Source organism: Cellvibrio sp. QJXJ, assembly GCF_024452345.1.
In the GTDB taxonomy this organism is placed as follows: domain Bacteria; phylum Pseudomonadota; class Gammaproteobacteria; order Pseudomonadales; family Cellvibrionaceae; genus Cellvibrio.
Genome location: NZ_CP101662.1, coordinates 980,418 through 1,903,163, shown reverse-complemented (window position 1 = coordinate 1,903,163; position 922,746 = coordinate 980,418). Strand labels below are relative to the sequence as shown.

Below are 922,746 nucleotides of genomic sequence, written 5' to 3'. Positions count from 1 at the left end.
GCTAACCCGCTCACCCCCGCATTTGAGCACTGGCTGCAGGCTTATCACTGGCCGGGCAATGTGCGTGAGCTGGAAAATGTAATTACCCGCTGGGTGTTTGGACAAAAGCCTGCCTCCATGACCAGCGCCAGCGACCTAGGTGTTGATTATTTGCAACCCTATTATGGGTCGGCTGCCGGTACCTTGGCGCTGACCTTCAGTCAGGCGAAAGAGCTGGTAATCAGCCAATTTGAAAAACACTACATAGCATCCATCCTCGCCATTACCAAAGGCAATATCACCCAGGCTGCCCTCAAGGCGGGCAAAGAGCGCCGCGCTTTTGGCCGCCTCGCGCGCAAACACAATCTGGTTTAATTCCTCTCTGCGTTTTGTTCTGCTCGCGCGCTTGTTACTGGCGCGCGCTGTTTTTTATGTGCGCAAAAAACCACGCTCCCCTCTGCTTGTTCGGGTGGGTCAGAGCTGTCCCGAGTGGGGTATAGATTACCCGCCAGATTTGGAAAATTTACGCGTCAATTGGCGCCGTAATTTTTGTTATGGCGGATAAATAAAAAATAATCCGGGTAAAAAATTACCCGCCGTCGCCTCGGTATTTTTTTATGGATTGCGCTGCAACACGCGCCAGCCGTGATCTTGAGTCACCTATTGAAAACGCTGGTATGGGCATTGCAATGTCGTTTTCCATGACGCGCAAAGCGGGTGTCGATTGCTGTTGCACAACTAAAAAAATATTCAGGGAATGCTATGAAAGATCATGTCCGTATCAAATTGCGCGCGGCCTTGCCAATAGAGCAATTGCCTCACTGGCAAATGTTGCTGGCCGATCGCCGTTTGGAACGCGAGACCTTCCACCCTGATATCGATCGCCTGTTTCGTGAATTTAATCTTCCCTTTCTTGCCACCCGCGAATACGCCGCCGCTCAGGGCGAATGGTCGGCCGATGAAATTGCTGCAGGTTTGAATCGCATTTATCGCCTGGTATTAACCCGCTCCGGGCGTGTGCCTCAAGCGTTAATCCAGCGCTTGCGTTTGTTGCCTGCGGTGGAACAGGCCAGCGCTACTGATGTCGGCGAAATGGAATTGAATCCACCCACGGCGGCGCTGAGTGTTAATACCGATAAAACCTCGCGCGAATTAATTTATTTGGATGAAGCACACCGCTACTCGCGCGGCCACGGGCAAATAAAAATTGCGGTGTTGGATACCGGTGTGGACTTGCAACACCCCGAGCTGGTGGAGCGCCTGCAACCCGGGTTTGATTTTGTGAATATTCTCGATGGTGCTGCCGAATTTATTGGCGATTTTCTTGAAGCCGATGAAGTGGCCACCGACGAAGTGGGGCACGGCACTCATGTGGCCGGAATTATCGCGGGCAAGGGGCGCGCTATGCCGGTGGGGGTTGCGCCTGAATGCCAAATTATTCCCGTGCGGGTGCTCGCGGCGATGGAAAAGAACGGCAAAAAAATGGGCGCGGGTCTGCTGGAGAATATTAATGCCGGAGTGAAATTCGCTGTGGATCAGGGCGCCGATGTGATCAATATGTCGCTCGGGGTAAAACACAGTGGTGGCGGTTTGCCCCACCAGGAAGTCATTGATTATGCCCGGCGCAAGGGCGTCACTATTGTTGCCGCTTCGGGCAATGACGGTCAGCAGGAGATGTATTACCCCGGTGCCTTTGACTCGGTAATTGCCGTGGGCGCCATGGATGCACAGCGCGAGGTGGCCGACTTTTCCACTTACGGCGAGCAGGTATCGCTAATTGCCCCCGGGGTGGATGTGTACAGCAGTTATTTGGATAAGGGCTACGCCTTTTCCACTGGCACCTCACACGCTGCCCCCTTTGTGGCGGGTGCGGTGGCGCTATTGAAATCTTACGCGCGCGGGCGCGGCAAAAGACTTAGTGACAATCAAGTTAAACATCTGCTCAAACACACCAGCGATAAGCTGGATCGCTCGTTCAAACATCGCAAAGCGGGTTATGGCTGTTTAAATCTCGCCGATGCAATGCGTTACCTCGATTTTAAGCTCAGTGAAGGGAGACTGCGTCATGACTACCGCTAATGAAAAGAAAGAAACCGAAGTTGTAATTGAAAAAGAGGCCGTGGCCGAACCGCGTAAAACTGCCAAAACGGTGGCTATTAAAAATTTGGATTTTGGCGATTTAAAACCGGTGTGGAACAAGATGCTCGACAGCAATCGCCCGGATGCCGAAACCGGTTTGTTAAAGGTGACCGCGCGGGTGGGTTCGCTGGATCCATTAGCGCAGCAAGCGCTGGCAAAAATGCGCAAAAAATTTCCCTACACCAGCAGTAATGTGCGCAAGATTATTGCAAACCGCGGTATTACCACAGAGTTGGATCGCGTGTTGAAACGCCTGAATGGTTTGCGTATTAGCGAGAATAAACGCCTGGTATTAGCGGCAGTTTACCCCGCGTTGCTGGCCAGATTATTGGAAGGCGATGACATGAGTGTGGAGGAGATCAAGGACGATAAAGGCTTTGTGAATGCGATTTTATTTGAGCTGGAACGCAAAGATGGGCCGCTGGATATTTTCTCCCAGGAGTTAGTGAAATTGGTGGGCGCAAAACATCGCATCAATATCACTGAAGACAATGTGCTGCGCGATTTAATTGCGCATCAGGTGCGTGTCAGTTTGTAACTGGCGGCAGTTAATTTTCACATTCTCGCCAACCATGCCGTTGCGAAAGGAAGTCAAATCATGCCTAACAACGTAAAAATTAATTTGGCGCCGGGTGCGCTTGAACCGGTCATATTAAAGCTGATCAGTCAGGTCAATGAAAAAGGCCAGCTACCGGCGCTATTGGAAATTTATATCGACCAGAGCGAGATTGAAAAATCCCGTTTCACTGACGCGGTAAAGATGGCGATGATCGATTATTTACTCGATCGCGGCATTCAAATTGATGATATTGAAAAGCTCAAGGACGGTGGTTACGACGAGCATTTTGCCTTGGCGTACAACCATGCAATTGAAATCGCTAGCGGTGAAGATGACCCGCTCGATGCCGCCTGGCGGAAAGGTGGTGCACAAAATACTAGCCAGTGGGATTTTTCAGTTGACGATTTTGAAGGCATTGAAGAGCAGGGCATAGTTAAAGACAACATCCTTGCGGCCGGGGCACTGGATTACATTTACGAATTGGGCGAGCGGTTGGGAATATTTAAATTGGTGGATGCGCTGGTGCTCAATTGGGCCGCAGGCTCCATTGATGTGGTGGATGGCCCGGTAGCCGCGCGCTTGTATCGCTATTGGAAACGCCGCGATGATCGCGCTTCGGAAGAGGAGCGCGGCATGGTTTATCGCCGGGTGTTGAATAAAAGCGAAACCGAAGTGCTGGCGCGCATGGTGGTGAATGAACACTTTCCCAATTTGTGGCACAACCTGATGGCGGAAGTGGCCGAGTACATAGATAAAACCGAGCGGGTGGATGATGGTTTTAGCGAGACCTCACCGGTATCGCGCTCGCGTTTGTATCAGGCGACCCGTGAGCTGCAATACAACCTCACAGAATTTTGTACCGGCATGGCCCATGTGCAAACCCGTGAATTTTATGCGCAGCTGCAAGAGTGCATGGAGATTTTAAAAGACCCGGATATCACCGCCTATTTTGGTGGCAACCGCCGCAAAAGTTTGTGGACGGTGATCGAGCGTTTATCCAAAGAGGAATTTGGCGCGGCGCCGAATATTGGCGCCCATCGTTCACTGGCGGTGGATGGCAACAAAATTTTCCAATGGGTCGCCAATTTTAATGAGGCCTCGGTGCGCCATGAAGATTTTCTGGCATTTGTGCAAGCGGCCGAAGCTTATATTTTGAATTTCACCAGCGTGGGTGACGAGGCGGGAATGGACGCCAGCGGCGACGAGGAAGAGTTGGAATTTGCCGATGATGACAGCGACGATTTTTAATCGTCGCCACACACAAAATTGCTAACCCAAAATGCCTGTAACCGAGAAAGGAGTTCAGTCGCATGAGTGAACAAGCCATCAAAGATCTTGCCCGCGAATACACCCGTCGCACACTCGCCCAATCGGCGACATTTCATCAATTGGGGGTGGAGGATCAAAAGTCCCTCTACCTGGATGTGTATCGCCAAAATTACCAAAACCTCGCGCACAACACGGCTGATTATGTGCAGGCCAAAAACTTGCCAGTGGCAATGGCCGACCCCAAAGCGGGCGACATGATCAATGATAAACGCCACACCAACCAGCGCATTGACCAGGCGGGGGATCTGGCGGGCGGTTTTATCGATGAGGTGGATTTCCCCGGCTTTGTAAAAGACCTGCTCAAAGGGGTGTTCGACGCCAACCTGGAAGTGACTCTGGCGCAAATGGAGTCCTATCAAAAGTTACTGAAAGCGGCCACCCAATCCATATCCAAATTTATTAATTCCATTGATGACGCCGCCTCCTTTGGCTACCTCGCGGAAAATAATAGCGATGAATTCGGGCTGGCATTTAGCGATGAGGAAAATGAAGACGGCTCGCGCAAATTGCAGTTGACCGATGCCAGTGGCCAGCCCATGGATTTGGGGGACAACCAGGTTAAAGCCAAAATCATGGATGCCAAAATCCAAATGGCCAAAGAGCAGCGCGCCATGTTGCGCGAAACCATTTTGATGGGCATCACCCGCTTGGTGGTGGAAAAAGGCAACGTCAAGGCTTCGGTGTTATTCGACATTAAAGCCTCGGAACAGGTGCAAAAATCCGACAAGGCGGCAATCCAGGATCTGAAATCATCGAGCAACAGTGTCAGCGCCAGTGGCGGTTTGATCGGCTCCATTTTTGGCGGCCCCAAAGGTGGTCACACTTCCAGTCGGCGCACCAGCAAAATTTCGGTGTCGAGCGCCAAGAGTGTCGCCAGTACCGAATTGGCAGCTAAGGTCACGGGCTCGGTGGATATCACCTTCAAGTCGGATTATTTCAAACTGGACAACTTTGCAACCCTCTACCAAAACGGCGCCGATGGCGGTGCCCAGTTGGGACCAGGTCAGCAGGTAGTGCAACCTGCGCCCGCTGCAGCACCTGCCGCCGCGCCCGCCCTTGCCGGTAGGTAAGGCTTATGGCGCTGGCATTGGTTCTGGCTATAACACCCGAGCCAGAGGGGCTGCGCGTGAGTTTCGATATAGGTAAAAACCGCTATTGGCGCTGGCAGTTAGGTGCCGAACCGGTTACCACCGGCAGTGGCTTGGCCAGTGTCGGTAGTGCGGGCGATAGCGGGGTGTTACGCGCGTCGCTGCAGGGGCCACTGCCACCGCAGAACTTTGGGCGCGGGGAATTCCTGCTGCCGTCGGCGCAACTCGGGCGCGAGCGACGTTTTATGCAGCTGCTGAGTTATCGCACCGAAGAGGGCATGGGGCCGGCGTTGTCGGCGGTGGTAGAGCTGCCGCTCAGCCGGTCGTCTGGGCAAATCGATCGCTCAGATGAACCGGGTGAGGATCTACCGCCACCGCTTTTGCCGTTGTCTTCACCCGTACAGCGATTGCCTCTTGCCGCTATGAGCCAGCTTGTTAAAAAGGATTCAACCATGACTGCTTCAGCCTTTTCTGCTTCTGCATTTTCGCCGGCCCTGAGCCAGGTAGATTCAGTACCTTTTAGCCTGCGCGAGCGTCCCTTGAGCGGCGCACTGTTTTCCGGCGCGGACATAGTGCGTGTGCTTATGCCCATGCTGCCCTCCCTGGCTCCGGCGATTAACAGCTTGATTAGCGGTGTGGCCCCAGCGGTAGGGCAGGTCACCAGCCAGTTGCTTACACCGGACAATATTCGCCAGTTGATGCAATTAATTACTGCCGCCACCGGCGGGGCTGCCACCACGGGGGCCGCGCCTGCGGTTGCTGCAAGTGGTGCGCGCGCGGCGAGTTTATCTTATGCCCGTGCCAGTTCCCGCTACAGCGAAGCTAAGGTGGCACCAGCTTTGCTGGCGGCACTGCCAGCCCTTATGCCACTGCTGCAACAGGTGCTCTCGCCGCAAACCGTGCAGAGTATTGTCGAGGCGCCCCAGCGTATGACCGGGCAGATTATTAACGGCATTACCGATTTTGCCCGGCTCGGGCTGCAGGCCGACCAGCAGTTGAATGACCACCTGCGGGCACTGAACCCGGGGGTGGACGACCCCGCTTTGCATCAGCTGCTGGCGGGTATGAGCCTGGGGCTGAGTAGCGCGCGCCAGCGCAATTACAAACGGGTGGCCAGTGTGCGCTTGAGTTTGGCCAGTGCACCCACCCAAGTACTGGTGGGGCGCACCCAGGTGCTCTATCAACAGGGCCGCGATTGGCTCTTCCCCACCCAGCTGGAAACACCGGAAACCCTGAATGAGGCGGAACTGCTAGTGCAGGTCAAACAGGCGGATAACCTGCGGGTGGTGCATGAAACTTCGGAGCGGATTGCCAGCGCTGGCAGCGGCCCACTGGAGCTAACCCCGCAGATCAGCGCCGCCGAGGGCGCCAAATTGCAGGCGGGCAAGGAACACATAGTGGTTGTCAGCCTGCTGTGGCGCAATCGCAAAGGCCAGCTGCGCGGCACCTCGGTGCAGCAGAGCATCGTGGTGATGGGCACCTGCCAGTTTGATCGCATTGAAGAGTCCAGCGAACTTATCCCACTGGCTGACCGCGAGTTATTCCGCGACTACTGGCACGAAGTCTGGAACCATGATTTTACCGGCGACAGCCGCCGCGTAGATCTGCACAGCCGCTATTACCTCAAGCTCAGCCCCGAGCGTCAGCGCAATGCCCGCACCGATACCCAGCTCAAACGCCGCCAGGAGGGCACACGCCAGACAATTAACCTGCGCGCTGGTTATGAATTCAGTGTATTTGCCTTGAACCACCTGCTGGTGCGCTTGGCGCCGGACCAGCCGCCACTCAATGACGAGTATCTGACCGCTATCGCTAGCAGCGAATTTGGCGAGCGCTTTAATCAGGCTGCGCAACATCAAGCCCAGCTGCGCGGTCGGCCGGGTGAGCGGGCATCGCTCTGGGTATTTCCGGTGATGAAACTGCAAACCCTGATTCTGGTGCGCGCCGGAGCAGTTGACGAAAACGGTGCAGTGGAGACTTTGAATGAGGAGTCAGTGGTATTTCCTATTCCCGCCATGCTGCATTTTGTCGGAGTGAAGCAGTCATGAACCCAACAGCAGAGATACTCGCCCGCGCTTTGAGCGACGTGGACATAAGCGCCCAATTTGAGGGTTTGGAAATAGTGTTTAGCGACAAGCAGGCATTCTTTCCGGTGGCGTTGGAAAACGCTGAACCCGCGCGGCGCGCAGGGGCATTGCGACTGGTGCAGCCCGAAACTTGCCGCTGCCATCCCGCAGGGAAAGCCCGATGAGCGCGCCAGATCCCTCAGCTACCACCCTCGCTCCACTTGGCGGGGATGAGATTCATCCGGAGGATTACTTCCCCGGTCTGGCCGGTATGTTGGAGGATTTTTTGTCGCCTCAAATTGAGCTGGTGCCCGACCCCTTCCAGCCGGATAGCTACTTGGGGCTGGTAGTGGAGCGGTTACACATTGAGCTGCCGATTGAACTGCAGCTGCTGCGTGCCAGCAGTGGTGAAGCGTTTATTGGCGCCACGCCGCCGAGTCAGTGGATCGCGACCTCGGTGGAGCCGGTGCTGCACCGTTTGGCACTTACCTTTGAGTTAGATCCGGAGCCGGGCGATGACCATTCGCGAGACCAAACCGTGGAATCTTGAGCAGTTTCTGGATTCGCTCATCCTGGAGCTGGATAAGGCGCAAGACACCCTCGCGCTCAAGGGGCTGACGCGCAAATTGACTTATACAGTCAAGGATGTGGCGCTGGACCTGAATGTTTTTCCGGTGATGGCCGATGGCAAGGTGCAATTTCAAATGGTGAAACCGGGTGAAGCCGGTGGTTCGCGCATCTCCTTCCAACTGGGTTCTATCACCGACCGGCAAATTCGCGAAAACGCTAATGAACCGCCCAACAAGGATGACCTGGAGCTGGACTTGCTGGAGGGCATGGACGAGGAGGTGAAAGCCAGTTTGCGCAAGGTGGGGGTGAGTTCAACCCGCGACCTGGAGCAGATGGACAAACGCAATGTGAATCTGGAAAAGGTGATCAAGGAAAAAACCGGTGGCGAAAAGAACCTGAATTATCAGGATCTGGCCAACATGATTAACAAAGTCCGGCGCAAAAAACTCTCACCCCAGCTGGCGCAAATGAGTGCCAGGGAGGAGGGCGATAGTGTGGAACTGACCCTGCGCGGGCGCAATTTTGTGGTGCAGCAAAGCGCCGATTTTCCGCGGGCGCTGGTCAACAACCAGCTGGCGGAAATAGTGCATGCCGATGCGGCAGAGCTGCGTTTGAAAGTGCCGCGTGCACAGTTGCAGGCGGGTAATAACGCCCTGGCAATCGCACTCGACCCCTATGCGCTGGTGCAGCTGAATTTACAGTCCTGAGGTTTGAGAAGGATCAACAGACAGGTGGCCTAGATGACAAGAGCAGGAATACCAAAACCAGGAACAACCCGCCCGGGAGCTACAGGATCAGGTTTGCGTTCGCTGGAGCAATCCCTGCAAAGCAGTCGTAGCGGCACAGGTAAAACCAGGGGGGGCGGTTTGGCGGTGGGACTATCGAGCGAAATTGCATTGGTGCGCGGCCAGCAGTATCACCGGCCAAGCAGCCAATTGCGGGCGCTAGAGGAGCGGGTACTGGGTGCCACGCCCGCGCGCACCGCACCTGAGCCTTTAGCCCCTCCGGTTATTGAGCAGCATCGCCTTGCCCAGGAGCAAGTTAATCCGCTGTGGCTGACACCGTCACTGGTCCCACCGGCGCAGGGTTTTATGTTTTCGACCTTTGCCGCCCAGGAGTGGGTAGATGGCAGCTACAGCCCGGAATTATCGGCCCCCGATACTGGCCGCTTTCAGGTCGAGGCCTTTACCCATGCAGATCAATGGTCACCAGAGGCGCAAATTTCAGCGGCCTACAGCGCTGCGCCTGCGGGCGTCAGTTTGGCACCGGCGCCTGCCATTGCTCGCCCATCGAGTCCCCCCCAGTTTGGTCATCCCCAGCCCAGTCTTCCTCCAGTGCATGGGCGAGAGTCGTCCAGTCCATCGATTGTCCTGCCCGCTGAGGAGAATTGGTTGGCCGAGGCGGAGCGGCCAACCACTATCACCGCCGCCAGCCAGCAGTCGCTCAACCCCGGTTTGGCGCTGGCGAAAGACGATTTTGAGAAAGAGCTGGCCGCTATTCTGGGGCAAAACCAAGCGCCCGCTGACGCCAATCAGCCGGTTGCACCGGGCAGTACCCCAACGAGTACCCCGGCGGGTGTGGGTGGCAGTGCAGCGGCAGTGCCCACCCCGGCCACTGCTCATCCCAACCACAATATCTTTGACCAGATGGGGTTGGGCATGAGTTACGCCAACAGTTTTGACCTGGGCAATGTCTCCATCGCCAAACGCCTGGATCAACTGGAGCGGGAGCTGGCTGTGGCCAGCCCGACACCTGTTCCAGCGCAGCCAATCACCCCGCCGGAAACCACCCATTCACCCGGCATCAGGGAGCTGGAGTCGCCGTTTGTGGACCCGATGAGTCTGGATGAATTTGATCTGGTGGCGGAGCTGGCTGAAATTGGCGCGGAAGCGCCAGCAAAGCCCGCGACAGATCAACAGGGCAACAATTCCGGTACTAACAATTCCGATATTAGCAATTCCGATATTAGCAATTCCGATATTAGCAATTCCGATATTAGCAATTCCGGCACTAGCACTTCGGTTGGTGACCTTACTGACAGTTCAACCCTTCCCAATCCCATCAATCGCATGGAACTAGCAGGTGACAAGCATGAGTAATCGATTTTCAGAGCTGGAAAATACCCTGGTTCGGCGCCCTGCACGGCAGTCGACAACGGCACCTAAAAAGGCTGCCAAAACCATTCACCCGCGCCGTGCGCCACTAACGCCGCCAGGTGCTGCACCTGTGGCGCAGGGCTTGAGCGCCAAAGTCTCCTCCTGGTCGCGTAGCAGCGCCCAGTCCTACAGCGCACGTGCCTTTGAGGCGGTCAACTATTCGGTGCCGGGCAATTTCTGGGTACTGGCCCAGCCCTCGGGCATGGCGTGTTGGGCAACGGTATTTACCATGCTCAAAAGCTGGCGGGTGCAGCAGCAAAAAAATATTGAGCAGGCGCTAGCCACGGTCGGCCAGCGCTGGGTGGACATTTACAAGGCGGACACCGGTTTGCTGGGCGATGACAAACCCGAATTTCTGGCCGCTGCCGGTCTGCACCCGCAGCCACCGCAGAGTTACAGCGTGCAGGGCTGGGAAAACCTGCTGCGCAATTACGGCCCTATTTGGGTTACCACCGATGAAGACCCAGGGCAACGTGCGGCAATTCATGCGCGCATCATCACCGGTATTCACGGCGACGGCACCCCGGAAAACACTAAATTCAAGATAGTCGATCCGGCGGGCGGGCGCCGCTACGAGGAATCCATTGCGGTATTTGTTCCCAAGTACGAAGAAGAAGTACGCCGCACCGGGTATATGCGGGTGCAAGTAGTGCATTGGCGCGCTGACGCGGTGAGTGAACAGCGCTCCCTAGCGCATAGCTATCGCAACCGTGCCTCGGCCAGTGATGCTCCAGTTGCCAAAAGTTTGGCTCTAGGCCGGGCGCTCAGCACGGCCCCCGATTTTACCGCCAAGCTGCAGGAGCTGCGTACCCAAGGGGTTCCCGAAGCCGAAATACAAGCCTTCCTCGGCCAGCTTAATTTAACCCGTGCCCAAGCCTACCCTGGTGCCATGAGTGGTGGACGCACCGAGGTTCACCTGCCCGGCGGTTATAGCCTGTCGGGGTGGAAAGGTGAGTTACTGGTGGCCGCGATCATGGTGGGGCTTGCCTCAGTGCCCGTCGCTGGTACCGCGTTGGCAGCGCTTATCCCGTTGCTGCGTGCTGCTGCCAACCGCTACAACGTCACTATAGGTTTAGGGCCAGCAGTGACTGGTGGTGTGGCTGTGGGTGCTGGCTTTGGCTACGGCATCATGTTTGCGCCCGGTAATCAGGTGGGCTTTTACGGCACCCTGTCCGGTGTGGTTGGTGCGATTGTTTCCATTAGCGCCACTATGCAGGTGACCATTATTCACGGCGGCCCCAGCCTGTTTAGCGGTGCTGCAGTCGCCGTGGGAATGACTGCCGGGGTGGATGCACCGGTTGGCCCTACCGGTGGTGTGCACGCTTTGATGAGTGGCGGCCGTTTTATTGGGGTGACGTTCGAGCTGGGTGTTTCTGCTGGCCTATCGCCCATTGAGGCCTACGCCCAATTTCAGTACACCGCGACCAGTATGGCGCTGGCGCGGCAGGCCTATGCCTTTGCCGAGGAAATCCCACTCTCGCCTGCCAATGGGGGCCAGTCTATTGATGCCAGTGCCTTACGGATTGGCGATATTTTGTTGTCGCGGGCCAGTGGCGTGGTCTCGCGTGCTATCCGCACAGTAAGCGATGCACCGGTCAGCCATGCCTCGGTTTATATTGGCGGTGGGCAGGTGGTAGAAGCGCTGGCGAATGGTGTGGTGCTCAACCAGTTGGAAGATTCTGTTGGTTCCAACGAAGTTGTGGTGGCCTTCCGCTACCCCAACCTCACCAGCGAGCAAGAGTTGCGCATTCGCGATTTTGTCGGCCAGCATTTGGGTACTGGCTATAACTACTGGGGCATAGTCCGTCAGGCGCCATTCAGTGTTGATCGCCGTATTTGTGAGCGGCTGCCTGATGGTATGCGCCAGCGCTGCACCAGCGGTATGGCACGCATCTTTCTCGGGCGCGGGGATACAGATCGCTTCTTCTGTTCACAGTTAGTGGTCGCGGCCTACCAACATGCCGGTGTGCCCCTGACTTCTGCCGACCCGCGTTGGGTGAGCCCCGGCGACTTGGCTCGTATGAGGGAGGATGCAGTACCCGCCTTTACCATCACCCATCCGCTGCAGTATGTGGGGCATTTAAAAGCCTGATACTGGTGCGACTTTTGGTTAAATCACAACAAGCCCGATGCCTGCCTTCGGGCTTTTTTGTTTTAACGGGAGAAAATCTTGTACTCGGCAGGCTTTTTGGCAATGATGCCGCCATGTTTTCTATCATTCCCGCCTGAGAAGTATTCATGACCCCACGCAATTACCTCTATCTGTTAAAAAAGTACGACGAATACCAAGCGCAAATTGAGCGGCTGTTGGAGTCGATTGTGACTTCACTGGCTCCAGCCAAAATGGATACCTCCCATGAACATCTCAACACCGTGGTAAAACGGTTGCATGAGTCTTATCCATTTGTTGAGTTGCTTTATTGTATTAACGATAAGGGCGCGCAAATTACCGAATCCGCCGCGTCACCCACCGTGCCGGACCCCAAACGACGTGAGCCCGGTTTGGGGTCGGATCGCAGCAATCGTGTGTATTACACCCGCGCCAGTGAAAATGTTGCGGCGGCAACGGTTACCCAACCCTATCTTTCCAGCGCCACTCATCAGCTCGCCATTTCGGCGGTACAACGGTTTATCGATAACAATGGCAATACCTGTTATTTGGTGATTAATTTTAATTTGGAAAAACTCATCACCTTTTTGAATGGCGATAGTTTGCGCCGCGTTGTGCACCCTTTCTTTCAGGTGGTTTACGGCATTATCGGTGTGATGTTGGTAATCGTTTCCTCTCTACTGCTCTATTCAGCGGGCACATCGTTATTTGATATGGTTTATGAACACACCAATACCGCCACCCAAGCATTCCAATCGGTAATTCTGGTGACCTTGGGCTTGGCGATTTTTGATTTGGGTAAAACGATTCTGGAAGAGGAAGTGCTGCTGCACAAAGACATTCATCACACCGGATCAACACGCCGCACCATCAGTCGGTTTATGTCGGCGATTGTCATTGCGGTGTCCATTGAATCGCTGTTGTTGATGTTTAAATCCCTGCTGGGCGATGCCACACATCTCAATTCCGCGGTATTTATGTTGATCGCCGCGGTAGCGCTGCTGGTGGGTTTAGGTGCTTACCTCCGGCTCACCAAAGATCAGGAATAAGGAACGCTCGTGAGTACAAAAACCAAAAGCGCGTTTGTCTGCAACGAATGTGGTGCGGATTATAAAAAGTGGCAAGGGCAGTGCACGGAGTGCGGTGCCTGGAATAGTTTGAGTGAAGTGCGCTTGGGGCCAACACCCACCAATCGCGCAGCGAAATTTGAAGGTTACGCCGGTGGTGCCACGGGGAATAAAATCCAAACCCTTGCTGAAATATCGCTCAATGATGTGCCGCGTTTTAGCAGTGGTGCAGGTGAGTTTGACCGGGTGCTCGGCGGTGGTTTTGTACCGGGTTCGGTAGTGTTAATTGGCGGTAACCCGGGCGCGGGTAAATCCACCTTGCTATTGCAAACCCTGTGCAATTTAGCGCGCACTATGCCTGCGCTGTACATCACCGGTGAGGAGTCACTGCAGCAAGTGGCTATGCGCGCCCAGCGTTTAGGGTTGCCGACCGATCAATTACAAATGCTGAGCGAAACCAGCGTGGAAGCCATTTGTGCGATTGCGCAAAAAGTTGCGCCCAAGGTGATGGTGATCGACTCGATTCAAGTGATGCACATGGAGGATATTGCCTCCGCCCCCGGTTCGGTATCGCAAGTGCGCGAGAGTGCGGCTTATCTCACGCGGTTTGCGAAACAGACTGGCACAGTATTAATTTTGGTGGGCCACGTCACCAAAGACGGCTCACTCGCCGGCCCCAAAGTGCTGGAGCATATGATCGATTGTTCGATTTTGTTAGAGGGCGATAACGACTCGCGCTTCCGCACGTTACGCGGCAATAAAAACCGTTTTGGTGCGGTAAACGAATTGGGGGTGTTTGCCATGACCGAGCAGGGCATGCGCGAAGTGAGCAACCCCTCGGCGATTTTTTTGCAGCGCGCAGAGGATGCATCATCCGGTTCGGTAGTGATGGTGATGTGGGAGGGGACGCGCCCGCTATTGATAGAAATCCAAGCACTGGTAGATGACAGTCACCTCGGCAACCCGCGCCGTGTTGCGGTAGGTATGGATCAAAATCGCCTCGCCATGCTGTTGGCCGTGTTGCATCGTCACGGCGGCATTATGGTGGGCGATCAGGATGTATTTGTGAACGTGGTAGGTGGCGTGAAGGTAATGGAGACCAGTGCAGATTTAGCGCTGTTGCTCGCGGTAGTCTCCAGCTTTCGCGACCGGGTATTGCCGCAGGATTTAATTGTGTTTGGCGAAGTGGGTTTATCGGGAGAGATTCGCCCGGTACCCAGTGGTCACGAGCGTTTGCGCGAGGCGGCCAAACACGGTTTCAAACGCGCCATAGTCCCGTTTGCAAACGCCCCGCGCGATAAACAGTTGGGGATAGAGGTGGTGGCGGTAAAAAATTTGCAGGAAGCTTTAGCGGCGCTTTAAGGCTACAGCGCGCGCCTTATTACTCGTGGCCGTTTTCAATTAAGGTGATGAGTTCGTATAACAATGTCTTATCGGCCGGCGTATCCGGCTGAAATTCAAAGCCGAGAATATGTTCGCGCACATGTACTATGCGGCCATGCAAATCCAATCGCTTTTTATTTGACGTAACCAGATTCAAATTTTCCAAATCAATATGTACACGCAGTGCATCGCCTTTTTGCAAAAGGTGTTCATCCAGCAGCGCAAGGCGTGCTCCGCTTTCGGATAAGTCCAACACATGGGCTTCCCAGGTTTTGGTGGAGTACTGCAAGTCAGCATAGGCACGCAAGGGAAAGCGCGGGAATCGGCGTTTGTCCTCGTCAGTTAAATCGCTGGTTTCCAGGTCATTAGGCATCATGGTTATGATTTCCTTCAGTCATAGTTAACGGGGCGCAGAATTAATAATCGCTGATTAATTCAGACAGCTCGCGCTCGGCAGCTGTTGCGTCACCCAAATTCAGTTCGATCAGGCGGCGCAAGTGGCTTACGCTGTCGATGTCAATCGAACTGCAGACCAACCCTGTCTGCTGGTGATGTTGATGCGCTACAGTGACCGACATAGCAATGGTTGTATTGTCGGACAGCAATATTTTTACCAGCGCCGGTTCACTGATGGATACTTCCTTGGGGAGTGGTTGCTGCAGCAATAATCCTTTGAGTGAAATATCCAGCAAGGTGGCGCGCCAGTGGAAATCGCCTTGCGCTAATTCGACATGGGCATCAAATAGAATACGACTGAATTTTCGGCGTTCACTGGCAGAGGTGGGTGTTGATTGTATGTTAGAGCTTGGTTGATCGTTCATAAATAATTAATCGGCAGGGCATGGATATGCACTAGAGTCTAGCTCCCGTTCGCCAAATCGCCATTTTTTTGTCGCTGCTAATTGTTAATTTCTGTACTCAATTGCTTCGCTTGCCAAGCGCCACCTATAATTTCGCAGCAATAACCAACAAATAGATAACGGATTGATTTTTATGACTGAATTTCGCATTGGTATCGACTTGGGCGGGACTAAAACAGAAGTGATCCTGCTCAATGGGGATAGTCAGGAGCTGTTTCGTACACGCATCCCCACAGTGCGCGATGATTACCCCGCGACCCTGCGCGATATAGCCGGTTTAGTGGCGCAAGCTGAAGCAGCCGCAGGTCAGAACCATTTGCCGGTGGGCATTGGTATTCCCGGCACTGTTTCGCGTAAAACCGGTTTTGTCAAAAATGCCAACTCCACCTGGCTCAATGGTAAGCCGTTCCAAAAAGACCTGTCTGCTTTTTTACAGCGCGATGTCAAAGTCACTAACGATGCAAACTGTCTTGCAGTATCCGAGGCGACTGACGGCGCCGGGCGTGGTTACGATCTGGTATTTGCCGGTATTCTCGGCACGGGTTGTGGTGCCGGTCTCGCCTTTAAGGGGGCTCCGATTGTCGGCCCCAACGGCGTTGCTGGTGAGTGGGGGCACAACCCCTTGTCCTGGACTAGCGAGGCCGAATTAAATGCACGCTCCTGTTATTGCGGTAAGGCGGGTTGTATGGAGACGTTTTTATCCGGCACCGGTTTATGTCGCTCTTATCATGTTGCGGGTGGAGAAAAAATCAAAGGCCATGAAATTGTCGAGCGCGCGGCGCAAGGTGAAACCATGGCGCAGCAGGTATTGGCAAATTATTACGATCAACTTGCACGCGGCTTGGCAACCATTATCAATACGCTTGATCCGGATGTGATTGTGCTCGGTGGCGGGGCATCCAATATCGCAGCAATTTATACCGAAGTACCCAAGCGATTGCCGAAATACGTATTTGGCGGTGAATGCGATACACCTTTAGTAGCTGCAATCCACGGTGATTCTAGCGGTGTGCGCGGTGCTGCTTGGTTGAATCCACTTTAAGATGAAACTATTTGCAGTGTTTCAACTGATTGATTTTCCTCTTGCCGGTTTTAAAAGCGCGCTGTGCGAAAAAGTTGCGTCTAAAAAGCCCATCCAGTTTGCGATGGGCTTTTTGTTGTCGATTTTATCGAGCCTGGTTTATTCACAAACAACGCTCACCGCACTCACAACCCCAATAGCACCGCAGCGAATTGCTTCACTCAACATTTGCATCGATCAATTACTCTGGGAGCTGGTACCCCGTGAACGATTGGTATCGATCAGCTATCTCACGGCCGACCCCATCTGGTCGCCCATTGCCGAACAAGTTAAAGGCATGCCAGTGAATCACGGTTTGGCTGAAGAAATTGTCCCGCTTAAACCTGATGTTATTTTTGCTGGCGAGTTTGATCAGCGCAGCCCTATTGAACTGCTACAAAAACTCGGAAAACGAGTAGAGCGTTTACCATTACCGCGCACGCTGAAAGATATTAACGACCAAATTTTACAATTGGCTGATATGGTAGGTGAACGCGAAAAAGCTGAGTTGATGGTAAAAGAAATCAGTACGCAGATTGCCGAGCTACAAGCAGCTAATCAAGATAAAACACCACTCACGGCTTTTTGGTATTCGGCTAATGGTGTTGTGATTGGCGACGGCACTTTGGAGCACGAATTAATGCAACTCGCCGGTTTGCGTAACCTGGCCGCAGAGCGCGGCATGTTTGGTTTTAATCAGCTTGATCTGGAATTACTGCTCAGTGCCAAACCGCAAATTTTAATTGTGGAACGCGGCAGTGACGATGCTTATTCACTTGCGCGTGAATATCTTTCACACCCTGCATTGCAGCATGCTGATTTTAACGTGGTCACCTTGCCGGCAGGGTTATCGGGGTGCGCGGCCACGGTGATCAGTGATGTGGCCGCCCAATTAAAAAATTCTCTGGCGAAATAAATTACTTAACAGGTATTCACCTTTGCAGACCAAAATCTCATTTACAACCTTAACCTGCTTGCTGGTACTGGCTATTGCAATTGCATCGGTAATGGCGCTCAACACGGGCCTTGCCGATATTGAAGTCATCAAAGGCTTGCAGGATTTTTTAAACGGCGAACAAACCCTCGCGGCGAACGTGATTGGTCAAATTCGCTTGCCGCGTCTAATTCTCGCGTTGGTGATTGGTGCAACGCTAGGAATGTCGGGCGCTGCTATGCAGGGTTTGTTGCGCAACCCACTGGCTGACCCTGGCGTATTGGGGGTGAGCAGTGGCGCTGCTTTTGGTGCTATTTGCACCTTGTATTTTGGTGTAGCGGCCAGTGCGTGGTATTGGTTGCCGGGCGCGGCGATTGTCGGTGCGTTATTTACCTTATTTATGGTGTATGTGCTCGCCGGTTTGCACAGCAGTATGCTCGCGTTAATTCTGGCGGGCACGGCGATGAGTTCGATTATGGTGGCTTTAATTGCGGTGACTTTAAATTTTGCGCCCAGTTTGTACGCCATGCAGGAAATTGTATTTTGGTTGTTGGGTTCGCTTGCGAATCGCCATTTTGATCACGTGAGTATCGCCTTGCCACTCGCGCTGATTGGTTGGGTGATGATGCTCAGCCGTAGCCGTTTTTTAGATGCGCTTAGTTTGGGTGAAGACAGCGCGCGTTCGCTCGGTTTTAATAATCATCGCGAGCGGGGCATTTTATTGTTGGGTATTTCTATCGCGGTCGGAGCCTGTGTAGCAGTGAGTGGCGCGATTGGTTTTATTGGCTTGGTGATTCCGCACTTGTTGCGACCCTTTGTAGGTTATCGCCCCGGCCGCTTAATGCTGGCCAGTGCTCTCGGTGGTGCTTTGTTATTAGTGCTGGCCGATATTCTGGTGCGTCAGTTTGACAGTGCACGCGAATTAAAAATTGGGGTGGTTACGTCGCTAATTGGTGCACCATTTTTCCTGATTTTAATTTTAAAAACCCGTTCACGGTGGGCCTGATATGAGCACTAGTTCCAACATGCAGCCCGCGGCACAACTCGGTACACAACAGGTCTGCCTCAAACGCGATGGCAATTCAATTTTGGTGGATTCCAGTGTGCAACTTCATGCGGGTGAATTTGTCGGTTTAATTGGCCCCAATGGCGCCGGTAAAAGCTCACTGCTGCGGGTAATGGCTGGTTTGCAGCCGCCAGACACCGGTACAGTGAGTTTGGCTGTAACTGCTGAAACCGCACTACAACTGCTCGCGAAAATTCCCGCGCGTGAGCGCGCACAAATTCTTGCCTATTTGCCGCAACAGGAAACACCAGCTTGGCCACTGCAGGTAGAGCATTTGGTAGGGCTCGGGCGCGCGCCCTGGCATAAACCTATGAGTGGTAAATCGGCGCGCGATAAAAGCGCCATTGAGCATGCGTTGCATATAACAGAATTGACGGATTTTCGTCAGCGTATCGTCACCACATTGTCTGGTGGTGAATTGCAGCGCACGTTGCTTGCGCGTGTATTTGCCGGTGAGCCAAAAATTATTTTGGCCGATGAACCTATCGCGGCGCTCGACCCTTATCACCAGTTGCATATGATGGAATTACTGGCCGAGCATTCACAGCAGGGCGGTACGGTGTTTGCCGCACTCCATGACTTAAGTTTAGCGGCACGTTTTTGCTCGCGCCTGGTGCTCATGCACCACGGAAAAATTGTTGCGGACGGCGAACCGATTCAAGTGCTTACCACAGAAAATTTGCAACAGGTGTATGGCATTAGCGCCTATGTGGATTGCCGTGAAGATGGTGTAGTGATTATTCCGCGTAAACGGGTGATTTAAATGAAAGCAAACCTGTTCAGATGGATGGTAAATGCTTGGCCGCCATTATTTTTTGCCGGCATTAAAGTCACCTACCTCGCGGCTGATTACCGCGAAGCTCACGTCACGTTAAAATTGCGCTGGTACAACCGCAATTATGTGGGCGTGCAATATGGCGGTAGCTTAATGTCCATGACTGATCCCTGGTATATGTTGCTGTTGATGCACAATCTGGGTAGCGATTATTTTGTGTGGGACAAACACGCGGAAATAGATTACGTCGCCCCGGGTAAAACCCATGTGCACGCCCATTTTAAAATCAGCGACGAAACTCTGGCGGAGATTCGTGAAAAAACGGCCAATGGTGAAAAATATATTCCTGAGTTCAGTGTGGATATTCTCGACGATCACGACAAACTCGTCGCCCGTGTTAAACGCCGCGTCTACATAAAGTTAAAACCGCGTGCGCGCGCGAATTAAAACCCTGTTCACACGCCCAGCAAACGATCCCGTTCATTTCCCTTTTATGTGGTAATTCTTATGCTCAATGTCGCACTTTGTTCTTATGGTATGTCAGGCAAGGTTTTCCACGCGCCGCTTATCGCCGCCGAACCAGGCTTGAACCTGCACACGATTTTGCAGCGCAGTGAACCTACCGCACTGGCAGACTACCCACAGGTTCATGTCGCCAAAACCTTTGAAGAAATAATCGCCAATCCCGTTATTGATTTAGTAGTAGTGAATACTCCCAATGAATTGCACTACCCAATGACCAAAGCCGCGCTGCTTGCCGGTAAACATGTAGTGGTGGAAAAACCCTTTACCCTGAGTTTGGATGAAGGCAATGAATTAATTGCATTGGCACAGCAACAGCAAAAAATTCTCTCGGTGTTTCAAAATAAACGTTTGGAAAGCGATCACCTGGATGCGCAGAAAATTGTCGCGTCGGGTGTGCTGGGCCGCATTGTGGAAGTGGAATGGCATTACGATCGCTACCGCACCAACATCACCCACAAAAAATGGAAAGAAGACAAACTGCCAGGTTCCGGTACCTGGTTCGATTTAGGTATCCACATGGTAGATTCCATGCTTTGCTTGTTTGGCAAGCCAGGCGCCGTGTATGCGGACATGCGCAGCTTGCGCCGCGCGGAAGGTTCTACCGATTATTTTAATGTGTGTTTTCACTACGACGACATGCGTGTACTGCTGCGCTCCAATACTTTTGTTAGCGAAAAAGGCGCAACCGTTTCCATTCATGGCGATAAAGGTTCATTCCTGAAGTTCGGGCAGGATGTGCAAGAAGGTCAGCTCATGCAGGGTGTTATTCCCGGAAAGTCTGGTTGGGCACAACCCGGTGATGATAACTACAGTGTGCAACATACCCATCACCACGGCGAAACAAAACGCCAGGTTGTAGCGGGTGAGCGCGGCTGTTATGAAAAATATTATAGAAATATTGTGGAGGCGATTTTAGATAAGGCGCCGCTGCTGTTTTTACCGGAGCAATCATTGCTCGGTGTGGAGCTGTTGTTGGCGGGGGAGGAAAGCGCGCGCAACGGGGTGCTTATTTATTTGACCAGCGACTCTCAGCAGAGAAAAAGTTATGACCCAAGATATCTCCCGTAACGCCAATCGGTTTGTTATTTTCAGTGTCTTTTTTTCGGCGCGTGCCTATTACCCGGTATTGGCGATTTTATTTATCGACCTGGGTTTAACGCTCGATCAATTTGTAATGCTCAATTTAATTTGGGCGCTGACGATTTTTTTATTTGAAGTTCCCTCTGGCGCATTGGCAGATACGATTGGGCGGCGCAGGTTATTAATTGCCGCTTCAGTGTTAATGATTGTGGAGATGCTTTGTTTGTTGTTCGCGCCGCGCGATGCAGGGCTGCTGCTATTGGTGTTTTGCATTATCAATCGCATTTGCTCCGGGTTGTCGGAAGCTTGCGCGAGCGGGGCAGATGAGGCGCTGGCTTACGATTCGTTACCGGCAGAAAATCGTGCTCATGCCTGGGATTACTTATTGGCTAAAGTAATGCGCTGGCGTTCGCTGGGTTTTGTGGTAGCGATGATTGTGGGTGGTTTGCTCTACGATGCCCAAGCAGTAAATTTACTGCTACCAGCGGCATGGCATATAGATTCAACCATCGCGCACCGCCTGCCGGTTATTTTGGTGTTGTTACAGGCGCTGGTATGTTTGGTTATTACCCTGCGCATGGTGGAACCTCACCACTCTGCGGCGGGTTCACCGCTCGCTCATGCGTTTAAACTCACGGTAGATACCGCGCGTTGGGTTTTTACTAATCCCAAAACTCTGGTGGTGATTTTAGTGGGCGTAGCGCTTGATTCCATTGTGCGCAATTTTGCGACCATCAACAGCAGCTACTATCGTCTGATTGAATTACCTGAATGGACCTACGGTTTTTTTGGTGCAGCTTTAGGTGTGCTGGGTTGGTTTGTACCGGGCATTGCCAAGCGGTTAAATGCGCGTTTTTCCCTGCTCACCAATTTGGGGCTTATTGCACTGCTGACGCTAATTGGTTTGCTGGCATTGGTGCCTGCATGGCGTATTTATGGGGTGGTTCCGGCGCTGTTGCTGATGACCACAATGGGCTTGCATGGGTTTACTGTCAGCCGTGTATTGCATCAGGAGGCTGACTCTGCGCGCCGTGCAACAGTACTGTCGGTAAAAGGGCTGATTTTTAACCTGGGGTATGGTTTGTTTAGCCTGGGTTTTTCATTGCTGCTTGCCAGTTTCCCTGCTACACCTGAGGGAATGGCACTGCGCAATGCGCTGTTATGGCAGGCGCCACTCTTTGCGCTGCTCATTGGAGCCCTGTTGATTTGGGCCTTTTATCGCCTACGCGCCAAGCCAGGTTTACGGGGTGATGATCGTTAATCCCCGAAACTTTTGGCGTAAAAATCATTAAGGTGTCGGATAAATTTACATTTATGATGATTTGCGTGCCAAGTTAAAACTGAAATTCTTTAAGAATCATTGTGTTGTGTTTGATATTTATTTTGGCATATTTCATGCTTTGGTTGTAACAAGTGTGGATCGTGTCACATTTTAAAATCAAATTTTAAGGAGACCGCCGTGTTGCAGTCATTGATCAAGTCTGGAGTTGTTGTTGCAGTAGCAAGTTTGTGGAGCCTGGTAGCTTCAGCGGGAAGCATTACCTGCGGTAATCAATATCGTACCGCTACCCTGACCTCGGCCGAATTGTGCGAAGTGGGTTCCGGCAATACCAAAGAATCTGATATTGAGAGTTATTTTGGCGGTGACTGGGATCACTTGGGTGGTGTTGCCGGTGCAAACGGTACTGGCGGCAGCTTGAATTCTGGTTTTTTAACGGTGACCCTGCTGTCAGGTACTTGGGGCAGTGGTGGCCCAATCTCTGGTACTTGGGCTATCGATGAAGATTTCTGGACTGTGTACGGCAAAGCGGCGCTGTCTATTCATGTCGGTAATGGTAAATACGATCCAGACCATTTTGCCTGGTCAATCAGTGAAGGTAATACCTCCGGTACCTGGTCTTATGAAAAGCTCAGTGGTAATGGCGGTGGTTTGTCGAATATGCATTTGTGGGGTTCAGGCGAGCCTGCGATACAAGTATCAGAAGCAAACATCGGCGTATTGTTGATGTTGGGTTTACTGTCTATGTTTGTTGCACGTCGTCGCGTGTAATTAAACCGGAAGTAAAAAAACCGCAGTTACCGCTGCGGTTTTTTTTTGCGCTGAATTTAGTGATTTCAGATTAGCGGCGGGATTGCAGCAGTTTGTTCAACCCGTAAACACTTGCACTCCACAGTGTAATCAGCAGGGCTACCAACAGCAGGGCGATAAAAGCAAAAATATCCGGTGCTTTCATCAAGGTAGTCATCAGCGATTCTTCATAATAAAAAAACCACTGGTGGCCTTCGGGAAAAACTTGCACATGCAGCCAATAGAACACGGCGGTGGGGCCGATCAGCACTATTGCCAGTGCAATTACCAAGGTGGCCGCTAAAAAACCTAACAGGATATGTTTGCTGGCAGGTGGCACCAGTCTCTGCCAATAGGTCAGTGCGATTAACCCCAGCCACATAAACAGACAGCTCACGCCGGTTGCATAAAACACATCAATTAAATTGGCGACATCTTGCAGGTGCACAATTTCTGCCTCGTGCATCAGTGGCGTTGTTTGCCCGCTCGGCAATGGGTAGCGAATATCTCCCAAGCCTTTACCGCTGTTTTGCACTGCATCAGTAATTTCACCAAACAGGCGCCAGTGGTCTGCGGGCGTGGTGAATTCAAACTGCTGTTTGTAGCGATTCTGCGGAGCATATTCGGCAATATGTTGATCCAGATTTAATAACTTGTAGCCCGTCGGGTAAGCAAAATGAAACTGCGCCAGCAGGTGCCAACTGACTAGCGCCAGCACGATTAACTGGCAGGTAAAAAATAGCGGCCACAATAAAAAGTGTTGTAGGTGTTTCATCTATTTACGCATCCGGTTTTTGTAAAACACAGGGACTATTTTTTGTAAAACACAGAGACTATTTTTGTAAAACACAGGTGCTATCAGGTCAACAATTTTTCCAGTGTGCGCTCATAAATCCCGGTAAGTTTATTTAAATCATCGGCGCTAATACATTCGTTCACTTTGTGGATAGTGGCGTTGATTGGCCCCAGCTCCACTACTTGCGCGCCGGTAGGGGCGATAAAACGGCCATCGGAGGTGCCACCGGAGGTTGAGAGTTCTGCATCCAAACCGGTTTCGATTTTGATCGCATCCACAACCGCATTTACCAAATCACCGCGCGGTGTCAGGAACGGCTGGCCGCTCAGTATCCATTGCAGGTCATAGGTAAGCTGGTGTTTATTTAAAATCATCTCCGTGCGCTCGCGCAGTATTTGATCGGTGAGTTCGGTAGAAAAACGGAAATTGAATACCACTTCCACTTCACCGGGAATCACATTGGTAGCGCCAGTGCCGCCATTTATATTGGAAACTTGAAAACTGGTGGCGGGGAAAAATTCGTTGCCGTTATCCCAGTGGGCTGCAGCTAATTCTGCCAGTGCAGGGGCAAGTTTATGAATCGGGTTATCGGCCAGGTGCGGGTAGGCCACATGCCCCTGAATGCCTCTCACTTTTAAGATCGCGCCGAGCGAACCGCGTCGGCCATTTTTAATCACGTCACCAACTTGTGCGGTACTTGAGGGCTCGCCCACAATGCACCAGGTCATTTTGGTATTGCGCGCTTCCAGCCACTCCACCACTTTTACCGTGCCGTTAATGGAGGGACCTTCTTCGTCGCTGGTAATTAAAAAGGCGATACGGCCTTTGTGATCGGGGTATTTGGCGATGAAGTTTTCGCAGGCGACCACCATACAGGCGAGTGAACCTTTCATATCTGCCGCGCCGCGCCCGTGCAGCATGCCGTCGATAATTTGTGGTTCAAAGGGTGGATTATTCCAGTTTGTTTCGGGGCCGGTAGGCACTACATCGGTATGGCCTGCAAACGCCAAAATCGGGCCGTTCGCGTCGTCGCTGCCCTCGCGAATACTCCAAAAATTATCCACCTCACCAAAACGCAAACGCTCGGTTTTAAAGCCAATCGCTTCAAGGCGTTGAATCATCATTTCCTGGCAGCCATCGTCCTCTGGTGTTACCGAGCGGCAGCGAATTAAATCAGTAGCAAGTTGCAATGTGGGTGTTAAGGCAGAAGTCATGGCGATATCCAGAAAGAAGAGGCCGCAAAATAAGATGCGATTAAAGATGGCGCCGATTCTACAGGTTTGCGACGGGTGGCTCTAGCAAGGCAGGTTTGATTGCGGGCAGAAAAAAGCCCTCCGGCGGAGGGCTGTGCGGGTTTAACTGGCTTTGTTATTGATGCTGATGCGTTTGCTTTCACTTGGTGGTAACGCTTTGCGCGGAATAGTGATCTCCAGCAAACCGTGATTCATGGACGCGCTTATCTCGTCCTGGTTGCAATCCTCTGGCAGGGTGAGTACACGCTGAAAACTGCCAAAAGAACGCTCCATCCGGTAGTAGTGTTTATCGCTGGATTCTTTTTCCTCTTTTTTCTCACCGCGAATAGTAAGTACACCTTTGTTGATTTCCAGATTGATGTCCTTCTCGGTCAAGCCGGGTGCCTCCAGGCTGATCTGGTAACTCTTGTCATCGCTTGCAACATTTAATTTGGCCTGAAAACCGGTGATGTTGAATAGCCCGTCTTTTGGCCAGCGGTTGTTGAGCGATGGCATATTGAAATCGCGAAAGGTTGCATCAAATAACCGATCAATATCCCGCTGCAAACGCAGCATGGGGTGACTGCCGGTGGTGTTGTCTTTTTCTTCCTTGCTGGCACTGGTTGTAGTGGGCGCTTGTTGCCCGGCATCTTCATGTTTAAACCAGTTCCAGGGGTTGAGTTGCAATCTGTTCATAAGCACCTCCTGTTGTGGTGAATCATCGGTAGTTAAGTGTGGCTGACATAACTGTCAATAACAGCCTAGCGCCAATGACCCGCTGCACATTTGTGTTGGATCAAATAGCGCGGTTAATTATTAACTAAGGCTGGAATTGCCTGACTTCAAGCCATGTTGCTAGATGCTTTTTCTATAAAAACAAATGCCAACATAAATTTGTTTTATTAATCTGTGCCTATCCTTTTTCACGGGTTTTTCATGGTCATTAAATTTTTTTATCTGGTGCCTTGAACTTTATTTATGGTGTCCTTATCTAAGGCCGCAGCTTCGTTAGCTACGATTGTTTTGTGGGAATAATCCCGTTACTGAGGAAAAAACAATGTATAACGCGAACCTTATTCATAACGCGGTTATCCAATTCTCGCTCTTGTTTTTTGCGCGCTTCTGGCGCCCCCCGCCCATATTTCTTGCGGTTTAACGCACTGTATTTCTAACTGAATTCTTGTTGTTATCTTTCGTCCATTAATCTGGAGGCTTTTATGCTGGCAGTGTCAAAACTCAAGCGAGCCTACGGCGATTTTGTGGCGGCCGATGAGGTCAGTTTTATTATCGCCAAAGGTGAAATCGTAGGTTTGCTTGGCCACAATGGGGCAGGCAAAACTACCGTCATGAAAATGTTAAGCGGTTATTTGGAGCCCAGTGCAGGAACCATTCAGTTTCAGGGGCTGGCTCTGGCGGATAATCTCAAAACCTTGCAGCGTAAAATTGGTTATTTGCCAGAAAATTTACCGATTTACCCTGAAATGTCGGTGGCCGCTTATTTGGATTACGCGGCCGAGCTTAAAGGTTTGCAGGGCGCGGAAAAACAGCGCGACATAAAGCGTGTGATTGACGCGACTGACATAAAAAATAAATTGCTGGCGCCCATTGCCAGTTTGTCGCGCGGTTACAAACAGCGCGTGGGGGTAGCACAAGCATTGCTCGGTCGCCCCGCACTGTTAATTCTGGATGAACCCACCAACGGCCTGGACCCACAGCAAACCCTGCAAATGCGTGAGTTAATTCGCACTATTGCGCAGGAGGCGACAGTTATTTTATCCACCCACATTATGCAAGAAGTGGATGCCTTGTGTGACCGCGTATTGATGATGCGCGCGGGGCGCTTGGTATTGGATGAAAAATTGTCGGAGTTGCGCCGCGCCCACTCCTTGTTACTCACCACCAATCAATCCCATGCTGAACTGGAGCCAGTGCTGCGCTGTGTAACTGGCGTAAAAACAATTGAAACTCTCGGTAAAAATGCACATGGCGAGCAACTGCGTATTCACTTGGGCGATGCCGCTGACGTGCAAGCCACTACGGCTGCGCTGGCGCGTTTAGTGTTGGAAAACAACGCGGAGTTATACCAGCTGCAACCCGAAACCCGCGACCTGGAAAGCCTGTTCCGCGATATCAACAATGCCACGCTGAGCGCGAAAGAAACGCTGGAGGTTGATCGTGCTGCCTAACACTACGATTACAAAAATTGCCAAAAAAGAAATCGGTTTATTTTTTTCCTCGCCGATCGCCTATTTATTTTTAGCCGCTTTTGCGGCTGTCAGTTTATTTGCGTTTTTTTGGGGAGAAGCTTTTTTTGCCCGCAATATTGCCGATGTACGCCCGCTGTTCGAATGGATGCCGCTGCTGCTGATTTTTTTGTGCAGCACTATCACCATGCGTTTATGGAGTGAGGAACGCCGCAGCGGCACGCTTGAGCATGTACTTACCCAACCCGTGCCGCTGTGGCATTTTGTGGTGGGTAAATTTTTGGGCTGCATGGTGTTGTTGGTGATTGCACTGGCGATCACTTTGCCGCTCCCCATTACTGTTGCAGTGCTGGGCGATTTGGATTGGGGGCCGGTAGCAGCGGGTTATGTGGCAACCTTATTGTTGGGTGCTGCTTACTTGAGTATGGGGTTGTTTGTATCTGCGCGCAGCGATAATCAAATAGTCAGTTTGATTAGTGCCGTGGCACTCTGCGGGGTTTTTTATTTGTTGGGCAGCAGTGCAATTACCAATTTGATGGGCAATAGCGCCGCCGAATATTTACGTTTGCTGGCTACCGGTGCGCGTTTTGATTCTATCGCCCGTGGGGTGATTGATCTGCGCGATTTGTATTTTTATATCAGCCTGGTGTTGGTGTTTCTCGCCTTAAATACCTACGCTTTGGAGCGCGAACGCTGGGCAGCCACCGGCAACAAAACCCATCATGGTCGCTGGCGTTCTGTTACCGCGCTGTTGTTGATTAATGCCTTGGCAGCCAATCTCTGGCTCGGCCAAATTAATAGCCTGCGTATTGACACCACTCGAGGCAATCAATATTCCATTTCTACTGCAACCGAACACTATTTGCAGCAACTGCAAGAACCCTTGTTACTGCGCGGATATTTCAGCGGCAAAACCCATCCGCTGTTATCACCGCTGGTGCCGCAGCTGCGCGACTTGATGAAAGAATATGAAGTGGAAGGCAAGGGTTTAGTGCGCGTGGAATTTGTGGATCCGGTAACTGACCCGGAGTTGGAGCAAGAGGCAAATCAGAAATATGCCATTCAACCCGTGCCCTTCCAAATTTCGGATCGCTACCAAGCTTCGCTGGTGAATTCCTATTTCAACGTGTTGGTTCAGTATGGCGATGAATATCAAGTGCTGGGCTTTCGCGATTTAATTGAAGTAAAAAGTGCCGGCGAAACCGATTTGGATGTGCAACTGCGCAACCCCGAACACGATTTAACCCGCGCGATTAAAAAAGTGCTGCATTCTTATCAAGCGGGCGGCAATTTGTTTGACACAGTAAAAGGCGAGCTGCGTTTTACTGCCTATGTGTCAGCGGATAATCGCCTGCCTGAGGCGCTTAAAAACTTTAAGGATCTGGTTAGTGCTGAGGTGAATAAACAACGCGAAAAATCGGGCGAGCGTTTGCAGTTGGAGTTTCTCGACCCGGATGCTAATGGCGGTGAATTGGGGCAGCGCATCGCTCAGGATTATGGTTTTAATCCTCTGGCGACCAGTTTGCTCAGCAATGAACGTTTTTATTTTTACATGACCTTGGCGCAGGGTGAGCAGTTGGTGCAGATCCCGCTGGATGATATGAGTGCGGCAAGTTTTGAGCGCAACTTTAACGCCGCCCTGAAACGATTCGCTTCAGGTTTCACCAAAACGGTAGCGCTGGTGACTCCAGCGGCGGATATGGGCGGCTACTATGGTGCTCCGGCGGGGCCGCAATTTAATCAGCTGCAGGAATTTCTCGGTGCAGAATTAAATGTGCAACGCGAGGATTTGTCCGACGGCAGTGTGAGCGGTGAGGCGGATGTATTATTGCTCGCAGCCCCCAAAGAATTGGGCGAAAAAGAATTGTTCGCGGTGGATCAATTCCTTATGCAAGGTGGCACGGTAATTATGGCCAGCTCGCCCTACAGCGCCTCGGTCAGCCAGCGCAGTTTGAGTTTGCAAAAACACAACAGTGGTGTGCAGCAATGGCTTGCCCATCACGGTATTCGCATGGAAGAAAAGTTGGTGATGGATAAACAAAACTTGCCTTTCCCAATTCCCGTGAGCCGCAATCTGGGTGGTTTCAGTGTGCAGGAAATGCGCATGGTGGATTACCCTTATTTTGTGGATGTGCGTGGGCAAGGTTTGAATGCGGAGAACCCTATCACCAGCGGTTTGCCACAGGCGAGTCTTGCATGGGCTTCACCTATCGCGCTGGATGCTGACAAAAATCAGCAGCGCCGAATTACCGAATTGCTACGCAGTTCGGACAGCGCATGGCTGAGTGGCGATATGAATATAGTGCCGCAAGTCAACAGCGATGGTTTGTCACGCTTTATTCCTGTGGGCGAACAAAAATCCCATTTGTTGGGTGTGATTAGTCAGGGCCGTTTTGATTCTTTTTTTGCCGGAAAAAATTCGCCCTTGCTGGTCAATACAAACGCAAACACAAACGCCGATACAACCGCGGCAGGAGCTTCCGAGGCTGAGGCAGATAATGGCGATGCGGCTTTATCTACTACACAAACAGTGAGCAGTGTTATTCAACACTCTCCGGAATCTGCACGCATTATTTTATTCAGCTCCAACGATTTCCTGAGCGATGCCGTCATCAATATGACCGGTATGGCCACCGGTGGGCAGTATCTTAATTCGGTGCAATTGCTTGCCAACACGGTGGATTGGGCGCTAGAGGATGAAGGGCTGGTAAGTATTCGCGCGCGCGGCAATTTCAACCGCACTCTGCCCGCTATGGAACAAACAAGCCAAGTTTTTTGGGAGTATTTAAATTACGCATTAGCGCTGGGTGCGCTGTTGTTGGTGGGGCTGGTGCAGCGTCAGTTTAAACGTCGTCGCGAACAACAGTACCAGCAGTGGCTGGCGAACTAATCACACTCACTATTGACCAGAAAGAGGTGAATAATGAACCAAGCAGTAACCATTAATGTTGCCCGGAGTAATAGGGTAGAAACCATGCGGGATATGGGGCGCTGGCAACAACGCCTGTGGCTCTTGTTGGTGATTCAAGTGTTATTGGTGGTGGGAGTTTATGCCTATCAACAGAACTCCCGTGCAACACCAACGGCGGTACCCTTGTTGCCAGTGTCCACCAACGTGATTGATCGCATTGAAATCGCTGATGCGACAACTAGTGTGCACCTGAATAAACAAGCGAATCGCTGGCAACTCACGCAGTCGTCCTTACCGGTAGATAATGAAAAAATCACCGCATTGTTGGAGAAGTTAAACGGATTGCGGTTGACTTGGCCGGTTGCCAATACCGCATCCAGCCACGAGCGGTTTGAAGTAGGCGAACAAAAATTCCAGCGCAAATTGCGCCTTTATGAAGGTGATAAATTGCAGGCGGAATTTTATTTAGGCAGTTCACCTGGTTTCAAAAAAGTGCATTTGCGCCGTGCGGGTGATAATCAGGTCTACAGCGTTGCACTCAGCACTATGGATGCAGCCACCAGCGGTGATGATTGGTTGAATAAACAACTGCTCACTACTAACAATCCAGTCAACATCAAAGGGCGCGATTACGAGCTGCAAAGGCAAGGTGAAAACTGGCAATTAGTTGATGAAACCGGTGCGTCATTAAACACCGAAAATGTGACAGCCTTGGTGAAGGCGCTGGCTAGTTTGCAGGTGCAGTCTGTGGTGCAAGAAGCACCGAAGGGCGAGCCCATTACTCTTGCGGTAAAAAGTGCAGAAGGCAATTGGCAGTATGAATTTATCAAGACCGACGCTGGGCATGTTGTCAAACGCAGTGATCGCGAACAGTACTTTTCACTGAGTCAGTATGAGTATGAACGTATCGCTCAGGTCGTGCGTGAAAATCTATTGGCGCCGGCGACTACGCAGACAAGTCCGACAACATCAAACTCTGCGGCGACCAACCCGGTAGAGGCTGTTGTGCAAGAAGCTACCAAAGGTTTGTTAGGAAATTGACCTAACTAAAAACAAACAGCCCGGCATATGCCGGGCTGTTGTTATTTGTATCTATATTTCTAGCTATCGCTATTTGCTTTTTGTTCAGCGGTGCTTAACCCGCCAAACCAACATAAACTTCATGCACATCGTCGTCGTTATCAATCGCGGCGAGGAATGCTTCAACTTCTGCCAAGGCTTCATCGCTCAAGCTGACGGGGTTTTTAGGTTTGTAACCCAGCTTGGCAGATACCACCGTAAAACCGTGGTCGGGCAGCGCTTTTTGCACTAAATCCAAATCGGTTAAATCGGTGTAAAAAGTGACTGTGCCGTCATCATCCAATTCAAAATCCTGTGCGCCTGCTTCAATCGCCGCCATTTCTGCGTCGGCATCGGCGTTGGCAGCTGTGGCTTCGATAATGCCCAGGTGATCAAAATCCCAGGACACAGAACCGGAAGTACCCAACTGGCCTTTGCGGAATAAACCGCGAATATTGGAGATGGTGCGGTTGACGTTGTCGGTAAGGCATTCAACGATCACGGGAACCTGATGCGGTGCGTAACCTTCATAGGTGACTTTTTCGTAGCTGGCGGCGCCGTCGAGTTGCCCCGAGCCTTTTTTAATGGCGCGCTCCAATGTCTCGCGTGTCATTGAGGCTTTTTTGGCTTGAACGATAGCGAGGCGTAGGCGCGGGTTCATATCCGGGTCTGCACCCGAGCGTGCTGCGATCATAATTTCTTTGGTGAGTTTGGTAAAAATTTTACCTTTTGCGCTCGCAGCTTCTTCTTTATGTTTTGCTTTCCATTGTGCGCCCATGATTATCGCCTCGTTGTTTGCACAAACCCATTGTGCCTGGTTTATCGGTAGGGGCAGCTGCTTGCTGCGCCCGTTGTATGTAAATTATTTTGTATTCATCAGGGCACAATAAATTGCGCCCGAACAAATCAAATTAATTCGCGTGCAATGCAGTATTTAATTGCAGTGCACTTTTATTGGTAACCACTTCCACGCGGCCCGTGATGGAATTGCGACGGAATACCAAATCACTCACACCGGCAAGTTCACGCGCTTTGATAGTTTTTACTTCGTTGCCCGCATCGTCCAATACCACCACTTTAGTTCCAGCGGTAATATAAAGGCCAGATTCTACTTTGCAGCGGTCGCCCAGTGGAATACCAATACCGGCGTTAGCGCCAATCAATGACTCTTTACCAACAGAAATGACAATGTTCCCGCCGCCCGACAAGGTGCCCATGGTGGAGCTACCGCCGCCCAAATCCGAACCGGCACCGACAAATACACCGGCAGAAATACGGCCTTCAATCATCGCCGGGCCTTCAGTGCCCGCATTAAAGTTAACGAAACCTTCGTGCATGATGGTGGTGCCTTCGCCCAAGTATGCGCCTAAACGTACCCGCGCCGTGTGCGCAACACGTACACCTTTAGGCACTACGTAGTTGGTCATTTTGGGGAATTTATCCACGCAGGATACTTCCAGTTCTTCGCCATTTAAACGCGCCTGTAATTGACGTGCAGGTAATTCGTTTACATCGATCGCACCTTGATTAGTCCAGGCAACATTGGGCAGTACGCCAAAAATTCCGGCGAGTACGGTGTTGTGTGGTTTCACCAATCGGTGCGACAACAAATGCAATTTCAAATAGCCTTCAGGAATCGATGTGGGGTTGGTATCGGTTGCGAGCAGTGTGGCGACCAATGGACGTTTGCTTGTCGCCAGTGATTTTGCCAACTCGGCTTGCGCGCTGTCGCCAGCAATGGTGAGTGCTTGGGCGATTTCATTGGCTTGATTGGTGGACAGTGCAATCGCTTGATTGCCATCGGTATAACCCACAATGGTGGCAATCGCGCGCGCAACTGCTTCTGACGGTGCGAGTACTGGCTGTGCATAAAACACTTCCAGCCATTCACCTTTTGCGTTCTGTGTGCCTATACCTAAACCGAGTGCGTAGAGTTGAGTCATGTTTTTTTCCTGACAATAGTGCAAATAATTAATTAAAAATGGCGCTGTATTCGGTGTCTTTAAAACCGACGTGTTTTTGTTTGCCGGTATCGAGCAATGGGCGTTTTATCAATGTCGGGTTGGCACTGATCACCTTTGCTGCAGTGGCTTCACTAAAATTATTTTTGATTGCATCGTCTAATTCTTTCCACGTAGTACTGCGTTTATTCACCAGTGCATCCAAACCGATTTCAGCAATCCAGGTTTCTACTTGTGCGCTGGTTAAACCATCGGCACGGAAGTCGTGAAAGCGGTAATCTACTTTATGTTGTTCAAGCCAGCTACGGGCTTTTTTGACGGTGTCGCAGTTTTTAATGCCGTATAAGGTGGTCATATTCTTTCGTCGTGTGAAGAAGGTTATGGTTTCAAAACAATTTTTGGTTTCTTGCGTTGCGGATAACAGGTTCTGCAAATATCGCATACTGTGCCATCACAACCGCGTGCGGAGCAAAACTCGCGCCCGTAATAAATGATTTGTAAATGCAATGCGTTCCAGCTGCTTTGGGGAAAAAGACGTTTTAAATCTTTTTCGGTTTGCACCACATTTTTACCGTTGGTTAAACCCCAACGCTGCGCGAGGCGGTGAATGTGGGTATCTACCGCAAATGCGGGTACACCAAATGCCTGGCTCATCACTACGCTCGCCGTTTTATGGCCTACACCTGGCAAGCGCTCCAGTGCCGCCCAATCCTGTGGCACCTGACCATTATGTTCTTCCACCAGCATTTTGGATAACACCGAAATCGCTTTGGATTTTTGTGGTGATAATCCACAGGGGCGAATAATTTCCTGAATTTTTTCAACGGGCACTTTGGCCATATCGAAAGGATTGTCTGCCAACTCAAACAAGGCGGGCGTAACGGTATTAACTCGTTCGTCTGTGCACTGGGCGGACAGAAGAACTGCGATGAGCAATGTATAGGCATCTTTGTGATGCAAAGGTATTGGCGGGTTAGGATAAAGGCTTTGCAATCGCTGCAAAATAAACTCAACCCGCGCGCTTTTGCTTAAGTTTTTTAACGCTTCACTCATAGCGATTTTACAAAAGCTTTGATTCGTTCGGCCGCTTCAATGCATTCCGCTAAAGGCGCAACCAATGCGAGGCGCACATAATATTCGCCGGGGTTCATGCCATCGGTTTCACGCGCTAAATAACTGCCGGGCAAGGTAGTTACCTTTTGTTGGGCATACAATTGTTGTGCAAACAATTCACCTTTAATGGGCGTTTTTGGCCAGAGGTAAAAACTTGCATCCGGTTTTTGTACTTCCAGGCAACCATCAAGCACTTTTAATACCGCATCAAATTTTGCGCGGTATGCATCCCGGTTGGCGATCACGTGTTGCTCATCCTGCCATGCGGCCACACTGGCAAGTTGTGTTGGCACTGGCATAGCGCAACCGTGGTAGGTGCGATAGAGCAAAAACTTTTCCAGAATTTTGGCATCGCCACCCACAAAACCAGAGCGCAACCCCGGCAGGTTAGAGCGTTTGGATAGGCTGTGAAAAACCACGCAACGGGCAAAATCATCGCGGCCTAGCTCTGCACAGGCTTGCAGTAATCCAACGGGTGGATTCTGTTCATCAAAATACAATTCTGAGTAACATTCGTCGGAGGCGATTACAAAATCATACTGGTCGGCAAGTGCAATCAATTCTTTGAATTGCGCAGCGCTCATTACCGCGCCCGTCGGGTTACCCGGTGAACAAATAAATAATAATTGGCAGCGCTCCCATATCGATGCGGGGACTGCAGAAAAATCCGGAATAAAGTTATTGTCTGGCGTGCAGTTTAAAAAATAAGGTTCTGCACCGGAGAGAATCGCTGCACCTTCGTAAATTTGATAGAAAGGGTTGGGCGATACTATTAACGGATTGGTTTTGCTGCGATCAATAATCGCTTGTGCAAAGGCAAATAACGCTTCCCGTGTACCGTTTACCGGCAATACATGGTTCTCTGCAGTAAAACTACCAGCGTTAAGTTGAAAACGTTTGGTCGCCCAAGTGGCGATTGCCGTGCGTAGTTCTGGCAAGCCTTTGGTGGTTGGGTAATTCGATAATTTATGTAAATTATTAACGAGAGTATCCAATACAAACACTGGTGGTTCGTGTTTGGGCTCACCGATGGACAGCATAATGTCGGTTAACCCGGGCGGAGCAGAAACGGCTGCTTTGAGCGCGGCCAGTTTTTCAAAAGGGTATGGATGAAGCTGGTTTAAATCCGGGTTCATAGTTAGATCAACAATAATTAGTGTTTATCAACGCGCTTATCGAGTTGCTCGCGAATTTCTTGCTGCAGTTTTTCGCACAGTGCAACATCGCCCAAGGGTTTTCCATCGTTATCAGCAATGAAAAAAATGTCCTCTACTCGCTCACCCAGGGTGGCGATTTTGGCATTGAGCAGTTGAATGTCGTAATCCATAAAGATTCGCCCTATGCACGCAAGCAAGCCCGGTCTGTCGGGGCTTATAACTTCCAATACGCTGCAATTGCGAATGGTATCGGTACTGAGTGAAGTGCGGGTGGGTGATGCAAAGTATTTCAGGCGGCGCGGTGTGCGGCGGCCAATAACATCGCGGTAGTTATCCACCAAACTCAATTCTTCCATCAACCCCTGCTGGATTTTTTTAAGTAGGGTTTGATTGTTACCGAGTGGTTCGCCGTTTTCATTGAGCACAAAAAAGGTATCTATGGTGTAGCCGGATTTTGAGCTGTAAATCTTGGCGTCTTGAATGCTGAGGTTTAATAAGCTCAGCGCCGTTGCAGCTGCGACAAATACATTTTTCTGGTTTTTGCTGTACACAAAAATTTGTGTGGCACCAGCCAACTCTTTGCTGGTGGTTTTTTTAATCAAAATTAAAGGCTTGTCATCGGTGCGTGCCGCAATCGCCTCGGTATGCCAGGCAATATCGGTAAAGTTTTCGCGTAGAAAATAGTCCTCATCCATATCGCCCCACAGGGCAATGACTTGTTCTTTGCTTAAGCCCTTGCGCGCCAGTTTACGAATCGCGGCCTGCTGGGTTTCCTCAATCAAATCGTGTTTATCGACAGTGTTTTCCAAACCGCGACGCAAGGCGCGGCGGGTATCCAGATACAAATTGCGCATTAAACTCGCGCGCCAGGTATTCCACAATTCTTTGTTGGTGCCGTTAATGTCAGCCACAGTGAGGCAATAAAGGTAATCAAGGTGTAACTGATCGCCTACGGTGAGGGCAAAATTATGAATAATATCCGGGTCTGAAATGTCCTGCTTTTGTGACACTTGCGACATCAGCAAATGTTTTTCTACCAGCCAGCAGATCAAGCGGGTTTCGCGCGGTGAAATACCGTGGCGGGTACAGAACTCTTCTGCATCCACCGCACCCAGTGTGGAGTGATCGCCACCGCGGCCTTTGCCAATATCGTGATACAAGCCTGCAATATACAGCAGCTCCAATTTTGGCAGGCGCGTCATAATCGTTGCGGCAACCGGAAAATCTTCTTTCGCGGATGGCAATAAAAAGTTACACATGTTTTGCACTACTTTTAGCGTGTGTGCATCCACTGTGTAGATATGAAATAAATCGTGCTGCATTTGACCGGTTACTTGACCAAACTCCGGTAAATACAAACCGAGAATGCCGTAGCGCGACATCCGCTTTAGTTGTTCAACCAAACCTGCAGGGTGTTGCAATAGTTTGATAAATAATTGGGTGTTTTTGGGGTTGCTGCGGAATTGGTCATCAATAAGATAGCGACTCTCGCGAATCCAGCGAATAGTAGAGGCGCGCACCCCCTGAATCTGTGGGTTTTGTGCCATGAGCACAAATATTTCTAATAAGGCAGACGGGTTTTCTTCAAATACGTAGGTGTGCGTTGCCTCGATGAAATTATCGCGCAATTGAAAGCGTTCATTGATAGAAACAACATTTTTGGTTTTGCCTTTTTGTAGAATCGCTTCCGACAAAAATTGCAGCACTACGTCATTTAATTCGCGCAGGGCAAGTACAGTGCGATAGTACTTGTGCATGAACTGTTCTACTGCCAGCCCTTCGTGGTTGTCGGTGTAGCCAAACAGTTTGGCAATTTCCCGTTGGTAATCAAATAGCAGTCGCTCTTCCGGGCGTTTCGCTACCATATGCAATGCATAACGCACGCGCCATAAATATTCTTCGCCGGAATTGATAAGTGAAAATTCTTCGTCGGTAAAAAAACCTTTACCTTCCAGTTGTTTGATGGTGCGTACACCAAAGTAACGTTTGGTCACCCAATTAATAGTTTGGATGTCGCGCAGCCCACCGGGCGCATTTTTGATATTGGGTTCCAGGTTGTATTCGGTGTCGTTATATTTCTTGTGGCGATCCAGTTGTTCTTGATATTTTGCACTGAAAAAATCTTCAATCGGCCAGATTTTATCGGGCGCGGCTTCTTTCATTAATTCGTGACGCAGTGATGCATCTCCCACCAGCGTACGCGACTCCATGATGTTGGTGGCGACGGTAATGTCGGTGCGAGCTATATCAATCGTTTGTTTGACAGTGCGCACGCTGCTGCCAATTTCCAAGCCTATATCCCACAGCAGTGTGAGAAATTTTTCGATATTTTCTTTGCAGCTTTCAAATACATCCGGGTGATGCAAAATCAATAGATCGATATCGGAACCTGGGTGCAGTTCACCACGGCCATAACCGCCAACTGCTTCCAGGCTGATACGCGCGGGCCAGCGGAATTGGTGCCAGGCGTAGTGCAATACGCAATCAATAAACAGTGCGCGTTCATACACCAAACTGCGAATATCTTCGCCCTCAATAAAACGGCGGTTGGCTTGGGTGCTTGCTGCATTAATTGCGTCCTTGAAGACGCCAATGATAGGTTTTTCTGTTAACGCGCGGCGAAAGCGGCTCTGGTCAAAAAAGAATAGCGGCCGCTCGAAGTAGGGGACTTCCTCCATGGATACCGGGGTATCCATCGGGATGGATTCTGCACTATCGCTGCCAGAGGTATCCGTTTGGGGAGATTTGTTAAAAACGCGCGCGATAAAATCAGAAATGCTCATAAATTAAAATACTTCGCCGGTACGTGCGGTAAAAACCTCGACACCATTGCTGGTGACTACCATGGTGTGTTCCCACTGCGCCGAGAGTCGGCCGTCTTTTGTTTCCACTGTCCAGCCATCGCTTTTTAATTTGGTGTGGGGTTTGCCCGCGTTAATCATGGGTTCGATGGTGAAGCACATGCCTTCTTTTAATTCCATACCGGTATCAGGGCGACCATAGTGCAGGATTTGCGGATCTTCATGAAAAACCTTGCCTATGCCATGGCCACAGTATTCGCGTACTACGGAATAATAATTCGCTTCAGCATGCTGTTGGATAACGTGCCCAATATCGCCCAAACGGCAGCCAGGCTTAACCAGTTTAATGGCTTTGTACATGCATTCCTGGGTGACTTGTACCAACCGCTCCGCGTGGGGGGCGGGAGTGCCCACAAAATACATGGCACTGGTATCGCCGTGATAGCCCTCGTGGATCACTGTCACATCGATATTGATGATATCGCCTGACTTGAGCACTTTTTTCTCAGAGGGAATGCCGTGGCAAATCACCTGATTGACAGAGGTGCAAATGGATTTGGGAAAGCCGCGGTAGCCAAGGCAAGCGGGAATAGCTTTTTGTACATTCACTATGTGGTCGTGACAGATCTTGTCCAGCTCGGCGGTAGTTACGCCGGGTTGTACGTACTGGCCAATCATTTCCAATACTTCGGCGGCCATGCGACCAGCAATGCGCATTTTGGCGATTTCTTCGGGGGTTTTGATAGTAACTGACATGAATTCAGGGTATCCCGGCGGGTGAATAAAAGTTGCGGCATTCTAAACGATTCTGAACCGCTTTGACCAAGATCAATCCTTTATTGGCTCTATAGCTGCTGCTTCTATTATGCGCGTACCGGGTATAGCAACTGAAAAGTAAAGTTGGGCGGTGTAAAACCGCCCTGCAGAGGTGGGCTATTTGGTGAGGTGATGGAGGCTGCGAGCGCGAACCTGGGTCAGTGCGTGAATGACACCGCGCAACTCTGCCAAGCCTTTCATTCGCCCGGCGTAAGAGTAACCGGGATTGATACCAGGCTTGCCAATTTCATCGCCCATTAGATGGCCGTGGTCTGGGCGCATGGCGATTGCAGGGAGTTTGCTACCTTGCTGTTGGCGACGGCTTTCCTCTTCTAAGAGAGCATCTATCAGGCCGACCATATCGTTATCGCCATCCAAATGATCAGACTCATAGAAGGAGCCATCGTCTTCACGTTTAATGTTGCGCAAGTGTACAAAGTAGATGCGCTCGCCAAACTCCTGCGCCATGGAGACCAGATCATTATCGCAGCGTGCACCATAAGAGCCGGCGCAGAGTGTTAAGCCATTCGATGGGCTGGGCACGGCCTTGAGCAAGGCGCGAGCGTCATCGGCGGTAGAGACAACCCGGGGTAATCCGAACAGCGAAAATGGTGGGTCATCCGGGTGGATGCACATACGCACGCCCGCTTCTTCAGCGACGGGGATAATCTCGCGCAGGAAGGCAAACAGGTTGGCGCGCATACCTTCATCGCCCATCTTGATGAAGAGATCGATAGCGGCGCGAATCCCATCTCGATCATAAGAGCCTTCACCACCCGGCAAGCCGGCAATGATATTTTTTTCCAGCAGTGCTTGCTCTTCGCTGCTCATGGCATCAAGGCGAGCTTTGGCTTTGGTGAGTACCTCGGGCTGATAGTCCTGTTCGGCACCGGGGCGCTGTAGGATATAAACATCATAGGCTGCGAAATCGCTCATCTCAAAACGCAGTGCGCGGGCGTTGTTGGGCAGGGTGTAGTTGAGGTTGGTGCGGGTCCAATCGACGACCGGCATAAAGTTGTAGCAAACATCGTAAACACCGGCTGCACCCACATTGCGAATGGACTGCTTGTAGTTGTCGATGTATTGCTGGTAGTTACCAGTGCGGGTCTTGATATCGTTGTGGAGGGGGATGCTTTCGATAACAGCCCATTCAAGCCCTTGATCCTCAATGATTTTTTTGCGTTCTAAAACTTCCTCAAGGGGCCATGCGGCACCTGTGGGGATGTGGTGTAAGGAGGTGACAATGCCGGTTGCGCCTGCTTGTGCAATGCTTTGCAGGCTTACGGTATCTTTGGGGCCGAACCAGCGCCAAGTCTCTTTCATGGTGGTCTCGCTACTAGAGTGGGTTCATCTAAGATTAATGCGACTAGTATACAAGTTGGATAATGCTTGGCCTAGTGGATTTGCCAGATTTTCTCGACAGGGTGCGCTCTGAAGTTCGATTTACTTTCTGGTTTATTATGTCTGTTGTTTGTGATATAAAGCGCGCCTCTTTTTGCTGGGAATAGTCTCAAGCACAAAGAAAATCCGTTTTTAAATGTAATTTACCAACGTCACATATATACCGACACGCAAAACCTGGGTGCCCAATGTTCGTTTTATAGCGTTCATGATGGTTGGTTAGCGGGGTATATAGAGGCCTAACCCAGTAGGAATACTAAAATGCCACAAGTAAGCATGCGCGATATGTTATCTGCAGGTGTCCACTTCGGTCACCAAACCCGTTACTGGAACCCAAAGATGGGCAAATACATCTTCGGTGCGCGTAACAAGATTCACATTATTAACCTTGAGCACACTGTGCCTGCGTTCAACGAAGCTTTGGCTTTGATTCAACAAATGGCCTCTCAAAAGAAAAAGATTCTGTTTGTTGGTACCAAGCGCGCGGCGCAAAAGACCATCAAAGAAGAAGCAATCCGTGCTGGCCAGCCGTTTGTTAGTCATCGCTGGTTGGGTGGTATGCTCACCAACTACAAAACCATCCGCGCATCTATCCGTCGCTTGCAAGAGCTGACTACCCAGAGCGAAGACGGTACTTTTGCCAAATTGACCAAAAAAGAAGCTCTGATGCGCACCCGTGACATGGAGAAGCTTGAGCGTTCAATTGGCGGTATTAAAAACATCGCTGGTTTGCCTGATGCCATGTTTGTAATCGATGTGGATCACGAGCGTATTGCAATTCAGGAAGCCAACAAGTTGGGCATCCCTGTTATCGGTATCGTGGATACCAACAGCAACCCTGAAGGTGTTGACTACGTAATTCCAGGTAACGACGACGCCATTCGCGCGATCAAGTTGTATGTATCTGCAATTGCTGACGCTTGTTTGGATGGTGCTAAATCTGCTTCTGCAGTGCCAAACAAAGATGAATACGTAGCTGCCGAAGGTGCTGCTGAGTAATCTCGCGAAGTAATCAAACGACCATAAAACTCTGTTAGCTTGCATTCAAGCGCAGAGTTGTCGGAAGAGGGGGCTTTGCCCCCTTTTTTCAAATTTGAATTCGAACATTTATTGAGGACACATCCATGACAGCTGTTACTCCTGCTTTGGTAAAAGAACTGCGCGACCGCACTGGTTTGGGCATGATGGAATGTAAAAAAGCGTTGGGCGAAGCCAATGGTGATATTGAGTTGGCCATTGAAAACCTGCGTAAGGTTTCTGGTTTGAAGGCGGCCAAAAAAGAAGGTCGCACGGCGGCAGATGGCGTTGTTGCTGTGAAAGTGGCTCCGGATAACAGCTACGGTGTTGTTATTGAAGTTAACTCTGAGACTGACTTTGTGGCGCGTGATGCTGGCTTCCTGGCTTTCGTGAATAGCGTATTGGATAAGGCATTCACCACCAAGCAAACCGATGTAGCGGTTGTTATGGCGGGTGAGTTGGAGTCTGCGCGTGAAGCTTTGGTGCAAAAAATCGGCGAAAAAATCAGCGTTCGTCGCATTAGTTTGGTTGAAGGTGGTGTTGTTGGTGGTTACCTGCACTTGAACAACCGTATTGCGGTGTTGGTTCAGTTGGAAGGTGGCAATGAAGAGACCGCTAAAGACGTTGCTATGCACGTGGCTGCTGTTAATCCGCAAGTGGTTAGCTCTGACCAAATGCCAGCTGACGTGGTGGAGAAAGAAAAAGAAATCATCCGCGCTCAGCCAGATATGGCTGGCAAGCCAGCTGAAATCGTTGAGAAAATGATTGTTGGTCGTATCAGCAAGTTCCTGAAAGAAGCTAGCTTGGTTGATCAGGCTTTTGTTAAGAATCCTGAGCAAACTATTGCTCAGTTCGCTAAGGCAGCTGGTGCAACTGTTAAGAGCTTTGTGCGTCTGGAAGTGGGCGAGGGTATCGAAGTTGCTGTTGTAGACTTTGCTGCTGAAGTTGCTGCTCAAGTAGCTGCTAGCAAGGCGTAATTCATCGCCTGATAAGGTGCTGGGTGACACGAAAAAGAGGCCGGGTGGCAACACCCGGCCTCTTTTTTTCTGTTACACTGCACCAATTTTTCGGCCCTCCGACAGGTGTGGGCATTCGCGGCTAACTCATTGTTTTGGAGAGCATTTATGTCCAGCCCCAGAGATAAAAAGTACAAGCGTATTTTATTGAAGCTCAGCGGTGAAGAGCTGATGGGTACAGAAGGGTTTGGTATCGATCCTAAAGTGCTCGACAAGATGGCCCTGGAAATTGGCCAGCTGGTCGGCATAGGTGTACAGGTAGGCTTAGTGATTGGTGGTGGCAATCTGTTTCGCGGCGCTGCCTTAAGTGCTGCCGGTCTCGATCGAGTAACGGGCGATCACATGGGTATGCTGGCTACAGTGATGAATGCATTAGCCATGCGCGATGCGCTTGAGCGTTCAAATATATCTTCCCGCGTTATGTCAGCGATTCCAATGAGTGGAGTAGTTGAACACTATGACCGCCGTCGCGCAGTTCGTTTCTTGAATTCGGGCGAAGTCGTTATTTTCTCTGCCGGTACTGGCAATCCCTTTTTTACTACTGATTCTGCTGCCTGTTTGCGCGGTATTGAAGTTGATGCAGATATAGTGCTCAAGGCAACCAAAGTTGATGGCGTCTACTCTGCAGATCCTAAAAAAGATCCGACCGCGACCAAGTATGACCGTCTCTCTTATGACGAGGTGCTCGACAAAAAATTGGGTGTAATGGATTTGACGGCGATTTGTTTGTGCCGCGAGCACGACATGCCGGTGCGCGTATTCCGTATGAATAAAGCAGGTGCGTTGTTGAATATTGTGGTTGGCAGCAACGAAGGTACTTTGATTGAAGAGGATAAATCATGATTAATGATATTAAAAAAGACGCCGAAGCGCGTATGAAAAAAGCGGTTGAAGCATTGTCGAACAACTTCAACAAGATTCGCACTGGCCGTGCACACCCAAGCTTGTTGGATGGTATTACTGTGGATTATTACGGTACGCCTACCCCTTTGAGCCAAGTAGCAAATATCAATATTGACGATGCGCGCACCTTGTCGGTGAGTCCGTGGGAGCGCAATTTAGTCCCTGCCATTGAAAAAGCGATTATGAAATCGGATTTAGGTTTGAATCCATCGACGAACAATGGCCTGATTCGTATTCCTTTGCCGATGTTGACTGAAGAAACACGCAAAAACTTTATCAAGCAGGCGCGTGCCGAGGCCGAGAATGGCCGCGTTGCTGTGCGCAATGTGCGCCGCGATGTATTGGGTGATGTGAAAGCTTTGCTGAAAGACAAGGCGATTGGTGAGGATGATGATCGTCGCGCACAGGATGAAATTCAGAAAATTACCGACAAATACATCGCTGAAGTTGATAAAGCGCTGGCAGCCAAAGAAGTTGATTTGATGGCTGTGTAATCTGCATCATCCGGCAAGTCACTTTCGCAAGGGAGTGGCTTTGCCTCCCGCACTACTACTAGATAATTTCATTAAAAAAACTAAAAACGGGTTGTCGGTGAGAATCCGATGCTGGCCTGTCGCTGGGAGAGTACGCGTGACTGATAATAGTCTTCGCCACGTGGCGATTATTATGGATGGCAATAACCGCTGGGCAAAACAGCGCGGTATGGCGGGAGTTTCTGGCCATAAAGTGGGAGTTGAGCGTATTCGCGATGTTATGGCCGCCTGTCAGGATCAGGGCGTTGAAGTGCTCACCGTATTTGCATTTAGCAGTGAAAATTGGCGCCGCCCACCGCTGGAAGTAGAGGCGCTTATGTCGCTCTTCCATCTCTATTTAAAAAATGAAGCCAAAGCACTTAAGAAAAAAGGGGTTGCCTTGCGTGTCATTGGCAATCGGGAGCGCTTTAGTCCTGCCATTCAAAAAGCTATCGCTGCCGCTGAGGAGCTTACTGCTGGTGGTAAAACAACACTGGTTATCGCCGCTGACTATGGTGGTCGTTGGGATATCGCCCAGGCAGCGCAAAAACTGGCGCAACAGGCAGTTAATGGACAGTTGGATGTGGCATCTATCGATGAGTCGGCATTAGGTGCCCAAACCTGTCTTGCCGAGTTGCCGCCCTTGGATTTGTTGATTCGCACAGGAGGGGAGGTGCGTATTAGCAATTTCCTTCTGTGGCAATGTGCCTATGCAGAACTTTATTTCAGCGACAAGCTTTGGCCTGATTTTGACGGCGATGAGTTAAAGAAAGCGATTGCAAATTTCTACGAACGTCAGCGTCGTTTTGGTATGACCGGCGATCAGATTGAGGCGGGTGCACTTAATGCTTAAGCAGCGGGTAATCACAGCGTTAGTTTTGGCGATAATTTTTATAGTCGCCTTGTTTGGTTTGCCTGCTGGTTATTTTTACTTTTTTGTTGGCGCTATTGTATTGATTGGTGCTTGGGAATGGGCCTGTCTCGCTGGGTTCCCCGCGCGCTGGCAGCGCGCGTTGTACGCACTCTTTATTTTAGTCGTTCTGTTGCTAGCTTCTTTTTATCTGGGGTTTGAGGGCGAGGCTAGTCCCAACCTGAATGCAGATGCCATCCGTGAATTACTGATTGCTGGTTGTATTTGGTGGGCAATCGCACTTTTGCTGGTGCAGGGTTATCCCTCCAGTGCTTTGTTATGGGGGCACAAAATTTTACGCCTGTTGATGGGGTTATTGGTGCTTATTCCCACTTGGGTGGCTTTGGTATATGTACGCCAACAAGAGGCTGGTGCCTGGCTGGTCTTGTTGTTAATGCTCATTGTCGCCATGGCTGATAGTGGCGGTTATTTTGCTGGAAAGCGTTTTGGTAAGCATAAGTTGGCCTCTGCCGTTAGCCCCGGCAAAACCTGGGAAGGCTTTGCCGGGGGATTTATCGCTAATTGTGTTTTGGCTCTGATACTGAGTTTAACTCTGGAGCTAAGCCTGTTGTTGATGTTGGTGATTGTGGTTCCTACCAGTCTGGTTTCTGTGTTGGGCGATCTTTTGGAGAGCATGTTAAAGCGCCATGCCGGCATCAAAGACAGCGGCACCATTTTGCCTGGACACGGTGGCATTCTTGATCGCGTAGATGGTGTCACGGCAGCTGCTCCGGTATTTGCTCTGGCACTGCTTGCAAGCGGCGCTTTTTCTGCGACGGCGGGGCTCTAGGTTATGCAGTTGGCGGTTCAACAGATTACTGTTTTGGGCGCGACCGGCTCTATTGGTGTTAGCACCTTGGATGTTATTGCACGCCACCCGGAGCGCTATAAAGTTTTTGCATTAACGGCAGATCGACGTTGGCAGTTACTCGCTACCCAATGTTTGCAGCATCAGCCGCGTTATGCCGTATTAAATGATGTAGATGCTGCCGCTGAGCTGGCTCGTGAACTGCGTCATCAGGGCTGCAAGACAGAAGTCTTACAGGGGTTGGCAGCGTTGGAGGCGGTTGCTGCCCATGAACAGGTTGATGCAGTTATGGCGGCTATTGTTGGTGCGGCAGGTTTGTTACCAACATTGGCGGCCGTGAAAGCAGGCAAAAAAGTGTTGCTTGCCAATAAAGAAGCATTAGTAATGGCTGGCGGTTTGTTTACCCAAGCCGTTAGTAAAAGTGGGGCGGTATTGTTGCCCATTGATAGTGAGCATAATGCGATCTTTCAGTGCTTGCCAAATCATCGCAGCGATTATCTTGCTGGCGGTCTGGCTTCCAGTGGTGTTCGTAAAATTCTGCTCACCGCCTCTGGTGGCCCCTTCCGTAATACCCCGCTTGGCGATCTACCAAAAGTAACTCCAGAACAGGCCTGCGCTCATCCAAATTGGAGCATGGGGCAAAAAATTTCGGTGGATTCAGCCAGTATGATGAATAAAGGGCTTGAGCTGATTGAGGCCTGTTGGCTTTTCAATGCTCGCCCTCAACAGGTGCAAGTGGTTATCCATCCACAGAGTGTGATTCACTCGATGGTTGAGTATATTGATGGTTCCGTGCTCGCCCAATTGGGCAATCCGGATATGCGTACCCCTATAGCTCATGCCTTGGCTTGGCCGGAGCGTATAGAGTCCGGCGTGACAAGTCTCGATATTATCGCAACGGCGCGCCTTGATTTTAGTGCGCCTGACCTTCAGCGTTTTCCTTGTTTGCGTTTGGCGCAGGATGCTGCCGATGTTTCGGGTACGGCACCTGCACTGTTAAATGCTGCGAATGAAATTGCTGTAGCGGCATTTCTTGCCCGCCAAATTCGCTTTGATCAAATCGCTCAAGTTATAGATCATGTGCTTGCGCGCCTCGCAGTGGTTGAACCAACCAGCTTGGAACAGGTTCAAAATGCAGATGCCGAGGCTCGCGCTTTGGCTAATCAATTGATCAAGAGCTGGTAATGATTAATCCGGGGCAGTGCTTATGTCGTTGATTCAGACAATAATTTCATTCGTTGTCGCCTTGTTGATTCTGGTTTCTATCCATGAGTTTGGGCACTTTTATGTGGCTCGTCGTTGCGGTGTGAAAGTTCTGCGTTTTTCCATTGGTTTTGGCAAAGTACTTTGGTCATGGCGCGATAAGCAGGGCGCAGAGTATGCGTTGGCCGCATTGCCTCTGGGTGGATACGTAAAAATGCTCGATGAGCGCGAAGCGCCAGTATCGGCGGAAGAGCGTTCCATGGCGTTTAATAATAAAAGTGTCTGGCAGCGCATCGCTATTGTTGCGGCAGGCCCTGGGGCTAACTTTCTGTTGGCCATACTCTTGTTTTGGGTGCTTTTGCTGCAAGGTCAGCGCGATTTAATTCCCCAAATTGGGGCTGTAGAGCGCGGTTCAATCGCCGAGCAGGCAGGGCTTGAAGCAGGCCAGGAGATTATTGCTATCGATAATATTCCCACGCCCACGTGGCAGGCTCTCAACAAGGCGCTGCTCAATCGGTTGGGGGAAACAGGATCTATTCGTTTCAAGGTGGCTTACCCTGACTCGCACTTTACTTATGAGTCCGAAGGGCGTTTGGTTGATTGGCTGAGGGATTCAGCGGATCCCGATCCGGTTGCAGGTTTGGGAATTACGCTGTATCTGCCCAAAATTACTCCAATTGTTGGCGAAGTAGTGGCTGGGGGGGTAGCTGAGGCTGCGGGTTTTCTGCCGGGTGATAAGCTGATTTCTGCCGATGATATTGTTATTGATGATTGGCAGTTATGGGTGGATTACGTCCGGCGTCATCCTGGTAAGACAATTTCCGTCGTGATTGAGCGCGATACCAGAGAGCTGGCGCTTCAGCTTGTTCCTGAATCAATCAATGAGTCAGGTGCAGTTGTTGGGCGGGTCGGGCTGGGTGCTCGGGCGGGCTCAATTCCTGAGTCGATGATTCGCTCTTATGAGTATTCCGTGTTCGGTGCATTTGTTGCCGGAGTGAATAAAACCTGGGAAACCTCAGGCTTTGTACTTTTATCAGTCAAAAAATTGATTCTTGGCGAAATTTCCACGAAAAACTTGAGTGGACCGATAACCATTGCTAAGGTGGCGGGCTCTTCAGCCGAGAGCGGTTTGAGGAGTTTTATTGGTTTTGTCGCTCTGCTGAGTGTATTCCTCGCGGTATTTAACCTTTTACCTATCCCAGTATTGGATGGCGGCCACTTATTTTATTACTTTATTGAAGTAATTAAGGGAAAACCGGTGTCCGACAGAGTGCAGATGCTGGGGTATCAGGTTGGACTCTTCTTGGTCATCAGTCTAAGCGTGCTAGCGCTGTATAACGACATCATGCGGCTTTAATCTGGCAGTGTGCCGGGCCGTAACCAACATTCATTTACGATTAGAACAGATTCTATGATGCGAGTTTCAATGCGAGTTTTTGGCTGTTTTCTGGCACTCTTTTTGTCATGCACTGTTTATGCACAGACCTTCCGTGTAAGTGATATCCGTGTGGAGGGGTTGCAGCGTGTGTCTGCAGGCTCTGTCTTCAGTGTACTGCCGATTCGTGTGGGTGATGTACTGACTCAAGCCGATATTCAAAGTGCAACTCGTGAGTTATTCAAGGTTGGCTACTTCTCGGATGTAGAGATCAAGCGCGATGGCGATGTGCTGGTGTTGGTGATTAAAGAGCGTCCCGCAATCAATAAAATTGAGCTTAAAGGTAACAAGGCCATCAAAACTGAAAATTTGATGGATAGCCTTAAGGATAACAACCTCTCCGAAGGACAAATTTTTCAACGCGCTACGCTCGAAGGAATTACACAAGCATTGCAGCGCGAGTATGTGAACCAAGGTCGCTATGGCGCCAGCGTGAACATTGAAATTGAAGATATGCCGCGTAATCAAGTTAAGGTGCTGGTAAATATCGACGAAGGCAGCCCCTCGCGTATCAAACAAATCAATATCGTGGGTAATCATAGTTACAGTGAAGAAGATCTGATTGATCTGTTTGAATTAAAAACCACTGGTATGTGGTCGTGGATATCGGGTAACGATAAATACAATAAAGAAAAATTAAAGGGCGATTTGGAGCGATTGGAGTCGTGGTATTTGGATCGCGGATATCTCAACTTTAAAATTGATTCATCACAAATTTCGTTGAGCACCGACAAGGCCAAAATTTTTATTACTGTAAATATAACCGAAGGCGATATTTACAGAGTGAGCGGTATTGATCTCGCTGGTGATCCTGCTATTGATGAAAACATTATTCGCAGCATGATTCTGGTCAAGAAAGATCAGATATTCTCTCAAATTCTAATGACGACTTCGGAAGAGTATGTAACCAAACGTTTGGGTAATGAGGGCTACACCTTTGCCAAAGTTGAAGGTATGCCGGAGCGAAATGATGCGGATAAAACGGTAAAAATCACGTTTTTTATAGAGCCTGGTAAGCGCGCCTACGTTAATCGTATTAACTTCCGTGGCAACACAAAAACTGTTGATGAAGTATTGCGCCGTGAAATGCGGCAGATGGAAGGTGGCTCCGCAAACTCCGCGCAAATCGAGCACTCAAAAGTGCGTCTGGAGCGGTTGGGCTTCTTTAAAGAGGTAAAGGTAGAGAATAAAGAAGTTCCAGGAACGTCCGACCAGATTGATGTTGAATACACTGTCGAAGAACAGCCGTCCGGTAGTATGGGACTGCAGGTAGGTTATGCTCAATATTCAGGTTTATTGTTCTCCGCCAGTATTCAGCAAAACAACTGGTTCGGTACGGGTAAACAAGTTGGCTTCAGTTTTAGCCATAACCGCTATCAAACTGCGTACAACTTTAATTACAACGACCCTTATTTTACACCTGATGGCGTAAGTCGTGGTTTGAGTTTGTATTACACAAAAAGTGATTACGGTTCATACAACATTACTCCCTACAGCACTAACGTTTATGGCGGTAAGATCAATTTCGGTTACCCCATTTCTGATATCGAGCGCATCGGTTTCGACATAGGTTTGCGTAGCCTGGAAGTGGAGCCTACCAGCTATTCATCGCAAGAAATTATTCGTAGTCCTATTTGGAATCCTAACTTGGGTTATATAACGCAAGATGAAAACTACGAACTTATGGTGCGTGAGCAATTGGGTTTGGATTACCCAACGGGTAGTTTTGAAATTAAGTCAGTTGATGAAAGTATGTTGGGTACACCCGGCTTTCTGGATGTTTATGGCGATACATTTAACGATGCTCAAGTTAGTATGTATTGGCTGAGGTCTACGCTTAACCGAGGTATTCTTGCTAACCGTGGTGCCTCGCAGCAACTGGGCGTGGAAGTCTCTTTACCGGGCGGTGATTTGCAATATTACAAAGTTAATTACACCGGCCAGATATTCCAACCCCTGACTAGATCCCTTACCTTACGTCTGCATACCCGTATTGGTTATGCCGCTGCTTATGGTGATCTGGATGAGTTGCCGTTCTTTGAACATTATTACGCTGGTGGGTTTGGTTCGGTGCGTGGTTTCGAGCGCAATACGCTTGGTCCCCGTAGTACTTTTATCCGCGAGGCTATAGTCGCGAATACTGTATGGGATGATTTAAACGGTGACGGTATAGCTCAAGCTAATGAGCAAGGTGCTCCTGCATATGTTCTTTGCAGCGACCCCGATGCCGGCAACTACGTTGCCAATGTGGCATGTGATGAGGGTATTTTGTTATCAAATGCCAATAATAATAATCTGGTCGGCAGGACTCGTGGAGCTTTCGGTGGCAATGTTTTAATTCAAGGCGGTGCGGAAATACTTTTCCCGCTTCCATTTATTAAAGATCAACGCTCACTGCAAACTACGTTCTTTGTTGATGCAGGAAATGTGTTTGATACTCATTGTGGTGCGACACAACTCAACTGCTATGATGTGGATCTTGACCACATTAATGCCTCCGTAGGTCTTGGTTTAACTTGGATTTCAGGATTTGGCCCAATGACATTCAGTATTGCGGAGCCATTTAAGGAAAATGATTATGATCGTACAGAAGTGTTCCAGTTTTCATTGGGACAAACGTTTTAATAATAATTGTTTGGGCTAATAATCTAGAGGAATAAATTGTGACTGTTACACAGAAAATGTTTGCTGTTATTGCTTTGTCTTTGGTTTCATCCGTTTCATTTGCACAAGGCAAAGTAGTTGTTTTGGATCCAACGGGCGCAGTAATGGGAACCACTGCTGCAAAAGCTAAGTTTGATAAACTGCAAAAAAGTGCTGATTTTGCTGCAGCAAAAGCAAAGCTTGATGGTCTTGCGGCCGATATCAAAGCATTGCAAACCGAGTATCAAAAAGACGGCATGACATGGAGTGCTGAAAAACGCGCTGAAAGTGAAAAGAAATTGCAAAGCTTGGGTCAGGATTATCAATTTCAGGGTAAGAAACTTCAGGGTGAGCAGCAGGCTTTAATGCAGCAAATCATGCAAGAACTGGGTCCGAAAATGGAAGCCGTAGTAAAACAACTTGTTGAGTCTGAAAACATCAGCATGATTGTTGATGCAAAGTCAGTAATGATGGCCAAACCAGAAAATGATTTGACTCCAAAAGTCACTGAACTCTTGAACAAAGCCAAGTAAGTATCACGAGCATATGTTGAAACGCTCTTATCAATTGCTTGAACTTGCACAGCGCTTGGGCGCTGTTTTGGTTGGTGATCCAAAGCATGAGATAAGAGCCTTGGCTACATTACAAAATGCCGATGCACATAGCCTTAGTTTTCTTGCCAATCCAGCTTACAAGAAATATTTGAGCTCGACTAAAGCCGGCGCGGTGTTAATTCACCCTGATTTGCAAGACGAGTTCGCGGGCAATAAGTTAGTTACTGCTAACCCCTACATTGATTATGCTCGCGCGTCGTCACTATTTTCACCTTTGCGTGCTCCTGCCGTGGGAGTGCATCCATCAGCTGTGATTGGCCGGGATTGTGTTATTGCCGCCGATGTTTCAATCGGTGCCAATGCTGTCATTGGTGATGCTGTGACCTTGTCCCAAGGGGCTGTTATCGGTCCTGGGTGCTATGTAGGTGATGACACCTCTATCGGTAAGAATACCCGCCTGGCGGCTAACGTTAGCATTTATCACGGAGTTGTGATTGGTGACGACTGTATTTTGCACAGCGGTTGTGTGATCGGTGCTGATGGTTTCGGTTTCGCACCCCAGTCAGGCGGGTGGCTTAAAATTCACCAGCTGGGTGGCGTAGTTATTGGCAATAATGTCGAGATTGGTGCTTGTACCTGTATTGATCGCGGAGCTTTGGATAATACTTGTATTGGCGATGGAGTGATTATCGATAATCAGGTACAAATTGCTCACAATGTCCGTATTGGCAAAAATACTGCAATTGCAGGTCATTCGGCGATTGCAGGAAGCACTATAATAGGCGCTAATTGCACTATTTCCGGTGCAGTAGCAATTGTCGGGCATATAACTCTGGCCGATAAGGTACATATAACGGCCAGAAGTTTAGTGTCCGCTTCGATCAGTGAAGCTGGTTCTTATTCCTCTGGCACTCCGCTTGCGCAAACTAAAGACTGGCGTAAAAATGCGGCCCGCTTTCGTCAGTTGGATTCATTAGCAACACGCTTAATAAAACTTGAACGCAAATAGCGTACATATAATTTCTATTTATTCCTTGGGGTCTAACCATGATGGATGTTAACGAAATCCGTGAATATCTTCCTCATCGCTATCCATTTTTGCTTGTGGACCGTGTTGTAGAGTTGATTGAAGGTGAATCAATTATTGCCTACAAAAACATTACCGTTAACGAAGAAGTCTTTAATGGTCACTTCCCTCAAAATCCAGTTTTTCCAGGCGTGATGATTCTGGAAGCCATGGCACAAGCATCAGGCATTCTCGGTTTTAAAACCATGAATAAAAAGCCTGAGGATGGATCTATTTATTTGTTTGCTGGCGTTGATGATGTGCGCTTTAAGAGACAGGTTGTTCCGGGTGATCGTTTACAACTTGAATCACGCGTTATTTCCGAAAAGCGTGGTATATGGAAATTTGAATGTAAGGCAAGCGTTGATGGTGTACTGGCTGCATCGGCAACTATTTTGTGCGCAGATCGTAAAGTCTAGAGCGACTACTATTGAATTTAGCGAGAAAGTATTTTGATAGATCCCTCAGCAATCATTCATCCTAATGCCAAGCTTGCACCCGATGTGCAAGTTGGTCCATGGACAATTATTGGCCCCGACGTAGAAATTGATGAAGGTACTGTAATTGCCTCTCACGTTGTTCTAAAAGGGCCAACAAAAATTGGTAAGCATAATCGTATCTACCAATTTTCCTCGATAGGCGAAGATACGCCTGATTTAAAATACAAAGGTGAACCTACGCGTTTAGTAGTTGGCGATCACAATGTGATCCGCGAAGGTGTCACTATTCATCGCGGTACCATTCAGGATCGCGGTGAAACTACCATTGGTAGTCATAATTTGCTCATGGCATACGTTCATGTTGGTCACGACAGTGTGATTGGTAATCATTGTATTTTGGTGAATAATGCGGCGCTTGCCGGTCACGTGCATATTGGTGATTGGGCTATTCTCAGTGGGTTTACCCTGGTTCATCAATTTTGCAAGATTGGTGCACATAGCTTCGCTGGGATGGGAAGTGCAATTGGCAAGGATGTTCCAGCGTATGTCATGGTGAACGGAAGCCCCGCAGAAGCAAAAAATATTAATGTCGAGGGGTTGCGTCGTCGCGGTTTTACCAAAGACGATATTGCACTACTAACCAAGGCATACAAAACTATTTATCGTCGAGGTTTAACGCTTGATGAAGCTTTGGCTGAGCTTAATCCGTTAGCAGTTTCTTCACCTGCATTACAAGTGTTAATCGATTCATTGAATGCTTCAACACGCGGCATAGTTCGCTAGCATTTCCTCTTCGCGATTTCCATCGCATCAAGTTTCTACAAACCGGAGGGCTGGGTGTCTGATCACATACACATAGGTATTGTTGTCGGAGAAGCCTCCGGAGATATTCTTGGCGCGGCTTTGATGCAAGAGTTGCGTAAACATTTCCCCAGTGCAGAGTTTTCTGGCATTGGCGGCCCACGGATGTTGGCGCTGGGTTTTCACTCCTATTTTCCGCAGGATCGCCTGGCGGTGATGGGGCTAATTGAGCCCTTGAAGCGATTGCCCGAACTATTGCGCATACGTAAATTTTTGCGTGAACATTTTATCAAGAATCCGCCGGCCGTATTTATTGGCATAGACTCCCCCGACTTTACGATTCCACTCGAAGCATCGTTAAAAGAAAATGGCATTAAAACAGTTCACTATGTCAGCCCCTCAGTGTGGGCCTGGCGACAAAAGCGGATCTTTAAAATTGCGCGCTCTGTTGACTTAATGTTGACGCTACTGCCTTTTGAGGCCAAGTTTTATCAAGAGCACAATGTCCCGGTAGAATTTGTGGGCCATCATTTGGCTGATGAAATCCCATTTGTGATTGATAAGTTTGCTGCGCGTAAATCGCTTGGTTTGCCTGAGCAGGGGCGTATTGTTGCGCTCTTACCGGGAAGCCGTGCGAGTGAAGTAGAGCGTATGGGCAGTCTATTTATGGAGTCGGCGGTCAAATGTCTGGAGCAGGATCCCGGCTTATTATTTGTAATTCCTTCTGCAAGCCCGGATCGCTATCGTCAATTGCATATAGCGCTGAATGATTTTGTTGATTATCCGATTCAATTAATTAATGGGCATTCACATGAAGTGATGGCCGCTGCGGATGTTCTGTTGTTGGCATCAGGGACTGTTGCACTGGAAGCGTTGTTGCTGAAAAAACCGATGGTGGTTGCCTATCGGTTGGCGCCACTAACTTTTAAGATATTGTCCTGGTTAGTTAAAACACCGTGGATTTCGTTGCCCAATTTGCTAGCACAAAAACTTTTAGTTCCCGAGTTGCTGCAGGATAAAGCAACTCCCGAAACCCTGTCCGCAGCGGTAATGAATTATTTTGACAACCCGGAGCAGGCGATAGCACTTAGCGAAACGTTTGCACAAATGCATATTGAACTCAAACGCGATGCCAGTGCACGAGCTGCTGAGGCGATTGCCAGATTAATTCGCACACCGATAATTTAAAAGGTCTAGCTGTGATTGAGCCATTTATCAGTATTTATAAAGGATATCTTTACGCGGGTTGCGATGAGGTAGGGCGCGGTCCGCTGGCTGGGGATGTCGTTGCCGCTGCTGTTATTCTTGATCCCGCTAAACCGATTGCTGGTTTGGACGATTCTAAAAAGCTGACGGAAAAAAAACGTGAGTTATTGTTTGGGGAAATTCAAGCAAACGCAAAAAGCTGGTGCATTGCGCGCGCGTCAGTTGCAGAGATCGACAGCTTGAATATCCTCCAAGCGAGCTTGCTGGCGATGACTCGTGCTGTGCAAGGGTTACACATAGAGCCGGAGCATGTATTAGTCGATGGAAATAAATTACCTAAATGGAAATATGCGGCAGAAGCTGTTGTTAAGGGGGATAGTCGTGTTGCTGCAATCAGTGCTGCATCGATACTGGCCAAAGTGACACGTGATCGTGAAATGATTGTGCTGGATAAACTTTATCCCGGCTACGGTTTTGCTGACCACAAAGGCTATCCCACCAAAGTTCATATGGATGCGCTGGAGCGTTTGGGGGTTACACCTATTCATCGCGTATCTTATGCTCCGGTCAGAGCCAAGATTGAACAAATAGCGTTATTTTAATTTTCTCTCTTTTACTCGCCTAAGAAAATATTATGCCTGCAGCAAATTTTGTTCACTTGCGTTTACACACAGAGTTTTCGCTAAGCGATAGTTTGGTGCGCATTAAAGCGTTGGTTAAGCGTGTGGCAGAACTAAACATGCCTGCCTGTGCTATTACCGATCAAACCAATTTTTACGGTCTAATCAAGTTTTATAAGGCCGCCCAAAGTGCAGGTGTAAAACCGATTGCCGGTAGCGATTTTTGGATCGCCAGTACTGACAGTGAAGGGAAACCGACATTAATTACTCTGCTCGCCATGAATGATCAGGGTTATAAAAATATTATTGAATTAATTTCACGTGCCTGGCGTCAAGGCCAGCAGCAGGGTGTAGCTTATTTACAGCGCGAATGGCTGAGTGAGTTTAGTGATGGTGTAATTGCATTATCCGGTGGCAAGTTAGGTGATGTGGGCATGGCGCTGCTCGGTGGGCGTGCAGCGCAGGCGCAGGAGTTATTACAGGGATGGATGCAGGATTTTCCCGGGCGTTTTTATTTGGAGTTACAGCGCACAGGTCGTGAGAATGATGAAAATCATTTGCATGCGGCAGTCGCCCTTGCTGCCGAGATGAATTGCCCCGTTGTTGCGACGAATGATGTTCGTTTTTTAAAGGCCAGCGAATTTGAAGTGCATGAGGCGCGAGTGTGCATCAGTGAAGGTCGCACGCTTGATGACCCTCGGCGTGAGCGCCGGTATAGCGATCAGCAGTATTTGCGTTCAGCCGAAGAAATGGCTGAGTTATTCAGTGATATTCCTGAGGCAATCGCCAATACAATTGAAATTGCCAAACGTTGCACCATTACCATCCAAATGGGTAAATACTTTTTACCGGAATACCCAGTGCCGGAAGGCATGACGGAAGCAGAGTTTTTCCGCAAAATTTCCCACGAAGGATTGGATCAGCGGTTGGAGCGCATTCTGGATAAGAGCACCGCAGATTATGCTGAGCGGCGTAAAGTCTATGAAGATCGTTTGAATTTTGAATTGGATATTATTAACCAGATGGGATTCCCTGGTTATTTTCTGATAGTAATGGACTTTATCCAGTGGGCGAAGGATCACGATATCCCGGTTGGACCTGGCCGTGGTTCGGGTGCGGGATCGCTGGTTGCCTACTCATTAAAAATTACTGATCTCGACCCACTTGAATACGATTTGCTGTTCGAGCGGTTTCTAAACCCTGAGCGGGTTTCCATGCCGGACTTCGATATCGATTTTTGCATGGACAATCGCGATAAGGTTATTTCTTACGTGGCCGATAATTACGGTCGCGATGCTGTAAGCCAAATCATTACCTTCGGTACCATGGCTGCAAAAGCGGTAGTGCGCGATGTGGCGCGGGTGCAGGGTAAATCTTACGGCCTTGCCGATAAACTTTCCAAAATGATTCCGCCCACACCGGGTATGACTCTCGCACAGGCATTGGAGGAAGAGCCGCAGCTAAAAGAATTTATTGCGGTTGACGGTGATGCCGGTGAAATTTGGGAGATGGCAGTACAGCTTGAAGGCCTTACGCGCAACGTCGGTAAACATGCCGGTGGTGTAGTTATTGCGCCCACTAAACTCACCGATTTTTCACCGCTTTATTGCGATGAAACCGGCGGTGGTTTGGTAACCCAATTCGACAAAGGTGACGTAGAAGAAGCGGGCTTGGTGAAGTTCGACTTCCTCGGGCTGCGCACGCTCACCATTATCGATTGGGCGCGCATTATGATCGATAAGCAGCGCATCAAAAAAGGCGAAGCGCCACTCGATATCAGCGCTATTCCACTCGATGATCCTAAAACCTTTGGTTTATTAAAACGCGCGGAAACCACAGCGGTGTTCCAGTTGGAATCGCGCGGCATGAAAGATCTGATCAAGCGTTTGCAGCCAGATAATATTGAAGATTTAATTGCACTGGTGGCGCTATTTCGTCCCGGCCCCCTGGAGTCGGGCATGGTAGATGACTTTATCAACCGTAAACACGGTCGCGCGCAAGTGGCCTATCCCGATGCAAAATTCCAGCACCAGAGTTTAAAACCGGTTCTTGAACCAACTTATGGCGTTATTGTTTACCAGGAACAGGTAATGCAAATTGCGCAGGTACTTGCGGGTTATACACTCGGTGGTGCGGACATGTTGCGCCGTGCAATGGGTAAGAAAAAACCGGAAGAAATGGCCAAACAGCGCGAAGTATTTGAAAGTGGTGCAAAAAATCAGGGTGTTGACCCAGAGCTCGCAATTAAAATTTTTGATTTGGTGGAAAAATTTGCGGGTTATGGATTTAACAAATCCCACTCTGCGGCTTACGCGATTGTGTCTTATCAAACTGCGTGGTTAAAAGCTCATTACCCTGCACATTTTATGGCGGCGACTATGTCGTCGGACATGGATAAAACCGATAAGGTCGTTACCTTTATCGAAGAATGTCGCACCATGAAATTAAAATTGTTGCCGCCGGATGTAAACTCCGGTGAGTTTCATTTTACGGTGGATGATGCAGGTCGAATTATTTACGGTTTGGGTGCAATCAAAGGCTTGGGCGAAGGCCCGGTTGAATCCATTATTGCAGCGCGTAATGAAGGTGGTCCGTTTAAAGATTTATTCGATTTTTGTGCGCGTGTTGATCCACGCAAAGTAAACAAGCGTGCCTTGGAAGCCATTATTCGTTCCGGTGCTGCGGATAATCTTGGGCCGACAGCCAATACTCCCCAACATAATATTGATCATGATCGTGCGGTAATGTTTGCGGCAATGAGCGAAGCGGTAAAAACTGCGGAGCAGGCGATGGCCAATACCAATGCTGGCATGATGGATTTATTTGGCGCAGTGATGGCGAGTGATGAAAGTAACTCCGATGTTTATGCGGATTTTCGTCGCGTGCGTACCTGGACTATGAAGGAGCGGTTACACGCAGAAAAAGAAACGCTGGGGTTGTATCTTACTGGTCACCCCATCGATGAATATGAAAGTGAATTAACTCACTTGGTGAGTTCGCGTATTTCTAATCTCAAACCGGAAAAGGGCAGCCAAACTATTTCTGGCTTGGTGATTTCCCAGCGTGTGGTGAAAACCAAGCGCGGCGATAATATGGCGATAGTGACACTCGATGATCGTACCGGGCGTATGGATGTCACCTTATTTGCGGAAGTGTTTAATGCCGCGCGTGATGTATTGTTAAAAGATGGTCTTTTAGTGGTGAGCGGGCAGGTTCGTTACGACGACTTTAGCGGCATGCTAAAAATGAGTGCGGACAATATTCGTTTGTTGTCCGACGTGCGTCAGGAAAAAGTGCGTGAGTTGTGGCTGGAATTGGAATCGGGTCTTCTGCCGGCAAATTTTAGTCGCGACCTAAACGATATTCTCGACCCTTATCGCCAGTCACCCCAGCAGGATGCGCGGTGCGCAATTGTTGTCGATTATATTCGCAGCGATGCGCGAGCCCAGTTGCGTTTTGGCAATGAGTGGAACATACGTCCTGAGGATGAATTGTTACAGCATCTACGCGATGCTTACGGCAGTGCCAAAGTGAAGTTGGTGTATTAATCCCTTAGCTTAGCAAGTTCTTAAAACGAGGCTTGCTAAGTTATTTATGTCTTTCAGCCTGCGATGATCGAACTAGACTAACAACAGAGATAACAAAAAATCTGTGTTAACCAGAGTCTGGAGGGAAATACTATGTCATCAATCCTCGTGAAAGATTACATGCAGTCGAATGCCCAAGCTATACCGGCAGATGCCAGTGTGCGCGACGTTGTTGAGCATTTATTGAAGTGGAACGTAACTGGTGCGCCGGTCGTTGACCAACAGCGGCGGGTTATTGGTTTTGTTTCTGAGCAAGATTGCATTAAGGATATGTTAAATAGTGCTTTCTATGCCGAGGACTCTGACAGCGTGACGCGCATTATGCGGCGCGATGTCCTCAGTGTGACACCGGATGCCAGTATTCTGGAGATCGCGGAAACTATGCTGGGTAATAAACCTAAAAACTACCCGGTTGTAGAGCATGGCAAATTAGTGGGATTAATCAATCGTCGTCAGATCTTGCAGGCATTGACTGATAATAACGGCAGCTATTTTTCTCCCAGACGCGGATCCCCCGAGTTCGCGGTCAATTCCAGCGATATTCAATAAACAGCACGGGCGGGCATTGAACCCGCCCGAGTTGTTTTTATGACGCAGTGAATCCTTTATTAATTTGGTGATGATGCCTTTCAAAAGTGCGCAGTAGTCGTGCCGTTGGTGGCGCGAATATCGCTGCAATTTAGTCTGAAAAGATCGACTAAAGCGCCTATTTCGCGTAAGGTAGCGCCCCAATTGTGCCTGCTTGGGTTATGGTTAAAAAGCCAACAATCTCAGGTAGTTGCACTCCCTCTACACGTCAAAATGGTAGTTTCCTACCCGGAACAAGAGCTTGCTATGAATCTGAATTATCTGGATTTTGAACAGCCCATCGCCGAACTCGAAGGCAAAATTGAAGAGTTACAACTGGTTGGCAATAGTTCTGATGTGAACATCGCCGATGAGATTGCAAAACTGCGCGAGAAGAGCACCAAACTCACCGAGACCATTTATTCCAAGCTAACAGCATGGGATATTGTAAAAGTTGCGCGCCATCCATTGCGCCCCTACACCTCCGATTATATTTCCCGCGTGTTTACCGAGTTTGATGAGCTGCACGGCGATCGTCATTTTGGCGATGACGCGGCTATTATTGGCGGTGTGGCCCGTTTGGACGGCAAGCCGGTTATGGTGATAGGCGAAGAAAAGGGCCGCACCGTACATGAAAAAGTGATGCGCAACTTTGGTATGCCGCGCCCGGAAGGCTACCGCAAAGCCCTGCGTTTGATGGAAATGGCTGAGCGCTTCAAGCTGCCGGTGCTGACCCTGATTGATACTCCCGGCGCCTACCCAGGTATTGACTCGGAAGAGCGTGGTATTTCTGAATCCATCGCGCAAAACCTCGCCGTCATGTCGCGCCTGCGTACGCCCATTATTTGTACCGTGATCGGTGAAGGTTCATCCGGTGGCGCCTTGGCAATTGGTGTGGGTGACCAGCTCAACATGCTGCAATACTCCACTTATTTTGTTATCTCTCCTGAAGGTTGCGCCAATATTATTTGGAAAACTGTTGCCAAGGCACCGGAAGCAGCCCAGGCGATGGGTGTTACCTCTAAAATTTTGCAAGACTTGGGTATTGTGGATGAAACCATCCCTGAGCCATTGGGCGGTGCGCATCGCAATATGGACGAGATGGCCAGAAAGCTGCAGGAGCGTTTGGTTGCGCAGGTGGATCGTTTGAGTAAAGAGCCAATTGATGCACTATTGGAGCGCCGCTACCAACGCTTGATGAGTTACGGCAACTAAAACGCCGATAAAAAACTCGCTGGAAATAAAAAAACCGCTGATGAGAGTCAGCGGTTTTTTTATTGTTAGCCAAACCTTTAAGGCGCTTGAATATTAGCGCGGTTTATTGGGTTTGCCCGGGCGATTGTTGTTGCTGAAAGTTTTACCGGCAGGTTTTGTTTTAGGTGCTGCTGAGGGCGCCTTGGCTGTGCTGCGTCCATCAACCGGCTTGGTTCTAGGTTTGGGTTGTGCTGCTATTTGGCTATTAAATTTTTTCGCACTTTCAAATTTATCGCCAAAGGCTTTTGCCGAGGGTTTCACCTGAGCCTTAGTACTGGTACCCGCACGCGGTTTTTGTTGCTGTGCACGCGCATGGGGGTTATTGCCGCTGCGCGGTTTGTTGCGTGCTTCGGTTTGTTCATCGGGAATCAGGGCTGATGAACTGCTGCCAATCAGGTGCGGCTTGCGCATGGCGCGCAGGGCTTCGCGAATGATCGGCCAGTTGGCCGGATCGTGGTAGCGCAACAAGGCTTTTTGCAGACGACGCTGTTCCAATCCCCGCGGGATATTAATTTTGCCACTCTTATAGGTCAGTTTTTTGAGTGGATTGCGCTCGCTCACATACATGGCTGTCGCCAATGACATGGGCGATGGATAAAAAGTTTGCACCTGATCCACTTCAAAATTATTTTTCTTTAGCCAGAGCGCCAGGTTGAGCATATCTTCATCGCGGGTACCAGGGTGGGCGGCGATAAAGTAGGGAATCAAAAACTGTTCTTTGCCTGCTTCCTTCGAGAATTTATCAAACATACGTTTGAACTCGTAGTAGCTGCTCATCTTCGGTTTCATCATCTGTGCGAGCACACCGTCTTCGGTGTGTTCTGGTGCGATTTTTAAATAACCGCCCACGTGATGTGTCACCAATTCTTTTACATATTCCGGGTCGAGCACCGCCAGGTCATAACGTAAACCAGAAGCGACAGAGACTTTGTTGACGCCGCGAATTTTGCGCGCCTCGCGGTACAAATTCGTAGTGTGTTTATGACTGGTGGTTAAATTTTTACAAATAGTGGGGTACACACAGGACAGGCGACGGCATTTGGAGAGCGTCGGCATATCTTTACAAGTAAGGCGATACATATTTGCGGTGGGGCCACCCAAGTCAGAAATATGGCCGGTAAAACCCGGCACCTTATCGCGGATATCTTCAATTTCTTTGAGGATAGATTCCTGCGAACGGCTCTGGATAATGCGCCCTTCATGTTCGGTGATCGAACAAAAGGTACAGCCACCAAAACAACCGCGCATGATATTGACCGAGGTTTTAATCATGTCGTAAGCGGGGATTTTTTGTTTGCCGTAAACCGGGTGGGGTACGCGCGCATAGGGCAAATCAAATACACCGTCGAGCTCGTCGGTTTCTAGCGGAATTGGTGGGGGGTTAATCCAGACTTCGCGGTTTTCGTGTTTTTGAATCATCGGGCGCGCGTTGTAGGGGTTGGCTTCCTGGTGCAAAACCCGCGAGGCGTGTGCATAGAGGGTTGGATCTTTGCGCACTTTGTCGAAGGAGGGCAGGCGCACGTAGACTTTTTCCGCATCCATCATTTCACTGCGGTTTTGCAGCGGCATGGGAATAATGCGAATCGGTTGTGGTTCATTCGGGTCGAGTGCTTTTTCGCTTTCGATTCCCTGTGCCGGGCAGCCAATCGTTTTCAATTGCTCTGCAGCTTCCGGATTTAACGCGGCAATTTGTTCTGCCATTTTGTCCGGATCGAGCTGGCGTAAACCGACTTGTGAATTGTTGATATCAGTTTGTGCGGCATCCACAACCGACTTGCTGTTGTGTTGATACTCATAGGGGTTGGGCAATTTATCGATATTGCCCGGCCAGTCGATGCGTGTGGAATCAATTTCTGTCCAGCCCGCCGGTGGTTCTTTTTTGATAACCACGGTGCCGCGAATACTATCCAATTCTTTAATGCTTTTGCCTGCCGCGAGCGAGTGGGCAACTTCGGCGAGTGCACGTTCGGCGTTGCCATAGAGCAGAATATCGGCAGTGGCATCAATCAATACCGAGCGGCGCACTTCATTGCTCCAGTAATCATACTGGGCGATACGACGCAAACTGGCCTCTATGCCGCCGAGCACAATCGGCACATCTTTGTAGGCTTCTTTGCAGCGCTGGCTATACACAGTGACGGCGCGGTCGGGGCGTTTGCCACCCATACCACCGGGGGTGTAGGCATCGTCCGAACGCAGGCGTAAATCTGAGGTATAGCGGTTGATCATGGAGTCCATGTTGCCCGCGCTCACACCAAAAAACAGCCTGGGTTTACCCAGCGCTTTAAAGGGTTCGGCGCTTTTCCAATCGGGCTGGGCGATGATGCCCACGCGAAATCCCTGGGATTCCAAAAACCGCCCAATCACCGCCATACCAAAACTGGGGTGATCCACATAAGCATCGCCACACACAATAATAATGTCGCAGCTGTCCCAGCCGAGCTTGTCCATTTCGGCGCGGCTCATCGGCAAAAATGGCGCGGGCTTATAGGTTTTGGCCTGGGCGTGGATATTGGGTTTGGGGTAGGAGAACAGGTGTTTAGCGGTATTCATAGGGATGCAACAAGGGGGGAATTAAACCAGCCGCTATTGTCCCAGAATCGCGGCTGGCGAGACAGCATTAATTTTGATCGTTTATTGAGTGGCGAGTTTTTGCTGTACTTCTTCGTAGCCGCCTTCATTGGTGGCATTGCGAAAGCCCATGGCCTGCAGGGTTTCAAGAGCGATGCCGGAGCGGCGACCGGTGCGACAGTAGAGGCGCAGGGTGGCATCTTTATCGGTAGTCACTTCGCTAATACGCGCCGCAATTTCTTCAAACGGTATATGGGCAGCGCCCTGCACGTGGCCGGAGTGAAACTCCTCTGCGGTGCGCACGTCAATCCAGAAGTCATTGGCAAGAATTTGGTTGGACATAATCAGTAGTAAACCTGTGCTAAATAAACGAAAAAGGTGTTGCAGCATAACAAGCTCTCCGCGCAATCTGCCACTAGTGACTGTTATTAGCCTAGGCCACAAATGATTACGCCCGCACAGCGGGCGCAGGTCATTTGTGGGGTGTGTTCAATAATTTGACGCAAAGTCTAGATTATCAAGCGTTCGCCAATAATCTGTCATATTTTCGGCTGAGCATGTCATAAAACTGTTCGCGCACCTGCACTATAGTGTTTTTGAGAGCGGTGATTTGCTCCAGAGAGATATCCTTGCGGCCCATATAGACTTGTTTACGGTAGACGGCGATCTTGGCACCGTACAAACGCAGGCTGCGCTCCAGATTTTTCTCGCCCAACATCAATAACTTGGCTTCGGCTTCCGCCAGCTTTTTAAATTCATCCACCAATTCGCTATTCACGGCTTCCAACTCGGCGCGACGTGTTTGGGGCCAGCGCTCGCCAAACTGGATGGACTCCACTACCAGTGACGAATATTTGGCGAATATGTGCGTCACCGTGCCCACTTGAGTGGACACTTCTTCCAGAATTTGCAGGCGACGATTGTCGCGTGGGTTATTCATGGTCTGGTGATTGGTTTTGCGCAGCACCACCCAAGCGGTCACCGCGGCAATCAATGCGCCCAAGCCGATTTTTAAGGAAGTATCAGTGATTTGTAAAAACAGTTCATTATCCATAGTGCAGTGCCCCTCTGTCAGAAAATCGACGGTTTTGGTTCGTTAGCAGAGGAATTGCAATATGTAGGCCAGCGCGTTATTGATTTATCGCAGGGGTTTTAGCAGCGGCTCCAGGCCATTGAGGCGGATTTCATACATCAAGCCCAGTAGTTGGCCGAGTTTGCCTTTGGGCATGCCCTCCCGTGCCATCCACATAAGATAGTGTTCCGGGATGTCAGCAATCACATGACCAGCGTATTTGCCGTAGGGCATGGGAGTTGTCACCAGCTCTTTGAGCAGCTGCGGGTCAAAAGGGAATTCATCCATCTCAACCACCGGCCAGCTTCACAGTAAAGCCGCGTTTTTCCAATTCGGCTTTGAGTTTGTCGCGCTGGTCGCCTTGGATTTCAATGACGCCATCTTTTAATGAGCCGCCCACACCACAGGTGACTTTTAAGGCTTTTGCCAAGTCTTTGAGTTTGTTTTCATCCAGCGGAACACCGGTGATGGTGGTAACCCCTTTGCCATTGCGCCCGGCTGTTTCGCGGCGAATACGTACTATGCCGTCACCTTGTGGGATCTTGGCGACAGGTTTTTCTTCTTTGATGCGGCCGGTCTCGGTGGAATAGACGAGGCGGGAGTTTTTGTCTTTAGTCATGGCGATGGTGATTCCTGGACAAGAGTCTGGCAATTCTAACGCCACCGGCTGCTAGAATGCGCGCCATATTGAGCGTACAACCTATTTATAAACAGAGAGTGACTATGCAGATTCAGGGTCAATGGGCTGAACCTTGGCAGCCACTGGTGCATGCTTTTGCCGCCAACTTTACCCGGGGCGAGGAGGGAGCAGGCCTAGCGTTGGTGCACCGCGGCGAGTTAGTGGTAAATATCTGGGCCGGCCAACACAGCAATAAGCTGGCAGGCGTGGTGGCCCAGCCATGGCAAGAGGACACCCTGGTCAATATCTTTTCAGCCGGTAAGGGCTTGGTGGCATTGTGTATTTTGCAGCTGGTCGCCCAGGGTAAATTAGCACTGGATGCCCAGGTGGCAGATTACTGGCCCGAATTTGCCCAGGCTGGTAAAGAGCACATCACCATTCGGCAAGTAATTAGTCATCGCACCGGGCTGTCGGCTTTCCATCAGCATATTGCCAATGAGCAAATTTTTGACTGGGCGCAAATGACCCAAGCCATTGTCGCCGAATCCAGCTGGTGGGAGCCGGGCAGTGCCCAGGGTTACTCGCCGTTTATCTACGGTTGGATTTTGGGTGAGCTGGTGCGCCGGGTGAGTGGTTATGCCAGTTTTAACTCGTATTTTCAGGCGCAGGTGGCTGAACCCTTGGGGATCAGCTGTCATTTTGGTGTGCCCGAAAACCAACTGGATAAGATCGCCGATACCGGCCCGCTCAAGCGCCCATTGGGTTCCCCTGCCACCGCAAGCGGCGCCGATAGCATTATGCTCGGCAAAATCATGAAGGCTGACCCGCGTGGAGTCACCAATCGCGCTTTTTCCAATCCGATCAGTTTGATGACCGCTACCAATTCGCGCGACTGGCGCAGTGCACAAATTCCGGCGGCCGGTGCCCACGCCAATGCCCCTGCGTTGGCGCGTATTTATGGTGCTTTAGCCAATGGCGGTAGCCTGCTTGGTGATACAGCCTTGCCTTTGTGTTGGGCGGAGCAGACCTTTGCGCAGGATCAGGTCCTGGGTTTGCCCCTGCGTTTCAGCCATGGGTTTATGCTGTCGCAGCATGATCGCCCTGACTGTCGCTACGGGCGTGGTTCCCGCGCCTTTGGGCACCCGGGGGCAGGTGGTTGTGTGGGTTTTGCCGACCCGGATTACCAACTGGGTTTTGGCTATGTTACCCATCGTATGGGGCAGAGTTTATTGATCGATGAGCGCGCGGTGTCGTTGATCGATGCCGCCTATCAACTGCTGGAGCACAACAATGTCTGACCTTGAAGAACAATTAATTGACGTTCAAACCCGTGTCGCCTACCAGGAAGATACCTTGGTGCAGTTGAATGAAGTGATTACGCGCCAGGACGCTGAAATAATCCAGCTTAAACAGCAGTTGCGTTTGATTGCACAACGCCTCGATGAGCTGAGCACTAACCCGGCGCAAGGCGATACAGAAATGGCAGATGAGCGACCACCGCATTATTAATCCCAAACAGATTTGATCTTGTGAGTGGTTGCCCGCAGGAAAACTTGATAGAAGTTTGGCGCTAAAATCATCTTAATGTCGCGCAACTTCTCATTATTGTTAATAAGTGTGATTTGACGCTTTGTTTCCTGTACGAGCTAAAAAATAGTTGTCTACACTTTGCTGTCGATAGGTGTTTTTTAGATAACAGGGGCGAATTCATTCACCATGCACCACCATTCCACTCCATCGGGTAATCCGGCGCTTTTTTTGTCGGCGCATCCCGCACTTGATAACGGCCTGGATGTCGCCACAAGTGCTCCCTGGAGTATGAATGTGGCGAGTGGTGAGTTGCGTGTTAGCGCGCAAAAAGTTGATTCGCTCGCCGCTTTTTTTTCACCCCTTCATCGCGTAACTGACCTGTTAAACCACTTTCGCAAAGCCGACCGGTATCTTTTTCTGCAAGCGTTTAATGCCGACCCGCTGGATCAAGACTATGATCGGTTGCGTTCGTGCGATGTGCGTCTTTTCGGTATAAGTGGTGAACCGCTAGTGCGTTTTGTGGGGCGCCTGCGTCAACCTGACTTCGAAGCCCCCGACGCAAAAGAACAGGGGCGGTTTTTTGAGGGCGTAATTGTTGCGGCGCAACACTGGTTGGCCAAACCCAGCGATGAATATGCACTGCAATTTTTATCAAGCTTGTTTGCCGATAGCCCCATTCCCAGTTTTATCACCGATAAGCAGGGTGTGATTGTTAATATCAATGAATCCTGTGAGCGACTGTTTCATCTGTCCCATCGTCAGGCTGAGCAGGCTGCTGGCTTCTATTCAATCCTTCGTGACAAACAATTAAACAGCGACCCTGAACTTGCTGCTGCGGTGCAGGCGGTATACCACCAAGGCAAACCACAAACGTTGGAGATGAGCTACTCTCTGGGGAATATTCATCGCAGCCGTTTTATTTGTGATAAGCAGATTCATTTTCGTGTGAGTTTTGTGCCTATTCCAGATCGCCAAGGCAAGGTTGCCCAAGTGTTAGTGCAACTGCAGGACTTGTCCCGTGAGAAAAGTGCGCGCGATGCTTTGCAGGAGAGTGAAGCGAGTTACAAAGCCTTTATCACCAATAGCTCTGAGGCCATTTGGTGTTACGACATGCAGCCGCCTGTGGCGATTGATACCGAATATGAACAGCAAGTAAAACAAATCGCACACAACGCACGTTTGGTAGAGGCTAATAAGGTATTAGTCAACATGCTCGGTGTGGATTCGCTCGACGATATTCTCGGCACAGGCTTGATTGACAGTGGCTCAACAAACTATGTGTTTGATATTCATTTTTTTGTAAAAAATAATTACGTGATGGTGGATCACGACTTTATTCGCCAGGATACACGCGGTAAAAGTTTTTATTTTCAAATTTGCTGTACTGGCATTGTTGAACGCGGTCAGTTAAAGCGAGTATGGGGAACCACTAAAGATATTACCGCCCGCCGCCGCTATGAAGAAAAACTGCGCTATCAGTCCTACCATGATTCTCTCACTGCATTGCCCAATCGCGAAAAACTTTATGCTGATATGCAAGCCTGTTTTGAGCAGCGCAGTGCTGAACAAATCAGCGCGCTATTATTAATTGATCTGGATCGATTCAAGGAAATTAACGATACCTTGGGCCACAATGTGGGCGATCATTTATTGCAGTTAATTGGTCCGCGCCTGGCCAATGAAATGGCGGAAATTCCCGGCACCGTAGCGCGCCTGGGGGGCGATGAATTTGCGGTGTTTTTGCCCCGTATTCGCAGCACGCATCAAGCGGTGGTGTTTGGGCACAGATTATTGGATGCGCTTTCGCAAGAGTTTGATCTGGAGGGTTTTACCGCGCAGATCTCGGCGAGTATTGGCATCGCAATATCGCCCCAGCAGGCACAAGATCAACATACGCTGATGCGCTATGCCGATATCGCTATGTATTACGCCAAAAGCCAAATGCTCGGCTTGGCAATTTACAGTGCGGAATACGATCCCCATTCAACCAAGCGTCTGTCAATTATCAGCGAATTGGGGCGAGCTATTCGCGAAAATCAACTGTGTTTGTATTATCAACCAAAAATTCTGTTGGATGAAAAACGCTGTTACGGCTTTGAAGCGTTGATTCGTTGGATTCACCCTGAGCTGGGGTTTGTGCCGCCAGCAGATTTTATTCCCATGGCAGAGTTGACCACTTTGATCCATCAGCTCACTGCATGGGTATTAGAAAAGGCAATATCCCAGTGCCGCACTTGGCAGGATCAAGGAATGTCGCTGAGTATTGCAGTGAATCTCTCGGCACGTAATCTAATGGATGACAATATTCCCAAGTTGGTGGAGCGGCTGTTGATTAAATATCAGCTGCCTGCCGCGCGTTTGGAATTGGAAATCACTGAAAGTTCGATCATGACTGATCGATCCTACGCGGGCATTGCGCAATTTGGATGCTTTGCATGCGCTCGGTGTGCATTTAGCTATTGATGATTTTGGTACGGGTTATTCGTCGTTGGCTTATTTGAAACGGCTACCGGTACAGACCCTGAAAATTGATAGTTCGTTTGTGCGCAGCATGCTTGAAGATTTACAAGATGAGTTAATCGTTAATTCAACTATTCACTTGGCCCACAATTTGGGGCTAATGGTTGTGGCTGAGGGAGTTGAGAACGAGGCGCTGTTGAATCGCTTAAGTGAAATGGGGTGCGACGAAGCTCAGGGGTTTTTTATCGGTAAGCCCATGTCAGTCATCAATACAAATGAATGGCTGGTCGAATCGGGTTGGGTTAAGCAGCCGCAATAATTGCGGCTGTTTTGCAATCAACGATAAAAAACCTAAGTGTTAATTTAGAAGCCTTGCTGCTGCATTTGCGCTTCAACATATTTCAGCCGCTCTTCAAGCAGTGCAGTGCGGTAGCCATTTCCTTGCGTTAGTTTTAAGGCATTGCGCAATTGGATTTGGGCTCGATCATAAACTCCATTCAAAATAAAATATTCAGCGCGCGCTTCATGCACACCTAAAATATTGCCTGCTAAACCGTTCACTTCTGCCAACAAATACCACACATAGTCATCGTTGCTGCGCTTGCGCGAATAGCGATCAAGAATGTCGGCACACTGTTGGTAAATTCCCGCTTTCATCAAGGCTTCGGCGTGGCGAATAATCAGTGGATGGCTGTTGGGATGTTTCTGTAGCTGGTTCTCAATGATTTCCAGTCCTGCTTTGTAGCGCTCTGCTGCGACTTCGATATCGGCGCGCATGATTTGATAAGTGATGCGTTCCGGTTCTTTTTGCAGCAGTGGTGCCAGGGCTTCGCGCGCTGCATCAAACTGGCTCGATCTGGTCAGTGCCAGTGCCCAGCCATAACGGCTGGCATCGGGATAAGTTGATTCCCTATCCAATTCACTTTTAAACATCCGCGCGGCAATTTGGGGAGTTTCCTCTGCATCTACACGTACCCGGCTGCGCATAAGTTGGAACTCCAAGTCATCCTCCGCAGGCTTGCGTGCGTATTGCATGGCGCGGTTGCGGGCGTCGGCCACCCGGGTTTCACTCACCGGGTGAGTTAGCAGGTATTCGGGGGGGCGGCGATTAAGACGGTTGGCACGCACCATTTCTTCAAACATATCCGCTGCTGCATGGGGGTCGAGGCCGGCTTGAATCATGGTTTGCATGCCTATGCGGTCTGCCTCTTGCTCATTTTGACGGCTAAATGCGAGCGATGCCTGCTGTGCTGCAGCCTGGGTGCCCATAATCGCGGCTACGCCAGCATCGCTATTACTGTTCGCGGCGAGCACTAAGCCCGCGAGCATGCCTGCCAGCATTGGCATCATCATATTTTTTTGTTGTTCCAGGCGGCGTGCATAGTGGCGCTGGCTTAGGTGTCCCATTTCATGGGCAAGTACCGCCGCTAACTGGTTTTCGGTTTTGGCATAGTTGAGTAGCCCCGTATGTACCCCAATGATGTTACCGGGCACTGCAAATGCATTGAGTGTGTTGTTTTGTGCCACAACCAGATCAATGCGTTTATCATCCAACTGGCTATGTGGGAGGAGGCGAGCAAAAAGTTGCTCAAGGTAATCAATAATCAGCGGGTCCGATGAAGTAGGTACCTGGCTGCGATAAGCTCTGAGCCAGCGTTGACCAAGAATCTTCTCTTGCACCGGTGAGATCATGATTGAACTGGTATCACCCAGATTCGGTAGTTCAATCTCGGCATGGCTCGCAAAAGGATTAATAAGCAGGCTGGAAACCAGTAAGGATGCCACTCCAAGCGGCGCGAGCAAGCGCTTGGCAGTCAAGGTAAGGATGCGTTTTAAAAGCGTGGACACGGTAAATATCGGCTCCCGAAGTCGATGGCATGAGTGTTTGAAGCAGACAAAAAATAGGGCGCAACTCTAGCCTTTTTGGCGCGTAAAGAATAGGTTAGCAACCCTTTGAGACCTTCTTTAGGGCGGCTGGTTCGTTGTTGGGTAGAAATTGTTGTTTGAAACGCCGTTTTTAATGCGACATTCCTGAATTTGTCTTGGCCATCTTTGATGTGTATGGGGATGCTCCGAATATGAGTAACTCACTTTGAATGACTCACTTGATTGTTTTATTCTGCCGGTAAATGTTGAATTGGATGCCAAGGGGCTGCGTTGCCCCATGCCGTTATTAAAAGCCAAGCAGGCACTACGCGACTTGAAACCCGCAGAAGTGTTGAGAGTGTTGGCTACCGATGCTGGCTCAGTGCGCGACTTTCAGGCCTATGCCAATATCAGTGGCATTGAGTTGCTGGGGCATGAGGCGCGCGATGGTGTCTACTGTTATTTGCTGAGAAAACCACTTGTATCACCGCCTTGAAAGCCAAGTGGATGAGTTAATCACATATGATCCGTCCGCATTGTCTTGCTGGAGCGATCATGGTACGGCACCCAGAAATCTGGCTGCCTACGAATGCTGAAGTGAGTTTGTTATGCCGATATTGCCTTATCAAATGAATGCGCGAACGTGCCTGGTGCTGCTAACGGCGCTTGCCTTTGCTTTGGCAAGCTCGTTGCTCCTTGCGCAGCAAGAGGATCTACCCAAAGCTGGCTATAGTCCGCTTGCCATAGTTAAAAGCGAAAATGACAAGCGCGACTATCGTTACCTGATATTGGAAAACCAATTGCGGGTGCTATTGATTTCTGACCCCACCACTGAAAAAGCTGCGGCGGCCCTCGATATTCAAGTGGGAGCCAATCAAAACCCGGTTGACCGCACAGGACTTGCACACTTTCTTGAGCACATGCTGTTTCTGGGGACTGAAAAGTATCCCCAAGCCGGTGAGTACCAAGAGTTTATCTCGCAACATGGTGGCCGCTATAACGCATTTACGGCGGCCGAAAATACCAACTATTTTTTTGAAATCGACAAAGATCAGTTAGCGCCAGCGCTGGATCGATTTTCCCAGTTTTTCGTAGCGCCGTTATTTTCCGTCGAATACGTAGAGCGCGAGCGCAATGCCGTGCATTCGGAATACATGGCCAAGTTGAAAGATGATGCGCGCCGTGAATGGGATGTTTATCGCGAATTGATGAATCCTGCGCACCCAGGTGCGAAGTTTTCGGTAGGTAATTTGACAACATTGGCTGATCGCGAAAATAATCCGGTGCGCGATGACATGATCCGTTTTTACGAGCAACACTATTCGTCGCATTTGATGAGTTTGGTGGTGCTTGGCCCGGAGCCCCTCAATAACCTTGAGGCAATGGTGCGCGATAGATTCAGTAGTGTTGCCAAACGCGATATCAGTATTGAAGCAGCGTATCCACCATTATTTGATCCATCAGGCTTGCCTGCAAGCCTTGAAATCAAACCGGAAAAAGAACTACGCCAACTCACCTTTAATTTTCCTATTCCCAATCCCGACCAGTTTTATCGCAAAAAACCTTATGCCTACATAGCGCATCTGCTTGGCCATGAAGGTCGTGGCAGTTTGTTGTCGTTATTAAAACGCTTGGGCTGGGCAGAGGGTGTGTATGCAGGAACCAGTTTGCATAGCCGCAGCGATGCCGTCTTTCAATTGAGTATTCAATTAACACCACAAGGTGTTCGCGCGCGTGATCAGATAGTGTCACTGGTTTTTCATTCCATCGAACAACTCAAAGTGCGCGGTGCATCCTCCTGGCGCTACGGTGAATTACAACAGCTGGCTGATTTGGATTTCCATTATCAGGAAAAGCGGGCGCCAATGGAGACTGTTAGTGCATTCGCTCAAAAGATGAGTCAGTACGAGCCGCGTGATATTTTGCGTGGCGATTATATCTACGCTGATTTTGATGCAAATTTAATTGAAAAAAGCCTGTCATTTTTAAATAGCCAAAATCTACTATTGGTCTTGGTAGCTCCTGATGTCGAACCCTATCGTGTTTCAAAACTCTATTCAGCGCCATTCTCATTGCGGGCGCAAATCCCCGAAATTCTTGAATTAAAGCCTACCGTACGGCAAGAATTATTCCTGCCGGAAAAAAACCTGTTTATACCCAAGCGCCTTTCAGTAAAAGCGGGCTCAATGCTTGAGCAGCGCGGTGCAGTTCAAGATGTGCGTCCCAAGATTATTTATCGCAATTCCAATATGCGTGTCTGGTTTTCACAGGACCGGGAATTTAAACAGCCGCGCGCGCAAATTAACCTGCGTATTAAGTCACCATTAGTGGCTGCCAATGCAGAGGGGGCGGCACAAGCACAATTGTTTGCAGCATTAATTGTTGATCAATTAAATGAGTTTGCTTATCCCGCTAGTTTGGCGGGTATTGATTTTACGCTCACTGCCAACGGGCGCGGCTATGACTTGGGTATATTCGGTTATTCAGGTCGGCAGGGTATGTTGATGAATAAAATTATAACGGCGATAAATGCAGGGCGATTTAAAGAAGAGCGTTTTCTATTGCTGAAAGAAAATTTGCTACGCAGTTGGCGCAACAAAAATAAAGACATGCCTTATCAAGTTCTTGCGCAGCAAATTGCCGCGCTGCAACTGGAACCATCCTGGTCTAATGCTGAGCTTATTGATGCGTTGGAGCGTAAAAGCTTTGAGCAATTTAATCAATTTGTCGCTCGGCAATTAATTGATGCAACGGCAGATGGATTATTTTATGGCAATTATTTCCGTGCGGAAGCCTTGAAGCTGGCCGTATTGGTTGAGCATGAGTTATTAAACCGTCGCGCTGGGCGAGAAGTGTCGCCAGTGGTTCAGTTGATGCTGCCGGAGGATTCCGCAAAACCATGGCTCTACACTCACTCGCTTGATCACAGCGATCGTGTTGTTGAGTTATTTATTCAAAGTCCTTCTGCCTCAGCGGTGGATGCCGCGCATATGATGTTAATCCGGCAGTTGCTTCAGCCAGCGTTTTATCATCAATTAAGAACTGAAAAACAATTAGGTTATATCGTGGGTGTGCTTCCCGCCCCATTGCTGGATCTTGAAAATAGTTTGTTCGTTGTGCAATCGCCCTCTTCGAATGAAGCGGAGATTATGGCGCAGATAGATCTGTTTTTAGATGAACAGGCTTCTATGCTGGCTGATAATTTTGCGATGAATCAGCAGTCTTTAATTAAAAAGTTGCAAGAGCCTGCGCGTTCACTCAAGGAGCAATCTGAGCGTTACTGGGCTTCGATTACATCCTATGACGAAACTTTTATGCGCCGCGATTTATTGGCAGAAGCTGTCGCTGCAATCACTGTTGATTCGCTTAATGGATTTTACGCAAGAGTCTTTCTGAATAAAAACAGACGCCTCTGGCTCACCTCAATAGCATTTGACCAGCGCGATAATTTTTCTGAAATTCAGAGTCTGCCTGCTTACAAAAAACAAATGAATAGAACAGTGATGCCATAATCGGGAATGTTATTTTTTGGGGCGCTCAATGGCGAATGTGCTGCATTTTTGTGCGTTATTTGTTGTGCTTTTAGCCCTAAAAATTATCATTTTTTTTACTGTTTATTGCTTGGTGAAATACAAACCTTAGGTAATAATGCGTTCCCTGTTTTGAGTGCGTGTTTTTCATGGCTTTGAGTTATGAACAGCGCTCGGTGCAGCGATCTGTGCACTAAAGTTGTGCCCCTCCAGAGTGTTACCGTGTTGGCTAGGGCTGGTAAAAAATTCACACTTATGCAAGAATTCGTGGATTTTTTACACAAGTAAAAGGAATGTTCCTCCTGTAACTCCATGATATTACAGCACTTTTTACTTTGTGCCTGTTTTTGCATGAAGCCCAGATCCAAATTCCTGTATTAGATACTACTGCTACATGATGTGCGTTATTGCGCATAGCTGAGGAGATTTGAATGCAACAAGATATCAATGCCATTGAAACAAAAGAGTGGCTAGACGCCCTTCGGTCAGTTGTTCGTCATGCGGGAAAAGATCGCGCCGCAGAAATATTAAAATCCCTGTCCGAGTCTGCTGTCAGTCATGGCATTGAGCAGCCTTCTTCCATCAAAACCCCCTATATAAATACTATCCCTGTAGAGAAAGAAATTAAGTCTCCGGGTGATTACGCCATGGAGCGTAAAATTCGTTCAATTATTCGCTGGAATGCCATGGCGATGGTGATGAAAGCGAACGATAACGATGAAGGCTTGGGTGGTCACATTGCATCCTTTGCATCCTCTGCAACCTTATATGACGTAGGTTTCAATCATTTTTTCCGCGGTAACGATGGCGATACTCCGGGCGATTTGATTTACTTTCAGGGGCATGTTTCCCCGGGTATGTATGCTCGCTCTTTTGTTGAAGGCCGTTTGAGCGAGAGTCATCTGGATAACTTCCGCCGTGAAGTGAATGGTGGCGGTTTATCTTCTTATCCCCACCCATGGCTGATGCCGGATTACTGGCAGTTCCCTACTGTATCTATGGGCCTTGGCCCAATCAAAGCGATTTATCAAGCTCGCTTTAACCGCTACATGGAAGCGCGCAGTTTAATTCCTGTTACTGATCGCAAGGTATGGGCATTCCTGGGTGATGGCGAATGTGATGAGCCGGAAAGCTTGGGCGCTATCTCACTGGCAACACGTGAGAAACTGGACAATCTGATTTTTGTCATCAACTGTAACCTGCAGCGCTTGGATGGCCCCGTGCGCGGTAACAGTAAAATCGTACAAGAATTGGAAGGTGTTTTCCGCGGCGCTGGCTGGAACGTAATCAAGGTTCTGTGGGGACGTGGTTGGGACGAACTGCTTGCTAAAGACAAAACTGGTTTGTTGCAGAAACGCATGGACGAAGTTGTCGATGGCGAAATGCAAAACTACAAAGCCAACGGCGGCGCTTACACTCGTGAACATTTCTTTGGTAAGTATCCTGAATTGCTGGAGTTGGTCAAAGACATGACCGATGACCAGATTATGGCTTTGGCTCGTGGTGGTCATGATAGTCATAAGGTATACAACGCTTACCATCAAGCAATTAATACCAAAGGCAAACCAACCGTTATTCTGGCTCAAACCGTAAAAGGCTACGGTATGGGTACTTCCGGTGAGGCGATTAATAAAACTCACTCGGTAAAAGCACTTGATATTGAAAGCCTGAAAAAATTCCGTGACCGTTTTGAATTGCCCATTAGCGACGAAGATCTGCCGAAGTTGCCGTACTATCGCCCGGCAGAAGACAGTCCTGAAATGCAATACATGAAGAGCCGCCGCAAAGAACTTAAAGGTTTTGTGCCTTCACGTAATGCCAGTTTTGACCCCTTGCTGGTGCCAGCGTTGGATGCCTTTGCTGCCCAGTTGAAGTCTACTGGCGAGCGTGAAATTTCCACCACCATGAGCTTTGTGCGTATTCTTTCATCGCTGGTGAAAGACAAAAATATTGGCAAACAAATCGTACCTATAGTACCGGACGAAGCGCGTACTTTTGGTATGGAAGGGATGTTTAAAACCATCGGTATTTATTCATCCGAAGGTCAAAAATACACCCCACATGATGCTGGCCAAATGATGTCCTATCACGAATCGGCTACCGGTCAAATTCTGGAAGAGGGCATTAACGAAGCAGGTTCTATGGCTTCCTGGATTGCTGCAGCAACGGCTTACAGTAACTACAAAAAGCCGATGATTCCATTCTATATTTATTACTCCATGTTTGGTTTCCAACGTATTGGTGACTTGGCGTGGGCTGCTGGTGATTCTCAGGCGCGCGGCTTCTTGATGGGCGCTACTGCTGGTCGTACTACTTTGAATGGTGAAGGTTTACAGCATCAGGATGGTCATAGCCATGTATTTGCTAACACCATCCCTAACTGCCGTTCTTATGATCCTACCTACGCTTATGAATTAGCGGTGATCATTCAGGATGGTATGAAACGCATGTATCACGACAATGAAAATGTCTTCTATTACATTTCGTTGATGAATGAAAACTATCAACACCCCGATATGCCCGAAGGTGCGGAAGACGGCATCATTAAAGGTATTTATCAATTGGAGAAGGGCGTTGGTAAAGCCAAAAACCGCGTTCAATTGATGGGTGCTGGTACCATTTTGCGTGAAGTGCGTTTTGCTGCAGAAATCCTGCGTAGCGAATTTGATGTGGAAGCGGATGTGTGGAGTGTAACCAGTGTGAATGAACTGACCCGCGATGGTCAGCGCGCGACTCGCTGGAATATGCTGAACCCAGCAGCTGCACAGCGTAAACCCTATATCACCCAGGTATTGGAAGGCGCTGAAGGCCCATTCATTATCTCTACCGACAACTTGAAAACCTACTCCGAGCAGCTGCGTGCCTACATTCCAGGTCACTACACCGTGCTGGGCACTGAAGGTTTTGGTCGCAGTGATACTCGCACTCAATTACGTCACTTCTTTGAAGTTAACCGTTATTTTGTGGTGATTGCTGCACTCAAGTCCTTGGCTGACCAAGGCAAGATTAAGGCTGATGTTGTTGCTAAAGCCATCAAGAAGTTTGGTATTGATCCAGAAAAAGCGGATCCGATGAGCGTATAAAACCATCGCCCTCTCACAAAGAGGGCGATGTTGTTTGTATTCGTCAAAAACATTTTATCGAATGTAGAAATAACCGATTAGTGAGGAACTACAGTGGCAATTCAAACTATTAAAGTGCCTGATATTGGCGGCGCAGAAGGCGTTGAAGTAATTGAAATCTCCGTAAAGGTGGGTGATGTTATCGCCGAAGGTGATTCAATTGTCGTGCTTGAAACCGACAAGGCTTCAATGGAAATCCCGGCCGATAAAGCAGGCAAGGTTGTCGCTATTAAAGTGAATCTTGGCGATAAAGTATCGCAAGATAGTTTATTGCTCGAAGTAGAAGCGGAAGGTGCCAGTGAAGCGGCGCCAGCTCCGCAAGCTGCTCCTGTTGCCGCTGCAGTAGCGCCAGTATCAGCACCTGTTGCGGCAGCAACCAGCGCCGAAGTGCCAATGGTTGTGCCTGATATCGGTGGTGCCGAAGGCGTGGAAGTTATCGAAATTTCTGTAAAAGTGGGTGATGAGGTTGCTGCAGGCGATTCATTGATCGTGCTTGAGACTGACAAAGCTTCGATGGAAATACCGGCTGAAGCCGCTGGTAAAATTGTGAGTCTTGCCGTCAAGGTTGGCGATAAAGTATCTCAAGGTGCTGTGATTGGTGTGTTGGCTGCTACTGGTGGTGCACCTGCTGTGGCTGCTGCGCCCGTAAAGGCTGAGCCTGCCCCTGTCGCGGCGGCTGCCCCTGCTCCTAAAGCAGAAGTGGCGAAGGCTGTTGCACCGGCTATTGATGTTGAGCAAACCGGTGATGTGTACGCCGGTCCCGCTGTGCGCAAGTTGGCTCGCCAACTGGGTGTCGATATGGGCAAAGTGTCTGGCACTGGTCCTCGTGGTCGTTTATTGAAAGATGACGTTCGCGCTTACGTAAAACCGATTGTTGTTGCCGCTCAATCTGGCGCTCCAATGGGTGGTGGTTCAGGTATTCCGCGTGTTCCAGCGGTTGATTTCTCCAAATTTGGCGAAATCGAAACCATCAAAATGAGTAAAGTGAAAAAAATCACTGCGGACAATATGACCCGCAACTGGTTAAACGTTCCTCATGTTACCCAGTGGGACGATGCGGACATCACTGACTTGGAAGCTTTCCGCAATGGTTTGAAAGCTGAAGCGGAAAAACGCGGCAGCAAACTGACTCCATTGCCTTTCATTATGAAAGCTTGTGCTGCCGCGTTGGTTGCAGAGCCAAGTTTCAATGTATCTTTGCATCACGATGGCGAAAGTATCGTGCAGAAAAAATACGTGCACATTGGTATCGCGGTAGATACCCCTAACGGCCTGATGGTTCCTGTTATCCGTAACGTAGACAAAAAAGGGCTGTGGGAATTAACTGACGAAATCAATGCGATTGCGAAAAAAGCCCGTGATGGCAAGTTGTTGCCCGCTGATATGCAAGGTGGTTGTTTCACTATTTCCAGCCTTGGTGCTGCGGGTGGTAATGGTTTTACCCCGATTGTGAACGCGCCTGAAGTTGCTATTCTTGGTGTGTCTCGCGCGCAAATGAAACCAGTGTGGAATGGTAAAGAGTTTATTCCACGTAATATGCTGCCGCTGTCCCTGTCTTATGACCACCGTGCGATTAATGGTGCAGATGCCGGCCGCTTCTTTACTTATTTGACAGCTGTAATAGCGGATGTAAGACGTTTGTTGTTGTAATCATCAATATAGATGGTTTACAAAAAGGGTCAGCAATTGCTGACCCTTTTTGTTTTAATGTTGTGATTTAAAAAATATAAAAAGTCGGCATTTTTCGGTCATTTAATTTCCTCTTGCGAGCGATAATACGATGAACCAATTCCTGAAAATGATTAGTTGTGCTGTTCTATTTGTGTTTTTAGGCTGTCAAACGATTACTCAAGTTGATGACCCGAGCAATACTTACACCCCTGAAACCACCTATCAAAAGCTCGCCGCTGATTATCCTTTTATCACCATTGCCCGCCGGGATGTGCCTGATTCTGTCGTTGAAATAAAAAACATAACCTATGTTCGCTATGGCAAGCGCGCCTTGCAGCTGGATTTATATTTACCTGAATCTTCTATTACTCATTTAAAACCTGGTGTTGTATTTGTTCATGGTGGTGGCTGGCGCTCAGGCTATCGTACTAATTTCACACCTATGGCAATTGGCCTTGCACAGCGTGGTTATGTGACGGCGACAATAAGTTACCGTTTGGCAGGTGAGGCAAAATATCCTGCCGCAATCCACGATGTAAAAGCTGCCATTCGTTGGTTGCGCAGTAATGCCAAAAAATATGGTGTCAATCCTCAGCAGATTGCGGTGGCCGGCGGTTCTGCTGGTGGGCAAATTGCCAGTTTAACGGGCGTGACCAACGGACTTGAAAAATTTGATCCGCAATTGCATCGCTCGCGCATATCAAGTGATGTTCAGGCAATTATTAATATCGATGGTCTCTCTGACTTTACCTCGGAAGCGGCACGACTGCATGAGGATGATCCGCGTAAAAATCCTTCAGCGGCAGGTTTTTGGTTTGGTGGGCGCTACGCAGAAAAAACAGACTTGTGGCATGAGGCTTCGCCTACATTTTATGTCAACAAAAATACACCACCGATTTTATTTTTAATCAGCGCACAACCACGGTTTAGTGTTGGGCATGAAGAGATGATCGAAAAAATGAAACCGTTTGGAATTGCTTATCAGGTTTCAAAAATTCCAGACTCACCACACTCCTTCTGGTTGTTCGACCCATGGTTACAGCCATCTATAAACATTGCCGAGCAGTTTTTGAATCAGCAGTTCAAAATAAGGCGTAGCGATAGTGCCCGGTAATTGTGTAGTCTAATAACATGTCTTCCAGTTCAGGGCCTGCACCTATGTTGTGGACAATTAGGGGGCGAAGGCCATCGCTGGAATGTTGGTCTGTCACAATGCCAATATGCGGCAAGTTCCCGGGTAGCATCCAGGTAACCAGATCGCCCGCCTGATAATCGAGCGGTTTAAGTGATATAGCTAATTTTTTGCCATGTCGCGTAAAGAAAGTTTGCAGGTTGGGCACGCGGCGATGATCAATATTGGTATCAGTTTTGGTTTGATTCCAATTGCGTCTTGCAGGGTAAAGCGAAAAATTACTGCGCATATCTTCATGCACGAATTGTTGCAGGTCTATGCCGAGCTTTCGATAAGCGCGAATGATTACATCAGTGCAGACCCCAAATTCTGCAGGCACATCGCCCATCGGGTAAGCGATTTTAAAATAGGTGCCATTGTAAGTAACGGCTGTCGCCGTTTGCGCAAGTGCTGCATCGATTAATTTACGGGTGTTGCTCTTTGGATCGATAATGTTTTCTGCGAGGCAATATTCTGCTATGCAAAAAATTACCAAGCTCAGGATTGAGAGTGATAATTTGGTCATGATCTAGTCCTTTATTTTTAACTATTGTTATTACTGGTGTTGCCTCGCGCTTTTATTTTCCAGAAAAGTAAACTGGAAAACCAAGAGCAATATCTTGTCAGTATAAATATTATTGCGAGACCTAAAGCTACACCGGTGGTGTTGGCGATAATGTCTGCAATGCTAAATGTGCGCGGTGGATTAAAATGCTGTGCAATTTCTATGGCGATGGAATAAAGAATTAGTACCACTGCTTGTTGCCACCCTGGCCAGTAAGGGCGGGCAAAATTAATAGAGATTGCTGCAACAGCATAGCCTGCAAAGTGCATCAACAAATCATTGAATACCGGAACGGAATTTTCAGGGTGAGGGGTTAACCCAAGATAGGTATAGATCACCAAAAGAAGATAAAACTGAATAACACATAAAAAACGCCACGCCATCTCTTGCACCATTTATTCGCCGCGGAAGGCCATGAGCATAACAGGTTGTTTTTTATGGAGCGATTGCTCGCGCCAATCGCTGTTTGGTATTACTTAATGAGCGGTACCATGGGTTCGGCAGCGTACAAGTCTTGTGGAGTATTGATATTGAAAAATGGGTCGTAGTCAATCGCACTAAACGAGACTTCTACGGGATTTTGTGCGCTCATCCAATCTTGCAAACGAGGCATTTCATCGCTTTGTAGTTGTTGCTCCATGGGCTTGATTAATGAAGCGTGCCATAGTGCAAAGGTGGGGTGCCTGCGTGCGAGTGAGGAGGCTATTGCTAACTGTGAATGAGACTGATTGACGGCTTCTAATAGCGTTGATACCAAATCGGAGGGGAAAAACGGCGTATCGGAAGCGAAACTGACCAGCCATTCTGCATCGGGATTATCTTTATGCATCCATTGGAGGGCTGCATGAATACCCGCCAGGGGACCGCGATTGTTTGGAAATACGTCCGGCACTACGGGCAGGCGAGTGCGGGCAAAGCGCAAGCTATTGCCGTTGGCATTGAGCAGTAATTTTTTAACTTGTGGTTGTGCTCTTTCAATGGTGCGCTGCAATAGGGTTTTACCTGCCAGAGGGAGCAGGCATTTGTCGCCACCGCCCATACGGCGGGCCAAGCCTCCTGCCAGAATCACACCTACAACCGACTCAATATTACTCATAAGGTTTTTACTGCTTCAGAATCTCTATGTTGGATTAGCTAGGGGCGGAGCGCTTTTGGCGCATTAATCATCATTGTTGCCTATCCCATAGTGTAGCTGCTGCCCCGAGCCATCACCACGATTTTTACAGTAACAGGCATTTTTATGGCAATTCATTTGGTAATTATGCTTGGTTTTATATATTGCTTTTGTTGTGAGTTGTATTTCGAACGCGTGGCTTTACCCAAACTGCCAGCCTGTTCGTACCAAGTAGTTCTGAGCAAAATTGCTTTTCTCGGTGTGCAAAGTAGTATGCACACCCATTATGTTTATAGGGGGCTGTATGGAACTTAAACTCGAAGACTTTCGTCGCGAATATACACAAGGTGGTTTGGACAGGGCTGATTTGACTGACAACCCGCTGGAGCAATTCGGGCGGTGGATGGAGCAAACTATTAAATCCGGTATCCCTGATCCTAACGCCATGACAGTTGCAACAGTTGATGCCAGTGGTCAACCGTCACAGCGCATTGTGTTGCTTAAACATTTGGATGAAAAAGGGTTTGTGTTTTATACCAATCTCAACAGCCGTAAAGCGCAAGAATTGAAACAAAATCCCAAAGTTAGCCTGCATTTCCCTTGGTTCTTTTTGGAGCGACAAGTGAAGGTGTGCGGCACTGCTGAGCCATTATCAACTGCTGAGGTGCTCAAGTATTTTGTCTCGCGCCCGCGCGAAAGCCAGTTAGGGGCTTGGGCATCACAGCAAAGCCGCCCAATTTCATCGCGCGCGTTGTTAATGCAGCAGTTTGAGTCGATGAAGAACAAGTTTGCCAAAGGCGAAATTCCCGTGCCGGATTTCTGGGGTGGGTTCAGAGTCAAGCCACATCAGATCGAATTCTGGCAAGGTGGATCGCATCGGTTACACGACCGATTTCAATACACTTTGCAGGCAGATGGTACTTGGTCGATTGATCGCCTGGAGCCTTAGGTGGAAATGCGCTACGTAGCATTAACAGCATTTGGCGATGCCAGTAATTTGCAATTGACGCAGATGGCTATACCCGAACCGAAACCTGACGAGGTCTTGATAAAGGTTTATGCAGCGGGAGTTAATCGCCCGGATATTTTGCAGCGCCAAGGCTTGTACCCTGCGCCCGAAAACGCGTCACCAATATTAGGGCTGGAAGTGGCTGGCGAAATTGTCGCGTGTGGAGTGAATGTGAAACGTTGGCAGTTAGGCGATAACGTTTGCGCCTTGGTGGATGGTGGCGGTTATGCTGACTACGCGCTCGCACCCGCCGCGCAATGTTTGCCTATGCCCGCAGGTTATTCATACGTTCAGGCAGCGGCTCTACCGGAAACATTTTTTACCGTATGGCATAACCTTTTTCAGCGTGCACATTTGCAAGCGGGCGAAACCTTGTTAATTCATGGCGGTGCCAGCGGTATCGGTGTTGCTGCAATCCAAATCGCGCGTGCGTTTGGAATTAACATCATTGCGACAGCGGGGTCGGCTGCAAAATGTGCGGCAGTTGAGCGGTTAGGCGCACAAGCGATTAATTATCGCGAGCGGGATTTTGTTGCCGAGGTTAAACAGCTCACGCAGGGGTTGGGCGCCAATGTAATTTTGGATATGGTAGGTGGTGATTATATCCAGCGCAATTTTTCAGCGGCTGCTAAGGATGGGCGCATTGTGAACATTGCTTTTTTAAATGGCAGTAAAACAATGGTCGATTTTATGCCGCTTATGCTCAAACGCTTAACGCTCACTGGCTCCACGTTGCGCGCGCAACCTGCTGCAGTAAAAGCAAATATCGCCGCTGAATTGGAATTGAAAGTTTGGCCGCTGTTGGAAGCTAAAACCATCACTCCATTGATTGATTCTGTATTTGGATTGAGTGATGTTGCGGCAGCGCATTGCCATATGGAATCCAATCAGCACATCGGCAAAATTATTTTGGACATGGCACCGATCAATGACTGAATCTATAAATAGCTCAACAATTAACTCCGGAAATAACCCACTCAATAGCACAGCCAATAAAAAACGCCCACTCGATGGCGTGCGCATTATTGAAGTTGGCCAATTAATTGCGGGCCCTTTTGCGGGCTGCATGCTCGGTTATTTTGGTGCGGAAGTTATTAAAATCGAACCGCCGGAGGGCGATGCGATTCGCAATTGGCGTGTGCTGGATAATGGTACGTCGTTTTGGTGGCGCAGTATCGGCCGCAATAAAAAAAGTATCACGCTCGATTTAAAACACGTCGAAGGTCAAAAAATTGCACGCCAATTAATGGATAGTGCCGATGTGGTTATCGAAAATTTTCGCCCGGGGGTGATGGAATCCTGGGGGCTTGGGCCGGAGGTGTTGAAGCAATCCAATCCCCGTTTAATTTACGCGCGTATCTCCGGTTACGGTCAAACCGGACCTTATGCCACAAAACCTGGTTTTGCATCCGTGTGCGAAGGCATGAGTGGCTTTCGTTATGTGAATGGTTTCCCCGATCAAGCGCCAGTACGCCCCAATTTAAGCATTGGCGATACCATTTCTGGTATTCACGCTGCGCTCGGTATTGCACTCGCACTGCTGGAGCGCAATAACAGTGGCGAGGGGCAAGTGGTGGATGTGGCGCTCTATGAATCCATGTTTAATTTGATGGAGGCAGTAGTGCCAGAATTTTCGGGGGCGGGTGTGATTCGCGAACCTTCGGGCACTACAGTTACAGGCATAGTCCCGACCAATACCTATCGCTGCAAAAATGGAAAATATGTGGTGATTGGCGGTAATGGCGATTCTATTTTCCAGCGCTTGATGCAGGTAGCAGGGCATCCGGAAATGGCCAGTGATCCACGTATGGCCAATAATGCCGGGCGCGTGCAACATGAATTGGAAATTGACAATGCGCTTGCCGCTTGGTGTATGAGTAAGGATGCCGATGAGATTTTGCAACTGCTTGAGCAAGCGCGTGTACCGGCGGGCCCGATTTATAATGTGAAAGATATGTTTGCTGATCCACATTTTGTGGCGCGCGGTATGTTCGAACAGGTGGAGATTAATGGTAAACCTTTGCAGTTGCCTGCCATTGCGCCGCGACTTGCGCAAACACCGGGCGCTACCGATTGGCCGGGTGGGGAGATTGGCAGCCACACCCAGGATATTTTGCAAACACTGTTGGGTTTTTCGCCGGAACGAATCGCACAATTAAAATCGACTGGCGTTATTTGAGATTGCCGCAAGGCCAAAGGTAAATTTATGTCACTGCAATCAGGTTTGTATCGCCATTACAAAGGTAAGGATTATTTTGTATTTCAAGTGGCGCATCACAGTGAAACGCGCGAGCCGTTAGTTTTTTATCGCTGTCTCTATGGTGACTATTCGTGGTGGGTTCGTCCCCTTGCGATGTTTACAGAAACAGTTGAGTTGGCGGGTGAGACAATTCCTCGCTTTCGTTTTTTGCGTGTGCTGGGTGAATCTGAAATGGCACATTTTTTAGCCCCGCAAATGGAATATGAGCAATCGTGAATAATCCTGATTCGGTGGAAAGTGCAGCATCCATTTTTTCGGAGCAGGACAAGCATTGGATGGATTATGCTTTTCAACTCGCTGCGCAAGGCGAAAAATTAGGTGAGGTGCCTGTGGGTGCTGTTATCGTGTGTGACGAACAAATATTGGGAGAGGGGTTTAATCAACCTATCACCAGTCACGACCCCACTGCTCATGCGGAAATAATTGCCCTGCGTCAAGCGGCACAACAGGTGCAGAATTACCGTTTGGTTGGTGCGAGTATTTACGTCACCTTGGAGCCGTGCACTATGTGCGTTGGCGCGTTGGTACATGCGCGTATTGCGCGATTGGTGTTTGGTACCACAGAGCCAAAAGCGGGGGCGGTAGTCAGTAAGTCACAATTGCTGGATAACGATTATTTTAACCATCGCGTGAATTATGCTGGCGGGTTAATGGCGCAAGAATGTCAGCATCAATTAAGTGAATTTTTTGCGCTGCGTCGCGAGCAGAAGCGACAAGAAAAATTGAAGCGGCAAGAAGCGCAGGGCGAGCAAGAAAAACACGCGTAGTTGAAAAAGTAGGATTTGGAAATAAACGGTAGGATTGGAAATAAAACGCAAAGTGTAAAAATTTAGTCTGTAAAAATAAGTAGGGGCCGCAAGCGGCCCCGTACAGATACTATCCCTTAGTAGAAGTAGTCAATTTGCTCGACATTCCCTTCGATTCCCTGACCGCCTTTCCTCCTGCGCTAGCGCAATCCTTTGATGTCTCCTGACATCGCGTCCCTAACAGGTGGGCGCATCCATTGACCTTTCCTGGCCAGATCACATCATTGTCTACTTCCTTGATGTGATCATTATGCTTGCGCGCGGGCTGGCAGAATAGTCGCTAAACTCCGTATCTTTTGTGAGACATTGACTACAGGGTATAACTAAAATCGCTGTTGACTCATTACTTAATAACTTTATAGCAGGGAATATAGGCTCTACCGGGTAGTTTCATCCGGCTATCCCGTGCAAAAGAATCTAGTAGCTCATCCACAGGGTGCATAATTTCCGGGTCGCCATGAAGCTCAAAATGGCCGAACTTCTCAATCGCACAAATGCCTTCCTCTTTCACATTGCCCGCTACTATGCCCGAAAACGCCCGGCGTAAGTTTGCAGCCAATTGGTTTACCGGTTGATTTTTGTGAAGTTCCAGATTACGCATGTTCTCGTGAGTGGGAATAAACGGCTGCTGTAAATCGGGGCTTATTTTGAGTTGCCAATTAAAATAGTAGGCATCATCACTTTGCTTGCGGAACTCGCGCACTTTTTTAATACCCTCTTTCATTTCACGTGCGACTGCTTCCGGGTCATTTACGATAATTTTGTAGTGGGATTGCGCTTCAGTGCCCAAGGCGTCACCAATAAAGCGGTCGATATGTGCAAAATAATCTGCCGAGCTTGCCGGGCCGGTAAATACCAGCGGAAAGGGGATATCCTTATTGTCGGGATGCAAAAGAATGCCCAGAATATAGAGGATTTCTTCTGTAGTTCCTGCGCCACCAGGGAACACAATAATGCCATGGCCAAGACGCACAAATGCCTCAAGCCGTTTTTCAATATCCGGCATGATGGTCAGTTGATTAACAATTGGATTGGGCGCTTCAGCGGCGATAATTCCAGGCTCGGTAATACCAATGTAACGACCATTGGGCATGCGTTGTTTGGCGTGACCAATGGTGGCGCCTTTCATCGGGCCTTTCATGGCACCAGGACCGCAGCCGGTGCAAATATCCAGGCTGCGCAAGCCTAGTTGGTATCCGATCTCTTTGGTGTAATCATATTCAATCCGGTTGATGGAGTGGCCGCCCCAGCATACGACTAAATTTGGATCCAAACCGGGTTTTAGTAAATTGGCGTTACGCAGCATATGAAAAACTGCGTCAGTGATACCTTCGGAACTTTCCAAATTGAATTTTGAATTGCCATTAATTTCATCGTTGGTGTAAATCACATCACGCAATACGGTAAACAAGTGTTCGCTAATACCGCGAATCATTTTGTCATCCACAAACGCATTGGCAGGTGCATTTTTAACGGCGAGTTTGATGCCGCGCTCCTGCTGCACAATACTGATTTCAAAGTCTTTGTAGCGCTCTAACAATTCTTTGCCATCATCAAGGTCATTACCGGTATTGAGAACTGCAAGTGAGCAGTTGCGGAATAATTTGTAGAGGCCGCTTTGACTGGAATCTAATAATTTGGCGACTTCCACTTTAGATAGTACGTTCAGTTGATCAATGGGAGATATCAATGCGTCAACAGTTTTATAAACGCCGGGTTCTGTCAAAATAGGTTGATTGGGATTGAGGTTGCTCATAGTGTTCCTTAGCATCGGTGATGCAGTTGCTCGCAGTAATTGAGTACTGTTGTTTTTTGTCATTCGTGTTTTAAGTGTAGTGCTAATTTACGAGGATTGTATTGACTTGGTCTTGTATGCCCAATCAATAATTATTACCACGGCGCTTTGTGTGTATTTTTTGATCTATTTTTTTAATTAAAGAGATGACTATGGATTATTTACCCTGTGTAGAAATCGAAACCGGTACAGCGCCGGTAGTGGCAAGTGTCATTTGGTTGCACGGATTGGGCGCGGATGGTAATGATTTTGCGCCTTTGGTGCCTGAATTGAATTTGCCAGAGAGTCTCTCGATTCGTTTTATCTTTCCTCATGCGCCCGAAATTCCAGTAACCATTAATGGTGGTTATGTCATGCCGGCTTGGTACGATATTCTGGAAATGAATTTGGAGCGCAAAATTGACGAGCAACAGTTATTAATTAGCGCAACGGCTGTGCAGGCATTAATTGCACGCGAGCAGGCACGAGGCATTGAATCAAAGCGCATTGTTCTGGCCGGTTTTTCACAGGGTGGGGCGGTAGTGTATCAGGCGGGGTTAAGTTTTGATCAGCCTCTGGCTGGCCTGTTAGTTATGTCCAGTTACCTTGCTACCCAGGCAAGTTTGCAAATAGCGGCCGCCAACCAAGCGACGCCAATCATGATTCAGCACGGCAGTCGCGATGGTGTCGTGCCAGAGCTATTGGGGCAGCGCGCCTATCGCTTTCTTAGCGATCAGGGTTGCAGAGCGAGTTATGAGTCTTATGCGATGGAGCATACGCTTTGCGCCGAGCAAGTACTCTCCATTTCAAACTGGTTGCAGTTTTTACTTCGCCAATAATTATTCCGTTAAGCAGGCTGGATCAAAGGTATAAACACCATCCAGCCAATCGATAATTTCCTGGGCGAATGGGTTGCGAAGAAATTGGCTATAGCGTTCGCGCAATATCAATCTTTCGTGTTGATCCAAATTTTTTAATCCGCGCTCTTGCAGTGCGGGAACGTCCTGTGTCAGTAGTTGTGCTAACTCAACACCGCAGAGTTGCTCACAAACAACATGGAATGCATTTTGTGCGCAATAGTTTTGTGCTTGTTGATATGCGAGCGGCAGGCTGGCTAACGGAATTTTTGACAGCCAAGCTTGATTCATCGGGTTGACTGCGTGACCGGATAACTTTCCGTCAAGCTGGCTGTGTGATTGGTCGAATGCGCGCAGTTGTAATAAATTGGATTTCACAGCGCCGTCATTCACTGGGTAGTTATCCCATAAAAAGGGTTTGCGACCGATCAGCTCCTCTACTTGCAATAGATGCTCGCGGGTATAGCTGGGCGAGCAAACCTTTTCTCCTGTCCAAAACATATCAATATTGCTATCGAGTTGCCGGGCAAATGTCTGCCAATAATCGGTGGGCATTTTACCAAAGACTTTTTCCAGTACCGGATCAAAACTGTAGTAGGTGGGGCAAAAGATAATGCGCTTGGCGCTACTGAGCGCGGCTGCTTCATGAGCAATATCAATTTGAATTTCCGCTAATCCGGGAATGTCGCCGCGCATATCATCAAATAAAATACAGAGGATATCCGGCTGCAGATCGTTGAGTTGTTGAATGCGTCGTTTGAGGTGCTGTCGTTGATCGCGCGCGTTATCCAGATAAATTTCATGAGGGCTGAGCCCCACACCAAACTTAATCCCTGCATCGCCATAAGTGTTGCGCAGCGCGATTAGTTTTTCTTTTGATTCTACAGGCCAGTCTTGTTGCCATTGCATGCGCAAATGTTTGTCACTTTTTGGTGCATAAATATAAAACTGGTAGTGGTGTTGGGCAAGAAACTCCGCGTAGTTTTTTCGATCTTCCCAGTGCCATTCGCGCCCAAAAAAGCCTTCGATAATACCGAGTGGGGTGGTGTGTTTTTTATTTGTCTGCATCGGTGTTGGCCTGGTTGCTGGTGGTAATCGTGTTGCCGTTGTGAACTTATACAAATCTTTCGTGTAGCGTGACTGTGATTTTTTGCTGCATTTTTATAATGCCAATCGCTGGCGGGGAGCTGTAACTGTTCCTCTCTTTTTTTACTACATAAGTGTATTTTTCGATTGATAGTTGGCGCTGTGCTCACAGTGGCGTCAATTGACACTCAAGGTCCATCTGCCTATCATAGCTGCCTTTTTGCGCTGGGCAATTTTACGGTTTTCCAACGGTAATTAGCGTAATTTCATCGCTATCCTGTTACGAAATATCGGCGAATATTTCTCGCGGACTGTTGCTTTCATATTTGAATTGCTTTTTAGCATACATCTCTAGGATGACCTGCGTGCCGACGGGTGAATAGTAGGAAGCGTATCACTTTAATCCCGCACCTCAACGTCGCACTCGGATAGCAAAATCGGTAATCGCAGTTATGCGGAAGGTTCCTCCGCTATAGAGGTAAAACGGCAAGTTGTCCGTTGCTTCTCACTACTAGAACTGGAACCAGATTAGAAATCAACCACCTGTATTTTTAGGTGCATCACCTATACAACATAGTTTGTGGAGTAGAAATGACCAAGCCTGACGTGCGTCCTACCGAATTGCCTTCCTGGAAAGTGCTTGAAGCCCATGCGGCGCAAATGAAAAGTCGCCACCTGAAAGAATTATTTGCCGTTGATGACCAGCGTTTTGAAAAATTCTCCCTGCAGCTCTCTCCCTTCCTGTTCGATTACTCCAAAAACCTGATTACCGATGAAACCAAAGCGGCACTTCTGGCTTTGGCACAGGAGTCTGACGTTGAAAGTTGGCGCAGCAAGATGTTTGCTGCAGAGCATATCAATGCCACTGAAGATCGCGCCGTTATGCATGTCGCCTTGCGTGATAAGTCGTCGACTCCAATCCTTATTGATGGTGCTGATGCGCGCCCGGCGGTAAATGCGGAATTGGAGCGTATGCGTAAGCTGAGTGAAAAGCTGCGTTCAGGCGGGTGGGTTGGTTATACCGGTAAAACCATTACCGATATCGTGAGTATCGGTATTGGTGGCTCAAACCTCGGTCCGCTGATGGTATGTGAAGCGCTGAAAGCTTATAGCGATAAACAATTCAATATGCACTTCGTGTCCAATATTGATGGTGTTCAGATCGCAGAAGTGTTGGAGGGTTTGAACCCGGAAACCACGTTATTTGTTATCTCCTCCAAGACCTTTACCACCCAGGAGACCATGACTAATGCACGTACTGCCGAGCAATGGTTTATGGCTGCAGCGGGCGACAAAGCGGCGATTGCCAAGCATTTTGTAGCGGTTTCGACCAACCGCAAATTAGTCACCGCCTTCGGTATCGCCGAAGAAAATATTTTTGATATGTGGGATTGGGTTGGCGGACGTTTCTCACTCTGGTCAGCAATCGGTTTACCGATAGTATTGTCCCTTGGTTACGAAGTATTTGATGAGCTGCTGCAAGGCGCTTATGAAATGGATCAGCATTTCCAAAACGCACCTTTGGCAGAAAACGCGCCGGTTATGTTGGCGTTAGTGGGAATCTGGAATCGCAATTTCCTTGGCTATCCTGCGCATGCGCTATTGCCTTACGATCAATGTCTGCATCGCTTCCCTGCCTATATGCAGCAGGCGGAGATGGAAAGTAATGGCAAGTCAGTCAACTGGGCGGGCGAACAAATTACCTACGGCAGTGTGCCACTGGTGTGGGGCGAGGTGGGCATTAATGGTCAGCATGCGTTCTATCAAATGCTTCACCAGGGCACCGATATTATCCCGGCCGACTTTATCGGTTCGATCGCGCCAACCGTTGCGGTTGAAGGTCATCACGATGCATTAATGGCCAACTTCTTCGCCCAAACCCAAGCCTTAATGCTGGGGATTGACGCCGATCAGGTTCGCCGTGAGTTGGCAGCAAAAGGCGTGAGTGCTGAGCGTATTGAAGAAATCGTGGAGCACAAGGTGCATCGCGGTAATCGCCCCAGCAATACCCTGTTATTGAACAAAGTTGATGCTCGCTCACTGGGTGCCTTGATCGCGCTTTATGAGCATAAAATCTTCGTTCAAGGTATTATCTGGCGCATTCACTCCTTTGATCAGTGGGGAGTTGAGCTGGGCAAAGTGTTGGCGGCAGCGATTCAACCGGAGTTGGATCTCAATAAAGCAACCAATGCGGCGCACGATGCCTCTACCCGCAATCTGATTGACTGTTACAAGCGCGCTAAAACAGCTAAATAAGCTGGGTGCGGAAAAAATACAGACACGCCGGGCTATGTACCCGGCGCATCCATAGGCAAACCACAATGTTTGCAATAGGTACGGCCCCATAGAGCAATGGTATTCACATGACTGAAGTGTTAAGCACAGACCCGCGACTTGTCGAAATCACCGAGCGTATCATCGCCAGAAGCCGGGATACCCGCGCCGCCTATCTGGCCCGCGTAAATAAATTCCGCAATAAAGGTCCTGCGCGGCATCACCTGGGTTGTGCGAATCTTGCCCATGGTTTTGCGGCCTGTAATACCGACGATAAAGTTGCCTTGGCGGAAGGGCAGGCGGCGAATATTGGTGTGGTGAATTCCTACAACGAGATGCTCTCTGCCCACGTTCCCTATGGTGAGTACCTTGAGCCGATAAAAGCTGCCGCCAAAGAAATGGGTATGACGGCGCAAATGGCAGGCGGTGTTCCCGCCATGTGCGATGGCGTCACCCAAGGCTTTCCTGGTATGGAGATGTCGCTCTTTAGCCGTGATGTGATCGCAATGAGTACGGCCATTGCCCTATCGCACGACATGTTTGATGCCGCTGTTTGCCTTGGGGTGTGCGATAAAATTGTTCCCGGTTTGATGATTGGCGCACTGTCGTTTGGCCAATTGCCAATTATTTTTATCCCTGCCGGGCCAATGACTCCCGGCTTGTCCAACGCCGAAAAAGCCAAGGCGCGTCAATTGTTTGCTGAGGGCAAGGTTGGCCGTAAAGAGTTGCTGGCCGCCGAGAGCGCCTCTTATCACAGTGCGGGTACCTGTACTTTTTATGGTACTGCCAATACGAATCAAATGTTGATGGAAATTATGGGTATGCATTTACCCGGCAGTACTTTCATCAACCCTTATACGCCATTGCGCGATGCATTGACGCGTGCGTCAGTCCATCAGTTAGCAAGAATTACCCGCGATACCCCAGTAACTTTGGCTGAAATTGTCACCGAAAAATCGATTGTTAATGGCATTGTCGGTCTCATGGCTACTGGCGGCTCCACCAATCATGCGATGCACATAGTTGCCATCGCCCGAGCTGCTGGTGTACAAATTAACTGGCAGGATTTGTCTGACATTTCGGATATAATTCCACTCCTATGTCGGATTTACCCTAATGGTTTGGCTGATGTAAACCGCTTTCAGGCTGTTGGCGGTATGGGTTATTTAATCCGTGAGCTGCGTGCTGCGGGCCTACTGCATGACGATGTTAAAACCATCATGGGTGAGGGCGGCTTAGCGGCCTACACCAAAGAACCATTCCTGGAGAATGGTGAAATTGTGTGGCGTGATGCAGTTTCTGAAAGCCTGGATGATTCGGTTTTGCGCCCGGTTAGCAAGCCTTTTGCTCCTGAGGGTGGCATGAGATTGTTGAAGGGTAATATTGGCCGTTCAGTGATTAAAATCTCAGCGGTTAAGCCGGATCATCGCAAAGTAGTTGCTCCGGCAATTGTGTTTCACAGTCAGGATGAATTGCAGTCGGCTTTCAAACGTGGTGACTTGGAAAAAGATTTTATCGCCGTTGTGCGTTTCCAAGGGCCAAAAGCTTGTGGTATGCCAGAACTTCACAAGCTCACTCCACCGTTAGGTGTGTTGCAGGATCGTGGTTTCAAAGTAGCATTGTTGACCGATGGTCGCATGTCCGGGGCGTCTGGTAAAATTCCGGCTGCGATACACATGACCCCAGAGGCCTTGGATAATGGCCCAATTGCGCTGATTCGCGATGGGGATATGATTGAGTTGGATGCTGAGACAGGCACCTTGCAGTTGCTGGTCAGCGAGGAAGAGTTGAATTCCCGTCAGCCTGCCCAATGTGATTTGTCAGCAGTTCACTATGGTATGGGGCGCGAGTTATTTGCGCCGTTGCGTGCCACAGTGGGCCTCGCTGAAGAAGGAGCTACTGTATTTAACTGGTAAGTAGTTAAATTCCGGACCCCGAACTGTCGTTCGGGGTCTTCGTTTTTAGAAAGTAAATCCACTGTCAAGTTTCACAAACAGGATTACCCCTCATGCTCGAAGCGTTTGATTTTGTTATTTTTGGAGGCGCTGGCGACTTGGCTCTGCGCAAGTTGATCCCTGGGTTGTACCGCGCTCATCGCGAAGGCTCTTTGCCTGCCAATGCGCGCATCATCCCCACTTGCCGCAATACCCAGATGGTTGCTGAGTACAAAGACAAAGTGCGCGCGGCCGCAGAAAAACACTTGAATGCCGATGAGTTTGTCGCTGCCGATTGGGATGATTTCGCACAGCGTCTTTTCCCTGTGTTTGTCGATATTGGTACCAAAGATGAGCATTGGGACGCACTGGCTCAGTTGTTAAACAGCGGCGGTAATGCTGCGCGCGTGTTTTATCTTTCTACCCCGCCATCAGTATTCAGTATTTGCTGCAAGCATTTGCATGAGTCTGGCCTGATCACTGCTAATGCGCGTGTTGTGGTTGAAAAACCCTTGGGCTACGACGCTAAAACAGCTGAAGAAATTAACAGCCAGATCGCAGAATACTTCAGTGAAGATGCTATTTTCCGTATCGATCACTATCTCGGCAAAGAGACAGTTCAAAATCTGTTGGCACTGCGTTTTGCTAACGGAATGTTTGAGCATTTGTGGGATGCAAAATCGATTGATCATGTACAGATCAGTATTTCTGAGACTGTAGGTCTGGAAGGGCGCGCAAGTTTTTACGACGGCGCGGGCGCGCTGCGCGATATGGTGCAAAACCATATCCTTCAATTGCTGTGTTTGGTGGCTATGGAGTCACCTAATAAAATGACTGCTGAGCGTATTCGCGCTGAAAAACTCAAAGTGTTGGAAAGCTTGCGTCCACTTACTGGCAATACCGTTAAATACAATACCGTGCGCGGTCAGTATGTGGCGGGTGAGATGGCCGGCAAGATGGTTCCCGGCTATCTTGAAGAGTTGGGTCAGCCAAGCAATACCGAAACCTTTGTCGCTATTCGTGCTTATATCGATAACTCACGCTGGGCCAACGTACCTTTTTACCTGCGTACTGGTAAACGCATGAAGCAGCGTTTCGCGGAAATTGTCATCCAGTATAAAGATGTCGCTCACCGCGTATACCCAGAGTCTGCCGGTGCGGCAACACCAAACCGCTTGATTATTCGTCTTCAGCCGGAGGAGAGCATCAAGATCATCATGGTGTCCAAAGATCTGGAAAAACATGAGACGCATCTGCGCCCCGTCGTGCTCAACCTGAACTTTGCTGATACCTATAAAGACTTCTATTCAGATGCTTACAAGCGCTTGATGCTTGATGCGGCGGCTGGTGATGCCAGCTTGTTTATTCACCGTGCCGAAGTCGATGCAGCCTGGTCGTGGATTGATCCAATAATTGAAGCCTGGCAGCGCCCTGAGAATAAACCACATGGCTATATGGCTGGCAGCTGGGGACCACAAGCCTCTGCACAGTTAATGGCCAGTGATCGTCGTCGCTGGTTCTCGATAGATGAAGTTCTCTCGGGAGCAGATCAGGAATGGTAAGCGAGCGTTTATTTGACAGTCGCGCAGAGATGATCGCTGCGCTGCAGGCAGAATGTGAAACTGCACTGCGCGACGCGATTGAAGATCGCGGTGAAGCAACTTTTATGGTGTCCGGTGGCAGTACGCCTGAACCGCTGTACAAAGCCTTGAGCAATTCCGATCTGGATTGGGAATCTGTTTACGTCGCCTTGGTTGATGAGCGCTGGGTGGATTTTGCGCACGATAAAAGCAATGAAGCTTTTACCGTAAAACACCTGATCCAGAATAAAGCCGCCGCGGCCAATCTGGTCGGTATGAAAAATTCAGCGGAAACTGCTGCTGAGGGTTTGGATGACTGCGAAAGCGCGTATCAGCAATTGGCGCAACCCTTTGATGTGACTATTTTGGGGATGGGTTCTGACGGCCATACCGCTTCATTGTTCCCGCATGCACAGGGATTGGATGAGGCATTGAATCTGGAATCTGAGCAGCTGTGTGCGGCGATTATCGCCAAGCAAAGCGAAGTAACCGGTGCAATTACCGAGCGCATGACCTTGACGTTGGCTGGGTTGCTGCGCTCCAAAACCTTGGTGTTGTTGCTGACTGGCGATGAAAAATTGGCAGTATTGCGTGCAGCCCAGGCGGGTACCGATATAAAAGAAATGCCGATTCGCGCTGTGTTGCAACAGCAAAAAGTGCCGGTTGTGGTTTATTGGGCGCCTTGATTTTTACCGAATTCCGAACTGATCTGCAGTAGGTTTTTTTAGGGCAGATTATTCTTTCGAACTTTTTTGAACAACGAGGGACATACAGTGGCTTTAACTATCGATCAAATTGTCAGAGTAGCGCCAGTCGTACCCGTTATGGTGGTAGAGCGCATTGAAGATGCTGTGCCCTTGGCCAGAGCGCTTTATAACGGTGGCTTGAAAGTGTTGGAAATTACCCTGCGTACCCCCTGTGCACTGGATGCCATCAGCGCCATGGTGGAAGACTTGCCCGATGACGCGGTAATTGGTGCTGGCACTATTATTACCCCGGCAGACTTAGAAAAAGCGGTAAAAGCCGGTTCAACCTTTTTGGTGAGCCCTGGCACTACACCGGCGCTGATCGAAGCGGCTAAAGCTTGTCCGGTTCCGCTGTTGGCCGGTGTTGCAACACCAACGGAAGCAATGAATCTCTACGTACAAGGTTTTACCCATCAAAAGTTCTTTCCGGCTGAAGCAGCGGGCGGTGTGCCGATGTTGAAGTCAATTGCCGGTCCTTTGCCGCAAATTACTTTCTGCCCAACGGGTGGTATTGATTTGGCTAAAGCACCAAGCTATCTGGCCCTGCCCAACGTGCATTGCGTAGGCGGTACTTGGATGGCGCCTAAAGAATTGATGAAAGCCGGACGCTGGGATGAAATCGAGCGCCTTGCGCGTGAAGCAGCAAGCCTGCCACGTGGTTAAAACCTGGAGGCAGCTGCTTGTGCTTGCTGCGCCTAATGAATACAAGAAACGGGCGTATTAAGCGCCGGAAAAGGGCGCAGCAAACGGCGCCTCTACAGCAAAAATCAATGAACAAATTATTCAGGAGAATGTAATGATTAGAGTGGCAATTAACGGTTACGGTCGTATCGGTCGCAATGTACTGCGTGCCTTGTATGAATCAGGCAAGCGCAGCCAAATCCAGATCGTTGGTATCAACGACTTGGGTGATGCTCACCTCAATGCCCATCTCACCAAATACGATTCTGTTCATGGCGGATTTAACGGCACCGTTAAATTTGAAGGCGATACCATGTTCGTTAACGGCGATGCTATCCGTATTACTTCCGAGCGCGATCCTGCCAAGTTGCCCTGGGGCGAATTGAATGTGGATGTGGTGTACGAATGTACCGGTATTTTCACCAGCAAAGAAAAAGCCGGTTTGCATTTGGCTGCTGGCGCCAAGAAAGTCATCATCTCTGCTCCTGGTACCGATGTTGATGCAACCGTGGTATTCGGTGTAAACGACAAAGTATTAAAAGCCACTGACACCATTATCTCTAACGCCTCTTGCACGACTAACTGCTTGGCACCGGTTGCTAAAGTGTTGAACGATAACTTCACAATCGTGCAAGGCTCTATGACCACCATTCACTCTTATACCAATGATCAGGTGTTGTCTGACGTATTCCACAAAGATATCTATCGTGCGCGTTCAGCTACCCAATCAATGATCCCCACTACCACTGGCGCTGCAAAAGCGGTTGGTTTGGTATTGCCGGAATTGAAAGGCAAAATGGATGGTATTTCAGTGCGCGTTCCTACCATCAACGTATCCTTGGTTGACCTGAACGTATTGGTAGAAAAAGACGTAAGCGTTGAAGCCATTAACGCTGCGATGAAAAAAGCTGCTGAAACAGAAATGCCAGGTGTTTTGGCATTCGTTGATGAGCCGCTGGTTTCAATCGATTTTAACCACAATCCGCACTCTTCCAACTATGACTCACTGCAAACCAAAGTGTATGGCAAGTGGGTGAAAGTATTGGCTTGGTACGATAACGAATGGGGTTTTTCAAACCGCATGTTGGATAACACCATTGCATTGATGAACGCCAAATAAGAGAGTCAGTTATGTTAAGACGTACCAAGATTGTCAGTACCCTCGGCCCGGCCTCTGAATCGCCGGAAGTACTTGAGAAGCTTATTCTGGCGGGTGTGAATGTTGTGCGGTTGAACTTTTCACACGGCTCTCCAGAGGATCATAAGCGTCGCGCGGAAACTGTTCGTGCATTGGCGGCGAAACACAATCGTTTTGTGGCCGTATTGGGTGATCTGCAAGGCCCCAAAATTCGCGTTGCGCGTTTTGCAGAAGGTAAAATTTATCTGAAAGTGGGTGATAAGTTTGTTCTGGATGCAACGCTTGAGCGCGATGCTGGCAATCAGGATCAAGTTGGTATCGACTATAAAGAGTTGCCCAACGACTGTAAGCCTGGTGATGTGCTCTTGTTGGATGATGGTCGTGTAGTGCTGCAGGTCGACAAAATCGAAGGCCCGCGTATTTATACCACCACCAAAGTGGCCGGTCCTTTATCGAACAATAAAGGTATTAACCGTCAAGGTGGTGGTTTAACTGCGCCGGCGCTGACAGAAAAAGACATTGCCGATATCAAGACTGCCGCTGAAATTGATGTGGATTATTTGGCGGTATCTTTTCCACGTTCCGCTGAAGATATGCATTTCGCGCGTAAGCTGATGCTTGAGGCCGGTGGTCGTGCGGGATTGGTTTCCAAAGTTGAGCGTGCAGAAGCAGTTGCCGATGATGAAACCCTCGATGGCATTATCATGGCGAGCGATGCAGTGATGGTCGCGCGTGGCGACTTGGGTGTTGAAATTGGTGATGCTGCCTTGATTGGTGTGCAAAAACGCATCATCGCCCGCTCACGTGCGTTGAATAAAGTGGTAATCACGGCGACTCAGATGATGGAGTCAATGATCAACAGCCCATTGCCTACCCGTGCAGAAGTATTCGACGTTGCCAACGCTGTGCTTGATGGCACTGACGCAGTAATGTTGTCTGCTGAAACTGCTGCTGGTAGTTTTCCAGTGGAAACTGTAGAGGCAATGGTGCGTATCATTCTCGGCGCCGAGAAGCATCCAACGGCGAGTTTTGACAACTATCGTATGGATCAGGCTTTTAGCACTGTTGATGAATCAATTGCCTTGGCTTCAATGTTTACCGCCAACCACCTTGATGGCGTGAAAGCGATTATCTCTTTCACCGAATCAGGTAGTACCCCGCGTTTGATGTCTCGTGTAGGTTCACAGCTGCCAATTTTTGCTTTCTCTCGTCATGTGGGGACTCAGCGTAAAATGGCGTTATATCGTGGTGTTCAACCAATCGCTTTCGATACGGACAGTACCCCTTGTGCGCAAGATTTTGCTCGCGCCATTGGTCTGCTTAAGGCGCAAGGAGAATTGGTGAACGGTGATTTGGTGATAGTCTCCAGCGGTGATACTAACTTGCTGGGCGGTACCAACACGATGAAGATCCTGCGTGTAGAAGACAAGTCTGTCTAAAACAGTGGTCTCTTAAAAACGGCAGCCTGGCTGCCGTTTTTTTTGTCCGTTATTTGTTGTTATGAGTAGTTGCCATGAAGCGCAGGTTTTTTGTGTTTTTGTTGTTTTCCCTGGTGAGCATTCATGCCTTTGGGCTCGAGTTGCGTGGCAGCTGGCAACAGGGTGGGGTTATTGTCGGTAAGGTGCCGGATGGTAGTCAGATTGAATATCGCGGAAAGAAATTGCAACTTTCTTCCCTGCGGGAGTTTGTCATTGGTTTGGGACGGGATGCACCCGATCATGCAACGCTAGTAGTAATTGATGCACAAGGCGGCCGCACTGAGCATAGGTTTGCCGTAAAGCAGCGTAGTTACAACATTCAGAGGGTGACAGGAGTACCGCAACAGACGGTGGAGCCTGATCCCGAACAAGTCGCGCGCGCGCGCCGCGAAGCACAAATGGCTGCTGATGCACGCAAAGGTAATTTGCCATTGCGGTTTTTTGCTCAGGAATTTGTATGGCCTTTGGTTGGCCCCATCACCGGCGTATACGGTAGTCAGCGTGTTTACAATGGCGTCCCCAACACCCCCCATTACGGTGTGGACATCGCGCGTCCAGTCGGGACTGTCGTAAATGCGCCTGCAGGCGGTGTAGTCACACTTGTACATCCGGATATGTTTTTTTCAGGCGGGACTCTGATTATCGATCATGGGCATGGCTTGTCCTCCACCTTTATTCACTTGAGCGAAATTTTGGTAAAAAAGGGTGATGAAATAGTTCAAGGTCAAGCCATCGCCAAGGTAGGTAAAACTGGCCGCGCAACAGGTCCGCATTTGGATTGGCGGATGAATTGGTTTGAGGAGCGTGTTGATCCACAGTTGTTGGTTGGCGCGATGCCGAGCCAGTAGTTGTCTGGTTATTTAAATCCCAAATTCCCGCGATAGCCAAGAGGCTCTAGAGACAGGGCTGCAAAAGGCAGTGTAAGATACCGCCCCCTGCAGTTCTAATCGCGGCCTAAGATCATGATAGATAAAAAATTACTCAGTATTTTGGTGTGTCCTGTGAGTAAAGGCGAGCTTGAGTATAAGCCGGAACAGCAGGAGTTGATTTGTTGGCAGAGCGGGTTGGCATACCCCATTCGCGATGGTATCCCTGTGATGCTGGAGCATGAAGCGCGCAAGTTAGGCGCGGAAGAGATTGAACAGCATCGCGCTTGATTAAGCAGGCGCGATCTTAGAAATTTGAACATCTAGTGGATGCATTATGAAGAGCGCTGAAATTCGCAACGCCTTTTTGAAGTACTTTGAAAGTAAAGGTCACACTATTGTTGCTAGCAGTTCGCTGGTTCCTGAAAACGACCCTACGCTGTTGTTTACCAATGCGGGTATGAATCAATTCAAAGACGTATTCCTTGGGGGCGACAAGCGCTCTTACAATCGCGCTACCAGTTCCCAGCGCTGTGTACGCGCAGGTGGTAAACACAACGACCTGGAAAATGTTGGCTATACCGCACGTCACCACACTTTCTTTGAAATGCTAGGTAATTTCAGCTTTGGCGATTACTTCAAACACGATGCTATTCGCTACGCATGGGAATTCCTCACCGCAAAAGATTGGCTCAATATCCCCGCCGAAAAACTCTGGGTAACTGTCTATGCTTCAGACGATGAAGCTTACGATATTTGGAATAAAGACGTTGGTGTACCCGCAGAGCGCATCATTCGCATTGGTGATAATAAAGGCGCGCCCTACGCATCTGATAACTTCTGGGCGATGGGTGATACCGGTCCTTGTGGTCCTTGCACTGAAATTTTCTACGATCATGGCGCGGATATCTGGGGTGGTCCACCGGGTTCACCTGAGGAGGACGGCGATCGCTACATTGAAATCTGGAACAATGTGTTCATGCAGTTTAACCGCACTGCGGACGGTGTTTTGCATCCGCTGCCAGCGCCATCGGTCGATACCGGTATGGGCTTGGAACGTATTTCAGCGGTGATGCAGCATGTGCATTCCAACTACGAAATCGACCTGTTTCAACATCTGTTACAAGCAGCGGCCGATGTCACCGGCAACCACGACATGGAAAACAAATCCCTGCGTGTAATTGCTGACCATATACGCTCCTGCTCATTCCTGATCAGCGATGGTGTTGTGCCCTCTAATGAAGGCCGCGGTTATGTCCTGCGTCGCATCATTCGCCGTGCTATTCGCCACGGCAACCAACTCGGCCAAAAGCAACCTTTCTTCCATAAGCTGGCCAAGGCATTAGCGGAAGTAATGGGTGATGCATACCCCGAGTTGTATAAAAATCAGGCACAAATCGAGCGTGTGTTGCTGCAAGAAGAAGAACAGTTTGAAAAGACGCTCGATAAAGGAATCGCCGTCCTTGAGGATGCCTTGGGCAAGCTCTCTGGTACTGAAGTCCCCGGCAAAATCGTTTTTACCCTTTATGACACCTATGGTTTTCCAGTTGATTTGACGGCTGACATTGCCCGCGAACGCGGCTTGACCATCGATCAGGAAGGCTATGAGGCCGCTATGGCTGAACAGCGCGCTCGCGCTCGCGCAGCGGGTAGTTTCAAAGTGGATTACAACGCTGCCGGCCTTGATTTACCAGCGAGTGAATTCCTCGGCTACAGCTCTTTGGCAGAGCAAGGCAAGGTGCTCGCACTGGTCAAAGATGGGAAAAAAGTTGAGCGGTTGGTTGAAGGTGACGATGGTGCGGTAGTGCTTGATCGTACACCTTTCTACGCTGAATCTGGTGGTCAAGCAGGTGATTGCGGTTATTTGGAGCTGGGAACTAATCGCCTTGAAGTGCGCGACTGTCAAAAACAGGGTGTATCGCATTTACATCTGGTCCGTGTGCTACAGGGGGCAATATCGGTTGGCGACAGCGTTGTTGCCAAAGTTGATGCCAGTGTGCGCCAAGCGACCGCATTGAATCACTCGGCAACACATCTCATGCATGCTGCTTTACGTAAGGTGTTGGGCGAGCATGTGACGCAAAAAGGTTCATTGGTAGATTCTGAACGCCTACGATTTGACTTTTCACATTTTGAAGCTGTGACTGCTGATCAATTAAAAGCCATTGAAACCTTGGTAAATGATCAAATTCGAGCCAATTCTGTAGTTGCCACTGATCTTTGCGATATGGAAGCTGCCAAAGCCAGAGGCGCTATGGCGCTGTTTGGCGAAAAATACGGCGATACTGTGCGTGTACTGACTATGGGAGATGGTTTCTCTGTTGAGTTGTGCGGCGGTACCCACGTCAATCGCACTGGTGATATAGGTTTGTTTCGCATTACCTCTGAGTCTGGTGTAGCGGCAGGTGTGCGTCGTATTGAAGCGATCACCGGTGCCAAGGCGCTGACGTTGTTTGACCAGGTTGAAGCTCTGGTGGATAGCGCAGGCCGCAGCCTTAAGGCGAATCGCGACTCGTTAATTGAAAAGCTTGAAGCACTGGTTGCGCAAAACCGCAAATTGGAAAAAGACTTAGCAGGTCTTAAAACCAAATTGGCGACCGCTGGCAGTGGTGATGTACTCACGCAAGCGATAGATGTTGCAGGTATTAAAGTACTTGCCTTGAATCTTGATGGTGCTGATGCCAAATCTCTTCGTGACACGGCGGATCAGTTTAAAAATAAGTTGGGCTCTGCGGTGGTGCTTTTAGCTGCTGTTGAGGATGGCAAGGTTTCACTGATTGCCGGTGTAACCCAGGACATAACCGCAAAAGTAAAAGCGGGGGATCTGATGGGCTATGTGGCTGGCCAAATAGGTGGCAAGGGTGGCGGCCGACCGGATATGGCCCAAGGTGGTGGCACTGATGTTGCCGCACTCGATGCTGCATTAGCTTCGGTAGTGCCATGGGTTAGTGGCCGACTTGTTTAATACTTGTACGGTACGGGTGTGGAAAGGCTATTAATCGGTTTTTATCACCCATTTGGGTTAACTTTTGTCGCAATCTGGTGTTTAATTGGCGCCTTTTTCGTGATTTAGTTAGTAAATATTAGCAATCGTCAATTGATAGAAGGATAGGCTGTAATGAGCTTATTGGTTCAGAAATACGGTGGCACCTCTGTTGGCTCCATTGAGCGTATTGAGCAAGTTGCTGACAAAGTAGCTGGTTTCCGTGCGCAGGGGCACGATATGGTAGTGGTGCTGTCTGCAATGAGTGGCGAAACCAATCGTTTGATTGGTTTGGCTCAGCAAGTGCAAGCAACACCCGATCCGCGGGAGTTGGATGTGTTGGTCTCAACCGGGGAGCAGGTGACTATTGCTCTGCTTTGTATGGCACTCAAAAAGCGTGGAGTTGATGCTCGTTCATACACTGGTTCACAGGTTAGAATTCTTACCGACAATGCCCACACCAAGGCGCGAATTCAGTCAATTGATGAAGAAAACATGCGTGCTGACCTCAGTGCTGGTCGTGTAGTGGTAGTTGCTGGATTCCAGGGGGTAGATGAGCAGGGCAATATCACAACCTTGGGTCGTGGAGGCTCAGACACGACTGGCGTAGCTTTGGCTGCAGCACTTAAAGCCGACGAATGTCAAATCTATACCGATGTGGACGGCGTATACACTACCGACCCTCGTGTTTGTGAGCGCGCGCGTCGCTTGGAAAAAATTACCTTTGAAGAAATGCTGGAAATGGCTAGTCAAGGCTCTAAAGTGCTGCAAATCCGCTCTGTAGAGTTTGCTGGTAAATATAAAGTGCCACTGCGCGTGCTGCACAGTTTCAAAGAAGGCCCTGGAACCCTGATTACCCTCGACGAGGAAGATTCAACTATGGAACAACCTATTGTTTCCGGTATCGCATTTAACCGTGATGAAGCTAAAGTAACTGTTGCTGGTGTACCTGATACTCCGGGCGTAGCGGCAAAAATTCTTGCACCAATCGGTGCCGCAAATATAGAAGTTGATGTTATTGTGCAGAATGTGTCTGCGGATGGCACCACTGATTTGACTTTTACTGTCCATAAAAATGACATGAATAAAGCAGTCTCTGTGTTAGAAGCGGTTGCCAAAGATATAGGTGCCCGTGAAGTTCGCAGTGATGATCAGGTTGCTAAAGTGTCAATTGTTGGTGTAGGTATGCGTTCTCATGCTGGCGTTGCATCGAAAATGTTTACGGCTTTAGCGGAAGATCGTATTAATATTCAAATGATCACAACATCTGAAATTAAAATTTCTGTGATCATTGATGAGCGTTACTTGGAGTTGGCTGTGCGTAGTTTGCACACCGCTTTTGGTTTGGATGCCGAACCGTCAGAAGGCCGTGTAAGGGGCTAAGTCTTCTAATTGCGACGGTTTAGTTAAGGTGTGTGCGTTGTGTTTCTGTTTGTGATTGTAGCAAATAGAAAAATGTTAGGGTTTTCTTCCCTTTCGTGAAAAGTAGACGATACTTAGATCCAGGCACTTGGTTGTCAGGACGCGACAGGGGGTGTTCGGGGGGCGATGGTGGCAAGGGGTGCCTAAATCGTACTCTTACAGGATGAGTGAAGGAGATTAAAGATGTTAATTTTAACTCGCCGTATTGGCGAAACCTTGATGGTAGGTGACGAAGTTACCGTTACTGTTTTAGGTGTAAAGGGCAACCAGGTTCGTATTGGTGTCAACGCTCCTAAAGATATTGCAGTTCATCGCGAAGAAATTTATCAGCGTATTCAGCGCGAAAAGCAAAATCAAGAAGAACAAGACGATTAAAATTTTAGTTTCGTTTTGTTGTTTGGCGCTTTTCAATTACGCGGCGGCATGAGATATCATCCGCCGCGTAGCTGTTTATGGTGTTTCGTTTTTTATTCTATGGAATGTTTACGCCGCGTTTGAAGACAAAGAAAACACTATTTTATTTCGTAATTTTTAATTCAAGACTTTGATTTTTAGAGATTTATGGTATTATGCCGCACCTGCTGAGACGGAGCCTGCTTCGCTTCAGTAGATGTGGAGAAGTGGCCGAGTGGCCGAAGGCACTCCCCTGCTAAGGGAGCATACCTCAAAAGGGTATCGGGGGTTCGACTCCCCCCTTCTCCGCCATTGAATTCAAACAAAAAGCCCAATTAAAAGATTGGGCTTTTTGTTTTTCTACGGTTTAAAAATTATTTTGTAGGTTGTTGTTCAATGCAGCGATGCCCAGCGTGACTTAAGACAACACAAAAAAGTTCCAACAAAAAAGCCGATGTTTTTCCATCGGCTTTTTTGTTTGTTTACGCTGGTACTTTTTATAGCGCACTGATTTTTTGGATTTGTTCGCGCAATTTTTCCACCGCAATTTTATGTTCTGCAACACGGTTGCGCTCATTCGCAACCACGTCAGCGGGTGCTTTTGCTACAAACGCCTCATTGTTCAGTTTGATTTCAGTTCGTTCTATATCCTGAATCAACTTGGTACTTTCTTTGGTGAGGCGAGCGATTTCAGCATCTTTATCAATCAGTCCTGCCATGGGCACCAGTATTTCCATTTGCCCTACCAATGTAGTGGCAGACATGGGTTCGGCATCACCCGCATTTAGCCAGGTAACGCTTTCCAGTGATGCCAGTTTTTTGAGGAACTGCTGGTTGTTCTGCAGGCGCTGTTGATCTTCATTGGTGCCATTTTTAAACAGCACAGGCAAATCTTTTGCGGGGGAAATATTCATTTCGCCGCGAATGTTGCGCACACCTAAAATCACGGCTTGCAGCCACTCAACATCATTCAGTGCCTGTTGATCGATTTTGCTGTCATCGGCTTGGGGGTAGGGGGCATGCATAATGAAATCGCCCGTAACACCAGCAAGCGGTTTTATTTTTTGCCAAATTTCTTCGGTGATAAATGGCATAAGCGGATGCGCTAAGCGCAGAATGGTTTCGAGCACACGAATCAAGGTGCGGCGTGTGCCTTTTTTCTGCTCCGCAGAAGCATCCGCGTTCCAGATTACCGGTTTGGATAATTCGAGATACCAATCGCAGTATTCATTCCAGATAAATTCATAAATGGCCTGTGCAGCCAAATCCAGGCGATAGTTATCCAGATGCTCCGCAACGGATTTTTCTGCTAATTGTAATTTGCTAATAATCCAGCGATCGGCAACTGATAATTCGAAATCAGTTGCGCCATCTTGCCCGCAATCTTGTTCATCGCAGTGCATTAGTACATAGCGGGTGGCATTCCATATTTTGTTGCAGAAGTTGCGATAGCCTTCTACACGACCCATATCAAATTTAATATCGCGGCCGGTTGATGCAAGTGAGCAGAAGGTAAAACGCAACGCATCGGTGCCGTAAGCTTGAATACCCTCCGGAAATTCTTTGCGGGTTTGTTTATCGATTTTGGCGGCATCTTTGGGGTTCATCAAACCAGTAGTGCGTTTTTGCACCAGGGTTTCCAAATCAATGCCATCAATAATGTCGAGTGGATCGAGCACGTTGCCCTTGGACTTGGACATTTTTTGGCCTTGGCCATCGCGCACTAAACCGTGCACATAAACGGTTTTGAACGGAATTTGCGGCGTGCCGTCTTCATGTTTCACCAAATGCATGGTGAGCATAATCATGCGCGCAACCCAGAAGAAAATAATATCGAAACCGGTCACCAACAAATCAGTCGGATGGAATTTTTTCAAAAATTCCGTTTGCTCTGGCCAGCCGAGTGTTGAGAAAGTCCATAAGCCTGAACTGAACCAGGTATCCAATACATCTTCGTCCTGATTCAGTGTTACATCAGCACCAAGATTATATTTGCTACGTACTTCAGCTTCATTGCGACCAACGTAAACTTTGCCGCTTGCGTCATACCATGCGGGGATACGGTGGCCCCACCACAATTGCCGACTGATACACCAATCCTGAATATCGCGCATCCAGGAGAAGTACATGTTTTCGTATTGTTTGGGTACAAACTGGATGCGACCATCTTCAACGGCTGCGATTGCAGGTTCTGCCAATGGCTTTGTGCTCACGTACCATTGGTCAGTCAGCCAAGGCTCGATCACCACGCCAGAGCGATCACCGCGTGGTACTTTCAAACCGTGATCGTCAATTTTTTCCAGCAATTCAGCTGCTTCAAATGCAGCGACAATTTGCTTGCGCGCTTCGTAGCGATCAAGCCCGGCGTATTGAGCGGGCAGGATGCTGTTGAGTTGGGTGTTGAGCGTGCCATCTAAATTAAAAATTTGTGCAGTCGCTAAAACGGCAGCATTTTTATCGAGCACATTAATCAATGGCAAATTGTGGCGCTTACCTACTTCATAGTCGTTAAAATCGTGTGCGGGAGTAATTTTTACGCAGCCGGTACCAAATTCGCGGTCAACGTAATCATCGGCCACAATTGGAATCAAACGATTAACTAATGGCAGTAGGACAAATTTGCCGATCAGCGATTTATAGCGCTCATCTTCAGGGTGAACCGCAACAGCGCTGTCGCCCAACATGGTTTCAGGGCGAGTGGTAGCGACGACTAAATAGTTTTTACCATCCGCCGTGGTTGCACCATCGGCTAACGGATAACGCAGATTCCACAACGAACCTTTTTCATCGTGGTTTTCCACTTCCAGATCAGAAATAGCGGTGTGCAGTTTAGGGTCCCAATTGACCAAGCGTTTGCCGCGATAAATTAGGCCGTCTTCAAACAAGCGCACAAAGGCTTCCTGTACTGCGGTCGATAGTCCATCATCCATAGTAAAGCGCTCGCGGCTCCAATCCACTGATGAACCCAAACGGCGAATTTGACGGGTGATAGTGCCGCCAGATTGTTCTTTCCACTCCCAGACTTTTTCCAGAAATTTTTCGCGTCCCAAATCGTGACGGCTTACACCTTGTGCAGCCAGTTGACGCTCAACCACCATTTGGGTGGCAATACCGGCGTGGTCAGTACCCACTTGCCACAGGGTGTCATCGCCCTTCATGCGGCGATAGCGAATCAATGCATCCATCACTGCGTTATTAAAACCATGGCCCATATGCAAGCTACCGGTCACATTTGGCGGTGGGATCATAATGCAGTAGGGGTTGCCTTCGCCGGCTGGTTTGAAACAGCCTTGCTCTTCCCAGGTTTGATACCACTGGCGTTCAATAGCATGGGGTTCGTAGGTCTTTTCCATAGCGATATTGGCTCTCTCGGTCTGTCGCTAACACGTTTATGTCAACGAAAATGGCTAAAAATTTGGCTGCGATTATAGCCTTTTAGCTGCCTGAGTCCCACCAAAACCCGGTTTATTTGGCGGATACCCAGAGCAGTGATGGTGTAATATGGCGCGCACTTTTACAGCTCGATGCGGATAAATTTATGGCAGAAACAATTGTTAATGAAGCAATAGACGCGGTCATTATGTGGGTCGATGGCGCTGATCCAATCCACGCTGAAAAGCTGAATAATTACCTGGCGTCCGTTGGTAGTACCAGACCTGCCGCTGCGAGCAAAACGCGCTTTCACAATGCGGGCGAGATAGATTATTGCGTTACATCGTTACTGAAATTTGCCCCTTGGTTGCAGACTATTTATATAGTCACTGACAATCAGCGGCCAGCGCTTATGGATAAAATTAAAGGGAGTATTTTTGAGCATAAGGTAAAAGTTATCGATCACTCAGTAATATTTGCTGGTCATGAGGACTGTTTGCCGAGCTTCAATAGCATGGCGATTAGCAGTTTGCTGTGGCGCATTCCAGGCTTGGCTGAGCAATTTATTTATTTTAATGATGATTTTGTAATTGTCCGCCCTGTGACTCCTGGTGATTTCTTTAAGAATGGTAAGGTAGTTCTTCGTGGGCGCTGGAAAAGATTAAGTGCTTCTATTCCGGGGAATCAGATCTTCAAAACACTGCGTAATTTGTTGGGCGCGAACCGTAAAAAAAATCGTATTAGTTTTTGGGGGTTACAGCAGCAGTGTGCTGAGCTTATTGGTTTTAAAAAACACTACTTCCGTCTTCCTCATGTACCCCACCCATGGAAAAAGTCGAGTTGGGAACAGTTGTTTTTACAATTTCCCGACGCTATGTTGAAAAATATTAAAGCGCATCTGCGCGTGCCGGATCAGTTTGTTCCGGAGGGATTGTGTTCCCATTTTCATTTGAAAAATAGTCTTGCTGAGGTTAAAAGCTCAGCTGCAAATATGCAACTTAAGCCTTCCGATCAATCCCTGTGGCGAATCAAGATGAAGTTACATGGCGCGGAGCGCAACCAAAATATTGTTTTCGCATGTGTGCAAAGCATTGAAACTGCTTCAGAAGAAAAGCAGCAGTTAATTTTTGATTGGCTGGATAGACGGGTGGGAAAACTAGAGGATTTGTTGTTGTTGTAGTTTTAGTGTTTTGGTTGAAAATTTTTTGGTGTGGTAAGGAAGAGCCCGGCCACACCAGACAAGCATCTCGTCTAATTGCTATCCATCACGGATGTTTTAGGTTTTTGCATAAATAAATTGGTGCGGCAGAAATGGTAGCCGTTGTTAATGGCTTACCATTGCGATCCAATATTTTTTCATAGTCAATGTTGCTCGGGATCTTTGTTGTAGTGTTGTCAGATGTCCAAGCCACAACAATTTTTTTGTCGTCAGCATCAAATTCAAGTGCATATATATTATGGGGGGTCGTTAACTTTCTAGTGAAAGTTGCGTTACCAATAAGTTTCAAAAGTTGTACTAGTGCGTGAAATGCTGGGCGAGGAGTGAAATTGTCGCGATCATCAACCAACCCGTAGCCGTGCGCAGAAAGTCTCCACCAAAACACTTGTTCAACGTGTCCAGAGCATAGAGTAATTAAATAATAACGTAGCATGTAATTTGCGTAGTCATCATCATTCTCCCCCGGTTGTTCGCGCCGCCATTTGGGCGTTTCATAGGGACAGCCAATTGGCGACCAAATTCCAGTATGTTTTACCGGCCAGTTTACTTCCGACACGATTATTTTATCTACGCAGCGGTCTGACCATTGTGCCAATGCCTTGAGTAGTGCTGATTTTTCCAGCGTTGAAAATTTATGTCCCTGTGTACTTTCGGGTGCGCCGCGTCTATCAACATAAAGTAAATGTGAAAGTGCTGCCAGTGGTTGACCTTTCGGATGAGTGCCTAGTGCAGCAATAACCGGTAAATATTCAAAATCGATACACGCTGGCCCTACAAGGTGAATATGTGGAAAACGCTGCTGTAGTTCCAGTGCGGGTTCCATTAATTGTTGATATTCATCACTGCTCCAAATGCCCCATTTCACACGATTACTTGCATGGGTAATTTCAATATGCGCAACCTTATCGCCAACACTTTCAATAATTAGCGTTAAAAATGCTTTCCATGAATCGGGCTGCAATAATGCTTGTCGGTCTTGTAATACCGCGAGCATAACCTCAACACCTTTGCCGTGCAGTTGTTTCACTAAGGCAATGGTGCGGTTCCATTCGATAGTGGTTTCGTGGTGACAAAAGCGAAGTAGCACTGGTGGATTACCCATTTGCTCAAGCAGTGCAAGTTCTGTCTCTATATAGTCAGGGTGCGGATGCAGGGCGATACCAATTCGCCCCTTCATATCAACTGGTGCGTTATAGCTTTCTGCTAATAATTTTTGATATCGCTTATATATGCTTGGTGCGGCGCACAAACCTTGCCACATCATGGAGAACATATAGCGCCAGTTGCGATAGGCATGTTTTTCTTTTCGGCCGGGCACAATCATGGGCTGCGCGGACTTTTCATCCCATAACCAAATGTCTTGCACGGGTGGATAAATGGGGTTGCTCTTGGGTAGTTTTTTACTTTTCCAATGACGAATAGGGTGCCGCCATTTTCCGCTGCGGCGGTGGTTCCAAAAACGATCCCGTGCTTTTTGTTCCAACTTATCAAAATCAGCAGGGAAATCCTGATGATTGTTATAAATGGTTTTAAATATTTTCAGGTAAGCGCCGGGTAGGGCGATACGGGCTAAATCAAATGCGCGTTGTTGAAGTGTTAGCGGTGTATTTGAATATTTAGCTCTATTCAAATCAATAAACTGTGGCTGAAGCCATGCGTCGCACTCACTGCGAGGCAACAAAATATTCTGATTCCCCATATCACCGTGCATAAAACCAGCATCGTGCATAGCGCGAATAGCGGGTGCTACTACATGGAGTAAATCCATCAATGGTGCGTTATTGCGTTGGTTGTAATAAATATCGGAAAGGGCATCGCGGAAACTAATGCCTGGTTCGAATAAACAAACATAATAACTTTCAAGCAAACGCTTGCCATCCCAGCGCTCAAGCCAGGCAATGGGGGCCGGTGTATTTATTCCATTGCTTTGCAAAAAACGCGCTGCATCATAGGAGCGTTTTGCCTTGGAGCCCTTGTGCCAATCATGCCAGTCCTTAAGCCAGTTTTGGCGTTTGAATATTTTGATAGTGATGTCGATGGGTTGTGTATTAACAAACAGCTGGGTTTTTACAACATAATCCGGGCCATTGGAGAGGCGTTGTGTCAGTGGATTATTTAAGAGTGCAGAAATATTGCTGAGCTGTGCAATTACCTCGGGTGACTGAAATGCGGTTGTTAGTTCGCTTTGGTAACTGCCAATAGGTTCTGTCATAAAATTTTATTTTGGTATTGGCTGAAATTATCGGCCTTGAATTTGATAGTGATCGCAAATGGCTTGCCATTGTTCATAGTTACCATTTTCGCGCACATTGGTGTGTTTGAGTGATACTTTTTGCGAGCCAGCAATCGGCGTAGGTTTTTGCCCTGGTTGTTGTGATCGCTGTGTAATAGTGCCGTTTAAATATGACATGGCTTTAAACCACAGATCATCGGCGCGTGGTGCCAAAGCCAAATAGAGATCTGCACGTGTAACATCGGGGTGTAATACTCCGGGTGGGTAGAGCACTCCGCCATAACCAATAGGCATCATCCAGGGCGAGCTTACACCTGGCTCTATCTGGGTTTTCCATTGATCATAATTTAATAGTGCACCCTGATTGTCATAGGCGATCACTCTGCATTCATGCGCAATAATTCGATCAGGGTAGATTAAGTGATCTTTATAGAGTCGCTGCAGCCAACTGGGGTTGTACATCAGGTCATCATCGCAGGTGACAATAATTTTTTCGGGATACAGCGTCAAGCTGTGGACTAATTTGCGATGCGAGCAAGTCATATCCACGTAGTGAATTTCAAAAATATCGCTGACAAGCATAGTTAAACTGGATGGAATTTTTGATTCCAAATCCTTGTGCAGCCACAGCAGAATTTTTTCGGCCAGATGGGTCTGGGCTAACAGACTGCGGATAACGAGGTGAAGAGTATCAAGGCGTGAAGGAATTGACGTTAATGAAACAATTACCGGTATTCTAGGCTGTTGTGGGCTGACCAGCTGTTTTTTTGGCAAACGTTTGAGTTTCCACGCTGTCCAGAGTGAACCTGGCAGTTCCTTGAGCTTCATTTTGTGCTGTTCTCCGTTACCGCTGTTTTCGCTATGCCATTCTCCGCCCAAAACCGCCCCGTACGTTTTACTTCATTACGGATCGCATAATTTTTTTTCCAGGTTTCAGGATTATCGTAAGCACGCGGGTGATCCAGGTGTAGACAGTTCACGCTGTAACGTACTTGTTTGCCTTTGAGGCCATGGTTGTACAAGCGTTCACCCAGTTCGCGATCCAGTCCGCCGTACTGCATATCTTCATTAAAACCATTACAGGCTTTTATATCGGCGGTCCACGTGGAACTGTTCATGCCATTCCAGGTGGCTTTGGTTGGGGTGATGGCATTGAGAATGGCTTTCAGGGTTTTATTTTTTATCAGTTTCCATAGTTTATGACTGCTGGGTTGACCTGCGGTTTTGAGCCAGTCGAGATTAAAAATAACGCCGCTCGCAATGTCTGCTTCGCTAATTTTTTCCGAGACGGGGGTGGTGAGTTTGACGTAGCCACCTGATAAAAAATAACCCGGTTGCGCCAGCGATTCATGCAGGCTGATAAAGTCTGGTTCGGGTATGCAATCGCCATCGGTGAAAATTAAATAATCACATTCGGTTTTTGCTATGGCTTTATTAAGTATTTGGCATTTTTGAAAACCTTTGTCTTCATGCCACACATGCTCAATACGCAATTTGCCGCGCGCTTTAAAAAACTCGATAACATCACGCGTAGGTTGCCCTGATCCATCATCGGCGATAATTACCGTGAAATCACTGTGACGTTGGGCTTCATAGCCAAACAGTACATTTTTAAGCCATTTGGGTTGGTTGTAGGTGGTGATGACTACGCCAATTTTTTTCGGTTTCATTGGATGTTCCGGTGCTTTGATGTATGCGCCTATTTAACTTTCAGAAAGCGCGACATGTGTTCAATCGTACCTGCTAATACTTCCGGCGGTAATTCCCGATCATCGATCGAGTCATAATTTTGATCAACCGCATCTATTCCACCCAGCGGATTAATCAGGAACAGGTGGCCATCATACAGTATTGCTCTATCTGTCCATGACTCCATTAATAATCCACGATCATTGCCGGGTAAGTTAAACAATGAATAACCTGTTGAGTAGTCAGTGGTTGGATTTGCACAGCCAAAAGCTTCCGTTAGCAGCGTCGGTATCAGGTCTTCATGAGAGCTTAACGTATTCGTAGCCATGGGTTCGCGCCCTGGCCAGAGTAGCATCAACGGAACCTTGGTTTGCCACAGGCTAAAGTTACTGTTATGGCCCCAGTAGTTCTTGCCCATTTCATTAAATTCCTGACCGTGGTCACTGGTGATAATGACCAAGGTATTGTCCAGGCGTTGTGTTCGGGCCAGTTCTTCCATGATGCTTTGAATCAGGCTATCAACATAATGCGCCGTTGTTTTATACAGATTCAGGAAGGGAACGGGGTCATAATCGTTATTCAGTTCCAGGTAGTTTACTTGCTCAAGCATTGGCTCAATACGATGTGGATAGTTTTCAGGAATAGAAAAACCATGCGGCGCATCAAAAAATAAAAAACCAAAAAAGGGTTTGTTGGATGGTAGTTGTTGTAAATCCGTGATGAATCGCTGGGTAATATCCAGATCATTCGCCGCGCTGGATTTACTATTTCCCTGCTGTAACTGATTGCGTAGCGATGAAAAAATAGTGCGATCAAATTCGGGGAATGTGAGCGTACTACTTCCATAAATAAAATGCTGATAACCATTTTCAGTGGTCAGGTCGAATAATGCGCTGCCTTTTTCTGCCGCCAGAATGGGCTTCCAATAGCTCCCGGAAATGCCGTACATCATACTGAACAACCCGTAGCGGGTTGCATTGCTCGTGCTGTAATGGTTATCAAATACTTGCGCTTGATTACGCAACTTGAAACTGTTTGGCATTACTTCGGCAGTGAGTTGGTCAGCGCGCAGTGAGTCCACCACCAGCATAAGAATATTCAAGGGCTTTTGCGTATTGCACTGCAGGGGGTTGCGTGGATATTGCAATCCGTCTGCGGTGTCGGGCAGATTGTGGCCTTCCGTACTTTGCACAACTTCAAAACCCATTTTTTCCAAGGATGAGCGCATGGTCGTTGTTGGCATCCAGGGGATATAACGGTTTTGTGCCGTAATCTGATTCCAGCCAAACGCATCCGCGCAGCCACTCAGTAATTGCAGCACAATATAACTTGTTAGAAAAAAACCAACATGGTGACGATTGGTGAACTGATGAAACTGTGAAAGTTTACGGCTCAGTAGTAGTAGCAGTGTTTGTCCAAAAATGAGGCCCAATAGTAGTGCACCTACCGATAACCACATGGACCAGGAGAACGCGATATTTTCCAGCAGTGCGCCGCTGAACAGTAAATTCAGCACCATTCCGTTTAAATGGAAATGATAAAGGCTAAACACCTTTACATTGGTGATGATAATTAACTGTGCAATGGTAAATAGTGTCATTGCAAATGCAGCATAATATTTTTGCGAACGCAGAACATAAGCGAGCGCAATGGTAAGCAGGACAACTAAAAAAGAAAGCACTGAAAATTGAAGTAGCATACCCAGCACAAGGTAAAGTTGGCTGCTCAGGGAATTGGGCCATTGGCTATGGGTCAGGGTGATGCCGGTCATAACCAGTGCATTCAGTATGGCGAATGCTGCTAGCCAGCGACGGGAGTTTCGATAAGTTACAGTGCCCTCAGGGTGAGACAAATACATGGTGTGTTCTCTTAATGCAGAATTAATTAGTGCAGAATTAACAAGGTGGTAATTTTTTTTGCAGTGCTAGCCAGACTTGCCCAGCGTTTATTCCCGCCATACATGCGGGGGTATTGCGGCTATTTTCCGGCAGCCATTTACATTGGCGTTTATGGCAAGGCATGCAGTCCAGAGCTTCGCTTAATTGCAGATTGTGTGTGTGGTCGCCGATTAAGCCCACCTTCGTTGGCGATGTTGCCCCGTAGAGTGCGATGGTGGGGGTTTCCAGTGCGCCCGCTAAATGTGAAAACCCAGTATCCAGACCAATTACGCCGGCAGCCTCCACTAACTTTTCTGCGATAGTCGTAATCGACAAGCGTTGAGGTGGGCGTGTGGCTTTTGGACAGGCGTTAATAATTTCATCGGCGATCGCCTGCTCATCGCTGCTACCCCAAATAATTTCCACCGAAAAACCTGCATCAATGGCGATCTGTGTCAGCGCTTGCCATTCACTGGTGGCCCAAAGTTTAGTAACCCAACTGGTGCCGATAATAAAAATCAATTTACGCGGGTTCTTTTGAATGTGCGTAAAATTTTGGTTAATGCCAAAGTTTAATTGTGGCTCGGGCGTATAACCTAATGCCTTGCCAACCAATTGGCGAGTTCGCTCTACCGCGTGTTGGTTTTTATCGACTACATGAGTTCGTTTATAAAACCAGTGGGTGATGGGCTCGCGCGCCGAATCTTTATCGTAGCCGTCAATACCTTTTCCCAGGGCACATTTGGCGATGACTGCACTTTTTAATAAACCCTGTGCGTCGATGACATAGTCGTAATTTTCGCTGCGCAAGGTTTTGCGCCAGGCTTTAAATTCCTGCCAGCTTTGTTTGTCACGCTGTTTAACCCAGCGGCGTAAATGAATGGGAATAGCCTTGCGTACCTGCGGATGCCATTCCACAATTTCTTTAAAACTGTCTTCCACCACCCAATCAATTTCGGCGTTGGGGAACTGTTTGTTAATGTCGCTGATCGCAGGGAAGGTGTGGAAGATATCGCCCATGGAGGACATTTTGACGAGCAGTATGCGCATGGGCGAATTCTTCATTCAATAATTAAAACAAGGGCAATTTATTGATAGTCTTTGTAGGATTTTTCTTCGACTAATTCCGAACCAAAGGCAAGATTAATATCTTTTTTCACCTTGGCGCGTTTGTCGTTGGTGACATAAACGGCGCGGGCGAGTTGGATAAATTTATCACTGAAGTCTTTTGCATATTCACAATCGCGAATATCGTCTTCAATTACCCAGAGTTCCTGATTGATATCTTTCAGTGCTTGTTTAAGCGGTGCCAGTTTAGCTTGGCCGGCTGCATCGAGCAGTTGGTTCACCTTGGCGTTAAGAATGTTCAACTCATGAGTCACATTTTTCAGTTTGGTGGCATCGCCGATGTTCACGGCTTTGATTTCCAGAATGGTGATTTTGTCGATTAGTTCGCCAAGGGAAATAGGGGCTTCAATCAGCATGGTTGCGTTCTCTGAGGGTAATTTTTTGTGGCGGGGATTCTAGCAAATCACGGCGGCTGTGGCGAATGAACAAATCCCTCCCCAGCCCTTCTTTTAATAAGGGAAGGGGTTTAGTTCCTCCTTTCTTTTAAGAAAGGGAGAGGCAGGGAGGGGGATTAGGGCATTCGGGAGGGGCGTTAGTTCTTTTGGTAGTGATACGCGTAATAAACCACCGGAATTACCACCAGGGTCAGCACAGTCGATACCAGTAAACCGAAAATCAGCGATACCGCCAAACCGCCAAAAATCGGGTCATCCACTATAAAGAAGCCGCCCATCATGGCTGCCAGAGCGGTCAGGCCAATGGGCAGGGCGCGTACAGCAGCGGCACTGATGGTCGCGTCCTCCAGCGATTTACCGCTGCGTATCTCTTGCTGGATAAAGTCCACCAGCAGGATTGAGTTGCGCACAATAATGCCCGCCAGCGCAATCATGCCGATCATACTGGGCGCGGTGAATTGCTGGCCGAGCAGGGCGTGGCCGGGCATGATGCCGATAATGGTGAGCGGAATTGGTGCCATGATGATCAGCGGCACTGAGTAACTTTTGAACATGCCCACCACCAGCAAATAAATCATGATCAGGCCGACAGAGTAGGCGATGCCCATATCGCGAAAAGTATCCAGCGTCACCTGCAGCTCGCCGTCCCATTTCAGGCTCCAATTGACCGGATTGTCTGGCTGTGAATTTAAAAATTGGTCGATAACTTGCCCATCTACTGGTGTCTCTTCGATGCGTTTATAAATCGCGGCTAAACCGTAGAGTGGGCTGTCGGTTTCACCGGCGACATCGCCCAGTACATAAACCACCGGCAACAAATCTTTGTGGTGAATGGTTTGTTGGCGTTGGCTTTCGATGACCTGAGTGACCTCGCTAAGTGCGATTAAATTGCCGTCGCGCGCACGGATTTTTATTGCCAACACGCGTTCGAGACTGTCTTTCTCACCTGCAGGCAATTCGAGCCGAACGGGCAGGGCAACTTTTGCATTAGCAGTGTGTAGGTAAGAAGCATCTTCACCCGCGAGTGCAGTGCTGATGGCATTGGCGATGCTGGTTTGATCCACACCCAAACGCGCGGCGCGGGCGCGATCCACCGCAATTAACCAACGGGTTTGTGGTGCTTCAATCGTATCGTCCACATCGACAACATCGGGCGTTGCTTCAAAGGCGGCGCGCACTTGTTTTGCGACATCAAGCTGGCGTTGGTAATTCATACCGTAGACTTCCGCTACCAGTGGCGATAACACGGGCGGCCCGGGCGGAACTTCAACTACTTTGATATTCGCGTTCATGGTTTTGCCAATATCCGCAATTAATTCGCGCGCGGCGAGGGCAATCTCGTGGCTCTTGCGGTGGCGTAAATGTTTGTCCACTAAATTGACTTGAATCTCACCCATGTGCGGCGCGCGGCGCAAATAATTTTGCCGCACCAAGCCATTAAAATTAATCGGCGCCGAGGTGCCTGCATACAATTGATAGTCAGTGACTTCGGGAATGGTTTCCAGTTTATCCGCGAGTGCTTGTAACACTTTCTGGGTATTTTCCAACGGTGTGCCTTCAGGCATATCCACCACAATCTGGAATTCACTTTTGTTATCAAAGGGCAGCATTTTTAACATCACCGCTTGCACGACCACTAAACCAATCGATGCCGCAATTAATGCGAGAATCCCACCCAGCAACCACAGGCGCGCTTTTTTCCCGGCCTCGCGTTTTAATAGCGGGCTCATAATACGTGTAAAAAATGGCAGGAATTTGTTGCCGTGGGATTCATGCTCATTCGCACTGGCGTTAACACTGCCGTGATCAACATGCGCAAATAAACGGCGATACAACCAGGGCGTAAACATAAAGGCGACGGCAAGGGAAATTAGCATGCCGGTGGACGCGTTAATCGGTATGGGCAACATATAAGGACCCATCAATCCTGTCACAAATGCCATAGGCAGTAGGGCGGCGATAACGGTGAAGGTTGCCAAAATAGTCGGGCCGCCCACTTCATCGACTGCAAGTGGAATGGCTTCATTGAGCGATAATTTCCCCTGGCTCATATGGCGATGAATATTTTCCACCACCACAATCGCGTCATCCACCAAAATGCCGATGGAAAAAATTAAGGCAAAAAGTGATACACGGTTGAGCGTGAAGCCCCAGGCCCATGAAGCAAATAGTGTTATCGCAAGTGTAACTATGACAGCCGCGCCCACAACGACAGCTTCGCGTTTGCCCAAGGCAATCAGCACCAGAATAATCACGGAGAGCGTTGCGAAAATTAATTTTTTAATCAGCGTTTGCGCTTTGTCTTCTGCCGTTGCGCCATAGTTGCGCGTTACATTCACATTGATTGCATCCGGCACACTCACACCGCGTAACTGCTCAACACGTTCAATCACTTGCCCGGCTACATCTACTGCATTTTCGCCGGGCTTTTTGGCAATGGATAAGGTAATTGCCGTATAGCGACCGCTGTTTTTTCCGTCTGCATTAATCGATGCAGAACCAAAACCATGAGTGACATATTGGGTAGGTTGATCAGCATCTAAACTCACCTGTGTCACATCACGCAAAAATACGGGCGCACCTTGGTAAACACCCACCACAAGATCTGCCACTTCTTCTGGAGTTAATAAAAAATCCCCGGCTTGCACCAGCATTTCGCGGTTATCGCTTACCAACGAACCGGCTGCTTGGGATGTGTTAGCGGCGCCGAGTGCATGGCGTAAATCATCCAGCGCTAAACCAAACGTGGCCATACGCTCCGGGTCAAATAATACCCGCACGATTTTATCGGAGCCGCCGAGAATATCGATATCGCGCGTGCCGGGTACACGCTGCAATTGGGTTTGTAATTCGCGTGCAACACTCAGTAAATCGCTATTGGTAGTTGTTTCATTTTGGCTCCATAGGGTCAGCGCGACTATGGGTACATCATCAATGCCTTTGGGTTTAATCAGCGGTTGGCCTACACCCAGGTTGCGCGGCAGCCAATCGCTGTTGGCATAAAACGCATTGTATAAACGCACTATTGCATCGGTGCGCGGCTGGCCGACTTCAAAACGTACGGTGAGGCTCGCCATGCCGAGTGAAGAATTGGAATAAATATGTTCGACGCCTTCAATTTCTGAAACGATTTGCTCGGCGGGATTAGTCACCAGCGCTTCCACTTCTTCCGGTGTCGCGCCAGGGAAGGGGATAAACACATTAGCGAAGGTCACGTTAATTTGCGGCTCTTCTTCGCGCGGTGTTACCAGCACGGCAAAAATGCCGAGCAATAAACCGGTGAGTGCCAATAGCGGGGTAATTTCCGTGGTTAAAAATGCACGTGCAATGCGACCGGAAATTCCGAGTGATTGCTGAGTGCCTTTCTGTTCAATAAATTGGGGCTCCATAAGTTATTGCTCCGCACTGTGCAGATTTTTATAAGCATTCGCAGCAGCGATTGGATCGGCGGCAATTGTTTCACCAGCGTTTGCACCAGCGAGGATGGGATAGTCTTTATTGCTGGTAAGCGATCCCAAGTTGAGTTGACGAAATTCCAGCCCTTTTTCTTTTATCACATAAACGCCGCTCACTTCGCCGCGTTTGCTAATGGCGCTCGCCGGAATTAATAACTGTTCTTGCTCGCCAGTGACAAATCCAATTTTCACAAAGGTGCCAGGGAATAGTTGATGATCGCCTTCGGGTAGATTCACCAATACTTTAAACGAGTGGGTTTGTGGATCAGCACTGGGGGGAATCCGCAGGTCGCTGCTCTCCAGAATATTTCCATCCAGCAAGTAAATACGCGCTTTTTTATATTTGCGTACCGGGCCTATGTGTTGCTGGGGAATATCCACTTGCGCGCGCAATTGCTCCAGCGATAAACCCGTCATCAATGCTTTACCCGGAACAACCGTTTCACCCACATTGACGGCACGGCTTACGACGATTCCTGCATAGGGAGCGTTGATAACTGTGTAAGCGAGGTTTTGTTCTGCTTCACGCAGATTGGCTTCAGCGGATTTAAACGCGGCTTCGCTTTTATCAAAATCTGCTTTTGCGATTAATTTTTTCGCGAGCATTTCCTGCATGCGGGTGAACTGCGCCTGAGCTTCGGTAAATTGTGCTTTGGCGCTGGCGGCACGCGCTTGTTGTTCGGTGTCGGTAAAACGAATAATCAAATCGCCTTTGGCTACATAATCGCCCACATCTACGGGAATCTCGACAATGCGGCCAGAGGTTTGTGCCGACACAGTCGCATGATTGATCGCCTCAATCACACCATCGTATTTCACTTCCTGTGCAGTAGTTTGTAGTTGCAGCTGAATGCTGGCGAGTTCTGGTATTTTTTTCGGCGCGGCAGTTACAGAAGATTCTTTGCTGCAGGCGGATAAAAAGATAACACCAGTTAGTGCAAGTATTAATGCGAAACTCATGCGCGTGCTATTCATAGCGACTCCTTAAAAATCCGTATTAGTTTTTACCGCAGGCGCGATTCGCGGGTACGGCTACGTCCATCATTTTTGGGTTGGGTAATTTCAGGTTGTTCATTAATTCCACGTAAGCGGCTACATCCTTTACTTGCAAGCGTGGGTTGTGCGTTTTTTCTTCGCCGATGGTGCTACGTGTCCAGCCTTTGTAATCATGGCCTGGGTAGACCCAGGTATTTTCCGGCATGACTAATAGTTTTTGAAAAATGCTTTCGTATTGATCCTGTGCATTACCATTTTGAAAATCGGTGCGGCCAGTGCCGCGAATTAAGAGCGTATCGCCGGTAAATAGATATTGCTCTGAACCATCAATGAGATGATAGGTGTAAGAGTCGTCGGTATGACCGGGCGTGTGCAGTGCGGTTAAGGTCAATTCACCGACAGGAACTTTTTCGCCATCGCGCAATGCGTGGGAAACACAGGCTGAGTGCGCCTCTTCGCCGAGCAGGGTAGTGCAGTCGGTTAAATCGCGCAGGGCGCCAGCCGCGGTAATGTGATCGGCGTGGGTATGGGTATCCAGTGCATAAACCAGGGTTAAATCCAATTCCTGCAGCAGCTGCACATATTTTGGCAACTCTTCTTTTACCGTATCAATCAATGCCGCTTTGCGCGTTTTTTCGCAGGCGATGAGATAAGTGTAAGTGCTGGATTCGCGCTCAAACAGTTGACGGAAAATCATAAGTACCTCGCAAGAGTAATCAGTGCAACCACTAACAAACTCACCGCAAATAGCTTTTGCAGCAACACATTCGCAATTTTGTGGCTGACCGCTTGCCCAAGCATCATGCCAACCACGCCCCCAGCCGCTGCCATAATCAACCAGCCCCAGTGTTGTGCTTCACTCATCGCCAAGTGGCTGATAAAACCTGAGCTGCTGATCAGCGCAATAATTAGTAGCGATGTACTCACCGCCTGCGCCATGCTCACCGCACTCAGTGCCAGCAGCAGCGGCACAATTAAAAACCCGCCGCCCACACCAAACAGACCCGATAAAACTCCAACCACTAAACCGCCGATCAGCAAACCACTCACACATCGTGGCCGCAATTCAAATTGGCCGGTGGGATTGAGATTGCACAGGTGATCCGGGCTGGGTGTGTTGGCAAAATTGCCAGCGCGAACGACCAATGCCGCCTGTGGATTTTTTTGCGCATTTATCCACATGCGCAGCGCAATAATGGCAGCGAGTAAGCTGAAGCCGCTAATTAACCATAGCTCACTGAGTTGCAGGCCCAGCCATTTTCCGGCGGGTGCACTGAGTGCGCCGCTAATCGCCAAAATCAGCCCCGGCTGCCAGAGAATGGGGGCTTGGTTGCGCGCCAGTGAATTGCGCAAGCTGGCGTAGAGTGTGCTGACGGCAACCGCACCTAACGAAATACCCGTGGCATCGACCATGGACATGCCGCCCAGCAATAACAGCAGCGGCACGGCAAATACCGAGCCGCCAGCGCCGGTGAGGCCGAGAATTAACCCAATTAATAACCCAATCAGCAGCAACACGTTTTTATTCCTCGCATGAGGTCATAAATAGCTCGCGTTATGTGTTTCCGGTGTTTATTTATTCCAGGGCGCTTTGGCGATCAACATACCCATCGGACAAATATCGGTTACACCGGCAAACACCAGACCCGCGCCGACAAACGCCGACATTCCATAAAACGCCGGGTTAAACCAGGTGCCCAATACCGCGCCGGTGATCACTAATAAACCGGCGGCGATACGCACCTGACGCTCCAGTGGAATCACTTTTTTCCCCTGTGCGGCCAGCGGAATATTGGATTGTTTGACCGCATTCATGCCGCCTTCAATAACCACCAGTTCGGCGTCGAGCTTGCCTTTTAACTGATCCGCCGCCATTTCGGCGCGTTTGCCACCCTGGCAGAGTAGATAGACGACCTTGCCATCTTTACCGCTTTTGGCGATCTCGGCTTGCAGGCGTTCGGGGGTTAAATCATGCAGGGGAATATGCAGGCAGTCGGGCAGGCCAGCCGCTTTTACCTCGGCGGCGGTGCGCACATCCAAAATGCACAGATCGGCGGTTTTGTTGGCCATTAAATCTACCGGGTGAATACGTTTGTGGCTCATGGTCATACCTCGTGGCTGTAATGAATCAAGATGGATCAGTAGGGCAGTAAATGGATTGCAGCACGGCGATAACTTGTGTCGCTTCGTTGCCCTCCAGCCGGTAGTAAACGGTCTGCGCCTCTTTGCGTGTGCTGACCAATCCGGCTTCGCGCAAACTGGCTAAATGTTGCGAGAGGGCAGATTGGCTCAAGGGCACTCTTTCGTTTAATTCGCCGACAGACATTTCACCGCCGATCAATGTGCACATAATCATCAAGCGGTTTTCATTGGCCAGCGCTTTGAGCAGGCCCGCTGCCGCTTGGGCGTGGCTTTGCATATCGGAAAGGCGGCTTAGGTTGATCTGGGGTGTGTTCATGGGAGATCCTCGGTTGTCATGAAAATAGTTTATTAGTATTTATTAAATTAGCAATATCTAATTTAGTTATTTTTAATTTTGCTGCCTGATTTTGCTGCAGGAGGTTGAGTCGCAGCTTTGGGATAACGCATTCGACCAACACATGGGTTTGGCTTGTGCTGGATCAAAAAAGAGAAATGTTGTTTTTGATGACAGCGCAACTGCGCCATTCTGGGCTAGGCTGAGAGTACAAAACTGGGCTTGAACAAAAGTGGGGTAGCTGTGGAGCGGTGGAAAAAAATTCATGGGCTTGGGCGCTTGCGCCATGAGTTCCTTGATCAAATTTGGCGCCACCTCGCTTGGTTGACTCTCATCCTGATCCCCCTGTCGTTATTTCGTATCAAGTTTACTGGCTGGTTACCGCTCTACGGGGTGCACCTTGGGCTTGCCACGGCGGTGGTGTTGATTGCGTTTTATCGCCAGCGCTTACCCATTCGCTACAAAGCTCCTCTGTTGATCGGGGTGTTTTGGATGGTAGGGGTGAGCGGGGTATTCAATTTTGGTTTGGCCTCTGCCGGGCTCTGGTGGTTGATGATGGGCGCGGTGGTGAGTGGTGCGGTCTATTCCCTGCGTCACGGTATTGTGATGGGCATCGCCGTGTTGTTGGTGCTGCTGTTATTTATGCTTGCGTTTGCGACAGGGCTGTTGGAGCCACGGGCCGACCTCAATCGCTACAACGCTCACCCGGCTGCCTGGGTAAATATGGTTGTGGGCACGGCCCTGTGTATTGCGGTGGTGGTGCGCTCAATTGTTCTTTATCACCATTCACTGGTGCGCGAAACGGAGCATCGTTTTCAGCAATGGGTGGAGGACATGCCCACCGCTATGCTGGTGCTGGATAGCGATGCACAGGTGTCTTTTGCCAATAGTCGCGCGCGCGACATCCTGGGTTACTCCAGTAGCTTGAACTACTCAGAACGCATAGTGCTGAACCACTTGGGGCATTTTTATCGCGCGGGCACCGATACGCCTTATCCCCTGGACGAACTGCCACCAATCCGCGCGCTCAAGGGGGAGCCGGCGATGGTTGACGATGTGGATCTGGTGGTTGATGGCCGCCGCACCAGTTTGCAGATATGGGGTAAACCCGGTGTGGATTGGCGCGGCAATACCCGTTTTGCCATTACCACGCTGGAGGATATTACCGAGCGCCGCCGTGCGGAAACCATGAAAAGTGAGTTTGTGGCCACGGTCAGTCACGAATTGCGTACACCGCTTACCTCTATTCGCGGTTCGTTGGGGTTGTTGAAATCCAACGCGCTGGGTGAACTGCCGGAGAAAATGCAGTCGGTAGTGAATATCGCCAGCACCAATACTGACCGTTTACTGCTGTTGATTAATGACATTCTGGATATGCAGAAAATCGCCACAGGGCATATGAGCTTTAGCATAGCGCCCGTCAAAATCATGCCTTTGCTGATGCGTTTAAAGGATGAGTTGAGCGCTTATGCCCATCAGTTTGGCGTTAGCTATTTTATTAGTGAAGGCGTGGCAGAACAGGAAGCGGTGTTGGGGGATGAGAACCGGCTCATTCAGGCACTGGGTAATTTAATGTCCAATGCCGCCAAGTTTTCACCGCCCGGCGCCAGCGTTACCCTGGCGGTGAGGCTGACCGATGATGCGCACCTGTGTATTTCAGTGCGCGATCAGGGGCTGGGTATACCGGAAGATTTCAAAGCCCATATTTTTGAACCTTTTAGTCAGGCCGATACCTCCAGCAAGCGCAATAAAGGGGGCACCGGCTTGGGCTTGGCCATCACCAAAGACCTGATTGAACGGCAGCAGGGCAGTATTCATTTTGTCAGCGAGCCGGGCGAAGGCACCTGCTTTTATGTCACCTTGCCCCGCGCGTTGGGCGGGGTAGCTGAATTGCCTCCATCAACTCCCCTGAAAGAAATGTAAAGCTTGCCGGACGGCGTTGATCCGTGAGTTTCTTTGGCGCGTAGAACCACCTATCTATTACAACAGGTAATGATCATGGCTGGTTCTTATAACGTGGTTTTAGTCTTCGCCTCCTACTGTGTGGCGGTCATCGCCTCTTACACCGCTATTTATTTTGGTACCCGGGTATTCAGCTTGAGCGGTGGTTCGCGCCGTTTCTGGTTGGGCACGGGGGCTCTGTGTTTGGGTAGCGGTATTTGGTCTATGCATTTTGTGGGCATGAGCGCTTACACCATGCCGATGCATATGCACATGACGTTCAGTGCGACTTTAACCCTGCTCTCCTGGATTCCCGCCGTGCTGGCCTCGGCCCTCGCTCTTTATGTTATTACCCTTTCCAAGGTCTCCCTAAAAACTATCGCCTCCAGCGCTTTGATTATGGGCGCGGGTATTTTTGCCATGCATTATGGCGGCATGTACGCCATGCAAATGCACCCCGGTATTGAATACAACACCTTGTTGGTGATCCTTTCGGGAGTGATTGCGGTTGTCGCTTCCGGCGCAGCGCTGGTGATTTGCCGCAAGGTGCGCGATGTTCCCCCGCAGTATGCTCTGCTGACCAAAGTGGTGGCAGCGCTGGTGATGGGCGCGGCAATCTGCGGTATGCACTACACCGGCATGGCGGCGGCGACTTATCCCGAAGGTGCAACGTCACACCCGGATAATTTGCTGCGCGGCGATTGGATGGGCGTTCCCACGGCGATTGCGGCGAGTATTTTGTTGCTGTTGGCGATTTACTCCGCCTACACCGATTTCCGCGCCATGGAGCGCGCCCGCCAGGAGGAGCGCACGCGCAACGAGGCGGCGCGTCAAACCGCCTTTTATGATTCCATCACCGGTTTGGCTAACCGCTCTTTTTTGGAGGCCAAGGTATTGGAAAAACTCACAGTAACCACTGCTGACACCACACCCGCGCCATTCATGTTGGTCTATTTTGAGCTGACCGATTATCGCGAGTTGTGGCAGCGTTACGGTGAACCCTATGCCCAGGCACTTACCCAATACGTAGTGGCCGAGTTACAAGCGCAATTGCCCACTGCTGAACTTATCGCCCGTTACAGTGGCAACAGTTACATGGCGATTCTGCCCTCCAACAACCGGCAGATGATCCAGACATTGTTACAACGTGTATCCAGGCGTTTCAGTGCCACTGTCACCATCAATGGCCAGCCAACTATTTGTAATTGGGGTTTTGGTTACAGTGAGTACCCGGCATCCGGCACCAATAGCCGCAACCTGATCCGCGCTGCCCAGCGTATCCGCAAACTATCGATGGAGGCGGGTGGTGAGTTGCAGCTGGAGCTGATGTGATCGGCTTCGCGTTGTGTGCAGATTTATTTTTCGCAGGTTTATTGGTGCGCCAGGTTCGCCTGGCGATGGTTTAGTCATACGTCCCATTTTTATCCAAACCCTTTTGGCACAAGGGCTTCAAGTGCCGGTATCTATTGAAGGTTTTGCTCGTGGCCACTGTTTAGCGGCGGCCAAAGGTTCGACTTTTCTCTCCCTTTGCAGATTAAAACACCTTCCGCTGTTCACTTTTTAAACCCATCAGAGTGGGACGACAGCCACTTTTACCCCTCGTAAACTCCTTTCCGACTGGCAACTCCACGCCGTTTCGGGCCTGCCAGCCGCTATCTAACAATAACGACAGACAACGAGGAAACATCAGATGCGAATTATGCAATTCGGTCGGCGGATGCTATTGGCGCTAGTCGCGCTCAGCAGCGTCTCCGCCATAGCGCAAACCATCAATATCAACCCCGTATCGGCCACTGGCAGCACCAGCCTGCAACCGGCCAGCTATGCCATCGACAACATCGGCACCACGCGCTGGGAATCCAATCACGGTGTATCACCCAGCTCGCTCACTCTGGATTTAGGCCAGGTCTACAACCTGTCGCAGGTGGTGATTTTGTGGGAGGCCGCCAATGCCGAGCGCTATGAAATTCTCGGCTCCAATAACAACTCTACCTGGACGCAACTGGCCCTGCGTACCGGCGGCACCTTTGGTAACCGCACCGACACAGTGCTGCTTGCGGGCAGTTATCGCTATGTGCGGATGAACGCCATTACCCGTAGCGCTGGCAATAATTGGGGCTACTCGATTTTTGAGATGGATGTATTTGGCGCCGTTCCGGTCGCTTCATCCAGTTCATCTGCCGCGCCCAGCTCATCCGGCAGTTGCGCGCTCGGCTGCGTGACCACCCTGAATAGCACCACCATGCGCGCGACAGTTACCGGCGGCGATGTGGTGGATATCCATTACACCGTCAACGGCGGCGCCCAGCAAAACGTGCGGATGAACCTTGCCAACGGTGTATGGACTTACGACATCGGCGGCTTGCCGGCGGGCGCTGTAGTGCGCGCCAACTTCACCATTATCAAAAATGGTGCGGGGCAGGATACCGAATGGAAGAATTACACCCTGGGCGCCGGTTCTTCCAGCCTACCCAGTTCATCGCGTTCCAGCAGTTCTGTTCCCTCCAGTGTCGCGCCCAGTTCATCGCGCCCCAGCAGCAGTTCTGTCGCCCCGCCCAGTTCCAGTTCGGTAGCCAGCAGTACACCACTGGGCAATATAGTGCCGCTGTATAACAACACCACGGCGCTGGAACCGGTGATCAAGTTTGATCGCGGTGATGCACTGGTCACCCGTATTGCCGACCGCGCGCGCGATCGCCACGCCAAGGAAAACCATTTCCAGGCTTACGATCACTACCTCACCTTTTATTGGGAGCAGCGCACGGCAGCTATTGAGATTGTGGATTACGTCGCCAAAGGCGGTACCACAGTGCGCATGAACGTAGTCACCCAAGGCCGTTTGGATGACCTGCAAGCGGAGAACCGCTGGTTCTACATCGGCATGAATACCCTCGCCGAATACTGTGGCAACGGGGTGATGAACCGGATCAACGACTTCAACTACTGGAAGGAAGCCAGCTGGAACTGCCGCGAGAATCGCCCCATTCAAATTGGCGACCGTTTGGAATTTGAACTCAGCCAATTCCTCGACAAAAACAGCGTGATTCGCGGCCGCGACAACTATTACGGCACCACCTATTTGTACATAGTCGGGCAGGGCATAGTGCCCTGGGATGTGACCGACAAGGTTCCGTTTGTGGGCGGTGTTTATAAGCAACGCGATTCCATGCCCATGCCGGTCAATGCCCGTTTGGGTGGCGATACCAGCCTGCACGTACAAATGACCGCCGAACCCGACGGCCACTTCCAGCAGATGGCAACCAACCTGAGTGCGGTGAATGGTCAGGCGTTTGTGCTCGGTCGTCGTGTACATCACACCTCCTTTATTAATGGTGGTCACGACGAGAATCCGGAAAACGGTGTTTTCAGTGAGATGGTGGGTAAATCCGGCACCCGTTATGTGAGTGATCGCTGCTCGCACTGCCATGAACGCAATGGCCGCGCACCCGTAGCGGCGGTAGGTGAGGCGCTGGATCGCTGGGTATTTAAAGTCGGCAATGCGCAGGGTAATCCGCATCCACAAATGGGCCGTGTATTACAGCCCCAAGCCAATGGCGGCGCGACCAGCGAAGGTACTCCGTCCATCGCTTTCTGGACTGAGTCAGGCGGTTTGCGTTCACCCAACTACCAGTTCACCGGCTTGCGCCCCGAGACTTTCTCCGCCCGTTTGGCGCCACAGTTAGTGGGTATCGGCCTGCTGGAGGCAATTCCCGAATCCACTATTCTCGCCCGTGAAGATATTAACGACGCCAATGGTGATGGTATTTCTGGTCGCGCCCAGCGCATTGCCGATCCGGTCACCGGGCAAACCCGTTTGGGTCGCTTTGGTTACAAAGCCGGCACTACCAGCGTGAAGCATCAAGTGGCATCGGCGTTTAATACCGACATGGGGGTGATGACTAGCGTATTGCCGAACCCCGATTGCGGCAGCAGCCAAACCAACTGTGGCCCGAGCGGTTCGGAACTGGCCAACCAACATTTGGATAATTTGGTCAAATACGTTGCCTTGCTCGGGGTTCGCCCACAGCGCGACTACAACAACGCGCAGGTCATTAATGGTCGCACCGTGTTTAACAATATCGGCTGCGCTGGCTGCCATGTGGAGAGCATGACCACCAGCCAATACCACCCCTTCGCGGAACTGCGCTCGCAAACCATTCGCCCCTATACCGACATGCTGTTGCACGACATGGGCCCCGGCCTTGCCGATAATTTGGGCGAAGGCCAAGCCAGCGGCGCTGAATGGCGTACCGCGCCGCTTTGGGGCTTGGGTGTTTCTGCCTGCGTCACCGGCGGTGTGACTGGTCAACCGGGCGGTGTACCTTTTGGAGTGGATGGCAACGAAGTTTGCGTACCTAAAGCCAGCTACTTGCACGACGGCCGCGCCCGCACGATTGAAGAGGCCATCCTTTGGCACGGCGGTGAAGGTCAAAACGCCAAAAACAATTATTCGGCCTTATCCGCCAGCCAAAAACAGGATCTGCTGCGCTTCCTGCAATCGCTGTAAATTTTCTGCTAGTGATTTTCTCCCTTGTGCCCCGGCTTGCCGGGGCTTTTTTATCTGTCTGATTAGCTTTGTTACATTTATCCGCCGCTATCGGTGATTTCTGTCACTCATGTTTTGCTAGGCTGAGGTGGTAAGTTGTTTTCACCCTAAATCACGGAGAGAGATCATGAGTACTGAGAACCCCAGCATCATTTCGCATCTATCCATAGGCACTAACGATTACGAAAGCGCACGCGCGTTTTACGATGCAGTGCTGCCATCACTCGGCATTCAGGTGATTATGGAGCACCCCGGCGCTGTCGCTTATGGGCGACTCTACCCCGAGTTTTGGGTGCAACTGCCACACGACGGCAAACCCGCCACCGTCGGCAACGGCTTCCATATGGGGTTTATCGCCCAAACCAAACAACAAGTGCACGATTTTTACGATGCAGCCATCGCCGCAGGCGCCACTTGCGATGGCCCACCCGGCCCGCGCCCGCTGTACGGTGAACCCTATTACGGCTGTTTCGTGCGCGACCTGGAAGGCCACAAAATTGAAGCCGCGTTTTGGGGTGAGGCGCTTGCAGAAATACTCGCGGGTAATTAATTTTTTGCAGGTGTGATTTTCCGCGATAAATATTTGCACGCATGATCAATAATGTAGCGAGCCGAGTTACATCACCAAACAAGGCAGCGCCATTCGCATGGATTGGAAACCGCGCGCGCCCGAACACTACGCACTCTATTTCAATTGCAAAACCACACTCGCCGAAACCTTTGAAGCACTTTACGGTAATTTATTTTGCTATGAAGGGAATAGGGCGATCATCTTTGCCCGCCTTGAACTCGTTCCCGTTAAACAGCTAAAACACTGCATCAGTCTCGCCTTGCAGTACCATCGCCTTAAACATTTGCCTCTGCTTGGTTTCAACAGCAATTTGAAACTTTGTTAACCCGAAGCCCCGTACAGTCCCCTATAATGCGCCCCATCAATGGATTACCTAAGGTCGGGTGTAAAAAATGAGATCAATTTATAAATGGGGAGCGGTATGTATGTTGGGCTTTTTAATCAATTCAGTATTGGCAGATCCTGCAGAAGAATATCCCCGGCTTTCGGCAAACGAGTCGACATCACAGGATTATGAGATCGTCAAATTGATTGACGGTCCTATCGATGCGCTTTACCAAATTAATAACCAATCCCTGTTTATTGCGCAGAGTAATCATGACCTATGGAAGATCAATGCCGCTGGAGAGGTGATAGACCATTTCAGTACCAGCGATTTATATTCATCTGGACTGATATTGGAGGAAGAAGGGTTTATAGATTGGGTTTTTACCAGAGACAAACAGCAAAAAAACTACGGAGAAAAGATTGATGCTTCCGGTTATTCCGAGCAGCAATTGCTGGATGCATTTAACGATGCTGAGATAGTGGAATTTCTAGACAAGAATGACCAAGGCTCGGCCTATCTCTATCAAAACGGGAAGGTAAATTTATTAGATATCTCAAACCAGCGCGAGAAAATTACTGATCTGGTTTATATGTCTCACAACATTCGACGTGAATATAATATTCATCAGGATGAAACCGAAATCAACGGCAATCGCTTCGAGAACTATAATAAAAAACCGCCGTTATTTGCATTTATCAAATCGCAGTCATCCTTGCCTCGTTATGCAGCAATCACAGGTTACGAAAAAATTGCCTATCACCGGCCATATAGCATTGCAAATACTTTGCTCGAAAACATTTTAGGTGCAATATTTGTAAGCAATCACCGAACTAGAGAGTTTGGCTATGAAGTTGGTTATAGCCATATGGAACTGAAAATCAAAGACCAAGTTTTAAAGTTTTCGGTTTTAAGCGACGAGCAATATAGCTCGGGGCGAAGCCACGACATAAACTGGTTAGATCCGGATTCGGCTGATCCAACGGGATTAAAATTTATGGCGGTGAATTACCGTCGAAAGAACCTGGCAGAGCTTAACGAAAGAAGTTTGCTCCCCTATTATGAAAATGACATCGGGCTTTATGTGTTGCGGGCGAAAACCCCGCATAATCAATTTGCACAGACGGCGTGGCAATTAAGTTATAGCGGCCTGTATTCCTATAATCCGATTTGGGGTTATTTGAAGTTTGTACAAACCGATTTGGCTCCCGCTTACTATTGGTTTCGCAAAAGCCGGCCTCTCCCGTCCTCCGCAATAATGGGTGATTATGGGCGCCGTGCCGATATCGTAAGTCCTATCTTAAAAGCATTGCCAAAATCATTGACCTTCAATTGGGTGGATTTTAAAGATCGCAGCTTCCGTTTGGTAATCAACAGCCGCGATGCATTGTTTTATAATCCTGAAGATACTCTGGTGGCAGTAAAGCTGGAATTTGATTCTGCTGAAATGGAGCAGGCATTCCAGAAACTTGAGAAAATGCCGGGACTTAGCCAGTTAACTTTGCACATGGTTGAAAAGCCTTACGGGGCCGAACTAAAGGTGTACTTACAAAATTCAAGCACACAAGTTCCCTTGAAAAAGTTTCACTTCGATTATCAAGAGCAAGCCTACACGCCGAAGTCCCCCCATCTAACGCAAAGTGATGGTCAACTTGAGTTGTTTGCTGCATATGAGGATTCATTACTTACGTCTGAACCCAACGATTTTTTAGAGAAAACCCAAGAGTTAATTGAGAAAGGGGAGTTATCGCAGTTCGCCCCTCAGGTGAGTTATTACTTCGCACAGTTGAGTTATCAGTTCAGTATTAATAATGCATTAGATGAAAATACTGTGTTGATGGATTTTTATTTCGAAAAAATACACTCGCTGATTAATTACAATCAACGGGAGGAATTGCAACACAAGAATCTTATAGTGTTTGCATCACAAGTCATCTATACAGGGTCAAATACAAATAACCCTGTGTTAACAGAAAAGGCAATCAATACATTCGTGGAGCAGGATTTTGATTTGGAGAAGGAAACTGATCGTGCCTTTTTATTTAATGTTGCCTGCTACTACGCCCGCAATCATGTCAAGGACCGAATGTTAAAAATTATTAACAGGGCAATAGCCTTGGGGCGAGATCCGCAGACTTTTTTAAAAGACAGCGACTTTTCGCATTATTGGCAAGATACGGATTTCCTTGATGCGCTCAAACCGGTGGCCGTGACTGCTCCCTGATACGGTTGTATTCACGTATAATGCGCGCCTTTTCCCCTTTATCGATTCGCACAAAAGGCCGTTTCATGTCTGAAGTCCGCACCCGTATTGCCCCATCGCCCACCGGCGACCCCCACGTAGGCACCGCCTATATTGCTCTGTTCAACCTGTGTTTTGCCCGTCAACACGGTGGCAAATTCCTGTTGCGCATTGAAGATACCGACCAAACCCGCAGCACCCCTGAATCCGAACAAGCGATTCTGGACAGCCTGCGCTGGCTGGGTTTGGAGTGGGACGAAGGCCCGGACGTGGGCGGCCCGCACGGCCCGTATCGCCAAAGCGAGCGGATGGATATCTACGGTAAATACGCGTTTGAACTGGTCGAGAAAGGCCATGCCTTTTATTGCTTCGCGACTGCGGAAGAGTTGGACGAAATGCGCCGCGAACAACAAGCGCGCGGTGAAACGCCCAAGTACGACGGCCGTGGTTTGCTGCTCTCGCAAGCAGAAGTGCAAGCGAAACTCGATGCAGGCGAGCCTTACGTGATCCGCATGAAAATCCCGGAAGAGGGCGTGTGTGAAATCGACGATATGCTGCGCGGCAAGATCGAAATCGAATGGTCACAAGTGGATATGCAAGTGCTGCTCAAAGGCGACGGCATGCCCACCTATCACCTCGCCAACGTGGTGGACGATCACCTGATGCAAATCACCCACGTGATTCGCGGCGAAGAGTGGATCAACTCCGCGCCCAAGCATTTAAAACTCTACGAATATTTCGGTTGGCAAGCGCCCGTGTTGTGCCATTTGCCGCTGCTGCGCAACCCGGATAAATCCAAACTCAGCAAACGCAAAAACCCCACCAGCATTCTTTATTACAAGCGCATGGGTTATTTGCCAGAAGCCATGCTCAACTACCTCGGCCGCATGGGCTGGTCAATGCCGGACGAGCGCGAGAAATTCACCCTCGCCGAAATGCAGGAACACTTTGATCTGCTGCGCGTGTCCTTAGGCGGCCCGATTTTCGATGTGGAAAAACTCAACTGGCTCAGCAGCCTATGGATTCGCGAGAACTTCACCGTCGAACAACTCGCCGAGCGTTTGCACGGCTGGGCGCTCAACCAAGAAACCTTGCTGCAAGCACTGCCACACGCCCAATCGCGCATGACCACCCTGAGCGATTTCGCCCCACTGGCCGGCTTTTTAGTCAGTGGCATGATGCCGGTGAACGAAGCGAGTTTCGCGGGCAATAAGCTGGATATCGAAAAGCAAAAAGAATATCTGCAATTCGCCCTCTGGCGCTTGGAAGCCCTGCGCACCTGGGAGCGCGACAACCTGTTTGCCGAACTCAAACTGCTTGCGGATCAAATGGGCATCAAGATCAAAGACGCCCTCGCGCCGGTCTTCGTCGCCATCGCAGGCACCACCGCGAGCTTCTCGGTAGTGGACTCCATGCAGATCATCGGCCCCGACATGAGCCGCGCCCGCATCCGCCACGCAATCAACGCCTTGGGTGGCTTCGGTAAAAACAAACAGAAAGACTTGGAGAAAATCTTCGACAAGTTAGGCACAGCCCAAGAGGAGCCAGCGGTTAATAGTTAACCGCTTGATTTCCCAATAAAAAACCGGAGTACAAGCCCAAAACTTTTGCTTGACACTCCGGAACCGGCTGCATAAAATGCGCGCCACTCAGAGACAGGATGTCGAAGATTCTGGGGCTATAGCTCAGCTGGGAGAGCGCAACACTGGCAGTGTTGAGGTCAGCGGTTCGATCCCGCTTAGCTCCACCAATCACTACCGGACTGCTTAGATGCAGTCTCTGTTACAAAATGAAGAGGAAACTTGAGGCAATGCTCTCAGTTTAGCCACGAAACTTAGGGGTTAGTCGCGCAGCAATGCGCGAATAACTCTATGAGTTTCGTGTATTTTTCTTTGTTTTGTCAAGCAATCCGTATTTTCTGGCTTGACCCTTCTTGTTTTCTTCCCAATTTGCTCAATCGATTTACAACCTTCCCAAGGTGATGGACTCGGGGTTGGACATAGATCCTGGTTGTTTTTAAGTCCGTGTGTCCCAGCAATTGTTGCACCGCAAAAACATCTGGCGGAGAGTCATCCTCAGGATTACAAAGCGCAGTGGCAAAGGTGTGCCTAAATCGATGCGCGCCTACGCGGATATCAAACTTTTTGCTTAGTCGCTTGAAATAGCCTGTAATTGACTCAGGTAGCATTCGTCCATGACTATCTTTTTTGAAGCGCGGAAATAGCTCAAATGCCCTAAAAAGATAATCGCGTCGAGCGAGTTTTTTACCTCTGCGTAGTTCGGTTTTTCGAATCAACCGAAGCAAAGTTTCTTTTAGCTCACTATGCATCGGCACAGTCCATTCTCGGCGCGTCTTCGAGCCCTGATAACTCAAGCGAATTGTCTCCCGGTTAAAATCGATATCGTCCAAGCGCAGATTGACTAGTTGTCGTCGTCGCATGCCTGTGTAATAGAGGCATCGAAGAACAGCGGCCCAAAACCACCCCGTTTGGTAAAGGTCTTCTTCCAGCATCAGGGCATAGTCCAATGTGCCAATATCCTCCAGCTCAATTGTTTTAGGAGGGATTGTGCCTACTGGAATTAGCTTTAATTCTTCAAAAGGGTTGGTTGTTAGATAGCCAACTTCTACACCATAGCTGCCAATTAGCCGCAGGTATTTGAGATAGCCGTTGTAGGTGACAGGTTGAACCACTTTTAACGATTCGTTTTTGAATCGCATCAGTGCCAGGCGATTGATATCGGCGGTCTTTAATACCGCAGATCGCTTCGTGAACAGTTTTGCAATGGTCAGCACTTGTTGTTGGGTGTATGAGTTAACCAGCCTCATACCCGCATATTCTGCTGCTAAGTCTAAAAACATCATATTTCTTCACTCCGTGATGCAATAAATCCGTATGCGCTACCGCATACCTAGGTGTTCATTTAGGCGGCGCAATCTTACCCAGTTGCATTCCTAATGCAGCTTTCACCGCCAAATGGTGTGATCTTTGTCTCATAATATTTGGGAATAAGTCATTTATTGGCCATGGTCACCTCCGAGGTTTTTCTTGATGTATTTGTTGGGTTTGGGAATGGGGTAGTCGTTTTCGTAAATGACATTGAACGGCAGTAACCAGCCATTAATCTTCGTGGCTCGGTTTGTAGAACTCACCCAGTAGGGGTGAATATTCAGGTCATTAAAACGGATATTTTTACGAAGATTGGCGAAACGTCTGCTCAAATTTTTATGCTTTTCTTCAGGGATGTCGTGCAATCGTAAAAACGTTTTGAATATGGCTGGAGCCAATAGGAGGATGCCTTCCTCGACAATATGAACCTCTGCTACCGGGTTATTGATGAGGATAGTTTTTTCGAGTAAGCCTCGCTGCAGCCATGACAGGAATTTTTGCGCGGTATCCGGCGCTTCAAATTCCAGATTTTTGATAATACTGACCGAGGTTTTTACCGGCCCTGCATTCTCCTGAGTGTCTGCAACAGTATCCGAAGCGGTGGCAGTTTCCTGAATGACTTCGTCATTCCCCGTCGATGATTCAGTTTCCAAAACGGTGCTATCAGTTGCCTCATTGATCGTGTCTTGCGTTGAAATGGTTGAGGCAGTTTCCTGGTCGCTGCCAGCGTCCTGAATGTATTCCGCAGTTTCTCCGTCTCCCTCAGTAGCCATGCTCTGCAGTGGCTGTCCATTCTCTTGCGGCGCAGATTCGGTAACTGATTTTGCAGGTTCTTGTGATCCAGGTTCCTGAATGCGGATAACACCGTCCAGTGGTTTTAATTCGCGTGAAGAAGGGATGAGTCGGCGCGATTCAAATTTCAGGCAGGTGAATTGGTGATGGTACGTTTCAGTTTCCACAGCGATAGTCCAGATCGCTTTACCGTCGTCCGTTGATAATGCGTATCCATGTTCCTGAAGGATGTCGTAGACACGTACAGGATCCTGAGGCAAATTTTTCAGCCCGAGAGAATTGCACTCCTGGATTAACTTTTCAGCGAGCGATCGGCATACCAAATACAGATGGCCATGTTCATCAACCCAGCCCATCCCGCCATTGGTATTGATACGAATGGCACCGTCCTGTATCCACTGCCGTAACAATTTCAGGTAGCGCTCGATGGCAGGAATAACGTTACTGAAACGATGATCCGGAGGAACCTGGAGATTCTTGGCCGTAGACTCCCGGTCTGCATACTCAATAATTTGTCCAATGGTTCCTGACTCAAATTTGTCTCCCCATAACCATGCGGTCAGCTCTGCCATGATATGCGGTGCTTCAATCAGCCAGGCTCTACCTGAGCGTGGCAGCAGGTTCCAGTGAATTAATGCAAGATGTTCGTGGTATCGATAGGGCGTTTTGCGAAATTCAATTCGATAACCTTGCAGTGGTACGCGCACATTGTCTTTATCGACGAGCGTGGTTAGTGGGCCGCTGCTGGGTGTCCAGGATAATTCCTTGCCCGATTTATGGATGGCGATCAGACGGGTGTTCGCACTGAGTTTTCCAATGTCGTGGAGTAAGCAACCGACAAATACAGCATACGTCCACAACAAGCGTTGCTTGCCTATATCTGTAAGGCTTCCCCCTAATGGCAATTGATACCCTTTGCGTTTTTTAAGGGCAAGCGTGGCAACATCCAGAGTGTGCTTTAGCAATCCGCCTGGCCCACTGTGGTGATGAGCCTCACTGGCAGGTGCCAGTTGGACAAGTTCAGCGTAATCGTTTAGCGGTTCACCAATCAGGACATTGAAAATGGCAGCGTCAAAACCAGCAATGGTTCGAAGCTCGGAAAAGTGACTATCAATTTTGCAAAGTTCAAATAACTTCGCGGCATTCAAAATCGGTAACAGCTGGCTCAACGTAAATTCTCCCGAGCCCAGCGTTTGATAATGTCAGTCGAGGGGTAGGGGGATGTGCTTTGTTGGATAGTGATATCACTTTCAAAATCCGCACTGCTATTGGTCAGCGGATCCAGATAGCGATGATGGCCTGAGATGTTGCGAAAAAAGCGATACGTCCAACAATTGAGGCTGGACAATCGAATGGCCATCATTTGGCTAAGTGGCAGGCTGGCATCGATGCCAATAGCCTGATGTAGTGAATGGAGTATGTTAAGTATGTCGGCGCTGAAACTTGTTTCATCTTCTGGAAGCTGGCGAAATTTTTGCTCCAAACCCTTTAATGGGCTCGCCCATTCCTTTTTGTCTAACAGTTCGAGAATGATTGAAAGGGAAGTTTCAAAAGAAGTGGATTCAGTCATTACATTTTTGGCCTTTTTGCGGTTTGGTTTTTTAACCCTTTACGGCTTTTTCCCTTTCAGCAGTTAACCCTTCTCATCCTTTAGCCCTAGCGCTTTCGCGCCCGCGCCTCCGGACGATTAAACGAGGAGGAGGCGCGGGCTTTTTTCCTTGGGTAAGCCCCTTGACCCTGCTTGCGCGCTTTGTAAAGGTTTTGCCTTTTGGGTGCAGCAATCAAATTGCACGTGGCGAGTTCGAATTGATAACTGACGATGTTGTTTTGATCGTTATGATTCGCGCCCATGAGCACTAAGCACCCTGTTGAAAATTTATTGCGTCCGGCATATGAAACGATGTCGGCCATGGCATACGGACTTGCTGGCACACTTACATTAGTGTCGCCGGCGGTGCTTATGGGTGCGTTGAGCACACCATCACTGACGTATGGAATTGCGGCAGGATTATTTGCGCGTTGTGGCCAGCGCTTTTTGCAAGCGCGAAAATTGTTGAAGTACCAATACGAAATGCACGTACTGCCGGGATTCACCATCGACAGTAATGACATTCCGATTTCAAAAGAAAATTTATATTTAGGTCTGGGATTTGAATGGACAGCGCGGCATACGCAGCGCCGTGTTGATTTTGATCGACAGGAATTTGATTGGCATCGTTACCGTCACCAAACATGGCAATACAAAGCAGCACGCACTTTGGAAAAAGTATTGCGTCGTTCGGCGATCACTGCATGGATGGCATGGGCAAGTTCAACGCAAGCCTGGTATAACCCTGTCGCTCCAATTCCTTACGTCGAAGGCAATCCCGAAATTCACGCTGTAGGTTTATGGGAAGGTGAAGTTCCCATTTATGAGCGTCAAGCGGAACGTGTTGCACACACGTTTGTTGTAGGAACGACCCGCGTCGGAAAAACGAGGCTTGCCGAAGTTCTCATAACACAAGATATTCACAACAATGAAATCGTGATTATCTTTGATCCTAAAGGCGATCCTGACTTACTTAAACGAACTTACATTGAAGCGGTTAAAGCGGGTCGTGCACATCAGTTTTATTGTTTCCATCTGGGATATCCAGAAATTTCTGCGCGCTATAACCCTGTCGGTTCATTCAGTCGTATTACTGAACCTGCATCCCGTATCGCAGGGCAATTACCCGGTGAAGGTAACTCGGCGGCATTCCGCGAATTTGCCTGGCGTTATGTGAATGTTATTTCCAAAGCGATCACAGCACTGGGCAAACCAATTTCCTACGAAACCTTGCTGGCCTATGGTTCCGATATCGATCCATTGTTGCTGGAATATTTGTCATTCGTATTTGCACAACCACAATCCGAGAGTGCATTGCATCGCGCAGGATGCGGTGATTGGAATAAAGCCATTAAAGCCATTGCTGAGTCTGATCGCAAACCTTCCGATAAGGCACAAGCATCACGTGATCGTAAGACATGGGCAGCGGTTGAGATTTACAAAGAAGCCAAAATTGTTGATCCGGTTGCGCATGCGCTAATCAAAACCTTCGAATACGAAAAAACATTCTACGACAAACTGGTTGCGTCACTTTTCCCTCTGTTGGAAAAATTAACCTCAGGCCCCACTGCTGAATTGCTTTCACCGAATTACGACGATTTGAATGATCCGCGCCCAATTTTTGATTGGAGCGAAATTATTCGCACCGGTGGAATTGTTTATTGTGGCTTTGATGCATTGACAGATGCAGAAGTTGCACAAGCGGTCAGTAGCTCCATGTTTGCTGACCTCACATCAACAGCGGGTTCAATTTATAAATTTGGCCAAACACAAGGCTTGTCTGCCGAATTAGCTTCACTTCAAACGAAACGCAAAATTTGTATTCACGCTGATGAGTTTAACGAGCTTGTGGGCAAAGAGTTTGTCCCGATGGCGAACAAAGCCGGTGGTGCCGGATTCCAGCTGACGGTTTACACACAAACCTTATCGGATATCAAAGCGCGCTTTGGTGATGATGCGAAAGCAGGCCAAGTTATCGGTAACTTGGGCAACCTGATTATGTTGCGTGTGAAGGAGCATGCAACGGCGGAGTTGCTGACAAAACTATTACCGAATGTCGAAGTAAATCATCTGACGTTGGTGTCGGGTACCTCGGATGACACGAACCCTGATAGCCCGAATGATTTTACCTCCAATACACAACAACGTATTTCCACCAAGGAAATCCCACTGGTTGCTACCGGTGATTTGACGCGCTTACCGAAAGGTCATGCCTACGCGATGCTCGGTGGAAAACTTTATAAGTTGCGTATCCCTCAATTCAAAGCCACTGGCGAATTGCCGGATGATCTTGATTTCTTGTACACCAAAATGCGTGAGACCTACGACAACGGAAGTGCAAATGATGAATGGTTTAACGTTGCTGACATCAAGGTGGCTGCATGACCGTCCAACGCACTGAACGTCCAGCTCGGCCGAAGCGGCCGGGTGTATGGGCTTGGTTAGCGCAAACCACCATAGGCAATGTGTTTCGTTTGGCTGGCTGGTCGTTGGCCGCTATTTGTGTATCGGTGCTTATTGAATGGGTAGGCATGATTAAATTTTGGGAGCCAGACCATTCCCGAAAAATTCTCGAACTGGAAATAACTTATCTTGGTGCGTACAACCGTAATTTTATTACAGGGCTTTATCCCCAAGATGTTGCTACCACTTTTATGGGTTGGGCAGATAAAGCTGTATCCATTTTGCATTTGCGTGAGATTTCAAACTGGTTTGCCGCCGATGTAAGTAGCTTCATGATGATCATTGCTTATGGGCTTGATGCAATGATTAACACGATTTTTATTTTTGCAGTACGTAGTGCGATTTGTGTCAGCGCGATGTCGGGATTTGTGCTGGTGGGACTGGTGTCCTTTATCGATGGTTTGGTGGAGCGCGATATACGCAAAGCGTGTGGAGGAATTGAATCGGCCATGTTGTACCATCGCGCAAAACGAATACTGATACCGATCTTGTTTTTATCTTTTGGTGGTTATCTCACCGCGCCTATTTCAATTCATCCAACACTGGTATTCCTGCCGGTGATGGCGGTATTTGCGATTGCTGTTTTTGTGACGGCAAGAAGTTTCAAGAAATTTTTGTAAGCAACATTATTTATTCAGAGGATGCCATGAACGAGTTGCCAGATGTTCCCGGATTACATGCAGAGCCAGATCAGCGGTCGAGTGATCGTGATGAACGTAGTGTAAAAAAAGAGCGTACCGGTTCATCGCGTACGGCCATCATTGCCAGTGTCGTATTGTCAGTCCTGTTTTCAGGCGTAGTGACGCTCAGTGGCTTGCTTATCGGCAAGCAAGCCATTCTTGAATTATTTGGTGTGTCAGCGGAATCCAAAAAACCGGATCCCTATCTGGTAGCAATTGACGATGTGAAAGGGATGGTACAAATCCTGGCTGATGATGTGGATGCGCTTAAATCAAAGCAATCGGAGCTGCAGGAGTCCATTAATACCGCCAGCTTTACAGCTGAAAGAGCTTCACAACGTTTAACAACGCTCGAGCGCTTTTCATCGGATTTAGAGAAAAAAATTGCAGAGCAGAAAAAAATCCAACAAGTAGCCGCTGCTAAACCTATCGCCAAACCGGTGCCGAAACCAGCGCCTGTTATTCCGGTGGTATTGGTGTCAATCCGTAATATTGCGGGCACTTCTTATGTGTCGCTACGTGACGGTTTGGATGATTCAGATTTGCTGATGCCGGGTGATAGCTGGCGTGGATGGACATTGGTTGCTGCAGATCCATCCAGCAAAACCGCTAGCTTTACTGTGGCAGGCAAGCCACAGGAGCTCCGCCTGTGAGACCGCTATCGGTTAAGCGTTGTGTGATGGCTAGCATCATTTCAGCGGGTGCAATGTTGTACGCGTTTGCCGTATCAGCTCAGCTGCTACCGCAAACGCCTATCGTCTACACACCCACAACGACAACAGAGTCTTTGCTGTCTCGTTACTCACAAATGCATTCCAAGCCAAATGCGTATTGGCAATTGACGGATGAAGAGTGGGCGAAGTATCAGGCATTGAAAGAAAAATCGCCGTGGTCTGTCTGGGAAAATCATGCAACGCCCTTGTCGATGCTTGCCTACTACGCGCCTTCCATCGAAGAAAAACGACGCTATGCGCGTATTGAAGCAGAGCTGGATGTATGGCGTCAGTTTTCCGTAACGGAATTCCAACTCCTGTATGACAAAGAACGCAAAATTGTGCAGGAGCGTTACGTTGAATACATGGAAAAGCGCATGCCCACGTTGGGCACCTTAAGGCCTTATGACAAGTTGAGATTATTTGTCGAGGCGGGTGAATGTAATACCCACTGCCGATCACTGGTTAGTCGGGTATTGAAAACCCAAGCCAAAGTTGATGTGTTTGTGGTGGGTGCCAATGACGATCAAGTGATTTTTAAATGGGCAGAGAGTGCTGGTATTCCAGTTGAGCGTGTAAAAACAAAAGAAGTCACGCTGAACCACGACAATGGATTGTTCAAAATAATTTCAACCAACGGCGTAATGACCGTTCCAAAGCTGCCTGCACTCTTTAAACAAACGGCGGGTGGCGGTAATCAGGTGGTGGCGATATGACACGTCGTTGCATGGTGATTATGTTTCTAGCGGTGAGTTTTATTTCATCGGCTTGTCATGCAGAAATACCTCGTGCCTATCGCATCATTGCAGATCATTATGGTATGCCTGCTGATGTATTTTTTGCAGTCACGCTACAAGAAAGCAGCAAGGCAGGAAATGGAAAGACTTTACCTTGGCCATGGACACTCAACATTGATGAGAAACCATTTTATTTTGATACACGTGAAGAGGCCGAAGCGGCATTAATCAGCGCAATGACACGCGCAGCGCGTGAAGGTCGTGTGGGAAAAGTGGCTGTGGGTTTGGGGCAAATTTACATGCCCTCACATGCCAACAACTTTAAATCACCGCTGCAAGCGTTAGATCCTACTATCAATTTGAATTATGCCGCACGACTGCTGGTAAAGCACTATGTATGGACAGTTGAGCAAGGTGATCCGGATTGGTGGATTGCCGTCGGAAAATACTACAGCCCGGGCAACGGCCCCAAAGGTAAAGCCCAAGCGAAGTCCTATCGCCAATTAGTTTTTAATCGTTGCTTACGTTTTAGTGAGCGTTGTTATGAATACGGCCAGTCCATGCTGCCTGAGCGTGAAGGCGGTGCAGGATGATTCGATTATTACTTTTGGTATGTCTGTTGACGATTGTTTCTCCCTGGGTAATGGCTCAACCGGAAGTCATTGCCGATTTTGGCGGTCGAGAAACTGAATTTCCAAAAAAGTCACAACTCAAGCAGCAATTGCTGGAACGAAAATCATTGGCGAACAACGTAACACTAGTCAAAGCACCGGATCATTTTCCAGTTAGATCGACTTTGACGGTTGGGATTGTTGAATCGATGAAGCATTCCTATCAAGTGACTCGGCCGATATTTATTGTAGGTGTCGATAGCCTGTCTATTGAATGGCTGATTGCCAATAAAGCACACCTGAAAGCCATTGGTGCACAAGGCATAATCACGAATGTATCGTCACAAGAGCAAATGAATTTTTTGCGTGCACGCGCACCGGACTTAACCCTGAGTGCGGTTCCTGTTGATGACATTGCACGCATTTACGGCGTACAGCATTACCCTGTATTGATTGATAAAGAGGATATCAAGCAATGAAAAATATGTTAGCGGTGTTGATGGGTGTTGCACTCATATTCAGTAACTCGGTATTCGCAGAAGTTGATACCACAACAGAGGCGGAAAAGCGTTATTTGATAAAGGTGGCTCAAGAATTAAAACACCTTGATGAGCTGGCGGCGAAAGCAGCTAGCAATGCGGATCCCGATGCGCGAGTAACGCTGGATTATGTTGCATTGCGAAAAGATTTGCAGGAAATGCGTAGAGCGTTGGAGGTGCATTTGCAAAAGCCTTCGCGCAGTCCGCGTCGCATTGATGAATTAGCTTTTGCAGGTCACACCGCGCAATGAATTCTGATGCGAAGGAAGTATTTTTAAGTTATTTCGGTGCAGTCGATAGATTGCATTTGGGGTTGGCCGTAGCGTTGTTTGTACTGGCCGCGTTGGTGTGGATTTATATAACGATTAAAGCCTTCAAGGATCGAAGCGAAGACAATGATGATGAGTTGAGTGTGTTCGGGGTGGTGTTGAGAGGACTGGTGATGCTGCTGTTTCTGGTAGCCATTTTTATGTCTTCTTAAAATCATCGGAGTTAATTATGTTACAACTAGTTCCGCCCTCACGGATGGTGATGGCTCGCCTGCACGCCCAATTTAAACGTTGGGTATCTCTAAAAAACCTTCCTTTATTAATACTCATTGGTTTGTTCAGTATCAACGCTGTACATGCTCAGGACATCACCATGCCGGAAATTGATATCGATGGCATTGATGAGGATTCTGACGGTGCAGACATTCTGATCATCATTCTTAAATTCCTCGGAAAAATCGCCATTTGGGGAGCAATGCTGTACGCCGGATTCGTTGCGCTCAAGACCATTTTGAAATCCTGGAACGAACAAAAATCGAATGACCAAGGCCGTTGGGGTGCTGTGATTGGCGACTCCCTGGGCAGTGTGGTGATGGTGATTTTCGTGATTGCCGTTGGCACTTGGGTTTTACGTTTTATGAGTTAAGCCGGGAGGCCACTATGTCAGAACATGATGATCCGTTAGCAGATGCGGTTAACCAGGAACCCATTGTTTATTACGACTGCACGCAAACCGAGTTGATGACTTCAATTTTGATTGGTGCGGTGGCTGGATTAATTATCGGTGTGATTCTCGGCATCGCTATCGGAATCATCATGTTCGGCATCGTGATTGGTTTGATTATCGGTCTGGGTATTTCGTGGGGTTTGTTGGAATGGCTGAAATACATTCGCCAGAAATACTACCTCACCTGGTTTAAGGAAAAGGTGTTGTTGATGAAGATCAATTTCGGCTTGGTTAACACCAAGTATATCGGTGATTCAAAACGTTTTGGAAAAGGAGCGCGCCGTGGGTGATGCACGCAACGCGCTTCATTCGCGCGACTCACATATTTGGACGCTTCGTATTGCTTTGGTTTTGGCATTTGCGCTGGCGTTGTTCCAGTCGTATGTAAATTACCAGCGACAAAACGAAATTACGGTACATGTTCCGCCTGATTTGTCGAAGGGGGCCACGTTAAAGCCCGGTGCACTACAGAAGCCTAATGCATATTCCTTTGCTCATTACGTGTGGAGCGGATTGAACGACTGGCCTGAATCGGGAAAAACGGATTACAAAAAAAATATCGAAAAATATAAATGTTTAATTACACCTGAATTTGAAACTTGGCTAAAACGAAATTTGGCACACAAAAATAAAGGTGGCGAGCTTGATCGCACGCGGTCGTTAACCGAGGAATTGTTTTATCAGGAAGGATTTGTCAGTGATGTAGGCGCGAATGTGGTCAGTGTGGCTATGGTTATGAAGCTTCAGGAACGTGTCGGAGCGATGAGGATCAAGAACGTCACCATGAATTACTCACTCCGCATAGTGCCCGATTTGCGACGCTGCAATGAAATGGGCATGGCGGTCGATGGTTTTATGGTAGACCCGACCCGCGCTGAAAATGAGGCCGAAGAAAAGAGTAAAAAAGAGAGGGCGAACAAGTCATGAAGAAATTGCTAACACTGTTTTTCCTGTTCAGTTATTCGTTAGTCGCGCAGGCAGACCGGACGCAAGTTTGGAATAACAATCCCATCACGATCATTCTCCCTGTGGGTGAAGAAGTGAGAATTACGTTTCCAACTGATGTGTCATTGCAAATTCCTGCAGCACTGGTTCAGTCATTGGAATCGCTTGCGCCCAATCAGCAAATTGTTTACTGGAAAGCGAAAGAATCCTTTGATAAAGCACGTGTCATCGCGCCGAGTACAGACAATGAAACGGTTTATCTGATTGACCTGGTGGCGCAGGACAACGCGATTGCCGAATCGATAGTTATCGAAGACCCGAGCAGAGTTGTTGCGCAGCACAACAATGACATTGCATCTGCAGATGGCACCATTGATATTTCTACTGCCGAACTGTCGGATCCACCTGAAATTGTTCTTACGCGCTTCGCATCGCAATCGCTTTATGCACCACGTCGATTAATGCCAGTAAATCCTGATATTGCCGCTATGCCAGTGGTGCAAATGCCATCCAATTTTCCACTGATGCGCAGCCAGCAAGGCGAGCAATACCGTTTTAGTGTGGTGGGTGCCTGGTCAGGATACGGACTGCATATAACGGCCATCTTACTGATCAATGAAAGTCAGTTAACGCTGCCTGTTAATCCTGGCTTGGTACAGGGAAACTTTACTCATATCACCCCTCAGCATTTACAGCTTGGCCCAAAAGGTAGTCTTGAAGATCGGACAACCTTGTATTTGGTGTCTGACGCTCCTTTCAGTGCGGCAATCCAGGAGGATGGTTATGGCTACTAGCATGAGCAGCAACAAACTGGTGTGGCTTGGTGTTGTCGCACTGGCAGCTATTGTGATCGTGGCGGTAGTGAATTCCGACAGTGAGCCTACCGGTAGTAAAACGTCCGGACAGTCTACGGAACAAACGGCGGCTAAAAACGATACATCAAAAGGAAAGCCCAAATCTTCGTCCACCAGTGAGGACGGTGACACTGTGGCTGAAACTATCCGTGAAGTACAAGCGCGCTTTGTGGAGTCCGAATCGAAAGACGACAAAATGGCAAAGGATATTGATGAAATAAAACGTCAATTGAATTTGATGCAAAGTAAAGGCACTGGAGGAACGCAAAGCACTGTCACGGATCCGCGAGTGAATGATGTTCTAAACCAATTTTCGTCGCTACAAGATACGGTGCAAACATTGGCCAAAAATGTGGTGCAACAAAAAGATGACGTGACGGCAGAAAGTAACGGGTATGAAGTGACGTCATATGATTTGGGTTACGGTGATGACGGTAGTGGCGCCGCTGGAAATAAAAAGAACAAAAATAATTATGCCGTAGGCCCGCAAGTAATGCCCGGGTATGTTGTTGTTCGTCCAATGACGAGAACACAGCTGCTCACAACGGATCCTAAACTCGCCGAAAAATTGCTTCGCGAAAAACTGGGTAATGGATTGGCGGGTGCGCAATCCGCTGCAGGTGCGATGACCCAACAAGCCGGTAAAACTGAATTAACGAACACCTTGAAAAAATCCGGTGGGAAAGCACTGGCAGAGGTTACACCCTATTACACGATTCCTGCCCGGGGCACTATTTTTGAAGCCGTGGCCATGACGGCTTTAATTGGTACTGTGCCGCTGGGTGGAAAAGTGAATGACCCATTTCCCGCCAAGTTTATTGTGGGTGAAGAAAACCTTGCGACCAATGGATTACGCATCCCAGGATTAAAAGGCATTGTGTTTGAGGGCATTGTACGCGGCAATTGGAATTTGTCGTGCGCTGCCGTGAGTTTAACCAAAGCAACTTACACGTTCACCGACGGACGTATTCAGCACATGGGGTATGACCAGGAACAAGGTGGCGGAGGATCGAAATCCGGTAAATCCCAATCGCCATTTGCTGAGGGTGAAGCTTCTGCAAGTATTGGTTATGTCACCAACCCTCAAGGCATTCCGTGCATTCCCGGGAAGCGTGTTACTGACGCGCACAAGCAATTATTCACCATGGGTATGTTAGGGGCAGCAAAATCGTATTTCGATGCGAAAGCGGCCGCTGAGACAACCACAACGGACAATCCATTGGGTGGTGGCTCTACCTCTGTCACCGGTGACAAATCCGCGTTTATCAACAATCAAACCTATGCAGATTCCATGACGACGGTTATGGAGTTTTATGACAAACGTATGCGTGATTCTTTCGACGCTATCTACGTCGATCCCTCTGCAAAAGTCTCACTCAACATTACCCAGGATCTGTACATCGACTATCACAGCGATGCACGCAAGCTCGCCTATTCCCAAGGAGGCAATCATGTTAATCGCATGGATTAATCGCATTCTCGTTATCGTCTTTATCGCGCTCTGTACCGGGTGTGCGTCGTCATTGGATGGCGTAACAAACCCGGATGCCCCCAACATGAAACAGGTGTATGAAGATTACACCGGTACTAATACTGAGCAGCTTGATAAGCGTCAGGCTGAATTGCTCCAGCGTCCGGCTTTACATGACGATGATTTGCAATTGGAACTACCACCATACCCGGCGCGGTTGGATCACCTGTATCCGCGACTGCCCAATCCGGATTTATTTATGTATGTGCGCCCACATGCTGTGGGTGCAACGGGTGCTCCAATTCCAGCGTACATCACACGCTTTTCGATGTACGAACGTCAGCCATATGCACTGCCGGGTGAAACCTTGGATGCCGCAAAAATCGTGACTGATTATCGCGTGAAAAAAATAAAAGAGCGCGAAGACGCACAGAAAAAAGAAAAGAATAAATCACAACCACGGGAGTTATTTCACGAATGACTTCAGATCCATTTCAAAAAGTTTCTGAGGGCATTCGCGATTTCCTATTGCGTGGATCGCCCTTGAATGGCAAGCCGGTAACCACGGCGGATATCAAGCGTGCCTACAGCTACCGCTCACCGATTGCAGGGTATTTGCCCTGGTTGGATATCATTGATGACGACAAGCTCTTGTTGGAAGATGGCCGTAGCGTTGCGGCCGTATTTGAGCTGCAACCGGTACCTACAGAGGCGCGCTCGAAAGAGTTTCTATTGCAGCAACGCAACCAGATCCGTGATTTTATTACCGGCGCATTTGAAGAACACACCGCATCACCTTGGGTCGTTTCAACCTATTCCTGGTTGGATACTGCTGCATTTACGTCGCTAGCAGACGCGGTGAAAGCCCATGCCATTAATGTGCACGCGCAGCGTGGTGTTGTGATCGATAAATACACGGATCACTTTATTGAAAATATTCTGCGGCCTCATGTTGAGGATATGTCTCGCAAAGGTGGATTGTTCACAGATCCCCTGGCCAATGATCGTCCTTGGGGTGGATCAAAGCGTAAATCCTATGTGGTGTTCTATCGCCGCCATACGGGAGCCAGCACGCGCCGTAAAGGCATGACACCAGAAAAAGAATTGGACACCCAATGTGAACGTGTTCATCAGATGTTACGCGCAGCGGGTTTGAACGGTCGGCGGTTAAAAGGTAAAGCTATCCGCGATTGGTTGTTTCGTTGGTTTAATCCCAATCCGAAACAAACCCAGGGGGATGTTGAAGCCTGGTTGAACATGAATCCTTATGCCCACACCGAGGATGAAAAAACGGCTGAATACGATTTGTCGAATGACATCATGACCCGCGATGTACGTTCCGACAAATCCACCAACTGTTGGTACTTTGATGGCATGCCGCACACGGTCTTATCCGTTGAACAAATGAGTCAGGTTCCTAAAATTGGACAGCTCTCAGCAGAGCGTTACATCAGCGAAGAGGAGGTGAGCGGCGCTAACGCACGTATCACCTGCTTGATCGATGAGCTTCCGGAAGGCTCCATGGTTATCACCAATTTTGTGGTGAAGCCGCAAAGTGCTGTACGAAAGCATTTGGAAAAATTGGCGAAAAATTCAAAGGGGGATACACCTGAAGCTACTGCAACGCGGGAAGATGTTGCGCATGCCCGGGCACAGATCGCCCGCGGCAATAAACTTTATCCTTACAGCATTGGAATTGCTGTTCGCGCTGCAGATGATGACGAAATGGATAACGTGATTATGCAGGTGGATACCAAACTCAGTGCAAACGGCTTACAACTGATTGATCCGGAATATGATGAGGTACGGCTTGATCGCTACATTCGTTTTATCCCGGGTGCCTATGATCCTGCATTAGCGCAAGTCGAGATTCGCCAGCGCCTGGTGTACGCCCACCACCTGGCGAACTTGCTGCCTGTTTATGGTCGCAGCGTTGGTACTGGTAATCCCGGCATTCTTGGTTTTAATCGTGGTGGCGAAGCCTTTACCTGCGATCCGTTATACCAGGGAGACCGTACCAAGAATGGCCATTTATTTTTGTTTGGCCCTACCGGTGCCGGTAAATCGGCCACATTGGTATGGCTACAAATGTTAATCACCGCTGTACACAATCCTCGATGGGTCGTGATTGAAGCCGGTAACAGTTTTAATTTGCTTTCCGAATTTTTCAAACTCTGGGGTAAAAGTGTTGTTGATGTTGTCCTGCGTCCTGGACAGGCCCCGTCTATTCCTCCGTTTAAGCCCGCACTCGATCTGGTTGACGATAACGGTAATCTGAAACAAAACCACTCTGTCATTGAAGAAGTGATGGATGGATCCGCCGAGCTGGAATCCGCTACCAAAGAGACCGACGAATTAGATAACTCCCAACGCGATATCCTGGGAGAAATGCTCATTATTGCGCGCCTGATGGTTACTGGTGGTGAAACCATGGAAGAGGCTCGCATGAGTCGTTCTGATGTAGGTCTATTGAAAAATGCCATTCTGAATGCCGCAAAAGCAGCAAAAATTGCCAAGAAAAAAGACCTGCTCACAGAGGATGTTATTAACGCACTTGCAGACCTGAAGGCGCATAAGCCTGAACGCGCTGGACGCATCGATGAGATGGTGGAAGCGATGGGTTTATTTATCGATGGTTTTGCGGGCGAACTGTTTAACCGTCCTGGTGATGAATTACCTGATGCTGATTTTATCCGTATTGAAATGGGTACCTTGGCATCCGGTGGTTCCAACAAAGATAAACTTTCTGTTGCCTATATCTCCATTGTCAATCAAATCGTTGCACGGGCGCAGCGCACGCAGCGTGATGGACGGCCAACGATAAATCTCACCGACGAAGCGCACGTAATCACTACTGATAAGTTGTTGGCGGCATACCTGGTTGTGCTTTCCAAATTGCTTGGACGGCGCATGGGATTGTGGCTCTGGCAAGCCACGCAAAATATGAAAGATTATCCCGATGACGCGGAAAAAATGTTGGCCATGTTCGAGTGGTGGATGTGCTTATTTGTGGATCAAGGTGAGCTCGCCAATATCGAACGTTTTAGAGCATTGAATCCGGATCAACGCACCATGCTGCTCTCGACAACCAAAGCACCACGCAAATACACCGAAGGCGTCATCATGAGCGATACAGTACAAGGCTTGTTCCGGATTGTGCCTCCTGGTTTATGTCTGGCCTTAGGGCAGTCGGAGAAAGAGGAAAAAACGGCGCGAGCGAAATTGATGGATGAGCACAATATCACCGAGCTTGAAGCCGCAACGATGATCGGAGAAATGATCGCCAGCGGCCGCCGTAAAGCCGCGTAACCGAGGAGGTTGGTATGAATGAATCGATAACCTATGCATTGAAAGTTATACCCAATGACAAAGAAATTCCGTGCCATCTGAGTGAATTGAAAAAGGATGATCTTTTTTATCTGGTGCAGGCGAGCAAAAAAAGTGAATTGCTTATTGCAACGGATAACGCGTTTCAATCGGATGTGAATGGTCAAACAATATGGAGTGTGCCTCATGAAATTCATGCATAAAGTAAATCATCTATTTTATTTGCCATTGCTTTTAAGCATCTCGATTAGTGTTCACGCGCAAACACTGATTGAAGTGTTTACAGATACGCCAACCCAGTTGGGTAACCTGCCTGGTACTGAAGTCATTCACTATGATCTGAGTGCACCAGAAAAGATAAAGGAAAAATATTTACCGGCACTTCCAGGAGATGTTAATCGCGCTACGCAGATCATGAAGGACTACTTAGCCTCTCCCCAAGGAAAGGAGTTTCAAGTAGCAATTCGCGAAGCTTATCGTGGCCATGAAAAAATGGTGCGTTATCAATTGGAAAAAATTCCAGCGATAGTTTTCGATGAAGGTAAATATGCAGTCTACGGCATCACTGATATTTCAAAGGCAGTAATGTTGTACAAAGCCCACCTTAGCCAAGAGGTTACGCCATGACGCGATGGATACTCTTGGTAATTGTTGCCGTATTGTCCGTATCGGCAACTGCACAAACAGTGAAGACAGGAAAAAAGAACGGCAAGTTTGAGACGATGGATATTGTAGAGTCCGCCGTTGAGTGCACCGACTGTTTTGATTGGGAACTAATTGGCATGTGCTTTTGGTTAAAGTGCAAATTATTTTCATGCAGTGTCGAAACATCAATGCGTGTTCGTCATTTTATTCCTGACCTGGTGGTGTCCAGTTATACCTACCAATCAGAGTGGGAAGACACCAAAGATTGGAATCACAATCCGAGCGGTGCGATTGGGCAAACCGAGAGCATCCAGGATCAAGCGACCGCACTCGATTTCAAAAGTGTCGATGTGATTTCCCATCCGGCGTTACCTATTTATAACAGCTTGGGTGGTGAGGAATATTTCTGCGAATCAATGCTCGATGTTCCAATGATGCCGCATTTTCTCAGTAGTCATGATCCTTCCTGGAATGAGCCTGGCATCGAGCAGCTGTACCCGCAATCAATTCTGGGCTGGCCCCGGTTCAGAACCGGTACCGGCTCCTGGATGGGACTGCTTGAAGGCTCTTGGGCGCCTTTGTATCCCCGTTGTGGATGGGGTGCACATCCTTACGATCCTATTAATGCTGCTGTTGCTGCGCATCGAGCGGCAGAAATTGTGACACGCAATGCACAACCTCATATCTACATGCCATTAACGGGTAATTGTGACAACCGTTGCTGGAAGCCTGGGGCCGTAAACGTCAACAACGGCACCGACAATCGCTTTCAAATGCTGGTGCCTTGGGTGGAAGACTCCACGCGCATTTTGAACGGCTCGGCAGCGTGGGCAAATGGAAAAAACCGTACACGTGAAAGTTATATGTGGACGTTGTGGCGGCGTTACTCCTGCTGCGAGAAAAAAGGCCAAGCATTCCTCTTTAAAATTGACTTTAAGAGTTAATCCTATGAACAAATTCCTATCACCAATTGCAAAAAAACTCGTACTCGGATTTCTCATGTCTATGGCTCCATTGGCGAAGGCTGGAGACATTGTTCGTCCGACGGGTGATGGTTCCTGGTATTACGCGATCGGAGGTGGTGACCCAATGATGTATTACCACCAGTCCAATAAAACCACACTCAATCTGTCTGCAGGTGCAGAGTGGAATATGTTTCGCGGATGCAGCTTTGATCCGAGCTTTGGAATCTCTGAAACATTCTCCGATATGGAACACAACGTGTACGGTCTTACTGAAGATGTGCTGGGTGCTGCGACCGCAGTTTTTAGCGCATGGGGTTTACAAAAGATCCAGGAGAATTGGCCAGGCTTATACGACACCTTGACGAAAGGCCTTAAAGACGCAAAAGAAACTTACACCTTGTCTTTGAAAACCTGTCGTGATGCAAAAGCAGATCTTCGTGCTGGTCGGGATCCTGTCGAGGGATGGATTGCGGTTACGCGTAAAAGCTCATGGGACAAAGCGTCCAAAGCAGGGGAGAACCCGGTGGAGGCGGAAGAAAGCATCGAAGCTTCTGCAGGAAATAGCGGTGTTACTTTTGCGGGTGGCGTTAAAAAAGGTGGCATTGGGCAACCGCCCATTCGGATCGTTGAAGATACTGTCGGCGCTGGTTATGAACACTCGGTAGGTTCACTGACGCCGGAGGATCCGGATAGCGTTACCGGTGATTCAAATATTGCCCGGGTATTTCCAACGGCGACCAGTGCAACAACCTGGGCCACAGCCGTGGTAGGCGAGCGTGAAGTGAGGACATGCAATCCACCCTGTGAAAAATTACGGACAAAGGTGGGGCAAGGCTTACGCTTCCAATATCGCAAAGAGCGCGAAAAAGTGAGTGCTGATTTGGATGCGCTCATGAGTAAACCGCTCAACTACAAAATGTCGGCTGCTGAATTGGATAAATTATCGGTTCCTGCGATGGGGCTCGTGATTAATGATTTGACGATTCAGGATTTAAAGCGTGCACCACTTGATCAACAAGCCATTCTTAGCAACAAACTGGTTGGCGAAATTGCACTAGCGCGTGCAATGGAGAAAGCATTGATTGTGCGTGATCTTTTAAATGCGGGTGCACAAGAACCCAATATTTCATCGGTGGGTGATGCAGCGGCGGTAGAAATTGATTACTCGCGTAAACGTTTGCAATCGGAAATTGACAATATTTTATTTGAAACTGAAGTGCGTCAAAAAGTAATTACCAACGCGGCCGGTAGTATTGCCAGAATGGGAACTCAACGAAATAGAGATGCCGGAGCAACGGAATACATGCGCACCAAGAGCAAAGAACCGCGCATGATGGATGGAGCGATCAGTGATGAATAAACCTTCTCTGGCCAAGCGTAGTTTTAAACATCTTTTGTGGTTCATTTTATCGTTCATCCTGTTATTCGTTTTTGTGAAAATGGGATTGAGTTTGATGGGGACGGAAGCAGAACAAATTGAAACGCTTAATCGTGTGAAACATTCTGCATGGTTGGTGTGGATCCGCTATGCACTTTATGCGTTGTTGTGGTTTGGCTGGAGGCCGTTATTGCTGCAGCTCAATTCGAAATTGCCTGAGGAATTTATCAGTGCCAGTCGGCGGCCGGTAATTGCGCTCATCCTCATGTATGAGATTTTTATCGCAAGGGATGTGATTCGCTTGATTTCAAGCTGGATAGCATAAGGAGAACACTATGCCTGTTGGCAGTACGATTGAGCTCTATACCACCATCTTGGGGTGGATTCTTTACGATGCAATCTGGGGAATATTGGCCTACACCGGGTTAGTCCTGGTGCCGTTCATCATCACTATTGTGAATGTCGTGATCGATACCCGGGACTCTGCCCAGGAGATATCGGCAAAAGGTTTAATTCGCATCCTGGAGACACGGATTTACATTATGATTGGGGTGGTGATGTTTGCAGCACAGCCCCTTATCAATGTGAATCCATCAAAGACTACCTACACGCAATATCGTTGTGGTGTTACGGCATCCAAAAGCCTTACGAAAACCATGACGGAATTAGCGTATGGGGATAGTAAGAGTACTTTGGACAAATCTACGGGCACCTTTGGGGTCATGTTGGATGGGCGTACACCGCGTGCACCGATTTGGTGGTACCTGACTACCAAGTTAAACCATGCTATCGCTCAAACCGCACGGCAGGAGCTTCCATGCCAGGCGGATCTGCGGACGATGGGTGCTGGTTTGTCCAAATTGAACATTGCCGATAAAGCACTCAAGGATGAGTTGAAGGATTTTTATAAGGATTGCTGGCAACCGGCAGCTAACCAGTTTGCCCGGGAGCGTCTTCCGGAGACTGAATTACCCGCGAAATTTAAGGATGGCGCAATCTATGACGACATCACTTGGCCTGGCAGCGAGTTCTTTATAAACCGTGCTGGCTACTACGACACCTTGCGAGCAACAAAGGCGGTACCGGCATTTCCTTACAGCCCGTCACGAGACAGTGTGAAATTCCCTGAGCCACCTTTAGGCGTTGAAATGGGCGGCTTTCCGACCTGTCATGAGTGGTGGCTAGGGTATGCCTCCGATGGGGTTAGTTTTGACAGCGATAAAGGTCTGCGGGAACGCTTACTGACCTACATCAAGAATGACGCCTTACCAGATGATTCCGAAGACAGTACCGGCGCCTGGTGGAAGTTCTGGGCCGAGGATAAGTTTGCAACGACGGCAGATGCTGACGATGCCCTCATCAAAACAACGCTTAATGCGGAAAGCGAAGATATCCAGTTAGAGCTTACCAATGGAGCGACTGACTATGGCGGTATGACAGGGTCAACAGTGGATCAATTTCAACGAGGAATGCGATCCTTGATTGGCGGTGCAGGCTTATTGATCGGGGGAGTCAAGAAAGCTGTAGAGGTTGAAATGGTTCGCCAGGTTGCACCGATGGTGCAGTCGATGGTTCTGCTCATCTTTACCGTTGGATTGCCGCTGTTTTTGGCCATGGGATCATTTTCCCTCAAAACCATGATGGCGCTGACGCTTCTCCAGTTCAGCATCATTTTTTGGGCATTCTTATTTGCATTGGCGGCGTGGCTGGACAACTTCTTATTGTCAGGGCTTTGGTCGGGTGCTGATAAAAATGCAAACATGCTCATGGATACATTAATGCCAAATACCAGCGGTGTTGGTACCCAAATTCTGGCAATTAGTTGGGTGACCTGGATGCTCTACACATTGGCTCCGTTAGCATTCACATATTGTTTGGGGATTGTAGGAGTGAGGGCTGGTGATCAAGTGGCAGCAATAGTAAATAGAGAGTCAGGGAACGTGGGAAATGCTTCAGGTGGGGGAGTTGATCTTGCTAAGAAAGTTATTACAAAGGCTAAAGGATGAAAATAATATCTACCGATTTTTATCGGTAGATATTATCTGGGCCATAACCCAAACGACCATGAGAGTCATAACCAGCTTCGCCATCTTTTGCGTATTCAGTGTTGGTGGCTGCTTTGTCGTCAGGCAAAGAAGCCCACACTGAAACGAGAGCCACAAACACTTTTGCTAAAACGGTCAATACCGTAAGCAGGAGCAAGCCAGCATGTTTGGTTAACCACCAGGTGCCTTTGGCCAAAGCCAACAGCACCACACCAGTAATCTGGGCAGTTTTGTTCCAATCGATGCTGCGGGTGTCTTTGGTGATCATGGCTTAATCCTCAAGGCATGGGTGCTTAAGCAATATATAGCAGGTTCGGGGTGAATGGAAAGTGAACAGCTCACAACTGATGTTCTTTTGGCACATGATGTTGCGTCTATGGATCAATACTGCAGGAATTAACGGTGATGAAACGAGATATCGCTGAAAAGGCCGAAACGTTGCTCAAGTTAATGCGAGAGCATGAATCTCTCGATCAGAAAATACGTGATACTTATAAGTTGGCTAAAACGGGTAATCAGGAGTCATTAGACAAACTGACCAATGTGTGCCTGGAACTTAATGAGCAGGTGAAACGGCACCTCGAAGAAAATTTAGCGGCTTTATAGGGTATAACTCTTTGAGACAACTTATCCAAGGCCGAGCAGCGTAATCAATAATGTTCCAATAACGCCCCTTTTAACACTACCGAAATCTTTGATGATTTTGCCGCATATTGGACATAAACTGTGTGCAGCAGAACCGTGATCAGTTACCAAGCGCGGATAGACGTTATTCTTGCAATGCGGGCATGGAACTTGGCCAGCTTTAGGGGCAGCAGCTTGTTTTGACAAAATGATAACTCTTGTTGCCGCAAGTCCTTTTGAGCCGGTTGTGACATCAAAAACAACTTGATCACCTGATCCTGGTAATTCAACTCCTGAAATTCCTTTTACATTAAAATAATAATCAACCCCTTCACTCGCAATAAAGCCATAGCCTTTTTCATAAGAAAACCACTTCACAGCCCCTTTTTTTGTCATCGGAACTCCTAATTTTCATGCGTTAAATTGCTAATAAATATATATGAGGTCATGATTTTAACCACATATTGAGTATCGTGATTTGATGTAATTATAAAGATCATCAGAAAGATATCCAATGACACATTTATCAATACATCAATGGTAAATTGTGGACTGGTTATAAATTGGGGATGACCAATTATGAATAGGCTGTTGTTTACCCTATAGTACCCTCGGATTATAAATCGAGGGATTACAAATGAATTTGTCCAGGACTCAGCGAGCAGAAGTGCGTGAATGTAAACGACAACCTATGTCGGCCTGCCAGCTCAAGGATCTACAAAAATTAGTCAATAACCCGGCCGGAACAGAAAAACCAGATGTGGTTAATCCATATTACCGTGGCAAAGTTGCGATCCGGGCTGGTGTCATTCACATCAATCTTACCTACGTTCTTACCGGCAACATCAATCGAGCTGATATTGGATTAAAAGATCTTCGATCCTTTTTTAGAGACCATGGGATAGTTGCCAATTTTACTGCCAATCCAATAAAACCTGATTTGCGTATTCATGGAGCATCCCTGACTGATATTGTTATTGGGCTCAAGATTTGTACATGTGAAGAGGGTTTGTATATCGGAGGTTGGGCTCCTAATCCAGACCATCCGACCTGGGGGAATGCATTGTTATTAAGCTCAACCTCGCCACGGTCATCCTGGAAGATTGAAACCGTTCATGAGTTTTTTCATAAGCTTGGTTTGAAGCATCGCAGGCTAGGAGGGATAATGGATTATATTGATCCCAATAAGCCGGATCGGCGCAAATTCTTACCTAGTGAACGTCAGCGAATTATTGACCTCTACAAATAGGCTTTCAAATGAAAGTATTTTTTTTAACTCCATTTGCGCTGCTTTTATTGTCGTGCGCTACTACTCAACGAACTACGCCAGACGGGAACGCGTGGGCCTCTTTTGCTTATGAAGGATTTGGTGCAAAAGTGGAGCGGCTTGCGGGAGTCGATGCAATCGATTGTGGGGTTATCAACCAAGTCAATAAAGCCGATCCGGTAAACAAAGGTAATTCCATTAAGAAGGCTCGCGCATGCGTTGACAAAAGTGTCGTAAGTGGGAGGCCCTTCAAATACGGTACAGTGCGGATCCCACTGGATTCATATTTATTTGAAACGTTGGTCTATACGCCTACAAAGAAATATTGGATCGTTCACTATGACGTGATGTTGGATGGAACAAACAACATGCACGTCATAAAACGGTGCAAGCGAATTGACCTGGCGAGAAGTGACTCAATTTTCGAGGGTGCCGATTGTGTTGAGGTTTCCACTCAGGAATGGCTTTCTGATATTCCAGAGCAGCAACGTTAATATTCAAAAATTATTAACCTGAATTGCTCCAATTCTGCATAAAAAATCTTCTCCAATAATGGTTGGATGATAAGTTATACTATTTCTCAACTCATCAGCATGATCCGCAAGTACATCGAAATAGTGGTCTGGCCTATTGTGCGCCACTGCATATGTGGAAGGCAGGGAGTAATCGATGATCTCCATAGAGGGAAGTGTGAGCCATGTATGAACATGTAATTTTGGCTTTGTCTTGCTGGATTCCAGTAATTTAATAAGATCGTTTTTGTCATGGTAAAAACGCTTATCGAATTGGTTCTCCACATATCCTACTGTGTAATACAATTCAGTTTTGAATAGATCTTCGAGCGGTTTTTTGATTCTGTAATGAATGGCGATGCATTGTCCGGCTACTTCTTCTATTGCTAATCGACCAACCTGTTTTTCTATCCATGATGGAATTTTTTTGCAAAGGTCGTCTGTAATTATTTTTTTTGACTGAAATTGCACAACAGGGGTATCTAATTTCAATTCACGCGTGGTATTTAATGCTTGCAAAAAGTTGTTAGCATAAACACCCTGAGGTTCAATATTGAGAAGTTCTTCTTTTTTTGTTCTGATTCTTAATAGTTTGGTTAGTAGATTCATTCTGGTGAGTCCCCGTGTAATTAGCCCGCTTTGATAAATGTATCCGTTTTTGCAGCTTTTATTTCGCGCATCATACTAAAGCCAAGTTTTTTCAGTAGTTTTCTAATTCCCACGCTATGAGGGCTTTTAAATACTCTTGCATAAATCGCCGTTTTGTCAGGTAGGTGACTTAAGCAAAACTGGCTAAGTTGTTCTGCGATGCCTTCTCGTTGGTAGCCGGGCTGAACTGACAGCATAAAAATCTCCCAAGCATCATGGTCTGATTCCGTGATACTTCTCATCCAGCAGTATGCGACTGGTTCGCTGCCAGCGTAAGCTGCAATCACATACGCCCTGGATACACCGCTAGGAAATCTCATTAGCTGCAGATAAATGGAGTGGGCGAATTGTTCCTTGAGGCTGTCTGATATGCGTACATCTATTTCAATATTGGGCAGGTGGTAGTGTCCCTTGTCGGCATGTAGGGATGCTAATTTTATAAAGCTATCGATGTCATTTTTTGATGGGGTTTTGAAAACCAAATTTTTTTTAATCGATACAGGTTGAATTTTAATTTCTCGATATTTTGAACCGAATATCCATAACTTGAAAATAAACCAATTCCAGGAAAGCCTCTTTCTCATGCGTGTTATCCAGGATAAATAACTTGAACAATAAAATAACTGCTTGGGATCAAGATCAATACCAATACGAACCCCAAGCATCCTGCATTATTTTTATGTCTAAATACAGGCTTGCCTGCGTTGGATTCTAACCATCTTTTGTGGCAGTCATTGCAGTAGGGCTTTTTATTATTGCGCCAAGCCGTCAACGTGCGCTCGGTATGGACTGATTGGCCACCACATCGGGCGCAGTTGAAGAGGGTGGGTTCTTTGTTACGTTTGGCGGGTAACAATTTAAAGAAAAGAGCTACTAATAGAATAACGAGAATACCGATAACAACCCCAAGTTCCATAATGACATCCTGCTCTAAGCGCTATTTTCTGTAACTGCCATCGCCAGCAATTCTATTGGTTTTGTCGCTTATTATTGCCGCATTTGAGTGTGGTATCAATAAACCTTAAACGGAGGATTAAAAGCGTTGAGTGTGATGCCATGTAATATCGTGTAATTGATTTATTTAAAACAATAGAGATCAACAGGTAATTTTTCATAGGTGTACCTCGCATATTTTTGGCGCAGAACACGTCAATAATCGCTTGCAGGAGCTTGACCGGAGCGTAGCTGCTCACCAGAATGCTCATGCTTTTAAAAGATGTTTTTCTAATGATCACTGTTATCTGGGTTTACTTCATGTTTAAGCCTTAATAGTAATATTTAATATGGAAGTTCATAGATGCGAAAACAAATTAAGTTCTTTGCCTGTTTGATATTTATTTTTTTCCCTCACTTAGCTTCTTCACAAGAAGAGGCTACCCCAGCGGCGGTTACAGGAACCTCAGTAAGTGGTGTCGGGTATGTTGATGTGTCGTCAGATGCAACCGGCATTAACGCTACAATCGGTAGGTGGGACACTCCCTACCCCTACGGATTAAATGGCCCGAGAGTTCCTGGCCTTGAGCCAAATGGCCCTAGTATTTTTTATATCGACGTAGATGTAAATGATGGTGGCAGAGCATCCTTTAGCTATTCCTATAAAACGTGGGATAGTGGCGTTTATAATTGGTATGATGTCTATGTCGAAACGCCCACTGGGGTTGTTAACTTGGTAAATAAGTTAGGTCAACCTGGAAGCAATTACGGAACGTTTTTTTCTAGCTCGGAAGTCGCACTGTCTGTAAGTTTAGATGAGTGGAGAGATCAGCAAGTAAGATTTGTCTTTTTAGTTCAGCAAGATGGTTGGGGAGACCAAAGTCAAGGTGCAGTAATTGGCTTTGGATTGCGCTCATGTACCGTTGCGCCATTAACACCCCTAACAGATGCTGCCGCGCTTGCCTTTGAAGGTGGCCAAACAGTTGATACCGCCAACTTAACAGCGGAAATGCAGACAGCTTTGAGCTGTGTTCAAACAGCGGTGGCAGAGGAAGGTGGGACAGTAAGGGTTAACTCGGCTTACCGTCCTCCGGAATACCAAAATCATTTGCGCGCAGTATGGGATAAGTGGAATCTATTGCGAAATATGCGTGAGCCAGAATGCTCTGATTTAAGAGATGAAATTCAAGCTGAGTTTCAACGGCACGGCTTGTTATTAACTCAAAGGCCAGCTACTGGTACAGGGCCTCATACTGAAGGGCGAGCAATTGATATGAGATCCAGTTTAACGACTGCTCGATTCTTAGAAATAACTGGTCAATGTAGTCTTTACAGAAGGCTGCCTGTTACCGATCCTGTCCACTTCGAACACCAGTAAACGGAATTAATTTATGAACAGAAAACTGAAAATATTTTTTTACAGCATTACGACAGTAATTTTCTTTGTGACGTTTATCACTACAAAAAGCTTTGCTCAATTGCCAGCGAATAATGTATCTGTGAATGTTTCAAAAACTTCCTTATCTGGCGGCAAGACCATTTATCAATATACAGTTGTTAACAATAGCTCTCAGCGCATAGTTAGTTTTTCTCTTGGGAGCGATTATGCTCACGGAGTATCTGAATTAACTTCTTATCCTGATAGCTGGTCTGTTGATAATGGTATTAAGCCTGGCTCTATATTATCTCCAACCAAATGGGATGCATTAGTTTTAACAACGGAAGGAAGTGCAGCAGTAGAGATTCAATGGAGCAACAATGATCCTTCGGGAGATATATTGCCGGGTCAGACTGCCACAGGTTTTGCAGTCACTCTCCAAGGACAAAGCAACCAATATTTAAATTCACATTGGACTGTGGTTTTTGGTAATGCTACTGCTGCATCTGGATTATTAACTCAGATAGGTTTGCCGCGTATTGCATTATCTCTAGAGTCGATATTGCCGCAAGGTTCGAACATGTTTAACGTTAAGATTACAGTGGCAAATAATGGCTCTGCCGTTGGAAATGTAACAGTATCCAATATTATCTTGAAAACTCTGGCTGGAAGTGGGGATGTTACTTTGGTATCGCCTTCGCTCCCGTTGACGGTAGGAAATGTTCCTGCTGGCGGTAAAACAACAATTTCGCTTTTAGTAAACGCCCCTCAAGGTATTTCTAAATTTTCAATTGCAGAGCAAGGTAGCGTCAACGCAAATGGAGTTAAACTCGCATTCTCTGGCTCTCAAGTGGCATATACAAAACAATAGGAAATTAGCGTATGAAAAGGGCTTTAAAAAGAACATTTGGAATTTTTGTCGTTTGCATGTCTGTGATTGCTAGTGCTTCGCATGCGGCTCTAATAGAGTTTAGCGTTTTTCCAAATAGTGGTGATGTAGCAGGTGCTCCTGGAACTACTGTTGGGTGGGGATACTCAATTACTAATAATTCGTCGAACTATCTTGTAACAACAGCAATCAATGCTGATTTATTCCAACACGGCATGCCATTGGCGATTTTCGACTTTCCTGTAATCGCTCCTGGAGATACCATTCTGGAAGCATTTGCTGTTGATACATCTGGTTTGTTCCAATTATTGTGGGATATAGATGCTCCTTTAGGGTTTGTAAACTCAGGTCTATTTTTCTTAAGCTCTGACTTTTACACAAATGATCCGTTACTGGGTGGTGTATTTATTTCTTCAGCCGAAGAGGTTGTTGCTGCGTACTCCGCTATAGCTCAAGAGGCTGCTGCTCCAGTACCGGAACCATCAACTTGGTCATTATTACTAATTACTTTATTGGCTCTTGGAATTCATTCATTTAGAGTAAGAGCAGTGAAAGATGGCAGTACTTCGTTAGTTGGGTAGTGTGATACTGCCCAATAAAATGTAAGCGCAAATCAAAATAACCGCGACATTGTTCGCGGTTATTTTTTATGACGAAGAAAAATCCGCATGAAGCGTTTTTTTTCAGTGACATCGCTGTTATTTCTTTTCAAGCAGATATTGAAGTGTTGGACGCATTTCCTCAACAAAAGGATTCACATCAGCTCGATAGTTAAAATACTTTATAGTGACTTGGGTGACATTTTCTTCAAGTTCAACAAGTCCAATCGAAACGCTGCATGAACTAGGGCAATAAGTGAAATGCTCCTTGTCAGGGTAATACGCTCGATAAATCGAATTGCCGAAATTAACAGACTCTTGACCAAAAGGGCCATAACTATCAGGCACCCAATTGCCGGTAGGGCGCACAACTTTACTAGTATTCGGATCTTTTATTGCTGCCCATTTTTTGTATACCGTCGAAATTGGATAAGGAACAGTGAACGTCTCTTTAATAAGGTCTGTCTTTGCGGGTGGCTTTTGTTTGGGTGGAGTGTTTGATGCCAGGTTTGGCAATCCTGAGCATCCCAAGATGGAAAGGATGGTAAGTGAAATTAAAGCTAGCCATAATTTGTTATGCATTTCGAATTGCTCCTTTTGAGATGATTAAAATGAGAACGTAAGCAGTTCGGACTGAATGGGAACTTAACAGTTAAGGTTTATTAACATTGTGCAAACTGGATCGCAAATATGAACGCGGCGGATATTCATGAGTTTTGTAAAGAATTAAATGAGTTCTATCGTGAGCGCTTTAAATATAACCCCAACTATAGAAGGTATCGTTGCCATGTCTGGGCCAATAAAATAGATGTGAAAACTCCTAAATATAGGCTGTGTCTTTCTTGGCAGGACTATGATAATAAAATTGCAATTACTTCTATCTCATTTACACAGACTCATGCTGGCCATGGAACAGCGTTTCTCACTTTGTTAGTTTCGCTTAGTAAAAAATATGGGTATGAGAGAATCGAGTTCATCAGTGTATGCACTGAGCCAATGAAGCAATTTGTTAAGAAATACAATTTTATAAATCATCCTCAGCAAAAATTATTTGATGAGGACGATGGTTGGTCGAAAGACTGGAGTTGCTCAGTAGCAGATTTAGTAAAAATGGGTTTTTCACATTATGATGCAGGGTATTGAAAAGTCGGTAACTGCTTTTCCCATATTCATTAATTTCATACATGGTCGCATTCAGGGTGTGGTTATCCTTTAAGGGGTAAGGCATTCCCTAATGGGAGGTTGACAGTGTTCCATAGGATTGAAAATGTGACCTTGCGAGCATTTTGATAGGGGACGCTTGTATTTGCCTGACCGGAAATAGGAAAATGCCCCATTCACGAATGACACCCCAACCCAAGGAAGCGTTATGCGATACCTGTTGATTGCCTTTTTATTCCCCCTGCACGCATTTGCAACCCCCGCCCCGGAATCATTGCTCCGGGAAGCAAGCGACCTGTACATGGTGGCAAAACTCCCTTACGGCGAAGTGACTGAACCCAATCTCGCTAAGTGCCTTGAAAAAGGCAATGAAGCGCAACAAAAGCTCAACGAGTTATTCAACGCCTATCCAGATCACACCGTAAGTCGTTCTATTGATGCTTTACGCTTAAAAGGAAAAGTCAAAGCTGCGATTTCGCAATGTGAAAAAATAAAAAAAGATTCAAGTAAAAAGCCTTACGAGCCCAAAAATAGAGACCACAGCGCTAATTTTTAGCCGGTCAACAATATATTTCTACAATTACATTGACTGTTGGAATCATCATGAAATCAAACGCTTTCTTTATTATATTAATTTCAATTGTTTTACTTGGATGCTCAGGTGATCCTTACGATAAATATGTCGGTTATTGGCAAAAAAAGGATGTTAAACATTATGAAGTTCTACAGATTAACAAGGATGGCGAAACCTACTTAATGAATGACAATATCTTTCGTGAAACTGATGCATTTGGACGTAAGAAAAATGCAACGGTGTTAAAAAAATCGGAAGGTCAGTTTTCAGTAGAAAATGGATTTGGATCAATTGTATTAGGGCTTTCTGAAGACGGAAATACACTTCATGCTGCAAGCCATACTTTTGTAAAAATATCTGAAGGCGAGATATCGTCTATTCTTGAAAAAATTGCTCGAGAGAAAAAAGACAAAGAAAAAAACAAAACCCTATGTGATGCATTGTCTAGCGAGTACAAAGAAGCCACTGCCATGCTTTCCCAAACTGATATGGGCTATAAAGAAAGGAATGAAAAGCGTAAGGCGCTGAATGAAGCGACCAAGGAAAAATCGAAGGCAATACCTGGCTGCAGACCTGGCTCTTTTTGGTAGATTATGATTCGCAACACACATCAATTTTTAAAACAATAGCGGTAAAAGGAGTTTGTTATGCTTGTGCTGACGCGCCGCCCAGGGGAAATGGTAAGGCTATACACCAGTGATGATGTCATTGAGATTTATCTTAACGATTGTAATCATCATCACGCCAAAATTGGCTTTGTCGCACCAGACAGTGTCGATATTGTTCGAGAGGAAATTGACGATCAGGTTGCTGAGAGTTCAGAAATACGCTCGTGATTCTGATCTGTCTCGTTGTGATGCTAAATATTCGGATGATTGCGGTAAAACCGTCATGACTTGCTTGGTGTTTTTGTCAAATGGAAAAATATAGAAATCATCATGCAAGTACACTGCCCATAACGTCACTCGATGAGACTGTTTGCGTACTACAACACCTAGTTGGTTATTTATCAGTTTGACGACTTCATCAATAGTTGTATCGGTAGGCAAACGCTGCTTCTGACGCTGGTAAAAATGATGGCTTTGTTGTTTTTTCTTCGAGGTCATGCCTAGAGCTCAAGTGCGAATTCTTTATTGTTCCATTGCTCAACCTGATCCGGGCTCAATGAGCCTGATTCAAGGCCTACTTTGCGCAAATAATCCTTGATATCTGTAATGCCCCAATTAATTGGAAGATTGTAAAAGGTCAAAAATAAATTTCGCGCTTCTTGATTGGTTAAAAATGTTTTTCGACGTTTGACCTGCTCATAAGAAAACTGTGACGGATCGCCAAAATAAAGCTCATAGTTGCTGATAACCCCTTGCCGTAGGCCGGGGTATTTTTTGGCAAAACATTCTAATTGATTGCGGATATGGCTTATATCATCGGTGTCTTGAATGATATTTTCTTCAATGTAATATCTAAGAGCTTGTTTTCTATATCGGGCACTATTGAAAAATAAAACACGTAGCCGCTTATGTTTCACATCCAGGAGTGATTCATCACCAAATAACCAAGTGAAAGTGTTTTTTGGAATTTTTTCTGATTTTCCATCGCTGTCGGCTATTGCATTATCCAATGCAATAAAAAAGTCAGTGCCAACGAGTCCTTTGAACTTTTCGGTATCAATACCTTTTGAGGAAAGTCGTTCATGCTCGCTGCTGGTGAAGATATCAAACTCGGGTACATCATCATGCAAGGCTTTGGCTTTGTAGGCCATAAACAAGCTTTCAGCAAAGCCTTCATTCAGGCCGCGAACGTCATAAAGGGTGCGTTGAACAATAGCGTACTCATTGTGGTTCAAAGGTCTGTACGGCATATTTGGTGTCCTCACTCTGCAGTCGTTTGCATTGGTCGCTATTGTCCTGCCTAATTAACTTGATGTAGGCCCACACCATAACAACCCAGATAACGATGATCATTGCCAGAAAAAACAAAAGCGTTATTTCCTGATCGGTAAATACATTTAATACCGGCACTGTTTGCTCCTTCGGATCCATTGGCTTTATTCGGGAGTTGCTGCACCCTGGGAAGCGTTCAGTATGCGATAGATGGTGGTACGCCCTAATTTATGCGTTTTCATCAATTCGCTTATTGGTTTGCCCTGGGCTCGCTCTTGTCGAATAAGTTCCTCTTTAGCATAGTCAGACAGTTTAGGCCTTCCAAATTTCACCTTATTACATTTGGCCTTCTCGATACCCTCCCTTTGCCGCTCTGCACGAAGTTGTGTTTCAAATTCCGCGATGGCGGCCAATAGCGTAAAGGTCAGTTTTCCCGTGGGTGTTGAGGTATCAATATGCTGATCCAGGACGTGTAAGTGAATACCTTCATCCTCAAATCGTTGGGAAATGTTGACCAGTTCATGTACTGACCTGGCCAGACGATCCAAACGGGTAATGACCAATGTATCTCCCTCCCGGAGAAAGCTCATGCAAGCCTTATATTCCGGCCGTGCTTTTTTGGTGCCACTGAGCTTTTCCCGATAAACGCGCTCACAACCGGCGGCGGTCAATTTGTCCAGTTGGATCTCCAGACTCTGGCCAATAGAGCTCACACGCGCATATCCGATTCTTGCCATAGGTTCCAGAAGTCGCTAATAGGTTATGGAAATCATATTATGGCACTACTTTTGGGACGGTCAATAGAGGGTGTCCCAAAAGGTGCACATTATGGTACTTAACAAAATGAACGCTTGTCATGTTTTTAGCGATAAAAACTTGTCAGTTGGGGCTGATTGTCTTACTGTATATCCAAATGAGGGTAGAGCTATGAGCATTAACCAGGCTATTCAAGAACGCATTAAAGACATTCCTGCAGGACAGGTGTTCGGGTATCAAGAGCTTCCGGAATATGGGCAATCCCCGGATGCCGTCGTTAAGGCGGTCAACCGTTTAGTTGCTGATAAAAAAATTCAGCGATTATCTAAGGGGAAGTTTTACATCCCTAAAGTTGGAGTTTTAGGTTTGAGAAAACCTTCTGATAGTGAATTAATCCGCTCCGTGATTTATAAGGATGGCCATGTTCGTGGATACATTACGGGTCTAGCGTTATTCAATAGATTAGGCTTAACAACACAAGTGCCTAGAACCATCACGATCGCAATAAATGGTGGTCGGCAATTGAAGGACTTTGGTTCTATCCGCATAAAAACAGTTATTACTCGTATACCAATCAACGAGGAAAACATAGAGTTCATTCAATATCTGGATGTGCTTAAAGATGTTAAGAAAATTCCAGATGCAGATGTAAATGATGCACTTAAAATTATAAAAAATAAATTAGAAGCATTGCATGCGGAAGAGGTTCAGAGATTAGTAAAATTGGCGGTAGAATTTTATAGTCCGCAAGTGCGGGCGCTTCTCGGATTGCTGTATACGGCGATTAAAGGAAGCAACAATTCAGAGTTAAAGAACACTCTAAATCCAACAACAAAATATAAATTAGACCTAAATTCAAAATTGTGGCCCTCAGCAAGGGATTGGAATATTAATTAAATGAATTTGCATAATAATCAAGCGCTCTTTTCTGATTTGATAGCAGGAGCTGCACAGGAAGTGAAACTACCAGAGGTGTACGTAGAAAAAGATTATTGGGTGACACAAGTTCTCAAAAATCTAGCCTATTCGAACTATGTGGAGTCCGTAGTATTTAAAGGGGGAACATCCCTGTCAAAAGCTTATGGATTAATTCACCGTTTTTCTGAAGATGTTGATTTGGCTGTGTTGAGAGAAGGGCTTTCGAATAATCAGTGTCGTCGTTTGATAGAAAAAGTACAAAGAACTGTAACAAAAGATTTACCGGAAATAGAGTGTGACCCTCGAGCGTCAAAAAATTCATCGTTTAGGAAGACCGTACATCAATACCCTAGGTGTATCGATGGAGATAATTTTGGGCAGGCTTCGCCTGAGTTGATTGTCGAAGTAAATTCCTTTACGAAGCCCGAGCCTTACGCAAAGAAAACTATTCAGTCATTTATTGGAATTGCCTTAGATAAGGCTGATCGTCAAGACCTTATAGATGAATTCGGCTTGGAACCGTTTGACATCAATGTTCTTTCGGTTGAGAGAACACTTGTGGAAAAATTATTGGGTGTTGTAAAAGATAGTTACCATGAAGATCCGGTAAGCCGATTAACAATTCGAATTCGTCACCTTTATGATATTTGTTTGATACTGAGGGTTGGTGATCATGATCAGTTCCTTCAATCAGTGGCGTTTCAGGAGACTTGTACAAAGTGCATTGAGGATGAGATGACAGGTCAATATGAGAATGCTGTATATTTACGTGAACCGTTGATAAAAGCCCCGATTTTTATGGGCTTTCCCGAATGGAAGGGTTCATTAGAGGGTACATATAATGGTGCCTTTTCTGAGTTAGTCTATGGGCAACTTCCTACGATAGATGAAATCGGACAGACACTCGATAGAATAAGGGTTCAAGTAGCACGATTTTAATGTGAATCAGAAAAAGGATTCGAGTGTGGTGATGTGATGAAACGATCCGACAGAAGACGATTTGAAAGTGAATTCAAAACTATACTGAAGAAATTCGGCGACAATTGTTCTATTTGCAAAATGCCCTTGCAGCACAATGTTAAAACTTTCGGTGGTGTGACGATAGAAAATAAAACTGCACTGACGGCAGACTGTTGCAAGGAAAAGCTTGTCAGTATTCTGCGAGAAGGCGTTTACCTGACAAAAAATTTCGATAGCATTCCAAATTTCCCCCCGCAATCTCACAAAGTTTTAGATGTGGAAAATCCCTCAGAAATAGTAAATTCCATACAAGCATATTTCGATAAGCTGGAAGGTGTTGCTGAAAACCTAATGGCTAGGGCAGGAGTAACCTCGTCCAGACATGAAGTTTGCGTATCGGATAACGCTTGGAAATCTGATGACGCTGAATGGTTCAAGAATAATCCATCAAGGTCTCATAGATTGCGAAGAGTATTTGTTGATGAATTGAGCGCACTTCCGAAAGATATTACTCAAAGAGAAATGTCGAATGAATATCGATTAGATATTCTCGTAAGACAGATTAGCCCTGGGCAAAGAGCGCGGCTCCCTATATGGCTGTATTCTGCAATTGATGTGCCCGATGATGAGGCGGTGATACATGCTATATTTGATTTGGCCTCAAAAAAAGGACGGGTATCAGAAATCACACTTGATGAAATTCAAAAGATGGCAAAGGAGTATGGTGTCTCACAAAGGTTGAATTGAAGTAATTCTGATAGCTGATTGGAAGAGGGAAATGTTGGGTATTAGATGTATCGGGCTATCGGGTAAAAATCAAAAAAATCTTGGAGTAAACTAACGTAAATGCGAACTACAGTTAAAAGCTGGTTTTCAGAAAAAGGTTATGGTTTTTTTGAACAATGGCAGCCCAAATGCCCCGGATATTATGGTTCACTCTACCGAGTTACGGAATTGCGAGTATCTAAAGCCTGGGCGTATTGTGGAGTTTGAATGCTATTTTAATGAGAAAGGCTTGATTGCCAAAAATGTAAAACTTGTGCATGAGAGCACTTCTCAACATAACACCACGCAAAGCAGAGCTTACGTTGGTGTTGTTCCTTTTCACCAGCGGTCGCATAATCGATATTAATATTTACAAGTAAATTTTATTAGTATTGGATGAATTGATAATGTTGCACACATCGCCAGAATTGGTGAGCAAAAAAAATTCTATTTATATACTTGAAATTCGTGACAAGAAAGCAGGAATGGATAGTAACCCCTTGGCTTGCTTGTTATTGGATCGATATGAACAGTACCGATATGATGAAGGACGTATTACAGGTGCTCATATTGAAATTAAATATCAGCGGATAAGAAAAAATTCAGATAACTTCAATGGCTCCAGCCCTGATACAGGTAACTTTTGTGCAGGGTACAGTAAAGGCTTTGAAAGGGAATATGTTTCACTAACGTCTAAATCAATTAGTGAGGGAGCGGTGTTCTTGGATTTGCCAGGTTTAGAGGGGCAGAGAATTGGAACATACCTGATGAGCGCATTGGTGGAATGGGCAATGCGGTGGCCAAGTGCTGAGCTTGCACGGTTTACCCTGTCTAGTCTTCAAGCTGATGAGTTCAACAAGGATAGACGAAACAGGTTTTATGATAATTACAATATCAAATTTGACTTTCACACTCCTGAAAACCTTTCAGGAAAGTCCAAAAAAATGTTGGTCCGCGAACTAACCCCAGTGGATACATGGAAAGAAAATATTAGAGAGATTTCTATCTCTAATTATATTGGTCAACTCCTAGATAAAGAAAATTCTGATGGTTGGGAGCTGATACGCAAAGACAATGTTATTAAATCGTTGCGCCAATCTATAAATGATGCAGAGTCTTCACCTGTAAAATGGGTGATGCAACAGCTATGGAGTCGATACGGTGCCTGGTTATTAGAAGGTCTTATTGTCGTTTTGGCAATTCTTGGTATTGTGTTTTTAATCGACTTTTGAATCCCATCTTCTCAAAAACTTAAACGAATACAAAAGAAAGCTGGTGTATATAGAAAGAACGACTGCGGCCGGGAAAAAGCTTCGCCAGCTGTAGAAAAATGATTCATTACGTTTCTTTGCCAGCTCCTCATTAAATGGAATGCTCATAAACCTAATTTTCTCTCTGGAAAACTGACGGATTCCATCTGTTGTATGAAGAGTGAAATCACCATCCCAGCTTCTGGAAAGTGTGCCGATTAATATAGTTGTGTTACTAAGATGTACCTCAACATTTCTATGAGGATGAACGCGCAACTCCCAAATGCCACCATAATTCATTGCAGGTCCGGTTAGTGTCCAAGCTAACAATAAGCTACTTAATAAGAGGGTTAAACCTTTAAATCCGTCACTCATGGTTATTCCTTTGTAAATTTTTATGATGAAATATGAAAAAGCCCCCTACACAGAATGAGGGGGCTTTTCTTTTTACTGACATCGTAGCCTCGGCAATCAAAAAAGTGAATGAATTGAATTCATTGCAAATCCGTGATCGTTATCTTTCAGCCAATCAACCAGTTTGTTGTATTGCGCAAGCATCATGGATTTTGAAAATGTTTTGTCTGAGAGCTTATCGCTCACCTTCACATCACATAATCCAGTGTCACTGTTCAAGGTAAGATTTACTTCATGACGAGCATTAGCTGAGAAGCACATTTGATTGGCCATAATTGTCTCCAGGGGTAGTTAGGGGTTCTCCCGAAGCATCCTGTTGCCAGGCATCTTGGGGAGAACCCCTAACCGGCTAAAGCCAATTAGGGATCGTACTTATCGCTTGAAGCGCTCTTTTGCCATATTCATGGCATAGATGTGCTCATGCTCCTTAAAAAACTCCACAATCTCATTGTAAGTCAGCAAAGGAAATTCACCCTCAAAATCATTATCAGGAACTCGAGAGTCCGTAACATGCATTTTGATGGTTTCGCCAAACGTTGCTTTGATAGTGCGGAATTTACTTACGTTGAACGTGTGTTCCATGATGGACTCCTAAGGTAAAAAAACAGTAGGAGTCAGGCCGACCCTAGAGGGGAGGATTGAACTCCCCGGGTGGGTGGCGGTGATGCAGGTAGAGGGCAAGCTTTCGCTTAGCTGCATGAGGCCCTGTGTGCAGCAAATTAAGGGTCAGCGAAGAATGTCGCTGGGCATTAGCATCTTTACTATAGCCTCTGTTGTGCCCAGGTGCAATCACTGCTCATTTCTACGTCATATATAGGCGTCTTACGCCTGCAGCCACAAGGAAAAGTGGCTTTTTTGGCTATTTTAAATGGCAATTATTGCCAAAATATACCCACAATGCCTATCTGCATGGTCAATGACTCATGCGGTTTATGGCGTCAAAAACATTGAGCCTAGCTTAGGGCTTCTATCAATAGTCTGGTATCGAATAAAAGGGTTGATTTGTGAAAGCATATTTAAAAAAAGTAATCTTATTTTGCGGAATTACAGGACTAGTGGCGGTGCTGATTTGCACTGGTTATCAAGAGTACAAAAAAGAAAAGCTTATTGTAAAAACATTGCATGAAGATATTCACTTACCAAAAGCAGCCATTGCGAAAGCCTGTAATCGTGATGAGACATATTGTCTGGATAACGTCGTGCTTGTAGTGGGGGAAATTTCAGATAGCACAGTATCAGATGTAAATAAATTGCTGGAAACATGGCGCGACAAAGGAATAACTACTGTCTGTTTTGATACTCAGGGAGGAAATATTCATGATGCAAGCTCACTCGGACAGTGGATTTTGAAAAATGGACTTTCTACTTGCATGGCAGAAACATATTTTATTAAAGACAAAAATGATAAGCCTCGGCAGCTAATCAACACAAAATGTGATTCTGCGTGTAATTACTTACTTTTAGCCAGTAATAAGAGAATTGCAATAGGTCAAAGCTATAAAATTGCAACTCATAGTGCCGGAGTAAATGTATCCCTGTGTATTTGTAATGTGCCTTTGAGTTCAGGTTTTATGAATTCTTTTATTTTTAAATCTTTATTGGATCGGGAGGACAATCCCGATAAGGATGCTCATTTGGAGTTTTTGGCATTAAGTAAACGCGTGAGCTTTGCTGACAGCTATAAACTAACGCTATCTGATATTCAAAGGTTTAGGATATTTACAGAAACTATGGGCGATTAACATTGTGCTCTTTAAGAAAGCAGCAATTGCCTTTTATAGTAACTAGGCTTGAAGCGCTCTGAAATAGTGGCTAATATGTAACCCGTTAAGGCATCAACGTCCATACGTTGACTCTTAAAGAGATCCCCACGAACGCTGCAACGGGATCAAGTTATACAGCTGCGTTTTAACCTCTATCCGAAGCGTTAAGCTTCATGACCGCCCGGTGGGAAAACTACTCCCATCGGGGTGTGTTTTCCTCCGGGCTTTTTTATTTTCTAAATCCGGAGAAAACATCATGGCTATTCAATCTAACCAATCCAATCAATCTGTTTTTAACCTGCGCTACAGTGCCTTTTTGGGCATGATGTATCTTTCCAATGATGAGTCTGAGGCCTTAATTAGTGAGGCTAAATCGCTCGTTGGTGTGGAAGAGGCAAAGAAAGGTTTTAAAGGTAGCAAAGGTGATTCAGCGTCTGCAAAGGCCCTGGACTTCCTGCGTCAGAAAGGCGTTACACCGGTCAGTGTGTCAGGCATCCTCAACAGTGCTCGTATTATTGAGCGTGATGTGGAAGGTAGACCAACGCCATACCTTCATATCGGCTTGAGAGAGGGAGATGAGCGCTATTACGTGTCCGTCAATCTCGCACAAGAAGCTGCTCAAATGTTGGTGCGTAAACTGATCAACGCTGAGTTTGGTGTTCACACCGACCTGCGTATGTTTGCTACCTATGGCCAACGCGAAGGTGCTAATCGCGCTTACGCCGACCATGGTGCCAGCTTGCGTCAAGGTGGTAGTGAGATCAAGTCTGTTAGTCCTAAAGAGCATCTTGCTCCCAGGATTGATGCCGACAAAGAAAAGCTACAGGCCGCAGGCATTACCGATAAGGAAACGCTTGCAGCACGTCGCGCTAAAATTGAATTGGAGTTTCATGTTGAGTTGATGAGCGCTGTGGCTGCTAAAGTCGATGCGTATTTTGCTCAAACCGAATTACCCCAGACCGATAATAGCGCTGCAGCCTAAGTACCTGTTAGACCCTTAAAACCCCTGAGCTATTGCTCCGGGGTTTTATTTTTGTGCCTGAAAAAAAGCCCTCATGATTGAGGGCGTTTAATAAAAATAATAATTACGATTTGAGTTTGCGTAGACCATCGGCCAATAACCACAATGCTCGATTTAATTTAATATTTTGATCGATACCTGCTACTGCTCGAGTTCGTTGGCGGTTGCCAGTAGCGGTTCGTCCAGGCAGGCCTCCTTTGATAAGATTTTCTTGTGTGCGATTAAACACGCTCCATAAATCTGAATTCCGATCGTCTCTGCGACGCGGCATTAAAATTTGACTTTCTGTAATCGGCGCAGGCCTTTCCGGATCATCGTATTTTAATGTGAGTGCAGCAGAGGCAAACACTTCGGCTTCACCTGAATCCAGGCTAATTGCTTGCATGGCTTCCTGTGATTCTGCGACGCGTTCAAAACCACCCAGGACTTCATAGGCACCTTCAATTACATGCCCAGTGACGTCACCTTTGTGTGGTATGCGAACGTCCATCAGAGTATCGCCATAGACCAAACCATTCTGACATACAAAGCGAAACATACCCGCTAACATTTGATAGCTGCTGGTACCGTCATGAGAATTTAGCAATATTATTTCGTTTGCCTCTGCCCCGTTAATTTGACTGGCGTGGCGCAAACGAATCATATGCTTGGTGAATTCGCGACGATCATCATTTCTGACTCTTGTCTGACACACCATAAAGGGTTGAAATCCTTCAGTTCGTAACTCATTCAACACAGCACAGGTTGGAATGTAACTGTATCGTTCCGAGCGACTTGTATGTGGCATTTCTGCAAAGATTGATGGTGCTACCCTACGAATTTGATCATCTGACAGTGGATAATCAGATCGTAAAGCGGGTGCGCCTGATTTGAATCGAGATGAAAGTTGCATGATATTTTCCTCTTGGAGTTAGATGATAAAACCCCAACAGAAATACCTTTCCCATCGGGTAGGTAATCCCGATGGGGGTAGGTTCAGGTATAAAAACCGCGCTATCTTGCAGAACCCATGGATAGCTTTTTAAGGACAGCATTTTGCTGGCTTAAATTTTATTCGTGAATATTTTCAGTAACGCGATTAAAAATATTCACGAATAAAACCCAACCGGAAAACCGGCTGGGAGTGTAACGTGAGTTATGTCGATTCAGTTAATGCAGGTGCAACAAGTTGCTCCATAAATTCTTCAACGTTCCATTCGTTAGCATATTCCGTTACTGATTCAACATAGTTTTGATTAACTTCAAACTCGATGTTACCAGTTTGGAAATTAATTGAAAAATGTCCTTGTCCACCGTCATTGTTATACCAGTCAACACCTGTCATTTCGAGATAGCCATATACGATATCTTCAATGGCTTTATCTAGTGGCAAGTCGCGACCGCATTCACGATGAATCCATTGCCCGTCCTGATAGTCCCGGGTTTGATCTAGAATGTGAACCACAGGCATTGTCGCAGGCGGCTGCATCTCGACGTAATCAATATGGCCATCATCACCGGATCCGGAAAAGCCCACATAGATTTCTTGAATGTCCAGTTTTATCAGCACTGGCAAAAGCGCCGTGAGATTAATCTGGTGCAACGCCCGGCTTCCATCAGGTGAGCTGGTTTCAAGTCGAGGGAAATCCAAACCCAGGTAGTTATACACCTGTCTGCGAACGTCATTCGATGCAACAGCGTTTAACCGTGTTTTTATTTGGCCAATGCGAACCGGAGTTTCGCTATGGTTTGTTCGGATTAATTCGACAGTCCATCGGTTGTGATCCAGAAATAGACAGAGAATTGCAGTTTGCTGTGACGCTAACCGCTCGTGATAACTGGCTACACAATGTTGCTGGCGTAAGCCTTCCATTCCCAAGCGACGTGATGATTTGATCAGATATCCGGGATAGCTTGATGCAATGTGTTTTTCAAAAAATGTTACATCATAAGTTACATTTTTTGCTGCCAACATTTTCAGCGTTGCCAAACGTGAGAGCTTGTTGTGCTCATTGCGCCAACGTTGCTCCGACCACTCAAGGCGAATTTTACGTTGGTGTTGTTTGGCCATGGCCACAACATCTCCGACCGGTACGCCTTTACTGCGCAAGAACAAATAGCTGCCGGTAAACCATAAGCTTTTGCTGATATCACCGGCGAGCTGAGCTGCATCAAGTACCGTATGCAAAGTAGGAGCATCAACATGCCCCAGGGAGAATTGCCCCAGGAGTTTTTTCCCTACTTTTGCGGGTAACTCGGATAAACGTTCTACGATTGGATCCACAGTGGCAGCGCTCATGATTGCACCTCCGTTTTAGAGAGGCTGCCCAAAAAGGTGCCGCGAGACATCCACACCTCCGGAACGATTTTAGACAGCCAATCTGCCAGATTGGGAACCCGGCCACCGCAGTCCTCCATTACGTGCTGTTCGCCAATATAGCGAACAGGAACGGGGTTGCCTTCCGAATTGATGATAGTGGTACCGAACAACCGCTCCGCTTCAAAAATCCCCTCGGCGTGATGCCGAAGTGCGCGGTGCCGATAATCACAAAATGATTCCTTGGTTTCATCAAACCATCGATGAATGGCCAGGTAGTCATCAGGGATACCGCCAAACTTACGAGCTGACGATTCAGCATGAAAATAAGGGTGCGTCATAAGATGCTCCTTGATAGTGACGGGGCATCCTCCTGACGGGGAATTCCCGTCAGGGTTTAAGGATAGGCTTTCGCCCATGTTTGAGGTTAGGATCCGGCCTGAGCCGCGTTGCCTTTCAGATCCCGTGGGCAACTTTTTAAGGGTGGTAAATATCGCCACGCTTAAATCTTTATTTCGCAATCCTCTTCACAAAAAGGATTCTGAAATAAGGCCCATTCAAGAGAATGGGCAATCAGTTATTCAGTCTTCACAACTGCAACAATTTGAAACAGGCCATTGATACTGCGACGACAGTTCCTCCGCATATTCCATGGCCATAGCATGTTTTGAAAAATCGCCTACAGACTCAATCCCGCCCTCGGTACAGTGCAAATAAACACTGTAAAGTTCGGGATTTTCATCATCAATCACATAGTAGGTACCTTCAGGGTCATCCTCTTCATTGAGATTAACCACACCATGAACTTCAATGGCGTCGTACCAGGTGGGAACACCTTTAATGATGCTTTCTGCATAATGATCATTCACTAATACAAGCATTGGATCTTCTGAAGCAACACACATATATTCTCCTGAAATAATTATTCCAGTGGGAAAGCACCCATTGGGAAGTGCTTCCCAATGGATAGTTAATTACGGTGTTACCCAATGAAGGTTCGGGTATAAGTTCCGTCCACCATTGCATGGCGAACATTTTTATTGCCCATTTTGACTTCTCCATCTTTCTCAATTTCTTGAAGCATTTCCGCGGGGACAGAAATATTCAGCTCAGTCAATTTTTCGAGATAAGGTGTTAATGAGTCAGGATGTGGGTTCCGTTCCCATAAGTTGGAATAAATTAAACCTTCACCCTCGTCGTCATCTTCTGGCTCTTCCTGATAATCAATTACCATGAAAAAACCATTCAATGGGCGATCAAATCCCATCAGTACTTCAATGGGTTTTCCGGTGTAGGTTGTTTTGAAATAGTGACGAGACATAAAATTTCCTCGGTATGGCTTAGCGAAAGCCGTGATTGATTGTTTGAATGCCTTGATCAGCAAGATGTTTTGTCAGTGCGTCCGCGAATAATTTGGCGTGATTCAATTCCTGAAAATCGGCACACCACATCAGCTCATCTGACTTACCGGTATACACGCCAAATAGATGCGCCTTTTCCACTGCAGAAACAGGTAAGGTCTCGTAGATATCACCTGTATCAGCATTGATAAAACAAGCCCGGACTTCTATTTCCAATATTTCTTCGTTCATCATGTTCTCCAGAGTTGATGAATATTTGGAAATTAACCTGTTACTAAAAATGGTTAATTTCCAGGAGTTTGATAAATTTTTAATCAATCGCTGCGAGGATGAGATTTGCCTCCGGGTGTAGACAGGCAAACTCGCGCAGTGCGTGAAATCCCTCGATCAAATAATCAAGTTCATGTTGATTCGCTAATTGGCAATAGACGAATAGATTTACCACCAGGCTTGCGGCATCTGAAGACATTGATCCCTCAAAACCGTTGCTATCGACCTCCAGGTCGAACGATTTATCGGAGCTCAATGACATATAAAATCCGCCATTGCTAAGCTCGATGTATTCCCAATAGCCTCCGTTATAGGATTTGACAAACTTATCCATGTAATTGAATACGCTCATTTCAAATACCAGGAAGAGCCCGGGGAATCGTGTGGGTAATGTTCGTAAGCGCAAGTGCCCAGGAACAGTAGTTGCGGTGATGGAAGGTGTAATTGCAGTAGCAGTACTCATGATGATTCTCCTAAGTGAATAAATGGGGAAAAATCATCAGCCCCTGGGGAATGATGAAATTCCCGATGGGTGAGAAAAGTAAAGTACCGCGAGTGAACCATTCCCGAAGGAATAGTTTTCCCACGGGAGTAGATAAAAGGTTTTAACCTTTGGCGTCACTTTGCAGTGAGATCATCGCTGATACCAAGGTATCTCCACGCCAATGGATGATCGTTATTAAGGGCAGCTTTCGCTGATCTTAAATTTCAAAAATAATGAATTTGTTTTCGATACGGTATCAAAAATAAATTAATTACTTCTGCATAACAGTGACACATCCATGTGTCTTGGGGTGTTTGTCTTGATGGGTGTGGATCGCAACAAACTACATTCGCGCACAGTCAATTCTGCACAACGATTCACGTCTATTTCTCGCGGACGGGCGCGAATTTGAAGGGATAATGAGCAGTGCTCTGAGAGTGCACCACAGTTGTATACGATGGTGCTTTGTCAGAGTACTGCATATCCGGAACGAAAACGGCCTGGGTACACAGTACCAAGGCCGTTTCTTTGATGGAGCGTGTCGCATCTCATTGCGACGTGATGGCCGAGGTGGCTTGAGTCACCAATTTCTGACGTTGGAGGACACCTAACGGTGTTACAACATTGGTTTCTCGCTCAGCGGGAGGATACAAGGAGGTAGATCGAATACCTACGGACATTTAACCCTGTGTGGTCCGTCAAACCCGTGAGGGCTAAGGGTCGCAGAGACAGCTGCGTCTGGAGAACTGGTGGAGCAATCATACCATAGCACTCGGAATCTTGATCAAGTGCTGTGGTATGACACCTTCAGGAATGGTTAACCCATTCCTAAAAGTATCAAGAATAACCAGCCGATGGCTGATAAAGCGCCGCTCTGCTTGGCTGGTTTCGTTACTGCTGAAACCCGCTTTGCTGACAATTGCCGGTGTTCTGGTAATTGCCCGTTAACGGCTTTGGGACAGATGGCAAGTTCCATACTGCGTTGGCTTTAGAGAAGACATAACCGGCATTTTTCAATGCATGGTATTTCTCATTGAATGCTGGGTCTGATTTTTCCAGTTTGATATTCGCCAAACACCAGGCGATTTTATCATTGTTCCAACGATAACCTTGCTGTTTCAAACGATCCTTTGCTGCACTGAAATTAGGATCATTTTTTTGCAACGTTACCAACAATGGTAATCCGAACAGGTTTTGGCTGTTGGATGATTGAAGTGATGGTGGATTGCTTTGTGCAGCAGCTGGCTGTTGCGCAGGTACACCAAAATCAGTCGTGGTGACTTGTTTCAAGTCAATTGCCATATCACCCACTTTTAACGCTATGAGTGAGATTAAATTGGCTTGCCAATTAACACCTAACTGACCCGCGAGATTGCTGTTATTGCCATAAATAAATGGCTCAACAGTTACATCCGATATACGTGCAGTCACCCATACCTTGGACTGGTCAGTATTGAGCTGATTAGCGTAAGGTTTGAGAATATCGACAAGTTTTAAATTGACGATGTTGACACTGATAAATGTTTTACGTGGTTTTTGTGGATTACCTTCATACATACAGAAGGTGCTCACCCAAAACGGTTTGAAATCCTGTCCAGGCTTAGGGGTAATCTCCTTCAAGCCATTCAGATAACCGCATGCTTCAGTATGAGCGTTAAACCAGCGAACATTATTCACAACTGCAGAATTTACATTAGAGATTGACATGGTATTTCTCCTGGGGCTGAAAAAAGAAAACCCGCTAAGGAGAGACCACGCCCGATGGGAGTGATTATCCCAGCGGGGTGAGGTTGGCAGATGCCGTGTCTGAAAGGTTAGGTAAGCTTGAAAAGCTTGATCACTAAAATACCTGTGGTGATCGGCTAAGGGCTCGATGAAAGTCATCGAAACTTGGCATTAGTATTATTAGCACAAACCGCTTAGGCGTACAACTTAACCCGGTTATTTTGGGCGAGATTTTGGGGGGGTTGCCTCACTCAGGGGGGAGCTAAAGGTCATTTTGCCTGAAAGCGTTGGTGGGCGGCGGCGAAGATCCTTTTCCAAGTCCAACAGGTTCACCAGGTTACCGATAGTGGCGTCCAGAATATAGGGAACGAGGTAAGCTCTATTCTGCTGCAGGGCGACGGATATCAATTCCAGAGTGGAAAGTCGGATGCCAATAAACCGTGAGGCAAAAATGTCCCCTCAATGTTTTTGGTATAAAAGTCCAGATCCGACGTTCGATATTGATTGCCGTTTCCGCGCCAACAAAATTCATCTGAAATATCCATAAGTGAAACTTCAAAAGGTTCTTGTTGATCTTGCGATGCAAAATACTTACTGAATTTATTGATATTGGCATATGACTTCATAAGGGATTTCTCCATATTTTTTAAGATAATAATGCCAATAAAAAAACAATTCCCACCGGGAAATTGTTTTCCCAGTGGCAAATTGAAGAACAACTAAAACCTACTCATTAAGTGGGTTGTGTTTCAGTTGGAAAAGGCCAAGGAGTTACTACAATCTCTCTCCCTGGAAACTCTGCTAGATATGCTTCGGGTGAGGCATACAACACTTCTGCCATAACACCTTCTCGTTTTGCCCAAAAGTAAAGCGAGAGTGAGCCATCAAACGATTTATCGATTCGCGTAATACAACCGGCATAATGATCTGGGAAGCGCGTCATCGGAATATCCTCATGGATGAATACAATCTTTCAGTTTCGAAATAACTGCGTTCAGCAGAGGTAATTCCTCTAGATTCAACACATTCACACCACGATCATATGCTTTAAGTACAGCAGCACATTCATCGCGGGTAAGATCTACTGAGCAAGGTAAATCCCGGGTCAATTCTCGATAATAATCAAGATCCTGGGGCGCGAATAAACCTAAACCGGAAGTAGACAGTTCAGCCATTTGTATTCTCCTTAGCAGGATGGATGATTAGATCTCATAATTGAATTGAGTCCATTGACCTGATTCAAGTGCGTGGCTTGCGTCATTCTCGCGAGTCCAATATTCATTGGATTCACGAGACAGAGGGCCTTGTTGTTCATCGCACGTACCGATGTAAAAACCGCGAGCGGATTTCAAGACTTTTAATGGAATACCATTAACTGATTTCTTGATAACACCGTAGTCAATCGACAGCATCCAGTCGCTCTGTGTCATTAGCTGATCAATCTCTGCTAATCGAGCATCCGTGAGGTCAGTTTCTTCACCTTTGGCAATAGCGAGTTCAAGCGAATAGGCTTCGCGTTCTAATGCCAAAAAGGCTTGTTTTGATAAAAAACACATAGCTAGTCTCCTGGTTAGATAGTAAAACAGGAGATGCATTACCTTGCGGGAATGTTCTCCCGAAGGTGGGTATGAAAAGGCATGAGCCGTGAAGGAATATTAGGCACCGTCTTTCGACGCAACCACTTGATGTGCCTGTGGTGGTTCTGGAAAGGATCTAGCCGTAGGCTAAATGCTTTGTGAGTATAAAATAACCCAGGTATCCGCGCAAATAGCAATCCGCTTACCTGGATAGCTGGGTATGGCTGTCATCGGACAAAAACTGAAAATTGTGTATCACCACCATTGAGTCGTCGTTGTCTGTCGCATCTATCAGCAACTGTCTTTGGGCATTGAATACATATTTTGCTGCCGCATTTAACTGTTCATTTTCCACGGGGTCATCATAATTCGTTTTATGTTGTTGTATGACCAGCTTTAGACTGTCATGGCCACGCCTAACACCTAATTCAAGTGTGCTTCGTTGGCCGTCTTGTGTTCGAAGAGAAAAAATAATCGAACGTCCAAAATAGACTTGTTCGTGGTATGACGCTACACAATGAGTTAATTCCCTTCCTTCGATTATCAGGGCTGCACGACTGGAAAGCAGCGTTGCCGTAACACCTCGATACTGCAGCTCTTTTATCCAGGGAATTTCAAAGGAATATTCCTGATAATAATGTTCATGAATCGTTGTGTTTAATAACTTTGTTAGCGCTTTATGTTCACGCTCAATACGATTGAATGACCAGTGATCGTTGAATGGCTCGTTCAGTCTATTTGCCATGCGACGGCAGTCCTTAATGGTCTGCATAGCGTCTCGAAAAAAATGAGGATCGGTTACTTTTTTGCATTGCTTTGCAGCAACCGCAATAGTAAATGAATATTGAAAAATCTGGGCTTCAGTTAGCCCGGTGTCGATAATTTCAAAATCACCATTATCCAGATAGTCATAATCGTAGTCATTGCCGTCTATTGTGCGAAGAAAAGATGTAGATTGCAGGATGCCCGATGGAATTGCATTGAGTCGTTCCAGGATTGGTTTTGTGACAGAGATTGGGATCGTTTGTAATGCAGGTGATTTTAACTCATTAAATGAGATATTTGTCCTCATAAGCCGATGAAGCGTTGTGGTGAATGACGCAAGCTTAAAGATTAGTTTGTTTCGGGTTACTGAGTTTTTACAAAGTGATTTCCAAAGAGATGCGCCAAGACCAGCTTTAATGGTGTTGATATTAACCCCGAAAAATAAAATAGCAGGAATAAGATGTAACTCTTCGTTCTTGACGGCTTCCATAATCAAATCGCGGAAACGGTGAAACCGATACACAAGTTCATTATCCAAGTGCTTTCCTTTGCGGCAGAACCGATGAATTAATTTGCTATCCTCACCCACCCATAGCGCATAACTGAGCTTTTGATAACGGCGATTAAATTTCCCACCGAGATGGGTGCGATAGAATAATGCATATTGTTCAAACGTACTCTTTTGCGGAAAGCTGACATTGTTATGCCTCAATATGGTGTCTTTGCGCGTCTGTTGATTATCGGAGTAAATATACAGGTCAGGGTAGCAATTATAGAACTTTCCGACCTGAAGACACTTGGGTGATTTATGAATCACTAATTCCAACTGTGTTATTGGCGAAACCAAATCTGTATCTGTGCTTATATGAGATGTGTCTTGCGCAAGCATGTATTTACCTTCGGCTATTGCTATGCCATTTCGGAAATATTTGGAACGAGAGATAACTGTGATTCAACCCGTCGTGCAATTTGCTGGGCAAATGCATCCTCTGAGTGATTGTCCGCCCAATAGATAAGTTGCTGCGCGAAGGTGTTTATAATTTGCTCGGATTCACAGCATTCGACGAATCGCTTCATCAATGAAAACAGATGGCTTCTGGACTTCCTCAGCGCTGTCCGTTTGGCGGCCGTCTGAAAATCTTCGTTGATCCAATTAGGCCCCATAGACGCTTTGTCTTTGGAGGTAACAATGGAATAGTAAGGTTGCTCATCGCTACCGCGCATATGCTCATCGGCAAGAAAAAATAATATCGAAGCAAGTTGTACGGTCGATCCCGTATCGAGACTCCATAACATTCTGCGGCGGTTGCCTTGTTTCCCGGATTCCGTTTTATAAAGATCCCGGAAATCAAAAACCAGGTGATCATGGCCATTGTGAGTGATATCCACACATTCCCCCTCCATGGAGTCGGGACGACGTCGTTCACCGCGAAATTTTATTCCGTCTTTGCTATTAATCCTCTTGAATGGAAAATAGGTTGGAACGAGATTGAGAGAGGTTTCGAGATTTTTAACTTGGGAGTTGTCACGCTTATTCATGTGGTGGTCTCAATTAGCAGGCTTACTCATCCAGTCCAAATAATACCTGGCGGGCTTCACGAATCGCAGTTTCAGCTTCGTGCACCAAGGCATCTTCATCGACTATCTCATGATAAGACTTGAAATAATGTATGAAACGACTGGCGTCTTCCACACAAAGGGCTCTGGAAAATCGATAGGCATTGTTTAATGCGTGATGCAGCCACACTTCATAAATACAAGATTGTTGAACAAGGCTTTCACATAAGTCACGCAACGTGCCCAGACTTACGAATTTCAATTTTCCCACTGATAATCGTAAATAAGGTATTGACGAATTCTTAATAAATACCAAATCGTTATCAGAAGGAGGGTATTGTAAAATCGAAAACTCCATTGAATTTCGGATCCACACCTGAAGTTCATCAAGGTATTTTATGTCCTCATCTGTTAATAAGCTTCGTGCCATTGAAATACCTACTGAATAGTATTGCTTAATCGCTTAAACAGCGCAGGCTGTATGAGATCCATATACAGTTCATTATCGATACTCAACAAATTAAGAGTTTGATACAGTTTAATTTTTGATGACAGTTGTTGAGTAAACCGAGTCAGCTGATCGAGGTTGCCAATATAGCTTTTGATATCCTGCTGCAATTGAGCTTCCGCATGAGCCGCGACAAGCTCTTTTACGATTTCATCAATGTATTCAATAAATACTGTTTGGTTTTCACTCATGGGAAAATTCCTCATTGGCTATTAAATCAATGCAAATGATTTAATCCTGTGCGTCTGTCTCGATTAACAGCTTTATGGAGCTTGGTATTTTGTCCTGCTTCGTATCCAGCATAGGCTGCGTGGAAATCACGTTTGATCACTTTTCGTGTCTCAAGTTCTCTGGTGGGAATAGCAGGAAGGTTTTTATCAAAATACGCCTTGATGACTTTCTCGGCCGTTTCATCTGCCTCAGCAAATCGCATGACAGTACTCCAAACGCCATTCACCCAATTCTCGGAAAAAATTTCACCGCGTCGGCGTTTGGTAGTTAATTTGCAACGGTAAAGAGTTGCTACATATTTTTTTCTTGCAGCAGTTAATTGATTTTGAAGTGCGACAAATGCGTATTCACAAAATTGCGGACTATTGTCCAATCCAATGAATACCACTTTAGAGCCTTGTATGGATGATTCTGTAATGACACGACAATTGAATGCCTTAGCGCAGGTCTGTGCTAATGTGAGCATCCACACGGGTGGGCGCTTGCCCGCTGGGTGCTTTACTGTATTGGCTTCTGAAGCATCGATGTCCTGCATGTCCAGACGGTGTTCTTGCATCAGCTTTTGAGCTTGCCTCCAGGCAATCTCCGCCTCATGAGGATTGGATGAACCTGCCATTGCCAGACACTTTTTGATTCTTTCCAGAATACGCTCATCGCTCATATTTATTTCTCACACTGAATACACTATAGCTACGTTAATTAAACTATCGAATTACAAGGAATTACTTAATTCAAGCGCCAAACTTCATCAATCATGTTCTGCCGAAGCCGCTGCATTAATCGTGTGTGTGCGTGCTTCTCGGCACGTTTCATTTTCCTCAGGTAAACAGATTCATTTCTGCAATGCTTGTGTTGCACGAAAAATCGTCTGCACGCACCGCGAGGCGGCTTATCCTTTAAACCAAGCCGCTTAAACCACTCGCCATAGGCAACTTGGCCATTTACATGAAATAAAAACACTTCACGTAATTTGGGGTCGCCTTTCGGGTCAAAAGGAAAGCTTTTGGTGTTGGTTTCAATCAATCTGACCATGAATAACTCCACCGTTTTTAAGTGAAATTTTATAAATACCGAGCGCAGGCTAAATGCCATTGCGCAACTTCCCAGCAACTACTTCCTGGTGCGGAATAGTTATTAAAAAAACCACCATTTGAAAGTAGATATTTAGCCTTGCGCCTGTGAGCTCTGCGTCTTTTGCGTCGATCAGCTGGCCAACCATGTTCAACCGCATGAGCGGTTCGCATGGGTTTAATTCTGTCTATGGAATGATGTGAAGGTGTCATTATTCCTTACCTGATTGTTTATTCTGGCGATCAATCAAATACGGTTCCTTCTTCGCATCTGGATGATTATTTTGAATGTCCGATAAATAATAATCGCCCCGTGCTTCTGCCAGATTTTCATCAGTTAATGCTTTTCCGAGTTCGGGAAAGTAATGCGCTATTGCATTTGTTTCATCCACCAGCCGTGAAAGATAGTGATCAATATTGTGCAAATGATAGGGAGTAGAAAATTCACAGGTCTGACTTGAAACCAATGTTGTGAGTAAGTGCCTGTATTCCTGCTGAACTTTCCAGTTGGGGTAATTGCCCAGATAGGTGTATATGCGCAGATAAAATTGTCTTAAGGCTTCCAGCTCATTGGTCTGTTGTTTTGATTGATCATCGATGTCGCCAAGCCGCTGTTCTGCAGAGCGGAATTTCTGAGTGTCCAATAATCTTCCAGTTATTATTCCTAGCAATGCAAATCCCGTTGCAAGAAGTGATGTGGCAGGGGCAGTGTCACGCATTCCTTGATTAAGAGGCGAAAAATGCATGACGATTGCAGCTATTAAAAGCAGTACTGAAAATAGGTTTAACGTTGGATGCAGTATTTTAATTGTGTTCTTCATGGGGCCGATGCCTCTGGATCGCTAGCCTTTCTTTTCATCAATAGATTTATTGGGCAATTTGGGGATGGGGTGATGAATTCGCCATTGCGTAACCGAATTCGACGATCCACTATTTCATCCACAGAGTAGATTCTGGGTTGTTCCGGGTAAGCAGATCCAGGTGGTCTGGTATCTCGTGATACGTCTGCAGCGGTAAACTCGCCCCAGATTTCAACATCATCAATACATCCATAATGTTTAAACACACTCCGTAAGCTGGTCGCGACCGACCATTGCTCGCCCTGCAAAAATAAAGCTTTATAAATTGGAAGCGCTTCTTGGATATTCCCATGCCTGATCATTGCATTGGCCTTGAGAAATAAAACTTCAGGCACTTTTCCCGTGTAAAGAGCCATTGCAGAAGATTGATTTATATCCAAGCCATGCTTCAAATCGGATGCTGTAGACAACCCGTGAGAAAACAAAAGATCAATATGGCTGGTTGTAGCAAGTGCTTTAATGAATGCTCGCTCGTTCTCACTGCTGCAAACCCATGTATTAGCCAAGGCATAGCATTCGGCTAGCTTATCCAGTGCAAATTTGGCGTTGTCCATTGTTTGATTGGCAATGTATTGTCGAATGGCCGTGTTGCTGGTTTCTACACTCTCATCCCTCACGCGATCATCATGAATAAATCCGTAATAGACAAAGGCACCAAAAAATGAAACGACGACTACAGCGATGACACCATTAAAGAGGAAATCTATTGTCCGGTTTTTTATAGGTTGACTGATCATAGTTGGTCTTCCTTCTTGCGGCGGAAAACACGATAGAGCGACCAAATAGCGTAAGTGCCAATGAAAAGTGAAAAGAACCAAATTACAAGGCGCTCAATAAATGTTTGGTTTTTGGGTGGCTCTGATATTTCAGGTTCTTTTGCTACCAGTGTGTTATCACCTGTAGTTTTCCTGGATAAATCAATAACCAAAATTTGGTCTACTTCAGCTTCAAACGCTGATAATTCTTGGCGACTTGGGTTCGGTATTTCTTTCAAGAAAATAACTAGTTTGGATTTCACTTCTTCCGATGAAGACTGATTGACTCGTGAAACCAGACTTTCCAATTCGCTACTGGATGCGGGGCTGTTCTGCCAAAACGTTACTGCCACAATCAGAATACACACCAATATCATCACAAAAGAACTGTTCATTGTTGTTCTCCTGCGGTGTCACGGTTATCCTGTTGAGTGCTATTTTTTTTGATATCGGTAGTTGCTGGGGTGATAACTTTATATTTATAGTCGCTTTTAAAAAGATGTTCTTCTTCGGTGGCGTACCACCAATCAGGATTTTCTTTTGGCTGAAAATTAATTTCTTCGCCATTGGCGTAGGCAGTAATAATTGGCAAATTATCTTTCCAAAACTTCCGCGAATATCCTTCATCTTCATTGTCATCACTTGCAATATATCCGGCCACACCTAACACAAATGCAACAGCCAATACTGACCGATACCAAACGGGCCATTCGAGAATGTTCCAGGATAAAAATATAAGATAAGACGCGAAATATACGGAAAGGCCAAGCAACAAAAATTTAATGAGATAGACAAATCGTAGCTTCACAAAAAATCTCCTGATAGTAATGACTCATGTCGATATTGCGGAATTTAAAAAAGCCGCCCCGAAGGACGGCAACGACAGACCGCGCTAGCGCGATTAGAAAAATCCACTCATTGCTGCAGCTGTTTTTGAGTAAATAGGCTCAGCTGCTTCTTCCAGTTTTAAGTTCGCTTTATTGGCCGTGGTGACAATACGTGTGCGGTACTCTTTCATATTGCTGATTTCATCAACGGTTTGTTTTGTGTAGCCGTGATCAGATACTTTGGTGTCAATATCCGTTGCGCGTTTTACGACGGCACCATTCTTGGTGCGCTCCTTGATTTGCACATCGCACACCAACATGTAAGTGACATCTTTTACTAACGCACCACTGACCAAATCGACACCGGCACCAACGACACCACCGGCAACGGCACCTTTCCAATCACCACGCGCTGCGCCTCCAATGGCTGCACCGGCTAAAATGCCGCCTTCATAACCCTGGTTTAGCGCCTGTTCGGATGCACTGGGTGAAGCCTTCTCCAGGTTCAGCACAAACGCAGACAGAATAAATTGCGCTTGCTCCGGATCATCAATAAGACGGTAGTTATTATCATTAATGGCAAAGCTGTCTTTCAGCAGTTTTTTAAATATTGCGCGATCAAATTCCTGCACACTGCTTTTTACGTCCACGTATACCGTGCGTTTTGCCGGTGCAACGGGATCAATAAAAATAGCGGTACTGGTTTTGGTTTGGACATCCAGGTCTTTTTTGGATAGCGCAGTATTGGTAGCGGCGCACCCTGATAAAATAAAGACTCCGGCAGTGATAACAGTTAAGGTCATGCGTTTAACGAACGAGGTCATAGTCAACTCCTGTTGCTAGGTTTGTGGTAGAAAAATTAATGCTTAGTTATCGTGGTTTGTATTGCGTTACACGCTCTCGTTGCTTGCGCTGGTAGATTTCTTCGCGATCAACAGCGACGTCTTCTGGAGCGTTAATTCCCAGGCGCACCTGGTTACCTTTGTTGCCAAGTACAGTGACGGTGACTTCATCACCAATCATGAGCGTTTCACCAATCCGGCGAGTCAGAATCAACATGGCTTACTCCTGCAGCGACAGGAAATGTTGGGCTTCTTTCACGTCGAACCAGATCACTCGATGGAGTGTGTCGCTACGCAATTGCCAGGCTTCGCCCGCAATCGTCTGTAGAGCATCATTCAATGTCACCGGGCCTAATTCCCGGATCACCGACGGTAACGGTAATGTGTTGAGCAGTTGGTCTTGGCCATCCGGGCTCTGCCAGCGATAGCCGGATCCTTTTAATGCTTCTCGCAAGGCATCACCCACCATCAATACATCTTTGCCTAGCGACAAATTCACAATGGATTTGAGAGGTGATTTTTGGTCAGCTCGTGCCTCAGCCGTTACCAGTGTGTAGCGGTCAGTTCGAACCTGGTTCTCACGTTGTTCTGCTTGTACGGCCGTACTGCTGCACAGCAAGGCGAGTAAGACTAATTTGCGGCGGATTTGCATGGTGTAATCTCCTGAGTGAAGGTTTCCTGTGTTGTTGATGAAGCAGAAGATTCAACCAGGATTAGCTCCTGATTGAGGTGTTCTAATTGCTGCTCAATACTGAGCAATTCGAGGCTAAGTGCTGCTGTCTTGCGTTGTAAGGAAATCAGTTTTTTCAATTCACGTTCGCGAATAACTGCGCCTTCAAGAAATTGATTTAAATCAGAATTGAGAACGCCCTGTGATGCACTCATGCGCGCACGGACTTCCTGATGCAGCGAATGGAGTTCTGCAGCAGGATGCAGATAAATAATTCTTCGAATCTCATCTGCTCGCGCTGATAGTTGTTTCATTGCTCGTTCAATGACGTCTCGTGAAATTTGATCATTCATGCATTGCTACCTTGTGCCCAGGAAAAGAAGCGACACGTAGGGAAGCTGGTGCAGCCCTTGAATTCTTTGCCTTGATTTTTTCCACTGTTAATGGTGCGTAACACCATTGTTCCTTTCTGGCACTCCGGGCATTTGTCGCCCACTTTTACGGTGCCTATTGTGGGCGATTTATTACTGGCTGGTTTAGCAGTGGTTTGAGTGGCAGTTTTTTTAGTTGATGTTTTCTCGGGTGTTTTTGATGCGCTTTGGTCGTTTGCGAATTGGGAAATCAGGGCTTTAACCTGATCAGGGATTGCTGCAGCACGGAATTTTTCAATCTCCTGCAGCAATGCATCATGGGCATGACTTATCACAGGTAAGTAGTCTGCTTTTCGTGAGGCAATTTTGTCGAACGACTCTTCAATGTCGGCGGTGTATAGGTATTCCATAAATGAAAAATAATTTTTCAATAAATGGATAACCGCGATGCCTTTGGATGTGGGTGTAAATTTCAGTGTTTTATGCCGTGTCACATAATCCAGCGTGACGATGCGCTCAATAATGGTGGCATAGGTAGATGGTCTACCAATTCCCAGGCGATCCAATTCTTTTACCAGGGATTTTTCGGTGTATACCAACGGTGGTTCTGTGTGTTTGATATCGAGCTTCACGGATTCACAGGCAATACGTTCACCAATTTTTAAATCCGGTAGTGAAACAGGAGGTTCTTCCTCTTCGTCCTCACTGGTGGACAGTGACGTAATGGGTATGCACTTTTCAGCAGCATTTCGCCAGCCTGCAGTCTTCATGCGGGTGGCATTGGTTTTGAAAAAATCCATTGCCTCATTGTGAAATTGCACGGTTGTCAGAATGTCTTCACCCGCGCTCAATTGCGATTCCAGGGTAACTTTCCATATCCAGGAATACACGTCGCGCATGGTCTTATCGTCAATCTCGGGGCCCAATACCAGCAAGTTAATATCAGTGACCCGTATACATTCATGCGCTTGCTGTGCGCTGTCTTTGGCTTTGTGAAACGGTGCCTGTAACGGTAGGGGTAATTGCTTGCCTCGGGCGAATGTCCGTATCTGCTCAATAAAGTCTTTTGATATGTTGGGGCTATCAGTGCGGTGATAGGTAATTAAACCGGCCTCAAACAGCTTCTGCGCGGCCGCCATGGATTGTTTAGTGGTTAGCTTGAGTTTTGTTGCCATCAGCTGCACAAAGGCGCTGGAGGTCAATGGTACGGGTGGTGAGATTTGCTTGGGTTTTTGATTAACCGCATCGACAATTAATGCCTTGGTGCGCTTTTCGATCATTTCTGCCCGCGCACGATCAGTCATCAATTGACCGGGGGGTAATCCGTTCACCCAAGTGGCAGTAAAGCTTATACCCGCATGTTTAAGCGTTGCTGTTACACCAAAGTGCTCAACAGGTTTAAATGCCTGGATAGCGAGATGGCGTTCAACGATCAGCCGCAATACAACGGACTGAACGCGTCCACCGGTAAAAAAATGATTGATACCCAGGGATTTAAATTTGGCATTGAGTTCCCGGGTGATCAGGTACCCAACATAGCGATCCAGCACACGGCGTGCTTCTTGTGCCCTGACCAACGCCCAATTGATTTGGCGTTTGTTGGCAATCGCTATTTCAAGTGCTTTCTTGGAAATCTCATCAAAGGTAATGCGGGATATCTTGGTTTTATGGGTATTGCCCAATTCGTTGACCACGTGTCCTGCAATCGCTTCACCCTCGCGATCAAGGTCAGTGGCTACATAGATAGTGGTGGCTTTTTTGGCGGCATCGGTAATGTCTTTAACAACCTTGCCTTTGCCGTGAATGGTTTGCCATTGCGGTTTGTGATGCGGTGGTTCGACACCCATGGTGTCTACCGGCAAATCCTTGATATGGCCCAGCGTAGCCAGGATTTTAAACGTGGGAAAATACTCCCGCATTTTCTTGGCTTTCGCCGGACTCTCAACGATCAGTAAGGTAGACATCCTGGGCGTCCTTATCCGTGGTTATTCGGGAATTTCGTCTTCGTAGTTATGCGGTATGTTTTGGTTCGCATAATCAAAACTATCGCCGCCAGCATTCCCGTTGGATTGACCTTTACGCTCGGCGTAGATGATTTTCTCAATACCTAATGGAACGATGGCCACTACGTCTGCAGAAATTACATTTGCGGTTTGTTCTTGCCCTGCATGTACACCTTTGGTTGCTGTGTAAGTTTCTTGGCTCATTGAACCGGCCACATATACGCGGCATCCTTTCACCAAGTGGTCATTAAATATTTCGGCGCGCTTGCCCCAAATTTCTACCTTGCCCCAAAAGCCGCCTGAATCTTCATACTCACCTGTGGCTTGATTTAATTTGTCCACGTTGAAGCGTGCTGAAAATTTCAAAACCGCTTTTTGTTCTGTACCGTTTTTTATCGGTACATACGATAGTGTTGGTGCGCTTCCTAAATTACCTTCACCCGCAAAATAATTTCCCATAGGGTATGCCTCGTTGATCAGTGGATTCGTGACTGAAAAGCGGCTGCATCATTCCTTAAATGAAAACAGTAAAACAGTCAGAAAATGTGCTACGCCTGTACAAATAAAAAAGGCGCTCAACGAGCGCCAAAGTATGATGTTTCGTGTGTCGCTTGGGATACGTTGAAGGTTCCAGCAACACGATCATTGTAGGGGGAGACGTCACTGAAAACCGCAATCAAATCGTAAGCGGCTTGTGCAACATGCATGGTGTGTTTTTCTCAAAAATCGTTATAGCTTTTTCCCGGGGCTAACTTTTCAGCGATCACGTCGTACATATTGAGATCTGAATATCGAATCACCCATAGGCCTGCGTTGGGATTATGTTTGTCCGCTTTGATAGTGATATCCAGGCCTGTTACACCTGAGTAATGCTCACTCTGGCGTTCAAGCTCTGCAGTCAGTTTTTGATCGCTACTGCCTTTCAGCTTGTTGCGAAATTTACTTACACTTGTGCACTTGGCAATCGCGTCCCGCGCTGCTTTTTCCTGCTTCTTGGGTGCAAGGGAGGCAATGGCTCTCACCATTGAAAAGGTAATTTTTCCAGCCTGAAATAAACTCATTACTTCCGGTACCAGATTGCGGTATACCCGAAGGTAATGCCGTACCTGATAATCCGGGAGTTTTGATTGTTTGGAAATGACAGCATTTTTGATGCCCGCGTCGGCCAGCTGGCCGATCAGGTTAACTTTTACCCGACAGTCGGTGCTGTGCTTTAGCGTATTTAACCAATCTTGCGTTTCCATTTAATGCACTTTTCGTTGAGTAAAAAAGTGTCCTGCCTTGATGGTGTCAGATGTCAATTTTATATCGCGAATGACCCAAACGGATTCATCCCGTAAGCCAACTGACTTAGCGTAGTCATTGGTAATGATCAGGCATTCCTCAACCATTTTTGATGTGGATTTTCCGCAGTCACGATAGGTGGTCACCAGTGTTTGATGCGCGTACCCTTTGTCCATGAGGGTTTCCCATTGATCCTTCGCGAAGTGCTCATGCTGTATTCGCCTCCATTCATCGAAACAAGTAATGATGAATAAAGCTGAAAATATTGCTATAAATATTTTTTGTACCGGAATCTTATCCACAAAGTGAGTGTATTCGGAATTATTGTGATCATTTCCTGAGCTCATTATCATTCTCCGAGATTAGCTATTCATGAATCAATTTTGATTCGGAGTTTTTTCAGACGCATCTCCAGACTGCTGTACAAACGTCAAATAGCTACCATTTACTTTTGCTTGATTTGCACGATCTACAACAACACCGTGCCAGATGTCGCTTGGCGTTAATTTGCTAACGTCCATGTTGAAATGCTGCAGGAAAAACAGTCGGGCTGAGAGTACTCGCTTGTTATAGAAAGAATATTTCCAAGGCTTCCGTAGATAGACTAAAAAGGAAACAGACAAGGAGAAGATGATGGCCGCAACAACCGTAATCACAATGTTAGTGACTGAAGTAAAAGGTACGTTGTTCGGTGTTGTTTCTGAGAATACTACCAACAAGGTGATCATGGAGATCCACACAAAAATATAAGCCATTCCTAATAATGTTTCATGGCGGCGTTCCAGATCGTTCATGTACTCAAACAATAATTGCTTTCCCCTGTCCGGCAAGTATGTCAGGTCTTTTGCAGTCAATATTTTAATCATCATGGTTCCTCAATAATTTTGGTTATTTGAATGCCGATCCGTTGAGCATTAATCCATCCGCCCAACTCTTGTCGAGCAGGTTTTCCAACAGCGGGATGTCGCGAGTACTGCGTGGGCGGTTTGAATCGACATGGCGATTGCCGCGTTTAATTTTGGCAAACGCAAATTGCTTGGCCCATTTGAATTTTGCATGCTGGATAAACTTGGTATTCCAGGAGGGATAGCAGCGCTGCGTTTCCTTCCAGTACAAAATGAATTCCGGTACCAGCTTATGGATAAAATCATCATCCATGTTTGCGTGACGCAATATTTCAACTGCCTCATTGCATGGCTGCCAATCACTGCTAATTGGAGTGGCGGTTACACCTGATTGGGGCAAGTTGTTAAACCTGCTCCATTGGTTTTTTACGTGCTGTATAAATTTGCCATTCCAGGATGCTTCTATGGTTCCGCGTTCCATCCAGTAAATGACAAATTCTGGCACTGCATCTTCAGCAAAAGCCTGATTGATCCCTAATATGCCGGTGATCAAGGCCATGGTGTCTTCGCTTGGGCGCCATGTGTTGGTCATTCGGGTTGCTTGGGGTAGGGCGGCCGCTGAATATGACTCATCACTTACAGCTGGGTTCGTTGTAGCTGGTCGGCACCGCCAACGAGCCATGACAAACTTTAAAAAAACATCAGGCTGATTTGTTGAAAGTTGTGGTACTTCTTGATTGAAAAGCTGAACCTGTTCTTTGATGTAATGTTCAGGGATTGCGAATGAACAAATGCGTTGAATCAATGCATTGTCTGGTTGCCATTTATCTGAAAAGGTATTCATTCAGAATCACCCGATGATGTGCGCGCTAGATAGGGATTGATTGCCGGGATATCAGGTGCGTATATTTCTTTAAATGGAATTAACCAGCCATTCAATACCTTATGGGGTGCACGCTTGAGGTGGTATTGGTGCAGATTTATGTCGCCTTTACGTTTGTGAATTTGCAAACGGGAAAAATTTCTGGACAGCTTTCTATGCAAACACTCATCCAGCTGGTGCAGATGAAGATATAGCCTGAAGATACGAGGCGCTAATAAAAACACGCCTTGATCTACAATATGGACTGCCGCAGTCGAATGATTAACGGACAGTACTTGATTGTTCAATCGAGTCACTAACCAGCTTAGAAATACCTCGCCTTTCAATAAATACTCCCGCCTTTCAACGGGATCCATTGGTAGCGGGGCATCTCCAGTGCCTAGCCACAAACTCATGATTGTCTTAGGCTCGGTAGCATTTGCAGTTAGTAATGGTGTGGCTGGTTGATGTGCGAGCTGTAGAAGAGCATAGATTTTCGATGCCAAATTGTGCAATGAATATTTTTGAAGATATTTGTTAGTCATGTGTGTGGAGTCCCAATAATTTTTTAGACTTTCGCTGACCAAAAAGATAATGAAACAATGGTGCCGGTGTGTCATAGATAATGACAGTTTCAATCCGTGTCCCGAGACACGATTTTGTTTATAAGAAGAACATACTCCCGTATACCTTCATCCCATACCGCACCCAATTTGTCTGGATGTTCGCAAGGCAGTACTACTGCATCACCAGTGTCTTCATCGATTCTATGGGATACGGTGAATTCTTTTTCTCCTGTCTTAGTACCTTGTCGGTTATAGATATCGAACCAACTCGTAATACAAATAATTCGACTCATGGCGGATATTTCCGATTCAATCACGGCTTACTTGGCCACCACATCAAATCCGGCGCTTCTCAGTAATTGAGCCTCTTGTCCATGCAGGCCATCTTTGAGCGTAATAGCGCCGTTCTCTCTTGCGTGATCGGTTAACGCATCAATTCCATCAAGGGTTTCGATAAGGCCCGGAAAAAGATCATCTACATTGCCAAGAATTTTCATTCTCCACTCATCATCGAATTCAACCTGATACCAGGTTCTGCCACCGTCAAAGGTGCGCAAGTTATAATTGACCATTTCTCCATTCCATAGCGTTGTTCCTCCTACTTTTTGATCCCAGTATTGAAACGCTAATTTGTGGTCTGCTTTCAGCTTATCGATGTAGGATTGTTTGTATTTAACACCTATAAAAATGCCAATCATTAACGCCGCTACGCTAACTGCTAGAAGTTTTAATTCATTCATTTCTTTTGCTGCCTTTAGCTATTTGCATAATTCGTGTTCCGAGACATGAATCGCCGGTTATTTGTCTTCGGGCATCCCATAACTGGAGCGGTATTGTTCATGCTCAGCGCAATCAGCAACCAACCCCATCATGGTGAGTAATTGACGCTCCCATGCTCCAGGGCGGCGACTGCCATCCGCAACTGACGCCAGTACAAAACTCACCAAATCTTCAACCGTAGCCATTGGGTTTGGTGCACTATGTTCTTTGTGTAACGCCACGATGTACTCCAATTCCTTAAGTACTTCCGGATGTATCTCAACAGTCTTTGTCATAACTACCTCGGCGATTAATTCCAATTTGCGTTATCAAATTTCATGCGTACAACTGGTTCAACACATCGGTCAGCTCTTGAAAGCCTGGTAGTGTTTTGAACAACCGACGGGAGAGCTTTTCAGCCTCTTTGGCCACATCGTCTGGGTATCGCGATTCCTCACTCACTGAGTTCAGATCCAGAATGGTTTTGCGAAGAGATTTCACAGAGTTGTTTAATGTCACGCGGACGACATCGTAACCTGCAAGCACTTCGTAATACTCGGGGGATTGTTTGCTCACATACTCCCGCACAGTGCAATAGTGGTCGTGCTGTGGATTAAACGCATGAATGCGTGCTGTGTTGCCGTAACCGTATGCCAGTGCAAATTCCCGTCTGGCTCGCCATTCCAGTGCCATAGGGCGCTTGGTATGCTCAAACGATAATTCAGCGGCCGATAAATGTTTGACGGTATCAATATCGTCATTCAACAGCTGCGTGCGCAGGTTGGTTGCCAGATACAGCTCAATGCATTCCGACCCGGCAGTTTCCCGACTGAGGCGTTGTTGCGTTTCCAGATCTTTCATTGCTTGTTGCACCAGCTGCATTTTGCGCAGCACTGTGCGAATCTTGTCAGAAAGTCCCGCCGCCCCCTTACCCATTAAAAGGCCTTTTAAAGGACGTTCCGCCAATTGAGTATTCACATGTTGCGAAGAAGCCATATTCACACCTTGCTGCGTTTTAAAGTATTCATTGTCATTACAGGCATTCATCAAATCAGCATTTTATTAGTCTAAAAAATGCTCAATTTGTGTGTGTGTTTTCTGATGGTTCTTGTTCTGTGTTCTGCGATCTTTGCGCACGCTCTTCAAGCGCACGTTTGTTTGCCAGATATTTTTCCAATTCCAGACTGCGTGGCGCGATTGAAGCGCGCTTGGTGCCTTCCATCACGTCAGTCTCAATTTCCAAACGGTTATTTTTCTTCTCAAGGTATTGGCCTTGCGCACGTTTGGCGACCTTGGTGTTTTTACGGATATCGTCGCGAGTCACATTGGTGAATATCCAGCGATTCACTTCTTCAAACAGATTCCGCATAGCTCTACCAGAGTCCGTCACAACATCATTCCACTCGGCATCACCGATAAATCCCACATGATGGGCTGTAAGCCCAAGTCTCACGATGCGGTCATATTGCAGAAGGAGTAACACCGAACGGTACGCCCAAGGCGAATGAAAGTTGAGGGGAATTTCTAACGGCTCTGCACAGGCTTGCACACTCACATCGAAGTCTTCCAAGCCTACGATTAAATCCGACAACGATTTTTCACGTTCATCCAGCAACGCTTTGGTGCGCTTATGAGCGGCTTCAATTTCAACCAGACATTGATCCGCATAAGGATCGTCATTCTTTGCCGCTGTCCAAATCAAACCGGCCTGACGGGCAAAGAGGGACATGCCCACAATCTGGCGAATATTTTTATGGCGATCACCACGGCGACCACGAAACAAATTGATCGCAAGATGCGTGTGTAATTTCAGCGTGGCACCCATCTGCATCGATGGTGGTAGGTTCACAGTGCGCTCTGTTGGCTCACCAGAAAGCCCTGGCTGATTACGCCGTGCTGCCCGCCCCTTGGGTGTACTTTTCTGTGTGCCCGCATCGGCTGTGAACATCTTATCGAGCTTACCCATATCCAGGGTGCCCGCGCCTGATGCTTGTGCGGTAGCGCTTGCTCCTTCAACCGCATCTGCAAGATGAGAATCATTGCTTGGCATAAAAACTCCGTTCGTGTTGTGTGAAAAATTTAATAACGATTAAAAACGTGCTGTCTCTTGTACAAAAGCGTGTCTCGGGACACGAATTACCTGCAATCTCTGCGTCACTTCAAATTGTGGTAGGCTCCCACACTTCCAAAGTTCGAAAGCCTTTCGAATTTAATGTATTACCTATGCTTTGATCGCTGCTCGAACTCCAATACATTCCCAAGTTGCTTGAAAGTTCGAAAGCCTTTCGAATTCAATTACGCTATCTTCGTTACTCAAAAAGTTCGAAAGCCTTTCGAACTACCAAATTCGATCCGGGTTATCAGTAAACGCCGGTGGCTGAGAACTGGCTTTGTCGTGATAGCAACGCATCAATTCCAGCGCCCATTCGTCAGGTACAAGCTCGTTAGCCGTTTGCAGTGAAACGAGTTTGTGGGTGTAGGCGATGGGGTCACGAATGTGTTCGCGCCAGCCATGTGATGCAGCGGCTGTGTGCCCGAGCAGTTGCATGAGCACCAGCTCTTGGCCGTGATTCGGCAAGGGTTTAATTTTCCGGTAGATGGCTGGCAAACAGCTGTCACGACCTGCTGTCAGGATCAGCGCATAGCGTTCGAAGGTTGGGTGTTTGAGCCACGGTAAATAGCGAGTTATCCAGGCATCCTCGTGATCAGTATTTGCTCCCCAACGACCTCGACGGGTGATGTCGAGGTAATTCGCCAGACTTTGCTGATCCTGTTCGCTCTCTATCGCGCGCGCAGTAGATATATATTTATTATTTATAAAACTACTACTACTACCGCCGGGGAAAGAATTTTTTTTCTCAGCCAGAGAAAAATTTTTACTCTGGTCATTTTCCGCCAGAGAAAGATTCTTTCTCTGGTCGGTTTCCACCATGGAAGAATTCTTACTCTGGTGATTCGTAAGTCCTGATTCCGCATGGGTTTTGCTATTTTGACCTGTTTCGGCACTCTCATTCACCGGAGAAAGATTCTTTCTCTGGTGGCTATCCGAAGTATTGGATTCAGTGTTGGCTTCACCATCCATGGCAAACATACGATTCAAGCGGTTTAAAAATACGTCACCCTCTGTGGGAGGGGCAGACGTTTCCAACGCGCCGATTTCTTGCAGGGCTTTTGCCGCTGCTAACCGTATGCGTTTATTTTCTGACTGACACTGGTTTTCCAAAAACTGTACATAGGTTGGATCAAAGTCCAGCGTACTGATCAGTGAGAGCGGTTCGTCGTTCAACAGGTAAATATCGCCAACAAAGCGACCTTGCTTACGCACGGTCTTGCACAACGTCATCCAGCGGGAAATCCTCAACATGTTGCGACTGGCGGTCAGCGTCGGTGCCGAGCAGCCGACCATTGCCGCCAGCTCATTGCGTTTCGGTGTTGATCCTGGGCGCGTTGGATCGGTGATCGTCAATCGGATGATCTGCCACGTTACTTTGTCCGTGGCATTCAGCTCGCGATTGAGGACTAAATAGCGCGGAAAGGAATCATGATGGTTGCCGGTGAACAACACCGCCATACCATCATCTTCGTCACCAAAGGCGCGTTGGCTAATCAAGTCTCGTTCCGCCTTATCGATTTGCCGCGCAATAATGTCGAGTTCTTTACTCATGCTCGTTGCCTTATTGCAGTTGCTTTATCGTTATGTAGGCTTGATCCAGGGCGATATCAGTTTCCTCATATAGCGCTATCAGTCTCACCAAGGGGTCTTCAATATCACGCAGCTTTTCCCATACTCGCAGCACTGTGATTTCTTCCTCTTCACTCAATACTTCGATCCGTCCACGACTGTGTTCAGGCAGGCTCATACGCGCCCGTCGCGCTGCAAAATCACGGCGGGTAATCCCTTTAAGTTCTTCGAGCATAGGCTGACGTAAGCCAGCGCGAATTGCGCGATTTACCAAATCGTCTTCGGTAACTTTGCTATCCGCAAAGCCGAGGTACAGGCGCAGGGTGTGTTGATCAATGCGTAGCTGGAACAGGGAGCCTTTAAAATTGGGCAGGCATGCAATACGATCAGCTGATAACGCTTTTAGCTGCGCAGCAACGCCTTGATCCAATGCACCTAACCCCAACTGGTGTAGCAACTGGCTATCGCCATTGCGTAACGCTTCGGCCACTGCGAGTAATGCCTGGTGATTTAAAGAGGTGATGTAGTAGTTCTGCATATCATTCACCTCCCACTTCAACAGTGCTGTTGAGCTTATGAGGTGAATGCGTACGGTAGTCCACTAACAGGCTGACAATGGCTTCCAATTCAGTTAATGCTTGCCATTGAATAGGGTTCGCATCCGGATCACTGATTTGACGCCCCATGAGGCGGCCTTTAAATGCAGAGCCGAGAGCGAGCAGGGTCAATAAATTATCTTTGCTGATGGAGGGGCAAACCTCTAATAACTCATTCATTGCATTAAATAATGAAATGGGTGCTGTTAACGCATGTGATTGCGCCCACAACGTTACCCAATAAAGAATCAGCTCTGAATCAATCTGTGAGGGCGGCAGCATACGATAGCCGGTGTGCCATCCATCCTCCTCAAGGTAATCCACATACTCCGATAATCCCACGGTATCGGCATAATCGACGGCGGCTTGGTAAGCCAGCTCTTTGAGAGAGGATACCTCGTAATCCAATAAGTACTGCAGTGACGACAAGTCGCCGTAGACATGACGAACTACTGCAGGCGAATTATTTACAGGTTCCTGATTTTCTTGCTCATGCTCCGTCTGGAGTGACGAATCAGTTTCCTGACTGCTGCCCGGGTTCGATGGGCTTAACTCAGGGGGGCGCTTGGGTGGTTGGGGTGCCTTAGTTGTATTGGTTCCCGTTTGTTTTTGCAGCTGCTCCTGGGCGTTGGCTTCGGCGATGATATCCCTCGGGCGATTCCCACCTTTGGATATACCTACACCAATGGCTTGCACTTCTGCGCGTAGTTGCAGCACGGGTGAGTCAAGCTTTGCGGACATGGCGGAGCACAGCTCATGCTCCGCTTTGTCTATATCAAACCCGTCACCATCCATTGCAGTGAAAACAGGTTTCCAAATGTCATCAAAGGTTCCTTCATGTTCTTGTGCAACAGATTCCCAAAATGTTTTACAGGTTTCGAGCAGCTTCCGGATTTTTTTAACACGGTCAATTCCGATGCCTGACCAAAATGCTTCTGGGATAATTGGGAATAGGTTTTCATGGGCATACAACATCTGATTGAGGCTGGTGTCCTTAAGAGTCCAGCCTTCAGCAGTGATTAACCTTGCGAGCTCTCTTGTTGAGAGTTCACCTTTTTCTGCTTCCAGTTCAAGCTTCAGGTCATAGGCAGCAAGAGCACGTTCAATGAAAAGAGTATCCCCCTTCATTTCGTTCTCGATCATATGACTGATCAGGTTTTTGAAGTCACTTGTCCATGGTTCAAAATCGCAATCAAACTCATAGTATTTGCGGTCACCAGTTTCCTGCCAAAGTTCACGCAAAATACTTAGGCGAGTGTTCCCACCTTTCTTAATCATGTAAGGATCCGCGGGGGACTCACGAGTAACTACCGGTGGGTGGTCAAGGCCCGCGTTGCGAATAGATTCCTTAATCTCGTCGTATCTCGGGTTTCTGGTTCTTCTCGGGTTGCGACGATAAGCAATGGTGTTATCCAGGTTAACCCTGACACGTGTTTTTACGACTGGATCCGGTGGTAATGGGGACCCATCAGACGGCGAAGCACTCAAATGAGGTTTGTTAAGGCGATCAGCAATAGAGGACTTACTCATTGTTCAGTCCTCCTGTTGCTTCTAATTTTTGACAGCCGTGTGCAGGCATGACCTGCACCTCAGCGAGCCGCGTTTTACCAGTTCGGGTGGAACCGCAAACTAGGCGAGGGGTGCTTAGTTGGTCTACCCAATCCAATTGTTCTTCCTCGGTAGGTCTACCGAGGTTTGCGATAGTTGTGTTTTCCATGACGCAGCCTCACACAGACCATTGAGGCTTGATGCCAAAAAGTTTTGGCTCTAACTCGTAGGCCAGATCAACCATGGTTTCCAAGGCAGAGCGAGTGGGGCCGCTTCGGCTTTTCTCGAAGCGATGAACGGGAATACCTAAGCCAGCCGCTTCTGAATAGGCTTTAAGAGAGGGAATCACCGTGTTCAGCACAGTGACGTGACCATCAGTTTCCTTGTCGAATTCACAGCGTAGATAATTGGAAACCTCGGCCGCCGTTGAGGTGCGATCCCATAGATTTATCAAAACCTTGACTGGTGGCATTGGTCGGCCAGTAATGCTGTAAAAGCCGGGCTTAGGTCGAAATTTATTCACCAGTTCAGTGGTGCCGTATATGAACTCTCTCGAATCCAGCACTTGGGGTTTGATAGGGGACAAAAGCACATCTGCAGCCAGGATGACCGACTCTTGGACGATACCGCTTGCACCTTGGGTGTCGATCAAAATGTAGTCATAATCCAGTTGTTCCAAGGCATGCCTTAGGTGCTGGAAATGGAGGACGGATTCTCGCAAAAAGTTGGGTATTTTCCCCTCGCTACCTTTGTCGTCATTTAAAATGATGTCCAGATTAGCGATGGCAGTCTTCGAGATGCACTCGGCGACACTTGCGGTGCGGTACACATGGCTCAGACCATAAGCGGCTGCTTGGGTGACTGGATAGAAGCGAGACAGTGATTGTTGTGGATCTGCATCTACCAGTAGAACTCGCTGGCCCATATCGGCTAATATGGCGCCAAAGTTCGCGGCTTTAGTGGTTTTACCCACGCCTCCTTTGGTGCAGACAATACCGTAAATCTTTGATTTTGCAGACATTTTGGAACCTCCAACGTCAGATTTCTGATGTTAGAGAACATTGCCAAAAGTTGTCCCCTGCACTGGCAGTGTTGAGGTCAGCGGTTCGATCCCGCTTAGCTCCACCAAATACTAAACCCGCGTTTCTCACGAAACGCGGGTTTTTTATTTGCGCGAAAATAAATGTTCGATGTGGAGCTAAGTGGGTGAGAAGCGTTGATGCTGTTCAAAAAACGGCACGAGTGCATCCAGCGGTGGTGATGGTATAAGCTAAGTCCATGGATTGGCAGGATTCTGGGGCGGAGCACATTTAGCTCCGCCAAATGAAAAACCCGCTTATCGCAAGATAAGCGGGTTTTTGTTTTCTCCCGTTTGTGTTGTTAGTGTGAAATTTGATGTAATTGGAGGGGGTTACAGCAGGTGCTACATTTACTCCGAAGGTCCTAGAATTTTAATCCTAAGAGCATTTAATAAAATGAAAATAAAAGATTGGGATATCTGGCATGTGTATTCAAGTTTCTTAGATGTTACCAATTTGAGTTTGCATAATATTGCATATAAAGCAGTGAAATCTAAGCTGGCAGTTTGTGCTCTTCATCGAGATGGCGAGACGTGGTGGCAAACAAATCAGGGTGTCAAAGTAGGGTTCACTAAAATTGAAATGAACTCACAAAGCACAGGCGCGTGCATTAAGAAAGAAATGCAGTTAAATGAAGGTGAGGAACTTGATGCTTACACCCTCGAAGCTTGGTATCAAGCGAGTTATTTTAGATTCTCCGAGATGAAGCTATGCAATGAGGAGGCTAATTCTCCAGAGTATATTCGTCTTGTTCTAAGTGAGTTTCATTTGACATCTAAAGAATATGAAATAGGTGTTGTCCTTTATCCTGTTATTAAGCTGTATGAGAATGGGATTGTTTTGGTTCAGTTTCGCTCTATTTCTAATGGGAAAAATACATTAATAAATGATTTTATAAACAGATACGTCAATCTTTCTCAAATCCCTTTTGATGATATAAAAGTTGGTCCGGCAATTGCTCAATTAGCTGCCCCTGCTTATCATCATGCACTATATAAATTTAATTTCATTTCGAGAATAAGAATTTTATTTTCTGAAAAATTGCATAACCAAACTGTGTTAAAAATGGTAGAAACAATTAAAAGTGGCGATTTTTCAGCCTCTCTTTGTTCTTTACCAAGACAAGATGGTTTTAAGGAAACCCTTTCCACCGTAGCAAAATCAATTTTTTCAATATTAGCTTTTCTTGCTAGTAATCCAAGAAATGGATTGGCGTATGTTTTGTTCGGGCAGCGAAAGATTATTGGTGTTGGAAATTTCTGGAATGGGCGCCCCCATATCTATTTATTAACCTTCTATGGACAGAAAAATACATCTAGGGAAAATATTAATGCATATGGAGATAAGTTTGGATCAATTATTGGTCGGCATGCGGCTATTGGGGCAGATGCCAGTATAAAATATTTGCCTAAAGATGTAAGGCCTTTTGATGACTATTCCGCCCTGATCGCTAAAACAGGAACTTTATGGGTTTGGTCAAAAAATGGGAAAAAACAGCAAAAAATACAAGCAGATGCAAATCGAGGGCATCTTATTTATGAGCAACAGGTAACCGTGGAAATGCTTGAGTATGGATATATGTTACACCGAGCACTTTTATCAAAGGTTGATAAAATATCGGAAGTTAAAGAAGCTTATGAACTTCGTTGGTCGATAAACAATCTTAAAATATCCATTTACGAACAGACAAATTTCGGCGAGATTCAGGAACTTTTGCGTTTTGGTTGGAATGAGTTTGGTATTAACGACTTACATGGAAATATATCTGAGGCTCTTTCTATTAGGTCGGAACAGGCCTCCTTAAGAGAGGAAACACTGAATGAAAAAAATAATCGATGGCTCACAATACTATTCGGCGTAATAACTGTCCCATCTTTGGCAGAAGATGTGCTTGAACCAGCATGGTCTTTACTTGGTTGGTGGAATCCTGTGAGTGATTCAGGGAAAACTTTATTTTTTATAGGTATTTCATTTGTTGTGGTAGTTCTCGGCTTGGTCGCGATTCCTCGGCTTTGGAGAGCGGGGCATTAATCGTATATGCGTATTCATGACTGTCGCAACTGTTCCGCGACAGTCATGTTCTAAACTTACTTGTCCTGCCTATCAACAATCCCCCTAACCCAAAACAACAAGTCACCCAATCCCGCAATTGCCTGCGCAGGCAATTCAACTTCTTGAGTAATTTTCTCGCAAAGTGATCGCAGCAAAACAATCTTCTCTTGCAGTTGAGTCGCTTGTTCTTCCTGGGTTTGTTTTTAAATTTCGTAACCGATGCTTTCCATGTATTCACTATCAGGTGATTGGATATCTAGGCAGCTTTGCTGGTAGTAGGTGTATGGGATGGGGTTGGCTGTAATAGCTGATGGGGTTGAAGACCCCCAAAAAGGGACTTATCATACCCAAATTGGGACTTTTGAGTTTTGTTGCTATGAATACCCTAAAAACCCTAGGTTTGGGCGACGCCCTTTTCAGTAAAACCCAGCAAAAAGTGCTGGGTTTGTTATTTACCAAACCTGACCAGAGTTTCTTTGCCAATGAGATTGTACGCTGGGCTGGTCTTGGTAAAGGTACGGTAATGCGTGAATTGGAAAAGTTGCATGCCGTAGGCCTTATTAGTCGCGTTCAAATTGGCAACCAAAGCCATTACCAGGCAGATCAGAGCTGCCCTATTTACGCCGATCTAGCGGCCATAGTTCGCAAAACCTTTGGTATTGGCGATACGCTCAAGGTTGCATTGGCGCCGCTGGCATCGCAGATAACACAGGGGTTTATTTATGGTTCTATTGCGAAAGGTGAGGCTACTGCAAGTAGCGACATAGACCTGATGTTAGTAGGCGATGACTTAAGTTATACCAAGGTTATGGAATTGCTTGCGCCAGCAGAAGAAATACTGGGGCGCACCATAAATCCAACGCTTTATACTGTGCAAGATTTTGAGGTCAAACTTAAGGCCGGAAACCATTTCTTGCAGCGAGTGATAGAGCAGGCTCGTATTCCGCTATGGGATGAAAGTGTTGCATAAGGTTTAAATAAAAAATGAAAGGAGGCATGCATGATTGAACAACTGGAAAATTTAGTTCGCACGGGAGGCTTAAAGGCAGAACCACCCGATGCCAATGAATCGGCTGGCTTATTGCGCAGTGCGGTTGACCGTCTGAAAGATGCCCACAATTCCGCATTAAGTTTTGCTAGCCGTTTCGATTTGGCCTACAACTCTGCACATGCACTCGCTTTATATGCATTGCGCCAAATGGGGTATCGATCAGATAAGCGTTATCTGGTGTTTCAGTGCCTGACGTACACTGCGGATGTTAGCAAAACTCAGATAAGAATTTTTGTGCTTTGCCATGAGCGCAGAAACCTGGCTGAATATGAAGGCTATCTGGATGTGGACGAAAAACTTTTAGCAGAATTATTGCAGGCAACGAATGCGTTGTTAGAAAAAATAAGTGAATAAAGCGAGAGCAAAGAGGCGGCCAAAAAGCCGCCTCACTTTTATCTATCCTGCTTTTCAAAAATCCCCCTAACCCGAAACAACAAATCCCCCAATCCCGCAATTGCCTGTGCAGGCAATTCCACTTCTTGAGTAATTTTCTCGCACAGTGATTGCAGCAAAACAATCTGTTCTTGCAGCTGAGTCGTTTGTTCTTCTTGTATTTGTTTTTGGGTGTCATAGCCGATGCTTTCAAGGTGATCGCCATCGGGGGAGTGGATTTCTATGCAGCTTTGTTCATAGTAATTGAATTGGAATGGATCGAGCTTGATAACGCATTGGCAGGTGACGGGCACCAGGTGGGTAATATTATCCATAACACAGCCTCACAGCTTGGGTTATTAAACTGCCGCCACGAGTTGAAAGTCATGGAGGCGACTGAACGGGGTTCTCAACACCGGCCTGAACCAATCCGACCCGCCCGAAGGTGGCCCCGCCCCGCCGCCATAACAGAGGCGTAGCTGTGTGAGGACACAGAGCTGCGCAAAAAACACGCGCCTTGTGCCGATTTGGAGTAGTGGGTTGAGAATCCCTGCAGCGGATTTGCCGCTGCAGGGGCAGGTTCGTGGAAGGGGTGTAGGCTGTGAATGTGGTTTAATTGAACCAAGAATTCGGTCAGTTCTTTCAGCTCAATTAAAGTGAGTTCGGTTTTTTCTAAACCATTCTCTGTTTTATTGTAACGTTCACGGTAGAGTTAATTGTTATTTAAAAGCACAATAACTGGCCAGCTTGGCATTAGTAGGAAAATGCGTATTGCAATAGAAATATAATGAGTAGGCTCGATCATATTTTAATTGTTATCTGGAGATCATATGAGTAAAGAGGGATACGTAGAACAATTCAAAACTGTAGGTGACTTACAGGAGGCAATCGATAGATTGATTGCTGAGCACCGCATTGCTAAAAAAAAAGAACTTGGTGTGATGTTTCGGGTGGTTGTACCGCCGAATACAGCAACTATTTATGAGGAGGGAAGCCAAGGTCCGTATCAATTAATGCATGGGGTGCGCGTTGGCGATTACACCTTCGATACAACTTTGGAATGGGTACTGCCAGATCCATCTGCGGGTCTATCGTTTTCTAAATCATTTAGTCATTTAAAAAGCACATGGAAAATGTTGCGCAATCATGCGAAAGGAAAGAATCAACCTGGCCCGGCAAATATAGCTTCATGGATATTGGAAAGCCGATCCATCCCGGATGGCATGGCTTTCATGAAAGATCCCAAAAATAATAACCATTATTTCCTGACTGTAACAAAGAGAATGCACATTTCAACCTTGGTAACCAATTTAAAATTAATTGGTCATGGGATGACTATTATGAAAGATCTGACTCTTTAAGGAGCCCAACATGTTAGATTTCAGTGGAAAAGACCAAAAAGCCCAGCAAGTTTGCTTGTATTACGCCAAGCAACTTCGAGCCGATAACTTAATTCCGATCATTGAATGCAAAGATTCAATTACATCCAAAGAAGAAGCTGAAGCACTATCGCGTTTCTTTTGGATGATGTTGGAAGCCTCTGCTGGGGATCGTGATAAAGGAATCGAGGTGTTAGGCGAAAGTGACTTGCAACATTGGATGGGGCGCAGCATGAACATAATAAGCGGCTACCTCAGCAGTATTGGTTATGATGGGGTTTGGGATCGGGTTAGCGATGAGTTTTAACAAACCAAAGTTTGAATCTGGGTTGTTATAAAATAGGTAAACGATATTTTTCGCAGGTTATAGAAGCTGAGGATGGATTAATAAGCACCTCAGCTTCTGTATGTCTCTGCTAGAAAGCGGTTTATTTAATCTTAATTGTTTGAACAGGACAAAAATAAATAGATCGGGATATCTGGAAAAATAAGTTGTTTTTGAACGGCAATCGGTAATGCAACGCTTTCTTTGCCTAATATGGAAAACTGACCAGATAATAAGTCAAAGTTGTTTCCGTCTTTCTTTTGATATGCCATGTATTTCATGACTGCTGACTTACAGGGGCAGTCTGTAGTTGCAGTGTTGATATTGATTAAAGCAGTTGCCAGCACAGGTTCCTTGCTTGTATCCAAGGCAATGTTTTGCAAGGTAAAGCAGCCTTCGACCTGACTTTCCACTTTTATGTTTTTTTCCGCTTGTGAATGCGCGCAAGCACATAAGAGCAATGCAGCTAAAACGCTAAATCTTGGTGCCGCCATTTGTTGTTCTCCCTGTTACATATTTAACTTTCAGAATTATCGATTGCTTTTTAGATGAAGAAGAATAATCGCGTAGATGTTTAAAAAGTTTGGTTTCTACCTCTATACATCCGTGACTAAAACCTTTTACTGAGTCATGTAAATAAAAGCCACCACGAGTGATTGGAGCACAATGTTTTTTGGTCTCGTTATCTGCGGGTTCCATACGAGCTCTGTTTTTTCCCCAATTAGCCCAGTATGGCTCGCAGGCTCCGGCCTTAATACCTCTAGGAATTTCCTGAATCCCCCATGAGGGTGCAATTGCACATATTCCACGACCATCATCTTTTGCCATGCCTTGGTCGGTGATAAACACTTTGTATAGACCTTCAGGAACTGGGCCTGCGTCCGGGGTGCATTGCTCGCCAGGCATTTGATGGCCGGGCATGCCAGAAGTTGCTTTAAAGGCTAATCCTTTCTCTGGCCATTTTAAAATCTGTCCATCATAAACAAGTTCAATCTTCATACTTTCTCCATAAAGTGACAGCGTCAAGGTCAATATTGCATTTCAGTTCCTGATAATAGGCGTGCAATAGTACCCATTAAATTTTTTTAATTTATTGTCACACTTTGCACTACAGATTCGTCATGGTTGTGTAGCACCCAAAAACATCAAAATGACAGGTAATTCTTGAGGGTAGGATGGAAAAGAGCGATTGGTTGACAACACAATTTGAAACAACGCGACACCATTTACAGGCGGTGGCTTATCGCATGTTGGGTTCGCGCAGTGAGGCGGAGGATGCGGTGCAGGAGGCGTGGATCAGGTTGAATCGGTCTGATTCGGAAAGTATCGAGAACCTTGGCGGCTGGCTCACTACCGTGGTAGCCAGAGTCTGCTTGGATATGTTGCGTGCGCGCAAGGCGGGGCGTGAGGAATCGCTTGAGGAAATGTTGGTTGATCTGCCGGAGGAAGGTGAGGGCGATTTGGAGGAGAAATTATTGATCGCCGATTCAATTGGGCCTGCGTTGTTGTTGGTGTTGGATAAACTCACGGCCGCGGAGCGTATCGCGTTTGTGCTGCATGATTTATTTGATTTACCGTTTGATGAAATCGCGCCGATTATTGAACGCTCGGAATCGGCAACACGACAATTGGCTAGCCGTGCGCGCCGATGTGTTCGCGGTGCGGCCATGCCGCGCAAAGATGTGCAGCGCCAGCAGCAAGTGGTTGCTGCGTTTATGCAGGCGTCGCGGCAAGGTAATTTTGAGGCGCTGATCCGCCTGTTACACCCTGAGGTTGTGCTGCGTGCTGATGAAACGGCGATTAAAGTTTCTACGGCGAATAAAGCGCGCGGCGCGCCGCAATTTGCAGCGGAGATCGCGGGCGCCAAGGCGGTGGCAGATACCTTGAATGGCAGTGCGCAGGGTGCGCAGTTGGCATTAGTGAATGGGTTTGCTGGCGCGACCTGGGGGATGAATGGAAAAACGGTGGTGGCGTTTTGCTTTGTGGTTAGCGATGGAAAAATCACAGCCATTGATATCGTTATGGACAAACAGGTTCTTGAAAATTTTGATATTCAACTCATCGACAATAACAGTGGGGTTAACGCATGAATATTTTTTTATGGATTTTGCAAATTCTGCTCGCGCTGCATACCGTGATGGGCGCGGTGTGGAAATTCTCCCACAGCGCTGAACAAACCATGCCGTCGCTGAAAGCCATTCCGTCAGGTGTTTGGTGGGCGCTCGCAGGTGTTGAGCTGTTGTGCGCGCTGTGCTTGATTTTGCCTGCGCTCTACAAACCTGCGGCAGTGTTAGTGCCTGTTGCGGCAACCTGTATTGCGGTGATTATGTTGTCCTTCTGCGCGATACATTTTCTCGCGGGAAATACAGGCTTGGGTTCACCGATTTATTGGTTGGTTGTTGCGGCGCTGTGTGCGTTTATTGCTTACGCCAGAGCGGTATTGCAACCCTTGGGGTAAACCCGGGGGAGTTGGTGAGGCGAGTGGTTTGATCTTTTAAATCCAGTAAAACAAAACCCGAGACCTTGCGGCCTCGGGTTTTGTTTTTACGCGTTGGGAATTGTGGTTATTCCTGCGAGCAGGAAATTACAGTCCCCATAGGTCATTCAACAGCTCGGTTTTACGTGGGTCGAAACCAGTCCATTGCCCCCAACTGGTGTTGGCGGAGACAGGGTCCCAAGGGGTTAAGTACCAGCCCATGGTGTCTGCTGACTCGGGGTTGATCGACCAGTAGCAGGCATTGATACCCTTTTTCTTGAAGTAGTTAGCCGCTGTTTGCTGCCATTGTTGATCCACATTGGTGGTGATGTGGCTCCACAGGGCACGGTCTGCCGGGCTGGCTTTTGCAGCTGGCCAATCCATGTTGCCGCCGAACTCACCAATCAAAATGCCGTAACCCAACTCACGCAGGTAACCAAAGTGCTCTTCCCAGCCTTGTTCCAACAGCTCGGGGTTGATCACGATACGGCAGTCGGCGTGGCCCGCTTCATCACCTTCCAAATCTTCACACTCGGTTTGCGTTGGGTCCATGAATTGTTTTTGTACAAACACGGAAGGCCCGTAGGTGTGAGGTGAGAACAAGAGGCGATCTTTAGGAATATTCAGCGGGTTGGTACCAGCTTCGTAGAGGTTTTCACCCCAGTTAGGGTTCAAATCAAGGCTGCCGTGCGGAACAGGAACTTTGGTATCCGGTGTTCCGTCCTGGGTGTTGGCGTTAGCGGAGAGACCTTCAACAATAATGATCATGTTGGGGTTCACTTCGTTAATCGCCTCATAGGCATCCTCAACCAGACCTTTCCACTCGGCCCAAGTGTAATCATAGGGCTCGTTGAATACATCGATACCGATGATGTTATCTACACCCAACTGCTCGGACAGACCTGCAATCTCTCTCAGGTTAGCCAGCCATTTTTCCTTGTCATAGGCATGGATTTTGGTGACTGAACTTGGGTTGCCGGTGGCAGAGCATGAATACTCTTCGCGGGTAAAGTCATAACCTACGCGGGTGGCATCCACATAGGGTGGACGTGCATCCAAACGGCCTGCGCGCCAGCCAACATAGTTAGAGCAGGAGTGGATATCGACGAACAATTGGATGTCATTCTGGTCAGCCAGTTTGATGAAATCCTCCAATGCCTGACGTGCGGTAGTTTGACGTACCGACTGATGGTTTTTCAGGTTGGGGTCCATACCTTGTGGGTTGTTTGCTTCCAATGTCTGGGGTGCAATAGGCAGGCGCAGCATGGTAATACCTTGCTGTTTCAGTTCGGTCATAGTCTGCTGGATGGTACGACCTGAACCCTGGCTGTTGTTGACCCACCACATATTGCCCACATACAACTCCATTGGTGCACCGCTGGGGTTGTTGGCGTCATTCGATGGCTCATGGCGACCTTCAAGGCCGAACCAGTTACCGCAACGCGCTGGCACCAATTCGCCATCTTTTGTCAGGTTACCTTGGGTATTGATGCGGAACACACCGCTACCCGGAGGTGTTACTGATGACGATGAGCTGGATGACATAGAGCTCAGGCTTGAGCTGCTAATAACCGAGCTGGAGCTGACAACAGAACTGGATGAGCTGCTCGGCACTGATGAACTGCTTGGTGCTAATGAGCTGCTAGGTACAGATGAACTGCTGGGCGCAATGCTGGATGAACTGGACGAACCGGGATTGACCGGGCCCCATGGGTCTGGCTGGGCATCGCAGGTTGAGAAAGAGATACAGCTTCTGTTGTTCTCATAACCCCAACCCGAGGCAGTGCTGGTACACATGGGGTAAAGGGTGCCGTACCAGTTACATTGCGCCCCATTGGCAATGGACGACGAACTGACAACGCTGGAGCTGCTGGAAACGGGGGGTACGCTGCTGGATGAAGGCGCCGAGCTAGCAACGCTGGATGAACTGGAAGAAGGCGTGCCACCAGTACAAGCAGCGCCATTTACAGTGGGGCGCTCAACCGCACCGCCATTGGTAACACCCTGGAAACCAAACTCGACGGTTTGGCCCGGCGGTATAGTGCCGTTCCAACCCAGGTTGGTCGCCGCATAGGGATTGCTACCCGACAGGTTGGCATTCCATAAATTCGTCACGCGGTTAGTGTTGTATTGCCAGCTAACATTCCAGCCATTGATGGCGGTCGAACTGGTGTTCGAAATACGGATCGCCGCAGTAAAACCCGAACCCCAGCTGTTGGTCACAACATATTCACAGCCAGCAGCGGCGGCATTCGAAAATGCGGCCAGCGCAATGCTGACGCCGAGAAGGCTTACCGCTCGTTTCACCGGAGCAGGCATGCGAGTGGAAGGAGATACTCTATGTCCCATTATTCAATCCTCAATTTATTATGGTGACTGCCAATGCGTAGCCCGCCAAGCGCAAGCTAGCGTAAAAACAGCCGAGAAAAAGATCGCAATAAATTTGCGGTCTCCAGTATCTGGACTGGGTAGACACCTCGTCACCCCGGCCCAAAACTTCTTCTCACGTTCTCCTTCGTCACCACATTGTTGTATTGATAATGGCTCACCCGATCATAGAATCCGTTGGTTGAAAATATGATAACCGGGGGAGTAGCGGCACCCTTTATTATGCAAGCGCTGAAACGCGCTTTATGACCGCTGTGCAGGACAATTGATATTTATACGGGAAAAATACTAGTACATCTGTTGACTAGGTCTCATTGACCATTTGTTCGCGGAGGAGTGAAGCGCCAAAAAACACAAAACCTTAAAAGCTGTCGTTTAAGTTTGCAATTTCACTTTTGCAGGCAGTTAAAAATTATTTATCGCAGTGTTATTACCAGGCCCACTGCTAAAAATAATCCCCATGACAGCGCAAGCAGCACCCAAGGTAAGCGCGAAGGGTTTTGTACGGCTGCGGTTTCTGTGTGGTTCTCTGGATTTTTTTGTTGTGTTAGTTGAGTTGATAATTGTTTTACTTTTTTAACCCGCTTATCCAATTCTCGCGTTTTCTCACTTTGTTGCCGTAAAAACATTTCCATGCCGCGTTGAATTCCTGTCGCAATCGCTTTGGTTTCCACCGGCGATTGGCCTTCTATTTTTATACTGTTGGCAATTTTTAATGCGTCGGCGCGAATATCGCGCGCGTCTTTTTTCTGTTTGGTTTTTAAGGTGGATGATGCAGGTGATGCGTGTGTCATAGCGTGAATCTCAGCTGGGCGTTGGAAAAATAAATCAAACAAAAATCTGCATTTCGTCGCCAATTTTTTTGCGCATTTCCATCAGTTTGATGGCCGTGGCGTGTTGTTGTTTGTCTGCTTCGGTTTGCGGAATCCATACCGGGACTTTAACTGGCTGGCCGCTTTCGTCCACGGCGACCATGATCACGATGCAGTGGGTGGTAAGGCGACGGTTAAGTGATTTAGGGTCGCAGGCATTTACTTCTATGGCGATGTGCATGGACGTGTTGCCGGTGTAAATAATTTTTGCGCTCACTTCAACCAAATTGCCCACATGAATGGGCGATACAAAACGAATTCCACCGGCATACACGGTGATGCAATAGCGGCTGCTCCAACCGGCGGCGCAGGCGTAGGCGGCGAGGTCGATCCACTTCATTACCGCGCCACCGTGCACCTTGCCACCAAAATTTACGTCTTGTGGTTCGGCCAGAAAACGAAGGGTGATATCGCGTTGGGGGCTGCTCATGATTGGCTCTCGCTTTAAATAAAGAGAAGTCGTTGGGGGCTAGTATTGGTGTGCAGGATAAAGGAGTTCTGCGCTGTTTTGTTGCTGCAGCGCGTGTTTTACCAGGGGTTGTTCACATGCATCGATCTGCTTTTATCTATAAAAACAATTTTGTTTGTGATTCGTTTCGCATAATACAGTTTTTGTCGCCTCAGGCATCTTATCCCACGTAACCCCAAGTCTTATTCAATCCATTACTGGCATAGCATATGGTTCTGCTGACTATTTTGTGAGCGCAGTAGGTAGTTCAAGGCAGATCCTCCCGTGCAGGCGCAGGTATTTCTTGTAGCGGGTCAATAACAAATAACGACAGGAGTACAACTGGATGAATATTTCACGACTTAAATTGTGGGGCGCCGCCGCGCTCCTGGGCATGGGTTTATTCACATCCCAAGTATCGCTAGCGCAGAGCGCCAGCTGTAAATATGTGGTGACCAATAGCTGGGGCAGCGGTGCAACGGCGAATATTGAAATTACCAATACCGGTTCAACAGTGCTCAATGGTTGGAGTGTGAATTGGAGTTATACCAACAACCGTATTAGCAATTTATGGAACGCCAACCTGAGTGGGGCCAACCCCTACAGTGCATCCAACTTGAGTTGGAATAGCACCTTACAACCGGGGCAAACCATCACCTTTGGTATGCAAGTCAATGCAAATGGCGCGATAGAAACGCCGGTAGTAACCGGCGCGATTTGTGGTTCATCTTCTCTATCAAGTGTTAGTTCATCAAGTATTAGTTCATCCAGCGTGAGTTCGTCATCGCGCTCATCCAGCAGTGTGTCACTCTCCAGTTCATCCATGAGTTCCAGAAGCAGTTCATCCTTCAGTTCAGGTCTGAGTTGCCCGCAAGGTAATAGCTGGCCTGATTGCCCGCCACATACCTGGAGCGATGAATACTGTGCGATGCACCCAGGTATTTGTATCAGAAGCTCCTCCAGCCGTTCGATGAGTTCAAGCAGTTCCAGCAGCTCGGTCAGTTCCGGTGTGACCAGTGTTGAACTCACGCAATTAATGGGTATTGGTTGGAATGTGGGAAATACATTAGACGCCGTGGGCGGTGAAACCAATTGGGGTAACCCGCTCATTACCCAGCAATTAATTAATTCGGTAAAAGCCGCCGGCTTTAAAACCATTCGCCTGCCTGTGGCCTGGAGTAAATTTTCTGACCCGCAAAATTTTGTGATTCAAACGGCGTGGATGGATCGTGTTGAGCAAGTAGTGAATTACGCGCTCAATGCCGACATGTATGTGGTGATGAACATTCACTGGGACGGCGGCTGGATGCAACCCACTTATGCGCAGCAAACTTATGTAAACAATCGTCTCAATATTATGTGGACGCAAATCGCCAATCGTTTTAAAAATTACGATGATCGTTTGTTATTTGCCGGTACTAACGAAGTGATGGTGGATGGCGATTACGGCACGCCAACGGTGGAGTACTACACGGTGCAAAATAGTTTCAACCAAACTTTTGTGGATACCGTGCGTGCGACTGGCGGCAAAAATGCAACGCGGCATTTGGTAGTACAGGGCTTTAATACCAACATTGATCACACGGTCAATTTTGCGGTGATTCCAGTGGATACCGTGAATGATCGCCTGATGATGGAAGTGCATTATTACGACCCCTACAACTTCACCTTGAATACCAACAGCAATATTACCCAGTGGGGTTCAATCGCCACCAACCCAAATGTCACCGAAACCTGGGCGAACGAAGCTTATACCGACGCACAATTCCAAAAAATGAAAACCCATTTTGTGGATCAAGGCATCGGCGTGATTTTGGGTGAATACGGTGTAGTGTCGCGGTTGAATGTGTCGGGCCATGCCACCTATCGCAACTACTGGAACGAGTACATCACCCAGTCAGCCTATGACCGTGGTTTGGTGCCAATTTATTGGGACAACGGTTACTCAGGTGATGGCGGTTTTGCCTTGTTTAATCGCAACACCGGTGCGCAACTTGAGCCCGCGTTAATTCAAGCGATTGTAAAAGCCGACGATTAACCATAGTTTCGTAAATAGTTTCGTAAATAGTTTCGTAAATAGTTTCGTAAATAGTTTCGTAAATAGTTTCGTAAATAGTTTCGTAAATTGTGCAGCTAAAACCCCAAGGCGATGTTATTGCCTTGGGGTTTTTAATTTTCAGTGTTATCGCCAATTGTTTGATCGGTCAAATTCAATCAGTTAATATCACATTCAGTCAAATTATCTAATTAACAACCAGCTGAGCGGTATAACAGAATGAAACCTCTTTTTGGCCTGCGGGCACATGATTTTGGCACTTTTCCACCACAAGAACTCGCAGCGCGTATTGCCAGCTCCGGCGCAACTTGTGTGCAACTGGCCTTGGCCAAGGCATTTCCCGGTGGGCATTTAATGCCAGCAGAATTTGGCGATGCCGGCTTGGCGGAAATTCGCACTGCGTTTGCGGCGAATGGCATTAGTGTCGCGGTGATTGGTTGTTACATAGATACAGTCGCGCTGGATGAAAGCGCACGTGAATTTTCGTTCAAACGTTTTGAGGCGCATATCGATGCTGCCGCCGCACTGGGTTGCAATGTCATTGGCACTGAAACCGGTTCACCTATGCCTTATCTTGAACAACCTGACGGGCGCGACATCGCCTTTCGTATTGCGCTACAAGGTTTGCATCGTTTGGTAAAAGCGGCGGAGCAAAAAGGAATTCGCGTGGGGGTGGAGGCGGTAGCGGAATACCACGCGCTATCCACCATCGAACATATCCGCATTATGATTGAAGAATTTAATTCCCCGGCATTGGGTATTATTTTTGATCCAGTGAATTTAATTCCGCTGGTGGGAGTGGCGGATATGGATGCATTTTTGGATGAATGTTTTGCCACCTTTGGTGAGCGTATAGTGGCGATTCACGCGAAAGATTACCAAATGGTTCCCAGCGAAAGGGGTTTGGTGAAACTCGGTGATTTACCCGTAGGCACTACCGGTATGATGGATTGGGTGGGTGTATTTAAACGGCTGATCGCCGCAGGTAAACACCAGGTGCCGATTTTATTGGAAGACACCAGCCCCGCCCACGCGGTGGATTCATTTGCTTATTTACAGCGCGCGTGGGATCAGGCAGTAAAGGAGCTTGAGGTTTAATCACCGGTAAATAATATTAGGAAAACTCTGAAAAAAATAACCCCCGGTGCGAGTCTGTTGTATTACAGGAGCGAACCGGGGGTTAATTGTTTGTGCATAATCGAATGGAAAATAATTGGTAAAAATTATCGCTCCAATTGGCTATTTTCCTATATGGCTATTTGCCCACATTATTCTTGCCCCACAATTTCTCATAAGGCCAGCCGGATAAATCTTCCACTACGGCGCGGCTCTGTGCGCTGGAAGGTTCGGTGGCGCCGGATTTTAAATGGGCGATTTCGTTCATCAATAATTCGTGGGTGTCTTTATTTAATTTAAAACGGCTCGCCACAAAAAATCCGAACAGTAATAACAGAATCGGGCCAATTACCATGACCAGTACGATGGTATTAATCGCCTCGGTAGTCTGGGTTTCACTGCCCGACATAAAGCCACCCCATTCAATCACTATGCCCACAAACATCACCGCCACGGCTTGCGCTGCTTTGCGGATAAAGGTCATCACCCCGGCAAAACTACCTTCGCGGCGTTTGGCAGTAACAATTTGATCCACGTCGGCAATATAGTTGTACACGTTCCAGGGAATATAGTTGAGTGCGCCGCGCCCCAAACCAGCCAGCACTACCGCACCGAGTAATAAATACAGCGGCGGCAATTCAGTAAAGGTTAAAAATAAAATCAGTAGCGCAACAATACCGGCGATATAAAACGATACCGCTAAGCGATAGGTATAGGACGGGCCTATGCGAATGACCAGTGCAATCGCCAACGCAACGGCAAGCAATTGTGCAATGTAAGTATTTGCGATAAGCGATGAAGCAATCGCCACCGAACCACCTAATGCAAACACAATAAAATAAGTGAAGGCCGCGTTAAAAATATCCTGGCTAATATAACCACCCAAATACATGCCCAAATGCAAACGGAAGGCGCGAATCCGTAACGTGGAGGATAGGTTCACAAATACCATTTTGAGTGCATTAAACGCGGAGGTTTTGGGTTTGTCCGGCTCTTCTGCTTCTACTACCGGCGCGCGTTCCCAAGTAAATAAATAGGTCACAGTAATGACCAGCATAAATGCCAGCGCAAAAATAATTCCCATAATCAGGAAGGTATCTGAATTTTCTTTGCCACCTACATAGTTAACAATCCAGTTGGGCAAAATACCGGCGAAAATAGCAGAGACTTGCCCGGTTAAAATTCGCGCGCCGGCAAACTTGGCTTTTTTGGCGTAGTCGTCGGTCATTTCGGCAGCAAGGGTTTCGTAGGGAATTAATACCGAGGCATAAACCAATTCAAAAAATACAAAAGTGAAGAGGTAATACCAATAGTGCTGATCGGCAACCCACATAAGGGCGAAGCTGGGCAATAAAGGAATAGCCGCTAATAAAAAAATGCGGCGACGGCCAAAGCGACGGCCGAGTTTGGTTTTATTTAAATTGTCGGAAATATGGCCAATCAACGGACTGGCAACGGCGTCGATAATACGCGCAATCGCAAAAATAGAGGCAGCTTGTATCGCCGATAAACCACAAAAAGTGGTGTAGAAAAAAATTAACCAGCCACTGATAACCGCCATGGAACCGGCACCCAGTACATCGGTGAGGCCATAAGCCACATAATTTCGGGTTTTTATTTCGCGTATAGTCATGGTGATTATCGCTCTTATTGTTATAGGAAGCTGTTATAAAAAGCCCCGCGCTGCGAGTGGCAACAGCGGGGAAGGAGGTTTGCAATTAAATATAGCGATTCATATATTCCACCAGCGCCAAAATCGCCATGGATTGGCCGTAAGGCATGGAGGTCAAGGGAATATCGCGATAGCCTTGCAGGTCATCAAATACCGGTGTACCAAACGAAACCTGTTGTAATTCGCCGTCGTCGCTAATGTTGGCGAGCACTGCTTTAATCGCTTTAACGGCCATGGCTTCGTATTTGGAATCCAAATAACCTTTGCGCACCGCTTTCAAAATACCGTAGGCAAAACCAGCGGCGGCAGAGGCTTCCAGGTAGGAAGATTTGTCATTAATCAGCGTATGCCACAAGCCGCTTTCATCTTGATAACCCTCCAGCGCTTTTACTTGCGCTTCCAGGGTTTCAATTAAAAATAACCGGGTGCTGTCGTGTGGTGGTAAATCCAGCAGTTCAATAAATTCCGGAATCGCAATAGTTACCCAGCAGTTGCCGCGCGCCCAGAGTGCATCGGCAAAATTGTGGCGACCATCAAAGGTCCAACCGTGAAACCACAAACCGGTTTTGCGATCTGCCAGATATTTGGTGTGCAACATAAACTGACGTTTGGCTTCTTCGACATAGGCCGGGCGATTCATGAGCAAACCGATTTTGGCGAGCGGGAGCACACACATCATTAAGGTGTCATCCCAAATTTGTTGGTAGTTCACCGAGTTAAACACTATGTGTTGCAAACCGCCTTCTTCAGTGCGCGGCATTTCATTCATTACCCACTCAGCCCAGACATCCAAATAGGGCAGGTAGCTGCGGGTGCCCAAACGCTCGGCCAAATAGGCGAGGGTGAGGAAGGGAGAAACGGTATTAACGTTTTTAGTAGGCGTGCCCGCTTCAAAACGATTTTTAAACCAGTCCTGCATGATGTGTAGCGGTTTTTCGTCGCCGGTAATATCCCACAGCTTTAACAAACCGTAGAGGCCCACACCGTGGGTCCACTCCCAGTCATTCCAACCTTTGGTATCAATCACGCGGCCATCATCCAAACGCAGCAGGAATTCACCGCTGGTGTCTTTAATGTTAACCAGATTATCAATCAGCTTATCAATGGTGCGCGTCAACTCGGTGCGCGCAATACCTTCTACTGTAGCAACCATAAAATACTCACAATTTATTGTTGGCAAAAAAATGTTGGCAAAAACCGGATTCAGGGATCTTGAAGTGATCATAACAGCGATCTTTCAATGTGTCGATCATATTCAATCATATGTAGTCAATATGATTCAAGTGTGATACAAATAGGACATGCTTCATGTGCAGCTTAGTATCCAATAAACGATAAAAGAGCGCCCTTCAGGGTGCATGCAGTGAGTAGAGTCCATGAACCGCCGAGAACTTTTCAGATACAGCGCTATGGCCGCCAGCCTGCCGTTAATGGCGGGTACCCGCCTGACAGCAGCGCAATCCAGTACCAGCAACCCGCTACTTACCAAATCCAATCAGCTGGGTTGGTTGGATACCGCCGAACCACGCGCACGCTGCGGTTATACCTGGGGGCAGCCCTGGCCGCAGGGTAGGCTCAAAACAAATGATGCACTGCATTTAGTGGATCAAGCTGGTAAATACCAGCCATTACAAACCTGGGTAATGGCGACCTGGCCAGACGGTTCAGTGAAATGGACGGGGCATGCCACAGCTGCCGGGCAAGCGCTGGGGCAAACTTTCCATATCGAAAAAAGTGAATTAAAAGGCCGCGCGCCTAAGGCCAAACACAGCGTAACAATTGGAGAATCCGGCAAAAAATTGTTGATTGATACCGGCGTGATTCGCTGTGTAGTGAACACCCAAGGCGAGGTGATTATTGATGAAATTACCCGCGCGAAAAAAACATTGCTGCAAAACGCGCAATTTATTGGCCAGCGACAAAATCAAACGGAAGCGGATGGCGAGCAGCCTCTGCAGGTAGAACATTTTTCGGCGCAGATTCAACAGGCCGACATAGAACAGCGCGGGCCCTTGCGCGCGGTGGTGAAATTATCGGGTATGCACCGCACGGCAAATGGTCGCGAGTGGCTGCCGTTTTCATTGCGTTTGTATTTTCATGCTGGTGGCGATGCGGTGCGCATTAGCCACAGCTTTATTTTTGACGGCGATGAACAACAGGATTTTATTCGCGCACTCGGTTTACGTTTTGATGTACTGCAGCGCGATGAAACCTATAACCGTCATGTGCGTTTTGTGGGTGAGGGCAATGGCCTCTGGGCGGAGTCGCCGCAAGGCATTACCGGTTTGCGGCGCGACCCCGGCAAAGCGGTGCGCGAGGCACAAATTAATGGCGTCGCTACTCCTGCACTGAATACCTGGGATAAACGCGTGAGCGAACGCCTGCAATTTATTCCGGTGTGGAATGATTATTCGCTCTCACAAGTAAACGCCAATGGCTTCAGCATTAAAAAGCGCACCAAAGCGGGCCATGCCTGGATCGATGTGGATCAAGGCAAACGCGCGAGCGGTGTTGCTTATGTAGGTGGCGCAAGCGGTGGTGTGTTGTTTGGCATGCGCGATTTTTGGCAATTGCATCCCACACAAATAGATATTCGCAATGCGGGCACACCAACAGCACAAGCGACAATGTGGATCTGGTCGCCCGATGCACCGCCGATGGATTTGCGCTTTTATCACGACGGCATGGGCATGGACACCTACGCCAAACAAATCGAAGGTTTGGAAATCACCTACGAAGATTACGAGCCAGGTTTTGGATCGCCCCAAGGTATTGCGCGCACAACGGACATGATGCTTTACGCATTGGATGCAACTCCATCGCGCGAACAATGCATCGACCTGGCCGATTCCATTCGCACTCCCGCACAAATTATTGCTGCGCCGCAAACCTATTTGGATGCCGGTGTATTTGGTGGTCTGTGGAGCCTGCCGGATCGTTCAACACCGATTAAAAAAATAGTGGAAGACCGGTTGGACTGGTCGATTGATTTTTATCAGCAACAAATCGACCAACGCCATTGGTATGGCTTTTGGAATTACGGCGATGTGATGCACACCTACGATACGGATCGCCATGTGTGGCGCTACGACGTAGGTGGTTTTGCATGGGATAACTCCGAACTCTCGCCGGATTTATGGCTCTGGTATTCCTTCTTGCGCAGTGGCGATGCACGCGCATTTCGTATCGCTGAAGCCATGACCCGTCACACTCGCGATGTGGATATTTATCACCTTGGTCGTTTTGCTGGTTTGGGTACCCGCCACAATGTGCAGCACTGGGGTTGCAGTGCAAAACAATTGCGCATCAGCACTGCCGCTTATCGTCGCTTCCATTATTTTTTAACGGGCGATGAACGCACCGGCGATGTGCTGTGGGAAGTCGCCGAAGCGGATAAACAGCTGGTGAATTTATTGCCCACGCGCAAAGTAAACCCGGAGGCGGCGGCCGATAAAAATACCCATATTGGAATTGGTACGGATTGGGGTTCAGCGGCAGCCAATTGGTTAACTGCCTGGGAGCGCACCGGTGATGCACGCTATAAAACCTGGCTGGAAAATGCGATGCGCACAATTGGCGGTAACGACTTGGGCTTTTTTGCCAAGGGTTACCACTTTGATATAAATAGTAAAGCCATGACCGTTATTCCCGCTGATCCATTAGAATCTGGCCGCCCAAAACGCGTGTCGCACCTCAATGCGGTGTTTGGTTTGATTGAAATCTGTGCCGAGTTAAATCAATTAATTGATGTACTTGAATTCAAAGCGGCGTGGTTACGCTACGGGCGTTTTTATAGTGCACCGGCTGCGCAGCAAGCGGCTGAATTCGGGGTGAGTTTAACGGGCAATAATCTCACCAATGCGCACTCGCGCTTAACTGCCTATGTTGCGCAGCAAACTGGTGATACTGCACTTGCAAAACGGGCGTGGGATGAATTTTTCCGCGAGGCAAATCATGTTCCTGAGGTTAAGCGGGTTGAGGGGCCGCTGGTATTAAACCCGGTTGATGAAGCCGCGTGGGTCTCCACTAACGACAGCGCGCAATGGGGTTTGGCGGCAATCCAGAATTTGGCGTTGATTGGTAGCTCGCTGGCGGGTAGTGCGCTGAAAAAATAATTTAATTAACAATATTTTTACCGAGGTGAATCCTTTGATTGCTGCAAACGTTGAAGACTATCGCTTACTGGCTAAACGTCGCTTACCGAAATTCTTGTTTGAATATATTGATGGTGGTTCTTTTAGTGAAACCACCTTGCGCAACAACTGCGCCGATTTACAAACCATTGGTTTGCGTCAGCGGGTGCTGCGCGATATTTCCACTATCAACACTGAAACCGAATTATTCGGCCAGAATTTAAAATTGCCGATTATTCTCGGTCCGGTGGGTATTGCCGGGTTAAATGCGCGGCGCGGTGAAGTATTGGCTGCACAAGCAGCGCAAGAAAAAGGTGTGCCCTTTTGTTTGTCCACTGTGTCGGCTTGTTCGATTGAAGAGGTGCGTTCACAAACGCAAGACCCCTTGTGGTTCCAGTTGTACATGATTAAAGATCGCGGCTTTTTAAATGCGATGTTGGATCGCGCCGTGGAGGCGGGCACCAAAACATTAATGTTCACCGTGGACATGCCGGTGCCTTCATCGCGCTATCGTGATATCCGCTCCGGCTTGTCAGGCGGCAGTATGTTCCGCCGTCAAAGTGCGCGCATGTTGCAATCCATGATGAGTCCACGCTGGGCGTGGGACGTGGGTATTTGTGGACGCCCGCATTCACTCGGCAACGTCGCTCACGTATTGGGCAAGGGCGCTGGCATCGATGAATTCTGGAGCTGGATGAGCAAAAATTTTGACGCGAGTGTGACCTGGAAAACGCTTGAGCAAATTCGCGATAAATGGAAAGGCGATTTAATTATTAAAGGCATTTTGGACCCGGAAGATGCACTGGAAGCCAAAAAACTCGGCGCCGATGGTTTGATTGTTTCCAACCATGGCGGCCGCCAGTTGGATGGTGCGCTGTCTTCCATTCGTGCGCTGCCACCGATTGCCGATGCAGTGCAGGGTGATATCAAAATTTTGTTGGACAGCGGTATTCGCACCGGGCTGGATATTGTGCGCGCTATGGCATTAGGTGCCGATGCGGTGGTGATTGGTCGCGCCTGGGTTTACGGCTTGGCGGCGCAAAAGAAACAAGGCGTTAGTAATGTGTTGGATATTTTAGGCAACGAATTGCGCGTGGCTATGGCGCTGTCTGGCTGCGCATCGCTCAAAGAAATTACGCCAGATATTTTGGTGAAATAATCCCGCCAATCAAAACGAGGCTAATAATGAAAATAAAAAATCTAACGCGCTGTATTTTACAGCGTGGCTTGTGGTTCTTTTTCTTGTTAATCAGCGCTGGAGCCTGCGCGGATGACAGTGCGCCTAATAAAACGAGTAAAACGAAAATTTTTATCGCCGGTGACTCCACTGCTGCAACCTATAATCAACCCGATCAACAAGGCTGGGGCGCATTGTTGGGTGAGTATGTGGATACCACTAAGGCAGAAGTGATTAATCGCGCGCGCGGCGGCCGTAGCAGTCGTACATTTATCGCGGAAGGTTTGTGGCAAGCCTTAATCGATGACGTTTCTGCCGGCGATGTCGTCATCATCCAGTTTGGCCACAACGATGCCAGCCCGGTAAATGATGCAACCCGTGCACGCGGCACCCTGCCGGGCATAGGCACAGAAGCCATCACCATTAATAACCTGCTCACCCAGCAGCAGGAAACGGTTTATACCTTCGGCCATTACGTTCGCAAGATGGTAAACGATGTGCGCGCTAAAAATGCCACACCGATTTTAATGTCCCTCACCCAGCGCAATGTATGGCAAGCCGGAAAGTTGGAACGCAATGGCAGTTATGGGCGCTGGGCGTATGAATTGGCGCTGGAACTGAATACACATTTTGTGGATTTAAATAATTTGGTGGCCGATAAGCTGGAGGCGCTGGGAACGGAAAAAACTACTGCACTTTATCCAAAAGATCACACTCACTTTAACCCACAAGGTGCGCAGCTTCATGCGGAAACCGCACTCGCTGCATTTAAAGGTTTGCGCCCCTTTTTATCTAATGAACAGTTATTTAATGATCTGCTCAATGAAAAAGGTGCGGCGGTTGCTGCCGACGAAATGACCTGGCTGCGTTTGCCGATTCCTGCTAACCCTAATTTGCGTTCGGTCTTTTTAATTGGCGACTCAACCGTGCGCAATGGTGGCGGTATTGGCGGCAATGGCGAATGGGGCTGGGGCGATTTTTTACAGCCGCATTTAAACCCTAAAAAAATCAATGTCGTAAACCGCGCGGTAGGTGGTTTAAGCAGCCGTACTTTTTATACTGGCGGTTACTGGCAGCGCACCTTAAATATGATGCGCCCCGGCGATGTATTGGTGATGCAATTTGGCCACAACGATAACGCTCCTATCAACGACGACAGTCGTGCACGCGGTACGCTCAAGGGTGTAGCCGACAACTATGAAAAAATCGTAAACCAACTGACTGGCAAGCCGGAAACCGTATACAGCTACGGTGGCTATTTGCGCAAATTCATTGGCGAAGCCCGTGCCCGCGGCATTATTACCGTGGTCTGCTCACCAGTGCCGCGCAAAATATGGGAAGGTAAAAAAATCGCTCGCGCACCAGATTCCTATCCCGATTGGGCACGTCAGGTGGCACTGCAAAGCGGTAGTGCATTTATCGATTTAAACACTGTTATCGCTGCTGAATATGAGCAATTAGGTGCGAAAAAAGTGGATGCATTGTTTGCTGACAAACATACCCATACCAGCAAAGCCGGGGCGGAATTAAATGCAGGGTTTGTCGCCGCAGAATTAAAACCCTTGTTGGGTTTGTGATTATAGATACCCGCGTTCGCGAGTATGACGGCAAGATTATTATTCTGAATATCAATTATAAAAATCAACCAGCGAGGTTTTCCAATGCATTTTTTATCCACTAATACTACTTTCAATAGGCTAAAGCTGGTTTCAGTGCCTATGGTCTTGGCACTGGCTGTAGTTGGCTGCTCAGAGCAAACGGCTGAAACAGTGCAATCTACAGTGATCAGCTCATCTGTTGCTGCTGTAGAGACACAAGTTGGGGCGGCTACAGATTCCCGGCAAGTTGCGCGGCAAATGGAAGCGCTGGATCGCGGTTTGATCGCGGTGCCCGCGGCAGAAGGTATGTTGGTTAGCTGGAGAAAATTGCAGGAGGATGCAGCGGGCTTCGCAGTGGATGTGTATCGCGACGGCAATAAAGTTTCTGCTGTGGCTATCACTGAACGCAGTAATTTTTTGGATACAGAAGGCAAAGCCGGTGCGCGTTACGAATTGCGTGCAGGTGAGCAAGTTATTGCAACTGCGCGTGCTTGGGATCAACCCTACCTAAATATTCCAATCACACCACCGGCAGACGATACAACACCCGATGGCAAAACCTATTCCTACACCGCCAATGATGCCAGTGTTGGGGATGTGGATGGCGATGGCCGCTATGAAATTTTTGTGAAATGGGAGCCCACTAACGCCAAAGATAATTCCCAAGGTGGTTACACCGGCAAGGTATTTATCGATGCTTATACCTTGGAAGGCGAACAACTCTGGCGAATTAATTTAGGCAGTAATATTCGTGCGGGTGCGCATTACACGCAATTTATGGTGTACGACTTTGACGGCGATGGTCGCGCTGAAGTCGCCCTGAAAACCGCAGACGGCACAACCGATGGCGAGGGAACAATCATCGGTGACGCCAAGGCGGACTGGGTGAGTCATGGGGGCGAATTGGAGGTAAATGATCGCACCGGTTCTGTAGTAACACCGGAAGGAAAATATATGGGGCAATTAGTCGGCCGCGTATTAACCGGGCCGGAATATTTTTCTGTGTTTGAGGGCGCAACAGGAAAAGTATTGGATACCGTGCCCTATATTCCCCAGCGTGCACCGGGCAATAACAATCCAACCGCCGAGCAAATGAAAGCTGTATGGGGCGATGGTTACGGCAATCGCTCCGAGCGTTATTTAGCGGGTGTCGCCTATTTGGATGGTGCGCGCCCGAGTGTCATTATGGCGCGTGGTTATTATGCTCGCAGCGTAGTCGCCGCCTACGATTTTCGCGAGGGGAAAATTTCCACGCGTTGGGTTTTTGATTCTGCAGCACATGATGTTCCCGAAGGTTTTAGCGGGCAGGGCAATCATCAATTATCCGTTACTGATATCGACAGCGATGGTAAAGACGAAATTATCTACGGCGCTATGGCTATTGATCACGATGGTTCACCCAAATGGACAACCAGGTTTGGCCACGGCGATGCGCTACATGTGTCAGATTTGAATTTGGAAAATCCCGGTTTGGAGGTGTTTGGTGTGTATGAATCTCCGCGCAGTAATGGCGGCATAGGTTCTGCGCTAATCAATGCCGCAGACGGGAAAGTGTTGTGGAGTAAACCTACTGAAAAAGATAACGGCCGCGGTTTGGCGGCAGATATAGACCCGCGTCACCCAGGTGCAGAAAACTGGGCATTGAATGCACCGGAATTATTTAATGCCAAAGGCGAAGTTGCGGCACCCGCGCGACCAAAACAGGTGAATTTTGCCATCTGGTGGGACGGCGATTTGCTGCGTGAATTATTGGATGGCACAACCATTTATAAATGGGATTGGAAAAATAATACCAGTGTGCCGCTGTTAGTCACCGAAGGTACTAGCTCCAACAACGGCACCAAAGCCAACCCGGCCTTGTCTGCCGATATACTTGGCGATTGGCGTGAGGAATTAATTTTGCGTGCGGAGGACAACAAATCCCTGCGCATTTATTCCACCAACATCCCGACAGACATCGGCCTGACGACACTTATGCAAGACCCGCAATACCGCGTTGCGATTGCCTGGCAAAACACCGCCTACAACCAACCGCCACATCCGCGCTTTTATTTGGGTGAGGATATGAAGTTGCCTGTAAAAACCAGTAAATGAGACTAACGGGAATTTAGGGCATATTGGGACAAAAAAATCCCCATGATTCGAAAATCATGGGGATTTTTTACATTTGGTTATTCAGATAGATAACATAACAACGGTGTTGATAAAAAATATTGTTTACCTCAAAACGACGCCATCAATCGCCCTAAGATTTTCATCGCTTCTTCTATGTGTGGTGTCCAGGTATTGCCATAGTTTAAGCGGATACAGTGGCGGAAGCGGCGGGAGGCGGAGAAGATGGTGCCGGGGGCAATACTGATACCTTGGGCGAGGGCGAGTTTGAAGAGTTGCAGTGAATCTACCTGCGTGGGCAACTCTACCCACAAAAAATATCCACCTTTCGGTTGGGTTACTCGGGTGCCGCTGGGGAAATATTTTTCGATTGCCAGTAACATGTGTTGTTGCTGCGCTTCCAAGGTTTCGCGCAGTTTGCGCAAGTGGCGATCAAAACCGCCGTGCTGTAAATAATCAGCAATCGCCGCTTGTGCAGGCACCGACGGGGAGATGGTGCTCATGAGTTGCAAGCGATAAATTTTTTCGGCGAACTTGCCACCGGCTACCCAACCAACGCGATAACCTGGCGCCAGGCTTTTGGAAAATGAACTGCAATACATAATTAAATGATGCTGATCAAAACTTTTTAAGGCTTTGGCTTGCTGGTGGCCAAAATAGAGTTCAGCGTAAACATCATCCTCAATTGTGGGAATTTGGTGTTGCGCAATTAACTCGCAAAAGGCTTTTTTCTTTTCATCACTCATGCTGGCGCCGAGCGGATTGTGATAACTGCTCATTACCCAAATGGCTTTTATGGGCAGACGGGTGAGGGTGTCGGCTAAAATATCCAGGTCCATGCCTTCACTTGGGTGAACCGGAATTTCTACCGCTTTTAATTTCAAGCGTTCCAGCACTTGCAAACAGGCGTAAAAAGCGGGCGATTCAATTGCCACCATATCGCCAGGGTTAGTGACGGTTTGCAGCGATAAACTCAGCGCTTCCAAGGCGCCGCTGGTAATAATCAATTCATCGGCGGTGTATTTGTTGTTGGCGGTCATGGCACGCAACAAAATTTGGCGACGCAAATTGGCATTGCCGCTGGTCATGTCGGTCACTATGGCTTGCGGCGACATATCGCGCAGCGCTTTGTTCATGGAGCGCGCCAGCCGTGGCAGGGGGAATAAATCCGGGCTGGGAAAGGCGGAACCCAAGGGAATGGTGTGTGGGTCTTTAATGGAATCCAACACAGAAAAAACCAATTCACTGACATCCACCTCGGTAGCCGCAATTTCATGCCGCGCTTGCGCGTTGTCATTTAATTGCGGTTCGGCGAGCAGGCTGCCCGCATTGTTGCGCACCACATAACCGGAGCGGGCGCGGGCTTCAATAAGCCCGCGCCGCTCTAACAAGTAATAGGCCTGAAAAACGGTGGCGGCACTGATGCTATGGGTGCGGCTGGCGGTACGCACCGACGGAATTTTTTCGCCTGGCTTCAAAGTACCGGTGCGAATCAGTTCGGCGATGTTTTCTGCAAATTGTTCATAGAGTTTCATAAGCGAATGATAAGCCAGCCCCCGGTGTTCCGATAGTGTTGCCCAACTGCCTATTTACTCTGGTAGATAAAACTGGCGGATTGATCAATGGTTTGTTCCGGCTGATTTACATTGCTCATCTGGAAATTAAAATCGATATGGCTACCCGTGTTGTGGATCGGATCATGGTTTTTTAGGGCTACCGCGACCGGTAATTCTACGCGTTCACCGGCGGCCAAAGTCAGCTGATAAGTTTTGGTTAAATACAGCGGTTTATCGCTTGCCAAGGTGAGTTGATAGGTCTGTATTTGTTGGGTTTTGTTGGTTAATTTCAGGCGATAAACATTCACTTTTTCACCGAGTGAATTGGTGCGCAATACATTGCGGTCGCGATACGCACTCAGCGCCATTTGCTCGCGCGCGTTTAAGCTCAGCGCAAGAATTGCCAGAAGTGCGGCAATCGCGACTGCATAGGCAATGAGGCTGGTGCGCCAGCGAATGCCGGGTTTTATCACGCTGCGTTGCGTGGGCGGCAGCTCCAATAGGCGTTCACTGGTATAACTCACCAAACCGCGCGCATAACCCATTTTATCCATCACCGAGTCGCAGGCATCCACACAGGCGGCACAACCGATACAGTCCATTTGTAAACCGTTGCGAATATCAATACCGGTTGGACAAACCTGCACGCACATATGGCAGTCGATGCAATCACCCAAATTTTTTGCGTGATGATCTTCATCTTTTCTGCGCGCTCCACGACTCTCACCACGCTGCGCATCGTAACCGATAATTAATGTGTCTTTATCAAACATCACGCTTTGGAATCGCGCGTAAGGGCACATGTGGGTGCAGACTTTTTCGCGCAGCCAGCCGCCATTGAGGTAGGTCATACCGGCGATAAAAAATACCCAAAATGCATAATTGCCTTCCAGTTGCACAGTGACCAAATCACTCACCAAATCGCGTACCGGCATAAAGTAGCCCATAAAGGCGATGCCGGTGGCAAGCGAAGCGAGTAGCCACAAACAATGTTTGCTGCTGCGACGAAAAAATTTATTCAGTGACCAAGGCGCTGCATCCAGTTTCACCCGTTGATAACTGTCGCCCTCGGTGATTTTTTCCATCCACATAAATGCCCAGGTCCAAGTGCTTTGTGGGCAGGCGTAGCCGCACCAGACTCGCCCGGCTATCACCGTGACCGCGAGCAATAAAAATGCACTGATGCTCATTACAAACGCGAGCAGTAAAAAATCCTCGGGTAAAAATGTGGTGCCAAACACATAGAATTTTCGCTCGGTTAAATCCCACAGCACCGCTTGGTGGCCGTCCCAGTTAATCCAGGCAGTACCAAAAAATAATAGTGCCAGTACACCGGCGATACTGATGCGCAGGCGGCGAAAAACCCCGGTAAAACTGCGCGTATGAATTTTTCCGCCGCGTTCAGCGGGTGTGGGTTTGTGAGAGGAGGGCAGCTGTTGTACAGGAATATGTTCGCTCATGACGTGCTTCTCTTCGTTTGGTCAGTCATTGTGCAGTCAGTATGCGATTCCATCTGTACTGGTAACAGATTCAGTTTCAGCGAAAAACACCGTAGCAGATGCAGCCGTTCAGGCTCGTGTAGTGCGTATCTGATCTTTAGTAATTCTGATTATCTGCAACTGTTTTGCAGTACAGAGCAGGGCTAAGGTAAGCGATCAACCTTGGCTGCCAATGTGGTGCTCTGTTATGTGTGTGGTGCTCTGTTATGTATAGCTACGACGATTATGATTACGCGCTGGTGCGTGAACGGGTGGAGCAATTCAGGGATCAAGTTGCGCGCCGTTTGAGTGATGAGCTGACGGAGGAAGAGTTTTTACCGCTGCGCTTGCAAAATGGTTTGTATCTGCAAAAACACGCCTACATGTTGCGTGTGGCGATTCCTTACGGCGTGTTATCCAGTAATCAGTTGCGCACGCTGGCGCACATTGCACGCACTTACGATAAAGGTTACGGCCATTTCACCACGCGTCAGAATATTCAATTTAATTGGATTCAATTAGAGCAAGCGCCGGATATTCTGGATTGCCTGGCCGCTGCGCAAATGCATGCGATTCAGACCTCGGGCAACTGTGTGCGCAATGTCACCACAGAAGCTTTTGCCGGTGTCGCGGCGGATGAAATTATTGACCCGCGGCCATTGGCCGAATTATTGCGCCAGTGGTCAACCATCAATCCGGAATTTTTATTTTTACCGCGCAAATTTAAAATTGCGATTTCCTCTGCCGAACAAGATCGCGCCGCGATAAAAGTGCATGATATTGGCTTGCATCTGTATCGCGCGACTAACGGTGAAATGCTGCTGCGCGTTTACGTAGGCGGCGGCTTGGGGCGCACGCCGATTATCGGTTTGGCGATTAAAGAGGATTTGCCTTGGCGCCATTTGCTCTCCTACGTGGAGGCCATTTTGCGCGTATACAATCGCCATGGTCGGCGCGATAACAAATACAAAGCGCGCATTAAAATTCTAGTAAAGGCCTTGGGTATTGCCGCGTTTGCAGAGGAAGTGCAGCGCGAGTGGCAAGCGATTAATGCTGGCCCGGCGGAAATTACTGATCAGGAATACCAGCGTATTGCCGCCGCGTTTGTTGCACCGGCCTATGAATTTTTACCCGCACAGAATTTTGATTACAACACCCAGTTGTTTAAGCATGCGGAATTTTCCCGCTGGGTTGCGCGCAGTGTAATCGCGCATAAAGTGACGGGTTATGCGGCGGTTATTATTTCCACCAAGCCGGGCATAAGCGCGCCGCCGGGTGATGTTACCGCTGAACAAATGGAGGTGATTGCTTTACTCGCCGAACAATTTGGTTTTGGTGAAGTGCGTGTCGCCCACGAGCAAAATCTAGTGCTGCCTGATGTGCGCAAAGCGGATTTATTTGCTTTGTGGCAAGCGCTGGATTTGATCGGTATGGCAACACCCAACGCCGGGTTGCTCACCGATATTATCGCTTGCCCCGGCGGCGATTACTGCTCGCTTGCCAACGCCAAATCTATTCCCATCGCCCAGGCGATTCAACAGCGTTTTGAGGATCTGGACTATTTGCACGATGCGGGTGACGTTAGTTTAAATATTTCCGGCTGTATGAATGCCTGTGGCCATCACCACATTGGCAATATCGGCATATTGGGTGTGGATAAAAATGGCAGCGAGTTTTATCAAGTCACACTGGGTGGCGCTCAGGGCAATGACAGTCGTTTAGGTAAGGTGATTGGCCCGGCATTTTCTGCTGCAGAAATGCCAGATGTGATTGAAAAAATCATCACCACTTACAAACATTATCGCGAAGTGGATGAACCGTTCATTGATGTGGTGCAGCGAATTGGTATTGACCCCTTTAAAGAAAATCTGTACCAAAACTCAGCATCACCGCAGCAGCCACCAGTGGAGGTTTTGCCATGAATAATATTATTGCACTTATGCAAGACGGTGCGCACATTGTGGAGCAAGACCCCTGGGTGTTTATTAGTTCTGAAACTGAATTGGTTGAGTTTTCTGCGCACCAAAAACTGATTCTGCCCTTTTCCCTGTGGCAGAAGTATCAGCCGGATGCCGTACTGCGCGGCGAACAGCAAAGCGAACAGGGTTTTTGGCTCGCACCCGATGAAGAGGAAGAGCCCGTAAAGCAATGGTTAGCGGTAGTGCCGCTGATTGCGCTGCAATTTCCGAGCTTTCGCGACGGCCGCGCTTACACCCAAGCTTACGTATTGCGCACCCGCTTGGGTTGGCCCGGGGAATTGCGTGCAGTGGGTGATGTATTGCGCGATCAGTTGAGCCATATGCGTCAATGTGGCTTCACCAGTTTTGCTATTCGCACCGACAAATCTGTTACGGATGCGCTCAAAGGGTTGTCGGGTATAAGTGTGCTCTATGGCCGCTCAGTCATTCAGCCGCTGCCATTATTTCGGCGGCGATGATTTTTAAATCATCATTGCGATACCCGCGTTAGCGGGTATCCATTTTCAGCCTCAAGTGAAAAATAAATGGCTGAATATTATGGCTGTGAATAATCCACCCAGGGATCAAACATCAAATCCTTTACCGCTTGTTTTTCAGCATTGCGGCGTTGATCTTCACGCACCTGCTCAGGAGTTGGGTTGGCGGGTAACGGGCTGGGGGGAATATCGCTGGCGTGATATTCCGGTTTGGGCGGTTTGGGTAATGGCAGCGGTAGTTTAGTAATCGGTTGATTTAAATTGGCAATTTCCAAGCCCGCTAAAATAAAGGCGCCCGAGGCATAAAGCGCGGTTGTTTCGCGTTTGGTGGGCACGGGTTGGTCGCCTGCAGATTGCACCTGACCCAATATACCGCTGGGCAAAATATAATTATTTAAACCCGCCCAGCCTTTCAGCACTTGCGGTAAATACTTATCGCGTTCGAGTAAACCGTGATTAATACCAAAGGCCATTGCATAGGTAAAAAATGCAGTGCCGGAGGTTTCCGGTTCCGGGTAGGCTTCCAGATCCAACAAGCTTGCGCGCCAGAGTCCGTCGGGTTGTTGTAGTTTGGCGATACTAGCCATCATCTCCTGAAATAATTTCACATACTGCGGTCGGCTTGGATAATTCTCCGGCATGGCTTCCAGAATACGGGCGAGTCCTGCCACTACCCAACCTTGTCCGCGCGACCAGAATATTTTTTTGCCGTTGGCGGAGCGGCGCTCGATAAAACGTTCATCGCGTGCAAATAAATTAATGTCTTTATCGTAGAGGCGCTCGTATACGCGCCAGAATTGTTTATCCATGGCATCGATATATTTTGCATCGCCGGTAATTGCCGACATGCGTGTTAATACCGGCGGCGCCATAAATAATGAATCGCACCACCACCAAACTAATTTTTTGGGCGCAGGTTCAAGGCTTAAATAGGGCAGTGTGTAATCCAGACGCTGTTGCAGCGGCATAAGCACGCCGGGCAAGCCGGTGCGTAAGTAAATAGCTTGGTATAAATCGCCAATGGCTTGATCGTCGGCGTTAATTAAATGTACCGGTGCGCCGTGGCCTTGGTGGGCGTAGTTAAAACGCTGTGCAGTTTCCATGTTAAACGCGAGCACATCTGGCACATTGGCAACATCCACTAATTTGGCGGTACCGACAAAAAATGTGGCGGAAATCCAGTTGGTGTTAATGTGCCGCCGTTTTAATTCAGGTTTGGTTTCTATTTCTTTTAGTCTTGCCACCTCCGCTGAAGCAAGTTTTTTAACGGTGGTGATAGTTTGTTCTCGCTCAGGGATTTTATTGCTAATGGTTTCTGCCTGAGGTGACGTAAACATCAAGCTACTGCTAATCGTTAGTGCGATGGCGAGTGTTTGTGTGAGCTTCACAATAAATCCTCGTTATGGTTATAAATGATCGGGCAATAAAAAAATGCCGAGCTGTAAAAAACAGTCGGCATTTTTTTGATGCGGAGTTTTAGTATGTAATGCTGGCTTCCGGTATGGTATTTACCGTGGTGCCATCAGTCATAGTGAGTTTGAACATATACCAATAGGTTGTTCCTGCTACTACGCCGGTATCTACTAGCGTTCCCTCTTGCGGAGCGCTGGCGATAACACGGGTTCTACCACTGGCTTGGTTGCGGGTATTACGGTAGATCTCAACTACGCGAATAGATGGGAAGTCTTGCAGCTTCCAGCTCAAATTAATGCCATTGCTAACCTTACTGCTTACGAGATTAGTTTTTGGTTCGAGTATTGTGTCGACGTAAGCAGGCTCTGTGCGCACCAATTCGTTTGTTGTCGCATTATCAAACTCAACCCAGTAGTAATAATTTTTACCGGCAGTGGCGGTAGCATCTTGCCAGCTCAGGCTGTCAGTTGCTGCGTTACCAATTAATTGACTGCTGGAAAAATCCGCCGGTTGTGTATTGTCTGGCGTTTCTGCGCGATAAATATGAATGCTGCGTAATTCCATATTTTCGCTGCGCCAGGTTAGCTGTACTGGTACCATGTTGTTGATAATATTTAATTCCACTTGCGGAATTAAGCTAACTGACAATTGGGTTTTGGATGTTCCAGCATCGAGTTGACGATGTTTTTTACCACCGCGCAGTTCAGCGGAGTAAATATAATTTACATCCGGCACTACATTGGTATCGATCAGTTCACCTTGATCGCCATGAATATAACCAATGCGAATTTTATTGTCTGGTGCGTCCTCAGTGCTGCGGAAAATATGAGCACCGTTAAATTTTGCTTTGTTGCTATACAGGCGCACAGTCACTTTGTTCGTATCGCCTTGTGCGACTAATTTTGCCCAGCGAGTACCTTTAACACTGGTTGTGGCATAGTCGGGCACTGTTTGCATATCGCTACCCAAATAAAAACTCGGGTGAGGTGGTTGGTTATAACCCACGTTTTGCCAGGCAATTGCAGCGCGGTATTGCGGGTTTTGCATGAGTGTGGGAATGCGATGATTGGTGGGAATAGCGCTGGAGAAAATCATCAGCTCGCTGCTATCCGCCTTGGACCAGATAACTTCTTCGCGCCAATCACCAAAAATATCTGCCGATAATGCCGGTGTGGCTTTGGTGCCGTTGGCAGATACTGCGCTATACAAATCACCATTTAGAATGACATTGGACACAGCGTTTTCGTAATCCCATTTGTACACCTTGTTGCCATCCAAAATCTCGCGCAACAAGTCGCCGTCCCACCAGAGTGCAAAATTCATTTGTGGTGGACGCGTTTCAGAAATTAATTGGCCGTCGGCAGCGACCAAACCACCACGTGACGCCCAGTTCTCATTGCCTACAAAACGCGGGTCTATATCCATGCTGACACCACGGCCCACGTCGGCACCATTACTGGGGCGATTCCAAATAATTTGGCCGGTGGCTGCATCGTGCAATTCCACTCCGTATTCCACACCGTCTTTGGTGTAGCAGGAGGGGCACTCATGCACCATAAAAATTTCCTGGCCGGGGCGAGTAGGGTCTATGTCGGAAACATGCAGTGCATCGCCGTGGCCTAAACCTGTGCTGTAAAGTGCATGGCCATTATCGTCGATGGTGGCGGCACCGTAGATTATTTCATCGCGGCCATCGCTATCCACGTCGGCAACCGACACACTGTGTGCACCCTGACCATAGACAATTTCATCGCCATTGGCGTTATTGGTATCAAACACCCAGCGCTCGCTGAATTTTCCATCGACCCAATCAAATGCAGCAACCACGGCGCGGGTGTAATAACCACGGGCCATAAATAAACTGGGTGTTTCGCCATTTAAATAAGCGACGCCCGCCAGAAAACGATCCACGCGGTTGCCATAGGTATCGCCCCAGCTGCAGACATTGCCGCGCTGCGGAACATAAGCAATAGTGTCCAGCGCTTCGCCAGACAAACCATCAAACATGGTTAAATATTCTGGACCATTTAAAATATAACCGCCGCTGTTGCGATAATCGGCACTTGCATCGCCAATCACTGTACCGCGACCATCGACTGTGCCATCTGCAGTTTTCATCGCAATTTCAGCGCGGCCATCGCCATCAAAGTCGTAGGCGATAAATTGGGTGTAGTGCGCACCGGCGCGAATATTTTTGCCCAAATTAATTCGCCAGAGTTGTTCGCCTTCCAGGGTATAAGCGTCGATAAACACATTACCGGTATAACCGCTTTGGGAGTTGTCCTTGGCGTTGCTGGGGTTCCATTTCACAATCACTTCATAGTCGCCATCACCATCCAAATCGGCAACACTTGCATCGTTCGCGCTGTAATCGTGCATCACACCCAAAATGGAATCACTCTTGGGTTTGTTGAGTGGAATACTTAAATAAGCGTTGCTCCATGCCGTTGCGCTATTCGCTTTTTTATCTTGCAGGTGATGTTCACCTTCAATCATCACATGATATTTATCGCCCGCTTTGCCTTGGGTATCCATAAAAAAAGTGGCGGATGCCAGCGGCTTTTTGGTTAATTTTTTACCATTGCGAAATACATGAAAGCCTTTATTGCCCTGATCTTTTTGCAGCAGACGCCAGCTAATGGCATTGCCGTTTTCGGTGGGAATCACGACTAAACCGCGATCCAGATTCTCCACAGATTTTTTAACTTCACAGGTTTGTGATTCACGGCAATCGGGTTTTTTCTTATCCTGCTGTTGATGCGCTTGGCTCAGCGGGACTGATAAAGCGGTGAGTGCACAAACTGAAAAAACTGCCTTGCGCAACCAAGGCTGCTTTAGGCTATTAAGGGATATGTTGATATAAGAGAGTTTCATTATTGGTTATTCTCCTTAAAGGTTGATAATAAAAAACCCCGAGGATTAGTCGGGGTTTAAGATACTTTAGCCTCCTACATAGACTTGAATTTCCATTTCTCTACATACAGGTCTTGGCTCTGTGCGAATCGGATTTCCCAAGTAGGCTTCGCAGAGTGGGCCAGATCCATTGTAGTCTTGATAGTAATGCATTTGCTCTATTGTTTCAGGAACAAATACTTCATCACAATACCATCCCGCATTTCCTGAATCGTAACCACCTATATTTGAACGCTCGCCAATAAACCAATTATTACCATAAATTGGGAATATTTTATTTATACATACTCTTTCTTTTTTAGTAACCCATAATACCTCTCCATCTGTCCATTCGTTATGAACTTTTCTGCAGTGATTCCAATTCTCCAGATCAATATTATATCCATACATAGCAAATTCATAATTGAGAAAACAATCATTTCTTTGTACTGCATCATTTATGTTGTCACAGTATTGTCTAGGTTCATAAGGAGCTGGTCCGCAGTTTGATTCTGAAGCGATAGCAAAGTTACTTAAAAAAAATGATAACTGGAAAATTAAGATTATATATTTTGACATGGTTTAATATCCTTGATTGTTTTTGAAAAATATTCTCAATGTTTGGCGCTGAATGCCTACATTTTATAGGTAATACCTATCGCATATTCTCTTCCGGAGTAGTCGTATTGCGACATACGGCCTGTGCCGGAATTGATGTGCACCACTTCACTCGTCAGGTTGCGACCGTCAATATAGAACTTCAAATTTTCGGTAATGTTGTAATTGAATTTTGCATCCAAATAACCAGCATCATCCACTAACAAGGGGTTGCCTGAACGATCAGAAGCTTTTACCAGATATTCACTACGGAAGTTATAAGCTACACGCATGCCCCAAGCCTCTGTTTCGTAGAAAGCAGAGATGTTATAGCTATCTTCAGATTGAGATGGGAAGGGTAACTCTTCTCCTGTAAGGGCGTTAAACAAACCAACATCTTCTGCTTCCATATAAGTGTAGTTAACTGAACCACCAAAACCGTCGAATGGGGCAGGCAACATGGTAAACATAGTGCTGGCTTGCAGTTCTAAACCAGTTGTTTTAGCTCCACTACTATTATATTTCTGGCGTACATCCCACAAGCGGCCATCATTGAAAAAGTCCACATCACGGGTGGTGTCTGGATCAACGATCCAACTATCCATTTCTTTGTTGAATAAAACCGCAGAAACAATAGAGTCCTCATTGGGATACCAAGTTAATGCCAAATCCATTTGATTAGCAACGTAAGGTTTTAGTGCAGGATTTCCTGCAGTACAGGTATCTGGCAGGTCATCTATTTCTGCTTGCGTGTAATCATTAATAATACAGGTAGCATTGACGTTAATATCTGCAATGCGTGGATGCGCCATTACTTTTGCTAGGCCAAAATACAATTCCAGCTCGTTTGGAATTAAACCTAAAGTCAGGTTCAAACTTGGCAGTGTTTCGGTATAGTCTTCTTTAATAGTTTTGCGACCATTAAATGTATCTGGATGATCCAGATCTTCTACTGGCGCTGCAAACGCACCGGTAACGGGGTTAACTACCGGATTTCCATTTGCATCTAATTGATCCACCATCACGCGGATAGTGACATCACCATTGGCTGCAGTTTTAGTGTCCACGACACGTACACCAAAGTTACCTGTCAAGGGTAAGCTACCGATGGCCATTTCAAAGTTTGCTTGACCGTAGAGTGCATTGGTTGCAACCTCTACATCAAAATTACCGCGATTCACATTAAGGTCGGTGCGCGTAGTATTATCAGCACTAATTGCTCTTAGTTCTTCCAGAATTGCCTTAGAATCTATAGCTTGCCAAGAGCTAGGTGCGTAAGTCGAGAGGCTGAAATTTTTAAAGAAATCGGGCGTGCTTTCTGTGCGACCTTCAATCAACGCAATTTGGTCTGCTACAGTCCACATTTGATCGTTGTAGCTGGCACCGACGTTGCGAATAATGTTATAGGCAAATTTAGCATTCACAAATTCCTGGCTGTTGTATTGGTAACCGGTTTGGAATTTGGTAAAAAAGCCACTATCAGGTGAATAGGCAAAATCCAACTTGGTCATATCTTCCTGAGTTTCATCTTGCTCCGGACGATAATTGTAGGATGCACCGCCAGAGTAACTGGCCGGATCATTCACATTGAATTTATTTGATGTGTCAGTTAAGTCATTGGCGTTTCTAATATAGGCATTGCTTAAATCAATATCGGGTAAGCCTTGGCGGTTTAAGTTAACTTCTAAATCAACAATGCCACCTGCCCACACGGTAGTGCCGCGCGAATCAATATCCTGCTCCGAGGTAGAGCGAGCAATAACACCAGATGCTTGGAATTTGTCTAGGCTATATTCAAAACCGGTTTCCACCATGCTGCTTTCTTGATACCAATCAATATCCAGCACACGATTACTAATGGTGGCATTGGCTGTTTTGAAGCCAACTATATTGTGTCTATCATCCCAAATAACACTTTGCGGGTTGACGCGTGCAGCCGAGTTGGTTTCAAACTGTAAGTTTGTGTCATAAGCAGTCTTGTCTCGTTCGTTGTATGTATAACCCACATAGGCTGAAAGGTTATCGGTAAATGCGTATTGCACCATAGTATTGGCGCTCAGGCGTTTTTCACCGCGCTCCCAAATACCATAGCGTGGCAAACTCGGTGAAAATTCATCCCATTGTGCTAAACAAGTATTTCGGTCAGCAACAACACTAATACCAGCACAACCGGATTTTTCAGTAATGTTTTCGTATTTTGGATTTACTGTAGTTTTTTCTGCCGATTGGTCGTAATCCGCAAAACGCTGCCATTCAGTATTGCGGATGCCGTGCATTACGGTGTCTTTATCAGAAGCGGTTACGTTTACCAACACACCGAGTTTTTCATTAAATTTGTATACACCAATGAAATTGGTTTTTGGCATGGCATCGCCAATAAGATCGTTGTACTGCACTTCGCCATTAGCAGAAAAAAAGTTTTCTTTAAACTCATTCGGCTTGCGGGTGTTCACTTGAATGGTACCGCCAAGACCGCCTTCAGTTAAACGCGCTTCGGAGCCTTTAATAACGTCCAACGATTTAACTAATTCAGAAGCCATATCGCGGAAGTCCACGCCGCGGCTACCGCCCATACCCATAGCGCCAACGCTGTTTAATTCCACGCGCAATAAGTCCGGGTCTACACCACGCACACTTACCGATGAACCTTCACCGTTGTCGCGGCCAATTTGTACACCGGGAATGCGCTGTAACGCTTCAGCGATATTTTTATCCGGGAAGGCGCCAATATCTTCGGCTACCAATGAGTCAGTCATGGTCACTGCCGCTTTTTTGCGGTCCAGTGCGCTGCGTTGACTGAAACGAATACCTGAAACCTCTACCTCTTCAATATCCTTATCCGCTGTGGTTACTGTTGCAGCTTGCTGCGCAAAAGCGCCGGGGCTAAGCACGGCCAAACCGGCACTGGCAACCAACATGGATGCAATACCGCTGGCGAGCAGCTTGCGCGAAAAGGGGATGTTGGTGTTTTCTACTCGTGTTGACTTGATTTGACTGAAGGTGGTCATTTTTCCCTCTCTATTATTGTGTTTAACGATTATTTTGAACGAACCACCGAATACTATTATCATATTAATTCATGGTCAATCATAACCAATCATTTTATCGGTCATTGGTAATCATTTGTGGTCATAGGTAACACTGGCTGTAACCAACGGAAAATTGCGTTCAAAAATGGCGCATTAATCATTAAAAACGGAATGCCTCAAAGCCTGAGGGAGGAGCGAGAGTGCTGACGTTGGAAAAAACAACACAAAAAAGAAGAGGTAATAAAAAGAAAATAAGAAGAGGGAGATGAAAGAGAGAAATAAAAATAAAAAAGCAATAAAAATAAAAGAGTAGTGAAAGAGAAAATAAACATTAACAAGAAAAATACTGGTTTGAACTTTTGCCAAACCAGCAGTACAACAAATACTTAAAGTTCTACGGCGTAGGCGTGGATTGGGCCGTGCATATTGGAGCGGAAGACTAAATATTTTCCATCCGGTGAGAATTGCAAATTGGGTTCTACACGGTAGTCGTGATTGTGCATATCCACTAACTTGGTACTTTTTAATTTGCCCGGGCGAATCAATTGTGCGGCATTGGGTGCACTGACGGCTATGTCTTGAATAATTTCCGGTTCAAACAAATAAATATATTTGCCGTCCTCGGCGCGTGCGACCATTTCGTGGTCGCCACCATCACCCGCTAATAATTTTCCATCGCGCGATATTTGGTAATGCACTGACCACTCGTTGCGTTCAAGGTGATACCAATGGCGCTGTTGGGTTTCCAGATTGTAAGTGGCTAACCAAAAAACTTCGCCGCGCGGGGTTTGCAGATCGTAATACACCGTTTTGCCATCAAACGAAAAAAATTCATGGCCTGCAATTTCCATATTCATGCTGCGCTGGTGAATTTTTTGTTTATTTTTGCCATTGATATCAATCGTCCAGATCCTATCCACCATATGCCAGGGGCCTTCGTGGCAATACATAATTTTGCGCGGGTCCGCAGGGGAGAACTGCACATGGTTTAGCCAATCGCGTGAACGGGTAACCACTTTGCGTTTACCGGTTTTTATGTCGATGGTAAAAATTTCCATGGGAATATTTTTAGCCAGGCGCTCAGCCATGCGCAGTTCTTTAGCTTCAGCGAAGTTCAGTGGTTTGCCGTCTTCCCCCAGGGCGTTATAGCCACCGTCGGTATTGGCGACTTTAGGGCCGGGTTGCAATTCTACAAATTCAGTGGCGTAGGCGCCTGCCATTAAGGTGTCATCGGCATTGATAGAGGTGATAAAACCTTGGGGAAAAATACCAATAAACGTTTGTTTGCCGCTGGGTATATCAATTGCGTAGTATTCGACATTATCAAATAGATTGGCGTTGTCTTTACCTTTGAATTCACCGGTATATTTGCGCGCATAACAAATAGGTTTGGTGTAGGAAACCATAATCACTTCATACTGGCCTTCGGCTAACAGTGAATGGCTATGGGTTGAAAAATCATACAGGCTTATACCCTTAGGGGTATTCATGACCATGTAATGGCTGTCGTGAGTAAACGCGTTGTCGTGAAAGTAAAGGGATTTTGAATTATCAATTTGCGACAGGCGGATAATTTTTTTCTTGCTTACCGGATCAATCCATTCGGTGGGAATAACCCCTTGGGTGTTAGATGCAATAGGTGCAGTAGTAGATTGTGAGGAGGGTAAATCTGCAGCCATTGAATTTTTATTCAGCATCAACAGCGCGCTGCCAATGGCAGAGGAAATTAATAAATCTCTTCGTTTCATAGGTTTGATCCTAACCATTTTTATGGATACCCGCGTTCGCGGGTATGACGAAACTCACAAATGTTAAAGCTGGCAAATGTTAAACCTGGCAAATGACGAACCTGTAGAAGGTAAGTGCTCGCCGATTACACCAAAGAATTGCCGTAGCCGATCACAATGGTGGAACCCACTAAACAACTGAGGCCAAGGAATACATAATTCAGGGTTTTACGACTGGAACCTTTCCATTCTTTTAGTGCAAACCCCCAAAGTGACGAAAAGATAATGATAGAGGCCATATGCAGCGTCCAGGAGGAAAAACCATACTCGCCCATTTGGCTTTCACCCATGACATAAAAGAAAAATTGGAAATACCAGAGCACACCTGCCAATGCGCACCAGAGTAAATTAATACCGCTGGTAGCGGGGCGCTCATTCGCTGAACGCATTTTGGGTTGGAGGATTTCCGCAGCGGTTTTATTCTTTGCAATTAAATAACCGCACCACAAAAAGTTAGTGGTGGCACCGCCAATCAATACAATACAAATAACCGGTAAACCTTTGAAGAGCGGATTGGTTCCTGCGGCGGCTGATAATGCTGCGAGCGGTTCACCAGCGGAAATGCCGAAGGCAAAACAAGAGGACATGAGCCCGCAAAATAACGCGACTAATAAACCTTTTTTTAAATCGAATTCAGTGATATTTTTCTGCCGCTCTTCGGGTGGGCTTTCTTTTTCTTTGCAGATTCCACCTACACCCACAATCGCAATGCCTAGCAAACACATTGCCAATCCGACCAACACAATTTTTCCGTGGGTGGTGGGTAACACCTCCGTAAAAAATATGCCTTTGAGCATAGGTGGAATAATGGTGCCAAAAAATGCACAAAGCCCGAGTGCAACTGCCATACCTAGCGACAAGCCCAGGTAGCGCATAGTCAAACCAAAAGTTAAGCCACCCAGCCCCCACAGCAGACCGTACACAATACATTGAATCAGTGTATTGCTATCGGCAGCGGCAATCACGCCAAATAAATCCTCAGTGCGGAAATAAGCAAAAATCCAGGGAGCGAAAATCCACGAAAAAAATCCGCCCATTAACCAATAGATTTCCCAAGACCAACCGCGCACTTTGCGAAAGGGAACATAAAAGCTGGCAGACGCTAATCCGCCCAGCCAATGAAATAAAACCCCGAGTAGTGGATTCGACATAATTATTGCGCCGCTGTTCTTACGTAAGTGATTTCGCCTTTGGTGTTGGTGACATCATCAAAAATAACGGCATCGGGGTCAGTCGTTTCAATTGTTACATTATCAAAACTAAATCCGCGCCCATGAGTGATTGCACCGGAAGCAGCGGCGGTAATGTGCATATTGCTGAAGTGAACATTTTGCAGCGGCGCTTCTGCATAACCCTGCATCAAAAATGCGGCGTTGGCATCGGCTTTTATGTTGCTGATATGAATGTCACGCAGTTTCGGCATGCCCTTTTCTTTGGGTACCGGGGTCGCAAGAATTTTCCAATGTTCCGGTACGTTTTTAATGCCGGGTGGAATGACCGGGTAGGAATAAACGGGCAACCAATTTAAATCCACGCGCACCGCGGCTTCGGCATTTTGTACTTTCATATCGCGGATGCGAATGTCAGACACAGTGCCACCGCGTACATGGGCAGATTTAAAAAATATGCCGCTGTACACCGGGCCTTGTACATCCAGATTGTAAACATCGATATTGCGAATACTGCCAGAGGTCTCGCTGCCAAAAGTAACACCAGCCTCGGCGTGGCGAATAATGGAATCGCGGATTACGACGTGTTCGGTGGGGCGGTTCACGCGCAAGCCGTCGGCATCGCGCCCGGCTTTTAAACAGAGTGCATCGTCGTTGACATCAATATCGGCTTTTTCTACCAACACATGATGGGATGAATCTATATCGATACCGTCGGTGGAAGGGCCTTTGCCGTCAGAGTTGTTGCGAATAACTACGTTGGATACTTTGACATCGTTGGAATAGACAATTTGTAGCGTCCAAAAACCGGCGCGCTTCATATGCAAGCCGCCACCCAATTCAATGCGTTTTGAATTATAGACTTGAATTAAACGCGGGCGCTCAGCGTCGTAATCGGCCGCCCAGCGCAAGCCCTTACCTTCATACACATTACGTTTATCCCAAAAGGTTTGCCAAAACACCATGCCATTACCGTCGATGGTGCCTTTACCATAAATGTGTACATCAGCTTGTTCGTATACATTCAATAGCGCAGAAGGCCATACAATTTCGATCCCGGCGATGCGGGTTTTTTGACGCGGATAGGATTCAATATTCTGTTTGCCGGTAAGCGTTACGCCTTTATCCAAGCGCAGCGCCATGTTGGATTTTAAGAATAGCGACCCGGTAAGGTAAGTACCTGGTTGTAATACCAGCGTCGCCTTTTTTGCGGCGGTTGCATCAATCGCTTTTTGTAATGCGATGGTATCGTCGGTTGTTCCATCACCTTTTGCGCCGAAGTCGCTGGCGTTAATTTCAAGGGCATTAATATTTTTTGGTACGGCGACTGTTAATTCGGTGCGCTCTAACACTGTGGGATTGGGTTCGGCCTGCGCGGGAAGTGTTATGAAGCTTGCGAGTAAAACGATATAAGCGGGAAGGGTTAAACATTTCATTGCACCATCTCCATTTATTTTTATGGATACCACGCATTTGCGGGTATGACGAAAGTGTATTTTCAGAGTTCCGTGGGAAATAAAAATCAAGCAATAAAAATAGGGAATAGAAATTAGAGAATAAAAAAGGCTGCCGGAAAATTCCGGCAGCCAACAGGCCTTGCTATGGTTTGTTAAAACTTGGCACTAACACCAACAGTGAGGGTGCGGCCAATAACGGTTTCAAACAGTGTGTCCTGACGGTTACTGTCGATATACAAGGTGTTGCGTTCGTCGGTGAGGTTTTGTGCTTCCACAATCAGCTTCACATTGTCGGTCAGGTTGTACGACGCTGATGCATCCACGAAGAAGGTGGATTTGTTGCCCAATACGTCACTGTCGTTGCCGCCAGAGGGAATTGCGCGCAAATAACCTGAGCGATAGCTACCGGTAGTACGGAAACTGAAGGCGTCATTTTCGTAGTAAATAGTGGTACTGGCCGCATCTTTTGACAAACCAATCAAGTCATTGGTCGTGGTCAGCGTGGGTACACCGTTGGCGCTTTGCAACACGTAATCAATATCTGAAGTTACGTGGGTATAGTTTGCCAATAAACCAAAGTCTTGCCAGAAACCTGGCAGGAACGTAAATGGCAATTGCAGATTTAATTCGTAACCTTTGAGTGGGCCACCTTCGGTATTGGTGGAGCGGTTAACCGTAAACAAATCGGTTGCCGTTGCCGCTGAACCTTCTAAGAGTGTGGTAGGTAGACCCAGTTCGGTGTAGGGCACCAAGCTGGAAATAGATTGAATGTAGGTATCTATATCTTTTTCAAAATAAGCGACGGAGGCTAATGCACCTTCATCAAAATACCACTCCAATCCCGCGTCATAGGTTTTGGCGCGAATCGGTTCCAGGAAGGGGTTGCCCACTGATGCTGTGCGTGTGGTTGGGTTCATCGAACCGCTTGGAATTAACAAACCCAATTCCGGACGCGACATTACTTCTGCAAATGAGAAGCGTGCGAGTAATGACGGATTAATTTCCACCACGATGTTGGTGGATGGCAACAAGTCATCGTATTTACGGTCTACAGTGACCGGATTGGCAACGGTGGGGTAAGCCGAGCCTGCAGGTGCTGCAGTGGGAACAAAGCCCAAGCTCTCTTGATCGGTTTCTACGTAGCGCACACCCAAATCACCGCGTATCGGCATGGCAAGTGTGTCGAAGTTGAACTCGGTCATCACAAAGGCGCTATTAATTTTTTCATTCACTTCTGGTGATTGCGCACCGCACTCAGCGCCACACCACACAAAATCGTCAAAGCCTACTGCTTCTTTCCATTTCTCGTGATCGACACCCACGTAATCACCCAGTGTGCCTGAACCTAACACGTCATTTACACCATTAACACTCAATGTGAAGTCCGACACACTCACACCGGCAGGCAAATTGCGGGTTGCAGTGAATGCGGGTGCAACGATTCGGCTGCGGGTTTTGTAGTCACTCTCGCGGCTTTGTGCACCAAACTTGAGTTTGTAGGTTTCGTTTATTTGCCAAGTGAAATTTGCTTCAGCGGTGGTGTTTTCTGTGGTGCGGGTCAGGTTGCGAGTGTTCCAGTTACCCAGTACTGTGCCGTCTGCCAAACCAGCGCCGTATTGGAAAATGGATGGGTCGTTTACATCCACACCGTATTGCAGCAATGGAATATTGCCGCCGTTGCGGAAATCCATCACGTAGTTGTCGGTGTCGATTGCATCCAGGTTAACTGTCAAACGCTCTGGGTTATCAAACTCGGACATAGAATTGCCGAGCAAAATATTCATTTCAAAGTCATCGCTAAAATTGTGTGTCACATTCAAATTAGTTTGACGGAAGGTAGAGGTAAAGCGATCCACCAAACTCTCTGAGCGCAAATCTACACCATCAAATAAACCGTAAACCAATGAACCTTTATCATCGATTTCCAATTCTTTGACTGACACCATTGGTTGGCCATTGTTGTTGGCGTTACGTGCAAAGGAGAGTGCATCAATATAGTTGTCGCGACGCACTACGTCGTATTTTGAGTGCAAGTTATCCAGAGAAATATTGGTGTTTTCGTTCGGTTCCCATTCAAGGGTAATAGAGCCACCGGTGCGTTCGGCATCCTGTTCGGAATTCAAATAGCGCGGAATACGTGGCATAAATACACCGCCGCCAAAACTGCCGGAAACGCCGGTGGTAGTGCGCATTAATTCATAAGCTTCGATGCTGCCAGTACGCGGGTTGCCAGTGCTGCAGTTAAGTGCATCGGCACCTTTAGCGGCGTTAGTCGCGGGAACTTGTGTACCGGTGTAACCCACAGGTGAACAGAAACCACCGTTCACATAGCTAGGTAAAATATTTACGGCGGAGTAACCCACTTCACGAATATTACGTTCGGAGTGAGCGAAGGAAACCAATACGCCAAAAGTGTCATCAGCGAATTTTTTGGCAATCAAACCTGACATGCGTGGGTCAGTCGATTCACTCACTTCATTGTAAACACCGCGCAGTGTACCGGTCATGGTGAGTTCATCGCTAAACGACAGCGGTTTTGGCGCTTTTAAATCAACCGTTGCACCCAATGAACCTTCTTCAATATCGGCACTCGGGGTTTTGCGCACGGTCAATTCAGAGAAAATTTCTGATGGAAATACGTTGAAGTCGAAGCTACGGCCCGCGTTACCTGCGCCATAAATGTCGGAAGAACCTGTCTGCGAGGTGCCTTCCATGCCGTTGATGCGTACACGGGTAAATTCTGCACCCAGGCCACGCACTGAAATGTTTTTACCTTCACCGCCGTCGCCACGAGACAAAGCAACACCGGGAATACGCTGCATGGATTCAGCGAGGTTAGAGTCGGGGAACTTACCAATATCTTCAGAAACAATACTGTCTACAGCGGCAGCGCTTTCGCGTTTTTGCATCAGCGCGGTATTCAATGAGGCTCTAAAACCTGTAACAGTCACTTCTTCGAGTTGGTCGTCGCCATTGCCTTGTGCTTGTACTGCCGTGGCAAGGCTCAGGGTGATAACGGCTGCTGCCAATGGGTTGATTGCAAAGCTGGTGTGTTTCATTTGGTTCTCCATTCTTAGAATTAGCGTTGGACAAAACAAAGCACTAAGGAGTTACCCTGTGTTTTTTGGCATCGTAATACAGGTTTTTTTGCAAAACAATCATATTCAATCAATGTCAATCTAAAGGGGTCATTAAGTTCCAATACCATTCGTTACCGGTGACGTAATTTGAGTATTTAGGTAGCAGTAACAGCGTGGTTTGTTAGTTGCCATCCGGTCTCAGGCTGGAAGCCTGTGGGCTAGGTGCCAAAACAAAGTGTTCGACCGGATCTGGTTGTGCGGGGTGGTAAGCCGGTTGATTGGATAGTTGGGCTGCCAACGCCAGTGATGATTGGCGGATGCTCTCTGTTACACAGCGCGCCAATTGATAGGCACCATAGTTGTTGTGGTGAGTGGCATCTTTGCCATTGTCATTAAATGCGAGCGGTGCCTTATTTACACCGAGTGCTTCATAAAGCTGCACGCTCATTTTATCCAAATCGATTAAGGTGGTATTTTTTTCGCGCGCTACTTCGCGCACGGCTTGCGGATACAAGCCATGGCTATTAACGATTTTTCCCTGGTCATTAAAAGTGCGGCGCTGCATTGAGGTAATTAATACGGGGGTCGCACCGCGCAGGCGTGCTTCAGCAATAAATACGTTTAAATAATCTTTATAAGTGGTAGTGGCCTCGACGTAGGTTTGTGGCCATTTTTTTTTCTGATCGTTGTGGCCGAATTGAATCAATAAATAATCACCGGCTTTCATGCGTTCAAGCACTTTGGCAAAACGCCCGGCAGTGATAAATGATTTCATCGTCTCGCCGGATTCAGCATGGTTGGCGATGGCGATTTCCCCTTTAAATAAAGGCGCTGTGAAGAAGTAGGGCAACATTTGCCCCCAGCTTGCGGCAGGCTCATAGGGTTGATCGGTTACCGTGGAATCACCTACCAAATAAACAGTGGGCACATTGACTTGTTGCAGGCTTATCGAGCGCACCTGCGGTGCTGCGCCATTAAATTCCAGTGTTAATTTATTATCCCAATGTAAACGGTGTTGCTCTAATTCTTTTAAGGTAACCCGAGTAGCACCTGGTGCGTTTAATTCCGGCGCTTGTAATAAACCGTTGCGAATATTGACGATAAAACTACGCTGGATAAATTCACCGGCAGCCGTTGTTAAATCCTTTACATACAAGCGGCGCAATTCAGCGCGCAACGTATTGGTGGAAGCGAGTGTGGCATGGCCAAACTCCACAGTGACCCGGTAATTTCCTTCAGGTACTGCTACCGAAAAATAAAAAGGATCGTTGTTATTGGTGGGGTGGGTTTGCAAATCAAAACCATAACCGCTTTGTTCTGTGTACTGCTGATCGGGGGAAACCTTGTGTTCACCACTGGCTCCTTGGTGATTATCAAACCGGAAAACTTGCGGTTGAGTGAAATCCAATTCTGCTGCGGGAGAGTGGCTCATAGTGTTGTTTGCTGTCGGTTGGGCGTTACACCCCAGGTTGCCGATGGCTGCCAAGAGGATGAAACACAGTGAAACAAGTGGCTGATTAATGATCATTGGAGGTTAACTCTGCTGTTATTTTTAGGGGTGATAATAACCAAGCGCCATGATTGGTCAACAAAAATTCGATACAAAATAGTCATAATCAATCAATAATGCGCATCCATTAGAAGAATACTTGTCGGAAATGACTGATTTTCACGTAATATAGGATAAACCAGATAATTAAAACGAGAGATAACAATGAATACCACTCGACGTGATGCCATGAAATTCATGGCCTCCGCTGCCAGCCTTACTGCAGCGGCTCCCTACCTCAGTGCAACAGCGGCGGCCGGTGCAAATGCTGTAAGCAGTGTTGACTACACCATGAACAAACTTTGGCACGGTGTCTGTTATTACCCCGAGCTTTGGCCGGTGGAGGATATAGCGCGCGATATTGCCGAGATGAAAAAGTTGGGCATTAATGTCATTCGTATCGGTGAATTTACCTGGTCCACACTGGAGCCCCGCGAAGGAAAAATATCGACCCAATTTATGCGTGAGGTGATGGATAAATTTCACGCTGCCGATATCGCCGTGGTGTTTTGTACTCCCACGCCAACACCGCCGGTGTGGTTAACCCACGGTCATCCGGATCGTTTATTTGTGAATGCAGACGGTGAGCGTTTAATTCACGGCGCGCGCCAACATGTTAGTTATGAGCATCCGGCAGTGCGCAAAGCCTGCTTCCGTATAGTGGAGGCGCTGGCCAAGGATTTGGGCGATCACCCGGCGCTCATTGCTTGGCAAATCGATAATGAATTGAAGTGTCATGTCGCAGAGGATTTTAGCCCTGCTGCGATTGCGGCCTGGCACAAATGGTTGCAAAAACGTTATGTCACTATTGAGCGTTTGAATGAAGACTGGGGCACCCATATGTGGAGCACTCACTATCAATCTTTTGAGCAAGTACCTGCGCCGTTAAAAACACCGTTTTTGCACAATGCGTCGTTAAGCACGGCGTATAGATTATTTAATCGCGAAAGTATCGCGGAGTTTTCCGATCTCCAGTGCGACATTATTCGCCAATATTCCAAAGCGCCCATTACTCACAATACTAACCCCGCATTTAATGTCAGCCATGAGCGCCTGTTTAAAAATCTGGATTTCGCCGCATACGATGCTTATCCCTCCAGCAAAGAATGGCAGGCACTGGTATTTCGCAGCGATATGTACCGCGCCGCAAAACCAGGCCGTCCGTTTTGGTTAATGGAAACCAGCGTGAGTCACAACGGTTGGCTTGGCAATCACAGTGCCATGCACCCGGACGGTTTTTTAAAAGCCGAAGCCGTTTTAGTTTATGGTTTGGGCGGGGAGGGCGTTAATTATTGGCTCTGGCGCCAGCAGCGCAGCGGTGCGGAAATTAGCCACAGCGCGGTGATGAGCAGTTGGTTTAAACCCACCACCGGTTACGCACAAGTAAAACAAGTGGAGGCTGCGCGCAAACAGTTAGAGCCGCTAATGATAGCGAGTAAACCGCTGGTGCCAGAGATTGCAGTGACCTGGTCTGACCATGCGCGCGCCATGATTGAAACCGAAGCGATGGATAAAGAGCCTGGTTTTCCGGAAACCTACGGCGGCCTGGTGCAGCTGTGGCATGGTTTGTTATTCGAGCAAGGTTACCACCGCGATGTGCGTTTTGAAGGCGCAACTCTGGAAGGGCTGAAGTTATTAATTACTCCCGTTATGCCTTATGTGAGCGAAGAATTTTTGCAGCGGGTAATCGCTTTTGTAAAAGCGGGGGGCGTGTGGTTGATTGCACCTGGCACTGGTACCCGCACCCGCGAACACACAGTGCATACCGACAGTGGCATGGGGCTTTTGGATGCGGTGGCTGGCGTGGAAACCCAATATGTATTTCCGCTCACAGCAACCGGCATTACCGGTACCGCTGGCGATAAAACCCTTAATTTCACCGGTTGGTGCGCTGCAGTCACGGCGGCAACTAGCGATACCAAAGTGCTGGGCACACTCAACTCACCGCTGGTTCCTGGCACTGCATTTTTAACTGAGCGCCGTTTGGGGAAAGGCAAAGTTGTGTTGCTATCGGCACATCCCACCGGCGATGAAGGCAAAGTATTTATCAAAAATTTAATCCAAGGTTATGCACAAGCATTAAATATCGCCACACCCTTTGTCGCGACGCAGGGGACGGTTGTCTGCCCACGTGTAGACAAACAAGGCAAACATTTATGGGTGATTATTAATATGGATGGTGTAGGTGGCACAGTGAGTATTCCAGCGAATACGCGTGATGCTATTACAGGGCAGATTGCCGCAACTACGCAGTTGCAATTGGGTGCCTATGAGTGGCGGGTAGTTAGTGTGTAAATTCAAAAGACAAGTGAGAAGATACAATGGAAAAAATCGCTTTTGTAATGACCTTAAAACCCGGCTTTGAAGCGGAATATAAAAAACGTCACGACGAACTGTGGCCAGACTTAGCCGTTGAATTAAAAAACGCCGGCATTTCTGATTACTCTATTTATTTGCATCCGCAATCGCTAAAGTTATTTGCAGTATTAAAACGCACAGATAATCACACGATGGATAATTTACCAGCGACGGCGGCGGTAAAAAAATGGTGGGCGTTTATGGCAGATATTATGGAAACCAATCCTGACAACAGCCCGGTAGTGGAATCGCTGGAGCAGGTGTTTCATTTTGAGTAATTTAAATCCCCCTTTTTTCAAAGGGGGGATTCGCTTTTAATCATTTTCCACTGCACAGGCCAATAACAATAATGCGCTATTTAATTATTCTGTTTTCACTCTTTTTGTCTGGCTGTGCGGATGTTGCATCGCTAAACCAGAACCAGCAAATCGGTGCGCTCGCCCTCAAACCGCTTTATCGCGACCCTGTGTTCGATGGTGCTGCAGATCCTTCCATTATTTTTAGTACAGCTGAAAAAAAATGGTTGATGTTTTATACCAATCGTCGTGCGAATGTGCCCGGCCTAACGAACGTTAGCTGGGTACACGGTACCCCGATTGGAATTGCGGAATCTGTTGATGGAGCGAACTGGTCTTATCGCGGCACAGTCAATTTTCCTAAGGATATTCCCGGCACTAGCAACGTTGAAACTGCGACCTACTGGGCACCTGCCGTACTTGAGCATGAAGGTATTTATCACATGTACCTCACCATAGTTCCCGGTGTATTTGAGGATTGGAATCACCCGCGCACTATTGTTCACCTCACCAGCGCTGATTTAAAAAATTGGGCTTATCAAAGCACCTTGCCATTAACCAGTGACAGAGTGATTGATGCCAGTGTACTGCAATTGCCCGATGGCCGCTGGCGCTTGTGGTACAACGATGAACTCGCCGGTAAAAAAACATTTTATGCCGACAGTAAAGATCTTTATCACTGGGAAGATAAAGGTTCTGCCAATTTACCCACTGATCGCGGTGAAGCACCGCTCGCTTTTTATTGGAAAGGACATTACTGGTTGATCAATGATTTGCTCGGCAATATCGGTTTGGGAGTTTATAAATCAAGCGATGCACTCAATTGGCAGCGCCAAAGCAGTAATTTATTGGATATTCCCGGCACAGGTGTTGACGATCAAAATGGCGGCCATCACCCCGAGGTGATTGTGAGTGGCGAGCGCGCATTTCTTTATTATTTTGTGCACCCCGGAGTAAATGCTGAGAGTGTTTATGAGAAAGAGCCGGCATTGGATGTCAAACGCAGTTCAATCCAGGTAGTGGAATTGCAGTATGTTGATGGTTGGTTGGTCGCACAACGCAATAATCCTACTTATGTGTCGCTGCTGCCTGGTAGCACACGACAATAATGTTTCCGTGTTAACAATCAGGTCGCCTCACCATGTTGTATAAAAGACTGTTGCTCTGTATTGGGCTATTGTATTTTCTTCTGGTTGCAATCACCGCGCAGGCACAGACGCAAACAAAATTTAACTGGGTTGATAGCCGTGCGCACAGTGGCGATTTCCCTTTGGTTGCAAAAAAACAACCAGCGCCCATTGTGGTGGCAGCAGAAGATTTTAAGGTGGTGGAGATTGCCGCACAGGATTTGGCGCAAGATATCAACAGGGTTACTGGCCACAAACCGCTCATAGTAAGCACAAACCAAAATGCATTACAGGATTTAAAAACCCCGGTGGTATTTATCGGCACTTTGGGGCGCAGCCCGTTTATCGATAATTTGGCGGCGACTGGCAAGTTGGATGTGAGCGAGTTGCGCGGCAAGTGGGAAAGTTTTCTTATCACTGTTGTTGAGCAGCCTCATGCAGGAATGAAACGCGCACTGGTGATTGTGGGTAGCGATAGGCGTGGCACCGCCTATGGGGTTTATGAGCTTTCACAGGCAATTGGTGTGTCGCCCTGGTATTGGTGGGCAGATGTGGTACCAGAGAAAAAGCCTGCACTTTATGTAAGTGCGGGAATACGTCAGTTCGGGCCGCCTTCCGTAAAATATCGCGGTATTTTTATTAACGATGAAGGTTGGGGTATTCATCAGTGGGCGGCAAAAACCTTTGAACCGGAATACGGTGGTATAGGGCCAAAAACCTATCAAAAAATGTTTGAATTAATGTTGCGCTTGAAAGCGAATACGCTCTGGCCAGCAATGCACCCGGTGACCAAACCCTTCAATGATTTTCCACAACATGCACAGCTCGCTGACGACTATGCGATTGTGATGGGGTCATCCCATGCCGAACCCATGCTGCGCAACAACGTGGGCGAGTGGAAGTTGCCGCACGAACACTACAATTATCTGTCTCATCGCACACAGGTGCAGGGTTATTGGGAAGCGCGGATGCAAACCAATGGCAAGTTTGAAAATATCTACACTATGGGTATGCGCGGTATTCATGACTCCTACATGCAGGGCCCCAGAAACGATGCGGAGCGCATTGAGCTGCTGCAGAAAATATTTACTGATCAGCGAACACTCATAAAAAAATACACGCAGCAACCGGTTGAGCAAGTACCGCAAATGTTTTGCGCCTACAAAGAAGTATTGGGTTTATATCGCCAGGGTTTACAAGTACCGGACGATATTACTATCGTCTGGCCGGACGATAATTTTGGTTACATGCGCAATTTTGCCAATGCAGAAGAGCGTAATCGTGCAGGCGGATTTGGGGTTTATTACCATCTCTCCTATTTGGGGGCGCCTATGGCGCATCTTTGGTTGAACACCACACCACCTGCATTAATTTGGCAGGAAATGCATAAGTCCTATGCCATGGGTGCAGATCGTATCTGGATTGCCAATGTGGGCGATTTAAAACCGGCGGAAATAGGTACCGAATTATTTTTGCAAATGGCGTGGGATATCAATCGTTGGCAATTACATAACCAGCAAGATTTTTTACGCACATGGGCGGCGCGCGAATTTGGCGATAAATACGCAACAGAGATTGCGGGTTTAATGCGCGACTACTATCAACTCAACTACCAGCGCAAACCTGAGCATTTGCAGTGGTGGTTGCCGCGTAGCTCACCGCGGTTGAGCGATTTAAATGCAACAGAGCGCAGTGAGCGTATAGAGGCGTTTCAGCAACTACGTTTGCGCACTGAACAGCTGCGTAAAAAAATAAGCGATGCAAAGCAATATGCGTTTTTTCAATTAGTAAGTTACCCGATCAATGGTTCTGCGCTGGCGAATATTCGCTTTCTGCAAGGCGAACGCGGCAATAAAACGGCCGCTTTGGCGGCGGATGCACAGCTGAATAAAGAAACTGCACTGTGGAATAACTGGTTGGTGGATGGCAAATGGAAACATTTTATGGCGGTGGAACCCGCCAGCAGCGAATGGGATAAATACCGTATCGCCCCGTGGGAAATGCCGAAGGCGCCTCCTCATCACACCGCCAATACCGAATCAGTTACATCAGCAAAAACACAAAAACCGCGTTATTCATTTGCACTGGAAGCTGAAAACTTTAGCCGCAAACTGGATCGCTCTGGTACTGGTTGGCAAGTAGTTGCAGGGCTGGGGCGCACCGGAAAAGGTGCAGTAGCGCTTTACCCGGTGACTGCACCCGCGAGCAATATTGATAAGTTGCCACAGCAAGCGCCGCGTTTGGAATACGACGTCAACTTTCCCAAGACTGGTACAGTGACCCTGCATTTTTATTTAATTCCCACTCATCCATTAAGTGGCAATAAATTACGTTTTGCGGTGGCGCTCAATAATCGCCCTGCGCAATTGGTGGAACTGGATGTAAACGATGGCAGTACTGAATGGGCACAGGGTGTACTTAATGCTACACGTGTAGTGAGCAGCAACATGGAGGTAACAACAGCCTCACAAACCGGCACACAAACCTTACAGGTTTATGCTGTGGATGCCGGTGTAGTGCTGGATAAAATAGTTGTCGATATTGATGGTTTACCAGCAAGTTATTTAGGTTTGCCGGAAGAATAATGCAGTTTTTATTCAGCCATTAATTAACTGGCATCCATGTAGTTTTCGTAGTCCTTGCGTTCGGTGGCGTAATTAAATACCGGTGCCAGTGAAAAAACCTTATTACAAATAGCGCGGAAGTGCTGCAAGTTTGAATTGGCGCAACCAATTAATAGCCCATCTACATCGGGCTGGGCGATGAGGTTTAATGCGTTGTCGTGATTGACACTGCCCCCATAAATAATGGCAATTTTATTGGCCTGTGTTGCACCAAGAATATCGCTCAGCAAACGGCGAATATCGGCATGAACTGCCTGTGCAAACACCGGTGTCAATGCCTGGCTACTGCTAATGGCATAAGCGGGTTCGTAAACAATGTAAAGCGGTGTGTTATCGCCCAGGGTAATACCTGCAAGGGCTTGGGTTATTTGTTGGTGCAGAACCGTGTAAGTTTTACCGGCTAATTTTTCCTCCAACGTTTCACCAATACACAGCGCGGGGGAAACACCTGCGGCCAATAATTGTTTCACTTTAATGTGATAACTGTAGTTGCCTTCGTTGAGCGCCGTGCGCCGCTCGGCATGCCCTACCAGGCAGAGTTTGCAGCCCATTGCTTTGGCTGTGTGTGCGGAGAGTTCGCCAGTAAACGTGTGCGGGTCAGTATTAATATTTTTGCAGCCGATCAATAATTTATTGCTGATTTGCATGGCGAGTTGAATCATTTCCCCCACGTAAATACTGGGCGAACAAATCGCCAGCGTAAAGTTATTTGCAGCATGATGCGGGTTGATGGCTTGCCCCAACTCCACTAGCGTGTCTTGCATAAGTTGCTTGCTGCCATTGAGTTTCCAGTTGCCGATAATAATTTTTTCGCGCTTGTTCATATGACCTGGGTTCCTGTTACGACCATGCCGAAGGTTGACGATGTATGGATAGTTTTTGTTATTGAGTGGCGACCTGGAGTTTTCGGGCGCCGCATTAGAGTCTACATCTGACCACAAAAGATTGAAAGTGATTAATTTTGCTTGCAAAAGATTGTATTGTCGCTATGATTGGTCGCACTTACCCTGATATAGCCTGAATTACAGAATCATCACTATGAAAGCTGTCCTCGATATAGGTAAAACCAACGTTAAACTGCAGCTGGTGGACAGTTCCGATCAGCTTTGTGACAGCTATTCCCGTAGAAATATGCCGATAGAGACTGCGCCATACCCCCATGCCGATGTCGCGGGTATTTGGCACTGGCTGGAACAAACGTTGGTGAATTACCCGCGCGTTCACGAAATTAGTGCCCTGGTTGTGACAACCCACGGCGCTACGGCGGCACTGGTTAACAATAAGCTTTCACTGGCAGATGGCTTGGCTCTTCCGGTATTGGATTATGAATATGCGGGCATTAATGATTGTGATGCGGCCTACCACTCGCTGCGCCCGGATTTTGCCGAAACTCTCTCGCCCGATTTGCCTGCAGGGTTGAATTTGGGGCGGCAGATTTTTTGGCTACAGCAACAATTCCCCGCGCCATTTGCAACAGCGACACACTTATTGATGTACCCACAATATTGGGGCTGGCGCTTAACCGGCCAATTGTCAGGGGAGGTGACATCGCTTGGTTGCCATACGGATTTATGGGCACCGCGCGCGCATCACTATTCGTCGCTGGTAGAAAAATGCCATTGGCAGGGGCTGATGCCGCCGCTGCAATCGGCTTGGGAAACCTTGGGCATCATCAGTCCTCTCGTTGCAGAGAGCATGGGCTTAAGGGCAGATTGCAAGGTCTATGTCGGCCTGCATGACAGTAATGCCAGCTACCTGCGTTATTTGTGTGCCAACCGCACCGAAGCGGCCAGTTTTACCGTGGTATCTACCGGCACCTGGACAATCCTGATGCAAGCTCAGGGCGACCTCAGCAGCTTGCATCGCCGTCGCGACACTCTGGCCAATTGTGATGTCTATGGTGACCCGATTGCCTGCGCCCGTTTTATGGGCGGGCGTGAATACGATGCAATTTGCCAGCGTTTGGGGGGGGATATCAAAACTCCGGTAACGCAGCAGGATATACAAGGTGCACTGGATAATCTGTGGATGGTCTCGCCGGATTTTAGCAGTGGCAATGGCCCTTATGGCGGGCTTGAACCTAAGCTGCAGTGCCCGCAGCCCGCACCCTCTGCCGGTGCTATTGCTACTCTTTACTGCGCATTAATGATTGATCAGCGCCTGAGTGATTTACAGGCCAGTGGTGCGATTTATATTGAAGGTGCGTTTCTGAAAAACCCGCTGCTGTGTCAGTTGGTGGCGCAGTTGCGCAGCGAGCAGCCGGTGTACTTATCTGCCGACGATACCGGTACTGTACAGGGCACATTGTTGCTGACCCGTATTGACGGTTCAGCGGCCGCTAGTCAATCACCCTCCGCTAATCTGGTGTTGGAGGCCTGCGCGCCTGCCCAATTCAACGGCCTGTGGGAATATCGCACCCATTGGTATGCACTAATTACCCAATAATCACCAATTTCCCCCGCAATCAATCAAATACTATGTTATTTGATTGATTATGATTGGTTATCTCAGTATCATCGCTTGACAGCTTATAACACTAGCTACTAAACAAATCGGTTCTGGGTATTCATCATCATTTTTCGGGGCAAGGCATATGCTGGAGAAGCAGCGTCAACAACTTATTTTGGATTTTTTGGAAGAGGCACAATTTGCCAGTGTCCGTGCCCTCTGTGATCAACTCAATTCCTCCGAGGCGACTATTCGTCGCGATTTAAATAAATTGGCCGCATCGGGAAAAATTAAAAAAATTCGCGGTGGCGCAGAAGTTATTCAATCCAAAGTAGTGCCCACGGCAAAAATATCCGGCAAATCCTTTTGGGTTGATAAAGAAAAAAATGTCGATACCAAACGCATGATTGCCAAGCGCGCGGTAGAGCTGTGTGAGGATGGCGAATCGGTCATTATCAATGGTGGTTCTTCTACCTTTATGATGGCGGAATTTTTGCAAGATCGCCGTATGAATATTCTCACTAATTCGTTTGTATTGGCACACGAATTGTTGGAGTCCAGCCAAAATCAAATTACCCTGCCGGGTGGTGAGGTTTATCGCAAGCAGAGTATTATTCTCAGCTCCTTTGAAAATGACACTACGCAAAATTACCACGGTAGCAAGATGTTTATGGGCTGCCCGGGCATTAGCGAAGTAGGGGTAATGGAGACTGATCCGCTGCTGATTTTGGCGGAGCAAAAATTACGTAAGCGTGCAGACAAATTAATTGTGCTTGCGGACAGTACCAAAATTGGTGTTAAAGGCAATTTAATTTTTAGCCCACTTTCGGGTGTGGATGTAGTGATTACCGATAGCAATGCAAACAAGGCTACGCTGGAGCATTTTGAGCGTCAGGGTATTCAGGTTATTGTGGTTGATGCCTGCGATTAATGCGCGACTTGTTGTGCGCTTGGGTTAAATTTTTTACTGCAGTTTTAATATTCTTGTAATGGGTTGTCAGGTTCATTGTGGTCTGACAATTTTTTTTAATTTCATTGCACGCCAATCTTCCCCTCCGCTGTTTGCCTTTTTTCTATCCAGTTTACCCTTCGCTATTTTCTCGCTGCTTTCTTTTTTCTTCCCTCTATACTTTGTTTCTGTGGTTGATGTGCCGTGTTGTTCCGGGTGATTTGCCTAGTATGAGTTGTGCCTATGTTGTGCCGCCGGTTCCGATTTCCCCTGCTGTTATGTCAATGTGATCGAAATCAGACTTTGAGGATTAATTATGATTGAAAATGATTGTAAATGCTTCCGTATGTAGTTATATTGACTGCATTGTTAATTGCATAGCAACAAAGCAATCAGTTGTATCCACTATAAATCATAGGAATCATCCATGTCTTACCAGCCAGATGAATATAAACACGTCAATTACCTCTGGGATGATGCAGTTGCCGACAAGCTGGATCCGGTAGAAAACCTGGTGTATCGCTCCAATAAGTTGGGCGAAGACCAGCGCATCACCAATACCGGTGGTGGTAATACCTCGGCCAAATTGATTGAAAAAGACCCGCTCACCGGCGAGAAAGTGGAAGTGTTGTGGGTGAAGGGTTCCGGTGGCGATTTGCGCACCTCCAAAAAAGAAAATTTCTCTTCGTTGTACAGCGGCAAGCTGCAAGCGCTGGACAAGGTCTACCAAAACTATGCCGACAAGGGTTACAAATCTGCCGGTGAAGACCGCATGGTGGGTATGTTTACCCACTGTAATTTTTGTTTGAATCCTCGTGCGTCATCTATTGATACGCCGTTGCATTCCATGATCGCGGAAAAACACGTTGACCATCTGCACCCCAATGCGGTGATTTCTGTCGCCTCCTGTAAAGACCAGGAAAAACTTACCCGGGAAATTTGGGGGGGCAAGTTGGCCTATGTGCCCTGGATGCGTCCGGGTTGGGAAGCCGCCAAAGTCTGTGAAGAAACCTATGCAAAAAATCCGGACATCTGGGGTATTTTGCTTGGCCAACACGGTCACACCAACTGGGCCTCCGAGAGTAAAACCTGTTACGAAACCTCACTCTGGGTGATTGAAACTGCCGCGCGTTATATCGAACAACACGATAAAGGCGCTAACACTTTTGGTGGTCAAAAGTACCAAAGCCTGAGCGATGCCGCGCGCACTGAATTACTGCGCGAGTTTTTGCCGGTAGCACGCGGTTTGATTTCTGAAAAAGTAAAATTTATCGGCACAGTGCAAACTGATGAAACCACCTTGCGTTTTGTTAACAGTGTGGATGCACCGCGCCTTGCTGAATTAGGCACTTCCTGCCCGGACCATTTCCTGCGCACGAAAATCAAACCGCTTTATGTTGAGTTTGATCCGCAGAACGACAGTTTGGAAACCTTGATCAGCCGCTTCAAAACCGGTTTGGAAAAATATCGCGCGGATTACGCGGCTTATTATGAGGCGTGCAAACGTGCTGATTCTCCGGCGATGCGCGACCCAAGTCCCACCGTCGTATTAATCCCCGGTGTGGGTATGATTGCCTGGGGCAAAAACAAATCCGAATCGCGTGTGACTGCTGAATTTTATAACTGCGCGATTGAAGTGATGCGCGGCGCAGAAGCGATTTCTGAATACACGGCGCTGCCGGTGCAAGAAGCCTTTGATATTGAATACTGGGCGTTGGAAGAAGCGAAATTGCAACGTATGCCCAAAGAGGCAAATCAAGCGCGCAATGTGGTGGTGGTGATTGGCGCGGGCGATGGTATTGGTAAAGCAGTTGCCCATCGTGTTGCCAAAGAGGGGGCACACGTCGTTTGTGCGGATTTACGTTTGGAAGCCGCGGAACAAACTGCCGCAGAACTCACCAAGATTTACGGCCAGGGTATTGGTGTGGCCGGTACAGGTATTTCCAGCTGTGGCCCCGCTATTGCACTCGCGGTGGATATCACCAGACGCGAAACCGTGCGCGATATGTTTACCCAGGTGATTCTTGCCTACGGCGGTATCGATAATGTGATTGTTACTGCCGGTGTGTTTATCGCTGAAGGTGCCGACATGAATCAAAACGACAAGATTTTTGATTTGAGTTTTGGCGTGAATGTGAAAGGCGGTTATGTAGTTGCATCAGAGGCGCAAACTATTTGGGTTAAACAAAAATTGCCCGGCTCATTGGTATTAACCACCAGCGTGAACGCGGCGGTTTCCAAAAAAGGTTCGCTGGCTTATGACACCAGCAAAGCAGCAGCCAATCACTTGGTGCGCGAGTTGGCTGTTACCTTGGCGCCATTGGTCAATGTAAACGCATTAGCTCCGGCAACTGTTGTGCAGGGCAGTAATATGTTCCCGCGCGACCGGGTGATTTCATCGCTCGCCAAATACGATATTCCGTTTGATGAAAGTGAAAGTACTGAAGCACTGCGCAGCAAATTGGCAGAATTTTATGCCCAGCGCACACTCACCAAAAAACCAATCACCCCGGACGATCAAGCCGAAGCTGCTTTCCTGTTAATCTCCGGTCAACTCAGCAAAACCACCGGCCAGGTCATCAGTGTAGATGGTGGTTTGCACGAAGCCTTCTTACGTTAAGAGACAATAATCATGAGACGCATAGATTCAGCTGTATTACACGAGCAAAATGAAAAAGAATTTGCATTTCTGCAAACGGATTTTAATGCACTGGGTGAAAAACTCAGTCGCGATGGCATTGATATAGAAGCCATCACCAAAGCGGCAGAAGCCTTTCAAATCGCAGTACCTTCCTGGGGAACTGGCACCGGCGGCACTCGTTTTGCGCGTTTCCCTGGTCAGGGTGAGCCGCGCAATATTTTTGAAAAAGTGGAAGACTGCGCGGTGATTAACGAATTATCCGGTTGTACCGACAGCATTTCGCCGCATTTTCCCTGGGACAAGGTGGATGACTTTGCGGAATTAAAACAACATGCCGATGCTTACGGTTTGAAATGGGTATCGGTTAATTCCAACACCTTTCAGGATCAACCCGGCCAAGCGGTCTCTTATAAATACGGCAGTCTGAGTAACACTGAAAAAGCCTCGCGCGATTTAGCCATCCAGCACAATCTGGATTGCATCAGCTATGGCCAACAACTCGGCGCTAAAAGTTTAACTGTGTGGGTGGGCGATGGCTCCAACCACCCAGGCCAGCAACATTTCCAGCGCGCCTTTGAGCGCTATCTGGCCAGTGCCGAACAAATTTATAAAGGCCTGCCGGCGGATTGGGAAATGCACCTTGAACACAAAATGTTTGAGCCAGCGTTTTACTCCACCGTGATTCAGGATTGGGGCAGCAGCATTCTGGCTGCCATGCACTTGGGGCCAAAATGTAAATCGCTGGTGGATTTGGGGCACCATGCGCCCAATACCAATATTGAAATGATTGTGGCGCGTTTGATCCAATTTAAAAAATTGGGCGGCTTTCATTTTAACGACAGTAAATACGGCGATGACGATTTGGATTCAGGTTCATTGCAGCCCTACCAACAATTCCTGATTTTTAATGAATTGGTGGACGCTGAGCATCGCAAAGAATCCGAATTTAATCCGGCTTATATGCTCGATCAATCGCATAATGTAACCGACCCAATTGAAAGTTTGGTTACCTCGGCGATTGAAGTGCAACGCTCTTATATCAAAGCATTGTTGGTGAACCGCGAAGCGCTTTACGGCTATCAGGACGCTAACGATGCGATCATGGCCTCGGGCGAATTAAAACGCGCCTTTAACTTTGATGTGGCGCCTATCCTTGCGATGGCGCGCTATCGTAAAGGGGCAGCGATTAATCCACTCAAAACCTACCGTGCGGCTAACTACCGCAATGCGATGGCGCCGGTTCGTCCGCGCGATCCTAAAGCGACTGGCTCGGGTATTATCTAAGCCATTAGCTGATACAAAAAAAAGAGCGCCAATGCGGCGCTCTTTTTGTTTGTGGGTTAGCGTGCTTATTGGCTAAGCAGATCAGGGTTTGCCGATATGCAAAACAATTTTTCCATCGGCGCGGCCGGATTCACTGAGCGCATGGGCTTTTACAATATCTTCCAGTGCAAACTCGGCGGCAATAATCGGGCGAATTTTTCCGGCGTCAACCAGCGCTGCCAATTCTGTTAAAACCGCGGCGTCGGGTTGAATAAATACAAATGCGCCGCGTGCGGAATGTGCTGCTGCCTTTTCTGCTGTGGGCGGGCTCACTACTGAAACTAAAATGCCACCTTCTTTGAGTGAAGCCCAGGATTTTTCCTGCACATCCCCGCCAATAGTGTCAAACACTATGTCCATGCCGTGGACCACATGGTCGAATTCCTGGGTGCGATAATCGATAACCTGATCGGCGCCAAGGGATTTCACTAGCGGAATATTTTTTGTGGAAGTAGTGGCTACCACATGAGCGCCAAATGCCTTGGCCAGTTGCACTGCCAGTGAGCCTACACCGCCGGAACCCGCGTGAATGAGTACGCGGTCGCCAGCTTTGATGGCTGCCGTTTTAACTAATACATCCCATGCGGTAATACCGGCCAGTGGCAGTGAGGCGGCACTTGCATGAGTAATGGTTTTAGGTTTGAGTGCGACTTCATTTTCATCAATCGCAATAAATTCGGCATAACCACCATCGCGTAAAATATTGGGGCGTGAATAAACCGCGTCACCCGGTTTAAATTTTGTAACACCACTACCCACGGCCTCTATCACACCTGAAATATCCCACCCCAAAATAAGCGGAAATGAGTAGGGCAGCATGTCTTTCAAGTAACCTGCGCGAATTTTCCAATCCACCGGATTTATTGCACTGGCTACTACGCGTACCAGTACATCCTTTTCTCCTGGTTGCGGCATGGGCGCATCTTCCAGTGTTAATACTTCTTGCCCGCCATAGGCATGAATTCTGACTGCTTTCATCGCATGTGCCTCTTTAATCCTGATGTTTACTACTGTCTGACCATAGCCGTTCAGTGAGTTATATCAAGGGGAATCATTATTTTGTAGTGGAGAGTTGGTGCGCTGGTCATGTTTCGACTAAGCCCATTCATTTTGTGATCTTATGTGATCGAAAAACGACTTTTTGCTGTTGTTTGTGATTGAAATTAATTGAAAAAGAATTAATATGATCGTATTGCAACAGGAGTAATGAACAAAATCATGATTAGCTTGCGAAAACTTGTCCAACCCGGTGTTGTTACTGGTAGTGATTTACAAACGGTCTATGCCGATGCCAAGACAAATAACTACGCCATACCCGCCGTAAATGTCATTGGTACCAATTCCATCAATGCTGCACTCGAAGCGGCACGCAATGTGGGTTCGCCGGTTATTATTCAGTTGTCTCACGGTGGCGCTACGTTTTTTGCCGGTAAGGGGCTCAAGCTCTCCGGGCAAGATACGGCGGTGTTGGGGGCAGTCGCGGCAGCAAAGTATGTGCATGAGGTGGCGGCTTACTATGAAGTGCCAGTGGTGTTGCATACCGATCATGCAGCCAAAAAATTATTACCCTGGATTGATGGATTGTTAGTCGCGGGTAAACGCCATCTCGAACAGACTGGCAAACCTTTATTCAGCTCACACATGATTGACTTGTCGGAAGAGTCTCTCATTGAAAATATTGCCATTAGTGCACGCTATCTGGAAAAAATGGCGCCCATGGGTATGGGGCTGGAAATTGAATTGGGTTGTACCGGTGGCGAAGAAGATGGTGTTGATAATAGCCACATGGATAAATCGGCGCTTTACACTCAGCCAGCGGATGTGGCTTACGCCTATCAGCAACTGGCATCCATCAGTAAAAAATTTACCATCGCCGCTTCCTTTGGCAATGTACACGGTGTTTATAACCCCGGTAATGTGCAATTAAAGCCAACGATTTTGAAAGATTCACAAGCTTTTGTTAGTAAAGAATTTGGCTTGGCAAAAAATGCACTGGATTTTGTATTTCATGGCGGCTCCGGATCTGCCCCGCGCGATATTGCAGAAGCGATTGACTACGGTGTGGTAAAAATGAATATCGATACCGATACCCAATGGGCTTTTTGGCAGGGCGTGTTGAATTTTTATCGCACCAATGCCAATTGTTTGCACAGTCAATTAGGCAATGACAAAGGCCTGGATGCACCCAACAAAAAATTCTATGACCCGCGCGTATGGTTGCGTAGTGCAGAGCAGGCAATGGTCGCTCGTTTAACCGAGTCTTTTGTGCAATTAAATTGTGTTGGACGCTACAAGGCAAACTAATGATTTCGTTTAAAACATTATTGGCGCAAGAAAATGCGGCTCCGGAATTAATTGATCTGGTTGCGGTAATTTTATCCACCTGTCACCACATTGCTGAACAAGTTGGTCACGGTGCCTTGGGTAATACGCTTGGTGCAACCGACGCGGAAAATGTGCAGGGCGAAGTACAAAAAAAATTGGATGTAATCGCCAATAATTTATTAATTGAAGCACTGACTGCTCAAGGCTCGGTAAGAGCAATCGCCTCCGAAGAGGAAGAACATGCGCGGCTTGCTTGCTCCGGTGCGCCCTATTTGGTTGCATTTGATCCACTTGATGGTAGTAGCAATATCGATGTGAATGGCCAAATCGGTACAATTTTTACTATTTTGAAGGCGCGGGATGATGTGCCTGATCATAGCGACGAGCAATTTTTTCAAACCGGTAGGGATCAGCTTTGTGCGGGTTATGTGCTCTATGGGCCTTACACCACATTGGTAATATCTACAGGAGCGGTGGTGCATGAATTCACGCTCAATAAAAGTAATGGCGAATTTATTTCATCAAAAAAAGATATTGTTTTTCAGCAGGGCACGCGTGAATTTTCCGCCAATATGGCGAATTTGTTTTATTGGCCAAAACCGTTTCAGAATTATATAACCAGCTTGATCGCCCCCCAGCCTGCGAATACCCGTTTTAATATGCGCTGGCAGGGGGCGATGGTGGGGGACGTGCACCGTATTCTCACGCGCGGCGGTGTTTTTATTTACCCAAGTGATACGCGCGATGTTGCACAGCCAGCCAAGTTGCGTTTGTTGTATGAGGCGTTTCCTATGGCGCTATTGGTAGAGGCGGCCGGTGGTTGTGGTTACACCGAGGCAGGGCGAATCCTCGACACACCATTAACCCAGTTACATCAGCGCACTCCGGTTATTTTGGGGGATAAAAACTGGGCAAATGCTTGTTTTACTGCATTGTCGATAATTAATACCGCCGCATAATGTGTCAGCTGGGTTAAGGTTTTTTGCTAGGCCTTGGATGCTACATATCCAAGTTGTCGTCGTCGTTTCGCCGGCTTAATTGCCGGCGTTTTTTATTCTGCAAATTGTTTGAGGTAGTGACCATGTTCACTTCGGGATTGCATCGGCTGTTAGTGATTGTTGGATTGCTCGCGAGTCTTTCAGGCTGCGTATCAGGTATCGTTGAAAATAATACATCAAGCAAAACTGCATACTTGTTCACTTACTTCACCAAAAATGGGGAGGACGGTTTAAATCTCGCGGTGAGTAGGGATGGTTATCATTGGCAAAAAGTTCCGCGTGCGGAAAATCATTGGCGACCAGCTATCGGCAAATCCAGGTTGATGCGTGACCCAAGTGTGGTGCAGGGGCCGGATGGCACTTATCACATGGTGTGGACATCGGGCTGGAATGAAAACAATATTGGTTATGCATCCACCAAAGATTTTGTAAATTGGACAGCGCAAAAAGAAATTCCGGTAATGGCCCATGAACCCAGTGTGCGTAATACTTGGGCGCCAGAAATTATTTATGACGAGGTCAGCAAAAATTTTGTGATTTTTTGGTCATCGACCATTCCGGGTAAATTTCCGGCAACAGAGGGAGCGTCTGAGGATAATTACAATCATCGCCTTTACGTTACTACCACGCAGGATTTTGTAACCTTCACTCCCACCCAATTATTTTACGACCCAGGTTTCAGTGTGATTGATGCGACGTTTTTGCGCTTCAATGGCAAATTGCATTTTATTGTGAAAGATGAAACCCGTTTCCCGCCCAAAAAATATTTGCAGGTCGCCTCCGCTAACAGTTTGCAGGGGCCTTTTGGAACATTGAGTGCTCCTATCACCAAGGAAGGGTTGTGGGTGGAGGGGCCAACAGGGGTACAAATTGGTGACAGTGCGGTGATCTATTACGATGCTTATACCACGCATCGTTACGGCGCCTTGCGCTCAAGCGATATGATCAACTGGGAAGATGTATCAGATCAGATGCACTTCCCCGATGAAGGTACTCCGGTGCGCATGCGTCACGGCACGGTCATTCCCGTGCCGGTAGCACTGGTTGAAAAATTGATTTCACCCTAACCGTTTTTGATGGAATCTTTTTTGGCTAGAGCGTAAATACCCAAACCGGCGATGGACAGTATCAATCCCACCCAGCCGGTAGATGACCAACCAAGGCCCAAGTCGATTGCCCAGCCACCGAGTAGTGCACCAATGGCGTTGGCAAAGTTAAATGCGGAGTGATTAAGTGCTGCTGCCAGGGTTTGTGCCTTGCCAGCAACATCCATCAGGCGAATTTGCAGGGCGGGGCCAATTGCCACCACTGTGCCGACTAAAAATACATTAATGCAGGCAATCCACAGCACATGGGCAGTCAGCACAAAGGCTCCCAGTACCAACGCTGACCAAATTAAGGTTGCGCGTACAGACCCCATCAAATCCTTGTCGGCCATTTTGGAGCCCACAATATTACCTACCACCATGCCTGCGCCGAACAGAGCCAAGATAAATGGCACGCCCGCTTCGGTGAGCCCCGCCAGCGCCATCAAGCTCGGTTTGACGTAGCTGAACACGGCAAACATCCCCCCAAAACCTATGGCGCCGATTCCGAGCGTCAGCCAAACCTGTTTATTGCCCAGGGCTGCCAGTTCGCTCCGTGGGCTTGCCGATTTATCCCGAGGTATGACGGGTAGCCAGTAAAAAATCATCACCGCTGATAACAGAGCTATTAGCGCCACAAATACAAATGCGAAACGCCATCCCAACCATTGGCCCAGTGCGGCAGCTAGCGGTACACCAATTAATGTCGCAAGCGACAGCCCCAGCATCGCCATAGCTACCGCTTGGGCGCGTTTGTGCACTGGAACTAATGAGGCGGCAACCAGCGCAGCGATACCAAAATAAGTGCCGTGTGGTAAACCACTCATGAAGCGCATTGCAATCATCCACTGATAATCGGCAGCGAATGCACTGGCAAGGTTTCCCGCGGTGAAGAGCGCCATCAGAATAATTAGCATCAAACGACGCGACACCCGTGCACCGAGCAGCGCCAGTATGGGAGCGCCTATCACTACACCCAGCGCATAAGCGCTAATAGTATGACCTGCTTGGGGGATGCTAATGGCAAGGTCTGCCGATACTTCCGGCAGGAGCCCCATAATCACAAATTCACTGGTTCCCACCGCAAAACTACCCAAGCCCATCGCCACTAACGGACGAACCACCTCGGCGCGCGACTTAATTGTGAGCGATACATCACTCTGGGTTACATCTAACATCAAAAACATTCTCAGGGGCAGGGTATAAAAAGGAGGTGCATATTATGGAGGGGGCGGTCTGACTGACAATAATTTTTTGGATTTAATTATCAGCCAGAGGATGTTGCGTTTTTATTGCAGAGTTGGGGGGGCGGAATTCAGTAGGGTTTAATCGTAAATGGATTTCTTTTTCCATTTTTCGTTTTCTTCCTCAAACTGTTTCCACTCTTTGCTGCTGGTGCTGTCATCTACCTGCCGTTTGGGAGTGGCAGTTGCTCCATTGGCGGTGGCTGCTTCTCCACTAACATCAGCCTTTTCTTCCAGTTTGGCCATGACAGCATCCAGCTGGGCGATTTGTTTATCAAACAAATGACTGCCGTTACCCGCGGCCAGTGCTTTACGCGCGAGGCCGTAGTGATGGATTGCGAGCCGCACTTTGCCAATTTGTTGTGCTTGGCGGGCGTTAAATACATGACCATCCACAGTAATTTGTAGCGTTAGCCGATTGATTTGATCCGTATAAGCCTCGGTTTGTACCTGATTGATATGGTTTAGCGCGGATTGTTGCAGCACAAACTTGTGCAGCTCTTGCAGTAGGTGATTGGCTTCTTTTATTTGTTGGGGATTGTCCAGCCTGACCTTGTTTTGGCCGCTGGCTTCCTTTTGTGCAGCCAGTAAGTTGGTGTAAAGGCTTAGATTTTCGGCATGGGCAGGGTCATTAGGTTCAAGGCGCGAGAGTTGTTCGCAGCAGTCAATTAATGCGCGATAAAGTAAGCCGGTTAAGTCATTGGAAAGAAAGCCTTGAGGAAATCCTGTGGCCAGGTCGCGAAATGAATTGCGGCGCGCGCGCAAAGCGGTCACCAGTCTTTGTCGCTGTATACGTTTCTTTTCTATTGAGTGGGAGATAAATAGATAGCCTGCCAATAAAATCAGCAAAACAAAAATTCCGGCGATTACATAAGCAGACATGATGGTTTAAGAACCTTATTGATTAAATGCTGGGCAAACTCATGCAACAAGTATAGCACCGATAAAATTGGCGTCAGAATTTGAATAGGCGAACCTGAAGCGATGAGCTAAGTGCTTGTTTCCGCAATGATAAAAAAAGAATTAAAAGTGTTGACACCTGCTGCATCCGACCCTAGAATGCGCCCCACTTCTGACGCAGACGTTAACTTGAAAAAGAAAACAAAAGTGTTGGAAGGTCCGGGGTCCCCTTCGTCTAGTGGCCTAGGACACCGCCCTTTCACGGCGGTAACAGGGGTTCGAGTCCCCTAGGGGACGCCATATAGCGGGAATAGCTCAGTTGGTAGAGCATAACCTTGCCAAGGTTAGGGTCGCGAGTTCGAGTCTCGTTTCCCGCTCCAACTTCCATCTGGAAGTTAAGTTCAATAGAAATTAAGCAAAAGTTTTAAACTGTTAGTGAAGTGTATTTTATTGTTATCGCTCGATAGCAATTGAAATGTCCCCTTCGTCTAGTGGCCTAGGACACCGCCCTTTCACGGCGGTAACAGGGGTTCGAGTCCCCTAGGGGACGCCACATTTAGCGGGAATAGCTCAGTTGGTAGAGCATAACCTTGCCAAGGTTAGGGTCGCGAGTTCGAGTCTCGTTTCCCGCTCCAATTTCTCTAGCAGAAATTCTAAAGTTAAAAATGTGCGTCTTTCTTGCTTGTACCCTCGATCCAGTCTATTCCTTTCCTTGCAAAAAATTTATACGTCTCATGCTCAATAATTAATTATTTGGATTGTCCTTTTATTTGTATTTGTTGATCTATTCCTTTGGTGAAGTAGTTGTTCACGTCCCTGTGTTAAATTTGGTTCGCTTAATTTTTCAGTGCATTCCCATGAGTTTGGCTCGAGCCTCTTTGTAATCAAAGGGTCGCTGCTCACTTTTTGCAATTTCGCGTAACTCATCCAATTGTTGGAATATGCTTATCTCTTCGTCTGGCATGTAATGTAGGCAGTCTCCACCAAAAAACCATAGTAGGTCGCGATAGAGGAGTGGCATCAGGTGAGGGTAAGCGCCCACAATGCGGCACATTAGTAGTTGACCCTTGTCCAGCCAATCAGAGTTATGTGGATTGTTGGCGAGATCATCGAGTGCAGCTAAAAACTCTGCGTCATCTGTAGTAGCTTCTTCAAGGTTAAAGGGGGGAAGCTGTTTAATTTGCGCAGTAAACGCATTAAGTAAGTCCAAATGATATATGTAATACTCTTTATCGTATTGGTTCTCTTCGAAACTTGAAATCGACATACTTAGCCTTAAGTTGAGGTTTGGTTTTTTGATCTTCCACTATTTCCGCGAGGGGTTATGACTCCGGCACTCTCAATCAGAAATCTGCGTAAAGTTTACAACGAAAAGTTCGAAGCACTGAAAGGTATTTCACTGGATGTAATGCCCGGTGATTTTTTCGCGGTGCTCGGCCCCAATGGTGCGGGTAAATCTACCACCATCGGTATTATCAGTTCACTGGTGCGTAAAACAGCCGGTACGGTTGAGGTTTTCGGTAAAAATATCGATACCGATTTCTCCGCTGCTAAAAAATATCTTGGCGTTGTTCCTCAGGAGTTTAATTTTAGTATGTTCGAGAAGGTGCAGGACATTGTTCTGCAGCAGGCTGGTTATTACGGCATGGGACGTAGCCAAGCACTTGAGCAAACAGAGCGTTATTTGAAGCAACTTAGTTTGTGGGATAAGCGCGACACACCTGCGCGCATGTTGTCGGGTGGGATGAAGCGCCGTTTAATGATTGCACGTGCCTTAGTACATGGGCCTCAGCTATTGATACTTGATGAGCCTACTGCAGGGGTTGATATCGAGTTGCGCCGCTCCATGTGGGATTTTTTGCGTGAAATAAATGCGGCAGGGACTACGATTATTTTAACTACTCATTATTTGGAGGAGGCAGAAAGTCTTTGTCGCAATGTAGCGATTATCGATCAAGGGATGATAGTGCAAAACACCAGCGTTAAAAATTTACTACAGCAGCTCAATAAAGAGGTATTTATTTTCGATGTGCAGGGTAGTTTGAACGGTCTGCCAACGATTGATGGTCATAGGGTTGCAAAAATTGACGAGCATTCATTTGAGGTAGATGTTGAAAAGGGGCAGTCACTCAATGCAGTGTTTGAACAATTAACTGCACAACAATTCCGTATAGTGAGTATGCGCAATAAGGCTAACCGCTTGGAGGAGTTATTCGTTTCCATGGTTAATGCCAATAAAGATGCCGCACAATCTGTAGTAAAAGAGGGGTAAGCATGACAGCACATGAGCAGTGGATTGCGTTTATGACAATCCTGCGTAAAGAAGTTAAGCGTTTCACTCGTATTTGGGTGCAAACCTTATTGCCTCCCGCAATAACCATGATTTTATATTTTGTTATTTTTGGAAAATTAATTGGTGGTCGCATTGGCGATATGGCGGGTTTTAGTTATATCGATTTTGTCGCGCCCGGCCTGATTATGATGGCGGTAATTACTAACTCCTATGCAAATGTTTCCTCTTCTTTTTTTAGTGCAAAATTTCAGCGTAGTGTAGAAGAAATTTTGGTATCGCCTACACCCAACTATATTATTTTGTTGGGCTTCGTGATGGGTGGTGTTGCGCGTGGCATGGCAGTGGGCTTGATTGTCACCTTGATGTCGCTTGGCTTTACAGAGCTGCAAGTGCAGCATTGGTTTATCACTTTGTTTATTGTGCTAATGACATCGATATTATTTTCACTAGCAGGTTTTATCAATGCAGTCTATGCCAATACCTTTGATGATATATCCATCGTTCCTACTTTTATCCTAACGCCACTTACTTATTTTGGTGGTGTTTTTTATTCCATCAATTTATTGCCTGAATTTTGGCAGCAAGTGTCGGTATTTAATCCTATCTTGCATATGGTGAATGCGTTTCGCTACGGAATGTTGGGTATTACTGATGTGCATTTGGGAATGGCATTTGCAGGTTTGACACTGTGTGTTATGACATTATTTGCAGTAGCCTTATACTTACTAAAAAATGGCAAACGCTTGCGTGCCTGAACTATTTCCAAGGTGATTTTATGAATCTTAATCCTCTTGGGCAGCAAACTGAGTATGTATCGGTTTACTCGCCGCAGTTGCTGTTTCCTATTCCTCGTGCGGAATCGCGCAAGCTTTTGGGAATAGGGCGCGCGCTGCCTTTTTTTGGTGAAGATATTTGGACTGGTTACGAGCTATCTTGGCTTGACTCTCAAGGTAAGCCAGTTGTCGCGGTCGCGGAGTTTTTTATTCCCTGTGATAGCGAATTTATGATTGAGTCCAAATCATTCAAGTTGTATCTAAATTCGCTCAATCAAACTCGCTATCAAAGTGCGGCGGAAGTAGAAGAGTTGTTGGTTAAGGATTTGTCAGCTGTAGCGGGTTCCATGGTACGTGTGCATTTATTTCCTCTGCTGCCGTCGCAGATTTCCCATTGGCGGGCGCAACCGGCTCATTTATTAAATGCGGTGACGTTAGAGGGGGTTTTACTCGATGAATTATCGATCACTGTGGACGCCTATCACCCCAAGCCTGAACTGCTGGTTACTACCGAGGAGCTGGTGAGTGAGTCGCTGATTAGTAACTTGCTGAAAACGAATTGTCCCGTGACGGGGCAGCCGGATTGGGCCAGTATTGTTGTGCGTTATAGCGGTAAGAAAATCGAGCACGAAAACCTACTGCGTTACATTATTTCTTTTCGTGAACATCAGGATTTTCATGAGCATTGTGTGGAGCGGATTTTTAATGACATCGCAACCTATTGCAAGCCGGAGTTCTTAACCGTCTATGCGCGTTACACACGGCGCGGTGGCTTGGACATTAATCCATTTCGCTCTAGCAGTGCAGAAGAGAAGCCAAACCTGTTGCGTTTAGTTCGTCAGTAGTTGTACTAATTTTGGTGGGTTAATGGTTGGGGAATGACAGGGCATGCGCAAGAATGTCCTGTTTATGAATTAAACAATTACCTTGTCTTTTAGCCTACTGGCTGCCTTTTCCAGTGTCTCAATAACTTTTTGTTTGTCGTAATTGCGCACTTTATCCATATCCAGATACATGGAAAAACCTTCGGCCCGATCTTCGAAGTAGCTTTGGTTTTTGCCCATCTCTTTACGTAAATCAGCAACTTGATAAACCTTAACGGGCATAGAAAAACCTTTCACGGTTATTTCGCCTTTATCGCGACACATTACGGTGTCTTTTACCAGTGACCAGGTTTCGTGTGAGATAAGAATTTCATCGGGTTCTGCTGCCGATTCTAATCGGCTTGCCAAGTTCACTTGGGTGCCGAGTACGGTGTAATCCAGATGATTTGATGTACCAAAGGTGCCCACTGTGCAGTAGCCGGTATTGATGCCCATGCGTACCTGCAGTGGTTTCTTAATCCCCTGATTAAACCATTCCACCTGCATGGCTTTAATGCGCTTTTTCATCGCAATTGCCATGGCGACACAACGTGTTGCATCATCTTTAACACCTTTGCTTGCACTATCACCAAACAAAACCATTATCCCATCACCCATAAATTTATCGATAGTACCGCCGAAATGGGCAACAATTTTGGACATTTCAGTAAGGTAATGATTAAGGAGTTCGGTCAGCGCCTCTGCTTCGATTTCTTCCGAAAGTTGGCTGAAGTCTTTGATATCAGAGAAAAACACACTAATTCGTTTGCGTTCGGCTTGTAGGTGTTTGTCATCACCGCGGTTAATGGCTTGCCATACGGTTGGTGGTAAATAGCGGGATAACTTATAAGCGCGTATTTTGTGCCATTTTTGTTCATTCTCCAGTTGCTTCTGGCTGAGCATTAGTTTGTGGAGTCGTTGATGCATATAAATAGCATAAACCAAAAAATATGTTGCGACGCCAATAAGGCTGGCTGCGCTAATCTGGATATTGCCCGATAAAATTAGCTGTGGGCTGTGTATAAAAAGACTAATGAGTACACCTGCCGCAAAAGCGGTGTTGTCTTCCAGTAGTTTGCGTATGCCGCCGCTGATTAATGCGTTAAATTGAATCATTGTTAAGAACATGACGCAGGGCAGAATACTGAAGTCGGTGAGGCTTAATACAATGCCGATAAGTCCGGCATCAATGTATGAAAGCCAGCGGTTGTTGCGTGCAACAAGTTCTGGAATTTGTTTACGAGTAAAAAAATACGTGCCATAGGCATAGGCCAGTAACAGCACTATAACGCCAATATATACAGGGCTTGGTTTGTTCCAATTAACAAATGAGGCGAGGGTGCCTGAGGCTGCAAAGCAGATAAGTGCGCGAAAGTAGTACTGTTGGATCGGAGTTTCAGTTTGCAGCGATTCGGAGTCGATCTTACTGGTCATTGGATAAAGCCTTATTGTTTTGTGCAGTAAGGTCTTCCCTGCAGAATGATTAACTCCCTAGTGGTGCGGAAGGAATTAAACGGCTTTTCCATCGAAATGTCTACCTGTTGATTTCGATCGGGATTGGTTTTTGTCATATTATTTAAACTTCAGCTCAAGATACTTTGCCTCCAGTTCTGCATATTCTTTACGCAGTTCGACAAGCTCCGTGTGAAAATGGTCGTCAGGCTGTTGGTTGCTTTCCTTATTCTGTTTTTGGGGGCTGTTTTTGAGTTGATCGTTTTCCTTTTCAAGTTCCTCGATATTCTCCAGTAGACTCTTACTTTCATGGGTAAAACTGTGGAGAGTTTCTTTGATGCGCAGGTTTTCTTCTTCCAGCTGATGGTCGTTATCGATCTGGCCTTCCTGCATAGCAATTTTTTCGTTGGCTTTGGTGAGTTCTTCCTCCAATAGCTGGACACAGGTGTCTGATTCTTGGACAAAACGAATTTGCCGCTGAAGTTGTTGTTCCAGTTCTTTAATAACCAGGTCTTTTTCTTCGGCAGTGACTGCTTCTTCCAGTTTGCGTTGCAAGTTGCTGATAACCCGATACTGATCTGCTGCCACATTGCGCAATTTCATTATCTCTTCGGCGGCACGCGGATCCTGACGAACTATATTGATGGTCTTGTTTTCAATGGGGCGACCTGTGATAGCGGCATTGGTTGAGCGTATGTGTTGATTCATGCTGTTATAACTATCGTTATATTGGCCTAATAAATACTCATAGCGCTCTTTATCTGCCATCTCATCTGCCATGGCATAGAGTTCGTTGTAATGCTGTTGTGCATTTGTTTGCGTTTCATCCCAGCGCTTTTCAAGGTCAAAGAACATTTTTTTAAATTTTTCCAGATTTTCAACACGTTTTTTATAGGTGTCCAGCTCCTCATTATTGCTGCCCTCATGCAATTCCTGAGGCCCCTGAAGTAATGGCTCCAGTGTTTGTTGAAATATATCCCAATAGCCTTCACTGCCTTGTACGGCTGTTGTACCTAACTCTTCTGCACGCAAAAAAGCATAGCGTAAGGCTACAATCCGCTGATTCAGTGGTACATCGCTAGGCTGTATGCCTGCGATGTCACTGCGCGGTGCCAACAGGTTAAATCTGTCCTGGGTGAGCTCTACCTGCTCATAAATAAATTGTTTGTAAGGTTTGGCAGGGGTGGGTAGGGGGCCGTTGCTGTTTTGGATGGCATCAATAAACTCGCGCAACTTTTGTTGCTGCAGCCGCATTATTTTTTTCTGCCTGACAACGCTCATCAATAGTGCGATGGAGGCAACAAGTAGCAGTAAAAAAGGGGTGATTATTGCGATAATCAAGTTGGTTTGTTGCATATAAACTGCCGATAGTGGACTTATTGTCTGGTCGCATGATGGAGGTAGTTCCCGTTTATTAATTCTACTGGCGGGAATTACTTGAAAGTATGGTACAAATTTCACCAATATTCGAATAGCGCTCGCGTATTAGGAGCGTGTGGCCGTTATTGTTGCCGGTTTCCCAGTTAATGCTTTATTAAATAGATGAGTTTTATGGACGCAATCACCGTTTTACACCACAGAGTTTCACAATCCAAGCTGGCGTCGCCTGCGCCAGATCGCGAACAGTTAGATATTTTGATACGCGCCGCTACACGAGCGGCGGATCACGGCAATCTCCAGCCATGGCGTTTTTTGGTGATAGAGGGAGTGGGGTTGGAAAAGTTGGGTGAGTTGTTTGCTCGTGTTGCTGCCGAAAAAAAGCCGGATATCAGCCAGGCAGAGTTGGATAGGTTCAAATCAATGCCATTGCGTGCCCCAATGATTATTGTCGCAATTGCTAAATGTCAGGTTCACCCCAAAATACCAAAAGTGGAGCAGCTCATTGCGGCGGGCGCCGCGGCGCAAAATATTCTCACTGCCAGTTTTGCGTTGGGTTTGGGGGCAATCTGGCGAACGGGTGATATGGCTTATGATGGCGCGATAAAACAAGCGCTCGGTTTAGTCAGTAATGAAGCGCTTGATGAACAGATTGTCGGCTTCATTTATATAGGCTCACCTACCGGTAGTACACATCTTCCACGCGCAATAAATCCCTCAGCCTTTTTTACTACATGGACGGGAGAATAAGATTGCGTTTGCAAGCCTGCTTGTGTAAATTAGCGCGCCTTCGCAGGGGTGACGATGGAGAGTCAGTCTGGCGAAGAACCGCATCAATTGTCGGCGGTAAAATACGGTGAGGTGTCCGAGTGGCCGAAGGAGCACGCCTGGAAAGTGTGTATACCGCAAGGTATCGAGGGTTCGACTCCCTCTCTCACCGCCATTTTAAAACGACATAGCGCCTGAACAGGGCGTAGACTTGCAAGTGGTTCGATATACACTCAAGTCGAGCGGTTTTTGTACTTCATTGATTTATAAAGCATTATTTTAAAATTTCACAAAAGAAAAATTAAAAAACGCTTGACGACCTAAAGGTCAATCAATAGAATGCGCGCCAACAAGACGCACTCATAGCTCAGCTGGATAGAGTACTCGGCTACGAACCGAGCGGTCGGAGGTTCGAATCCTCCTGAGTGCACCATATAGAAGTCGCTAAACCCCTGATTATCCAAGAGATTTTCAGGGGTTTTTGCTTTCTAGGGTTTGCAGTGTCGATGAAGTGTCGACGACATTGTTAATCATCGACAGCCGGTCGAAATTTCACTGCTTCCAATAAATGATCAGGCGATAAATGCGAGTAGCGCATGGTCAAATTTATTGAGCTGTGACCGAGAATTCTTTGCAGCGTTAAAATATCCCCGCCATTCATCATGAAGTGACTCGCGTAAGTATGACGCAATGCGTGAGCCGCTTGACCCTTCGGTAATTTAAACGAACATTTTTCGAGCAGCCTACGAAATGCGCTGATCGATGTAGAGAATAATCTGTAATTTCCAGTCGAGTGAGTTCGCAAATCATCTTCCAGTTTTTGGGTGATTGGTACTGTCCGGTTTTTTCCTGATTTGGTATCCAGAAACGTTAAACGCGATTTTCCAATTTGCGATGGCGTTAATTTTTCCGCTTCACTCCAGCGAGCACCAGTCTGTAAACACACTCTTACGATCAAATAAAGGCAGGGGTTTTTGGCTGCTTGAATCACTGACAATAATTCCTGGCACTGTTCAGTGGTCAGGTAGGAGAGTTCACGCTCTTTAACCCTGATTGGTTTTACCTTGATTAGCGGCGACTGGTATTTAATTTGGTCGGTTTGCCATAAGTAGCCGTAAAGTGCGTTTAGATAACCCAGTGTTGATTTGCGTTTAAAACTGACCCACTAAACCCGCATATTTGCGTCGAAAATTGACCCACGTAACCGACTATCCTGCTTGTTTTTTGAGCGGGAGATAGGAGTGATTAACGTGGCCATTTTGAGCAAGATCAGACGTTGGTATTTCCGTGACAAACTCTCGTTACGGGAGATTGCACGACGTACCGGATTTTCCCGCAACACCGTTCGCCGCTACCTGCGCAATGAGATCAGCGAACCGGTTTATCCCAAGCGACAAACACCCAGTAAGCTTGATGCCTTTGCCGATAAGTTGCGGCAGTGGTTGGTCGATGCTGCACGCACCTCCCGCAAGCAGCGTCGTTCACTCAAACAGATGCACGCTGATTTACGTGCGTTGGGGTTTGAAGGCTCCTATGATCGCGTTGCTGTCTTTGCCCGCGATTGGCGCCGCCAGCAGTTGGAATCGAGTAAAGGTGCGAGCAAGCACACCTATATCCCATTGCAATTCAAACCCGGTGAAGCATTCCAGTTTGATTGGAGTGAAGACTGGGCGGTAATTGCGGGCGAACGGGTAAAGCTGCAAGTCGCTCACTTCAAATTGAGTTACAGCCGAGCTTTCTTTGTCCGCGCTTATTTGCTGCAAACCCACGAGATGTTGTTCGATGCGCACCATCATGCCTTTATGGCTTGGGGTGGCATTCCGCAACGCGGGATTTACGACAACATGAAGACGGCTGTCGATAAGGTAAAACGTGGCAAGCAGCGTGATGTGAATGCGCGCTTTGCAGCGATGGTGAGTCACTACTTATTTGATGCAGAGTTCTGCAATCCTGCTGCGGGTTGGGAGAAGGGTCAGGTCGAGAAGAACGTGCAGGATGCGCGAAGAAGGCTTTGGCAACAGGTGCCCGCCCAACCTTCATTGATTGCTTTGAATGACTGGTTACACGAGCGCTGCGTTCAACTCTGGAGTGAATCCACCCATCCCACTGAAGCATTAACCATTCAAGCGGCATTGGATCATGAGCGATCTTTCCTGATGCCGGTGGGGCAACCGTTCGATGGTTTTGTCGAGCAGCCCAAGCGCGTATCGCCCACCTGTTTAATCACCTTCGAACGCACGCGTTACAGCGTACCGTCTTCCTTCGCTAATCGACCGGTGAGTTTGCATACCTATCATGATCACCTGGAGGTGATTGCGGAAGGCAATATCATCGCGGTGCATACCCGCGTGTTTAACCGCAGGCATGAGCAGGTAACGACAGTGTATGACTGGCGACATTACCTCTCGGTGTTGCAGCGCAAACCCGGAGCCATTCGCAACGGTGCTCCCTTCGCAGAATTGCCCAAAGCCTTTCAATCACTGCAAACCATTTTGTTAAAGCGTGTCGGTGGTGACCGCGAGATGGTGGATATTCTTGCACTCGTGCTGCTGCACGATGAGCAAGATGTTCTCACCGCTGTAGAACTTGCATTGGAAACCGGTTCACCCTCCAAACAAATCGTGATCAATATCCTGAGTCGATTAGTAGAGGGAACACCCATCCCACCGATTGAAGTACCGCCTGCATTAGCACTGAGAGTGGAACCACTGGCTAACGTCACTCGCTACGATAACCTGCGCGCTCAAACCATCAGTACTCAAGGAGGACACCATGCACACTAATCCCATGATCCCCGCACTGAAGTCACTCAAACTCTACGGCATGGCCCATGCACTGAACGATCTTGCTGAACAGGATTCACCAGCATTCCAGGCGAGCACCGGCATCCTTGATCATTTACTCAAAGCAGAACTGGCCGAGCGCGAAGTACGTTCGGTGGCTTATCAACTGAAGACTGCCAAATTCCCAGCGTACCGGGATCTGAGTGGCTTTGATTTTACGAGCAGCATGGCCAATGAAGCATTGATCCGGCAATTGTGTGCCGGTGACTTTATGGATAACGCGCAGAATGTCGTGTTTGTCGGTGGCCCTGGAACGGGCAAAACCCACCTTGCCAGTGCCATCGGCATTCAAGCGATTGAGCAACTACATCGCCGCGTTCGTTTCTTCTCGACCATTGAATTGGTGAATGCATTAGAGAAGGAAAAACAGCAAGGCAAAGCCGGACAAATTGCATCACGTTTAATGCATACCGATTTAGTGATTCTGGATGAGATGGGCTATTTACCCCTCAGTCAAACTGGTGGGGCTTTGTTGTTCCACTTAATGAGCAAGTTGTATGAACGCACCAGCATGATCATCACCACCAACCTCAGCTTTGCTGAATGGTCGAATGTATTTGGTGATGCAAAGATGACTACAGCGTTATTGGATCGAGTCACCCATCATTGCCATATTGTTGAAACCGGCAATGATAGCTATCGTTTCAAAGAGAGTTCAGCACAACCGAAAAAGGAGAAAAAGACGACAACTTATCCACAACCCAAACCTGTAAAATAAACCATTAAGGGTGGGTCAAAATTCAACGCAAAAGGTGGGTCAGTTTTAAACGCAAATCAACAGTCTCTCATATAGCCGCGCCCAAAAAACACTCCACAAAGTTGGTTTATGTTAGTTTTCTTTAGATTTGAATTGAGGAAATTAAATATTTTTCCAAGCAGTAAATTAACACCGTTTATTAGGTCGGAGCACTTTTGTAGAACATCTTCAATTATTAGCGAAGATCCATTTCTTTTAAGTCCTGCGTGTGAGTATGAAATTTTTCCTGTTTCTTGGTTTCTATGGCAATTTTCGATATCGGAATGAGTCAATTCATCACGAATAGCTAGAAGCTCTTCAAACCACGGTGCTGATAATATTGCCTCTTTTAATTCACTTGGAAAGTCTTCACCTATTTGGCCATTTTTTATCAAGCTAAAAAATTTTCTCGTAGAATCTTTGAGTCTTCGCGTGCGCTTATAAATATTGGTAATTATTTTTCTTGCACACTCAACAGATGAATATAACTCCGTAAAGACCTCTTCTATCACTGCTGAAAATTCTGTTGAGTTATTCGCAGAAGTATAGCCTTTTTCCCTCAATTCTTGTTCGTCTATAGCTAAATTTGGAAGCATTTTTAAAGCAACGTCTCTTAATGTAATAGCCTTAAGGGAATGATTCTTAACTCCTAGTGCAGCCTTTCTTGCATCGGAACTAAACGTGTAAGTCCCGGAGTAAAAATTTTGGAAGATATCAATCTGCCCCCATAATTCTGGTGCAAATGTTCTAACCGTTGCATTCGCATTCATTGGATAATATCTCCGGGGCTAGTGGATTTTGTCCAGCGCACATAGTGCGCGGGTTGCAGGGCTTTGTTAGCATTACTTAAACGATAAGCTTTTTGTAATAATTATGTCCTTGTAGCTTATTGTAATTCCAATTTCACTAAGCTGATCTTCTATCATTTGTTGATCTGTTATTTCTTTATAGTGCTTCTTGGTCTTTGGTTTTAGGTAAAACTGCATTGAATATCTAAGGCAGCAGGCGGTGTATATAAAATGCTTCTGGTTTTTTATGATTTCATCAATTGTTTCGTCGGAGGACTGTAGCTCTTTTAAATTATTTGAAAAGCTATTTATTGCATTTATTTGTGTAGCTATTGACTTTAGCGTGTTTCGCATTTGAGGGGGGATTTTTGTGTAGTTGGAAATTAATGACTTTTCAAGAAAAAGCATCAGGGTTTCTCGGGGTATATATCTTAAGGCTCCACCACCTTCATATGTCTTTTCCTTTATGTTGTTCAGTGTGTTGAGTGCGGTAGACATTTTTTCTATTCTGCTTTTTATTTCACATATTTCGTCATGAAACTCCTCCTTCATACATCTGATCAGCTTTCTGTCTTGATATATTGATTTTAAATGCTCTACCAGCGGTGCGGAAAGTATGCCAAATATAAACGTAACAAGAGGCATTAGTGTTTTTAAGGTTTCTGCATCCAAGATAATTCTCCGAGAAATTAATGCTAACATTTGTATACCGCGCATGCGCGATATCTACATTAAGGTTTATTTGGGTTTTAATTATTAACTAATTGTTTGAATTGAGGAATGACAGCACATTACGTGGCTACTTTAAAAATAAAGTGTGAGTGCGCGTTATCTCGCTTTTTTGTGCGCAATATCATTCTTTCAAATCCTTTAAGTTATTGAATATATATGCTTTTTTATTGTTTCAGAAGGAGTTTTTGACATGTGTAAACCTGATAATACCTACTGTACTTCAAAGAAAGGAGCAGACCTTCATGGCCGGAGTGTGGAGGCCGAGGTTCTAGCTATATAGGAGAGTGTAATAAGGTCTGAGCCAAGAATCGGTATGGGTGATGCCTTGGTATTGCTAGGGCGCAAAATAGGGTTAAAAAATAATGATCCCGCCGTGTTAAAGCAGATGCCAGCGGAGCCGGTGAAGCTTGACTGAATGTCCGCAGTAACCCGTCATCCAGCCATAAGCTGTCGAAAAAGTGTCGAAATCATTGTGCCGTAAAGCAGTTTTTAGTGGGGATGGAAAAGGACAAAACCCAGTATTTTTGCGGCTTAGCGGGGAGTAGTGGAGCAACGGGAAGCTGGGGGAGGGGGTTCGAATCCTCCTGAGGCACAATATAAAGAAAGGCTTACCAGAAATGGTAAGTCTTTTTTCGTTTGCGTTGTTTGGTTTTTTGAGTGGGATATTTGAGTCGAAAATTCAAATTGTTGATTGTATTGATTGTGGCTCAGTGCATCAGAAGTCCTTTTCTGTGAAGTGTACTTTTTATTGGTGATTGTTAGTCTGTGTGCGCTGCATGCAGTGCCTTGGTAAAACAGGCCTCAATTTCTACTGGTGTGGTTTTACGTTTTATTGCTTCAAAAAATACTTGGGCTTGCGGATATTGCCTACTTAAATACATTAACCATTGTTTTACCCGATTGCCACAGTTGCGCTCGCAGTAGAGTGGGGTGGTGAGTTTGTAGTAGTCATACAGCATTTCACAAATCGCTTGCCAGGTGAGCGGTATGTAATCCTCTCCTTTTACGTGCGCTTTAATTTGTCGTGCGAGGTCGGGGCAGGCGAGTAAGCCGCGCCCGAGCATGACATCGGCGCCTGCCGATTGCTCGCGGCAGCGCAGATAATCTTCCACTGTCCAAATTTCACCATTGCCTACCACCGGAATTTTTAATTCGGCGCGAATATCGGCAATGTAGTGCCAGTAAGCGGGTGGTTTGTAGCCGTCGGCTTTGGAGCGGGCATGCACGGTGAGTTCATTTGCACCGGCGGCTTCTACGGCGCGCGCGTTATCCAAATAGCTGCTGCGATCTTCAAACCCCAAGCGAATTTTTGCAGTGACGGGAATCTCGCGCGGCACAGCATCGCGTACCGCTTCAATGATGGAATAAACGCGATCCGGCGTGCGCAGTAAGCAAGCGCCACCTTCATGGGAGTTGACGGTTTTGGCGGGGCAGCCAAAGTTCAGGTCGATGGCTTTTGCGCCGTAGTTAACCAGCTCCAGTGCATTGATCGCCATGGGTTCCGGTTTGCTGCCTAGCAGCTGCACGCGTACTGGTGTCCCGTTGGGCGTTTTACAGTCGCTCTCCAGTTCCTGCGCGTACTTATAAAAGACTTTATAGGGCAGCTTTTGATCGGTAACGCGGATAAACTCCGTCACACAACCATCCAATCCGCCAATGCGAGTCAGTATGTCGCGTACATGGTGTTCAACAACGCCCTCCATTGGGGCTAACATAATTCGCATGAATCCACTCTGGCCGGTGATAAAGGTCGGCATTTTAGCGGTTTTGGTTGATAATTGGCGCCGCTCTGCGTAGATTGCGCGGCCTTTTGCGGGTAAAACCTGCCTTTATTGAATGAATTTCGAGGTTCTTGATGACTCAGCCCGGTTTCCACGATCTGATTAGTGATACCCAGTTGCGTAAAGCGATTGACGTTTTGGGCTACGAAGCCCCAACGCCAGTCCAGTTGGCGGCGATTCCCGCTGCGACCGCCGGTAAAAATCTGATTGTGAGTTCCAAAACCGGCAGTGGCAAAACAGCCGCCTTTTTATTGCCTGCAATTCAGGCGATGTTAGCGCGCCCGTCCTCCAATCCCAGTTCAACCCGGATGCTGATTCTGACTCCCACGCGTGAGCTGGCACGGCAGATTGTTAAAAACGCAGAGCAGATTCTGAAATTCACCAGCTTTAAAGTTGGCATGGTGTGCGGTGGTGAAGAGCTGAAATATCAAAAGGCGATGTTGCGCAAGAACCCGGAAATTATCGTCGGCACGCCTGGCCGTTTGGGGGAGCATATTTCCCATAAGTCGACCGAATTTTCCGGCTTGGAATTCTTAGTGTTGGATGAAGCAGATCGCATGCTCGATATGGGGTTGAGCGATGATGTATTAAAAATCACCAATACCTGCAGCACCGAACGCCAAACCTTGTTGTTCTCGGCCACCATGGAACAGAAAGGTTTGCGTCATCTTATTAAGCAAGTGATTTTGGGTGAAGCGGAAGAGATTTATATTGACGAAAAGCCCAACGCTATCACCCAGCAGATGTTGATTGCCGATGAATTCAAGCATAAAGAAAAGCTGCTTTTGGCGCTGCTGCAAAAAGCGGATTTTGAAAAGGCGATTATTTTTACCAATACCAAAGCGCGCGCTACCCAATTGGATAATTTTTTACGCTACAACAAATTCCGTGTGGGTGCGTTGCATGGCGATATTACCCAGGATCAGCGCAAAATTACCCTCGACCACTTCCGCCAGGGGCGTACCAGTATTTTAGTGGCGACCGATGTAGCGGCGCGTGGGTTGGATATTCCCGGTGTAGAGCTGGTAGTGAATGTGGATATGGCCTATTCAGGCGATGAGTATCTACATCGCATTGGTCGTACCGGGCGCGCCGAAAAAGAGGGTAGGGCTGTCTCTCTGGTGGACGCCAAAGAGTGGAATCTCACCAAGAGTATTGAGCGTTACCTTGGCGTGACCTTTGAGGTGATTAGCATTCCTGGTTTGAAGGGTAAGTATCAAGGGCCGGATAAAACCAAGTCTTCCGGTAAATCAGTTGGCTCTAAAAAGAAAACCACTAGTAAAGATAAAAAGCCTGAGAGCAAACCTAAAGTCAAGGTGCGTGATCGCGATCAGAAAAATATTGGCAAACGACGTGTGCCAAGTGCGGTTCATAGTGAGCCATTGGTTGATGGTTTTGCTCCACCCAAAAAGAAAGTGACCAAACAAATCGATGATAACGATGAATAAGCTGGGAATTGAGCGCTGATAATAAATTATCATGCGTTCAATTTTATTTTAAAGAAGTGATTGATCTTTTCCATAATAAGATTAATATCAAAGTCACAAGGGTGAAAAAGCAAGTAGCTCTTGTGTGCTTTAGCAAGTTACGCATCAAAAATTCACTGGCTTTGCCAGCGTAGTCTATCTGTCACACGTTTTTGCTTTACTCAGTTTGTTTTATTGTTTTGAAGTAGCGATTTGTAGTCGATCCTGTTTATCTTGATCTTTTTAAGTCGGTATTCGTAAACCAGTAACAAGGGGGTAATAACATCATTCCACAGCAAGTTTTTTATCCGGGGTAAAATCGATCACGAAGCTGTTGACAGTTTTCGTGTTACTCACAGGCTGAAGGGGATTTTTTTATGGCAAAAAAAACGCATGCCAGACGTAGTGCGAACCACCATTCTTATGACGATACCAGCTTCTCCGGCTCGCGGCATAAATCGCGAAGGAATCAACGAAGTGATGACAATATCGTCGAAATAAAGTCCCGCTCCCAGCAAGTCGAAACCGCTTACTCTCCTCCTCGCTCTCCGCAACCACTCCGCGCCAAAACAAAATCCCAGCAGCAATACATCAACGCTATCAACTCACACATGCTGACTTTCGGTATTGGTCCTGCCGGTACCGGTAAAAGTTATTGTGCGGGAGCATTAGCCGCAGAGGCGCTGGAATCGGGCCGGATTGAGCGGATAATTTTAACTCGCCCAGCCGTGGAGTCCGGCGAGAACCTTGGGTTTTTACCGGGCGATCTCGATCAGAAATTCTCGGTTTATATTGATGCCTTCCGCGATATTTTGAATGAGCGCTTGGGTGCGGGTACGGTAGATTATTGCTTGCGCCATGGTCGCATAGTGGCAGCACCGCTAGCGTTTATGCGCGGTAAAACCTTTAACAGCAAAACCTTTGTCATTCTCGATGAAGCACAAAATACCACGCCTGCGCAAATGAAAATGTTTTTAACGCGTATCGGTGAGGATTGTAAGGTGGTTATTAATGGCGATATTTTGCAGAGCGATATTCGCGGCCCCAATGGTTTGGCTGACGCCGTAGAGCGCTTGAAAGGTTTGCCTAATGTGTATCTGCATGAGTTTGAGCGTGAAGATATTGTGCGCAGTGGTTTAGTGCGCGACATTATTGATCGCTACGAAATACCTGACGAAAATTAACTTTGCTGAATACCGCATCTTCTTAAATAGGATGCGGTATTTTTCGTGGTTCTTGCGTGACTTGCTTATTGAAGAGTGAGTCGGCATTCTGCGCGTTTGTATTCCCCTCTATTTATTATCAGATGACTACTCATTTATTGATTGGTCGATGTTTCGATCATCAATACTCATTGAATTTCGCCTATGAATGCTTTGTCCTGTCCGCTTTGCCGTCTATCCTTGGTTGTGAATAGCCAAGGAGTAGGGTGTGAAAAACTTCATCAATTTGATCGTGCTAAAGAAGGTTATTTCAATTTATTGCCGGTACAGCACAAGCATTCGCTGGAGCCGGGTGATGCAAAAATACAATTGCAGGCGCGGCGACAATTTTTGCAGGCAGGATTTTTTGAGCCGCTCAAAACCCATTTGCAAATGCTATTACCCCGGTCTACCAAAAACCTGTTGGATATAGGTTGCGGTGAAGGCTATTTCACCGGCGCTTTTGCCGAGGCATTGCCTGCAGCAAGCATCTATGGTGTGGATATTGCCAAAGCGGGCGTAAGGCTTGCCGCCAAAGCAGCCAAATCGGTTGGGCTGGATTCTCGGCTGGTGTATAGCGTTGCCTCCAGTTTTGACTTGCCGGTGGCAGATGGATCTATGGATGTGGTTACCCGCATTTACGCACCGAGTAAGGATGCAGAGTTATATCGTGTAATGGCATCAAATGGTCTGTTGGTTATAGTGGCGCCCGGTGAACAACATTTGCTTGGGTTGCGCCGCCGTATTTACCGCGAAGTGCGTCCGCATCAGTGCACACCGGTTCCAGAAGGATTTCGACTCATCGATCGACAACAAGTCCAGGCTGGGTTGGTGATAGAGCCGCCGGAATTGCGCTCAGCACTACTGGATATGACGCCCTTTGCGTGGCGCTTATCCCCTGAATTAAAGGCGGATATTGTGCGAGAAGTGTTTACCGATCAATTGGATTTTACTATTTCGATTTATAACAAAATATGATTAGATTTTTGCTATCAATAGCATTACCTTTGGTTTCTGGCTTTTTTGTGATCTAAATCCCATATTTTATACAGTTCTATAAGCATCGCTCTTGCGATAAACGACGGAAATTTTTCATGACGCTCCTTTTTTCCGGACATCTGTCCCGCGTAGTTCAATCATTCTTGTTGATGTCAGTTTCACTGGTTTCTACTCAACTTAACGCGCAGGAAGCTCCAAATACTGTTAAGGATGTGGCACTGCAGGCGCTGGAGACCAACCCGGAAGTACAAGCAGCCTGGCATGAATTTAAAGCGGCAGCGCAGGACGTGAGAGTCGCCCGCGGCGGTTATTTACCGACCGTAGATATAGGCGCATCTGCAGGAAAGAGCAATCGCGATTACGACGGTCGTGGCGTTTACAACACGGCACAGGGGCAAATTACCCTTAGCCAAATGTTATTCGATGGTTTTAGTACCTCGGGGCAGGTTGAACGTTTTGATAATGCGCGCCTCGTGCGCTACTACGAATTGCTTAACGTTGTCGAATTGACAGCGCTGGAAGCCGTACGGGCGTTTGAAGATGTAAAACGCAATCGCGAATTGGTGGAGTTGGCGCGTTCCAACTATGCCAAACACCGCGATGTATTTGCCCAGATTGAAGAGCGCGCCGTTTCTGGTGTTGGTCGTCGTGTGGATTTGGAACAGGTCGCTGGTCGCTTGGCGCTGGCCGAATCCAATTTGTTGACCGAGGCCGCTAACCTGCATGATGTAACCGCCCGTTACCTGCGGGTAGTGGGTCAATTGCCTGCGGAAGACTTAATGCCCACCCAACTGGCCGAGCAAAAACTGCCCGACTCTATTCGCGCGGCGCTGACCATGGCGTATCAAGGCAATCCGGGTTTCCATGCGGCGATTAAAAATATCAGTGTGGCACAGGCAGCGGTCAAAGTGGATCGTGCCGGTTACTACCCCAAAGCGGAACTGCGTGCACGTCAGGTTACTAGTCGCAATCAAAATGGTTTTGATAACCGCGTTGATCCGAACAGTTTCGGCGATGAAAGCGCAGTTGAATTAGCGATTACCTACAACCTTTACAGCGGTGGTTCTAATCGTGCTGCCGTGCGTCGTTCATTGGAATTGGTAAATCAGGCCAAGGATTTACGCGATCAAGCTTGTATCGATTTACGTCAAGACACGCAAATTGCCTATAACGATTCGCTGCGTTTACGTGAGCAATTAATCTCCCTGGAGCAGCATCGTCTTTCCAGTGATAAGGTGCGCAGCGCCTACGCGGAGCAATTTAATATTGGTCAACGCACCTTGTTGGATGTGTTGGATGCCGAGAACGAATATTTCCAGGCCAGCCGTGCCTTGGTCATTGCGCAGGTGGATTTGGAGTTGGCCTATGCGCGCTCACTCGCGGCTATGGGGAGCCTGTTGCCAGCGCTCGGTATAGTGCGTGACGGTTTGGGTATTTTGCATGACACCCGCGTGGAGGATTCACTAAAAATTTCCGAGTCCGCCTGCCCCGCAGAAGCCCCGGTCGCAATGAGCCGTGACGATTTAATCAGTCAGCTGACCCCTTTGAGTGGCGATACGCTGTTTGATCTTGGCAGCTCTGAGCTCAAAGCCGGTTCATCAGTAACTTTGGATCAACTCATTGCCAGTATCAAAGCAACGCCTGGTGTTGTGCAAATTGCGATAGAAGGCCACAGCGATAGTAGTGGTACCGACGAATTAAATATCCCGCTTTCCAAAGCCCGTGCACAACGTGTGCGCGATTATTTTGTGTTGAATGGCTTGGAAACTATTCCTATGTCAGTTGATGGTTATGGCGCGTCGCGCCCGGTAGCAGACAACAATACTGATGCCGGAAAAGCCGCCAACCGTCGTGTTGATATCACCGTGACACGCAAACAATAAAAACGCCTGCTGGTCTATGCAATCATTTGCTAGGCTTGAGCGAATAGGGCGGCTTGTGTAAACAGCCGCTCGCGTTGTTCGATTTTATGTCCCGGAGCCCCAATGACCCTTGATGTTCAACTCCCCCCGGATACTGCGAGCGTACCAGTGGGCCCTTTGGTTGACTGTTTGTTATTGGTGGCGCGCGCGCACCACATCAGCTGTACGCGTGAATCCCTCCTGGCGGGCTTGCCGCTGGATAAGTCCGGTCTGACTCCATCCTTGTTTGCACGCGCCGCCAAACGCGCTGGCTTAACCAGCAAGTTGGTGGCGCGCTCACTCCCTGAGTTAAATAGCGCGTTATTTCCTGCGATTTTACTGCTCAATAATAATCAGGCGTGCTTGTTGCTCGAATTGAGTGAAACGGGTGCGCGGGTGATTTATCCAGAGTTGGGCGAGGCGGTTGTTGAGCTGGGACTCGATGAGTTGGCAGGGAATTACACGGGGCGCGCAATTTACGTGCGCCCGCAAGAGCGCTTTGATGCACGCGCCGCCGATATCAGCAAAACCAGCACACGCAAACATAAAGGGGCGCACTGGTTTTGGAGTGTGATTAGCGAGTACAAATATCTCTACCGCGATGTCTTGCTCACTGCGCTGCTAATCAATTTTTTTGCGCTGGTTTCCCCATTGTTTGTGATGAATGTGTACGACCGTGTGGTGCCCAATCACGCGACGGATACGCTCTGGGTGTTATCGGCCGGCATGTTGATTGCGATTAGCGCTGATTTTGTATTGCGCATGATGCGCGCCTGGTTTGTGGATCTCGCCGCGAGCCGGGTGGATGTTACCTTGTCGGCGACAATTATGGAGCGCGTGCTGGGCATGAAATTGTCCGAGCGCCCGGCATCGGTCGGTTCGTTTGCTGCTGGCTTGCAGTCGTTTGAATCCATCCGCAATTTTATTTCTTCCGCCACTATTTTGGCCTTGGTGGATTTACCTTTCGTTTTGTTATTTTTATTGGTGGTGTTATTAATTTCATGGCCGCTGATATTACCTATTGTGGTGGGTGTATTGCTGGTGATTATTTACACCGCTGCCGTGCAGAAAAAAATGCAAATACTCACCGAAAATTCCATGCAAGCATCGGCGCAACGCAATGCAACTTTGGTGGAAAGTTTGTCGGGTTTGGAAACCATAAAAACCTTGGGCGCAGAAGGGCGCATGCAGGTGATTTGGGAAAAATCCACACTGGTGTTATCGCGCGTGGGGGTGAAAATGCGCTTGCTGTCTGGTTCGGTGGGCAGCAGTACTCTTTGGATTCAACAAGCAGTATCCGTCGTTATTATTATTGTCGGTGTATATCAAATTATCGAAGGTAACCTCTCGCAAGGTGGTTTGATTGCCGCCTATATGCTCGCGTCGCGCATCATGGCGCCGGTGGGGCAAGCGGCCGGTTTGCTGATGCAATATCACAGTGCCGCGACCGCTTTAACGGCCCTCAATGAAATTATGGAAAAACCGGTTGAGCGACCATTGGATACGCAGTGGATCAGTCGCCCGCGGTTACAAGGTGCGATTGAATTTAAAAAAGTGGCATTCAATTACCCGCAAGATGAGCGCGAAGTGCTGCGCGATGTCTCGTTTAGAATTAATGCCGGGGAGCATGTGGCGATTTTGGGGCGCAATGGTTCCGGTAAAACCACACTGGAAAAATTAATTGCCGGATTGTATGCGCCGAGTGCGGGGACTTTGTTGATTGATGGCATCGATATTCGCCAGCTCGACCCCGCCGAATTGCGCCGCAATATTGGTTATGTATCCCAGGATGTAAATTTATTTTTTGGCAATTTGCGTGAAAATATTGCCATGGGTGCACCTCATGCCAGTGATGAAGCTATTTTAGAAGCGGTGCGTTTGAGCGGGTTGACCGACTTTGTCAATCAGCACCCTATGGGCTTGGCCATGCCGGTGGGTGAACACGGTCAGTTATTATCTGGTGGGCAACGTCAGTCGGTGAGCATTGCCCGTGCTTTATTAAACGATGCGCCCATTTTATTAATGGATGAACCCACCGGCGCTATGGATCACACCAGCGAAGAAGAATTTAAGCGCAACCTGCTGCAATTTGCTGCGCACAAAACCTTAATTGTAATTACCCATCGCACCTCGCTGCTGGAATTAGCGAATCGCATTATTGTGATTGATGCGGGAAAAATTGTTGCCGATGGTCCTAAAGAGCAAGTCGTGGAAGCGCTGCGCCAAGGCAGAATCGGGAGGGCGTCGTAATGAGCCAACCGACAACTGTGACGCCGGTTTCGCGCGATAAAATGTTGTTCGAAAAAGTGGGGTGCTGGTTGGATAAATTAGGTTTACCAGCAAGCCGGTTTATCGACAAACTTTATTCGCGTTGGCTCGATCCATTGCACGAGCAGCCGAAAGATTGGGTAACAGATTCCGATTGGGCGCGGCTGCAGCAAGAACCGATAAAAGCGCGCGCATTGTTGCGTGTGATTGCGCTCATTATTTTTCTGTTGTTGCTTTGGGCTGCCTTTGCGCCGCTGGATGAAGTGGCGCGCGGTGAAGGTAAAGTTATTCCCTCGTCGCAACTACAGGTGATTCAATCCTTTGACGGTGGTGTAGTGCAGGAAGTGTTGGTGCGTGAAGGGCAGGTGGTTGAGAAAGGCGATTTATTATTGCGTATTGATCCAACCCGTTTCATTTCAACCTTCCGTGAAAATCGTGCGGAGTTTTTATCGCTACAAGCACGCGCGGCACGTTTGCAATCATTGACCTCCAATACTCCGCTAGTGTTTCCCGATGATTTGTTGACAGATGCACCGGATATTGTGAATCACGAACGCAGTTTGTATGAATCCAATCGCAAGGAGTTGGATGAACAACTTGCAATTGCGCGCAGCCAATTGGATCAGCGCTCGGAAGAATTAAACGAGGTGCGCGCAAAGCTGACGCAAGTGACTCGCGCGTTGGAATTATCCACACAAGAATTGAATGTTACCAAACCGCTGCTGGCGAGCGGTGCGATTTCTGAAGTGGAAATTTTGCGTTTGGAAGGTGAAGTTTCCATGGCGCGCGGCGAACGTGAACAGGCGCTATCGCAAGAGTCCCGTTTATTGCTGGCGGTGGAAGAATCGCGCGGTAAATTGCGTGAAACAGAATTATTAGCCAGTAATAAATGGCGCAACGAATTATCGGAAGTGTTGAGCAAAATTGCTTCCTTATCGGAGTCTAGCACTGGCCTTGCCGATAAAATTAAATACGCGGAAATCCGCTCTCCCGTGCGCGGTACGGTGCAACGGGTATTTACCAATACGGTTGGTGGTGTAGTGCAACCGGGGCGTGAAGTGATCGAGATGGTACCGCTGGATGACCAGCTCATCGTAGAGGCAAAAGTATCACCCAAAGATATTGCTTTTTTGCACCCAGGGCAGGAAGCGATTGTGAAATTCACCGCTTACGATTTTGTTGTTTATGGTGGATTAAAAGGCAAAGTGGAACACATTAGCCCGGATACCATTACCGATGAAAAAGAGCGTACGTTTTATATTGTGCGTGTGCGCACTGAGCGTGCAGGTTTTGACCCTACACTGCCAATCATGCCGGGCATGATGACGCAGGTAGATATTCTCACTGGCAAGAAAACGGTGTTGGCTTATTTGCTCAAACCGGTTTTACGCGCCCAACAAAATGCGATGACGGAACGATAATGCATCAGTTGTTTGTTGCTCCTGCCCACATGCGTTCGCCGCACTGGTTGCAGGCATTTCCCCATGCGCAGATTGTTGATGATTTGGCCGGGGTTGATGCACGCGGTTTGGTGTGGTTACTGTTGGGTGGTATGCAAAGTTTTGCACAGATACACACACTGAATGCGGAGGGTTTTAAAGTGATCGCCATGACCGCGATAGAACAAACGGCTGAAGCGCGCAAAGCGCTGGAAGCGGGTGCCAGTGGTTACGTGCATTATTTAGCTGTGCCTTCGGTGCTGGAGCAAATCGCCCAATCGGTCGCGGTGGGTGGCGTGTGGATGGGTGCTGATTTGATGCGTCAATTGATCTTGGGCGCACAACGTTTAGCGCCTATTGTTGCGCTGCCCAGTGCCGATTTGAATTTACTGACTGGCCGCGAGCGTGCCGTGGCCGAGTTGGTGGCGGCAGGAAAAACCAATAAAGAAGTTGCGCGTGAACTGGATATTACCGAGCGCACCGTAAAAGCACATTTGGGCGCCAGTTTTGAAAAGCTGGGTGTTCGTGACCGCCTGCAATTGGCGTTGGCCTTCTCCAACAACGCTAAAGCCTGATTTAGCCCTCCTTTCCCTTCCTTATTCCAAAGTGGTATCTAAAAAAATACTGTTTATTGTCCTTTAGTCCAATGGCGTTAATTTCAACTGTCGCTAGACTCCGCATATCACCAGTATTTTGTGATCTGGTTCACTTTTATGGATTCGGAGTTAAGTATGAGCAATGCCGTTGCCACTGTAGCCTTTCTTCAAGGACAAGCCTGGGCCAAGTCACCCGATGGTAGCCTCCGCCCCTTAACCGTGGGTGCTGTACTTAACGACAATGAAATTCTGGTAACGGCGGAGGGCGCGCGCGTTGAGTTGGATATTGGCGGTGTAGAAGCGCTGGTAATCAACGGTGGGCAGGAAGTCGCCATGAGCCGCGACATGAACCCGCAAAGCGCGACATCGGCCGATGAAGCTTTACTTGACGACGCCAGCGTGCAACAAGTTTTGGCTGCTTTGGAACAAGAAGGCGACTTGCTTGAGGAGTTGGAAGAAACGGCTGCAGGCGACAACTCTGCCACCGGGGGGGGCTCCAGCAGTTTTGTACGCTTGGATCGAATTGCTGAAGCAACTAATGACCAGGATTTTGATTATGGGATTTCGGGTCAAGCTGAAATAGCTCAGGTCGTTACTGATGGCGAGTATGTTAATCGTGCTCCACAAATTGCAGATCAACTCTTCAGCACAGACGAAGACACGCTACTGACCGGCCAAATTATTGCCACAGACGTAGAAGGTGATCTGTTGACCTATACGCTTGCGACTCCGCCTGCCAATGGCACCCTGCAATTAGATCCTGTCACCGGCCAATTTACCTTTACTCCCAACGCGAATTACAACGGTGCGGATAGCTTTGTCGTCACCGTGACCGACAGTAGTGGCAACAGCAGCACGGCGACTATTTCATTGAATATCGCACCCGTTAACGATGCTCCCGTATCTGCCGATCAGACGCTCACTGTGGATGAAGATACCCAGCTTAGTGGTCAAATCGTCGCCAGTGATATAGAAGGCGACGCATTGTCCTATACGGTTACTACCAACCCGGTGAACGGTACCCTGACCCTGAATCCTGCTACCGGCAGTTTTATCTACACCCCGAATGCGAACTATAACGGCAGCGATTCGTTTGTGGTGACCATCAGTGATGGCAATGGTGGAGCGACGACCAGCACCGTGACTATCGGTGTAACTCCGGTTAACGATGCGCCAACTGCCAGCAACCTGAACCTGACTACCAACGAAGATGTCGCTGTTCCTGGGCAAATCGTGGCGAGCGATCTTGATGGCGATACTTTGGCTTACGCCATTTCCGGCTTGCCCGCCAACGGTTCGGTAACACTGAATCCCGCCACTGGCAGTTTCATCTACACCCCGAATGCCAACTACAACGGCAGCGATTCGTTTGTCGTCACCATCAGTGATGGCAATGGTGGAACGACGACCAGTACTGTGACGATTGGCGTTACTCCACAAAATGATGCGCCAACTGCCAGCAATCTGAACCTGACTACCAACGAAGACGTCGCTGTTCCCGGGCAAATTGTGGCAAACGATCTTGATGGCGATACTTTGGCTTACGCCGTTACCGGTGTGCCGACTAACGGTGTGGTGACGCTGAATCCCGCTACCGGCAGTTTCATCTACACCCCGAATGCGAACTACAACGGCAGCGATTCGTTTGTCGTGACCATCAGTGATGGCAATGGCGGAACGACTACGAGCACCGTGACTATCGGTGTAACTCCGGTTAACGATGCGCCAACTGCCAGCAATCTGAACCTGACTACCAACGAAGATGTCGCGGTTCCCGGCCAAATTGTGGCGAGCGATCTTGATGGCGATACTTTGGCTTACGCCGTTTCCGGTTTGCCCACCAACGGTTCGGTAACACTGAATCCTGCTACCGGCAGTTTCATCTACACCCCGAATGCGAACTACAACGGCAGCGATTCGTTTGTGGTGACCATCAGTGATGGCAATGGTGGAACGACGACCAGCACCGTAACGATTGGTGTAACTCCACAAAATGATGCGCCAACTGCCAGCAACCTGAACCTGACTACCAACGAAGATGTCGCGGTTCCTGGGCAAATCGTGGCGAGCGATCTTGATGGCGATACTTTGGCTTACGCCGTTACCGGTGTGCCGACTAACGGTGTGGTGACGCTGAATCCTGCTACCGGCAGTTTCGTCTACACCCCGAACGCCAACTACAACGGTAGCGATTCGTTTGTCGTCACCATCAGTGATGGCAATGGTGGAACGACGACCAGCACCGTAACGATTGGTGTAACTCCACAAAATGATGCGCCAACTGCCAGCAATCTGAACCTGACTACCAACGAAGACGTCGCTGTTCCCGGGCAAATCATCGCGAGCGATCTTGATGGCGATACTTTGGCTTACGCCGTTACCGGTGTGCCGACTAACGGTGTGGTGACGCTGAATCCCGCTACCGGCAGTTTCATCTACACCCCGAATGCGAACTACAACGGCAGCGATTCGTTTGTCGTGACCATCAGTGATGGTAATGGCGGAACGACTACGAGCACCGTGACTATCGGTGTAACTCCGGTTAACGATGCGCCAGTCACCGTTGCTGACAGTATCACTGTCAATGAAGGCGGTACTGCGACGCTGCTAGAGTCGGGTGCCAGCAGTGTATTGGCTAACGATTCGGATGCTGAAAACAGCCCGCTGTCGGCGATCCTCGTGTCCGGGCCCGCGCACGGCACTCTGATGTTGAACGCGAACGGTACCTTTAGCTACACCCACAACGGCAGCGAAACCACCAGCGACAGCTTTACCTACCGCGCTAACGATGGCACCAGCAATGGCAATATTGTTACGGTACAAATCGCGATTACCCCGGTTAATGATGCCCCTACCGCGGTAAATGACACAGCCAATGTTGACGAAGGTAGCTCGGTCGCCGTGGCCGTGCGTACTAACGATTCCGATCCCGAGGGCGGTATTCTGTCGGTGGTATCTGTCAGTCAGGGCGCCAATGGCTCAGTCGTTATCGACGCGGTTACCGGAAATCCAATCTACACCCCGAGCGCCGGTTTTTCAGGTAATGACAGCTTCACTTATACCGTTCAAGACCCATTGGGTGCGACCGCCACCGCGACAGTCAATGTAGTGGTCAAAGCCAATGCCCCGAGCGTGCTTGTGCAAGACCTCGATTCCGGCCCTGAAGATAACGATGTTACTGGCAATGTGCTCACCAACGACACGGACGCAGATGACACCCTGACAGTTGCAAGCTTTCAGGTCTCCGGATTGGGCAGCTTTACCGCAGGCCAAACGGCGGTCATCGCTGGTGTCGGAAACCTGGTGTTGAATGCCAATGGCTCATATGTGTTCGAGCCAGAGGCTAATTGGCATGGTGCTGTTCCCCAAGTGACCTACACAACCAACACTGGTTCTTCCAGCACCTTGGATATCACCGTTACGCCAGTGAATGATGCTCCCGTTGCTGTGGACGATTTCTATACCATCAATGAAGACGAGGCTTGGAGTATGCCTCTACCGGCTTCGGGTCTGGTCACCAATGACTCCGATCCGGATGGCGATTCATTGCGGGTAGTCATCCTGGAGAATGCTGTTAATGGCACATTGAGTGTTGTTTCAGGAAATCTGGTGTTCACGCCGACCGCTGAGTTTAGCGGCACAGCGAGCTTTGATTACCGCATCACCGACGACAAGGGCGGAGTGGATAAAGGCACTGTGTTCATCAATGTGGTGGCAGTTGATGATCCAACACAGGCGATTGATGACGTCAAAACCGTTGCCGAAGGCAGCAACGCAATTGGAAATGTGTTGACTAATGATGTTGACCCGGACACTACTCCCCAAGTGGCCAGCTTTGTTATCAATGGCACAGCCTACAATGCCAATGAATCGGTGAACCTGACTGGGGTGGGTACTTTCACCCTGTTGGCCAATGGCGACTACACCTTTGTACCTGCCGACATTAATTTCAACGGCGCAGTACCCACAGTAACTTACACCACCGATACCGGTGCAAGTGCAGACCTGAACATCACCCTGACGCCAGTCAATGACGCACCTGTGGCGGTGGACGACACCTTTACGATTACCGTGAACACCACGCTGTCGCTGCCTATGCCCTTGTCGATTCTGGTCGCCAATGACACAGATGTGGACAACGATACATTGCGTGTTACCACAGTGACCTCTGAAGCCAACGGCACTCTCCAGGTCGTTGGTGGAAACCTGGTGTTTACGCCTACACCGGGTTTCACAGGCGTTGCCAGTTTTACCTACATAGTGACGGATGATAAAGGTGGAGTTGACTCAGGCAGGGTCAATATCAACGTGGTGGCCGCGCCTAACCAAGCACCTGAAACCAACACACTCAATGTTTCTGGCGATGAAGACACCTTGATTACCATCAACCTGGCTGGCAGCGATAGCGATGGTTCGGTCGCGGGCTATGTCATTAAATCTCTACCAGCGAATGGGCTACTGTATAGCGACGCCGCTATGACCACCCTGATTGCGGTTGATGATCTGGTAAGTGGGCCGGTCTACTTCAAACCTGATGCTAACTGGAACGGTTCCAGCCAGTTCGACTATTCTGCGCGCGACGACAAGGGCCTGGACGATTCAACCCCAGCCACAGTGAACATTAGCGTCAATCCTGTAGCAGATGCCGCCGTAGTAGGCAGCGGTGCTGGCACAGTAAAAGAGGATACTCCAGCCCAATCCACTGCGGCAGGAACCCTCTCCATCACAGATCCGGATGCAGGCGAAGAAGGCTTTGAGGTGCAATCCAATACGGCTGGCACCTACGGCAGTTTCTCCATTACCAGCACCGGTGATTGGACTTATAACATCGACAACAGCAAGGCAAACGTCCAACAACTTAAAGAGGGCGAGATCAAAACCGAGACATTCACCGTCAAGAGTATCGACGGCACCACCAGCTCAGTGGTGATTACCGTCACGGGTACTAACGATGGCCCAACGGCAGTGGCGGATACTGGCACAACCCCGCGCAATACTGCGTTGACCTTTACCCCTGCCGAATTACTGGGTAATGATACTGATCCGGATGGCGACACCCTGACGATCGATTCAGTGCAAGGTGCAGTCAATGGCAACGTCGATTTTGTTGCTGGCAATGTGGTGTTTACCCCCACCGCGGGCTATAGCGGCCCGGCATCTTTTACTTACACCGTTAATGATGGGCAGGGCGGAACTTCAACGGCGCAGGTTAATATCAATGTGACCGCTGTGAATACACCGCCAGATGCGGTTAACGACAATCCTGTTGGCGGCGGAACGGCTACCGGTTTGCATTCTGAATATTTCGGCTATCGCCAAGGTACCGACGGCTCCAATTTGGCCTCACTGGAACAGGTAAAAGCCTATATTGATGGCCGAGTGCCGAGTGCGACGTTTACCGCCACTACCCTTAATTACAACCCGGGTAATTCATTCGACAGCAACCTGGGGGCTGGCACCAACTTGCAAACCTTCCTGGGTTCCGATGCGGCGAGCTTGAGTGCCGATCCTGCAACAACAAGCGATGCGATTATTCGTATGAGCGGTTTTATCGAATTGGATGCAGGTACATATAATTTTCGGGTCTTGGGCGATGACGGTTATCAAATTAAAATTGATGGCGTCACTGTTGCTGAAGTTGCCGCAAACCAAAGCGCCACTACCCGTGTTCACCCGACATTTACCATTGCGACGGGTGGTATTCACACCATCGAGATCGTCTACTGGGATCAGGGTTACTACGCTCGCTTCACTGCAGAGTTGAGCGATGACGGCGGCATGACTTATCAGCCATTCAACAGTTTTAACAGCTACAAAACCGCCAATTTGGTGGCCACAGAGGACACTCCCTTTACCATCACTGCCGCAACCTTGCTCGCGAATGATTCGGATGCAAATAATGACGGTTTGACCTTGCACAGTGTGCAGGGCGCCGTGAATGGTTCAGTCAAAATAGTTGACGGCAATGCAGTATTTATACCGAACGCTAACTATGTGGGGCCAGCGTCTTTCACCTACACCATTAGCGATGGTCGCGGCGGCTTTGACACCGCCAGCGTCAATCTTGTTGTGTCTCCGGTGAATGATGCGCCGGTCGCCGTTAACGATAATCTCGTTGCCGCGAGTAACTCCACACTCACCATCACCCCAACCAGTTTGCGCGCAAACGACATAGACGTTGATGGTGATATTTTGCAAATTGTCGAGGTTGATAACGCGGTCAATGGCACCGCCATTATCAATGGTGCAGGCAATATCCTATTTACCCCGACTCTCGGCTTTGAAGGCAGTGCGAGTTTTACCTATACCGCGCGCGACAACGGTGGAATTACCACCACAGCTACAGTGAACCTTGCCGTGGGCAGTGCAAGTGCGCCATCGGTAGTGGTGAGTAAATCGCTGGTAGTGGTTGCACAGGGCACTGGCGGAACCAGCGTGAAATTCCCCATTACTACCAAGTTGGTGGATACCGATGGTTCAGAAACGCTTTCCATCAAAGTCAGTGGTGTACCCACAGGTTTAAGCTTTAATGCTGGCACTAACCTGGGCGGCGGTGTGTGGCAGTTTGCGGCGGCTGATCTTCCCAACCTGATGTTAAATTTACCGGGCAGTTACTCCACTAACTCAACCAGCCTGACAGTGCAGGTCACCTCTACAGAAGCAAATGGTGGATTTACGGCTAGCACAACAAGTGTCGTAAATTTGAAAGCGGCTTATACAACGGTTGATGTCACAACGACTGAATCGGGTAACTTTACAGGCTCCTCTGCCAGTGAACATATTCAGGGCGGTGCAGGCAACAATACGATTAACGCAGGCAATGGCAGCAATGTTGTTCGCGGCGGTGCGGGTGATGACAACCTGAGTGCAGGTACCGGCACGGATATCATCTACGGCGGTAGTGGCAACGATGTGATCAATAGCGGTAATGGCAATGATCGTCTTATTGGCGGTGCTGGCAACGACACCATGAGTGGCGGTAATTCGGGCGAAAACTTTGTGGATATATTTGCCTGGAGTTTGGGCGATCAAGGCACTGCAGGTTCACCGGCGGTGGACACTATCCAGAATTTTTCGACCTCTGCGGCGGGTAGTAATGGTACAGGCGGAGATGTATTAGACCTGCGCGATTTATTACAGGGCGAGTCTGTTGGTGCATCAAATAGCGCGGGTAACCTCACGGATTATTTGCATTTTGAAGTAACCGGCGGCAGCACTATTGTGCATATCAGTCACACAGGTGGTTATGCCGGTGGTGGTTTTGATAGCGCACAGACAAGCCAGCAAATTGTATTGAGTGGTGTGGATTTGCAATCGCTTTATAGTGGCGCAACAACTGATCAGCAAATTATTACGCAATTGCTCAACAATAATAAATTGATCACCGACTAAAACCCTGCGCTAAAATCCCGCTAGCGATAGCGGGATTTTTTTGCGGCGCTTCTTTACACCGCCACTTCTTTACACAGCCACTTTTTTAGTGGGTTATTTGTTGCAGGGTTTTTTATAGGATTGCTATGTATATTAAACGCAATAACCAAGGTGAGATTGTCGCGCTGAGTAAAGTAGCAGCACCGGATTTTGCTGAGCAATTACCAGAAGATGATCCGCAAATCATCGCTTTTTTGCACAGTGCAAAATCCGCCGAGCAGTTGGCGCTGGAGCAAACCGATACTGCTATGGCGCGGGTATTGGAAGACGTGGTGGGGCTGCTGGTCGAGCAGGGTGTTATTCGCTTTACGGATTTACCCTCTGCCGCGCAAGATAAACTACTCGCGCGGCGCGAACTGCGCGGCAAACGCCAAGGTATTGATTTGCTGGACGACGGCGATCATTTGCCACTGTAAATTTTTATCGTTTTAATACCTTAACGCACTGGCCGCTATTGCACCTGCGGCCCTGTCACAGCATCAATCCCCAAATTAAACAGCGCTTGCTGTTCTGCATCGGTTTGTACACCCTCTGCGATCATCGTTAACCCAATAGAGTGACCTAATACACACAGGCTTTGTACAAAAGCTTGATTGCTCAGGTGGCTATCAATATTGCGAATAATCGCACTATCAATTTTCAAGAATGCCAAGCCCATTTCTTGTAATTGATCAAAGCGGGTAAATTCAAGGCCCACATGTTCCAAGCCAATATGGCAACCAAATTTACGTAGTTGCGTGGTAAAAATACGTAACTCATCGGCGTGGCGCAGGATACAAGTCTCGGAAAATTCCAACCATAATTGCTGGGAAATGGCGGTGTGTTGTGCAATTAATTCCAGCGCTTGTTCACGGAAGCTCGCACTGCACAATGCCGCTGCCGAGACATTAATTGCCATGGCCTGAGGCGCAGTGCGCGCCATGTTAGTCAACTGTGTCAACGCCATGCGTAATACCGCTAAATCGATATTGGACATAATGCCAAGGCGCACCGCCCAGGGGATAAAATAACCCGCCGGTTTTTGCTCGTTATCCAGTTGTAAGCGCACAGCGGTTTCATCGTGAATTAATTCGCCCTGTGCATTGCGCACTGGAAATTTCACTAATGCGATTTGCTGGCTGGTTAGCGCGTGTTCGATAGAGTCGCGCCACTGGCTTAAATTTTTGGAAACAGAGTTGGGGTGATCGTTATCGCGAATTACCACCGCGCGGTTGCCTTTTACTTCTGCCTGCGCGAGTGCACCGTCTAATTTATGCAGTAGGTCGGCGCGTAGGTCGCCGTGTTGGAAATTGCATAGCGCCATGGGCAAACCAATTTGCGCGTGACCGGTGGCGATTAATTGAAAATTCAATTGTTGGGAAATATCCGCACTTACAATATCAATTGGCGTATCAGTAGGAATTAATAGGCAAAAATCACTGCCATTCAAGCGCCCGGCATAACTGGCTGGATAGCGGCGAGTAATATCGCTAAATACACTGGCAATGGCGCAGAGTAACTGATCCACCTGATGGTGGCCTAATTGACTGTTGAGTTGTTGCAGCCCCATCACTCGTGCAATCACTACTACGCCGTGTTCCTGTGCCTCTTCTTGCGTTAATTGTGCGTCGAACAAATGCAAAAAATGGGTGCGATTGGCAATGCCGGTGAGTGCATCGGTTTGCGATTCGCGGCGCAGCAGCTCCAATTGCCGCGCCTCTTTTTCCAGCATTTGTTTTACGCTGGTAGAGAGGCGGTTCATGGCCCGTACCAAGCGCTGAAATTCTTTGGTTTTTGGCTCTTCCGAGACAATAAAACGGCGCTCACCAATGGCTTCGGCCTGGCTGACGACTACATCCAGCGGGCGCGAAATATATTTCAAAATCAGGCTGCCAATCAGGCCACTGAGCAAGGTAGCAAATAAAAACCACTCCAATAAATCGCGGGTATTTTTCCACAGTGCTTCCAGCGCATAACCGGAATGGCTTTTTACCACCAGCGTACCGGCTTGCTGCCAGCCGTCCTGAATTTGCGCAATGCCGGGTGCTGCGTCAAAATTAATTTGTTTGGCAAACCATGCGGGTACCCGTGGATTCCCGTTATTTTCGGTGGTTGATGAAGTGTTATTGTTTTCAAAACGCCGCGCCACAATCGCCTGTTTGTTGATGTCCTGAAAAATAATGTATTCGTAGTGGCCTGAATCAAATTGCGCAGTGATCAATAGCTCCAGGGTTACCGGATCTTTATCTGGCATTTGCGATATCGACAGCGCGAGCGAGTTGGCATTGTCGATATTTTTCAGTCGCAATTGATCTTGCAAATAAGTTTTTGCGGTGAGGGTGCTAATCACAAAATTTCCGCCCAGTGCTAATAGCAGCAGGGATAAAATCCCGATCCATAATTGTTTAATTAATGACATGCTCATGCCTTTTGTTTTTCAAATACCGTTAGTAAAAGATTCATGTTTGCGTTCATTAAAATCCTTCTTCGCGTACACGCATCAACAGATCGCGCCAGCGCGATAAACGCGCGGTAGGATCCGCTTGGGATTGCACACTATTGCCTACCCATAATCCTTCACTGTTAAAACTAAATACCGGGTTTAAATCCGGCCGTTTGCTGGCCGGTTCAATACGAGTAATTAAATTATCCAAAATCAGCGGTTCTGCATTCGGGCTGCTGTAATAGCCCAGCACCATATGTGCTTGAAAGCGTTTGCTATGCAGCCCACCAATTTGTGCGCGCACATAAATCAGGCGCAATTGTTCGGTGGGGATTCCCAATTCCAACAGGCTCAGGTATTTGGCGATAGTGAAATCTTCACAGTCACCGGCGCGCAGGCCCAGGGTTTCGAGCGGTGTGGCCCAGTAATCGGATTTCTGCCAGAGGGTTACATCGTCGCTGTAGCGAACGTGGCGATTAAAAAAATCATTTACCTGCGCGATTTTTTCCGCATCAGCGAGTGGTTTACTGCTATCCAGCATGCGATTCCAGGCACCGAGTAATGCCACACCATCATCGCCATAACGGCTCTGCATCAGTGTCTGCATTTTTTGTGATTGCAGTTCAGCGACTACCAGTAGTGTGGAGCAGAAGGTAAAAAAAATGACCAAGCAGTAGCGCGCCACCCGTTTAACGGGGTGACCTAAGCGTGTTGCAGAGTGAAGCCAATGGCGGTTAACCCGGAGTACTGGCATGCAGTAGTTCCGCAGGTTGGATGCATATGGAAGTGTTCACTAAAAAATCGGGCATGGTGAGCAGGTATTGGCACAAGTTTCCACCCAGTATAGTCAGCTTTACTGGTTTTATTAAAAAAATCCGGTGCTATGTGTAATCGTTTTCGCGCAAAACACATTGGCGTCGTAAGTTGTTTTGGATGAGTTTTGTGCAAAGGTGCATACGTATTCAGCTAATTTCTTATGCTTGAATACGTATGCAGCAATTTGCCTGTTCAGGCGATATCCCATCAAATGGCCGCTCCAATAATATTAATAACGGATAGGTCACTATGAAACACAAACTCGTTTTACTCTCATTTTTGTTGGCAACCACTGCCAGCGCACAGGCCGAATGGTTTTTGCGCGGCACGCATAATGCGTGGGCAGCAACCCAAATGAACCCTGCGGGCACCAATACGGTGGAACTCACGAATGTGGTTTTTTCCGCAGCAGGCAGTATTAAATTTGATCGCTACGGCAACTGGGCGGAAAGTTATGGAGTGGGCGGCCTTAACGGCAGCAATATTGCCGTAGCCCAAGGCACCTGGAACATCAAGTTTTATACCGACACCAAAAACTGGAATATCAGTGCGGTAACGCCTCCGGCGGCGTATCACTTGCGCGGTACGTTCAATGGTTGGGCAGAAGGCACCTTGTTAACCCGCGTCGGCACTAGCGATGTGTACGAAAGTTGCCAGCAATTTGTAAGTGGCGACGCCACTGGCGGCCCACGTTTTAAGGTGGACCCGAATGGCGGTTGGGGCAGCGATGCAGTGCCCGCAGCGGATTACACAGTTGCCGCTGGTTGGGTAAAAATCACTTTTAATGCGAGTTCAAAGGCAATCACCACCCAGCAAAATCTTGCGGCCAATTGTGGTAGCGCTACCACGTCGAGTTCGACATCCACCTCAAGTTCATCCTCGTCTATTTCCAGTTCATCCAGCGCACCGCTCATCCCGTTCCACTTGCGTGGCACCCACAATGGTTGGGCTGAAGGCGACCTGTTTGTAACACCAGCGGGCACAAACCAGCTGGAAACTTGCCGTAACTTCACTTCTGGCGACGCCAATGGCGGGCCGCGTTTCAAGGTGGATCGCAACGGCGCTTGGGGTGCAGATGCTTTCCCGGCAGCGGATCAAAGCGCGAGCGGTTGGACGCGCATCGTGATCAATACCAACACTAACAGCCTTGTTAGCGTTACCACGAATATGGCCGCTGATTGTGGTGCGGGCAGTTCCAGCTCTGTGTCTTCCTCTTCCTCCAGCAGCTCAAGCAGCAGCGTAGCCGTGGCTGATGATTTCCGTGCACGTACTATGTACTTTGTGTTTGTGGATCGCTTTGCCAACGGCAATACCAACAATGACAACGGCACCAACCCTGTTGCGACTTCTGCCGTGAAGGGTGCGGGTGTTCAAAGCGAGTGGAAAAAGTATTGGGGCGGCGATATTGAAGGCTTGATCTCCAAGCTCGATTACTTGCAAGCATTGGGTGTGACCGCGATCTGGGTAACGCCGCTGGTGGATAACATCAATGTGGGCAACGAAGGTGGCTACCACGGCTACTGGGCGCGGGATTTCTACTCTGTCGATGAGCATCTGGGTGACTGGGCGTTAGTGGATGAGCTGGATGCCCAAATGGAAGCCCGTGGTATGAAGCTGGTATTGGATATCGCCCTCAACCACTCCAACCAGGACGACCAATACGAATTCGGCGCGCTTTATAAAGAAGGTGCATTTATCACCGATTTCGCCAGTGGCAAAAATACCTGGTACAACGGTAACGGCGCGATTTCCGATTGTGGCGATACCAACCCGGCCACTACCTGTAATGGTGAGTGGGATGATCCCTGGTCGTTCCGAAACAAGAGCCTGTTCAACCTGACCGATTTCAAACACGGCACAACCAGCAATTCATTGGCGGATCAGTACTTGATCGACGCGGCGCTCAAGTGGATGGACCACGGTGTGGATGCCTTCCGTATCGATGCGATCAAACATATTGAGCCAAGCTTCATCAACCGTTTCAGTGCCGCTGTGCGCGCGAAAAAAGCCGACACCTATATTTTTGGTGAGTGGTACAACGCCGGTGCGGGCGATGCAGTTTCGATGGGCTTCCTTAATGAGCGTCGCGGTTCTGAACTGCTCGACTTTAAATTGCGCGATGCGATTGAAAATGCAGTGGCTGGCAATAGCACCATGATCAATCTGAGCAGCCACATCAGTTCACGTGCGGGTGCGATGAATGGGTTTGAAGACTTGCAAGCCATTTTCCTCGACAACCACGATGCCACCCGTACCAGTGTGTACCTGCAAACCTCGGGCATTACCAACCGTGGTCAAGGTAAGGGGATGAGTAAAGCCTTTGCCGATGCACGTCAGGATTTGGGCATGGCTTTGGTAATGACCTTACCCGGTATCCCGACTATTTATTACGGCTCTGAGCAAAACGTTACCTGGTTTACTGCAAACGCCGATGGTCAGGTAGGACACGACCCTTACAACCGCGAGCAGATGCCATCCTTCAGCCAGACCACGGCGGCGTTCAATATGATCAGTGCTTTGTCTGAGCTGCGTAAAAATAGCCCCGCTATACAGCGCGGTAGTTATGCCGAGCGTTGGGTGAGTGCCGACGTACTGGTATTCCAACGTCAGGAGGGCAGTGACTGTGCGGTGGTGGCCGTAAACCGTGGTGTATCTACTACTATTACGGTTCCCAACCTCTGTCTGGCAAACGCTGCTTACACCAGTAAAGTGGGTAGCGATGTGGTGAACGTGACCAGTGGTAGCGGTACGTTTAATCTGTCGCAAAATGAGGTGGTTGTGCTTCACTAAGGTGGTTTAAACCCCGTGAACAGAAAAGGGCGCTCCCTGTGGAGCGCCCTTTTTTTATGCTGTCGCCCTTGCTTCTGCTGATCAATCAGTGCCGATGTAAGTTTTGCCTAAGCTGGCACTCTGTGTTTATTTTTTAGTCTGCACCAATTTGAATTTTTGCGTGTTGTTTCTTTAAGGGACGGCAGGTGTTACTGCGCAAGAAAATAAAAAATAATTGTCACCCCCCTTAACAAATTGCGTATCACTTGGTTTTTTTTGTTACCTCAAAAGTGGGATTTTTTTATTGGCAAAGGTTCGATTATTTTTTTAATTTTTTTGCTACGGTTTTTGGTTTTTTTAAGCGACAAGCCCCCGATTGTAATCGCAGCAGCGCTTTATATACTGGTTCTCGCTGCAGCGACTGAAAGTAATTCCCTTCCTAATTCACGAGTAATAATAATCATGAATAACGTAACTCTATTGAAAAAAAGTGCTTGGGTGGCCTTGGCCTGCCTTGGGTTGTCCACCTCGGCGGGTGCCGTAGTATTTCAAGCTGAAAATTACAACGCTTTTTACGACACCACACCGGGCAATACCGGTGGTGCCTATCGCGGTGATGCAGTGGACATTGAGGCCACTAGCGATACCGGTGGCGGTTATAACGTAGGTTGGATCGCCCAGGGCGAGTGGCTTGCCTATAACAACTTAACCATTCCCACCAGTGGCAACTACACAGTGCGTATGCGAGTAGCCTCCGCTTCTGGTGCCACTGCTTCAGTGGATTTGAATGGCGGTACGATTCAATTGGGCAGTTTTGCTATTCCCGCGACTGGTGGTTGGCAAAATTGGACCACCGTTAGCCGCACGGTAAATTTGAATGCCGGCACTTACAGCCTGGGCGTGTTTGCACAAACCGCGAATTGGAATTTCAACTGGATCGAAGTTGTCGCCGAGGGTACCAATAACCCCAATTTACCCACGGCTTATTCTGGCTATACCGGGGTCTACTCGGGTTACACCTTAAAGTTGGATGAACGTTTCAATAGCCTCAATACCGCAATTTGGGCGAAGGGAGATGGCGCTGTAGGTGGTGAATCTATCTGCCGCTTCCAACCTCAAGGTGTGCAAATCGTAAATGGTAATTTGGAGTTGGTGGTGCGCAATGAATACGTGCCCGGCAGTTATTCCTACGATCACAAATCGGAGAAAGGCCCCTACAACTATTCATGCGGAGAATTGCGCACGGTACCTTCCAAACGTATCAAGTACGGCCGCATCGAGGCTCGTATAAAAGCTCCAGCGCGCGCAACCGCGACGGGTTATATCTCCTCCTTATTTACTTATAAACACGAAGGCTCTCCGCGGGAGTGGGAAGAAATTGATGTGGAGCTGGAAGGTGGTCGCCCGGATAAATTCCAGGCCAACCTGATCTATGGGGTGAATGTGGTGGATTGGAACGGTACTCGCCAATGGGGCGCGTGGGAGCACAAAATTGATATAGCACCAGCAGACCAATGGCGCGTTTATGCGATCGATTGGACACCTACAGGTATCAAGTGGTTTGTAGATGGCGTGCTGGTAAAAACCTTGAATCAGGATTGGATCGACTGCAACCCATCCTGCGTGCCGCCCCAGGTTTCTTACACGCCGATTCCCAACGACCTGACCGAACTGATGATGAACTTCTGGATTCCTAACGATGGTATTCAGGATGCGTTTGGCGGTAACAAGTATGGCAACGTTTATCCCATGGTTACCCAGTACGACTGGGTTCGGATTTACCAGTTAAATAGCCATCCACTGACTAACTGGTAATCTGGGTAAAGCGATAAAGATTATTCAATGTATGTAGCGGCACGGGGTATTTACCGCGTGCCGTTTTTTTATGGGTGAAAAAAGTGGGGCAGAGTAGCTATCACTTAGTGTTGTTTGAGTGTTGTTTTGCCGTGGGGAATTCCCACTTAACTGTTTTTGTAGCGATGATTAATAAAAACAACAAAGTGGGACGATTTGTTGTGCAAGCCTAGGTAAGTTTAAGCCTGACTATTTGCTTGTCGCTAACAATAACCTGTAAACCGGATCTCCCTGATGGAAATTACTAACGAATTTACCCCCGAAGAATGCGCCACCATGAGCGATATCCGCACCGAGATTGATGTGCTCGACCGCGGTATTATCAGTTTGATTGGCCAGCGCTCTAAATATTTGGAGGCGGCGGTGAAGTTTAAAACCGCTGATGTAACGGTGCGTTCGCCTGAACAAATCAAAACCATGCTGCAACAGCGGCGCGAGTGGGCGAATGCCGAGGGAGTTAATCCGGATATTATTGAAAAAATCTATACCGATCTGGTTAACCATTTTATCCAGAGCGATTTACAACCTGTGCAGCCGGAGTAACTCCGGCGCTGTGGTGGTAGTGGGGCTTGAGCATGAGGTTTATCGCGAGCTGACCTGAAATTCCCCTGCCAGCTGGTGTAATTTGGTGGCAGTATTTTTCAGGCGATCCGAACTGGTTTGCAGGGCGCGCACCACTTTGCTCATGGTGTTGTTGGCGCTACTCAGTTCACGCACCTGTTCGCCGTGTTGCTGGCTGTTTTGGTCGATATGGTGAATGGTGTTAAACATACGTTCGACAATAGCGTGCAGCGGTGAATTGTCACTCGATGCCTCCTCCGCCAAACGCAAGCTGCGATCTACCCCGGCGACGCTGGTTTCCATATAGGCTGCCGCGCGTTGGGATTCACTGCGAATCGCTTCAATTTTTTCCCCGATTTCTTGCGCTACCCCCGCCGTGCGCGCCGCAAGGCTGCGCACTTCATCGGCCACCACCGAAAAACCGCGCCCGTGCTCACCGGCCCGCGCCGCTTCAATGGCGGCGTTAAGTGCAAGCAAATTGGTTTGGCTGGTAATGTCGCTGATCAGCGAAATCATATTGCCAATTTCAGCGGTGCGTTCATTCAGGGTGTGAATAGTGCGCGCGGAGTTATCCACCACATCGCGAATACTCTGGGTGCCGGTGCGCACCGACTCAAATTGGGTGCGCGCCTGCTGCACCACTTGCTCCATCATCTTTTTCATATCAGTCGCGGTGCCGGATGCATTACTGATTTCCTGCAACTGCTCGCTCACCAATAACAACATTTTATCCATCGCCACCGACACAGAAGTGGATGACTCGTTAGCGTGATTGTTGTGGCTTAACAACCGGTCACTATTTTTCATGACCTCATCAGCCGCGCGAATTACCTCACCGACAATATGATCCAGGTTGTCGATAAAACTGTTGGTCCAGCGCCCTAAGTCTCCGCTCTCATCGTTGGCTAATTTTTTAGTGTCCAGGCGCTGCTGCAAATTGCCACCACCCTCGGCGATGGCGTGAATTACTTCGGTCATTTTCCCCAACCGACGCGCCAGTTTGCGCGGCCCGCGCTGGTAAAAAATAAATCCGCCGATGCTTAATACCAACAGTGTCAGCGCGTTAATAAGGCTGTTGGGCAGGTTGCTGAAATAATCCAGTGCCAAATTAGTGGCGACACCGGCACCCACACAGGCGCTGTAAATACTCATCAATTTAAAACCGAGTGAACGGTGGCGATAAGTCTCTTCCAAATCCGCTTCACACATCATGCCCCAGGTGTCGGGCGAGCCTTGCAAATTAAAGGTCACACCTTTGCCTACCACCGGAATATGGCGATAGTCCGAGTAGCCGGGGTAGGTGACAAACAAATTGCTGCCTTTGCGAATGGTCTCGCGCACACCGGGGTGAAGTTGGTTGGTGGCAGGGTCGGTAAAACGAATTTCAAATTCGGTGTGCTGTTGGATTTTCACCGCACCCCAATTGGTGTGAATACCGGAGCGAAGGTTTTCACCATGGGAAAAGGTATTGTCTTCAAAACGCGAGCGGGAGAGGGCGGTACCACTTTTGATGGTTGGGTCAAACACCGACTTCACCATAAACAAATAGTTATCGCCGGACTCGCTAAAAATATGCCCCGCTTCACGTTGGATTAAATCGCCCAATACATCGTTGGGAATGCGCGCGCACAAACAGCCTTTATTGCCATCGCTCAGGGTGATAGGCAAATAAAACATCAGTGTGACCTGGTCATGAAACGATGAGCTGCGCTTGCCGATGGTCAGTGTTTGCGGGTCTTTGTAGGGGCCGTGTAAAAAAGCCTGTGACAAACCGGCGCTGACGGCGTTGGGCACCAAATCCTGTGCGCCGATCCGCGCGGCATAACTGGATGCGAGAGTTTTGCCCTGCCGGTCAATCACAAATAATTCGATGCAATCGCCCATAGAAGAAAGGCTTTTGCGCAAAATATTGTCGTAACTGTCATCTAACAATTGCAGCTGGCCACTGCAGGATTCCAATTGTGCCCACTGCCGTTTTACCCATTGCTGCAAAAGTTTAATCCGCGTGCTGGCGATGCTCTCAAAGGTCTGTTCCATGATGGGGTAACGGCTGCGGTTCAACCAGCAGGCCCAGCCCATGGCCAGCTTGCCGGTTTTACCAAACCATGGCAGCCAGGCGCGCTCGGCGGCAGAAAGGGGCATTAAAGCGCTTTGTAAAAAAGTCGGTTTGGACATGAATCGCGTCACTCGTCTTTGGGTAGTAGTAGGTTTTATCGCCGCCCATTACTGGCTTTTTCAGCTCTGACTTTCGAGGCGGTCACTGTCCTTGCAGGTTATTCGATGTGGTATTTGGTGCCATATGCAGAATATGCGCCATCTGACTACAAGCGAGTGATTATGCGAACTTGCCGGATAATTAAGGCTCTTTAATGGGGCGGTTATGGATTTATTTTGGTGCGCTTATTATTTATTTGCACCAAAAGTGTGATTTTTTTGGTGGGGGTATTTGGTGGGTAAGTACACAAGCCCACTATTAATAGGGCTTGTGTCACGTGGGCTATTTTTTATCTATGGATAAAAATGCCCGTTTATTGTGCTTTAAGTTTTTCGGCTAATGCTTTTAATGCGGGGTTGCTGTTAATCAATTCAACGCTGAGTTTGGTCATCACCTCGGCGCCATTTTTTTGGAAGTGGGTGCCGTCCGGCAATTGTGGGCTGCCGCCCATGGTTTCGGTGTAATAGGGGTTAACACGCTTATCCACCACCAGCCAATAACTTTTCCAGCCGGGGTCGCCAACCTGATTGGCAAACCGGATGCTTGCTGTACCTAAATCAATCAGCGGCAATTGTTCGGTGCGTGCCAAATCCATAATGGTTTGGCGGTAATCGCCTACAAATGCGTAGTTGCTGCCGGGCTTGTGCTGGGTAACATGGCTATGGACTACGGGAGTAGTTTGTTCACCCTTGGCATTTTTAATGCGCGCCGTAGGGGTGAATAACACCGGAATCGCACCGCGCTCGCGGGTGATGTTCACGTAGCGCTGCAGTGAATGATAAAAAGATAATTCTGGTTTGCCCGCAGGATGCTGGATTTTCCCCGCAGCATTGTTGGGGTAGGTGCACAGGTTTTGCACATCGGCAATGCCTCGCTCGGGGCGGGCGGAATTGCAACTTTGATCATTGTGGCCGTGGTTGATAAATACATAATCGCCTGGTTGGATAAGTTGCTCCATCTGTGCAAACCAGCGGCCGTTATAAAAATCCCGCGAGCTGCGGCCAGCGCGTGAACCTACAATTACTTTCACATTGGCTTCCGTTTTAAATTCCCGCTCCAGCATTTGTGCCCAACCCATGCGCGGGAAACGCAATTGTTCATACACGGCGGAGGTGGAATCACCCACCACAAAAATACGGATTGCAGCATTGCGGATGGCCTGCTGCTCAGCGCGAGCGCGGACAAAATCAAAGGGTTCGTAAGCGCCGCTATTCATCAACCCCACCAGCGGGCGAAAGCCCACATCGCTCAACGTGGTATGCCCGGTTTGACCGCTGTTGTTGTCGTAATTGCGGTTGTGGTTGAGCAAGCTGAGCATTTCCACCAGTTGTGCATTGCGGTGGATAGGGTAAGTGGCCGGGTCAAAGTTGGCGGTCTTGTTTACACCGGCAAGCGCCAGAGCCTGAGCAAAACCCTGCTGCATATTGCTGCGCGCCTGCGCGATAACGGCTGGATCCAGCGCATTAATTTTGGCGCTATCTACCCATTGTTGCGGGCCAATAAAACCTTGTGCGACGGCAACATCCGACGCTATGCGATCAGTCAGTGGGTTAATATTGGCTATTTGAGTTGGTGCCAGTTTTTCAATTACCGCTGCCAGACAAACGGGGCGTAGCTGTGCGTTTTGGTTGCAGTATTTTGCATCGCCGCCACTCACCACTGACACTAATAAGGGCGCTTGCAACGCAGTACGTGAAAACTCATATTCACCCTGCATATCGGTGATGGTGTGTAATTGGGTTCCCCTCGCATCAATCAGGGTGATTTTGGCGTTGGCGAGCGGTGTTTTTTCAAAGGCAATACCGCTAATACGGCTTTCGGGCTGGGTTGATTGGCAGGCAGAAAGGGCGCCGCAAAGGGCGAGCAATACAAAAGGCAATCTCTTCATAATGTTTAAATTCATTTATTTTAAAAACGAAAAAGCACACTCACACAACAAACTCATTTAAAGCCACTGTTGTTGGGGGGTGCTAATGATGAAGGAATTGTTAAATACCAGTGCCGAGCGCAGCGATTATTGTTTAGCTACGAGCTATCAGTGATGAGCTGTTTGTTATCGCTTGGGTATAACTTACCAATAAAATCAAAAAAATCCCACCGATAAAGTGTATAGAAAATTTAACGAACAAAACTACACAACAATATCGATGGGTTTACTCGACGAATGATGAATCGAAAATTATCGCGTTACCGGTTGGCGACCAATTCGTCGCCAAAAAAGCCCCGTTAAGGCTAGTGAAAATAAAACGAAGGGCACAGGTTCAGAAACAGTTTTGGATTCAAATGTCAGGTTGTCGATATAAGGGCCTGTGCGTAAGCTAAAAAGAGAGGAAATGTGCAGGCTTTTTATTCCTTCGGTTGCCGTGAAGGATATTAACTCCCCTGGAATGTAAGGTGTGCTGGTTTCTTCAGTGCCTTGCCATCCCGAACCTACATGAGTAAACAGATAATCATTTTCTCCATAAACTGCAATAAAAATAGCGTCTTCGTTTACGGAAAATGCATTGAAACTAATGAAGTTCGGCAGTGTTCCCACAAAACTCAATGAAATTCCGTTAAATCCCTGCACGCCATTGCGGTTAGTGCCATCGGGTAATACGCCGCCAATTAACCAGCTACTATCACCATTAAAAATTAATCCCTGTGACGCATATTCATTGCTGAGTACATGGCCACAAAGACAACCATCAAATGGTTCTGCTGGGAGCGCAGTAATGTCATCAAAATCGATAAAGACCGCATGTACGTGATGAGAAATTGTACTCATGGAAATGATCAACAGCGCAGATGCGATTGCAGATGATAGCTTGGGGTACAGATACGATTGGGTGAATTGTTTTGCCTTGGATACAAACATAAACGCCTCCTTCAAACTCATCAAAGTTAACAAAAACCAGCGGTTATTCCTGTTCCGGTTTTTGCAAGGTTAAGTACGTCGAAAATACAGCGTGTTCAATTTCTATTTCAGTGGGCGGCAGCTCGTGCCTGTCACAATCTGGCAGATCGTCTTGCCGTTGTATAGCGTTTTGTGTTGAAGGAAATATTTTGGCGGGGAAGTAATCAAAATTTTATTTACTATTGCGATGCAATTGAAATGAAATAATTTTTTTTGAAAATTTAGACGACAACATTACCTTCCTTGGCGTTGTTTTCATGAGCGGTATATTAATAGTTATTCGTTACTGCGCGGGAAATTCTGCGAATTACATGCGCTCCATTACTTCAATGCCCAACAAATCCAAACCTTGCGCAATGGTTTTTGCAACCAAATGGCACAAACGTAAACGGCTGTCGCGCAATTCTGGTGCAATGCCATCTTTCAAAATGGGGCAGGCTTCATAAAAACTCATATACAAACTGGCAATGTCATACAGATAAGTACAGAGCAAATGCGGCATAGCTTCGCGCGCAACTTGATCCAATACTTCGCTGAATTGCAGCAATTTAATCGCCAGGGTTTTTTCTTGCTCGGTGCCAATAATCAGCGCCGCTTGCAGCGACTCCGGGCTCACCCCCGCTTTGCGGAAAATACTTTGCACGCGCGTATAGGCGTATTGCAAATAGGGTGCGGTATTGCCTTCAAAGCTGAGCATGGATTCCCAGCTAAACACATAATCGTTAGTGCGGGTTTTACACAGGTCAGCGTATTTCACTGAGCCAATGCCCACCTTGCGGCCAATCTCGGCCACTTCATCGGCGCTGAGGTCAGTTGTTTTTTCGCTGACCAATGCGGTCGCACGCTCAACGGCTTCGGTTAATAACTCGGCCAGTTTTACTGTGCCGCCGGTGCGGGTTTTAAAGGGTTTGCCGTCGCTACCCATCATGGTGCCGAAGGCTAAATGTTCCAGGCTGACAGAATCATCTACAAATTTTGCTTTGCGTGACAGAGTAAATACTTGCTGCATATGCAGCGATTGGCGCGCATCAATAAAATACATAATGCGCTTTGCTTTTAACGTGTTTACGCGATAACGCAGTGCCGCTAAATCGGTAGTGGCATACAAAAAACCACCGCCTTGTTTTTGAATAATCACCGGCGATGGGTTGCCTTCTTTGTCGGCCAGTTCTTGCAGGAATACGACTTGTGCACCATCGCTTTCTACTGCAAGACCTTGCGTTTGTAATTCATTAACCAGCGGTTCCAAGTCGTTGTTGTAAAAACTTTCACCGCGCACATCGCTGTCTTTTAAGGTGACGTTGAGTTGCTGATAAATCTCGCTGGAGTGATGCAGGGAAATCGTTTTGAATTGTTCCCAGAGTTTTAACATCTGCGCGTCGCCACCCTGCAAACGCACGACATACTCGCGCGCTTTGTTGGCAAAGTTTTCATCGTCATCAAAATGTTTTTTGGCTTGCTGGTAAAACACTTCCAGATCTTTGAGTGCCATGGCTTCATCGCCCTTGGCTCCCAATTGCTCTTCAAGCTCGGCAATCAACATTCCAAATTGGGTGCCCCAATCACCCACGTGATTTTGGCGAATCACATTGTGGCCCTGGAATTCCAGCAGGCGCGCCAGTGAGTCGCCAATAATCGTGGAGCGCAAATGGCCTACGTGCATTTCTTTGGCGAGGTTGGGGCCGGAATAATCGATGACTATGTTCTGTGCATCCGCGACCTGCTCAACCTGCAGGCGCGCGTCGCTTTGCGCTTTGGCGATTTGCTCGCCCAACCACTCTGGGTTGAGGTCGATATTGATAAAACCGGGGCCGGCGATTTCCAGCTTTTCGGCTATGCCGTCTAACTCAAGTGCGGCGACAATTTTAGCGGCCAGCTCACGCGGGTTAGTACCCATCGCTTTGGCGGCGCCCATGGCACAGTTGGCTTGGTAATCGCCAAAACCGGCTTTTTTGCCGGGCGCAATCAGTGCGGGCAGACCAGCGGGAACGCCCACGGCAGTCATCGCAGCAAGGACTTTTTGATTCAGTAATTCGCGGATATTCATAAAGTAGGGGAATCGCTAGAGGCTAAAGAATTAAGGGCGAGAATTGTACCCGCCAGTGCTGGGGCTTGCCATCTTTTATCCGGGGGAGGCATGAGCGGCCCCCTTGGCTATACTCATCCCTGAACTTATTGCCAGTAATGAACCTATTACTATTGCCGAACATGTTTTTCACAGGATCTGATAATGACAGCCAATAACGACCCCCTAAGCTCTTGTTCACAAATTGCGGCCCAGCTTGACCAGCGGGTGCTTACCCTGAGTTTCAATCGCCCTGAACGAAAAAATGCACTGACCCTGGCGATGTATTCCGCGCTGGCGGAGTTAATCACTCATGCACAAAGCAATGCGCAGGTGCGCGTCATTGTGCTTACGGGCAGCGATGAGTTTTTTACCGCCGGTAATGATTTGATGGATTTTATGAATGAGCCGGATATTCACCCCAATCACCCGGTAGTGCGTTTTATCGATGCGTTGCGCTTGTGTAAAAAGCCCGTAGTCGCGGTAGTGCGCGGCCATGCGGTGGGTATTGGCACAACCATGTTGCTGCACTGTGATTTGGTTTATGCCGCTGACGATGCGCGCCTGCAAATGCCATTTGTGAATTTGGGCTTGTGCCCTGAATACGCCAGCAGCTATTTGGTACCGCGTTTGGTCGGCCAGCAAAAAGCGGCGGAGATTTTTTTACTGGGCGAAGCCTTTAGCGGCGCAGAAGCGGAAGCGATGGGCATAGTGACTAAAGCGGTACCTTGGGACGAACTCACCGAATACGCCCGCGAGAAAATCGCGCGCCTCGCGCAACAGCCACCCAGTGCTGTGCAGCGCAGTAAAGCTTTGTTACGTGCCGGTACGCTCGCCGCGGTAGAGGCATCGCTTAGTGCGGAATATGCCGGTTTTGCGGAGGGCTTGGCTTCTGAAGAATGTAAAGAATCGGTCACCGCGTTTTTTGAAAAGCGTGCGCCGGATTTCTCGCGTTTTTAATGCAATTGGTATTTATCACTGGAAATAATTATGGCTATTTCATTCGATTTCAAACATAAAAATGTACTGGTAGTCGGTGGCACCAGCGGCATTAATCGCGGTGTTGCTGAAACCTTTGCCAAAGCGGGCGCACGCGTTGCCGTAGTGAGCCGCTCACAAGAAAAAGTGGATGCGACCATTCAATCGCTAAAAGCCTGCGGCGCAGCTGATGCACGCGGTTTTGCCGCTGACGTGCGCGAAGTTGAGGCTATTAAATCCGGTATCGATGCTATCGCCGCCGACTGGGGCAAGTTGGATGTAGTGGTTTCAGGCGCGGCCGGAAATTTCCCAGCCTTGGCGATGGGGATGTCGCCCAATGGTTTTCGCTCGGTAATTGAAATCGACCTGCTCGGCACTTTCCATGTGATGCAGGCTGTTTATCCGCACCTGCAAAAACCGGGGGCTTCCATTATTAATATCTCCGCACCGCAAGCGGAGATTCCCATGGCAGGGCAGAGCCATGTATGCGCCGCCAAAGCGGGCGTGGACATGATTACCCGCACTTTGTGTCTGGAGTGGGGCGCAGAGGGCATTCGTATTAACTCGGTCATTCCCGGCCCGATCGATAATACCGAGGGCATGAACCGTTTGGCGCCGAACGAAAAAATTCGCGCGGCGGTGGTTAAATCTGTGCCTTTACAGCGTATGGGCAGCACGGATGATATCGCCAACGCCTGTTTATTTCTCGCGTCGGATTTTGCCAGCTATATCAGCGGCGCTGTCATTCCGGTGGATGGCGGTTGGGCACAGGGTGGGGCGGCGATGGTAGGGGCAGGCTTAGCGGAGATGCTAAAAAAATCCCCGGCGTGAACCGGGGATTTTGCGTGTTTTACTTGATGTAATGTTTCATTTCTTTTAGCGCGGGTTCTTGTTTCGTTGGTGTAGCTTGCGTGCTTCCACTTTTGAGACTGCGCCTGGTTGATGCTGTGAGCACTGCTTCTTCTGGGTAGCGGCTGTCAGTAAATTCCTGCACGGCCACTACACTGGTATTGCCCTCAGCATCCACTTTAATATTAAATACATGCCAGAATTCTTTGCTGTGATCACCGCTGGCTTCGCTGGGCGAGAACACAGAAATATTTCCGCGCAGGTTTAGCTCTACCCGAGCTGGTGAGTCGGCGATGGTGCCTGTACCGCCATACAATCTCACCACGTAGCGATAGGTTCCCGCATGGGGAAAGTCGGGTACGGTAACTACTTCCGGACCGAAGCTGGTTACGTCATCTACATCCAAATCAAAGACTACGCCATTGACCTCCTCAGTTTTATTCCCGAAGTAAACCTGATACTCCAAGTCACCTTCAATGTTGGGGATAAACCAGTGAGAGTCCAAATCATACGGATTTTCACCCCATGTAAGGGTAATGGTGGCCGAGCTTTCGGCTAATTGCAAACAGGCTTCGATGACGGTGTCTGTGCCGGTTGAGAAGATATTTACCGTATCGCTTTGCGAGCCGGAGATAGAGGTCAGCAGAATCGATGAGTTCATCCGTACTGGCAATACAAATGCCCCTGTGTCATCGCTATAACCAGTGCTTTGGCCGATGTAGTCGCGGCCACTGGCGACAATGCGCACGTTAGCTAACGGATTGTTATCGGTATCGCGCACGCAGCCACGCAAATTAACGGTTTCGTAAATACGGTCTGCATTCCAGGTGGTGAAGTGAGTGACGGTACCGCGATAGAAGTACTGCCCATCGACTTCCACAAGTGTTGCTTCACCTTCTTCTACCCAATAACCACTGGCTTCATCAAAATAAAACAGCGGAACTGTTTCGGGCGCAGTCCCTTCATTTATGCGGCTGGCCATGGGAATAGAAATAGTGGCGCTGGTGCCCGGTGCTAGTTGTAACAGGTTGCCCGCGGCATCGCGAAAACTGGCATCAAGAGCACCGAAGGATTCCATGAGGTTGATCGCACCGGTTTCGGGATCACGCACTTCATAGTTACCGGGCATAACCCCGGCGTCACCCGAAGGATCGATAATGGTTAACGAGGGGGTAATTGTGCCACTGGCTGGGCTGCCACTGGCCGTTACAAATGCATTTGCAGGCAATTCCACCAATGTTTGTCCATCTACCACAAGGCTTGCGGCGGAGCTGGCAGAAAAGGCAGTGCTGTAATTTGCTTCAAGCACCAAGGCCGAGCGATCTACGTTGGGTTGCTCTGCCGAATTGGAGAATACTTCGCTGCGGGTAGCAAAACCCTCACCCCAGGCATTCAATACAAAACGCTCCGCAATACCCAAACCTTCGATACGAAAGGTGCCGGTTTCGTCGGTTTGCGCGCTGGCAGTCATCAAACTCTCGCCTTCAGCAGTGAGGGCGGTCACGGTAATTTGGGCTTGATTGATGGGGGTGCCAGTATGATAGCTGCTGACATTACCGGTCAGTACGCCCAGTGGAGTGCAGCTAATACTAATGTTGCTGATATCGCTTTCCAGTGTGAATTGGCTAGCGCTTTCAATACTGCAGCGTTGGCGAAAAGGCGTTTCACTCAAATTGAGCGTTACCTGGGTGCCTTCTTGCAGTTGATTGGGAAATCTAAACGTACCATTTTCGTCGATTTCAAGCGTTTGACCGCCAGCTTGCAACGTCAGGTTTCCATCCAGACCAGTTACATTCCCGCCTAGCGAGTAACTGACGGTTGTTGATGATTGTGAGCTGGAGGAGCTGATTAAACTGCTTGAACTGCTCAAGCTGCTGGAATTAACCGAGCTGCTCAGGCTGCTAGAACTTGGCTCGGGGGTTTTGCTTCCGCCGCTGCTACCACCACAGGCTGTTAAAAACAGACCGGTGAAAATTGCGAGGCTCAGGGTTGTTGCTTTCATTAGAGGATTCCTTTTTAAACACAGTTCCAATGGGGGCGCTCTTCAATACCAAATCGGGTACTGAAGACGGGCGCGATTGTCGAGCAGATTGGTTTTTGTCGCAAGGGCTAGGGCTTGGCGATGAAAACAAAAAGCCCGCACAGTGGCGGGCATAATTGGGTGAGGAAGCAAAGCTCTGTTACCTGCTAATCATCATCCCCTAAATCCTCATCTTCCAACTCGATTTGACTGGCGTAAAACTCGCCGCTGATTGTATTGCCGCGGACTTCAATTTGCTGGTTGAGGGCGATCAGGTAGAAAGCGGTTGGCGTGAGCGGCTCGCCGTCACCGCCGGTAATTTGTGTGTCTGCGGTGGTGTAAATTTTGCGGCCAAAGAGAATGAAATAATCCGCCCCTATGCCGCTGATAACACCTTCAAATTCGCGCCCCTCATCGCCATCATCATCCACGTCACGACGTTCAATTTTGGTAGCGATGAACCCATCGGCAGTGGAATAACCTGTAACCTCCACTAGGTCACCAAGGTTTAGGCTGGCCAGATTAAAACGACGCACGTCCAATTGTTTATCCTCATAGCGGGTTTGTTTGTTGGTGCTGATGGCGATGCCGTCCACCTCGAGTAACCCGCTGATAATACCGTTGTTGTTGCCTATGCTGCTGCTCAGGTTGATAGCAGTGACGGTACCGTTAATTTTGTTGTTGCTGTCCTGCTCAAACTCCACGTCACTTGCCACCAGCGCACCGTTGCTATTTACCGTGCCTTCAACTTCTACCTTGGCGCCTAAACGCAGGTCACTGCGGGTGCCGTTTTCAAAGCGGGTTTGATTGGTGGTGGTGGCGCTTATGCCGTCCACATCAAAATCGGTGGCGGATGCAAAACGGGTAATAAAACCTTCTATATCGGCACTATCCAAATCCCGTGACAGGGTTTTGTTCAGGCCGATCACCAGGCTTGCCTGTAATTGGTTGTTGTTCATTACACCAATAACAGTGACCCGTGCGCCATTGATAAAACGGTTGCCTTCCAAATTGATGAGTTGCGCACCGCTGTAAACCACACTGGTGCCGTTCAGGTTAAAACTAGTACCGGTCAAGTTGGCAATTTGCCCAGTGAGCTGCAGTGATTCGCTGCTGGATAACTCAATGCGGCTAGCGCTGATGCTGCCATCGGCAGCCACGGCGCCGCTCACCAGAATGCGTTGCCCCAAGGTGAGGCCAGCGAGTGATGCGGGTTTAATGGCGGCATCAAACAGGGTGTTATTGGTGACCTGAATGGTTTTACCTAACACTACCAGGGTTTTAGCTGCCGGGTTGAGCGCGGTAATTTCACCCACAATGCTGGGGATAAATTCAATTTTGTCAGCGTTGGTTTTGCCGTTACGGGTGGTGCCAGTCACGCTCACGCGATAGCCCACTCGCAGTTCACTTTCCGTTGCGCGCTGGCCATTAATCAGCACCTCGGCATTGTCTGATTCATATTTAACGCCGTTGACAATCACGCTACCAAAACCGTCGATGGTGCCATTGGTATTGCTACTGGCAACCGGGGCGCCGCTACCGTCGATACCGGCGGTTTGTGAGCCGCCTGAACCACCGCAACTCGCCAAGAGTGCGGCAGTGAGCAGGGCAAAAAAGTGTCGGGGTATAAGTTGACGGGATACAAAAATCATTGCTGCTCTCCATCATCGTTTGCATCGCCTTCTGCTGGCGTTTCGGGTTCGATGAGATTGCTAAATAAATAAGCACCTACACCCAGGCGCCAGTGGGGCGCGTCGCTGGGTAGGTCAGTTTGTTCATGCTGGCTGAGCCAGGCGTCGATTCGCTCCAAAAAGGCCTGGCCTTCCTGTTCTACGAATTGCTGGAAATCGACGGCGGTATCCAGTGGCATACGGGTGTTACTGGCGCGCCGTTCAAAGCGCAGCGCCTGTTGCGCGCGCAGTGGGGCTGGCGCGCGCGCCGACAATTTTTCAGTATTGGCTTTGTAAATATTGTGATGCAGGGTGCTGCCAATATCTTGCAATACGCTACCCGCACGCAGCAGCGCACCCGGGTCAGATTGTGCAGGCACAAAATAGCGCTTGGTCGCAATCACCTTGTCATCGGCGAGGGTTTCGACCACGCCCACGCGTTTTAATTCTTTTAGCAGTGCACTGGCGGGAAAGTCGCCACCATAGCGCCGCACCAACAGCGCAAAACTCTGCTCTTCTCCTTCTACCTGAAGCGCTTGCGGTTGGTTCTGTGAAGTACAAAAATCCGGGTCTTGGTGCCAGGCGGATAACAGGCGGGTGAGTCGGTCTTGGTGCTGTTGGCTCTGCTCACTTTGCGTGTTGGATTGCATGGCTTCTTTAATGCGTGCAACTTCTTTGCGATCTATGCCGGTGAGCATAGCGACACGGGAGAGGTTAGTATCGCGCCCGCGAATACCAAATTCGTCGGTGGCGACTTGCACATAAAGTTGTTTGCAGATTAACGCCAGGTCTTTGTGGGTCACACCGTTGCGCAGCAATATTCCAATAATCGGCTCCATGAGTTGCCGACAAGCGGATAGTGCTGTGTCTTTGGGTGTGGTCATAAAGTTTTCGCTGGTAATCGTTGGGAATAGGGCTGCGAAATCTACCAGAATTAAACGGAAAAAACCCCCTGCGCCGCAGGTGCAAACGCAGAGGGAAAGGTGTAGTCGTTACAACTCCAGGTTAATTACGCTGCGCTACTACTGCTTGCGCTACTGGTTGAATCGTCATCATCACTGGAACTGTTGCTTTCACTGCTAGCTTCTTCGCTGCTGGCAGAGCTACTGCTCTCGCTGCTAGCTTCTTCGCTGCTGGCAGAGCTACTGCTCTCGCTGCTAGTTTCTGCGCTGCTACTCTCACTGCTCTCACTGCTCTCACTGCTCTCACTACTGCTGCTGGAACTACTGTCATCATCATCGTCGTTGATGTCATCGTCTTCCACTTCGATTTTGATGGCGGTAGCCACACCGTTTTGTGTTAAGGCTCTTACTTCTACTTCCAGGCCCAGTGCTGCGGCAAGGAACAGGTCAAGGTTGGCAAAGCCTTCAATACGGGTGAGCGGTGAGACTTGAATCTCCTGGCCTTCTACAGTGATGGAATTGATACCTACGGCTTCAACTACGCCTTCAATTTCCAGCTTCCAATCGTCGTTGCCAAAAGCGTGCGGATTGTGGCGCTCAATACGGCTGGCGATATTACGTTCCGCTGTAGTCGCGGTAGCGGCAATGGTGTAACCACGCACGTGCAACGTGTCGCCAGTCATTAAGTCTTCAAGGTCAAAGAAGCGCACTTTTGAACGGCTGCGATCATTAAAGCTGGTGTCCTCATTGATCTCAAAGGTAATGCCGTTCACCACAATGCTGTTGGCGATCAGGTCAACAGATTCCAGCAAACCCTTGTTGCTGATTTTGGCGCGGTAATTCAGTTCAATTTCTTCTGCGACCAGATTTTGGTTTGCATCCAGTTGGCCTTCTACTTCTACCATTACACCGTCAACCAAATCCGCAGGAACACCATCGTCGAATTCGGTATTAGTATTGATGAGCACCAGAATGCCGTTAATAGTGAAACTGACACCGGGAATTAAATCGGCAACTGGCCCACTCAGGGTGATTTCAATATTGTCGTCATCATCAAAATCATCGCTGCGTTTAAAGCCTAGGTGGCTAGGATGCAAATTGCCGCGGGCGATAAATAGGGTGCCGTCAAAGTCGCCTACTACCCGCAGTTTCAAACCATCTTCCAAGACCGCACCGCGCAGTGCAGCGAGGGTTGCATTGCTGTAGTCCACCAGGGTGCCGTTGATCAAAAAGGTTTTGTTCACTGTATCCAATGCGCTGATTACACCGGACAGTTGGAATGCGTCGTCGTCATCTTCCCAATCAATACGCGTTGCCACCATCACTCCCTCGCTATTCAAGTAGCTGCTGACTTCGATAATGTCGCCCACTTTCAATTGGTTGGCAGTCATGTCGTCGTCATAAAAAGTGTCGGCGGTGAGCAGGATGGTTTGGCCAAGTGCTACCAAGACGCCGGCTTCCAGGTCGATGCTGGAAATTGGGCCAACCAGTTGGGTCTCGCCTTCAAGTTTGCTCGCTGTACCGCTTTTGCCATCGGCGTTAACTGTGCCGGTGATGCGCACTATTTGGCCTACTTTCAAGTCGGACTCAACCAGTGTTTTGCCATCCACATCGATATTGGCGCTACCCACATCGTAGTGCACGCCGTTAACAATCACGCTGCCAAACCCGGTCACCATGCCTTGGGTAACTTCAGTTTTAGCCGCTGCAGGAGCGCTACTACTGCCGTTATTGGCGGCGGGTGTGTTGCTACCACCGCTGCCGCCACCGCAGGCAGCAAGCAATAAGCTGATCATCAGGGGGGAGAGTTTGGTGTATTTCATGGTCGTTACCTCGTTTATAGATGCCCGTTGGCTCAGTTAAATTCCATATTTGGTATGTTATTTACCAATTATGGTTTTTGATGTGAGGTAAGTCAAACTTTTATAAATACAGCAGAATTTATCCAAGGCCCAAAATGACAACACCCACCGGGTTAGCGGCGGGTGTTGTGAGTTTTCAGTCTGGAGGGTTGCGAACTGGTGGTGCCTAATCAGTGCTGATGCGCACTAAGAACATTTTGGGCCAGAGTTTGCCGGTAATCCAAAACGCCTGCTGTTTGTCGTCCCAGGCGATACCGTTAAGCACTTGTTCGCCATTAGTTAGCTTGAGTGATTGTTTGAGGGATTGCAGGTTAATTTCGCCCACCACCTTGCCGCTGTCAGGGGCAATTTTCAGGATACGATCCTGATACCAGATGTTGGCCCAGATAAAGCCTTGGGCATATTCCAGTTCATTAAGCTGGTTCACCGGTTTGCCGTTATCAGTCACCTGCAGTTCCCGTGTTACCGCAAAGTCGCCGGGGTTGTGAAAAAAAAGCCGATCGCTGCCATCGCTGCGAATCAGTTGTTTTCCATCGCTCGCCAAGCCCCAGCCTTCTCCGTCATAGCCCAGTTGCTGTTCCAGTGCAAAACTGGTTTTGTTGTATACCAGCAGTGTTTGTTCCTGCCAGGTGAGCAGATAAAGTTTGTTGTCGAGCAGGGTTAAACCCTCGGCAAAATAGTGTGGTGGCAGTGCGAGTTTACGGGTGAAAGGCGCTGAAATTTTTGCCCAAGTGGTTGCCGGTTCTGCAATGGGGTAGGTGACCAACAGGGATTTGCCATAGAGGCCACTGCTTTCATAAAAGTGATCACCATCCACCAACAAGCCTTGGGTAAATAAGCTGGGCTTGTGGCTGCGCTCCCCAATCAATTCAAATTCAAGGGCAGGTGCTGCGTGGGCCAGCGGGGCACTTGTGGCAAGAAGGGTAGTCGCTATGGTCAGCAGGCTGGTGCACAATAGCGCGCAGAAAAATGATTTCACTCGGGTGTCCCGCTCGGTTTATTAGTTAGTCAAAAGTTTGTTTAAAAAGGTTTCAATCATGAAGCGTTTGCGTTCGTTTGTCAGCATCACCCTTATTGGCGGTTTTATGGTCATTCTGCCTATCGCCATTTTTATTTGGCTGGTGGAGTGGCTGCTGGGAATTGTGCGCGAGATCATCAAACCCTTGAGTCATTGGCTTGTAGAACAGACGGCTTTTACCAATTATGTGGCCGATGGTTTGGGCGTTTTATTGCTATTGAGCGGTTGTTTTTTGATTGGGTTGTTTATCAAAACCAACGTGGGTGGTTGGGTGCATGACTTGATTGATGAGTGGTTGACACGTCTGGCGCCGGGTTACAAAACCATTCGTGAAGTGGTGTCTCAGTTGCTGGGTGGGGAGGGAAATACCTCGCTGCTCAAAGGTGAGGTATGCCGCGCCTACATTATGGGGCGTGCGGCGGGGGTGTCGGTTACTGCGATTGTGACTGCCAAACATGCCAATGGCGACCTCACGGTTTACGCACCTACCGCGCCTATCCCCACATCGGGGTTTGTGTATCACCTCTCTGCTGAATGTGTAGATTTCTTGCCTCACGTGAGTGTGGAAGAGGCGATGCGCACAGTCATTGCCTGCGGTAGCGGCTCGCAGGTTATTTCAGAAATACCGGAAGGCACCGCAAAACTGGAATACTCAAAAAATGATAAAGGTCAAAAATAAGACCTAATACTGGCGAGGCCGCCTGTAGGTTGGAAAAGCGCAGCGCCTTCCGACATAAATATGAAAGTAGGTTTTTTTGTGTGTGTCGGAAGGCGCTGCGTTTTTCCAACCTACCAATCATATTGGCGATTGCGATCAGGTCTTTTTCTTTGGTGTTTTAGGTTTGGTTGGTACTTTAGCGGGTTTAGTCGGTTTATCGGTTTTAGTGGCAGCAGCTTTTTGGGGTTTATCACCACGGGTAGATATCAACGAAACCTCTACCGAAGGCAGTTTAATCTCTTCGCCGCGCTCGCGGCTTTCCACATAATGCAAAGCGTCGGTCACGGCCTGCGATACTTTATTGGCAATTTCCACCATGTCCTGCGGCGACATAAAAAAGGTCATGTCCACATCGTGACGAATGTAGCGCGGCGGCAAACGGTTGAGCGCTACACAGGCGACATCGGCCAGAAAATCCCGGTCACCCTGTTGCACCCGCTCGCTCTGGTCGTGCACTTCCTGCACCACCAAACGCTCATAGTAGTTATGCAGAAAATCCACTTCATCAGCCAAAATATAGGGGCGGTTGGTCAGCATGGTTTTACCTCTCTGAATGTAATGTTAGAGAGTATAGACAGGGATTCGGTTGGCGCTCGTTCCCCCTCAGTTCTTTCTTTGGCAGTTCTTCAGCGATTTTTAATCAAGTCACGAATCAAAAACCGCGCGGGGTTGAGCGCGTTAGCTAACTCCCGTGGCAGGGGCAGCACTTCATTATTGATCTGTGCGGCAAGTAATTCGGCGCACAGTGGTGTGTAAGCCAAACCGCGTGAGCCGTGGCCGATATTGATAAATAAACTTTGGTGATAACAACCCGGCAAATGCACCGGTGCGCGGGCATTTTTGCGTAGCGGTGCAAACCGCTCTCTCATTGCTTGGTCGTCGGCAACCGGGCCGACTAGCGGTAAATAGTCCGGCACTGTACAGCGAAAGGCGACGCGGCCTTGCAATTCGTTCAGCGTCAGGTCCTGCCAGTCATCACACACATCTGCCAAAGGCACACGCAAATTATCCAGATTGGTTTGATGATCCACCGCACGCGGCACGCGTTCATCATCATTCAAATTAAACGTCGCGCCAGTGCAGTGCATGCCCTGTTCTGCCGGGGCGATATAACCCTCGCTACAAATCACGGTTTTTAACGCTTGGCTTTTTTTGCCCTGTGGCAAATAAGTCACTTGCCCGCGAATGGCTTTTAGCGGCAGGGCGCTGGTGTAGGAAAATTGTTTTGCATCGCGCGCGTTGGCGATAACGGCAACTGGCGCCTGAGCGATAAGTTCACCCTGTGCATCGCGTGCCTGCCACAAGTTCTCACCGCGCGTGAGATCCATCGCCTCAGACTGATTAAGTATGCGAATCGCGATGTGATCCACCAAACTCTCACACAAGCGGCGTGGGTTAATCCAACCAGCCTGCGGAAAATATAAGCCTGCATGTTGCAGTGGCACACCCGCAATCACACTGGCTTGTTCGGCGCCAACAAACTCAGCCAATGGACTTGCTTGCGCAAATCGCTCGCGCAGTTGCTGCTGCAATTGTTGCTCAGCTTCACTGTGCGCTAATTGCAAGACTCCACACTGCGCGCCGATTTGTGTCCAGCGCGGTTGATAAAACCCCAGCGCAAATTGCAGCGCACTCAAGTTAAATTCTGCCTGCGTTTCTTGCTTGTGCGAAAGCTTGGCGTACAGCACACCTTGCGGATTGCCCGACGCCTCCTGTGCGAGTTGTGCGTGGCGTTCGATAAGCGTCACCTGCCAGCCGCGCTCTGCCAAGGCGCGCGCGCTGGTGCAACCTGCCAAACCGCCGCCAATAATCAGCGCGGTTTTTGGCAAAGGTGTTTGTTCTTCGGTGATAGCCTCGGGGATAGTTTCGGTGAGAGTTTCGACGATAGTCCAGGGCACAGGGAATGGCGAATAACTACGTGCCAAGGCCAAGTCAGATACCGGCAGTACAAACGGCTCGTGTTGTATCGCCTTAACCATTTCGCGTTTGCGCCCAAAACCGGGCACTTTTTGAATGGAAAATCCGGCGAGTTTTAGCCCTTGTTTCACAATGCCTGCCGCACTAAACGTGGCGGCGGTAGTGCCGGGTTTACTCAATTGCCCTATGGCGGTAAATAATTCATCGCTCCACATTTGCGGATTTTTGGAGGGCGCAAAACCATCCAGAAACCAGGCATCTATTTTTGCGCAGCGATTGGCAAACAATGGGTGGCTGGTGGCGAGTAACTGCTGAAAACCCACGGCGGCATCGTTAATGATCAGTGAGAGGGTGATACGACCGTCCATAAAACGCAGGCGATGTATACCTGTGCCAACAAATACCGGATAGGCCGCGAGTAGTTGCGTGGATAATTCCGTCAGTTCTGGCCACAAACTTAGCGCGCGCTGCAAATCGGGTTTGGCGAGGGGGAACTTTTCCACCGTCACAAAATGCAATTGCGCCGTGGTGGGCGCAGTTTGCAACCACAACTCCCAAGCGGCTAAAAAATTTAATCCGGAACCAAAACCGGTTTCAGCGATGGTGAAATGATCGCCTGCTGTTAATTGTTGCCAACGCTCAGTCAGTTGGTTGTGGTGCAGAAAAACATGGCGGGTTTCTTCCAGGCCATTAGCGCGGGAGAAATACACATCGCCAAACGTGCTCGACAGCGGTTGGCCTTCTTCATCCCATTCCAGTTGGGCGTGATGAATGGTGTCGGTCACAGGCCGAACTCGCGCAACACTTGTTCACACCACTGTTGGATGCGCTGTTCGCTCAAGTTAAATTCGTTTTCTTCATCCAATGCTAAACCGACAAAATAGTCGCCGTCGGGTGTAAGCGCTTTGGAACCTTCAAATTCATAACCAGCGCGCGGCCAATAGCCGCAGGGCGTTGCACCGCGATGTACCAGCTTGCTATGCAAATAACCCATGGCGTCCAAAAACCATTCGGGGTAGCCGACTTGATCGCCCAAGCCATAAATGGCGATTTTTTTACCGCTGAAATCCAGCTCGTCCAACTCGTCCCAAATTTCTTCCCAGTGCTCCTGTAGTTCGCCGTAGTCCCAGGTGGGAATACCAAAAATCAGGTAATCGTAAAACTGGGTTTGAACAATGGGGGTGTCGGCGATATTAAAAAAATCCACGCATTCTTCGCCCTGCATCTGGTGAAGCGCTTTGCGGATTTTTTCGCCCGCCATTTCGGTGTAGCAGGTGGAGCTGCCATAAAACAGGCCGATAGTGTTGGTATCGCTCATAACACGTTCTTTAATAAAGAGGGTTTTAATCAAAAACTGAAAGTTGTTAAATCAGGGTCGCCCAGTGTTTTACCCAGGTGCGGGCTTCGGTCGCTGCGTCATCGCCACTGCTGGCATCCAGTACCAGCGGTTCACCAATAGGCTGCGCGCCTAAATCTTCAAACGCGGCCGCGAGCATTACACCGGCTTCATTAAAGGTGGTGTAACTGCTATCCCCCAGGTTGATAACACCAAAACGGCGACCGCTAATACGCGGGTAATCGCGGGTCAGATGCAAATACAGTGGTTGGATATTGTCGGGCAGTTCCCCGGAGCCGGTATTGGAGTGGCACAGCAGGATAATTTCGTTTGCGTCGCGCGCTAAATCCTCGGCGCGCGCATAGGTATTGAGTGTGACCTCGTGGCCGAGTGAACGCAGTTCCTCGGCCACCAGTTCAGCCACTTCTTCGGCGCCGCCATACACACTGCCAATAAAAATCTGGATCTTGCTCATTCATTCCTCACTATGGCTTGCCTTTTCTGGCTCGCTTTTTTTATTTCGCTCTCTTTGTTTGGCTCTTTATGCTTCAGAAAAACAACGAATTTTACAGCGCGCCAGCATACCCCAACTGGCGCCAGGCTTCATAAACCATTACGGCCACTGCGTTGGATAAGTTCATGCTTCTACTATTAGCTGCCATGGGGATGCGCAGGACCTGATCAGCCGGCAGTGATTCGCGAATAGCGGCGGGTAAGCCACGGGTTTCTGGGCCGAACAATAAATAATCGCCCGATTGAAATTGCGCGTCGCTATGGCAGCGCGTGCCTTTGGTGCTTAGGGCAAAAATCCGTGCAGGGTTTTCAGTTGCGAGAAAATCCTCCCAGCTTTTATGGAGCTGCACATCCTGGGTTTCTGCGTAATCCATTCCGGCGCGTGCGACACTTTTTTCGTCCAGCTTGAACCCAAGTGGTTCAATCAGGTGCAGCTTGCAACCCGTATTGGCTGCCAAACGAATGATGTTGCCGGTATTCGGGGGTATCTCTGGCTCAAATAGAACTATGTGCAGCATTTGGCGTTTTTTACCTTTATAGTCTATGTTCTTTGTTAAACGTTATGTTTCTGGCGCTAATTATAAACAAGAGTTATTAGCTGCCATCCCCCTTTTTCGTTTTTGTATCTGTTTGTCCTTGAATAGTGTGTTGCGTAGCCCGTTAAACAGTGTGGTTTCAAAAGGATTTTTTAGCAGTAGTTATCTGGCGGTATAACACCGCTAGCGTGATAAAAATCTGGCATCGAGAACTCCGATTTGAAGTCGATTGTTGAAAAAATAAACAGGCTGTTGCCTGGCTCCAACCGCGTTAACCAAACGATTGGTGTTGAATTTTGCACCGATGGTGTCGCTTTTGCACAGATTCAACGTCATCCATCCCAGCAACCCTTGTTAATTAATTGTGAATTTATCCCTGCCGAACCCGGTCTGGAATTGGCGGAGCTGCTGCGTGCGCGGTTGTTGAAGCTCGGCGTGCAAACTGTGCCGGTCAATGTGGTGATGAGTGCGGGCAGTTATCAATTAATTTTGGGGGAAGCCCCCAAAGTGCCGGCAGATGAATTGGCCGAGGCGCTGCGCTGGCGGGTAAAAGATTTGGTGCAGTTTCCCATCGCCGAGGCGATAGTGGATGGCTTTTTTCTGCCCGAGGATAGCGCTCGTGGCACCAGCCGTATGGCCTACGCCGTAGTGGCTCAACGTAAGGTTATTGAACAGCAAGTGGCCAACGCCAATGCGGCGGGTTTGAGTTTAAAAAATATAGATATCCCCGAGCTGGTATTGCGCAATATTGCCGAAACTTGTTGTGATACCAAACGCGGTATTGCTTTGGTAAAACTGCAGCAGGGCGGTGGTAGTTTGCATATTTTCCGCGATGGTAATTTGTATCTGTCGCGCCAGTTTTCACTCTCCTACAACGCTGGTTTGTTAGATGACTTACCGGCAGAGGCTCTTGTATTAGAGTTGCAACGCTCATTGGATTATTTTGAGCGGCAGATGCGCCAAGTGCCGCCCAGCCATATTTATCTTTGTGGTGAAAATGTCACTGCCGACAAACTCACCCCGGCGATTCAAAATGCCATGGCGGTTTCAATTCACTTGTTGGACTTGGCTGATGGGCTGCAAATCGCCGCTACCATTGCCGAGCACAATCTCGCACTGTGTTTACAGGCGATTGGCGCGGCCTTGCGCCAGGATCAAGTAGGGCAGGGCTGATATGCAACAAATCAATTTATACCTTCCAGAGTTTCAGCCTAATCGCGAACCTATGCGCAGCATACATATGCTGTGGGGTTTAATTGTGTTCGCAATTTTATTGGTACTGTTCAGTTTATTTTCGGTTAACGCAAACAATGAACGCTCGCAGGCTTTGGAGCACAATCGTCAACAACTTGAACAGCGCAAGCAGCAGCTCCTGCAATTGGAGCAGCAACGCCCGTCGCAGAATCTGGCGCAGTTGGATGCAGAGGTTCTTCGGCTGCAACAAGAACTACAGCGGCGCGAACAAATTTTAGTGATTATCGCTAATAAAAAATTGGGCAATAACACGGGTTACTCCGGCCACTTATATGCTTTGGGTAATCAATCACTGGACACCATCAGTTTGCAGGCTTTTTCACTGCAGCAGGGCGGGAGTTATGTTGAATTTGCCGGCCAAACGCGCGCGGCAGATCAGGTTCCCCTCTATATTCAGCGTTTGCGTACCCAGGCAGTTTTTGCGGAATCTGCCTTTGGTGTATTGCAGATTAAACCTGCCGTGGGAGGTGTGTTTGATTTCTCTCTGGCTAAAGACGATCCGCGCAATAGCGCTGTTGCGGAAAAAACGGCCGTACAAATGTTGCTGGAAGTAAATGAAAAAGCAGCGGCTTCCGCTGCGAGAGGGCAAAACTAATGCCAGCTGCACTGCAAAAAATCATGGAACAAATTGATGGCCGTGTGATTCGCGAGCGGGTATTAATTTTTCTCACCTTACTTGCCGTTGTTTTTTTATTGTGGCAATTACTGTTGCAATCGCAGATCGATAAAACAACCAAAGCGTTGGATGCCGAGCACGCAAAAATTAGTAAAGAACAACAAGAGCTGGAAACTAAAATTGCCACTCTCACCTTAGCCATGGCGACTGATCCTGCCATTACCAAACGCAAAGCTATCGAAAATTTACAGGCGAATATCGCGCAAGTGGAAGCACAGCTTTCGGGGTTATCGCAAGGTTTGATCGGCGCCGAACTGCTACCAAAAGTGTTGCAAGACGTACTGGCGCGTACGGCAACTATTCAACTTCTTGCGGTGCGCACTTTACCTGCGCGTGAATTGCAATTGGCGACCCCCATTGTTACTGCACCCGCAAATACTACCGCTACAGGTGCGACACCAGCACCAAGTGGCACGGGTGTTTATAAGCACAGCGTATTTATTCGTGTATCCGGCAGCTATGCAGAGTTGCTAAAACTCTTGCGCGATATTGAAGCCTTGCAATGGAAGTTTTATTGGGAGTCGTTGGACTACACCGTAAAAAACTACCCTAATGCTGAAATTGACATTCAGGTATTTACCCTGAGTTCAGAGGAGGGTTTGTTCGGTGTATAAATCTTTTCTCTTACTATTAAGTATTTTCAACGCTGTTTTTTTTCTCGAGCCTGCATCTTTTGCGCAAACACCGGTTGTCGATGCAGCAAATGCCAGCGACATGGTTCGCGATCCAACCACACCCTTGGGGTATGCCGTCGCGCCTGGTATTGCCGCCACTACGAACTACACCTTGAGTTCGGTGTTGATCAGCGCCCAACGTAAACATGCCGTTATTAATGGCGCCACCCTGCGTGAAGGACAAGTTGTTCCTGGTTCAGATGGGGTAATAGTAAAACGTATTTCGCCGCAAACCGTGGTGTTGCAACAGCACACAAAAACCTGGGCATTACGACTCTCACCCAGTGTTGTGATAAGACATTAATCGATTTAAAAATATTTGAGGCCGTGACATGTTCACCCACCCTAAAACGCCCAAGCGCTTATTCCAGTGCTCGCTCTTATCCCTGGCGATAATCTTGTCGGCTTGTAGTACCAATAAAAATGCGGATAAACGCCTGCTGGGTGAGGACGTACTCGACCAAACAGTTTCTCAGCAAGCGGCGCGCACTAATCAGCCCAATAATGTACCTGCCGAAGTTAACAAAGCTTTGTTGGATAATCAGTCGCTTAATGCGCCGAGTGCAAAAGGTAGCTACGACCGTTTTGATGTATCGGTGAGTAATGTTGCGGCGCGGGATTTTTTCCTGGGGCTGGTAAATGGCACCGGGGTGAATGTGGTGGTGCACCCCGAAGTCACTGGCAGCGTAACCCTGGATCTAAAAAATGTCACGGTGGATGATGTGCTGCGCGTGACTCGGGATATTTATGGTTACGAATACCGCAAAGATCGTGGCATTTACACTATTTATGCCAATGCACTGCGCACCGAAGTATTTCAAATTAACTATTTGGATGTGCAGCGGGTAGGGGTTTCCGATACCAGTGTGATGATTGGCCGCGCGCAAACCTCCGGCAACAACAATTCCAATAACTCTGGCGGTAATTCTGGAGGTTCAAACGATACCGCTAACTTGTTGGGCATGATTGAAAGTGCGCAACAGCAGCGCAGTAATCGCAACTCGTCTGGCCTTACACCGGGTTCCCGTGTGCAAACGATGAACCGCACGGATTTTTGGGCATCGCTGGAAAAAACGGTGACCTCTATTATTGGTGGTGAAACTGAAAGCCGACAAGTTATGGTTACACCGCAAGCGGGAATGGTGGTTGTTACCGCTATGCCGCACGAGCTTAGCGCCGTGCGTGATTTTCTGGAGCGCTCGGAACTCAGTGTTAAACGCCAGGTAATTTTGGAAGCAAAAATTATCGAGGTGCGTTTGAGTGAAGGCTTTGAAGCAGGGGTGAACTGGGGGGCAATTAGTGGGCAGATTACTGCTGCAAAAAACCTTCAGGATGGGTTTGATTTAAATACGGATGGCTCTACAGAAGTTGGTGAATTTAGGGAGTTAATCAGAAACAATATTTATACTGACTCAGACGGAAATCTACAAAATCTTGAAGTGCCAGTACGCGAGCGAGTAGGGGGAACTATTGCTGGTCTTATTCAAGTGGGGGATATCACAAAATTACTTTCATTACTTGAAACCCAAGGCACAGTCCAAGTGCTTTCCAGTCCGCGTGTATCGACTGTGAATAACCAAAAAGCCATGATTCGCGTTGGGTCGGATGAATATTTTGTAACTGGTATTTCTAACAACCAAACTTCTAATGCAGCAACTACTACCTCTACCCCGAGTATTGAGCTGTCCTCTTTTTTTAGTGGTATTTCTTTGGATGTAACGCCACAAATTTCTGAGCGCGGTGAAGTTATTTTGCATATACATCCCGTAGTCAGCGAAGTTACTGATCAACAAAAAGTTTTTACCGTTGGTAATGAGCAATTTTCATTACCGCTGGCACTGCGTGGTGTACGTGAATCAGACAGTATCGTGAAAGCTGCTAATGGACAGGTGATTGTATTGGGGGGGTTGATGACTGAGTCCACTAATAATGTGGATGGTAAGCGCCCGCTACTGGGAGATATTCCGGTACTCAATGCATTATTCAAAACTAAAAACAAAGCCAAAACGAAAACCGAGCTGGTAATCCTGTTGCGCCCGATTGTAGTGGATGACAGAACCTGGGATGAACAGCTGACTGAAGCGCAAAATTCCATGCGCGATATGGGCGATACCTACAGAGGCCAGTAGTAGTTAACAGATCTACCAGGCAACGAGGTTTTACATGTACCGTCAACATTTTGGGTTACGTGAGCATCCGTTTTCGCTCACGCCAGATACCCAATTTTATTTTAATAACCAGAGCCATCGCGAGGTGTTGAGCACTCTTTTGCTTACGCTGCGCCATAGCGAGGGGTTTATTAAAATTGTGGGTGAGGTTGGTACCGGTAAAACATTGCTCAGCAGAAAATTATTGGCCAGTTTGGGCGATACCTTTATCACTGCGTATATTCCCAATCCTTACCTCACGCCCGATGAATTAAAGTGGTTTCTCGCGGAAGAAATTGGCATTGCCTATTCACCGGATGTCCCTTCTTATCAATTGCTCAAGGATATCAATTTACGTTTGGTGGAATTGGCGCAACAAAAGCGGCAGGTGGTATTGGTAGTGGATGAAGCGCAGGCCATGCCCCGCGAAACCATCGAAGCGCTGCGTTTGTTAACCAATCTGGAAACGGAAAAAAGTAAGTTGTTGCAAGTCGTGCTGTTTGGTCAGCCTGAGTTGGATGAACTTTTGGAACGCCCGGATTTGCGCCAGTTAAAACAGCGCATTGTATTTTCTGAATATTTACAAACTATTCCCCAAAAAAGTTTGCCGGATTATCTGGCCTATCGCCTTGCATCCGCAGGCTATAGTCGCGCCTCGCTGTTTTCTAACAGTGCCATCAAATTGTTATACAAAGCATCCGGCGGCGTGCCGCGGTTAATCAATGTTATCGCTCACAAAGCCATGTTGGCTGCTTATGGTCAAGCGGCGGAGCGGGTGAATCGCCAACATATGGTGCGAGCCATTATGGATACCGCCGAAAGCCGCCGTTTTGGACGCTGGTTAGCGCGGCGCGATTATTGGTTGTGGCCAATGCTGGCAGCCGGTGCCGCCGCGGCAATTGCCTTGGCTCCGGGCGTATTGGGCGGTGCAACATGAGTTTGTTAAACGACATGTTGCGCGACCTCTCGCAAGATGTTGCGCGCCCATCATCGCAAAACCTTGAACATAATCTTGCTGCGCATTCTCATGCTCAAGAGGAGCAACGCGAATTATTTTACCAATCCAGCGCTGCCAAACCACTACCACGCAGTCTGCTGCCGAGCATGGTTGTATTTGTGGTGGTATTGGCTGGTATTTTTGGATGGCGATATTTTTCTGATGAAAAACCGGCGGTCTCTACTACCACCGAAATGGTGAGTGTTCCTGAACAGGTTCAGTCTGAGAAAATTGACGCTTTGCCAGAAAATACCGGCGCAGCGGCGACAATAATTGCATCACCCGAGTTGGATGAGCGTTTGGCCGCATTGGAGTCTGCGGTAACTACGCTAACCAATGTGCTGACCAGTTCAGAACAGACCACTGTAGAACAGACCACTGTAGAACAGACCAATGTAGAACAAAAAAAAGAGGTGGGATCCTTACAGTCTGATTCGTCGATGAAAAGTGTCGCCGCTGAAGTTGCTTCTGTTGAAAAGCCATTGGATGAAAAAACAGCCGATCAAAAATCAATTGATCAAGAGTCAGGAGCGGAAACGGCTGAGTCAGTCAGTATTAATGAGCCATTTGCCGTTATTACAGAGAACAATACACCGAGCGAGCCACAGGGTGATCCATCGTTGTTTATTGCGCCTAATCCTGCTTGGAAGGATCAGCAATTAGCGCTGCAGGCCCGTGAATTATTTCAGGCAGGGCAGGAGGAACAAAGCATTGCCCGCCTACAGGATTTTATTGCCAGTCACCCGGCGGCGCAGGAATCGACCCGCTTGCTATTGGATATTTTTTGCGAACAAGAAAATAATACTGCGGTGCAGCAAGTATTAACCCAATCCAGTTTTTTAGCCGTGGCAACAAAAAACTATTACGCAGCAAAAATCAGGTTAATAGAGGGCAATCTCGAAGAAGCTGTTGCACTTCTCGAAGCGACATTAGTGGAAGCGGAAAATGATGAAAATTATCGCGCATTGCTGGCGGGTTTGTATCAGCGCAGTGGTATGAATCAGGAAGCGGCGAGTCATTACCGGCGCCTGCTCAGTGTGTTTGGTGAAAAACCCGCTTATTGGCTGGGGTTTGCATTGGCACAGGATGCACTCAATCAATCGCAGTTGGCTTTACAAGCCTACCAACGTGTCAATCAATATTCCGATTTGCAACCACAAGTGCGCCAGTATGTGGAGCAGCGCTTAGTGGCATTACAGCAGTGAAATGGATTAACCAGTTATGATGAATCTCGCTTCGCAAAAACGTATTCGTATCGGCGATTTACTCGTTGAAAAGAATATTATTTCGGAAACCCAATTGCAGCATGCCCTGCAAGAGCAAAAACTCACCGGCCGGAAATTGGGCGCCACGCTGGTTGAATTGGGTTATGTGGAAGAAAATGCATTGCTTAATCTGCTGTCGGCACAGCTGGATATTCCGTTCGTGGAGCTAAAACAATTTCGTTTTGATCGCACTTTGGTGCAGCGTTTGCCGGAAACCAGTGCGCGCCGTTATCGCGTCATGTTATTGCGCGAGGATTTTGATGGCCTGTTGCTCGGCATGGCCGATCCAACCGATATTTTTTGCCTGGATGAATTGCAGCGCTTGCTGCAAAAAAATATTAAACCGGCAGTAGTGCGTGAATCCGAACTGCTGGATATTCTGGATATCGCTTACACCCGTGCCAGTGAAATCGCCACCCTCGCCGGTGAATTGGACGAGGAACTGCAGGAATCAGCGGTGGATCTAGCGGAATTTGCGGTGGGCGCTGCCGACAGTGAAGCACCGGTGGTGAAACTGCTGCAAAAAATATTTGAAGAAGCCATCAATACCAAAGCGTCTGATATTCATATAGAGCCGGATGAAAAAGTATTGCGTATTCGCACCCGTATCGACGGCGTTTTGTTAGAGCAGGTGATGAACGAAAAGCGTATCGCATCGGCACTGGTGGTGCGCTTGAAATTAATGTCGGGCATGGATATTTCTGAAAAACGTCTACCTCAAGACGGTCGTTTTAACTTAAAGGTTAAACACCACAATATTGATGTGCGTATCTCCACTATGCCGGTACAGTTTGGTGAATCGGTAGTTATGCGTCTGCTCGATCAAACTGATGGGGTTAGGCCGTTAGATGCGGTGGGTATGCCGCCTCATTTAATAGAGCGTTTTCGCAAAATTATTACTCGCCCCCACGGCTTGGTATTAGTGACCGGCCCAACGGGCAGTGGTAAAACCACCACTCTTTATGGCGCCTTGTCAGAATTAAATAAGCCGGAGAAAAAAATCATCACGGTGGAAGATCCGGTGGAATATCGCTTGCCGCGCATTAGCCAGGTACAGCTGCATGAAAAAATTGGTTTAACGTTTGCGAGTGTGCTGCGCGCTACGTTGCGACAAGACCCGGATATTTTATTGGTGGGTGAGATTCGCGATGCAGAATCCGCCGAAATTGCGTTGCGCGCTTCCATGACCGGCCATATGGTGTTATCAACCTTACACACTAATGATGCTGTTACCTCTGCCATGCGCTTAATGGATATGGGAGTCGACGGTTATTTGGTAGCAACTGCGCTCAAGGCGATTGTTGCCCAGCGCTTGGTGCGACGTATTTGCTCCAGTTGTATTCATCCTTATTCACCGGATGCCAATGAACAGCAATTGCTGGCGGCTATAGGTAAAGGGCGCGATTACAGTCATGTGGTTTTCAAAAAAGGGACTGGCTGCCCCCATTGTCACAACACGGGTTATCGCGGGCGTATTGGTATTTTTGAAATGTTGGAATTAAATCAAACCATGGCGGAAGCTCTGCGCGTAAATGACCTCAATGCATTTATGCAGGCCGCTAATGCTGTGCCGGATTTTGTTAACTTAAGCGAGGCCGCATTAGGTTATGCGATAGAAGGGCTAACTACTCTGGATGAAGTGATGTCTATTTCTGCCCAAGTGAGTGAAATTTAAAACCATGAGAAAACTCTAATGGCGGTATATGAATTCAAAGGCCGCAATGCCGAAGGGCGTTTAATTACCGGGCAGGTGGATGCCTCCAGTCAAGATGCTGCTGTAAACCAATTACTTGGGCGCGGCATTACGCCCGTTGATATTAGCGAATTTATTGAACAGCTGAGTTTTTCTGAACGTTTTGTCCGCGCGACTAATCGTGGCCGTGTAGAAAAAGTAGAGCTGATTATGTTTTGCCGACAGATGCATACCATCAGTCGTGCGGGTATTCCGTTAGTAAAAGGGTTGCGTGGTCTGTCGGCATCACTGCGTAACTATGCGTTCCAGCAAGCGTTAAATGATGTGGTCGAGCGTTTGGAGGCGGGTGTAGAGCTGTCTACTGCGATGCGCGCGCACCCCAAAATTTTTGATAATTTATTTGTCAGCTTGGTCAGCGTAGGGGAAAACTCCGGTCGCCTGGATTTGGTATTCAAACAACTTAGCGAATATATGGAGCGTGATCTTGAAACCATCAAGAGCATCAAAACGGCATTGCGTTATCCCAGTTTTGTATTAATCGCCATTTCAATTGCGATAGTGGTTATCAACGTAAAAGTTATTCCGGCGTTTGCCAATTTATTTGCTACCTTTGGCGCTGACTTGCCATTGCCTACCCGTATTTTGATTGGCATTTCCGATTTTTTTGTCGATTTCTGGTTGTATTTGTTGCTGATTATTAGTGCCTTGGTGGCTTGGGTTTATCACTACATAAAAACCCCGGAGGGTAGCCGGGTGTGGGGGCGTAAAAAATTAAAATTGATTGTTGTGGGCGATATTATCGAACGCGCCTCTCTAGCGCGTTATGCGCGCTCATTTGGCTTGATGTTAAATGCGGGGTTGCCCTTATCCAATGCGCTGGAATTAAGTGCGCGCGCTGTGGATAACCCTTACTTGGGCGATAAAATTCGCGGTATTCGTGCAGGGGTGGAACGTGGTGAAGGATTATTTCAAACCCATTTGGTGAGCGGTATGTTTACGCCGCTGGTATTACAGATGATTTCTGTGGGCGAGGAGAGCGGCCAGGTAGATGCGCTACTCGCCGAAGTTGCTGCGTTTTATGAAAGCGAAGTGGAATACGATGTAAAGCAACTCAGCGATAGAATCGAGCCAATCATGATTGTGATCATGGCGGGTTTTGTCACGGTTCTTGCGCTGGGTATTTTCTTGCCCATGTGGGATATGTATAGCATCCAAAAATGAGGCCGCTGTGATCCGAACCTACCATAATGGACGATTTGAATGGTTTGTGATCGCTACTGTGATCGCCCTAATTAGCGTGGTTGCGCTCAGTCGCTATTGGTTTATGGCAGAAGACGCGCGTATTCTGCGCATGGAAATTCTTGCCCATCGTTTTGTGACCGCCGCTGCGAACGCGCGCATTGAGTTTTTGGTCAGCAGTTTGGCGAGCAAGCACAATGCAGATGAGAGGCAAATTACCATTGCCAATCGCGTGGTATATTTTTCGTCACAAGCCTGGCCAGTGGCGGTGAGCGGCCCGGTTGTGGAGGGTTTTAGTTTGACGGAGGAGGATTGTGCGCAACTATGGGAGCTATTATTGCAAAACCCCGCCGCACTGAGCCGTTCTACACAGCTGAATGAGAGTGCTGAATATCAAGTCTACGCTGGCGATTTAGTCTGCCGTTTTGAGTTGGTTAACAGCAATGCATTTTTTGATTATTACCCCATGGATGGCAGAATATTGTTTAGCCCAGGGGGAGAGCGGGATTCACTATAAATTATTAGCTTAATAACTGGATTTGTTGTGTTATTTGGCTATATTTAAACTCAATACTATTGAGTTTAGTACGTAAATCCAACCGGGTTTGCGGCAGCAGGGATGTAGTAATAAATAAGCTATGCTTGTGGATACAAACGCTTTTGTTAACTTATCTTTTTTACTGTCGTGGAGTTTGGTTATGAAACAACAATCCGGTTTTACGTTGATCGAGTTAATCGCTGTTATCGTTATTTTGGGTATATTGGCGGCAACTGCATTACCACGTTTTGTGGATTTATCTGAAGCAGCACGTGAATCCGCTTTACAGGGTGTTGCGGGTGCTTTGGGAAGTGCGGCAGCTTTGAATCACGCTAACAATATTGCTAGCGATGCAGGATTAACTACAACCTCAACCATAAGAAGTGTAGTCAATTGTACTGATGTTGAAGATTTGTTAGAAGGTGGACTGCCTACTGATATGGTTATTGCCGGCGATACAGGGTTAGGTGAAGGTGATGCTGGTGATTGTACTGTTGGCTATTCAGACGATGATATAACTACAGCCCCTGCGAGTTTTACTGCTTATGGTGTAACTCCTCCTGTTACTGCACCAACTCCGTAACTAGCGAGTTCACTTGAGTGTTCATTAAACGTGATCGCTAATTCACGAGGCTTTTCGCTCATTGAATTAATTACCGTAATGATTTTGCTCGGTATTCTTTCGATCACGCTTTTTTCACGCTTAGGCCCCGTTAACACAGCAGCAGTACAATCAGGCCGCGATGACATCATCGCGGCCTTATTTTTTGCGCAACAAACAGCCATGATGCGTAGCAACGGCGGCAATATTCGACTGGTTATCACCAGTAACAGTGTCAGTGTGACGGAAAATAATAATCCCATTGCGGTGACATCTACTTATTACCCGCTGGTTTTACCTCAAGGTGTTACGGCAACTACAACCGATGTGGACGGCGTGTTTATTTTTGACAAGCTGGGCCGTACTACGGCGGCAAGTATCACGCTTACCGGCTCTGGAAACACAGCAGGTACATCGGCAGTTATTCAGGTGGAGGCAAGTGGTTATGCTTACGCCAACTAAAAAAAATCAGTCAGGTGTGAGCCTGATTGAATTGATTGTATTTATTGTGGTGGTCAGTATTGCGCTCTTGGCGTTAGTGGGTATTTATCGCCAGACGACCATTAATAATGCTGATCCCATTATTCGTATGCGTGCGCTGGAATCTGCACAATCCCTGCTCGATGAAATTATTTCCCTTAGATATGACGAAGCAACGCCAACAGGTGGTGTTCCTGCATGCTCAACTGTTGGAGCGATTGCTTGTAATAATTTACCTGATGACAATATGAACGACGTCGATGACTATCATAATTTTAGCGATACACCTTATCCAAATTATGTGCGTTCAGTGAGTGTGACAACTGCCAATAACATCAAATTAATTACCGTCAGTGTGACCACGCCCACTAGCGAAACCTTTTTGTTATCTGCCGAGCGAGCCAATTTTTAATGCGTAACGTGCGGGCTGATCTGCATAACTCCTCTGTGCGTGGTTTTACGCTAGTGGAGTTAATTGCGGTGATGGTGATTTTATCCATTATCGCCACCATTGGTGTGGGTTTTGTCGTGCGTGCAACCGAGTCCTACCAGAGCACGCAAACCCGCGCCTTATTGGTAAATACCGCACGACAATCTATTGAACGCATGACGCGGCAATTGCGCGGCGCCTTGCCTTATTCGGTGCGTTTAACCAACGCTGATCAGTGTCTGCAGTTTATGCCGATCGCGGCGGGTGGTAATTATTTCAATGCAGTGCCTGATCAGCAAAATGGCGCAGCACCATCTGCAACTATTCCCGCCTCACCGGTTACGGTGGATTTTGGTACTGCAAACCATGTTGCGATTGGAGCAATGAGCGCAGCAGAAATTTATGGTTCATCGCCCACTTCGTTGGTGGGATATTCCGGTTATACCAGCAGCGCTTTGCAATTATCCACTGCAAAACAATGGCTGCGTAATTCCATCAATAAGCGTTTTTATTTATTGGATGATGCTCAGGCGTTTTGTTTAGTCGGTAATGAATTGCGGTTTTACAGTGGTATTAATCCACAAGCTTCGAATGTAACCTTAACTGATAGCTCCGATATTCTGGCGCGCGGTATTGCTGGTGCAGAGCCATTTACACTTGCCAATGGCTCGGAGAATCGCAATACCCGTGTGACCATAGCATTGGATTTTACCAGCGGTGGAGAAACTATTAATTACATCCAGCGGGTACTTATTCGCAATGTTCCCTAATTCTCGCTCTTTAAAACAGGTGAATTCCCAGCGCGGATTTTTATTGCCGCTGGCGTTGTTTATTATTGTGGTGATGGGTGTGTTGGCATTAACTATTTCTCGCACTGCTACACAATCCCAAACGGCGGTGGTGCAGGAATTTATTAGCCTGCAAAGTTTTTACGCGGCAGAAAGTGGTGCACAGCGGGGTATGAAAGCATTATTTTTGGATGTGAATGGGCGTCAAGCGGCAGATGCTGCGTGCCTGGCTATGAATTTAAATCCGGATTACAGCGGAATTGAGGGCCTTAGTGCTTGTACTGTGGCTGTTGATTGTACTTGCCGCTATCAAAATGGGAGTGATTGTACGCCTGCAAATGCGACAAACTATTCACCTCTGGCACCGGCTGATGTGCTGAAAAGTTTTTATACAGTTACTAGCGTAGGCACCTGCGGTGAAAGAGAATATCGCGCTGAGCGTAGTATTCAGGTTGGCGCGTTTTTGGAGCAGGAAGATGATTGATCTACTTACTCCGGCCATAAATATTATGAATAAGTTTCGTATTTTTATAGCTTGTCTTTTAGTTATATTTTTCTATTGCTCAAATGTAAGTTATGCCGTTACTTATAATCTGAGTAATGGAGATCGTCCGCCATGCAATACTACATGGAGTGTATCTGGAACTACTTTTACTTGTAATGGTGATGGCCGGGTAACCCTTGCGAATGGAGATGTACTTACCGCAAACACTACAATAACAATTTCTGCAAATAACGGATTTGTGCTGAGTAATAACACCATTGGTTCGGTGGCGAACAATATTAATTTAGTGTCAAGTTATGGTGCTATTCAGTCTGGCAATACCAATACGGTTTATGGTTCTATCACCAGTAGTAGTGGTGCTATCACGTTAATAAATACTACGGTATCGGGTACGATTACAACTGGTGGAAATATTAATTTAACCGGTGGAAATGTTGGAGGAAAGATAACGAGTAGCAGTAATACCATCACTACAAATGGTACTAATTTGTATGGCGGTGCCGAGGCACGTTCAGGGATGAGTTTTACGGGTGGTACCCTCGCTGGCAGTATTGTTATGACGTCCAACAACCCTGTCACTTTTTCAGGAGTGACTATGACCTCGGGCAGTATTTCCGGCGCGAGTACAGTCACTATTCAAAACGGTAGCGTGCTGGGTTCCTCCTCGTCATCAATCACTATTTCTAGTACGAGCGGGGCAATTACCGTTAATAATTCAATTGTCTATGGAAGTCTAACGGCCCCTAATTATTCAACCATAACCGTGACCAATAACGGTACTGTATATGGTTCTTGTTTGCCTAATTCCACGCCCGCCAATGCCTGTAATTTCACACCACCTGTTTGTACTACGGGGCTGATAGGTGGATTGTTGGGGAGCTATTACAAAAATATTAATTTGGCGGGAAACCCTGCGGGTACCCGGCTTGATACCAACATCAATTTTGATTGGGGTGAAGGTTCTCCCGGTGTAAGTAATATTAATAGCAATCAGTTCGGCGTAGTCTGGACCGGTAAGTTGCGCGCACCTACAACGGGTAATTATCGTTTCCAAACAGTGTCTGATGATGGTGTGAGGCTTTGGGTTAATAATCAATTAATTATTAATAATTGGAATGATCATTCAGCCACGACAAATACCAGTGCAACTATCGCTTTAGAAGCTGGATATGCCTACGATGTTCGCCTGGAATATTATGAAAATACGGGTCAGGCGGTAATCAGGTTGTTATGGAGTCCACCGGGCACTGCTACTTTTTCCACCTTGGGTACAGCAGGGGATCCGAACCAAAGCACGGCAAATTATTGCGAGGTACCTGTTGCCAATTGTAATAATGGTTTTATTGGTGCTGCCGTTGGGCAATATTTTAATAACATGAATTTATCCGGCACCGCGGCAGCAACCCGCCAGGACCTGGCTATCGATTTTGACTGGGGAACGGGGGCGCCAGGTGTTCCAGGCGTAAACGCCGATAATTTTTCTGTGCGTTGGAATGCGACCTTAAAAGTTGACACTACCGGAAGTTATCAATTTCAAACATTGTCTGATGATGGTGTACGTCTGTGGGTTAATAACCAGCTCATGATTGATAACTGGACAGTACACGCGGTTACTACAGACACTAGTCCAACGATCAACCTTACGGCGGGTCAGACTTATCCCTTACGTTTGGAATTTTATGAGAACGGTGTCCATGCGGTTATTTCGCTACGCTGGCGCCGCCCGGGTGATTCGAGCTTCCTGCCCATTTCAGGGTGCCCTGCGAAAGTGAGTTATTACGGTATATCTCACAGCGGCACTGGTTTAACTTGTACTGCGGAACCAATAATTATTAGCGCCTACGATGCCAATGGTGCATTGGTTGCACCGGATGCGGGAACACAAGTGACACTTTCTACTGTGCCTGCCACGGGAACCTGGGTTGCAAATAACTATACTTTCTCCGGAACTGAAAACGCATTTCAAGCCTTTCTGCGACAAACAACACCCGCGATGCTTAACATCAATGTCACTGACGGTAGTTTTTCAGAGATTCAGAGTCTCGATCCATCGATTACTTTTTTGGATGCGGGTTTAAAGTTTTACAATGAAACTGGCGCTATACAATCTATTGCAAATCAGCGCGCAGGTGTTACCGCAACAACACCGGTTTTACGTGCTGTAAGAACAAATACAAATACCGGTGTTTGTGAGGCCGCTGTTAGCGGAACTCGCGACGTTAATTTGGGTTATGAATGTACCAATCCAACTACTTGTGTGGCTGGTGAAACCTTTACATTACAAGGCACAGGAATTGCTGCGAACAATTCGTCAACCAGTGCGAATCGCACGTCAGTATCGCTAACATTTAATACTAACGGCGAAGCGCCGATTTCATTTAATTACAGCGATGTGGGGCGTATCCGTCTTCATGCGTCTCTATCACTGCCTGGACCGGATAATTCAACTATTTCGTTGGCGGGTGCTAGCGATGAATTTGTTGTGCGGCCCGAGCGATTGGTTGTTTCAGAGGTTCAAGGATTTGATGGCAAAAGTAACCCCGAAGGAACTACTGCGGAAGGAGTGGCGGCGGGTTTTGTCGCAGCAGGGGAGACATTTAGAGTTGTTGTTCAGGCGCAAAATGCCAACCAGCAGCCCACGCCCAATTTTGGTCGCGAGATACAAAGTGAAAATAATATTTTGCTAAAAGAATATGAAATTATACATCCGGTTGGCGCTACGCTCACAGCCCTTAGCAACGGCACAGCAGGGAGTTTTGCTGCAACCAGTCCCCAAGGTAGTTTTGAAAACACCAACTTGATATGGAATCAAGTTGGTAGCTTAAGCTTGCGCCCCGAATTGGCTGATAATGATTATCTTGGTGCGGGCACTCCTGATTACATTGTCAGTAATACAGTCGGGCGTTTTTATCCTGATAGATTTGTTATTACCGCGCATTCGCTTGAAAATAATTGTGGTGCGTTTTCATACATGTCCCAGCCTGAGTTGCCACTGAGCTATGAATTACAAGCGCAAGCGGTAGGTGGTACTGTAGTTACTAACTATGGCTCGACTTATGGCACATTACCTGACTTGGGCTACGTGGCAGAAAATGCTAATGCTGGTAATGGTGTGCTGCTGAGTCCACGTGTGGTTGAAACCAGTGCAAAAAACTGGTCAGACGGACGCTTGTTGGTCAGTAGCAATGCTGTTTTTAACCGCGTTGTGGCTCCCGATGGACCTTACCCGGAATTGAATTTTGGCTTGACACTTACCGATAGTTTTGACCTCCGTGAATTAACTGCCAGAAACATGAATGCCAATAATGTGGGCGCTTGTTCGGAGGATGATAGCTGCACTGCCTTTCAATTAAACGCAACCCCTCTCGATTTACGCTATGGTCGTCTGCGATTGGATAACGCATTTGGCCCAAGTATTGCTGACTTGCCAGTGAATTTTATTACTGAGTATTGGTTTGGGAATCGTTTCATTAAAAATGATGGGGATAGCTGCACAAAAATTCTACGCAGTGCAATTACCTATCCAGCAGGAAATATTTTAGCGCCAGCCAACCTGACTATAGCGCTAACTGGTGGCTCAACTACAGGTAATTATGCTGATATTGATTCCACACAAATCAGTTTTGGTGCGGGTGATGCAAACCATTTCTTTTCTGCTCCCGGTTCCGGCGTAGAAGAAACCTTTAACGTTAGTGTCAATTTAACTAGTTATCCTTGGCTTCGTTTTGATTGGAATAATACGAATAAAATACCGACGAATGATGAATGCATTGTTGGAATTCCAGAGGAATTAACTGATTGCGGGTTAAAAGCAAATTTTGGTTTTGGTAACCACCATCGCGGTCATGACCGCATTATTTATTGGCGTGAACGTTTTCAATAATTGAGGTTTTACAAACGTATTTTTATGGAAATGACTATTACCACTCCCAGTTTATTGTTTCCTGCCATCTCGTTACTAATGCTGGCTTATACCAATCGTTTTGTGACGCTGGCGAATGTGATTCGGCAGCTGAGTAATTTGGATAATGCCCCTAGCCGAGATATCGTGATTCGCCAAATCGACAACCTGCGTATTCGCATGACAGTGATCCGATTTATGCAGGCGTTTGGGGTTTTATCGTTTGTGTTTTGTACCCTGTCTATGTTTTCGCTGTTGCTGGCATTTCAGGTGGCAGGTATGTATTTATTTGCGGCGAGTTTGATACTGCTAGTGGTGTCTTTGCTTTTTTCATTTTACGAAGTGAACATTTCTACCAAGGCGATCAATATCGAACTGGAAAAGTTTGATGCGGTGATGCAAAAACACAAACACGACTAGCGATTGCTTCTGCAGCAAGGTCTTTAAGGTTAATAAAAATGGCAGCGAATGGCAGCGAATGGCTGCCATTTTTGTCCGCGCAATAAAGCCCATAAGGAGAGCAGGGGCCTAACAGTGTTATCGCTCGGTGGACGATTCCAGGCGTATATCAACTGCCAGTTCATCGGCAATTTTATCCAGGTAGTCATATAGCTCATTCATATCGACCGATTTAGGCACCTCAATCACACCCGTGGCCTCAAACAGCGGTTCGCCGGACCAAGGCATACTTGAACACGCCGTTTCCAGTTCGCCCATGTTAATATGGCGAGCGGCGAAAGCTTGGGCTATTTCGCGTACAATACCGGGCCTATCATTGCCCACGACGCTAAAGCTAAATTCACGGCAATCGGGTTTGCTAATAGTAACGGCGTCTTCGATAACGATTTTCAGCCCTTTTTCGGCCAATTGATTCAGTGCAGTACGCAGCTCCGCCAGATGTGACTCCGCAACGGCAACCTGCAGGATACCCGCGAACTTACCAGCCAAGTGTGCCATACGGCTTTCAAGCCAATTGCCATGGTGTTGGTTAATAGTGTGTGCAAGCAGTTCCACAACACCGGGGCGATCGTCACAAATTACAGTTAAAACAAGTTGTGTATTCACGGCAATTCCTTAATGGTTATTGATTCGGTGTTTTTAGATTATTTATCCATTCGCTAAGCGGTTAATTCGCTGTGTTATCCAGTTTAAGATTACTCTGCTTGTTGTTACTGAACAAGCTGTGAGTGAACCCCTATTGTTAAGTCAGAGATAAGCCGATGATTATTCCCTATGAACAATTATCGAGCGATGCCTTGCAAGGACTGATAGAAGAGTTTATTACCCGTGACGGTACTGATTACGGTGTAGAGGAAGTGTCGCTCGCAACTAAAGTTGAGCAAGTTAAAAAACTGTTAAAGCGTCGCGAAGTAGTGGTGGTGTTTGATTTTTCGACCGAGTCCGCCAGTTTGCTTACTCGTCACGACGCTGAGTTTATCGCGCAGAATAATACTGCTGATTAATTTTTTACTCTTTATGATGAGAATATTGTGAATCATTTATTTTTGCATTGCCGCGCAGGATTTGAAAAAGAATGTGCGGCGGAAATATCCGATCTTGCTGCTGGTTTGGGTATCTATGGTTACAGTAAAACCAAAGACAATAGCGCCTATGTACTTTTTATTACCCACGAACCGGATGGTGCGGACAATCTGATGAAGCTGTTGGGTTTTCGCAAATTGATTTTTGCTCGCCAATGGTTTGTGTGCGCTGGTTTAATTGATGATTTACCGGTTACTGATCGCGTGACTCCCCTCTGTGCGGCTGCGGCGGCTTTGCCAAAAACCTGCGAATTAATCATTGAGACAGTCGATACCAACGAAGGTAAAGAGCTGTCGGGTTTAAGTAAAAAAATCACTGCACCCTTTGAGAAAGCGCTGCGTGCTGCCCAATTGGTTTATGCCAAAAGCCCAATGCGTCTGCATTTGGTATTTATTTCCGGTACTCAGGCTTATGTGGGGTTTAGCCCCATTTACAATTCATCGCAGTGGCCTATGGGGATTGCCCGTTTGCGTTTACCCAAAGAGGCGCCTAGTCGTGCAACCTTAAAGCTTGAAGAAGCTTGGCATCATTTTATTCCCGCCGAAGAGTGGGATACTCGCTTGGCATCGGGCATGCGGGCGGTAGATCTGGGGGCAGCACCCGGTGGCTGGACCTGGCAGCTGGTGCAGCGCGGAATGTATGTAGAGGCCGTAGATAACGGGCCAATGGATAAAAATCTGCTGGAAACCGGGCAGGTATTGCATATTTTGACCGACGGTTTTTTATATGAACCAAAAAAGCCAGTGCACTGGTTGGTCTGCGATATTGTAGATAAACCCGCGCGAGTGACCAGTATGATTATTCGCTGGTTCACTAAAAAACATTGTCGCGAAGCCATTTTTAATTTGAAGCTACCAATGAAGCAGCGTTATGCCGAAGTGAAAAAATGTGAAGAGCGGATTCGCGCTGAGTTGGAAAAGGCAGGGTTTAAATTGGATATTCAATTTAAGCAGCTGTATCACGATCGTGAAGAAGTAACAGGATATTTGCGAGTGTATTAATCCTTGTGTGAGTTGGCGATAAGTTGATCGCCAACTCACTAGCTGGTTTTTTGTTAGATGCTTAAAACTTAATGATAAGAGGTGCGGTCATTTTGATCCGCTGCAGTATTTTGCAAAACCCATTCGGTGAGCTGTACCCAATCTTCAATAAGGGTTCGCAGCAGTGTCATGTGGCCCGGAGGAAGATTTTTATCACGCAACGCGCTCTCGCCAATCTCGGTTAATACCGATACTATTTTGCCAATAGTGTGTGCTTTGAGCGAATCCAGAACCTGGGAATTGAGTAACATTTCGCCGGTATAGGCAGATTGCAGATCTTCGTAGGAAACATTGGGTATTGTATCTATTGCTTGTTTGACTGCGTGAGCCAAAAGAGGGTTGTTATTGCGCAGCAAACGAAACGTAAGTTCCAGTGCTTGGCGGCTAAAAAAGTCTGTCGGCATATAATCTACTGCTGGTTTCCGAGACATCGAACCTGGTTCCTCGGTAGTGAAATTTTCTCCTACACGTTTTTCCATTATTGATAGCATAGCAACTTCACTGTTCTTCGCTTGTGTATTTATAGACGATTTAAAACTATGAATTTAGAAATTGATAAAACTTTAGATACCTGCGGTTTACTCTGCCCTGAGCCGGTAATGATGCTTCATAAAACCATGCGCGAAACTGATTCGGGGCGTGTGATAGAGGTGATTGCCACCGATCCTTCAACGCTGCGCGACATTCCAAAGTTTTGTTTATTTTTGGGTCATGAACTTATCGAACAACAGCAAACGGAAAAAAATTATATTTTTTATATTCGCAAAGCGTAGAAAACTATTTTTTCTACGTGTTTGGTTATAATTGCGCCACATCAAAAACAGGTAGCCATAAAAAAACGCCGCTAATGCGGCGTTTTTTTTAACAGTTACAGCCTTGATGCATTGACTATTTTTTGTCGCAAGCTATCGATCTTTTTATTGCAAACCGTCTACCAGTAAGGAAATAGCGGCCATTGCTTCGGGATCTTCTGCTTTGATCTTGTTTGCTATCTGATGCTGGAAGAAGTAACGGAAATTGTCACTGGCTTGAGCCTCGTAAAGTGAGTCATCGCCTGGTAATACAGGTGTACTGACTACTTTGGTTGGGTCACTGATCATGGCGTATACACTACCGTCGTAATGCAGGCTCCAACTCACCACTTCAACTAGCGTCAAGCGCTTGCTATCCGCAGTTGCCAATACAGCATGAGTACCAATAGTGTCGGGCAATTCCTGAATAACGTCATCGCCACTTTCACACTCTACTTCGTAGTATTCTGCTGCAGTCTCAAGCTCAATCACTTTATGCATTGGTGCTTCAAAGAACAGCTCATCAATACCCGGATCGTAATATCCTTCCCAGTGACCGTTAAGTGGGTCGCACAGATCGGGGCAGGGAACAATATCGTTTAACCAAGGCACAAGCCCAACCACTTCACCATTGGCACGCAGGCCCCAGCAAAGGATTTTAAGGCTGTAGAGTTTGTCGGAGCTGGTATCGTTGGAGTAGAGCATTTCCAGCCCATCCAATTCAGGAGAGAGGCGGATAAAACGCTCGTCGTGCAGCGCGGAGTAAGTCTTCTTCGTGAAGAGATCAACCACATTATCCATGTTGTGGCCTGTGTGCGAGGTCTTCATAATACCACCCCCTAAAGTGAGGCGAGTCACCGCTTTGCAGCGATGCCCAGACGACGGTTTTGAGGTCACCATCACTATATAAGGTATATGCTAAATCCCCAAAGCACAACCGCTATGGGTAAAAATTTTATTCCATCGATTTATGTCAGGCTGATTTTTAAGCATTCTGAATTTATAACCCCCGGTTTCCGATAAGTGAGTTCTTATGAAAATAGTTGCGGATGAAAATATCCCGCTGGTTGATGCGTTTTTTAGTCCCTTGGGCGAGGTGGTTCGTTTGCCGGGGCGCACTATGTGTGCGGCAGACGTTAAAGATGCAGATGCGTTAATAGTTCGCTCTGTAACCAAAGTAAATTCAGCTCTGCTAGCGAGCAGCAAAATTTCATTTGTTGGTACTTGCACTATCGGTGTGGATCATTTGGATCAGCAATATTTTGCTGAGCAATCCATTGCATGGTCGAGTGCACCGGGCTGCAATGCCAACTCGGTAGTTGAGTATGTTTATGCTGCCTTGTGTCATTTAAATATCAATTGGTTGCCCGTGACTTTCGGCATTATTGGCTGCGGTAACGTAGGTGGGTTGCTGTATAAACGCCTTAAAGCGCAGGGCGTTCAGGTGCGTTGTTATGACCCCAACCTCAGCCTTGCGCAAAACCCTGACCTCACCAGCCTGGGTGCGGTGCTGGCATGTGATGTGATTAGTATGCACACACCGTTGGTAACTAGCGGCTCTCATCCGAGTTTTCATTTGTTGGGTCGCACGGAATTGCTGCAACTAAAACCCGGGGCGGTGTTAATTAATTGCGGGCGCGGTCCGGTGATAGATAATCAAGCCTTGTTGGATGTATTAAATGAGCGTGACGATTTAAATGTTGTGCTGGATGTGTGGGAGCCTGAGCCGGATATTTCACTGGAATTACTCGATAAAGTGCTCTTGGGCAGTCCGCATATTGCGGGCTACAGCTACGATGGAAAATTAAACGGCACAGAAATGATTTATCAGGCGTTGTGTCAGCACATCGATAAAAAACCAGATGCTTCGCTCGCGCAATTAGTTCCGCCACTGGAAAATAATGTACTGACAGTTGATGAAACACTGGTGCAACGTGGCGATATTTTTCAAATTGCCCAAGCTCTGATTAAACAGGTTTACGACATAGCGGCCGATGATGCTCGCCTGCGTGATCTTGCCCAACAAGCGCGTTGTGGCGAAGCGAATTTTGCCGAGGGTTTTGATGCTTTGCGTAAGCATTACCCCAAGCGCCGCGAGTTCCACAATTACCAGCTTGCCCTCAGTGGCATCAGTGCTGCCGATAAACAGTGGCTGCAAGTGTTAGGATTTAACTGTGTTTAAACTCGGTGTGATTATTAACCCCTACGCTGGTTTGGGCGGTAGTGTCGGTTTAAAGGGTTCCGATGGTGAGGCAATTCGCTCTGAAGCTTTGGCGCGCGGCGCCGAACAGCGTGCGCCAGCGCGTATGCAGCGCACCCTGGAAAGCATTGGTGAATTAAATCAGCAAATCGAAGTTATTTGTTTTGCGGGCGATATGGGTGAAGTTGCGGCAAAAAATGCCGGTTTTATTCCGCGTATTATCGGCGTCGCAAAAAATAACCCAAGTGAAGCGGAAGATACTTGCGCCGCTGCGCAGGCGCTGATGAATGAACAGGCAGATTTGATTTTGTTTGCCGGTGGCGATGGTACCGCGCGTTTAATTGCCGATGTGGTGGGGATAGCCCAGCCAGTATTAGGGGTTCCCTCCGGGGTAAAAATGCACTCAGGTGTCTATGCAATTTCGCCTGAAGCCGCGGGGGAAATTCTTAAACAATTGTTGACTGGCAAGCTGGTCAATATTGCCGAGCGCGATGTAAAAGATATAGACGAGGAAGCGTTTCGCAACGGCCAGGTGCGCGCGCGTTTTTACGGCACTTTGTTGGTGCCGGAGGATTCACAGAATCTACAGCAAGTAAAAAATGCCGGAACCGAGCGCGATGAATTGGCGCAGCTGGATGTGGCCCAGGAAATGATCGATCAATTGCAGCCAGATACCCTGTATTTGGTTGGCCCAGGTTCAACTACCCATTTATTTTTGCAGGAGCTGGGGCTTGAGGGTAGTTTGCTGGGGGTAGATTTATTGCTTAATAATAAATTAATTGCGCTGGATGTCAGTGCACCACAAATAGTGCAGCAGCTCGACAACTTTACCGGCCAGGTAAAAATAATTATTACCGCGATTGGTGGTCAGGGGCATATTCTCGGACGTGGCAACCAGCAATTTACGCCGGCGATTGTGCGGCGCATCGGCAAAGACAATATTTACATTATTGCCGCGCGTGGAAAAATTCTGGCGCTCGATGGTCGCCCCTTGTTAGTAGATACCAATGATCCGCAGTTGGATAAACAGCTGGTAGGTTATTGGCCCGTGATTACCGGTTATCGCGATACGATTATCTACCCAGTGGGTTATACAACAGAAGGTGCAGGTTAATGCAAATTATTGTGGATCGCCTTGCACTGCTTGCAGAAAAAATTCGCACTGCAACAGATATAGATAGCCATCGCGTATTTCATGGCCGTGGCCGCTGTTATGCCGGGTTGGAATTTGTCACAGTGGATTATTTTCAACCTGTTATTTTAATAACTTTATTTGTAGCGCCGCCTGCCGCCTGGTTGGAGCAATTCATTCTTCAAATACAGCCGCTCTTTAATAGTAAACACACGGTGCTGCTGGTCCAGCATCGCTATTTGCCACAAGCGCCCAGTGAACTTATATCGGGTGAGTTACCCGAGGTGATTTATGCGCGTCGCCGTGGTTCGCTATTTAATTTGCATTTGGCGCAACAACAAAACAGCGGTTTTTTTCTGGATATGGAGCCGGGCAGGTTGTGGCTGGAACAATACGCCAGCAACCGACGTGTACTGAATTTGTTTGCCTATACCTGTGCCTTTTCTGTAGTGGCTATTGCGGCGGGTGCAGAAAAAGTCGTGAATGTGGATATGAGCAGCCCGGCATTAAATTTGGGGCGCGCCAACCACCAGTTAAATGGCTTGGCAAAAAATAAAAGTGAGTTTGTGGCGGAAAATATTCTTAAATCCTGGAGTCGGGTTAAAAAGCCTGGGCCTTATGATTTGGTGATTATTGATCCGCCCTCTTACCAAAAAGGTAGTTTTATAGCGGAAAAAGATTACGCCAAGGTGATTCGCCGCTTGCCGGAATTAATGCCTGAAGGTGGTTTGGTACTGGCTTGTTTAAATGCGCCGGAGTTGAGTGAGGGGTTTTTAAAGCAGCAGTTTAATGAGCAGTGCCCACAGGCGGTATTTATTGAGCGGTTACAGCCCCATGCAGATTTCCCCGATGTTGACCCAGAGCAGCAACTGAAACTACTGATTTATAAAATTCCCACTGCGTAAACTGCAGCCATAAAAAAACCAGCGCGCAGCTGGTTTTTTTATGACTGCGATTTTACTGTCAATTATTGCGAGTAGCGCGACAGGAAATCGCCAAAACGATGGATGGCTTTGGTCAGGTCATCTTCACGCGGCAGGAACACTATGCGGAAGTGATCGCGATTGGGCCAGTTAAAGGCCGTGCCTTGTACGAGTAATACTTTTTCCTGAATCAAAAAGTCCAACACCATCTGTTGGTCGTCTTTGATTTTGTACATATCCAAATCAATTTTTGGAAAGAGGTACATGGCGCCGCGTGGTTTTACGCAAGATACGCCGGGAATATCGGCGAGTGCATTCATTGCTGCATCGCGCTGATCGCGCAAACGACCACCGGGCACAATTAATTCATTGATGCTTTGGTAGCCGCCCAGCGCGGTTTGCACAGCGTACATAGCCGGCACGTTAGCGCACAAGCGCATGGATGCCAGCATTTCCAAGCCTTCAATATAACTGCGCGCACGGTGTTTGGCACCGCTGATCACCATCCAGCCGGAGCGGAATCCGGCCAGGCGATAGGCTTTGGACAGGCCGTTAAAGGTGACGCAGAGTACATCTTGGGCCAATCTGCCCATAGGGATAAACTCGGCGTCATCGTAAAGAATTTTGCTGTAAATTTCGTCGGCAAAAATAATCAGGTTGTGGCGGCGCGCTAGTTCTACAATCGCTTCCAGCACCGCTTGGCTATAGACCGAGCCGGTGGGGTTGTTAGGGTTAATCACCACAATACCGCGGGTTTTATCGGTGATTTTGCTCTCGATATCAGCGAGGTCGGGGAACCAGTCGGATTGTTCATCGCACAAGTAGTGACGTGCTTTGCCGCCCGCAAGATTTACGGCGGCAGTCCAGAGGGGGTAGTCGGGCGCGGGCACCAGAATTTCATCGCCGTTGTTAAGCAATGCCTGCATGGCCATCACAATTAATTCACTTGCGCCATTGCCGAGGAAAATATCTTCAATTTCCACGCCCGGCACTTGAATGCGCTGGCACTCTTGCATAATCGCTTTGCGCGCGGCAAACAGGCCTTTGGAAGCGGTGTAACCCTCGGCGTTGGGCAGGTTGTAAATAACGTCCTGAATAATTTCGTCGGGCGCCGCGAAACCAAAGGGGGCGGGGTTGCCAATATTCAGTTTAAGAATGCGGTGGCCTTCTTCTTCAAGGCGGTAAGCGTGCTCCAGTACGGGGCCGCGAATGTCATAACAAACTCCATTGAGTTTGTCGGATTTCTTAATCGGGTTCATTTGCAGTAAGATGCCTTGGATGCGGTCGTGCGTGATTGCGGTGGAAAAACACCCAAATAATCGACCTTAACTAGTTGATCTGTCAAGGAAATCCTTATGGCTGATAACGAAAAATACAACGACGACCATTGGCGTGAAAAATTAACGCCGGAGCAGTATCGCATTTGCCGTGAAAAGGGCACCGAGCGCCCCTTTACTGGTGAGTATTGGCAGGAATTCAGCGCGGGCGATTATCGCTGCCGCTGCTGCGGTGAATTGCTGTTTGATGCAGGCACCAAGTTTGACGCCGGTTGCGGCTGGCCCAGTTTTTACGCACCGGTCAACAAGGTGGCGATTCGTGAATACTTGGATACCAGTCACGGTATGCATCGCACTGAAGTGGTTTGCCGTCATTGCGATTGTCATTTGGGGCATGTATTTACCGATGGGCCTGCACCTACCGGCTTGCGTTACTGTATTAATTCTGCGTCGATTTTTTTTGTGCCCAGCGCAGCGTAATTTATTGCCAGTGCCGCCCGGCACTGGATTTGTTTTTTCTTCCACACCTTGGATTTTGTTGATTAATCGTCTCTAAGCGTCTGATTTTGTAAACAAATGTTAAATTTGTCTGTTCACCTTGTGCGCTTCACATCCTTTGTTCATCTTGCTACGTATCGGCATGTCACATTGCATTCAAACACTTACTTTACTGGGTGTCGCGACCATACTAATTAAACTTCTGCGATACCTTTCTCCGGGGAGAAATCTATGAGAATCCTTATGCCGTGCAGGACTCGCGGTGCTTTTTTAACTTCACTGTGCATGTCAATGACCTGCGTTGTGTGGAGTGCTTTTGTGCTCACTGCTAACGCCCAACCAGCGGCGAGCGCTGCGACGGAAGTGATTGTGCAAGCAGCAAGTACAGCGCAGCTCACGACTACAATTGAAGCGCTAGGCGATTTGCGTGCGAATGAAACAATTACTCTCACCTCCAATGAAACCAAAAAAATCACCCGTATTAATTTTGATGATGGTCAGCGTGTCGAGAAGGGCCAGATTTTGGTTGAAATGACCAGCCGCGAAGAGTCAGCGCTGCTTGAAGAAGCGCGCTTCAATACCGATGAAGCCAAAAAGCAACTTGATCGTGTGCGCGAATTAGCCAAGCGTGGTGCTGCTTCGCAGTCAGAGCTTGATCAGCGCATCCGCGAATTTGAAGCAGCGCGTGCACGTTACAACGCAACCGAATCGCGCTTAAAAGATCTGGTTTTGCTTGCGCCGTTTTCTGGTGTGGTGGGCTTGCGACAAGTCAGTGTCGGTGCACTGGTATCGCCAGGTAATATTATTACCACCCTGAACGATGACTCTAAAATGAAATTGGATTTCACTGTGCCAGCTATTTACCTGCGCAGTTTGGCCACCGGGCTACCCATTGTGGCGAAGAGTCGTGATTTGGGTAACAAGGAATTTCAAGGTGAGGTAGTCAGTATTGATAACCAGATTGATGAAGTGACTCGCGCCATCAAAGTGCGTGCGCTGTTGGACAATAAAAATCATGAATTGAAACAAGGCATGTTAATGCTGGTGGATTTAAAAGCGGCATCGCGTACAGCATTGATTATTTCTGAATCCGCTTTGGTGCCTTTGGCCAGCAACAATTTTGTATTTGTGTTGCAGGATGCAGAAAATGGCCCGGTGGTGGAGCGTCGCCAAATTACCATTGGTGAACGCTTGCCTGGCTCTGTGGAAGTGTTGAGTGGATTAAATCCGGGCGAAAAAATTGTGACGCATGGTTTACAAAAAATTCGTCCGGGACAGAAAGTGCAAGTTCTTGCCGAAGAAAAACCTTTTGCGGAACAGACGGGTGAGGCATTACACCTGTCTGACTTAATTCAATCCAAAAATAACTGAGGGCCACCATCATGATGCCCTCGGATATTGCTATCAAGCGCCCGGTATTTGCCTCGGTGCTGTCAATTTTATTAATCGCGTTCGGCATAGTTGCCTTTGAGCGGCTGACCTTGCGCGAGTATCCCAATATCGATCCCCCTGTTGTTTCCATTCGCACTAATTACCCCGGTGCTGCTGCCAATATTGTTGAAACCAGAGTAACCAAGGTTATTGAGGATCGTATTTCCGGTGTGGAAGGGATTCGCTACATAGAATCCTCCAGTGAAAATGGTGTTTCGAATATTGTGGTTCAGTTTGATACGGGCCATAACATGGATGCCGCCGCGAATGATATTCGCGATCGTGTAGCCCGTGCGTTGGGTAATTTGCCCGATGAGGCCGACCCACCCGAAGTGCAAAAAGTCAGCTCCGATGAAGACGTTATTCTCTGGTTTAATTTTGCCGGTGAAAATATGACTATGCCGGAGCTTTCTGATTACGCCCAGCGCTATTTGGTCGATCGCTTTTCGGTAATTGATGGTGTGGCGCGTGTGCGTATTGGTGGTGAGCAGCGCTACGCCATGCGCATTTGGTTGGATCGCCGTGAATTGGCGGCGCGCAATCTTACCGTCAATGATGTGGAGGCCGCGCTGCGCGCTGAAAACGTCGAATTGCCGGCGGGTAGTATTGAATCCCTGGAGCGACAATTTACGGTGCGCATGGCACGCTCCTATCGCACCGTCGATGAATTCAGTCGCCTTGTGGTGCGGCGCGGTGAAGATGGTCACCTGACCCGTTTGGGGGATATTGCCAAAGTAGAAAAGGGCACCGAAGAAGATCGCAATTTATTTCGCGGCAACGGTGTAACCCAGGTCGGGATCGGCATTGTTAAACAATCTACTGCAAATACCATTGATGTGGCGCGCGGTGCAAAACTCGAGCGCGACAAGATTAATGCAATTTTACCTAAAGGCATGAGTCTGGAAGACAGTTATGACAGCTCGGTATTTGTAGAGCGCGCTATTCACGAGGTGTACATCACGCTCGCCATTGCGATTGGTTTGGTGGTGTTGGTTATCTATTTATTTTTAGGCAGTGTCCGTGCCATGTTAGTGCCTGCGGTTGCTGTACCTGTATCCATTATTGCTACCTTTACCGTGCTTGCTGCCTTGGATTTTTCAGTCAATATGTTCACGCTGCTTGCGTTGGTTTTAGCAATTGGATTAGTGGTAGATGATGCGATTGTGGTACTGGAAAATATAGTCCGGCATATTGAAGAGAAAGGCAAAACACCTCTGCTCGCAGCGGTTGATGGAACACGTGAGGTGGGTTTTGCGGTAATCGCTACCACACTGGTGTTGATTGCCATTTTTGTGCCTATTATTTTTCTCAAGGGCGATATAGGGCGATTGTTTTCCGAGTTTGCCATCACCATGGCCGCCGCAGTTGCCTTCTCATCGCTGATCGCACTCACCTTATCGCCGATGATGGCGTCCAAGGTACTCACCCGCAATGAAAACAAAAATAATCTGGTTGAGAAAGTTAATCAGGGAATGTTGCGTTTGCGTTTGCGCTATCAGGATTCCATCCGTTTTTGTTTGCGTCATACCAAATCAGTTATTGTTATTTTTGCACTGCTCATTTTGGCGATGTTTTATGTAATTAAAACTTTGCCATCTGAATATGCGCCGCGCGAAGACAGGGGAACTTTTTTTGTCATGGTGAATGGCCCGGAAGGTGCCAGTTATGCCTACATGGAAGAGTACATGACGGAGATTGAGAACCGCATGATGAAATATGTGGAGGCCGGTGAAATCAATCGCTTGATGGTTCGTGCACCACGGGGCTTTGGTGCCGTAGAAAGTTTTAACTCCGGCATGATCATTGCCGTTATGAATGATTGGAGCGAGCGGCGCGGTGCATTTGTGGTAATGGAGGAAATCCGGCAAAAGTTGGCAGATTTACCGGGCGTGACCGCGGCGCCGGTAATGCGACAGGGGTTTGGCTCGCAAGCGCAAAAACCGGTTCAGTTCGTGCTGGGTGGTGGTACTTATACCGAGTTGGCTCAGTGGCGCGATATTTTGCTGGAGAAGTTAGAGGAAAATAACCCCGGCTTAACCGCAATCGATTGGGACTACAAAGAAACCAAACCACAAATAGAAGTATTGATTGATACGAATCGTGCAGCGGATTTGGGAGTTAGTGTCAATAATATCGGGCGTACACTGGAGGCGATGTTGGGCTCGCGCCGAGCGACAACCTACATCGATGATGGCGAAGAGTACGATGTAATTATGCAAGGTGAACGCCATGAGCAGCGCACCACTACCAGTTTGCAAAATATGTATGTGCGCTCTGAACGCAGCGGGGAATTAATTCCCTTGGCAAATTTGGTCACGCTAAAAGAAGTTGCCGATGTCAGCCGTTTGAATCGTTATAACCGCATGCGCTCATTAACAATAGAGGCGAATTTGGCTGACAACCTCGCGTTGGGTGATGCCTTGGCTCATTTGAATGGTTTGGTGCGTGAGCATCTACCGGCAACTGCGGTGGTGGATTACAAAGGTTTATCGCGCGATTTTCAAACTGCAGGCAGCTCGGTAATGTTTATTTTCCTGCTCGGTATTTTAATTACCTTCCTAGTGCTGGCTGCCCAGTTTGAAAGTTATGTGCATCCTTTTGTAATTATGCTGACGGTGCCGTTGGCTATTTTTGGTGGCATGTTGGGGCTGTATGTTACTGGCTCCAGTCTTAATCTCTATTCACAAATCGGATTGTTAATGCTCGTGGGGCTCGCTGCTAAAAACGGTATTTTGATTGTCGAATTTGTTAACCAATTGCGTGATCGTGGTGTGGCATTTCAAGATGCATTGTTAGAAGCATCGTCTGCACGTTTACGCCCAATATTGATGACAAGTTTGACAGCAGTTGCTGGTGCTATCCCTTTGGTTATTTCATCGGGAGCCGGTGCAGAAACGCGTTTTGTGATCGGCACGGTGGTGATCGCGGGGGTAATAGTTGCCACTGTTTTGACTTTGTTTTTGGTGCCTGTGGCTTACAGCTTACTTGCGCGCAAGACCGGGTCACCCGGTGATGTAGCTCGTCAGCTAGTTCAGGATCAGGCGCATTACAGTGGCGAAGACGATTAAATAGTTATTGCGTCAGGCGATAAGGGCGATATTGACTGGTCAGTATCGCCCTTATTCGTTAGTATCCACCTCACTATAAAAATGATTTATTTTCGGCAATTTCGTTAACCCTTTTTGTCAACTCCCTACCATGAGGAGCGGCAATGGTATTGCTGCAGATTGCTATGAAATTTTCTTTATTATTAACAATTCCCTGTGTTGCTTTTTTATTTGCCTGCACAAGTACAGTACCGTCAATCACACCCAATAATAATGTTGCCTTGTGGCAAGTGAATTCGCTAGAAACTATCGCCGGCGCAAAAGTAAGTATTTCTGGTGATCCTGAGTTAGTGAAAAGCAGGCAGGATCAGGTGGTGCGTTTTGATGGCGATGGCGATCGTTTATTGGTGGATGCCAATCCATTAGGTGACGCACAGGAATTTACCATTGAAATTTTCTTTAACCCCGCCGATGCTTATCCCAATAATCTGGAGCCGCGTTTTTTTCACATCGAAGCGGAGGATAATCCGAATCGTCGCATTACCATCGAGTTGCGTTTGAATGATAAAAAACAGTGGTATTTGGATGCCTATATTAAATCTGAAACTTCCCAGTTTACCTTGATAGACCCAAGTAAGGTTCATCCAATAGGGCAGTGGGCTCATGCTGCAGTGACTTATAAAAACGGCGAATTTGTGTCTTACGTAAATGGCGTGCGTGAGCTAACTGGACAGGTGGAATATTTACCCATTGCTGCGCATGCTAAAACCTCTATCGGTGCGCGCATGAATCAAGTGCATTGGTTTAATGGTGATATTGCCTGGGTGAAAATTACATCAGCAGCATTACCGCCAGAGGCATTCACGCTGACCAAATAGAGTTGCGACACCAAAAAAAGCCGCTGGTGCATTGCTGCAGCAGCGGCTTTTTTTAACGGAGAAAGTTCCAGCAAAAAATTACAGTTGGATTTTTGCTTTCAAGAACTCAACAATGTCTGTTGCTGGAATTTCTTGTTTTTCTGCGTCGCGACGGCCTTTGTATTCGATATTGCCCGCTTCCAAACCGCGGTCGCCAATCACAATGCGATGGGGAATACCCATCAAGTCGGTATCTGCCAGCATCCCGCCCAGACGCGCTTTTTCGTCGTCCATTAACAATACATCAAAACCAGCGTTAGTTAATTCAGCGTACAGCGCTTCACTCTTGTTGGCGACTGCTGCGGATTTGCTGATATTGATGGGCACTATGGCAATATGGAAAGGTGCAATTGCATCTGACCAAATGATCCCATTGTCATCGAAGTTTTGTTCGATGGCAGCTGCAACCACACGAGTTACACCAATACCGTAACATCCCATAATCATGGTTTGCTCTTTGCCATTTTCATCCAGTACTTTGGCTTTCATCGCTTCGGAATATTTAGTGCCGAGTTGGAATATGTGGCCCACTTCAATGCCGCGCTTAATTTCCAGTGTGCCCTTGCCGCAAGGGCTCGGGTCACCTGTGACTACGTTGCGAATATCAGCAACCAATGGCGCTTTTTCATCGCGCTCCCAGTTTACGCCGGTGAGGTGGAAACCGTCTTTATTGGCGCCACAAACAAAATCGGCAAGGTGGGCAGCAGCGTGGTCAACAATTACTGGAATTTGTAAACCTACCGGTCCGATCGAGCCAATACCCACACCCAGTTCTTCTTTAATGCGACTTTCCGGTGCCAGCGTTAGTGGGGCCGCGATACCGGTTAATTTCTCTGCTTTGATCTCATTGAGTTCATGGTCACCGCGCAATACCAATGCTACCAATGGCTGGGTTTTATCGGCGCGTATTTCGCCTAATACAATGAGCGTTTTTACGGTTTGCTCGGGGCTGACCTTCAAGAATGCACACACTTCTTCGATGCTGTGTTTGCCGGGAGTCGCAACTTCCTGCAGCAGATGTTGCGGAGCAGGGCGTGTACCGGCTGGCGGCAGTGCTTCCGCTTTTTCAATGTTGGCAGCGTAGTCACTGGCATTGCTGAAGGCGATATCGTCTTCACCGCTGTCAGCCAGTACATGGAATTCGTGGGAAAAAGCACCGCCAATAGAGCCGGTATCGGCTAATACGGGGCGGAATTGCAAACCCAAGCGCGTGAAAATGCTGCAGTAGGTTGCATGCATCACATCGTAGGTTTGTTGCAGTGATTCAAAACTATTATGGAAAGAGTAGGCATCTTTCATAATAAATTCACGCGAGCGCATCACGCCAAAACGCGGGCGAATTTCATCGCGGAATTTGGTTTGAATTTGATAGAAATTAGCAGGCAACTGTTTGTAACTTTTTACTTCATTGCGAATTAAATCAGTGATGACCTCTTCATGGGTCGGGCCGAGGCAAAAGGGGCGGTCGTGACGATCGTTCATGCGCAGCAACTCGGGGCCATACTGCTGCCAACGACCTGATTCTTCCCACAGTTCCGCAGGTTGTACTACTGGCATCAAAACTTCCATAGCGCCGGATTTATTCATTTCTTCGCGGACGATTTTTTCAACCTTGCGCAGCACTCGCAGGCCCATCGGCAACCAGTTGTACAAACCGGATGCGGACTTGCGGATCATACCGGCACGCAACATCAATTTATGGCTGATGACTTCTGCATCTGAAGGGGTTTCTTTAAGAGTGGCAATTAAAAATCGACTGGAACGCATAGTTAAGGCTTCTTGATGGCTATAATGGGTTTCAAAGCTGCCTATTCTACGGTGGTTGATGGCATTGGTATAGCGCCCTGTGGCGCTTCACTACCGCCCACAGTGATGATTGCTTTAGCTTATAAAAGGATAACAACTTATGTTTGAACTTCACCCCCGTCTTGCACAAGATTCCGTTGTGATTGGTGAATTTGATTTGTCTCTGCTGCTCTTGAGTCGCGACGCAAACTACCCTTGGTGTATTTTGGTTCCCAAGCGCGAAGAGGTTTACGAAATTCACCATTTGAGTGAGGAGGAGCAGCTGCAGCTAATCCGCGAATCTTGTCGCCTCTCAGAAGTCATGACGAGTGTGTTTGACGCCGACAAGATGAATGTGGCCGCACTGGGCAATGTGGTGCGCCAGCTGCATATTCACCATATTGCACGCTTTACCGACGATGCAGCCTGGCCGCAGCCTATTTGGGGAAAGCTGCCGGCTAAAGAGTACAGTGAGGTAGATTTTGCCGAGCGAATCAAGCGCTTACAAAATGCGCTGATCGGTGAAGGGTTCACGGTTTGTTAACTGTTAATGGCTAGATTGCAGCCATAAAAAAACCCGCTGAAGCGGGTTTTTTTATAAAAAGTAATCGTGTCTATTAAACAGCGAATTCTTTCAGTTTTTTCAGCGGACGCACTTTTACGGAAATGCTCGCTGGTTTAGCTTTGAAAGTTACTTCTTCTTTCGTGAAGGGGTTGATGCCTTTACGCGCTTTAGTGGCAGGCTTTTTCACGGTAGTAATTTTCAGCAGGCCAGGCAGAACAAATTCGCCTACGCCTTTTTTCTTGATGTGACCTTCAATAACATTGGTCAATTCGTCCAACACTGCCTGTACTTGCTTTTTGCTCAGTTCGGTTGCATCAGCAATTTGTTGCAGCATTTGGGTTTTGTTTTGACGCTCAGCGATTGGCTTAACAACAGCAGGTGCTGCTTTAGCTACTGGCGCTTTTTTAGCTGCTGGTTTGGCAGCAGGCGCTTTCTTGGCAACTGCTTTAGGGGCAGCTTTTGGAGCTGCTTTAGCAGCTGGCGCTTTTTTTGCTGGAGCAGCTTTTGCGGCTGCAGGTTTCTTAACGGCCATATTTTTTTCCTTGTGTAAATGTGATCAACCTTGGGTTGAGTCGATGTTTTTTGATTACGCGTGTAACAAAAACCCCTGTATTTATAGGCTCTATGGCGCCTCAATACGGATTGACGCTATATATATAGGATTGAAAACGAATCGGCAACAAAAAATACTGTGGATTAAGCGCAAAAAGGGCTTTTTTTACGGCGTGTGACTTTTTGCCTTGGTTTTAACGAGTTAATTCATCGCTAAGGAGCGGATACTATTACAAATACAGCTGTTGAAACTCAGGTTCCGGTTCGGCGTATTGCCACAAGTAATTGAATTCCTCGCGCAGTTGTTTCACTTCGCGTGATGCCGCACTGTTATAGAAACCGCGGTAAGTGTTGTCGTCGTTTTTGTAGAGGACTTTTGTGGTATCACCCAACATGAAGCCCATTTCTTTATTGTTAGGCTCCTGCGTCATTTTTCGCACTTCAATTTTAGAAGAGAGTCGTTGCGCAAGGCGAACCAATGGATGGCCCGATTCTATAGCGCGCTTGGTGTCTTTTATCAGTATTTGCACCTGGCAGTGCCGGCTTGAACGTGCAAATTCTGACAGCGCCTGCACATAGTGGTTAGTGCCGTACACTGGCTCATCCAGGTCGCGACTGAGAATAGCAATCTGCCGGTTGCTCTGCTGTAAAAGTTCAAGGCTGTAATGGCGAAAGTCTTCGAGGCCATCAAGTAACCAGAGTTCGGTACTGACAGCGGATTGTTCAGCCATTTTGCAACTCCCCGGCTTCAAACCACATAGTGATATGAGGAATACCTGCATCCATAAATTCACTACCCCTGGCGCAAAACCCTAGCTGTTCGTAGAAACTGCGGCGCGTGGTTTGGGCATGCAAATAAATCTTCCTGTCGGGCGCCGTGCTTAGGCAATAGTTAATAATAAATAGCATGAGCTGATGGCCAATACCTTGAGCGCGGAATTCGCGTAAGACGGCAACTCGGCCAATATGGTAAAGATAACCACCTTGTGGATTGGATTCTGTGAGCAACCGTGCACAACCTATTGCATTAACATTACTCTCCTGCACTAAAAAATGAATGGCGTCACTGTCGTATTCGTCCCATTCATCAGCTTCTGGTACTGCCTGTTCTTCGATAAAAACCCGGGTGCGAATATTACTTAGCTCGGTTTTGTGGGTGCGCCAATCGGTAATTATTGTTGTGCGGCTCATGATTTTTCCGTCGAAAAATAGATGGGTAGTGCGTGGGCTCTACCCATTCCAGGTTTGAAAATTATTCGTCGACTAGCAGCGTTTCCAGATTAATTAGCTGGGTTATGGCGGCGCGGTCTTGCGGATCTTGCACTAAGGTTTTGAGTTCGCGCCAGCTAAGCTCCACTTCTTTGCACACCAGTTCGGCCAGCTCGCGCGAGCAGCAAATCACTTCGCCATCGGCAAATAACATAGTGCCTTTCTCATCGCTGTGGAAGGCGAGGCGCGCAGCGGGATGACGCCAGAGTAATTCGCCGTCGGCGAGTGCAGATTGCCATTCACTGGCGTCTATATCGAGCGGCTCTTCATCGGTCTGTTCAATATATTTGCGTTCAGTCATAAATTTACCGAACCAATGGGCGATATTTTCGTTGGTCAGATGCTGCAAAATAATATTGCGCACTTGTTCGATGGCTTTGTTGTTAATTTCGCCCGGGTTGTCTTGCAAGGCCAAGTCTGGGTCGGAGTAGCGCAAGTCATCGACAATCGAGAGTGCAATTTCTTGCCCAGCCTCGGCGATAATATCGGCATGGCTGGGTGCGCGAAAACCAATCGAGTAGGTCATACAATCATCGCCCTGGGCATTGCCCCAGTGTGCGATGCCCGGTGGGATATAAAGCATGTCGCCCGGCTCCAGCACCCACTCGTCGGTAGTGTGAAATTCACTGAGGATTTTCAAGCGAGTACCTTCAACACGCGGTGAATTGTTGTCGCACATTTGCCCGAGTTTCCAATGGCGTTTGCCCAAGCCCTGCAACAAAAATACATCGTAATAATCAAAGTGCGGGCCAACACCGCCTTGATCCGGCGCGTAGCTGATCATTACATCGTCCAGGCGCCAGCTGGGGATAAAACGGAAATAGTCCAGCAGTTGATTTACTTCTGGTACAAATTGATCAACGGCTTGCACCAATAAAGTCCAGCGTTTTTCTGGCAAGGTTGCAAACGTTTTTTCATCGAATGGGCCATTGCGCAATTCCCAGGGCGTTTCGCCTTGCTCCAGCACAATGCGCGACTCAACTTCTTCTTCCAGCGCGAGACCAGCAAGTTCGTCAGGAGATAACGGTGATTCAAAACCGGGAAATGCGTTGCGAATTAACAGCGGTTTTTTTTGCCAGTAATCGCGTAAAAATTCTTCAATCGGCATATCGCCAAGATGGGTGAGGGGTGTGGTCATCTTTAATACCTGAAAATAAAATGGGAATTAAAATAATAAAGGGCTCCGTAGAGCCCTTTATTTTTTCACGGTTTAGATCGCCTTGGCTTGATCTACCGCATTACCAATGTAATTGGCGGGCGTTAAGTCACGCATGGTCTGTTTGGCGTGTTCGGGAATATCCAGCGTCTCTACAAATGCTGCCAACACTTCGCGGTTGATAGTTTGGCCGCGAGTCAGCGCTTTTAATTTCTCATAGGGTTCGGCGACGTTGTAGCGGCGCATAATGGTTTGGATTGGTTCGGCCAATACTTCCCACGAATTATTTAAGTCTTCTGCGAGGCGTGCGCGATTGATCTCAAGCTTGCCCATACCTTTTAAGGTGGAGGCATAGGCAATCATGCCGTAACCAAAACCAACGCCCATATTGCGCAATACAGTTGAGTCGGTCAGGTCGCGCTGCCAGCGGGAAATAGGCAGTTTTTGTGCGAGGTGGGTAAAAATGGCATTGGCGATTCCCAAGTTGCCTTCGGAGTTTTCAAAGTCAATCGGGTTAACCTTGTGCGGCATGGTGGACGAACCCACTTCACCAGCGATGGTTTTTTGTTTGAAGTAGCCGAGTGAAATATAGCCCCATACATCGCGGTCAAAATCGATAACGATAGTGTTGAAACGGGCGATAGCATCAAACAATTCGGCGATGTAGTCGTGCGGTTCAATTTGAGTAGTGTAGGGGTTCCAGGTCAGGCCTAAACTTTCGACAAATTCTTTGGCGTTGGCTTGCCAGTCAACATCCGGGTAGGCCGACAAATGCGCATTGTAGTTGCCCACGGCGCCATTGATTTTGCCGAGCAATTCTACTTCTTTAACGGTTTTTAGTTGGCGACGCAAACGCGCGGCGACGTTGGCCATTTCTTTACCGACGGTAGTAGGTGATGCCGTTTGGCCGTGCGTGCGTGAGAGCATGGAGTCTTCGGCGTAGTCGTGTGCGAGTTTGGCGATGCCATCAATAATGGCTTCAGCATCCTGCAAAAATACCTTGCGGCCTTCGCGCAGCATCAGCGCATGGGACAGGTTGTTAATATCTTCAGATGTACAAGCAAAGTGTACGAATTCCAGGACGGCTTCTAATTCCGCGTTGCCCGCGAATTTATTCTTGAGAAAATACTCAACGGCTTTTACATCGTGATTAGTGGTGCGTTCTATATCTTTAACGGCTTGGGCATCTTCACTGTTAAAGTTGGTGACAATGCTGTCGAGAAACGCGTTAGTCGCCGCGCTAAAGGCAGGTACCTCGGGCACGCCGGCCATCCGACTCAATTGCTGCAGCCAGCGCACTTCCACTTCTACACGAAAGCGAATCAAGCCGAATTCACTGAAAATATTGCGCAGTGCGATAGTTTTGCTACCGTAACGGCCGTCTACCGGAGACACGGCGTTCAGCGCGGTGAGAGTGTTGAATGTATTGTCCATTGCGTTTCTCGTTTGAAATTAAAAATAAAAAGAAGATAAAGCAGAATTTTTATAAAACTATTCGTTTGGGATAAGGCGAGTTATGGGGCCGTTAAATCCGGCGCAATAAATCATCAACCTGCCGCGCGATATCCTTGCGATTGAGCAGCAGTTGCCAGCGATTGCCACCTACCTGACGCCATAAAATGGCAGATCGCACCGCAGCGAGCAGCAAGGCGCGAATTTGGTTGGCGATGCGTTGTTGTTGCAGATAATTGTAGTCGCCATTTACTTGAATGCGAAAACGGAAGGTGCTCAGGGTTTCGGTATAAAGGGTGCCCAAATTGGCGACCACATTGTCGTGTGTGGATGAAAAATGCTGTGCCTGTTGGCTGGCTTGTTCAATGCGGCTGCCGATGACATTTAACATGTCGCGGCGGCCGGCGAGTTTCTTTTGCAAATGTAATACACCCAAGCCATAGCGCAGCACTTCGCGATGTTGCTGCGAGTTTGGACGCAGTAATTCCCGCATAACCTCAAGGCCGGTACGCAGGTTTTCAATACTGCCGCCGTAGACATCCAGCGTGCTGGCAGGATTCAAGTCGAGAATGGATTCCATGCTGCACTTAAACGCATCGGTAGGTACATGCCCGGTTTTGGCAACTTGATCAACCAGTGCGGTGGCTTGAAATACGCCAGCGAGGGCGAGGGTAATGTCTTGCCAGTTTTTGCTCACGCGAATTCTCTCACTATCAATCGGTTGGAAGGCTATTAATCGCCTGAATGCTGTTACTTGGGTTGAGGTAAAACATTCATTAACGATTGTCGGTTGACTCGATAACGGCACCACCCAGACAGATGTCGTCTTGATAGAAAACCACTGATTGTCCGGGTGTTACCGCGCGTTGCGGTTGATCGAAGTGTACATCGAGCGTGCCGTCGCTCATCACCTTGACCACACAGTCCTGATCGGCTTGGCGGTAGCGGGTTTTGGCACTGCAGCCAAACTCGGCCGCCGGTGGTGTACTGTTGATCCAGTGCGCCTGTTGTGCGATTAAATGATTGGTAAACAATAATGGATGATCTGTGCCCTGAACCACCACCAGCACGTTGCGGGTTAAATCTTTTTGCGCGACGAACCAGGGCTCTTCGTTGGCACCCTTAACACCGCCTATACCCAAGCCCTGACGTTGGCCAATGGTGTGATACATCAAGCCCATGTGCTCGCCAATGACTTTTCCATCCGGGGTTTGAATTTCACCCGGTTGTGCGGGTAAGTATTGTTGTAAGAAGTCTTTAAAGCGGCGCTCGCCGATAAAACAGATGCCGGTGCTGTCCTTTTTGTTGTGAGTGATTAACCCATGCTCTTCGGCGATACGACGTACCTCCGGCTTTTCCAGCTCCCCTACAGGGAAGAGTGAGTGGGCGAATTCGGCTTCGCCAACAGCGTGCAAAAAGTAGCTTTGATCCTTGTTGGGATCTAACCCTTTGAGTAGATAAGTATGGCCATCGCGGTCGGCGCGGCGCACATAGTGGCCGGTGGCGATGAGTTCGCCGCCGAGCATGCGCGCATATTCCATAAAGACTTTGAATTTGATCTCGCGGTTGCAGAGGATGTCCGGGTTGGGCGTGCGGCCCGCTTTGTACTCTTCAAGGAAGTGTTCAAAGACGTTATCCCAGTATTCTGCTGCAAAGTTGGCGGTGTGCAGCTTGATGCCAATACGCTCACAGACGCGCTCTGCATCGGCCAAATCTGCTTTGGCGGTGCAGTATTCGGTGCCGTCATCTTCATCCCAGTTTTTCATAAACAATCCCTCGACTTGATAGCCTTGCTGTTTTAGCAGTAGGGCAGAGACAGACGAGTCGACACCGCCCGACATTCCCACAATAACGCGGGCACCGGGGGCAATAGAGGGCTTGGAAAACTGGGTCATAAGCGGAAATTACAGCGGTTGAAAAAGAGGCGGGCATTTTACCCGCCTTTTGCCCCTCTTAGCCAACAACCTGGAGCGGAAAACGGCGGCCGGCGCGATATTCCTCAATAATTTGCAGGGTCATGGGGCTGCGCAGCTGATCTTTGCGGGCGACCAGCTCTTCGTAGGTCAACCAGACTGCCTCGATTATGCCGGTGTCCAGTGGTCGCTGGGTGTCGTGACTGAGTGCTTTGGCGATAAATGTGGTACGGAAATAAGTAATGCCGTTGCTGGGCGCGGTATAAAGGTTAACGCCAACTACGCCCGTCAATTCAATGCTCCAGCCTGTTTCTTCGAGTGTCTCGCGAATCGCGGCCTCTTTAAGCGTCTCGTTAGGGTCAAGGTGACCAGCAGGTTGGTTGTAAACTTTTTTTCCATCCGCTTCCTCATAAACCATAAGGTAGCGATTGTCTTGCTCGATAATCGTCGCGACAGTTACATGAGGTGCCCAAGTCATAACCAATCCTTAATTGAGAATAATTGAGCGGGAAGAGTAAAGAAGCAATGTCATCCAGGCAATCAGATAACTCATTTTTATGAGTGATCCAGTTGGCTCTTTGGTGCGTTATGGGGTGGGTGATGAATGTCATTAGTTTGTGATAATCATTAACAACGCATTGGAGAATCAGGCAAAAGGGAATATTATTCGCCCACCGACCAGATGGTCGGATGATTCTTTTTGTGACCGGTTTTGGTTGTTGTGCGCTACATTTTTTGACAACTCCCAAGTTTGGTTTTACCGGTGACTGTGTAACAATTCTTCCGCATGAATGCGTGAAGCGATGGTCGGGATGCCGTTAATTTACCTCCCTTCCTATGTTGCTCGTTTCCAAATCGTTTTTCTCCTCTTCTTTTAATGGTTCTTCATCTATGAACAATGCGAAATCAATCGGCATTGCGGCCGCAAGTCTTGTAGGGATTTTCCTCATTGTTGCTGGCGTTAAGTTCGGTCAAATCATGGCAATGGTTTCTGCCGGAGAAAATACACCACCAGTAACGGAAACAGTCAGTACGTTTACCGCAGAGCTGCAGCGCTGGCCCAACAGTTATACCGCCATGGGAACCGTTGAGGCTTCCGAGGGTATCGTAATTGCCGCTGAAGTGGCTGGTAAGGTAAAAGAAATTCGCTTTAATTCGGGCGAGCAAGTTAAAAAAGGAACAGTGCTACTGGTGCAGGAATCCGGCAACGAACAAGCACAATTAAGTGCAGCGGAAGCGCGCTTGCGTTTGGCTAAATCCAACCATGAGCGTTTGCTGGAATTGCGCAAGCGCAATACCGTATCGCAAAGTGAGTTAGATGCTGCCTTGCAGCAAATGGAGTCAGCGCAAGGCGATGTGAACGATTTGAAAACCACCCTTGAGAAAAAAGTAGTGCGTGCTCCTTTTGATGGCCGCCTGGGTATCCGCAAAGTGGATCTCGGTCAGGATTTGCAGGTGGGTGGGGAATTGGTTTCCCTGCAGGCGACTAACACTGTGCGGGTAAATTTCCCGGTACCGCAATTTTGGTTGGTGCAAATGACACGTGGCCTGCCAGTTGAGGTGAATGTTGGCGATGGTTCTGATGCAACTATCAAAGGTGAAATTACCGCAATAGGTGCAGAAATAAGCACGCTTACTCGCAACGCCATAGTGCAGTCTTATTTGCAAAACGAAAACAGCTTGTTGATTCCGGGTATGGCGGTGGAAACCAAAGTGACCTTATCTGACCCACAAGAGGTGCTCGCGGTGCCATCTACAGCAGTTATTTATGCTCCTTTTGGCGACACCGTATTTGTAATTGAGCCAGGCGAAGCGGCGGGCAGTTTTAAAGCGCGGCAACAATTTGTTCGTTTAGGTAAATCCCGAGGCGATTTTGTCGAAATCGTCGACGGTTTGAAACCGGGTGAAGTAGTGGCGAGCGCTGGCGCATTCAAATTGTTGAATGGCCAAGCAGTAACCGTGGGCAATTTACCCACACCGGAATACAAGTTGGAGCCAACGCCGGCAGATAGTTAATCACATCGGTGATTAGATGGTTTATCAACTCCACAAGCCTCAACGCCAATGGGCCTAAGTTATGAAATTTACTGATGTATTTATTAAGCGCCCGGTTCTCGCCATAGTGGTGAGCCTGCTTATTTTAATTTTAGGGATTCAAGCCGGGTCAAATTTGACTGTGCGCCAATATCCTCGCAGTGACATCTCTGTAATTATTATTAATACCGTTTATGTGGGCGCCAATGCTGAATTGGTACGTGGTTTTATTACCACACCTATTGAGCGCGCCATCGCTTCAGCGGGCGGTATTGATTACATTGAGTCGCAAAGTGCAATGGGCATGTCCACCGTGACTGCCCACTTGCGTTTGAATTACGATCCCCTCAAGGCCATGACGGAAATTTCCGCCAAGGTAAATCAGGTGCGTGGCTATTTACCGCCAGAAGCCGAAGTGCCTGCAATTCGTATTGAAGCAGCCGATTCGCAATTTGCTGCTGCCTATTTGAGTTTCAGTTCGGAAATTCTTGAGCAAAACCAAATTACGGATTTCTTAACTCGCTCTATTCAGCCGCGTTTAACTGCGATTAATGGTGTGCAAAAAGCGGATGTATTAGGTGGTAGAACCTTTGCAATGCGTATTTGGCTAAAATCCGAGCGGATGGCGGCGTTAAATGTAACACCGGTTCAGGTTCGCGCTGCGCTTGCCGCCAATAATGTGCAAGCCGCTGTTGGTCAAACTCGCGGTTCTTACACTCAGGTAAACCTGCGGGCAGACACCGACCTGAAAAGTGTTGATGAATTTAAACGATTAATTATTCGTAATTCTGCCGATGGGATTATCCGCTTAAGCGATATTGCCGACGTCGCTTTGGGTGCGGAAAATTATGACACAGTAGTAAATTTCTCAGGCGATACCGCAGTATTCATGGGCGTATGGGTCGCTCCCAACGCTAACGCGCTGGATGTGATGAAGGCTGTTAACAAAGAAATGGAGGCCATTAAATCCGAGTTGCCAACTGGCTTGAGCGGTACTGTGGCTTACGACTCTACCGAATATATTGATGCAGCGATTAATGAGGTTATTAAAACCCTCACGGAAACGCTATTAATTATTGTGGTGGTAATTTTTCTTTTCCTTGGATTTAGCCGCTCGGTAATTATTCCGGTGCTAGCGATTCCGCTCTCGCTTGTCGGCGCCTTATTTATTATGCAGGTGTGCGGCTTCTCGCTTAATTTATTGACCTTGCTGTCCATCGTATTGTGTGTGGGCTTGGTGGTCGATGATGCCATCGTTATGGTGGAAAATATTGAGCGTCATATCCAGGAAGGGATGAAACCTTTTCCTGCAGCTATTACCGCCGCACGTGAATTGGCAGGGCCAATTCTGGCCATGACCGTAACGCTCGCTTCGGTTTATATTCCAATCGGTTTGCAAGGTGGTTTGATAGGCTCATTGTTCCGCGAATTTGCCATCACCCTGGCAGGCGCGGTGACTATCTCGGCGGTTGTTGCAATCACGCTGTCCCCTATGTTGGGTTCGCGTATGCTAAAGCCTCACACGGGTTTAAATGCACCGCTGGAGAAGCCCTTTGAGCGTTTCCGCGCTTGGTATGTAGAAAAACTTAAAGTGAGTCTGGAAAATCGTACCGGTGTCTATATTTTTTGGATTGGTATTACGCTGCTGTGTTTCCCGCTGTACATGATGTCGGCAAAAGAGCTGGCGCCCGTTGAGGATCAAGGTGTTATTTTTGGCATTGTGGATGCGCAAGCCAATTCAACGGTTGACCAATCGTCGCATTATGGGAAGCAAGTGAATGAAGCGTTTATGAGTGTTCCCGAGACAGATTTTACCTTCCAGCTGACCATGCCCACTGGCGGTTTTTCTGGCATGGTGACTAAGCCTTGGGAGGAGCGTGATCGCGATGTATTTCAAATCATGCCGGAAGTGCAAAAAAAGCTGGCAGAAATCTCCGGTGTAAGAATTCTACCTATCACTCCACCTGCATTGCCTGGTGGTGGCCAATTCCCGGTTGAATTTGTATTGGCTTCAACTGCAGATATTAAAGAAATTTATGATTACGCATTAAAAGTGCAGGAAATAATGCAGAAATCTGGCAAGTTTTATTTCCAAACACTGGATGTAAAAGTGGATCAGCCTGATTACAAATTGAATATTGATCGTGAAAAAGTGGCAGATCTTGGTTTGGATCTGCAAACAGTAACTAACGACGTAGGCACTTTGCTGGGCGGAGGTTATGTAAATCGCTTCAATATGGCGGGGCAGAGCTACAAAGTGATTCCACAAGTTAAACGCGCTGAACGTTTGACTCCTGATGATCTGGCAAATCTTTATGTAACCGGGCCAGATGGGAATCTTATTCGTCTGGATCAGGTTGCCACAATTACTCACTCTACCGAGCCACGGACTATCAACCGTATGCAGCAATTAAATGCTGTCAAAATCAGTGGTGTCCCCGGTGTGCCATTGGGTGAGGCACTGGCTTTCCTCGAGACAGAAGTGCGCAAAATTCTGCCCAAGAGTTACACCATTGATTACACCGGTGAGTCGCGTCAGTTAAAGCGTGAGGGCAATACATTTTTGCCTGCATTCTTAATGGCAATTGTGATGATCTTTTTGGTGTTGTCTGCGCAATACAACAGTTTCCGCGATCCATTGGTTATTTTGGCGGGATCAGTACCGCTGGCGATGTTTGGTGCGCTGTTGTTTACGTTTTGGAAGATTCCCATGCCGATTCCATTTTTCACCGACGGTTTTACCACCACGTTGAATATTTACTCTCAAGTGGGTCTGGTGACGCTGATGGGGTTGATTGCACGTAATGGTATTTTGGTTGTGGAATTTGCCAATAAGTTGCAAGAGCAGGGTATGGCCAAGTTGGAGGCGGTTCGTGAGGCCTCGTCACTGCGTTTGCGCCCGGTGATGATGACCAGCGTGGCAACTATTGCGGGGCATACACCGTTGATTTTTGCTTCCGGTGCAGGTGCAGAAGCGCGTAACGCGATTGGTATTGTTCTGGTGCTAGGTATGGCGATAGGTACATTCTTTACGTTATTTGTATTGCCCTCGGTGTATATGCTGCTGGCGAAAGATCACCAGCATGACCACGAGCAATTGGATGAGTTGGTGCAAACCACTTGATTCAAGTGGTAGTTCCCGCTCCAAAAAAGGGTGCCACATGGCACCCTTTTTTGTTAGGGTGTGCCGATTTTTAATGTCGGGCTGTTTATTTTTGGAGGCATTTCATGGCTAGTCACAATCAATCGATTCCCGGTGTAAAAAACATTATTGCCGTAGCGTCTGGCAAAGGCGGGGTAGGCAAGTCGACTACTGCTGTGAACCTTGCATTGGCGCTTGCCGCGGAGGGCGCGCGCGTGGGTATTTTGGATGCTGATATCTATGGCCCGAGTCAACCACAAATGCTTGGAGTGGGTCAGCAGCGCCCAAAAATTATAGGCGAGCAAGGCCAGCAAAAAATGGTGCCGATTGAAGCGCATGGCATTCAATCTATTTCCATGGGTTATCTGGTCACAGAGGAAACCCCTATGTTGTGGCGCGGGCCAATGGCGACCGGTGCTTTGCAGCAGCTACTCATGCAAACCGCATGGGATAACCTCGATTATTTAATAATCGATATGCCGCCAGGCACAGGGGATATTCAAATCACCCTCGCGCAAAAAGTGCCGGTAACTGGTGCTGTTATTGTGACAACACCACAGGATATTGCGTTGCTGGATGCTAAAAAAGGCATAGAGATGTTTCGCAAAGTCAATGTGCCGGTGTTGGGTGTAGTGGAAAATATGGCCGTTCATATTTGTTCCAATTGTGGTCACGCCGAGCATATTTTTGGTGAAGGTGGTGGTGAGCGAATTGCACGTGCCTATCAAACGCAGTTACTGGGTTCACTGCCGCTGGATCTATCTATTTGCACTCAGGCAGATGCGGGAAAACCATCAGTTGCGGCAGATCCAAATTCAGCAATCAGTCATCGCTATCGTGAAATTGCACGCAAACTGTTAGTGATCGTGGCACAGCAGCAGGAAAGTGGTGGTGATTTGCCGCCAATAGAATTGAGTGATGACTAATCGTTATTCATTCAGATCTGTCAGGTAAAAGTAAATGCCCGTTGTTAGCGGGCATTTTTTTGTGGCAGTTATTTATTGTGAGTTACTTTTAAGCGGAATTATTGTTCTGGATTGCAATTAATCCGCGTGATTAAAATCAGGTAATTCATCAAGCGTAATCACATTGTTATGGGTGTAAACCTTGGTTTTGTGCGCGTTGGTGTTGTAATACTCACCGCTCCAGAAATTGTCGGCGTGGGTATCGGATACCAAGGTGGTCTGATTAAAGTTGCCATCGTTCCACGTCATAAACCACAACCACCACGCGCTATCAGCTGTGATGTTATCCGGGTCGGGAATGTAGCTGTTCTCGCTCAGCGCAACCATTTTGGTTTCCACGGGGTATTTGCGCGCTTGGTCATAAGTGGCAATTTGCGATTTATAGGTTTTGTTGTCGCTATTGTCATAAATATCATGGCTGACAATATCGACATAATCATCCCCTGGGTACCAAGCGGCATTCTGGCCATTCCATACCCACAACAGGTTATGAATATCGTGATGGTTTACCAAGCGGTCATACATGTGGCGCCATAATAAAATCTGCGCCAGTGATTGTGGTACCCCATCGGTACGTGTGCGCCCCCACCAAAACCAGCCGTCGCCGTTGTAACCCGATGCTTCGTGCAGTGGGCGCCAAAGCACCGGCACATCCGCGTCAGCGAGTTTTTTTAGCTCTTCGGCTATCAGGTCAATCCCGGCGTTGAGTTGATTGTAGGCAGGGCTGCTGGTGTCAAGTGCGCCGTTAACCACAGGAATGGAGAAATTGGTGTTTTTGCTGGCATCAGATTCGCGCGCATAAAAGTTTGCGCTATTGACGCTGTTAGTATTGAGCAGCGCTGGGTCGCGCCAGTGCCATGAAAAGGTGATCAATCCCCCCTTGTTTGCATAGGCAATAGCTTCTTCAGTTTGCTCCAAGCCCTCTACCCAGTTTGCGGTCATGCCATAGTTCATAAAGTCATAACCCATGAGTGCAGGGTATTTGCCGGTATCGTTGTGCACCCGTTGCGCCATATCAATATCGTCTTTCCAGGTCAGGTCTTGCTGGCCTGCCAGTGTCTTTTCACCCCAAATACTTTTCAGGTAGTTATAGATAGCCTTGGTCTTGGCGGAGGCCGCATCATCAACCGGCGTGTCACGTGCTTCCAAGCTAGGAAAGCTGGTGCGATTGGCTGGGCAGAAACTGTGGGCGATACAATAATTTCCCCCTTCAAAACCCCATTCATTGTTATCGGTTACACAAATATTCCATTGTTTTCCATCGACAGTGCACCTAGCCACAGGCGCTGTGCTTGATGAACTAATTTGTTGTGAAGATGATGAGGGTGGCTGAACTGACGAGCTGCTCGATACGGGCGTAGAGCTGGGCGCGATGGAGCTTGTAGCGATAGAGCTAGGATTTACGCTAGCTGCAGCGGATGAAGGTGTTGATCCGCTACCTCCACCGCCACCACCACAAGCGGTTAATACTAAAGCAATAGATAACAAAACGAGCGATAGAGGGAGTTGGGCTAAGGGCTTCATGGGTTCTCCGGATTCTTATGATTATTTGTAAAAAAGCGGTTTACAGTTGATCTAATGTAACCGGTTACTGTTTGAAGTATACCTAGCTAAAAAAAATACAGGTAGTCATAAATGGGGGATTGCTAAAAAATTACTGGTTTTAGGTCATCAAGGGGGTAGGTAAGTAAACACTCGTTTTTGAACCTGAGCTGTTTTGTTTATTCCATGAAAAAGGAGGGAGTGGAATTTGGCCTGAAGTGGCATCTCATGTAGAATGCGCGCCTCGCTTTTTCTGCCTGTTCAGGCCTAAACCCGGATCAAACTGCGCACTATCATGGAAATTAATCCCTTATTAAATGCCCTTAAAGACCTTACTGAGCGCACCAATGTGCTTAGGGGGTATCTTTGACTATGACCTCAAGAAAGAACGCTTAGCGGAAGTCGAACTTGATCTTGGTGAGCCGAGTGTGTGGGATAACCCCGAACGTGCTCAGGCGTTAGGGCGCGAGCGTTCAGCGCTGGAGATGGTAGTCAAAACCATCGATGACCTTGATGTGGGTGTGCGTGATTCCCGTGAGTTGCTGGATATGGCCGTGGAAGAGGATGACGAATCCATGGTTGCCGAGGTTCAAACGGAGCTGGATCGTTTGGACAAGCAGTTGGCTGAGCTTGAATTTCGCCGCATGTTCTCCGGCGAAACTGACCCCAACAATGCTTACTTGGATATTCAATCCGGCTCTGGCGGTACTGAGGCTCAGGATTGGGCTGAGATAGTACTGCGCATGTATTTGCGCTGGGGCGAAGCCAAAGGGTTTAAGGTCACGTTGGAAGAAGTTTCTGCCGGTGATGTGGCTGGCATTAAAAGTGCGACCATTTATTTTGAAGGTGAGTATGCGTTTGGTTGGCTGCGCACGGAGACGGGTGTTCACCGCCTGGTGCGTAAATCTCCGTTTGATTCGGGCAATCGCCGTCACACTTCATTTTGTTCGGTATTTGTTTCGCCGGAAATTGATGACAATATCGAAATTGAAATCAATCCGGCCGATTTGCGGATCGATACTTACCGCGCCAGCGGTGCCGGCGGTCAGCACATTAACAAAACTGACTCGGCGGTGCGTATCACCCATATACCTACCAATATTGTGGTGCAGTGTCAGAACGAGCGTTCGCAACATGCGAACCGCGACAAGGCCTATAAAATGTTGCGTGCAAAAATGTATGAACAGGAAATGCAAAAGCGCAACGCTGAAAAACAGGCGATGGAAGACAACAAGTCAGACATCGGCTGGGGCAGTCAGATCCGCTCTTATGTGCTGGACGACTCGCGCATTAAAGATTTGCGCACCGGCGCCCAAACCTCCAATACCCAAGCGGTACTGGATGGCGACCTGGATCAATTTATTGTCGAAAGTTTAAAGGCTGGCCTGTAATTTTTTGCAGACCCACTCCACTATTTTTAATTCAACATCAGTGAAGACTATGAGCAACGAAACCCAATCAGCGCAAACCGATGCGCATGCACATGACGAAAACAAACTGATCGCTGAACGCCGCAGTAAGCTTGATGCTATTCGCGAAAAGGGCAATGCATTTCCTAACGATTTCCGTCGTGGCGACAAGAGCATTGATTTGCAAGCACAGTTTGGTGAAAAGACCAAGGAAGAATTGGAAGCGCTGAATCATGTAGTCAGTGTTGCCGGTCGTGTGATGGCCAAACGCGGCCCGTTTATGGTGTTACAAGACGGTGATGGCTCAATCCAATTGTATGCGGATAAAGCTGCGCAAGAAGTGATTAAAGATAAATGGGGTTTGTGGGACATTGGCGATATAGTCGGTGTAAAAGGCGCGCTGCATAAATCGGGCAAAGGCGATTTGTATGTGAATTTGGAAGAGTATCAATTACTCACCAAGTCCTTGCGTCCACTGCCGGATAAATACCATGGCCTGAGCGATCAGGAAATTCGTTACCGTCAACGCTATGTCGATTTGATTGTGAACCCGGAAGTGCGTGACACTTTCCGGTTGCGTTCACAGTGCATTAGTTTTATCCGCAATTACATGAGCGGCTGCGGTTTTATGGAAGTGGAAACACCCATGCTGCATGTGATTCCCGGTGGCGCATCCGCCAAGCCGTTTATTACCCATCACAATGCACTCGACATGGAAATGTTCCTGCGTATTGCACCCGAGTTGTATTTGAAGCGTTTGGTGGTTGGTGGATTTGAGCGCGTATTTGAAATTAACCGCAACTTCCGCAACGAAGGTGTTTCTACTCGTCACAATCCAGAATTCACCATGATGGAATTCTATCAAGCCTATGCGGATTACAAAGACTTGATGGATCTGACCGAAGACTTGCTGCGCAAGCTGTGCATCGAGGTGACTGGCGGAACTACCCTGAAATACCAAACCAGCGAATACGATTTTGGTAAGCCATTTGTGCGTTTGTCTATGTTTGATTCGGTGTTGCACTACAATCCGCAGATCACGGCAGAGCAATTAAGCAGTGTTGAAGGTGCCACCAAAGCGGCAGAAGCCTTGGGGCTAAAAATTAAACCCGGCACTGCGCTCGGCAAAATCCAAACCGAAATTTTTGAAGAAACGGTTGAGCATAAACTGGATCAGCCAACTTTCATTACAGAATATCCGATTGAAATATCACCGCTTGCACGTCGCAGTGATCACAACCCGGCGGTGACCGATCGCTTTGAGTTTTTTATCGGTGGGCGTGAATTGGCCAACGGTTTCTCTGAGTTGAATGATGCGGAAGACCAAGCTGAGCGTTTCATGCAACAAGTGCGTGAAAAAGATGCCGGTGATGATGAAGCCATGCACTACGATGCTGACTTTGTGCGCGCGTTGGAGTACGGTTTGCCACCAACGGCGGGTGAAGGTATTGGTATTGATCGTTTGATTATGCTGTTTGCCAATGCGCCGTCCATTCGCGATGTATTGTTGTTCCCACATATGCGCCCGGAATAATTCATTCGCGTGTAAAAAAATAGCGCCCATTGTGGCGCTATTTTTTTGACTGGAAATTACTACATTAATGTTATTGGCGCTGCTTTATTGGTTCTGTGTTGCCGATTTTTTTATTGCGCCAATTGCTGTTTAGAGTTAATTTTCGGCGGGAACTTTTGTGGGGTCATGATCCACAAAAATTAATTGTTCTGTCGCAAAACCCAAGGCTTTTGCTTTGGCAATTAATTCAGTTTGCAGATCTTTATCAATAACCGGTGTGCGTGCCAGCAGCCAGAAATAACTTTTGTCCGGGCCACTCACCAGTGAGTATTGATAATCTTGTTTGTCCAACTCAAATACCACATAAGAACCATAGAAGGGGCCAAAAAAAGAAACCTTTAAATAGCCTTGGTCTTTTTTATCCACAAAGTACGCTTTACCCTCGGCAGATTGCCATGCCTTTTCCTCTACAGAATATCCTTTGTTAAGTACATTAATGCCGCCGTCTTCACGCAGGCTGTAGGTGGCGCTAATGTGGCTTAATCCGCGTTCAAACGAATGATCAAGGCGAGCGATTTCATACCACTGACCCAAGTAGCGGTTTGCATCAAAGTTATCGACTGGTTTGATGTTCTCGGGCATGCCCGTACATGCTACCAGCAGGCACAACACAAATAATAATCCGTACTTTGGCATGAATCTTTTCCCCTTGTGAAACATCAATTTTGATCGGTTAGGGTGCAACACAATCCAAGCATTGCACATAAATACCTTGCGGATCGTTCATGTTTTTCAAATCTTGCAGTGGTTTTAACGCCGGGCTTATGTCATTCAGAATGCTCAGTGATACAAAATTGTTGACCAGTGATTTCGGGAGTAGTACGCCCGCTTGCCCCTGTGTTAATGAGCGTAAAAATTCTTCTTTTGGTGAAAGTGGGCGCTGTACAAATTCAACTTTGTAAGTATCCAGTTTTGCTTCCTGTGCGATTGCTCTGATCACATCTTTTAGTGTTCCGAGTTCATCCACTAAGCCGATTTCTTTGGCTTTGGTTCCGGTCCAGACATGGCCTTGTGCGATTTCATTGATAGCATCTTTTTCTTGCTCACGCGCATCGGCAACCAAGGTAATAAAACGCTGATAAATATTATCGACACTTTGTTGTACCACTTTGCCCGCTTTTTCTGACAGCGGGCGATCCAGGCGCATGGTGCCTGCCAGTTCAGTGGTGCCTACGCCGTCGGTATATACACCGATTTTTTCCAGCGATTTTTCCAGTGTAGGAAATGCGCCGAATACACCAATAGAGCCGGTGATGGTAGTTGGTTGTGCCCAAATTTTATCGGCGGCGGTGGCAATCCAATAACCGCCGGAGGCGGCAACTGAACCCATGGAAATATAGATGGGAATTTTTTTGTCGCGCAGCGCAATAATTTCACTGCGAATAATTTCGGATGCAAAAGCGCTGCCCCCGCCGGAATCGATACGAATCACCAGTGCTTTGATATTCTTGTCGTCCTGCACTTGGCGCAGTAATTCAAGCATGCTTTCGCTGCCAATGCTGCCATCGGGTTGATGGCCATCAAGGATTGATCCGGCAGCGACTATGACGCCGACTTTATCGGATTCAGTGATCGCTTTTTTGCGCATGTCGCCGAGATAAAAATTAACATCTATACCGTTGTAATTATCGCCTTCTTTATTTTTGCCCGCCTCTGCGATCAGGGTTGAGATTAATTCACGGCGCGGTGCAATTTTATCAACCAAGGCTTTTTCAAGTGCGAGTTTGGCGCTGTCGCCTTCGGTAAGCGCCATATGTGCATCAAGATTGTTGACATAATCATTGATGCTGCCCGGTGGTAAACGACGCAGGCGCTCTACATTACCGGTATAACCAGCCCAGAGTTCATTAATCCACTGGGCGTTGTGTTCGCGCGATTCGGCTGACATGTCGTCGCGCAGATAGGGTTCCAGATAGTCTTTGTATTTTCCGGAACGGAAGGCGTGAATAGTTACACCGAGTTTGTCCAGTGCACTTTTGTAGTAGTTCATGTAGCGGCCATAGCCGGTAATTTCTACCACGCCCATTTCATGCAAATAAATTTCATCGGCAAAGCTGGCAAGATAATATTGGTCTTGGGAGTAGTTATCGCTCACAGCGATAATTTTTTTACCGCTTGCTTTAAAACTTTCCAGCGCTTGGCCGATTTCGTTGAGCTTGCTGATGCCGCCGCCGAGCAAACGGCCTGGCTCCAGCACCAACAAAGTGACACGCTTGTCTTTTTCGGCGTAATTAATCGCAGCAACTATGTCACTGACCAGCGTTTCACTTTCCTGCGGATTTTCATCGGACAGTAACAAACTGGTTGGGTCTATATAGCTGCGCTGATCTACTAAAATACCACTGGGAGCTATGCGCAGTGCAAAGCTATCGGGCAATGGCAGTGTAGCTTTACCGCTGATGGCAGCAATAATCAGCAGCAGGATAATAAGAAAAATAATATTGGCGAGAGTATTGCGCAGGGTGGTGACCGCTGCGCCCATGCCACCAAAAATACGGCGCAAGCGATTCGATGGTTTAGGCTTTGGAGTGTAACCACCATTGCCGGGCGCTTGCGATGTGGGTTGATTCGTGGGTTGTGGCGCTGCCTGCGCTGCAGACTGTGGCGCCGAGGGCGGTTCGTAATAATTCACAGACACAATAATATTCCTTGGGAAAAATGAAATTTAGCGATGAAAATTTGAATGGATAATCATTGTTTGGTCGACAGGTAATAGTTCCAATATTGCAGCCAGCGACTGGTCATCATCGCGGCAACAAAAAGTACCGTCACTAAAATAGTCATTAACCAGTAGGTCAGCGACCAATAGCTCATCAATAGCGGTACCAAAAATAAAAAGTACATTAGCAATACAAAACACAGCCAGCTGTAGGTGCGATGTTGCGGTTTGAGTAGACCTGGAATAAAAATCGCGAGTGGCAGTATGGCTACCAACCAATGAACAAATTTCATGTCATCGCTGAGTAAATAATTAATTGTCAGCATCAATAATAGGGCAACGTAGCTAGCGTTGCAGATGAGCTGGCCGCGGCGTAATTTTTTTTCCAGCACCACCGCATCGGCATCGGTAATCACGAGTATTTTTTTGGGCTTTTCATTGGCTGCTGGCTGCTGGGCTGAATTGTCCGGTGAATCCTGAGTCATGGTTTAACCTTTTAATTGAAGCGCTAAGGTGGCGATGCGTTTCCCCAGTGCCTGGCACAGGGCGATTTCATCACTACTAAGTTTATTGGGGGTATCGCCAGGGGCGAGATGGGATGCGCCGTAGGGAGTGCCGCCGGTGCGGGTAGTTGATAAGCCCGCTTCGCTGTAGGGAATTCCGGCGATAATCATACCTTGATGCAGGAGTGGCAACATCATGGTTAGCAGTGTGGATTCCTGCCCACCGTGTAGGGTAGAGGTTGAGGTAAAAACAGCGGCCGGTTTATTGATTAAATCGCCGTTTAACCATTGGCTGCTGGTGCCATCCAAAAAATATTTCATGGGCGCGGCCATATTGCCAAAACGGGTAGGGCTGCCAAGAATTAATCCGGAGCAGTGTTTTAAGTCGTCTTCGCTGCAATAGACAGCGCCAGTTTCGGGTATTGCGGGTGCGCTGGCTTCAGTAACCGGTGATACAGCGGGGACAGTGCGCAGGCGTGCTTCTATGCCCGCCACTTGTTCAACCCCACGCGCGATGTGTTTGGCCATTTCCAGGGTAGAACCTTGGCGACTGTAGTAAAGCACGAGTACATAAGCGGTCATATATTAGCCTTCAGGGGCGATTAATAATTAGGGGGTCAACAACTGTAAAACGTTTTCTGGTGGTCGGCCGATCACGGCTTTGCCGTCTTTTATAGCAATCGGGCGCTCGATTAATTTGGGGTTTTCAACCATCGCATTAATCAAGGCTGTCTCACTCAGTGTTGGATCGGCCAAACCTAATTCTTTGTAGGCATCTTCACTTTTACGTAACAGTGCGCGTGCACTTATGCCCAATTGTGCAAGCAGTGATTTCAACGTCTTGGCATTGAGTGGCGTTTCCAGGTAAAGAATAACTTCCGGTTCAACACCTTGCTCGCGCAATAAGTTCAATGCCTCGCGCGATTTGGAGCAGCGCGGGTTGTGGTAGAGTGCAATCAGCGTGTTATGTTTCATTAATCAGTCCACAGTAATTTTTTGTTAAACGTCTATCCACCGGGAACAGCCGTGCGGCGATTATAGCGGCTGAGCCCTGACTTGTTTTAAGGATTTAACCTTATGCCGTTGTTGCAAACCCTGCGTCGCCTTGCGATTGAAAATTATCACTGGCTAATGGGATTTTTCGGGTTAATGGTGCACCAGTATCGCATCAAAGCCTGCCAGAAAAGTGCAGCTTCCCTGACTTACGTTACCCTCTTTGCCACCGTGCCTATGCTCACGGTGACTTTCTCGATGTTTTCGTTGATTCCTGCATTTCAGGATTTGGGCGAAGAACTGCAAACCTTGTTGTTCCAGCACTTTTTGCCTAACAGTGAGCAGGATTTAGGCAAATATCTGCAGGAGTTTTCCCAGCAGGCGCGTCAGCTGACGGCATTCGGTTTTGTGTTTTTGTTAGTGTCAGCGTATCTGATGTTGAAAAATATCGAGCAAAACTTTAATGCCATTTGGGGTGTTGCCCGTGGCCGTCGCGGGGTTGCTAATTTTTTACTCTATTGGGCGATATTGAGCCTTGGCCCGTTGCTGCTCGGTGCTGCCTTGGCGATGAGCACTTATTTGGCCTCGTTCCGATTACTGGTTGGCACTTACGATAATTTGGGCCTGGTGGAGTGGGTACTGCAATTTGCGCCCTGGGTGCTCACTTGGGCTGCCTTTACTTTGCTATTTGTGGCGGTACCCAACTGTAAGGTGCCAGTGCGTCATGCCCTGGTGGGCGGTTTTTTCACTACGCTGGGTTTCCAGGGTTTAAAAGCAGCATTTAGTTGGATAGTCAGTCACTCTTCTTTTTCCTTGGTGTATGGCGCATTTGCAGCGCTGCCGTTGTTTTTGTTGTGGGTAAACCTGATTTGGACTGTAGTGCTGGGTGGTGCGGTCTTTGTGCACACTATCAATGCCCATCAAATTGGTTTGCGTCATCGCAAGTATCCCGACCTGATTGCCGCATTACTGGTGCTGTGGCGTTGTTATGATGCCGCCAAAGAGGGTGCCAGTGTGCCCGAGCGGGTTTTGTTACGGCAGGGTTTGGCAGCTGATCAATGGCAGCGCATCTGCGAAGCATTGGTGCGGCATCATGTGATTACGGCTAACTACCAGGGCGATTATTTACTCAGTCAGAACCTTCATTTACTTAGCTTGCAGCAGTTGGCAGATATTCTTGAGTTGCCGCGGCAGCTGCCAGCCGAGAAAGATAGCTTGCGCCAGTTGCCTTGGGGGGAGGCTGGTCTGCAATTACTTACCGAGGCGGAGCAGCAAATAAATTCGCTGTTTGCGATCAAACTGGGTGTGCTTTTTGACAGTCCTGCACCAGCCGAGCAACTCGCTGTGCCTCCAAAACTCAGCCAACACGGAGAGGCTTAATGGTTATTTGTGTGCGATAAACTTGGCTAAAAAAGTGACTGACGTCCAATTCACTGGCTATACTCCTAACAACTTTCCCACTGACAGATACAGCAACTCCATGGCTACACCTCTATTGATTTGTGATGATTCGATGATGGCGCGCAAGCAGGTGGCGCGCTCCCTACCTGCCGATTGGGATGTCGATATTACCTTTGCCACCAACGGCGCTGAGGGGTTGCAGGCTATTCGCGATGGCAAGGGTGAAATGGTCTTTTTAGACCTGACCATGCCGGAAATGGATGGCTATCAAGTGTTGGAGGCCATTAAAGCCGAAGGGTTGGACGCTATGGTAATAGTCATCTCGGGTGATATTCAGCCTAACGCCCAAGCGCGCGTGACGCAGTTAGGTGCTATGGACTTTATTTATAAACCGGTTAACCCTGAAAAGTTGGCTGAAACCTTACGCAAATTTGGTCTTATCTAGTTACGCTTTTCTGCCAGGTTTTCCTGCGGTAGAGTTTTTCTTTGGCACCCGTTAGATTGCCCGCTGGTTTGCGGTATCAATCAACGGGTGTTTGCTTTTCAGGGGGTGTACTCCTGCTGTTATGGGTAGTTATCAATGAGTGTTTCATCGTTAAAACTTTCGCGTTTCGGGCAAAAATTATGTACCGATGCCGGCATAGTCACCTTGATGGATGATTTGGGCGAGGCGCTGCGGGTAAATCCCGAGATGATTTTTATGGGCGGCGGTAATCCGGCGCGAATCCCGTCGATGGAACAAGCGTTTGCCAGCGCGCTGGATGCAACACTCGCCAACCCGCGCGATGCGCATGAGTTGCTTGGCTTATATCAGCCACCACAGGGCGATGCACAATTGCTGGACGCCATTGCCGATTTGCTTAATCACGAATACGGTTGGGCGATAGCGCGCGATAACATTGCGCTTTCCAACGGCAGTCAGGCGGCGTTTTTTGTACTGTTTAATTTATTTGCTGGCGACTATGCCGATGGCAGCAACAAGAAGATCCAGTTGCCGCTCACACCGGAATATTTGGGTTACAGCGACCTGGGCATTAGCGAGGATTTTTTTACCGCGACACGCCCCAGTATTGAATTATTGGACGATGGTTTTTTTAAATACCATGTGGATTTTGATGAGCTGAAAATCACTAGCGAAACGGGCGCGCTCTGTGTATCGCGCCCCACCAATCCCACTGGCAATGTGATTAGCGATGAGGAGCTGACTAAGCTCGATGCGCTTGCACATGCGCATCAAGTTCCTTTTATTGTAGATGGCGCTTACGGCACACCCTTTCCCAATATTTTATTTGTGGATGCGCAACCCCACTGGAATAGCAATACGATTCTGGTATTGAGTCTATCCAAACTTGGTTTGCCCGGTGCGCGCACTGGCATCGTTATCGCCGACCCTGCCATCATTCAAGCTTTTGCCAAAGCCAATACTATTCTCAGTTTAGCGACGGGCAATTTTGGCCCGGCAGTGGCACGACATTTATTGCGCGACGGAAAAATATTGCGATTAAGTCGCGAAGTAGTTGCGCCGTTTTATCGCACACGAATGGAAATGGCGGTGGCGAGGTTTAAATCGGCACTGGGCGATTTACCTTGTTTAATCCACAAGCCTGAAGGCGCGATTTTTTTGTGGTTGTGGTTTAAGGATTTGCCGATCAGTAGTGAGTTGTTATACCAGCGTTTAAAAGCGCGTGGAGTATTGGTGGTATCCGGACATCATTTTTTCCCCGGTTTGGCGGAGGATTGGCCGCATCGCCATGAATGTATCCGCGTGACCTATTGTCAGGAGCCGGAAACCGTTGCGCGCGGTGCGGCGATTATTGCCGATGAAGTGCGCCGTGTTTATCGCGAAGCGGGTTGATTGTTCGAGTAAATAGTTGTGATCTGCGGTGACTATGCTATTTATAAATGGCTACCAACCATACCTACACCGACAATAATAGTGGAGTCCAAGATGCCAATGTCCTCGGAATTAGTTGCTGAACTGCAAGTGCTGCGCCTGTTTGACGCGACAACCAGCCAGACCGGACTCAAAGTTCATTCAGATGCAGCACCTGAGTTGATCGCCGCCACCAAACGCCTGCACGAAAAACAATTAATCACCTTGCCCGATGGTGGTTATTTAACCCCCTTGGGTTATGAATCCACGGTGCATTTACAAAACCTGCTGCAAATCCTGACTTCAAAACCCTTGTTATAAAGCATTTCTTTTTTTGAAATTCCTCTGCGCTTCTTTCTCGCCAGGGAATCCTCTTATCGCAATCTTGCTGTAATAAAAAATCAGGCGACCATTGGCCGCCTGATTTTTAGTGTGGGTTATTCCTTACCCCGCGACGTTTTCCTCAATTACAAACACTGCCGGTCACTCTTGGAACTTGTGCGCTAGTGTTGTTGCCTTTGGTACCTTGGAAACCTATCTCCACCGACTGCCCTGGCGGAATAGTGCCGTTCCAATTCAGGTTGCTCGCACTGTAGGGGTTGTTTCCACTAAACACGGCATTCCAGCTGTTGGTGATACGGCTGCCATCGCTGTAGGACCAATTTACCGTCCAGCCATTGATAGGGCTGCTGCTGGTGTTGGTAATGCGCAGAGTAGCCGTAAAACCATTATTCCACTCGTTGCTCACCAGATACTGGCAGTTACCACCCCCTACACTGGCTACCGAACTGGATGAACTTGCCGGTGGTGTCGAGCTGGCAACGGAAGAGGGCGCCGTGCTGCTTGGGGTACTACTTGCCGGCGTGCTGCTTGCGGGCCTGCTACTGGCTGGAGTGCTACTTGTACCGCCGCCCACTATGCCAAAAGGCGCGGGTTGGGCACTGCAGGTACTGGCTGAAATACAGCTTCTGTTGTTCTCATACCCCCAACCGGAACTGGTAACGGCGCACAGCGGATAAAGCGTGCCATACCAATTACATTGCTGCGCAGTACTGACACTTGACGCGACTGACGACGAGCTGCTCGGTGCGATAGAGGATGAGCTTGAGGTTGTTGCCAAGCTGGAAGAACTGGCTGGAACCGATGAACTGATCGCCTGGCTTGATGAACTGACAGCGAGGCTCGATGAGCTCAGACTGGATGAGCTTTGCCCACCGCCATTGCCCTGTGCGTAGTCGTTGTAAAACGCGAGGTTCCAAGCCAAGGGAGCGTTCCAGTTAATGGTAATTTCATTAACCGCATAGGCATTGATGTTATCAGCCCAACAAGTGGCAGGTCTGGACTTGCAACCACCCAACAATGAAGCTGATGTGCTGTCCTCAAGACCGGCATTGGGGCCGCCAGAGAGTGCGCCGGGTGGTGGGGCAGGGTAGTTGGCATTGATCGCATTTGCCCAGAAACGGTGATGTGGTTGGGTGGTCGTTTTGGTGCCCGCACCCGTCACGAATGAGGTGGACAGGGTGTTTTGACCGAAGAAATAGTTCAGCCCTTTCCCCACCCCCTTGGCGTAGTTTTCATTGCCCGTGAAATCATAGGCAAGCCCCATCAGGATTAGTTTATTCGCCACGGCGCCGTTGGAACCCCAATAGTACTCAAGGGTTGAAAGCGGTGCGGGATAGCCAGATGCATTTTGGGTGGCGATATTATTGTCGGCGATACTGATAATTTTCTGGCGCGCACTCGAACGCAAACTGGCCGTGTGAGTGGTGGGAACCATCGCCAATGAAATCAAGCCCGCCAGTTCGGTATCAGCCCACCCGAAATCGTTGCGGGTAATAGCAAAGTTATTCAATGTGCTTAGGTATCGGCTATTGCCAGTGGTGATGTACAACTCGGCAGCGGCCCAGTAAAACTCATCGCTGACGTTGGCATCGCCATAACCGCCGCCGCCATTGTCGTAATTGCCACTGTAAATATCATTGGGGTTGGCTTGGGCGGCATCCCAGGCGCGGGTTGCAGCACTCAGGCAGGTAGCGGCAAAACCGGAATCGATGTCTTGCCAAATCCGTGCACACTGGGCAGCGGTGGCCGCCAAATTCAGTGTGGCAGCGGTAGACGGTGGAACCAGTGCACGCTGCTGTGGATCTTCATGGGGTGCAAGAGGGAATCCGGTCCAGCCTACATCGTGCATTTTGTGGTGCGCCATACCGGCTTTGGCTTGGCCGACGGGCACTTGCATCGCCAACAAAAACTCCATTTGCCAGCGCGCTTCGTCCAGCACATCAGAAATACCATTGGCACTTTCGGGAATATTCAGTTTGCCGTCGCCCACCAAGCTGCCATTGTCGCTCAGGTACAGGTCGCGCTCGTAAAGGTTTAATAATGTCCAGGCTGAAATGCCGCCATTTACCACGTATTTGCCGTGATCACCGGCGTCATACCAGCCTTTGCTGACATTCAGCGAATAGTTACAGGTGCCACTCCAGCAGGGCACATTGATGTCGCCTTTGTTGGCACCGATGTTCAAGTGACCCGCCGGGCGCGACCATTTGCTATTGCTGGCAAAGGAGCCATTGCCGCCACCGGTGTACTGGGTCTCAATCGCGATGCCACTGCGGTTGTGGTAGAAATATTTAAGCGAGTCGTAGAGTGCGCCTTTGAGGGCGGTATTGGAAATCGCAAAGCTGTAACTGGTGTCGCCACCGACCGTCAGGGTAAAACCGCTTCCGGTTGCACTCACGGCCGACAAATCAATCTGATGCAGGTTGTCGCCGCTGGCCGCATCGGAGCCACTTGGCAGTGTTTGGCCGCTCGCGACCACTGTGCCATTTTGTCGCAGCTGCCAGGTTTGTGCGCTGGTTTGGGTGGTTTTGTAGGTCGCGGTTTTGGCGCCGGTGGGCAGGTAGCCAAGTTGGTTTACCCGTGGGTTGCCTATCTCGGCCTGGGCATTGAATGCCGACAGGGCGAGCAGCCCTGTACCAATCAATTGGTACAGCGGTGTGCGTTTGGCGGATAGTTCGCGCGCAAATTCTTGATCATTATTCTGGACGGATTTTTTCATCGGAAATATCTCGCGTGAAATAAAAGAGGAGCTGTAATCAGCGTTAAAAAAACCGGCCTGCGAAACAGGCCGGTAAATAATTGCATTGATTAAGGGGTTTTATACCGGGGCGGGAGTGATGGCCTTGTCCTGAAATCCACCACCTCCGGTATAAAAGGTACCGGCTCATCCCTAAGCCAAGTCGCAACTCCTGTTTTGACTTGAGTCCACCGGAAATCCGGCTGTACTGATCTGCTTATTGCAGTGGTGGGTAAGCGTTATCCACCAGTTGCTTGAACCCTTCCGAGAACCAGCGGCCAGCAACCGGCGCATTGGGCATAGCGCCAGTGGTGGTGCCTGCAGCATTGGTAAAGGTAGGGTCACAGTTGCGGTCAAAGCCTTTGGCTGGATCTTGTGGGTCGTAAGACAGTTCCAGTGAGGCTGCACCATCTGATTCACCTGGCGGTTTCACCCATACATAAGCATCGATACCTGCAACCGGTGCTACTTGTGGCCGTTCGCCCACGCCACCGCGTTGGTTACACCAGTTACCGCGATGGGCACGACGGTCAATGCGCGATTGGTCAACAAAGGTATCCAGTACCGTGCTGGTTGATTGCGCAGTTGGACGGTTAGCGCCACCCCATCCGTTGCGTGAGGTATCCACCAACATGCCGATGTTGGATGGGAAGCCAGCAGAGATCATGGCATTGCGCCAGGCGGTCACAAAAGAAACTTCACTGAAGTGCGGGTTCCATTCGTAGAACTTGGCTTGACGGGTTTGTGTGCCGCCACCACTGCCCGGGAAGGCGCTGTTAGCCAATGAATCCAGGAAGGGTTCGTACAGTGGGGTGTAACCTGAGGTGTTGGATACAAAGCCGGCTACGGAATTCACCCCGCCAGTCGCCCCTTTGATCGCATCGCCAATCAGGGTAACAGCCTTGCCAAAATTGTCCGTCCAGCCCAACCAGCCTGAGTGGCCGATATCAACGTAAGAATAAACGTTGGTAATCGGGTAGAACTTGCTCAGGGTGTAACGGGTGTTAGGGACATAACCATGGGTCGCATCGGCTGCTTGTTGACACGCCGGTGTGCTCAGGTTGGTGACCAGGTTAGGTAATGAGTCTGGCTCGATGATCGCAATAATGCGCAGTTCGCGGTATTTAGGATCAGCGAAGATGGATGCCAACACATCGATATATTCGGTGCGATAGCGGGTAGTGCCTTCAACGCCTTGGTTCAACTCACCATTGGACGCTAACGCGTGGCAATCGCGGTTAGGTAGGTCATAGACCACCACCTGGATTACATTGGCGTTTTGATCCAGAGCTGCATCCAAATGGTCGCGCAGACCCCAGCTACCATCGGTTGGGGCAATCGCACCGATACGATCCATCCACACCGCGGTGTTGTAATTGGCCACTTTGGAGCCACCGGTTTCTGCCATGGCTTTGGCTGACCAGATTGGATCTACGTACCACTGGGCGCCAACGAAGGGGTTATCCAAACGTGGGCCAGCGCTGGCTGCACTGGAGCTGCTAACACTGACGACTGAACTGCTAGCCACGGAGCTGCTAATCACAGACGAACTGCTAGAGCTGACCGAGCTAGAGCTGGGTGGTACCAAGCTGCTGCTTGACGACACACTGGCTGACGACGGCGTAGTGGCGACAGAACTGGACGACACTACTGACGAAGAAGAGCTGGTAGTTGATGAGCTAGTGGTTGACGAGCTTGAAGTTACACCGCAGCCGGCCACTACTCCAAAAGGTGAAGGTTGGCTGGTACAGGTCGCTGTAGAGATACAACTCTTGCCATTTTCATAACCCCAACCACTGACGGTAGTGGTGCAAGTGGGGTAAAGCGTGCCGTACCAATTGCATTGCGACACTGCCGCGCACTGTGATGCCACACTGCTGGAGGAAATAGAAACGGTGCTGGATGAAGAGCTTGCCGGCGGAGTGCTGCTGGGTGCTGAGCTGCTTGTTGCAGTGCCACAAACATTACCGGTGATAGTCGGGATTTCAGCAGTAGCGCCATTCTTGTTGCCCTGCACCCCGAAGCTCACGGATTGCCCCGGTTGAATTGTGCTGTTCCAGTTCAATCCACTGGCGGTGTAGGGATTGTTGCCACTGAGGGTGGCATTCCAGGAATTGGTGATGCGGTTGTTGGTGTAAGCCCAGCCCACAGTCCAACCGTTAATGGCGGTAGTGCCATTGTTGGTGATACTGACAGTACCTTGAAAGCCGGTATTCCATTCATTGTTGAGTGTGTAAGAGCAGACCGCTGCGTGCGTTTGGCTCGCGACGACCATGCTCAGGCTTAGCAGCGAGGCTATCCCGAGCGTTTTGCGTAGTGATGTTTTCATTATGTTTATCCTTGAACGTGATGTTGAAAGGCGTGGTACGCCTTTTTTGTAACTCACCTCTCATTCCGGTTTGTTTTCCAAAATGAACTGCAGGTGGATTTTTACCTCGTACTTCTACCCTCGGAACTTCTACTTTCTAAACTTCCCGGTGTAGGCCGGTTCACGTGTTGATGAATCGGTGTCAATCCTGACAATTTGTTAACGGCCGAGATTATCTGCCTTGGTTTGAATTATTTTTTCTCTGTAACACTTTGTATTTTCTAAGGTTATTTTTATTTATCGGGCGTTCTACCCAGTATGTGTTAAACATAAATTCAAAAAGGACAGCGCTGTCATTTTTGTGCCGCGAAAAATATCACTTATGAAATAAAAATACTCTGCACAGTGCGGGGCACTATTAAATTCTGCAGGCTGGATCACGATAGTATCCGGCATAAATTCACCTTTCTGTTCAATCAGGCAAGTCGGAGTGGTGGCGCTTAAATTGTCTTTTTGGTTGATAAATTTTTTGTAACTTAAAATTTTCAAGGTGAAAAACGATGTTTTATTTTTATTATTTAATAAATAACCAGGAGGTAATTTTTAGCCACAGTAGTTTAAAAAAAATGAAAAAACAATAATTAAGTTTTTGTGTTTTGTGTTTTGTTTCGGAAAAAAATGGCTTTATTTGTTGTAAAAAAGTGATTTCTAAAATTTATAAAAACTCAAAATATGAGTTAAAACAGATGTTTAATTGATTTTTAAAAAGTTAAAAATCAATTAAAAATTTTTAAATATTTGCTCTTAAAAAATATTATGTTTTGGTGATTTTAATTTGGCGTTTTTGATTTCTTAAAAAGACATTTACAGGTGAAAATATTTGTGTCGCTTAAATCTTTATTTCTACTTGTGTGAGCCCTGTGTTGAGCTACCGGGTTAGGGGTAACCCCTCGTCAAGCGACGAGTGATTGGGGTGGTCGCATGGTCATCAAAGTGGCTTGTCAGGTTGTTGTCGCTATGGGCTGTATTTTGCTGCCAGCTGACGCGTTTACCCCCGGCTTTTTTAGCAGGTTTTTTTTTGAGCAGTTATTGTTCTTTGCTCCAAATCATGAGTGTTGTGTCGGTCTTTTTGTGGGTGCTCAAGTGGCGGCCGCTACTACTAAGGCGTTTAAATCTGCTAGGCTTGCCGCCATCAAGATCAGCCAAATATCAAAGCCTATGGAATTGAACGTGCAATCCGGTCAACCAGACTATTCAGTCTATCGCAGCTTGGTTAGCGAATTACTTGCAGGCAATGAGCAGTTGCCCAGTCTGCCTGCTATTACCTTTGAAATTCGCAATGCGTTGGAGCAATCGGATTTGTCGATGGCTGAGTTAAGTAAGTTGCTCGCTAAAGATCCTTCGCTGTCCGCCATTTTGCTGAAATATGCCTCAAGCCCTCTGGTAGGGAGCCAAAACCCGCCGCAAAGCCTACTGGATGTGGTGCGCCTGTTAGGGATGAATCAGGTAGAGCGAATTACCATGGTGCATTCCATTAAAAGCTTATTTTCTGTGCATTCGGTTAAGCATAAGCGCCTGTTTGTGGAGGCATGGCGGCGCATGGCATTAAAGGCTAGCCTCAGTACTTTCATTGCCAAACATGTAGGTAAGGTTGTACCGGATCAGGTATTAATGGCTGCGCTGTTAAGTGAAGTGGGAACCCTGGCAGTGTTGTCCGCTTTTAAAAAGAGTGAGCAAACACCAGAGTTGGCGGTTTATGTAGGGCTTTGCCGCGAGTATGCAAAATCACTGGGTGTGATTACGCTGAAAAAATGGCAGGTGGATAGCCAATACCTGAAAGTTATCCAGGATATTGGTAATTGGTCAGGGGATAGCCCCGGGCCAATTAATTTGAGCGATATTATCAATTTGGGTTTGTATCACTCAGTGAAATTAAGCCAGGCCAAAAACAATTTGCCTCCCATTACTGAATTAACCGCCTATAAAAAATTGGATGCACCGGAAAACTCTGTTGTAGCGGGCGGCCTGACCTTGGTAATGACCAATGTGCAGGAAATTCGCATGGTGGCAAAAAGCCTGTTCTAAGCAGTTAATTCACGTTTTTCGCGCATAAAAAAAGGGGCCAAGGCCCCTTCGATTTCTTACCTGACTTCCTGTCTGCTTCCCTGCTGTTTCTGTTTCCTTACTCTCTCGGTTTTTATGATATGTGGTCAAGGTGACAGGGTGATGACAGCCCTGACTTAGATCCCGTTCGGGTTGTAAACCCACAGCATGTTGTTGACATGGTTGCTGCTGTCTTCGCCGATTAATACGCGACCATCATCCAATACTTCGATGTTGTCTGGCTGCGCTATGCCGTTAACGTCACATTTGTCGGTAGTGCTGGTGCCGTTATAAGCGCCGCCCACTACAACAGGTTGCATGCGATTTACGTTGTAGCTTTCATCGAAACCAAAACGATACACCGCGCCACAGCGGTTTTCAGTTACCTGGATGTCACCTGTGGTGTCGGCCATGGCGCCGCGCACTTCAGCCATCGCTACGTACATAAAGGGTACGCTGCGGTCTTTGGCTCCGTCGTAATTAATGTTGATCCCTTCCATTTTGTTGAACTCAACCGTGGCACCTTTGGCTTCGGCGGCGCGCAAGGTTTCCAGGAATGCGACGCGATCATCTGCGGCGTTACCTGCAGCCCAATCAGCTACTTCGGCATCAGAAATGTAACTGGTAGCCCCTTCAACGTAATCACTTTCATCAATACCATCGTAAGAGCGCACCCAGCTTTCAATGTCAGCATTGGTGGCATGGGCCAACTCAATCCATTCAATATCAAAACCGGCTTTGGCGGTATCTACTGTGGCGTCTTGCATTACTTTGGCGGCGTAGAGTGTGCCCGCGCTCATGTCACCTGCAACATCGGCAACAAATTTATAAAAGCCTTTGTTAGAGCCGTCATCCGTTAAATACACAGTTTTGTGGTCGGGCATAATCACCGGGTTTTCATGCGCATAACGGCCCATGGTGAAATGTTTTACCGGAACCGGCGCAGCGGTTTTAGGTTGGGTGATTTCAACAATGTAGCCGTAGTCGTAAGGGTTGGGGAAAGTGCCGCCCAGGTAATCCTTAATCTTCAGCACGTCTGCGTAATTGGGGTAGCCAGTGGAGTAGGTGGCATCGTTCCAACGCACGGTGTTTTCGGCTTCGTAGTTTTCTTCCGAGGTGAGTGGCGTGCCCCAGGGTGAAACGGTACCGAAGCAGTTAATCATGGTGCCTTTTACGTTGCCAAAATTTACGTTCATCGCATCGTTCACACGCCAGGTGCCATCGTTTTGTTTCGCGATGCTCAAACGGCTTACACCACCGGGACGATCTTCCCACGCGCTAAACAAGTAACCTTCGCTACCGCTGATATTGTCTGGAATGTAAGCGTTAAAGTCCGGGTTGTTGGATTGTTTGACGCTAACACTGCCATCAGGGGTAGTGATATTGCCAAAACCAAAGGGCAGTGCACCGGCAAAAATATCACCTTCGCGGCCCAGCGCTTGATAGCTGCCCACAGCAACTCGGGTGGTTTGTGATTCAGGAGAGCCTTTTACGGGTACTGCGACGGGTGTAATTTTGGGGTCAAGCATGTCCAGGTCAACACCGTTCCAAACGCCCACCGCCGCTTTGCTTTCATCGCCGGGTAGAGTGTCTGATGGATGTTGAATATTAAAAAATAATTCACCGTTATCGGTTTTAAACATACCGGTTAATTCGGAGCCCATGGGCGTGGTTGCCAAGCGAATTAATTTAGCGGGTGCGGTTGCATCAACACCGTCTTCGCCGTCAGTGCCGTCCTGACCATTGGCACCATTTTGCCCCGGCGCGCCATTGTTTCCTGCTGGGCCAGTTGGGCCTGCAGGGCCAGCAACACCGTCAGAGCCTGCGGGGCCGGTTGCACCGTCTTTACCATCGTCACCACCACAGGCGGTGAGCAACAGGGTGGATGAAATTAAAACGGCTAATAATTTTTTGTTGAACGTTATATTCATGTTAAATCCCAAGGTTGCTTGTAAACAGTACAGAATTAATTGTTAGGAAGGTCTTGCTACGGAGTCTGTAGCCTAAGCAAGTTTTATGAATGTTTCGCAACGGAAATGTGGCAATTCAGTGAAGCTTTTTTTACAAGAAATTCGCGATAGTTTTAAGTCGATACCCGCATGCGCGGGCACGACAAAAAAATATTTTCAGTGATTACGTTACGTGCGGAAGTAAAATATTTTTGAGGGTTATTGATTGTTCTGTGACCAATCCAGGCGGATGTCCCAATTGTAAAAGCGATGTTCGGGTGGGAGTGGTGGCAGCTCGTCATTGATTACATCAAAAACATTTTTTGCGGGTAACCAAGTTGCATCACGGCCGTAAATAAAACTCTGGGTGCGCACAATATGGGCGTAGGCTTTATTTAATTGCAGGGCACGTTGATGCGAAGGTGTAATTAGCTCATAAACGTTTGCAGCGCTCACTTTTTCTTCATCCACCATGCCATTATCTTTGAACCAGCGTGTAAGCATTTCAGGATTTTCACGAAATTCACTACCGCCGCCTGCGCGCTGTAAATAATGCAAAATCTCGCCGCCACTTTCGCTCACACTGGGCGCATCTTTCATGCCTTTGAGGTTAATGTAACCCCAGCCCTCGGCGCCGGTAACCTTACGTGCCAATGCAAAGGTGTGATCTATGGTGGCGCCAACGGCGGCGTGGCAACCCATGCAGAACAATGTCTCTTCATGGGTTTGTGGGCGCAGGGCGCCTGCGTAATCCTCGATAAAACCTTGCAATAACCAGCCAAAACCGTTTTCCATACCCCGCTCGCCGTGATCATTAAAGTTGGGTAGCAGTTCAAGGTTTTTTTCTTTACGTTCGCGCGCATAACGGCTGGCAACGTCATATTGTTCCAACACACGAATTTTTTTCATGTAACGTAATTCTTTCATGCGCTCAGGCACAAAAATATTGCCTTCTGATTTTGTGCCCACATAGCGCACGGTGTGCATTAATTCGCTATCCAGTGGGTATTGTTGTGCGGTGACGGGCATATTGCTGGCATCACCCAGGTAGCTCTCCCGTTTTACCAATTGCTGTGCAATGCCGAGTGTGCCATCGCCATCCAAATCGATACCCAGCAGGTTTTCGTCCTGTGCAGGAATACTGATCGCAGCGAGCTGTTTGATATTCAGTTCCACCAGCGACAAATTCAGTAAATACACCGCGCGATTATATTGCCCATTTAATTCACGCAGGGCGGCTGGCAGGCGAATGATGACATCGTCAGTGGAACCATTGGTTGGCCAAAAAGTACCGGGGAAGGGTTTGTAATTAAACGCTACCCAGTGGCTGCCGTCTTTGGCAAAACCCTGCGCATCAAAGGCAGCCGCCGCGCGCTGATAATTTGCCAAGTCGGGAATAAAGCCTTTCCAATCGCGTGCTTTGAGCGACTCGGCCAGTGCGCTGTAGTTGTCACTATTTACATAGTGTTGAATCGTTTCTTCGCTTACCGCATCTAGCCATTCGCGGCGATCAACAAATAAATTTTTCCAGTGATTACTCAAGCCGTCTTCTGAAAAAATATAAGCGCCTTGCAGGCCGCCATCATCCAACTCATTCATGCGAAACTCGCCCGCGCTACGGTCATACATTTGATGGCAGGTGTAGCAGGGGTTGTGGCGATTTTCAGTTTTGGTATAACACTGCGCAGGAATGGGGGCTTCCAAATTGGTAATGACTTCATTGGATACGGGCGTCCGCGCCGCGAGTTCAATGTTCGGTAAATCTTTTGCTTTGGTGGCGCTAGTGCCTTGTGGAAACTCGCCATCACTTAATAAATCACAACCGACCAAACTGATTGTCAGGCTGAGAGGCAACAACAGGCCAAGTGAAAATAAACGGTTGAAAGGCTGCTTGAATTGCATAGGGGGTATCCGCATAGCGTTGGTTATTCAGTTGCTTTTTAACAGCATAAAGAGGTAGTCAATAAGTCAAGCAAGCCTAACAAGCCTTTGTGACATTATTCTTTCAGTCAAAAAAGCATCCCATGCACCCTCCAAACAACCACGCCTGCTACAATTCACGCTCAATTTTTTATTTTCTTCTGATGTAAAAGTAACCATCATGCTCAGCGAACTACTCGCCATTCTTGCCCCTATTATGATTTCTGTCGGTGCCGGCTTTATTTGGGGAAAAACCGGCACTGATTTCCCCGCGGATTTTATTTCACGCATAGTGATGAACATCGGCACGCCTTGTTTGATTATCAGTGTGATGGCGAAAGTGGATGTGCAACCATCCGTGATGGGGCAGGTCGCGCTTGCCACAGCAATCGTCATGACCGCTATGGGGTTATTCGGCTGGGCATTATTGCGCTGGATGAAACTGGAAATTAGCACTTATCTCCCGCCACTTATCTTCCCCAACAACGGCAACATGGGGTTGCCGCTGTGTTTATTTGCCTATGGGCAAACCGGCCTCGCGCTCGCGTTGGGCTCATTTATGGTGATGATGATTGCGACTTTTACGGTGGGCTTATTACTTGTGACCAGCAGCGAAGGTGGGATCTTTAAACGCCTGGAAGCCATTGCTAAACAACCGGTGATTTATGCCATGGCAATCGCTGTGTTATTGCTGGTGACGGGTACAGAGTTGCCGCGCTGGATCAGCAACACACTCGATCTCCTCGGCGGCATCGCCATCCCGCTAATGACCATCGCACTCGGTGTTTCCCTCGCGACGCTAAAAATTCATTTCTGGAAGCGCAGTTTGTTTTTTAGCCTACTTCGTGTGGGTGGTGGGTTGCTATTTGGTTTTATTGTGTGCGAATTAATGGGGCTGACAGGCATATCGCGTAATGTCGTGTTATTGCAATCTGCCATGCCTGTGGCAGTGTTCAACTATCTATTGGCGTTGCGTTACAACCAAAAACCGGAAGAGATTGCCGCCATGGTGTTGGTGTCAACCTTAATTGCATTTGTCGGCTTGCCGTTTTTGCTTATAGCAATTTTGTAACTATGCTTTGATTTGTCTTTTTATAGCCATTTTCTAACAAAATATGAAAGGGATTTTATTCAGTTAATAAGAGAGCTGCGAATGGAAAATCCTGTTGCTGTTTCTTCACCTGAGGTTTCTTTTGCGCGGCTCGCCTGTGTAATTCGGTTGACTGCTTTACAGGCGGAAGTTGAATCACTACTGCACCTTTCGCAAGTAGCTGAGACCTGGGTTGATCACGTCAATAAAAACGATTATCGCGGTGGTTGGGATGTATTGCCCCTGCGCTGCCAACGCCAACACCTTAGTGCACATCCCATCCTGCAAGGTTTTGCCATAGCCAATGGCGATGACTGGGAAAACTTACCGGTATTGGAGCAGTGCCCGGCAATTGCCGCCATTTTTAATCAGCTGCAATGCCCCATCAAAGCGGCGCGTTTAATGCGTTTAAAAGCCGGCGCAGAAATAAAACCCCATCGCGATCAAGGGTTGAGTATTGCGTATGGCGAGGCGCGGTTACATGTGCCAATTTACACCAGTGCGGATGTAAGTTTTATTGTCGACAATAAAATTGTTCCCATGGACGCGGGTGAGTTGTGGTATTTCAACGCCGATCAAACTCACGAAGTTTACAATTACGGCAGCGAAGACCGGATTAATTTGGTAATCGATTGCGTGGCTAACAACTGGCTATGTAACGCTATTGCGACTGGTGTGCCAAATGCCTGAATTTTATGCGGAATACTGCGCGTTAATTAGCTCCAGCGAGCAGCTTGAACAATGTAAAAGAGCGCATTCGCTGCAGAATTTGTTGGCGATTATCAAAAAACTATGGCATTGCCCCGAGCGTAGCGATAACCAGTTGCTGGATGATATCGCGCAACTCAATCAATTTCCCATAACTGAAAATCAGGCCCAGTTTGCAAAGAATTGGTTGCCTTATCGCTACCGCCCTGGGCAACAGCGCGTGTACTGGCTCTTACCCTTTGGTCATGCCACCGAGCCATTTCAGGATGAAACTATTTCCCGCTACCGTCAGCAATTGATTAATCAAATAATCCAGCCTTGTAGCACTTTGGCGGTTGCGCAACAACAGGCGATAGCGCTTGCCGATGCACAACCTGCGGGTTTTATTTTTCATTTGTCGCGCTGCGGTTCTACGTTAATTTCGGGTTGTTTATCTGAACTGGATTCCACTTGTGTTTTTTCCGAATCGCCTTTGTTGACAGAATTATTGTTGGATAAAAACCTGTCAGTGCAAGAGCAGCAAAATTTACTGCGTGCTTTTATTAACTTGCAAGCGGCAGTGTTTCCCAATCGCCCACAGGTGATTATTAAATGGAACGCCTGGGATATTTTTTGCTGGGATTTAATTCACGCAATTTATCCGCAAGTACCAGTGGTTTTTGTAGTGCGCAACCCGGTAGAGATTTTGGCTTCCCATCAGAAGCTAGCGGGGCGGCATATGGCGGGTGAACCAGGGTTAGCACAATTTAATAGCGTGTTTTCAAGGGCGACTAATCATCTTTCGCTGTTGCAGTATCGCACTGATGTATTGCGGAGCTTGCAGCAGAAAATGCACAGTATTCAGACACAAAATTCTATTTTGTGTATGGATTACAGCCAATTGAAATATTCGGGCATAAATACCATTTTTCGCTATTTTGACTTGACGCTAACAGGGGAAGAACAGACAGCGGTGATGCAGCGACTCGGTATTCACTCAAAAACCCCCGGCGTATTGTTCAAACAGGATTCACTGAGTAAACAATCATTATTTTCTGCCGCGGATAAACAGTATATAGAGCAACAGTTGTTCGTTACTTATGAGCTGCTGCGTGAAGCGGCCACCTGCTTGGCTGAGCCAGAGGGTTATTAAGGAGTTGTAATGGAAAAAAATATCTTTTTGCCTGCCGGGATTTGTGTGCGTTTAGCGGATGCTACAGATGATGCATTTTTATTTTCACTGTTTTGCGAGGCGCGACCTGAATTAGCCTATTTACCGCTCCCCCCTGCACAGGTGGAAACCTTATTGGCTCAGCAATACCAGTTACAGCAGCGCGGTTATGCCAATCAATATCCCACCGCCAGAAATTGGATTATTGAGTGTGAGTCACAAGTCGTTGGCAAGATCATGCTGGCTGAACTGGTAAATTTTATACACATTGTTGATTTTGTTATCGCATTTAGTTGGCGCAGCCGGGGTATAGGTTCAGCGGTATTGAATGCAGCAAAGCACTATGCGAGCGCGCAATCCTTAGGTCTGAGCTTGCAAGTTGAGCGTCAAAATATTGCGGCAAAACGGCTTTACACCCGAATTGGTTTTAATGTTTGTCAATTAACTGCCACGCATGAGGCGATGGAGTGCAAATAACTGTGTTATGGCTCGTAATGTGAATTAGTTCTGCTATACCTTACTCTTCAATTTGGAGTTGGCGTGTCCACGGAGAATGATCTTTTATTCAGGAAAGAATGGCTGTTGTTAGCAGTGTGTTATGGCGCGTGAGTCTGCGCTTAATCATTCAAGGATTACATTTCATAATCAACCCTGACCTTTAAGGACAGGTTTTCTGAATCAAGGAGTTATTGATGTCTGATTTTTTCCTCGGAGAAATTAAGCTTCTCCCTTACAACTGGGCACCCAAGTATTGGACTTTGTGTGCCGGGCAATTACTGCCAATCAATTCCAACCAAGCCCTTTTTTCACTTCTGGGCACTACTTATGGTGGTGATGGAGTCACTACCTTTGCATTGCCTGATTTGCGTGGCCGCGTACCGGTTCACCCAAATGTAAATGCGGGTCTGCCCCAAGGCAGCAAAGCGGGTGTGGAAAATGTAACACTCACTACTGCTAACTTGCCCGCACACAACCACGGCGTGTCTGCTAGTACTAGCCAAGGCGATAACCTGGCTTTTGCCAACAATTATATTGCGGGCGGTAAGGGTAATGCGGGCGACGTTAATTTGTATGAAGCTCCAAACAGCCTGCAACCATTGAATCCGGCATCGGTATCCAATACCGGCGGCAGCCAGCCTCACGAAAATTGCCAGCCTTCGTTGGTACTCAATTATTGCATTGCCACCCAAGGCATTTACCCTTCACGTAACTGACTCACATAAGGAGAATCACAATGGATCCATATCTCGGTGATATCCGCCTTTTTGCGGGTAGTTTTGCACCAGCTGGCTGGGTGCTGTGCGATGGTCGTTTGCTCGCCATCAGCGAAAATGATGCGTTATTTGCAATTGTCGGAACCACCTTTGGCGGCGATGGTGTGAGTACGTTTGGCGTTCCTGATTTGCGCGGTCGGCTTCCAGTTGGCCAAGGAAATGGAGCGGGGTTGACGCCGCGGGTTATCGGCCAACAGTTTGGTGTTGAGTCGGTCACCCTGCTAACCACGCAAATCCCTGCGCACAACCATACGTTTAATGCGAGTACTACCGCACCGTCTACTTCTCCCAGCCCGGCGGGAACGGTATTTGCCCACAGTGATACCGATAAAATTTATGTTTCATCTCCAACTGGGCCAGTGCCAGAGACGTTGAACGCTGCCACTGTGCAAGCTGCTGGAGGCTCCCTGCCGCACAATAACATCATGCCGACCACTGCGATTAACTACATCATGTGTGTCTCTGGCATTTTCCCATCGCGCAATTAAGGAGTGAACTATGGAACCTTTTATCGGTGAAATCCGTTTGTTGCCATTTAGCTTTGCTCCCAAAAATTGGGCGTTATGTAATGGCCAAATACTACCAATCCAATCCAATACGGCGCTGTTCTCCATCATTGGTACCACCTATGGCGGTAACGGCACCACCAATTTCCAGTTGCCTAATTTGCAAGGCCAAGTAGTTGCTGGTGTAGGCCAAGGGCCGGGATTGAGCCCTTGGAGTTGGGGAGAGCAGCAGGGTGAGAATGGGGTGACCTTACTCACGACTGAAATTCCCGCCCATAATCATTTGATCACTGCCATGAACAATCCGGGTAATGCATCAACACCGGCAGCAGATGCTTATCTGGCAAAAGATGTGCGTGGTGGTAGCGGTGGGACAATAAACTACATGCTGACTCCCGGAACAACCAATACGACTATGGCGCCACAAACCATAGGTGTAAATGGTGGTGGGCAGGCCCATGAAAATCGTCAGCCGTTTTTGGCATTAAATTATTGCATTGCGCTGGCTGGTGTTTTTCCTACGCGCAATTGATAAGTGTATTCCCGGCGTAACTGCCGGGATTTTTTCATAAAGTTTTAACCCAATACCTTTTTCACTCAATATTTTTTGAATCAAGTAAAACATCAATGCCAACTAAATTGCATTTTATTTCCGGATTGCCTCGCTCAGGATCAACTCTCCTGGCAGGAATACTACGACAAAATCCGCGCTTCCATGCCGCTATGAGCAGCCCTGTGGCTGGCTTGGTAAATGGCGCGCTTGAGCAGATGGGCGCGGGCAGTGAATCCTATTCGTTTTTTGATGAACAAAAACGCAAGCGTATTTGTAAGGCGCTCCTCGATGCCTATTATGCCGATAAAGACCAACCGGTAATTTTTGATACCAACCGTCATTGGACGGCGCGGCTGCATCAATTAATTGAATTAGTGGATGACTTTAAAGTGATTTGCTGTGTGCGTAATCCCGCGTGGATTATGGACAGTTTTGAAATGATTTACCGAAAAAATCCCTTCGACTATAGCCGCATGTTTAATGCTGGGTCACGTCAGACGGTTTACAGCCGCTGTGAGTCATTAATCAATGCTGGTGGTGCGGTGGGATCTGCATGGACTGCATTAAAAGAAGCTTATTATGGTGAGTTTTCCGAGCGTTTGTTGTTAGTGGACTACGATCTTCTCACCCAGCATCCGGCACGAACTATGGAATTGATTTATCGCTTTATCGATGAACCTCTGTTTGAGCATGATTTTAATAATGTTGATTATTCTGAAAATGAGTTTGATCAAAATATCGGTGTAAAAGGTTTGCACAGTGTGAAGAAAAAGGTGGAGTTCAAAAGTCGGCGCAGTATTTTGCCACCGGATTTATTTGTGAAATATCAGGAAATGGATTTTTGGCAGGATCAGGCGGGAACTTCCGCCAATATTATCGCGAGTAAGAAACCAGCGGCGACAGGTGCGCCTCTAAACGGGAATTTATCATCATGAGAAATCTTTTATTCAGTGGGCTTTCTTCGCTGTTGTTACCCATGGGGGCCTATGCAGGGCCAACAGCCGGGGCGAGCTATCAGCGGACTTATTTAAGTGCATCAATCAATGCATCAACGGCAGATTTGTCGCACGCTAGTGCATTGCCGCGTGACTTGGTTGATTTGTCCGGTGATCAACTGGATATTCAAGTTGCGCACGCTGTGCGTGAATTGGTGATTGTGGATGACGGGGTCGCGGAAACGGATAAAGCCGTGTTGCGTCGCGCGTTAAAGCCAGGTGTGGAAATGGTGCATATCAGTTCTGCCGCAGCGGGTTTGCCGCAAATGATTGCAGCGCTGGAAGGGCATAAAAATCTTGCGGCAATCCATATTATTTCCCACGCCGAAGCCGGCGCTATTTTGCTCGGTAATTCGCGTATTACCGCTGAAAATATCCAGCGCGAAGTTCAGGCTTTCGCTGCTTTGAATGGTGCTGTGCGTGAAGGCGGTGACTTATTATTTTACGGTTGTGACCTCGCGGCTAATAAAGCTGGTGAAGAGTTGCTGGATATCATCAGCAATAAAACCGGTTTGGATGTGGCGGCATCTAATAATTTAACCGGTAATTCCGAGTTGCAAGGCGACTGGGATTTGGAAGTTAAACGCGGGAATGTTGAAGCGGCTTTAGCGTTTTCAGAAAAATCCCTGAAAGATTTTTCCAATGTGTTAGTGGCTTCGAGTGGAACAAAAACATTTCAAACGGGCTGGATTGATAATGATATTAACCTGACATCGACAGACTTTGTTGTTACAGGATTTGATAGTAATGGTAGCCCAATTACAGATCTCAGTATTTATAACGTTAATCCTCACCCGGTAGTTGCCTATTTGCAGTTTGGATATGACACCTCCACGACTGGTACTTATTTCTATGTTGCTGCAGATGGAACCAATACCGGGAGTTTTGAATTAACTGGATTGGAAGCAGGGGAGGTTCTGTCTGGTCAATTTACCAATGTGCAGATTGTGGGAATAAAGCCAGACGGCAGTACCATTACATCCAGCGATTTGGATGGAACAGCGGGAACTGACACATTTACCTTCGGAGCTGGACAGTTGGTAGATTTTTCCGGGGTAAAACTGAAAGCGTTTAAATTGGTGTTTGATACTAATGGTTCAGACGATACCAAACCTTATTTTGAGTTCCGCTCTTTTACGATCCAAGGCGCCCTTGCTCCGCTTCCTAACGTGACTGACGGCCGCATTAGTATTTCCGGAGCTTCAGGTACTGGCGGTGCTTACAAAATTGGTGACACCGTTACTGCAACCTGGAACAACACCGGCGGTGGCGACAACAACACCGGCATTACCGGTGTAACTGTTGATTTTTCCCAGTTTGGCGGTGGTGCTGCTGTAGCTGCTACTAATAATGGTACTGGTACCTGGACAGCCACCTACACCATCACATCGGGTGCGATTGATACAACTAGTCGCAATATCAGTGTGACTGCGACCAATGCTAATGGCAGTACCACAACAGCTGATACGACCAATGCCACCGTCGATAGCATCGCCCCAACGGTGACCAATGCAAACATCAGTATCAGTGGCGCTTCGGGCACCAGCGGTGTCTACAAAATTGGCGATACTGTTACTGCGACCTGGAACAACACTGCCGGGGGCGATAACAACACCGATATCATCAGTTCAGCTACTGTCAACTTCTCACAATTTGGTGGTGGTGCTGCAGTGGCAGCAACCAATAGTGCGGGAACCTGGACTGCAACCTACACCATTTTGGCTGGGGCGATTGATGCTACCAACCTGAATATTTCCTTCAGCGCCACCGATAACGCGGGCAATGCCACAACAACTGCTGATACTACCAATGCGACGGCGGACAATAATCCACCCAGTGTAAGCAGTATTGCAGTCAAGGGCACGCCAGCAACAACCGATACCAGCATGGAATTTACCGTCACTTTCGATGAATCGGTCGGTAATATCTCCACCGATGATTTTGCTTTGGCAACGACGTCGGGAGCTCCTGCGGGGACTATTGCCAGTGTGTCGGCAGCATCGGGTTCCAGTGTTGATGTCACCATCAATAGCATTAGCGGCAACGGCGCCTTCAAGCTGAATTTAAATGGTTCAACCAATATTGCTGACGATGCAGGCAATAGCGTTGCGGCATTTACGGCGGGATCATCCCACACGGTTGACATTCCTACCGCGCCTACTGCCCCTACCATAGGCACAGCTACCGCAGGCGATGGACAAGTATCTGTCACCTTTGCTGCACCAGTTAATAATGGCGGTTCCGCAATAACCACTTACACCGCTACGGCTAACCCCGGCGGCGCATTTGGTACTTGTGCGGGGCCTGCGGCCTGTACTGCGACAGTATCTGGTTTAAACAATGGCACTGCTTACACCTTTACCGTTACCGCGACTAATGCCGTAGGCACCAGTGTTGCGTCAGGTGCATCCAACTCTGCTACCCCCAAAGCCAACCAGACCATCACCTTTACCAATCCAGGCGCGCAAAACTTCGGTACCACACCGACCCTGAGTGCAACAACGACCTCACCTCTAACCGTTACTTTCAGCTCATCCACCACTGGTGTTTGTACCATCACCAGCGGCGGTGCACTGACCTTTGTAACGGCCGGTAGCTGTACCATTGATGCTGATCAGGCGGGTGACTCGGCTACCAATGCAGCACCTACCGTCAGCCGCACCTTTACTGTCAATGCGATAGTGCCGGATGCGCCGACTATTGGTACTGCAACTGCAGGTAACACTCAAGCGACTGTGACATTTACCGCGCCAGCGAGCACTGGCGGTGCTGCGATCACCGGTTATACCGTAACCGCCAACCCCGGTGGTTTTACTGGCACGGGAGCAAACTCACCGATTACCGTGACCGGTCTGACTAATGGTGTTGCCTATACCTTTACGGTAACGGCCACTAACTCGGCGGGTACTGGTGCGGCTTCTGGTGCATCTAACTCGATCACGCCGGCATCACCGCAAACCATTACCTTTGCTAATCCAGGCACTCAGAACTTTGGGACTTCGCCAACATTGTCAGCTACTTCAACTTCAAGTCTGACGGTCAGCTTCACATCATCTACAACAGGTGTTTGTACTGTTAGTGGTACAACTCTGACTTTCCTGTCGGCGGGTATCTGTACGATTAATGCGGACCAAGCGGGCGATTCATCCTTCCTGGCTGCATCGCAAGTGAGCCAGTCTTTTAGTGTTAGTCCCGTAGTTCCCGGTGCACCAACCATAGGGACTGCAATCGCCGGTGATACTCAGGCGAGCGTTGCCTTTGTTGCCCCGGTGAATATCGGCGGCTCGGCGATTACCGGTTATACCGTGACGGTAAACCCAGCGGATGTTGCGCCTGTGATGGGCGCATCTTCACCGATTGTGGTGACCGGGCTGACTAACGGACAGGCCTACACTTTTACCGTGACGGCGGATAACGTTGCTGGTACTGGCCCTGCGTCCAGTGCATCCAACTCGATAACGCCCAAGTCGATCCAGACGGTTACCTTTGCTAACCCTGGGCCGCGAAACTTTGGTACCACGCCAACACTGATTGCAACTACGGATGCGACTGGTTTGACGCCGACCTTTACCTCATCAACTCCCGGTGTTTGTACGATTACGAGCGGCGGTACATTGACTTTCGTCACTGTAGGTACCTGTACGATTAATGCTGATCAGGCGGGTGACGCTAGCTACTTGGCCGCACCCCAGGTGACCAATAGCTTCACCGTAAATGCGGTAGTGCCTGGTGCACCGGTTATTGGCAGTGTCACTGCTGGCGACACCCAGGCTAGCGTTAGTTTCAGTGCACCCGCCTTTACTGGTGGTGCAGCGGTTACCGGTTATACCGTCACCGCTAACCCCGGCGGAGCGACTGCAACCGGTGCTGGTTCACCAATCACCTTTACCGGCCTGACCAACGGCACCAGTTATACCTTTACCGTAACCGCAACCAACAGTGTGGGGACTGGTTCCGCATCGGCGGCGTCTGCTGCGGTTACACCTAACGGTCCGCCATCTATCAACGGCACTCCGGCGCTTACTGTTAATGAGGACAGCGCTTACAGTTTTGTACCCAGTGCAACAGATACCATGGGCGATACTTTGACTTTCAGTATTGCCAACAAGCCTGCTTGGGCCGCATTTGACACTACTACTGGCGCCTTGACGGGTACGCCGATAAACGCGGATGTCGGTATTACTAGCGCTATTGTGATCAGCGTTAGTGATGGCAGCTTGAGTTCAAGTTTGGCCGCATTTGATCTAACTGTGGTGAATACCAATGATGCACCTCTAATCAGCGGTACACCGACGACGTCGGTTGATCAGGATGTTGCCTACAGCTTCACCCCAACCGCAAGTGACGTGGATGTGGGCGATGTGCTGACTTACAGCATCACCAACAAACCGACCTGGGCCGCGTTTGACACTGCAACCGGTGCCTTGACCGGCACACCAACCAATACCGATGTGGGCACTACCACCGGAATCGTCATCACTGTCAGCGACGGCACCTTGAGCGCAAGCCTGGCGGCGTTTGACCTGACTGTGACCAACGTGAACGAAGCGCCTGTGATTAGCGGTACGCCATTGGTATCAGTCGATCAGGACGTTGCTTACAGCTTCACCCCAACCGCAAGTGACGTGGATGTGGGCGATGTGCTGACTTACAGCATCACCAACAAACCGACCTGGGCCGCGTTTGACACTGCAACCGGTGCCTTGACCGGCACACCAACCAATACCGATGTGGGCACTACCACCGGAATCGTCATCACTGTCAGCGACGGCACCTTGAGCGCAAGCCTGGCAGCGTTTGACCTGACCGTGACCAACGTGAACGAGGCGCCCGTGATTAGCGGTACGCCATTGGTATCAGTCGATCAGGACGTTGCCTACAGCTTCACCCCAACCGCAAGTGACGTGGATGTGGGCGATGTGCTGACTTACAGCATCACCAACAAACCGACCTGGGCCGCGTTTGACACTGCAACCGGTGCCTTGACCGGCACACCAACCAATACCGATGTGGGCACTACCATCGGAATCGTCATCACTGTCAGCGACGGCACCTTGAGCGCAAGCCTGGCGGCGTTTGACCTGACTGTGACCAACGTGAACGAAGCGCCTGTGATTAGCGGTACGCCATTGGTATCAGTCGATCAGGACGTTGCTTACAGCTTCACCCCAACCGCAAGTGACGTGGATGTGGGCGATGTGCTGACTTACAGCATCACCAACAAACCGACTTGGGCCGCGTTTGATACCGCCACTGGCGCCTTGACCGGTACACCAACCAATGCGGATGTGGGCACTACCACCGGAATCGTGATCACTGTCAGCGACGGCACCTTGAGCGCAAGCCTGGCGGCGTTTGACCTGACTGTGACCAACGTGAACGAGGCGCCCGTGATTAGCGGTACGCCATTGGTATCAGTTGATCAGGACGTTGCTTACAGCTTCACCCCAACGGCCAGCGATGTGGATGTGGGCGATGTGCTGACTTACAGCATCACCAACAAACCGACCTGGGCCGCGTTTGATACCGCAACCGGTGCCTTAACCGGTACACCGGTTCACGATGATGTAGGTACCACCACCGGTATCGTCATCACCGTCAGCGATGGTGTGCTGAGTGCATCATTACCAGCCTTCAATCTGGAAGTGATTGAAACCATCGACCCATTGCAGCCGGTGGTTACTGCACCGGAAGATATCGCCATCAACGCCACCGGGCTTTACACACCGGTAAGCCTGCGTCAGTTGTTGAGCCTCAATGCCTCGGCGACCCAGGAGCAGGTGGATGCGATTCTCAACAGCATGGCCAGTGATGGGGTGAGTGGTAATACCTGTTGCACCACCAATCCGGAAGGCTTGAACGTCAACAATGTATTGCTCTTGCCACCGGGTCGTCATGAAGTGAGCTGGAGTGCGACCAACGGAGCCGATGTCACGGGTACCGCTACGCAAGTGGTCGATATCCGTCCGCTGGTATCCCTGAGCAAGTCACAAATCGCCATCCGTGGCAGTGCGGTGGAATTCCGTGTGCTGCTTAATGGTAAAGCGCCGGAATACCCTGTCGCGATACCCTACGTGATCGACGCGGCTACTACCGCAGGCACTACCGAACACAATCTGGTCAATGGCGTAGCCAACTTCACCGAAGCAGGGCAGCTGGAAGTGATAGTGCCAGTGCAACTGGCCACCCTCAGTGGCTTGAGCGACAGTGAACTGGTGGTACGTTTGGATGGCGATATCAATGCCGGTGTCGCCAACAGCCACACCATCCGTATCCGCGAAGGCAATATCGCCCCGATGGTGAGCCTGCAGTTGACGCAAGGGGGTGTAAACACCATCCAGATTACCCCTGCCGGTGGCCCGGTTACCCTGACCGTCACCGTCACCGACCTGAACCCCGGCGATACCCACAGCTACAACTGGTCAGCCAGTGACACAGCGCTGGGCGATACCGACGGCAACCCGGTCAACAACACCCTGGTGTTCGACCCGAGCAACTTGAGCGGTCGTCATCAGGCACAAGTGACCGTCACCGACACCGGTGGTGCCACTGCCAACGTACAACTCTACTTCCGTGTCGTACCGAGCCTGCCAGTGCTAGTACCGGATGCCGACACCGACGGCGATGGTGTTACTGACACCAACGAAGGCTTTGGCGACACCAACGGCAACGGTATCCCCGACTATCTGGACAACATGCCCACCAGCAACATCCTGCCGCAGCAGGGCGCGATCACGAACGCCTACCTGATCGAATGTGATCCCGGTGTGCGTTGTGGCCTCGGCCAATTTGCGTTGGTCGGCGAGTCTGGCGGTGTGCAAATCCTTAACGAAGAGCTGGGCACTACCGGTGAATTGATCATCGACCCCACCTTTGAACCGGTGGGAGGCATCTTTGACTTCGTGATCAACGACCTGCCAACCCTGGGTCAAAGTGTGCGCATAGTGATCCCGCAAGTAGCGCCGATTCCCGCCAATGCGGTCTATCGCAAATACCAGGATGGCCGTTGGGTCAACTTCATCAGCAATGCCAACAACAGCATCTTCTCCGCCCCCGGCAACCCCGGTTACTGCCCGCCACCGGGCAACCCGGATTGGACACCCGGCCTGACCGCCGGCAACCTCTGCGTCCAGCTAACCATTGAAGACGGAGGGCCGAACGACGATGACGGCCTGATCAACGCCGCGATTGTGGACCCGGGCGCCGTGAGTGTTGCACTGCCGGTGGAACCACCCCCTCCGCCACCGCCAGCGCCGGATGTAAACCTCAAATCCAAAGGCGGTGGTGCGATAGATGGACTCTGGCTCTTGTTATTAGGAAGCGTATTGATGATGAAATGGATCACGGGAACAAACCGCCGGGGCTTGATCGCCCTGGCCCTGATTGTCACCTCGGCCTCCAGCCAGGCGCTGACCGACGGCAAAGCCTATGTGCGGGTAGATGTTTACAAAGTAGAAGGCGACCAACGCGAAGCGACGTTCACTCAAGCCCTGAGCGCCGCCGGTCACGAGTTCACGGTTGATAAGTACGACATCGACCGTCGCGGCTACCAAATCGCCTTTGGCTACCAATGGCACGACTACACCTACAGCGAACTGGGCTATCTGGAACTGGGCGATGTAACAGTGGATATGACCCTCGACGGCGACACCGACCTGACGGCATTCAAACGCGACTTCGCGAATGCCTACCCGGTCAGCGCCAGCGGCTGGACAGCAGTGCAGGGGTTAACCCTGCTGCGCGACCAGCCGGTGAATATCTCATTGGAAGCGGGCGCCTATTTCTGGCAGGACGAAAAAGAGACCAACCAGCAACCCATCACCCTGCAAAGTGACAGTGGCGTTGCACCGCTGGCGGGTATTCGGTTGGATTTAGGGCTGACCAAAAACCTGTCCTACGGGTTGAGTGTAAGACGTATTTACCTGGCGGATCAGGTAGTGGACATGTATTCGTTATCGGGGCGTTTGCGGTTTTAATTATTAGCTTTTAAGTACAGGTATTCTTGTATTGAAAAAGGGAAAGGTGTTTGGCGCCTTTCCCTTTTTGTTTTTAACGATATTGCTCGTGTTTCGCTAGCGCTAAAAAATTAGCCCAAGGTGTCAGCTATGTAATGTGCTGTCATTGTAATGAGCCGTACCTGTGTCAGTATTTAATTGCTCGCTATCGCGCTGCAAGCTGAGTAGTTGTACTTATTATGAGCAATTTGCGTTTTATTACTTGGCGACTAAGCTCACGAAGCGAATTAATTTTGTGCTCAGTGGCTGAGTGTCAATTAATTGCCTGAGTTTTATTTTCTGATTGTTCTTATTGGTTTTTGTCGGTGTTTTGACTGATTTATCTTGTGTTTTTTATTCATTCCATGTTGTTGCAGCGACATAACGGACTAGTAAAGGCGTTTAATGACTTCCCGATTTCATTTTATTTCTGGTTTGCCTCGTTCTGGCTCAACTCTGTTGGCGGGCATTCTCCGCCAAAACTCGCATTTTCATGCTGCTATGAGTAGCCCAGTTGCGGGGTTGCTCAATGGTGCATTGGAGCAAATGGGCGCTAACAGTGAATCCTACTCATTTTTTGATGAGACCAAGCGCAAGCGTATTTGCAAATCCCTGTTTGAGGCTTACTACGCCGATAAAGAACAACCAGTGATTTTTGATACCAATCGCCAATGGACTGGACGCTTGCATCAACTCGTTGAACTGTTTGACGATTTCAAAGTGATTTGCTGTGTGCGTAACCCGGCGTGGATTATGGACAGCTTTGAAACCATCCATCGCAAAAACCCCTTTGATTACAGCCGCATGTTCAATGCAGCTTCGCGTCAGACGGTATATAGCCGCTGCGAAGCATTAATTAGTGCAGGTGGTTCTGTGGGTAGCGCTTGGACTGCGTTAAAAGAAGCCTACTATGGTGAGTTTTCTGATCGTTTACTGTTGGTGGATTACGACTTACTCACCCAGCACCCGGCGCGCACGATTGAGTTGATTTACCGTTTTATTGGTGAACCCTTATTCGACCACGATTTTAATAATGTCGATTATGCCGAAAGTGAGTTCGATCAAAATCTGGGCGTAAAAGGTTTGCACACTGTTAAAAAGAAAGTGGAATTCAAAACCCGGCGCAGTATTTTGCCGCCGGATTTGTTTGTGAAATATCAAGAGATGGATTTTTGGCAAGACAATACCGGTACTTCAGCCAATATCATCGCCGCTAAGAAAACAGCAACGCTTTCCAACAAAAGTGAAGGAAACTAAATCGCCATGTCTAACAAACTACTAATGGGCTTATCGTCGTTGCTGTTGCCGCTGGGGCTTTATGGAGTGCCTGCGCAATCGTCAACAAGTTATCAGCGCTCTTATCTCAGTGCGAGTATTAACAGCTCGCCCGACCTATCCGCTACTAACATGGCCGCGACACATATCGTGCGCGCGGCTGTTCGTGTTACGGCTGATGAATTGGATATTGTCAGTACATCACCCGTAAAAGAGTTGGTGATTATTGATGCGGCGGTGCCGGATAAAGCGGTGTTTTATCGTGCGGTTAAACCCGGTGTGGATATAGTTGAAATAGATTCTTCCCAGCCTGGATTGGCGCAACTAAAAACAATATTAAAAAATTACCAAGGCTTAAAAGGCCTGCACATTGTGTCGCATGCGGAAGAGGGCGTAATGCTCTTGGGTAACAGCCGTGTAGATTCTGCAGCGCTTACAAATGAAAAGGATACTTTTGCTTCATTAAATGCCGCCTTAATTCATGGAGCTGATTTGGTTCTCTATGGTTGTGATTTGGCGAGTGGCTATAATGGTGGAGAGCTGCTGGATATTATCCGTAGTAACACTCATGTAGATGTAGCTGCATCGAATAATAAAACAGGTAATTCCGAGCTGGACGGTGATTGGGATTTGGAGATCCAGCGCGGTAATATCGAAACTGAATTGGCCTTCTCTGAAAAAGCACTGAGAGATTTTACTGCAATATTAGCCCCAGTCATTTTTCAAATGTCGACATGGGACGTTGTTGATCCCGGTTTTAATAACAAACGATTTACACCTAACGGAAGCAACAATGCAGATTCCGTCAATATCGATGCTCAGGTTAGCTTCGGAGGGAAAACTCTGACGGTTGATGGCGAATATAACAGTATCAGTGTGAGCCCTGGTTATGGAATTGGCTTTGGTTTCTCTGAAAAATCCATCACGCTGAGCTTTACCGACGGCAGCGAATTTAAGCCAAGTTCAATAGAGATTTATTCTACTGCTGGCGATTCGGCGACTATTACGACAAATAATGGTGGCAGTATGAATGTAACTATTAATGATAAGTACGCCACCAATTATACGAATCAGATGATCGACCTAAGTTCATTGCCTGCTGGTGCTACATCTATAACCATTACCAATAACTCATGGGCTCCCTTTGTTGTTAATACCAATAGTGGTTTTATGGGTGCCATCAGAAAAATCACTTTTGATAGCATTGGCAGTACCAACCAAGCTCCAACTATAAACAACCTCAACAGTGATAGCCTTGCTTGGCCGGGCGTTGGCAATACGGTCACGTTGGATTCTGGGGGCAATGCCAATCTGGCCGATACCGAACTAGATGCACTTAACGCCGGTAACGGCAACTGGGCCGATGCGGCGCTAATCATACAACGATCTGGCACCGCAATTACCTCCGATACTTTTGGCTTTAATACTTCTGGTGCTTTATTTACCGTTACCGGAACTACCAGCGGTAATCTGCAATCAGGCGGACAAACCTTCGCTACTTACACCAATATCAATGGCGTGTTGACCATCACCCTTACCAGCAGTGATACAACGGCGACTAGCGCGCTGGTTGATGATGTTGTCCAACGAATTACTTATCAAAATAATACCCCAGCAGGCGATGCCACTATCAGCTATGCACTGACCGATGGCGATGGTGGAACGGCGACCACGGCGACTGTCACAGTCACCACCGATTCAATTTACGTCACCAATACCACCGACACCGCCAGCATCGACATCGCCAATGGCGTGAGTTTTAGTGAGGCGGTGGCGATTGCGGCGGCCGATGCCACCGGCAGCCAGACCATCGTATTCAACGGCACGCTGGCTGCCACCGCGCTCACCATTAATAGCCTAAGCCTAAATGAAAGCCTGACATTTGATATGGACGCTGCCAGCAGCATGTCGCTGACCAGCGGAACCATTACTCTTGGCGCGGCGACTACCCAAACCTTTACCAACGGGACTGGTGATACGGCGACGATTTCCAGTGCTATTGGCGGTAGCGGCGCGCTCACCAAAACAGGTGCGGGTGGATTAACGTTGTCCGCAACCAACAGCTACTCCGGTGTTACTAGTATCTCCGCGGGAACATTGACCGTCAGCAATGGTGATGCAATTTCCACGAATGGCAGTGTCTCTGTTTCCAGTGGCGCGACTCTTGCGCTCTCCAGCAATGAAACTATTGGCAATCTTTCCGGTGCCGGATCAGTCACTCTGGGCAGCAATACCCTAACCAGCTGGATTACTGCCGATACCACCTTCTCCGGCGGCATCAGCGGTACGGGTGGCCTGAGTGTCAACCAGAGTGGGGCGGCGACTTTCGCGCTGACTCTGTCGGGTACCAATACCTACACCGGCAACACGACTGCGATGAATTTCGGCTCGCTGAGGCTGGATGGCGATGCGTCTGTCTCCAGCAGCAGCTATTTGCGCGCCAATGGCAATAGCGTGATAACACTGCTATCGAACCAAACGGTTGGCAGCCTGGGCAGCAACAGTGCCACTGCCACCGTCAACCTCGGCAGCTTCACGCTGAGCGCCGGGGGCGACAACACCACCACGACCGTAGCCGGCGTCGTGTCCGGCACTGGCAACCTAGTGAAGCAGGGCAGCGGCACGATGACGCTGACGGCCACCAATACCTACAGCGGCACGACCACGGTATCGGCCGGCACCCTGGCTGTGGCCAGTGACAGCAATCTTGGCAGCAACACCGTGACGCTGGCATCAGGCGCGACGCTGGACATCTCTGGTGCCACCAACATCGACAACGCCATCGCGCTGAGTGGCGATGCCACCGTCAGCACCTCGGCAAACGCCACCTTGTCCGGCGTCATCAGTGGCGCCCACACCCTGGCCAAGTCGGGCGCGGCGGCACTGATACTGTCGGGCAGCAATACTTACGCAGGCACCACCGTCAGTGCGGGCACTCTGAGCGTTGCCAGCGACGCTAATCTAGGCAGCGGTGGCATCTCGCTGGCGGCTGGCACCATTTTGCAGGTGACGGGTGCCACCACTGTCGACAACAGCATCACGCTGACTGGTAATGCCACCGTCAACAACTCCGCCAATGCCACGCTGTCCGGTGTCATTGGCGGCGGCTTCAACCTCGCCAAGTCCGGCGCATCGACGCTGACACTATCCGGCACCAATACCTATAACAACACGACGGTCAGTGCCGGTACGCTCAGCGCCGCATCCGACAGCAATCTAGGTTCGGGCGGAGTGACGCTGGCAGCAGGCACAACGCTGGCCGTGACGGGTGCGACCACCATCGACAATGCCGTCACGCTGTCTGGCGCGGTGACGGTCAATACCTCTGCCGACGCAACGCTGTCGGGAAACATCGGCGGCGCGGGCAGCCTGGCCAAGACCGGCGCCAATACGCTGACGCTGTCGGGCACAAACAGTTACGCAGGCAGCACCAACGTATCGGCGGGCACGCTGTCCGTGGCGGGCGACGGCAACCTCGGCAGCGGCACCGTCACGCTGGCGACCGGCTCCACCCTGGCAGTCACCGGCGCCACCACCATCGACAATGCCATTGCACTGGCTGGCAACGCCACCGTGCAGACCACCAATGCGGCGACGCTCAGCGGTCCCATCAGCGGCGCGGGTGGGCTCATCAAGGCAGGCGCATCCACGCTGAACCTGAGTGGCACCGACAGTTATACCGGTGCTACCAGCGTCAATGCCGGTAGCCTGCTGGTTAATGGCGCCTTGTCCGCTACCTCGGCTACGGCTGTTGCGTCCGGGGCTACCTTAGGAGGCAGTGGTAGTATTTCCAGCAACATTACCGTCAATAGTGGCGGCACTCTTTCGCCCGGTAATAGCCCAGGTACATTAACTGTTAACGGCAACCTCACTATGGCTCCCGGCAGTATCCTGGCGGTGGAGATCAATGGCACTGCGGTAGGTACCGAGTACGACCAAATCTTGGTGAATGGTTCTGTGGATGTGTCGGGGGCTATCCTGTCTGCCAGCCATGGTTACACAGCCGGGCAGGGCGATAGCTACACGATCATTGTCAACGATGCAGCAGATGCAATCACCGGTACGTTTAGTGGTTTAGCGGAAGGTGCTACTACAACGGCGAGTGGCAATGGCACGGTGCTAACCGCAAGTTATTTGGGTGATGATGGCAATGGCAATGATTTCACCCTGACTGCACCGCTGAATGCCGCGCCAGTTATCGCTAACCTGAATGGCGATAGTGTCAGCTTTATTGAGGACAGCGACCTCATTTTGCTGGATGCAAGCAATGACGCAACCGTCACTGACAGCGATTCAATCGATTTTGATGGCGGCAACGTGACGGTTTCTATCAGTAGTGGTCGTGTCACTACTGAAGATGTACTTTCAATCCGGAATGAAGGCACCGCAGGCGGCCAAATCGGCACTTCTGGCCTGAATATCACCTATGGCGGCACGCTTATTGGTACTCGTACGGCTGATGGCGGCACCGATATTAATGATCTTGTTATCACTCTTAACAGCGCTGCTACCCCCGCAATTATTCAGGCGTTGGTTCGCAACCTGACTTACACCAATACTAATACCACCTCACCGGACACCAGTGCTCGAACTGTGCGGATAACTGTAAATGACGGGGATGGTGGTACCAGCAGTAATGCGGATATTGCCGTTGCTGTTGTCGCGACCAACGATGCCCCGACCTTGACAGCTACTGGCGCTACACCAACCTTTACTGAGGGTGGAGCGGCTGTTGGTTTGTTCAGCGGAACCAGTGTCAGTACTGTGGAATCTGGCCAGTTGATCACCATGCTCACAGTAACAGTCACCAACGTTACTGAGGGTAGTGATGAGGTCATCTATTTTGATGGTAGCGATATTCCGCTGGTCAATGGTTTTACGGGTACTTCATTGATCCATGGCGTGGATATCAGTGTTGCCGTCACAGGTTCAACCGCAACCTTGACGCTTGTTAAGACAACTGGCCTTTCATCTGCACAGACGCTGATAGATGGAATGACCTATGCCAACCAAAGCGTAAACCCGACGGTAGCAAATCGTGTGGTTACGCTTACGTCATTGCAAGATGACGGTGGTGTTACGGATGGCGGCGTGGATACTTCCAGCCCCAATGTGTCAGCGACAGTTACTATCTCGGCGCTTAACAGCGCCCCTGTGGTAACTGCTAGCACCGGTGTGACAGCATTTACCGAGGGTAATAATGTTGCCTCCACGCCAGTTGTTATTGATGGCGATATCACAGTAAGTGATCTGGATAATGCAACGCTTGCCTCTGCAACTGCGAGCATTACTGCTAACTTCCAGACTGCTGAAGATGTGCTGGCCTTTACCAATGATGGCAGCACCATGGGTAATATCAGTGCAAGTTACAACAGCAGTACAGGTGTGCTCACCTTAACCTCCACTGGTGCCACCGCGACCCTTGCTGAATGGGAACTCGCTCTGGCTGCAGTGACTTACACCAACAGCTCCGAAACCCCCTCGGAAGCAACCCGCGAAATCAGTTTCACAGTGAATGATGGCGTGGAAACGAGTGTTGTCACTACCAAATCAGTCAGTGTTACTGCGGTTAACAATACACCGATCATCTCTGGTACTCCTGCGCTATCGATCAATCAAGGCGCTGCTTACAGTTTCACACCTAGCGTAACCGATGCGGACTCGGTTGTATTGCTCTTCAGCATTGCCAACCAACCGGCTTGGGCCACGTTTGATCCTATAACCGGAACCTTGAGCGGCACTCCGGGCAATGCGAATGTTGGTACTACTGCCGGTATTGTGATCACCGTGAGTGATGGCACCACATTAACCAGCTTGCCCGCGTTTAGCCTGACGGTTGTTAACGTTAATGATGTCCCAACCATTAGCTCCACCGCCGTCACAACTGCAACGCAAGATGTCGCTTACAGCTACACCTTTGCGGCAGCCGATGGTGATGTGGGTGATGTGCTGACACTCAGCGCCGTGACTATCCCGAGCTGGTTAAGCTTCAACCCTGCGACTGGCGTATTGAGCGGTACTCCGACCAATGCGGATGTCGGTAGCCATGCGGTTACCCTGCGCGCGACTGATGCAGATGGTTTGACGGTTGATCAGAGCTTCAGCATTACGGTTGCCAACGTCAACGATGCACCAACTATTAGCTCCACCGCCGTCACAACTGCAACGCAGGATGTCGCCTACAGCTACACCTTTGCGGCAGCCGATGGTGATGCGGGTGATGTGCTGACACTCAGCGCCGCGACCTTGCCGAGCTGGTTAAGCTTCAACCCTGCGACTGGCGTATTGAGCGGTACTCCGACCAATGCTGATGTAGGTAGCCATGCGGTTACCCTGCGCGCGACTGATGCAGATGGTTTGACGGTTGATCAGAGCTTCAGCATTACGGTTGCCAACGTCAACGATGCACCAACCATCAGCTCCACTGCTGTCACAACCGCCACGCAAGATGTTGCCTACAGCTACACCTTTGCAGCAGCCGATAGCGATGCAGGCGATGTGTTGACACTCAGCGCAGCGACTTTGCCAAGCTGGTTGAGCTTCAACCCGACCACTGGCCTCTTGAGCGGTACACCGACCAATGCGAATGTCGGTAGCCATGCCGTTATCCTGCGCGCGACTGATGCAGATGGTTTGACGGTTGACCAGAGCTTCAGCATTACGGTTGCCAACGTCAATGACGCTCCCACTATCACTGGTACACCGACGACGTCGGTTGATCAGGATGTTGCCTACAGCTTCACCCCAACCGCAAGTGACGTGGATGTAGGCGATGTACTGACTTACAGCATCACCAACAAACCGACCTGGGCCGCGTTTGATACCGCAACCGGGGCACTGACCGGTACACCAACCAATACGGATGTGGGCACTACCACCGGAATCGTCATCACGGTCAGCGACGGCACCTTGAGCGCAAGCCTGGCGGCGTTTGACCTGACTGTGACCAACGTGAACGAAGCGCCCGTGATTAGCGGTACACCATTGGTATCAGTCGATCAGGACGTTGCTTACAGCTTCACACCAACCGCAAGTGACGTGGATGTAGGCGATGTGCTGACTTACAGCATCACCAACAAACCGACTTGGGCCGCGTTTGATACCGCCACTGGCGCCTTGACCGGTACACCAACCAATGCGGATGTGGGCACTACCACCGGAATCGTGATCACTGTCAGCGACGGCACCTTGAGCGCAAGCCTGGCGGCGTTTGACCTGACTGTGACCAACGTGAACGAGGCGCCCGTGATTAGCGGTACGCCATTGGTATCAGTTGATCAGGACGTTGCTTACAGCTTCACCCCAACGGCCAGCGATGTGGATGTGGGCGATGTGCTGACTTACAGCATCACCAACAAACCGACCTGGGCCGCGTTTGATACCGCAACCGGTGCCTTAACCGGTACACCGGTTCACGATGATGTAGGTACCACCACCGGTATCGTCATCACCGTCAGCGATGGTGTGCTGAGTGCATCATTACCAGCCTTCAATCTGGAAGTGATTGAAACCATCGACCCATTGCAGCCGGTGGTTACTGCACCGGAAGATATCGCCATCAACGCCACCGGGCTTTACACACCGGTAAGCCTGCGTCAGTTGTTGAGCCTCAATGCCTCGGCGACCCAGGAGCAGGTGGATGCGATTCTCAACAGCATGGCCAGTGATGGGGTGAGTGGTAATACCTGTTGCACCACCAATCCGGAAGGCTTGAACGTCAACAATGTATTGCTCTTGCCACCGGGTCGTCATGAAGTGAGCTGGAGTGCGACCAACGGAGCCGATGTCACGGGTACCGCTACGCAAGTGGTCGATATCCGTCCGCTGGTATCCCTGAGCAAGTCACAAATCGCCATCCGTGGCAGTGCGGTGGAATTCCGTGTGCTGCTTAATGGTAAAGCGCCGGAATACCCTGTCGCGATACCCTACGTGATCGACGCGGCTACTACCGCAGGCACTACCGAACACAATCTGGTCAATGGCGTAGCCAACTTCACCGAAGCAGGGCAGCTGGAAGTGATAGTGCCAGTGCAACTGGCCACCCTCAGTGGCTTGAGCGACAGTGAACTGGTGGTACGTTTGGATGGCGATATCAATGCCGGTGTCGCCAACAGCCACACCATCCGTATCCGCGAAGGCAATATCGCCCCGATGGTGAGCCTGCAGTTGACGCAAGGGGGTGTAAACACCATCCAGATTACCCCTGCCGGTGGCCCGGTTACCCTGACCGTCACCGTCACCGACCTGAACCCCGGCGATACCCACAGCTACAACTGGTCAGCCAGTGACACAGCGCTGGGCGATACCGACGGCAACCCGGTCAACAACACCCTGGTGTTCGACCCGAGCAACTTGAGCGGTCGTCATCAGGCACAAGTGACCGTCACCGACACCGGTGGTGCCACTGCCAACGTACAACTCTACTTCCGTGTCGTACCGAGCCTGCCAGTGCTAGTACCGGATGCCGACACCGACGGCGATGGTGTTACTGACACCAACGAAGGCTTTGGCGACACCAACGGCAACGGTATCCCCGACTATCTGGACAACATGCCCACCAGCAACATCCTGCCGCAGCAGGGCGCGATCACGAACGCCTACCTGATCGAATGTGATCCCGGTGTGCGTTGTGGCCTCGGCCAATTTGCGTTGGTCGGCGAGTCTGGCGGTGTGCAAATCCTTAACGAAGAGCTGGGCACTACCGGTGAATTGATCATCGACCCCACCTTTGAACCGGTGGGAGGCATCTTTGACTTCGTGATCAACGACCTGCCAACCCTGGGTCAAAGTGTGCGCATAGTGATCCCGCAAGTAGCGCCGATTCCCGCCAATGCGGTCTATCGCAAATACCAGGATGGCCGTTGGGTCAACTTCATCAGCAATGCCAACAACAGCATCTTCTCCGCCCCCGGCAACCCCGGTTACTGCCCGCCACCGGGCAACCCGGATTGGACACCCGGCCTGACCGCCGGCAACCTCTGCGTCCAGCTAACCATTGAAGACGGAGGGCCGAACGACGATGACGGCCTGATCAACGCCGCGATTGTGGACCCGGGCGCCGTGAGTGTTGCACTGCCGGTGGAACCACCCCCTCCGCCACCGCCAGCGCCGGATGTAAACCTCAAATCCAAAGGCGGTGGTGCGATAGATGGACTCTGGCTCTTGTTATTAGGAAGCGTATTGATGATGAAATGGATCACGGGAACAAACCGCCGGGGCTTGATCGCCCTGGCCCTGATTGTCACCTCGGCCTCCAGCCAGGCGCTGACCGACGGCAAAGCCTATGTGCGGGTAGATGTTTACAAAGTAGAAGGCGACCAACGCGAAGCGACGTTCACTCAAGCCCTGAGCGCCGCCGGTCACGAGTTCACGGTTGATAAGTACGACATCGACCGTCGCGGCTACCAAATCGCCTTTGGCTACCAATGGCACGACTACACCTACAGCGAACTGGGCTATCTGGAACTGGGCGATGTAACAGTGGATATGACCCTCGACGGCGACACCGACCTGACGGCATTCAAACGCGACTTCGCGAATGCCTACCCGGTCAGCGCCAGCGGCTGGACAGCAGTGCAGGGGTTAACCCTGCTGCGCGACCAGCCGGTGAATATCTCATTGGAAGCGGGCGCCTATTTCTGGCAGGACGAAAAAGAGACCAACCAGCAACCCATCACCCTGCAAAGTGACAGTGGCGTTGCACCGCTGGCGGGTATTCGGTTGGATTTAGGGCTGACCAAAAACCTGTCCTACGGGTTGAGTGTAAGACGTATTTACCTGGCGGATCAGGTAGTGGACATGTATTCGTTATCGGGGCGTTTCCGCTTTTAGCTGGTGATAAGCCTGAACTTGCACTAACTATTTCCTTTAAGGGCCCGCGCCAATTCGATTACCGATAAGGGCGCGGAGCCTTCTGCTTTATTGCTGAGTGTGACAAATACATTCTGCCCACCACTTGCTGTTCCGCTAATTACTTTTGCCAGCGCCATGCGTGTTTCTATGTCCGGGTCGATGATTTTGTCGTAAGGCTCATAGGCATCTTTGGCATCTTCATAACCAAATGCGCCATGCACCGGGTTTAAATTCCAGCGACAGACAAATGGCCCGGGCCAGAGCGCACGCAAAATGGGAAGTTGCTCGCTAATACGCGGCATTTTTGCATGTAAACCCATGCAATAAGTCGCGCCGGTATCGCGTAATGCCGCCATAAATTGCGGTGTTAACCACTGCGGGTCGCGCACTTCAACGGCGACAACGCCATCAGGGGCGATGCTTTTTAAATCGGGAATGGATTTTAATAATAGGTGCAAACGGTCTATTAATTTAGGCATCTGTGCGAGCCAGTGAGCGGGCAGGGGGCTGATCTGAAAAACCAGTGCACCTAATTTGTGTTGCAGACCTTGTAGTGCCGGCTCCGCAAATAATTGCACAGCATCTGCGGCGTTTAAGAAATTGGCATTGGCGCGCCTGCCGCGACCGCTTTCATCGCGCACCAACGCATCGGTAACCAAACTTGGGGCTTTCACCACAAAACGAAAATCATTGCCTACTTGTGAGGCATATTGCGCGAACTGGGCAAGGTTAAGTGGGCGATAAAAACTGCGGTCGATACTGACTGTGCGAAACAGCGGATGCTGGCCATAAGCTGCCAGTCCATAACGCGATAAGTTTGATTCGGTGTAATCACCATTCCACACTAGTCCATTCCAGCCGGGATAATTCCAGGATGATGTACCGAGCCGCACCTTCGCGGGCAGCGTATCTGCAAGTGCTATCCATTCTGGATCAGGATTCACCGGCGCAATCGCTTTGGTTGACTTTGTGGTCTGTTTTACGGTGGCGATCTCTGAACCATCAAACAGAGGGTTTTGCATAGATAAATTGCCCAAGTGGAATGACAAGGTGTCACTAAGAAAATCCTTGTCGTTTTTTATGGCTACTTGACCGCTAGATAGTGATTGGTTTGTAAATACTGAACAATTTGTGCAACGCATTGCTCAGGGTTCATTTGGTCGGTGTGCAGATGAATATCCGCATCAGTTGGCCGATCATAGGCGGAATCTATACCGGTAAATTGTGCAATTTTACCTTCACGCACTTTGCGGTATAGCCCTTTAGGGTCGCGCGCCTCACATACACTTAAAGGTGCATCGATAAATACTTCAAGAAAATCACCTGGGGCAAACGCGACCGCAATTCGCGCCGGGTTTTTTCAAACGGGGAAATGGTGGCGCAAATCACCAGCAAACCTGCATCCACCATTAACCGCGCTACCTCACCAATGCGGCGTAAGTTTTCAGCGCGGTCTTCTTCGCTAAAGCCCAAATCTTTGCAAAGCCCCTGACGAAGCAAATCGCCATCTAGCAAATACGTATTGCACCCTAATTCGGTTAGTTGGGTTTGTAGCGCTGCAGCGGTAGTGGATTTTCCGGCGCCACTCAAACCGGTAAACCAAAGTACGCAGGGGCGATAGTGTTTGGCCATAGTTTCATATATCCCTTTCTTTTTAATTAAACGGTAACTGGATCTACAGCAGTGTTCGCCGGTGGCATGGACAATAACTCATGCATCGCGCTGTCTGCGAGTGCTTGGCCTGCGCCATCGTAAACGTAAAAAATGGCGTTGGCTCCCAGGCTGCGCAGTATTTCTACTTCTTCTTCGTATTGCACTATGGCGGCGATTTTGCCCTTGAAGCGGCGGTGTTGCAGTTGTTTCAATGCAAACACGTTACCTTGGTGATAGGGCATGGCCAATACAATCAGCTGGATCTGGGCGGTATTGACCAGCTTGTCCCAAAAGTCCGAGTCAGAGGCATCGCCCTCTGCCAGGCACATGTCGGAAACTTTGTGTAAGTGCTCAATGCGCAATGGATTATTGTCCACGCCCAGCACTCGCAGGTTGTATTTCTCCTGCAGCCGCTGGTAAGCCCCGCGGCCAATACGGCCCATACCAAACACAATCGCCTGGGCATCGCCCAAATACAGTGGGCGATCCTGCGGGCGCAGTTTTTCTGCTGGCAGGTCGGGGCGCTTGGCAACAAAGTACTGATACAGGCGCTCGCTGTAGGCATTGGCGATGGCCGAAAACACAAAACTCAGTGATACCGCAAGGGCAATAATCACCAGCCAATCTATGGCTAACCAACCGGCAGTAACAGCGAGGCTGGCCACAATCAAACTGAACTCCGAGTAATTACCCAAGCCAAGGCTAGTGAGAAAGCTGGTGCGCAACCGCAGGCGAAAGCGCGGCAGTAACAGCATAAATAACACGACTTGCAGCGGTAGCAACAATTGCAACGCAAAGGCCCAGGCAAGGTGATCCCAGCTTGGGTCTGCCATCAGGCCGATGCTGAGAAAAAACGCCACCAGAAACAGCTCTTTGATATTAAAGAGGGATTTAGCCAAACCCGGTGCTGCCCGATGGGTAGAGAGCAGCATGCCTATCAGTAGCGCACCCAAATCACCTTTTACTCCCAGCGCCTCAAACAGCGCATAGCCAATCACTAGCGATAATAAAAAGCCAAACAACACCTGCATTTCGCCATGCCCCAGGCGATCCAGCAGGCGGCGTAAGATCGGTGCCAGTGGAATCAAACCAAGCAGTAAAAATGCCCACACACTGGGAATTTTGCCGGTAGAGGCGCTTAAAAAAATCACCGCGAAAATATCTTGCATCACCAATACACCAATGGCGATACGGCCATAAATGGATTGGCTTTCGCTGCGCTCCTCCAGCATTTTCACTACAAATACGGTACTGGAGAAGGACAGTGCAAACCCAATCAGTACAAAACTGCTCCACTCCATATTGCTGAGGAGTGCGGTTAAACCCAGCATTTTTAGCGTCATAAAAAGTAGCGCAATACCTGCGGTGGTGAGCAGCATATGCAGGGTGGCACCACCCCATATTTCGGCCTTCAACAGCGAGCGGACATCCAGTTTTAACCCGATAGTGAACAGCAGCAGGGTGACTCCCAAATCAGCGATAAATTGAATGTTGTCATTCAATTCATAGCCCATGAAATTCAGGGCAAAACCGGCCACTAAAAAGCCGGTTAATGGCGGCAATCGCAAAAACGACGCTGCCAAGCCGCCGGCAAAAGCGACCAAAATAATAATGGGTTCCATAGGGAGTCTACTGCTTTGATATCGAAGAGGTTTTCAGAGTAACAAATTTACAATAGGCTCGCCAAACTCACCAAGCTGCACTCGGCTTTGTTACTCCATACTCACGCGCAGGAGATTCGCTATGAGTTACCCCATGTATTTAGTTGATGCCTTCGTCGACCAACCCTTTAGCGGCAACCCCGCTGGCGTTTGTATTGTGGATAAAGAGCCGCCCGCCGGTTGGATGCAAAATGTCGCACTGGAAATGAATCAGGCGGAAACGGCATTTGTACATAAGCGTGCCGATGGCAGTTGGGACCTGCGCTGGTTTACGCCGCAGGTAGAGGTAAGCCTGTGCGGCCATGCAACGCTCGCTGCCGCCCATGCGTTATGGCTGCACGCCGGAGAAACCGTCGCAACCTTGGAATTCCACACCCTCAGTGGCCGCCTCGCGGCGACCAGAGTTGGTGATGAAATCCAACTCGATTTTCCGTCCGACTTCCCGCAGTTCATCGCCGAGGTTCCTCCCGTGCTGTTGCAATTATTAGGTGATCAACCGCAGTGGTTTGGGCAGGGGCGGGACGATCTTATCGCCGTGGTGGATTCCGCCGACGCTGTCCGTAATTTTGTACCCAATGCGGAGCAGATTGCCTCGTTTACCTCGCGCGGATTAATCCTCACCGCTCCGGGTGATGCAGGTTCAGGGTTGGATATGGTCTCGCGCTTTTTTGCACCCAAGGTCGGCATTAACGAAGATCCCGTCACTGGTTCTGCACATTGCTTACTCGCTTGTTACTGGGGACATCGCCTAGGGAAAACCCATCTGCGCGCGCAACAAGCATCGCCGCGTGGCGGATTGTTAACTCTCGATTGGCAAGGCGAGCGCGTTCTGTTACGCGGCAAAGCGCGCACTATGCTCAGCGGAGAATTTCAGGGCTAATACGCGCTGCTTTTTCCAGATCAACTATCATAAACAAGATAAGTGAGTTGCTATCGCCAATAGTAAGGGTGCTGGGCATCTATCTTGCTAGCAATTTGGCAAGGGCTAACGAAGGCTCGTTACGCTTTGAAATAATTGGAGTTTTATATGTCGATTGCTAAAAAATTTATGTATGCCCTGACCGCCATTTTGCTGTTGGGTGTGGTGTCTGCCGTTCTTCTGGTATATCACCATCAGCGCGAGTTGGCTCAACAGCGTGCCGTCAATGAAAGCAACAGCATTAGCCGCGAAGCGATACGTCTGCTCACTGTTACCAACAACATAATGATGGAGCGTGTAAAAAGTAGCATGCAGCTGTTGCGTGAGTACGGCGGTGAGCTGGGTGAACCACAGCTGGGTGAACGGGTAGTCGTTAATGAACGCGAAACGAATAATCTTTTGCTCGGCGACACGGCCATTGCCAATCAGTTTGATCTGGTGGATAGAACCACCAAAATTATGGGCGGGACAGCCACAATATTTGCGCGCGACAATAATGAGTACGTAAGAATTTCCACCAATGTAATGACACCAACCGGACGCGCCGTTGGCACTATCCTGGCTCCGCAAGGGGCGGCCATTAAAAATATTCAGCAGGGCACTGCGTTTTATGGTGTGGTTGATATTCTCGGCAGCCCATACCTTACCGGTTATGAACCTATCACTAACCAGAGCGGCGATATTATTGGTGTTTGGTATGTGGGCTACAAAGCGGACTTGAATGATTTATTTTCAGCTATTGCGTCCAGTCGCGTATTGGAAGAGGGGTTTGTGGTCATTCGCGATAATACCGGCGCGACACGAGTCCATTCAGACAATCTATCCAAAGACGCTATCGACAAAATCCTTGCCGATCCCGGTACCGATTGGCATCTGCAAACTACCCGTTTTGATGCCTGGGGCTATGAAATTATTACGGTCTATTCCACCCAGGAAATTCAAGCCATGGTGCGTAAAGTTTCCTATCTCTTGACCGCGTTGATTATTGCAATTGGCTTGGTGTTTTTGGTTATCGTTTATTTGCTTATTCAAAAAGTTGTCGTAACGCCGCTACGTCAAACCACCAAACGGCTACACGATATTGTCGACGGCGAAGGCGATCTGACCCTGCGTTTTAATGTAGTGCGCGATGATGAAATCGGCGAGTTGGCCAAAGGGTTTGATTCACTGCTTGATCGGCTGCAAAACACAATCAAATCAGTCGCCAGTGCAACCCACCAATTATCGCAAGCGGCGCGGCATTTAAAATCAATCGCGGTGCAATCCACTGAAGCAATTAATACCCAAGCGCGCGACATAGACGGTATTGCCGCCGCTATACATGAAATGTCCACCACCGCGCAGGAAGTTGCACGCAATGCAGCCAGCGTCGCAACTGCAACACTAACGACCAATAAAGATGCCGAGCAGGGCTACAAGGTTTTGTCAGATACCATTGCGTCGACCGAAACCCTGGCAGAAAACATTGATAGCGCCGCAAAAGTCATTGCAGAGTTGGCTGATACCAGCAATGAAATTGGCACAGTGTTGAATGTGATTCGCTCAATTGCCGAGCAGACTAATTTACTTGCCTTGAATGCCGCGATTGAAGCTGCCCGGGCTGGGGAGCAAGGCCGTGGTTTTGCCGTGGTTGCCGATGAGGTGCGCTCATTAGCCAGCCGCACACAAGCCTCTACCGCCGAGGTGGATAACATGGTGAAACGTTTTCAAAGCAATTCCGAGCGTGCCATTGAACAAATGCGTTTAGCGGATGAAATGATGCGGTTGAATGTCACTGGTGCGCAAAGTTCGGGTGAATCCATCAAAGCAGTATTGCGCAGTGTGTCTGATCTAAACGACCTGAACAGTGAAATTTCACACGCCGTAGTGCAGCAAAGCCATGTCGCGGAAGATATCAATAAAAATATTACCAACATCAATACTGCTGGCGACCAGAGCCAGACACGAGCGCAAGAGACATTGCGCGCATCGGAAGCCCTATCGCAATTATCCGAGGACATTCAACAGCAATTGGCAGCTTACAAAGTGTAAGCTGCGGCGTGGATTTTGTGATGTAAGAGTCAAAGCAAGTATTGCTTTGACTCTGATTAGGCTTTCAGCATATTCGTGAAATTTCGGTAATGCGAGCAGTACTGGCTGTTGTTGAAAGTGGTAACCGTATATATGACTTGATGATGGAATTAACACGAATCTTTCTTGCTACAACAGAGCCCTCTCTACTTCCTGCATCATTAGTGTTGCCTTCAATGGTGGTAACCATTCTTCCGCTAACACTTTCCGCTATTCCTATGTGCGAAAAAGTGAAAACCACAATATCACCTTTCTGAGGTGTGAAAAACTCTGAGTTTCTTGGGAAAATTAAGCAGTTATTATTTTTCGCCCAGATGTTCAAAAACCGACTCACTGATGCTTCTTTTGGGGGTTGTGTTGTCAAAAAGAAAGGGGAGTTGTTTAGTAGTTTCTGCACGCAAAATGATACAAAAGCGGCGCACCAAGGATAGCCATCTGTAGCACCATTTATCGTCAGTGAGTCTGACTTAAAAATTGCCAGAAGTTCTTGGCTATCTCCGGCTTTATTATTTCCTGTCTCCTTCACACCAATATATTTTGCTGCGATTTCAGCCAGTAATCCCTGTGGCGAAGAAGCGCTAGAGGATGGGGTGCTGACAGTTGCTAATTTGGTTGTTGCATATGGTGCACCTAGGGACAGCGCATGCCATGTTTTTGGGCCAACCACGCCATCAGCCGTTAGTCCGGCATTTTCCTGAAAATGCTTAAGTGCCTTTAATGTTGCTGAACCAAAATCACCATCTACAGTTAAAAAGGTATTCTCATTAAATGCATTGAGCAATTTTTGTAGGTTTTCAACTGATTTTCCTTGTGATCCCTTGCGTAATGTTTTTTGTGTCATAGATAATTTCCTTTTTTAAATTTTTCCCAGTAGTCAGTTTTTTTCCAAATAAATCCACATGTCAGGTGAAATAAATTCGACGTCAGACTTCAGCTCCAACCACAAAATCCCTTTTTCAGTAAAAACACCGCGAACATGTTCACCGTATAGATGCTCTGCATTTATACATAAGTTCTTGTAATTCGAGGTCATATCTTGAAGGTCGGGTTCTTTGTAGAGTCGCGTTATCTGGTACTGATCTGTTAATGTTTGAACGTCAATTTTTATAGTGGAGCCACCCATCTCAGTATGAAAATGTGAACCTGAAATGGTAGAGCTTTTAAAACTGCTAATTTCTACCACATCTGTTCCATCAAGCACCTCAGTGGGTAACTTTTTGAATGCATCCGTGGGTATATTGCATGTTTTGGGCACCAGTATTTTTGCTGTGCTGCCCACCTCATTTTTAATTTCGCTAGCTATATTGTGCTCGTTTATACAGCCGCCTAGTAAAAAGGCTGCCATGTAAAGAAGGTTCTTCTTATTAATATTGCTCAACGTTAATCCTCCATAATTTAAGGGTGGTTGATTTTATACTTCAACCAATCGTTGTGGCCGAATTATTGCTCGCTATTGAGATAATTTGCTCACAGTTTCAGTGTTTCGATTAAGTCTGGCGGGTTTAGATCTTTATCCCATTTGCATGATTTAATTAAAACTCCTGACAATCAGTTCCTATTGCAAGTTGCGTACAGAAATAAGTACAGGTAGCATGAGGTCTTTACAGATCCTATTGGGGAGACGACCTATGGATACTATGAGCTATACCGCGTTTCGCAATGATCTGGCCAGTGTGCTGGACAAGGTGAACGACGATCACAAGCCGGTGCTGATTACCCGTCAGAATGGGAAGCCAGCGGTGGTGATTAGCTTGGAAGATTTTCAGGCCTACGAAGAAACCGCGTATTTGATGGCTAGCCCGAAAAATGCCGCGCGGCTGAATGATGCAATTAACCAGGTGGCCGCAGGGAAGGCGACGCAGCGGGGGTTGATTGAGGAATGATATTGGCGTGGGCGGATAATGCCTGGGAAGATTATCTTTACTGGCAACAAACGGATCAAAAAACACTGAAGCGCATCAATACCCTAATCAAAGAAATTCAACGTCAGCCCTTTATCGGAATAGGTGACCCTGAACCGCTTAAACACCACTGGTCAGGATATTGGTCGCGGCGAATTGATCGCGAACATCGACTGGTTTATCGCGTTGAAAATGAAATGATAATTGTGGTGCAATGCCGTTATCACTATTGATGACTACATTTTTAAATTGAATTTGATAAAGAGAAATCACATGTCTGCTGTTAAGGAAATCGTTTTAACCTTTAGTTGTCAGGATTCCAAAGGCTTGGTGGCCGCTGTGGCCACTTTATTTGCGACCTTGGGTTTTAATATTAAAGAGTCTTCGCAATTTGAAGATGTGCAAAGCAACCGCTTTTTTATGCGCACCGTATTTGAGTGCCCGGTGGGTTACAACCTAGGGCAGATTCGCTCGCTGTTTAAGCCGCTGGGCGAGCAGTTCCAAATGGATTGGAATATTTTTGATAGCCACACCAAGCCGCGTGTGCTAATTGCGGTTTCCCAATGGGGGCACTGTTTGAACGCACTGCTGAACAGTTGGAAAAACGGTTCGCTGCCGATTGATATTGTGGGTGTAGTGTCCAACCACAATGTGATGCGCGATTTAACGGAATGGTATCAATTGCCATTTCATTATTTACCCATCACCGCCGACACCAAAGTGCAGCAAGAGGCACAGCTGTGGCAATTAATGCAGGACTTGCAAGCCGAATTTTTAGTGCTCGCGCGCTACATGCAAATTCTTTCTGACGATTTGTGCCGCAAATTAAATGGCCGCGCGATCAATATCCACCACTCATTTCTGCCCGGTTTTAAAGGCGCAAAACCGTATCACCAAGCGTTTGAGCGTGGGGTAAAACTCATCGGCGCTACCGCGCATTTTGTCACGGCGGATTTGGATGAAGGCCCGATTATCGAGCAGTCGGTAGAGCGTGTGTCCCACGTAAATTCACCGGATGAAATGGCAGAGATCGGGCGCGATATTGAAGCGGTAGTGTTGAACCGCGCGGTGCGCTGGCATGCGGAACATCGCGTGTTGTTGAATGGCACCAAGACGGTGGTGTTTTCAAGATAGGTCAGTGCATAACTTCTTTTGGTGAGCAAGCTGGTGACAAAAACGCGGCGATAACATTATCGCCGCGTTTTTTATTGGATCAGATAATGTCGGTGTAAATTATTTGTGAGTTGCTTTTTTGGCCGACATCGCCAGCGCCAATAAACCAAGCGCTACAATCCCGAATGACACGTTCAAACTGCTTAACTCAGCGATAAAACCAATCACCGCTGGCCCCGCTAATAACCCTGCGTAACCCATGCTGACCACGGCAGCAATCGCCAAACCCATTGGCATGGATGTTTGATTGCCGGCGGCGGTAAATAGCACCGGCACTATGTTGGATGCGCCCACGCCAACCAGCGTGAAGCCGATAAAAGCGGTAGGGGTAAAGGGGGTAAGTACAACTAACAAAAAACCACTCGCAGCGCAGAGTCCACCCCAGAACACAACCCGGGTGCCGCCGAGGGCGTTGACAATTTTATCGCCGGTGAAGCGGCCGATGGTCATGGCGACTGAGAAACATGCGAAACCCAAACCGGCGTAAACCGGGTCGATACCGCGTAATGTATTGAGGAATACAGCGCTCCAATCCAGCACTGCACCTTCGGCGAGGAAGGCGACAAAACACAGGCTGCCGATGAGTAATACTTTGCCGCGCGGGATTACAAAAAAAGGTTCGCGTTCGCCGCTAGTACTTTCATTAATATTTTTTGGTAATAAATCTTTTGCACAGTAGGCCAGCATCAGTAAGAGCACGGCGGTAAGGCAGAGCAGGGCGTGAAAGGGCGATAAACCCAGCCACATCAGTACGCTCATGACCACCGCACCAAAGATCCCGCCCAGACTATAAAAGCCGTGGAAGCCCGACATCATCGCGCGGCCGCTGGCTTTTTCTACCACTACCGCTTGCATGTTCATGGCGACGTCCGTGGCACCGAGCATCATGCCGAAAATTAATAAGTTAATGGCCATGCCGGGAATACCGGGGGAAATGGCGAGGCAGACCAAACTCACACACATTAGTAACAAGGTGGTAGTGATAACCCGACGGCAGCCGTAACGATTAACCAGTGGGCCGGTGACCGGCATCGCCAGCAGTGAGCCAACGCCAAAACACAGAATTAATAAACCGAGTGTGGATTCACCAATCGCCAGTCGTGCTTTCACAAATGGAATCAGCGGCGCCCAAGCCGACATGGCGAGGCCGGTAATTAAAAACGCAAAACGGGTGGAGAGGTATTGGGCTGTACCAATAGGGTGGGTGGCAGACATAAGTAAAAACTTCCAGCGAATAAATCAAGCTGCGCACTATACCTGTCGCCAAAACGCAGGGTTAGTGAGGATTTGTAAATCGGATTTGCCCTATCAACTATGCTTGATACAGCGCAAATGGCGCTTGAGCATTTGGACTAGGATAGCCACATGAGATCACCTTTTATTTTTTGCCGGCGGTCGCGCCAATGACCTGGTTGCAATTATTCACCACGCTAGTACCCATTCTGTCAGTGTTTATCCTGCTGGTTTTACTGCGCTTGCCCGCGACCCGCGCTATGCCGCTCAGCCTGTTAATTACCGCTGCGTTTGCCGCCTGGGTGTGGCAGGTATCTGCAGTGCAATTGGCAGCATCGATACTGGAGGGGTGGATTATCGCCTTCACTATTCTGGTGATTGTGTTTGGGGCCATCTTGCTGCTGAACACCCTGACGGCGCTGGGGGCGATTCGGGTTATTTGCGACTGGTTCGCGCGTATCTCGCCGGATCACCGGGTGCAGGTGATTATCATCGCCTGGTTATTTGGTGCATTTTTGGAGGGGGCCAGCGGGTTCGGAACGCCAGCAGCGATAGGTGCGCCTTTGTTGGTCGCTTTGGGTTTTCCCCCGATGGCAGCCGTGGTAATGGCATTAATTGGGGATAGTGCGCCAGTCTCGTTTGGGGCGGTGGGTACGCCGGTGATTGTAGGCATAGGGCAGGGTTTGGCGAATGCGACGCCTGACCGGCTGCAGCAAATTGCCCTTGGTGCCTTGACGCTGGATGTGTTTATCGCCAGCTTTCTCCCGCTGTTAATGGTGGCCATGCTGACGCGCTTTTTTGGTGCCAATCGCAGCTGGCGCGAGGGCTTGCGACTTTGGCGTTTTGCCCTGTTTTCCGGTCTTGCGTTTACCTTACCTGCCTATGGCGTACTGCGCCTGTTGGGGCCGGAATTCCCCAGTATTCTTGGCGCTCTGGTTGGATTGCTGTTAGTCGTTGGCGCCGCACGGCGTCGCTGGTTACTGCCTACCGAGGTCTGGCGCTTGCCGGTTATGACAGATGAATTGCTGCCCCATGCCACCGGCGTTACACAGCTGCCAACGATGGGTTTATTCAAAGCCTGGTTTCCCTACCTGTTGGTAGCAGGGTTATTGGTGCTGACCCGGGTGGATACGCTGCCGTTTAAGGCGCTGTTGCAGTCAGTCAGCATCGAATTTAACGCGTTGCTAGGGACGCAAATTTCTACGCGGGTCGCGCCGCTCTATTTGCCGGGCAGTATTTTTGTGCTGGTCGCCGTGGTGATTGGTTTGTTATATCGCCTGCCATTGGTTGCTACAGGGCAAGTATGGCGAGCATCACTCGGGCGCCTATTACCCACCAGTATTGCGCTGGCGACCTCGGTACCTATGGTGCGCATTTTCCTCAATTCTGGCGAGAACAGCGCGGGTTTGGCGGCCATGCCCAAAGAATTGGGGGTTTTGGCGGCCGACACCTTTGCCAATCAGTGGCCGCTGGTGGCGCCATTTATTGGTGCTTTGGGTAGTTTTATCGCTGGCTCCTCTACCTTTTCCAACATGATGTTTGCGCGCTTGCAGCAGGACGCCGCCCAAACGGCTGACCTGCCCGAACATTGGATTCTGGCGCTGCAGATGCTTGGCGCCAATGCGGGCAATATGGTGTGTGTGCTTAACGTAGTGGCAGCGGTTTCGGTGGTGAAACTGGTAGGGCGGGAGGGCGATGTGATTCGCTACACCTTGGCACCGGCGCTGCTTTATTGTGCCTGCGCAGGTGCTTTGGGATATTTGGTAGTGGCGTTAGTTGTGTGATTGCTAGCGCTCGGTTTTCCGCAGGCTAGCAGTGGGGTTATAAAAACTGCTGTTATCCACGCGGTCCAGAATCTTGCGGTAACTACCATTCTTTTTCAGTTGTTTGAGGCCCTGGTTGAAGGTATTGATCAATGCCTGCGCGTTGGGGTGAGTTTTGCTTGCCAGCAAATAACCCTCTGGTGAACTTAGCGCGGGCTCTATTACCTTGAGTTTGCGCGGGTCTATACTCAGCTGGGCGGCCATGTAAAACCCTGACATCTCATCGGTGGCAAACAAATCCACCCGGTCGGCCATCAGCAATTTTATATTTTGGATGTCCGAGGGCACCATAATCGGGTTGATAACCTGGGCATCAACCGCGCGATAAAAATCCTCTGTGTAGGTAAAGCCCAAGGTGGCGCTCATCCGATACTGGCTTAAATCCCCAAAATTCTTCCAGCGGATGGCATCGCTATTGGTGCGTTGGAAAAAAACCGTGCGGTTGACTATGAGTGGGTCGCTGAACAGCATGGCCTCGCGCCGTTCGCTGTTTTCATACCAGTAGCTGGTGGCGTCAAATTTGCCCAAGCGTGCCTCTTCAAAAGCGCGTTTCCAGGGTAAGTACACAAACTCGACGGTCACCCCCTGGGTGGCAAACGCGGCTGCGATAATATGGTTCACATGGCCATTATCAGGCAGTTGTTGGCCTGTCCAAGGGGCGAATTCGCCAGTGGCAATACGGATGGTTTGTTGTGCCGGAGCGGCTGATTCCGCCGCGGGGTGTTGGTTACTCTTTGCGTTGTCGCCAGCGGCCAGGCAGCTGAGGCTAAACGCCAGCGAGAACGACAAGGAACGTGAAAGGGTAGATCCAATCAATTTGGCCAGTGACACACATAGCTCCTGTACTGAACTCACAAAAACCGCCTAATCCAATTACGCGGCCTGCTTATCATTTGATCACAACACACTGTTTATAGCTCAGATAACCGGCTTTTGCCTTGTCGCCTCAATCTGCCCAGCAAATAAGCGGGTTTTCTGCCGGTACTTGGGCGTGAGGGTGACAGGCTATAGCGCGCAGGCTCCAATCACTCACTGGTCGGTGTTGCGGAATAACACCTTGGTAGTGATAGGCGTTAATCGCTCCGGTTAGTGGGTAGGCCAATTGCAGGCGGATGCACTCTGCAGGCACTTCGCCCACCGGATCGGCGATCATTTCTATCGCCACCTGTTCCGGTGCTATACCGCCTAAATAAACCTGGGTTTCAGCCAGCCAGTTGCCCGCGCGTTCGGTCATCGTGAGTTTCCCAAGATGAATTTCATGCCAATGGCGTGCCAAATGCTGTTGCCAGTGACGTAATTCCTGTGCGAGCCCGCCTTGTTTGGCCATGCGCTGCTGGTACTGTTGAGCGGCGGGTAGGTAATAGTTATCCAGATAATCCCGCAGCATGCGATTGGTGCTAAAACGGGGAGTGAGCTGCGCCATACTGGTGCGCATTAATTGCAGCCAGCGACGGGGGATATCCTCGGCGTCCCGCTCATAAAAGCAGGGGATGATCTGTTGTTCCAGCAATTGGTAAAGTTCTTCGGCACCGGCGGCGTCCTGTTCCGCACCGTATTCGCCGCCATCACCCAGGGCCCAGCCGTATGCGGGGTCGTAAGCCTCAGCCCACCAACCATCGAGCGATGAAAGATTTAAACCGCCATTGACCAACACCTTCATACCGCTGGTGCCGCAGGCTTCCCAGGGGCGACGGGGGTTGTTGATCCACACATCCACCCCTTGCACCAAATGGCGGGCGAGGGCGATATCGTAATCCTCGATAAAAATCAGGTGTTTAGCCACCTCGTCGCGTTGCACAAATTCCTGCCAACGCTGCAATTTGGCTTTGCCCAGTTTGTCGGCCGGGTGAGCTTTACCCGCCACCAATAGCTGCACCGGGTGGCGGCTGTTGCACAGTATCCGTGTCAGGCGCTCCGGGTCGTGCAACAACAAATCCGGGCGCTTGTACTCGGCAAAACGGCGGGCAAAACCCAAGGTGAGAATATTCGGGTCGAGCGGGTGGAGGTTGGGCAGGCTGCAATCCAGCTGGCTGGATTCGTGGCGCCACTGGCGCTGATAGCGCAGGCGCGCATAACCCACCAAGCGTGCCCGGCTAGTGCTGGCGAGCTGCCACAAGCTCTGGTCACTCAGTTCCTGCCAGCGCGCGGGGTTGAGTTGGGTCTCGTCTTGCTGCCAGGGGTTATCGCCGAAGAGTTGGCGCCACACCGCATCGCTGTCGCTGGCGGCCCAGCTGGGCATATGCACGCCATTAGTCACATAGCCGACTGGTACTTCGCGCTGCGGCCAACGTGGGAAAAGTGGCTGAAAAATTCGCCGGCTAACCTGGCCGTGCAATTCACTGACGCCATTGCTGTGCGCGCAGGTGCGCATGGCGAGGTAGGCCATGTTGAACTCCTCGCGGGCATCTTTGGGGTTGGCTCGCCCTAGTGCGAGTATGTCATCCATAGTGACACCCATCTCCAGCGCCGCCTCACCAGCATAGCGGCGCAAAAGCTCGGGCGGGTAGCGATCGAAGCCCGCCGCGACGGGCGTGTGGGTGGTAAACAAATTGCCGCTGCGTGTGGCCCAAAGTGCCTGCCAAAAATCGACTTGATGTTTGACGCAATGAGCGCGGATTCGCTCCAGCGTGGCAAAAGCGGCGTGGCCCTCATTCAGGTGGCAGATATCGATCTCCAGCCCCAGCCGCTCCAGTAAGCGCCAGCCACCAATGCCCAGCGCGATTTCCTGCACCAGCCGCAGCTCGGTACCACCGCCGTAAAGCTGGCTGGTAATACCCCGGTCGCGGGGTTGATTGCAGGGGTGATTGCTATCCAGCAGGTAAAGTTTGACGCGCCCGACCTGGGCTACCCACACCCGAAACAGCACTTCGCGACACAGAAAGTTGGTAGCGACATCCATCCAGCTGCCGTCCTTATCCAGCAGCGGTGTCAGGGGCAAACTGCCGGGGTCGTTAAACAGATAAGTCTGCTGCTGCCAACCCTGGTTATCAAAGCTCTGGCGAAAGTAACCCTCCTGATACAAGAGCCCTACACCCACCAGCGGCACGCCCAAATCGCTCGCGGTTTTTAAATAGTCGCCCGCCAGAATGCCCAAACCACCTGCATAGAGTGGCAGGGCATCGCATACACCAAATTCCATACTGAAATAGGCGATGCCTTTGAGTGGCACATTGGTGTAGTGCTGCTGATACCAACCCGGTTCGTCCAAATAGCGACGGCGCGCTGCCACGAGTTGGGCGAGGTGGGTGAGGAAATCCGGGTCTTTCGCCAGCTGTTGCAAATGTTGGTCACTGGTGAATTGCAACACACTCACCGGGTTGCCGGTGCTTTCCCACACGGCGGGGTTGAGCCGGTGCCAGAGGGCATCGCCGGAATGGTTCCAGCTCCACTGCAGGTCGGCAGCCAACTCGTGCAATATCGCCAGCGGTGGTGGCAATTGACGTTCAAGGTTCGGCATGGACGGCGCTCCTTTGCGTGTAATGGGCGGCTAAACGGCAGTGTTTCAGTTCACCAAACACACCTGCGTCAGTTCGCCCCGTTCAACATGGGTGATATTGGCCAGGGTCACGCGGGCGATGGCAGTGAGTGCCTCGCGGGTAAAAAAGGCTTGGTGGCCGGTGATGACTACATTGGGGAAGGTGAGCAGGCGTGCAAATACGTCGTCTTGCAACAACTGGTTGGAGTTGTCTTCAAAAAATAAATCGCCTTCCTCCTCGTACACATCCAGCCCGAGGTGGCCAATTTTTTTGCTTTTTAAGCCGTCAATTACCGCTTTGGTATCAATCAAACCGCCGCGCCCGGTATTAATTAACATCACCCCGTTTTTCATTTGCGCAATGCTGTTGTTGGTAATCAGGTGATGGGTATGAGTGTTGAGCGGGCAGTGGAGGGAAATAATATCGGCTTGTGGCCAGAGTTGGTCGAGCGGCAGATAAGCCACACCGGCGGCGACCAGTGCGCTGTTGGGTTCAGGGTCGTAGGCGATCACCCGGCAGCCCAGCCCGCGCACAATCGTCGCCAGTACTGCGCCGATTTTTCCGGTACCAATTACCGCGACGGTTTTATTCACCATATCAAAACCTAACAGGCCGTTGAGCGAGTAGTCGTTCTCGCGTACACGGTGATAGGCGCGATGCAAATTACGGTTGAGCATCAGCATCAAACCCAGCGCATGTTCGGCCACGGCATGGGGTGAATAGTCCGCCACGCGCGCGACCAGCAGGCCCAGTTTTTTCGCGGCAGTTAAATCCACCTGATTAAATCCGGCGCAGCGCAGTGCGATCAGTTTTACGCCTAATTCTGCAAGTTGCGCCAATGTTGTTGCATCCACATGGTCATTCACAAAACAGCAAACCGCTTGGCAATTTTGTGCCAGTAGCGCGGACTGAGTGTTAAGTTGGGTTTCGTGAAAAATTAATTCGTGGGCTTGCGGTAGTGCATTGTTTGCTTGAGTTAAAAACTCGCGGTCATAGGGTTTGGTACTGAATATGGCGACTTTCATAATAGGGTTCCTTCAGGTAGCGAGTCGAAATTACATCATAGCCCCAATTATGCTGTTTCCCCTTGTCGTGGCGGCAGTTGGAATTGTCGCTGCCAGTATGGCGTTGCTGGTAGTGGGGGTGTTTTGCATCATTATATTCTCCACATACCTGCTGCTCACATTGATCGAGGTCAAGGGAGCCAAATACTGATTGCCGGGGATTAAGAAACACTGCCAATAAACAATAAATGTTAATGCCTTTATTGTTTGGGTTTGTTACTCGTCACCAGAAATTCCAGTCCCGCACCCGGGTCTTCTTCGCCGCCAATTGATGTATTGCTTGCGCTGGTTGCTTTACTCGCTTTGTGCTCCAGGGTCATATCTTTATCCAAGGGGTAAATGTGATCTGTAGCGGGCGACGGATGAATATGCGGGTCCATACTTTGCGGCGGTTGTATGGCAGTAATCTGATGTGCAGGAATATTGTGGCCGTTGGATGCTGGGGTAGTGTTTTCATGGGTGGAGACTGCAAAGTCTTCCGGTTGAACGCGTTCACCGCAGTGGTCTGCATATATGCGGGTAAATTCAGCTCCAAACAACAGGATTAACGCGGCGTAAGAAACCCAGAGCATGATTAAAATAACTGTGCCGGCAGCACCATAAGCAGAGGCGGGGTTGCTGTGAGCAAAATAAACGCCCAAGGCAAATTTGGCGAGCACAAATAATAACGCGGTTACAAAAGCCCCGGTCCAAACATCTCGCCAGGGAATTTTTGCATCGGGAAGAAATTTAAAGATCGCCGCAAATAAAAAAGTAATGACCCCCAGTGATAAGGACAGGTCAAGAATACGAAAGACGATATTGAATGTCTCGGAAAAATAAAAAGCTACCCAATTGCTTAATAATGTAAGCAAAGCAGACAAAATTAACGACACCAATAATAAAAAGCCAACGGCGAGAACTAGCCCGAAGGAAAAAATCCGATCCAATACCATTTTGAGTATTTTACGTTTGGGCTGTGCTTTTACCTCCCAAATTTGGTTCAAGGTTTGTTGCAGCTGATAAAAAACCCCGGTAGCACCAAAAATCAAAGTCGCTATGCCAACCACGGAACTAAACGTGAAGTCATGATGGACACTGGCATTTGCGATTATCGCTTCAACATCTTTAGCGGTATTGCTACCAATCATTCCTTCAATTTCTGAACTGATCCGGCGTGTCACCGCGTCCTTTCCGTAAAAATATCCCGCAAGATTAATGATAATGACCAATAACCCCGGCATTGAAAATATAGTGTAGAACGCGATAACAGCTGCGCTTCTGAAGGGTTCTCTTTCGATCCACTGGTTATAGGTGTCACGAAAGATATAAAAAAATTCTTTCAGTTGTACAAAGGGAATCATTTTAATATCCTTTTTTAATAAGGATTCACTGGGCTCATCGCGACTTAGTGTCCCTCTTTGCGCGAAAATCATCTGTGCGTTTGCACACGCTATGGATTATTTGCCCTTGCTGACAAGTGCCTGGTTTATCTCATTGCCCAGCTCTGCCAGCAATATGCTATAGGCTGCTGCAATATCCCGCGCCGTGCTCTCACAAGGGCGTTTATTGATGTGGTGATGTTGCGCCACAGTTTTTTTGGCAAGATTATCCATTAATTTCCAGCTGGCATTGATCACCGCATAACCGTCGATAATTTGTAAATCGTGTATCTGAATCCGAATGCTAATGGCAGGGGTGCTGTCGCTGCGCCAAGGGAATAATTCGACTGCACGAGTGGGTTGGTGGTTCATTAAATTCATCGCCAATACTCTGGTAATGCCTTTGGGTAGCGGTTCGCCCCAATAAGCGTTATCTGACACCTGCAAGCTATTTGCATCGCTGTTAACAATTAATTGCGAGCGCTGTAAATAATCGGCAACGTCTATTGGCCCCAACCCTACCGACTGGGTAACCGCTACTGATTGATCTGCATGGGGCGTTGCGTTTAATAAATAATATTGTTTGCGCGGTGATTGTTGGCAGCCCAGCAATAGGCTGCTGAGTAATGCAATGATAAATAAATGTCGCATCATATTATTCGTCCTCATCCGAAACCTGTTTGCCGCGCAGTAGCGCCTCAGGTTGTTGGTCAATTGTTTCGCTCAGTGTGCGGAATGCCTCGGCAGAGCGGCTTATTTCTTTAAGGGTGTCGTTAAGTTGGTTTACCAGTGGCGCGTCTTCAGAGAAACTTTGGTGCACGCTATTAGAGGCTTTGTCTAACTCCACCAGGCTTCGTTGTAATTGCAGCATACTTGCTCGCAGTTCATCGGCTACGGCTGGTGTCTGTTTGTTGAGTGACGCTAATAAGGTATTGAGCGTACGGCTGGTATCGCTCAGGTTTTTGCTTAGCTGGCTAACATCCTGCCCCATAGTTTGGGATGTTTCGGTGAAACTATCAGCCGCCAATTTTACGCTGCCCAATGTTTCTTCTATTACACCGCTTTTTACAATGTTGTTCAGGCGCAGTGTTAGTTGATCCAAATTTTTAACCAAGCTTTTCAGGTTAATCTCTTGCAGGTTTTTAGTGAGCTCTTCAAAACCGGTTGCGACCGTGGGTAGCTCAAGGTAATTTTTTTTGAAACCGTAGAGGGTGGCAGGTGTGTCCGGGAAAAAGTCCAGTTCCACATAGAGTAGGCCGGTTAAAAAACTTTGGAAGTTGAGCTGCGCGCGCAAGCCATTGGCTATGGCCTCTTCAAAGAATTCCAGCGATACCTCATTCCCCTTACGGCTGATACGTTTTAACGCTAAGTCGCCGGTTACCGTTGTGACAATGTTTTTTGCGGAGTTATTTTTATTGCCGTTATCTTGTGTGTTGCTGTCAAAATTAATTTGAATATCCGTTATTTCGCCCAGAATTACTCCTTTTAGTTTAATGGGGGCGCCGACCTGCAGGCCTTGAACCGAGCCCTCAAAATACATGACGACTCGCTCCTTTTGCGAAAAAAGGTCACCGCCGGAAAAGAATAGCAGAGCTAAAAATACCAGCAGTATTGCACCGACAATAAAAGCGCCGATCCTAAACGAATTGTTCTTTTTCATTGCTTCTCCGCTGCCGCTGTTCCTGCACGGTTCAAAAATTGACGCACTTTTTCGTGCGGGCTGTGATGGAGTAATTCTTTCGGGTCGCCTGAATCCATCATGGTTTTGGCATGTGCATCCAAAATCACACAATGGGTTCCTATGGATAAAATGCTGGGCAGTTCATGTGAGACGATAATTACCGTGGAGCCCAGCGCTTTACAGATTTGCACGATTAATTGATCCAGCCGCAAGGAGCTGATGGGGTCCAGACCTGCGGAAGGTTCGTCAAAAAACAATAATTGCGGGTCCAGTGCGATGGCGCGAGCTAGCCCCGCACGTTTGTGCATGCCGCCACTGATTTCTGACGGATAAAATGTTTCATAACCCGCGAGCCCGACCAGGGATAATTTGTACGCAACTGTTTCGGCGATTTGTTTTTCGGATAAGTCCGTATACAACTGCAAGGGCAGGGCGACGTTTTCAGCAAGCGTCATACTGGAAAACAAAGCGCCCGACTGATAAGTAATGCCCCAGCTCTGCAACAGTTTTAATTGTGTGTCTTCATCGGCTTGATAATAATTGACACCTTCGTATAACACTTGGCCTTTGCTTGGTGCAATCAAACCAATCATATGTTTGAGTAATGTGGTTTTGCCGCAGCCGCTGCCACCGATAATAAAAAAGATATCGTTTTTACCAATATCAAAATTTAAATTCTGCTGCACTACACGGCTGCCATAACCGATGCTGAGATCGCGCACGCTAATAAACGGAGTGGTATTCATCTTAAATACCCAGCTTGTCGTAAAGAATATTAAACGCTGCATCGGCGACCACTAAATAGACAATGGCGCGCACCACGGCATTGGTGGCCGCCATGCCAACCGCATCGGAATTGCGCCCGCACTCTATCCCGGCCTGACAACCGGCGATGGCAATTAAAATGCCGAAAAATACACTTTTAATTAAACCGGCCATGATATCCATAAGGTCCACCGCGCCCTGGGTTTGCAAAATGTATTGGCTAAAATTGACATCCATACTGGTCGCGACTAACGCACCGCCAAACATGCCGATTACATCGGCGTAAATGCACAGCAGCGGCATAATGAAAACCAATGCGAGTAAACGCGGTAGCACTAAAAATTCCATGGCGGAAATGCCCATGGTTTTCAGCGCATCAATTTCTTCATTTACCTGCATAGTGCCCAACTGAGCTGCATAAGCAGCACCGGTGCGCCCCGCCATAATTACTGCGGTCATCAATGCGCCCATTTCGCGCACCATACCAATCGCAACCAAATCGGCCACGTACACCTGGGCGCCCAATTGGCGTAATTGCACTGAACCCAAATACGCGAGAATCATGCCCACGAGCAATGCAATCAAGGTGACAATCGCCAGCGCGCGTGGACCAACCTGATCGATAAAAAAGAAAATATCCTGCCTACGTGTTTTGGCATTGCCACGCAACCAATTGATAAACGCGAGGCTCACATCGCCAATAAACGTCAGGGTGCGCGCTAAACCTTCCCCTTGGGCAGCAATTGTTTTTTGCAATCGGCTGAGCAAACTTACCTTGTTATTGGTGGTGGCGGGTTGGTAGGCGGGAATTGCGGTAGCCAGGTTGAGAAGTTGTTGCAGTGTTTCCGGCGTGGCACTGGTATCCAGCGAAATTTGCTGTTGTTCGCACCAGCGCGCGAGTTGCAGCAGAGTAACGGCGAGGCTGGAGTCCCACTGTTTGAGTTCATCGGTGATGAGTGTGATAGTTTTGCTATCCGCAGGGATAGCGGCGCACAGGCCTTCGCCATCGGGAGTATGGCCAAGTTGCCAGTCCCCGCACAGGTGCAGCTGCACCCTGCCAGACGGTGGATCGGCTGCATCAGGTTGTTCAATGTGAAAGAGCAACGCAGTCATCCTTATCTTCCAAATTGAGTGTTAGGGTTGATCATAGTCGCTCTGGCGAAGAAAATGAAACGCACAACATGGCAAGATAATATAAACCGCACACAGAGAACTGTTATCCTCCGCACTTAACACCGTCAATAACAAGATTAACCGGACATTATGGCCAGATTATTATTCAAACTCGCGCAAGTGCCTGACGATGAAGCTCAGGAAATTCGTATGCTGCTCAACGAGCACCAGATTAACTACTATGAAACCGATGCTGGATTTTTCCGCGTAGGGTTGGATGCAATTTGGCTCGCAGATGGCGCACAAGAACAACGAGCGCGGGAATTGATTCACGCCTATCAAGCTGAGCGCGCGATTCGCCAGCAGCAAAATTATGCGCAGTTGGTGGAGGCGGGGCAGGTGCCCAGTCTGTGGCAACATTTTTGTGCGCAACCGCTGCGTTTTATGGCGTTGGTGATTGCGATTATTTTTGTTGCAGGCTTAACCTTGTTGCCCTTTGTTATGCCTGCATTGCAGTAGGCCTTCGTAGTGGTTTATTGGTATTGCTTTGTTGATATTAAAACTTATCGTTGTTGGCAAAACCCAAATTATTAATTTTGGTTCTGCCCAATAGCTTTAATAATAAATTACGCAATGCGCGCAGAATCGGGTAAAGCGCATGGCTTAATCGTTTGGATTTAAACAGCCAATAGTTCAAACGATTAAACAACCCCGAGCGACTGCTCAGCAGCGACAGCATGTAAATTGCATCGGAACCGTAATAGAGTTGCTGCTCCAGTTTCACCACCATACCCTGATCTATATCCCAACCCAGTGCGGTAATCTCATCCATAATGGGCCCTGGCTCGCGCGCATCCCACAGCACCAATTCACCAATATCCTCACGAATACGCACCATGCGGCAGTAGTTGTCGCAGGCGGGGCATTCTTTGTCGTACACCAGTACTACTTGTTGGGTTGTGGTCACTCATCACCTCGGTTTTTGTGTAATCAAGCTGTCATTTATTTGTTGTTTTTCTGTCATCTGGCTGCCGTAACCTTGGCGCGCCAAAAAACATTTATTTACGACAAATAGCCTTGGTTTTATTAACACATGCCTTATTTGAGAACACATAATATGAAACTCATCCAACAAATACCACGCTGGGCAGCGCTGGCCGCTGTGTCATTTAGCCTGGTGGCCTGCGGCGGTGATGACAATGATTCATCCAGCAGTTCATCGATTAGCTCAACCAGCAGTTCAAGCAGCGTGTCGTCATCCAGCGATGCCTCTTCGGTGGACACTATATCTTCGTCGAGCACTTCTGTTGCAACTACAAGTTCTGCAACCACTTCTTCTGCAACTATTAGCTCTGTTGAAAGTTCTTCTTCGTTAAGTGAAAGCAGCAGCTCATCGTCAGTATCTTCAGCCGCCTTGCCGACGCTGGTGCTCAATGAAATGCGCTCGGACGGCGGTGGTTATGACTACATCGAAATCTACAACCCAGGCAATAGCGATTACACCTTCGTCGAAGGCGAATGGGCGGTCAACGATTTAAAAGGTTTTAGTGAGGACAAAGTTCCCGGCGTGTTAATACCGGCGGGCAGTGTCATTCCGGCTAAAGGATTCTTGTTGGTAGCGGTGGATCAAACTGCCGTACCCTTTGGTGCGCCAGAGGGAACCATTATTGGCGGTGCCGCTGAATTTGGTTTGGGTAAAGGCGATACAGCATTGCTGACCCACAAGGGCGAAATTATTGATGAAAAAGGTTGGGCTGCCGGTAGCCATGTAAACACCATTGGCCGTTTGCCCGATGGTGGCGAGTGGCACGATGAAGCTGAAGCGCTGACCGCAACTCCCGGTGTGATTAACGCTTTACCAGTAGTGAACCCACCCGCATCGCAGAGCGATATTGTGATTAACGAAGTGGTATCCAAAGGCCGCGCCGATTTGGATTTTGATTACGTAGAGCTTTACAACAAATCATCCCAACCCTATGTGTTTGCGGAAGGTGAATGGTCGCTGAGCGACAGCGAAAATACTCTTATGCCCATTCCCGGTGGCACTACTATTCCCGGACATGGTTTTCTGGTGTTGTTGACCGATGTAGCCACCGGTGCAAATTTACCCACCAATGCACCGGCCGGTGCAATCACTAACAGCACGGGTGGTTTTGGTATTGGTAAAAACGAAAATATTATTCTGGCGCGTTTTGAAGCGATTATTGATAACGTAAGCCACGGCGACTTTCACGTAAACGCGTACGGTCGCCTGCCAGACGGCGGTGAATTTATCGACTTGGGCGATGGTAGTGCTCCCCAGCTTTACGCATCGCCCGGCCTGAAAAACTTTATGACCCCCGCGTTGAATTTAACCGTGACTACGCTGAATTTTTCCTCGTTTAATGACGACGAAACCACGTTGGAAAATAGTGGTTTCCGTGTATTTGGTTTGAACGCCGATTTAGCCAAAGATGTTGAACCGGAATACATTGCCGTTGCTGCTGACTCAAAAACAGCCTGGGTAACGTTGCAAGAAAACAACGGTGTTGCACGCATTAATCTGGATGGTACCCCGGCTATCACCAATATTTTTCCCTTGGGTTTTAAAGATTACGGTGCAGTAGGCAATGAGATCGACCCGAGTGACCGGGATGATAAAGTCGAGTTTGCCGCGTATCCAAAAGTGTTTGGTATTTATCAGCCTGACGGCATTGCTGCATTTAATGATGGTGGAATGGATTATGTGATTACCGCCAATGAAGGCGATGTGCGCGATTACTACACGAATTTTGAAGAGGGTGTAAAAGTTGCCGATATCACGCTCGACGAATCGGATTTTCCCAATGCCACTGAGCTAAAACAAAATGCGCAGTTGGGCCGTTTGCTGGTGACGCAATTTGCAAAAACCTCCAGCGCGGAAACTGTATTCAGTGAACTGCTGAGTTTTGGTGCGCGTTCATTCAGTATTTGGAATGGCACTACGGGTGAACAGGTGTATGACAGCGGCAATGATTTGGAAGTCCAAGCTAATAGCGCCGGTGTTTACCCGGATGACCGCAGCGATGCCAAAGGTGTTGAGCCGGAGAATCTGGCGATTGGCATGGTTGGTTCCAAGCGGTTTGTATTTGTCGGTTTGGAACGTGCCGATGCGGTAGCGGTGTATGACATCACTGACCTTGGCAATATCCAATTTAGTCAAATGTTGATCACCGAAGGTGATGATGCACCGGAAGGGATTTTGTTTATCAGTGCGGCTAACAGCCCCAACGGTAATCCCTTGTTAGTGGTGTCCAACGAGGAGAGCGGCAACGTGACGGTTTACCAAGGCAATGTGAATGGTGAATTTAGTTTTGCCTCGCGCTTGATATTGGAAGGTGGTGTGGCTGCAGCAGAAATCAGCGCCTACGATCCAATCACTAAACGTTTATTTGTATTGAATAACGGTGAGCTACTTACAAATTCGCGCATTGAAGTATTGAACCTGGCCGACCCTGCGGCACTGTCATTGCTGACCACTATCGACCTTAGCCCTTACGGTGGTGGTATTAATAGTGTGGCTGTGAGCAACGGTAAAATTGCGGGCGCATTGCAAGCGGTTGATAAAACCCAGACAGGTACCGTGGTGGTTTTTGATACCAGCAGTTATGCATTGCTCGGTATTGCCAAAGTCGGCGCCTTGCCCGATATGCTGACCTTTTCACCGGACGGAAAATTTATCCTGACGGCCGATGAAGGTGAGGCTAAGGACGATTATTCGTATGATCCAATCGGTTCTGTTTCGATTATTACGTTGCCCTAATTGTCGCAAATCGAGCCTCCTGTAAAACAGGGCTTGGCTTGAGAGATAACAGGGGTTTTATAAAGGCTGTGTTCGGTGTTAAACCGGCACAGCCTTTTTTGTTTTTGGTTTCTTTAGAGCGCTTCAGGATTCTTCAGGTTCTTGGTATTTAGCGCTTGGCAAAAATCAGGCAATTCTAAAAGCTAATGAGTGAGCGCAATATTGGCGGCGAAGTTGTTTATTTTTAGCAATTCACTACTATACCTATCGACTGGGAGTTGTCTCTTGCTAATCCTGGCAATCATTTTTGAGATGTTAATAATGGTTGTTAGCCAAAAAATTCCAAATACCCATCAAGGTAAATCAAATGTCCCCCTGTTCTACTAAGAATAAACTAAGCCTTTCAGCGCTCTTGTTGCTGTTTGGTCAAGGATGGGCGCTACCGGCGCTGTCCGAGGATGACATTAATGGGAAGGAAACCTCAGTAACAAAAACCATTGAAGAGGTAATGGTCACTGCCAGAAAGCGCGAAGAAAGCCTGTTGGATGTACCTATAGCGATTACCGCGTTCGGCGCCGGGATACTCTCCAATCCGACCATCAGCGACATTTCCAATTTGGCAGCTTTAGCCCCCAACGTGGAGTTTTCTGCATCGCCACCTATCTCCGGCACCAGCAATGCGGCGGCAGTGTTTATTCGCGGTATCGGCCAAAATGATTTCCTTTCAACCAACGACCCGGGCGTGGGTATTTATCTCGATGGTGTTTATATCGCCCGCTCGGTTGGCGGTGTGCTGAAGGTGAACGACATTGAGCGCGTGGAAATATTACGCGGCCCTCAGGGAACGCTGTTTGGCAAAAATACTATCGGTGGAGCGGTGAATGTTATTTCACGCTTACCCAGCAATGAAGCCAGCGCAACTATCGCCCTTACGGGTGGCAGCAAGGATCGCCAGGATCTTGCTTTAAGTGCAGAAGGCCCATTGGCCGAGAACTTGGCTGGTCGTATTTCCTTACTGGATGAAAACCGCGATGGTTATGTAGAGCGGATTCTGGATGGGAAAGATCAAGGCAACATAAACCGCAGTACCTTGAAAGGCATATTGCATTGGCAGCCTGCTGAGCATGTCGATGTTCGCTTAACCGGCGACTACACCCGCCAACGCCAAAACGGTGCGGCAGAGGTGATGATAGAAATCGCCGAGGGCAGGGATCTGAGCACACTGCCGCCGGGAGAACCCTTAACCAACTGGGAGGCGTTCAATGCACTTATCGCTGGGCCGCTGTTTAATACCCAATGGGACACGCGCTGGTTGCCCACAGGCGATGGGTTTAATACCTTCAGTACTGGTCCATCGCAGGACGATATAGATGTAAAAGGCCTGTCGCTCACGGGTGATATTGAACTATCCCCAACAATGACCCTGACTTCAGTTACAGGATACCGCGCCATGGAGGGCACCTATTCGCGGGACGCGGATGGTTCACCGCTGAATTATGGCAGCGTGGTGAATCTGGATGAGCAATCGCAATTCAGTGAAGAGCTGCGTTTAACCGGCACTAGCGGCAACCATTTATCCTGGACACTAGGGGCTTTTTATCTGAAGGAAGATATTACCAATCACCAGGACGTTGTTTTTTTGGATGGATTGTTTGAGGCGACTGGCGGCGGCGCCGATGCAACTTTTGATGTGAATAATGTAGTGGATGTCGATAGCCGCGCGCTTTTTGGTCAGCTCTCCTGGGAACAGGATGCCTGGGAAGTAACGGGTGGTTTGCGTATGACACGTGAACAAAAAGAATTTTTTATCGATAACTTTACCGTCAATAGTGGAGCCCAGTTGATTGGCCCGGAACAGAAACCCACGGATGTGTGGCGGGAAGTCTCACCCGGGTTAAATATCTCCTACGATATTAACGATCGCACCATGCTTTACTCCAGTTACAGCGAAGGTTTTAAAAGTGGTGGCTACAATGGTCGCTTGGTTAACCCACCAACCGATGCCCAAAACGGCACTCCGGTTATAGATACCTTTGACCCGGAAAATGCCACCACCTATGAGTTGGGATTCAAGCAGCAATACGATTGGCTTTACCTACAGGGCGCGGTGTTTACCACCGAATACACCAACATGCAGGTCTCGGTGCTGACTATCGGTGCGAATAATTTAATTGCTGTCACCATCGATAACGCTGCAAAAGCTACCATTGACGGTGCCGAATTTGAGGCGATAGTTACGGTGGTTGATAACTTTCAGATCCGTACCGGCTTTGGGTATCTTGATGCTCGCTATACCGAGTTAGGCGAGAGCACCCTCTTGAATAAAGACGATGACTTACAAAAAATTCCGCGCTGGAATGCATTTGTAAGAGGTGAATACGATTATCACCTCAGAGACTATGGCAGCCTCACAACCACTTTGGAGTTAAGTTACAAAAGCAAAACCTACAATGACCCGTTAAATGTAGAATCTATCGCGCAACCGGCGTTTACTTTGGTTAATGGTTCGGTAACCTGGGCAAATAATCAGGATACGATCAAGGCCTCGCTATTTTGTAACAACCTTACCGACGAGACCTATTTTTTAAGTGGCACCACTGAACTTTCGTCTGTCGGTATTTCAAGTGCTACCTATGGTAGGCGACGTGAGATTGGGCTCTCGCTGGAATACAGTTTCTAAACAATGGGATTGATAACTATGAACCTGAAACGAATCAAACAAAGCGTGTTTTTTCTGGCGGGCATGCTGTTGGTGGGAACGGCGGCAGCACAAACCAAGGTTGAAGCAGAAGCTCCAATCAGCATTTCTGGTGTGGCATTGGAATATCGCCTACGTGAAAATGGCAATGATCAATACAACAAGCTATTGGAAGCCCTGGCCGATAAAAATCTCAACTTTAAGTTGGTGATTTTTCCATTGACCCGCGCCGTGCGTAACTTAATGGATAGCGAAGACTGTATTTTCCCTTCGTCCCTGAATTCAATACAAACACATTTTTCCGAACAAACAAAAGGCCGTGAATTCATTGCCTCGAATCCCATCGACTATATCAGCATGCGCGTTTTTACACGGCAAGGTGAAAAAACTATCGCCTCTTTTAATGAGCTAAACGATAAAAGAGTCGCCATCTGGCTCGGTTTTGATCGCAATATTTATTTGCAGGGAGTTAATGCGGTGGTTGACGAAGTGGCGAGTGAAGAGGTGCGCGTTAATATGCTGACAAAAAAACGGGTAGACGCAATTGTGGGTTTTACGCCGGATGTTTTTCTGGCCGCCCAAAAACTTGGCGTGCCAATTCCGGAATACAATAAAAAGCTTTCCGTTTTTGAAGGGGAGGGCGCCTCGGTTGTGTGTCACAAGAACGCCAAAAATCTTCAGTTTATAGAACAACTAAATGTGCAATTGGAACTGCTGAGAGAATCGGGTGAATTGGGTAAAATTTTGGGGCCTTACGCTACCCTGGTTCATTGATTCAGTTAAAAAAATCTTTAATCAAGTCATTTGAATAAATAACTGAAGTGGTCAGCGCAAGATCGAGCCTCCGGGGTGATCAGAGGCTCGAATTAAAAATAAAACTAAAAATTAATATTCCCACAACATGGCAATTGAATATCCGCCCGCTGAGGGCGCCATGAATAATATTTTTTCACCTCTTTGCAAATCACCTTTCTTCCGCCAGTAATCCAGTGTTACCGGTATATTGGCTACGGTCATGTTGGCATAAAGCCCTATGGTATGCCGGATTTTGTCCTCAGAAATTTCCAGTTTGTCGGCCCAGACTTGCATCATTTTTAATCCGGACTGATGCATTATCACCTTATCAACTGCAACGCTTGGGTTTCTATCAAGCAGCGTTTTTGCAACGGACATTGGAAACAAAATTAAATCTTTTATGGTGGTTCTTCCTTCCGGGGGGCGCACAGTAAAAAATTCTTTCTTTTGGGTAAATTGTGCATTTTTCATTACCAGCGCGTTAAACACTTCCGGCTTGGTATTGTTTAATTCATGCTTATCAATAAAAGACTCTGAGGAAGCATCCAAAATTACCGCGCCTGCACCATCGCCCGCAAAAGCAAAGTTTGGCTTGGTGGTGTCCAGCATAGTGTGAACCCAATCGGTCGAGGTTACTATGAGTACCACTTTATTTTTGCCGGTGCTGATCAGCGAATCCGCCATATTTAATGCGGTAATAAACGAGGAGCACGCAGTATTGATCGGCAACACCGAGGCATTCCATGCACCTAACTCGTGTTGCATCAAATTCAAATCATCGCCGTAAACATTTCGACTGGGTTGGATAATGCCGATAATTAAATCGATATCCATTGCCGTGTATTTACTGTTAGCCAAGGCATCTTTAGCGGCTTCGACCGCCATCATCAAGGCGGTTTCAACCGCACTGGCATGGCGACGTTCTTCGTAGCCGGAAAAGTATTCATCCATGGATTCAAACAAGGCATTGCCGCCCACAAATTCACTATTGAGGACGATGGTGGATGGTAGATAACTACCTGTTGCTTCTATATGGGACAAAACAAAAACCTCTCATTCATAAAAATAAGTGTGGATAAAAATTCAGGGGGATTATTGGTGGTTGCTATAACGATTAGGTTTGGTCTGTGTTAGCCGCCGGGTGTTGCCGAGCCATTAATCGCCAAGCCTTTGATGCGATCCCCCATAGGAGGCACTTCATCGCGATCAATGCGAACGTCAATCAGGGTCGGGCCATTTTTTGCAAACAGCGCAGGCATATCCAGCTCAACCAATTCCTGGGGCGAGGTAATGACAATACCCTCAACACCCATAGCCTCGGCCATGGCGGCGTAATTGATTTGGTTTAGCTCCCAGCCAATGGACTCCTGGTTGCCCAAGCGTTGGCCGTGTTTCACCATGCCCAGTGCGGCATCGTTTAACACCATAAACACCACCGGCAGTTGGTGCTGGGCGGCTACGGTTATTTCCTGTGCACTCATCAAATAGGAACCATCACCCACCAAGCAAAGCGTAGGGCCAGTTTCTTTTGCAAAGGCGCTGCCAATGGATGCACCAATCGCCCAGGCCATGGAGCCAAAGCCCATCGCAATACGGTAATAACCCTGATTATTCGGTCGCACAAAATAATGTGTTGCCCACGCCCAAGCATTTCCCGCATCGATAAATACGCGAGTGTCTTCGGGCAGTGTTAGCGCCAAATGCGCCATAAGTCGCTGGGGTTTAATGGGGCTTGCGTCGCTCAAACATTTTTCCGGTTCGCGCAAAGTAACGTGTGTACCTAATACATTTTTTTCGGTATTGCCGGGAATGGTTTGCCAGGTGCGGCCCCACTTGCGCGCTGCTGCCACATTTTCAATGAGCCGCGTAAAAATGGTGTGCAAATTTCCAAACACATGCAGGTTGGCCATGGGCGAGCGAGTGAAGTGCTCCACGGAAGAATCAATGTGCACCAGTTTGGTATTTAACAGGTCATCATTCCAACCGCCGGTCCCCATTTCTCCGAGGGCGGCACCCACAGCGATAATCAGATCGATCTTATCCCCTTGAAATAATTCTTTGGCACTCTCGTGTCCGGCAAAACCGTACACGCCTCGGTACTGGGGATGGGTTTCATCAACCCAACTTTTTCCCATCGGGCCGGTGACAAACGCGGCACCCGTCAATTCAATAAATTTAATGATTTCCTTATGCGCACTGCCTGCGCCGTTACCCACATAAACGGCAATAGTGTCAACGCGCCCCAACTTTTCACAGAGGCGATTGATTGCCGATTCGTCGGACACAAAAAAATCATGAATCAATAAATCCGCATGAATGTGCGGTTTTATCTGGGCAGGAGTGCGCAAAACATCAGAAGGTATGCTGATATGGGCCGGCCCCTGCGGGGTGCGATGCGCCGCCATTAAAGCCGATACCAATTTGCTCTCCAGCTGTTCGTGGTGGGATATGAGCGTGTTGTAGCGGGTGCAATGGCGAAATAACCCGACCGTATCAATTGCCGTGCAACTGGATTCCTGCAGTGCGCGCTTGCCAAACTTGGGCAGCGGGGTTTGCGCGGTAATTACTAGCATCGGGACTTCTTCACTGATAGCAGAGCAGATACCGGTGATTAAGTTGGTGGCACCAGGGCCGGTAGTCGCGCAGACCACGCCCATCTTTCCGGTTTCCCGGCTGTAGCCTTCGGCCATAAACGCGGCGCCACACTCGTGCCGCGCCACGACTAATCGCGGGCCGCCGTTGCGTTCAGAGCGAGCCAGAGCATTGAGCAAAGGCTCTATTGCACCGCCCGGCACACCGAACACTTTATCAATGCCCAGGAGCTGCAGATAATTCACGATCATATCTGCATAGGTGGAGGCTTCTCGCGGGATATTGAGTGGAAGTGTGGGAAGTACTTGTTGATCGTTGGGTATATTTAAATCGAGTAACTTGATGTGATTTAACATTTGCAGGATAGATCTCGGTGTTGCGCATCCCTTCGGTAATTTCAAAGTGCGCAAATTATATCCAGATGTGTATTTTGACGACAGTGCCGATATTTACTTGTGCGAGTGTTTTTTTTGCTCAATGACAGCCTCTGGTGGTGGTTGTCACCAATTAGCCGTAGGCCGAAAAACGTTTAGATTGAATAATTCTCTAATGGAGTTTTTCCCCTGTTTTAAGCGGGTTTTAGCTTCAAAGGTGGAATAACTAGGGATATTTAGATAGACCGGATGGGTATAAAAAAGAGGGGGTTATAACTATATTTTAATATTCTTATAGTGAATTATTGTTTGTTTTAATATTCAAAAATAGTATAAAAATAAATATTTTTTGTAGCTTTTGTCACATACTTTTTTGGAAGTGTGCTGATTTTTGATCTTTTTAGAAAGAAAAAGCTTAGACGCTTCCCTTCAAAGGTTCCGTTTCTATTGATTGGGCGGGCATATATTTCAGGCGACAGGCATTCGGGGTCATGGGCTTGTCGATTAAGTATCCCTGAAAACAAATATCGGGATATCGATTTAACCAGTCTGCCTGCACCTGCGTTTCCACTCCTTCGGCAACCACCGCCAATTTCATGGTGCGGGCGATGGCGATAATGGACTCGACCAGTACCTCATCCTCCCCATCTACCATCAGGTCATCGATAAAGGATTTGTCGATTTTGATCTTATTAATGGGGATACGTTTTAAATAACTGAGCGAGCTGTAGCCGGTGCCAAAATCGTCCAGTGAAAAAGTTGCACCACGGCGTTGCAGGGTAACTATTTTTGCCACCACCTCATCAAGGCGGTGCAGTGCCGCTCGTTCAGTAATTTCAAACTCAATATTGCGTTCGGATACCCCGTAACCTTCAACAATAGCAACAATACGCTCAACAAAATCCGCTTGATACAAAGTGTTGGCGCACAGGTTTAAGGTGATACGAAATTGGGGCGGAAGTACGCCTGCGATCATTAACTCTTTTAAAAACGCACAGGCTTTGTCCACCATCACATAGTCAACATCGACGATCATGCCGGAGTTTTCAAGGAAGGGAATGAAATCATTCGGTGAAACCAAGCCCTGGGTTGGATGATTCCAGCGAATTAACGCCTCTGCTGCTACCAGGTTCCCTGAGAGCCCGTTGACGATGGGCTGCAGCACCATAGAGAACTGTTTCTTTTTAATTGCCTCCCGTAGGTCTGACTCCAATTGCACATGTCTATGGACCTCTGCCGCCATGGATTCCTCAAACAGCTGATAGCCATTGCGGCCATGTGCTTTGGCTTTGTACATGGCGGTATCGGCAAAGCGCAAGAGTACTTCGGTGTCACTATCCTCGAAGGGGTACATCACAATCCCGATGCTGCCACTCACCACAAATTCAGCGCCGTTACTCAGGGCCACCGGCGCATTGATTGTTGCGAGCAGGTGTTTGGTTAGGGTTATTGCCTGATTTTTTGCTGCCTCAAGGTCTTTGTCTAAATCCGGCATGCTGATAACAAATTCGTCCCCCCCTAAACGTGCAAGCGTGTCTGATTCTGGCAATAGTTTGCGGATTTTTACCGAGAGCTTTAGTAAGAGTTCATCGCCCAGCGAATGGCCAATGGTGTCGTTAATGCGTTTGAAATCGTCAAAATCGATAAACAAAAGCGCGCCAAAGTTGTGAGTGCGGTTAGCGCGTCTCACATCCTTTTTTAGTTGGTTCTGAAATAAATTGCGATTGGGCAGATCGGTGAGGGTGTCAAAATAGGCAAGGTATTCAACGCGCTCTTCGGCTTTAACCCGTTTGGTGATATCAAGCCCAACGATGAGTACACAGGATTTGCCATCGAGCGTGAAGGCGATAAAGGTCATTTGTATAACCAGTTTGTCGCCGCTTGCGGTGGTGAGTTTGTGCTCCACCGTGAGGCCTTGGGGGTTGTTAAAATCCAACTGTTTTAGGCTAGAGGTCAGGGCTTTTGCTTCTTCCTTATCAACACTCTTGTGCACATCACAATAATCCTGACCAATGAGGTCGGTTTGGTTCTTTTGATAAAACTGTTCTGTGGTGTTATTTGCAAAAATGAACCGGTAGTTTTCATCGACGGCAAATACCAGATTGGGGCTGGTATCCAAAATAAGGCGCAATTGCTGTTCACTTTTGGTCAAGCCGGTTTGCCAGTGTTCAAGTGCGGCAAGGAAACTGTTGGCATCATTAACAATGTAGCCCAGTTCATCAAATCGGTGCCCTTCAACATGGTCGATACGTTTTCGCTCAGTTTGCTCCGGCCGTATCATGGAAAACCGCTGCGCTATAGTGACCAGGGGGCGCGTGAGCATAAAATGGAAAAGTGCAAAAAGTACTAATGCCAGGCTAAGGTTCCGGAGTAAACCCGACACTATGATGGTGAGCACCCGATCATAAAAAGGTGCAAAACCCAAGTCATTGCTTACGCTCACTACCAGTTTTCCCTCATAGGTATTGTCGGTGTAGATGAGATCGAGCTGGTAGGTTTTGATTTCTTCCGCAATGAGTCGTGTTAACCAGAGCGTATCGGACGGAGAGGGGGAGGATGAATAATCAGCGATGACCTGGTCGCGGTCATCCAAAATGGCGGCATAAGTAATGAAGTTATAGTTCTCCAAACCTTTGATAACTTCGTTAGCCAGGTTGGCGTCTAATTGGTGCACTGCACGCTGCGCGGAATTTTGTACTACCCGAAAAATCTCGTCGACGTTGTTATCTATTTGTTGGCGTTGATACCCCAAATCTATAACTACTTGGAACAGTGCAACAATGAGTCCCAATATAAGAGCTATAGCTAAGCTGGATCGCATTAGACGAAAGGCAATGCGCTTATAAAACTCAATTGTCATAAAAGAGCGTTCCCACCGTCATGAAAAGACAAACACCCTGTAAGCCTGTTACATCATTTATTATTATTTAATGATAATGCCATTCCCTGTGCATTAGCCTCTGCGCTCTATAGTATTTCAAGTGTGGTTATAAAAGAAGGCAGATATTCTATCTTTTTCGCACAGCCAAGCCTGATGGCTGTGCGTTGATCATTTACACTGGGTTATTTACAAATAGTAATTCGCATCCATAATTTCACTCAGCTCGACCTTGGCAACTTGCGGTTGTGCCACTAACCACGCGTGCAATTTTGCTTTGTCCGCTTCGGTGGTTGAACCGTAGCGTTTGGCAGAGCCGACAAAACCCGAGAGGCGTTTGCTGGAGAGCCCGCCACCAAATACCAGACCTTCGGCGTTAATGGCATCGATAAAAAAGCTATCGACAAATTCGCTGATGGTTTCGTCGGTTAAGTCGCTTTTAAATTCACATTCCAGTTCAAAACCAAAGGTGGCGAACTCGTCCTGAAATAATTTTTTGCGCAAACGTTTACTGCGCTGTGGTGCTTTTTTGGTGCTTACAACTGTCATGGTTTTACCTTTACTTAATCACAAACAAAAAAATTAGTTTAAATCGTCATTACTAACGCCGTTTAACTCCATCAGCGTCGCAACTTGTTTTTCCAGTAACTCAATACGGCTTTCTAACTGCTGCACTTTTTGTTCAAGTTGCTTTTGATGTTCATGCTGCGCGCTATGTTCATCATTGCTGCTGCGGCTAATGGTGCTGTTTTGCATGGCGGCAATCGCGGCTAAATCCGGTGCACCGCAGAGTAGGTGCATGTAGCGATCTTCACGCTGGCCAGCCAGCCGGGGAATGTGTACCACATGAGGTTTGGTTTTGGCGCAGAGTTGCTGCAGTTTTTCTTCCAGTGCCTGGTGTCCGGCAAATTCCACCATGCGTTGGGTGCGGGTATGAATTTCTGCCACGGTTTGCGGGCCGCGCAGTAGCAGTACCGTCAAAATAGCCTGGGTGGCTTTATCTACACTGAGCACGCGGGTCAGGCGTTGGTCGTAACGTGCGGCGCGGTTGCCGTAATCCACGCTGAGCAATTGACGATCCTGCAATTCACTGACACAGCGTTGTATCTGACCGCTCTCGTAATTGCTAATAGGTTCACGGCTGGTTTTTTGGTTGCAGGCCAATAACAGGCTGTTGAGCGTTAGCGGGTACTGGTCGGGTGTGGTTAGCTGTTTTTCCATCAGGGCGCCTAATACACGGGCCTCAATGGCATTGAGTAAGGCGGGTTCTTCGTGGTGGATGTCTTTGTTGGTGTCGTGGTTGGTATCGTTGCTGCTATCAATACTGTTTTCCATAAGAACTCTCGAAGATCATCGGCGGATGAACACTCTACGCGGATGGCGGCTAAATTTCACCCTTTAGCGCGTTAAGCAGTGGTGATCAGTCAAATATTTCATGATTCCAACAAACCTTGACTATATTTTAAACGCTGCAGCGATTTGCAGCGGTAATGTGATTTTGTCGAGGATGATGTTATGGATGCATTGTGGTTAGTAGGAGACCCCGCCCGGTGTTATCGGGTGCCTGATCAGCACATGATCGTGAATAACACCGGTGCGTTGCTTGATGATGCGGCGCCGTATCGGCAGGAGATACATTCAGCGTCTGATTTTGAAGCGCTTTGTCATGCAGTCGATCTGTTGGTGTTTGCCGAGGGTGCCATTGTGCCGGAGCATAGTTGGCTTGAGTTGATTCCCGTTCATTTACCTAAAATCGTGCTGCTCACCAGAGGGAATGGTCACAGTGATGTAGCAATCCAGTTAACTCATGTAGGGGTGGACGCTTACATAACCAGCGCTATGAGCCAAGCCGATTACGCCTTGGTAATGCGCAAGGTGTACGAGGACAAACAGTCGATCCTCGCGCTGCAACAGGAATTAAAAAACTTTTCCGCCATTGCGTTTACCGCCATGTCATCGGCGTCGGAAATGGGCACCATCGCCGTATTCGCTGAAAAAATACAGGAGGTGATGGAGCTGGAGCGCTTAGCGCATTTGATTCACAGCTGCCTCGGTGACCTCAATTTAAGTGGCGTTGTGCAATTTGTATTTGATGATGAAACCCGCTTGTTTCCCGCCGCTATATCTCCCGCTTATTTGCAGCTGCTTAGCCTCGCGCGTGATACCAGTGCACGCATTATTTCCCAGGGGCGGTTTTTGTTATTCAGCTTTACACACCTGCAGTTATTAGTGACGGATGCGCCGGCCAGTGATGAGGAGCGCTATGGTCGCCTGCGCGATGTGCTGGCGCATTTGGTGTCTATTGCCGAGGCGCGCGCAAAAACCTTGAAGGTGAATTCGCTGTTAAAAATCCAGCAGGACAATACGCGTACCGTGATGATGTTGCTGGAAATGTCCTCGCGCGATAACCGCAACGCGGTTAAAGAAATTATGACGGAGCTATCCGATTCCCTACGCCTGATGGCGACGGGTCTTGATTTGAATATGGAGCAAGAAACGGCGTTGCTCAGTTTGTCGGAAAAGGCGCTAGTGTCGCTGGAGGGGCTGCAAGAAGCGACGGAAGCGGTAGAGGTACATTTCCGCAGCTTGGTACAAGAGTTGGATAATGTAGCGCATTTGCTGGATGCCCCCGAAGGGGCAACAGAGGAGGATGAGCACGATAGCCGGGTTGAATTGTTTTAGCGCGTGCGGTCAGGCATCCGCCGCGGCAAAGGCATTTGCCTCCTGGCAAATTATTTCATCCATCAGGTCTTCAATGTTTTTGCCATCGCAATCAATCACAATGTCCGCATAACGTAAATAAAGCGGGCGCCGCTCGCTATAGACATCGGCAAAACTTTGCCCTGCGGGGCGAGCAATACCACGGTTTTCCATGTTGTGAATGCGTTTTTCCAGCTCACCTACTGTCACGTCCAAAAACACAATCGGACCAAATTGTTTTAAGTGATGCATGGCAACATCGCTGTACACCGCACTGCCGCCGGTAGCAATAACATGGTTGGGGTAGTGAGCATTCAGCAGCACTTTTTCCTCTGCATTGCGCAGTGCCATATACCCGTGATGGTGCAAAATATCCTGCAGGGTTTTACGGTGCTCAAGTTGGATAAGCAGATCGGTATCGACAAAATCCTTCGCCAGATTTTTTGCCAGCAGCAAACCCAGTGTGCTTTTGCCTGCGCCGGGCATGCCAATCAAAATCAAACTTTGATGATAGGGATTCATAGTATTGCTCCGGCAAAAAAATCAGCGAGGGAACGATGAGCCATTCATTATTTCAGCAGCATGGCTGCAACTAACTATAGCTGAGAATCATTGCGCTGCTGCTAGCTCTTTTTATTGCACAAGGCTTATAGCAAGTTATCGCACAAGTCTTATAACAAACTTGTCTCAGCGCGCGAACTGCTATGGAAAATCGCCACCAGTGAGTAGCTGAAAAAAGGACTATAGCTGGCTAAAAAATCACTCAGTAAAAATTTAATCGTCTCTGGAAGCGTTTCGTCCGCCGCCTTGTCTTGCAGGTCTGGCAACTCTGCCTGCACCTTGTAGGCGCCGTCATTGGTTTTGTTTGCATCGGTAACCACAATGACTAATTCCGCACGCGCAGGGTTCCATTCAAACAGTAAGTAGAGTGAATCCTCCTGAATGTTTACATCCAGCAGGCCAACGGCTTTGGCGGCGCAGGTTTCCAGGGCTTGTTTTAGTGCGGGCTGATCGCTGCTGCTAAAACGGCTGAGATAAACGGTGTGGTTGGCGGCAGATTGGCTCTGCCAAGGGTGATTAATCGACATATCAGGCGTTACACAGGTCTTCAAAGGCATCTACTAGAGCTTCTTCATCCGCTTCGGATAATTCGGCCAAATCCATAATGCAGGGTTCATTGATCCCGAGGATCTCTTCGATATCCTCAAACGTCAATTCGGCAGCCAGCGCGCGTTGTACATAATTCTTTACGGCTTGATGAAGCGCTGTTTCGTTGTCGCGTGCGACTTGCAGTTCGGCCACTGTCTGCGCAGTTAACCAGTCGATAAACGCACTGCGGTCGGCATCGGAGGTGTTAGTGCTAGCGTTGTAGGTAGGGGCATTGGTCGGAATTGTGGGGGTGTTCAAGGGAAATACCATCCAGTCAATAAAAAGGGCCACCAGTATAAGGCTTTTCGCCCGTTCAGCAGCCCGTTTTTTGCGCTAGTTTCCGCACCAGCGCTGGATAAATTCCCCATCAGGGTCGTAGGTATCGCGCTGTTTTTGGATATTAAACTCCCGTCGCCCACGCGGGTCTGTACCTACGCCGGCCAGATACTGCCAATTGCCCCAATTTGCCGCGCAGTCATAGTCGATAAGTTGCTGCTCAAACCAAGCCGCGCCGTAGCGCCAATCCACACCCAGTTGATTGATCAGGTAGCTGGCGACGATTTGTCGGCCGCGATTACTCATCCAGCCGGTTGCTGCCAATTGCCGCATAAACGCATCGACAAATTGATTGCCGGTATTTCCCGCACACCAGGCAGCAAATGCCTCGGGGTAGAAACTCAGCAAAGGATTTTTATTTTGTACGCCGCGTAATGCAAACAGTTGTTTACCAAAGCGAAACGCCAGCCACTGGAAATACTCGCGCCAGAGCAATTCAAAATACAGCCAGTAGCTGGATTCATTGGCGCCATGCGTTTGTTCATAGTCTTTAATCGCACGCACTACTTGCCGCGCCGACAGGCAACCCATGGCTAGCCAAGGTGATAGCTTGGAGGAAAAATCCCAGCCATCCAAATCGTTGCGCGTGTTTTTGTAATTGCTAATGAGTTTGTGCTCACCTAAAAAATACTGCAGCTGCGCGAGCCCCGCCGTACTGCCACCGTGAAAGGGCAGGCGACGGTTATCGGCCGGTTGCACTAATTGCTGCGCACGCATGATTCCTAGCCATTGATCCAATTCGCAGGGCGAGTCCTCAAGCACAACTGGCTGGCGCAGGTTGGGTGCGCGCGGTAGGGGCATGCTGCAAGGCCGTGCTTCCACCAGTTTGCGAAATTGCGAAAAAATCAGCGGTAAATCTGCCAGCGCAAACGGCAGCTCAGCGCGATCAAACAGGGTGAAGTTTTCATGGCAGCGCACTGGTATATCAAGCTTATCGCGCAGGCGCTGTACATCCCCTTGTTCATCGCTGCCCGGGTATTCGCCGGTGGCTATGGCGCTAACATCCCAGCGTTCTACTAGGCCTGTTAATGCGGTAGCGGGGTCGCCTACCACTACCATTAAATCGCTACCCTGAGTGCGCAGTTGTTGCCGCAATTGCTGTAGTGATTCCAATAAAAAATGCTGGCGATGAATACCGAGGCTTTTTTGTTGATAGCGCAGTGGGCGCAGCCAGCGGTCAGGTAATACATAAACCCCTATAACCCAATCGTTATTGGCGACCAATTGGCTCCAACCGGGGTTGTCGTGCAGGCGTAAATCGTAACGAAACCAGTAAATTGCTTTGCGCATTGCGTATCTCCGGATATATCCCGTTCATACGCAAACGCGTGGGCTAACAATCAGTGAGGAGTTAATTTTTTTAAATTTCTCAGGCAAAACCACCGCCAGCTTTTAAAAATGGCAGCAAACGCAAGCTGATATGTTTAGGGCGATGTTCCAGCAGGCGCTTGATGCAGGCTTGCGGTGCAAGATACTGATCGTAATAGGTTTGAGCAGCCTGCTTCATCGCCGCTCGCTGTGCATTGTCCATGCTCATGGCTTGTTGTACCGCAATTTGCAGTTCATCGGGCGATGAAAACACCAAGCAGTTTTTGCCATGCTCCAGCGCCGGGAAAAACAATTCAGGATATTGGGTAATGGGAATAGTGCCTACTGCCATGGCTTCAATTAAATTGTGCGACATGGGGTAGCGCACACCCGGGCATGCAAGGAAAAAGTGCGCGCGTGCCATAGTGCCGAGCCACTCCTCACTGGCCACTTTACAGTGGCGCGTGTTCATGGCAATCAATCCCGGGTAGGAGGATTGCTCGGCTTGCTTCAGTTGCTCGGGGTTGTTCAAGCGCCAAAAAAAATCGTTGGGCAAACGCTGGGATAAACGCTCCAGAATTTGTGTGCGACTGAGTTTGGCGTAAATTTCCCGAATCGATTTTTTATTGTATTTGCCGGGTTCCGCATCGCCACCAAAAAATATTTTCCATTGCCTATCTTGTTCCCGGTAGTACGCTAAGCGCAGGTCTTCTTTTGCGGCATAAAGCGGAGGGAAGAGTGGAAAGGGCATAGGGAAGCAGCTGTCGTTTGTGTTGTAATCGGGTTGGTAATTAATGTGGATAATCTTGCCGGCGCGCTCAGCCAGGTTCGAATACCATTTGTCGGTGACCAATACATAACCTGCTGGTAAATCGCGCTCGTGCGTCAGTACACTGAAGTTTTCCTGCAGGCAATAGCGTTTGTGTTTTTCCTGAATGTTGCCCAGTACCAAATAATTATTGCGCAGTACCGGATAAAAGCCTGCGCGCACAAAATAAATAAACAAACTATAAAAACGTCGACCTTGCGGGCCATCAATCCGGCTGTCACGAAAATCAAATACCACAACAGGTTGGTTGTGTGCGAGTTGGTGCAGCTGTTCAGTGCCTACCTGCTGCTGGAGCCAGCGGCGATAATCCCAATAGCGCTGTGGATACACCAGCGCCTTGTAACGCTGCAGAGTGCCATCCAGCTGATGACCAAAGGTGGATAGTTGGGAAAGTCCGTGCATAGTAAGTACCTGCTCGCGAGCGCAAAGATCAGTAGTGTGGTGCAATCCGATTGCTTACAGGCTAGGCGCTGAGTGTGACCATTTAATTGCAAATAAAATTGTTTCGTGCAGCTCAAACTTCCTCACACATTTGACGTCTATTGGCCCGCACCCCATGGCAAGGGCGGGATCTTGTGGTAATGTACGCCGCACTTGGAGCCAGGGGCTCATTGGGTTTGGACATCAAAAGAGGAAGGTCTCTGTGTTTGAAATATTTATGGCAGGTGGTTTTTTAATGTGGCCAATATTGGCCTGTTCGTTGATTGTGATTGCCGTGAGCGCAGAACGTTATTGGACGCTCAACCCCGCCAAAATCGCCCCTAAAACCTTACTGGCGCAAGTCTGGAGCTGGATTAAAAACAACCAGTTGGATGCGACGAAACTGCGCGAACTCAAACAATCCTCACCGCTGGGTCAAATTCTGGCTGCGGGTTTGAGTAACTCCAAACACGGCCGCGAAATCATGAAAGACTCGGTGCAAGAAGCAGCCAGCCAGGTTATTCATGAATTGGAGCGCTACGTAAATATTCTGGGTACCATTGCCAACATCGCGCCGCTGATGGGATTGCTTGGAACCGTATTCGGCATGATTCAAGTATTCAACTCCATCATGATTCAAGGTACGGGTAATACCGGTGTCTTGGCGGGCGGTATTTCAGTTGCGCTTTACACCACTGCGGCAGGTTTGGTAGTGGCGATTCCCGCGATGATTGCACATCGCTTTTTCCAGCGCCGTATCGACACCATCGTTGTCACCATGGAAGAAGAGGCCATCAAGCTGGTTGATGCATTGCACAGCGACCGTCGCGTCGATGTGAAACTGGTTTAAGGGCGCGGGGTCGCAACGTGAAATTTCGTCGCCAACAAGTAGAAGATCAAGGCATTAACCTGACGCCCTTGATCGACGTGGTGTTTTTGCTACTTATCTTTTTTATGGTCTCCACCACCTTCACCAAAGAAACGCACCTGAGTGTGGATCTGCCGGAAGCCGTAGGCGAGCAGAGCAGTGACTTGCCAGAGCAGATCGAAATCCTGATCAACAGCGATGGCAGTTATTCGGTGAATGGACTGGCGCTGGTGAATAATCAGGTGGCGACACTCAGGTCGGCACTGGAAAAAACCTCTGAGGGTAATAATCAAGTACCGCTAGTGATTACTGCGGATGCCAAAACCCCCCATCAAGCGGTAGTGCAGGCGATGGATGTGGCAGGGCAGTTGGGCTTTGCGCGCTTGAGCATCACTACGCGTCAACCGGAACCTGAAAAAGACTGACAACTCAGCTACAATTCGCGCTGGTTTTCTAATGCCAGGCAATCCCGCAGGGCTTTTGTATTCACTATGCAAAAGCCCTTCTTTCTTTCAGCGCTACAGTTTGCGTTATAAATAGCTTGATAGGTTCTTATCGTGCATTCCTCTCCACCCGCTTCTCCACCTTCCAGTCCGCCCGCTAATACCCAGCGTTCAGCTGAAACTGATCGGTGGCAATCGGCATGGTATGGAGCGCGTCGCTGGAGTTTTTGGCTCCTGCCGCTGACCTGGCTATTTATTCTGCTCTCGGCCATTCGCCGCTATGCGTTGCTCCGCTGGCAACAAACAACACTCGCCACACCGGTGATTGTGGTGGGTAATATCACCGTGGGCGGCACGGGCAAAACCCCCTTGTTGATTGCGCTGGTGCAGTGGTTGCAAGCGCATGGATACACCCCCGGTGTAGTCAGTCGCGGTTATGGCGGGCAAGTAGCAACCTATCCTTATTTACTCACCGCAGAGAGCACTGCCGCCCAAGCGGGTGATGAGCCGGTTACTATTTATCAACAAACTGGCTGTGCGGTGTGTGTCGGCCCGGATCGTCTTGCGGCGGCGCGCGCGCTGGAGGATCAGGGCTGCGATCTCATTCTCAGCGACGATGGTTTGCAGCACTATCGCTTGGGGCGCGATATTGAAATTGCTGTGGTTGATGGCCAGCGTGGTGTCGGCAACGGTTGGCGTTTGCCGGTTGGCCCGTTGCGTGAGCCAATCAGTCGCTTAACGACCGTGGATTGGGTCGTCGTGAATTCACCGGCAGCGAATTTTGTGTTGCCGCAACTCGCCGATTTGTATTTTATTCCGATGCAGATTCAGGCCCACTCTCTGGTTAATCTTGCGACCGGCAGTGAGCATCAATTGTCATCAATTGCCGGGAGCCCGGTAAATGCAGTGGCCGGAATTGGCAACCCGCAGCGTTTTATCAATACCTTGGGCGAATCCGGTATCCCTGCGCAGCTGCATGCTTTTCCTGATCACCACGCTTACACGGCGACTGACCTTGTTTTTGATAATGTTTGGCCTGTGGTGATGACTGAAAAAGACGCCGTGAAATGCCAAACCTTTGCGCAACCTAACTGGTATTACCTATCGATTGGTGCAAATTTGCCGGATGCATTTTGGGCGGCATTTGCGCAGCGTATTGAGCGTGTCATGGAACAAAAAAAATCCCGTTTTGGACTTTAATGTTTAATTTTTTTAATTTTCTTTTTAATCCTGTTGTTAATGCTGTTATCAAAACTACAGTGGAATCTTGCTATGAAATTTTATGTTGTCATTCCTGCCCGTTACGCTTCCACCCGCTTGCCTGCCAAACCCTTAAAAGAAATTGCGGGTAAGCCGATGATTCAACACGTGTACGAGCGCGCCTGTGAAAGTGCCGCGACGGAAGTTGTTATTGCAACAGACGATACGCGCATTGAAGCGGTTGCCAAAGCCTTCGGCGCCCGCGTCTGCATGACATCTGCCGCACACAATTCCGGTACTGATCGCCTGCAAGAAGTGGTCGCGCAATTAGGTTTGAGCGATGACGACATAGTGGTGAATGTGCAGGGCGATGAACCCCTCATTCCGCCCGCAGTGATTAATCAGGTCGCAGAAAATATCGCCAACAATCGTTTCGCCAGTATGGCTACGTTGAGTGAACCCATTCACTCGCTCGACGATTTCCGCAATCCGAATATTGTAAAAGTAGTGGCAGATCAAGCGGGCAGGGCACTGTATTTTAGCCGCGCGCCCATTCCATGGGCGCGCGATCATTTTGCGCAAGCTGAGGTGACTAGTTTGCCGGATGATTTCCCGGCGCAGCGGCACATTGGTATTTACGCTTATCGTGTGGCGCTGTTAAATCGTTTTATTACCTGGCCACAGGCGTCGCTTGAAAAAATTGAATCCCTTGAGCAATTGCGAGTGCTTGCTAATGGCGAAGCAATTCATATCGCCGAAGCCTGCGCTGCCGTACCGGGCGGTGTGGATACCGAAGCGGATTTACTGCGTGTAAAAGCATTGCTGGAAAAATAATCGGCGCTGTTAATTAGGTGAATAGCATGACCAACGTTTTATTTGTATGCCTCGGCAATATTTGTCGCTCGCCCACGGCGGATGGCATTTTTCGTGAATTGGTGGCGAATGCAAAGTTAGATCAAAAAATTATGGTCGATTCGGCGGGCACCGGTGCATGGCACATAGGCAAAGCGCCTGATTCACGCACCGTCGCTGCAGCGCGCACGCGTGGCTACGATCTTTCGGTATTGCGTGCACGTCAGGTTACGGCGCGCGATTTTGACGAATTCGATTATGTACTGGCGATGGATGAAGCTAATCTTTCGGATTTACAGCAGCTGAAACCGGCGCATTTTACCGGTCATTTAGGCTTGTTTTTGGAATTTGGTGCGCGTGGTGATTACCGTGAAGTGCCCGACCCTTATTACGGCGGCAGTGACGGCTTTGAGCTGGTATTGGATTTGGTGGAAGATGCAGCACAGGGCTTGTTAAAACATATTCGTCAGCGTTTGTACTAAGCCTGTTTTTTTAAATTTGTATAAAGTCATATTGTTAAGGTGATGTCGCTGTGCCACTTTTTTTACCGCATTTTAATTTACAAAAACTCAACACCCTCGCGGTTCCGGCGGTGGCAAATTTTTATGTCGCCGTGCACGACGATGATGAGTTGCGCGAGGCATTAACTTTTGCGTGCACTGAAAATTTGCCGCTGTTAGTGTTAGGCGGTGGCAGCAATATAGTGTTGCGTGCTGATTTTCCTGGTGTGGTGATTCAGTTGAAATCCCAAGGTAAAGAAGTAGTCGCGGAGGATGAACATTTTGTTTGGCTAAAAGTGGCTGCAGGGGAGAATTGGCATCATCTGGTTGAATACACTTTGGACAACGCACTCTATGGATTGGAAAACCTGTCGCTGATTCCTGGCAGTGTCGGCGCTGCCCCCATTCAAAACATCGGCGCTTATGGTGTGGAAGTAAAAGATCTAATCACTGAATTGAGTGCGCTTGAAATTCGCTCAGGCATCGTCGTGAATTTTACTAATGAAAGTTGCCGGTTTGATTATCGTGACAGCATTTTTAAACAAGCACTCAAAGATCAATATGTTATTACGTCGGTGACCTTTCGCTTGCGCAAAACTGCGCAGCTGAACTTATCCTACCCTGCGCTGCGCGACACCTTGGCCGGTCTTGATAATCCCAGCCCGCAAGCGGTAAGTGAGGCGGTTATTGGTATTCGTCAATCCAAGCTGCCAGACCCGGCCCTTACGCCGAATGTTGGCAGCTTTTTTAAAAACCCTATTATCAATTTGGCGCAATTGCAGGTATTGCGCACAACTTATCCCGACATAGTCAGTTACCCCGTTGATACGGTTCGCGTCAAGCTCGCGGCTGGCTGGTTAATTGATCGCGCTGGCTGGCGCGGTAAGGAAGCGGCTGGTGCAAAGGTTCACGCCCAACAAGCGCTGGTACTTACTAATCCAGATAGAGCTTCTGGAGCAAGGGTATTGGCTTTGGCGGAATTAATTCAGCAGTCGGTTAGGGCACAATTTGGCGTCACCTTGGAGATGGAGCCACGGGTTTACCCATGAGTTTTTGGGTGTAGTGGCTGAACCCTTCATCTAGTTTTCATAACTAAAAGACAAATCAAAAACTGCAAAAATCGATTATTGGTATTTGAGAAGGCGTAAACGGGCGATTAAATAGTGGTAGTTTGCTGAGAGTCTCACTACAATCGTTAAAAATGTGGCAGTAAATCTTCTGGGTATAGTGACCACTTTATAACAACAATGTTTATGAGTCCGGTTTCGGATTGGGGGCTAGTTTGACAAAGATTCTCGTAGTCGATGATCACGATCTAGTTCGCATGGGGATAGTGCGTATGTTAGCCGATGTAGACGGCTATCAGGTGGTTGGGGATGCCAAGAGTGGTGAAGAGGCCGTAACCAAGGCGCGCGTTTTGAAGCCTGACGTTGTACTGATGGATGTAAAAATGCCCGGTATGGGTGGCCTCGAAGCGACCAAAAAACTACTGACCGTGAATCCAACGCTCAAAGTTATCGCGGTTACCGCTTGTGACGATGACCTGTACCCAACCCGTTTGATGCAGGCGGGGGCAGTAGGTTATGTCACCAAAGGGGCAGAATTTACCGAGATTACGGATGCGATTAATAAAGTGATTCGCGGCGATCTCTATATGAGTAACTCAATTGCACAGCAGTTGGCACTGCGAACCTTTTCCGGTTCGAATAGTCAGGAATCGCCATTTGAAAAGCTTTCCCAGCGTGAGCTGCAAACGGCGATGCTGATTGCGAATGGCCAAAAAGTGAACGATATAGCCACTACTTTTTGTGTTAGTCCAAAAACCGTTAACTCTTACCGTTACCGTATTTTTGAAAAGCTTTCTATCAACAGCGATGTGGAATTGACGCTGTTAGCAGTAAAACACAACCTGCTCGATCCAGAAGCAGTCGTATAAACGGCTGCTGTTCCTTTTTCTGCTGCAGCTAACGCCCTGTGGCAGTTAGTTTTGGCAGATAGTATTTCTATGACGCAAGAGCGTGCCGATCTTTTTGATCACTCCCGTTTTTTAGCCAACACCACCCAGCAACCGGGCATTTATCAAATGTTTGGCGTTGATGGCGGTATTCTTTATGTTGGTAAAGCCAAAAACCTCAAATTGCGCCTTGCCAGTTACTTCCGCAAATCGGGTTTAACACCAAAAACCCAGGCGCTGGTTTCGCGTATTGCGCGTATCGAGGTCACGGTTACGGCTAGTGAGACGGAGGCGCTGATCCTTGAGCAGAATCTCATTAAGTCAAATCGTCCGCCATATAATATTTTGCTGCGGGACGATAAATCCTACCCGTATATTTTTATTTCCAGTGGTGAGGATTATCCGCGTATTTCTTTTCATCGCGGTGCAAAGAAAAAGCGCGGCGATTATTACGGCCCTTTTCCCAACGTGGGAGCAGTTAAAGACAGTCTGAACTTTTTGCAAAAAACATTTCGTTCGCGCCAGTGTGAAGACAGTGTATTCAAAAATCGCACACGTCCTTGTTTGCAATATCAAATCAAACGCTGCACTGCGCCCTGTGTGGATTATATTTCGCCCGAGGATTATCAAAAAGATCTGCACCACACCCGGCTTTTTTTAACGGGAAATAGCGATAAATTGCTCAGTGAACTTGCGGATCAAATGGACTTGGCGTCGCAGCAACTGCAGTTTGAAAAGGCGGCAGATTATCGCGATCAAATTACCGCTTTGCGTACCGTGCAATCGCAACAAGTGATTGAAGAGGGCAATGGCGACATCGACATAATCGCGGCAGAAATGCGCGCCGCTGCAATTTGTGTCCACATATTGTTTGTGCGGCAAGGGCGAATATTAGGTAGCCGCAGCTTTTATCCTGCTTCCACTCTCGCAGAAACACCTGCAGAAATTCTTGCTGAATTTATTCCCCAGTTTTATCTGGCCAGTAGCGGGCGTGACATTCCACGCGAAGTGATTGTGAGTCAGCCGCTGGAAGATGTGGAGGTAATTAGCGCTGCGCTGCAGCAGGCAGCGGGGCGTCAGGTATTTATCAATCACCAAGTGCGCAGTCATCGCACCCAGTGGCTGCAAATGGCAGCAACCGCAGCGCAGCAAAACCTTATCGCGCATATCAATAATAAAAAGAGCTCGCTGGATCGTTTTGTCGCTTTGCAGGAGGCGTTAGGATTAGAGGAAACCCCGCAGCGGATGGAGTGTTTCGATATCAGCCATAGCAGCGGTGAATTAACCGTAGCCAGCTGTGTGGTATTTGATACCAATGGCCCACTCAAATCGGATTACCGCCGATTTAATATCGATGGCATAACCCCCGGCGATGACTATGCCGCAATGGAGCAGGCGCTAACTCGCCGTTACACACGCCTGCAAAATGGTGAGGGTAAGCTGCCCGATATCTTGCTGATTGATGGTGGCAAAGGGCAGCTGGGTAAAGCGATTGAAGTGCTCGGTGAATTGGGTGTGCAGGGCGTACAGCTGATTGGCGTGGCTAAAGGCACAACACGCAAGGCGGGTTTTGAAACTTTGTTTGATGGTGAAACGGGTGATGAGATTGTCTTGCAGGGCGATTCACCGGCATTGCATTTGATTCAGCACATCCGCGATGAATCCCACCGTTTTGCCATTACCGGCCACAAACAGCGGCGCGATAAAAAACGTAAAACATCAACCTTGGAGGATATTCCCGGAATAGGCGCTACTCGGCGTCGTGAATTGTTGCGTCATTTTGGTGGGTTACATGAAATCAAAAATGCCAGTATCAGTGATCTTGCGCGGGTAAGCGGCATCAGCCAGAAGTTGGCTGAGGAGATACATGCGTTTTTTCATAATGACTAGCCCTGCGATGCTGTCACAAAAGCGTCACGGGATGTGAAAACCATGGTGCTGGTGTATCATCTGCACCGATTTTACGACATCTAGCGCCACCTGAGACCTCTCTATGAATCTTGCCAACCAGCTGACCTTACTGCGGATATTTATGATTCCGCTATTTGTTGTTGTCTTTTATCTCCCCTTTGGTTGGGCGCATATTGTCACCGCAATTATTTTTAGCGTGGCGGCGATTACTGACTGGGCCGATGGTTATGTCGCCCGCAAATACAATCAAAGCACACCTTTCGGCGCTTTTCTTGACCCGGTTGCTGACAAGCTAATGGTAGCTATTGCGTTATTATTGCTTGTCACCCTTCATCATGATTCAGTCTGGTTTGTAGTTGCAGCTGCCGTAATTGTTGGTCGTGAGATTGTTATTTCAGCGTTGCGCGAGTGGATGGCGGCGGTAGGGCAGCGGGCAAGTGTGGCGGTATCCAGTATCGGAAAAATAAAAACTACCCTGCAAATGACAGCAATTATCGTATTGCTCATGAATGTACCCGTATTAATTCCCTTGGGGTTTGTTGCCTTGGCGGGCGCGGCTGCACTGACCCTTTGGTCAATGATTTTATATCTGCGTGCTGCCTGGCCATTTTTGTTGCCATCATCAGGCGAAAAATAACGGCTTTTTAAACGACTTGACCAGCATTTGAACAATCCGTAAAAAACCTTATAGCAGCTTCTATAAAAGACTAGGATTTTTAAAATGAGTCCGCTAGAATTGCGGCCTCTGTGCGACACGTTTTACGTGTCTCCGGTGTGTGGTAGCTAGCCACCAAAAACAAATAGCATATTAGTTTTATCATTTTAACCCCTGCGGGATGTATCCCGTATGGGCTACCTCTCCCGCATACAAGTGAGAGAGGTATATCAGAATAAGCTCGCTGTCTCTTGACGGTTCTTGCTTACTTCAACATCGGAGACATGTAAATGTGCTCCGTTTCGTATTGCTTGGCTCCATATCTTTGTATGGAGTATCAAGCCTAACGTGTGTCCGTTAGTTCGCTAGATCGACATGCTTTGAGGGCCAACCTTGAGGTGTGAAGCTCGATTAACAATGTCCCTGCTGTTTTGACAGTGCCATGCTTTGGTAACAAGGCAGGTTTAATCCTGAATTGCACGGGATTATTGGGGCTAGCGACAGTATCTGCATGGCTAACATACGTGAATCATCGTCTGAACCTTCGTCACAATTGATGAGCCTACGGCAATTATCGGCTTTAGCCAAAATCGCATTGCAGCTGGTCTGCACAGTAGAGGCATGTGCGGCGACACCTCAAAGCTGCCGGAGGAGAGATGAAGCCTAAACAGTGAAATGATACGAAGCGGGGAACGTGGCAATCCCGACCACTCGCCCACGGCCAGAAGATCGGCACAGGCAGGGGCTTCGCAAGAAGCGCTGATGAGTGTGGGGAATAGGAGGATGTAAAAAGCGAATGGCTTTCTGTAATGGAGGGTATATCGGTTGAAATATTACCGACAGGGGCAACTCTGGCTGACGTACATCTGGTTTACACGCGTGTGAACTTTTGCTGATTTCAATCTATTAATTTCCCCGAAGGGTAGACACTACCCTTCGGGGAGTAGTCCGCCTGAAGGGTATTAAATCCACTCAGGAGGACTGTATGAATCCAACATCGGAAACGATGAACGCTGCGTCCTCTGACGAGGCGACAGGCTGGCACCAGATTGACTGGGAAAAGGCTTATCGCTCCGTTCGGAAGACGCAATTGAAGATCGCGCAGGCGACTAAGGCCGGTGATTGGCGAAGGGTTTTTCGACTTCAACGATTACTCGCTCACTCGTTTTACGGGCGCTGTATGGCCGTAAAGCGGGTAACAGAGAACCGGGGTCGCAAGACACCGGGCGTGGATGGTGAAACATGGAGTACGCCAACCGCCAAATGGAATGCCGTGAAGCGTTTATCACATAAGCGGGGCTATCAACCCAGACCGCTAAAACGGGTATGGATACCCAAACCCGGCAAGCAGGAAAAACGTCCGCTAGGTATCCCGACGATGTTGGATCGGGCAATGCAGGCGCTTTACCTGCAAGGATTGGAGCCTGTTGTAGAAAGTACCAGTGACCCGAAAAGTTATGGCTTCCGGCCTGACCGATCGACCACTGATGCGATGGTGGAACTCTTTCACTTACTGGCGCCCTCTGTGGCACCAGTATGGATTTTGGAAGGGGACATCAAAGGCTTCTTTGACAACATTAACCACGAGTGGCTGCGTCGCAACGTCCCTATGGACAAAGCAATGCTCCACAAATGGTTAAAAGCCGGTGTGATCGACAAGTGCCAGTTTGCAGAAACGAAGGCAGGAACACCGCAGGGCGGGATTATTTCGCCCTGCTTGGCTAACGCCACACTGAACGGATTGGAGTTTCAACTAAAGGCGCATTTCGTGCAAAAAGTTGGAGTCACCAAATCCAAGCGGCTTGGGTTGCAGGTGGTGAGGTATGCGGATGACTTTGTGATTACAGCTTATTCGAAAGAATTGCTGGAAAACGAAGTGAAACCTTGGGTGGAGGAATTCTTGTCGGTACGAGGGGTTCAGCTATCACGGGAGAAAACACGCATTACTCACATCAACACCGGTTTTGATTTTCTGGGGTGGAACTTCAGAAAATATGTACCCAAATCACCGTATCGAAAGGCCAAGCTGTTTATCAAACCATCTAAGAAAAACGCGCAAGCGTTTTATCAGAAAGTGGCAGCGATAATTAACAACAGCGGCGCATTAACGCAGGATGCATTAATTGGCCAATTGAATCCGGTATTGCGAGGATGGGCGGAATACCATTCTCCAGTAGTGGCAAAGCAAACCTTCAGCAAACTGGAGCACCTTATTTTCTGGCGGCTATGGCGGTGGGCAAAACACAGGCATCCAAATAAGTCCATCGAGTGGATTCGGAAGCGATACTTCAAATCCATTAATGGGCAAAAATGGGTGTTTGCTCTAGCGTACAAATTGCAATCGGGAGAAACGAGGTATCGCCGACTCTACGGGTTAGCGAGTACCCCTATCGTGCGCCATAAGCGTCTACCAGCGGATTACAATCCGTATGACGCGGAGCACGAGGAAAAATGGGAGGCACTACGAGTCCAGCGGATGCGGCATAAACTGCGCTACCGCAAAGAAGTTTGGTCGTTATTTGCCAGGCAACTTGGTCTATGTGCTTTCTGTGGTGGCGGAATATCAATGCAAAGTGGCTGGCATGATCATCACATCGTAAGACGTGTTGACGGCGGGTCTGATCGCAAAGATAACCGTGCTTTGCTTCATCCTAACTGCCATGCCTTGGTTCATAGCCAAGGGAGCACAAAAGAGTTGCAATACAGTGGGTTAGGTGTGTAATATTCGCGCCTCTCTGATGTTGCCGGCTGAATTAAATCAGCTTGCAGTAAACTTGAGCCGTGTGCGATGAAAGTCGCACGCACGGTTCTTAGGGGGGAATGGGTCAGTAATGACCTGTTCCTACCCAACCGAAATGGCGCGATAGCAAAGCGGTTATGCGTCGGATTGCAAATCCGTTGAGCCCGGTTCGACTCCGGGTCGCGCCTCCATTTTTCTTTTACTTACCGAAGTAAAAGCACTCTGCCCGAGTGGTGAAATCGGTAGACACAACAGATTTAAAATCTGTCGATCTTTTGGTCGTGCCGGTTCAAGTCCGGCCTCGGGCACCATATGTAATTCCCAACATTTTAGAACGACTGAGAAACCCGCCCTGAAATACAAAGCAGAGCGGGTTTTTTTATGATTTTCTATTTGCACTACGCCAGAGCTTTCGGTGTAGTGTCTACACTAAGGGGGCACAAATCCAAGGGCGGTTTGTTCCCTGGGTTCCTCGCTATTTTTAGTTTTTGTAAGTGTCATTTATGTCCAATATTGCGCTAGTAGTTATTTGTTTGGTTATTGGGTTGTTATTTCAGCGCAGCAAGCGGTTGCCGGAAAATAGTTCGGCTTCACTTAATTTATACGTCATTTATGTAGCTTTGCCGGCATTGGTTCTGCTTGAAATTCCCAAGCTTTCGTTTAGTCATCAGGCAGTTATTACCGTAGTTGCTGCCTGGTTGATTATGCTATTTGCAGCAGTGCTTACCTGGGTGACTGCGCGCATGTTGTCTTGGTCACGCGAGGTGACGGGGGCAATGTTGCTGCTCGTTACATTGGGGAATACGGGGTTCGTGGGGATCCCGTTGATTGAGGCGCATTTGGGTGTACACGCTTTGCCCTATGCCATCCTCTATGATCAGTTGGGTACATTTATCGCACTTAATACGGTCGGTGTCGGGCTTGCGTGCTATTACTCAGCAGGTCACGGGTCGGTACTTGGCATTGTGCGCAACATCTTGTTATTTCCACCGTTTATTACCCTGATAATCGCTTTCATGGTGGCTATGTTTGGTAGCTATCCGGCGTGGTTGGAGGCGGTGCTTGCGCGAATTTCGTCTACACTGGTTCCAGTAGTGATGGTGGCGGTGGGGCTGCAGTGGCGATTTGCGTTAGAGCGCGAGCATTTATCACCGCTATTATTGGGGTTGTTCTACATATTAATTGTGACGCCGGCTTTTGCGTGGGGCGGGCTATGGTTGTTTGATGTGCGCGGTTTGGCCGCTGATGTGATTTTGTTGGAGGCGGCAATGCCTGCAATGATTTCTGCTGGTGTGCTGGCTGCCACTCATAATTTAGCGCCTCGTTTGGCGGCCTCGATGGTGGGTTATAGCCTATTGCTGGGTTTATTGACGGTGTGGGGTTGGCGTTTATTGCTTGGCTAGGATTTTCCAGGCTGCAGGTGTTGCGTTGATTGGTGGGAAAATAAAAAACATGGATGAGGCTTGCCGCGCGTTTTTATAGTGTCGGCGGGGTTAATAAATTGCTTGAATGGAGTCCATCATAATTGGATCCTTATCTTTATTATCTGATTGAATTATCGGCAGCTAATCCGGCAGTGGTGGCTGAAGATATTTACACTGTAAATGGTGAGTTATTGCTTGCGCGGTCAGCGCCGCTTGATGAAAAAACCTGCCTCGCCCTCCAGGGCAAAACTCTCGCTCTCCCGCTCGCCAATTCTATTGAATTAAAGACAGTTATCACCTCAGGCGATTTGCTGCAGCATTTGTTGGGCACGATTCGTTCAACCGAATATTTTCAAGCTCTAGCAGAGCAGAAGCATCCTCTGAGTTCTCTTGAGCCTGTATGTGCCAAGTTGTCGGATCTACCGTTATTGCAGCAGTATTTGACGGTGATGGCAGCGCAAATGAATGATTTATATCAACGCACACTCTGCGTGAGCCTCTGGGCACTTTACATCGCGCAGGAGATGCGCTTGCCTGCGGCGGAGTCTGGTGAAATATTTTGGGCGGCAATTGCCCATGATATTGGTATGTTGCACATCGATCCGCAAATCCTTCATAAATCCGAAAAATTAACCGCTGAAGATTGGCTGCATATACAAAGCCATGTGGAAATTGCGCGTAGTATTTTGATGGATGTTCCCGGTTTATCTGCTGAGATAGTTGCTGCGGTCAGTGAGCATCACGAGCGCTGTGATGGCACGGGTTACCCTTTGGCTAAAGTGGAGAGCGAACTTTCCATTGCCGGGCAAATTCTTGCCGTTGCCGATTCAATTGTGGGTATTTATTTTAATCGCTTTAAGGCGCAGGGGCGGCGTTGGCGTGAGGTGATTCCTATTCTGGAGATGAATCGCGCTGCTTATTTGTATCGCAGTTGCGACATTGTTACTACCATGATTTTGCGCAGCGAATTGCCTTTGCCCAATGTGGTGCATGGTAGTGGTGTTCCTGAATTTGCTGAGCGGATGTTGCAACAAAACTTGCAGCTACAGAATTGGTTTACGCAATTGCGCGATTGTTTGACCTCGGTGGGGTATACCCACGGCGACCGAAAGCTACATGCATTGCAAAACGTTATTTTTCATATTGCTACCACCTTTAAAGGCAGCATGTTGTTCAAAGAAGATTTGCGTGAGTCCCTTGAATCCATGGCGGGTAAAGAGGGTAATAGCATCACTCAAGCAGTTGCGGATGCCTCGCTTAGGCAAGAGGAAATGAAATTTCATTTGCAGCGCTTGAGTCGAATGGTGCAAATGTACATCTCATCGGGTGATGCCAAAGACCCAAAAATTTTACGCAAAATAGAAGAGGGTTTTACAAATATCAGCGGCCGTATTAAGTAAACAAATAGTTCATCACAATACGCCGCCAGTTTCCTGATATTAACGCCCGTTAAAATTACTGTTGATGCCAAAAGGGTTGGCCAATGGTTGGGGTGCTCGGGCTGGCCGTTTGGCGTTTTTGCATCAAGCCTGCTTTAAATGCTTTGCGGCCTGCATCGATTGCATCGGCAAAGGCTTCGGCCATCAGTGGCGGGTTGTGCGCCTTGGCCACTGCCGTATTTAATAAAATCCCATCAAACCCCATTTCCATTGCTTCGGCGGCCTGCGAGGGCGCGCCCAGTCCCGCATCAATAATCATCGGTACGTCTTTAATGCGCTCGCGCAGGGTGCGTAAATTGTAGCGATTTAACAAGCCCTGGCCGGTGCCAATGGGTGAGCCCCAGGGCATCAATACTTCGCAGCCCACATCCAATAGTCGTTTACATAAAATTAAATCATCGGTGCAATAGGGCAGTACTTTAAAACCTTTTTTAATCAAAATATCCGCAGCTTCCAGTAACCCAAAGGGATCGGGTTGCAGGTTGTAATCGTCGCCGACTACTTCCAGTTTGATCCAATCGGTATTAAAAATTTCGCGCGACATTTCAGCCAGCGTCACGGCTTCTTTTACCGATTTACAACCGGCAGTATTGGGCAGCAAACGGCAGCCGCTTTCCTGAATATAGTGCCAAATTGCATCGCCATCGCGATTGGCCGGGTTTTGCCTGCGCAAGCCGAGCGTCACAATTTCACTGCGCGATTGAATAACCGATTCGCGCATTAATTGGGGCGATGCATAAAGGGCGGTGCCCAATAAAAAACGACTGGAAAATGTTTCGCCGTAGAGCGTGAAATCTTTTTCAGGTTTGTTGTAGCTCATATCAACCTCCACCAACCGGTTTGACGATATCGATTTGATCGCCATTGAATAATTCGCGCTCAGGGTAAGTCGAGCGAGGTACAAATTCGCCATTAATTGCCACGGCGATTTTAGTGTCGCCATAACCCCATTGTTGCAGGGCAACGCTGAGCAGCACCTTGTCTGCCAGCGTTTTGATTTCGTTGTTTACACTCAGTTCAATGGTCATAAGCTCGTGCTTTTTAGTGGTGATTTAACAGTGCAGAAAAAATCGGCTCCGGTTTTTTAAAAATATGCGCTAGCACATTTTCAACCACGGCCGGTGCAAGTAAATACCCATGGCGAAATAATCCATTAGCGCTGATCAGGCCATCCTGAATATTTACTTTCGGTAAGTTGTCCATAAACGCCGGGCGCAAATTGGTATCCATTTCGATAATACGTGCCTCAGCAAAGGCGGGCGACAAGGTGTAGAGCGCGCTGCTTAATTCAAGGCTGGATTGCAGCGTAACCGGTGAGCGATCCTCACTTTCAATTTGAGTTGCGCCGATAATAAAACGATTGCCTGGTTTCGGCACCACATAAAGTTGATAGCGCGGGTGCATTAAGCGCACCGGGCGTTGCAGGTGAATTTCGCTGGTTTCTACATGCAGGGTTTCACCGCGTACGCCGCGCAATTGTCGCATTTGGGTTTTGGCGCCCAGCCCGCGGCAGTCAATGACTAAATCAAACTCTTCTGCAGTGCCGTTGGCGATGACTTTTCCCGCTGCGACATCGACAGCGGTGTGTTCTCGCACTTTAATCGCGCTATTAATAATGTCATCGCCCAATAGTCGTAGGAATTCACGATTGTGCAGGTGACCTTCTTCTTGCAGAAATAGTCCTTGCTGAAAATTCGGGCTTAAATCCGGTTCCAAGGTCTGAATCTGTAATTGATTTACTGTTTCATAGCGGCTGCATTCGGGAATCACAAAGTGTAATTCGCGGGTGAATTGTTCCAGCTCGCTGGCGTCTTGCGGATGTGCCACGACCAAGCTGCCGTTGCTAAAAAAGAGCGGGTCTGTTGTGTTGCGATCAGTATTGAGTTGATTGGTCCAGCGCGGCCAGTGGGTGAGCGCAAATTGGCCCATGCGGTAAACGCCTTCATCCGACACCACGGCTTCGCTCAGCGGTGCAACCATGCCTGCCGCCGTAAACGCGGCGGCGCGTTTGCTTTGGGGTTCGCCGGGCGTAAAACTACCGGCTTCAAACAGGGTGACATCAAGCCCGGCTTTGTTTAATTGCCAGGCGAGTAAACGCCCGAGCAAACCGGCACCCGCTATGGCAATAGTTTGTGGGGTGGATGAATGGTGTGCGCTGAGGTTGGCCGCGGATTGTTTGGTCGAAGATTGTGTGGTCATAGTGCCTCTGAGTCGAGGCGGAGAGCGGGCAATAGCCGTGGCTGATGCACCTTGTTCCCTCCGCAGGTATTAGCCTGTTCAGGTTCTACGGATTGGGCCGAACCCATCTCAGCCTTCGTATGGCTCACTCATTAAGTGAGGCACCAAGGCGCTCCGACAAGAAGGTGGCCAATATACTGGCCACCCATTTAGTTCGCAATCTATACGCGAGCTATTTGTGGGTAGATCTATTTTTTAGTCGGGCAAGTTCAGTTCGCGTTGCGAACTTCCTCTACGCGACAAATTAATTCCCCGTGCGCAAGGCGTGTGCTGATTTCACTGCCGGGAATGACTTGATCGCTGTCGGTAATGACTTTGCGGGTTTGGGTATCGGTCACCAGTGCATAGCCGCGCTCAAGTGTACTGAGCGGGCTGAGCGTGTTGAGCATACGCACTGATTCGCCCAAGGCTTGTTTTTTGCGATCAATCAACCGGTGTTGCGCCGTATACAGCCGTGTTTGGGCGTTTTTAATGCGCTCGGATAATTGTGCGAGTCTGATTTGCGGGTGATGCGCTTGCTGGCGTAGTCGTAGTTGTATCAGCTGGTTTTTGTAGTTCGCCAGTAGCTTATGGATGTGATTTTTGAGGCGCAACTCCAGGTTATCCAGCCGCTGCGCCTGCTGTTCCAAGCGTTCACGCGGGTGGCGCAAGCGCTGGCGCAGGTTGTGCAGATGCTTTTGCCATTGCTGCAAGCGGCGCAACATGGCCTCTTCGAGCAGCACTTCAAAGCCGATAAATTTATCCAGCCAATCATCGCCATCGGGCACTAACAGTTCTGCCGCTGCGGATGGTGTGGGTGCACGCAGGTCGGCGACAAAATCGGCGATAGTGAAATCCACTTCGTGGCCGACGCCGCAAACAATAGGCAGCTTGCTGTTGAAAATCGCACGCGCGACACTCTCTTCGTTAAATGACCAGAGATCCTCCATCGAGCCACCACCACGGGTTAGCAGTAGTACATCAAACAAGCCGCAGCGATTGGCTAGATCTATGGCTTTTATGATTTGCGGTGCGGATTCTTTGCCCTGTACCGCAACGGGAATCACGGTGACGGGAATGCCGGGAAAGCGGCGCTCAAGTACGCTGAGGACATCGCGGATCGCGGCGCCAGTGGGCGAAGTGATAACCCCAATGTGTTTGGGCAGCGGAGGCAGGGCTTTTTTGTGTGCCTCGTTAAACAGTCCCTCTTGCGACAGCTTGTGTTTTAGTTCATCAAACGCGCGTTGAAGGGCGCCGCTACCGGCTTCTTCCATGTGTTCGGCAATGATTTGGTAGTCGCCGCGGCCTTCATAAAGGCTGACGCGGGCGCGCAGTAGTACATGTTGCCCCTGCTGTGGTTTAAAGCGCACCAGCATATTGCGGTTGCGGAACATGCAGCAGCGCACTTGGGCTTGCTCGTCTTTCAGGGTGAAATACCAGTGGCCCGAGGAGGGGGTAGATACATTGGAGAGCTCGCCCTCCACCCAGAGCAGCGGTAAGTGGGTTTCCAGCAGTTGACGTGCCTGTCGGTTAAGCTGGCTAACGCTGAAAATCTCGCGTTCAGTGGTTGTTGGGTGCAGGGTATTAGTCATAGGGCGTCATTCTAGGGGAAGGCTTGCGGCGGGTATAGTCTCGATCGTCGCCTTTAAGCTGCCTTACAACACTAGATATTGTGGTTTTTGGTTTACCGGCGGCGCCCAAGTCGCTATACTTCCGCGCTTATTTTTTATCTGCTTGAGGTTGGTTGCTATGTTGCGAATTGCTGAAGAAGCCCTCACCTTTGATGACGTATTATTGGTGCCAGGTTATTCGGATGTCACTCCGAAAGATGTCTCCCTGAAGACTCAGTTGACTCGCAAGATTCAATTAAATATTCCCCTCATCTCCGCCGCCATGGATACCGTGACTGAATCCCGCTTGGCGATTGCCATGGCGCAGGAAGGTGGCATTGGTATTATCCACAAGAACATGTCCATTGAAGCTCAAGCGGCTGAAGTGCGCGCGGTGAAGAAATTCGAAGCCGGTGTGGTGAAAGATCCTATCACTATCGATTCCGCTGCCACTATCCGCGACTTGATCGCGCTGACTCGCAAAAACAATATTTCCGGTGTTCCCGTGCTGCATAACGGCGATTTGGTGGGCATAGTCACCGGTCGCGACGTGCGTTTTGAAACTAATTTGGATGCCAGCGTATCCAGCATCATGACGCCCAAAGAGCAATTGGTTACCGTTAAAGAAGGCTTTACCGCCGAAGAAGTGCGCAATCTGCTGCACAAACATCGCATCGAAAAAGTATTGGTCGTTAACGATAAATTCGAACTGACCGGTTTGATTACCGTTAAAGACATGAACAAAGCCGAAAAATACCCTACCGCCTGTAAAGACCCTGAAGGTCGTTTGCGTGTTGGCGCGAGTGTTGGCACCAGCCGCGATACCGACGAGCGTGTTGCCGCGCTGGTAGAAGCAGGTGTTGACGTACTGGTGGTAGATACCGCCCACGGCCATTCCAAAAATGTATTGGATCGCGTGCGTTCAATCAAAAGCAAATACCCGGAAGTGCAAGTGATTGGCGGTAATATCGCCACTGGCGCAGCGGCATTGGCTTTGGTTGAAGCGGGTGCGGATGCAGTGAAAGTGGGTATCGGCCCAGGTTCGATTTGTACTACCCGTATCGTCAGCGGTGTTGGTGTGCCGCAAATTTCGGCCATCGCCAATGTAGTTGCCGCACTTGAAGGGACTGGCGTACCTGCCATTGCCGATGGTGGTATTCGCTACTCCGGCGACATTGCCAAAGCCGTGGTTGCCGGTGCCCATGCAGTAATGATGGGCTCCATGTTTGCCGGTACTGAAGAGGCGCCGGGCGAAGTGGAGTTGTTCCAAGGCCGTACTTACAAAGCTTACCGTGGTATGGGCTCCTTGGGAGCTATGGCGCAAACCCAAGGCTCCAGTGACCGCTACTTCCAGGATGCCAGTGCAGGTGCAGAAAAGTTGGTTCCCGAAGGTATTGAGGGTCGTGTGGCCTACAAAGGGCCTTTGGCGGCAATCGTGCACCAGTTGATGGGCGGTTTGCGCTCAGCGATGGGTTACACCGGTTGTGCTGACTTGGGTACTATGCGTACCAAGCCCGAATTTGTGCGGGTGACTGCTGCCGGTATGGGCGAGAGCCACGTACACGACGTTCAAATTACTAAAGAAGCGCCTAACTACCCGATTAGCGGTCGTTAATTTATCTCGCTTCAGTGCTATCGCAAAAACTCGGGTTATGCCCGAGTTTTTCATTTAAGCCGAATTCTTTTTGTTGTTATTTTTCTTATTGAGCAGGAATCAATATGTCTCACGATATCCACGCACAGCGAATTCTTATCCTCGATTTTGGTTCGCAATACACCCAGTTGATTGCACGCCGTGTGCGTGAAATTGGTGTCTTCTCTGAAATTCGTGCTTGGGATATGAGCGAAGAAGAAATTCGCGCTTATAACCCCAAGGGTATTATTTTGGCGGGCAGCCCTGAATCCACCACTGAAGCCGGCTCGCCGCGCGCGCCGGAAGTGGTATTCAATTTGGGTGTACCGGTATTTGGTATTTGTTATGGCATGCAAACCATGGCCATGCAAATGGGTGGTTTGGTTGAAGGTTCCAATATTCGTGAATTTGGTTATGCGCAAATTAAAGTGAATGGTGAATCTTCACTGCTGAAGGATATCAAAGACCATGTTGATCACGACGGCAGTGCACTGCTTGATGTGTGGATGAGCCACGGCGACAAGGTCACCAAAATGCCGGAAGGTTTCAGCTTGATGGCATCCACGCCATCCTGCCCGATCGCTGGTATGTACAACGAAGCGAAAAAATTCTACGGCGTGCAGTTCCATCCGGAAGTGACTCATACCTTGCAAGGCAAACGCATATTTGAACATTTTGTATTGCAAGCCTGCGCCTGCGAACCGCTATGGACACCAGCCAATATTGTTGACGATGCGCTGAAAAAAGTGCGCGAACAAGTTGGCAGCGACAAAGTATTACTTGGCCTTTCCGGCGGTGTGGATTCATCTGTTGTAGCAGCGTTATTGCACAAAGCCATTGGTTCGCAATTAACCTGCGTTTTTGTGGACAACGGTTTGCTGCGCAAAAACGAAGGCGACCAAGTGATGGATATGTTCGCCAAAAATATGGGCGTAACGGTTATCCGTGCGGATGCCCAGGATCAATTTTTAAATAAATTGAAAGGCGAAAATGACCCTGAGAAAAAACGCAAAATTATCGGTGGCACTTTTATTGATGTGTTTGATGCAGAAGCCACCAAACTCAAAGATGTTAAATGGTTGGCGCAAGGCACGATTTACCCTGACGTGATTGAATCGGCCGCTGCTAAAACCGGCAAGGCACACGTGATCAAATCACATCACAACGTCGGCGGTTTGCCGGACGATATGGCCTTTAAATTAGTTGAGCCCCTGCGCGAATTATTTAAAGACGAAGTGCGTGCGATTGGTTTGGAATTGGGCTTGCCCTACGACATGGTCTACCGTCATCCATTCCCCGGCCCGGGTTTGGGTGTGCGCATCCTCGGTGAAGTGAAAAAGGAATATGCCGATATCCTGCGCGAAGCGGATGCAATCTTTTTGGAAGAGTTGCACGCCTCTGGCTGGTATCACAAAACCTCGCAGGCGTTTGCGGTTTTCTTGCCGGTAAAATCGGTGGGTGTAGTGGGTGATGGTCGTCGTTACGAGTGGGTGATTTCACTGCGTGCGGTGGAAACGGTCGATTTTATGACTGCGCGCTGGGCGCACTTGCCTTACGATTTGTTGGAAAAAGTCTCCGGTCGCATTATCAATGAAATCTCTGGTGTATCGCGTGTTTGTTACGATGTATCGAGCAAACCGCCCGCGACTATTGAATGGGAATAACGATTGAAGGAGTTTTAAATCGCACAGGGACGTGCCTGTTTTTTTATGAATGATGAGGCGCCCGGTTATGCCACAAACACTGAAAGTAAAGCCCCGACATTTTTCACTATTTTGTTGTTCGGTGTTGATGGTTGTTGCCGCAATTCCAATGCAACTTGGTGCGCAAACTCCCGAAACAGTTGTGGCAGAGGTTAATCCAGCCATTGCCAAGCAACAAACTGACACTACAGAAGCAATAGTTCAAGCGACAGCAGTTGAGCCGAGTGTTGCGCCATCCGTTGAGATTTCCACTGCGGTTGCTGAGCCTGCCACTCTTGCGGTAAACGTCGCTGAAAAAAAACAATCTGCATCATCGGTTGCTGAAGTATCTTCACTAAGTACTGTCTCTTCCGCGCAATCGTCTACTGCTCCTCAGCCGAGTTCTGCAAGTGCTGTTGTCTCGTCGGTTGCATCGGAGACTACATCTTCAATTGCTGTTGCTACCGCCAGTGCTGCTATGGCTCCCACTTCCGATCTTGCCACTGCAAATAATGAGGGTTCATCCGCAATTGACCCAGCTGCAGAGGTTATCAATGAAGCCCCTGCAGAACCCTTATCTCTTTCCAAATTTATTTTGGGGCGCGAAGTAAAACCCAATAGTTCGGTACGTTTGACTTGGAATTCAGAAACCGCTGTGGGTGGTTTCAGTGAGGAAACACCGATTCTGGTAGTGAACGGCGCTACGCCCGGCAAAACACTTTGCCTAACCGGCGCTGTGCATGGCGATGAATTAAATGGAATCGAAATGATTCGTCGGGTGATTTACAGCATAGAGCCAGCTAATTTAACCGGCACGATTATTGGTGTGCCTGTAGCTAACATTATGGGCTTTCGCCGCAACTCCCGCTATTTACCAGATCGCCGCGACTGGAACCGCTATTTTCCTGGCAATACTCATGGCAGCTCCGCATCGCGTTTAGCGCATTCTTTTTTTAGCAACATTATTATGCATTGCGATGCATTGGTAGATATTCACACCGGCTCATTCCATCGTACTAATTTGCCCCAATTGCGCGCTGATCTGGGTGATGAAAATGTTGCAAAGTTGGCGCAAAGTTTTGGTGCTATTGCAGTATTAAATGGTCGCGGCAATCCGAATTCATTGCGTGCTGCTGCGGTGCGCGCTGGCATTCCTGCGGTGACGTTAGAGGCTGGCGAGCCGATGGCCATTCAAAGCCGGGTGGTCGATGAAGGTGTGGCGGCAATTAATACTCTGCTCGCTAAAATGGGGATGTATGGCAAGCAAAAACGCTGGACGCGTATTGCCCCAGTTTATTATCGCTCCGTGTGGGTGCGTGCTAATCAAAGTGGAATTTTATTCAGCAAGGCGACACTCGGTCAGCGTGTGCGTGAAGACGATGTTTTAGGCACAGTTACCGATCCAATCACCAACGCACGTACCACGATCAAATCGCCTTACAACGGTAGAATTATTGGTATGGCGCTGGATCAGGTTGTACTGCCTGGTTTTGCCGCCTATCACATTGGTATTCAAACACCTGAAGCCATTCTTATTGAAGAGAGTCAGCTGAACGATGGATTGCTTGAGGATGAAGAAGATGGCGATGATGCCGGGCCCGATCCCGTTGATGAAATGGATGAGCCGGAAACCGGTGTGAGCAAAGCTCAGGATCGTATGGCGGATGAATAAAATAATTGTGTAGGTTGGAAAAGCGCAGCGCCTTCCGACAGAATAGATTCGCAATAATGTCGGAAGTCGCTGCGCTCTTCCAACCTACGTTATTTTAATAATGTGTGAATAAATTTCCATTCATCGGCTGTGACCGGTTGCGTCGACAGTCGGCTCTGTTTTACCAACACCATATTTTCCAATGCGGACTGCGCTTTGATTTCTGCCAGTGTGATTAAACGTGGAAATATTTTGGTAAGTTGAATATCAACCGAAACCCAGCGTGGATTTTCTGCCGTAGATTTTGGATCGTAATAATCGCTTTCGGGATTAAATTGGGTGGGATCAGGGTAGGCGGTTTTTACAACTTTTGCGGTGCCGACTATGCCGACGTTTTTACAGCTGCTGTGATAAATAAACACTTCATCATTCAGCGCCACCTGGTCGCGTAAAAAGTTACGCGCCTGGTAGTTGCGAATACCATCCCAGCGGCCGATTTTTTCGGGCGCAGCCGCAAGATGATCAATGCCGTAAATATGCGGCTCCGCTTTGAATAACCAATATTTTTTTGCCATGACCAGATCGCTCTTATCCGGTTTCCGTTCCTGTGATTTATTACAGCCAAGCGCTTAAGCGTGAGGCAGTTTCTTCGCTGATTAATTCCAGATTGATTTTACGTTTATCGATATCAACACTGTGGATTAACACGTTCACTTTGTCGTCCAAACGGTAAGTATTGCCTTCAATGGTTAGACTTAAACGACGCGAATCAAATTGCGCTTTAATCTCGCCATCTTTGGGTGCCAGTAGGGCGTAACCATCCAGGCCCCAGTCATCCAGTTTAATACCGATACCGAACGAATTTACCAGTGCAATACTTCCGCTGTGCACGCTACCGACATGTTGGTTGGCGTATTGGCAGCCGAGCCAGCTTTCTACATAGCGGCAAGCTTGGCGTCCGTTGTTTAATTGATTTTGCAATTGTTCGGCAAACTGTTTTTTATCGTTTAATTCCAACGCCGGCAAGCCGCGCAAAATACGTTTAATCGCCAGATGATTGAATAAGTCGTTGTAGCGGCGAATCGGTGAAGTAACCATCGCATAAGCGTTAAAGCCCAAACCAAAATGCCCTACCGGTTCAAAGGTGAGTGAGCCAGCTTGCAGCATGCGTTGTAATAATGAGTGCAGGCGATTATTGACGGGATTGTTGTCAGCGTTCAGGCGCAATTCGCGAAATAATGTGGTGAAATTTTCCAGTTGCGTTAAATCACCCGGTATCAGATCGGGGCGGTCTTCTTGAATTAATGAAAGTGCATCGTTGAGGCGTTCAGGGCGAAAACCCACATGGCTGGAAAAAATGCCGCAGCCAGGGTGCTGCAAAAATAATTCCCCGGCACAGATGTTGGTAACCAACATGGCCTCTTCGATCATGCGGTGCGCAATATTGCGCTCGCGTTTTTCAATGTGATCGATTTTTTTCACATCGTTCAAAATGAATGCGTAATCGGGGCGATCTTCCATCACCAACGCATTGAGTTGGCGATATTGTGCGCGTGCTTGTGCAAACGCTTTAAGTTCGACCAGCATGTCGTGAATATGTGCTGGTGCGCCAAGGGTAGATACTTCAGCGGTGAGCGCATCATAAACACCTTGATAGCTCAATTTGGATTGTGAGCGGATGAGTGCTTCAGCAAATTCAAATTGTGTAATGCTGCCATCCTGTGCAATTTGCATACGGCAAATCAATGCAGGGCGTTTTTGTTCCGGCACCAGTGAGTAGGTATCGTGTGACAGATCGACCGGCAACATAGTTACGGTTTGGCCAAGCAAATAATGGGTGCTGGCGCGCGCGCGCGCCGCTAATTCCAGTGGGCTGCCGAAATCAATGTGTTTGCTTGGGTCGGCAATTGCCGTAATCAATTCCCAACCGCTGTCCACAGTGGTGATATATATTGCATCATCCATATCGCGGGTGTTTTCAGAATCGATAGTGACAAAGGGTAGGTGGGTTAAGTCCAGCTCGCCATTGTCAAAGGTCAAGGGAGACCAATTAATGCCGCCCGCCTGACTTTGCGCGGGTGCTTGCCATTCAAACGGCATATGGAATTTTGCGATGGTATAACGGCTCTCTACCCCCGGTTCATCGAGGGTGCCAATCCGATTCAGTATATGTACCTGGGTTTTGCCTTCGCTGTTGAACGGGTGGCGCGCAATGGTGCAGTGAATTAAATCGCCAACTTTGTAGCCCTTGCGCTCTTGCGGGGGAATAAACAACCAGCGATTAAAGTTAGGCACGTCAGGTTCGACAAAATCGGTAGAACCCTTGTTGACATACTTGCCTACAAACTCACCCAGTCCCGGTTTGATCAGTTGAGTGAGCTTTGCTTCAAATTGACCTTTGCTGTTGGTGTTGATCTCTGCTTCGACCCGGTCATCGGGCAGCACGCGCATCATCTGCTCGGGGTCGATAAAAGCCTCGCGTCCATCGTCTAGAATTAAAAAACCAAAACGCTTGGTGGTAGTGCGAACAATCCCTTGGGTAACGTCTTTGGCGGCGACAATCGTGGACTTTAATTGCGAGAGTTGTTGAAGAGCATCTTTATTGAGCATGAAGGACAACTTAATCAGTGAAAGTAATGGCGCGAATTATAGCTGCATTTTGGGGGGAGGGTTGCGCAAATATGAGGCATTAACCCAGTGTAAAAAATATGGGTACATCACTGGCCAATGCGCTTTCTTTTGACAGTATCTGGCATCGTCAGGTTACAATCGGTTTCACTTAGTGCTTGTTTTTATTGAATTTCCTGGAAAAGGGCTTGTTATTTGGACGCCATATCTATCAACAACATCTTGCTTATTGGTGCACTGCTCGTTGCGGCGAGTATTCTGCTGAGTTCTATCTCGACACGGGTTGGTGTACCAATTCTGGTGATTTTTCTGGCGGTGGGTATGGTGGCCGGTGTTGATGGCCCCGGCGGTATTGTGTTCAACGATTATTCAATCGCCTATCTCGTGAGTAACCTGGCGTTGGCCATTATTTTACTGGATGGCGGTATGCGCACTCGCGCGGCGACTTTCCGCGTTGCGCTATGGCCGGCATTGTCTTTAGCGACGGTTGGGGTGGTTATTACTGCGGGGCTGACCGGGTTGGCGGCGGCCTGGCTATTTGATTTGTCGCTGTTAGAAGGGTTGTTAATTGGAGCTATCGTTGGCTCTACCGATGCCGCTGTCGTGTTTAATTTGTTAAACGGCAAGGGTTTGAATGAGCGGGTTGGTTCAACACTGGAAATTGAATCCGGTAGCAATGACCCTATGGCGATGTTTCTAACGGTTACCTTGATTGCAATGCTGGCGGCGGGAGAAACCAGCTTTAGTTGGTCGGTTCTGGTTAATTTAGTGCAGCAATTTGGGTTGGGTATTGTGCTTGGTGTGGCTGGTGGGTGGCTGTTGTTACAGTTGATCAACCGGTTGTCGATTGCCGGTGGTTTGTATCCACTGTTAGCCGTAAGTGGCGGCATTATGCTTTACGCAATCTCCAGCGCCTTGGGTGGCAGCGGGATTCTCACTGTCTATGTCTGCGGCCTGTTGTTGGGAAATCGCCCCATTCGCAATCGACATGGCATTTTGCATATGTTTGATGGCTTGGCCTGGCTTAGTCAAATAGGCATGTTCCTGGTGCTCGGTTTATTGCTTACCCCCAGCGATTTATTACCTATTGCAGTGCCTGCCTTGTTGTTATCGCTGTGGATGATTTTGTTTGCGCGGCCCCTGTCCATTTTGATTGGCCTCTTGCCATTTCGCGGTTTTCAGTGGCGTGAGCGCACGTTTATTTCCTGGGTTGGTTTGCGCGGTGCGGTGCCGGTTATTTTGGCGGTTTTCCCCTTGATGGCCGGTTTGCCCAACGCACAATTATTTTTTAACGTTGCCTTCTTTATCGTTTTAGTTTCACTGCTAGTACAGGGAACAACACTGGGTTTTGCTGCGCGTAAAGCAAGGGTGGTGGTGCCTTCGGTGCCGTCACCTATGTCGCGTGCGGGGCTGGAAATTCATGTAACGAGTCAGTGGGAGTTGTTCATCTATAAATTAGGTGCAGAGAAGTGGTGTATTGGTGCCGCGTTGCGCGAATTGCATATGCCGGATAACACCCGCATTGCGGCCTTATTTCGCGATCATGAATTACTTCACCCCCACCGGCAGCACTCGCTTAATGGCTGGCGATGTATTGTGTGTCATTGGCCACGACTCTGATTTGCCTGCACTGGGTAAATTATTTAGCCAAGCGCCCAAGCGCAATTTGGATTTAACCTTTTTTGGCGATTTTATTATTCAGGGCGATGCGGAGTTGCGCGATTTAGCCATGCTTTATGCGTTGGACATGAAAGGTTATGAGCAGCACAAAACTTTGAGCGAGCTGATTACTTTTTTGGTGGGCGATAAATTAGTGGTTGGCGATAACGCTGAGTGGAGCGGCATGCTCTGGACAGTTGCGGAAGTGGAGGGCAATCAGGCGCGCAAGATAGGCGTAAAACCCGCCGCTAAAAAACGCCCTAAATCCCAGGACAATACGGATAACTCATGATTCCTTTAATGCATCCGGCGCTAGTGCGAACCCAGGCATTTATTAATGGTGATTGGTACTCTGCCGTATCGCAAAAAACATTTGCCGTGAATAATCCGGCAACCGGTGAGTTGATTGCGCAAGTAGCGGACTTGAGTTCATTGGATGCGCAACATGCCATCGAGTCTGCGGCAATTGCCCAGCCAGTGTGGGCGCAAAAAACGGCGAAAGAACGCAGTATTTTATTGCGCCGTTGGTTTGATCTGGTGATGGAAAATCAAGCTGATCTTGCACAGATTCTTACTGCCGAACAAGGCAAGCCCATAGCGGAGTCCATGGCGGAAATTGCGTATGGTGCAAGTTATATTGAGTGGTTTGCCGAGCAGGCCAAACGTATTAATGGCGATATCATCCCACCATCCAGAAGTAACCAACGTATTTCAGTACTCCAGCAGCCTGTGGGCGTAGTGGCAACAATCACACCGTGGAATTTCCCTAACGCGATGCTCGCACGCAAACTTGCACCGGCATTGGCGGCGGGTTGTACGGTAGTGGCAAAACCCGCTGCAGAAACACCGTTTTCCGCTTTGGCACTCGCGCAACTCGCGCAACAAGCGGGTATTCCTGCGGGTGTTATCAACATAGTGACTAGTAGTGATGCACCCGCTATTGGAGCTGAATTTACCGGGCATCCAGCGGTGCGAAAAATTTCTTTTACCGGTTCAACCGCCGTGGGAAAGTTACTCATTCAACAGTGTGCTGCTGATGTAAAACGCATTACTCTTGAATTGGGTGGCAACGCACCGTTTATTGTATTTGATGATGCAGATATCGACGCAGCTGTCGCTGGCGCTATGGTCGCTAAATTTCGTAACGCTGGGCAAACCTGCGTATGCGCCAATCGTTTTTATGTGCAGCGCTCTATTTATAACGCGTTCAGTGCAAAATTAAGCGCGGCTATGCAGGAATTGTGCGTCGGCAATGGTGTTAATGAACAGGTATCTGTTGGACCATTGATTTCTGCAGCCGCAATCCAAAAAGTGCAGCAGTTAGTGGATGATGCTATCGCCAAGGGCGCTGTTGTTTCCTGTCAAATTCCGGTGAATATCGAAAAGGGGTATTTTTATCCGCCCACACTGTTAACAAATGTTTCTGTGGATAGCGACTTGCTAGAGGCAGAAATTTTTGGGCCTGTCGCCGCCCTGATTCCTTTTGATACTGAGGCAGACGTGATAGCGCAAGCTAATTGTAGCGTTTATGGTCTGGCCGCTTATTGTTACACCCGCGATTACCAGCGTATCCAACGTTTAACTGAAGAATTACAGACAGGAATGCTCGGTATTAATACCGGATTGATCTCGAATGAAATGGCTCCTTTTGGTGGTATCAAGCAGTCGGGCTGGGGGCGTGAGGGGTCAATATACGGTCTGGATGATTATTTAAACATCAAATACATCAATGAGAGTTTTTGATATACATAGATTGTTTAATAATAAAAATAATAAAACGCCAAACTAAACGACAAATCGCTCAAGTGTTACTAAACTTTAATGGTCTCGCTCCAGAGAAGTTGAAAAACAAGAGAGGTTTATCATGTTTGCTTGGTATCAGGGGTTCAGTCTCCGCTGGAAGATCAGACTTCCTTTACTGCTGTTGGTGATTCTGGTGGTTTACATGGGGCTTTATTCCATGGATACCAGTAAAGCACTGGGCTCGAATGCGGCGACGATTGCCAAAGTAAATCTTCCCGAAATTGAATTGCTTATCCAGGCGGATCGCGACTTGTATCAAGCATTGGTCGCTGAGCGCGCACTCTTCCAACTTGATACCTCGGCTGAGGAATTGATTGCAGAGCAAAGTGAAAATGCGCAACAGGCTTATGATCGTATCCACAAATCACTCGATTTATCCAATACGGCAACTTCTCAAGAGCGCGAGGAATTTACGCGGCGCTACAATCGCTGGAAACAATTAGCCGATGAAGTTATTCGTGGTGCACGGGCAAGCGATGAGGCTGGTCGACTCGCGGCGCAACAACAATCATATGGCACAGCATCCGAAGCTTTTGAGCATGTGCGCACCTATATTGATGAGCTGCAAGAAAAGCGTTTAGCTCATGTAGATCAATTTACGCAGAAAATTGATCAGGACCAAGAAAGCTCAACTCAACATTTATTGATGTCAGTGGTGTTTGGTACCTTGGTGAGTTTAGCCGCGGCATTTTTTTTACCGATAGTTGTTGCTAATCAAGTGACTCAGATCAGTCATCGCATTCAAAATATTGCCGAGGGTGATGGCGATTTAACTATTCGTATACCCGTGGACACTAATGACGAGCTGGGTCAATTGGCCTCTCATGTAAATCACTTTATGGAAAAACTGCAGCGCATTATTGCCAGTGTATTAGCCAATGCGAGTGAAGTTTCCAAAACCGCGGAATCGCTCCTTGAAGTGTCCAGCAATAGCCAGCGTGCGGCCGATGATCAGTGTCATGCAATTACCATGGTGGTCACGGCAGTGAATGAGTTGACCATGGCGATTCAAGAAGTTGCACGCAATACCGGCAATACCGCGCAAAATACCCGCGAGGCAACAGCCATTACAGACAGCGGTCAGAACCGAATTCGTATTGCGGTCGAGCGTGTGCAGCAGTTGGCTGTGCGGATCAATGAAACCGCTGATTTTATGTCGCATCTGGAAGGCGAAGCTAAAAATGTGACGTCGGTGATTGATGTTATTCGCGGCGTTGCCGAGCAGACTAACTTACTGGCATTAAACGCAGCGATTGAAGCGGCGCGTGCCGGTGAGCAGGGGCGTGGTTTTGCAGTAGTAGCGGATGAGGTGCGTACTCTGGCGAGTCGTACACAGCAATCCACTGCAGACATTCAAGGTATGTTGGGGCAATTGCAACAGGGTGTTCAACGCGCGGTAGAAGCTATGAGCAGTAGCTCTGCAATGACAGCAGAAGCGGCAACCTCCGCCAATGAGGCAGGACAATCCTTAATGGGAATTGGTACTGCAGTAAAAGAAATTGCAGATATGACACTGCAAATTGCCACTGCTGCGGAAGAGCAAAGCTCAGTAACTGCCGAGATAGATAAAAATCTGGTACAAATTAATTCGTTGGCAATGAATACGCTTGAGGGCGCATCCAAAACTGCAGAAGAGAGTCAGCGGTTAAACGAATTGTCGATTCAATTGCGTCAACTGTTGGGACAATTTCGGGTTTAACTGTTCACTGCAAAAAACTGTGTTTGTGCGCAGTTTTTTGCAGTGTGTTTTTTCCAATGCCAGCGTCAAAAGTTGCTGAATCAAATAGGCAACTGGGTGGTGAACTTCACTTGTTTCAGTGCAAAGGCAGAATTAATAGAGCCGATATTGGGCAAGTGGATCAAGGTCTCTTTCATCAGCCGCTCATAGTGCTCAACACTTTCTACTACCACACGCAACACATAATCTTTCTCGCCACTGGTCGAATAACACTCGACCACTTCCGGAATTACCTGCACCGCTTGTTCAAACGCCTCGAGCGAATTGCCATCGTGGTTTTTGATGGTGATATAAGCATGTACCGTCACGCCTAAATTCAAAAGTTTTGGGTCGAGCAAGGTCACTTTGCCGCGAATGACTCCCTCGGTTTCAAGGCGTTTCAACCGGCGCCAGCAGGGAGTATGGGACAGTCCAATCATGGCGCCTAAATCTGCCATAGAGTAGTCAGCATTTTCCTGGAGGGCGCGCAAAATTTTGCGGTCATATTCATCTAGGTCGATTGAGGGAGGCATAAGGCTATCCTGAAGGCAAGGGCAATAAGCCATCATTCTAGGATGAAAGTCCATAAATAACAATAAAATGAGGATGTTCTTAATCGTGCAATGTCGATCATGGTGGTGGATGGTTAACCCTCGTCAGTCACCTTTTTGTCTCTGTGCCACGTACACAGAGTGCATATTGTGATTGCCGTCATGGGCGTGTATCGTAACGCCTCTTTTGTCGGGCACTTTTGTGCCGCTATTCGTGCACAGCGCTAAATAGCTGTCGCGATAAAAAATAATGCTGAGGAGCAATCCGAGATGAGAGTGATATTGTTGGGCGCGCCTGGTGCGGGTAAAGGTACTCAAGCGCAACTGATTATGGAGAAGTTTGGTATTCCCCAGATCTCCACAGGCGATATGCTGCGCGCAGCAGTAAAAGCGGGTACGCCTCTTGGCTTGCAAGCGAAAGATATTATGGCATCGGGCGGTTTGGTACCGGATGACCTGATTATTGCTCTGGTAAAAGAGCGTATTACGTCCAGCGATTGTGCGAATGGTTTCTTATTTGACGGTTTCCCGCGCACTATTCCACAGGCTGAAGCCATGTTGGATGCTGGCGTAGACATTGACCACGTCATTGAAATTCATGTTCCGGACGAAGAAATTGTGGCCCGTTTGAGCGGTCGCCGCGTACACGAAGCCTCTGGTCGCGTTTATCACGTTATTCACAATGCTCCCAAAGTAGAAGGTCATGATGATTTGACTGGCGAGCCGCTAATCCAACGCCCTGATGATACCGAAGAAACGGTACGCAAGCGTTTGGGCGTTTATCACGATCAAACCGAACCTCTGGTGGGTTTTTATCAAGACCTGGCTGCTTCGGGTAATACCAAAGTGCCAAAGTACACCCGTATTAGCGGTATCGGCAGTGTTGATTCCATTCGTCAGCAGTTGTTGACCGTATTGGGTTAATCGCCGTTTAGCGATCATAATAGGCTCTGCGGAGCCTATTTTTTTGTCCTGCGTTTCTGTTTCCCGCGTGTTTTTTGTTTTTTCAGAGTTGTGTTTGTATGGCTTTAATTCTTGCCCTGGATTCTTCTACCGATGCTTGTTCCGTAGCGCTTTATGCGGATGGTGAGCTGAGTGCCAGTTTTGAGCTGGCAGCCAAAAGCCATACTCAGCGATTGCTGCCTATGGTGGATGAGTTATTAACCGGTCGCGGAATTGGTTTGGCAGACCTGGATGCCATCGCCTTTGGGCGCGGCCCCGGTTCATTTACGGGGTTGCGGATTTGCATGGGCATAGTCCAGGGCTTGGCATTTGGTGCGGATTTACCCGTTATTCCCGTATCGACCTTGGAGGCCATGGCGCTTGGTCATTACCGCGCCAATCCCACGAGTAGTGCTCCGGTATTGGTAGCGCTGGATGCGCGGATGAATGAAGTTTACTGGTGTGCTTATGCACCGACCGCTGAAGGTGTGATTGCGCTAGTAGAAGAGGCGGTTATCAAGCCGGAATTACTCGCGGAAGACAGCAATTTGCCGGTATCACACCACGCGTTTATGGGTGTCGGCCCCGGCTGGCATTATCACGCGATGCTGTCTTTGGCTCCGCAGTCACTGCAGTTGGATGCTCATCCACGTGCAGAGGAAATGGCGTTGATTGCAGCGCGTTTGTGGGCAGAGGACAAGGCCATTAATGTGCTGGAGGCTGAGCCGGTGTATTTGCGCGACACAGTTTCCTGGCAAAAACGTCAACGTATCCGTGCTGTTGACTAGTTTCCCCCGATGAGTCGTTATTGGTGATTTTATGAGTTCTGCTGTCCATACCCAATCCGCGTTTAACGCTGGTCTGCTCGATTTTTTGCGTGCATCGCCAACGCCTTTTCACGCTACACGCGCACTGGCCGAGCGCTTGCTCGCCGCTGGATTTGAGTTATTAAATGAGGGCGACAGCTGGTTGCTGGAGCCGGGCAAGCGCTACCTGATCACACGTAACGATTCCTCACTCATCGCTTTTGTATATGGCCGCTCCAAGCTGTTGGATACCGGTATTCGTATGCTGGGCGCGCATACCGATAGTCCTTGCTTGAAAGTAAAACCGCGCGCTGAACTGAATCGTCGGGGTTACTTTCAACTGGGCGTGGAAGTTTATGGTGGCGCATTATTGGCGCCTTGGTATGACCGCGATTTATCACTCGCGGGGCGGGTAACCTATCGCGATGAGCAGCAGCAAATCGCCAGTGCATTGGTGGATTTCCAGCGTCCGGTAGCGGTGGTACCGAGTCTTGCTATTCATTTGGATCGCGACGCCAATAACAACCGCTCCATCAACGCGCAGAAAGATATAGTGCCATTACTCTTACAGTTGCCCGTGGAAGAGGGCAGTCCGCCGGATTTTCGCAGTTTGCTGCACGCTGAATTGCAAGCCAGCCAACCTGAGCTGGCGGTAAGCCAGGTATTGGATTACGAGATCAGCCTTTATGATACCCAGCCGCCAGCGTTGGTCGGTCTGGAGCAAGATTTTATCGCCAGCGCCCGTTTGGATAATTTACTCAGCTGTTATATCGGCTTACAGGCGTTATTGGAGGCGGATGATCAGGTATCAAGTCTGCTGATTTGCACAGATCACGAAGAGGTGGGCAGTGCCTCCTGTTGTGGTGCCAAGGGCCCCATGCTGGAGCAATTTTTGATGCGTTTGTTGCCCGAAACAGAAACGCGCATTCGGGTGATTGAGCGCTCCATGATGATCTCCGCCGACAACGCCCACGGTATCCATCCCAACTTCATGGAAAAACATGACGAAAACCATGGCCCACTGTTGAATCGCGGCCCGGTAATCAAGGTTAACGCCAATCAGCGCTATGCCACGACCAGTGAAACCAGTGCTTTTTTCCGTATGCTCTGTGAAGTAGCTGAGGTGCCTGTACAAAGTTTTGTGGCGCGTACCGATATGGGTTGCGGTAGTACGATTGGCCCGGTGGTGGCTTCTGAAGTCGGTGTTAAAACGATTGATGTGGGCTGCCCGACTTTTGCCATGCACTCCATTCGCGAGCTGGCAGGTGTGCAGGATGGTTGGAACCTGTACCGTGCCAGTGTTGAGTTTTTCCGTTACACCAAGGCGCCTATGGCATTGGCCAGCGCACTTTAACGCGCAGCTGCTCGCAACCTTGCTGTGATCCAGTACAAAGACTAGGGACAAGTCTGCGCCAAGCCAACCGCCTATGCTTATAATCGCGCCGCTTGTCCCGATGAAATATGCTCCATTACCATCGGGTTTATCTTTTTCATTGCCAGTGTTTAGTGGAGTTTCCCAATGGCGATTAGCCTTGATGTATTAGCGTCTTTTGCGCCTTTCAACACTCTCAACCATGAATACCTGATTCAAGTTGCGGAAAAGGCTGCACTGCGTGATGTTCCGAAAGGCACCATTATTTTCAAGCGTGGCCGCCCCTTTCCCGAAAAGGTTTATTTAGTGGGCGGCACTGTTGATTTGATTGATTCTGCATTTCAGGTCAATACCATCAACCCCGCCAGTGAATCACGGCGCTCGCCGCTCAATATCACCCAGCCTACCCAAGTCTCTGCCGTCGCAAAATCCGATGTAACACTCTTGGCCGTGGACAGTGATTTTCTGGATCTGGTACTCGCCTGGAGTGAATCCAGCGATGAAGAGGCGGATCTCTCCGGTGTCAGCTTGCACGATGACAATGATTGGATGTCATCACTATTGCAGTCGCCCTTATTTAGCCGTTTACCACCTGCCAATATTCGCCAGTTATTCATTCGTTTTACTGCACAAAAAGTGCAAGCCGATGAAGTGGTTATTAAACAGGGTGAGCGCGGTGATTATTTTTATGTGCTGGAGTCAGGCAGTGCGACAGTGATAGACCCAGCCGGAAAAATTCTCGCGGCACTGCGCCCAGGCAACTATTTTGGTGAAGAAGCCTTGGTGGGCGACACTACCCGCAACGCCACCGTAAAAATGCTCACCCCTGGCAAGGTGATGCGCCTAAACAAAGAAGATTTCCGCGAGCTACTGCAAGAGCCGGTATTGCGTTACCTGAGCGCAGAAGAGTTGCGCACCCGACCTGCCGATGCCGCACCTTACCAAATCATTGATGTACGGTTACCGCTGGAGCGACGTATGCAGGCGGTACCGGGTAGTCAAAATATCCCGCTCAATCAATTGCGTAATCATTTAAAGAATCTCGATTTCAATACGGTTTACCTGGTGACAGATGATTCCGGTCGCCGCTGCGATGTAGCCACACATTTGCTCAATCAGGCTGGTTTTGATTGCTACATTCTGCGTGATGCAGAATCCTGCTACGCCGGTATTTAATTTCCCCATTTGTTTCTCTGCAGCTGCCGCGCGCCATAACAATCCGGTGCGCTGGCTGGCAGTTTCGCTAGCCTGTATGATGGCGCCCTGAACTTACCCTGCGAATTAACTATTTCCGCTAATCACTATTTTCATAAATTAAGATAGGGCAGCATGAGCAAGCAACGTGTTTTAACCGGCATTACCACTACGGGCACCCCCCACCTTGGCAATTATGTTGGCGCGATTCGCCCAGCGATTCAGGCCAGTCAACGCGCGGATGTGCAATCATTTTATTTTCTGGCCGATTTTCATGCGTTGATTAAGTGCCAGGAGCCGGATTTGGTTCATCAGTCCACCCGCGAAATTGCTGCCACCTGGTTGGCTTTGGGGCTGGACGTGAACAACGCGATTTTTTATCGCCAATCCGATGTGCCAGAAATTCCAGAGCTCTGCTGGGTATTGACCTGCATGGCAGCCAAAGGGTTGATGAATCGCGCGCATGCCTACAAAGCATCGGTCGATGCGAATGTTGCTAACGGTGATGACCCGGATTTTGGCATCACTATGGGGTTGTATTCCTATCCCATTTTGATGGCAGCCGATATTTTGATGTTTAACGCTAACAAGGTGCCGGTAGGGCGCGACCAGATCCAGCACATTGAAATGGCACGCGATATAGCCGGGCGATTCAACCATCACTACGGCGAACATTTTGTGTTGCCAGAAGCCTTGGTTGAGGAAAGCTCTGCAATATTGCAGGGGCTGGATGGGCGCAAAATGAGCAAGAGTTATGGCAATACCATCCCGCTTTTTTTGCCGGAAAAACAATTAAAAAAATCCATTAATAAAATCCTGACTAACCTGCTTGAACCCGGTCAAGCAAAAGACCCGGATACTTCACCGGTATTTCAAATTTGGCAGGCGTTCGCCACGCCCGCGCAAACTGCGGATATGCGCCAACAATTTGCTGATGGCATAGGTTGGGGTGAAGCTAAGCGGCAATTGTTTGAGTTGGTGAATGGCCAGTTGACCGAAGCGCGCGACAAATACGAAGCATTGCTGGCTAACCCCGCACATATTGAAGAAGTGTTGCAGCAGGGCGCTGAAAAAGCCCGCGCCTATAGCAAGCCCTTGTTAGAAAAAGTGCGCGAGGCCGTGGGTATTCGCAAAATAAAATAATCTTATTGGCTGATATAAAATTCAGTTATGCAAACAAAAACGCCCGCAAAGATATTTGCGGGCGTTTTTGTTGGTGCTGTGAACTTCGGCTTTTTAATAGGTATTTAGCCCAGTAACTTATTCCGCGAGTGTTGCTACCACTTTTAAAACGGCTGACGTAAGGCGGCTCAGTTGTTCGGGAGTAATAATAAACGGCGGCATTAAATAAATAATATTGCCGAATGGGCGCACCCACACACCTTGCTCCACAAATAGCGGAACCAGCTTTGAGCTACTCACAGCGTCTGTTAATTCCACCACCCCGATTGCGCCCAGTGTGCGCACCTCTTTTACGTAGGAGAAATCCTTGCAGGGAGCAAGTTCAGCCTGCATTTGTTGGCCAATGGCGGCTACGCGCTCCTGCCAATTGGAATTAAGCAATAATTCTATACTGGCGTTGGCCACGGCACAGGCGAGTGGGTTACCCATGTAAGTGGGGCCGTGCATAAATGCGGGATTATCGCCACTGGCAATGCCGTTGCTGACCTTATCGTTACAGAGGGTAGCGGCAAGGGTGATGTAGCCACCGCTCAGTGCTTTGCCTAAACACATAATATCGGGGCTGATGCCCGCGTGTTCAGAGGCAAATAATTTACCCGTGCGACCAAAGCCGGTAGCGATCTCATCCACAATTAATAAAATTTCATGTTTGTCGCACAGTTCGCGCACCCGGCGTAAATATTCCGGCGAATAAAAACGCATGCCACCGGCGCCTTGCACAATGGGTTCCACAATCACGGCGGCAATTTTTTGGCGATGTTGTTGAATCAGTTGTGCAAATTTGGCGATGTGCGTTTCCTGAAACGGCTCATCAAAACCGCAGGTGGGTGCTTCGGCAAACAAGTGATGGGCGAGCGTGTGGTGAAACAAATGATGCATACCCGAATGTGGGTCGCATACGGCCATAGCCCCAAAAGTGTCGCCGTGATAACCGCGTTTGAGCGTCAGAAAGGTGGTGCGCTGCGCCTGGCCCTGCGAGTGCCAATATTGCAGTGCCATTTTCAATGCAATTTCAACCGCGACCGAACCTGAGTCGGAAAAAAATACTTTGTTTAAACCGGCAGGCGTGATGCGGGCCAGAGTCGCGGCCAGTTTTACGGCTGGCTCATGGGTAATGCCCGCAAACATCACATGCGCTATTTTGCCCAGCTGATCAATAACGGCTTGGTTCAGAACGGGGTGATTATAACCGTGCACGGCAGCCCACCAGGAGGACATGCCATCAATTAACACCCGGCCATCAGCCAAATGGAGTTCTACACCTTGCGCGTGACTGACAGGGGTAATTAAACCGGGGTTGGTGAAATCGGTGTAGGGGTGCCAGACGTGATCGCGGTCTAGTCGCAGTAAATCCTGAGGGGCAATTTGTTGGTTGTATATCATGAGGGAGTCCAAAACCGGCGCACCGGGTGCGCTAAAAAACGTGACTCCACTTTAACGAAAAACAGGCTAAAAATCTGAATCTATTTCGCCAAAGTGGAGTGCAGCATTAATTAAATCGGACAATCAAATCCAGCTGTTTGTGTGACAGTTTATCCATCTCACTATTGAGTCCATCGGCGATGCTCACTTCCTGTTGTGTCTGGTCTGAAATGTGCGCAATCGTTTGGGTATTGCGTTCGATCTCCAATGCCATGGAAGATTGTTCCTCGGCAGCAGTCGCAATTTGATGCGACATTTGGTCGATGGTGTTCACCGAATGTGAAATAGAATCCAGCGCCGCGCGCACGTTGTTCATTTCAAGCACACTGCGATCCGCCAGATTCAAACAGTTTTTCATATTCACGCTGGCATCTTCAGTCGCTTTGCCAAGGTTGCCGATAATCTGCTGAATATCGCCGGTGGATTCCTGGGTGCGCTGTGCCAGCGACCGCACTTCATCGGCCACCACCGCAAAACCACGCCCCTGTTCACCGGCACGGGCCGCTTCAATTGCCGCATTCAGGGCGAGCAGGTTGGTCTGTTCGGCGATGCCGCGAATTACATCCACTACGCTGGCAATTTTGCTGCTGTCCTCACTCAGTTTGTTTAAGACATTGCCGAGATTGCCCACTGTTTTTGATAGATCATCAATCGCCAGGCGCGCGCCCTCAATCACCTTATTGCCTTTTTCCACTTCACCAATGGCGGTGCCTGTGGCGATAGAAGTTTGGTTGGCGCCGCTCGCCACTTCCTGTACCGCTTGCGCCATCTGCTGCATGGCGGTGGCAACACCTGCCGTTTCACGTTGTTGCGCGGTCATGCCTTCATAGGTTTTGCTGGCGTGATGGTGTGCTGCTCCCGCCTTGTGTTGAAGCTCTTTCGCGGATTCCGCAAAGCGGCCAAGAGCCGTGCGCAGGCGTGATTTAATGGCGTGCTGTGCCAATTCAATTTCACCCATGGCATCGCAGCGGCCGGTGTAAATATAGGCGGCAAAAGGGTCGTTGATGGTAGCTCGCGCCTCTTGCAGTGCCTGGGCAATGCGCCCCTGTTGCATCACTTGCGCGGTTCCACCCACAACAGCGGCCACAATCAAGCTGACGATAGCGTTGGTGGTTGATAAGGAGCTCAGCAGGCCGCTGGTGATGAGTAACAGAATCCAGCTGACAAGAGTGATTGCTACGCTGTTGCCATAAAGACTCCAGTATTTTTCAGCAGCAGAGTAGGGGGCCTTGCCTTGATTGATACGTGCATAAACGGCTTCAGCGCGTTTGATCAAGTGGGGTTCGGCTTTGGCCCGCACCGACTCGTAACCATAAATTTGGCCATTTTGGCGCAGCGGGGTGATGTAGGCATCCACCCAATAGTGGTCGCCATTTTTACAGCGGTTTTTCACTATGCCCATCCAGGGTTTGCCGGCTTTTAGCGTTTCCCAGAGCATGGCAAACGCGGCGGGTGGCATTTGTGGATGACGCAAAATATTATGGGGCTGATTGATAAGTTCGTCGTGGCTGTAGCCAGAAATACGACAGAAGGTGTCGTTACAAAATTCGATATCGCCGCGCAGGTTGGACGAGGAAACTATTTCATCCTTATTGGAAAGGTGTACTTCTCTGCCGGTGGTGTGGCCATTGTTGCGCATGTGTAGATCCTGAGTTACGCCGATGAAAATCCCGAAATGTGATTTAATTCAAATAAATACAATCGGTCATTCAAGCCTAGTTCAAAAATAACGAATCTCTAGTGCGAATATGTTTCGCATTCGTTGCTGTAGTTTTAAATGTCGTTATCAGGCGGCGTAGGCGCGTCCGTTGGCTCTACTGGTTTGCGGGCGATGCTGTTGTAGGGCGCCGAGTTCCAGGCTGGTATTGAATTGTTGCTCGCGCAGAAATCGCCCCAGCGCCGTGCGCTTGTCCTCCTCCAGGTCGATAAACTCAATGCTGATCTGGGTGTGGCGATAAGGGCTGCGGCCCATACGGAAAGCGCAAATCCGGGCACGGCAGCGAATTTGTAACTCTTCACTCAGGTTGACTTCACACAGCGGCATCACCGCCCCATGGCGCAGGTAAGGCAAGAGGTTGCCCGCTACCATCAGGCGCATACCACCCACGGAAATGTCTTGCAGGGTGCCAAAGCTGGGTTCCTGGCCGATTGGGCGAATTTTTACCGACAAGGGTGATTGATGGCCAATGGTGTAGCGCGGAAAGCGGCGGCGCGGTTGATAGTAGGCAAAATTGGGTAATTCGATAGCGATACCCGAGGTGCCATAACTGGAGCCAAGTGCCACAATCGGCGCGCGAATTACCAGTTCTTCAGTGTTGCGATGGTGGCGAATACACAGCTCGTCGCCCGCATCCAATATCAGTTGTTGCGGAAACAGGTCATCCAGCCAGAGCAGGCCGCGCTCCAGGTCGATGGCCATAATCATGCTTTGGTAGCTGCGGCTAGTGCCGGTAATTTTTACTTCCAGCAACTGCCGTTGTTTTTTGAGTTCCCACAATGCTTGATATTCGTCCGGCACTGGCGTGCTGGTTGCGGCTTCACTCTGAACACTGTCGGCAGCGCCTTTGAGTTGACCTTTTTTAAATAATTTATCGAGAAACGACATTCGAAACCCCTCGCGGCAACAAGTCACCCCTGGTTTTGACAGCCGAGGGTGTTTATCTGCCTAGAGCAAGCGCTGTGCCACTCGCTTGGAGGCCAGTCTTGGCGCGGGGTGCTTTTATGGCTGGCGACAAAATAATCAATTGATACCGGCAAAGCTTTGCCTCCGGGCGGTCATTGATTTCAACTTGCGGGTAAAATCCGTACAATGCGCGCCGCTGCCGGGTGAGCTGCCCGGCGCGAGCCGAGCCCTGTCTTAACGCCCTGTTTTTAATGCCCCATGAGTGCTGAGTCCATGAAAGAGTTACACGAACGCAAAGATCGTCTGGAATTTAACAAGCTGCAAAAGCGCCTGCGCCGTTTGACCGGCTCGGCCATTGTTGACTACAGCATGATTGAAGACGGCGATAAGGTGATGGTGTGCCTCTCCGGCGGTAAGGACTCTTACACCATGCTCGATATCTTATTGAGCCTGCAAAAAACCGCGCCCATTTCGTTTGAAATAGTGGCGGTGAATATGGACCAAAAGCAGCCCGGTTTCCCCGAGCATATCCTGCCGCAGTATTTGGCAGAGCTGGGTGTGCCGTATCACATCATCGAGCGCGATACCTACAGCATCGTGAAAGAAGTCGTGCCCGAAGGTAAAACCACCTGCGGTCTTTGCTCCCGTTTGCGCCGCGGTACGCTGTATGGTTTTGCCGATGAAATCGGTGCGACCAAAATCGCTTTGGGCCATCATCGCGACGATATTATCGAAACCCTGTTTTTGAATATGTTCTTCGGCGGCAAGTTAAAAGCCATGCCACCCAAGCTGCTCTCGGACGATAAACGCAACATTGTCATTCGCCCCTTGGCCTATTGTTCGGAAGAGGATATTGCGCACTTTGCGGAGTTGAAGGGCTTCCCGATTATTCCCTGCAACCTCTGCGGTTCGCAGGAAAACCTGCAGCGCCAGGTGGTGAAAGACATGCTGGTGCAGTGGGAGCGTCAATTCCCCGGCCGCACCGAAACCATTTTTACCGCCATCCGCAATGTGCAGCCTTCGCAGCTGGCTGATTTGAACCTGTTTGATTTCATCAATCTGGAAACCAACAAGCACGCTGCCGAGGAAGATGACGACAGCTGCGCCATTAGCGCTCCGCTTGGTCGCATAGAAGATGCGGTGCAATACGTGGATGTGTTGGATATCCGCTAGGTCAGCAGAATGAGATCGTCTGGATTAGGCGACCTGACGGTGTAAATAAGGTGTGATCAACTTGTTATAGGACTGGATAAACCCGTCGGTATTTCTTACGGCACCGGTGCCATTATCAAAATGCGCAGCCCAAAGTTGGGCGAGGGTCGGCAGGTCGGGGAAGTTATTGCAGTCGATATGGGCGCGGCGGTAGATCATCCATGCTATGCCAGTGCTGTAACTCAGGTTGGTAACCAATTCGCGTTCGGGGTCGAGTAAAAACTGCTGCTGGCTGGCTAAACCGCGCTGGCGCGAGGCGAGGTCGGGAAACTGGATGAGATAGCGGTCCCACAACTCGCGGTGTTTATTTCTGGTTATTCGATAGAGCCCCAGCCCTTGATATTGCTCGCTGTAACAGTGCAGCCCCAGTTGTGATTCCTGAGCTGCCGTAGCCAGCAGTAACTGCTCGGCGAAGGGGGAATAATCGCCCAAGGCTTCCAGGCAGGGTTTGATAATCCATTGCTGTAAATCACTGGCACATATGCCCATAACTACCTCGTTACGCCCTATTTTGTCATCACTACGCGCGGCAAAACTGCGCTGATCACAACTTGGCGTCAAAAAACTACTACATTCTAATTGAAGCATAAGTCGAGCCACTTTGCCTGCTGCGCCCTTAGCTATACTCCCATTTATAAATACGGAGGTAGTTATGCAAATAGGTATACCCAAAGAGATTAAATCTGGCGAAAACCGTGTTGCGCTCACCCCCGCCGGAGTTGCTGAATTGGTACGCCGTGGTCATCGGCTAGTAGTCATGACAGGGGCAGGTGCCGCTGCCGGATTTAGTGATGAGCAGTATCGCGCGGCAGGTGCACTGATTGTGGGCACTCTCGCCGAGGTTTATGCCACGGCCACTCTTGTCGTCAAAGTCAAAGAACCGCAGCCAGAAGAGTACGCGTTGCTGCGACCTGCCCATATCCTCTTCACTTATTTACATTTGGCGGCGAGTCGGCCGCTGACCGAGGCTTTGCTCGCCTCGGGTGCCACCTGCCTCGCTTATGAAACCTTGAGTGATCAGCAGGGGCGTTTGCCGCTGCTTGCCCCTATGTCTGAAATTGCCGGACGGGTTGCAGTGCAAGCGGGCGCGCATCATTTACAAATGGCGCAGGGCGGCAAGGGAGTTTTACTCGGCGGTATTCCCGGCGTAGCGCCCGCCAATGTATTGATTCTGGGAGGCGGGGTAGTCGGTGCGAATGCTGCCGCTATGGCGGTGGGGTTAGGCGCGCAGGTGCGTATTATGGACAAATCCATCGCCCGCTTGCGTCAGCTGGATGACTTATGGCGCGGCCGGGTAGTGTGTGAGTATGCAACCCAGGAGCGTATCGATGAGTGTGCGCTCAGTGCAGATCTGGTGATTGGCAGTGTATTGAATACCGGCGCCAGTGCACCGCGCTTGCTTACCCGCATGCAGATTGCGCGAATGGAAAAGGGCAGTGTGTTGGTGGATGTTGCTATCGATCAGGGCGGCTGTTTTGAAACCTCCCGCGCTACCACCCATCAACAGCCAACCTATGTAGAAGAGGGGGTGATTCACTACTGTGTCGCCAACATTCCCAGCGCCGTTGGGCGCACCGCCACCCTGGGTTTAACCAATGCAACGCTCAGCTACATTCTGCGTTTGGCCGATGCGGGCGTGGCGGCGTTAAAAGGCGATGTCGGTTTTACCGCAGCGCTCAACACCTATCGCGGCGAGTTGACCCAGCCAGCGGTGGCAACGAGTTTTTCCATGTTATGGCGCGACCCACAAACCATTCTCTAACGCTGGAAATATGGCGATTAGCTTATGAAAAATAAATTTATTGATTCAGGCGCCAGTGATTAGTTTGTTCTATACTCTCGCGAAGACAAGGATACATCCGGGGTGATGTCGGCGATTACGCCACGAGGTTGCGCTCCCGGATATAACGTAAAAGCCCTCCAGATAAAACAATTCAAATCCCGGAAGTCCAAGGTCAATGAGAGACAAAGCGCCTTCATTTTTTAATGGCATTTCTTTTCAGCTTGCCAAAATCGGTATTATTTTGGCGTTTGTGCTGAGTTTTTTACTGAGTTCCGTGCAGCTGTATCTGGATTTCCTGAATCAGGAAAAAGAACTTAAATCCCTTATTGACCGTGTTATTCAAGTTGCCACGCCACCGGCCGTGCGCTCAGTGTCCACTTTGGATGACGAACTTTCCTACGAAGTGGTTAACGGCTTACTGCGCTACGGTTTCATTTACGAAGTAGTTATTTACGACGATACCGGCAACGTGCTCGCCCAGGGCAGCAGCACCCGCCCGGAAGTCCCCACTCGCTGGCTCACCAGTAAAATTACCGAAAATACCCGCGAATACACCGCCAACCTGTTGCTGCCCGGTTATAGCGATGGCACTTCCGGCAGTATCCGTTTTTCAGTGGATATGGATCTGGCGCTGGAAGGTTTTTACAACCGTTCCAAAACGGCACTCATGACCGGCTTGCTGCGCAACATGTTTTTGGTGCTGTTATTGTTTGTGGTTTTTTATTACACCCTCACCAAACCGCTGGTACGTTTATCCCGCGAGATTAACAACATCAACCCCGATCACCCCGGCGTAAATCGTCTAACGCAATTGCCGCCGCAGCGCAAAGACGAACTCTCGCAACTTATTGCCAGTTCTAATCAATTGCTCGACGTAGTGGAATTGTCGCTCGCCAAACGCCGTGCGGTGGAATTGGCGCTGCGCAAAAGTGAAGAGCATTTGCGCCAAATTATCGATCACCTCCCGGTAATGATTGGTGCGCGCAATATTGCTGGCTATTACTTGTTTGCCAATAAAGCCCTCGCCACTGAACTGGGTTATACCCCTGAACAAATGCGCAATTTGCACGTGCGCCAGTTACTTAAAAATTCAGTATTCGATATAGATACCATGCTGCAAAACGATTACCGCGTGATTCGCGGCAACGAAGAATTGGATGTAATTGAGGAGCGTTTTGTCACCGCCACGGGTAAACAATTATTTTTACAAACCCACATTATGCCGCTCGCGTTTTACGATGAAAAAGTTGCGCTCATCGTGTCGGTCGATATTACCGAGCGCAAAAACGCCCAAGCCAAAATGGAATTTATGGCGCACCACGATGCACTCACCGGCCTGCCGAATCGTTTGCAATTGGTGGAGCGTTTGGAACACGAACTGCGCCGTGCCGAACGTCACGGTTATTATGGTGCGGTATTGTTTATCGACCTGGATCAATTCAAAACTATCAACGATTCTCTCGGTCATCCGGTGGGTGACCGCGTGCTTGAAGTAGTTGCCGAGCGTTTGCAGCAATCGGTGCGCGAGGAAGATTTAGTCGCGCGGTTTAGTGGCGATGAATTTGTCGTCGTGCTCACGGTGCTGGATCAGGACATAGAAACCGCTGCACTGCGCGCCGGTGAAATCAGTGAAAAAATTCGCGCCATCATTTCCCAGCCTTACCTCCACGACAATATGGAATTGCGCGTGACCTGCTCCGTGGGGGTGGTGGTGTATCCGGATAAAAATAATTCGGTGCACGAATTGCTGCGTTACGCCGATACTGCTATGTATCAGGTAAAAGAAAAAGGTCGCGACTCCATCGAATTTTTCAACGAGGAAATGGCTGATAAAGTCAGCCGCCAACTCACCATGGAAGGCGATTTACATCGCGCACTGGATGAAGCGCAATTCAAACTCTATTACCAGCCCAAAATTGATATTCAAACCGGTCATGTGGTTGGCGCTGAAGCACTGCTGCGTTGGAATCACCCGATTAAGGGCATGGTATCGCCAGTGGATTTTATTCCCGTACTGGAAACCTCCGGCATGATTATCGATGTTGGTCAGTGGGTATTGGAAGATGCGTGCAAAACCCTCGTCGCCTGGAAAGAATCCGGCCTGTGGCAAACCGGGATGAAACTCAGCATTAACATCAGCCCGCGCCAGTTCCGGCGCGATGCGTTTGTGGATGACGTGTTGGCAGCACTCGATAAATATGCCATTCCGGAAAATTCGCTGGATATGGAAATTACCGAAGGTATTGTTATCCAGCGGGTGGACGATGCGATTGTCACCATGACCACACTCAGTAATCGCGGCATTAGTTTCTCGCTCGACGATTTTGGCACCGGCTACTCGTCCATCAGTTATCTCAAACGTTTACCGGTGAGTACATTAAAAATTGATCAGGGTTTTGTGCGCGATATTATCGAAGACCGCAACGACCGCGTCTTGGTAGAAACCATTATTACCATGGGCCGTTTGTTGGATATGGAATTGGTGGCCGAAGGTGTGGAAGAGCAAGAGCAGTTGGAAATTTTAAAATCGTTTGGCTGTAATTATTATCAAGGTTATTTGTCCAGCCAAGCGGTGCCTATTGATCAGTTTGAAGTAATTCTCGCGCGCGCCAAATCAGAACAGTCGACCTAATAAATACGGCACGGCTGTTTCCACGCGCATAATGCGTTCACCCAAATGCACCGCTTCAAATCCGCATTTTTCCAGCAGTGCGATTTCATATTCAATAAAACCACCTTCCGGGCCAACTGCGAGCGTGAGTGCGTAATCAATTTGGCTGGGGCAGGTGGTTGCGGTGTAGGGGTGTGCTACCAGCGCGCGGCTACCAACAATTAACCCGGGCAATTCATCCTCCACAAAAGGTTTAAAACGCTTGTGCAAATGCACCTCGGGCAAGCGCGTATCGCACCCCTGTTCCAAACCCAGCAATAATTGCTCGTGAATACTTGCTGCTTCCAAAAACGGTGTTTGCCAATAACTCTTTTCCACGCGGTAAGAATTAATCAGGTGTAATTTTTTTACTCCCAAGGTGGAAATGGTTTGCAAAATACGCCGCAACATTTTCGGGCGCGGCAATGCCAATACCAGTGTTAAATCCAGCGCAGGTGGCGGCGTTTGTGGCAAATCCAACTCCAGCCTAATTCCCGTATCCTCCAGCGCTATAACCTTGCCGGTACCCATATTCCCGCCCAACAACCCCACCTTGAGCGCATCACCCGCCACTGCACCATGAATATTTTTAATATGCGTCACCCGGCGCGCATCGCTAATAAATGCACTGTGGCTGGAGGTTAAATCATCGGGGGAGAGCAAAATTAAATTCATGGTTTTTGGCAGTCGGCTGAGGGAGAAGCGTTAAAACGCCGTGCGATTGTAACAAAAAAGTTCTAACGCGGCTTGTTGACTATCCAGTGGTTTGCTGGACTATACTGTATTTAAATACAGTATAGTGATCGGCATGAATGAAATTTCCCCTGAGACTCCCAGCACTGCTTCTCTTGAGCAATTATTGCTCCGGGATGATATGTGGATGGGGCACTCCCAGCGCTTCACCACGCGTGCGGCGGTGGAGACGGGGTATGAGCAGCTGAATGCGAGTTTGTTGAATCGCGGTTGGCCCTTGGGCAGTTTGGTGGAGGTGTGCCAGCAGGGTATGCAGGGGGAATGGCAATTATTCACTCCGGCACTGCTTGCGCTGCCGGGCTTGGTGGTTTTAGTGAACCCGCCAGCAGCACCCTTTAGTCAGGCATTTATTCAGGCGGGGATCGATCTTGATCGGTTGATTGTGGTGGCCGCTGCGGGTAAAAAACATTTTATATCCTGTTTTATTGAGCTCTGCCGGGCCAGTGTCGGGGCAGTACTTGCTTGGCAACCTCAGGAGACAATGAGCTATACGGAGCTGCGTAAATGCCAGTTAGCCGCAGCGGAAGGTACGGGGTTGTCGGTGGTGTTCCGGCCCGTGGCGATGCAACAACAAAGTTCACCAGCGACTTTACGGCTCTACGCGCGCTTGGCATCAAGCGGTTTGGAAATCACGGTATTTAAACAAAAGGGACACCTGCAAACACAGCAGGCCAAACCCATAGTGTTGCCGTTGCCTGCGCAGTGGAAAGCTGCCACGCCTCACGCTGCACTCATGCAAAAAAGCGCAGGTGCTAAAACGGATTCCAAACCCCAGCCGCTTGCCAGTATTATTCCTTTGCGAGGTAAAACGTGAATGAATCCAACTCACGGTTGTGGCTGGCCATCCGCTTTTTTGATCTTCCCTTAACCGCGCTTTCTTTTACAGGGCAGTCTTTTACAGAGCTGTCTTTAACCTCGCGGCCTTTAACTACACCTGGCCTCGATGGTGATATCGACAAGCCGCAAGTCGTTATCCAAAAAAAGCGCGTTATTTTTGCCAACAGTCTGGCGCAGCAAGCGGGTGTGCAACCGGGTATGGATATCACCACTGCGCAGTTGCTAAGTGGTTGCGAAGTATTGCCGCGCGATGAAACAAAAGAGCAATCGGTGCTGCATGCGCTGTCGGAGCAGTGTTATCAATTTAGCCCTTACATTGAGCGCTACAGCAGTGAGGCACTGGCGCAATCCGGATTGCTGCTGGAAATTTCTACCTGCCTGAAGTTATTCGGCGGCATCCACGCGCTGTGTGAAAAAATAATTACCCAGCTGGCCCAAACACCTTACGGGTTTAATTATGGGCTGGCCCATTCTGCACCAGCAGCTTGGTATCTCTCTTTTGCGGATTACGCCATTAACGGCACTGAAAGCAAAGCACTGTTTATTGAACGATTGAATGCACTGCCTATTGCGTTATTGGGCGATTACCCTAAAGCAGTAGAAGCTTTGCGTAAAACCGGATTTAACACTTTGGGCGATATTGCCACCCAGATTAATGCCAAGTCGATCAGCAGTTTTAAAAAGCGATTGGGTGCGGAATTCACTGATTTGCTGTGCGACATTTACGCCATTGATCAGAATTTTCAGCAGGCTGCGCTGTTTGAAACACCGCGCAATAATTATCGCCCGGTGGAGTGGTTTGCGGCGGAAATACAATTTGAATATCCCGTCACGCTTGTTGCGCAATTAGAACCGGCCATTGAAAGCCTGTTGCAGCAACTCAGCACTTATCTGCGCAAACGCCAGCAGCAATGTCAGTCCATTGAATGGCGTATTGCCGATATTTATCACCACCAGGAATTAATTCAGGTGCATAGCGATGAGCCGCAAAGCCATTGGCAATTGTTGTATGACTTGTCACTAATCCAGTTCAATAACAAAGCGCTGCCATTTGAAGTGGATACTCTCAAACTGGTGTGTGAGCAGGCGATGCCGCTCCAGCAGTCCAGTCAGGTATTGGATTTTGAACAGCGTCGGCGCAAAAGCACCCTGCAGGATTTCACCGTCACCATTGCAAAATTAAAAGCGCGTTTGGGGGATAGCGCCGTGTACAAACTGGGCTATCGCGATAGCCGTGTACCAGAAATTACCAATGCAATTCTTGCGCTCGCGGAAAAATGCAATCAGCAACTGCCAGACGTGCATTTAAAAAGTTTGCGCCCCACATGGTTGTTAACAATGCCGGAATTAATAGAACAGCGGCACGAGCGACTCTATTGGCATGGTTACTTGACGCCACTGGTTGGCCCTGAACGGGTGATTGGCGATTGGTGGCAAAAACCGGTGGCCAGGGATTATTTTTTGGCGCAGCGTCAGGACAATTTACCGGTATGGATTTTTTTTGATCTGTATAACAAGCAGTGGTACGTGCATGGAGTATTTGCCTGATGCGCTACGCCCAACTTCACACCACCACCAATTTCACTTTTCTCACCGGCGCCTCGCACCCCGCTGAGTTTGTGCAGCGCGCTGATGAATTAGGTTATGACGCGCTGGCGATTACCGATGAGTGTTCACTGGCCGGTGTCGTAAAAGCATTTGTTGCGGCAGAGGAGCTGGGGGTTAAATTAATCATTGGCAGCCGTTTTCGTTTATCCAACGGCATGGATTTAATTGCTATTGCGCCTTCGCGAATTGCCTACGCCGAACTTTCCGGTTTTATCACTCTGGCGCGGCGGCGTGCCGACAAAGGCACTTATGAAGCGCACTTTGACGATTTACGTTTTCGTTTGCGTCATTGCCTGATTATTTGGGTCGCAAAACTCAGCGACACCATTGTGGATGCAGTGGCAACTGAATTAACGAATGCGTTTAAAGACCGCTTATGGATTGGCATTAATCATCGGCTACAGGGGGGAGAGCAGCAGGATTTTGCGCGCTGGCAGTTGCTTGGTCGTGAAAAAAATATTCCACTGGTCGCCTGCGGTGAAGCCTTAATGCACAGTGCCGAGCGAAAACCCCTGCAGGATATTGTGACCGCTATTCGTCACAAAACACCCATTCAGGAAATGGGCACCAGACTGGAATTAAATGGTGAGGCTTACCTTAAATCCCTGCATCAGTTAGCGCGCCTCTATCCGCCGGAATTACTTGCTGAAACCGCGGTGATTGCCGACCTGTGCCACTTTTCCATGAGTGAATTGCGCTACCAATATCCGCGTGAGTTGGTGCCCGGTAATGTAACGCCTATTGCGCACCTGCGTTGTTTGGTTGATGCCGGTAAACAGCAGCGCTGGCCACAAGGTGTGCCTGCTGAGGTTGAAAGTTTGTTGGAAAAAGAACTCGCGTTAATTGAAGAGTTGGAATACGAATATTATTTTTTAACTGTGCACGACATTGTGCGCTTTGCGCGCGCGCAGGGAATTTTGTGTCAGGGGCGCGGTTCTGCTGCCAACTCGGTGGTGTGTTATTGCCTGTTTATCACCGAAATTGCACCGGGTTTAATTGGTGTTCTGTTTGAGCGGTTTATTTCCCGTGAACGCGACGAGCCGCCGGATATTGATGTCGATTTTGAACACCAGCGTCGCGAAGAAGTGATTCAATATATTTATCAAAAATATGGGCGTGAGCGTGCGGCTATCGCGGCGGTGGTTATTACTTATCGGGGCAAAAGTGCGGTGCGCGATGTGGGTAAAGCCCTGGGCATGGACGAATCACTGCTCGATCATCTATCAAAAAATATGGCTTGGTGGGAGCGTGGGGCAGATCTGCCAACAACGCTTAGCGGGATCGGCGTAAAAATGGGCGGCGAGCTGCTCACACATTTTTTTAACCTGTTGCAATTAATACAGGGTTTTCCCCGTCACCTGAGCCAACACACCGGCGGCTTTGTTATTTCTGAAACCCGAATCAGTGACCTTGTGCCTTTGGAAAATGCGAGCATGGCCGAGCGCACTATTATTCAATGGGATAAAGAAGACCTTGAATCCATGCGTTTATTAAAAGTGGATGTACTGGCATTGGGCATGTTGTCGGCACTGCGGCGCGCGCTCGAATTAATCCACAGTTATGACTCGCGCATTCGTTCACTGCAAGACATTCCTACTGAAGACGAACACACCTATGCCATGTTGTGTCGCGGTGACAGTGTGGGCGTATTCCAAATTGAATCGCGCGCACAAATGGCCATGCTGCCGCGCCTGCAACCACAATGTTTTTACGATCTGGTGATTGAAATTGCCATTGTCCGGCCTGGGCCAATTCAAGGCGATATGGTGCACCCTTATCTTCGTCGTCGCGCCGGGTTGGAGCCAATCAGTTTTCCCAGCGATGCGATTAAAGATGTGCTCATGCCCACGCTCGGTGTGCCTATTTTTCAAGAGCAGGTGATGAAGCTCAGTATGGTTGCCGCCGGGTTTACCGGTGGTGAGGCAGATGAATTGCGCCGCGCGATTACCAACTGGGGAAAAAATTCAAAACTGTTGTTATTTGAAGATAAATTCAAAAATGGGCTGCTTGCCAACGGCTACACCCAGGAGTTTGCCAATAATTTATTTGAGCAGGTAAAAGGCTTTGGCGGTTATGGTTTTCCCGAGAGCCACTCCGCCAGTTTTGCGATTCTGTGTTATGTGTCTAGCTGGATTAAACGGCATCATCCCGCTGCGTTTTATTGCGCGTTGCTCAATAGTCAGCCCATGGGTTTCTACAGTCCATCACAATTAATTCAAGACGCGCGCCGCCACGGTGTGCAGGTTCTGCCGGTGGATATCAATCACAGCGATTATGAGAACACTCTCGTGCTGAGTGAAACCGGCGTGCGCGGAATTCGCTTGGGGTTTTTATTCGTGAATAAACTCAATACTCGCGATGCACAACAAATTCCTATCGCGCGCGGAAATTCACCGTTTACATCGCTAAAAGATCTTGCACGACGCACCTCGCTCAGCGATGCCGCCTTGGAAAGCCTGGCCTCCGCCGATGTATTGCGCACGCTAGCCGGTGATCGTTTTCAAGCGCGCTGGCAAGCGTCGGCGTTAATGCCGCACTCGCCACTACTGGATGAAAGTGATCCAGCGGGTGATGAATTGCTGATGCCGGGCCCCAGCCTTGAACAAAATGTACTGGATGATTATGCCTCGGTCGGGCTGACCTTACGCACGCACCCCATGGCGATTTTGCGACAGGAATTTCCGTTTAATAAATGCAAACGGTTTGCGGATTTAGTGAGTTTACGCCACAAGGGTTTTGTGCGGATTGCGGGAATAGTGACCGGGCGGCAGCGGCCGGGCACGGCGAGTGGTGTTCTGTTTATGTCCCTGGAGGACGAAACCGGCACCAGTAATGTAGTGATCTGGAATTCAACCCAGCAGCGATTTCGCAGCGAAATACTCACCGGTAAATTGCTCATTGTAAAAGGCACGGTTGAAATTCTCACCGAGGGCGTGAATGTTCCCATTGTTCATGTGATCGCCGGGCACATTCAAAACGTAACTGATCGCCTACACAACCTCGCGTCAAGCTCGCGCGATTTTCATTAGTTTGTAAAAATATATGCTGAAATATTTTCCCATACCCTGTGCGATAGTGGATATAGAAACCACCGGTGGCAATGTGACCTATGATCGCATTATTGAAATCGGCATAGTGGAGGTCACGGAGCAGGGCGTTACGCAATGGTCTACATTAATTAACCCGCGCACGACCATTCCCGAGGGTATTCAGCGGCTAACCGGAATCACTAACGAAATGGCTGCCGCCGCGCCGTACTTTGAGCAAGTCGCCAAAGAAATAATACTGCGCCTGCAAGGTAAGTTATTTGTCGCTCACAACGTGCGTTTTGATTATGGTTTTATTCGCAATGAATTTGCCCGCCTTGCGTATCCCTACAAATCCAAACTCTTATGTACAGTCAGGCTGTCCCGCTTTTTGTATGCGGATTGCGAAGGCCACAGCCTGGAAAAACTTATCATTCGCCACAATATTCGTGTAAGCCACCGCCACCGCGCGCTGGACGACGCCATCGCGGCCTATAAATTTATGGAGATTGCAGAACAGGAAAAAGGCGAGGCGAATATCAAGGCCGCTATTCAACATCAGTACCGCAAAGAGAGTATGCCCGCCGGGTTTGATGCAAGCATTATGGATGGCCTGCCTAACTCACCCGGCATTTATTATTTTTGGGGTGAGAATCAAGAGCTGCTCTATATCGGTAAAAGCATCAGTATTCGCAAACGTGTGCTCTCGCATTTTACTGCCGACCATAAATCCGCCAAAGAGATGAAAATTTGCCAGCAAACGCGCAATGTCACGTTTGAAAAAACCGCGGGCGAATTATCTGCGCTGATTTTGGAGTCCAAAAAAGTAAAAGCACTGCAGCCGCTGTACAACCGCAAACTTCGCCGGGTAAGTAGCTTTCACACCATTCAATTGGAGGAGGGTAGCGGTGGCATACTCACGCCACAAATAGTTCCTGTGTCCCAGATGCCAACCAACGGCAAGAAAATCTACGGCCTTTTCCCTTCCAAAATAAAAGCCAAACAAACCCTTCAAACCCTCTGCGACGAACATCATCTTTGCTATCAAGTCTGCGGTATAGAAAATATCAGCAATAGGGCTTGTACCAGTCATCAACTCAAAAGATGCCAAGGTTATTGCGCAGGCAAACAACACGCCTTGCAACACAACGTCAAATTACTGGAAGGCTTGGCACTCTTGGCGTTAAAAACCTGGCCCTATAAAGGCACCGTCGCATTGGTAGAAAAAAACCAAAGCGACGGCATGGAGCAGCATCTGCTAATAAACAATTGGTGCATCCTGGGCGTTGCAGAAACCGCCGCAGACTACGAAGCGATACTCGCCGACAATCCCTCGCTGGAAATCGATAAAGATATTTACCGTTATCTGGTAACCGCCATCTTCAAGAAACGGCAATCGCTGGCATTGGTGCCCTTGCTCTCAGGAACATAAGAGCGTTTGGATTGTGGGTTGCAGCGTGGTGATTACTTCTTGTTCCACTCTGCCAAAAATGTCTTCCGTTCGAGATCTGCTTTTTTGCGGGCAATGCAATCGTCCACATGGTCATTGATCAACCCCATGGCCTGCATAAAGGCATACACAGTAGTGGGGCCGACAAATTTCCAGCCGCGTTTTTTTAAGGTTTTGGATAGCTCTACCGATTCCGGTGAAGTGGACTGCGATTGTGGTTTTACTTGCGCATTCGCGGGTAACGCATAACGCCACACAAAATTTGCCAGCGATCCCTCGGTGGCAACTAACTCCTGCACGCAGCGGGCGTTATTAATAACTGCCTCAATTTTTCCCCGGTGCCGCACTATGCCTTCATCTTGCAACAGGCGCTCAACATCGGCGGGGGTAAAGCGGGCGATTTTATTGAAATCAAAATTCACAAACGCTTTACGAAAATTCTCCCGCTTCGCAAGAATCGTTCGCCAACTCAAGCCGGACTGAAACCCTTCCAAACTGATTTTCTCAAACAACCTGAAATCATCGGCAACGGGAAAGCCCCATTCACTATCGTGGTACGCGAGGAATTCAGGCGCCGCACTGCACCAACGGCAACGCAATTTTCCATCCTCAAATAACATGGCATCGCTCATTACTTATCTCCTTTCAGCCATACCCGCAAACGCGAGTACCCACAAAATATTCTTCCCGTCATACCCGCGAACGCGGGTATCCATAATATTCGTAACGTGGATTTATTGTGAAGGGCTAGTAATTCCTGTGCTCGCGGGCGAAATAAGCAGCGCAGCACTTCGTTATAGATTTTGTATTGTCATATTCCCGACAGTCTTGCGTAGTGGTTTGGCTTTCTTGTTTGTATCGTCAATATGATGGCAGACTCATGGTTTGCAGAGTATAAAAGCCAATAAGCTATTGATTATAAAAATAATTATTCCCCAAACAGTCGCCGTTTCCGCCTACTTACATCTAATGCGGTAATAAATGTAATGTGATGTTATTCACAAAACACTTTGCATCGCTTATGCTCCAGAAAAACCAATGGGACGACTTGCCAGCAAGGCTCACCCACGGGAACTATTTCATCGGATGATGTAGTTACTCTCTCCGCTGTTTTAATTTCCTCGCTTGTGTCTTTCTGCATTCAAATATTGCAGAGTTAGTGCTTTGTAATTTTTTACTGAAGTAGATTTAAATCGTGAAGAAAATCGAGGAAGGGCAGAAAGGTGCCCAAAGCGGAAGTTGTAATCTCAGATAAGAAAGTAACAAAAAATTGCAATTCTTTAAAAAAAGCTCGTCGTTTTAAAAAACGAAAAAAAGGTGTTAAAGCAACAGCTGTTGACGGGTAAGCGTAGGATGCAAGTTAATTGAATGGGGTTATGAAATGACTAAAATTCTTACCTTTTTAGAGGCACTTGATGACTCCGATCAATATTCAAAACGACACCTATTACTGGGGAACGGCTTTAGCATTTCATGCCAGCCTGATATATTTCACTATGGATCACTTTACGAACAAGCGGATTTTTCAAATATCCCTGGTGCCGAGAAAATTTTTCAAAAATTGGGGACACAAGATTTTGAGGTGGTCATTCAGTCACTGGAAAATGCAGCAACCTTGATTCCAGTTTATATGAAAGGCTCAACTGAGATAGCAGAGCTTATGTGTAGCCATGCCACAACCCTCAAAGATATTCTGGTTGGCACCATCGCCAAGAATCACCCAGACAGACCTCAGGATATTGACGCAACTCGCACTTGGGCATGTAAGGAGTTTTTATACAACTTTATCGGAGCGGACAATAATAAAAACGGGTATGTATTTACTCTCAACTATGATCTATTACTGTACTGGACTCTGATGAATAATGAAAACCCATTCGATAATGATGATTTAAATCTAAAGAAAAACGATAGTTTTGGAAATGACGAAAACAATCCATCGGCAGACTACGTTGTTTGGCAAGGTGAAACAGCAGCGCATTCAGCTAATATATTTTTCCTACATGGAGCATTGCATCTATTTGATGCAGGGTCGGAATTACAAAAATACACTTGGGTTAGGAGTGGTGATCGCTTAGTTGATCAAGCCAGAAATGCAATAAGCCAGAATAAATTCCCACTTTTTGTTGCGGAGGGAACTAGCCAGCAAAAGAAATCGAAAATTAGGCATAATGCATATTTATATCAAGGCTTTAAAGTCTTAACCTCTAATGCGGAAACTAAAAATCATTGTTTTTTTATATTTGGTCATTCTTTGGCAGAAAATGATGATCATATTTTGATTCGAATGGCTCGCGGAAAGTTCCAAAAGCTGTATATAAGCTTGTACGGAGACCCTGCGAGCGAGACCAATAAAAAAATAATCAGTCGCGCGCAGTGGATGCAAGCACAACGTCACGCAAAGCACCCATTAGAAATATCATTTTTTGATTCCGCCTCTGCTAATGTATGGGGAGACTAATAATACATCATTTTTTCATAATCGAAATTAATTGATTGCATACAATGAAAAAACAATAAGCGTGCATCAACATAACTGATTTTTAAAGTTTAGCTTGTAGCAATAGAAGGACTCCACATGGTAGATAAAAAAATTAGTATCGGAATATCGGATTCTGCAGGCTTTAATAGAAACTTTACAAGCCTTAAAGAGCTTCTTGTATTCTGTAAAGATGAGGCTGAATTCTGGAGATCGGAAGATTCTATAAATAGCAACCAATCAAAACGCTCTCATGGCTGTTTTTCGGCAAATAATATTTTTACCTCAATCATTTCCGGAATAGATGATTCTTCTACTTTGAGTGATGATCAACTATCAAATGCAATTAATCATATTCTTTCCTCACAAAGAGCATTTTTAAGCAACCATTGGATATGGAGTGCTCACGGTTTTACCAAGAGCTTTCTCGATGTGCTGGAGAAACATGGAGAGGAATCTGCAAATGCCTTTTTTTCATTAGTTGTTCACCGGTCAGTAAGATCAATAAACAATAGTGAAATCCTCATAGGGTTAATCTCCGGATATGAGTACATTACTCAGAATTCCGAAATATTCCAGCGTCGCAACAGCGAAAAGCAATCCATTAACCAATTGCGAGATCGCCTAGAGAAAGCACAGGAAAAGCTCTTCTCCGAAATTGCAGATTCTCAAGAGGACTTTAGCGAATGGGATGCAGGAAATCGCGAGGAAGCAAAGACCGTTATCCAAAATCATAAAGAAGCTAACGAACAGCAGGCAATAACTCAAGATAAGAATTTTGAGGAAAAGTTGAGAGAGTGGAACACCTCAATTACCGCTTTGGAGAACACTTACGAAGAAAAACTTCGCTTGGATAAGCCAGCACAATACTGGAATAAAGCTGCAGTTCGCTATAACAAACAAGGTTGGACATGGGTTACTGCAATCGTATTACTAGTGTTTTTTGCGCTTATAAATTTCCAAGACTTTTTTGTACATTGGCTCAACGGTAAAGAACTCGAATTAAAACTAAATAGTTTTCAAGGAGTTATTCTTTTCGGGTCAATTGTTGCCACTTATGCATTTGTTCTCCGAATTTTCTCACGACTAGCTTTTAGCTCTTTTCACTTAATGCGTGATGCACAAGAAAGGGAGCAGCTAACGTATCTCTATTTGTCCCTATCAAACGAAGCAGCTATAGACAAAGAATCTCGGGATATTGTGTTACAGGCACTATTCAGCCGAAGTGAAACTGGCTTGCTGGCTCAGGAGCATGGCCCGACCATGCCGGGAATAGATACCTTGAAAAATACCGTAACAAAATAACATCAAGTATTTAAAACCATGGAAAATAGGAAGGTTGATTAATGTCTAACATAGCTTTTGAACGCTGCTTTCAAGGTGAAAAAGGAAGAGATGAATTCCAGCGAGAACCCGTTGCAACCAAAGTCATTTCGTTACTAGTTTCTGATGCACATGTATCACCAATGGTTATTGATGGTGATTGGGGCACAGGGAAAACAGAGTTCTGCCATAAGTTAATTAATAAATTTAAAGCGGAACACGACAGGTACCGGATTGTTTATGTGGATGCTTTCAAGGCAGATCATGCTGATAATCCGTTGATGACTATTCTGGCTGAAGTACTAAAACTTTTACCTGAGGGTGAGCAACGCAAGGGGCTTATTCAAAAAGCATTGCCAGTTATACGCTATGGATTAAAGACAGCATTGAAGGTAGGCGTAGGTCATGTGCTAAGAAAAAATGCAGATGACATAGCTGATGAACTCGAAGACGTTTTTGAGGAAACGACGGAAAAAATTATTGACGCCTCAGTTGAGGCGCTTCTTAAAGAACATGAGAAAGCAGAAGAAAGCCTAAATGCGCTTCAAAAAATCTTGACCCGAATTGCTGAGGAATCACCAATAGTTATATTCATTGATGAGCTAGATCGTTGTCGCCCCGACTTCTCTTTAGAGATGATTGAAGTAATTAAGCACACATTTGATGTTGTGGGAGTTAAATTTGTACTCATAACCAACACCAAACAATTGACTGCAGCCATCAACCATCGATATGGCAGTGAGGTTGAATCGCAACGTTACTTGGACAAATTTTTGAGATTCCGGTTTTCATTACCGAACACCTTAACCCAAAGCAGGCATGATAGGACTCTCGCAACTGCAACACATTTTTACTGCCTTGTTAATCAAAGCTCAAGTTTGCAAAATACTAATCTTGCTCGCTCCGATTACAGAGTAAAAAAATTTATTGAATTGCTCATAGATATCAATGGGCTATCGCTTAGGGAGGTAGAAACTTTTGTACGATACTTAGAGATATATCAAGCACTTACATCAAACAATGGATTGGCTCCTAATTTAATAACTGGATTTCAATTTCTTAGAGTATTTGGCGTTTTTCTATTTTGCTTTGAACCAAAAATTACAGATAGCATCTTCCGAAACACAGTAACTGCGAAAGAGATTTTAAATCTTCTGAATGTCAAAGATCTACCAAAACTAATCCCTAATGAGCACAAATATCCTGAAGATCATGAGGTGATTGCAGTAATGCTTGCAAGGGAAAGCAAGGCTGTAGCTGATAGATTTGTCAATTTGAATGAAGACTGGCAAAGGCTTTTCGTCGATTTTTTTGACCGCAGGCATCATGGTCATGGCAAGTACATAAACATTGTTATTGAAACATTTAATATTCTCTCATTCAGGTTTTAAATTCTATTGATATCAAGTAGAAAATGTTTTTGCAGGAACGGACACCTCTGATTCAAGAATTATAAGAGATTACGCATGACACAACACACCTAAATTTCAGGATGAATACAGAGCAAAACTTCCCGAATTGGCATAGCTAACTTTTTGAATCAAGCGAAATAATTAATAACTGCCTGTTCTTGGTCGAAACATACCCTTGAGCAAATAGTATTTTCAACGGAAACCCATAAAAAATTACGGCATTAGGAAATAAATTCAAGGATTACATTATGTTTAATTTGAGGATCGCGATTTTATTTTGTTTGTGTGCAATGCTGCCGCTACGGGTTTTGGCTGCCGAGTTGAATTCCACAAAAAGTTTTGAGCTACCGCATACTCACAAGGTGGCAATAACGTCGCCATCGGGTATTGCGTATGAGTTAGTTATATCGCTTCCCGCCAGCTATAAAAACTCACCCAATAAACGCTACCCCATACTGTATTACACGGATGCTCAGTGGGACGCGCCATTGTTGAGTTCCATTTACCAGGATCTGGCCTTCGACAAAGCCGTACCGGAATTGGTGATGGTTGGTATTACCTATTCCGGTGTAAAGCCCAACTATACAGCGCTACGCACCAAGGATTTAACGCCAACAAAGGACGAGAATTTTGTTAGTGATTCGGGCGGTGGCGAAGCATTTTTGACATTTATTAAAGAAACGATTATCCCAAAAGTGGAAAGTGAATACCGGATTGATACCCGTCAGCGCACTATTGCAGGCTGGTCATTTGGCGGACTATTTGCACTTTATGCCATGTACAGCGAACCAGAGTTATTTACGCGATGCATTGCAGTTAGCCCTGCAATTCCTTGGGACAATCAATACATCAGTCAACTAGATGATGAATTCTTTAAAGCAAACAGCAAGTTCAGCGCTCGGCTTTTTATCTCCTATGGGTCGAATGAAGCACCAGCCTTTGTAGCATCTGTTTCTAAATTCCAGAATAAAATTAAAAATAGGAAAAGCACGAATCTGCAGCTAATGAACTACGGCGTAGAGAATATGGCTCATGCGGGTGCAAAGGCTTCAGCCTATGCTCAAGGTCTTGTTTGGGTTTGGAAAGATATTCAGCCTTAGAATGTAGTTGGGCATACTGACCAGCCTACATAAAGCGCTGATGTCCACTTCTGGCCGTTTTGAGTCCTTCAGCTTCCGCCCCTATAAATACCCAAGGGTCCCTTGGGTATTTTTTTGCGGTGATGTTTAGTTTTGGAGGAGGCGACGGCCTTTATAGTCTGAATTTTGCTAAATGAAAGTGGCTAATTAAATTTTCAAATACCCTGCGTCCATCATTACTGCTTACATTAAATTTATGAGGTGTTTCATCGGTGACTACGGATTCTGCGCCTCCATCTTTCAGTGCTTTATGCAGTGATTCCATTGGGATTTTTGGGTTTTTAATATTGCTGAATACATGAAAGTTTAAGATGCCTTGAACACCTAATAGCTTTGCTGCTTGAACAATTGCCTTGCAAACGCCTTCATAAAGCTTTTGATTGACGTTAACTATCGCGTCACGGCCAATTTGGTGTTCATTTTCGACATTGAGATTTTTTACATAAATATCGCTAATTAAATCCGATGCCTTAACGTTGTAGCAACGCATGCCGATTTTTACGGCTGCAAAAATATCATCAGGTTTTTGGGCGTCTACGCCAAAAACCCAATAATCCTTGTCTATTTTCGCTGCCCATTTTTGTGGCGATACACTTTTATCTTTGAAACCCGATATGGAAATGCCGTGTTTAGACTTCCATACACTTATATCGTCATAGCAAGTTCTTAATACAAAATCTTTTTTGTCTTTGCCGTTGTTGAAAATAATATCTGCATCAGTCTTGTAGGCTGGGGTTCCTTCAGCAATCGTTAGAGCTCCTTTCTCTTTAGTCATTTTGATTATCTCCCTCTGCGCCTTGCGCTAATGATTCAGACGTTCTGGCAAAAACATAACAGTCGCCTCCTTGCTCGCAAATTAGCCGGTTTGCATTGGTAATTTGTTTGCTTCTATTGGAACTGTCGTTAAATTTACTTTCTTCAAAGTGGCTAACATCAAAAATTTCAATTAATTCCATTTCCTCTTGTTGTAGAAAAGAATCGAATTTCTCTTGGGCTGTTTGGGCTGAGTCAGCAGCAACTAGATAAACCCCAAGAATCCAATCAGATCCATCAATATTCATTGGGGAATAAGCAGTTAATGAGGCTTTGTGGTCAATAACCCAGATTTTATTACCATTCATGGTGTGGTGATCCTTTGTTGTGATGTTTAAGAACGGCATGAATTCTACTATCCAACCCTTTAAAAAGAGTGAGGTGCTTCAAATTTTGTTTGTGCCTTGGAAATTTATCGCGGTTGGGTGTTTTTAAAAAAAAACAATAAAACCCCGTATTCCGCTAGGTTTCATACAGGCCACGTATAACCGAATAAATTAATTTTTAAGCTGTGTTGTTTGGGGTGAAGCAGAAGGGAAATACTACGAAGGAAAAAATGGCGTCCCCGGCGGGAATCGAACCCACATCATACGCTTAGGAGGCATACGTTCTATCCGATTAAACTACAGGGACGTGCGGGCGGGATTATATAAACAACCTCGGCAAAAACCTATAGTTAATATTCGTTACCTTTTATTCGTTCAATAATTGGCCAGTTGTTCTGCTGGAATAACCGGTCGGGTCTGCATCGACTTTGCGTGTGCTCAAGGTTAGTATTTGCGCTGGTTCACACACGCAAACGGAATGTACGATAACAAATGATCATTGTCCCTACTGAAAAGTCCCTCGATTGGCGCCATGCGCCCCTTGTGCTGTGCACCTTGGTGTTTATCAATGTGATGGTGTTTTTCCTGTACCAAAGCAGCGATACCCCCAAAATTGTGGAGGCCATTAGCAGCTATCACGCGCAGGGCTTTATTCAGGATGAATGGCCGATTTTTGAGAAGTACCTGGAGCAGCAGGGCGATGCGCAGTTGGAGGAGTATCGCCGCCAATATGCCAAGGCCGAGTACGACTACATAATTGCCGACTTGCTGATGCGCGAGGATTTTTACCACTACTTGCAAACCAACGTGCGCAGTTACCTCACGCCGGATCGTTTTGAGCAGTGGGTTACGGAGCGGGCGCGCTTGCATGGGCTGATTCAGTCGCTCAGTTATGTCGCCAATGGTTTGCAGGCGAATAAATTATCCATCCCCAGTTTTTTAACCCACCAGTTTTTGCACGGCGACATTATGCATTTGCTGGGCAATATGTTTTTCCTGATTGTGTGCGGTTTTGCGGTAGAGGCGGCGATTGGGCATTGGCGGTTTTTGCTGTTTTATTTGCTGTCGGGTGTGGGCGCAGGTTTTGCGCAGGTGGCGACGGATTGGACGAGTAGCCAGCCGTTGATCGGTGCTTCCGGTGCTATCTCCGGGGTGATGGCCATGTACCTCGCGGTGTTTCGCTTTAAGAAGATCGAGTTCTTTTATTGGTTCTTCTTTTTGGTGGGTTACTTTCGCGCGCCCGCGCTGCTTATTTTGCCGTTTTATATCGGCAAGGAAATTTACCAGTATCAAACCGATACCGACTCCAACGTCGCCTTTATGGCGCACGCCGGTGGGTTTATTGCGGGTGCGCTGTTAATTGGTGCGGCGTGGCTGCTGAATCGCTCGCTGTTTAATGACGATTATATTAATAACGAGCAGGGTGTAGACCCGGCGCAAAAAACCATGGCGGAAATTTATGAAGCCATTGAAAAGTTCCGCTTTGAGCGCGCACTGCAATTAGTGGATGGGCTTATCGCCGCGCAAGGCAATCAATTTGAGTTGGTGATGATTCGCTACAACCTGTTGAAAATTGAACGCGGTGCGGCGCTAAACCCGGCAGTGATCACACTGCTGACCTTGCCCTTACTCACACCGGAGCAGATTAAAAAACTGGAGCGGGTGTGGGTGGATAACCCGGATGTACATGAATCCTTAACGGAAAGTGCCGCGCTAAAATTAGCCATGCAATTTGCGGCGCTGGAAAATCCGCGCGCGGCGGAGCAATTGTTTATCCAACTGACGCAAAAGGGTTGCACTAATCCCGCCATGAGTGTGTTGGCGACTAAATTGGCGGCAGCGTTTTTACGGTTGCGCGATATGACTAAACGCGATCACTACGAACAACTTGCCACACAATTCTCTACAACCACCGGACAGGGAGCCGAGCGTGCAGTACTGTAAATATCATCCGCTGGACGGTGCGACTTATTATTGTGAGCAGTGCAAGGTGCACCAGTGCGATCACTGCGTGGACGACGAGCCAGTGCTCGCGCGTTGTTTTGTGTGCGGTCACAATCTGGAAAGCTTGGGTTCGGGCAACAAAGCCGAACCATTTTGGCGGCGGTTGCCTGAGGCGTTTAAATATCCGCTCAATGCCTCATCCATGAGTTTGATTGTGATTACCTCCATCGCCTCGGTATTAGCCATGCTCATGCCGTTTTTATGGATTTTGTCGCTGCTGCTGTATTTATTCGCCGCCGGTGCGCTGCTCAAATACAGTTTGACCTGCCTTGAGCACACCGCGCTGGGCGAGATGAAAGCGCCGGATGTATTGGATGCTTATCAAGGTGGTATTAGCCTGCTGTTAAAGCTGCTGGTGATCACGGTAGTGTTGGTGTTATTGGTGGGCGCGGCGGCGAATTACCTTGGCCCAGCCGTTGGTGGTTTGCTGGGTTTTATCGTGGTGATTTGTTTCCCGGCAATTCTGATTCGTTTTGCGCAAACGGAAAGTATGCTGGAGGCTATTAACCCTATGGCGGCGCTGGCGTTAATCGGCGCGATTGGTTTGCCCTACGGTTTGTTGATGGTGTTTATCCTGATCATGATGACCTCGGTTGGTTTGCTGCAGGAATGGATCGGCCAATTATTTCCGGCGGTGTCTTACGTGTTTCAATCCATGGTCTCCAGCTATTACACGCTGGTGGTATTTCACTTGATGGGCTACATGCTGTTCCAGTATCAAGACCAACTGGGTTACAGCGCACGCAGCGATGACGAGGAGGAACAACCCAAACGCGAGGCGGCAGATCGTTTAGCGGCGCAAATTCAAGTGCTGTTAAAAGAGGGCGATTACGAGCGGGTGGTGACGCTTTATTATCAAGCCTTTAAACAATTCCCCAACGATGCGCGTTTTTTCGATCAATTTTTTGAGCTGCTGTACACCTGCAAAAAAACTGCGCTGATGGCGGATTTCGGCTCGACCTATTTGCACTTTCTCAATCGCAAAAAACGCACCGACAAACTCACGCCGGTGTTCAAACAAATACGTTTGATTGCGCCCGACTTTCTACCCGACGCACCCGCACTGCGCGTACAACTGGCAAGCTCGTTAAAACAGCAGGGCGATGTTGCACTGGCGGTGAAATTACTTAACGGCATGCATAAGCAGTTCCCGGATTACGCCGAATTGCCCCAGGCGTATTACTTGTTATCCACCATTTTGGAACAGCTGCCCAACATGCAAGCGCAAGCCGACAAGTGCCGGCAAATGGCGCAGCAGTTGGAGAAAATCGCCGAGCGCAAAAAGCTGGCAGCCGCTATGGCGCAGGCAGAGCTTGCGACGAACAAACCGCTCTCGGTAAAAACACCGGGGCGCAGCCCATCCGCCATGGTGACTAAAAGCGGGTTGCACTTGGAATTGGTGCCGATTGAGCCGGTGAACAGTGCGGAGCAGGCAGATTAATCTTTACCTGGATACCTGCGTGCGCAGGTATGACGATTTAATAACCAGTCTCAGGTGTGGCGATTTAATAACTTGGCGCTGGTGGTCGCCTTACCCGTTTTAGCACTGTTTTTTGGGGGTTATTATGCGCAATCAAAGTCGGCTTATTTTTCGCTCCATCTTCCGCGTTAAGGTGAGTAACCCCAAAAGCGGCGCGCTTATTGGTTATGTGGGCGATGTATCGGAATTTGGTTTCAAGCTCTTGAGCGACACGGCGATAGAGCCTGGCTCGCACAGGGATTTACGCCTGCGCATGCGCCTCGCGGAAAATGAATTGCTGCAAATTGATTTGCAGGCAAGTTGTCGTTGGTCCGGTGTGAATGAAAAAACCGGTTATTTTGAAGCGGGTTTTATTCTGGAACAGCCCTCAGCAGAATTCACCGCCCTGGTGGAAAAGTTACGCATCATGCGTAACGCCTTCGACGAAGAATAAGAAGCCTGGCTGCCTCGCCAACGGCTTCTATCCAAGGCTCCCCAAAATATTTACACCCACTTTCTCGGGTATTTCATTTTGCGATAACACATGCAGGCCGGGGCTAAATACCCGTGCATAACGCGCTAGCAGCGGGCGCAATTGTGGCATAACGGCCAGAATGGGCGGGTGGCCTTCGCTGCGCAGTTTTTCTTTGACTACCGGCATAGACGTTTGCAATTGGTTGAGTAGGTTGGGCTCTACCGGAATATTATCCAAACTCACTGGCCCCGCTTGTTTGGCAATGCTAAGCGCGCTGAGCAGGGTGTTTTCCAGGGTGTTATCCAAGACAAATACCGATAACTCACTGCGATCACCCGCAATGCTGGACACAATATTGCGGCGCAGGGCAAAGCGTACATCGGAGGCGAGCAGTACCGGGTCTTTGGTGCTTTCGCTGCCTTCTACCAGCGCGGTGGCGACGCTGACAATATCTTTTAACGACACTTCCTCTTGCAGCAATTGGCGATACACCTTGTGCTGTTGGGTAAAGCTGAGTTGGGTTTTTAAGGCATCCGCTAATTTGGGGGCGAGCTGCGCCAGGCGCTGCATTAAATGTTCTACATCGTCGTGTTTAAAAATTTCCGGTAAGTGTGCGCGAATCACTTTATTTAAATGGGTTGCGATGACACTGGCGCAATCAATGACTTGATAACCCAAATTTAACGCGCGGGTTTTTTCGCTCGGTAAAATCCATACCACTGGCATGCGGTAGGCGGGGTCGATACCTAAAATGCCGTCGGCTTCGCCGTAGAGTTCGGGGGAGGGAATGGCCATCAGGCGATCGGCATGTAGCTCGGCGCCGTCAATTTTTTCGCCGTTAATGTAAATATTGTATTGCGCCGCCTTGAGCCGCAGGCTGTCGCGGATTTGTACTTCGGGCAATAAAAATCCTAAATTTTCCGACAGGGTTTGCCGCACACCGCGCACACGTTGAGCCAGTGGTGCGCCTGCGGCTTGGTTCACTAATCCCACCAGTTTGTAACCGAGTGAAATAGATACGGATTCCACCGCCGGAATATCGTCCCATGCCAAATGTTGCGCTTGCTCCTGACCCATAGCCGCGGTGATAGCCTCGGCTTCATCGAGGCTGGCGTCAGCGGGATTGGGGTTGAGTGACACGCGCCAACCAATAAAGGCAATCAGTGCGGCAAAAGTCATAAACGCCAGTTTGGGCATGCCGGGAATCAGTGCCAGTAAAAATAAAATCCCTGCCACGGTGTACAGCAGCGATGGTGTCGCCAGCATTTGGCGCTGGACTTGTTGGGTAATTTCGGAGGATTCATTAATACGCGTAACAATAATTGCCGCCGCTGTGGAGAGCAGCAGTGCGGGAATTTGTGCGGCCAAACCATCGCCAATGGCGAGTAGCGCATATTGCTGGAAGGCTTCGCCCGCGCTCAGGTTGTGCATAAACACACCGATGGCAAAACCGCCGAATAAATTGATCAGCAGAATTAAAATACCGGCAATCGCATCGCCGCGTACAAATTTGGATGCACCGTCCATTGCACCGTAAAAATCCGCTTCTTTGGATACTTGTTGGCGACGTTGTTTGGCATCTTCCTGGCTGATTAAACCGGCGTTCAAGTCGGCATCAATCGCCATTTGTTTACCGGGCAATGCATCCAGCGTAAAGCGCGCGGTCACTTCAGAAATACGTTCGCCGCCTTTGGTGATTACGATAAAGTTCACGATCATTAAAATCATGAACACCACCATACCCACAATAAAATTTCCGCCAATCACTACCTCACCAAAGGCTTCAATCACCTTACCGGCGGCTTCGGTGCCGGTGTGGCCTTCGAGTAATACCACGCGGGTAGAGGCCACGTTTAAACACAAACGCATCAAGGTGGTGACCAATATCACCGTGGGAAAAAGCGAGAAATCCAGCGGGCTTTTGGTGGACACACTGGTGAGTAATACCAGAATGGATACGGCGATATTGAAGGTAAATAAAATATCCAGCAGCAGCGGTGGCAGCGGCAAAATAATCATTGCCAGTATCGATAAAATCAGCAGCGGAATACCAATGCGGCCACTGCGGAGGTTCGGCATAAGTTGCTGGAGTAAATTCATGGTTAAGTCCTGTTGGCCATGCTGGCCGGAATATTAAGGTTGTTCGCCAATTGCGGTTTATTTCTGCGCCCCTGCCGGTAAGCCCGCAGTTGCAAGATGTAACTCAGCACATGCGCCACGGCGGTATAGAGCGGGGCGGGAATTTGCTGATTAATTTGGGTGGTGAAATAAATCGCGCGCGCCAGCGGTGGAACTTCCACAATTTCCAGTTGGTGTTTGGCGGCGAGTTTTTTAATGTAGAGCGCTATGTCATCCACACCTTTGGCGAGTACATAAGGCGCCTTGGCTTTTTTAAGGTCGTACTTGAGTGCGACGGCGTAATGCTGTGGGTTCACAATCACTACATCGGCATTTTTTATCACGCGATTAATTTGGCGCTGTAGCATTTGTCGCTGCAGTTGTTTGATGCGCGCTTTGACTTCCGGGCGGCCTTCCTGATTTTTGTGTTCTTCTTTGACATCCTGTTTGGTCATGCGCAATTTTTTCAGGAAAAAGAAGCGCTGCAAGGGAATATCAATTACCGAAAAAAGTACAAATACCGCCAGCAAAATCAGCGTGGTATTAAACAGCAGGTCAAACGCCTGGGTGATGGCGCTGGTTAAATCCATGCGTTGGAATTCCAGCAGGCGCGCACTGGCATCTATCACTAGCCACCAGGCGGCGAGCAGCAATACAGTAATTTTTAATAGGGATTTAAGCAGCTCGCTCCAGTTCTGTGCCGACACAATTTTTGCCAAGCCTTTTAATGGATTGAGCCGACTAAATTGTGGCATAAAATTTTTGCTCGCAAATACCCAGCCGCCGGGCACCAGCGACAGGCATATCACCAGCAGTGGTGTAATCAGTAGTGGCAATAACAGCATGCCGAACAATAATAAATTCTGGGTGAGTAGCAGTGGCAGATCGTTTAAATCCATTTCTGCCTGATGAAAGTTGATGTAGGAAATACGAAAACTTTCATGCAGGGTATCGGCATAAAAACCAAAACTGTATTTGAGTACAAACAGGGTTACCAACAGCGAGATAGTGGTGGCTAAATCTTTCGAGCGGGCGACCTGACCTTCGTCGCGGCTCTTTTTAAGTTTCTGCGCGCTGGCCTCTTCGGTTTTTTCCTGGGAACTGTGTTCAGACACGGCTTCCCTCCTGCAAGATGCGCCCTATGGTATCGAGCAATTCGCGGGTTAAATGCAGGTAACTCTGCGGCATATTGGGCAGGGTTAAATAAATGCACAGCAGGCCGACTAAAATCGTAATCGGGAAACCGAGCGAGAAAAGGTTCATGGCCGGTGAAATGCGGTTGAGCAAACCAAAACAAAATTGCACCAGTGCCATACAAAAAACAATCGGCAAACTAATCAGTACGGCAGCAGAAAACATCCAGGCCATGCCACGCAAAAATCCTTCAATACCTAAATAATGCAAACCGCCACCGACCGGCCAATAGAGAAAACTTTGGTAAATAACGCTTACCGTGAGCAGGTGACCATCGATAGAAAAAAAGATAAACACCAGCAAAATAAAATAAAGCTGGTACACAATCGACGATGAAGAAACACCGTTGGTCGGGTCGTTATAGCGCGCCATGCTCATGCCCATTTGGGTGGAGATAACTTCGCCCACCAGCATGAAAATAATAAATACCAGTTGCAGCATTAGCCCGAGCAATACGCCAAATAAAATCTGTTCAATGCTGGTGAAAATACCTTTAAGCGAGAGCGGATTAATATCCGGCGGCACTGGCAAAGCATTGGTGAGTGCGGCGGTAATGCCCAACGCCAGCAGTACACGAATACGAATGGATACCGCTTTGTGATTAAACAGCGGCGCCATGCTGAACAGTGCCAGCAGGCGACAAAACGGCCACCAGTAAGCCTGCATGTCATGCATGAGCTGGCTGGCGTCAAGCAGGGGCGTGGCCGTGACCATGGCGCTAGCCGACCAAACTGCCCGCGAGCTGGAATATTTCCACGAACAAATCGCTCAGGGTTTGCAGAATCCAGGTGCCCGCAAATATCAACATGGCGAGGGTGATTAACAGGCGTGGCAAAAAGCTCAACATCTGTTCGTTAATTTGGGTGGCGGCCTGAAAAATACTCACCAGCAAACCGCCAATCAAACTGGGCACAATGAGTACACACACCACCAAACCGGTGATGTAAATCGCATTGGCGATCAGCGTAGTAGCCGCTTCAGGGGTCATCATAAATGGCGATTCCGTGGGTAGAGGTGGTGCTGTTGAGCGTCGCTAAAAGGGTTGGATGCTGGTAGTGAGTGTGCCGACCAGCAGCGTCCAGCCATCTACCAAAACAAACACCATCAATTTGAATGGCAGTGAGATCATCATGGGCGAGAGCATCATCATGCCCATGGCCATGAGCACGCTGGCGACAATCAGGTCGATTACTAAAAAGGGCACAAAAATCATAAAGCCGATTTGGAAGGCGGTTTTTAATTCGCTTAATACAAAGGCGGGCAGCAGTACAAAAAAGTCCAGCTCGGCCAGATCGTTCGGGCGCTCCTCCTCGGCGAGGGCGAGCATGGTGTCCAGTGAGCTGCTGCTGGTTTGCGCCAACATAAAGCGGCTCAGGGTATGTTTGGCTTCAGTTAAACCCTGTTGCAGGGTGATTTGATCGGCCTCAAAGGGCACGTAAGCCTTGGTGTAAATTTCTTGCCCGACCGGGCGCATCACCAACAGGGTGAGGCAGAGGGCAACGCCGATTAATACCGGGTTGGGCGGGCTTTGTTGCAAGCCAATCGCCTGGCGCAAAATCGCCAGCACGATAATAAAACGGGTAAAGCAGGTCATCATCATCAGCATGGCGGGCAAAAACCCGAGCAGCGACATCAGCACCAGAATTTGCAGCTTTACGCTCATTTCCTGACCGCCGCCTGCGGTGTCGTTGAACTGCAGCAGCGGAATATCGCCACCCGCCGCCCAGGCACCCAAGGGGCTGAGCATTAAGCCGCATAAGAGTGTTACGCCCGCAAGCAGTCGGCGCCTGGCACTCATGCTGTCAACCCGTCCAGTTTGGTACCGCTTAATTCCACGATGCGCAAACCGTAGTTGCCGTTCATTACCACCACTTCCGCTTTGGCGAACAGGGTGCCGTTGACCTTCACGTCCAACGGTTCACCGGCGAGTTTGTCGAGCATGATCACGCTGCTGATATCCACTTCCATCAAGTCCTTGAGCGGGATTTCTGTAGAGGCCACTTCCAGGGTGACATTGACCGGAATCTTGCCGAAGAAACTTAAATCCTGTTGCGCTATGGCGGGGGCTTCGGGGGCGCTGGGTTCGCTGGTGAGCGGCGGCAGGCCCAAGTCGTTGGAACCCATCAAATTGTCAAAGTCACTGTCGCTAAAAGAATTGTTCATGATGTTTTCACGCTCTCCAGTGAAGTTAAAAAGAGGGCGCCATCGTCTTCAAAGAGGGCGCCGCGAAAGAGTTTTTCCTGATTGATTTCCACATCGCAGCGGTCGCGCATACGCATCATCACTATGTCGCCAGTGTTGAGCGCCAGCACCTGGGCGAGCGGCATTTGCAGGGAGGCAATCACACAGTTGAGCCTGACCGGCAGGTGTTTGATTAGCTGGATGGGGCTGACGCCGGTCGTAGGTGGCGGTGGAGGTGCCATGCGGCTGGTCAGTTCATCGACCAGTTGGGTATCCAGATAAATAAAGATGGATGCCTGTTTATTGGTGATATGGCTGTGGTACTGGAACTCGGCGATGTACTCCCATTGGATCTCCTCGTAGGCGTTATCAAACGCCTTGAGATCGCCAAAGGTTTCACCGGCCAGCAGCGCCTGGGCAAAAATTTGCGCGACATCTATACCCAGGCGGCTGCGCATACGCTGCTCGGAAATACTCACCGGCGGCGCGTCCTGGTTGGGCAGGCAAATGCCGCCGTAATAGCACTCCAACACTTCGGTGAGCAGGGTGCGATCCATGGAAAACCCCACCTTGCCCAACGCCGAACGGTAAATACATTCAGCATCGGTAGCGCGTTGCTCATGCACCACCACATTGATCAGCTCCAGATTAATCCGGTAGTTGCGCAAAAAGTAATCGCTAATCACCCGTGGGTACTTGTTGGAAAGCTCCCGAATGTACATGGGAATCTTGTGATAGTGGCGCCCCAGCTTCTGCGGCTTTAACCGAATCAGCTGGTCGCTGGCTACCTTGTGCTGAACTTTCGCATTACCTGTCATGCGCATTTCCTGTACTGGATAGGTGTCGCTGAGATATGTGTGGCTGTGATGCATATCACGGGGAGACTGATAACAAAGTCAGCTCTCGTTGCGGGCGGAGTATAGGAGCGAGTGCGCGGCGAAATTAAATCAATAGATATCAAAAGCTGTTTGTGAGGGGTTTTTAGCTGTTTTGATTTTATTTGATGCCAAATGATTTAGCGCTTGGTGAGGGGCTTGTTATGGTTCGGATGCGTGAAGTGGTTCACAGGTTAAGTGGCGTTGTATCACACAGTTGTTGTGATCTAACAAAGCGACCCGGTGGCGAAAAAACTTTAGCGCTGTGCAAAAAAAACAGCTTCATACCCTGAACCTGACCCGGCGTACCGGGTTAACCCAACAATCGGGATGCAACCCACAAAAGGTGATTGACGGTGATGTCTACAAGCCAATCAATAAACGTTGCTGCTGTGAGCAAGACCAGTGAAAGAGGCAATAGCCGCGCCAGTGACCGCCTGTTCGGCGAGTCGGTTGCGGCGCGCAAGGTCATTATTCTCGGTCACTCGCGCGACGATGGTTACAGCCTGCTTACCAGCGGGTTGGCGCATCGCAATTGCCAAATTATTCACTGCGCCCAGTTTTCCGAACTGAGCGCCAGCCTTATCGCCCAGGCCAGCCTGATATTTGTGTTTGTCAGCAGCTTCACTGGCGGCAGCCTGTTTGCGCGCATTGGCGCGATGATTGGCGATGCCCCTAATATCAGTGTGATTCCGGTGGTGGAATACGCCGATCAACAAAAAGCCGCCGCGCTGCTGGAGTTGGGTTGTGTGGACTATTTATTGGCGCCGTTTAGCGCGCCGCAACTTAACGCCTTGCTGCAACGGCAGGAGTCCGGTTTGGCCGCCGAGGAGAGTTTTGTCTCCTGTTCGCAAGCGGGTCGCCGGTTATTGGCTATGGCCCAGCGGGTGGCGCTGGCACGCGCGCCGATCCTGATTACCGGTGAAACCGGCACTGGCAAGGAGATGATGGCGCGTTATATCCACCGTTTTGCTGCCAGTGACAGCGCTCCTTTTATTGCCGTGAACTGCGCGGCTATCCCCGAGCAAATGCTCGAATCCCTATTGTTTGGCCATGAGCGCGGCGCCTTTACCGGTGCCACTGCCGCCCAGCCCGGCAAGTTTGAATTAGCCAATGGCGGCACCTTGCTGCTGGATGAAATCGGCGAATTACCGCTGGGCTTGCAAGCCAAGTTATTGCGTGTACTGCAAGAGCAGCGGGTAGAGCGCTTGGGCGGGCATAAAGAGATCCCGCTTGATGTACGCATTATCGCCGCCACTAACCGCGACTTGCAGCAGGAGGTGGCCGAAGGCCGTTTCCGCGCCGATTTGATGTTCCGTTTGGATGTATTGCCCCTGCATATTTGCCCGCTGCGCGAGCGCAAAGACGATGTGTTGCCGCTCGCTCGTCGCCTGATTCGCAAACATGCGCCCCATGAACAGCGCGATGACCTGCTTACTCCCGCCGCCTGCGAGGCACTGCTGGCGCACGATTGGCCGGGCAATGTGCGCGAGTTGGAAAATATGCTGCAGCGTGCATTGGTGCTGCGCAATGGTTTGTTTATCCAGCCGCAGGATCTGGGTTTGAGCTTGCCGGCAGTCAATACGGGTGCGCCGATGAAATCCCTTGCGGGCGATATGAGCGCCGATCTCAATGCGGAGATGTGTGGCAAAGCCGCCCTGCGCGCCAGTGGTAAATGGGCGGAATACCAGCACGTAATAGATACCATCCGCCGCTTTGGCGGCCATAAAACCAAGGCGGCCGAGAGTTTGGGCATGACCCCGCGCGCCTTGCGTTATCGCTTGACCGCCATGCGTGAGCAGGGTGTACAGATTACTTTTTAACCCTCGCGCTTATCGTTAATGCAGCACACAACAGTGGATAGAGAACAGTGGCTATGAATTCAATTACACAGGTACAGCAGGATTTGTTAGGGCGCATGGAGCAGATGAAACAAGGCGCCGAAGGCCCGGTGATCGGAGCATCACCGCTGTTTGAAACCATGGAGTTGGCGGGGGAAGCTGCCCCCAAAGACGGCTTTCGCGCAGCCTTTGGTGATGTTTTCAAAGCCATCGATAACCAGCAGCACAAAGCGGGCGCCTTGACTGCTGCGGTAGATTCCGGTGCCAGTGATGATTTGGTGGGCGCCATGGTTGAAAGCCAGAAGGCCAGCGTGTCGTTTTCGGCGCTGATGCAGGTGCGCAACAAAGTGACCAGCGCCTTTGAAGAGATTATGCGCACGCCGCTCTAATCCCCCATTTCCTAACCCCTCCATACCAATGAGATATTCATATGGTGCAGTTTATTAAAGACAGGTTATCCAGCCGGGACGGTGGCGGTTTTAAGCTCGACCCGCGCATCGCGCTGATGATGATGGCCGTGATCGCGGCCATCGCCGCCATCAGCGTGGTGGTGTATTTGTGGCGCGACCAGGGTTCCTTTCGCCCACTTTATGGGGCAGGTGAAGACTATCCCGCCGCCGAAGTGATGCGCGTATTGGATGCCGAAGCGATTGGCTACAACCTGCACCCGCAAAGCGGGCAAATACTGGTGCGCGAGGATCAGTTGGCTCGTGCGCGCATGTTGCTCACCGCCAAGGGCATTCAAGTGGCTATGCCTTCGGGTTATGAATTGTTTGATAAAGAGGAGCCGCTCGGCTCCAGCCAGTTTGTGCAGGACGTGCGCTTAAAACGCAGCCTGGAAGGTGAACTGGCGCGCTCGATTATGACCATGAAAGGCGTGGACATGGCGCGTGTGCATTTGGCCTTGCAGGAGAGCACCTCGTTTGTGGTGAGCAAGCGCGACCCGGCCAAAGCCTCGGTGATGTTGCAGTTGGCGCCGGGTTACAAACTCAAGCCGGAGCAGGTCAGTGCCATTGTTAATCTGGTGGCGAGCAGCGTGCCGCAACTGGCCAGTGGCGATGTGAGTGTGGTCGATCAGCAGGGTGTGCTTTTATCGCGCGGCCTGAATGAAAGCGCGGGCCCCTCGCAAAGCTGGGAGCTGGTGGATGGCTATCAAGCCAAGGCTGTGAGCAATGTGGAGGAGGTGCTGGCGCCGATTTTGGGCGCAGGCAATTACCGCATCAGCGTGGCGGCGGATATCGACTTCAGCCAGCGCGAGGAAACCTTTCAAGCCTATGGCGATAACCCGCGCCTGCGCTCGGAAATTCTGCGCGATGAAAGTGTGCTGGATCAGCTCGCCCTGGGTGTGCCCGGTTCCCTGAGCAACCGCCCGGTACCGCCACCGGAAGAAGTTCCCCCTGCCGATACCGAGGCTGCCCCTGCACCCGCTGAAGGTGAAGCCGTGGCCGAGAGCAGCGTGGAAAATAAAGCGGCGACCTCCCTGCGTAAAGAATCCAATCGCCAGTTGGAGTACGACCAATCCGTTACCCATATCAAACACGCACCCTTTGCCCTGCGGCGCCAGAGTGTGGCGGTAGTGTTGAACGCGAGCAGTGCCCCCGAGGGTGGCTGGACACCGGAAGCCCGCGCCGAGCTGGAAGCGATGGTGAAAAGCGCAGTCGGTTTTGATGAGAAGCGCGGCGACTTGCTGACACTGAGTGTGTTTCCGTTTACCAAACCGGTGGAAATAGTAGAGAACATCCCCTGGTGGGAGAGCGCCCGGGTGTATGAACTGGCCAAAATGGGCTTGTTTGGGCTGGTGAGTTTGCTGCTGTTATTCATGGTAGTACGCCCGGCCATGCGCAACCTTATCCGCTCCAACCAGCAGTTAATGCCGCCCATGGTGGAACCACCCTTGGCGCTGCGCACCGAGCAGAACCCGGCACGCGGCTACGGCAGCGAGGGTGCACCGCATATTCTGGGGGAATTTAATCCGCTCGCGGAAATTCGCCTGCCCGCACCCGGTTCGGGGCTGGAACTGCAAATCGAACATTTGCAGATGTTGGCTAAAAATGATCCTGAACGTGTGTCCGAAGTCATTAAACAATGGATAGGTCGAAATGAAAGAACCCTCAATCCAGCCAGCTGATGAGCGCAGCTCTGCCGCGCTGAAAGACGCTCCGGCGCGCGTGGCCTCACGTGCGCTCAGCCCCGTTGAACAAGCCGCCATTCTGCTCCTGAGCATGGGCGATTCCACCTCGGCAGGTGTATTGCGCCATTTCTCGCGCGAGGAGATTGTCAGCATCAGCCAAGCCATGGCGCGCTTGAGCAATGTGAAGCAGCCGATGGTGTCGGAAGTGATCAGCCGCTTTTTTGAAGACTACAAAGAGCAGAGCAGCATCAAGGGTGCGTCGCGTTCGTATCTGTCCGGCATGCTCGGCAAGGCACTCGGCAGCGATATTACCCGCGGCTTGCTCGACAGCATCTACGGTGAAGAAATCCGCGCCAAGATGGCCAAAATGGAGTGGATCGACCCGCGCCAATTTGCCGCACTCATCGCCAAGGAACACGCGCAAATGCAAGCTGTGTTCCTCGCCTTCCTGCCGCCAGCCATGGCCAGTGAAGTGCTCGAATGTATGCCAGCGGCGAGTCAGGATGAAATGCTCTACCGCATCGCCAACCTGAGCGAAGTGAACAGCGATGTGATCGCGGAATTGGAAGAATTGATTGATCGCAGCTTGTCGGTATTGTCCACCCAGGGCTCGCGTGTGCGCGGTGTGAAGCAGGCGGCGGACATCATGAATCGCTTTAAGGGCGACCGTAACCAGATGTTCGAATTACTGCGCGCCCACAACAAAGATCTGGTGGGCAAGATTGAGGATGAAATGTACGACTTCTTTATCCTCTCGCGCCAAAGTCAGGAAGTATTGCAAGCCCTGCTGGAGGCTATTCCGCTGGATGAGTGGGTGGTGGCGCTCAAAGGTGCTGAACCGGCGCTGGTCAAAGCGATTATGGCGGCCATGCCCAAGCGGCAGGCGCAGCAGATGGAATCCATCAATCGCCGTCAGGGGCCGGTGCCCTTGAGTCGCATTGAGCAAGTCCGCAAAGACATCATGGCGGTGGTGCGCGACATGGCCGCCAACGGCGAAGTGCAATTGCAGTTGTTCCGCGAACAGACCGTTGAATAAGGGGCAGATATGACGGTTAAAGTGCTTAAAGGGGCGGGTAAAGGGTGGCGGCCGTATCGTTTTCCGCCACGCGCCAATGTCAATTCCAGCCTGCAGGCCAGCCAGTGGGGCAGTGACCCGGAAGCGATCCAGCGCGCCATTGCCGATGGTTTTCAGGAGGGCTCGGAAAAAGGCTATCAACAAGGCTTGATTCAAGGGCAGGAAGAAGGGCAGCGCGATGGTTTTACCCAAGGGCATATTGAAGGTGTGGCGCGCGGCCGCGAAGAGGGGCGGCAGCAAGGGCGTGAGGCGTTTGAAACCGCCAGCCAACCTCTCGACCAGATTAGCCAGCAGTTGCAAGCCTTTATGGAGGACTTTGAACGCAAGCGCCGCCGCGAGTTGTTGCAACTGGTGAAAAAAGTCGCTCAGCAGGTAATTCGCTGTGAGCTGACCTTGCACCCCACACAATTATTGAATCTGGCAGAAGAGGCGCTCGCCGCCATGCCCACCGAGCAGAGCGATGTACATGTGCTGCTCAACCCTGAGGAATGCAACCGTATCAAAGACCTGGCACCCGGTCGCGCTGCTGCCTGGCGGTTGGTGCCCGATGACAAATTGGTGCTGGGCGAATGCCGCATAGTCACCGCGCAAACCGAGGTGGATATTGGCTGCCAACAGCGGTTGGATGCCTGTGTGGATACCCTGGCTGAACATATGCATTTGGCCGAGGGCTAACCCGTGAGCAGCCCATCGCCGCTGGAGGATTTTAAGCTCGACGATGCCCTGCGCTCGCTGGATCGCGTACAGCTGGCCAAGGTCAGCGGCCGCTTGGTGCGCGTGTCGGGCATGTTGCTGGAAAGCCACGGTTGCCAGCGCATGACTGGCCAGCGCTGCTACGTGGAGCAGGGCGATGGCAGCATGCTGGAAGCGCAAGTCGTCGGTTTTAACCGCGATATCAGTTACCTCATGCCGTTCAAAAAACCCATCGGTTTAACCGCCGGTTCCCGCGTATTTCCCGCTAAAGACGAAGCCCTATTGCAGATCGATGAATCCTGGCTCGGGCGGGTGCTCAACGGCCTCGGCGAACCGCTGGACGATTTGGGCAAGCTCAGTGGTCGCGATACCTTGCCCACCGAATTACCGCGGGTAAATCCACTTAAACGGCGCCCGGTATCGGCGCCCCTGGATGTAGGTGTGCGGGCGATCAATGCACTGCTTACTCTCGGCAAAGGCCAGCGCGTCGGGCTGTTTGCGGGCAGTGGTGTCGGTAAAAGTGTGCTGCTGGGTATGATCACCCGCCAAACCGCGGCCGACGTGGTAGTGGTTGGTTTGATTGGCGAGCGCGGGCGCGAAGTGCAGGAATTTATCCTCCATTCACTCGGCGAAGAAGGCTTACGCAAAGCCGTCGTGGTGGTCGCACCAGCCAATGAATCGCCTTTGATGCGGATGAAAGCCACGGAGTTGTGCCACACCATCGCCGCCTATTTTCGCGATCAAGGCAAAGACGTACTGCTGTTGGTGGATTCGCTCACGCGCTATGCCATGGCGCAGCGTGAAATTGCGTTGGCACTGGGTGAACCTCCTGCGACCAAAGGCTATCCGCCCTCGGTATTTGGCATGTTGCCGGAGCTGGTGGAAAGCGCCGGTAATGGCGAAAGCGAGCGCGGTAGTTTGAGCGCGCTCTACACCGTATTAGCCGAAGGTGATGACCAGCAAGACCCGATTGTGGATTGCGCCCGCGCCATTCTGGACGGTCACATAGTGTTGTCGCGACGCTTGGCCGATGTGGGGCACTACCCGGCGATTGATATTTCCGCCTCGGTCAGCCGCTGTATGACCCAAGTGACGGAACCGGCACATCAGGGCGCAGCGCGGCAGTTAAAAGAGTTTTACAGCACCTACGAAAAAATCAAAGAACTGATCCCACTGGGCGGTTACACACCGGGTATGGATCTCAAAACCGATCAGTCGGTGCAGTTAGCGCCCGCCATTGAGCGCTTTTTGCGGCAGGAAGTGGGCGCGGGCGCCGATCTGGAACAGAGCCTTGTCGGGCTCAAAACTATTATTCGTTAATGGCAGGGTTCATTAAGGTCAGCAGCAGCCATGAAAGAGCAATTAGCCGTTTTATCCCGTTTGGCGAGCTTGCGCGGCACCAAGGTGCAGCAAATGCTGGGGCGGGTGACATATCAACAAAACCTCTGCCAGCGCTATCGCAACAATATTACCGGCCTTAACCGGCTGTGCAGTTTTACCGTGCCCATGACTACGCCGCTACAGCGCAATAACCAGCAGCAATACAAAGCCACTCTGCACAAAATGGTGGAGCTGCAACAGCGCGAGTTGACGCTGGCGGAAGAAAACCTGGCGCGTATCCAGGTGGAATTAATGGCGGCCATGCGCAGCGAGAAAATCGTCGCCCATGTGATCGACGCCAAGATGGCGCAGTGGCAAGTGCAGCTCAATCAGCAGGAGCAAAAAATACAGGACGGTCTTGCCGCACAATCCTGGTGGCGCGCGCAGGGTTAACCGGCAGGGGGAGTGTTTGTGACTGACGGTAAACCGGCGCATTAAAATTTTTTGCAATGCGATTTAAGTGATCGCCAAAATTGGTCGCTTAGTGTTGGTAACGACGCTAATGAAGCGCAACAATTGATAGCAACACTCTTATTTCAGGATCTCATCATGGAAATCAGCAGGCACATTAAATCTGGCTACAGTGCCCCCACTGAGGCCTCAGCCAGTGGCAAAACCGACGCTGTAGCTCAGGCAAAAGCGGCGGCATCGGCGCAGAGCAGCACGGCCGAACCGCGCCTGGAAGAGTTGCAGGAAGCCATGCGCGCACTGCCGGAAATCGATATGGACCAAGTCACCGCCATCAAACAAGCATTGGCCCGCGGCGAGTTAAGCAGCGATGTAAAAGTGCTCGCCCACAGCATTCTGGCGTATCACCGCAGCAGCGATCTATGACTGGCAGCGGACACATCAGTCGCGCCCAGCAATTAGTCCAGGTGGCGGCGCGCGATATAGAACAGGATTGCACTGACTACCAGTGTTTGCAGGGTTTAATGCAAAGCCTGTACGAACAGCTATTGCTGCGCAACTGCGAGCAAATTGAGCTGCTCAACCAACAGATTCTTGTACTCATTGACTTTATTTCCACCCGCGCCACGCGTCGCCGGAAAATATTGGCTGCCTTTGCTATTCCTGCGGCGGCAGGCAACCAGGGCATAATCAATTTATTGTGCACCTTGCCTGATTCGGCGCAGCTGTTAGCGCGCTGGTCGCAATTGGAAGGTTTTGTCCGCGAGACCAAAGCGCTCAACGAACGCAACGGAAAATTACTCGCCATGCACAATGAAATCATCCAGCAGATTTTAGGCGGGCAGCAGGCGGAGCAGGTTTATTCGCCGCAGTATTATTGATCTCCCGTAATCATCTTCGCCCGCTGTGCATTTGCGCAGCGGGCATTTTTTTATCTGCGTTTTGTCTGTTCTTGTGTATTTATTCCTGCCTGTTTATTCCTACGTGTTTATTTAAGCCCTGCAGTTTTTTTGTCGCCTGTGTAAAGCATTGGGCTCTGTGTGAGTGAATGCGGAAACGGGTTTTCCTCCTGCGCTTCCCTGTGGCCTAAGCGGAAGTAATTTTTCTGCATGTTTTTTCATTAATCCTATATAAAACAATAGGTTATGTATTGGCATTGATATTGCTGAAACCCACGCGAGGAGAACTGCAATGGCGATAGATTCAGATTACGTTAAAAGCATGGCGACCCAGTTGGCGAATTACGAGGTGCAGTCCGCGCTGACGAAAGCGAATCGCAATGAGGCGAATTACAAAGCGAAGTTAACGGCGATTACCTCGCTGGAAACGGCGCTGAAAACCTTCAGTTCCAGTATCAAAAGTTTAAAGGGCACCAACAAAAGTGTGCTGACCAATAGCGCAACTTTCAGCAGTGAAGGTTATGCCAGCGCAACCGTCGGCACTGCGGCGATTGCCGGGAATTACCAGTTTTTTGTGAAGCAGCTTGCCAGCGCCCATCAGGTGTCGATTGAGGGGTTGAGCGATACCGATGTGGATACCAGTGGCACCTTGACCATCGGTCAGGGCAGCAGCAGTTTCAATATCGACCTGAGCAGCATCGACGGCGATGGCAACGGCAGTAACTCCCTCGCGGAAGTGGCGGCGGCAATTAATGGCGCGACCGACAACAGCGGCGTAAAAGCGACCCTGGTGCGCAGTAACGGTACGGTTTCGTTGGTGCTCGCCAGTGAAAAAACCGGTGTGACTAATGCGATTAGTGTGTCTACCTCGGGCACCAGTGGCGGCGCGTTTGATGCGGCGCTGACCAGCCGACGCGAACTGAGTGCGGCCAAAGATGCAGAAGTTTTGCTCGGTGGTGAAACGGGCATGTTGCTGACCAATGCCACCAACAATTTCGACAACATTATCGATGGTGTAAGCCTGAACTTTACCAAGGCTCATAACACGGGTGAGCAGCCGCTGTCGGTTACGGTGGGGCGCGATGACAAAGCCACCAAAGACAATGTGCAGAGTTTTATTACTGCCATCAATACGCTGCTGGGCTCGTTTGATTCACTGACCGCAAGCGGCGGTGAATCCAGTGAGCGCGGTGTATTGGCGGGCGACTCCAGTATCCGCTCGGTGGAGTCCACCTTGAACAAGCTGCTGCGCACCAGCTTTGGCGGCTCTAGTTTGATCGACTTTGGCATCTCCGCCGACCGTAGCGGCAATTTGACCATTGATGCCGCGCGCTTTGAAAAAGCGATTGCTGCCAACCCGGAAGGGCTGGACAAACTGTTTAACAGCAAAGATGCCTTGCTCGATAGCATCGACAAAAATCTCGCGGTTTACACCAGTGGTACCAACAACCTGATGAAGGCGCGCAAGGAGAGTTTGAACTCCATGCTCAGCCGGGTGGATGACCAGTTCGATGGCATCCAAAAACAATACGACAACTACTATGCCCGCTATCTGAAGCAGTACACCAGCATGATGCAGACGATGTCGGCCATGGAACAAACCTTCGGTATGTTTTGATGAACAATCCCTATCTCGCCAATGAAAGTTACGACAGTTATCGCTCTGTGGATTTGGAAGCGAAAGCCGCCACCGCATCGCCTTATGAGCTGGTACTGGTGTTGTTTGATGGGCTGCTGGATGAGTTGGCGCGCACGCGCGGCCACATTGAAGCCAAACGCTATCAGGAGAAAGGGCGCTCGCTGGAGAAGTGCCTGAATATCCTCAACGGTCTGAACAGCGCGCTGGATTACGACAATGGCGGCGAAGTGGTGCAGGGGCTATCGCGCTTGTACGACTACTGCATTTATCGCCTGTCCGATGTCAGCGTGAGCCTGTCGCTGGAAGGGTTGGAGGAGGTGGTTCATCTGCTCGGGGTAATCCGCGAAGGCTGGGACGGTGTCAATGCCCAACGCCGCTGATCGCTACCAGCAACTGCAATTGATTACCTTGGGTGAACAGCTAACGGAAGCCCTACGCGCCAAGGACTGGGAGCGTGTGGGGCAGGTTGATTTGCAGGTTCGCCGCTGTCTGGCGGAGTTGGCGACGGTTGAATCGCCCAGTCCTGAATTGCAAAAACTTAAAACGCAATTGCACGAGTTGTATGCGCGGGTATTGCCTGCCTACGCCAATGCCTGCGAGCAGCTGCGCCAGCTGCTGATAAACCATATGGATTATGCCGAGGGCCGCTCGGCCTACTTGCGTACCGATTTGTTGCAAGGTGAGAGATAAATGTTGTCATCACTGAGTTCTTCTACCGCCGCTGCAGCTGTTAGCGACGCGCCACTCATGGCGTCGGATACCAGCGCAATTACTGCTGACTCGCGCCAACTTACGGGTGACAACCCGGTGTTTGCCGCGCTATTGGCTGGCGGCAGTGCTGAAGAGGGCGCCGAATCATTGCCGGACGCCACCGTGGTGGCAGCCACTGGCGACCCACAAGCTGCGTTGGAAATAGATGCGGAGCAGTGGTTACAACAGGCGCTTGAACAGCAGCAAGTACAACTGCAGGTGCGCGCTATGCCAAGCCCTCTGGGGGATACCCAGGCCACCGTTGCAGCAACTAATTCACCGGCTCTGGTACCACTGCCATTGGCGCCAGCGGAAGTTCTACCCCAGGCATCGGGCGGGATAAGTGAGGCGATGACAGCATCGCCGTCCAGCATCCATTCCAGCGGCGCAACAATAGCCATCAACCCGGCCTTGTGGATGGCTCGAACGGCAACCGGGCCAGTGCCTGCCAGTTTGGCGGGAGCAGCTAGCCTGCAAGGTGCAGCAGCCCATTCGGTAGAGCAGGCGTTAGCGCCATCTGAGCAATCGTTGGGGCAAGCCCAGGTACAGCTGTCATTGCAGCCGTCACAGCAACAGTCACAACAGCAGTCACAACAACAAGCGGCGCCACAATCGCTACAAAAATCGCTACAACAATCACTTCAACAACCCATACCGCCGTCGGTGCCGCACTTGGCGCAGCAGGGCGCTGAAGTACCGCTGGTGGATTCGCCGCTGTTGGCGAGTGCAACAGCGGAATTCTCTAGCCCGGTTGTTGATCGTCCAGCCAGCCCAGCGGGCAACAGTATTTTTACTCTGGGCGATAAAGCGGTGCAGGACAGCAGTATCCAGGCAAGCGCAAAACTGCCTACACCCGAGGCGAAATGGGGCGAGCAGTTGTTACACACCCTGCGCGATCAGGTGCAGGTGCAAATCCAGCAGCGTATCCAGAATGCCACCATCCGGCTGGACCCGCCGGAGCTGGGCAGTTTGGAGATTTTCCTCAGTCATGAGTCCGGTCGCCTCAATGTGCAGATCAACGCCAGTCAGGCCGATGTAGCGCGCCTGTTGCAGCAGACCAGCGACCGTTTGCGCCAGGAATTGGCGGGCGGGCAATTTACCCAGGTGAATGTGCAGACCTCTAGCGAGGGACAATCCGGCCAGCAGCAATCCCGTCACAGCGCATCACGTTTTGTGGCGGAGGAAATAATTCAGGTCAACGGCCAGCCAGCAACCGATAACACACGCGGGCAAAGTGGCCAGGCTCGCGATGTATTGATTACGGTTTAACGCTTCGCGCTGGTGTTCATCAGCGCGGAATTTTTTAACAAATGCTTTTTAGTCAATGGAAAAGGGCAGACGCGGTTATGTTGATGCAGCGAATTATTTTGGCGGTTTTGGTAGTGAATACTCTGGCAGTGGCAGCGACGGCCTATCTCAACTTCCGGTTATTGAATCAACCTGTCGCCAGCGTAACGGAGAGCACTCCGGCCACCGGCGCGTTGCCAGCGCCCAAGACCGGCAAAGCGGAGGAGTACAAGTTTTTTGCGATCCAGAAAATTATTGTGAGCCTGCCGGGGGATGGCCGCGAACACTACTTTGTGCTGGATTTGGTGCTGCAAGCCAATAGCGATACCGACGATAAAAAGTTGCAACAAATTGACCCCATGGTACGCAATTCAGTGGTGGCGCATTTGTCGGCCATGACATTTAACCAGCTGCGCGGCCTACCCATCACCGAGCTGCAGGCGAAGTTGGAAGAAGTCGTTCTGGCGGATTTTGCCAGCCGTCAGGTGGTGCAGCCCTTTGACCACGTACTGGTTAGCAAACTGGTTGTGCAATAGGACTTTGTATGAACGCCACTTGCGCCATCGATTTTGATTACCTCGCCGGTCAGAGCACGGCGCCCACGTTTGCTCCCGAGCTTGAGCAGCAGTTGCTGATTCAATACTTGCCGCTGGTGAAACGCATTGTGCGCCAGCTGTCGCTGCAGGCAAGTCAGGTGCTGGATCGCGACGACATGGAGCAAATCGGCTTGATGGGGTTGCTGGAAAGCCTGCGTCGTTACGGCACACCCGATGAAAACTTTGGCAGCTTTGCCAAGTTGCGTATTCGCGGCGCGATTCTGGATGAACTGCGCCGGCAGGATTGGCGCCCGCGCCAGGTGCGCCAACAGGCCCATAAAATCCGCGATGCCATTCGTCTGTTAGCGCGGCAATTAGGGCGCGCGCCGCAGGATGCGGAAATTATGAAATTTACTGGCCTGAGTGAAAAAGATTACCAAGCCTTTTTACAGGCCGATGCCTGTGAGGCCATCGAAAGTTTGGATGAGCTATTGCTTAACGGCCCGGAAATATTTGCCGATGGCAGTTCGGGGCTGGAGGAGCGGGAAATCACCGAGCGGCTGTTAGCGCAAGCGCTGGCGGAATTAAATGAGCGCGAACGACTGATTTTAATTTTGTATTACCAACAAGAACTGAGTTTGAAAGAAATCGCGCTGGTGTTGGATCTAACCGACGCGCGGGTCTGCCAATTGAGTAAACAAGCCATCACCAAAGCCAGCCGCTTTTTGCGGGAACGCAGCTAACGGGAAACAGAGAGAGGCCATTGTGCAAAAAGTTATAGGTGCATTCATTATTGTGGGCTGTGTGCTCGGCGGTTACTCCATGGCGCACGGCGAATTGGCCATGCTCTGGCAACCGGCTGAAGTGCTTATTATTTTGGGTGCGGGTATCGGCAGTTTGGTGGTCGGTAATCCCAAAGAAGTGCTGGTGGAAATGTGCGCACAAATTAAAGGTGTGTTTGTGTTTGAGCGCCGCGGCGAAGAGTTCCAGCGCCAATTACTTATGTGTCTTTACGAGTTATTGGAAATGGTGGACGTAGGTGGCCTTAAAGCACTGGATGCCCATATCGAGGAACCGGAGGCGAGTGAATTATTTGCCAAGTACCCGCTGATTCTGCAAGAGCGCAACCTCATGGCATTTATTGCCGATAACTTCCGCTTGATGGCCATGGGCAAGATCAGTGCCCATGAACTGGAAGGGTTTTTGGAGCAGGAGTTGGATGCCATGGAGCATGCGCTGCTCCAGCCTTCGCGCTCGCTGCACAAAATCGGCGAAGCTATGCCCGGGTTCGGTATTCTTGCGGCGATCATGGGCATCATCATTACCATGGGCAATATTGGCGGTTCAGTGGCTGAAATTGGCGCTCATGTGGCGGCGGCGCTGGTGGGCACCTTTTTGGGCATTTTCATGTGCTACTGCGTGATGGAGCCCTTGAGTAACTCTATGAGTCAGCGCGTCAAAACCGAACTTTCCGCCCTGGAATGCGTGCGCACCACATTGGTCGCCCACTTGGCGGGCAAGCCAACCCTGCTGGCCGTGGATGCGGGCCGCAAACTGATCGAACAGGACGTTAAGCCCGCTTTCCGCCTGTTGGAAACCTGGGTTAACCGCTATGAGGATGAAAGGGACGCGGCATGAAAAAGCGTAGCGACAAAGATTCTGAAGTAATCGTCAAACGCCGCAAAAAAAGTAATCACGACGAAAACCATAGCGGTGCCTGGAAGGTGGCCTTTGCCGATTTCACTATGGCGATGATGGCGCTATTTATGGTGCTCTGGGTTATCACCCCGCAGAACGTTCAGCAAAGCACGGCGGCGGAAGCACTCACCAATCCCCTGGTGGATGGTGGTGCCGGGGTATTTGATGGCAATAGCCGCACCCCGCTTGAGCTGGAAGGCATTCCGCTCCAGCCCAATAAGCCAGAGGTGCCGGATGCGACATCCCAAAATACCAATCACCAGCCAATTAAATACAGCAGCCCGGCTGAGCTGAAAGAATTGGCGGGTTTGATGCAATCCCTTGCCCTGCAATTGGACGCACAAGCCAATATTGAAATTCAGGTTGTACCCCAGGGTTTGCGCATTTTGATTAAAGACGATCAGCAGCGCTTTATGTTTGCGCGCGGGAGTGATCGTTTGAATCCGCATTTTGCCCTGCTGTTGCAGCGCCTTGCCGGAGTGTTGGCGCAGGTGGGTAATAAACTGATTATCAGTGGTCACACCGACTCCACGCCTTATAAACGCCTAAATGGCTATAACAACTGGAATCTTTCCGGTGACCGCGCCTTGAGCGCACGGCAGGTGATGGTGGAGTCGGGTTTGGCGCCCGGTGCTGTACTGCAAGTCGCGGCGCAGGCAGATGTTATGCCTCTGCACCCGCAGGCACCGGAGGACGGTGCCAATCGGCGGATTGAAATATTGTTGTTAACCGCTAAAGCGGAGGGGCTGTACCGCGAGATTTTTGGTGATCAGCAAACCCGCGTTGATTACTCAAGTCAGCAGGCGGAGTTGATTGTGCCCGCCAAGGCCGACACAGGCACAACGCAATCCCTCTAGTATCAAAGGCAAGGCGCGAGATCGGCTTCCGTCAGTTGCGCCACTCCATCTACCGGTATATGCAAGCTGCGCGCGCCGCTGTCGGTGTGTAGGCATACCAGCGTCAACACATCGTTGTGCAACCCCAGCACCAGCTGCAGTGGCTCATCGGTCAGTTGTTTTACCCGCGTGCCAAGTGTTTCCCCCAAAGGCACTAACTGGACCATCTGCCCCGGCTGCTCCGGTGCATAAGTCAGAGTCAGGTTGCCCGCAAGGCTGGTTGCCGGTGTTTGTTTTTGCACTAACAGCATGCCAAATAAACTCAAGACCCCAATTCCCGCCAGCAAGGACAAACGCGAGCGCCAGAGGTTATTGCCAGTGTTTTGTTGTTCGTTAGCCGGTGGATTCATGCCGGTGAGGCTAACGACAGCATTCGGCAGCGGGGGATTCAGGTCAGGGCGGGCAGCCGCTACCGCGGCTTGATCAGCAATACCAATACTGGTGGTTGCTTCTATGTATTTGGGGTTCAACATATACCCGCGACGGGGAAGTGTTTGGATGATTTCCCGCTCTTTTTCATCCCCCAGAATTTGGCGCAAGGTGTAGATCTGCTGGTTCAGGCTACCTTGACCTACAACCCTGTCTGCCCATGCGTGACTCATTAGCTCTTCGCGTGCAATCACTTCTCCTGGTGTTTGCAACAATCGTTCAAGCAAGCGGCTGCCGGAAAACCCCAGGTCAATTTTTTCTTCAGTGCCGGCTTTAAACAGGCTGAGCTGATAGAGGGAGGGGTAAAAGAACGCAAGGCAATCGGCGTTCCCCGTTTTGATAGTCACGCGGGTCTGACGCTCGGGCGGTGTAGTTGCGCTGGTTTCGCCGCGCGCAGGGATGCTGGTCTCGCTAAGGGTCATTTCCATACAGATGTGAATTCAAAAGGTGGCAGACGGTTTTCTGGCGTCAACAAACGGATGCGCCAATCATAGCGCCGTTTTTACCACAATTTATTCCATTTAGTAGTTTCTACTCAGTAAAACTCGTTAATTTTTATAGGTTTAGCTATAAAAAAGAGCAACAGCAGAACAAATCGCACACATATGTTGATTTTGGCGACAAGCAAAAACGCCCCGACAAGCGGGGCGTTTAAGCGGGAGTACCCAGCTCGCTATTAACCGAGCAGTGACATCACCATACCTGGCATTTGACCAGCTTGTTTCAGCATGGAGATACCGGATTGCATCAACATGGAGTTTTTGCTCATGTTGGCGCTTTCCTTGGCAAAGTCGGCATCCACAATACGACCTTTGGACATGTCGGTATTGTCTTTCATGTTTGCCAGGTTGTTCGCAGTGTGGTTCAAACGGTTGATGTTGGCACCAAACAAGGCGCGCAGTTCACCTACCGAGTTCAGCGCCGTTTCAACCAGAGTGATGTTGCCGTTGGCGTTGGTGTTCACTGCAGTGGTGGCTACCTGGGTAGTGGCCAATTCCACACCGGGAGTACCGGCAGTGGTATAGGTGTCAGACACGGCTGCCAGTGCAGTGCCCAGTGCAGTCAGTTTGGCACTCACGTTCAGGGTCAGTTTTTCTGCGGAGCTGGCACCAATCTGGAAGTCCATTGCCGCCGAGAATTTACCGCCAGCACCCGTTACCAGTGTGCCGTCACTGAACAGGTTGGCGCCAGCAAACTTGGTGTTTTTGATGATGTTGGCCATTTCTTTACCCAACTCATCGTATTCGCCTTGCAGGGCAATCAGATCTGCACCGCTGTTGGTGGCGTTCGATGCCTGGGTGCTAAGGTCTTTCATACGCTGCAATATGTCGGTCATTTCATTGAATGCACCTTCAGCGGTTTGCAGCAGGGAAACTGAGTCACCCGTGTTGCGCATAGCCACTTCCATACCGCGTGATTGGGCATTTAAACGCGTGGCAATTTGCAAACCAGCCGCGTCGTCAGCCGCTGAGTTAATGCGCAGGCCAGTGCCTAAACGCTGTTGGTTGGTACCAAGGCTGTTGTTGGTTTTACTCAGGTTGGTTTGGGTAATCAACGAGGAGTAGTTGGTATGAATTGACAGTGCCATGTGAATATTCCTGTGCTAAGAAAGCGTGAAAATAAAAATCGGTTTTGTTGCTGGTTTATTTGCCTGCTACACCATCAAGGCGACGAAATCGTCCATTAACTTAAGGTGACACACGCAAAATATTTCCAGCATTAGCGCTATTTCTATTGGCCTTTAGCCAAGCAGTGACATCACCATGCCGGGCATTTGGCCAGCTTGTTTCAACATGGAAATACCGGATTGCATCAACATGGAGTTTTTGCTCATGTTGGCGCTTTCTTTGGCAAAGTCGGCATCCAAAATACGGCCCTTGGACATCTCGGTGTTGTCTTTCATGTTGGCCAGGTTGTTGGATGTGTGGTTGAGACGGTTGATGTTGGCACCGAACTGGGCGCGCATGGTGCCTACTGCATTAAGTGCGGTTTCCAACTCATCCATTGCGCTGCCGGAAGTGGTGGCATCGGTCAGTACTTCGGCTTTGATGGTGGTGATCGCATCAGTCACATCAGTCAGTTCGCCGCTGGCATCCAATGACAGGGTTTCCGCGCTGCTGGCACCAATTTGGAAGGTCATTGCAGCAGTGAATTTACCAGCGGCGGCAAACAGCGCTTCGCCAGCGTATTTGGTGTTGGTAATGATGTTGGTTAATTCATTACCCAACTCGTCGTATTCCGCTTGCAGTGCGGTGCGGTCATCCGTGCTGTTGGTATCGTTCGCTGCCTGGGTTGCCAGATCCTTCATGCGCTGCATGATATCGGTCATTTCATTGAACGCACCTTCCGCTGTTTGCAACAGTGAAACCGCGTCGCCGGTATTGCGCATAGCCACTTCCATGCCGCGCGATTGTGCGTTCAAACGGGTAGCAATTTGTAAACCTGCAGCATCGTCAGCAGCAGAGTTGATACGCAAGCCAGTACCAAGACGTTGCTGGTTAGTGCCAAGGGCATTGTTGGTCTTGCTCAGATTGGTCTGAGTGATCAACGACGAATAGTTGGTATGAATCGACAGAGCCATGGGAGTATTCCTGTGCTAAGTAAAACGTGAATGTAAAAACCTGTTTCGAAGCTGGCCATGTTTGCCTGCTGAAAGGTTAGGGCGACCGCCTCAACGCGGGACTTAAATCGAAGGGAAATTTTTTAGGAAGGGAGCAAGCAACCCGGTCGAATCACCGGTTCCTGCAGCGCCGTAATAGCCCGTAATTCAAACTGGCGCCAAACGTTGCGATAGTCTTTAATTGCACCCATCGCCAAGGCGAGTGGTTTAGAAGCAGACGCTTGTCATGGGCAAAATAATGTTTTGCGATGGGTGTTTTGGGAATGCGTTTTTTGGGTGTTTAATAAACGTTAGGAATGTATATGAGCTATATCGAAGTATTTGCAGAGCAAAAGAAAAAGCGAATTATATACACAGCTGTTTTCGCCATTTTTTTCCTGGTGGCAGTTTTATTGCGTCACTTATATGAAGGCTCATATATTTTTACTGTCCGTGCAGATATTGTTGCAGCGGCACTTCAAGTTATTGGTTTGCCTTTTATATTTCTATCAATCAAGTACATAAAGTGCCCATCTTGCAAAGAAAGTGCAGGCAGTGGTTGGAATATTAAAGAGTGTAAAAATTGCGGTGAAAAACTTAAATAGCAAAATAGCTTTTGACATGCTTTACGTGAGAACCCAATGACTATTGAGCTTCAGAATTTTATAAATTTTCATCAGCCATCTCAGAATTTGATGCGAGCGGATGAGTCCAAAATTATGCGCTACAAGGGGTATTTGCCAGATTGCCTTTTGGAGTTGTGGGCAGAGTATGGTTTCGGTCTATACGGTAATGGATTAATACAAATAATTGATCCTGATTTATATCGAGATAATCTCTGGGGTTGGTTAATGCGGGACGAGGAGGATATGGGTCGGTTGCCAATAGCACTGAGTGCATTTGGTGACGTTTTTTATTACAGAAAAGTCAGCGAAGAAGGTGACGAGGATGTTTCCTTTTTAAATCCGCATACTTCTGATGGCGGCGACCTTGTTTGGTCGCTTCATGATTTTTTCAATGAATGGTGCTGTGACGACGAAGTTATATCCGGCTTCCTGAATGCATCCATGTTTAAAGATGCTGTTTTGAAAAGTGGTTGTCTGGAAATGAATCAGATTTATTATTTTGTCCCTGCACTAAGGATGGGGGGTAATAAGTCGGTATCTCATATCGACAGAGGCGATGCGGTTGCTCACCTTGATTTTTTACTGCAATTGGCCCTTGAATAATCACCCTAACCCATCCTGTTCTTCACGCGTGCTTCATTTTGAAGTTGAATTGCAGACTTCTTTTTGAAGTGCGCGTTTGCGTTATTCAGATAACTCTCCCTCAAAAAATACTCGTTACCACCCCAGGCGCTATCACTTTTGCGTCGATGGTTTTTCCGCTGGATAAATTTTTCACTCTAATCACTTCTCCCTCCGCCGCATTGCTAATTGCCTCACCACTCATGGATGCGCTAATGCCGTCCTGGGTTGCCACAATTTTTACTTTGTCGCCGCGTTTTACGGCGAGGGGTAGGGCTATTAAGCCCGGGCTCAGTACCTGATTGGCGCGAATGCGGCGTTTGGCGCTCATACCAGTGACTTGTTTGGCGTGGTGATAAAACCCGCGTGGCGCTTTGCCTATATCGATTTCCTGGCTTTTTACATCTGCTGCGCTAATCACTTGGCCGCGATCAATAACCCGTGTTGCCACTAATACCGGTAGCCATACCTGCATCTCGGTAGCGACCTGCATGCGCCAACCGGGTTGGTCGGGGCAGGTGATGGTCAGGCGCTGGCGATAGTTGTCCGCCGCACCGCCGCTCACTGCGGGTGCTTGGCTGCAAGTGGCGAGGGTGCGTGTGCTGCCCAGTGGGGTGCTGGTGTGGGTGATGCGCATGCCTTGCCAGTTTTCGCGTTGTGCACTGGGGCGCATCAATGCACTCAGGTGCTGGTGAATGGCCTGGTCAACTTGTTGGTTGATTGTTGTGCTGGCCTTGCTGGTTGCCGGTAGCGCCAGCAGGAATAAACAAAAGCCGATCAGCTGCAACCAATGGGGGGAAGTGGTGCTTCCGCCTGTATTTCCCCTTGGGCCTAAATGCGGAAGGTGTCGCGTAATTTGTGCGCCGTTCATTTTCATAAAGTCCAATAAAATCAATCTGATATAGGTTGTTTTCGCTCTGGGCATGGTTCCTGCTAAAGCTGTGCCATCTACACCCCTTTCGAAGTTTTTAGGTGATGAGCAGAGGTTTTGGACGATGAGTATACGGATTGATGAGGCCTTGGGCGTGCATGCCCGCGCATTGGATCTGCGCGTACAGCGCAGTGAAATCCTCGCCGCTAACCTGGCGAATGAGGATACCCCCGGCTTTCAGGCGCGGGATATTGATTTTGCGCGTGAATTGCAGCGCGCTGATTCACCCTTCGATATTGGCGACATTTCACGGGCGGCGGATCAGCCTGCGAGTCCTGCTTTGCAATACCGCATTCCCATGCAGGCGGCGCTGGATGGCAACACGGTGGACTTGAGCCTGGAGCAGACCGCTTTTTCCAAAAACTCCATGGATTTCCAAACCAGCCTGACCTTTCTGACCATGAAATTCAGCGGTCTTAAACAAGCGATTGAGGGGCGATAACCATGGCATTTGAATCGATTTACAAAATTGCCGGTTCCGCCATGGGCGCCCAAACCGTTCGCTTGAACACTATCGCCAGTAACCTGGCTAACGCCGATTCCGCTGCCACCCGCGCAGAAGATGTGTATCAGGCGCGCAAGCCGGTATTTGCGGCGATTTATGAAAACGACCAGCTCACCCGCGGTGTTGGTTTGGGCGGTGCCCATGTGCAGGTGTTGGATGTGATCAGCGCCGGGCGCGAACCCCAGCGTCGCTATGAACCCGATAATCCGCTCGCTGACCGCGATGGCTATGTGTTTTATGCCGACATCAACCAGATTGAAGAGATGACCGACATGATGTCGGCCACACGCAGTTTTGAAACCAGCGTGGAAGTGCTCAATCGCATCAAAGGCATGCAACAGGGCCTGCTCAAATTAGGAGAGTCGTAATGGCGACGGTTACTAACAACACGGTATCCAATCCGTACAGCATCGATCAGGTGACTGCGAACACGGTGAATGTGAGCGATGCCACCCAGATGGAGAACAACTTCATCAGTTTGATGGTGGCACAAATCCAGAATCAGGACCCGACCAAGCCGGTCGACAGTACCGAGTTTCTCAACCAGTTCTCCGCCATGAGTCAGGTGAAGAGCATGGAAAACATGACCGAGCTGAGCAAAAGCAATCTGGTATTGCTGGACAACCTGCAAACCCTGACTGCTTCCGGTTTGGTGGGGCAGGAGGTCAAGGTATCGGTAGATAGCCTTGATGTGGGTTCGTCGCCTATTCGCGGCCAGCTCGATCTAGCGCATGCGGCCGGCGCAACCCTGATCACCCTGACCGATTCCAATGGGGTGAAAAAAGAGCTTCCGTTGGGGGCGCAAAGTGCCGGTTCGGTGCCGTTTGAAATAGACCCGGCCGCGCTGGGTTTGGCTCCCGGCCAGTACAAGGTTGAAGCGACTACTGATTCCGGCGAATTCCCGCGTGTTGAAGTGTCGGGCTTGGTGACCCACGTGCGCGTGAGTGCCGATGGCCCGGTGTTGGATGTGGCCGGTGCGGGTGCCGTGCCGTTTTACCGGATCACTGAATTTGGCCAGACGCCTGTTGCCGGGCTGCTGTAGTTATTAATCGCGTGATTCATTGCGTTTCTAATCGCGCTCCTCATCACCTATTGGATAAAAGGTAACTGCTATGAGCTTTAATATCGCCCTGACTGGCCTGAGCGCCGTCACCGAACAAATGGATACCATCAGCAACAATATCGCCAACGTGGGCACTACGGGTTTTAAATCCTCTCGCACGGAATTCGGCAGCATTTATGCCGACAGTCAGGCGATGGGTGTAGAAGTGCTCGGCCTGACCCAAAGCATCAGCAAAGGCGGTTCGCTAGTGTCTACCGGCCGTGAATTGGATTTGGCGATTGCCGGTGGTGGTTTTTTTATGACCAAAGGCGCAACCGGTGATATGCAATACACCCGTGCCGGGGTATTTGGCACCGACAAAAATAACCTGATTGTGGATACCCTCGGCCAGAACCTGCAGGGTTATCCCGTGGATGCCAATAACAACCTGCAGGTGGGTACCATCAGCAATCTGGCTTTACAAAATGCCAACCTGCCTGCGCGCGCGACCGACTCGCTGGCGTTTGTGATGAACCTGGATGCCAACGAAACCGTGCCGGTGCTGGCGCCGTTTGATCCCGCCAATGCTGACACCTTCAACTCTACTTACACCAGCAAGATGTTTGACTCACAGGGTAAAGAGCACACCCTGACGCAGTACTTTGTGAAAACCGCAGACAATAACTGGAACGCACACTATTACGCCGACGGTGTATCGCTGGGTGCACCCCAAGCGCTGGTATTTAACACCAGCGGTCAACTGACTACACCTGCCGCGGCGACGCCAGTGAATGTCAACTACGCCCCGCCCGGTGTAGAGCCTATGACCATTGCAATTGATTACACCCGCTCCAGCCAATCCGGCTCCAACTTTGTGGTAACCACCAACCGTCCTTCGGGTTATGCGTCGGGTGAGCAGATTGGTATTGCGGTCGAAAAAGACGGAAAAATCTACGCCAACTACAGCAATGGCGAGCGCCTGCTGCAAGGTCAGGTCGCCATGGCAACTTTCGCCAACATGGAAGGTTTGCAAAATGAAAGTGGTACGCGCTGGAGTGAAACCTCTGAATCTGGCTCGCCACTGATTGGTATCCCCGGTATCGGTGCTTTTGGTGAGCTGCGCACTGGCTCGCTGGAAAACTCCAACGTGGATCTCACCCAGCAATTGGTGGGATTAATGGAAAGCCAACGCAACTACCAAGCCAATACCAAGGTGTTGTCGACCAATAAAGAACTGACGCAAGTGCTCTTCGGCGCTATTTAATCTGCCGTTTACCGGGCACCACTCCAGCCACAAAAGGTTTGAACTATGGATCGTTTGGGATACACCGCTATGACCGCCGCCAGTCGCACCCAGCTCTCGCTGCAAGTGCGCGCCAATAACCTCGCCAATGCTAGCACTACCGGTTTTCGCGCGGATCTGGAACAGGCCAAAGCAGTCAGTGTGGATGGCTATGGCTACGACAGCCGCCATATGGCGCTGGCGCAGAACAACGGTGTTGATCTGACGCCCGGCCCGCTGATCACCACCGGGCGCGATCTGGATTTCGCCGTGAAAGGGCAAGGTTTGATCGCCCTGGATGACGGTGGCGCTGAGGTTTACACGCGCAACGGCAATATGCAGGTGGATGCCGAGCTGCGTTTGACCATCAATGGTCGGCCAGTGATGGGCGAGGGCGGCCCTATTGTGCTGCCGGACTACGACAAGGTTCATATCGGTTCTGACGGTGTGGTTTCCGTGCTGCCCAAAGGCGAAACCCTGATGGCAGAAGTGGATCGCATCAAACGTGTGGATGTCGCTGCTGCTGACTTGATGAAAGACGCCAGCGGCATGCTGGTCACCAAAAACGGTGCACCGGCAGAGGTTAGCGATGCCGTGGTGCTGGTGTCTGGTCATCTGGAATCGAGCAACGTCTCAGCGATTGATCAATTGGTCGCGTCCATGAGCCTCAATCGCTTGTTTGAAACACAAGTGAAAATGATGAAAGCCGCGGAGGACATCTCCAACGCGGGCAACCGCATGATTCGCGGCAGCTAATGCCAGCACTTGGCGTTTAAAAAGAGCAAACAAGAGGAATAGTGCAATGAGTTCAGCATTGTGGGTAAGCAAAACCGGCCTGGCCGCGCAAGACAAGGCCATGGCCACTGTGGCCAACAACCTGGCCAACGTGAATACCACCGGTTTTAAAAGTGACCGCGTGGTGTTTGAGGATTTGTTCTACGCCATTGAATTACAGCCGGGCGCCCAGGCCGATCAGGTCAATACTGTGCCCTCCGGTATTCAGCTCGGCAGCGGTGTGCGCGTGGCGGGCACACAAAAAGTCTTTACCGAAGGTAATGTCCAAACCACTGGCCAGCCGATGGATTTAGCGATTATCGGTAGCGGTTTCTTTCAGGTGGAGTCGCCCTCTGGTGAAACCTTTTACACCGAGAGCGGCCAGTTGCAGTTGAATGCCGAAGGGGTAGTGGTGAATGCCCAGGGCTTGCCCTTGATTCCCGCGATTGAAGTGCCCACCGGCGCCAGCCGTTTCACCGTAGGTAGCGACGGCATAGTTACGGCGGTATTGCCGGGCGATACCAATCCGGTCGAACTAGGCCAAATCACCCTCGCTAACTTTGTAAACCCGGCTGGCCTTGAGGCGCTGGGGGGCAACCTCTACAAAGAAACCGTCGCCAGCGGTGAACCGGTAGAAGGTGTGCCGGGTGAAGAGGGTTTGGGTTTGATCAAGCAGGGTGTGTTGGAAGGTTCAAACGTGCAGGTGGTGGAGGCTATGGTATCCATGATCGCCATCCAGCGTGCCTATGAAGCCAACGCCAAGGTGCTGGACGCGTCGTCCAGCATGCAGCAATTCCTCAACCAGACAGTGTGATTCTGACTATGTGTGGATTTTCTGTCGCTGTGACACGGCTGCTGGTGCTGGCTTGCCTGCTCTCTTCATTGGTTGGTTGCCAGCGTTTTAAAGCGGCGATGAATGATGACGATGGGGTGGATTACCAACCGCCCGCATTGGATTACAGCCAACCGGCAGCCACCAGCGGCGGGCTGTTTCGCACGGGGCACACAGGCTCCCTATTGCAGGACAAACGCGCCTTGCGTGTGGGCGATATTCTCACCATCGTGCTCGATGAATCGACCCAATCCAGCAAAAGCGCGGGCACCAGTTACGGTAAATCCTCCGATGTGAGTATGGGCGTGCCAACCGTATTCGGTTCAACAGTGCCGGATCTGGAATCCTCTTTATCCAGCTCGCGTGACTTCAGCGGTTCCGCCGCCAGTTCCCAGCAAAATACCCTGCGCGGCGCCATCGCGGTGACGGTGCATCAGGTTATGCCTAATGGCACTTTGTTGGTCAAAGGCGAGAAGGCATTGAAGTTAAATCAGGGCGATGAATATATCCGCCTGAGTGGTTTGGTGCGCTTGGAAGACATCAACAGCAACAATCAGATTTCATCGCAAAACGTCGCCAATGCGCGCATTTCCTACGCTGGTCGCGGCGCGTTGAACGACAGCAACTCGGCTGGTTGGTTGACCCGTTTCTTCACTCATCCTTTGTTCCCCCTGTAAGTGGAGACTCTGTTCATGCGCTTTTTTTCCTGGTCGTTCCTCATTCTTGTCGCACTGTTGTGTTTGCCTGTGAAGGCAGTGCCGCTGATGGATTTGGTGGACATTGAAGGTATTCGCCCCAACCAGCTAATCGGTTATGGCCTGGTGGTGGGCTTGGACGGTACTGGCGATAAAAATCAGGTCAAGTTCACCAGTCAGTCAGTGGTCAATATGGTCAAGCAGTTTGGCATCAACCTGCCGCCGAATATCGACCCAAAACTCAAGAATGCGGCGGCGGTAATGATCACGGCGTCAATTCCGCCGTCATATGGCCCCGGTCAAACGGTGGATGTCACTGTGTCCTCACTGGGCGATGCCAAAAGCCTGCGTGGCGGCCAATTACTCATGACCCCGCTGGTGGGGGTGGATGGCGAAACCTATGCGCTGGCACAGGGCGCTTTGGTGGTTGGCGGTTTGAATGCACAGGGCAATAGTGGCTCCAGTGTGGCGATTAACTCCGCCAACGCCGGGCGTATTCCCGGTGGTGCCACAGTAGAGCGCGCGATTCCAACAGATTTCGCCGAACGCAAAGAGATCACCCTCAATATCCGTGAGCCCAGTTTCCAAACCGCAACCAAAATCGTCGATGCCATTAACGCCAAATTTGGCACGGGCATCGCGACTGCGCTGAACGGCACGCGCATTGCCCTGCAGGCACCCAGCGCTGCGAATCAGCGCACCAGTTTTGTCGCTATGTTGGAAGGCCTGGAAGTCCAAACTGGCCGCACACGCCCCAAAGTGGTGTTCAACAGCCGCACCGGCACCGTGGTTGTCAGCGAAGGTGTGCGGGTTAAAGCGGCGGCGGTAAGCCACGGTACGCTCACAGTCACCATCAACGAAACAGCGCAAATCAGCCAGCCGGGCGCCTTTGCCCGTGGGCAAACCGCGGTGGTGCCCAATTCTGATGTGAATGTCAGCCAGGAGGCCAATGCCATGTTCAAGTGGCCGGAAGGTGCCAGCCTGGACAGCATTATTAATACCGTCAACAGCCTTGGCGCCACACCCGATGATGTCATGAGCATTCTGCAAGCGCTGGAGCAGGCGGGTGCACTGAACGCCGAGCTGATAGTGATTTAAGGACCCGCCATGAGTATCGTCTCCCTCAACAACTCCGCTAATACTTCGGCAAGCAGCAATGCTATTGCTGCCTCGCCCTCCGCATTGGAAGCGGCCGCCGAGCAGTTCGAAGCTTTATTTTTACAACAAGTGCTCAAGCAAATGCGCAAAGCGGGCGATGTACTCGCCGCCGATAACCCTATGCGCAGCCGCGAGCTGGACACCATGCGCGATTTTTACGATGGCATGCTCGCCGATACCCTTGCCAGCAAGCGTCAAACCGGTATTGCCGATTTATTGGTACAGCAGCTCTCGGGCAAGGCCAATCAATTGGACACTCTTGATGAAGCCAGCGAAACCGCGCGCGCCGCTGCTTTACCCGAGCGCTCCAGTGCAAGCATGGATTCCCTGCGCAGTACCTGGCAGCGCAGTGTGGATAGCCTGGCCAATGTCTGGAATAAAGGTTCAACCGGCTTTAAGGCACTGGTCGACAGTGTGATCAAACAGGAATCGGCCGGGCAGGTGGATGCAGTATCCCCCAAAGGTGCGTTGGGAATTATGCAGTTGATGCCCGATACCGCCCGCCAAATGGCGCAGGAATTAGGTGTGAATTTCAATCTGGGGCGCCTCACTCGCGACGCGGATTACAACAAACAATTGGGCAGCGCCTTTTTGTCGAAACTACTGGAACGTTATGACGGCGAACAAGCGCTGGCCGTAGCTGCTTACAACGCTGGCCCGGCGCGGGTAGATGAGTGGCTGGAGCGCCACGGCGATCCACGCATTGGCGACATCAGTGTTTCGGCTTGGGTCAGGCAGATTCCGTTTAAGGAAACCCGTGAGTACACCAGCAAAATTCTGGCGGATTTAGGGCAGTCAGCAAGCCTCAAGCAAGACCAGGCGGCAGCAAGTGTTTTACCCCTGATTCCGGGGCAGGAACGATTTAAGTCCGCCCCGATTCCGGTCGCCCTAACACAGAGAACTGACAAATAAAGTACAGAAGATTAGAAAGTTAAGAAGATTAGGAAAGTTAGAAAGTACAGAAAATTTAAACGCCAATTCCACATCCCTGCGCAGGTTCACTAAACCAGCCCGGGAATAATGGCAGACAAGGTTAACGATATGAGTTTTCTCAACCAAATCGCCCTCAGTGGTGTGCGCGCCGCCCAGGTTGCCATAGCCACCACCGGGCAGAATATCGCCAACGTCAACACGCCTGGTTTCAGTCGTTTGAATACCGTTACCCAGTCCCTTGCCGGGCCCGGCGGGTTAAACGTTGGGGGCGGGGTAGAGGTAAGCAGTATTCGCCGTATGGCGAGCGAGTTCCAAAATCAACAGCTCTGGCGCGCCACTACCGAGCAAAATTACTACGCCAGTCGGCAGGAGTACCTGACTTCGCTGGAAGGTTTAATGTCCGGCACTGGCTCTAGTATCAGTGTGGGCTTGGATCAGTTTTTTGCCGCCCTGAGCGAAGCCAGCGCCACGCCCAACTCGATTGCGTTACGCCAGCAGGTCGTCGCTGAAGCGGGCAATATGAGCCAGCGTTTTAACGGTTTGAGCAGCAATATCGATGCTCAGGTGCAAGCCCTGCACGAACAGCGCACGGCCATGGTGACGACCATCAATGGCCTGACCGATAACATCGCCAAACTCAATAAAAAAATCATTGAAGCGGAAGCCGTAAAAGGCGATACCACCGCGTTGCGCGACCATCGCGACAGCTTGGTACAAGACCTTAGTCAATATGCATCGCTGCGTGTCAATGAAGTGCCCGATGGCTCACTCAGCGTTACGCTCTCCAATGGCCAGCCGTTGGTGGCAGGTATCTCTGCAGGTCAATTGCAGGTGTCGCTGCTGGCGACGGGCGAACAGCAGGTATCGCTGTCCTTTTTAGGCACCAGTTTTCCGCTTAAACAGGATAATTTCGGCGGCTCGTTTGGCGGTTTGTACGACGCTGAATATGGCGAGCTGCGCCCGAATCAGGAGGCCCTGCATGAAATGGCCGCGCAGTTTGCGCAAAAAGTGAATGATATTTTGGTCACCGGTTTTGATTTGGCGGGTAACCCCGGTCAGCCGCTGCTCAGCTATGACCCCACCAGTTCCACCCAGCTGCTCAAGGTTAATAATCTGACCCCGGAGCAACTGGCGTTTTCCTCGGTGGCGGGCGAGACCGGCAATAACGAAGTGCTACTGGATTTACTCGCTATCAAAAGTCAAAACATCACCTTAAATGGTAGTTCGGTGACTTTAAACGATGCCTACACCAGCTTACTGGGTACGGTTGCCAGCAATAGCCGCCAAAATCAGGCCGATTTGAAATCCACCACCACGGTGACCCAGCAGGCACAAGCCCAGCGTGACAGTGTCAGTGCCGTCAGTCTGGATGAAGAGGCGGTCAACCTCATGACCTACCAGCAGGCCTATCAGGCCAATATGAAAGTGATCAGCACTGCCAACCAATTATTTGATGACATGCTTGCTGCCTTTTAAGGCGCTGCAAGCATCCACTATTTTCAGGATTCAAGGGGCATAACATGCGCATTACCAACGCACAAATCACCGCTACCATGCATAACTCAATGAACGGTAATTCGGCGCAGTTGGGCAAAATCATGCAGCAGTTGGCGACCAATAAGCGCTTGTTACTGCCGTCGGATGATCCCATCGCCAGCGTCAGGGTTATGCGTGTGCAACGCGAAGAGGCCAGCCTGGAGCAATATCGCAAAAACATCGATAACGTGTCCGGCAGCCTGTCGACCCAGGAGGCAAACCTCATCTCCATGTCCGATGCCATGCTCAATGTGCGCGATCGCCTGTTATGGGCCGCCAATGGTTCCAATACCAGTGAAGATCTGGCCGCTATCGCCGGTGAGTTGGAAAACCTCGAAAAAACCCTGTTCAGTGCCATCAATGTACGCGATGAAGAGGGACGCTACCTGTTCTCCGGTACGCTCAGCGATACCCCCGCCGCGACTTACGACACGGCGACCGAAACCTACAGCGTGACTGGCAATGACAAACATCGCCAAGCCGCCGTAGCCAATGGTGTACTGCTGGCCGAGAACGTCACAGCTCATTCAGTCTTTGGCGCGGGTCTGGATATGCTCAATGAACTGCATGGTTTGGTTGCGACACTCAAAGATCCACTGCTCGATGCTTCTGACCCAGCGGTGCGTGCGCAAATTGAAACCACCATCAACCAACTGGATACCACCCATAACAAGTTGCTGGCGACAGTCACTGAGTTGGGTGGTCGTCAAAATACCTTGACGCTGCTCAGCGACAGCAATGATGAGGTGTCACTGGTCAACAAGAAAATTGAAGGTGAGTTGTCCAATTTGGATTACGCCGGTGCAACGATTGATCTCAACAATTATCAATTGGCGCTACAAGCAACACAGAAAACTTATCTGAAAATTAATCAGTTATCGCTCTTTAGTTTGCTGTAATCAGAGGAGCTATAGCGATGAAGATCGACAAGCAAAACCCTGTCGCCAATGCCTTGGATACGCGTGCGCAAGCGCGGCCGCAAGTCGCTACTGCAAGTGCGTCGCGTCAGGCTGCGCAGGAACCGCCAGCGCGCGAAGCCCGCACACCAAAAAGTGCCGGGGGCAGCAAGGGTTTTAATCTTCAACTTAATCAGCAGTTATCCTCCATGCAGGCAGCGGATCGCTATTTGGGCGATTTGTCAGAGCAATTATCGACGTTGAAACTGAGCATTAGTCGCCAGCTCAGCGCACCACAATCGGCTAGTGAGCGCGAGACTATTGCGCATCATTTGCAGCAGGCAAATAGTTTGCTCGCTGAACGCAGCAAACGTTCCGGCCAATCGCTGGACGCCAATTTCAAGTTGCGTCTCAACGAACCCTTGCGTAGCCGTTTTACGATTGACGGGTTGGAATCACTGGAAACCATTCAGCACGCGGGTAAAGAAACACTGTTATTCACTGCCGGTCGCGCGTTGCCGGAGCCGGTCGCGCTGGTGCTCGATGAAGGCATGAGTGAAGAGCAAATACTGCGTCGCTTGAACAGTAGTTTTGGTAGCGTGGGTATTCGCGCCGAGTTAGATCCGGATGGCGCGCTCAAGTTTTCCATGCCGGAAAATGATTGGCAGCTGTTCAAGGAGCAGTTGAAAGTGAAAGGAGAGGGCAAACTATTCCCCGCACTGGGTAACGGTATCGCCCCGACCACTGAAGATGGCTTTTTGGCGTTAAGCGCGGCCCTGACACAGGAGTCATTCCGTGAATTGCGTCAGCTGCTGGACTCGGTGGTTACCGCGCTGGATCGTATCAGCAGTCTGCGTCAACACATCAGCCTGCGGCAGGAGGATGTTCGCGAGTTTTTGGCCCAGCAAGAGAGTCAGGACGAAAAACAATGGGCGTTGAATTTTGCGGGTGCCGTATTTGATATTCAGGGACGTAAAGCGTCCAACTATGCTGTGGTTACACAAACTGTTGTCGCACAGGCGCAGCTCACGCGCTTCGCCGTGGTCAGCCTCTTGTCGTGATTTGTTAAACAGCTCCAAACACGCAAGTCTTCATTTCCCGCCTTGTAGTACGGGCACTTTTTTAGCTTATTGACCCTAAGAGGTTAGCGCTCATGAGCGGCTTTAATTCGCGCTCCCATGAAATTAACCCTGATACAGCCAAACCGCGTAGCAATCCGTCGTCCGGTACCGGCAACCGCAGAGGTATTCTTCGCTTGGGAAACCTTGTAACATCCTTGTTTATTCTTATAACAAAGCGATGGCGGGGAACAGCAATGGTTTATGTACAGCGCGATGCACAAGGCAAATTGCTCAGAGTTGAGCCAGCCCCCTTTGATGGCATGAGCGAACCTATTTCCGTAGAAAGTGAAGAACTGCACAATTGGTTAAAAGTTAAAGAAGAAGTTAAGGCCCGTTTGGAAAGCCTTCATTCTTCTGACCTCGAACTGGTTCGTGTACTCGAAGATGTGGTCAACGTATTGGTGGATCGCGGCGTTATCCAATATACAGATCTCCCTGAGGCAGCACGTACCAAGCTGGATCAGCGCGCTGTTGCTCGCGCCGACATTGAAGGCTTAACCAGTTTGCTAAAAGATTCCGGCGAGTAATACAGATTACTCCTGTTTTTCATTCCAACCCCGCTACCTGCGGGGTTTGTTGTTTTTGGGGTTGTTGATTCTTGTGGAGTATTGAAATGACGACGTTGGTAAAAGAATTGGCGCAAAAACTCGGTGAGCAGTTGGCAGCTAAAGATTGGCGAATCGCCACCGCTGAATCCTGTACTGGCGGTGGTGTAGCGGCGGCAATTACTGCCATCGCCGGTAGCTCCGCGTGGTTTGAATACGGCGTGGTGAGTTATGCGAATGTCGCCAAACAAAAGCTACTGGGCGTTAGCGCGCAAACGCTGGATATAGAAGGTGCAGTAAGCGAAGCCGTTGTTGTGGAAATGGTGCGCGGTGCATTGGCGCTTTCGGGGGCGGATCTCGCAGTGGCCATCAGTGGTATTGCTGGCCCTAGCGGTGCCACACCGGGTAAGCCGGTTGGTACTGTATGGTTTGCCTGGGCGACAGCGGCGGGTGATCTGAAAACGGATATGCAACTTATTGATGGAGATAGGGCGGCCGTCCAACATGGCGCGGTAATTTACGCTCTGGAAGGCGCTCTGGCGATGACCAAAAAAAATACTGTATAAATTACTAGTACTGTTTGCGCATACAGCTTTTTCATGTATGCTATGTTCATAGTCAGTTGCCTAGTGGCTGACCACAAAAAGATTCTATAACCAGTTTTCACTATTGTTACGTTGAGGTGTCAGATGGATGCGAATAAAGAGAAGGCCCTGCAGGCTGCATTAAGTCAAATCGAGCGTCAATTCGGTAAAGGTACCGTAATGCGTATGGGCGACAAAGAACAAGTCGCCATTCCTGCCATTTCAACTGGCTCCTTGGGGCTGGATGTCGCTCTCGGCATTGGCGGTTTACCCAAGGGCCGTATTATTGAAATTTATGGTCCTGAATCATCTGGTAAAACGACCCTGACTCTGCAAGTTATTGCTGAAGCTCAACGTATGGGTGGGACCTGCGCATTCATTGACGCCGAACATGCACTTGACCCTATCTATGCCTCCAAGCTCGGCGTCAATGTTGAAGATTTGATTATTTCCCAGCCAGACACCGGCGAACAAGCTCTGGAAGTGACCGATATGCTGGTACGTTCCGGTGCAGTGGATGTTCTGGTTGTTGACTCAGTTGCTGCATTGACACCACGCGCTGAAATTGAAGGCGAAATGGGTGACCATCACGTGGGTTTGCAAGCGCGTTTAATGTCGCAAGCGCTGCGTAAAATCACTGGTAATATTAAAAACGCTAACTGTCTGGTGATTTTCATCAACCAGATCCGGATGAAAATTGGCGTTATGTTCGGCAACCCCGAAACTACCACCGGTGGTAATGCACTCAAGTTTTATGCTTCAGTACGTTTGGATATTCGCCGTATTGGTGCAGTGAAAGAGGGTGAGGAAGTTGTGGGTTCTGAGACTCGCGTGAAGGTGGTGAAAAACAAAGTTGCACCGCCATTCAAACAAGCTGAATTCCAAATTCTCTATGGTTCTGGCATTAACCGTATGGGTGAAGTGGTCGATTACGGCGTTAAGTTGGGCATGATTGATAAAGCGGGTGCCTGGTATAGCTATCAAGGCAACAAGATTGGTCAGGGTAAAAACAACGTGATGAAATTTTTACAGGAAAATCCGATTATTGCGCAAGAGCTTGAGCAGCGCGTGCGCACCGAACTTCTTGCTACGCCCGCACTATCTCTGAGTGCCGGTGGTGCAGAAGTGACCGATGATGTAGAAATGTAATTTGTAATGATCTGTACAAAACCCCCATCAGCAGGAATGTTATGGGGGTTTTTGTTGTCTATAAGCGCGGTTATTGTGATTTCCCTAAAGCGCTGGCAGATAGCAATTCGCAGAATGTATCGCCAAGGTGTTTGGTTTCCATTAAGCTGCGTATTAGTAAATTGTTAGTGTGAATCTCACAATCGCGCTTGATAAGAGCAAGAGGTAATTTATGAAAATATCACATTGGGTTTTATTGGTAGGTGCCGTGTTTCTTGCCGGTTGCAGTTCCCAGCCTTATGTTGAAACTGATCATCAGGCTGGGTTTGATTTTGCATCATTGAAAACATTCAGTGTTGCAGAAACCAAGCAGGACTCTAAAGAAGATATCCTGATTTCACCTTTTACATTAAGCCATATACATGCGGCGCTTGAATCTGAACTGGGTAAGCGCTACCAGCAGGGTGCTTCTGGTTCAAAGCCAGACTTTATTGTCAGTTATCATGTAGTGGTTGAGGAAAAAATAGATCCTCGCAGTTACAACGATATCTATGGTTTTGGTTATTACGGCGTAGGTTATCGCTATCCACGCCCTTACTTTTTGGGCACCAATACCGGCTTGCGTGTATACAATCAGGGCAGTTTGATTATTGATATTGTGGATGCCAAAACCGATAAGCCTATTTGGCGCGGTGTATCAGAGAAACGTCTGAGTCGCAGTATGGCGCCACAACAGCAGCGTGAAGTATTGAGCAACGCTGTAGTGGAGGTCTTGGCGCAGTTTCCTCCTGTGAATTAATTGTTGTCAGTTAGTCTAATGGCCGCTTTTTGCGGCCATTTTTATTAGGGCTTTTGTTGTTATGGAAGCAGAATCACCGAAACCATCGGATATACGTTTTGCCGCCATGAATTTTTTGGCAATGCGTGAACATTCCGCTAAAGAGTTAAAGGAGAAGCTTGGGCGCAAGTATTCGGCTTGGCCATGCTTACTTGACTCGGTTATTCAAGCATTGATTGAACAAAATCTTCAATCCGATGAGCGTTTTGCTACCGCGTTTATTGCCATGCGTCAGCGGCAGGGTAAAGGCAGCCAGTTGATTCGTCTTGAGTTGCGTGAGCGTGGTATCAGTGCAGAGCTTATTGCAGCTTGTCTGGATGAGTCGGATGCCGAATGGCAATCATTAGCTTGTGATGCCCGTCGCAAGCGTTTTGGCAATCAAGTCCCTCATGATCAGCGCGAGCGCGCACGGCAGATGCGTTTTTTGCAGACCAGAGGTTTTGCCAGTCGCCATATCCAACAGGCGTTTAATGCAGTCGATACGGATTATTGTTAGCGCCAATTTCTTGAATAAACACTAATCAGTTAGTGGCGAGTGCACGCTTGTTACCTGCAATTTATGTCATCCCATCCTTTTTTACTAACGTCGCTTCATACCCCAATCCCAGCTTTTCGTTGAGCCGAAAGGGGCTTTCTGTTACTCTGGCGCCCCGTCCTGAACGATAAATCCCCAAGCCTCGCAAAGAGTGCTGTTGTAGGCATTTATCTCCATATCCGCTCCGCATTTTCACAGTTAATCAGGTTTTACATGACGCGCTATATATTCGTAACAGGTGGTGTTGTTTCTTCATTGGGCAAAGGCATCGCCTCAGCTTCTCTGGCAGCTATTCTTGAGGCGCGTGGCCTTAAAGTAACTATCATGAAGCTGGACCCCTACATTAACGTAGATCCGGGCACCATGAGCCCTTTTCAGCATGGAGAGGTATTTGTCACTGAAGATGGTGCCGAAACCGATCTTGATCTGGGGCACTATGAGCGTTTTATTCGCACCAAGATGACACGCCGCAATAATTTCACCACCGGTCGCGTGTATGAGACTGTATTGCGCAAAGAGCGCCGTGGCGATTATTTGGGCGGAACCGTGCAGGTTATTCCGCATATCACCGATGAAATCAAGCGTCGCATTCTTGAAGGTGGTCGCGATGTCGATGTGGCTTTGGTTGAGATTGGTGGCACGGTAGGCGATATCGAATCGCAGCCCTTCCTGGAGGCTGTGCGTCAACTCAAAGTTGAAATGGGCACGCGCGCATTGCTAATGCACCTCACTTTGGTGCCTTATATCGCCACTGCTGGTGAAACCAAAACCAAGCCGACTCAGCACTCAGTAAAAGAATTACGTTCCATTGGTTTGCAGCCTGATATTCTGTTGTGTCGTTCCGAGCGTTTGGTGGATGAAGATTCGCGCCGCAAAATTTCGCTGTTCACTAATGTTGCCGAACGCGCTGTTGTACCGCTTCCCGATGCAGACACCATTTATTCGATCCCGCGCTTGCTACAAAGCTATGGTTTGGATCAGATAGTTGTTGAATTGCTTGGTTTGCAATGCCGCGAGGCCGATCTGAGCGAGTGGGACAAGGTTGTTGAAGGCAAACTTAATCCCGTCAATTCCATCACCATTTCCATGGTTGGTAAATATATGGAATTGCTGGATGCCTACAAGTCACTCATTGAAGCACTGACTCACGCCGGCATTCATACCCATACTAAAGTTAATATTAATTACATTGACGCCGAGCGTGTTGAAAATGAAGGCGTTGGCATTTTAAAAGATGCAGATGCTATTTTGGTTCCCGGTGGTTTTGGTGAGCGCGGCGTAGAAGGCAAACTCATGGCGGTGCAATACGCACGTGAAAACAAGGTTCCGTATCTTGGCATTTGCTTGGGTATGCAATCTGTTGTTATTGAATTTGCGCGCAATGTGTTGGGTCTGAAAGGGGCTAACTCCACTGAGTTCGATCGCAATTCTCCGCATCCGGTTATCGGTTTGATTACTGAATGGATCACCTCGGAAGGTGAAGTAGAAAAGCGCGATGAGTCATCTGACCTTGGCGGCACTATGCGGTTAGGTGCTCAGGAGTGTCGCTTGGTTAGCGGCTCTAAGGCACGCGATATTTATGGTGCAGATGTGATTGTTGAACGCCATCGTCATCGCTATGAAGTAAACAACAATTATGTTGATCAGTTGCAAAAAGCCGGTCTAAAAATTGGTGGTTGGTCAGCGGATGATACCTTGGTGGAAATGGTTGAAATTCCCGATCACCCCTGGTTTGTCGCCTGTCAATTCCACCCGGAATTTACGTCTACACCACGCGACGGGCATCCACTCTTTACTGCGTTTGTAAAGGCGGCACTGGCTAATAAGAAATAAGCGGTAAGGGCGCAATTTATTGCGCCCTTACTTTTATCTGCAAGAAATATCCTGCGTTAAAAAGGAATAGATGTGTCACAACAAATCGTAAAAATTGGCAATTTACAAGTTGGGAATTCACTCCCTTTTGTTTTGTTTGGCGGAATGAATGTACTTGAATCTCGCGATATGGCTATGCAGGTTGCCGAGGCATATGTAGAGGCAACTGGCAAGTTGGGTATTCCCTATGTATTTAAAGCCTCCTTTGACAAAGCTAACCGCTCTTCTATTCACTCGTACCGTGGTCCGGGTCTGGAAGAGGGCCTCAAAATATTTCAGGAAATCAAACAAACCTTTAATGTTCCGGTGATCACTGACGTTCATGAAATTGATCAGTGTCAGCCAGTGGCGGATGTCTGTGATGTAATTCAGCTGCCGGCCTTTCTCGCGCGTCAGACGGATTTAGTTGTCGCTATGGCGAAAACCGGCGCAGTTATTAATATTAAAAAGCCGCAGTTTTTAAGCCCGGGTCAAATGAAAAATATCGTCGAAAAATTTGGCGAATGTGGCAATGAGCAAATTATTTTGTGTGATCGCGGCACTAACTTCGGTTACGACAATTTGGTGGTTGATATGCTCGGTTTCCGCACCATGCGCGAGGTGAGCGGTAACGCACCGGTTATTTTTGATGTAACCCATTCCCTGCAGTGTCGCGATCCCATGGGCGCAGCCTCCAGTGGTCGTCGTCATCAAGTAGCTGAATTAGCGCGTGCCGGTATGGCGGTGGGGCTGGCAGGTTTGTTCCTTGAGGCGCACCCTGATCCTAACAACGCAAAATGTGACGGCCCTAGTGCGCTACCACTGGATAAACTCATTCCATTTTTGCAGCAAATGAAAGCAATTGACGATTTGGTGAAAAACTTTCCACCACTCGACATTAACTAAATTTTTTGGAAATCTACTCTGGAGAAGATGAATGACTAAAATTGTTGATATTAAAGCCTTTGAAATTTTGGATAGCCGTGGCAACCCCACTGTAATGGCAGAAGTAATTTTGGATGATGGCTCAATTGGTTCTGCAACTGCACCGTCTGGCGCGTCTACCGGTTCACGCGAAGCATTGGAATTGCGCGATGGTGACAAATCACGCTACTTGGGTAAGGGTGTTTTGAAGGCTGTTAACAACATCAATACCACTATTAAAAATCTGGTAGTGGGTATGGATTCATTGGATCAGCGCGCGCTAGATAATGCCATGATCAAAGCTGATGGCACCGACTTTAAAACTGTGTTGGGTGCAAACGCAATCTTGGCAGTGTCCTTGGCAAACGCCAAAGCAGCTGCAATCTCCAAAAAAGTTCCACTCTATGCACATATTGCTGACCTGAACGGTACTCCAGGTAAGTACTCTATGCCTGTGCCTATGATGAATATCATTAACGGCGGTGAGCATGCTGATAATAACGTGGACATTCAGGAATTCATGATTCAGCCCGTTGGTGCAAAAACCTTTGCTGAAGCATTGCGTATGGGCGCGGAAATTTTCCACACCCTGAAAAAAATCCTGCACGATCAAGGCTTGAGCACTTCTGTTGGTGACGAAGGTGGTTTTGCACCAAACCTGCCATCCAATGAAGATGCACTGAAAGTGATTTCTACCGCTGTTGAAAAAGCCGGTTACAAGTTGGGGGACAACGTTACTCTGGCATTGGATTGCGCATCAACTGAATTCTACAAAGACGGTAAGTATGATCTGGCTGGTGAAGGCCGTGTGTTCACTACCAACGAATTCTCTGATTACCTCGCTGATTTGGCCGCTAAATACCCAATCATCTCTATTGAAGATGGTAAAGACGAAAGCGATTGGGCAGGTTGGGCTGACTTGACACAAAAAATTGGTCACAAAATCCAATTGGTGGGTGATGATTTGTTTGTTACTAACACCAAAATTTTGAAAGAAGGTATTGATAAGAAAATCGCTAACTCCATCCTGATTAAGTTCAACCAAATTGGTTCGCTTTCAGAAACACTGGATGCGATCAAAATGGCACAGGACGCAGGATACACTGCGGTAATTTCTCACCGCTCTGGTGAAACTGAAGATACCACTATCGCTGATTTGGCGGTGGCAACTGCTGCTGGGCAGATCAAAACTGGTTCTCTCTGCCGTTCAGACCGCGTATCCAAGTACAACCGTTTGCTGCGTATTGAAGCCGAATTGGGCGCTGCTGCTCCTTACAAGGGCCGCGCAGAATTCAAGTCGTAATCTGTGTGAAAAAACAAAGGCCGAATCATCGGCCTTTGTTTTTAGTGTGATGGTGAATTATTTAATGTCTCAGGCAATATTTGATTGAACTTATGAAGTGGCTGCTGCTGGTGCTGATAATTTTGCTGAGCTATCTGCAATACAGATTGTGGATTGGTGACGGCAGTCTTGCGCATGCACATCGGCTGGAAAATGAGATTAAACTACAGCAAGCTGAAATTGATCGCATGCGTGAGCGCAATCGCATTCTTGATGTTGAAGTGGAAGAGCTAAAAACAGGCTTGGACACTATTGAAGAGCGCGCACGTAATGACATTGGTCTGATTAAAAAAGACGAAACTTTTTTTATTATCCTCGATGACGAAAAATAATTTTTTATCAACCTGGATAAAACCCTCTATACAGATTGCATTCAATGACAGTATCTAATCAGCAAGCCCCTGCTTATTGGGTGGTAGTGCCTGCCGCAGGCATTGGTGCGCGTATGGGTGCTGATTGTCCCAAGCAATATCTTCCGCTGTTAAATAAAACGGTTATAGAGCATACCTTGTCCCGGTTGTTGGCCGTTCATGGCGTTGCTGGTGTCTATGTGGCATTGAGTCCAGATGATACCTATTGGCGGCAGTTGCCTATTGCCGATCATCCCGCCATTTATGATGTTGCGGGTGCAGCAGAGCGTGCTGGTTCAGTCCTGAATGCATTGGTTGCGTTAACCTCTGTGGCGAAGCCATACGACTGGGTTTTGGTGCATGACGCCGCGCGTCCTTGCATTACACCGGTGGATATTGAATTGCTCATTCGCGGTGTGGCGGATCATCCTGTTGGCGGTATTCTTGGGGTACCCGTCAGCGATACCTTAAAAATGGTCAGCGATGGGAATATCCTGTCTACAACGGATCGTCGTGCTTTATGGCAAGCGCAAACTCCGCAAATGTTCCGTTTGGGCTTATTGCATGATTGTTTGCAGCGTGCATTAGTTGAAGGTAAAACTATTACGGATGAGGCATCCGCGCTTGAGGCATTTGGCTATAAGCCGTTGATGGTGAAAGGTCGCAGCAGCAATATAAAAATTACCTATCCTGATGATTTGGCAATTGCCAGTTTTTTATTGCAACAAAATACCTAGTGTTATGTAGTTGTTTTTAGCAGGAATTAAAATATGTCTATGCGTATTGGTCATGGTTACGATGTTCACGCGTTTGGCGATGGCGATAAAATTGTTATAGGTGGTGTTGTTATTCCTCATCAGCGGGGTCTGATCGCCCACTCTGATGGTGACGTGTTGTTGCACGCCTTGTGTGATGCCTTGTTGGGGGCGGCGGCCCTAGGCGATATTGGTAAGCATTTTCCTGACACTGATATGCAATACCGCAATATTGATAGCCGTGCACTGTTACGTATGGTTTATGCAAAGCTCAATCAACTGGGCTGGAAGTTGGCCAATGCAGACATGACCATTGTTGCTCAAGCTCCACGCATGGCAACCTACATTCCCCACATGGTTGAAACCATTGCAGCTGATTTGCACGTGGATTTGTCGCAAATCAATGTCAAAGCCACCACCACCGAGCGTTTGGGTTTTACCGGGCGCGAAGAAGGTATTGCTTGTTATGCGGTTGTTCTGATCGAAAAGAACAATCACTAATCGAGCTATTGTTATAGCCTCACCTATTATTTACGGATTATGTTTTGACAGAATTTTCGTTGGATTTCCCGCGTGCATACGGCGAACTGAATGCATCGGCTATTTTTCGTGATCAACCGGAAGACTTTAAAGTGGATGAAGACTTGGGCTTCGAACCACTGGGGACGGGTGAACATGTTTTTCTGCAAATATTAAAGCGCGGTGAAAACACGGCGTGGGTTGCCGGAAAAATTGCCGAGTTGGCAAAGGTTAATATTAATGATGTTGGATATGCTGGCCGCAAGGATCGCCATGCAGTGACCACCCAATGGTTTAGTGTTTATCTGCCAAAAAGTATTGAGCCTGATTGGATCTTGCTTAACAGCGATACGATTTATGTGATTCGCGTTGCGCGCCATCAGCAGAAGCTGCGTCGAGGTGATCATCGCCAAAATTATTTTGTAATTCGTTTGCGCGATCTTCAAACAGATAGTCGTCCTGTATTGGAACAAAAAATTCATCAGGTGCTAACCTTGGGCGTGCCCAATTATTTTGGCGAGCAGCGTTTTGGTTTTAATGGTAATAATTTGATAGAAGCCGATGCAATTTTGGTGGGCGGTAAACGTTACAAAGACAAACAAAAACGCGGGTTAATGTTATCTACCGGGCGCTCCTATTTGTTTAATCAGGTTCTCGCTGCGCGAGTTGTTGCAGGTAATTGGTGTGATCTTGTATCGGGCGATCCCGAACCTCAATCATCCGGCCCCTTGTGGGGGCGCGGTCGCTCATTGGCAAGCGATGAGTTATTGGCGTTTGAACAAACAGTATTAGCTGATTGGCAACAATGGTGTGATGGGCTGGAGCATGCCGGATTGTCGCAAGAGCGACGGCCTTTGCGTTTGCTTCCTGCAAATGCCCAGTGGCGCTGGATAGAAAACGATTTGGAGCTTTCCTTTTCGTTGGCTGCCGGTGAGTTTGCCACTGCTGTTTTGCGTGAGTTAGCGCAGTTAACTAATCGCTCACAGGACTCACTTATCGAGTTGGAGTAGATGAGCGATCATTGAAACGCCGCTATGGTATAGTTGCCCGCTTTGTTTAAACGATTTTACATTGTGCCCAATGGGTTAGTTGTAGGTGATGGAGGGGATCTGGCGATGACAGACTTATTGATGCAAGGTGTAGGTATGACCTCGCTGCGCACCCGTGAGCGTCTCATTCAGCGTTTACGCGACCAAGGCGTAACGAATATGCGCGTCCTGGATGTAATGTTAAATACCCCGCGCCATATCTTTCTGGATGAAGCTTTGTCTCATCGTGCCTATGAGGATACAGCCTTGCCAATCGGGCACGGGCAAACCATATCCCAGCCTTACATTGTGGCGCGTATGACAGAAGTGTTACTGGGTGCTGCGGGCGGCAATTTACAGAAGGTACTTGAGGTGGGTACGGGGTCCGGTTATCAAACCAGCGTCTTGGCGCAACTTGTTCCACAGGTGTACAGCGTTGAGCGGATAAAACCACTGCAAGACAAAGCCCGCGACCGATTGCGTCAATTAGGTTTGCGCAATGTGCAAATGCGTCATGCCGATGGCGGGTTTGGCTGGCCGGAAGCCGGTCCTTACGATGGTATTATCAGTACTGCTGCGCCTCAGGCAATTCCAGATGAACTGTTAAAGCAATTGGCTCCGGGCGGTGTTCTCGTAATTCCGGTTGGGGGCAGGGAGCAGCAGCTTCATCTTGTTATTCACGATGCGGAATCCGGTAAATTTGTGACCCGGATTCTTGAACCGGTAAAGTTTGTCCCGTTTCTATCGGGGACTGCGCGGTAGTGGATTGCTGAATTGATTCATAAGGTATTCAGAGTGCGGTGGGTATCCTGGATCTTTTTTCGCAGGAAAAGCTTTGGATTTACGTGAACCTTCGCTCTTTTCTCCTGTGTATTTATAAAAATATTAGATAATTTTAAAATAAATTTAATTTATTAACTCCAAAATGGCATAAAAGAGATTGAAAAATAACCATGATTATTGAGTAATTCGATGCCAAAGCTTGCATTTTTTTCCTCAAGATTACTTATAAATTTGTTCGTTATATCGATCAAAATTTGCTTGCTAACTGGTTGCTTAAGCAATCATTCTGCACCTGTTGAAGATAAGTCACGTACCAATATCAAGCGCCCATTGGCACATGTTGTGATTCCCGGTGACACACTGTTTTCTATCGCATGGCGTTATGGCCTAAAATATGAAGCTCTCGCAAAGCACAATGGAATCAATGCTCCCTATCTAATTCGCCCATCTCAAGTCATTCGGTTAGACATTGCTGCCAAGGCGCAGAGCAACCAAGGCTCGCGCACCCAGGCTACTAACTCCAGGAAAATGTCACCTACTAAAAACACCCGGTTCGTTAGTGTCCCCAAGTCAACTAGTAAAATAAAACAAACAGTTGTGACTGCGTCCGATAAGCCAAATAGTCAGCTTTTAGGTGCACCACAGTGGCGTTGGCCCACTCAAGGTGCAATTTTGTCATCCTTTCAAAGTAACAGTGGTTTAAATAAGGGTATTGATATTGGTGGCAAATTGGGAGAGCCTGTGCTTGCAGCAGCTTCAGGAAAGGTTGTTTATTCAGGAAGTGGGCTGCGCGGTTACGGCAAATTGCTAATTATCAAACACAATGAAACCTTCCTGAGCGCGTACGCACACAACAATGTTTTGCGAGTAAGAGAAGGTGATTTTGTTAAAGCTGGGCAAACAATTGCCGAAATGGGTTCTAGTGGTACCGATAGGGTAAAACTCCACTTTGAGATTCGCCGCGATGGAACGCCTGTTGATCCAATGAAGTTTTTACCGCGTCGTTAGAAAAATGTCATGTTCATGAGTTAAAACGGGAATTCATGAATAACTCTTTATCGGGGAGAAATCCTTAAGAGTTACAGCTAGGGCGAGCTGGGTGATTCATAAATACAAGCCAGCCGGTTAAATAAAAATTGATTAAGGGGCTGAAAATGACTTTACATAATAGTGATTCAACGACTTTAGATCGTGATGATACTTTCATAGCACAAGACATTGATATTGAAGATGCAGAGCTTTTGTTGGCGGAAGAAGATGATGTGCCCAAACCTTCAATGTCAAGTGCTAGCGAACGAATTATTGATGACAAGTACAATAAAACCCTCGATGCCACCCAGATCTATTTAAATGAAATTGGATTCTCCCCTTTACTCAGTGCAGAAGAAGAGGTTTATTTTGCCCGCAAAGCGCTTAAAGGCGATGTCGCTGCGCGTAAACGGATGATAGAAAGTAACCTTCGGTTAGTTGTTAAAATTTCCCGTCGTTATGTTAATCGTGGACTTGCCTTGCTGGATTTAATTGAGGAAGGCAATCTTGGGCTTATCCGTGCCGTAGAGAAGTTTGATCCAGAGCGTGGTTTCCGCTTTTCGACTTATGCTACCTGGTGGATTCGCCAAACTATTGAGCGTGCAATCATGAATCAGACGCGCACAATTCGTTTACCCATACATGTTGTAAAAGAGTTAAATATTTATCTGCGCGCAGCGCGTGAGCTTTCTCAAAAGTTGGATCATGAGCCAACACCCGAGGAAATTGCCAATCTTCTGGAAAAGCCAGTGGCAGATGTCGAGCATATGCTAAGCCTTAATGAGCGGGTGACATCTATCGATGCCCCAATAGGGAATTCTTCTGATCGTGCAATTGTTGATACTATTGCAGATACCCACGTCTCTGATCCTGCCGCATTGCTACAAGATAGTGATTTGACTACCAGCTTGGATCATTGGTTAGATGAGCTTACAGAGAAGCAGCGCGAGGTGTTAGCACGCCGTTTCGGATTAAGAGGGTACGAGGTAAGCACCCTTGAGGAAGTGGGTCACGAAATTGGCTTGACTCGCGAGCGCGTACGTCAAATTCAGGTTGAGGCGCTTAAACGTTTGCGCGACATAATGGAGAAGCAAGGACTAGATAGTACTGCGCTTTTTAGTGTGTAAATTACTTCGATGAAGTGCTGTTTTATTTAAAAAAACAAAAAGCGGAACTGATAAGGTTCCGCTTTTTGTTTATGTGGTTCGTAATCTATTTATTTCAGTGCGTCAGTATTATTGATTAACCACGCTGCAGAACCAACCAAGGCGGCTTTATCATTAATAATTAGCTTTATGGATATGTCGCTAACGTAACCAGTCATTGGGCCTTTGTTTTTATAGCGCTCCAGAAAGTGCGATTCGGGCAGTAAGTCAACCAACTTTGGAGTAATGCCCCCGCCAATTACTACGCCGCCTTTGGCTCCCAGCGACAGCGCTTTATCACCTGCGACTTCTCCTAGTACATCACAAAAAGTCAACACCGCTTCGCGGCAGAGTGGATCTTGATTGGCGATGCCTTTCGAGCTCACTTCAGCGGGGGTGTAGGGCATTGCATCGACCCCTTCGTTATGCGCAAGTGCTCTATATAGGGTAACAAGTCCGCCACCAGAAAGAATATTTTCAACTGATACGTGATTTTGCTCTTTCAGGAGGAAGGCTTTGATATCAAGCTCTTTCTCGTTGGTGGGGGCAAAACTGGCGTGACCACCTTCTGTTGGGATAATTCGCCAGTTATTTTGGTCTGGAACAAGCGCTGCCATGCCAAAACCTGTGCCCGGCCCCATAACAACAATTGGAGCATCAGTATTGGATTTATGGGAATCGTATAGCGTGACCAGCTCGTTTTCTTCAAGGAACGGCACTGCATAGGCGAGAGAGGCAAAGTCGTTGATGACGTGCAATGTTTTCATTCCCAATTGATCCCGCAAGCCATCAATAGAGAACTTCCAATTAAGGTTGGTCATGGATGCCTGGCCATTTTCGATAGGACCTGCAATTGCAAGGCACCCATAAGCGGGAATCTCAACGCCAAACTCACTGCAGCAAGCCTTGATCATTGTGGCCATATCTGGATAGTTGGCGCATTTGAGAGTGATTTGGCGTTCTGCCGTATAATTGGTCTTGCCATTGATGCGATTTTTTTCAGCATCAAACTCGACCAGACCGAAACGACCGTTAGTGCCTCCGATATCAGCAACCAGTAACAGGCTCATGCGACTCCTCAGCTTCTTTAATATTAAGAAGACTAGATTGTTATAGATGGTGTGTTAGAACTGTAATATTTCTTGAGCGCGGGAGAATAACATTAAACTTAATTTGCGGAAATTCACTTTTAAATTGTGAGTCGAAAATGGATGTTATCGCGTTTTATTGAGTGGTTTTTTAAGCATATACAGCCCTACTTACATTGCTCTTTACACTATAAATATTACTTAGGCTGTTGTTTTTGGAGTTATAACTGTTGTTTTGTTGACAGCGCTGTCATTAATGGGTAGCGTTCTCATCGGTTTTTTATTACATATATGTTTTTCCGGAGGTTGTAGAAGTGCAGTGGCCAAGCATCACTAGCAAGGTAAAAAAAGATCCTGTTCTCGAAGCAAAAATTGATCACATTCTTGGTGATTTGAGTTTGGAAGAGAAAATAGGGCAAATGATCCAGCCGGAAATCAGGCATTTAACTCCTCAAGATGTGAGGGATTTTCATATCGGCTCAGTGTTGAATGGCGGCGGTTCGGTTCCCAATGGTAATCGCTATTCAAAAGCTGCAGATTGGCTGGCTATTGCTGACGCCTATTACCAGGCATCTATGGATGATAGTGATGGTTATATGGCTATTCCTATCATGTGGGGGACGGATGCAGTACATGGTGTTGGAAACATTGTTGGAGCAACGCTATTTCCTCACAACATTGCATTAGGTGCGACCAGAAATACGGAGTTAATTAAAGAGATTGGCAATATTACCGCGACAGAAATCGCAGTAACCGGATTGGATTGGGATTTTTCCCCAACAGTGGCTGTCGCCCGTGATGATCGCTGGGGGCGTACTTATGAATCTTATTCGGAGCATCCGGAGCTGGTTCGTGATTATGCCGGAGTGATGGTTGAGGGGCTTCAAGGTGAAGCGAGCGGTCAGGGTTTTTTGTCTGCCTATAAAGTCATATCTACAGCCAAGCATTTTATCGCTGATGGAGGGACTCATAATGGAATAGATCGGGGCGATTGCCTGGCTGATGAGGAAACCCTGTTTCGGGTTCATGCTGCAGGTTACTACAGCGCTATAGAGGCTGGTGTTCAATCAGTGATGGCTTCCTTTAATAGTTGGCACGGCGTGCATATGCACGGTCATCAATATTTGTTGACGCGGGTGTTGAAAGAGCAGATGGGGTTTGATGGGCTTGTGGTTGGTGATTGGAACGGCCACGGATTTGTCGCCGGTGCGACAGTTATAAATTGCCCGCAGGCAGTAAACGCTGGATTGGATATCTTTATGGTGCCGGATCCTGAGTGGAAGCAGCTTTATAAAAATACACTCGAGCAAGTCAAAACAGGCGTTATTCCATTGTCCCGTATTGATGATGCTGTGCGACGCATTTTGCGAGTGAAATTGCGTGCAGATCTTTGGCAGAGAGGGCTTCCATCCAAGCGCCCTTTGGCTGGTAAGGATGAATTACTCGGCGCCCCCGAACATCGTGCTGTAGCACGTCAGGCTGTCCGTGAGTCCCTGGTATTACTAAAGAATAAAAACAATATTTTACCGCTTTCCCCCCGCTTAAATGTGCTGGTTGCAGGTGATGGTGCGGATAACATCAGCAAACAAACGGGCGGTTGGTCCGTGAACTGGCAGGGCACCGGCAATACTATGGCTGATTTCCCTGGGGCGACTACGATCTGGATGGGCATCGACGCCGCAGTTTCTGCCGCAGGCGGTAAAGCAATATTGAGTGTGGATGGTGCTTATGATCAGAAGCCTGATGTTGCAATTATTGTTTTTGGTGAAGACCCCTATGCAGAAATGCAGGGCGATATTCAACATCAGTTATTAAAGGCTGGTGATACGCGCGATCTTGAATTACTTAAAAGGTTGCAGTCGCAAGGTATTCCCGTCGTATCCTTATTTGTTACCGGTCGTCCCATGTGGGTTAACCGGGAGTTAAACCTCTCTGATGCATTTATGGTTGTTTGGCAGCCGGGAACTGAGGGAGCTGGTGTAGCCGATGTTATTTTCACTGGTATTAACGGTGAGCTGAATCATCCAGTTAAAGGGAGATTATCGTTTTCGTGGCCCAAGCGTCCTGACCAGGGGCCACTCAACTGGGGTGATGAAAATTATGAACCATTGTTTGCTTATGGTTTCGGCTTGGCTTACGGCGAGCTGGATTTGTTAAAGGATAATTTACCCGAGGAGGGCATTGCTCTTGAGGAAAGTTCCAATGTATTGGAGCTGTTTAACCGGCGCCCTCTGGGTGCTTACCAAGTAATGCTTGAAGGGAAAAATAATGACCGTGTGCTTTTAAACGGGAATATTGCTAATGTTTCAACGCTCAGTGTTAGTTGTGTTGATCGCGATGTACAAGAAGACGCGCGCAGGGTTATTTGGAATGGGGAAGGTGAGGGCTTGGTTGCAATTTCTAACCAAAATCGCCAAGTGTTGAGTAGTTATTACGAGTCTAACTCATCGTTGCTGTTTGATGTGAAAGTTGATTCGGCTCCTGAAGATCAAGCATGGGTTCGGATTGGTTGTGGCCCATCCTGTTATTCTCAGGTTGAAATAACGAGGGAGTTGCGTGAAATTGTTGGTGGAGGTTGGAAAACGCTATCGGTTGATTTGATTTGTTACCCTGATGCAGGTACAGATTTTGGGTTAAAAAGAACGCCTGAAGAGTTGTTCGCACTTATTCTTGAACCTTTTGCATTGGTCGCCAATGGTGCTCTCGACTTGACTTTTTCCCATGTGAGAATAGAAAAGTCACGTGCACAAGGTGGTTGTGTTCGTTTAGTATAGGTTTGTAGTATCACCTCTAAAAGCCGCGCATTTTTGCGCGGCTTTTTTTTGTAAAAAATAAAGTGCTTGGTGAAAAAAATCATTCGTGCTTTGACTGTGTGCGTGCCTTAAAAACGTGGTGCATTATTTTGTTCCATATGGGGGCGTCAATTTTTGGTTTTTTGCTTGGAAATGGCGCCACTTAAAATTACTCGTCACCATTAAAGTGCGCGATAAAAAAGTAATTTCACGGGCAGTAATTTTTTTAAAGTTTCATATCTCTTTGATTAATAGCAATTTATTGATGCTATTTCATCTTTTTTCGGCTGTTGGCACAAGACTTGCGCTAGTGGATATCAGTCAACATTCCTGTTGGTGCATCAGGGTTTCACTGGAAACTTTTTAGTGCACAGCAATGTGTAAGTTGCATTACTAATTTGCTGGGAATGCTACTCATGGCTAACACACATCTACTATGTCTTTGGAGAAGGCTCTATGAAAAAAAATACACTTCATCTTTTGGTTGCTGCGGTAAGTTCGTTGGTTTGCGGTGTTCCAAGTGTTTCGGCAAAAACATTTACAGAGTCAATGCAACAAGGCAGTGTAGTAAAAGTAAATTTTCGCACCCGCTTTGAGGATGTTAGTGAAGATGGGCTGAAAGATTCCGATGCGTTAACTACTCGCTCTCGTCTCTCTTATCAGTCTGGTGCATGGAATGGTTTCGGATTTTCTGCCGAATTTGATGATGTTACCGAGCTTACTAATGATGTTGATTATCGCACTGCTCCATCGGGTGATGCGAATAATCCGGGCACTGCAATTATTGCTGATCCAGAAGGGACAGAAGTGAATCAAGGATTTATCTCATACACCAATTTTAACAATCAAGTTAAGTATGGTCGTCAGCGCTTGATTTTAGATAATGCCCGTTTTGTCGGTAACGTGGGATGGCGTCAGAACGAGCAAACTTATGACGGTGTATCTTGGACAAATAAAACTATTCGTTATACGAATTTCACCTACGCCTATATCAAAAATGTGAATCGTGTATTCGGTGAGGATAATCTCCTTCAGGGCGATCACAATCACAACAGTCATGTGCTTAATCTGAGCTACACCGGCTTTGATGCGGGTAAATTAATTGCTTACGCATATTTGTTGGATGTGGAAAACCCAATTGCTGCAAAAGGTGCAAGTAGTGATACCTTTGGTTTGCGTTGGCAAAGTGCTACTCATGGTATGTTTCAATATAATCTAGAGTATGCAAAGCAATCTGATGCTGGTGCTCTTGGGCTATTCGATGCTAAATATTTACTTGCAGAGGGGACCTTGAGTGTATCTCGTTTTGCATTTACGGGAGGCTATGAATTATTGGGTTCCGATGATGGCTCGTACGGTTTCGCAACTCCCTTGGCAACCCTGCATGCATTTCAGGGGTGGGCAGATAAATTTCTTGCAACTCCTGCTGCAGGTTTGGAAGATAAATATTTGAAAGTTGGATTTACCGCAGTTGGGACCCAATTTTTACTGGGGTATCACAAATTTGATTCAGATACCGGCAGTCTGGATTATGGTGATGAAATTGATTTCAGTGTTAGTAAAAAAATTGGTTCAGTAGTTTGGACCGCAAAATATGCAGACTTTGCCATGGGTGATGTCGCTGCCTACAAGGACACTACAAAGTTTTGGCTAATGGCTGATTGGAATTTTTAATTTCACAGTGCAAATATCACCCAATAAAAAAACCTGCTTTGAGCAGGTTTTTTTATTGGATTTGTAGAATGCAAAAAGCCGCATGGAGCGGCCTTTTGCATTTACAGCATAGCAATTACTTGGTTGGGTAATCGCGCTTTGGACTGCCGGTATATTGTTGGCGTGGGCGACCAATTTTATATGGCCCGCTTACCATTTCATTCCAGTGGGAGTACCAGCCTACTGCACGTCCCAGTGCAAAAATCACGGTGAACATTTCGGTTGGTATACCGATTGCCTTCATGATGATGCCTGAGTAGAAATCAACATTGGGATAGAGTTTCTTGGAGATAAAGTAGGGGTCTTCCAATGCAATCTGCTCAAGGCGCTTGGCGATCGCTAGCAATGGGTCATTTTCCAATCCCAGCTCGGCCAGCACTTCATCGCAAGTTTGTTTCATTACTTTGGCGCGTGGGTCAAAGTTTTTGTAAACGCGATGGCCGAAACCCATCAGCCGGAAGCCGGAGGTTTTATCTTTGGCGCGCGCAACGCAGGCTTCAATATTGTCTACAGTGCCGATCTCTTCCAGCATCTCCAAAACGGCTTCGTTGGCGCCGCCATGAGCGGGTCCCCACAGCGTTGAAATACCTGCAGCTATGGCTGCGAACGGGTTTGTGCCTGAGGAACCTGAGAGGCGAACAGTAGAGGTCGATGCATTTTGCTCATGGTCAGCATGTAATATAAAAATACGATCCATAGCTTTTGCAATAGTCTTACTTACATTCGGAGTTTTGCCTGCAGTGCCGAATGTCATGTTCAAGTAATTTTCGGCGTAGCTCAAGCTGTCATCCGGAGCAATAAACTCTTCACCCTTGCGGTGCTTGTAAACCATTGCGGAAAGGGTTGGCATTTGGCCAATCAGTCGGTAAGCGGTCAGCTTGCGGCTTTCAGCATCGGTAATGTTGATTTCATCGTTGTAGACCGCAGCCAGCGCAGCAACAGCACTGCACAAAATCGCCATGGGATGTGATTCGCGCTTAAAGCTTTTGATGATATTTGCTACAGACTCATCTACTGCTGAGTGTTTTTTGATTTGGGCGGTAAATTCTTCTTTTTGATTCGGGGTTGGCAGTTCGCCGTTCAGTAAGAGGTAGCAGGTTTCAAGATAATCAGAGGATACAGCGAGTTGTTCGATTGGGTAGCCGCGGTGAAGGAGCACGCCTTCATCACCATCAATAAATGTAATACTGGATTCGCATGAGGCGGTGGACATAAAGCCCGGGTCGAATGTGAAGAAGCCATTTTTGGTGATGCTGGTAACGTCAATAACGTCTGGTCCGATAGTACTGGCGTAGATGGGTAACTCAATCGTTTTATCAATGCCATCAATCGTGAGTTGTGCTTTCTTGTCAGTCATTACTGACTCCTGTGCTTACTGATTTGGACTAAAGGCTTGAGTGAAGCATGTTTCGCTTTACTCAACGAATAAAAACCGTAGGTGGCTTTGCTTTCTATATAGCTCTGCTTTTAACAGCTTTTTAGGCCGGCTACTTTTTATGGACTGGTCAGCTGCATCTATTATGAGCTGATGGTGCCGATTGCGAGCGGCATTATAGATGACTTAATTGTTAAGGCGAAAGTTTTTGGTGCGGCTCGGCGGTAAATTTAGCTTCTTTTTTGGGGTTAGCTGATGTTGTACATCTTTGTCTGGTGATTCTTCGTATGGCACTTGCGGGTGGGTTGCATTGTTATGATGCATTAATCATTTTAATGCTTTAAATGCGTGCGTTTTTTGAAAAATTATCTAGATAAATCATGGTGTTGTGTAAAAAAGCCGTTAAAAAATTATCCGCTTTGTGAATGCTGTGTTTGAGGGGCTTAATCAGTGGCTTTTTGTTTGTGTTTCCAGAGGTCAATCTCTATAATGCTGCGCGACTTGCAGGGCGCACTGCACTTTTTTATCTCTTAATAGATACAAGGTGCGATGCTTACTCTTAAACCTGCCCGCGATGGGCAATAAGGTGATCTAGACCGTGAAAAAGAAAAGACCTGTCAATCTACATATTACATTTGCTGCACTTCCTATCACTGCTTACGTTTCTATTCTTCATCGCGTCTCTGGCGTTTTCCTTTTTGCGGGTATTGCACTCCTGTTATGGATGCTCGACTCAAGTACTGGCTCACAAGAAGGTTTTAACGCAGTAGTGGCGCTCACTTCAAATCCTGTATTTAAAGCGATTTTATGGCTTGTTTTGGCTGGATTGGCTTATCACATGGTGCTTGGTATTCGCCATTTGATTATGGACTTTGGTGTGGGTGAGTCGCTCAAAGGCGGCAAGCTAGGGGCTAAAATTGCGCTGGCTATTGCCATCGTGTTGATCGTATTGGTGGGGGTATGGGTATGGTAACTTCAGTAACCAGTTTTGGGCGCAGCGGTCTTTACGATTGGTTGATTCAGCGTATTGGTGGTGCTGTTATGGCGGCCTACACCATTTTCATCGTTGCTTACTTGGCATTAAACCCTGATTTGACCTTTGAGCAGTGGCAATCCCTTTACAATCAGTTGTGGATGCGTGTTTTTACTCTTGTCACTCTTCTTTCTTTTATATCCCATGCCTGGATTGGTTTGTGGGCCGTACTGACTGATTATTTAACCACTCGCATGTTAGGCTCCAAAGCAACTTTCTTGCGTATATTTGCCCAGATGGTCCTGGGTGCTGTTGCAGTGACTTATCTCGTTTGGGGTATTCAAGTAATTTGGGGTATTAACTGATGGCTACTATGCGCACGATTTCGTTTGACGGTATTGTAATTGGCGGTGGCGGCGCTGGTATGCGTGCCGCACTGCAATTGGCTCAATCTGGCTATAAAACAGCTGTAATTACTAAAGTTTTTCCTACTCGCTCACACACTGTATCTGCCCAAGGCGGGATTACCTGTGCGATCGCAAGTGCTGACCCGAATGATGATTGGCGCTGGCACATGTACGACACTATCAAAGGTTCTGACTATATTGGCGATCAGGACGCAATTGAGTATATGTGTTCTGTGGGGCCAGAAGCGGTATTCGAATTAGAGCATATGGGATTGCCGTTCTCTCGTACCGAAGAGGGCCGAATCTATCAGCGTCCTTTCGGTGGTCAATCAAAGAATTTTGGTGAAGGAGGGCAGGCAGCGCGCACTTGTGCCGCAGCAGACCGCACCGGTCATGCTCTTCTGCACACCCTTTATCAAAACAATATCAAAAATCAGACTGTATTTTTAAATGAATGGTTTGCTGTTGATTTGGTAAAAAATCAGGATGGTGCAATCGTCGGTGTTATAGCAATTAATATCGAAGATGGCGAAACCGTTTATGTAAAAGCGAAGGCAACTGTATTGGCAACAGGTGGTGCAGGGCGTATTTATGCATCAACGACCAATGCACATATCAATACTGGTGATGGCGTAGGCATGGCATTGCGTGCTGGTGTCCCGGTACAAGATATTGAAATGTGGCAGTTCCACCCCACTGGTATCGCGGGTGCTGGCACATTGGTAACTGAAGGTTGTCGCGGTGAAGGTGGTTACTTAATTAATAAGCACGGTGAGCGTTTTATGGAGCGCTATGCGCCTAACGCCAAAGACTTGGCTGGCCGCGATGTGGTTGCACGATCAATGATCCTGGAAATCATTGCTGGTAATGGTTGTGGTCCCAATGGCGATCACGTGTTGCTGAAGCTTGATCATCTGGGTGAAGAGGTTCTGGAAAGCAAGTTGCCAGGCATCTGCGAACTCTCGCGCACTTTCGCCCACGTCGATCCGGTTTATGCCCCCATTCCTGTGGTGCCAACTTGCCACTATATGATGGGCGGTATCCCCACGAATGTTAATGGACAAGCGTTAACAGTTGATGCCAACGGTAATGATGTGGTTATTGATGGTTTGTTCGCTTGCGGTGAAGTGGCTTGTGTATCAGTGCACGGTGCTAACCGTTTGGGTGGTAACTCATTACTTGATTTGGTTGTATTTGGTCGTGCGGCTGGACTGTATATCGAGAAAGCATTACGCGAAGGTATCGAGCATCGCGATGCAAGCGAGGCCGATATTGAAAAAGCCATGGCGCGCCTAAACAAAATTAATACATCTACATCAGGCGAGAGTGCATCTGTATTACGTAAAGAATTGCAGACAATCATGCAAAACTACTTTGGCGTTTTCCGCAAAGGTGAGTTTATGCAGAAAGGTATTCAGCAATTGGCTGAGCTGCGTAAGCGTATTGAGAATGTTTCGATTACCGATAAAAGTAATGCATTTAACACGGCGCGTATTGAAGCCTTGGAATTGCAAAACTTGCTGGAAGTGGCTGAAGCGACTGCTATTGCCGCCGAAGAGCGCAAAGAATCCCGTGGTGCTCATGCCCGTGAAGACTTCGAAGATCGTGACGATGCCAATTGGTTGTGTCACTCAATGTATTTCCCCGGCGAAAAGCGGGTTGGCAAGCGTGCGGTGAATTTTAAACCGCGCACTATGGAAGCGTTCCAACCCAAAAAACGTACCTATTAATAACCGCATAGGGTAATCGGGAGAAGAGTTATGTTGAAAGTACAAGTATATCGTTACAACCCAGAGACTGATAACGCCCCTTACATGAAAACCTATGAGGTAGATACTCAGGGTAAAGACTTGATGGTGTTGGATGTTCTTGAATTACTTAAGGCGCAGGATCAGTCATTAGCATATCGCCGCTCATGCCGTGAAGGTGTCTGTGGATCCGATGGTATGAATATCAATGGTAAAAATGGTCTGGCCTGCATCAAACCAATTTCAGAGTGTGTCAAAAACAACACTTTGATCTTGCGTCCATTGCCTGGTTTGCCAGTGATTCGCGATCTGGTTGTGGACATGACCCAGTTCTACGATCAATACAAGAAAATAGAACCTTTCTTGCAAAATGATACACCTGCGCCCGCTATTGAGCGTTTGCAGTCACCTGAAGATCGCGCCAAGCTTGATGGTCTTTATGAGTGTATACTTTGCGCTTGTTGCTCTACCAGTTGTCCTTCATTCTGGTGGAACCCGGATAAGTTTATTGGTCCGGCGGGCTTGCTTCAGGCGTATCGTTTTCTGGCCGACAGTCGCGACTTGGCTACACAAAAACGCCTGTCAAACCTCGATGATCCGTTCAGTGTATTCCGTTGTCATGGCATTCAAAATTGTGTCGCAGTCTGCCCGAAAGGCCTGAACCCGACACGAGCTATCGGCCATATTCGCAATATGCTTTTACAGAGCGCTACCTAGGGTAGCGCTTTTCTGTATTTGAGCTGACCAAAATAGTCAGCGTAAAGCCAAAGTAAAACTGTTTGTTGTAATGGAGAGTTACAGCGACTTAAAAGCGGCGCTTTTAATCAAAAGTTGAGAGCGTTTGGTAGCTAACTGCTAGTTGTTATAGCAGGAGGTTTAAACCTCCGATAATTAAGGTGAGTGGAATGCAAGACAGCATTATGGAGCAATTTTGGAGCACGTCTCACATCTCTGGTGGGAATGCTGCCTACGTCGAAGAGCTCTACGACACGTATTTACATAACCCTAATGCCGTTCCAGAAGAATGGCGCAATTACTTCGATCAGTTACCCCGTGTAAATGGGGTGCTAACCCAAGATACTCCTCACTCGGTTATTCGTGCTCAGTTTGAACAGTTGGGTAAATCCCGTATCCGCACTGTAACTGCTGCAGGTAGTTCGGTCAGTGCAGAGCACGAACAAAAACAAATTAAAGTTTTACAACTCATTAGTTCCTACCGCTTCCGTGGCCATCAAAAAGCACAACTTGATCCGCTAAATTTGATGCAGCGCGAGCCAGTTGCAGATCTCGATTTAAATTTCCATGGTTTGACTAATGCCGATTTGGATACTGTTTTTAACAGTGGCACTTTGTTTATCGGCAAAGAACAGTCTACTTTGCGCGAAATTATTGAAGCGCTCGAAAAAACCTACTGCGGCCATATAGGCGCAGAAATCATGCATATTACTCCGCTAGCTGAAAAACAATGGCTGCAACAGCGCCTTGAAAGTGTTCGCTCCAACCCTGAATTTAGTAAAGAGCAACGCCTTGCTTTGCTGGAGCGTCTGACGGCGGCTGAGGGACTTGAACGTCATTTGGATAGCAAGTATCCCGGCACAAAACGTTTTGGTTTGGAAGGCGGCGAGAGTTTTATTCCGCTGGTTGATGCCTTGGTAAAACGTGCTGGTACCTACGGTGCGAAAGAAATCGTACTGGGTATGGCCCACCGTGGTCGTTTAAATACACTGGTCAACGTATTTGGCAAAAGCCCCGCAGAATTATTTGCCGAATTTGATGGTAAGCGTTCTCTGAAAACTTCCGGCGACGTTAAATATCACTCAGGTTTTTCATCCAATGTGATGACTCCTGGTGGTGAATTACACATGGCGATGGCGTTCAACCCATCGCACCTGGAAATTGTATCGCCTGTAGTTGAAGGCTCGGTACGTGCACGTCAGGATCGTCGTAGCGATAAAACTGGCGCAAAAGTGGTGCCTATTGTTGTGCATGGTGATGCCGCATTTGCTGGGCAGGGTGTAGTTATGGAGACATTCCAAATGTCCCAGACTCGCGCTTACGGCACTGGCGGTACACTGCATATCGTTATTAACAATCAGGTGGGTTTTACCACTAACAAACGTGAAGATGCGCGCTCAACCGAGTATTGCACTGACGTTGCCAAAATGATCGAGTGCCCGATTTTCCATGTGAATGGTGATGATCCTGAGGCGGTACTGTTTGTGGCGCAATTGGCCATGGATTACCGTTACGAATTTAAAAAGGATGTAGTCATCGATTTGGTTTGCTATCGCCGTCGCGGTCACAACGAAACCGATGAGCCATCCGCAACCCAGCCGTTGATGTATCAAATCATCCGCAGTTTGAAAACGACTCGCACTTTATATGCCGATCAGTTGGTTGCACAAAATATATTGACGCAAACCGCTGCCGATGAGATGACAACCAATTATCGCGCAGCACTGGATCGCGGCGAACACGTGGCCAGTGGTTTGGTAAGCGAGCCGGATAGTAGTTTGTTTGTGGACTGGTCGCCCTATATTGGTCACGACTGGGAAACACCAGCCAATACAGGCTGTGACTTAAAAACTTTGCAGGCTGCCGCTAATAAAATGTGCGAAATTCCTGACGGAATTGTGCTGCAAAAGCAAGTCGAAAAAATTTACGAAGACCGCCGCAAAATGGCTGCTGGTGCCTTGGCGCTTAACTGGGGCATGGCTGAAACTCTAGCTTATGCAACTTTAGTGGAGCAAGGTTATCAGGTACGTATGACTGGCCAAGATGTTGGTCGCGGTACTTTCTCCCATCGCCACGCGGTAATCCACAGCCAAAAAGATGGTTCTGCTTACGTTCCATTGGCAAATATGGCGCCTAACCAACCATCTTTTGAACTGTTTGATTCTTATTTGTCGGAAGAGGCAGTGCTTGCGTTTGAATACGGCTATTCAACTACCTCGCCAACCGGCTTGGTGATTTGGGAAGCACAATTTGGCGACTTCGCTAACGGCGCACAAGTAGTAATTGACCAGTTTATTACCAGTGGTGAACACAAATGGGGTCGTTTGTGCGGTCTGACTATGTTGCTGCCACACGGTTATGAAGGTCAGGGCCCGGAGCACTCATCGGCGCGTCTTGAACGTTTTATGCAACTTTGTGCTGAGCACAATATTCAGGTGTGCGTACCTACCACGCCAGCGCAGGTATTCCATATGCTGCGTCGTCAGGCGATTCGCCCAATGCGTCGCCCGTTAGTAGTGATGAGTCCCAAATCGCTGTTGCGCCACAAACTGGCCACTTCAACGCTTGAAGAGCTGGCAAATGGCAGCTTCCAAAACGTGATTACTGATAGCAGTGTTGATCCGACTAAAGTAGAGCGTGTTATTTTGTGTAGTGGCAAGGTGTATTACACCTTGCTGGAAGAGCGTACTGCACGTAAACAGGAAAATGTTGCGCTGATCCGCTTGGAGCAGTTGTATCCTTTCCCTGAGGAAGAATTGAAAGCGGCAATGGCGCCATTTAAAGCAATTAAAGATATCTTCTGGTGCCAGGAAGAGCCCATGAATCAGGGTGCTTGGTATAGCAGTCAGCATCATATGCGCCACGTAGTACATGAGTTGTTTGGCAAGGCGATGTATCTGGATTATGTAGGCCGTGATCCTTCTGCGGCACCTGCAGGCGGTTATATGTCTGTGCATATTGAAGAAGAAAAACGTTTTGTGAATAAAGCGCTCACTGTGTGAGTGCTTTTACTAACTGATTAATTGATCAAATAATCCTAGCGCTACAGAGAGATGGAATAGCATGAGTATCGAAATCAAAGCCCCTACCTTCCCTGAATCCGTTGCCGATGGCACGGTAGCAACCTGGCACAAAAAACCAGGCGAAGCCGTCAAGCGCGATGAGTTGATCGTTGATATTGAAACCGACAAGGTTGTATTAGAAGTGGTTGCGCCCGCTGATGGTAGCATCGCTGAAATTATCAAAGGCGAAGGTGACACCGTACTGAGCAATGAAGTGATTGCTCGTTTTGTGGAAGGTGCTGTTGCCGCCGCCGCACCAGCCGCTGTTGCGCCCATTGAAACAAAGCCTGCCGCCACTGCAGAGAAATTGGTAAACCCCGCTGCACGTAAAATGGCAGAGGAAAACAACGTAAATACTGCCGCTGTTGCTGGTAGCGGTAAAGATGGTCGTGTTACCAAAGAAGATGTTGCCAACCATTTAAAATCTGCTCCAGCGGTTAGCGCAGCTGCTGCGCCTGCACCGGTTGTTGCAATCGAAGCGGTAGGCGATCGTGTTGAGAAGCGTGTACCTATGACACGTTTGCGCAAGCGTATTGCTGAGCGCCTGCTTGAAGCATCTAGCACTACTGCAATGCTCACTACGTTCAATGAAGTGAATATGGCGCCAGTAATGGCACTGCGTGCAAAATACAAAGACCAATTTGAAAAAGCGCATAACGGTTCACGTTTGGGCTTTATGAGTTTCTTTGTAAAAGCCGCTGCTGAAGCGTTGCGTCGTTTCCCTGTGGTAAATGCTTCTATCGACAATAACGATGTTGTATACCACGGTTATCAGGATATTGGTGTTGCTGTATCGACTGAAAAAGGTTTGGTCGTTCCAGTGTTGCGTAACGCTGAGAACATGAGCTTGGCAACTATCGAAAATACTATCCGTGATTTCGGTTTGCGCGCACGTGATGGCAAACTCGGTATTGAAGAGATGTCGGGCGGCACTTTCACTATTACCAACGGTGGTGTGTTTGGTTCGCTGCTGTCTACTCCAATTTTGAATCTGCCTCAGTCTGCAATTTTGGGTATGCACAAAATTCAAGAGCGCCCAATGGCAGTTAATGGCAAGGTAGAAATTTTACCGATGATGTATTTGGCGTTGTCCTACGACCATCGTTTGCTGGATGGTAAAGAGGCTGTGCAATTCCTCGTGACCATTAAGGATTTGTTGGAAGATCCGGCGCGCATTTTGTTGGAAATCTAATCTGCTTTTTTGAAACGCTCTTGGCAACCTAAGAGCGTTTTTTTATGTGAAGGGTTACTGCTCACAAGGTTGTAGCCGACTGTTAATAATTTAGGAACATTGTTATGTCTGAAAAATTTGATGTGATAGTTATCGGTTCTGGCCCCGCGGGCTATGTTGCCGCCATCCGTGCCGCGCAATTGGGTTTGAAAACTGCGTGTGTTGAGAAGTGGAAAAACGAAGAAGGCAAGGGCGTTAACGGCGGTACTTGCTTGAACGTAGGTTGCATCCCGTCTAAAGCATTACTCGATAGCTCTTACAAATACCACGAAGCAAAAGAGGATTTAGGTCTTCATGGTATTACCACTTCAGGCGTAGAGCTGAATGTTTCTTCGATGATTGCACGTAAAAATCAAATCATCAAAAATCTGACCGGCGGTATCGCAGGACTGTTCAAGTCTAACGGTGTTACCAGCTTGTTCGGTACTGGTAAATTGCTTGCTGGCAAAAAAGTTGAAGTGACTGACTTTGATGGCAAAGTAACGATATACGATGCTGAAAACGTGATCTTAGCCTCTGGTTCCAGTCCAATTAATATTCCCCCGGCACCTGTTGATAACGATGTGGTTGTTAACTCTACTGGCGCATTGGAATTTACTGAAGTGCCAAAGCGTTTGGGCGTGATCGGCGCTGGTGTAATTGGTTTGGAACTGGGATCTGTTTGGAATCGTTGTGGCTCCAAAGTTACCGTGCTGGAAGCATTGGACAGTTTCCTCGCAATTATGGATCAACAAATTGCCAAAGAAACTCAAAAGATCCTCACCAAACAAGGTTTGGATATCCGTACCAGTTCACGCGTTACCGGTTCAAAAGTAAACGGCAAAGAAGTGACCGTTACCTATTTGGACAAAGAAGGTAAAGAGCAGCAAGAAACGTTTGATAAGTTAATTGTGTGCGTTGGTCGTCGTCCATTCACTGAGAACCTGTTGGCTGCTGATAGCGGTGTGAATCTGGATGAACGTGGTTTTATTTTTGTAAACGAACAATGCGAAACTAATGCACCGGGCGTTTGGGCAATTGGTGATGTAGTGCGTGGCCCGATGTTGGCACACAAAGGTTCGGAAGAAGGTGTGATGGTTGCCGAGCGCATCGCAGGCCAAAAATCACAAATCAATTACGATATTATTCCTAACGTAATTTATACCCATCCTGAAGTTGCCTCCGTTGGTAAAACGGAAGAGCAAGTTAAAGCGTCAGGCGAGCCATACAATGTAGGTACCTTCCCGTTCGCAGCCTCTGGCCGTGCTATGGCGGCTAATGAAACTCAAGGTTTGGTAAAGATTATTGCTCACGCTGAGACTGATCGTATCCTCGGTTGCCACATTGTTGGCCCAAGCGCTGCAGATTTGGTTCAGCAAGTGGCGATTGCAATGGAGTTCGGTTCCAGTGCGGAAGATTTGGGCATGATGGTGTTTGGTCACCCAACCCTGTCTGAAGCTATCCACGAAGCAGCATTGGCGGTGCATGGTCATGCCATCCACGTAGCCAACAAGAAGAAGCGTTAAGAGAACCATAGAGTCCTCGTTTTTTAGGCGGGGGCGAACTCATAAGGTTCGTCTCCATCGATAACCCAGTTGGCATGTCTATCGATAATTACATGTCCAACCATCGTCAAATGGAACTACACCATGAATTTGCACGAGTATCAGGGTAAGCAACTGTTTGCCCAATATGGTCTGCCTGTTTCTAAAGGCATTGCTGCTGCGACTGTTGAAGAGGCTGTTGCCGCTGCGGATCAAATCGGCGGCGATATGTTCGTCGTTAAAGCTCAGGTTCACGCTGGCGGCCGCGGTAAAGCGGGCGGCGTAAAGCTGGTTAAGAGCAAAGAGGATATCCGCGCTTTCGCTGAAAAGTGGTTGGGCAAAAACCTGGTGACTTATCAAACTGATGAGAAAGGCCAGCCAGTAAGCCGCATTTTGGTTGAAACCTGTACCGACATCGCCAAAGAATTGTACTTGGGCGCTGTAGTTGACCGTTCAAGCCGTCGCATCGTGTTCATGGCCTCTACCGAAGGTGGTGTAGAGATCGAGAAAGTTGCACACGATACTCCAGAAAAAATCCTTAAAGTTGCTGTTGATCCGCTGGTTGGCGCTCAGCCTTTCCAGGGGCGCGATTTGGCTTTCAAACTCGGTTTGGAAGGTAAGCAAATCAACCAATTCGTGAACATCTTCCTTGGCTTGGCCAAGTTGTTCAAAGAGAAAGATTTGGCATTATTGGAAGTGAACCCATTGGTGATCACTCCAGAAGGTAACTTGCACTGCCTGGATGCCAAGTTGGTAATCGACGGCAATGCTCTATACCGTCATCCAGAATTGAAAGCAATGCAAGATCCAACTCAAGAAGATGCGCGTGAAGCTCATGCTGCTGCTTGGGAACTGAACTACGTTGCACTCGGTGGCGATATCGGTTGTATGGTAAACGGTGCTGGTTTGGCGATGGGTACCATGGACATCGTTAAATTGCACGGCGGCCAACCTGCTAACTTCCTTGACGTAGGCGGTGGTGCAACTAAAGAACGCGTAGTTGAAGCGTTCAAAATCATTTTGTCTGATGACGCGGTGAAAGCTGTATTCATCAACATCTTTGGCGGTATCGTACGTTGCGACATGATCGCAGAAGGCGTAATTGGTGCAGTTAAAGAAGTAGGCGTAAAAGTACCTGTTGTTGTTCGTCTGCAAGGTAACAATGCTGAATTGGGTGCAAAAGTGTTGGGCGAAAGCGGCCTGAACATTATTGCCGATACCGACTTGACTGGCGCTGCCAAGAAAGTTGTTGCAGCTGCTGCGAATCAATAAGGGGCAAAGAACATGAGCGTTTTAATTAACAAAGACACCAAAGTAATCTGCCAAGGCTTCACTGGCGCGCAAGGTACTTTCCACTCTGAACAAGCGATTGCTTACGGCACCAAAATGGTTGGTGGTGTAACTCCAGGTAAAGGTGGTCAAACTCACCTCGGCCTGCCAGTGTTCAACACTGTTGCTGAAGCAGTAGAAGCGACTGGTGCAACCGCATCCGTTATCTACGTACCGGCTCCTTTCTGTAAAGACTCAATCCTTGAAGCGGCTAACGGTGGCATCAAGTTGATCGTGTGTATTACCGAAGGTATCCCAACTCTCGACATGCTTGACGCAAAAGTGAAGTGTGACGAGTTGGGTGTACGCTTGATTGGCCCTAACTGCCCAGGTGTTATCACTCCAGGTGAGTGCAAAATCGGCATCATGCCAGGCCATATCCACAAGCCAGGTAAAGTAGGTATCGTATCGCGCTCAGGTACTTTGACTTATGAAGCGGTTAAGCAAACTACCGATTACGGTTTCGGCCAATCTACTTGCGTAGGTATTGGTGGTGACCCAATCCCAGGCTCCAACTTCATCGATATCCTGAAGTTGTTCCAAGCTGACCCACAAACCGAAGCGATCGTAATGATCGGTGAGATCGGTGGTTCTGCAGAAGAAGAGGCGGCTGCTTACATCAAAGCTAACGTGACCAAGCCTGTTGTGTCTTACATCGCTGGTGTAACTGCACCTGCTGGTAAGCGTATGGGGCACGCTGGTGCGATTATTTCTGGCGGTAAAGGTACTGCTGACGAGAAATTTGCTGCACTGGAAGATGCGGGAGTTAAAACCGTTAAGAGCTTGGCCGATATCGGTAAAGCACTGAAAGAAATCACTGGCTGGTAATTTTTCCACGCCAAGTTGTTTCAAAAAGGCGATCTTCGGATCGCCTTTTTTATTGCCATTTTTTCGTCGCTTTATTTTATCTATTTGCTCAGATCCAATCGTCAAGATTTAACGTATGCACAAAACCTTTCTTATTTTGGTTTTTGCATGCTCGCGCTCTGGTGGATAAAACGCGATTTTCGCCTTGATGATAATGCTGCGTTACATGCGGCATTGACTGAATGTGACCATGTTATTCCAGTTTTCTTTCTCGAGCCGGCTGTTTATCTTGCACAAGACGCCTCTGCATTTCATTTGCAGTCGCAGTTGACGGCACTGGCCGATTTGCAATTCTCGCTGCGATCCATCGGCGCTGAGCTACTGATTATCAACACAGATTTACCTGCTGGTTTTGTGCAATTAAAAGAGAGATTGGGTTTTACTCATATCTACTCCCATGAAGAAACAGGTGCAGGTATTACTTATCAGCGCGATAAAGCAGTTGCGCGATGGTGTAAAAAAGAAAACGTTCTCTGGCAAGAACTGCCTCAATCTGGAGTTGTTCGTCGTTTAGGTTCACGCGATAAACGCACCAAAATTATTGCTGAACGTTTATTCGATTCAGAGCCCCTTGAATCACCCTCTACAATCCCTCAGCCAGCTCTTGAGCATTTAAATTTTTTTGCCATTCCTTCATTGCATGAACTTGCACCGCAGCTACTGGATAAACGTATCTCCTGGCCTAGTGTTCAGGTAGTGAGTGAGAGACGTGCGCAGCGTACGTTGGATAGTTTTTTGCGGGAGCGTTCGTTGAGCTATCGCGGTGGAATTTCCTCACCCAATAAAGCCTTTTTTTGTGGCTCACGCTTATCGCCTCACATTGCCTGGGGGACGCTCAGTTTGCGTCGTATTTTTTTCCGCCTTCATCAGCGGTTGTCAGAGTTAGATGAGCAGTTGGATGCAGGCGATGACAACAAACTTGCACTGCGCTGGCAAAAAAGTTTGGAAAGTTTTAGTTCGCGTTTGTTTTGGCGCGATCATTTTGTCCAGCGTTTGGAGTCAGCGAGTTATATGGAGTTTCGCGCATTAAATCCGGCATACGAGGTTTTGGAATACTCGCAGGATACAAGTAGATTGGCGGCCTGGCTTAATGGCGAAACAGGGTTTCCTTTGGTAGATGCTTGTATGCGTTGTTTACAGGCCACCGGTTTTTTGAATTTTCGCATGCGGGCGATGGTGGTCAATTTTGCCTGCTTTGGATTGCATATCCACTGGCGGGATTTGCAGTATCCGCTCGCGCGTTTATTCACGGATTACGAGCCGGGCATTCATTTTTCCCAAGTGCAAATGCAAGCGGCAATTGTTGGCATCAATACTATTCGCGTTTACAGTCCACTGAAGCAATTAATAGATCAAGACCCGGGATGCCAGTTTATCAAGCGTTGGATTCCTGAGTTACGCTGTTACAGCGCTGAGCAAATAGCCTGTCATGAGACTATGCCGCTGCCGGGCTACCCCCGCGCTATTGTGGATGCTGAGCAGAATATCCGCGTGATGAAAGATCGCATTAGCCGTATTCGTAAAAGCGATGAGGGCAGGGAAGCCTCGCAACAAGTGTTGGTAAAACATGGCTCTCGCCTGAAACAAAAAAATGCGAAAACAACACGCCATGCTGAATCCCACAGCGCCTGTGACAACCAAATTGACTTGTTTGGGCATTAGAGGTTGATGCAATTTAATGTTAAATTGACTATTAGTGCGTTCTAATTGCCTTATTATGGCTAAAAAGAATGTAATGGCAGCAAGCTCTTACATCATAAAAATTCTCTGAAACTATCGGCACAAATAGTTCGGTCGCTGTATCAATAACAATTAGAGAGAAACTATGCGACTAATCAACCCCGTTCCCGGGCGAACCCTGGTGTTCGCTATTTCATTTTTATGCATTTTATGGAGTGCATCCCTCTCGGCAAAGCCCAGTGTGACCGAGGTAAAGACCACCATGAAATTGGCCAGTCAGTTTATGCTCGACAAGGTCAGTTATCGCGGCGCGTTTGTGTGGTCTTATCTGCCTGATTTTTCGCGCCAGTGGGGTGAGTTGGAAGCGCGTCGCTCGATGATCTGGATGCAGCCTCCCGGCACCGCGACTGTCGGCCATTTATTTCTTGATGCCTATAACGCGACAGGTGATGAATACTATTACTCTGCCGCAGAGCGGGTAGCCGGTGCGATTATTTTTGCCCAGCACCCCAGTGGGGGCTGGAATTACCTGACTGATTTTGCGGGCGAGGCGGCACTTAAGGACTGGTACGCGACTATCGGTAAACATGCATGGCGTCTTGAAGAATTCCAGCATTATTACGGTAACGCGACTTTCGATGATGCCGGTACGGCAGAGGCCGCGAAATTTTTACTGCGCTTATACAGTGCCAAACTGGATCCCAAATACCGACCAGCGCTGGATAAAGTTATCGACTTTGTGCTTAAAAGCCAGTATCCCGTGGGTGGGTGGCCCCAGCGTTTTCCGCTGATGCACGACCATCCCGGTAAAAATCAGCCTGACTACACCAGCTTTATCACCTTCAATGATGATGTGGCCGCCGAAAATATCGATTTCCTGCTCATGTGTTATCAGGTGCTGGGGGAGTCTCGAGTGCGCGAGCCGGTCATCCGCGCGATGAATGTATTCCTTACTACCCAGATGGGTGCGCCGCAGCCTGGGTGGTCGCTGCAATATACGCCGGAATTACAGCCAGCAGGCGCGCGCTCCTATGAGCCAAAGTCACTGCATGCGCCTACTACCGCGGATAATATCCGTATGTTAATTCAGTTCTATCGCATGACTGGTGAGACCAAATTTCTGGCGCGTATTCCCGAAGCAATTGAGTGGCTGGAAAGTTTAAAGTTACCGGTAAAGCCTGAATATGAGGGGCGCAGCCATGCATCATTTATCGAGTTAGGCACCAATCGTGCGTTATTTACCCATCGGCGCGGATCTAACATCACCAATGGTGAGTATTACGTGGATTATCAAGCCAAACATATGCTGGCTCACTACAAATCAGCCGCGCGGGTGGATACAGACCGTTTGCGCCGTGAGTACGCGCAAGCGCTTGCCCTAAGCCCCGAGCAAGCGGTGGTAGGCTCGCCCTTACATGCGATGGGTGAAATACGTCTGCCAGCGTTTTTTACGCTTGGTAAAGTGAGCGTATCGGATTTGAATTTTCGTGCGCAAAAGCCTGACCAATCTGCCGATATTAGCGCCCAAGCTCGTGCATTGATTGAGGGGTTGAACCCACAGGGATATTGGCCAACACCGCTTTACTACACTACAAATCCCTATCGCGGCCCGGCTCCTGGTGAAAAGAAAAATATTCCACCAACAGAGGCGTTTGCTGCGACTATGGTGGGGGATGAGTGGGATACATCGCCTTACCCGGTAGAGACGCCGGTAATGGGCATCTCAACTGCTGCCTATATCAAAAATATGGGTGTGCTCATTCAGTATTTGCAACAGCAAGCATCGCAATAGAAATTGCTCCATTTATCTCGCATCCGCCCAATTCGGGCGGAGTGCTTTATTTTTCACGAAAAATGTGGACAATTGCGCGCCATTTTGCAGTTTTATGGCGCTGGTCGCTTTGAACCTGCACTCGAGAAGAAATTATTTCCATCCGGCGGGCTTGCCCGTTCCTTAGCAGGGTTGAATCATATTGAATACTTCTGAGCAAGCAGCAGTTTGGTCTTCACGTACTTCCGCCGAACTTTATGGCATAGATGAGTGGAGTAACGGTTATTTTGGTATTTCCCCGGAAGGGGAAGTTATTGTTCGCGCACCCAATGTTGATGGTGAGACTAGTGTTTCACTGATGAGTATTGTGGATGGTCTGCAGCAGCGTGGACTGCAAATGCCCGTATTGTTGCGTGTGGAAAATATCCTTGATTCGCGCATCAGTATCCTTAACGATTCCTTTGCACAAGCTATTGAGGTGAGCGGCTACCAAGGCTGCTATCGCGGCGCGTTTCCTATTAAGGTGAATCAGCAAAGTAATGTGATTGCGGAAATCGCCCGTTTTGGTGAGCGCTACAATCATGGCCTTGAAGCGGGCAGTAAAGCTGAGTTAATGATTGCCCTTGCAACCTTGACGAATCGCGACAGTTTAATTATCTGCAACGGTTACAAAGACTCCGAATTTATTTCACTTGGTTTGCAAGCGCGCAAGCTTGGATTCAAATGTTTTTTTGTGCTGGAAACCTTGAGCGAATTACAATCAGTCATTGAATGCAGTCGTAGTCTTGATGTAGAACCACTGATTGGTGTGCGGTTAAAACTGTCTACCAAAGTCGAAGGGCATTGGAGCGAAGACAGTGGTGATCGCAGTTTATTTGGTCTCAATACCAATGAGCTGGTGAGCGTGATTGACACGCTACGCGATGCAGATTTGCTGCATTGTTTCCAATTATTGCATTTTCATTTGGGTTCACAAATTCCCAATATTCGCAGTATTCGGGCGGGTGTGTTGGAAGCCTGCCGCTATTATATTGAACTGGTAGGCGAGGGCGCGCCGCTGGGGTATTTGGATTTGGGCGGCGGTTTGGCAATTGATTACGATGGTACTTGCAGCACCAATGGTCACAGCCGTAATTATTCGGTACAAGAATATTGTATCGATGTGGTGGAAGCGATTCAGGAAAGTCTGGATCAACACCAAATCCCGCATCCAACGATTGTTACAGAATCCGGGCGTGCCACGGTCGCGCATACATCCGTATTATTATTTAATATTCTTGATGTAACGCATTTTGAACCTACGGCCATGCCTGAGTCATTGCCTGCGGGTTGTCATGAAATGATTGCCAACCTCTGGCATACACTCTCGGTTATTCGGGTTGCAAATTTACAAGAATCCTATAACGACGTTATTTATTATCGCGACAAAATTCGCGATTTATTTCACTCGGGCGACATCAGTTTGCGCCACCGGGTATTGGGTGAAAATATTTATCTCGCCGCGCTGCAAAAAATCGCGGCCTTATTACCGCAAATGAAGCGCATTCCTGCGGAGCTGGAAAGTTTGCCGCAATTGTTGGCCGATATTTATTACGGCAATTTTAGTGTGTTTCAATCTTTGCCAGACTCTTGGGCGATTGGTCAGATTTTTCCGGTGATGCCGATTCACCGGTTAAATGAGGAGCCAACACGTCAAGCGATCATCGCTGACCTCACGTGTGATTGTGATGGAAAGTTACAAAAGTTTGCGACCTCGGCAGGTGAGTCCACCACTTTACCGCTGCATGCCATTAATGCCGGCGACGAATATTACTTGGGTGTTTTTCTGGTGGGTGCTTATCAAGAAACCTTGGGTGATCTCCACAATTTATTTGGCGACACTAACGTGGCCAGTGTGCGTATCAATGCCGATAAGAGCATTGATTTCGTGCATGAATTACACGGCGACAGTATTGCCGATGTGCTGAGTTACGTGGAGTACAAACCCAATTCACTTTATGAACAATTTCGCCAAACTGCTGAGCAAGCTGTGCGCGACGGTGTAATCAGTATTGCTGACCGGCAACAAATGTTATCGGCTTATTCTGAAAGTTTGCGCGGTTATACCTATTTCGAAAAATAATCCTTACGACTCCTCGTGCTTAGTATGCGCTCTAGGCATGTCATTTTTTATTCTAATGGGAGGCCTTAGATGGCAAAAGTATTAATTATTGGTGCAGGTGGTGTTAGCGGAGTAGTAGTGCATAAATGTGCACAGCTGCCAGAGGTGTTTTCCGAGATTGTGCTTGCGAGCCGTACCGAATCAAAATGCAAGGCGATTTCCGCACAATTAACTCGTCCGATTAAAACCGCACAGGTGGACGCCGATAATGTACCGGAATTGGTGGCGCTAATTAATGCTGAAAAACCAGATTTAGTAATCAATGTGGCATTACCTTATCAAGACCTGACTATTATGGATGCCTGTTTGGAAACGGGTGTGGATTATCTGGATACCGCCAATTACGAACCGTTGGATACTGCCAAGTTTGAATATTCATGGCAGTGGGCCTATCAAGACAAATTTAAACATGCCGGTTTAACGGCGTTATTGGGTTCCGGTTTTGATCCGGGTGTAACCAATGTTTACACCGCCTATTTGAAAAAACATTATTTCGATGAAATTCATTACTTGGATATTATTGATTGTAATGCGGGTGACCATGGCTTGCCGTTTGCAACCAATTTCAATCCGGAAATTAATATTCGCGAAGTGACCGCCAATGGTCGCTATTGGGAAAATGGTACCTGGGTTGAAACGCCTCCATTGTCAGTCAATCAGGTGTTTGATTTTCCCGCCGAGATTGGTCCCAAAAAAATCTACATGATGTACCACGAAGAACTTGAATCGCTGGTAAAACATTTTCCTGAAATTAAACGCGCGCGTTTTTGGATGACCTTCTCGGATAATTATTTAAAACATCTGGAAGTGCTCGGCAATGTGGGCATGACGGGAATTGAGCCGGTCATGTTTGAAGGTCGCGAAATAGTGCCCCTGCAATTTTTAAAAGCTCTGCTTCCAGATCCCGCAAGCCTTGGCCCGCTGACCAAAGGAAAAACTTGCATCGGTTGTTTTGCGCAAGGTTTGAAAGATGGTAAGCCGGTCGCCATGTTTGTATACAACGTGTGCGATCATCAGGAGTGCTACCGTGAGGTGAAATCCCAAGCAATTTCTTACACCACCGGTGTGCCTGCGATGATTGGTGCCAAAATGATTTTGGAAGGGAAATGGAAAAAACCGGGTGTATGGAATATGGAACAATACGATCCGGATCCGTTTATGGAAGACTTGAATAAATACGGTCTGCCCTGGCAGGTCGTCGAAGTTGACCCTAAAGCAATTGAAGGTTGATCGATGCAGAAACGCGAATATTTCACCCACTTTAATCCAGCTTTGGTTCCATCGCCTTGTTTTGTCATTGATAAATCGGCGGTGGAAGATAATTTAAAAATCCTTAACCGTGTGCAGCGAGAAAGTGGGGCGAAAGTACTGGCTGCATTAAAAGCGTTTTCTTGTTGGCGCTTGGCACCTTTGTTTCGCAAATATCTTTCCGGTAGTTGTGCGAGTGGTTTGCACGAGGCGCGTTTGGGGCGCGAAGAGTTTGGTGGTGAAGTCCATTGTTATTCGGCGGCTTACAAAGAGGCAGATTTGATCGAGATTTTACAAGTCGCTGATCATGTGCTGTTTAATTCATTTTCACAGTGGTCTCGATTTAAATCGCTTGCCTTGGCGGCGCAACAAGCTCGCCCCGAGTTGCAGTTTGGGATTCGTATTAACCCCGAGCATTCCGAAGGGGAGGTCGAGCTTTACGATCCGTGTGCGCCCTGTTCTAGGATGGGGGTTCCCATTGTGCAATTTGAGCAGGCCGTTGCAGATGATCCGTCATTATTGGATGGAATTAGTGGGCTGCATTTTCACACCCTTTGCCAACAGGATTTACCACCGCTGGTGCGCACCTTAACGGCGGTAGAGGAAAAGTTTGGAAAATATTTTTCGCGAATTCAATGGATTAATTTTGGTGGTGGTCATCATATCAGCCGCGAGGATTATCAGGTTGATGACTTAATCGCCGTGATTAAATCGTTTATGGCGCGTCATAAATTGCAGGTTTATTTGGAGCCTGGCGAGGCGGTCGCCATTCGCAGCGGGGTATTGGTCGCGGAAGTGTTGGATATTACCTGGAACACTATGGCGCAGGCGATTCTCGATACCTCCGCTACTTGCCATATGCCTGATGTATTGGAAATGCCTTACCGTGCCGATGTTATTGGGGCGGGTATGCCGAATGAGTTTGCACATAATTATCGCTTGGGTGGTATGACTTGTTTAGCGGGTGATGTGATTGGGGATTATTCATTTGCGCAGCCGCTGCGAGTCGGTCAGCGTTTAATGTTTGATGATATGGCACATTACACCATGGTAAAGACCACTACATTTAACGGTATTAATTTGCCGGCAATTGCCCTGTGGGATTCGCGCACCAATGAGCTAAATATGGTGCGTGAGTTTGACTATGTCGATTTTAAACACCGTCTCTCGTAATACATTTTTAAATAGAGTTCATCACCATGCAAACACCAACAGCCTTTATCGGTTTGGTTAACCCCAAAAGTCCGGCGAATGTCGGCATGATTATGCGCGCGGCTGGTTGTTATGAGGCTAGCGGTGTTTTTTACACCGGTGAACGTTTTGATCGCGCGCGTAAATTTTCTGCCGATACTAAAAATGCCGCCAGTAAAATTTGTTTGCAGCATGTGGAACAGCTTGAAGATGCTGTGCAAACAGGTGCGTTGGCTGAGGGGGCTGTTTTGGTTGCTATTGAATTGATTGAAGGGGCAACACCCTTAATGGATTTTATTCACCCGGAAAATGCCTATTATATTTTTGGCCCGGAAGATGGTTCACTTAAAAAAGATATTATCGAGCAGTGCCAGCATGTTGTTTATATTCCCACCATTGGCTGTATGAATTTGGCAGCAACTGTCAATGTGCTTCTTTATGATCGCATGGCAAAGTCGGGCAGGGCGGTGGTTGATCAGCGCCCCATCGCCGCTAATCGCGATGTTAATAATAAAATCAGGATTTAACGCTTATTACTTCTTCCTGAATCAAATATTTTTCATCAATTTTATTTGGCTCTTGATGTGGAGGCTGTGCTTCTTGTTGAATTGTGTTGGGGCATTTTCCCTGACTTTCCGCCCAATAAAGTGTATTCCCCACCAGTGCAATAGAGCCTGAGACAATCGCGCTGGTAGTCGTGATCAGCGCCGACGATACTGCTGCGCCCATCAATTCCATTTTGCAGCTATGGGTAATACAGTCCACATCGTTGAATATTTGTACTTGCTCTGTGGTGAGTTCAATTTTTTGGGTGGAAACCATGCATTTTGTATCAAAGCTCGCCACTTTTTTAGGTGTGACCACACACGCACTTACAGACGTTGCGAGTAGTGCTATCACAAGGCGGGCGGATAAGTTCATATCGCTCTTCATGTAAATAAATTTCCTTATGCCAAAGCCAAATGCGTTATGCAGCGAGTTGTTTGTACCAATATTGCCCTAACATGAGCAAACAAATACTAACAATGAGGATTCGTAAAACTTTTGGGTTCACTTTAAATAAGTAGTGTGACCCCATCCAGGCGCCGAGCATTTGCCCGACAATCATCGCCAAACCTGCGAGCCACATAATTTGCCCGGCAAAAATAAATACAATTAACGAGGCGATGTTAGTGGCAAAGTTGAGTGGTTTTGCAATGGCGGTAGCGTTAATTAATTCCAGGCCGCGAAAACTCACACCTGCAACAGCTAAAAAAGAACCAGTGCCGGGGCCAAACATACCGTCGTAAACACCTATCGTAGGCACTACCGTTTTTTGATACAGGCTGGCAGTCATTCTTGGTTCAGACGATTCGAGTTTTAAGTAGGGCGCTGCAATAAAATAAATCGCGATAATAACCAGTACTAGCGGGATCATAAACCCCAATACTCTGGTATCGATAAATTGTACTATTACTGTTCCCAGCACCGAACCCATAAAGGCGGCGATCATCATAGGTCGCAATTCTTGCCAGTGTATTTTTTTGCGTTTGAATAAGAGAAAACTCGACGTTCCTGAGCCAAAACAACTCTGCAATTTATTCGTGCCTAGCGCGGCCAATGGTGGTACGCCAGATACAACCAGCGCGGGAATCGTAATGAGCCCGCCACCACCTGCCAAGGTGTCCATAAAACCGGCAATTGCGGCGGCGATAAATAAAAACATCAATGTTTCTACTGCAAAATCCAAATGCTACTCCTTGGGTAAGTTGAATTCGAATGGTAGCAATTTTAGTCCGCTGATGATCCCGCTTTAATCTGCGCCTTTACTTTTTGCAGAATTTTTTCCGCATCGGCTATGGCTTCAGTATTGGGTGCCTCAGCTACTAAGCCTGCGCTGACCTTACGTGTTATGTCCAGGTGTTTTACAAAGCGACGGCAATTGGCACACATAAGCAAATGCAAACGTATTTGCCATTTTAATGGAGTATTGTTTTCGAGATAGTCGCTGGCCAAACTGGCGACTTGTTTACAACTCAACATGTGCCGGTCTCCTGATAGCGATCAATAACTTGCATGAGAGTGAGGCGGGCGCGATGTACCAGTACCCGCGCGTTGGCAGCGCTTACATTGAGCAGGCTGCAAATATCTTCAAACGATTGCTGCTCTACATCGCGCAGAATAAACGCGGTTTTTTGTGTGTGCGGCAACAGAGTTAAGGTTTTGGCAATACAGCGCTGCAGTTGTTTTTCTTCCAGTAGTGCCTCGGGTGATTCATTGTTCCAACGCGGTGTCGGTTGCGCCCAATGACCATTAGTTTGAAAGTGGCTGCCATCCAAATAACTGCCGGGTGTGTCGCCATCCAGTTGTTCCAGTGAAACCTGACGCGATTCTTTGCGCAAACGCGCTTTGGCTTGATTGCTCACAATTGTCATGAGCCAGGTTTTTAAAGAGGAGCGACGCTCAAAGCCGGCGATATTTTTATACACGGAAACCCAGGCCTCCTGAACTACTTCATCCGCAAACGCATCGCCGATAATAGCGCGGGCAATATTGAGCATCAGCGAATGGTGTTGGGCGATAAGCTGGCGAAATGCACTATCTTCACCTGCAATCAATTGCTTGATGAGCAGGCCTTCATCCATGAGTTTGCGTTCCTGATTCTTGCTTGTGGCATTGCACCATGGTGGATTTTCCGTAGATAAAAGTCGGTTCAAGCTTATCATTCGCTTTTATCTGGGCGCAGTATTTGTTGCCATTTTTTTTAAAAAATAACCCTTTTTTAAAGACCAGTGGTACAGCCAATAATCCAAGCTGTGGTATTTGCCACCACCCATCGCCACTAATGCCAACAACATAAGTAGATAAGTAGTGGCAAATTCAATGCCGTTATTCAGAATGACAAACTTACCACTGGCAGTGAGCCATTCGTAATTGCCATGGGTTTGCAGAATTTGTTGCGCACGTTCCAGTTTTTCTGTTGCAGCAACTACTTGCTCGTTGGCAAAGGGGGCTTGTGCATCGGCAATTGCTTGCCAGCCGTTGTCCCAGTGAACGGCAAAAATAGCAACCAACATGGTGGCTATGAGTGGAATGCTGATTAAGCGAGTACATAAACCAAGCGTTAATAACGCGGCACCTGCCAGTTCTGTTGTGGTAGCGAGTACAGCCATCAGCCAGGGTAAAGGAAGCCCAAGGCCCCAGTCGCTATTGCCAAACCAGGTGACGGTATCTTCAAATGCGCTGAGTTTATTCATCCCTGCCATCCAAAATACCGGCGCGAGATACAGGCGCAAACCGAGTGAAGCAAGACTACTGCTGCCCTGAATCACAGGGGCTAGTGCATAGTCAAAACAAGAATCTATTTTGCTGAGAGATAAAAACATACAAGCACCTATAACTAATCCTGCGTTATAGATGCTTTAGCGTGATATTTGTTACATGCCTGGATGCATTTAATTGGTTGCTGGTTGTTGCGCATCGGGTATTTGTTGGTTGATGGCATCATTAATAGTGCTGTCTATTTTATTTTTTTGTTCTTGTTTTACATTATCAATAGTCGAATCTAGTTTTTTATCCAGCGCTTCCCCCATAGCCTCAGCAGGAGCGTTCAGGGTTTTTTGAATCTCCTGTGCTTTACTGTAGGCATTTTGCAATTCTTGCGGAAACACCGGCGTAATCGCTTCTTTAGCACCAGCGATCTGCTCAGAAAAAATTTCTGATTTGCCATCTTTAATCAGCATTACTGCCATCTGGTTAGTTTGCGAATTCCACACCAGGCCGGCCTTATCCGTGACAGCTTGTACTTGGGAGGGCGCATAGCGCGAGGCAACATAAAATAATGCGCCTTCCTGTTGGATCTCCTGCGCGGTGCGTAGCAATTTCATGGTGGGTTCGTATTTATCACCAAGAATGGCAGTCATGCGGTCCTTGATAATAGGCGCTTCAAAAAAGTTGACTTCATTCGGGTCAAAACCCACTAAGGGTTTTAGAAATGACCACATAAGCTTGCTTTGCAATTGATTACCTATAAGCAATGAAGACACACAGGCTGATAAGCACAAACTAATAAGCAGGGCGGCAATAATTTTGGAGATGCGCATTAAAGTACCTAAATGAAGTTCAAGGAAATAGATAGGGTGCCTGACGGGGGCGATATAAAAGGGTGGCTATTGTGCGCCCGCGTCTATTTTCGGGCAAGTCGTGCCGGTTATCAGCGGTGATAAAGCGGCATTAGCGGCGATTAACGCTAAACTTGGCAGAGGCTTTTCGCTACAATGGCGCCCCTGCGAAATTCCGCTTACTAGACCCGGATTTAACCGATTATGACGCTTGAGCAACTTGAAACCTGGGGTATGTACCTCTGTGGTGGTGGGCTAATCCTGTTTATGTTTTTTATTGTGTGGGATCTGGCCAAAAAATCCAAAGCCGGTAAGTTTGGTACCTTTGTACTCTTTGGGGTGTTGGGTTTTGCCATCATGGTTTTTGTGATTAAAGAAGTGTTTGTTCATATTCTTGGCTAGAGGGTGATTTTCGCTTACCGCCGGAATATCCCCCAGTTCACGCACACCCAGTTGGATACACTATGTTTCATTTTTTTGTTCCCGCCACCAAGGTTCAGAAAGACCGCGCCATCATGCGCGAGACCGATGCGCGGGTGGCCAAATACAGCCGCCGTGGGCTTATCCTTAATTTCATTGTGTTTGTGTTGTGCCTGGCGTTTGGCAACTTTCAAGAAAAAGAACACAACCTGGCGATAGTGCTGGTGACCGGTTTGCTACTGGTGACGCTGGTGCGCAGTTACTACTTGTTCCGCTTTGATAGCCTCTATGCTCGCGCACCCGCACGCTGGCGTAACCAATATTTTTTCGCCTCCTGTCTGGGTGCTGCCTGGTGGAGTTTTATTCTGGTCACCCTGACCTGGGTGCAGGGCATGCGCGGTGAAACATTGGTGATGTGGCTTTATTCAGTGGTGTTCTATTCCAGTGTTGCCAATGTGTTTGCGCCTTACACCCGCTTTTTGAGTATCTACCTCGCCATCGGCCAAGTGCCAGCCGCGATTACCGCGATTATGTTGGGAACGGCGGAAGGTGTGCTTTACGGCTGTATCATGCTGACGTTTTACATCATGTTGGCGCATCAGGGGAAGGTTACATCCCTAGCTTACTGGGAGCGGCTTGAGGCGCACTTTTCATTACGTGAACGCGCCCAGGGCTTGGAAAACGAGAAGCGTAGCTCACAGGCGCAGATTGAATTAAAAAATGAATTTTTGGTAAATCTCGGGCAGGAAATTCGCTCCTCTATTAGCGATGTGATGAGTACCTTGTCTTTAATTGATGACAGCCAGTTATCCGAACATCATCGTGAGTTGTTGATGATGGCCAATAAGGCAACAGGGCGACAAATCGATCTAGTAAATAATGTCGTCGACTTTTCAAAAATCACCACTAAAACTCTGGTGCTCGATGAAGTTGAGTTTGATTTGCGCCGGGTGCTGGAAAAATTTGTGCAGGATTTCGCGCTGGATGCACACCAACAAGGCGTAGAACTCTATTACAGCTTTGACCCAGCCATGCCACTGCGAGTGCGCGGCGATGCCGCACGCTTGAATCAAATTCTGGCGACGCTGCTTAATCACACACTCAAAGCCAGTCGGATTGAACATGTATTTATCGAAGCGCGTTTTCATCAGGATCAGGATGATCTGGGCGAATTACAAGTAGTGATTAGCGATAGCGAAAAGAATGTGAATGCAGATCAGGACGCTGAATCACGGGAAAGTAATTATCGCGGTATTGGTCTGTCCATTTGTAAGGGGTTGGCGGAATGTATGGGCGGCAGTATTCACCTGCGCGAAAATAAAAATCGCGGCAATCGCATTTTTATTAATGTTGCGTTGCAAGTGGTATCCCATGAGGATCGTCGTTTTGGTTCCGAGCAAAAACTGCGTGGCAAACGCGCGCTACTGGTGGATCTACCAGACCATAATGGCAATGTATTAGCCGATGAAATTAACGCGTGGGGCATGACGACAGCGATAGTCGCAGGTCAGGAGCAAGCAATTACCAAGTTGCGCGAGCAGGCTAATGCAGGAGCACCGTTTGATTTGGTGCTGATTTTTACCAAGCTCAATAATATGAATGGTTTGGCGCTCTCCCGTGAAATTACCCATCAACCGGATGTTGCGGGGGTTAAACAAATTATTGCAATGAGTATTTTGCAGAGCGATAGCCCGGAAATGAAACTCCATTTGCGCTCCAACCCGCAAGTGAGTGTGATTGAAAAACCCATTATGCGCCGCCGCTTGCACGATGTTGCTGTGCAAAAACTATTGAACCCGGGCGGTGAAGATGAGCGGAAAACTTCTGCGCAAGAATCCGTTGGTTTAGCGGTAGTGCCCAGAGTATTGCTGGTGGAAGATCACCGCGTTGATCAAATGGTAATTAGTGCGATGCTGAAAAAATTAGGCTGCTACGTGCAAGTTGCCCAGAATGGCCTTGAGGCCGTTGAAATTGTTACCAAAGAGCGATTCGATTTGATCCTTATGGATTACGACATGAAGGAACAGGACAGCATAACTGCCACCGAAAAGATTCGTCAGTATGAGCACAATACCCACAGCATGCATCATTTACCCATTGTGGCCGTAACCTCCACCCAGACTGAAACGGATCAAGAGGTGTATTTGTCGGCGGGTATGGATGATCACATCACCAAACCGATTCGTTACGACGAGTTGGAGGAGCGGTTACAGCGCTGGCTGGAGAAATCTTGAGTGATTCGCTAAGAAGCGTTTACAAGCGTAAACCCCTACGCAATACCTAAAAGTCACTGTTACAATAAGTGGCTTTTTTTTTGCTCCTCAACAACGACACACCCACAAAACAGCCCCGATAAAAACGTATTTCTATAAATAGGCAGGTCTATGATTCGTTTATTTTCATCTATAAAGCATTTTCCATTAGTTGTGGCGCTCGGTTTGGCGTCCGCACTTTTCCTACAAGCCTGTAGCGATCAATCTTCAGCGCCCAATTCTGCGCCCGACAAAAATACTGTGCAGCCACCTGCCGAGGTAACCAGCCTCACGGGCGCTCATGTGTTGGTGTTTAGCAAAACCAATGGCTGGCGCCACGATTCCATTCCCGCCGGCATTGAGGCATTAAAAAAACTGGCCAGTGAAAATAATTTCACTGTGCTTGCAACGGAAGATTCAGCATTGTTTAACGATGCGGAGCTGGCGAAGTTCAACGCGGTGGTATTTTTAAATACCACCAGCGATGTATTGAACGAGCAACAAGAGTTAGCCATGGAGCGCTACATTCAGGCGGGTGGCGGTTTCGTGGGAATCCATGCGGCGACCGATACTGAATCGGGTGGCGATTGGTTTTGGTATCGCAACCTGGTTGGCGCCGTGTTTAAAAATCACCCCAGCGTGCCGAGCAATGTGCAATTGGCGCGTGTTGATATCACCAATAAAAATCATGAATCCACCAAGGCATTACCTGATCACTTTGAGATAAATGACGAGTGGTACAACTTCCGCGACATGTACGAGTTTATTAATGTGCTCGCCAAGGTGGATGAATCTACCTATCAAGGCGGTGAGCATGGCCACGATCATCCCATTTCCTGGTATCACGAATATGACGGTGGTCGCTCGTTTTATACTGGCTTGGGGCATACCGCGGAAACTTTTTCTAATGCGCACTTTATACAGCATTTGTTAGGTGGCATTCGTTATTCGGTAGGGTTGAATTATCGCGAAGGCTCAGCACCGCAATTGGATTACAGTAAGTCGCGCCCGGAAAATAATCGCTTTGTTAAAAAGACCTTAATCGAAAATTTAAACGAGCCGGTCAAGTTTGATTTCTTCCCCAATGGCGATGCGCTTATCGCCTTGCGCCCCGGTATGTTTACCCGTGTTGATTATAAAACGGGTGCCGCACATGACGCGGGAACTATTGCGGTTGAGTACAACAAGATCCAGGAGTGGGGTTTAATCGGTGTAGCCATTGACCCGGATTTTTCGCGCACTAATTGGGTTTATGTCGCTTTTAATGTGAAAGACGAGCAAAACAATTTTTACCAAAAATTATCGCGTTTTGAGTGGCGCAATAATCAGGTAGATACCAGCACCGAAAAGGAAATTTTGCGCTACGGCATAGACAACAACTGCTGTCATACCGGTGGCGATTTGCAGTTTGGCAATAACGGCGAGTTATTCTTTTCTACGGGCGACAATACCAATCCCCATGATCAGGATGGTTATGCGCCGCTGGATTTTCGCCCGGACATGAAAAAGAATGATGGCTTACGCGCTCCCGGTAATACTCAGGATTTGCGCGGTAAAGTTTTGCGCATTAAGCCTAACGCAGACGGCACCTATGACATTCCCGCCGGTAATTTATTTACCGATGCCAACCAAGGTCGCCCGGAAATTTATGTGATGGGCGCGCGCAACCCCTACAGTATTACCTTCGATAAAAAAACTAATACCTTGTTTTACGGCGATGTAGGCCCTGATGCAAACGTTGATTCGGAGGAAAAAGGTCCCCGTGGTTACGATGAAGTTAATCGTGTGACTGCGGCAGGAAATTTTGGCTGGCCGCTGGTGATTGGTCAAAATCGTCCTTACAAAATGTTTGATTACATCAATCAAAAAGGTGGTGAAACGGCTGATGTCAATGCGCCGATGAATGTGTCTGCACTCAATACCGGTGCAAAACAATTGCCACCGGCACAGCCTGCGTTTATTGCTTACCCCTATGCCGCTTCAGAAATATTCCCTGAGTTGGGTGTGGGTGGGCGCACCGCGTTGGTTGCTGATGTTTACCGTGCAAATGATTATCCGGAATCGGTAAATCGCTATCCGGCTTACTACAACAACAAATTATTTATTGCAGATTTTATGCGCGCTTGGGTGAAGGCAGTGACTTTTGATGAGCAGGGGCGTATTCAAAAAATTGAGCCTTTTGCTCCGCAAATTAGTTATGCCTTACCAATTGATACCCGTTTTTCGCCAGACGGTACGCTCTACGTATTGGAGTACGGCATGTCCTGGTTTACCGGTAACCCGGATGCACGCTTGGCGCGCATTGAATATGTGGGTGCTGGTAATCGTCCACCCTTAGCTGTGATTACTTTGAATAAAAACCAGGCTGGTTTACCCGCACAAATTCAAGCATCCGCTGCTGAATCAACTGATTTGGATGGCGATGCAATTCGCTACCAATGGACACTGACCTGCGCCAACGATGCTTGTGCGAGTAAGGATTTAGGTAATGCCCGTGACCTGGAGCTGCCGTTTTCCGAGGCGGGAACTTTTACGCTGAGTTTGCAGATCACTGATATTCATGGCGCGACTGCAACCGCCAGCCAGCAATTGGAAATTGGTAATGAACCGGCCAGTATCGAATTGGTTTCCGCGCAAAATAAATCCTTCTTCTGGGGCGACACCAGTAGTTTTGCTTATCAATTAGCGATTAATGACTTGGAAGATGGTGCTATAAAAACCATCACTAACAATAATCCTAATGTGCAACTCCGTTATAGCGCTGCACAACAAGCGGGTGCACAAGGGCATCAACTGGCTAGCATTAGCGATCAAGCAAAAAATTTACTCGATGCGAATAATTGTTTAAGTTGCCACAAACTGGATGAAAAAGTTGTAGGCCCGGCATTGCGTGAAGTTGCCAAAAAATATCAGGACGATCCTAATGCTATGGCTTATTTGGTGAAAAAAATTGGCAATGGCGGCAGCGGTGTATGGGGTGAGATGAACATGCCTGCGTTCTCTGGCTTGGGCGAAGCAGACCTGAAAGTCTTGGCGACTTATATATTGTCACTCAATAAAGAAGAGGCGGCTGTAGCATCCTTACCCTTGGCAGGAAAGTTGTCGCTCAATGCGCACCAGGCAACTCAGCAGCGCTTATTGGATAACACACCCTTTGTGGCCCAAGGCGAAGCCTATTCATTGGCGGTGAGTTATAGCGATAAACCCGTTAACGGAATGCCGGCTATTGCGGTGAATAAAACCTTTTCACTTATCCCGCATCGGGTTGACCTTGACAGTGTGTTTGATGGCGCGCGCGCGAGTAAAGATGTTAAACGCCATACCTTTCGTGAAATTAAAACAATTCAAATGCCTGCGACCACTGACTGGTCTGGTTTTGCATTGGGCAGTTTTGATTTAACGCAGATTAAGTCGCTACAAGTAGGCGCTTTTTTCTTTAAAGAAGCGGCTGCCTGGCAATTTGAATTGCGTCGTAATAATGCAGAGGGCGAGGTGATTGCTGCTGGTGTTCTTTCATCTGGCGCAGAACTCAAAACCTATCAGCGCAGCACTATTGCAGTAACGCCGACTTCGGGGTTTAGTGAATTGTATTTGCAACTCAAAGTGGAAAATAAAACCTCTGGCGAATTGTCGTTGCAGGATATTAGTTTTGAAAAATAATTCTTAACAAGAATTTATCACTACTCATTTTTTAAAGAGATCGCCCACGGAAGGGCTCCGTAATAGCCTCTGAGACACGCCGTAAACCCATCCATGGGGGCTTGTCGTCGACATCCTGTCTCCCACAGTCTCAGAGGCTATTACGAATCCCTTCCTTTGATTTAACCTTTCGATTACAACCCGCCACGCGTTAATTTTTCGGGGTTTAGCAATTGCTCTAATTGCTCCCGACTTAATCCACTCTGCTCCTGCGCAACATCAATAATCGCACGCCCTTCGGCATAAGCCTGTTTGGCGATAGCCGCTGCTTTCTCATAACCGATTAATGGATTTAAGGCCGTTACCAGAATCGGATTTTGTGCCAGCGCTTTTTCGATGCTAGTGTGATTAACCGTGAAAGTCGCAATCGTTTTATCGGCCAACTCATTGCAAGCGTTACTCAGCAATTCAATCGACTGCAATAGGTTGTAAGCAATCAGCGGCAACATCACATTCAATTGAAAGTTTCCCGATTGTCCGGCAATGCCAATACTCACGTCGTTGCCCATCACTTGTGCGCACACCATACACACGGCTTCAGGAATAACCGGGTTTACTTTGCCGGGCATAATCGATGAGCCAGGTTGCAGCGGTTTTAAATTAATTTCGCCAATGCCCGCGAGTGGGCCGGAGTTCATCCAACGTAAATCGTTGGCGATTTTCATCAGGCTCACGGCGAGGGTTTTTAACTGACCGGAAATTGCTACAGCGGTGTCTTGCGCGCTCATTAAGGCAAAAAAATTATCGCCGGGCATAAAAATTAAACCCGTCGCTTCGGATAAATACTCAGTCACTTTACTGGCAAATTCCGGGTGTGCATTAATGCCAGTACCTACTGCGGTGCCACCTTGTGCCAAGCGCAGCAACTGCGGCAGCGCCATTTGTAAACGCACATAATTGCTTTCAATTTGACTGGCCCAGCCTTCCAATTCCTGGCCAAAGGTCAGGGGCATGGCATCCATTAAATGGGTGCGGCCGGTTTTCACTACCTCGTGTAACGCTTCCGCTTTACCGAGCAGACTGGTGTGCAGTTCTTCCAGCGCAGGGAAAAGTTGCTGTTTAAGGGCGAGGGCGGCGCTGACGTGAATGGCGCTGGGAATCACATCATTACTGCTTTGGCTCATGTTTACCTGGTCATTGGCGTGCACCTTCTGCCCGGCCAAATCGCTGGCGATATGGGCAATCACTTCATTTACATTCATGTTGGTGCTGGTGCCAGAGCCGGTTTGGAATACATCTACCGGGAACTGGTCTACGTAATGCCCCGCAAGGATACTGTCGCACGCTGCCGCAATTGCCCAGGCAATGTCGCTATCGAGCAACCCGAGCTCCTGATTGGCCAGTGCCGCCGCTTTTTTGATGTGCACCACGGCGTGAATAAAGCGCGGGGGCAGTGTGAGGCTGCTAATAGCAAAATTATCCAGTGCGCGTTGGGTTTGGGCGCCATAGAGCGCGGTTTTAGGGACTTGAACCTCACCCATGCTGTCGTGCTCGGTGCGGAACTCGCTCATAGAAACCTCCTTCATTGGATTCATGACATAAATGAATCCTGATCCCGATCAGTTTTAGTTACAATCACTTTTTTAATTCATTATTGAGTTCTTATGTCCAAGCAATTTGTCGTTAATAGTGAATTCGCCCCCGCCGGGGATCAGCCCACCGCCATCGCCGGCTTGGTGCAGGGGATAGAGGCTGGGCTATCGCACCAGACCCTGCTGGGGGTTACCGGTTCCGGCAAAACCTTCACCATCGCCAATGTGATTGCGCAAGTGCAGCGCCCCACGCTGATTATGGCGCACAACAAAACCCTGGCCGCGCAGTTGTATGGGGAGTTCAAAGAATTCTTTCCCAACAATGCGGTGGAATATTTTGTTTCCTATTACGATTATTACCAACCCGAAGCCTATGTGCCGTCCTCCGATACCTTTATTGAAAAGGATTCAGCGGTAAACGAGCATATTGAGCAGATGCGCTTGTCAGCCACCAAAGCGCTGCTGGAGCGGAAGGACGCGATTATTATCGCCTCAGTATCAGCCATTTATGGTTTGGGCGACCCGGACGCTTACATGAAAATGTTGTTGCACGTGGTACGCGGTGACAAAATTGATCAGCGCCAAATTTTGCGCCGCCTTGCTGAATTGCAATACACCCGTAACGATATGGATTTTGCGCGTGCGACTTATCGTGTGCGCGGCGAAGTGATTGATATCTATCCTGCTGATTCTGATATTGAAGCGGTGCGCATTGAGTTATTTGATGATGAAGTCGAGCAAATTTCTATTTTTGATCCGCTCACCGGTGAGGTGCTGCAAAAAGTTCCGCGTTTTACTATTTATCCAAAATCCCACTACGTGACTCCGCGCGAGCAAATTCTGGAAGCGATTGAAAATATCAAAGAAGAATTGCGTACCCGTCTGGAATATCTGCGTGAAAATAATAAATTGGTAGAAGCGCAGCGCTTGGAGCAGCGCACCCGCTACGATTTGGAAATGATGCAAGAGTTAGGTTACTGCAACGGCATCGAAAACTATTCGCGCTACTTATCCGGCCGTAACTCCGGCGAAGCTCCTCCCACCTTGTTTGATTATTTGCCGCAAGACGCGTTGCTTGTTATCGATGAAAGCCATGTGACCATTCCGCAAATTGGTGCTATGTACAAGGGCGACCGCTCGCGTAAAGAAACACTGGTGGAATACGGTTTCCGTTTGCCCTCGGCACTGGATAACCGCCCCATGCGTTTTGATGAGTGGGAGCACATAGCCCCGCAAATGATTATGGTGTCGGCAACACCCGGAAAATACGAAGAAGAGAAGCAAGGGCAGGTCGTTGAACAGGTGGTTCGCCCCACCGGTTTGATCGACCCGGAAATTGAAATTCGCCCGGCCACAACACAAGTGGATGATGTGCTCTCTGAAATTCGCCTGCGCGTGGAAAAAGGGGATCGTGTATTAATTACGGTACTCACCAAGCGCATGGCGGAAGATTTAACTGAATACCTCGCTGAGCACGGCGTACGCATCCGTTATTTACACTCGGATATTGATACCGTCGAACGCGTAGAAATTATTCGCGATCTACGCTTGGGTCAATTTGATGTGTTGGTGGGTATCAACCTGCTGCGTGAAGGTTTGGATATGCCAGAGGTGTCACTGGTTGCGATTTTAGATGCAGATAAAGAAGGCTTTTTGCGTTCAGATCGCTCCCTTATCCAAACCATCGGCCGCGCTGCGCGTAACGTCAATGGTAAGGCGATTCTCTACGCTGATCGGATTACCGGTTCTATGGAGCGAGCGATTGAAGAAACAGATCGCCGTCGCGAAAAACAAGTTGCGCACAACCTTAAACACGGTATCACTCCTAAAGGTATCAACAAAAGTATCGCCGATATTTTGGAAAGCTCAGTCGCCCCCGGTGCTGGCGGCCGCAGCGCGCGCAATAAAGCCATGGCAATTGCCGAGCGTACCGGTAAATACACGGTGGATGTCAATCCAAAGGATATTTGGAAAACCATCGAGCTAATGGAAAAACAAATGTTCCAAGCCGCGAAAGATCTGGAGTTTGAAGTGGCCGCAAAACTGCGCGATGAGATTGAGAAGTTAAAACATAAAGCGGTTTGATTTTTTGTAATTATGCAGTAGAGGGCGCAATTTATTGCGCCCTTTTCATTTGATTGTGTGACCTATAACAATCGAGATTCGGATGATAAAACTTTTATTCCCCATTCTTTTTCCCTCCTGGCGCTTCTTCAGCAGTATCGGCCCGTCGCCGCGTATTGATGTGGCATTTATCGCGGAAAAAAATGCTGAGCCACAAGCATGGTTGCCGTTTAGATCTTTACCTGAGCAAGTGGGGTTTGCTGCGGGTGTGCAGCGCTTATTGCACAACCCGATATGGAATGAACGCTTGTATATCAACACTTGTGCAGAGCATTTGTTTGAAGGCCCTTCTGATTTTTATGCGCAGGAAATTGGTGTGCGTTTGGTTAATGCGGTATTCAATAGGGAAATGAATGTTGATGACGCCTCCCAATATCTGGTGTTTCGTATTCGCGCTATAGAATTTGACGCGGGGCAGGTGCGTGATGAGGTTGTATTTATCTCCCAACCTTTTTTATTGCAAGCGGCAGGCGGTAGGTAATGACACTGGAATTAGCCGTTCGTTTGGCGGAGATTATCTTGGGCTTCGCAATTTTTCAGCAAAGCCTGGAATTTATGCGCGGTTTAGCAGCGGAAAAAACACTTGGGTTAATTCGCGCGTGTTTGGCAATCTTATTGATGTTGGGTTTGCAGCCGTTACTGGTTGAATCGGCATTGCTGGTGACTGCATTAATATTTGTCACGCGCTACCAAGGGCCTTACAACGGTGGCAGCGATACCATGACTTTGTTGGTACTGCTGTGTTTATGGTTGTCACACCTGGCACCGACCCGTTATTGGCAAGAAATCGCACTGGGTTATTTAGCGTTGCAATTAATGCTGTCTTATTTTCAATCTGGTTGGGTCAAAGTTATTAATGCCCAGTGGCGTAGCGGTGTTGCCTTGCAGCAGGTATTTGCGCTGAGTGCTTATCCGGTGAGTGAACGAGTGCGATTGTGGGCGCAGCGGCCGCAAGTGTTATGGGTTATGTCCTGGGGGATAATTATTTTTGAACTGATTTTTCCGCTGGCCTTGCTGAATCAAACGATATTAATTATTGCGCTGGTGATTGCCGCCTTATTTCATTTGGTTAATGCGTGTTTGTTTGGTTTGAATCGTTTTTTTTGGATCTGGCCTGCCGCTTATCCGGTCATTATTTGGTTTCAGGCGCGCGTAGCAGAGGTGTTTTGATTTCAACTGAAAACACACTCCCGCATTAATCACGGGAGTGTGCATTTCGCGTTATAGCACAATGCGTTTGGCTTCTTTTGCTGCTTTAAAAATCGCTTCTACGATAATTATATCTTTCATGCCTTCTTCGCCGGGAACCAATACGGGTGAGTTGTTGATAATGGCGAGCGCGTCGTTATCCATTTGGCGCGCTTGTTGATTCTCAGGTGCAGGCGGCAGGATGATGCCATCGCTGGTGCTGCCTTTTACGCCGCTGTAGGATTGAAACGGTTTTAATTCGTACCAACCCTTTGCGCATTCCGCTCGTAATTGATTCATGCTTTGTGCGTAGCTGGTGGCGCACACAGCGCGTGCACCGCTGGCAAATTCCAATTCAAAGCGCGTTGTTTCATCCACATTTTTATACACTTCGGTGGTGCTGCTCATAGTCGCGGAGGTAACGGCGATGGGTTCTTCACCGGCGGTGTAGCGTGCAGCATTGAGAGGGTATACACCCATGTCATACATGGCACCGCCACCCATTGCCGGGTCGGCGCGCCACGAATGGCTGGCACCTGTGCCGTTGTAACCCGCTTCCGCAATAATGGTTTTAATATCGCCGTAAGGTTTTTGTTTGGCGAGTTGAATAATGCGCTGCGTATTTGGCTCGTGTTGCATGCGATAGCCAATGGTCAACTGCACTTTATTTTTTTTGCAGACAGCAATCATGTCCTGGCATTCTTGTTCATTCATCGCCATGGGCTTTTCACACCACACGTGTTTGCCTGCATTTGCAGCGATTTCAGTAAATTTTTTGTGGGTGCCGGTAGGGGTTACAACGTAGACCACATCGATATCCGGGTTGTTGGCCAGTTGATGCATATTGTCGTAGTTGTAGACGTTGTAATCGGCAATACGATAATTTTTTTGCCACTGTGGAATTTTTCCCGGTGAGCCGGTCACTATGCCAGCGAGATAACAGTGTTTAGTCATTTGCAGGGCTGGTGCGAGTAAATCGCGGCTGTAGTAGCCCAGCCCTACCAGTGCAACACCTATGCGCTTGCGAGCAAGATTGTTGCCAAAAACGTTGGGGGCGCCGGCGATAAGGCCCATCGCACCCAGGCTTTTTAAGAGTTGGCGACGTGAAACCTGATTCATTCTAATTACCTCAATTTTTTACGCACCGGCTCTGGCAGATGAGCCGCTATTCATCATGTAGTTGTAATCGCCATTGCCGCAGGGTGCAAACCGATAAACAAAAAATTACCTGCATTTACTTTGCTGACGGTTTTCAGCGCAGCAGCGCAAGGTCAGTGCAGTCAAAAAGCAGGCTAAATAGGACGTTGGCTGGTAGAATGGCGCTCTTTTTTCGATCTTTCCGATCCTGATCTTATCGCTGGCGCCCTTATGCAAAACCCTACTGAACACAACACCGTTTCCCCCCACAACTCCACCGTCACTGTGCAATACGAAGATTCTCGCCTGGTGCCGCTGTGGCGTGCATGGCTTGAAGTGGCGGGCACAATGCCGCTGGATAAGTGGATAAAAACGAGTGTGCGCCAGTTTGCCCACTCAGGCCCCACCTCAATGCCTGAGTACGATGAGATTAAAAAGCACAACAAATTTAAACCGACAAAAACCCAGGCTGACCATGCAAATGCAGAAGCAATTGATACGGCATCTTTAAGTTTGGCGATGTTTTCGGCGCTGCGTTTTCAACAATTGGCCTCGGGGTTGGAGTTTGCTTATCGTGCAAGTCTGCAAAACCCGGAACATGTGATGGATTGGAGCGAATGGGATGCTGGCTGGCAAGCCCGTGATTTACAGGGCATTGCCCCCGTCGCGTTCTGGTACTGGATTCAGTTGCGTGTAAATGGTGATCAACCGAAAAAAAATCAGGCGCAATTGCGCGATGCCGAAGCGCGCCGCAGTTTTTTCAAGAAGGTAATGGCCGAGGCAACATTTGCCAATTTGCCAGTATTGTTGCTCTGGCAGGGGCTGCGCCCGCAGTGGAGTGAGTTGCTCAAGGCGCGCCAACAGGCAAGTGGTTGGAGCGATAAAACGCTGGAGGATTTTATTGCCCAGCAGATAAGTACTCCACCGCTGTGGTTGCGTGTGCAAAAAAATGCTTCCGCCGAAGCGGTTTATAACAGCCTGCAACAACAAGGTGTGAAGGTGTCGCTAAGTGAGCAGGGCCTAGCCGCACAGGGTGGTGTGGGCATTCATACGACCGACGCCTACAAAAACGGCTTGGTGGAAATTCAGGATTTAGCCAGTCAACAAATTGCTGCTACAGTTGGCGCCAAGCCGGGGCAAAAAGTATGGGATGCTTGTGCGGGCGCCGGAGGAAAAACCCTCGCGATTGCCGCGCAAATGAATAACAAAGGCGCAGTATTTGCGACCGATTTACATGCCTACAAATTGGATGAATTAAAACGTCGCGCCAAACGGGCGGATGTATTTAATGTGCGTGTTTTCACCTGGGAGGGCAGTGAGCCTTTGCGTTTGCCAAAAGAGGCGGCGCAGCAACAGGGTTTTGATTGGGTATTGATTGACGCACCCTGCAGCTCCGCCGGAACCTGGCGCCGCAACCCGGATGCCCGCTGGCGTTTTGATCCCGCCGATACCCGCGAGCTGGTGCATTTGCAGCAGCAATTGCTGACCAATGCGGCACCGGCGGTACGTGTGGGTGGGCGCTTGGTATATGCTACTTGCAGTTGGCAAGTGAGTGAAAATGAACAACAAGTAGAATGGTTTTTAGCGCAGCACCCGCAGTTTGCGCTGGAGTCGCAAAAAATACTGGGCGCACCAGCAATAGATTCCGACACTATGTTTGTGGCGGTATTGATTCGGCAGTCGTAGCCCGGTCTCATCGTTAGCACCACTATCGCTTGTGGCAGTTAAGCTTGAGTAAAAAAGCCCTTGGTGATTTATCACCAAGGGCTTTTTTGTGGAGAGATTTTTACGACGTTATTTTTTAACAGGGTTGGTGATTATTTATAAATCCATCACCACACGAAAGCCAAGGTGGGCATCAAAAATTTCTGCGTGATGATAATCGCGTTTGTGGCTGGCTAATTCATCGGCATTGTCTTTCGCCGAGCCGCCGCGTACTACGCGCGCATCGCAACTTTTTACTAGCAAGGCCTGACCGTTTTTCGGGTGCAGGTTGTAGTTATCCGCAAAACAATCTTCCACCCACTCAGCGACATTACCGGCGGTGTCGTAAATACCAAAACCGTTGGCAGGGTAGGTGCCGACCGGCGCTGTTTTTGCACCAAATAAACCGGAAAATTTACTGTTGCACCCGCGACGACAGTTGGCACGACCAGCGGCATCTTTCGCGTCGTTGCCCCACCAAAATAAAGTGTTGGTTTCGGCGCGGGCAACGTATTCCCATTCAGCTTCGGTAGGCAGGCGATATTTTTTGCCCGTGGTTTCACTGAGCCAGCGTGCATAAGCGCGTGCGTCTTCAAAGCTGACATTAATCACGGGGCGATTGCCGCGCCCCCAGCGATTGTCATTCGGCAGTGCGCGATTGGTGGTCTGCGCAAAAATATCGTAATCGTCAAACGTGATTTCGTATTTGCTCATCGCAATATTTTTGCCGATGGTAACTTTATGTACTGGCATCGCCAGAATATCGTCTTTATGGCCCATCAAAAAACTGCCCGTGGGGATGCGCACCATTTCCGGCCCCTGGCTTTTAATCGCGGCAACCAGCTGGCTGCTCATGGCTTCGCCCGGTTTTAAACTTTCGCTGAGTGTATAGGCGGGCGATAAATCCTGATCGCTAATTTCAACCCAGTTGCGTTGCATGTCATAGCCGGGGTGGCTGACTTCAATGTGATAGGTGCCGGGCGGTAATTGCATGCCGGGTTCGTAACGCTCGGGAATATTCAGCACCCTGACTCGCGCTTGTGCAGGTACGGTTTTCACATGCAGTGCATAGGTGATGATCGGTGCACTGCTTGCCGCTTCACTGGTTGTCGCTGCGTTCATATCGATAGCGGCCATCTGGCTGCCATCCGCAGTGTTTTCACTTACAACTACAGGTGCCGCGTTTGGCGTATTTACCACCGCGCTGTTAGCCGTGTTGTTAACAGGCAATACAGGATTTGTTGCTGCATCTTTTTGCAGCGTAAGCGTTTGTTCAGGGGCTTGTTCCTGCACGGTTTTATCGCCATCAGTAAACCAAAAGCCAAGACCGATAAGCGCAATTATCACCACCGCGATACCGGTGACTTTTTTGTAGGTTTGTTGCTTGCCATCGACAGCAGCATGAACACGGGTAACCACTTGCGTGCGCTGTGAATGTATTGGCGCGTGACCCTCGTTGAAAAAAATCTCGGTAATTTTAGTGGATGGGCGCACATAAAAACCGCGCTCCGGGTTCCAGCGCAAGGCACGCACTTTATTCAAGCGCCAGCGCAACGCATTAAGGGTTGCACTGAGCAACGCGCCAGCCAACGCGATGACGGTAAGATCAGTAGGATGCACATTACTGGTAAGTGGTACGTGGTGATTTTTTTCCAGCTCTTCAATAGCTTGAATTAAATCGCGCCCGCGTTGAAAGCGCTGCTCCGGGTCTTTGGCGAGCAGCTTGTCCAGAATTTTTTGGTAAGCCAAATATTGCAGAGGTAATTTTGGAATTGGCGCGCTGATATGTTTGAGCGCGATGGTGACTGCCTCTTCGCCCTGCTAGGGCAGGCTACCAGTGAGCATTTCGTAAAACACCACGCCGAGGCTGTATAAATCCGAGCGACCATCGACGCTGTTACCTTTGGTTTGTTCCGGGCTCATGTAGTGAGGTGTACCCACCACTGTACCGACATGAGTCATGCGTGAATTTACTGCGAGACCCCGTGCCACACCAAAGTCCGACAATACGGCGGAGTTGTCGGTACGGAATAAAATATTTTCCGGTTTTATATCGCGGTGGACATAACCTTTTTCGTGCGCGTGATCCAGCGCGCTGGCTACTTCGCGGATAATGCGCAGTACTTCCTCGCCATTAAGGCCGGTTGTCATGCGATCGTGTACCGAGCCGTTGGGCAGGTAATCCATGGCGATGTAATTTAAATCTTCATGGCGACCTATATCGTAGATCGCCACGATATTTGGGTGCGACAGCTGACCAACAATAGTGGCTTCGCGCTGGAAGCGCTCGCTGAAGGCTGGGTCGCTATTGAGTTGCGGATTCATCACTTTTAACGCAACAACACGCCCCACGCTGATTTGAATCGCGAGGTAAACAGTGGACATGCCACCCTGATTTATTTTTCTTACCACCCGGTAACCGGGAATTTGCAGCGCCATAACAACAGGTATCTATAGACAAAGGTTGGGTTATCAAACAGTTCAATGGTCGGAATTTCTCTCCACCATTAAGTTAATACAACATAGACCAGTAGCCCCAAGAGTGAGACAAGTGACGCGCCAAAAATCCAGGCATCCCGTTTTAGGTTGCCGGTCAAATGGGGCACAAACTGCCACAGCCCATTGCCCTGGTCAGCGGGCCCCAAGGGCGATTCAATAATTTGCAGGGTGATATTATCGCGCCCGCCGTTGGTGAGTGCTGCGTGCATCAGCTGATCCACCGCAGCAACGCAATCGCTGGCGTCACAGAGAATTTGTGCGATGGTTTTGTCATTTACCTCGTCGGTCAATCCATCGCTGCACAGCAATACCCACTGGTTTTCCTGCCATTGATTTTCAAGGTGATCCACTTTCACCTGCGCTAATTCCTGCATGCCTAAACATTGGGTGATGATATTTTTTTCCGGGTGAAACTCTGCATCTTCGGCGCGAATTGCCCCGCTTTCTACCAGCATTTGCACATAGGAGTGGTCTGTACTTAATTGCTCCAGACGCCCGCCCTCGCGGCTTGGCGTCCAGAGGTAGGCATGGCTATCGCCAACCCAGGCGATTTGATAGCGCTGATCCTGGCTTTTCAGCGCCACTACGGTTGAACCCATGCCCGGCACACCTATGCCTTGTTTGGCCGAATTGATGATACTGAGATGGGCTTGTTGGATGGCATCGAGCAGGGAGAGGTGGGGATTATTGCGCGTGTTGCGCTCAATAGTGTCGCGCACCAGCGCGCTAGCAACTTCACCGGCTTCATGCCCTCCCATGCCATCGGCCACCAGCCATAGGCCCTGTTCCGGCTTGCTGAGAAAGCAGTCTTCGTTGTTGCTGCGCGTTAAGCCCGGGTGGGATGCGGCGCTGTAGTCAAGCGGCTTTATGGTCATAGGTTGGGGTCAGCGTCATGCCAGTTATTGTTCGAATTAGTGTCGACCAATACTAGATGAGTTTGTGCGCCAAGACTATCTGGCCGGGGCAAATCTATGCGCCCCGGCACACTTGGCTATTCCTCCTTGGGAGTGGTTGCCTTAACAGGTTTTGATGCTCAGCCCAAGCTGCTCAACCAGTTCTTTTTGCCCGGCATGAGTCACTACGGCGATACTGGCTTTTTGCGCTTGCAAGTAAATGGTGGCGACCCGTTTGAGGTCATCCGCGGTTACCGCCAGAACACGGTTGCGGAATTGCTCACGTTTTTCGCGCGTGCGCCCAAACAACTCGGCTTGATAGGTGGATTTGGCTTCGCCAGCAGGTGAGCCGGGTTTATCAATACTGCCAATTACACCCAGAATCGCCTCTTCAACCGCTTGCCATTGGTGATCGGTGGTTTGCAGCCATTCCAGTGACGCATCGAAATCGGCCAGAGTTTCAGTTAAACGCGGGTCGCGATAGGAATAAAAACGGAACGCCGCGCTGTTGCTGTCCTGACTTGCACCACCGCCGTAAGCACCGCCTTGTTCGCGAATAGTGCGATGTAAAAAGCCGTTGCGTAAAAAGCCGCCCAACACAGTGAGTGCGGCTGCATCCGGGTGATCGCTCGGTACGGTGGGGTAGGCTTTGGCGCAGAAGTTCACCTGGGTATTGGTGATCCACGCCTCGCGAATCGTTTCCTGAACCGGTGGCAGGGTGAAATGTTTGAAATCCTTAACTTGGGGTTCTATTGGCCAACGCGCTTGCAGATTGTCGCGGTAACTATCCAAGTGCTCTTGCTCGCCCACAATCAAAAATTGCTTGGGTGCTTGTAATACCAGGTTATGGATAGCCTGTAACTGCGCGGCAAACGCGGCGAGGTTTTGTGCATCGTCCAGTGAATTATCCAGCGCTTTTACCGCGGCAATGCCCTCAAGCCCGCCGAGTTGATGTGACACTTTGGCCGCCGGGCTCATGCCCGCACAGGCGGCCGTCATGGCGAGGCTGTGGCCATTACCGGTAATGCTCTGTTCGCGGCGTGCGCGATTTTGGGCGATCAGTTCGCGAATGCGGCTGTGCTCGTCAAAACGCACGTTTAAAAGGGTGGATTGCATCAAGTCATTGAGCGCCGCGCTGTTGCGGCTCAAAGCTTTGGCAGAGAGTGTCAGGTAGGCATCTATTGCCTGTACATCATCACTTGCGCCGCGAATGCTGCTGAACGCGTGAATGGAACCTACTACTTCAGCTTGCCAGCGTTGGGTGGCAAGGTAGTCTTTATCGCCCGCGCCCAATTCGGTTAAACAAATGCAGTAGTAAGGCAGGACTTTAAGCTGTGCCTCGGACAGCACGGGCAACTTGCAGGTGATTTGTTGATACACCAAACCATTGGTTCCTGCGGCATAGCGGCGCAGCCGGTAGTGATTCAACAACTCGTGGCTGCCGGCGGTGTAATGCAGGTTAGCGGGGATATCAGTCAAATCCACTTTAGGCAGGATGCTCTCATCGTCCTGCTGTTGCTGACGTTCTTGCAGCGCATGCGCGCGCGCGATAATTTCCTGTTTCTGGGCATCGCTCAGCTGCGCTTTCATGGCGGCAAGGTGGGCAATTTCGGCGGCTTTAATGCGTTCGCCCATCTGTGCATCCGGGCGCAGGGTCAAGCGCACGCGGTGCGGGTTATCCAGTAACCATTTGCGCACGGCGGTTTGGATAAACGCCGGATCCTGGGTTTTGCGGCGCAAATTTTCCAGTGCGACATCGACATCCAGCAGCGCGATAGGGTCGCCGCGATGGGTGGCTGAAGTTAAGCCGGTCAGAATTAATTGCAAACCGTAAGGGTAGCCATCGCCACCCACTTCGCGCTGCGATAACTCCAACTGGTGCAGCGAAGCGGCGACCTGTTCTTGCGGAATTCCGGCTTCGGCTACGTTGCGCATGGTGTCCAGAATCATCGCTTCTACCTGCGGGGCATCTTCCAGCTTGCAACCTTCAAGGCCGCACACAAACGCCATTTCGCGCGATGAATCGTCCAGCCCACACAGTGGCGAGGGTGCCTGCCCCAGCTCAGTCGTCTCTAACGCTTGTTGCAATGGCGAGGCGCTGTTGTCGAGCAAAATATTGGAAATCAATTGCGCTTCCAGTGATTCATCAAGATCCGTCGTTTTACCCAGTAACCAGGCGATAACGACGTGGTGTTTTTCATCCAGATTTTCCGCATCACTTGCATCAATCGGGTAGGCCTCTTCCACCGCAATCGGTGCGTGGTAGCGCTTTTCATCGCCTACAGCAATGACTTCGTCCAAGGCTTCAAATTGGCTCAGCGCGCGCGTTTCAAATTTCTCTTGATGAACGGCGGCAGGAATGTCGCCGTAGGTCATAAATACCGCGTTACTGGGGTGATAGTGGGTGCGATAAAAATCTTTCAACTGTTGGTAGGTGAGGTTGGGAATATCTTCCGGTTCGCCACCACTGTTGTAGTGATAGGTCGTGGTCGGATAAAGGTATTTACACAAGGTATGCCACAGCTGGGATGAGACCGAACTCATCGCACCTTTCATTTCATTAAATACCACGCCTTTAAACACCAAATCGGAATTGGGATTATCGGTTTCGGCAAACTCTACGCGGTGGCCTTCCTGTGCAAAATCCAGTTCATCCAATCGCGAGAAAAACACCGCATCCAAATACACATCGAGCAAATTATTAAAATCTTTTGGGTTCTGGCTGGCGAAGGGGTAGGCAGTCCAGTCGGAGCTGGTAAAGGCATTCATAAAGGTATTGAGCGAGCGGCGCACCATCATAAAAAATGGATCGCGTACCGGGTATTTTTGGCTGCCGCAGAGTGCGGTGTGCTCCAGAATGTGGGCAACGCCGGTGGAGTCGTGCGGTACGGTGCGCAGTGCTACCAGAAATACGTTTTCGTTATTGTCAGCCGCTAAATGTATGTGCTGGGCGCCGGTGACTTTATGGCGATATTCTTCTACACGAATTTTCAAAGCGTCGATGTTTTGGCTGCGCAATAATTCAAACGTCGGGTAACTCATAAGTCTGCGGTTCTCTTGGTTTTTGGTTCTCGGTTTTTGATTCTTGTTGCTTGATGAAAAGGTAAAAAGTAAAAGCTAAAACGATGCCTATTCTGATGCGCTCACAGCGGGAATATTGGTTGGGCTTTTAATCTGCGGCCTTTAAGTGGATTTAGGAACAAAAGCCGCCAGCTGTACGACAAAATCACTCATCGCCTGCAGCACTGGTTGATAGTCGACACTGTGCTGTTCAAGTTGCTGTAGAGCGTAACAACTTGCCTCCAGTGTGGAAAGCTGATTTTCGCTATGCGCTTTGCGAATGGTGTAGATGGAGGCCGGTGTCTGGGTAAGGCTCAGCAGCGGTAACTGCTGCAATAGCGGGTTTAGGTAGAGCATTTTTCGGCTTTTACGCCAGGTGGCATCAATCACAATCAGGCGCAGTTGTTCGGCGGAATAATCGGCGAGCTCTGGTGTGGCGGGCGGCGGTGTAATGCCCAGTGAGTGGTAATCGGCCAGTGGCGGGTAGAGCAGTAATGGTTGTCGCCCATTGGCATAAATGAGCTGCTGTAATTGCAATTCATCAAATTGTTCACCGGTATAAATCTGGCTGTTTTTTAAACTCAGTTGTAATAAAACTGCAGTATTTTTTGCATTGGGTGTTTCTTCTGGATGCTGCAGTATTAATAACTCGACACGATTATTAACCTGATGAATAAACGCACAAAAACAGGTGCGTGTAGGGCGTTGGCAGTGGCTGCACGTTGTGCGTTGGCTTGGCTCGGAATTCATGGATTGCTCGTGCTGTGCGTGGCAAGGTGCTGCAGCTTGTATTGGGCAATTAACACTGAACACCTGGTTTGTTGTTCATTGATGAGCGTGCGTTTGGCCTTGGCACTAAGCGCTTTTAGCGCGTATTCACGTTTACTCGCACTGGAACGGTCGTGGCCATCCTCCAGAAAACACAGCTGCATGGGCTTGCGCCCGCGAAAATAGCGCGCACCGGCACGGCCGGATTCATGGGCCTGCCAGCGGCGGCGCATATCGGTGGTGATTCCGGTGTAAACTTGATCGTCGCTGGTGAGAATCATATAGACCAACCAGTTATTTGCGGGCGTTATGTCGTGCAAGAGTGCCGCACCAATAAGTGTAATGAGTGAACGGAAAGTATATGGCAAAAGAATCCAGCAGTCAGGACCGTAATTTTGATGATTTGGCCAAGCGTTTTAAGAAGAATATATACGGCGGGTTAAAGGGCGATATTCGCCTTGCGATATTAGAGCGCGATTTTACTGATCATATTCCTGCTGTACCTTTTGGGGCAGACGCTCGCCCCTGTCGTGTGTTGGATGCGGGTGGAGGCCAAGGGCAATTCTCCTTACAACTGGCCAAAGCCGGGCATCAGGTGGTGATTTGCGATATCTCGGCCGAAATGCTGAAACTCGCTGAAGAGCAAGTCAGCGCGGCAGGCTTACAGAGCAATGTCACACTGATTCATTGCGCAATTCAGGATTTACCCGCGCAGCTGGGCGCGCAAGAGTCGCAATTTGACTTGGTGATTTGTCACGCAGTAATGGAGTGGATGCAAGAGCCGCGCGAGTTGTTACCTTATCTACTTCAGCACCTCAAACCACAGGGCTATTTATCCCTCACTTTTTACAACCTGCATTCATTGATCTATAAAAATTTACTGCGCACTAACTTTAAAAAAATTATCAATCAGGATTTTGGCGGCGCGAAAGGCAGTCTCACACCCATCAATCCCCTGGACCCGCACGTGGTTATGGGGTGGATTGATGAGTTACCGCTCAATGTGCTGGTGCACAGTGGTATCAGAGTATTTCACGATTATATTTTTAACGAGGAGCATCGTGCCCGTGAGCCTGAACAGCTACTGGAAATGGAGCTAAGGTTTTCGCGGGAGGAGCCATATCGTTCATTGGGCCGTTACATTCATGTACTGGCGAAGCATGTAAAACAATAATATGGCTCAGTTCTGCGCTTAATTTGCGCTGAGTTTATTGATTAGTAGGTCACGTGCTTGATTAATTTTGGCTGCCAGGTAGTCGTTGCCACCGCGATCCGGATGAAGTTTCTGAATCAAACGGCGGTGTGCATCCTGTACCATTTCCTGCGTAATCTCGCCTTTATTCAGGTCTCCGGTTAGCCCCAGAATTTCCTGAGCTTCCACAAGGTTCATCGCACCGCTTGAGGGCGGTGGTGTTGTTTGCTCCTGGGGTTTTTCCTGTTTGTGTTTTAGCCAGAGCGGTAGGGCCTGCATTAACAGATTAAAACCAACACGCAAAAAGGGTAAAAGCGCGCCGATTGCCGCACCTATCCAATGCATGCGTCCAGTTACCACCAACACGATCAGTAAACCGAGAAAAATTCCTGTCCCCAAGCGCCAGAGGGATTTGCGCTGTTGTGCGCTATCCATTCTCTTATAGCGAGCACTGATAATTACAATAGATGTCACTATCACCGCAAAAATCAGAATATTCAGCATAGGTTTTACAAGCTCAGGTTAATGGTTGCATCAGGTCGTATGGCGTGAGTGGCGAATAATTCAGCATTATCTTGATTGTGGTGCTGTTGCGCTAGTGACTAAATCGCTTAATCAGGGTTTTTGATTATACTTGCTTAGGTTGATCTTAAACTTCATTTGCATTTATACCCAGGTCGCGAGGTAATACATGAGGGGGTTCTATGCGCATACCCTGTTTCATTTAGTCAGGCGCGGTACCGGGTTAGTTGTGTTGCTAACGCTCACGTTGCTCGTCAGTGCCTGTGGGGGAGGCTCATCGGGTGGATCAACTCCAGCGACCAGCAGTGCTCAGGCTATATCCTCAACCGCTACTTCCGCGTCAAATGCAATAATTTCTTCATCGAATCAATCTCGCTCCTCGTCGAGTGCTTCGGTCTCTTCCAGCGCTGCGCTAGTCGTTATATCTGGCAGCCTCACTTACGATTACGTCCCTCATTTCACTGAGCGCAACGGGTTAAATTATGCCGGGACTGTAGAGTTGCCCATCCGCGGCTTGGTAGTTGAGTTGCTGGATGCTGGCAATCAAGTGCTAATGACGGACATAAGTACGCAAACCGGCACCTATTCGTTCACGGTGACACGTGATCAGCCTGTGCGGGTTCGAGTGAAGGCGCAACTGTTGCGCGAACAAAATGACAATAGTGCACGCTGGAATTTTAAAGTAACCGACAACACTGACAACAACAGCCTTTATGCCATGGTGGGTTCATTGTTGGTAGCTAATGACGCTAATGCTGTACGCGATCTTCATGCTGCATCCGGTTGGACGGGAAATGCCTATACCCAGCCACGGGTTGCAGCACCTTTTGCGATACTTGATTCGATTTATATCGGTGTACAACGACTCGTAGCGGTAGATGGATCAGTACAATTACCTGCCTTGGAGTTTCGCTGGAGTCCAAATAACATTACTGCTGATGGTGAATTGGAACTCGGTGAAATTGCGACCAGTTTTTATCGCAACGATTTGAGCGCGATATATTTGTTAGGGGGCGAAGATGATGACACTGATGAATATGATCGCCATGTTGTGTTACATGAATGGGGGCACTATTTAGAGGCAGAGCTTTCCCGTTCCGATAGTATCGGAGGTGATCACAGTGGCGATGATAAATTGGATTTTCGTGTCGCTATGTCCGAAGGTTTTGCGAATGCATTTTCTGCCATGATGCTGGATGATCCCATTTACCGCGATGCAAGCGGCACAGGGCAAGAGGATGGGTTTCAAATTACGGTGAATCGCATCAACAACAATGTGCGCGGCTGGTATTCCGAGGCATCGGTACAGTCGATTCTTTATAATTTTTATGTGAGTGAGAACAATAAAACTGCGCGCGATTTTGCCGATATATTTACTGTTATCACTCGCGATAATTACAGTACTAGTGATGCTTTCGTTTCCATTTATTTGTTTGCCGAACAGTTGCGCGAAGCATTGCCGGGTGTTACTGCAGGCTTTAATAGTTTGCTGTCTGGGCAAAATATTACAATTACAGATCGCTTTGGTGCTGGCGAGAGTAACTCGGGCGGCGCCACCATTAATTTACCTGTCTATAAAACGTTACCGCTGAATAACAGCGCTGTTAATGTATGCAGCTCAAACGCTAATGGCTCTTACAACAAACTCGGTGTATCACAATTTTTAGTATTGAATATCCTGTCTGCAGGTAATTACCGCATTACGGCGACTGAGTTTGGAACCACTTCTGATGACTCTGATCCTGATATGTATCTATATCAACGCGGTATTCAGCTACAAGAAGCGATAAGTCCAACAGTCGGTACAGAGACTCTCACTCGCTCGCTGTCAGTAGGAACTTATGTCCTTGAACTTGTCGATGATAGAGCGGTGAGGGACGATTTTAATGGCGATGTATTGGCGTGTTTTGATGTTCGCGCGCTGCCCAATTAGGTGACCACTATGATGAAAAAATTAATAGCCGTATCGTCCATCTGGGTAGTGGGCTGTATGGTTCTAGCACTTTTGCAAGCGTGTTATTCCGGTAGCTCAGCGCAAACTCCTGAAAATGCCTCCCAGCCCAAAGCCGTTACCGTCAAACCTGGTGCAAGTGTAAGTATTCGCAATACGCAGCCTATAAAACTTGAGACTGTGGGAGAGCAAAATATTGTTGTTGTTTTGCATTCGTCGAGTTTCCCCGGCGAAATGAGCGTTAGTGTTGCGGCGAGCAAGGGGGTAAGTATTCTGTCTACCCCTAATCCTTTGGTATATCCATTAACCGAAAGTGGGGAGTATCGCGTCCCTTTGCACCTAAATGTTGAACACGAAGGCCGTCATTATGTGCGCATGAACGTGAGTATTAGTAGTGGCGGGCTGAGTGAAAAACGGGTTGTTTCCGCCATACTGCAGGTGGGGGAGGTTCGCGCCAAATCGCAGAAAGCCGTGCCTGCAGCTAGTTCGGATGCTGTCATTTCGCTTCCCGCGCAAGAGCGTGTATCGCCACGAGACTAATCGTTCATAGGTTGGCGCGGTTTGTTTATAATGGCCAGCAAATCTGGCCATTTTCTTTTGTAACGAGGTGTTTTTATGTCTACTCAACGATTGCCCGCAGAGTGGGAGCCACAGGATGCGGTCATGCTGACCTGGCCGCATAAAAATACCGGCTGGAACTGGATTTTGGAGGATGTCACCGAGCTTTATGAGGCTCTGGCAACGGTTATCGTAGATTATGCTGACGTAGTTATTGCAGTGCCTTCAGCCATGGTTGACGAGGTTTATACTCGCCTTGAAGCCATGGGCGCCCCCATGGATTACATCTATTTGTATCCTTGTGAAAGTGACGACACATGGGCGCGCGATCATGGCCCACTTACAGTTGAAACTGCAGACGGATTTAAATTATTGGATTTCCAGTTCAATGGATGGGGAAATAAATTTCCTCACAAAAAAGATAATCAAATATCACAACAATTATTTTCTCAGAAAGCATTTCCCTACGCGACTATAGAGGTACAGGATTGGGTGCTTGAAGGCGGTTCAATAGAAACTGATGGTCAAGGTACTTTACTCACAACATCATCTTGTTTACTTAATAAAAATCGCAATCCTCATTTGACCAAAGAAGAGATTGAAACGCGTTTAAAAGCGGCGTTCGGGATTAGAAAAATTAATTGGCTCGATCATGGTTATCTTGCCGGCGACGACACAGATAGTCATATAGATACTTTGGCGCGCCTGTGCCCCAACAATACTATTGTTTACACGGCTTGCGATGATAAGCAGGATGAACACTATATTGAGTTGAAAAAAATGGAAGACCAGTTAAAAACGTTTACTAATGCAGATGGCGAGCCCTATCGTTTATTGCCGCTGCCTTGGTCTGGCCCTGTGTTGGGGCGCGATAGCGACGAGCGGCTACCCTCTACCTATGCCAATTTTCTCATAATCAATGAAGCAGTATTGGTCCCCATATATGATTTGCCAATGGACGAAGATGCACTGGAAGTAATATCACAAGCATTTCCCGGGTTTGAAATTATGGGGATTCCGTGCAATGCCTTGATAGAGCAGGGCGGTAGTCTTCATTGCATTACCATGCAAATTCCCGAAAGTGTTTTGGAGCCACTCTAATGCGCAATCAAAGCATTAAAAGAAAGTTAAATATTGGTGTTGTCCAACAATCATGCACCGCAGATATTGCTGCTAATTTTACTAAAACCTTAGAAAATATTCGCAAACTTGCCGCGCAAGGTGCGGAACTAGTAGTTTTGCAGGAACTTCACCGTGGATTGTATTTTTGTCAGCAGGAAATCAGTGATCATTTTGATCAGGCCGAGACAATCCCTGGGCCTAGTACAGAAGCATTAGGTAATCTTGCTCGGGAATTAAATGTTGTTATCGTTGCGTCTTTATTTGAAAAGCGCGGTGTTGGTTTGCATCACAATACTGCGGTTGTCATTGAGCGCGACGGTTCTATTGCGGGAAAGTATCGCAAGATGCATATACCGGATGACCCGGGTTACTATGAAAAGTTTTATTTTACCCCCGGCGATTTGGGCTTTAACCCCATCCAAACATCAGTTGGAAAGCTAGGTGTTTTAGTGTGTTGGGACCAATGGTTTCCTGAAGCAGCACGCCTAATGGCAATGGCGGGCGCTGATTTATTAATTTACCCAACAGCCATTGGTTGGACTCCAAGCGAAGACGAGGGCGAAAAAGATCGCCAACGCGAAGCGTGGATTACAGTCCAGCGCGCCCATGCAATTGCAAATGGTTTGCCCGTGGTTAGCGTTAATCGTGTAGGGCATGAACCTGACCCAGCTGGCGGTTGTGGCTTGGATTTTTGGGGCAGTAGTTTCGTTACTGGACCGCAAGGTGAATTTTTGTGGGTAGCCCCTGTAGATCAAGAAGTAAATGCAGTAGTTGAAATCGATTTACAACGCAGTGAAGCGGTTCGTCGGATGTGGCCTTATTTGCGCGATCGCCGCATTGATCACTATGGGGACTTGTTGAAAATTTATCGCGATTAATATTTCATATTGCGGTGATGATAATTTCAGCTGCTGGTAAGCGAATTCGTCTAGACTTTCTCGACGTTATTCATTGGGCAACTCTCAACTAGAAAGAGCATATGGATTCCTTATCTCACTCAACAGGTGATTTGCCTTTATGTTGCCCATCCTCAGGGCAGAGCTGTCAATTTAAGGATGAATTGCTAACCTTGCGTAACGAGGTTAATGACCTACGCCATCAGGTCCAAACTGACGCGCTTACTGGCTTGTATAATTTTCGTTTTTTTTCCAACATATTGCCCTTGGAAATGGAACGAACCCGTCGTGCCATCCAGCCATTATCATTGATTATTCTCGATATAGATCATTTTAAACAGTTTAATGATCGGTGGGGGCATGAGCTTGGCAACCAGGCGCTAATTCACGTTGCACAATTAATTGCTGTTGCAATTCGCAAGCTGGATTTTGCTTGTCGGTTCGGTGGGGAAGAATTTGCAATCGTGTTACCAAATACCGATTTGTATCAAGCGAATAATGTCGCTGAGCGCTTGCGCTTTTCAATTGCCAATAGTGTTCTTGAAGTTGGTAATAATTTAATTTATCTGACTGCAAGTTTGGGAGTTGATGAGTTTAAAGCCACTGATACAGACAGTCCCCAAGGATTTATTGAGCGAGTGGACGCCTGGTTGTATCAAGCAAAATATGCAGGTAGGAATTTAGTCAAGGGGCCAACTATTTTGCCTGTTGATACAACTACCAATGTTACTGCCGATGAAAAAGAAGCCTTGTTTGGTACTTTTCATGACTAAGAGAAATGATCCTCTGATCATTTATTTACGTATAAAATTTTATTTTTTAATTTTTTTATCTAAGGTTTGTTTTTATGAGCTTCCCTAAAATCGGTAATTTAGCCCCGACGTTTTCATTGCAGAACCAAAATGGTGAAAAGGTTTCACTAAAAGACTTTAAAGGTAAAAAAAACATTGTTTTATATTTTTATCCTAAAGCATCAACACCTGGTTGTACTGTTCAAGCTTGTGGTATCAAGGAATCACGAAGTGAATTCGAAAAGCTAGATACTATTGTGTTGGGTGTAAGCCCTGACTCTCCTGCGAAGCTGACCAAATTTATTGATAAATATGATTTGAATTTTGATTTACTGGCGGATGAAGATCACTCTGTTGCTGAAACTTACGGCGTTTGGGCACTCAAGAAATTTATGGGTAAAGAGTTTATGGGGATTGTTCGTACCAGCTTTATTATCAACAAAGAAGGGCGCCTATCTCACGTGCTTGATAAGGTAAATACCAAGACTCATGATCAGGATGTACTCGCGATACTGCGAAATGGCATTTAAATTATCCTTTTATATTAAAATGTGATATAAAAAATATCTGTATGTGAAAATTGTACGCATTTCTCTTTGTTGTAAATGGATATAGACTATAATCGTCCATGTCGAGTGTGGCTTGATTGACAAAAGGATGATATCGATACTATTGGCTTTGGTTTGGCTGAGAAGTGACACTCCTTAATTCTATAACTGCCCTTAATTGGCAAAGGAGACGCCTGGATGATTCAATTACAGCGAATTTACCGAAACAACGAAGGTTCTTCAGAAAACTCCTTTATTGGATCTGATGTAAGATCCTACGAAGAGTACCTGTCTCTTGCCGAAATCCCTCGCTTTGAGGGGGTATCTGCCAGAGTTATTGACTCTTTGAAGCAGCGTGTTGGTCGAGAGGATCTATCAATTGACCGAATTGCAGAGGATTTAAAGTTATCAAAACGCACTTTGCAGCGGCGACTTCAAAACCAAAACGCTAACTTCGCTCAAATCAGAGACGCTTTGCGCTTTCATTATGCAATTAAGTATCTGATAGATGAGCATATGAGCGTTGACAATGTCTCAAAGGTGTTGGATTTTTCGGATAGAACTAGTTTTACCAATGCTTTTAAGCGTTGGACGGGTCTTTCTCCGAGCGTTTTCAGAAAGCTATTTCGCGATTACGCCTGATTCTTGCTTCATCCCTTCCTTTGCCTCTGATTTAAGGGGCGCTAATTGCCTGTATGTTTCAAAACAGGTAAAGTTAGCGCTCTTTATTCTTTGAGGTTAGTTTCATGAGTTTCTTTATAGCATCTGCGATGGCCCAAGCTGAAGCTGCTCCTGCCCCACAAGGTAATCCAATGATTACCTTGCTTATGTTCGGCGGCATGTTTTTATTTATGTATTTACTCATTATTCGCCCTCAGCGTAAGCGCCAAAAGGAGCACCAGAATCTCGTTGCTGCCTTGGCTAAAGGTGATGAGGTAATCATGACAAGTGGAATGTTGGGTAAAATTATCAAAGTCGATGAAAACTATGTTGTCCTTGAAACTGGCAATAATGTAGAGCTTAAGTTTCAGAAAGTTGCTGTGCATGCCGTGCTTCCAAAAGGTACCATCAAAACAATTGAGGCAGCGTAAATCCTGCGATTCTAAAAAGGGGCTTAGGCCCCTTTTTTTTATGCTTTTTCTGGGAGGTGATATTGATGGATTACATCCATAAGCTTGTGACGGAATTAAACAATTTGGTCTGGGGTGTGCCCATGTTGGTACTTATTCTCGGAACCGGTTTGTTTTTGATGGTGATGTTGAGGGGAATGCCTATCCGTCGAATCGTCTTGGGATTTTGTTTGATGTGGCAAGGACGCTCAAAGGATGTTGGGGCACAGGGCCATGTTAGTTCTTTTCAGGCGCTCATGACCGGATTGTCTGCAACTGTAGGCACTGGAAATATTGCCGGTGTCGCAACGGCTATTTTTTTAGGGGGGCCGGGAGCCCTTTTCTGGATGTGGTGCACAGCTTTGGTTGGCATGGCAACCAAGTATTCGGAAATAGTGCTTGCGGTTCATTACCGAGATGTTGATTCAAAAGGAGAGTGTAGTGGTGGCCCAATGTACGCCATTAAAAATGGGTTAGGTAAAAAATGGCATTTGTTGGGTTTTGTGTTTGCTGTGTTTGGTGGATTGGCAGGTTTTGGGATTGGCAATATGGTGCAGTCAAATAGTATGGCTGAGGTAATAAAAGTCACCTTTGGGATAGAGACGTGGGTAACAGGTTTGGTAACAACAGTGGTGGTTGCACTGGTTATTTTGGGTGGAATTAAGCGCATTGCAAAAGTGGCGGCATCATTAGTTCCTTTTATGTGTATTGGTTACATAATTATGTCGTTGGCTGTACTTATTTTGTATGCCTCTCAGTTGCCTGCCGCGTTCTCTCTTATTTTTACACATGCTTTTACTCCTGTTGCTGCTACTGGCGGCTTTGCTGGCGCAGCAGTGCTGATGGCTATACAGTACGGCGTTGCCAGGGGTATTTTCTCTAATGAGGCTGGGTTGGGAACGGCTGGTATCGCACAGGCAGCGGCGGCAACTGATAGCCCTGTGCGCTCTGGCCTGATTGGTATGACCGGGACATTCATAGATACAATTGTCATCTGTACCATGACTGGCCTGGTAATCATTTGCACCGGTGTATGGGATGGCGGAGCGCGGGGCGCAAGTCTGTCTTCCTCTGCCTTCGAGTCTGCATTACCCGGTATTGGTGGTTACTTATTGGCTTTTGCGCTCATTATATTTACGTTCACTACTATTCTAGGTTGGAGTTATTACGGCGAGCGTTGCTGGATGTATTTGGCCGGGAAGAAAGCCATATTTCCTTTCAGGATATTGTGGGTTCTCGCAGTTTTTGCAGGTGCAGTATTTCATTTGGATTTCGTATGGTTACTTGCTGATACGCTCAATGCTCTGATGGCAATACCAAACTTGTTTTCTTTGCTTTTGCTGAGTCCGGTAGTAATTAAATTGACAGCAGATTACTTTAAGAGCAAAAACGAATAATTGGTCTTTACAGGCAATTGGTTGGTCGAGGTAAGCCGGCAATTTTGCTTGCGATTTTTGCGGGGCTGGGCGGAAACAGACCAAGCAAATAAATGCTCTTGCCCTTGTCTATGCCCAGATTTTTTTCTGTATATTTTACAAAGGCTCTCATTGCGGGAGAGATTTGATACTCTTGATAAAAAGATTGCAGTAGAGTGATTATTTCCCAGTGTGCATCTGTGAGTGCAATTTTTTCTTGTAGTGCTAGCTGGATTGCAACAGCTGGAGTCCAGTCATTCAAACTGATTAGATAGCCATCTTTATCAAGCGCTATCTGGTTACCATCTACTGTTATGTGCATTGCTCAATACCAGCTCTGAACGCAGCGGTGTTCGATGGTTAGTTGAACAAAGCTGTCGTAATCAATCAGTTCAACGGATGTCATCAGTTTTTCTGTTAATCCACGAGCTTTAACATCAGCGCTAATTGCAAATACGCGGACTCCCAAGAGAATTAACTCTTGTAATTGTACGGAGTCTGGTGATGATTTAATTGCGCCAAATACCCCATCCTCTAACAATAAAATTGCATCAGATGTTGAGCATACCTTTATGCAAGATGATAGAGAGCTATTTGAATAAGGGGATTTATTGATTGTGTGCAGCGTACTCATGCTAAAAACTCAGTAGATGATCTTGTTGGTCTAATAGGTTTTTTACATCTTCGCTTGTCAAGATTTTGATGTCATCCCAAATAAGTTCATTGATTTTAAGATCTCGATCTTCTAATGAATCCTTATGTGCATAAATATTATCAACACCGTAAAGTGATAAGGCGGAAAGTGTGGCCGAAAGATTTTTTTGAGTGATTTCTTCCGGGCTTTGATTTTTAATAAGTTGAAATACTCCATCATCCATAAACAACATGCCAATATCTTGATCATAAACGGATGCGGCGAGGGTCACATCAAGTGCCTCACGGGCCAGACTGGTGCCATAGGGTGCGCGACGACTGATAACCAGCAATTTTTTTTTCATAGGTTTTTTTACCCAAAAGTAATAACGCGATCAGATGTTATTGTGGCGTCTACCAGTTGTCCTAATCCGCTAATTGAATAACTATTGTTTATGTTGTGTGCTGGCTTGTTATAACGCAAAGCTTCTTCGCTATTCAATATTCCCCGTTTTAGGGCGGCAGCTATACAAATAACCAAGTCATATTGTTGGGCGAGGTTGTGCCATGCTTGGTATAGGTCAAATTCATCCTGAGGTGGTGTTCCTAATGAAGATGCATTGTGCACACCATCGTGATAAAAGAAAATTCTGTGCAGTGTGTGGCCTTTGTGGAGAAGTGCTTTTGCAAACTCGTAGGCTGTATGACTGGCCTGCGATGAGTAAGGTGGGGCGTATACAGCTAGGGAAAAAATCATAAATTATTCATGCCATCAAAAAAATAGGGCTCCATTAAGGAGCCCCTAGCGAAATAGTTGGAGGTTTACTCGTCGCTAGATATACCGAGAAGATGTAATAAGCTGGTAAATAAGTTAATGATCGACAAGTACAGACTTGTTGTGGCGAGAATATAGTTGCTCTCTCCGCCATGAATAATTTCGCTTGTTTGATAAAGGATTAATGCTGACATTAATAGAACAATGCCTGCTGAGAATGCCAGGTGTAGACCTGAAAACTGGTAGCCAAAAAATGAGGCTCCAATCAGGAACAGCATAATAACTAACATCAATATCATGCCAACGGCAACAAATCCGCCGAGGAAATTAAAGTTTTTACGTGTGGTCAATACATAGGCTGAGAGGCTAACAAATACAACTGCTGTGCCTCCGAGAGCTTGCATTATGATTGTCGAACCGTTGGTCATACTTAGGTATTTATTTAATATTGGGCCGAGACCAGCGCCTATCAATCCAGTAAAAGCAAATACCACCAGAAGACCTGTTGAGGAATTGGCTGTTCTTGGTAATACGAACCAGATTAGCCCCATTGCTACAAGGCTCATGATAAGTCCTGCGCCATGCCCAAGTCCTGCTGCCATTGAGATTGCAGCGGTAACCGCGCTAAAAGCCAATGTCATGCCAAGAAGCATGTAAGTATTGCGCAACACTTTACTTGATTCTACTTGGCCTACCGAGTGACTTGCTTTGGTGCTATAAACTTCTTGCATGTTTATCTCCGTTTAAGTGCATCAATTTTCGTTTACCTGATTTTGATAATACAAACTACCGGCTATAAAGCCAAGTATTCAAGATGAATTATCGAGGTTATGGCTGAGGCTTCAGTGGTTCCTCTTTGACTGTCAGGATGGGGAATGGTTTCGATTGACGGGACATACAAAATAAAAAAGGCGCTAGATCTCTCTAGCGCCTTTTTCATGTATGGCGGAAGGGCAGGGATTTGAACCCTGGGTAGGCTCGCACCTACGCCGGTTTTCAAGACCGGTGCATTAAACCACTCTGCCACCCTTCCGAGTGGCGCAAATTATACCTAGGTTTTACTTTTGGGCAAGAGAAAACTTTAAAATTTTATGGCTTGATATTAAATGTAATTATTTTTAATTTTCTAGTTGATCATAAAAAAGCCGAATTGTTTCCAATTCGGCTTTTCAGTTTTTTGCGGCGAAAGTTATTGTTCCGAGTTGTTGCGTTTATTCAATCTTGGGTCATTTGAGGGTCTGTTTAGTGGTCGGGGATTATGATCCACGCTCGGGGGCAGGCTAGTGTCCAGTGCACGTGAAATTGGTGCCTCAATTGTTTCGGTAATAATATTAACCTGAGCAACTGGTTTCGGTGCTTTTCTTGGGTCATTGCTTGCGCGAATTGGGGTTGCAGTATTTTCGGCTTGAGCTGCAATCTGTGTCTCTGCTTCGTTGGCATTTGTTTCGCCTTCGGGAGCAGTTTTTTGTTTGATTGCTGCGTCGGGAGTTTCTCTGGTTTCTTCAATATCAAGAGGTGCGCTATCAATTGTTGCTTGAGGTTTCTCAATTGTAGCTACTTCTTGCTCCGCAGTTTTAAGTGGAGCTGCAATAGTTGCCTCCTGATGTGTTGATGCTGGCAATTCAATGTTTGCATCGTCATCAGTGGTAGCCGCTGTTTGCCCTTCAGGCTCTTGGGGCTTCTGCTGTGCGTGTTCGGCGATAGCTGCGGATATCTGCTGTGCCAGTTGAGCTGATTCACTTAATACCTTCGGTTCGTTTGCTTGAGTTTGCTCTGCATCTGAACTGATTGGTGAGCTTTCGGTGTCATGGTTGCGTGAGCGCCGACGTTGCTGGGAGCGAGTTCGACGTCCAGCCGGACGCTTTGAGGGGCGCTGATCATCGCCTTCATCCAAGCCATCTTGAGTGTCTATAAGTACGGTCTCGCTTGCGGCTACAGCCTCCTCGCGAATCTGTGGGCGACGATTCTCCCGCTCCGGGCGCTGATTGCGGTTGCGTGGTTGGCGCTGCTCTTCATCACCAGCTTGTTGTTCACGTGCTGGATCGCGCTGTTGATCGCGATTATTGCGTGGGCGACGTTGTTCGCCATTTGACTCCCGAGTAATACCCTCACGCTTATCGGTGTCTTTGTTGTTGTCGCGCTTATCTTGCTCGCGCGCTGGTTTTATTTCGCCGGCGTTGCGGTGTTCCAGATTGTCCAAGATCTCGCGGTCTTCTTTGCGGTCTTTATCGCGGCGGTTGTTACGGCCATCGCGACGATTATTTCGGCTGGGGTTTCGACGGCCATCGCGCTTGTGCTCGCGCTTTCCTTTGCTTTCTTCATTTTTCTCGCCGCTAAAAATGTTGCCAATTGAGCTAAACAAACGTGACAAAAGGCCTGGTTTTTTGGCTGGCTCCGGTGCTGGCTGACTTGGGCTGCTCGGCTGTACTAAGGGTTTGGGCGCATTAATGGGTTTTGCCTTAAAGTCTTCTTCGTCGGCTTTTGCTTCGTCAGTGTGCGCAACTATTTTATAGCTTGTTTCCAAGGTTCCTTCGTCGTCGTCGCGCAGGCGTTGGACTTCAAAATGTGGTGTCATCAATTCAGCGCTTGGCACTATCACAACACGGGTATTGTTGCGCGCTTCAATACTGGAGATGGTTTTTCGTTTTTCATTCAATAGATATGTGGCAACTGATACAGGGCAGATAGCACGAATTTCTGCGCTACGTTCTTTTTGTGCTTCATCTTCCACTAAGCGAAGGATTGATAGCGCAAGTGAGCGGGTGCCGCGAATGCTGCCTACGCCATCACAGCGAGGGCAAATTTTTGAGTGAGTTTCGCCGAGTGATGGGCGCAGGCGTTGTCGAGACATTTCCATCAGGCCAAAGCGTGAAATGCGACCAATTTGTACGCGTGCTCTATCCATCATCAGGGCATCGCGTACACGGTTTTCAACTTCGCGCTGATTACGCACGGGTTGCATATCGATGAAGTCGATAACAATCAGGCCGCCCATGTCGCGTAAGCGCAACTGGCGTGCGATTTCATCTGCTGCTTCCAGATTGGTTTGCAGTGCGGTTTCTTCGATGTCGCCGCCTTTTGTGGCGCGCGAGGAGTTGATGTCGATGGCAACAAGCGCTTCTGTTGCATCGATAACAATCGAACCGCCAGATGGCAATTTAACTTCGCGTTGAAAGGCGGTCTCAATTTGAGATTCAATCTGGTAGCGATTGAATAGGGGGATATCATCTTTGTACAGCTTTACTTTGCTGCGATAATTCGGCATTACCTGTTGAATGAATCCTGCTGCAAGGTCAAATGCTTCTTGATTGTCGACAATTACTTCACCGACGTCCTGGCGTAAGTAATCGCGGATTGCGCGGATAATAACGTTACTTTCCTGAAACAAAAAAGCTGGGGCAGGGGAGGTTTTTGCGGCTGTTGCTATGGACTCCCACAATTGAAGCAGGTAATTGAGGTCCCACTGTAATTCTTCAGAGCTGCGGCCCACACCGGCGGTACGGATGATTACGCCCATGCCGTTAGGCACTTCTACTTCGCCAAGTGCATCTTTCAATTCGGCGCGATCTTCACCTTCAATACGGCGTGAAATACCACCAGCTCTTGGGTTGTTGGGCATCAATACCAGATAGCGGCCGGCGAGGCTGATAAAGGTGGTGAGGGCGGCGCCTTTATTGCCGCGCTCTTCTTTATCGATTTGCACAATAACTTCAGTGCCTTCTTTCAGCACATCTTTAATTTTGATGCGACCATCTGAGTCGCCGGGATTTTTGGTGAAATATTCGCGGGAGATTTCTTTTAGTGGCAGGAAACCATGGCGTTCCGCGCCGTAGTCAACAAAAGCTGCTTCGAGGCTTGGCTCTACGCGGGTGATGCGCCCTTTATAAATGTTGGATTTTTTTTGTTCGCGGTTGCGGTTTTCGATGTCCAGATCATAAAGCCATTGGCCATCTACCAGCGCTACGCGCAACTCTTCGGGTTGAGTTGCATTGATGAGCATTCTTTTCATGTGTTACCTAATTGTCTGTGAGCGTCTGACTGACGTGACAATCAAGGTCAACATAGGTGATGTTTTGCGCAACCTTGTGGACTAATGCGCTACCCGGTTGATAGGGCTCGCATTAGCGGTTGGTGGGTTTTACCTGTCGGCTTAAGCAGTGTTATCGCTTTGCAGCGACTGCAATAACAAGCCTTTACTAATCAGATGGCCCATTTGGCTCATTCATTCGCGCCGGGGGTTCCGGCGCTCCTACTTGTAGTGCTTATTGTGGTTGTCGGTCAGGTGAGTCCATCCTGGGGTGACCGGGTTGTTCATTTATAATCTGGCTTGATTGAGTGTCAGTCGTAAAGATAATTGATCATTACATTGGTCTCTCAATCATGCGGTTAGCTTTAACAATTAAGCCACAGGATTAAATTTGCAACCTGCAAAATAGCATCGGACAATGTTTTGCGACGCGTGCGACGCTGTTATCCGGATCTTACAAATAGAGCTTTCTTGAGTTCAACAAAACAAAAACTGTGTTAACAATGAGTGCAACATTGGTTGACGCAATTGTTAGGGTAGTTGGCAAGCATGGCTTACATTCTACCGTTGTCAGTGTCTTCAAGAGCGGGAGCTTTAGGCTTTAGTGTGCGCATAAGCAGGCGCTCTTGCTGTCAGCGGTATTTCCTAGTGATGCGCCTGTCTTTTGCGCGCGATCCGGAAACCAGCCTGTATCAGCCGTTTGAATATAGCAGTTCTACCTATATGCGGCAATGAAATCAGTGATTTACACAAGTTTTTAGCTCTGCTTGACGAGCGCTGGGTTCGGTTATCTGATGGTATCGAGTATTATGGCGACTATGAAAATATCCACTGAAAATACTGTTCAAGCTGTAGAAAATTCTTCCTTCGCTCAGGTGATGATCATTTCTATCGATGAAGATCAGGCTGGTCAGCGGCTCGATAACTTCTTGATCGCGCGCCTTAAGGGGGTGCCTAAATCGAAAGTTTACAATGTGATTCGCAAGGGTGAGGTGCGAGTTAATAAAGGAAGGATAAAGCCTGAGTACAAATTAATGGCGGGTGACTCGATCAGGGTTCCTCCGATCAGGACTGCTGAAGCTGGGACAGAGGCGAAAGCTAGTCATCAAATGATGTCGCTGTTATCCAGGTCAATTTTGTTTGAGGATGATGGCTTATTGGTTATTAATAAGCCGCCCGGCTTGGCGGTGCACGGCGGCAGCGGTATTACGCTCGGTTTGATTGAAACTCTGCGTCAAATGCGCCCTGAGGCGCGTCATCTGGAGTTAGTGCATCGCCTTGATCGCGATACATCTGGTTGCATTATGGTGGCTAAAAAGCGCAGCTATTTGCGTCATTTGCAAGCTGCCTTGCGTGAAAAGTCTGCGGGTGCTGGCGGTATTACCAAGGTGTATCAGGCGTTGGTGATTGGTGATTGGCCCAAGCGTGTCCATCAAGTTAATGCCCCTTTGTTAAAAACCGAAGTGGCGGGTGGTGAGCGGGTGGTGCGTATTCACCCTGAGGGTAAGCCCAGCTTGACTGAGTTTAAGCTGTTGCAGCGTTTTGATGGTTTTAGTTTGATTGAGGCGCGGCCGATTACTGGTCGGACCCATCAAATTCGGGTGCATGCACAGTATGCGGGTTGTGCGCTGGTGGGGGATGAAAAGTATGGTAATGATGAGGTCAACGAAGCAATGCGCGGGCAGGGTATAAAACGCTTGTTTTTGCATGCTTCTTCGCTCTCATTTTATTTGCCTGAGTCTGACGTGATTACTCGCGTCGATGCTCCTTTGCCGCCTGATTTGGCCATCCCTTTGGGAAAATTGCCTGCTGTTAGTTAGCTTGTGTTGTGGAGAGGATAATTGCTGTTTATTTTTGATTGGGATGGCACTCTGAGTGATTCAAAAGCCAAAATTACCAACGCTATGCAGCTTGCTGCGCAGGATATGGGGTGGGTGCCGCTAGCTGATCACCATATCCACAATATTATTGGACTGGGATTGCCGGAGGCCATTCACCGCTTGTATCCCGAAGTTGATTTGCCTGGGCGTCAGCGTTTGCGCGATGCCTATGCGACCCATTTTTTATCACTTGATGAGGCTCGTCCATCCGATTTTTTCCCTGGGGTGATGGATACTCTGCATCGTCTTAAGGCTGATGGACATACATTGACTATTGCCACGGGAAAAAGCCGCAAGGGATTGGATCGCATCTTTGGTGTTCTGGGTATGGCTGATTTTTTTCATGCTACCCGCTGCGCCGACGAGACAGCCTCCAAGCCTGATCCTTTAATGCTGGAAGAGCTGCTGAATGAGTTTGGTGTGGCAGCGGGCGAGGCGGTGATGATAGGTGATACTGAATACGATATGGAGATGGCGCGCCGCATTCATATGCCCCGTATTGCGGTCAGCTACGGGGCGCATCATATTGACCGCTTGCACAGCTATCAGCCTGAGCTGTGTTTAAATCGGTTTGATCAATTGCTTGCGTGGGAAAAACTGGTTGGCTGATTGAGTGGATCCACTCCTTCTTTGGCAAGCATTTGGGTGAGGGCAATCAGTGGCAGGCCTGTCAGTGTATTTGGGTCATCACCTGCAAGTTGTTCAAACAAGCAAATCCCCAATCCTTCCGATTTAAAACTGCCGGCGCAATCGTAGGGTTGCTCGCGCTGCAGGTAGTTTTCTATTTGCTCATCAGACAAGTTGCGAAACCGGACTTTATAGGTTTCAACACTAGTTTGGGTGCGGTTTGTTGTTGGGTTGAGTAGGCACAAGCCCGTCAAAAAGGTGACTTCGCGTTGGCGAAAATTTCTGAGTTGGATAACTGCATTTGAATGGGTATAGGGTTTGCCGAGGATGCGGTTGTCGATTGTTGCTACTTGATCCGATCCGATAATCAAGCGGTTTGGATAGGTGCTGGCAAGGTGGCGAGCTTTGGTTTCAGCGAGTCTGCACACTAGTTGCGCAGGGCTTTCTCCTGGTTGGTGGCTTTCATCTATATCCGGGCTTGCCCAGTCGAAGGTTAGCCCCAGTTTTTGTAATAACTGACGGCGATAGATGGAGCTTGATGCGAGCAGTATCTTTGGGTGTGTCATGAAATGGCTGCACTTTAAGAGTGGAGAAACGCTAAATAAGGGTGCAATTCTACTCTCAAGCCACTAAATAGCGCTATTTAACCAGTTTTTCTTTGACACTGCAGGGCGATATCCCTATGATGGCGCGCTTATGATTAAGACCCCTCCTAATAAAGTTCTGCCACGGCAGGGTGATCCTCGGAAATTCGCTCAACATGGCGTTGTTCTAGAGGGTTGCATTGCTGTTTCTGACCTGCCTCGCGTTACTGAGGCTACAGAAAGCATAGGTGGAGAGATTCAGGTAAAACTTGAATTTAAAATTAGCGAGGAGAAGAAAAAGGTTGTTGTTGGAACTGCGCATGCTGATTTATCGTTAATCTGTCAGCGTTGCTTAGAACCAGTAACAGTTCCTGTTCAAAGCGACATCTCACTCGGAATTGTATGGGACGAAGATGGGGCAAATAAACTGCCACCACACTTTGAGCCTTGGATTGCGGCTGAGGGAATGGCAGATCTCTACGAGATGATCGAAGAGGAGCTGCTGTTAAGTTTACCTGCCGTTGCTTATCACGAAGAACCTTGCATCGATAGCAAGCTTTATTCAAGTGGCAAACCGGTAGAGGTAAAAAGAGAGAAAAACCCATTTCAGGTGTTGGAACAATTAAAGAGCTCGCCGAAACCCTGAGGCGCCTCGGTTCCAACGAGTAAGTAAATAGGAGCAAACCATGGCAGTTCAACAAAACAAAAAATCTCGTTCAAAGCGCGACATGCGTCGTTCACATGATGCCTTGACTGGCCCAACCTTATCAGTTGACGCTACCAGCGGTGAGAAACACCTGCGTCACCATGTGACTGCTGACGGTTTCTATCGCGGCCGTAAAGTGATTGATAAAGGCAACGACGAGTAATTTTTTACTCAAGACGACTGCACCTTGTCGGCAAGAATTCGAATAGCGGTTGACGCTATGAGCGGGGACTTAGGTCCCCGCGTTGCTATTTCTGCAGCACAACTTTTTGTGGCTCAGTACCCCGATGTAGATTTGTTGCTTGTTGGTAATGAATCACTGCTCCTTCCTTCTGTTTCAAAACATAAAAGCTACAGTGCTCGCCTATCGGTGCTTCATGCTGCCGAGGTTGTTGCTATGAGCGATGATCCCTTGTTTGCATTGCGCCATAAGAAAGGCTCATCAATGTGGCTATCTTTAGAGCAGTTGCGTGGCGGTAAGGTTGATGCCTGCGTCAGCGCAGGCAATACCGGTGCATTGCTGGCGATGAGTAAGTTTCTGGTAAAAACATTTCCTGGGGTGGATCGTCCGGCAATTTGTAAGCCTATGCCGGTTGATATGGGCTTAACCTATATGCTGGATCTCGGTGCCAATATTAATTGCACTGCGGGGCAGTTGCATCAGTTTGCGCAAATGGGAAATGTGTTATCCAAAGCGGGTGGTGTTGTGTCGCCACGTGTTGCATTGCTTAATATCGGTTCGGAAGAGCAGAAAGGTACTGAGGTATTGCAACTGGCGCGGCAGCTTATGATTAATGATTCGCGTATAAATTATTCAGGGTTTGTAGAGGCGAGTGCAATTTTTTCTGGTGTGGTCGATGTGATTGTTTGTGATGGCTTTCATGGCAATATCGCACTCAAAGCCAGTGAGGGAGTTGCGCGATTTGCCCAGGAAAAAATGTTTAAAATTGCACATAAAAATGCGCTGAATAAATTTTTATCGACTCTCGCGTGGCCGCTACTGCGCCAAATGCGACGAGAATTAGACCCCTCCTCATACAATGGTGCTAGTCTTTTGGGGTTGCAAAAGCCCGTAATAAAAAGTCACGGCAATGCAAATATAAATGCTTTTTTGCAGGCGTTAATTGTTGCTCGTGAACAGGTTGTCCGGCAAATTCCTCTATTAATTCAAAAAGAATTTCAACTCAATTAATTGTTAGTGATAAAAGAGAATCGTTAATTACTATGACTACTCAACATCTTGCTTTTGTTTTTCCTGGTCAAGGATCTCAAAAAATTGGCATGCTGGCTGAATTGGCTGCAGAGTTCCCAGCGGTGCAGAAAACGTTCGCTGAGGCTTCTGAGGTATTGGGATATGACTTGTGGGCATTGGTGCAAACTGGTGCACAAGAAGACATTAATTTAACTGAGCGCACGCAACCTTTATTGTTGGCAGCAAGTGTCGCTGTATATCGGGTGTGGCAACAAAAGAGCGGCGCTCAACCTGCATTTATGGCGGGACATAGTTTGGGTGAGTGGTCTGCACTGGTATGTGCAGGGGTAGTTGCATTTAAAGATGCGGTTAAGCTTGTGCAGCAGCGCGGTAAGTTTATGCAGGAAGCTGTTCCCGCGGGGCAAGGGGCTATGGCGGCCATTATCGGGCTGGATGATGCGCTCATTGTTGACGCTTGTAAAAAAGCAGAGCAGGGTGAAGTCGTTTCTGCGGTGAACTTTAACTCGCCGGGTCAGGTGGTTATTGCAGGCGCCGTTGCGGCTGTTGAGCGTGCGAGCATATTGTGTAAAGAGGCGGGTGCGAAGCGTGCTTTGCCTTTGCCTGTAAGTGCACCGTTTCATACGGAGTTGATGCGTCCTGCCGCGGAACGTTTGGCCGAACAAATTACTGCCACTAGTTTTACTATTCCAACTATTCCTGTTGTTCATAACGTTACAGCAGGGGTTGAAATGAATCCGGAAAAAATTAAAGCATTAATGATTGAGCAAATCTTTAGTCCTGTTCGTTGGGTGGAGTGCGTTAATACACTTGCATCCAAAGGGGTTTCGCTGACACTGGAGTGCGGTCCGGGCAAGGTATTATCTGGTCTAAATAAGCGTATCAATTCAGAGCTAAGCACGGTCTCCGTCGAAAAGCCTGAAGAATTGAGTGCCGCACTGGCGATGATTGAATAATTTTCACCGACAAATTGAACTGATTTTTTTCAGGAAGACATAATGATGAATCTAAATGATAAGGTTGCATTGGTGACTGGTGCCAGTCGCGGTATTGGAGCTGCTATTGCGGAGCAATTAGGCAAAGCGGGCGCTGTTGTGATTGGTACCGCGACAAGCGTTTCTGGCGCGGAAAAAGTCACTGCGCGCTTTGCCGAATTGGGTGTTCGCGGTGCCGGTAAGGTATTGAACGTTACCGATGCGGACTCGGTTGCCGCATTGTTAAAAGAGGTGGGTGAGGAGTTCGGTGCACCAGCGATTTTGGTTAACAATGCAGGAATCACTAAAGACAATCTGTTGATGCGGATGAGTGATGAGGAATGGTTTGATGTTATCAATACCAATCTCAGCTCTATCTATCGCCTGAGTAAAGGCGTATTGCGTGGCATGATGAAAGCTCGCTGGGGTCGTATCATTAATATCAGTTCCGTAGTGGGAGCTATGGGTAACCCCGGGCAATCCAACTACGCAGCGACCAAAGCTGGTGTATCGGGTTTTGCACGCTCTCTGGCAGCTGAGGTAGGGTCGCGTAATATCACTGTTAATACTGTAGCGCCGGGTTTTATTGATACGGATATGACCAAAGTATTACCTGAAGAGCAAAAGCAGCAGTTGTTGTCGCGTATTCCTTTGGGGCGTCTTGGTGCGCCAGAGGAGATTGCTTCCGTGGTTGTTTTCCTGGCAAGTGATGCGGGTGGATACATCAGCGGAGAGACAATTCATGTCAATGGCGGCATGTATATGTCGTAATTTTTTATTATAACCTTTTGTTTTTTAAAGGTTATTTTCTAATTTTTAAAGAAATTTAGCACTTGGCATTACAACAATCTTAAAATCGATGTAAAATGCGCGACGATTTTGAGCGGAACGCCAGACTTGATAAGTTTGGTTTGAATTGTCAGGTGTTTCGAATACATAACCACTAGGAGTTACATAACATCATGAGTAGCATTGAAGAACGCGTAAAAAAGATCGTTGCTGAGCAACTGGGTGTGAAAGAAGACGAAGTTAAAAATGAAGCTTCTTTCGTCGAAGATCTGGGCGCTGATTCTTTGGATACCGTAGAGTTGGTAATGGCTCTCGAAGAAGAATTCGAAACTGAAATCCCTGATGAAGAAGCCGAGAAAATCACTACCGTTCAATTGGCTATTGATTACATCAATGCCAACCTGGCGTAATTTGCCGGCTCGGTTTAATTTGGCGATTAGCTGATTTCTGGTTTAGAAAAGCCGTATTATTGCAAAATAGTACGGCTTTTTCTTTTTGTTATTCCGTGTTCATTTGCGTGATATAGCAAATGAATAATCAAGATTACTGACGGCAGCAGAGCGCAAAATTACCCTAACGCTGGTAATCATTGAGCGATGTGTCATGTAGGAGAACCGCGAAGGTGTCACGTAAAAGAGTTGTAGTCACTGGCTTGGGTATGATTAGTTCCCTGGGTAACACCGTTGCGGATACTTGGCATGGCATTGTTAATGGTAAGAGTGGTGTGGCAACTATCTCTCATTTTGATGCATCTGCTTTTACCACGCAGTTTAGTGCGTCCGTAAAAAATTTGGTGGTGGATGATTATTTCCCCGGCAAAGAAGCGCGCAAGATGGATCCATTCATCCAATACGGTATGGTTGCTGGTATTCAGGCGATTCGTGATTCCGGTCTTGAAATTAATGAGGCTAATGCGGGGCGTATTGGTGTTTCAATCGGTTCGGGTATTGGTGGCATAGGTACTATCGAAGAGGGTTCTGCAACTCTGGAGCACAAAGGCCCGCGTCGTATTTCTCCATTCTTTGTGCCCAGCGCAATTATCAACATGATCTCCGGTAATTTATCGATTATGTATGGTTTGCGTGGGCCAAATATTGCCATTACTACCGCCTGTACCACAGGCACCCACAGTATTGGTTTTGCCGCACGTATGATTCAGTACGGTGATGCCGATGTGATGGTGGCTGGTGGTGCTGAAATGGCAACAACCCCATTAGGTTTGGGTGGTTTTGCTGCTGCACGTGCTTTGTCTACTCGCAATGATAATCCGCAGGCGGCCAGTCGTCCTTGGGATAAAGACCGTGATGGTTTTGTGTTGGGTGATGGCGCCGGGGTGTTGGTGCTCGAAGAGTATGAGCATGCAAAAAAACGCGGCGCAAAAATTTATGCTGAGTTGATTGGCTTTGGTATGAGCGGCGATGCTTATCACATGACTTCGCCACCGGAAGATGGCTCAGGCGCTGCAGCGTCTATGCGTAACGCGATTTTGGATGCAGGTATTTCCCCTGAGTTGATCAATTACATTAATGCGCACGGCACCTCTACGCCTGCTGGTGATAAGGCGGAATGTGCGGCGGTTAAGTCGGTGATGGGTGCAGCATCGGCGCAAGTGGCTGTTAGCTCCACCAAATCCATGATTGGTCATTTGTTGGGGGCTGCTGGCGCCGTTGAGGCGATATTCAGCGTGCTGGCGATTCGCGATCAGGTCGCGCCGCCAACCATCAACCTGGATAACCCGGAAGATTCCTGTGCGGATCTCAATCTGGTGCCACATACCGCACAAGAGCGCAAAATTGATGCGGTTCTGTCCAATTCCTTTGGTTTTGGTGGTACTAATGGTTCATTGATTTTCCGTAAGGTGTAAGTGCTTGGATTATTATCACTTGTGATGATGTAAAAAATGACGCCGGACTGGAGACAGTCCGGCGTTTTTGTATAGACTGCAACTATGTCACTAAAACTTCCCTTTGTTAGCGTTAACGGTGTCCTTGATGCGGCTATTTCGCCGCTGGACCGTGGTTTTGCCTATGGCGATGGTATTTTCGAAACCTGTCGTTATCACGCGGGTGAAATACCGCTCTGGTTTTTTCATCGTGATCGTCTAGTGAGTAGTGCGCAACGGTTGCAAATCCCCCTGAATGAATCTGTGTTGATGACACAGCTGACAAGTGTGCTCAATCTGCTGCACTCTGCTGCGATAATGGCTGCGGTTGTGAAAATTCAGGTTACCCGAGGGGTGGGTGGGCGAGGTTATCGAATTCCACTCGATCTGGAGCCGACCTATTGCATCAGCGTTTTTCCTGCTGAGCCCTTGCATTCCAGTAATTATCTGAATGGTGTGGATGTGCGAATCTGTGAGCAGCGTCTGTCGACCAACAAGTCTCTAGCAGGGATGAAACATCTGAATCGTTTGGAGCAGATACTCGCGCGTGCTGAGTGGCAGGATGAGTATGCCGAAGGTTTGGTGATGGACGATTCGGGTAATTTGATTGAGGCTACAGTCAGCAATTTATTTGCGGTAAAAAACAAGCAGCTATATACCCCTGATCTGACCTTCTGCGGTGTGGCAGGTATTATGCGCCGTACTATTTTAGAAAACTTGGCTCCCCAATTAGCGCTGAATGTTGAAGTGGGGGCGATGAGTCTGGATTTTGTGTGCAGCGCCGACGAATTATTCTTGTGCAATAGTGTTTATGGTATATGGCCGGTTAATCGGTTGGTTGATCAACGTACCGCGCCAGCAATTGTTGCCAATTTTGCACAGCATTCCTTGACTCGCAAACTGCAAAATTCGGTCGAGCAATTCTTTTTGCGTGTTGATTGATGACTATCTGAATATGACCAAAAAAATCCCTCTCTCTGTAAAATTATTGGGCTTTGCCGCATTTATTTATCTTGCAGGATTAATGTCTGCGACATTTGCCTGGATGTTTGTTCAAAAGTGGCTCGCTACACCGCTTGCAATTTCTGAGCAGGGGTATAGGTACGAATTAAAGCCCGGCCAGTCATTGGGGCATCTTGCATATGCCTTGGGAAATGATCAGGTCATTCAATATCCTCGTTTGCTGCGTCTTTATGCGCGAGCCACTGATCTGAATAAGGTTCATGCTGGCGAATACTTTTTTCCACAGGGAACTACGCCGAGAACGTTGCTAGAAAAATTGTCCAAAGGTGATGTGGTACTTTATCAAGTCACTTTTGTGGAGGGGTGGACGTATAAGCAAGCACTGAGCGCCCTGGCAAAGATTGATGCAGTTAAGCAGCTTTTGCCTGGTAAATCTGAGCAAGAGCAGATTGAGTTATTAGATATTCCGGTAACCCAGTTAGAGGGATGGATTTTTCCCGACACTTACAGTTTTAGTCGCAATACCAGTGATGTTGAAATAGTGCAGGGTGCTTACCAAAAAATGTTGTCATTATTGAGTGCAGAGTGGGAGAAGCGCCCTCCTAATTTACCTTACAAATCGAGTTATGAAGCCTTAATTATGGCCTCCATTATTGAGCGTGAGACGGGGCATCATAGTGAGCGCGATCAGATTGCCGGTGTCTTTGTTCGCCGTTTACAACAGGGTATGAAATTGCAAACAGATCCTACGGTTATTTATGGCATGGGTGATCGCTACCAAGGGCGTATTCGGCGTGCAGATTTGCAGGAAGCGACTGATTACAATACCTATGTTATCCAAGGGCTTCCGCCAACACCTATAGCTCTACCCAGTGCTGCCTCGATACGCGCAGCGTTAAATCCGGCGGCGGGTAAGGCTTTGTATTTTGTAGCAAAAGGCGATGGTACCAGTGAGTTTTCTGAAACTCTGGCACAGCATAATGAGGCAGTAAGACGTTATCAGTTAAACCGGCGTAGTGATTATCGTGCCGCACCGCCTACGAAATAACCATTTTTCAGTGGACCATTCAGCATTATAAGTGCGGTATGAAAAATACTGTTGAGCCAGTACAATGGGTTCAGCACCACATGCCGTCCGGTTTTCTCCGGCGGTGTGATTCCCAATTTTCATAATCCCTGATTCACGATACCACCCTAACGGATTTGTTATTCCATGAGCGAAAATCATTCAGCGGTCAATGTTAGTGACACGAGCAATACCGAAATCAAAACCAAACCTTTACATTTTATCCAACAAATAATTCGCAAAGATTTGGAGCAGGGTGTACACAATAAAATTGTTACTCGTTTTCCGCCGGAACCTAATGGTTATTTGCATATAGGCCATGCCAAATCTATCTGCCTGAATTTTGGGATGGCAGAAGAGTTTGGTGGTGCCTGCAATTTGCGCTTTGACGATACCAATCCTGAAAAAGAAAACGAAGAATTCGTTAATTCCATCAAGCAGGATGTAGAGTGGTTAGGTTTTAAATGGGATGGTGCTGTGCGCTACACATCGGATTATTTTGATCAGTTGCACGCATGGGCTATACATTTAATCAACAATGGTTTGGCATTTGTTTGTGACTTAAGTGCAGAGCAAATGCGTGAGTATCGCGGTACTTTGATTGAGCCGGGTAAGAACAGTCCATTCCGCGAGCGCAGTGTGGACGAAAATCTCGCGTTGTTTGAAAAAATGCGCGCAGGAGCCTTTGAGGAAGGCGCTTGCTCGTTGCGCGCAAAAATTGATATGTCATCACCCAATATTAATTTGCGCGACCCTATTATTTATCGCATTAAGAAGGCTCATCATCATCAAACCGGCGACAAGTGGTGCATTTATCCTTCATACGATTTTGCCCATGGACAAAGCGATGCAATTGAAGGAATTACCCACTCCATTTGCACCCTTGAATTTGAAGACCATAAACCTTTGTACGATTGGTTTATCCAACACTTGCCGGTGCCAGCGGTGCCGCGTCAATATGAATTTGCGCGCTTGAATATTAATTATTCGGTAACGAGTAAACGTAAACTCAAGCAATTGGTTGATGAAAACCATGTTGATGGTTGGAATGACCCGCGTATGCCGACTATATCCGGTATGCGTCGCCGTGGATTTACACCAGCTGCGTTGCGCGATTTTTGCGAGCGTATCGGCGTTACCCGTTCGGATGGTATTGTCGATGTTGGTGTACTGGAATTTTGTGTGCGCGATGATTTGGATAAAGGCGCCCCGCGCGCTATGTGTGTATTGAAACCTTTGAAAGTGACGCTCACCAATTATCCTGCGGAACAAGTCGAAACCTTGGTTGTGCACAATCACCCCAATCGCGATGACTTGGGCGATCGCACTATTCCATTTACGCAAACGGTATTTATTGAGCAAGAAGATTTCCGCGAAGAAGCCAATAAAAAATACAAGCGTTTGGTTACTGGCAAGCGTGTACGTTTGCGTGGGGCATATGTAATTGAAGCTGATGAGGCGATCAAAGATTCTGCTGGCAATATTGTTGAAGTACGTGCACGAATTATCGAAGGCACCCTGGGTAAAGATCCTGCGGATGGTGTAAAGCCCAAGGGCGTTATTCACTGGGTATCGGCAACCAACAATCTCGATTGCGAAGTGCGTTTGTATAACCGTTTATTTACCGACGAAGCACCGGATGCCGGCGGTAAAAATTTCCTCGATTGCATCAATCCCGATAGTCTGGAAATTCTGCAGGGCTGTAAAGCAGAAATCAGTTTGGCAGGTGCAGTTGTTGGCAATAGCTACCAGTTTGAGCGCCAAGGTTATTTCTGTTTGGATAGCAAATACAGTACCGCAGAAAAGCCGGTATTCAACCGTACCATCAGTTTAAAAGACAGCTTCGGCAAAACAGAAGATCAGGAATAACATGCTGCAGATATACAACACACTCACGCGCCAAAAAGAAATTTTTAAACCGATATATCCGGGCAAGATTTCTATGTATGTCTGTGGTATCACCGTGTATGACTATTGCCATATTGGTCACGCGCGCGTGCTGGTCGCTTTTGATGTCATTACCAAATTCCTGCGCAGCCAGGGTTGGGATGTTAGCTATGTGCGTAACATTACCGATATCGACGATAAGATTATCAAGCGTGCCAATGAGAATGGTGAAGAGTTTTCAGCGCTGACCAAACGCTTTATCGATTATATGCATGAAGACGAAGCCCGCTTGGGGATTGCCCGCCCCGATATTGAACCGCGCGCAACGGCCTACATCGATCAAATTGTTGATATGAACAAAACGTTGATCGACAAAGGATTTGCTTATGCAGCTAGTAATGGTGATGTGTATTACCGCGTAACGCGCTTCGCCGATTACGGCAAGCTCACCAACAAAAACGTTGATGAGTTATTGGTTGGTGCGCGCATCGAAGTTGATGAAGTCAAAGAAGATCCCCGTGATTTTGTTTTGTGGAAAGCCGCGAAGGCAGGAGAGCCTGCATGGAAATCCCCTTGGGGAAATGGCCGTCCCGGTTGGCATATTGAATGCTCTGCGATGAGCAAAAATTGCTGCGGTGAAACGTTTGATATTCACGGTGGTGGTCCCGACTTGCCATTTCCGCACCATGAAAATGAAATCGCCCAAAGTGAAGCGGCTAACGGTTGCAAGTATGTCAATTATTGGATGCATGCTGGTGCGGTGCGTGTTGATGGCGAAAAAATGTCGAAATCACTCGGCAATTTTTTCACTATTCGCGATGTGCTGGAAAAGTATCACCCCGAAGTCGTGCGCTTTTTATTGGTTAGCAGCCATTATCGCAGCCCGATTAATTATGCAGAAGATAATTTAATTGAGGCACGTACTGGACTTGAGCGTTTCTACGGCGCTTTACGTGATTATGCTGATGTTTTGCCAACATCTTTGACTGCAATGACAGCAAGCCCTTACTACACCGCATTCGTTGAAGCCATGAACGATGACTTTAATACCCGTGTTGCCTTGGCGGGTATGTTTGATTTGGTGCGTGATTTAAACAACGCTAAAAGTAATCCTGATTTGGCCTGTGATCTCGCTGGTCAGTTGAAGGCATTGGGATTGATTTTAGGCGTGTTGCAGGAAAATCCTGAAGTGTTTTTGCAGGCTGGTGGTTCAGAGCAAATTGCAGCAGACGATGTCGAACGTTTGATTGCGGAACGTATCCAGGCCAAAAAAGATAAACAATATGCGCGCGCGGATGAAATTCGCAAAGAGTTGCTTGCAGCGGGTGTGGTACTGGAAGATGCCCGTGACGGTACTACGCAGTGGCGCCGTGAATCTACTTAATAGCTCGTTACTCTAAGGTTTTGTCCCTATGCAAGTTCAGCTTTTTAACGAATACGCCATTTATTTTGCCTTGGGGTTTTTAGTAATTTATGTCCTGGCGCAGTTGCTTGTTTCAAAGCACCCTAGATTTCAAGCGCTTTCGGCAATACAAAAAAGTGTAACGGTTAAAGTCATTGCACTGTCAGGTTTTATTTTGGTGTATGTAATTTTGAATCTATTTGTTGAGTGATTTTAGACATTTTCTTCGTTGTTTTTTTGTGTAAAACCGTTTTATTTGTTAATTACTTTGCAGGCTTTATATGGTCATTCGCAAACTACTTCGTAATCGCGGACTTGGCGTAAATCTTATAGCTGGTTTTAGTTTTATCTTACTGGCAGTTTACGCTTGGGGTTTGAGTTGGGCGGAGTTGGGCGCTTATCTTCTGGTTATTTTAGTTTTTTTACTGGGCTTGATTATTGCGGCTGCATTATGCGGCTGGATTCTGCGCAAACTAATGACTAAAAGCGAGTGGAATCCTGTAGAGCCTGATCAAAATGTAAAAATCGAAAAAAGCCAATCTGCTGAAAAGCTTGGATCTTCATCTCGCGATGAATCGGGCACTAAATCCGATGCAAAATAATCTCCAGTACTAATTTACTGCCAAAGTAAGCAAGCATGAGGCAAACAAAACCTGCCAATGTCCAGCGGATTGCGGTGTTTCCTCTCCAACCTAACTGGTGGCGTCCCCAGAGCAGCAGAGCATAAATCAGCCATGCGACCAGTGCAAAAATGGTTTTGTGTGCAAGATGTTGCGCAAACATATCTTCTAAAAAATAAAATCCTGAGGCTATAGCGAGGGTTAGCAATATCTCTCCTACCCATAAAAATTCAAACAGCAGTGCCTCCATGGTTTGTAATGGAGGCAGTAAGCGCGAACTGGTAGTGAGTTGTTTATTTTTCAATGCGTGGTTTTGGTAGGCCAGTAATAGGGCCTGTAGACTGGCAATAGTAAGTAGGCTGTATGCCAGTACCGACAATACAACGTGGATCGCAATGTGGTAGCTCAACGATTGCTGCCAATCGCTGTTACTACTGATGATCGATGTCAGCACAGAAATAGCAGAGAGTGGAAATAACAATAAAAATAGATTGTGTAAGGCTTTCTTTATACTGCTAAAAAGAACAATCGCATTGATCACCCAAAAAATCAGTGAAGATGCAGAAAAAAGGCTGACATTCAGGTTGTCGCCTTTGACGCTTAGACCATAGACCCCGATCCCGTGTGCGATTAACGCCAAGCCTGCTGTACCGATCAGGTATTTGGGTTGCAATGCCTGTTGGCGTATAAATTGGCTACCAAAGTAGGCGGCAGCAGCACTGTAGATTAATAGTGCGATCAGGTTGGCGCTGAGTGTGATCATCTTGGTAAGGCTAATCCGTAAAGGGCGGAAACACTGAGTTAAGGGGCAAGTGTGTCATAAGGTTTTTGTAAAGAGAAGGGTAAATGAGAAACATCCTTATCCAATTTAACCGGCTGACCTGATTGTTGATTGCGCCTTTGCTTGCCCCTTTATGCTGGCTTTGAGGTTATAATCGCCTCCACTTTTTATGGGCCGACCTTGGGCTAATCCAAGAGGTTTGGCCCGCCGCAAATCAACTGATTGTTTGAGATAGGCTATGTTTGAGAATCTAACCGACCGTTTATCCCACACGCTGCGCAGCATCACCGGCAAGGCGCGTCTCAGCGAAGACAATATCAAAGATGCCCTGCGCGATGTGCGCAAAGCGCTGCTCGAAGCAGACGTCGCACTGCCGGTAGTAAAGGCATTTATCGATCAGGTTCGCAGTCGGGCACTTGGCCAACAAATTAGCAAGGCACTTAATCCTGGGCAGCAATTTATTAAGATTGTAGAGGCCGAGTTGATTGCTACCATGGGGCAGGCAAATGAATCCCTGAACCTCGCCCAGCAGCCACCCGCGGTCGTTTTGATGGCGGGTTTACAGGGGGCGGGTAAGACAACTTCGGTTGCCAAGCTGGCGCGCTTCCTGAAAGAGCGTGAAAAGAAAAAAGTATTAGTAGTGAGTGCTGACGTATATCGTCCCGCGGCTATCCAACAGTTACAGACATTGGCGGCAGAAGTGGGTGTCGAGTGTTACCCATCGACTGGGGAACAAAAGCCATTGGATATTGCACGCAATGCAATCGACCACGCGAAAAAGCAATTTTTTGATGTGTTGGTTGTTGACACGGCCGGTCGTTTGCATATCGATGAAGACTTGATGACTGAAATCAAAGATCTTCACGCGGCTATCAACCCTATTGAAACACTGTTTGTTATCGATGCCATGATTGGCCAGGATGCGGTTAATACTGCAAAAGCGTTTAACGATGCGCTGCCTTTGACGGGTGTGATCCTGACCAAAGCCGACGGTGATGCTCGCGGCGGCGCAGCACTCTCTGTGCGCCACATTACCGGTAAACCCATTAAGTTTTTGGGCATGGGTGAAAAAGTTGATGCACTCGAACCATTTCATCCTGACCGTATTGCCTCGCGTATTTTAGGCATGGGTGATGTGCTCTCGCTCATTGAGCAAGCTGAGCGCACTATCGATAAAGAAAAGGCCGAAAAATTAATTAAGAAAGTTACCAAGGGTCAGAAATTTGATTTGGAGGATTTGCGCGATCAATTGCAGCAAATGCAAAACATGGGTGGTTTGACCTCCATGTTGGACAAGTTGCCGGGCTTAGGGAACGTAGCGCAAATGGCGCAGACCGCAAACATGGGCAAACAATTTAAAACCATGGAAGCCATTATTAACTCGATGACGCCGGAGGAGCGCCGCAACCCGGATGATTTAAGTGGTTCGCGCAAACGTCGCATTACCATGGGCTCCGGTACACAAATTCAGGACTTGAACCGTTTGTTAAAACAATACAAACAAATGGCGAAAATGATGGGCAAAATGAAAGGTGGTGGCATGCAGAAAATGATGCGTGGCATTGGCGGTATGATGCCAGGCGGGATGCCACCAGGCGGCGGCTTACCGCCAGGAATGCGCAAGTAATACCTATTTGCTGCACACGATTAGTTTTGAAAAGACCGCCGGTGGGCGGTTTTTTTATGGCAGATTGTTTAACGGGTTTCGCCGTGTAGTGTGAGTACCAGGTTGCGGTTGCCGCCATAATTGCGGTGCTCGCATAAAAGGTACACCTAAGTGACAAAACACATGGCAAATGTAATTCATTGAATAGTAAGGTTATTTTTGTGAAACGTTTTGTCATGTAGATTCTCATAATTAGGCCTATTTTTTTGCTATATCACATGTCAGGTTTTAACGCTTTTACTTGAAAACCAAAATCGTGTGGACAATAGGAGCCGATAACATTGAACCATATTATAAAGTATTACTTTCAGAGTGAAGTATTCCAGCGAGACTTCTGGTTCAAACTCCGCTTACCATTCTAAAAGCCTGCCAGTATTTACAATCAAAAGCTAGTGACATAGAGGGTTCAAATTTCTTTATCACTGCAGCTATTAAACCTACCTTTGCAGGAAAAGATCCCCCCTCGTTGAACTTCCGTGCATCCAGTATTGGTAAATTTTTCGTCTGTTGTCTCCCTTGACAGTATTAATCTAATGATCTTATGGTGGGGGATTGTCATGTTTTATCAACGCTAAACGATGCTTTGCTATACCACTATAAAAAATGTGGTTAGAAAGGATAATTGTGTTTTTTCCATTCTACTCTAATCAAAAGGGGCTGCTAGATTCTTGCGTATAAAGCTGATGCAATTGCAGCAATTCTTTACGAAACCGACCAAATACGTTGATGGTGGTATCATAGGATTTTGCCAACATTGAAATGTGGATAGGTGGTAGATCATCTATATTGGTTTGCAACTCGCCTACAGGCATATTTTCAAAAGTAATTTCTGTTATGTCTTCAAATTGTTGCGGTTCTTGTAGTTTGATCGCTAATGGCTTTTCATCGTCACTATTTGGCATTGTTTCGCGTCGAATAGTTGCAGATTCCGGTATTTCTTCTGCCACACGATTCGCGTATTCCCCTAAATTGGGTTCGGCCGGTAAATACAAATAACTTTCACCGGGAACATCGCCCATACGTAAAACACGTCCCAATACTTGCCGAAGATGCAATTCTGTTTTGACTCGTGTCAGGTGGCAGCACACGCGCAGTCGTGGAATGTTAGTGCCTTCACTCACCATCCCTACGGAAATAATCCAAGGCTGGGTGCTGTTTCTAAAAGAATTTATAGTACCGTGGGCATCTTCATCCATGTAAGTAGCAACACAGGCTCGCTGGCCTAAGTGACGTTCCAGTAGTGTCGCAATCTTATAAGCATGATTTACTGATGCGGCGACGATAAGGCCGCCCGCATTCTCGTGCTGCTTGCGAATTTGCATTAACTTTTTTGAGGATTGTTTTAGTAGATACACAATCAGTGCATCGATACCAATCAGTTGTTGGTATGAGCAATCTGATAGTTTGAGTAACTCAGCGAAAGATGAATATTTCTCTGTTGTATCACCCCGTTTTACGACTATGCGATCATTGTCCACCAACGTGATGCTGGGAGCCCGACACACCTTTTCCTGAATAGCCTGCGCCATTCCATAAATAAAATCACAGCGGATTTTGTTGTGCTGACAGTAACTGGATAAAGCGATGGGGATTCGGTCAGAGCGCCAAGGTGTGCCGGTCAAGGCAATGGTATATGCCGCGCGCCCCTGAATATGCTGAATAATGGTTTGCCCCCACGCATTGGCGTTTTCAAAATTATCACCTGCGCAGTGATGTATCTCATCAAAAATTACTAGCACGTGATGGGTTTGAAACAATGCCCAAAATGCATCTCCCAAACTCAACATCGATTGATATGTTAAAGACTGTCCCCTTGATCCGAGGCGACCATCCATCCGAAAGCCGGTATGAACTTCCAGCGCTTGTTGAAAATCGGACGACACAATGATTGAGGGCGAAAAACACAATACCAAATCGACCATGCCCTGCTGTAAAAGCCGGTGCGCCAACGTTGCCGCCATGACGGTCTTGCCTGCGCCGGGGGTCGCGAGACACAGGAAGTGATTATCTTCATTCTTGAATTTCGACAGAGCCTGTTCAACACATCGGAATTGCCAGCGTCGTAACTTCATTGCGCCAAACCTGTTTGCCTCGCCAACAGGCTTTCAAGGGCTTTCACTCGCCCGAGCAATTTGGAGCACTTGTCACGGGATTGGTTGTACAGAGGTTGTATATCATCTTGCAGCTCGGGAATCTCGCTGCAAATTGCATCATATTCCTCGGTCTCGCCCATTGCGGACAACATTTCCAATTTGTGCCGATTTAGCCGCTCTTGCAGGCTCTGGCGAGGAATATCGTTTGTAACTGTAGCTCTTACCGGAGCCGCCGATGGTGCTGTAGTCACTATTGTGGTTGCGCACTCCTGCGTTTTAAACAGGGGTGTTAGTCGATATAAGGGCCAGCCGCTATCGACAACGACCTTAGTCAATTCCCCATTATCGATAAGGCGGAGCATGTTGCGATAAACAAACTGTCGAGCGGCTTTTTTGGAACTATGAAGGCATGCCGAATTGTTCAAATAAGCTTTTGTGAGATCGTGTACGGTGAATTCTCGGTTTACCAGTAATGAGAATGCCGAGAGTAGCCCGGACTTAACTGTGAGAGATTTCATGATAGAAATTGACGCCTCATGTCTCGAATTTCGCGCCATTCTATCCTGTCTCTATCATCGAGACAATGAAATCATCTCCTTACTCACCTCACTACGAAAAGTTACGGTTCTGGCTAAAAAAACAGCGGGAGGCCAGTGGTTTGACACTCCGTGAGGCCTCACTCGCCATGAGACGGCACCATTCTGTGCTAGGCAAGATGGAGCAGGATCGACGGAAAATTGAAGTGCTTGAATTTGTAAGGTACTGCCAGGTACTGGGTGTTGATCCCCATGACGGTTTGGAGATCGTCATTAACTCTCTCAAAGACGAGATTGATACATCGCAATAAAATTAGCCTCGTCCATCTCTACGACAAATGATTTACAGTCATCTGCTTTCCTGTTTCGAAAAGCAATCCTGAAAGCAAAAGTAGTTGGATTTCAATTAGATTCATTTGATCTTTTTCCAATTAATTGCTGCGAGTTTTCCTCGAATCTATTAGCAAAATTCCTGATTGAAAAAATTGGTTTATCATCTCTGGAAATAGTCATCGGCGAAAATCGCTATAAAAAATCACATCGACATGTTTGGTTGAGGCTTGATGAAACTGACATAGATATTACCGCCAATCGATTTTCATCGACAGATAGAGCGGTCTTTGTTGAGGTGTGTAGCCAGAGGCATTAACAATTAGAAATAATTAACGTTGAAAACCCCAATCCGAAGTTGACTCAGCTCAATAGAGGCGCAAGAGCTGTACTGTTATATGTTTATAAAAAGATCCTTAACTGCCTCTTGTGAGCATGTCCAATTTAAAAATTAGTCGGTAAATCCTGTACATAAGCGCAGGGAATTGTTACTGCGGCTAATCCATTTCTGAGTTGTGTTTTCAGGGTTGCGCTACCCAATTTCCGGGCAATTAGTCTAAGGGCGCTCATCTGCACGCGCTCAAAACAAGTTTGTTGTCGGGCATCTTGGGACTTTTTTGCGACACTCATCCTATCTTGGTGTAAAATGTTAACAATGCCAGCATGTGGTCAACACGCATATTCTTGTCCTCAGGTGTTAGTCCTAAAATAGGTTCGATATCTATGTCAAGGTCACCGCGTCGCCCTTTAATTGAAGCTCTGGAGCCAAGATTATTGTTCTCTGCCACCGCAGATATTGCTGTCTTCGATGATGGCAATTCTGATTGGCTGTCTTTAGCGCAGGCGGCACAGCAGGTCGATCTGGTTAGTATCTATATGCCAGATACCCCGCCGATGATGGAAAGCCAGGATTCTGGGCTTCAATCCGTTCCTGATACAGATCCTCAGGCCGATATTGCACCCAACACTCAATCTTCCGCTACTACGCTGGTATTTGTTGATACAGGGGTCGATGGTTACCAAATTTTGGTTGAAGATATCCGCAACCGTACATATGCCGACTCCACCGCCATCGTCTATCTCGATACCACCCAAGACGGCATTGCTCAAATCAGCAATTATCTTGCTAGTGCTAGCAGCATTTCAGTCATTCATGTGATTTCTCATGGTGTGACCGGTAATCTAATGCTCGGAAATCAAGTACTTAATGAAAATAATATTGACCAGTACGCCCAGCAATTTGTGGCTTGGAACATGGCGTTGAGCGATGAGGCCGATATTCTCTTGTATGGCTGTGATTTGGCGGCAAACCAAAGTGGTATCAACTTATTGCGCCAATTAAGTGATTTGACCGGCGCTGATGTAGCGGCAAGCAATGACCTTACCGGTAATAGTCGTGAAGGTGGGGATTGGGTATTGGAGATTAAGTATGGGCAGATAGATGCCCCCGAACTTTTTTCTGCCAAGTCATATCTTGAGTGGCAGGGGTTGTTGGCTGGTTCCAACCCTCCTACTGGTACCGATATATCTATTCCTATCTCTGCAGGAAGTGCCTACACCATCTATGCTGCTTCCTTTGGTTTTCATGAAACCGTTGATAGCCCTTGGGATGTTATGGCGGGAGTAAAAGTTACTACATTGCCTGCTGATGGCACCTTAACCCTTAGCGGCATTGCGATTACAGCTGGTCAAACGGTTACAAAAAGCGATATCGATTTTGGTTTTTTGAAATATACGCCGGATGCAGCCGCTGTAGCGGCTGGCGCTTCGAGCTATACCTTTCAAGTGCAAGATAATGGTGCGAGCAATACTCTCGACATGACCCCCAATACCATGAGTTTTACAATTTCAGGGGCCGTTAATCAGGCTCCAGTTGGGACAAATAACGTAATCGATACACAGGAGGATACGCCTAAAGTTTTAACAGCGGCTAATTTTGGTTTTAGTGATCCTGACGGCAATAGTTTTGCTGGTGTAAAAATTACTGCTATAAGTGGTGGTGGCACATTCTCGGTTACGGGAAGTGGCTCTGTAAGCGTAAATCAATTTGTTACTATTGCTGATATCAATGCGGGAAAGTTAATTTTTACCCCTGCAGCCGATGAAAATGCTACGAATTATGCGGTATTGACGTTTCAGGTTAGAGATGATGGCGGTACTGCGGGCGGTGGTGTGGATACCGACCAAAGTGCTAATAACCTTCAAATTGACGTGAGCTACGTGAATGACAATCCCGTTAATACAGTTCCGGCGGGGCCGATTACTACAGTAGAAGACACGACTGTTGCTATTTCGGGTGTTAGTATTAGCGATATCGACGACTACAATCTTTGGGATGTGGAAGTAACCTTAAGTGTTAGTCACGGTGTTTTATCTGTTAGTGGTGGCTCAGCCGCTATTTCAGGTAGTGGTACCGCCACCGTGGTATTAACCGGCACTATGGCGCAAATTAATGCAACACTTGCCGCTACGCTTAACTACACCCCAGCCAGTAATTTTTTTGGTGCCGATGTTTTCACCATAGCGACCAATGATAAAGGTGCAGGTCGTACTGGAGACATTGATAAAACAGATACAGACACAGTAGCCATCAACGTAACTTCAGTTAATGACGCACCTATCGTTGCCAATGCAATTCCCGATCAATCAACCAATGAAGAGTCACTTTACAGTTATACATTTCCAGCCAATACCTTTAACGATGTTGATGGCAATACGCTGACCTATACCGCTACTTTATCGGATGGAAATCCACTTCCTGCGTGGCTCAATTTCAATGCGGGTACGCGTACGTTTAGTGGCGTCCCTGATGACGGCGATATTGGCACCATCAGTATTAGAGTTACGGCTAACGATGGCTTTGGTGGAGCCGTAAATGACACCTTTGATCTAACTATCGTCAATATTAATGACTTGCCCTTTGTCAATATTCCGATTCCCAATCAGAACGCCACTGAAGACGCAGCGTTCAGTTACACTTTTCCCTCGAATACATTTGGCGATGGCGATCTGGGTACAAGTTTTACCTATACCGCAACGTTAGTTGATGGCAGCCCATTGCCTGGGTGGTTGAGTTTTGATTCGGCTACGCGCACATTTTCGGGTACACCGGTCAATGACGATGTAGGCACTCTCTCGGTAAGAGTCACCGCGAATGATGGTGCAGGGGCAACGGTTTCTGACAATTTTGATATCCTCATCGCGAACACCAATGATGCGCCGACGGTGGTAAATCAAATACCGAATCAGAACGCGACCGAAAATTCGCTGTATAACTACACTTTTCCAATCAATACGTTTAATGACCAAGATGTAGGGGGCACGTTAACCTACAGCGCGCAAATTCCCGGTGGGGCGCCATTACCGGCGTGGCTTACCTTCGATGCGGCAACCCGTACATTCAGTGGTATACCCTCCAATGGCGATGTTGGTAATGTCACCATCGAGGTAATTGCAAATGACGGCACCACCACTGTGTCGGATTTTTTTGATTTGCAGGTTCACAACGTTGGTGCCACCAATGTTAATTACGAATCTTCTGGTGCTGCGACAAACACTCAGTCAATTTCTGCGGGCGTGCCTCTTTTTCAATCGTTTGCACATGACAGCGTAGGCGCAACTTACACAATCGATTCAATTATTTTGCAAGTCAGGAAGGATCCCTCCGCCAGTATGCAAACTATTACCGTCTCATTAATATCATCGACTTATAATGGTACGGTGATTGCCAGTGACACTAAGTCATCTGCCGGCTTGAATACTACGTTAAGCTGGGAAGCATTTAATTTTTTTGGCGTCGCGCTAAACGACAATCAAATTTATTTTATAAGGGTTGAAACCACCAGCAATGATGGCCTAGTAAGCGTGGGCATTCACAATACGAATGTTTACCCCAATGGTTCATTTCACTCCAGCACGGGCACACCCGATCCGGATCGTGATTTGGCGTTTCAGGTATCCAGTGGCGTAAACAATAATCCTCAGATCGCCAATCCAATTCCCAATCAAAACGCAGCGGAAGATGCCGCGTTTAATTTTCAGTTTGCCCCGAATACGTTTAGTGATGCAGATGGCGATCCATTGACTTACAGCGCAACTATGGCCGATGGAAGCGCGCTGCCAGCATGGTTAAGTTTTAATGCCGCAACCCGCACATTTTCGGGTACTCCCGTCAATGCAGATGTGGGCACTATCTCGATTAAAGTAACTGCAGATGATGCAAAAGGCGGAACACCGGCAACAGATACCTTTGATTTGGTGATTGCAAACACTAACGATGCACCTACCATTGCCAATTCAATTCCCAATCAAAACGCGACTGAAGATGCCGCATTTAATTTTACTTTCGCTGCCAATACGTTTAGTGATGTCGATGTTGGCGATACGCTCACCTACAGCGCACAACTAGCCGGTGGTGGAGCATTGCCTGCATGGTTAAGCTTTGATGCAGCCACACGCACGTTTAGCGGCACTCCGACTAACGAATTTGTCGGCACTGTATCAATCGATGTAATCGCCAATGATGGCAATGGCGGTACGGTGACCGACACCTTCGATATTGTTGTTGCCAACACTAACGATGCGCCTACGGTTGCCAATCCGATCCCTAATCAAAATGCGACGGAAGATGCCGCATTTAATTTTCAGTTTGCGGCCAATACCTTCAACGATGTCGATGTGGGCGATACGCTCAGCTACAGCGCACAACTCGCCGGTGGAGGTGCCTTACCCGCGTGGTTAAGTTTTGATGCAGCAACGCGCACCTTCAGTGGCACACCAACGAATGCCTTTGTCGGCACTGTATCAATTGGTGTCATTGCGATTGATGGTAATGGCGGATCGGTCACTGACACTTTCGATATAGTTGTCGCCAACACCAACGATGCCCCCACAGTTGCCAATGCCATTCCCAATCAAAATGCGACGGAAGATGCCGCGTTTAGTTTTCAGTTTGCCGCCAATACCTTTAACGATGTCGATGTAGGTGATACGCTCAGTTACAGCGCACAACTTGCCGGTGGCGGGGCATTGGCCGCGTGGTTAAGTTTTGATGCGGCAACGCGCACCTTTAGCGGTACACCAACGAATGCTTTTGTCGGCACTGTATCAATTGATGTAATCGCCAATGATGGCAATGGCGGCACTGTAACTGACACCTTTGATATTGTTGTTGCCAATACCAACGATGCGCCTACGGTTGCCAATCCGATCCCTAATCAAAATGCGACGGAAGATGCCGCGTTTAATTTTCAGTTTGCGGCCAATACCTTCAACGATGTCGATGTGGGCGATACGCTCAGCTACAGCGCACAACTCGCCGGTGGAGGTGCCTTACCCACGTGGTTAAGTTTTGACGCAGCAACGCGCACGTTTAGCGGTACACCGACTAATGCCTTTGTCGGCACTGTATCAATCGATGTAATCGCCAATGATGGCAACGGCGGCACAGTAACTGACACCTTTGATATTGTTGTCGCCAATACTAACGATGCGCCCACGGTTGCCAATGCGATTCCCAATCAAAATGCCACGGAAGGTGCAGCCTTTAATTTTCAATTTGCCGCCAATACATTTGCCGATCCAGATGTTGGCGATACGCTCAGTTATAGCGCGCAACTCGCCGGTGGAGGAGCGCTGCCTGCATGGTTAAGTTTTGATGTGGCCACACGCACCTTTAGCGGTACACCGACTAATGCCTTTGTCGGTACTGTATCAATCGATGTAATTGCCAATGATGGCAATGGCGGCACTGTAACTGAGACCTTTGATATTGTTGTCGCCAATACCAACGATGCACCTACAGTTGCCAATCCGATCCCCAATCAAAATGCGACTGAAGATGCCGCGTTTAATTTTCAGTTTGCCGCTAATACATTTGCAGATTCTGACGTTGGCGATACGCTCAGCTACAGCGCGCAACTTGCCGGTGGCGGGGCATTGCCCGCGTGGTTAAGTTTTGATGCAGCAACGCGCACCTTCAGTGGCACGCCAACGAATGCTTTTGTCGGAACTGTATCAATTGATGTAATCGTCAATGATGGCAATGGCGGAACAGTGACTGACACATTCGATATTGTCGTCGCCAACACTAACGATGCGCCTACGGTTGCTTTCCCAATTGCAGACCAGAGTGCAACTGAAAATACCGCTTTCAACTTCACCTTTGGCGCCAATGTATTTGCTGATCCCGATGTTGGCGACACACTGACTTACAGCGCGCAACTTGCTGGCGGCGCACCCTTGCCCACTTGGTTGAGTTTTAATCCTGCCACCCGTACTTTTAGCGGTACACCTGCGCTTGGTGATGTGGGCAGTATCAATATTGAAGTCACTGCGAATGATGGACAGGGCGGTTCAGTGAGCGATGTTTTTGTGCTCACTGTTACTGGTTTGCCGGTCAATGCCCCGCCGTTTGTGCAGTCGGCTATTGCCGATCAAGTAGCTGCTGAGAATCAACGCTTTGATTTCAGTTTTCCCGTGTCGACCTTTGTTGACCCGGAGGGTGATCCGTTAAGTTATTCCGTCCAATTGGTAGGCGGTGGGTCTTTGCCAGCCTGGTTAAGTTTTGATGCCGCGACGCGCAGTTTTAGCGGTACTCCGACGGCGGGCGATATCGGCAGCATCAATGTATTGGTGACGGCGAGTGATGCAAATGGCGGCTCTATTAGCGATAGCTTTGTTATTGTCGTGAACAACGTTAATGACGCACCGGTGCTGGCCAATCCTCCGGCCAACCAAACCGCGCTGGAAGATGTGCCGTTCAGTGTAACTTTCCCCGCGAGCATGTTTACTGATGCCGATGTGGGCACCACCTTAGTCTATAGCGCGCAATTAGCTGGCGGCGCGCCCTTGCCAAGCTGGTTGGTATTTGATGCCGCGACGCTGAGTTTTAGTGGCACACCTAGCCAGGCGGACGTTGGAAACCTAAGTATCCAAATTATCGCGAGTGATGGCATGGCCGCTGCGACAGCTCAATTTGAGTTGACCGTGGAAGAGGTCAATGATGTACCTGAAACCACTGGCAATGTCGTTATCAATAATATTGAAGATGCGGCTGGCGACCAGGTTGATTTATGGGCCTTGTTTAGCGATGAGGAAACTGCCACCCGCAATCTGGTGTTTTCTGTCGTTAGCAATAGCAACCCGGCCTTGGTGAGCAATGCGAGTATTGATCTTGCCTCCGGTAAATTGCAGTTGAACTATGGCGCCAATCAATTTGGCAGCAGCGATGTGGTGGTGCGTGCACAAGATGAGCAGGGCGCTTGGGTTGATGCATTGGTACGCATCAATATCGCCTCGGTAAACGATGTGCCTGTGTCAAGCGGTATGGCGGATATCAGCGTTAAGGCCGGTGCTGCACCCCAGCAAATGAATCTGCGCACTGTATTTAGCGATGTGGAAAATGGCACCACGCTCAGCTGGACACTGATGCAAAACAGCAATAATAGCGCGGTTCCCAGTATTCAAATCGACCCGGCTACTGGCCTTATGACGCTCTCGTTTGCCTCTCAAATCGGTGGCGAGTCAACCATTACTCTGCGCGCGCAAGACAATGATGGTGCTTGGGTAGAAACCTCGTTTAAAGTCACTGTAGCTGCGTTGGAAAAGCCACCCGTTACTGTGCCGCCGGTAGAGCCGCCAACCCCTCCAACAACGCCGCCTACCACACCTCCAACAACACCGCCTACCACAGATGGGCCAAAAGCCCCTGATGGTGCAGATACAGATCTGCCAGAGATTCCCGGTGAATTGCCAAATCAGGGTGGCAATAACAGCCTTGAGCCACTGCTTCCCGATGGCTTGGACGCCCAACGAATTATCGTGGAAACCGGCGATAGCAACCACACTGACACGGTGATTAACGATAAGTCCAGCCGCGATTATGAACGTGCTGAGGAGGTCAATAGCGATGGCAATGTTCCGCTTACCACCTTAACCGCCTCACCTAATCTGGCAGGCTTGATTGCGCCAGACGCCGGTTTTGCCCCTTGGGAAGAGGCAGATTTTGATAATGAAGTGCGCCGTTTGCGCGCCCAAATGGATGAGGCCATGGTAGAAGAGCAGGATCGCAGGACCGTGGTGGCTGGTCTGACTTTTTCTGTCACTACCGGTTTGCTGGTGTGGTCTTTGCGCGCGAGCAGTCTATTGTTAACCATGATGTCTATGCTGCCGCTCTGGCGCGGGCTTGATCCGCTGCCTATTCTGGAAGAAGTAAACAAAAAGAAAAAAGAATTGGAGCAGCAGCGTAAAGATAAAATTAAGGAAGACAGGGAAGCTCACGAAGTGGGTTATCTTTTTGATCAGGTTAACAAAAAAGAGTGAGATATTTCATTGATGAAAATAATGTTTATTATTGGTTCATTAATATTGAAAAATTGAATTGAGAGAGTGTCTTTATAAATTCGATGAACTGTCAAAAGACCAAATAGTTTTCAAACGTTTAATTTGAATCTTTTGTGAGTAAATCCGTCCTTGGACATAAATAAAAATTGAAAGTGTTTAGTGGACAGAGGGAACAATCTTTATATCATCAATAGTGGCGTCATACATTTTGCCATTACTGGATATAAATGAAGCACGCAGTTGGTAAAACTGGCCTGTGGGTAGCTCGGCACTAGGGATTAGATCTTCAAACGAAAAGGTCATGGTGGATTTTCCTGATTCAGTTTTTAAGGCGCTTGCATCTATTAGGACTCTGTCTTTCACTGGGACCCATTTGGATTGAAAATGGCGCAGCCAAAAGCGAATTCCCCCTTCATCTGACGCAATAACTCTATTACCTGATCCGGCGTGGTATTCGACGGTTAAAGTAATTTTATCGTTTTGAGTCCATACCTTATCGCGCAATTTTTTCTCGTTCGTAAATTTTATAAAGGGTGCGATGGTCGGCGCCACGTCCAGTTTTATGGTGTCTTTCACAGTAGGTTTTTTTGCGGAAGCTACTTTGATAGTTGCAGTGCCGGGTTGTAGTGCGGTGATTGTTCCCGCTGTATCTACCCGCACGACTTTTATATTGCTAGTGCTCCAGATGAGTTCCGAGTTGTCGGCATGAGCTGGAAATAAAGTTGCAGTGAGTGTAAGGCTTTCACCCACCAATAATTTTGTCGGTGATGGTTCGAGAGTTAGCGATTTTGCTTGCACGGCAAACCAAGGCTCAATGGTGATGTTGCTCTGCGCATTTACTCCATTGGTGGGGCTGGTGGCTGTTATTGTCGCGCTTTGGCCAATGTTGCCCAGCGCAGTGATTTGGCCTTGCTGATCTACAGCGATAATATTTTTATCGCTGGATGACCATTGCAGCCGGGTGTCCGCATTCGCTGGAGTTAAGTGACTGGAGAGATTTAATTTTGTACCTTGGCGAAGATTTGTTTGTGCCGGTTCAAGCTGCAGACTTTCTACATCTGCTTTGTCGGTATCAAATAATTGATTGGCAGGTTTGTTGGTGAAATGTTGTGTTTCACCATTGCGCCATCTAATACTAATGCGCTCAATTGTTTGTGCACTCCCTAAACCAAAATGCACAATGTTTAACAGGCTTTGGGAAAAAATTCCTCCCGCTGAACCTACCCGTTTGCGATAAACACCTTGCGCGGTGGTGATTTTAACCTCAGCGCCTATGGCATCCACATGAGCTTTAGGTGAATAACCCACTCGTACTAATGCGTAATGTCCGGTTTCATTTTTTTTGTTGCGATAAAGATACCACTCACCACCTTCACTGCCATTTAATAGATCTAGGCCGCCATCCAAATCAAAATCAAAGGCTTGGCCCATATCACCATTGCCGGGGCCGCCAACATCATTGGCGCCGTGTTGTGTCAGGGTGTAGAAATGACCTTTGCCATCGTTTAATAATATGTAATCAGAAATGCGCGCACCAATATTCCCCCAGCGATAAAGGAATAAATCCTGATGACTGTCGTTATTAAAATCACCCGTGGTGACACCCAATGTATTGCCGCCGGGTTGAATCTGCCATTCGCGTGATACGTCAGTGAATTTTCCACCGTCATTGCGCAATAGAATGTCATTCATGTTGCGATTCTCTGGAATAAATTCGGTAGTGGCGCTAGTGACGCCAGCGAGACTAAATTTAAAGTTCCAAAAAATATCCCCATTGCGAACTAATGCGGCTTTCCAGCGGCCTTTGCCCAAGTAACCAAAATAAACACCATTTTCCGCAATACTATCCGGCCAGCCTTGCGCTTCGCTTGGGTCTATTTCCAGCTCCTGCCCAGCAGAAATCACTTTCGATGTTTTTTTTCTGCCAAGAAAAAAAGGATAATCTTTTCCTCTGAATTCACCTTGTGCGAGAAAATAAAAATTGTGCAATTTGATTTTTCCTGCGGCGGTGAATTCGAATTTATCCACACCTTTAAATCCGCGCGGTTTGATCGAAAACTCCTGTGTGATGGGGTCGTGATCAACTGCGGGTGCTTCGCCTTTGCCGTGTTCAACTTCTTTGCCGCGTGCGAGGTAAAGATCCTGATCGCCATCATTGTCGATATCCAAATCGGCGACTGCCATTATGTTGTGTAAGGCAATGACATCGGTGGGGAATTGCGCGGTAATATCGGTGAAAGTGAAATCGCCATTGCCCAGCCAGACAGAAAGTGGGCCAAATAAAATTACATCATCAATGTTGTCGTGGTTTAAATCCGTTATCAAAGAGCGCGATGGTTCCTGATCTTGCAAACCTGCGATTGTGCGTTGCGTAAAGGTTCCATCACCTTTATTTTCGTAAAAAAAATGTTGCGGCTTTTCATGGGTAAGGCTGGATTCGTTAATGAGCATTAAATCCAAATCGCCATCCAAATCCATATCTGACCATTGCGCGGCACGGCCGCGGCCTCCTTTGTTGATACCCACATCACCTGTGGTGAGTATCATCGTGCCATTGTCATTGGTATAGAAATTGGCTTTGGAAGGATCTGTGCCATTGCCGCCACCTTGGGTGACAACCAAATCCAGATCGCCATCATTATCGTAATCGCCAGCAGCGGTGCCGTGCAGATCGTGCATAAACCAGCGCGCCAGATTTTGACTGTGTTTGGTTACAGTGCCGTCGCCATTATTCCAATAAAGTTTGCTGCTCTCTTCATTGTGATTATTCACAATAAAATCGTAATCGCCGTCGTTATCTATGTCGGCGATTGTGGGGCCCCCGTATTTAATTGAGCTGACTTTATCTATGCCTGCGCTAACGGAGATGTCTTCGAATTGAGGTGGATGCTGATCGGGGAGGTCTATAAATTCAAGACGATGAATGTTGAGTATTGCATTGTTGGCTCTAAGGCTGAGCTTAAGTTTCCCCGGCGCAGGAAGCTTGATGAGCGCGGTTAATTGCTGCTGACCAGAGTGCGGAATATCGATATTGTCGAGCAGTAATTCATCGTTGGCGTAAAGACTAAAGTTGGCATAATTTTTTGGGTTATCGACGTCTAATACCATTTTTTTTATCAAACTGCCTTGAGCCTGATATTGAATTATTTTCGGTGCTGCAGGGTCGAGATCAATATCGCTGGCAAGGGGGGCGGCCTGACTGTTGATTGCGCTTAGGAGCAAAACCGTGCAAAGAAACGATAGGTATTGAAGGCAGGAATAGGGTACTTTTTTTATCATCATCTAACTCACCATAAAGTTATAACTATAGGTATGACCGCATCAAGCAGCACATTATTGTGCTACTTGGTGCGGCCGAGCCTAAACTTTAACCTAGTGTCTTGATTGGTGATAGTTAAATGTTGACAAAAACTGATGGCGGGAGGGTGCGAGTTACAAATCCCCCAACTGTTGAGCAATTTTATTTGCAGTGGTCACTACTCGTGTGTGCAGTTCTTCTTGTGCTATGGCGGTGCTCCAGTGTGACTTGAGCGGCGAAATAGCCAGTGCCGCAATTACTTTACCCTCTGGTCTACCAATGAGCGCGGCAAAATCGGTGGCGCCTTCGATAAAAGGGCTTTGTGCCGCGAGGTAGCCATCTTGTTTTATCGCTTCCAATTCGTTGAGCAGGGCAGTGCGTTTATTTTTACTGAGTTTGGCGTAGTCGGCGTCGCGCTCCAAAATCATATCGCGCACGGCTGGGTTACTATTGGCAAGCAACACCTTGCCTGCCGTGGTTGTCATGGTGGGGAATAGGGAGCCTTCGCTCATATTGAGCGAGATAGGGCTGTGGCCGCGCGCGTGCACAATAATCATGGTCTGGCTTTGGTAGAGCATCGCCAAATAGCAGGATTGGCCAATGTTGACCGCCAGATCTTCCATATAGGGCAGCGCGCATTGGCGCATTTGATCGATAGGCGAAATACTGCGCGATAGGTTGTACAGCTTGAGCGACAGCCGATAGCGCCCCGATAGCTCATCTCTCACCAAATAACCCCGCGCCTCCAAGCCGATCAGCACCCGATAAATATCATTGGGGTTGCGCCCCAAACCTTGGGCGATCTCAGTTTGAGATTTGGGCAGCTCCTGAGTCACCAGGTATTCCAATATATCCAGCCCTTTATCCAGTGCGGGAACCGCGTATTTATTGGTGGCAGTAGTCAAAGTCGTTCGGTCCTATTGTCTGGTTTTTAGCTCGATTTTTCAGGGTGAAGCAAGCCATGCATTCTTGGCCATCAACTGGCGCACCCGCAAATTAGTTCATTCACAAAAATACCCTATCCGCCGTCAAATAAACAGAAATTACCGGTTTTGAGTATAGGCTTGTTTATTTTTATAGAAATAAAATATTTATATATAAATAAAATGCTTGCCTTTTATTTTTTGCTGAATGATGATTGTTAACAATGCGAGCATGCAGACATAACCCTTGGAGACCAGATAATGAACGCAAGAAAACTGACTCAAGAACAGATTGATGCCTACCACCGCGATGGCTATGTGATTGTGCGTGGCTATTACACGCCAGAAGAAATCAAACGCTTACAGGATGCCGCCTTTAATGACGATTCATTAAATGAGCGCGCCTGGCAGAAAAAAGATGGCACCGGAAAGGTGAGCAAGGTGTGCTTGTGGCAACAAACGGGCGATGATTTTTACAGCATGTTTTCCCGTGGTCGTCGTTTGGTAGATACGGCAGAAACCTTAATTGGCGAGCCGATATATCACACCAGTACCAAAATTATGATGAAAGAACCCTTTGTGGGCGGTGCCTGGGAATGGCATCAGGATTTTGGTTACTGGCATCGCGATAACCTTATGCTGTATCCAAAATCACTCAGCTGTATGGTGGCGATTAACCGTGCAACGGTAGAGAACGGTTGTTTGCAAGTGTTGAAAGGGTCGCACCATTTAGGGCGTTTGGATCACAGCAAAACCGGTGATCAAAAAGGTGCTGACATGTTGTTTGTGAACGAAGCAATGAAATATCACGAGCTGATCAATGTTGAATTGGAGCCGGGTGATACTTTGTTTTTCCATTGCAATTTGCTGCACAAATCCAATGAGAATCGCTCATCCGAACCGCGCTGGTCCATGATTTGTGCCTACAACGCTATCACCAATCAGGCGTTTCAGGAAAACGAAGCGATTTATTATCCTTTGTATCCCGTTGATGATGACGCCATTCTGAATTGGAAAGCCGCATAATTTTTTCAGTCGTGTTGTTGGTTATTGCTCTGCCGGAGTAGTGTTCGGCAGAGCTTTTTTATTGTTTTATTTGGAGCTTGCCCACCAATGATTAAGCAAAATGTTCCCTTGCCCAAATCCAATATTGATCCACATGGTCTGATTGTAGGGCAGGGCGATTTTCAATATCGCGTTAATAGTCACTGGGGTTTGCTTGATGCGCAAAAAACGCCGGTAGAAAATTGTCATGGCTTGGCGATGGATTCACAGGGGCGCATAGTGATGGTGACTGATCATCCGCGCAATAACGTGATTGTGTATAACAAGGATGGCAAATTGCTCGATGCCTGGGGCACGCAATTTCCGGGAGCGCATGCGCTGCGCATCGTTAATGAAAACGGTGAAGATGTTATTTATTTAGTGGATAGCGGCTGGGTGCTCAATCGCAATTGGGATGGCAAATCTACCGATGATTGGGCATCACCCTACAATAAAGTCATTGCGCAAAGTGGCTTCATCGCCAAGCTCACCTTGGACGGGCGTTTGATTTATACCATTGGTCATCCACAAACCATTGGGGTCTATCGCCCGGATCAACCTTTTCGCCCGACCGACATAGCGGTGGCGCCCAATGGCGACCTCTATATTACCGATGGCTACGGCTCGGATTATCTACTGCAGTACGACGCCAATGGGCGTTACCTTCGTCACTGGGGTGGTGGCGACAATGCCAACCCTGCACACAATTTAAAAAACACCCACGGCATAGAAGTGGATTTACGCAATCCGCAAGATCCGCATTTGATGGTGAGCTCACGGGCAGAGCGAGCATTAAAATTATTTGAACTCAATGGCGATTATCGCGGAGCAATCGATGTAGCCGGAGCTTACATAGGTGGGCCGGTGTTTAGCGCCGATCATTTTTTTGCCCCGGTATGTTGGTCGCACATCGATGGAAAAAATGCCGACGATTCAGGTTTTATCAGTGTGTTTGATCGCGACAATCGTGTCGTCGCTAATCTAGGTGGTACTCAGCCTGAATATCGCAATGGTGTTTTGCAGCCTATGCGCAGCACCTGGGATGTATTCAACCACTGTCACGCACTCTGCGTGGATGAAGATGAAAACGTGTATGTGGGGCAGTGGCGAGCAAATCAAACCTATCCGTTTAAATTGGAGCGGATTTGACGGTCAGTCGTCAGATGGAATTCTCGTGTGATTTATCGGTTAAATAAGAGTGTATTTTTTTATTCTCATGGTGTAGATTGTTAACAATAGGCAATATTTTGGTTTGTGATGTATCTGGGTGACGGTTTCCATCAACCGGATAAATAGCATTAGTTGGATAGGTATATGAAACCAGTGTTTGTATTGAGTGATCATCCGCACCGTCGGTTTAATCCGCTAACGGGTGATTGGGTATTGGTCTCGCCTCATAGAGCCAAACGGCCCTGGCAGGGACAAATTGAAGAGCTGGCGGCGGATGATAAACCTGCCTATGACTCGTCTTGCTATTTATGTCCGGGCAATACCCGCATTAATGGTGCGGTGAATGACAATTATGTCGGCGCTTATGTGTTTACCAATGACTTTGCGGCGTTGGAGCCGGAAGATAGGGATTATCAAAGCGGTAGCGATTTGTTTTGTGCCGAGAGTGAGCGCGGCACCAGCCGTGTGATTTGTTATTCCGAAAGTCACAATAAAACCCTGCCAGAAATGTCCCAGGCGGCAGTGACAGAGCTTATCGATACCTGGTGCGATTTATATCGCGAACTGGGTGAGAGTCATTCCTGGGTACAGATTTTTGAAAATAAAGGCGCGATCAACGGCTGCTCTAACCCTCATCCTCATGGACAAGTTTGGGCAACAGGTTCGGTGCCGACATTGCCGCAGCGGGAAGATGAAAAGCAGTTGGCTTATCAACAAAAGCATCAACGCCCCATGCTGTTGGATTATGCGCAGCAAGAGTTGACCTTTAAAGAACGTATTGTGGTGCAAAATCAGGATTGGTTGGTGGTAGTGCCTTATTGGGCCAGCTGGCCATTTGAAACGCTGCTGTTACCGCTGCGTCATGTGCCCGATATGTTGAGCCTTTCTTTATTGGAACGCGAATCACTGGCCGACATTCTGATTCAATTAACAACGCGTTACGACAACCTATTTAAAACCTCCTTTCCTTACAGCATGGGGTGGCATTGCGCACCTTTTACTGCAGAAGATCATAGCCATTGGCAGTTGCATGCCCATTTTTATCCGCCATTGTTGCGCTCGGCATCCATCAAAAAATTCATGGTGGGTTACGAAATGCTGGGTGAAGTTCAACGCGATATTACTCCTGAACAAGCGGCGCAGTATCTGCGCGATCAATCCGCTATTCACTATAAAAATGCGGCATCTACAGATTAAAAGGTAATTGGTTATGAGTATGTTGGAAAATGTTACCCAGTGTTTTACCGAGCATTTTGATCAATTGCCGGATTTTGTTTCCAAAGCGCCGGGGCGGGTTAATTTGATTGGCGAGCACACAGACTATAACGATGGTTTTGTATTGCCAGCAGCGATTGATTTTTTCACGCTGGTTGCCACCTCTGTGCGACAAGATAATTTAATTAAAGTGATCGCGCTGGATTACACCGGGCAGAGCGATGAGTTTGCACTGAACTCTCTCTATGAAGCTCATCCCATCCAGATGTGGAGTAATTATGTCCGTGCCGTTGTGCGCACATTGGTAGATCGTGGTTATCAGCTCAAGGGCTGTAATTTGGTAGTGTCAGGTAATGTCCCTCAAGGCGCTGGTTTAAGTTCTTCGGCATCTTTGGAAGTTGCCTTAGCGCAGGCGCTTTTAACCGTTGCTGGCATTCAAATTCCGGCCACCGAATTGGCTTTAATTGGCCAGGCTGCGGAAAACAATTATGTCGGCTGTGCCTGCGGCATTATGGATCAGCTGGTATCGGCTGGCGGTCAAGAGGGCCATGCGTTATTGATCGATTGCCGCAGCTTGGAAACTACACCAATCCTTATGCCGTCACAGTTGTCGATTGTGATTATCAACTCGGGCGTAAAAAGAGGCTTGGTCGACAGCGAATATAATTTGCGTCGCGAGCAGTGTGCAGAGGCGGCGAAATTTTTTAATCAATCGGTTTTGCGCGATGTAACCAATGAACAATTTTTTGCTGCTGCCGATCAATTACCAGAGTTGGTGCGCAAGCGCGCACAACATGTGATTGAAGAGAATGAGCGAACCTTGAAAGCAGCTGAGGCCTTGGAAACCAATAATGTCGCACTGTTAAGTCAGTTGATGGCGGAGAGCCATGTGTCAATGCGCGATTTGTTTGAGATCACCACCCCTGAAATTGATTATCTGGTGGCAGCGCTGGATAAAGAATTGGGCAGTGATGGCGGTGTGCGTATGACCGGCGGCGGTTTTGGCGGTTGCATCGTAGCTTTAGTGCCACAACAAAAACTGTCCATAGTTGAGCCCATTCTGGCTGATTACCAATTAAAAACGGGTTTAATTGCCACGCCTTTTATCTGTACACCAGAGCAGGGCGCTAGTTTAGTGGCCTTGGAAAGTTAATATTCTCCTCGTGACTCTTTGTACCTGTTGAGGGCTATATCTTGGGTGAGATGATTGCCATTGATTGGGGTGGTACCAATTTTCGGCTACAGGTAGTGAATGCTGTAGGCGATATTGTGTATAGCATTACCCGGCCAATTGGCATTAACCAATCATCGCGCGCCGAGCTTGAACAATGTTTAATTGATGCGATTACACAATTGCCTGCGCAGTATGCGAGTGCACCGGTTGTGATGAGCGGTGCAGTGGGTTCCAATATTGGATTGTATGAAACGCCTTATATTGAATGCCCGGTGAATCCTTATCAATTGGTCGAGCATTTAATTAATATTCAAGTGAGCGACGTTAATGCTTTTATCGTGCCAGGAATTAAAACTCATGTGCGCGAAGGTTTGCCTGACGTCATGCGCGGTGAAGAAACCCAAATTCTGGGTTGGATGCAGCAGGCAAGTAGAGCGGAATTAAAAGAGGCACTCCTGTGTTTGCCCGGAACCCACTCTAAATGGGTGCTAGTTAAACGAGGAGAGATTGTTGATTTTTACACCGCATTCTCCGGTGAGCTTTTTGGCAGTTTATGTGCACAGAGTTTGTTGGTGAGCGGCACACAAATTCATGATGAAACCGCGTTTCTTCAGGGCGTTAAGGTCAATACGAGAGATACTTTTTTATTGAATTTAATGTTCAGCGCCCGCTCCAGAGTGTTAGCAGGGCTACATGAAAAAAATGTGAGTGCTGCGTACCTATCGGGTGTATTGATAGGTGCCGAAGTAAAAGCAGCAATGAAACTGTACGGAAAGAAAAAAAATATACATCTGATTGGTGCAGATCTTTTAGTGAATAGTTACGCCACAGCGATACAAATTTACCAAGGGAAATCGATTAAACATCAAGGAGCATTGATGGCAGCAAAAGGGGCAAGGTTATTGGCTAATCGATTTTTAGTGAATCACTCGCTGGAGCGCCGCGCCTGACAAAAATCGTATCTACTAAACCGTATACCGAATAAACGCTGTTTCTGATAAAAATAGTTCAAGTCATCATGTTAAAAAGTGAGTGAGATATGGGTGATCTTCCAGAAAAAAAATTAAGCAAAGCCAGTCTTCGTGCAATTGAGCGCGGTTACGATCAAAAAAATGCCGACTGGGTATTTGAATTTGATGTAAAACCCCTGGGCGGCGATTTTGCCTATCAAGAAGGTGTGATTCGACGCGACCCCTCTGCGGTTATTTTTGTCGATGGTCTCTACCATGTTTGGTATACCAAGGGTGAAGGTGAAACTGTTGGTTTTGGCAGTGCTAATCCGGAAGATAAGGTATTCCCCTGGGATAAAACTGAAGTGTGGCATGCAACCTCCAGCGATGGTTGGGATTGGAAAGAGCAGGGCGCGGCTATCGTAGCAGGCGCGCCTGGTTCCTATGATGATCGCGCGGTATTTACACCCGAGGTTCTTGCCCATGAAGGCCGCTATTATTTGGTTTATCAAACTGTCAAGGCGCCTTATTTAAATCGCACTAAAGAATGTATTGCACTTGCCAGTGCAGATTCGCCTTATGGGCCCTGGGTTAAAAGTCCCGCTCCCATTTTAACGCCGGCCGATAATGGTGTTTGGGATGGCGACGAAGACAATCGTTTTAATTGCAAAATCCGCGGCGATTTTGACAGTCACAAAGTGCATGACCCATGTTTGATGTTTTATCAAAATAAATTTTATCTTTATTACAAAGGTGAAATTATGGGGGAGCGTATGAACTTTGGTGGACGTGAAATAAAACACGGGGTTGCCATTGCCGATAAAATTGAAGGGCCTTATGTGAAATCGGAATTTAATCCGATCACCAACAGTGGGCATGAGGTTGTTGTGTGGCATGTGAATGGTGGAATTGCCAGTTTGTTGACTACCGATGGGCCAGAAAAAAATACCTGCCAATGGTCACCGGATGGTATTAACTTTGACATCATGGCGCATATTAAAGGTGCACCAGAGGCGTTGGGTTTATATCGCGACCCCGCTGCGGACATTCAAGACCCTATGGCTGGATTGGCGTGGGGGCTGTGTCACAAGTATGATTCTTCATGGAACTGGAATTATATTTGCCGTTTTAAAACCCGTCGGCAGATATTGGATCCTGGCACCTTTCAGAATGTAGCATCCTGATAATCTCCCCCCTGATATTTTCGTAAGCGCTGCGATAGCTTGTTTCGCAGCGCTTTTTGTTTCTGCGCTTATTCCCTCCGTCCCTTTATCTTCCTATAAATTCGCGTAAACGTTCTTAATTTGCCGCAAAAACTTCTCGCTTATGGCATTGCAATCTACCTCCATTGGCGCTAGTATTGTGTTAATTGTTAACAATTAACGGGTGATGTATGCTGCGTATAATAATTTTAAGTATTGCCATATTTGCGCTAAATGTGTTTGCAGCGGCTCCCACCGTTATCACCTTTGGTTCGGGGGAGATAGCGCCAAAAGAGGAAATCTACGAGTACCACCTGTTACGCCTGGCACTGGATGCTACCAAGGCGGAATACGGCGACTACGAAATTAGAGATTTGCCTAAAGGTGATGTGCCCACTTACTCACGTTTGCGGGTATTTGCTGAGGATAATCAATTCGAAAATTTTGTTTATAAAGATTCGGCGTCCAATGACATCCTTGAAAAATTACATGGCGTGGAGTTTCCTGTGGATTTGGGCGTCACCGGCTATCGAGTTGGTTTTGTGTCGCCCGACTCCAAGCGTAAGTTAGAAAAAATTGAAACTTTGGATGATTTGAAGCAACTGACTATCATCCAGGGGCGTGGTTGGTTAGATAGCGAAATACTCAAAAAAATTGGATTTAAAGTTGTTGAGGGCGGCAATATCAAAGGTTTGTTCTATATGGCAGCTAATGATCGGGGTGATATATTTTTGATCGGCGCGAACGAGCTGGGGCGGGAATGGAAAAAGAATCAGGATGTCAAATATTTAAACTACGACCAAAATGTATGTATTTATTATCCGCTACCAAAATTCTTTTTCTTGAATAAAAAAAATAAAGTCTTGGCTGATCGTATTGATAAAGGCCTTCAAATTGCCTATGAGTCTGGTGCCGTTAGAAAACTGTGGGATGAATACTACGGCGAAGCAGTGAGGTTTTCTGCGTTGAATAAGCGAAAAATATTCCGTTTTGAAAACCCTGTGATTAGTTCGCTGCGTAAAGATTATGAACGGTTTGTCATAAATCCTGAGTTGCTATAATTTTGCTAGAGTTGGTCATGCGGTGGCAGTCTGTCAATGTGAAAAACCCTGTTGAGTCCGCCAAGCGTTATCAGAGATTGTTTGCTGCTAATGTGATGGAATTAAAGGATCCATTTGGGAGTAGTAGTTTCTTTATAAATTTAGCCGGGACCTCACTAAGATTGGTTGGCATGCAGGGAGTAAATGCTGAAGCTAAAAAACGCATTAAATTGCACATGCCAGAAAAAGATGTTTTTACTGTGGTAGATAGTTTGATTAAAGAAAGGGAATTGTTTCAGGTTGAATCTATTAGCGGTAATTTATTTTATACGGACGCTGATGGCAATGTGTTTGAAATTGTCTGTGTTAACTAGGGTTTAATTGAGCGGTGATCGAGAGAAAGTAATGAAATCGTATCTTAGGAAGGTTTTGGTAACCGGAGGTGCAGGTTACATAGGTAGTCATGTTTGCATCGAATTAATCAACAATGGTTACTTTCCGGTAGTGGTAGATAATCTATCAAATGGAAAATTAGAGTCGCTGGCCAGAGTTGAAAAAATTACCGGTGTTAAACCGGATTTTTTTCAGTTGGATATCAATGATAAAGCCGCGTTACATCAAGTTTTTTCTGATTATGCGATAGGTTGTGTAATGCATTTTGCGGGCTTGAAAGCGGTGGGAGAGTCTACCCAAATACCTATCAAGTATTACCGGAATAATGTGTCGGGTACTTTGTCTTTGCTAGAGGTCATGGAGGAGCACTCAGTTTTTAATTTTGTATTTAGTTCTTCGGCGACCGTTTATGGCGATCCCGTATCTGTACCCATTGACGAATCATTTCCTCTGTCAGCCACCAATCCCTATGGTCGCAGCAAGTTGATCGTAGAAGATATTCTGCGTGATATGGCCAAGGCGCCAGACAATCAGTGGAACTTTTCAATCCTGCGTTACTTTAATCCTGCGGGTGCTCACGAGTCAGGTTTAATCGGTGAGGACCCCAAGGGGATACCTAATAACTTGATCCCCTATATCGCCCAGGTCGCAGTGGGCAAGCGTGAGGCGCTTACCGTTTATGGCAATGATTATGCGACCCCTGATGGCACTGGCGTGCGCGATTACATACATGTCGTGGATTTGGCGCGAGGTCATGTGGCAGCACTCAATGGTTTGACGCAGCAGTCGCGAGGTTGTTCAACCTATAATCTGGGTACTGGCACTGGCTATTCCGTATTGGAGATGTTGAAAGCATTTGAGCTGGCGTGCGGCAAATCTATACCCTATGTGATCAGCGCACGCCGCCCCGGTGATATCGCCAGTTGTTATGCTGACGTCTCTCTGGCTAAGGAGCGTTTAGGTTGGGCTGCTGAATACAGTGTAGAGCGAATGATGGCAGATACTTGGCGCTGGCAGTCGCGCAATCCAAATGGTTTTGCTGAATAAGGTTTTTCTGTGCTTGCTGTTGTGTTCTTTGGGAGGCCTGTGCCTCCCTTTTTTTGTCTGCTTTTTGTCTTTATCGCTATAGTGGCGCATGCGCTATGGTTACCTTTTTTCACACTCCTTAAGCTTAAAGTGTAAATTGCTAACAATCTACAATTGATTATTGACAATGATAAATAGCTGAGTAGTATTGTAATTGGCGTTAAAACTTAGCTTTTGTGCTCGATCCATGGAAGTGGGCGGCATAAAATAAAAAAATAAATACCTTACATGGGGGCTTTACGATGTCAAACATTACTCACCGCCTTAGAATTACGGCGCTGTCAGCGGCAATCTGTGCGGTTAACAGCGGTGTTGTCTATGCGCAACAAGAAGCAGTTTCTGCACAGCAAGATCAAGATGTGGAAGAAGTTGTGGTTACTGGTATTCGCGGGTCTATCAAAAGATCTGTGGATGACAAGCGTGAGGCACGCAAAATTGTCGATACCATCAACGCTGAAGATATTGGTAAATCAACCGACCAAAATATCGCGGAAGCATTGAACCGCGTTTCAGGCGTTAGTATGAATACCTCTGATGGTGAGGGTAAGACTGTTTCTATTCGCGGTGCAAACGCGGATCAGACCGTCGTTACTATGAATGGTACAGCGTTGGGGTCTACCGGCTTTTCTCAGGGTGTTGATTTGTCTTCCTATTCAGCCGACATCCTTTCAAAAATTGAAGTTATCAAAACGCCATCAGCAGATGATGAAGAGGGTTCGCTTGGCGGCTTGGTGAATTTGACCACTCGCAAACCGTTGGATATTAAGGAAGATGTTCGTACCGTTTCCCTGCAGGGCCGTATGGATGATCAATCCGAGGAGTTTGATCATAAATTTGTAGGTACTTTTTCGCAGAAATTCGCCGATGACTCAATTGGTGTTCTTGTTACAGTGAATGATGAAGAAAATAAACTTCGTCGCGATCAATATCATGCGCAGGATTACAGTACTTTTGGTTCAAATGCTTATACAGATGGACGCACAGGGCAAGCCTATGCTAACTCAACTGCGATGGCTATCGATGCCGCATCAGCTGCGGCTGCAGGGCGTGCTCCTACATTTGCAGGTGCTCAGGCGGTAGATCCATACGCGAATCCTCTATTTTGGACTCATGGTGGTGCTGAGCATAACCGCTCAATAGTTCAGGGCTTGGCGCCCAATCAGATGGGGTATCAATTATTTGAAAATGATTACAAGCGTCAAGGTGTTGACTTGTCGCTTCAATGGCAAGCCAGCGATACAACCGATCTCACCTTTTCTGCAAATTACAGTCAGGCAGATGTTAGTAACCGTATGGACGGTGTATTTGTAAACACCTCTCGTATGAGTAACTTTATTGACGGTGCTTCACAGCAAGGGTTGGGGTTGGGTTCTGAGTTTTGGGGCCGTACGAGTTTTTACGATAACAACCCAGTGGAATACGGTGGGACCGAGGGGGGAGCGCCAACTGACAATGATCAAATGCAGTGGACAGATCCTCAGCAGCAGTGGCATGTGTTGGATCCTAAAACACGTACTTGGACTACCCTGCTGAATCGCGAAAGCATTGGTTCTATTGAGGCTTCGGTAAATAATTACGAAACTGAAAACTCACTCTACGCGTTAGAGCTTAATCATGATTTCTCGGATCGTTTCCGTATGGTTGCGGGCGCATCTGTAAATGAATCAATCCAAACACCAAAAAATAATGTGTATTTGACGGCGAACACCAGCCGTGTAGTGGGTCCTTGGAACTTGCACCATGTACCTGCAAACTTGCTTAATCCTGCGGGCTACGATTGTTCCAGCGGTAACTGCCGCTTAAATGGTGGTTACACTGCGCCGGCCTCTTTGGGAAACAATGTTGATCTGGATCCTAGCTTAAATGATTTGTGGGATAACATAGGCACCTCAGGTTTTGACCCTGACGTTCTTGAAAACCACACACTAAGTTATATTCAGGCAACTATCACTGAGGTGAGTGATAAACAAGAAACGGCGTTTGTTGATTTTGATTTTGATCTGGACTCTTACGGAATTACAACTGTAGAGTTTGGCGCGAAGGTTACTCATCGCGAAAAATTTGTTAATAACCAATCCGGTACACCGCGCCCGAGTGATGAGCGTGTGCAGAGCATTAGTCCGTTTACCGGTGAAACTCTGTCAATTGACGCCAGTAACATCAATTTGATTCAGGTAACCAATTTTGCGGATGGCAAAGTGGATGCAAACGGCTTCTTAAGTGGCTTGGGTTACGCTAAAGATAACATCACTGATGGCTGGCTGCGCTTCGATCCAATTGCTGCGATTAATGCTGTATCTCAAGGCGAGCGCGCCTTTACTTTGGATAATACTCAAACCCGTGGCGCTGAGTTTGACAATGTGTCAGCGTATATTAAGGCAAATTTTGAATTCATGGATGAACGCATTCAGGGTGATGTTGGCTTCCGCCATGTTCGCACTGAGGTGGAAACCAACGGTTTCGCAGGTACCGTATTTGGCACTACCAGTTCAAATGGCGGCAGGGTTATAGACCCAATTCAGTTGATGAGAATGCGTGAAGTTGGGGCAGGTGGTGTCCAGTGCCCTTCATTGGCTGAAACACCAAGTCCATTGGATTACGGCACAAATTCCATTTTCTGGAATCCGCAGAATGGTAGTACAGATACTACGTTGGGTACTAACTACAGTCTGACGCAATTCTTTGAGCGTAATCGCTGGGCGCGTGTTGATGGCACTGGCTTCAATACTAATGGCACGCCGTTTGACTATAGTGATGATACTCCAATTGCCGCTACTAATAGTGGTCTTTGCTACGATCCAATCCTAGAACCTGGCGTTATTCCAAGCTCGTTCTTTGAGCGAAATTTGGTGCGATACGCCGATATCTCTACTGATCTGACCTATCCGTTTGATGCCAATGGTGTTCGCCAATTGACTGAGTCAGGCAATATCGTATCGAACGATCGCAGCCGCAACTCTGTTGCAGCAATTGATAATCATACCTACGACATTATTCTGCCAAGTTTGAACGTGAGTTTTGCCGCGAGAGAAGATTTGATTACTCGTTTTGCTGCGTCTAAAACCATGGCTCGCCCACCAATTGATGATTTACGTGCAGGTGCGCGCACCAATGAAGGGGATATTTTTGGTTCAGGCATAGCTTTGCGCCCGAGCTCCACCGTGCAATTGTTTACCGCGAAAATTGATCCGCTTGAATCCACCAATTTGGATTTTTCAGTTGAATGGTACTTCAATGACTCGGGCATGGTTTCGGCAAATATCTTTACCAAAGATATTAAAAACATGATCGAGGTGAAAGATTATTTGTCATATATTGGAGATCTGCGTAAGACAGCGGCTAACCCAGATGGTACTAGCTACAGTAACGGAGTATTTAGTGTTGATGGTCAGGATATTCCTTTGCTGTTGTCAGCAGCTGATGTGAATACCTGTATGCCTCGTCGTTTGCAAGGTGAAGCAGCATTATCGGGTACTCCTGAATTAATTTATGGAAACAACCCCGATTATCTATGTAACCAGTACACAGTGACTCAGAACGTAAACGCGGCAAAGGCATCGGTAGAAGGTATTGAATTGAACTACGTTCAAAACTTTGACTTCTTACCGGGTATCTGGTCCGGTTTGGGCACCTCTATGAACTTTACCTATCAAGAAGGTACCTTTGATAAGTCTCGTGAAGTAATTCCTGGCGCGCCAAAAGAATCCTACAACGCGACAGTCTATTGGGCGCAAGATGGTCACCAAATTCGCCTTGCTTGGTCTGGTGCGAGTGATGTGTTAGAGCAAACAGCCTTTGCCGGTGGTTCGCGTTGGAGAGAAGGTCGTCAAACATTGGATCTGTCCAGCAGCTATGCATTAACTGACTCGATCAGCCTGCAATTTGACGTAGCCAACTTGACTAACGAAACTGTGCGCACTTACTTCACTAGTCGTACCTTGGTATTGCCTGATGCCAATGGTAATCCAATTACCTTTAATGAGGGCTCGGCTATTAACGGCAATGCACCTACCAACCGTACTCTTGATGAATACACTGTTGGCAGAACATTCCGTGTAGGTATTCGTGCGGAGTTCTAAGTGATGGAAGGGCTGACAAATCTTGATTTGTTAGTCTGATAAAAATGAAGCGCTTTGGGTTTACCTCAAGGCGCTTTTTTTTGGATAAATATTTTTAACTGAAAATGTTGCCTAGTGAGACTATTATCAATATTCGGGCGCATTGCGCAAAATCACGCAATTAAATATTTAACAGGTGTAGTGTTTTGTCATCGAAACGATTTGTCATAGTGGGCGGTGGAACGGCGGGTTGGATGACGGCAATGTTATTCCAACATGCGTTTCAGGATTGTACGATTACGCTTGTTGAATCTGCGGCTACCGGAATTATCGGTGTAGGTGAAGGCTCTACGCCGGCATTAAAAGCGTTTATGGATGCTTTAGGCATCAGTGAAAGCGAATGGATGTCAGTTTGTCAGGCAACCTATAAATCGGGTATATCATTTAGGGGTTGGTCAACAAGAAATGGGTTTGAAGAATATTTTCATCCATTTTTTTCTCATTTTGATCGCGACCATATTAAAGCGCTTATATTTAATTCCGAATTGCGACGTGCAGGTAAACGTGTGCATGCGCATCCTAATTTGTTTAGTTATGCAAGCTACTTGGCTGCGAATTCTCTGTGCCCGATTACCCCATACGCTTTTCCATTTGAAGTTCAATATGGCTATCATTTTAATGCAGCTATGTTAGGTTCTTTCTTAAAAGAAAAAGCCATTGAGCGGGGAGTGGTATGGAAAAGTGCGCATGTCGAAAACATTGCATTAAATGCAGAAGGTGATATTGCACACTTGGCGTTCGAGGGTGGGGCAATACTTGAGGGCGATTTTTTTGTCGATTGCACGGGCTTTGCTTCGCTTATTACCGGCAAAACACTCGGCACTCCTTTTATTCCCTATAGTGATGTTTTATTTAACGATCGTGCCGTGACCTTAGCCTCTCCAGTGGAGAAGGTTATTTCAACGCAAACTGTAGCTACTGCATTAAATAATGGTTGGGCTTGGAAAATTCCTCTGCAAAATCGTGTGGGAAATGGCTATGTGTATAGTTCAGCTTTTTGTAGCGAAGCTGAGGCAGAGGAAGAGTTGCGCGCGCATCTGAATATGAATAATGGCGAAGGCGAAGCGCGTCATTTAAAAATGCGGGTTGGGCGAGCCAAAACTATGTGGAATAGAAATTCCCTGGCAGTTGGTTTGTCGCAAGGATTTTTAGAGCCATTAGAAGCAACGGCATTGGCGTTGGTGCAATTAACGCTTGTTAGGTTTGTTAAATTGTATAAAGCGGGTGTATATACCAATCAATACGCAGAGCAACTGAATTCAGAAATCGCAGAAGCGTTTGATAATGTGAAGGACTATATACATACACATTATTTAACGTCCGACCGTGAGGATACACCTTACTGGCGCGCCTGCCGCCAAAATTCTGCGGCGGCATCGAATCGCCTTAAACTGGTGTTACAAACTTGGTTGAGTGGTGCGGATATTAGTGAGGCGCTGCAAAGCACGGGGCTTAATCGCCATTATAAAGTGAATTCCTGGGTGTACTTGTTGAGTGGTATGGGAATATTTCCTCCCGAGCATCAACTGGTGCAAGCCAGCCCGGATGATTTGGCTAAAGTACCGTTGGATTCAATTGTCGATTTTTTTGAGCGGTGCGCGTTAAATCATATGCCGCAAGCAGAAGCCTTAAATATTCTGCGCACTGGTGCGAGTCCATTTTCTGTAGAAGGTCGCAATAAAGCGAGTAAAGAGCAGGCTCTTGCGCGTTTGCTTGGTCTTAACTTCGCTGTTTCATCCTAGGCCTATTCGCTGTTTGGTGTAAATGAGGCGCGAATGTAGGACGAGTTATATTTCTGCGCGCAGAGTCCCCAATATGCTTTGGTGCGAATCAGGAATTTTATTCACCTTATTTTTAATGGCGTAGGATACATTCTGCAAAAATTGAATATAGTGGGGGGCTATGTCGGCCGGCATAGAAAATTTTTCGTAATTGAGGAAAAATTTTTGACCTATTAATACTTCCAGCCAGCTATCGGTGCCAAAAATAGACGCTTCCGGTGGTGAGATCCAACCAGTTTTAGAAAACTCATTGAGTAACTTATCAAGTGATGCTGGGCGAGGCCCTGATTTTCGCTCTTTCCAGAACGAGTCCTCATCGCGTTGATTACAAAGGTAATGCACCATTAAAAAATCGCGCACTCCTTCAGTCTCCGAGCACCACGCACGATTAAATTTCTCTCTCCCTACCGCATTTAATTCATTATTGTCGATACTGTCGCGCAACTTTCTCGCATAAGCGCAAATTAAATGAATGCTGGTGGATTCCAATGGCTCTAAAAATCCTGCTGATAGGCCTATGGCTACACTATTAAGTGTCCACGGGGATGACAGTCGCCCGGTAATAAATTCTATTTTGCGTGGGGTAGTTAATAGATCGCCCTCAATACCCTCTAATAAGTGTTGTTTCGCCGTATCGTAATCCATATTTTTTGAGCAATAGACAATGCCATTACCGGTGCGGTTCTGAAGCTGGATTTCCCAGCGCCATCCGGCTGCGTGGGCAATTGAGCGAGTGTACAAACGAGGCGCTTTATTCAATGTTGTTTGTGCTGCAATTGCAGTATCACAAGGCAAGTATGCTTGCCAGTTATCAAAGTTTGCTTTTAATGCTTGTTTATTTAGGACGCCATGCATTCCCGAGCAGTCTACATATAAATCGGCGCTGAGTGTTTCGCCATCCTCCGCAATAAGTGCGGTTATACCGTTTTCATCTGTTTCGACTTTTACTATGTGCTTGGAAATGTGGATTGCGCCATTGTGCAACGCTTTTTCTCGAAGTAATCGAGCCAGAAGAGATGCATCAAAATGAAGTGCGTAAAGTAGGTTGCTTAAAGGGTAGAAGAGGCCGTTTGTGTTTTCGGGCGCTTTTGAACCGCGAGAAAACTTATCTGAATAAGCCGCAACAGCGGAAGGAATATAAGGTGTGAGGTCAGGATTTTTAAAATAGCGTGCCGTGCTTAACCAAATTTTAAAAAACTCAGCCTGTCCTAGGTTGTGCCCCATGTTGCCAAAACCATGCATATAGCGTTCGCCGGGACGGGACCAGTTTTCAAATTGAATGCCATACTTAAATGTTGCTTGGCAGTGCTTAACCAGATCCTGGTCGCTTATTTCTATATAATTTAAGAGATCGTAAATGGTGGGAATACTTGCTTCCCCAACGCCTATGGTTGGAATTTCTGCTGTATCAACTACTACAATCTGATAACCATGTGTTTCCCATTTTTTAGATAAAATAGCGCCCGTCACCCAACCAGCGGTTCCTCCGCCCAGAACAATGATTTTTTTGGAATGAGATTTGAGCATTTATAATTGCCTGTTGATAAATTTGGGTGGTGCAGTATGGTCAGCACTATAGTCGTTATTTGCCCATTATATTGGCGTTAGGATATATCGGAGGAAAAAACAGCTATTTATTTTATTGATAAATGTTAACATTATACATATATTGGTGTCGCATTTTCTTTAATTCAGGAACTGTTTGAAATATGGTGAATGTGCCTAGAGTATGTGTTGTCTATATTAATCATTTAAAGGATAGATAAATGTTACATAAAAAATTAGTGTTTTTATTTTCTTCAATTTTGTTATTGCTTTCGGGCTCAAGTTTTGCTGATTTTGGCCCTTTCAATAACCCTCAAGCATCTGGAACGGTAAAGAGTGGCTTAGGTGCAGTGAGTGGTATGTATATTTCGAATGTTCCAATTTTTGTAATGGATACAAAAGCCGTTATCGACTCATATTGTGTGTCCAAGGGCTATGAGATAGCCACTAGAACAACTGTTTCCTATGGGTCGAATAGTGGTGCTGTATTTGTGGCTATTGGCGGTGCATCGCACACAAATGCTGTTGTATCTACATATCAGGCCGGAATGCCCATCATAACTCAGGTCTGGTGTGACTATTCTGCTCAACCTACTGCAGTGGTTACTTATGGTCCTTTTGAGAATCCTGTGGGATCCGGTTATGTGAAATCCGGTGCTTACACAGGGCAGTATGTGACAGGTCGGTTGTTTAGTGGAGACACAATTTTGCTCAACTCTTGGTGTGTTTCTAAAGGTTATACCCGATACTTAAAACAAGAGCATGCATTTGGTTATGTCGGTTTTCTTGCCGGGAGCGGAACTGTTATGACTGATTTAAATATGTCATACAGTAATGGATCTACTCCATACACAGCAAAATTATGGTGCCAGTAATCTTGGTCTTATATTGATTTTAAATAATATCTGTGGACACAACTTTTTTTAATATTTGTAGGTTGTTTTTCCGACCCTAAATTAAATGTTTAGGGTCGTATTTTCAGAAAAAGGCAGCAATAAAAAGTTTAATGGCTTTGTAACTTATTAAAGAATATAAATGATCGCTTGATATTGTTGTGCCAATAGTCCCACTCATGTTTACCGGGTAGCGTTTCAAGTTCAGCAATATTACCTATGCCTTGAATATTTTTATTGAAGTTTAAATTTCCTTGATATAGTTGATCATCTATACCGCAATCAAATCGGATGGGCGGCAATGAATTCTTGTGGCGTTTAATCCAATAAAGTAATTCTGATTCTTGGGGATTTTCACAATCATAAATGCTTAATTCATCATTTACGAAAAGCGCCATTTCTCGAATATCTGTTATTGATGAGTGCGCCGATATACCTTTAAAAATTGTAGGGTATTTGGCCCCTAGACGCAGTGCGCCATAACCGCCCATAGATAGCCCAGCAATATATACATTGGAAGCAGGTGAGGCGGACGGGTTGCACTTTATAACCGCAGTAATCACATCTTCCACAATCCATTTTTCATAATTTTCACCGTTTGCCAGCGGTAAATAAGCTGAGCCGCCATAAAAACCGCCGTCGGAAGGCATCACCAATATCATTTGGCTGAGGCCACCTTTGGCGTATTCATCGCTATAGGCCTTGTGTGCACCGCCCAAACCCGACCATACCCAGTGATTGCCGTAAACACCGTGCAATAAAATGACAATCGGCAAGTCTTTGCCATCGGGATGAGCGTTAAAGACGCTGATATCGCAGCGTCGGTTTAAGTGTGAACTCTGAACGGTGAGTAATTGAAAATGTTCAGCTAGATATTCCGGGTTGGATTGTTCAATTCTAATAACAGCCATTTGAATTATTCCTCGTCATCAAAGACAACAACACCTTTGGCGATACGGCCATTAATTAAATCATCAAAACCCTGCGCTACATCTTCAATGCGATAGGTTTTAGTGACCAACTCATCCAATTTTAATTGACCCGCGCTATATAAATCCAAAATGCGTGGAAAATCCCGGTCGGGATTGCACATGCCATAAAGTGGATTGATATAGATTTTGTCCCATTCAAATAATTCACAGTCAAAATCAATGCGCTGCTCAATGCCACTGACTTGCACCGCCGTTCCGGCACTACGAATAAGTTTGAGTGGTGCTGAGCCAAGCGCGGGAACAGCGGTGCACTCAAAAGCATAGTCTGTACCGCGCCCGCCGTTGATCGCACGTACTTGCGTGGCTACTTCGTTAAAATCCTTATCATCTCGTGTCGCTATGACACCGTGGGTCGCACCGAATTTTTTAGCTTGATCCAAGCGCTCGCTATTGATATCAATGGCGATAATTTTATTGGCGCCTGACAATTTTGCCGCTTGAATAACATTTAAGCCGACGCCACCACAACCAATTACACAGACGGATGAGCCCAGCTTGACGTTGGCGGCATTGACTACAGAGCCCCAGCCCGTCATAACACCGCAACCAATAATTGATGCGGTGGCGTAAGGGATGTCGCAGTGAATTTTGACTACTGCAGATGCTTTAACAATAGTATGTTCAGACATAGTGCCGAGATGAAAAGAGCGTTCAATCGGCGCGCCCTGATGGCTTGCAGCATCTGGGTGTGCATGCCCACAAAGACCTTGCCCGCACACCGGTGAATTTATTTCGCAGATATGAGTATTGCCTTCGCGGCATTGAAAACAGTGACCACAGGGAATTGCCCAGTTTAAGATAACTCTATCACCAGCTTTCACTTTGGTTACTGCTGAACCAACGGCCATAACTATGCCAGCACCTTCATGGCCAACAATAAAAGGTTTGTTCCAGGTATTGATGGAGTCCCAGTCGGTGTGGCAAATGCCCGATGCTTTTAATTTAATCAGCACCTCGTCTTGTGCCGGAGTACCAATGGCAATTGTGGTTAAATGGAAGTTTCCTTTGCCATCAGACAATATGGCTTTTGAATGAATCATAAAAGTTAGCTCCAGTAAAGTTCGTGAAGTAGGTGTGAATGGGTTAAAAACGAAATATATAGACTAGAATTAGTTTGATTTTCATTGTTGATGATCGGCCATAGCTAAAAAATATTGCTATCGCATTAAAAATATAATCAACTTTATTCCAAGAATATTGACTACTGGAAAATGAGCATGGGCAAAAACAACGTATATTGCGAGCCGTTTTGCATACAGCATGGTTATGATTTTGAAATTCATCATGTGGTGTATTCGGAGGACTCTCCTTATTCCTGTTTTATGCATTTTCATGAAGTTCACGAACTTATCGTCTTTGATTCTATTGAGGGAACTTTTTTTTACAGCCAAGGCAAGTCAGCTTTGTGCGATCAGGATCTCGTCTTCACTCCCGCATTGGAAACCCATGATTTTGAGCTGTCATCGCGCAATAAATCCTGGTACATCATCCAGTTTTTACCTACCCTTTTGCTGTCCCCTGGACTAGAGCAGGCAGAGAATTTCTTTAAATATGGAATGCACTTACGCCTGAAACCTGAGGATGCAAGTGCCATTCAAACCCTGTCACAATGGCTGCTGGATTCCTATCGTGAATCACCTTCCAGCAATCGCAGCCAGGCATTGTTGCTCGCGCTGTTAACCTGGGTGGCAGATCGCGCAACTCCGTTAAAACCTCCGCACTATGACACGCTGTTAAAATCTTCCGGTTACATGAAGCTGGAGCCGGTAATTAATTTATTTCGCCACCATAAAAGTGTTGAGCTTTCCCTGGATCAGGCCGCGGAGTTGTGTTGTATCTCTCCGGCGTATTTTTCACGCTTGTTTAAATCCGTATTTCGCTGCAATTATTCTGACTACAATGTTAAACACCGGCTTTACAGCGCTGCACGAATGTTAAGTCAAAGCCAGTTTTCCATTACTGAGATCAGTTACGAGCTCAATTTTTCCAGCCCCTCTCATTTCATTTCCCAATTCAAAAAACTATTTGGTGTAACTCCAAAGAAATTCAAAACCACCATGCTACAGCGGGTTACCGAGCTCTAGATCTGGTGGGTCATTATTGGTGTGTTGCAATAGATCCGCGCATTGAGCCGATTTAATGTAGCAAAATGCATCTGTTAGAAATGGCACGAATAAAGCCAGGAATGTCATTTATTTGACATTCGGAATGCAGCCATGTCTTGATTTGTTAAGAGCTCATCGCCAAGGTTGATAAAATGCCGGCATGGTGTATATTGTTTATTGTTGACAAAATAATGACTGCAGACTTAGGAAATTGGCTGTTTCATAAGGTTTTTTTAAGAAATCGCGGTTGTTGATAACACTTCAATATATAAATTAAAAATAGGTGATTCATGATGTGTTCGAGTTATAAGCTTGATCGGCCCATTACTTTGTTTCTGAAAACCAGCGTGCTTAGTGTGGCTGCGCTGTTCTTAATCGCCTGTCAGGAAGAGGCGGCAGATAAGGGCGCTGCTGTATCCGAAGTTAAATCAATGCCTGCGGATAAGGTGTTGTTTGATTTTGAAGGCGATCAGTTACCGGCAGAAATTAGTTTTTTTAACGCTCAGGGAAGTTTGGTTAAATCCTCAGCGAGTGATACCTCCGCATCGCAAGCATTAAAAGTAAAGTTCAACTCTGTTGATCATGAATACACCTCCTTAGTTATCCAGCCAAAGTCAGATACATGGAATTGGAGTGATATTGGCGATGCTAGTCTTGCCTTTGATATTGCCAATGACGGTGAGCATTCCGTACAGCTATTTTTAGATGTGTCTGATGCAAAAGGTAATAGCTTTACTCGCAGCGTCAGTGTGCCGGTAGGCAAGTCCCGCGTTTATTATTCCAAGTTAAGTGGCCACGATATGGTCAGTGCAAATCCGGATTCCAAAGTGGAGTTGAATGCAGCCTCAGGATTGCGCGGCAACCCGCCGACCTGGTCTGGCGATGATGTGCAGTTCATCTGGATGTGGGGCGTTATGAATTTGGATTTGTCCGCTATTAAGCGCATATCCTTAAGTGTTCAATATGCTTTGCACGATAAAGAAATCACCCTCGACAATATTCGGGTTATTAAAAGCCCTGCAATGAATAAAGATTTCCTGGTCAATCTGGTCGATAAATTTGGCCAGCCAGCCAAAGTGGATTTTGCCGGTAAGATTCATTCTGAGACAGAGTTGCAAGCAGCAACCCAGAGCGAGTTGAAAGAGCTAAATAACGGTGCGCCACTAGCCGATAGATCTACATTTGGCGGTTGGAAAAATGGTCCGAAACAACCTGCAACAGGCTATTTTTATCCTAAAAAAGTTGATGGAAAATGGTGGTTGGTTGATCCAGAAGGGTATCTTTATTTTGCGACAGGATTGGATATCATACGTTTAGCCAATGCATACACTATGACTGGCTATGATTACGATGCTTCAACTATTGAGCAGCGCAGTGCCGATGATTTGACTCCCGAAGACTCGAAAGGAAAAATCCTTATTTCAGAAGAGGCGCAAAAAACCCGTCATTTGGTTTCTAAAACTCGCGCCGACATGTTTGAGTGGTTGCCCAAGCACACTGACCCTTTGGGTAATCACTATGATTACAATCGTGATGCCCACTCAGGCCCACTGCTAAAAGGCGAAGCCTTTAGTTTCTATAGTGCCAATCTTGAGCGTAAATACGGTGAAACAGAACCTGATTCCTATTTGCGCCAATGGGAAAAAGTTACTGTGGATCGCATGTTGAATTGGGGTTTCACCTCGCTAGGAAACTGGACTGATCCAAAATTCTACAGCAATCAACGCATTCCTTATTTTGCCAATGGCTGGATTATTGGCAACTTCAAAACAGTTTCCAGTGGCAATGATTTTTGGGGCGGTTTGCCTGATCCATTTGATCCGGTATTTAAAGAGCGCGCACTTGCCACGGCCAAGGCTATTGCTGAAGAAACTAAAAATAGCCCTTGGTGTGTCGGCGTATTTATTGATAACGAAAAAAGCTGGGGGCGCTCAGAAAGCAAAGAGTCTGAATATGGCATAGTGTTAAATACACTGACTCGCGATGGCGCAGACTCGCCAACGAAAAATAAATTTACGCAGTTGATGAAAGAAAAGTATGTGGATATAGCAGCATTAAATACCGCATGGGGAACCTCAGTTGAATCCTGGGATGCATTTCAAAAAGGTGTAAAAACTGGCATTAACAACGATGTTCAATTGCAAGATTTCAGTCTGTTATTTACCCAGTATGCTGAAGAGTATTTCAAAATTGTTGAGGGCGCCTTAACACAATATATGCCTAATCACCTGTACTTGGGTGTGCGTTTTGCAGATTGGGGAATGCCAAAAGATGTAGTTAAAGCAGCGGCAAAATACGCCGATGTTGTTAGCTATAACTTCTATAAAGAAGGTTTAACCAAAAATAAATGGACGTTTTTAGCGGAGCTGGATAAACCCAGCATAATCGGTGAATTCCATGTAGGCACAACGGAGTCAGGTTTGTTCCACCCAGGCTTGGTGCATGCGGCCAATCAGGAAGATCGTGCAAAAATGTATAAAGAGTACATGGAAACGGTTGTCGATAATCCTTATTTTATTGGTGCACATTGGTTCCAGTATATGGATTCACCGGTAACTGGCCGCTCCTATGATGGTGAAAACTACAATGTAGGTTTTGTGTCGGTGACTGATACACCCTATGCACCTATGGTGAAAGCCGCCAAAGAGCTGCACGGTGAAATGTATACTCGCCGCGCGAAAAAATAATAGTGTTTATGATCGTTTCAGAACGAAGGAGCTAGTCAGTAATGGCTGGCTCTTTTTTTAACGATGAAATATGTAATCACTACATGCAATGCAGATTTCCAATTCCCATATTTGATAAATACCGGATGTTTTATGAATGATTTTTTTTCACGTCGCGATGCATTAAAGCTGGCAGTTGCAGGTCTGGCAACTAGTGCTATTGGCTGTTCTGTAAACACGAGCAATGATAAGCCAGTAACACAACAGCTGCTTGATTCATCGGTAGCTGATACCTGGAGCAATAGCCATGATCGGGTATGGATCGGCGGCGACTATTGGGCTAACCCAATGGAGGATTGGCGTATTGTTAATGGTGGGGCTGAGTGTTTGAGTACCGGCGGAAATCGCAGCATACATTCGTTAACACATCAATTAGCAAATGTATCAGGTATTTTCTCTATTGCGGTGCGCATAAAAAAATTGACTGTCGGCGAGCAAGATGGCGGTGCCGGTATTCGCATTGGTGTGAATAGCGATATTAAAGAGTATCGCAGTAACTGTTTTGTGCAAAAAGGCTTTGATGCCGGAATTATCCACAATCAACTTGCATTGGGCGCTAAGCGCGTCGAATTACTGCAATCCTTGGGTGATGCTGAAGTTGAATTGAAGCTCTCTGGTGAGCCGCGTATTGGTGTATATGCATTGACCCTTGAAGCAAGGTTGGTCGACACAGGCAAACTAATTGGCCAAATAGATGATTTGGTTGCAACCGATCACATCATGGGTAATGTCGCTGTGGTCAGTAACTTTGCAATTTCTTCGGAAATCGCGGCGAACCCAAAAGGGACCACCTATCGGTTTTCAAAATGGACACTGCAAGGCAATGCATTTAGCAATCTACCCGAACAAAAATTTGGTCCCATTTTATGGACTATGTACAGCCTAAGTGATAGCCGCAGCGATGAAGGTTTTGTATTGAAGTTGAGCGCCTTGACTGGCCCTATGGGGGCGCAAGATAGCCATGAAGTTGAATTGCAGGTGCAGAAGTCTGGCAGTTGGAAAACTATAGCCAAGGCGCCGTTAGATTCAGATGCTTGGGTGGCTACATTCCGTATTTCGCACTGGAATGAAAAAGAAGTTACTGCGTATCGTGTGGTTTATCGCGAGCAGCGTCGGGATGGTAGTCAGGTGTCGGATTATTTTTCCGGTACTATTAAAGCCAATCCAGTGGGTAGAAATTTGCGCATGGCAGCACTGACTTGCCAAAATGATTATGCTTTTCCCTATGCCCCTGTTGCGACAAATGTTGCCAAGTTAAACCCGGATTTGGTATTTTTTTCGGGTGACCAACTTTATGAGAACCACGGTGGTTTTGGTTTAATTCGCACGCCTGCTGAGCCAGCGCTGTTAAATTATCTGCGCAAGTTTTATCAATTCGGTTGGGCGTTTCGCGATGTAATGCGCAATGCGCCCACTCTTTGTTTGCCCGATGATCACGATATTATGCAGGGCAATTTATGGGGCGAAGCTGGCGCAATGGTTTCATCTGATGCCCCTATTATTGATGGCAACGTGGATATGTGGGGCGGTTATGCGCTTCCGATACGTGTAGTGAATACCGTACATAAAACTAATACGGCACATCTTCCAGACCCCCATGATCCAACCCCTTCACTGCGCGGCATGAATGTGTATTACACCGATTTAGTGTATGGCGATGTTGGTTTTATTATTCTGGCGGATCGCCAGTGGAAGAGCGGTCCTGATCGATTGAATATTGTTGTAGGCGTGACCGGTAACGGTGAAGCTCCAACCTTTGTTAACCCTGATTTTGATCGTTCTGATTTACAGCTTTTAGGTACAAGGCAAGAAGAGTTTTTAGCGCAATGGGCGAATGATTGGCGTGGACATTCATTAAAAGCCGTGTTGAGTCAAACCGTTTTTGCTGGCATCTCAACGCATCAGCCGTTGCCCACCAAATATTTAAAATATGATTTTGACTCCAGTGGTTGGCCTGCCAGTGCACGCAATCGCGCAATTGAAATCATGCGCACCTCAAAAGCATTGCACATTTGTGGCGATACGCATTTAGGAACATTGTCGCAATATGGTGTTCACGCACAGCGCGATAGTAACTGGGCATTTTGCACACCGGCAATTGCTGCGGGCTGGCCGAGATGGTGGCGCCCTGACGATATAAAAATTCCTTTTGCACATCGCCCTGCCCATGGGCACTCACAAACCGGTGAATATTTGGATAGTTTCGGTAATAAAATTTATGTATATGCGGTTGGTAATCCCGAGGTGGGCAAGTCCAATAATCGCTATATTCAAGCTCATGAAAAGGGCAGTGGTTTTGGTTTTATTGTGTTTGATACGGTTGCAAAAACTTATACCACTCAAGCCTTTAAATTTTTAATAGATGTGGCAGATAACAGTCCGAATAATCAATTCTTAGGTTGGCCGGTGACTATTCATCAAGACGAAAATATCGGGGTGAATAGTTTGAGCTAATTGTTTAATTGCTATAGCTGATCTTCCACATGTTTTTCCATTCCCAAAGCCGCGGCCTTATACCGCGGCTTTTTTCGTTTAGACGAAAAGGTTATTTTCCTGTCTATTGAATAATGTTAACAATTAACATATATTTGGATTGTATTGATTAGACATAGATGTCGCCTGACTTATAAAAATAATAATTAACCTAGTTCAATTAAAGCCATATCAAAAAACGTTTTCCGTCCAGTATAAAAATAATCACGTGGAGCCTTGTTATGAAAAAGCATATTTCATGCTGTATTGCATTAATGTTGACCTCAGTAGCTTCGTTGGCTGCTGATTGGGATGCATATCCTGTGCCCGCTAGTGCAGGTGCTGGGAAAGTTTGGCAGCTACAGTCTCAGTCGGATGAATTTAATTACAACTTTTCTGCTACAGCAGCTGCTGCAACCTTCGGTGGTAAGTGGACTAATTTTTATCACAACACTTGGGAAGGGCCGGGGCCTACTCGTTGGATGCGCGAAAACACCTCAGTGTCTGGCGGGCAATTGCAAATAAAAGCAACACGTGTTGCGGGTGAAACCAAAACCTACGATGTGGATTTAAATCTCGATGGGGTTAATGAGCAATTCACTTCTCCTGCTACGCGTGCTGGCTGCATCACCTCAACGACTAGAGTGAAATATCCGGTATTTATTGAAGCGCGGGTAAAAATTGCCAATGCGGTAATGGCATCTGATGTTTGGATGCTCAGCCCTGACGACACAGAAGAAATTGATATTCTTGAGGCTTATGGTGGCAAAGCGGCGCGCAATGATTGGTTCGCGCAACGCTTGCATTTAAGCCATCACTTATTTATTCGCAATCCATTTACCGATTACCAACCGCGCGATGCCAGCACTTGGTACGCAGGGGCAGGGGTAACTTATTGGGCTGATAATTGGGTTCGTATAGGTGTGAATTGGGTTAGTCCAACCCGCCTTGAATATTATGTAAATGGCCAGTTAGTTAAAGTGATGGACAAACTGAATACCGTCAACGGCATTGATGGTATAGATCCGTGGAATATCACGGGTGGTAAAGGCATTACTAAAGAGATGGATATCATTATCAATATGGAAGATCAAAATTGGAATGCAGCGCAAGGGCGCCAACCTACGGATGCTGAAATTACTAATGCAAGTAATCACACCTTTAAAGTGGATTGGATTCGTGTTTATAAGCCTGTAACCGCAACAACCAGTTCATCGTCTAGTAATGGTAGCGCTGCTAGCAGTGCTTCAAGCAATACAGTTCAGCTGATCGATTTCGCCAATTATTTTGATACAGGTAAGGTTACGGCGAGTGTTTCTGGCGATAACTATATTGGTTTTAATAAGTCCGGTGGCGGCAATATTAATTACAACACGGTCGGTGATTGGGGTGATTATTTAGTGACGCTGCCTAACGACGGTAAATATAAATTTGAAATTATTACCGCATCGCCTATGACCAGCGGCCTTGGTGCAAAACTCATTATTGATGGAATTTATGTGGGAACCATCAGTGTGGGTTCTACCGGTGGGTGGGAGGTGTATAGCGCATTTGCGCTGGCTAATAGTATCTCCATTGGTGCTGGTACCCACACTGTGCGCATTGAAAGCACTGGTAGCAGCAGCTGGCAATGGAATGGCGATCAAATTCGAATTACTCGAGTTGGCTCACTCTAACCTTTAGCTAGCTTGTTAAATAATGATTGTATTTTTTACGGTTTCGTTAATATAAAAATAACTTTTGGAGTTTTTGCAATGAAAAAAATCACTTCATGTATTGCTGCAGCTTTGTTGCTGTCGGCTCCTTTGGCATCATTCGCTGCCGATTGGGATTCAGTTCCTATTCCTGCAGCAGCTGGAACAGGTAAAACGTGGCAGTTGCAGTCAATATCAGACGAGTTTAATTACACTGCTAGCCCCACCGTTAAACCGGCGGAATTTAATACACGCTGGAATCCCTCTTTTATTAATAGTTGGACTGGCCCAGGCGATAGTGAATTTAACGCTGGTCATTCCTATACTTCGGGAGGTTCTTTGGCCTTGCAATCAAGTGCAAAGGCGGGCACCAACAAAATCTATACCGGCATTATTTCGTCCAAGGAAACGTTTACTTATCCGTTGTATTTAGAGGCGCGGGTAAAACATACCGGCAACACTCTGGCAAATGCGGTGTGGATGCTAAGTGCTGATTCAACGCAAGAAATTGATGCCATGGAATCCTATGGTAGCGATCGTGCAGGGCAAGAGTGGTTTGATCAGCGTATGCATGTGAGCCACCATGTATTTATTCGCAGTCCGTTTCAAGACTATCAGCCAAAAGATGAGGGATCATGGGTTGTAAATCCGGCGGGTGGCACTTGGCGTGGCGCTATGCATGTTTACGGAGTGCACTGGAAAGACCCTTGGAATTTGGACTACTACATTGATGGCGTAAAAGTTCGTACAGTTTCCGGTCCTGCGATGATTGATCCATATAACTTTACCAATGGCACAGGCATCAATAAACCGCTGCACATTATTATTGATGTGGAGCATCAAGATTGGCGCGATGTACGACCAACAGCAGCAGAGTTGGCTGATACTAGTAAGAGCATAATGTTTGTGGATTGGATTCGCGTATACAAGCCGGTTACCAGCAGCGCGACTAGCTCCAGTAATAGTGTAAGTTCTTCAAGTAGTAGCCTGAGCAACTCAAGTAGCAGTAGTGCGACTACGGTTATTGATTTTGCAAATTATTTTGATACAGGTAAATCAACAGCAAGTGTAGCGGGTGATACCTATGTTGGTTTTAATAAGTCCGGTAGCGGCAATATTAATTATAATACTGCCGGTGATTGGGCTGACTATTTGGTTACTTTGCCGAGTGATGGGCAATACAAAATTGAAGTTACCACTGCATCGCCAATGACTAGCGGTATAGGTGCAAAGCTCAGCGTTGATGGTATTTATGTCAGCACCACTAGCTTGGCTGCAACCGGTGGTTGGGAGTTATATAGTGCCTCCACGCTGGCAAATAATTTGTCGATTGGTGCAGGCACCCATACGGTTCGCATTGAAAGTACCGGTACTAGTGCATGGCAATGGAATGGTGATGAAATTCGCGTGACCAAAGTAGGCAGCGCACCTGTCGGTTCGCCGACTACGCCAGCACCGGTGGCCATGATCATACAAGCGGAAAGTTTTTCAGCAACGGGCGGTGTTTACGATGGCTTTAAGACCTATAGCGTAAATGGAGTAAGTGCGATTAATTACAATCAGCGTGGCGACTGGGCGGATTACGCCGTTAATGTAGCGGCCGACGGCAGCTACACCTTCAACGCTTATGTCAGTTCACCCATGTCGGGGGCTGCGCTGGAAGTCAGTGTTGATGGAGTAAAAGTATTAACTCAAGCCGTGCCCAATAATGGCAGTTGGGATAGTTTCCAAAAAGTCAGCTCTGCCAGCAAAATTGCCCTAACCAAAGGCGCGCATACTATTCGCGTCACTAGTGCTGGCACCACCTCATCGACCTGGGAGTGGAATGCAGACAAGTTTGAATTGATACCCTAATAATATTTTGCGCGCGTAGTTTTAAATATCTATTAAATAATCAATGATAAAAAGATCCAGCAATCGCGATATGTTTATATCTCAATTGTTGGATCTTTTTTTTGGTTAAACAGGATTTTTGGAATTGGATGAATCCCTGCAATTAGCTTGTAGTGGTAAATCTAATTAAGATAAAACTTAAGGATTTCATAAATGAATATTAAAAATATCTTCATATTACCTTGCGTTATCTTAATGCTTTCTGCTTGCACAGGGCGGGAGATTGTCTCCGGTGTGGCTCAATTTGAAGCAGATAAATACTGCAGTAACACCAGTGATATTAGCTACTTGCAATGTGGAACCCAGGTTGATGATGAGTATGTACAAATAGACTGTTAAAAGAACAGCAATTGCGTGAGGCTGATGAAGCTCTGCGACAAGAAAAGTTGGAGCAATTAAAAAAAGCCAAATAACTAAGGTGGGTGATTGGCCCTTATCAAAAACGTAATCTGTTGCTGGAAAACCTTAAGAAAATCGAATGGAAAGCGGGTGAGCCTGCTATATTTATTGCTGCTGAATCAGCCCAGATGCAAGCGATAAAGCTATATGTAAAGAGTCAGCCAGGTTATAGTAAAATCCAAACTTACGCATCTGGATACTGGAAGGCATAAATACAGAATCTCTCATATCAACTATCAAAATGAAGATGCTGAGGCTGCATTAATTTCCGGGGAAAATAAATACAGCCTCAGCTCGACAATAGGTTTGACACTCGCGATCGCGATTATTGTTAAAAAAATAGTTTTTCTTTTATTATTTTCCAAAACGCTTAATGTAAAGGCTTTTATTGACTTCTTGCGCCGCCTTTACTAAGGGTGTGTAGGGGATGTCGGCAACACTTACAAAACCCACATTATAATTCTCACCGTCATAAGCCCGCCCAGTTAATGGCGAGTCAATATACTGAAACCAGTGTGCCCCCACAAAATAGGGGTTTTCAATCACACTATTGAGATAGCTTTTATATTTTTCACCGCGATCAAATTGAGATTCTGCATGTATTAACCCAGGGTTTAAGAGGCCAGAGTCAATGGCGCCATTATGGAATTCACCAATAATGCTGGGTTTGTCTAACTCAGCTAAAAAATCCCAATAAGGTTGATCAATACCTTCCCTATAATAGTTGTAGCTCATCACATCTACATATTTTGCGGCGGCTTTTAGTACTTCAGGTGTCATAGCCCAATGCGCAAAGCGTGGGCCCATATACAGATGATTCGGCATATATTTTGTTAGTGCTTTATCTACTCGACTGAAGTAGGCATCAGCATAAAGATAAAGCAATTCAGAGAAGTCGCCCAGCATTTGTGCATTATAAGATGTCAGCTCTACCGGCTGAGACAGCTGTGCCCAAGAAGTATGTTTTAAATCCCATGCGCTATTTAAGTTTTCTATATTCTGATACTTATTTTTCAGGTGATTGATAAATTCCTGTTTTAAGGGACTGTCATTAGCATTCTTTTTTAATCCATTGATAACAATTCCATACTGGAGCGAAGGGCTACCCATACTCCCCCAACTTTTTTCATTATCAATAAATACACCTACACACCATGGGTTGTCTTTTACTTCATCGGCTATTTTTTTAATGGCCTTGTTGGTGCGCTGTGTAAATACTGGGTCAAATGGATCGGGCATGGCACCCCAATAGTCGTTGCCTGAATTAACTGTTTTGAAGTCACCAATAATCCAACCATTAGCAAAATAAGGAAGTCTATTCATTTGATAGAAGCTAGCGTCCACCCAATTACCAAAGGATGTAAAGCCCCAATTATGCATACGTTTGATGGTGGTGTCGCGCCAGTCTTGCATTAGTGCTTCTTCATTTTGCGTGGCGTATTTACGGGCTAAATTAGCTCTATAGAAACTAAAGGTTTCGCCTTTTTTTAAGCTGCCAGAATGTACGCTGCGGCGATATCCATAATTGGCGCCTGCAGCTTCACTGTAGCTGGGCAGCCAAGTAAACATATCAGCCCTCAATTGGGAGCTTATATGACGCGATGGCCAAGCTTGTTTCGGGGCAGTGTTTAAACCTATCGAATCTTCGGGGGTGTAATCGCCAGCATCTCGTTGTTTGATTAGGGCAGCATCAAAATCATAACCGGTAATGGTTGAGGTGTTCGCCATGCGAATATTGGCAATACCATTCGAGAAAAATAGATAGCCTTCTGGATCAACGAGAGACCATTTACCCTGATATTTCTCCGCCCGAAAGTAACCGGTACTTTTTAACTTGGGGCCATTTATCCAGCCATTAAATGTTGAACGGGATGGGAATTGTTGGTCAGTTAAATTTTCTTGCTCTTGTTGTGAAAAACTACGTAATTGATCGGCGCTGTAAACCTTCCCAGCGAAGTCTTGTTTTGCATTTTGGCCATACTCATCAACTAAACCAGTGAGGTATTCTGGGTCAAAATTATTAGGTTTAACTACGCGGAGGTTATCAATGATTAATTGTTTATTTTCCAATACGCCTGAAATAAGCAGACGAATAGATGTGATTGCACTAGTGTCGAGTGTTTTTGTGCCGCCTCGCCAAATAGTTGAAATATAGTTATGGGGCCAACTGGGTGGGTCGTTGCGAATTCCGGTATTAAGAAGAAAAGATGGTACTTTAAGTTCAATTAAGTAACTGTTATTTGATTCAGCTGGTACGGCGACATTACTTAGTTGAAATGCTCCGCTTTTATCGTAAGTATATATGTAGATGTGGGTTGAACTTTTTGTTGAATTTTCAATATCTAACACGAGAGCTGCTGATTCATAATCATTAAAATTCCATGTGTTTGACGGGTTGATGTAAACCGATGAATCATGATTGTTGAGTGAGTCAAAATTGATTTCTAACCCGTGATTTCCCTCATTAACAATGAGTTTCGATCTGGCGTTTTGTAGCTCAATTGCTTTTATGTCGCTCTCGTTTTCAAAATCAAGCAGAATTCGTTCTTTAACTTCAAGCAGGTTAATTTTATCATTCTTGCCTTTTTTGTGTTTTGGTTCAGCGCAGGATGCTATTAAAAATAGACTAATTATGCACAATATAATTTGATTAAGATGTTGTGAGTTTTTCATTGGTAGGTTCCTGGTGCTAATGGCCAACAGTATTTTTTTTCATTAGGTTTTTAATCTGTGGTTCATCAAGAGCCGAGTCAAAGATGTATAGTTCATCTAATTGCCCGCGGAAAAAACGATTATTTTGATTGGTGTTTTGATCATCAAACGCAATATTACGACCCATAGTTAATGGTTTTGAATTTGGGTGATTAAGGTCGGTAAAGACTTTAGCTATAGATTTGTGATCGCTGTATTCTAAGTTGCCATCTACATAAATAAGGACATGTGTACTAAGATTTGCGTCTTTGCCACCAAATAAAACAATTGCTAAGTGATGCCAATTGTCATCGCGTAAGTCGGTAGTTCCCACTATTTCACCTTGATTCGTTCCTATACGGATGCGACCAAGGGGGCCACTAACAGCTAATGGATTCAATGAAATTTGCCATGCGGATTGCACATCGCTCAAGCCCCAATTCAATATTCCAAACCCTTGTGATAAAGAAAAATCTTTAGGTGCTTTCAACCAAAAAGCCACAGTTCGAGGTTTGTGCCCGCCGATCCCTTTATATGCAGTGGCCAGCCAGCTGTTTTCACCATCAAAATTAACGGCATTTCCAAATTTACCTGGTACGGTTGATATGCCTGCAAGTTTCTTGTTTAGTGAATTTACTTTTGCGTTGTAGCATTTGCCGTCTATTCCCGTGCCGATACAGGAAAATTCTTGTTGTGATAAATCATCAAAAGACCAGTGCAGGTAATTGGGTTGTGCTATTGATCGGCCAGGGAGACTGCGCATAAAACGATTGGGGTTATTTTGAATGTTAATAACTTGTTGTTGTAAATCAAACGCGCGAGCTTGATCTTTAACTAATAATTGGTAGGGTTGATCGGTACTGGCTCTTACTTTTACTTCACCGGTAAGTACGTGCACCTGACTTTTTCCATCATCTTCAACACTAACGCCAAACTCTGTACCTAAATCAATAATGCTCGAACTGGGCGTGTCAACTTTGAAACCGGTGGCGGCTGGCGGTACATTGGCGACTAGTTTTCCGCGCCTTAACAATAGGTGCTCATCCGATAGTATATCTACACTCATTGGTGCTTCTAATAAAAGACGAACACCATTTTTCAGCGTGATTTCGGCATAACCTTGGCTTAAGGAAAAAGGGCCTGATGATATTTTCTGCCCTTCAGTCAATGGTTTGCCTGAAGAAATGGCGGAAACAACTCGATATACCGCACCTACCTCGGTAATTTCCGGGGAAAAAATCTTTAGTAAAAACAGAAAAGAAAGAAAGCTAATGGCTGCAGCTAGTGCATACCAGTGTCGCTTGATATTGAATATCTTTACAGTTTGGTCGCGTATGGCAGATTGGCTATTATCGCCATAACGACTATTAAGTTTCTGTTCTAGTTTTTGCACAAAGTCATCTGTTGAGTTTTCATTTAATAAGTGACTCAATTGCCTGTGCATGACGCGTTGACTAGCCAGCTTATTTAATAGATCTGGATTTTTAGCAATGGCCTCTGCTAATTGCGACTCAACTTTTTCGCCTGCGATATAGTCCGCTATTAATTGTTCATCATGATTTCTCATTCGCTTTCTCCTTGCTGCTGTTTAATAATGCAATCGCGCAGCCATTCACGGCAGCGATATAGCCGCATGGTCATTGTTGAATGTTTTACGGTAAATTTTTCACAGAGTTGTTTCACACTAAAACCCTCAACGTAATGATCGCGTAATATCGCCTGTTGATCAGGCTCAAGCTTCAAAAAACATCCTGAAAGCCCGGTAAAATCAATTGCATCTTCCGTGCTTATGCTCCCGCTTAATTGTTGTGTGTCTAGTAACTCTTGAATAATGTCGGGTTCATGAGGTGTGGAACGCAGATGCTTTCGGCGATGATTGCGGATAAGATTTAAAGCAATACCAGAAATCCATGAACGAAAAGCGGCAGGGTCATTTATTTTTTTTAAATTCTCATAGGCCAATATAAATGCCTCTTGTGCGAGGTCATCTACATCTTGAGTGTATTCAGTGCGGCTGGCTATAAAAGCGCGCAAATAACGTTGATTTAGCTGCACTAGTTTACTGAAAGCAGACCGATCACCCGCTTGAGCCGCCTTTACATGGGTGCATACATCTTTGTCGGCTACTTTATTTTCCATAAAGCTACTCTTGGCTGACTCATGAAATTTTCGAAAAAAGAATGAGTTTTAAAAAACCTATTACAGATTTAATTAGGGGCATTCTCTTGTAAACGCTAAATCTTTACAGAATTTCAATTGCAAATAGACTGGCGGGAGCGCCAGCTTCAGTATGAGACAATTCGATATTTAAACAATTGGACAGCAGTGGAGGGTTAAAATGAATGATCTTTATGCTTTGATAATTTCCCGCGCAGGCATATAGCTCTTCGCCATATGCATTTAATACGCGGATGGTCTGTACACAACAAGGCATTTGAGTTTCTGGATGCTCCATCAGTACAGTTTCTAAGGCGTGATCAGCATCAGTATCGAAAAATAGTTTTAGCCCAGTTATTTTAACGTTATCTGACCAAGATAATTCGATATTAGGGTTTTTATCTTCAAGTTTAGCAACCCAGGCATTTGTGCCGAGATAAGGGCGAATAAAACCACCGCGTAAATGCTCTGCCGAATAAGGTTTGAGTGCGGGCGATAGGTGTAAGGCAAGATTATGTCCATTGGGGCGACGCTCAGGCGTCCAAAATTCAAATGAGTCTAAACCACTATTTTTGGGCGGGTCTTGGCGTCCAGTGTTTGAAACTGCCTTGTGAATTTTATTAAGCAGTGTGCATAGTCCAGTTATACGTTGATCGGTTAACGCCAGACTTGCGGTGTCATTGCGCATAAAACATAAAAACCCATATTGTTGCTGACTTAATTCAGCCATAAATTGTATGTTGATATTTTGTTCGCCTGGTGCAAGTGAAAGCTCAATTCGTTCCACTAAAATATCGGGTGTGTAGTTTCCGATTTTGCTGCTTATACGTAACTCGCATATCAAAATGCTTTCCATTTGTGCGCGGACATCGATATTTATCTTTGGCACCGGGCCTGCGTTCAATGGGAGTAATTGCGCCAAACTTTGGTCTAATGTTTTGAAGTCACCATTAGCAGGTAAATTATTCAATTCGAAAGTGGAGCTGGCTTTAATCTTGGCATTTTGCATTAAAAGGGAGGGTGTTATGGGGATCAGGGGGATTGACTGCCCATTAAGATTCAAGCGTTGCTGAAGTTCTTGCATGTGTTTAGGCGCAAGTAGTGCAGCAGGTTTGCAATTTAATTCACGGCAAAATGCAGCAGCCTCGCCAACCGCCTGACCACCATGGGCACAGGTAATCATTACGCGAGTTGATCCAAAAGCCATATGGCTTGCACTGATAATGCGCCCCGCTAAAAATAGATTATCAATATCACGACTCACAAAACAACGATAGGGAATTTGATAAACCCCTTTAGAGTGAAATTGCGAGCATGCAGGCTTATCGCTATAGATGCCTTCGGCTGGATGTAAATCAATCGCCCAGCCACCGTAAGAAACTGCATCGTCGAAAATGTGTTGCGTCACAATATCCTGTTGCTTCAGCATGTAATGCCCTTCGAAACGCCTACTTTCGCGCTTGCCCGGAATAGTGCCCACCCATTCTAAGGTTAAGTTTTCTACATCTTCAAATTTTCCGCTATTTTTTATGTAATCCCAAATGCCATAAACAATTTTCCAAAGCTCCCACTTTATATCTTCACTTTGGTAGATCGTATCAAGCACGCCGCCAAATTCTAACCACCAAAACTTACAACCGGAATCATTGCCATTAATATTTTTGCAGCGAGGAATAGCGGCAATTTCTTCGTGGCTATAAGCAAAGTCAGGTTTGGTGAATACCACTGGGCGGTCTAATTTTTTACTGTAAAAAAATAACGAATGACCGAGTAAGTCGGTACTTTCATTTTTAGGCGCCATGAGTTCGCCAAACTCCTCGCAAGACTCTGCACCCATACGAAAACTTGCACCAGCATTAAAAGCCAGTATGCCATCACCGCTTGCGTCACAAAATAACGGGGCATTAATATGGTATTGAGTAGAGTTTTGGCTACAAAAGGCTAAAACGCTGTCTATTTGTGTAGCTAAGGTTTTATTTACTTGAAATACTGCAGTGTTTAACAACAGAGTGATATTAGCTTCAGCGGCAACTTTATTTAACAAAATACTATCAAAAATTAGCGCATTACCCAGTTGATTTTGTTTTAAGTTGTCAAGCATGATCTCATCAATTACACCTCCCTCACGCGACCAGCGATTATTATTGCCCATGTGAGAGGTGGCACCGAGGGCCCAGAGTCTAACTTCGGAAGAGGCATTGCCACCGAGCACAGGACGATCTTGTACTAATACTACACGGCTGCCCGCGCGCGCTGCAGTTATAGCTGCACAAACTCCCGCTAAACCACCACCTGCAATCACTAAGTCGGTATTAATAACTATTTCTTTGTTTAAACGTGATGTTGAACTAAAGGGTGTAGTAATCATGAAGGTACTCTGAAAATTCTATGTTTTAAAATTTAAATTATGGATTGGATTTTCTAGCTTTTATTTGATCGGGGCTTAGGCACTGATAGAAATATACCTCAGGTTTATGCACCAGATCTGTTTCCTTCATGTCAGTGTTATTACTGCCAGGTATTAAATTACAATCAAATCTGCCGAGAAAACTGAATTTTTTATCAGGTTTTTCTTTGTCGCAAAAATGCGCTAGCCCCCAGCGGATGCCTTGCCCATTACCGGAGTCATCAAACGCATCTGGCACATAGGGGCCTGCTGCAATCGGCATTAAGGAGCTGACAGCCGCTAAGCTAAAGTTCACGCCATCTTCTGCATATTGAATCGTATTGTTTTCATTGCCATTGCGCGTAACTAAGGCAGCAATGCCTTTTTTAAAGGGGAAAAAACATGTTTCATGCCCTGAATTTAATACGGGGTTTAAGGCATGTTTTTTAAAGGGCCCCAATGGTGATTCTGCGATAGCCAAACCATTAGCCACTAAATATTCAGGCCTATCACCAAAGGCGGCTTTGTAATAAAGATGAATTTTATTGTTATAGATAAGTAAATAAGGATCATGAATGGAGTATTGATCCCACTCACCGGGTGCACCATTAGGTACCACCACATTGCCGCAGGCTTGCCAGGGGCCATTGGGTGAATCAGACATCGACATGGTTACCGGGCAGTGATCACCCTTAAGTCCACTTGCTTCCATGAACGCCTGATAATAAAGATAGAATCTACCCTTCCAAATTAGAATGTCAGGAGTGCTCACGGAACGCCAGCCAAGTCCGGGTTTTTCTGGGCGTTTGATTGCCACTCCTTGTTCTTGCCAACTAAAGCCATCTTTGCTTGTCGCGTACCATATTTCTGCTAAATCCCAATCTGTTGATGGAATTTCATCGCTACATTTAAGCGGCCCTTGGGGTGCTGCGATGGTGTTACGTTTGGTATACCAAACATAAAAAATTTCATTGTGTTTAATGATTTTAGAGGGGTCTCGACGAGAAACTCTCCCTGTATCACCTTGGTAATCAAAACCTTCTATTCGCGTATATTTAAAACTGCTGAATAGATCATTGTCCTCTGGGCGAGGGCTTTGGTAATTATCATAGAGTCTACTCATTGCGGCACTTAACTCACGCTTAGGGCGCTGTTGAGGAATGTCCCATGGAAATCCGCCAGAATCTTGGTCGCTCATTAATTGCTCCTTGAAAACAATTTATCTTTACCTAAAAGTATCAGAGCAATTGCAGTAATAGCTAAGCCCATGGTGGTAATAATAAGGGTGCCAGTTTCAGCTGTTACACCTAAAATAAACATCGTTAAACCAACGGCGGAAATTCCAATAGCAATCACCCGAATACCGCGGTTATTTTCAGTTGTGTTTTTTGTTTCTAAGTTAGAGGAGTTTTTTTCATGATTTTTTTCAGCTGAAAACTCGCCTATCTTTTTATGGCCAGGCGCTTCGTAGCCACGCACTCTAAGCCGCCATTCAAATATAGCTAGTAGGAGCGCAGGCAGGAGCACGCCTAATAACATTTCTTCGGTGCGATTTAAGGTGATATTGAACAGAGTGGGGGATATAAATTTAAAAAAGATATTGACAGATAAGCTTATGAATGTGGTTGCCAAAATGCTCGCGCCAGTTTGAAAACGAGAAAATAACAACCATACCGGAGGCAAAAATAATGCGCCTCCCGTTAGTGCTGCCATGGTCATAACTACATTTACCACACCGCCTAAAAAGGGCACCAGTAGTGCAACTGTAATAGTGCCAAACCCTAATAAAACAGTGGCTAGTCGGCCCACAAATACTAAATGACTTTCTGATGATTTGGGTCTAAGAATACGGTACACATCATTGGTGATTACGCCTGCAGTAATATTGAGTGCAGTATTGATTGAGCTTGAGGTTGCGAAAACCATACCTGCAACAATTAACCCTAACATGCCTGCCGGTAAAACTTCTTGGCACATCAATAAGTAAGCTCCCTCGGCTTCACTGAGGGATAAATTAGGATTTATCAAACGATAAGCCATAGGCGCGATCATCCAAATTAAGGGGCTAACCAAGTAGAGTGCGGCAAATAACCATGCTACTTTTTTTGCGTCTTTAGGTGTGGATACACAGGTGAAACGTTGAATGTAGGCCCAGTTCCCAGCAATAAAAAATAAATTAAATAATCCAAATGCAAAGATGAATGACCAAGTAAATTCGCCCGCAACAGGTGCAAAAAAATCCTCTGGCGCCTGTTGAATAAATTCATTTAATCCGCCAATACGATCAAGCGCTAAGGGTACTACAATTAATACCGCCGCCGTCAGCACTACAAATTGTAAAATGTCGGTCACAATGACGGCCCACAAACCACCCACTGCAGTATAAGCGAGAATAATTAGCCCTAAAATAATAATGGTTTCAGTGATCGGAATGCCTGTAGATACTTGTACAATTTTAGCGACAGGGTATAAAAATGTTCCGGTAGAGAATGTGCTAATAATTAAAAATGTTACCGTATATACTTTTTGCACTCTTAAACCAAGCCGAATTTTAATAAATTCGGCTGCTGTTAAGACCTGAGTCGCCTGCCATTTTCCCGCGATAAAAAATCCAATTAAAAGCCCAGCTATACACATAGTCCATTGAATGGTGATAGCTACCCATCCGTAGCTATAAGCGATAGAACCCCAAACAACAAAGGTGCCGGCGGAAAAAAAACTCATGAATAGCGATAAGCCACTCATCCACCAGGGCAGCGCGCCACCGGCGGAGAAAAAACCACTGAGGCTTTTCCCTGCACCGGAAAAACTAAGGCCACAAGACACTACAATAAACGTAAATATGGCAATGACACTTAAATCAATTACACCCATTTTATTATTCTCACTGATTCATCCCCACTAGGATCTCCTTCGGCAGAGAGATCGCATAAGTACATTATTTTTTACGTGTGTAATAGCGCACATAATCAATTTTCATACTGGTACCATTGATGGCGTCGGTAACGGGCCCGGCTATTTCAGCTTTTAAAATAGCCAAGCTAAATAATATTGTCTGCTCACTGAAGCAAACATCATTGCGCATGCTGTAATACAATTTTCCATCCATATAAAAATGGAAATAATCTTGGTCCCACGCCATGCCGTAGGTGTGCCAATCACTAGAGTAGTCAGCAACATCGGCGGCATCATACTGGCTGATAAGCTTCCATTTTTTTCCGTCAAAATATTCAAGCGTATAGTCGGTAATTAAATTGCGATATTTTCCTAGTGACGGACCGCTTTCTTGCAGCCAACCATTGGTGAATTGGATCGCTCCAATTTCCTTAGGGGTGTCCCAACTCAGCTCCAACCATTTGAGACCATGCTTGCCAGACACCCAACGTGTATCTAGACGATTATCAATTGCAAAGCTTTCTTTTGAGGGGAGCTTATCGAATACACCACTGGTTTTGAGATTGGTATCTTTGGCAAGCGCATAATTTGTAACACTTGTTGAGTCCAATGGGCTCATTACATTGGGATATTTGGTCGCAGGGGGGAATACTTGAAATTCATGAATGTGTATTGATTCTGGGCTAGTGCTACGCAGACGAATTTTGGTTGTTTTGATCGGGGCCTTTAGCACAATGTTGTGTCCCGGCTCGCCATCTAAGGTGTGGTGCAATTGATTGTCATCATGGCTTACCTGACCATTGGGCAGAGTATAAGTATCGGTCCAATTGTGCACATTGGTATTAATGATATTGGGATAATGGCCTTCATTAATGTCGATTTCACAAGCCTTTTGTCCTGCCGCAACCCCTTGTTTCGGCCATAACCAAAATGAATTATTCGTACCGTAGGCACCGGCATATTTATAACGCGCCTCAAAATACCCATAATGGAAAGTTCGTTTGCTCCAAATGTTTCCCGTGGTCCAGGGCTGCGATTCTGCACGAGTCTCTTTTTTACTCAGTAATTCAAGTACGCCATTTTTCACCACTGCGTTTTCACGCCAGCGGCTACTCAACACCCACTCATTTTCAGTTGCACCATTCTGACTGATCCAATTATTCTCCAAATCCGAGTTTTTATAATTAAATTCGTCGCTCCATTCAAGCTTCCACTTTTTAAGGTCTAACTGACTTTCTTGGGCGAGTACTGTTGATGATGCCAATACAACTACCAGCATATTTATAGTAAAAAAACTTTTTTTAACCACCGGTTAACCTCGCATTAATATAAAAATATAGTAACTGAATTAATTGAGCTGAAACCCTATTGTTAGACTTATCATGGCGGCGCTGAACGCAGGTTCATGGCATAAATCTTCACAAATGCACTATTTCGAATAGCGAATACTTACCTTAGTGTGTTGGCTCTGCTCAGTTGACACATAATTTTATGAAAAATTTATATTTTATGCGGGAGCTCCCCTGATCCTGTATGGAGTAGACTTAGATAAGAGGTAAGGTTTAGCTAGAGAGTAAGATATTTATGCATATATCCATATGTATTTTATTGTTGGGTAAGTCTCATTGCGCCGCAGGGTTCAAAAGGTCACGTTAATATCTTGGCCTGTGTAGATGCTCTACCATGCGTTTCTTATTTTTACGAAAGTTGTAGCACTTATGATTGATATTCCCATAGATACCATTCTTTTTGTTTTGTTATCGATATTGTCGGTACAGTTGATCTTGGTGGTGCTAATTTATTTTTCATTGGTGAGTCTTCATCAGCATGTTTTCTGAGGCAGGCGATAAACTTAGCCGTTTGCAGATAAGGGAATAAACATTGGATATGGAGAGTTCTGGTTTTTATGGAGACATAAAAATTTTAATGACTTAAAAATAACACACAGAGATAAATAAGGGTTCATCGTTGATGAAGCACTTAGGTGGTAGGAGTTGAAGCGTTTAAAGAAACTCTAAAAAAAGCCCGCGCCTACAAAATAAATCTCTATCCTGTTGGAGCGGGTCAGTTATTTTCCAATAAAATAATGGGTAATTTCTACGTGTGTGAAATTTACTAGGGTACTAATTCAAATTTATCCGCGTTCCATTCCCATGTAGATGCGGTAGTACCCGCACTGGCCACACGAATGGTATGCGTGCCTTTGGTGAGTGCGATTTTGTTACTTGAACTTATTTTTTGAAAGTTATCCCAACTGCCGTTATTCGGCACAGCTTGGGTTAATACTTTTACGCCATCTACGGTCACTTCCAGTGCGGCGCCAGTCATAGGTGAACTTACGTAAGCATTAAAACTGTAGTTACCATCGGCAGCTACATTCACGGTGTAATTCGCCCAATCGCCACGTTGATTGTAATTAACCGCGCTCACGCCATTAACCGTGTAGATTTTAAAACCATCGTATACACCGCCTGTTGCGGCAAAATTTTCGGCTTGTAAGGTCATGCTTACGGGTGTGGGAGTAACCGGTGAACCTATAGGATCACTGCCTACTTTGGTCACTCGAATTACATCACCATTCCATTGCCATGCGCTGGTGCCTGTGCTTTCAATACGCAGAGTATGGGTGCCTGCGCCAATAGACAGATTATTGACAAGTGTGGTTGTAGTGTATGTTTCCCAGTCGCCGGTTGTGCCCAGGGTAATTGTACCCACCGCAATACCATCAATGCTCAGTTTTGCACCAATGCCGCTGGTCATAGGTGATGCGGTAACAATTTCAATTTTATATTGGCCGTCTGTTGGCAGTGTGACTAAATAATCGCCCCAATCACCAACAGAATTGTAATTAATATTGCCGCCGCCGGATTTATTGAAACCGATAATGGTATCGCCCGCTACCGCACTGGTTGCTTTACCGGTATCAAAATAATTCGCGAAATCGATGGTTTGTGTAGCGCCACTGGCAACACTGCTGTTGGCACTAGAGCTTGATTGTGCACTAGAGCTGGATGAACTACTTGCAACACCATCGACCAACTTGTAAGTATTAATCCAATCAACGTACATGGTATTCATTGAATCATCGTTGAGTTGGCTTTGAACAGCAAGGCCACCCAGCCAAGAAAAATCGGCAGTCCATAAATCCCAAATAATATTCATATCTCTGGTGAAATCCCGTGCAGAAACAACGCTACCTGCAGGATAACCATTTAAATAAAATTGAATATTTCGGGCATCTTTTTGCCATACACCGAACGTAAAATAAGCCTCGTTCCATCTAACCCCTTTTCCTGGCGCGCCATCCGGCAGGTTTCGGTTATCAAAGTTGCCATGGGCTCTTTGGGTATCGCCATTTACAACATGAAAATACTGAGAGTTCATTTGCCATGGAAAATTAGGCTGACAGTTACACGAAGGGTTAGGATTGTTTTCGATGATGTCTATTTCATCGCGATTGTTAATGTCCCCGTTATTCAACCAAAAGGTGCTGTACGCAGAAATGTTCGCGCTTTTAATTCTAGCCTCTGTGTAGTAAGGATATTTAATTTGTGCATTAGACATTACCCGAGAACCATTAAACCACCTTGCACCAGTGCCAAGCGTTCCCTTGATCCATAAGTTTCCGTTTGAAACACCAGAGTTTTCAGCCACCATATTAACGGGTTCGCCATAATTCCATAAAGGCTTCTGCCATTTGCTCGTGTCAAAGCCACTATTAAAATCATCCGAAAGATTACTTTGTTTCTGCCACATTTTTCCCGCAGGAGGCGTTGGTTGAGCAAAAATGCTGGTACTGAACAATGTTAGTGTCAGTATATAAAACAACTTTCTTTGTGTTAATTTTTTCATTTTAATGTTTTCCTCTTTATTATCTATTAACTGCATTTAAACATTGCGGGATATTATCCTGCTCTTTTAAAAGGTATAAAAATTCCCGCTTCAATCAAGAGGCGGGAAAATACCTCAATTTAATTTTTATCTACATTTAATTTACTGGCACAAACTCAATGCGGTCTGCATTCCATTCCCAAGTTGAAGCCGTGGCGCCTGCAGAAATAATACGCACGTTGTGCATACCCTGCGTGAGGCGAACACTGTTGCTGACTTCTAAGGCGGCAAACACATCCCAATTGTTATTATTCGGTACTGTCTTTTTCGCGACCGAAATGCCATCAACTAATATCTCTATCGCACCACCAACTTGAGTGGTACCCAAATAAGCATTGATACGATAGTTGCCGGTTGCGGTGACATTGATGGTGTAGTCAGCCCACTCACCGCGTTGGTTGTAGTTAACTGCAGCTACGCCCGTTGCGGTGGTGTACTTTTGTAGGCCTTGATAGGCGCCGCCGGTAGTGGTGTAAGACTCGGCTTGAACCACTATCGGAGTTGGAGTAGCAGATGAGCTAGACGCGGCTGATGAGCGTGATGAAGATGTTGCCGCTATTTGAGTAAATTCAATGCGATCTGCATTCCACTCCCACGTTGAGGCAGTAGTGCCTGCCGACACAACGCGCAGCGTATGAGTGCCTGCACTCAACTGCACACCGGTGTTTAGGGTTAATGGCACAAACGCATCCCAATTATTGTTATTGAGTACTGTCTTTTTACCGACCGAAACATTGTCGATGAAAAGCTCAATTGCACTATCCGCTAGTGTGGTACCTAAGAAAGCATTAATTGTGTAAGTGCCGGCACTGCCGATAGTGAAACTGTAATCAGCCCAATCACCACGTTGGTTATAATTGATTGCCCCAATACCATTTGCAGTGGTGTATTTTTGGAAGCCTTGATAAGTGCCGCCCGTTGCAATGAAGTTTTCTGCTTGCACAATCACTTTAGCGCCTATGCCACCAATGCTTGATGCAACTGACGAATTAACGGCTGAGGATGGCGCAATGGATGACTTAGCTACTGAGGACGGAGCTGCCGATGACGTAGGTACTGACGATGCTGCAACGGAAGACTGTGCCACGGATGAGCGCGATGACATTGTTGATGCACTTGCCGCTGAACTGGAAGGAGAATTTGTGCCGTCCAATAATTGTAAAAATTGCGCGCTGTGACCAAACCACTGCCATTCCGATGCGCCCGCACTCATAATTTTCACCCAATGTTTGCCTGGGCTTACTGTAAAGGTAGTTGGAAACCAATTTTCAAAGTGTGCATCCCAATCGCCTGAAATATTATTTAAATTTTCAGACAGCACTTCTTCGTCATCAATAAATACTTTTACTCCGGTGCCAGTTTGAATAGGCGTGCCAGCACTGAGCATAAAACTAAATTTACCGCCGCTACCAAAATCGATTTGATAACTACCAAACTCACCGCGAGTATTGTCGGTGATGGCTGATGGAAAACCTTTTGTACCCCAACCCACAGCACTCGCTGCATAGCCTTCAGCAACGGTCGCATTGCGCCCGGTGGTGCTAAAGTTCGCAAGCGTGATGCTATTTTCACTGCCCACTTCAACCAATTTAACGCGCAGCGTGAAAACGTTACCCGGTAAATCTGCATGAGTGCCGGTTAATGTAACTTCACCTGATGCGATATGGGTAAGGCTACCGGTTTCAGCATCATAAGTTTGTGCAGGAACTATCACGCCGGAAGCAGTCACTGTTGCGATTGCGGGGTTGTCAGAAACCCATTTAATATTTTTGTTGGTGGCATTACTTGGCGTGATGATGGCATCAATCACGTGGCCGTAATGCGCGTAGTAGTAACGAATATTGTCAGCTGCTGCGCGATAAGGGCTAAGACGGCGCTCAGAAAGCACTAACAAATCCGTTGTTTTAAAATTCACTGCAGTGGCTTTTACCGGGTTTTGGGTACCAGATGTTGCGCTGCCAATATAACTTTCGACCGTGCCAAAGGGTTTGCTATGTTGTTGTAAATATTCTAATGGTTGATTGGCACCTTTGCCGTTTTGATGACCATCTCCATCGCGAGCTGCAACGCGCATGCTGTAGCGTGCGTTACCGTCTGCTTGAATTGCACGCCAGCCTTTACCGTTGTGATTTTCGAGGGCGTCGGTTGTCCATACACGCACATAATCAATTTCGTGGTCATGTTGTAGTTCAGCTGGAGTGGGCAAGCCAAACCAATCGGGCATGGTTTCGGTGTCGAGCAAAATATACAGCGGAGTATGGTGATAACGGTTTTTCATCGAACGAATTAATTTACCATCTACATACCAGCGAAGTTCATCTGGACCCCAATAGAGTCCATATACGTGGAAGTCGGCAGCAAAATCTATGTCGGCTTTCCAGTGGCCGCCGTTTTGTAGCCCAGCTGCATGGGGCAGCAGATCATCGCCACCTTGCCAGCCTTCACGACCGCAACTTTGACCAGAAGCTTTTTTACTGAAAATACGGTGATCGTCACCTTGGTATTCAAATACCCAAGTATTCATATTGTAATAAGGGGCCCATTCAGGACGGCGCCCCGCTTGTTCGTATACATCGATTTCAAGATTATGGTCTACCAAGGCTTTGGTAAATACTCGCTCGCCTTTGATGTAGCGCACATCTTCCATTGATTTTGAATACAACCAAAAAGCACTAGAACCGACCCCTACTTTAGAGCGCACCTCAAAATAACCATAACGCACAGGTGTAGCGTTCATGGCGGTGGCTGCGCTCCAACCATTCATAAAGTTAGCGTTCAAAAAACCATAAATTTGCGACTCTACTTTTTGTTTAAGGCTGAGTTTTAGTAGGCCGCTTTCCTGGCGCACATTTTTTGGCAAAAAAGGCGCTGGCTCACGCCCGCCCCATGTGTGGTTATTAGTCACCCATTTACCGGTGCTGTCACTTGGGCTTTTAAGTACATCTAACGTGGCTTGATTAAATTCATCACTTGCGGTTGGAACAAAACGCCAACCCGCTTTGTTGCTCAAATCAGACAGCGGGAAGCTTTGTGCGGCGGGAGTGTTATCGCGCACTATGGCTTCTGTAGCAGACCAAGGTGAGCGAATACGCATATAAGGGTATTCATAGGCTTCGGTGACTGAGTGGCCGTCTTTATCCCAATAGGTGTTGAGATTCCAAGGGGAACCATCGCACTTGAATTTATAAGACCAAGGATCACCGCCACTAAAGTCATCGGCTTTGGCTGCTGGGTTTTCTTGGTCCCAATAATTGACACTTTCAACGCGGTAATCGTGGAAGTTACCTTCCCACGCAGTAGATTTTGCTGCATACGCGGTGGGTAATATGGCTGTACTTGCGGCAATCACAACGAGTGATCGCGCCACACAGAATAGGGGGCGAGATAGTTTTTTCACAGTTGGCTCCAGGTATTATTAATTATTAACGCCGGCTGCCAAATGCTTCATTGAGGTTAAAACCGCACGAGGCAAATAACCAACAATTAAATGTTGACAATTGACAGGGGCTGACACTGTAAGCCACATGCAGGGGGTAGGGCAAGTAATTGGTATTTTTAGGCAATAAAATGCTACTCAGGTAACATTTTATTGCTTTTGAGGGGGTTGGGGCGGCAGGTAGTTATCGAATATGGATGTAATCAATTTCCCATTGGCCACTTTCACTCGCGCCGATAAACTCAATGCGCAGACGTTTCAGTACCGCATGTATGCGCGCTCATCAATAATACCTAACCTGTTGTTAGTAAATTTTCTTGTGTTAATTCGTACTGAGAATTAGCAAGGTTGGTTTTGTTAATTTTGCTATTTGTTTTAATCAATTTGGTTCCGAGAACATATGCTTTGGCATTGTTAATTGCATCTACCGCCAGCAATTCATCCCCTGCAAAATACCAAGTGGAAAATTTCTGTTCAGTGGTGTTTTCGCGCCGAATTATGATTTGATCATAACCACTGGAGAGCCCTACCATTTGTAATTTTACATCGTACTGATCCGACCAGAACCAGGGTAGGGCATTATAATCTTGCGCTTTACCACAAATATCCAGCGCCGCAATTTTGGCTTGATCGACAGCATTTTGTACCGATTCCAAACGTATGTGACGTTGATAGTGTGGATTAAAGTGATAGCTGCAATCGCCAATGGCATAGATGTTTTCGTTGCTGGTGCACGCCTGTGCGTTGACACAAATGCCGTTTTCAATGGTTAAACCAGCTTGTTCTGCGAGGATTTTATTGATCCGCACCCCGACCCCCACAATAATAATATCAGCTAGATATTCTGCACCGTCGCTGGTATGCACTTTATTAACGCCAGCATCGGTGGTGATGGCACTGACATTTTTCTCGGTAACAATTTTTACACCATGAGCTTCATGCAGTTGTAAAAAAAAGGCCGACATTTCAGGGGCGGTGACACGGGCGAGAATGCGATTTTCACGCTCTAGTACCACCACAGATGCGCTCAATTTTTTCAGCGAGGCCGCCGTTTCCAAGCCAATATAACCACCGCCAATAATCACAACACGTTTGTTTGAGCTGCTGTGAAGAGCCGCTTTGATGCCAAGGCTGTCTTCCAGATTGCGCATAAAAAAAAGATTGTGCGCATCAGTTAAGCCACTGATCGCCGGCACTATAGGGCTTGCGCCGGTCGCTAGAATTAATTTGTCGTAATAGAGTTCATCACCACTATAGGTAGAGATTTTTTTTGCCTTAGCATCCAGCTGGGTGACTGTAACTCCCAGCAATAATTCGATGTCATCTTGTGTGTAACTGGCTTCTGGCTTGAGCGCCAGTTTTTCGATTGGATCATTGCTGGTGATATAAGTTTTTGATAGTGGCGGGCGGTGATAGGGCAGCCTTGGGTCACTATCGATAAGTACAATTTTTCCTGCCCAGCCCTCTTTGCGCAGTGCAAAGGCGGCGTTAACACCGGCGTGACTGGCGCCGACGATAATACAAGTTGCTGTTGTAAGCGGATGCTTAGTCATAGCCTTTAACCCACAAATAATTGTTTATTGTTGTTTGAATGTTGTTGATTGGTTTGGATTGTTTAGCCAACAACTTCGAGTACCAAGCCATCTACCTGAGGGGTGATTTCAATTTGGCAACACAAACGACTGAACTCATTTACATTGTCGTCCAGCTCCAGCATGTCTTTCTCAATGTCACTGGCAGCGGTTAATTTACTGGCATGCTCTGCTGGAACATAAACATGGCAAGTTGCACAGGAGCAAACGCCACCACAGTCGCCGCCAATACCTGGAATGCCGTTGTTAACCGCCAGTTCCATTGCATTGCCTGAAGTTGCCTCTAAAGTGATGCTGTCTTTACCGGGAGTAATAAAGGTAATTTTGGCCATTTTGGTTTCTCGTGTAAAAATGTTATATTCAAGAATTGTTCGAGTAAGAGATTATTTTGATAATTGCAGCTGCAACTTGTGGTAACCCACCTTGCGCTGAAATTCACCCCAGTTTTCAATATTTTCCTGTGCATCACCCAGGGTTATTTTATCGACTTGTTGGCACAGCTCATCCAACAGAATTTGCATGATTACCCGCGCGTGAGTTGCACCAAGGCAATTGTGATGACTAAAACCAAAACCGACGTGCGGATTTAATTTTCGATCCAGCATTACCTCGTTAGGGTTTTCAAAAACGGTTGCATCGCGGTTGGCGGAGGCCCAGCAGAGTGAAATTCGGGTGTCGTTTTTGACTGCATGGCCACAAACTTCACTATCTTTAGTCGCAACTCTTCCCATATGGGTGAGGGGAGAGAAATAACGTATGAGTTCTTCAATCGCACGGTTATGAATTTCAGGTTCTTTGCGTAAACGCGTCAGGGATTCGGGGTTTTCACCCAAATAAGCAAGAGTATTAGTGACCATATTGATTACTGTGTCGCGGCCGCCAGCAAAGGTGAGCACAATGATGCCTTTAATTTCATCGTGAGTTAATTTTCTGCCTTGCACTTCAGTGGCTAATAACACCGAAAAAATATCGTCGCTGGGTGATTTTTCTGCCTCGGCGATTTTTTTATCAATGTAGTTATAAAGTACCTGAGCTTTGCTGCCATCTAATGGATTATCTTCACTGCGAAATACGTGGGTTCCCCAGCTGATAAAGACATCCGCTTCTGCATAGGGAATATTGAGCAGTAGGGTTAAGGCGCGAGATTGTAGCGGAAGCGCAAAATCGTAAATGGCTTCAATGAAATCCTGTTGTAGAGATTCTTGCACCAATGTCGAAATTTGTTGGCGCAACGCTTGGCGATAATTTTCCGCAAGAGGGCGTTTAAACCAAGGCTCTAAAAAAGCACGGTAATCGCCGTGAAGGGGCGGGTCTACTTCAAAAGGAACTTGGCGAATATCGCGAATATTGACTTCGGACGGCACCACAATTCTGCCGGGAGTGGCGGCAGAGCTAAAGGTTTTCCAGTCGTGCGCGCATTTGCGTAAATCTTTATGGCGCAGCACCATCATCACCGGATCATTTTGATCATCCACAAAACCAACACCTTGCTCAGTGCGAGCTTGCTCAAAAGGGTCGGGAATACCAGTGTGATTAAACGGGCACTTGCTCATAATGGGCGTCTCCAAGCGATCATTGATGGCTTTTATGATAGAGCGGAGACCTTGTGGCTAATACACAGATAAGGTGAAAAAATATCACAAATTTGACATGCCATTGATTGGATAAGTGAATAAAAGCGAAGTTGTTATACTCGGCGGGCAATAAAAAAGGCACTTTCAAGGCCTGTCTGAAAGTGCCATTGATTTATTTGAGAGGTTACTTTTTTAGGAACTCATCAAAAAATGTTTTGGAATTATTGAGTGTTACAAATCCAAATATCCAGGCATTTTCAACGCAGTCGGAAAAATCTAAACCACCGGCTTTAATTGAGGGGTTTTCGTATCCGCTGATACTGTTGTTTGCATCCGCAACTCGTTGCGCTTCATTCCAAATATTCCCTACATCTGGATCGGCTTTTGCTCTCTGCCAATCACTACCATCTTTGGTGTTAAATCCCGGTGTGCCGTTACCCGTCGAATTACCATCAGCAATTTTGTTGTATTGCGCGGTATTTTTCACATAGGTTAAATCGGCGGGTGTTGTTTTATCTTCGTTCCAGTTGCTGTGTTGAACAACATGAAAGCGCGTTTTCAAATTAATGCCGGGGTTAGTCTGCTGAATGGCTTTGAGTACATCGGCGGTAAAATCCGATTGGCCCGCTTCTTGTACCCAAATATCGCCGCCGGCATTCAATGTTGCCAAGGCTTTTTGCGTGACGTTATTAACGGCAGCATTCCAATTGGTAGAAGCGTTAGACCAATTGCTTCCAAACGCTAAGTTAAAAAGTTGTGGTGCATCTATATAGCGGCCACCTTGAGTGCCGATAGTTCCAGCTACTGCATGGTATTTCACATTATTAAAGCGTGAATCGCGCAACATGGTGGCTAGGGCAGCAACTGCGTGCACATCATCTAGATCAGGTTTTTGATCGAAGTGGGCGAGCAATAAATCCTTGGTTGTATTGAATTTTCCGAGAATGACATTATCCACTGGTGGATTGTTGGTGTCTGGTTCTACTTTTTTAATGTCGATCCAATTTAGGTTGAACCCCCCTGTGAGCATATTTAAACGCAGTATTTTTTTGCCTTCAGCGAGGCTTTTTTTAGCCGAACTGATTGTTTGCCAGCTTTGCCATCCGCCTGTGTTTGGAATGGTCAGTGTGCTACCCAACAGAGCGCCATCAATATCAATACTGAGTGTGCCGGAAGTGTTGGGCGATGCAATGCGGAGTTGAAGTTGGTATTCGCCTGCAGTAGTGATATTGATGGGGTATTCCAGCCATTCTCCGCTATTAATCCAGCCGACATTGAGGCCACCACCAGTGTCAGTTGTCGCTTGAATATCAACATTACCTGTTTGTCCTTGTCCTCCTTGATTGCCTGATGTTGTATCAAATGCGGTTAAATAATCTTCTGCCTGAATTTTGGCTGGGACATTGATGTAGCTGATAGTGGGTTGGCCAAAACGGTCGCAGCGCAGTGTGCCGCACATGCAAATACTAAGGCTGGATTTGCTGTTGGCACAATCTGTCGCAGAGCTGCCGTAGGTGTTTTTACACTCGCTTGTAGTGTTGCACTGATCCTGTGCCAATAATGTGCTTGAAAACAATAATGCAGAAATAGAAAAACAAAATTTTATTTTATTCATGTTTATCTCCTTTTAGCTAAAGCTGACGGTAGATGGGTGTGTTTGAATAGGTGTAGCAGAATCCGCTAACAGATTGAGTTTATGCTGATGGTAGAATTATTTTGTGTTGCTGTTCGCAAGGATTAGAATGAAAAAATTATGCGGATCTATAATTATTTATTTGTGATCTGCTTAGTAAAAGCTCCAGCGGAACTGGAGCTTGTTTGCTTGAGTGTGAGGTGAAAAAGTAGCGGTAAAAGGCGATTTTAATGAGCTGATTTGATGAGGTGGCGCATGAAGAGGTCGCGATTAAGAATGGCTCCTTTGTGTTGAATTACCAGTGCAGATATTTTTGCCGCAAAACGAATGGCATTTTCGGGGTTTAGCCCGCGTGCGCGAGCCGCTAGATAGCTGCCATTAAAAGAATCACCTGCTGCAGTTGTATCTATAATCTGAGTGACGGGCTCAATAGCGACTTCCAATTGTTCTTGGTTTGACTGATAAATAATAGGAGCAGGGCCATCTTTAATAATAATTTCATCAATATCATAAGCACTTAAAAATTTGCTAACCGCGATTGCGGAGTCTAGCTGATAAAGATTGGTGAAATCCTCCAAGCTCGGTAAAACCAAATTGCTTGCATGAAAAGCGAGTTCGTATTGGGCTTTACAATTCTCGACGGAAGACCATAGTTTTGCGCGATAGTTGGGGTCAAAAATAACTTGTGTGCCCTGTTGTTTTAATCGATGGATAAAATCCCAAAAGAGGTCGCGGCTGTCTTTTTCTAATATGGCCAAAGAAATGCCGGAAAAAAACACTTGATCGGGAGCTGTGAAAGTCGCAGCGGAAAATTGCGCATGATGCAAATGCATGACTTGTTTTGCTGCTGAGTCATTGCGCCAATATTGAAAGCTGCGCTCGCCACTGGGGGTATTGTTGATCATATAGAGCCCCAAGGTTTTACTCAGGTGCTTATAGATCAACGAGGTATCTATATCTTCTTGCTGCAAACTAGAGATTAGTTCAGCGCTGGCGGCATCCACACCGACCGCGCTCATAAACGACACTTGTATCGCTTCGGGTGCGCAGCGTTTTAAATATACCGCCAAACTGTGTACATCTCCGGCAAATGATTGTTGCCATAAGCCCGGGCTAGCGGGGCTTAGTTCGAGCATACTTTCGCCAATAATCACAATTCGTTTCATCGCATATTCGCTTATTTCGGGCACTGTTAAGGGGCTGCTTTCTATTCTATAGATGTACCGGCTTTATGTAAAATGTTGACAAAGTTTAGGTGGCGCATGTTGGAAAGAATCGCAGTGTCCAGACGATGCTTACCCGTTTTATGAACAATGATCTACTCTTGTGTATAAGATGACATTGCAGGTTAACAGCGAATTCAGCGGGAGAGGGATTGTGTGCTTACATCTGCGCCATATAATCGGAATTCTATTCTTTTCGGGAGTGGGGGTCTCTTGCGGCTGCTTTGGCATGCAGGTTGTCAATTATCGTGTCCCCAGCACCCCTATAGATCAATACGAAAACTATACGATTGAGCTACTGACCTTGGCTCTTGAAAAAACTCGCGCTCGCTATGGTGACTATGAGCTTCAGCCTTTGCCTAAGGGGTTTAATAGGCTTAGAGCCAAACAAGCGATTGCAAGTAATGAATACCCTAACTTGGTTATTGAAGATAGTTATGATGGAGTCGAACGATCTGCTATTGCTTACATAGAGTTTCCCATCGATTTAGGAGTTTTGAGTTATAGGGTATGTTTTGTCAATCCGGGTGTGGCCCAAGCAGTAGCAGCAGCGAAGGCTTCTGATGAGCTCAAGCAGTACCGTATTTTGCAGGGTATTAATTGGACTGATACAAAAATTTTGCATGCCAACGGATTTAAAACACTAGAGGTGCCTGCTTACAAAAGCTCATTTCGTATGGTTGCCTCTGGCCGGGCGGATTTATTTTGTTTGGGGGCTAGCCAGATTATGAATGAGTATCTGCATAACAATTCAGGTTTGCATCTGACTATTGATGACAGTTTCTATTTTTATTATAAGTTGCCACGATTTTTTTTCGTTAGCGTGCAGAATAAGATATTAAAAGCCAGAATTGAACAGGGGTTGCTGGCTGCATATAAGGATAAAAGTTTGCAGGCGCTTTGGGATAAAAAGTTCCTAACCAGCTTGAAGTTTATACAACTGAGTAAGCGAAGAATGTTTTTGCTCAACAATCCGTTAAATGCAAAGTTAAATTCTGCCTACGAACACTACTTTGCACCACTGCCAGAAATTGCCAAGACAATTGATGTTTCCGTAAAAAATAATCAGTAAAAATAAAAAAGCCATACTCGGGTGAGTATGGCAAACGGCACGACAAAGAATGTTTAGTGGGTAAAGTTTCGGCTGTAGTGAAATGCTCTTAATGCCGCTGAGCTTATGTGGCCGCCATCATCCGCAAAGGTCACCTCAATCTGATTGTTAGCTTTGAGGATTGAATAGGGCACAGGGATTTCAATTACACCAAAAAAGTTTTCCCGCCCTTTGCCTTGGTGGTATTGATCATAGCCGCGATAATCTTTTGGTACAGTTACTTCGGTGCCATTAATGGTCACTTTAGGCTGCAAGGATTTTCCGTGATCCCTACCTATGCCCAAGCGTAACGTAGCCTCTCCAAATGCTGCTGGAGTGATGCCGTTTATCGCAAAGTTAAGGGGACTATTGGTTTTAATTGCCTGCAAATAATTTGTTGCATATGTTTTCTGTTCAACTTTAGTTTGATCGATTACTACTGCACTTTCATAGTTCATGGTAATGATCATGGTGCCACTACCTCCAATGCTTAACGAATCTGGAAACTTGTCGCTAACCGTTTCGCTTAAGACCGGCGCGTTTTGGCTATCCAGATGTAAGTGTTTAATCGTCGCATTGGCAAAGGCAGGATTATTTAATGAATAATCATTCAGTGTGAATTCTTGCGCGTTAAATTCCAAATTGTTAATGATGAGATACACCCGCTTATTGTCGGCATAAGCATTGACGACCAGATCGGGATCGCTAGAGGTAATATCAATACGTGTTCCTTTTACGTCTGACCACAATTGATAAAACTTGATCATGTCAGTGAAAACCCATTCGTCACCAGTTTCGCCGGGTGCCTCTTTGCGTTGACGCATAAGGCGGTCATTGTAGGGTATGCCATTAACGCGGCCCCACTCGGCTTTTATCGGCAGAAACGGAATCGTTTTAGCAATATTGTTGGGGCGTTCAAGAAAACTCATCAATAGACCGTTAAATGCAATCAGGCGTAATCCGTCGCGCTGTGGGGTCCAGGGATCAGAAAACATGGAGTGAATGCTGGCGCCATATTCCGATATCACTAAGGGCTTGATCTTGCCAAATTTAATCGTGTCATATTGCTCGAGCAGATCGAGGGTTGCCTCGACGTTGCTGCCGCGACGATATTTCTCGCGATTATTGTGCGCCGGAAAGTCATAGAGATGGATTGAGTAAAAGTCCATATTGGCACCGGCCAGATCAATAAAAACTTTGTCGCGGTTTAGCCATTGTTGAAAGTCATTTTTATCGTAATCGGGAAAGGCCACTGTGTAGCCGCCAATTAAAACATCGCTATTGGTCTTTCGAATTTCTGCCGCCACTGTGTTGTGAAACTGGAATACTTTTTCTACTGGCACTGGTGATGCACTAGCATCCACCAGGTCGTAAAGAGGTTCATTCATAACCTCAACATAGAGCGGCTTAGGTTGACCATATAAATCGCCTGCGCCTTTATTAAAGTATTTCGCGAGATACTGCCCCATGTAGTGGCCAGTGGCAGTTCCAAAAGGTTCACTGGGGGTATCGGTCTGTGAGAGTGCCCAGCCTTTGCGGGTCAGTTTGCCATCTGGCCAGAAGGGGTGTTGCTGCGCCCCTATAATCATATCTGTTAGCCGGTTTTCAAACTGACGAATTTTGGCACTGTTGGCGTTGTTGCTATACACCCAGCGTGCGTCGCCACCTTTGGTTTGGGCGTGACTCTCGCTGACAAAACCCGGGCGAGCGGGGTCTTGATTGAGTTCCCCGAGTTGCCAGGTGATGCCGCCGGTATCGCGGCCGAAATACACGTCATAGCCGTCCATGACTTCGGTAATCAGGTCAGGTGAGGCGTTGGGGGCTCCCAAACTTTGGGCGTTTGAACCAAACCAGTCGGCTTCGGTGTTGGACGAGTGAATGGTGATGAATTTGCGCCGATCAAAACTGTGGATATCGCCAACAATATGTTTGATGTCTCTATTGAAACTGATTTTCGGCCTGCTGTCAGTTGAAGCGACTGAGCTGTTCGGTGTGCTCGACAGGCTAGTGCTGCTACTTGCGACTAAACTGCTAACGGAGGTGGACGATTGTGTGGTGCTGACACTGGCTTTGCTTGATGCTGGAGGAGTTGATGTTCCGCCACCGCCACCGCCACAGCCGCCCAAAATAAGGGTATAGGTTGCGATGCTAATTAGTTGAGTGAGTTTCATATCACACCTGCAATGGTTATGTTTATTTGGCCAAATGATTGGCTGCAATGCGAAGGTTAACAGTAGATTTATAACATGTATATATTTAATTGTTAACAAAAGTGGCGCGTGTTACACTTGATTTAGAGTTTCGATTAAAGTGGTGTGTGTTCTGCAGATCTGCCCCTGATGCACCAGAGTAATTGCAGTAGGTTTGATTTTGTCGGTATTTATGGGCTGGGCGATCAGTTCAAATAATAACTATTGAGTGGTAATTAGATATGCAGAGAGCAAATAGAAACGCATTTTTCTTTTCCTTTATTGTGGCTCTAGGTGGATTTGTATTTGGCCTGGATATAGCACTGATTTCCGGCACCATTAAATACATTATTGCTGAATTTAGTTTAACGGCCTTTCAGGTAGGTGCCATTGTTGGTGGTTCTACGGGGCTTGGGTCAATTGTTGCGCTTCTTTGTGCGGGTTATTTTTGTGAGCGATTTGGGCGTAAAAATACCCTATTGTTCATTGCTGCATTGTATTTAATCTCTGCGTTGTGGTCGGCATTTGCTGTTAGTTTTGAGACGCTTTTTGCTGCGCGCTTTTTGGGTGGTTTAGCCTTTGCCTCTCTTACGCTTGCGTCAATGTACATTGGTGAGATTGCACCGCCAGACTTGCGCGGTAAGTTGGTGGGCCTGAATCAAATGAATATTGTGTTGGGGATTTTTATTGCGCAGCTATTAAATTTCTACATAGTGACAGTAATTAGCACGCAACCTGCTTGGGCAAATTGGATTGGTTTGACCGAGTTAACCAGTTGGCGTTGGATGTTGGGCTCGGAGATTTTGCCTGCGTTAATCTGGTTTTTACTGCTCTTTTTCATTCCGGAGAGCCCGCGCTGGCTGGTGATGAATGGTAAAAAGCATAAGGCGGAAGCGGTAATTGCCAAAATTGCACCTGCTGAGATTGTTGCCCAGCAGTTCAAACAAATTTGTGACAACTTAAAAGGTGCTGAGCATTCGCTGAGTGTGAGTGAGCAGCTGGGGTTGTTGTTTAAATCCAGGTTGCGTATCGCGCTATTCATTGGCGCTGGTGCGGCCATGTTGCAATCTTTGTGCGGTATGAATGCTGTTTTAGGTTATATGCCATTTATTTTTTCGCAGGTGGGCGGTGGCGATGCAAGCGCCTTTCAGCAAACCGTATGGGTTGGTGCTATAGGGTTGTTCTTTACATTTCTGGCGCTGGTGATGATTGATCGCATGGGGCGCCGTCCTATTTTGCTCTGGGGTTCGGTCTGGGCTGCTGTGAGCATGGGAGTGGTGACTTATTGTTTTGCGGGGGCGACTTATATGTTGAGCGCAGAATCCGTCGCAGCCTTCGCTGATCGGATTGATACGTCACTATTGGCCCCTATGTTTGGGGTTGAGTATGCCAGTGATCTGGAATTTAAAGGGGCATTGGTGACTCATTTAGGATCGGCAGCGCTGGGTTCACTTCAGGTTGATTTGCTGAATACGGCTGCGCATATGCAGGGTGTGCTGGTGTTTATTGGATTAATTAGTTTTGTGGCGGCATTTAACTTTTCCTTAGGTCCAGTCATGTGGATTTTGTTTTCCGAAATATTTCCTACGCGCATCAGGGGTGTTGCCATTCCTGTTTGTGCGCTGGTCTGTACACTCTTTGGTGGCGTATTGGTGCCTACATTGTTCCCGTGGCAGATAGAGGTTCAGGGTGTTGCGGTCACATTTTTGATCTATACCTGCTTTTGCGTGTTGGGTGCTATTTTTGTTCTAAAAATGGTGCCGGAAACCAAAGGGAAAAGTTTGGAGGAAATCGAGAGTCAACTTGTCGCCGTCAAATAAAACCCTGGTTATTGATCGCTGCTGTTTTATCTCTTCTGTTTAGTCTCTTATCGCTCGCCAGATGTAGGCAAAAAGTGCCGCCATCTGGCCCTATTGGTAAGTATTACCTCGCGCTTTAGTGCTTTTTTATCGTTATTGCATTTCCGTATCCCACTTTTGAAATTATCAGACTTTTCTCCTTTACAAGTGTTTATCCTGAGTGTAGATTGTTAACAATAAACAAATGCATCGGGGTAGGTCTATGCTAAATACAATTTCTTGCGTGAGTCACAACGAACTCTCTGCAACACATATCAAAGCCGTCAAAGTTGAATACTACCAAGTGCCATTGGCCGAGGTGTTATCCGATGCAAAACACGGCGATCACACCTGTTTTGAATTGCTGGTGTGCCGCATTTATTGTCAGGATGGCACCGAAGGTGTTGGTTACACCTATACCGGCGGCAAGGGCGGACGCGCCATTTACTCACTTTTGGATGATGAACTAAAGCCAATGCTGATTGGTCGTGATGCATCGGATATTCATGCAATTTGGGAAGATTTGGGTTGGCACCTGCACTATGTGGGTCGCGGCGGTTTGGTTAGTTTCGCTATTTCTGCGGTCGATATCGCCCTGTGGGATATTCGCTGCAAACGCCTGAATTTGCCTTTGTGGAAATTGGCGGGCGCCGCCAGTAACAAAACCCGTTGTTATGCGGGTGGTATTGATTTGAATTTCAGCGAACAAAAACTATTGAAGAATATCGATAGTTATTTGGATCGCGGTTTTAACGCGGTAAAAATTAAAGTCGGTAAAGACAATTACAAAGAAGATGTTGCGCGCGTTGCTGCGGTGCGCGAATTAATTGGTAAACACACCACCTTTATGGTCGATGCCAATTACTCAATGACCGTTGAAAAAGCTATTCGTTTTGGCCGGGCGATAGAGCAGTACGATATCACCTGGTTTGAAGAGCCAACCATTCCCGATGACTATGAAGGTTATGCCCGCATTGCGGACAGCATTAACATCGCCTTGGCGATGGGTGAAAACCTACACACTATCCATGAATTCACCTATGCCATCAGACAAGCAAAATTAGGTTTCTTGCAGCCAGATGCATCCAATATCGGTGGTATCACCGGTTGGTTAAAAGTCGCTGAGCTTGCGTATGCGCACAACTTGCCTGTTTGCAGTCACGGCATGCATGAGTTGCATGTATCGCTGATGTCTTCCCAGCCGCACGCGGGTTACCTCGAAGTTCACTCCTTTCCTATAGATGCTTACACCACGCGCCCAATTGTGATCGCCGATGGTCTTGCGGTTGCTTCCGATGAGCCGGGAACCGGTGTGACATTTGATGAAAAATTATTACGTCCACATTTAATCAAACAATCCTGAGGGGATCGAAATTATGTTAGCTGCTCAATATGTTGGTAATAAAGGCTTTCAGGTTGTTGAAGGTCAAATGGTTGCTCCTGCTGCGGATGAAGTGCGTTTGCAAGTAGGGTTTGTAGGTATCTGTGGAACGGATATGCACATCTATCACGGTGTTATGGATCAGCGCGTTGCACCGCCGCAAATTATCGGCCATGAAATGTCGGGCACCATTGTTGAGATGGGAGCCAATGTAAAAGGTTTTGCCATTGGTGATCGCGTTGTTGTGCGCCCGCTCGATTATTGTGGCGAGTGTCCTGCGTGTGCTGCAGGCCACAGCCATGTGTGCCACAAATTAAAATTTATGGGTATCGATAGCCCGGGCGCTTTCCAAAATTCATGGACTGTAAAGGCGCGCACTTTGCACAAACTGCCTGAGAATATTGACTTAAAACAAGGTGCGCTGATTGAGCCACTGTCGGTAGCGGTGCACGATATTTCCCGTGCGCGTTTAACGGCTGGTGAAAAAGCGGTTGTGATTGGTGGCGGCCCCATTGGTCAGTTGGTTGCATTGGTAGCAAAAAGTGTTGGCGCTGAGGTCATGATTTCGGAAGTGAATCAGGTGCGCAATGAATTTGCCCAGAAAAATGGTATTAAAACCGTTAATCCGCTTGAGCAAGATTTAGATGCAGCTGTCAAAGAGTGGACCAACGGCAAGGGCGCAGATGTTGTGTTTGAAGTGTCTGGCGTGAAAGCGGCGATTGAAGCTATGACCAAGATTGCCTCAGTGCGCGGCCGTATTTGTATGGTGGCGATTCACTCACAAAAGCCTGAAGTGGATTTGTTCCAATTCTTCTGGAAAGAACTGGAGTTAGTGGGCGCGCGCGTTTACGAAGCGGCTGACTTTGATATGGCCATTGAATTGGTTGCATCCGGTAAAGTCAAACTGGAGCCATTCATTAGTTCGGTATCTAGCTTGAACAACATTGGCAGCGCTTTTGCGAGCATGGATAACAATCCTGCTGGTATGAAAGCCCTTGTGTCTTGCGCGGAGTAATCACGGTTATGTTGGAACAATTTAGCTTAAACGGTAAGGTCGCGTTGGTTACTGGTTGCAAGCGCGGCATTGGTAAAGCAATGGCTGTGGCTCTGGCAGAGGCAGGGGCAGATATTATTGGTGTATCTGCATCGCTGGAGTTGCAAGGCTCAGAGATTGAAAAAGCGGTAACGGCTACCGGGAAAAAATTCAGCGCTTATCAATGTGATTTTGGTAATCGCGACAGTCTTTATGCGTTTATCGAAAAAGTAAAAGCAGAGCATCCGGTGATTGATATTCTGGTCAATAATGCCGGTACAATTTTGCGCGCCCCTGCCGCTGAACACAGCGATGAGTATTGGGATCAGGTGATCAATGTGAACCTGAATTCACAATTTATTTTGAGCCGTGAAATTGGCAAAACCATGCTTGCGCGCAAAAGCGGGAAAATTATTTTCACTGCGTCATTGTTAACTTATCAAGGTGGCGTGACTGTGCCTGGCTATGCCGCGAGTAAAGGTGCTTTAGGTCAGTTGGTGATGGCGCTGTCGAATGAGTGGGCATCACAGGGTATTAATGTGAATGCCATTGCGCCCGGTTATATCTCTACCGATAACACTGAAGCTTTGCGCAATGACAAAGATCGTTCTGCGTCTATTCTTAGTCGTATTCCGCAAGGCCGCTGGGGCACGCCGGAAGACTTTAAAGGCCCGGTTGTCTTTTTGGCATCAAGTGCCTCTAACTATATGAACGGCAGCACCGTGTTGGTTGACGGCGGCTGGATGGGGAGATAAGCACCATGAAAAATGATCTCAATTTTATTAATGGCCAATATGTGCCATCAAAAGCTGCTGGGCATATTGTTGTTTACAGTCCAAGTACAGGGGCGGAAATTGGCCGCATCCCGGAAGGATGTAAAGAAGATGCACAAGATGCATTAGAAGCAGCACAGGCAGCACAAAAGCCTTGGGCTGCCCTTACGGCGCGTGCGCGTACAACATTGCTGCGTAAATTCGCTCAGGCTATTCGCAATGAAACTGAATTGCTTGCCACCATGTTGGTGCAAGAGCAGGGCAAGTTGCTCGATGTGGCGCGCGGTGAAGTAACTGCAACGGCCACGTTTATTGAATACGCCTGCGACAATGCGCTCACTATCGAAGGCGATATTTTGCCTTCCGATAAACCCAATGAAAAAATTTATATCCACAAAGTGCCGCGCGGTGTTGTGGTGGCGATCACTGCCTGGAATTTCCCCTTGGCATTGGCTGGTCGCAAAATTGGCCCTGCATTAATAACAGGCAATACTATTGTTATTAAACCGACTCAGGAAACCCCCTTAACCACTCTGGAATTGGGCCGTATTGCCAATGATGTAGGTATTCCTGCGGGCGTGTTAAATATCGTCAATGGTTCTGGTTCGGTAGTGGGCCAGCATTTATGCGAAAGCCCTATTACTCGGTTAATTACCATGACCGGTAGTACCCGGGCCGGACAAATCATTTACAAAGCCAGTGCACAGCATTTAACCCCTGTCATGTTGGAGTTGGGCGGAAAAGCTCCCTTTATTGTGATGGAAGATGCGGATCTGGAATTGGCCGCTGAAGAGGCGCTCTGGGCGCGATTTGCCAACTGCGGACAAGTCTGTACCTGTGCCGAGCGTCTGTATGTACATGAAAAAGTATACGACGCGTTTGTTGCCAAGTTTGTACCCAAGGTGAAATCCTTGGTGCTGGGTGATCCAATGAATCCTGCAACACAAATGGGGCCTAAAGTTAATCGCCGCGAAATTGAGCAAATCGATGGGTTGGTGAAAAAAGGTTTGGCGCAAGGGGCGGAACTGGCCTGTGGTGGTAAGCCTGCGGTAGTGCCCGGTTTTGAGCAGGGCAATTGGTATGAACCTACGGTACTGGTCAACGTGAAACAAGATAATATTTTGGTTCACGAAGAGACCTTTGGTCCCATATTACCAATCGTGAAAATTAGCAGTATCGATGAAGCCATTGCTTATACCAACGACAGTGAATATGGTCTTTCAGCCTATTTATTTACTCAAAGCCTTAACTATATTCATCGCTCTATCGCAGAGATGGAAGTGGGTGAGGTTTATGTCAATCGCGGTATTGGCGAGCAGCATCAAGGTTTCCATAATGGTTGGAAGATGAGCGGCGCTGGCGGCGAAGATGGCAAGTATGGTTTGGAACAATATTTGGAAAAGAAAACAGTTTATTTAAGTGAGAAATACTAGTCGTTAATCTGCCGTTTTATACTGGCCGGGCTCAATGGGTGGGTGTGCTTTTTGGAAACAAATAGTCACATCTACCCATTGTTATTTGCAGAGATTATTGTCTAATGTCTGCAAATAGCTTAGCCTTATATCACTATCCAATAAGGCTATTTGCGAAAGGTCATCCAGAACATGAAAGAATCAAAAAAAATCATTCCCGTTCGGGATCAAATTGCTGATCAAATCAGATCAGACATTATTGCGGGCGATATGCCGCCCAATGCCAAATTAAATGAAGTGGCTTTGGCTGAGCGCTTTGGCGTCTCGCGTGGCCCGGTTCGCGATGTATTGCTGCAACTCACTAAAGAAGGCTTGTTGGTAGCCAAAAACAATTGCGGCGTTTCGGTGAACAGCGTTCTGTCTCCAGAGCTACAAGAGTTGATGATCGATATCCGCACCAAGATTGAACTTCATGCAGTTAAAACGTTGAAAGGTAAACTGCAAGAGGCTGATTTTGCCGAAATAGATGCGATTTTGGATCGTCTCCAAAATGCATTTGATGACGAAGATTACACCGAAGTGACAAAGGCCGACATGGACTTCCATCGCTATTTGGTGATGAAGGCCGGTGGCGAAGAGTTGGTTAACCTGTGGCAGCCCATCATTTTGCGTATGCGCATGAACTACAAACGTATCACCAAGCCAGTGGATTGCGTTAATGAGCATAGAGCGATAAGTGATGCACTGCGTAAAGACAATATTCGCGAAGCCACGGCTGCGCTCAAAGCAAATATTCGCTAAGTTAAACTAGCTAATAAATTAAAAACTACCTGAGCTTAAATTGCCTCTTACCTGATAACAGGTGGCAATTTGAGCTCAGGTTTTTTTTGGTTTGTTTAAGCGTTTAGTTGAATATTGCCGATGACCGCTGGTCATAAAACGCCAGACTCACAACTTGCTCAAGTTCGATTATTGAGTCAGTCGTGGGTCTGGCGTTTTTATTACCGTAAGGATTTCCAGTAATTATTGGATGGGAGGAATTTTACTGCGGCGCTGATAGAGCGATTTATTCACTCGCTTGGCTGCATCTACCATGGGTTGATAGGGGATGTCGGTATTACTTACCCAGCCTACGTTGTAGTTTTCACCATCGTAGGCGCGGCCGGTAACTGGGTCATCCACATATTGAAACCAATGCGCGCCCACCATATAAGGGTTATCGATTACGCTATTCATGTAGTTTTCATACATTTTTGCGCGGTCGGTTTGGTCGGCGGCAATAACTAAACCGGGGTGATAGAAATCTGTATCCGACGTTGAGCCTATGTGGTATTCGCCGATGATGGTGGGGAAATCCAAGTCTTTCAGAAATGCCCAAGTATCCGGGTGCATGCCTTCGCGATAATTATTAAAGCTCAATACATCGCTGTATTTTTTTGCGGCGGTGACCACTTCAACCGGCATGCCCCATTCGGCGGCGATTCTTACGCCCATGTACATATGGTTGGGCAGGGCGTCTTTAATTTCGCTGCTGACAATACGGAAATACGTTTCTGCATAGTCGGCGTAGAGCATAGAAAAATCTGCGCGAGAAGCATCATTCAACTTGTCCATAGTGATGCCAGTTGCAAAGCTGGACCATGAATCAATCTTTGTTCCCCAGGCTTGGTTAAGCGTCGCTATATCGCCGTATTTTTTAGTGAGTAATTGGGTGAACTGTTTTTTAGCTGGGCTTTCATCGGCAGTTCTGCTGAGTGCGTAATAGACAGCGCCGAAGTGAGCGCGGTCATTTTTCATTGATCCCCAGCCTTTTTCATTATCAACAAATACACCAACACACCAGGGAGTGTTTTTTACTTCGCGACCGATTTGTTTGATGGTCAAATGTGCGCGACGTTTAAATTCAGGATCATAAACATCGGGTAGTGGTGACCAATAATCTTGCCCGGAATAGATCACTTTAAAGTCGCCGATAATCCAACCGTTGGCAAAAAATGGCATGCGTTGGTTGTCGTAAAACATGGGGTCAATCCAATTACCAAATGAGGTGAAGCCCCAATCCACCATGCGATCCAAAGTGACATCGCGCCAGGTTTTTATGTAGGAATTGGGTGAGCTTTGGCCGTAGCGGCGCTCCAGATTGGCTTTGTAAAAACTGTAGACTTCACCCTGTTCCAATACTCCTTGGTGCACTGTGCGCCGGTAACCATAGTGTTCGCCAAGCTCGTGATCGTAGGGGGGCAGCCATTCAAACATTTCGCGGCGCAAGGGCGATGCAAGAAAGCGGGAATTTAACGATTTTTTGCCGACTGGAATAATATCGCGCGAGTCTTCCGGGGTTAATTCTTCAGGATCTATTTTGCGCACGCTGGCATCGTTGAAATCATAACCGGTGATGGTTTCCAAATTGGCCATACGCACATTGGCGATAGCGCTGGAAAAAAACAAATAGCCTTCCGGGTCTACCATCCACCAGCGGCCATCCACTTTTGCAGTGCGGAAATAGCCTGTGCCTTCCAATTTAGGGCCTTTGCTCCAGCCACCAAAACGCGATCTGTCTTCCGGTTGTTTGGCATTGGCCAAACTGGCTAACTCGGCGTCTGCCGCTGCTTTTAATTGTTTTTCTGAATGAATTTTAGTGGGGTAATTTTTTTTGGCGGCTTGGCCAAATTTATCGACTATCCCCACCAGATATTCCGGATCTTGGGCGGGATTAACACGCAGCTCAAGGTTGTCCACAATTAGGGTGTTAGTTTCAAATTGGGCGTAAGCTTTGAAAATAATTTTAGTGACTTGAGTGAAATCAAAATCGCGATCGCCTGAGCGCCAGGCTAACTTTTCTTCGCTGGTTTGCCATGCTGGTGGGGTTTCGCGCATACCGGTCTGTGCATTGGCAACACGCCCGGTTAAAGGGGCATAAAAACGAGCTGATTGACCTGCATCAATCACTGCGCTGCGCTCTTGTTTGCGGCCTTTTGCATCCATTAATGTCAGCCAAAATTGAAACGATTGACTGCCTGGATTGGTAACATCCAGTGCCAGATTTAAATCACCTGCGTATTCCCAATTCCAATAACCTTGCGCGGGAGTAGGTAGCTCAATTGTGGATTCCTCGCGCGGCTCGAATACCAGTTTTAATGCCTTGCCATATTTTTTCTCTTGCCCCTCTATCAAGCTTGCCTTGACGTTATTTTCCACAGCTTTATTCAGCGAAAAACTATCAAAGTTTTCAACGCTGCCAATTGGGGAATCTTGATTGGCGGCGCAGCTGAGTGACAACCCCGCCAGAGTGCCAGCAAGTATCTGCTTGATTAAATGTAGTTGATTTTTTTTCATTTTTATCTCCTCTTTTGGGTTGGTAGTGGCTCGCGTGATCTTTCAGAGAGTTGGATTCTTCTTAGTTAATGGTAATGATGTCAACAATTTACAATGTAAGGTTTTGTAAGTTGCGCTAATTTATCGGACAACCTAAAGAACTCTTGATTATTTAAGATTGTATACAATATTATGTTAATTGTATGCAATATGGGGCGCAATGATGGCGTTGGTAGATACGGAATTGGCTTTTTCGGTGCTCCTGGGGCGGGAGCAGGGGCTGGTAGAGCAAATATTGGCAGATATTGCCCTGGGAACTTTTGTAAGTGGTAATCGCTTGGTTACGGCTCAATTGGCCGAGCGCTATGGAACCGGCGTAAACCCTGTGCGCGAAGCCCTTAAGCAGCTAGAAGGTGAAGGGTTTGTGACCTCGCAAAAAAATAGTGGTGCGCGTGTGGCAAGTTTTGAATACACCAGCATGCGTGATCTATTTGAGATTCTGCAATTGCTTGAACCGTATTTTATGGCTTGGTTTGTGGATCATTACAGCGATGAAAATGTGGCACAGCTAGATCAATTATTGCAGCAAATGCGTGGTTTAACGGCTAATGACCGGGTGGGATTTTTGCATTTAGACAATTTGTTTCATTGGGAAATGTATCGCCATCACTACAACAAAAGTGCACTAAAGATTTGGAAAACAAAACGACTAATGCTGCTTGCGATGCATGGAAATTTAGCGGTCAGTCGTACGCGTATTGAGCATTCAATTGGTGAGCACCAGCAGATAATTGACGCACTGCGTGCGGGCAAGGGGGCGCAATCAGTGCAGGCATTAGCGTTGCATTTATCTTCCAGTGAAGATTACTGGTCAAAATTAATTCGTTAATACAGAGCAAAGAATGAATATAGTGGATATTAAAACCTATGCTTTTTGGCTGGGGTTTCGCAACGTCTGTTTGGTTAAAGTGGAGACCGATGAGGGTATCTATGGCTGGGGCGAGTCAGGCTTATCAGGGCGTGAAAAAGCGGTAATAGGCGCTATTGAACATTTTAAACAATTTCTGATTGGTCGCTCGGCATTAGATATAGGTGCACTGTGGCAAGAGTTGTATCGGAGCCATTATTTTGAAGGTGGGCGAGTATTGGCTGCTGCAATTTCTGCCCTGGATATTGCTCTGCACGATGCCTGCGGAAAATATTTGAAGGTGCCTGTATATCAGTTGCTGGGTGGCAAGCAGCGCAACAGCATTCCGCTGTTTGTTACTTCTACCTTGGATTTTGGCCCCGCTTTTGTTGACCATCTACTGCAATTACAAAGTGATGGTTGGCAAACCATTCGGGCGACTACCGGTGAGCATGGTGTAAGTCATAGGCCGACTGTATTTGACGTGCGTAAATCGATTGCTAAATCATCTCATTGGCTCACGCAGGCACGCGAAGCTTTGGGGAGTGAAATAATGTTAGGGGTGGATTATCACCACCGTTTGAGCGTGGCCGAAGCGGCTTCTTTTTGTCAGCGGATGCCAGCCGGCACTTTGGATTTTATTGAAGAACCTATTCGCGATGAATCCCCTGCGGCCTATCAAGCGTTGCGCACTATGGTAGATGTACCCTTTGCTATTGGTGAAGAATTCACCAGCAAGTGGGATTTTTCTCGCTATTTGGAGCCGCTGTTAACCCAGTTTGCTCGCGTAGATATTTGTAATGCGGGTGGTTTTACTGAGGCGATGAAAATTACCGCGTTATGTGAAGCAAAATATGTGGACATGATGCCACACAATCCACTTAGCCCTATTTGTACGGCTGCCTCCATTCATTATTGTGCCGCTATTTCCAATCTCGCGAGTTTGGAATTGTCGCCTTACGACGGTGACATGTCTGAATTCGATCGAATTTTTACTCATCGCCCATTAGTGGAAGCTAATGGCTTCAGTATTCCCGCCGATCCTGGGTTGGGTGTAGATGTAAATGAGCAGTTGATCAAAAATCTTCCCTTCAAATATTGGGAGCCGCCGCGACTTATAAAGCCGGACGGCTCCTATACCAATTGGTGAATAAAATAATGCAAAAAAATGCACCTGCAAGTAAAAGTGGAATTTTGATTCTGCTGTTTTTAACAGTAGTTATAAATTACATGGACAGAACCAATATATCGGTTGCTGCCAATGCTATTGCGCAAGATCTTGAATTAACTAAGGTGCAAATGGGAGTTATTTTCTCGGCATTTGGTTGGACTTATTCAATTATGCAAATTCCTGGTGGATTATTGGTTGATGCACTGCGCATTCGAATTTTATATCCCATTATTTTGGTTGCCTGGTCATTAGCGACTTTAGTTCAAGGTGTTGTAAGTAGTTTTGCCACTTTGGTGGGGTGCCGTATGGCGATTGGTTTATTTGAGTCGCCATCCTATCCCGCCAATAACAAAATTGTGACGCAATGGTTCGCAGAGCAAGAGCGTGCTGGCGCTATTGCTGTTTATACCTCAGGTCAATTTATTGGGCTGGCATTTTTAATGCCTGTATTAGCGTTCATTCAAGATTTATTTGGCTGGCGTGGGTTATTTATTGTTTCAGGCTTAATCGGAATTGTTTGGGCACTGGTATGGCGCTACTTTTATCGTGACAAAATAATTCAGTCTCCCGCTGCAGTCATACCATCACCGGCTACAACAAAAAAAGAACCCATCGAAATTCCTTGGGGCAATATCAAATTAGCTTTCTCCAATCGTAAACTTTGGGGGATTTATATTGGTCAGTTCTGTTTGGGTGGAACCTTAATTTTTTTTCTAACCTGGTTTCCTACCTATTTAGCCGAATATCGTGGCTTGAGTGATTTAAAAACTGGAATTTATGCGTCTATTCCGTTTTTATTTGCTTTTTGCGGCGTTCTGTTTGCTGGGTTTTTGTCAGACTATTTGGTGCGGCGTGGTGTTTCTACTGAGGTTTCAAGAAAGGCGCCTATTATTCTTGGCTTTATATTATCTGCCGGTGTTATTGGTGCAAATTATGTCGATAGTATTGCCTGGGCAACTTTTTTCCTGTCAATCGCTTTTTTTGGTAATGGATTAACCTCTATCGCCTGGGTTTTTGTGTCACTGCTTGCCCCGCAAAAAATGGTGGGGTTAGTCGGTGGATGCTTCAATTTTATTGGTGGACTTTCAGCCGTTATGGTGCCGATTGCAATTGGTTATTTGGTACAAGATGGTGACTTTAAGCCTGCGCTATTATTGATTACCGGTTTGGCATTGGCAGGCTTATTTTCCTATGTTTTTTTGGTGGGAAAAATTGTTCCCATATCAGCCGATAATCTGGAGAAATAAATTGAGCATTACATTTTTTGGTGAGCTTATGTTGCGTTTAACCCCAGCGCAACCACAGCAGCGGCTCATGGTGGCACAGCAATTGTCGGTAGATTTTGCAGGGGCTGAGGCGAATGTTGCGGCCGCCTTGGCGCGGTTAGGTGTGGCGACGGATTTCATTACGAAATTGCCAGACAACCTAATTGCGGAACAGGCTATTGCCAGTCTCCATCGCTGCGGTATAGCTACGAATAATGTCTTGTTCGGTGGAGAGCGCATGGGGACCTATTTTATCGAATTGGGTGCTTCGCTTCGTCCAACGCGAGTGATTTATGATCGCAAATATTCCGCTATTTCAACTATCGTTGAAAATGAATTTAATTGGAATGAAATATTACAGGGTAAACAGCGATTGCATTTGAGTGGCATAACGCCAGCACTTTCAGAGCAATGTGCACTGGAGACAATCAAAGCTGCAAAAATTGCACATGGCATGGGGGTCAGGGTAAGTTTTGATCTCAATTTCAGACGCAGTCTTTGGCCAGAACCGGCATTTGCCAAGCACTATTTTAAACAAATTATGCAGTATTGCGATTTGGTATTTGCCAATGCAGGTGTTATCAGTGATGTATTTGGATATCATTTTTTTAATTCTGATGCACTTGCAGAAGCTCAGGCTGTGGCTGAATTTTTAGGTGATGAATTTAATGTAGATGCCGCCGTTACTAGCCGTATTCATCACAGCGCTTCAGTTAATTCGCTCACTTCACTGTTAAGGAAAAATGCCGACTCGTTTAAGAGTACCGAGTTGCGGGTAGATATCCTTGATCGATTAGGTACAGGGGATGCATTCGCCGCAGGAGTTTTATACGGCTATCAGCAAGCCTGGTCAGCGCAACAAACTATTGATTTTGCCAATGCCGCCTTTGCGCTGGCGCACAATTGTTATGGCGATCAGGCTTGGATGAGCGAGACAGAAATTAATGAGGTGGCGCGGGGTAATACTGCTGGTTATGTGGTGCGTTAATTCGTGTTTTGTTGAGCGCAAGTAATAGATGCAGCCAAAGTTTAAGGCTGCTGGATTAATAGTGGAATACATCGATGAAGTTTGAACGAGTCAACAAGTTACTTGCCGAAAAGCTAATTGTCATTTTACGAGTAAAACACTCAGAAGATATTATTCCCATTGTGCAATGTTTGGCGGCTGCGGGAATAAAGGTATTAGAGGTGACTGCCAATACGCCCAACTTTTGTGCGGCGATTAGTCTTATTCGTGGCGAGTTTCCTGAGGTTTTGGTAGGGGCGGGTACTATTACCAATGTGTCGCTTGCGCAGCAAGCGATGGCGGCAGGCGCCCAATTTTTAGTGACGCCGAATACCAGTTCCGCGGTTGTAAAGGTTGCTCATGAGCAAGAAGTTCCAGTTGTGATGGGAGCATTCACACCAACGGAAATTGTGGCTGCAATTGAGGCGCAAGCTGATATTGTAAAATTATTCCCGGCTGAGCCAATGGGCCCTGATTATTTAAAATCTCTGGCTTTTGGACCATTTAACAACACAATTTTTTTTCCGGTCGGTGGTATTAATGAACTCAATGTCGAACGCTGGGCGAATTCAGGTGCTAAAGGAATCGGTGTGGGTGGGAGTTTGGCTGCGCCGGTGCGTACACCAGAAGAAGCGCAGCGCTTGGTTGAGCGGTTAAAAATACTAATAGAAAAAGTTGCAACATTATTTTAATGACAGGCTCATTAAGGTGTCGTGGGCGGTAATAAACAAAGTTTTTTCATCGCTGGAAAGTGTGCAATTGGCGGTGAGTTTTTCAGTGTAAATTTTAGCGAGCACTTCACCCGCCGGAGAAAAGATCCACACACCACCGGGGCCTGTCGCAAATAAAACGCCGGATGAATGTGTCGCCATTCCATCAGGTACACCTTGGTGTTCGATGTTATTTTTAAATTTGGTCGCATCATAAAAAACACGTTTATTCGATGTGTTTCCTTGCTCATCAAGGTCATAGGCCAACCAATGGGGATGTTCTGGATCTGACACGCCGATGTATAGCGTTTTCTGATCTATTGAGAGGCCTATACCGTTAGGGGACTTTACTTGATCATCCAGCAGTACGCTTTCCCCTGAGGGTGTTACTTTATAAATACCTTGAAATGCAATGGCTCTACGCTTGTCAGTCATGCCACCTGCCAAGCCGTAGGGAGGGTCAGTAAAGTATAAATTTCCGCTGCGACTGAGCACGGCATCGTTAGGGCTGTTGAGTCTTTTTCCTTTGAACTCGCTGGCAACATTTTTGTATTGTGGCGCAGGGCGGTTTAACGGGGCGTTCATAAGTGCAATGCGTCGGTCGCCTTGCTGCAACAAAATCAATTCATTGTTGTTATTGAGTAATAATCCATTGGAACCACCGTTATCATCATCGGGAAAGAGTGCAGTTGCACCAGCGGGCTCTAAATAAAGGCGAGTTCCTATGCCGGGTTGATATTGCATAATGCGGTTGTTGGGAATATCTGAGAATAGCAATGCTTGCAATTCATCAACCCATAACGGCCCTTCAGTCCAGCGAAATCCATCGGCACGAATAAAGATTTTTTTCGTTGGGTCGATCAGCTGCAAAGCACGAGGATCAATAATCTCAATGGATCCTATCGCTTGGTTGAGTTCTGGCGCTAAGTGGCCTTCACTTTTATCCCATTTGTTTGTCGTGCAAGCAGCAATAGTGCAGGTCATAAAGAAAAGTATTGCAATTACATTAAGCTGTTTCATGTGTTGATCCTTGCAGGCGATTGTTTTTAAAATCAATTAGACGTTGTAATTGCTGTAAGGATTGGATAATAAATTTTATGGGAGCCAAAAAATGTTGCTCTTGTAACCGGTTTATTTCCACTTCACTTAAACTATTCAATCTATCGGTGTTGATGGTATAGATACCTTCGTAACTAAAACTTGACCCGTCATTAAGCGCGATGTTAATGCGCGCCGATTCCAGCAACTGATGGTTTAATAGCTGTGCAATAAATACTTTTGTCATGGTTTCACTGGGTGTTAATTGACTCAGTAATTCATTGATGGAATTTAAATAAGCGGTGGGTGTTCCGTCGCTATTAAAAAGCGACTCTCCTTGTGTGTGGCTAATACGTTTGCTCTGAGTGTTGATGCTAATAAAACCACTGTCGTGTTCTGTGTTGGGTGCTTGGGTATTCTCAGTAGCATGGCGACGCCCAACAATAAATGGCTGACGTTGGATATGGAGCGGAATATAATTGGCGTTCCATTGGTGTTGATCTAAATAAAGATTCTCTTCAGGCGCAAAACCTAATAGGGCATATAGATTAAACTGACCTGTGTCTGGGTCTTTCATAAAACATATCGGGTATTCATGGGCTAATTTTTTTAGCTCATGGATCAATACCGGAACGTTATTAATATTTTCACCGTATTCTGCACCATGCTCAGTAATCACTTTCAGTTGCGTGTGTATTTGGTGATTCAGTATTTCAATAGAAGTGCTCATATGTTCTCGCTATCGTAATTGGATAATAAAGTCCAAATTAAACGGGCTGTAATCCATATTCTTTAATTTTGTTAATAAGTTCTCTGTTGCTGGGAAGTTGGCTTTTGAGTTGTTGCGCCAACGTTGCATTTTTGTTGAATAACACTTGCGCTAATTGTTGATTGTGTTGCGACATACCTAGAGTGCTGGCTTCTGTTGTGTAGCCCATTCCGTACAGTAAATATTGATAGCTGGCAGCGGGGAATACCTCAGCCGCGCGATCAAAATCCATATGCCAAGGCGGTTGGTAGCGCCACAAAGTCATTAACTCTTGCAAGCTTTCTGGAATGCTACTTAAGCGTCGATTGTCTCTCCAAAAATCACTGTCGTCGCGTTTGCTAAGGGTGTAATGCAATTTCAAAAAATCAATAATGCGTTGCCAGCGATATAAAAAAGTTTCATTAAATCGTTTTGCGATGATGTCCATCGCGGGGCGTGTTGCTGGTAGTTGGTCGGCAATCATCGCGGCTGATATTTCAATCAATACCAATGCCGATGCCTCCAGCGGTTCAAGAAACCCTGCGGATAACCCTACAGCGACACAATTTTTTTCCCAAAACTTTGCTCTGTGCCCTGGTGTTATAGGAATTTTTCGCACAGAAATTTGCTCGGTGTTGGAGGAGTGTTGTCTGAGGTATTGGTGCAGTTTTTCTTCGGCTTGCTCTGTGCTGGTGTGCGCGCTGGAAAATACGTGGCCTATACCGTGTCTGCTTGGCAGGCCAATATCCCAAATCCATCCGGAATCCTGCGCGGTAGAAATGGTGTGCGAGGCGATAGGGCTGTTGTCATTTTCATAGGGCAGGTGGACTGCCAAGGCTGTGTCGATAAAAAGTACATCTTTACAGGATATAAACGGCACTTTGTAGTGTTTGCCAAGCAACAGCGAATTAAATCCACTGCAGTCTATAAATAAATCGCCTGCAATATCGCCCTGTGTATCGGTAGCAATTGAGGTGATATCGCCATTGTCGGCGGCATTAACATGAATAACATCGGCTAATAAATGGGTGACACCAAGGTTGGTAGTGCAATGCTTTTTTAAAAATTCGGCAAATGCACCGGCATCCAAATGGTAGGCATAGTTTGCAACAGCGGCATATTCCGGTGTGGTAATTAATTTCGGCGCTAAGCCCGCTTCACAAAGGGTTTCTTGTACGCAGACGGCGTTGGAGAAAGATTGGTTGTGTGGATTAGCTAACCAGTGGGGCGCAAGATTAATCTCGGAAAAGCCTTGCGGTAAAACTAAAGGGTGATAATAAAAATCGTCTTTTTGGCCAGTGCACCAATGCACAAATTTTGCTCCCTGTTTAAAGGACACATTACATTCACGCAGAAAATCTGTTTCAAGCACGCCCATTTTTTTTAAGGTGTTACGCATGGTGGGCCAGGTTCCTTCACCGACGCCAATGATGGGTGTTTTGGGTGATTCTACGAGGCTAATTTGTATGCCTTCGCTATGCTGGCTGCGTATTTTGGCTGCGAGCGTGCCTGCGGTAATCCAACCGGCTGCACCACCGCCAACAATGACAATGGATTTTATTGCTTTTGTCATATTTGCACCGCCGTTTTTATTATCCATTTAATCTGTTTCGTTTTAAAAAAAAGGTCGCCAATAGTAGGCGACCTTTTTTGTACTCAATCATAATTGGGTGTTAAACACTGACAATTAGAATTTCGCACGTACACCTACGTTGTAACGAGAACCGTATTGCTCGTAATCTTTAATTTGATTAGTCCAACGGCCGTAACGATGGGTTGCTTCATCGGTTACGTTCAAGCCTTCGATAAATACGGATAGATTCTCATTGATTTCATAACTTGCGTTGATATCAATTTGATCATAGGCCGCAGTAAAGACGGGTTCATTGCCGGATGACAGGAGGAACTTGTCGCGCCAGTTATAGGCAATACGAATTTGGAAACCATTATTTTCGTAGAAGCCGACAAAGTTGGCTGAATCGCTCAAGCCTTGTAGCGCCAAATCATTGTCCAAACTGTAGACGTCGTAACTGTCATCGCTATCTACCATGGTGTAGTTAACAATGGTGCCGAAGCCTGAGTCGCCGAACATATGCTGTACATTAAATTCCCAACCATCAACCAAAGAGTCGTTCAGGTTTTGTGGTGTGGAAACTTCCCAGACAATAGCTTGATCACCAGGTTGTGAAGTACAGGCTGATGTTGGGTTGGCTACTGAGCCACCTGGGCAACCAGGGCGCGGATTGGCGCTGGGGTTAGTCAGTGGGCCATTGGGGCTGTTGATGATGCGGTCTTCTTGGCCTACAGCAATAAAGTTATCCACTTTCTTGCGGAAGTAACCACCGGATACATAACTGCCTTCGCCGTAGTACCACTCAAGTGACAGGTCGAGGTTTTCGGATTCGAACGGTAATAAACCCGGGTTGCCTTGATTTGCTTTGAATGGGCCGGTTGATAAGTGCGTGACTAAATCTGTGCCGGGATACATTGCATCAATATTGCTGCGCGCAATGGTTTTGCTGTACGAGAAACGCGTTACCAGGTCATCGGTTAAATTTAAACTTAAATCGAAGTTAGGTAAAAAATTATCGTAATTTCCTTTGAGTGTGTCCGACTGTTCGGTATCAGCGTATATCTTCGACATCTCCAGTGGCGATACCCAATTAAAACCTATCACTGGTTTAGTGATGGTGTAGGAGCTAACATCGGTTTCTTCGTAGCGCAGGCCAACATTGGCTTTAACCGGCATTTGGTTAAATTCCGCATCAAAATCAAATGACAGATAAAGCGCGTTAGTCTCTTCTTCAATACCATTGGTGCCATAGTTCATTGGATTATTAAGATTTTGCGCGTACACCAAATCAATAAATTCATTGGCGCTAAATACAGGTACATATTCAAAACCTATATCGCCTGTTTCAAAACTGAGATCCAGATTGGTCAGGTCCATGCCGCTTAATGCAAAGTTCGCGCTGTAAATATCTTTTACATCTACGGTGTTTTTGGTTTGTGCTACACCAAAATTAATCGCCGTAAGTGCACCTGCATCGGCATTTTGCCAAACGCCGTGCAATTGAACTTGTTGAATATTATTTTCCAGTTCATGACCGCGCTCTTGATACAGGTCGCCGACAATATTGGCTTTGTTGTAGGCGCCGCCGGGTAAGTCTGAATCGTCATAGGAAACGCTGGGCAATTTGCCAGAGAAATCCGCTGCGATATCCACTGCACCAAACGGGTTTTTGGTATTGGCAATGCGCTCGGCAGGTTGTGCTCCTGGGTTCGCATGAGAGGTTGAGTCATGTGCATCCAGAGTGAAAGACAATTGATCATTAACGTCCCACTCTACATTTACACCGAATGAATCATTTTCAGTATTAAAACCGTATTCCCAGGCCCAAAAGTTCAACTCATCGTTGCTGCGCGCCGGGTTAATGATGGTGCCATTGGCATCGGCTTTACCGGTTTGTACATCATCAAACCAAAAGCTCATGCGATTCATCGCGCCGTCTTCTTCAAGGCGTGACATGGTGTAATCAACAGTCGCGGTCAGGTTGTCGGTTGGGGCAAATTGCAATACCAATTGACCGTTTTGGCGGGTGCGCTCGTAGTTGGCATTTTCCAAATCGACAGTGGGGATGCGCCATGTCGCTTTAGTGGGGTTGCGATCAGTATCAATAGCGCTGGTGTCAGGATTTTGTTGGCCGGGATAGCCGCGGCTCCAACCATTTTGTGTGCCGATACGATCGACATGGAAGTTGCGTTCGGCGTAGGAATAAGATGCGAGTACGCCAAATTTTCCATCGGCAAAAGTGTTGCTAATCATGCCGGAAATTTCCGGTGTTACTTCATCGCCTGTTTCAACAGTGGGCTCGATTACACCTTTCACGCTCGCGTGAGCAACCAATTCATTAAAATCAAACGGCTTGGCGGTTTTCAAGTTAATGGTTGCGCCCAGTCCGCCTGAGGCCACGTTTGCTTTGCCGGTTTTATAAACCTCTACGCCGGAAACACTTTCTGCGGCTATTTCACGGAAATTAAAACTGCGAGAAATGGGTGTGCCATCCAACGCGGATGAGTTGGGCATTTGACGGCCATTTAAAGTCACCAGATTAAAACTGGGGCCGAAGCCCCGAACGGTCACTTGGTTACCCTCATTGTTGCTCCGGTCGATGGATACACCGGTAATGCGTTGTAAAGATTCAGCGAGGTTGGTGTCGGGAAATTTACCTATGTCTTCGGCACTGATGGCATCTACTACGCCGCTTGCTTGCCGCTTGGTTTCCATTGCGCCGGTGAGTGAGCTTCTAATCCCGGTCACTACAACTTCTTCCACAGCGCCGGAATCTTGCGCATAAATATTGATGCTGGATGCAGCAATCACTGCTGCTGAAAGTACTTTTAGTTTGAAGCGGTCTTGAATAATCATCGCCATACAACACTCTCCTAATGGTCTTTCATTTTTCTATATCGGCTTGTTTTGCCTTTGTTCGAATCAAAACAGGCCTTATGGTTGATTCGAAAGTAAGGGCGGTTTGCTAAAGATTGAAACGTTTGGTTTCCGCGCCTTGCCTTGCGCAGGTATCATCTGCCCACTTCTTTTTAATGTCAAACATTAATTGTTAACAAAATGTGTGGTTGTTGGTCGAAGTGATGGGGCATGGGCTGTGACAGTGAGGAGAGTGGGTATCAGCTGCGCATGGGCGGGAGGCGGGAGCGTAAAAAAGTTAAAGATTAACTGTGAAATGTTAACAAGGTTGTGTTAATGCAAAAAATATCGGTGTAAGATTCTATTTCTGCTACTGGCACAGCTTCACCAGCAGGGGCTTGGGATTCGCGTAAATCAGAATCGTCTTGGCCAATCATTAATAACAATAATATGTTCTTCAGCTGTTAGTGTTTTTTCCAATAACGATAATTATCATTTCATCAAAGAGGCAATTATGTTTAAACAACATAAACTCCGCCTTGCTGTTGCCGCTATTACTACTGGGGTTTTAAGTAGCATGGCGTCTTTAGCATTGGCGCAGAACGTTAAGGTTGATATCAACGCGAATATCAAACACTCGGTCAATGGCGTTTCTGATTTTGGACGCGAGCGGCGCATTACCATTCATGCCAGCCCAATGGAAAATGATTTCTTGGGTGAAAAAGAAAAGCTCGATTACCTGATGGATTTAGGTGTGACCTTTGGTCGCGATAATGGTTTGTCGATGTACTATTTCAGCCAAACCGGTGGTGATAAGGCGCGCTCTACCGATACCCCCAGCCCATTTCCTTTTGGTTATGCCAACAAGCCTAATCTGGCACAGTTGAGTGCTCTCTCGGCGCAATACAAAGAAAATTTGGATACCAAATACGCCGATGCGCAGGAATATTTTGGGCGCACTTCTTCATTGATTATGGGGTCACAACCCAGACCCGCTTACCCTAACTGGAGTTCGTATTCCTGGTTTGGTGGTGGCTTGACCAGTGAAACTCCGTGGCGACCACGCACCGCACAAGATGCAGCAGAATGGTATGCGGAATTTTTAAATAAATTTTTTGTGCAATACGAGAATGATCCTACGGCTATTCCTATGCCCAAATATTGGGAGGTAGTCAACGAACCCGATATGTTGATGAACGTTCCCAGTCATGAAGGTCATGTATCTACTTGGGAAGAACTGTTCGAATTTCACAACGTGGTTGCCAATACTGTACGTAGCAAGCTGGGTAACAAGGCTCCAAAAATCGGCGGCATGACCTGGGGTCTGCACGATTTGGAAAAAGGCGATGCAACTGCAACAGGTTCGCCGCGCAATCGTGGCGATGCATTATTGAATATGTTTTATGGCTCGGATGCGGGTAGTGAGGCGATCAAAAATGCTATCCGTGTAAACAGCTTTAATAAATCGCCCACGATGTCGCTCAATGGCCCAAGCCCAAGTTCGGATTGGTATCAATGGGATGTAATCTGGAAAGGCTTTATGGATGCCGCCGGTAAAAATATGGATTTCTATTCAGTCCATTTGTATGACTGGGCTTCTTGGGACGGAGCATCTACTCGCACCGGCGCTTTGCGTACGGGTTTCCAATCTGAAGGGGTTTTGGATTTGCTCGAATGGTACGACATGAAAATGCTCGGTCAACGCAAAGAAGTGGTGATGTCGGAATACGGCAATATTACCGGCACCGACATTACTAAATTGGATCGTCAGCGCATGCGCTGGGAAGTATTAAAGCCCTTCTCGCAAATGATGATGCAATTTATGGAGCGCCCTGATTACGTCACCTTGTCTATGCCGTTCATCGTGGTTAAGGGTGAGTGGGGCGATGAGGACAAAACCCATCCTTACGGCCAAAGTCTGTTGGATCGTGACTACTCAACTTGTACCGAAACACCTACGGCTTATACCAACTGTACCTGGAACTTTAACCCTTCCATTAAATGGTATGAATTGTGGCGTGACGTTGATGGCACCCGTGTAGATACCTATGCCAGTGACCGCGATATTCAAGTGGATGCCTATGTTAAGGGCAAACACATGTATGTCATTTTAAACAGTTTGGAAGCAAAGCCGACCACCGTAGACATGAACTTTGCGGGCATCAGCGGCAATGCGATCAAGAGCATCAAAATGCGCCACTTATATTTAGACGAGGCCATTGATGATGATAACAATCCAGCCAACGGTGTGGGTAAGCCAATTCTGGCCGATGCCACTCTGACCAGCCTGCCTAAAAACATCACAATTGGCGCAGATGCAACGGTGATTTTGGATATTGAGTACACCAATAACCCAAACCCCACACTCAACAGCAAAGAGCAGAAATACCCGGCTGAACCACTGACCGCCAATGCCCCGTATCGCGTTGCAGCCGCAAATGTGAGTGCGCAGGTGAACGGTGTGCCCAAACCGGCTAAAGGTGAAGCGCAACTGCGTGTGACCGGCGCCTTCTTTATGAATACCGGCATAGCGACTGGCTCGTCCGACAGCCGCGTATCGCTCAAAATTAACGGCAATACAGTACCGGTGAAAACCGATTGGCGCGGCGATGAGTCGAGAAGAAACGGGCGCTCCATGGCAACCTTGGAGATTCCGTTTGATGTAAGTTATCTAAGCGCAAGCGGCAATAACAACATTCAGTTAACGACGATTGCCCAGGGTGAAGTTGCGGCGGTGAGCCTGCAAGTGTGGGATATGGATACTCAAGTTACCCGTAGCATTCCCGCTGCTTGCAGCCCATGCACGGCCGTTACTGGCTTGAGCCTGAGCCAAACCAGCGTCAGCAATTTGTTGGTGACTCAATCGGTAGCGCTTCAACCAAGTGTTAGCCCAGCCAATGCCTCCAACCAAAACGTCACTTGGGTTTCATCTAACCCCAGTGTGGCCAGTGTTGATCAAAATGGTTTGGTGACCGGTAACAAGCCAGGTTCTGCCACTATCACCGCAAAAACAGTGGACGGTGCGTTAACTGCTACGGCTTCGGTATCTGTCAGCCAGTTGGTGCCTGCCGCTGTTTCTGTCGTGGGTTTGCCTAACCCTCTGTATATAGGCGCGAGCAAACAGCTAAGTGCGGCAGTTACGCCAATTCATGCACCTAACCGTAAAGTGACCTGGAGCAGCTCTAATCCGACCATTGCAACTGTGGATGCCCAAGGGGTAGTCACTGGCCTTAAGGCAGGCAATGTCACCATTACCGCAAAAACGGTCGCGAACAACATAGTGGGCACGGCAAACATTCAGGTGAAAGCCAAGTTGTTGACCGGGATGGCCATATCGCCCGCGAGCACCTTGATCCCACAAAATGATAGCCTGCAAATCCAAACCAGTTTCACTCCGGCAGACGCCAGTGATAAGTCGGTCACTTGGACCTCCAGTAATACTGCAGTTGCAACCGTGAGCAGTACCGGATTGGTGAAAGGTGTTGGGTTGGGTGTGGCAGAGATTACCGGGCGCAGTAACGACGGTGGCTTTAGCGGTAAAACCCGAGTGGAAGTTGTTGCCTCCAATACCACACTGACCTACGTCGAAGCCGAAGCTTTTAATCGCACCGGCGGAGCCTATGGCGGTTTTGTGAAAAGCACCACTGGTGCCGGCAATATCAATGACAACCAAACCGGTGACTGGGTGGAGTTCGATATTAACTTTGCGCAGGCGGGTATTTACCAATTGGTATTGGCAACCGGTACACCTTTAGATGGCGCGGGTGTGGAGTTCCTGGTGGATGGTGTTTCCAATGGCCGCTCCTCCTTGCCTAACAATGGCAATTGGGATCAGCACGTGACGACGGTAGTAACCAATGGTCTGCAGATTAACTCTGCAGGTACCCATACGCTGCGCTTGCTCAGTGTGGGTGCTGGCGGTGCCTATCAGTGGAATCTGGATAAGATTGGTTATCGTATTTTGAAAGCGACGACTGGTGGGGCATCGTCAATTGCTTCATCGACACCGGCATCTTCTTCACCTTCATCAATGCCGTTGTCATCTTCATCGCGTTCATCGACACCACTGTCTTCTTCCGTCTCATTGAGTTCATCATCGCGCTCATCCATACCTGTATCCTCAAGCTCGTCAGTTGCATCCAGTGTGGCATCCAGTGTTGCAACAGGTGGTTCGAAGTTGGTGTTGCAAGCTGAGGCATATACCGCGACGGGTGGTACTTACCAAGGCTTCCAAAAATACTCAACGGCAGCTGGAGTAGGGGCTATCAACTACAACCAACGTGGCGATTGGGCCGATTACACCCTGAATGTCACCAGTGCGGGTACCTATAGTATTGATGCCTTCCTCGGCACCACACAAGACGGTGGTGCTATAGAGGTGTTGATTGACGGTGTATCTGTAGCGAAAAAGACCGTTGCCAATAACAACAATTGGGATGTGTTTGCCAAGTTGGCAGTAGCGACTGGTGTGCAATTAACTGCAGGTGCACACAGCGTGCGCATTATCTCGGCCGGTACTACCGCATCGACATGGGAGTGGAATGCGGATCGTATTGAGTTCACTCAAGTGGCGGTCGCTGCTCCTTCCTCTTCATCGCGCGCTTCAAGTTCGGCGGCAGTGGCAACACCGGTGGTAATGCAGGCGGAGTCTTATGCTACGACTGGCGGCAGCTATCAAGGCTTCCAAAAGTACACCACCGCGGCGGGTGTAGGCGCTATTAACTACAACCAAACCGGTGACTGGGCGGACTACAGCATCAATGTGACTGCAACCGCTAACTATCGTATCAATGCTTATCTCGGCACCACTCAAACTGGCGGTGCTATAGAAGTGTTGGTGGATGGTGTGTCGGTAGCGAAAAAGACCGTGCCCAACAATAACAATTGGGATGTGTTTGCTTTGCTGGAAGTAAGCAGCAGTGTTCAGCTCAGTCAGGGTGCTCACACAGTGCGGATCATTTCTGCCGGTTCTACCAGTTCAACCTGGGAGTGGAATGCAGATCGCATTGAGTTTATCCCAGTAAATTAATCGTTTAAAAATCCCCTCGCTCGTTTGGCTCACACTGTAATTAGTGTGGGCCTTTTTTATGGTGCAGAGATTCTTACGATTTTAGTAAGCGCATTCATTTATCAAATGATTCTATTTTGGTGCCTGCACAACTGTTGTAGCGGCGCTCGTCGGGCAGACTGGCGAGAATTATGGCGGAAAGACTGCGCGCCGCGCCTGCCATCTCTCGCCTGGTTACGCGCGATAAAAGCTCACCGCGAGTTGTAACGCATCTAATTCTTCAGGCGATAGATGCAATGGCGGTAGCTCTAAGCCCGGTTGTAGACGGTACCCAAGACCCGGCTCCGCATAGACAGGAACTCCTGTAACCGAAAGGTCGTTGATATAACGGTATATCGAGCGCACAGACACCTGTAGCTGTTCGGCGAGTTTGGCTGCAGAGACGGGTTGCTGGCGACGAATTAAATTCACCAGCTGAAATAGACGATTAGCTTTACGCAACGAAAGCTCTTTTTGAAAAGTGCACCATCTATTGATGGTGCCTGGCCAATATTGTGGTCGAGATGGTCTCTTTCCGTAAATGATCCCAGCGGTGATTGGTTCTCTTTCGGTGGTTCAGGTCGTCGTAGCATTTCATATAATGATAAGCATTAAGGGCATCAGATACACGCGGGATTTAAAAGCTGCCTGAAGTACTAAAGAGAGGCGTAGGCGATGCAGAAGTGGTTTGATGCATGGTTCGAGTGGGGCTTGATGTCTGCGATTTGGCGCTTCTATTGTCACCCTGCTAGTGAGTATTAGAACCGAATTAACGGTAATACAACTTTTGATGCTTTAAGTCAGCTTTCGCAGCCTGAATAATATCCCATTACACGCCAATTGATGATCCGGCTGCGGGCAATTACACTGACGTGATTCACGGAGATCTATTATGGCTACAAACAGTAAAATTGAATGGACCGAACAAACATGGAATCCGGTTACGGGCTGCACTAAGATTTCTCCCGGATGTAAATATTGCTACGCGGAGGTAATGGCAAAGCGATTGAAGGCAATGGGAGCTCCGGGTTACGAACTTGGCTTTGACACCATTACGCTGATGTATGAACGATTGGATCAGCCTCTACATCGCAGGAAGCCGACCATCTATTTTGTAAACTCCATGAGCGATTTATTTCATGAGGCGGTGCCTTATGATTTTATTGATCGCATATTTGACACTATCCGTGCGACACCACAGCATGCCTATCAAATTCTGACCAAACGCGCGGAAAGAATGAATGATTATTTCCAGACTAGACAGGTACCTGATAATGCTTGGCTGGGTGTTTCTGTCGAGGATAAAAAGTACGGAATTCCTCGGATCGGCTATTTGCAAGCCATCAAAGCCAAAACCCGGTTTCTGTCTATTGAGCCGTTATTAGAGGATTTGGGGCGCTTTTCTCTCAAGGGTATCCACTGGGTTATTGTTGGCGGTGAATCGGGCGTTAAAGCCAGGCCGATGGAAGAATCTTGGGTACTAAAATTGCGAGATCAATGTCAGCGCAATGAAATTGATTTCTTCTTCAAACAGTGGGGCTCCTGGGGGCAAGATGGCGTCAAGCGTAATAAAAGTGCAAATGGCCGACAATTACAAGGCCAAGTGTGGGATATGATTCCAGTCGTTGCCATTTAAAATAATAGGAAAAGGAAACTCCGTGTGAGCCATAAAAATAAAAAATATGATTGGGAAATTGGATCAGAACTTCCGCAACTTGACGAACATAGCGAAACTAAACATCTCATCATAGCCGATTATTTAAAGCGCTATGTTGAAGTGTATATGGCAAATGCTACGATTGAGCGATTGCCACTCACCGTTGTAGATGGCTTTGCTGGTGGAGGAAAATACCGCGCATTCAATCGCGAAGAGACAACCGATGGTTCTCCTTTTCTGATCTTGAAATCAATCCAAGAGGCGGAAGCACTACTCAATATCGGTAGACGGAAGCCTCGTTCTATTGATGCTGAGTATCATTTCATTGAAAAAGATGCTCCCCATCTCGACTTCCTGCGGCAAGAACTACATTTGTCGGAATTTGCGCATTTACTTGGTTCAAAAATACATCTGTATAACAAAAAATTTGATCAAGTAGCTACTGATGTGATCAAGCGAATTCAACAGCGCAATAAGGGTATGCGTGCTATTTTTATTCTTGATCAATATGCCTATAAAGATGTTCCGTTCAGCATTATTAGAAATATTTTTTCTAGTACCGCCAGCGAGGTTATTTTGACCTTTAATTTCGACACTCTGCAAAGTTTTCTGGCAGAGAATTCGACTAATAAAAAAGCACTCGAAAATATCAATCTTTCACAATATATCGACTGGAATCGGCTGGCGCTTTTTAAGGAGGCAGGTATGTGGCAACACGCTATTCAAGAGCAGTTGGCAAATGCCATTCTAAAAGGATCTGGCGCAAACCACATGACTTTGTTTTTTATAAAGCCTAAAAAAGGATGGTGCTATTGGTTGGTGCATTTATCGCAAAAATTTATTGCTCGGGATGTCATGATGGGCCTTCATTGGAAACATTCTAATACCAGTGCAGGGTTTGAGCATCATTTGGGTGAAGGTATATTTACACTGGGCTACCAAGCTACTCAAACAGCAGGCCAAATCACGCTTGATTTTGGAGAAGTATTCGATTTTGGATCAAAAGCAAAAGAGCGCTGTATTGAGTGCCTGTCAGAATCCATTCCCCGTCTATTGGACAATTGCAATATACAAATGCCATTTTCACAGCTGACCGACAATATCGGCAGCCTGACGCCCGCCTCAACAATAGAAATCAAAGCTGCACTTCAGTCTTCTATAGACAATAAAGAATTAATGATTGTGACAAAAGATGGGGGAACTCGCCGAAGTGCTAACCAGATTGGGCCTTCTGATATTCTCAGATACAATCAAAAACAACTGTTTTTTTAATTACATAAGGAGATAATTAGTGCTTTTGCCCCAGGAATATATTGGTAGACCCCAAGCCTTTTTAAAGCACACCATATTGAAAACGTATCTTGAGCGTCTTTTCATGATTATTGGCCAGTCTGAAATTGTTATTAACTATGTGGATTGTTTTGCTGGTCCTTGGTCAGACGAAAATGAAGCGTTAACAGATACATCTATTGGTATATCCATCGCGCAAATGAGGAAAAGTGTAGCCATTTTCAAAAAAACGTTCAAAAGAGATGTTAAATTCAGAGCGCTTTATATAGAAAAAGACAATGAGGCATTTTCACGTCTGCAGGCATTTTTAGATAAACATCGAGATCCTGCTATTACAGTTGCTTGTATGCATGGTGATTACACCAAACTAATACCCCATATAGTCGAATGGACACAAGATCATTTCACCTTCTTTTTTGTTGACCCTAAAGGCTGGAAAAATATTATTGGTGCAACGACAATGAGGTTGTTATTAGAGCGACCCAAAACAGAATTTCTTATCAACCTAATGTACGACTTTGCCAACAGAGCTACTGGAATCGAAAAACATGATCCGGACATGATTGAACTGTTGGGTACAAAACCTAATTATAATGGCTGTGAAACAGTTTTTGATCGCCAGCGGGCATTTCTTTCCCAGTATCAAAAGAATATAAACTCGATTTATCTCGGTAGGTCTACGTATATTCCCATCAGTCGACCCGGCACCAATAAATTACTTTACTTTCTTGTTTACCTGACGCGACATCCGAAAGGTATCATTGTCTTTAAGGAAGCGGCGGAGAAAATGATCTCTGTGCAGCGTATAACGCATAACGAAACTTTGCTGCTAAAACAGTTTGACGCTGCTCCTATTACTGACTTATTTGCGGCTGAGGATGACGTAACACAGTGTATTCCTGTAACTGACAATCGCCTTTCCGCAAAAGTATTTTTGCTAACAAAACTAACACGCACCCCCTTATTAATTGATAACGAACGTTTCGCTAGATTTTTGGAAGAGAGTGACCTTTATCCAACTGACTTTCAGCAGGCAATGAAGGAGTTGCTTAATAGTAAGGCGGTATTAAACGTCGATGCTGATGTTAGTAAGCGCAGAAAAAAATTCATACAGCCTGACTGGCCGCAAAAGAGCGAACGATGGCAACTATCAGACGAGTAAACGATTTTCCATAACCAAGCATAACTAAATTTGTTTGCTGTGGATCATATGAGACAGAATTACTTCGCCTCAAAATGGAGTTCGCTCTAAAAATCAACGGCAGGATTCACAGTGAATACTTTCCCAGCATTAATTGTATTTGATCTCTATGGGACATTGGTTCAGTTTGGGATTAAGCATCATCCTTTCCGAAAGATTCTACTTTGGGCTAGGGAGCAGGGGCGCAGCCCAAAACCAGATGACGCACGAAAATTGATGACGGTAGACAAGGATTGCGGTGAGTTGCTGGCAACACTTGGGATTTTTCCTCCTGCCAATATGCTCACACAATTACATCAAGAAATTCAGGAAGAGTTAGCCGGCCTGACTCTCTTTGATGATGTGCTACCAACCCTAGATTTCTTGACCAGCCGAGGAGTTCCTCTGGCCATTTGCTCTAATTTGGCAAAACCCTACGGCGCGGTGATTGACCAGCTATTGCCGCAATTTAACTTCACCCGGCACCTCAGCTATGAAATTGGTGCAATAAAACCTGACATAGAAATGTACGAGTCGATTCTAACGGATACTGGATTAATACCAGAGCAAATCCTCTTCATTGGTGATACATCACTGGCCGACTACGAGGGACCTACTAAATTTGGTTTCCGTGCTAAACATCTGGTCAGAGGCCAATCTTCAGGGATGAATAGCATTGCCTTATTAACAGAAGTTTTGCAGTTGCTGGCGCTAGATAGTTAACTGATGACACGGTATTCGAGCGGTTTCTCAGATCCTCATTATTAAATTGCCAGTAGAAGCCTGATAGATGGGCACGTTTTAAATCATGCCAAGCTCATCAATTGAATATTTCAGCCCGAAATTATGGCGTATAGCGAGTTACTTTGCCTTCTTTCAACATCTCGTTCTCTAGTACCAGTTCTTCGTTAAGGGTGATTAGTGTATTTACGATATTCAAAAGCTTTTCGTTCTGACTCTGAAGTCGCTGTATGCGTTTTGAATCCGATTGTCTTGATTTCTTGGGTTTGCCCTTTTCGGTAGAGGTCGAACGAATCTCCGAGTACGCAGTAATCTCTCTATGTAAATCTGGGTATCGATCCATTCGTAGACTTACTGGCAGCATGCCAGCCTCTTTCGCCACGTTGGTTAATGACACGCGGGTGCCTTTAGGTAGGTTTTTTGGTTCATCGAGCTTAAGTCGCTCAAATGCGGCACGCATTTCTGCTTCAACACTTTTGGGACGTGGCATGAAAGTAGACCTCAATAGCTTCGTTCTCGGCTTTGAGTTTTGAGTGCCGAGGGGTGTTCTTTATAAGATTTGTTAACTCAATGGCGTTGGCGTCGTATAACGCTTTAAGTCCCTTTTCATTTCGCTTGGAAAACACCGCATCTTTGCATGGACCTTTTCCATCCACTCCGGCGCAATGCACTGCCGATTCAACCCCGCCGTACTCACAAGATTGAGTCATGCAAAAACCAAGTAGGGTGCGTCGGCAAGATGCTTCGCCGCTCTTTGCGAGTTCCTCCAGCTTTTTGTAATCGCGATCTTCAATAAGTTTGAGCGTGTTCACTGCGATTAGATTTTTTCCTGTGGCGTGAACGCTGTCACCAATACTGTTTTCAGCTATCTCAATTAACTCCCGTACTGCTGACCTATTGGCCTCGACAGTAACTGCATCACTAGCGTTGGCATTCGTTATAAGGCGCGTGTAATTACGTCCATAGTAATAACTTTGATAAACGGTTTTATGTTTCATCATCCACTGTATAATTTCATCTGGTACGTTTGAGGCAAACAGATTTACGGCCAAGGTCCGTCTTAGTTGATGGGCGTTAAACGACCAGCTGCCATCGACCTTGAACCATAATTTCTCCGTTAGCGTCGGTGTAAGCTGGTATGCGATGTTGTAGTCGTCTTTAGTAATTATAAATTCCTTTTCAGGGAATGCTAACGGATTGAGTTCTACGAACTTACCTAAGTCCCATTGGTATACTTTGATAGAGCTCGTGCCCGAACCCCAATGTTCTATCTTGCCTGTCATTAGATATGGATTTATTTGAACATCTTGAGGGACGACTTTGAACGTAGTGTCTAACCGCAAGCGTGAGAAGAAATTAAGAATTTTGACCGCGCGTTCGACTGAAGTTGGTACGACCCAGCGCGCATCACTATCAGGATCAGTTTTTGTTGTTTCACCCGCCAGCAACGCTACCTTACCGAGAGTTGGGTCATCGTCCTCGATAAAACAATCCGAACGCATGGAAAGCCCTTCACCGAGCCTCTGTATACTGTGTGCCAATATAAACGTGAATGCACAATCCCTTACGAGGTTTGCATAGACAGAGAGCGCTTGTAATTCGTATTTCTGAGTAGGTATATAGCCTACCCATCGGTTTAAGAGATCAGCTATTCCATAGTCTTCAAAAAATACTGTTGCTCCTCCTCGATAAATCCGTCTTTTGGCTCGTGATGGTTTCATTTGACCCTTGACGCTAGTGTCCCGCCCTGCATTTACGAATGGGCTCTTTTGAGAGTGACCATTTTCAATGTTGTGTCGATACGCGTCATGCACCCATGTCCAAGCCTTTGCAAAAGCGGCTTGCTTCATTTCAAATGCGTCCATCACGAGTTCGGTTGATCGAATGAGCGACATCCAAATACGTGGGGGTATATAAGCGTTTTGGACTGGTATATGAGAGATTTGGAGTTGAACTAATTTTTCGATGAATGCAACATCAGCAATTTTCCAACCCAAAACATTTTCCGCTCTCAATAAGGCATTAAGAATCCCAAGCACTCTTCTGTGCTGTGGTGGTGAAAGAAAATCTATAAGATCGCTTGCCAAGCGCGGAAATCGGTAAATTTGATTAATGGTGATGTTGTGTAAGTCTGCAAATTTGCAAAGCTTACTCAACAATTTGAATGTTGATTGAATTGATTTTACCGTTCCTGGAAACAAAGGCATGTGGTACAGATATAGAAATGTAACCTGCTTGAGAAGATCCTTGTTTTTTGGGGTAAGCTTCTGAATATTGAAATTAAAGGAAGAACGGCTATAGGCATGAAAATCCCACCGTTCATCACAATATTTGGAAAGTGGTTTGCCGTCAGAGTCAACAGAAACATAAAAATCATCTGGTGGCGGGTAAGTTATTGGCTGGTAGTTGCAAAGCTCTGAAGCTATTAATGATATATGGGTGTCGCAAAATCGAAGAGTTGAGGCGTTCATCTGGACTCCCAGAATTGAATGATGTTTTTCCATGTTGGGTGATAGACACCTTCTTCAATGCGAATAAGAGACTCAATTACCCATTGTTGTGATCGCGTATTGCGTTCTCTGAAGGCGTCCAGCTTTTCCGACAGTCGCTTAATAACCAGGTCTGCAGGTATCGCACGTTTTACTGGTTGAGCAGCTTCAATAATTTTTAGGTATCTAAAAGTTGTAAGCGACCACACATAATCCTCGGAATCGATGTCGCGATGGCTTTTGCACCACAGGCAACCAGATTCATTGATGCAGTTGGGGTTAATTACTCCTGATGGTCTGTCGTGTGTGGATTCAGGTTGCGCGTTACAACCGCTGTTTATCAAACTAACTGGTTTTTTATTCCAAAATTTCGTCAGTGCAGTCATAGCGCGTTGCTGTGACGGCCTTTCATACGCCTGCTTAAATACTTCTCGTGTGTGCTGGCTCATCTCAGCACTCAGATTTGGGTCACCACTCATGCGATCTAAAAAGTTTGCACGAGTATTGCGAGTCACCCTCGGTGGAATCCATGGGATCCCATCCTGTTTTGCTTGTGCCTTGAGCACTCCGTAGTTCACGCTGCCATTATTGGTGCTCTTATAGAGGACAGGGAAAAGTTTAGAATCTTCAGGATAAAAAAAATCGACAAACTTTATTAAATTCTTAAATCGCTCTCGATACTCTTTATAAATCGTAAATTTGACGGGCCCCTTTTTTCTCCCCTTGTAGCATGTCACAAGCCAATCATTGTTTCCCTGTAGCTTATAGGTAAATCCTTTTCGTTCAATCTGGGTAGCCTGTGACATACTCATGCCAGTTTGATATACGAAGATCACAATCTCAGCAAGCAGCCGAATTCTTATCAAGCTCCCTCTGAACATATCTATCGTTGTGGTTGGTTTACAAAGCGTTACAGCCTTTCGCGATATGACGTTGTTTTGATGGTTGAGCAGTCCCGTTAGTCCAGATGGCATTCTAATTGAATGTCTTGAACCATCAGGTTTCAGTATGTCTAGGGCTATTGGTAGTTGGCCATGAATCGACTCAACAGTAATGGCGTTAGAAATATCGACGCAGTAATGTCCAAGTATTCTTGCGTCCCCTAAGCTCTGCTTCTCTGCCGCACGACTGATAAGTGTCTTACGAGGAGCCTTATAGGATTTGATCGTCTTAGATTGATATTTCAGTAGCAGGTGAGGGGGTCTTTCCAATATGTCGGATATATATTGGCTCAAATCGAGAACGTTTTTATAGGCCGTTATACCTTTGATATCCTTTTTGACGTATGCCTGAGAATAGTTGTACTCATCGTATGCCAGGAACACTGTTTCTAACGCCTTATCTTCCACCGATAGCTGAATATCATTTACATCGATCCATTTTATAAATTTATTGATAATGTGATAGTAGGTGTAGATTGATGCGTGTGATGTGCCCCGCGTAATTTCGAGGTTTAAAAGATCCTTAATTGCTTCTACGAACGGTAAGCGATCTTTAATAATGCCATGCCAAGCTTCAGCTGTTGCATCGCGATAAAACCATCGGGATTCTGTCGCTGCTCCTCCTTTAATGAGCCAGCGACTGAGGTCGGTCCATGCACCTTCAATTTCTTTGATTTTTAGATGCTCCGGCTTCTTCAAGTTCGTTTCACTCCACTAAAAAAAGTTTGGGCCTAAGAACTGATTGGTAAACTCTTTGTTCACCTTTCTTGCTGTTTTGGATGTTTTTAAAAACTTTACGTATTTCCAAGTTGTGCTTGCATTTTTATGCATCAACCAATCTCTAACATGCTCAATTGCATTTGCGTCACTTACGCTCATATATAAACGCGCAAGCTCGGTTCCACAGGTTGCCCTGGATTGGTGAAATTTAAGGTCATGAAACTGCGTCAAGTTGTCTCGAACTAAAGCCTTTCTTAAATCGGAAAGAGCTGTGTTGATGCTTGCTTCGCTGTAGGGATTTCCATCTTTTGTCAGAAACACCAAAGACTTGTTTGCCTTTGATGCTTTGGCTTGACGTTTAAGCCTAGTGACATTTGTTTCAGCATACTCAAGTATGAATTCGTGTACTGGTTTCAGAAAGCGGAGGTAACCTCGGACATCGAATTTTGTATCGATCCCTGTGCCCGGTCCGGCAGCAATTAGTAGTATGAAACTATCTGGGTGCTCACCGATTGAGATGGAAGTCGGATCTACTATAGCGCTTTTAAGATTTTCAATCCGAAGTGTCCTTATTGATCCGATGCGCGCTCCTGTGAAGAACCCCAGAGTAAACATGGCGTGTAAAATTATGTTTTGTTCACTGGAATTTTGCTTCAAATACCTCAACAGGGTATCCCTATCTTCGGTAGAGAGTGGCATTAAGCCGTCTTCGACACTAGTGATGTTTGCCTTTCGGTGTGGAATTCTTAGGTCGGTTGTCCACACACTTAACGTGCGATTGAAGCCTGTCTGGTCGAAATATGTAGCTGCAATCTGCTGGTCAGCCCACATCTCAAGCTGTTTATCTATTAATCCTCTCGCCTTGACCCATTTGTAGAAGTTGACGACTGCATTTATTCGTCGCGAAGCTAATGAGCTTGTCTTAGTTGAGGTATTTATAAGATGCCCGCGGAATCGTTCCAAGCAGCGATCCTCGCGTTTAATGGGAAAGTGGAGCCAGTGAAGATTGTTTTCCTCCAACCAATCTGCATAGGCCTTTAAATCGTAAGCATTGCTACGAATCGTTGGAGACTTTACTCGCTTTTCTGCCAAGTAACGATGAGCCTCCATCCACAGCGAGCCATCAGACCAGAAAATGGTGTACTTGGTCTTAGGTTTACTGGATTCGCGCGGAGCCCAGTCTCCGTCGATGCGGATGTAAGGTAGAGCTGCGTAGGATTCGAGGTGTGCCAAAGTGGGTGACCCGACAGATTGAGGTATTGTCAGGTGATAATCAAACTTATGTGTAGTAATGTCAATATGGCAACTAATGTGTAAGGTAAACTCCCTGCCAAATTCCCATATTTAAGCGGCCATTAGTGATGGGAATATTCAAGCTCGCACCGAGCAAGCTGGCTTTGAGGTGAGCGGGCATGTCATCGCTACCCTCATCCCGGTGCAGATAATAGGGCTCATCTTCCGCTACAGCGCGATTAAAGAAGCTTTCGAAATCCTTACGCACCGTGGGGTCGGCATTTTCGTTAATGGTGAGCGATGCCGAAGTGTGTTTAATAAGAATATTCAACAGTCCAACCTTAACTTGTTTAAGCTCGGGTAACTGTTGAATGATTTCTTCCGTAATAAGATGAAATCCGCGCGCTCTCGCCTTGAGTTGATATTCTTTTTGCACCCACATGAGCTGATTTTTCTCTAATAAATTACGGGTTTGTTACTGGTTTGCATTCATCTGCGATGTAGCCTATGACAGCGGCATCTGCGCAGGCACTACAACCATTGCTGTAGGTTTTTTGTTCGCTTGAAGGGCAGGGTGTAGTAACACAGCGCACGCCGGTATCGCGAGTGGCACAAACTGGTCGATAGTCCATGGTGCATATCTGCGGACGTTGGTCGGGGCACTGAGTCAGTGTGTTGTGCGCTTCTGGTTTGGGCGTAGGTTGTTGGGAGCTGCAGGCGAAAAGTAAGCAGATGGCAATTAATACTGTGGCATTTTTCATCGTGCAGTCCTCGGTTTTATTTTGCGCTCAGCGCGGCCCCATCGAATTGAATACCTGACCACCCGGTTTGCATAAAATTACGGATATTCTGGTGGTCTGTCGCCTCGGGGTGTTGCAGTACATCTTTGCGATAGTAATCACCAAAACAGGCGAGTGTTTGGTTTTCTGAAAAATTGTGCATTTGGGCAAACGAGAAGATTTTACAAGAGCCTGAATTTTGACCCGCTTCATTCACCAGTTTGCCGTTGTTAAAACGCGTAGGTGTGAAGTGATAATGAGCGTCAATCGCAGCAATGGTTTCGCTAAACTCAATCGAATCCGGTGTGTTTTTAAGTGTTGCTAAAAATTGATCGAGGTTCATAACAATCTCTTATTTAACTAAGTTACTGGCGTAGTGAGGCCCGTATTCTACGCTGGCCTTCACCAAAATAATAATTGTTTGCCCCAGCTGGTTCTGGGGAATCAATTGCGCTATGGTTTGAAATATCTTTTCATAGGTTTTTGTGACTCTCATGACCAAGAAACGTCCTATTTATATTCCTTTTGCTGGCCCGGCTTTATTGGAAGCACCTTTGCTCAATAAAGGTAGTGCATTTACAGAACGTGAGCGTCAGCAATTCAATCTTGAAGGCTTGTTGCCTTATAACATCGAGACAATTGAGGAGCAGGAGGCGCGTGTTTATCAGCAGCTCTGCTCATTTGAGTCGCCTATCGATAAGCATATTTATTTGCGCAATATTCAGGACACCAATGAAACGGCTTATTTCCGTTTGGTGACCGATCATCTGACCGAAATAATGCCACTTATTTATACCCCGACGGTAGGCTTGGCCTGCCAGCAGTTTTCAAAAATTTATCGCCGAAAACGCGGATTGTTTATTTCGTACCCTGATCGCGCCCGTATTGATGACATGTTGCAAAACGCTACTAAGCAGAATGTAAAAGTGATCGTAGTGACTGATGGTGAGCGTATCTTGGGGCTAGGTGATCAGGGCATAGGTGGGATGGGTATTCCTATTGGTAAACTCGCCCTTTATACCGCCTGTGGCGGCATTAGTCCTGCTTATACATTACCTGTTACTTTGGATATTGGTACTAATAATGAAGCCTTGTTGAGCGACCCCATGTACATGGGGTGGCGCCATAAGCGCATCACGGGTGATGAGTATTACGAATTTGTTGATGAGTTTATTCAGGCCGTCAAAGTACGTTGGCCAAATGTGCTACTGCAATTTGAGGATTTCGCGCAAGACCACGCCACGCCCTTACTTAACCGTTATCGCGATCAACTCTGCTGCTTCAATGATGATATCCAAGGTACGGCTGCAGTTGCAGTTGGTACCTTGATGGCAGCTTGTCTGGCGAAAGGTGAACAGTTAAAAGATCAGCGAATTGTATTTGCGGGTGCTGGCTCCGCAGGTTGTGGTATCGCCGATCAAATAGTGAAACAAATGATGGCGGAAGGGGCAACTCATGCAGAAGCCCGGAGTCGCATCTTCTTAATGAGTCGTGATGGGCTGTTGCAAACGAATTCACCGGATTTGTTTGAATTCCAGCGCCCGTTCTGTACTCCTGACGAGGTAGTTGCTTCATGGCGTTCTGTGTCGTTAGGAGCAGATGGGCGCTTAAGTTTGCTGGATGTTGTTACTAATGCGCGCCCGACAGTACTGATTGGTGTCTCAGGGCAGGCCGGTTTATTCACTAAAGCTATTGTGGAAGCAATGCAGGCTCACTGCGAGTATCCACTGATTTTGCCATTGTCTAATCCTACCTCCCAGGCGGAGGCACAACCGGTAGATTTACTGCGTTGGAGTGCGGGCAAGGCAATGGTTGCTACCGGTAGTCCTTTTGCTCCAGTTGACATGGGCGATAGGGTGATAGATATAGCCCAATGTAATAACAGCTATATATTCCCGGGTGTTGGTCTTGGAGTGATTGTCGCCAAAGCCACGCGAGTGACCGATAACATGATGATGGCGGCGAGTAGGGCGCTAGCCAGCGCATCACCACTGGCGAGCACTGGCACAGGTGCGCTACTACCTCTGCTGGATGATATTCGTGCCGTAAGTAAGTTAATTGCAAAGGCTGTGATTGTTCAGGCAATTGCTGATGGTGTAGCACTACCTATCCCGAGCGATTTAATTGATGAAAAAATCAATAAAAATTTCTGGGAGCCTGAGTATCGAGAGTATCGACGCACTTCATTCTAATGCGGCATTATGGTGCATTAGAGTTTTTTTCGAAGATCTGTTTCAACCGCTTTTCGTATGAATAGCCTGATTTATTACATCTAATGGCAGAAGGACGCTAAAAAATGTTGAATTATGCGCCATATCGACTATCGTTTATTGAGCGCCTGATGCAAAATAGCCACAGGTGAAGGAGCGAGCCCTGATTTGGAGTGGTAATTGAAGTGTGATGTGCTTCACTTGTCTATAATCAACCTTAGTTGGGTGTGCGGATTTCTATGAAACCGCGCTTTGAATGTAACCGATGTAGGCGCAGGGCAGTATATATGAGCAGTCGCAAATGGCCGTGAGGCATCGAGTGCTCCTTAACCCAATTTATAGCTTTTAAATCGACCTGAGTTGTTCGATAAAGGACTAAAACATGGATTTTCTTTCTGCACAGAAGTATCTTTTAAACAAACACCAAGCCAAGGAAATGTTTCCCTCTGGCCCGGATATGGCCGTATATAAAGTCTGCCATAAAATGTTTGCGACCCTGACTGCTGAAGGTGGTGTACCACGTGTTAGTTTGAAGTGTGATCCCGATCTCGCCTTGCAACTGCGTGAGCAGTACCCTGCGGTTCGGCCCGGCTTCCAAATGAACAAAAAACATTGGAATACGGTGATTCTTGATGGCTCAGTACCGTCGGATCAAATCCAACGCATGATTGACCACTCTTATCAGTTAATTGTTGATAACCTACCTACACTTGAAAGAGAGCAACTGCTTGCTTCTAAAAAGTAGGTATCTAACGTGCGCCGGTTACTGACCGGTGCGCTAACTTGAGTTGCTTGACCTCTTTTTGCCTCTGCATCCCCCTATTAGGACGAGTAGCCTGCTGTGAGCACTGATAGAAGTATTCCATCAGACGATTTTCAGGCATCACCCGATACGGGAGTGCGACTTAAATTATTGCGCGAGTTGGCTGGTATTTCGCAGCGCGAACTTGCCAAACGTGCGGGTATGACTAATAGCAGCATATCCACTATTGAGCAGGGACAGGTTAGCCCCAGTGTGCAGTCATTGGCTCGTATTCTGTCTGCTATCCCCATTACCCTTTCCGACTTTTTTTCCTTTTCGCACGAAAGTATCGCCTCTGGAACCTCCGGTACACAGATGCCTCGTGTTAAGCAACAAACCCTGGTATTACCCGCTCAGTCCAGTAGCGCCTTTTTGGTAGCTCCTGCAGAACTCTCCGGCGTTGTATTGAATGGTTCTCTCATGCTTATCTTGCCCCAAGGTAAACAAACCTTAATGCAGGGGCAGTCATTCTGTATTCCCGCCGGGCAACTCTTTCGTTTCAGCAATTTAACCCCAGAGGAACTGCGGTTCTATATCTGTTCGTTTTTTGAACTGTCAATTTAAAAAGATCTTCTTTTGTGCGTTTGTTGTCAGCCTTTTGCGCTGCTCTAGGGCAAGTCCCGTTCATGCTGCTACACTCAAACTCAGATTTTCCCTCCCTAGATAAAAGAGAGATTCATTATGTTTCAAGGAAAAGCCCTCAAGGTTTCCCTTTTGCCCGATGGCATTGCGGAATTGACCTTTGATCTGCAAGGCGAGTCAGTCAATAAATTTAATTTGCTCGCCGTTGCTGAACTTCAACAAGTGCTAGATCTGCTGGAAAAGGCCGTTGATGTTAAAGGCCTGCTGGTAACCAGTGCCAAAGATGTCTTTATTGTTGGTGCGGATATCACCGAATTTGGCTCCGTGTTTGCGTCGGGGCCTGATCAGGTTATCGGTCATCTTGCAGCAAATAATCGCAATTTTTGCCGTTTGGAGGATTTACCCTTCCCAAGTGTTGTCGCAATCAATGGTTTTGCATTGGGGGGCGGGTTGGAGTTTTGTTTATCCTGTGATTACCGCATTTCCAATACCGCTGCCAAAGTAGGCTTGCCGGAAACCAAGCTGGGCATTATCCCTGGTTGGGGCGGCACGGTGCGTTTGCCACGTGTTGCAGGGTTGGATACCGCGGTTGAGTGGATCGCCGCGGGTAAAGAAAATGATGCGGCAACGGCCTTAACAGCAAGGGTGATTGATGCTGTGGTCGAGCCAGAAAAGTTGCGCGATGCGGCGCTCAATTGTCTGCAGCAATGCATGGCCGGTGTATTTGATTACAAAGCTCGCCGTACCCAGAAAAAGTCACCGCTGCAATTGAATTTTATTGAATCAATGATGGCTTTCGAGACCTCAAAAGCATTTGTTGGCGCACAAGCCGGGCGCAACTATCCTGCGCCGGTCACCGCGATTAAATGTATGCAAAAAGCTGCGGATAAAGGCCGCGATGAGGCATTGCAAATCGAGGCAGAAGGGTTTGCCAAAATGGCTTTAACCCCCGTAGCGCAATCCTTGGTGGGTATTTTTATCAATGAGCAGTTGCTCAGCAAGAAGGCCAAAAGCTGGGAGAAAAAAGCTGATAAAAAAATCGGCCGTGCAGCGGTTTTGGGGGCGGGGATTATGGGCGGTGGTATTGCCTACCAATCAGCGCTGAAAGGCGTGCCTATTAAAATGAAAGACATCGCCCAAAAGGGTATTGATCTTGGTTTGTCGGAGGCGAATAAATTACTGAGCAAGCGTGTGGAACGTAAAAAGCTTACTGCTGCTGAAATGGGCGATGTGTTAAACCGCATTGAACCTGCATTGACCTATGACGGGTTTGATCAAATTGATATTGTGGTTGAGGCCGTTGTAGAAAACCCGAAAGTGAAAAAAGCAGTGTTAGCCGAAGCGGAAAGTAAAGTGGGGGTCGACACTGTTATTGCTTCTAATACCTCCACCATTTCCATTACCTACCTTGCTGAAAGTTTGGCGCGGCCTGAAAATTTCTGCGGTATGCATTTTTTCAACCCTGTGCACATGATGCCGCTGGTTGAAGTTATTCGCGGCGCGAAAACCTCCGACAACGCTATCGCGCGTACGGTTGCCTATGCCAATGCCATGGGTAAAAAGCCTATTGTGGTTAAAGATTGCCCCGGTTTTTTAGTTAATCGCGTGTTGTTCCCTTATCTGGCCGGTTTTGCCATGTTGGTGCGGGATGGTGTGGATTTTCAGCGCATCGACAAATTAATGGAAACCTGGGGCTGGCCGATGGGCCCTGCGTATTTGCTCGACGTTGTTGGAATAGATACTGCTGTTCACGCCGAAAAGGTAATGGCTAATGGTTTTCCTGACCGTATGCAGCGCGATTTTACCTCTTGCACTGATGCACTATTTGCGGTTGGTCGCCTCGGTCAAAAATCAGAAAAGGGTTTTTATAACTACGCGCTCGACAAAAAAGGTAAGCCGGCGAAAGTAGCTGCACCTGAAGTGTCGGATATTCTGAAGTTAGGTATTCAAAGTTCTATGGAGATTAGTGACGAAGATATTATCGCGCGCATGATGATTCCGATGGCAACTGAGCTTACCCGCTGCTTGGATGAAGGCATTGTGGAAACGGCGGCTGAGGCCGATATGGCGTTGGTTTATGGCACAGGTTTCCCGCCTTTCCGTGGTGGCGTATTCCGTTGGATCGATTCCATTGGCGCCCAGACATTCTGTGATATGGCGGCAAAATTCAGTGTGCTCGGTGCGCTTTATCAAGCACCGGATAGCCTTAAAGCCAAAGCGGCCAACAACCAAAAATTTTACGGCTAAGGAGTCAGAATAATGAGCTTACAACCACGCGATGCCGTTATCGTCGATTACGCACGTAGCGCTATGGGGCGCTCCAAAAATGGCTGCTTCCGCAATGTGCGCGCTGACGATATTTCCGCGGCAATCATTAAAGGGTTGCTTGCGCGCAACTTACAGCTGGACCCCAATACTATTGATGATTTGCTTTGGGGTTGTGTTATGCAGCGCGAAGAGCAAGCATTTAACGTAGCCCGCAATATTTTGTTATTGGCCGGATTGCCGCACACAATTCCAGCACAAACTATCAATCGCTTGTGCGGTTCTTCTATGTCAGCGTTGCACACCGCCACAGTCAATATCCGTGCTGGCCAAGGTGATGTGTATTTGATCGGTGGTGTTGAACACATGGGGCATTTGCCCATGTATGAATCGGTCAGTATTAACCCCTTATTGGGTTTGTCGGTTGCGAAAGCGGCGGGCAATATGGGGATGACAGCGGAATACCTAGCGTTGTTGCACGGCATCAACCGTCAGCAAATGGACGAATTTGGTGTACGTTCCCATCTGTTGGCTGCTAAGGCCCGAGACCAAGGCAAATTTGATCGCGAGATTATTGCGGTTAACGGTCACAATGCCGATGGTTTTTTGATGGCGGTGAATCAGGATGAAACCATTCGCCCTGACACTACTTATGAAGCGCTAGCCAAATTACCGCCGGTTTTTGACCCTAAAAATGGTCAGGTCACAGCAGGTACATCTTCACAAATGAGTGATGGTGCATCAGTCATGCTGGTCATGTCTGCCGAGCGCGCCAAATCGCTTGGGCTCAAGCCTATCGCTAAAGTTGTCTCTATGGGGCTTGCCGGGGTTGATCCGTCAATTATGGGTTACGGCCCTGTACCATCCACCGAGAAGGCATTGAAAGCGGTCAATCTGACCATCGATGATATTGATGCCGTAGAGTTGAACGAGGCTTTTGCTGCCCAGGCATTACCGGTGTTGAAGGATCTCAAGTTGCTCGACGCTATGAACGACAAGGTAAATTTACACGGTGGCGCGATTGCTTTGGGGCACCCCTTTGGTTGCTCAGGTACTCGTATCACCGGGTCATTGCTGACGGTAATGCAAGATCGCGACTTAACCATGGGTGTTTCAACCATGTGTATTGGTTTGGGGCAGGGCATTACTACCGTGTTGGAGCGACTCAACTAATCACAGAGTCTGTATTCAGGTTGCTTTGGTGCCAAGGCAATCTTGATATCCAAAGGTCGGCTTAATGCCGGCCTTTTTTATATGTACACAAATGTAATCCCTATTGTTTTGCCAGCAAGAAATTACATCGCTCTGATAAACTAGATTCTATTTTTCGGTTAACCCATCAAAGAGACAGGTTTGATTCTTCTTACTCTGGATAAAAATACAACACCGGACAGGTGTTTGGCCCAGCGCATAAAGTTGTGGCAGGGCTCTGCAGATAAAACCAGCGTTGATATATTTGCTGTGCGTTTTGTCCATGATGCAAATTACCTTGCCGGGCAACCGCAACAGGATTTGCTCGCGTTGATTTCGATCTCGTTGTCAAATCACCAGTCGGTTATTCCCGACGTCAGTATCAGTATCTTTCCTTGCTCCAGTGATCGTCTTCATGAAGTGGAATTGGTGCCTGCCAATGTTGAGTCAATGGTTCGTTATTGTCGCGAGCAGGGTTTCCCGCTAGTTCGGATCTCGTCCCCCCTATTATTGGAGCCGGTTTATATCCCCAAGCCTTGGGGGCAAGAAATTTGGTATACCGGTATTGAAACGCGCGGGCAGGCCCGAGTGATAGGGGATGGGGGGAGCTTACCTTTACCCTGGGTGATGGAGTTCTTGCGCGATCAACTGGCAATGACCGTTGCCGAGCAACTGATTCTTCTCAAAGTCCTCGATCCACTTGCGGATGAACGCTATGGCGATCTGTATTTTGAGTTGCACGAGCAGAAGCAGGAAGTTTACGTCGTTACTCATGTTGATAAGTGTGCATGGCCAGATGGGCGTGGTTCCATTCAGCTTGGCTTTGATCCCGCCATGCGAGCGCAGTATCTGACATGGAATGCATTTAAAGACGCATATCGTAAAGCGGTGAAGGACTACGAAAAAACACGGCGAGCAATTGATGCGGTACTCGATCAAAAAAAGCAGGAGCTGGGTATCGCATTGGATCAACCAGTTGCTGTAGATCAATTAAAGTTATGGGTTAAGCAGCTCTCGCAAGATATTGAATATAAAGATTTAGTTGTTCGTGAGCAGGATTTGAAAGATGCGATGGATCGTTTTATTGCACATCTACCGCTCTCGATTGGCGATGTGGTGGCGGTACCAAGATTGGTACCGCATGCACTTCAGCACGGTGTGCGGGTCGTAGAATTCCAGACGCCGGTTTATGAGCGAAAGATTCTTAGTTTCGGCCAGAAGGTTCTTACTCAGCAGCATTGGGACACGGATGAGGCCTTGAGCCTGGTCGATATTAATGCTGAGTATTTGCTTCCGCCGGTCATAGTTTATGAGAGCGACGATATTCAGATTCAGCGCATCGTTAACTTCGATGAATTTGAAGTACGCCGGATTGCCTTGAATGGTATTCATCACTTTGATGTTGAGCGCTATTGCTTGTTAATGGTGTTGGAAGGAGAGGTAATTATTGGTGATGATGCCGCTGCTGCCACATTGGCTAGCGGTGATGTGGCACTAATTCCTGCTAATACCCATGCTGGCCACAGGCTTAAAAGTTCTGCTGGTTGCTTGTTATTGCAGGCAATCCCTCGCGTGGGTTGATATTTTTCAAGTGCAACGATTGATAAGTGGCTGGTAAATAGGCTTCCATAACATTGGGTGTTAGAATGCGCGCCCTTTTCTTGCGTCAATAACGGGAACCCTATGTCTTCCTTTTATGAAATTGTTGAGCTGACGAATGGCGATGTTGCCTTGCAACGCGCAGATAGCGAGACTAATGAGCCCTTGGTAACAATTCGTTTTTCGCAGGAATCTCTGGCATTTCTGGGAGAGGAAAAGTTCATGGTCGCCAAAGCGATGATTGAAGCGGGAATGGATGTAGCAGGGGAAATTGCAGATCAGCAGGCAGAAGCCCAATTGGATGATAATTTTAGTGAATTATCCGAGCTGGAAAAAATGATGCTGCATTGATTAAGCGAGGTTGTTATCGTCCTTGATCTCCATTATTCAACTTGAATTTATCTAACACGTAGCAGCAGCCCCTGACATTGACCTTTTGCTGCTGCCGTCTCCAGCTGCGACAGCTCCTTATCACTTAATTTCCCAGGACTGGATATAACCGTGTGGCTGTTGCCAGCAGACAGTGCCTCCCAAGTTATCCATAACAGAGCTTGTGGATCTTGCGCATGAATAACGCGGATAAAGCGAGTATTTACGCCGTAGGATTCAAGCAAATCCCTACTGATATTGTGCGGTGCGATCCAGGTAATCCAGCGGTCACTGGCGCTATTGCTTAAAAATGCAATCATGGGCAATAGCAGGGCGAGCTGTTCTGGCGAGTCGCTGGTTAATACCAGCTCGGTGACACCGCTGGCAGTTTTCTGGTTGGGGGTATGTTGGGGTATAACACGAGCGATATTAGTCACGACGAATTACTCCTACGCTTAAACCTTCAATACTGAATTCCTGGTCGCGGGTATCAACCAGAATGACATCGAAATCGGGGTTCTCTGGCCATAACTCAACTTGTGCGCGGTTACCTGCACGCTTGAATCGTTTTACTGTGACTTCTTCGCCAATACGGGCGACAACGATTTGGCCATTGCGTGCCTGATCAGTTTTATGTACTGCGAGTAAATCACCATCAAGAATGCCGGCATCTTTCATGCTCATGCCATGCACTCGCAGAAAGAAGTCAGCGCTGGGCGAAAAGAAGCTGGTGGGAATGTTGCAGTAATCTTCAATATGTTCTTGTGCAAGGATCGGGTTGCCTGCAGCAACTCGTCCGATAATAGGAATGCCCGCTTGCAATTCAGGTAATTTAATACCGCGCGATGCGCCGGGGATAATTTCGATTGCCCCTTTGCGAGCAAGCGCTTTGATATGTTCTTCGGCAGCATTTGCTGACTTAAAACCTAAGATACGTGCGATTTCGGCGCGGGTAGGTGGATAACCGGTTTCATCCGCATAACTGCGGATCAATTGCAGTACCTGTTTCTGTCGGGGCGTTAAGTCAAACATAGTGCACTCCTGGGTCTGTTTATCTGTACAGTGTCTGTGATTATATACAGTAAATCAGCTTGTGCAATAGTTTTTCAAACTGCTGTTATTTCACCCTGTTGCCATAGCGAATGTTGCGCAATTCGCCCTGAGTAAAATAAAGATGGGTCATAAATTTGCCTTTGCCTGGGTTGTAGGTCCAGATGTCGACTTCCGTGCAGGTTTGAATGGCGACATTGTTTTGAATGTTGTTGTTGCCGTTTTGAACACCTTGTGGAGTGGTGATTGCGGCGGAGGGCTCGCAGTAGCTATCGGTCATCAGTGGCTCACCACACAGTTCGATAATATCCGCTTTTGTATCGCCCGCACTGGCGAGTTGACCATTGCAGCGAAGGGAATCGGCATTCGCGGTGGTTGTTAGTAAAGCGGTGCATAAAATGAATGGAGCGGTATATTTGGTCATCGTTTTTCCCCCGTTATAGATATTGTTAATTTAATTCTCATGACTGAATCGAAAATGAATTAACTGCCTATTTTGAGCAGAAGTTTATCGAGCAAACGATTGGGCAGAATTCGCTTCATTACACCAACGAGGTAAGTGGGGAAGGTGACGTAATAACGTGCTTGTGGACGAGGCGACTCGAGGGCATGTTTAAGCCGTTTAATAACAGCCGCTGGTTCCAGGGTGAAGGGGGTGTTGGTTTCTGCTTTGCCTAGGCGATTGATTGCCTTTGCGTAAATATCCCGGTGGCGGCTTTGTTCGGTGTCGATGTTTTCCAGTAGTGCAGTGAGGGCATTTTTACGAAATTCGCTGCGTATCGGTCCCGGTTCAATCAGTGAAACAAATACACCGGTGCCGACTAATTCAAGGCGCAATGTATCGCTAATACCTTCAATTGCATATTTGCTCGCGTTATATGCCCCGCGTAACGGCATGGCGGAAATGCCCAGAATCGATGAGTTCTGAATGATTCGTCCATAACCCTGCTTGATCATGACCGGCAGTATTAAACGCGTTAACTCACACCAACCAAAAAAGTTGGTATCAAATTGTTTGCGTAATGCATCAATAGGTAAGTCCTCTATCGCTCCCGGCTGCCCATAGGCGCCGTTGTTAAAGAGTGCATAAATTTCTCCGCCGGTAAGTGCCATTAATTCTTTAAAGGCTATTTGGATTGAACCTGAATCGCTCAAGTCCAACTGCAGGCATTCAAAGCCTTCAGCGGTGAGCCGTGCTACATCGGTAATCTTGCGGCAGCTGGCGATAACCCGGTAATCCGCAATTCGTAGCGCCTGGGCGGCTTCATAACCTATACCCGTTGAGGCACCGGTGATCAGAATAGTTTTTTGCATGAGCGTCACTTTTTGTTAAAGGTTTTTGCGATATAGCCGCTAGCTTATAAGACCAGCGAATGTTCTGGTCGCGACTGTTCAGGCGCTGTTTAGGGCCGCAGCATTCCGCTCCTTGTTGAGCCGCAACAATCAATGGTGATGTATGAATTCCTATTCTGCCGTAAATAGCTATGCCAGCGTTAAAGTTCATTCCGGTGTTGAATCTGCTTCTCCCCATCGTCTCATCCAGATGTTATTTGAAGGTGCTCTGGAGCGTATTGCGCAAGCAAAAGGTGCTATTGCGCAAAAACAATTTGCGCGCAAAGGTGAGTTAATCAGCAAAGCGGCGGCAATAGTAGGGGGCTTGCAGGGCAGTTTGAATGACAATGAAGGCGGCGCGTTAGCGGCAAATTTAGATAGTCTTTACGATTACATTATCCGTCGGTTAACCCAGGCAAATTACGAAAACAGCATTGATCAACTGGATGAATGTGCGCGCTTGCTTGGGGAGATTAAATCTGCCTGGGATGCAATTGGCAAAGACGTTTAAGGAGTCTGCGATGACGCTACGATTAGTACCTGAGCCAGATTACACCGGTGAGGCCGGGATAATGGCCATGCGCTCACTGCAGCAGGCGTTAACTGTCGCCTTGCAGCAAGAAGATTGGGAGCGCATTCGTCATTTGGATCGTGTTTGCGTTGTATTAATAGACAGGGTGATTGCCGCTAATCGTAATGACAAATCAACATTGATTCGCGCCCTGAGTGAATTGAAAGGTGTTTATGCCGGTTTGATCGCTCAATGCCAGCAGGAAGTAACCTTGCTGCATGCGACTTAATCGCAAAGTCACGCAAACATTGCCCCATATGGCCACAAGTTCGCCGGAAATTAACACCGCAACCTGCTTTTTATGCGCAATACTCGCCAAAATCAGCCGACCCTGCTAGCCTAGGTTAATCCTATGGCTATCAGGTATATGCTGTGTCTAATTACAATCCGCAAGAAGCACTCAAACAATATCAGAAGCTCGGTATTGAGTCCGAAGTCAGTCATGCATCGCCCCATCGTTTAATTCAACTGTTATTTGAAGGCGCGTTAGGGCGTTTGGCGGCAGCGCAAGGTGCGATGGAGCGGGGCGATATTGCCGTTAAAGGTGAAATGCTTGGTAAAGCGATTGGCATTGTCGGCGGTTTGCGTAGCTCGTTAGATATGGAAGCCGGCGAAATATCCGAGCGTCTGGATCAGCTTTATGAATACATTAATCTTCGCCTGTTGGAAGCCTCTGCACAAAACGATATAGATAAAGTAGTTGAAGTCATTCAGCTGCTTAAAACAGTCAAGTCCGGTTGGGATGAAATTGGCCCGCAAGCCGCCAAGGCTCCCTGATCATTCCGATTGTTACAGTAAAAATTAAACCCGCACCTGACAAAAATAATAGTGACTTTTTCATTCTGATTTTTGTCAGGCATTTTTTTGGCGAATAAATATTCAAATTGTTGTCTTTCTGATAAAGCGCCAATAAAAATTCGTCATTAATTTGACTAACCTCACAGTCTCTACTAATACTTACTCCCATAAATCTTCTCGCCGTGTGTAGTTGTCAGCTAATTGGCAGCCATAAGTCATTGGCATGAAATGAAAAAGGTCTTGGGGTATGTGGCGCAACAACAAAGTTTTGGTTATTGACGATAATCCGTCACGTCGACACGATCTAAATGTGTTATTGGAATTTCTCAGTGAGCCTGCATTGGTCAGTGCCAGCGATAATTGGTTATCGGCGGTGGCTGATCAGAATCATGGCGAAGATTATGTCGCCGTTTTTATTGGTGATTATCGCGCCAGCAAACAAAATCTTACCCAACTGCTCAAAGATGTGCGCAACTGGAATGATGAATTAGCAATTGTGCTGGTGGGTGATGAAAATCAAAACGCTGATGCCAGTTTGGAAGATGCACTGCGTTTTATGGTGATTGCCAATCTCTCGGTTCCTCCTACCTACAGCAAGCTGGTTGATACCTTGCACCGCGCACAGTTGTATTGCGAAGCTCAATCCAGTTCCAAACGCCAACCGCAACGTCGCCCTGTACATTTATTCCGCAGTTTGGTGGGAACCAGTCGCGAAATTCAAAATGTGCGCGAAATGATGGCGCAAGTTGCTGATAAAGATGTGTCGGTATTGATTACCGGTGAATCGGGTACCGGCAAAGAAGTGGTTGCCCGCAATTTGCATTACAACTCTCCCCGTCGTGATAAACCTTTTGTACCGGTTAACTGCGGTGCCATTCCTGCAGAGCTGTTGGAAAGTGAATTGTTTGGCCATGAAAAAGGTGCATTTACCGGTGCAATCAATTCTCGCGCCGGGCGTTTTGAAATGGCCGAAGGTGGCACCTTATTTTTAGATGAAATTGGCGATATGCCACTTAACATGCAGGTAAAAATTCTGCGGGTATTGCAAGAGCGTTGTTTTGAGCGTGTAGGCAGCAATAAAACACAGCCGGTTGATGTTCGCATTATTGCGGCGACCCATCGCAACCTTGAACAAATGATTACCGACAATACTTTTCGCGAAGATTTGTTTTATCGCCTGAATGTTTTCCCTATTGAACTACCTTCACTAAAAGAGCGGGCAGAAGATATCCCTCTGCTGATTAATGAGTTGGTGTCGCGTATGGAAAGTGAACAGCGCGGTTCAATTCGTTTTAATTCCGCCGCGATTATGTCGCTCTGCCAACATGAGTGGAGCGGTAATGTGCGCGAACTGGCGAATTTGGTTGAACGCATGGCGATCACTCACCCTTTTGGTGTTATTGGTGTACAGGATTTGCCTGCAAAATACCGCCATATTGATGTGGTTGAAGAAGATTTTGTGCAATCCTCCCAGCGTGTGGTTGGTGAAAACTCAGCGGGTGCCGGTTATGTGAGCATGAACGATACACCGCTGTTACCGGAGCAGGGAATTGATTTGCGTGAGTACATAACCAATCTGGAAATGAGTTTGATTCAACAAGCGCTTAACGACTGCGGTGGTGTTGTTGCGCGCGCCGCCGATAAATTATGTGTGCGCCGTACGACACTGGTTGAAAAAATGCGCAAATACGATATGCAGCGCTAGTAAATTTAATTCTTTCAAAGGCGGCGCAAGCCGCTTTTTTTATGCATCAAATTTGTGGCTATTGGCCCTTATTAATTTAATAAGCAAACGAATAAGTGGAGGGAGCTTAAATATGGCAAGTACTTGGGTGGTGTGTATTGATGGTACCTGGAATAGCCCCGGTCAAACTGATACAGATCCTGTCGATCATCAAGAATCTGTTACTAAAACCAATGTGCAAATTTCATGGGAGGTGCTCACCCAGTGCGACTTAAATAGTGCCAGCCCTTATGGTGCTATTGAGCCACTGGCCGGGCAGGCCGGAGCAGCGCTTTATTTAAATGGAGTAGGCAGTAGCGGCAGTGAAAAATGGCGCAATTTTGAAGGCTCCACCGGCACCGGCACTTCCGAGCGCATTATTGATGCGTACCAATTTTTAGCGCAACGCTGGCAGCCGGGCGATGCAATTTTTGGTTTCGGTTTTAGCCGGGGTGCCTTTGCGGTGCGCAGTTTGATGGGGTTTATTCATTGCGTTGGTTTGCCTGAACATAGGCGCATTTTAGGCTCCACTGAATTGCTGTCGCTCTACGAGAGCTATCGAAAAAATAAAGTTCCCGCAAATGCCCCAGGCATGCAGCCAGCGGCCATCCATTTTCTTGGCGTGTGGGACACGGTGGGGGCGTTGGCATTTGGCGATGGTTTTAACGATTACCATCAATTGAGCCCTGGAAATATTCAAATCTGTTGTCAGGCGCTGGCGCTCGATGAGCAACGCAAACAATTTTTGCCGGAATATTTTAGGGCGAGCAATGCCACCCAGCAGATTAATCAAGTCTGGTTTGCTGGTGTGCACTCGAATATTGGTGGTGGTTATGTCGATACAAATTTATCGGATATCACTTTATGTTGGTTGCTTAATAGCGCCAAGCAAGCGGGGCTGAAGCTGGATGTGAGCCAATTGCCTGGTTTTTATGCGCAGAGCCCTGAGGGGGAAATTCGCCAGAGTTATCAGGAGTTTTGGAACACAATGCCGGATATAGGTAAGTGGGTAGAAAAATTTGGTTGGTTAAAAGTAGCACGCACTATTGAACCGGACCAAAAAATTCACTGCAGTGTTATTCAGGCCATGCAACAGGGTTATAAACCTGCAGCAAAAACAGCAGAGGGGATTACGTTTAGTAGCCTTGAGTTGGAGCCTTGGGGTATTTAACGGTGTGTGAACCACAAAAAAGCCCCGCATTCTATAAGCAATACGGGGCTTTTTTTGGCATGCTTTTAGTCTGCAAATTTATCGCACAGACAAACTAAACATTTATTTGTGTAAACATCAATTCGCTGCTTGTGGGCGACGTGCACGCTGTGCAGGTTTTCCAGCGCTGTTGCCACTGCGATTTCCCGCGTGTTGCTGGCCTTGCGGTTTACGCTGCGCGCCATCTTTTGGCTGGGATTTACCATTACCATTTTTCGGTTTTTGGCCCAGTGCCGGTTTTTTCGCCGCTGAGCGGCCATTGCCATTACCTGCGCCAATGGTCATACGGCGACCCAGTACAATCGGTTCGGCTTTGGCGTTCGGGTCTGGTTCAAAACCGCTGATAATTTCTTTATCAATGTTGCGTTTGATCAGCTTTTCAATATCGCGCAAGAATTTATCTTCATCGATACAGACCAGTGACACCGCAATACCTTCTGCATCGGCGCGACCAGTACGACCAATACGGTGTACGTAATCTTCCGGTACGTTCGGCAATTCAAAATTCACTACGTGCGGCAGTTGGTCGATATCAATACCGCGCGCGGCGATATCGGTGGCAACCAGTGCGCGAATCGCACCGCGTTTAAAATCTTCCAGTGCTTTGGTGCGTGCGCCTTGGCTTTTGTTGCCATGAATCGCTGCCGCACTAATACCGTCGTCTTGCAATTGTTCGGTCAATTTATTCGCGCCGTGTTTGGTGCGGGTAAAAATCAACACTTGTTGCCACTCACCTTTGTTAATCAGGTGTGACAGCAATTCACGTTTGCGATTGCGATCAACGGGGTAAACAACTTGCGTTACCCGCTCAGAGGCGGTGTTGCGGCGCGCGACTTCAATCAGCGTGGGCTGATTCAATAGTTTGTCGGCCAGCGCTTTGATTTCATCGGAAAAAGTTGCCGAGAACAGTAGGTTCTGGCGCTGTTTTGGCAGCAATGCCAATACTTTTTTGATGTCGTGAATAAAGCCCATATCGAGCATACGGTCGGCTTCGTCCAGCACCAAAACTTCAACCTGGCGCAGGCTGACAGCATTTTGGTTGACTAAATCCAGCAAGCGGCCGGGAGTGGCAACCAGAATATCTACGCCACCGCGCAGTTTCATCATCTGCGGGTTAATGCTCACGCCACCAAACACTACGGTAGAGCGCAATGGCAGATATTTACCGTAATCGCGCACGCTTTCAAACACTTGCGCAGCGAGTTCGCGCGTAGGAGTCAAAATTAATGCACGTACCGGGCGACGGCCAGCGGCTTGGTCTACCGGAACCTGACTCAGTTTTTCCAGCAACGGCAGGGTAAAGCCAGCGGTTTTACCGGTACCGGTTTGCGCGCCAGCGAGGATATCGCCACCTTTTAATACGGCGGGAATTGCTTGCAATTGAATAGGAGTAGGAGTGCTGTAGCCCTGATCGGCAATAGCACGCAGAATATCGGCCCGCAGACCGAGAGTATCAAACGACATAAAGTTTTCCTGTTGCTCGGCCTCCCGCGTGGCGGGCAAGGTCTGGCGAGCTGAGATGTGGCAAACACATAAGGGTGTTTGGCAACAGAGGAGGGTGACACTGACCTTAAGGGTGCCGGCGCGCATGGTACGCAGTTGATGAATAATATGCCAGATACTTTTACGCTGGCCGATGAGCGGTTGTTTTTTGGGCGATTGGATGTTTGTGTGTTTTCAGTAATTGATGGGGATCATCATTGCTACATATCACACAACCGCTGCCCCGCCATGGGCACAAAGGTTTGCGGCGATTTGCTGGCGATAAATTTGAAGGGAACGGCGGTCATTTTCAGGCCGGTATTGCGGTGGATTACAAAATGCAGGTGCGGGCCGCTGGAGTAGCCGGAGCTGCCCGAGCGGGCGAGGGTGGTGCCTGCGGTGACTTTGTCGCCCACCCTAACGACTGCAGTGCCGAGTAGTATGTGGCCGTAAAGGGCGAAAGTGCCGTCTTGGTGGAGGATGCGCACGTAGTTGGCTTTATCCAGAAAAAACTTATCCACGCCGCCCATGTGGTAATCGTCTTTTACGGCGATGACGACGCCATCCCTCGCCGCTTTAATGGCGGTACCCACCGGGAGGGCGATGTCCACTGCATAGCGACTGCTGTCGCCATGGTGGGAGAATTTGCCGTTGAATGCCTGGGTAATGCGATGACAGCCCAGCGCATCGGCGGGTAGCTGATATTCCTGCGGGCCAGGCGTAAGTTTGGGGTCACCGAGCTGCCATTTATAGGTGAAGGGTTCGATGGTACCTGCCGCGCTGAGCAGCGTTTTTTTACTCAATGCAGGAATTATTTTGGATTGGCGCTGCTTGGCTTGCGGGGAGCGCAGTTCTACCTGAATGGGGGCGTGAAAAGGATTTTGCACCACTAAGTAATTTTTGCGTTTAGCCTCGTTTTTATCCACATAAAACACCGGTTCAACTTTTTGTTTTTCCGCGCTTTTCAGGGTAAGTGTTTCGGTGGTCGGTTCCTTGGGCTTTTTATCGGTGAAGCGCCATTTGCCGTTAGCATCCTGGTATTTGTAAATCTCGGCGGCGTGCAAGGGCATTACCGCAAGTAATAAAGCCAGTGTGAAGGTCTGCTGTAATTGGCGGCGCATAATAATCCCTGAGTCCTATTCGTATCCAATTTGATGGGGTAGCCGATTTGATGTGGCGTCAAACTGTCGCAATTTATACGCTAATCCGCGTGAATTTTATATCGTCGGTTGTATTGATTTGCATCACCTTCATTGCGATAGGTGATGTTCCGGGCGAGCCAATAGTTTGACTTGATCTAGTAGCTGATACTCGTAACTCATTGATAATAATAGCTAAATAATGTTGGCATCGCGCTTGCAAATACCCTGGTATAGCAGCTTCACCGGCGCCTAATCCGTTAACTTATTGACGGTTTTCAGCAGGCGGTGAAGTGAAATTGGCGATCAGGGGTTTTTATGACACAAGCGCTTTTGAATACCGTGGATAAAGCAGGGTTAACCCTGGTGCCCTCGGGTGATGTGGCCAAGGTTCCTGCGGGTGCATTGCTTGCCAAGCCACGTATTAACGAAAAAGTGCTCACGGAAAAGCGTCAGGGTTCAAAAACGGCGTTTACCTCCCTCGATCAACTCTCCGATCAATTAGCCGACTCCTACTATCTGCTGGAAAACCGCGTTGCTGAATTAAATGAAGAGCTAAGCAGCCTTAGCGATCGCCGGTTACAGGAATTAGCGGAAAAAGAAAAACTCGCTAATCGTTTAGAAAGCTTGCTCAATTTTTTACCCGGTGGAGTAGTGGTACTGGATTCCTCTGGTCGTGTGTCCGAATGTAATCCGGCAGCGTTGGATTTATTGGGTGAGCCTCTGCAAGGCGAACTATGGCGCGATGTGATTAAACGCAGTTTTGCACCGCGTCAGGACGATGGTCACGAAGTCTCCTTGCACGATGGCCGTCGCATTAGCATTCAAACCCGCAATTTGGGTGAAGACGGGCAAATTATTTTGCTCACCGATCAAACCGAAACCCGCCGTTTGCAAAGTGAATTAAGTCGCCATGAGCGATTGTCGGCACTGGGCAAAATGATGGGTGCCCTGGCACATCAAATTCGTACGCCGCTGTCCTCCGCCATGTTGTATGCCGGTCATTTATGCAATGGCAAATTGGATGACGAACGTCGCCAACAATTCTCCGAAAAAATTCTGGGGCGTTTAAATAATATCGAACGTCAAATTCAAGACATGCTGTTTTACGTGAAAGGCGAGTTGCCGTTGAACGATGTGATCAGTGTGGCGCAGTTACAAACAGAATTGGCAGAGGCGATGGAAGTACCGCTCATGACCAGTGAATCTACCTGCGATTGGGTGATTAATTGCCGTGAAGAATATATTCAATGTAACCGCGATGCCTTGGTGGGCGCGGTATTGAATCTGGTCAACAACGCTATTCAAGCCGTGGAGCGCAAAGCGCATTTGCGCATTGAATTTAATAGTTATCCCAAAGCACTGAATACCGCAGTGCAACACAATTCTGCGTTAGATCAGGAAACGCCGCGCTTATGGATTCGGGTGTGCGATAAAGGCCCGGGCATGGCGCCCGAGTTGCTTAATTCTGTTGGCGATTTATTTGTAACTACCAAAGCCCAGGGCACGGGTTTGGGCTTGAGTGTTGTGCAGGCTGTTGCACGCGCGCATCACGGAAAATTTTTATTGCAATCGACGGTTGGTAAAGGCACTTGCGCAAGCTTGTTAATTCCTTTTGCAACCTTTCAAACCCAGGGGAACTAATCATGGCTTTAGCATTACAACAAGCTGGCTTTGAAAATGCGATCAACGTATTGGTTGTGGAAGACGACAATAACTTGCGCGAAGCTTTAACCGATACGCTGCAATTAGCCGATTATGCGGTCATTGCAGTGAACAGTGCGGAAGAGGCGCTGAAACAACTCGCGCTCTACAGCGATATTCGCATGATTGTCTCCGACGTAAATATGGGTGGCATGAGCGGCCACGATTTACTGCGTTGCGTGAAGCAGGATTATCCGCAAATTCCCATGATGTTAATTACCGCCTACGCCAGCATCAGTGAATCGGTTGAGGCGATGAAACAAGGTGCGGTGGATTATTTAGTAAAACCCTTTGCGCCACAAACACTGGTGGAAACGGTGGCGCGGCATTTGGGTGTTGCGCAAATTTCTGGCGATGAACCGGTGGCTATGGCACCGTCCAGTCAGCAGTTATTACGTTTGGCGCAGCGTGTAGCGCAATCGGATTCCACGGTATTAGTAGTGGGTGAGTCGGGTACGGGTAAAGAAGTGTTGGCGCGTTATATTCATGATCATTCTCCGCGTCGCCATCAACCCTTTATTGCAATTAATTGCGCCGCGATCCCGGAAAATATGCTGGAAGCCATGTTGTTTGGCCATGAAAAAGGTGCTTATACCGGCGCGCACACCAGCAGCCCTGGTAAATTTGAGCAGGCCAATGGCGGCACGTTGTTGCTGGATGAAATTTCGGAAATGGATATAGGCTTGCAAGCAAAATTGCTGCGCGTATTGCAAGAGCGCGAAGTGGAGCGCTTGGGTGGCCGCAAAACAATTAAGTTGGATGTGCGCGTTATTGCCACCTCTAACCGCGACATGCGCAATGAAGTTGTAGCCGGAAAGTTCCGCGAAGACTTGTATTACCGTTTAAGTGTGTTGCCTTTGCAGTGGGCGCCGCTGCGCGATCGCATGGAAGATATTATTCCGCTGGCGGAAAAACTGTTGCAAAAACACGCGCACAAGCAAAATCGTCGCGGTGTTAATTTGTCGCCTTCCGCGCAGCAAATGTTGCTGGCTTACCCTTGGCCGGGCAATGTGCGTGAGTTGGATAACATTATGCAGCGCGCATTAATTTTGCAGCCGGGTAAAACTATTCAAGCGGAAGATTTAGGCTTGGGCGGTGAGGGCACTTATTCACAAAGCCCCACCAACTACAGCCAGAAACCGAATTTACTGCAAGCGGCGCAGGCGGTTAACCCAGTTATGGATGACGGCGGAGACAGGCAGCCATCTTTTGCGGCGCAGGCTTTTGCCAATGCCAGCTTCCGCGCCAGTCAATTTTCTGTCGGTGCGGTGAATAACGAACACTTGGCGTTGGTAAGTAATCAACCGGTGCAGCATTCGTCATTAAATAATCCCGCCTTGGGTAATGACCTTAAACAGCGCGAATACGAAATTATTATGAATACCCTGCGTAACGAGCGCGGCAGTCGCAAAAATACTGCCGAGCGTTTAGGTATTAGTGCGCGCACCCTGCGTTATAAAATTGCGCGTTTGCGCGAAGAAGGTTACGAAATTACCGAGTGACCTTGTTTGCTCTGATCTACTAAAAACGCCCGCCGGTAATTAAACCAGCGGGCGTTTTTTGTTTGAGCTTATTTCGATGTGTATTTGGCTAGTGCATAAATTCAAATTCGTATTCACTGGTTTCCCTGCGCAGTTTCCGCTCTTCCCATTTCTCTTCCAGTTTGCGGCGACATTCCATGTTGCGGCGTATTTTTTGTTTCTTGCTTTTTGATACCACGACATCGGCAATAAAATTTGCCATGGCCTCATCAATCATTTCCAATTCGTTGTGCATAGTGAGCAGATTCATGCCTATCTCCTGTTAATGCGAATGGTCGAGTCCAGCACGGGCAAGCTTAGTGATGCTCAATGACAAAGCGATGAACAAAACGCGACAAATTGATTAATCCATACCCAATATTGGCGCGCAACAGGCAAGCGGTTGCCGAGCGGCAAATGTTGGCCTGCTTTGTGCAAAATCCCCTGCAGAGATGAAATTTACGGGTGAACTGCCAATTTATTGTCGCCCGGCATAAATAGAGCAACAGGGGATTTACATCATGACTGATCGCGTTGATATCAGCAGGCTATTGGGTGATATGCGTGCCATGAAAGCGCAAACCCAGGCATTCCAACGTCCGCAAGGGGTTGGTGATGTACCGAATGGAATGCGCAGCTTGGGCGCTTTGCCAGTAGAGGGGACCACCAAGGTTCCCAGCTTTGGCGATTTAATGACGCAAGCAGTCAATAAAGTTAACGATGTGCAAAAAACCTCTAGCGCTATGGCAGAAGCTTATGAGCGCGGTGTGGCAGGGGTGGACATTACCGATGTGATGATTGCCTCGCAGAAATCCTCGGTGGCGTTTCAAGCGACGGTGCAAGTGCGCAATAAGCTGATCGACGCCTACCGCGATGTCATGAATATGCCTATTTAATTGATCACTTTTATTGCGCATTTTTTATTGGTTAAGGTTTTACAGAATTACCGCAAGCACATTATCGATAAGGTATAAAAATTATGGCTACTCCCGCCACCACAGGTACAGAAAAATCTCCCACCCAACCACGTTTGGGTGGCGATTTTTTAGAAGGCCTCAGTAATCTGAATTTGCTGCGCCAGATCGGATTGATGGTGACACTGGCGGCCAGCGTTGCCATTGGTTTTGCGATTGTGATGTGGATGCAGGGTGATGATTACCGCCCGCTATACGGCCGCATGGATAATTTGGATGCCGCTAACGTGGTGGATGTGCTTGAACAAAATCAAATTAACTTCAAGGTGGATCAAAGCAGCGGCGCAATTCTGGTGGCAGCGGAAGATGTGCACATGGCACGCCTTAAACTTGCTGAATTTGGTTTGCCTTCCAGCCCGACCCAGGGCTTTGAGTTGATGGATAAAGAGCAGCCTCTCGGCACCAGTCAATTTGTTGAAAATACTCGTTACCAGCGCAGTATCGAAGGCGAGTTGGCGCGCACCATTACCAGTATCAATAGTATTCGCAGCGCGCGCGTGCATTTAGCAATTCCGAAAAAAACCGTATTTGTGCGCGATACTGCCAACCCAACCGCATCGGTTTTTGTGGAGGTGTTTGCGGGCAGGTCAGTGGACGCTGCGCAAGTGAAGGCCATTATGAATTTGGTGGCATCCTCAGTGCCCGGCATGAATATGGCCGATGTGACAGTGGTAGATCAGCACGGTAATTTATTATCGACTGGTGAGGAAAGCGCGGATTTATTACTGGCGGCCAAACAGCATCAATACTCCAAAGAAGTTGAGACTAGTATCATCCGTCGCATCAATGGCATTTTGGAGCCTGTTGTTGGTGGTGGAAAATTCCGTGCAGAAGTTAGTGCGGATGTGGATTTCACGGCAGTAGAGCAGGCAGCAGAAACCTTTAACCCCGACTTGCCTGCTATTCGCTCCGAACAGGTGTTAAATGAAACGCGCCGTGCGGGCGATGTGGCCGCCGGTATACCCGGCGCTTTAACGAATCAACCACCGGGAACTGCTGAGGCGCCCGAACAAATTGACCCGGCTACTGGGCAACCTATTCCGCCAGCCACCCCCACCAATAATCGTGAACAAGCTACGCGTAATTACGAGTTGGATCGCACCGTTAGCTACACAAAACACCAGCAGGGCACACTCAAACGCCTGACGGTAGCAGTGGTGGTGGACGATAAAATTGTTAAAAACGCTGAGGGTGTAGAAAGCGCGGTACCATGGACAGAGGCTGAACTCGAACGTTTGTCTATACTGGTACGCGATGCCGTTGGTTTTAGCGCGGTACGCGGTGACAGTGTGAATGTATTGAACTCCCCCTTTGCCAACCGTGTACTTGATCCTGGCGCGAGCATGGAGCAAGTGCCTTGGTGGCAGGAATGGATTATTCCGAATATGAAATACATCGCCAGTGTGTTGGTGATTTTATTGATCGTATTTGGTTTGTTGCGCCCTATGTTCAAAAGCCTTGCCAAACAAGGTGGCGCGATTGCCGAAGAGGAAGAGGCGCGCCAATTGGCCGCGCTGGAAGCGGCGGGTGCGGCAGGTTTGGATGGCATGTCGGATGAAACAGTAACCCTGACTGGCGGCCATGCGCTGATGTTGCCCGGGCCAGAACAGGGCTACGAAGAACAACTCAATGCAATTAAAGGCTTGATTGCCGACGACCCGGGTCGTGTTGCCCAGGTGGTTAAACAGTGGATAAATCGCGATGACTGATGCCAACGATAAGGCGGTCGCCAAACCCAAGCTCAATATGCGCTATGTCGACCAAGCTGCCATTTTATTGATGTCGCTTGGCGAAGCCGATGCCGCCGAGATTCTCAAGCACATGGGGCCAAAAGAAGTGCAGCGCATTGGCGGTGCCATGACCCAGTTGCAGAATGTGCAGCAATCCCAGGTGCAGTTAGTGCTGGGGAATTTTCTGGATGAAGTGCGCACCCTGACCGGCCTTGGTGTGGGGGCGGATAACTACATCCGCAAGATGTTGGTGACGGCGCTGGGCGAGGACAAAGCCAATAGCTTGATCGACCGTATTTTAATCGGCGGCAATACCACCGGTTTGGATACCCTCAAGTGGATGGATGCGCGTTCGGTGTCCGATATGATCCGCAACGAACACCCCCAAATCCAGGCGATTGTAATCGCCTACCTTGAAGCGGATCAGTCCGCTGAAATCCTGACGTATTTCCCCGAGAAAGTGCGCCTGGACATTATGATGCGCGTCGCCTCGCTCGATACAGTACAGCCGAGCGCGCTGCAGGAATTGAACGATATTCTGGAAAAACAATTCTCCGGCAACGCGGCATCGCAAACCAAAGCCATGGGCGGTTACAAAGTGGCGGCGGAAATTATGAACAACCTCGACGGTTCTATCGAAGCAGAATTGATGGAAGGCATCAAGGAAATCGACGAGGACATGGGCAACCAGATCCAAGACCTTATGTTCGTGTTCGACAATCTCAAAGATGTGGACGATCGCGGCATTCAGTCGCTGTTGCGCGAAGTGTCATCCGATGTGTTGGTGGTGGCGCTCAAAGGCGCCGACGACGAACTCAAGGAAAAAATCTTCAAAAATATGTCCAAACGCGCGGCCGAACTCTTGCGGGACGATCTGGAAACCAAACCGCCAATGCGCTTGGCAGACGTGGAAGCAGCGCAGAAAGAAATTCTTATTACCGCGCGCCGTATGGCCGATGCGGGCGAAATTATGCTGGGCGGTGGTGGCGATCAAATGGTGTAAACCATGAAAATATTGTTGTCATAACTGTTGTTGTTATAAAAATTGTTGTCATACCCGGGAGCGCGGGTATCTATTCAGCGTTAATGAGAGTCACCCATGTCGGAAAACAGCTTGCCCAATCGCATCGCCGCAGAGGATGCAGATAACGTTACTGCCTGGGTGCTGCCACCGGTGTCGGATAATGGGCGGGTGTTATCCTCCGCCGAAAAAGAAGCCCGTGAGCGCCGTGAGCGGTTATTGCGTCGCGAACAGGAAACGATTGAGACAGTAGAAATTCCGCAAGAAGCCCCACCGCAAGTGGGTATGACCGCCGAAGAAATGCAGGCGATTTTTGATAGCGCCGAAAAAGACGGTTTTGAGCAAGGCCACAAAGAAGGTTTTGCCAAAGGCAACAGCGAAGGTTTTGAAGCGGGGCGCCAGCAGGGCTTGATGGAAATGCGTGCGCAGTTGGTGGCGGAGCAACAGCGTTTTCAAAAGTTGGCCAACGCCTTACTGGAGCCGCTTTCAGCACAGGATGACGACGTAGAAAACCTGTTGCTGGATGTGATTTGTACCCTGACCCAAAGTGTGGTGCAGCGCGAGCTTTTAACCGACTCCTCCCATATCACTGCACTGGTAAAAAGTGCGGTGAATGCCTTACCCATCGGCAGTAAAAATATTCGTGTCTGCCTGAATCCCGATGACCTGGCGGCAGTGGAAACCTATGCCGCCGAACAACAACTCGACTGGCAATTTTTTGGCGATGGCGAATTACTGCCCGGTGGCTGCCGTATAGAAACGCCTGAGAGCCGGGTGGACTTTTCTGTGTCCACTCGCTTGCAAACCCTGCTGGAACAGTTTGTGAGTAAACAATTGGCATCGGGTGACGATGCAGATGAAGATGACGATTATCTTGATGCGCATTCCGCCGCCGAGTCTGCAGGTTCTTCGATAAAAGGTTCGGCACTTCCTGAACCGGGCAATGAGGCCTGATCGCCATGGCTGAGCGTTCGTCAATCAGTTCGCGCCTGCGCGGATATGCGCCGCGCAAAGTCACGCCTACAGAGCCACAGGCCGAAGGCCGGATTACGCGCTCGGTGGGTTTGACCCTGGAGGCGGTGGGGTTGAACGTATCCGTCGGTCGCCAATGTGAAATTATCAATAGCGATAACCGCCGTATCGAAGCCGAAGTGGTGGGCTTCGCGGGCGATAAAGTGTTTTTAATGCCCATCAAACGGGTGGAAGGTTTACAGCCGGGCGCACGGGTAGTACCTGTCGCCACCCAAATGGGTATGCGCATTGGTCCGCAATTGTTAGGGCGTGTGGTGAACGGTATAGGCCAGCCACTCGACGGCAAAGGCCCTTTGATTGGCGATGAGTTCCTCGATTTTAATCCCCGCGAAATAAACCCCTTACAGCGTCACCCGATCAGCGAACCGCTGGATGTGGGTGTGCGTGCGATCAATGCCCTTATTACCGTCGGGCGCGGTCAGCGCTTGGGGCTGATGGCCGGTTCAGGCGTGGGTAAAAGTGTGCTTATGGGCATGATGACCCGCTTTACCACCGCTGATGTGGTAGTGGTTGGGTTGATCGGGGAACGTGGTCGTGAGGTGAAAGAGTTTATCGACCATATCCTGGGCGAAGAGGGGTTGCGCCGTGCGGTAGTGGTGGCATCCCCCGCCGATGATGCGCCCCTAATGCGCCTGCGTGCGTCGCAGTTGTCCAGTCGTATCGCCGAGTATTACCGCGATCAAGGTTTGAATGTGTTGTTGCTAATGGACTCACTCACCCGTTTTGCCCAGGCGCAGCGTGAAATTGCACTGGCGATTGGCGAGCCCCCGGCCACGAAAGGCTATCCGCCTTCGGTGTTTGCCAAAATTCCCCAATTGGTTGAGCGCGCCGGTAATGCCGCGCAGGGCGAGGGTTCTATCACCGCGTTTTACACCGTGTTAACCGAAGGTGATGACTTGCAAGACCCCATTGCCGACTCGGCGCGGGCGATTCTTGACGGTCACGTGGTATTGTCACGACGCTTGGCGGAGGAGGGGGTTTATCCGGCAATCGATGTAGAGGCCTCTATCAGCCGGGCGATGCAAAATATCGTGGACGATGAGCATTTAAAAATGATGCAGCGCTTCAAGCAGTTGTTGTCGCGCTATCAACAAAATCGCGATTTGATTGCCATTGGTGCTTATACACCGGGTGCTGACCCGGAAACCGACATGGCGATTGAGCGTTTCCCGCACTTGCGCGCCTTTATCCAGCAGGGGATTCGCCAGGGGGTTCATATGCCTGAGTCAATCGCCAACCTGAAAGCGCTGCTCAAACCGCCTGCCAACTCCAAGGGTGCCAGCCCACTGGCGGCCCAGCATCGCAACAAATAGTGCCTCCTTATCCGGGCTGATAATCCAAGCGAATAACCTATGGCTGAATCACGCGCAAAACGCATGCAGGTGGTGTTGTCCCTTGCCAAAAAACAAGAGGATGAAGCCGCCAACAAACTGAGCCAGTATCGTGAGCAGTTGGTGCTGGAGCAGCGGCAACTGGTTGAGCTGCGCGACTATGCCGCCCAATACCTGAATGCCCAAGGCGCGCTGCGCGAGGGAATTCTCGCCCATGAATTAATCAACTACAGCAGTTTTATCCATCGCTTGAATGAGGCCTGCACTGAGCAGGAAGCCAAGGTAGCGCGTATGACCAGGCTGTTGGAATCGCTACAGCAGCAGTGGCGCGTAAAGCATCAAAAGCGCAAGTCGATTGAAGAACTTATTGTTCGGTTGCAGCATGAGGACAACCTGATTGCCGACAAGCTGTTACAAAAAGAGCTGGATGACCTCAGTGCGCAGCAGTTGCAGCGCCAGCGGGACAGCACCTGAAGGCACTAGCCTCTGAATAGGTTATGAATTGGACAAAGAATAGGCGCGCACAGGAATAAAAATGAATTTGGCCTTGGTGCGTGGTTTTATAGTCTATCCTTAGCAAATACAGCTCCTCTGGCTCCGTAACAACCGTCAAAAAGAGCTGTTGAATTGGAAATGTCCGGACGTTTTTTGAAGAGGTAAGACATGGCGATCACGTCAACAGTATCCCCTGATGGCAATCAAGTCACGATATACATCCAAGGTCGCTTCGACTTCAGTTCCCATCAGGAATTTCGCAGCGCGTATGAAAAATTAACCCAAACCCCCATTCACTACCGTGTTGACCTGCAGGGTACTTCCTACCTGGATAGTTCAGCGCTGGGCATGTTGTTGCTGTTACGCGACTACGCTGGTGGAGAGCAGTCCAATATACAAATTGTGAATTGCGCTCCCGATGTGAAAAAGATTTTATTAATTTCTAACTTTGAACAACTGTTTGATATCCAGTAAAGGTTTTTTGCCTCTCTTGATCTGCGGTTTATGTGCTGTATGGATGCGATCCTATGAATGAAGTGCGCCGTCTTAAAATTCTGGTTGCTGACGATACAGATACAGACCGCCTGATTCTTGAAAGCATTGTGCGTAAGGAAGGGCATAGTGTGGTTTCTGCACGCAACGGTATTGAAGCTATCGCTGTTTACGCCGATGAAAAGCCCGACATAGTGTTATTGGACGCGTTGATGCCGGAGCTTGATGGCTTTGGTGCAGCGCGTAAAATCAAAGAGTTGGCGGGCGATGAATTAGTCCCAATTATTTTTCTCACCTCCCTGTCTGATACTGAATCGCTGGTGCAGTGCCTGGATGCCGGCGGCGACGATTTTCTCTCCAAACCCTACAATCGCGTCATTCTGCAAGCCAAGATCAAATCCTTTAACCGCATGCGCGAAATGCATAGCACTATGCTTACCCAGCGCGACCAAATTGTGCAGTACAACAATCGCTTGCTGCAGGAGCAAACGGTTGCCAAGCACGTGTTTGATAATGTCGCCCACAGTGGATGTTTGAATGCGGGCAACGTGCGTTACTTTTTGTCGTCGCTCGCGGTATTTAATGGCGATGTATTAGTGGCAGCCATGCGCCCCTCGGGCAGCATGATGGTTTTGCTCGGCGATTTTACCGGTCACGGATTGCCTGCTGCGATAGGCGCTATGCCCTTGGCGTCTACCTTTTACGGGATGGTGCCCAAAGGTTTTTCCATGACGGATATTTTGCGCGAGATAAACGCCAAGCTAAAAAATATCCTGCCCGTTGGCATATTCTGCTGCGCGACAATCATGGATATTAATTTCCGCAAAAAACACTTGAAAATTTGGAATGGCGGCTTGCCGGACTGTTTTATTTATCACCATAAAGACCGCCGGATGAGTGTAGTTAAATCCACCCACTTGCCTTTGGGGGTGTTGTCTAACCGGGCGTTTAAAGATAACTGTGAATACTTTGATCTTGAAAAAGAGGATCGCATTTTTGCCTGGTCGGACGGCATTCACGAAGCGCGTAATACTGCGGGTGAAATGTTTGGTGAGGAGCGCTTACAAGCTGTGTTCACCAACAATCGCCAGCCGGAAAATTTGTTTAACGACATTATCGAAAGCGTTCAGCAATTTGTTGGCAGCAATGAAAAGGACGACGATCTTTCGCTGTTGGAAATCCGCATGGATGAGCCGGCGCGGGTAAATAGCTTTGCGCAGGAAGCGAGCGATAAATTTGGCAATTCGGAAATTGAATGGGCGATGGGTTTTGAAGTAAAACCCACCAGCTTTAAAGTATTTGACCCTCTGCCTATGTTGTTGAATGTATTGATGGAGGTGCCCAGCCTGCGAGCGTTTAGCAGCACGCTCTACACCATTCTCGCCGAGCTTTATACCAATGCTCTGGATCACGGGGTGTTAAAGCTGGACTCCAGCTTGAAATCCACCGCAGAAGGCTTTGCCGATTACTATCGCTTGCGCGAAGAGCGGATTAACACAGTGGCTGATGGTTTTGTGCGTATTCACATCACCCACAAAACCAACGAGAACGGTGGTTTGTTAAAGGTTCGTATTGAGGATAGTGGTGAAGGTTTTGATTACCGTGAGCGTGCTGTGAACACCTTATCAACCTTTGGCTACAGTGGCCGGGGTATCGCACTGGTGGAGAAACTTTGTGGTAGGGTTACTTATCTTGGCTCTGGCAACATTGTCGAGGTCGATTTTTCCTGGGTAAGTGATGATTAACCAATAAGTGCGAGCGGCCGAACCATGGAACATTTGGACTACGAAACCCTGAATACCCTGCGCCAAGTTATGGAAGACGATTTTGGCTTGTTGATCGACACCTTCATTCAGGATTCCAACGACCGCATTTTAATATTGCGTGAAGTGGTGAGCGGCACAGAGGCGGACCCTATACGCCGTGCCGCGCACAGTTTTAAAGGCAGTAGCAGCAACATTGGCGCGCTGCGCTTAATGACCCTGTGTTTGAGCCTTGAAAAGAAAGCCATGGCCAATAACTTTGAACAGCTTGAGCGGGATCTTGTAGAGATCGAACAAGAGTTCGCTCATGTGCAGGAGCTGTTACGCGCTCTTGATTAGCCAGTTTGGCACCTACCTTGCAATTCACCTCCTGAACCGAACTATTTAGTTGATCTTGCGGCAAACCCTTGCCGCGATCAGGTCAGGAGTAATTGATGAATAACGGCAACCTCTTGGATAGTCTGCTGGCTACAAGCAACGCCAGCACAGCACCCAAAAAAACGGCCAAGCCCCAACGCCAAACCTCATCCGCTGAGGGCTTTCAAAATACCCTGGAGCAGCTGCGGCCAAAAGTTGCCGCCCGCAAGCCTGAACCAACGGCAGCCCGTGCCGAACCTCATGCGCGCACCGATTCACATCGCCCTGACGTGCAAGAACCAAAGCCTGATATTCCTGCGCAAGCCCGCGCCCGTAGCGATAACCACCAGGAGCGTCCCGCAGCAACAACGCCTGCCTCCGACAGCTCTCATTCAACCACTAACGACCATCAGTCCCCTAAAGCGAAAGTGTCTGCTACAGAGGGCGAGCAACTCACTGAAGAGGTATTAGTTGAGGAGGGGTTAGCATCTGGACTATCGACAGATACAGAAGCCGCGCTCCTAACGGAATTGGTTGATGACCAGCTAATCGTCACAAATACCGATGCTACCAGCCTGCCGCTGGAAGAAAATATAGAGGGTTTTCTGCTGAGCCTGGAACAACCGGGAATTTCGCTTGCTGAAACTACGCCGGAATTGTTGTCTGAGCTTCAGCTTGCGGGGGTGTTAAACCCGGCAGCTGATACTGAGGTGATATTGCCTCCAGCATTTGCTAATCAGTTGGCAGCTATGTCTGGTACGCTCCTCAGTGGTACTGCAGCGTCACCCCTAACACCGCTGGCTAATAATGGCGTATCTACAAACTTGCTAACCCCTGAGTTGATGGCGGAAGGGGAAACCTTGGCGCTTTCACAAGAGGGTGATTCAGAATTGTTAGTGGCTGATGGGGAGGTGTCAGATAACCCCGATTTGCTGTTACTGAACGCCAAAACCATTATGAACAAGCTGGCTGAAGCCAGTGCCAGCTCGCTGGATAAAGGCTCACCGGCAGGGGATTTGCCCAAGGCATTAACTGCTGCGGCTCCTGCCGTGGAGGCGCTCAGTCGCTTGAATGAAGCCCAGTCACCGGCGGCACGAAGTTTTGTGGTGCAAACCGGTGTGCCGGTCACTCTTGGGCAACCGCAATGGGGTCAGGCGGTAGGTGAGCGGGTGTTATGGCTGGCGGCGCAAAATGTCAGTGCAGCAGAAATTCGCCTCGACCCACCCGAGCTGGGGCCGATGCAGGTGAGAGTCAGCGTTAATCAGGAGCAGGTAAACGTCAGCTTCACCAGTCCTCACCCTGCGGTGCGCGAAGTATTGGATCAACAATTAAACCGCTTGCGCGAGATGTTTTCGGAACAGGGGTTAAATCTGGTGGATGTTGATGTCTCGGATAAATCGTTTGCCCAGCAAGATCAGGAGCGGGGTGAATCGAGAAAAAATGAAACATCAGCTGCAGAGGATGAGGAGCTTGCGCCATTAACCAGTTCGATACTTGTGTCTAATCGCTTGGTGGATCATTACGCCTGATCCAAACTTTCTTTCTTAAACACTCAATCCTCCATTGCATAAGCATTCTGGCGTGTGCCCCTGATTCAGGGCGCACGCTAGCGCATTGTTTTTTCTCGCTTTTATAGGCTATTTCCCGCGCTAAACTTCGCAAAGCCCGGTTCCACTGCTAAGCTTCCTAGGGCGATACTGGCATAAGTATTGCTCGACCCCTTTTAAGTCCGCTATTAGCCCAAGAAAGTGACGGAGTTTTGACATGGCTCAGGCCCCCAAAAAAGCAAACGATGCCGGCGCTGATGCCGATGCAACCAAGAAAAAGAAAAAACTCCTATTGATGATTGGTGTGGCTGTGGCACTGGTTACGCTTTCTGTGGGGGGGACTGTGATTGCGCTTAAAATGTTGTCACCACCCGCCGCCGAAACTCCAGCCGCTGATGAAGCACCTGCACCTACCTTAGCTCCGGCTATTTATTTTGAAATGACCCCCAATTTCACCATTAACTTTACCGTTAACGGTCGTCAGCGTTATCTACAGGCAGCGATTACACTTTTATACCGCGACCCGGCATTGGAAAGTTTATTAACCCTGCACATGCCCGCTATTCGCAACGGCTTGGTGATGTTGTTAAGCAATAAAAATTTTGATGAGTTGCAAACGCCGGAAGGTAAAGAGCAACTTAAAGCCGACTCCTTGGTAGTTATTCAAACACTGCTAAAAAAAGAACAGGATGCACTGGCTGCCAGCGACCCCGAGAAAGAAGTCCCGCTCGCGACGGTTGAGCAAGTTCTGTTCACCAATTTTGTAATGCAATAAGGAAACCGCCGTGCAAGATTTACTCTCGCAAGACGAAATTGACGCGCTCCTTCATGGTGTCGATGACGGCGATATAGATACCGACTCGGACATAGAACCGGGTACGGTCAAAACCTATGACCTGACCAGTCAGGATCGTATTGTGCGTGGGCGTATGCCTACGCTGGAAATGATCAACGAACGTTTTGCGCGTTACACTCGCATCAGTATGTTCAACCTGTTGCGTCGCACCGCCGATGTTTCGGTTGGCGGCGTGCAAATTCAAAAGTTTGGCGAATACGTGCACACACTTTATGTGCCTACCAGTTTAAATATGGTGAAGTTTCGCCCGCTGCGCGGTACGGCATTAATTATTCTGGATGCGCGTTTGGTATTTAAATTAGTGGACAATTTTTTTGGTGGCGATGGCCGTCACGCAAAAATTGAAGGCCGCGAATTTACGCCAACGGAATTGCGGGTGGTGCAAATGGTATTGAATCAGGCGTTTGTGGATTTAACCGAAGCCTGGAAAGCCGTTTTCCCCATCAATTTTGAATATGTGCACTCGGAAGTAAACCCATCACTCGCCAATATTGTTAGCCCGAGTGAAGTAGTGGTGGTCAGCACTTTCCATATTGAACTGGATGGGGGTGGGGGTGAAATGCACATTACTGTGCCTTACTCCATGATTGAACCCATTCGCGAAGTATTGGATGCCGGTTTACAAAGCGATAGCGATGAACATGATGAACGCTGGGAAAAAGCGCTGCGCGAAGATGTGCTCTCCGCCAAAGTAGATTTGGAATGCGACATAGTGCGCCGCGATATTACCTTGCGCGATATTGTGGATTTAAAAGAAGGCGACATTATTCCCGTAGAGTTCCCGGATTATCACGTACTTACGGCGAATGGTGTGCCCATGTTCAGAACGCAATTGGGGCAGTCCAACGGTTTTCTCTCGTTGAAAATTCGTGAATTTATTGATCGCAGTAGTGCTTACAATATTACGGGCACTAAGGCAGAACAAATCGCAACTATGAAAGGCGAAAGCCACGCGGCTTCTAAGGGTGAAAAAAATGGCAAGTGATGATATCGATCAGGATTCAATGGCGGACGATTGGGCTGCGGCGATGGCTGAACAGGCCGATGTGGATGAGGCTATGGCTAATGCGGTTACTTTTGACGAATTAAAAAACGAACCGCTCAAGCAAGCAGCGGGTAGCCCTGATCTGGATGTGATTTTGGATATTCCTGTTTCTATTTCCATGGAAGTAGGGCGCACCTCAATTACCATCCGCAATTTATTACAGCTCAATCAAGGTTCGGTGATTGAATTGGATCGCCTTGCTGGTGAGCCGTTAGATGTATTAGTTAACGGCACTTTGATCGCGCACGGTGAAGTAGTTGTGGTCAATGAAAAATTCGGTATTCGTATGACCGATGTGATTAGCCCCGCAGAGCGCATTAAAAAATTGCGTTAGGAAATACCATGAGCCCCGCATTGTTTATGAACTTAAAACGGTTGCTGTGTGCGGGGCTATGTTGCATAGCGCTGTACGCTTATGCCGATCCCGCAAGCGATGCACCCGTCGCTGCAACTGCATCGCCCATACAATCAAACGCAACATCCCCTACAACAACATCCGCTACAACATCAATCGCAACAACACCGGTTGCAACAAGCCCGGCGGCGATTAACGCTACACCTATTGGCGGTGGCCGCCATTTGGTAAGTGTGGTTATGGCGCTGTTTGGCATTATTGTGTTGATCTTTGCCATCTCCTGGTTTGTAAAACGTTTTGGTCAGGGCGGCTTTACCCAGAATCAACACATTAAAATTATCGCAACAATGCCTTTGGGGACTCGCGAGCGCATAGTGTTAATTGAAGCTGGCGGGCAACAGTTGCTCTTGGGCATAACTGCCGCGGCAATTAATACCTTGCATGTGTTTAATGAACCCGTAGTGTTGCCGGAAAGGGAGCCAGGTACTTCAGATTTTAGTCGTAAATTAATGACAATTTTGCAGCAAAAATCTTCTGGTGCGACCGGCGGAAAAAATAATAACAGCGACGATTCGGCAACAAGGTAGTCTTATGAATGCTCAGTGGCACAATCAATTCCGGCACTTGTTAAATACAATCGCCATATTATTTCTACTGTTGTTGGCGGGCACTGCATTGGCGCAAACCAATACGCCCAATGTGGCAGATCCAACAGCGGGTGGTTTACCCTTAACACAAGTATCGCCGAGTAATGTTGGCAGCCTACCTGCTATTCCAGGTTTGCCTGCACTGACGGTAAAAACCAATCCGAATGGCACGCAAGAGTACACAGTAACGCTGCAAATTCTCGCCATCATGACGGCGCTGACATTTTTGCCGGCATTATTGATGATGATGACTTCATTTACGCGGATTATTATCGTGTTTTCTATTTTGCGTCAGGCGCTGGGTTTGCAGCAGTCGCCGTCAAACCAAATTTTGATTGGTCTCGCACTATTCTTAACCTTGTTTATCATGCAGCCGGTATTAAACAAAGTGAATCAGGATGCGCTCCAGCCCTACATCAATCAGCAAATTGGTGCACAGGAAGCGCTGGCAAAAACGGCCGCACCGTTTCATGCATTCATGATCGCGCAAACCCGCGAGTCGGATATTTCGCTGTTTATGGGCATTGCAAAACACCCGCCTATCGCCACGCCAGAGGAAACACCGTTTAGCATTTTGGTACCGGCATTTATCATCAGCGAATTAAAAACCGCGTTTCAAATTGGTTTTATTATTTTCATTCCTTTTTTGGTGATCGACATAGTGGTGGCCAGTGTATTGATGGCCATGGGCATGATGATGTTGTCACCGCTGATTATTTCCCTGCCGTTTAAAATTATGCTGTTTGTGTTGGTGGATGGCTGGGCGATGATTGTGGGTACACTTGCTGCCAGTTACGGCGTGTGACGGAGGATTTATGCTAACGCCCGAAGTCGTCATGGATTTATTTGCCGAAGCCTTTTATCTCACTATTTTGATGTTATTAGTGATTATCGGCCCCGGTTTGATTGTGGGGTTGGTGGTGAGTATGTTTCAGGCGGCAACCCAAATTAACGAGCAGACACTGAGTTTTTTGCCGCGTTTGATCGTCACTATTATTACCCTGATGATTGCTGGTCCTTGGTTACTTAATAAATTTATGGATTTATTTAACCGTTTGTTCTCCAGCGTGCCCAGCCTTATCGGTTAGCGCAAAACCACCTTCCATAGCGATTTGCCCATATGCAAGAACTGATTATCAGCGAAGAACAACTTATGCAATTTATCGGTCAGTATATCTGGCCGTTACTGCGCATTAGTGCGTTTTACTTTGCGGTACCAGTTATTGGTGCACGTACAGTACCTGCGCGGGTGCGTATTATTTTGTCGCTGTTCACGGTAATCATTCTGGTGCCCGTATTGCCACCAGCGCCCGTCGTGTCTTTTTTATCGGCACAGGGTTTTATGATGGTGATTCAAGAGGTGTTAATTGGCCTCGCCCTCGGGTTTTGTATGCAGGTGGTAATGCACGTATTTGTATTGGCCGGGCAGTTTATTGCAATGAAAATGGGTTTGGGTTTTGCGGCGATGAATGATCCCTCCAGTGGCGTGAGCGTGACTATTTTGTCGCAGTTTTATTTGCTCTTGTCCACGTTGCTATTTCTCAGTGTTAATGGCCATTTAGTCGTTTTGCAATTAATGGTGGATAGTTTTACTACGTTTCCTATCGGTGGTGCGGGTATAAATAGTGCGCACTTTGCGACTATTGTGGGTATGGGTTCCTGGTTATTCAGTGCGGCCCTGTTAATTACCTTGCCACTGTTTACCTCGCTATTAATTGTAAATATGTCATTTGGTGTGATGAGCCGCTCAGCACCACAGATGAACGTATTTACGGTGGGTTTTCCCATCACGCTTATTCTCGGTTTTATTTTAATGTGGTTTACCTTCGCCAACTTCCTGCCAGTGTATTTTGACATTATGGAAGAGGGCATAGGTGTGCTGCGTACTTTGGCACTAACTCCTTAGGGGCTGCCCCTTAGGGTTTTATAGGAGCAACCTATGGCCGAAGATGACGACAGCAGCCAGGAAAAAACGGAAGAGGCCAGTGCCCGAAAACTTGAGAAGGCGCGCGAAGAGGGGCAGGTTCCCCGCTCGCGCGACCTTACTACTACGGCAGTGTTAATGGTGGCGGCCATAGGCCTGTATGTTTTTGCAGAATTTATGGGCAACAAACTGATTGGCATTAGCCGTGAAAGTTTTACCCTCACGCGCGCGGCTATTTACGACCCCAATGCCATGATCGCCCACCTTGCGGCGGCTATTTACGACGGCCTGTTTAGTATTGCGCCCTTAATGGTTTTATTACTTGTTGCGTCCATTGTTGGCCCTATCGCATTGGGTGGGTGGAATTACAGCACCAAAGCCGTGGAGCCAAAACTCAACCGCATGGACCCTATCGCGGGTATCAAGCGGATGTTCTCGGTGAAATCCCTCATTGAATTATTAAAAGCGCTTGCCAAAGTACTGGTTATTTTGGGCGGCACTATTTTTATCCTGAAGTTTTTTGCGCAAGACATGTTTCGCTTGGTGGATGAAAGCACCAATGTCGCCATCATTCATTCATTGGAAATATCTATCCTCGCCACCATTGCACTCTGCGCGACTACCATTGCGATTGCGGCGATTGATGTGCCGATTCAGATTTTTGAATACAACAAAAAATTAAAAATGTCGCGGCAGGATCAAAAAGACGAATCCAAAGATACGGATGGTAAACCTGAAGTCAAAGGCCGTATTCGCCAATTGCAGCGCGAAATGGCGCAGCGCCGCATGATGTCCAATGTGCCGCAAGCCGATGTGATCATCACCAACCCGGAACACTTTTCGGTCGCGTTAAAATACGACCCCGAAACCATGGAAACGCCACTGATGATTGCCAAAGGTGGCGATCACACCGCGCTAAAAATTCGCGAAATCGCTAAAGCGCACAATATTGAAATTATTCAGTCGCCGGTATTGGCGCGCGCGATTTTCTACACCACCGAAGTGGATCAGGAAATTCCCTCCGGCCTGTACCTCGCAGTTGCCCAGGTATTGGCATACGTATTCCAGCTGCGCAATTACCGCAAAGGCAAGGGCGACAGGCCCGCTTACCCCCGCAACATCAACGTCCCGCGCGACTTGCGTTACAACGCCTCGGGTGAGGTGGATTAATCGCTGCACTTTTTATCGTTGTACTTTTTTAAGCAATTGTTATGAATCGGTACACTTCTTGCGATAAGCACAGGTAAATGATTTCACCGTCAAGAATCCGTGCTTATGGCCTTACCATCGTTTAACCAACTGAATAACTTCAACGGCAGAGCCGCGCTGGGTTCATTGCGCGGTATGGGGCGTGGCAATTTGGGAATTCCCATTTTGCTAATGATGCTGTTGGCGATGATTATTTTGCCGATTCCGCCGCTGCTATTGGATATGTTTTTTACCTTCAATATTGCCCTGGCGCTCGTTGTGTTGCTGGTGTCTGTGTATGCCATGCGCCCGCTGGATTTTGCCGCATTCCCCGCGATTCTTCTTATTGCCACCCTGTTGCGCCTCGGCTTGAACGTTGCCTCCACTCGCGTAGTTTTACTTGAAGGTCATAACGGAGGCGATGCAGCGGGGAAAGTAATTGAAGCTTTTGGTCATGTAGTTATTGGCGGAAATTTGGCGGTGGGTATTGTGGTGTTCATCATTTTGATGATCATCAACTTCGTGGTGGTAACCAAGGGTGCGGGCCGTATTTCCGAAGTGAGTGCGCGTTTTACCCTGGATGCAATGCCCGGCAAACAAATGGCGATTGATGCGGATTTAAACGCGGGTTTGATCGATCAGGATCAGGCGCGTACCCGTCGTCAGGAAGTCTCTTCCGAAGCGGATTTTTACGGCGCGATGGACGGTGCGAGCAAGTTTGTTCGCGGTGATGCGGTTGCAGGCATCATGATTATGTTTATCAATATTTTTGGTGGCTTGGCGATTGGTATGGCCCAGCATGATTTGCCATTTGGCGAAGCCTTTGAAAAATACACCATCCTCACTATTGGCGATGGTCTGGTTGCACAAATTCCCGGACTGTTGCTGTCGGTAGCCTCGGCGATTTTGGTGACTCGCGTTAACAGTGCCCATGAAATGGGGGCGCAGGTAGTCAGTCAGATGTTTGCGGCCCCTAAAGCTTTAGCTGTTTCGGGAATCATGCTGATCGTGATGGGGTTGATTCCCGGTATGCCGCACGTTGCCTTTTTGGGTTTGGGTTCTATTTGTGTCGGCCTTGCTTATTACATCCACTGGCGTAAACAGCAGCCTGCAGCCGTTGAGGACAATTCTTTTATTCCCGCAGGTACTCGCTTGGCTGGTGATGCACCAGGCGGTGGGCAGGGTGGGGCGACCATTGCGCCGCAGCGTATGACGCCCGCATTGCCAGCCGGTACTCCCGAGGCGCCCGAGTTGGGGTGGGACGATGTACAGCCTGTCGATGTGATCGGTTTGGAAGTTGGCTATCGCTTGATTCCGATGGTGGATAAAAACCAGGGTGGCGAATTACTGGGTCGCATCAAAGGTGTTCGCAAAAAACTGTCGCAGGAAATGGGCTTCCTTATTCCGTCGGTGCACATTCGCGACAATCTTGACCTTAACCCCACGGGTTATCGCATTAGCCTGATGGGTGTGTCCATGGCCGAGGCTGATGTCTACCCAGATCGTGAATTGGCGATTAATCCCGGGCAGGTTTTTGGTTCGCTGGAGGGGTTAAAAACCAAAGATCCCGCCTTTGGGTTGGATGCCATCTGGATCAACCCTAACCAACGCGAGCAGGCGCAAACTCTGGGTTATACCGTGGTTGACCCGAGTACGGTGGTGGCGACGCATCTCAATCAAATTCTGCAGCAGCATACCTTTGAGTTGCTCGGCCACGAGGACGTGCAAAAGCTGTTGGATATGCTGGCGAAATCATCGCCCAAATTGGTGGAGGAGTTGGTGCCCAACACGCTGAGCATCAACGCGCTGCTCAAGGTGTTGCAAAACCTGCTGCGCGAGCGGGTGCCGATTCGCGATATTCGTTCCATCGCCGAAGCCTTGGCGGGCAGTGGGATAAAGAGTCAAGATCCCGCCGCTTTGACGGCCATGGCAAGGGTGGCGCTGTGCCGTCAAATCGTCCAAAACATCATTGGCAACGAGCGCAACCTGCCTGTAATCACGCTTGAGCCTAGTTTGGAACAGTTATTGCTAAATACCGTTCAGCAGGCACAAAAAGCTGGCGCTGATGACAGTGCGTTTATTGAGCCGGGCTTGGCAGACAGGTTGCAACAGTCATTGATTAATGCAGCCCAGAAGCAGGAAATGGCAGGCAAACCGCTGGTTCTTTTGGTTGCCGCACCCTTGCGCCCCATGCTGTCCCGCTTTGTTCGTCACAGCGTTCCGGATATGCGGGTACTGGCTTATACCGAAGTGCCTGACAACAAACAGATCAGTATCGAGGCCAGTGTTGGCGCCGACAAAAACAACTGATGTGTTAAGTCAATTTAATCGTTAACCAGGTGGCCCACCCCGGGCGGGAGTTGAGTATGCAAGTCAAACGTTTCGTAGCGGCTGATATGCGTCGTGCGTTGGAATTGGTTCGCCAGGAATTGGGGCCAGATGCCATCATTCTCTCCAGCAACCGTATCCCGGAGGGGGTTGAGTTGCTCACCACCATGGGCTCTGACTACGAGCTAAAACAACTGCAAACGCGCCCCTTTGCCGAGTCGACCTTTGCGTCGAGCGAGCCGCTATTGAGTGATGGCGATATATCTCCCCGGATACTGGAGCGTCAACCGACTCGCAAAGTTGCCCCGGTGATCACCCAGATTCCTGATCACCCGAACGTCGGCAAAACCGGCGCCCAATTAGCGGACGACATAGAGCGTGCCCGTCTGCGTATGATTGCCGCGCGCAAAGCAGAAGAATCCGCCAAAGAGTTTATGGTGGGTAAGAATACGGTAGTGAATGCCGGCATTCCCCGTCATGCAACTGCGCCAGCAAGCCCCCCTAAAAAAGGCATGAGCGCCGCCGAGCGCTATCCGCTGGTTGATCCTGTGCCCGCAGTCAAAGAGCGTAATTTAACTCCCGAGGCAGCGTCATTTCGCGAAGCACTGCTCAGTAATACTCGCAATGCCCAGGATGCAAAAATCGATGCTTTGCTGACCAAAGAGAAAGCAGCACCTGTATCAATTACCCCAAATATTGATACCTTCGACCAAAATACCCAGCTTAATAACCTGCAGGCAGAAATTGCCGATATGCGTTTGTTGCTGGAACAGCAATTGGATCGCCTTAGTGGTAAACAAACCATTGCGAGCGATTCCCCGATTTTGGCCAGCATTGCCCGTCGCCTGGAGCGTTTGAGCTTGCCCAAAGACGTAGTTGCCAAGGTGATTAATGCCTGTACGAAAACCAAAACCCTGAGCGAAGCCTGGCCCGATGCCTTGGCAAACCTCGCACATCAGCTACCCATCAATGGCCGCGACATTGTTGATCAAGGCGGAATCTTTGCGTTTGTAGGCCCCACCGGTTCGGGTAAAACCACCACCATTGGCAAACTGGCTGCACGTTATGTCATGCAGCATGGTTCAGACAAAGTGGCGATTATTACTACCGACACTTACCGTATTGCCGCGCACGACCAGCTGCGCTCACTGGCACGTATTCTGCGCGTACCAGTGCGTGTTGTGGATGAAGCTAATCCGCTGGATACGGTATTGCGCAGCCTGCGTCACTGTTCCTTGGTGTTGATCGATACCGCTGGTTTCCGCCACGGCGACCCACATTTAAAAGCCCAGCTCAATGCTTTGGCCGACCAACCACAGGTAAAAACCTATTTGGTGATGTCGTCCAATAGTCAGGCGCAAATGCTCAAAGCCTCGGTTCACGCCTATGGCGCGGCGCGCTTGCAGGGCTGTGTTCTCACCAAGTTGGACGAAACCGCCAGTATCGGTGAGGCTCTGGGTGTGGTGATGCAAAGCCGTTTGCCCGTTGCCTACACCACCGATGGCCAGGACATTCCTAAAAATTTGGAGGTGGCGCGGGCGCATCAGTTGGTTGCCAGAGCGGTGGCATTGCTGAAAACCAGTTCAGAAACGGCGGTTTCTTAGCCAAAGAAAAGCTATAACCCTATGATTTTTACAGTGAAACTGAAATTAATCGGATCTTTTTCTAATCCCTATCTATACTCAGTTCACCATTAGAGTGCCAACAAACCGTACCGCCAGTTTTCTGGCGCCAACCCCGGCACACTTAAGAAGAATATGTTTGGAGTTACGTGTAGATGAGCCAAGTGCGACCAGTACAAGTTATCGCTGTGTCCGGCGGTAAAGGCGGAGTAGGTAAGAGCAATATTTCCGTCAACCTGAGTATTGCCCTGGCTGAATTGCGCCGTCGAGTTGTACTGCTCGATGCTGATTTAGGCCTCGCCAATGTGGATGTATTGCTCGGCATTCGCGCCACCCATACCCTTGCGGATGTTCTCGCCGGCACTCATTCGCTCAGCGATGTGTTGGTCACTGGCCCCGCCGGTGTAAAAATTGTTCCGGCATCCTCGGGTGTACAGCGTATGGCGGAGTTGAGCAGCGCCGAGCATGTGGGGCTTATCAATGCCTTCAATGAACTTTCCGATCAAGTGGATATTTTGGTGATAGACACGGCCGCGGGTATCTCGGATACCGTGGTTAGTTTTGTGCGCGCCGCCAACGAAGTCATTATTGTCGTGTGCGATGAACCTTCTTCCATCACCGATTCCTACGCCCTTATCAAATTATTAAACAAAGAATATGGAATGCAGCGCTTCCGTGTGGTCGCCAATATGACGCGCACCCAACAGGAAGGCATGAATATGTTCAACAAACTCAATACCGTTTGTGAGCGCTTTCTGGATGTCACACTCCAGTTTGTAGGCCAAATTCCCTTTGACGAAAATGTGCGTAAAGCCGTGCAAAAACAAAAAGCCTTGTTGGAGTTTGCCCCTGCCTCCAAGGCGGCAGTGGCAATACGTGCGTTGGCCCAAGCAGTCGATAAATGGCCGCTGCCATATTCTCCCACCGGGCGCCTGGAGTTTTTTGTCGAGCGCTTGTTGCAGGCCGCGAATGCGCGTTAGCAATATTCGCATACGCAGTTGCATAGACATTGGTGTGTGACTAGCGTTATGAATCGCTACTCACGAGAAAGTGAGGCAGGGTTGCCAATAATCACGGCAGTTTTTGCTAAACAAAAGGTGTTCGATGGCCGCAGTCAATGGTTTAGCCATGTACGATAAAAAGACCTTGCTCGATGCGCAAATCAATGTTGAAGACTTTGCTCCGCTGGTAAAGCGCATTGCTTACCACATGATGATGCGTATGCCTGCGTCTGTGCAGGTAGATGATCTGATTCAAGCGGGCATGATTGGCTTGATCGAAGCATCACAAAAATACGATGCATCCCGCGGTGCCAGTTTTGAAACCTATGCCGGTATTCGCATTCGCGGAGCAATTGTTGATGAAATGCGTCGTGGCGATTGGGTGCCCCGCTCAGTGCACCGCAATGCGCGCCGTGTTGCGCGTGCCGTTGCCGCCGTCGAGGCGCGTACCGGGCGCGATGCGACCGACGCCGAGGTCGCTGCTGAACTAGAGGTATCGCTGGAAGAATATTTTGAAATGCTGCAAGACTCCAACGGTAGCCGGTTATTCAGTTATGAAGAGACCTTCGGTGAAGAAGACAGCAATATCGACGCGTCCGAACACAGCAGTGCTTTTGTTAGCCCGTTTGAAGGGGTTCAGCGGGATGGGTTAAAAAAAGCTTTGGCCGAGGCGATTGCCTTGCTTCCCGAACGTGAGCGCATGGTGCTCGCCCTCTATTACGATCAGGAATTAAATCTCAAAGAAATTGGCTTGGTGCTTGGTGTTAGTGAATCCCGGGTTAGTCAGATTCACAGCCAGGCAGCCGCGCGTTTGCGCCACCGCCTTGGTGGTTGGCAGCCCGCGTAAACTGGGTGAAAAACAGCCAAGGGCAGTGTGGTTTGCTCGCCGTTGCCAGCAGAATCGCAAATTAGTCTGTAAATACAACAATTTGCGCTATGATTTGCAGTAAAAGTTGAAGATTTACGCGCCGCCACTGGCCGAAGCTTTAACTCCTACTAGACTATGAATTAATAAAATTCCCTTCTGGGTAATTGGAGGTTGCGTTGGATAAGAACATGAAAATCCTGATTGTTGATGACTTTTCAACAATGCGGCGGATCATCAAAAACTTGCTGCGGGATTTGGGGTTTTCCAATACCCACGAAGCAGACGATGGCGTAACGGCATTGCCGATGCTCAAAAATGGCGATTTCCAGTTTCTGGTCACTGACTGGAATATGCCGGGCATGACCGGTATCGATTTGCTCAAAGCGGTACGTGCAGACGAAAAGTTGCGCACCTTGCCAGTATTAATGGTGACCGCAGAAGCTAAGCGCGATCAGATTATTGAGGCGGCTCAAGCTGGCGTAAACGGCTATGTCGTTAAGCCATTTACAGCGCAGGCGCTGAAGGAAAAAATTGAAAAGATCTTTGATCGGGTCGGTTAATCACCGTCGATTAAATAATAAATAAGGCTCTGCCATGGCATCTGAAACCCAAACATCGTTCAACAGTGAGTTTGTTGTCGAATTGAGAGAGTGCGCCAAATTGCTTGCGGAAAAACTGCAGGGCAATGAGATTGAAGAAGCATCGCTCTTGATACAAACCATTACCCAATCGCGTGATCGCCATATTTTTCAATCGGTAGGGCGCCTGACACGCGGTTTGCACAATGCAATTGTCAATTTCAATGTGGATGCCGACCTAACCAAAGAGCCGCCCAAGATTGCCAAGTCTGATATTCATGATGCGTCCAATCGGCTCAATTATGTGATTGAACTAACGCAAAAAGCGGCCGAAAAAACCATGGACGTTGTCGATGAGGCTGCGCCTATCGCCATGAATTTGGGGCAAGAGGCAAATAGTTTACGCAGTGAATGGGCGCGGTTAAAACGCCGTGAAATGAATGCCGATGAATTTCGCCAGTTGTACGAGCGCATGGATATTTTCCTCGGGCAAATGGTCACCGGTACTGAACAACTCAGTAAGAATTTGCAAGATATTGTGTTGGAGCAAGGCTTTCAGGATCTAACCGGTCAAGTATTAAAACGTGTTATCGGTTTGATCAATGATGTTGAAAAAGACCTTGTCAGCTTGGTGCGCATTGCTGGGCAGGTCGAAGAAATTGCCGGGCTTGCAGATGATCGCGAAGTTGTCGCACACGATATGGAAATTATGCACAAGCGTAAAACTGAAGCCGAAGGGCCACAAATTAACAAAGAGCGCGCAGATGTAGTATCCGGGCAAGATGACGTTGATGATTTGTTATCAAGTCTTGGTTTCTAAGCTGTAGGTCACTCGAGGAACGTTGAATGAGTTTTGGTGATGACGAGGATATCCTCCAGGATTTTCTGGTAGAGGCGGGTGAAATTCTCGAACGCCTCAGCCAGCAATTGGTTGACCTGGAGCAGCGCCCTGAAGACAAAGATCTGCTCAATGCAATCTTTCGCGGGTTCCATACCGTAAAAGGGGGGGCCGGTTTTCTGGCGCTCACTCCTATGGTGGAATGCTGCCATCTCACCGAAAACCTGTTTGATATTTTGCGCAACGGCAAACGTGCGGTTACCTCTGAATTAATGGACGTAGTGCTTGAAGCACTCGACATGGTTAATCAGCAATTTGAATTGGTATCCCAGCGCGAAGAACTACCACCGGTGGACCCTGCGTTAATTGCCTCGCTTGAGCGATTGGTTTCTTGCGAAGACCTCAACGAAAGTGCAGCAGGAGCAGCAACTGCGGAAACAGCGGTTGCTAATCCGGAGACTACGGCAGTTGCCTCTGGGGACATTACGGACGCTGAATTTGAACAATTGTTGGATGCCATCGCCGGGGTTCCTGCCGCGACTGCGGCCTCTGCGCCTTTGGCTGAACCTGTCGCCACTGTATCCGGTGGTGGCGATGATATTTCTGAAGATGAATTTGAAGCGCTGCTCGATCAATTGCATGGCAGAGGCAAGGGGCCAGGTGTTCAGGCTGCTGCCCCGACACCAGCCCCGGCTCCTGTAGCATCCACAGCGGTCGGTGGTGGTGACGAAATCTCAGAAGACGAATTTGAAGCGCTGCTCGATCAATTGCATGGCAAAGGTAAAGGGCCGGGCGTTGTTGTCGATGCACCAGCGCCAGCTGCTGCTGTTGCGCCCGAGCCTGCAAAAAGTTCGGGTGACTTGATCAGCGATGATGAGTTTGATGCACTACTGGATCAGCTGCACGGCAAGGGTAAAGGCCCTGGCACAGGAGCATCCATTGCGGCAACTCCCGCACCTGTCGCAACAAAGCCAGCGCCTGCTCCTGAGGTTAAACCAGAGGCTGCTAAACCTGTTTCGCCAGCACCTGCAGTCAAGAAGGTAGAGCCGCCAAAACCAGCCGCAGCGACTGCTCCCGCTATGCCGGCAGCAGATAAAGAAGCGCCGCAAGTTGAAACTACCGTTCGTGTGGATACCCAGCGCCTTGATGACATTATGAATATGGTGGGTGAGCTGGTGTTGGTCCGCAATCGCTTGGTGCGGTTGGGTAACGGCTCTACCAATGAAGCCCTGGTAAAAGCAGTAGCAAATTTGGATGTAGTTACCGCCGATTTGCAGACCTCGGTCATGAAAACCCGCATGCAGCCAATCAAAAAAGTATTTGGCCGCTTTCCCCGTGTGGTGCGCGATTTGGCGCGTAGTTTGCGCAAAGAAATTAATTTGGAATTAGTCGGTGAAGAAACCGATCTGGACAAAAATCTGGTAGAGGCATTAGCCGATCCGCTGGTTCACTTGGTACGCAACTCGGTTGACCACGGCATTGAATTCCCTGATGTGCGCGAAGCGAATGGCAAGTCCCGCATTGGACAAGTTGTGCTTTCTGCAGAGCAGGAAGGCGATCATATTCTATTGTCGATTAGCGATGATGGTGCCGGCATGGACCCGGTTAAATTGCGTCGTATCGCGGTGGAAAAAGGGATGTTTGATGAAGATACCGCCAATCGTTTGTCTGACACTGAAGCCTACAATTTAATATTTGCACCAGGGTTTTCTACCAAAAAAGAAATTTCAGATGTGTCCGGTCGCGGTGTGGGAATGGATGTGGTGAAAACCAAAATCACCCAGCTTAACGGCACCGTCGAAATTAAATCCGAGTTGGGTAAAGGCACGCGCTTTATTATTAAAGTACCGCTGACGCTGGCGATTATGCCAACCCTCATGTTTATGCTCGGCCAACAAACTTTCGCTTTTCCGCTGGTGAGTGTGAATGAGATTTTCCACATGGATCTCACCAAGAGCCATATAGTGGATGGGCAGGATTGCGTCGCTATTCGTGATCAGGCAATTCCATTGTTTTATATGAAAGATTGGCTGGTTAAAAATGCGTTTGGTCATCGTCCTGACAACGCTCACGTGGTGATAGTTACCGTTGGTTCGCGCCGTGTTGGTTTCGTGGTGGATCAATTGATTGGTCAGGAAGAGGTGGTGATTAAACCTTTGGGCAAAATGTTGCAAGGTACCCCAGGCATGGCTGGGGCCACTATTACCGGCGACGGCACTATCGCGTTAATTTTGGATATTCCCAGCCTTTTGCGTCGCTACGCCAAGGGTTCCACCAGCTGGGGACACAGTTAATCTTCAGCGTGACCCTGCTGCGGTGAACGCTACACATGCCAGCAAAATGTCTGTTAAATATTTTTCCCTTGCGGAGTGTGATAGATGCCTTTCCGGGTATTAGTGGTTGATGATTCAAATTTCTTTCAGCATCGTTTGAAAGATATTATTAATGAGCACCCGGAATTAAAAGTTGTTGGTATCGCAAGCAATGGACGCGAGGCTATTGATAAAGCAGCTGAGTTAAAGCCTGACATTATCACTATGGATTTTGAAATGCCGGTGATGGATGGTGTGACTGCTATCAAGCACATCATGTCCAACCGTCGCGTCCCCATCTTGATGTTTTCATCGCTCACCTATGAAGGTGCCAAAATTACGCTGGATGCCTTGGCAGCCGGCGCACTCGATTTTATTCCCAAAGATTTTGCCGAGGTCTCGCGAAACTCCGAGGTGCTCAAGAAAAAATTACATGAGCGATTGATTACCCTCGCTGGCTCCGGCAATCGCTCAGTCCCACCGCCAGTTGCTACTACAGCGTCACCCGCGCCTGTGCCCGCGTCAGCGAGCAGCTCGTCATCTTTCAGACCTATTGCCGCACCGGCGCCTGCCGCTCGCCCTGTGTCGCCAGTCCAAGATGAGCCGGCAAGGCCATCTGGATCTGATAATTACCGTCTCAAAAATAAACCCAAACTTTTGGTCATTGGCGCGTCCACCGGCGGGCCAGTTGCTCTGGCCGAAGTGTTAATGGCGTTGCCCGCCAATTTTCCTTTGCCTATTGTGCTGGTGCAGCATATGCCGGAAAACTTCACTAAAGCATTTGCCGAGCGGCTCAACAAACAGTGCCATATCCGCGTGCGTGAGGCGGTGGATGGCGATCAATTGCAACCCGGTTTGGCGTTACTTGCACCGGGCGGAAAACAATTAATGCTCGATAAGCGCAACGGCGGTTCGGTGCGGATATTGCCGGATGATGAGCGCGTCAATTACAAACCTTCTTTGGATATCACTTTTGGTTCTGCTGCCAATAACTATGCCGATAAAGTACTGGGCGTGGTATTAACCGGTATGGGGTCGGATGGTTGTAATGGTGCGCGTTTATTAAAGGATGCAGGCTCGTCACTTTGGTCACAAGATGAAGCGAGTTGTGTAATTTATGGTATGCCAATGGCGGTTGCACGCGCCGGGTTAACCGATAAAGTGCTAAGCCTGAAGGATATTGGGCCGCGTTTGGTGAGAGAGGTTATGTAATGGATCTCCTGAGTATTATCGGCGTCATTATCGCGTTTGCGGCAATTATCGGCGGTAACTTTTTGGAAGGCGGTGGCATTGGCACTTTGTTGAATGGGCCTGCCGCATTTATTGTGCTTGGCGGTACCTTGGGTGCAGCCATGTTGCAAACGTCAAAAATAAATTTGCGCCGTGCCCTAAGAATTGTGGTGTGGGTTTTTAAACCGCCCTATGTTCCCTTTAAACAAGGTATTGCCAATATTGTGCGCTGGGCCGCAGCGGCGCGCAAAGACGGCCTGCTTGGGCTGGAAGAAATTTCCGAGCGTGAAAAAGATAAATTTGCGAAAAAAGGCTTGCAGCTATTGGTTGATGGCAATGAGCCAGAAGTTATTCGCCGTATTTTGGAAACGGATTTAATCGTAAACGAACAGCGCGATTTTGATGCAATTAAATTTTACGAATCTATGGGCGGCTATGCACCGACAATCGGCATCATCGGCGCGGTAATGGGCTTGATTCATGTGATGAATAATCTGGCCGATCCTGCGACCTTGGGGCCTGGTATTGCGATTGCATTTGTGGCGACCATTTACGGCGTCGCCTTGGCAAATCTGGTATTTATTCCTATCTCTAATAAATTGCGTATGTGTGTGAATGAAAATTCCCAATATCGTGAATTGATTATTGAGGGCATTATTGCGATTGCCGATGGTGAGAATCCCCGCTCAATTGAAATGAAATTAAACGGCTATTTGCATCCGCTTAACTGAGAAGCGCTCTTATGGTTCGCCGCAGAAGAGAAGATATTCACGTAAATCACGAGCGCTGGCTGATTTCTTACGCTGATTTCATTACGCTGCTGTTTGCATTTTTTGTGGTTATGTATTCCATCTCCCAAGTAAATGACAGCAAGTATCGCGTCTTGTCCGACACTTTCATTGAGGCCTTCCATAAACCAACGGATGCCCAATCCAATACTGAGCCAGCAGATCAGTCTGCGCCGGCAAATGATTTAATATCTCCCATCAATATGGATAACTCCGTGCGCGATGCGGAGCAGGTTGACGAGCAAGTGCCGACAATTGTGGATAACTCTCAAGGCGCCGCGAATGAAGTTGCTGAACAGCCTGATACTAAAATAAAAACCAGTGATGAATTAACGCAAATTTCTGATTTGGTATCTGAAAAATTTGCCCCCTTGATTACTGAGCAGCTTATTCAGGTGTCCAGCAATGAGTTGTGGTTGCAAATCGAATTAAAAGACAGCATTTTATTTTCGTCCGGCAGTGCGGATACCAGTGAACAGGCGCGCAAAATATTTGATGAAATTGCAGCGATCCTGGCGGGTTATTCTAACCCGGTGCAGGTTGAAGGCTTCACCGATAATATTCCTATTAATAGCGCCAAGTATCCCACCAACTGGGAGTTGTCTACCGCGCGGGCCAGCGCCATTGTTAAGCATTTGGCTGCAAATGGTGTTGCACCAGAGCGTTTGTCAGCAGTTGGTTATGGCGAGTATCAGCCCATTGCTCCCAATAGCTCTGAACAGGGTAGGGCGCAAAATCGCCGCGTTGCTATCATGATTGCCAAGCGCAAAATGGATCGTCCTAAAGTACAAGTCGAACCAGCAGCTACCTCGTCTAGCGCCTCTTCTCTAAATTAAACCCCATAAACAACCTGCTTTCGTCGTTATTCCCCCTATTGCGTTGAAAAAAGCTGCCGCTATAGAGATGGCGGAGTCATTACTTCTACTTGAAGTTGTCGTCTACTGGGCAATACTTAACATCCACTGCTTGAAAATTGATCGTCCCATGGAGTGATTGCTGGTCGATGATTGGCATAAGTGTTGATAAAGGCGACAATGTTCTTTCTGAATTTGTGACTGCAGTCGAGAAACTTATTGCGATGGGCACAAACTTTGCTTTTGTCGCTGTAATAGACGATGTGACTGGCGTTTGACGCTGGCGAGGGTTGAATTGTGCGAGTTATAGCAATAGCGAACCAGAAAGGTGGTGTGGGCAAAACCACCACAACGGTATCCCTTGGTGGGCTTATTGCGGCCACTGGGAAGCGGGTGCTATTGCTGGATATAGATCCCCACGGCTCACTCTCTAGTTATTTCCGTCAGGATCCTGACACCCAGGTGCTAAGTAGCTATACCCTGTTTCAGGAGCGCAAAAGCTTAACCCGTGAATCGGTTAACCGTTTGATTCTGCCAACGGATTACCCCAACGTGAATTTGATCCCCTCGACCACCGCGCTGGCGACACTGGAGCGGCAGGCGATTGGTCAGGATGGCATGGGGCTGGTACTGAGCCGGGCACTTGCATTAATCGCCGATGATTACGATTACGTACTGATAGACACACCGCCCTTGCTGGGCGTGTTGATGGTGAATGCGCTTGCTGCTTGCCAATATTTGGTCATTCCGGTGCAAACCGAATTTCTTGCGCTCAAAGGCTTGGAGCGTATGGTGAATACACTGAGCATGATGTCACGCTCGCGCAAAAAAGCATTGGATTACACCATAGTGCCAGTAATGTTTGATCGCCGTACTCAAGCCTCGGTGACCAGTTTGCGCACTATTCGCAATACTTATCCCGCTCAGGCTTGGCCTGGGCATGTGCCGGTTGATACCCGTTTTCGGGATGCCAGCAAAGCCGGTGTCCCACCGCATTTGTTTGACCCAACAAGCCGTGGCGTGGAAGCTTACACTGCGCTCTGGCATTGGCTCGATAAAAAAATACGTGCCGATGAAGCGCAGGCTCAGTCAGCACCTATGGCAGTTATCAATAAGGCTGGTGTGGTGTCGTGAGCAATCGCAAAACGCCTGAGGGCGATATAGAGTCACCTGATGTGAGTTTGGGTCATTACTTTGATGACCTGCTTGGCATTGGTGATGCTATTGATGACGCATTTGCTGCGCTTGAATCCCGTCCCATGTCTGTTGCCGCCAATTCCGGCTTGGCGCGTGTCGTCAGCTTACCGACTAAAAAGCACCACCCTGAAAAGCCTAAAAAAGTATCGGCTAACCTGCATACCAAACCCCGTTCATTAACCAAAACCGATAGCAAGCCCGCTGAGCTTGCCAGCCCCGAATTGTTGCAAACGCCGGAGCAAAAACGACAGCTGGAGAAGTTGTTGCAGTCGGCCAGTGCGCAATTATTGATTGAATCCCCGGTAGTTGAGGTTGTAGCGGTTGATGTGGCCGCAGAGCAGGTTGCCCAGCCTAAAACCCGGTTTGTCGCCGATACTAATGAAATTCAAGAGTGGGATATTGGAACTCCAGCAGAAATCGTTGCGACCCCGCTTGTGGTATTACCTGTCGAAGTTCAGTCGACCAATGTTGAGGTGGTTGACGCGGAAGCCCAGTCCAGTCAATTCAAAATGGAAGGTCTGGATTGGTTGGAAAATGGTCGTCCGCAATGGGCGCAATCGCGTTTTGATGTGCTGCTGTTCAAAGTGGCCGGATTAACCCTGGCAGTGCCCTTAATTTCCCTGGGGCAGATTCAACCGCTAACGGATGAACTCACTCCTTTGTTCGGTCAGGCAGATTGGTTTATGGGGTTGCAACCCACACCCGCAGGTAAGATTCGCACGGTGAATACCGCGAAGTTTGTGATGCCAGAGCGCTACGATGAGTCCTTTTTACAGACGGCTAAATATGTGATGTCAATTAACGGTGTGCCTTGGGGGTTGGCGGTGGATTCAGTAAATCAGCCCATCACCTTGCAACCGGACGATGTAAAGTGGCGTGGTGACAGAGGCAAGCGGCCTTGGCTGGCCGGCACAGTCAAGGATCATATGTGCGCACTTCTGGATATCCCGCGTATTGGTCAAATGTTGGTTGATGCCGATAAGAATTTTGTTCCGGCTCGCGCCTGATACCTACAGATTATTGATTGGAATCGGCTAGAACGTGCTTTTGTGGTTGCGACAAACAAAAGTGGCACAGGAAAAGTCATCGACTATAGTTATAGCGACGTTTACACGATTTACTGCCTGACACTGGCAGCTCAGAGGAAAATTTAAGATGGCAACTGATGCAGCAAAAAATAAAAGCACTGATGATCCCGTATTGCAGTGGGTAACTTTTCGTCTGGACGGTGAAACCTACGGCATTAATGTAATGCAGGTACAGGAAGTGCTGCGCTATTCGGAGATCGCCCCGGTTCCCGGTGCACCTTCTTACGTACTGGGAATTATCAACCTGCGCGGTAATGTGGTAACAGTTATCGACACCCGTCATCGCTTTAATTTGTCCAGCGGCGAGATTACCGATAATACCCGTATAGTAATTATCGAGACCGACCGCCATGTAATTGGTATTTTGGTTGATAGCGTTGCCGAAGTGGTTTATTTGCGCCAATCGGAAATTGAAATGGCACCTAATGTTGGCAATGAAGAGAGCGCAAAATTCATTCAGGGTGTGTGCCACAAAAACAACGAGCTATTGATTTTGATTGATTTGAATAAGCTACTAACCAGTGAGGAATGGTCGGAACTCGAAGATGTTTGAGTGATTGATCAACTAAGGTGTTGCAAGTGATGGAATCGAGCGCAGAGAAATAGTCATGACGGTTTTGGAAATAGGTTTATCGGCGTCTGCGCTTGTCAGCGTTATTGCATTGCTGGTTGCATTAATCAGCTTGAAGCAGGTGCGCCGCCAAGCGGATGCCAATGAAAAACTGATTCAAAAATTAATGCGTGAGGTGGCTGCATCCAGCAGTGGTTCTGTGGGTATGGGGCAGCGGCTTCTGGCGATGGAAAAGCGGTTGCAGTCTGAAGCTAAAAAGCCTGAAAAAATTGATTATTACAACGATGATGAATTCCAACCTTATTCACAGGCCGCACAAATGTTCAAAATGGGAATGGATTGTGATGAGGTGGCGCGACGTTGTGGTTTATCGCGCGCTGAAGCTTCGCTGCTGGAAATGATGCAAAAATCGAGTCGGTAAAACACAGTTAGTGTGAAAAATGAAAAAAGGCGATCAGATGATCGCCTTTTTTTGTTGCCGAAGCTCCTCCCGTTATGCTTTACCCTATCAGAGTTGATATTGAAACGAGTTGCCACTAACGCCAACTGAGTCGTCGCTTAGCAAATAAACATAGGCAGGCATAAGTGCTTCGGGGGTTTTTACTGTTTCCGGATTTTCGGCGGGATAAGCGGATGCGCGCATATCAGTGCGGGTTGCGCCAGGGTTAATACTATTGGTACGAATGCGTGTAGCAACTTCCAGTTCATCGTGCAGTGTTTGCATCAGGTTTTCTGCTGCGGCTTTTGAGGCTGCGTAAGCGCCCCAAAATGCACGACCTTTAAATGCCACACTGGAGCTAGTAAATAAGATGCTCGCGTTTTCTGCCCGTTCCAATAAGGGTAATAGCGCCTGCGTCATTGCAAATGGTGCATTCACATTTACTTGCATGCAGCGCTGCCAAGCACTAACGGAATAGTTGCTGATGGGTGTGCGTTCACCTAAGTCGGCCGCGTTGTGTAATAAACCATCCAAACGTCCAAAGGTGTCTTCCAACGCGTTGCACATATCGTCGTAATCTTTCTCTACGGCGCTTTCAAGGTTAATCGGGTAAATGGCTGGCTGCGGGTGACCGGCTGCTTCAATTTCGTCATAAACTGCTTCTAGCTTACTCATAGTTCTGCCGCACAGCACAACGGTGGCACCACAAGCGGCAAAGGTTTTTGCGGCGCATTTTCCTATACCGGCACCTGCGCCGGTAACCAAAATAATTTTTCCCTGCAGAGCATTGGGTTTGATGGCGTAATCAGATGGGATTTGCATAAAAAATTTCTTCGCTAGTAAGCAAAACAAGTCCGTATCGACGGCTGTTTACAAGTACTTTTCAATAATAGGCCAAATTTCATCGGCGTGGCTTACGCAGTAGTCGGCGTTCCAGTTGGCAGGGCTATCCCCTTCATCCAAATAACCATAAGCCGCCGCGATAGTGATGCTCCCTGCGCCTTTACCGCAATCAATATCGCGCTTGTGATCGCCGATATAAATAATTTCTTGCGGGCTGCAACCCAGTTGCTTGCTGGCAAGAAATAGCGATTCAGGGTCAGGTTTACTTCGTGCGACATGGTCGGGGCAGATGACACTAACAGGAGCGGGCTGTATATCCAATGCCGTCATTAAGGGCAGGGTATAAGCAGCCGGTTTGTTAGTGGCGATTCCCCACGCGATATGTTTATCCGCGAGCTTGTCCAGTAGTGATGAGATGCCAGGGAAAGGTTTGGTGTACACCGCAATATGCGCAAGATAAAGCTGCAGTAAACGCTGGCGCAAATGTTCAAATTGCGGATCGCTTTCTTCTATATCAAAGGCCAATTTGATCAATGCTTTGGATCCGTTGGATACCCCGGCGCGAATAGTTTCCGGCGCTAATTCTTGACGGCCCTCTTCAAGGAGTAACTGGTTGACGACAACAATAAAATCCGGCGCTGTATCCAGCAGTGTGCCATCCAAATCAAACATCACCGCGCGAATTTTTTGATTCATTATTCACTCACCTTTTTGGCATGCATTAAATAATTCACGCTGACGTCGTTCGGGTTGAGTTTGTAATGTTTGGTGATGGGGTTGTAGGTCATTCCGGTCATGGATTGCAATTCAAGTCCTGCTGCGCGCAACCATTGGGCAAGCTCGGAAGGGCGAATAAATTTGCTGTATTCATGAGTGCCTTTGGGCAGCAGTTTTAAAATATATTCAGCACCGACAATTGCAAAAGCATAGGATTTTGGATTGCGATTGATGGTTGAGAAATAAACATCACCACCTGCCTTCACGAGCTGCGCGCAAGCGCGCACAACCGACGCGGGATCAGGTACATGCTCTAACATTTCCATGCAGGTAACTACATCAAATGCGCCGGGCATTTGTGTGGCTTTATCTTCAGCAGTAATTTGTTCGTAAGTTAGTTCCACGCCGCTTTCCAATGCGTGCAACCGCGCAACCGCGAGTGGTGCTTCGCCCATATCGATACCTATTACCTGCGCGCCTCGTTGGGCAAGTGATTCAGCCAAAATGCCGCCGCCGCAACCCACATCAATCACTGTGCGCTGTGCGACAGGCGAGCGCTCATCAATAAAGTTGGCTCGCAGCGGGTTTATATCGTGCAGCGGCTTGAACTCGCTGTTTTTATCCCACCAGCGGCTGGCAAGTGCTTCAAATTTTGCAATTTCAGCAGTATCGACGTTGGCCATAATCTATTCCGTCTGTTCAGTAGTGATAAGAAAGGGGGCGTATGTTTGACAATGAGTGGTTGCTTAGTGCGAGGTGATTTGTTTGCGCCACCAATTGGCTTTTCCCAGAATTTCGCGCTCGTTTAGTGTTTGCAAAAGGCGATTGGCTAGCAGGCTTTTACCTTCCACCCATACGTGTGTGACAGCTTGCCCTGCATGGGTATAGACCAATTGTGATGCCGGGTTGTAAATAGGTTGCATGCCCAGATCGCCCAAATCGACTGCGGTTATATCTGCGGCTTTTCCAACCTCAATACTGCCGATAGCGTCTTCCATACCCAGCGCCTTGGCGCCGTTTAAGGTTGCCATGCGCAGTGCGGTATGAGCGTCCAGGGCGGCGGCATTACCAGAAACCGCTTTTGCCAATAGTGCTGCGGTTTTTAACTCGCTAAACAGGTTTAGGTCATTGTTACTGGCCGCGCCATCGGTGCCCAGTGCCACATTAATATTGGCGTTAAGGAGTTTATCAACCGGACAAAAACCACTGGCCAGTTTTAAGTTGGATTCAGGGCAATGGATCACATGGGCGCCACTGTTTTGCAGCAATTTGATATCGCTTTCATCAATTTGGGTCATGTGCACACATTGTGCGAGCGGCGATAGCAGTCCCAAATCCATCAGACGCTGGCTTGGGCGGCGTCCATATTGCGCTATTGAGTCTTTTACTTCCTGCGCTGTTTCATGCAGGTGGATATGGATTGGCATGTCCATTTCCTGTGCAAGTACAGCGATTTTTTGCAGAGGGGCATCAGATACGGTGTAGGGTGCGTGAGGGCCGAAAGCAATATTGATCAGGTGATTGCCGCGAAAGTTGTCATGCAGGCTCAACCCTTTATTGAGGTAGTCATCCGGCCCCATGCCCCACGCGGTAGGGAAATCCAACACGGGAAAGGCGAGTTGGCAGCGTACTTGGGCATCCAGGCAGGCTTGTGCGGCCTGTTCAGGGTAAAAATACATATCCGCAAAACAGGTGGTCCCGCTTTTTATCATCTCTGCTAAGGCAAGCTCAGTACCGTCGCGCACAAAATCTTCGCTGACCCAGCGGCTTTCTGCCGGCCAGATATGGTCGTTCAGCCAGGTATGGAGTGGTTGGTCATCGGCATAACCACGCAGCAGGCTCATGGCTGCATGTCCATGTGCGTTTACCAGGCCGGGAATCAATACATGGCTGCCAAGGTGCACCGTTTCTTTAGCGCTATAGCGACGATCAGCTTCTTCATGAGGGACAATGGCGATGATTTGGCCCTTATCAATGGCAATGGCGCAGTTCTCCAAAACCCGGTTGGCCGGTACCACGGGGATAATCCAGCGAGCTTTGATAATCAGATCGATGTTGTTGAGATTCACGGCAGAGGTCGACATAAAGAGTGTTTGGCTAGGTAATTACGACAAAAAAGGGGGCTCAGTATACTGCAAAGGCCGGTTGCATCTATGGCTCATTTAGGTGATCGCCTGCGCGCTGGCTGATTTGGATGCAACAGAGAAAAACTCGTGGAATTTCATAGGGAAAGGAAATGGCCAGAGTGCCTATCTGTTGGATTTTATGCTACCATCGCGCCCCTGAAACAAGCGTTAGGCGCATTTTTAGCCAGCCCGCTAGTAGGGTAGCTGTTTTTGCTTTTAACCGATTTAGCGCCGTAATAGAACCCATACGTCGAATTACCCGCTACCAGCAATCACCATAACCAAAGCTTTAATAAAAAGGAAAGCTGTCATCCCATGGTCGAATTCGCCAAAGAAGTATCACCAGTAAGTATCGAAGACGAACTCAAACAGTCCTATCTTGATTACGCCATGAGCGTAATCGTGGGCCGCGCTTTGCCCGATGTGCGCGATGGTTTGAAGCCCGTACATCGCCGCGTGCTGTTTGCGATGAGCGAACTTAACAATGATTGGAATAAGCCTTACAAAAAATCTGCCCGTGTGGTGGGTGACGTAATCGGTAAATACCATCCACATGGTGATACCGCTGTATACGACACCATCGTCCGTATGGCGCAGCCGTTTTCGTTGCGTTACATGCTGGTTGATGGTCAGGGTAACTTCGGCTCGGTCGATGGCGACCGCGCAGCGGCCATGCGTTACACCGAAATCCGTATGGCAAAAATTGCCCACGATCTGTTAGCGGATTTGGATAAAGAAACTGTTGATTTTGTACCCAACTACGACGGCACCGAGCAAATTCCGGCAGTAATGCCAACCCGTATTCCCAATTTGTTAGTTAACGGCTCCTCCGGTATCGCCGTAGGTATGGCGACCAATATCCCGCCGCACAATTTAAAAGAAGTTGTACAGGGCTGCCTCGAACTGATCAATAACCCGGATATCACCATCGATGAACTGATGGAATTTATCCCGGGGCCAGACTTCCCTACCGGCGCCATCATCAATGGCCGTGCAGGCATTGTGCAGGCTTATCGCACTGGCCGCGGCAGTATTATCGTGCGCGCCAAAGCAGAAATTGAGCGCGATGAAAAAACCGGCCGCGAAACCATCTTGATTCACGAAATTCCCTACCAATTAAACAAGGCGCGCTTGATTGAGCGTATCGCCGAGTTGGTAAAAGAAAAGAAAATCGAAGGCATCAGCGAGCTGCGCGATGAGTCTGACAAAGACGGCATGCGCATCGTTATCGAAGTGAAAAAGAGCGAAGCCGCTGACGTATTGCTCAATAATCTTTACTCGCAAACCCAATTGCAAACCACCTTCGGCGTCAACATTGTTGCGCTCGACGATGGCCAGCCAAAAATCCTCAACCTCAAACAATTACTTGAAGCCTTTGTTAAGCATCGCCGTGAAGTGGTCACCCGCCGTACAGTGTATTTACTGCGCAAAGCGCGCGAGCGCGGGCACATTTTGGAAGGCCTTGCGGTTGCCATTTCTAATATTGATGAAGTTATCGCGCTGATCAAAAACTCGGCGTCGCCCGCAGAAGCCAAAGACAGTTTGATGGGGCGTGGCTGGAATGCCGCCGAGATGGCTCCCTACCTAGAGCGCGCCGGAGAAGATGCTTGCCGTCCGGAAGATTTGGGTGCTGAGTTCGGCATGCGCGATGGACATTATTATTTGTCAGCCGCACAAGCGCAGGCGATTCTCGAATTGCGCCTACATCGTTTGACCGGTATGGAGCACGACAAGCTGCTTGCTGAATATGACGAAAAATTAATCCAGATTGCAGAGTTCCTCGAAATCCTTGGCAATGCCTTGCGTTTAATGGAAGTTATCCGTGAAGAATTAACGCAAGTTATTAATGACTATGGCGATAAGCGTCGTACCGAAATTGTTGCTTCAACGCTCGATTTAACCACTGAAGATCTGATCAATGTTGAAGATCGCGTGGTGACAATTTCTCATGGTGGTTATGCGAAGAGCCAGCCGCTTGATGATTATCAGGCGCAGCGTCGCGGCGGTATGGGTAAATCTGCAACTGCGGTAAAAGATGAAGATTATGTGCAGCACTTATTGATCGCCAGCACTCACGATACCGTGCTGTTGTTTACTAACGCCGGTAAAGTGTATTGGCTGAAGGTTTACATGATTCCTGTCGCTGGTCGCCAGTCACGTGGCCGTCCAGTTATCAATTTGTTGCCATCATTGGAAGAGGGCGAGCGCATTACCTCGATCTTGCCGGTGAAATCTTACGATGACGACAAGTTTATTTTCATGACCACGGCTAATGGTACCGTGAAGAAAACCGCGCTCACTCAATTCTCGCGTCAGCGCAGCGTCGGTTTGCGTGCGATTGAATTGGATGAAGGCGATACCTTGGTTGGCACTGCTATCACCAACGGTTCATGCGATGTAATCCTGTTCTCCAGTTCTGGTAAGGCGGCACGCTTCCGCGAATCGCAAGTGCGTGCGATGGGGCGCACCTCGCGTGGCGTACGCGGTATTCGTTTAGCCGAAGGTCAGCGCGTAGTGGGTATGGTTATCCCGATGGAAAATGGCCAAGTATTAACCGTGAGTGAAAACGGTTATGGCAAACGCACTGAAGTGGGCGAGTTCCCGGCCAAAGGTCGCGGCTCGCAAGGTGTTATCGGTATGCAAACTACTGAGCGTAACGGCCAGTTGGTTGGTGCAGTGCAGGTGTTTGATGGCGAGGAAATTATGTTGATTTCCGACCAGGGCACCATGGTTCGCACCCGTGTTGATGAAGTCTCTGTGCTGAGCCGTAATACCCAAGGTGTGCGCCTGATTAAATTGAAAGAAGGCGAGCGCATGCAAGGCTTGGAGCGCATCGAAGAGAGTGCTGATGAAAATGCCAAGCGCGAGCTTGCCCGTGCAGAAGGTGACGATACCGAAGTATTGGCTGATGACGGCGTTGCTGATGAGGTGATTGATGACACCTCCACCGATGAATCAGCTGATGAATAATTGGCGAATTTAACTATGTCAATCGAACAAACCGAAGCTGAAAAATTATCCGCGTTGCGCATCAAGATTGATGCCATCGATGAAGAAATAGGTCGCCTTATTTCTGCGCGCGCAGAGTGCGCGCAGGAAGTTGCTGATGTTAAAAAGGCCAGTCTTCCTGCAGATGCGGATATTCTTTTTTATCGCCCGGAGCGTGAAGCACAGGTGTTACGCAAGGCAATGGAGCGCAATAACGGGCCGCTAAGTAATGAAGAAATGGCTCGTTTGTTCCGTGAAATTATGTCTGCCTGTTTGGCACTGGAAAACCCAATCAAAGTTGCATATTTGGGGCCTGAGGGCACATTCACCCAGCAGGCAGCGTTAAAACATTTTGGCCATTCAGCGGTGGCGATGCCTTTTTCCGCGATTGATGAAGTATTTCGTGAAGTGGAAGCCGGTGCAGTCAACTATGGTGTTGTGCCTGTAGAGAATTCGACCGAAGGCGTAGTGAATCACACCCTTGATAATTTTATGGGTTCTAACTTGAAAATTTGTGGTGAGGTAGAGTTGCGTATTCATCACAACTTAATGGTGTCTGACGTTACCAATACCAATAGTATTTCCAGGATCTATTCCCATTCACAATCATTAGCGCAATGCCGCAAGTGGTTGGATGCACACTATCCAAAAGCGGAACGTATTGCCGTTAATAGTAATGCCGAGGCCGCAAAACGCCTGAAGGGTGAATGGAACGCTGCTGCTATTGCTGGCTCTATGGCGGCTGAGTTATATGGCCTGAAAATGATTGCGGAAAAAATTGAGGATCAGCCCGATAACTCGACGCGTTTCCTTATTATCGGCAAGCAATCTGTACCGCAGAGTGGTGTAGATAAAACTTCCATTGTGGTTGCTATGCGCAATGAGCCTGGCGCACTGCATAACTTGTTGGAGCCATTTCACCGTCACAACATCGATCTGACTCGCGTAGAGACCCGGCCATCGCGTACTGGCGCATGGACTTATGTCTTTTTTATTGATTTTGTAGGTCATGTTGATGAACCGCTTATTAGCGATGTGATGAAAGAGGTTGCCAGCCGCTGCGCTGATTTGAAGTTGCTTGGCTCATATCCTAAAGCGGTTTTGTAATTCGTTATGTCACAGCCTCTGATCAATAAATTTGTTGTTGTTGGTATCGGTTTAATTGGCGGTAGTCTTGCAGCCGGTTTAAAACAACGCGGTGCTTGTACTGAAGTTATTGGTATCGCCCGCAAGGCTGACACTTGTAGTCAAGCAGTTGCATGCGGTGTGGTTGATCGAGCCTATATGTCATTGGGTGATATCGCCGGTGAGTTGGGGGCAGGCGATATTATTTTTATCTCGGTACCTACTTTATCCGTTACTACAGTGTTGCAAGAGATCAAGGAATTTATATCACCTGAGGTAACCATTACCGATGGTGCCAGTGTCAAAGGAAGTGTCCAGCGCGCAGCTGAGCAAGTCTTTGGCTTCATGCCTTCCCAGTTTGTTCTGGGGCATCCCATTGCAGGCTCTGAAAAAAGTGGTGTTACCGCCGCAAACCCTAATCTTTATGAGAATCACCGAGTTATTCTCACGCCGTTTGCAAATACCAATGCTCAGGATTTGGCCTTGGTATCTGCTATGTGGCAAGCCGTGGGGGCAGAAGTATTAACCATGTCGGTGGAAGAGCATGATGAGGTTTTGGGCGCGACTAGTCATCTCCCTCATGTAATCGCTTACTCATTGGTTGACACCTTGGCACAGGATATTCATAACCCCAATATCTTTCGTTATGCCGCAGGCGGTTTTCGCGACTTCACCCGGATTGCCTCCAGTGATCCGATTATGTGGCACGATATTATGCGCGCGAATAAAACGGCGATTTTGCAATCAATGGATTTGTTTATCGACAACCTCTCTCGGTTGCGCAGTAGTATTGAGCATGAAGATAGTGATTATTTACTGAAAGTATTCAGTCGCGCCAAAGAGGCTCGTGATGAATTTACTTTGATGCTTGCTCAGCGTCAGGCGCCAACTAAAAAGGACTAGTTTGCTGCTCCCAAACTATCAGGAATAACCTTAGAAACAATTAGTCATTAAATCTTGCGTTTCGGCTCTATATAATCGCTGCTGTTTTTCAAACACTCGTTTGATTGCCAACGCTGAACTCACTCTGGTAACTATTGAATGTCAAACTACAACTTGACTCACCTCAAGCAGCTTGAAGCTGAAAGTATTCATATCATCCGCGAAGTGGCTGCTGAATTTGATAAGCCGGTTATGCTGTATTCCGTGGGTAAAGATTCCGCGGTGATGATGCACCTAACGATGAAGGCATTCTTCCCTGGCAAGCCTCCATTCCCCATGCTACATGTGGATACCACTTGGAAATTCCGCGAAATGATTGAGTTTCGCGATCAGCGTATCAAGGAGTTGGGCTGGGACTTGATTGTCCACATCAATCAAGAAGGTGTTGATATGGGAGTTGGTCCCTTTACTCACGGTAGCGCCAAGCATACTGATGTGATGAAAACCCAAGGCTTAAAACAAGCGCTAAACAAATACGGTTTTGACGCCGCTTTTGGTGGTGCCCGGCGCGATGAAGAAAAATCTCGCGCTAAAGAGCGCGTGTATTCGTTCCGCGATAAAAATCATCGCTGGGATCCCAAAAATCAGCGCCCAGAGTTGTGGAATATTTATAACGGCCGTGTAGATAAGGGTGAAAGTATCCGTGTGTTCCCTTTATCAAATTGGACTGAATTGGATATTTGGCAATACATTCATTTGGAGAATATCCCGATTGTGCCTTTGTACTTTGCCGCAAAGCGCCCAGTAGTTGAGCGCGACGGTACATTGATCATGGTTGATGACGACCGTATGCCAATTGGCCCGGATGATAAGGTTGAGGAAAAGATGGTGCGTTTCCGCACATTGGGTTGCTACCCTTTAACAGGTGCTGTTGAGTCAGAGGCAACCACCTTGCCGGAAATTATTCAAGAGATGCTGTTAACAACAACTTCTGAGCGTCAGGGGCGAGTAATTGATCACGATAGTTCGGGGTCGATGGAAAAGAAAAAGCAGGAAGGTTATTTTTAATCTGCGTGTCATCGATATCGCATGAAAACTTTCTGAATTACTGAATTTTACTGATACGAAAGAGATTCCTATGAGTCATCAGTCTGACCTGATTGCACAAGATATTAATGCTTATCTTGCTCAACATGAACAAAAAGAATTACTGCGCTTTCTTACGTGCGGTAGCGTTGATGATGGTAAAAGTACACTGATTGGTCGCTTGCTTCACGACTCAAAAATGATTTACGAAGATCAACTAGAAGCAATACGCTCTGATAGTGTGAAGCATGGAACCACTGGCGAAAAAATCGACTTGGCGTTACTAGTTGATGGTTTGCAAGCCGAGCGCGAGCAGGGCATTACTATTGATGTGGCTTATCGCTATTTTTCCACCGCCAAACGTAAATTTATCATTGCCGATACACCTGGTCATGAACAATACACGCGCAACATGGCAACGGGGGCGTCCACTTGTGATCTTGCTATTATTTTGATTGATGCACGTTATGGAGTGGTTACGCAAACTCGTCGTCACAGTTACATCGCTTCATTACTTGGCATCAAGCACATTGTTGTTGCCGTTAACAAAATGGATTTAATGAATTTTGATCAGGCTGTGTTTGAAAAAATCAAACAGGATTATTTTGATTTCTCAGCCAAGTTGGGTATGAGCAATGTCATGTTTGTGCCTATCTCTGCATTGGATGGCGATAATGTAGTTAATCGCTCCGAAAGAGCCCCTTGGTACCAAGGGCAGACATTGATGGAAATTTTTGAAACGGTACCGATTGCCGGTGATAAAAATTATTCAGATTTCCGTTTTCCTGTGCAGTATGTTAACCGCCCCAATCTGGATTTCCGCGGCTTTTGTGGCAATGTTGCCTCTGGTGTTGTCAAAGTTGGCGATGAAATTCGTGTGTTGCCCTCAGGCAAAACAAGCTATGTAAAATCTATTGTGACCTATGATGGTGAGTTACAGGAAGCATTTACTGGTCAGGCTGTAACATTGACACTCACGACTGAGGTTGATGTAAGTCGTGGTGATATGTTGGTGTTGGCTAAGGATTTGGTACCTCAGTCAAACCATCTTAAAGCACATATTGTTTGGATGGCAGAAAAAACTGCGCAGGCAAACTCAGAATACCTGTTTAAATTTGCGAGCAAAATCGTGAGTGGTGTTATTGAGTCCATCGATTATCGAATTGATGTGAATACGCAGGAGCATTCACGTATTAAGCAGTTGCAGCTCAATGATATTGCAGTTGTTGATCTGGTGCTAACCCAGCCTGTTGTTGCAGACAAATACAGCAATAACCGAGCGACAGGTGCTTTTATTGTTATTGATCGCTTAACAAATATCACTGTTGGGGCAGGTATGGTTGTTGAGCAGTTGACTGCTACAGCGCAGGCCACAGAATCCTACAGTGAATTTGAAATCGAATTGAATGCATTAATTCGCAAACACTTCCCTCATTGGGGGGCGGCGGATTTAAAATCATTAATCGGTAGATAATGTTTTAAGTGGAATCTGATCGCGGTCGATGAAAAGCCCCACTTGTTGGGGCTTTTTTTGCGATTAAGTTCCGCTTTTATAATTTTGTCGGCAATGTCTCACATCATTCTTGGTTGATATCTGCTGTTCAGTAAGTTTTTAATTATTTATCTTAGCTGCACGCATCAGTTGTGATGTGGTATGACAATTAACGTTAAAAGGAGTTTTCATGAAATACATTGTGTCTTTTCTGTCGGTTTTGATCTTGGGGTTGGCTTCCACATTTGCAGTTGCTGCCGAGTCTGTATCTACTCCTTCACCAACTGCCAAAGCTGAAGTTGTTGCTAAGCAAGGTGCTATTAATATCAATACCGCTGATGTGCTTGAACTGACCAAGCTGAAGGGTATAGGTGTTAAAAAAGCAGAGGCTATTGTGGCTTGGCGTACAGCGAATGGCGATTTTAAAAGTGTTGACCAGTTATTAGAGGTAAAAGGTATAGGTGAAGCAACCTTGATGCAAAATCGTGAAAATATCCGTATATAAACTCAGCTTGTTCCCTGTATTACGGGGTAACCGATGAAGTTTGCGGTATTTTTTGTTTTAATAGGAGCCCAGCTTTCATGCTGGGCTTTTTATTGTCGACGAGGTTTATAAATGTCCGTTTTCGGTCCAAGAATTGTAGTTGCGATGGATTTTGATAATGCCGAACAGTGCATTGCTATGGCTAAGCGACTATCGCCAGGGGATTGCCGTTTAAAGGTTGGCAAGGAGCTATTCACAGCTTGTGGCCCTCGCATCATTGAGCAGTTAATGTCGCTTGGATTTGAGGTGTTTCTTGATCTTAAATTTCACGATATCCCCAATACGACTGCAAAAGCAGTGAAGGCTGCGGCTGGATTGGGTGTGTGGATGGTGAATGTTCATGCCTCAGGTGGCGAGCGAATGATGATGGCGGCGCGTGAAATTCTGGAGCAGGGTCCGGGTAAGCGTCCTTTACTGATTGCTGTGACTGTTTTGACCAGCATGGACGCCAGTGACTTGACCGGAATTGGAATCAACAGCTCACCAGAAGAGCATGTAATGAGGCTTGCAAAGCTGACTCATCGTTGTGGTCTTGATGGTGTGGTTTGCTCCGCACAGGAATCCAGCCTAATGCGTGCCAATTTTGGTTCAGATTTTTGCTTGGTAACTCCCGGTATTCGTTTGGAATCTTCACCTGCTGATGATCAGCGCAGAACCTTAACTCCCTCAGCAGCTATCGCTTCCGGAAGCAGCTATTTGGTTATTGGTCGGCCTATTACCCAGTCCGTCGATCCGGTTGCCACCTGTCGATCAATCATTCAAACACTACATAATACTTAATTGTTCGTATTCACTATTACAGGCTTTCTAATGAGTGCATCTTTACCGGTTGTAATTACTATTGATGGTCCGAGCGGTGCGGGAAAAGGGACCCTGAGTCAAATGTTGGCTGCGCATACCGGCTACCACCTGTTGGACAGCGGTGCTCTTTATCGGCTCGTTGCTCTTGCTGCGCTGAATAGTGATGCTGATTTAAATGATGAGCAACAAATCGCACAAATAGCCTCAACGCTTGATGTTGTATTTCAAGTTGATAGTCATGGCACTCGTATTTTGTTAGCAGGTTTAGATGTTACCGCTGCGATTCGCCAAGAATCTGTAGGCATGTGCGCCTCCCAAATTGCTGCATATCCTGCCGTGCGTTCTGCATTACTTGAGCGCCAGCGGGAGTTTGCAACTCTTCCCGGGTTGATAGCTGATGGCAGAGATATGGGAACAACGGTCTTTCCTAAGGCACAAGCAAAGATTTTTCTCACTGCTAGTGCGGAGGCTAGGGCAGAGCGCCGCTACCAGCAGTTGATTGCCAAAGGGGAATCTGTCGATATGGGCTCGTTGATCAAAGATATCAAAGAGCGTGACGAGCGCGATTCCAATCGCACCGTGTCACCACTTCGACCTGCTGTTGATGCTGTTGTGATTGACAGTACATCAATGACTATTGATCAGGTTTTCGTCAAGATGCTGGCAGTTATTGGGCGGGACCTTTAATTGGTTGATCTTGTGTCAACAAACAGTAAGAATGTGCTATTAAATTAATGACAGCTCCTTGAAGAGTGAGTTTGTATAAAAATATTTTCAAAACACAAGCAGTGGGCTCCTGAAATATTCTATTTAAGTGAGATTCAGAATGCCCCTAACTTGTTTCAAAGCTTATGATATCCGCGGAAAACTGGGTGATGAGCTCAATGAAGACATCGCCTATCGCATAGGTCGTGCTTACGCACAGTTTTTAAAGCCGCGCTCGGTGGTTGTTGGTGGTGATGTTAGGCTTACCAGCTCCGCATTGAAAGTTGCATTGAGTAATGGTTTGCGCGACGAAGGTGTGGATGTTATCGACCTGGGTATGACGGGTACAGAAGAGGTCTATTTCGCGACTAGTCATTTACAGGTCGATGGCGGAATAGAAGTTACCGCTAGCCATAATCCTATTGATTACAACGGGATGAAGTTGGTTCGAGAAAACTCAATACCTATCAGTGGTGATACTGGTCTCAATGAGATCCAGCGTCTAGCGGAAGAAAATAGTTTTGCGTCTTCTGATTCTGTTGTGCGTGGTACTTTGCGTCACGCCAGTGTTTTGGATGATTACGTGCGACATCTTCTTGGGTATGTTGATGTTTCGCAATTAAAGCCCCTGCGTTTGGTGGTGAATGCAGGTAACGGTGTTGCTGGGCATGTGATTGATGCTTTGGAAGAATTCCTACCTTTCGAATTCATTAAAATTAATCACGAAGCAGACGGAACGTTTCCGAATGGAATTCCTAATCCGTTGCTGGTGGAGAATCGAGCCTCTACCGCTGAGGCTGTAATTGCTCATAAGGCGGATATGGGCATTGCGTGGGATGGCGATTTTGATCGTTGTTTTTTATTTGATGAAAAGGGGGTGTTTACTGAGGGGTACTATATCGTCGGGCTGCTTGCAGAGGCTTTTTTAACTAAGCATCCGGGTGCCAAGATTATCCATGATCCTCGCTTAACCTGGAACACTCAAGATATTGCGAAACAAAATTCAGGGTGTGCTATTCAATCAAAAACGGGACACGCGTTTTTTAAAGAGCGCATGCGCTCAGAAGATGCCATTTATGGTGGCGAGATGAGTGCGCACCATTATTTCAAAGATTTTTTCTATTGCGATAGTGGGATGATTCCTTGGTTGTTGGTTTGTGAGCTTATATCACGCAAGGAGCAGCCTTTATCTCATATGCTTAGGGCTAGAATTGAAAAGTTTCCGTCGCCGGGCGAAATAAATCGCAGCGTAAAAAACCCTCAAAAAGCAATTGAAAATGTTTATGAGCATTATAAGGAAGAGGTCCGTCATGTTGATAGGACAGATGGTATTAGTCTTGAGTTTGATAACTGGCGATTTAACTTACGCATGTCAAATACTGAGCCGGTAGTGCGTCTGAATCTGGAAAGCCGCTCCGATAAAAGTCTGCTCCAGAAAAAAACAACAGAAATACTTAATTTACTCAACAGTTAAAAATACACTTTTCAAGGATAATTCTATGCAAGTAAAAAAAGCGGTTATTCCTGTTGCGGGTCTTGGTACGCGAATGCTGCCTGCAACCAAGGCAATTCCCAAGGAAATGTTGCCGGTGGTAGACAAGCCCCTCATACAGTATGTAATCGAAGAGGCTGCCGCTGCAGGGATTAAAGAAATTGTACTGGTAACGCATGCAAGTAAAAATGCAATTGAAAACCATTTTGACACCAGCTTTGAGTTGGAGGCTCAGCTGGAAGCGCGCCTTAAACGCTCATTGTTGGCCGAGGTTCGTTCTATAACACCACCAGGATTAACGGTTATTTCTGTTCGCCAGGCAGAAGCTAAAGGCTTGGGGCATGCAATACTTTGTGCTAAATCCGTGGTTGGTGATGAGCCGTTTGCTGTGCTTTTACCTGACGTACTTGTTGATAACGCAGAGTGCAACCTAAAACAAGATAACCTTGCCGGCATGACCCGTCGTTTTCAGGAGACTGGATTTAGTCAGATTTTGGTTGAGCAGGTTCCTCATGATCAGGTAGATAAATACGGCGTGGTTGATTGTTCTGGTGTGGATATTCCTGCCGGAAAGACGGCTGCAATACGTGCAATGGTTGAAAAGCCCCCCGTTGATGATGCTCCCTCGAATATGGCAATTGTCGGTCGCTATGTGCTTTCTCGTACCGTATGGGATTTGCTGGCTAAGACTATGCCGGGTGCAGGCGGAGAAATTCAACTTACCGATGCACTGGATACCTTGCTGGAGCTTGAAACAGTTGAGGCTTATCAATTGATTGGCCGCAGCCATGATTGTGGAACCAAGCTGGGTTATTTAGCAGCAAATGTTATCTACGGTGAGCGCCATATTGAAGTTGGCACCAAATTCAAAGCTTTCTTGTCTGATCGTTATAAAAAATAATTACCTCGATGTGTTTTTTTGCATGCAGCAGAGGCATAACTTAGTCTACTGCTGCATTGCAAACTATTTGCCAGTTCCCTCGTTTATTCCGTGCCAACAACCTTTTGCTGGCTCTGTCCTTCCTAAGCTGTTGATATATAAAGCGCATTCTGCTAGGCTCTTGCACCTGCTAAATTTACGCTTTGTTGATTTTGATCATCCATAGTTTTTCTTAGCAGCAGTGAAGGTTGTCAAGCCCAGCCTGAGGGGACTTTCACTTTACTTTAACTGACCCGCGTGACTGGCCGTGCGGAAAAGGTAGGGCGTGTTGTTAACGTCTGTACCTCTAAATCCATAGGTAATACGATGAGTATGAACGAAAGTTTTGCTGAATTATTTGAAGAGAGTTTAAAGACCGTTGATATGGTGCCAGGCACCATCGTTACCGGTGTAGTAATCGATATCGACAAAGATTGGGTTACCGTACACGCAGGCTTGAAGTCTGAAGGTGTTATCCCCGCAGAACAATTCCGTAACGAGCTGGGTGAGTTGAATCTCCAGATCGGTGACGAAGTACAAGTAGCGCTGGAAAGTGTTGAAGATGGTTTCGGTGAAACCAAGCTTTCACGCGAAAAAGCTAAACGCGCTGAAGCGTGGAAAATTCTTGAAGCGGCTCATGTTGCTGAAGAAGTTATTAAAGGTGTTATCAATGGTAAGGTTAAGGGTGGTTTCACTGTTGATGTTGCCGGTATTCGTGCCTTCCTTCCCGGTTCATTGGTGGATGTTCGCCCTGTACGCGAAACTACTCATCTCGAAGGCAAAGAGCTGGAATTCAAAGTTATCAAGCTCGATCAAAAGCGCAACAACGTAGTTGTTTCTCGCCGTGCGGTGTTGGAGCAAGCTAATTCTGTTGAGCGTGACGAGCTGCTTGCTACCTTGCAAGAAGGTCAAGCTGTTAAAGGTATCGTTAAAAACCTTACCGACTACGGCGCATTCGTTGACTTGGGCGGTGTTGATGGTCTGTTGCACATCACTGACATGGCGTGGAAGCGTATCAAGCATCCAGGTGAGATCGTAAACGTTGGTGATGAAATAGACGTTAAGGTATTGAAGTTTGATCGTGAGCGTAACCGTGTATCGCTCGGCCTGAAGCAATTGGGTGAAGATCCCTGGATACAAATCACCAAGCGTTATCCGGAAGGCGCTCGTGTGAAAGCAAAAGTAACCAATTTGACTGATTACGGTTGCTTCGCAGAGTTGGAAGAGGGTGTTGAAGGTTTGATCCACGTTTCAGAAATGGACTGGACTAACAAGAACATTCATCCTTCAAAAGTTGTTCAATTGGGCGACGAAATCGAAGTTATGGTATTGGATATCGACGAAGAGCGTCGTCGTATCTCTCTCGGTCTGAAACAATGCCAAGAGAATCCATGGGATGCATTTGCTCGTACTTGTGCCAAAGGTGACAAGATCAGCGGCAAGATCAAGTCAATCACTGACTTCGGTATCTTCATCGGTTTGGATGGTGGTATTGATGGTTTGGTTCACTTGTCAGACATCTCCTGGCATGAAGCTGGTGAAGAAGCTGTTCGCAAGTACAAGAAAGGCGATGAGTTGGAAACTGTGGTATTGGCCATCGATCCAGAGCGCGAGCGCATTTCTTTGGGTATCAAACAACTTGAAACTGACCCATTCTCAGAATATGTTTCTGTAAATGATAAGGGTGCTGTTGTTAAAGGTATCGTTAAAGAAGTTGAAGCCAAAGCTGCAGTAATCACCTTGGCAGATGACGTTGAAGCTGTTCTTAAGGCCTCTGAATTGAGTCGCGAGAAAGTGGAAGACGCGCGTAACTTGCTCAAAGTGGGTGACGAAGTTGAAGCCAAGATTATTGCTGTAGATCGCAAAAATCGTAGCATCAGCTTGTCGGTGAAGTCTAAAGATGTTGAAGAAGAAAAGACTGCTATGAAAGAGCTTTCAAGCAAGCAATCTGATCAAGCTTCTCCAACTACCTTGGGTGATCTGATTAAAGCGCAAATGCAAAGCAAAGAGTAATTTTTGCTTGTGAATAATGGCCAGCATTGCTGGCCATTATTTTTTGTTGGTGGTTTACATGAGCTCAGGCTCAGCTATGATTGGTTGTGTTGCTTGAACGTTGGCCAATAACAGAGAGCAGGTTATGACAAAGTCAGAATTAATTGAATACATTACCGAAAAGCAAAATCAGTTGACCATCAAAGATGTTGAAATGTCGGTAAAGTTATTGCTTGATTACATGTCAGATATTCTGGCATCGGGCGAGCGCATCGAAATCCGTGGTTTTGGCAGTTTTTCGCTCCATTATCGAGCCCCTAGAACAGGTCGTAATCCTAAAACTGGTGAGACTGTTGTGCTTGAGGGGAAGTATGTCCCTCATTTCAAGCCTGGCAAAGAAATGCGTGATCGCGTTAACGAGAGTATTAATAGATAGTTTTTCGTCGAATTTGGGTTTGGTTTAATTAATCTTTTATCTTGACGGAAGATTGCGATAACTTCCTGCTTCCTGCTTCCTGCTTCCTGCTTCCTGCTTCCTGCTTCCTGCTTCCTGCTTCCTGCTTCCTGCTTCCTGCTTCCTGCTTTATTCTTCGGCTTTTCCTGCTCTTACTTTGTGTGCGGCATATATGGCTGGTAGGTATGTCCTGCAAAGGCATTGGTATGTCCGAAAAGAACGACAAGCTCTAGTGGCAGGAGTCAGATTAAATTGAATGTCATGATAAGTAGCGTTGTTTTGGTGTGAGAGTTTAGTTTTATTGCTATTTTCTGATAAAAATGGGATCGATGCGGTAGGTGGAATTTCTGTCCAGTTGTTTTGCGTATGAATAGTGTATAGCTAGCATCTGCAATAAAAGCAGCCAAAATAATTAACCAATAACAGATTGTTAAAAGGTTATCTTGTGCAGTCCAAACGATAAGTGTTGCCAGTGTAATGCCGATAAAAAGGCTCCCTACATCACCCATAAAGAGTTTGGCTTTGGGGAAATTCCAGTATAAAAATCCCAAGCTTGCGCTACTAATAATAAGCATCAAGAGGATGATTTCGCTGTATGTGCCTTGCAAGTAAAAAAGAAGGCCTACGCTACTACAAACAAAGATTGCTTGCAGTCCTGCCAGTCCGTTCATTCCATCCATAAAGTTGTACAAATTTGTTAGCCAAACAATGCCAATAACTGATGCTATTACCAGTAATACGAAGATGGGTGCGGAAAATAAGATGTCGTTGAGGGTTATAAGGGTGATGGTGCACGCTGTTAGGGTTTGTGTGAAGAGTCGTATTCGAATGTTGAGAGTTATAAGGTCGTCGGCTATCCCAACAATTGCCATTAGTAATCCGGGGGCAAGCAAGTAGAGTGTTGTGTGATTAATTAGCCCCATGAAGTATGCGGTTAAAGCTGCAATGAGTGTTGCTAAGGCTATGGCGATACCTCCGCCACGAGGTGTGGGGATGGTGTGGGAGCTGCGAGTATTGGGAATGTCTAAGAGTTAGCGTCCAAACCAGTAAATAACAAGTTTTGAAAGCCCGAATGCAAGTGCTAGGGGCATCAGAAAGATAAGAATCAATAGTTCCATGTTTTAGGTCTTGGCTAAATTTTGTGTGCACGATTATATCTTATCTTTTTTGATCCCTTTATTGGTTTGTTTGTTTTGCACCAATATCGAGCCATAATATTTTTGTGTGTTCGCTGGTGGTGCTTTTGTACTTTGTTTGCGTGCGCCTTTAATTTATATCTATTTGAAATAATTATAAATTTAAATTATGGATCGTTTTTTGCTTTTGCGCAGAACCTTTGGCGTTTAGGTAAAAATCCATTAATTGGTGCTCTTTGGTTGTGCATTTGTCGGTTATTGGGTTGTTCTACGTGACAGGTAATACGCAAAAAGTGTACTAACTGTCTCATTATGAAGCGTTTACATTGCAGCTCATGTTGTCGCTTTTAATTGATGTCTGACAATAATCATTATGGGGTAAGTATGAAAAAACTAGATTCCGCTCTTCCATTAATTTTTGCCGCTGGTTTGGCGGTCTTGGTCTCGCCAGGGGCATTTGCTGAGGATGCTATTAATCAAGCCAATACCGCCTGGATTCTTACTTCCACGGCGCTTGTTTTATTTATGACGCTACCCGGTTTGGCGCTGTTTTATGGTGGTTTGGTTCGTGTAAAAAATATACTTTCTGTGCTTATGCAATGTTTTGCTATTGCATGCATGGTTTCTCTGTTGTGGCTAATTGCCGGCTATAGTCTTGCGTTTGGTGAGGGTAACGCCTGGATTGGTGATTTAAGTATGGTGTTTTTTGATGGTGTAACAGAGGGGGCGGTTACGAGTGGGATCCCTCTTAGTTTACATGCAATGTTTCAAATGACTTTCGCAATAATTACGCCTGCTCTGATTGTTGGTGCTTTTGCTGAGCGTGTTAAGTTTTCCTCCATGCTTTTGTTTTCAGGGTTATGGTTGTTCGCTGTTTACATTCCGGTGTGTCACTGGGTATGGGCTGGCTCTGGCTGGTTATTCCAGAAGGGTCTTCTTGATTTCGCTGGTGGCACTGTTGTCCACATTACTGCGGGTGTTGCTGCGTTAGTGGCTGCGATTGTTGTAGGTAAGCGTAATGGTTTCCCTAGCACAGCTATGCCACCTCATAACATGACAATGACTGTTACTGGTGCAGGCATGCTGTGGGTTGGTTGGTTTGGCTTTAATGCGGGTAGCGCCTTGGCTGCTGATGGGAATGCTGCTATGGCTATGTTGGTGACCCATATTTCTGCAGCAGCTGGTGCGTTGTCTTGGATGGCGGTTGAGTGGATGCGTTTTAGAAAACCAAGTGCTTTGGGTATTGTGACGGGTATGGTTGCTGGTCTCGGTACTATTACCCCTGCCTCTGGTTATGTCGGCCCTGGTGGTGCGTTAATAATCGGCTTGAGTGCTGGTGTTGTTTGTTTTTATATGACCCAGTTGGTCAAGCGTGTGTGGAAAATCGATGATTCTTTGGATGTTTTTCCTGTTCACGGTGTGGGTGGCATTTTAGGAACCATTCTTGCGGGCGTATTTGCTTCAACTGAACTGGGTGTATTTAGCGGTCAGGGATTTGCTGCAGGGATCAACTCTATGGGCGAGCAGTTAGGTATTCAATTCCTTGGTGTGGTTGTAACCTTTGTTTATACCGCTGTTGTAACTTATATACTGCTGAAGCTGACGGGTCTATTCACTTCTGGTTTGCGTGTGAGCAAAGAGGATGAAACCTTGGGGCTCGACTTGGCGTTACATGAAGAAGATGGCTATAAGCTGTAATCTTGAATGAAAAAAGAGGAGCTTCGGCTCCTCTTTTTTATTTTGAGCTGTTGGTTTATCGAAATGCGATTAGTGCTGCAGTTACGGCAACGTTGAGGGACTCAACCCCGTTATTCATTGGGATTTTCACGCTTTCATTGCACAGCTGCTGAACTGCCGGGGATACTCCTTCTGTTTCGTTCCCCAATACATAAATACAGGGAGCATTAGGTGTAAACTTTTTTAGTTCTGTGGCCGCATGCGATGAAAGTGCGCAGACTAGCGCTCCCTCTTTTTTGAAATCTAGTAACGCTTCAGTGAGATCTTTGCAGCGAAGAAGCGGTGCGCGAAAAACGGTTCCTGCGCTTGCTTTGATTACCAGTGGGTCGATTTGAGCATTGCCTTTTTGTGGAAGTAAAATTCCATCAATATTTCCTGCGCAGGCTGAGCGAATTATCATGCCAAGATTTTGCGGGTTGTTAACCCCATCGAGTGCAAGCAATGTGTAGTTTTTTTTGCTGTTCTCGCGCAAAAAATCGTCATAGTGCTGATAACCGCGAAGCTGTAGATCAGCTGCAACACCTTGGTCTTGTGTTGCATTTTTGGATATGCGCGATAGGGCTTGTCGTTCGTGATAAATAATTTCAGCGCCCTTGTGTTGGGCAAGCGTAATGATCTCATCCAGAATTTCTGCTGATTTGTTACTTTTCGCCAAGTGCAATCGATAAATGTATGTAGATGAGTCTTGCAGAGCTTCAAGTACGATTTTGCGCCCGTATACAGTCATGAGCGAGTCAAAGAAACGTTTTTTTTGTAGATAGGCTTGGCTATCTTCGCGGGCGTTGTTCATGCTGGAATTCTTGTGAGTTAATTGCTGGTGCAAATTGTTTTGTAGGCTTTTACGGCTGCGGGAAGACCCATTGCTATGGCATCAACCGTCAATGCATGACCGATTGACACCTCGAGCAAAGCAGGGATTTGGCGAAAGTGGGCGAGGTTATCGAGATTTAAGTCATGCCCGGCATTGATACCAATATCAATTGCTTGAGCATGACGGGCTGCGGCCAGGTAGCGTTGGAATAGTTGATCAAATGACGGGCCAGATGTTTTGAATGCTTCAGCGTAGGGGCCTGTGTATAGCTCGATACGATCAGCGCCAATCTCTTTGGCCAGGCTTATTTGATCAATATCCGGATCCATGAATAAACATACACGAATGCCTAAATCCTTTAATTCTTTGATCAATGGCTTTAATTTTTTTCCCGCTACTTTCAAGTCAAAGCCATGGTCTGACGTAAGTTGATGATTTGTGTCAGGTACAAGTGTGCATTGATCGGGTACTACATCGCAGACTAATTTTATAAACCCTGGAAAGTTTCCGATTGACTCAGCGTAAGGGTTGCCCTCAATGTTAAATTCAACTGCGTGATAATTTTTTACTAATTCACTGAGTTCATAAACATCGTGAGGTCTAATGTGACGTTGGTCGGGTCTTGGATGAACAGTAATTCCATCGGCGCCGGCATCAATACAGGTCTTGCCGTGAGCGGCGACATTAGGATAATTGCCGGGGCGGGAATTTCGGATCAGTGCAATCTTGTTCAGGTTTACACTGAGTGCGGTGTTGTTACTGTTATTCATCAACTGGTACCACTGCATCTTTAATGCTTGACGGTTTGGTTGCGCGTTGTTTTTCAATTATGGATTGTGCTTCAGCTGAATTTATCCTTGTTGCACTCAGCACTCGTACTGCATAGTTCGGCGCTTCCGGGTAAGCTTTAAACATGCCCAGCGGCTCTTGTGAAATTTTTTCGATAACTTCCATTCCCGCAACTACTTTCCCAAAAACGGTATAACCGGGTTTGGTTTCTGTGGCATTGAGGCCGGAGTTATTTTTGAGGTTGATATAAAACTGCGCCGTAGCGCTATCGGGATCGGATTGCCGGGCCATGGCTACACTGCGGTAATCATTTGGCAGGCCATTCATTGATTCGTTGATTACAGGTTTCGCAGTTGGTTTTTCGGTAAAGTCAAAAGTCATTCCTCCGCCTTGCACAACAAAGCCGGGTACCACTCTGTGAAAAATTGTTCCTTCGTAAAATTTACTGTCGACATAGTGTAAAAAGTTTTTCACTGTCTCTGGTGCTGACTTGGGGTAGACTTCAATTACAAAAGTACCTAAGTCTGTTTTCATGGCAACAAGATTATTATCTGCAAATGTGTTTGCTGAAAGTAGCAATACTAAACTTGCAAAAAGTGTTGTGAGTTTGTCGGTCATAATTTTTATCACCTTATCGCCATTCTGATTTGCGTTTGCGACGGCCAAGCCCCTGCAAAATAAACGAAAGCAGCACGCCGCCAATAATCAGCCCGCCACCATACAGCCAATGATTAAAACGATCGGCATCTTTTAATTTTTCATTCTCTGCTTTTAATACATCTGCATGTGTTTGCAAAAGTTGATTTTCGGTCAGCATGCGTTGATGTTCTTCTTCCAGGTTTAGTGCTGTGGTCGCAGCTTGGCGCATATCTTCGGTGTCGTTGAGTAATTGCTGATGCTCTTGCTGCAACTTCTCTAGCTGGATTTTGAGTTCGGTGTTTTCAGTTTGCAAGCTGAGAAGGTTGCGGGAGGAATCTGAAAGGGCTGCTAATTTTAACGCCGCAGTTGGTTTGTCACTGATGTTCTGACTGCGGATCCAGCCCTCAGTGCCTTCTGGCGTTACTACAAGTGACCAGAGGCTATTATCCGCACCTATTTCTTCGCGCAGAAAGTTTAGTTTGGTGCCGCTGGGAACACCTTGTTGCAAGATTCCGGCTTGAGGATTTTTATCACTCCGCACTGGTACATAGATAACATCGGATACATATTTTTCAACAGCGAATACGGGAATACTTATAAATGGTAAGGCTAAGAGCGAAAGTCCGGCGCCCAGAATAGTTAAATGTTTCACGTTGACTCCAATCTTGAAATTTGAAAATTAAGGCAGCACTTTCTTGAAAGGTTTGACTATAACGCTAGCGTAAATTCCTGCTGCGACATAAGGGTCTTCATTGGCCCAAGCCTGTGCATCTTGCAGGGAATTAAATTCCGCTACAACGAGGCTGCCGGTGAATCCTGCATCACCGGGGTTGTCATTGTCGATGGCTGGATGTGGGCCGGCAATCAATAGGCGTCCCTCGTCAGTAAGTTGCTGTAAGCGTGCCAGGTGCGCGGGGCGAGCTACTTTTCGTTTGTCGAGGCTGTTGGCTATATCTTCACTAATAATGGCGTAATACATAATGCAATCTCTAATAATTTTTCCTGCAGCTTTTAAAAAGTTGCCTTGGATTCCTGATGTTGAAGTGTATGAAGATTTAATGCTGTGCCTTGTTATTATTCGTTGGAGCCGTCATTAATAACATCTTCAAGTGTAAGATGGGTTAGCAGGCGAATACTGCGAAATACATAAAAAAGAGTGCCCATCATAATAATTAACATTGGCAATGCAATCACGGGGTAGCTTAGTGCCGTCATTTTACCCAGTTCTGCATTAAATTCAGCGGTGCCCGGTTGGCTAACCAAAATTATTTTTGCCAGAACATAATTTAAAATCGACGATAAAAAAAACGATGCGGCGATCATCAGTGAGGCATTGCTTAGTGTTCGCTCAAAATGCTTTTTGGTTTGATGTTGCTCGAGTGCGCTATCTACCTTTTGTATTTTTAGGACTTTATCGTTGTAGATAAATACTTTTACCAATGGGTAGCGAGTTTTAATAGATATGAGTGTAACTATGCCAAGAATACCGGGGATAGCCGCCTCTTTGATCGCAAAATATTCAGGGTCGAGTTGCAATAAACTGAGGCCGCCGGTTAATAGCACGCTCACAATGCCAAGTGCTGAAAATACGTTGATTTTTCTGTTGGCAACAAAATCCCGTAATCCGTAGCTGAGTGGAAAGGCGAGTGCAATGATCAGTGCCCAGGTTGGGCCAAGATATTCCGCGTCACTGAGTTTGGTCAGTATTAGCGTTGGAATAACGATGTTCATTAACAAGTTAGCAAAAAAGCTTTCTTTTTTTTGCTTTGGTTGGGGATTTGTCGTTTCCAGAGGGGGTTTATCAGCTAACATGGTGGATGATTTTTCCGCATTGTTGTCAGTCATGATCAATCCTGTTGATCTCTTCTATAAATGGTATCTGAGTGATTTTTGATCTGCATAGTCATACGTATTTTTCTGACGGTATGCTAAGCCCTGAAGCCTTGATTGCGCGTGCGCAAGAGCGCGGTGTTTCTGTGCTTGCCATTACGGATCACGATACCATAGCTGGCGTTCGGATTGCACAAAAAGCCGCACAGGAAGCAGGGGTCCAAATAATTCCGGGCATAGAGTTTTCAAGTCAATGGGGGCGCGGTGGTGTTCATATTGTTGGCTTGGGAGTGGGTATTAACTCTGCGGTGTTAACCGAGGCCGTCACACAGCAGGAAAGTGCACGTGAGGCTCGATCAATTGCCATCGCGGAGCGCCTGGCAAAAGCAGGCTTCCCTGATGCTCTGGCGGGAGCCCGCGCGCTGGCCGGTGGGGTAAGTGTGGGGCGACCGCATTTTGCCCAGTATCTGGTGGCATGTGGTGCAGTGAAGAATATCAACGCCGCCTTCAAAAAGTATCTGGGCGCAGGTAAACCGGCTGATGTGAAATATCAGTGGCCCTTAATGGATCAGGTTATCAAGTGGATTCACGATGCGGGTGGAGTAGCGGTACTGGCGCACCCGGCAAAATACGAACTGACGCGCACGAAAATGTGCGCGCTGGTCGATTCTTTTGTGGCCGCGGGGGGCGATGCCATTGAGGTTATTAGTGGTCTGCAACCTGTGGCAATGACTGAGGATTTATTGCGCATTGCTGCCAGCCGTAATCTATACGCATCTTGTGGTTCGGATTTTCATATCCCCGATCAGCCTTGGCAGGATTTGGGGGGCTTTGGTCGCTTACCGCCCCAAGCCAAACCTGTATGGGAATTATTGGGCTATAACAATATTAATGGGTAAGCCCTGCGGGTTTTACCACCTTTTTGCTTGATGCTGTCTGCAATCGGGCGAAGCCGTAAGGAGTGTCCATCATGGCGCAATTTTTTCAGATTCACCCAGATAACCCCCAACACCGTTTAATCGTGCAGGCAGCGGATATCATCCGTAAGGGTGGGGTGGTAGCTTATCCAACGGATTCCGCTTACGCGCTCGGCTGTCATATCGGCGATAAAGATGCCTTGGAGCGTATTCGCACCTTGCGTAAGCTTGATAAAAATCACAACTTTACCTTGATGTGTCGCGATCTTTCCGAGCTTGCAACCTATGCACGAGTCGACAATCAGGTGTTTCGTCTATTGAAAAACCACACGCCTGGTGCCTATACGTTCATTCTTGAGGCGACAGCTGATGTGCCGCGGCGTTTGATGCATCCCAAGCGCAAAACCATAGGGTTGCGGGTGCCTGATAACGCAATTGCTTTGGCATTGCTCGAAGAGCTGGGTGAGCCTTTGATGACCAGCAGCTTACTCTTGCCGGGTGAAGGGTTCCCAATGACCGACCCATATGATATTCGCGACACGCTTGAGCATTTTGTTGAATTGGTTATTGATGGTGGCTATTGTGGTTTAGAGCCTACCACGGTAATTGATCTTACTCAGGATGTGCCAGAGTTGGTGCGTCAGGGCAAGGGCGACTTTGCACCGTTCGATTCCAACTAATTGATTTTTATGGATAATTAATGCTTTTTCGGGTTGCTGTCCGGCGCCCGCTTAAATCGCTATAATGCCCGTCCTGAATATGGTCACCCGCTGCGGTGCCCTTTGCCTATTTGACTAATGAGTTCGCTGAGTGACTGAAATTATTGAGCCTGTATCGCTAGCAAATCCGGACTCTGCAACAGATTCGGCGCAGGTTGCTGCGGCTAATATTTCTGAATCTGATCGCTCAACGGCTGAATCCCTTTCACCTGACGCGGCAGCCGCTCAGGTGAAAGCTCCACAGCAAGGGGAAATGCCGTTTGCTATGGTTCACGGCAAAGCCTACACCCAGTTGCCGCAGGATTTGTATATTCCGCCAGATGCACTTGAAGTGTTTCTTGAGGCATTTGAAGGTCCGCTGGATTTGCTGCTCTATCTGATTCGCCGGCAAAATATTGATATTCTTGAAATTAATGTCTCTGAGATTACTTCCCAGTACATGGCCTATGTCAATCTCATGGAGTCTCATCAATTTGAGTTGGCAGCCGAATACTTGGTGATGGCGGCTATGTTGGCCGAGATCAAGTCGCGTATGTTGTTACCTCGCTCCAGTGAAGAGCATGAAGAGGAAGAGGATCCGCGTGCCTCTTTAATTCGTCGCCTGCAAGAGTATGAGCGTTTCAAGCAAGCGGCTGAGGACATAGATAAGCTTCCGCGTGTTTCGCGCGATGTTTTCCCGGTAACGGTTGCGGGGCCCGATCGCAGTTTGACCCGTCTTGATCCGGATGTGGAATTGCAAGAGCTGTTGTTGGCACTGTCAGAGGTATTGCGACGCGCTGATATGTTTGAAAGTCACCATGTGTCCAAAGAGCGATTGTCCACCCGTGAGCGCATGGCGCAGGTGTTGGATACTCTTGCCCATCAACATTTTGTGCCTTTTGTCAGTTTGTTCAAAGCCGAAGAAGGGCGCTTGGGCGTGGTGGTAACTTTCCTTGCCGTAATGGAATTGATTAAGGAATCGCTCGTCGAGATTGTCCAAAGCGAATCCTTTGCTCCTATTCATGTAAAAGCCAGAACACAATGACCGAAACAATAATCACTGAAGAATTCGATGATGAGTTGGGTGCCCCAGAGGCAGCTGACTTAATTGCTGATGATACTCTTGCTGAGGAGTTGGCGACGGTTCCTGTAACCCAAATGCCGGTTGATGCCGGGCGTTTGCGTCAGGTTATCGAAGGTGCCATTTTGGCGGCAGGCCAGCCTATGACACTTGTGCGCATGCTGGATTTGTTTGATGCGGAAGTGGCGCCGACCAAAGATGAAATACATGCTGCACTGCTGGATATACAGACTACCTGCGAAGGGCGCGGTTTTGAATTAAAGGAAGTTGCTTCGGGGTGGCGCTTTCAAGTGCGCGATGATTTAGCTCCTTGGGTTAATCGCCTGTGGGAAGAAAAACCGCAGAAGTATTCACGCGCGCTACTCGAAACCTTGTCGTTAATTGCTTATCGCCAACCGATCACTCGCGGTGACATTGAAGAGATTCGCGGTGTTGCTGTTAGTTCTCATATCATGAAAACCTTGCTAGAGCGCGACTGGGTAAAAGTGATTGGTCATCGTGATGTACCCGGCCGTCCATCACTTTATGCCACTACCCGTCAATTTTTGGATTACTTTAATTTAAAAAGCCTGGATGAGTTGCCGTCACTCAGTGAAATCCGTGATTTGGACGAGTTAAATCCAGTGTTAGATTTGGGCGAGGCAGGCTTAGGCGAAAAAGATACTGATGCCCCGATTCCTGATGATCAGCCAATTGCGACATTGGATGAGCTGGAAGCTGAGCCGGTGGATACCAAAACAGCACTCTATGAAGATGGCTTTGTAGATGGTGAAGAGGCTTTTGTTGAGATTGAGGGGTATGCAGCTATTGATGCTTCACAATTATCGACGCCAGCCAATAATGAGGAAACTGGTCACTAATCAAGTGACCCATGAATTATGGTGAAGAAAATCAACCCAGATAAACCTGAAAAACCTACCAAGGCTGTGAAGCCAGTAGTTGCCGCTAAAACGTCCAAGGCCAAATCCATGGCTGGCGGAAAAAATACACCGGCAGAAAAATCATTTGGCTTTAAAAAAGCCAGTGGTCCCAGCGCTAAAAAGCATCAGGATTCTGAAAAGCCCGCAGGTAAATCTACCCAGAAACCTGCATCTACTGCGCGCACTAAAACTGCTTCTGCCGCAGAGCCACAAGCTCCTGTCGTCAGCAGCCCTACAGATGAAAAATTGCAGAAAGTACTGGCTCGTGCCGGCATCGGCTCGCGCCGTGAAATGGAGCGAGCGATAGAGCAGGGGCAAGTCAAGGTTAATGATCGCATTGCCAAGTTAGGTGATAGAGTCAGCGCACAAGATAAAATTTTTGTGAACGGCCAGCGCGTAGTGTTGCGTAGCGAATTAACTCGTCGCCGGGTAATTTTATATAACAAACCTGAGGGCGAAATTTGCTCCCGCTCCGATCCAGAGGGTCGTCCTACCGTCTATGACCATCTGCCACCATTGAAAGGTGAGCGGTGGATTTCAGTAGGGCGACTCGACTTTAACACCAGTGGTTTATTGCTGTTTACCAATGACGGTGAATTGGCTAATAAATTAATGCATCCATCATCGGTGATTGACCGTGAATATCTTGTGCGGATTCAGGGCGAGGTTACCGATGAGATGCGTCAGGTACTTTTGCGAGGTGTAGTGCTGGATGACGGCATTGCGCGCTTCACCGATATAGTTGACGGTGCAGGTGAAGGTAAAAATCGCTGGTTCTACTGTGTGGTAATGGAAGGGCGTAATCGCGAAGTGCGGCGTTTGTGGGAGTCGCAGGGCGTTAAAGTGAGTCGTTTGAAACGTGTTCGCTACGCCAATATTTTTATTCCTTCTCATGTGCGAGTAGGGCAGTGGATTGATTTAACTGACCGCGAAATTGAAGATTTATGCATGACGGCAGGATTCGACAGTTCTACCTATACTCGCATGAAAGTGCCCACTCGCGATGAGCAGGCACAGCGTGAACGTCATGACAAAAAGTTACGGTCTGCTTCTGCTGCACCACGCAGGGTGAAAGCTCCGCCGCGTAAGCGTCCTCCAGTTGTATAGCGAGGAGTCAAGCATAAAAAAAACCGCGCAAATTTGCGCGGTTTTTTTATGGGGCTGGTTCCACTCAGCGCAACTGATTATCGAGTTTGTGCATTTGCCGTGCTATTGATGGTGCAGTTTCTGCCTGATTGCTTGGCGCTGTAAAGTGCTTTATCTGCACGCTCGAATAACTCCTCTATGCCTTCATTCTGATCGCCATTGTGCGTTGCTACTCCAATACTGACTGTCGTGTTTATAGCCATAGTATTGTGAAGGATTTCTGTTTCTGAAATACGTTCGCGAATACGCTCGGCAATTATTTCTGCACCAATTGCATTGGTATTACTCAGCAGCACAACGAATTCTTCGCCGCCATAACGAAAAATACTATCGGTGCTACGGCACACAGATTGGATGGTTTTCGCAATCTCACACAGAATTAAATCGCCGCGGTGATGCCCGTAATCATCGTTGATTTTTTTAAAGTGATCGACGTCTATCATTAATAATGAAAGTTGCTGTTGCTGACGATTAGCAAGCTGCAGTTCGCGTTTTAAATTGTTGTTTAAGGCTGCGCGATTTCCTACCAGAGTTAATGGATCAAGTAGCGCCAGGCGCATCGCTGTTTGGTAGCGAACTGCATTGCGTAGTGGGTAAACCAATGCGCTGAGTAGCTGTTCGATTTTTATAAGCTCAGTTTCAATAAATCGTTTGCTGCGACTAAAAATGACCTCACCTAAATAGCCCTCATCGGTGGTGAGGCGATAGTCACAATGATGCAGCGATTCCCGTCCAACTCTGGAGTCGTCTTTGGTGGTGGAGGATTTGAAAGTCACCCCGGATATTTGCACCAGTGGTTGTATTTGGTGGAAAAAAAGCGAAATTATTTCCGTCGGGTCCAGGCTCATTTGCAAGGCCTGCGTCAGCCGAACTCGCACGGCGAGCTCCTGGTCTTGCGTTGGTATACCAAGGGGGATGCTTCCTGCGCCGTTTGCCTTATGGGCATTGGTCACCATAGTCATGTCCCGCATATAAAGTACCTGTCACATTGATGGGGTTGTTACCTGCCCAGAGTCGCCGCTCTGCGGAATAGGGCTTTGTGAGGTACACAGCGAAAATCATGCCATGTAAATTTTTTTATAAAAAATCCTTTTTAATCAATGAGATGGATTTTTTTTGCGGCATGCGTTGGCACTGAATGCCAAAAAAAAGGCGGTGCTGGTGGGATGTTTCAACAGGGCAATGGCCGCTAGTCAAAAAAATGTCACCCCACTCAGTTGTTAATTGAGTGGGAGATGCGGATGAGGTTTGCTGGATTAGGTGTTGATCTGGGGCAGTAAAATACCCAGAGTTAGACCACCGGTAGGGCGGTTTTCTGCCCATATTTTGCCTTTGTGCAGAGCAATACTGCGATGTGCAATAGCGAGCCCCAGTCCATAGCCGCCACTCTCGCGTGCACGGGCTTGGTCGGTGCGGAAGAAGGGTTGGAAAATATCCTCCAGGGCATCCTCCGGTACACCGGGGCCCTGATCCATAATTTGGATGCGGTAGTGTTCGCCATCGCCGGTTTCGTTAAGTTGAATACAAATTTCTGAATTTGGGGGCGTGTAGAGCAGGGCATTACGCAGGGTATTTTCAAAGACTCCCACCAGCATGTTCCCGTGAGTGGCCACCAGCGCTTCATCGAGGTTGGATTTAAATTCAATACGAATATTTTTTTCGCGTGCATCCAACTGATAGTTTTCAATGAGAGTTTGTACCAGCGATACCAGATCAAGCACATCATCTAGTACCCAGCCATCCTGGCCTTGAATGGGAAGGGTTAGAATCTCCGTAATAATGTCATTTAGATAATCAGCCGCTTGTTTAATGCGGCCCAGTTCGTGATCAATTACCCCGCCACTTTTTTGCTGCGCTAATGCTAACGCGATTTGCAATCTGGCGAGTGGTGTACGCAATTCATGGGATACATCTTTAATTAATCGCTTCTGTTCTTGCATGGCCTTTTCAAGCCGTTCGGTCATATTGTCGAAGTCGCGCCCGAGTGCGGCAATTTCATCGTTGCGACCGCGAAATTGTTCGCTGATACGAACACTCAAATCGCCGCGGGCAATTTGATGCGTGGCTTTTTGCAGGGTGTTGATGCTACGGGTGAAATGACGCGCGAGAAAAAAACAGGCAGAGCCACTGACCAGAATCGAAACCAGCAGCAGCGGCCAGATATTGTCGATAAACAATTCCCAGATGATGTCGCGGTCTTGCCCTTCGTCGCGGCCTGCTGAAATGGTGATTAACTTAACGCTATTGCCATCATTCAAGGTGATGTAGCGACCAAACAGTTTGCGATTGCGATCTTGCACCTTGTCAAAAGGGTGCTTGCTGGTTAAGCGGGGGGCAAGGAACATTACGCCGGGCGGAAGCGGTCGGTCGAGCAAATCGCGATTGCGTTTATCTACCACATAAACAAAACGCGTCGACCAGCTCGGCATTGCGCGCAGGTCTTGTGTTAATTGAGTGGTATTGCGGTTAATTGCACTGCCGACCATTTGAAATAGTAAGCGTTTTGCAGGGTCTTCATCGGTAGCGGTGCTGCTGTGCTGCAGTTTGCCATCCGGTGTTATATCAAACCAATGCACGACTAAATTGGTGCCGATAATAATCGCCACCGTAATCAACCAAAACGTGAAAAATATTTTTAGGTAGAGGCGTGTCATCAAGTGCCGGATTCATCATCGTTCATAGTGAGCATGTAACCCGCACCGCGTACGTTGATAATTAAATCTTTGGATGAGCCTGCTGCGGTGATTTTTTTACGAATATTGCTGACATGCACATCAATACTGCGATCGTAAGGGGTTAGTTTTCGATTCAGTGCCTGCTCGGTCATATCGTCTTTGCTAATTACTTGACCAGCGCGGCGCACCAGAATTTCAAGCACGCTGAACTCGGTGCCGGTGAGTGGAACTTCATTGCCGTCCCAGGTTGTGGTGCGGGTACCCAAATGCAGGGACAATTTACCCGAGGACAAGCGTTCAACGCTGTTGGTCGAGACTTCTTTTTGATTGGCGCGACGTAAAATCGCACGAATCCGTGCGACCAATTCACGAGGGTCGCAGGGTTTTGCCAGGTAATCATCAGCACCGATTTCAAGACCGATCACGCGATCAACCGTATCGCCTTTGGCAGTCAACATAATCACCGGTGTTTGGTTGTGCTGGCGCAAGTTTTTCAGCACATCAAAGCCATTACGAACGGGCAGCATCACATCCAGCACTATCGCCGAATAGGGGTTCTTCAGCGCAAGTTCCAGCGCTGTTTGACCGTCGTAGGCGGTATCTATAGTGAACCCTTCAGTGTGCAGATATTCACTCAGTAATTGGCTGAGTTCTTTATCGTCGTCGATGAGGAGAACCTTGAGCATAGCGATTACATACCCTTGTTATATAAGGCGTTATTTGAGGCGCTGAGTGTGCACCAGGCCTTGGTGAGAGTCATGATTCTTTGGGAATTGTTAACTAATCTTAACATGATAGCGCCCATAATGACTTCACTGGCGCTGTTCACGCAATCCGGCGCTTCAGTCAACCTAATCTATCCGAGGATCTTGATATGAAAGCGATCAAATTATTAGCAACAGGTGCATTGCTTCTAGGTGCTGCCGGTATGGTTGTTCCCAGTATCGCCGCCGACGCCAAACCTTGTGACAGTGGGACTTACCACACTGGGAAAGATGGTCACCATGGCGGAAAGCATGCCGGTCATTTTGGCCGTATGGAGCGCGCTTTGGATTTAAGTGATGCGCAAAAAGAAACGCTCAAGTCCCAGCGCGAAGCAAATAAAGCGGCCCGTGCTGCTTTGCATGATCAACTTAAAGAAGCGCGCATAGCTTTGAATACTGCCACTGAGGCAGGCGCAAATGATGCCGAGTTAAATGCGTTGGCAGAAACGCTGGGCCGTTTGCAGGCACAGCAGGCACTGGCGGGGGCAAAAAATCATCAAGCCTTTTTGGCGGTACTGACCGATGAGCAAAAACAGACCCTCGCTGAAATGAAGTCCAAGCGTATGGAGCGCAAGGGTAGTCGTAAAAACGACAGCGAGAGTAAAAGTAGCTAATTTCTGCACTGCATCCTAAACGCTAGTTCACTGACCCCGGCTTGCCGGGGTTATTTATTGTGAGGGGGGCGTTAATAGGCTTGCTTGCGCTGCCCAATCTTGGGAAAATCCGCGCCGATTTCTTTGCCTCCGGTGTGATTATTCCCCCGGTGCCAGCAACTTCATTTTCCCAGCATTTCGAGGTTATTGTGGCCCAGATTGGTCTGTTTTTTGGCAGTGACGAAGGTAATACCGAACGCGTTGCCTACCGTATTCAAAAGCGTTTTGGTGAAGATGTAGTTGATGTGCGCGATATCGCTGATGTTACCCAGCTGGATTTTGCCCAATACGACAAAGTGATTCTTGGTATTCCCACCTGGGATTTCGGTCAAATCCAATCCGACTGGGAAGAGTTTTGGGATGATATCGCTGCCGTAGATTTCTCTGGAAAACAAGTCGCGCTCTTTGGCTTGGGCGATCAATTTGGCTACGGCGATTACTTTTTGGATGCCATGGGCATGCTGCACGATGTAATTATCCAGAGCGGTCCCGAAATCGTTGGTCATTGGCCTACCGAAGGCTATGAATTCGAAGCATCCAAAGCGGAAATTCCCGGCGCCGGTATGTTTGTAGGTTTGGCACTCGATGAAGATCAGCAGGAAAACCTCAGTGCTGATCGACTCAACCGCTGGTGTGCGCAAATCCATGTAGAGTTTGGTTTGGATACCCCGCTGGAAATGCTGCAAGACTAAATTTGGTCGATTCCGCGAGTCCGGCAGATCCATTTTCTATTTTTAGTCGTTACTCCATTTTTAGCCGTTAATAGTTGGGTTACTGTTAACGGTACTCTTGTTAACGGCAGTTTTGTTAACGGCGCTTGTGTTAACTACACTTTCCTCACTTTCTTCTACGAGTCATCTATTGTGATGCTGACGTCTGCACAAATGCTTGCTTTCCAGCGCGATGGTTATGTTGTTGTGCCGGCTTTTTCGAGTCCGGCGCTGTGTGAACAGATTGTGGCTTTCGCCAAAGACGAGCTTGCCAAACAGGCAATGCCCATCGAGTTTGAGGCGGATACTCGTTACCCGGGAGCACCTGAATCACGCACAGCCGAAGGAGGGGCAACGGCGCGTCGCTTGTTGATGGCCACCGAGCGCAGCCCGCAATTGTTAGCGTGGGCGACGGGTGAGCCGCTGAAAAGCCTGTTGATTCAATTGCTCGGGGAGGGCGTAACCCTGTCCCAAGCCCATCACAATTGCATCATGACCAAACAGCCAGCATTTTCGAGCACAACTGGTTGGCATCGCGATAGTCGTTACTGGCATTTTGCGCGCCCTGAGTTGGTGTCAGCTTGGTTGGCGCTGGGCAATGAACAGCCCGAAAACGGTTGTCTTTGGGTGATTCCCGGTTCACATCGGGTTGTTATCGATGTTAATCAGCTGGATCAATACCAGTTTCTCCGCACTGATTTAGCCGTGAACGAAGGGCTGTTGAGCGCAGCCTTACCCGTGCCCTTGGCGCAGGGCGATTTGTTGCTCTTCCACAGTAATTTATTTCACGCGGCTGGTCGCAACACGACTGGCATGACCAAGTTCTCCATGGTCTTTACTTACCGCTCTGCCGACAACCCGCCAAAAGCAGGCACTCGTTCCGCGCTGAAGCCAGAAATCCCCCTGGCGTAACTCTTTTTCATACCACCAACATTCATCACCAGTTGTGATTTCTTGATCGCAGCGATATGTAATTTATCGTCAAGCTGGCTTCACTGTGTGATCGCTAGAGCTTCAAGAAAAGTAAATTATTCCCATTTAAGAAACTTCAGTGTTAAAACCTCAATCGAAACCCAACGGGTTTAAGTTGCTCTATTCGTTACTGAGCTGGATGAAGGGGCATCGGGTAATAATAAAGAGGGTGATAATGAACCAGGTGATACATGAATAGCTTTTTGTGGCGGTTAGCGCATTGTCTGCTGCTGATGGTTTTTACGAATGCAGCGCATGCACAGTCTGATCGTGCTGCTACCGAGCAAGTCGCGGCGCAATTGGTGGCTTCGGTGGCAGCAGTGCAACCGGGAAGCGATTTTTATCTTGGCCTCAACCAACAAATTATTCCTCACTGGCATACCTATTGGGTGAACCCGGGCGATTCAGGTAATGCCACTACTATCGAATGGTCTTTACCTGAAGGCGCTACAGCGGGCGATATCCTTTGGCCTGCGCCAAGCCGCTTTTCGTTAGGCCCCATTACCAATTACGGCTACGAAGTCAATGTCACTTTACTTACCAAAATAACGGCGCCTGCGAATTTGCAATCGGGTGATACTTTTACCGCTGCCGCGGTAGTGGATTGGTTGGTCTGTGAAGAGGAATGTATTCCCCAGCAAGTGGAGCTTTCGCTCACGCTGCCAGTTGTTGGCGATTCAGCGTCAGTCGGGCAGGGCAGTCCTTACATTGAACAGGCGCTGGCGCAATTGCCGGTTGCCAGCCCTTACCTGCTTACTGCGACACAAACTCCCGTTGATGCGACCACTGGGCGTGCACAGCTCAGCCTGTCGCTCGCATTGCCCGCCCCGCAAATTCCCCAAGTAAAAGAACTCTGGTTTTATCCCTACGATTGGGGGCGAATTCAACAAAGCAGTCCGCAGTTAATGAAGGCTACAGCGCAAGGTCTAGAACTAACCATTGAAACAGGTGAGGCACCTTTGACGGCAGGCCAGTCCTTGAAGGGCGTTCTCGTTATTAAAGAGCGGGATTCTCTGAGTGAATCAGAACCGTCGTTGATAACTCGCGGTCTTGAGGTTGATGTCCCGCTAACCATCGCGAGTACCAATACGCCTGCTACCGCAGAAGTGTCGGGTGTGATTAACGCGCTACTGTTGGCTCTGATCGGTGGGGTGATTCTCAACCTAATGCCCTGTGTATTTCCCGTGTTATCGATAAAAGCGCTGTCACTGATCAGCCACGCCAACCAATCACCTACGCAGATACGTTTACACGGCGTTGCTTACACCTTGGGCGTTTTGGCAAGTTTTGCACTGTTGGCGTTGATACTCATTTTATTAAAAGCGGGTGGTGCGCAAATTGGTTGGGGTTTTCAGTTTCAATCGCCGTTATTTGTTGTTGCGGTTGCCTATTTGATGTTTGCGGTGGGTTTGAGTTTGTCAGGTGTTTTTTATATCGGCGGTTCGGCGGTGGGTGTGGGGTCTTCGCTGGCAGAAAAGCCCGGTTACGGCGGTAGCTTTTTTACCGGTGTATTGGCGACGATTGTTGCAACACCCTGTACTGCACCGTTTATGGCGGCAGCACTGGGTTATGCCTTGGCGCAACCCGCGTTAATCATCATGGCAGTATTTTTAAGTTTGGGGTTGGGTTTGGCCTTGCCCTATTTATTGCTCACCTGTTGGCCCAGATTACAGCGCTGGTTGCCACGCCCAGGTGCCTGGATGGAGCGCATGAAGCAGCTGCTGGCATTTCCCATGTATGCCGCTGCGATTTGGTTGGTGTGGGTGCTAGTGCAGCAAGCGGGAATAAATTCGCTCATCATTGCATTGGGTGGAATGTTGCTCATCGCACTCGCTGCTTGGATTTACAACGGTACTCGCTATGCCTCTATCCGCTGGAATTATGTGGGTAGTTTTGGCGCGCTGGTATTAATTGCGAGTGTAGTGGCGATCACTGTTGTGAGTATTAATACCTCGCGCGCGCAAGCGACTGTAGAAAATGCAGCCTCAACCCAACACTGGGAGGTATTTAGTGAAGCGCGGTTAAATGCATTGCTCGCCGAGGGCAAACCTGTCTTTGTTAATTTCACCGCTGCCTGGTGCATTAGTTGTTTGGTTAACGAAAGAGTCGCGCTGAGTGATGCAAATGTCATTGCTGCATTTGCGCGTGGTGAGATTACTTATTTGAAAGGCGACTGGACTAATCGAGATCCGGAAATTACGGCATTTCTAAAACGATTTAATCGCAGCGGTGTTCCGCTTTATCTTTTTTATCCAGCTGCCGCGTCAACACCGCAAGTATTGCCGCAAATATTAACGCCGGACATGGTGGTTAATGTGTTGGAAAAAACAGATTTTTAAAACTGTAAAAACGAGTGTGAGTTAGTTATTGCTAAGTAGTTGATTGCAAATGTTGGTAAGTAAATTAACTGAAATTAATAGGAGTTTTTTATGTTAACTATTCAAAGTGCAAAAACATTACTGACAAAAATGGTAGCGGCCAGTGTATTGTTTACTGTGGCGGCGGTGCCAGTCTGGGCGGAAGCTATTATCGATAAACCGGCACCGGCTTTTTCTGGCGCCGCTGCCGATGGTTCAACCATTAATCTTGCGGATTTAAAAGGCAAAACTGTGGTGCTGGAGTGGACCAATAACGAATGCCCCTATGTGAAAAAACACTATGATTTAAGTGGCAATATCCCGGCCTTACAAAAGGCGGCGACTGCAGACGGCGTGGTGTGGTTGCAAATTATTTCTTCTGCACCGGGCAAACAAGGCCATGTGGATGCAGCAACTGCGTTGAGTTTAAATGAGCAGCGTGGTGCGGTGCCGAGCAATGTAATTTTTGATGCCGATGGCACTATCGGCAAACTCTATAACGCGCAGACTACACCGCATATGTTTGTGATTAATGTGGAGGGCACACTGGTTTACAAAGGTGGAATTGACAGCATCAAATCCAATAAAGCGGAAGATATTCCCAAAGCTGTACCCTATGTGAAAGAAGCATTGGAAGCGGTAAAAGCGGGCAGCAAAGTACCTAATCCTAGCACTGCACCTTATGGTTGCTCTATTAAATACGCGAGTTAATTCGTTCAGGTTTGTATAAAACCTTTACTCTGCTACTCACTAGGGTCTTATTTCCCTAATGAGTAGTAGAGTATTTCTACCCAGCCCGTTTCAGGGTTATTCCTTGCCCCTCAATACTTCTCTGCTATCCTTTCCAATAACTGTGACATAAGTCATGGTTTGGCGATTTTTTGCGCAAGTTTTCCCGCTGGCTTGCAGGCGTTGTAAATGGATCAACTTGATCCCTTGGGGTTTACCGCGCTGTTTAAAATTTATACTTATCTAAGGAATATCCTAATGAAAAAAACGCTCTTGAGTATTGCATTGGTAAGCGCTTCATTGCCTTCAATTGCAGGTGAATTCCACGGCAGCTTTTCAGGTATGTCTGGTGCTGCCTATGCAACCGGTAACTACTCGGAAGGCGTATTGCTGAATCCAAGTTTGGGCGCCTCTTATAATCCAGAGAAAGATGATTTCGCGCTGTTGTTTAGCGTCGGTGCTTTGGGGTCAGATAAAGATGATCTGATTGATCAGGCTGATGAATTGGCTGATTTAGTCACTGAGATTCAAGCGACTGATAGTTTTACGATTGGCCAAGCTGAAGATTTAAAAAAACGTTTGCAGGATATTGATGGTGATACTGCTCAGGTTGCTCTGGGTGCAAATCTTGTCTTGTCAATTCCTACCGAATTGGTTTCTATGGCATTCATTATTAATTCAAAAGGGTATATCTCGGTAAACCCTGACGTTGCTGACTCTGATTTAGGTAGGATCGACAGCGCGATTGGTGGACGATTTGATCCGGAAGATGCTGAGGAAGGTTTGCAGTCCACAATAAACGGTCACGGTGCAATCGTTACTGATATAGGTGTTTCTTTTTCCAAAGCATTTTCTCTAGCTAATGGTAATCACTTATTAGTTGGGTTCAAACCGAAAAAAGTTGAAGTGGAAAGTATTATTTACACTTCTAATGTGGCCGACTTCGACGAAGATGATTTTGATGCAGATAAATATACTCGTAAAGAAGACTCAATGAATTATGACCTTGGCTTGACTTATATGGCCGGCAAGATGCGTTACGGATTGGTAGTTAATAATTTGCAAGACAAAACTTACAAAACCATTGACCCGGAAGAAACCATCTCCATTGAACGTCAAATGACCGGTGCTGTGGGTTATGTGAATGGCAACTTCAAAGCAGAAGTGGCGGCTGATTTAAACTCGGTACCCGCAATTGGTTTAGGTGGCGAGGTGCAGTTGATGCGTGTTGGCCTTGAATACAGCGCGTGGGATTGGTTACGTTTGCGGGCTGGTATTGAGCAGGATTCCAAAAATACGTTGGATGATACTTATTCATTTGGTGTAGGTGTAGGCGCACTTAACCTAGCTTATATTACCGGCTCGGAAGAAACTGAAGGTGCTGCGTTAAGTTTGGGTTTGCGTTTCTAATTTTCTTGGTGCAATAAAAAATCCCCGACAAGATTGCTTGTCGGGGATTTTTTTTAGGCTTCTGCAACAAACACTGCTCTGATTGGCGCTGGGTGGCCTTCAACCGTTAGTGCGGAGTTGTCAGGGTGTAAAAATTCGGGCAGTGAATGAAAGCGCATCCATTCTGTTGCGCGTTGTTCTTCGGTGGTGGTGGGGCAAATATCTACCACGCGCGGGTTTTGGTAACCCATTTTGCGCAACCAGGAAAGCATGGTGTCGCAGCTTGGTAAAAACCACACATTATTCATCATGCCGTAACGGCCTTCTGGCACCAGTACATCCCCCAAGCCACCTTCAATGACCAAGGTTTCCAGCACCAGTTGTCCGCCTGGGCGCAGGGTGTTTTTTAATTCCAATAAGTGATCCATTGGCGAGCGGCGATGATAAAAAACGCCCATGGAAAACACCGTATCAAACGCGTGCAATTTTTCCGGTAGTTCTTCAATTCCCAGTGGCAATACATCAACCGGATGATGAGCACCGGCAAAATGTTTGATCATATGAAATTGCACAATAAAGCGTGGTGATGGGTCTATGCCGATTACCCGCTTTGCGCCCGCACCCAGCATGCGCCAGCAGTGATAACCATTGCCGCAGCCAACATCCAGAATCAGGCGATCTTTGAGCGGTGCCAAATGCGGTAATACGCGATCCCATTTCCAATCGGAGCGCCATTCGGTATCGATATGGATATCGTGTACAAAGTAAGGGCCTTTGCGCCAGGGAATTAATTCCTGCAAAACCGATTTAATTGTTGCACGCGTGGTTTCGTCGCAATCATCGCTCGCACCAATGCGCACCGCATCCATCAATTTAATGTGCTCGCTGGGTACGGCGGGTAATTTAGCCAATGAGGCTTTCCAGCCAGCTAAATCACCGTAGCGTTTTTCACTGAGACCGGCGGCAATTTGCTCTGGTAGTATTTTGGCCCAATCAGCCAGCGCGGTATCTTCCAGTGCGTGAAGTAAATAGTCGTAATTAATCTGGGTCACTACAAAGCCTTGAGTTATTTAATCGCAATCAGCGACGCAAAATTAAAACATTGAAACCAAACATCCACACTGGAAAATCCCGCCAAGCGCAAACGCTGACGATGTGCATCCAGTGTTTCCGGAATTAAATAATTTTCAATCGCCGCACGTTTTTGCGCAATTTCCAAATCACTATAACCGTTGGCGCGTTTGAAATTATGGTGTAGTTCAGTCATAAGTTGTTGATGCGGTTCATCATCAAACGCGACTTTTTCCGAGAGGATTAATACGCCGCCTGAGTTTAGCCCGGAACAAATTGCGCTAAGGGTCTGCAATCGTTCTTCCACCGCAATAAATTGCAAGGTGAAATTCAGTACTGCCATGGAGGCGTTGGTGATTTTTACATCGCCAATTGAAGCTTCAATTAATTCTACGGGTACTTCGCCACTATCAGCCGCAATTACCTGTTGGCAGCGCGCAATCATTGCGGCTGAATTATCAACGCCAATAATTTTGCAATTAGCCGCTTGAATGCGATGGCGCATGGCGAGGGTGGCCGCGCCTAAGGAGCAGCCCAGATCGTAGCAATGGCTATCGGCTTGTGCGTAGCGTTCAGCGAGATTGCCAATCATGTTAATGATGGTGGCGTAACCGGGAACCGAACGTTTGATCATGTCGGGAAAGACATCCACTACGCGCTCATCAAATGCAAAACGGCTGACTTCGGCCAGCGGGTTGGCGTAAATCGTATCTGGATTGGTCTTGGGCGAGTGGTCGCTGTTGTGTGTCATATCAACTGCTTGACGAAGAAATGGGCAGGTTGCTGCCGGGGCGGGCATTGTAGCGCTCAACGTCGGGGACAACAAATTTGACGATTCATAAAACTGTCATCTTTTGGCGCGATTATTCTGGTTAGTACCCCTACCTTCGTCCGCTGTAAAGTTGTCGCCCTATGCATCTGCAGAACTCTGTTGTTAATTCATCCTTTCTGCACAAGGAATTGCGTCGCTTGATTGAGTTCAAGCTGCTAACCCCCGTATTCCAGCCAATTATGGCGGTGGAAAACCCGCGCATTATTGGTTATGAGGCGCTGATTCGCGGCCCGGAAGACAGCCCCCTGCACAAGCCCGATAGCCTGTTTGCCGTAGCACGCGAGTCGCGTTTACTCGCGGTACTTGAATTCGCCTGCCGTGAGGTTTCCTGCGAGCGTTTTGCAGAGCTGAATCTACCCGGCAAGCTGTTTTTGAATATGAGCCCAATCAGCTTTACCGATAGCCAGTATCGGGATGGTGTGACCCGGGAAATTTTGCAAAGGGTAGGGCTCAGCGCCGAGCGCTTGGTGTTTGAGTTAACCGAAAGCCAGCCGCTGGATGAGTTGGATTTACTCTGCGCCGCGTCGGATCATTTTCAGCGACAGGGTTTTGCGGTCGCGCTGGACGATTTGGGCGCGGGCTATGCCGGTCTGCGGGTGTGGAGTGAACTGTGCCCGGACTATGTGAAAATTGATCGCCATTTTATTTCAGGCATTGATAAAGACCCGGTTAAGCGCGAATTTGTGCGCGCTATTCTCGATATCGCTCACCGTATGGGGCACAAAGCGATTGCTGAAGGCATAGAAACCGCGGCGGAATTCACCACCCTGATTACTATGGGTGTGGACTACGCCCAAGGTTATTTTATTGCCTACCCCTTGGCCGAACCGGCAGTGGAATTGCCCCTGCAATTGGTGCAGCTGTCGGGCGCCTCTGCGCATCGCTATCAGGATCATTTCACCCGTCGCGTCAGCGAAATTGTGGTGAATTGCACTGCGGTAGCTCCTTCAATGACTGCGGAAACACTGGTGAAAATGTTTCGTGCTGATGTGCGTTTAACCTGCGTGCCGGTAGTAGATCAAGGGCGACCATTAGGTATGGTCAGTCGCGCGGAAATTTTAAATGTATTCTCGCGGCGTTTTGCCCATGAATTGTATGCGCACAAACCGATCAGTGAATTTATCAGCCCACTGTCAATTATGGTGGATATCACTACTGATTTAAAAACCGTTGGCCAGTTAATCAGCGAAGATCCGCAACAAAATTTAAGTGTCGATTTTATCGTCAGTGAAAATAATCAATACATGGGAGTCGGTAAGGTGCGCGATTTGCTGCGCTCGATTACCGAAGAAAAACTGCGCGCGGCGCGGCATAGCAATCCACTCACCCAATTGCCCGGCAATGTCCCCCTGTATGAATGGGTGGATCATTTGCTGCTGCACAAAAAAACTTTTGTGGTGGCCTATTGCGACATCAACCATTTCAAACCGTTTAATGATGCCTTTGGTTACAGTGCGGGCGACGAAGTTATTGTCAACCTCGGGCGGATTCTTTGTGCGGCAGTGGACAATCAGCAGGATTTTGTCGGACATGTTGGTGGCGATGATTTTATTTTGGTGTTTTGCGGCTCCAATTGGCAGCAGCGCTGCGAGCAGATATTGGCAAATTTTAGCCAGATGAGTGCAGCATTAATGCCGCCCGAAACAACAGATTATTGGAGTACCGATCGCCAGGGGCGCCGGCAAAAATTCGGTGCCTTGACCTTGGCGATTGGTGCGGTAGAGCCGGATCTGGATTACTGCAAAACCCATCACCACATATCGCAGCTGCTGGCGGATGCCAAACAAAGTGCAAAGCAAGAGGGCGGTAACAACTTGTTTTTATCGCGCCGCCGCCAACCATCACTGGTTCATAATGTGTAAATTCAGTGATTGAATAGCCATTTATGTCCTAGCGGTAGGGGAATCCTGAGCTATCCTTAGCTTGATTTCTTTGCGGAGGTGGACTAATGGCCGATCTTGGCTTTTACAAGATGCATGCCCTGATTATCGATGATTTTGAGAATTTTCGCGGCACGCTGTACAAAATGTTGATGGATTTAGGCATAGGGAATGTGGACTCGGCTGCATCTGGTGAAGAGGCGCTGCGTTATTGCAAGGCACGTAATTACGATTTAATTCTCTGTGATAACAATCTGGGCAAGGGAAAAAGTGGTCAGCAAGTTTTGGAAGAGCTGCGCTCGACCGATAACCCTTGTGCAGAAAGTTTGTTTATTCTGGTATCGGCTGAATCCAGCAAAAGCATCATTATGGCGGCTTACGATTACGAGCCTGACGCCTACCTTGCCAAGCCCATCACTCCCAAGGCACTCGACCAACGGTTAAATCGCTTGTTTGAGCAGCGCAGTGAGCTAAAGGAAGTTCTGGCTGCCCAAAAAGCCGGCGATGATGCCCTGGCAATAAAGCTATGTAACGATTTGGTCGCCCAAGGCAGCCGTTACACGAATAGTTGTCAGAAAATTTTAGGCCAGCTTTATCTCAAACAAAATAATCTTCCTGCCGCTGAAGAGTTGTATCGAACCGTATTGGATAATCGCGAATTGGAGTGGGCGCAGCTGGGTATGGTAAAAACCCGCTTGGCGCAAAAGGATCTGCTCGGTGCGCAGCAGTGGTTGGAAAATATTTTGCAATCCAACCCTCTGTGTATGAAGGCATACGATTTAAAAGCTGAATTATTCAAGTTGCAAAATAATACTGAAGGGTTGCAAGAGGTGTTGCAGAAAGCAACAGACCTATCACCTCTGTCTATTTTGCGCCAGCAAGAGCTCGGCGCTGTCGCCCAGCAAAATAATGATTTACTCACTGCCGCCAATGCGCTCAAGCGAGCGGTAAAACTGGGTGAACATTCCTGTTTCGATAAAGCAGATGTACATTCCCTGTTCGCCCAATCCACTATCGATTTATTTTCTATCGACAAAGAGCTGGCCAAACCACTGGTTCGGGATGCAGTTGCTTGCGCGGTTAATATGGAAGATAAATTTGGCAAAAACAATTTGCGTAAAGCGGAATCCTTGTTGTTGGAGAGTCAGCTACAAGTTTGTGCCGGTGATCAACGCCGCGCACAGGATGCTCTGGTAAGCGCACAATCAGCATTAGGCAGTAGTAAAGATGAAAGTGCCTTGCCAGTGCAAATAGAAATGGTGCGTGCGCTGCGGTTGCTAGGGCGTACCAATGAGGCACAAGAGTGTCTTGCCGAGCTGTTGCACCGCTATGCGGCTAATGAACAGCAGCTACAAAAACTGGATGTCTTGTTGGATGAGCCTCGCAGTGAAAAAAATAAACTGATGGTGGCTGAGATCAACAAAAAAGGCATCGCACACTATAACGCTAAAGATTTTGCTGCAGCAGCAGATGCGTTTAAAACAGCGCTGCAAAAATTACCCAACCATGTTGGGTTGCGTTTAAATTATGTGCAGGCATTAATCGATAAATTAAAAACCGGTTTTGATGTTTCACTGAGCGAAAAAATTCAGCAAACTTTTACCAAAACCACGGCAATTATTTCCCAGCAGCATCCGCAATTTCAACGCTACCGACAGTTGAATGATGTTTACAATAGCCTTGTTCGGGCCCACGAAAAACAGCAGCGAGGTTGAGTATGGAGCCTAGATCAACACCACAGCATTCGGATCAAGATTACGATCAGATGCCCATTGATTTTTCATTCGTACTCGCATCCAGTGTGCATGATATGAAAAATTCATTGGGAATGTTGTTAAACACGCTCTCTGCGATGGTGGAGGCTTCGCCGCCTAAGGATGCACAGCAAGCTAAATTATTTTCCACTCTGGAGTATGAGGCGGCGCGTATTAACGGCGAGTTAGTGCAGCTTTTGTCACTGTATAAAATGGACGAAAAAACCCTTGCGATCTTAATTGACGAGCATCATGTGATCGATATCATCGAAGAGCAAATCGCGCGCAATTATGCGCTATTAACCTCGCGTGATATTGGTGTTGAAGTCGATTGCGACAGCGACCTGGCGTGGTACTTTGACAGTGAATTGTTAGGCGGCGTGTTGAATAATCTGGTGGTCAATTGTGCGCGTTATTGCCGTGAGCGCTTGCTGATTAGTGCGAGTGAAGATAATGGTTATTTGTGTATCAGTGTGGCGGATGACGGCCAGGGATACCCGGAGACTATGTTGTTAGGGCCTGCTCCCCAGGCATCGGTGTCTTTCAATTCCGGCAATACCCGTTTAGGTTTGTTATTTGCGCGTAAAGTATTATCGCTGCACAAATCCAAGCGCGGGCAGGGCTATATGACGATTGAAAACGGCGGGCCACTCGGTGGCGGTGTACTGAAGCTGCACCTTCCTTAATCTTCTTTTTTATTCATTTGCTACTGCAGTTGTTGAACGGTTGAAATCAATATAAGCCTGCTGCATTATCAATACCCATTCCGGTCTTGTTTTCAGGTTAATTTTTATGCTCAAAATCCGCTTTAAAGACAATAAATACAATGCGGTATGGTTGGTAGAACCCAAAATTACAATCGGTCGCTCGGCGACCAACGCGCTGGTAATTGATGACCCGCTGGTTAGTGACGTACATATGGAAGTGTTGGTAGACAACGAGCACCTTACGTTGCGCAACCTCGTTCCTACTCATGCGGTGATTGTGAATGGGCAAAAAATCACTGGTGCATGTGAGTTGAAGCCTGGCGACAACATCAGTATTGGTGCTGTCGAGCTTGTTGTAATAGATCCCAAACGCGAGGCTCGTTTGTCTACAGAGGCGCCTGTTGCTAGTGTTCAAGCAGTGTTGACCAAAACAACGGGTTGGTCATTAAAGGCAAACCACACCGCACTGGCCAATCGTGTGTTTCCACTGAAGGATGTCACAACTATCGGCCGCTCCAATGAGTGCGATATCAGCTTGCCCGCGGCACATTTGTCGCGCCGTCATGCCCAGTTACAGGTTATTGATGGCATGTTGTTCGTAAAAGATTTGGATTCTGCCAATGGAACATTCCTTAACGGCAAACGCGTGGCGGAAGCAAGAGTCAAGCGCGGCGATGAATTGCGGTTTGATGCCTTGAGCTTTGGGGTCATGGGGCCAGCCGATGATATGGCCAAAACCACGGTGCGAAAGGCTGTGCCACTTGAGCCAACAAATTCGCCCGCCGCCAGCACTGCGCGTAAGCCGTCCCCTGCTGCGCGACCTGCGGTCGCAACCCGTGCTTCCTCGGTGAGCCGCTCGGCAGCCGCCGCGCCCGCCAAACCTGTTGCAGAAGAGGCTAACAAAGGTAAGTTCGGGCTAATTTTGCTGGCTGTTTTGGCGATTGTGGTTATAACAACCTTGATCTTAACGCGTAAATAAGTCTTTAAGTTTTGCAGATACAGGTCGATAACCTGTGATGCTACAGACCGATGCAGCACATAGGTGAATTTATGACTATCTCCTCGCTCAACAACACTTCATTAAATGGCACCTTGCCCAATACCCTTTCCGGTAGTGGAACCAATGCCAAGCCAGCCAACATTAGCTCTGTGAATCCGCAGAACCTGGATGCACTCCCGGCTGCAGATGCCAAAGTAATGACGCTGGAGGAAAAGCGCCAGACTGCGCTGCAGGTGGTCAACAAAACCCTATCGATGGCCTATGAAAAACTGGCTTCGCGCGGGCAGGTGGTAAGTGATGAGTACGCCGCCTTCGAACCGCTAACAGCCGAAAAAGTGGCCAACAATATTCTCGGTTTTATCGAACGTCGGTTGCAGATGGATGCAGCCGATGGCGCCACACAAGAACAGCTGCAAGCGCGTTTGGAAGCCGGGCTGTCGGGCTTCAAAAAGGGCTTCGCAGAAGCCAGTGAAAAACTGGAAGCGTTGAGCCTTTTATCCCCCGAAATTAAAACCGATATAGATAAAACCTACGATTTGGTGCTGGAAGGTATTGATGAGTTGCGAGCCAAATTCATAGAGGCGGCCACAGCTCCATCAGCCGAGCCTGAAAAATCCACCTCTGGTGCCAAAGAGCAGCTTACTTCAGCCGCTACTGGCAAGGCGCCAGTCACCCTGGATGTGCCCGAATTTGTTCCAGCACCTAGCTCGTACCTTGGTTATGCCAACTATGAATATGGTCGCGCACGGGAGTTCAGCTTTGAGTTAACCACCAAAGAGGGTGATAAAGTCACTATCACGGCTGCCTCCAGCGAGGGTTTGGCGATAGAGGCAGGGCGGGCTGGTCGTGGTAACTCATCGGTAACTGCCATCAACGCCAGTTACAGCGCAAGTCAGTCATTTTCACTGAGTATTGAAGGCGACTTGAGTGAAGCGGAACTGGTGGCAATCAATGATTTGCTTGGGCGGGTAAATGATTTGGCTGGTCAATTCTTTGCCGGTGATTTGGATGGCGCTTTTACTCAAGCAATGAACCTGGGATATGACTCTGAACAAATCGGTAGTTTTGCGCTGAACCTTGCTCAGGCTGAAATCGCATACGAAGTATTTGAGCCTGCGCGCGCTTCTGATAATGGCAATAAATTGGGCCTAAATCGCGAATCCTTGTTGCCCCTTGGCAACTTTATTCGCGATTTACTCGATAGCCTGGATCGTGCATCAGTATTCCCCGAGCCTGCGGGACTACTGACCAATATGGCTGAAAAGATAACCGGTGAAACTGAGCAGGATCAGGTTCAGGGGCGTCGGTTTAGTGAGTTTATGAAAGAAATTTTGGCCCTGGAGTTGCGTTAATTCAGCAGGCATTTGCAAGTGAGACGCTGGTAAACTGCACTTTTTGTGCGGATGCCAGCTATGAAGCCTATCTATCTTTACTCCACCCCCGGTTGTCACCTCTGTGAGTTGGCGCGGGAGGTGGTTGAACCTCTGTTAAATAACTACTCACTGGTGCTCGAAGAGATTGATATCGCCCAGTCTGATGAACTCATTGAGCGTTACGGTGTAAAAATTCCTGTCTTAAAATCCCCCTCTCATATCGATGAGCTCTGTTGGCCGTTCGATACAGCCCAGGCCGCCGCCTTTCTGGTTCGCAATAGTATTTAATGGCAGGGGGTTCGAAAAATTATTGCAGTTGCGTATGTAGCTGAATTTGTGAATTGGATTCGTTATTTTTAATTGGCACTTATACCAAGTGTATTCATTGTTTCCGCTACCCAGCGCAATGCATCGATATAAATTTCCGCCAGAATTTCCGGATTAATCCCCATTTCATCCAGTTGATCCCAATCAATATCTTGCCAGCGCCCTTGTTCATGCATTTGCACTATGGCTAGAACCTTACCTTCGGGGCCTGAGTGTTTGAGCATCGCTTGGTTCAGTTGTTCGCTCAGGGATAAATTGCGCAATAACTCTTCCAACGGTGTATCTAAAAATGCGTCTAGCGTTGAAAGCAAGCCCACGGTGAAATAAGAGTCCGGGCGCGAGCGCTGATTAATTTTGGTTGCGATCATTTCGCACATACGTGCACGGGTGAGGGCGGTAATACTCAATTCATGTGGTTTGCCGCTGAGGTTTGAGAGCGCCAGTAAATTAACCCAATTCCTGAGTTTATTGAGCCCCAAGAGCATAATTGCCTGACGCAGTGATTCCACATTACGCGATAAACCAAAAGCGGCGGAATTCACCAGGCGCAGTAGTTTAAAACTTAAGAGCGTGTCGCGCGCGATCATCCGCTCTATTTTATCGATTGGTGCATTGGGGTCGTGCAGTGCTGATAACAATTGCAATACGGATTGTTTATTTTCAGAAATTTTTCGTCCGGTGATAACACGGGGTTTTGCTAAAAAATATCCTTGAAAAAGGTCAAACCCCAATGCTTTGCACTTTTCATACATCTCGTAGGTTTCTACCTTTTCCGCGATTAAGGTGATGCCTAGGGATTTCAAGTGGCTGACATGAGCCAAGAGTTTTTCCGCTGACAATGCAAGTACATCCAGTTTGATTATATCTGCATAGGGAACCAGCCCCTCAGTGTCACTGCTTAACTCAAAGTCATCCAGGGCAATAGTGTAACCCTGCTCGTGCAATTGTTTCAGGGAGAACAGCATTGCCGCATCGACCTGCTGTCCTTCTAATACTTCGATAACTAATTTTTGCCGGCTAAAGGGCGGGGGCGAGTTGAGTAGGGCGCGGGTGAAATTAACAAATGCTTTGTGCGTACCGACCACTTCATCAATCGATAGCTCAGTGAATGCATTTAACAGCACTTGTGAGCTGGCCGCATCGCCATCGCTGGTGGCAATAAATTTTAAATCGCTATTGCGACACAATAATTCATAGGCAACAACTTTCATGTTGCCATCAAAAATTGGTTGGCGCGCAAGCAGCGGTATGGTTTCGGTCATAGTATGAAGTGACTGGATGCTAGTTGTTGTTAAAGTGAGGCTTCCGAACGTCCTGTTTGCTTCGTATTGAAGTGTAACTTGAAAAGAATATCTTACAATATGTGTTTGTTATAGCGCTTTCTTGCGGCATTCGGTTATTTCGGGTTTGGCAGGTATTTTTGGCTATACTGCAAAGGTATTCGCACTTAAAAATGCGCAGTGTATTTACTGCAGCCGTATTCTCGCGGCTCAACTGGTTTGGTTATAGGGTAGCAACATGTCTAAGTTACTGGATTCCATCGATCAGCGTACTCGTTTGGTGGGCGAGAATCGTTTGGAATTGTTAATGTTTCGCTTGGGCGGGCGTCAACTTTTTGCTATCAACGTGTTTAAGGTGCAGGAGGTTGTCAAAATTCCCAAGTTGCGCCCCGTACCTCACAGTCATCCCCATATTCGCGGTGTTGCGCATTTGCGAGGGCAGGCGGTGCCTGTAATTGATTTACGGGCGGCGATTGGCATGAGTCCGCTTAAAGATTTGGAAAACGCCAACTTAATTGTTGCGGAATATAATCGTTCCGTGCAGGCTTTTTTGATTGGTGAAGTTGATCGTATTGTTAACCTGAATTGGGAGTTGATATTGCCGCCCCCCAAAGGCACAGGGCGCGGTCATTTTTTAACGGCAATCACACGCATTGAAGATCAGTTAGTTGAAATACTGGATGTTGAACGTGTACTTGCCGACATTATTCCCTACAACACCCGGGTTTCAGCGGACATATTGGATTCGGATTTAGCGCAAGAGGCTCGTAAGCGTAAATTGAAAGTACTCTTGGCCGAAGATTCACCCACCGCCGTAAAACAAGTTGTGGAGACCTTGGGAAATATTGGTATTGAAGTGCTTTCGGTACAAGATGGTTTGCAGGCGTTGAACTTATTGCGGCAGTGGTCAGCGGCCGGGCGCAAGGTAACAGATGAAATTCTTATGTTAGTGACCGATGCAGAAATGCCCGAAATGGATGGTTACAGGCTAACGGCTGAAGTGCGAAAAGACCCAGCGCTACGCGATTTGTATGTGGTGCTACACACGTCGCTTAGCGGTAGTTTTAATAAAGCAATGGTTGAAAAAGTGGGCTGCAATGACTTTTTATCCAAATTTCAGCCGGACGAACTTGCTGCCGTAGTGCAAAAGCGATTGCGCGTATTTTTAAGTCAAGCGTCACATTAATTTTTTTTGATTTAATAAAAAAGCCGCCGGTTAAGTTAATTGGCGGCTTTCTTTTTGCGCGTATACATTTTCAAGTGAAAGTCGTTTCTCTCACAGCACCTAGAGTGTGCGATTGGCTTCTTCCGCTGTTACAAACTTTGTTTCTTGCCCAAGACGGTACGCATATATCACTGAAAACGACAGAATATTTTGCACATAGCCACGTGTTTCCTTAAAAGGAATAGTTTCAATCCATACGTCATAGGGTAATTGTGCATTTTTTTCTTTGTTCATCCACTGGCGCACGCGTGAAGGCCCTGCGTTATAGGCTGCTGCCGCAAGAATGCGATTGCCATCAAATACGCCCAGTAAATAATCGAGATAGCGACTGCCCAAGGCGATATTTTTATCTGGTTTTATTAAATCTTGCGCATTAAAACTCATTCCACTTTTCTGCGCGGTTTGTTTTGCTGTGGACGGCAGTAATTGCATGAGTCCAACTGCACCAGCGGGTGATTTAGCATCATGCATAAATGCACTTTCCTGGCGGGCGACAGCAAAAATCAGCAATGGATTGACCGAGGTTTGTTTGGCAGCTTTAGTGACATGATCCTGATAGACAATCGGGAAGCGTACTTGTAATTCATCCCAGAGTTGCGCCTCGGCCATAACTTGAATGCCGTGACGGTGCCAACCCCAACGCTCTGCCAGGCGCCCTGCAATTGCTGCTTGTTCCGGCTTCATGCGTCGCGCGCTGTAAAAAAATTCGCGCGTTGCGGCTGAGAGGTTACCTCGATCTAAAAATTCACGAGCGCGCAACATGCCCTGGCTATTTTCGACGGCGCGTACTTGTTCGTCGCTAACCACAACCGGGCGGTCAAGGAGGTGGTAGTTAATGCCGGTTTTATCTGCTGCCAGGAACCCATAAAAACTGCGTGCCGGTGCCACGGTATTGTAAATCGCCATGGGTGTTTCACCGTTAATTTCCTTAATCCCTAACTCTTCCATAGTGCGAGCCTGCCAGTAGCGCCAGCGTTCGGTAGCGGGTGCGTCTTCAGGCAGGCGCGTTAACCATTCATTTACTTGCTCCCAATTTTGCTTACGCAAAGATTCGCGCAATAACCATTCGAGCAAATCGATACTGTTTAAATTAGGTGTGGAGGCAACTAATTTTTCAGCTTCTGCGTCATGATCCTGATAGAGCAAGCGCAGTGCAATCTGGTATTTGATTGCGTTGCGGTCGTCGTCGCTGAACAATTGTTGTGCATCATAAATTCGCCACAAACTGAGCGCCTCTTTGGCATTAGTGCGCGCCAGTTTTTCTAAACCGTGCAGGATTACGGTTTTCATTTGCGGTGATTGTTTGGCAAATTTGGATGTTTGTTTTAACAAGCGTGGGTTTGTGTTGACTTGTTGCAACAGTAATGCGAGCGGTTTTTCGGTGGCGGGTAACAAGTTGCTCAAATAACTGGCCATGCCATTGTTGCCAGCCTTGAGCACCTTGAGGTGACGCTGCCAGATTAGCTCTGGCGTCATGCGTCCTGCTTTGCGCCATTCAGCAAAGACTGGATCGCAGGCTTTGGATTGGGCTTTTTCAATATTCCAAAGTGCGCCAACTTCATCCAGTGCAGTTTTATCACCGGTTGCCAAGCGCGCGCGTAGATTGAGACAGGCGAGTTCCGGGTCGGTCAAACGCGCGTCGTAAAATTGGCGATAGTCCGTCCAGCGCTCGCGTTGTGCCAGTGTTCGCAGCCAGCGATGCGTCAGACGTTCGGCCAAAAATGAATCCGGGTAGCGGTTAAAAAATCTTTCCACTTCTGTTTTCGGGAGGGTGATCAGGCGCTCGCTTAGGTCCTGGTATTCAAGGTAGGGAACCAGTGGATAATTCTGCAGCTTTTTAACCAGTTGCCGATACTCGGCCATGCTTTTTGAATTCAGTGCTTTTTGCGCGCGATCGTATTGCTGGCGTTCGACTAGGCGGGCATCGGATTTACCGGTTTGTTTGGTTGTGGCAGGAGTGGCGGCGGATGCGGTGCTGGCGATGCTCAGGGTCATACTGCCGATCAATACGCTGGCACTCAATGACAGCGGCCAAAGTATTTTCGAAAACCTCATGGGGAACCTCAAATTTTTGTCTTGCCAATTATTCTCGTGCGACGGTCCGCGAGTGCAGGTGGCGGGTTGGTAATGTGTGCCTGCTGGGATATGATGCGGCTCCTTTGAGAATAACAGCCCACCGGTGCTTCTGCCAGTATCATTTTTGTTATAAAACTACCTGAATTATTCCTTCTATGTCTTTGATTAAAATTGAAAAAGCGGGGCTAAGTTATGGCCTGCAAGTATTGCTTGATGGTGTTGATCTGACCATCGAACGCGGCCAGCGTTTGTGTCTGATTGGGCGTAACGGCACTGGTAAATCCAGTCTCTTGAAAGTGATTGCCGGCGAGGTGGATCTGGACAAGGGAGAGGTTGTCAGGCAAACCGGAATTCGTGTTGCGCGCCTGGAGCAGGATCTGCCCGAGGCGGATGATCGCTTGGTGTTTGATGCTGTTGCGGCGGGTGCTCAAGGCGTTGGTGAGTTGCTGGCGGAATACCGCTTTATTTCCCACTCAGCCGAGATTAGCGATGCGCAACTGGAGCGCATGACTCAATTACAGCAAAAAATTGAAGCCAATGACGGGTGGTTGCTACAGCAGAAAGTCGAGGAAATTATCTCCCGCCTGGACTTGCCAGCAGATCGTTATATGCGTGAGCTATCGGGTGGTTGGCGTCGCCGTGTCGCGTTGGCGCGTGCGCTAGTATTGGATCCGGATGTACTTTTGCTGGATGAACCCACTAACCATCTGGATATTGCTGCAATTGAATGGCTGGAAAAACAATTACTGAATTTTAATGGTGCGCTGGTTTTTATCACCCATGACCGCTCGCTTTTACAGGCTTTGGCAACGCACATTGCTGAATTGGATCGCGGTCACTTGCGCTATTGGGAAGGTGATTACACCAGCTTTTTGGTGTATCGCGAACAGGCGTTGGCCGATGAAGCCCGTCATAATGAATTGTTTGATAAAAAATTGGCGCAGGAAGAGGTGTGGATTCGTCAGGGCATTAAAGCGCGCCGCACCCGCAACGAAGGCCGTGTTCGAGCCTTGAAAGCATTGCGTGAAACTAGGTCGGAGCGCCGTGAAGTTGTCGGTAAAGCCAACTTTACTCTCGCCAGCAGTGGTGACTCAGGCAAGTTGGTCGCAGACTTGGTGGATGTTTCCTATTCCTACGGTGACAAAGTCATAGTAAAAAACTTCTCCACTCGTATTATGCGCGGCGACCGTATCGGTTTAGTGGGAGCCAACGGGGCGGGTAAAAGTACCTTGCTCAAGCTGATTTTGGGTGAGTTGGAGCCGCAATCCGGTAGCGTTAAGTTGGGCACGAATCTGCAAATTGCCTATTTTGACCAGCTGCGCGATCAACTTGATCTCAATAAAAATGCCGTTGATAACATTGCTCAAGGGCGTGAATTTATCGATATCGATGGCAAATCCAAACATATTTTCTCCTACCTGAGTGACTTCTTATTCAGCGGTGAACGCGCACGCACGCCGCTGCGTGCACTCTCCGGTGGCGAGCGCAACCGGGTATTGCTGGCTAAATTATTTAGTAAATCGGCAAACTTGTTGGTATTGGATGAACCGACCAATGATCTCGATGTAGAAACGTTGGAATTGTTGGAGGATATCCTCACCGAATACCCTGGCACCTTATTGTTGGTCAGCCATGACCGGGCATTTTTGAACAATATTGTGAGCAGTGTCATTGCATTTGAAGGGCGCGGAAATGTGCTCGAATACATTGGTGGTTATGACGACTGGATACGTCAGGGTGGAAAATGGACGCAAGCTGATGAATTGCCGGCCGCAGCGTCGCCAGCTCCCGTGATAGTCGAGCAGAAGCCTGCCGTATCGAGTGAAGTGGTGAAGGCACCTGCGAAAATAAAAAAGCTCAGCTACAAATTTCAAAAAGAATTTGATGAGTTGCCACAAAAAATCGAACATTTGGAAAGCAGTGTGGAAGCCTTGGCTGCGATTACCAGTGCATCAGATTTCTATAGCCAACCTGCTGCAGTGGTTGAACAGAAGTTGCAAGAACTGGCAACGGCACAGAAGCAGTTGGATGATTGTTTTGAGCGCTGGGCAGAGCTTGAAGATATGCAGCAAGAGTAGGATTGCTCTCGCTGCATTGTTTTCGTTCCAGGTAATAGTGTTATTTAGGAATCGCTGGTTTGTTTTTTGACGAGCACGGCCAGAACATCGCAGGTCGCACCGTGTAAAACACTATTAGGGGTAGAACCAAGTAAGAGTGAAAACCCTTTGCGGCCGTGACTGCCCACCACAATTAAGTCAGCTGATTCCTGTTCCGCTAAATAATGTAGCTCGGCAGCAGGTTGGCCGACTAACACATGGCGCTGCTGGATAGGGTAGGGGCTGGATGCGGCCAATTGCGCTAAATCAGCCTCCGCTTTCTGTACTTGTTGTTCTTGCACGCCGCTTAAATCGACCGGCATATCACCGCCGTAAGCAAATGCAATAGGCTCAAGCACATGGGCAATAGTCAGTTTTGCATTACAGGTGTTGGCTATCCCCGCTGCGCGTCGAATCACGGCGGGGCAATCTTCGGAAAGATCGACACCGATAATAATATGCTTGTAGCTAATTGTTTCTGTCATGATTCCTGCCCCCTATGAATACTGTTACTGTTAAGAGTTTAGTTCGCTCTGGCGAAAATTGCGCCCTTTGATCGCACAAGGATTTATATGAACCTCTGGTTTTTTGTTCTGTTGGTTGTAACTATTGCGCTGGTGCTGGGGCCAATTTCCATGTTGCGTCCGAATCCGGCGCAAAAACGCAAAGAGCAGCTACGGATGCAAGCAAGCGCTCAAGGTGTACGGTTTGGTATGCGACGTTTGCCCGCACGCAAAACAGACATGGAGCAACCCCCGGTACTCCCCGTTTATTTTTTACCGCCGCCAACTACCATGCAGTCAATCGATGATTGGGTCTTGATGCGCACAGAATACGAGCATGAAGGGAATTTCTATAAAGAGTGGGATTGGCAAGGTAATGCTCGCCCGATACCGCAAGTAAGTGAGCAATTAACATCAATATTGTCGACGTTGCCACATTCGGTGCCAGCTATAGCTCAGGGAAAATCAGGAACCTGTATTTTTTGGCGGGAAACAGAGGGTGAGGAGGTTTTAATTGCTGTGATAGCAGCATTGCGTAACCTGGATGCGCTTATTCGCGAGGCTAAATCATAACGCTTGATTTTGTCGGGTCGCGCAAATCCTTGCTAAGACTGTCGCGGCCGCCATCGACCAATTCCCCCAACTCTTTGATCATCTTTAAGCGGCGTGGATCCTGGTGCATGGATTCCATCAGTAAATATTGTGCCTTGCGGTAAAACGCCTGCGCAGAAAAGCGGTCACTAATCGCCATGGATTTATCCCCTTGTCCTATGTAGGACATCACCGCGACCATCAAGTGTGCCCAGCGCAACTCCCCCAGATATGTGCTTAGTTCAGCTTCATTAATTACCCCTTGGGCGGCAAGTTGGGTGATCAATTGCATTGCGTCGTTTAAGTGGAGCTGGGTTTTGGCAATTTGTGCATCACTTTCGCGTTGATAGCTAATTGATTGGCGGTTAGTGCCGCTCAGTAACTCTTCCGAGTGCGCCTCTGTTTTTTGAATTGCAAGTTCCAAAAGCTCGGGGTTTTTCTCTTCCAACGCCAGCATTTGCTGTTGCAAACTCGCGATCATGTCGTTGATGTGTTTGGTGATCATGCGGTTAGGAAGTGTTTCTGCGAGGCAGTTCACCACTTCGGTCAACTCTTCAGCGCGGATGCGCAATCGGCGTTGTTGTAGCCTCCGTTCCCGTTGCCGAAGTTGGATGCGGTTGACCACGCTGACCGCTACAAGCGCCAGAATCATCAAAACAAAAAGAACTGCGATTAAAGTCATGCGGATATCTGCGGTGTAAAAGTCAGGGATTGTATTGGCTGTTATGGTTATGCAATAACTAAAAATAAAACATTTTAAAAACAATAAGTTAACTGTATTTATAGAGCTTTTTTTCAGCGCGGGATAGGGTTTCCTATGCAGCGGTAAAAATACCTCGCCTAATGTCACTCACGGAAATTATAACTTGACCCCTTGCGGCGCAGGTCTTATATATGCGCACCTTCAAGCTAATTTAGCTGTCCCGATCGGCGATACTGCAATCTTTTGGCACATAATTCAACTGTTTGCACAGCCTTCCTTTAATAGAGAATTTTCTGACCATTATGGGCAAATCCTTAGTTATCGTTGAGTCGCCAGCAAAGGCGAAAACCATTAATAAGTATCTGGGTAACGATTTTATTGTTAAGTCCAGTATTGGTCATATTCGCGATTTGCCTACCAGCGGCGGTGCCAAACCCGTGGATGCCAAAGAGCGTGCAAAACAGGCCGCAGCAACACGCAAAATGTCTGCTGAAGATAAGGCAACCTATCAAGCCAAAAAAAGCAAAAGCCAGCTTATCAATCGAATGGGCATTGACCCGGAGAATAACTGGGAAGCTACCTACGAGATTCTGCCCGGCAAAGAAAAAGTAGTGGAGGAGCTGAAAAAGCTCGCCGAAAAAGCCGACATGGTCTACCTCGCAACCGACTTGGATAGAGAGGGGGAGGCCATCGCCTGGCATTTGCGTGAGGCAATTGGTGGTGATGAATCACGCTATCGCCGTGTAGTATTTAATGAAATTACAAAAACCGCGATTCAAAATGCTTTTAAAACCCCAGGGCCAATTGATCAAAATCGGGTGGATGCCCAGCAGGCCCGCCGGTTTTTAGATCGCGTAGTGGGATATATGGTTTCCCCTCTGCTGTGGGAAAAGGTTGCCCGCGGGTTGTCGGCAGGGCGCGTGCAGTCGGTTGCGGTGCGTTTAGTTGTTGAGCGCGAACGCGAGATTCGTGCATTTATTCCAGAGGAATACTGGACGCTGTTTGCCGATCTACAGGCCGATAAAAACCAACAAGCCAGCTTCGAAGTCAAAAAATTTGGCGATGACGCGTTCAAACCTGTGAATGAACTTCAGGCAATGACGGCTGTTGCCGCCCTGCAAGGTGCTAGTTACAAGGTACTCAGCCGCGAGGACAAACCGACACAATCCAAGCCCTCCGCACCGTTTATCACCTCCACACTCCAGCAAGCGGCCAGTACCCGCTTGGGCTTTGGGGTGAAAAAAACCATGATGATGGCCCAGCGTTTGTACGAGGCAGGCTATATCACTTATATGCGTACTGACTCTACCAATCTGAGTAAAGAAGCGGTTGAGTCCTGCCGCGAATACATTCTTGAAAATTTTGGCAAACGTTATTTGCCTGAAGCGCCGGTGCTCTACTCAAGTAAAGACGGTGCACAGGAAGCGCATGAGGCGATTCGTCCTTCCAGTGTTGGTGTTATGCCAAATCAGTTGAGTGGTATGGAGCGCGACGCAGAGCGCTTGTATGGTTTGATTTGGCAGCAATTTGTTGCCTGTCAAATGACCCCGGCGGAGTACACCAGTACGAGTGTGGTAGTCACGGCAGGTGAATATGAGTTGCGTACTCGCGGACGGGTAATTCGCTTTGATGGGTATACCAAGGTGAGCCCACAGGTTGCCAAAAAAGATGAAGATGTTGTCTTACCTGATATGAAAGTCGGTCAGGTATTACCGTTGATCAAGTTGAATCCCCAGCAGCACTTTACCAAGCCTGCAGCGCGCTATACCGAAGCCAGTTTGGTGAAAGAATTGGAAAAGCGCGCTATTGGTCGTCCATCAACTTACGCGTCAATCATTTCTACTATTCAAGAGCGCGGTTATGTACGCCAGGAAAATCGTCGGTTTTACGCCGAAAAAATGGGCGATATAGTCACGGAACGATTGGTCGAAAGTTTTGATGATCTTATGGATTACGGTTTTACCGCTAACATGGAAGACTCTCTCGATGTAGTGGCGCAAGGTGGCAAAAACTGGCGCCAATTACTTAATGAGTTTTATGCTGGGTTTAGTAAAAAACTTGCGCTTGCATCCGGTGCCGATAAAGGTATGCGCGCTAATGATCCTACTGAAACCGATATTCCGTGCAGTCTCTGTGGTCGCCATATGCAGATTCGTACCGGTAGTACGGGTGTATTCCTTGGTTGCTCTGGTTATGCGTTACCACCCAAAGAGCGCTGCAAAAACACCATGAATTTGGTGTCTGGTGATGAAGTTATTGATGCCGATGCGGATGAAGAGGCCGAATCTCGTCAGTTGCGCGCCAAGCATCGCTGCAAGTTGTGTAATTCGGCGATGGATTCCTATCTGCTGGATGAACATCGTAAGTTACATATTTGCGGCAATAACCCGGATTGTGCGGGTTACGAAGTGGAGCAAGGTAGCTATCGACTGAAGGGATATGAAGGCCCTACGCTTGAATGCGACAAGTGCGGTAGCGAAATGCAGCTGAAGACTGGGCGTTTTGGCAAGTACTTCGGCTGTACTAATGGCGAGTGCAAAAATACTCGCAAGTTGTTGAAAAGTGGGGAAGCTGCACCACCAAAAGTGGATCCGATTGTCATGCCTGAGTTGCGCTGCGAGAAAGTTGATGATCACTATGTGCTGCGTGACGGTGCTGCTGGCTTATTTTTGGCGGCGAGCCAGTTCCCCAAAAACCGTGAAACACGTGCGCCCTTGGTTGAGGAGCTTCTCCCTTATAAGGATCGCATAGATCCCAAGTATCATTTCTTGTTATCAGCTCCAGTTGCTGATCCTGATGGCAATAAGGCAATTATTCGTTTTAGCCGCAAAACTAAAGAACAATATGTACAAACTGAAGTAAATGGAAAGGCAACAGGCTGGAAGGCATTTTTTGCCAATGGCAAATGGCAAGTTCAGAAGTGAGTCAGGGCTTGTGGTAATTGAGGGTAGTTGCCTTTTACTACCAGTAAAGCAGTGTATCTATGGCTATCAGTAATTTCTCTCTGGTTAATCAAAAATTGGCGTTTGCCAAGTCGCTCTGCGACTTGGCCAGAGGTGTTGCAACTCCTGCAACCAGTGCAGAGCGTTTGCGTCAAGATGCTGTGCTAAGTAGCGGCGTGTATCAGCTTTCACTGGCCTTTCATTTCTATCTGCGCGAAATTGCCGATAGATGTTTTCTGAAAAATAGTGGCGCCATTAACTCTCTCGCTGAATTGCAGTTGGCGTTGGCCCAGAATGATAAGTTTCTTTCTGAGGTCTCTGAGTTGGATGAGCTTGCAGCGCGTTCTGGCTCTTGGCTTGAACAACTACAGCGGTACGCACAAAATTCGCTGGAGTCTCCACGCAAAGAAAAAGAAAGGAAATCGTTTCAGCAAGATAACCTGATCATTGCTGTAGGGATAACCGCTGAAGAAGAGGTGCAAGCAGTGTGCTTGACTGTCGAACTTCTGGAGTCATGGCAGGATTCATTTCGGGCGCTGGTTTTGCGTCAACGCGATACAAGTGCGGAGTTTTGATAAAAAGTTGAACCTGCAGAATCTCTGTGGCACAATCAGCACCCTTCGCGCCTCAGGGCTATTGGTTTTTATAAAAAACATTAAAAATCAATCAGTTAGGGTGCAGTGAAAATTAGTCAGTGCCTGCATTTATCCTAAATGAGGCAACCAAAAGCGGACGTGGTGAAATTGGTAGACACACCAGGTTTAGGTTCTGGCGCCGCAAGGTGTGAGAGTTCGAGTCTCTCCGTCCGCACCATTTTCCGAGTACGCCTAAGTGTGCTCGATCTAATGCCAAACATTATCAGTTATTTCACGAGGCACATATGCAGGTTTCACTTGAAACGACTTCTGGATTGGAACGCCGCTTGACCGTTGGTGTACCCGCTGAGCAAGTAGAAAACGAAGTTGAAAATCGCTTAAAGCAGGCTGCGCGTAACGTAAGCATCAAAGGTTTTCGCAAGGGTAAGGTGCCTCTTTCCGTTGTGAAGCAACGCTTTGGTGCTGGTATTCGTCAGGAAGTGGTTGGCGACGTGATTAGTCGCTCTTTCTATGCTGCTGTGCAAAAAGAAAATGTAAAGCCAGCCGGTCAGCCCTCTATTCAGCCAAAACAGTTGGCTGCAGGTAAAGACCTGGAATATATCGCTACCTTTGAGGTGTATCCAAGTGTTGAACTGAGTGATCTTTCTGCTTATGAGATCACTAAATACAACGCTGAAGTCACCGAGGCTGACGTAGACAACATGATCGAAGTTTTGCGTAAGCATCAGGCGACTTGGTCAGTGGTTGACCGCGCTGCCGCAGATGGTGATCAAGTTAATATCAATTTTGTTGGTACTAAAGACGGCGTTGAATTCGCTGGCGGCAAGGCTGATAACCACGCGTTATTGCTTGGGTCCAAGTCTATGATTCCCGGTTTTGAAGAGGGTGTCGTAGGCATGAAAGCAGGTGAGCAAAAAACTGTCGCCTTGACTTTTCCGGAAGACTATCAAGCAGAAGAGTTAAAAGGTGCTGCAGTGGAGTTTGTGATCACTGTTAATAGTGTTTCTGAAGCTCAATTACCTGAACTCAAGAAAGAATTTTTCCAAAAATTTGGTGTAGAGAAGGGGGGCGAGAAGCAATTCCGCAAAGAGGTAAAAGCTAATATGGATCGTGAGTTAGCTAATGCTCTTAAAGCAAAAGTTAAAGTGCAGGTTATGGATGCCCTGATTGCGTCACACACTACTGATGTACCAAAAGCGTTGGTTGCCAATGAGATCCAAGTGCTGCGGAATCAAATGATGCAGCGCTTTGGTGGTCAGCAACAAAATTTTGATATCAAGTCCTTGCTTCCCGATACTATGTTTCAGGATGAAGCGTCGCGTCGCGTCACTCTCGGCTTGATTGTTGGGGAGATTGTTAAGTCTGCCAAGTTGAAGCCGGATGCCAAGCGTGTACGTGCAATGATTGAAGAAATTGCTTCTACCTATCAAGAGCCTAAAGAGGTAATTGAATACTACAGTTCCAACCAAGAGTTAATGGCTGGTGTTGAGTCGGCAGTACTTGAAGATCAGGTGGTTGATCATATTATTTCTCAGGCCAAGGTTTCAGAAGTTGAAACCAACTATGATGAAATTATCAAATCCAACGCTCAACGTTAACTGTTTAAAAAAGCCGCAAAGCGCCTGCTTTGCGGCTTCCTCCCTCTCAAATCCCGCCCAAAACACCTCTTTTGACTGGCATATAATGCCATCACGAGTTAAGCTCTCTGGTAACAAAAATCTATAGTTTTCAATACTAGCGACACTAAAAGTTCGCTTAAGGATAAAACGCAAGATGTCATACGAATCTATGAAAGCCCAGTCTTCTGTCATTAATAGCGGTTTGGTGCCAATGGTAATCGAGCAAACCGCCAGAGGAGAGCGCTCATTTGATATATATTCACGCCTGCTCAAGGAGCGTGTGATCTTTCTAGTTGGTCCAGTTGAAGATTATATGGCCAATTTGGTTGTTGCTCAGTTGCTGTTTTTGGAAGCAGAGAATCCCGACAAAGATATTCATTTATATATCAATTCTCCCGGTGGCTCCGTGACCGCAGGAATGTCAATTTATGACACAATGCAATTTATCAAGCCTGATGTTAGTACTATGTGTATTGGCCAAGCGTGCAGTATGGGAGCCTTTTTATTAAATGCTGGCACCAAAGGTAAGCGCTTTTGTCTGCCAAACTCACGCGTTATGATTCACCAGCCAAGTGGTGGTGCTCAGGGGCAGGCTTCAGATATTCATATTCAGGCACAAGAAATTTTAAAAATTCGTTCGCGTTTGAATGAATTGATGGCTTTTCATTCTGGCCAGCCTATTGAAAAAATAGAGTTGGATACAGAGCGCGATAACTTTATGTCTGCCCAGCAAGCAAAAGACTATGGCTTAATTGACTCTGTTATTGAGCGACGTGTTCAGCCTGCAGCTAAATAGCTTGTCTAGGCTATTGACTTGGCATTAAGTAATTTATTTTCAGCTGATGTGTTCTGTTTGACAGCTGTTTTAAAATTTTGATGGAGTGGGTTCCAATGACCGATCACACCAGCGACACAGGTGACAAAAACGGAAAGTTATTGTATTGCTCTTTTTGTGGCAAGAGCCAGCATGAGGTTCGCAAGTTAATTGCTGGTCCATCTGTTTTTATATGTGATGAATGTGTTGACCTTTGTAACGATATTATTCGCGAAGAAATTCAAGAAAGTGCATCTGAGGGCGTTTCAGAGAAGTTACCTAAACCTCATGAAATATCAGCAATTCTTGATCAATATGTAATCGGCCAAAAGCGCGCCAAAAAAGTATTGGCTGTTGCTGTTTATAACCATTACAAGCGTCTGCGTTTTGGCGACAAGGCCGGTAAAGATAAAGAGCCTATCGAATTAGGCAAGAGCAATATTTTATTGGTTGGCCCCACGGGCAGTGGCAAGACCTTGCTTGCTGAAACACTGGCTCGATTGTTGGATGTGCCATTTACTATTGCAGACGCAACTACGCTCACTGAAGCTGGTTATGTCGGTGAGGACGTTGAAAATATCATTCAAAAACTGCTACAGAAATGTGACTACGACGTAGAAAAAGCTCAGCAGGGAATAGTCTATATAGATGAGATCGACAAGATCTCCCGCAAATCGGATAACCCATCAATCACCCGCGATGTGTCAGGTGAAGGTGTTCAGCAGGCCCTATTGAAGCTAATCGAAGGTACTGTTGCTTCTGTTCCACCCCAAGGGGGTCGCAAGCATCCTCAACAAGAATTTTTGCAGGTTGATACCTCTAATATTCTTTTTATTTGTGGTGGAGCATTTGCCGGTCTGGATAAGGTTATCCGCGACAGATCCGAGAAAAGTGGCATCGGCTTCGGTGCTGAAGTTAAAAGTAAAGATGAAAAGCGCAACTTTGGTGAGACGCTGCACTCTCTAGAGCCTGAGGATTTGGTTCGCTACGGCCTTATTCCGGAATTTGTTGGTCGCCTCCCTGTAATTGCTACCTTGGATGAGTTGGATAAAGCTGCGTTAATTCAGATTCTGACCGAGCCAAGGAACGCTCTAACTAAGCAGTATGCAAGGTTGTTTGAGATGGAGGGCGTTCAGATTGACTTCCGTCAAGACGCTTTGGATGCAGTAGCGGAACGTGCGCTTGAGCGTAAAACTGGTGCTCGCGGTTTGCGGTCAATAATGGAAAATGTACTGCTTGACACTATGTATAAGATTCCCTCTGAGGACAATGTAGTTAAGGTAGTTGTAGATGAGTCCGTTATTAAGGGTGAGTCCGAGCCGCTATTGGTGTATGAAACAACTGAGGTGCCTCCCAAGGTTGCCTCTGACGATAAATAGTTATTGTTCAAGCAATAATCTGGTCTGATGAAAAAGAGCGCATTTATGCGCTCTTTTTGTTTTTTCTTTAGGAGTAACTTGTAATTAGTGCTTTTTGACCCCAATCTTGGGTCATGGCAAGGTATTTGTTGCCTTCTTGAAATAGAGAGGAACCAATGGTCGCTGAAACTCTTATAGATACCCATATTACTGACATTCCCTTATTGCCGTTGCGCGATGTTGTCGTTTATCCGCACATGGTTACCCCTCTGTTTGTTGGTAGAGGAAAGTCCATCGAAGCCTTGGAGCGAGCGATGGCCAATGATAAGCAGGTGCTTTTAGTTGCGCAAAAGAACCCGCAGCAGGATGAGCCGCAGGGCGAGGATTTATACACGGTTGGTACTATAGCCTCGATTTTGCAGCTGCTTAAGTTGCCCGATGGGACGGTTAAAGTGCTAATTGAGGGGCGCGAACGGGCAAACATAGAGTCCATAGAGGACGTCGGTAGTCATTTTAGGGCTAATGTTAGCCTTATATTTAGCCCAGAAGTCGAATCTGCGGAATCTCGTGCATTGGTGGCTTCTGCAATCGGCCAATTCGAGCAATACGTTAATCTAAGCAAAAAAGTCCCCGTAGAAGTTATAACCTCACTTTCAGGTATAGATGAGCCGGGACGTCTCGCTGACACTATTGCCGCCCATATGTCCCTTGAATTACCCAAAAAGCAATCGGTACTAGAGATAGCAGACATTCGTGAACGTATCGAGCACTTGTTGGATTTGATGGATGCTGAAGTCGATCTTTTTCATGTTGAAAAAAAGATTCGTGGTCGCGTTAAAAAGCAAATGGAAAAAAGCCAACGCGAATACTATTTGAATGAGCAAATCAAGGCTATTCAAAAAGAGCTTGGTGAGTTGGGTGAAGAAGTCAGTGAAGCTGATGAACTTGAAAACAAAATAATTGCAGCTGCTATGCCTAAAGAGGCGCTGGAAAAAGCTCGTGCCGAATTGAATAAGTTAAAAATGATGTCGCCAATGTCTGCTGAGGCATCGGTACTTCGCGCCTATATCGATTGGATGATCAAGGTGCCATGGAGTAAAAAAAGTAAGGTTCGTAATGATCTCGCTCGTGCAGAAGAAGTCTTAAATAAGGATCATTTTGGTCTTGAAGAAGTTAAAGAGCGCATTCTCGAATATTTAGCAGTCCAGCAACGAGTAAAAAAAGTAAAAGGCCCAATTCTTTGCCTTGTTGGTCCTCCGGGTGTGGGGAAAACATCTTTGGGAGAATCAATTGCACGGGCCACTAACCGTGAGTTTGTGCGCATGGCTTTGGGTGGTGTGCGTGACGAAGCGGAAATTCGTGGTCACAGACGAACTTACATCGGCTCTTTGCCTGGAAAGCTAATTCAGAAAATGGCCAAAGTCGGTGTCAAAAACCCATTATTCTTACTCGATGAAATCGATAAGATGGGAATGGATAATCGTGGTGATCCTGCGTCTGCCCTCTTGGAGGTTTTGGATCCGGAACAAAACAGCCACTTTAACGACCATTACCTTGAAGTTGATTACGACTTGTCTGACGTGATGTTTGTGTGTACCTCCAATTCAATGAATATTCCAGGGCCACTACTTGACCGAATGGAAGTAATTAGAATTCCCGGGTACACAGAGGATGAAAAGTTAAATATTGCTCAGCGTTATCTAATACCCAAGCAAATCAAGGCAAATGGCCTAAAAGATTCTGAAATTAGCGTAACTGCAGACGCGATCAAAGATGTTATTCGCTATTACACCCGCGAAGCTGGCGTCCGCGGTTTAGAGCGTGAAGTGGCTAAGATTTGCCGTAAAGTTGTAGCTCGCCATGTAAAAGGGCGATTGATCAGCGCTGATGTGATCGACTCTGCAGCGTTGGAAGATCTCTTGGGAGTTCGGAAGTTTGATTTTGGCAAGGCGGAGAGTAAAGACCAGATTGGTCAGGTAACAGGCTTGGCCTGGACACAGGTTGGTGGTGAGCTACTCACTATCGAGGCATCTGCTGTAGTGGGGAAAGGGCGTATCATTAAGACTGGGTCGCTTGGTGATGTTATGCAGGAGTCGATACAAGCGGCCTTGACCGTCGTTCGCTCCAGAGGGCAAGCGCTGGGTATCGCTCCGGATCATCATGAAAAGGTCGATATCCATATTCATGTTCCCGAAGGAGCAACACCAAAAGATGGCCCTAGTGCCGGCATCGCTATGTGTACAGCTCTGGTGTCAGTTCAAACAGGAATTCCTGTAAAAGCCGATGTAGCAATGACAGGTGAAATTACCCTTCGTGGAGAGGTTTTGCGGATAGGTGGTTTAAAAGAAAAGCTGCTTGCTGCTCATCGAGGAGGAATCAAAACGGTTATTATTCCAGCGGATAATGAGCGTGATCTCAAAGAAATTCCCGTGAACATCAAAGAGGATCTATGTATTAAGCCGGTTAAATGGATTGATGAGGTTCTCGAGCTTGCTTTACAGTACAACCCCAAACCGCTCAGTGATGAGGAATATCGTGCTCTTGAAAAGGCAGCGCAAAAAACAGGAGATAGCGATAACCGTCTCAGTACTCACTGACGGTGATTTGGGGCGAGTACGTTGATTTAACTGATTGTTTTGTGATCAGAATTTTAGGGCTTTTGTGTAAAGCTGTAAGCTTTCCTTGACCCCCTGATACTCTGTTGGTATAAATCGCAATTCATTTGCTGCACAGATTATGCGAATTAAATGCATCATTGAATTTGTACTGTGTTTTTAGAAACAAATAATCAAAAGGGGTTAAGTGTGAACAAAACTGAGCTGATTGAAGCCATCGCCGCGTCTGCGGATATTCCAAAAGCGGCTGCTGGGCGTGCGCTGGATGCAGTGGTTGAGAGTATTACCGGTGCCCTCAAAAATGGCGACTCTGTTGTTTTGGTAGGCTTTGGCACCTTTGCCGTTAAAGAGCGTGCTGCTCGTACTGGTCGTAACCCTCAAACCGGCGCGGAAATTAAAATTGCTGCTGCCAAGGTTCCAGGATTCAAACCAGGTAAATCTTTGAAAGATGCTGTTAACTAATTTGTATTTACTGGGTTAGTGCTGAATTAAAAGCACGTAAAAAAGCGCATCTAGGTGCGCTTTTTTTTTAACGGCGTAGCTTTTGTTAATCAAGTTGCAAGTCCTTTTCAACATCGAATAATTAAGTAATTAGTGTCTGTTTGTGCTGCCTCGTTGGCGCAAGACATCCTCATCATGCTAGGAGTTTAAAATGTTACAACACCTCAGAGATAATTCCCGAGGAGTAATCTCTTTCATCTTAATCGGATTTTTGGTGATCATTTTTGCCCTGACCGGTGTTGAAGCGCTTTTCAATTGGGATACCTCTGCAAATCAAGCAGCGAAAGTGAATGGAGAAACCATCACTGAAATGGATGTGGCTCGAGCTGTTGGTATGCAAAAACAACAGATGCTAAATGCTTACGGTGATCAAGTGCCCGCTCAGTTTTTGAGTGATGAGTATTTGCGTAAACCAGCGGTTGATAACTTGGTCCAACGCCTTATTCTCTCCCAGGCTGCTAAAAATGCAGGCATGGCAATAGGGGATGATTATCTCGCGCAAGAAATTGCTGCTGCGCCACAATTTAAAAATGATGCTGGTGTTTTTGATAATAATGTTTATCAAAGTTTGTTGCGTAATATGGGTTACACACATAGTACCTATACGAAAATTTTATCTGAGGAGTTATTGATCAATCAGTTGCAGGCTGGTGTTGCTGTAAGTGCCTTTTCGACTCCCACACAGCTCGATGAATTAGTAGCGCTCAGTTTTCAATCGCGCGATATCCAATACGTTATTTTACCTTCTGGAAAAGTACGTGATTCAATTGAATTGCAGGACTCAGAGATTCAATCTTACTATGATGCAAATCAATCAATGTTTGTCAGTGAGGAGCAAATTGCGGTTGATTACATCAGTTTGAGTGTTCAGGATTTGATGAGCAGTGTTTCTATCTCTGAGGCTCAGGTGCGCGATCAATACGAACAAAACGTGGCGTCATTTGTAGCTGCGCCAGAACGTCAGGCTGCGCATATTCTTATAGAGTCTAACGATGCAGATAAAGTTAAATTGGTGGGAGAAAAGCTCTCTGGTGGCGCCGATTTTTCTGCACTCGCGAAAGAGTTTTCTGATGATTTAGGGAGCAAAGACCAAGGTGGTGATTTGGGGTTCACCTCTGGTGATGCATTCCCTCAGGAATTTGAAACAGCGCTTGCTGCGCTTAAAGTAGGAGAAGTTTCTGCGCCTGTAAAAACAGAAGCTGGCACTCACTTTATCAAGTTGTTAGCTGAAAAAAATTCCACACCGCCTTCATTTGAGGAGCAAAAAGCAACAATTGAAGAGCAATTAAAGCGTGCGGAAGCCGAAGTGAGTTTTGTTGCTCAGCTCGAGAAGTTGCGCGACATTTCTTATAACGCTGAAAGTCTGGCAGAAGTTGCTGAGGAGCTTGGTCTTAAAGTCGAAAATTCTGGGCTTTACGAACGTAGTAAAGGAAAGGGAATCCTCGCAAACCCTAAAGTCACAGAAGCAGCATTCTCTGATGAGGTTTTGCGTGAAGGGAATAGTAGTGATGTTATCGAGATAGATTCAAGTAATGTGCTGGTGCTAAAGATGACAGAGCATAAGCCAAGCCAAGTTAAAGCATTGGCAGATGTTAAAGAACAAATTGCAAATACTTTGAAAGATCAAAAAGCTCGTATACTGCTGACTGAACAATCAAATAAATTTATTGCAGATTTAAATACAGGTGTATCTCTTGCTGAATTAAGCACGGTGGCAGGTTTGGAAAGCAAAGAGTTTAAAGAGGCAACCCGTAATACTGCTGAGGTGGATAGTGATGTTCTCCGTCATGCTTTTTCGATGCCTAAGCCTGCTGCGGGCAAGCCATCTGTTGGTAATCTCATGACATCAAGTGGTGACATGGCTATTGTTGTTGTGCAGTCAGTAAGCCTTGGTTCGGTTGAAAAAGTGACCCCGGAACAAAAGGAAACTATAGGTGCACAATTGGCCTCTATCTATGGCAGAAATGATTTCTCCGGGTTTCAGAAGTTTCTGAAAGATTCTGCTGATATTGTTCAAAAGTAATAATCCTCAAAGTCTTCTGGTAGTTTGAAAAAACCGCGCATAAGCGCGGTTTTTTTTATTTTAGGCCGTTTTTATTCCTGGTGCCTTTTTCGCGCAAAGCGGATTTATCTTTTGGGCAAATTCCATTCTTATATTTCCGTTTTCAGAAAGGTGACCTCTCCGCGCTGGGTGAATTTGCTTGTCAAAAGATAATATATGTAATATAAATATTCTTATTGAGCGGAGCTCTATGATGTATCGCTAGTTTGGTTGTCCAGCGTGAAGGGATGCAAAACACTCAATAACAATAATGCTCGAACATTAATGGAAATATCCCTATGAAACTCAATAAAAATTTTCTCTCTTTTTGTATTGGTACCGCGTTAAGCCTATCGATTGCCCCTTGCTTGGCTGCACCGGTTAAAGGTGCAGATGTTAGCTGGATGTCAGAGATCGAGGCTAACGGTATCAGCTTTTATAATCGTAGCGGTGTTAAGAAAGATATTTTGGCGATTATGAAAGAGCAGGGAATGACTGCAGTGCGTTTGCGTGTGTGGGTTAATCCTGCAGATGGTTGGTATAACTCGACTCAAGATGTTGTGGCTAAAGCCAAGCGTGCCAAGGCGGCGGGAATGAAAGTAATGATAGATTTTCATTACAGTGATAGCTGGGCAGATCCGGGACAGCAAACTAAACCTGCAGCATGGGGTGGTTATAGTTTTCAACAATTGATGGATGCGGTTTGGAATTCCACACGGTTTACATTACAGGCAGTTAAAGACGCTGGTGTTACTGTAGATTGGGTGCAAGTAGGCAATGAAACAAACAACGGAATGTTATGGAATGAGGGTAAAGCGTCTGTGAGCATGAAAAATTATGCATGGCTAACCAATACGGGCTATAACGCTGCAAAAAGTATTTACCCAAGTACAAAGGTAGTGGTGCACTTAGCCAATTGTCACGACAATGCAAATTTTCGCTGGATATTTGATGGCCTTAAAGCTAACGGCGCAAAGTTTGATGTGATTGGTGCATCGTCATACCCTACAAATGCAACTGGCTATTCGTGGCAATCTGCCAATACCGCGTGCTTAAATAATTTAAATGACATGGTTGCGCGTTACGCTGTTCCAGTGATGGTTTCTGAAATAGGTGTACCTTGGGATCATGCACAGGCACAAACAATAGTGAAAGATATGATTACAAAGGTTGGACAAGTGTCTGGTGGTAAGGGTGCAGCTATATTTTATTGGGAGCCGCAAGCACGCCCTGGTTGGAAGGGTTATACCCTTGGGGCAATGGATAATAGCGGTAGGGCAACAGCTGTATGGGATGCTTTTAAGTAATTAAACAATAATTATTGTTTATTCAAAAAATGCCCTGTGAATTATCACAGGGCATTTTTTTAGGCCATTATTTTATTGTCATGCTGGCGGGAGCGAGGTTGGGAGCTTCTGCAGTCACGATAATATTGTCCAGTGAATCTCCAATCTCAATCAGCGCACTAGCTATTCCTGCAGCAGTATTTGTTTCCACTGGGCTAACTAGCTTCGCTGAGCCAGTTAAGGTGAATTTTACAGAAACATTATTGCTGTGCACTCGGTTCCCATTGCTGTCCTGCAATTGGGCATAAACAAAAATAGTATCTTTGACGCCTATTTGTGGCGATTTGCCACTGGTGTCAAGTGTCAGTGCTATTCCTGTTGCCGTGTTTGGAGTTATTACTTTGTGTTCAGCAACCGCTTTACCTGCGCGATAAGCAATAGCTTTGAGTTCACCTGCTTCAAATTTATCAATAACAAAAGTAAATGGCGGATGTTTTAAGTTGGTTGTATTCGCATTTTTATCTGGAGCTTGTTTTGCAATAAGCTTACCGTTTAGCTGCAGCTCAACTTCATCAGTATTGCTGAAAATTCGGAGGTTAAGCGAAGAGCTTTCCGTCCATTCGCTGGCAATAAATACCATTGGACCTGAGGTAAATTTATCGGAAAATTCATCAGGATCACGCTGGCTTTGATAGAAGTAATAGCTGTATTTTGGAAGGCGATCGATGCTCATAATTCCTGAACTTTCCAGATCGGGGGCGTAGCCACGGTTGTAATCAAACATTACCCAGTAGCCATCGGCAAATGCTGGTGTATTGAAATTATCGTTGTGCGCTTCCTGAATATTGGCGGCTTGTTGTAGTAGGCGGGTTTCGCCATCACTTAATAACTGACGACTTGAGCGATCTGCCTGCAATAAATTTGCCCATGCACTTTGGTTTAACCCGGCGTTCATTGCGTAGTATTCCCAATCACCATATTCGCTGACGACATAAGGTTTGGTTGGCATTTTATAATGTTCCAAGCGATGTTGACGTGCTTGCAAATAAATGTCGTAGCCATATTCCTGCCAACCTGCTGATAGGGCGCCGGGGTATTCTTGTTGGATAATAGTTGTGAGTGAATCAATAAAAGGCTCTGTCATCCAGGATTCATTCAGCGAACATTCCCATGCCATGACGGATGCGTGGTTGCGGTCGCGGCGAATTAAGTCGCGACAAGTTTGCTGGATTTGTGCTTGAAACGCAGGGTCTTCAGAGAAATATTGCCAACCTAAAATTGCATCTAATAATACCAAACCCAATTCATCTGCCGCCGCCATAAAAGCAGGGGAGTGTGGGTAATGGGAAAGGCGCACATAATCAAATCCGGCGGATTTTATTTTTACCGCATCGCGATAATCTGCAGCATCCGAAGTTGCATAGCCAATGTAGGGATATTCTTGATGGCGGTTTACGCCGCGTAAAAATGTTTTCTCCCCATTGATATAAAGTTGACCCTCAATCCATTTGAATTCACGAATGCCTATACGTGTAGTTTGTTCATCGACCAATGCGTCTCCCTCATAAACCCGCGTGACCAGGTTGTAGAGATTTGGTGTTTTTGGTGACCATAGGCGAGGGTTGTTAACGGTAAATTCAATCTGATTTTCGATATCTCCATTGCCGTTAATGGTTTGTGGCTCACTGGATTGTTCGATAATTTTTTTTTCGCCATCTACCAGTTGTTGCACTACACGGAATTGTTTCGGTTGCGGGCTTTTATTAATTAAATGGGTTTGTATGCTAACTGTTGCTTCTGTAGCGCTAACCTTTGGGTAGCGAACAAATATTCCACCACTAGCCGTTTTTCCGGCGGCTACAGGGTCGCTAATGTGTAAGTCGTTATCGAGCTGCAAATATACATGGCGATAAATACCACCGTAGGTATTGAAATCCAGATCGTGTAGCGGTTTTGGGCCGGTAATCGGATTGTCACGATTGTCCAGGCGTACCAGTAGTTCGTTGGGCGCATCCCAGAGTAATTTTTCCGTTAAGTTAACGGTGAAAGGAAGGTAGCCTCCAACATGGGTTGTAAGTTTTTCACCGTTGAGCCATACCTCTGCAACGTTCATGGCGGCTTCAAATTTCAAACTGATTTGTTTCCCTTTCCAGTCAGCTTCGGTGGTAATGGTTTTTTTATACCAAGCGTCACCTTGGAATTGGTCGTTTACTACCAAGGGCTCAATCTTTGGTGTGTGGGGAATGGCGATATTTTCCCAATCGGTTTGTTGTTGTGCGGTGGCAAGGTCAAGCACTTTTTCGCTACGGAAAAATTGCCAATCTTTATCGTAGTTGATATCACTTATTACGCTGGTTTGCTGTGTGGGTGGGGGCGAACAGGCAGCGAGAACGCCGCACAGCGCCAGTGCGCTAATTTGTTGTAGTGTTTTTTTCATTGTTCCTCTCTCTTTTCAATGTTATTCAAAATAGTGTATGCAATTACTTTGTTAATTTTTAGATTGGTATTTGTTTGAGAAAAATAAAAATGCGGGCAGGGTCTTGTTACCTTCTGCTGTATTAAAGAAGGTTGCATTTTCCCAATGCGAACCTTTACCCCATAGCGTTATACACTTTGTGCTTACCCATGCAGGCTCCCAATAAATCACACCGATACCACCGGCGGCTTTTACCAAGTTGCGCAGTGTGAGCAAATAACTTGCCTGGCCTTTAGGTGTTGCGGGAAACTCCGGTTGAATGGCATTTTTCCCGAGGACATTGTCAGCTTTATCAAAATTTTCCAATGTATAGGGATAGGCGGTTTCTACAATAAGAACATCTTTTTTGTAGGTGTTTTTTAATGTTGTAATGGCACCAGGTAACTGCGGCAATTTATATGTGGACCACTGTGGGTAGTAAGAAAGGCCAATTATGTCGTAATCCAATACGGCATGCTCGCTAGCTTGCTTAAACCACCAAAGCGCATTTTCTGGTTGTGCAATGTGCAGCACTATTCCAATAGGTTTGTTAACTTTTTTACTGTAATCGCGTACAGCTTTTATGCCGCTATTTAATAGCGTTGCGTTGCGCGGCCAATTTGGAATGTCGTGTACTAATGTTTTCTCCGGTTGAAGAATTTCGATATTGGTTTCATTGCCCACCTGAACCATATCGGGCAACAGGTTTTTTGCATCAAGTGCTGCGAGTGTTTCTGTTGTGTAGTTGTAAAGTGTTTTTGCCAATTCGTCTGTATCACTAATGTGTGCCCATGCTTGCGGGACAAATTGTTTTTCTGGATCAGTCCAGGTATCTGAATAATGAAAATCAAGCAGCGTTTTCATGCCGTTGGTTTTGGCGCGTTCTAGTGTTTTAGTCGCATCCTCCAGATTTGAATAGGCTGTCCACTGTGGGTTATGCCACAGGCGAACCCGGATTAAATTGGCACCTTTGTCGGCAAATAATTTGAACGGGTCTTGCCGTTTATTCTTGTCATAGTATTTGGCTCCACAATCCTCCATTTCGTTTACATAGGAGAGGTCAGCTCCCAGGTAAAATTGTTTTTCTGTGCTGGCGGCGGATAGGAGTTGACTGGCGAAACTGAGCAATGCGATGAAACAATACTTCATTGTTTTTATGCCTTTTTTGATAAGCAGGGGGCTTCGTTAAGCTGACGGTTTGTGCGGTTTGATTGATTGGTGGTTACTGAATTAAAGGATGTGTAACATAATCACGCATATAAATCATATATATAATCTAATATTAGCGTTTTACAGCGACATGTCAACACAAAGCGTTTACGTCGCTGTGAGGGAGGGGGAACAGGAGGGGATTGGATTGCCCGTGGTTTACCCACGGGCTAATAGAGAACTAGGCTTTGGCGACTGTGAAAGAGGATGTCTGCTCGCTTTTCAAGCCCTGAGCGGTGTAAAGCGAGGCTGTTGCGACTTTGCCGCGTATCAGGTTCAGCATGTGGTTCAGGGTCTGTTGCGAGCGTGCGATCAATTTACCGTTAATGCCATTCATGGTTTGGCATTCTTCAAAGTTGCGAACGAGTTGCTGCCATTCTTCCCGCAGGGGCATAGTGAGGGTGTTGCGTTGTAGAAATAAGTCCCAGCCTTGCGCGTTAGTGGGAAGGTTAAGGGCGCTAAGAACCTTCATGCGCTGTTTACTATTGTGGCTGAGCTGCTCAACAAGGCTGGTTTTTTGTTCTGCGATGATGGCAAGGCGATCTTGTTTGCGCTGGGCAATTTGTTCGCGTTCTTCCAGTAATAGCTGTTTAAGCTGTTCAATTGCAGATGAATCCTGCGCAAGCATCTGCCGCAGTAGAGTGGTATCAAGAGACATAGCAACCTCTTTATATGGCCCTGAATGGGCGGAAAGTGTCATCAATGTAAAACACTAAACAGCGCAGGGGAGGCGTGTTTAGTGGTTACACCGGGTTTAGCCAAGTAAATCGTTTTGGTTGAGCATGTTCTCCGCAATGCGTTCGGGGTTTATTTCAAAACGCCCTTCCGCGATAGCGCGGCGAATTTCCGCAACCTTTTCCAGATTGACGTCCGGGGCACTGTCGATTTTGCTTTGGAGGCGACCAAGTGTCTGCGCCTCTTGGCTCAATACCACTTGATCGCCAGGGGCCTTGGCAGTTGCAGCCTGTGGCGCCTTGGTGTCAGTGGATTTCGCATCTGCGGCGGGGGGCGCGGCAGGCTTGCTGCGGGCACCCTTGGCATTGACTGAGTCAAGTGAGTTGTTGGTATTAATCATGTTTTCCCCTTTAAGCTGCTAGGCATTAAGCCAACGGCTGGTAATCTACAAAACTCGCGGTTGCTATGTCGTGACATACGGAGCGCCGGTTTCTGGTTCTCCTGATATGGCTATCGGCCAAGTGCCGATTTACTTTAGCAACATTTTTAAAACTTTATTCTTAAAAGGCCGGGTCTCATAGTGTCTGGACAAGCCCTTGGTTCAGCACAATACCAGTGACTATCCGTTCGGATGAGCTATTGCGAACTCTGATTTTCTGGCCAACGCGCCCATCTGCGAGGGCGACACCGGAGCTTAGAACCTTTATTGATCCCGCTTGAGCTTGCAAGGTAACGCTTTCACCCCGTTTTATGGCTGTGGGTGCATCAAGACTATTGGATTTAAAAGGCTCGCCTTGCCCTATGTTTCGTTTGGCTTCTTTGCCAACAATGTCTTCATTTGTCAGTGCATAACCTTGCCGGATGCTACTGATGTTGACCAAATTGTCAGCAAGATGGCTTGCGTTAAGTTGTTCGCCGCGTTGGACGGCGCGGGCAGCGACCGGAATATAGCGATAAACCATTACTTGGGCGGGTACATGCACTGACCATCCCTGAGGGTCAGGGCAGCGCGCTTGTACGCTAATGCTGCCGCCAAGGCCTGTTGGGTCTTGTAGGTTGAAGGCGAGCGCTTCTGTGCACCGCTCCAGTCTGAGCCGGCTATCCAGATTGCCTACCTTTATATCCAGGCGTTCATGTTCCACTTGTTGGTAGTGGCTCGCCAAAAAATTGGCAACATCTTGTTTTAGGGCCAGCGTCGAATAGGTCTGTGCGGTAGCAGTGCTGCTGAGCAAAATAAGGAAGCTTGCGCCAAATAGAGTTTTACAGTTATTTGCAGTGGCGTAGGCGAGTTTTTGCACGAACGCCCTATTTACGGGGCCGCCCGTTAAAGAATTACTGAAGAAATTACTGCAAAAACTAGGAAGTTCCATATTTTGGCCTATCCTCAAGGGTAAGAACCGAGTGCCACTCGCGCTATTTTACTAACGACTAAAGTCTGACACTTTTTTGCCGCTAAGCTGAATACGTTGAATAAAGCAAATACTGTGCCGCTCGCGGCAGTTAGAGTAAGTGGCGTTTAGGCTGACTATTACAATCAATGAGGTAATTGCATGGCTGGGGTAATGGATAGTGTCAATCAGCGCACACAACTGGTTGGCCAAAACCGTCTTGAACTATTGCTGTTTCGCTTGGGTGGGCAGCAGTTGTACGGCATTAACGTGTTCAAGGTGAAAGAAGTGCTTCAGTGTCCGCAATTGAATGCAATTCCTGGCCGCAGTTCTGTGGTTCGTGGGGTTGCGCATATCCGCGGCGGTACCTTGCCGATTATGGATATGAACCTCGCCATTGGGCGTCGCGAATTGCCTGATATAGAAAGCTGCTTTGTCATCATCACCGAATACAACCGCACGGCCCAAGGTTTCCTTGTTCGTTCGGTTGAACGCATTGTGAATATGAACTGGGGTGATATTCATCCACCGCCGAAAGGCGCGGGTAAGGAGCATTACCTGACTGCAGTTACTCAGGTTGATGGCCAGCTGGTTGAAATTATCGATGTGGAAAAAATCCTCGCAGAAGTATCGCCTGCGCGTGAAGAAGTTAGCGCCGGTGTTATCGAAGATGGTATTGCCGACCGTGTAGTGCAAAAACACGTGTTAATCATTGATGACTCCACCATCGCGCGCAAACAAATACAGCGTGTGGTTGAAGGTATGGGTATTAAAACTACCGTTAAAAAAGATGGGGCAGAGGGCTTTAATTACCTGCTGGATTTAATTAAAGAGGGGAAAGACCCCTACGCAGAGTTGATTATGATTATCTGCGACATCGAAATGCCCGAGATGGATGGCTATACCTTTACTGCAGAAGTGCGTAATCATCCGCAACTCAAAAATCTGCATATTATTCTGCATACCTCATTGAGTGGGGTATTTAATGAGGCTATGGTGCGCAAAGTGGGTGCTGATGACTTCCTTGCCAAGTTCCACCCGGATGAACTGGCTAAGCGTGTAAATGACCGGGTATTGTCGATTACCGGTGAAAGTTTGTTGCCGCCCGAACAGGCATAAGTTGGAATTGCCGTTGCAATTGTGCGGCGGCAAGCGTTTTTATTGAGAGTCTATGAGTAATAAGCCTACCCCTTTTTCCAAGCCGCTCGGTGGCGATAACCTCAACCAAGCTGAGTTTGACCAATTCCGTCAGTTTCTTGAGGATGCCTGTGGCATTTCGTTAGGGGATAACAAGCAGTATTTGGTGACCAATCGTATCCGGCGCATCTTGGAGGAGAATAAAATCGCCTCTTTTGGTGAGCTGGTGAAAAATCTAAAGCATGGATTGAACCGCAAGCTGAAAGATCAGGTTATAGACTCCATGACCACCAACGAGACTTTTTGGTTTCGTGATAATTACCCCTACGACCATCTCAGAAGCACCTTATTACCCCAGTTAATGGGCGGTAATAACCGCATGTTTGGCCCGGTGCGTATTTGGTCGGCGGCCTGCTCTTCAGGTCAAGAACCTTACTCCATCAGCATGATGGTGGAAGAGTATAAACGCCAAAATATGGGTAACTTGGCGCGCCCGGTGCAAATAGTAGCAACTGATTTGTCATCCACCGTACTGGATCAGGCACGCAGTGGCGAGTATGACAAGCTCTCGGTAATGCGCGGTTTGTCGTCGGAGCGGCTCGATAGGTACTTCGATAACCCCACGCCGACTATGTGGAGAGTTAAACCTTTCGTAAAAGAGCGCATTGATTTTCGCTCGCTTAACTTGATGGACTCCTACGCCGGTTTGGGTAAGTTCGACATAGTGTTTTGCCGCAATGTACTGATTTACTTTAACGGCGATCTGAAACGTCAGATCCTGCAAAAAATTCACGCCTCGCTTAAACCACAAGGCATTCTATTCCTGGGCTCTTCGGAAGGGCTTGCGGGAGTGGCCGATTTGTTTGAAATGGTTCGCTGTGAGCCTGGAATTCTTTATCGCGCTATCTAATCGCTTAACCTATGACAGTTAAATGAATCATGTAACAGCCGGGCTTTTGCCCGGCTTTTTTATGTGTTGCCGGTTCCTCTCCTGCCTGCGGAAAAGCATTGCCGCTTTGTGTTTGCCGCTTCTGGATTTCGTTTGCTCACTAAATAAAAAATCGTTTAAAAACAATGATGTGTAGGTTGTTTTTGGGCTTGGCATAGGCATTGCTTTATTGTCAGTAACAGTGGCAATAACACATGTGGTTGCCGGCCGCGATGCTAGTACAGGCGCGATTTTTTAAGGTGAAAGCACTATGTCCATCTCCTTCGATAAAGCATTGGGTATTCAAGAATCGGCATTGCGTTTCCGTTCTGAGCGCGCGGCAGTGCTGGCCAACAATCTGGCGAATGTGGATACCCCCAATTTCAAAGCCAAGGATATCGACTTCAAACAAGCCCTGAGCCAGAAGATGACTGGTAACAGCGGGTTTAATCTCGCCACTACCCAATCGGGGCATATTGATGGCAGCGCCTTTGCCACCAATGAAGCCGACACCCTGTACCGCACGCCGCAGCAGCCATCCATCGACGGTAATACTGTGGAAGATCAGATTGAGCACGCGGAGTACATGAAAAATGCGCTGGCATTTCAATCCAGCTTCCAGTTTTTGAATAGCAAATTTACCGGTCTACGCAGCGCCATTCGTGGCGAGTAACCTTGCTTAAGGCTAATGGCTAGCGCCAATCGGTAAACAGTTATCTCCTGTTGGGATAGCGCCAACGAATGAATAGGTGAAGATATGGCACTCGGAAATATTTTTGATATCGCAGGTACCGGTATGAACGCGCAGAGTTTGCGTTTGAATACTACCGCCAGCAACCTCGCCAACGCGCAATCAGCAAGTTCCAGTGTTGATGAGGTGTATCGCAGTCGCCAGCCAGTTTTTGCTGCAATTCAACAGGAAGCGATGCGCGCAAGTGTTACTGAGGGTGCTTACAGCGATAACGAAGTGGATGCTGCCGCCGGTGTGCAGGTGTTGGGTATTGTCGAAAGTGATGCACCTTTACAGCGCCGCTATGAGCCAGGTCATCCCAAAGCAGATGAAGAAGGTTATGTGTTTTATCCCAATGTAAATCCGGTTGAAGAAATGGCCAATATGATTGCCGCTTCACGTTCATTTCAAATGAATGTTGAGGTGATGAATTCAGCCAAACAAATGGTTCAACGTGTATTAACACTCGGTCAATAAGGGGCTGAATCATGTCGGTATCCGGTGCAGCAGCAACAACCAGTAGCGTGGCTGATAACCTCAGTATCACCAAAAAACAAAGCGCAAATAAAAACACCAATGAATTGGGGCAAGCCGCGTTTTTGGAATTGATGATCACGCAAATGAATAATCAAAATCCACTCAGCCCGCAAGACAACAGCGAATTTGTGGCGCAGTTAGCGCAGTTTAGTTCGGTAGAGGGCTTGGAGCGTTTAAACAAAAGTTTTAACAGCTTTATGTCCAACAATGCGCTGCAAGCGTCGTCATTGGTTGGCCGTAGTGTGAGTGTTGAATCTGATAAAAGTACGCTGGTTACTGGCGGCATAGTTGCAGGTAGTACTGAACTAAGTTACGCAGCAAAAGACATGACCATGCGTGTTTATGACGAAGCTGGCGCGTTGGTGCAGACCATCCCCATTGGTGAGGTACCTGCCGGTGAAACAGTGTTCCGTTGGGATGGCCAAAATTTGGAAGTGAATGGTGAATTGCTGGATTGGGAAGCAGGTGAAGCAGCGGCCACTGCCGGGCAATATCGGTTTGAAGTGACTGCAACGCAAAATGGCAAAGCAGAAACATTGAATACATCGCTCAGCGCGAACGTGAATAGTGTGACTATTGGTGAAAATGGCAAGTTGATTTTGAACCTTGCTGGCATTGGCGCCGTAGAGGCCGACCAAGTAAAACAATTTAACTAAAAGTTTTTGATGTGAGGCTTGCTGCCTAAAAAAATGTCAAAAATTTATTAACCCCGGGCGAGGTGTACTATGTCTTTTAATACAGCGTTAAGCGGAATTCGCGCAGCTAATACCGATTTGCAGGTGACCGGCAACAATATTGCCAACGCCAGTACTATTGGTTTTAAAACATCGCGCGCTGAATTTGGTGATGTGTATACCAGTACGCTGTTGGGGGGCGGTTCCAATACGGCGGGTAGCGGTGTAACCGTTCAAAATATTCGTCAGCAATTTACGCAAGGTAATCTGAAATTTACCCAAAATGAATTGGATTTATCAGTAAATGGCGAAGGTTTTTTTGTCGTTGAAAAAAATGGTGAGCGTCTCTACACCCGCGCGGGTACTTTTGGTTTGGATAAAGACGGTTATATCGTTAACGGTACCGGTTCGCTATTGCAAGGTTTTGCTGCCGATGCAGATGGCAATGTGAGCGGTGTACTGGGCGACTTGCGGGTTGATGTGAGCTCACAGGCTCCGCGTCAAACCACTGGTGTGAACGCCTCTTTTAATTTGGATGCCAATGAAACCGTATTGGAAACAACTGGCCAGCGTTTTGCCACCAATGGCACCGGGGTCAATGAAGCCCAGACTGGCGCTAAAACTGCGACCACAACCGTGTTGAATTTGGGCGCAATTGCAACGCCGATTACGTTTTCGGGAACCAATACCACTGCATTTACTATTTCCCGCACCGACCCAATTACATTGGCGACTGACGATGTGGATTTGGTATTGAATTCCGGTTCTGCGTCGTCACCTGCGGCTTTAGCTAACTTGATCAACTCGGCAAACTTTGATTCCGCAAACCCTGTGAATGTGGAAGCATTTGCTGACCCTGTTACCGGTCAAATTGGTTTTCGCGACCTCGCAACTGGCGTTGCCTCTACCGTTGCTGTGACTATTGATGCGGCCAACTCCGATGCAAACGCATTAACGACGGCTATCAATGGCGTGAGCACGGCGGCCGGTACTCCGCACCCGACTGCACATACTGCTGGTATTCCCGAAGTTACCAACAACTATGGCTCTCATACTTTGGTAATTCGTGGTCCTAACGGTACAGATGTCACTTATATCAGCGAATACGGTGCCAGTGCCGATGAAACCGCTTCTGAGTTGAATTCACTTGCCGGTGTATCGGCAACAGCAAGTACCGAAGCGACACTCTTGGCCTCGACCTTCAGCAACAATGGCTCCTTCCGTATTAATGGTGTGAATTTGACCTCCACCGGTTTACCGGATATGACTGCGCTGCGTGATGAAATTAATGCCCTTAGTTCGTCAACGCTTTTTGGTATCAGTGCAAGCATTGATGATGCCGGTAATTTGCTGGTTGAGTCGGCCACGGGTCGCGACCTGGAATTTACCTTTGATACCGGCGGTGGCAATGCTGAAATTCAGGGCAGCCAAGGCATACCGCAAGTGGTGAACGATGCAGTAAATGGTGTAAAAATTGGTGGTCAGGTTACTACCACCTTGCAGGAGGGTTATTCGATTGTTAGTAGTCAGCCCACCACACCGGTATTTGGTGGCAGCTTGTTTGGTTCGACCAATGTGCCTAACTTTTTTACCGATGTCCCCATCAATGCGTTCAACCCCACCGATCAAAAAACCTTTAACCACGCTACCTCTACCACGGTGTACGACAGCTTGGGTAATGCGCATGTAATGCGTCAGTATTTTGTGAAGGAACCCTATGATCCCGCCGACCCCACCACATCGCCCAACCACTGGACTATGTATGTGCAGATTGATGGACAGAACGTAGGTGATCCTGACCCGACTCTACCTTCACCGCAAAATACCGAGCCGACAATGGCGTCGTTCAATGTGCATTTCACCCCGGATGGCAATATCGACCCATTTAGAACCGATGCAATCCTGATTTCCAACTGGACTCCACTGGGTGAAGACGGTCAACCCCTCGGCGGGCTTGGCCCCTTGAATGTGTTACAGGGCGGCACCATTCCAGTTGCTGAGCCGCCAGCCAGCTCAAACTTTCAAATCGATTTGGCGGGCTCTACCCAGTTCGGTAGTGTGTTTGCGGTAGAGTCACTTGATCAGAATGGTTATGCCACCGGCCGCCTGGCGGGGTTAGATATCAGTAATACCGGTATTGTGTTTGCACGATTCACCAATGGCGAAGCACAGGTTCTGGGGCAGGTTGCGCTGGCTAACTTCAGCAGTGTGGAAGGGTTAAAACCCGTGGGTGATACCATGTGGGCACAAACCTTTGAAACCGGTGAGGCGATTATTGGTGCGCCGGGTTCTGCCCAGCTGGGTAATATCACTGCTGGTGCGGTAGAGGAGTCCAATGTGGACTTGTCGGAACAGTTGGTGAATTTGATTATCGCTCAGCGTAATTACCAGGCGAATGCAAGAACCATTGAAACTGCCAATGCGATCACCCAAACCATTATCAACCTGAGATAACCCTTTACAATCAGTCACACCCCGGCGGCAAAGAGCGGAAGTTCTTTGCCGCTTCTTTTGTGGCAAGTTTTTCTCCGCTGTTTTGCAGCTCCGCATTTCTATGTTTTTCCCTTTCATTTCAAAGGCTTGCTAAGTATCAGCAACTTGGCACCGCTCTTGCAAAACTCCTGTTATCAATGAAACCGCCAAAAAACCAACGTACGGTTTTTGGTCCGTGAATTCAGGAGTTGCCCCGTGGACAGAGCCCTTTTTATCGCCATGACTGGTGCCAAGCACAACATGCTGGCCCAGGCTAATCGCGCCAATAATCTGGCAAACGTCAGCACCACCGGTTTTCGTGCGGATTTCGAACAGTCGCGCAGTATGGGTGTGTATTACGGTGATGGTCATCCCACGCGCGCCTATGCCATGACGGAATCCCCCCGTGCGGATTTCACCTCTGGCCCCATGATCGAAACCAATAACCCACTGGATGCCGCGATTCAAGGCGATGGTTTTTTTGCCGTGCAGGCCCCTGATGGTACCGAAGCCTATACCCGCGCCGGTAATTTTGCGGTGGACGCAGCGGGCGTATTGCGCACCGCAAATGGTTTGACGGTATTGGGCGATGGGGGCCCCATCAATATTCCTGAAAATGAAAAAGTACAAATAGGCGCAGATGGCACGATTTCGATTGTTGGCCAAGGGCAAGGCCCGGAAGCCATGGTGGAAGTAGGGCGCATTCGTTTGGTGAATCCCGATATTCAACAACTGGAAAAAGGCGATGACGGTTTGTTTCGTCAGCGCGATGGTTTAAATGCTTTACCTGCGGCAGAAGTGACGCTGCGCAGCGGCATGCTCGAAGGCAGCAACGTCAATGCAATTGATGAATTCACTCAAATCATGAGCTTGGCGCGCCAGTACGAAATGCAAGTGAAATTAATGAAAACCGCCGATGAAAACTCGGCCGCGTCCACCCAACTGTTACAGATGTCCTAATTGTTTTTAGGTCGACATAGTAAGCGCGCTGTTATTTATTTTGCTGCGCTTCAAATGAGGAAAAGATTATGCACGCCGCCCTCTATGTAAGTAAAACTGGTTTGTCAGCACAAGATCGCCAGTTAACTACCATCTCCAACAACCTTGCTAATACCAGCACCATTGGTTTTAAACGTGATCGCGCCGTATTTGAAGATCTGCTGTATCAAAACCAACGCCAACCCGGCGCACAGCAAACTCAGGAAACGGAACTGCCATCGGGTTTGCAGTTGGGGGCGGGGGTGCGTGTCGTCGCCACACAAAAAGAATTTACCCAGGGTACCTTGCAAGTGACAGAGCAGTCGCTCGATGTTGCGATTGATGGTCACGGATTTTTACAGGTGTTACAACCTGACGGCACTATTGCTTATACCCGCAATGGCCAACTGCAAATTAATGGCGAAGGCCAATTAGTAAATGCCGACGGTTATTTATTAGAGCCCGCCATTATTGTGCCTGAGGGCGCTACCAAAATTACCATCGGCACGACCGGTACAGTAAATGCCTACACGCCCGGTGAGGTGGAGCCGCAACAATTGGGCGACATTACCTTGGTGGATTTTATTAACCACTCCGGCTTGCAACCAATTGGCGGCAATTTATTTGTTGAAACTGTGGCCAGTGGTGCACCCGTGCAGGGAACGCCGGGTGAAAACGGTTTGGGTGTACTTAAACAAGGCATGTTGGAAAATTCCAACGTGGATATTGTGGAAGAAATGGTCAACATGATTACCACCCAGCGCGCCTATGAAATGAATTCAAAAGTCGTCTCTACCGCTGATCAAATGTTGCAATACATTACGCAAAATCTTTGATGAGTAATTAATCATGGCTGCGCAAATAAACAAGTCATATCGCTCACTCAAACTGGTGTTGGCCGCCAGCACAGTATTGGCATTGACCGGATGCTTCACTAACAAAAAACCTATGCCGGATGATCCTGCCTACGCGCCTACTATTGCCGCGAATATGCCGGTGCCCCAGCGCACGGAAGGCTCGCTCTATCAAGATGCTTATGGCCTGAATTTGTTTGATGATCGCAAAGCGCATTTTGTGGGTGACGTAATTACAGTAACGCTGAGCGAACGAACTGTTTCGCGTAAATCTTCCGGTGTAAATACCAGTAAAAATAGTGGAGTGGATTTTAATGCCGGCCCGCTTCTGGGGGTAAACCCAACCATTAAGGGGAATGAGTTAACAACCAACCTTGAACAGGGCAGAACATTTGATGGCAGTGCCGATGCCGATCAGAGCAATAGTTTACAAGGCAATATCACCGTGACAGTTGCAGAAATATTACCCAACGGCAATTTAATTGTGCGCGGCGAAAAATGGATAACGCTTAATCGTGGCGACGAATTTATTCGCATTAGCGGCATAGTGCGCCCCGATGATATAGCGCCGGATAACACCGTGTTATCAACCCGCCTGGCCAATGCAAAAATTTCGTACAGTGGCACCGGCGCACTGGCAAGCACGCAATCTATGGGGTGGTTATCGCGTTTTTTTAACAGCGAGTTGTGGCCATTGTAATTTCTGCCCCTTACCAGCAGGGCTTATGTAATCCAGTTTTATCGAGGTATTTTTATGCCCAGTTTTTTTGTTTCCAGCATCAAAAAAATTCCGCAGTATTTGGGATTTTCGGC

796 protein-coding genes, 13 tRNA genes, 2 pseudogenes and 1 riboswitch (1 of these 812 cut by a window edge) are annotated in these 922,746 nt (G+C 47.9%); of the genes and pseudogenes, 502 read left to right on the top strand and 309 right to left on the bottom strand.

Annotated elements, in window-relative coordinates; all coding sequences use genetic code 11:
- From NNX04_RS08220 to radA, 13 genes are all read left to right on the top strand, one after another.
- On the top strand, positions 1 to 354 hold the end of the coding sequence (locus NNX04_RS08220) for a sigma-54 interaction domain-containing protein (RefSeq protein WP_261948100.1). 672 nt of this gene lie to the left of the window's left edge; only the last 354 of its 1,026 coding nucleotides appear in the window; the start codon falls outside the window, past its left edge; its stop codon occupies positions 352 to 354.
- A gap of 387 nt (positions 355 to 741) precedes the next feature.
- Positions 742 to 2,058, top strand: coding sequence for a S8 family peptidase (locus NNX04_RS08215; protein ID WP_040392301.1), 1,317 nt, complete (start codon positions 742 to 744; stop codon positions 2,056 to 2,058).
- Positions 2,045 to 2,656: a hypothetical protein gene (locus NNX04_RS08210; RefSeq protein ID WP_007643052.1), complete on the top strand. Its 612-nt coding sequence runs from the start codon at positions 2,045 to 2,047 to the stop codon at positions 2,654 to 2,656. Before NNX04_RS08215 ends, NNX04_RS08210 begins: the two co-directional genes overlap by 14 nt.
- A gap of 60 nt (positions 2,657 to 2,716) precedes the next feature.
- The gene (locus NNX04_RS08205) at positions 2,717 to 3,925 is read left to right on the top strand and encodes a hypothetical protein (protein ID WP_007643050.1); all 1,209 of its coding nucleotides are present in this window, start codon (positions 2,717 to 2,719) and stop codon (positions 3,923 to 3,925) included.
- A gap of 62 nt (positions 3,926 to 3,987) precedes the next feature.
- Positions 3,988 to 5,076, top strand: coding sequence for a hypothetical protein (locus tag NNX04_RS08200; RefSeq protein WP_007643045.1), 1,089 nt, complete (start codon positions 3,988 to 3,990; stop codon positions 5,074 to 5,076).
- 5 nt (positions 5,077 to 5,081) lie between these two features.
- On the top strand, positions 5,082 to 7,142 hold the full coding sequence (locus NNX04_RS08195) for a hypothetical protein (protein ID WP_261948099.1): 2,061 nt from the start codon (positions 5,082 to 5,084) through the stop codon (positions 7,140 to 7,142).
- Positions 7,139 to 7,345: a hypothetical protein gene (locus NNX04_RS08190; protein ID WP_261948098.1), complete on the top strand. Its 207-nt coding sequence runs from the start codon at positions 7,139 to 7,141 to the stop codon at positions 7,343 to 7,345. Before NNX04_RS08195 ends, NNX04_RS08190 begins: the two co-directional genes overlap by 4 nt.
- Positions 7,342 to 7,710: a hypothetical protein gene (locus NNX04_RS08185; RefSeq protein ID WP_261948097.1), complete on the top strand. Its 369-nt coding sequence runs from the start codon at positions 7,342 to 7,344 to the stop codon at positions 7,708 to 7,710. The genes NNX04_RS08190 and NNX04_RS08185 overlap by 4 nt, the downstream gene beginning before the upstream one ends.
- On the top strand, positions 7,676 to 8,437 hold the full coding sequence (locus tag NNX04_RS08180; RefSeq protein WP_007643041.1) for a hypothetical protein: 762 nt from the start codon (positions 7,676 to 7,678) through the stop codon (positions 8,435 to 8,437). Before NNX04_RS08185 ends, NNX04_RS08180 begins: the two co-directional genes overlap by 35 nt.
- Before the next feature lie 33 nt (positions 8,438 to 8,470).
- Positions 8,471 to 9,829: a hypothetical protein gene (locus NNX04_RS22940; RefSeq protein ID WP_261948096.1), complete on the top strand. Its 1,359-nt coding sequence runs from the start codon at positions 8,471 to 8,473 to the stop codon at positions 9,827 to 9,829.
- Positions 9,822 to 11,978: a papain-like cysteine protease family protein gene (locus NNX04_RS08170; RefSeq protein WP_261948095.1), complete on the top strand. Its 2,157-nt coding sequence runs from the start codon at positions 9,822 to 9,824 to the stop codon at positions 11,976 to 11,978. The genes NNX04_RS22940 and NNX04_RS08170 overlap by 8 nt, the downstream gene beginning before the upstream one ends.
- A 146-nt stretch (positions 11,979 to 12,124) precedes the next feature.
- Positions 12,125 to 13,045: a hypothetical protein gene (locus NNX04_RS08165; protein WP_261948094.1), complete on the top strand. Its 921-nt coding sequence runs from the start codon at positions 12,125 to 12,127 to the stop codon at positions 13,043 to 13,045.
- Between the two features lie 9 nt (positions 13,046 to 13,054).
- A complete protein-coding gene (radA, locus tag NNX04_RS08160; RefSeq protein ID WP_007643030.1) occupies positions 13,055 to 14,425 on the top strand; it encodes a DNA repair protein RadA in 1,371 nt (456 codons plus the stop codon).
- A 19-nt stretch (positions 14,426 to 14,444) separates the two neighbouring features.
- Here radA and NNX04_RS08155 read toward each other — a convergent pair whose 3' ends face one another.
- Both NNX04_RS08155 and NNX04_RS08150 read right to left on the bottom strand, forming a co-directional pair.
- Positions 14,445 to 14,822: a PilZ domain-containing protein gene (locus tag NNX04_RS08155; protein WP_007643028.1), complete on the bottom strand. Its 378-nt coding sequence runs from the start codon at positions 14,820 to 14,822 to the stop codon at positions 14,445 to 14,447.
- A gap of 40 nt (positions 14,823 to 14,862) precedes the next feature.
- Positions 14,863 to 15,267 carry a PilZ domain-containing protein gene (locus NNX04_RS08150; RefSeq protein WP_151056780.1) on the bottom strand — a complete coding sequence of 135 codons (405 nt, stop codon included), beginning with the start codon at positions 15,265 to 15,267 and terminating at the stop codon, positions 14,863 to 14,865.
- A 172-nt stretch (positions 15,268 to 15,439) separates the two neighbouring features.
- On the opposite strand from NNX04_RS08150, the gene NNX04_RS08145 reads away from it, so the two are divergent.
- From NNX04_RS08145 to NNX04_RS08110, 8 genes are all read left to right on the top strand, one after another.
- Entirely contained in the window at positions 15,440 to 16,348 is a 909-nt protein-coding gene (locus tag NNX04_RS08145; protein WP_261948093.1) for an ROK family protein, read from the top strand.
- 1 nt (position 16,349) lies between these two features.
- Complete coding sequence (locus NNX04_RS08140; protein WP_261948092.1) at positions 16,350 to 17,282, top strand: ABC transporter substrate-binding protein; 933 nt, start codon at positions 16,350 to 16,352, stop codon at positions 17,280 to 17,282.
- Between the two features lie 22 nt (positions 17,283 to 17,304).
- Positions 17,305 to 18,306: a FecCD family ABC transporter permease gene (locus NNX04_RS08135; protein ID WP_261948091.1), complete on the top strand. Its 1,002-nt coding sequence runs from the start codon at positions 17,305 to 17,307 to the stop codon at positions 18,304 to 18,306.
- A 1-nt stretch (position 18,307) separates the two neighbouring features.
- Complete coding sequence (locus NNX04_RS08130) at positions 18,308 to 19,129, top strand: ABC transporter ATP-binding protein (RefSeq protein ID WP_261948090.1); 822 nt, start codon at positions 18,308 to 18,310, stop codon at positions 19,127 to 19,129.
- Positions 19,130 to 19,588: a DUF4442 domain-containing protein gene (locus NNX04_RS08125; protein ID WP_261948089.1), complete on the top strand. Its 459-nt coding sequence runs from the start codon at positions 19,130 to 19,132 to the stop codon at positions 19,586 to 19,588.
- Between the two features lie 60 nt (positions 19,589 to 19,648).
- Positions 19,649 to 20,734 carry a Gfo/Idh/MocA family oxidoreductase gene (locus tag NNX04_RS08120; RefSeq protein ID WP_261948088.1) on the top strand — a complete coding sequence of 362 codons (1,086 nt, stop codon included), beginning with the start codon at positions 19,649 to 19,651 and terminating at the stop codon, positions 20,732 to 20,734.
- Positions 20,712 to 22,007, top strand: a complete 1,296-nt coding sequence (locus NNX04_RS08115; RefSeq protein ID WP_261948087.1) for an MFS transporter — start codon at positions 20,712 to 20,714, stop codon at positions 22,005 to 22,007. The genes NNX04_RS08120 and NNX04_RS08115 overlap by 23 nt, the downstream gene beginning before the upstream one ends.
- A 198-nt stretch (positions 22,008 to 22,205) precedes the next feature.
- Complete coding sequence (locus NNX04_RS08110) at positions 22,206 to 22,796, top strand: hypothetical protein (RefSeq protein ID WP_007643012.1); 591 nt, start codon at positions 22,206 to 22,208, stop codon at positions 22,794 to 22,796.
- A gap of 70 nt (positions 22,797 to 22,866) precedes the next feature.
- Here the strand turns inward: NNX04_RS08110 and NNX04_RS08105 are convergent, their stop codons facing one another.
- The 3 genes from NNX04_RS08105 to NNX04_RS08095 all read right to left on the bottom strand — a co-directional run bounded on the left by NNX04_RS08105 (position 22,867) and on the right by NNX04_RS08095 (position 25,538).
- Entirely contained in the window at positions 22,867 to 23,589 is a 723-nt protein-coding gene (locus NNX04_RS08105) for a lipoprotein intramolecular transacylase Lit (RefSeq protein ID WP_261948086.1), read from the bottom strand.
- Between the two features lie 83 nt (positions 23,590 to 23,672).
- Complete coding sequence (gene dapE, locus NNX04_RS08100) at positions 23,673 to 24,824, bottom strand: succinyl-diaminopimelate desuccinylase (RefSeq protein WP_261948085.1); 1,152 nt, start codon at positions 24,822 to 24,824, stop codon at positions 23,673 to 23,675.
- 141 nt (positions 24,825 to 24,965) lie between these two features.
- The gene (locus NNX04_RS08095; protein ID WP_261948084.1) at positions 24,966 to 25,538 is read right to left on the bottom strand and encodes an Hsp20/alpha crystallin family protein; all 573 of its coding nucleotides are present in this window, start codon (positions 25,536 to 25,538) and stop codon (positions 24,966 to 24,968) included.
- 521 nt (positions 25,539 to 26,059) lie between these two features.
- Between NNX04_RS08095 and NNX04_RS08090 the strand changes: the two genes are divergently transcribed.
- The 3 genes from NNX04_RS08090 to NNX04_RS08080 are packed head-to-tail and all read left to right on the top strand — an operon-like array spanning position 26,060 to position 30,998.
- Positions 26,060 to 27,028, top strand: coding sequence for an ABC transporter ATP-binding protein (locus tag NNX04_RS08090; protein ID WP_261948083.1), 969 nt, complete (start codon positions 26,060 to 26,062; stop codon positions 27,026 to 27,028).
- The gene (locus NNX04_RS08085) at positions 27,018 to 29,936 is read left to right on the top strand and encodes a Gldg family protein (RefSeq protein WP_261948082.1); all 2,919 of its coding nucleotides are present in this window, start codon (positions 27,018 to 27,020) and stop codon (positions 29,934 to 29,936) included. Before NNX04_RS08090 ends, NNX04_RS08085 begins: the two co-directional genes overlap by 11 nt.
- Positions 29,937 to 29,969: 33 nt before the next feature.
- Positions 29,970 to 30,998: a DUF4340 domain-containing protein gene (locus NNX04_RS08080; protein WP_261948081.1), complete on the top strand. Its 1,029-nt coding sequence runs from the start codon at positions 29,970 to 29,972 to the stop codon at positions 30,996 to 30,998.
- A gap of 94 nt (positions 30,999 to 31,092) precedes the next feature.
- On the opposite strand, the gene NNX04_RS08075 is transcribed toward NNX04_RS08080, so the two are convergent.
- The 8 genes from NNX04_RS08075 to uxuA all read right to left on the bottom strand — a co-directional run bounded on the left by NNX04_RS08075 (position 31,093) and on the right by uxuA (position 40,187).
- Positions 31,093 to 31,794, bottom strand: a complete 702-nt coding sequence (locus NNX04_RS08075; protein ID WP_261948080.1) for a YebC/PmpR family DNA-binding transcriptional regulator — start codon at positions 31,792 to 31,794, stop codon at positions 31,093 to 31,095.
- Between the two features lie 133 nt (positions 31,795 to 31,927).
- On the bottom strand, positions 31,928 to 32,959 hold the full coding sequence (gene dapD / locus NNX04_RS08070) for a 2,3,4,5-tetrahydropyridine-2,6-dicarboxylate N-succinyltransferase (protein WP_261948079.1): 1,032 nt from the start codon (positions 32,957 to 32,959) through the stop codon (positions 31,928 to 31,930).
- Positions 32,960 to 32,987: 28 nt separating this feature from the next.
- On the bottom strand, positions 32,988 to 33,332 hold the full coding sequence (locus NNX04_RS08065) for an ArsC family reductase (protein WP_261948078.1): 345 nt from the start codon (positions 33,330 to 33,332) through the stop codon (positions 32,988 to 32,990).
- A gap of 23 nt (positions 33,333 to 33,355) precedes the next feature.
- Positions 33,356 to 34,030 (bottom strand): endonuclease III, encoded by a 675-nt coding sequence (gene nth / locus NNX04_RS08060; protein WP_261948077.1) that lies wholly within the window; start codon positions 34,028 to 34,030, stop codon positions 33,356 to 33,358.
- Entirely contained in the window at positions 34,027 to 35,226 is a 1,200-nt protein-coding gene (gene dapC / locus NNX04_RS08055) for a succinyldiaminopimelate transaminase (protein WP_261948076.1), read from the bottom strand. The genes nth and dapC overlap by 4 nt, the downstream gene beginning before the upstream one ends.
- A gap of 17 nt (positions 35,227 to 35,243) precedes the next feature.
- Positions 35,244 to 37,943, bottom strand: a complete 2,700-nt coding sequence (locus tag NNX04_RS08050; protein ID WP_261948402.1) for a [protein-PII] uridylyltransferase — start codon at positions 37,941 to 37,943, stop codon at positions 35,244 to 35,246.
- A gap of 90 nt (positions 37,944 to 38,033) precedes the next feature.
- On the bottom strand, positions 38,034 to 38,804 hold the full coding sequence (gene map / locus NNX04_RS08045; RefSeq protein WP_007642992.1) for a type I methionyl aminopeptidase: 771 nt from the start codon (positions 38,802 to 38,804) through the stop codon (positions 38,034 to 38,036).
- Positions 38,805 to 38,981: 177 nt separating this feature from the next.
- Entirely contained in the window at positions 38,982 to 40,187 is a 1,206-nt protein-coding gene (gene uxuA / locus NNX04_RS08040; protein WP_261948075.1) for a mannonate dehydratase, read from the bottom strand.
- A gap of 339 nt (positions 40,188 to 40,526) precedes the next feature.
- Between uxuA and rpsB the strand changes: the two genes are divergently transcribed.
- The 18 genes from rpsB (at position 40,527) to NNX04_RS07950 (ending at position 60,768) form a co-directional block, all read left to right on the top strand.
- A complete protein-coding gene (gene rpsB / locus NNX04_RS08035; RefSeq protein WP_040392294.1) occupies positions 40,527 to 41,264 on the top strand; it encodes a 30S ribosomal protein S2 in 738 nt (245 codons plus the stop codon).
- Positions 41,265 to 41,389: 125 nt separating this feature from the next.
- Positions 41,390 to 42,259, top strand: a complete 870-nt coding sequence (gene tsf, locus NNX04_RS08030) for a translation elongation factor Ts (protein ID WP_007642987.1) — start codon at positions 41,390 to 41,392, stop codon at positions 42,257 to 42,259.
- 147 nt (positions 42,260 to 42,406) lie between these two features.
- Positions 42,407 to 43,141 (top strand): UMP kinase, encoded by a 735-nt coding sequence (pyrH, locus tag NNX04_RS08025; RefSeq protein WP_040392292.1) that lies wholly within the window; start codon positions 42,407 to 42,409, stop codon positions 43,139 to 43,141.
- The gene (frr, locus tag NNX04_RS08020) at positions 43,138 to 43,695 is read left to right on the top strand and encodes a ribosome recycling factor (protein WP_007642982.1); all 558 of its coding nucleotides are present in this window, start codon (positions 43,138 to 43,140) and stop codon (positions 43,693 to 43,695) included. Before pyrH ends, frr begins: the two co-directional genes overlap by 4 nt.
- A 172-nt stretch (positions 43,696 to 43,867) precedes the next feature.
- The gene (gene uppS / locus NNX04_RS08015; RefSeq protein WP_050977056.1) at positions 43,868 to 44,566 is read left to right on the top strand and encodes a polyprenyl diphosphate synthase; all 699 of its coding nucleotides are present in this window, start codon (positions 43,868 to 43,870) and stop codon (positions 44,564 to 44,566) included.
- The gene (locus NNX04_RS08010) at positions 44,559 to 45,413 is read left to right on the top strand and encodes a phosphatidate cytidylyltransferase (RefSeq protein ID WP_261948074.1); all 855 of its coding nucleotides are present in this window, start codon (positions 44,559 to 44,561) and stop codon (positions 45,411 to 45,413) included. The genes uppS and NNX04_RS08010 overlap by 8 nt, the downstream gene beginning before the upstream one ends.
- Positions 45,414 to 45,416: 3 nt before the next feature.
- Positions 45,417 to 46,616: a 1-deoxy-D-xylulose-5-phosphate reductoisomerase gene (ispC, locus tag NNX04_RS08005; RefSeq protein WP_007642976.1), complete on the top strand. Its 1,200-nt coding sequence runs from the start codon at positions 45,417 to 45,419 to the stop codon at positions 46,614 to 46,616.
- Positions 46,617 to 46,638: 22 nt separating this feature from the next.
- Positions 46,639 to 47,991: an RIP metalloprotease RseP gene (gene rseP / locus NNX04_RS08000; RefSeq protein ID WP_261948073.1), complete on the top strand. Its 1,353-nt coding sequence runs from the start codon at positions 46,639 to 46,641 to the stop codon at positions 47,989 to 47,991.
- A gap of 69 nt (positions 47,992 to 48,060) precedes the next feature.
- A complete protein-coding gene (bamA, locus tag NNX04_RS07995) occupies positions 48,061 to 50,694 on the top strand; it encodes an outer membrane protein assembly factor BamA (protein WP_151059393.1) in 2,634 nt (877 codons plus the stop codon).
- Between the two features lie 38 nt (positions 50,695 to 50,732).
- Positions 50,733 to 51,245: an OmpH family outer membrane protein gene (locus NNX04_RS07990; RefSeq protein WP_225318309.1), complete on the top strand. Its 513-nt coding sequence runs from the start codon at positions 50,733 to 50,735 to the stop codon at positions 51,243 to 51,245.
- Between the two features lie 13 nt (positions 51,246 to 51,258).
- Positions 51,259 to 52,275: a UDP-3-O-(3-hydroxymyristoyl)glucosamine N-acyltransferase gene (gene lpxD / locus NNX04_RS07985; RefSeq protein WP_261948072.1), complete on the top strand. Its 1,017-nt coding sequence runs from the start codon at positions 51,259 to 51,261 to the stop codon at positions 52,273 to 52,275.
- Between the two features lie 38 nt (positions 52,276 to 52,313).
- A complete protein-coding gene (gene fabZ, locus NNX04_RS07980) occupies positions 52,314 to 52,751 on the top strand; it encodes a 3-hydroxyacyl-ACP dehydratase FabZ (RefSeq protein ID WP_007642969.1) in 438 nt (145 codons plus the stop codon).
- 33 nt (positions 52,752 to 52,784) lie between these two features.
- Positions 52,785 to 53,555 carry an acyl-ACP--UDP-N-acetylglucosamine O-acyltransferase gene (gene lpxA, locus NNX04_RS07975; protein WP_261948071.1) on the top strand — a complete coding sequence of 257 codons (771 nt, stop codon included), beginning with the start codon at positions 52,785 to 52,787 and terminating at the stop codon, positions 53,553 to 53,555.
- A 54-nt stretch (positions 53,556 to 53,609) separates the two neighbouring features.
- The gene (lpxB, locus tag NNX04_RS07970) at positions 53,610 to 54,761 is read left to right on the top strand and encodes a lipid-A-disaccharide synthase (RefSeq protein ID WP_261948070.1); all 1,152 of its coding nucleotides are present in this window, start codon (positions 53,610 to 53,612) and stop codon (positions 54,759 to 54,761) included.
- Positions 54,762 to 54,775: 14 nt separating this feature from the next.
- A complete protein-coding gene (rnhB, locus tag NNX04_RS07965) occupies positions 54,776 to 55,381 on the top strand; it encodes a ribonuclease HII (protein ID WP_040392506.1) in 606 nt (201 codons plus the stop codon).
- Positions 55,382 to 55,413: 32 nt separating this feature from the next.
- On the top strand, positions 55,414 to 58,947 hold the full coding sequence (gene dnaE, locus NNX04_RS07960) for a DNA polymerase III subunit alpha (protein WP_007642964.1): 3,534 nt from the start codon (positions 55,414 to 55,416) through the stop codon (positions 58,945 to 58,947).
- A gap of 132 nt (positions 58,948 to 59,079) precedes the next feature.
- Positions 59,080 to 59,535, top strand: a complete 456-nt coding sequence (locus NNX04_RS07955; RefSeq protein WP_040392283.1) for a CBS domain-containing protein — start codon at positions 59,080 to 59,082, stop codon at positions 59,533 to 59,535.
- Between the two features lie 285 nt (positions 59,536 to 59,820).
- Entirely contained in the window at positions 59,821 to 60,768 is a 948-nt protein-coding gene (locus NNX04_RS07950) for an acetyl-CoA carboxylase carboxyltransferase subunit alpha (protein WP_040392282.1), read from the top strand.
- A 93-nt stretch (positions 60,769 to 60,861) separates the two neighbouring features.
- Here NNX04_RS07950 and NNX04_RS07945 read toward each other — a convergent pair whose 3' ends face one another.
- The 5 genes from NNX04_RS07945 to yciH form a co-directional block, all read right to left on the bottom strand.
- A complete protein-coding gene (locus NNX04_RS07945) occupies positions 60,862 to 63,360 on the bottom strand; it encodes a YgiQ family radical SAM protein (RefSeq protein WP_410004082.1) in 2,499 nt (832 codons plus the stop codon).
- 81 nt (positions 63,361 to 63,441) lie between these two features.
- Complete coding sequence (locus NNX04_RS07940) at positions 63,442 to 63,768, bottom strand: rhodanese-like domain-containing protein (protein ID WP_191966408.1); 327 nt, start codon at positions 63,766 to 63,768, stop codon at positions 63,442 to 63,444.
- A 127-nt stretch (positions 63,769 to 63,895) separates the two neighbouring features.
- Complete coding sequence (locus NNX04_RS07935) at positions 63,896 to 64,432, bottom strand: hypothetical protein (RefSeq protein ID WP_007642959.1); 537 nt, start codon at positions 64,430 to 64,432, stop codon at positions 63,896 to 63,898.
- Between the two features lie 84 nt (positions 64,433 to 64,516).
- A complete protein-coding gene (locus NNX04_RS07930) occupies positions 64,517 to 64,738 on the bottom strand; it encodes a DUF3820 family protein (RefSeq protein WP_007642958.1) in 222 nt (73 codons plus the stop codon).
- Between the two features lies 1 nt (position 64,739).
- Complete coding sequence (gene yciH / locus NNX04_RS07925; RefSeq protein ID WP_261948069.1) at positions 64,740 to 65,069, bottom strand: stress response translation initiation inhibitor YciH; 330 nt, start codon at positions 65,067 to 65,069, stop codon at positions 64,740 to 64,742.
- A 104-nt stretch (positions 65,070 to 65,173) separates the two neighbouring features.
- On the opposite strand from yciH, the gene NNX04_RS07920 reads away from it, so the two are divergent.
- The 4 genes from NNX04_RS07920 (at position 65,174) to NNX04_RS07905 (ending at position 69,378) form a co-directional block, all read left to right on the top strand.
- The gene (locus tag NNX04_RS07920; protein ID WP_261948068.1) at positions 65,174 to 66,367 is read left to right on the top strand and encodes a serine hydrolase domain-containing protein; all 1,194 of its coding nucleotides are present in this window, start codon (positions 65,174 to 65,176) and stop codon (positions 66,365 to 66,367) included.
- On the top strand, positions 66,360 to 66,578 hold the full coding sequence (locus tag NNX04_RS07915; protein WP_261948067.1) for a SlyX family protein: 219 nt from the start codon (positions 66,360 to 66,362) through the stop codon (positions 66,576 to 66,578). Before NNX04_RS07920 ends, NNX04_RS07915 begins: the two co-directional genes overlap by 8 nt.
- Positions 66,579 to 66,785: 207 nt before the next feature.
- Positions 66,786 to 69,062, top strand: coding sequence for a sensor domain-containing protein (locus tag NNX04_RS07910; protein WP_261948066.1), 2,277 nt, complete (start codon positions 66,786 to 66,788; stop codon positions 69,060 to 69,062).
- Positions 69,046 to 69,378 carry an EAL domain-containing protein gene (locus NNX04_RS07905; protein ID WP_261948065.1) on the top strand — a complete coding sequence of 111 codons (333 nt, stop codon included), beginning with the start codon at positions 69,046 to 69,048 and terminating at the stop codon, positions 69,376 to 69,378. Before NNX04_RS07910 ends, NNX04_RS07905 begins: the two co-directional genes overlap by 17 nt.
- Before the next feature lie 44 nt (positions 69,379 to 69,422).
- On the opposite strand, the gene NNX04_RS07900 is transcribed toward NNX04_RS07905, so the two are convergent.
- Positions 69,423 to 70,907: a M48 family metalloprotease gene (locus NNX04_RS07900; RefSeq protein ID WP_007642953.1), complete on the bottom strand. Its 1,485-nt coding sequence runs from the start codon at positions 70,905 to 70,907 to the stop codon at positions 69,423 to 69,425.
- Positions 70,908 to 71,151: 244 nt separating this feature from the next.
- On the opposite strand from NNX04_RS07900, the gene NNX04_RS07895 reads away from it, so the two are divergent.
- From NNX04_RS07895 to NNX04_RS07875, 5 genes are all read left to right on the top strand, one after another.
- On the top strand, positions 71,152 to 71,421 hold the full coding sequence (locus tag NNX04_RS07895) for a sulfurtransferase TusA family protein (protein WP_007642952.1): 270 nt from the start codon (positions 71,152 to 71,154) through the stop codon (positions 71,419 to 71,421).
- A gap of 112 nt (positions 71,422 to 71,533) precedes the next feature.
- Positions 71,534 to 74,437, top strand: coding sequence for an insulinase family protein (locus NNX04_RS07890; protein WP_261948064.1), 2,904 nt, complete (start codon positions 71,534 to 71,536; stop codon positions 74,435 to 74,437).
- Between the two features lie 449 nt (positions 74,438 to 74,886).
- Positions 74,887 to 77,538 carry a pyruvate dehydrogenase (acetyl-transferring), homodimeric type gene (aceE, locus tag NNX04_RS07885; protein WP_007642943.1) on the top strand — a complete coding sequence of 884 codons (2,652 nt, stop codon included), beginning with the start codon at positions 74,887 to 74,889 and terminating at the stop codon, positions 77,536 to 77,538.
- A 93-nt stretch (positions 77,539 to 77,631) separates the two neighbouring features.
- Complete coding sequence (aceF, locus tag NNX04_RS07880) at positions 77,632 to 79,227, top strand: dihydrolipoyllysine-residue acetyltransferase (RefSeq protein WP_261948063.1); 1,596 nt, start codon at positions 77,632 to 77,634, stop codon at positions 79,225 to 79,227.
- Between the two features lie 130 nt (positions 79,228 to 79,357).
- Positions 79,358 to 80,362 (top strand): alpha/beta hydrolase, encoded by a 1,005-nt coding sequence (locus tag NNX04_RS07875; RefSeq protein ID WP_261948062.1) that lies wholly within the window; start codon positions 79,358 to 79,360, stop codon positions 80,360 to 80,362.
- On the opposite strand, the gene NNX04_RS07870 is transcribed toward NNX04_RS07875, so the two are convergent.
- The 3 genes from NNX04_RS07870 to mobA all read right to left on the bottom strand — a co-directional run bounded on the left by NNX04_RS07870 (position 80,331) and on the right by mobA (position 82,080).
- Positions 80,331 to 80,945 carry a DUF1287 domain-containing protein gene (locus NNX04_RS07870; protein ID WP_261948061.1) on the bottom strand — a complete coding sequence of 205 codons (615 nt, stop codon included), beginning with the start codon at positions 80,943 to 80,945 and terminating at the stop codon, positions 80,331 to 80,333. The two genes, NNX04_RS07875 and NNX04_RS07870, sit on opposite strands and share 32 nt — an antisense overlap.
- A gap of 17 nt (positions 80,946 to 80,962) precedes the next feature.
- Complete coding sequence (locus NNX04_RS07865) at positions 80,963 to 81,379, bottom strand: VanZ family protein (protein ID WP_261948060.1); 417 nt, start codon at positions 81,377 to 81,379, stop codon at positions 80,963 to 80,965.
- A 77-nt stretch (positions 81,380 to 81,456) separates the two neighbouring features.
- Complete coding sequence (mobA, locus tag NNX04_RS07860; RefSeq protein WP_007642936.1) at positions 81,457 to 82,080, bottom strand: molybdenum cofactor guanylyltransferase MobA; 624 nt, start codon at positions 82,078 to 82,080, stop codon at positions 81,457 to 81,459.
- 322 nt (positions 82,081 to 82,402) lie between these two features.
- Here mobA and pdxH point away from each other — a divergent pair, with 322 nt between their 5' ends.
- The 5 genes from pdxH to tadA are packed head-to-tail and all read left to right on the top strand — an operon-like array spanning position 82,403 to position 86,134.
- The gene (gene pdxH, locus NNX04_RS07855) at positions 82,403 to 83,047 is read left to right on the top strand and encodes a pyridoxamine 5'-phosphate oxidase (RefSeq protein ID WP_261948059.1); all 645 of its coding nucleotides are present in this window, start codon (positions 82,403 to 82,405) and stop codon (positions 83,045 to 83,047) included.
- 6 nt (positions 83,048 to 83,053) lie between these two features.
- Positions 83,054 to 84,043 carry an NAD(P)H-quinone oxidoreductase gene (locus tag NNX04_RS07850; RefSeq protein ID WP_261948400.1) on the top strand — a complete coding sequence of 330 codons (990 nt, stop codon included), beginning with the start codon at positions 83,054 to 83,056 and terminating at the stop codon, positions 84,041 to 84,043.
- Entirely contained in the window at positions 84,036 to 85,286 is a 1,251-nt protein-coding gene (locus NNX04_RS07845; protein WP_261948058.1) for a CaiB/BaiF CoA transferase family protein, read from the top strand. Before NNX04_RS07850 ends, NNX04_RS07845 begins: the two co-directional genes overlap by 8 nt.
- A gap of 27 nt (positions 85,287 to 85,313) precedes the next feature.
- Positions 85,314 to 85,583 carry a DUF1653 domain-containing protein gene (locus tag NNX04_RS07840; protein WP_261948057.1) on the top strand — a complete coding sequence of 90 codons (270 nt, stop codon included), beginning with the start codon at positions 85,314 to 85,316 and terminating at the stop codon, positions 85,581 to 85,583.
- On the top strand, positions 85,580 to 86,134 hold the full coding sequence (gene tadA, locus NNX04_RS07835; RefSeq protein WP_261948056.1) for a tRNA adenosine(34) deaminase TadA: 555 nt from the start codon (positions 85,580 to 85,582) through the stop codon (positions 86,132 to 86,134). The genes NNX04_RS07840 and tadA overlap by 4 nt, the downstream gene beginning before the upstream one ends.
- A 382-nt stretch (positions 86,135 to 86,516) precedes the next feature.
- Here the strand turns inward: tadA and ppnN are convergent, their stop codons facing one another.
- A complete protein-coding gene (ppnN, locus tag NNX04_RS07830) occupies positions 86,517 to 87,929 on the bottom strand; it encodes a nucleotide 5'-monophosphate nucleosidase PpnN (protein WP_261948055.1) in 1,413 nt (470 codons plus the stop codon).
- Between the two features lie 191 nt (positions 87,930 to 88,120).
- Here ppnN and NNX04_RS07825 point away from each other — a divergent pair, with 191 nt between their 5' ends.
- Entirely contained in the window at positions 88,121 to 88,786 is a 666-nt protein-coding gene (locus tag NNX04_RS07825; RefSeq protein WP_315973082.1) for an alpha/beta hydrolase, read from the top strand.
- Here NNX04_RS07825 and NNX04_RS07820 read toward each other — a convergent pair whose 3' ends face one another.
- Positions 88,787 to 89,872, bottom strand: a complete 1,086-nt coding sequence (locus tag NNX04_RS07820; protein WP_261948053.1) for a protein O-GlcNAcase — start codon at positions 89,870 to 89,872, stop codon at positions 88,787 to 88,789.
- A gap of 609 nt (positions 89,873 to 90,481) precedes the next feature.
- On the opposite strand from NNX04_RS07820, the gene pgi reads away from it, so the two are divergent.
- From pgi to NNX04_RS07755, 13 genes are all read left to right on the top strand, one after another.
- Positions 90,482 to 92,146 carry a glucose-6-phosphate isomerase gene (pgi, locus tag NNX04_RS07815; RefSeq protein WP_261948052.1) on the top strand — a complete coding sequence of 555 codons (1,665 nt, stop codon included), beginning with the start codon at positions 90,482 to 90,484 and terminating at the stop codon, positions 92,144 to 92,146.
- A gap of 107 nt (positions 92,147 to 92,253) precedes the next feature.
- Complete coding sequence (edd, locus tag NNX04_RS07810) at positions 92,254 to 94,080, top strand: phosphogluconate dehydratase (RefSeq protein WP_315973081.1); 1,827 nt, start codon at positions 92,254 to 92,256, stop codon at positions 94,078 to 94,080.
- 92 nt (positions 94,081 to 94,172) lie between these two features.
- A complete protein-coding gene (gene zwf / locus NNX04_RS07805; RefSeq protein ID WP_151056853.1) occupies positions 94,173 to 95,660 on the top strand; it encodes a glucose-6-phosphate dehydrogenase in 1,488 nt (495 codons plus the stop codon).
- Positions 95,654 to 96,364, top strand: a complete 711-nt coding sequence (gene pgl / locus NNX04_RS07800; protein ID WP_007642917.1) for a 6-phosphogluconolactonase — start codon at positions 95,654 to 95,656, stop codon at positions 96,362 to 96,364. The genes zwf and pgl overlap by 7 nt, the downstream gene beginning before the upstream one ends.
- Positions 96,365 to 96,451: 87 nt before the next feature.
- Entirely contained in the window at positions 96,452 to 97,087 is a 636-nt protein-coding gene (gene eda, locus NNX04_RS07795; RefSeq protein WP_007642915.1) for a bifunctional 4-hydroxy-2-oxoglutarate aldolase/2-dehydro-3-deoxy-phosphogluconate aldolase, read from the top strand.
- Between the two features lie 133 nt (positions 97,088 to 97,220).
- Entirely contained in the window at positions 97,221 to 98,225 is a 1,005-nt protein-coding gene (gap, locus tag NNX04_RS07790; protein ID WP_040392276.1) for a type I glyceraldehyde-3-phosphate dehydrogenase, read from the top strand.
- Between the two features lie 11 nt (positions 98,226 to 98,236).
- Positions 98,237 to 99,682, top strand: coding sequence for a pyruvate kinase (gene pyk, locus NNX04_RS07785; protein ID WP_007642912.1), 1,446 nt, complete (start codon positions 98,237 to 98,239; stop codon positions 99,680 to 99,682).
- Positions 99,683 to 99,756: 74 nt separating this feature from the next.
- Entirely contained in the window at positions 99,757 to 100,569 is an 813-nt protein-coding gene (locus NNX04_RS07780; RefSeq protein WP_261948051.1) for a M23 family metallopeptidase, read from the top strand.
- Between the two features lie 114 nt (positions 100,570 to 100,683).
- On the top strand, positions 100,684 to 100,878 hold the full coding sequence (locus NNX04_RS07775; RefSeq protein WP_007642910.1) for a Trm112 family protein: 195 nt from the start codon (positions 100,684 to 100,686) through the stop codon (positions 100,876 to 100,878).
- A gap of 46 nt (positions 100,879 to 100,924) precedes the next feature.
- Complete coding sequence (gene alaS / locus NNX04_RS07770) at positions 100,925 to 103,552, top strand: alanine--tRNA ligase (protein WP_261948050.1); 2,628 nt, start codon at positions 100,925 to 100,927, stop codon at positions 103,550 to 103,552.
- A 153-nt stretch (positions 103,553 to 103,705) separates the two neighbouring features.
- The gene (locus tag NNX04_RS07765) at positions 103,706 to 104,953 is read left to right on the top strand and encodes an aspartate kinase (RefSeq protein ID WP_007642908.1); all 1,248 of its coding nucleotides are present in this window, start codon (positions 103,706 to 103,708) and stop codon (positions 104,951 to 104,953) included.
- Positions 104,954 to 105,175: 222 nt separating this feature from the next.
- Entirely contained in the window at positions 105,176 to 105,367 is a 192-nt protein-coding gene (gene csrA / locus NNX04_RS07760; protein ID WP_007642906.1) for a carbon storage regulator CsrA, read from the top strand.
- A 239-nt stretch (positions 105,368 to 105,606) separates the two neighbouring features.
- Positions 105,607 to 105,697, top strand: a tRNA-Ser gene (locus NNX04_RS07755).
- A gap of 185 nt (positions 105,698 to 105,882) precedes the next feature.
- On the opposite strand, the gene NNX04_RS07750 is transcribed toward NNX04_RS07755, so the two are convergent.
- Positions 105,883 to 108,738, bottom strand: coding sequence for a valine--tRNA ligase (locus tag NNX04_RS07750; protein ID WP_261948049.1), 2,856 nt, complete (start codon positions 108,736 to 108,738; stop codon positions 105,883 to 105,885).
- 185 nt (positions 108,739 to 108,923) lie between these two features.
- On the opposite strand from NNX04_RS07750, the gene NNX04_RS07745 reads away from it, so the two are divergent.
- Complete coding sequence (locus NNX04_RS07745; RefSeq protein ID WP_261948048.1) at positions 108,924 to 109,937, top strand: stealth family protein; 1,014 nt, start codon at positions 108,924 to 108,926, stop codon at positions 109,935 to 109,937.
- Positions 109,938 to 110,022: 85 nt separating this feature from the next.
- On the opposite strand, the gene NNX04_RS07740 is transcribed toward NNX04_RS07745, so the two are convergent.
- The 12 genes from NNX04_RS07740 to NNX04_RS07685 form a co-directional block, all read right to left on the bottom strand.
- Complete coding sequence (locus NNX04_RS07740) at positions 110,023 to 112,188, bottom strand: lipopolysaccharide kinase InaA family protein (protein WP_261948047.1); 2,166 nt, start codon at positions 112,186 to 112,188, stop codon at positions 110,023 to 110,025.
- A gap of 27 nt (positions 112,189 to 112,215) precedes the next feature.
- The gene (locus tag NNX04_RS07735) at positions 112,216 to 113,037 is read right to left on the bottom strand and encodes a glycosyltransferase family 2 protein (protein WP_261948046.1); all 822 of its coding nucleotides are present in this window, start codon (positions 113,035 to 113,037) and stop codon (positions 112,216 to 112,218) included.
- Positions 113,034 to 113,879, bottom strand: a complete 846-nt coding sequence (locus NNX04_RS07730) for a glycosyltransferase family 2 protein (protein ID WP_261948045.1) — start codon at positions 113,877 to 113,879, stop codon at positions 113,034 to 113,036. Before NNX04_RS07730 ends, NNX04_RS07735 begins: the two co-directional genes overlap by 4 nt.
- Positions 113,880 to 113,908: 29 nt before the next feature.
- Entirely contained in the window at positions 113,909 to 115,756 is a 1,848-nt protein-coding gene (locus NNX04_RS07725; RefSeq protein WP_261948044.1) for a sulfatase-like hydrolase/transferase, read from the bottom strand.
- A gap of 37 nt (positions 115,757 to 115,793) precedes the next feature.
- Complete coding sequence (gene waaC, locus NNX04_RS07720) at positions 115,794 to 116,825, bottom strand: lipopolysaccharide heptosyltransferase I (RefSeq protein WP_261948043.1); 1,032 nt, start codon at positions 116,823 to 116,825, stop codon at positions 115,794 to 115,796.
- A 38-nt stretch (positions 116,826 to 116,863) separates the two neighbouring features.
- The gene (locus NNX04_RS07715) at positions 116,864 to 117,259 is read right to left on the bottom strand and encodes a DUF6165 family protein (protein WP_261948042.1); all 396 of its coding nucleotides are present in this window, start codon (positions 117,257 to 117,259) and stop codon (positions 116,864 to 116,866) included.
- A 176-nt stretch (positions 117,260 to 117,435) separates the two neighbouring features.
- Positions 117,436 to 120,687 (bottom strand): efflux RND transporter permease subunit, encoded by a 3,252-nt coding sequence (locus NNX04_RS07710; RefSeq protein WP_261948041.1) that lies wholly within the window; start codon positions 120,685 to 120,687, stop codon positions 117,436 to 117,438.
- Between the two features lie 3 nt (positions 120,688 to 120,690).
- On the bottom strand, positions 120,691 to 121,728 hold the full coding sequence (locus NNX04_RS07705; RefSeq protein WP_261948040.1) for an efflux RND transporter periplasmic adaptor subunit: 1,038 nt from the start codon (positions 121,726 to 121,728) through the stop codon (positions 120,691 to 120,693).
- 22 nt (positions 121,729 to 121,750) lie between these two features.
- Positions 121,751 to 122,446: an MBL fold metallo-hydrolase gene (locus NNX04_RS07700; RefSeq protein WP_261948039.1), complete on the bottom strand. Its 696-nt coding sequence runs from the start codon at positions 122,444 to 122,446 to the stop codon at positions 121,751 to 121,753.
- The gene (locus NNX04_RS07695) at positions 122,443 to 123,267 is read right to left on the bottom strand and encodes a sulfite exporter TauE/SafE family protein (RefSeq protein ID WP_261948038.1); all 825 of its coding nucleotides are present in this window, start codon (positions 123,265 to 123,267) and stop codon (positions 122,443 to 122,445) included. The genes NNX04_RS07700 and NNX04_RS07695 overlap by 4 nt, the downstream gene beginning before the upstream one ends.
- Positions 123,268 to 123,321: 54 nt before the next feature.
- A complete protein-coding gene (locus NNX04_RS07690; RefSeq protein WP_261948037.1) occupies positions 123,322 to 123,852 on the bottom strand; it encodes a rhodanese-like domain-containing protein in 531 nt (176 codons plus the stop codon).
- 25 nt (positions 123,853 to 123,877) lie between these two features.
- Positions 123,878 to 124,207 carry an ArsR/SmtB family transcription factor gene (locus tag NNX04_RS07685; RefSeq protein ID WP_151056887.1) on the bottom strand — a complete coding sequence of 110 codons (330 nt, stop codon included), beginning with the start codon at positions 124,205 to 124,207 and terminating at the stop codon, positions 123,878 to 123,880.
- Between the two features lie 261 nt (positions 124,208 to 124,468).
- Between NNX04_RS07685 and NNX04_RS07680 the strand changes: the two genes are divergently transcribed.
- The 8 genes from NNX04_RS07680 to NNX04_RS07645 all read left to right on the top strand — a co-directional run bounded on the left by NNX04_RS07680 (position 124,469) and on the right by NNX04_RS07645 (position 135,600).
- Entirely contained in the window at positions 124,469 to 126,148 is a 1,680-nt protein-coding gene (locus NNX04_RS07680) for a sensor histidine kinase (protein WP_151056889.1), read from the top strand.
- A 75-nt stretch (positions 126,149 to 126,223) separates the two neighbouring features.
- Positions 126,224 to 127,498 carry a sensor domain-containing diguanylate cyclase gene (locus NNX04_RS07675; RefSeq protein WP_261948036.1) on the top strand — a complete coding sequence of 425 codons (1,275 nt, stop codon included), beginning with the start codon at positions 126,224 to 126,226 and terminating at the stop codon, positions 127,496 to 127,498.
- Positions 127,499 to 127,856: 358 nt separating this feature from the next.
- The gene (locus NNX04_RS07670; protein WP_261948035.1) at positions 127,857 to 130,673 is read left to right on the top strand and encodes a di-heme oxidoredictase family protein; all 2,817 of its coding nucleotides are present in this window, start codon (positions 127,857 to 127,859) and stop codon (positions 130,671 to 130,673) included.
- A gap of 166 nt (positions 130,674 to 130,839) precedes the next feature.
- Entirely contained in the window at positions 130,840 to 131,262 is a 423-nt protein-coding gene (locus tag NNX04_RS07665) for a VOC family protein (RefSeq protein WP_261948034.1), read from the top strand.
- Between the two features lie 97 nt (positions 131,263 to 131,359).
- On the top strand, positions 131,360 to 131,608 hold the full coding sequence (locus tag NNX04_RS07660) for a hypothetical protein (RefSeq protein ID WP_007642858.1): 249 nt from the start codon (positions 131,360 to 131,362) through the stop codon (positions 131,606 to 131,608).
- A gap of 100 nt (positions 131,609 to 131,708) precedes the next feature.
- Positions 131,709 to 133,832: a TPR end-of-group domain-containing protein gene (locus NNX04_RS07655; protein ID WP_261948033.1), complete on the top strand. Its 2,124-nt coding sequence runs from the start codon at positions 131,709 to 131,711 to the stop codon at positions 133,830 to 133,832.
- 65 nt (positions 133,833 to 133,897) lie between these two features.
- Positions 133,898 to 135,412 (top strand): glutamate--tRNA ligase, encoded by a 1,515-nt coding sequence (gene gltX / locus NNX04_RS07650; protein ID WP_261948032.1) that lies wholly within the window; start codon positions 133,898 to 133,900, stop codon positions 135,410 to 135,412.
- A gap of 112 nt (positions 135,413 to 135,524) precedes the next feature.
- A tRNA-Ala gene (locus NNX04_RS07645) sits at positions 135,525 to 135,600 on the top strand.
- 150 nt (positions 135,601 to 135,750) lie between these two features.
- Here the strand turns inward: NNX04_RS07645 and NNX04_RS07640 are convergent.
- The 4 genes from NNX04_RS07640 to NNX04_RS07625 form a co-directional block, all read right to left on the bottom strand.
- The gene (locus NNX04_RS07640) at positions 135,751 to 136,713 is read right to left on the bottom strand and encodes a tyrosine-type recombinase/integrase (RefSeq protein ID WP_151031954.1); all 963 of its coding nucleotides are present in this window, start codon (positions 136,711 to 136,713) and stop codon (positions 135,751 to 135,753) included.
- 153 nt (positions 136,714 to 136,866) lie between these two features.
- Positions 136,867 to 138,699, bottom strand: coding sequence for a MobH family relaxase (gene mobH, locus NNX04_RS07635; protein ID WP_261948031.1), 1,833 nt, complete (start codon positions 138,697 to 138,699; stop codon positions 136,867 to 136,869).
- Positions 138,696 to 139,100, bottom strand: a complete 405-nt coding sequence (locus NNX04_RS07630) for a hypothetical protein (RefSeq protein ID WP_151031952.1) — start codon at positions 139,098 to 139,100, stop codon at positions 138,696 to 138,698. Before NNX04_RS07630 ends, mobH begins: the two co-directional genes overlap by 4 nt.
- An 86-nt stretch (positions 139,101 to 139,186) precedes the next feature.
- Positions 139,187 to 139,441, bottom strand: a complete 255-nt coding sequence (locus NNX04_RS07625) for a hypothetical protein (RefSeq protein WP_225319069.1) — start codon at positions 139,439 to 139,441, stop codon at positions 139,187 to 139,189.
- Between NNX04_RS07625 and traD the strand changes: the two genes are divergently transcribed.
- From traD to NNX04_RS07520, 21 genes are all read left to right on the top strand, one after another.
- Positions 139,440 to 141,503 (top strand): type IV conjugative transfer system coupling protein TraD, encoded by a 2,064-nt coding sequence (gene traD, locus NNX04_RS07620; RefSeq protein WP_255482027.1) that lies wholly within the window; start codon positions 139,440 to 139,442, stop codon positions 141,501 to 141,503. The genes NNX04_RS07625 and traD overlap by 2 nt on opposite strands.
- 89 nt (positions 141,504 to 141,592) lie before the next feature.
- Positions 141,593 to 142,201, top strand: a complete 609-nt coding sequence (locus NNX04_RS07615; protein ID WP_261948030.1) for a DUF4400 domain-containing protein — start codon at positions 141,593 to 141,595, stop codon at positions 142,199 to 142,201.
- A gap of 26 nt (positions 142,202 to 142,227) precedes the next feature.
- Complete coding sequence (locus tag NNX04_RS07610) at positions 142,228 to 142,914, top strand: hypothetical protein (protein ID WP_151031949.1); 687 nt, start codon at positions 142,228 to 142,230, stop codon at positions 142,912 to 142,914.
- A complete protein-coding gene (locus NNX04_RS07605; RefSeq protein ID WP_261948029.1) occupies positions 142,911 to 143,690 on the top strand; it encodes a hypothetical protein in 780 nt (259 codons plus the stop codon). The genes NNX04_RS07610 and NNX04_RS07605 overlap by 4 nt, the downstream gene beginning before the upstream one ends.
- Positions 143,687 to 144,304: a transglycosylase SLT domain-containing protein gene (locus tag NNX04_RS07600; protein WP_261948028.1), complete on the top strand. Its 618-nt coding sequence runs from the start codon at positions 143,687 to 143,689 to the stop codon at positions 144,302 to 144,304. Before NNX04_RS07605 ends, NNX04_RS07600 begins: the two co-directional genes overlap by 4 nt.
- Entirely contained in the window at positions 144,301 to 144,801 is a 501-nt protein-coding gene (locus tag NNX04_RS07595; RefSeq protein WP_261948027.1) for a PFL_4695 family integrating conjugative element protein, read from the top strand. Before NNX04_RS07600 ends, NNX04_RS07595 begins: the two co-directional genes overlap by 4 nt.
- Positions 144,798 to 145,112: an RAQPRD family integrative conjugative element protein gene (locus tag NNX04_RS07590; protein WP_261948026.1), complete on the top strand. Its 315-nt coding sequence runs from the start codon at positions 144,798 to 144,800 to the stop codon at positions 145,110 to 145,112. Before NNX04_RS07595 ends, NNX04_RS07590 begins: the two co-directional genes overlap by 4 nt.
- Entirely contained in the window at positions 145,109 to 145,342 is a 234-nt protein-coding gene (locus NNX04_RS07585) for a hypothetical protein (protein ID WP_261948025.1), read from the top strand. Before NNX04_RS07590 ends, NNX04_RS07585 begins: the two co-directional genes overlap by 4 nt.
- A gap of 17 nt (positions 145,343 to 145,359) precedes the next feature.
- The gene (locus NNX04_RS07580; RefSeq protein ID WP_261948024.1) at positions 145,360 to 145,776 is read left to right on the top strand and encodes a hypothetical protein; all 417 of its coding nucleotides are present in this window, start codon (positions 145,360 to 145,362) and stop codon (positions 145,774 to 145,776) included.
- Positions 145,777 to 145,790: 14 nt separating this feature from the next.
- A complete protein-coding gene (locus NNX04_RS07575) occupies positions 145,791 to 146,147 on the top strand; it encodes a DUF3487 family protein (RefSeq protein WP_151031942.1) in 357 nt (118 codons plus the stop codon).
- Complete coding sequence (locus NNX04_RS07570; RefSeq protein ID WP_191968677.1) at positions 146,140 to 146,784, top strand: DUF2895 family protein; 645 nt, start codon at positions 146,140 to 146,142, stop codon at positions 146,782 to 146,784. Before NNX04_RS07575 ends, NNX04_RS07570 begins: the two co-directional genes overlap by 8 nt.
- Complete coding sequence (locus NNX04_RS07565; protein WP_261948023.1) at positions 146,781 to 147,596, top strand: TIGR03749 family integrating conjugative element protein; 816 nt, start codon at positions 146,781 to 146,783, stop codon at positions 147,594 to 147,596. Before NNX04_RS07570 ends, NNX04_RS07565 begins: the two co-directional genes overlap by 4 nt.
- Positions 147,586 to 149,127 (top strand): TIGR03752 family integrating conjugative element protein, encoded by a 1,542-nt coding sequence (locus tag NNX04_RS07560; protein ID WP_191968676.1) that lies wholly within the window; start codon positions 147,586 to 147,588, stop codon positions 149,125 to 149,127. The genes NNX04_RS07565 and NNX04_RS07560 overlap by 11 nt, the downstream gene beginning before the upstream one ends.
- Positions 149,108 to 149,608, top strand: coding sequence for a hypothetical protein (locus NNX04_RS07555; RefSeq protein WP_151031938.1), 501 nt, complete (start codon positions 149,108 to 149,110; stop codon positions 149,606 to 149,608). Before NNX04_RS07560 ends, NNX04_RS07555 begins: the two co-directional genes overlap by 20 nt.
- A complete protein-coding gene (locus tag NNX04_RS07550; protein ID WP_261948022.1) occupies positions 149,605 to 152,436 on the top strand; it encodes a conjugative transfer ATPase in 2,832 nt (943 codons plus the stop codon). Before NNX04_RS07555 ends, NNX04_RS07550 begins: the two co-directional genes overlap by 4 nt.
- A 14-nt stretch (positions 152,437 to 152,450) precedes the next feature.
- The gene (locus tag NNX04_RS07545) at positions 152,451 to 152,657 is read left to right on the top strand and encodes a hypothetical protein (RefSeq protein WP_261948021.1); all 207 of its coding nucleotides are present in this window, start codon (positions 152,451 to 152,453) and stop codon (positions 152,655 to 152,657) included.
- Entirely contained in the window at positions 152,641 to 153,081 is a 441-nt protein-coding gene (locus NNX04_RS07540; protein ID WP_261948020.1) for a TIGR03757 family integrating conjugative element protein, read from the top strand. Before NNX04_RS07545 ends, NNX04_RS07540 begins: the two co-directional genes overlap by 17 nt.
- Positions 153,078 to 154,043 (top strand): TIGR03756 family integrating conjugative element protein, encoded by a 966-nt coding sequence (locus NNX04_RS07535; protein WP_261948019.1) that lies wholly within the window; start codon positions 153,078 to 153,080, stop codon positions 154,041 to 154,043. Before NNX04_RS07540 ends, NNX04_RS07535 begins: the two co-directional genes overlap by 4 nt.
- 55 nt (positions 154,044 to 154,098) lie before the next feature.
- Positions 154,099 to 155,424 (top strand): integrating conjugative element protein, encoded by a 1,326-nt coding sequence (locus NNX04_RS07530; RefSeq protein ID WP_261948018.1) that lies wholly within the window; start codon positions 154,099 to 154,101, stop codon positions 155,422 to 155,424.
- Entirely contained in the window at positions 155,417 to 155,767 is a 351-nt protein-coding gene (locus tag NNX04_RS07525; RefSeq protein ID WP_261948017.1) for a hypothetical protein, read from the top strand. Before NNX04_RS07530 ends, NNX04_RS07525 begins: the two co-directional genes overlap by 8 nt.
- 10 nt (positions 155,768 to 155,777) lie before the next feature.
- A complete protein-coding gene (locus NNX04_RS07520) occupies positions 155,778 to 157,448 on the top strand; it encodes a conjugal transfer protein TraG N-terminal domain-containing protein (protein WP_261948016.1) in 1,671 nt (556 codons plus the stop codon).
- A gap of 19 nt (positions 157,449 to 157,467) precedes the next feature.
- On the opposite strand, the gene NNX04_RS07515 is transcribed toward NNX04_RS07520, so the two are convergent.
- A complete protein-coding gene (locus NNX04_RS07515) occupies positions 157,468 to 157,755 on the bottom strand; it encodes a hypothetical protein (protein ID WP_261948015.1) in 288 nt (95 codons plus the stop codon).
- A 137-nt stretch (positions 157,756 to 157,892) separates the two neighbouring features.
- Here NNX04_RS07515 and NNX04_RS07510 point away from each other — a divergent pair, with 137 nt between their 5' ends.
- Positions 157,893 to 158,093, top strand: coding sequence for a hypothetical protein (locus tag NNX04_RS07510; RefSeq protein ID WP_261948014.1), 201 nt, complete (start codon positions 157,893 to 157,895; stop codon positions 158,091 to 158,093).
- A gap of 21 nt (positions 158,094 to 158,114) precedes the next feature.
- On the opposite strand, the gene NNX04_RS07505 is transcribed toward NNX04_RS07510, so the two are convergent.
- A complete protein-coding gene (locus tag NNX04_RS07505; RefSeq protein WP_261948013.1) occupies positions 158,115 to 158,507 on the bottom strand; it encodes a cold-shock protein in 393 nt (130 codons plus the stop codon).
- A gap of 241 nt (positions 158,508 to 158,748) precedes the next feature.
- Between NNX04_RS07505 and NNX04_RS07500 the strand changes: the two genes are divergently transcribed.
- Together NNX04_RS07500 and NNX04_RS07495 are read left to right on the top strand one after the other, a co-directional pair.
- Positions 158,749 to 159,360 (top strand): hypothetical protein, encoded by a 612-nt coding sequence (locus tag NNX04_RS07500; RefSeq protein WP_261948012.1) that lies wholly within the window; start codon positions 158,749 to 158,751, stop codon positions 159,358 to 159,360.
- 8 nt (positions 159,361 to 159,368) lie between these two features.
- Positions 159,369 to 159,872, top strand: a complete 504-nt coding sequence (locus tag NNX04_RS07495; protein WP_261948011.1) for a hypothetical protein — start codon at positions 159,369 to 159,371, stop codon at positions 159,870 to 159,872.
- A 3-nt stretch (positions 159,873 to 159,875) separates the two neighbouring features.
- On the opposite strand, the gene NNX04_RS07490 is transcribed toward NNX04_RS07495, so the two are convergent.
- From NNX04_RS07490 to NNX04_RS07480, 3 genes are read right to left on the bottom strand one after another with little or no spacing between them, the layout of a single operon-like run.
- On the bottom strand, positions 159,876 to 160,499 hold the full coding sequence (locus NNX04_RS07490) for a hypothetical protein (RefSeq protein WP_261948010.1): 624 nt from the start codon (positions 160,497 to 160,499) through the stop codon (positions 159,876 to 159,878).
- A 20-nt stretch (positions 160,500 to 160,519) separates the two neighbouring features.
- A complete protein-coding gene (locus NNX04_RS07485; RefSeq protein WP_261948009.1) occupies positions 160,520 to 161,122 on the bottom strand; it encodes a GNAT family N-acetyltransferase in 603 nt (200 codons plus the stop codon).
- Positions 161,123 to 161,127: 5 nt separating this feature from the next.
- Positions 161,128 to 161,454 (bottom strand): hypothetical protein, encoded by a 327-nt coding sequence (locus NNX04_RS07480; RefSeq protein WP_191968672.1) that lies wholly within the window; start codon positions 161,452 to 161,454, stop codon positions 161,128 to 161,130.
- Between the two features lie 381 nt (positions 161,455 to 161,835).
- Between NNX04_RS07480 and NNX04_RS07475 the strand changes: the two genes are divergently transcribed.
- From NNX04_RS07475 to NNX04_RS07465, 3 genes are read left to right on the top strand one after another with little or no spacing between them, the layout of a single operon-like run.
- Complete coding sequence (locus NNX04_RS07475; RefSeq protein WP_151031926.1) at positions 161,836 to 162,849, top strand: M15 family metallopeptidase; 1,014 nt, start codon at positions 161,836 to 161,838, stop codon at positions 162,847 to 162,849.
- Between the two features lie 13 nt (positions 162,850 to 162,862).
- The gene (locus NNX04_RS07470) at positions 162,863 to 163,720 is read left to right on the top strand and encodes a hypothetical protein (RefSeq protein ID WP_261948008.1); all 858 of its coding nucleotides are present in this window, start codon (positions 162,863 to 162,865) and stop codon (positions 163,718 to 163,720) included.
- Positions 163,721 to 163,731: 11 nt separating this feature from the next.
- Positions 163,732 to 164,319, top strand: a complete 588-nt coding sequence (locus NNX04_RS07465) for a PEP-CTERM sorting domain-containing protein (protein WP_261948007.1) — start codon at positions 163,732 to 163,734, stop codon at positions 164,317 to 164,319.
- 117 nt (positions 164,320 to 164,436) lie between these two features.
- Here the strand turns inward: NNX04_RS07465 and NNX04_RS07460 are convergent, their stop codons facing one another.
- The gene (locus NNX04_RS07460; RefSeq protein ID WP_151031923.1) at positions 164,437 to 164,919 is read right to left on the bottom strand and encodes a hypothetical protein; all 483 of its coding nucleotides are present in this window, start codon (positions 164,917 to 164,919) and stop codon (positions 164,437 to 164,439) included.
- Positions 164,920 to 165,027: 108 nt separating this feature from the next.
- Here NNX04_RS07460 and NNX04_RS07455 point away from each other — a divergent pair, with 108 nt between their 5' ends.
- The 4 genes from NNX04_RS07455 to NNX04_RS07440 all read left to right on the top strand — a co-directional run bounded on the left by NNX04_RS07455 (position 165,028) and on the right by NNX04_RS07440 (position 166,908).
- A complete protein-coding gene (locus tag NNX04_RS07455) occupies positions 165,028 to 165,480 on the top strand; it encodes a hypothetical protein (protein ID WP_261948006.1) in 453 nt (150 codons plus the stop codon).
- A gap of 226 nt (positions 165,481 to 165,706) precedes the next feature.
- Positions 165,707 to 166,054 (top strand): hypothetical protein, encoded by a 348-nt coding sequence (locus NNX04_RS07450; RefSeq protein ID WP_261948005.1) that lies wholly within the window; start codon positions 165,707 to 165,709, stop codon positions 166,052 to 166,054.
- A 47-nt stretch (positions 166,055 to 166,101) separates the two neighbouring features.
- Positions 166,102 to 166,662 (top strand): hypothetical protein, encoded by a 561-nt coding sequence (locus tag NNX04_RS07445; protein ID WP_261948004.1) that lies wholly within the window; start codon positions 166,102 to 166,104, stop codon positions 166,660 to 166,662.
- A 57-nt stretch (positions 166,663 to 166,719) separates the two neighbouring features.
- Positions 166,720 to 166,908 carry a carbon storage regulator gene (locus NNX04_RS07440; RefSeq protein ID WP_261948003.1) on the top strand — a complete coding sequence of 63 codons (189 nt, stop codon included), beginning with the start codon at positions 166,720 to 166,722 and terminating at the stop codon, positions 166,906 to 166,908.
- On the opposite strand, the gene NNX04_RS07435 is transcribed toward NNX04_RS07440, so the two are convergent.
- Genes NNX04_RS07435 through NNX04_RS07420 form a run of 4 tightly spaced genes read right to left on the bottom strand, consistent with a single transcriptional unit; the run spans position 166,891 to position 168,689 of the window.
- Complete coding sequence (locus NNX04_RS07435; RefSeq protein ID WP_261948002.1) at positions 166,891 to 167,178, bottom strand: hypothetical protein; 288 nt, start codon at positions 167,176 to 167,178, stop codon at positions 166,891 to 166,893. The genes NNX04_RS07440 and NNX04_RS07435 overlap by 18 nt on opposite strands.
- Positions 167,179 to 167,180: 2 nt before the next feature.
- Positions 167,181 to 167,930, bottom strand: coding sequence for a hypothetical protein (locus NNX04_RS07430; RefSeq protein WP_261948001.1), 750 nt, complete (start codon positions 167,928 to 167,930; stop codon positions 167,181 to 167,183).
- Positions 167,902 to 168,090, bottom strand: coding sequence for a hypothetical protein (locus NNX04_RS07425; RefSeq protein WP_261948000.1), 189 nt, complete (start codon positions 168,088 to 168,090; stop codon positions 167,902 to 167,904). Before NNX04_RS07425 ends, NNX04_RS07430 begins: the two co-directional genes overlap by 29 nt.
- Positions 168,091 to 168,116: 26 nt before the next feature.
- Positions 168,117 to 168,689: a recombinase family protein gene (locus NNX04_RS07420; protein WP_261947999.1), complete on the bottom strand. Its 573-nt coding sequence runs from the start codon at positions 168,687 to 168,689 to the stop codon at positions 168,117 to 168,119.
- Positions 168,690 to 168,780: 91 nt separating this feature from the next.
- On the opposite strand from NNX04_RS07420, the gene NNX04_RS07415 reads away from it, so the two are divergent.
- The 4 genes from NNX04_RS07415 (at position 168,781) to NNX04_RS07400 (ending at position 172,583) form a co-directional block, all read left to right on the top strand.
- Complete coding sequence (locus tag NNX04_RS07415) at positions 168,781 to 169,605, top strand: type IV toxin-antitoxin system AbiEi family antitoxin domain-containing protein (RefSeq protein WP_261947998.1); 825 nt, start codon at positions 168,781 to 168,783, stop codon at positions 169,603 to 169,605.
- Positions 169,606 to 170,565 (top strand): nucleotidyl transferase AbiEii/AbiGii toxin family protein, encoded by a 960-nt coding sequence (locus NNX04_RS07410; RefSeq protein WP_261947997.1) that lies wholly within the window; start codon positions 169,606 to 169,608, stop codon positions 170,563 to 170,565.
- Between the two features lie 36 nt (positions 170,566 to 170,601).
- A complete protein-coding gene (locus tag NNX04_RS07405; RefSeq protein WP_261947996.1) occupies positions 170,602 to 171,333 on the top strand; it encodes a hypothetical protein in 732 nt (243 codons plus the stop codon).
- A gap of 425 nt (positions 171,334 to 171,758) precedes the next feature.
- A complete protein-coding gene (locus tag NNX04_RS07400) occupies positions 171,759 to 172,583 on the top strand; it encodes a hypothetical protein (RefSeq protein ID WP_261947995.1) in 825 nt (274 codons plus the stop codon).
- On the opposite strand, the gene NNX04_RS07395 is transcribed toward NNX04_RS07400, so the two are convergent.
- The 3 genes from NNX04_RS07395 to NNX04_RS07385 all read right to left on the bottom strand — a co-directional run bounded on the left by NNX04_RS07395 (position 172,569) and on the right by NNX04_RS07385 (position 173,597).
- Positions 172,569 to 172,976 carry a hypothetical protein gene (locus NNX04_RS07395; RefSeq protein ID WP_261947994.1) on the bottom strand — a complete coding sequence of 136 codons (408 nt, stop codon included), beginning with the start codon at positions 172,974 to 172,976 and terminating at the stop codon, positions 172,569 to 172,571. The genes NNX04_RS07400 and NNX04_RS07395 overlap by 15 nt on opposite strands.
- A 96-nt stretch (positions 172,977 to 173,072) precedes the next feature.
- Complete coding sequence (locus tag NNX04_RS07390; RefSeq protein ID WP_151031911.1) at positions 173,073 to 173,288, bottom strand: hypothetical protein; 216 nt, start codon at positions 173,286 to 173,288, stop codon at positions 173,073 to 173,075.
- Positions 173,289 to 173,387: 99 nt separating this feature from the next.
- Entirely contained in the window at positions 173,388 to 173,597 is a 210-nt protein-coding gene (locus NNX04_RS07385; RefSeq protein ID WP_261947993.1) for a hypothetical protein, read from the bottom strand.
- Positions 173,598 to 174,019: 422 nt separating this feature from the next.
- On the opposite strand from NNX04_RS07385, the gene NNX04_RS07380 reads away from it, so the two are divergent.
- Together NNX04_RS07380 and NNX04_RS07375 are read left to right on the top strand one after the other, a co-directional pair.
- Positions 174,020 to 174,757, top strand: coding sequence for a hypothetical protein (locus tag NNX04_RS07380; RefSeq protein ID WP_261947992.1), 738 nt, complete (start codon positions 174,020 to 174,022; stop codon positions 174,755 to 174,757).
- A gap of 277 nt (positions 174,758 to 175,034) precedes the next feature.
- Entirely contained in the window at positions 175,035 to 175,760 is a 726-nt protein-coding gene (locus tag NNX04_RS07375) for a hypothetical protein (RefSeq protein WP_261947991.1), read from the top strand.
- A gap of 103 nt (positions 175,761 to 175,863) precedes the next feature.
- Here NNX04_RS07375 and NNX04_RS07370 read toward each other — a convergent pair whose 3' ends face one another.
- From NNX04_RS07370 to NNX04_RS07170, 41 genes are all read right to left on the bottom strand, one after another.
- A complete protein-coding gene (locus NNX04_RS07370; RefSeq protein WP_261947990.1) occupies positions 175,864 to 176,691 on the bottom strand; it encodes a DUF932 domain-containing protein in 828 nt (275 codons plus the stop codon).
- Between the two features lie 243 nt (positions 176,692 to 176,934).
- Positions 176,935 to 178,077, bottom strand: a complete 1,143-nt coding sequence (locus tag NNX04_RS07365) for a PcfJ domain-containing protein (RefSeq protein ID WP_261947989.1) — start codon at positions 178,075 to 178,077, stop codon at positions 176,935 to 176,937.
- Complete coding sequence (locus NNX04_RS07360) at positions 178,074 to 178,436, bottom strand: DUF6915 family protein (protein ID WP_261947988.1); 363 nt, start codon at positions 178,434 to 178,436, stop codon at positions 178,074 to 178,076. The genes NNX04_RS07365 and NNX04_RS07360 overlap by 4 nt, the downstream gene beginning before the upstream one ends.
- Positions 178,437 to 178,676: 240 nt before the next feature.
- Positions 178,677 to 179,000 (bottom strand): hypothetical protein, encoded by a 324-nt coding sequence (locus tag NNX04_RS07355; RefSeq protein WP_261947987.1) that lies wholly within the window; start codon positions 178,998 to 179,000, stop codon positions 178,677 to 178,679.
- Positions 179,001 to 179,077: 77 nt separating this feature from the next.
- On the bottom strand, positions 179,078 to 179,416 hold the full coding sequence (locus NNX04_RS07350; RefSeq protein WP_261947986.1) for a hypothetical protein: 339 nt from the start codon (positions 179,414 to 179,416) through the stop codon (positions 179,078 to 179,080).
- 19 nt (positions 179,417 to 179,435) lie between these two features.
- On the bottom strand, positions 179,436 to 179,690 hold the full coding sequence (locus tag NNX04_RS07345) for a hypothetical protein (protein ID WP_261947985.1): 255 nt from the start codon (positions 179,688 to 179,690) through the stop codon (positions 179,436 to 179,438).
- A gap of 76 nt (positions 179,691 to 179,766) precedes the next feature.
- Complete coding sequence (locus NNX04_RS07340; protein WP_261947984.1) at positions 179,767 to 180,189, bottom strand: antirestriction protein; 423 nt, start codon at positions 180,187 to 180,189, stop codon at positions 179,767 to 179,769.
- 912 nt (positions 180,190 to 181,101) lie between these two features.
- The gene (locus NNX04_RS07335) at positions 181,102 to 181,917 is read right to left on the bottom strand and encodes a DUF3577 domain-containing protein (protein WP_261947983.1); all 816 of its coding nucleotides are present in this window, start codon (positions 181,915 to 181,917) and stop codon (positions 181,102 to 181,104) included.
- Between the two features lie 422 nt (positions 181,918 to 182,339).
- Complete coding sequence (locus tag NNX04_RS07330) at positions 182,340 to 182,561, bottom strand: hypothetical protein (RefSeq protein ID WP_261947982.1); 222 nt, start codon at positions 182,559 to 182,561, stop codon at positions 182,340 to 182,342.
- 107 nt (positions 182,562 to 182,668) lie between these two features.
- Positions 182,669 to 182,878, bottom strand: a complete 210-nt coding sequence (locus NNX04_RS07325; RefSeq protein ID WP_261947981.1) for a hypothetical protein — start codon at positions 182,876 to 182,878, stop codon at positions 182,669 to 182,671.
- A gap of 10 nt (positions 182,879 to 182,888) precedes the next feature.
- On the bottom strand, positions 182,889 to 183,110 hold the full coding sequence (locus NNX04_RS07320; protein ID WP_261947980.1) for a hypothetical protein: 222 nt from the start codon (positions 183,108 to 183,110) through the stop codon (positions 182,889 to 182,891).
- Between the two features lie 27 nt (positions 183,111 to 183,137).
- Complete coding sequence (locus NNX04_RS22890; protein WP_370458209.1) at positions 183,138 to 183,491, bottom strand: hypothetical protein; 354 nt, start codon at positions 183,489 to 183,491, stop codon at positions 183,138 to 183,140.
- 223 nt (positions 183,492 to 183,714) lie between these two features.
- The gene (locus NNX04_RS07310; protein ID WP_261947979.1) at positions 183,715 to 185,166 is read right to left on the bottom strand and encodes a PcfJ domain-containing protein; all 1,452 of its coding nucleotides are present in this window, start codon (positions 185,164 to 185,166) and stop codon (positions 183,715 to 183,717) included.
- A 20-nt stretch (positions 185,167 to 185,186) separates the two neighbouring features.
- On the bottom strand, positions 185,187 to 185,816 hold the full coding sequence (locus tag NNX04_RS07305) for a hypothetical protein (protein WP_261947978.1): 630 nt from the start codon (positions 185,814 to 185,816) through the stop codon (positions 185,187 to 185,189).
- Positions 185,817 to 185,838: 22 nt separating this feature from the next.
- On the bottom strand, positions 185,839 to 186,264 hold the full coding sequence (locus NNX04_RS07300) for a hypothetical protein (RefSeq protein WP_261947977.1): 426 nt from the start codon (positions 186,262 to 186,264) through the stop codon (positions 185,839 to 185,841).
- Positions 186,265 to 186,272: 8 nt separating this feature from the next.
- Positions 186,273 to 186,533: a hypothetical protein gene (locus NNX04_RS07295; RefSeq protein ID WP_261947976.1), complete on the bottom strand. Its 261-nt coding sequence runs from the start codon at positions 186,531 to 186,533 to the stop codon at positions 186,273 to 186,275.
- Between the two features lie 26 nt (positions 186,534 to 186,559).
- On the bottom strand, positions 186,560 to 187,234 hold the full coding sequence (locus NNX04_RS07290) for a DUF2786 domain-containing protein (protein WP_261947975.1): 675 nt from the start codon (positions 187,232 to 187,234) through the stop codon (positions 186,560 to 186,562).
- A 65-nt stretch (positions 187,235 to 187,299) separates the two neighbouring features.
- On the bottom strand, positions 187,300 to 187,605 hold the full coding sequence (locus NNX04_RS07285; protein WP_261947974.1) for a hypothetical protein: 306 nt from the start codon (positions 187,603 to 187,605) through the stop codon (positions 187,300 to 187,302).
- A gap of 250 nt (positions 187,606 to 187,855) precedes the next feature.
- Positions 187,856 to 188,464 (bottom strand): hypothetical protein, encoded by a 609-nt coding sequence (locus NNX04_RS07280; RefSeq protein WP_261947973.1) that lies wholly within the window; start codon positions 188,462 to 188,464, stop codon positions 187,856 to 187,858.
- Positions 188,461 to 189,240: a hypothetical protein gene (locus NNX04_RS07275; RefSeq protein WP_261947972.1), complete on the bottom strand. Its 780-nt coding sequence runs from the start codon at positions 189,238 to 189,240 to the stop codon at positions 188,461 to 188,463. The genes NNX04_RS07280 and NNX04_RS07275 overlap by 4 nt, the downstream gene beginning before the upstream one ends.
- Positions 189,237 to 189,653, bottom strand: coding sequence for a hypothetical protein (locus NNX04_RS07270; protein ID WP_261947971.1), 417 nt, complete (start codon positions 189,651 to 189,653; stop codon positions 189,237 to 189,239). Before NNX04_RS07270 ends, NNX04_RS07275 begins: the two co-directional genes overlap by 4 nt.
- Positions 189,650 to 190,066, bottom strand: a complete 417-nt coding sequence (locus NNX04_RS07265; RefSeq protein ID WP_261947970.1) for a hypothetical protein — start codon at positions 190,064 to 190,066, stop codon at positions 189,650 to 189,652. The genes NNX04_RS07270 and NNX04_RS07265 overlap by 4 nt, the downstream gene beginning before the upstream one ends.
- Before the next feature lie 93 nt (positions 190,067 to 190,159).
- A complete protein-coding gene (locus NNX04_RS07260; RefSeq protein ID WP_261947969.1) occupies positions 190,160 to 190,909 on the bottom strand; it encodes a complement resistance protein TraT in 750 nt (249 codons plus the stop codon).
- A 46-nt stretch (positions 190,910 to 190,955) separates the two neighbouring features.
- Complete coding sequence (gene csrA / locus NNX04_RS07255) at positions 190,956 to 191,144, bottom strand: carbon storage regulator CsrA (RefSeq protein ID WP_151031885.1); 189 nt, start codon at positions 191,142 to 191,144, stop codon at positions 190,956 to 190,958.
- A gap of 3 nt (positions 191,145 to 191,147) precedes the next feature.
- Positions 191,148 to 191,579 carry a PFGI-1 class ICE element type IV pilus protein PilL2 gene (gene pilL2, locus NNX04_RS07250; protein WP_261947968.1) on the bottom strand — a complete coding sequence of 144 codons (432 nt, stop codon included), beginning with the start codon at positions 191,577 to 191,579 and terminating at the stop codon, positions 191,148 to 191,150.
- Positions 191,558 to 191,950, bottom strand: coding sequence for a hypothetical protein (locus tag NNX04_RS07245; RefSeq protein WP_261947967.1), 393 nt, complete (start codon positions 191,948 to 191,950; stop codon positions 191,558 to 191,560). Before NNX04_RS07245 ends, pilL2 begins: the two co-directional genes overlap by 22 nt.
- Positions 191,947 to 193,932, bottom strand: a complete 1,986-nt coding sequence (locus NNX04_RS07240) for a type IA DNA topoisomerase (RefSeq protein ID WP_261947966.1) — start codon at positions 193,930 to 193,932, stop codon at positions 191,947 to 191,949. Before NNX04_RS07240 ends, NNX04_RS07245 begins: the two co-directional genes overlap by 4 nt.
- Positions 193,933 to 193,953: 21 nt before the next feature.
- Positions 193,954 to 194,430, bottom strand: a complete 477-nt coding sequence (locus tag NNX04_RS07235) for a single-stranded DNA-binding protein (RefSeq protein WP_261947965.1) — start codon at positions 194,428 to 194,430, stop codon at positions 193,954 to 193,956.
- 260 nt (positions 194,431 to 194,690) lie between these two features.
- Positions 194,691 to 195,215: a hypothetical protein gene (locus NNX04_RS07230; RefSeq protein WP_151031880.1), complete on the bottom strand. Its 525-nt coding sequence runs from the start codon at positions 195,213 to 195,215 to the stop codon at positions 194,691 to 194,693.
- Positions 195,216 to 195,602, bottom strand: a complete 387-nt coding sequence (locus tag NNX04_RS07225) for a hypothetical protein (RefSeq protein ID WP_261947964.1) — start codon at positions 195,600 to 195,602, stop codon at positions 195,216 to 195,218. It abuts the gene before it with no gap.
- A gap of 30 nt (positions 195,603 to 195,632) precedes the next feature.
- The gene (locus NNX04_RS07220; protein WP_261947963.1) at positions 195,633 to 196,124 is read right to left on the bottom strand and encodes a hypothetical protein; all 492 of its coding nucleotides are present in this window, start codon (positions 196,122 to 196,124) and stop codon (positions 195,633 to 195,635) included.
- Between the two features lie 19 nt (positions 196,125 to 196,143).
- Positions 196,144 to 196,692, bottom strand: a complete 549-nt coding sequence (locus tag NNX04_RS07215; RefSeq protein WP_261947962.1) for a DnaT-like ssDNA-binding domain-containing protein — start codon at positions 196,690 to 196,692, stop codon at positions 196,144 to 196,146.
- Positions 196,693 to 196,940: 248 nt separating this feature from the next.
- On the bottom strand, positions 196,941 to 197,507 hold the full coding sequence (locus tag NNX04_RS07210; RefSeq protein WP_261947961.1) for a conjugal transfer nickase/helicase domain-containing protein: 567 nt from the start codon (positions 197,505 to 197,507) through the stop codon (positions 196,941 to 196,943).
- A gap of 341 nt (positions 197,508 to 197,848) precedes the next feature.
- Positions 197,849 to 198,268 carry a hypothetical protein gene (locus tag NNX04_RS07205; protein ID WP_261947960.1) on the bottom strand — a complete coding sequence of 140 codons (420 nt, stop codon included), beginning with the start codon at positions 198,266 to 198,268 and terminating at the stop codon, positions 197,849 to 197,851.
- A gap of 57 nt (positions 198,269 to 198,325) precedes the next feature.
- Entirely contained in the window at positions 198,326 to 198,583 is a 258-nt protein-coding gene (locus tag NNX04_RS07200; protein WP_261947959.1) for a hypothetical protein, read from the bottom strand.
- 40 nt (positions 198,584 to 198,623) lie between these two features.
- Positions 198,624 to 199,283 (bottom strand): hypothetical protein, encoded by a 660-nt coding sequence (locus tag NNX04_RS07195; RefSeq protein WP_261947958.1) that lies wholly within the window; start codon positions 199,281 to 199,283, stop codon positions 198,624 to 198,626.
- Between the two features lie 82 nt (positions 199,284 to 199,365).
- Positions 199,366 to 200,337: a PFL_4669 family integrating conjugative element protein gene (locus NNX04_RS07190; RefSeq protein WP_261947957.1), complete on the bottom strand. Its 972-nt coding sequence runs from the start codon at positions 200,335 to 200,337 to the stop codon at positions 199,366 to 199,368.
- 288 nt (positions 200,338 to 200,625) lie between these two features.
- Positions 200,626 to 201,951 carry an STY4528 family pathogenicity island replication protein gene (locus NNX04_RS07185; RefSeq protein WP_261947956.1) on the bottom strand — a complete coding sequence of 442 codons (1,326 nt, stop codon included), beginning with the start codon at positions 201,949 to 201,951 and terminating at the stop codon, positions 200,626 to 200,628.
- A gap of 10 nt (positions 201,952 to 201,961) precedes the next feature.
- A complete protein-coding gene (locus tag NNX04_RS07180) occupies positions 201,962 to 202,507 on the bottom strand; it encodes a DUF2857 domain-containing protein (RefSeq protein ID WP_261947955.1) in 546 nt (181 codons plus the stop codon).
- A 1-nt stretch (position 202,508) separates the two neighbouring features.
- Positions 202,509 to 204,095, bottom strand: coding sequence for a ParB family protein (locus tag NNX04_RS07175; protein WP_261947954.1), 1,587 nt, complete (start codon positions 204,093 to 204,095; stop codon positions 202,509 to 202,511).
- Between the two features lie 196 nt (positions 204,096 to 204,291).
- Positions 204,292 to 205,134: a ParA family protein gene (locus NNX04_RS07170; RefSeq protein ID WP_261947953.1), complete on the bottom strand. Its 843-nt coding sequence runs from the start codon at positions 205,132 to 205,134 to the stop codon at positions 204,292 to 204,294.
- A gap of 454 nt (positions 205,135 to 205,588) precedes the next feature.
- Between NNX04_RS07170 and NNX04_RS07165 the strand changes: the two genes are divergently transcribed.
- The 3 genes from NNX04_RS07165 to NNX04_RS07155 all read left to right on the top strand — a co-directional run bounded on the left by NNX04_RS07165 (position 205,589) and on the right by NNX04_RS07155 (position 208,649).
- A complete protein-coding gene (locus tag NNX04_RS07165; protein WP_261947952.1) occupies positions 205,589 to 207,223 on the top strand; it encodes a hypothetical protein in 1,635 nt (544 codons plus the stop codon).
- A 397-nt stretch (positions 207,224 to 207,620) separates the two neighbouring features.
- Positions 207,621 to 208,214: a nucleotidyltransferase domain-containing protein gene (locus tag NNX04_RS07160; RefSeq protein WP_261947951.1), complete on the top strand. Its 594-nt coding sequence runs from the start codon at positions 207,621 to 207,623 to the stop codon at positions 208,212 to 208,214.
- 30 nt (positions 208,215 to 208,244) lie between these two features.
- The gene (locus NNX04_RS07155; RefSeq protein ID WP_261947950.1) at positions 208,245 to 208,649 is read left to right on the top strand and encodes a hypothetical protein; all 405 of its coding nucleotides are present in this window, start codon (positions 208,245 to 208,247) and stop codon (positions 208,647 to 208,649) included.
- A gap of 38 nt (positions 208,650 to 208,687) precedes the next feature.
- Here NNX04_RS07155 and NNX04_RS07150 read toward each other — a convergent pair whose 3' ends face one another.
- A complete protein-coding gene (locus NNX04_RS07150; RefSeq protein ID WP_261947949.1) occupies positions 208,688 to 209,002 on the bottom strand; it encodes a hypothetical protein in 315 nt (104 codons plus the stop codon).
- A 495-nt stretch (positions 209,003 to 209,497) separates the two neighbouring features.
- On the opposite strand from NNX04_RS07150, the gene NNX04_RS07145 reads away from it, so the two are divergent.
- Together NNX04_RS07145 and NNX04_RS07140 are read left to right on the top strand one after the other, a co-directional pair.
- On the top strand, positions 209,498 to 210,028 hold the full coding sequence (locus NNX04_RS07145; RefSeq protein ID WP_007642664.1) for a hypothetical protein: 531 nt from the start codon (positions 209,498 to 209,500) through the stop codon (positions 210,026 to 210,028).
- 10 nt (positions 210,029 to 210,038) lie between these two features.
- The gene (locus NNX04_RS07140; RefSeq protein WP_007642662.1) at positions 210,039 to 210,353 is read left to right on the top strand and encodes a hypothetical protein; all 315 of its coding nucleotides are present in this window, start codon (positions 210,039 to 210,041) and stop codon (positions 210,351 to 210,353) included.
- Positions 210,354 to 210,484: 131 nt separating this feature from the next.
- On the opposite strand, the gene NNX04_RS07135 is transcribed toward NNX04_RS07140, so the two are convergent.
- Positions 210,485 to 210,865: a DUF2195 family protein gene (locus NNX04_RS07135; RefSeq protein ID WP_261947948.1), complete on the bottom strand. Its 381-nt coding sequence runs from the start codon at positions 210,863 to 210,865 to the stop codon at positions 210,485 to 210,487.
- Entirely contained in the window at positions 210,846 to 211,370 is a 525-nt protein-coding gene (locus tag NNX04_RS07130; RefSeq protein ID WP_261947947.1) for a tlde1 domain-containing protein, read from the bottom strand. Before NNX04_RS07130 ends, NNX04_RS07135 begins: the two co-directional genes overlap by 20 nt.
- A 176-nt stretch (positions 211,371 to 211,546) precedes the next feature.
- On the opposite strand from NNX04_RS07130, the gene NNX04_RS07125 reads away from it, so the two are divergent.
- Both NNX04_RS07125 and NNX04_RS07120 read left to right on the top strand, forming a co-directional pair.
- Positions 211,547 to 212,461 carry a sigma-70 family RNA polymerase sigma factor gene (locus tag NNX04_RS07125; RefSeq protein WP_261947946.1) on the top strand — a complete coding sequence of 305 codons (915 nt, stop codon included), beginning with the start codon at positions 211,547 to 211,549 and terminating at the stop codon, positions 212,459 to 212,461.
- A complete protein-coding gene (locus NNX04_RS07120) occupies positions 212,458 to 212,829 on the top strand; it encodes a DoxX family protein (RefSeq protein WP_261947945.1) in 372 nt (123 codons plus the stop codon). The genes NNX04_RS07125 and NNX04_RS07120 overlap by 4 nt, the downstream gene beginning before the upstream one ends.
- A gap of 126 nt (positions 212,830 to 212,955) precedes the next feature.
- Here the strand turns inward: NNX04_RS07120 and NNX04_RS07115 are convergent, their stop codons facing one another.
- The 3 genes from NNX04_RS07115 to NNX04_RS07105 form a co-directional block, all read right to left on the bottom strand.
- Positions 212,956 to 215,196, bottom strand: a complete 2,241-nt coding sequence (locus NNX04_RS07115) for a cellulase family glycosylhydrolase (protein ID WP_261947944.1) — start codon at positions 215,194 to 215,196, stop codon at positions 212,956 to 212,958.
- Positions 215,197 to 215,651: 455 nt separating this feature from the next.
- The gene (locus NNX04_RS07110; protein ID WP_261947943.1) at positions 215,652 to 216,029 is read right to left on the bottom strand and encodes a DUF2956 domain-containing protein; all 378 of its coding nucleotides are present in this window, start codon (positions 216,027 to 216,029) and stop codon (positions 215,652 to 215,654) included.
- 34 nt (positions 216,030 to 216,063) lie between these two features.
- Positions 216,064 to 216,537, bottom strand: a complete 474-nt coding sequence (locus NNX04_RS07105; protein ID WP_261947942.1) for an acyl-CoA thioesterase — start codon at positions 216,535 to 216,537, stop codon at positions 216,064 to 216,066.
- Between the two features lie 364 nt (positions 216,538 to 216,901).
- Here NNX04_RS07105 and NNX04_RS07100 point away from each other — a divergent pair, with 364 nt between their 5' ends.
- Together NNX04_RS07100 and NNX04_RS07095 are read left to right on the top strand one after the other, a co-directional pair.
- Positions 216,902 to 218,593: a cellulase family glycosylhydrolase gene (locus tag NNX04_RS07100; protein ID WP_261947941.1), complete on the top strand. Its 1,692-nt coding sequence runs from the start codon at positions 216,902 to 216,904 to the stop codon at positions 218,591 to 218,593.
- 237 nt (positions 218,594 to 218,830) lie between these two features.
- Positions 218,831 to 219,709 carry a sugar phosphate isomerase/epimerase family protein gene (locus tag NNX04_RS07095; RefSeq protein WP_261947940.1) on the top strand — a complete coding sequence of 293 codons (879 nt, stop codon included), beginning with the start codon at positions 218,831 to 218,833 and terminating at the stop codon, positions 219,707 to 219,709.
- Between the two features lie 157 nt (positions 219,710 to 219,866).
- On the opposite strand, the gene NNX04_RS07090 is transcribed toward NNX04_RS07095, so the two are convergent.
- Together NNX04_RS07090 and bglB are read right to left on the bottom strand one after the other, a co-directional pair.
- Positions 219,867 to 221,360 (bottom strand): MFS transporter, encoded by a 1,494-nt coding sequence (locus NNX04_RS07090; protein WP_261947939.1) that lies wholly within the window; start codon positions 221,358 to 221,360, stop codon positions 219,867 to 219,869.
- A gap of 85 nt (positions 221,361 to 221,445) precedes the next feature.
- Positions 221,446 to 222,624 carry a beta-galactosidase BglB gene (gene bglB / locus NNX04_RS07085; RefSeq protein ID WP_261947938.1) on the bottom strand — a complete coding sequence of 393 codons (1,179 nt, stop codon included), beginning with the start codon at positions 222,622 to 222,624 and terminating at the stop codon, positions 221,446 to 221,448.
- 151 nt (positions 222,625 to 222,775) lie between these two features.
- Between bglB and NNX04_RS07080 the strand changes: the two genes are divergently transcribed.
- The 4 genes from NNX04_RS07080 (at position 222,776) to NNX04_RS07065 (ending at position 230,401) form a co-directional block, all read left to right on the top strand.
- The gene (locus tag NNX04_RS07080) at positions 222,776 to 225,514 is read left to right on the top strand and encodes an exo-rhamnogalacturonan lyase family protein (protein WP_261947937.1); all 2,739 of its coding nucleotides are present in this window, start codon (positions 222,776 to 222,778) and stop codon (positions 225,512 to 225,514) included.
- 25 nt (positions 225,515 to 225,539) lie between these two features.
- Complete coding sequence (lldD, locus tag NNX04_RS07075; protein ID WP_007642638.1) at positions 225,540 to 226,691, top strand: FMN-dependent L-lactate dehydrogenase LldD; 1,152 nt, start codon at positions 225,540 to 225,542, stop codon at positions 226,689 to 226,691.
- A gap of 26 nt (positions 226,692 to 226,717) precedes the next feature.
- On the top strand, positions 226,718 to 228,286 hold the full coding sequence (locus NNX04_RS07070) for a GDSL-type esterase/lipase family protein (protein WP_261947936.1): 1,569 nt from the start codon (positions 226,718 to 226,720) through the stop codon (positions 228,284 to 228,286).
- Positions 228,287 to 228,370: 84 nt separating this feature from the next.
- Complete coding sequence (locus NNX04_RS07065) at positions 228,371 to 230,401, top strand: rhamnogalacturonan lyase (RefSeq protein ID WP_261947935.1); 2,031 nt, start codon at positions 228,371 to 228,373, stop codon at positions 230,399 to 230,401.
- 128 nt (positions 230,402 to 230,529) lie between these two features.
- Here the strand turns inward: NNX04_RS07065 and NNX04_RS07060 are convergent, their stop codons facing one another.
- Positions 230,530 to 231,954: an aminotransferase-like domain-containing protein gene (locus NNX04_RS07060; RefSeq protein ID WP_261947934.1), complete on the bottom strand. Its 1,425-nt coding sequence runs from the start codon at positions 231,952 to 231,954 to the stop codon at positions 230,530 to 230,532.
- 50 nt (positions 231,955 to 232,004) lie between these two features.
- Positions 232,005 to 233,435 carry a cytochrome c oxidase accessory protein CcoG gene (gene ccoG / locus NNX04_RS07055; RefSeq protein WP_261947933.1) on the bottom strand — a complete coding sequence of 477 codons (1,431 nt, stop codon included), beginning with the start codon at positions 233,433 to 233,435 and terminating at the stop codon, positions 232,005 to 232,007.
- Between the two features lie 245 nt (positions 233,436 to 233,680).
- Here ccoG and NNX04_RS07050 point away from each other — a divergent pair, with 245 nt between their 5' ends.
- Positions 233,681 to 235,375: a nitrite/sulfite reductase gene (locus NNX04_RS07050; RefSeq protein WP_261947932.1), complete on the top strand. Its 1,695-nt coding sequence runs from the start codon at positions 233,681 to 233,683 to the stop codon at positions 235,373 to 235,375.
- On the top strand, positions 235,372 to 235,890 hold the full coding sequence (locus NNX04_RS07045; protein ID WP_261947931.1) for a DUF934 domain-containing protein: 519 nt from the start codon (positions 235,372 to 235,374) through the stop codon (positions 235,888 to 235,890). The genes NNX04_RS07050 and NNX04_RS07045 overlap by 4 nt, the downstream gene beginning before the upstream one ends.
- Before the next feature lie 77 nt (positions 235,891 to 235,967).
- Here NNX04_RS07045 and NNX04_RS07040 read toward each other — a convergent pair whose 3' ends face one another.
- From NNX04_RS07040 to NNX04_RS07000, 9 genes are all read right to left on the bottom strand, one after another.
- Entirely contained in the window at positions 235,968 to 237,296 is a 1,329-nt protein-coding gene (locus NNX04_RS07040; RefSeq protein ID WP_261947930.1) for a glycoside hydrolase family 88/105 protein, read from the bottom strand.
- An 88-nt stretch (positions 237,297 to 237,384) separates the two neighbouring features.
- Positions 237,385 to 240,195, bottom strand: coding sequence for a rhamnogalacturonan lyase (locus tag NNX04_RS07035; RefSeq protein WP_261947929.1), 2,811 nt, complete (start codon positions 240,193 to 240,195; stop codon positions 237,385 to 237,387).
- Positions 240,196 to 240,261: 66 nt separating this feature from the next.
- Entirely contained in the window at positions 240,262 to 240,792 is a 531-nt protein-coding gene (locus tag NNX04_RS07030) for a hypothetical protein (protein WP_261947928.1), read from the bottom strand.
- 56 nt (positions 240,793 to 240,848) lie between these two features.
- Complete coding sequence (locus NNX04_RS07025; protein WP_261947927.1) at positions 240,849 to 243,818, bottom strand: TonB-dependent receptor; 2,970 nt, start codon at positions 243,816 to 243,818, stop codon at positions 240,849 to 240,851.
- 407 nt (positions 243,819 to 244,225) lie between these two features.
- Positions 244,226 to 245,587, bottom strand: a complete 1,362-nt coding sequence (locus NNX04_RS07020; RefSeq protein WP_261947926.1) for an oligogalacturonate lyase family protein — start codon at positions 245,585 to 245,587, stop codon at positions 244,226 to 244,228.
- Positions 245,588 to 245,712: 125 nt separating this feature from the next.
- Complete coding sequence (rhaT, locus tag NNX04_RS07015; RefSeq protein WP_261947925.1) at positions 245,713 to 246,777, bottom strand: L-rhamnose/proton symporter RhaT; 1,065 nt, start codon at positions 246,775 to 246,777, stop codon at positions 245,713 to 245,715.
- A gap of 2 nt (positions 246,778 to 246,779) precedes the next feature.
- Positions 246,780 to 248,231 (bottom strand): glycoside hydrolase family 28 protein, encoded by a 1,452-nt coding sequence (locus NNX04_RS07010; RefSeq protein WP_261947924.1) that lies wholly within the window; start codon positions 248,229 to 248,231, stop codon positions 246,780 to 246,782.
- Positions 248,232 to 248,404: 173 nt separating this feature from the next.
- The gene (locus NNX04_RS07005) at positions 248,405 to 251,311 is read right to left on the bottom strand and encodes a TonB-dependent receptor (protein ID WP_261947923.1); all 2,907 of its coding nucleotides are present in this window, start codon (positions 251,309 to 251,311) and stop codon (positions 248,405 to 248,407) included.
- Positions 251,312 to 251,513: 202 nt separating this feature from the next.
- Positions 251,514 to 252,764: a rhamnogalacturonan acetylesterase gene (locus NNX04_RS07000; RefSeq protein ID WP_261947922.1), complete on the bottom strand. Its 1,251-nt coding sequence runs from the start codon at positions 252,762 to 252,764 to the stop codon at positions 251,514 to 251,516.
- A 282-nt stretch (positions 252,765 to 253,046) separates the two neighbouring features.
- Between NNX04_RS07000 and NNX04_RS06995 the strand changes: the two genes are divergently transcribed.
- From NNX04_RS06995 to NNX04_RS06980, 4 genes are all read left to right on the top strand, one after another.
- The gene (locus NNX04_RS06995) at positions 253,047 to 255,176 is read left to right on the top strand and encodes a beta-galactosidase (protein WP_261947921.1); all 2,130 of its coding nucleotides are present in this window, start codon (positions 253,047 to 253,049) and stop codon (positions 255,174 to 255,176) included.
- A 26-nt stretch (positions 255,177 to 255,202) separates the two neighbouring features.
- Complete coding sequence (gene rhaM, locus NNX04_RS06990) at positions 255,203 to 255,517, top strand: L-rhamnose mutarotase (protein ID WP_007642598.1); 315 nt, start codon at positions 255,203 to 255,205, stop codon at positions 255,515 to 255,517.
- 71 nt (positions 255,518 to 255,588) lie between these two features.
- Positions 255,589 to 256,644, top strand: coding sequence for a family 43 glycosylhydrolase (locus NNX04_RS06985; RefSeq protein ID WP_261947920.1), 1,056 nt, complete (start codon positions 255,589 to 255,591; stop codon positions 256,642 to 256,644).
- 32 nt (positions 256,645 to 256,676) lie between these two features.
- On the top strand, positions 256,677 to 259,247 hold the full coding sequence (locus NNX04_RS06980; RefSeq protein ID WP_261947919.1) for a glycosyl hydrolase 115 family protein: 2,571 nt from the start codon (positions 256,677 to 256,679) through the stop codon (positions 259,245 to 259,247).
- Between the two features lie 23 nt (positions 259,248 to 259,270).
- Here NNX04_RS06980 and NNX04_RS06975 read toward each other — a convergent pair whose 3' ends face one another.
- The gene (locus tag NNX04_RS06975) at positions 259,271 to 260,110 is read right to left on the bottom strand and encodes a triose-phosphate isomerase family protein (protein ID WP_151056952.1); all 840 of its coding nucleotides are present in this window, start codon (positions 260,108 to 260,110) and stop codon (positions 259,271 to 259,273) included.
- A gap of 214 nt (positions 260,111 to 260,324) precedes the next feature.
- On the opposite strand from NNX04_RS06975, the gene NNX04_RS06970 reads away from it, so the two are divergent.
- The 4 genes from NNX04_RS06970 (at position 260,325) to rhaI (ending at position 266,608) form a co-directional block, all read left to right on the top strand.
- Positions 260,325 to 261,731 (top strand): FGGY-family carbohydrate kinase, encoded by a 1,407-nt coding sequence (locus tag NNX04_RS06970; protein ID WP_261947918.1) that lies wholly within the window; start codon positions 260,325 to 260,327, stop codon positions 261,729 to 261,731.
- 148 nt (positions 261,732 to 261,879) lie between these two features.
- Entirely contained in the window at positions 261,880 to 262,665 is a 786-nt protein-coding gene (locus NNX04_RS06965) for a DeoR/GlpR family DNA-binding transcription regulator (protein ID WP_007642591.1), read from the top strand.
- A 445-nt stretch (positions 262,666 to 263,110) separates the two neighbouring features.
- Complete coding sequence (locus tag NNX04_RS06960; RefSeq protein WP_261947917.1) at positions 263,111 to 265,303, top strand: bifunctional rhamnulose-1-phosphate aldolase/short-chain dehydrogenase; 2,193 nt, start codon at positions 263,111 to 263,113, stop codon at positions 265,301 to 265,303.
- 12 nt (positions 265,304 to 265,315) lie between these two features.
- Positions 265,316 to 266,608 carry an L-rhamnose catabolism isomerase gene (rhaI, locus tag NNX04_RS06955; RefSeq protein WP_007642586.1) on the top strand — a complete coding sequence of 431 codons (1,293 nt, stop codon included), beginning with the start codon at positions 265,316 to 265,318 and terminating at the stop codon, positions 266,606 to 266,608.
- Positions 266,609 to 266,689: 81 nt separating this feature from the next.
- Here rhaI and NNX04_RS06950 read toward each other — a convergent pair whose 3' ends face one another.
- Positions 266,690 to 267,625: an NADP-dependent oxidoreductase gene (locus NNX04_RS06950; RefSeq protein WP_261947916.1), complete on the bottom strand. Its 936-nt coding sequence runs from the start codon at positions 267,623 to 267,625 to the stop codon at positions 266,690 to 266,692.
- A 240-nt stretch (positions 267,626 to 267,865) separates the two neighbouring features.
- Between NNX04_RS06950 and fbaA the strand changes: the two genes are divergently transcribed.
- The 3 genes from fbaA to NNX04_RS06935 all read left to right on the top strand — a co-directional run bounded on the left by fbaA (position 267,866) and on the right by NNX04_RS06935 (position 271,037).
- Positions 267,866 to 268,951 carry a class II fructose-bisphosphate aldolase gene (fbaA, locus tag NNX04_RS06945; protein WP_261947915.1) on the top strand — a complete coding sequence of 362 codons (1,086 nt, stop codon included), beginning with the start codon at positions 267,866 to 267,868 and terminating at the stop codon, positions 268,949 to 268,951.
- Positions 268,951 to 269,931 (top strand): class 1 fructose-bisphosphatase, encoded by a 981-nt coding sequence (locus NNX04_RS06940; RefSeq protein ID WP_261947914.1) that lies wholly within the window; start codon positions 268,951 to 268,953, stop codon positions 269,929 to 269,931. The genes fbaA and NNX04_RS06940 overlap by 1 nt, the downstream gene beginning before the upstream one ends.
- Positions 269,932 to 270,053: 122 nt before the next feature.
- Complete coding sequence (locus NNX04_RS06935) at positions 270,054 to 271,037, top strand: glycosyl hydrolase (RefSeq protein ID WP_261947913.1); 984 nt, start codon at positions 270,054 to 270,056, stop codon at positions 271,035 to 271,037.
- Here the strand turns inward: NNX04_RS06935 and NNX04_RS06930 are convergent.
- A complete protein-coding gene (locus NNX04_RS06930) occupies positions 271,034 to 272,233 on the bottom strand; it encodes an MFS transporter (RefSeq protein ID WP_261947912.1) in 1,200 nt (399 codons plus the stop codon). The two genes, NNX04_RS06935 and NNX04_RS06930, sit on opposite strands and share 4 nt — an antisense overlap.
- A 147-nt stretch (positions 272,234 to 272,380) precedes the next feature.
- Positions 272,381 to 273,181 carry a hypothetical protein gene (locus NNX04_RS06925; RefSeq protein ID WP_007642577.1) on the bottom strand — a complete coding sequence of 267 codons (801 nt, stop codon included), beginning with the start codon at positions 273,179 to 273,181 and terminating at the stop codon, positions 272,381 to 272,383.
- A gap of 242 nt (positions 273,182 to 273,423) precedes the next feature.
- Here NNX04_RS06925 and NNX04_RS06920 point away from each other — a divergent pair.
- The 4 genes from NNX04_RS06920 (at position 273,424) to NNX04_RS06905 (ending at position 273,834) form a co-directional block, all read left to right on the top strand.
- Positions 273,424 to 273,499, top strand: a tRNA-Glu gene (locus NNX04_RS06920).
- 4 nt (positions 273,500 to 273,503) lie between these two features.
- Positions 273,504 to 273,579, top strand: a tRNA-Gly gene (locus NNX04_RS06915).
- A gap of 97 nt (positions 273,580 to 273,676) precedes the next feature.
- A tRNA-Glu gene (locus NNX04_RS06910) sits at positions 273,677 to 273,752 on the top strand.
- A 6-nt stretch (positions 273,753 to 273,758) separates the two neighbouring features.
- Positions 273,759 to 273,834 (top strand) — tRNA-Gly (locus NNX04_RS06905).
- A 209-nt stretch (positions 273,835 to 274,043) separates the two neighbouring features.
- Here the strand turns inward: NNX04_RS06905 and NNX04_RS06900 are convergent.
- Positions 274,044 to 274,466: a PA2817 family protein gene (locus NNX04_RS06900; RefSeq protein WP_261947911.1), complete on the bottom strand. Its 423-nt coding sequence runs from the start codon at positions 274,464 to 274,466 to the stop codon at positions 274,044 to 274,046.
- Positions 274,467 to 274,523: 57 nt separating this feature from the next.
- On the opposite strand from NNX04_RS06900, the gene NNX04_RS06895 reads away from it, so the two are divergent.
- Genes NNX04_RS06895 through queF form a run of 3 tightly spaced genes read left to right on the top strand, consistent with a single transcriptional unit; the run spans position 274,524 to position 277,110 of the window.
- Positions 274,524 to 275,471: an ABC transporter ATP-binding protein gene (locus NNX04_RS06895; RefSeq protein ID WP_261947910.1), complete on the top strand. Its 948-nt coding sequence runs from the start codon at positions 274,524 to 274,526 to the stop codon at positions 275,469 to 275,471.
- Positions 275,472 to 275,473: 2 nt separating this feature from the next.
- Positions 275,474 to 276,247: an ABC transporter permease gene (locus NNX04_RS06890; RefSeq protein WP_007642574.1), complete on the top strand. Its 774-nt coding sequence runs from the start codon at positions 275,474 to 275,476 to the stop codon at positions 276,245 to 276,247.
- A gap of 20 nt (positions 276,248 to 276,267) precedes the next feature.
- Positions 276,268 to 277,110: an NADPH-dependent 7-cyano-7-deazaguanine reductase QueF gene (queF, locus tag NNX04_RS06885; RefSeq protein ID WP_261947909.1), complete on the top strand. Its 843-nt coding sequence runs from the start codon at positions 276,268 to 276,270 to the stop codon at positions 277,108 to 277,110.
- A 69-nt stretch (positions 277,111 to 277,179) separates the two neighbouring features.
- Here queF and NNX04_RS06880 read toward each other — a convergent pair whose 3' ends face one another.
- Complete coding sequence (locus NNX04_RS06880; RefSeq protein ID WP_007642569.1) at positions 277,180 to 278,562, bottom strand: adenylate/guanylate cyclase domain-containing protein; 1,383 nt, start codon at positions 278,560 to 278,562, stop codon at positions 277,180 to 277,182.
- A gap of 138 nt (positions 278,563 to 278,700) precedes the next feature.
- Complete coding sequence (locus NNX04_RS06875; RefSeq protein WP_261947908.1) at positions 278,701 to 279,936, bottom strand: hypothetical protein; 1,236 nt, start codon at positions 279,934 to 279,936, stop codon at positions 278,701 to 278,703.
- Between the two features lie 195 nt (positions 279,937 to 280,131).
- On the opposite strand from NNX04_RS06875, the gene NNX04_RS06870 reads away from it, so the two are divergent.
- The 3 genes from NNX04_RS06870 (at position 280,132) to NNX04_RS06860 (ending at position 281,158) form a co-directional block, all read left to right on the top strand.
- Positions 280,132 to 280,707, top strand: coding sequence for a nitroreductase family protein (locus NNX04_RS06870; RefSeq protein WP_261947907.1), 576 nt, complete (start codon positions 280,132 to 280,134; stop codon positions 280,705 to 280,707).
- 105 nt (positions 280,708 to 280,812) lie between these two features.
- Positions 280,813 to 280,900, top strand: a tRNA-Ser gene (locus tag NNX04_RS06865).
- A 181-nt stretch (positions 280,901 to 281,081) separates the two neighbouring features.
- Positions 281,082 to 281,158 (top strand) — tRNA-Arg (locus NNX04_RS06860).
- A 93-nt stretch (positions 281,159 to 281,251) separates the two neighbouring features.
- Here NNX04_RS06860 and NNX04_RS06855 read toward each other — a convergent pair.
- A complete protein-coding gene (locus NNX04_RS06855) occupies positions 281,252 to 281,716 on the bottom strand; it encodes a tyrosine-type recombinase/integrase (RefSeq protein ID WP_410004081.1) in 465 nt (154 codons plus the stop codon).
- Positions 281,717 to 281,966: 250 nt separating this feature from the next.
- Between NNX04_RS06855 and istA the strand changes: the two genes are divergently transcribed.
- Positions 281,967 to 283,508, top strand: a complete 1,542-nt coding sequence (gene istA, locus NNX04_RS06850; RefSeq protein WP_261946239.1) for an IS21 family transposase — start codon at positions 281,967 to 281,969, stop codon at positions 283,506 to 283,508.
- Positions 283,498 to 284,286 (top strand): IS21-like element helper ATPase IstB, encoded by a 789-nt coding sequence (gene istB, locus NNX04_RS06845; RefSeq protein ID WP_261946238.1) that lies wholly within the window; start codon positions 283,498 to 283,500, stop codon positions 284,284 to 284,286. Before istA ends, istB begins: the two co-directional genes overlap by 11 nt.
- 56 nt (positions 284,287 to 284,342) lie before the next feature.
- Here istB and NNX04_RS06840 read toward each other — a convergent pair whose 3' ends face one another.
- The 3 genes from NNX04_RS06840 to NNX04_RS06830 form a co-directional block, all read right to left on the bottom strand.
- Positions 284,343 to 285,074 carry a hypothetical protein gene (locus tag NNX04_RS06840; RefSeq protein WP_261947906.1) on the bottom strand — a complete coding sequence of 244 codons (732 nt, stop codon included), beginning with the start codon at positions 285,072 to 285,074 and terminating at the stop codon, positions 284,343 to 284,345.
- 72 nt (positions 285,075 to 285,146) lie between these two features.
- A complete protein-coding gene (locus NNX04_RS06835; RefSeq protein WP_261947905.1) occupies positions 285,147 to 285,794 on the bottom strand; it encodes a hypothetical protein in 648 nt (215 codons plus the stop codon).
- A gap of 788 nt (positions 285,795 to 286,582) precedes the next feature.
- Positions 286,583 to 287,548, bottom strand: a complete 966-nt coding sequence (locus NNX04_RS06830; RefSeq protein WP_261947904.1) for a tRNA dihydrouridine synthase — start codon at positions 287,546 to 287,548, stop codon at positions 286,583 to 286,585.
- A gap of 131 nt (positions 287,549 to 287,679) precedes the next feature.
- Between NNX04_RS06830 and NNX04_RS06825 the strand changes: the two genes are divergently transcribed.
- The 9 genes from NNX04_RS06825 to NNX04_RS06785 all read left to right on the top strand — a co-directional run bounded on the left by NNX04_RS06825 (position 287,680) and on the right by NNX04_RS06785 (position 305,323).
- Positions 287,680 to 289,053, top strand: coding sequence for a DEAD/DEAH box helicase (locus NNX04_RS06825; RefSeq protein WP_261947903.1), 1,374 nt, complete (start codon positions 287,680 to 287,682; stop codon positions 289,051 to 289,053).
- A gap of 395 nt (positions 289,054 to 289,448) precedes the next feature.
- Positions 289,449 to 290,255 carry a PhoH family protein gene (locus tag NNX04_RS06820; RefSeq protein WP_040392210.1) on the top strand — a complete coding sequence of 269 codons (807 nt, stop codon included), beginning with the start codon at positions 289,449 to 289,451 and terminating at the stop codon, positions 290,253 to 290,255.
- A 183-nt stretch (positions 290,256 to 290,438) separates the two neighbouring features.
- Positions 290,439 to 291,251, top strand: a complete 813-nt coding sequence (locus NNX04_RS06815) for a putative RNA methyltransferase (protein WP_261947902.1) — start codon at positions 290,439 to 290,441, stop codon at positions 291,249 to 291,251.
- Positions 291,252 to 291,367: 116 nt separating this feature from the next.
- Positions 291,368 to 293,155, top strand: a complete 1,788-nt coding sequence (locus NNX04_RS06810; RefSeq protein ID WP_225318326.1) for a TolC family outer membrane protein — start codon at positions 291,368 to 291,370, stop codon at positions 293,153 to 293,155.
- A 102-nt stretch (positions 293,156 to 293,257) separates the two neighbouring features.
- Entirely contained in the window at positions 293,258 to 295,423 is a 2,166-nt protein-coding gene (locus NNX04_RS06805; protein WP_261947901.1) for a type I secretion system permease/ATPase, read from the top strand.
- Entirely contained in the window at positions 295,423 to 296,862 is a 1,440-nt protein-coding gene (locus NNX04_RS06800; protein WP_261947900.1) for an HlyD family type I secretion periplasmic adaptor subunit, read from the top strand. The genes NNX04_RS06805 and NNX04_RS06800 overlap by 1 nt, the downstream gene beginning before the upstream one ends.
- On the top strand, positions 296,862 to 297,455 hold the full coding sequence (locus NNX04_RS22815; RefSeq protein ID WP_315973079.1) for a LuxR family transcriptional regulator: 594 nt from the start codon (positions 296,862 to 296,864) through the stop codon (positions 297,453 to 297,455). The genes NNX04_RS06800 and NNX04_RS22815 overlap by 1 nt, the downstream gene beginning before the upstream one ends.
- A 156-nt stretch (positions 297,456 to 297,611) precedes the next feature.
- Complete coding sequence (locus tag NNX04_RS06790) at positions 297,612 to 304,868, top strand: retention module-containing protein (protein ID WP_261947899.1); 7,257 nt, start codon at positions 297,612 to 297,614, stop codon at positions 304,866 to 304,868.
- Between the two features lie 125 nt (positions 304,869 to 304,993).
- Positions 304,994 to 305,323, top strand: a complete 330-nt coding sequence (locus tag NNX04_RS06785) for a hypothetical protein (protein WP_007642507.1) — start codon at positions 304,994 to 304,996, stop codon at positions 305,321 to 305,323.
- A 35-nt stretch (positions 305,324 to 305,358) separates the two neighbouring features.
- On the opposite strand, the gene NNX04_RS06780 is transcribed toward NNX04_RS06785, so the two are convergent.
- Both NNX04_RS06780 and NNX04_RS06775 read right to left on the bottom strand, forming a co-directional pair.
- Positions 305,359 to 307,305, bottom strand: a complete 1,947-nt coding sequence (locus NNX04_RS06780) for a bifunctional diguanylate cyclase/phosphodiesterase (protein ID WP_040392203.1) — start codon at positions 307,303 to 307,305, stop codon at positions 305,359 to 305,361.
- A gap of 55 nt (positions 307,306 to 307,360) precedes the next feature.
- On the bottom strand, positions 307,361 to 308,083 hold the full coding sequence (locus tag NNX04_RS06775) for a transglutaminase-like cysteine peptidase (RefSeq protein ID WP_261947898.1): 723 nt from the start codon (positions 308,081 to 308,083) through the stop codon (positions 307,361 to 307,363).
- A 311-nt stretch (positions 308,084 to 308,394) separates the two neighbouring features.
- On the opposite strand from NNX04_RS06775, the gene NNX04_RS06770 reads away from it, so the two are divergent.
- From NNX04_RS06770 to NNX04_RS06760, 3 genes are all read left to right on the top strand, one after another.
- Positions 308,395 to 310,935, top strand: a complete 2,541-nt coding sequence (locus tag NNX04_RS06770; RefSeq protein ID WP_261947897.1) for an alpha-amylase family glycosyl hydrolase — start codon at positions 308,395 to 308,397, stop codon at positions 310,933 to 310,935.
- Positions 310,936 to 311,376: 441 nt separating this feature from the next.
- On the top strand, positions 311,377 to 312,729 hold the full coding sequence (locus NNX04_RS06765; protein WP_261947896.1) for a carbohydrate-binding protein: 1,353 nt from the start codon (positions 311,377 to 311,379) through the stop codon (positions 312,727 to 312,729).
- 273 nt (positions 312,730 to 313,002) lie between these two features.
- Positions 313,003 to 313,311 (top strand): chorismate mutase, encoded by a 309-nt coding sequence (locus NNX04_RS06760; RefSeq protein WP_007642494.1) that lies wholly within the window; start codon positions 313,003 to 313,005, stop codon positions 313,309 to 313,311.
- 39 nt (positions 313,312 to 313,350) lie between these two features.
- Here NNX04_RS06760 and NNX04_RS06755 read toward each other — a convergent pair whose 3' ends face one another.
- The 4 genes from NNX04_RS06755 to argS form a co-directional block, all read right to left on the bottom strand.
- Positions 313,351 to 315,504 (bottom strand): methyl-accepting chemotaxis protein, encoded by a 2,154-nt coding sequence (locus NNX04_RS06755; protein WP_261947895.1) that lies wholly within the window; start codon positions 315,502 to 315,504, stop codon positions 313,351 to 313,353.
- Between the two features lie 353 nt (positions 315,505 to 315,857).
- Complete coding sequence (locus NNX04_RS06750; protein ID WP_261947894.1) at positions 315,858 to 317,432, bottom strand: GDSL-type esterase/lipase family protein; 1,575 nt, start codon at positions 317,430 to 317,432, stop codon at positions 315,858 to 315,860.
- Between the two features lie 291 nt (positions 317,433 to 317,723).
- A complete protein-coding gene (locus tag NNX04_RS06745; protein ID WP_261947893.1) occupies positions 317,724 to 318,401 on the bottom strand; it encodes a hypothetical protein in 678 nt (225 codons plus the stop codon).
- Positions 318,402 to 318,747: 346 nt separating this feature from the next.
- The gene (gene argS, locus NNX04_RS06740) at positions 318,748 to 320,487 is read right to left on the bottom strand and encodes an arginine--tRNA ligase (RefSeq protein ID WP_261947892.1); all 1,740 of its coding nucleotides are present in this window, start codon (positions 320,485 to 320,487) and stop codon (positions 318,748 to 318,750) included.
- 183 nt (positions 320,488 to 320,670) lie between these two features.
- Here argS and NNX04_RS06735 point away from each other — a divergent pair, with 183 nt between their 5' ends.
- Together NNX04_RS06735 and NNX04_RS06730 are read left to right on the top strand one after the other, a co-directional pair.
- A complete protein-coding gene (locus tag NNX04_RS06735; protein ID WP_261947891.1) occupies positions 320,671 to 321,465 on the top strand; it encodes an enoyl-CoA hydratase in 795 nt (264 codons plus the stop codon).
- A 30-nt stretch (positions 321,466 to 321,495) separates the two neighbouring features.
- Positions 321,496 to 322,314, top strand: a complete 819-nt coding sequence (locus NNX04_RS06730) for an SDR family oxidoreductase (protein ID WP_261947890.1) — start codon at positions 321,496 to 321,498, stop codon at positions 322,312 to 322,314.
- 19 nt (positions 322,315 to 322,333) lie between these two features.
- Here NNX04_RS06730 and NNX04_RS06725 read toward each other — a convergent pair whose 3' ends face one another.
- The 5 genes from NNX04_RS06725 to NNX04_RS06705 all read right to left on the bottom strand — a co-directional run bounded on the left by NNX04_RS06725 (position 322,334) and on the right by NNX04_RS06705 (position 329,765).
- The gene (locus tag NNX04_RS06725; RefSeq protein ID WP_261947889.1) at positions 322,334 to 324,334 is read right to left on the bottom strand and encodes a carboxypeptidase-like regulatory domain-containing protein; all 2,001 of its coding nucleotides are present in this window, start codon (positions 324,332 to 324,334) and stop codon (positions 322,334 to 322,336) included.
- A gap of 185 nt (positions 324,335 to 324,519) precedes the next feature.
- Positions 324,520 to 326,004: a DUF5666 domain-containing protein gene (locus NNX04_RS06720; RefSeq protein WP_261947888.1), complete on the bottom strand. Its 1,485-nt coding sequence runs from the start codon at positions 326,002 to 326,004 to the stop codon at positions 324,520 to 324,522.
- Positions 326,001 to 326,906: a DUF6502 family protein gene (locus tag NNX04_RS06715; protein ID WP_151057039.1), complete on the bottom strand. Its 906-nt coding sequence runs from the start codon at positions 326,904 to 326,906 to the stop codon at positions 326,001 to 326,003. Before NNX04_RS06715 ends, NNX04_RS06720 begins: the two co-directional genes overlap by 4 nt.
- A gap of 125 nt (positions 326,907 to 327,031) precedes the next feature.
- The gene (locus NNX04_RS06710; protein ID WP_261947887.1) at positions 327,032 to 328,747 is read right to left on the bottom strand and encodes a DUF5666 domain-containing protein; all 1,716 of its coding nucleotides are present in this window, start codon (positions 328,745 to 328,747) and stop codon (positions 327,032 to 327,034) included.
- Positions 328,748 to 328,952: 205 nt separating this feature from the next.
- Positions 328,953 to 329,765, bottom strand: coding sequence for a glutaminyl-peptide cyclotransferase (locus NNX04_RS06705; RefSeq protein ID WP_007642480.1), 813 nt, complete (start codon positions 329,763 to 329,765; stop codon positions 328,953 to 328,955).
- Between the two features lie 58 nt (positions 329,766 to 329,823).
- On the opposite strand from NNX04_RS06705, the gene NNX04_RS06700 reads away from it, so the two are divergent.
- Positions 329,824 to 330,483, top strand: coding sequence for a DUF502 domain-containing protein (locus NNX04_RS06700; RefSeq protein WP_007642479.1), 660 nt, complete (start codon positions 329,824 to 329,826; stop codon positions 330,481 to 330,483).
- A gap of 135 nt (positions 330,484 to 330,618) precedes the next feature.
- On the opposite strand, the gene NNX04_RS06695 is transcribed toward NNX04_RS06700, so the two are convergent.
- The 5 genes from NNX04_RS06695 to trmL form a co-directional block, all read right to left on the bottom strand.
- Positions 330,619 to 331,059 (bottom strand): late competence development ComFB family protein, encoded by a 441-nt coding sequence (locus NNX04_RS06695; RefSeq protein ID WP_261947886.1) that lies wholly within the window; start codon positions 331,057 to 331,059, stop codon positions 330,619 to 330,621.
- 89 nt (positions 331,060 to 331,148) lie between these two features.
- Complete coding sequence (mnmC, locus tag NNX04_RS06690) at positions 331,149 to 333,224, bottom strand: bifunctional tRNA (5-methylaminomethyl-2-thiouridine)(34)-methyltransferase MnmD/FAD-dependent 5-carboxymethylaminomethyl-2-thiouridine(34) oxidoreductase MnmC (RefSeq protein ID WP_261947885.1); 2,076 nt, start codon at positions 333,222 to 333,224, stop codon at positions 331,149 to 331,151.
- On the bottom strand, positions 333,221 to 333,757 hold the full coding sequence (gene fldB / locus NNX04_RS06685) for a flavodoxin FldB (RefSeq protein ID WP_040392199.1): 537 nt from the start codon (positions 333,755 to 333,757) through the stop codon (positions 333,221 to 333,223). The genes mnmC and fldB overlap by 4 nt, the downstream gene beginning before the upstream one ends.
- A gap of 46 nt (positions 333,758 to 333,803) precedes the next feature.
- Entirely contained in the window at positions 333,804 to 334,250 is a 447-nt protein-coding gene (locus NNX04_RS06680) for a flavodoxin domain-containing protein (protein ID WP_261947884.1), read from the bottom strand.
- A 91-nt stretch (positions 334,251 to 334,341) separates the two neighbouring features.
- The gene (gene trmL, locus NNX04_RS06675) at positions 334,342 to 334,806 is read right to left on the bottom strand and encodes a tRNA (uridine(34)/cytosine(34)/5-carboxymethylaminomethyluridine(34)-2'-O)-methyltransferase TrmL (protein ID WP_261947883.1); all 465 of its coding nucleotides are present in this window, start codon (positions 334,804 to 334,806) and stop codon (positions 334,342 to 334,344) included.
- A gap of 237 nt (positions 334,807 to 335,043) precedes the next feature.
- Here trmL and NNX04_RS06670 point away from each other — a divergent pair, with 237 nt between their 5' ends.
- The 17 genes from NNX04_RS06670 to NNX04_RS06590 all read left to right on the top strand — a co-directional run bounded on the left by NNX04_RS06670 (position 335,044) and on the right by NNX04_RS06590 (position 352,432).
- Positions 335,044 to 335,997, top strand: a complete 954-nt coding sequence (locus NNX04_RS06670; protein WP_261947882.1) for a pilus assembly protein PilM — start codon at positions 335,044 to 335,046, stop codon at positions 335,995 to 335,997.
- A gap of 1 nt (position 335,998) precedes the next feature.
- A complete protein-coding gene (locus NNX04_RS06665) occupies positions 335,999 to 336,673 on the top strand; it encodes an MSHA biogenesis protein MshI (RefSeq protein ID WP_261947881.1) in 675 nt (224 codons plus the stop codon).
- Complete coding sequence (locus NNX04_RS06660; RefSeq protein ID WP_261947880.1) at positions 336,673 to 337,368, top strand: MSHA biogenesis protein MshJ; 696 nt, start codon at positions 336,673 to 336,675, stop codon at positions 337,366 to 337,368. The genes NNX04_RS06665 and NNX04_RS06660 overlap by 1 nt, the downstream gene beginning before the upstream one ends.
- A complete protein-coding gene (locus tag NNX04_RS06655; protein ID WP_261947879.1) occupies positions 337,361 to 337,732 on the top strand; it encodes a general secretion pathway protein GspB in 372 nt (123 codons plus the stop codon). Before NNX04_RS06660 ends, NNX04_RS06655 begins: the two co-directional genes overlap by 8 nt.
- 28 nt (positions 337,733 to 337,760) lie before the next feature.
- Positions 337,761 to 339,557 carry a pilus (MSHA type) biogenesis protein MshL gene (gene mshL, locus NNX04_RS06650; protein WP_261947878.1) on the top strand — a complete coding sequence of 599 codons (1,797 nt, stop codon included), beginning with the start codon at positions 337,761 to 337,763 and terminating at the stop codon, positions 339,555 to 339,557.
- A gap of 34 nt (positions 339,558 to 339,591) precedes the next feature.
- The gene (locus NNX04_RS06645) at positions 339,592 to 340,512 is read left to right on the top strand and encodes an ExeA family protein (protein ID WP_261947877.1); all 921 of its coding nucleotides are present in this window, start codon (positions 339,592 to 339,594) and stop codon (positions 340,510 to 340,512) included.
- Complete coding sequence (locus tag NNX04_RS06640) at positions 340,509 to 341,777, top strand: tetratricopeptide repeat protein (protein ID WP_261947876.1); 1,269 nt, start codon at positions 340,509 to 340,511, stop codon at positions 341,775 to 341,777. The genes NNX04_RS06645 and NNX04_RS06640 overlap by 4 nt, the downstream gene beginning before the upstream one ends.
- A gap of 16 nt (positions 341,778 to 341,793) precedes the next feature.
- The gene (locus NNX04_RS06635; protein ID WP_151057062.1) at positions 341,794 to 343,512 is read left to right on the top strand and encodes a GspE/PulE family protein; all 1,719 of its coding nucleotides are present in this window, start codon (positions 341,794 to 341,796) and stop codon (positions 343,510 to 343,512) included.
- Positions 343,513 to 343,530: 18 nt separating this feature from the next.
- Positions 343,531 to 344,751 (top strand): type II secretion system F family protein, encoded by a 1,221-nt coding sequence (locus NNX04_RS06630; RefSeq protein WP_261947875.1) that lies wholly within the window; start codon positions 343,531 to 343,533, stop codon positions 344,749 to 344,751.
- 7 nt (positions 344,752 to 344,758) lie between these two features.
- Positions 344,759 to 345,286 (top strand): hypothetical protein, encoded by a 528-nt coding sequence (locus NNX04_RS06625; protein ID WP_261947874.1) that lies wholly within the window; start codon positions 344,759 to 344,761, stop codon positions 345,284 to 345,286.
- A 181-nt stretch (positions 345,287 to 345,467) separates the two neighbouring features.
- Positions 345,468 to 345,890, top strand: coding sequence for a type II secretion system protein (locus tag NNX04_RS22810; RefSeq protein WP_007642458.1), 423 nt, complete (start codon positions 345,468 to 345,470; stop codon positions 345,888 to 345,890).
- 30 nt (positions 345,891 to 345,920) lie between these two features.
- The gene (locus tag NNX04_RS06615) at positions 345,921 to 346,370 is read left to right on the top strand and encodes a type II secretion system protein (protein WP_007642457.1); all 450 of its coding nucleotides are present in this window, start codon (positions 345,921 to 345,923) and stop codon (positions 346,368 to 346,370) included.
- Positions 346,354 to 346,800 carry a type IV pilus modification PilV family protein gene (locus tag NNX04_RS06610; protein ID WP_261947873.1) on the top strand — a complete coding sequence of 149 codons (447 nt, stop codon included), beginning with the start codon at positions 346,354 to 346,356 and terminating at the stop codon, positions 346,798 to 346,800. The genes NNX04_RS06615 and NNX04_RS06610 overlap by 17 nt, the downstream gene beginning before the upstream one ends.
- Entirely contained in the window at positions 346,800 to 347,588 is a 789-nt protein-coding gene (locus NNX04_RS06605; protein WP_261947872.1) for a PulJ/GspJ family protein, read from the top strand. The genes NNX04_RS06610 and NNX04_RS06605 overlap by 1 nt, the downstream gene beginning before the upstream one ends.
- Positions 347,578 to 348,090 carry a pilus assembly PilX N-terminal domain-containing protein gene (locus tag NNX04_RS06600; protein WP_261947871.1) on the top strand — a complete coding sequence of 171 codons (513 nt, stop codon included), beginning with the start codon at positions 347,578 to 347,580 and terminating at the stop codon, positions 348,088 to 348,090. Before NNX04_RS06605 ends, NNX04_RS06600 begins: the two co-directional genes overlap by 11 nt.
- Entirely contained in the window at positions 348,083 to 351,994 is a 3,912-nt protein-coding gene (locus NNX04_RS06595) for a PA14 domain-containing protein (RefSeq protein ID WP_261947870.1), read from the top strand. The genes NNX04_RS06600 and NNX04_RS06595 overlap by 8 nt, the downstream gene beginning before the upstream one ends.
- Positions 351,995 to 352,018: 24 nt before the next feature.
- Positions 352,019 to 352,432 (top strand): DUF2721 domain-containing protein, encoded by a 414-nt coding sequence (locus NNX04_RS06590; RefSeq protein WP_261947869.1) that lies wholly within the window; start codon positions 352,019 to 352,021, stop codon positions 352,430 to 352,432.
- A gap of 117 nt (positions 352,433 to 352,549) precedes the next feature.
- Here NNX04_RS06590 and NNX04_RS06585 read toward each other — a convergent pair whose 3' ends face one another.
- Complete coding sequence (locus NNX04_RS06585) at positions 352,550 to 353,077, bottom strand: glycine cleavage system protein R (RefSeq protein ID WP_040392189.1); 528 nt, start codon at positions 353,075 to 353,077, stop codon at positions 352,550 to 352,552.
- A 155-nt stretch (positions 353,078 to 353,232) separates the two neighbouring features.
- Here NNX04_RS06585 and NNX04_RS06580 point away from each other — a divergent pair, with 155 nt between their 5' ends.
- On the top strand, positions 353,233 to 353,475 hold the full coding sequence (locus tag NNX04_RS06580) for a YheU family protein (RefSeq protein ID WP_261947868.1): 243 nt from the start codon (positions 353,233 to 353,235) through the stop codon (positions 353,473 to 353,475).
- A 27-nt stretch (positions 353,476 to 353,502) separates the two neighbouring features.
- Positions 353,503 to 354,555 (top strand): 23S rRNA (cytidine(2498)-2'-O)-methyltransferase RlmM, encoded by a 1,053-nt coding sequence (gene rlmM, locus NNX04_RS06575; protein WP_261947867.1) that lies wholly within the window; start codon positions 353,503 to 353,505, stop codon positions 354,553 to 354,555.
- 68 nt (positions 354,556 to 354,623) lie between these two features.
- On the opposite strand, the gene NNX04_RS06570 is transcribed toward rlmM, so the two are convergent.
- Positions 354,624 to 355,073, bottom strand: a complete 450-nt coding sequence (locus NNX04_RS06570; protein WP_225318331.1) for a hypothetical protein — start codon at positions 355,071 to 355,073, stop codon at positions 354,624 to 354,626.
- Positions 355,074 to 355,133: 60 nt separating this feature from the next.
- On the opposite strand from NNX04_RS06570, the gene tusA reads away from it, so the two are divergent.
- Positions 355,134 to 355,367: a sulfurtransferase TusA gene (gene tusA / locus NNX04_RS06565; protein ID WP_007642439.1), complete on the top strand. Its 234-nt coding sequence runs from the start codon at positions 355,134 to 355,136 to the stop codon at positions 355,365 to 355,367.
- 144 nt (positions 355,368 to 355,511) lie between these two features.
- Here tusA and NNX04_RS06560 read toward each other — a convergent pair whose 3' ends face one another.
- Entirely contained in the window at positions 355,512 to 356,213 is a 702-nt protein-coding gene (locus tag NNX04_RS06560; RefSeq protein WP_040392187.1) for a hypothetical protein, read from the bottom strand.
- A 205-nt stretch (positions 356,214 to 356,418) separates the two neighbouring features.
- Between NNX04_RS06560 and NNX04_RS06555 the strand changes: the two genes are divergently transcribed.
- From NNX04_RS06555 to NNX04_RS06545, 3 genes are read left to right on the top strand one after another with little or no spacing between them, the layout of a single operon-like run.
- Positions 356,419 to 357,567, top strand: coding sequence for a 4-phosphoerythronate dehydrogenase (locus NNX04_RS06555; protein WP_261947866.1), 1,149 nt, complete (start codon positions 356,419 to 356,421; stop codon positions 357,565 to 357,567).
- Entirely contained in the window at positions 357,560 to 358,699 is a 1,140-nt protein-coding gene (locus NNX04_RS06550; RefSeq protein ID WP_261947865.1) for an ATP-NAD kinase family protein, read from the top strand. The genes NNX04_RS06555 and NNX04_RS06550 overlap by 8 nt, the downstream gene beginning before the upstream one ends.
- Positions 358,699 to 359,622 carry a class I SAM-dependent methyltransferase gene (locus NNX04_RS06545; protein WP_151057088.1) on the top strand — a complete coding sequence of 308 codons (924 nt, stop codon included), beginning with the start codon at positions 358,699 to 358,701 and terminating at the stop codon, positions 359,620 to 359,622. The genes NNX04_RS06550 and NNX04_RS06545 overlap by 1 nt, the downstream gene beginning before the upstream one ends.
- Before the next feature lie 62 nt (positions 359,623 to 359,684).
- Here the strand turns inward: NNX04_RS06545 and NNX04_RS06540 are convergent, their stop codons facing one another.
- Complete coding sequence (locus NNX04_RS06540; protein ID WP_007642433.1) at positions 359,685 to 360,899, bottom strand: pyridoxal phosphate-dependent aminotransferase; 1,215 nt, start codon at positions 360,897 to 360,899, stop codon at positions 359,685 to 359,687.
- A 96-nt stretch (positions 360,900 to 360,995) separates the two neighbouring features.
- Here NNX04_RS06540 and msrB point away from each other — a divergent pair, with 96 nt between their 5' ends.
- From msrB to NNX04_RS06520, 4 genes are all read left to right on the top strand, one after another.
- The gene (gene msrB / locus NNX04_RS06535) at positions 360,996 to 361,397 is read left to right on the top strand and encodes a peptide-methionine (R)-S-oxide reductase MsrB (protein ID WP_007642428.1); all 402 of its coding nucleotides are present in this window, start codon (positions 360,996 to 360,998) and stop codon (positions 361,395 to 361,397) included.
- A 336-nt stretch (positions 361,398 to 361,733) separates the two neighbouring features.
- Positions 361,734 to 362,786 carry an efflux RND transporter periplasmic adaptor subunit gene (locus tag NNX04_RS06530; RefSeq protein ID WP_261947864.1) on the top strand — a complete coding sequence of 351 codons (1,053 nt, stop codon included), beginning with the start codon at positions 361,734 to 361,736 and terminating at the stop codon, positions 362,784 to 362,786.
- Between the two features lie 11 nt (positions 362,787 to 362,797).
- The gene (locus NNX04_RS06525; RefSeq protein ID WP_261947863.1) at positions 362,798 to 365,914 is read left to right on the top strand and encodes an efflux RND transporter permease subunit; all 3,117 of its coding nucleotides are present in this window, start codon (positions 362,798 to 362,800) and stop codon (positions 365,912 to 365,914) included.
- Between the two features lie 164 nt (positions 365,915 to 366,078).
- Positions 366,079 to 366,771: a LamG domain-containing protein gene (locus NNX04_RS06520; RefSeq protein WP_261947862.1), complete on the top strand. Its 693-nt coding sequence runs from the start codon at positions 366,079 to 366,081 to the stop codon at positions 366,769 to 366,771.
- A 78-nt stretch (positions 366,772 to 366,849) separates the two neighbouring features.
- Here NNX04_RS06520 and NNX04_RS06515 read toward each other — a convergent pair whose 3' ends face one another.
- Complete coding sequence (locus NNX04_RS06515) at positions 366,850 to 368,577, bottom strand: proline--tRNA ligase (protein WP_151057094.1); 1,728 nt, start codon at positions 368,575 to 368,577, stop codon at positions 366,850 to 366,852.
- A gap of 139 nt (positions 368,578 to 368,716) precedes the next feature.
- Between NNX04_RS06515 and NNX04_RS06510 the strand changes: the two genes are divergently transcribed.
- Positions 368,717 to 369,139 (top strand): HIT domain-containing protein, encoded by a 423-nt coding sequence (locus tag NNX04_RS06510; protein ID WP_040392185.1) that lies wholly within the window; start codon positions 368,717 to 368,719, stop codon positions 369,137 to 369,139.
- 73 nt (positions 369,140 to 369,212) lie between these two features.
- Here the strand turns inward: NNX04_RS06510 and NNX04_RS06505 are convergent, their stop codons facing one another.
- From NNX04_RS06505 to NNX04_RS06470, 8 genes are all read right to left on the bottom strand, one after another.
- Positions 369,213 to 369,692 carry an HU family DNA-binding protein gene (locus NNX04_RS06505; RefSeq protein WP_007642421.1) on the bottom strand — a complete coding sequence of 160 codons (480 nt, stop codon included), beginning with the start codon at positions 369,690 to 369,692 and terminating at the stop codon, positions 369,213 to 369,215.
- Between the two features lie 250 nt (positions 369,693 to 369,942).
- The gene (locus NNX04_RS06500) at positions 369,943 to 370,443 is read right to left on the bottom strand and encodes a DUF7931 domain-containing protein (RefSeq protein WP_261947861.1); all 501 of its coding nucleotides are present in this window, start codon (positions 370,441 to 370,443) and stop codon (positions 369,943 to 369,945) included.
- Positions 370,436 to 370,903 carry a GNAT family N-acetyltransferase gene (locus NNX04_RS06495; RefSeq protein WP_261947860.1) on the bottom strand — a complete coding sequence of 156 codons (468 nt, stop codon included), beginning with the start codon at positions 370,901 to 370,903 and terminating at the stop codon, positions 370,436 to 370,438. Before NNX04_RS06495 ends, NNX04_RS06500 begins: the two co-directional genes overlap by 8 nt.
- A gap of 61 nt (positions 370,904 to 370,964) precedes the next feature.
- The gene (locus tag NNX04_RS06490; RefSeq protein WP_261947859.1) at positions 370,965 to 372,119 is read right to left on the bottom strand and encodes a ribosomal protein uL16 3-hydroxylase; all 1,155 of its coding nucleotides are present in this window, start codon (positions 372,117 to 372,119) and stop codon (positions 370,965 to 370,967) included.
- 72 nt (positions 372,120 to 372,191) lie between these two features.
- Positions 372,192 to 373,571: an adenylosuccinate lyase gene (purB, locus tag NNX04_RS06485; RefSeq protein WP_261947858.1), complete on the bottom strand. Its 1,380-nt coding sequence runs from the start codon at positions 373,569 to 373,571 to the stop codon at positions 372,192 to 372,194.
- Between the two features lie 91 nt (positions 373,572 to 373,662).
- Entirely contained in the window at positions 373,663 to 374,286 is a 624-nt protein-coding gene (hflD, locus tag NNX04_RS06480) for a high frequency lysogenization protein HflD (protein ID WP_007642402.1), read from the bottom strand.
- Positions 374,287 to 374,365: 79 nt separating this feature from the next.
- Positions 374,366 to 375,484, bottom strand: a complete 1,119-nt coding sequence (mnmA, locus tag NNX04_RS06475) for a tRNA 2-thiouridine(34) synthase MnmA (RefSeq protein ID WP_261947857.1) — start codon at positions 375,482 to 375,484, stop codon at positions 374,366 to 374,368.
- A 58-nt stretch (positions 375,485 to 375,542) separates the two neighbouring features.
- Positions 375,543 to 375,980 (bottom strand): NUDIX hydrolase, encoded by a 438-nt coding sequence (locus tag NNX04_RS06470; protein WP_151057104.1) that lies wholly within the window; start codon positions 375,978 to 375,980, stop codon positions 375,543 to 375,545.
- Positions 375,981 to 376,393: 413 nt separating this feature from the next.
- On the opposite strand from NNX04_RS06470, the gene NNX04_RS06465 reads away from it, so the two are divergent.
- From NNX04_RS06465 to apbC, 3 genes and pseudogenes are all read left to right on the top strand, one after another.
- The gene (locus NNX04_RS06465) at positions 376,394 to 377,518 is read left to right on the top strand and encodes an efflux RND transporter periplasmic adaptor subunit (RefSeq protein WP_040392180.1); all 1,125 of its coding nucleotides are present in this window, start codon (positions 376,394 to 376,396) and stop codon (positions 377,516 to 377,518) included.
- 61 nt (positions 377,519 to 377,579) lie between these two features.
- The gene (locus NNX04_RS06460; protein WP_261947856.1) at positions 377,580 to 380,660 is read left to right on the top strand and encodes an efflux RND transporter permease subunit; all 3,081 of its coding nucleotides are present in this window, start codon (positions 377,580 to 377,582) and stop codon (positions 380,658 to 380,660) included.
- Between the two features lie 107 nt (positions 380,661 to 380,767).
- Positions 380,768 to 381,604, top strand: a pseudogene (apbC, locus tag NNX04_RS06455) (iron-sulfur cluster carrier protein ApbC); the annotation flags it as partial.
- A 117-nt stretch (positions 381,605 to 381,721) separates the two neighbouring features.
- Here the strand turns inward: apbC and NNX04_RS06450 are convergent.
- Positions 381,722 to 383,167 carry a glycoside hydrolase family 26 protein gene (locus tag NNX04_RS06450; RefSeq protein WP_261947855.1) on the bottom strand — a complete coding sequence of 482 codons (1,446 nt, stop codon included), beginning with the start codon at positions 383,165 to 383,167 and terminating at the stop codon, positions 381,722 to 381,724.
- 313 nt (positions 383,168 to 383,480) lie between these two features.
- Between NNX04_RS06450 and prfB the strand changes: the two genes are divergently transcribed.
- Together prfB and lysS are read left to right on the top strand one after the other, a co-directional pair.
- Positions 383,481 to 384,576, top strand: a protein-coding gene (prfB, locus tag NNX04_RS06445) for a peptide chain release factor 2 (protein ID WP_151057110.1) whose coding sequence is annotated in 2 segments (ribosomal slippage) — positions 383,481 to 383,552 and positions 383,554 to 384,576 — 1,095 coding nt in all. Because the reading frame shifts where the segments join, the coding sequence is not laid out codon by codon here.
- Positions 384,577 to 384,625: 49 nt separating this feature from the next.
- Positions 384,626 to 386,128: a lysine--tRNA ligase gene (lysS, locus tag NNX04_RS06440; protein WP_007642376.1), complete on the top strand. Its 1,503-nt coding sequence runs from the start codon at positions 384,626 to 384,628 to the stop codon at positions 386,126 to 386,128.
- Between the two features lie 135 nt (positions 386,129 to 386,263).
- Here the strand turns inward: lysS and NNX04_RS06435 are convergent, their stop codons facing one another.
- From NNX04_RS06435 to arsC, 5 genes are read right to left on the bottom strand one after another with little or no spacing between them, the layout of a single operon-like run.
- On the bottom strand, positions 386,264 to 386,803 hold the full coding sequence (locus tag NNX04_RS06435) for a lipocalin family protein (RefSeq protein ID WP_261947854.1): 540 nt from the start codon (positions 386,801 to 386,803) through the stop codon (positions 386,264 to 386,266).
- Positions 386,804 to 386,840: 37 nt separating this feature from the next.
- The gene (gene sppA, locus NNX04_RS06430) at positions 386,841 to 388,805 is read right to left on the bottom strand and encodes a signal peptide peptidase SppA (protein ID WP_261947853.1); all 1,965 of its coding nucleotides are present in this window, start codon (positions 388,803 to 388,805) and stop codon (positions 386,841 to 386,843) included.
- Between the two features lie 53 nt (positions 388,806 to 388,858).
- Positions 388,859 to 389,311 carry a DUF2069 domain-containing protein gene (locus tag NNX04_RS06425; RefSeq protein WP_007642370.1) on the bottom strand — a complete coding sequence of 151 codons (453 nt, stop codon included), beginning with the start codon at positions 389,309 to 389,311 and terminating at the stop codon, positions 388,859 to 388,861.
- A gap of 3 nt (positions 389,312 to 389,314) precedes the next feature.
- Positions 389,315 to 389,911, bottom strand: a complete 597-nt coding sequence (gene wrbA / locus NNX04_RS06420) for an NAD(P)H:quinone oxidoreductase (protein WP_007642368.1) — start codon at positions 389,909 to 389,911, stop codon at positions 389,315 to 389,317.
- Between the two features lie 27 nt (positions 389,912 to 389,938).
- The gene (arsC, locus tag NNX04_RS06415; RefSeq protein WP_261947852.1) at positions 389,939 to 390,304 is read right to left on the bottom strand and encodes an arsenate reductase (glutaredoxin); all 366 of its coding nucleotides are present in this window, start codon (positions 390,302 to 390,304) and stop codon (positions 389,939 to 389,941) included.
- 102 nt (positions 390,305 to 390,406) lie between these two features.
- On the opposite strand from arsC, the gene NNX04_RS06410 reads away from it, so the two are divergent.
- From NNX04_RS06410 to NNX04_RS06395, 4 genes are all read left to right on the top strand, one after another.
- Positions 390,407 to 391,702 (top strand): YihY family inner membrane protein, encoded by a 1,296-nt coding sequence (locus NNX04_RS06410; protein WP_261947851.1) that lies wholly within the window; start codon positions 390,407 to 390,409, stop codon positions 391,700 to 391,702.
- Positions 391,703 to 391,802: 100 nt separating this feature from the next.
- On the top strand, positions 391,803 to 392,168 hold the full coding sequence (locus tag NNX04_RS06405; RefSeq protein ID WP_040392178.1) for a response regulator: 366 nt from the start codon (positions 391,803 to 391,805) through the stop codon (positions 392,166 to 392,168).
- Between the two features lie 135 nt (positions 392,169 to 392,303).
- Positions 392,304 to 393,578, top strand: coding sequence for a valine--pyruvate transaminase (locus NNX04_RS06400; protein WP_261947850.1), 1,275 nt, complete (start codon positions 392,304 to 392,306; stop codon positions 393,576 to 393,578).
- Positions 393,579 to 393,671: 93 nt separating this feature from the next.
- Complete coding sequence (locus tag NNX04_RS06395) at positions 393,672 to 393,917, top strand: TIGR02647 family protein (RefSeq protein ID WP_261947849.1); 246 nt, start codon at positions 393,672 to 393,674, stop codon at positions 393,915 to 393,917.
- A gap of 142 nt (positions 393,918 to 394,059) precedes the next feature.
- On the opposite strand, the gene NNX04_RS06390 is transcribed toward NNX04_RS06395, so the two are convergent.
- Together NNX04_RS06390 and NNX04_RS06385 are read right to left on the bottom strand one after the other, a co-directional pair.
- Positions 394,060 to 396,657: a glycoside hydrolase family 9 protein gene (locus tag NNX04_RS06390; protein ID WP_261947848.1), complete on the bottom strand. Its 2,598-nt coding sequence runs from the start codon at positions 396,655 to 396,657 to the stop codon at positions 394,060 to 394,062.
- Between the two features lie 235 nt (positions 396,658 to 396,892).
- Positions 396,893 to 399,004 (bottom strand): glycoside hydrolase family 6 protein, encoded by a 2,112-nt coding sequence (locus NNX04_RS06385; protein ID WP_261947847.1) that lies wholly within the window; start codon positions 399,002 to 399,004, stop codon positions 396,893 to 396,895.
- A gap of 960 nt (positions 399,005 to 399,964) precedes the next feature.
- Between NNX04_RS06385 and NNX04_RS06380 the strand changes: the two genes are divergently transcribed.
- Entirely contained in the window at positions 399,965 to 401,068 is a 1,104-nt protein-coding gene (locus tag NNX04_RS06380) for an HDOD domain-containing protein (RefSeq protein ID WP_261947846.1), read from the top strand.
- Positions 401,069 to 401,223: 155 nt separating this feature from the next.
- Here the strand turns inward: NNX04_RS06380 and NNX04_RS06375 are convergent, their stop codons facing one another.
- Both NNX04_RS06375 and NNX04_RS06370 read right to left on the bottom strand, forming a co-directional pair.
- A complete protein-coding gene (locus NNX04_RS06375) occupies positions 401,224 to 403,017 on the bottom strand; it encodes a PhoX family protein (RefSeq protein WP_261947845.1) in 1,794 nt (597 codons plus the stop codon).
- Positions 403,018 to 403,254: 237 nt separating this feature from the next.
- Complete coding sequence (locus NNX04_RS06370) at positions 403,255 to 404,937, bottom strand: hypothetical protein (protein ID WP_261947844.1); 1,683 nt, start codon at positions 404,935 to 404,937, stop codon at positions 403,255 to 403,257.
- Between the two features lie 199 nt (positions 404,938 to 405,136).
- Here NNX04_RS06370 and NNX04_RS06365 point away from each other — a divergent pair, with 199 nt between their 5' ends.
- The 11 genes from NNX04_RS06365 (at position 405,137) to NNX04_RS06315 (ending at position 430,331) form a co-directional block, all read left to right on the top strand.
- Positions 405,137 to 406,027, top strand: a complete 891-nt coding sequence (locus NNX04_RS06365; RefSeq protein WP_261947843.1) for an AEC family transporter — start codon at positions 405,137 to 405,139, stop codon at positions 406,025 to 406,027.
- Positions 406,028 to 406,108: 81 nt separating this feature from the next.
- A complete protein-coding gene (locus tag NNX04_RS06360) occupies positions 406,109 to 406,735 on the top strand; it encodes an aspartyl/asparaginyl beta-hydroxylase domain-containing protein (protein WP_261947842.1) in 627 nt (208 codons plus the stop codon).
- Positions 406,728 to 407,885: a sulfotransferase family protein gene (locus NNX04_RS06355; protein WP_261947841.1), complete on the top strand. Its 1,158-nt coding sequence runs from the start codon at positions 406,728 to 406,730 to the stop codon at positions 407,883 to 407,885. The genes NNX04_RS06360 and NNX04_RS06355 overlap by 8 nt, the downstream gene beginning before the upstream one ends.
- A 9-nt stretch (positions 407,886 to 407,894) precedes the next feature.
- Entirely contained in the window at positions 407,895 to 408,380 is a 486-nt protein-coding gene (locus NNX04_RS06350; RefSeq protein WP_261947840.1) for a GNAT family N-acetyltransferase, read from the top strand.
- A 215-nt stretch (positions 408,381 to 408,595) separates the two neighbouring features.
- Entirely contained in the window at positions 408,596 to 409,117 is a 522-nt protein-coding gene (locus NNX04_RS06345) for a phage tail protein (RefSeq protein WP_151057135.1), read from the top strand.
- 20 nt (positions 409,118 to 409,137) lie between these two features.
- Positions 409,138 to 409,665, top strand: coding sequence for a phage tail protein (locus NNX04_RS06340; RefSeq protein WP_261947839.1), 528 nt, complete (start codon positions 409,138 to 409,140; stop codon positions 409,663 to 409,665).
- Between the two features lie 10 nt (positions 409,666 to 409,675).
- Positions 409,676 to 410,215, top strand: a complete 540-nt coding sequence (locus NNX04_RS06335; protein ID WP_261947838.1) for a phage tail protein — start codon at positions 409,676 to 409,678, stop codon at positions 410,213 to 410,215.
- Between the two features lie 95 nt (positions 410,216 to 410,310).
- Positions 410,311 to 411,171: a sulfotransferase family protein gene (locus NNX04_RS06330; protein ID WP_261947837.1), complete on the top strand. Its 861-nt coding sequence runs from the start codon at positions 410,311 to 410,313 to the stop codon at positions 411,169 to 411,171.
- Positions 411,168 to 419,207, top strand: a complete 8,040-nt coding sequence (locus NNX04_RS06325; protein ID WP_261947836.1) for a DUF4347 domain-containing protein — start codon at positions 411,168 to 411,170, stop codon at positions 419,205 to 419,207. The genes NNX04_RS06330 and NNX04_RS06325 overlap by 4 nt, the downstream gene beginning before the upstream one ends.
- A gap of 423 nt (positions 419,208 to 419,630) precedes the next feature.
- A complete protein-coding gene (locus NNX04_RS06320; protein ID WP_261947835.1) occupies positions 419,631 to 420,482 on the top strand; it encodes a sulfotransferase family protein in 852 nt (283 codons plus the stop codon).
- A gap of 6 nt (positions 420,483 to 420,488) precedes the next feature.
- Entirely contained in the window at positions 420,489 to 430,331 is a 9,843-nt protein-coding gene (locus NNX04_RS06315; protein ID WP_261947834.1) for a putative Ig domain-containing protein, read from the top strand.
- A 23-nt stretch (positions 430,332 to 430,354) separates the two neighbouring features.
- On the opposite strand, the gene NNX04_RS06310 is transcribed toward NNX04_RS06315, so the two are convergent.
- From NNX04_RS06310 to NNX04_RS06300, 3 genes and pseudogenes are all read right to left on the bottom strand, one after another.
- A complete protein-coding gene (locus tag NNX04_RS06310) occupies positions 430,355 to 431,374 on the bottom strand; it encodes a DUF72 domain-containing protein (protein WP_261947833.1) in 1,020 nt (339 codons plus the stop codon).
- A gap of 62 nt (positions 431,375 to 431,436) precedes the next feature.
- A pseudogene (gene cysC / locus NNX04_RS06305) lies at positions 431,437 to 431,984 on the bottom strand (adenylyl-sulfate kinase).
- Between the two features lie 26 nt (positions 431,985 to 432,010).
- Positions 432,011 to 433,627, bottom strand: coding sequence for a cation:proton antiporter family protein (locus NNX04_RS06300; RefSeq protein ID WP_261947832.1), 1,617 nt, complete (start codon positions 433,625 to 433,627; stop codon positions 432,011 to 432,013).
- Positions 433,628 to 433,748: 121 nt separating this feature from the next.
- Between NNX04_RS06300 and NNX04_RS06295 the strand changes: the two genes are divergently transcribed.
- Together NNX04_RS06295 and NNX04_RS06290 are read left to right on the top strand one after the other, a co-directional pair.
- The gene (locus NNX04_RS06295) at positions 433,749 to 434,546 is read left to right on the top strand and encodes a PhzF family phenazine biosynthesis protein (protein WP_261947831.1); all 798 of its coding nucleotides are present in this window, start codon (positions 433,749 to 433,751) and stop codon (positions 434,544 to 434,546) included.
- 147 nt (positions 434,547 to 434,693) lie between these two features.
- A complete protein-coding gene (locus NNX04_RS06290; protein WP_261947830.1) occupies positions 434,694 to 436,616 on the top strand; it encodes a methyl-accepting chemotaxis protein in 1,923 nt (640 codons plus the stop codon).
- A 64-nt stretch (positions 436,617 to 436,680) separates the two neighbouring features.
- Here the strand turns inward: NNX04_RS06290 and NNX04_RS06285 are convergent, their stop codons facing one another.
- Both NNX04_RS06285 and NNX04_RS06280 read right to left on the bottom strand, forming a co-directional pair.
- The gene (locus tag NNX04_RS06285) at positions 436,681 to 437,496 is read right to left on the bottom strand and encodes a peptidoglycan-binding protein (protein ID WP_261947829.1); all 816 of its coding nucleotides are present in this window, start codon (positions 437,494 to 437,496) and stop codon (positions 436,681 to 436,683) included.
- 33 nt (positions 437,497 to 437,529) lie between these two features.
- Entirely contained in the window at positions 437,530 to 438,033 is a 504-nt protein-coding gene (locus NNX04_RS06280; RefSeq protein WP_157152488.1) for a hypothetical protein, read from the bottom strand.
- 250 nt (positions 438,034 to 438,283) lie between these two features.
- On the opposite strand from NNX04_RS06280, the gene NNX04_RS06275 reads away from it, so the two are divergent.
- The 3 genes from NNX04_RS06275 to purU are packed head-to-tail and all read left to right on the top strand — an operon-like array spanning position 438,284 to position 439,690.
- Positions 438,284 to 438,538, top strand: a complete 255-nt coding sequence (locus tag NNX04_RS06275) for a type II toxin-antitoxin system Phd/YefM family antitoxin (RefSeq protein ID WP_040391565.1) — start codon at positions 438,284 to 438,286, stop codon at positions 438,536 to 438,538.
- Positions 438,535 to 438,789, top strand: coding sequence for a Txe/YoeB family addiction module toxin (locus NNX04_RS06270; protein ID WP_007640312.1), 255 nt, complete (start codon positions 438,535 to 438,537; stop codon positions 438,787 to 438,789). The genes NNX04_RS06275 and NNX04_RS06270 overlap by 4 nt, the downstream gene beginning before the upstream one ends.
- Positions 438,790 to 438,829: 40 nt before the next feature.
- A complete protein-coding gene (gene purU, locus NNX04_RS06265; RefSeq protein WP_007640314.1) occupies positions 438,830 to 439,690 on the top strand; it encodes a formyltetrahydrofolate deformylase in 861 nt (286 codons plus the stop codon).
- A 99-nt stretch (positions 439,691 to 439,789) separates the two neighbouring features.
- Here purU and NNX04_RS06260 read toward each other — a convergent pair whose 3' ends face one another.
- Positions 439,790 to 440,944: an MFS transporter gene (locus NNX04_RS06260; protein WP_261947828.1), complete on the bottom strand. Its 1,155-nt coding sequence runs from the start codon at positions 440,942 to 440,944 to the stop codon at positions 439,790 to 439,792.
- 188 nt (positions 440,945 to 441,132) lie between these two features.
- On the opposite strand from NNX04_RS06260, the gene NNX04_RS06255 reads away from it, so the two are divergent.
- Positions 441,133 to 442,746, top strand: a complete 1,614-nt coding sequence (locus NNX04_RS06255; RefSeq protein ID WP_261947827.1) for an L-lactate permease — start codon at positions 441,133 to 441,135, stop codon at positions 442,744 to 442,746.
- Positions 442,747 to 442,749: 3 nt separating this feature from the next.
- Here NNX04_RS06255 and NNX04_RS06250 read toward each other — a convergent pair whose 3' ends face one another.
- From NNX04_RS06250 to NNX04_RS06215, 8 genes are all read right to left on the bottom strand, one after another.
- Positions 442,750 to 443,616, bottom strand: coding sequence for a substrate-binding periplasmic protein (locus tag NNX04_RS06250; protein WP_261947826.1), 867 nt, complete (start codon positions 443,614 to 443,616; stop codon positions 442,750 to 442,752).
- Between the two features lie 115 nt (positions 443,617 to 443,731).
- Positions 443,732 to 446,242, bottom strand: a complete 2,511-nt coding sequence (gene glgP, locus NNX04_RS06245) for an alpha-glucan family phosphorylase (RefSeq protein WP_261947825.1) — start codon at positions 446,240 to 446,242, stop codon at positions 443,732 to 443,734.
- 45 nt (positions 446,243 to 446,287) lie between these two features.
- Positions 446,288 to 447,286 carry a 2-hydroxyacid dehydrogenase gene (locus tag NNX04_RS06240; protein WP_261947824.1) on the bottom strand — a complete coding sequence of 333 codons (999 nt, stop codon included), beginning with the start codon at positions 447,284 to 447,286 and terminating at the stop codon, positions 446,288 to 446,290.
- A 239-nt stretch (positions 447,287 to 447,525) separates the two neighbouring features.
- Positions 447,526 to 448,668, bottom strand: a complete 1,143-nt coding sequence (locus tag NNX04_RS06235; RefSeq protein WP_261947823.1) for a YihY/virulence factor BrkB family protein — start codon at positions 448,666 to 448,668, stop codon at positions 447,526 to 447,528.
- 96 nt (positions 448,669 to 448,764) lie between these two features.
- The gene (locus NNX04_RS06230) at positions 448,765 to 449,340 is read right to left on the bottom strand and encodes a PqiC family protein (RefSeq protein WP_261947822.1); all 576 of its coding nucleotides are present in this window, start codon (positions 449,338 to 449,340) and stop codon (positions 448,765 to 448,767) included.
- 1 nt (position 449,341) lies between these two features.
- Positions 449,342 to 450,346 carry an MlaD family protein gene (locus tag NNX04_RS06225; protein ID WP_261947821.1) on the bottom strand — a complete coding sequence of 335 codons (1,005 nt, stop codon included), beginning with the start codon at positions 450,344 to 450,346 and terminating at the stop codon, positions 449,342 to 449,344.
- A complete protein-coding gene (locus tag NNX04_RS06220; RefSeq protein ID WP_261947820.1) occupies positions 450,343 to 451,113 on the bottom strand; it encodes an ABC transporter ATP-binding protein in 771 nt (256 codons plus the stop codon). Before NNX04_RS06220 ends, NNX04_RS06225 begins: the two co-directional genes overlap by 4 nt.
- Position 451,114: 1 nt before the next feature.
- The gene (locus NNX04_RS06215) at positions 451,115 to 452,245 is read right to left on the bottom strand and encodes an MlaE family ABC transporter permease (protein ID WP_261947819.1); all 1,131 of its coding nucleotides are present in this window, start codon (positions 452,243 to 452,245) and stop codon (positions 451,115 to 451,117) included.
- 150 nt (positions 452,246 to 452,395) lie between these two features.
- Between NNX04_RS06215 and NNX04_RS06210 the strand changes: the two genes are divergently transcribed.
- Positions 452,396 to 452,764, top strand: a complete 369-nt coding sequence (locus NNX04_RS06210) for a DUF6164 family protein (RefSeq protein ID WP_007640338.1) — start codon at positions 452,396 to 452,398, stop codon at positions 452,762 to 452,764.
- A 37-nt stretch (positions 452,765 to 452,801) separates the two neighbouring features.
- On the opposite strand, the gene NNX04_RS06205 is transcribed toward NNX04_RS06210, so the two are convergent.
- Complete coding sequence (locus tag NNX04_RS06205; RefSeq protein WP_261947818.1) at positions 452,802 to 453,212, bottom strand: DUF393 domain-containing protein; 411 nt, start codon at positions 453,210 to 453,212, stop codon at positions 452,802 to 452,804.
- A gap of 150 nt (positions 453,213 to 453,362) precedes the next feature.
- Between NNX04_RS06205 and NNX04_RS06200 the strand changes: the two genes are divergently transcribed.
- From NNX04_RS06200 to NNX04_RS06190, 3 genes are all read left to right on the top strand, one after another.
- On the top strand, positions 453,363 to 456,026 hold the full coding sequence (locus tag NNX04_RS06200; protein ID WP_261947817.1) for a choice-of-anchor I family protein: 2,664 nt from the start codon (positions 453,363 to 453,365) through the stop codon (positions 456,024 to 456,026).
- 346 nt (positions 456,027 to 456,372) lie between these two features.
- On the top strand, positions 456,373 to 458,685 hold the full coding sequence (locus NNX04_RS06195) for a TonB-dependent receptor (RefSeq protein WP_261947816.1): 2,313 nt from the start codon (positions 456,373 to 456,375) through the stop codon (positions 458,683 to 458,685).
- An 18-nt stretch (positions 458,686 to 458,703) separates the two neighbouring features.
- On the top strand, positions 458,704 to 459,477 hold the full coding sequence (locus tag NNX04_RS06190; protein WP_007640344.1) for a substrate-binding periplasmic protein: 774 nt from the start codon (positions 458,704 to 458,706) through the stop codon (positions 459,475 to 459,477).
- A gap of 111 nt (positions 459,478 to 459,588) precedes the next feature.
- On the opposite strand, the gene NNX04_RS06185 is transcribed toward NNX04_RS06190, so the two are convergent.
- The 5 genes from NNX04_RS06185 to NNX04_RS06165 all read right to left on the bottom strand — a co-directional run bounded on the left by NNX04_RS06185 (position 459,589) and on the right by NNX04_RS06165 (position 466,677).
- Positions 459,589 to 460,539, bottom strand: coding sequence for a 3-oxoacyl-ACP synthase III family protein (locus NNX04_RS06185; protein ID WP_261947815.1), 951 nt, complete (start codon positions 460,537 to 460,539; stop codon positions 459,589 to 459,591).
- A gap of 89 nt (positions 460,540 to 460,628) precedes the next feature.
- Positions 460,629 to 462,446: a thiamine pyrophosphate-binding protein gene (locus NNX04_RS06180; RefSeq protein ID WP_151057187.1), complete on the bottom strand. Its 1,818-nt coding sequence runs from the start codon at positions 462,444 to 462,446 to the stop codon at positions 460,629 to 460,631.
- 433 nt (positions 462,447 to 462,879) lie between these two features.
- Complete coding sequence (locus tag NNX04_RS06175; protein WP_261947814.1) at positions 462,880 to 465,216, bottom strand: putative bifunctional diguanylate cyclase/phosphodiesterase; 2,337 nt, start codon at positions 465,214 to 465,216, stop codon at positions 462,880 to 462,882.
- Between the two features lie 315 nt (positions 465,217 to 465,531).
- Positions 465,532 to 465,891 carry a YggL family protein gene (locus NNX04_RS06170; protein WP_007640349.1) on the bottom strand — a complete coding sequence of 120 codons (360 nt, stop codon included), beginning with the start codon at positions 465,889 to 465,891 and terminating at the stop codon, positions 465,532 to 465,534.
- Between the two features lie 33 nt (positions 465,892 to 465,924).
- On the bottom strand, positions 465,925 to 466,677 hold the full coding sequence (locus tag NNX04_RS06165; protein WP_261947813.1) for a YceH family protein: 753 nt from the start codon (positions 466,675 to 466,677) through the stop codon (positions 465,925 to 465,927).
- A 180-nt stretch (positions 466,678 to 466,857) separates the two neighbouring features.
- On the opposite strand from NNX04_RS06165, the gene NNX04_RS06160 reads away from it, so the two are divergent.
- Positions 466,858 to 468,024: a hypothetical protein gene (locus NNX04_RS06160; RefSeq protein ID WP_261947812.1), complete on the top strand. Its 1,167-nt coding sequence runs from the start codon at positions 466,858 to 466,860 to the stop codon at positions 468,022 to 468,024.
- Between the two features lie 9 nt (positions 468,025 to 468,033).
- On the opposite strand, the gene NNX04_RS06155 is transcribed toward NNX04_RS06160, so the two are convergent.
- From NNX04_RS06155 to NNX04_RS06135, 5 genes are all read right to left on the bottom strand, one after another.
- Positions 468,034 to 468,564 carry a shikimate kinase gene (locus NNX04_RS06155; RefSeq protein ID WP_261947811.1) on the bottom strand — a complete coding sequence of 177 codons (531 nt, stop codon included), beginning with the start codon at positions 468,562 to 468,564 and terminating at the stop codon, positions 468,034 to 468,036.
- Positions 468,565 to 468,713: 149 nt separating this feature from the next.
- A complete protein-coding gene (locus NNX04_RS06150; protein WP_261947810.1) occupies positions 468,714 to 469,160 on the bottom strand; it encodes a hypothetical protein in 447 nt (148 codons plus the stop codon).
- Positions 469,132 to 469,449, bottom strand: coding sequence for a hypothetical protein (locus NNX04_RS06145; protein WP_261947809.1), 318 nt, complete (start codon positions 469,447 to 469,449; stop codon positions 469,132 to 469,134). The genes NNX04_RS06150 and NNX04_RS06145 overlap by 29 nt, the downstream gene beginning before the upstream one ends.
- A 75-nt stretch (positions 469,450 to 469,524) precedes the next feature.
- Positions 469,525 to 470,817, bottom strand: coding sequence for a DASH family cryptochrome (locus tag NNX04_RS06140; RefSeq protein WP_261947808.1), 1,293 nt, complete (start codon positions 470,815 to 470,817; stop codon positions 469,525 to 469,527).
- Positions 470,818 to 470,896: 79 nt separating this feature from the next.
- Complete coding sequence (locus NNX04_RS06135; RefSeq protein WP_261947807.1) at positions 470,897 to 472,066, bottom strand: glycosyltransferase; 1,170 nt, start codon at positions 472,064 to 472,066, stop codon at positions 470,897 to 470,899.
- Between the two features lie 241 nt (positions 472,067 to 472,307).
- On the opposite strand from NNX04_RS06135, the gene NNX04_RS06130 reads away from it, so the two are divergent.
- The 14 genes from NNX04_RS06130 (at position 472,308) to NNX04_RS06065 (ending at position 486,031) form a co-directional block, all read left to right on the top strand.
- Positions 472,308 to 472,934: a MotA/TolQ/ExbB proton channel family protein gene (locus tag NNX04_RS06130; protein WP_261947806.1), complete on the top strand. Its 627-nt coding sequence runs from the start codon at positions 472,308 to 472,310 to the stop codon at positions 472,932 to 472,934.
- Positions 472,935 to 472,951: 17 nt separating this feature from the next.
- Positions 472,952 to 473,377 carry an ExbD/TolR family protein gene (locus NNX04_RS06125; RefSeq protein WP_007640366.1) on the top strand — a complete coding sequence of 142 codons (426 nt, stop codon included), beginning with the start codon at positions 472,952 to 472,954 and terminating at the stop codon, positions 473,375 to 473,377.
- Between the two features lie 132 nt (positions 473,378 to 473,509).
- Positions 473,510 to 474,595, top strand: coding sequence for a tetraacyldisaccharide 4'-kinase (lpxK, locus tag NNX04_RS06120; protein ID WP_261947805.1), 1,086 nt, complete (start codon positions 473,510 to 473,512; stop codon positions 474,593 to 474,595).
- A gap of 72 nt (positions 474,596 to 474,667) precedes the next feature.
- On the top strand, positions 474,668 to 475,429 hold the full coding sequence (gene kdsB / locus NNX04_RS06115) for a 3-deoxy-manno-octulosonate cytidylyltransferase (protein WP_261947804.1): 762 nt from the start codon (positions 474,668 to 474,670) through the stop codon (positions 475,427 to 475,429).
- A gap of 26 nt (positions 475,430 to 475,455) precedes the next feature.
- Positions 475,456 to 475,929 (top strand): low molecular weight protein-tyrosine-phosphatase, encoded by a 474-nt coding sequence (locus NNX04_RS06110; protein WP_007640372.1) that lies wholly within the window; start codon positions 475,456 to 475,458, stop codon positions 475,927 to 475,929.
- A gap of 50 nt (positions 475,930 to 475,979) precedes the next feature.
- Complete coding sequence (murB, locus tag NNX04_RS06105; protein ID WP_261947803.1) at positions 475,980 to 476,996, top strand: UDP-N-acetylmuramate dehydrogenase; 1,017 nt, start codon at positions 475,980 to 475,982, stop codon at positions 476,994 to 476,996.
- 233 nt (positions 476,997 to 477,229) lie between these two features.
- Entirely contained in the window at positions 477,230 to 477,883 is a 654-nt protein-coding gene (locus tag NNX04_RS06100) for a response regulator (RefSeq protein WP_151057212.1), read from the top strand.
- A 69-nt stretch (positions 477,884 to 477,952) separates the two neighbouring features.
- A complete protein-coding gene (uvrC, locus tag NNX04_RS06095; RefSeq protein ID WP_261948396.1) occupies positions 477,953 to 479,791 on the top strand; it encodes an excinuclease ABC subunit UvrC in 1,839 nt (612 codons plus the stop codon).
- 103 nt (positions 479,792 to 479,894) lie between these two features.
- Positions 479,895 to 480,449 (top strand): CDP-diacylglycerol--glycerol-3-phosphate 3-phosphatidyltransferase, encoded by a 555-nt coding sequence (gene pgsA / locus NNX04_RS06090; RefSeq protein WP_261947802.1) that lies wholly within the window; start codon positions 479,895 to 479,897, stop codon positions 480,447 to 480,449.
- Positions 480,450 to 481,452: 1,003 nt separating this feature from the next.
- On the top strand, positions 481,453 to 483,189 hold the full coding sequence (gene ltrA, locus NNX04_RS06085; protein WP_261947801.1) for a group II intron reverse transcriptase/maturase: 1,737 nt from the start codon (positions 481,453 to 481,455) through the stop codon (positions 483,187 to 483,189).
- A gap of 135 nt (positions 483,190 to 483,324) precedes the next feature.
- Positions 483,325 to 483,398, top strand: a tRNA-Cys gene (locus NNX04_RS06080).
- Positions 483,399 to 483,431: 33 nt separating this feature from the next.
- A tRNA-Leu gene (locus NNX04_RS06075) sits at positions 483,432 to 483,518 on the top strand.
- 192 nt (positions 483,519 to 483,710) lie between these two features.
- Positions 483,711 to 484,610: an AEC family transporter gene (locus NNX04_RS06070; RefSeq protein ID WP_261947800.1), complete on the top strand. Its 900-nt coding sequence runs from the start codon at positions 483,711 to 483,713 to the stop codon at positions 484,608 to 484,610.
- A 122-nt stretch (positions 484,611 to 484,732) separates the two neighbouring features.
- Positions 484,733 to 486,031, top strand: a complete 1,299-nt coding sequence (locus NNX04_RS06065; protein ID WP_261947799.1) for an HD-GYP domain-containing protein — start codon at positions 484,733 to 484,735, stop codon at positions 486,029 to 486,031.
- A 55-nt stretch (positions 486,032 to 486,086) separates the two neighbouring features.
- Here the strand turns inward: NNX04_RS06065 and NNX04_RS06060 are convergent, their stop codons facing one another.
- The 4 genes from NNX04_RS06060 to xseA form a co-directional block, all read right to left on the bottom strand.
- Positions 486,087 to 486,890, bottom strand: a complete 804-nt coding sequence (locus NNX04_RS06060; protein ID WP_040391580.1) for a thiazole synthase — start codon at positions 486,888 to 486,890, stop codon at positions 486,087 to 486,089.
- Between the two features lies 1 nt (position 486,891).
- A complete protein-coding gene (gene thiS, locus NNX04_RS06055) occupies positions 486,892 to 487,098 on the bottom strand; it encodes a sulfur carrier protein ThiS (RefSeq protein ID WP_261947798.1) in 207 nt (68 codons plus the stop codon).
- A 13-nt stretch (positions 487,099 to 487,111) separates the two neighbouring features.
- On the bottom strand, positions 487,112 to 488,269 hold the full coding sequence (locus NNX04_RS06050) for an FAD-binding oxidoreductase (RefSeq protein ID WP_261947797.1): 1,158 nt from the start codon (positions 488,267 to 488,269) through the stop codon (positions 487,112 to 487,114).
- A 38-nt stretch (positions 488,270 to 488,307) separates the two neighbouring features.
- A riboswitch (TPP riboswitch) is annotated at positions 488,308 to 488,435 on the bottom strand.
- Positions 488,436 to 488,517: 82 nt separating this feature from the next.
- Entirely contained in the window at positions 488,518 to 489,879 is a 1,362-nt protein-coding gene (gene xseA, locus NNX04_RS06045; protein WP_261947796.1) for an exodeoxyribonuclease VII large subunit, read from the bottom strand.
- A gap of 157 nt (positions 489,880 to 490,036) precedes the next feature.
- Between xseA and guaB the strand changes: the two genes are divergently transcribed.
- The 3 genes from guaB (at position 490,037) to NNX04_RS06030 (ending at position 494,884) form a co-directional block, all read left to right on the top strand.
- Positions 490,037 to 491,512, top strand: a complete 1,476-nt coding sequence (gene guaB / locus NNX04_RS06040) for an IMP dehydrogenase (RefSeq protein WP_261947795.1) — start codon at positions 490,037 to 490,039, stop codon at positions 491,510 to 491,512.
- Between the two features lie 104 nt (positions 491,513 to 491,616).
- Complete coding sequence (gene guaA / locus NNX04_RS06035) at positions 491,617 to 493,194, top strand: glutamine-hydrolyzing GMP synthase (protein WP_261947794.1); 1,578 nt, start codon at positions 491,617 to 491,619, stop codon at positions 493,192 to 493,194.
- Between the two features lie 67 nt (positions 493,195 to 493,261).
- Positions 493,262 to 494,884 (top strand): succinylglutamate desuccinylase/aspartoacylase family protein, encoded by a 1,623-nt coding sequence (locus NNX04_RS06030; protein WP_261947793.1) that lies wholly within the window; start codon positions 493,262 to 493,264, stop codon positions 494,882 to 494,884.
- An 89-nt stretch (positions 494,885 to 494,973) separates the two neighbouring features.
- Here NNX04_RS06030 and NNX04_RS06025 read toward each other — a convergent pair whose 3' ends face one another.
- Positions 494,974 to 495,438, bottom strand: a complete 465-nt coding sequence (locus tag NNX04_RS06025; protein ID WP_007640403.1) for an EVE domain-containing protein — start codon at positions 495,436 to 495,438, stop codon at positions 494,974 to 494,976.
- A gap of 40 nt (positions 495,439 to 495,478) precedes the next feature.
- Positions 495,479 to 497,473, bottom strand: a complete 1,995-nt coding sequence (locus NNX04_RS06020) for a VacB/RNase II family 3'-5' exoribonuclease (protein ID WP_261947792.1) — start codon at positions 497,471 to 497,473, stop codon at positions 495,479 to 495,481.
- 213 nt (positions 497,474 to 497,686) lie between these two features.
- Here NNX04_RS06020 and NNX04_RS06015 point away from each other — a divergent pair, with 213 nt between their 5' ends.
- The 4 genes from NNX04_RS06015 to NNX04_RS06000 all read left to right on the top strand — a co-directional run bounded on the left by NNX04_RS06015 (position 497,687) and on the right by NNX04_RS06000 (position 502,652).
- The gene (locus NNX04_RS06015) at positions 497,687 to 499,111 is read left to right on the top strand and encodes a potassium/proton antiporter (protein ID WP_261947791.1); all 1,425 of its coding nucleotides are present in this window, start codon (positions 497,687 to 497,689) and stop codon (positions 499,109 to 499,111) included.
- Positions 499,071 to 499,442, top strand: a complete 372-nt coding sequence (locus tag NNX04_RS06010) for a transporter associated domain-containing protein (protein ID WP_261947790.1) — start codon at positions 499,071 to 499,073, stop codon at positions 499,440 to 499,442. The genes NNX04_RS06015 and NNX04_RS06010 overlap by 41 nt, the downstream gene beginning before the upstream one ends.
- A complete protein-coding gene (locus tag NNX04_RS06005) occupies positions 499,439 to 500,893 on the top strand; it encodes an NAD-dependent succinate-semialdehyde dehydrogenase (RefSeq protein WP_261947789.1) in 1,455 nt (484 codons plus the stop codon). The genes NNX04_RS06010 and NNX04_RS06005 overlap by 4 nt, the downstream gene beginning before the upstream one ends.
- A 121-nt stretch (positions 500,894 to 501,014) precedes the next feature.
- Positions 501,015 to 502,652, top strand: a complete 1,638-nt coding sequence (locus tag NNX04_RS06000) for a methyl-accepting chemotaxis protein (RefSeq protein ID WP_151057235.1) — start codon at positions 501,015 to 501,017, stop codon at positions 502,650 to 502,652.
- Positions 502,653 to 502,732: 80 nt separating this feature from the next.
- On the opposite strand, the gene NNX04_RS05995 is transcribed toward NNX04_RS06000, so the two are convergent.
- The gene (locus NNX04_RS05995) at positions 502,733 to 503,203 is read right to left on the bottom strand and encodes an Lrp/AsnC family transcriptional regulator (protein ID WP_007640411.1); all 471 of its coding nucleotides are present in this window, start codon (positions 503,201 to 503,203) and stop codon (positions 502,733 to 502,735) included.
- 288 nt (positions 503,204 to 503,491) lie between these two features.
- Here NNX04_RS05995 and adk point away from each other — a divergent pair, with 288 nt between their 5' ends.
- The 5 genes from adk to NNX04_RS05970 all read left to right on the top strand — a co-directional run bounded on the left by adk (position 503,492) and on the right by NNX04_RS05970 (position 508,678).
- Positions 503,492 to 504,145, top strand: coding sequence for an adenylate kinase (gene adk, locus NNX04_RS05990; RefSeq protein ID WP_040391583.1), 654 nt, complete (start codon positions 503,492 to 503,494; stop codon positions 504,143 to 504,145).
- 98 nt (positions 504,146 to 504,243) lie between these two features.
- On the top strand, positions 504,244 to 504,951 hold the full coding sequence (tsaB, locus tag NNX04_RS05985) for a tRNA (adenosine(37)-N6)-threonylcarbamoyltransferase complex dimerization subunit type 1 TsaB (RefSeq protein ID WP_261947788.1): 708 nt from the start codon (positions 504,244 to 504,246) through the stop codon (positions 504,949 to 504,951).
- A gap of 31 nt (positions 504,952 to 504,982) precedes the next feature.
- Positions 504,983 to 506,323 (top strand): M18 family aminopeptidase, encoded by a 1,341-nt coding sequence (locus NNX04_RS05980; protein ID WP_261947787.1) that lies wholly within the window; start codon positions 504,983 to 504,985, stop codon positions 506,321 to 506,323.
- A gap of 165 nt (positions 506,324 to 506,488) precedes the next feature.
- On the top strand, positions 506,489 to 507,517 hold the full coding sequence (locus NNX04_RS05975) for a cyclic nucleotide-binding domain-containing protein (protein ID WP_261947786.1): 1,029 nt from the start codon (positions 506,489 to 506,491) through the stop codon (positions 507,515 to 507,517).
- A 153-nt stretch (positions 507,518 to 507,670) separates the two neighbouring features.
- Positions 507,671 to 508,678, top strand: a complete 1,008-nt coding sequence (locus NNX04_RS05970) for a tryptophan--tRNA ligase (RefSeq protein WP_151057243.1) — start codon at positions 507,671 to 507,673, stop codon at positions 508,676 to 508,678.
- A 117-nt stretch (positions 508,679 to 508,795) separates the two neighbouring features.
- Here the strand turns inward: NNX04_RS05970 and bioA are convergent, their stop codons facing one another.
- The 3 genes from bioA to NNX04_RS05955 all read right to left on the bottom strand — a co-directional run bounded on the left by bioA (position 508,796) and on the right by NNX04_RS05955 (position 512,744).
- A complete protein-coding gene (gene bioA, locus NNX04_RS05965; RefSeq protein ID WP_261947785.1) occupies positions 508,796 to 510,100 on the bottom strand; it encodes an adenosylmethionine--8-amino-7-oxononanoate transaminase in 1,305 nt (434 codons plus the stop codon).
- A 106-nt stretch (positions 510,101 to 510,206) separates the two neighbouring features.
- Entirely contained in the window at positions 510,207 to 511,778 is a 1,572-nt protein-coding gene (locus NNX04_RS05960; protein ID WP_261947784.1) for a methyl-accepting chemotaxis protein, read from the bottom strand.
- A gap of 147 nt (positions 511,779 to 511,925) precedes the next feature.
- Complete coding sequence (locus tag NNX04_RS05955) at positions 511,926 to 512,744, bottom strand: flagellar brake protein (protein WP_007640425.1); 819 nt, start codon at positions 512,742 to 512,744, stop codon at positions 511,926 to 511,928.
- A 291-nt stretch (positions 512,745 to 513,035) separates the two neighbouring features.
- On the opposite strand from NNX04_RS05955, the gene ttcA reads away from it, so the two are divergent.
- The gene (gene ttcA / locus NNX04_RS05950) at positions 513,036 to 513,935 is read left to right on the top strand and encodes a tRNA 2-thiocytidine(32) synthetase TtcA (protein WP_261947783.1); all 900 of its coding nucleotides are present in this window, start codon (positions 513,036 to 513,038) and stop codon (positions 513,933 to 513,935) included.
- 24 nt (positions 513,936 to 513,959) lie between these two features.
- Here ttcA and NNX04_RS05945 read toward each other — a convergent pair whose 3' ends face one another.
- A complete protein-coding gene (locus tag NNX04_RS05945) occupies positions 513,960 to 514,562 on the bottom strand; it encodes a hypothetical protein (RefSeq protein ID WP_198284765.1) in 603 nt (200 codons plus the stop codon).
- Between the two features lie 64 nt (positions 514,563 to 514,626).
- On the opposite strand from NNX04_RS05945, the gene ald reads away from it, so the two are divergent.
- Positions 514,627 to 515,736 carry an alanine dehydrogenase gene (gene ald, locus NNX04_RS05940; protein ID WP_007640431.1) on the top strand — a complete coding sequence of 370 codons (1,110 nt, stop codon included), beginning with the start codon at positions 514,627 to 514,629 and terminating at the stop codon, positions 515,734 to 515,736.
- 196 nt (positions 515,737 to 515,932) lie between these two features.
- Complete coding sequence (locus NNX04_RS05935; RefSeq protein ID WP_261947782.1) at positions 515,933 to 518,389, top strand: putative bifunctional diguanylate cyclase/phosphodiesterase; 2,457 nt, start codon at positions 515,933 to 515,935, stop codon at positions 518,387 to 518,389.
- On the opposite strand, the gene NNX04_RS05930 is transcribed toward NNX04_RS05935, so the two are convergent.
- Positions 518,372 to 519,082 carry a 16S rRNA (uracil(1498)-N(3))-methyltransferase gene (locus tag NNX04_RS05930; RefSeq protein WP_151057356.1) on the bottom strand — a complete coding sequence of 237 codons (711 nt, stop codon included), beginning with the start codon at positions 519,080 to 519,082 and terminating at the stop codon, positions 518,372 to 518,374. The genes NNX04_RS05935 and NNX04_RS05930 overlap by 18 nt on opposite strands.
- Before the next feature lie 133 nt (positions 519,083 to 519,215).
- Here NNX04_RS05930 and NNX04_RS05925 point away from each other — a divergent pair, with 133 nt between their 5' ends.
- Genes NNX04_RS05925 through NNX04_RS05910 form a run of 4 tightly spaced genes read left to right on the top strand, consistent with a single transcriptional unit; the run spans position 519,216 to position 526,063 of the window.
- A complete protein-coding gene (locus NNX04_RS05925; protein WP_261947781.1) occupies positions 519,216 to 519,974 on the top strand; it encodes a diguanylate cyclase in 759 nt (252 codons plus the stop codon).
- Positions 519,971 to 521,545 (top strand): Y-family DNA polymerase, encoded by a 1,575-nt coding sequence (locus NNX04_RS05920; RefSeq protein ID WP_261947780.1) that lies wholly within the window; start codon positions 519,971 to 519,973, stop codon positions 521,543 to 521,545. Before NNX04_RS05925 ends, NNX04_RS05920 begins: the two co-directional genes overlap by 4 nt.
- Complete coding sequence (locus tag NNX04_RS05915; RefSeq protein ID WP_261947779.1) at positions 521,545 to 524,634, top strand: error-prone DNA polymerase; 3,090 nt, start codon at positions 521,545 to 521,547, stop codon at positions 524,632 to 524,634. The genes NNX04_RS05920 and NNX04_RS05915 overlap by 1 nt, the downstream gene beginning before the upstream one ends.
- Positions 524,635 to 524,647: 13 nt before the next feature.
- Positions 524,648 to 526,063 carry an exonuclease domain-containing protein gene (locus tag NNX04_RS05910; protein ID WP_261947778.1) on the top strand — a complete coding sequence of 472 codons (1,416 nt, stop codon included), beginning with the start codon at positions 524,648 to 524,650 and terminating at the stop codon, positions 526,061 to 526,063.
- A 32-nt stretch (positions 526,064 to 526,095) separates the two neighbouring features.
- Here NNX04_RS05910 and NNX04_RS05905 read toward each other — a convergent pair whose 3' ends face one another.
- Complete coding sequence (locus NNX04_RS05905; protein ID WP_261947777.1) at positions 526,096 to 526,713, bottom strand: DNA-3-methyladenine glycosylase I; 618 nt, start codon at positions 526,711 to 526,713, stop codon at positions 526,096 to 526,098.
- Positions 526,714 to 527,304: 591 nt separating this feature from the next.
- Between NNX04_RS05905 and NNX04_RS05900 the strand changes: the two genes are divergently transcribed.
- The 5 genes from NNX04_RS05900 (at position 527,305) to NNX04_RS05880 (ending at position 532,395) form a co-directional block, all read left to right on the top strand.
- Complete coding sequence (locus NNX04_RS05900; protein ID WP_255321698.1) at positions 527,305 to 527,427, top strand: hypothetical protein; 123 nt, start codon at positions 527,305 to 527,307, stop codon at positions 527,425 to 527,427.
- 35 nt (positions 527,428 to 527,462) lie between these two features.
- Complete coding sequence (locus tag NNX04_RS05895) at positions 527,463 to 528,542, top strand: DUF4917 family protein (RefSeq protein WP_007640443.1); 1,080 nt, start codon at positions 527,463 to 527,465, stop codon at positions 528,540 to 528,542.
- A gap of 117 nt (positions 528,543 to 528,659) precedes the next feature.
- The gene (locus NNX04_RS05890; protein ID WP_007640444.1) at positions 528,660 to 529,865 is read left to right on the top strand and encodes a DUF6161 domain-containing protein; all 1,206 of its coding nucleotides are present in this window, start codon (positions 528,660 to 528,662) and stop codon (positions 529,863 to 529,865) included.
- A 41-nt stretch (positions 529,866 to 529,906) separates the two neighbouring features.
- Complete coding sequence (locus tag NNX04_RS05885; RefSeq protein WP_007640446.1) at positions 529,907 to 531,274, top strand: KAP family NTPase; 1,368 nt, start codon at positions 529,907 to 529,909, stop codon at positions 531,272 to 531,274.
- Positions 531,275 to 531,543: 269 nt separating this feature from the next.
- Positions 531,544 to 532,395 (top strand): alpha/beta hydrolase, encoded by an 852-nt coding sequence (locus tag NNX04_RS05880; RefSeq protein WP_007640448.1) that lies wholly within the window; start codon positions 531,544 to 531,546, stop codon positions 532,393 to 532,395.
- A gap of 151 nt (positions 532,396 to 532,546) precedes the next feature.
- Here NNX04_RS05880 and NNX04_RS05875 read toward each other — a convergent pair whose 3' ends face one another.
- The 3 genes from NNX04_RS05875 to NNX04_RS05865 all read right to left on the bottom strand — a co-directional run bounded on the left by NNX04_RS05875 (position 532,547) and on the right by NNX04_RS05865 (position 533,880).
- A complete protein-coding gene (locus tag NNX04_RS05875; RefSeq protein ID WP_007640449.1) occupies positions 532,547 to 533,209 on the bottom strand; it encodes a hypothetical protein in 663 nt (220 codons plus the stop codon).
- Positions 533,202 to 533,555, bottom strand: coding sequence for a hypothetical protein (locus tag NNX04_RS05870; protein WP_007640450.1), 354 nt, complete (start codon positions 533,553 to 533,555; stop codon positions 533,202 to 533,204). Before NNX04_RS05870 ends, NNX04_RS05875 begins: the two co-directional genes overlap by 8 nt.
- A 249-nt stretch (positions 533,556 to 533,804) precedes the next feature.
- Positions 533,805 to 533,880, bottom strand: a tRNA-Arg gene (locus NNX04_RS05865).
- Positions 533,881 to 534,065: 185 nt separating this feature from the next.
- Here NNX04_RS05865 and NNX04_RS05860 point away from each other — a divergent pair.
- From NNX04_RS05860 to NNX04_RS05850, 3 genes are all read left to right on the top strand, one after another.
- On the top strand, positions 534,066 to 535,517 hold the full coding sequence (locus NNX04_RS05860) for a rhomboid family intramembrane serine protease (protein WP_261947776.1): 1,452 nt from the start codon (positions 534,066 to 534,068) through the stop codon (positions 535,515 to 535,517).
- Positions 535,504 to 537,018 (top strand): hypothetical protein, encoded by a 1,515-nt coding sequence (locus NNX04_RS05855; RefSeq protein ID WP_261947775.1) that lies wholly within the window; start codon positions 535,504 to 535,506, stop codon positions 537,016 to 537,018. The genes NNX04_RS05860 and NNX04_RS05855 overlap by 14 nt, the downstream gene beginning before the upstream one ends.
- Before the next feature lie 124 nt (positions 537,019 to 537,142).
- Positions 537,143 to 537,490 (top strand): PilZ domain-containing protein, encoded by a 348-nt coding sequence (locus NNX04_RS05850; protein ID WP_261947774.1) that lies wholly within the window; start codon positions 537,143 to 537,145, stop codon positions 537,488 to 537,490.
- A gap of 27 nt (positions 537,491 to 537,517) precedes the next feature.
- On the opposite strand, the gene NNX04_RS05845 is transcribed toward NNX04_RS05850, so the two are convergent.
- The 7 genes from NNX04_RS05845 to NNX04_RS05815 are packed head-to-tail and all read right to left on the bottom strand — an operon-like array spanning position 537,518 to position 543,822.
- Positions 537,518 to 539,611, bottom strand: a complete 2,094-nt coding sequence (locus NNX04_RS05845) for a flagellar biosynthesis protein FlhA (RefSeq protein ID WP_007640461.1) — start codon at positions 539,609 to 539,611, stop codon at positions 537,518 to 537,520.
- Between the two features lie 2 nt (positions 539,612 to 539,613).
- Complete coding sequence (gene flhB / locus NNX04_RS05840; RefSeq protein ID WP_261947773.1) at positions 539,614 to 540,744, bottom strand: flagellar biosynthesis protein FlhB; 1,131 nt, start codon at positions 540,742 to 540,744, stop codon at positions 539,614 to 539,616.
- Positions 540,737 to 541,537: a flagellar biosynthetic protein FliR gene (fliR, locus tag NNX04_RS05835; RefSeq protein WP_007640466.1), complete on the bottom strand. Its 801-nt coding sequence runs from the start codon at positions 541,535 to 541,537 to the stop codon at positions 540,737 to 540,739. The genes flhB (NNX04_RS05840) and fliR (NNX04_RS05835) overlap by 8 nt, the downstream gene beginning before the upstream one ends.
- Positions 541,538 to 541,541: 4 nt before the next feature.
- Entirely contained in the window at positions 541,542 to 541,814 is a 273-nt protein-coding gene (locus NNX04_RS05830; RefSeq protein ID WP_040391591.1) for a flagellar biosynthetic protein FliQ, read from the bottom strand.
- Positions 541,815 to 541,856: 42 nt separating this feature from the next.
- A complete protein-coding gene (gene fliP, locus NNX04_RS05825) occupies positions 541,857 to 542,621 on the bottom strand; it encodes a flagellar type III secretion system pore protein FliP (protein ID WP_261947772.1) in 765 nt (254 codons plus the stop codon).
- Positions 542,618 to 542,986 (bottom strand): flagellar motor switch protein FliN, encoded by a 369-nt coding sequence (fliN, locus tag NNX04_RS05820; protein ID WP_007640472.1) that lies wholly within the window; start codon positions 542,984 to 542,986, stop codon positions 542,618 to 542,620. Before fliN (NNX04_RS05820) ends, fliP (NNX04_RS05825) begins: the two co-directional genes overlap by 4 nt.
- Positions 542,983 to 543,822: a FliM/FliN family flagellar motor C-terminal domain-containing protein gene (locus NNX04_RS05815; RefSeq protein ID WP_040391593.1), complete on the bottom strand. Its 840-nt coding sequence runs from the start codon at positions 543,820 to 543,822 to the stop codon at positions 542,983 to 542,985. The genes fliN (NNX04_RS05820) and NNX04_RS05815 overlap by 4 nt, the downstream gene beginning before the upstream one ends.
- A 416-nt stretch (positions 543,823 to 544,238) precedes the next feature.
- Between NNX04_RS05815 and NNX04_RS05810 the strand changes: the two genes are divergently transcribed.
- The 17 genes from NNX04_RS05810 (at position 544,239) to NNX04_RS05730 (ending at position 559,073) form a co-directional block, all read left to right on the top strand.
- Positions 544,239 to 545,702 carry a sigma-54 interaction domain-containing protein gene (locus NNX04_RS05810; protein WP_261947771.1) on the top strand — a complete coding sequence of 488 codons (1,464 nt, stop codon included), beginning with the start codon at positions 544,239 to 544,241 and terminating at the stop codon, positions 545,700 to 545,702.
- Between the two features lie 53 nt (positions 545,703 to 545,755).
- Positions 545,756 to 546,109 carry a flagellar hook-basal body complex protein FliE gene (locus NNX04_RS05805; protein WP_315973078.1) on the top strand — a complete coding sequence of 118 codons (354 nt, stop codon included), beginning with the start codon at positions 545,756 to 545,758 and terminating at the stop codon, positions 546,107 to 546,109.
- Between the two features lie 41 nt (positions 546,110 to 546,150).
- Positions 546,151 to 547,848, top strand: coding sequence for a flagellar basal-body MS-ring/collar protein FliF (gene fliF / locus NNX04_RS05800; RefSeq protein WP_261947770.1), 1,698 nt, complete (start codon positions 546,151 to 546,153; stop codon positions 547,846 to 547,848).
- Positions 547,820 to 548,887, top strand: a complete 1,068-nt coding sequence (locus tag NNX04_RS05795; protein WP_007640482.1) for a FliG C-terminal domain-containing protein — start codon at positions 547,820 to 547,822, stop codon at positions 548,885 to 548,887. Before fliF (NNX04_RS05800) ends, NNX04_RS05795 begins: the two co-directional genes overlap by 29 nt.
- Before the next feature lie 9 nt (positions 548,888 to 548,896).
- A complete protein-coding gene (gene fliH / locus NNX04_RS05790; protein WP_261947769.1) occupies positions 548,897 to 549,601 on the top strand; it encodes a flagellar assembly protein FliH in 705 nt (234 codons plus the stop codon).
- Positions 549,602 to 549,604: 3 nt separating this feature from the next.
- The gene (fliI, locus tag NNX04_RS05785; protein ID WP_007640486.1) at positions 549,605 to 550,939 is read left to right on the top strand and encodes a flagellar protein export ATPase FliI; all 1,335 of its coding nucleotides are present in this window, start codon (positions 549,605 to 549,607) and stop codon (positions 550,937 to 550,939) included.
- A 30-nt stretch (positions 550,940 to 550,969) separates the two neighbouring features.
- Positions 550,970 to 551,392, top strand: a complete 423-nt coding sequence (locus NNX04_RS05780) for a flagellar FliJ family protein (protein ID WP_007640488.1) — start codon at positions 550,970 to 550,972, stop codon at positions 551,390 to 551,392.
- 156 nt (positions 551,393 to 551,548) lie between these two features.
- A complete protein-coding gene (flgM, locus tag NNX04_RS05775; RefSeq protein WP_040391595.1) occupies positions 551,549 to 551,833 on the top strand; it encodes a flagellar biosynthesis anti-sigma factor FlgM in 285 nt (94 codons plus the stop codon).
- Positions 551,830 to 552,288, top strand: a complete 459-nt coding sequence (gene flgN, locus NNX04_RS05770) for a flagellar export chaperone FlgN (RefSeq protein WP_261947768.1) — start codon at positions 551,830 to 551,832, stop codon at positions 552,286 to 552,288. Before flgM (NNX04_RS05775) ends, flgN begins: the two co-directional genes overlap by 4 nt.
- 310 nt (positions 552,289 to 552,598) lie before the next feature.
- A complete protein-coding gene (fliD, locus tag NNX04_RS05765; RefSeq protein ID WP_261947767.1) occupies positions 552,599 to 553,924 on the top strand; it encodes a flagellar filament capping protein FliD in 1,326 nt (441 codons plus the stop codon).
- Positions 553,924 to 554,325, top strand: a complete 402-nt coding sequence (gene fliS, locus NNX04_RS05760; RefSeq protein WP_007640497.1) for a flagellar export chaperone FliS — start codon at positions 553,924 to 553,926, stop codon at positions 554,323 to 554,325. Before fliD ends, fliS (NNX04_RS05760) begins: the two co-directional genes overlap by 1 nt.
- The gene (locus tag NNX04_RS05755) at positions 554,303 to 554,635 is read left to right on the top strand and encodes a hypothetical protein (RefSeq protein WP_157152494.1); all 333 of its coding nucleotides are present in this window, start codon (positions 554,303 to 554,305) and stop codon (positions 554,633 to 554,635) included. The genes fliS (NNX04_RS05760) and NNX04_RS05755 overlap by 23 nt, the downstream gene beginning before the upstream one ends.
- A complete protein-coding gene (locus NNX04_RS05750) occupies positions 554,636 to 555,964 on the top strand; it encodes a flagellar hook-length control protein FliK (RefSeq protein ID WP_261947766.1) in 1,329 nt (442 codons plus the stop codon). It abuts the gene before it with no gap.
- Between the two features lie 83 nt (positions 555,965 to 556,047).
- Entirely contained in the window at positions 556,048 to 556,518 is a 471-nt protein-coding gene (locus NNX04_RS05745) for a flagellar basal body-associated FliL family protein (RefSeq protein ID WP_261947765.1), read from the top strand.
- 8 nt (positions 556,519 to 556,526) lie between these two features.
- Complete coding sequence (locus NNX04_RS05740) at positions 556,527 to 557,261, top strand: FliA/WhiG family RNA polymerase sigma factor (RefSeq protein ID WP_007640506.1); 735 nt, start codon at positions 556,527 to 556,529, stop codon at positions 557,259 to 557,261.
- Between the two features lie 22 nt (positions 557,262 to 557,283).
- Entirely contained in the window at positions 557,284 to 558,156 is an 873-nt protein-coding gene (gene motA, locus NNX04_RS05735) for a flagellar motor stator protein MotA (RefSeq protein ID WP_007640507.1), read from the top strand.
- The gene (locus tag NNX04_RS05730) at positions 558,153 to 559,073 is read left to right on the top strand and encodes a flagellar motor protein MotB (RefSeq protein ID WP_261947764.1); all 921 of its coding nucleotides are present in this window, start codon (positions 558,153 to 558,155) and stop codon (positions 559,071 to 559,073) included. Before motA ends, NNX04_RS05730 begins: the two co-directional genes overlap by 4 nt.
- 2 nt (positions 559,074 to 559,075) lie before the next feature.
- Here NNX04_RS05730 and NNX04_RS05725 read toward each other — a convergent pair whose 3' ends face one another.
- The 3 genes from NNX04_RS05725 to lafA (NNX04_RS05715) all read right to left on the bottom strand — a co-directional run bounded on the left by NNX04_RS05725 (position 559,076) and on the right by lafA (NNX04_RS05715) (position 562,122).
- Positions 559,076 to 559,969 (bottom strand): winged helix-turn-helix domain-containing protein, encoded by an 894-nt coding sequence (locus NNX04_RS05725; protein ID WP_261947763.1) that lies wholly within the window; start codon positions 559,967 to 559,969, stop codon positions 559,076 to 559,078.
- Between the two features lie 248 nt (positions 559,970 to 560,217).
- Entirely contained in the window at positions 560,218 to 561,129 is a 912-nt protein-coding gene (gene lafA / locus NNX04_RS05720) for a lateral flagellin LafA (RefSeq protein ID WP_007640512.1), read from the bottom strand.
- Positions 561,130 to 561,282: 153 nt separating this feature from the next.
- The gene (gene lafA / locus NNX04_RS05715; protein WP_040391600.1) at positions 561,283 to 562,122 is read right to left on the bottom strand and encodes a lateral flagellin LafA; all 840 of its coding nucleotides are present in this window, start codon (positions 562,120 to 562,122) and stop codon (positions 561,283 to 561,285) included.
- Positions 562,123 to 562,463: 341 nt separating this feature from the next.
- Here lafA (NNX04_RS05715) and NNX04_RS05710 point away from each other — a divergent pair, with 341 nt between their 5' ends.
- Together NNX04_RS05710 and NNX04_RS05705 are read left to right on the top strand one after the other, a co-directional pair.
- Positions 562,464 to 562,745 carry a hypothetical protein gene (locus tag NNX04_RS05710; RefSeq protein WP_261947762.1) on the top strand — a complete coding sequence of 94 codons (282 nt, stop codon included), beginning with the start codon at positions 562,464 to 562,466 and terminating at the stop codon, positions 562,743 to 562,745.
- Between the two features lie 36 nt (positions 562,746 to 562,781).
- Positions 562,782 to 563,369 carry a GAD-like domain-containing protein gene (locus tag NNX04_RS05705; RefSeq protein WP_261947761.1) on the top strand — a complete coding sequence of 196 codons (588 nt, stop codon included), beginning with the start codon at positions 562,782 to 562,784 and terminating at the stop codon, positions 563,367 to 563,369.
- Between the two features lie 100 nt (positions 563,370 to 563,469).
- Here the strand turns inward: NNX04_RS05705 and flgA (NNX04_RS05700) are convergent, their stop codons facing one another.
- On the bottom strand, positions 563,470 to 564,312 hold the full coding sequence (gene flgA / locus NNX04_RS05700) for a flagellar basal body P-ring formation chaperone FlgA (protein ID WP_261947760.1): 843 nt from the start codon (positions 564,310 to 564,312) through the stop codon (positions 563,470 to 563,472).
- Positions 564,313 to 564,382: 70 nt separating this feature from the next.
- Here flgA (NNX04_RS05700) and flgB (NNX04_RS05695) point away from each other — a divergent pair, with 70 nt between their 5' ends.
- From flgB (NNX04_RS05695) to rpoS, 27 genes are all read left to right on the top strand, one after another.
- Positions 564,383 to 564,760 carry a flagellar basal body rod protein FlgB gene (gene flgB, locus NNX04_RS05695; RefSeq protein WP_261947759.1) on the top strand — a complete coding sequence of 126 codons (378 nt, stop codon included), beginning with the start codon at positions 564,383 to 564,385 and terminating at the stop codon, positions 564,758 to 564,760.
- 2 nt (positions 564,761 to 564,762) lie between these two features.
- Positions 564,763 to 565,191: a flagellar basal body rod protein FlgC gene (gene flgC / locus NNX04_RS05690; protein WP_007640524.1), complete on the top strand. Its 429-nt coding sequence runs from the start codon at positions 564,763 to 564,765 to the stop codon at positions 565,189 to 565,191.
- Entirely contained in the window at positions 565,191 to 565,865 is a 675-nt protein-coding gene (gene flgD / locus NNX04_RS05685) for a flagellar hook assembly protein FlgD (RefSeq protein ID WP_261947758.1), read from the top strand. The genes flgC (NNX04_RS05690) and flgD overlap by 1 nt, the downstream gene beginning before the upstream one ends.
- A 70-nt stretch (positions 565,866 to 565,935) precedes the next feature.
- Entirely contained in the window at positions 565,936 to 567,129 is a 1,194-nt protein-coding gene (gene flgE / locus NNX04_RS05680; RefSeq protein ID WP_007640526.1) for a flagellar hook protein FlgE, read from the top strand.
- A gap of 45 nt (positions 567,130 to 567,174) precedes the next feature.
- A complete protein-coding gene (locus tag NNX04_RS05675; protein ID WP_261947757.1) occupies positions 567,175 to 567,903 on the top strand; it encodes a flagellar basal body rod protein FlgF in 729 nt (242 codons plus the stop codon).
- A 46-nt stretch (positions 567,904 to 567,949) separates the two neighbouring features.
- Positions 567,950 to 568,735: a flagellar basal-body rod protein FlgG gene (flgG, locus tag NNX04_RS05670; protein ID WP_007640529.1), complete on the top strand. Its 786-nt coding sequence runs from the start codon at positions 567,950 to 567,952 to the stop codon at positions 568,733 to 568,735.
- Positions 568,736 to 568,743: 8 nt separating this feature from the next.
- Complete coding sequence (gene flgH, locus NNX04_RS05665) at positions 568,744 to 569,430, top strand: flagellar basal body L-ring protein FlgH (protein WP_261947756.1); 687 nt, start codon at positions 568,744 to 568,746, stop codon at positions 569,428 to 569,430.
- 15 nt (positions 569,431 to 569,445) lie between these two features.
- A complete protein-coding gene (locus NNX04_RS05660; RefSeq protein WP_261947755.1) occupies positions 569,446 to 570,546 on the top strand; it encodes a flagellar basal body P-ring protein FlgI in 1,101 nt (366 codons plus the stop codon).
- Positions 570,547 to 570,555: 9 nt separating this feature from the next.
- A complete protein-coding gene (locus NNX04_RS05655; protein WP_007640534.1) occupies positions 570,556 to 571,518 on the top strand; it encodes a transglycosylase SLT domain-containing protein in 963 nt (320 codons plus the stop codon).
- Between the two features lie 129 nt (positions 571,519 to 571,647).
- Positions 571,648 to 573,015 carry a flagellar hook-associated protein FlgK gene (gene flgK, locus NNX04_RS05650; protein WP_040391604.1) on the top strand — a complete coding sequence of 456 codons (1,368 nt, stop codon included), beginning with the start codon at positions 571,648 to 571,650 and terminating at the stop codon, positions 573,013 to 573,015.
- Between the two features lie 44 nt (positions 573,016 to 573,059).
- Entirely contained in the window at positions 573,060 to 573,974 is a 915-nt protein-coding gene (gene flgL, locus NNX04_RS05645; RefSeq protein WP_261947754.1) for a flagellar hook-associated protein FlgL, read from the top strand.
- A 17-nt stretch (positions 573,975 to 573,991) separates the two neighbouring features.
- Positions 573,992 to 575,032, top strand: coding sequence for a hypothetical protein (locus NNX04_RS05640; RefSeq protein ID WP_261947753.1), 1,041 nt, complete (start codon positions 573,992 to 573,994; stop codon positions 575,030 to 575,032).
- A gap of 254 nt (positions 575,033 to 575,286) precedes the next feature.
- Positions 575,287 to 575,619: a tryptophan synthase subunit beta gene (locus NNX04_RS05635; RefSeq protein WP_261947752.1), complete on the top strand. Its 333-nt coding sequence runs from the start codon at positions 575,287 to 575,289 to the stop codon at positions 575,617 to 575,619.
- Positions 575,620 to 575,705: 86 nt separating this feature from the next.
- On the top strand, positions 575,706 to 576,203 hold the full coding sequence (locus tag NNX04_RS05630) for a CinA family protein (RefSeq protein WP_007640548.1): 498 nt from the start codon (positions 575,706 to 575,708) through the stop codon (positions 576,201 to 576,203).
- 123 nt (positions 576,204 to 576,326) lie between these two features.
- The gene (gene recA / locus NNX04_RS05625) at positions 576,327 to 577,370 is read left to right on the top strand and encodes a recombinase RecA (RefSeq protein WP_007640549.1); all 1,044 of its coding nucleotides are present in this window, start codon (positions 576,327 to 576,329) and stop codon (positions 577,368 to 577,370) included.
- A gap of 211 nt (positions 577,371 to 577,581) precedes the next feature.
- Positions 577,582 to 578,148 (top strand): DUF4136 domain-containing protein, encoded by a 567-nt coding sequence (locus NNX04_RS05620; protein ID WP_151057388.1) that lies wholly within the window; start codon positions 577,582 to 577,584, stop codon positions 578,146 to 578,148.
- Positions 578,149 to 578,209: 61 nt separating this feature from the next.
- Entirely contained in the window at positions 578,210 to 578,683 is a 474-nt protein-coding gene (locus tag NNX04_RS05615) for a regulatory protein RecX (protein ID WP_261947751.1), read from the top strand.
- A 252-nt stretch (positions 578,684 to 578,935) separates the two neighbouring features.
- Complete coding sequence (locus NNX04_RS05610) at positions 578,936 to 580,555, top strand: CTP synthase (RefSeq protein ID WP_040391605.1); 1,620 nt, start codon at positions 578,936 to 578,938, stop codon at positions 580,553 to 580,555.
- A gap of 72 nt (positions 580,556 to 580,627) precedes the next feature.
- Positions 580,628 to 581,479: a 3-deoxy-8-phosphooctulonate synthase gene (kdsA, locus tag NNX04_RS05605; protein WP_007640560.1), complete on the top strand. Its 852-nt coding sequence runs from the start codon at positions 580,628 to 580,630 to the stop codon at positions 581,477 to 581,479.
- Positions 581,480 to 581,510: 31 nt separating this feature from the next.
- A complete protein-coding gene (gene eno / locus NNX04_RS05600; protein WP_007640562.1) occupies positions 581,511 to 582,800 on the top strand; it encodes a phosphopyruvate hydratase in 1,290 nt (429 codons plus the stop codon).
- A gap of 80 nt (positions 582,801 to 582,880) precedes the next feature.
- The gene (locus tag NNX04_RS05595) at positions 582,881 to 583,171 is read left to right on the top strand and encodes an FtsB family cell division protein (protein WP_441303066.1); all 291 of its coding nucleotides are present in this window, start codon (positions 582,881 to 582,883) and stop codon (positions 583,169 to 583,171) included.
- Positions 583,172 to 583,215: 44 nt separating this feature from the next.
- Positions 583,216 to 583,926 carry a 2-C-methyl-D-erythritol 4-phosphate cytidylyltransferase gene (ispD, locus tag NNX04_RS05590; protein ID WP_261947750.1) on the top strand — a complete coding sequence of 237 codons (711 nt, stop codon included), beginning with the start codon at positions 583,216 to 583,218 and terminating at the stop codon, positions 583,924 to 583,926.
- Between the two features lie 39 nt (positions 583,927 to 583,965).
- Entirely contained in the window at positions 583,966 to 584,445 is a 480-nt protein-coding gene (ispF, locus tag NNX04_RS05585; protein ID WP_007640570.1) for a 2-C-methyl-D-erythritol 2,4-cyclodiphosphate synthase, read from the top strand.
- 44 nt (positions 584,446 to 584,489) lie between these two features.
- Positions 584,490 to 585,473: a tRNA pseudouridine(13) synthase TruD gene (truD, locus tag NNX04_RS05580; protein ID WP_261947749.1), complete on the top strand. Its 984-nt coding sequence runs from the start codon at positions 584,490 to 584,492 to the stop codon at positions 585,471 to 585,473.
- 105 nt (positions 585,474 to 585,578) lie between these two features.
- Positions 585,579 to 586,253, top strand: a complete 675-nt coding sequence (locus NNX04_RS05575) for a protein-L-isoaspartate(D-aspartate) O-methyltransferase (protein ID WP_198284768.1) — start codon at positions 585,579 to 585,581, stop codon at positions 586,251 to 586,253.
- 210 nt (positions 586,254 to 586,463) lie between these two features.
- On the top strand, positions 586,464 to 587,282 hold the full coding sequence (locus tag NNX04_RS05570; RefSeq protein ID WP_261947748.1) for a peptidoglycan DD-metalloendopeptidase family protein: 819 nt from the start codon (positions 586,464 to 586,466) through the stop codon (positions 587,280 to 587,282).
- Positions 587,283 to 587,428: 146 nt separating this feature from the next.
- Entirely contained in the window at positions 587,429 to 588,430 is a 1,002-nt protein-coding gene (rpoS, locus tag NNX04_RS05565) for an RNA polymerase sigma factor RpoS (RefSeq protein WP_007640574.1), read from the top strand.
- 89 nt (positions 588,431 to 588,519) lie between these two features.
- Here the strand turns inward: rpoS and glk are convergent, their stop codons facing one another.
- The gene (gene glk, locus NNX04_RS05560) at positions 588,520 to 589,518 is read right to left on the bottom strand and encodes a glucokinase (RefSeq protein WP_151057398.1); all 999 of its coding nucleotides are present in this window, start codon (positions 589,516 to 589,518) and stop codon (positions 588,520 to 588,522) included.
- 332 nt (positions 589,519 to 589,850) lie between these two features.
- On the opposite strand from glk, the gene NNX04_RS05555 reads away from it, so the two are divergent.
- Entirely contained in the window at positions 589,851 to 592,310 is a 2,460-nt protein-coding gene (locus tag NNX04_RS05555) for a glycoside hydrolase family 3 protein (protein ID WP_261947747.1), read from the top strand.
- A gap of 474 nt (positions 592,311 to 592,784) precedes the next feature.
- Positions 592,785 to 594,002: an alginate export family protein gene (locus NNX04_RS05550; protein WP_261947746.1), complete on the top strand. Its 1,218-nt coding sequence runs from the start codon at positions 592,785 to 592,787 to the stop codon at positions 594,000 to 594,002.
- 115 nt (positions 594,003 to 594,117) lie between these two features.
- Here the strand turns inward: NNX04_RS05550 and NNX04_RS05545 are convergent, their stop codons facing one another.
- The gene (locus tag NNX04_RS05545) at positions 594,118 to 595,398 is read right to left on the bottom strand and encodes a citrate synthase (RefSeq protein WP_007640579.1); all 1,281 of its coding nucleotides are present in this window, start codon (positions 595,396 to 595,398) and stop codon (positions 594,118 to 594,120) included.
- A 616-nt stretch (positions 595,399 to 596,014) separates the two neighbouring features.
- Between NNX04_RS05545 and sdhC the strand changes: the two genes are divergently transcribed.
- The 15 genes from sdhC to NNX04_RS05470 all read left to right on the top strand — a co-directional run bounded on the left by sdhC (position 596,015) and on the right by NNX04_RS05470 (position 615,869).
- On the top strand, positions 596,015 to 596,389 hold the full coding sequence (gene sdhC / locus NNX04_RS05540) for a succinate dehydrogenase, cytochrome b556 subunit (RefSeq protein ID WP_261947745.1): 375 nt from the start codon (positions 596,015 to 596,017) through the stop codon (positions 596,387 to 596,389).
- Entirely contained in the window at positions 596,383 to 596,754 is a 372-nt protein-coding gene (sdhD, locus tag NNX04_RS05535; RefSeq protein ID WP_007640585.1) for a succinate dehydrogenase, hydrophobic membrane anchor protein, read from the top strand. Before sdhC ends, sdhD begins: the two co-directional genes overlap by 7 nt.
- Positions 596,754 to 598,526, top strand: a complete 1,773-nt coding sequence (sdhA, locus tag NNX04_RS05530; protein WP_040391610.1) for a succinate dehydrogenase flavoprotein subunit — start codon at positions 596,754 to 596,756, stop codon at positions 598,524 to 598,526. Before sdhD ends, sdhA begins: the two co-directional genes overlap by 1 nt.
- Before the next feature lie 30 nt (positions 598,527 to 598,556).
- Positions 598,557 to 599,261, top strand: a complete 705-nt coding sequence (locus NNX04_RS05525) for a succinate dehydrogenase iron-sulfur subunit (protein ID WP_007640587.1) — start codon at positions 598,557 to 598,559, stop codon at positions 599,259 to 599,261.
- Between the two features lie 188 nt (positions 599,262 to 599,449).
- The gene (locus tag NNX04_RS05520; protein ID WP_261947744.1) at positions 599,450 to 602,281 is read left to right on the top strand and encodes a 2-oxoglutarate dehydrogenase E1 component; all 2,832 of its coding nucleotides are present in this window, start codon (positions 599,450 to 599,452) and stop codon (positions 602,279 to 602,281) included.
- Positions 602,282 to 602,342: 61 nt separating this feature from the next.
- Positions 602,343 to 603,533, top strand: coding sequence for a 2-oxoglutarate dehydrogenase complex dihydrolipoyllysine-residue succinyltransferase (gene odhB / locus NNX04_RS05515; RefSeq protein ID WP_261947743.1), 1,191 nt, complete (start codon positions 602,343 to 602,345; stop codon positions 603,531 to 603,533).
- Between the two features lie 104 nt (positions 603,534 to 603,637).
- On the top strand, positions 603,638 to 605,077 hold the full coding sequence (gene lpdA / locus NNX04_RS05510; RefSeq protein ID WP_261947742.1) for a dihydrolipoyl dehydrogenase: 1,440 nt from the start codon (positions 603,638 to 603,640) through the stop codon (positions 605,075 to 605,077).
- A 123-nt stretch (positions 605,078 to 605,200) separates the two neighbouring features.
- Positions 605,201 to 606,367, top strand: coding sequence for an ADP-forming succinate--CoA ligase subunit beta (sucC, locus tag NNX04_RS05505; RefSeq protein ID WP_007640591.1), 1,167 nt, complete (start codon positions 605,201 to 605,203; stop codon positions 606,365 to 606,367).
- A gap of 12 nt (positions 606,368 to 606,379) precedes the next feature.
- Positions 606,380 to 607,252: a succinate--CoA ligase subunit alpha gene (gene sucD, locus NNX04_RS05500; RefSeq protein ID WP_133682474.1), complete on the top strand. Its 873-nt coding sequence runs from the start codon at positions 606,380 to 606,382 to the stop codon at positions 607,250 to 607,252.
- A gap of 147 nt (positions 607,253 to 607,399) precedes the next feature.
- Entirely contained in the window at positions 607,400 to 608,953 is a 1,554-nt protein-coding gene (locus tag NNX04_RS05495; protein WP_261947741.1) for an FAD-binding domain-containing protein, read from the top strand.
- Positions 608,954 to 609,116: 163 nt separating this feature from the next.
- Positions 609,117 to 610,763 (top strand): pectate lyase, encoded by a 1,647-nt coding sequence (locus tag NNX04_RS05490; RefSeq protein WP_261947740.1) that lies wholly within the window; start codon positions 609,117 to 609,119, stop codon positions 610,761 to 610,763.
- A 181-nt stretch (positions 610,764 to 610,944) separates the two neighbouring features.
- Positions 610,945 to 612,864: a biosynthetic arginine decarboxylase gene (gene speA / locus NNX04_RS05485; RefSeq protein WP_261947739.1), complete on the top strand. Its 1,920-nt coding sequence runs from the start codon at positions 610,945 to 610,947 to the stop codon at positions 612,862 to 612,864.
- Positions 612,865 to 612,933: 69 nt separating this feature from the next.
- Positions 612,934 to 614,133, top strand: a complete 1,200-nt coding sequence (locus NNX04_RS05480) for a saccharopine dehydrogenase family protein (protein ID WP_261947738.1) — start codon at positions 612,934 to 612,936, stop codon at positions 614,131 to 614,133.
- Positions 614,134 to 614,136: 3 nt separating this feature from the next.
- Complete coding sequence (nspC, locus tag NNX04_RS05475) at positions 614,137 to 615,324, top strand: carboxynorspermidine decarboxylase (RefSeq protein ID WP_261947737.1); 1,188 nt, start codon at positions 614,137 to 614,139, stop codon at positions 615,322 to 615,324.
- 26 nt (positions 615,325 to 615,350) lie between these two features.
- Positions 615,351 to 615,869: an RNA methyltransferase gene (locus NNX04_RS05470; RefSeq protein ID WP_261947736.1), complete on the top strand. Its 519-nt coding sequence runs from the start codon at positions 615,351 to 615,353 to the stop codon at positions 615,867 to 615,869.
- Here the strand turns inward: NNX04_RS05470 and NNX04_RS05465 are convergent.
- The 6 genes from NNX04_RS05465 to NNX04_RS05440 all read right to left on the bottom strand — a co-directional run bounded on the left by NNX04_RS05465 (position 615,859) and on the right by NNX04_RS05440 (position 619,325).
- Positions 615,859 to 616,263, bottom strand: a complete 405-nt coding sequence (locus NNX04_RS05465) for a hypothetical protein (protein ID WP_261947735.1) — start codon at positions 616,261 to 616,263, stop codon at positions 615,859 to 615,861. The genes NNX04_RS05470 and NNX04_RS05465 overlap by 11 nt on opposite strands.
- Before the next feature lie 46 nt (positions 616,264 to 616,309).
- The gene (locus tag NNX04_RS05460) at positions 616,310 to 617,071 is read right to left on the bottom strand and encodes a TSUP family transporter (protein WP_261947734.1); all 762 of its coding nucleotides are present in this window, start codon (positions 617,069 to 617,071) and stop codon (positions 616,310 to 616,312) included.
- Between the two features lie 41 nt (positions 617,072 to 617,112).
- Positions 617,113 to 617,364, bottom strand: a complete 252-nt coding sequence (locus NNX04_RS05455; protein WP_007640607.1) for a zf-HC2 domain-containing protein — start codon at positions 617,362 to 617,364, stop codon at positions 617,113 to 617,115.
- The gene (locus NNX04_RS05450) at positions 617,358 to 617,966 is read right to left on the bottom strand and encodes an RNA polymerase sigma factor (RefSeq protein ID WP_261947733.1); all 609 of its coding nucleotides are present in this window, start codon (positions 617,964 to 617,966) and stop codon (positions 617,358 to 617,360) included. The genes NNX04_RS05455 and NNX04_RS05450 overlap by 7 nt, the downstream gene beginning before the upstream one ends.
- An 87-nt stretch (positions 617,967 to 618,053) precedes the next feature.
- Positions 618,054 to 618,707: an HvfX family Cu-binding RiPP maturation protein gene (locus NNX04_RS05445; RefSeq protein WP_261947732.1), complete on the bottom strand. Its 654-nt coding sequence runs from the start codon at positions 618,705 to 618,707 to the stop codon at positions 618,054 to 618,056.
- A gap of 69 nt (positions 618,708 to 618,776) precedes the next feature.
- Positions 618,777 to 619,325, bottom strand: coding sequence for a hypothetical protein (locus tag NNX04_RS05440; protein WP_151057435.1), 549 nt, complete (start codon positions 619,323 to 619,325; stop codon positions 618,777 to 618,779).
- 321 nt (positions 619,326 to 619,646) lie between these two features.
- Between NNX04_RS05440 and NNX04_RS05435 the strand changes: the two genes are divergently transcribed.
- The 3 genes from NNX04_RS05435 (at position 619,647) to NNX04_RS05425 (ending at position 625,774) form a co-directional block, all read left to right on the top strand.
- On the top strand, positions 619,647 to 619,844 hold the full coding sequence (locus NNX04_RS05435) for a DUF2788 domain-containing protein (RefSeq protein WP_007640614.1): 198 nt from the start codon (positions 619,647 to 619,649) through the stop codon (positions 619,842 to 619,844).
- Between the two features lie 62 nt (positions 619,845 to 619,906).
- On the top strand, positions 619,907 to 622,096 hold the full coding sequence (locus NNX04_RS05430) for a response regulator (protein ID WP_007640615.1): 2,190 nt from the start codon (positions 619,907 to 619,909) through the stop codon (positions 622,094 to 622,096).
- Between the two features lie 150 nt (positions 622,097 to 622,246).
- Entirely contained in the window at positions 622,247 to 625,774 is a 3,528-nt protein-coding gene (locus NNX04_RS05425) for a ThuA domain-containing protein (RefSeq protein WP_261947731.1), read from the top strand.
- A gap of 173 nt (positions 625,775 to 625,947) precedes the next feature.
- Here NNX04_RS05425 and NNX04_RS05420 read toward each other — a convergent pair whose 3' ends face one another.
- Positions 625,948 to 627,324 carry a class II fumarate hydratase gene (locus NNX04_RS05420; protein ID WP_261947730.1) on the bottom strand — a complete coding sequence of 459 codons (1,377 nt, stop codon included), beginning with the start codon at positions 627,322 to 627,324 and terminating at the stop codon, positions 625,948 to 625,950.
- A gap of 93 nt (positions 627,325 to 627,417) precedes the next feature.
- On the opposite strand from NNX04_RS05420, the gene uvrB reads away from it, so the two are divergent.
- From uvrB to NNX04_RS05405, 3 genes are all read left to right on the top strand, one after another.
- Positions 627,418 to 629,430 (top strand): excinuclease ABC subunit UvrB, encoded by a 2,013-nt coding sequence (uvrB, locus tag NNX04_RS05415; protein WP_261947729.1) that lies wholly within the window; start codon positions 627,418 to 627,420, stop codon positions 629,428 to 629,430.
- An 82-nt stretch (positions 629,431 to 629,512) separates the two neighbouring features.
- Positions 629,513 to 629,950: a hypothetical protein gene (locus NNX04_RS05410; RefSeq protein WP_261947728.1), complete on the top strand. Its 438-nt coding sequence runs from the start codon at positions 629,513 to 629,515 to the stop codon at positions 629,948 to 629,950.
- Positions 629,950 to 630,639, top strand: coding sequence for an HTTM domain-containing protein (locus tag NNX04_RS05405; RefSeq protein WP_261947727.1), 690 nt, complete (start codon positions 629,950 to 629,952; stop codon positions 630,637 to 630,639). Before NNX04_RS05410 ends, NNX04_RS05405 begins: the two co-directional genes overlap by 1 nt.
- Positions 630,640 to 630,690: 51 nt before the next feature.
- On the opposite strand, the gene NNX04_RS05400 is transcribed toward NNX04_RS05405, so the two are convergent.
- Positions 630,691 to 631,776 (bottom strand): Gfo/Idh/MocA family protein, encoded by a 1,086-nt coding sequence (locus tag NNX04_RS05400; protein WP_007640621.1) that lies wholly within the window; start codon positions 631,774 to 631,776, stop codon positions 630,691 to 630,693.
- Between the two features lie 249 nt (positions 631,777 to 632,025).
- Between NNX04_RS05400 and NNX04_RS05395 the strand changes: the two genes are divergently transcribed.
- A complete protein-coding gene (locus NNX04_RS05395) occupies positions 632,026 to 633,480 on the top strand; it encodes an RsmB/NOP family class I SAM-dependent RNA methyltransferase (RefSeq protein ID WP_261947726.1) in 1,455 nt (484 codons plus the stop codon).
- Positions 633,481 to 633,615: 135 nt separating this feature from the next.
- On the opposite strand, the gene NNX04_RS05390 is transcribed toward NNX04_RS05395, so the two are convergent.
- The 6 genes from NNX04_RS05390 to NNX04_RS05365 form a co-directional block, all read right to left on the bottom strand.
- Positions 633,616 to 635,247, bottom strand: a complete 1,632-nt coding sequence (locus NNX04_RS05390; RefSeq protein WP_261947725.1) for an SUMF1/EgtB/PvdO family nonheme iron enzyme — start codon at positions 635,245 to 635,247, stop codon at positions 633,616 to 633,618.
- A 72-nt stretch (positions 635,248 to 635,319) separates the two neighbouring features.
- The gene (locus NNX04_RS05385) at positions 635,320 to 635,937 is read right to left on the bottom strand and encodes a serine/threonine-protein kinase (RefSeq protein WP_261947724.1); all 618 of its coding nucleotides are present in this window, start codon (positions 635,935 to 635,937) and stop codon (positions 635,320 to 635,322) included.
- Positions 635,938 to 636,005: 68 nt separating this feature from the next.
- Positions 636,006 to 636,872 carry a PP2C family protein-serine/threonine phosphatase gene (locus tag NNX04_RS05380; RefSeq protein WP_261947723.1) on the bottom strand — a complete coding sequence of 289 codons (867 nt, stop codon included), beginning with the start codon at positions 636,870 to 636,872 and terminating at the stop codon, positions 636,006 to 636,008.
- A gap of 141 nt (positions 636,873 to 637,013) precedes the next feature.
- Entirely contained in the window at positions 637,014 to 639,932 is a 2,919-nt protein-coding gene (locus NNX04_RS05375) for an insulinase family protein (protein ID WP_261947722.1), read from the bottom strand.
- A gap of 141 nt (positions 639,933 to 640,073) precedes the next feature.
- Positions 640,074 to 640,700, bottom strand: coding sequence for a tRNA-uridine aminocarboxypropyltransferase (locus NNX04_RS05370; RefSeq protein ID WP_261947721.1), 627 nt, complete (start codon positions 640,698 to 640,700; stop codon positions 640,074 to 640,076).
- A complete protein-coding gene (locus NNX04_RS05365; protein ID WP_261947720.1) occupies positions 640,697 to 641,086 on the bottom strand; it encodes a GIY-YIG nuclease family protein in 390 nt (129 codons plus the stop codon). Before NNX04_RS05365 ends, NNX04_RS05370 begins: the two co-directional genes overlap by 4 nt.
- Here NNX04_RS05365 and NNX04_RS05360 point away from each other — a divergent pair.
- On the top strand, positions 641,080 to 641,892 hold the full coding sequence (locus tag NNX04_RS05360; RefSeq protein ID WP_261947719.1) for a methyltransferase domain-containing protein: 813 nt from the start codon (positions 641,080 to 641,082) through the stop codon (positions 641,890 to 641,892). The two genes, NNX04_RS05365 and NNX04_RS05360, sit on opposite strands and share 7 nt — an antisense overlap.
- Before the next feature lie 18 nt (positions 641,893 to 641,910).
- On the opposite strand, the gene NNX04_RS05355 is transcribed toward NNX04_RS05360, so the two are convergent.
- The gene (locus tag NNX04_RS05355) at positions 641,911 to 642,414 is read right to left on the bottom strand and encodes a molecular chaperone DnaJ (RefSeq protein WP_261947718.1); all 504 of its coding nucleotides are present in this window, start codon (positions 642,412 to 642,414) and stop codon (positions 641,911 to 641,913) included.
- Positions 642,415 to 642,601: 187 nt separating this feature from the next.
- On the opposite strand from NNX04_RS05355, the gene NNX04_RS05350 reads away from it, so the two are divergent.
- The 9 genes from NNX04_RS05350 (at position 642,602) to NNX04_RS05310 (ending at position 650,804) form a co-directional block, all read left to right on the top strand.
- Positions 642,602 to 644,365: a hypothetical protein gene (locus NNX04_RS05350; RefSeq protein ID WP_261947717.1), complete on the top strand. Its 1,764-nt coding sequence runs from the start codon at positions 642,602 to 642,604 to the stop codon at positions 644,363 to 644,365.
- 9 nt (positions 644,366 to 644,374) lie between these two features.
- Positions 644,375 to 644,923 (top strand): hypothetical protein, encoded by a 549-nt coding sequence (locus tag NNX04_RS05345; RefSeq protein WP_151057465.1) that lies wholly within the window; start codon positions 644,375 to 644,377, stop codon positions 644,921 to 644,923.
- 75 nt (positions 644,924 to 644,998) lie between these two features.
- The gene (locus NNX04_RS05340) at positions 644,999 to 646,042 is read left to right on the top strand and encodes an agmatine deiminase family protein (RefSeq protein ID WP_261947716.1); all 1,044 of its coding nucleotides are present in this window, start codon (positions 644,999 to 645,001) and stop codon (positions 646,040 to 646,042) included.
- Positions 646,042 to 646,941, top strand: coding sequence for a carbon-nitrogen hydrolase (locus NNX04_RS05335; RefSeq protein WP_261947715.1), 900 nt, complete (start codon positions 646,042 to 646,044; stop codon positions 646,939 to 646,941). The genes NNX04_RS05340 and NNX04_RS05335 overlap by 1 nt, the downstream gene beginning before the upstream one ends.
- 101 nt (positions 646,942 to 647,042) lie before the next feature.
- Complete coding sequence (locus NNX04_RS05330; protein ID WP_261947714.1) at positions 647,043 to 647,732, top strand: GGDEF domain-containing protein; 690 nt, start codon at positions 647,043 to 647,045, stop codon at positions 647,730 to 647,732.
- Positions 647,733 to 647,806: 74 nt separating this feature from the next.
- Positions 647,807 to 648,280: a thioredoxin-dependent thiol peroxidase gene (gene bcp, locus NNX04_RS05325; protein WP_261947713.1), complete on the top strand. Its 474-nt coding sequence runs from the start codon at positions 647,807 to 647,809 to the stop codon at positions 648,278 to 648,280.
- Positions 648,281 to 648,496: 216 nt separating this feature from the next.
- Complete coding sequence (locus NNX04_RS05320; RefSeq protein ID WP_261947712.1) at positions 648,497 to 648,940, top strand: helix-turn-helix domain-containing protein; 444 nt, start codon at positions 648,497 to 648,499, stop codon at positions 648,938 to 648,940.
- Positions 648,941 to 649,044: 104 nt separating this feature from the next.
- Entirely contained in the window at positions 649,045 to 649,389 is a 345-nt protein-coding gene (gene yajC / locus NNX04_RS05315; RefSeq protein WP_040391622.1) for a preprotein translocase subunit YajC, read from the top strand.
- Between the two features lie 65 nt (positions 649,390 to 649,454).
- Entirely contained in the window at positions 649,455 to 650,804 is a 1,350-nt protein-coding gene (locus NNX04_RS05310; protein WP_261947711.1) for an alanine/glycine:cation symporter family protein, read from the top strand.
- Between the two features lie 7 nt (positions 650,805 to 650,811).
- Here the strand turns inward: NNX04_RS05310 and NNX04_RS05305 are convergent, their stop codons facing one another.
- The 7 genes from NNX04_RS05305 to rne all read right to left on the bottom strand — a co-directional run bounded on the left by NNX04_RS05305 (position 650,812) and on the right by rne (position 656,239).
- Positions 650,812 to 651,144 (bottom strand): TusE/DsrC/DsvC family sulfur relay protein, encoded by a 333-nt coding sequence (locus NNX04_RS05305; protein WP_261947710.1) that lies wholly within the window; start codon positions 651,142 to 651,144, stop codon positions 650,812 to 650,814.
- A 3-nt stretch (positions 651,145 to 651,147) separates the two neighbouring features.
- Positions 651,148 to 651,456 carry a sulfurtransferase complex subunit TusB gene (gene tusB / locus NNX04_RS05300; protein ID WP_261947709.1) on the bottom strand — a complete coding sequence of 103 codons (309 nt, stop codon included), beginning with the start codon at positions 651,454 to 651,456 and terminating at the stop codon, positions 651,148 to 651,150.
- Between the two features lies 1 nt (position 651,457).
- On the bottom strand, positions 651,458 to 651,820 hold the full coding sequence (gene tusC, locus NNX04_RS05295; RefSeq protein ID WP_261947708.1) for a sulfurtransferase complex subunit TusC: 363 nt from the start codon (positions 651,818 to 651,820) through the stop codon (positions 651,458 to 651,460).
- 8 nt (positions 651,821 to 651,828) lie between these two features.
- Positions 651,829 to 652,212, bottom strand: a complete 384-nt coding sequence (gene tusD / locus NNX04_RS05290; protein ID WP_040391627.1) for a sulfurtransferase complex subunit TusD — start codon at positions 652,210 to 652,212, stop codon at positions 651,829 to 651,831.
- Between the two features lie 65 nt (positions 652,213 to 652,277).
- A complete protein-coding gene (locus tag NNX04_RS05285; protein ID WP_261947707.1) occupies positions 652,278 to 652,961 on the bottom strand; it encodes a Bax inhibitor-1/YccA family protein in 684 nt (227 codons plus the stop codon).
- A gap of 212 nt (positions 652,962 to 653,173) precedes the next feature.
- Positions 653,174 to 653,263, bottom strand: a tRNA-Ser gene (locus NNX04_RS05280).
- A gap of 156 nt (positions 653,264 to 653,419) precedes the next feature.
- On the bottom strand, positions 653,420 to 656,239 hold the full coding sequence (gene rne, locus NNX04_RS05275; RefSeq protein ID WP_261947706.1) for a ribonuclease E: 2,820 nt from the start codon (positions 656,237 to 656,239) through the stop codon (positions 653,420 to 653,422).
- 836 nt (positions 656,240 to 657,075) lie between these two features.
- Between rne and rluC the strand changes: the two genes are divergently transcribed.
- Positions 657,076 to 658,077: a 23S rRNA pseudouridine(955/2504/2580) synthase RluC gene (gene rluC / locus NNX04_RS05270; protein ID WP_410004080.1), complete on the top strand. Its 1,002-nt coding sequence runs from the start codon at positions 657,076 to 657,078 to the stop codon at positions 658,075 to 658,077.
- Between the two features lie 21 nt (positions 658,078 to 658,098).
- The gene (locus NNX04_RS05265; RefSeq protein WP_261947705.1) at positions 658,099 to 658,746 is read left to right on the top strand and encodes an HAD-IA family hydrolase; all 648 of its coding nucleotides are present in this window, start codon (positions 658,099 to 658,101) and stop codon (positions 658,744 to 658,746) included.
- Here the strand turns inward: NNX04_RS05265 and NNX04_RS05260 are convergent.
- Positions 658,713 to 659,330: a Maf family protein gene (locus tag NNX04_RS05260; RefSeq protein ID WP_261947704.1), complete on the bottom strand. Its 618-nt coding sequence runs from the start codon at positions 659,328 to 659,330 to the stop codon at positions 658,713 to 658,715. The two genes, NNX04_RS05265 and NNX04_RS05260, sit on opposite strands and share 34 nt — an antisense overlap.
- 130 nt (positions 659,331 to 659,460) lie before the next feature.
- On the opposite strand from NNX04_RS05260, the gene NNX04_RS05255 reads away from it, so the two are divergent.
- The 13 genes from NNX04_RS05255 to NNX04_RS05195 all read left to right on the top strand — a co-directional run bounded on the left by NNX04_RS05255 (position 659,461) and on the right by NNX04_RS05195 (position 670,829).
- Positions 659,461 to 659,994: a YceD family protein gene (locus tag NNX04_RS05255; RefSeq protein WP_261947703.1), complete on the top strand. Its 534-nt coding sequence runs from the start codon at positions 659,461 to 659,463 to the stop codon at positions 659,992 to 659,994.
- Positions 659,995 to 660,034: 40 nt separating this feature from the next.
- Entirely contained in the window at positions 660,035 to 660,217 is a 183-nt protein-coding gene (gene rpmF / locus NNX04_RS05250; protein ID WP_040391629.1) for a 50S ribosomal protein L32, read from the top strand.
- Between the two features lie 57 nt (positions 660,218 to 660,274).
- Positions 660,275 to 661,246 (top strand): phosphate acyltransferase PlsX, encoded by a 972-nt coding sequence (gene plsX / locus NNX04_RS05245; protein WP_410004079.1) that lies wholly within the window; start codon positions 660,275 to 660,277, stop codon positions 661,244 to 661,246.
- Positions 661,247 to 661,278: 32 nt separating this feature from the next.
- A complete protein-coding gene (gene fabD / locus NNX04_RS05240) occupies positions 661,279 to 662,220 on the top strand; it encodes an ACP S-malonyltransferase (protein WP_261947701.1) in 942 nt (313 codons plus the stop codon).
- A 45-nt stretch (positions 662,221 to 662,265) separates the two neighbouring features.
- Entirely contained in the window at positions 662,266 to 663,009 is a 744-nt protein-coding gene (gene fabG, locus NNX04_RS05235) for a 3-oxoacyl-ACP reductase FabG (protein WP_261948393.1), read from the top strand.
- A gap of 191 nt (positions 663,010 to 663,200) precedes the next feature.
- Complete coding sequence (gene acpP / locus NNX04_RS05230) at positions 663,201 to 663,437, top strand: acyl carrier protein (RefSeq protein ID WP_007640684.1); 237 nt, start codon at positions 663,201 to 663,203, stop codon at positions 663,435 to 663,437.
- 212 nt (positions 663,438 to 663,649) lie between these two features.
- Positions 663,650 to 664,891, top strand: a complete 1,242-nt coding sequence (gene fabF / locus NNX04_RS05225; RefSeq protein WP_007640686.1) for a beta-ketoacyl-ACP synthase II — start codon at positions 663,650 to 663,652, stop codon at positions 664,889 to 664,891.
- Positions 664,892 to 664,975: 84 nt separating this feature from the next.
- Entirely contained in the window at positions 664,976 to 665,851 is an 876-nt protein-coding gene (pabC, locus tag NNX04_RS05220; RefSeq protein ID WP_261947700.1) for an aminodeoxychorismate lyase, read from the top strand.
- Positions 665,841 to 666,920 carry an endolytic transglycosylase MltG gene (gene mltG / locus NNX04_RS05215; protein WP_261947699.1) on the top strand — a complete coding sequence of 360 codons (1,080 nt, stop codon included), beginning with the start codon at positions 665,841 to 665,843 and terminating at the stop codon, positions 666,918 to 666,920. Before pabC ends, mltG begins: the two co-directional genes overlap by 11 nt.
- Positions 666,921 to 667,085: 165 nt before the next feature.
- Entirely contained in the window at positions 667,086 to 668,807 is a 1,722-nt protein-coding gene (locus NNX04_RS05210) for a glutamine--tRNA ligase/YqeY domain fusion protein (RefSeq protein ID WP_261947698.1), read from the top strand.
- 1 nt (position 668,808) lies between these two features.
- Positions 668,809 to 670,209 carry a cysteine--tRNA ligase gene (gene cysS / locus NNX04_RS05205; protein ID WP_261947697.1) on the top strand — a complete coding sequence of 467 codons (1,401 nt, stop codon included), beginning with the start codon at positions 668,809 to 668,811 and terminating at the stop codon, positions 670,207 to 670,209.
- Positions 670,210 to 670,237: 28 nt separating this feature from the next.
- Positions 670,238 to 670,438: a hypothetical protein gene (locus tag NNX04_RS05200; RefSeq protein ID WP_261947696.1), complete on the top strand. Its 201-nt coding sequence runs from the start codon at positions 670,238 to 670,240 to the stop codon at positions 670,436 to 670,438.
- 70 nt (positions 670,439 to 670,508) lie between these two features.
- Entirely contained in the window at positions 670,509 to 670,829 is a 321-nt protein-coding gene (locus NNX04_RS05195; RefSeq protein WP_151057500.1) for a hypothetical protein, read from the top strand.
- On the opposite strand, the gene NNX04_RS05190 is transcribed toward NNX04_RS05195, so the two are convergent.
- Positions 670,810 to 671,610: a cytochrome C assembly family protein gene (locus NNX04_RS05190; protein WP_151057502.1), complete on the bottom strand. Its 801-nt coding sequence runs from the start codon at positions 671,608 to 671,610 to the stop codon at positions 670,810 to 670,812. The genes NNX04_RS05195 and NNX04_RS05190 overlap by 20 nt on opposite strands.
- A gap of 256 nt (positions 671,611 to 671,866) precedes the next feature.
- On the opposite strand from NNX04_RS05190, the gene ffh reads away from it, so the two are divergent.
- Positions 671,867 to 673,255 carry a signal recognition particle protein gene (gene ffh, locus NNX04_RS05185; protein WP_261947695.1) on the top strand — a complete coding sequence of 463 codons (1,389 nt, stop codon included), beginning with the start codon at positions 671,867 to 671,869 and terminating at the stop codon, positions 673,253 to 673,255.
- A gap of 686 nt (positions 673,256 to 673,941) precedes the next feature.
- Here ffh and NNX04_RS05180 read toward each other — a convergent pair.
- On the bottom strand, positions 673,942 to 675,366 hold the full coding sequence (locus NNX04_RS05180) for a DEAD/DEAH box helicase (protein ID WP_040391637.1): 1,425 nt from the start codon (positions 675,364 to 675,366) through the stop codon (positions 673,942 to 673,944).
- A complete protein-coding gene (locus tag NNX04_RS05175) occupies positions 675,363 to 675,905 on the bottom strand; it encodes a hypothetical protein (protein ID WP_040391639.1) in 543 nt (180 codons plus the stop codon). The genes NNX04_RS05180 and NNX04_RS05175 overlap by 4 nt, the downstream gene beginning before the upstream one ends.
- Positions 675,906 to 676,072: 167 nt before the next feature.
- On the opposite strand from NNX04_RS05175, the gene NNX04_RS22885 reads away from it, so the two are divergent.
- Together NNX04_RS22885 and NNX04_RS05165 are read left to right on the top strand one after the other, a co-directional pair.
- Positions 676,073 to 676,234 carry a hypothetical protein gene (locus tag NNX04_RS22885; RefSeq protein ID WP_232283047.1) on the top strand — a complete coding sequence of 54 codons (162 nt, stop codon included), beginning with the start codon at positions 676,073 to 676,075 and terminating at the stop codon, positions 676,232 to 676,234.
- 742 nt (positions 676,235 to 676,976) lie between these two features.
- A complete protein-coding gene (locus NNX04_RS05165; protein ID WP_191968628.1) occupies positions 676,977 to 684,575 on the top strand; it encodes a putative Ig domain-containing protein in 7,599 nt (2,532 codons plus the stop codon).
- A gap of 177 nt (positions 684,576 to 684,752) precedes the next feature.
- Here the strand turns inward: NNX04_RS05165 and NNX04_RS05160 are convergent, their stop codons facing one another.
- Positions 684,753 to 687,878, bottom strand: coding sequence for an FG-GAP-like repeat-containing protein (locus tag NNX04_RS05160; protein WP_225318875.1), 3,126 nt, complete (start codon positions 687,876 to 687,878; stop codon positions 684,753 to 684,755).
- A gap of 150 nt (positions 687,879 to 688,028) precedes the next feature.
- Entirely contained in the window at positions 688,029 to 688,799 is a 771-nt protein-coding gene (locus NNX04_RS05155; protein WP_151030813.1) for an IclR family transcriptional regulator, read from the bottom strand.
- A gap of 279 nt (positions 688,800 to 689,078) precedes the next feature.
- On the opposite strand from NNX04_RS05155, the gene NNX04_RS05150 reads away from it, so the two are divergent.
- From NNX04_RS05150 to NNX04_RS05100, 11 genes are all read left to right on the top strand, one after another.
- Positions 689,079 to 689,843, top strand: coding sequence for a phytanoyl-CoA dioxygenase family protein (locus tag NNX04_RS05150; protein ID WP_062065029.1), 765 nt, complete (start codon positions 689,079 to 689,081; stop codon positions 689,841 to 689,843).
- Positions 689,844 to 689,930: 87 nt separating this feature from the next.
- Positions 689,931 to 691,010, top strand: coding sequence for a 6-bladed beta-propeller (locus tag NNX04_RS05145; protein WP_261947694.1), 1,080 nt, complete (start codon positions 689,931 to 689,933; stop codon positions 691,008 to 691,010).
- Between the two features lie 165 nt (positions 691,011 to 691,175).
- Positions 691,176 to 692,228 carry a UDP-glucose--hexose-1-phosphate uridylyltransferase gene (locus tag NNX04_RS05140; protein WP_261947693.1) on the top strand — a complete coding sequence of 351 codons (1,053 nt, stop codon included), beginning with the start codon at positions 691,176 to 691,178 and terminating at the stop codon, positions 692,226 to 692,228.
- A gap of 13 nt (positions 692,229 to 692,241) precedes the next feature.
- Positions 692,242 to 693,399, top strand: coding sequence for a galactokinase (galK, locus tag NNX04_RS05135; RefSeq protein ID WP_261947692.1), 1,158 nt, complete (start codon positions 692,242 to 692,244; stop codon positions 693,397 to 693,399).
- Positions 693,400 to 693,449: 50 nt separating this feature from the next.
- Positions 693,450 to 694,370 carry a 2-dehydro-3-deoxygalactonokinase gene (locus NNX04_RS05130; RefSeq protein ID WP_225319015.1) on the top strand — a complete coding sequence of 307 codons (921 nt, stop codon included), beginning with the start codon at positions 693,450 to 693,452 and terminating at the stop codon, positions 694,368 to 694,370.
- Between the two features lie 89 nt (positions 694,371 to 694,459).
- Entirely contained in the window at positions 694,460 to 695,554 is a 1,095-nt protein-coding gene (locus NNX04_RS05125; protein ID WP_151030819.1) for a glycoside hydrolase family 117 protein, read from the top strand.
- Between the two features lie 254 nt (positions 695,555 to 695,808).
- On the top strand, positions 695,809 to 696,633 hold the full coding sequence (locus NNX04_RS05120) for a transporter substrate-binding domain-containing protein (RefSeq protein WP_261947691.1): 825 nt from the start codon (positions 695,809 to 695,811) through the stop codon (positions 696,631 to 696,633).
- A gap of 17 nt (positions 696,634 to 696,650) precedes the next feature.
- On the top strand, positions 696,651 to 696,986 hold the full coding sequence (locus NNX04_RS05115) for a hypothetical protein (RefSeq protein WP_151030821.1): 336 nt from the start codon (positions 696,651 to 696,653) through the stop codon (positions 696,984 to 696,986).
- A 31-nt stretch (positions 696,987 to 697,017) separates the two neighbouring features.
- The gene (gene galE / locus NNX04_RS05110) at positions 697,018 to 698,052 is read left to right on the top strand and encodes a UDP-glucose 4-epimerase GalE (protein WP_040391646.1); all 1,035 of its coding nucleotides are present in this window, start codon (positions 697,018 to 697,020) and stop codon (positions 698,050 to 698,052) included.
- A gap of 281 nt (positions 698,053 to 698,333) precedes the next feature.
- The gene (locus NNX04_RS05105) at positions 698,334 to 702,170 is read left to right on the top strand and encodes a TonB-dependent receptor domain-containing protein (RefSeq protein WP_151030822.1); all 3,837 of its coding nucleotides are present in this window, start codon (positions 698,334 to 698,336) and stop codon (positions 702,168 to 702,170) included.
- A gap of 185 nt (positions 702,171 to 702,355) precedes the next feature.
- Positions 702,356 to 703,951, top strand: a complete 1,596-nt coding sequence (locus tag NNX04_RS05100) for a tryptophan halogenase family protein (protein ID WP_225318877.1) — start codon at positions 702,356 to 702,358, stop codon at positions 703,949 to 703,951.
- Positions 703,952 to 703,996: 45 nt separating this feature from the next.
- On the opposite strand, the gene NNX04_RS05095 is transcribed toward NNX04_RS05100, so the two are convergent.
- On the bottom strand, positions 703,997 to 705,517 hold the full coding sequence (locus NNX04_RS05095; protein ID WP_261947690.1) for a tryptophan halogenase family protein: 1,521 nt from the start codon (positions 705,515 to 705,517) through the stop codon (positions 703,997 to 703,999).
- Between the two features lie 239 nt (positions 705,518 to 705,756).
- Here NNX04_RS05095 and NNX04_RS05090 point away from each other — a divergent pair, with 239 nt between their 5' ends.
- Positions 705,757 to 706,410 carry a hypothetical protein gene (locus NNX04_RS05090; protein WP_151030824.1) on the top strand — a complete coding sequence of 218 codons (654 nt, stop codon included), beginning with the start codon at positions 705,757 to 705,759 and terminating at the stop codon, positions 706,408 to 706,410.
- 128 nt (positions 706,411 to 706,538) lie between these two features.
- Here NNX04_RS05090 and NNX04_RS05085 read toward each other — a convergent pair whose 3' ends face one another.
- Both NNX04_RS05085 and NNX04_RS05080 read right to left on the bottom strand, forming a co-directional pair.
- On the bottom strand, positions 706,539 to 707,339 hold the full coding sequence (locus tag NNX04_RS05085; protein ID WP_151030825.1) for an alpha/beta hydrolase: 801 nt from the start codon (positions 707,337 to 707,339) through the stop codon (positions 706,539 to 706,541).
- Between the two features lie 5 nt (positions 707,340 to 707,344).
- The gene (locus NNX04_RS05080) at positions 707,345 to 708,460 is read right to left on the bottom strand and encodes a Zn-dependent alcohol dehydrogenase (RefSeq protein ID WP_151030826.1); all 1,116 of its coding nucleotides are present in this window, start codon (positions 708,458 to 708,460) and stop codon (positions 707,345 to 707,347) included.
- 177 nt (positions 708,461 to 708,637) lie between these two features.
- Here NNX04_RS05080 and NNX04_RS05075 point away from each other — a divergent pair, with 177 nt between their 5' ends.
- From NNX04_RS05075 to NNX04_RS22880, 7 genes are all read left to right on the top strand, one after another.
- A complete protein-coding gene (locus NNX04_RS05075; protein WP_151030827.1) occupies positions 708,638 to 709,504 on the top strand; it encodes a helix-turn-helix transcriptional regulator in 867 nt (288 codons plus the stop codon).
- A gap of 377 nt (positions 709,505 to 709,881) precedes the next feature.
- The gene (locus tag NNX04_RS05070) at positions 709,882 to 712,212 is read left to right on the top strand and encodes a beta-galactosidase (protein ID WP_261947689.1); all 2,331 of its coding nucleotides are present in this window, start codon (positions 709,882 to 709,884) and stop codon (positions 712,210 to 712,212) included.
- 132 nt (positions 712,213 to 712,344) lie between these two features.
- Positions 712,345 to 714,705, top strand: coding sequence for an alkaline phosphatase D family protein (locus NNX04_RS05065; protein WP_151030828.1), 2,361 nt, complete (start codon positions 712,345 to 712,347; stop codon positions 714,703 to 714,705).
- A 260-nt stretch (positions 714,706 to 714,965) separates the two neighbouring features.
- Entirely contained in the window at positions 714,966 to 716,399 is a 1,434-nt protein-coding gene (locus NNX04_RS05060; RefSeq protein ID WP_151030829.1) for a carbohydrate-binding protein, read from the top strand.
- A 78-nt stretch (positions 716,400 to 716,477) separates the two neighbouring features.
- The gene (locus NNX04_RS05055; RefSeq protein WP_151030830.1) at positions 716,478 to 718,271 is read left to right on the top strand and encodes a carbohydrate-binding protein; all 1,794 of its coding nucleotides are present in this window, start codon (positions 716,478 to 716,480) and stop codon (positions 718,269 to 718,271) included.
- Between the two features lie 192 nt (positions 718,272 to 718,463).
- Positions 718,464 to 718,649: a hypothetical protein gene (locus NNX04_RS05050; protein WP_261947688.1), complete on the top strand. Its 186-nt coding sequence runs from the start codon at positions 718,464 to 718,466 to the stop codon at positions 718,647 to 718,649.
- A gap of 83 nt (positions 718,650 to 718,732) precedes the next feature.
- Positions 718,733 to 718,921, top strand: coding sequence for an SIP domain-containing protein (locus tag NNX04_RS22880; RefSeq protein WP_151030832.1), 189 nt, complete (start codon positions 718,733 to 718,735; stop codon positions 718,919 to 718,921).
- Between the two features lie 142 nt (positions 718,922 to 719,063).
- On the opposite strand, the gene NNX04_RS05045 is transcribed toward NNX04_RS22880, so the two are convergent.
- From NNX04_RS05045 to NNX04_RS04980, 14 genes are all read right to left on the bottom strand, one after another.
- On the bottom strand, positions 719,064 to 721,382 hold the full coding sequence (locus tag NNX04_RS05045) for a beta-galactosidase (protein ID WP_151030833.1): 2,319 nt from the start codon (positions 721,380 to 721,382) through the stop codon (positions 719,064 to 719,066).
- Between the two features lie 16 nt (positions 721,383 to 721,398).
- Positions 721,399 to 722,967 (bottom strand): LamG-like jellyroll fold domain-containing protein, encoded by a 1,569-nt coding sequence (locus NNX04_RS05040; protein ID WP_151030834.1) that lies wholly within the window; start codon positions 722,965 to 722,967, stop codon positions 721,399 to 721,401.
- Positions 722,964 to 723,539: an RNA polymerase sigma factor gene (locus NNX04_RS05035; RefSeq protein WP_049629428.1), complete on the bottom strand. Its 576-nt coding sequence runs from the start codon at positions 723,537 to 723,539 to the stop codon at positions 722,964 to 722,966. Before NNX04_RS05035 ends, NNX04_RS05040 begins: the two co-directional genes overlap by 4 nt.
- A 103-nt stretch (positions 723,540 to 723,642) precedes the next feature.
- A complete protein-coding gene (locus NNX04_RS05030; protein WP_151030835.1) occupies positions 723,643 to 725,925 on the bottom strand; it encodes an FAD-dependent oxidoreductase in 2,283 nt (760 codons plus the stop codon).
- Positions 725,926 to 725,962: 37 nt separating this feature from the next.
- Positions 725,963 to 727,141: a glycoside hydrolase family 117 protein gene (locus tag NNX04_RS05025; RefSeq protein WP_151030836.1), complete on the bottom strand. Its 1,179-nt coding sequence runs from the start codon at positions 727,139 to 727,141 to the stop codon at positions 725,963 to 725,965.
- Positions 727,141 to 728,817 (bottom strand): sodium:solute symporter family protein, encoded by a 1,677-nt coding sequence (locus tag NNX04_RS05020; RefSeq protein ID WP_151030837.1) that lies wholly within the window; start codon positions 728,815 to 728,817, stop codon positions 727,141 to 727,143. Before NNX04_RS05020 ends, NNX04_RS05025 begins: the two co-directional genes overlap by 1 nt.
- A 64-nt stretch (positions 728,818 to 728,881) precedes the next feature.
- Positions 728,882 to 730,147: a family 16 glycosylhydrolase gene (locus NNX04_RS05015; protein ID WP_225318342.1), complete on the bottom strand. Its 1,266-nt coding sequence runs from the start codon at positions 730,145 to 730,147 to the stop codon at positions 728,882 to 728,884.
- Between the two features lie 806 nt (positions 730,148 to 730,953).
- Positions 730,954 to 732,000 (bottom strand): carbohydrate-binding protein, encoded by a 1,047-nt coding sequence (locus NNX04_RS05010; RefSeq protein ID WP_410004078.1) that lies wholly within the window; start codon positions 731,998 to 732,000, stop codon positions 730,954 to 730,956.
- Positions 732,001 to 732,826: 826 nt separating this feature from the next.
- Positions 732,827 to 736,126: a carbohydrate-binding protein gene (locus tag NNX04_RS05005; RefSeq protein ID WP_261947687.1), complete on the bottom strand. Its 3,300-nt coding sequence runs from the start codon at positions 736,124 to 736,126 to the stop codon at positions 732,827 to 732,829.
- Positions 736,127 to 736,458: 332 nt separating this feature from the next.
- The gene (locus NNX04_RS05000) at positions 736,459 to 737,718 is read right to left on the bottom strand and encodes an NAD(P)/FAD-dependent oxidoreductase (protein ID WP_151030840.1); all 1,260 of its coding nucleotides are present in this window, start codon (positions 737,716 to 737,718) and stop codon (positions 736,459 to 736,461) included.
- A gap of 62 nt (positions 737,719 to 737,780) precedes the next feature.
- The gene (locus tag NNX04_RS04995) at positions 737,781 to 738,089 is read right to left on the bottom strand and encodes a 2Fe-2S iron-sulfur cluster-binding protein (RefSeq protein WP_151030841.1); all 309 of its coding nucleotides are present in this window, start codon (positions 738,087 to 738,089) and stop codon (positions 737,781 to 737,783) included.
- A 51-nt stretch (positions 738,090 to 738,140) separates the two neighbouring features.
- Positions 738,141 to 739,310 carry a cytochrome P450 gene (locus NNX04_RS04990; protein WP_151030842.1) on the bottom strand — a complete coding sequence of 390 codons (1,170 nt, stop codon included), beginning with the start codon at positions 739,308 to 739,310 and terminating at the stop codon, positions 738,141 to 738,143.
- Positions 739,311 to 739,515: 205 nt separating this feature from the next.
- Positions 739,516 to 740,946, bottom strand: coding sequence for a carbohydrate-binding protein (locus NNX04_RS04985; RefSeq protein WP_151030843.1), 1,431 nt, complete (start codon positions 740,944 to 740,946; stop codon positions 739,516 to 739,518).
- Positions 740,947 to 741,191: 245 nt separating this feature from the next.
- Positions 741,192 to 742,100: a sugar kinase gene (locus NNX04_RS04980; RefSeq protein WP_410004089.1), complete on the bottom strand. Its 909-nt coding sequence runs from the start codon at positions 742,098 to 742,100 to the stop codon at positions 741,192 to 741,194.
- Between the two features lie 316 nt (positions 742,101 to 742,416).
- Here NNX04_RS04980 and NNX04_RS04975 point away from each other — a divergent pair, with 316 nt between their 5' ends.
- Entirely contained in the window at positions 742,417 to 743,259 is an 843-nt protein-coding gene (locus tag NNX04_RS04975; protein ID WP_151030845.1) for an amino acid ABC transporter substrate-binding protein, read from the top strand.
- A gap of 53 nt (positions 743,260 to 743,312) precedes the next feature.
- On the opposite strand, the gene NNX04_RS04970 is transcribed toward NNX04_RS04975, so the two are convergent.
- Entirely contained in the window at positions 743,313 to 745,448 is a 2,136-nt protein-coding gene (locus tag NNX04_RS04970) for a cellulase family glycosylhydrolase (protein ID WP_261947686.1), read from the bottom strand.
- 260 nt (positions 745,449 to 745,708) lie between these two features.
- Here NNX04_RS04970 and NNX04_RS04965 point away from each other — a divergent pair, with 260 nt between their 5' ends.
- The 6 genes from NNX04_RS04965 to NNX04_RS04940 all read left to right on the top strand — a co-directional run bounded on the left by NNX04_RS04965 (position 745,709) and on the right by NNX04_RS04940 (position 752,704).
- Positions 745,709 to 747,286, top strand: coding sequence for an MFS transporter (locus NNX04_RS04965; RefSeq protein ID WP_261947685.1), 1,578 nt, complete (start codon positions 745,709 to 745,711; stop codon positions 747,284 to 747,286).
- Positions 747,287 to 747,527: 241 nt separating this feature from the next.
- A complete protein-coding gene (locus NNX04_RS04960; RefSeq protein ID WP_062064960.1) occupies positions 747,528 to 748,667 on the top strand; it encodes a mandelate racemase/muconate lactonizing enzyme family protein in 1,140 nt (379 codons plus the stop codon).
- 13 nt (positions 748,668 to 748,680) lie between these two features.
- The gene (locus NNX04_RS04955; protein WP_151057322.1) at positions 748,681 to 749,700 is read left to right on the top strand and encodes a zinc-dependent alcohol dehydrogenase; all 1,020 of its coding nucleotides are present in this window, start codon (positions 748,681 to 748,683) and stop codon (positions 749,698 to 749,700) included.
- An 8-nt stretch (positions 749,701 to 749,708) separates the two neighbouring features.
- Positions 749,709 to 750,473 carry an SDR family oxidoreductase gene (locus NNX04_RS04950; protein ID WP_049629444.1) on the top strand — a complete coding sequence of 255 codons (765 nt, stop codon included), beginning with the start codon at positions 749,709 to 749,711 and terminating at the stop codon, positions 750,471 to 750,473.
- 5 nt (positions 750,474 to 750,478) lie between these two features.
- Positions 750,479 to 751,924 (top strand): aldehyde dehydrogenase, encoded by a 1,446-nt coding sequence (aldA, locus tag NNX04_RS04945; RefSeq protein WP_261947684.1) that lies wholly within the window; start codon positions 750,479 to 750,481, stop codon positions 751,922 to 751,924.
- Between the two features lie 171 nt (positions 751,925 to 752,095).
- Positions 752,096 to 752,704, top strand: a complete 609-nt coding sequence (locus NNX04_RS04940; RefSeq protein WP_151030850.1) for a GntR family transcriptional regulator — start codon at positions 752,096 to 752,098, stop codon at positions 752,702 to 752,704.
- Between the two features lie 222 nt (positions 752,705 to 752,926).
- Here the strand turns inward: NNX04_RS04940 and NNX04_RS04935 are convergent, their stop codons facing one another.
- The gene (locus tag NNX04_RS04935; RefSeq protein ID WP_151030851.1) at positions 752,927 to 755,239 is read right to left on the bottom strand and encodes a beta-galactosidase; all 2,313 of its coding nucleotides are present in this window, start codon (positions 755,237 to 755,239) and stop codon (positions 752,927 to 752,929) included.
- Positions 755,240 to 755,438: 199 nt separating this feature from the next.
- On the opposite strand from NNX04_RS04935, the gene NNX04_RS04930 reads away from it, so the two are divergent.
- From NNX04_RS04930 to NNX04_RS04910, 5 genes are all read left to right on the top strand, one after another.
- The gene (locus tag NNX04_RS04930) at positions 755,439 to 756,107 is read left to right on the top strand and encodes a GntR family transcriptional regulator (protein ID WP_151030852.1); all 669 of its coding nucleotides are present in this window, start codon (positions 755,439 to 755,441) and stop codon (positions 756,105 to 756,107) included.
- Between the two features lie 13 nt (positions 756,108 to 756,120).
- Positions 756,121 to 757,275, top strand: a complete 1,155-nt coding sequence (locus NNX04_RS04925; RefSeq protein WP_151030853.1) for a mandelate racemase/muconate lactonizing enzyme family protein — start codon at positions 756,121 to 756,123, stop codon at positions 757,273 to 757,275.
- 8 nt (positions 757,276 to 757,283) lie between these two features.
- A complete protein-coding gene (locus NNX04_RS04920) occupies positions 757,284 to 758,543 on the top strand; it encodes an MFS transporter (RefSeq protein ID WP_151030854.1) in 1,260 nt (419 codons plus the stop codon).
- A 28-nt stretch (positions 758,544 to 758,571) separates the two neighbouring features.
- On the top strand, positions 758,572 to 759,549 hold the full coding sequence (locus NNX04_RS04915; RefSeq protein WP_410004077.1) for a sugar kinase: 978 nt from the start codon (positions 758,572 to 758,574) through the stop codon (positions 759,547 to 759,549).
- A 74-nt stretch (positions 759,550 to 759,623) separates the two neighbouring features.
- On the top strand, positions 759,624 to 760,259 hold the full coding sequence (locus NNX04_RS04910; RefSeq protein ID WP_151030856.1) for a bifunctional 4-hydroxy-2-oxoglutarate aldolase/2-dehydro-3-deoxy-phosphogluconate aldolase: 636 nt from the start codon (positions 759,624 to 759,626) through the stop codon (positions 760,257 to 760,259).
- On the opposite strand, the gene NNX04_RS04905 is transcribed toward NNX04_RS04910, so the two are convergent.
- The 4 genes from NNX04_RS04905 to NNX04_RS04890 form a co-directional block, all read right to left on the bottom strand.
- The gene (locus tag NNX04_RS04905) at positions 760,251 to 761,297 is read right to left on the bottom strand and encodes an SMP-30/gluconolactonase/LRE family protein (RefSeq protein ID WP_225318344.1); all 1,047 of its coding nucleotides are present in this window, start codon (positions 761,295 to 761,297) and stop codon (positions 760,251 to 760,253) included. The genes NNX04_RS04910 and NNX04_RS04905 overlap by 9 nt on opposite strands.
- On the bottom strand, positions 761,284 to 762,045 hold the full coding sequence (locus NNX04_RS04900) for a SapC family protein (protein ID WP_151030857.1): 762 nt from the start codon (positions 762,043 to 762,045) through the stop codon (positions 761,284 to 761,286). The genes NNX04_RS04905 and NNX04_RS04900 overlap by 14 nt, the downstream gene beginning before the upstream one ends.
- Before the next feature lie 37 nt (positions 762,046 to 762,082).
- Positions 762,083 to 763,636, bottom strand: a complete 1,554-nt coding sequence (locus NNX04_RS04895; RefSeq protein WP_261947682.1) for a tryptophan halogenase family protein — start codon at positions 763,634 to 763,636, stop codon at positions 762,083 to 762,085.
- A 114-nt stretch (positions 763,637 to 763,750) separates the two neighbouring features.
- Entirely contained in the window at positions 763,751 to 766,498 is a 2,748-nt protein-coding gene (locus tag NNX04_RS04890) for a TonB-dependent receptor (protein WP_151030859.1), read from the bottom strand.
- 508 nt (positions 766,499 to 767,006) lie between these two features.
- On the opposite strand from NNX04_RS04890, the gene NNX04_RS04885 reads away from it, so the two are divergent.
- Positions 767,007 to 771,521: an Ig-like domain-containing protein gene (locus NNX04_RS04885; RefSeq protein ID WP_151030860.1), complete on the top strand. Its 4,515-nt coding sequence runs from the start codon at positions 767,007 to 767,009 to the stop codon at positions 771,519 to 771,521.
- A gap of 213 nt (positions 771,522 to 771,734) precedes the next feature.
- On the opposite strand, the gene NNX04_RS04880 is transcribed toward NNX04_RS04885, so the two are convergent.
- Positions 771,735 to 772,001 (bottom strand): helix-turn-helix transcriptional regulator, encoded by a 267-nt coding sequence (locus NNX04_RS04880; RefSeq protein WP_007640809.1) that lies wholly within the window; start codon positions 771,999 to 772,001, stop codon positions 771,735 to 771,737.
- A 430-nt stretch (positions 772,002 to 772,431) separates the two neighbouring features.
- Here NNX04_RS04880 and NNX04_RS04875 point away from each other — a divergent pair, with 430 nt between their 5' ends.
- The 4 genes from NNX04_RS04875 (at position 772,432) to NNX04_RS04860 (ending at position 776,389) form a co-directional block, all read left to right on the top strand.
- On the top strand, positions 772,432 to 773,175 hold the full coding sequence (locus NNX04_RS04875) for a phage Gp37/Gp68 family protein (RefSeq protein WP_040391652.1): 744 nt from the start codon (positions 772,432 to 772,434) through the stop codon (positions 773,173 to 773,175).
- Positions 773,176 to 773,199: 24 nt separating this feature from the next.
- A complete protein-coding gene (locus NNX04_RS04870; RefSeq protein ID WP_007640813.1) occupies positions 773,200 to 774,468 on the top strand; it encodes a three-Cys-motif partner protein TcmP in 1,269 nt (422 codons plus the stop codon).
- A gap of 19 nt (positions 774,469 to 774,487) precedes the next feature.
- Entirely contained in the window at positions 774,488 to 775,648 is a 1,161-nt protein-coding gene (gene tcmP, locus NNX04_RS04865) for a three-Cys-motif partner protein TcmP (RefSeq protein WP_151030861.1), read from the top strand.
- 111 nt (positions 775,649 to 775,759) lie between these two features.
- Positions 775,760 to 776,389: an HAD family hydrolase gene (locus NNX04_RS04860; RefSeq protein WP_040391654.1), complete on the top strand. Its 630-nt coding sequence runs from the start codon at positions 775,760 to 775,762 to the stop codon at positions 776,387 to 776,389.
- 121 nt (positions 776,390 to 776,510) lie between these two features.
- On the opposite strand, the gene NNX04_RS04855 is transcribed toward NNX04_RS04860, so the two are convergent.
- The 7 genes from NNX04_RS04855 to NNX04_RS04825 form a co-directional block, all read right to left on the bottom strand.
- Positions 776,511 to 776,897, bottom strand: coding sequence for a hypothetical protein (locus tag NNX04_RS04855; RefSeq protein WP_261947681.1), 387 nt, complete (start codon positions 776,895 to 776,897; stop codon positions 776,511 to 776,513).
- Positions 776,875 to 778,878 carry a hypothetical protein gene (locus NNX04_RS04850; protein ID WP_151030862.1) on the bottom strand — a complete coding sequence of 668 codons (2,004 nt, stop codon included), beginning with the start codon at positions 778,876 to 778,878 and terminating at the stop codon, positions 776,875 to 776,877. Before NNX04_RS04850 ends, NNX04_RS04855 begins: the two co-directional genes overlap by 23 nt.
- Complete coding sequence (locus tag NNX04_RS04845) at positions 778,875 to 780,536, bottom strand: hypothetical protein (RefSeq protein ID WP_007640822.1); 1,662 nt, start codon at positions 780,534 to 780,536, stop codon at positions 778,875 to 778,877. The genes NNX04_RS04850 and NNX04_RS04845 overlap by 4 nt, the downstream gene beginning before the upstream one ends.
- 15 nt (positions 780,537 to 780,551) lie before the next feature.
- The gene (locus NNX04_RS04840; protein WP_007640824.1) at positions 780,552 to 781,790 is read right to left on the bottom strand and encodes a tyrosine-type recombinase/integrase; all 1,239 of its coding nucleotides are present in this window, start codon (positions 781,788 to 781,790) and stop codon (positions 780,552 to 780,554) included.
- 73 nt (positions 781,791 to 781,863) lie between these two features.
- The gene (locus tag NNX04_RS04835) at positions 781,864 to 782,232 is read right to left on the bottom strand and encodes a secondary thiamine-phosphate synthase enzyme YjbQ (RefSeq protein ID WP_261947680.1); all 369 of its coding nucleotides are present in this window, start codon (positions 782,230 to 782,232) and stop codon (positions 781,864 to 781,866) included.
- Between the two features lie 22 nt (positions 782,233 to 782,254).
- The gene (locus NNX04_RS04830; protein ID WP_081489661.1) at positions 782,255 to 782,551 is read right to left on the bottom strand and encodes a hypothetical protein; all 297 of its coding nucleotides are present in this window, start codon (positions 782,549 to 782,551) and stop codon (positions 782,255 to 782,257) included.
- A 16-nt stretch (positions 782,552 to 782,567) separates the two neighbouring features.
- Positions 782,568 to 782,912: a HopJ type III effector protein gene (locus NNX04_RS04825; protein WP_007640829.1), complete on the bottom strand. Its 345-nt coding sequence runs from the start codon at positions 782,910 to 782,912 to the stop codon at positions 782,568 to 782,570.
- Positions 782,913 to 783,063: 151 nt separating this feature from the next.
- Between NNX04_RS04825 and NNX04_RS04820 the strand changes: the two genes are divergently transcribed.
- From NNX04_RS04820 to NNX04_RS04790, 7 genes are all read left to right on the top strand, one after another.
- Positions 783,064 to 784,761, top strand: a complete 1,698-nt coding sequence (locus tag NNX04_RS04820) for an NAD-dependent malic enzyme (protein WP_007640831.1) — start codon at positions 783,064 to 783,066, stop codon at positions 784,759 to 784,761.
- A 400-nt stretch (positions 784,762 to 785,161) separates the two neighbouring features.
- Positions 785,162 to 785,524, top strand: a complete 363-nt coding sequence (locus NNX04_RS04815) for an MmcQ/YjbR family DNA-binding protein (RefSeq protein WP_007640832.1) — start codon at positions 785,162 to 785,164, stop codon at positions 785,522 to 785,524.
- Positions 785,525 to 785,620: 96 nt separating this feature from the next.
- Positions 785,621 to 786,145 (top strand): helix-turn-helix domain-containing protein, encoded by a 525-nt coding sequence (locus NNX04_RS22875; RefSeq protein ID WP_007640833.1) that lies wholly within the window; start codon positions 785,621 to 785,623, stop codon positions 786,143 to 786,145.
- 114 nt (positions 786,146 to 786,259) lie between these two features.
- Positions 786,260 to 788,410 (top strand): fatty acid oxidation complex subunit alpha FadB, encoded by a 2,151-nt coding sequence (gene fadB / locus NNX04_RS04805; protein ID WP_261948392.1) that lies wholly within the window; start codon positions 786,260 to 786,262, stop codon positions 788,408 to 788,410.
- 12 nt (positions 788,411 to 788,422) lie between these two features.
- Entirely contained in the window at positions 788,423 to 789,601 is a 1,179-nt protein-coding gene (gene fadA / locus NNX04_RS04800) for an acetyl-CoA C-acyltransferase FadA (RefSeq protein WP_261947679.1), read from the top strand.
- Between the two features lie 180 nt (positions 789,602 to 789,781).
- A complete protein-coding gene (locus tag NNX04_RS04795) occupies positions 789,782 to 791,200 on the top strand; it encodes a hypothetical protein (RefSeq protein WP_261947678.1) in 1,419 nt (472 codons plus the stop codon).
- A 102-nt stretch (positions 791,201 to 791,302) separates the two neighbouring features.
- Positions 791,303 to 791,569, top strand: coding sequence for a hypothetical protein (locus NNX04_RS04790; protein WP_007640837.1), 267 nt, complete (start codon positions 791,303 to 791,305; stop codon positions 791,567 to 791,569).
- A gap of 47 nt (positions 791,570 to 791,616) precedes the next feature.
- Here NNX04_RS04790 and NNX04_RS04785 read toward each other — a convergent pair whose 3' ends face one another.
- The 4 genes from NNX04_RS04785 to NNX04_RS04770 form a co-directional block, all read right to left on the bottom strand.
- Positions 791,617 to 792,024, bottom strand: coding sequence for a cell division inhibitor SulA (locus tag NNX04_RS04785; RefSeq protein WP_007640838.1), 408 nt, complete (start codon positions 792,022 to 792,024; stop codon positions 791,617 to 791,619).
- Positions 792,017 to 792,619, bottom strand: a complete 603-nt coding sequence (gene lexA, locus NNX04_RS04780; RefSeq protein WP_261947677.1) for a transcriptional repressor LexA — start codon at positions 792,617 to 792,619, stop codon at positions 792,017 to 792,019. Before lexA ends, NNX04_RS04785 begins: the two co-directional genes overlap by 8 nt.
- 85 nt (positions 792,620 to 792,704) lie before the next feature.
- Complete coding sequence (locus NNX04_RS04775; RefSeq protein WP_261947676.1) at positions 792,705 to 793,061, bottom strand: DUF2845 domain-containing protein; 357 nt, start codon at positions 793,059 to 793,061, stop codon at positions 792,705 to 792,707.
- 59 nt (positions 793,062 to 793,120) lie between these two features.
- The gene (locus NNX04_RS04770; RefSeq protein WP_261947675.1) at positions 793,121 to 793,951 is read right to left on the bottom strand and encodes an SDR family NAD(P)-dependent oxidoreductase; all 831 of its coding nucleotides are present in this window, start codon (positions 793,949 to 793,951) and stop codon (positions 793,121 to 793,123) included.
- 142 nt (positions 793,952 to 794,093) lie between these two features.
- Between NNX04_RS04770 and fliS (NNX04_RS04765) the strand changes: the two genes are divergently transcribed.
- From fliS (NNX04_RS04765) to NNX04_RS04745, 5 genes are all read left to right on the top strand, one after another.
- Complete coding sequence (gene fliS, locus NNX04_RS04765; RefSeq protein WP_040391661.1) at positions 794,094 to 794,480, top strand: flagellar export chaperone FliS; 387 nt, start codon at positions 794,094 to 794,096, stop codon at positions 794,478 to 794,480.
- A 10-nt stretch (positions 794,481 to 794,490) separates the two neighbouring features.
- Complete coding sequence (locus NNX04_RS04760; RefSeq protein ID WP_225318353.1) at positions 794,491 to 794,769, top strand: hypothetical protein; 279 nt, start codon at positions 794,491 to 794,493, stop codon at positions 794,767 to 794,769.
- A 143-nt stretch (positions 794,770 to 794,912) separates the two neighbouring features.
- The gene (gene fliS / locus NNX04_RS04755) at positions 794,913 to 795,317 is read left to right on the top strand and encodes a flagellar export chaperone FliS (protein WP_151057514.1); all 405 of its coding nucleotides are present in this window, start codon (positions 794,913 to 794,915) and stop codon (positions 795,315 to 795,317) included.
- 268 nt (positions 795,318 to 795,585) lie between these two features.
- Positions 795,586 to 797,043, top strand: coding sequence for a sigma-54-dependent transcriptional regulator (locus NNX04_RS04750; protein ID WP_151057516.1), 1,458 nt, complete (start codon positions 795,586 to 795,588; stop codon positions 797,041 to 797,043).
- Positions 797,044 to 797,155: 112 nt separating this feature from the next.
- Positions 797,156 to 798,232 carry a phospholipase effector Tle1 domain-containing protein gene (locus tag NNX04_RS04745; RefSeq protein WP_261947674.1) on the top strand — a complete coding sequence of 359 codons (1,077 nt, stop codon included), beginning with the start codon at positions 797,156 to 797,158 and terminating at the stop codon, positions 798,230 to 798,232.
- A gap of 117 nt (positions 798,233 to 798,349) precedes the next feature.
- On the opposite strand, the gene rhlE is transcribed toward NNX04_RS04745, so the two are convergent.
- Both rhlE and NNX04_RS04735 read right to left on the bottom strand, forming a co-directional pair.
- On the bottom strand, positions 798,350 to 799,735 hold the full coding sequence (gene rhlE, locus NNX04_RS04740; protein ID WP_261947673.1) for an ATP-dependent RNA helicase RhlE: 1,386 nt from the start codon (positions 799,733 to 799,735) through the stop codon (positions 798,350 to 798,352).
- A 239-nt stretch (positions 799,736 to 799,974) separates the two neighbouring features.
- The gene (locus NNX04_RS04735) at positions 799,975 to 800,874 is read right to left on the bottom strand and encodes a peptidoglycan DD-metalloendopeptidase family protein (protein ID WP_261947672.1); all 900 of its coding nucleotides are present in this window, start codon (positions 800,872 to 800,874) and stop codon (positions 799,975 to 799,977) included.
- 336 nt (positions 800,875 to 801,210) lie between these two features.
- Here NNX04_RS04735 and NNX04_RS04730 point away from each other — a divergent pair, with 336 nt between their 5' ends.
- Both NNX04_RS04730 and NNX04_RS04725 read left to right on the top strand, forming a co-directional pair.
- Complete coding sequence (locus NNX04_RS04730; RefSeq protein WP_261947671.1) at positions 801,211 to 802,536, top strand: sensor histidine kinase; 1,326 nt, start codon at positions 801,211 to 801,213, stop codon at positions 802,534 to 802,536.
- Between the two features lie 2 nt (positions 802,537 to 802,538).
- Complete coding sequence (locus NNX04_RS04725; protein ID WP_261947670.1) at positions 802,539 to 804,098, top strand: sigma-54-dependent transcriptional regulator; 1,560 nt, start codon at positions 802,539 to 802,541, stop codon at positions 804,096 to 804,098.
- An 88-nt stretch (positions 804,099 to 804,186) separates the two neighbouring features.
- On the opposite strand, the gene NNX04_RS04720 is transcribed toward NNX04_RS04725, so the two are convergent.
- A complete protein-coding gene (locus NNX04_RS04720; protein ID WP_151057526.1) occupies positions 804,187 to 804,387 on the bottom strand; it encodes a PA3496 family putative envelope integrity protein in 201 nt (66 codons plus the stop codon).
- 250 nt (positions 804,388 to 804,637) lie between these two features.
- Between NNX04_RS04720 and fliE the strand changes: the two genes are divergently transcribed.
- The 32 genes from fliE (at position 804,638) to NNX04_RS04560 (ending at position 836,569) form a co-directional block, all read left to right on the top strand.
- Entirely contained in the window at positions 804,638 to 805,012 is a 375-nt protein-coding gene (gene fliE, locus NNX04_RS04715; protein WP_007640861.1) for a flagellar hook-basal body complex protein FliE, read from the top strand.
- 83 nt (positions 805,013 to 805,095) lie between these two features.
- A complete protein-coding gene (gene fliF / locus NNX04_RS04710) occupies positions 805,096 to 806,799 on the top strand; it encodes a flagellar basal-body MS-ring/collar protein FliF (protein WP_261947669.1) in 1,704 nt (567 codons plus the stop codon).
- Positions 806,792 to 807,823 carry a flagellar motor switch protein FliG gene (gene fliG / locus NNX04_RS04705; RefSeq protein ID WP_007640865.1) on the top strand — a complete coding sequence of 344 codons (1,032 nt, stop codon included), beginning with the start codon at positions 806,792 to 806,794 and terminating at the stop codon, positions 807,821 to 807,823. The genes fliF (NNX04_RS04710) and fliG overlap by 8 nt, the downstream gene beginning before the upstream one ends.
- Positions 807,824 to 807,919: 96 nt before the next feature.
- Positions 807,920 to 808,795 carry a flagellar assembly protein FliH gene (locus NNX04_RS04700; protein ID WP_151057528.1) on the top strand — a complete coding sequence of 292 codons (876 nt, stop codon included), beginning with the start codon at positions 807,920 to 807,922 and terminating at the stop codon, positions 808,793 to 808,795.
- Between the two features lie 5 nt (positions 808,796 to 808,800).
- The gene (gene fliI / locus NNX04_RS04695; protein ID WP_261947668.1) at positions 808,801 to 810,186 is read left to right on the top strand and encodes a flagellar protein export ATPase FliI; all 1,386 of its coding nucleotides are present in this window, start codon (positions 808,801 to 808,803) and stop codon (positions 810,184 to 810,186) included.
- Between the two features lie 39 nt (positions 810,187 to 810,225).
- Complete coding sequence (gene fliJ, locus NNX04_RS04690; RefSeq protein ID WP_261947667.1) at positions 810,226 to 810,678, top strand: flagellar export protein FliJ; 453 nt, start codon at positions 810,226 to 810,228, stop codon at positions 810,676 to 810,678.
- Between the two features lie 189 nt (positions 810,679 to 810,867).
- Positions 810,868 to 811,173: an STAS domain-containing protein gene (locus NNX04_RS04685; protein WP_007640872.1), complete on the top strand. Its 306-nt coding sequence runs from the start codon at positions 810,868 to 810,870 to the stop codon at positions 811,171 to 811,173.
- Between the two features lie 53 nt (positions 811,174 to 811,226).
- Entirely contained in the window at positions 811,227 to 812,936 is a 1,710-nt protein-coding gene (locus tag NNX04_RS04680; protein WP_261947666.1) for an ATP-binding SpoIIE family protein phosphatase, read from the top strand.
- Positions 812,937 to 812,960: 24 nt separating this feature from the next.
- Positions 812,961 to 813,293, top strand: coding sequence for an Hpt domain-containing protein (locus tag NNX04_RS04675; protein ID WP_261947665.1), 333 nt, complete (start codon positions 812,961 to 812,963; stop codon positions 813,291 to 813,293).
- A 95-nt stretch (positions 813,294 to 813,388) separates the two neighbouring features.
- Positions 813,389 to 814,840, top strand: a complete 1,452-nt coding sequence (locus tag NNX04_RS04670; protein ID WP_261947664.1) for a flagellar hook-length control protein FliK — start codon at positions 813,389 to 813,391, stop codon at positions 814,838 to 814,840.
- Between the two features lie 235 nt (positions 814,841 to 815,075).
- Positions 815,076 to 815,633: a flagellar basal body-associated FliL family protein gene (locus NNX04_RS04665; protein WP_261947663.1), complete on the top strand. Its 558-nt coding sequence runs from the start codon at positions 815,076 to 815,078 to the stop codon at positions 815,631 to 815,633.
- A gap of 10 nt (positions 815,634 to 815,643) precedes the next feature.
- On the top strand, positions 815,644 to 816,699 hold the full coding sequence (fliM, locus tag NNX04_RS04660; RefSeq protein WP_007640893.1) for a flagellar motor switch protein FliM: 1,056 nt from the start codon (positions 815,644 to 815,646) through the stop codon (positions 816,697 to 816,699).
- On the top strand, positions 816,689 to 817,093 hold the full coding sequence (gene fliN, locus NNX04_RS04655) for a flagellar motor switch protein FliN (protein WP_007640894.1): 405 nt from the start codon (positions 816,689 to 816,691) through the stop codon (positions 817,091 to 817,093). Before fliM ends, fliN (NNX04_RS04655) begins: the two co-directional genes overlap by 11 nt.
- Positions 817,094 to 817,101: 8 nt before the next feature.
- Positions 817,102 to 817,701, top strand: a complete 600-nt coding sequence (fliO, locus tag NNX04_RS04650; protein WP_261947662.1) for a flagellar biosynthetic protein FliO — start codon at positions 817,102 to 817,104, stop codon at positions 817,699 to 817,701.
- 4 nt (positions 817,702 to 817,705) lie between these two features.
- Entirely contained in the window at positions 817,706 to 818,566 is an 861-nt protein-coding gene (gene fliP, locus NNX04_RS04645) for a flagellar type III secretion system pore protein FliP (protein WP_007640900.1), read from the top strand.
- 10 nt (positions 818,567 to 818,576) lie between these two features.
- Positions 818,577 to 818,849, top strand: coding sequence for a flagellar biosynthesis protein FliQ (fliQ, locus tag NNX04_RS04640; protein WP_040391667.1), 273 nt, complete (start codon positions 818,577 to 818,579; stop codon positions 818,847 to 818,849).
- A gap of 32 nt (positions 818,850 to 818,881) precedes the next feature.
- Entirely contained in the window at positions 818,882 to 819,667 is a 786-nt protein-coding gene (gene fliR / locus NNX04_RS04635; RefSeq protein WP_007640904.1) for a flagellar biosynthetic protein FliR, read from the top strand.
- A gap of 33 nt (positions 819,668 to 819,700) precedes the next feature.
- Positions 819,701 to 820,855 (top strand): flagellar biosynthesis protein FlhB, encoded by a 1,155-nt coding sequence (flhB, locus tag NNX04_RS04630; protein ID WP_261947661.1) that lies wholly within the window; start codon positions 819,701 to 819,703, stop codon positions 820,853 to 820,855.
- A gap of 105 nt (positions 820,856 to 820,960) precedes the next feature.
- Positions 820,961 to 823,183 (top strand): flagellar biosynthesis protein FlhA, encoded by a 2,223-nt coding sequence (flhA, locus tag NNX04_RS04625; protein ID WP_151057543.1) that lies wholly within the window; start codon positions 820,961 to 820,963, stop codon positions 823,181 to 823,183.
- 56 nt (positions 823,184 to 823,239) lie between these two features.
- Positions 823,240 to 824,805 (top strand): flagellar biosynthesis protein FlhF, encoded by a 1,566-nt coding sequence (gene flhF / locus NNX04_RS04620; RefSeq protein WP_261947660.1) that lies wholly within the window; start codon positions 823,240 to 823,242, stop codon positions 824,803 to 824,805.
- Positions 824,806 to 824,978: 173 nt separating this feature from the next.
- Positions 824,979 to 825,803: a MinD/ParA family protein gene (locus NNX04_RS04615; protein WP_007640909.1), complete on the top strand. Its 825-nt coding sequence runs from the start codon at positions 824,979 to 824,981 to the stop codon at positions 825,801 to 825,803.
- Between the two features lie 124 nt (positions 825,804 to 825,927).
- Positions 825,928 to 826,671: an RNA polymerase sigma factor FliA gene (locus NNX04_RS04610; protein ID WP_007640910.1), complete on the top strand. Its 744-nt coding sequence runs from the start codon at positions 825,928 to 825,930 to the stop codon at positions 826,669 to 826,671.
- 197 nt (positions 826,672 to 826,868) lie between these two features.
- Positions 826,869 to 827,252, top strand: coding sequence for a chemotaxis response regulator CheY (cheY, locus tag NNX04_RS04605; protein WP_040391671.1), 384 nt, complete (start codon positions 826,869 to 826,871; stop codon positions 827,250 to 827,252).
- 34 nt (positions 827,253 to 827,286) lie between these two features.
- Positions 827,287 to 828,090, top strand: a complete 804-nt coding sequence (locus NNX04_RS04600; RefSeq protein ID WP_151057549.1) for a protein phosphatase CheZ — start codon at positions 827,287 to 827,289, stop codon at positions 828,088 to 828,090.
- 26 nt (positions 828,091 to 828,116) lie between these two features.
- Positions 828,117 to 830,402 carry a chemotaxis protein CheA gene (locus NNX04_RS04595; RefSeq protein WP_261947659.1) on the top strand — a complete coding sequence of 762 codons (2,286 nt, stop codon included), beginning with the start codon at positions 828,117 to 828,119 and terminating at the stop codon, positions 830,400 to 830,402.
- Positions 830,403 to 830,486: 84 nt separating this feature from the next.
- Positions 830,487 to 831,632 (top strand): protein-glutamate methylesterase/protein-glutamine glutaminase, encoded by a 1,146-nt coding sequence (locus NNX04_RS04590; protein WP_007640923.1) that lies wholly within the window; start codon positions 830,487 to 830,489, stop codon positions 831,630 to 831,632.
- Positions 831,632 to 832,381 (top strand): flagellar motor protein, encoded by a 750-nt coding sequence (locus NNX04_RS04585; RefSeq protein ID WP_007640924.1) that lies wholly within the window; start codon positions 831,632 to 831,634, stop codon positions 832,379 to 832,381. Before NNX04_RS04590 ends, NNX04_RS04585 begins: the two co-directional genes overlap by 1 nt.
- 11 nt (positions 832,382 to 832,392) lie before the next feature.
- The gene (gene motD / locus NNX04_RS04580; protein ID WP_007640926.1) at positions 832,393 to 833,274 is read left to right on the top strand and encodes a flagellar motor protein MotD; all 882 of its coding nucleotides are present in this window, start codon (positions 832,393 to 832,395) and stop codon (positions 833,272 to 833,274) included.
- Positions 833,275 to 833,589: 315 nt separating this feature from the next.
- The gene (locus NNX04_RS04575; RefSeq protein ID WP_151057557.1) at positions 833,590 to 834,426 is read left to right on the top strand and encodes a ParA family protein; all 837 of its coding nucleotides are present in this window, start codon (positions 833,590 to 833,592) and stop codon (positions 834,424 to 834,426) included.
- On the top strand, positions 834,423 to 835,496 hold the full coding sequence (locus NNX04_RS04570; protein WP_261947658.1) for a chemotaxis protein CheW: 1,074 nt from the start codon (positions 834,423 to 834,425) through the stop codon (positions 835,494 to 835,496). Before NNX04_RS04575 ends, NNX04_RS04570 begins: the two co-directional genes overlap by 4 nt.
- A gap of 148 nt (positions 835,497 to 835,644) precedes the next feature.
- On the top strand, positions 835,645 to 836,130 hold the full coding sequence (locus NNX04_RS04565; protein WP_007640933.1) for a chemotaxis protein CheW: 486 nt from the start codon (positions 835,645 to 835,647) through the stop codon (positions 836,128 to 836,130).
- 55 nt (positions 836,131 to 836,185) lie between these two features.
- Positions 836,186 to 836,569 carry a DUF2802 domain-containing protein gene (locus tag NNX04_RS04560; protein WP_007640934.1) on the top strand — a complete coding sequence of 128 codons (384 nt, stop codon included), beginning with the start codon at positions 836,186 to 836,188 and terminating at the stop codon, positions 836,567 to 836,569.
- An 87-nt stretch (positions 836,570 to 836,656) separates the two neighbouring features.
- Here the strand turns inward: NNX04_RS04560 and NNX04_RS04555 are convergent, their stop codons facing one another.
- The 4 genes from NNX04_RS04555 to NNX04_RS04540 all read right to left on the bottom strand — a co-directional run bounded on the left by NNX04_RS04555 (position 836,657) and on the right by NNX04_RS04540 (position 840,231).
- The gene (locus NNX04_RS04555) at positions 836,657 to 837,409 is read right to left on the bottom strand and encodes a YciK family oxidoreductase (protein ID WP_261947657.1); all 753 of its coding nucleotides are present in this window, start codon (positions 837,407 to 837,409) and stop codon (positions 836,657 to 836,659) included.
- A 48-nt stretch (positions 837,410 to 837,457) separates the two neighbouring features.
- Positions 837,458 to 838,126, bottom strand: coding sequence for an HAD family hydrolase (locus tag NNX04_RS04550; RefSeq protein WP_261947656.1), 669 nt, complete (start codon positions 838,124 to 838,126; stop codon positions 837,458 to 837,460).
- Positions 838,126 to 838,830: a bifunctional 2-polyprenyl-6-hydroxyphenol methylase/3-demethylubiquinol 3-O-methyltransferase UbiG gene (gene ubiG / locus NNX04_RS04545; protein WP_261947655.1), complete on the bottom strand. Its 705-nt coding sequence runs from the start codon at positions 838,828 to 838,830 to the stop codon at positions 838,126 to 838,128. The genes NNX04_RS04550 and ubiG overlap by 1 nt, the downstream gene beginning before the upstream one ends.
- Before the next feature lie 63 nt (positions 838,831 to 838,893).
- Positions 838,894 to 840,231, bottom strand: coding sequence for a TRZ/ATZ family hydrolase (locus tag NNX04_RS04540; protein WP_261947654.1), 1,338 nt, complete (start codon positions 840,229 to 840,231; stop codon positions 838,894 to 838,896).
- Positions 840,232 to 840,588: 357 nt separating this feature from the next.
- Between NNX04_RS04540 and gyrA the strand changes: the two genes are divergently transcribed.
- The 12 genes from gyrA (at position 840,589) to ihfB (ending at position 854,735) form a co-directional block, all read left to right on the top strand.
- Complete coding sequence (gyrA, locus tag NNX04_RS04535; RefSeq protein WP_261947653.1) at positions 840,589 to 843,243, top strand: DNA gyrase subunit A; 2,655 nt, start codon at positions 840,589 to 840,591, stop codon at positions 843,241 to 843,243.
- A 15-nt stretch (positions 843,244 to 843,258) separates the two neighbouring features.
- Positions 843,259 to 844,368 (top strand): prephenate dehydratase, encoded by a 1,110-nt coding sequence (gene pheA / locus NNX04_RS04530; RefSeq protein ID WP_007640950.1) that lies wholly within the window; start codon positions 843,259 to 843,261, stop codon positions 844,366 to 844,368.
- 6 nt (positions 844,369 to 844,374) lie between these two features.
- Complete coding sequence (locus tag NNX04_RS04525; protein ID WP_007640952.1) at positions 844,375 to 845,289, top strand: prephenate dehydrogenase/arogenate dehydrogenase family protein; 915 nt, start codon at positions 844,375 to 844,377, stop codon at positions 845,287 to 845,289.
- A 138-nt stretch (positions 845,290 to 845,427) separates the two neighbouring features.
- Positions 845,428 to 846,336 (top strand): sulfate adenylyltransferase subunit CysD, encoded by a 909-nt coding sequence (gene cysD, locus NNX04_RS04520; RefSeq protein WP_007640954.1) that lies wholly within the window; start codon positions 845,428 to 845,430, stop codon positions 846,334 to 846,336.
- Between the two features lie 70 nt (positions 846,337 to 846,406).
- Entirely contained in the window at positions 846,407 to 847,828 is a 1,422-nt protein-coding gene (gene cysN, locus NNX04_RS04515; protein WP_261947652.1) for a sulfate adenylyltransferase subunit CysN, read from the top strand.
- Positions 847,829 to 848,036: 208 nt separating this feature from the next.
- Positions 848,037 to 848,351 carry a ComEA family DNA-binding protein gene (locus NNX04_RS04510; RefSeq protein ID WP_007640957.1) on the top strand — a complete coding sequence of 105 codons (315 nt, stop codon included), beginning with the start codon at positions 848,037 to 848,039 and terminating at the stop codon, positions 848,349 to 848,351.
- A 111-nt stretch (positions 848,352 to 848,462) separates the two neighbouring features.
- Positions 848,463 to 849,170 carry an orotidine-5'-phosphate decarboxylase gene (gene pyrF / locus NNX04_RS04505; protein ID WP_007640958.1) on the top strand — a complete coding sequence of 236 codons (708 nt, stop codon included), beginning with the start codon at positions 848,463 to 848,465 and terminating at the stop codon, positions 849,168 to 849,170.
- Between the two features lie 30 nt (positions 849,171 to 849,200).
- On the top strand, positions 849,201 to 849,878 hold the full coding sequence (gene cmk / locus NNX04_RS04500) for a (d)CMP kinase (RefSeq protein WP_261947651.1): 678 nt from the start codon (positions 849,201 to 849,203) through the stop codon (positions 849,876 to 849,878).
- Between the two features lie 139 nt (positions 849,879 to 850,017).
- Positions 850,018 to 851,370 (top strand): phosphomannomutase CpsG, encoded by a 1,353-nt coding sequence (locus NNX04_RS04495; RefSeq protein WP_261947650.1) that lies wholly within the window; start codon positions 850,018 to 850,020, stop codon positions 851,368 to 851,370.
- A gap of 25 nt (positions 851,371 to 851,395) precedes the next feature.
- Entirely contained in the window at positions 851,396 to 852,289 is an 894-nt protein-coding gene (gene galU, locus NNX04_RS04490) for a UTP--glucose-1-phosphate uridylyltransferase GalU (protein WP_007640965.1), read from the top strand.
- Positions 852,290 to 852,640: 351 nt separating this feature from the next.
- The gene (gene rpsA, locus NNX04_RS04485) at positions 852,641 to 854,320 is read left to right on the top strand and encodes a 30S ribosomal protein S1 (protein ID WP_007640966.1); all 1,680 of its coding nucleotides are present in this window, start codon (positions 852,641 to 852,643) and stop codon (positions 854,318 to 854,320) included.
- 124 nt (positions 854,321 to 854,444) lie between these two features.
- A complete protein-coding gene (ihfB, locus tag NNX04_RS04480) occupies positions 854,445 to 854,735 on the top strand; it encodes an integration host factor subunit beta (RefSeq protein WP_007640967.1) in 291 nt (96 codons plus the stop codon).
- A 260-nt stretch (positions 854,736 to 854,995) separates the two neighbouring features.
- Here the strand turns inward: ihfB and NNX04_RS04475 are convergent, their stop codons facing one another.
- Complete coding sequence (locus tag NNX04_RS04475) at positions 854,996 to 855,625, bottom strand: hypothetical protein (RefSeq protein ID WP_410004076.1); 630 nt, start codon at positions 855,623 to 855,625, stop codon at positions 854,996 to 854,998.
- A gap of 648 nt (positions 855,626 to 856,273) precedes the next feature.
- Here NNX04_RS04475 and NNX04_RS04470 point away from each other — a divergent pair.
- Positions 856,274 to 857,587: an ammonium transporter gene (locus NNX04_RS04470; protein ID WP_050976989.1), complete on the top strand. Its 1,314-nt coding sequence runs from the start codon at positions 856,274 to 856,276 to the stop codon at positions 857,585 to 857,587.
- Between the two features lie 55 nt (positions 857,588 to 857,642).
- Here the strand turns inward: NNX04_RS04470 and rlmB are convergent, their stop codons facing one another.
- The 6 genes from rlmB to NNX04_RS04440 form a co-directional block, all read right to left on the bottom strand.
- Positions 857,643 to 858,416, bottom strand: a complete 774-nt coding sequence (gene rlmB, locus NNX04_RS04465) for a 23S rRNA (guanosine(2251)-2'-O)-methyltransferase RlmB (RefSeq protein ID WP_007640987.1) — start codon at positions 858,414 to 858,416, stop codon at positions 857,643 to 857,645.
- A gap of 17 nt (positions 858,417 to 858,433) precedes the next feature.
- The gene (locus NNX04_RS04460) at positions 858,434 to 859,207 is read right to left on the bottom strand and encodes a pyridoxine 5'-phosphate synthase (RefSeq protein ID WP_261947648.1); all 774 of its coding nucleotides are present in this window, start codon (positions 859,205 to 859,207) and stop codon (positions 858,434 to 858,436) included.
- Positions 859,200 to 859,844 carry a peptidylprolyl isomerase gene (locus NNX04_RS04455; protein WP_040391681.1) on the bottom strand — a complete coding sequence of 215 codons (645 nt, stop codon included), beginning with the start codon at positions 859,842 to 859,844 and terminating at the stop codon, positions 859,200 to 859,202. The genes NNX04_RS04460 and NNX04_RS04455 overlap by 8 nt, the downstream gene beginning before the upstream one ends.
- A gap of 13 nt (positions 859,845 to 859,857) precedes the next feature.
- Entirely contained in the window at positions 859,858 to 860,517 is a 660-nt protein-coding gene (locus NNX04_RS04450; RefSeq protein ID WP_261947647.1) for a TIGR04211 family SH3 domain-containing protein, read from the bottom strand.
- Between the two features lie 27 nt (positions 860,518 to 860,544).
- On the bottom strand, positions 860,545 to 860,844 hold the full coding sequence (locus NNX04_RS04445; RefSeq protein WP_007640994.1) for a YciI family protein: 300 nt from the start codon (positions 860,842 to 860,844) through the stop codon (positions 860,545 to 860,547).
- 95 nt (positions 860,845 to 860,939) lie between these two features.
- Positions 860,940 to 861,710 carry a VC0807 family protein gene (locus NNX04_RS04440; RefSeq protein ID WP_410004075.1) on the bottom strand — a complete coding sequence of 257 codons (771 nt, stop codon included), beginning with the start codon at positions 861,708 to 861,710 and terminating at the stop codon, positions 860,940 to 860,942.
- A gap of 80 nt (positions 861,711 to 861,790) precedes the next feature.
- Between NNX04_RS04440 and NNX04_RS04435 the strand changes: the two genes are divergently transcribed.
- The 5 genes from NNX04_RS04435 (at position 861,791) to rluB (ending at position 866,418) form a co-directional block, all read left to right on the top strand.
- Positions 861,791 to 862,594 carry a PHP domain-containing protein gene (locus NNX04_RS04435; RefSeq protein ID WP_410004088.1) on the top strand — a complete coding sequence of 268 codons (804 nt, stop codon included), beginning with the start codon at positions 861,791 to 861,793 and terminating at the stop codon, positions 862,592 to 862,594.
- A gap of 71 nt (positions 862,595 to 862,665) precedes the next feature.
- Entirely contained in the window at positions 862,666 to 863,292 is a 627-nt protein-coding gene (locus tag NNX04_RS04430; RefSeq protein ID WP_261947645.1) for an L-threonylcarbamoyladenylate synthase, read from the top strand.
- A 130-nt stretch (positions 863,293 to 863,422) separates the two neighbouring features.
- On the top strand, positions 863,423 to 864,355 hold the full coding sequence (locus tag NNX04_RS04425; protein ID WP_007641008.1) for a segregation and condensation protein A: 933 nt from the start codon (positions 863,423 to 863,425) through the stop codon (positions 864,353 to 864,355).
- Entirely contained in the window at positions 864,352 to 865,251 is a 900-nt protein-coding gene (gene scpB / locus NNX04_RS04420) for an SMC-Scp complex subunit ScpB (RefSeq protein WP_261947644.1), read from the top strand. The genes NNX04_RS04425 and scpB overlap by 4 nt, the downstream gene beginning before the upstream one ends.
- 306 nt (positions 865,252 to 865,557) lie before the next feature.
- Positions 865,558 to 866,418: a 23S rRNA pseudouridine(2605) synthase RluB gene (gene rluB / locus NNX04_RS04415; RefSeq protein WP_050977026.1), complete on the top strand. Its 861-nt coding sequence runs from the start codon at positions 865,558 to 865,560 to the stop codon at positions 866,416 to 866,418.
- 77 nt (positions 866,419 to 866,495) lie between these two features.
- On the opposite strand, the gene NNX04_RS04410 is transcribed toward rluB, so the two are convergent.
- From NNX04_RS04410 to NNX04_RS04400, 3 genes are all read right to left on the bottom strand, one after another.
- Positions 866,496 to 867,428 carry a GGDEF domain-containing protein gene (locus NNX04_RS04410; protein ID WP_261947643.1) on the bottom strand — a complete coding sequence of 311 codons (933 nt, stop codon included), beginning with the start codon at positions 867,426 to 867,428 and terminating at the stop codon, positions 866,496 to 866,498.
- A gap of 285 nt (positions 867,429 to 867,713) precedes the next feature.
- Positions 867,714 to 869,111 (bottom strand): ATP-binding protein, encoded by a 1,398-nt coding sequence (locus NNX04_RS04405; protein ID WP_007641016.1) that lies wholly within the window; start codon positions 869,109 to 869,111, stop codon positions 867,714 to 867,716.
- On the bottom strand, positions 869,111 to 869,818 hold the full coding sequence (locus tag NNX04_RS04400; RefSeq protein WP_007641018.1) for a response regulator transcription factor: 708 nt from the start codon (positions 869,816 to 869,818) through the stop codon (positions 869,111 to 869,113). The genes NNX04_RS04405 and NNX04_RS04400 overlap by 1 nt, the downstream gene beginning before the upstream one ends.
- Before the next feature lie 188 nt (positions 869,819 to 870,006).
- Between NNX04_RS04400 and NNX04_RS04395 the strand changes: the two genes are divergently transcribed.
- The 6 genes from NNX04_RS04395 to traF all read left to right on the top strand — a co-directional run bounded on the left by NNX04_RS04395 (position 870,007) and on the right by traF (position 876,727).
- Complete coding sequence (locus NNX04_RS04395; protein ID WP_261947642.1) at positions 870,007 to 870,510, top strand: Spy/CpxP family protein refolding chaperone; 504 nt, start codon at positions 870,007 to 870,009, stop codon at positions 870,508 to 870,510.
- A gap of 188 nt (positions 870,511 to 870,698) precedes the next feature.
- A complete protein-coding gene (locus NNX04_RS04390) occupies positions 870,699 to 871,241 on the top strand; it encodes a flavodoxin (protein WP_151059431.1) in 543 nt (180 codons plus the stop codon).
- 174 nt (positions 871,242 to 871,415) lie between these two features.
- Positions 871,416 to 872,171, top strand: a complete 756-nt coding sequence (locus NNX04_RS04385) for a phytanoyl-CoA dioxygenase family protein (protein ID WP_261948390.1) — start codon at positions 871,416 to 871,418, stop codon at positions 872,169 to 872,171.
- A gap of 251 nt (positions 872,172 to 872,422) precedes the next feature.
- Positions 872,423 to 874,570, top strand: coding sequence for a protein-disulfide reductase DsbD family protein (locus NNX04_RS04380; RefSeq protein ID WP_261947641.1), 2,148 nt, complete (start codon positions 872,423 to 872,425; stop codon positions 874,568 to 874,570).
- 90 nt (positions 874,571 to 874,660) lie between these two features.
- A complete protein-coding gene (locus NNX04_RS04375) occupies positions 874,661 to 875,299 on the top strand; it encodes a redoxin domain-containing protein (RefSeq protein WP_261947640.1) in 639 nt (212 codons plus the stop codon).
- Positions 875,300 to 875,575: 276 nt separating this feature from the next.
- A complete protein-coding gene (gene traF, locus NNX04_RS04370; RefSeq protein ID WP_261947639.1) occupies positions 875,576 to 876,727 on the top strand; it encodes a conjugal transfer protein TraF in 1,152 nt (383 codons plus the stop codon).
- A 53-nt stretch (positions 876,728 to 876,780) separates the two neighbouring features.
- Here the strand turns inward: traF and cmoB are convergent, their stop codons facing one another.
- Together cmoB and cmoA are read right to left on the bottom strand one after the other, a co-directional pair.
- A complete protein-coding gene (gene cmoB / locus NNX04_RS04365) occupies positions 876,781 to 877,749 on the bottom strand; it encodes a tRNA 5-methoxyuridine(34)/uridine 5-oxyacetic acid(34) synthase CmoB (protein ID WP_261948389.1) in 969 nt (322 codons plus the stop codon).
- A 23-nt stretch (positions 877,750 to 877,772) separates the two neighbouring features.
- Entirely contained in the window at positions 877,773 to 878,528 is a 756-nt protein-coding gene (gene cmoA / locus NNX04_RS04360) for a carboxy-S-adenosyl-L-methionine synthase CmoA (RefSeq protein WP_261947638.1), read from the bottom strand.
- A 161-nt stretch (positions 878,529 to 878,689) separates the two neighbouring features.
- Between cmoA and NNX04_RS04355 the strand changes: the two genes are divergently transcribed.
- The 6 genes from NNX04_RS04355 to NNX04_RS04330 all read left to right on the top strand — a co-directional run bounded on the left by NNX04_RS04355 (position 878,690) and on the right by NNX04_RS04330 (position 885,611).
- Positions 878,690 to 880,471, top strand: coding sequence for a bifunctional diguanylate cyclase/phosphodiesterase (locus NNX04_RS04355; protein WP_151057599.1), 1,782 nt, complete (start codon positions 878,690 to 878,692; stop codon positions 880,469 to 880,471).
- An 86-nt stretch (positions 880,472 to 880,557) separates the two neighbouring features.
- Complete coding sequence (locus NNX04_RS04350) at positions 880,558 to 882,204, top strand: tetratricopeptide repeat-containing response regulator (protein WP_261947637.1); 1,647 nt, start codon at positions 880,558 to 880,560, stop codon at positions 882,202 to 882,204.
- A 2-nt stretch (positions 882,205 to 882,206) separates the two neighbouring features.
- A complete protein-coding gene (locus tag NNX04_RS04345) occupies positions 882,207 to 882,929 on the top strand; it encodes a sensor histidine kinase (protein WP_261947636.1) in 723 nt (240 codons plus the stop codon).
- A gap of 106 nt (positions 882,930 to 883,035) precedes the next feature.
- Complete coding sequence (locus tag NNX04_RS04340) at positions 883,036 to 883,929, top strand: FHA domain-containing protein (RefSeq protein WP_261947635.1); 894 nt, start codon at positions 883,036 to 883,038, stop codon at positions 883,927 to 883,929.
- 71 nt (positions 883,930 to 884,000) lie between these two features.
- Positions 884,001 to 885,302, top strand: a complete 1,302-nt coding sequence (locus NNX04_RS04335) for a DUF5610 domain-containing protein (RefSeq protein WP_261947634.1) — start codon at positions 884,001 to 884,003, stop codon at positions 885,300 to 885,302.
- Positions 885,303 to 885,362: 60 nt separating this feature from the next.
- Entirely contained in the window at positions 885,363 to 885,611 is a 249-nt protein-coding gene (locus NNX04_RS04330; RefSeq protein WP_151057605.1) for a glutaredoxin family protein, read from the top strand.
- A 68-nt stretch (positions 885,612 to 885,679) separates the two neighbouring features.
- Here NNX04_RS04330 and NNX04_RS04325 read toward each other — a convergent pair whose 3' ends face one another.
- Positions 885,680 to 886,912 carry an EAL and HDOD domain-containing protein gene (locus NNX04_RS04325; RefSeq protein WP_261947633.1) on the bottom strand — a complete coding sequence of 411 codons (1,233 nt, stop codon included), beginning with the start codon at positions 886,910 to 886,912 and terminating at the stop codon, positions 885,680 to 885,682.
- A gap of 256 nt (positions 886,913 to 887,168) precedes the next feature.
- Here NNX04_RS04325 and NNX04_RS04320 point away from each other — a divergent pair, with 256 nt between their 5' ends.
- A complete protein-coding gene (locus tag NNX04_RS04320; protein ID WP_261947632.1) occupies positions 887,169 to 888,116 on the top strand; it encodes a chemotaxis protein CheV in 948 nt (315 codons plus the stop codon).
- 99 nt (positions 888,117 to 888,215) lie between these two features.
- On the opposite strand, the gene NNX04_RS04315 is transcribed toward NNX04_RS04320, so the two are convergent.
- Positions 888,216 to 890,210 carry a transglycosylase SLT domain-containing protein gene (locus NNX04_RS04315; protein ID WP_261947631.1) on the bottom strand — a complete coding sequence of 665 codons (1,995 nt, stop codon included), beginning with the start codon at positions 890,208 to 890,210 and terminating at the stop codon, positions 888,216 to 888,218.
- Positions 890,211 to 890,386: 176 nt separating this feature from the next.
- On the opposite strand from NNX04_RS04315, the gene NNX04_RS04310 reads away from it, so the two are divergent.
- Complete coding sequence (locus tag NNX04_RS04310; protein WP_261947630.1) at positions 890,387 to 892,309, top strand: ATP-binding cassette domain-containing protein; 1,923 nt, start codon at positions 890,387 to 890,389, stop codon at positions 892,307 to 892,309.
- A gap of 44 nt (positions 892,310 to 892,353) precedes the next feature.
- Here NNX04_RS04310 and NNX04_RS04305 read toward each other — a convergent pair whose 3' ends face one another.
- Positions 892,354 to 892,812, bottom strand: coding sequence for a universal stress protein (locus NNX04_RS04305; protein WP_151057611.1), 459 nt, complete (start codon positions 892,810 to 892,812; stop codon positions 892,354 to 892,356).
- A gap of 87 nt (positions 892,813 to 892,899) precedes the next feature.
- On the opposite strand from NNX04_RS04305, the gene NNX04_RS04300 reads away from it, so the two are divergent.
- A complete protein-coding gene (locus NNX04_RS04300) occupies positions 892,900 to 893,403 on the top strand; it encodes a hypothetical protein (protein ID WP_261947629.1) in 504 nt (167 codons plus the stop codon).
- On the opposite strand, the gene NNX04_RS04295 is transcribed toward NNX04_RS04300, so the two are convergent.
- Positions 893,393 to 894,103: a hypothetical protein gene (locus NNX04_RS04295; RefSeq protein ID WP_157152507.1), complete on the bottom strand. Its 711-nt coding sequence runs from the start codon at positions 894,101 to 894,103 to the stop codon at positions 893,393 to 893,395. The two genes, NNX04_RS04300 and NNX04_RS04295, sit on opposite strands and share 11 nt — an antisense overlap.
- 323 nt (positions 894,104 to 894,426) lie before the next feature.
- Here NNX04_RS04295 and topA point away from each other — a divergent pair, with 323 nt between their 5' ends.
- From topA to NNX04_RS04245, 10 genes are all read left to right on the top strand, one after another.
- Entirely contained in the window at positions 894,427 to 897,048 is a 2,622-nt protein-coding gene (gene topA / locus NNX04_RS04290; protein ID WP_007641057.1) for a type I DNA topoisomerase, read from the top strand.
- Positions 897,049 to 897,107: 59 nt separating this feature from the next.
- On the top strand, positions 897,108 to 897,641 hold the full coding sequence (locus NNX04_RS04285; RefSeq protein WP_261947628.1) for a DUF6586 family protein: 534 nt from the start codon (positions 897,108 to 897,110) through the stop codon (positions 897,639 to 897,641).
- 153 nt (positions 897,642 to 897,794) lie between these two features.
- Positions 897,795 to 897,879 (top strand) — tRNA-Leu (locus NNX04_RS04280).
- Between the two features lie 67 nt (positions 897,880 to 897,946).
- Positions 897,947 to 899,260: a trigger factor gene (gene tig / locus NNX04_RS04275; RefSeq protein WP_261947627.1), complete on the top strand. Its 1,314-nt coding sequence runs from the start codon at positions 897,947 to 897,949 to the stop codon at positions 899,258 to 899,260.
- A 175-nt stretch (positions 899,261 to 899,435) separates the two neighbouring features.
- Positions 899,436 to 900,077, top strand: a complete 642-nt coding sequence (gene clpP, locus NNX04_RS04270) for an ATP-dependent Clp endopeptidase proteolytic subunit ClpP (protein WP_261947626.1) — start codon at positions 899,436 to 899,438, stop codon at positions 900,075 to 900,077.
- A gap of 95 nt (positions 900,078 to 900,172) precedes the next feature.
- Positions 900,173 to 901,474, top strand: a complete 1,302-nt coding sequence (clpX, locus tag NNX04_RS04265; RefSeq protein WP_261947625.1) for an ATP-dependent Clp protease ATP-binding subunit ClpX — start codon at positions 900,173 to 900,175, stop codon at positions 901,472 to 901,474.
- Positions 901,475 to 901,629: 155 nt separating this feature from the next.
- Positions 901,630 to 904,050, top strand: coding sequence for an endopeptidase La (lon, locus tag NNX04_RS04260; RefSeq protein ID WP_007641069.1), 2,421 nt, complete (start codon positions 901,630 to 901,632; stop codon positions 904,048 to 904,050).
- Between the two features lie 207 nt (positions 904,051 to 904,257).
- A complete protein-coding gene (locus NNX04_RS04255) occupies positions 904,258 to 904,530 on the top strand; it encodes an HU family DNA-binding protein (protein WP_040391956.1) in 273 nt (90 codons plus the stop codon).
- Positions 904,531 to 904,720: 190 nt separating this feature from the next.
- Positions 904,721 to 906,592 carry a SurA N-terminal domain-containing protein gene (locus NNX04_RS04250; protein ID WP_151057622.1) on the top strand — a complete coding sequence of 624 codons (1,872 nt, stop codon included), beginning with the start codon at positions 904,721 to 904,723 and terminating at the stop codon, positions 906,590 to 906,592.
- A gap of 317 nt (positions 906,593 to 906,909) precedes the next feature.
- Positions 906,910 to 907,917 (top strand): glycoside hydrolase family 53 protein, encoded by a 1,008-nt coding sequence (locus NNX04_RS04245; RefSeq protein ID WP_151057624.1) that lies wholly within the window; start codon positions 906,910 to 906,912, stop codon positions 907,915 to 907,917.
- 67 nt (positions 907,918 to 907,984) lie between these two features.
- Here the strand turns inward: NNX04_RS04245 and NNX04_RS04240 are convergent, their stop codons facing one another.
- The 5 genes from NNX04_RS04240 to flgA (NNX04_RS04220) form a co-directional block, all read right to left on the bottom strand.
- Positions 907,985 to 910,333 carry a glycoside hydrolase family 2 protein gene (locus NNX04_RS04240; RefSeq protein WP_151057626.1) on the bottom strand — a complete coding sequence of 783 codons (2,349 nt, stop codon included), beginning with the start codon at positions 910,331 to 910,333 and terminating at the stop codon, positions 907,985 to 907,987.
- Positions 910,334 to 910,384: 51 nt separating this feature from the next.
- Positions 910,385 to 911,500 (bottom strand): glycoside hydrolase family 53 protein, encoded by a 1,116-nt coding sequence (locus NNX04_RS04235; protein WP_261947624.1) that lies wholly within the window; start codon positions 911,498 to 911,500, stop codon positions 910,385 to 910,387.
- Positions 911,501 to 911,741: 241 nt separating this feature from the next.
- On the bottom strand, positions 911,742 to 912,218 hold the full coding sequence (locus NNX04_RS04230) for a flagella synthesis protein FlgN (RefSeq protein ID WP_261947623.1): 477 nt from the start codon (positions 912,216 to 912,218) through the stop codon (positions 911,742 to 911,744).
- A gap of 96 nt (positions 912,219 to 912,314) precedes the next feature.
- On the bottom strand, positions 912,315 to 912,635 hold the full coding sequence (gene flgM, locus NNX04_RS04225; RefSeq protein WP_007641076.1) for a flagellar biosynthesis anti-sigma factor FlgM: 321 nt from the start codon (positions 912,633 to 912,635) through the stop codon (positions 912,315 to 912,317).
- Positions 912,636 to 912,810: 175 nt separating this feature from the next.
- Positions 912,811 to 913,605, bottom strand: a complete 795-nt coding sequence (flgA, locus tag NNX04_RS04220; protein WP_261947622.1) for a flagellar basal body P-ring formation chaperone FlgA — start codon at positions 913,603 to 913,605, stop codon at positions 912,811 to 912,813.
- Positions 913,606 to 913,785: 180 nt separating this feature from the next.
- On the opposite strand from flgA (NNX04_RS04220), the gene NNX04_RS04215 reads away from it, so the two are divergent.
- From NNX04_RS04215 to flgH (NNX04_RS04175), 9 genes are all read left to right on the top strand, one after another.
- Complete coding sequence (locus NNX04_RS04215) at positions 913,786 to 914,742, top strand: chemotaxis protein CheV (RefSeq protein ID WP_007641086.1); 957 nt, start codon at positions 913,786 to 913,788, stop codon at positions 914,740 to 914,742.
- Positions 914,743 to 914,794: 52 nt separating this feature from the next.
- A complete protein-coding gene (locus NNX04_RS04210) occupies positions 914,795 to 915,670 on the top strand; it encodes a CheR family methyltransferase (RefSeq protein WP_007641088.1) in 876 nt (291 codons plus the stop codon).
- Between the two features lie 289 nt (positions 915,671 to 915,959).
- Complete coding sequence (gene flgB, locus NNX04_RS04205; RefSeq protein ID WP_261947621.1) at positions 915,960 to 916,361, top strand: flagellar basal body rod protein FlgB; 402 nt, start codon at positions 915,960 to 915,962, stop codon at positions 916,359 to 916,361.
- Between the two features lie 84 nt (positions 916,362 to 916,445).
- Positions 916,446 to 916,895 carry a flagellar basal body rod protein FlgC gene (gene flgC, locus NNX04_RS04200; RefSeq protein WP_261947620.1) on the top strand — a complete coding sequence of 150 codons (450 nt, stop codon included), beginning with the start codon at positions 916,446 to 916,448 and terminating at the stop codon, positions 916,893 to 916,895.
- An 11-nt stretch (positions 916,896 to 916,906) separates the two neighbouring features.
- The gene (locus tag NNX04_RS04195) at positions 916,907 to 917,611 is read left to right on the top strand and encodes a flagellar hook assembly protein FlgD (RefSeq protein WP_261947619.1); all 705 of its coding nucleotides are present in this window, start codon (positions 916,907 to 916,909) and stop codon (positions 917,609 to 917,611) included.
- Positions 917,612 to 917,680: 69 nt separating this feature from the next.
- Positions 917,681 to 920,083: a flagellar hook-basal body complex protein gene (locus tag NNX04_RS04190; protein WP_261947618.1), complete on the top strand. Its 2,403-nt coding sequence runs from the start codon at positions 917,681 to 917,683 to the stop codon at positions 920,081 to 920,083.
- A gap of 234 nt (positions 920,084 to 920,317) precedes the next feature.
- Complete coding sequence (flgF, locus tag NNX04_RS04185) at positions 920,318 to 921,061, top strand: flagellar basal-body rod protein FlgF (RefSeq protein WP_007641103.1); 744 nt, start codon at positions 920,318 to 920,320, stop codon at positions 921,059 to 921,061.
- A 68-nt stretch (positions 921,062 to 921,129) separates the two neighbouring features.
- The gene (flgG, locus tag NNX04_RS04180) at positions 921,130 to 921,915 is read left to right on the top strand and encodes a flagellar basal-body rod protein FlgG (protein WP_007641104.1); all 786 of its coding nucleotides are present in this window, start codon (positions 921,130 to 921,132) and stop codon (positions 921,913 to 921,915) included.
- 13 nt (positions 921,916 to 921,928) lie between these two features.
- Positions 921,929 to 922,633 (top strand): flagellar basal body L-ring protein FlgH, encoded by a 705-nt coding sequence (gene flgH, locus NNX04_RS04175; protein ID WP_007641105.1) that lies wholly within the window; start codon positions 921,929 to 921,931, stop codon positions 922,631 to 922,633.
- Positions 922,634 to 922,746 lie beyond the last annotated feature (113 nt).

Excerpts from the sequence above, each read along its gene's own strand:
- map (WP_007642992.1), bottom strand. The coding sequence starts at position 38,804 with ATGTCAGTTACTATCAAAACCCCCGAAGAAATCGCCAAAATGCGCATT.
- NNX04_RS04410 (WP_261947643.1), bottom strand. The coding sequence starts at position 867,428 with ATGCGGGACATGACTATGGTGACCAATGCCCATAAGGCAAACGGCGCA.
- NNX04_RS05725 (WP_261947763.1), bottom strand. The coding sequence starts at position 559,969 with ATGGAAATGACCCTTAGCGAGACCAGCATCCCTGCGCGCGGCGAAACC.
- ubiG (WP_261947655.1), bottom strand. The coding sequence starts at position 838,830 with ATGGCCAACGTCGATACTGCTGAAATTGCAAAATTTGAAGCACTTGCC.
- NNX04_RS04250 (WP_151057622.1), top strand. The coding sequence starts at position 904,721 with ATGTTACAACACCTCAGAGATAATTCCCGAGGAGTAATCTCTTTCATC.
- NNX04_RS07730 (WP_261948045.1), bottom strand. The coding sequence starts at position 113,879 with ATGAAACCGAAAAAAATTGGCGTAGTCATCACCACCTACAACCAACCC.
- NNX04_RS05465 (WP_261947735.1), bottom strand. The coding sequence starts at position 616,263 with ATGAACTTATCCGCCCGCCTTGTGATAGCACTACTCGCAACGTCTGTA.
- traD (WP_255482027.1), top strand. The coding sequence starts at position 139,440 with ATGGCATACGGACTTGCTGGCACACTTACATTAGTGTCGCCGGCGGTG.
- NNX04_RS07915 (WP_261948067.1), top strand. The coding sequence starts at position 66,360 with ATGTCTGACCTTGAAGAACAATTAATTGACGTTCAAACCCGTGTCGCC.
- NNX04_RS04965 (WP_261947685.1), top strand. The coding sequence starts at position 745,709 with ATGCAGAGAGCAAATAGAAACGCATTTTTCTTTTCCTTTATTGTGGCT.
- NNX04_RS07535 (WP_261948019.1), top strand. The coding sequence starts at position 153,078 with ATGACGCGATGGATACTCTTGGTAATTGTTGCCGTATTGTCCGTATCG.
- NNX04_RS05130 (WP_225319015.1), top strand. The coding sequence starts at position 693,450 with ATGATTGCCATTGATTGGGGTGGTACCAATTTTCGGCTACAGGTAGTG.
- NNX04_RS05175 (WP_040391639.1), bottom strand. The coding sequence starts at position 675,905 with ATGAAATCTCTCACAGTTAAGTCCGGGCTACTCTCGGCATTCTCATTA.
- NNX04_RS05310 (WP_261947711.1), top strand. The coding sequence starts at position 649,455 with ATGGATTACATCCATAAGCTTGTGACGGAATTAAACAATTTGGTCTGG.
- NNX04_RS07690 (WP_261948037.1), bottom strand. The coding sequence starts at position 123,852 with ATGAGCCACAAACGTATTCACCCGGTAGATTTAATGGCCAACAAAACC.
- NNX04_RS06765 (WP_261947896.1), top strand. The coding sequence starts at position 311,377 with ATGAATAACGTAACTCTATTGAAAAAAAGTGCTTGGGTGGCCTTGGCC.
- rpsA (WP_007640966.1), top strand. The coding sequence starts at position 852,641 with ATGAACGAAAGTTTTGCTGAATTATTTGAAGAGAGTTTAAAGACCGTT.
- NNX04_RS04665 (WP_261947663.1), top strand. The coding sequence starts at position 815,076 with ATGGCTCAGGCCCCCAAAAAAGCAAACGATGCCGGCGCTGATGCCGAT.
- ttcA (WP_261947783.1), top strand. The coding sequence starts at position 513,036 with ATGAAAGAGTTACACGAACGCAAAGATCGTCTGGAATTTAACAAGCTG.
- NNX04_RS08090 (WP_261948083.1), top strand. The coding sequence starts at position 26,060 with ATGCTGGCAGTGTCAAAACTCAAGCGAGCCTACGGCGATTTTGTGGCG.
- NNX04_RS04905 (WP_225318344.1), bottom strand. The coding sequence starts at position 761,297 with ATGAAACAGCTTAATGTAATTGCAATACTTTTCTTTATGACCTGCACT.
- pyrH (WP_040392292.1), top strand. The coding sequence starts at position 42,407 with ATGTCCAGCCCCAGAGATAAAAAGTACAAGCGTATTTTATTGAAGCTC.
- NNX04_RS06355 (WP_261947841.1), top strand. The coding sequence starts at position 406,728 with ATGCCTGAATTTTATGCGGAATACTGCGCGTTAATTAGCTCCAGCGAG.
- uxuA (WP_261948075.1), bottom strand. The coding sequence starts at position 40,187 with ATGAAAGAGACTTGGCGCTGGTTCGGCCCCAAAGATACCGTAAGCCTG.
- NNX04_RS04895 (WP_261947682.1), bottom strand. The coding sequence starts at position 763,636 with ATGACAAAAGCAATAAAATCCATTGTCATTGTTGGCGGTGGTGCAGCC.
- NNX04_RS07375 (WP_261947991.1), top strand. The coding sequence starts at position 175,035 with ATGGCTATTCAATCTAACCAATCCAATCAATCTGTTTTTAACCTGCGC.
- NNX04_RS06270 (WP_007640312.1), top strand. The coding sequence starts at position 438,535 with ATGATATTGGCGTGGGCGGATAATGCCTGGGAAGATTATCTTTACTGG.
- lafA (WP_040391600.1), bottom strand. The coding sequence starts at position 562,122 with ATGGCTCTGTCGATTCATACCAACTATTCGTCGTTGATCACTCAGACC.
- cysN (WP_261947652.1), top strand. The coding sequence starts at position 846,407 with ATGAGTCATCAGTCTGACCTGATTGCACAAGATATTAATGCTTATCTT.
- NNX04_RS06540 (WP_007642433.1), bottom strand. The coding sequence starts at position 360,899 with ATGAACCCGATTAAGAAATCCGACAAACTCAATGGAGTTTGTTATGAC.
- NNX04_RS06560 (WP_040392187.1), bottom strand. The coding sequence starts at position 356,213 with ATGAAGACCTCGCACACAGGCCACAACATGGATAATGTGGTTGATCTC.
- NNX04_RS07440 (WP_261948003.1), top strand. The coding sequence starts at position 166,720 with ATGCTTGTGCTGACGCGCCGCCCAGGGGAAATGGTAAGGCTATACACC.
- NNX04_RS04955 (WP_151057322.1), top strand. The coding sequence starts at position 748,681 with ATGTTAGCTGCTCAATATGTTGGTAATAAAGGCTTTCAGGTTGTTGAA.
- NNX04_RS04315 (WP_261947631.1), bottom strand. The coding sequence starts at position 890,210 with ATGAGGTTTTCGAAAATACTTTGGCCGCTGTCATTGAGTGCCAGCGTA.
- NNX04_RS04395 (WP_261947642.1), top strand. The coding sequence starts at position 870,007 with ATGAAAGCGATCAAATTATTAGCAACAGGTGCATTGCTTCTAGGTGCT.
- fliQ (WP_040391667.1), top strand. The coding sequence starts at position 818,577 with ATGCTAACGCCCGAAGTCGTCATGGATTTATTTGCCGAAGCCTTTTAT.
- NNX04_RS05335 (WP_261947715.1), top strand. The coding sequence starts at position 646,042 with ATGCGCAATCAAAGCATTAAAAGAAAGTTAAATATTGGTGTTGTCCAA.
- NNX04_RS07030 (WP_261947928.1), bottom strand. The coding sequence starts at position 240,792 with ATGTCAAAATATATAATCTTAATTTTCCAGTTATCATTTTTTTTAAGT.
- flgG (WP_007640529.1), top strand. The coding sequence starts at position 567,950 with ATGAGTTCAGCATTGTGGGTAAGCAAAACCGGCCTGGCCGCGCAAGAC.
- NNX04_RS07135 (WP_261947948.1), bottom strand. The coding sequence starts at position 210,865 with ATGGCGGCACCAAGATTTAGCGTTTTAGCTGCATTGCTCTTATGTGCT.
- NNX04_RS05640 (WP_261947753.1), top strand. The coding sequence starts at position 573,992 with ATGAAGATCGACAAGCAAAACCCTGTCGCCAATGCCTTGGATACGCGT.
- NNX04_RS04240 (WP_151057626.1), bottom strand. The coding sequence starts at position 910,333 with ATGAAAAAAACACTACAACAAATTAGCGCACTGGCGCTGTGCGGCGTT.
- pdxH (WP_261948059.1), top strand. The coding sequence starts at position 82,403 with ATGGAACTTAAACTCGAAGACTTTCGTCGCGAATATACACAAGGTGGT.
- NNX04_RS04940 (WP_151030850.1), top strand. The coding sequence starts at position 752,096 with ATGAAAGAATCAAAAAAAATCATTCCCGTTCGGGATCAAATTGCTGAT.
- NNX04_RS22940 (WP_261948096.1), top strand. The coding sequence starts at position 8,471 with ATGACAAGAGCAGGAATACCAAAACCAGGAACAACCCGCCCGGGAGCT.
- NNX04_RS06545 (WP_151057088.1), top strand. The coding sequence starts at position 358,699 with ATGCAAATTATTGTGGATCGCCTTGCACTGCTTGCAGAAAAAATTCGC.
- NNX04_RS06965 (WP_007642591.1), top strand. The coding sequence starts at position 261,880 with ATGCTGGAGAAGCAGCGTCAACAACTTATTTTGGATTTTTTGGAAGAG.
- NNX04_RS08115 (WP_261948087.1), top strand. The coding sequence starts at position 20,712 with ATGACCCAAGATATCTCCCGTAACGCCAATCGGTTTGTTATTTTCAGT.
- NNX04_RS06000 (WP_151057235.1), top strand. The coding sequence starts at position 501,015 with ATGTTTGCTTGGTATCAGGGGTTCAGTCTCCGCTGGAAGATCAGACTT.
- NNX04_RS06375 (WP_261947845.1), bottom strand. The coding sequence starts at position 403,017 with ATGAATATAACGTTCAACAAAAAATTATTAGCCGTTTTAATTTCATCC.
- NNX04_RS07330 (WP_261947982.1), bottom strand. The coding sequence starts at position 182,561 with ATGAAGTCATATGCCAATATCAATAAATTCAGTAAGTATTTTGCATCG.
- NNX04_RS04670 (WP_261947664.1), top strand. The coding sequence starts at position 813,389 with ATGAATAACGGCAACCTCTTGGATAGTCTGCTGGCTACAAGCAACGCC.
- NNX04_RS07035 (WP_261947929.1), bottom strand. The coding sequence starts at position 240,195 with ATGAAACTCTCTTATATCAACATATCCCTTAATAGCCTAAAGCAGCCT.
- eno (WP_007640562.1), top strand. The coding sequence starts at position 581,511 with ATGACTAAAATTGTTGATATTAAAGCCTTTGAAATTTTGGATAGCCGT.
- NNX04_RS07505 (WP_261948013.1), bottom strand. The coding sequence starts at position 158,507 with ATGACAAAAAAAGGGGCTGTGAAGTGGTTTTCTTATGAAAAAGGCTAT.
- NNX04_RS04825 (WP_007640829.1), bottom strand. The coding sequence starts at position 782,912 with ATGAACCTCGATCAATTTTTAGCAACACTTAAAAACACACCGGATTCG.
- NNX04_RS06290 (WP_261947830.1), top strand. The coding sequence starts at position 434,694 with ATGTCGATTGCTAAAAAATTTATGTATGCCCTGACCGCCATTTTGCTG.
- NNX04_RS07655 (WP_261948033.1), top strand. The coding sequence starts at position 131,709 with ATGTTGGGCTTTTTAATCAATTCAGTATTGGCAGATCCTGCAGAAGAA.
- NNX04_RS05830 (WP_040391591.1), bottom strand. The coding sequence starts at position 541,814 with ATGATGACCCCTGAAGCGGCTACTACGCTGATCGCCAATGCGATTTAC.
- NNX04_RS04775 (WP_261947676.1), bottom strand. The coding sequence starts at position 793,061 with ATGACCAAATATACCGCTCCATTCATTTTATGCACCGCTTTACTAACA.
- NNX04_RS07595 (WP_261948027.1), top strand. The coding sequence starts at position 144,301 with ATGATTCGATTATTACTTTTGGTATGTCTGTTGACGATTGTTTCTCCC.
- NNX04_RS08190 (WP_261948098.1), top strand. The coding sequence starts at position 7,139 with ATGAACCCAACAGCAGAGATACTCGCCCGCGCTTTGAGCGACGTGGAC.
- flgA (WP_261947760.1), bottom strand. The coding sequence starts at position 564,312 with ATGCCCAGAGCGAAAACAACCTATATCAGATTGATTTTATTGGACTTT.
- NNX04_RS06510 (WP_040392185.1), top strand. The coding sequence starts at position 368,717 with ATGTTTGAACTTCACCCCCGTCTTGCACAAGATTCCGTTGTGATTGGT.
- yajC (WP_040391622.1), top strand. The coding sequence starts at position 649,045 with ATGAGTTTCTTTATAGCATCTGCGATGGCCCAAGCTGAAGCTGCTCCT.
- NNX04_RS04875 (WP_040391652.1), top strand. The coding sequence starts at position 772,432 with ATGGCTACAAACAGTAAAATTGAATGGACCGAACAAACATGGAATCCG.
- NNX04_RS07335 (WP_261947983.1), bottom strand. The coding sequence starts at position 181,917 with ATGTCAATCTCTAATGTAAATTCTGCAGTTGTGAATAATGTTCGCTGG.
- NNX04_RS06390 (WP_261947848.1), bottom strand. The coding sequence starts at position 396,657 with ATGAAAAAATCCGTCCAGAATAATGATCAAGAATTTGCGCGCGAACTA.
- NNX04_RS07675 (WP_261948036.1), top strand. The coding sequence starts at position 126,224 with ATGGCTGGTTCTTATAACGTGGTTTTAGTCTTCGCCTCCTACTGTGTG.
- NNX04_RS05380 (WP_261947723.1), bottom strand. The coding sequence starts at position 636,872 with ATGACCATAAAGCCGCTTGACTACAGCGCCGCATCCCACCCGGGCTTA.
- NNX04_RS05385 (WP_261947724.1), bottom strand. The coding sequence starts at position 635,937 with ATGGCGCTGCAAATTCCCGGTTACCGGGTGGTAAGAAAAATAAATCAG.
- NNX04_RS05030 (WP_151030835.1), bottom strand. The coding sequence starts at position 725,925 with ATGATTACTACACCCTTTAGTTCAACATCACGTTTAAACAAAGAAATA.
- NNX04_RS06985 (WP_261947920.1), top strand. The coding sequence starts at position 255,589 with ATGCGCTATTTAATTATTCTGTTTTCACTCTTTTTGTCTGGCTGTGCG.
- NNX04_RS06240 (WP_261947824.1), bottom strand. The coding sequence starts at position 447,286 with ATGAAAGTCGCCATATTCAGTACCAAACCCTATGACCGCGAGTTTTTA.
- NNX04_RS06325 (WP_261947836.1), top strand. The coding sequence starts at position 411,168 with ATGAGAAATCTTTTATTCAGTGGGCTTTCTTCGCTGTTGTTACCCATG.
- NNX04_RS04950 (WP_049629444.1), top strand. The coding sequence starts at position 749,709 with ATGTTGGAACAATTTAGCTTAAACGGTAAGGTCGCGTTGGTTACTGGT.
- NNX04_RS07590 (WP_261948026.1), top strand. The coding sequence starts at position 144,798 with ATGAAAAATATGTTAGCGGTGTTGATGGGTGTTGCACTCATATTCAGT.
- NNX04_RS06760 (WP_007642494.1), top strand. The coding sequence starts at position 313,003 with ATGGAAATTACTAACGAATTTACCCCCGAAGAATGCGCCACCATGAGC.
- NNX04_RS05815 (WP_040391593.1), bottom strand. The coding sequence starts at position 543,822 with ATGACAGGTAATGCGAAAGTTCAGCACAAGGTAGCCAGCGACCAGCTG.
- NNX04_RS06665 (WP_261947881.1), top strand. The coding sequence starts at position 335,999 with ATGCAACAAATCAATTTATACCTTCCAGAGTTTCAGCCTAATCGCGAA.
- NNX04_RS04300 (WP_261947629.1), top strand. The coding sequence starts at position 892,900 with ATGAACCTCTGGTTTTTTGTTCTGTTGGTTGTAACTATTGCGCTGGTG.
- NNX04_RS04430 (WP_261947645.1), top strand. The coding sequence starts at position 862,666 with ATGGCGCAATTTTTTCAGATTCACCCAGATAACCCCCAACACCGTTTA.
- guaA (WP_261947794.1), top strand. The coding sequence starts at position 491,617 with ATGTCTCACGATATCCACGCACAGCGAATTCTTATCCTCGATTTTGGT.
- NNX04_RS04935 (WP_151030851.1), bottom strand. The coding sequence starts at position 755,239 with ATGAAAAAAAATCAACTACATTTAATCAAGCAGATACTTGCTGGCACT.
- NNX04_RS07735 (WP_261948046.1), bottom strand. The coding sequence starts at position 113,037 with ATGAAGCTCAAGGAACTGCCAGGTTCACTCTGGACAGCGTGGAAACTC.
- NNX04_RS06180 (WP_151057187.1), bottom strand. The coding sequence starts at position 462,446 with ATGTTAAATCACATCAAGTTACTCGATTTAAATATACCCAACGATCAA.
- NNX04_RS04195 (WP_261947619.1), top strand. The coding sequence starts at position 916,907 with ATGTCGGTATCCGGTGCAGCAGCAACAACCAGTAGCGTGGCTGATAAC.
- nspC (WP_261947737.1), top strand. The coding sequence starts at position 614,137 with ATGCAGAAACGCGAATATTTCACCCACTTTAATCCAGCTTTGGTTCCA.
- NNX04_RS07465 (WP_261948007.1), top strand. The coding sequence starts at position 163,732 with ATGAAAAGGGCTTTAAAAAGAACATTTGGAATTTTTGTCGTTTGCATG.
- NNX04_RS04320 (WP_261947632.1), top strand. The coding sequence starts at position 887,169 with ATGTCTAAGTTACTGGATTCCATCGATCAGCGTACTCGTTTGGTGGGC.
- NNX04_RS07340 (WP_261947984.1), bottom strand. The coding sequence starts at position 180,189 with ATGAGTACTGCTACTGCAATTACACCTTCCATCACCGCAACTACTGTT.
- NNX04_RS07685 (WP_151056887.1), bottom strand. The coding sequence starts at position 124,207 with ATGAACACACCCCAGATCAACCTAAGCCGCCTTTCCGATATGCAAAGC.
- NNX04_RS04310 (WP_261947630.1), top strand. The coding sequence starts at position 890,387 with ATGTCTTTGATTAAAATTGAAAAAGCGGGGCTAAGTTATGGCCTGCAA.
- NNX04_RS06230 (WP_261947822.1), bottom strand. The coding sequence starts at position 449,340 with ATGATGCGACATTTATTTATCATTGCATTACTCAGCAGCCTATTGCTG.
- NNX04_RS05180 (WP_040391637.1), bottom strand. The coding sequence starts at position 675,366 with ATGAAGTTACGACGCTGGCAATTCCGATGTGTTGAACAGGCTCTGTCG.
- NNX04_RS06870 (WP_261947907.1), top strand. The coding sequence starts at position 280,132 with ATGGACGCAATCACCGTTTTACACCACAGAGTTTCACAATCCAAGCTG.
- NNX04_RS07000 (WP_261947922.1), bottom strand. The coding sequence starts at position 252,764 with ATGAGCCACTCTCCCGCAGCAGAATTGGATTTCACTCAACCGCAAGTT.
- NNX04_RS07435 (WP_261948002.1), bottom strand. The coding sequence starts at position 167,178 with ATGACCTCGAAGAAAAAACAACAAAGCCATCATTTTTACCAGCGTCAG.
- NNX04_RS07065 (WP_261947935.1), top strand. The coding sequence starts at position 228,371 with ATGCATTTTTTATCCACTAATACTACTTTCAATAGGCTAAAGCTGGTT.
- NNX04_RS05140 (WP_261947693.1), top strand. The coding sequence starts at position 691,176 with ATGAAACCAGTGTTTGTATTGAGTGATCATCCGCACCGTCGGTTTAAT.
- NNX04_RS04685 (WP_007640872.1), top strand. The coding sequence starts at position 810,868 with ATGGCGATCACGTCAACAGTATCCCCTGATGGCAATCAAGTCACGATA.
- fliD (WP_261947767.1), top strand. The coding sequence starts at position 552,599 with ATGGCGATAGATTCAGATTACGTTAAAAGCATGGCGACCCAGTTGGCG.
- NNX04_RS06470 (WP_151057104.1), bottom strand. The coding sequence starts at position 375,980 with ATGACTTGGGCACCTCATGTAACTGTCGCGACGATTATCGAGCAAGAC.
- NNX04_RS06935 (WP_261947913.1), top strand. The coding sequence starts at position 270,054 with ATGTTCACTTCGGGATTGCATCGGCTGTTAGTGATTGTTGGATTGCTC.
- NNX04_RS04985 (WP_151030843.1), bottom strand. The coding sequence starts at position 740,946 with ATGAATAAAATAAAATTTTGTTTTTCTATTTCTGCATTATTGTTTTCA.
- NNX04_RS07005 (WP_261947923.1), bottom strand. The coding sequence starts at position 251,311 with ATGAAACACACCAGCTTTGCAATCAACCCATTGGCAGCAGCCGTTATC.
- nth (WP_261948077.1), bottom strand. The coding sequence starts at position 34,030 with ATGAGTGAAGCGTTAAAAAACTTAAGCAAAAGCGCGCGGGTTGAGTTT.
- NNX04_RS04680 (WP_261947666.1), top strand. The coding sequence starts at position 811,227 with ATGAATGAAGTGCGCCGTCTTAAAATTCTGGTTGCTGACGATACAGAT.
- NNX04_RS06025 (WP_007640403.1), bottom strand. The coding sequence starts at position 495,438 with ATGGCAAAAAAATATTGGTTATTCAAAGCGGAGCCGCATATTTACGGC.
- NNX04_RS04885 (WP_151030860.1), top strand. The coding sequence starts at position 767,007 with ATGTTTAAACAACATAAACTCCGCCTTGCTGTTGCCGCTATTACTACT.
- rne (WP_261947706.1), bottom strand. The coding sequence starts at position 656,239 with ATGAAAAGAATGCTCATCAATGCAACTCAACCCGAAGAGTTGCGCGTA.
- fbaA (WP_261947915.1), top strand. The coding sequence starts at position 267,866 with ATGATTAGCTTGCGAAAACTTGTCCAACCCGGTGTTGTTACTGGTAGT.
- NNX04_RS08130 (WP_261948090.1), top strand. The coding sequence starts at position 18,308 with ATGAGCACTAGTTCCAACATGCAGCCCGCGGCACAACTCGGTACACAA.
- NNX04_RS06595 (WP_261947870.1), top strand. The coding sequence starts at position 348,083 with ATGATTGATCTACTTACTCCGGCCATAAATATTATGAATAAGTTTCGT.
- NNX04_RS05875 (WP_007640449.1), bottom strand. The coding sequence starts at position 533,209 with ATGACTAAAGAGAAAGGAGCTCTAACGATTGCTGAAGGAACCCCAGCC.
- NNX04_RS08170 (WP_261948095.1), top strand. The coding sequence starts at position 9,822 with ATGAGTAATCGATTTTCAGAGCTGGAAAATACCCTGGTTCGGCGCCCT.
- NNX04_RS05095 (WP_261947690.1), bottom strand. The coding sequence starts at position 705,517 with ATGCTCAAATCTCATTCCAAAAAAATCATTGTTCTGGGCGGAGGAACC.
- ispD (WP_261947750.1), top strand. The coding sequence starts at position 583,216 with ATGACAGTATCTAATCAGCAAGCCCCTGCTTATTGGGTGGTAGTGCCT.
- NNX04_RS05340 (WP_261947716.1), top strand. The coding sequence starts at position 644,999 with ATGTCTACTCAACGATTGCCCGCAGAGTGGGAGCCACAGGATGCGGTC.
- NNX04_RS07155 (WP_261947950.1), top strand. The coding sequence starts at position 208,245 with ATGATTGAACAACTGGAAAATTTAGTTCGCACGGGAGGCTTAAAGGCA.
- NNX04_RS07365 (WP_261947989.1), bottom strand. The coding sequence starts at position 178,077 with ATGAGCGCTGCCACTGTGGATCCAATCGTAGAACGTTTATCCGAGTTA.
- NNX04_RS06940 (WP_261947914.1), top strand. The coding sequence starts at position 268,951 with ATGATTTCGTTTAAAACATTATTGGCGCAAGAAAATGCGGCTCCGGAA.
- xseA (WP_261947796.1), bottom strand. The coding sequence starts at position 489,879 with ATGACTAATACCCTGCACCCAACAACCACTGAACGCGAGATTTTCAGC.
- NNX04_RS04440 (WP_410004075.1), bottom strand. The coding sequence starts at position 861,710 with ATGACTGACAACAATGCGGAAAAATCATCCACCATGTTAGCTGATAAA.
- NNX04_RS05860 (WP_261947776.1), top strand. The coding sequence starts at position 534,066 with ATGATCATTGTCCCTACTGAAAAGTCCCTCGATTGGCGCCATGCGCCC.
- NNX04_RS08105 (WP_261948086.1), bottom strand. The coding sequence starts at position 23,589 with ATGAAACACCTACAACACTTTTTATTGTGGCCGCTATTTTTTACCTGC.
- NNX04_RS05660 (WP_261947755.1), top strand. The coding sequence starts at position 569,446 with ATGCGCTTTTTTTCCTGGTCGTTCCTCATTCTTGTCGCACTGTTGTGT.
- pyk (WP_007642912.1), top strand. The coding sequence starts at position 98,237 with ATGTTAAGACGTACCAAGATTGTCAGTACCCTCGGCCCGGCCTCTGAA.
- NNX04_RS06225 (WP_261947821.1), bottom strand. The coding sequence starts at position 450,346 with ATGAAAAAGAACAATTCGTTTAGGATCGGCGCTTTTATTGTCGGTGCA.
- NNX04_RS04345 (WP_261947636.1), top strand. The coding sequence starts at position 882,207 with ATGGAGCCTAGATCAACACCACAGCATTCGGATCAAGATTACGATCAG.
- NNX04_RS22890 (WP_370458209.1), bottom strand. The coding sequence starts at position 183,491 with ATGTGTTTTTTATCAAAACAAGCCTTTTTGGCATTAGAACGCGAAGCC.
- NNX04_RS07455 (WP_261948006.1), top strand. The coding sequence starts at position 165,028 with ATGAACGCGGCGGATATTCATGAGTTTTGTAAAGAATTAAATGAGTTC.
- NNX04_RS07325 (WP_261947981.1), bottom strand. The coding sequence starts at position 182,878 with ATGACGCGCTTCCCAGATCATTATGCCGGTTGTATTACGCGAATCGAT.
- NNX04_RS05895 (WP_007640443.1), top strand. The coding sequence starts at position 527,463 with ATGACTAAAATTCTTACCTTTTTAGAGGCACTTGATGACTCCGATCAA.
- NNX04_RS06335 (WP_261947838.1), top strand. The coding sequence starts at position 409,676 with ATGGAACCTTTTATCGGTGAAATCCGTTTGTTGCCATTTAGCTTTGCT.
- sucD (WP_133682474.1), top strand. The coding sequence starts at position 606,380 with ATGAGCGTTTTAATTAACAAAGACACCAAAGTAATCTGCCAAGGCTTC.
- NNX04_RS07390 (WP_151031911.1), bottom strand. The coding sequence starts at position 173,288 with ATGGCCAATCAAATGTGCTTCTCAGCTAATGCTCGTCATGAAGTAAAT.
- NNX04_RS05440 (WP_151057435.1), bottom strand. The coding sequence starts at position 619,325 with ATGTGGTCATTTCTAAAACCCTTAGTGGGTTTTGACCCGAATGAAGTC.
- NNX04_RS06525 (WP_261947863.1), top strand. The coding sequence starts at position 362,798 with ATGATGCCCTCGGATATTGCTATCAAGCGCCCGGTATTTGCCTCGGTG.
- NNX04_RS06160 (WP_261947812.1), top strand. The coding sequence starts at position 466,858 with ATGGATGCATTGTGGTTAGTAGGAGACCCCGCCCGGTGTTATCGGGTG.
- NNX04_RS06425 (WP_007642370.1), bottom strand. The coding sequence starts at position 389,311 with ATGACTCAGGATTCACCGGACAATTCAGCCCAGCAGCCAGCAGCCAAT.
- bamA (WP_151059393.1), top strand. The coding sequence starts at position 48,061 with ATGCGAGTTTTTGGCTGTTTTCTGGCACTCTTTTTGTCATGCACTGTT.
- NNX04_RS08095 (WP_261948084.1), bottom strand. The coding sequence starts at position 25,538 with ATGAACAGATTGCAACTCAACCCCTGGAACTGGTTTAAACATGAAGAT.
- NNX04_RS05750 (WP_261947766.1), top strand. The coding sequence starts at position 554,636 with ATGTTGTCATCACTGAGTTCTTCTACCGCCGCTGCAGCTGTTAGCGAC.
- NNX04_RS04305 (WP_151057611.1), bottom strand. The coding sequence starts at position 892,812 with ATGACAGAAACAATTAGCTACAAGCATATTATTATCGGTGTCGATCTT.
- pheA (WP_007640950.1), top strand. The coding sequence starts at position 843,259 with ATGTCAATCGAACAAACCGAAGCTGAAAAATTATCCGCGTTGCGCATC.
- NNX04_RS07430 (WP_261948001.1), bottom strand. The coding sequence starts at position 167,930 with ATGCCGTACAGACCTTTGAACCACAATGAGTACGCTATTGTTCAACGC.
- NNX04_RS04745 (WP_261947674.1), top strand. The coding sequence starts at position 797,156 with ATGGCAAGTACTTGGGTGGTGTGTATTGATGGTACCTGGAATAGCCCC.
- NNX04_RS05395 (WP_261947726.1), top strand. The coding sequence starts at position 632,026 with ATGCAAAACCCTACTGAACACAACACCGTTTCCCCCCACAACTCCACC.
- fliN (WP_007640894.1), top strand. The coding sequence starts at position 816,689 with ATGGCAAGTGATGATATCGATCAGGATTCAATGGCGGACGATTGGGCT.
- NNX04_RS07020 (WP_261947926.1), bottom strand. The coding sequence starts at position 245,587 with ATGAAACGAAGAGATTTATTAATTTCCTCTGCCATTGGCAGCGCGCTG.
- NNX04_RS06730 (WP_261947890.1), top strand. The coding sequence starts at position 321,496 with ATGGCTATTTCATTCGATTTCAAACATAAAAATGTACTGGTAGTCGGT.
- NNX04_RS07825 (WP_315973082.1), top strand. The coding sequence starts at position 88,121 with ATGGATTATTTACCCTGTGTAGAAATCGAAACCGGTACAGCGCCGGTA.
- NNX04_RS06340 (WP_261947839.1), top strand. The coding sequence starts at position 409,138 with ATGGATCCATATCTCGGTGATATCCGCCTTTTTGCGGGTAGTTTTGCA.
- NNX04_RS07400 (WP_261947995.1), top strand. The coding sequence starts at position 171,759 with ATGTTGCACACATCGCCAGAATTGGTGAGCAAAAAAAATTCTATTTAT.
- argS (WP_261947892.1), bottom strand. The coding sequence starts at position 320,487 with ATGAATATCCGCGAATTACTGAATCAAAAAGTCCTTGCTGCGATGACT.
- NNX04_RS05630 (WP_007640548.1), top strand. The coding sequence starts at position 575,706 with ATGACGACGTTGGTAAAAGAATTGGCGCAAAAACTCGGTGAGCAGTTG.
- NNX04_RS05375 (WP_261947722.1), bottom strand. The coding sequence starts at position 639,932 with ATGAGTTACCCGACGTTTGAATTATTGCGCAGCCAAAACATCGACGCT.
- NNX04_RS08065 (WP_261948078.1), bottom strand. The coding sequence starts at position 33,332 with ATGACCACCTTATACGGCATTAAAAACTGCGACACCGTCAAAAAAGCC.
- NNX04_RS06410 (WP_261947851.1), top strand. The coding sequence starts at position 390,407 with ATGCCGTTGTTGCAAACCCTGCGTCGCCTTGCGATTGAAAATTATCAC.
- msrB (WP_007642428.1), top strand. The coding sequence starts at position 360,996 with ATGGCTGATAACGAAAAATACAACGACGACCATTGGCGTGAAAAATTA.
- flgM (WP_040391595.1), top strand. The coding sequence starts at position 551,549 with ATGGAAATCAGCAGGCACATTAAATCTGGCTACAGTGCCCCCACTGAG.
- NNX04_RS07025 (WP_261947927.1), bottom strand. The coding sequence starts at position 243,818 with ATGACCACCTTCAGTCAAATCAAGTCAACACGAGTAGAAAACACCAAC.
- NNX04_RS05845 (WP_007640461.1), bottom strand. The coding sequence starts at position 539,611 with ATGAATTTACTCCAGCAACTTATGCCGAACCTCCGCAGTGGCCGCATT.
- NNX04_RS07450 (WP_261948005.1), top strand. The coding sequence starts at position 165,707 with ATGCGATACCTGTTGATTGCCTTTTTATTCCCCCTGCACGCATTTGCA.
- ltrA (WP_261947801.1), top strand. The coding sequence starts at position 481,453 with ATGAATCCAACATCGGAAACGATGAACGCTGCGTCCTCTGACGAGGCG.
- NNX04_RS07545 (WP_261948021.1), top strand. The coding sequence starts at position 152,451 with ATGAATGAATCGATAACCTATGCATTGAAAGTTATACCCAATGACAAA.
- NNX04_RS05445 (WP_261947732.1), bottom strand. The coding sequence starts at position 618,707 with ATGTTTTTATCTCTCAGCAAAATAGATTCTTGTTTTGACTATGCACTA.
- NNX04_RS06995 (WP_261947921.1), top strand. The coding sequence starts at position 253,047 with ATGAATACCACTCGACGTGATGCCATGAAATTCATGGCCTCCGCTGCC.
- NNX04_RS07540 (WP_261948020.1), top strand. The coding sequence starts at position 152,641 with ATGAAATTCATGCATAAAGTAAATCATCTATTTTATTTGCCATTGCTT.
- NNX04_RS05400 (WP_007640621.1), bottom strand. The coding sequence starts at position 631,776 with ATGAATCAGGTTTCACGTCGCCAACTCTTAAAAAGCCTGGGTGCGATG.
- NNX04_RS06295 (WP_261947831.1), top strand. The coding sequence starts at position 433,749 with ATGAGTTACCCCATGTATTTAGTTGATGCCTTCGTCGACCAACCCTTT.
- NNX04_RS05575 (WP_198284768.1), top strand. The coding sequence starts at position 585,579 with ATGACAGACTTATTGATGCAAGGTGTAGGTATGACCTCGCTGCGCACC.
- flgM (WP_007641076.1), bottom strand. The coding sequence starts at position 912,635 with ATGATTAATACCAACAACTCACTTGACTCAGTCAATGCCAAGGGTGCC.
- NNX04_RS07560 (WP_191968676.1), top strand. The coding sequence starts at position 147,586 with ATGGCTACTAGCATGAGCAGCAACAAACTGGTGTGGCTTGGTGTTGTC.
- fabD (WP_261947701.1), top strand. The coding sequence starts at position 661,279 with ATGACTACTCAACATCTTGCTTTTGTTTTTCCTGGTCAAGGATCTCAA.
- NNX04_RS05435 (WP_007640614.1), top strand. The coding sequence starts at position 619,647 with ATGACGCTTGAGCAACTTGAAACCTGGGGTATGTACCTCTGTGGTGGT.
- NNX04_RS07170 (WP_261947953.1), bottom strand. The coding sequence starts at position 205,134 with ATGTCTGCAAAATCAAAGATTTACGGTATTGTCTGCACCAAAGGAGGC.
- NNX04_RS07515 (WP_261948015.1), bottom strand. The coding sequence starts at position 157,755 with ATGATCACCAAAGACACCCGCAGCATCGATTGGAACAAAACTGCCCAG.
- NNX04_RS07445 (WP_261948004.1), top strand. The coding sequence starts at position 166,102 with ATGAAATCAAACGCTTTCTTTATTATATTAATTTCAATTGTTTTACTT.
- NNX04_RS07950 (WP_040392282.1), top strand. The coding sequence starts at position 59,821 with ATGAATCTGAATTATCTGGATTTTGAACAGCCCATCGCCGAACTCGAA.
- NNX04_RS05075 (WP_151030827.1), top strand. The coding sequence starts at position 708,638 with ATGGGCAAAAACAACGTATATTGCGAGCCGTTTTGCATACAGCATGGT.
- NNX04_RS05610 (WP_040391605.1), top strand. The coding sequence starts at position 578,936 with ATGACGCGCTATATATTCGTAACAGGTGGTGTTGTTTCTTCATTGGGC.
- NNX04_RS06580 (WP_261947868.1), top strand. The coding sequence starts at position 353,233 with ATGATTATTCCCTATGAACAATTATCGAGCGATGCCTTGCAAGGACTG.
- NNX04_RS07105 (WP_261947942.1), bottom strand. The coding sequence starts at position 216,537 with ATGAGCAGCCCCCAACGCGATATCACCCTTCGTTTTCTGGCCGAACCA.
- NNX04_RS04445 (WP_007640994.1), bottom strand. The coding sequence starts at position 860,844 with ATGTATTACGCCATTATTAGTGAAGATATAGCCAACAGCCTCGACAAA.
- pabC (WP_261947700.1), top strand. The coding sequence starts at position 664,976 with ATGTCACTAAAACTTCCCTTTGTTAGCGTTAACGGTGTCCTTGATGCG.
- NNX04_RS05905 (WP_261947777.1), bottom strand. The coding sequence starts at position 526,713 with ATGAGCGATGCCATGTTATTTGAGGATGGAAAATTGCGTTGCCGTTGG.
- NNX04_RS04190 (WP_261947618.1), top strand. The coding sequence starts at position 917,681 with ATGTCTTTTAATACAGCGTTAAGCGGAATTCGCGCAGCTAATACCGAT.
- flgC (WP_007640524.1), top strand. The coding sequence starts at position 564,763 with ATGGCATTTGAATCGATTTACAAAATTGCCGGTTCCGCCATGGGCGCC.
- NNX04_RS07115 (WP_261947944.1), bottom strand. The coding sequence starts at position 215,196 with ATGGGACATAGAGTATCTCCTTCCACTCGCATGCCTGCTCCGGTGAAA.
- NNX04_RS06950 (WP_261947916.1), bottom strand. The coding sequence starts at position 267,625 with ATGAAAGCAGTCAGAATTCATGCCTATGGCGGGCAAGAAGTATTAACA.
- NNX04_RS05615 (WP_261947751.1), top strand. The coding sequence starts at position 578,210 with ATGGAAGCAGAATCACCGAAACCATCGGATATACGTTTTGCCGCCATG.
- lexA (WP_261947677.1), bottom strand. The coding sequence starts at position 792,619 with ATGTTTGACTTAACGCCCCGACAGAAACAGGTACTGCAATTGATCCGC.
- NNX04_RS04460 (WP_261947648.1), bottom strand. The coding sequence starts at position 859,207 with ATGAATAACAGTAACAACACCGCACTCAGTGTAAACCTGAACAAGATT.
- NNX04_RS22810 (WP_007642458.1), top strand. The coding sequence starts at position 345,468 with ATGAAACAACAATCCGGTTTTACGTTGATCGAGTTAATCGCTGTTATC.
- NNX04_RS04340 (WP_261947635.1), top strand. The coding sequence starts at position 883,036 with ATGCTCAAAATCCGCTTTAAAGACAATAAATACAATGCGGTATGGTTG.
- NNX04_RS07865 (WP_261948060.1), bottom strand. The coding sequence starts at position 81,379 with ATGGTGCAAGAGATGGCGTGGCGTTTTTTATGTGTTATTCAGTTTTAT.
- NNX04_RS05405 (WP_261947727.1), top strand. The coding sequence starts at position 629,950 with ATGACACTGGAATTAGCCGTTCGTTTGGCGGAGATTATCTTGGGCTTC.
- NNX04_RS04720 (WP_151057526.1), bottom strand. The coding sequence starts at position 804,387 with ATGAATCTGCTCACTATGCACAACGAATTGGAAATGATTGATGAGGCC.
- NNX04_RS04585 (WP_007640924.1), top strand. The coding sequence starts at position 831,632 with ATGGATCTCCTGAGTATTATCGGCGTCATTATCGCGTTTGCGGCAATT.
- NNX04_RS07225 (WP_261947964.1), bottom strand. The coding sequence starts at position 195,602 with ATGAGCTCAGGAAATGATCACAATAATTCCGAATACACTCACTTTGTG.
- NNX04_RS04435 (WP_410004088.1), top strand. The coding sequence starts at position 861,791 with ATGCTAAGCCCTGAAGCCTTGATTGCGCGTGCGCAAGAGCGCGGTGTT.
- lpxD (WP_261948072.1), top strand. The coding sequence starts at position 51,259 with ATGTTGAAACGCTCTTATCAATTGCTTGAACTTGCACAGCGCTTGGGC.
- NNX04_RS05930 (WP_151057356.1), bottom strand. The coding sequence starts at position 519,082 with ATGAATTTAATTTTGCTCTCCCCCGATGATTTAACCTCCAGCCACAGT.
- NNX04_RS06700 (WP_007642479.1), top strand. The coding sequence starts at position 329,824 with ATGAAGCGTTTGCGTTCGTTTGTCAGCATCACCCTTATTGGCGGTTTT.
- NNX04_RS04960 (WP_062064960.1), top strand. The coding sequence starts at position 747,528 with ATGCTAAATACAATTTCTTGCGTGAGTCACAACGAACTCTCTGCAACA.
- NNX04_RS07240 (WP_261947966.1), bottom strand. The coding sequence starts at position 193,932 with ATGTCTACCTTACTGATCGTTGAGAGTCCGGCGAAAGCCAAGAAAATG.
- traF (WP_261947639.1), top strand. The coding sequence starts at position 875,576 with ATGAAAAAAACGCTCTTGAGTATTGCATTGGTAAGCGCTTCATTGCCT.
- NNX04_RS07765 (WP_007642908.1), top strand. The coding sequence starts at position 103,706 with ATGAGCTTATTGGTTCAGAAATACGGTGGCACCTCTGTTGGCTCCATT.
- NNX04_RS08140 (WP_261948092.1), top strand. The coding sequence starts at position 16,350 with ATGAAACTATTTGCAGTGTTTCAACTGATTGATTTTCCTCTTGCCGGT.
- NNX04_RS07370 (WP_261947990.1), bottom strand. The coding sequence starts at position 176,691 with ATGCAACTTTCATCTCGATTCAAATCAGGCGCACCCGCTTTACGATCT.
- NNX04_RS06405 (WP_040392178.1), top strand. The coding sequence starts at position 391,803 with ATGGCTACACCTCTATTGATTTGTGATGATTCGATGATGGCGCGCAAG.
- rpmF (WP_040391629.1), top strand. The coding sequence starts at position 660,035 with ATGGCAGTTCAACAAAACAAAAAATCTCGTTCAAAGCGCGACATGCGT.
- NNX04_RS07045 (WP_261947931.1), top strand. The coding sequence starts at position 235,372 with ATGAATAATATTATTGCACTTATGCAAGACGGTGCGCACATTGTGGAG.
- NNX04_RS06970 (WP_261947918.1), top strand. The coding sequence starts at position 260,325 with ATGAAAGCTGTCCTCGATATAGGTAAAACCAACGTTAAACTGCAGCTG.
- rpsB (WP_040392294.1), top strand. The coding sequence starts at position 40,527 with ATGCCACAAGTAAGCATGCGCGATATGTTATCTGCAGGTGTCCACTTC.
- NNX04_RS05115 (WP_151030821.1), top strand. The coding sequence starts at position 696,651 with ATGCGGTGGCAGTCTGTCAATGTGAAAAACCCTGTTGAGTCCGCCAAG.
- NNX04_RS04590 (WP_007640923.1), top strand. The coding sequence starts at position 830,487 with ATGCCTTTCCGGGTATTAGTGGTTGATGATTCAAATTTCTTTCAGCAT.
- dapE (WP_261948085.1), bottom strand. The coding sequence starts at position 24,824 with ATGACTTCTGCCTTAACACCCACATTGCAACTTGCTACTGATTTAATT.
- plsX (WP_410004079.1), top strand. The coding sequence starts at position 660,275 with ATGAGCGGGGACTTAGGTCCCCGCGTTGCTATTTCTGCAGCACAACTT.
- NNX04_RS07150 (WP_261947949.1), bottom strand. The coding sequence starts at position 209,002 with ATGGATAATATTACCCACCTGGTGCCCGTCACCTGCCAATGCGTTATC.
- NNX04_RS07185 (WP_261947956.1), bottom strand. The coding sequence starts at position 201,951 with ATGAGTAAAGAACTCGACATTATTGCGCGGCAAATCGATAAGGCGGAA.
- fliP (WP_007640900.1), top strand. The coding sequence starts at position 817,706 with ATGAATGCTCAGTGGCACAATCAATTCCGGCACTTGTTAAATACAATC.
- pyrF (WP_007640958.1), top strand. The coding sequence starts at position 848,463 with ATGTCCGTTTTCGGTCCAAGAATTGTAGTTGCGATGGATTTTGATAAT.
- NNX04_RS07280 (WP_261947973.1), bottom strand. The coding sequence starts at position 188,464 with ATGAAGAACACAATTAAAATACTGCATCCAACGTTAAACCTATTTTCA.
- NNX04_RS07130 (WP_261947947.1), bottom strand. The coding sequence starts at position 211,370 with ATGAAGATTGAACTTGTTTATGATGGACAGATTTTAAAATGGCCAGAG.
- NNX04_RS07470 (WP_261948008.1), top strand. The coding sequence starts at position 162,863 with ATGAACAGAAAACTGAAAATATTTTTTTACAGCATTACGACAGTAATT.
- NNX04_RS05160 (WP_225318875.1), bottom strand. The coding sequence starts at position 687,878 with ATGATGATAAAAAAAGTACCCTATTCCTGCCTTCAATACCTATCGTTT.
- NNX04_RS07275 (WP_261947972.1), bottom strand. The coding sequence starts at position 189,240 with ATGATCAGTCAACCTATAAAAAACCGGACAATAGATTTCCTCTTTAAT.
- NNX04_RS06960 (WP_261947917.1), top strand. The coding sequence starts at position 263,111 with ATGTCTTACCAGCCAGATGAATATAAACACGTCAATTACCTCTGGGAT.
- NNX04_RS06590 (WP_261947869.1), top strand. The coding sequence starts at position 352,019 with ATGGAAATGACTATTACCACTCCCAGTTTATTGTTTCCTGCCATCTCG.
- pilL2 (WP_261947968.1), bottom strand. The coding sequence starts at position 191,579 with ATGCAAATCCGCCGCAAATTAGTCTTACTCGCCTTGCTGTGCAGCAGT.
- NNX04_RS04700 (WP_151057528.1), top strand. The coding sequence starts at position 807,920 with ATGTCGGAAAACAGCTTGCCCAATCGCATCGCCGCAGAGGATGCAGAT.
- NNX04_RS05795 (WP_007640482.1), top strand. The coding sequence starts at position 547,820 with ATGAAAGAACCCTCAATCCAGCCAGCTGATGAGCGCAGCTCTGCCGCG.
- tusD (WP_040391627.1), bottom strand. The coding sequence starts at position 652,212 with ATGATTTTTTCCCTAGCTGTATACGCCCCACCTTACTCATCGCAGGCC.
- fliS (WP_007640497.1), top strand. The coding sequence starts at position 553,924 with ATGAACAATCCCTATCTCGCCAATGAAAGTTACGACAGTTATCGCTCT.
- NNX04_RS04725 (WP_261947670.1), top strand. The coding sequence starts at position 802,539 with ATGGCTTTAGCATTACAACAAGCTGGCTTTGAAAATGCGATCAACGTA.
- NNX04_RS05010 (WP_410004078.1), bottom strand. The coding sequence starts at position 732,000 with ATGAATATTATTTGGGATTTATGGACTGCCGATTTTTCTTGGCTGGGT.
- NNX04_RS06155 (WP_261947811.1), bottom strand. The coding sequence starts at position 468,564 with ATGAATCCCTATCATCAAAGTTTGATTTTGATTGGCATGCCCGGCGCA.
- NNX04_RS06215 (WP_261947819.1), bottom strand. The coding sequence starts at position 452,245 with ATGACTGCGTTGCTCTTTCACATTGAACAACCTGATGCAGCCGATCCA.
- rhaI (WP_007642586.1), top strand. The coding sequence starts at position 265,316 with ATGAGACGCATAGATTCAGCTGTATTACACGAGCAAAATGAAAAAGAA.
- NNX04_RS07350 (WP_261947986.1), bottom strand. The coding sequence starts at position 179,416 with ATGTCTCGTCACTATTTCAAAACAACCTACACCGGAAAACCCATTGAA.
- istB (WP_261946238.1), top strand. The coding sequence starts at position 283,498 with ATGCACACTAATCCCATGATCCCCGCACTGAAGTCACTCAAACTCTAC.
- NNX04_RS07575 (WP_151031942.1), top strand. The coding sequence starts at position 145,791 with ATGTCAGAACATGATGATCCGTTAGCAGATGCGGTTAACCAGGAACCC.
- tusC (WP_261947708.1), bottom strand. The coding sequence starts at position 651,820 with ATGAAAAAAAAATTGCTGGTTATCAGTCGTCGCGCACCCTATGGCACC.
- flhF (WP_261947660.1), top strand. The coding sequence starts at position 823,240 with ATGCAAGTCAAACGTTTCGTAGCGGCTGATATGCGTCGTGCGTTGGAA.
- NNX04_RS06825 (WP_261947903.1), top strand. The coding sequence starts at position 287,680 with ATGACTCAGCCCGGTTTCCACGATCTGATTAGTGATACCCAGTTGCGT.
- NNX04_RS04235 (WP_261947624.1), bottom strand. The coding sequence starts at position 911,500 with ATGAAGTATTGTTTCATCGCATTGCTCAGTTTCGCCAGTCAACTCCTA.
- NNX04_RS07190 (WP_261947957.1), bottom strand. The coding sequence starts at position 200,337 with ATGCCAAGCAATGATTCTCATCTTGCAGATGCGGTTGAAGGAGCAAGC.
- NNX04_RS05960 (WP_261947784.1), bottom strand. The coding sequence starts at position 511,778 with ATGCGCAACAATGGCCACACCACCGGCAGAGAAGTACACCTTTCCAAT.
- ppnN (WP_261948055.1), bottom strand. The coding sequence starts at position 87,929 with ATGAGCAACCTCAATCCCAATCAACCTATTTTGACAGAACCCGGCGTT.
- NNX04_RS06820 (WP_040392210.1), top strand. The coding sequence starts at position 289,449 with ATGGCAAAAAAAACGCATGCCAGACGTAGTGCGAACCACCATTCTTAT.
- NNX04_RS06400 (WP_261947850.1), top strand. The coding sequence starts at position 392,304 with ATGAGTGTTTCATCGTTAAAACTTTCGCGTTTCGGGCAAAAATTATGT.
- NNX04_RS07530 (WP_261948018.1), top strand. The coding sequence starts at position 154,099 with ATGTCTATGGCTCCATTGGCGAAGGCTGGAGACATTGTTCGTCCGACG.
- NNX04_RS05260 (WP_261947704.1), bottom strand. The coding sequence starts at position 659,330 with ATGACACACCCAAAGATACTGCTCGCATCAAGCTCCATCTATCGCCGT.
- NNX04_RS07145 (WP_007642664.1), top strand. The coding sequence starts at position 209,498 with ATGAGTAAAGAGGGATACGTAGAACAATTCAAAACTGTAGGTGACTTA.
- NNX04_RS06880 (WP_007642569.1), bottom strand. The coding sequence starts at position 278,562 with ATGACCAGTAAGATCGACTCCGAATCGCTGCAAACTGAAACTCCGATC.
- NNX04_RS06660 (WP_261947880.1), top strand. The coding sequence starts at position 336,673 with ATGCCAGCTGCACTGCAAAAAATCATGGAACAAATTGATGGCCGTGTG.
- NNX04_RS07910 (WP_261948066.1), top strand. The coding sequence starts at position 66,786 with ATGCACCACCATTCCACTCCATCGGGTAATCCGGCGCTTTTTTTGTCG.
- NNX04_RS07295 (WP_261947976.1), bottom strand. The coding sequence starts at position 186,533 with ATGAGTGAAAACCAAACAGTATTTATTGAATACATTGATGAAATCGTA.
- NNX04_RS07010 (WP_261947924.1), bottom strand. The coding sequence starts at position 248,231 with ATGAAATGTTTAACCCTTCCCGCTTATATCGTTTTACTCGCAAGCTTC.
- NNX04_RS07050 (WP_261947932.1), top strand. The coding sequence starts at position 233,681 with ATGTATAGCTACGACGATTATGATTACGCGCTGGTGCGTGAACGGGTG.
- NNX04_RS07550 (WP_261948022.1), top strand. The coding sequence starts at position 149,605 with ATGACTTCAGATCCATTTCAAAAAGTTTCTGAGGGCATTCGCGATTTC.
- NNX04_RS07670 (WP_261948035.1), top strand. The coding sequence starts at position 127,857 with ATGCGAATTATGCAATTCGGTCGGCGGATGCTATTGGCGCTAGTCGCG.
- NNX04_RS07940 (WP_191966408.1), bottom strand. The coding sequence starts at position 63,768 with ATGCTGCAACACCTTTTTCGTTTATTTAGCACAGGTTTACTACTGATT.
- lon (WP_007641069.1), top strand. The coding sequence starts at position 901,630 with ATGGTCGCTGAAACTCTTATAGATACCCATATTACTGACATTCCCTTA.
- NNX04_RS05350 (WP_261947717.1), top strand. The coding sequence starts at position 642,602 with ATGAGGGGGTTCTATGCGCATACCCTGTTTCATTTAGTCAGGCGCGGT.
- flhB (WP_261947661.1), top strand. The coding sequence starts at position 819,701 with ATGGCCGAAGATGACGACAGCAGCCAGGAAAAAACGGAAGAGGCCAGT.
- NNX04_RS04975 (WP_151030845.1), top strand. The coding sequence starts at position 742,417 with ATGCAGGTTGTCAATTATCGTGTCCCCAGCACCCCTATAGATCAATAC.
- recA (WP_007640549.1), top strand. The coding sequence starts at position 576,327 with ATGGATGCGAATAAAGAGAAGGCCCTGCAGGCTGCATTAAGTCAAATC.
- NNX04_RS05880 (WP_007640448.1), top strand. The coding sequence starts at position 531,544 with ATGTTTAATTTGAGGATCGCGATTTTATTTTGTTTGTGTGCAATGCTG.
- NNX04_RS07930 (WP_007642958.1), bottom strand. The coding sequence starts at position 64,738 with ATGGATGAATTCCCTTTTGACCCGCAGCTGCTCAAAGAGCTGGTGACA.
- NNX04_RS07415 (WP_261947998.1), top strand. The coding sequence starts at position 168,781 with ATGGTACTTAACAAAATGAACGCTTGTCATGTTTTTAGCGATAAAAAC.
- NNX04_RS04550 (WP_261947656.1), bottom strand. The coding sequence starts at position 838,126 with ATGAATCAAAAAATTCGCGCGGTGATGTTTGATTTGGATGGCACACTG.
- NNX04_RS04455 (WP_040391681.1), bottom strand. The coding sequence starts at position 859,844 with ATGACCGACAAACTCACAACACTTTTTGCAAGTTTAGTATTGCTACTT.
- kdsB (WP_261947804.1), top strand. The coding sequence starts at position 474,668 with ATGAAATTTTATGTTGTCATTCCTGCCCGTTACGCTTCCACCCGCTTG.
- sdhA (WP_040391610.1), top strand. The coding sequence starts at position 596,754 with ATGGCTACTATGCGCACGATTTCGTTTGACGGTATTGTAATTGGCGGT.
- NNX04_RS07305 (WP_261947978.1), bottom strand. The coding sequence starts at position 185,816 with ATGAATAAGCGTGACAACTCCCAAGTTAAAAATCTCGAAACCTCTCTC.
- NNX04_RS07460 (WP_151031923.1), bottom strand. The coding sequence starts at position 164,919 with ATGCATAACAAATTATGGCTAGCTTTAATTTCACTTACCATCCTTTCC.
- ihfB (WP_007640967.1), top strand. The coding sequence starts at position 854,445 with ATGACAAAGTCAGAATTAATTGAATACATTACCGAAAAGCAAAATCAG.
- NNX04_RS06790 (WP_261947899.1), top strand. The coding sequence starts at position 297,612 with ATGAGCAATGCCGTTGCCACTGTAGCCTTTCTTCAAGGACAAGCCTGG.
- NNX04_RS07610 (WP_151031949.1), top strand. The coding sequence starts at position 142,228 with ATGAACGAGTTGCCAGATGTTCCCGGATTACATGCAGAGCCAGATCAG.
- NNX04_RS08145 (WP_261948093.1), top strand. The coding sequence starts at position 15,440 with ATGACTGAATTTCGCATTGGTATCGACTTGGGCGGGACTAAAACAGAA.
- motD (WP_007640926.1), top strand. The coding sequence starts at position 832,393 with ATGGTTCGCCGCAGAAGAGAAGATATTCACGTAAATCACGAGCGCTGG.
- NNX04_RS04330 (WP_151057605.1), top strand. The coding sequence starts at position 885,363 with ATGAAGCCTATCTATCTTTACTCCACCCCCGGTTGTCACCTCTGTGAG.
- NNX04_RS07475 (WP_151031926.1), top strand. The coding sequence starts at position 161,836 with ATGCGAAAACAAATTAAGTTCTTTGCCTGTTTGATATTTATTTTTTTC.
- NNX04_RS05890 (WP_007640444.1), top strand. The coding sequence starts at position 528,660 with ATGGTAGATAAAAAAATTAGTATCGGAATATCGGATTCTGCAGGCTTT.
- NNX04_RS06210 (WP_007640338.1), top strand. The coding sequence starts at position 452,396 with ATGGCCAGATTATTATTCAAACTCGCGCAAGTGCCTGACGATGAAGCT.
- NNX04_RS06110 (WP_007640372.1), top strand. The coding sequence starts at position 475,456 with ATGACCAACGTTTTATTTGTATGCCTCGGCAATATTTGTCGCTCGCCC.
- NNX04_RS05125 (WP_151030819.1), top strand. The coding sequence starts at position 694,460 with ATGGGTGATCTTCCAGAAAAAAAATTAAGCAAAGCCAGTCTTCGTGCA.
- rhaT (WP_261947925.1), bottom strand. The coding sequence starts at position 246,777 with ATGTCGAATCCACTACTCGGGGTTTTATTTCATTGGCTGGGCGGATTA.
- csrA (WP_151031885.1), bottom strand. The coding sequence starts at position 191,144 with ATGTTGATTCTGACTCGCCGGATTGGTGAAACGCTCATGATTGGTGAT.
- NNX04_RS07355 (WP_261947987.1), bottom strand. The coding sequence starts at position 179,000 with ATGTGTGTTGCTTCAGAAGATCCAATGCTTGTATTAGTGAATGATCAT.
- NNX04_RS05045 (WP_151030833.1), bottom strand. The coding sequence starts at position 721,382 with ATGAAAAACTCACAACATCTTAATCAAATTATATTGTGCATAATTAGT.
- NNX04_RS07420 (WP_261947999.1), bottom strand. The coding sequence starts at position 168,689 with ATGGCAAGAATCGGATATGCGCGTGTGAGCTCTATTGGCCAGAGTCTG.
- NNX04_RS06600 (WP_261947871.1), top strand. The coding sequence starts at position 347,578 with ATGTTCCCTAATTCTCGCTCTTTAAAACAGGTGAATTCCCAGCGCGGA.
- fadA (WP_261947679.1), top strand. The coding sequence starts at position 788,423 with ATGAGCTTACAACCACGCGATGCCGTTATCGTCGATTACGCACGTAGC.
- galK (WP_261947692.1), top strand. The coding sequence starts at position 692,242 with ATGAGTATGTTGGAAAATGTTACCCAGTGTTTTACCGAGCATTTTGAT.
- NNX04_RS06140 (WP_261947808.1), bottom strand. The coding sequence starts at position 470,817 with ATGCGCAAAGCAATTTACTGGTTTCGTTACGATTTACGCCTGCACGAC.
- NNX04_RS06890 (WP_007642574.1), top strand. The coding sequence starts at position 275,474 with ATGACAGCACATGAGCAGTGGATTGCGTTTATGACAATCCTGCGTAAA.
- NNX04_RS04890 (WP_151030859.1), bottom strand. The coding sequence starts at position 766,498 with ATGGCGATGATTATTCAAGACCGCTTCAAACTAAAAGTACTTTCAGCA.
- NNX04_RS06385 (WP_261947847.1), bottom strand. The coding sequence starts at position 399,004 with ATGAAAACATCACTACGCAAAACGCTCGGGATAGCCTCGCTGCTAAGC.
- NNX04_RS08215 (WP_040392301.1), top strand. The coding sequence starts at position 742 with ATGAAAGATCATGTCCGTATCAAATTGCGCGCGGCCTTGCCAATAGAG.
- NNX04_RS06190 (WP_007640344.1), top strand. The coding sequence starts at position 458,704 with ATGAACCTGAAACGAATCAAACAAAGCGTGTTTTTTCTGGCGGGCATG.
- NNX04_RS05705 (WP_261947761.1), top strand. The coding sequence starts at position 562,782 with ATGACTATTGAGCTTCAGAATTTTATAAATTTTCATCAGCCATCTCAG.
- NNX04_RS05410 (WP_261947728.1), top strand. The coding sequence starts at position 629,513 with ATGATAAAACTTTTATTCCCCATTCTTTTTCCCTCCTGGCGCTTCTTC.
- NNX04_RS06735 (WP_261947891.1), top strand. The coding sequence starts at position 320,671 with ATGACAGCCAATAACGACCCCCTAAGCTCTTGTTCACAAATTGCGGCC.
- arsC (WP_261947852.1), bottom strand. The coding sequence starts at position 390,304 with ATGAAACATAACACGCTGATTGCACTCTACCACAACCCGCGCTGCTCC.
- NNX04_RS04990 (WP_151030842.1), bottom strand. The coding sequence starts at position 739,310 with ATGAGCAAGTGCCCGTTTAATCACACTGGTATTCCCGACCCTTTTGAG.
- NNX04_RS08150 (WP_151056780.1), bottom strand. The coding sequence starts at position 15,267 with ATGAACGATCAACCAAGCTCTAACATACAATCAACACCCACCTCTGCC.
- fabG (WP_261948393.1), top strand. The coding sequence starts at position 662,266 with ATGAATCTAAATGATAAGGTTGCATTGGTGACTGGTGCCAGTCGCGGT.
- fliP (WP_261947772.1), bottom strand. The coding sequence starts at position 542,621 with ATGAGTGCCAGGCGCCGACTGCTTGCGGGCGTAACACTCTTATGCGGC.
- fliO (WP_261947662.1), top strand. The coding sequence starts at position 817,102 with ATGAGCCCCGCATTGTTTATGAACTTAAAACGGTTGCTGTGTGCGGGG.
- fldB (WP_040392199.1), bottom strand. The coding sequence starts at position 333,757 with ATGAGCGATACCAACACTATCGGCCTGTTTTATGGCAGCTCCACCTGC.
- NNX04_RS05200 (WP_261947696.1), top strand. The coding sequence starts at position 670,238 with ATGCAAGTTCAGCTTTTTAACGAATACGCCATTTATTTTGCCTTGGGG.
- dapC (WP_261948076.1), bottom strand. The coding sequence starts at position 35,226 with ATGAACCCGGATTTAAACCAGCTTCATCCATACCCTTTTGAAAAACTG.
- NNX04_RS07510 (WP_261948014.1), top strand. The coding sequence starts at position 157,893 with ATGAAACGAGATATCGCTGAAAAGGCCGAAACGTTGCTCAAGTTAATG.
- NNX04_RS07490 (WP_261948010.1), bottom strand. The coding sequence starts at position 160,499 with ATGAATCTACTAACCAAACTATTAAGAATCAGAACAAAAAAAGAAGAA.
- NNX04_RS06010 (WP_261947790.1), top strand. The coding sequence starts at position 499,071 with ATGGCTGGCGATGTATTGTGTGTCATTGGCCACGACTCTGATTTGCCT.
- NNX04_RS08195 (WP_261948099.1), top strand. The coding sequence starts at position 5,082 with ATGGCGCTGGCATTGGTTCTGGCTATAACACCCGAGCCAGAGGGGCTG.
- rseP (WP_261948073.1), top strand. The coding sequence starts at position 46,639 with ATGTCGTTGATTCAGACAATAATTTCATTCGTTGTCGCCTTGTTGATT.
- NNX04_RS07165 (WP_261947952.1), top strand. The coding sequence starts at position 205,589 with ATGAAAATAAAAGATTGGGATATCTGGCATGTGTATTCAAGTTTCTTA.
- NNX04_RS07780 (WP_261948051.1), top strand. The coding sequence starts at position 99,757 with ATGAAGCGCAGGTTTTTTGTGTTTTTGTTGTTTTCCCTGGTGAGCATT.
- NNX04_RS08165 (WP_261948094.1), top strand. The coding sequence starts at position 12,125 with ATGACCCCACGCAATTACCTCTATCTGTTAAAAAAGTACGACGAATAC.
- NNX04_RS05545 (WP_007640579.1), bottom strand. The coding sequence starts at position 595,398 with ATGACTGACAAGAAAGCACAACTCACGATTGATGGCATTGATAAAACG.
- NNX04_RS08200 (WP_007643045.1), top strand. The coding sequence starts at position 3,988 with ATGAGTGAACAAGCCATCAAAGATCTTGCCCGCGAATACACCCGTCGC.
- aceE (WP_007642943.1), top strand. The coding sequence starts at position 74,887 with ATGCAACAAGATATCAATGCCATTGAAACAAAAGAGTGGCTAGACGCC.
- flgC (WP_261947620.1), top strand. The coding sequence starts at position 916,446 with ATGGCACTCGGAAATATTTTTGATATCGCAGGTACCGGTATGAACGCG.
- NNX04_RS07480 (WP_191968672.1), bottom strand. The coding sequence starts at position 161,454 with ATGGAACTTGGGGTTGTTATCGGTATTCTCGTTATTCTATTAGTAGCT.
- odhB (WP_261947743.1), top strand. The coding sequence starts at position 602,343 with ATGAGTATCGAAATCAAAGCCCCTACCTTCCCTGAATCCGTTGCCGAT.
- NNX04_RS04915 (WP_410004077.1), top strand. The coding sequence starts at position 758,572 with ATGTTGCGTTTAACCCCAGCGCAACCACAGCAGCGGCTCATGGTGGCA.
- NNX04_RS07220 (WP_261947963.1), bottom strand. The coding sequence starts at position 196,124 with ATGATGATTAAAATATTGACTGCAAAAGACCTGACATACTTGCCGGAC.
- NNX04_RS05345 (WP_151057465.1), top strand. The coding sequence starts at position 644,375 with ATGATGAAAAAATTAATAGCCGTATCGTCCATCTGGGTAGTGGGCTGT.
- uvrC (WP_261948396.1), top strand. The coding sequence starts at position 477,953 with ATGACGCAAGAGCGTGCCGATCTTTTTGATCACTCCCGTTTTTTAGCC.
- NNX04_RS05910 (WP_261947778.1), top strand. The coding sequence starts at position 524,648 with ATGCTGAAATATTTTCCCATACCCTGTGCGATAGTGGATATAGAAACC.
- NNX04_RS07935 (WP_007642959.1), bottom strand. The coding sequence starts at position 64,432 with ATGGATAATGAACTGTTTTTACAAATCACTGATACTTCCTTAAAAATC.
- rlmB (WP_007640987.1), bottom strand. The coding sequence starts at position 858,416 with ATGAACAACGCCCGCGAAGATAGCCAAGCCTATCTACAAAAAAAACGT.
- NNX04_RS05710 (WP_261947762.1), top strand. The coding sequence starts at position 562,464 with ATGAGCTATATCGAAGTATTTGCAGAGCAAAAGAAAAAGCGAATTATA.
- NNX04_RS07750 (WP_261948049.1), bottom strand. The coding sequence starts at position 108,738 with ATGGAAAAGACCTACGAACCCCATGCTATTGAACGCCAGTGGTATCAA.
- NNX04_RS05105 (WP_151030822.1), top strand. The coding sequence starts at position 698,334 with ATGTCAAACATTACTCACCGCCTTAGAATTACGGCGCTGTCAGCGGCA.
- NNX04_RS07160 (WP_261947951.1), top strand. The coding sequence starts at position 207,621 with ATGAATACCCTAAAAACCCTAGGTTTGGGCGACGCCCTTTTCAGTAAA.
- NNX04_RS04230 (WP_261947623.1), bottom strand. The coding sequence starts at position 912,218 with ATGTCTCTTGATACCACTCTACTGCGGCAGATGCTTGCGCAGGATTCA.
- NNX04_RS06310 (WP_261947833.1), bottom strand. The coding sequence starts at position 431,374 with ATGCAAAACCCTCTGTTTGATGGTTCAGAGATCGCCACCGTAAAACAG.
- NNX04_RS07920 (WP_261948068.1), top strand. The coding sequence starts at position 65,174 with ATGCAGATTCAGGGTCAATGGGCTGAACCTTGGCAGCCACTGGTGCAT.
- rhlE (WP_261947673.1), bottom strand. The coding sequence starts at position 799,735 with ATGTCGTTTGATACTCTCGGTCTGCGGGCCGATATTCTGCGTGCTATT.
- NNX04_RS04980 (WP_410004089.1), bottom strand. The coding sequence starts at position 742,100 with ATGCTCGAACTAAGCCCCGCTAGCCCGGGCTTATGGCAACAATCATTT.
- rluC (WP_410004080.1), top strand. The coding sequence starts at position 657,076 with ATGAAAATATCCACTGAAAATACTGTTCAAGCTGTAGAAAATTCTTCC.
- NNX04_RS07060 (WP_261947934.1), bottom strand. The coding sequence starts at position 231,954 with ATGAAACTCTATGAACAATTTGCAGAAAACATCGCCGAACTGATTCGC.
- NNX04_RS04760 (WP_225318353.1), top strand. The coding sequence starts at position 794,491 with ATGACGCTACGATTAGTACCTGAGCCAGATTACACCGGTGAGGCCGGG.
- fliH (WP_261947769.1), top strand. The coding sequence starts at position 548,897 with ATGACGGTTAAAGTGCTTAAAGGGGCGGGTAAAGGGTGGCGGCCGTAT.
- NNX04_RS07090 (WP_261947939.1), bottom strand. The coding sequence starts at position 221,360 with ATGACTATACGCGAAATAAAAACCCGAAATTATGTGGCTTATGGCCTC.
- NNX04_RS06800 (WP_261947900.1), top strand. The coding sequence starts at position 295,423 with ATGAGCCAACCGACAACTGTGACGCCGGTTTCGCGCGATAAAATGTTG.
- NNX04_RS07140 (WP_007642662.1), top strand. The coding sequence starts at position 210,039 with ATGTTAGATTTCAGTGGAAAAGACCAAAAAGCCCAGCAAGTTTGCTTG.
- fliS (WP_040391661.1), top strand. The coding sequence starts at position 794,094 with ATGAATTCCTATTCTGCCGTAAATAGCTATGCCAGCGTTAAAGTTCAT.
- NNX04_RS04510 (WP_007640957.1), top strand. The coding sequence starts at position 848,037 with ATGAAATACATTGTGTCTTTTCTGTCGGTTTTGATCTTGGGGTTGGCT.
- NNX04_RS05285 (WP_261947707.1), bottom strand. The coding sequence starts at position 652,961 with ATGCAAGAAGTTTATAGCACCAAAGCAAGTCACTCGGTAGGCCAAGTA.
- NNX04_RS22815 (WP_315973079.1), top strand. The coding sequence starts at position 296,862 with ATGCATCAGTTGTTTGTTGCTCCTGCCCACATGCGTTCGCCGCACTGG.
- flgL (WP_261947754.1), top strand. The coding sequence starts at position 573,060 with ATGCGCATTACCAACGCACAAATCACCGCTACCATGCATAACTCAATG.
- NNX04_RS06925 (WP_007642577.1), bottom strand. The coding sequence starts at position 273,181 with ATGTCTGCTTATGTAATCGCCGGAATTTTTGTTTTGCTGATTTTATTG.
- clpP (WP_261947626.1), top strand. The coding sequence starts at position 899,436 with ATGTCATACGAATCTATGAAAGCCCAGTCTTCTGTCATTAATAGCGGT.
- lysS (WP_007642376.1), top strand. The coding sequence starts at position 384,626 with ATGAGCAACGAAACCCAATCAGCGCAAACCGATGCGCATGCACATGAC.
- NNX04_RS06450 (WP_261947855.1), bottom strand. The coding sequence starts at position 383,167 with ATGAAGCCCTTAGCCCAACTCCCTCTATCGCTCGTTTTGTTATCTATT.
- NNX04_RS06320 (WP_261947835.1), top strand. The coding sequence starts at position 419,631 with ATGACTTCCCGATTTCATTTTATTTCTGGTTTGCCTCGTTCTGGCTCA.
- tusA (WP_007642439.1), top strand. The coding sequence starts at position 355,134 with ATGAATTTAGAAATTGATAAAACTTTAGATACCTGCGGTTTACTCTGC.
- NNX04_RS07195 (WP_261947958.1), bottom strand. The coding sequence starts at position 199,283 with ATGGCTTCTTCGCAACATGTGAATACTCAATTGGCGGAACGTCCTTTA.
- NNX04_RS07660 (WP_007642858.1), top strand. The coding sequence starts at position 131,360 with ATGGATTGGAAACCGCGCGCGCCCGAACACTACGCACTCTATTTCAAT.
- NNX04_RS08080 (WP_261948081.1), top strand. The coding sequence starts at position 29,970 with ATGAACCAAGCAGTAACCATTAATGTTGCCCGGAGTAATAGGGTAGAA.
- edd (WP_315973081.1), top strand. The coding sequence starts at position 92,254 with ATGACTGAAGTGTTAAGCACAGACCCGCGACTTGTCGAAATCACCGAG.
- NNX04_RS04835 (WP_261947680.1), bottom strand. The coding sequence starts at position 782,232 with ATGTGGGTGCAAAAAGAATATCAACTCAAGGCGAGAGCGCGCGGATTT.
- NNX04_RS06195 (WP_261947816.1), top strand. The coding sequence starts at position 456,373 with ATGTCCCCCTGTTCTACTAAGAATAAACTAAGCCTTTCAGCGCTCTTG.
- NNX04_RS06050 (WP_261947797.1), bottom strand. The coding sequence starts at position 488,269 with ATGACCACACAATCTTCGACCAAACAATCCGCGGCCAACCTCAGCGCA.
- NNX04_RS05970 (WP_151057243.1), top strand. The coding sequence starts at position 507,671 with ATGAGCAAGCAACGTGTTTTAACCGGCATTACCACTACGGGCACCCCC.
- rpoS (WP_007640574.1), top strand. The coding sequence starts at position 587,429 with ATGACTTTACATAATAGTGATTCAACGACTTTAGATCGTGATGATACT.
- ald (WP_007640431.1), top strand. The coding sequence starts at position 514,627 with ATGCAAATAGGTATACCCAAAGAGATTAAATCTGGCGAAAACCGTGTT.
- NNX04_RS06805 (WP_261947901.1), top strand. The coding sequence starts at position 293,258 with ATGACCCTTGATGTTCAACTCCCCCCGGATACTGCGAGCGTACCAGTG.
- NNX04_RS04540 (WP_261947654.1), bottom strand. The coding sequence starts at position 840,231 with ATGTCGACCTCTGCCGTGAATCTCAACAACATCGATCTGATTATCAAA.
- NNX04_RS04555 (WP_261947657.1), bottom strand. The coding sequence starts at position 837,409 with ATGCAAATCCCATCTGATTACGCCATCAAACCCAATGCTCTGCAGGGA.
- NNX04_RS06165 (WP_261947813.1), bottom strand. The coding sequence starts at position 466,677 with ATGGAAAACAGTATTGATAGCAGCAACGATACCAACCACGACACCAAC.
- NNX04_RS04295 (WP_157152507.1), bottom strand. The coding sequence starts at position 894,103 with ATGACTTTAATCGCAGTTCTTTTTGTTTTGATGATTCTGGCGCTTGTA.
- flgK (WP_040391604.1), top strand. The coding sequence starts at position 571,648 with ATGAGTTTTCTCAACCAAATCGCCCTCAGTGGTGTGCGCGCCGCCCAG.
- NNX04_RS06645 (WP_261947877.1), top strand. The coding sequence starts at position 339,592 with ATGTACCGTCAACATTTTGGGTTACGTGAGCATCCGTTTTCGCTCACG.
- NNX04_RS04565 (WP_007640933.1), top strand. The coding sequence starts at position 835,645 with ATGGCAACTGATGCAGCAAAAAATAAAAGCACTGATGATCCCGTATTG.
- NNX04_RS07290 (WP_261947975.1), bottom strand. The coding sequence starts at position 187,234 with ATGAGCGATGAGCGTATTCTGGAAAGAATCAAAAAGTGTCTGGCAATG.
- flgB (WP_261947621.1), top strand. The coding sequence starts at position 915,960 with ATGTCCATCTCCTTCGATAAAGCATTGGGTATTCAAGAATCGGCATTG.
- NNX04_RS05370 (WP_261947721.1), bottom strand. The coding sequence starts at position 640,700 with ATGAATTCCGAGCCAAGCCAACGCACAACGTGCAGCCACTGCCAACGC.
- NNX04_RS06505 (WP_007642421.1), bottom strand. The coding sequence starts at position 369,692 with ATGGCCGTTAAGAAACCTGCAGCCGCAAAAGCTGCTCCAGCAAAAAAA.
- rhaM (WP_007642598.1), top strand. The coding sequence starts at position 255,203 with ATGGAAAAAATCGCTTTTGTAATGACCTTAAAACCCGGCTTTGAAGCG.
- frr (WP_007642982.1), top strand. The coding sequence starts at position 43,138 with ATGATTAATGATATTAAAAAAGACGCCGAAGCGCGTATGAAAAAAGCG.
- NNX04_RS04495 (WP_261947650.1), top strand. The coding sequence starts at position 850,018 with ATGCCCCTAACTTGTTTCAAAGCTTATGATATCCGCGGAAAACTGGGT.
- NNX04_RS04920 (WP_151030854.1), top strand. The coding sequence starts at position 757,284 with ATGCAAAAAAATGCACCTGCAAGTAAAAGTGGAATTTTGATTCTGCTG.
- NNX04_RS04215 (WP_007641086.1), top strand. The coding sequence starts at position 913,786 with ATGGCTGGGGTAATGGATAGTGTCAATCAGCGCACACAACTGGTTGGC.
- NNX04_RS05330 (WP_261947714.1), top strand. The coding sequence starts at position 647,043 with ATGGATTCCTTATCTCACTCAACAGGTGATTTGCCTTTATGTTGCCCA.
- NNX04_RS05995 (WP_007640411.1), bottom strand. The coding sequence starts at position 503,203 with ATGCCTCCCTCAATCGACCTAGATGAATATGACCGCAAAATTTTGCGC.
- NNX04_RS04815 (WP_007640832.1), top strand. The coding sequence starts at position 785,162 with ATGGATTTTCTTTCTGCACAGAAGTATCTTTTAAACAAACACCAAGCC.
- NNX04_RS06640 (WP_261947876.1), top strand. The coding sequence starts at position 340,509 with ATGAGTTTGTTAAACGACATGTTGCGCGACCTCTCGCAAGATGTTGCG.
- NNX04_RS07410 (WP_261947997.1), top strand. The coding sequence starts at position 169,606 with ATGAATTTGCATAATAATCAAGCGCTCTTTTCTGATTTGATAGCAGGA.
- NNX04_RS04615 (WP_007640909.1), top strand. The coding sequence starts at position 824,979 with ATGAGCCAAGTGCGACCAGTACAAGTTATCGCTGTGTCCGGCGGTAAA.
- NNX04_RS06150 (WP_261947810.1), bottom strand. The coding sequence starts at position 469,160 with ATGCCTTTGAAGACCTGTGTAACGCCTGATATGTCGATTAATCACCCT.
- NNX04_RS07870 (WP_261948061.1), bottom strand. The coding sequence starts at position 80,945 with ATGACCAAATTATCACTCTCAATCCTGAGCTTGGTAATTTTTTGCATA.
- NNX04_RS06570 (WP_225318331.1), bottom strand. The coding sequence starts at position 355,073 with ATGGAAAAACGTGTAGGAGAAAATTTCACTACCGAGGAACCAGGTTCG.
- NNX04_RS07310 (WP_261947979.1), bottom strand. The coding sequence starts at position 185,166 with ATGCTTGCGCAAGACACATCTCATATAAGCACAGATACAGATTTGGTT.
- NNX04_RS07360 (WP_261947988.1), bottom strand. The coding sequence starts at position 178,436 with ATGACGCACCCTTATTTTCATGCTGAATCGTCAGCTCGTAAGTTTGGC.
- NNX04_RS05040 (WP_151030834.1), bottom strand. The coding sequence starts at position 722,967 with ATGAGAAATCATGATGAACAATTAATAGCGGACTATATCGCAGGCGAA.
- NNX04_RS06200 (WP_261947817.1), top strand. The coding sequence starts at position 453,363 with ATGAAACTCATCCAACAAATACCACGCTGGGCAGCGCTGGCCGCTGTG.
- cmk (WP_261947651.1), top strand. The coding sequence starts at position 849,201 with ATGAGTGCATCTTTACCGGTTGTAATTACTATTGATGGTCCGAGCGGT.
- NNX04_RS04335 (WP_261947634.1), top strand. The coding sequence starts at position 884,001 with ATGACTATCTCCTCGCTCAACAACACTTCATTAAATGGCACCTTGCCC.
- NNX04_RS05190 (WP_151057502.1), bottom strand. The coding sequence starts at position 671,610 with ATGATCACACTCAGCGCCAACCTGATCGCACTATTAATCTACAGTGCT.
- NNX04_RS05425 (WP_261947731.1), top strand. The coding sequence starts at position 622,247 with ATGATTCGTTTATTTTCATCTATAAAGCATTTTCCATTAGTTGTGGCG.
- NNX04_RS06300 (WP_261947832.1), bottom strand. The coding sequence starts at position 433,627 with ATGGAACCCATTATTATTTTGGTCGCTTTTGCCGGCGGCTTGGCAGCG.
- NNX04_RS04595 (WP_261947659.1), top strand. The coding sequence starts at position 828,117 with ATGAGTTTTGGTGATGACGAGGATATCCTCCAGGATTTTCTGGTAGAG.
- NNX04_RS07625 (WP_225319069.1), bottom strand. The coding sequence starts at position 139,441 with ATGGCCGACATCGTTTCATATGCCGGACGCAATAAATTTTCAACAGGG.
- NNX04_RS04285 (WP_261947628.1), top strand. The coding sequence starts at position 897,108 with ATGGCTATCAGTAATTTCTCTCTGGTTAATCAAAAATTGGCGTTTGCC.
- bglB (WP_261947938.1), bottom strand. The coding sequence starts at position 222,624 with ATGATCACTTCAAGATCCCTGAATCCGGTTTTTGCCAACATTTTTTTG.
- NNX04_RS07745 (WP_261948048.1), top strand. The coding sequence starts at position 108,924 with ATGGCAGAAACAATTGTTAATGAAGCAATAGACGCGGTCATTATGTGG.
- NNX04_RS05210 (WP_261947698.1), top strand. The coding sequence starts at position 667,086 with ATGAGCGAAAATCATTCAGCGGTCAATGTTAGTGACACGAGCAATACC.
- NNX04_RS05975 (WP_261947786.1), top strand. The coding sequence starts at position 506,489 with ATGGCGATTAGCCTTGATGTATTAGCGTCTTTTGCGCCTTTCAACACT.
- NNX04_RS06980 (WP_261947919.1), top strand. The coding sequence starts at position 256,677 with ATGTTGTATAAAAGACTGTTGCTCTGTATTGGGCTATTGTATTTTCTT.
- lafA (WP_007640512.1), bottom strand. The coding sequence starts at position 561,129 with ATGGCACTGTCAATTCATACCAACTACTCCTCGTTGATTACCCAAACC.
- NNX04_RS07775 (WP_007642910.1), top strand. The coding sequence starts at position 100,684 with ATGATAGATAAAAAATTACTCAGTATTTTGGTGTGTCCTGTGAGTAAA.
- NNX04_RS05360 (WP_261947719.1), top strand. The coding sequence starts at position 641,080 with ATGGCAAAAGAATCCAGCAGTCAGGACCGTAATTTTGATGATTTGGCC.
- NNX04_RS06495 (WP_261947860.1), bottom strand. The coding sequence starts at position 370,903 with ATGAGCCGCACAACAATAATTACCGATTGGCGCACCCACAAAACCGAG.
- gyrA (WP_261947653.1), top strand. The coding sequence starts at position 840,589 with ATGGTCGAATTCGCCAAAGAAGTATCACCAGTAAGTATCGAAGACGAA.
- NNX04_RS22885 (WP_232283047.1), top strand. The coding sequence starts at position 676,073 with ATGAGACGGCACCATTCTGTGCTAGGCAAGATGGAGCAGGATCGACGG.
- cysS (WP_261947697.1), top strand. The coding sequence starts at position 668,809 with ATGCTGCAGATATACAACACACTCACGCGCCAAAAAGAAATTTTTAAA.
- NNX04_RS07395 (WP_261947994.1), bottom strand. The coding sequence starts at position 172,976 with ATGAGTGACGGATTTAAAGGTTTAACCCTCTTATTAAGTAGCTTATTG.
- NNX04_RS04910 (WP_151030856.1), top strand. The coding sequence starts at position 759,624 with ATGAAGTTTGAACGAGTCAACAAGTTACTTGCCGAAAAGCTAATTGTC.
- NNX04_RS04770 (WP_261947675.1), bottom strand. The coding sequence starts at position 793,951 with ATGCAAAAAACTATTCTGATCACCGGTGCCTCAACGGGTATAGGTTAT.
- NNX04_RS08010 (WP_261948074.1), top strand. The coding sequence starts at position 44,559 with ATGCTTAAGCAGCGGGTAATCACAGCGTTAGTTTTGGCGATAATTTTT.
- NNX04_RS04355 (WP_151057599.1), top strand. The coding sequence starts at position 878,690 with ATGCATCTGCAGAACTCTGTTGTTAATTCATCCTTTCTGCACAAGGAA.
- dapD (WP_261948079.1), bottom strand. The coding sequence starts at position 32,959 with ATGACTCAACTCTACGCACTCGGTTTAGGTATAGGCACACAGAACGCA.
- NNX04_RS06220 (WP_261947820.1), bottom strand. The coding sequence starts at position 451,113 with ATGAATACCACTCCGTTTATTAGCGTGCGCGATCTCAGCATCGGTTAT.
- NNX04_RS05000 (WP_151030840.1), bottom strand. The coding sequence starts at position 737,718 with ATGACTAAGCATCCGCTTACAACAGCAACTTGTATTATCGTCGGCGCC.
- NNX04_RS05730 (WP_261947764.1), top strand. The coding sequence starts at position 558,153 with ATGAAAAAGCGTAGCGACAAAGATTCTGAAGTAATCGTCAAACGCCGC.
- NNX04_RS04350 (WP_261947637.1), top strand. The coding sequence starts at position 880,558 with ATGGCCGATCTTGGCTTTTACAAGATGCATGCCCTGATTATCGATGAT.
- NNX04_RS05060 (WP_151030829.1), top strand. The coding sequence starts at position 714,966 with ATGAAAAAGCATATTTCATGCTGTATTGCATTAATGTTGACCTCAGTA.
- NNX04_RS05780 (WP_007640488.1), top strand. The coding sequence starts at position 550,970 with ATGAAAGAGCAATTAGCCGTTTTATCCCGTTTGGCGAGCTTGCGCGGC.
- NNX04_RS06360 (WP_261947842.1), top strand. The coding sequence starts at position 406,109 with ATGGAAAATCCTGTTGCTGTTTCTTCACCTGAGGTTTCTTTTGCGCGG.
- NNX04_RS06315 (WP_261947834.1), top strand. The coding sequence starts at position 420,489 with ATGTCTAACAAACTACTAATGGGCTTATCGTCGTTGCTGTTGCCGCTG.
- NNX04_RS06635 (WP_151057062.1), top strand. The coding sequence starts at position 341,794 with ATGATGAATCTCGCTTCGCAAAAACGTATTCGTATCGGCGATTTACTC.
- NNX04_RS07580 (WP_261948024.1), top strand. The coding sequence starts at position 145,360 with ATGTTACAACTAGTTCCGCCCTCACGGATGGTGATGGCTCGCCTGCAC.
- NNX04_RS07630 (WP_151031952.1), bottom strand. The coding sequence starts at position 139,100 with ATGACTGAATCCACTTCTTTTGAAACTTCCCTTTCAATCATTCTCGAA.
- NNX04_RS07840 (WP_261948057.1), top strand. The coding sequence starts at position 85,314 with ATGTCACTGCAATCAGGTTTGTATCGCCATTACAAAGGTAAGGATTAT.
- NNX04_RS07845 (WP_261948058.1), top strand. The coding sequence starts at position 84,036 with ATGACTGAATCTATAAATAGCTCAACAATTAACTCCGGAAATAACCCA.
- NNX04_RS07215 (WP_261947962.1), bottom strand. The coding sequence starts at position 196,692 with ATGACCAACACATGGCGCCCAAGCGAAGACACCATGGCCTTGATCACC.
- NNX04_RS04475 (WP_410004076.1), bottom strand. The coding sequence starts at position 855,625 with ATGGCAATTGTTGGGATAGCCGACGACCTTATAACTCTCAACATTCGA.
- pgi (WP_261948052.1), top strand. The coding sequence starts at position 90,482 with ATGACCAAGCCTGACGTGCGTCCTACCGAATTGCCTTCCTGGAAAGTG.
- NNX04_RS06875 (WP_261947908.1), bottom strand. The coding sequence starts at position 279,936 with ATGCAACAAACCAACTTGATTATCGCAATAATCACCCCTTTTTTACTG.
- NNX04_RS05090 (WP_151030824.1), top strand. The coding sequence starts at position 705,757 with ATGTTACATAAAAAATTAGTGTTTTTATTTTCTTCAATTTTGTTATTG.
- tsaB (WP_261947788.1), top strand. The coding sequence starts at position 504,244 with ATGGCTTTAATTCTTGCCCTGGATTCTTCTACCGATGCTTGTTCCGTA.
- NNX04_RS07080 (WP_261947937.1), top strand. The coding sequence starts at position 222,776 with ATGAACCGCCGAGAACTTTTCAGATACAGCGCTATGGCCGCCAGCCTG.
- waaC (WP_261948043.1), bottom strand. The coding sequence starts at position 116,825 with ATGCGCATACTGCTCGTCAAAATGTCCTCCATGGGCGATATCTTCCAC.
- NNX04_RS05450 (WP_261947733.1), bottom strand. The coding sequence starts at position 617,966 with ATGGATGAAGGCCTGCTCATCAAGCAATTGATTGCAGGTGAAGATAGT.
- NNX04_RS05495 (WP_261947741.1), top strand. The coding sequence starts at position 607,400 with ATGCTCGCGCTCTGGTGGATAAAACGCGATTTTCGCCTTGATGATAAT.
- NNX04_RS04925 (WP_151030853.1), top strand. The coding sequence starts at position 756,121 with ATGAATATAGTGGATATTAAAACCTATGCTTTTTGGCTGGGGTTTCGC.
- NNX04_RS07520 (WP_261948016.1), top strand. The coding sequence starts at position 155,778 with ATGCCTGTTGGCAGTACGATTGAGCTCTATACCACCATCTTGGGGTGG.
- bioA (WP_261947785.1), bottom strand. The coding sequence starts at position 510,100 with ATGATATACAACCAACAAATTGCCCCTCAGGATTTACTGCGACTAGAC.
- NNX04_RS07740 (WP_261948047.1), bottom strand. The coding sequence starts at position 112,188 with ATGACAGAACCTATTGGCAGTTACCAAAGCGAACTAACAACCGCATTT.
- NNX04_RS04750 (WP_151057516.1), top strand. The coding sequence starts at position 795,586 with ATGTGGCGCAACAACAAAGTTTTGGTTATTGACGATAATCCGTCACGT.
- NNX04_RS06835 (WP_261947905.1), bottom strand. The coding sequence starts at position 285,794 with ATGTTAGCATTAATTTCTCGGAGAATTATCTTGGATGCAGAAACCTTA.
- cysD (WP_007640954.1), top strand. The coding sequence starts at position 845,428 with ATGTCAAACTACAACTTGACTCACCTCAAGCAGCTTGAAGCTGAAAGT.
- NNX04_RS06435 (WP_261947854.1), bottom strand. The coding sequence starts at position 386,803 with ATGCCAAAGTACGGATTATTATTTGTGTTGTGCCTGCTGGTAGCATGT.
- NNX04_RS07665 (WP_261948034.1), top strand. The coding sequence starts at position 130,840 with ATGAGTACTGAGAACCCCAGCATCATTTCGCATCTATCCATAGGCACT.
- NNX04_RS07205 (WP_261947960.1), bottom strand. The coding sequence starts at position 198,268 with ATGAATGAATTAAAACTTCTAGCAGTTAGCGTAGCGGCGTTAATGATT.
- NNX04_RS05065 (WP_151030828.1), top strand. The coding sequence starts at position 712,345 with ATGAATGATTTTTTTTCACGTCGCGATGCATTAAAGCTGGCAGTTGCA.
- NNX04_RS06490 (WP_261947859.1), bottom strand. The coding sequence starts at position 372,119 with ATGACCACACCCCTCACCCATCTTGGCGATATGCCGATTGAAGAATTT.
- NNX04_RS07715 (WP_261948042.1), bottom strand. The coding sequence starts at position 117,259 with ATGCTGATTGAAGCCCCTATTTCCCTTGGCGAACTAATCGACAAAATC.
- NNX04_RS05870 (WP_007640450.1), bottom strand. The coding sequence starts at position 533,555 with ATGAATGGTAATAAAATCTGGGTTATTGACCACAAAGCCTCATTAACT.
- NNX04_RS07640 (WP_151031954.1), bottom strand. The coding sequence starts at position 136,713 with ATGATGTTTTTAGACTTAGCAGCAGAATATGCGGGTATGAGGCTGGTT.
- NNX04_RS06365 (WP_261947843.1), top strand. The coding sequence starts at position 405,137 with ATGCTCAGCGAACTACTCGCCATTCTTGCCCCTATTATGATTTCTGTC.
- NNX04_RS06555 (WP_261947866.1), top strand. The coding sequence starts at position 356,419 with ATGAAAATAGTTGCGGATGAAAATATCCCGCTGGTTGATGCGTTTTTT.
- cmoA (WP_261947638.1), bottom strand. The coding sequence starts at position 878,528 with ATGACACACAACAGCGACCACTCGCCCAAGACCAATCCAGATACGATT.
- NNX04_RS05195 (WP_151057500.1), top strand. The coding sequence starts at position 670,509 with ATGGTCATTCGCAAACTACTTCGTAATCGCGGACTTGGCGTAAATCTT.
- NNX04_RS05635 (WP_261947752.1), top strand. The coding sequence starts at position 575,287 with ATGGTTTATGTACAGCGCGATGCACAAGGCAAATTGCTCAGAGTTGAG.
- NNX04_RS07495 (WP_261948011.1), top strand. The coding sequence starts at position 159,369 with ATGAAAGTATTTTTTTTAACTCCATTTGCGCTGCTTTTATTGTCGTGC.
- mshL (WP_261947878.1), top strand. The coding sequence starts at position 337,761 with ATGTTCACCCACCCTAAAACGCCCAAGCGCTTATTCCAGTGCTCGCTC.
- NNX04_RS05955 (WP_007640425.1), bottom strand. The coding sequence starts at position 512,744 with ATGTCGTTTCTCGATAAATTATTTAAAAAAGGTCAACTCAAAGGCGCT.
- flgB (WP_261947759.1), top strand. The coding sequence starts at position 564,383 with ATGAGTATACGGATTGATGAGGCCTTGGGCGTGCATGCCCGCGCATTG.
- flgH (WP_261947756.1), top strand. The coding sequence starts at position 568,744 with ATGTGTGGATTTTCTGTCGCTGTGACACGGCTGCTGGTGCTGGCTTGC.
- NNX04_RS07405 (WP_261947996.1), top strand. The coding sequence starts at position 170,602 with ATGAAACGATCCGACAGAAGACGATTTGAAAGTGAATTCAAAACTATA.
- fliJ (WP_261947667.1), top strand. The coding sequence starts at position 810,226 with ATGGCTGAATCACGCGCAAAACGCATGCAGGTGGTGTTGTCCCTTGCC.
- NNX04_RS05320 (WP_261947712.1), top strand. The coding sequence starts at position 648,497 with ATGATTCAATTACAGCGAATTTACCGAAACAACGAAGGTTCTTCAGAA.
- NNX04_RS06060 (WP_040391580.1), bottom strand. The coding sequence starts at position 486,890 with ATGAGCTACAACAAACCTGAAAAAGATTTCACGCTCTACGGCGAAACA.
- csrA (WP_007642906.1), top strand. The coding sequence starts at position 105,176 with ATGTTAATTTTAACTCGCCGTATTGGCGAAACCTTGATGGTAGGTGAC.
- NNX04_RS05525 (WP_007640587.1), top strand. The coding sequence starts at position 598,557 with ATGTTGAAAGTACAAGTATATCGTTACAACCCAGAGACTGATAACGCC.
- NNX04_RS06745 (WP_261947893.1), bottom strand. The coding sequence starts at position 318,401 with ATGTTTGTATCCAAGGCAAAACAATTCACCCAATCGTATCTGTACCCC.
- galE (WP_040391646.1), top strand. The coding sequence starts at position 697,018 with ATGAAATCGTATCTTAGGAAGGTTTTGGTAACCGGAGGTGCAGGTTAC.
- NNX04_RS04830 (WP_081489661.1), bottom strand. The coding sequence starts at position 782,551 with ATGAAAAATGCCACAGTATTAATTGCCATCTGCTTACTTTTCGCCTGC.
- NNX04_RS07210 (WP_261947961.1), bottom strand. The coding sequence starts at position 197,507 with ATGACTAACAAATATCTTCAAAAATATTCATTGCACAATTTGGCATCG.
- NNX04_RS06930 (WP_261947912.1), bottom strand. The coding sequence starts at position 272,233 with ATGTTAGATGTAACCCAGAGTGATGTATCGCTCACAATTAAGTCGCGC.
- NNX04_RS06710 (WP_261947887.1), bottom strand. The coding sequence starts at position 328,747 with ATGAAATACACCAAACTCTCCCCCCTGATGATCAGCTTATTGCTTGCT.
- uvrB (WP_261947729.1), top strand. The coding sequence starts at position 627,418 with ATGTCCAAGCAATTTGTCGTTAATAGTGAATTCGCCCCCGCCGGGGAT.
- NNX04_RS07955 (WP_040392283.1), top strand. The coding sequence starts at position 59,080 with ATGTCATCAATCCTCGTGAAAGATTACATGCAGTCGAATGCCCAAGCT.
- purB (WP_261947858.1), bottom strand. The coding sequence starts at position 373,571 with ATGGACAATACATTCAACACTCTCACCGCGCTGAACGCCGTGTCTCCG.
- glk (WP_151057398.1), bottom strand. The coding sequence starts at position 589,518 with ATGAGCCTGTTACTGGTTGCTGATATCGGAGGCACTAACGGTCGTTTC.
- NNX04_RS07175 (WP_261947954.1), bottom strand. The coding sequence starts at position 204,095 with ATGAGTAAGTCCTCTATTGCTGATCGCCTTAACAAACCTCATTTGAGT.
- NNX04_RS05080 (WP_151030826.1), bottom strand. The coding sequence starts at position 708,460 with ATGATTCATTCAAAAGCCATATTGTCTGATGGCAAAGGAAACTTCCAT.
- NNX04_RS07285 (WP_261947974.1), bottom strand. The coding sequence starts at position 187,605 with ATGGTCAGATTGATTGAAACCAACACCAAAAGCTTTCCTTTTGACCCG.
- NNX04_RS05915 (WP_261947779.1), top strand. The coding sequence starts at position 521,545 with ATGCGCTACGCCCAACTTCACACCACCACCAATTTCACTTTTCTCACC.
- NNX04_RS05885 (WP_007640446.1), top strand. The coding sequence starts at position 529,907 with ATGTCTAACATAGCTTTTGAACGCTGCTTTCAAGGTGAAAAAGGAAGA.
- glgP (WP_261947825.1), bottom strand. The coding sequence starts at position 446,242 with ATGCCGAACCTTGAACGTCAATTGCCACCACCGCTGGCGATATTGCAC.
- NNX04_RS05470 (WP_261947736.1), top strand. The coding sequence starts at position 615,351 with ATGCAAACACCAACAGCCTTTATCGGTTTGGTTAACCCCAAAAGTCCG.
- ispF (WP_007640570.1), top strand. The coding sequence starts at position 583,966 with ATGCGTATTGGTCATGGTTACGATGTTCACGCGTTTGGCGATGGCGAT.
- NNX04_RS04850 (WP_151030862.1), bottom strand. The coding sequence starts at position 778,878 with ATGAACGCCTCAACTCTTCGATTTTGCGACACCCATATATCATTAATA.
- queF (WP_261947909.1), top strand. The coding sequence starts at position 276,268 with ATGAATCTTAATCCTCTTGGGCAGCAAACTGAGTATGTATCGGTTTAC.
- NNX04_RS05745 (WP_261947765.1), top strand. The coding sequence starts at position 556,048 with ATGCAGCGAATTATTTTGGCGGTTTTGGTAGTGAATACTCTGGCAGTG.
- NNX04_RS06810 (WP_225318326.1), top strand. The coding sequence starts at position 291,368 with ATGACGCTCCTTTTTTCCGGACATCTGTCCCGCGTAGTTCAATCATTC.
- NNX04_RS05145 (WP_261947694.1), top strand. The coding sequence starts at position 689,931 with ATGATTAAGCAAAATGTTCCCTTGCCCAAATCCAATATTGATCCACAT.
- NNX04_RS04405 (WP_007641016.1), bottom strand. The coding sequence starts at position 869,111 with ATGACACGCCTCTACCTAAAAATATTTTTCACGTTTTGGTTGATTACG.
- fliR (WP_007640904.1), top strand. The coding sequence starts at position 818,882 with ATGCAAGAACTGATTATCAGCGAAGAACAACTTATGCAATTTATCGGT.
- NNX04_RS06755 (WP_261947895.1), bottom strand. The coding sequence starts at position 315,504 with ATGTCCAAACCGACTTTTTTACAAAGCGCTTTAATGCCCCTTTCTGCC.
- NNX04_RS06520 (WP_261947862.1), top strand. The coding sequence starts at position 366,079 with ATGAAATTTTCTTTATTATTAACAATTCCCTGTGTTGCTTTTTTATTT.
- NNX04_RS07235 (WP_261947965.1), bottom strand. The coding sequence starts at position 194,430 with ATGGGAAATTATTTTGCGGGTGAAGGTAATTTAGGAAGCGCACCAACA.
- NNX04_RS07180 (WP_261947955.1), bottom strand. The coding sequence starts at position 202,507 with ATGCAGAACTACTACATCACCTCTTTAAATCACCAGGCATTACTCGCA.
- NNX04_RS04470 (WP_050976989.1), top strand. The coding sequence starts at position 856,274 with ATGAAAAAACTAGATTCCGCTCTTCCATTAATTTTTGCCGCTGGTTTG.
- NNX04_RS04900 (WP_151030857.1), bottom strand. The coding sequence starts at position 762,045 with ATGAGCACTTCTATTGAAATACTGAATCACCAAATACACACGCAACTG.
- NNX04_RS05455 (WP_007640607.1), bottom strand. The coding sequence starts at position 617,364 with ATGTTGAGTTGTAAACAAGTCGCCAGTTTGGCCAGCGACTATCTCGAA.
- adk (WP_040391583.1), top strand. The coding sequence starts at position 503,492 with ATGAGAGTGATATTGTTGGGCGCGCCTGGTGCGGGTAAAGGTACTCAA.
- NNX04_RS07245 (WP_261947967.1), bottom strand. The coding sequence starts at position 191,950 with ATGAATGATCAAATTTCACGAGACGTCATTGAACGAGCAATGAAACAA.
- alaS (WP_261948050.1), top strand. The coding sequence starts at position 100,925 with ATGAAGAGCGCTGAAATTCGCAACGCCTTTTTGAAGTACTTTGAAAGT.
- NNX04_RS07700 (WP_261948039.1), bottom strand. The coding sequence starts at position 122,446 with ATGATTTTCCGTCAACTGTTTGAGCGCGAATCCAGCACTTACACTTAT.
- NNX04_RS06975 (WP_151056952.1), bottom strand. The coding sequence starts at position 260,110 with ATGAACAAGCGCGAAAAAATTATTATCGGCAACTGGAAACTCAATGGC.
- NNX04_RS04610 (WP_007640910.1), top strand. The coding sequence starts at position 825,928 with ATGGCCGCAGTCAATGGTTTAGCCATGTACGATAAAAAGACCTTGCTC.
- NNX04_RS08205 (WP_007643050.1), top strand. The coding sequence starts at position 2,717 with ATGCCTAACAACGTAAAAATTAATTTGGCGCCGGGTGCGCTTGAACCG.
- fliF (WP_261947669.1), top strand. The coding sequence starts at position 805,096 with ATGGCTACTCCCGCCACCACAGGTACAGAAAAATCTCCCACCCAACCA.
- fliG (WP_007640865.1), top strand. The coding sequence starts at position 806,792 with ATGACTGATGCCAACGATAAGGCGGTCGCCAAACCCAAGCTCAATATG.
- aldA (WP_261947684.1), top strand. The coding sequence starts at position 750,479 with ATGAAAAATGATCTCAATTTTATTAATGGCCAATATGTGCCATCAAAA.
- trmL (WP_261947883.1), bottom strand. The coding sequence starts at position 334,806 with ATGCTGCACATAGTTCTATTTGAGCCAGAGATACCCCCGAATACCGGC.
- NNX04_RS08120 (WP_261948088.1), top strand. The coding sequence starts at position 19,649 with ATGCTCAATGTCGCACTTTGTTCTTATGGTATGTCAGGCAAGGTTTTC.
- NNX04_RS07200 (WP_261947959.1), bottom strand. The coding sequence starts at position 198,583 with ATGACAAAGACTGTTGAGATACATCCGGAAGTACTTAAGGAATTGGAG.
- NNX04_RS07300 (WP_261947977.1), bottom strand. The coding sequence starts at position 186,264 with ATGGCACGAAGCTTATTAACAGATGAGGACATAAAATACCTTGATGAA.
- NNX04_RS07095 (WP_261947940.1), top strand. The coding sequence starts at position 218,831 with ATGAAACCTCTTTTTGGCCTGCGGGCACATGATTTTGGCACTTTTCCA.
- NNX04_RS08180 (WP_007643041.1), top strand. The coding sequence starts at position 7,676 with ATGACCATTCGCGAGACCAAACCGTGGAATCTTGAGCAGTTTCTGGAT.
- NNX04_RS05165 (WP_191968628.1), top strand. The coding sequence starts at position 676,977 with ATGTCAAGGTCACCGCGTCGCCCTTTAATTGAAGCTCTGGAGCCAAGA.
- NNX04_RS06725 (WP_261947889.1), bottom strand. The coding sequence starts at position 324,334 with ATGAAAGCAACAACCCTGAGCCTCGCAATTTTCACCGGTCTGTTTTTA.
- NNX04_RS08125 (WP_261948089.1), top strand. The coding sequence starts at position 19,130 with ATGAAAGCAAACCTGTTCAGATGGATGGTAAATGCTTGGCCGCCATTA.
- NNX04_RS07875 (WP_261948062.1), top strand. The coding sequence starts at position 79,358 with ATGAACCAATTCCTGAAAATGATTAGTTGTGCTGTTCTATTTGTGTTT.
- NNX04_RS06900 (WP_261947911.1), bottom strand. The coding sequence starts at position 274,466 with ATGTCGATTTCAAGTTTCGAAGAGAACCAATACGATAAAGAGTATTAC.
- NNX04_RS07270 (WP_261947971.1), bottom strand. The coding sequence starts at position 189,653 with ATGAACAGTTCTTTTGTGATGATATTGGTGTGTATTCTGATTGTGGCA.
- ispC (WP_007642976.1), top strand. The coding sequence starts at position 45,417 with ATGCAGTTGGCGGTTCAACAGATTACTGTTTTGGGCGCGACCGGCTCT.
- NNX04_RS05255 (WP_261947703.1), top strand. The coding sequence starts at position 659,461 with ATGATTAAGACCCCTCCTAATAAAGTTCTGCCACGGCAGGGTGATCCT.
- NNX04_RS06275 (WP_040391565.1), top strand. The coding sequence starts at position 438,284 with ATGGATACTATGAGCTATACCGCGTTTCGCAATGATCTGGCCAGTGTG.
- NNX04_RS06380 (WP_261947846.1), top strand. The coding sequence starts at position 399,965 with ATGGTCATCAAAGTGGCTTGTCAGGTTGTTGTCGCTATGGGCTGTATT.
- topA (WP_007641057.1), top strand. The coding sequence starts at position 894,427 with ATGGGCAAATCCTTAGTTATCGTTGAGTCGCCAGCAAAGGCGAAAACC.
- NNX04_RS04385 (WP_261948390.1), top strand. The coding sequence starts at position 871,416 with ATGCTGACGTCTGCACAAATGCTTGCTTTCCAGCGCGATGGTTATGTT.
- NNX04_RS07110 (WP_261947943.1), bottom strand. The coding sequence starts at position 216,029 with ATGACACACGCATCACCTGCATCATCCACCTTAAAAACCAAACAGAAA.
- NNX04_RS06350 (WP_261947840.1), top strand. The coding sequence starts at position 407,895 with ATGGAAAAAAATATCTTTTTGCCTGCCGGGATTTGTGTGCGTTTAGCG.
- NNX04_RS07600 (WP_261948028.1), top strand. The coding sequence starts at position 143,687 with ATGACACGTCGTTGCATGGTGATTATGTTTCTAGCGGTGAGTTTTATT.
- NNX04_RS06895 (WP_261947910.1), top strand. The coding sequence starts at position 274,524 with ATGACTCCGGCACTCTCAATCAGAAATCTGCGTAAAGTTTACAACGAA.
- NNX04_RS06260 (WP_261947828.1), bottom strand. The coding sequence starts at position 440,944 with ATGTCTGCCACCCACCCTATTGGTACAGCCCAATACCTCTCCACCCGT.
- NNX04_RS06020 (WP_261947792.1), bottom strand. The coding sequence starts at position 497,473 with ATGCTCAATAAAGATGCTCTTCAACAACTCTCGCAATTAAAGTCCACG.
- zwf (WP_151056853.1), top strand. The coding sequence starts at position 94,173 with ATGCTCGAAGCGTTTGATTTTGTTATTTTTGGAGGCGCTGGCGACTTG.
- NNX04_RS04245 (WP_151057624.1), top strand. The coding sequence starts at position 906,910 with ATGAAACTCAATAAAAATTTTCTCTCTTTTTGTATTGGTACCGCGTTA.
- flhA (WP_151057543.1), top strand. The coding sequence starts at position 820,961 with ATGGCCTTACCATCGTTTAACCAACTGAATAACTTCAACGGCAGAGCC.
- NNX04_RS06370 (WP_261947844.1), bottom strand. The coding sequence starts at position 404,937 with ATGCAATTCAAGCAGCCTTTCAACCGTTTATTTTCACTTGGCCTGTTG.
- NNX04_RS05655 (WP_007640534.1), top strand. The coding sequence starts at position 570,556 with ATGAGTATCGTCTCCCTCAACAACTCCGCTAATACTTCGGCAAGCAGC.
- NNX04_RS05480 (WP_261947738.1), top strand. The coding sequence starts at position 612,934 with ATGGCAAAAGTATTAATTATTGGTGCAGGTGGTGTTAGCGGAGTAGTA.
- NNX04_RS05550 (WP_261947746.1), top strand. The coding sequence starts at position 592,785 with ATGAAAAAAAATACACTTCATCTTTTGGTTGCTGCGGTAAGTTCGTTG.
- tusB (WP_261947709.1), bottom strand. The coding sequence starts at position 651,456 with ATGAGTACGCTGCACACAATCAATAAATCCCCTTATTCAAATAGCTCT.
- gap (WP_040392276.1), top strand. The coding sequence starts at position 97,221 with ATGATTAGAGTGGCAATTAACGGTTACGGTCGTATCGGTCGCAATGTA.
- NNX04_RS07820 (WP_261948053.1), bottom strand. The coding sequence starts at position 89,872 with ATGCAGACAAATAAAAAACACACCACCCCACTCGGTATTATCGAAGGC.
- NNX04_RS05050 (WP_261947688.1), top strand. The coding sequence starts at position 718,464 with ATGAATATTAAAAATATCTTCATATTACCTTGCGTTATCTTAATGCTT.
- NNX04_RS07945 (WP_410004082.1), bottom strand. The coding sequence starts at position 63,360 with ATGAATACCGCTAAACACCTGTTCTCCTACCCCAAACCCAATATCCAC.
- clpX (WP_261947625.1), top strand. The coding sequence starts at position 900,173 with ATGACCGATCACACCAGCGACACAGGTGACAAAAACGGAAAGTTATTG.
- NNX04_RS06695 (WP_261947886.1), bottom strand. The coding sequence starts at position 331,059 with ATGCTGACCAACCGCCCCTATATTTTGGCTGATGAAGTGGATTTTCTG.
- dnaE (WP_007642964.1), top strand. The coding sequence starts at position 55,414 with ATGCCTGCAGCAAATTTTGTTCACTTGCGTTTACACACAGAGTTTTCG.
- NNX04_RS05490 (WP_261947740.1), top strand. The coding sequence starts at position 609,117 with ATGCGACTAATCAACCCCGTTCCCGGGCGAACCCTGGTGTTCGCTATT.
- NNX04_RS04525 (WP_007640952.1), top strand. The coding sequence starts at position 844,375 with ATGTCACAGCCTCTGATCAATAAATTTGTTGTTGTTGGTATCGGTTTA.
- ccoG (WP_261947933.1), bottom strand. The coding sequence starts at position 233,435 with ATGAGCGAACATATTCCTGTACAACAGCTGCCCTCCTCTCACAAACCC.
- NNX04_RS05305 (WP_261947710.1), bottom strand. The coding sequence starts at position 651,144 with ATGCACATAACAGTAGATGGTAACCAGATAGCGCTTGATAAAGATGGC.
- tsf (WP_007642987.1), top strand. The coding sequence starts at position 41,390 with ATGACAGCTGTTACTCCTGCTTTGGTAAAAGAACTGCGCGACCGCACT.
- mnmA (WP_261947857.1), bottom strand. The coding sequence starts at position 375,484 with ATGACCCAGTTTTCCAAGCCCTCTATTGCCCCCGGTGCCCGCGTTATT.
- fliN (WP_007640472.1), bottom strand. The coding sequence starts at position 542,986 with ATGAACAATTCTTTTAGCGACAGTGACTTTGACAATTTGATGGGTTCC.
- NNX04_RS06630 (WP_261947875.1), top strand. The coding sequence starts at position 343,531 with ATGGCGGTATATGAATTCAAAGGCCGCAATGCCGAAGGGCGTTTAATT.
- NNX04_RS07100 (WP_261947941.1), top strand. The coding sequence starts at position 216,902 with ATGAATATTTCACGACTTAAATTGTGGGGCGCCGCCGCGCTCCTGGGC.
- NNX04_RS06605 (WP_261947872.1), top strand. The coding sequence starts at position 346,800 with ATGCGTAACGTGCGGGCTGATCTGCATAACTCCTCTGTGCGTGGTTTT.
- NNX04_RS05675 (WP_261947757.1), top strand. The coding sequence starts at position 567,175 with ATGGATCGTTTGGGATACACCGCTATGACCGCCGCCAGTCGCACCCAG.
- guaB (WP_261947795.1), top strand. The coding sequence starts at position 490,037 with ATGTTGCGAATTGCTGAAGAAGCCCTCACCTTTGATGACGTATTATTG.
- NNX04_RS05570 (WP_261947748.1), top strand. The coding sequence starts at position 586,464 with ATGCCAAAGCTTGCATTTTTTTCCTCAAGATTACTTATAAATTTGTTC.
- NNX04_RS06720 (WP_261947888.1), bottom strand. The coding sequence starts at position 326,004 with ATGATTTTTGTATCCCGTCAACTTATACCCCGACACTTTTTTGCCCTG.
- fliR (WP_007640466.1), bottom strand. The coding sequence starts at position 541,537 with ATGGTCACGGCCACGCCCCTGCTTGACGCCAGCCAGCTCATGCATGAC.
- NNX04_RS06070 (WP_261947800.1), top strand. The coding sequence starts at position 483,711 with ATGTCCAATATTGCGCTAGTAGTTATTTGTTTGGTTATTGGGTTGTTA.
- NNX04_RS04560 (WP_007640934.1), top strand. The coding sequence starts at position 836,186 with ATGACGGTTTTGGAAATAGGTTTATCGGCGTCTGCGCTTGTCAGCGTT.
- NNX04_RS06235 (WP_261947823.1), bottom strand. The coding sequence starts at position 448,668 with ATGATTCCCTTTGTACAACTGAAAGAATTTTTTTATATCTTTCGTGAC.
- NNX04_RS07500 (WP_261948012.1), top strand. The coding sequence starts at position 158,749 with ATGAATTTGTCCAGGACTCAGCGAGCAGAAGTGCGTGAATGTAAACGA.
- NNX04_RS05740 (WP_007640506.1), top strand. The coding sequence starts at position 556,527 with ATGAACGCCACTTGCGCCATCGATTTTGATTACCTCGCCGGTCAGAGC.
- NNX04_RS05620 (WP_151057388.1), top strand. The coding sequence starts at position 577,582 with ATGAAAATATCACATTGGGTTTTATTGGTAGGTGCCGTGTTTCTTGCC.
- NNX04_RS06830 (WP_261947904.1), bottom strand. The coding sequence starts at position 287,548 with ATGCGAATTATGTTAGCCCCAATGGAGGGCGTTGTTGAACACCATGTA.
- flgN (WP_261947768.1), top strand. The coding sequence starts at position 551,830 with ATGACTGGCAGCGGACACATCAGTCGCGCCCAGCAATTAGTCCAGGTG.
- NNX04_RS05925 (WP_261947781.1), top strand. The coding sequence starts at position 519,216 with ATGAATGAAATTTCCCCTGAGACTCCCAGCACTGCTTCTCTTGAGCAA.
- wrbA (WP_007642368.1), bottom strand. The coding sequence starts at position 389,911 with ATGACCGCTTATGTACTCGTGCTTTACTACAGTCGCCAAGGTTCTACC.
- NNX04_RS08185 (WP_261948097.1), top strand. The coding sequence starts at position 7,342 with ATGAGCGCGCCAGATCCCTCAGCTACCACCCTCGCTCCACTTGGCGGG.
- NNX04_RS04210 (WP_007641088.1), top strand. The coding sequence starts at position 914,795 with ATGAGTAATAAGCCTACCCCTTTTTCCAAGCCGCTCGGTGGCGATAAC.
- NNX04_RS04995 (WP_151030841.1), bottom strand. The coding sequence starts at position 738,089 with ATGGCCAAAATTACCTTTATTACTCCCGGTAAAGACAGCATCACTTTA.
- fliI (WP_261947668.1), top strand. The coding sequence starts at position 808,801 with ATGGCTGAGCGTTCGTCAATCAGTTCGCGCCTGCGCGGATATGCGCCG.
- NNX04_RS06775 (WP_261947898.1), bottom strand. The coding sequence starts at position 308,083 with ATGCCAGTACTCCGGGTTAACCGCCATTGGCTTCACTCTGCAACACGC.
- NNX04_RS04375 (WP_261947640.1), top strand. The coding sequence starts at position 874,661 with ATGTTAACTATTCAAAGTGCAAAAACATTACTGACAAAAATGGTAGCG.
- NNX04_RS06285 (WP_261947829.1), bottom strand. The coding sequence starts at position 437,496 with ATGACACAAAAAACATTACGCAAGGGATCACAAGGAAAATCAGTTGAA.
- NNX04_RS06330 (WP_261947837.1), top strand. The coding sequence starts at position 410,311 with ATGCCAACTAAATTGCATTTTATTTCCGGATTGCCTCGCTCAGGATCA.
- NNX04_RS05025 (WP_151030836.1), bottom strand. The coding sequence starts at position 727,141 with ATGAGCGACCAAGATTCTGGCGGATTTCCATGGGACATTCCTCAACAG.
- NNX04_RS06770 (WP_261947897.1), top strand. The coding sequence starts at position 308,395 with ATGAAACACAAACTCGTTTTACTCTCATTTTTGTTGGCAACCACTGCC.
- fliF (WP_261947770.1), top strand. The coding sequence starts at position 546,151 with ATGGTGCAGTTTATTAAAGACAGGTTATCCAGCCGGGACGGTGGCGGT.
- acpP (WP_007640684.1), top strand. The coding sequence starts at position 663,201 with ATGAGTAGCATTGAAGAACGCGTAAAAAAGATCGTTGCTGAGCAACTG.
- NNX04_RS04380 (WP_261947641.1), top strand. The coding sequence starts at position 872,423 with ATGAATAGCTTTTTGTGGCGGTTAGCGCATTGTCTGCTGCTGATGGTT.
- NNX04_RS04790 (WP_007640837.1), top strand. The coding sequence starts at position 791,303 with ATGTCTTCCTTTTATGAAATTGTTGAGCTGACGAATGGCGATGTTGCC.
- bcp (WP_261947713.1), top strand. The coding sequence starts at position 647,807 with ATGAGCTTCCCTAAAATCGGTAATTTAGCCCCGACGTTTTCATTGCAG.
- NNX04_RS07850 (WP_261948400.1), top strand. The coding sequence starts at position 83,054 with ATGCGCTACGTAGCATTAACAGCATTTGGCGATGCCAGTAATTTGCAA.
- gltX (WP_261948032.1), top strand. The coding sequence starts at position 133,898 with ATGTCTGAAGTCCGCACCCGTATTGCCCCATCGCCCACCGGCGACCCC.
- flgA (WP_261947622.1), bottom strand. The coding sequence starts at position 913,605 with ATGGAACTTCCTAGTTTTTGCAGTAATTTCTTCAGTAATTCTTTAACG.
- NNX04_RS08210 (WP_007643052.1), top strand. The coding sequence starts at position 2,045 with ATGACTACCGCTAATGAAAAGAAAGAAACCGAAGTTGTAATTGAAAAA.
- NNX04_RS06750 (WP_261947894.1), bottom strand. The coding sequence starts at position 317,432 with ATGAAGAGATTGCCTTTTGTATTGCTCGCCCTTTGCGGCGCCCTTTCT.
- flgG (WP_007641104.1), top strand. The coding sequence starts at position 921,130 with ATGCACGCCGCCCTCTATGTAAGTAAAACTGGTTTGTCAGCACAAGAT.
- fliE (WP_007640861.1), top strand. The coding sequence starts at position 804,638 with ATGACTGATCGCGTTGATATCAGCAGGCTATTGGGTGATATGCGTGCC.
- NNX04_RS06005 (WP_261947789.1), top strand. The coding sequence starts at position 499,439 with ATGATTCCTTTAATGCATCCGGCGCTAGTGCGAACCCAGGCATTTATT.
- NNX04_RS05810 (WP_261947771.1), top strand. The coding sequence starts at position 544,239 with ATGTCTACAAGCCAATCAATAAACGTTGCTGCTGTGAGCAAGACCAGT.
- NNX04_RS07585 (WP_261948025.1), top strand. The coding sequence starts at position 145,109 with ATGAATTCTGATGCGAAGGAAGTATTTTTAAGTTATTTCGGTGCAGTC.
- pgsA (WP_261947802.1), top strand. The coding sequence starts at position 479,895 with ATGAATCTTGCCAACCAGCTGACCTTACTGCGGATATTTATGATTCCG.
- NNX04_RS07705 (WP_261948040.1), bottom strand. The coding sequence starts at position 121,728 with ATGAATAGCACGCGCATGAGTTTCGCATTAATACTTGCACTAACTGGT.
- NNX04_RS07320 (WP_261947980.1), bottom strand. The coding sequence starts at position 183,110 with ATGGCTGAACTGTCTACTTCCGGTTTAGGTTTATTCGCGCCCCAGGAT.
- NNX04_RS05085 (WP_151030825.1), bottom strand. The coding sequence starts at position 707,339 with ATGGCTGTTATTAGAATTGAACAATCCAACCCGGAATATCTAGCTGAA.
- flgD (WP_261947758.1), top strand. The coding sequence starts at position 565,191 with ATGGCGACGGTTACTAACAACACGGTATCCAATCCGTACAGCATCGAT.
- NNX04_RS04325 (WP_261947633.1), bottom strand. The coding sequence starts at position 886,912 with ATGACCGAAACCATACCGCTGCTTGCGCGCCAACCAATTTTTGATGGC.
- NNX04_RS06345 (WP_151057135.1), top strand. The coding sequence starts at position 408,596 with ATGTCTGATTTTTTCCTCGGAGAAATTAAGCTTCTCCCTTACAACTGG.
- NNX04_RS06515 (WP_151057094.1), bottom strand. The coding sequence starts at position 368,577 with ATGCGTTCCAGTCGATTTTTAATTGCCACTCTTAAAGAAACCCCTTCA.
- lpdA (WP_261947742.1), top strand. The coding sequence starts at position 603,638 with ATGTCTGAAAAATTTGATGTGATAGTTATCGGTTCTGGCCCCGCGGGC.
- yciH (WP_261948069.1), bottom strand. The coding sequence starts at position 65,069 with ATGACTAAAGACAAAAACTCCCGCCTCGTCTATTCCACCGAGACCGGC.
- NNX04_RS08075 (WP_261948080.1), bottom strand. The coding sequence starts at position 31,794 with ATGGGCGCACAATGGAAAGCAAAACATAAAGAAGAAGCTGCGAGCGCA.
- NNX04_RS07555 (WP_151031938.1), top strand. The coding sequence starts at position 149,108 with ATGTTAATCGCATGGATTAATCGCATTCTCGTTATCGTCTTTATCGCG.
- NNX04_RS07725 (WP_261948044.1), bottom strand. The coding sequence starts at position 115,756 with ATGTATTTGTCTCACCCTGAGGGCACTGTAACTTATCGAAACTCCCGT.
- NNX04_RS06780 (WP_040392203.1), bottom strand. The coding sequence starts at position 307,305 with ATGTCATTAATTAAACAATTATGGATCGGGATTTTATCCCTGCTGCTA.
- NNX04_RS06500 (WP_261947861.1), bottom strand. The coding sequence starts at position 370,443 with ATGGCTGAACAATCCGCTGTCAGTACCGAACTCTGGTTACTTGATGGC.
- flgE (WP_007640526.1), top strand. The coding sequence starts at position 565,936 with ATGAGCTTTAATATCGCCCTGACTGGCCTGAGCGCCGTCACCGAACAA.
- NNX04_RS07890 (WP_261948064.1), top strand. The coding sequence starts at position 71,534 with ATGCCGATATTGCCTTATCAAATGAATGCGCGAACGTGCCTGGTGCTG.
- NNX04_RS06030 (WP_261947793.1), top strand. The coding sequence starts at position 493,262 with ATGCCACAAACACTGAAAGTAAAGCCCCGACATTTTTCACTATTTTGT.
- NNX04_RS06255 (WP_261947827.1), top strand. The coding sequence starts at position 441,133 with ATGACCTGGTTGCAATTATTCACCACGCTAGTACCCATTCTGTCAGTG.
- NNX04_RS04730 (WP_261947671.1), top strand. The coding sequence starts at position 801,211 with ATGACACAAGCGCTTTTGAATACCGTGGATAAAGCAGGGTTAACCCTG.
- ffh (WP_261947695.1), top strand. The coding sequence starts at position 671,867 with ATGTTTGAGAATCTAACCGACCGTTTATCCCACACGCTGCGCAGCATC.
- NNX04_RS06465 (WP_040392180.1), top strand. The coding sequence starts at position 376,394 with ATGAACAATGCGAAATCAATCGGCATTGCGGCCGCAAGTCTTGTAGGG.
- flgH (WP_007641105.1), top strand. The coding sequence starts at position 921,929 with ATGGCTGCGCAAATAAACAAGTCATATCGCTCACTCAAACTGGTGTTG.
- NNX04_RS07345 (WP_261947985.1), bottom strand. The coding sequence starts at position 179,690 with ATGATGAACGAAGAAATATTGGAAATAGAAGTCCGGGCTTGTTTTATC.
- NNX04_RS06715 (WP_151057039.1), bottom strand. The coding sequence starts at position 326,906 with ATGACCACACCCAAAGACACAGCACTATCCGCTTGTCGGCAACTCATG.
- fabZ (WP_007642969.1), top strand. The coding sequence starts at position 52,314 with ATGATGGATGTTAACGAAATCCGTGAATATCTTCCTCATCGCTATCCA.
- NNX04_RS05150 (WP_062065029.1), top strand. The coding sequence starts at position 689,079 with ATGAACGCAAGAAAACTGACTCAAGAACAGATTGATGCCTACCACCGC.
- NNX04_RS07230 (WP_151031880.1), bottom strand. The coding sequence starts at position 195,215 with ATGGAAACGCAAGATTGGTTAAATACGCTAAAGCACAGCACCGACTGT.
- purU (WP_007640314.1), top strand. The coding sequence starts at position 438,830 with ATGTCTGCTGTTAAGGAAATCGTTTTAACCTTTAGTTGTCAGGATTCC.
- NNX04_RS04855 (WP_261947681.1), bottom strand. The coding sequence starts at position 776,897 with ATGCCACGTCCCAAAAGTGTTGAAGCAGAAATGCGTGCCGCATTTGAG.
- uppS (WP_050977056.1), top strand. The coding sequence starts at position 43,868 with ATGGATGGCAATAACCGCTGGGCAAAACAGCGCGGTATGGCGGGAGTT.
- NNX04_RS07565 (WP_261948023.1), top strand. The coding sequence starts at position 146,781 with ATGAAGAAATTGCTAACACTGTTTTTCCTGTTCAGTTATTCGTTAGTC.
- NNX04_RS04600 (WP_151057549.1), top strand. The coding sequence starts at position 827,287 with ATGGCATCTGAAACCCAAACATCGTTCAACAGTGAGTTTGTTGTCGAA.
- NNX04_RS07070 (WP_261947936.1), top strand. The coding sequence starts at position 226,718 with ATGAAAATAAAAAATCTAACGCGCTGTATTTTACAGCGTGGCTTGTGG.
- NNX04_RS06610 (WP_261947873.1), top strand. The coding sequence starts at position 346,354 with ATGCTTACGCCAACTAAAAAAAATCAGTCAGGTGTGAGCCTGATTGAA.
- NNX04_RS06135 (WP_261947807.1), bottom strand. The coding sequence starts at position 472,066 with ATGCACGGACTTTCCCAACTATCCACCTTTGGTCATCAGCTGGATGGC.
- NNX04_RS05805 (WP_315973078.1), top strand. The coding sequence starts at position 545,756 with ATGAATTCAATTACACAGGTACAGCAGGATTTGTTAGGGCGCATGGAG.
- sucC (WP_007640591.1), top strand. The coding sequence starts at position 605,201 with ATGAATTTGCACGAGTATCAGGGTAAGCAACTGTTTGCCCAATATGGT.
- NNX04_RS08050 (WP_261948402.1), bottom strand. The coding sequence starts at position 37,943 with ATGGATACCCCGGTATCCATGGAGGAAGTCCCCTACTTCGAGCGGCCG.
- NNX04_RS07710 (WP_261948041.1), bottom strand. The coding sequence starts at position 120,687 with ATGGAGCCCCAATTTATTGAACAGAAAGGCACTCAGCAATCACTCGGA.
- sdhD (WP_007640585.1), top strand. The coding sequence starts at position 596,383 with ATGGTAACTTCAGTAACCAGTTTTGGGCGCAGCGGTCTTTACGATTGG.
- scpB (WP_261947644.1), top strand. The coding sequence starts at position 864,352 with ATGACCGAAACAATAATCACTGAAGAATTCGATGATGAGTTGGGTGCC.
- NNX04_RS06840 (WP_261947906.1), bottom strand. The coding sequence starts at position 285,074 with ATGAATGCGAATGCAACGGTTAGAACATTTGCACCAGAATTATGGGGG.
- NNX04_RS05945 (WP_198284765.1), bottom strand. The coding sequence starts at position 514,562 with ATGCTTCAATTAGAATGTAGTAGTTTTTTGACGCCAAGTTGTGATCAG.
- NNX04_RS04930 (WP_151030852.1), top strand. The coding sequence starts at position 755,439 with ATGATGGCGTTGGTAGATACGGAATTGGCTTTTTCGGTGCTCCTGGGG.
- pgl (WP_007642917.1), top strand. The coding sequence starts at position 95,654 with ATGGTAAGCGAGCGTTTATTTGACAGTCGCGCAGAGATGATCGCTGCG.
- NNX04_RS05035 (WP_049629428.1), bottom strand. The coding sequence starts at position 723,539 with ATGGAAAATAAAGTAGCCGACAAAGATGTATGCACCCATGTAAAGGCG.
- NNX04_RS06785 (WP_007642507.1), top strand. The coding sequence starts at position 304,994 with ATGTATATTAAACGCAATAACCAAGGTGAGATTGTCGCGCTGAGTAAA.
- NNX04_RS04400 (WP_007641018.1), bottom strand. The coding sequence starts at position 869,818 with ATGCTCAAGGTTCTCCTCATCGACGACGATAAAGAACTCAGCCAATTA.
- NNX04_RS08155 (WP_007643028.1), bottom strand. The coding sequence starts at position 14,822 with ATGATGCCTAATGACCTGGAAACCAGCGATTTAACTGACGAGGACAAA.
- NNX04_RS05020 (WP_151030837.1), bottom strand. The coding sequence starts at position 728,817 with ATGGGTGTAATTGATTTAAGTGTCATTGCCATATTTACGTTTATTGTA.
- NNX04_RS06680 (WP_261947884.1), bottom strand. The coding sequence starts at position 334,250 with ATGAGCAAGATCCAGATTTTTATTGGCAGTGTGTATGGCGGCGCCGAA.
- NNX04_RS05520 (WP_261947744.1), top strand. The coding sequence starts at position 599,450 with ATGCAAGACAGCATTATGGAGCAATTTTGGAGCACGTCTCACATCTCT.
- NNX04_RS07485 (WP_261948009.1), bottom strand. The coding sequence starts at position 161,122 with ATGAGAAAGAGGCTTTCCTGGAATTGGTTTATTTTCAAGTTATGGATA.
- NNX04_RS07120 (WP_261947945.1), top strand. The coding sequence starts at position 212,458 with ATGAATATTTTTTTATGGATTTTGCAAATTCTGCTCGCGCTGCATACC.
- NNX04_RS05935 (WP_261947782.1), top strand. The coding sequence starts at position 515,933 with ATGAGAGACAAAGCGCCTTCATTTTTTAATGGCATTTCTTTTCAGCTT.
- tig (WP_261947627.1), top strand. The coding sequence starts at position 897,947 with ATGCAGGTTTCACTTGAAACGACTTCTGGATTGGAACGCCGCTTGACC.
- NNX04_RS04735 (WP_261947672.1), bottom strand. The coding sequence starts at position 800,874 with ATGCGCCGCCAATTACAGCAGACCTTCACACTGGCTTTATTACTTGCG.
- NNX04_RS07385 (WP_261947993.1), bottom strand. The coding sequence starts at position 173,597 with ATGGAACACACGTTCAACGTAAGTAAATTCCGCACTATCAAAGCAACG.
- NNX04_RS06460 (WP_261947856.1), top strand. The coding sequence starts at position 377,580 with ATGAAATTTACTGATGTATTTATTAAGCGCCCGGTTCTCGCCATAGTG.
- NNX04_RS05055 (WP_151030830.1), top strand. The coding sequence starts at position 716,478 with ATGAAAAAAATCACTTCATGTATTGCTGCAGCTTTGTTGCTGTCGGCT.
- NNX04_RS05355 (WP_261947718.1), bottom strand. The coding sequence starts at position 642,414 with ATGCTGAATATTCTGATTTTTGCGGTGATAGTGACATCTATTGTAATT.
- galU (WP_007640965.1), top strand. The coding sequence starts at position 851,396 with ATGCAAGTAAAAAAAGCGGTTATTCCTGTTGCGGGTCTTGGTACGCGA.
- NNX04_RS07125 (WP_261947946.1), top strand. The coding sequence starts at position 211,547 with ATGGAAAAGAGCGATTGGTTGACAACACAATTTGAAACAACGCGACAC.
- NNX04_RS04970 (WP_261947686.1), bottom strand. The coding sequence starts at position 745,448 with ATGAAACTCACTCAACTAATTAGCATCGCAACCTATACCCTTATTTTG.
- NNX04_RS05850 (WP_261947774.1), top strand. The coding sequence starts at position 537,143 with ATGCGCAATCAAAGTCGGCTTATTTTTCGCTCCATCTTCCGCGTTAAG.
- NNX04_RS06170 (WP_007640349.1), bottom strand. The coding sequence starts at position 465,891 with ATGACAGTTGTAAGCACCAAAAAAGCACCACAGCGCAGTAAACGTTTG.
- NNX04_RS04675 (WP_261947665.1), top strand. The coding sequence starts at position 812,961 with ATGGAACATTTGGACTACGAAACCCTGAATACCCTGCGCCAAGTTATG.
- NNX04_RS05430 (WP_007640615.1), top strand. The coding sequence starts at position 619,907 with ATGTTTCATTTTTTTGTTCCCGCCACCAAGGTTCAGAAAGACCGCGCC.
- thiS (WP_261947798.1), bottom strand. The coding sequence starts at position 487,098 with ATGACCATTGAACTGAGTGTAAACAACGAAATCAAAACGCTGGCAGAC.
- NNX04_RS06395 (WP_261947849.1), top strand. The coding sequence starts at position 393,672 with ATGCCAATGTCCTCGGAATTAGTTGCTGAACTGCAAGTGCTGCGCCTG.
- mobA (WP_007642936.1), bottom strand. The coding sequence starts at position 82,080 with ATGAGTAATATTGAGTCGGTTGTAGGTGTGATTCTGGCAGGAGGCTTG.
- NNX04_RS05980 (WP_261947787.1), top strand. The coding sequence starts at position 504,983 with ATGAGTTCTGCTGTCCATACCCAATCCGCGTTTAACGCTGGTCTGCTC.
- NNX04_RS06815 (WP_261947902.1), top strand. The coding sequence starts at position 290,439 with ATGAATGCTTTGTCCTGTCCGCTTTGCCGTCTATCCTTGGTTGTGAAT.
- NNX04_RS07525 (WP_261948017.1), top strand. The coding sequence starts at position 155,417 with ATGAATAAACCTTCTCTGGCCAAGCGTAGTTTTAAACATCTTTTGTGG.
- NNX04_RS05420 (WP_261947730.1), bottom strand. The coding sequence starts at position 627,324 with ATGAGCGAGTTCCGCACCGAGCACGACAGCATGGGTGAGGTTCAAGTC.
- NNX04_RS07260 (WP_261947969.1), bottom strand. The coding sequence starts at position 190,909 with ATGACCTCGTTCGTTAAACGCATGACCTTAACTGTTATCACTGCCGGA.
- NNX04_RS04820 (WP_007640831.1), top strand. The coding sequence starts at position 783,064 with ATGACCAAGAAACGTCCTATTTATATTCCTTTTGCTGGCCCGGCTTTA.